The 922,746-nt window shown below is 37.1% G+C and carries 892 protein-coding genes, 9 tRNA genes, 2 other RNA genes, 54 pseudogenes and 4 riboswitches (1 of these 961 running past the window's edge); of the genes and pseudogenes, 502 read left to right on the top strand and 455 right to left on the bottom strand.

Features of this window, described 5'->3' with window-relative positions; genetic code table 11:
* Positions 1–1,021: 1,021 nt before the first annotated feature.
* The 7 genes and pseudogenes from R4Z09_RS12155 to R4Z09_RS12185 all read left to right on the top strand — a co-directional run.
* Positions 1,022–1,957: a hypothetical protein gene (locus R4Z09_RS12155; protein ID WP_338452557.1), complete on the top strand. Its 936-nt coding sequence runs from the start codon at positions 1,022–1,024 to the stop codon at positions 1,955–1,957.
* 17 nt (positions 1,958–1,974) lie between these two features.
* On the top strand, positions 1,975–2,652 hold the full coding sequence (locus R4Z09_RS12160) for an HsdM family class I SAM-dependent methyltransferase (RefSeq protein WP_338452558.1): 678 nt from the start codon (positions 1,975–1,977) through the stop codon (positions 2,650–2,652).
* A 15-nt stretch (positions 2,653–2,667) separates the two neighbouring features.
* A complete protein-coding gene (locus R4Z09_RS12165) occupies positions 2,668–3,582 on the top strand; it encodes a hypothetical protein (RefSeq protein ID WP_338452559.1) in 915 nt (304 codons plus the stop codon).
* Between the two features lie 896 nt (positions 3,583–4,478).
* Positions 4,479–5,546, top strand: coding sequence for a hypothetical protein (locus tag R4Z09_RS12170; protein ID WP_338452560.1), 1,068 nt, complete (start codon positions 4,479–4,481; stop codon positions 5,544–5,546).
* Between the two features lie 685 nt (positions 5,547–6,231).
* Positions 6,232–6,450: a DUF1659 domain-containing protein gene (locus R4Z09_RS12175; protein ID WP_338452561.1), complete on the top strand. Its 219-nt coding sequence runs from the start codon at positions 6,232–6,234 to the stop codon at positions 6,448–6,450.
* Positions 6,451–6,487: 37 nt separating this feature from the next.
* The gene (locus R4Z09_RS12180) at positions 6,488–6,619 is read left to right on the top strand and encodes a DUF2922 domain-containing protein (protein ID WP_338452562.1); all 132 of its coding nucleotides are present in this window, start codon (positions 6,488–6,490) and stop codon (positions 6,617–6,619) included.
* A 182-nt stretch (positions 6,620–6,801) separates the two neighbouring features.
* Positions 6,802–6,929: pseudogene (locus R4Z09_RS12185) on the top strand (YvrJ family protein); the annotation flags it as partial.
* A gap of 193 nt (positions 6,930–7,122) precedes the next feature.
* On the opposite strand, the gene R4Z09_RS12190 reads toward R4Z09_RS12185, so the two are convergent.
* The 3 genes from R4Z09_RS12190 to R4Z09_RS12200 all read right to left on the bottom strand — a co-directional run bounded on the left by R4Z09_RS12190 (position 7,123) and on the right by R4Z09_RS12200 (position 8,808).
* Complete coding sequence (locus R4Z09_RS12190) at positions 7,123–7,365, bottom strand: hypothetical protein (protein WP_338452563.1); 243 nt, start codon at positions 7,363–7,365, stop codon at positions 7,123–7,125.
* Positions 7,366–7,522: 157 nt separating this feature from the next.
* On the bottom strand, positions 7,523–8,137 hold the full coding sequence (locus tag R4Z09_RS12195; protein ID WP_338452564.1) for a competence protein ComK: 615 nt from the start codon (positions 8,135–8,137) through the stop codon (positions 7,523–7,525).
* Between the two features lie 446 nt (positions 8,138–8,583).
* Positions 8,584–8,808 carry a helix-turn-helix transcriptional regulator gene (locus R4Z09_RS12200; protein WP_338452565.1) on the bottom strand — a complete coding sequence of 75 codons (225 nt, stop codon included), beginning with the start codon at positions 8,806–8,808 and terminating at the stop codon, positions 8,584–8,586.
* A gap of 374 nt (positions 8,809–9,182) precedes the next feature.
* Between R4Z09_RS12200 and R4Z09_RS12205 the strand changes: the two genes are divergently transcribed.
* From R4Z09_RS12205 to putP, 7 genes and pseudogenes are all read left to right on the top strand, one after another.
* Positions 9,183–10,175, top strand: a complete 993-nt coding sequence (locus R4Z09_RS12205) for a helix-turn-helix domain-containing protein (RefSeq protein ID WP_338452566.1) — start codon at positions 9,183–9,185, stop codon at positions 10,173–10,175.
* Between the two features lie 184 nt (positions 10,176–10,359).
* Positions 10,360–11,225, top strand: a pseudogene (locus R4Z09_RS12210) (phosphorothioated DNA-binding restriction endonuclease).
* A gap of 83 nt (positions 11,226–11,308) precedes the next feature.
* Positions 11,309–13,867, top strand: coding sequence for an AAA family ATPase (locus R4Z09_RS12215; RefSeq protein WP_338452567.1), 2,559 nt, complete (start codon positions 11,309–11,311; stop codon positions 13,865–13,867).
* Between the two features lies 1 nt (position 13,868).
* Positions 13,869–14,900, top strand: coding sequence for an McrC family protein (locus R4Z09_RS12220; protein WP_338452568.1), 1,032 nt, complete (start codon positions 13,869–13,871; stop codon positions 14,898–14,900).
* 81 nt (positions 14,901–14,981) lie between these two features.
* Positions 14,982–15,965: a restriction endonuclease gene (locus R4Z09_RS12225; protein ID WP_338452569.1), complete on the top strand. Its 984-nt coding sequence runs from the start codon at positions 14,982–14,984 to the stop codon at positions 15,963–15,965.
* 667 nt (positions 15,966–16,632) lie between these two features.
* Positions 16,633–17,016, top strand: a complete 384-nt coding sequence (locus R4Z09_RS12230; protein ID WP_338452570.1) for a cell wall hydrolase — start codon at positions 16,633–16,635, stop codon at positions 17,014–17,016.
* 851 nt (positions 17,017–17,867) lie between these two features.
* Positions 17,868–19,349 (top strand): sodium/proline symporter PutP, encoded by a 1,482-nt coding sequence (gene putP / locus R4Z09_RS12235; RefSeq protein WP_338452571.1) that lies wholly within the window; start codon positions 17,868–17,870, stop codon positions 19,347–19,349.
* Between the two features lie 511 nt (positions 19,350–19,860).
* Here the strand turns inward: putP and R4Z09_RS12240 are convergent.
* The 3 genes from R4Z09_RS12240 to R4Z09_RS12250 all read right to left on the bottom strand — a co-directional run bounded on the left by R4Z09_RS12240 (position 19,861) and on the right by R4Z09_RS12250 (position 22,908).
* Positions 19,861–20,310 carry an SRPBCC family protein gene (locus R4Z09_RS12240; RefSeq protein ID WP_338452572.1) on the bottom strand — a complete coding sequence of 150 codons (450 nt, stop codon included), beginning with the start codon at positions 20,308–20,310 and terminating at the stop codon, positions 19,861–19,863.
* 881 nt (positions 20,311–21,191) lie between these two features.
* Positions 21,192–21,641, bottom strand: coding sequence for a hypothetical protein (locus tag R4Z09_RS12245; protein WP_338452573.1), 450 nt, complete (start codon positions 21,639–21,641; stop codon positions 21,192–21,194).
* 271 nt (positions 21,642–21,912) lie between these two features.
* Positions 21,913–22,908, bottom strand: a complete 996-nt coding sequence (locus tag R4Z09_RS12250) for an aldo/keto reductase (protein ID WP_338452574.1) — start codon at positions 22,906–22,908, stop codon at positions 21,913–21,915.
* A gap of 672 nt (positions 22,909–23,580) precedes the next feature.
* Between R4Z09_RS12250 and R4Z09_RS12255 the strand changes: the two genes are divergently transcribed.
* From R4Z09_RS12255 to R4Z09_RS12265, 3 genes are all read left to right on the top strand, one after another.
* Positions 23,581–25,065, top strand: coding sequence for an aldehyde dehydrogenase family protein (locus R4Z09_RS12255; protein WP_338452575.1), 1,485 nt, complete (start codon positions 23,581–23,583; stop codon positions 25,063–25,065).
* A 201-nt stretch (positions 25,066–25,266) separates the two neighbouring features.
* Complete coding sequence (locus R4Z09_RS12260; protein ID WP_338452576.1) at positions 25,267–26,943, top strand: GAF domain-containing sensor histidine kinase; 1,677 nt, start codon at positions 25,267–25,269, stop codon at positions 26,941–26,943.
* A 1-nt stretch (position 26,944) separates the two neighbouring features.
* A complete protein-coding gene (locus R4Z09_RS12265) occupies positions 26,945–28,387 on the top strand; it encodes a sigma-54 dependent transcriptional regulator (RefSeq protein WP_338453259.1) in 1,443 nt (480 codons plus the stop codon).
* Between the two features lie 116 nt (positions 28,388–28,503).
* Here R4Z09_RS12265 and adhP read toward each other — a convergent pair whose 3' ends face one another.
* Complete coding sequence (gene adhP, locus R4Z09_RS12270; RefSeq protein WP_338453260.1) at positions 28,504–29,517, bottom strand: alcohol dehydrogenase AdhP; 1,014 nt, start codon at positions 29,515–29,517, stop codon at positions 28,504–28,506.
* Between the two features lie 375 nt (positions 29,518–29,892).
* Here adhP and R4Z09_RS12275 point away from each other — a divergent pair, with 375 nt between their 5' ends.
* Positions 29,893–31,020 carry an iron-containing alcohol dehydrogenase gene (locus R4Z09_RS12275; RefSeq protein WP_338453261.1) on the top strand — a complete coding sequence of 376 codons (1,128 nt, stop codon included), beginning with the start codon at positions 29,893–29,895 and terminating at the stop codon, positions 31,018–31,020.
* 119 nt (positions 31,021–31,139) lie between these two features.
* On the opposite strand, the gene R4Z09_RS12280 is transcribed toward R4Z09_RS12275, so the two are convergent.
* A complete protein-coding gene (locus R4Z09_RS12280; RefSeq protein WP_338452577.1) occupies positions 31,140–32,081 on the bottom strand; it encodes a hypothetical protein in 942 nt (313 codons plus the stop codon).
* A 114-nt stretch (positions 32,082–32,195) separates the two neighbouring features.
* Here R4Z09_RS12280 and R4Z09_RS12285 point away from each other — a divergent pair.
* Positions 32,196–32,451, top strand: a pseudogene (locus tag R4Z09_RS12285) (cytoplasmic protein); the annotation flags it as partial.
* Positions 32,452–32,702: 251 nt separating this feature from the next.
* Here the strand turns inward: R4Z09_RS12285 and R4Z09_RS12290 are convergent.
* Positions 32,703–33,047, bottom strand: coding sequence for a metalloregulator ArsR/SmtB family transcription factor (locus tag R4Z09_RS12290; protein WP_338452578.1), 345 nt, complete (start codon positions 33,045–33,047; stop codon positions 32,703–32,705).
* Between the two features lie 718 nt (positions 33,048–33,765).
* Here R4Z09_RS12290 and R4Z09_RS12295 point away from each other — a divergent pair.
* From R4Z09_RS12295 to R4Z09_RS12305, 3 genes are all read left to right on the top strand, one after another.
* A complete protein-coding gene (locus tag R4Z09_RS12295) occupies positions 33,766–35,007 on the top strand; it encodes an S-layer homology domain-containing protein (RefSeq protein ID WP_338452579.1) in 1,242 nt (413 codons plus the stop codon).
* A gap of 151 nt (positions 35,008–35,158) precedes the next feature.
* On the top strand, positions 35,159–35,953 hold the full coding sequence (locus tag R4Z09_RS12300; protein ID WP_338452580.1) for an S-layer homology domain-containing protein: 795 nt from the start codon (positions 35,159–35,161) through the stop codon (positions 35,951–35,953).
* Positions 35,954–36,449: 496 nt separating this feature from the next.
* Positions 36,450–36,710: a hypothetical protein gene (locus R4Z09_RS12305; protein WP_338452581.1), complete on the top strand. Its 261-nt coding sequence runs from the start codon at positions 36,450–36,452 to the stop codon at positions 36,708–36,710.
* A gap of 216 nt (positions 36,711–36,926) precedes the next feature.
* Here the strand turns inward: R4Z09_RS12305 and R4Z09_RS12310 are convergent, their stop codons facing one another.
* Positions 36,927–37,844: a TauD/TfdA family dioxygenase gene (locus R4Z09_RS12310; RefSeq protein WP_338452582.1), complete on the bottom strand. Its 918-nt coding sequence runs from the start codon at positions 37,842–37,844 to the stop codon at positions 36,927–36,929.
* Between the two features lie 698 nt (positions 37,845–38,542).
* On the opposite strand from R4Z09_RS12310, the gene R4Z09_RS12315 reads away from it, so the two are divergent.
* The 5 genes from R4Z09_RS12315 to R4Z09_RS12335 all read left to right on the top strand — a co-directional run bounded on the left by R4Z09_RS12315 (position 38,543) and on the right by R4Z09_RS12335 (position 41,947).
* Complete coding sequence (locus tag R4Z09_RS12315; RefSeq protein WP_338452583.1) at positions 38,543–40,078, top strand: DHA2 family efflux MFS transporter permease subunit; 1,536 nt, start codon at positions 38,543–38,545, stop codon at positions 40,076–40,078.
* Positions 40,079–40,164: 86 nt separating this feature from the next.
* Positions 40,165–40,296, top strand: coding sequence for a hypothetical protein (locus R4Z09_RS12320; protein ID WP_338452584.1), 132 nt, complete (start codon positions 40,165–40,167; stop codon positions 40,294–40,296).
* 193 nt (positions 40,297–40,489) lie between these two features.
* Positions 40,490–41,254, top strand: a complete 765-nt coding sequence (locus tag R4Z09_RS12325; protein ID WP_338452585.1) for an alpha/beta hydrolase — start codon at positions 40,490–40,492, stop codon at positions 41,252–41,254.
* Between the two features lie 215 nt (positions 41,255–41,469).
* Complete coding sequence (locus R4Z09_RS12330) at positions 41,470–41,700, top strand: hypothetical protein (protein ID WP_338452586.1); 231 nt, start codon at positions 41,470–41,472, stop codon at positions 41,698–41,700.
* Positions 41,701–41,782: 82 nt separating this feature from the next.
* Positions 41,783–41,947: a Fur-regulated basic protein FbpA gene (locus tag R4Z09_RS12335; RefSeq protein WP_338452587.1), complete on the top strand. Its 165-nt coding sequence runs from the start codon at positions 41,783–41,785 to the stop codon at positions 41,945–41,947.
* A 143-nt stretch (positions 41,948–42,090) separates the two neighbouring features.
* Here R4Z09_RS12335 and R4Z09_RS12340 read toward each other — a convergent pair.
* The 7 genes from R4Z09_RS12340 to R4Z09_RS12370 all read right to left on the bottom strand — a co-directional run bounded on the left by R4Z09_RS12340 (position 42,091) and on the right by R4Z09_RS12370 (position 46,535).
* Positions 42,091–42,166, bottom strand: a tRNA-Met gene (locus R4Z09_RS12340).
* A 132-nt stretch (positions 42,167–42,298) separates the two neighbouring features.
* Positions 42,299–42,502 (bottom strand): hypothetical protein, encoded by a 204-nt coding sequence (locus R4Z09_RS12345; RefSeq protein WP_338452588.1) that lies wholly within the window; start codon positions 42,500–42,502, stop codon positions 42,299–42,301.
* A gap of 315 nt (positions 42,503–42,817) precedes the next feature.
* Positions 42,818–43,021: a hypothetical protein gene (locus R4Z09_RS12350; protein WP_338452588.1), complete on the bottom strand. Its 204-nt coding sequence runs from the start codon at positions 43,019–43,021 to the stop codon at positions 42,818–42,820.
* A gap of 316 nt (positions 43,022–43,337) precedes the next feature.
* Entirely contained in the window at positions 43,338–43,547 is a 210-nt protein-coding gene (locus tag R4Z09_RS12355) for a hypothetical protein (RefSeq protein WP_338452589.1), read from the bottom strand.
* Positions 43,548–43,862: 315 nt separating this feature from the next.
* Positions 43,863–44,072: a hypothetical protein gene (locus R4Z09_RS12360; protein ID WP_338452590.1), complete on the bottom strand. Its 210-nt coding sequence runs from the start codon at positions 44,070–44,072 to the stop codon at positions 43,863–43,865.
* A gap of 488 nt (positions 44,073–44,560) precedes the next feature.
* On the bottom strand, positions 44,561–45,388 hold the full coding sequence (locus R4Z09_RS12365; protein ID WP_338452591.1) for an ABC transporter permease: 828 nt from the start codon (positions 45,386–45,388) through the stop codon (positions 44,561–44,563).
* 127 nt (positions 45,389–45,515) lie between these two features.
* A complete protein-coding gene (locus tag R4Z09_RS12370) occupies positions 45,516–46,535 on the bottom strand; it encodes an ABC transporter substrate-binding protein (RefSeq protein WP_338452592.1) in 1,020 nt (339 codons plus the stop codon).
* Positions 46,536–47,155: 620 nt separating this feature from the next.
* On the opposite strand from R4Z09_RS12370, the gene R4Z09_RS12375 reads away from it, so the two are divergent.
* From R4Z09_RS12375 to R4Z09_RS12385, 3 genes are all read left to right on the top strand, one after another.
* A complete protein-coding gene (locus R4Z09_RS12375; RefSeq protein ID WP_338452593.1) occupies positions 47,156–47,929 on the top strand; it encodes an ABC transporter ATP-binding protein in 774 nt (257 codons plus the stop codon).
* 521 nt (positions 47,930–48,450) lie between these two features.
* Positions 48,451–49,365, top strand: a complete 915-nt coding sequence (locus R4Z09_RS12380) for a TauD/TfdA family dioxygenase (protein WP_338452594.1) — start codon at positions 48,451–48,453, stop codon at positions 49,363–49,365.
* Positions 49,366–49,439: 74 nt separating this feature from the next.
* Entirely contained in the window at positions 49,440–49,844 is a 405-nt protein-coding gene (locus R4Z09_RS12385) for an OsmC family protein (RefSeq protein ID WP_338452595.1), read from the top strand.
* 119 nt (positions 49,845–49,963) lie between these two features.
* Here R4Z09_RS12385 and R4Z09_RS12390 read toward each other — a convergent pair.
* Positions 49,964–50,534: pseudogene (locus R4Z09_RS12390) on the bottom strand (aldo/keto reductase); the annotation flags it as partial.
* 1,257 nt (positions 50,535–51,791) lie between these two features.
* Between R4Z09_RS12390 and R4Z09_RS12395 the strand changes: the two are divergent.
* Both R4Z09_RS12395 and R4Z09_RS12400 read left to right on the top strand, forming a co-directional pair.
* The gene (locus R4Z09_RS12395) at positions 51,792–52,088 is read left to right on the top strand and encodes a DUF2325 domain-containing protein (protein ID WP_338452596.1); all 297 of its coding nucleotides are present in this window, start codon (positions 51,792–51,794) and stop codon (positions 52,086–52,088) included.
* Between the two features lie 426 nt (positions 52,089–52,514).
* A complete protein-coding gene (locus R4Z09_RS12400; RefSeq protein WP_338452597.1) occupies positions 52,515–52,727 on the top strand; it encodes a Fur-regulated basic protein FbpA in 213 nt (70 codons plus the stop codon).
* A gap of 44 nt (positions 52,728–52,771) precedes the next feature.
* On the opposite strand, the gene R4Z09_RS12405 is transcribed toward R4Z09_RS12400, so the two are convergent.
* Positions 52,772–52,975: a hypothetical protein gene (locus R4Z09_RS12405; protein ID WP_338452598.1), complete on the bottom strand. Its 204-nt coding sequence runs from the start codon at positions 52,973–52,975 to the stop codon at positions 52,772–52,774.
* Positions 52,976–53,156: 181 nt separating this feature from the next.
* A complete protein-coding gene (locus tag R4Z09_RS12410) occupies positions 53,157–53,825 on the bottom strand; it encodes an SRPBCC domain-containing protein (RefSeq protein WP_338452599.1) in 669 nt (222 codons plus the stop codon).
* A gap of 695 nt (positions 53,826–54,520) precedes the next feature.
* Between R4Z09_RS12410 and R4Z09_RS12415 the strand changes: the two genes are divergently transcribed.
* Positions 54,521–55,213: a cell wall hydrolase gene (locus R4Z09_RS12415; protein ID WP_338452600.1), complete on the top strand. Its 693-nt coding sequence runs from the start codon at positions 54,521–54,523 to the stop codon at positions 55,211–55,213.
* Positions 55,214–55,861: 648 nt separating this feature from the next.
* Positions 55,862–56,371 carry a CBO0543 family protein gene (locus R4Z09_RS31060; RefSeq protein ID WP_422392266.1) on the top strand — a complete coding sequence of 170 codons (510 nt, stop codon included), beginning with the start codon at positions 55,862–55,864 and terminating at the stop codon, positions 56,369–56,371.
* 440 nt (positions 56,372–56,811) lie between these two features.
* Here the strand turns inward: R4Z09_RS31060 and R4Z09_RS12420 are convergent, their stop codons facing one another.
* A complete protein-coding gene (locus tag R4Z09_RS12420; protein ID WP_338452480.1) occupies positions 56,812–58,086 on the bottom strand; it encodes an IS110 family transposase in 1,275 nt (424 codons plus the stop codon).
* A gap of 233 nt (positions 58,087–58,319) precedes the next feature.
* Between R4Z09_RS12420 and R4Z09_RS12425 the strand changes: the two genes are divergently transcribed.
* From R4Z09_RS12425 to R4Z09_RS12435, 3 genes are all read left to right on the top strand, one after another.
* On the top strand, positions 58,320–58,499 hold the full coding sequence (locus R4Z09_RS12425) for a dihydrofolate reductase family protein (protein ID WP_338452601.1): 180 nt from the start codon (positions 58,320–58,322) through the stop codon (positions 58,497–58,499).
* A gap of 196 nt (positions 58,500–58,695) precedes the next feature.
* A complete protein-coding gene (locus tag R4Z09_RS12430) occupies positions 58,696–59,688 on the top strand; it encodes a zinc-dependent alcohol dehydrogenase family protein (RefSeq protein ID WP_338452602.1) in 993 nt (330 codons plus the stop codon).
* Between the two features lie 1,488 nt (positions 59,689–61,176).
* Entirely contained in the window at positions 61,177–61,656 is a 480-nt protein-coding gene (locus R4Z09_RS12435) for a nucleoside deaminase (protein WP_338453262.1), read from the top strand.
* A 113-nt stretch (positions 61,657–61,769) separates the two neighbouring features.
* Here R4Z09_RS12435 and R4Z09_RS12440 read toward each other — a convergent pair whose 3' ends face one another.
* On the bottom strand, positions 61,770–62,243 hold the full coding sequence (locus R4Z09_RS12440; RefSeq protein WP_338452603.1) for a hypothetical protein: 474 nt from the start codon (positions 62,241–62,243) through the stop codon (positions 61,770–61,772).
* A 792-nt stretch (positions 62,244–63,035) separates the two neighbouring features.
* Between R4Z09_RS12440 and R4Z09_RS12445 the strand changes: the two genes are divergently transcribed.
* Positions 63,036–63,911 carry a DMT family transporter gene (locus R4Z09_RS12445; RefSeq protein WP_338452604.1) on the top strand — a complete coding sequence of 292 codons (876 nt, stop codon included), beginning with the start codon at positions 63,036–63,038 and terminating at the stop codon, positions 63,909–63,911.
* A gap of 136 nt (positions 63,912–64,047) precedes the next feature.
* Here the strand turns inward: R4Z09_RS12445 and R4Z09_RS12450 are convergent.
* Positions 64,048–64,179 (bottom strand): annotated as a pseudogene (locus R4Z09_RS12450) (VOC family protein); the annotation flags it as partial.
* Between the two features lie 274 nt (positions 64,180–64,453).
* On the opposite strand from R4Z09_RS12450, the gene R4Z09_RS12455 reads away from it, so the two are divergent.
* Positions 64,454–65,419 carry a quinone oxidoreductase gene (locus R4Z09_RS12455; protein ID WP_338452605.1) on the top strand — a complete coding sequence of 322 codons (966 nt, stop codon included), beginning with the start codon at positions 64,454–64,456 and terminating at the stop codon, positions 65,417–65,419.
* Positions 65,420–65,700: 281 nt separating this feature from the next.
* On the opposite strand, the gene R4Z09_RS12460 is transcribed toward R4Z09_RS12455, so the two are convergent.
* The gene (locus R4Z09_RS12460; protein WP_338452606.1) at positions 65,701–66,045 is read right to left on the bottom strand and encodes a metalloregulator ArsR/SmtB family transcription factor; all 345 of its coding nucleotides are present in this window, start codon (positions 66,043–66,045) and stop codon (positions 65,701–65,703) included.
* Between the two features lie 1,088 nt (positions 66,046–67,133).
* Here R4Z09_RS12460 and R4Z09_RS12465 point away from each other — a divergent pair.
* The 4 genes from R4Z09_RS12465 (at position 67,134) to R4Z09_RS12480 (ending at position 69,844) form a co-directional block, all read left to right on the top strand.
* Complete coding sequence (locus R4Z09_RS12465) at positions 67,134–67,535, top strand: CBO0543 family protein (protein ID WP_338452607.1); 402 nt, start codon at positions 67,134–67,136, stop codon at positions 67,533–67,535.
* Positions 67,536–67,557: 22 nt separating this feature from the next.
* Positions 67,558–68,037, top strand: a complete 480-nt coding sequence (locus R4Z09_RS12470; protein WP_338452608.1) for a hypothetical protein — start codon at positions 67,558–67,560, stop codon at positions 68,035–68,037.
* A 459-nt stretch (positions 68,038–68,496) separates the two neighbouring features.
* Complete coding sequence (locus R4Z09_RS12475) at positions 68,497–69,249, top strand: alpha/beta hydrolase (RefSeq protein ID WP_338452609.1); 753 nt, start codon at positions 68,497–68,499, stop codon at positions 69,247–69,249.
* Positions 69,250–69,256: 7 nt separating this feature from the next.
* Positions 69,257–69,844 carry a TetR/AcrR family transcriptional regulator gene (locus R4Z09_RS12480; protein ID WP_338452610.1) on the top strand — a complete coding sequence of 196 codons (588 nt, stop codon included), beginning with the start codon at positions 69,257–69,259 and terminating at the stop codon, positions 69,842–69,844.
* A gap of 272 nt (positions 69,845–70,116) precedes the next feature.
* Here R4Z09_RS12480 and R4Z09_RS12485 read toward each other — a convergent pair whose 3' ends face one another.
* From R4Z09_RS12485 to R4Z09_RS12495, 3 genes are all read right to left on the bottom strand, one after another.
* The gene (locus R4Z09_RS12485; protein ID WP_338452611.1) at positions 70,117–70,455 is read right to left on the bottom strand and encodes a VOC family protein; all 339 of its coding nucleotides are present in this window, start codon (positions 70,453–70,455) and stop codon (positions 70,117–70,119) included.
* A 424-nt stretch (positions 70,456–70,879) separates the two neighbouring features.
* Complete coding sequence (locus R4Z09_RS12490; RefSeq protein WP_422392267.1) at positions 70,880–71,041, bottom strand: DUF3898 domain-containing protein; 162 nt, start codon at positions 71,039–71,041, stop codon at positions 70,880–70,882.
* 117 nt (positions 71,042–71,158) lie between these two features.
* Positions 71,159–71,335, bottom strand: a complete 177-nt coding sequence (locus R4Z09_RS12495) for a hypothetical protein (RefSeq protein WP_338452613.1) — start codon at positions 71,333–71,335, stop codon at positions 71,159–71,161.
* Positions 71,336–71,806: 471 nt separating this feature from the next.
* Between R4Z09_RS12495 and R4Z09_RS12500 the strand changes: the two genes are divergently transcribed.
* Both R4Z09_RS12500 and R4Z09_RS12505 read left to right on the top strand, forming a co-directional pair.
* Entirely contained in the window at positions 71,807–72,064 is a 258-nt protein-coding gene (locus tag R4Z09_RS12500) for a hypothetical protein (RefSeq protein ID WP_338452614.1), read from the top strand.
* Positions 72,064–72,450 (top strand): retropepsin-like aspartic protease, encoded by a 387-nt coding sequence (locus tag R4Z09_RS12505; RefSeq protein WP_338452615.1) that lies wholly within the window; start codon positions 72,064–72,066, stop codon positions 72,448–72,450. The genes R4Z09_RS12500 and R4Z09_RS12505 overlap by 1 nt, the downstream gene beginning before the upstream one ends.
* A gap of 253 nt (positions 72,451–72,703) precedes the next feature.
* Here R4Z09_RS12505 and R4Z09_RS12510 read toward each other — a convergent pair whose 3' ends face one another.
* Complete coding sequence (locus tag R4Z09_RS12510; protein WP_338452616.1) at positions 72,704–72,883, bottom strand: small acid-soluble spore protein H; 180 nt, start codon at positions 72,881–72,883, stop codon at positions 72,704–72,706.
* Between the two features lie 705 nt (positions 72,884–73,588).
* Here R4Z09_RS12510 and R4Z09_RS12515 point away from each other — a divergent pair.
* Entirely contained in the window at positions 73,589–73,888 is a 300-nt protein-coding gene (locus tag R4Z09_RS12515; protein ID WP_338452617.1) for a hypothetical protein, read from the top strand.
* 391 nt (positions 73,889–74,279) lie between these two features.
* Positions 74,280–74,555: an SET domain-containing protein-lysine N-methyltransferase gene (locus R4Z09_RS12520; RefSeq protein WP_338452618.1), complete on the top strand. Its 276-nt coding sequence runs from the start codon at positions 74,280–74,282 to the stop codon at positions 74,553–74,555.
* A gap of 357 nt (positions 74,556–74,912) precedes the next feature.
* On the opposite strand, the gene R4Z09_RS12525 is transcribed toward R4Z09_RS12520, so the two are convergent.
* Complete coding sequence (locus R4Z09_RS12525; RefSeq protein ID WP_338452619.1) at positions 74,913–75,551, bottom strand: hypothetical protein; 639 nt, start codon at positions 75,549–75,551, stop codon at positions 74,913–74,915.
* A 473-nt stretch (positions 75,552–76,024) separates the two neighbouring features.
* On the opposite strand from R4Z09_RS12525, the gene pssA (R4Z09_RS12530) reads away from it, so the two are divergent.
* From pssA (R4Z09_RS12530) to R4Z09_RS12540, 3 genes are all read left to right on the top strand, one after another.
* Complete coding sequence (gene pssA, locus R4Z09_RS12530; RefSeq protein ID WP_338452620.1) at positions 76,025–76,516, top strand: CDP-diacylglycerol--serine O-phosphatidyltransferase; 492 nt, start codon at positions 76,025–76,027, stop codon at positions 76,514–76,516.
* 207 nt (positions 76,517–76,723) lie between these two features.
* The gene (locus tag R4Z09_RS12535; protein ID WP_338452621.1) at positions 76,724–77,146 is read left to right on the top strand and encodes a VOC family protein; all 423 of its coding nucleotides are present in this window, start codon (positions 76,724–76,726) and stop codon (positions 77,144–77,146) included.
* A gap of 33 nt (positions 77,147–77,179) precedes the next feature.
* A protein-coding gene (locus R4Z09_RS12540) for an IS3 family transposase (protein ID WP_338452622.1) occupies positions 77,180–78,534 on the top strand; the annotation gives its coding sequence in 2 pieces (ribosomal slippage) (positions 77,180–77,633 and positions 77,633–78,534; 1,356 coding nt in all).
* A 346-nt stretch (positions 78,535–78,880) separates the two neighbouring features.
* On the opposite strand, the gene R4Z09_RS12545 is transcribed toward R4Z09_RS12540, so the two are convergent.
* The 5 genes and pseudogenes from R4Z09_RS12545 to R4Z09_RS12565 form a co-directional block, all read right to left on the bottom strand.
* Complete coding sequence (locus tag R4Z09_RS12545; protein WP_338452623.1) at positions 78,881–78,979, bottom strand: YjcZ family sporulation protein; 99 nt, start codon at positions 78,977–78,979, stop codon at positions 78,881–78,883.
* A 625-nt stretch (positions 78,980–79,604) separates the two neighbouring features.
* Complete coding sequence (locus R4Z09_RS12550) at positions 79,605–79,919, bottom strand: hypothetical protein (RefSeq protein ID WP_338452624.1); 315 nt, start codon at positions 79,917–79,919, stop codon at positions 79,605–79,607.
* Between the two features lie 439 nt (positions 79,920–80,358).
* Positions 80,359–80,538, bottom strand: a pseudogene (locus R4Z09_RS12555) (integrase); the annotation flags it as partial.
* Between the two features lie 81 nt (positions 80,539–80,619).
* Complete coding sequence (locus R4Z09_RS12560) at positions 80,620–80,817, bottom strand: YwbE family protein (protein WP_338452625.1); 198 nt, start codon at positions 80,815–80,817, stop codon at positions 80,620–80,622.
* The gene (locus tag R4Z09_RS12565) at positions 80,817–81,008 is read right to left on the bottom strand and encodes a hypothetical protein (RefSeq protein WP_338452626.1); all 192 of its coding nucleotides are present in this window, start codon (positions 81,006–81,008) and stop codon (positions 80,817–80,819) included. The genes R4Z09_RS12560 and R4Z09_RS12565 overlap by 1 nt, the downstream gene beginning before the upstream one ends.
* Positions 81,009–81,489: 481 nt before the next feature.
* Between R4Z09_RS12565 and R4Z09_RS12570 the strand changes: the two are divergent.
* The 10 genes and pseudogenes from R4Z09_RS12570 (at position 81,490) to R4Z09_RS12615 (ending at position 91,236) form a co-directional block, all read left to right on the top strand.
* A pseudogene (locus R4Z09_RS12570) lies at positions 81,490–82,758 on the top strand (IS110 family transposase).
* 1,152 nt (positions 82,759–83,910) lie between these two features.
* Positions 83,911–84,165: a hypothetical protein gene (locus tag R4Z09_RS12575; protein ID WP_338452627.1), complete on the top strand. Its 255-nt coding sequence runs from the start codon at positions 83,911–83,913 to the stop codon at positions 84,163–84,165.
* Between the two features lie 874 nt (positions 84,166–85,039).
* Positions 85,040–85,807, top strand: coding sequence for a glycosyl hydrolase family 8 (locus tag R4Z09_RS12580; protein WP_422392298.1), 768 nt, complete (start codon positions 85,040–85,042; stop codon positions 85,805–85,807).
* A 46-nt stretch (positions 85,808–85,853) separates the two neighbouring features.
* On the top strand, positions 85,854–86,033 hold the full coding sequence (locus R4Z09_RS12585; protein ID WP_338452628.1) for a hypothetical protein: 180 nt from the start codon (positions 85,854–85,856) through the stop codon (positions 86,031–86,033).
* Between the two features lie 93 nt (positions 86,034–86,126).
* Positions 86,127–86,420, top strand: coding sequence for a metal-sensing transcriptional repressor (locus R4Z09_RS12590; RefSeq protein WP_422392268.1), 294 nt, complete (start codon positions 86,127–86,129; stop codon positions 86,418–86,420).
* A gap of 17 nt (positions 86,421–86,437) precedes the next feature.
* The gene (locus R4Z09_RS12595; protein ID WP_338452630.1) at positions 86,438–87,802 is read left to right on the top strand and encodes an MATE family efflux transporter; all 1,365 of its coding nucleotides are present in this window, start codon (positions 86,438–86,440) and stop codon (positions 87,800–87,802) included.
* Between the two features lie 172 nt (positions 87,803–87,974).
* Positions 87,975–88,889: a DUF1259 domain-containing protein gene (locus tag R4Z09_RS12600; RefSeq protein WP_338452631.1), complete on the top strand. Its 915-nt coding sequence runs from the start codon at positions 87,975–87,977 to the stop codon at positions 88,887–88,889.
* 282 nt (positions 88,890–89,171) lie between these two features.
* A complete protein-coding gene (locus tag R4Z09_RS12605; RefSeq protein WP_338452632.1) occupies positions 89,172–90,368 on the top strand; it encodes a chromate transporter in 1,197 nt (398 codons plus the stop codon).
* 17 nt (positions 90,369–90,385) lie between these two features.
* Complete coding sequence (locus R4Z09_RS12610) at positions 90,386–90,820, top strand: Chromate resistance protein ChrB (RefSeq protein WP_338452633.1); 435 nt, start codon at positions 90,386–90,388, stop codon at positions 90,818–90,820.
* Positions 90,817–91,236: a chromate resistance protein ChrB domain-containing protein gene (locus R4Z09_RS12615; protein ID WP_338452634.1), complete on the top strand. Its 420-nt coding sequence runs from the start codon at positions 90,817–90,819 to the stop codon at positions 91,234–91,236. Before R4Z09_RS12610 ends, R4Z09_RS12615 begins: the two co-directional genes overlap by 4 nt.
* A gap of 489 nt (positions 91,237–91,725) precedes the next feature.
* Here R4Z09_RS12615 and R4Z09_RS12620 read toward each other — a convergent pair whose 3' ends face one another.
* Positions 91,726–93,000, bottom strand: a complete 1,275-nt coding sequence (locus R4Z09_RS12620; protein ID WP_338452480.1) for an IS110 family transposase — start codon at positions 92,998–93,000, stop codon at positions 91,726–91,728.
* 415 nt (positions 93,001–93,415) lie between these two features.
* On the opposite strand from R4Z09_RS12620, the gene R4Z09_RS12625 reads away from it, so the two are divergent.
* Complete coding sequence (locus R4Z09_RS12625) at positions 93,416–94,123, top strand: ABC transporter permease (RefSeq protein WP_338452635.1); 708 nt, start codon at positions 93,416–93,418, stop codon at positions 94,121–94,123.
* A gap of 233 nt (positions 94,124–94,356) precedes the next feature.
* Here R4Z09_RS12625 and R4Z09_RS31065 read toward each other — a convergent pair.
* Positions 94,357–95,188, bottom strand: a pseudogene (locus R4Z09_RS31065) (tyrosine-type recombinase/integrase).
* Between the two features lie 289 nt (positions 95,189–95,477).
* Here R4Z09_RS31065 and R4Z09_RS12635 point away from each other — a divergent pair.
* Entirely contained in the window at positions 95,478–96,047 is a 570-nt protein-coding gene (locus R4Z09_RS12635) for a hypothetical protein (protein WP_422392269.1), read from the top strand.
* 270 nt (positions 96,048–96,317) lie between these two features.
* Here R4Z09_RS12635 and R4Z09_RS12640 read toward each other — a convergent pair whose 3' ends face one another.
* Together R4Z09_RS12640 and R4Z09_RS12645 are read right to left on the bottom strand one after the other, a co-directional pair.
* The gene (locus R4Z09_RS12640) at positions 96,318–96,401 is read right to left on the bottom strand and encodes a YjcZ family sporulation protein (RefSeq protein WP_422392299.1); all 84 of its coding nucleotides are present in this window, start codon (positions 96,399–96,401) and stop codon (positions 96,318–96,320) included.
* A gap of 355 nt (positions 96,402–96,756) precedes the next feature.
* Positions 96,757–97,245 (bottom strand): glycosyltransferase, encoded by a 489-nt coding sequence (locus tag R4Z09_RS12645; protein WP_338452638.1) that lies wholly within the window; start codon positions 97,243–97,245, stop codon positions 96,757–96,759.
* Positions 97,246–97,578: 333 nt separating this feature from the next.
* Between R4Z09_RS12645 and R4Z09_RS12650 the strand changes: the two genes are divergently transcribed.
* Together R4Z09_RS12650 and R4Z09_RS12655 are read left to right on the top strand one after the other, a co-directional pair.
* Positions 97,579–98,427, top strand: coding sequence for a DUF2935 domain-containing protein (locus R4Z09_RS12650; RefSeq protein WP_338452639.1), 849 nt, complete (start codon positions 97,579–97,581; stop codon positions 98,425–98,427).
* A 355-nt stretch (positions 98,428–98,782) separates the two neighbouring features.
* On the top strand, positions 98,783–99,283 hold the full coding sequence (locus tag R4Z09_RS12655; RefSeq protein ID WP_338452640.1) for an SRPBCC domain-containing protein: 501 nt from the start codon (positions 98,783–98,785) through the stop codon (positions 99,281–99,283).
* A 294-nt stretch (positions 99,284–99,577) separates the two neighbouring features.
* On the opposite strand, the gene R4Z09_RS12660 is transcribed toward R4Z09_RS12655, so the two are convergent.
* From R4Z09_RS12660 to R4Z09_RS12670, 3 genes are all read right to left on the bottom strand, one after another.
* Positions 99,578–99,778, bottom strand: coding sequence for a cold shock domain-containing protein (locus R4Z09_RS12660; RefSeq protein WP_028397474.1), 201 nt, complete (start codon positions 99,776–99,778; stop codon positions 99,578–99,580).
* A gap of 640 nt (positions 99,779–100,418) precedes the next feature.
* Entirely contained in the window at positions 100,419–101,312 is an 894-nt protein-coding gene (locus tag R4Z09_RS12665) for a VanW family protein (protein WP_338452641.1), read from the bottom strand.
* Positions 101,313–101,599: 287 nt separating this feature from the next.
* Complete coding sequence (locus R4Z09_RS12670; RefSeq protein WP_338452642.1) at positions 101,600–101,914, bottom strand: hypothetical protein; 315 nt, start codon at positions 101,912–101,914, stop codon at positions 101,600–101,602.
* 362 nt (positions 101,915–102,276) lie between these two features.
* On the opposite strand from R4Z09_RS12670, the gene R4Z09_RS12675 reads away from it, so the two are divergent.
* From R4Z09_RS12675 to R4Z09_RS12685, 3 genes are all read left to right on the top strand, one after another.
* Positions 102,277–102,507 (top strand): hypothetical protein, encoded by a 231-nt coding sequence (locus tag R4Z09_RS12675; RefSeq protein ID WP_338452643.1) that lies wholly within the window; start codon positions 102,277–102,279, stop codon positions 102,505–102,507.
* Positions 102,508–102,576: 69 nt separating this feature from the next.
* Entirely contained in the window at positions 102,577–104,769 is a 2,193-nt protein-coding gene (locus R4Z09_RS12680) for a PBP1A family penicillin-binding protein (protein WP_338452644.1), read from the top strand.
* Between the two features lie 382 nt (positions 104,770–105,151).
* A complete protein-coding gene (locus tag R4Z09_RS12685; protein WP_338452645.1) occupies positions 105,152–105,778 on the top strand; it encodes an isochorismatase family cysteine hydrolase in 627 nt (208 codons plus the stop codon).
* Between the two features lie 276 nt (positions 105,779–106,054).
* Here the strand turns inward: R4Z09_RS12685 and R4Z09_RS12690 are convergent.
* Together R4Z09_RS12690 and R4Z09_RS12695 are read right to left on the bottom strand one after the other, a co-directional pair.
* A pseudogene (locus tag R4Z09_RS12690) lies at positions 106,055–106,215 on the bottom strand (recombinase family protein); the annotation flags it as partial.
* A gap of 48 nt (positions 106,216–106,263) precedes the next feature.
* Positions 106,264–106,887 (bottom strand): M23 family metallopeptidase, encoded by a 624-nt coding sequence (locus R4Z09_RS12695; protein WP_338452646.1) that lies wholly within the window; start codon positions 106,885–106,887, stop codon positions 106,264–106,266.
* 391 nt (positions 106,888–107,278) lie between these two features.
* Between R4Z09_RS12695 and R4Z09_RS12700 the strand changes: the two genes are divergently transcribed.
* Both R4Z09_RS12700 and R4Z09_RS12705 read left to right on the top strand, forming a co-directional pair.
* Positions 107,279–107,812: a hypothetical protein gene (locus R4Z09_RS12700; protein ID WP_338453264.1), complete on the top strand. Its 534-nt coding sequence runs from the start codon at positions 107,279–107,281 to the stop codon at positions 107,810–107,812.
* A gap of 145 nt (positions 107,813–107,957) precedes the next feature.
* Positions 107,958–109,238, top strand: coding sequence for an ArgE/DapE family deacylase (locus tag R4Z09_RS12705; RefSeq protein ID WP_338452647.1), 1,281 nt, complete (start codon positions 107,958–107,960; stop codon positions 109,236–109,238).
* Positions 109,239–110,974: 1,736 nt separating this feature from the next.
* On the opposite strand, the gene R4Z09_RS12710 is transcribed toward R4Z09_RS12705, so the two are convergent.
* Both R4Z09_RS12710 and R4Z09_RS12715 read right to left on the bottom strand, forming a co-directional pair.
* Complete coding sequence (locus R4Z09_RS12710; protein WP_338452648.1) at positions 110,975–111,355, bottom strand: aspartyl protease family protein; 381 nt, start codon at positions 111,353–111,355, stop codon at positions 110,975–110,977.
* Positions 111,352–111,600 (bottom strand): hypothetical protein, encoded by a 249-nt coding sequence (locus tag R4Z09_RS12715; RefSeq protein WP_338452649.1) that lies wholly within the window; start codon positions 111,598–111,600, stop codon positions 111,352–111,354. Before R4Z09_RS12715 ends, R4Z09_RS12710 begins: the two co-directional genes overlap by 4 nt.
* A gap of 555 nt (positions 111,601–112,155) precedes the next feature.
* On the opposite strand from R4Z09_RS12715, the pseudogene R4Z09_RS12720 reads away from it, so the two are divergent.
* The 3 genes and pseudogenes from R4Z09_RS12720 to R4Z09_RS12730 all read left to right on the top strand — a co-directional run bounded on the left by R4Z09_RS12720 (position 112,156) and on the right by R4Z09_RS12730 (position 114,600).
* Positions 112,156–113,269, top strand: a pseudogene (locus tag R4Z09_RS12720) (RNA-guided endonuclease InsQ/TnpB family protein).
* A gap of 155 nt (positions 113,270–113,424) precedes the next feature.
* On the top strand, positions 113,425–113,847 hold the full coding sequence (locus R4Z09_RS12725) for a GNAT family N-acetyltransferase (RefSeq protein WP_338452650.1): 423 nt from the start codon (positions 113,425–113,427) through the stop codon (positions 113,845–113,847).
* Positions 113,848–114,168: 321 nt separating this feature from the next.
* Entirely contained in the window at positions 114,169–114,600 is a 432-nt protein-coding gene (locus R4Z09_RS12730; protein ID WP_338452651.1) for an SRPBCC domain-containing protein, read from the top strand.
* A 282-nt stretch (positions 114,601–114,882) separates the two neighbouring features.
* Here the strand turns inward: R4Z09_RS12730 and R4Z09_RS12735 are convergent, their stop codons facing one another.
* A complete protein-coding gene (locus R4Z09_RS12735) occupies positions 114,883–115,650 on the bottom strand; it encodes a SurA N-terminal domain-containing protein (protein WP_338452652.1) in 768 nt (255 codons plus the stop codon).
* A 362-nt stretch (positions 115,651–116,012) separates the two neighbouring features.
* Here R4Z09_RS12735 and R4Z09_RS12740 point away from each other — a divergent pair, with 362 nt between their 5' ends.
* Positions 116,013–116,672 (top strand): AraC family transcriptional regulator, encoded by a 660-nt coding sequence (locus R4Z09_RS12740; protein ID WP_338452653.1) that lies wholly within the window; start codon positions 116,013–116,015, stop codon positions 116,670–116,672.
* 1,356 nt (positions 116,673–118,028) lie between these two features.
* Here the strand turns inward: R4Z09_RS12740 and R4Z09_RS12745 are convergent.
* The 5 genes and pseudogenes from R4Z09_RS12745 to R4Z09_RS12765 form a co-directional block, all read right to left on the bottom strand.
* Positions 118,029–118,769 (bottom strand): annotated as a pseudogene (locus R4Z09_RS12745) (ABC transporter permease).
* Positions 118,770–118,782: 13 nt separating this feature from the next.
* Positions 118,783–119,502: an ABC transporter ATP-binding protein gene (locus R4Z09_RS12750; RefSeq protein WP_338452654.1), complete on the bottom strand. Its 720-nt coding sequence runs from the start codon at positions 119,500–119,502 to the stop codon at positions 118,783–118,785.
* A gap of 155 nt (positions 119,503–119,657) precedes the next feature.
* The gene (locus R4Z09_RS12755) at positions 119,658–119,882 is read right to left on the bottom strand and encodes an ATP-binding protein (RefSeq protein ID WP_338453265.1); all 225 of its coding nucleotides are present in this window, start codon (positions 119,880–119,882) and stop codon (positions 119,658–119,660) included.
* A complete protein-coding gene (locus tag R4Z09_RS12760) occupies positions 119,873–120,871 on the bottom strand; it encodes a HAMP domain-containing sensor histidine kinase (protein ID WP_338452655.1) in 999 nt (332 codons plus the stop codon). The genes R4Z09_RS12755 and R4Z09_RS12760 overlap by 10 nt, the downstream gene beginning before the upstream one ends.
* A gap of 110 nt (positions 120,872–120,981) precedes the next feature.
* A pseudogene (locus tag R4Z09_RS12765) lies at positions 120,982–121,721 on the bottom strand (response regulator transcription factor).
* Positions 121,722–122,158: 437 nt separating this feature from the next.
* On the opposite strand from R4Z09_RS12765, the gene R4Z09_RS12770 reads away from it, so the two are divergent.
* From R4Z09_RS12770 to R4Z09_RS12785, 4 genes are all read left to right on the top strand, one after another.
* Positions 122,159–123,439, top strand: a complete 1,281-nt coding sequence (locus tag R4Z09_RS12770; protein WP_338452656.1) for an alpha/beta hydrolase family protein — start codon at positions 122,159–122,161, stop codon at positions 123,437–123,439.
* 308 nt (positions 123,440–123,747) lie between these two features.
* Positions 123,748–124,464 carry an ABC transporter ATP-binding protein gene (locus R4Z09_RS12775; protein WP_338452657.1) on the top strand — a complete coding sequence of 239 codons (717 nt, stop codon included), beginning with the start codon at positions 123,748–123,750 and terminating at the stop codon, positions 124,462–124,464.
* On the top strand, positions 124,436–126,922 hold the full coding sequence (locus R4Z09_RS12780; RefSeq protein ID WP_338452658.1) for an FtsX-like permease family protein: 2,487 nt from the start codon (positions 124,436–124,438) through the stop codon (positions 126,920–126,922). Before R4Z09_RS12775 ends, R4Z09_RS12780 begins: the two co-directional genes overlap by 29 nt.
* On the top strand, positions 126,915–127,724 hold the full coding sequence (locus tag R4Z09_RS12785) for a hypothetical protein (RefSeq protein ID WP_338452659.1): 810 nt from the start codon (positions 126,915–126,917) through the stop codon (positions 127,722–127,724). Before R4Z09_RS12780 ends, R4Z09_RS12785 begins: the two co-directional genes overlap by 8 nt.
* A 505-nt stretch (positions 127,725–128,229) precedes the next feature.
* On the opposite strand, the gene R4Z09_RS12790 is transcribed toward R4Z09_RS12785, so the two are convergent.
* Positions 128,230–128,634: a hypothetical protein gene (locus tag R4Z09_RS12790; RefSeq protein WP_338452660.1), complete on the bottom strand. Its 405-nt coding sequence runs from the start codon at positions 128,632–128,634 to the stop codon at positions 128,230–128,232.
* Positions 128,635–129,249: 615 nt separating this feature from the next.
* Here R4Z09_RS12790 and R4Z09_RS12795 point away from each other — a divergent pair.
* A complete protein-coding gene (locus R4Z09_RS12795; RefSeq protein ID WP_338452661.1) occupies positions 129,250–130,254 on the top strand; it encodes a DUF3231 family protein in 1,005 nt (334 codons plus the stop codon).
* 232 nt (positions 130,255–130,486) lie between these two features.
* Here the strand turns inward: R4Z09_RS12795 and R4Z09_RS12800 are convergent.
* A pseudogene (locus tag R4Z09_RS12800) lies at positions 130,487–131,699 on the bottom strand (MFS transporter).
* Positions 131,700–132,071: 372 nt separating this feature from the next.
* Here R4Z09_RS12800 and R4Z09_RS12805 point away from each other — a divergent pair.
* The gene (locus R4Z09_RS12805) at positions 132,072–132,734 is read left to right on the top strand and encodes a DJ-1/PfpI family protein (RefSeq protein ID WP_338452662.1); all 663 of its coding nucleotides are present in this window, start codon (positions 132,072–132,074) and stop codon (positions 132,732–132,734) included.
* A gap of 267 nt (positions 132,735–133,001) precedes the next feature.
* Positions 133,002–133,901, top strand: coding sequence for a hypothetical protein (locus R4Z09_RS12810; RefSeq protein ID WP_338452663.1), 900 nt, complete (start codon positions 133,002–133,004; stop codon positions 133,899–133,901).
* Between the two features lie 292 nt (positions 133,902–134,193).
* Here the strand turns inward: R4Z09_RS12810 and R4Z09_RS12815 are convergent, their stop codons facing one another.
* Entirely contained in the window at positions 134,194–134,772 is a 579-nt protein-coding gene (locus R4Z09_RS12815; RefSeq protein ID WP_338452664.1) for a copper resistance CopC family protein, read from the bottom strand.
* A gap of 243 nt (positions 134,773–135,015) precedes the next feature.
* On the opposite strand from R4Z09_RS12815, the gene R4Z09_RS12820 reads away from it, so the two are divergent.
* From R4Z09_RS12820 to R4Z09_RS31070, 8 genes are all read left to right on the top strand, one after another.
* Entirely contained in the window at positions 135,016–136,032 is a 1,017-nt protein-coding gene (locus R4Z09_RS12820; RefSeq protein ID WP_338452665.1) for a YpdA family putative bacillithiol disulfide reductase, read from the top strand.
* Positions 136,033–136,272: 240 nt separating this feature from the next.
* A riboswitch (cobalamin riboswitch) is annotated at positions 136,273–136,451 on the top strand.
* A 121-nt stretch (positions 136,452–136,572) separates the two neighbouring features.
* On the top strand, positions 136,573–136,797 hold the full coding sequence (locus tag R4Z09_RS12825; protein ID WP_338452666.1) for a glutaredoxin: 225 nt from the start codon (positions 136,573–136,575) through the stop codon (positions 136,795–136,797).
* Complete coding sequence (nrdI, locus tag R4Z09_RS12830) at positions 136,794–137,153, top strand: class Ib ribonucleoside-diphosphate reductase assembly flavoprotein NrdI (protein ID WP_338452667.1); 360 nt, start codon at positions 136,794–136,796, stop codon at positions 137,151–137,153. Before R4Z09_RS12825 ends, nrdI begins: the two co-directional genes overlap by 4 nt.
* Positions 137,150–139,243 carry a class 1b ribonucleoside-diphosphate reductase subunit alpha gene (gene nrdE / locus R4Z09_RS12835; RefSeq protein ID WP_338452668.1) on the top strand — a complete coding sequence of 698 codons (2,094 nt, stop codon included), beginning with the start codon at positions 137,150–137,152 and terminating at the stop codon, positions 139,241–139,243. Before nrdI ends, nrdE begins: the two co-directional genes overlap by 4 nt.
* A complete protein-coding gene (gene nrdF, locus R4Z09_RS12840; RefSeq protein WP_338452669.1) occupies positions 139,231–140,199 on the top strand; it encodes a class 1b ribonucleoside-diphosphate reductase subunit beta in 969 nt (322 codons plus the stop codon). Before nrdE ends, nrdF begins: the two co-directional genes overlap by 13 nt.
* 12 nt (positions 140,200–140,211) lie before the next feature.
* Entirely contained in the window at positions 140,212–140,649 is a 438-nt protein-coding gene (gene dut, locus R4Z09_RS12845; RefSeq protein ID WP_338452670.1) for a dUTP diphosphatase, read from the top strand.
* 88 nt (positions 140,650–140,737) lie between these two features.
* Positions 140,738–141,055, top strand: coding sequence for a hypothetical protein (locus R4Z09_RS12850; protein WP_338452671.1), 318 nt, complete (start codon positions 140,738–140,740; stop codon positions 141,053–141,055).
* A gap of 15 nt (positions 141,056–141,070) precedes the next feature.
* On the top strand, positions 141,071–141,235 hold the full coding sequence (locus tag R4Z09_RS31070) for an IS200/IS605 family accessory protein TnpB-related protein (protein ID WP_422392300.1): 165 nt from the start codon (positions 141,071–141,073) through the stop codon (positions 141,233–141,235).
* 646 nt (positions 141,236–141,881) lie between these two features.
* Here the strand turns inward: R4Z09_RS31070 and R4Z09_RS12855 are convergent.
* A complete protein-coding gene (locus R4Z09_RS12855; protein ID WP_338452672.1) occupies positions 141,882–142,817 on the bottom strand; it encodes an HD-GYP domain-containing protein in 936 nt (311 codons plus the stop codon).
* Positions 142,818–144,044: 1,227 nt separating this feature from the next.
* On the opposite strand from R4Z09_RS12855, the gene R4Z09_RS12860 reads away from it, so the two are divergent.
* From R4Z09_RS12860 to R4Z09_RS12875, 4 genes and pseudogenes are all read left to right on the top strand, one after another.
* Positions 144,045–145,067, top strand: a complete 1,023-nt coding sequence (locus tag R4Z09_RS12860; RefSeq protein ID WP_338452673.1) for a DUF3231 family protein — start codon at positions 144,045–144,047, stop codon at positions 145,065–145,067.
* Positions 145,068–145,787: 720 nt separating this feature from the next.
* Positions 145,788–146,015 (top strand): hypothetical protein, encoded by a 228-nt coding sequence (locus R4Z09_RS12865; RefSeq protein WP_338452674.1) that lies wholly within the window; start codon positions 145,788–145,790, stop codon positions 146,013–146,015.
* Between the two features lie 781 nt (positions 146,016–146,796).
* A pseudogene (locus tag R4Z09_RS12870) lies at positions 146,797–147,584 on the top strand (hypothetical protein).
* A 5-nt stretch (positions 147,585–147,589) separates the two neighbouring features.
* Positions 147,590–148,048 (top strand): hypothetical protein, encoded by a 459-nt coding sequence (locus R4Z09_RS12875; RefSeq protein ID WP_338452675.1) that lies wholly within the window; start codon positions 147,590–147,592, stop codon positions 148,046–148,048.
* 512 nt (positions 148,049–148,560) lie between these two features.
* On the opposite strand, the gene R4Z09_RS12880 is transcribed toward R4Z09_RS12875, so the two are convergent.
* Positions 148,561–148,719 carry a hypothetical protein gene (locus tag R4Z09_RS12880; RefSeq protein ID WP_338452676.1) on the bottom strand — a complete coding sequence of 53 codons (159 nt, stop codon included), beginning with the start codon at positions 148,717–148,719 and terminating at the stop codon, positions 148,561–148,563.
* A gap of 377 nt (positions 148,720–149,096) precedes the next feature.
* Between R4Z09_RS12880 and R4Z09_RS12885 the strand changes: the two genes are divergently transcribed.
* The 3 genes from R4Z09_RS12885 (at position 149,097) to R4Z09_RS12895 (ending at position 151,507) form a co-directional block, all read left to right on the top strand.
* The gene (locus tag R4Z09_RS12885) at positions 149,097–149,984 is read left to right on the top strand and encodes an acetaldehyde dehydrogenase (acetylating) (protein WP_338452677.1); all 888 of its coding nucleotides are present in this window, start codon (positions 149,097–149,099) and stop codon (positions 149,982–149,984) included.
* A gap of 24 nt (positions 149,985–150,008) precedes the next feature.
* Positions 150,009–151,025, top strand: coding sequence for a 4-hydroxy-2-oxovalerate aldolase (dmpG, locus tag R4Z09_RS12890; protein WP_338452678.1), 1,017 nt, complete (start codon positions 150,009–150,011; stop codon positions 151,023–151,025).
* Between the two features lie 176 nt (positions 151,026–151,201).
* Positions 151,202–151,507, top strand: a complete 306-nt coding sequence (locus tag R4Z09_RS12895; protein WP_338452679.1) for an iron-sulfur cluster biosynthesis — start codon at positions 151,202–151,204, stop codon at positions 151,505–151,507.
* Positions 151,508–151,643: 136 nt separating this feature from the next.
* Here the strand turns inward: R4Z09_RS12895 and R4Z09_RS12900 are convergent, their stop codons facing one another.
* From R4Z09_RS12900 to R4Z09_RS12910, 3 genes are all read right to left on the bottom strand, one after another.
* Positions 151,644–154,313 carry a heavy metal translocating P-type ATPase gene (locus R4Z09_RS12900; protein WP_422392270.1) on the bottom strand — a complete coding sequence of 890 codons (2,670 nt, stop codon included), beginning with the start codon at positions 154,311–154,313 and terminating at the stop codon, positions 151,644–151,646.
* Between the two features lie 11 nt (positions 154,314–154,324).
* Complete coding sequence (locus R4Z09_RS12905) at positions 154,325–154,651, bottom strand: metalloregulator ArsR/SmtB family transcription factor (RefSeq protein ID WP_338452680.1); 327 nt, start codon at positions 154,649–154,651, stop codon at positions 154,325–154,327.
* Positions 154,652–155,043: 392 nt separating this feature from the next.
* Positions 155,044–155,466 (bottom strand): hypothetical protein, encoded by a 423-nt coding sequence (locus R4Z09_RS12910; RefSeq protein WP_338452681.1) that lies wholly within the window; start codon positions 155,464–155,466, stop codon positions 155,044–155,046.
* Positions 155,467–155,959: 493 nt separating this feature from the next.
* Here R4Z09_RS12910 and R4Z09_RS12915 point away from each other — a divergent pair, with 493 nt between their 5' ends.
* On the top strand, positions 155,960–156,187 hold the full coding sequence (locus R4Z09_RS12915; protein ID WP_338452682.1) for a hypothetical protein: 228 nt from the start codon (positions 155,960–155,962) through the stop codon (positions 156,185–156,187).
* Between the two features lie 107 nt (positions 156,188–156,294).
* The gene (locus tag R4Z09_RS12920; protein ID WP_338452683.1) at positions 156,295–156,738 is read left to right on the top strand and encodes a hypothetical protein; all 444 of its coding nucleotides are present in this window, start codon (positions 156,295–156,297) and stop codon (positions 156,736–156,738) included.
* A 754-nt stretch (positions 156,739–157,492) separates the two neighbouring features.
* Here the strand turns inward: R4Z09_RS12920 and R4Z09_RS12925 are convergent.
* Positions 157,493–158,041, bottom strand: coding sequence for an NAD(P)H-dependent oxidoreductase (locus tag R4Z09_RS12925; protein WP_338452684.1), 549 nt, complete (start codon positions 158,039–158,041; stop codon positions 157,493–157,495).
* A gap of 364 nt (positions 158,042–158,405) precedes the next feature.
* Between R4Z09_RS12925 and ppsA the strand changes: the two genes are divergently transcribed.
* Together ppsA and R4Z09_RS12935 are read left to right on the top strand one after the other, a co-directional pair.
* Complete coding sequence (gene ppsA, locus R4Z09_RS12930) at positions 158,406–161,006, top strand: phosphoenolpyruvate synthase (RefSeq protein ID WP_338452685.1); 2,601 nt, start codon at positions 158,406–158,408, stop codon at positions 161,004–161,006.
* Positions 161,007–161,511: 505 nt separating this feature from the next.
* On the top strand, positions 161,512–162,843 hold the full coding sequence (locus tag R4Z09_RS12935) for a phenylacetate--CoA ligase family protein (protein WP_338452686.1): 1,332 nt from the start codon (positions 161,512–161,514) through the stop codon (positions 162,841–162,843).
* A gap of 703 nt (positions 162,844–163,546) precedes the next feature.
* Here the strand turns inward: R4Z09_RS12935 and R4Z09_RS12940 are convergent.
* Positions 163,547–163,723, bottom strand: coding sequence for a 2Fe-2S iron-sulfur cluster-binding protein (locus tag R4Z09_RS12940; protein ID WP_338452687.1), 177 nt, complete (start codon positions 163,721–163,723; stop codon positions 163,547–163,549).
* 254 nt (positions 163,724–163,977) lie between these two features.
* Positions 163,978–164,070: pseudogene (locus R4Z09_RS12945) on the bottom strand (sulfurtransferase); the annotation flags it as partial.
* A gap of 603 nt (positions 164,071–164,673) precedes the next feature.
* Here R4Z09_RS12945 and R4Z09_RS12950 point away from each other — a divergent pair.
* The 3 genes and pseudogenes from R4Z09_RS12950 to R4Z09_RS12960 all read left to right on the top strand — a co-directional run bounded on the left by R4Z09_RS12950 (position 164,674) and on the right by R4Z09_RS12960 (position 167,469).
* Positions 164,674–165,783 carry a glycosyl hydrolase family 18 protein gene (locus R4Z09_RS12950; protein ID WP_338452688.1) on the top strand — a complete coding sequence of 370 codons (1,110 nt, stop codon included), beginning with the start codon at positions 164,674–164,676 and terminating at the stop codon, positions 165,781–165,783.
* A gap of 855 nt (positions 165,784–166,638) precedes the next feature.
* Positions 166,639–166,785 (top strand): annotated as a pseudogene (locus tag R4Z09_RS12955) (glyoxalase); the annotation flags it as partial.
* A gap of 261 nt (positions 166,786–167,046) precedes the next feature.
* Entirely contained in the window at positions 167,047–167,469 is a 423-nt protein-coding gene (locus R4Z09_RS12960; protein WP_338452689.1) for a DUF1801 domain-containing protein, read from the top strand.
* 576 nt (positions 167,470–168,045) lie between these two features.
* Here R4Z09_RS12960 and R4Z09_RS12965 read toward each other — a convergent pair.
* Positions 168,046–168,426, bottom strand: coding sequence for a cysteine hydrolase family protein (locus R4Z09_RS12965; protein WP_338452690.1), 381 nt, complete (start codon positions 168,424–168,426; stop codon positions 168,046–168,048).
* Positions 168,427–168,679: 253 nt separating this feature from the next.
* On the opposite strand from R4Z09_RS12965, the gene R4Z09_RS12970 reads away from it, so the two are divergent.
* The 3 genes from R4Z09_RS12970 (at position 168,680) to R4Z09_RS12980 (ending at position 173,716) form a co-directional block, all read left to right on the top strand.
* Positions 168,680–169,861, top strand: a complete 1,182-nt coding sequence (locus R4Z09_RS12970) for an ROK family transcriptional regulator (RefSeq protein ID WP_338452691.1) — start codon at positions 168,680–168,682, stop codon at positions 169,859–169,861.
* A 210-nt stretch (positions 169,862–170,071) separates the two neighbouring features.
* A complete protein-coding gene (locus R4Z09_RS12975) occupies positions 170,072–172,402 on the top strand; it encodes an arylsulfatase (protein WP_338452692.1) in 2,331 nt (776 codons plus the stop codon).
* 60 nt (positions 172,403–172,462) lie between these two features.
* A complete protein-coding gene (locus R4Z09_RS12980) occupies positions 172,463–173,716 on the top strand; it encodes an anaerobic sulfatase maturase (protein WP_338452693.1) in 1,254 nt (417 codons plus the stop codon).
* Positions 173,717–174,043: 327 nt separating this feature from the next.
* On the opposite strand, the gene R4Z09_RS12985 is transcribed toward R4Z09_RS12980, so the two are convergent.
* Entirely contained in the window at positions 174,044–174,550 is a 507-nt protein-coding gene (locus R4Z09_RS12985) for a CBO0543 family protein (RefSeq protein WP_338452694.1), read from the bottom strand.
* A gap of 1,106 nt (positions 174,551–175,656) precedes the next feature.
* Positions 175,657–176,058, bottom strand: coding sequence for a DUF1259 domain-containing protein (locus tag R4Z09_RS12990; protein WP_338452695.1), 402 nt, complete (start codon positions 176,056–176,058; stop codon positions 175,657–175,659).
* 409 nt (positions 176,059–176,467) lie between these two features.
* Here R4Z09_RS12990 and R4Z09_RS12995 point away from each other — a divergent pair.
* Together R4Z09_RS12995 and R4Z09_RS13000 are read left to right on the top strand one after the other, a co-directional pair.
* A pseudogene (locus tag R4Z09_RS12995) lies at positions 176,468–176,593 on the top strand (N-acetyltransferase); the annotation flags it as partial.
* Positions 176,594–176,983: 390 nt separating this feature from the next.
* Positions 176,984–177,598 carry an N-acetyltransferase gene (locus R4Z09_RS13000; protein ID WP_338452696.1) on the top strand — a complete coding sequence of 205 codons (615 nt, stop codon included), beginning with the start codon at positions 176,984–176,986 and terminating at the stop codon, positions 177,596–177,598.
* Between the two features lie 117 nt (positions 177,599–177,715).
* On the opposite strand, the gene R4Z09_RS13005 is transcribed toward R4Z09_RS13000, so the two are convergent.
* A complete protein-coding gene (locus R4Z09_RS13005) occupies positions 177,716–178,153 on the bottom strand; it encodes a DUF2383 domain-containing protein (RefSeq protein WP_338452697.1) in 438 nt (145 codons plus the stop codon).
* Positions 178,154–178,483: 330 nt separating this feature from the next.
* Between R4Z09_RS13005 and R4Z09_RS13010 the strand changes: the two are divergent.
* Together R4Z09_RS13010 and R4Z09_RS13015 are read left to right on the top strand one after the other, a co-directional pair.
* Positions 178,484–179,883, top strand: a pseudogene (locus R4Z09_RS13010) (serine hydrolase domain-containing protein).
* A 302-nt stretch (positions 179,884–180,185) separates the two neighbouring features.
* A complete protein-coding gene (locus R4Z09_RS13015) occupies positions 180,186–181,313 on the top strand; it encodes a GerMN domain-containing protein (protein WP_338452698.1) in 1,128 nt (375 codons plus the stop codon).
* A 441-nt stretch (positions 181,314–181,754) separates the two neighbouring features.
* Here the strand turns inward: R4Z09_RS13015 and R4Z09_RS13020 are convergent, their stop codons facing one another.
* The gene (locus R4Z09_RS13020; protein WP_338452699.1) at positions 181,755–183,839 is read right to left on the bottom strand and encodes a glycoside hydrolase family 3 protein; all 2,085 of its coding nucleotides are present in this window, start codon (positions 183,837–183,839) and stop codon (positions 181,755–181,757) included.
* An 837-nt stretch (positions 183,840–184,676) separates the two neighbouring features.
* On the opposite strand from R4Z09_RS13020, the gene R4Z09_RS13025 reads away from it, so the two are divergent.
* The 5 genes and pseudogenes from R4Z09_RS13025 to R4Z09_RS13045 all read left to right on the top strand — a co-directional run bounded on the left by R4Z09_RS13025 (position 184,677) and on the right by R4Z09_RS13045 (position 189,500).
* A complete protein-coding gene (locus tag R4Z09_RS13025; protein WP_095251033.1) occupies positions 184,677–184,826 on the top strand; it encodes a hypothetical protein in 150 nt (49 codons plus the stop codon).
* 222 nt (positions 184,827–185,048) lie between these two features.
* Positions 185,049–185,541: pseudogene (locus tag R4Z09_RS13030) on the top strand (tyrosine-type recombinase/integrase); the annotation flags it as partial.
* 25 nt (positions 185,542–185,566) lie between these two features.
* Positions 185,567–186,532, top strand: a pseudogene (locus R4Z09_RS13035) (hypothetical protein).
* Positions 186,533–186,848: 316 nt separating this feature from the next.
* Positions 186,849–188,519: a ribonuclease J gene (locus R4Z09_RS13040; protein WP_338452700.1), complete on the top strand. Its 1,671-nt coding sequence runs from the start codon at positions 186,849–186,851 to the stop codon at positions 188,517–188,519.
* A gap of 309 nt (positions 188,520–188,828) precedes the next feature.
* Positions 188,829–189,500: pseudogene (locus R4Z09_RS13045) on the top strand (putative protein N(5)-glutamine methyltransferase).
* 212 nt (positions 189,501–189,712) lie between these two features.
* On the opposite strand, the gene R4Z09_RS13050 reads toward R4Z09_RS13045, so the two are convergent.
* The gene (locus tag R4Z09_RS13050) at positions 189,713–190,948 is read right to left on the bottom strand and encodes an IS110 family transposase (RefSeq protein ID WP_338453258.1); all 1,236 of its coding nucleotides are present in this window, start codon (positions 190,946–190,948) and stop codon (positions 189,713–189,715) included.
* 269 nt (positions 190,949–191,217) lie between these two features.
* Positions 191,218–191,421: a MerR family transcriptional regulator gene (locus R4Z09_RS13055; protein ID WP_338452701.1), complete on the bottom strand. Its 204-nt coding sequence runs from the start codon at positions 191,419–191,421 to the stop codon at positions 191,218–191,220.
* Positions 191,422–191,877: 456 nt separating this feature from the next.
* Between R4Z09_RS13055 and R4Z09_RS13060 the strand changes: the two genes are divergently transcribed.
* Both R4Z09_RS13060 and R4Z09_RS13065 read left to right on the top strand, forming a co-directional pair.
* Positions 191,878–193,197 carry a GntP family permease gene (locus tag R4Z09_RS13060; RefSeq protein WP_338452702.1) on the top strand — a complete coding sequence of 440 codons (1,320 nt, stop codon included), beginning with the start codon at positions 191,878–191,880 and terminating at the stop codon, positions 193,195–193,197.
* 289 nt (positions 193,198–193,486) lie between these two features.
* Positions 193,487–194,110 (top strand): class I SAM-dependent methyltransferase, encoded by a 624-nt coding sequence (locus R4Z09_RS13065; RefSeq protein WP_338452703.1) that lies wholly within the window; start codon positions 193,487–193,489, stop codon positions 194,108–194,110.
* Positions 194,111–194,294: 184 nt separating this feature from the next.
* Here R4Z09_RS13065 and R4Z09_RS13070 read toward each other — a convergent pair whose 3' ends face one another.
* Both R4Z09_RS13070 and R4Z09_RS13075 read right to left on the bottom strand, forming a co-directional pair.
* A complete protein-coding gene (locus R4Z09_RS13070; RefSeq protein WP_338452704.1) occupies positions 194,295–194,564 on the bottom strand; it encodes a 2Fe-2S iron-sulfur cluster-binding protein in 270 nt (89 codons plus the stop codon).
* A 156-nt stretch (positions 194,565–194,720) separates the two neighbouring features.
* Positions 194,721–195,563 (bottom strand): sulfurtransferase, encoded by an 843-nt coding sequence (locus tag R4Z09_RS13075; RefSeq protein ID WP_338452705.1) that lies wholly within the window; start codon positions 195,561–195,563, stop codon positions 194,721–194,723.
* 642 nt (positions 195,564–196,205) lie between these two features.
* Here R4Z09_RS13075 and R4Z09_RS13080 point away from each other — a divergent pair.
* From R4Z09_RS13080 to R4Z09_RS13110, 7 genes are all read left to right on the top strand, one after another.
* A complete protein-coding gene (locus R4Z09_RS13080; RefSeq protein ID WP_338453267.1) occupies positions 196,206–196,484 on the top strand; it encodes a metalloregulator ArsR/SmtB family transcription factor in 279 nt (92 codons plus the stop codon).
* 94 nt (positions 196,485–196,578) lie between these two features.
* Positions 196,579–196,962, top strand: a complete 384-nt coding sequence (locus R4Z09_RS13085; protein ID WP_338452706.1) for a VOC family protein — start codon at positions 196,579–196,581, stop codon at positions 196,960–196,962.
* Between the two features lie 209 nt (positions 196,963–197,171).
* A complete protein-coding gene (locus tag R4Z09_RS13090) occupies positions 197,172–197,654 on the top strand; it encodes a hypothetical protein (RefSeq protein ID WP_338452707.1) in 483 nt (160 codons plus the stop codon).
* A complete protein-coding gene (locus R4Z09_RS13095) occupies positions 197,651–197,938 on the top strand; it encodes a hypothetical protein (protein WP_338452708.1) in 288 nt (95 codons plus the stop codon). The genes R4Z09_RS13090 and R4Z09_RS13095 overlap by 4 nt, the downstream gene beginning before the upstream one ends.
* Before the next feature lie 339 nt (positions 197,939–198,277).
* Complete coding sequence (locus R4Z09_RS13100; RefSeq protein ID WP_338452709.1) at positions 198,278–199,033, top strand: class I SAM-dependent methyltransferase; 756 nt, start codon at positions 198,278–198,280, stop codon at positions 199,031–199,033.
* Positions 199,034–199,239: 206 nt separating this feature from the next.
* Positions 199,240–199,587: a VOC family protein gene (locus R4Z09_RS13105; RefSeq protein ID WP_338453268.1), complete on the top strand. Its 348-nt coding sequence runs from the start codon at positions 199,240–199,242 to the stop codon at positions 199,585–199,587.
* A 187-nt stretch (positions 199,588–199,774) separates the two neighbouring features.
* Complete coding sequence (locus R4Z09_RS13110) at positions 199,775–200,287, top strand: DinB family protein (RefSeq protein WP_338452710.1); 513 nt, start codon at positions 199,775–199,777, stop codon at positions 200,285–200,287.
* 163 nt (positions 200,288–200,450) lie between these two features.
* Here the strand turns inward: R4Z09_RS13110 and R4Z09_RS13115 are convergent, their stop codons facing one another.
* Positions 200,451–201,317, bottom strand: coding sequence for an RNA polymerase sigma-70 factor (locus R4Z09_RS13115; RefSeq protein WP_338453269.1), 867 nt, complete (start codon positions 201,315–201,317; stop codon positions 200,451–200,453).
* Positions 201,317–202,603: an NAD(P)/FAD-dependent oxidoreductase gene (locus R4Z09_RS13120; RefSeq protein ID WP_338452711.1), complete on the bottom strand. Its 1,287-nt coding sequence runs from the start codon at positions 202,601–202,603 to the stop codon at positions 201,317–201,319. The genes R4Z09_RS13115 and R4Z09_RS13120 overlap by 1 nt, the downstream gene beginning before the upstream one ends.
* Positions 202,604–202,848: 245 nt before the next feature.
* On the opposite strand from R4Z09_RS13120, the gene R4Z09_RS13125 reads away from it, so the two are divergent.
* From R4Z09_RS13125 to R4Z09_RS13140, 4 genes and pseudogenes are all read left to right on the top strand, one after another.
* On the top strand, positions 202,849–203,358 hold the full coding sequence (locus R4Z09_RS13125) for a YfiT family bacillithiol transferase (RefSeq protein ID WP_338452712.1): 510 nt from the start codon (positions 202,849–202,851) through the stop codon (positions 203,356–203,358).
* A gap of 474 nt (positions 203,359–203,832) precedes the next feature.
* Positions 203,833–204,162: a YciI family protein gene (locus R4Z09_RS13130; RefSeq protein ID WP_338452713.1), complete on the top strand. Its 330-nt coding sequence runs from the start codon at positions 203,833–203,835 to the stop codon at positions 204,160–204,162.
* 170 nt (positions 204,163–204,332) lie between these two features.
* Positions 204,333–204,818, top strand: a pseudogene (locus R4Z09_RS13135) (RNA-guided endonuclease TnpB family protein); the annotation flags it as partial.
* A gap of 119 nt (positions 204,819–204,937) precedes the next feature.
* Positions 204,938–205,278: pseudogene (locus tag R4Z09_RS13140) on the top strand (dihydrofolate reductase family protein); the annotation flags it as partial.
* Positions 205,279–205,387: 109 nt separating this feature from the next.
* Here R4Z09_RS13140 and R4Z09_RS13145 read toward each other — a convergent pair.
* Positions 205,388–205,831 (bottom strand): annotated as a pseudogene (locus R4Z09_RS13145) (GNAT family N-acetyltransferase).
* Positions 205,832–206,205: 374 nt separating this feature from the next.
* Between R4Z09_RS13145 and R4Z09_RS13150 the strand changes: the two are divergent.
* From R4Z09_RS13150 to fabG, 9 genes are all read left to right on the top strand, one after another.
* Positions 206,206–206,790, top strand: a complete 585-nt coding sequence (locus tag R4Z09_RS13150; RefSeq protein WP_338452714.1) for a TetR/AcrR family transcriptional regulator — start codon at positions 206,206–206,208, stop codon at positions 206,788–206,790.
* 195 nt (positions 206,791–206,985) lie between these two features.
* Positions 206,986–207,780 (top strand): enoyl-CoA hydratase/isomerase family protein, encoded by a 795-nt coding sequence (locus tag R4Z09_RS13155; protein ID WP_338452715.1) that lies wholly within the window; start codon positions 206,986–206,988, stop codon positions 207,778–207,780.
* A 77-nt stretch (positions 207,781–207,857) separates the two neighbouring features.
* Entirely contained in the window at positions 207,858–209,036 is a 1,179-nt protein-coding gene (locus tag R4Z09_RS13160) for a thiolase family protein (RefSeq protein ID WP_338452717.1), read from the top strand.
* 38 nt (positions 209,037–209,074) lie between these two features.
* Complete coding sequence (locus R4Z09_RS13165; protein WP_338452718.1) at positions 209,075–209,920, top strand: 3-hydroxybutyryl-CoA dehydrogenase; 846 nt, start codon at positions 209,075–209,077, stop codon at positions 209,918–209,920.
* Positions 209,921–209,935: 15 nt separating this feature from the next.
* Entirely contained in the window at positions 209,936–210,706 is a 771-nt protein-coding gene (locus R4Z09_RS13170) for an enoyl-CoA hydratase/isomerase family protein (RefSeq protein WP_338452719.1), read from the top strand.
* A 131-nt stretch (positions 210,707–210,837) separates the two neighbouring features.
* A complete protein-coding gene (locus R4Z09_RS13175; protein WP_338452720.1) occupies positions 210,838–211,983 on the top strand; it encodes an acyl-CoA dehydrogenase in 1,146 nt (381 codons plus the stop codon).
* A 24-nt stretch (positions 211,984–212,007) separates the two neighbouring features.
* Positions 212,008–215,283, top strand: coding sequence for a fused isobutyryl-CoA mutase/GTPase IcmF (gene icmF, locus R4Z09_RS13180; RefSeq protein WP_338452721.1), 3,276 nt, complete (start codon positions 212,008–212,010; stop codon positions 215,281–215,283).
* Between the two features lie 213 nt (positions 215,284–215,496).
* A complete protein-coding gene (locus tag R4Z09_RS13185) occupies positions 215,497–216,264 on the top strand; it encodes a sigma-70 family RNA polymerase sigma factor (protein ID WP_338452722.1) in 768 nt (255 codons plus the stop codon).
* 251 nt (positions 216,265–216,515) lie between these two features.
* Positions 216,516–217,256, top strand: a complete 741-nt coding sequence (fabG, locus tag R4Z09_RS13190) for a 3-oxoacyl-ACP reductase FabG (protein WP_338452723.1) — start codon at positions 216,516–216,518, stop codon at positions 217,254–217,256.
* Positions 217,257–217,389: 133 nt separating this feature from the next.
* Here the strand turns inward: fabG and R4Z09_RS13195 are convergent, their stop codons facing one another.
* Together R4Z09_RS13195 and R4Z09_RS13200 are read right to left on the bottom strand one after the other, a co-directional pair.
* A complete protein-coding gene (locus tag R4Z09_RS13195) occupies positions 217,390–218,163 on the bottom strand; it encodes a 2-phosphosulfolactate phosphatase (protein WP_338452724.1) in 774 nt (257 codons plus the stop codon).
* An 11-nt stretch (positions 218,164–218,174) separates the two neighbouring features.
* A complete protein-coding gene (locus R4Z09_RS13200; protein ID WP_338452725.1) occupies positions 218,175–219,230 on the bottom strand; it encodes a phosphotransferase family protein in 1,056 nt (351 codons plus the stop codon).
* A gap of 232 nt (positions 219,231–219,462) precedes the next feature.
* On the opposite strand from R4Z09_RS13200, the gene R4Z09_RS13205 reads away from it, so the two are divergent.
* From R4Z09_RS13205 to R4Z09_RS13305, 21 genes are all read left to right on the top strand, one after another.
* Positions 219,463–221,541: a sigma 54-interacting transcriptional regulator gene (locus R4Z09_RS13205; protein ID WP_338452726.1), complete on the top strand. Its 2,079-nt coding sequence runs from the start codon at positions 219,463–219,465 to the stop codon at positions 221,539–221,541.
* Positions 221,542–221,873: 332 nt separating this feature from the next.
* On the top strand, positions 221,874–223,025 hold the full coding sequence (locus tag R4Z09_RS13210) for a thiolase family protein (protein ID WP_338452727.1): 1,152 nt from the start codon (positions 221,874–221,876) through the stop codon (positions 223,023–223,025).
* Positions 223,026–223,059: 34 nt separating this feature from the next.
* A complete protein-coding gene (locus tag R4Z09_RS13215; RefSeq protein ID WP_338452728.1) occupies positions 223,060–223,830 on the top strand; it encodes a 3-hydroxyacyl-CoA dehydrogenase in 771 nt (256 codons plus the stop codon).
* Between the two features lie 42 nt (positions 223,831–223,872).
* Positions 223,873–224,661 (top strand): enoyl-CoA hydratase, encoded by a 789-nt coding sequence (locus R4Z09_RS13220; RefSeq protein ID WP_338453270.1) that lies wholly within the window; start codon positions 223,873–223,875, stop codon positions 224,659–224,661.
* A 44-nt stretch (positions 224,662–224,705) separates the two neighbouring features.
* Complete coding sequence (locus R4Z09_RS13225; protein WP_338452729.1) at positions 224,706–225,938, top strand: acyl-CoA dehydrogenase family protein; 1,233 nt, start codon at positions 224,706–224,708, stop codon at positions 225,936–225,938.
* Positions 225,939–225,985: 47 nt separating this feature from the next.
* A complete protein-coding gene (locus R4Z09_RS13230) occupies positions 225,986–227,245 on the top strand; it encodes an ABC transporter substrate-binding protein (RefSeq protein WP_338452730.1) in 1,260 nt (419 codons plus the stop codon).
* Positions 227,246–227,388: 143 nt separating this feature from the next.
* Positions 227,389–228,255: a branched-chain amino acid ABC transporter permease gene (locus R4Z09_RS13235; RefSeq protein WP_338452731.1), complete on the top strand. Its 867-nt coding sequence runs from the start codon at positions 227,389–227,391 to the stop codon at positions 228,253–228,255.
* A gap of 6 nt (positions 228,256–228,261) precedes the next feature.
* Positions 228,262–229,266 carry a branched-chain amino acid ABC transporter permease gene (locus R4Z09_RS13240; RefSeq protein WP_338452732.1) on the top strand — a complete coding sequence of 335 codons (1,005 nt, stop codon included), beginning with the start codon at positions 228,262–228,264 and terminating at the stop codon, positions 229,264–229,266.
* Positions 229,253–230,026 (top strand): ABC transporter ATP-binding protein, encoded by a 774-nt coding sequence (locus R4Z09_RS13245; RefSeq protein ID WP_338452733.1) that lies wholly within the window; start codon positions 229,253–229,255, stop codon positions 230,024–230,026. Before R4Z09_RS13240 ends, R4Z09_RS13245 begins: the two co-directional genes overlap by 14 nt.
* Positions 230,010–230,711 (top strand): ABC transporter ATP-binding protein, encoded by a 702-nt coding sequence (locus tag R4Z09_RS13250; protein ID WP_338453271.1) that lies wholly within the window; start codon positions 230,010–230,012, stop codon positions 230,709–230,711. The genes R4Z09_RS13245 and R4Z09_RS13250 overlap by 17 nt, the downstream gene beginning before the upstream one ends.
* A 56-nt stretch (positions 230,712–230,767) precedes the next feature.
* Positions 230,768–231,934 (top strand): acyl-CoA dehydrogenase family protein, encoded by a 1,167-nt coding sequence (locus R4Z09_RS13255; protein ID WP_338453272.1) that lies wholly within the window; start codon positions 230,768–230,770, stop codon positions 231,932–231,934.
* Positions 231,935–232,000: 66 nt separating this feature from the next.
* The gene (locus R4Z09_RS13260) at positions 232,001–232,543 is read left to right on the top strand and encodes an NAD(P)H-dependent oxidoreductase (RefSeq protein ID WP_338452734.1); all 543 of its coding nucleotides are present in this window, start codon (positions 232,001–232,003) and stop codon (positions 232,541–232,543) included.
* A gap of 110 nt (positions 232,544–232,653) precedes the next feature.
* Complete coding sequence (locus tag R4Z09_RS13265) at positions 232,654–233,451, top strand: alpha/beta hydrolase (RefSeq protein ID WP_338452735.1); 798 nt, start codon at positions 232,654–232,656, stop codon at positions 233,449–233,451.
* Between the two features lie 52 nt (positions 233,452–233,503).
* Positions 233,504–234,718 (top strand): acyl-CoA dehydrogenase family protein, encoded by a 1,215-nt coding sequence (locus tag R4Z09_RS13270; RefSeq protein ID WP_338452736.1) that lies wholly within the window; start codon positions 233,504–233,506, stop codon positions 234,716–234,718.
* A 36-nt stretch (positions 234,719–234,754) separates the two neighbouring features.
* Complete coding sequence (locus tag R4Z09_RS13275; RefSeq protein ID WP_338452737.1) at positions 234,755–235,510, top strand: SDR family oxidoreductase; 756 nt, start codon at positions 234,755–234,757, stop codon at positions 235,508–235,510.
* Positions 235,511–235,630: 120 nt separating this feature from the next.
* Positions 235,631–236,800 carry a CaiB/BaiF CoA-transferase family protein gene (locus tag R4Z09_RS13280; protein WP_338452738.1) on the top strand — a complete coding sequence of 390 codons (1,170 nt, stop codon included), beginning with the start codon at positions 235,631–235,633 and terminating at the stop codon, positions 236,798–236,800.
* Positions 236,801–237,221: 421 nt separating this feature from the next.
* Positions 237,222–238,289, top strand: coding sequence for an LLM class flavin-dependent oxidoreductase (locus R4Z09_RS13285; protein ID WP_338452739.1), 1,068 nt, complete (start codon positions 237,222–237,224; stop codon positions 238,287–238,289).
* Positions 238,290–238,682: 393 nt separating this feature from the next.
* Complete coding sequence (locus R4Z09_RS13290; RefSeq protein ID WP_338452740.1) at positions 238,683–240,047, top strand: aromatic acid/H+ symport family MFS transporter; 1,365 nt, start codon at positions 238,683–238,685, stop codon at positions 240,045–240,047.
* A gap of 45 nt (positions 240,048–240,092) precedes the next feature.
* Positions 240,093–241,679, top strand: coding sequence for an AMP-binding protein (locus tag R4Z09_RS13295; protein ID WP_338452741.1), 1,587 nt, complete (start codon positions 240,093–240,095; stop codon positions 241,677–241,679).
* A gap of 98 nt (positions 241,680–241,777) precedes the next feature.
* On the top strand, positions 241,778–242,134 hold the full coding sequence (locus R4Z09_RS13300) for a Rieske (2Fe-2S) protein (RefSeq protein WP_338452742.1): 357 nt from the start codon (positions 241,778–241,780) through the stop codon (positions 242,132–242,134).
* Between the two features lie 80 nt (positions 242,135–242,214).
* On the top strand, positions 242,215–243,360 hold the full coding sequence (locus R4Z09_RS13305; RefSeq protein WP_338452743.1) for an amidohydrolase family protein: 1,146 nt from the start codon (positions 242,215–242,217) through the stop codon (positions 243,358–243,360).
* A gap of 230 nt (positions 243,361–243,590) precedes the next feature.
* Here the strand turns inward: R4Z09_RS13305 and R4Z09_RS13310 are convergent, their stop codons facing one another.
* Complete coding sequence (locus R4Z09_RS13310) at positions 243,591–244,547, bottom strand: alpha/beta hydrolase (RefSeq protein WP_338452744.1); 957 nt, start codon at positions 244,545–244,547, stop codon at positions 243,591–243,593.
* 267 nt (positions 244,548–244,814) lie between these two features.
* On the opposite strand from R4Z09_RS13310, the gene R4Z09_RS13315 reads away from it, so the two are divergent.
* The 8 genes from R4Z09_RS13315 (at position 244,815) to R4Z09_RS13350 (ending at position 252,478) form a co-directional block, all read left to right on the top strand.
* Positions 244,815–245,888, top strand: coding sequence for a phosphotransferase family protein (locus tag R4Z09_RS13315; protein WP_338452745.1), 1,074 nt, complete (start codon positions 244,815–244,817; stop codon positions 245,886–245,888).
* Between the two features lie 219 nt (positions 245,889–246,107).
* A complete protein-coding gene (locus R4Z09_RS13320) occupies positions 246,108–246,716 on the top strand; it encodes a TetR/AcrR family transcriptional regulator (RefSeq protein WP_338452746.1) in 609 nt (202 codons plus the stop codon).
* 148 nt (positions 246,717–246,864) lie between these two features.
* On the top strand, positions 246,865–247,092 hold the full coding sequence (locus R4Z09_RS13325) for a hypothetical protein (protein WP_338452747.1): 228 nt from the start codon (positions 246,865–246,867) through the stop codon (positions 247,090–247,092).
* Positions 247,093–247,095: 3 nt separating this feature from the next.
* A complete protein-coding gene (locus R4Z09_RS13330) occupies positions 247,096–248,280 on the top strand; it encodes an iron-containing alcohol dehydrogenase (protein ID WP_338452748.1) in 1,185 nt (394 codons plus the stop codon).
* Between the two features lie 167 nt (positions 248,281–248,447).
* Positions 248,448–250,073 carry an acyl-CoA synthetase gene (locus tag R4Z09_RS13335; RefSeq protein WP_338452749.1) on the top strand — a complete coding sequence of 542 codons (1,626 nt, stop codon included), beginning with the start codon at positions 248,448–248,450 and terminating at the stop codon, positions 250,071–250,073.
* Positions 250,074–250,268: 195 nt separating this feature from the next.
* Positions 250,269–250,673 (top strand): nuclear transport factor 2 family protein, encoded by a 405-nt coding sequence (locus R4Z09_RS13340; RefSeq protein ID WP_338452750.1) that lies wholly within the window; start codon positions 250,269–250,271, stop codon positions 250,671–250,673.
* A 163-nt stretch (positions 250,674–250,836) separates the two neighbouring features.
* Positions 250,837–252,006: a thiolase C-terminal domain-containing protein gene (locus tag R4Z09_RS13345; RefSeq protein WP_338452751.1), complete on the top strand. Its 1,170-nt coding sequence runs from the start codon at positions 250,837–250,839 to the stop codon at positions 252,004–252,006.
* Between the two features lie 55 nt (positions 252,007–252,061).
* Entirely contained in the window at positions 252,062–252,478 is a 417-nt protein-coding gene (locus tag R4Z09_RS13350) for a Zn-ribbon domain-containing OB-fold protein (protein WP_338452752.1), read from the top strand.
* A gap of 109 nt (positions 252,479–252,587) precedes the next feature.
* Here R4Z09_RS13350 and R4Z09_RS13355 read toward each other — a convergent pair.
* Positions 252,588–252,968, bottom strand: a pseudogene (locus R4Z09_RS13355) (IS3 family transposase); the annotation flags it as partial.
* 545 nt (positions 252,969–253,513) lie between these two features.
* Between R4Z09_RS13355 and R4Z09_RS13360 the strand changes: the two are divergent.
* The 4 genes from R4Z09_RS13360 to R4Z09_RS13375 all read left to right on the top strand — a co-directional run bounded on the left by R4Z09_RS13360 (position 253,514) and on the right by R4Z09_RS13375 (position 255,602).
* Positions 253,514–253,699, top strand: a complete 186-nt coding sequence (locus R4Z09_RS13360) for a hypothetical protein (protein ID WP_338452753.1) — start codon at positions 253,514–253,516, stop codon at positions 253,697–253,699.
* Between the two features lie 341 nt (positions 253,700–254,040).
* Positions 254,041–254,220, top strand: a complete 180-nt coding sequence (locus R4Z09_RS13365; protein WP_338452754.1) for an aspartyl-phosphate phosphatase Spo0E family protein — start codon at positions 254,041–254,043, stop codon at positions 254,218–254,220.
* Positions 254,221–254,719: 499 nt separating this feature from the next.
* Entirely contained in the window at positions 254,720–255,193 is a 474-nt protein-coding gene (locus tag R4Z09_RS13370) for a hypothetical protein (RefSeq protein WP_338452755.1), read from the top strand.
* Positions 255,194–255,476: 283 nt separating this feature from the next.
* The gene (locus R4Z09_RS13375; RefSeq protein ID WP_338452756.1) at positions 255,477–255,602 is read left to right on the top strand and encodes a hypothetical protein; all 126 of its coding nucleotides are present in this window, start codon (positions 255,477–255,479) and stop codon (positions 255,600–255,602) included.
* Positions 255,603–255,622: 20 nt separating this feature from the next.
* On the opposite strand, the gene R4Z09_RS13380 is transcribed toward R4Z09_RS13375, so the two are convergent.
* On the bottom strand, positions 255,623–256,066 hold the full coding sequence (locus R4Z09_RS13380; RefSeq protein WP_338452757.1) for a GNAT family N-acetyltransferase: 444 nt from the start codon (positions 256,064–256,066) through the stop codon (positions 255,623–255,625).
* Between the two features lie 277 nt (positions 256,067–256,343).
* Here R4Z09_RS13380 and R4Z09_RS13385 point away from each other — a divergent pair, with 277 nt between their 5' ends.
* A complete protein-coding gene (locus tag R4Z09_RS13385; RefSeq protein ID WP_338452758.1) occupies positions 256,344–257,318 on the top strand; it encodes a nitronate monooxygenase family protein in 975 nt (324 codons plus the stop codon).
* Between the two features lie 131 nt (positions 257,319–257,449).
* Here the strand turns inward: R4Z09_RS13385 and R4Z09_RS13390 are convergent, their stop codons facing one another.
* Positions 257,450–258,001 carry a recombinase family protein gene (locus R4Z09_RS13390; protein ID WP_338452759.1) on the bottom strand — a complete coding sequence of 184 codons (552 nt, stop codon included), beginning with the start codon at positions 257,999–258,001 and terminating at the stop codon, positions 257,450–257,452.
* A 179-nt stretch (positions 258,002–258,180) separates the two neighbouring features.
* Between R4Z09_RS13390 and R4Z09_RS13395 the strand changes: the two genes are divergently transcribed.
* Positions 258,181–259,659 carry a SulP family inorganic anion transporter gene (locus R4Z09_RS13395; RefSeq protein ID WP_338452760.1) on the top strand — a complete coding sequence of 493 codons (1,479 nt, stop codon included), beginning with the start codon at positions 258,181–258,183 and terminating at the stop codon, positions 259,657–259,659.
* Between the two features lie 35 nt (positions 259,660–259,694).
* Here R4Z09_RS13395 and R4Z09_RS13400 read toward each other — a convergent pair whose 3' ends face one another.
* The 3 genes from R4Z09_RS13400 to R4Z09_RS13410 form a co-directional block, all read right to left on the bottom strand.
* A complete protein-coding gene (locus R4Z09_RS13400; protein ID WP_338452761.1) occupies positions 259,695–259,841 on the bottom strand; it encodes a hypothetical protein in 147 nt (48 codons plus the stop codon).
* A 110-nt stretch (positions 259,842–259,951) separates the two neighbouring features.
* Positions 259,952–260,092 (bottom strand): DNA-binding anti-repressor SinI, encoded by a 141-nt coding sequence (locus tag R4Z09_RS13405; protein ID WP_338452762.1) that lies wholly within the window; start codon positions 260,090–260,092, stop codon positions 259,952–259,954.
* A gap of 43 nt (positions 260,093–260,135) precedes the next feature.
* Positions 260,136–260,450 carry a GNAT family N-acetyltransferase gene (locus tag R4Z09_RS13410; protein ID WP_422392271.1) on the bottom strand — a complete coding sequence of 105 codons (315 nt, stop codon included), beginning with the start codon at positions 260,448–260,450 and terminating at the stop codon, positions 260,136–260,138.
* A gap of 559 nt (positions 260,451–261,009) precedes the next feature.
* Between R4Z09_RS13410 and R4Z09_RS13415 the strand changes: the two genes are divergently transcribed.
* Positions 261,010–261,486, top strand: coding sequence for a hypothetical protein (locus tag R4Z09_RS13415; RefSeq protein WP_338452763.1), 477 nt, complete (start codon positions 261,010–261,012; stop codon positions 261,484–261,486).
* Positions 261,487–262,058: 572 nt separating this feature from the next.
* Here the strand turns inward: R4Z09_RS13415 and dapF (R4Z09_RS13420) are convergent.
* Positions 262,059–262,925 carry a diaminopimelate epimerase gene (gene dapF / locus R4Z09_RS13420; RefSeq protein ID WP_338452764.1) on the bottom strand — a complete coding sequence of 289 codons (867 nt, stop codon included), beginning with the start codon at positions 262,923–262,925 and terminating at the stop codon, positions 262,059–262,061.
* 258 nt (positions 262,926–263,183) lie between these two features.
* Between dapF (R4Z09_RS13420) and R4Z09_RS13425 the strand changes: the two genes are divergently transcribed.
* The 11 genes from R4Z09_RS13425 (at position 263,184) to R4Z09_RS13475 (ending at position 278,191) form a co-directional block, all read left to right on the top strand.
* Positions 263,184–264,521, top strand: coding sequence for a DUF5050 domain-containing protein (locus tag R4Z09_RS13425; protein WP_338452765.1), 1,338 nt, complete (start codon positions 263,184–263,186; stop codon positions 264,519–264,521).
* Between the two features lie 938 nt (positions 264,522–265,459).
* Positions 265,460–267,970 (top strand): PAS domain S-box protein, encoded by a 2,511-nt coding sequence (locus R4Z09_RS13430; RefSeq protein ID WP_338452766.1) that lies wholly within the window; start codon positions 265,460–265,462, stop codon positions 267,968–267,970.
* Positions 267,951–268,598 carry a response regulator transcription factor gene (locus R4Z09_RS13435; protein WP_338452767.1) on the top strand — a complete coding sequence of 216 codons (648 nt, stop codon included), beginning with the start codon at positions 267,951–267,953 and terminating at the stop codon, positions 268,596–268,598. Before R4Z09_RS13430 ends, R4Z09_RS13435 begins: the two co-directional genes overlap by 20 nt.
* Before the next feature lie 156 nt (positions 268,599–268,754).
* The gene (locus R4Z09_RS13440; protein WP_338452768.1) at positions 268,755–269,144 is read left to right on the top strand and encodes a DUF6010 family protein; all 390 of its coding nucleotides are present in this window, start codon (positions 268,755–268,757) and stop codon (positions 269,142–269,144) included.
* Positions 269,145–269,164: 20 nt separating this feature from the next.
* Positions 269,165–269,680, top strand: coding sequence for a hypothetical protein (locus R4Z09_RS13445; RefSeq protein ID WP_338452769.1), 516 nt, complete (start codon positions 269,165–269,167; stop codon positions 269,678–269,680).
* Positions 269,681–269,944: 264 nt separating this feature from the next.
* Positions 269,945–272,281, top strand: a complete 2,337-nt coding sequence (helD, locus tag R4Z09_RS13450) for an RNA polymerase recycling motor HelD (protein WP_338452770.1) — start codon at positions 269,945–269,947, stop codon at positions 272,279–272,281.
* 219 nt (positions 272,282–272,500) lie between these two features.
* Complete coding sequence (locus R4Z09_RS13455; RefSeq protein WP_338452771.1) at positions 272,501–274,006, top strand: DHA2 family efflux MFS transporter permease subunit; 1,506 nt, start codon at positions 272,501–272,503, stop codon at positions 274,004–274,006.
* A 285-nt stretch (positions 274,007–274,291) separates the two neighbouring features.
* Positions 274,292–274,687 carry a VOC family protein gene (locus R4Z09_RS13460; protein ID WP_338452772.1) on the top strand — a complete coding sequence of 132 codons (396 nt, stop codon included), beginning with the start codon at positions 274,292–274,294 and terminating at the stop codon, positions 274,685–274,687.
* 43 nt (positions 274,688–274,730) lie between these two features.
* Positions 274,731–275,105: a nuclear transport factor 2 family protein gene (locus R4Z09_RS13465; RefSeq protein ID WP_338452773.1), complete on the top strand. Its 375-nt coding sequence runs from the start codon at positions 274,731–274,733 to the stop codon at positions 275,103–275,105.
* Positions 275,106–275,852: 747 nt separating this feature from the next.
* Positions 275,853–277,580, top strand: coding sequence for a ubiquinone-dependent pyruvate dehydrogenase (poxB, locus tag R4Z09_RS13470; protein ID WP_338452774.1), 1,728 nt, complete (start codon positions 275,853–275,855; stop codon positions 277,578–277,580).
* Positions 277,581–277,834: 254 nt separating this feature from the next.
* Positions 277,835–278,191: an aminotransferase class IV gene (locus R4Z09_RS13475; protein ID WP_338452775.1), complete on the top strand. Its 357-nt coding sequence runs from the start codon at positions 277,835–277,837 to the stop codon at positions 278,189–278,191.
* Between the two features lie 362 nt (positions 278,192–278,553).
* Here R4Z09_RS13475 and R4Z09_RS13480 read toward each other — a convergent pair whose 3' ends face one another.
* The 5 genes from R4Z09_RS13480 to R4Z09_RS13500 all read right to left on the bottom strand — a co-directional run bounded on the left by R4Z09_RS13480 (position 278,554) and on the right by R4Z09_RS13500 (position 283,673).
* Positions 278,554–278,775: a YIEGIA domain-containing protein gene (locus R4Z09_RS13480; protein ID WP_338452776.1), complete on the bottom strand. Its 222-nt coding sequence runs from the start codon at positions 278,773–278,775 to the stop codon at positions 278,554–278,556.
* A gap of 323 nt (positions 278,776–279,098) precedes the next feature.
* On the bottom strand, positions 279,099–280,565 hold the full coding sequence (locus tag R4Z09_RS13485) for an N-acetylmuramoyl-L-alanine amidase (RefSeq protein ID WP_338452777.1): 1,467 nt from the start codon (positions 280,563–280,565) through the stop codon (positions 279,099–279,101).
* Between the two features lie 717 nt (positions 280,566–281,282).
* Positions 281,283–281,462 (bottom strand): twin-arginine translocase TatA/TatE family subunit, encoded by a 180-nt coding sequence (locus R4Z09_RS13490; protein WP_338452778.1) that lies wholly within the window; start codon positions 281,460–281,462, stop codon positions 281,283–281,285.
* A 12-nt stretch (positions 281,463–281,474) separates the two neighbouring features.
* Entirely contained in the window at positions 281,475–282,644 is a 1,170-nt protein-coding gene (locus tag R4Z09_RS13495) for a ZIP family metal transporter (protein ID WP_338453273.1), read from the bottom strand.
* A 15-nt stretch (positions 282,645–282,659) separates the two neighbouring features.
* On the bottom strand, positions 282,660–283,673 hold the full coding sequence (locus tag R4Z09_RS13500; RefSeq protein WP_338452779.1) for a multicopper oxidase domain-containing protein: 1,014 nt from the start codon (positions 283,671–283,673) through the stop codon (positions 282,660–282,662).
* 195 nt (positions 283,674–283,868) lie between these two features.
* Between R4Z09_RS13500 and R4Z09_RS13505 the strand changes: the two genes are divergently transcribed.
* The 3 genes from R4Z09_RS13505 to R4Z09_RS13515 all read left to right on the top strand — a co-directional run bounded on the left by R4Z09_RS13505 (position 283,869) and on the right by R4Z09_RS13515 (position 286,964).
* On the top strand, positions 283,869–284,252 hold the full coding sequence (locus tag R4Z09_RS13505) for a metalloregulator ArsR/SmtB family transcription factor (RefSeq protein ID WP_338452780.1): 384 nt from the start codon (positions 283,869–283,871) through the stop codon (positions 284,250–284,252).
* A 415-nt stretch (positions 284,253–284,667) separates the two neighbouring features.
* The gene (locus R4Z09_RS13510) at positions 284,668–286,170 is read left to right on the top strand and encodes an aminotransferase class V-fold PLP-dependent enzyme (protein WP_338452781.1); all 1,503 of its coding nucleotides are present in this window, start codon (positions 284,668–284,670) and stop codon (positions 286,168–286,170) included.
* Positions 286,171–286,388: 218 nt separating this feature from the next.
* Positions 286,389–286,964: an acetylglutamate kinase gene (locus tag R4Z09_RS13515; protein ID WP_338452782.1), complete on the top strand. Its 576-nt coding sequence runs from the start codon at positions 286,389–286,391 to the stop codon at positions 286,962–286,964.
* A 101-nt stretch (positions 286,965–287,065) separates the two neighbouring features.
* Here R4Z09_RS13515 and R4Z09_RS13520 read toward each other — a convergent pair whose 3' ends face one another.
* On the bottom strand, positions 287,066–287,707 hold the full coding sequence (locus R4Z09_RS13520; RefSeq protein WP_338452783.1) for a DUF2238 domain-containing protein: 642 nt from the start codon (positions 287,705–287,707) through the stop codon (positions 287,066–287,068).
* 109 nt (positions 287,708–287,816) lie between these two features.
* Between R4Z09_RS13520 and R4Z09_RS13525 the strand changes: the two genes are divergently transcribed.
* Positions 287,817–288,044: a hypothetical protein gene (locus R4Z09_RS13525; protein WP_338452784.1), complete on the top strand. Its 228-nt coding sequence runs from the start codon at positions 287,817–287,819 to the stop codon at positions 288,042–288,044.
* Between the two features lie 165 nt (positions 288,045–288,209).
* Positions 288,210–288,692, top strand: a complete 483-nt coding sequence (locus R4Z09_RS13530) for a DUF4306 domain-containing protein (protein ID WP_338452785.1) — start codon at positions 288,210–288,212, stop codon at positions 288,690–288,692.
* Between the two features lie 165 nt (positions 288,693–288,857).
* Here R4Z09_RS13530 and R4Z09_RS13535 read toward each other — a convergent pair whose 3' ends face one another.
* Positions 288,858–289,262: a hypothetical protein gene (locus R4Z09_RS13535; protein ID WP_338452786.1), complete on the bottom strand. Its 405-nt coding sequence runs from the start codon at positions 289,260–289,262 to the stop codon at positions 288,858–288,860.
* A gap of 16 nt (positions 289,263–289,278) precedes the next feature.
* Positions 289,279–289,362: riboswitch (cyclic di-GMP riboswitch) on the bottom strand.
* A gap of 321 nt (positions 289,363–289,683) precedes the next feature.
* On the opposite strand from R4Z09_RS13535, the gene R4Z09_RS13540 reads away from it, so the two are divergent.
* The 5 genes from R4Z09_RS13540 (at position 289,684) to R4Z09_RS13560 (ending at position 293,445) form a co-directional block, all read left to right on the top strand.
* The gene (locus R4Z09_RS13540; RefSeq protein ID WP_338452787.1) at positions 289,684–290,049 is read left to right on the top strand and encodes an NUDIX domain-containing protein; all 366 of its coding nucleotides are present in this window, start codon (positions 289,684–289,686) and stop codon (positions 290,047–290,049) included.
* A 171-nt stretch (positions 290,050–290,220) separates the two neighbouring features.
* Positions 290,221–290,553, top strand: coding sequence for a DUF1904 family protein (locus tag R4Z09_RS13545; protein WP_338452788.1), 333 nt, complete (start codon positions 290,221–290,223; stop codon positions 290,551–290,553).
* 58 nt (positions 290,554–290,611) lie between these two features.
* The gene (locus R4Z09_RS13550) at positions 290,612–291,205 is read left to right on the top strand and encodes a YdeI family protein (RefSeq protein WP_338452789.1); all 594 of its coding nucleotides are present in this window, start codon (positions 290,612–290,614) and stop codon (positions 291,203–291,205) included.
* A 510-nt stretch (positions 291,206–291,715) separates the two neighbouring features.
* Positions 291,716–292,618 carry an ABC transporter ATP-binding protein gene (locus R4Z09_RS13555; protein WP_338452790.1) on the top strand — a complete coding sequence of 301 codons (903 nt, stop codon included), beginning with the start codon at positions 291,716–291,718 and terminating at the stop codon, positions 292,616–292,618.
* The gene (locus R4Z09_RS13560; protein ID WP_338452791.1) at positions 292,618–293,445 is read left to right on the top strand and encodes an ABC transporter permease subunit; all 828 of its coding nucleotides are present in this window, start codon (positions 292,618–292,620) and stop codon (positions 293,443–293,445) included. The genes R4Z09_RS13555 and R4Z09_RS13560 overlap by 1 nt, the downstream gene beginning before the upstream one ends.
* Before the next feature lie 191 nt (positions 293,446–293,636).
* Here the strand turns inward: R4Z09_RS13560 and R4Z09_RS13565 are convergent, their stop codons facing one another.
* Entirely contained in the window at positions 293,637–294,512 is an 876-nt protein-coding gene (locus R4Z09_RS13565) for a DMT family transporter (protein WP_338452792.1), read from the bottom strand.
* A 145-nt stretch (positions 294,513–294,657) separates the two neighbouring features.
* Between R4Z09_RS13565 and R4Z09_RS13570 the strand changes: the two genes are divergently transcribed.
* The 7 genes from R4Z09_RS13570 to R4Z09_RS13600 all read left to right on the top strand — a co-directional run bounded on the left by R4Z09_RS13570 (position 294,658) and on the right by R4Z09_RS13600 (position 301,267).
* Positions 294,658–295,539: a LysR family transcriptional regulator gene (locus tag R4Z09_RS13570; protein WP_338452793.1), complete on the top strand. Its 882-nt coding sequence runs from the start codon at positions 294,658–294,660 to the stop codon at positions 295,537–295,539.
* Positions 295,540–295,792: 253 nt separating this feature from the next.
* The gene (locus R4Z09_RS13575) at positions 295,793–296,233 is read left to right on the top strand and encodes an SRPBCC family protein (RefSeq protein ID WP_338452794.1); all 441 of its coding nucleotides are present in this window, start codon (positions 295,793–295,795) and stop codon (positions 296,231–296,233) included.
* Between the two features lie 302 nt (positions 296,234–296,535).
* Positions 296,536–297,000 carry a DUF3291 domain-containing protein gene (locus R4Z09_RS13580; protein ID WP_338452795.1) on the top strand — a complete coding sequence of 155 codons (465 nt, stop codon included), beginning with the start codon at positions 296,536–296,538 and terminating at the stop codon, positions 296,998–297,000.
* Between the two features lie 604 nt (positions 297,001–297,604).
* Positions 297,605–299,353: a hypothetical protein gene (locus R4Z09_RS13585; protein WP_338452796.1), complete on the top strand. Its 1,749-nt coding sequence runs from the start codon at positions 297,605–297,607 to the stop codon at positions 299,351–299,353.
* 249 nt (positions 299,354–299,602) lie between these two features.
* Entirely contained in the window at positions 299,603–300,106 is a 504-nt protein-coding gene (locus tag R4Z09_RS13590; protein WP_338452797.1) for a hypothetical protein, read from the top strand.
* 301 nt (positions 300,107–300,407) lie between these two features.
* Entirely contained in the window at positions 300,408–300,959 is a 552-nt protein-coding gene (locus tag R4Z09_RS13595; RefSeq protein ID WP_338452798.1) for an EamA family transporter, read from the top strand.
* Between the two features lie 32 nt (positions 300,960–300,991).
* Positions 300,992–301,267 (top strand): EamA family transporter, encoded by a 276-nt coding sequence (locus R4Z09_RS13600; protein ID WP_338453274.1) that lies wholly within the window; start codon positions 300,992–300,994, stop codon positions 301,265–301,267.
* Between the two features lie 267 nt (positions 301,268–301,534).
* Here the strand turns inward: R4Z09_RS13600 and R4Z09_RS13605 are convergent, their stop codons facing one another.
* The 3 genes from R4Z09_RS13605 to R4Z09_RS31075 all read right to left on the bottom strand — a co-directional run bounded on the left by R4Z09_RS13605 (position 301,535) and on the right by R4Z09_RS31075 (position 302,119).
* Positions 301,535–301,726: a hypothetical protein gene (locus R4Z09_RS13605; protein ID WP_338452799.1), complete on the bottom strand. Its 192-nt coding sequence runs from the start codon at positions 301,724–301,726 to the stop codon at positions 301,535–301,537.
* 84 nt (positions 301,727–301,810) lie between these two features.
* The gene (locus tag R4Z09_RS13610) at positions 301,811–301,891 is read right to left on the bottom strand and encodes a YjcZ family sporulation protein (RefSeq protein WP_338453275.1); all 81 of its coding nucleotides are present in this window, start codon (positions 301,889–301,891) and stop codon (positions 301,811–301,813) included.
* A 57-nt stretch (positions 301,892–301,948) separates the two neighbouring features.
* On the bottom strand, positions 301,949–302,119 hold the full coding sequence (locus R4Z09_RS31075) for a YjcZ family sporulation protein (RefSeq protein ID WP_422392272.1): 171 nt from the start codon (positions 302,117–302,119) through the stop codon (positions 301,949–301,951).
* A 317-nt stretch (positions 302,120–302,436) separates the two neighbouring features.
* Between R4Z09_RS31075 and R4Z09_RS13620 the strand changes: the two genes are divergently transcribed.
* From R4Z09_RS13620 to R4Z09_RS13630, 3 genes are all read left to right on the top strand, one after another.
* The gene (locus tag R4Z09_RS13620) at positions 302,437–302,823 is read left to right on the top strand and encodes a YmaF family protein (RefSeq protein WP_338452801.1); all 387 of its coding nucleotides are present in this window, start codon (positions 302,437–302,439) and stop codon (positions 302,821–302,823) included.
* Positions 302,824–302,970: 147 nt separating this feature from the next.
* Positions 302,971–303,477, top strand: a complete 507-nt coding sequence (locus R4Z09_RS13625) for a hypothetical protein (RefSeq protein WP_338452802.1) — start codon at positions 302,971–302,973, stop codon at positions 303,475–303,477.
* Positions 303,478–303,500: 23 nt separating this feature from the next.
* Entirely contained in the window at positions 303,501–303,998 is a 498-nt protein-coding gene (locus tag R4Z09_RS13630) for a hypothetical protein (RefSeq protein WP_338452803.1), read from the top strand.
* Between the two features lie 284 nt (positions 303,999–304,282).
* Here the strand turns inward: R4Z09_RS13630 and R4Z09_RS13635 are convergent, their stop codons facing one another.
* From R4Z09_RS13635 to R4Z09_RS13645, 3 genes are all read right to left on the bottom strand, one after another.
* Positions 304,283–304,420 (bottom strand): hypothetical protein, encoded by a 138-nt coding sequence (locus tag R4Z09_RS13635; RefSeq protein ID WP_338452804.1) that lies wholly within the window; start codon positions 304,418–304,420, stop codon positions 304,283–304,285.
* Positions 304,421–304,832: 412 nt separating this feature from the next.
* Entirely contained in the window at positions 304,833–305,363 is a 531-nt protein-coding gene (locus R4Z09_RS13640; RefSeq protein WP_338452805.1) for a YitT family protein, read from the bottom strand.
* Between the two features lie 411 nt (positions 305,364–305,774).
* Entirely contained in the window at positions 305,775–306,482 is a 708-nt protein-coding gene (locus R4Z09_RS13645; protein WP_338452806.1) for a helix-turn-helix transcriptional regulator, read from the bottom strand.
* Between the two features lie 425 nt (positions 306,483–306,907).
* Between R4Z09_RS13645 and R4Z09_RS13650 the strand changes: the two genes are divergently transcribed.
* Together R4Z09_RS13650 and R4Z09_RS13655 are read left to right on the top strand one after the other, a co-directional pair.
* Complete coding sequence (locus R4Z09_RS13650; RefSeq protein WP_338452807.1) at positions 306,908–308,581, top strand: NAD(P)/FAD-dependent oxidoreductase; 1,674 nt, start codon at positions 306,908–306,910, stop codon at positions 308,579–308,581.
* A 29-nt stretch (positions 308,582–308,610) separates the two neighbouring features.
* The gene (locus R4Z09_RS13655) at positions 308,611–309,564 is read left to right on the top strand and encodes an alpha/beta hydrolase (RefSeq protein ID WP_338452808.1); all 954 of its coding nucleotides are present in this window, start codon (positions 308,611–308,613) and stop codon (positions 309,562–309,564) included.
* Between the two features lie 236 nt (positions 309,565–309,800).
* Here R4Z09_RS13655 and R4Z09_RS13660 read toward each other — a convergent pair whose 3' ends face one another.
* From R4Z09_RS13660 to R4Z09_RS13670, 3 genes are all read right to left on the bottom strand, one after another.
* Complete coding sequence (locus tag R4Z09_RS13660; protein ID WP_338452809.1) at positions 309,801–309,992, bottom strand: hypothetical protein; 192 nt, start codon at positions 309,990–309,992, stop codon at positions 309,801–309,803.
* A gap of 84 nt (positions 309,993–310,076) precedes the next feature.
* Positions 310,077–310,157, bottom strand: coding sequence for a YjcZ family sporulation protein (locus R4Z09_RS13665; protein ID WP_338453276.1), 81 nt, complete (start codon positions 310,155–310,157; stop codon positions 310,077–310,079).
* Positions 310,158–310,214: 57 nt separating this feature from the next.
* Positions 310,215–310,325 carry a YjcZ family sporulation protein gene (locus tag R4Z09_RS13670; RefSeq protein WP_422392273.1) on the bottom strand — a complete coding sequence of 37 codons (111 nt, stop codon included), beginning with the start codon at positions 310,323–310,325 and terminating at the stop codon, positions 310,215–310,217.
* A 408-nt stretch (positions 310,326–310,733) separates the two neighbouring features.
* Between R4Z09_RS13670 and R4Z09_RS13675 the strand changes: the two are divergent.
* Positions 310,734–310,844 (top strand): annotated as a pseudogene (locus R4Z09_RS13675) (spore germination protein); the annotation flags it as partial.
* A 35-nt stretch (positions 310,845–310,879) separates the two neighbouring features.
* Here R4Z09_RS13675 and R4Z09_RS13680 read toward each other — a convergent pair.
* From R4Z09_RS13680 to R4Z09_RS13690, 3 genes are all read right to left on the bottom strand, one after another.
* On the bottom strand, positions 310,880–311,005 hold the full coding sequence (locus tag R4Z09_RS13680; RefSeq protein ID WP_338453416.1) for a hypothetical protein: 126 nt from the start codon (positions 311,003–311,005) through the stop codon (positions 310,880–310,882).
* Positions 311,006–311,217: 212 nt separating this feature from the next.
* Positions 311,218–311,667 (bottom strand): GNAT family N-acetyltransferase, encoded by a 450-nt coding sequence (locus R4Z09_RS13685; protein ID WP_338452811.1) that lies wholly within the window; start codon positions 311,665–311,667, stop codon positions 311,218–311,220.
* Between the two features lie 41 nt (positions 311,668–311,708).
* Entirely contained in the window at positions 311,709–312,422 is a 714-nt protein-coding gene (locus R4Z09_RS13690) for a class I SAM-dependent methyltransferase (RefSeq protein WP_338452812.1), read from the bottom strand.
* 233 nt (positions 312,423–312,655) lie between these two features.
* On the opposite strand from R4Z09_RS13690, the gene R4Z09_RS13695 reads away from it, so the two are divergent.
* The gene (locus R4Z09_RS13695) at positions 312,656–313,438 is read left to right on the top strand and encodes a DUF2268 domain-containing protein (RefSeq protein ID WP_338452813.1); all 783 of its coding nucleotides are present in this window, start codon (positions 312,656–312,658) and stop codon (positions 313,436–313,438) included.
* A 91-nt stretch (positions 313,439–313,529) separates the two neighbouring features.
* Here R4Z09_RS13695 and yjcZ read toward each other — a convergent pair whose 3' ends face one another.
* Positions 313,530–313,670, bottom strand: coding sequence for a sporulation protein YjcZ (gene yjcZ, locus R4Z09_RS13700; RefSeq protein WP_338452814.1), 141 nt, complete (start codon positions 313,668–313,670; stop codon positions 313,530–313,532).
* A 27-nt stretch (positions 313,671–313,697) separates the two neighbouring features.
* Positions 313,698–313,805 carry a YjcZ family sporulation protein gene (locus R4Z09_RS13705; protein WP_338452815.1) on the bottom strand — a complete coding sequence of 36 codons (108 nt, stop codon included), beginning with the start codon at positions 313,803–313,805 and terminating at the stop codon, positions 313,698–313,700.
* Between the two features lie 303 nt (positions 313,806–314,108).
* Here R4Z09_RS13705 and R4Z09_RS13710 point away from each other — a divergent pair, with 303 nt between their 5' ends.
* From R4Z09_RS13710 to R4Z09_RS13730, 5 genes are all read left to right on the top strand, one after another.
* Positions 314,109–314,360, top strand: coding sequence for a hypothetical protein (locus tag R4Z09_RS13710; RefSeq protein ID WP_338452816.1), 252 nt, complete (start codon positions 314,109–314,111; stop codon positions 314,358–314,360).
* 259 nt (positions 314,361–314,619) lie between these two features.
* The gene (locus R4Z09_RS13715) at positions 314,620–314,796 is read left to right on the top strand and encodes a hypothetical protein (RefSeq protein WP_338452817.1); all 177 of its coding nucleotides are present in this window, start codon (positions 314,620–314,622) and stop codon (positions 314,794–314,796) included.
* A 111-nt stretch (positions 314,797–314,907) separates the two neighbouring features.
* Positions 314,908–315,846, top strand: a complete 939-nt coding sequence (locus tag R4Z09_RS13720; protein ID WP_338452818.1) for an exonuclease domain-containing protein — start codon at positions 314,908–314,910, stop codon at positions 315,844–315,846.
* Between the two features lie 750 nt (positions 315,847–316,596).
* Positions 316,597–317,100 (top strand): DinB family protein, encoded by a 504-nt coding sequence (locus R4Z09_RS13725; RefSeq protein ID WP_338452819.1) that lies wholly within the window; start codon positions 316,597–316,599, stop codon positions 317,098–317,100.
* 361 nt (positions 317,101–317,461) lie between these two features.
* Positions 317,462–318,436: a multidrug resistance efflux transporter family protein gene (locus R4Z09_RS13730; protein WP_338452820.1), complete on the top strand. Its 975-nt coding sequence runs from the start codon at positions 317,462–317,464 to the stop codon at positions 318,434–318,436.
* Positions 318,437–318,532: 96 nt separating this feature from the next.
* On the opposite strand, the gene R4Z09_RS13735 is transcribed toward R4Z09_RS13730, so the two are convergent.
* A complete protein-coding gene (locus tag R4Z09_RS13735; RefSeq protein ID WP_338452821.1) occupies positions 318,533–318,979 on the bottom strand; it encodes a MaoC family dehydratase in 447 nt (148 codons plus the stop codon).
* Positions 318,980–319,365: 386 nt separating this feature from the next.
* On the opposite strand from R4Z09_RS13735, the gene R4Z09_RS13740 reads away from it, so the two are divergent.
* Both R4Z09_RS13740 and R4Z09_RS13745 read left to right on the top strand, forming a co-directional pair.
* Positions 319,366–319,824: a MarR family winged helix-turn-helix transcriptional regulator gene (locus R4Z09_RS13740; RefSeq protein WP_338452822.1), complete on the top strand. Its 459-nt coding sequence runs from the start codon at positions 319,366–319,368 to the stop codon at positions 319,822–319,824.
* Between the two features lie 504 nt (positions 319,825–320,328).
* Positions 320,329–321,000, top strand: coding sequence for a hypothetical protein (locus tag R4Z09_RS13745; protein ID WP_338452823.1), 672 nt, complete (start codon positions 320,329–320,331; stop codon positions 320,998–321,000).
* Here R4Z09_RS13745 and R4Z09_RS13750 read toward each other — a convergent pair.
* Positions 320,895–321,587, bottom strand: a complete 693-nt coding sequence (locus R4Z09_RS13750; RefSeq protein WP_338452824.1) for a M14 family zinc carboxypeptidase — start codon at positions 321,585–321,587, stop codon at positions 320,895–320,897. The two genes, R4Z09_RS13745 and R4Z09_RS13750, sit on opposite strands and share 106 nt — an antisense overlap.
* 186 nt (positions 321,588–321,773) lie before the next feature.
* On the opposite strand from R4Z09_RS13750, the gene R4Z09_RS13755 reads away from it, so the two are divergent.
* From R4Z09_RS13755 to R4Z09_RS13770, 4 genes are all read left to right on the top strand, one after another.
* The gene (locus R4Z09_RS13755) at positions 321,774–322,622 is read left to right on the top strand and encodes a DUF72 domain-containing protein (protein WP_338452825.1); all 849 of its coding nucleotides are present in this window, start codon (positions 321,774–321,776) and stop codon (positions 322,620–322,622) included.
* A 478-nt stretch (positions 322,623–323,100) separates the two neighbouring features.
* On the top strand, positions 323,101–323,475 hold the full coding sequence (locus R4Z09_RS13760) for a YlbF family regulator (protein ID WP_338452826.1): 375 nt from the start codon (positions 323,101–323,103) through the stop codon (positions 323,473–323,475).
* Between the two features lie 274 nt (positions 323,476–323,749).
* On the top strand, positions 323,750–324,184 hold the full coding sequence (locus tag R4Z09_RS13765) for a hypothetical protein (protein ID WP_338452827.1): 435 nt from the start codon (positions 323,750–323,752) through the stop codon (positions 324,182–324,184).
* Between the two features lie 221 nt (positions 324,185–324,405).
* Positions 324,406–326,727 (top strand): xanthine dehydrogenase family protein molybdopterin-binding subunit, encoded by a 2,322-nt coding sequence (locus tag R4Z09_RS13770; RefSeq protein WP_338452828.1) that lies wholly within the window; start codon positions 324,406–324,408, stop codon positions 326,725–326,727.
* Between the two features lie 162 nt (positions 326,728–326,889).
* On the opposite strand, the gene R4Z09_RS13775 is transcribed toward R4Z09_RS13770, so the two are convergent.
* Positions 326,890–327,600 carry a DUF421 domain-containing protein gene (locus R4Z09_RS13775; protein ID WP_338452829.1) on the bottom strand — a complete coding sequence of 237 codons (711 nt, stop codon included), beginning with the start codon at positions 327,598–327,600 and terminating at the stop codon, positions 326,890–326,892.
* Positions 327,601–327,776: 176 nt separating this feature from the next.
* On the opposite strand from R4Z09_RS13775, the gene R4Z09_RS13780 reads away from it, so the two are divergent.
* From R4Z09_RS13780 to R4Z09_RS13795, 4 genes are all read left to right on the top strand, one after another.
* Complete coding sequence (locus R4Z09_RS13780) at positions 327,777–329,558, top strand: S9 family peptidase (protein ID WP_338452830.1); 1,782 nt, start codon at positions 327,777–327,779, stop codon at positions 329,556–329,558.
* Positions 329,559–329,710: 152 nt separating this feature from the next.
* Positions 329,711–330,145: a hypothetical protein gene (locus R4Z09_RS13785; protein ID WP_338452831.1), complete on the top strand. Its 435-nt coding sequence runs from the start codon at positions 329,711–329,713 to the stop codon at positions 330,143–330,145.
* A 202-nt stretch (positions 330,146–330,347) separates the two neighbouring features.
* Entirely contained in the window at positions 330,348–331,196 is an 849-nt protein-coding gene (locus R4Z09_RS13790; protein ID WP_338452832.1) for an FAD binding domain-containing protein, read from the top strand.
* The gene (locus R4Z09_RS13795) at positions 331,189–331,662 is read left to right on the top strand and encodes a (2Fe-2S)-binding protein (RefSeq protein WP_338452833.1); all 474 of its coding nucleotides are present in this window, start codon (positions 331,189–331,191) and stop codon (positions 331,660–331,662) included. The genes R4Z09_RS13790 and R4Z09_RS13795 overlap by 8 nt, the downstream gene beginning before the upstream one ends.
* Before the next feature lie 73 nt (positions 331,663–331,735).
* Here R4Z09_RS13795 and R4Z09_RS13800 read toward each other — a convergent pair whose 3' ends face one another.
* The gene (locus R4Z09_RS13800; protein ID WP_338452834.1) at positions 331,736–331,870 is read right to left on the bottom strand and encodes a YjcZ family sporulation protein; all 135 of its coding nucleotides are present in this window, start codon (positions 331,868–331,870) and stop codon (positions 331,736–331,738) included.
* Between the two features lie 207 nt (positions 331,871–332,077).
* On the opposite strand from R4Z09_RS13800, the gene R4Z09_RS13805 reads away from it, so the two are divergent.
* From R4Z09_RS13805 to R4Z09_RS13845, 9 genes are all read left to right on the top strand, one after another.
* Positions 332,078–332,371 carry a spore germination protein gene (locus R4Z09_RS13805; protein ID WP_338452835.1) on the top strand — a complete coding sequence of 98 codons (294 nt, stop codon included), beginning with the start codon at positions 332,078–332,080 and terminating at the stop codon, positions 332,369–332,371.
* Between the two features lie 24 nt (positions 332,372–332,395).
* Positions 332,396–332,638 carry a spore germination protein gene (locus R4Z09_RS13810; RefSeq protein ID WP_338452836.1) on the top strand — a complete coding sequence of 81 codons (243 nt, stop codon included), beginning with the start codon at positions 332,396–332,398 and terminating at the stop codon, positions 332,636–332,638.
* Positions 332,639–332,650: 12 nt separating this feature from the next.
* The gene (locus tag R4Z09_RS13815; protein ID WP_338452837.1) at positions 332,651–333,073 is read left to right on the top strand and encodes an Hsp20/alpha crystallin family protein; all 423 of its coding nucleotides are present in this window, start codon (positions 332,651–332,653) and stop codon (positions 333,071–333,073) included.
* 282 nt (positions 333,074–333,355) lie between these two features.
* Positions 333,356–335,338, top strand: a complete 1,983-nt coding sequence (locus R4Z09_RS13820) for a site-specific DNA-methyltransferase (protein WP_338452838.1) — start codon at positions 333,356–333,358, stop codon at positions 335,336–335,338.
* A gap of 14 nt (positions 335,339–335,352) precedes the next feature.
* Entirely contained in the window at positions 335,353–338,337 is a 2,985-nt protein-coding gene (locus R4Z09_RS13825) for a type III restriction-modification system endonuclease (RefSeq protein ID WP_338452839.1), read from the top strand.
* 218 nt (positions 338,338–338,555) lie between these two features.
* Positions 338,556–338,834 (top strand): ArsR/SmtB family transcription factor, encoded by a 279-nt coding sequence (locus R4Z09_RS13830; RefSeq protein ID WP_422392301.1) that lies wholly within the window; start codon positions 338,556–338,558, stop codon positions 338,832–338,834.
* A gap of 24 nt (positions 338,835–338,858) precedes the next feature.
* Complete coding sequence (arsB, locus tag R4Z09_RS13835) at positions 338,859–339,917, top strand: ACR3 family arsenite efflux transporter (RefSeq protein ID WP_338452841.1); 1,059 nt, start codon at positions 338,859–338,861, stop codon at positions 339,915–339,917.
* Positions 339,918–339,938: 21 nt separating this feature from the next.
* On the top strand, positions 339,939–340,358 hold the full coding sequence (gene arsC, locus R4Z09_RS13840) for an arsenate reductase (thioredoxin) (RefSeq protein ID WP_338452842.1): 420 nt from the start codon (positions 339,939–339,941) through the stop codon (positions 340,356–340,358).
* 188 nt (positions 340,359–340,546) lie between these two features.
* A complete protein-coding gene (locus tag R4Z09_RS13845; RefSeq protein WP_338452843.1) occupies positions 340,547–341,368 on the top strand; it encodes an alpha/beta hydrolase in 822 nt (273 codons plus the stop codon).
* A 29-nt stretch (positions 341,369–341,397) separates the two neighbouring features.
* On the opposite strand, the gene R4Z09_RS13850 is transcribed toward R4Z09_RS13845, so the two are convergent.
* The gene (locus tag R4Z09_RS13850; protein WP_338452844.1) at positions 341,398–342,687 is read right to left on the bottom strand and encodes a PHB depolymerase family esterase; all 1,290 of its coding nucleotides are present in this window, start codon (positions 342,685–342,687) and stop codon (positions 341,398–341,400) included.
* A gap of 233 nt (positions 342,688–342,920) precedes the next feature.
* Between R4Z09_RS13850 and R4Z09_RS13855 the strand changes: the two genes are divergently transcribed.
* The 5 genes from R4Z09_RS13855 (at position 342,921) to R4Z09_RS13875 (ending at position 346,439) form a co-directional block, all read left to right on the top strand.
* The gene (locus R4Z09_RS13855; RefSeq protein WP_338452845.1) at positions 342,921–343,823 is read left to right on the top strand and encodes an NAD(P)-dependent oxidoreductase; all 903 of its coding nucleotides are present in this window, start codon (positions 342,921–342,923) and stop codon (positions 343,821–343,823) included.
* Between the two features lie 48 nt (positions 343,824–343,871).
* On the top strand, positions 343,872–344,534 hold the full coding sequence (locus R4Z09_RS13860) for a YitT family protein (protein ID WP_338452846.1): 663 nt from the start codon (positions 343,872–343,874) through the stop codon (positions 344,532–344,534).
* 116 nt (positions 344,535–344,650) lie between these two features.
* Entirely contained in the window at positions 344,651–344,833 is a 183-nt protein-coding gene (locus R4Z09_RS13865) for a helix-turn-helix transcriptional regulator (RefSeq protein ID WP_338452847.1), read from the top strand.
* Between the two features lie 20 nt (positions 344,834–344,853).
* Positions 344,854–345,114 (top strand): hypothetical protein, encoded by a 261-nt coding sequence (locus R4Z09_RS13870; RefSeq protein ID WP_338452848.1) that lies wholly within the window; start codon positions 344,854–344,856, stop codon positions 345,112–345,114.
* 158 nt (positions 345,115–345,272) lie between these two features.
* Positions 345,273–346,439 (top strand): cation:proton antiporter, encoded by a 1,167-nt coding sequence (locus R4Z09_RS13875; protein WP_338452849.1) that lies wholly within the window; start codon positions 345,273–345,275, stop codon positions 346,437–346,439.
* Positions 346,440–346,614: 175 nt separating this feature from the next.
* On the opposite strand, the gene R4Z09_RS13880 is transcribed toward R4Z09_RS13875, so the two are convergent.
* Together R4Z09_RS13880 and R4Z09_RS13885 are read right to left on the bottom strand one after the other, a co-directional pair.
* On the bottom strand, positions 346,615–347,289 hold the full coding sequence (locus R4Z09_RS13880; RefSeq protein WP_422392274.1) for an NAD(P)H-dependent oxidoreductase: 675 nt from the start codon (positions 347,287–347,289) through the stop codon (positions 346,615–346,617).
* Positions 347,290–347,364: 75 nt separating this feature from the next.
* Entirely contained in the window at positions 347,365–347,742 is a 378-nt protein-coding gene (locus tag R4Z09_RS13885; RefSeq protein ID WP_338452851.1) for a VOC family protein, read from the bottom strand.
* A 209-nt stretch (positions 347,743–347,951) separates the two neighbouring features.
* Here R4Z09_RS13885 and R4Z09_RS13890 point away from each other — a divergent pair, with 209 nt between their 5' ends.
* Entirely contained in the window at positions 347,952–348,731 is a 780-nt protein-coding gene (locus R4Z09_RS13890) for a TerC family protein (protein ID WP_338452852.1), read from the top strand.
* Positions 348,732–349,001: 270 nt separating this feature from the next.
* On the opposite strand, the gene R4Z09_RS13895 is transcribed toward R4Z09_RS13890, so the two are convergent.
* The gene (locus R4Z09_RS13895; RefSeq protein ID WP_338452853.1) at positions 349,002–349,445 is read right to left on the bottom strand and encodes a VOC family protein; all 444 of its coding nucleotides are present in this window, start codon (positions 349,443–349,445) and stop codon (positions 349,002–349,004) included.
* Between the two features lie 290 nt (positions 349,446–349,735).
* Between R4Z09_RS13895 and R4Z09_RS13900 the strand changes: the two genes are divergently transcribed.
* The 3 genes from R4Z09_RS13900 to R4Z09_RS13910 are packed head-to-tail and all read left to right on the top strand — an operon-like array spanning position 349,736 to position 352,219.
* Positions 349,736–349,987, top strand: a complete 252-nt coding sequence (locus R4Z09_RS13900) for a hypothetical protein (RefSeq protein WP_338452854.1) — start codon at positions 349,736–349,738, stop codon at positions 349,985–349,987.
* A gap of 54 nt (positions 349,988–350,041) precedes the next feature.
* Positions 350,042–351,190, top strand: a complete 1,149-nt coding sequence (locus R4Z09_RS13905) for an MGDG synthase family glycosyltransferase (RefSeq protein WP_338452855.1) — start codon at positions 350,042–350,044, stop codon at positions 351,188–351,190.
* A gap of 54 nt (positions 351,191–351,244) precedes the next feature.
* Positions 351,245–352,219: a metal-dependent hydrolase gene (locus R4Z09_RS13910; RefSeq protein ID WP_338452856.1), complete on the top strand. Its 975-nt coding sequence runs from the start codon at positions 351,245–351,247 to the stop codon at positions 352,217–352,219.
* Positions 352,220–352,296: 77 nt separating this feature from the next.
* On the opposite strand, the gene R4Z09_RS13915 is transcribed toward R4Z09_RS13910, so the two are convergent.
* Positions 352,297–353,748 (bottom strand): PLP-dependent aminotransferase family protein, encoded by a 1,452-nt coding sequence (locus R4Z09_RS13915; RefSeq protein WP_338452857.1) that lies wholly within the window; start codon positions 353,746–353,748, stop codon positions 352,297–352,299.
* Positions 353,749–353,886: 138 nt separating this feature from the next.
* Between R4Z09_RS13915 and R4Z09_RS13920 the strand changes: the two genes are divergently transcribed.
* From R4Z09_RS13920 to R4Z09_RS13945, 6 genes are all read left to right on the top strand, one after another.
* Positions 353,887–354,510 (top strand): LysE/ArgO family amino acid transporter, encoded by a 624-nt coding sequence (locus R4Z09_RS13920; RefSeq protein WP_338452858.1) that lies wholly within the window; start codon positions 353,887–353,889, stop codon positions 354,508–354,510.
* A gap of 317 nt (positions 354,511–354,827) precedes the next feature.
* Positions 354,828–355,097: a CD3324 family protein gene (locus tag R4Z09_RS13925; protein WP_338452859.1), complete on the top strand. Its 270-nt coding sequence runs from the start codon at positions 354,828–354,830 to the stop codon at positions 355,095–355,097.
* Between the two features lie 129 nt (positions 355,098–355,226).
* Positions 355,227–355,880: a FusB/FusC family EF-G-binding protein gene (locus R4Z09_RS13930; protein WP_338452860.1), complete on the top strand. Its 654-nt coding sequence runs from the start codon at positions 355,227–355,229 to the stop codon at positions 355,878–355,880.
* Positions 355,881–356,001: 121 nt separating this feature from the next.
* On the top strand, positions 356,002–356,388 hold the full coding sequence (locus R4Z09_RS13935; protein WP_338452861.1) for a thiol-disulfide oxidoreductase DCC family protein: 387 nt from the start codon (positions 356,002–356,004) through the stop codon (positions 356,386–356,388).
* 275 nt (positions 356,389–356,663) lie between these two features.
* Positions 356,664–356,792, top strand: coding sequence for a hypothetical protein (locus R4Z09_RS13940; RefSeq protein ID WP_338452862.1), 129 nt, complete (start codon positions 356,664–356,666; stop codon positions 356,790–356,792).
* Positions 356,793–356,984: 192 nt separating this feature from the next.
* Positions 356,985–357,938, top strand: a complete 954-nt coding sequence (locus R4Z09_RS13945) for a ribose-phosphate diphosphokinase (RefSeq protein ID WP_422392275.1) — start codon at positions 356,985–356,987, stop codon at positions 357,936–357,938.
* Between the two features lie 88 nt (positions 357,939–358,026).
* Here the strand turns inward: R4Z09_RS13945 and R4Z09_RS13950 are convergent, their stop codons facing one another.
* Positions 358,027–358,398 carry a VOC family protein gene (locus tag R4Z09_RS13950; protein WP_338452864.1) on the bottom strand — a complete coding sequence of 124 codons (372 nt, stop codon included), beginning with the start codon at positions 358,396–358,398 and terminating at the stop codon, positions 358,027–358,029.
* Between the two features lie 84 nt (positions 358,399–358,482).
* On the bottom strand, positions 358,483–359,019 hold the full coding sequence (locus R4Z09_RS13955) for a hydrolase (protein WP_338452865.1): 537 nt from the start codon (positions 359,017–359,019) through the stop codon (positions 358,483–358,485).
* Between the two features lie 198 nt (positions 359,020–359,217).
* On the opposite strand from R4Z09_RS13955, the gene R4Z09_RS13960 reads away from it, so the two are divergent.
* Positions 359,218–359,997: an alpha/beta hydrolase gene (locus R4Z09_RS13960; protein WP_338452866.1), complete on the top strand. Its 780-nt coding sequence runs from the start codon at positions 359,218–359,220 to the stop codon at positions 359,995–359,997.
* 280 nt (positions 359,998–360,277) lie between these two features.
* Here R4Z09_RS13960 and R4Z09_RS13965 read toward each other — a convergent pair whose 3' ends face one another.
* From R4Z09_RS13965 to R4Z09_RS13975, 3 genes are all read right to left on the bottom strand, one after another.
* Entirely contained in the window at positions 360,278–360,460 is a 183-nt protein-coding gene (locus R4Z09_RS13965) for a hypothetical protein (protein WP_338452867.1), read from the bottom strand.
* Between the two features lie 203 nt (positions 360,461–360,663).
* Complete coding sequence (locus R4Z09_RS13970) at positions 360,664–361,113, bottom strand: DUF2269 family protein (RefSeq protein ID WP_338452868.1); 450 nt, start codon at positions 361,111–361,113, stop codon at positions 360,664–360,666.
* Positions 361,114–361,453: 340 nt separating this feature from the next.
* A complete protein-coding gene (locus R4Z09_RS13975; RefSeq protein WP_338452869.1) occupies positions 361,454–361,606 on the bottom strand; it encodes a hypothetical protein in 153 nt (50 codons plus the stop codon).
* Positions 361,607–361,877: 271 nt separating this feature from the next.
* Between R4Z09_RS13975 and R4Z09_RS13980 the strand changes: the two genes are divergently transcribed.
* The 3 genes from R4Z09_RS13980 to R4Z09_RS13990 all read left to right on the top strand — a co-directional run bounded on the left by R4Z09_RS13980 (position 361,878) and on the right by R4Z09_RS13990 (position 363,604).
* Positions 361,878–362,330, top strand: a complete 453-nt coding sequence (locus tag R4Z09_RS13980) for an SRPBCC family protein (RefSeq protein ID WP_338452870.1) — start codon at positions 361,878–361,880, stop codon at positions 362,328–362,330.
* A 110-nt stretch (positions 362,331–362,440) separates the two neighbouring features.
* Positions 362,441–363,091, top strand: coding sequence for a YdeI/OmpD-associated family protein (locus tag R4Z09_RS13985; RefSeq protein WP_338452871.1), 651 nt, complete (start codon positions 362,441–362,443; stop codon positions 363,089–363,091).
* Positions 363,092–363,208: 117 nt separating this feature from the next.
* A complete protein-coding gene (locus tag R4Z09_RS13990; RefSeq protein WP_338452872.1) occupies positions 363,209–363,604 on the top strand; it encodes a VOC family protein in 396 nt (131 codons plus the stop codon).
* Between the two features lie 131 nt (positions 363,605–363,735).
* Here R4Z09_RS13990 and R4Z09_RS13995 read toward each other — a convergent pair whose 3' ends face one another.
* On the bottom strand, positions 363,736–364,917 hold the full coding sequence (locus R4Z09_RS13995; RefSeq protein WP_338453277.1) for a YeeE/YedE family protein: 1,182 nt from the start codon (positions 364,915–364,917) through the stop codon (positions 363,736–363,738).
* Positions 364,918–365,387: 470 nt separating this feature from the next.
* On the opposite strand from R4Z09_RS13995, the gene R4Z09_RS14000 reads away from it, so the two are divergent.
* The 3 genes from R4Z09_RS14000 to R4Z09_RS14010 all read left to right on the top strand — a co-directional run bounded on the left by R4Z09_RS14000 (position 365,388) and on the right by R4Z09_RS14010 (position 367,635).
* On the top strand, positions 365,388–365,747 hold the full coding sequence (locus tag R4Z09_RS14000) for a P-II family nitrogen regulator (protein WP_338452873.1): 360 nt from the start codon (positions 365,388–365,390) through the stop codon (positions 365,745–365,747).
* A gap of 5 nt (positions 365,748–365,752) precedes the next feature.
* On the top strand, positions 365,753–367,060 hold the full coding sequence (locus R4Z09_RS14005; RefSeq protein WP_338452874.1) for an ammonium transporter: 1,308 nt from the start codon (positions 365,753–365,755) through the stop codon (positions 367,058–367,060).
* Between the two features lie 221 nt (positions 367,061–367,281).
* Positions 367,282–367,635: a hypothetical protein gene (locus R4Z09_RS14010; RefSeq protein WP_338452875.1), complete on the top strand. Its 354-nt coding sequence runs from the start codon at positions 367,282–367,284 to the stop codon at positions 367,633–367,635.
* Positions 367,636–367,951: 316 nt separating this feature from the next.
* Here R4Z09_RS14010 and R4Z09_RS14015 read toward each other — a convergent pair whose 3' ends face one another.
* From R4Z09_RS14015 to R4Z09_RS14030, 4 genes and pseudogenes are all read right to left on the bottom strand, one after another.
* Entirely contained in the window at positions 367,952–369,109 is a 1,158-nt protein-coding gene (locus R4Z09_RS14015; protein ID WP_338452876.1) for a glycosyltransferase family 4 protein, read from the bottom strand.
* Positions 369,106–369,288, bottom strand: a complete 183-nt coding sequence (locus R4Z09_RS14020) for a hypothetical protein (protein WP_338452877.1) — start codon at positions 369,286–369,288, stop codon at positions 369,106–369,108. The genes R4Z09_RS14015 and R4Z09_RS14020 overlap by 4 nt, the downstream gene beginning before the upstream one ends.
* A pseudogene (locus R4Z09_RS31080) lies at positions 369,289–369,453 on the bottom strand (glycosyltransferase); the annotation flags it as partial.
* A 123-nt stretch (positions 369,454–369,576) separates the two neighbouring features.
* Complete coding sequence (locus tag R4Z09_RS14030) at positions 369,577–370,014, bottom strand: hypothetical protein (RefSeq protein ID WP_338452879.1); 438 nt, start codon at positions 370,012–370,014, stop codon at positions 369,577–369,579.
* Between the two features lie 615 nt (positions 370,015–370,629).
* Here R4Z09_RS14030 and R4Z09_RS14035 point away from each other — a divergent pair.
* Positions 370,630–371,340 (top strand): galactosyltransferase-related protein, encoded by a 711-nt coding sequence (locus tag R4Z09_RS14035; RefSeq protein WP_338452880.1) that lies wholly within the window; start codon positions 370,630–370,632, stop codon positions 371,338–371,340.
* Positions 371,341–371,475: 135 nt separating this feature from the next.
* Positions 371,476–372,357, top strand: coding sequence for a VOC family protein (locus tag R4Z09_RS14040; protein WP_338452881.1), 882 nt, complete (start codon positions 371,476–371,478; stop codon positions 372,355–372,357).
* A gap of 354 nt (positions 372,358–372,711) precedes the next feature.
* On the opposite strand, the gene nirD is transcribed toward R4Z09_RS14040, so the two are convergent.
* Together nirD and nirB are read right to left on the bottom strand one after the other, a co-directional pair.
* Positions 372,712–372,996 carry a nitrite reductase small subunit NirD gene (gene nirD, locus R4Z09_RS14045; protein ID WP_338453278.1) on the bottom strand — a complete coding sequence of 95 codons (285 nt, stop codon included), beginning with the start codon at positions 372,994–372,996 and terminating at the stop codon, positions 372,712–372,714.
* A 54-nt stretch (positions 372,997–373,050) separates the two neighbouring features.
* Positions 373,051–375,419, bottom strand: a pseudogene (nirB, locus tag R4Z09_RS14050) (nitrite reductase large subunit NirB).
* A 226-nt stretch (positions 375,420–375,645) separates the two neighbouring features.
* Between nirB and R4Z09_RS14055 the strand changes: the two are divergent.
* Positions 375,646–375,969, top strand: coding sequence for a MerR family transcriptional regulator (locus tag R4Z09_RS14055; RefSeq protein ID WP_338452882.1), 324 nt, complete (start codon positions 375,646–375,648; stop codon positions 375,967–375,969).
* 130 nt (positions 375,970–376,099) lie between these two features.
* Positions 376,100–376,879, top strand: coding sequence for an SDR family NAD(P)-dependent oxidoreductase (locus R4Z09_RS14060; RefSeq protein ID WP_338452883.1), 780 nt, complete (start codon positions 376,100–376,102; stop codon positions 376,877–376,879).
* A gap of 71 nt (positions 376,880–376,950) precedes the next feature.
* On the opposite strand, the gene R4Z09_RS14065 is transcribed toward R4Z09_RS14060, so the two are convergent.
* Positions 376,951–377,100 carry a hypothetical protein gene (locus tag R4Z09_RS14065; protein ID WP_338452884.1) on the bottom strand — a complete coding sequence of 50 codons (150 nt, stop codon included), beginning with the start codon at positions 377,098–377,100 and terminating at the stop codon, positions 376,951–376,953.
* Positions 377,101–377,312: 212 nt separating this feature from the next.
* A complete protein-coding gene (locus R4Z09_RS14070) occupies positions 377,313–378,071 on the bottom strand; it encodes an arylamine N-acetyltransferase family protein (RefSeq protein ID WP_338452885.1) in 759 nt (252 codons plus the stop codon).
* 212 nt (positions 378,072–378,283) lie between these two features.
* Between R4Z09_RS14070 and R4Z09_RS14075 the strand changes: the two genes are divergently transcribed.
* Positions 378,284–378,889, top strand: a complete 606-nt coding sequence (locus R4Z09_RS14075; protein WP_338452886.1) for a hypothetical protein — start codon at positions 378,284–378,286, stop codon at positions 378,887–378,889.
* Between the two features lie 471 nt (positions 378,890–379,360).
* Positions 379,361–379,873 (top strand): RDD family protein, encoded by a 513-nt coding sequence (locus R4Z09_RS14080; protein ID WP_338452887.1) that lies wholly within the window; start codon positions 379,361–379,363, stop codon positions 379,871–379,873.
* A gap of 87 nt (positions 379,874–379,960) precedes the next feature.
* On the opposite strand, the gene R4Z09_RS14085 is transcribed toward R4Z09_RS14080, so the two are convergent.
* Both R4Z09_RS14085 and R4Z09_RS31085 read right to left on the bottom strand, forming a co-directional pair.
* Positions 379,961–380,392: a hypothetical protein gene (locus R4Z09_RS14085; protein WP_338452888.1), complete on the bottom strand. Its 432-nt coding sequence runs from the start codon at positions 380,390–380,392 to the stop codon at positions 379,961–379,963.
* 181 nt (positions 380,393–380,573) lie between these two features.
* Positions 380,574–381,080 carry a CBO0543 family protein gene (locus tag R4Z09_RS31085; RefSeq protein WP_422392276.1) on the bottom strand — a complete coding sequence of 169 codons (507 nt, stop codon included), beginning with the start codon at positions 381,078–381,080 and terminating at the stop codon, positions 380,574–380,576.
* Positions 381,081–381,332: 252 nt separating this feature from the next.
* Between R4Z09_RS31085 and R4Z09_RS14090 the strand changes: the two genes are divergently transcribed.
* From R4Z09_RS14090 to R4Z09_RS14135, 9 genes and pseudogenes are all read left to right on the top strand, one after another.
* A complete protein-coding gene (locus tag R4Z09_RS14090) occupies positions 381,333–381,773 on the top strand; it encodes a hypothetical protein (RefSeq protein ID WP_338452889.1) in 441 nt (146 codons plus the stop codon).
* Positions 381,774–382,081: 308 nt separating this feature from the next.
* Entirely contained in the window at positions 382,082–383,284 is a 1,203-nt protein-coding gene (locus tag R4Z09_RS14095; protein WP_338452890.1) for an HlyD family efflux transporter periplasmic adaptor subunit, read from the top strand.
* Positions 383,271–383,948: an ABC transporter ATP-binding protein gene (locus R4Z09_RS14100; RefSeq protein ID WP_422392302.1), complete on the top strand. Its 678-nt coding sequence runs from the start codon at positions 383,271–383,273 to the stop codon at positions 383,946–383,948. The genes R4Z09_RS14095 and R4Z09_RS14100 overlap by 14 nt, the downstream gene beginning before the upstream one ends.
* Complete coding sequence (locus R4Z09_RS14105) at positions 383,945–385,156, top strand: ABC transporter permease (protein WP_338452892.1); 1,212 nt, start codon at positions 383,945–383,947, stop codon at positions 385,154–385,156. The genes R4Z09_RS14100 and R4Z09_RS14105 overlap by 4 nt, the downstream gene beginning before the upstream one ends.
* 1 nt (position 385,157) lies before the next feature.
* Positions 385,158–386,414 carry a GMC family oxidoreductase gene (locus tag R4Z09_RS14110; RefSeq protein ID WP_338452893.1) on the top strand — a complete coding sequence of 419 codons (1,257 nt, stop codon included), beginning with the start codon at positions 385,158–385,160 and terminating at the stop codon, positions 386,412–386,414.
* Between the two features lie 348 nt (positions 386,415–386,762).
* On the top strand, positions 386,763–387,587 hold the full coding sequence (locus R4Z09_RS14115; RefSeq protein ID WP_338452894.1) for an SGNH/GDSL hydrolase family protein: 825 nt from the start codon (positions 386,763–386,765) through the stop codon (positions 387,585–387,587).
* 202 nt (positions 387,588–387,789) lie between these two features.
* Positions 387,790–389,326 (top strand): annotated as a pseudogene (locus tag R4Z09_RS31090) (spore germination protein).
* Entirely contained in the window at positions 389,326–390,423 is a 1,098-nt protein-coding gene (locus R4Z09_RS14130; protein WP_338452896.1) for an endospore germination permease, read from the top strand. The pseudogene R4Z09_RS31090 and the gene R4Z09_RS14130 overlap by 1 nt, the downstream one beginning before the upstream one ends.
* Positions 390,420–391,535 carry a Ger(x)C family spore germination protein gene (locus R4Z09_RS14135; protein WP_338452897.1) on the top strand — a complete coding sequence of 372 codons (1,116 nt, stop codon included), beginning with the start codon at positions 390,420–390,422 and terminating at the stop codon, positions 391,533–391,535. The genes R4Z09_RS14130 and R4Z09_RS14135 overlap by 4 nt, the downstream gene beginning before the upstream one ends.
* Positions 391,536–391,668: 133 nt before the next feature.
* Here the strand turns inward: R4Z09_RS14135 and pssA (R4Z09_RS14140) are convergent, their stop codons facing one another.
* The 3 genes from pssA (R4Z09_RS14140) to R4Z09_RS14150 all read right to left on the bottom strand — a co-directional run bounded on the left by pssA (R4Z09_RS14140) (position 391,669) and on the right by R4Z09_RS14150 (position 393,694).
* On the bottom strand, positions 391,669–392,355 hold the full coding sequence (gene pssA, locus R4Z09_RS14140; protein ID WP_338452898.1) for a CDP-diacylglycerol--serine O-phosphatidyltransferase: 687 nt from the start codon (positions 392,353–392,355) through the stop codon (positions 391,669–391,671).
* Positions 392,356–392,386: 31 nt separating this feature from the next.
* Complete coding sequence (locus tag R4Z09_RS14145; RefSeq protein WP_338452899.1) at positions 392,387–392,980, bottom strand: DedA family protein; 594 nt, start codon at positions 392,978–392,980, stop codon at positions 392,387–392,389.
* A 228-nt stretch (positions 392,981–393,208) separates the two neighbouring features.
* Positions 393,209–393,694 carry a hotdog fold domain-containing protein gene (locus tag R4Z09_RS14150; protein WP_338452900.1) on the bottom strand — a complete coding sequence of 162 codons (486 nt, stop codon included), beginning with the start codon at positions 393,692–393,694 and terminating at the stop codon, positions 393,209–393,211.
* A 287-nt stretch (positions 393,695–393,981) separates the two neighbouring features.
* Between R4Z09_RS14150 and R4Z09_RS14155 the strand changes: the two genes are divergently transcribed.
* Complete coding sequence (locus R4Z09_RS14155; protein ID WP_338452901.1) at positions 393,982–394,266, top strand: DUF3219 family protein; 285 nt, start codon at positions 393,982–393,984, stop codon at positions 394,264–394,266.
* A gap of 18 nt (positions 394,267–394,284) precedes the next feature.
* On the top strand, positions 394,285–395,280 hold the full coding sequence (locus tag R4Z09_RS14160) for an LLM class flavin-dependent oxidoreductase (protein WP_338452902.1): 996 nt from the start codon (positions 394,285–394,287) through the stop codon (positions 395,278–395,280).
* A gap of 74 nt (positions 395,281–395,354) precedes the next feature.
* On the opposite strand, the gene R4Z09_RS14165 is transcribed toward R4Z09_RS14160, so the two are convergent.
* Positions 395,355–396,092 (bottom strand): murein transglycosylase, encoded by a 738-nt coding sequence (locus R4Z09_RS14165; protein ID WP_338452903.1) that lies wholly within the window; start codon positions 396,090–396,092, stop codon positions 395,355–395,357.
* Positions 396,093–396,443: 351 nt separating this feature from the next.
* Between R4Z09_RS14165 and R4Z09_RS14170 the strand changes: the two genes are divergently transcribed.
* Entirely contained in the window at positions 396,444–397,442 is a 999-nt protein-coding gene (locus tag R4Z09_RS14170) for a macro domain-containing protein (RefSeq protein WP_338452904.1), read from the top strand.
* Between the two features lie 79 nt (positions 397,443–397,521).
* Positions 397,522–398,133 (top strand): vWA domain-containing protein, encoded by a 612-nt coding sequence (locus tag R4Z09_RS14175; RefSeq protein ID WP_338452905.1) that lies wholly within the window; start codon positions 397,522–397,524, stop codon positions 398,131–398,133.
* A gap of 434 nt (positions 398,134–398,567) precedes the next feature.
* On the opposite strand, the gene R4Z09_RS14180 is transcribed toward R4Z09_RS14175, so the two are convergent.
* The 3 genes from R4Z09_RS14180 to R4Z09_RS14190 form a co-directional block, all read right to left on the bottom strand.
* Positions 398,568–398,771, bottom strand: coding sequence for a hypothetical protein (locus tag R4Z09_RS14180; protein ID WP_338452906.1), 204 nt, complete (start codon positions 398,769–398,771; stop codon positions 398,568–398,570).
* Between the two features lie 281 nt (positions 398,772–399,052).
* A complete protein-coding gene (locus R4Z09_RS14185; protein ID WP_338452907.1) occupies positions 399,053–399,373 on the bottom strand; it encodes a hypothetical protein in 321 nt (106 codons plus the stop codon).
* A 265-nt stretch (positions 399,374–399,638) separates the two neighbouring features.
* Positions 399,639–400,259: a TetR/AcrR family transcriptional regulator gene (locus tag R4Z09_RS14190; RefSeq protein ID WP_338452908.1), complete on the bottom strand. Its 621-nt coding sequence runs from the start codon at positions 400,257–400,259 to the stop codon at positions 399,639–399,641.
* Positions 400,260–400,768: 509 nt separating this feature from the next.
* Here R4Z09_RS14190 and R4Z09_RS14195 point away from each other — a divergent pair.
* On the top strand, positions 400,769–401,119 hold the full coding sequence (locus tag R4Z09_RS14195; RefSeq protein ID WP_338452909.1) for a hypothetical protein: 351 nt from the start codon (positions 400,769–400,771) through the stop codon (positions 401,117–401,119).
* Positions 401,120–401,649: 530 nt separating this feature from the next.
* On the opposite strand, the gene R4Z09_RS14200 is transcribed toward R4Z09_RS14195, so the two are convergent.
* The 3 genes and pseudogenes from R4Z09_RS14200 to R4Z09_RS14210 all read right to left on the bottom strand — a co-directional run bounded on the left by R4Z09_RS14200 (position 401,650) and on the right by R4Z09_RS14210 (position 404,218).
* Positions 401,650–402,330 (bottom strand): DUF554 domain-containing protein, encoded by a 681-nt coding sequence (locus tag R4Z09_RS14200; protein WP_338452910.1) that lies wholly within the window; start codon positions 402,328–402,330, stop codon positions 401,650–401,652.
* A gap of 54 nt (positions 402,331–402,384) precedes the next feature.
* Complete coding sequence (locus tag R4Z09_RS14205; RefSeq protein ID WP_338452911.1) at positions 402,385–403,206, bottom strand: MerR family transcriptional regulator; 822 nt, start codon at positions 403,204–403,206, stop codon at positions 402,385–402,387.
* Positions 403,207–403,487: 281 nt separating this feature from the next.
* A pseudogene (locus tag R4Z09_RS14210) lies at positions 403,488–404,218 on the bottom strand (amidohydrolase family protein).
* 364 nt (positions 404,219–404,582) lie between these two features.
* Here R4Z09_RS14210 and R4Z09_RS14215 point away from each other — a divergent pair.
* The 3 genes from R4Z09_RS14215 (at position 404,583) to R4Z09_RS14225 (ending at position 407,427) form a co-directional block, all read left to right on the top strand.
* On the top strand, positions 404,583–405,704 hold the full coding sequence (locus tag R4Z09_RS14215) for an S-layer homology domain-containing protein (protein ID WP_338452912.1): 1,122 nt from the start codon (positions 404,583–404,585) through the stop codon (positions 405,702–405,704).
* A 332-nt stretch (positions 405,705–406,036) separates the two neighbouring features.
* Positions 406,037–406,897, top strand: coding sequence for a gamma-glutamylcyclotransferase (locus R4Z09_RS14220; RefSeq protein ID WP_338452913.1), 861 nt, complete (start codon positions 406,037–406,039; stop codon positions 406,895–406,897).
* A 353-nt stretch (positions 406,898–407,250) separates the two neighbouring features.
* Positions 407,251–407,427: a hypothetical protein gene (locus tag R4Z09_RS14225; protein WP_338452914.1), complete on the top strand. Its 177-nt coding sequence runs from the start codon at positions 407,251–407,253 to the stop codon at positions 407,425–407,427.
* A 273-nt stretch (positions 407,428–407,700) separates the two neighbouring features.
* Here the strand turns inward: R4Z09_RS14225 and R4Z09_RS14230 are convergent, their stop codons facing one another.
* Positions 407,701–410,211: a phosphodiester glycosidase family protein gene (locus R4Z09_RS14230; RefSeq protein ID WP_338452915.1), complete on the bottom strand. Its 2,511-nt coding sequence runs from the start codon at positions 410,209–410,211 to the stop codon at positions 407,701–407,703.
* 947 nt (positions 410,212–411,158) lie between these two features.
* Between R4Z09_RS14230 and R4Z09_RS14235 the strand changes: the two genes are divergently transcribed.
* Complete coding sequence (locus R4Z09_RS14235) at positions 411,159–411,647, top strand: hypothetical protein (RefSeq protein WP_338452916.1); 489 nt, start codon at positions 411,159–411,161, stop codon at positions 411,645–411,647.
* Positions 411,648–412,002: 355 nt separating this feature from the next.
* Here R4Z09_RS14235 and R4Z09_RS14240 read toward each other — a convergent pair whose 3' ends face one another.
* A complete protein-coding gene (locus R4Z09_RS14240; RefSeq protein ID WP_338452917.1) occupies positions 412,003–412,626 on the bottom strand; it encodes a nitroreductase family protein in 624 nt (207 codons plus the stop codon).
* A 914-nt stretch (positions 412,627–413,540) separates the two neighbouring features.
* Between R4Z09_RS14240 and R4Z09_RS14245 the strand changes: the two genes are divergently transcribed.
* From R4Z09_RS14245 to R4Z09_RS14280, 8 genes are all read left to right on the top strand, one after another.
* Positions 413,541–413,987, top strand: a complete 447-nt coding sequence (locus R4Z09_RS14245) for a hypothetical protein (protein ID WP_338452918.1) — start codon at positions 413,541–413,543, stop codon at positions 413,985–413,987.
* 460 nt (positions 413,988–414,447) lie between these two features.
* Positions 414,448–414,666, top strand: a complete 219-nt coding sequence (locus R4Z09_RS14250; RefSeq protein WP_338452919.1) for a DUF1659 domain-containing protein — start codon at positions 414,448–414,450, stop codon at positions 414,664–414,666.
* Between the two features lie 34 nt (positions 414,667–414,700).
* Complete coding sequence (locus R4Z09_RS14255) at positions 414,701–414,919, top strand: DUF2922 domain-containing protein (protein WP_338452920.1); 219 nt, start codon at positions 414,701–414,703, stop codon at positions 414,917–414,919.
* Between the two features lie 94 nt (positions 414,920–415,013).
* Positions 415,014–415,154 (top strand): YvrJ family protein, encoded by a 141-nt coding sequence (locus R4Z09_RS14260; RefSeq protein WP_338452921.1) that lies wholly within the window; start codon positions 415,014–415,016, stop codon positions 415,152–415,154.
* Between the two features lie 441 nt (positions 415,155–415,595).
* Complete coding sequence (locus R4Z09_RS14265) at positions 415,596–416,573, top strand: helix-turn-helix domain-containing protein (RefSeq protein ID WP_338452922.1); 978 nt, start codon at positions 415,596–415,598, stop codon at positions 416,571–416,573.
* Positions 416,574–417,193: 620 nt separating this feature from the next.
* Positions 417,194–418,099: a DMT family transporter gene (locus R4Z09_RS14270; protein WP_422392277.1), complete on the top strand. Its 906-nt coding sequence runs from the start codon at positions 417,194–417,196 to the stop codon at positions 418,097–418,099.
* A 410-nt stretch (positions 418,100–418,509) separates the two neighbouring features.
* Positions 418,510–419,391 carry a PhzF family phenazine biosynthesis protein gene (locus R4Z09_RS14275; protein WP_338452924.1) on the top strand — a complete coding sequence of 294 codons (882 nt, stop codon included), beginning with the start codon at positions 418,510–418,512 and terminating at the stop codon, positions 419,389–419,391.
* 251 nt (positions 419,392–419,642) lie between these two features.
* Positions 419,643–420,086 carry a GNAT family N-acetyltransferase gene (locus tag R4Z09_RS14280; RefSeq protein WP_338452925.1) on the top strand — a complete coding sequence of 148 codons (444 nt, stop codon included), beginning with the start codon at positions 419,643–419,645 and terminating at the stop codon, positions 420,084–420,086.
* A 394-nt stretch (positions 420,087–420,480) separates the two neighbouring features.
* On the opposite strand, the gene R4Z09_RS14285 is transcribed toward R4Z09_RS14280, so the two are convergent.
* Positions 420,481–421,653: an MFS transporter gene (locus tag R4Z09_RS14285; protein WP_338452926.1), complete on the bottom strand. Its 1,173-nt coding sequence runs from the start codon at positions 421,651–421,653 to the stop codon at positions 420,481–420,483.
* A gap of 166 nt (positions 421,654–421,819) precedes the next feature.
* Between R4Z09_RS14285 and R4Z09_RS14290 the strand changes: the two are divergent.
* The 6 genes and pseudogenes from R4Z09_RS14290 to R4Z09_RS14315 form a co-directional block, all read left to right on the top strand.
* Positions 421,820–422,171: pseudogene (locus R4Z09_RS14290) on the top strand (zinc ribbon domain-containing protein); the annotation flags it as partial.
* A 95-nt stretch (positions 422,172–422,266) separates the two neighbouring features.
* Complete coding sequence (locus R4Z09_RS14295) at positions 422,267–422,632, top strand: hypothetical protein (protein ID WP_338452927.1); 366 nt, start codon at positions 422,267–422,269, stop codon at positions 422,630–422,632.
* Between the two features lie 126 nt (positions 422,633–422,758).
* On the top strand, positions 422,759–423,133 hold the full coding sequence (locus tag R4Z09_RS14300; RefSeq protein WP_338452928.1) for a class I SAM-dependent methyltransferase: 375 nt from the start codon (positions 422,759–422,761) through the stop codon (positions 423,131–423,133).
* 18 nt (positions 423,134–423,151) lie between these two features.
* Complete coding sequence (locus R4Z09_RS14305; protein WP_338452929.1) at positions 423,152–423,574, top strand: hypothetical protein; 423 nt, start codon at positions 423,152–423,154, stop codon at positions 423,572–423,574.
* A 637-nt stretch (positions 423,575–424,211) separates the two neighbouring features.
* Complete coding sequence (locus R4Z09_RS14310; protein ID WP_338452930.1) at positions 424,212–424,760, top strand: hypothetical protein; 549 nt, start codon at positions 424,212–424,214, stop codon at positions 424,758–424,760.
* Positions 424,761–425,048: 288 nt separating this feature from the next.
* Entirely contained in the window at positions 425,049–425,492 is a 444-nt protein-coding gene (locus R4Z09_RS14315) for a carboxymuconolactone decarboxylase family protein (RefSeq protein WP_338452931.1), read from the top strand.
* A 226-nt stretch (positions 425,493–425,718) separates the two neighbouring features.
* On the opposite strand, the gene R4Z09_RS14320 is transcribed toward R4Z09_RS14315, so the two are convergent.
* Both R4Z09_RS14320 and R4Z09_RS14325 read right to left on the bottom strand, forming a co-directional pair.
* A complete protein-coding gene (locus tag R4Z09_RS14320; RefSeq protein WP_338452932.1) occupies positions 425,719–425,919 on the bottom strand; it encodes a cold-shock protein in 201 nt (66 codons plus the stop codon).
* A gap of 478 nt (positions 425,920–426,397) precedes the next feature.
* A pseudogene (locus R4Z09_RS14325) lies at positions 426,398–426,922 on the bottom strand (NADPH-dependent FMN reductase).
* Between the two features lie 418 nt (positions 426,923–427,340).
* On the opposite strand from R4Z09_RS14325, the gene R4Z09_RS14330 reads away from it, so the two are divergent.
* Together R4Z09_RS14330 and R4Z09_RS14335 are read left to right on the top strand one after the other, a co-directional pair.
* Positions 427,341–428,192, top strand: a complete 852-nt coding sequence (locus tag R4Z09_RS14330; protein ID WP_338452933.1) for a VOC family protein — start codon at positions 427,341–427,343, stop codon at positions 428,190–428,192.
* A gap of 17 nt (positions 428,193–428,209) precedes the next feature.
* Positions 428,210–429,268 carry an LLM class flavin-dependent oxidoreductase gene (locus R4Z09_RS14335; protein ID WP_338452934.1) on the top strand — a complete coding sequence of 353 codons (1,059 nt, stop codon included), beginning with the start codon at positions 428,210–428,212 and terminating at the stop codon, positions 429,266–429,268.
* 166 nt (positions 429,269–429,434) lie between these two features.
* On the opposite strand, the gene R4Z09_RS14340 is transcribed toward R4Z09_RS14335, so the two are convergent.
* Positions 429,435–429,620 carry a ketopantoate reductase family protein gene (locus R4Z09_RS14340; protein WP_338452935.1) on the bottom strand — a complete coding sequence of 62 codons (186 nt, stop codon included), beginning with the start codon at positions 429,618–429,620 and terminating at the stop codon, positions 429,435–429,437.
* Between the two features lie 100 nt (positions 429,621–429,720).
* Here R4Z09_RS14340 and R4Z09_RS14345 point away from each other — a divergent pair, with 100 nt between their 5' ends.
* Positions 429,721–430,635 (top strand): aminoglycoside phosphotransferase family protein, encoded by a 915-nt coding sequence (locus R4Z09_RS14345; protein WP_338452936.1) that lies wholly within the window; start codon positions 429,721–429,723, stop codon positions 430,633–430,635.
* Positions 430,636–430,814: 179 nt separating this feature from the next.
* Positions 430,815–431,690, top strand: coding sequence for a thermonuclease family protein (locus R4Z09_RS14350; RefSeq protein WP_338452937.1), 876 nt, complete (start codon positions 430,815–430,817; stop codon positions 431,688–431,690).
* A 135-nt stretch (positions 431,691–431,825) separates the two neighbouring features.
* Here R4Z09_RS14350 and R4Z09_RS14355 read toward each other — a convergent pair whose 3' ends face one another.
* On the bottom strand, positions 431,826–432,074 hold the full coding sequence (locus tag R4Z09_RS14355; RefSeq protein ID WP_338452938.1) for a hypothetical protein: 249 nt from the start codon (positions 432,072–432,074) through the stop codon (positions 431,826–431,828).
* Positions 432,075–432,596: 522 nt separating this feature from the next.
* On the opposite strand from R4Z09_RS14355, the gene R4Z09_RS14360 reads away from it, so the two are divergent.
* The 4 genes from R4Z09_RS14360 (at position 432,597) to R4Z09_RS14375 (ending at position 436,021) form a co-directional block, all read left to right on the top strand.
* Positions 432,597–433,490, top strand: a complete 894-nt coding sequence (locus tag R4Z09_RS14360; protein WP_338452939.1) for a chromosome condensation regulator — start codon at positions 432,597–432,599, stop codon at positions 433,488–433,490.
* 424 nt (positions 433,491–433,914) lie between these two features.
* On the top strand, positions 433,915–434,826 hold the full coding sequence (locus R4Z09_RS14365) for a polysaccharide deacetylase family protein (protein WP_338452940.1): 912 nt from the start codon (positions 433,915–433,917) through the stop codon (positions 434,824–434,826).
* A gap of 30 nt (positions 434,827–434,856) precedes the next feature.
* Entirely contained in the window at positions 434,857–435,498 is a 642-nt protein-coding gene (locus tag R4Z09_RS14370; protein WP_338452941.1) for a YkyA family protein, read from the top strand.
* 127 nt (positions 435,499–435,625) lie between these two features.
* A complete protein-coding gene (locus tag R4Z09_RS14375; protein ID WP_338452942.1) occupies positions 435,626–436,021 on the top strand; it encodes an iron chaperone in 396 nt (131 codons plus the stop codon).
* Positions 436,022–436,328: 307 nt separating this feature from the next.
* On the opposite strand, the gene R4Z09_RS14380 is transcribed toward R4Z09_RS14375, so the two are convergent.
* Positions 436,329–437,471 carry an SLC13 family permease gene (locus R4Z09_RS14380; RefSeq protein WP_338452943.1) on the bottom strand — a complete coding sequence of 381 codons (1,143 nt, stop codon included), beginning with the start codon at positions 437,469–437,471 and terminating at the stop codon, positions 436,329–436,331.
* Between the two features lie 286 nt (positions 437,472–437,757).
* Between R4Z09_RS14380 and R4Z09_RS14385 the strand changes: the two genes are divergently transcribed.
* The 3 genes from R4Z09_RS14385 to R4Z09_RS14395 all read left to right on the top strand — a co-directional run bounded on the left by R4Z09_RS14385 (position 437,758) and on the right by R4Z09_RS14395 (position 440,240).
* Positions 437,758–438,357 carry a putative immunity protein gene (locus R4Z09_RS14385; RefSeq protein WP_338452944.1) on the top strand — a complete coding sequence of 200 codons (600 nt, stop codon included), beginning with the start codon at positions 437,758–437,760 and terminating at the stop codon, positions 438,355–438,357.
* 184 nt (positions 438,358–438,541) lie between these two features.
* Positions 438,542–439,789, top strand: a complete 1,248-nt coding sequence (locus tag R4Z09_RS14390) for an MFS transporter (protein ID WP_338452945.1) — start codon at positions 438,542–438,544, stop codon at positions 439,787–439,789.
* A 235-nt stretch (positions 439,790–440,024) separates the two neighbouring features.
* Positions 440,025–440,240 (top strand): hypothetical protein, encoded by a 216-nt coding sequence (locus tag R4Z09_RS14395; RefSeq protein WP_338452946.1) that lies wholly within the window; start codon positions 440,025–440,027, stop codon positions 440,238–440,240.
* A gap of 33 nt (positions 440,241–440,273) precedes the next feature.
* Here R4Z09_RS14395 and R4Z09_RS14400 read toward each other — a convergent pair whose 3' ends face one another.
* Together R4Z09_RS14400 and R4Z09_RS14405 are read right to left on the bottom strand one after the other, a co-directional pair.
* Positions 440,274–440,702 (bottom strand): MarR family winged helix-turn-helix transcriptional regulator, encoded by a 429-nt coding sequence (locus tag R4Z09_RS14400; protein ID WP_338452947.1) that lies wholly within the window; start codon positions 440,700–440,702, stop codon positions 440,274–440,276.
* Positions 440,703–440,873: 171 nt separating this feature from the next.
* Positions 440,874–441,977 (bottom strand): annotated as a pseudogene (locus R4Z09_RS14405) (RNA-guided endonuclease TnpB family protein); the annotation flags it as partial.
* Between the two features lie 343 nt (positions 441,978–442,320).
* On the opposite strand from R4Z09_RS14405, the gene R4Z09_RS14410 reads away from it, so the two are divergent.
* Positions 442,321–443,556, top strand: coding sequence for an MFS transporter (locus R4Z09_RS14410; protein ID WP_338452948.1), 1,236 nt, complete (start codon positions 442,321–442,323; stop codon positions 443,554–443,556).
* Between the two features lie 517 nt (positions 443,557–444,073).
* Here R4Z09_RS14410 and R4Z09_RS14415 read toward each other — a convergent pair.
* On the bottom strand, positions 444,074–444,238 hold the full coding sequence (locus tag R4Z09_RS14415; RefSeq protein WP_338452949.1) for a hypothetical protein: 165 nt from the start codon (positions 444,236–444,238) through the stop codon (positions 444,074–444,076).
* Between the two features lie 264 nt (positions 444,239–444,502).
* On the opposite strand from R4Z09_RS14415, the gene R4Z09_RS14420 reads away from it, so the two are divergent.
* Entirely contained in the window at positions 444,503–445,498 is a 996-nt protein-coding gene (locus R4Z09_RS14420) for a zinc-dependent alcohol dehydrogenase family protein (protein WP_338452950.1), read from the top strand.
* 149 nt (positions 445,499–445,647) lie between these two features.
* Here R4Z09_RS14420 and R4Z09_RS14425 read toward each other — a convergent pair whose 3' ends face one another.
* From R4Z09_RS14425 to R4Z09_RS14435, 3 genes are all read right to left on the bottom strand, one after another.
* The gene (locus tag R4Z09_RS14425; RefSeq protein ID WP_338452951.1) at positions 445,648–446,688 is read right to left on the bottom strand and encodes a DUF3231 family protein; all 1,041 of its coding nucleotides are present in this window, start codon (positions 446,686–446,688) and stop codon (positions 445,648–445,650) included.
* 184 nt (positions 446,689–446,872) lie between these two features.
* Positions 446,873–448,468: an acetolactate synthase large subunit gene (locus R4Z09_RS14430; RefSeq protein ID WP_338452952.1), complete on the bottom strand. Its 1,596-nt coding sequence runs from the start codon at positions 448,466–448,468 to the stop codon at positions 446,873–446,875.
* A gap of 202 nt (positions 448,469–448,670) precedes the next feature.
* Positions 448,671–449,285: a YczE/YyaS/YitT family protein gene (locus R4Z09_RS14435; protein ID WP_338452953.1), complete on the bottom strand. Its 615-nt coding sequence runs from the start codon at positions 449,283–449,285 to the stop codon at positions 448,671–448,673.
* 387 nt (positions 449,286–449,672) lie between these two features.
* On the opposite strand from R4Z09_RS14435, the gene R4Z09_RS14440 reads away from it, so the two are divergent.
* From R4Z09_RS14440 to R4Z09_RS14470, 7 genes are all read left to right on the top strand, one after another.
* On the top strand, positions 449,673–450,401 hold the full coding sequence (locus tag R4Z09_RS14440) for an MOSC domain-containing protein (RefSeq protein WP_338452954.1): 729 nt from the start codon (positions 449,673–449,675) through the stop codon (positions 450,399–450,401).
* A gap of 357 nt (positions 450,402–450,758) precedes the next feature.
* The gene (locus R4Z09_RS14445; protein ID WP_338452955.1) at positions 450,759–451,472 is read left to right on the top strand and encodes a FadR/GntR family transcriptional regulator; all 714 of its coding nucleotides are present in this window, start codon (positions 450,759–450,761) and stop codon (positions 451,470–451,472) included.
* Positions 451,469–451,930 (top strand): tripartite tricarboxylate transporter TctB family protein, encoded by a 462-nt coding sequence (locus R4Z09_RS14450; protein WP_338452956.1) that lies wholly within the window; start codon positions 451,469–451,471, stop codon positions 451,928–451,930. Before R4Z09_RS14445 ends, R4Z09_RS14450 begins: the two co-directional genes overlap by 4 nt.
* Positions 451,931–451,947: 17 nt before the next feature.
* Positions 451,948–453,465 carry a tripartite tricarboxylate transporter permease gene (locus tag R4Z09_RS14455; RefSeq protein WP_338452957.1) on the top strand — a complete coding sequence of 506 codons (1,518 nt, stop codon included), beginning with the start codon at positions 451,948–451,950 and terminating at the stop codon, positions 453,463–453,465.
* A gap of 24 nt (positions 453,466–453,489) precedes the next feature.
* The gene (locus R4Z09_RS14460) at positions 453,490–454,521 is read left to right on the top strand and encodes a tripartite tricarboxylate transporter substrate binding protein (RefSeq protein WP_338452958.1); all 1,032 of its coding nucleotides are present in this window, start codon (positions 453,490–453,492) and stop codon (positions 454,519–454,521) included.
* A gap of 38 nt (positions 454,522–454,559) precedes the next feature.
* Positions 454,560–455,921: an LLM class flavin-dependent oxidoreductase gene (locus R4Z09_RS14465; RefSeq protein ID WP_338452959.1), complete on the top strand. Its 1,362-nt coding sequence runs from the start codon at positions 454,560–454,562 to the stop codon at positions 455,919–455,921.
* Between the two features lie 356 nt (positions 455,922–456,277).
* Positions 456,278–456,808 (top strand): sulfatase/phosphatase domain-containing protein, encoded by a 531-nt coding sequence (locus R4Z09_RS14470; protein ID WP_338452960.1) that lies wholly within the window; start codon positions 456,278–456,280, stop codon positions 456,806–456,808.
* A 263-nt stretch (positions 456,809–457,071) separates the two neighbouring features.
* Here the strand turns inward: R4Z09_RS14470 and R4Z09_RS14475 are convergent, their stop codons facing one another.
* Genes R4Z09_RS14475 through R4Z09_RS14485 form a run of 3 tightly spaced genes read right to left on the bottom strand, consistent with a single transcriptional unit; the run spans position 457,072 to position 460,943 of the window.
* On the bottom strand, positions 457,072–458,889 hold the full coding sequence (locus tag R4Z09_RS14475) for an ABC transporter ATP-binding protein (RefSeq protein WP_338452961.1): 1,818 nt from the start codon (positions 458,887–458,889) through the stop codon (positions 457,072–457,074).
* Positions 458,846–460,579, bottom strand: a complete 1,734-nt coding sequence (locus R4Z09_RS14480) for an ABC transporter ATP-binding protein (protein WP_338452962.1) — start codon at positions 460,577–460,579, stop codon at positions 458,846–458,848. Before R4Z09_RS14480 ends, R4Z09_RS14475 begins: the two co-directional genes overlap by 44 nt.
* Before the next feature lie 52 nt (positions 460,580–460,631).
* Positions 460,632–460,943, bottom strand: a complete 312-nt coding sequence (locus R4Z09_RS14485) for a substrate-binding domain-containing protein (RefSeq protein WP_338452963.1) — start codon at positions 460,941–460,943, stop codon at positions 460,632–460,634.
* Positions 460,944–461,841: 898 nt separating this feature from the next.
* On the opposite strand from R4Z09_RS14485, the pseudogene R4Z09_RS14490 reads away from it, so the two are divergent.
* Positions 461,842–462,051 (top strand): annotated as a pseudogene (locus tag R4Z09_RS14490) (EAL domain-containing protein); the annotation flags it as partial.
* Between the two features lie 188 nt (positions 462,052–462,239).
* Here the strand turns inward: R4Z09_RS14490 and ssuE are convergent.
* A complete protein-coding gene (gene ssuE, locus R4Z09_RS14495; protein ID WP_338452964.1) occupies positions 462,240–462,785 on the bottom strand; it encodes an NADPH-dependent FMN reductase in 546 nt (181 codons plus the stop codon).
* 244 nt (positions 462,786–463,029) lie between these two features.
* Positions 463,030–463,971 carry an aldo/keto reductase family protein gene (locus tag R4Z09_RS14500; RefSeq protein ID WP_338452965.1) on the bottom strand — a complete coding sequence of 314 codons (942 nt, stop codon included), beginning with the start codon at positions 463,969–463,971 and terminating at the stop codon, positions 463,030–463,032.
* A gap of 990 nt (positions 463,972–464,961) precedes the next feature.
* Between R4Z09_RS14500 and R4Z09_RS14505 the strand changes: the two genes are divergently transcribed.
* From R4Z09_RS14505 to R4Z09_RS14575, 15 genes are all read left to right on the top strand, one after another.
* Positions 464,962–465,771, top strand: a complete 810-nt coding sequence (locus R4Z09_RS14505; protein WP_338452966.1) for an ABC transporter ATP-binding protein — start codon at positions 464,962–464,964, stop codon at positions 465,769–465,771.
* 14 nt (positions 465,772–465,785) lie between these two features.
* Positions 465,786–466,619 (top strand): ABC transporter permease, encoded by an 834-nt coding sequence (locus R4Z09_RS14510; protein ID WP_338452967.1) that lies wholly within the window; start codon positions 465,786–465,788, stop codon positions 466,617–466,619.
* A gap of 71 nt (positions 466,620–466,690) precedes the next feature.
* Positions 466,691–468,034: an LLM class flavin-dependent oxidoreductase gene (locus R4Z09_RS14515; RefSeq protein ID WP_338452968.1), complete on the top strand. Its 1,344-nt coding sequence runs from the start codon at positions 466,691–466,693 to the stop codon at positions 468,032–468,034.
* 56 nt (positions 468,035–468,090) lie between these two features.
* Positions 468,091–469,431 carry an LLM class flavin-dependent oxidoreductase gene (locus R4Z09_RS14520; RefSeq protein WP_338452969.1) on the top strand — a complete coding sequence of 447 codons (1,341 nt, stop codon included), beginning with the start codon at positions 468,091–468,093 and terminating at the stop codon, positions 469,429–469,431.
* A 96-nt stretch (positions 469,432–469,527) separates the two neighbouring features.
* A complete protein-coding gene (locus R4Z09_RS14525; protein ID WP_338452970.1) occupies positions 469,528–470,874 on the top strand; it encodes an LLM class flavin-dependent oxidoreductase in 1,347 nt (448 codons plus the stop codon).
* 166 nt (positions 470,875–471,040) lie between these two features.
* Positions 471,041–472,075, top strand: a complete 1,035-nt coding sequence (locus tag R4Z09_RS14530; protein WP_338452971.1) for an ABC transporter substrate-binding protein — start codon at positions 471,041–471,043, stop codon at positions 472,073–472,075.
* A 59-nt stretch (positions 472,076–472,134) separates the two neighbouring features.
* Positions 472,135–473,481, top strand: a complete 1,347-nt coding sequence (locus tag R4Z09_RS14535) for an LLM class flavin-dependent oxidoreductase (protein ID WP_338452972.1) — start codon at positions 472,135–472,137, stop codon at positions 473,479–473,481.
* A 235-nt stretch (positions 473,482–473,716) separates the two neighbouring features.
* Complete coding sequence (locus R4Z09_RS14540) at positions 473,717–474,565, top strand: ABC transporter permease (RefSeq protein ID WP_338452973.1); 849 nt, start codon at positions 473,717–473,719, stop codon at positions 474,563–474,565.
* A gap of 36 nt (positions 474,566–474,601) precedes the next feature.
* The gene (locus R4Z09_RS14545) at positions 474,602–475,819 is read left to right on the top strand and encodes an MFS transporter (protein ID WP_338452974.1); all 1,218 of its coding nucleotides are present in this window, start codon (positions 474,602–474,604) and stop codon (positions 475,817–475,819) included.
* Positions 475,820–475,918: 99 nt separating this feature from the next.
* Positions 475,919–476,092 carry a YezD family protein gene (locus R4Z09_RS14550; protein ID WP_338452975.1) on the top strand — a complete coding sequence of 58 codons (174 nt, stop codon included), beginning with the start codon at positions 475,919–475,921 and terminating at the stop codon, positions 476,090–476,092.
* A gap of 12 nt (positions 476,093–476,104) precedes the next feature.
* On the top strand, positions 476,105–476,323 hold the full coding sequence (locus R4Z09_RS14555) for a Fur-regulated basic protein FbpA (protein ID WP_338452976.1): 219 nt from the start codon (positions 476,105–476,107) through the stop codon (positions 476,321–476,323).
* A 294-nt stretch (positions 476,324–476,617) separates the two neighbouring features.
* Positions 476,618–477,001 carry a GntR family transcriptional regulator gene (locus tag R4Z09_RS14560; RefSeq protein ID WP_338452977.1) on the top strand — a complete coding sequence of 128 codons (384 nt, stop codon included), beginning with the start codon at positions 476,618–476,620 and terminating at the stop codon, positions 476,999–477,001.
* Entirely contained in the window at positions 476,998–477,900 is a 903-nt protein-coding gene (locus tag R4Z09_RS14565; RefSeq protein ID WP_338452978.1) for an ABC transporter ATP-binding protein, read from the top strand. The genes R4Z09_RS14560 and R4Z09_RS14565 overlap by 4 nt, the downstream gene beginning before the upstream one ends.
* Entirely contained in the window at positions 477,878–478,630 is a 753-nt protein-coding gene (locus tag R4Z09_RS14570) for a hypothetical protein (RefSeq protein ID WP_338452979.1), read from the top strand. Before R4Z09_RS14565 ends, R4Z09_RS14570 begins: the two co-directional genes overlap by 23 nt.
* The gene (locus R4Z09_RS14575) at positions 478,627–479,319 is read left to right on the top strand and encodes a hypothetical protein (protein WP_338452980.1); all 693 of its coding nucleotides are present in this window, start codon (positions 478,627–478,629) and stop codon (positions 479,317–479,319) included. The genes R4Z09_RS14570 and R4Z09_RS14575 overlap by 4 nt, the downstream gene beginning before the upstream one ends.
* A gap of 131 nt (positions 479,320–479,450) precedes the next feature.
* Here the strand turns inward: R4Z09_RS14575 and R4Z09_RS14580 are convergent, their stop codons facing one another.
* A complete protein-coding gene (locus tag R4Z09_RS14580; protein ID WP_338452981.1) occupies positions 479,451–480,047 on the bottom strand; it encodes a sugar O-acetyltransferase in 597 nt (198 codons plus the stop codon).
* 154 nt (positions 480,048–480,201) lie between these two features.
* On the opposite strand from R4Z09_RS14580, the gene R4Z09_RS14585 reads away from it, so the two are divergent.
* From R4Z09_RS14585 to R4Z09_RS14640, 12 genes are all read left to right on the top strand, one after another.
* The gene (locus tag R4Z09_RS14585; RefSeq protein ID WP_338452982.1) at positions 480,202–480,570 is read left to right on the top strand and encodes a VOC family protein; all 369 of its coding nucleotides are present in this window, start codon (positions 480,202–480,204) and stop codon (positions 480,568–480,570) included.
* Between the two features lie 227 nt (positions 480,571–480,797).
* On the top strand, positions 480,798–483,305 hold the full coding sequence (locus R4Z09_RS14590) for an EAL domain-containing protein (protein WP_338452983.1): 2,508 nt from the start codon (positions 480,798–480,800) through the stop codon (positions 483,303–483,305).
* A 246-nt stretch (positions 483,306–483,551) separates the two neighbouring features.
* Complete coding sequence (locus R4Z09_RS14595) at positions 483,552–485,030, top strand: alanine/glycine:cation symporter family protein (RefSeq protein WP_338452984.1); 1,479 nt, start codon at positions 483,552–483,554, stop codon at positions 485,028–485,030.
* A 335-nt stretch (positions 485,031–485,365) separates the two neighbouring features.
* A complete protein-coding gene (locus tag R4Z09_RS14600; RefSeq protein WP_338452985.1) occupies positions 485,366–487,720 on the top strand; it encodes an ABC transporter permease in 2,355 nt (784 codons plus the stop codon).
* Positions 487,721–487,862: 142 nt separating this feature from the next.
* Positions 487,863–488,630 carry an ABC transporter ATP-binding protein gene (locus R4Z09_RS14605; RefSeq protein ID WP_338452986.1) on the top strand — a complete coding sequence of 256 codons (768 nt, stop codon included), beginning with the start codon at positions 487,863–487,865 and terminating at the stop codon, positions 488,628–488,630.
* A gap of 114 nt (positions 488,631–488,744) precedes the next feature.
* Complete coding sequence (locus R4Z09_RS14610; protein WP_338452987.1) at positions 488,745–489,161, top strand: transcriptional regulator; 417 nt, start codon at positions 488,745–488,747, stop codon at positions 489,159–489,161.
* Between the two features lie 122 nt (positions 489,162–489,283).
* On the top strand, positions 489,284–490,009 hold the full coding sequence (locus tag R4Z09_RS14615) for a 3-ketoacyl-ACP reductase (RefSeq protein WP_338452988.1): 726 nt from the start codon (positions 489,284–489,286) through the stop codon (positions 490,007–490,009).
* Positions 490,010–490,187: 178 nt separating this feature from the next.
* Positions 490,188–491,222: an ABC transporter permease gene (locus tag R4Z09_RS14620; RefSeq protein WP_338452989.1), complete on the top strand. Its 1,035-nt coding sequence runs from the start codon at positions 490,188–490,190 to the stop codon at positions 491,220–491,222.
* Between the two features lies 1 nt (position 491,223).
* Positions 491,224–491,910 (top strand): ABC transporter ATP-binding protein, encoded by a 687-nt coding sequence (locus R4Z09_RS14625; protein WP_338452990.1) that lies wholly within the window; start codon positions 491,224–491,226, stop codon positions 491,908–491,910.
* A gap of 38 nt (positions 491,911–491,948) precedes the next feature.
* Positions 491,949–492,629, top strand: coding sequence for a response regulator transcription factor (locus R4Z09_RS14630; RefSeq protein WP_338452991.1), 681 nt, complete (start codon positions 491,949–491,951; stop codon positions 492,627–492,629).
* Positions 492,626–494,035 (top strand): HAMP domain-containing sensor histidine kinase, encoded by a 1,410-nt coding sequence (locus R4Z09_RS14635; protein WP_338452992.1) that lies wholly within the window; start codon positions 492,626–492,628, stop codon positions 494,033–494,035. Before R4Z09_RS14630 ends, R4Z09_RS14635 begins: the two co-directional genes overlap by 4 nt.
* Positions 494,036–494,318: 283 nt before the next feature.
* Positions 494,319–495,521: an iron-containing alcohol dehydrogenase gene (locus R4Z09_RS14640; protein WP_338452993.1), complete on the top strand. Its 1,203-nt coding sequence runs from the start codon at positions 494,319–494,321 to the stop codon at positions 495,519–495,521.
* Between the two features lie 54 nt (positions 495,522–495,575).
* Here R4Z09_RS14640 and R4Z09_RS14645 read toward each other — a convergent pair whose 3' ends face one another.
* The gene (locus R4Z09_RS14645) at positions 495,576–496,295 is read right to left on the bottom strand and encodes a TerC family protein (protein WP_338452994.1); all 720 of its coding nucleotides are present in this window, start codon (positions 496,293–496,295) and stop codon (positions 495,576–495,578) included.
* A 144-nt stretch (positions 496,296–496,439) separates the two neighbouring features.
* On the bottom strand, positions 496,440–498,251 hold the full coding sequence (locus R4Z09_RS14650; protein ID WP_338452995.1) for a helix-turn-helix domain-containing protein: 1,812 nt from the start codon (positions 498,249–498,251) through the stop codon (positions 496,440–496,442).
* A gap of 297 nt (positions 498,252–498,548) precedes the next feature.
* On the opposite strand from R4Z09_RS14650, the gene R4Z09_RS14655 reads away from it, so the two are divergent.
* The 10 genes and pseudogenes from R4Z09_RS14655 (at position 498,549) to R4Z09_RS14700 (ending at position 508,821) form a co-directional block, all read left to right on the top strand.
* A complete protein-coding gene (locus tag R4Z09_RS14655) occupies positions 498,549–499,688 on the top strand; it encodes an acyl-CoA dehydrogenase (RefSeq protein WP_338452996.1) in 1,140 nt (379 codons plus the stop codon).
* Between the two features lie 37 nt (positions 499,689–499,725).
* Positions 499,726–501,681 carry an acetate--CoA ligase gene (gene acs, locus R4Z09_RS14660; RefSeq protein WP_338452997.1) on the top strand — a complete coding sequence of 652 codons (1,956 nt, stop codon included), beginning with the start codon at positions 499,726–499,728 and terminating at the stop codon, positions 501,679–501,681.
* A 209-nt stretch (positions 501,682–501,890) separates the two neighbouring features.
* Positions 501,891–503,252: an acetyl-CoA carboxylase biotin carboxylase subunit gene (locus R4Z09_RS14665; RefSeq protein ID WP_338452998.1), complete on the top strand. Its 1,362-nt coding sequence runs from the start codon at positions 501,891–501,893 to the stop codon at positions 503,250–503,252.
* A gap of 11 nt (positions 503,253–503,263) precedes the next feature.
* Positions 503,264–503,476, top strand: coding sequence for an acetyl-CoA carboxylase biotin carboxyl carrier protein subunit (locus tag R4Z09_RS14670; protein ID WP_338452999.1), 213 nt, complete (start codon positions 503,264–503,266; stop codon positions 503,474–503,476).
* Between the two features lie 32 nt (positions 503,477–503,508).
* Positions 503,509–504,435: a hydroxymethylglutaryl-CoA lyase gene (locus R4Z09_RS14675; RefSeq protein WP_338453000.1), complete on the top strand. Its 927-nt coding sequence runs from the start codon at positions 503,509–503,511 to the stop codon at positions 504,433–504,435.
* Between the two features lie 13 nt (positions 504,436–504,448).
* Entirely contained in the window at positions 504,449–505,231 is a 783-nt protein-coding gene (locus R4Z09_RS14680; protein ID WP_338453280.1) for an enoyl-CoA hydratase, read from the top strand.
* A 28-nt stretch (positions 505,232–505,259) separates the two neighbouring features.
* On the top strand, positions 505,260–506,804 hold the full coding sequence (locus R4Z09_RS14685) for an acyl-CoA carboxylase subunit beta (RefSeq protein WP_338453001.1): 1,545 nt from the start codon (positions 505,260–505,262) through the stop codon (positions 506,802–506,804).
* A 55-nt stretch (positions 506,805–506,859) separates the two neighbouring features.
* Complete coding sequence (locus R4Z09_RS14690) at positions 506,860–507,561, top strand: CoA transferase subunit A (protein WP_338453002.1); 702 nt, start codon at positions 506,860–506,862, stop codon at positions 507,559–507,561.
* A 94-nt stretch (positions 507,562–507,655) separates the two neighbouring features.
* Positions 507,656–508,304 (top strand): annotated as a pseudogene (locus R4Z09_RS14695) (3-oxoacid CoA-transferase subunit B).
* A 124-nt stretch (positions 508,305–508,428) separates the two neighbouring features.
* A complete protein-coding gene (locus R4Z09_RS14700) occupies positions 508,429–508,821 on the top strand; it encodes an FAS1-like dehydratase domain-containing protein (protein WP_338453003.1) in 393 nt (130 codons plus the stop codon).
* 88 nt (positions 508,822–508,909) lie between these two features.
* On the opposite strand, the gene R4Z09_RS14705 is transcribed toward R4Z09_RS14700, so the two are convergent.
* The gene (locus R4Z09_RS14705; RefSeq protein ID WP_338453004.1) at positions 508,910–510,481 is read right to left on the bottom strand and encodes a glycosyl hydrolase family 28-related protein; all 1,572 of its coding nucleotides are present in this window, start codon (positions 510,479–510,481) and stop codon (positions 508,910–508,912) included.
* Positions 510,482–510,713: 232 nt separating this feature from the next.
* On the opposite strand from R4Z09_RS14705, the gene R4Z09_RS14710 reads away from it, so the two are divergent.
* From R4Z09_RS14710 to R4Z09_RS14720, 3 genes are all read left to right on the top strand, one after another.
* Positions 510,714–511,100 carry a hypothetical protein gene (locus R4Z09_RS14710; RefSeq protein ID WP_338453005.1) on the top strand — a complete coding sequence of 129 codons (387 nt, stop codon included), beginning with the start codon at positions 510,714–510,716 and terminating at the stop codon, positions 511,098–511,100.
* Between the two features lie 224 nt (positions 511,101–511,324).
* A complete protein-coding gene (locus R4Z09_RS14715; RefSeq protein ID WP_338453006.1) occupies positions 511,325–511,690 on the top strand; it encodes a nucleotidyltransferase family protein in 366 nt (121 codons plus the stop codon).
* Between the two features lie 227 nt (positions 511,691–511,917).
* Positions 511,918–512,274 (top strand): tyrosinase family protein, encoded by a 357-nt coding sequence (locus R4Z09_RS14720; RefSeq protein WP_338453007.1) that lies wholly within the window; start codon positions 511,918–511,920, stop codon positions 512,272–512,274.
* Positions 512,275–512,490: 216 nt separating this feature from the next.
* Here R4Z09_RS14720 and R4Z09_RS14725 read toward each other — a convergent pair whose 3' ends face one another.
* From R4Z09_RS14725 to R4Z09_RS14760, 8 genes and pseudogenes are all read right to left on the bottom strand, one after another.
* Positions 512,491–512,658: a hypothetical protein gene (locus tag R4Z09_RS14725; RefSeq protein ID WP_338453008.1), complete on the bottom strand. Its 168-nt coding sequence runs from the start codon at positions 512,656–512,658 to the stop codon at positions 512,491–512,493.
* A 28-nt stretch (positions 512,659–512,686) separates the two neighbouring features.
* On the bottom strand, positions 512,687–513,547 hold the full coding sequence (locus R4Z09_RS14730) for a DUF421 domain-containing protein (protein ID WP_338453009.1): 861 nt from the start codon (positions 513,545–513,547) through the stop codon (positions 512,687–512,689).
* Between the two features lie 17 nt (positions 513,548–513,564).
* The gene (locus R4Z09_RS14735) at positions 513,565–513,771 is read right to left on the bottom strand and encodes a DUF1657 domain-containing protein (protein WP_338453010.1); all 207 of its coding nucleotides are present in this window, start codon (positions 513,769–513,771) and stop codon (positions 513,565–513,567) included.
* Positions 513,772–513,783: 12 nt separating this feature from the next.
* On the bottom strand, positions 513,784–514,137 hold the full coding sequence (spoVAE, locus tag R4Z09_RS14740; protein ID WP_338453011.1) for a stage V sporulation protein AE: 354 nt from the start codon (positions 514,135–514,137) through the stop codon (positions 513,784–513,786).
* Positions 514,138–514,140: 3 nt separating this feature from the next.
* Positions 514,141–514,389 (bottom strand): annotated as a pseudogene (locus tag R4Z09_RS14745) (stage V sporulation protein AD); the annotation flags it as partial.
* Positions 514,390–515,121, bottom strand: a complete 732-nt coding sequence (locus R4Z09_RS14750; protein ID WP_338453012.1) for a TIGR02206 family membrane protein — start codon at positions 515,119–515,121, stop codon at positions 514,390–514,392.
* 419 nt (positions 515,122–515,540) lie between these two features.
* Positions 515,541–516,277: pseudogene (locus tag R4Z09_RS14755) on the bottom strand (DUF6044 family protein); the annotation flags it as partial.
* A gap of 95 nt (positions 516,278–516,372) precedes the next feature.
* A complete protein-coding gene (locus R4Z09_RS14760; protein ID WP_338453281.1) occupies positions 516,373–516,525 on the bottom strand; it encodes an MFS transporter in 153 nt (50 codons plus the stop codon).
* Positions 516,526–517,324: 799 nt separating this feature from the next.
* Between R4Z09_RS14760 and R4Z09_RS14765 the strand changes: the two genes are divergently transcribed.
* Positions 517,325–517,840 (top strand): undecaprenyl-diphosphatase, encoded by a 516-nt coding sequence (locus R4Z09_RS14765; RefSeq protein WP_338453013.1) that lies wholly within the window; start codon positions 517,325–517,327, stop codon positions 517,838–517,840.
* 147 nt (positions 517,841–517,987) lie between these two features.
* Here the strand turns inward: R4Z09_RS14765 and R4Z09_RS14770 are convergent, their stop codons facing one another.
* Entirely contained in the window at positions 517,988–518,281 is a 294-nt protein-coding gene (locus R4Z09_RS14770) for a hypothetical protein (RefSeq protein ID WP_338453014.1), read from the bottom strand.
* 236 nt (positions 518,282–518,517) lie between these two features.
* A pseudogene (locus R4Z09_RS31095) lies at positions 518,518–519,645 on the bottom strand (MGDG synthase family glycosyltransferase).
* 128 nt (positions 519,646–519,773) lie between these two features.
* On the opposite strand from R4Z09_RS31095, the gene R4Z09_RS14785 reads away from it, so the two are divergent.
* Positions 519,774–520,625, top strand: coding sequence for a metallophosphoesterase (locus R4Z09_RS14785; protein WP_338453017.1), 852 nt, complete (start codon positions 519,774–519,776; stop codon positions 520,623–520,625).
* 79 nt (positions 520,626–520,704) lie between these two features.
* Here the strand turns inward: R4Z09_RS14785 and R4Z09_RS14790 are convergent, their stop codons facing one another.
* Positions 520,705–521,256, bottom strand: coding sequence for a YkoP family protein (locus tag R4Z09_RS14790; protein ID WP_338453018.1), 552 nt, complete (start codon positions 521,254–521,256; stop codon positions 520,705–520,707).
* A gap of 653 nt (positions 521,257–521,909) precedes the next feature.
* Here R4Z09_RS14790 and R4Z09_RS14795 point away from each other — a divergent pair.
* Both R4Z09_RS14795 and R4Z09_RS14800 read left to right on the top strand, forming a co-directional pair.
* Positions 521,910–522,536, top strand: a complete 627-nt coding sequence (locus tag R4Z09_RS14795; RefSeq protein WP_338453019.1) for a DedA family protein — start codon at positions 521,910–521,912, stop codon at positions 522,534–522,536.
* A 242-nt stretch (positions 522,537–522,778) separates the two neighbouring features.
* Positions 522,779–523,048, top strand: coding sequence for a hypothetical protein (locus tag R4Z09_RS14800; protein WP_338453020.1), 270 nt, complete (start codon positions 522,779–522,781; stop codon positions 523,046–523,048).
* Positions 523,049–523,857: 809 nt separating this feature from the next.
* On the opposite strand, the pseudogene R4Z09_RS14805 reads toward R4Z09_RS14800, so the two are convergent.
* Positions 523,858–524,286, bottom strand: a pseudogene (locus R4Z09_RS14805) (ISL3 family transposase); the annotation flags it as partial.
* 462 nt (positions 524,287–524,748) lie between these two features.
* Here R4Z09_RS14805 and R4Z09_RS14810 point away from each other — a divergent pair.
* Entirely contained in the window at positions 524,749–524,964 is a 216-nt protein-coding gene (locus tag R4Z09_RS14810) for a hypothetical protein (protein ID WP_338453021.1), read from the top strand.
* Positions 524,965–525,047: 83 nt separating this feature from the next.
* On the opposite strand, the gene R4Z09_RS14815 is transcribed toward R4Z09_RS14810, so the two are convergent.
* The 3 genes and pseudogenes from R4Z09_RS14815 to R4Z09_RS14825 all read right to left on the bottom strand — a co-directional run bounded on the left by R4Z09_RS14815 (position 525,048) and on the right by R4Z09_RS14825 (position 527,467).
* Positions 525,048–525,575 (bottom strand): YsnF/AvaK domain-containing protein, encoded by a 528-nt coding sequence (locus R4Z09_RS14815; RefSeq protein WP_338453022.1) that lies wholly within the window; start codon positions 525,573–525,575, stop codon positions 525,048–525,050.
* 80 nt (positions 525,576–525,655) lie between these two features.
* Entirely contained in the window at positions 525,656–526,174 is a 519-nt protein-coding gene (locus tag R4Z09_RS14820) for a YsnF/AvaK domain-containing protein (protein WP_338453023.1), read from the bottom strand.
* Positions 526,175–526,758: 584 nt separating this feature from the next.
* Positions 526,759–527,467, bottom strand: a pseudogene (locus tag R4Z09_RS14825) (IS6 family transposase).
* A gap of 184 nt (positions 527,468–527,651) precedes the next feature.
* On the opposite strand from R4Z09_RS14825, the pseudogene R4Z09_RS14830 reads away from it, so the two are divergent.
* The 10 genes and pseudogenes from R4Z09_RS14830 to R4Z09_RS14875 all read left to right on the top strand — a co-directional run bounded on the left by R4Z09_RS14830 (position 527,652) and on the right by R4Z09_RS14875 (position 539,485).
* Positions 527,652–528,713: pseudogene (locus tag R4Z09_RS14830) on the top strand (alkene reductase).
* Positions 528,714–529,137: 424 nt separating this feature from the next.
* Complete coding sequence (locus R4Z09_RS14835) at positions 529,138–529,752, top strand: nitroreductase family protein (protein WP_338453024.1); 615 nt, start codon at positions 529,138–529,140, stop codon at positions 529,750–529,752.
* 409 nt (positions 529,753–530,161) lie between these two features.
* A pseudogene (locus R4Z09_RS14840) lies at positions 530,162–530,536 on the top strand (DDE-type integrase/transposase/recombinase); the annotation flags it as partial.
* 752 nt (positions 530,537–531,288) lie between these two features.
* An RNA gene (gene rnpB / locus R4Z09_RS14845) (RNase P RNA component class B) lies at positions 531,289–531,669 on the top strand.
* A 64-nt stretch (positions 531,670–531,733) separates the two neighbouring features.
* An RNA gene (gene ffs / locus R4Z09_RS14850) (signal recognition particle sRNA large type) lies at positions 531,734–532,000 on the top strand.
* A gap of 2,027 nt (positions 532,001–534,027) precedes the next feature.
* Positions 534,028–536,163, top strand: a complete 2,136-nt coding sequence (locus tag R4Z09_RS14855; RefSeq protein WP_338453025.1) for a xanthine dehydrogenase family protein molybdopterin-binding subunit — start codon at positions 534,028–534,030, stop codon at positions 536,161–536,163.
* A gap of 20 nt (positions 536,164–536,183) precedes the next feature.
* On the top strand, positions 536,184–536,660 hold the full coding sequence (locus tag R4Z09_RS14860) for a (2Fe-2S)-binding protein (RefSeq protein WP_338453026.1): 477 nt from the start codon (positions 536,184–536,186) through the stop codon (positions 536,658–536,660).
* Positions 536,645–537,514: an FAD binding domain-containing protein gene (locus R4Z09_RS14865; protein ID WP_338453027.1), complete on the top strand. Its 870-nt coding sequence runs from the start codon at positions 536,645–536,647 to the stop codon at positions 537,512–537,514. Before R4Z09_RS14860 ends, R4Z09_RS14865 begins: the two co-directional genes overlap by 16 nt.
* 283 nt (positions 537,515–537,797) lie before the next feature.
* Complete coding sequence (locus R4Z09_RS14870) at positions 537,798–538,496, top strand: SatD family protein (protein WP_338453028.1); 699 nt, start codon at positions 537,798–537,800, stop codon at positions 538,494–538,496.
* Positions 538,493–539,485, top strand: a complete 993-nt coding sequence (locus R4Z09_RS14875; protein ID WP_338453029.1) for a DUF3307 domain-containing protein — start codon at positions 538,493–538,495, stop codon at positions 539,483–539,485. Before R4Z09_RS14870 ends, R4Z09_RS14875 begins: the two co-directional genes overlap by 4 nt.
* A gap of 220 nt (positions 539,486–539,705) precedes the next feature.
* Here R4Z09_RS14875 and R4Z09_RS14880 read toward each other — a convergent pair whose 3' ends face one another.
* The gene (locus R4Z09_RS14880) at positions 539,706–539,840 is read right to left on the bottom strand and encodes a BA3454 family stress response protein (protein ID WP_338453030.1); all 135 of its coding nucleotides are present in this window, start codon (positions 539,838–539,840) and stop codon (positions 539,706–539,708) included.
* 313 nt (positions 539,841–540,153) lie between these two features.
* Here R4Z09_RS14880 and R4Z09_RS14885 point away from each other — a divergent pair, with 313 nt between their 5' ends.
* The 7 genes from R4Z09_RS14885 (at position 540,154) to R4Z09_RS14915 (ending at position 550,959) form a co-directional block, all read left to right on the top strand.
* Complete coding sequence (locus R4Z09_RS14885; protein WP_338453031.1) at positions 540,154–541,701, top strand: spore germination protein; 1,548 nt, start codon at positions 540,154–540,156, stop codon at positions 541,699–541,701.
* A gap of 21 nt (positions 541,702–541,722) precedes the next feature.
* The gene (locus tag R4Z09_RS14890) at positions 541,723–542,814 is read left to right on the top strand and encodes a GerAB/ArcD/ProY family transporter (RefSeq protein ID WP_338453032.1); all 1,092 of its coding nucleotides are present in this window, start codon (positions 541,723–541,725) and stop codon (positions 542,812–542,814) included.
* On the top strand, positions 542,811–543,878 hold the full coding sequence (locus R4Z09_RS14895; RefSeq protein ID WP_338453033.1) for a Ger(x)C family spore germination protein: 1,068 nt from the start codon (positions 542,811–542,813) through the stop codon (positions 543,876–543,878). Before R4Z09_RS14890 ends, R4Z09_RS14895 begins: the two co-directional genes overlap by 4 nt.
* 251 nt (positions 543,879–544,129) lie before the next feature.
* Positions 544,130–547,306 carry a chitobiase/beta-hexosaminidase C-terminal domain-containing protein gene (locus R4Z09_RS14900; protein WP_338453034.1) on the top strand — a complete coding sequence of 1,059 codons (3,177 nt, stop codon included), beginning with the start codon at positions 544,130–544,132 and terminating at the stop codon, positions 547,304–547,306.
* A gap of 225 nt (positions 547,307–547,531) precedes the next feature.
* Positions 547,532–547,972 (top strand): helix-turn-helix transcriptional regulator, encoded by a 441-nt coding sequence (locus R4Z09_RS14905; RefSeq protein WP_338453035.1) that lies wholly within the window; start codon positions 547,532–547,534, stop codon positions 547,970–547,972.
* Complete coding sequence (locus R4Z09_RS14910) at positions 547,969–549,162, top strand: macrolide family glycosyltransferase (RefSeq protein WP_338453037.1); 1,194 nt, start codon at positions 547,969–547,971, stop codon at positions 549,160–549,162. Before R4Z09_RS14905 ends, R4Z09_RS14910 begins: the two co-directional genes overlap by 4 nt.
* A gap of 336 nt (positions 549,163–549,498) precedes the next feature.
* Positions 549,499–550,959, top strand: coding sequence for an NADP-dependent glyceraldehyde-3-phosphate dehydrogenase (locus R4Z09_RS14915; protein WP_338453038.1), 1,461 nt, complete (start codon positions 549,499–549,501; stop codon positions 550,957–550,959).
* 41 nt (positions 550,960–551,000) lie between these two features.
* Here the strand turns inward: R4Z09_RS14915 and R4Z09_RS14920 are convergent, their stop codons facing one another.
* The 7 genes from R4Z09_RS14920 to R4Z09_RS14950 form a co-directional block, all read right to left on the bottom strand.
* Positions 551,001–551,840 (bottom strand): hypothetical protein, encoded by an 840-nt coding sequence (locus tag R4Z09_RS14920; protein WP_338453039.1) that lies wholly within the window; start codon positions 551,838–551,840, stop codon positions 551,001–551,003.
* Positions 551,841–552,067: 227 nt separating this feature from the next.
* Complete coding sequence (locus R4Z09_RS14925; protein WP_338453040.1) at positions 552,068–553,555, bottom strand: aldehyde dehydrogenase family protein; 1,488 nt, start codon at positions 553,553–553,555, stop codon at positions 552,068–552,070.
* A gap of 75 nt (positions 553,556–553,630) precedes the next feature.
* Positions 553,631–554,605 (bottom strand): PDR/VanB family oxidoreductase, encoded by a 975-nt coding sequence (locus tag R4Z09_RS14930; RefSeq protein ID WP_338453041.1) that lies wholly within the window; start codon positions 554,603–554,605, stop codon positions 553,631–553,633.
* A 52-nt stretch (positions 554,606–554,657) separates the two neighbouring features.
* Positions 554,658–555,176: a dimethylamine monooxygenase subunit DmmA family protein gene (locus tag R4Z09_RS14935; protein ID WP_338453042.1), complete on the bottom strand. Its 519-nt coding sequence runs from the start codon at positions 555,174–555,176 to the stop codon at positions 554,658–554,660.
* 18 nt (positions 555,177–555,194) lie between these two features.
* Positions 555,195–556,181, bottom strand: a complete 987-nt coding sequence (locus R4Z09_RS14940) for a DUF3445 domain-containing protein (RefSeq protein ID WP_338453043.1) — start codon at positions 556,179–556,181, stop codon at positions 555,195–555,197.
* A 147-nt stretch (positions 556,182–556,328) separates the two neighbouring features.
* The gene (locus R4Z09_RS14945; RefSeq protein ID WP_338453044.1) at positions 556,329–557,759 is read right to left on the bottom strand and encodes a purine-cytosine permease family protein; all 1,431 of its coding nucleotides are present in this window, start codon (positions 557,757–557,759) and stop codon (positions 556,329–556,331) included.
* Between the two features lie 26 nt (positions 557,760–557,785).
* Entirely contained in the window at positions 557,786–557,989 is a 204-nt protein-coding gene (locus R4Z09_RS14950; RefSeq protein WP_338453045.1) for a hypothetical protein, read from the bottom strand.
* A gap of 200 nt (positions 557,990–558,189) precedes the next feature.
* Here R4Z09_RS14950 and R4Z09_RS14955 point away from each other — a divergent pair, with 200 nt between their 5' ends.
* Together R4Z09_RS14955 and R4Z09_RS14960 are read left to right on the top strand one after the other, a co-directional pair.
* Complete coding sequence (locus R4Z09_RS14955) at positions 558,190–560,052, top strand: sigma-54 interaction domain-containing protein (protein ID WP_338453046.1); 1,863 nt, start codon at positions 558,190–558,192, stop codon at positions 560,050–560,052.
* A gap of 129 nt (positions 560,053–560,181) precedes the next feature.
* Positions 560,182–560,751: a DJ-1 family glyoxalase III gene (locus tag R4Z09_RS14960; RefSeq protein WP_338453047.1), complete on the top strand. Its 570-nt coding sequence runs from the start codon at positions 560,182–560,184 to the stop codon at positions 560,749–560,751.
* Between the two features lie 149 nt (positions 560,752–560,900).
* Here the strand turns inward: R4Z09_RS14960 and R4Z09_RS14965 are convergent, their stop codons facing one another.
* The 3 genes from R4Z09_RS14965 to R4Z09_RS14975 form a co-directional block, all read right to left on the bottom strand.
* On the bottom strand, positions 560,901–561,608 hold the full coding sequence (locus R4Z09_RS14965; protein ID WP_338453048.1) for a TerC family protein: 708 nt from the start codon (positions 561,606–561,608) through the stop codon (positions 560,901–560,903).
* Positions 561,609–561,866: 258 nt separating this feature from the next.
* Positions 561,867–562,064, bottom strand: coding sequence for a small, acid-soluble spore protein, H family (locus R4Z09_RS14970; RefSeq protein WP_338453049.1), 198 nt, complete (start codon positions 562,062–562,064; stop codon positions 561,867–561,869).
* 138 nt (positions 562,065–562,202) lie between these two features.
* Complete coding sequence (locus R4Z09_RS14975; RefSeq protein WP_338453050.1) at positions 562,203–562,895, bottom strand: diphthine--ammonia ligase; 693 nt, start codon at positions 562,893–562,895, stop codon at positions 562,203–562,205.
* 155 nt (positions 562,896–563,050) lie between these two features.
* Here R4Z09_RS14975 and R4Z09_RS14980 point away from each other — a divergent pair, with 155 nt between their 5' ends.
* From R4Z09_RS14980 to R4Z09_RS15015, 8 genes are all read left to right on the top strand, one after another.
* Positions 563,051–563,479: a universal stress protein gene (locus R4Z09_RS14980; RefSeq protein ID WP_338453051.1), complete on the top strand. Its 429-nt coding sequence runs from the start codon at positions 563,051–563,053 to the stop codon at positions 563,477–563,479.
* 188 nt (positions 563,480–563,667) lie between these two features.
* Positions 563,668–565,407 carry an ABC transporter ATP-binding protein gene (locus R4Z09_RS14985; protein ID WP_338453052.1) on the top strand — a complete coding sequence of 580 codons (1,740 nt, stop codon included), beginning with the start codon at positions 563,668–563,670 and terminating at the stop codon, positions 565,405–565,407.
* Positions 565,408–565,439: 32 nt separating this feature from the next.
* On the top strand, positions 565,440–567,230 hold the full coding sequence (locus tag R4Z09_RS14990) for an ABC transporter ATP-binding protein (protein WP_338453282.1): 1,791 nt from the start codon (positions 565,440–565,442) through the stop codon (positions 567,228–567,230).
* A 398-nt stretch (positions 567,231–567,628) separates the two neighbouring features.
* Positions 567,629–568,261, top strand: coding sequence for a metallophosphoesterase (locus R4Z09_RS14995; RefSeq protein ID WP_338453053.1), 633 nt, complete (start codon positions 567,629–567,631; stop codon positions 568,259–568,261).
* A gap of 504 nt (positions 568,262–568,765) precedes the next feature.
* Positions 568,766–570,292, top strand: coding sequence for a malate:quinone oxidoreductase (locus tag R4Z09_RS15000; protein ID WP_338453054.1), 1,527 nt, complete (start codon positions 568,766–568,768; stop codon positions 570,290–570,292).
* A 367-nt stretch (positions 570,293–570,659) separates the two neighbouring features.
* On the top strand, positions 570,660–571,208 hold the full coding sequence (locus tag R4Z09_RS15005; RefSeq protein WP_338453055.1) for an NADPH-dependent FMN reductase: 549 nt from the start codon (positions 570,660–570,662) through the stop codon (positions 571,206–571,208).
* Between the two features lie 212 nt (positions 571,209–571,420).
* Complete coding sequence (glnA, locus tag R4Z09_RS15010; protein ID WP_338453056.1) at positions 571,421–572,776, top strand: type I glutamate--ammonia ligase; 1,356 nt, start codon at positions 571,421–571,423, stop codon at positions 572,774–572,776.
* A gap of 131 nt (positions 572,777–572,907) precedes the next feature.
* On the top strand, positions 572,908–573,645 hold the full coding sequence (locus tag R4Z09_RS15015) for a TerC family protein (RefSeq protein ID WP_338453057.1): 738 nt from the start codon (positions 572,908–572,910) through the stop codon (positions 573,643–573,645).
* 63 nt (positions 573,646–573,708) lie between these two features.
* On the opposite strand, the gene R4Z09_RS15020 is transcribed toward R4Z09_RS15015, so the two are convergent.
* From R4Z09_RS15020 to R4Z09_RS15050, 7 genes are all read right to left on the bottom strand, one after another.
* Positions 573,709–574,947, bottom strand: coding sequence for a saccharopine dehydrogenase family protein (locus tag R4Z09_RS15020; protein WP_338453058.1), 1,239 nt, complete (start codon positions 574,945–574,947; stop codon positions 573,709–573,711).
* Between the two features lie 617 nt (positions 574,948–575,564).
* Positions 575,565–576,401, bottom strand: a complete 837-nt coding sequence (locus R4Z09_RS15025) for an RMD1 family protein (protein ID WP_338453059.1) — start codon at positions 576,399–576,401, stop codon at positions 575,565–575,567.
* Positions 576,402–576,590: 189 nt separating this feature from the next.
* On the bottom strand, positions 576,591–577,703 hold the full coding sequence (locus R4Z09_RS15030) for an ABC transporter permease (protein ID WP_338453060.1): 1,113 nt from the start codon (positions 577,701–577,703) through the stop codon (positions 576,591–576,593).
* A 6-nt stretch (positions 577,704–577,709) separates the two neighbouring features.
* Entirely contained in the window at positions 577,710–578,639 is a 930-nt protein-coding gene (locus R4Z09_RS15035) for an ABC transporter ATP-binding protein (protein WP_338453061.1), read from the bottom strand.
* Between the two features lie 680 nt (positions 578,640–579,319).
* Positions 579,320–580,585, bottom strand: coding sequence for a benzoate/H(+) symporter BenE family transporter (locus R4Z09_RS15040; protein ID WP_338453062.1), 1,266 nt, complete (start codon positions 580,583–580,585; stop codon positions 579,320–579,322).
* 218 nt (positions 580,586–580,803) lie between these two features.
* Entirely contained in the window at positions 580,804–581,442 is a 639-nt protein-coding gene (gene trhA / locus R4Z09_RS15045) for a PAQR family membrane homeostasis protein TrhA (protein ID WP_338453063.1), read from the bottom strand.
* Between the two features lie 403 nt (positions 581,443–581,845).
* Positions 581,846–582,322, bottom strand: coding sequence for a hypothetical protein (locus tag R4Z09_RS15050; RefSeq protein WP_338453064.1), 477 nt, complete (start codon positions 582,320–582,322; stop codon positions 581,846–581,848).
* A 403-nt stretch (positions 582,323–582,725) separates the two neighbouring features.
* Between R4Z09_RS15050 and R4Z09_RS15055 the strand changes: the two genes are divergently transcribed.
* Positions 582,726–583,568 carry a bacteriochlorophyll 4-vinyl reductase gene (locus tag R4Z09_RS15055; RefSeq protein WP_338453065.1) on the top strand — a complete coding sequence of 281 codons (843 nt, stop codon included), beginning with the start codon at positions 582,726–582,728 and terminating at the stop codon, positions 583,566–583,568.
* 232 nt (positions 583,569–583,800) lie between these two features.
* Here the strand turns inward: R4Z09_RS15055 and R4Z09_RS15060 are convergent, their stop codons facing one another.
* Positions 583,801–584,097, bottom strand: coding sequence for a hypothetical protein (locus R4Z09_RS15060; RefSeq protein ID WP_338453066.1), 297 nt, complete (start codon positions 584,095–584,097; stop codon positions 583,801–583,803).
* A 340-nt stretch (positions 584,098–584,437) separates the two neighbouring features.
* Here R4Z09_RS15060 and R4Z09_RS15065 point away from each other — a divergent pair, with 340 nt between their 5' ends.
* Positions 584,438–584,833 carry a DUF421 domain-containing protein gene (locus R4Z09_RS15065; RefSeq protein WP_338453067.1) on the top strand — a complete coding sequence of 132 codons (396 nt, stop codon included), beginning with the start codon at positions 584,438–584,440 and terminating at the stop codon, positions 584,831–584,833.
* Positions 584,805–584,984, top strand: a complete 180-nt coding sequence (locus R4Z09_RS15070; protein WP_338453068.1) for a hypothetical protein — start codon at positions 584,805–584,807, stop codon at positions 584,982–584,984. Before R4Z09_RS15065 ends, R4Z09_RS15070 begins: the two co-directional genes overlap by 29 nt.
* Before the next feature lie 1,092 nt (positions 584,985–586,076).
* Here R4Z09_RS15070 and R4Z09_RS15075 read toward each other — a convergent pair.
* Positions 586,077–587,309, bottom strand: a pseudogene (locus R4Z09_RS15075) (RNA-guided endonuclease TnpB family protein).
* 439 nt (positions 587,310–587,748) lie between these two features.
* On the opposite strand from R4Z09_RS15075, the gene R4Z09_RS15080 reads away from it, so the two are divergent.
* On the top strand, positions 587,749–588,306 hold the full coding sequence (locus R4Z09_RS15080; RefSeq protein ID WP_338453069.1) for an HD domain-containing protein: 558 nt from the start codon (positions 587,749–587,751) through the stop codon (positions 588,304–588,306).
* Between the two features lie 1,198 nt (positions 588,307–589,504).
* Here R4Z09_RS15080 and R4Z09_RS15085 read toward each other — a convergent pair.
* The gene (locus R4Z09_RS15085; RefSeq protein WP_338453070.1) at positions 589,505–591,085 is read right to left on the bottom strand and encodes a PucR family transcriptional regulator; all 1,581 of its coding nucleotides are present in this window, start codon (positions 591,083–591,085) and stop codon (positions 589,505–589,507) included.
* Position 591,086: 1 nt separating this feature from the next.
* Entirely contained in the window at positions 591,087–591,677 is a 591-nt protein-coding gene (locus R4Z09_RS15090) for a 4Fe-4S dicluster domain-containing protein (protein ID WP_338453071.1), read from the bottom strand.
* Between the two features lie 145 nt (positions 591,678–591,822).
* Here R4Z09_RS15090 and R4Z09_RS15095 point away from each other — a divergent pair, with 145 nt between their 5' ends.
* From R4Z09_RS15095 to R4Z09_RS15125, 7 genes are all read left to right on the top strand, one after another.
* On the top strand, positions 591,823–593,877 hold the full coding sequence (locus tag R4Z09_RS15095) for a molybdopterin-dependent oxidoreductase (protein ID WP_338453072.1): 2,055 nt from the start codon (positions 591,823–591,825) through the stop codon (positions 593,875–593,877).
* Between the two features lie 305 nt (positions 593,878–594,182).
* A complete protein-coding gene (locus R4Z09_RS15100) occupies positions 594,183–594,413 on the top strand; it encodes a hypothetical protein (RefSeq protein WP_338453073.1) in 231 nt (76 codons plus the stop codon).
* Position 594,414: 1 nt separating this feature from the next.
* Positions 594,415–595,050 (top strand): molecular chaperone TorD family protein, encoded by a 636-nt coding sequence (locus R4Z09_RS15105; protein ID WP_338453074.1) that lies wholly within the window; start codon positions 594,415–594,417, stop codon positions 595,048–595,050.
* On the top strand, positions 595,040–597,241 hold the full coding sequence (locus R4Z09_RS15110) for a molybdopterin-dependent oxidoreductase (RefSeq protein WP_338453075.1): 2,202 nt from the start codon (positions 595,040–595,042) through the stop codon (positions 597,239–597,241). Before R4Z09_RS15105 ends, R4Z09_RS15110 begins: the two co-directional genes overlap by 11 nt.
* 15 nt (positions 597,242–597,256) lie before the next feature.
* Positions 597,257–597,820 carry a 4Fe-4S dicluster domain-containing protein gene (locus R4Z09_RS15115; RefSeq protein ID WP_338453076.1) on the top strand — a complete coding sequence of 188 codons (564 nt, stop codon included), beginning with the start codon at positions 597,257–597,259 and terminating at the stop codon, positions 597,818–597,820.
* Positions 597,821–597,822: 2 nt separating this feature from the next.
* A complete protein-coding gene (locus R4Z09_RS15120; protein WP_338453077.1) occupies positions 597,823–598,629 on the top strand; it encodes a dimethyl sulfoxide reductase anchor subunit family protein in 807 nt (268 codons plus the stop codon).
* Between the two features lie 27 nt (positions 598,630–598,656).
* Positions 598,657–599,739, top strand: a complete 1,083-nt coding sequence (locus R4Z09_RS15125; RefSeq protein ID WP_338453078.1) for a 4Fe-4S binding protein — start codon at positions 598,657–598,659, stop codon at positions 599,737–599,739.
* Positions 599,740–600,184: 445 nt separating this feature from the next.
* On the opposite strand, the gene R4Z09_RS15130 is transcribed toward R4Z09_RS15125, so the two are convergent.
* Positions 600,185–603,592, bottom strand: coding sequence for an SCO7613 C-terminal domain-containing membrane protein (locus tag R4Z09_RS15130; protein WP_338453079.1), 3,408 nt, complete (start codon positions 603,590–603,592; stop codon positions 600,185–600,187).
* 217 nt (positions 603,593–603,809) lie between these two features.
* Between R4Z09_RS15130 and R4Z09_RS15135 the strand changes: the two genes are divergently transcribed.
* The gene (locus R4Z09_RS15135) at positions 603,810–604,484 is read left to right on the top strand and encodes an NAD-dependent epimerase/dehydratase family protein (protein ID WP_338453080.1); all 675 of its coding nucleotides are present in this window, start codon (positions 603,810–603,812) and stop codon (positions 604,482–604,484) included.
* A 9-nt stretch (positions 604,485–604,493) separates the two neighbouring features.
* Here R4Z09_RS15135 and R4Z09_RS15140 read toward each other — a convergent pair whose 3' ends face one another.
* Positions 604,494–604,745 (bottom strand): hypothetical protein, encoded by a 252-nt coding sequence (locus R4Z09_RS15140; protein ID WP_338453081.1) that lies wholly within the window; start codon positions 604,743–604,745, stop codon positions 604,494–604,496.
* 275 nt (positions 604,746–605,020) lie between these two features.
* Between R4Z09_RS15140 and R4Z09_RS15145 the strand changes: the two genes are divergently transcribed.
* From R4Z09_RS15145 to nadR, 8 genes are all read left to right on the top strand, one after another.
* Positions 605,021–605,710 (top strand): HD domain-containing protein, encoded by a 690-nt coding sequence (locus tag R4Z09_RS15145; RefSeq protein WP_338453082.1) that lies wholly within the window; start codon positions 605,021–605,023, stop codon positions 605,708–605,710.
* A 176-nt stretch (positions 605,711–605,886) separates the two neighbouring features.
* The gene (locus R4Z09_RS15150; RefSeq protein ID WP_338453083.1) at positions 605,887–606,678 is read left to right on the top strand and encodes an NUDIX hydrolase; all 792 of its coding nucleotides are present in this window, start codon (positions 605,887–605,889) and stop codon (positions 606,676–606,678) included.
* A gap of 67 nt (positions 606,679–606,745) precedes the next feature.
* Entirely contained in the window at positions 606,746–607,294 is a 549-nt protein-coding gene (locus tag R4Z09_RS15155; protein WP_338453084.1) for an isochorismatase family cysteine hydrolase, read from the top strand.
* 81 nt (positions 607,295–607,375) lie between these two features.
* On the top strand, positions 607,376–608,836 hold the full coding sequence (locus R4Z09_RS15160) for a nicotinate phosphoribosyltransferase (RefSeq protein WP_338453085.1): 1,461 nt from the start codon (positions 607,376–607,378) through the stop codon (positions 608,834–608,836).
* Between the two features lie 23 nt (positions 608,837–608,859).
* Positions 608,860–609,465, top strand: a complete 606-nt coding sequence (gene nadD, locus R4Z09_RS15165) for a nicotinate (nicotinamide) nucleotide adenylyltransferase (RefSeq protein WP_338453086.1) — start codon at positions 608,860–608,862, stop codon at positions 609,463–609,465.
* A gap of 35 nt (positions 609,466–609,500) precedes the next feature.
* Positions 609,501–610,373: an ADP-ribosylglycohydrolase family protein gene (locus R4Z09_RS15170; RefSeq protein WP_338453087.1), complete on the top strand. Its 873-nt coding sequence runs from the start codon at positions 609,501–609,503 to the stop codon at positions 610,371–610,373.
* 64 nt (positions 610,374–610,437) lie between these two features.
* A complete protein-coding gene (pnuC, locus tag R4Z09_RS15175; RefSeq protein ID WP_338453088.1) occupies positions 610,438–611,100 on the top strand; it encodes a nicotinamide riboside transporter PnuC in 663 nt (220 codons plus the stop codon).
* Between the two features lie 29 nt (positions 611,101–611,129).
* Positions 611,130–612,155 carry a multifunctional transcriptional regulator/nicotinamide-nucleotide adenylyltransferase/ribosylnicotinamide kinase NadR gene (gene nadR / locus R4Z09_RS15180; RefSeq protein ID WP_338453089.1) on the top strand — a complete coding sequence of 342 codons (1,026 nt, stop codon included), beginning with the start codon at positions 611,130–611,132 and terminating at the stop codon, positions 612,153–612,155.
* Between the two features lie 73 nt (positions 612,156–612,228).
* Here nadR and R4Z09_RS15185 read toward each other — a convergent pair whose 3' ends face one another.
* Positions 612,229–613,653: a Na+/H+ antiporter NhaC family protein gene (locus R4Z09_RS15185; RefSeq protein ID WP_338453090.1), complete on the bottom strand. Its 1,425-nt coding sequence runs from the start codon at positions 613,651–613,653 to the stop codon at positions 612,229–612,231.
* A gap of 227 nt (positions 613,654–613,880) precedes the next feature.
* On the opposite strand from R4Z09_RS15185, the pseudogene R4Z09_RS15190 reads away from it, so the two are divergent.
* From R4Z09_RS15190 to R4Z09_RS15220, 8 genes and pseudogenes are all read left to right on the top strand, one after another.
* Positions 613,881–614,760, top strand: a pseudogene (locus tag R4Z09_RS15190) (proline iminopeptidase-family hydrolase).
* A gap of 163 nt (positions 614,761–614,923) precedes the next feature.
* The gene (locus R4Z09_RS15195; protein WP_338453091.1) at positions 614,924–616,285 is read left to right on the top strand and encodes a cytochrome ubiquinol oxidase subunit I; all 1,362 of its coding nucleotides are present in this window, start codon (positions 614,924–614,926) and stop codon (positions 616,283–616,285) included.
* 14 nt (positions 616,286–616,299) lie between these two features.
* Positions 616,300–617,337 carry a cytochrome d ubiquinol oxidase subunit II gene (locus R4Z09_RS15200; protein ID WP_338453092.1) on the top strand — a complete coding sequence of 346 codons (1,038 nt, stop codon included), beginning with the start codon at positions 616,300–616,302 and terminating at the stop codon, positions 617,335–617,337.
* A gap of 228 nt (positions 617,338–617,565) precedes the next feature.
* A complete protein-coding gene (locus tag R4Z09_RS15205; protein WP_338453093.1) occupies positions 617,566–618,045 on the top strand; it encodes a MarR family winged helix-turn-helix transcriptional regulator in 480 nt (159 codons plus the stop codon).
* Entirely contained in the window at positions 618,020–618,568 is a 549-nt protein-coding gene (locus R4Z09_RS15210; protein ID WP_338453094.1) for a hypothetical protein, read from the top strand. Before R4Z09_RS15205 ends, R4Z09_RS15210 begins: the two co-directional genes overlap by 26 nt.
* A gap of 27 nt (positions 618,569–618,595) precedes the next feature.
* On the top strand, positions 618,596–619,048 hold the full coding sequence (locus R4Z09_RS15215) for a hypothetical protein (protein ID WP_338453095.1): 453 nt from the start codon (positions 618,596–618,598) through the stop codon (positions 619,046–619,048).
* A gap of 9 nt (positions 619,049–619,057) precedes the next feature.
* Positions 619,058–619,363, top strand: coding sequence for a CPBP family intramembrane glutamic endopeptidase (locus tag R4Z09_RS31100; RefSeq protein WP_422392303.1), 306 nt, complete (start codon positions 619,058–619,060; stop codon positions 619,361–619,363).
* Positions 619,364–619,503: 140 nt separating this feature from the next.
* Entirely contained in the window at positions 619,504–620,412 is a 909-nt protein-coding gene (locus R4Z09_RS15220) for a hypothetical protein (RefSeq protein ID WP_338453096.1), read from the top strand.
* 116 nt (positions 620,413–620,528) lie between these two features.
* On the opposite strand, the gene R4Z09_RS15225 is transcribed toward R4Z09_RS15220, so the two are convergent.
* Both R4Z09_RS15225 and R4Z09_RS15230 read right to left on the bottom strand, forming a co-directional pair.
* On the bottom strand, positions 620,529–621,125 hold the full coding sequence (locus R4Z09_RS15225) for a spore coat protein (protein ID WP_338453097.1): 597 nt from the start codon (positions 621,123–621,125) through the stop codon (positions 620,529–620,531).
* An 89-nt stretch (positions 621,126–621,214) separates the two neighbouring features.
* Positions 621,215–621,892, bottom strand: a complete 678-nt coding sequence (locus R4Z09_RS15230) for a uracil-DNA glycosylase (protein WP_338453283.1) — start codon at positions 621,890–621,892, stop codon at positions 621,215–621,217.
* 219 nt (positions 621,893–622,111) lie between these two features.
* Between R4Z09_RS15230 and R4Z09_RS15235 the strand changes: the two genes are divergently transcribed.
* Positions 622,112–622,537: a universal stress protein gene (locus R4Z09_RS15235; protein WP_338453098.1), complete on the top strand. Its 426-nt coding sequence runs from the start codon at positions 622,112–622,114 to the stop codon at positions 622,535–622,537.
* Positions 622,538–622,725: 188 nt separating this feature from the next.
* Entirely contained in the window at positions 622,726–623,628 is a 903-nt protein-coding gene (locus R4Z09_RS15240) for an AEC family transporter (protein WP_338453099.1), read from the top strand.
* A gap of 100 nt (positions 623,629–623,728) precedes the next feature.
* Here the strand turns inward: R4Z09_RS15240 and R4Z09_RS15245 are convergent, their stop codons facing one another.
* Complete coding sequence (locus tag R4Z09_RS15245) at positions 623,729–624,757, bottom strand: endonuclease/exonuclease/phosphatase family protein (RefSeq protein WP_338453100.1); 1,029 nt, start codon at positions 624,755–624,757, stop codon at positions 623,729–623,731.
* Positions 624,758–625,002: 245 nt separating this feature from the next.
* Here R4Z09_RS15245 and purT point away from each other — a divergent pair, with 245 nt between their 5' ends.
* Positions 625,003–626,163 carry a phosphoribosylglycinamide formyltransferase 2 gene (purT, locus tag R4Z09_RS15250; protein ID WP_338453101.1) on the top strand — a complete coding sequence of 387 codons (1,161 nt, stop codon included), beginning with the start codon at positions 625,003–625,005 and terminating at the stop codon, positions 626,161–626,163.
* Between the two features lie 79 nt (positions 626,164–626,242).
* On the opposite strand, the gene R4Z09_RS15255 is transcribed toward purT, so the two are convergent.
* Positions 626,243–626,476, bottom strand: coding sequence for a hypothetical protein (locus R4Z09_RS15255; RefSeq protein WP_338453102.1), 234 nt, complete (start codon positions 626,474–626,476; stop codon positions 626,243–626,245).
* Between the two features lie 227 nt (positions 626,477–626,703).
* Here R4Z09_RS15255 and R4Z09_RS15260 point away from each other — a divergent pair, with 227 nt between their 5' ends.
* Entirely contained in the window at positions 626,704–627,015 is a 312-nt protein-coding gene (locus tag R4Z09_RS15260) for a hypothetical protein (protein ID WP_338453103.1), read from the top strand.
* A gap of 47 nt (positions 627,016–627,062) precedes the next feature.
* On the opposite strand, the gene R4Z09_RS15265 is transcribed toward R4Z09_RS15260, so the two are convergent.
* Positions 627,063–627,515 carry a YndM family protein gene (locus R4Z09_RS15265; RefSeq protein WP_338453104.1) on the bottom strand — a complete coding sequence of 151 codons (453 nt, stop codon included), beginning with the start codon at positions 627,513–627,515 and terminating at the stop codon, positions 627,063–627,065.
* A 171-nt stretch (positions 627,516–627,686) separates the two neighbouring features.
* Here R4Z09_RS15265 and R4Z09_RS15270 point away from each other — a divergent pair, with 171 nt between their 5' ends.
* On the top strand, positions 627,687–628,109 hold the full coding sequence (locus tag R4Z09_RS15270) for a VOC family protein (RefSeq protein ID WP_338453105.1): 423 nt from the start codon (positions 627,687–627,689) through the stop codon (positions 628,107–628,109).
* A gap of 105 nt (positions 628,110–628,214) precedes the next feature.
* Here the strand turns inward: R4Z09_RS15270 and R4Z09_RS15275 are convergent, their stop codons facing one another.
* Both R4Z09_RS15275 and R4Z09_RS15280 read right to left on the bottom strand, forming a co-directional pair.
* Positions 628,215–629,111: an NAD(P)/FAD-dependent oxidoreductase gene (locus R4Z09_RS15275; protein ID WP_338453106.1), complete on the bottom strand. Its 897-nt coding sequence runs from the start codon at positions 629,109–629,111 to the stop codon at positions 628,215–628,217.
* Positions 629,083–629,556: a hypothetical protein gene (locus tag R4Z09_RS15280; RefSeq protein ID WP_338453107.1), complete on the bottom strand. Its 474-nt coding sequence runs from the start codon at positions 629,554–629,556 to the stop codon at positions 629,083–629,085. The genes R4Z09_RS15275 and R4Z09_RS15280 overlap by 29 nt, the downstream gene beginning before the upstream one ends.
* Positions 629,557–629,757: 201 nt before the next feature.
* Positions 629,758–629,858: riboswitch (TPP riboswitch) on the top strand.
* A gap of 100 nt (positions 629,859–629,958) precedes the next feature.
* On the opposite strand from R4Z09_RS15280, the gene R4Z09_RS15285 reads away from it, so the two are divergent.
* The 9 genes from R4Z09_RS15285 (at position 629,959) to R4Z09_RS15325 (ending at position 637,321) form a co-directional block, all read left to right on the top strand.
* On the top strand, positions 629,959–631,236 hold the full coding sequence (locus R4Z09_RS15285; RefSeq protein ID WP_338453108.1) for an acetylornithine deacetylase: 1,278 nt from the start codon (positions 629,959–629,961) through the stop codon (positions 631,234–631,236).
* 16 nt (positions 631,237–631,252) lie between these two features.
* Positions 631,253–631,927 (top strand): thiaminase II, encoded by a 675-nt coding sequence (tenA, locus tag R4Z09_RS15290; RefSeq protein ID WP_338453109.1) that lies wholly within the window; start codon positions 631,253–631,255, stop codon positions 631,925–631,927.
* On the top strand, positions 631,920–632,684 hold the full coding sequence (locus tag R4Z09_RS15295; RefSeq protein ID WP_338453110.1) for an ABC transporter ATP-binding protein: 765 nt from the start codon (positions 631,920–631,922) through the stop codon (positions 632,682–632,684). The genes tenA and R4Z09_RS15295 overlap by 8 nt, the downstream gene beginning before the upstream one ends.
* A gap of 5 nt (positions 632,685–632,689) precedes the next feature.
* A complete protein-coding gene (locus R4Z09_RS15300; protein WP_338453284.1) occupies positions 632,690–633,433 on the top strand; it encodes an ABC transporter permease in 744 nt (247 codons plus the stop codon).
* Positions 633,430–634,458 (top strand): ABC transporter substrate-binding protein, encoded by a 1,029-nt coding sequence (locus tag R4Z09_RS15305; RefSeq protein ID WP_338453111.1) that lies wholly within the window; start codon positions 633,430–633,432, stop codon positions 634,456–634,458. Before R4Z09_RS15300 ends, R4Z09_RS15305 begins: the two co-directional genes overlap by 4 nt.
* A gap of 196 nt (positions 634,459–634,654) precedes the next feature.
* Entirely contained in the window at positions 634,655–635,512 is an 858-nt protein-coding gene (locus tag R4Z09_RS15310; RefSeq protein ID WP_338453112.1) for a manganese catalase family protein, read from the top strand.
* A 137-nt stretch (positions 635,513–635,649) separates the two neighbouring features.
* Positions 635,650–636,156: a DUF2243 domain-containing protein gene (locus tag R4Z09_RS15315; RefSeq protein WP_338453113.1), complete on the top strand. Its 507-nt coding sequence runs from the start codon at positions 635,650–635,652 to the stop codon at positions 636,154–636,156.
* Positions 636,143–636,973: a cytochrome c oxidase assembly protein gene (locus R4Z09_RS15320; protein WP_338453114.1), complete on the top strand. Its 831-nt coding sequence runs from the start codon at positions 636,143–636,145 to the stop codon at positions 636,971–636,973. The genes R4Z09_RS15315 and R4Z09_RS15320 overlap by 14 nt, the downstream gene beginning before the upstream one ends.
* Before the next feature lie 9 nt (positions 636,974–636,982).
* Positions 636,983–637,321 (top strand): hypothetical protein, encoded by a 339-nt coding sequence (locus R4Z09_RS15325; protein ID WP_338453115.1) that lies wholly within the window; start codon positions 636,983–636,985, stop codon positions 637,319–637,321.
* Between the two features lie 74 nt (positions 637,322–637,395).
* On the opposite strand, the gene R4Z09_RS15330 is transcribed toward R4Z09_RS15325, so the two are convergent.
* A complete protein-coding gene (locus R4Z09_RS15330; protein ID WP_338453116.1) occupies positions 637,396–637,755 on the bottom strand; it encodes a carboxymuconolactone decarboxylase family protein in 360 nt (119 codons plus the stop codon).
* A 206-nt stretch (positions 637,756–637,961) separates the two neighbouring features.
* Here R4Z09_RS15330 and R4Z09_RS15335 point away from each other — a divergent pair, with 206 nt between their 5' ends.
* The 7 genes from R4Z09_RS15335 (at position 637,962) to R4Z09_RS15365 (ending at position 644,299) form a co-directional block, all read left to right on the top strand.
* Positions 637,962–638,240, top strand: a complete 279-nt coding sequence (locus R4Z09_RS15335; RefSeq protein ID WP_338453117.1) for a transcriptional regulator SplA domain-containing protein — start codon at positions 637,962–637,964, stop codon at positions 638,238–638,240.
* Positions 638,218–639,246, top strand: coding sequence for a spore photoproduct lyase (gene splB, locus R4Z09_RS15340; protein WP_338453118.1), 1,029 nt, complete (start codon positions 638,218–638,220; stop codon positions 639,244–639,246). Before R4Z09_RS15335 ends, splB begins: the two co-directional genes overlap by 23 nt.
* Positions 639,247–639,360: 114 nt before the next feature.
* Positions 639,361–639,534 carry an asparagine synthase gene (locus tag R4Z09_RS15345; protein ID WP_338453119.1) on the top strand — a complete coding sequence of 58 codons (174 nt, stop codon included), beginning with the start codon at positions 639,361–639,363 and terminating at the stop codon, positions 639,532–639,534.
* Positions 639,535–639,930: 396 nt separating this feature from the next.
* Positions 639,931–640,416: a hypothetical protein gene (locus tag R4Z09_RS15350; protein WP_338453120.1), complete on the top strand. Its 486-nt coding sequence runs from the start codon at positions 639,931–639,933 to the stop codon at positions 640,414–640,416.
* A 265-nt stretch (positions 640,417–640,681) separates the two neighbouring features.
* Complete coding sequence (locus tag R4Z09_RS15355; RefSeq protein ID WP_338453121.1) at positions 640,682–641,386, top strand: hypothetical protein; 705 nt, start codon at positions 640,682–640,684, stop codon at positions 641,384–641,386.
* Between the two features lie 153 nt (positions 641,387–641,539).
* Positions 641,540–643,735, top strand: coding sequence for a helix-turn-helix domain-containing protein (locus R4Z09_RS15360; protein WP_338453122.1), 2,196 nt, complete (start codon positions 641,540–641,542; stop codon positions 643,733–643,735).
* A 225-nt stretch (positions 643,736–643,960) separates the two neighbouring features.
* Positions 643,961–644,299: a hypothetical protein gene (locus R4Z09_RS15365; RefSeq protein WP_338453123.1), complete on the top strand. Its 339-nt coding sequence runs from the start codon at positions 643,961–643,963 to the stop codon at positions 644,297–644,299.
* Positions 644,300–644,341: 42 nt separating this feature from the next.
* On the opposite strand, the gene R4Z09_RS15370 is transcribed toward R4Z09_RS15365, so the two are convergent.
* Complete coding sequence (locus R4Z09_RS15370) at positions 644,342–645,181, bottom strand: hypothetical protein (RefSeq protein ID WP_422392278.1); 840 nt, start codon at positions 645,179–645,181, stop codon at positions 644,342–644,344.
* A 260-nt stretch (positions 645,182–645,441) separates the two neighbouring features.
* Between R4Z09_RS15370 and R4Z09_RS15375 the strand changes: the two genes are divergently transcribed.
* The 4 genes from R4Z09_RS15375 (at position 645,442) to R4Z09_RS15390 (ending at position 647,295) form a co-directional block, all read left to right on the top strand.
* On the top strand, positions 645,442–645,651 hold the full coding sequence (locus R4Z09_RS15375; RefSeq protein WP_338453124.1) for a DUF1540 domain-containing protein: 210 nt from the start codon (positions 645,442–645,444) through the stop codon (positions 645,649–645,651).
* 158 nt (positions 645,652–645,809) lie between these two features.
* Positions 645,810–646,334 carry a hypothetical protein gene (locus tag R4Z09_RS15380; RefSeq protein ID WP_338453125.1) on the top strand — a complete coding sequence of 175 codons (525 nt, stop codon included), beginning with the start codon at positions 645,810–645,812 and terminating at the stop codon, positions 646,332–646,334.
* A 23-nt stretch (positions 646,335–646,357) separates the two neighbouring features.
* Positions 646,358–647,014 carry a DUF429 domain-containing protein gene (locus R4Z09_RS15385; protein ID WP_338453126.1) on the top strand — a complete coding sequence of 219 codons (657 nt, stop codon included), beginning with the start codon at positions 646,358–646,360 and terminating at the stop codon, positions 647,012–647,014.
* Positions 647,015–647,112: 98 nt separating this feature from the next.
* Entirely contained in the window at positions 647,113–647,295 is a 183-nt protein-coding gene (locus R4Z09_RS15390; protein ID WP_338453127.1) for a hypothetical protein, read from the top strand.
* Between the two features lie 474 nt (positions 647,296–647,769).
* Here R4Z09_RS15390 and R4Z09_RS15395 read toward each other — a convergent pair whose 3' ends face one another.
* Together R4Z09_RS15395 and R4Z09_RS15400 are read right to left on the bottom strand one after the other, a co-directional pair.
* On the bottom strand, positions 647,770–648,153 hold the full coding sequence (locus tag R4Z09_RS15395) for an rRNA methyltransferase (protein WP_338453128.1): 384 nt from the start codon (positions 648,151–648,153) through the stop codon (positions 647,770–647,772).
* A 388-nt stretch (positions 648,154–648,541) separates the two neighbouring features.
* Complete coding sequence (locus R4Z09_RS15400) at positions 648,542–649,045, bottom strand: FAD-dependent monooxygenase (protein ID WP_338453129.1); 504 nt, start codon at positions 649,043–649,045, stop codon at positions 648,542–648,544.
* Between the two features lie 235 nt (positions 649,046–649,280).
* On the opposite strand from R4Z09_RS15400, the gene R4Z09_RS15405 reads away from it, so the two are divergent.
* Positions 649,281–650,066: an N-acetylmuramoyl-L-alanine amidase gene (locus R4Z09_RS15405; protein WP_338453130.1), complete on the top strand. Its 786-nt coding sequence runs from the start codon at positions 649,281–649,283 to the stop codon at positions 650,064–650,066.
* Positions 650,067–650,194: 128 nt separating this feature from the next.
* Here the strand turns inward: R4Z09_RS15405 and R4Z09_RS15410 are convergent, their stop codons facing one another.
* Positions 650,195–650,422 (bottom strand): SRPBCC family protein, encoded by a 228-nt coding sequence (locus R4Z09_RS15410; RefSeq protein WP_338453131.1) that lies wholly within the window; start codon positions 650,420–650,422, stop codon positions 650,195–650,197.
* 410 nt (positions 650,423–650,832) lie between these two features.
* Here R4Z09_RS15410 and R4Z09_RS15415 point away from each other — a divergent pair, with 410 nt between their 5' ends.
* Complete coding sequence (locus R4Z09_RS15415; RefSeq protein ID WP_338453132.1) at positions 650,833–651,771, top strand: urea transporter; 939 nt, start codon at positions 650,833–650,835, stop codon at positions 651,769–651,771.
* Positions 651,772–651,818: 47 nt separating this feature from the next.
* Here R4Z09_RS15415 and R4Z09_RS15420 read toward each other — a convergent pair whose 3' ends face one another.
* The 9 genes from R4Z09_RS15420 to R4Z09_RS15460 form a co-directional block, all read right to left on the bottom strand.
* Complete coding sequence (locus R4Z09_RS15420) at positions 651,819–652,034, bottom strand: hypothetical protein (RefSeq protein WP_338453133.1); 216 nt, start codon at positions 652,032–652,034, stop codon at positions 651,819–651,821.
* Positions 652,035–652,100: 66 nt separating this feature from the next.
* Positions 652,101–652,769 carry a sulfite exporter TauE/SafE family protein gene (locus tag R4Z09_RS15425; protein ID WP_338453134.1) on the bottom strand — a complete coding sequence of 223 codons (669 nt, stop codon included), beginning with the start codon at positions 652,767–652,769 and terminating at the stop codon, positions 652,101–652,103.
* 62 nt (positions 652,770–652,831) lie between these two features.
* Positions 652,832–653,656, bottom strand: coding sequence for an urease accessory protein UreD (locus R4Z09_RS15430; RefSeq protein ID WP_338453135.1), 825 nt, complete (start codon positions 653,654–653,656; stop codon positions 652,832–652,834).
* A gap of 1 nt (position 653,657) precedes the next feature.
* Positions 653,658–654,269 (bottom strand): urease accessory protein UreG, encoded by a 612-nt coding sequence (gene ureG, locus R4Z09_RS15435; RefSeq protein WP_338453136.1) that lies wholly within the window; start codon positions 654,267–654,269, stop codon positions 653,658–653,660.
* Positions 654,270–654,295: 26 nt separating this feature from the next.
* The gene (locus R4Z09_RS15440; RefSeq protein ID WP_338453286.1) at positions 654,296–654,982 is read right to left on the bottom strand and encodes an urease accessory protein UreF; all 687 of its coding nucleotides are present in this window, start codon (positions 654,980–654,982) and stop codon (positions 654,296–654,298) included.
* A complete protein-coding gene (gene ureE / locus R4Z09_RS15445; RefSeq protein WP_338453287.1) occupies positions 654,975–655,430 on the bottom strand; it encodes an urease accessory protein UreE in 456 nt (151 codons plus the stop codon). Before ureE ends, R4Z09_RS15440 begins: the two co-directional genes overlap by 8 nt.
* Before the next feature lie 9 nt (positions 655,431–655,439).
* Positions 655,440–657,152 (bottom strand): urease subunit alpha, encoded by a 1,713-nt coding sequence (ureC, locus tag R4Z09_RS15450; RefSeq protein WP_338453137.1) that lies wholly within the window; start codon positions 657,150–657,152, stop codon positions 655,440–655,442.
* A 5-nt stretch (positions 657,153–657,157) separates the two neighbouring features.
* Complete coding sequence (ureB, locus tag R4Z09_RS15455; RefSeq protein ID WP_338453288.1) at positions 657,158–657,472, bottom strand: urease subunit beta; 315 nt, start codon at positions 657,470–657,472, stop codon at positions 657,158–657,160.
* Positions 657,473–657,502: 30 nt separating this feature from the next.
* On the bottom strand, positions 657,503–657,805 hold the full coding sequence (locus R4Z09_RS15460) for an urease subunit gamma (RefSeq protein WP_338453138.1): 303 nt from the start codon (positions 657,803–657,805) through the stop codon (positions 657,503–657,505).
* A 349-nt stretch (positions 657,806–658,154) separates the two neighbouring features.
* Between R4Z09_RS15460 and R4Z09_RS15465 the strand changes: the two genes are divergently transcribed.
* Both R4Z09_RS15465 and R4Z09_RS15470 read left to right on the top strand, forming a co-directional pair.
* Positions 658,155–658,427, top strand: a complete 273-nt coding sequence (locus R4Z09_RS15465) for a hypothetical protein (RefSeq protein ID WP_338453139.1) — start codon at positions 658,155–658,157, stop codon at positions 658,425–658,427.
* Between the two features lie 359 nt (positions 658,428–658,786).
* Positions 658,787–659,161 (top strand): hypothetical protein, encoded by a 375-nt coding sequence (locus tag R4Z09_RS15470; protein WP_338453140.1) that lies wholly within the window; start codon positions 658,787–658,789, stop codon positions 659,159–659,161.
* A 32-nt stretch (positions 659,162–659,193) separates the two neighbouring features.
* Here R4Z09_RS15470 and R4Z09_RS15475 read toward each other — a convergent pair whose 3' ends face one another.
* From R4Z09_RS15475 to R4Z09_RS15515, 9 genes are all read right to left on the bottom strand, one after another.
* Complete coding sequence (locus tag R4Z09_RS15475) at positions 659,194–660,171, bottom strand: hypothetical protein (protein ID WP_338453141.1); 978 nt, start codon at positions 660,169–660,171, stop codon at positions 659,194–659,196.
* 10 nt (positions 660,172–660,181) lie between these two features.
* Entirely contained in the window at positions 660,182–661,264 is a 1,083-nt protein-coding gene (locus tag R4Z09_RS15480) for a hypothetical protein (RefSeq protein ID WP_338453142.1), read from the bottom strand.
* Positions 661,265–661,574: 310 nt separating this feature from the next.
* Positions 661,575–661,772, bottom strand: coding sequence for a CLC_0170 family protein (locus tag R4Z09_RS15485; RefSeq protein WP_338453143.1), 198 nt, complete (start codon positions 661,770–661,772; stop codon positions 661,575–661,577).
* 21 nt (positions 661,773–661,793) lie between these two features.
* The gene (locus R4Z09_RS15490) at positions 661,794–663,023 is read right to left on the bottom strand and encodes a Ger(x)C family spore germination protein (RefSeq protein WP_338453144.1); all 1,230 of its coding nucleotides are present in this window, start codon (positions 663,021–663,023) and stop codon (positions 661,794–661,796) included.
* Positions 663,013–664,113 (bottom strand): endospore germination permease, encoded by a 1,101-nt coding sequence (locus R4Z09_RS15495; protein WP_338453145.1) that lies wholly within the window; start codon positions 664,111–664,113, stop codon positions 663,013–663,015. Before R4Z09_RS15495 ends, R4Z09_RS15490 begins: the two co-directional genes overlap by 11 nt.
* Positions 664,061–665,737: a spore germination protein gene (locus R4Z09_RS15500; RefSeq protein ID WP_338453146.1), complete on the bottom strand. Its 1,677-nt coding sequence runs from the start codon at positions 665,735–665,737 to the stop codon at positions 664,061–664,063. Before R4Z09_RS15500 ends, R4Z09_RS15495 begins: the two co-directional genes overlap by 53 nt.
* A 171-nt stretch (positions 665,738–665,908) precedes the next feature.
* Entirely contained in the window at positions 665,909–666,883 is a 975-nt protein-coding gene (locus R4Z09_RS15505; protein ID WP_338453147.1) for a cation diffusion facilitator family transporter, read from the bottom strand.
* 170 nt (positions 666,884–667,053) lie between these two features.
* Positions 667,054–667,470 (bottom strand): SRPBCC domain-containing protein, encoded by a 417-nt coding sequence (locus R4Z09_RS15510; protein WP_338453148.1) that lies wholly within the window; start codon positions 667,468–667,470, stop codon positions 667,054–667,056.
* Between the two features lie 96 nt (positions 667,471–667,566).
* The gene (locus tag R4Z09_RS15515; RefSeq protein WP_338453149.1) at positions 667,567–668,931 is read right to left on the bottom strand and encodes a citrate/2-methylcitrate synthase; all 1,365 of its coding nucleotides are present in this window, start codon (positions 668,929–668,931) and stop codon (positions 667,567–667,569) included.
* Between the two features lie 301 nt (positions 668,932–669,232).
* Here R4Z09_RS15515 and R4Z09_RS15520 point away from each other — a divergent pair, with 301 nt between their 5' ends.
* Positions 669,233–670,534 (top strand): M14 family zinc carboxypeptidase, encoded by a 1,302-nt coding sequence (locus tag R4Z09_RS15520; protein WP_338453150.1) that lies wholly within the window; start codon positions 669,233–669,235, stop codon positions 670,532–670,534.
* A gap of 134 nt (positions 670,535–670,668) precedes the next feature.
* Here the strand turns inward: R4Z09_RS15520 and R4Z09_RS15525 are convergent, their stop codons facing one another.
* From R4Z09_RS15525 to R4Z09_RS15600, 16 genes are all read right to left on the bottom strand, one after another.
* Positions 670,669–670,887 (bottom strand): gamma-type small acid-soluble spore protein, encoded by a 219-nt coding sequence (locus R4Z09_RS15525; RefSeq protein WP_338453151.1) that lies wholly within the window; start codon positions 670,885–670,887, stop codon positions 670,669–670,671.
* Positions 670,888–671,011: 124 nt separating this feature from the next.
* Positions 671,012–671,542 carry a response regulator transcription factor gene (locus R4Z09_RS15530; RefSeq protein WP_338453152.1) on the bottom strand — a complete coding sequence of 177 codons (531 nt, stop codon included), beginning with the start codon at positions 671,540–671,542 and terminating at the stop codon, positions 671,012–671,014.
* Between the two features lie 72 nt (positions 671,543–671,614).
* The gene (locus tag R4Z09_RS15535; RefSeq protein ID WP_338453153.1) at positions 671,615–672,646 is read right to left on the bottom strand and encodes a fatty acid desaturase; all 1,032 of its coding nucleotides are present in this window, start codon (positions 672,644–672,646) and stop codon (positions 671,615–671,617) included.
* 207 nt (positions 672,647–672,853) lie between these two features.
* A complete protein-coding gene (locus tag R4Z09_RS15540; RefSeq protein ID WP_338453154.1) occupies positions 672,854–673,486 on the bottom strand; it encodes an FMN-dependent NADH-azoreductase in 633 nt (210 codons plus the stop codon).
* 238 nt (positions 673,487–673,724) lie between these two features.
* Positions 673,725–673,919: a GMC oxidoreductase gene (locus R4Z09_RS15545; RefSeq protein WP_338453155.1), complete on the bottom strand. Its 195-nt coding sequence runs from the start codon at positions 673,917–673,919 to the stop codon at positions 673,725–673,727.
* Positions 673,891–674,082, bottom strand: coding sequence for a hypothetical protein (locus R4Z09_RS15550; RefSeq protein ID WP_338453156.1), 192 nt, complete (start codon positions 674,080–674,082; stop codon positions 673,891–673,893). Before R4Z09_RS15550 ends, R4Z09_RS15545 begins: the two co-directional genes overlap by 29 nt.
* A 168-nt stretch (positions 674,083–674,250) precedes the next feature.
* Positions 674,251–674,475, bottom strand: coding sequence for a hypothetical protein (locus R4Z09_RS15555; RefSeq protein ID WP_338453157.1), 225 nt, complete (start codon positions 674,473–674,475; stop codon positions 674,251–674,253).
* Positions 674,476–674,695: 220 nt separating this feature from the next.
* Entirely contained in the window at positions 674,696–675,121 is a 426-nt protein-coding gene (locus R4Z09_RS15560) for a DoxX family protein (RefSeq protein WP_338453158.1), read from the bottom strand.
* A 31-nt stretch (positions 675,122–675,152) separates the two neighbouring features.
* The gene (locus R4Z09_RS15565; RefSeq protein ID WP_338453159.1) at positions 675,153–675,764 is read right to left on the bottom strand and encodes an alpha/beta hydrolase; all 612 of its coding nucleotides are present in this window, start codon (positions 675,762–675,764) and stop codon (positions 675,153–675,155) included.
* Between the two features lie 30 nt (positions 675,765–675,794).
* Positions 675,795–676,709 (bottom strand): ring-cleaving dioxygenase, encoded by a 915-nt coding sequence (locus R4Z09_RS15570; RefSeq protein ID WP_338453160.1) that lies wholly within the window; start codon positions 676,707–676,709, stop codon positions 675,795–675,797.
* A gap of 33 nt (positions 676,710–676,742) precedes the next feature.
* Complete coding sequence (locus tag R4Z09_RS15575) at positions 676,743–677,351, bottom strand: flavin reductase family protein (RefSeq protein ID WP_338453161.1); 609 nt, start codon at positions 677,349–677,351, stop codon at positions 676,743–676,745.
* Between the two features lie 22 nt (positions 677,352–677,373).
* Positions 677,374–678,312, bottom strand: a complete 939-nt coding sequence (locus R4Z09_RS15580; RefSeq protein WP_338453162.1) for a ring-cleaving dioxygenase — start codon at positions 678,310–678,312, stop codon at positions 677,374–677,376.
* 391 nt (positions 678,313–678,703) lie between these two features.
* Positions 678,704–679,042, bottom strand: a complete 339-nt coding sequence (locus tag R4Z09_RS15585) for a hypothetical protein (RefSeq protein WP_338453163.1) — start codon at positions 679,040–679,042, stop codon at positions 678,704–678,706.
* Positions 678,987–679,676 (bottom strand): Gfo/Idh/MocA family oxidoreductase, encoded by a 690-nt coding sequence (locus tag R4Z09_RS15590; protein WP_338453289.1) that lies wholly within the window; start codon positions 679,674–679,676, stop codon positions 678,987–678,989. Before R4Z09_RS15590 ends, R4Z09_RS15585 begins: the two co-directional genes overlap by 56 nt.
* Positions 679,673–679,825, bottom strand: coding sequence for a hypothetical protein (locus tag R4Z09_RS15595; protein ID WP_338453164.1), 153 nt, complete (start codon positions 679,823–679,825; stop codon positions 679,673–679,675). Before R4Z09_RS15595 ends, R4Z09_RS15590 begins: the two co-directional genes overlap by 4 nt.
* 62 nt (positions 679,826–679,887) lie before the next feature.
* Positions 679,888–680,865, bottom strand: a complete 978-nt coding sequence (locus R4Z09_RS15600) for a glycosyltransferase (RefSeq protein ID WP_338453165.1) — start codon at positions 680,863–680,865, stop codon at positions 679,888–679,890.
* A gap of 223 nt (positions 680,866–681,088) precedes the next feature.
* On the opposite strand from R4Z09_RS15600, the gene R4Z09_RS15605 reads away from it, so the two are divergent.
* Positions 681,089–681,502: a DUF1284 domain-containing protein gene (locus R4Z09_RS15605; protein WP_338453166.1), complete on the top strand. Its 414-nt coding sequence runs from the start codon at positions 681,089–681,091 to the stop codon at positions 681,500–681,502.
* A gap of 33 nt (positions 681,503–681,535) precedes the next feature.
* Here R4Z09_RS15605 and R4Z09_RS15610 read toward each other — a convergent pair whose 3' ends face one another.
* Positions 681,536–681,871, bottom strand: coding sequence for a redoxin domain-containing protein (locus tag R4Z09_RS15610; protein WP_338453290.1), 336 nt, complete (start codon positions 681,869–681,871; stop codon positions 681,536–681,538).
* A 3-nt stretch (positions 681,872–681,874) separates the two neighbouring features.
* Entirely contained in the window at positions 681,875–682,042 is a 168-nt protein-coding gene (locus R4Z09_RS15615; RefSeq protein ID WP_338447682.1) for a hypothetical protein, read from the bottom strand.
* 268 nt (positions 682,043–682,310) lie between these two features.
* Between R4Z09_RS15615 and R4Z09_RS15620 the strand changes: the two genes are divergently transcribed.
* Complete coding sequence (locus R4Z09_RS15620; RefSeq protein ID WP_338447683.1) at positions 682,311–682,874, top strand: aminodeoxychorismate/anthranilate synthase component II; 564 nt, start codon at positions 682,311–682,313, stop codon at positions 682,872–682,874.
* Positions 682,875–682,892: 18 nt separating this feature from the next.
* On the top strand, positions 682,893–684,641 hold the full coding sequence (gene pabB / locus R4Z09_RS15625; RefSeq protein ID WP_338447684.1) for an aminodeoxychorismate synthase component I: 1,749 nt from the start codon (positions 682,893–682,895) through the stop codon (positions 684,639–684,641).
* Positions 684,642–684,720: 79 nt separating this feature from the next.
* Here the strand turns inward: pabB and R4Z09_RS15630 are convergent, their stop codons facing one another.
* Both R4Z09_RS15630 and R4Z09_RS15635 read right to left on the bottom strand, forming a co-directional pair.
* Positions 684,721–685,317, bottom strand: coding sequence for an NADPH-dependent FMN reductase (locus R4Z09_RS15630; RefSeq protein ID WP_338447685.1), 597 nt, complete (start codon positions 685,315–685,317; stop codon positions 684,721–684,723).
* Between the two features lie 209 nt (positions 685,318–685,526).
* Positions 685,527–685,925, bottom strand: a complete 399-nt coding sequence (locus R4Z09_RS15635) for a VOC family protein (RefSeq protein WP_338447686.1) — start codon at positions 685,923–685,925, stop codon at positions 685,527–685,529.
* 220 nt (positions 685,926–686,145) lie between these two features.
* On the opposite strand from R4Z09_RS15635, the pseudogene R4Z09_RS15640 reads away from it, so the two are divergent.
* Positions 686,146–686,899 (top strand): annotated as a pseudogene (locus tag R4Z09_RS15640) (DUF2935 domain-containing protein).
* Between the two features lie 132 nt (positions 686,900–687,031).
* Here R4Z09_RS15640 and R4Z09_RS15645 read toward each other — a convergent pair.
* From R4Z09_RS15645 to R4Z09_RS15670, 6 genes are all read right to left on the bottom strand, one after another.
* Complete coding sequence (locus R4Z09_RS15645; protein ID WP_338447687.1) at positions 687,032–687,901, bottom strand: cation diffusion facilitator family transporter; 870 nt, start codon at positions 687,899–687,901, stop codon at positions 687,032–687,034.
* A gap of 231 nt (positions 687,902–688,132) precedes the next feature.
* Positions 688,133–689,365 (bottom strand): M20 family metallo-hydrolase, encoded by a 1,233-nt coding sequence (locus tag R4Z09_RS15650; protein ID WP_338447688.1) that lies wholly within the window; start codon positions 689,363–689,365, stop codon positions 688,133–688,135.
* 143 nt (positions 689,366–689,508) lie between these two features.
* A complete protein-coding gene (locus tag R4Z09_RS15655) occupies positions 689,509–690,294 on the bottom strand; it encodes a GTP cyclohydrolase II (RefSeq protein ID WP_338447689.1) in 786 nt (261 codons plus the stop codon).
* 153 nt (positions 690,295–690,447) lie between these two features.
* A complete protein-coding gene (locus tag R4Z09_RS15660) occupies positions 690,448–690,594 on the bottom strand; it encodes a hypothetical protein (protein WP_338447690.1) in 147 nt (48 codons plus the stop codon).
* A gap of 129 nt (positions 690,595–690,723) precedes the next feature.
* Positions 690,724–691,359, bottom strand: coding sequence for an FMN-dependent NADH-azoreductase (locus R4Z09_RS15665; protein ID WP_338447691.1), 636 nt, complete (start codon positions 691,357–691,359; stop codon positions 690,724–690,726).
* Positions 691,360–691,501: 142 nt separating this feature from the next.
* Positions 691,502–692,281 (bottom strand): hypothetical protein, encoded by a 780-nt coding sequence (locus R4Z09_RS15670; RefSeq protein ID WP_338447692.1) that lies wholly within the window; start codon positions 692,279–692,281, stop codon positions 691,502–691,504.
* 404 nt (positions 692,282–692,685) lie between these two features.
* On the opposite strand from R4Z09_RS15670, the gene R4Z09_RS15675 reads away from it, so the two are divergent.
* Complete coding sequence (locus R4Z09_RS15675) at positions 692,686–692,826, top strand: hypothetical protein (protein WP_338447693.1); 141 nt, start codon at positions 692,686–692,688, stop codon at positions 692,824–692,826.
* A 66-nt stretch (positions 692,827–692,892) separates the two neighbouring features.
* Here R4Z09_RS15675 and R4Z09_RS15680 read toward each other — a convergent pair whose 3' ends face one another.
* From R4Z09_RS15680 to R4Z09_RS15730, 11 genes and pseudogenes are all read right to left on the bottom strand, one after another.
* Positions 692,893–694,176, bottom strand: coding sequence for a hypothetical protein (locus tag R4Z09_RS15680; RefSeq protein ID WP_338447694.1), 1,284 nt, complete (start codon positions 694,174–694,176; stop codon positions 692,893–692,895).
* 302 nt (positions 694,177–694,478) lie between these two features.
* The gene (locus R4Z09_RS15685; protein WP_338447695.1) at positions 694,479–695,027 is read right to left on the bottom strand and encodes a hypothetical protein; all 549 of its coding nucleotides are present in this window, start codon (positions 695,025–695,027) and stop codon (positions 694,479–694,481) included.
* Positions 695,028–695,362: 335 nt separating this feature from the next.
* Positions 695,363–696,376 carry an NAD-dependent epimerase gene (locus tag R4Z09_RS15690; protein WP_338447696.1) on the bottom strand — a complete coding sequence of 338 codons (1,014 nt, stop codon included), beginning with the start codon at positions 696,374–696,376 and terminating at the stop codon, positions 695,363–695,365.
* Between the two features lie 96 nt (positions 696,377–696,472).
* Entirely contained in the window at positions 696,473–697,552 is a 1,080-nt protein-coding gene (locus tag R4Z09_RS15695; RefSeq protein ID WP_338447697.1) for a glycosyltransferase, read from the bottom strand.
* A gap of 25 nt (positions 697,553–697,577) precedes the next feature.
* A complete protein-coding gene (locus tag R4Z09_RS15700) occupies positions 697,578–698,039 on the bottom strand; it encodes an NUDIX hydrolase (protein WP_338447698.1) in 462 nt (153 codons plus the stop codon).
* A gap of 347 nt (positions 698,040–698,386) precedes the next feature.
* Entirely contained in the window at positions 698,387–699,181 is a 795-nt protein-coding gene (gene fdhD, locus R4Z09_RS15705; protein WP_338447699.1) for a formate dehydrogenase accessory sulfurtransferase FdhD, read from the bottom strand.
* Between the two features lie 43 nt (positions 699,182–699,224).
* Positions 699,225–699,356: a hypothetical protein gene (locus R4Z09_RS15710; protein WP_338447700.1), complete on the bottom strand. Its 132-nt coding sequence runs from the start codon at positions 699,354–699,356 to the stop codon at positions 699,225–699,227.
* A 19-nt stretch (positions 699,357–699,375) separates the two neighbouring features.
* The gene (locus tag R4Z09_RS15715) at positions 699,376–699,588 is read right to left on the bottom strand and encodes a heavy-metal-associated domain-containing protein (RefSeq protein WP_338447701.1); all 213 of its coding nucleotides are present in this window, start codon (positions 699,586–699,588) and stop codon (positions 699,376–699,378) included.
* Positions 699,589–699,602: 14 nt separating this feature from the next.
* Complete coding sequence (locus tag R4Z09_RS15720) at positions 699,603–700,100, bottom strand: DUF1641 domain-containing protein (RefSeq protein ID WP_338447702.1); 498 nt, start codon at positions 700,098–700,100, stop codon at positions 699,603–699,605.
* Positions 700,075–703,056: a formate dehydrogenase subunit alpha gene (gene fdhF, locus R4Z09_RS15725; RefSeq protein WP_338447703.1), complete on the bottom strand. Its 2,982-nt coding sequence runs from the start codon at positions 703,054–703,056 to the stop codon at positions 700,075–700,077. The genes R4Z09_RS15720 and fdhF overlap by 26 nt, the downstream gene beginning before the upstream one ends.
* Positions 703,049–703,865, bottom strand: a pseudogene (locus R4Z09_RS15730) (formate/nitrite transporter family protein). Before R4Z09_RS15730 ends, fdhF begins: the two are co-directional and overlap by 8 nt.
* 77 nt (positions 703,866–703,942) lie before the next feature.
* On the opposite strand from R4Z09_RS15730, the gene R4Z09_RS15735 reads away from it, so the two are divergent.
* The gene (locus R4Z09_RS15735; protein WP_338447704.1) at positions 703,943–704,161 is read left to right on the top strand and encodes a hypothetical protein; all 219 of its coding nucleotides are present in this window, start codon (positions 703,943–703,945) and stop codon (positions 704,159–704,161) included.
* Positions 704,162–704,234: 73 nt separating this feature from the next.
* Here R4Z09_RS15735 and R4Z09_RS15740 read toward each other — a convergent pair whose 3' ends face one another.
* The gene (locus R4Z09_RS15740) at positions 704,235–705,194 is read right to left on the bottom strand and encodes an aldolase catalytic domain-containing protein (protein WP_338447705.1); all 960 of its coding nucleotides are present in this window, start codon (positions 705,192–705,194) and stop codon (positions 704,235–704,237) included.
* A gap of 456 nt (positions 705,195–705,650) precedes the next feature.
* On the bottom strand, positions 705,651–706,523 hold the full coding sequence (locus R4Z09_RS15745) for a TetR/AcrR family transcriptional regulator (RefSeq protein ID WP_338447706.1): 873 nt from the start codon (positions 706,521–706,523) through the stop codon (positions 705,651–705,653).
* Positions 706,524–706,683: 160 nt separating this feature from the next.
* On the opposite strand from R4Z09_RS15745, the gene R4Z09_RS15750 reads away from it, so the two are divergent.
* Entirely contained in the window at positions 706,684–708,192 is a 1,509-nt protein-coding gene (locus R4Z09_RS15750; protein ID WP_338447707.1) for an MDR family MFS transporter, read from the top strand.
* 52 nt (positions 708,193–708,244) lie between these two features.
* Here the strand turns inward: R4Z09_RS15750 and R4Z09_RS15755 are convergent, their stop codons facing one another.
* From R4Z09_RS15755 to manA, 7 genes are all read right to left on the bottom strand, one after another.
* On the bottom strand, positions 708,245–709,147 hold the full coding sequence (locus R4Z09_RS15755) for an NAD(P)-dependent oxidoreductase (protein WP_338447708.1): 903 nt from the start codon (positions 709,145–709,147) through the stop codon (positions 708,245–708,247).
* A 30-nt stretch (positions 709,148–709,177) separates the two neighbouring features.
* Positions 709,178–709,618: a DMT family transporter gene (locus tag R4Z09_RS15760; protein ID WP_338447709.1), complete on the bottom strand. Its 441-nt coding sequence runs from the start codon at positions 709,616–709,618 to the stop codon at positions 709,178–709,180.
* A gap of 167 nt (positions 709,619–709,785) precedes the next feature.
* Positions 709,786–710,709 carry an AEC family transporter gene (locus R4Z09_RS15765; RefSeq protein ID WP_338447710.1) on the bottom strand — a complete coding sequence of 308 codons (924 nt, stop codon included), beginning with the start codon at positions 710,707–710,709 and terminating at the stop codon, positions 709,786–709,788.
* 87 nt (positions 710,710–710,796) lie between these two features.
* Positions 710,797–712,083 (bottom strand): citrate:proton symporter, encoded by a 1,287-nt coding sequence (locus R4Z09_RS15770; protein WP_338447711.1) that lies wholly within the window; start codon positions 712,081–712,083, stop codon positions 710,797–710,799.
* Between the two features lie 181 nt (positions 712,084–712,264).
* On the bottom strand, positions 712,265–712,948 hold the full coding sequence (locus R4Z09_RS15775) for a response regulator (RefSeq protein ID WP_422392193.1): 684 nt from the start codon (positions 712,946–712,948) through the stop codon (positions 712,265–712,267).
* Between the two features lie 4 nt (positions 712,949–712,952).
* Complete coding sequence (locus tag R4Z09_RS15780) at positions 712,953–714,572, bottom strand: sensor histidine kinase (RefSeq protein ID WP_338447713.1); 1,620 nt, start codon at positions 714,570–714,572, stop codon at positions 712,953–712,955.
* Between the two features lie 159 nt (positions 714,573–714,731).
* The gene (manA, locus tag R4Z09_RS15785) at positions 714,732–715,679 is read right to left on the bottom strand and encodes a mannose-6-phosphate isomerase, class I (RefSeq protein ID WP_338447714.1); all 948 of its coding nucleotides are present in this window, start codon (positions 715,677–715,679) and stop codon (positions 714,732–714,734) included.
* A gap of 247 nt (positions 715,680–715,926) precedes the next feature.
* On the opposite strand from manA, the gene gmd reads away from it, so the two are divergent.
* Genes gmd through R4Z09_RS15805 form a run of 4 tightly spaced genes read left to right on the top strand, consistent with a single transcriptional unit; the run spans position 715,927 to position 720,733 of the window.
* Entirely contained in the window at positions 715,927–716,946 is a 1,020-nt protein-coding gene (gene gmd, locus R4Z09_RS15790; RefSeq protein ID WP_338447715.1) for a GDP-mannose 4,6-dehydratase, read from the top strand.
* Positions 716,947–716,984: 38 nt separating this feature from the next.
* Positions 716,985–717,914 (top strand): GDP-L-fucose synthase, encoded by a 930-nt coding sequence (locus tag R4Z09_RS15795; protein WP_338447716.1) that lies wholly within the window; start codon positions 716,985–716,987, stop codon positions 717,912–717,914.
* A gap of 53 nt (positions 717,915–717,967) precedes the next feature.
* Positions 717,968–719,044, top strand: coding sequence for a mannose-1-phosphate guanylyltransferase (locus R4Z09_RS15800; protein WP_338447717.1), 1,077 nt, complete (start codon positions 717,968–717,970; stop codon positions 719,042–719,044).
* Between the two features lie 21 nt (positions 719,045–719,065).
* Complete coding sequence (locus R4Z09_RS15805; RefSeq protein ID WP_338447718.1) at positions 719,066–720,733, top strand: hypothetical protein; 1,668 nt, start codon at positions 719,066–719,068, stop codon at positions 720,731–720,733.
* A gap of 78 nt (positions 720,734–720,811) precedes the next feature.
* Here the strand turns inward: R4Z09_RS15805 and R4Z09_RS15810 are convergent, their stop codons facing one another.
* From R4Z09_RS15810 to R4Z09_RS16000, 39 genes and pseudogenes are all read right to left on the bottom strand, one after another.
* Entirely contained in the window at positions 720,812–721,585 is a 774-nt protein-coding gene (locus R4Z09_RS15810) for an HpcH/HpaI aldolase family protein (protein WP_338447719.1), read from the bottom strand.
* A gap of 199 nt (positions 721,586–721,784) precedes the next feature.
* A complete protein-coding gene (locus R4Z09_RS15815; protein WP_338447720.1) occupies positions 721,785–722,474 on the bottom strand; it encodes a hypothetical protein in 690 nt (229 codons plus the stop codon).
* A gap of 210 nt (positions 722,475–722,684) precedes the next feature.
* Entirely contained in the window at positions 722,685–723,557 is an 873-nt protein-coding gene (locus R4Z09_RS15820; RefSeq protein WP_338447721.1) for a DUF421 domain-containing protein, read from the bottom strand.
* Positions 723,558–723,737: 180 nt separating this feature from the next.
* Positions 723,738–724,298 (bottom strand): hypothetical protein, encoded by a 561-nt coding sequence (locus tag R4Z09_RS15825; protein ID WP_338447722.1) that lies wholly within the window; start codon positions 724,296–724,298, stop codon positions 723,738–723,740.
* A 129-nt stretch (positions 724,299–724,427) separates the two neighbouring features.
* On the bottom strand, positions 724,428–726,293 hold the full coding sequence (locus R4Z09_RS15830; RefSeq protein WP_338447723.1) for a helix-turn-helix domain-containing protein: 1,866 nt from the start codon (positions 726,291–726,293) through the stop codon (positions 724,428–724,430).
* A 167-nt stretch (positions 726,294–726,460) separates the two neighbouring features.
* Positions 726,461–727,768, bottom strand: a complete 1,308-nt coding sequence (locus R4Z09_RS15835; RefSeq protein ID WP_338447724.1) for an acetyl-CoA hydrolase/transferase family protein — start codon at positions 727,766–727,768, stop codon at positions 726,461–726,463.
* Positions 727,769–727,826: 58 nt separating this feature from the next.
* Positions 727,827–728,609, bottom strand: a complete 783-nt coding sequence (locus R4Z09_RS15840) for an enoyl-CoA hydratase-related protein (RefSeq protein WP_422392304.1) — start codon at positions 728,607–728,609, stop codon at positions 727,827–727,829.
* Positions 728,610–728,625: 16 nt separating this feature from the next.
* The gene (locus R4Z09_RS15845) at positions 728,626–729,477 is read right to left on the bottom strand and encodes a 3-hydroxybutyryl-CoA dehydrogenase (protein WP_338447726.1); all 852 of its coding nucleotides are present in this window, start codon (positions 729,475–729,477) and stop codon (positions 728,626–728,628) included.
* A 153-nt stretch (positions 729,478–729,630) separates the two neighbouring features.
* Positions 729,631–731,712 (bottom strand): (Fe-S)-binding protein, encoded by a 2,082-nt coding sequence (locus R4Z09_RS15850; RefSeq protein WP_338447727.1) that lies wholly within the window; start codon positions 731,710–731,712, stop codon positions 729,631–729,633.
* A gap of 62 nt (positions 731,713–731,774) precedes the next feature.
* On the bottom strand, positions 731,775–732,746 hold the full coding sequence (locus R4Z09_RS15855; RefSeq protein ID WP_338447728.1) for an electron transfer flavoprotein subunit alpha/FixB family protein: 972 nt from the start codon (positions 732,744–732,746) through the stop codon (positions 731,775–731,777).
* A gap of 60 nt (positions 732,747–732,806) precedes the next feature.
* A complete protein-coding gene (locus R4Z09_RS15860; protein WP_338447729.1) occupies positions 732,807–733,577 on the bottom strand; it encodes an electron transfer flavoprotein subunit beta/FixA family protein in 771 nt (256 codons plus the stop codon).
* A 107-nt stretch (positions 733,578–733,684) separates the two neighbouring features.
* Positions 733,685–734,824 carry an acyl-CoA dehydrogenase gene (locus tag R4Z09_RS15865; RefSeq protein WP_338447730.1) on the bottom strand — a complete coding sequence of 380 codons (1,140 nt, stop codon included), beginning with the start codon at positions 734,822–734,824 and terminating at the stop codon, positions 733,685–733,687.
* A gap of 372 nt (positions 734,825–735,196) precedes the next feature.
* Positions 735,197–735,901, bottom strand: a complete 705-nt coding sequence (locus tag R4Z09_RS15870) for a YoaK family protein (protein ID WP_338447731.1) — start codon at positions 735,899–735,901, stop codon at positions 735,197–735,199.
* A 108-nt stretch (positions 735,902–736,009) separates the two neighbouring features.
* Positions 736,010–737,818: a M3 family oligoendopeptidase gene (locus R4Z09_RS15875; protein WP_338447732.1), complete on the bottom strand. Its 1,809-nt coding sequence runs from the start codon at positions 737,816–737,818 to the stop codon at positions 736,010–736,012.
* A gap of 88 nt (positions 737,819–737,906) precedes the next feature.
* Positions 737,907–738,383, bottom strand: coding sequence for a MaoC family dehydratase (locus tag R4Z09_RS15880; RefSeq protein WP_338447733.1), 477 nt, complete (start codon positions 738,381–738,383; stop codon positions 737,907–737,909).
* A gap of 29 nt (positions 738,384–738,412) precedes the next feature.
* Entirely contained in the window at positions 738,413–739,198 is a 786-nt protein-coding gene (locus tag R4Z09_RS15885; RefSeq protein WP_338447734.1) for an enoyl-ACP reductase, read from the bottom strand.
* A 171-nt stretch (positions 739,199–739,369) separates the two neighbouring features.
* Positions 739,370–740,581, bottom strand: a complete 1,212-nt coding sequence (locus tag R4Z09_RS15890; protein WP_338447735.1) for a GNAT family N-acetyltransferase — start codon at positions 740,579–740,581, stop codon at positions 739,370–739,372.
* Positions 740,582–740,737: 156 nt separating this feature from the next.
* Positions 740,738–740,814: transfer RNA gene (locus tag R4Z09_RS15895), tRNA-Pro, on the bottom strand.
* 10 nt (positions 740,815–740,824) lie between these two features.
* A tRNA-Leu gene (locus R4Z09_RS15900) sits at positions 740,825–740,908 on the bottom strand.
* Positions 740,909–740,987: 79 nt separating this feature from the next.
* Entirely contained in the window at positions 740,988–741,245 is a 258-nt protein-coding gene (locus tag R4Z09_RS15905; RefSeq protein WP_338447736.1) for a hypothetical protein, read from the bottom strand.
* A gap of 259 nt (positions 741,246–741,504) precedes the next feature.
* Entirely contained in the window at positions 741,505–742,464 is a 960-nt protein-coding gene (locus tag R4Z09_RS15910) for a 3-hydroxyacyl-CoA dehydrogenase family protein (protein WP_338447737.1), read from the bottom strand.
* A 213-nt stretch (positions 742,465–742,677) separates the two neighbouring features.
* On the bottom strand, positions 742,678–743,349 hold the full coding sequence (locus R4Z09_RS15915) for a GNAT family N-acetyltransferase (RefSeq protein ID WP_338447738.1): 672 nt from the start codon (positions 743,347–743,349) through the stop codon (positions 742,678–742,680).
* Between the two features lie 17 nt (positions 743,350–743,366).
* The gene (locus R4Z09_RS15920; RefSeq protein WP_338447739.1) at positions 743,367–744,038 is read right to left on the bottom strand and encodes a GNAT family N-acetyltransferase; all 672 of its coding nucleotides are present in this window, start codon (positions 744,036–744,038) and stop codon (positions 743,367–743,369) included.
* A gap of 31 nt (positions 744,039–744,069) precedes the next feature.
* Positions 744,070–744,933, bottom strand: coding sequence for a carbon-nitrogen hydrolase family protein (locus R4Z09_RS15925; RefSeq protein WP_338447740.1), 864 nt, complete (start codon positions 744,931–744,933; stop codon positions 744,070–744,072).
* 373 nt (positions 744,934–745,306) lie between these two features.
* Positions 745,307–746,134: a sugar phosphate isomerase/epimerase family protein gene (locus R4Z09_RS15930; RefSeq protein ID WP_338447741.1), complete on the bottom strand. Its 828-nt coding sequence runs from the start codon at positions 746,132–746,134 to the stop codon at positions 745,307–745,309.
* Positions 746,135–746,155: 21 nt separating this feature from the next.
* Positions 746,156–747,178, bottom strand: a pseudogene (iolG, locus tag R4Z09_RS15935) (inositol 2-dehydrogenase); the annotation flags it as partial.
* 50 nt (positions 747,179–747,228) lie between these two features.
* Entirely contained in the window at positions 747,229–748,212 is a 984-nt protein-coding gene (locus R4Z09_RS15940) for a sugar ABC transporter substrate-binding protein (RefSeq protein WP_338447742.1), read from the bottom strand.
* Between the two features lie 465 nt (positions 748,213–748,677).
* Positions 748,678–749,691, bottom strand: coding sequence for a LacI family DNA-binding transcriptional regulator (locus tag R4Z09_RS15945; protein WP_338447743.1), 1,014 nt, complete (start codon positions 749,689–749,691; stop codon positions 748,678–748,680).
* A 221-nt stretch (positions 749,692–749,912) separates the two neighbouring features.
* The gene (locus tag R4Z09_RS15950; protein ID WP_338447744.1) at positions 749,913–750,038 is read right to left on the bottom strand and encodes a hypothetical protein; all 126 of its coding nucleotides are present in this window, start codon (positions 750,036–750,038) and stop codon (positions 749,913–749,915) included.
* Between the two features lie 84 nt (positions 750,039–750,122).
* Positions 750,123–751,571, bottom strand: coding sequence for a L,D-transpeptidase family protein (locus tag R4Z09_RS15955; protein ID WP_338447745.1), 1,449 nt, complete (start codon positions 751,569–751,571; stop codon positions 750,123–750,125).
* A gap of 282 nt (positions 751,572–751,853) precedes the next feature.
* On the bottom strand, positions 751,854–756,317 hold the full coding sequence (locus R4Z09_RS15960; protein WP_338447746.1) for a hypothetical protein: 4,464 nt from the start codon (positions 756,315–756,317) through the stop codon (positions 751,854–751,856).
* A complete protein-coding gene (locus R4Z09_RS15965; protein WP_338447747.1) occupies positions 756,295–757,041 on the bottom strand; it encodes a DUF6063 family protein in 747 nt (248 codons plus the stop codon). Before R4Z09_RS15965 ends, R4Z09_RS15960 begins: the two co-directional genes overlap by 23 nt.
* Positions 757,038–758,552, bottom strand: coding sequence for a hypothetical protein (locus R4Z09_RS15970; protein ID WP_338447748.1), 1,515 nt, complete (start codon positions 758,550–758,552; stop codon positions 757,038–757,040). The genes R4Z09_RS15965 and R4Z09_RS15970 overlap by 4 nt, the downstream gene beginning before the upstream one ends.
* A complete protein-coding gene (locus tag R4Z09_RS15975) occupies positions 758,543–759,616 on the bottom strand; it encodes a Wadjet anti-phage system protein JetD domain-containing protein (RefSeq protein WP_338447749.1) in 1,074 nt (357 codons plus the stop codon). Before R4Z09_RS15975 ends, R4Z09_RS15970 begins: the two co-directional genes overlap by 10 nt.
* A 602-nt stretch (positions 759,617–760,218) precedes the next feature.
* Positions 760,219–760,314 (bottom strand) — tRNA-Sec (locus R4Z09_RS15980).
* A 52-nt stretch (positions 760,315–760,366) separates the two neighbouring features.
* Complete coding sequence (locus R4Z09_RS15985) at positions 760,367–761,269, bottom strand: hypothetical protein (protein ID WP_338447750.1); 903 nt, start codon at positions 761,267–761,269, stop codon at positions 760,367–760,369.
* A gap of 320 nt (positions 761,270–761,589) precedes the next feature.
* Positions 761,590–761,757 (bottom strand): annotated as a pseudogene (locus R4Z09_RS15990) (IS3 family transposase); the annotation flags it as partial.
* A 357-nt stretch (positions 761,758–762,114) separates the two neighbouring features.
* A tRNA-Sec gene (locus R4Z09_RS15995) sits at positions 762,115–762,205 on the bottom strand.
* A 793-nt stretch (positions 762,206–762,998) separates the two neighbouring features.
* On the bottom strand, positions 762,999–763,268 hold the full coding sequence (locus R4Z09_RS16000) for a type I restriction-modification system subunit M N-terminal domain-containing protein (RefSeq protein WP_338447751.1): 270 nt from the start codon (positions 763,266–763,268) through the stop codon (positions 762,999–763,001).
* A 729-nt stretch (positions 763,269–763,997) separates the two neighbouring features.
* Here R4Z09_RS16000 and R4Z09_RS31105 point away from each other — a divergent pair.
* Positions 763,998–764,153: pseudogene (locus tag R4Z09_RS31105) on the top strand (site-specific integrase); the annotation flags it as partial.
* 167 nt (positions 764,154–764,320) lie between these two features.
* On the opposite strand, the gene R4Z09_RS16010 reads toward R4Z09_RS31105, so the two are convergent.
* From R4Z09_RS16010 to R4Z09_RS16040, 7 genes are all read right to left on the bottom strand, one after another.
* Complete coding sequence (locus R4Z09_RS16010) at positions 764,321–764,803, bottom strand: hypothetical protein (RefSeq protein ID WP_338447752.1); 483 nt, start codon at positions 764,801–764,803, stop codon at positions 764,321–764,323.
* 530 nt (positions 764,804–765,333) lie between these two features.
* A complete protein-coding gene (locus R4Z09_RS16015) occupies positions 765,334–765,696 on the bottom strand; it encodes a hypothetical protein (RefSeq protein ID WP_338447753.1) in 363 nt (120 codons plus the stop codon).
* 27 nt (positions 765,697–765,723) lie between these two features.
* On the bottom strand, positions 765,724–765,924 hold the full coding sequence (locus R4Z09_RS16020; RefSeq protein WP_338447754.1) for a hypothetical protein: 201 nt from the start codon (positions 765,922–765,924) through the stop codon (positions 765,724–765,726).
* 191 nt (positions 765,925–766,115) lie between these two features.
* Entirely contained in the window at positions 766,116–766,280 is a 165-nt protein-coding gene (locus R4Z09_RS16025) for a hypothetical protein (RefSeq protein ID WP_338447755.1), read from the bottom strand.
* Between the two features lie 104 nt (positions 766,281–766,384).
* Entirely contained in the window at positions 766,385–767,113 is a 729-nt protein-coding gene (locus tag R4Z09_RS16030; RefSeq protein WP_338447756.1) for a tyrosine-type recombinase/integrase, read from the bottom strand.
* Positions 767,114–767,749: 636 nt separating this feature from the next.
* Positions 767,750–768,157, bottom strand: a complete 408-nt coding sequence (locus tag R4Z09_RS16035) for a hypothetical protein (RefSeq protein ID WP_338447757.1) — start codon at positions 768,155–768,157, stop codon at positions 767,750–767,752.
* 534 nt (positions 768,158–768,691) lie between these two features.
* Positions 768,692–768,868: a hypothetical protein gene (locus R4Z09_RS16040; protein ID WP_338447758.1), complete on the bottom strand. Its 177-nt coding sequence runs from the start codon at positions 768,866–768,868 to the stop codon at positions 768,692–768,694.
* A 462-nt stretch (positions 768,869–769,330) separates the two neighbouring features.
* On the opposite strand from R4Z09_RS16040, the gene R4Z09_RS16045 reads away from it, so the two are divergent.
* Complete coding sequence (locus tag R4Z09_RS16045) at positions 769,331–770,053, top strand: M23 family metallopeptidase (protein WP_338447759.1); 723 nt, start codon at positions 769,331–769,333, stop codon at positions 770,051–770,053.
* A gap of 160 nt (positions 770,054–770,213) precedes the next feature.
* Positions 770,214–770,671: pseudogene (locus R4Z09_RS16050) on the top strand (recombinase family protein); the annotation flags it as partial.
* A 685-nt stretch (positions 770,672–771,356) separates the two neighbouring features.
* Here the strand turns inward: R4Z09_RS16050 and R4Z09_RS31110 are convergent.
* A pseudogene (locus tag R4Z09_RS31110) lies at positions 771,357–771,530 on the bottom strand (IS66 family transposase); the annotation flags it as partial.
* A gap of 93 nt (positions 771,531–771,623) precedes the next feature.
* Between R4Z09_RS31110 and R4Z09_RS16055 the strand changes: the two are divergent.
* On the top strand, positions 771,624–771,977 hold the full coding sequence (locus tag R4Z09_RS16055; protein ID WP_338447760.1) for a hypothetical protein: 354 nt from the start codon (positions 771,624–771,626) through the stop codon (positions 771,975–771,977).
* A gap of 872 nt (positions 771,978–772,849) precedes the next feature.
* Here the strand turns inward: R4Z09_RS16055 and R4Z09_RS16060 are convergent.
* The gene (locus R4Z09_RS16060) at positions 772,850–773,818 is read right to left on the bottom strand and encodes a tyrosine-type recombinase/integrase (protein WP_338447761.1); all 969 of its coding nucleotides are present in this window, start codon (positions 773,816–773,818) and stop codon (positions 772,850–772,852) included.
* A 145-nt stretch (positions 773,819–773,963) separates the two neighbouring features.
* Positions 773,964–774,060, bottom strand: a tRNA-Sec gene (locus tag R4Z09_RS16065).
* A gap of 274 nt (positions 774,061–774,334) precedes the next feature.
* Here R4Z09_RS16065 and R4Z09_RS16070 point away from each other — a divergent pair.
* A complete protein-coding gene (locus tag R4Z09_RS16070; RefSeq protein WP_338447762.1) occupies positions 774,335–774,760 on the top strand; it encodes a DUF2621 domain-containing protein in 426 nt (141 codons plus the stop codon).
* Positions 774,761–774,825: 65 nt separating this feature from the next.
* On the opposite strand, the gene R4Z09_RS16075 is transcribed toward R4Z09_RS16070, so the two are convergent.
* From R4Z09_RS16075 to sirA, 5 genes are all read right to left on the bottom strand, one after another.
* On the bottom strand, positions 774,826–775,290 hold the full coding sequence (locus R4Z09_RS16075) for a cytochrome c biogenesis protein CcdC (protein WP_338447763.1): 465 nt from the start codon (positions 775,288–775,290) through the stop codon (positions 774,826–774,828).
* A 226-nt stretch (positions 775,291–775,516) separates the two neighbouring features.
* Positions 775,517–775,876, bottom strand: a complete 360-nt coding sequence (locus R4Z09_RS16080; protein ID WP_338447764.1) for a response regulator — start codon at positions 775,874–775,876, stop codon at positions 775,517–775,519.
* Positions 775,877–776,049: 173 nt separating this feature from the next.
* Positions 776,050–776,757, bottom strand: a complete 708-nt coding sequence (locus tag R4Z09_RS16085) for a cytochrome c biogenesis CcdA family protein (protein WP_338447765.1) — start codon at positions 776,755–776,757, stop codon at positions 776,050–776,052.
* 206 nt (positions 776,758–776,963) lie between these two features.
* Positions 776,964–777,179 (bottom strand): YneF family protein, encoded by a 216-nt coding sequence (locus R4Z09_RS16090; protein ID WP_150441358.1) that lies wholly within the window; start codon positions 777,177–777,179, stop codon positions 776,964–776,966.
* Between the two features lie 87 nt (positions 777,180–777,266).
* On the bottom strand, positions 777,267–777,704 hold the full coding sequence (sirA, locus tag R4Z09_RS16095; protein ID WP_338447766.1) for a sporulation inhibitor of replication protein SirA: 438 nt from the start codon (positions 777,702–777,704) through the stop codon (positions 777,267–777,269).
* A 308-nt stretch (positions 777,705–778,012) separates the two neighbouring features.
* On the opposite strand from sirA, the gene R4Z09_RS16100 reads away from it, so the two are divergent.
* Positions 778,013–778,984 carry a bile acid:sodium symporter family protein gene (locus R4Z09_RS16100; RefSeq protein ID WP_338447767.1) on the top strand — a complete coding sequence of 324 codons (972 nt, stop codon included), beginning with the start codon at positions 778,013–778,015 and terminating at the stop codon, positions 778,982–778,984.
* Positions 778,985–779,070: 86 nt separating this feature from the next.
* On the opposite strand, the gene tkt is transcribed toward R4Z09_RS16100, so the two are convergent.
* The 4 genes from tkt to yneA all read right to left on the bottom strand — a co-directional run bounded on the left by tkt (position 779,071) and on the right by yneA (position 782,682).
* The gene (gene tkt / locus R4Z09_RS16105; protein ID WP_338447768.1) at positions 779,071–781,068 is read right to left on the bottom strand and encodes a transketolase; all 1,998 of its coding nucleotides are present in this window, start codon (positions 781,066–781,068) and stop codon (positions 779,071–779,073) included.
* Positions 781,069–781,370: 302 nt separating this feature from the next.
* Positions 781,371–781,601, bottom strand: a complete 231-nt coding sequence (locus tag R4Z09_RS16110) for a DUF896 domain-containing protein (RefSeq protein ID WP_338447769.1) — start codon at positions 781,599–781,601, stop codon at positions 781,371–781,373.
* 80 nt (positions 781,602–781,681) lie between these two features.
* The gene (locus tag R4Z09_RS16115; RefSeq protein WP_338447770.1) at positions 781,682–782,338 is read right to left on the bottom strand and encodes a YneB family resolvase-like protein; all 657 of its coding nucleotides are present in this window, start codon (positions 782,336–782,338) and stop codon (positions 781,682–781,684) included.
* A 23-nt stretch (positions 782,339–782,361) separates the two neighbouring features.
* Positions 782,362–782,682 (bottom strand): cell division suppressor protein YneA, encoded by a 321-nt coding sequence (yneA, locus tag R4Z09_RS16120; RefSeq protein WP_338447771.1) that lies wholly within the window; start codon positions 782,680–782,682, stop codon positions 782,362–782,364.
* 156 nt (positions 782,683–782,838) lie between these two features.
* Between yneA and lexA the strand changes: the two genes are divergently transcribed.
* Complete coding sequence (gene lexA / locus R4Z09_RS16125; protein ID WP_338447772.1) at positions 782,839–783,462, top strand: transcriptional repressor LexA; 624 nt, start codon at positions 782,839–782,841, stop codon at positions 783,460–783,462.
* 81 nt (positions 783,463–783,543) lie between these two features.
* Here the strand turns inward: lexA and R4Z09_RS16130 are convergent, their stop codons facing one another.
* The 4 genes from R4Z09_RS16130 to R4Z09_RS16145 form a co-directional block, all read right to left on the bottom strand.
* Positions 783,544–784,143, bottom strand: coding sequence for a response regulator transcription factor (locus tag R4Z09_RS16130; RefSeq protein WP_338447773.1), 600 nt, complete (start codon positions 784,141–784,143; stop codon positions 783,544–783,546).
* 16 nt (positions 784,144–784,159) lie between these two features.
* Positions 784,160–785,281, bottom strand: a complete 1,122-nt coding sequence (locus tag R4Z09_RS16135; protein WP_338447774.1) for a sensor histidine kinase — start codon at positions 785,279–785,281, stop codon at positions 784,160–784,162.
* A 150-nt stretch (positions 785,282–785,431) separates the two neighbouring features.
* Positions 785,432–786,766, bottom strand: coding sequence for a type I glutamate--ammonia ligase (gene glnA, locus R4Z09_RS16140; protein WP_338447775.1), 1,335 nt, complete (start codon positions 786,764–786,766; stop codon positions 785,432–785,434).
* A gap of 118 nt (positions 786,767–786,884) precedes the next feature.
* The gene (locus tag R4Z09_RS16145) at positions 786,885–787,292 is read right to left on the bottom strand and encodes a MerR family transcriptional regulator (RefSeq protein WP_338447776.1); all 408 of its coding nucleotides are present in this window, start codon (positions 787,290–787,292) and stop codon (positions 786,885–786,887) included.
* 253 nt (positions 787,293–787,545) lie between these two features.
* On the opposite strand from R4Z09_RS16145, the gene R4Z09_RS16150 reads away from it, so the two are divergent.
* Complete coding sequence (locus R4Z09_RS16150) at positions 787,546–787,998, top strand: ferritin-like domain-containing protein (RefSeq protein ID WP_338447777.1); 453 nt, start codon at positions 787,546–787,548, stop codon at positions 787,996–787,998.
* A gap of 88 nt (positions 787,999–788,086) precedes the next feature.
* Here R4Z09_RS16150 and R4Z09_RS16155 read toward each other — a convergent pair whose 3' ends face one another.
* Both R4Z09_RS16155 and hflX read right to left on the bottom strand, forming a co-directional pair.
* The gene (locus tag R4Z09_RS16155) at positions 788,087–789,364 is read right to left on the bottom strand and encodes a methionine gamma-lyase family protein (RefSeq protein WP_338447778.1); all 1,278 of its coding nucleotides are present in this window, start codon (positions 789,362–789,364) and stop codon (positions 788,087–788,089) included.
* 9 nt (positions 789,365–789,373) lie between these two features.
* The gene (gene hflX / locus R4Z09_RS16160; protein WP_338447779.1) at positions 789,374–790,639 is read right to left on the bottom strand and encodes a GTPase HflX; all 1,266 of its coding nucleotides are present in this window, start codon (positions 790,637–790,639) and stop codon (positions 789,374–789,376) included.
* Positions 790,640–790,893: 254 nt separating this feature from the next.
* Between hflX and R4Z09_RS16165 the strand changes: the two genes are divergently transcribed.
* From R4Z09_RS16165 to R4Z09_RS16175, 3 genes are all read left to right on the top strand, one after another.
* A complete protein-coding gene (locus tag R4Z09_RS16165) occupies positions 790,894–791,109 on the top strand; it encodes a hypothetical protein (RefSeq protein ID WP_338447780.1) in 216 nt (71 codons plus the stop codon).
* Between the two features lie 415 nt (positions 791,110–791,524).
* Positions 791,525–792,865 carry a TrkH family potassium uptake protein gene (locus tag R4Z09_RS16170; RefSeq protein WP_338447781.1) on the top strand — a complete coding sequence of 447 codons (1,341 nt, stop codon included), beginning with the start codon at positions 791,525–791,527 and terminating at the stop codon, positions 792,863–792,865.
* Between the two features lie 27 nt (positions 792,866–792,892).
* Positions 792,893–793,552, top strand: coding sequence for a TrkA family potassium uptake protein (locus tag R4Z09_RS16175; RefSeq protein ID WP_338447782.1), 660 nt, complete (start codon positions 792,893–792,895; stop codon positions 793,550–793,552).
* Between the two features lie 102 nt (positions 793,553–793,654).
* Here R4Z09_RS16175 and R4Z09_RS16180 read toward each other — a convergent pair whose 3' ends face one another.
* From R4Z09_RS16180 to R4Z09_RS16200, 5 genes are all read right to left on the bottom strand, one after another.
* A complete protein-coding gene (locus tag R4Z09_RS16180; RefSeq protein WP_338447783.1) occupies positions 793,655–794,428 on the bottom strand; it encodes an ABC transporter ATP-binding protein in 774 nt (257 codons plus the stop codon).
* Positions 794,429–794,529: 101 nt separating this feature from the next.
* Complete coding sequence (locus tag R4Z09_RS16185) at positions 794,530–794,997, bottom strand: DUF523 domain-containing protein (protein ID WP_338447784.1); 468 nt, start codon at positions 794,995–794,997, stop codon at positions 794,530–794,532.
* 211 nt (positions 794,998–795,208) lie between these two features.
* Positions 795,209–795,346 carry a hypothetical protein gene (locus tag R4Z09_RS16190; protein ID WP_338447785.1) on the bottom strand — a complete coding sequence of 46 codons (138 nt, stop codon included), beginning with the start codon at positions 795,344–795,346 and terminating at the stop codon, positions 795,209–795,211.
* 135 nt (positions 795,347–795,481) lie between these two features.
* On the bottom strand, positions 795,482–796,408 hold the full coding sequence (locus tag R4Z09_RS16195) for a Na/Pi symporter (protein WP_338447786.1): 927 nt from the start codon (positions 796,406–796,408) through the stop codon (positions 795,482–795,484).
* Between the two features lie 162 nt (positions 796,409–796,570).
* Positions 796,571–797,173 (bottom strand): biotin transporter BioY, encoded by a 603-nt coding sequence (locus R4Z09_RS16200; RefSeq protein WP_338447787.1) that lies wholly within the window; start codon positions 797,171–797,173, stop codon positions 796,571–796,573.
* Between the two features lie 233 nt (positions 797,174–797,406).
* Between R4Z09_RS16200 and R4Z09_RS16205 the strand changes: the two genes are divergently transcribed.
* On the top strand, positions 797,407–797,628 hold the full coding sequence (locus R4Z09_RS16205; RefSeq protein WP_338447788.1) for a hypothetical protein: 222 nt from the start codon (positions 797,407–797,409) through the stop codon (positions 797,626–797,628).
* 115 nt (positions 797,629–797,743) lie between these two features.
* On the opposite strand, the gene R4Z09_RS16210 is transcribed toward R4Z09_RS16205, so the two are convergent.
* From R4Z09_RS16210 to R4Z09_RS16290, 17 genes and pseudogenes are all read right to left on the bottom strand, one after another.
* Complete coding sequence (locus tag R4Z09_RS16210; RefSeq protein ID WP_338447789.1) at positions 797,744–798,565, bottom strand: alpha/beta hydrolase; 822 nt, start codon at positions 798,563–798,565, stop codon at positions 797,744–797,746.
* A 359-nt stretch (positions 798,566–798,924) separates the two neighbouring features.
* Positions 798,925–799,452 carry an IclR family transcriptional regulator gene (locus R4Z09_RS16215; protein WP_422392194.1) on the bottom strand — a complete coding sequence of 176 codons (528 nt, stop codon included), beginning with the start codon at positions 799,450–799,452 and terminating at the stop codon, positions 798,925–798,927.
* 6 nt (positions 799,453–799,458) lie between these two features.
* Complete coding sequence (locus R4Z09_RS16220; protein ID WP_338447791.1) at positions 799,459–799,662, bottom strand: helix-turn-helix domain-containing protein; 204 nt, start codon at positions 799,660–799,662, stop codon at positions 799,459–799,461.
* A gap of 372 nt (positions 799,663–800,034) precedes the next feature.
* Positions 800,035–800,484 (bottom strand): heme-binding protein, encoded by a 450-nt coding sequence (locus R4Z09_RS16225; protein WP_338447792.1) that lies wholly within the window; start codon positions 800,482–800,484, stop codon positions 800,035–800,037.
* Positions 800,481–800,813: a 2Fe-2S iron-sulfur cluster-binding protein gene (locus R4Z09_RS16230; RefSeq protein WP_338447793.1), complete on the bottom strand. Its 333-nt coding sequence runs from the start codon at positions 800,811–800,813 to the stop codon at positions 800,481–800,483. Before R4Z09_RS16230 ends, R4Z09_RS16225 begins: the two co-directional genes overlap by 4 nt.
* A gap of 51 nt (positions 800,814–800,864) precedes the next feature.
* Complete coding sequence (locus R4Z09_RS16235) at positions 800,865–801,779, bottom strand: catechol 2,3-dioxygenase (protein ID WP_338447794.1); 915 nt, start codon at positions 801,777–801,779, stop codon at positions 800,865–800,867.
* Positions 801,780–802,041: 262 nt separating this feature from the next.
* Positions 802,042–802,461 carry a universal stress protein gene (locus R4Z09_RS16240; protein WP_338447795.1) on the bottom strand — a complete coding sequence of 140 codons (420 nt, stop codon included), beginning with the start codon at positions 802,459–802,461 and terminating at the stop codon, positions 802,042–802,044.
* 179 nt (positions 802,462–802,640) lie between these two features.
* On the bottom strand, positions 802,641–804,878 hold the full coding sequence (locus tag R4Z09_RS16245) for a DEAD/DEAH box helicase (protein ID WP_338447796.1): 2,238 nt from the start codon (positions 804,876–804,878) through the stop codon (positions 802,641–802,643).
* A gap of 561 nt (positions 804,879–805,439) precedes the next feature.
* Positions 805,440–806,009 (bottom strand): hypothetical protein, encoded by a 570-nt coding sequence (locus R4Z09_RS16250; RefSeq protein WP_338447797.1) that lies wholly within the window; start codon positions 806,007–806,009, stop codon positions 805,440–805,442.
* 181 nt (positions 806,010–806,190) lie between these two features.
* Positions 806,191–807,350, bottom strand: a pseudogene (locus tag R4Z09_RS16255) (toxic anion resistance protein).
* A 3-nt stretch (positions 807,351–807,353) separates the two neighbouring features.
* Positions 807,354–807,998 carry a 5-bromo-4-chloroindolyl phosphate hydrolysis family protein gene (locus R4Z09_RS16260; RefSeq protein WP_338447798.1) on the bottom strand — a complete coding sequence of 215 codons (645 nt, stop codon included), beginning with the start codon at positions 807,996–807,998 and terminating at the stop codon, positions 807,354–807,356.
* Between the two features lie 344 nt (positions 807,999–808,342).
* Positions 808,343–809,074 (bottom strand): sirohydrochlorin chelatase, encoded by a 732-nt coding sequence (locus R4Z09_RS16265; RefSeq protein WP_338447799.1) that lies wholly within the window; start codon positions 809,072–809,074, stop codon positions 808,343–808,345.
* A gap of 145 nt (positions 809,075–809,219) precedes the next feature.
* Positions 809,220–809,819, bottom strand: a complete 600-nt coding sequence (gene cysC, locus R4Z09_RS16270; protein WP_338447800.1) for an adenylyl-sulfate kinase — start codon at positions 809,817–809,819, stop codon at positions 809,220–809,222.
* A gap of 17 nt (positions 809,820–809,836) precedes the next feature.
* Positions 809,837–810,985 carry a sulfate adenylyltransferase gene (sat, locus tag R4Z09_RS16275; RefSeq protein ID WP_338447801.1) on the bottom strand — a complete coding sequence of 383 codons (1,149 nt, stop codon included), beginning with the start codon at positions 810,983–810,985 and terminating at the stop codon, positions 809,837–809,839.
* A gap of 242 nt (positions 810,986–811,227) precedes the next feature.
* On the bottom strand, positions 811,228–812,307 hold the full coding sequence (locus R4Z09_RS16280; protein WP_338447802.1) for an inorganic phosphate transporter: 1,080 nt from the start codon (positions 812,305–812,307) through the stop codon (positions 811,228–811,230).
* A 17-nt stretch (positions 812,308–812,324) separates the two neighbouring features.
* Positions 812,325–813,041, bottom strand: a complete 717-nt coding sequence (locus R4Z09_RS16285) for a phosphoadenylyl-sulfate reductase (protein WP_338447803.1) — start codon at positions 813,039–813,041, stop codon at positions 812,325–812,327.
* A 319-nt stretch (positions 813,042–813,360) separates the two neighbouring features.
* Positions 813,361–813,540, bottom strand: a complete 180-nt coding sequence (locus R4Z09_RS16290) for an H-type small acid-soluble spore protein (RefSeq protein WP_338447804.1) — start codon at positions 813,538–813,540, stop codon at positions 813,361–813,363.
* A 139-nt stretch (positions 813,541–813,679) separates the two neighbouring features.
* On the opposite strand from R4Z09_RS16290, the gene R4Z09_RS16295 reads away from it, so the two are divergent.
* Positions 813,680–814,309 carry a LysE family transporter gene (locus tag R4Z09_RS16295; RefSeq protein ID WP_338447805.1) on the top strand — a complete coding sequence of 210 codons (630 nt, stop codon included), beginning with the start codon at positions 813,680–813,682 and terminating at the stop codon, positions 814,307–814,309.
* A gap of 98 nt (positions 814,310–814,407) precedes the next feature.
* Here R4Z09_RS16295 and R4Z09_RS16300 read toward each other — a convergent pair whose 3' ends face one another.
* The 8 genes from R4Z09_RS16300 to R4Z09_RS16335 all read right to left on the bottom strand — a co-directional run bounded on the left by R4Z09_RS16300 (position 814,408) and on the right by R4Z09_RS16335 (position 816,936).
* The gene (locus tag R4Z09_RS16300) at positions 814,408–814,725 is read right to left on the bottom strand and encodes a DUF3892 domain-containing protein (protein ID WP_338447806.1); all 318 of its coding nucleotides are present in this window, start codon (positions 814,723–814,725) and stop codon (positions 814,408–814,410) included.
* A gap of 13 nt (positions 814,726–814,738) precedes the next feature.
* Entirely contained in the window at positions 814,739–814,876 is a 138-nt protein-coding gene (locus R4Z09_RS16305; protein ID WP_338447807.1) for a hypothetical protein, read from the bottom strand.
* A 12-nt stretch (positions 814,877–814,888) separates the two neighbouring features.
* Positions 814,889–815,062 carry a hypothetical protein gene (locus tag R4Z09_RS16310; RefSeq protein WP_338447808.1) on the bottom strand — a complete coding sequence of 58 codons (174 nt, stop codon included), beginning with the start codon at positions 815,060–815,062 and terminating at the stop codon, positions 814,889–814,891.
* Between the two features lie 158 nt (positions 815,063–815,220).
* On the bottom strand, positions 815,221–815,553 hold the full coding sequence (locus R4Z09_RS16315; protein WP_338447809.1) for a metalloregulator ArsR/SmtB family transcription factor: 333 nt from the start codon (positions 815,551–815,553) through the stop codon (positions 815,221–815,223).
* Entirely contained in the window at positions 815,554–815,976 is a 423-nt protein-coding gene (locus tag R4Z09_RS16320) for an SRPBCC domain-containing protein (protein WP_338447810.1), read from the bottom strand.
* A 101-nt stretch (positions 815,977–816,077) separates the two neighbouring features.
* Positions 816,078–816,704 (bottom strand): metal-dependent hydrolase, encoded by a 627-nt coding sequence (locus R4Z09_RS16325; RefSeq protein WP_338447811.1) that lies wholly within the window; start codon positions 816,702–816,704, stop codon positions 816,078–816,080.
* A gap of 82 nt (positions 816,705–816,786) precedes the next feature.
* A tRNA-Asp gene (locus tag R4Z09_RS16330) sits at positions 816,787–816,860 on the bottom strand.
* Positions 816,861–816,862: 2 nt separating this feature from the next.
* Positions 816,863–816,936: transfer RNA gene (locus R4Z09_RS16335), tRNA-Met, on the bottom strand.
* 330 nt (positions 816,937–817,266) lie between these two features.
* On the opposite strand from R4Z09_RS16335, the gene R4Z09_RS16340 reads away from it, so the two are divergent.
* Positions 817,267–817,485 carry a hypothetical protein gene (locus tag R4Z09_RS16340; RefSeq protein WP_338447812.1) on the top strand — a complete coding sequence of 73 codons (219 nt, stop codon included), beginning with the start codon at positions 817,267–817,269 and terminating at the stop codon, positions 817,483–817,485.
* Positions 817,486–817,602: 117 nt separating this feature from the next.
* Here the strand turns inward: R4Z09_RS16340 and R4Z09_RS16345 are convergent, their stop codons facing one another.
* On the bottom strand, positions 817,603–818,982 hold the full coding sequence (locus tag R4Z09_RS16345) for an amino acid permease (protein ID WP_422392195.1): 1,380 nt from the start codon (positions 818,980–818,982) through the stop codon (positions 817,603–817,605).
* A gap of 297 nt (positions 818,983–819,279) precedes the next feature.
* On the opposite strand from R4Z09_RS16345, the gene R4Z09_RS16350 reads away from it, so the two are divergent.
* Complete coding sequence (locus R4Z09_RS16350; protein WP_338447814.1) at positions 819,280–819,423, top strand: hypothetical protein; 144 nt, start codon at positions 819,280–819,282, stop codon at positions 819,421–819,423.
* A gap of 227 nt (positions 819,424–819,650) precedes the next feature.
* Positions 819,651–820,403, top strand: coding sequence for a diguanylate cyclase (locus R4Z09_RS16355; RefSeq protein ID WP_338447815.1), 753 nt, complete (start codon positions 819,651–819,653; stop codon positions 820,401–820,403).
* 46 nt (positions 820,404–820,449) lie between these two features.
* On the opposite strand, the gene R4Z09_RS16360 is transcribed toward R4Z09_RS16355, so the two are convergent.
* Positions 820,450–820,854: a cbb3-type cytochrome c oxidase subunit I gene (locus tag R4Z09_RS16360; protein ID WP_338447816.1), complete on the bottom strand. Its 405-nt coding sequence runs from the start codon at positions 820,852–820,854 to the stop codon at positions 820,450–820,452.
* 268 nt (positions 820,855–821,122) lie between these two features.
* On the opposite strand from R4Z09_RS16360, the gene R4Z09_RS16365 reads away from it, so the two are divergent.
* A complete protein-coding gene (locus R4Z09_RS16365) occupies positions 821,123–821,347 on the top strand; it encodes a hypothetical protein (RefSeq protein ID WP_338447817.1) in 225 nt (74 codons plus the stop codon).
* Positions 821,348–821,411: 64 nt separating this feature from the next.
* Here the strand turns inward: R4Z09_RS16365 and msrA (R4Z09_RS16370) are convergent, their stop codons facing one another.
* The 4 genes from msrA (R4Z09_RS16370) to R4Z09_RS16385 form a co-directional block, all read right to left on the bottom strand.
* A complete protein-coding gene (gene msrA / locus R4Z09_RS16370; RefSeq protein ID WP_338447818.1) occupies positions 821,412–822,365 on the bottom strand; it encodes a peptide-methionine (S)-S-oxide reductase MsrA in 954 nt (317 codons plus the stop codon).
* A 591-nt stretch (positions 822,366–822,956) separates the two neighbouring features.
* Positions 822,957–823,613, bottom strand: coding sequence for a TetR/AcrR family transcriptional regulator (locus R4Z09_RS16375; protein WP_338447819.1), 657 nt, complete (start codon positions 823,611–823,613; stop codon positions 822,957–822,959).
* Between the two features lie 30 nt (positions 823,614–823,643).
* Positions 823,644–824,705, bottom strand: a complete 1,062-nt coding sequence (locus R4Z09_RS16380) for an ABC transporter permease (RefSeq protein WP_338447820.1) — start codon at positions 824,703–824,705, stop codon at positions 823,644–823,646.
* Positions 824,702–825,427, bottom strand: coding sequence for an ABC transporter ATP-binding protein (locus R4Z09_RS16385; RefSeq protein ID WP_338447821.1), 726 nt, complete (start codon positions 825,425–825,427; stop codon positions 824,702–824,704). The genes R4Z09_RS16380 and R4Z09_RS16385 overlap by 4 nt, the downstream gene beginning before the upstream one ends.
* Before the next feature lie 169 nt (positions 825,428–825,596).
* Between R4Z09_RS16385 and R4Z09_RS16390 the strand changes: the two genes are divergently transcribed.
* The gene (locus R4Z09_RS16390) at positions 825,597–825,848 is read left to right on the top strand and encodes a GlsB/YeaQ/YmgE family stress response membrane protein (protein WP_338447822.1); all 252 of its coding nucleotides are present in this window, start codon (positions 825,597–825,599) and stop codon (positions 825,846–825,848) included.
* A 94-nt stretch (positions 825,849–825,942) separates the two neighbouring features.
* Here the strand turns inward: R4Z09_RS16390 and R4Z09_RS16395 are convergent, their stop codons facing one another.
* From R4Z09_RS16395 to corA, 3 genes are all read right to left on the bottom strand, one after another.
* Positions 825,943–826,497, bottom strand: a complete 555-nt coding sequence (locus tag R4Z09_RS16395) for a hypothetical protein (protein WP_338447823.1) — start codon at positions 826,495–826,497, stop codon at positions 825,943–825,945.
* A gap of 205 nt (positions 826,498–826,702) precedes the next feature.
* Positions 826,703–826,993 carry an HNH endonuclease gene (locus R4Z09_RS16400; protein ID WP_338447824.1) on the bottom strand — a complete coding sequence of 97 codons (291 nt, stop codon included), beginning with the start codon at positions 826,991–826,993 and terminating at the stop codon, positions 826,703–826,705.
* Between the two features lie 35 nt (positions 826,994–827,028).
* The gene (corA, locus tag R4Z09_RS16405; RefSeq protein WP_338447825.1) at positions 827,029–827,982 is read right to left on the bottom strand and encodes a magnesium/cobalt transporter CorA; all 954 of its coding nucleotides are present in this window, start codon (positions 827,980–827,982) and stop codon (positions 827,029–827,031) included.
* 188 nt (positions 827,983–828,170) lie between these two features.
* Between corA and R4Z09_RS16410 the strand changes: the two genes are divergently transcribed.
* Positions 828,171–828,995 (top strand): aldo/keto reductase, encoded by an 825-nt coding sequence (locus R4Z09_RS16410; protein WP_338447826.1) that lies wholly within the window; start codon positions 828,171–828,173, stop codon positions 828,993–828,995.
* Between the two features lie 51 nt (positions 828,996–829,046).
* Here R4Z09_RS16410 and R4Z09_RS16415 read toward each other — a convergent pair whose 3' ends face one another.
* A complete protein-coding gene (locus tag R4Z09_RS16415; RefSeq protein ID WP_338447827.1) occupies positions 829,047–829,553 on the bottom strand; it encodes a GNAT family N-acetyltransferase in 507 nt (168 codons plus the stop codon).
* A gap of 38 nt (positions 829,554–829,591) precedes the next feature.
* On the bottom strand, positions 829,592–830,533 hold the full coding sequence (locus tag R4Z09_RS16420; protein WP_338447828.1) for a DMT family transporter: 942 nt from the start codon (positions 830,531–830,533) through the stop codon (positions 829,592–829,594).
* 569 nt (positions 830,534–831,102) lie between these two features.
* Between R4Z09_RS16420 and R4Z09_RS16425 the strand changes: the two are divergent.
* The 4 genes and pseudogenes from R4Z09_RS16425 to R4Z09_RS16440 all read left to right on the top strand — a co-directional run bounded on the left by R4Z09_RS16425 (position 831,103) and on the right by R4Z09_RS16440 (position 834,188).
* Positions 831,103–832,018: pseudogene (locus tag R4Z09_RS16425) on the top strand (SDR family oxidoreductase).
* A gap of 76 nt (positions 832,019–832,094) precedes the next feature.
* The gene (locus tag R4Z09_RS16430; protein WP_338447829.1) at positions 832,095–832,253 is read left to right on the top strand and encodes a hypothetical protein; all 159 of its coding nucleotides are present in this window, start codon (positions 832,095–832,097) and stop codon (positions 832,251–832,253) included.
* A gap of 245 nt (positions 832,254–832,498) precedes the next feature.
* Complete coding sequence (locus R4Z09_RS16435) at positions 832,499–832,921, top strand: VOC family protein (RefSeq protein WP_338447830.1); 423 nt, start codon at positions 832,499–832,501, stop codon at positions 832,919–832,921.
* A 145-nt stretch (positions 832,922–833,066) separates the two neighbouring features.
* The gene (locus tag R4Z09_RS16440) at positions 833,067–834,188 is read left to right on the top strand and encodes a GGDEF domain-containing protein (RefSeq protein WP_338447831.1); all 1,122 of its coding nucleotides are present in this window, start codon (positions 833,067–833,069) and stop codon (positions 834,186–834,188) included.
* 224 nt (positions 834,189–834,412) lie between these two features.
* Here the strand turns inward: R4Z09_RS16440 and crcB (R4Z09_RS16445) are convergent, their stop codons facing one another.
* On the bottom strand, positions 834,413–834,784 hold the full coding sequence (gene crcB / locus R4Z09_RS16445) for a fluoride efflux transporter CrcB (RefSeq protein ID WP_338447832.1): 372 nt from the start codon (positions 834,782–834,784) through the stop codon (positions 834,413–834,415).
* The gene (gene crcB / locus R4Z09_RS16450) at positions 834,781–835,167 is read right to left on the bottom strand and encodes a fluoride efflux transporter CrcB (RefSeq protein ID WP_338447833.1); all 387 of its coding nucleotides are present in this window, start codon (positions 835,165–835,167) and stop codon (positions 834,781–834,783) included. Before crcB (R4Z09_RS16450) ends, crcB (R4Z09_RS16445) begins: the two co-directional genes overlap by 4 nt.
* Before the next feature lie 177 nt (positions 835,168–835,344).
* Between crcB (R4Z09_RS16450) and R4Z09_RS16455 the strand changes: the two genes are divergently transcribed.
* On the top strand, positions 835,345–835,521 hold the full coding sequence (locus tag R4Z09_RS16455; protein ID WP_338447834.1) for a hypothetical protein: 177 nt from the start codon (positions 835,345–835,347) through the stop codon (positions 835,519–835,521).
* A gap of 109 nt (positions 835,522–835,630) precedes the next feature.
* On the opposite strand, the gene R4Z09_RS16460 is transcribed toward R4Z09_RS16455, so the two are convergent.
* The 4 genes from R4Z09_RS16460 to R4Z09_RS16475 form a co-directional block, all read right to left on the bottom strand.
* Complete coding sequence (locus tag R4Z09_RS16460) at positions 835,631–838,840, bottom strand: SNF2 helicase associated domain-containing protein (RefSeq protein ID WP_338453291.1); 3,210 nt, start codon at positions 838,838–838,840, stop codon at positions 835,631–835,633.
* Positions 838,841–838,987: 147 nt separating this feature from the next.
* Positions 838,988–839,323 (bottom strand): zinc ribbon domain-containing protein YjdM, encoded by a 336-nt coding sequence (locus R4Z09_RS16465; protein ID WP_338447835.1) that lies wholly within the window; start codon positions 839,321–839,323, stop codon positions 838,988–838,990.
* 133 nt (positions 839,324–839,456) lie between these two features.
* Positions 839,457–840,422 (bottom strand): UV DNA damage repair endonuclease UvsE, encoded by a 966-nt coding sequence (uvsE, locus tag R4Z09_RS16470; protein WP_338447836.1) that lies wholly within the window; start codon positions 840,420–840,422, stop codon positions 839,457–839,459.
* Between the two features lie 122 nt (positions 840,423–840,544).
* A complete protein-coding gene (locus R4Z09_RS16475; protein ID WP_338447837.1) occupies positions 840,545–840,913 on the bottom strand; it encodes a hypothetical protein in 369 nt (122 codons plus the stop codon).
* Positions 840,914–841,334: 421 nt separating this feature from the next.
* Here R4Z09_RS16475 and R4Z09_RS16480 point away from each other — a divergent pair, with 421 nt between their 5' ends.
* A complete protein-coding gene (locus tag R4Z09_RS16480) occupies positions 841,335–841,925 on the top strand; it encodes a guanylate kinase (protein WP_338447838.1) in 591 nt (196 codons plus the stop codon).
* Between the two features lie 230 nt (positions 841,926–842,155).
* On the opposite strand, the gene R4Z09_RS16485 is transcribed toward R4Z09_RS16480, so the two are convergent.
* Positions 842,156–843,691 carry a glycosyltransferase family 4 protein gene (locus R4Z09_RS16485; protein WP_338447839.1) on the bottom strand — a complete coding sequence of 512 codons (1,536 nt, stop codon included), beginning with the start codon at positions 843,689–843,691 and terminating at the stop codon, positions 842,156–842,158.
* Between the two features lies 1 nt (position 843,692).
* Positions 843,693–844,793, bottom strand: coding sequence for a CotS family spore coat protein (locus tag R4Z09_RS16490; RefSeq protein WP_338447840.1), 1,101 nt, complete (start codon positions 844,791–844,793; stop codon positions 843,693–843,695).
* A gap of 304 nt (positions 844,794–845,097) precedes the next feature.
* On the opposite strand from R4Z09_RS16490, the gene R4Z09_RS16495 reads away from it, so the two are divergent.
* The gene (locus tag R4Z09_RS16495; RefSeq protein WP_338447841.1) at positions 845,098–846,090 is read left to right on the top strand and encodes an NAD-dependent epimerase; all 993 of its coding nucleotides are present in this window, start codon (positions 845,098–845,100) and stop codon (positions 846,088–846,090) included.
* Positions 846,091–846,158: 68 nt separating this feature from the next.
* On the opposite strand, the gene R4Z09_RS16500 is transcribed toward R4Z09_RS16495, so the two are convergent.
* The 3 genes from R4Z09_RS16500 to cyoE all read right to left on the bottom strand — a co-directional run bounded on the left by R4Z09_RS16500 (position 846,159) and on the right by cyoE (position 849,479).
* Entirely contained in the window at positions 846,159–847,118 is a 960-nt protein-coding gene (locus R4Z09_RS16500; RefSeq protein WP_338447842.1) for a hypothetical protein, read from the bottom strand.
* Between the two features lie 168 nt (positions 847,119–847,286).
* Positions 847,287–848,303 carry a nitronate monooxygenase gene (locus R4Z09_RS16505; RefSeq protein ID WP_338447843.1) on the bottom strand — a complete coding sequence of 339 codons (1,017 nt, stop codon included), beginning with the start codon at positions 848,301–848,303 and terminating at the stop codon, positions 847,287–847,289.
* 246 nt (positions 848,304–848,549) lie between these two features.
* Positions 848,550–849,479, bottom strand: a complete 930-nt coding sequence (gene cyoE / locus R4Z09_RS16510) for a heme o synthase (RefSeq protein ID WP_338447844.1) — start codon at positions 849,477–849,479, stop codon at positions 848,550–848,552.
* Positions 849,480–849,842: 363 nt separating this feature from the next.
* Here cyoE and R4Z09_RS16515 point away from each other — a divergent pair, with 363 nt between their 5' ends.
* Together R4Z09_RS16515 and R4Z09_RS16520 are read left to right on the top strand one after the other, a co-directional pair.
* Positions 849,843–850,304 carry a MarR family transcriptional regulator gene (locus R4Z09_RS16515; RefSeq protein ID WP_338447845.1) on the top strand — a complete coding sequence of 154 codons (462 nt, stop codon included), beginning with the start codon at positions 849,843–849,845 and terminating at the stop codon, positions 850,302–850,304.
* Positions 850,305–850,306: 2 nt separating this feature from the next.
* Entirely contained in the window at positions 850,307–853,429 is a 3,123-nt protein-coding gene (locus R4Z09_RS16520; protein WP_338447846.1) for an MMPL family transporter, read from the top strand.
* A gap of 75 nt (positions 853,430–853,504) precedes the next feature.
* Here the strand turns inward: R4Z09_RS16520 and R4Z09_RS16525 are convergent, their stop codons facing one another.
* Positions 853,505–853,747: a hypothetical protein gene (locus tag R4Z09_RS16525; RefSeq protein ID WP_338447847.1), complete on the bottom strand. Its 243-nt coding sequence runs from the start codon at positions 853,745–853,747 to the stop codon at positions 853,505–853,507.
* Positions 853,748–853,955: 208 nt separating this feature from the next.
* Between R4Z09_RS16525 and R4Z09_RS16530 the strand changes: the two genes are divergently transcribed.
* Complete coding sequence (locus R4Z09_RS16530) at positions 853,956–854,627, top strand: DUF3889 domain-containing protein (protein WP_338447848.1); 672 nt, start codon at positions 853,956–853,958, stop codon at positions 854,625–854,627.
* Positions 854,628–854,806: 179 nt separating this feature from the next.
* Here the strand turns inward: R4Z09_RS16530 and R4Z09_RS16535 are convergent, their stop codons facing one another.
* Positions 854,807–855,361, bottom strand: a complete 555-nt coding sequence (locus R4Z09_RS16535; RefSeq protein ID WP_338447849.1) for a GNAT family N-acetyltransferase — start codon at positions 855,359–855,361, stop codon at positions 854,807–854,809.
* A gap of 467 nt (positions 855,362–855,828) precedes the next feature.
* Here R4Z09_RS16535 and R4Z09_RS16540 point away from each other — a divergent pair, with 467 nt between their 5' ends.
* On the top strand, positions 855,829–856,005 hold the full coding sequence (locus R4Z09_RS16540; RefSeq protein WP_338447850.1) for a hypothetical protein: 177 nt from the start codon (positions 855,829–855,831) through the stop codon (positions 856,003–856,005).
* Positions 856,006–856,112: 107 nt separating this feature from the next.
* On the opposite strand, the gene R4Z09_RS16545 is transcribed toward R4Z09_RS16540, so the two are convergent.
* Positions 856,113–856,304 (bottom strand): hypothetical protein, encoded by a 192-nt coding sequence (locus tag R4Z09_RS16545; RefSeq protein ID WP_338447851.1) that lies wholly within the window; start codon positions 856,302–856,304, stop codon positions 856,113–856,115.
* A gap of 226 nt (positions 856,305–856,530) precedes the next feature.
* Here R4Z09_RS16545 and R4Z09_RS16550 point away from each other — a divergent pair, with 226 nt between their 5' ends.
* Positions 856,531–856,887 carry a DnaJ family domain-containing protein gene (locus tag R4Z09_RS16550; protein WP_338447852.1) on the top strand — a complete coding sequence of 119 codons (357 nt, stop codon included), beginning with the start codon at positions 856,531–856,533 and terminating at the stop codon, positions 856,885–856,887.
* A 62-nt stretch (positions 856,888–856,949) separates the two neighbouring features.
* Here the strand turns inward: R4Z09_RS16550 and R4Z09_RS16555 are convergent, their stop codons facing one another.
* Positions 856,950–857,135: a hypothetical protein gene (locus tag R4Z09_RS16555; RefSeq protein WP_338447853.1), complete on the bottom strand. Its 186-nt coding sequence runs from the start codon at positions 857,133–857,135 to the stop codon at positions 856,950–856,952.
* A gap of 142 nt (positions 857,136–857,277) precedes the next feature.
* On the opposite strand from R4Z09_RS16555, the gene R4Z09_RS16560 reads away from it, so the two are divergent.
* Positions 857,278–857,403, top strand: coding sequence for a hypothetical protein (locus R4Z09_RS16560; protein ID WP_338447854.1), 126 nt, complete (start codon positions 857,278–857,280; stop codon positions 857,401–857,403).
* A gap of 37 nt (positions 857,404–857,440) precedes the next feature.
* Here R4Z09_RS16560 and R4Z09_RS16565 read toward each other — a convergent pair whose 3' ends face one another.
* Positions 857,441–858,004 carry a 5' nucleotidase, NT5C type gene (locus R4Z09_RS16565; protein ID WP_338447855.1) on the bottom strand — a complete coding sequence of 188 codons (564 nt, stop codon included), beginning with the start codon at positions 858,002–858,004 and terminating at the stop codon, positions 857,441–857,443.
* A gap of 229 nt (positions 858,005–858,233) precedes the next feature.
* Between R4Z09_RS16565 and R4Z09_RS16570 the strand changes: the two genes are divergently transcribed.
* The gene (locus R4Z09_RS16570) at positions 858,234–858,398 is read left to right on the top strand and encodes an aspartyl-phosphate phosphatase Spo0E family protein (protein ID WP_338447856.1); all 165 of its coding nucleotides are present in this window, start codon (positions 858,234–858,236) and stop codon (positions 858,396–858,398) included.
* Positions 858,399–858,466: 68 nt separating this feature from the next.
* On the opposite strand, the gene R4Z09_RS16575 is transcribed toward R4Z09_RS16570, so the two are convergent.
* Complete coding sequence (locus tag R4Z09_RS16575; RefSeq protein WP_338447857.1) at positions 858,467–859,063, bottom strand: NADPH-dependent FMN reductase; 597 nt, start codon at positions 859,061–859,063, stop codon at positions 858,467–858,469.
* A gap of 633 nt (positions 859,064–859,696) precedes the next feature.
* Between R4Z09_RS16575 and R4Z09_RS16580 the strand changes: the two genes are divergently transcribed.
* Positions 859,697–860,413, top strand: coding sequence for a hypothetical protein (locus R4Z09_RS16580; RefSeq protein ID WP_338447858.1), 717 nt, complete (start codon positions 859,697–859,699; stop codon positions 860,411–860,413).
* A gap of 77 nt (positions 860,414–860,490) precedes the next feature.
* Here the strand turns inward: R4Z09_RS16580 and R4Z09_RS16585 are convergent, their stop codons facing one another.
* Positions 860,491–860,931: a hypothetical protein gene (locus R4Z09_RS16585; protein ID WP_338447859.1), complete on the bottom strand. Its 441-nt coding sequence runs from the start codon at positions 860,929–860,931 to the stop codon at positions 860,491–860,493.
* A 264-nt stretch (positions 860,932–861,195) separates the two neighbouring features.
* Between R4Z09_RS16585 and yppF the strand changes: the two genes are divergently transcribed.
* Positions 861,196–861,420: a YppF family protein gene (gene yppF, locus R4Z09_RS16590; RefSeq protein ID WP_338447860.1), complete on the top strand. Its 225-nt coding sequence runs from the start codon at positions 861,196–861,198 to the stop codon at positions 861,418–861,420.
* A gap of 103 nt (positions 861,421–861,523) precedes the next feature.
* Here the strand turns inward: yppF and R4Z09_RS16595 are convergent.
* Positions 861,524–861,596, bottom strand: a tRNA-Thr gene (locus R4Z09_RS16595).
* A 157-nt stretch (positions 861,597–861,753) separates the two neighbouring features.
* Positions 861,754–862,626 carry a Cof-type HAD-IIB family hydrolase gene (locus tag R4Z09_RS16600; RefSeq protein WP_338447861.1) on the bottom strand — a complete coding sequence of 291 codons (873 nt, stop codon included), beginning with the start codon at positions 862,624–862,626 and terminating at the stop codon, positions 861,754–861,756.
* A 144-nt stretch (positions 862,627–862,770) separates the two neighbouring features.
* Between R4Z09_RS16600 and R4Z09_RS16605 the strand changes: the two genes are divergently transcribed.
* The 3 genes from R4Z09_RS16605 (at position 862,771) to R4Z09_RS16615 (ending at position 864,846) form a co-directional block, all read left to right on the top strand.
* Positions 862,771–863,649, top strand: a complete 879-nt coding sequence (locus tag R4Z09_RS16605) for a LysR family transcriptional regulator (RefSeq protein ID WP_338447862.1) — start codon at positions 862,771–862,773, stop codon at positions 863,647–863,649.
* 142 nt (positions 863,650–863,791) lie between these two features.
* On the top strand, positions 863,792–864,160 hold the full coding sequence (locus R4Z09_RS16610; protein WP_338447863.1) for a CidA/LrgA family holin-like protein: 369 nt from the start codon (positions 863,792–863,794) through the stop codon (positions 864,158–864,160).
* On the top strand, positions 864,157–864,846 hold the full coding sequence (locus tag R4Z09_RS16615) for an LrgB family protein (protein ID WP_338447864.1): 690 nt from the start codon (positions 864,157–864,159) through the stop codon (positions 864,844–864,846). The genes R4Z09_RS16610 and R4Z09_RS16615 overlap by 4 nt, the downstream gene beginning before the upstream one ends.
* 72 nt (positions 864,847–864,918) lie before the next feature.
* Here the strand turns inward: R4Z09_RS16615 and R4Z09_RS16620 are convergent, their stop codons facing one another.
* Complete coding sequence (locus R4Z09_RS16620) at positions 864,919–866,352, bottom strand: NAD(P)H-hydrate dehydratase (protein ID WP_338447865.1); 1,434 nt, start codon at positions 866,350–866,352, stop codon at positions 864,919–864,921.
* A gap of 163 nt (positions 866,353–866,515) precedes the next feature.
* Here R4Z09_RS16620 and R4Z09_RS16625 point away from each other — a divergent pair, with 163 nt between their 5' ends.
* Positions 866,516–866,806, top strand: coding sequence for a DUF6509 family protein (locus R4Z09_RS16625; protein WP_338447866.1), 291 nt, complete (start codon positions 866,516–866,518; stop codon positions 866,804–866,806).
* Between the two features lie 37 nt (positions 866,807–866,843).
* Here R4Z09_RS16625 and R4Z09_RS16630 read toward each other — a convergent pair whose 3' ends face one another.
* The 7 genes from R4Z09_RS16630 to R4Z09_RS16660 form a co-directional block, all read right to left on the bottom strand.
* On the bottom strand, positions 866,844–867,254 hold the full coding sequence (locus tag R4Z09_RS16630; protein ID WP_338447867.1) for a cytosolic protein: 411 nt from the start codon (positions 867,252–867,254) through the stop codon (positions 866,844–866,846).
* Between the two features lie 76 nt (positions 867,255–867,330).
* Positions 867,331–867,531 (bottom strand): cold-shock protein, encoded by a 201-nt coding sequence (locus R4Z09_RS16635; RefSeq protein WP_338447868.1) that lies wholly within the window; start codon positions 867,529–867,531, stop codon positions 867,331–867,333.
* A 112-nt stretch (positions 867,532–867,643) separates the two neighbouring features.
* The gene (locus R4Z09_RS16640; protein WP_338447869.1) at positions 867,644–869,092 is read right to left on the bottom strand and encodes a DEAD/DEAH box helicase; all 1,449 of its coding nucleotides are present in this window, start codon (positions 869,090–869,092) and stop codon (positions 867,644–867,646) included.
* A gap of 303 nt (positions 869,093–869,395) precedes the next feature.
* Positions 869,396–869,596 carry a cold-shock protein gene (locus R4Z09_RS16645; protein WP_338447870.1) on the bottom strand — a complete coding sequence of 67 codons (201 nt, stop codon included), beginning with the start codon at positions 869,594–869,596 and terminating at the stop codon, positions 869,396–869,398.
* Positions 869,597–870,253: 657 nt separating this feature from the next.
* Positions 870,254–871,744 carry a glycerol kinase GlpK gene (glpK, locus tag R4Z09_RS16650; protein WP_338447871.1) on the bottom strand — a complete coding sequence of 497 codons (1,491 nt, stop codon included), beginning with the start codon at positions 871,742–871,744 and terminating at the stop codon, positions 870,254–870,256.
* A gap of 64 nt (positions 871,745–871,808) precedes the next feature.
* The gene (locus R4Z09_RS16655) at positions 871,809–872,468 is read right to left on the bottom strand and encodes a phosphatase PAP2 family protein (RefSeq protein WP_338447872.1); all 660 of its coding nucleotides are present in this window, start codon (positions 872,466–872,468) and stop codon (positions 871,809–871,811) included.
* A 120-nt stretch (positions 872,469–872,588) separates the two neighbouring features.
* Positions 872,589–873,428 carry a Ku protein gene (locus tag R4Z09_RS16660; RefSeq protein WP_338447873.1) on the bottom strand — a complete coding sequence of 280 codons (840 nt, stop codon included), beginning with the start codon at positions 873,426–873,428 and terminating at the stop codon, positions 872,589–872,591.
* A 137-nt stretch (positions 873,429–873,565) separates the two neighbouring features.
* On the opposite strand from R4Z09_RS16660, the gene ligD reads away from it, so the two are divergent.
* The gene (gene ligD / locus R4Z09_RS16665) at positions 873,566–875,428 is read left to right on the top strand and encodes a DNA ligase D (RefSeq protein ID WP_338447874.1); all 1,863 of its coding nucleotides are present in this window, start codon (positions 873,566–873,568) and stop codon (positions 875,426–875,428) included.
* Positions 875,429–875,531: 103 nt separating this feature from the next.
* Here ligD and dapF (R4Z09_RS16670) read toward each other — a convergent pair whose 3' ends face one another.
* From dapF (R4Z09_RS16670) to R4Z09_RS16700, 7 genes are all read right to left on the bottom strand, one after another.
* On the bottom strand, positions 875,532–876,515 hold the full coding sequence (gene dapF, locus R4Z09_RS16670; protein ID WP_338447875.1) for a diaminopimelate epimerase: 984 nt from the start codon (positions 876,513–876,515) through the stop codon (positions 875,532–875,534).
* A gap of 100 nt (positions 876,516–876,615) precedes the next feature.
* Positions 876,616–877,884, bottom strand: a complete 1,269-nt coding sequence (locus tag R4Z09_RS16675; RefSeq protein WP_338447876.1) for an EAL and HDOD domain-containing protein — start codon at positions 877,882–877,884, stop codon at positions 876,616–876,618.
* A 190-nt stretch (positions 877,885–878,074) separates the two neighbouring features.
* Entirely contained in the window at positions 878,075–878,545 is a 471-nt protein-coding gene (ribE, locus tag R4Z09_RS16680) for a 6,7-dimethyl-8-ribityllumazine synthase (RefSeq protein WP_338447877.1), read from the bottom strand.
* Positions 878,546–878,650: 105 nt separating this feature from the next.
* On the bottom strand, positions 878,651–879,847 hold the full coding sequence (locus R4Z09_RS16685) for a bifunctional 3,4-dihydroxy-2-butanone-4-phosphate synthase/GTP cyclohydrolase II (RefSeq protein ID WP_338447878.1): 1,197 nt from the start codon (positions 879,845–879,847) through the stop codon (positions 878,651–878,653).
* A 51-nt stretch (positions 879,848–879,898) separates the two neighbouring features.
* The gene (gene ribE, locus R4Z09_RS16690; protein ID WP_338447879.1) at positions 879,899–880,549 is read right to left on the bottom strand and encodes a riboflavin synthase; all 651 of its coding nucleotides are present in this window, start codon (positions 880,547–880,549) and stop codon (positions 879,899–879,901) included.
* 273 nt (positions 880,550–880,822) lie between these two features.
* A riboswitch (FMN riboswitch) is annotated at positions 880,823–880,967 on the bottom strand.
* Between the two features lie 139 nt (positions 880,968–881,106).
* Positions 881,107–881,886, bottom strand: coding sequence for a hypothetical protein (locus R4Z09_RS16695; protein WP_338447880.1), 780 nt, complete (start codon positions 881,884–881,886; stop codon positions 881,107–881,109).
* A 138-nt stretch (positions 881,887–882,024) separates the two neighbouring features.
* The gene (locus R4Z09_RS16700; RefSeq protein ID WP_338447881.1) at positions 882,025–882,348 is read right to left on the bottom strand and encodes a DUF4870 domain-containing protein; all 324 of its coding nucleotides are present in this window, start codon (positions 882,346–882,348) and stop codon (positions 882,025–882,027) included.
* A 240-nt stretch (positions 882,349–882,588) separates the two neighbouring features.
* Between R4Z09_RS16700 and R4Z09_RS16705 the strand changes: the two genes are divergently transcribed.
* The 5 genes from R4Z09_RS16705 (at position 882,589) to R4Z09_RS16725 (ending at position 887,206) form a co-directional block, all read left to right on the top strand.
* On the top strand, positions 882,589–883,368 hold the full coding sequence (locus tag R4Z09_RS16705; RefSeq protein WP_338453292.1) for an undecaprenyl-diphosphate phosphatase: 780 nt from the start codon (positions 882,589–882,591) through the stop codon (positions 883,366–883,368).
* A 476-nt stretch (positions 883,369–883,844) separates the two neighbouring features.
* Entirely contained in the window at positions 883,845–884,396 is a 552-nt protein-coding gene (locus R4Z09_RS16710; RefSeq protein ID WP_338447882.1) for a GNAT family N-acetyltransferase, read from the top strand.
* A 202-nt stretch (positions 884,397–884,598) separates the two neighbouring features.
* Positions 884,599–885,966 carry an MATE family efflux transporter gene (locus R4Z09_RS16715; RefSeq protein ID WP_338447883.1) on the top strand — a complete coding sequence of 456 codons (1,368 nt, stop codon included), beginning with the start codon at positions 884,599–884,601 and terminating at the stop codon, positions 885,964–885,966.
* A 224-nt stretch (positions 885,967–886,190) separates the two neighbouring features.
* On the top strand, positions 886,191–886,679 hold the full coding sequence (locus R4Z09_RS16720; protein WP_338447884.1) for an Hsp20/alpha crystallin family protein: 489 nt from the start codon (positions 886,191–886,193) through the stop codon (positions 886,677–886,679).
* 56 nt (positions 886,680–886,735) lie between these two features.
* Positions 886,736–887,206, top strand: coding sequence for an Hsp20/alpha crystallin family protein (locus R4Z09_RS16725; RefSeq protein WP_338447885.1), 471 nt, complete (start codon positions 886,736–886,738; stop codon positions 887,204–887,206).
* An 84-nt stretch (positions 887,207–887,290) separates the two neighbouring features.
* Here the strand turns inward: R4Z09_RS16725 and R4Z09_RS16730 are convergent, their stop codons facing one another.
* The 8 genes from R4Z09_RS16730 to R4Z09_RS16765 all read right to left on the bottom strand — a co-directional run bounded on the left by R4Z09_RS16730 (position 887,291) and on the right by R4Z09_RS16765 (position 895,782).
* A complete protein-coding gene (locus R4Z09_RS16730) occupies positions 887,291–887,836 on the bottom strand; it encodes a group II intron maturase-specific domain-containing protein (RefSeq protein WP_338447886.1) in 546 nt (181 codons plus the stop codon).
* Between the two features lie 118 nt (positions 887,837–887,954).
* Entirely contained in the window at positions 887,955–889,199 is a 1,245-nt protein-coding gene (gene ltrA, locus R4Z09_RS16735; RefSeq protein WP_338447887.1) for a group II intron reverse transcriptase/maturase, read from the bottom strand.
* Between the two features lie 552 nt (positions 889,200–889,751).
* The gene (locus R4Z09_RS16740) at positions 889,752–890,480 is read right to left on the bottom strand and encodes a reverse transcriptase domain-containing protein (protein WP_338447888.1); all 729 of its coding nucleotides are present in this window, start codon (positions 890,478–890,480) and stop codon (positions 889,752–889,754) included.
* Positions 890,481–891,171: 691 nt separating this feature from the next.
* Entirely contained in the window at positions 891,172–891,897 is a 726-nt protein-coding gene (locus R4Z09_RS16745; protein WP_338447889.1) for a CAP domain-containing protein, read from the bottom strand.
* 354 nt (positions 891,898–892,251) lie between these two features.
* Positions 892,252–892,689 (bottom strand): FixH family protein, encoded by a 438-nt coding sequence (locus R4Z09_RS16750; protein ID WP_338447890.1) that lies wholly within the window; start codon positions 892,687–892,689, stop codon positions 892,252–892,254.
* A gap of 48 nt (positions 892,690–892,737) precedes the next feature.
* Positions 892,738–894,138, bottom strand: a complete 1,401-nt coding sequence (locus tag R4Z09_RS16755) for a sensor histidine kinase (RefSeq protein WP_338447891.1) — start codon at positions 894,136–894,138, stop codon at positions 892,738–892,740.
* The gene (locus R4Z09_RS16760) at positions 894,135–894,815 is read right to left on the bottom strand and encodes a response regulator transcription factor (protein ID WP_338447892.1); all 681 of its coding nucleotides are present in this window, start codon (positions 894,813–894,815) and stop codon (positions 894,135–894,137) included. Before R4Z09_RS16760 ends, R4Z09_RS16755 begins: the two co-directional genes overlap by 4 nt.
* Position 894,816: 1 nt before the next feature.
* On the bottom strand, positions 894,817–895,782 hold the full coding sequence (locus R4Z09_RS16765; protein ID WP_338447893.1) for a WD40 repeat domain-containing protein: 966 nt from the start codon (positions 895,780–895,782) through the stop codon (positions 894,817–894,819).
* A gap of 182 nt (positions 895,783–895,964) precedes the next feature.
* Between R4Z09_RS16765 and R4Z09_RS16770 the strand changes: the two genes are divergently transcribed.
* A complete protein-coding gene (locus tag R4Z09_RS16770) occupies positions 895,965–896,207 on the top strand; it encodes a DNA alkylation repair protein (RefSeq protein WP_338447894.1) in 243 nt (80 codons plus the stop codon).
* Between the two features lie 82 nt (positions 896,208–896,289).
* On the opposite strand, the gene R4Z09_RS16775 is transcribed toward R4Z09_RS16770, so the two are convergent.
* The 3 genes from R4Z09_RS16775 to R4Z09_RS16785 form a co-directional block, all read right to left on the bottom strand.
* Positions 896,290–897,222: a GTP-binding protein gene (locus tag R4Z09_RS16775; RefSeq protein WP_338447895.1), complete on the bottom strand. Its 933-nt coding sequence runs from the start codon at positions 897,220–897,222 to the stop codon at positions 896,290–896,292.
* 69 nt (positions 897,223–897,291) lie between these two features.
* Entirely contained in the window at positions 897,292–898,758 is a 1,467-nt protein-coding gene (locus R4Z09_RS16780) for a S41 family peptidase (RefSeq protein ID WP_338447896.1), read from the bottom strand.
* Positions 898,759–898,894: 136 nt separating this feature from the next.
* Positions 898,895–899,746: a M15 family metallopeptidase gene (locus R4Z09_RS16785; protein ID WP_338447897.1), complete on the bottom strand. Its 852-nt coding sequence runs from the start codon at positions 899,744–899,746 to the stop codon at positions 898,895–898,897.
* 268 nt (positions 899,747–900,014) lie between these two features.
* Here R4Z09_RS16785 and R4Z09_RS16790 point away from each other — a divergent pair, with 268 nt between their 5' ends.
* On the top strand, positions 900,015–900,149 hold the full coding sequence (locus R4Z09_RS16790) for a hypothetical protein (protein WP_338447898.1): 135 nt from the start codon (positions 900,015–900,017) through the stop codon (positions 900,147–900,149).
* 38 nt (positions 900,150–900,187) lie between these two features.
* On the opposite strand, the gene R4Z09_RS16795 is transcribed toward R4Z09_RS16790, so the two are convergent.
* The 4 genes from R4Z09_RS16795 to R4Z09_RS16810 form a co-directional block, all read right to left on the bottom strand.
* Positions 900,188–900,496 carry a YodL domain-containing protein gene (locus R4Z09_RS16795; RefSeq protein WP_338447899.1) on the bottom strand — a complete coding sequence of 103 codons (309 nt, stop codon included), beginning with the start codon at positions 900,494–900,496 and terminating at the stop codon, positions 900,188–900,190.
* Between the two features lie 171 nt (positions 900,497–900,667).
* Positions 900,668–901,438, bottom strand: coding sequence for a sporulation protein (locus tag R4Z09_RS16800; RefSeq protein ID WP_338447900.1), 771 nt, complete (start codon positions 901,436–901,438; stop codon positions 900,668–900,670).
* 46 nt (positions 901,439–901,484) lie between these two features.
* Positions 901,485–902,279, bottom strand: a complete 795-nt coding sequence (locus R4Z09_RS16805) for a serine/threonine protein kinase (RefSeq protein ID WP_338447901.1) — start codon at positions 902,277–902,279, stop codon at positions 901,485–901,487.
* A 428-nt stretch (positions 902,280–902,707) separates the two neighbouring features.
* Positions 902,708–902,881, bottom strand: a complete 174-nt coding sequence (locus R4Z09_RS16810; RefSeq protein ID WP_338447902.1) for a YozD family protein — start codon at positions 902,879–902,881, stop codon at positions 902,708–902,710.
* Positions 902,882–903,031: 150 nt separating this feature from the next.
* Here R4Z09_RS16810 and R4Z09_RS16815 point away from each other — a divergent pair, with 150 nt between their 5' ends.
* Positions 903,032–903,199, top strand: coding sequence for a hypothetical protein (locus R4Z09_RS16815; RefSeq protein WP_338447903.1), 168 nt, complete (start codon positions 903,032–903,034; stop codon positions 903,197–903,199).
* A gap of 19 nt (positions 903,200–903,218) precedes the next feature.
* Here R4Z09_RS16815 and R4Z09_RS16820 read toward each other — a convergent pair whose 3' ends face one another.
* The 18 genes and pseudogenes from R4Z09_RS16820 to R4Z09_RS16905 form a co-directional block, all read right to left on the bottom strand.
* A complete protein-coding gene (locus R4Z09_RS16820) occupies positions 903,219–903,902 on the bottom strand; it encodes a hypothetical protein (protein ID WP_338447904.1) in 684 nt (227 codons plus the stop codon).
* A 119-nt stretch (positions 903,903–904,021) separates the two neighbouring features.
* The gene (locus R4Z09_RS16825) at positions 904,022–904,249 is read right to left on the bottom strand and encodes a YozE family protein (protein ID WP_338447905.1); all 228 of its coding nucleotides are present in this window, start codon (positions 904,247–904,249) and stop codon (positions 904,022–904,024) included.
* Between the two features lie 136 nt (positions 904,250–904,385).
* The gene (locus R4Z09_RS16830; RefSeq protein ID WP_338447906.1) at positions 904,386–904,577 is read right to left on the bottom strand and encodes a hypothetical protein; all 192 of its coding nucleotides are present in this window, start codon (positions 904,575–904,577) and stop codon (positions 904,386–904,388) included.
* Between the two features lie 146 nt (positions 904,578–904,723).
* Entirely contained in the window at positions 904,724–904,999 is a 276-nt protein-coding gene (locus R4Z09_RS16835; RefSeq protein WP_338447907.1) for a YokU family protein, read from the bottom strand.
* A 1-nt stretch (position 905,000) separates the two neighbouring features.
* On the bottom strand, positions 905,001–906,410 hold the full coding sequence (gene ablA, locus R4Z09_RS16840; protein ID WP_338447908.1) for a lysine 2,3-aminomutase: 1,410 nt from the start codon (positions 906,408–906,410) through the stop codon (positions 905,001–905,003).
* A 160-nt stretch (positions 906,411–906,570) separates the two neighbouring features.
* On the bottom strand, positions 906,571–907,974 hold the full coding sequence (locus tag R4Z09_RS16845; RefSeq protein ID WP_338447909.1) for a sigma-54 interaction domain-containing protein: 1,404 nt from the start codon (positions 907,972–907,974) through the stop codon (positions 906,571–906,573).
* Between the two features lie 98 nt (positions 907,975–908,072).
* Positions 908,073–908,924, bottom strand: coding sequence for a putative beta-lysine N-acetyltransferase (gene ablB, locus R4Z09_RS16850; RefSeq protein WP_338447910.1), 852 nt, complete (start codon positions 908,922–908,924; stop codon positions 908,073–908,075).
* Between the two features lie 142 nt (positions 908,925–909,066).
* A complete protein-coding gene (gene gabT / locus R4Z09_RS16855; protein WP_338447911.1) occupies positions 909,067–910,383 on the bottom strand; it encodes a 4-aminobutyrate--2-oxoglutarate transaminase in 1,317 nt (438 codons plus the stop codon).
* A 30-nt stretch (positions 910,384–910,413) separates the two neighbouring features.
* Positions 910,414–911,682: a peptidase gene (locus R4Z09_RS16860; RefSeq protein WP_338447912.1), complete on the bottom strand. Its 1,269-nt coding sequence runs from the start codon at positions 911,680–911,682 to the stop codon at positions 910,414–910,416.
* A 21-nt stretch (positions 911,683–911,703) separates the two neighbouring features.
* On the bottom strand, positions 911,704–912,375 hold the full coding sequence (locus R4Z09_RS16865; RefSeq protein ID WP_338447913.1) for a 3-oxoacid CoA-transferase subunit B: 672 nt from the start codon (positions 912,373–912,375) through the stop codon (positions 911,704–911,706).
* On the bottom strand, positions 912,360–913,052 hold the full coding sequence (locus R4Z09_RS16870; RefSeq protein WP_338447914.1) for a CoA transferase subunit A: 693 nt from the start codon (positions 913,050–913,052) through the stop codon (positions 912,360–912,362). The genes R4Z09_RS16865 and R4Z09_RS16870 overlap by 16 nt, the downstream gene beginning before the upstream one ends.
* A complete protein-coding gene (locus R4Z09_RS16875; RefSeq protein WP_338447915.1) occupies positions 913,045–914,403 on the bottom strand; it encodes an aspartate aminotransferase family protein in 1,359 nt (452 codons plus the stop codon). Before R4Z09_RS16875 ends, R4Z09_RS16870 begins: the two co-directional genes overlap by 8 nt.
* A gap of 93 nt (positions 914,404–914,496) precedes the next feature.
* Positions 914,497–915,228, bottom strand: a complete 732-nt coding sequence (locus tag R4Z09_RS16880; protein ID WP_338447916.1) for an exonuclease domain-containing protein — start codon at positions 915,226–915,228, stop codon at positions 914,497–914,499.
* A 184-nt stretch (positions 915,229–915,412) separates the two neighbouring features.
* A complete protein-coding gene (locus tag R4Z09_RS16885) occupies positions 915,413–916,390 on the bottom strand; it encodes a DUF294 nucleotidyltransferase-like domain-containing protein (RefSeq protein WP_338447917.1) in 978 nt (325 codons plus the stop codon).
* 94 nt (positions 916,391–916,484) lie between these two features.
* Positions 916,485–917,747, bottom strand: a complete 1,263-nt coding sequence (locus R4Z09_RS16890) for an ammonium transporter (RefSeq protein ID WP_338447918.1) — start codon at positions 917,745–917,747, stop codon at positions 916,485–916,487.
* A gap of 217 nt (positions 917,748–917,964) precedes the next feature.
* Positions 917,965–918,954: a S66 peptidase family protein gene (locus R4Z09_RS16895; RefSeq protein ID WP_338447919.1), complete on the bottom strand. Its 990-nt coding sequence runs from the start codon at positions 918,952–918,954 to the stop codon at positions 917,965–917,967.
* A 108-nt stretch (positions 918,955–919,062) separates the two neighbouring features.
* A pseudogene (locus tag R4Z09_RS16900) lies at positions 919,063–920,529 on the bottom strand (NAD(P)/FAD-dependent oxidoreductase).
* 205 nt (positions 920,530–920,734) lie between these two features.
* Entirely contained in the window at positions 920,735–920,872 is a 138-nt protein-coding gene (locus R4Z09_RS16905) for a YjcZ family sporulation protein (RefSeq protein WP_338447920.1), read from the bottom strand.
* A 251-nt stretch (positions 920,873–921,123) separates the two neighbouring features.
* Between R4Z09_RS16905 and R4Z09_RS16910 the strand changes: the two genes are divergently transcribed.
* A complete protein-coding gene (locus tag R4Z09_RS16910; protein WP_338447921.1) occupies positions 921,124–922,215 on the top strand; it encodes a GDSL-type esterase/lipase family protein in 1,092 nt (363 codons plus the stop codon).
* Between the two features lie 24 nt (positions 922,216–922,239).
* Here R4Z09_RS16910 and msrB read toward each other — a convergent pair whose 3' ends face one another.
* Together msrB and msrA (R4Z09_RS16920) are read right to left on the bottom strand one after the other, a co-directional pair.
* Positions 922,240–922,674 (bottom strand): peptide-methionine (R)-S-oxide reductase MsrB, encoded by a 435-nt coding sequence (gene msrB, locus R4Z09_RS16915; protein ID WP_338447922.1) that lies wholly within the window; start codon positions 922,672–922,674, stop codon positions 922,240–922,242.
* Positions 922,674–922,746, bottom strand: partial view of a peptide-methionine (S)-S-oxide reductase MsrA gene (gene msrA / locus R4Z09_RS16920; protein ID WP_338447923.1) — the 3' portion only. It continues 464 nt past the right edge of the window; 73 of the gene's 537 nt are visible here — the last part of the coding sequence; the start codon falls outside the window, past its right edge — the gene reads right to left on this strand; its stop codon occupies positions 922,674–922,676. Before msrA (R4Z09_RS16920) ends, msrB begins: the two co-directional genes overlap by 1 nt.

Raw genomic sequence — 922,746 nt, forward strand, 5'->3', positions numbered from 1 at the left:
TGTATTGGAAATAAACTTAGATGTAGATGAGGGTCTATTGGAAAAATAGTTTAAGGAGTCGCTGCAACTGTTAAGTCTGGAATCAGAACATAATTAGGTGGAAATGAAAATGAAACTAAAATTATTAATGAAAGTAGGAGCTGGAGCAATAAAGGTAGTGAAACAGATACAAAGATAAATAAATATGTACATTCAGAAGAAAAAAAGGATATTAAGGAATTATTAGAATTTGGAACAAAAGTGGTGAACAAAAGAACTTACTAAAAGAAAAGTAAGACCATTGGACAAATATAAATTATATTTACTTGTGGAAATTGGTAAAAGAAAATGATGTTTGGAGTATGCTAGAATATCAGCAAGTCGTAATAAGAAAAATCACGAAATATGCCCTAGGGACAATAGGCCTTATATGAGAGCATTTAAAAGTATTGGTGAATTAGAAGCAGAATTAGCAGAATATTAATTAGAATTTAATGAATATCAAGAAAAAAACCACGAGAATTAATAAAAGAATAAAGTGCTTCGGCACTCTTTTTTTTGTCTGTAAAACAGACAACCGCATTCAATAAAAAAATATTATTTTATATCTCATTTATACTGACTAAAAGTAATAAGACTTCTGGACATAATATTCTAGATGGGCTTTTAGACAGGGTAATGGGGTATTTCTAATAATAAATAAAAATAACAATTTCCTATGTGTCCCGAACCCATAAATATTTGATATGATATTGTTCTAATTTATGAGTTTAGTTGATAAGTGTGTATTCAACTTAATTTCTAGATATGAAATTAAGTTTTAATTTGGATATAATGTATACTTTAAATTAGAGATCTTCTAAGTGATCCGTTATCTTTAAAATGTAGAATACTTTCCTTTTTGATAACTCTTTAAGATCATAATTTTTTCTATTAAATAAAATCTTAATTTTATATTATTCGGGAATAATGATCCCCTTGTTTTGTTCCAGGTTCAAAAATGATAAAATTATAATAGTTTGGAAATTGGAGAGTGAATTGTGTGGCAAAGGAAACTGGGAAAGCCAATAAGACAGTAAAAGAACAGAAAGAACACATACTAACAAGATTACCTTTGATAGATAAATTAATTGAATTGGGATGGGACTCTCATCAGCTACAATATCAACCAGAATGGCATGTTCCTAAAAGTCCTAGCGAGGCGGCTAAAAGGGAAGCTGGAAAAAGCTTTAAAGGATTTCCTGTTGACGTAGCAATATTTGACTCGGGTGAAAATGTAGGGAATTGGGAACACATTCAAATTATTATTGAAACCAAACAACCCGATATTACAACTGGCCTATCACAATTAGAAATTTATATGTCGTTAGAACCCCGTGTGTTGGTTGGATATTGGACAAATGGAACCGATGTGGTTGGTTTATTTAGAAATGCTGAAGGGAAATTTATCAGAAAAGATAAAGCAGATTTACCTAAACCTACAGATAACCTGCTAATTCCAACTGAAAAACCAATAAAATGGGGTGACTTAGAACCAGTTGATGCAAAGGGACTAAGAACTAGATTTGAAAGGCTTTTAAATAACATTGTATCAATGGATACTACTAGTACCAGAAGAGATGACCAATTAAACCAGTTATGTAATTTGTTATTAATAAAGCTTGAAAGTGATAAACGAGCAAAGATATATCCTAATGAACCTGTTACCTTCCAAGTTTGGAAAGATGAAGAGGAAACTTTTGAAAAGATAAAGGACTTTTTTATAAAAATGAAACTAACCCATTCGGATTTATTTAGCTCAATAACTGACCAGCAAATAAATTTGGATGCTTCCACTGTTCATATGGTTTGTTACGAAATTGGTAAAAGTAAATTACTTGATACCTCAATTGATACTCTATCTGTTGCATTTCAAGTTTTTAGGAATGCCAGTTTGAAATCCGAGAGGGTCAGTATTTTACACCGTATCCAATTATAAAAAGCGCCGTAAAATTAATGGAAATTCAATATGATGATGTGATTATTGATCCTGCTTGCGGTACAGGCGGGTTCTTACTAGAAGCTTTTTCAAGTATGAAAAATAGTATTACAAATTGGGATGATGGTGACGCAAAAGCTTGGGCCCAAAAACATTTATATGGTGTTGATAAAGACCAGATTAACGTAAAACTAACCAAAGCTATGATGATGATTTTAGGGGATGGGTCAACTCACACTTATTTGGGTGATTCGCTTAGAGCACACTTATGGCAAAAAAATTGGCCTTATTTAACAACTGGACTAAAAGATGGCCAATACACATGTGTTATTACAAATCCACCATTTGGTAAAAATTTAAAATTAACTGGAGCGGAAGCTAAGAAGTCTTCTTATTCGGTTGCCCAAAAATATGTAGAAGATAAAAAAACAGGTAAACATGTTTCGGTAAGTAATACTTATGAGAACAGAGAATTAGGAATTATCTTTTTGGAAAGATGCCATAATTTGCTAATTTCAGGGGGGAGATTAGGAATTATTCTGCCTGAAACATATTTTTTCTCAAAATCTTACTTGTGGCTTCAAGAGTGGATTGAAGACCGATTTATTCTTCGAGGATTAATAAATATCCCAATGGAGGCCTTCCAAGGTTTTTGTAGGGCCAAGACAAACTTCTATATATTCGAGAAGAAATAAAACGGAGGATTCAACATGAATATACCAAAACCTAGCTGGTACAAGGATAACCAGATATTAATTTCTAATCCACAAACATGCGGAATTAATAAAGATGGATTAGAACAATATAAGGTTGACCCTTTGACTGGAGAAAGGTCAAAGACTGAAATTGATGACCAGCTTTCTGAAAGTGTAGATGAAATATTAAATAGAAACATAAAAAACGAACATACAAGTTATATCGATGTAGAAAAGGTTAAAAAATCTAAGGTTTTAGTTCCTCAATATCATGATAAAAGTACTTTAGAACAAATCGAAAAAGCATTTACTGCAAATAAAGACTATACATTGAAGTCTTTAGGTCAATTAGTTAATGAAGGGTATATAACATTATTTTCTGGACATGGTAGTCCAAGCTCTGACCAAAGGATAGGGGACATTCCGTATATAAAGGTTTCAGATATTAGAGCTGGAAATATAAACATAAACCCCGCGAATATGATACCCGAAGAATTAGCGAAAAAGTACTGGAAAGGTGACAAGTCAAATTTGGAAGCTTATGATTTGCTTTCACCTGAAAGAGCCAGTAAGAATATTGGGGAATTTAGTGTATTAATGCCTGGTCAAGAAAATATAGTCCTTACGAAAGAAATCTTGATCATTAGAAGTTTACGTAAAGAATATATTGACCAATTTTATCTATTATGGGCATTATCGCTAAAGCTGGTTAGAAATCAATGGGATAGAATTATTTTAATGCAAACAAACCGTGAAGATGTTGGTGAACGAGTTCTTGAAATCCTTATTCCTTTTCCAAATAGTAAAAAAGTAGCCGATGATTCTTCTGAGCCGTTTAGAACTTATTACCAATCAATCGAGGCTGCAAGAAAAAATCTAAATAAATCACTTAAAAACGCAAAATACGAAACTCACTTTAGAATAGAATAGTTTTATAATGTAAAATAAAACCCTTCTCATAGAGGAGGGTTTTTATAGACTTACTTTTTCATTTTGTGAATGAATAAAATTGTGAACTTTATTGTTCAAGCTCTTTTTAGCAGTTCATAATGTTTTTATTTGATCAATGTATCTTCTGTTACACCATTCGATTTAGATTGGCAATAGTAATCTCCTGGGCTTCTTCCAAAATTGGAGAGATACCTTCTGCCAAAATGCCTTTCACCATCGTCGGAAAGATTTATAAATACGTAATAGTAATCCGGGTATTAGACAACTAAGTAAGTCATTACATCATTATGTTCATTAATCAAAAAGCCAGAATCTCTACCGACCGAGTCAGTAGCAAAATGATTTCTATGAAAATATAGGGAACATCTTATTAATCCATTGAAGGACATCGGTATATTAGTATATTATCCTCTTGAAAGAAAGGAAATTGGAGAATAATCAAGGTTTTATACTAAAAGCTATAAGGGGGTTAAATAATGCCAATTTCAAAAAATATTAAAAGGGAACATGTCTTGAAAGCTTATCTGAAATCGACATTCACGGGGATCCTGATGAAAGGAATTTAACTAAGTTTAATCTTTTATATGCAGGGCAACATTATCCACCAAAGTAGGTTTTAACGCTCGCTAACAAATATGCAAGCGGTCACCAATTGCTCCCTTAAGAATACAGTGTGGAATTATAACACGAAAGTTTAATTTGATACTTGGAGACACACTAAGATGAAATACTTTTTAAAGTGTTGTGGCTATGGAGTGATACGCCCCATTTAAATAATTTAAGGGATAAACAATTTAAGTTAAAATACAATTTGCAAAAGTAGTTTTATTAGCTACAAATTTACAAGGTTTGTAAAGTAAAAAGATGGTGATAAAGTGAACTTTTTAAATCAAATTATAAAAATTCTAAGTGATATTGAATCAGACTCCGTAGGTGATATTCTTACTATATTATCTGGTATTGCTAGTGGGCTTTTAACACTTGTTGGTTTAGTTTCAATTTTTATTTCCATAAATAGCCAACATATTATACAAAAACTAAGAGAACTTATGTGGGGCATTATTGAAATTCCAATAAATCAAAAAATTGGTGATATAGAGGCATATTTGAGATTTCGTGATAAGCTTGGAATGTATGAACAAATTTATCATAATAAAAAAGACCTTAACTCCTTTGTAGTTAAGGTAACAATTTTTATATTAATATTTTGTATTGGTTTGTGGGCTTTTTCTACATTCTTTCTTATTGAATCAAATAACTCAATACAGCCAGAAATCCAGCAAATTCTTATTATAACAACTGGATTGGCATGTATATTTCTCGTTGTTTTTATTTTTATATTAAACAGATTAAATAATATTCCGCTTATAAGTAATTTACCAAATCCTGAAGATTTTTTGGATGCTAATGAATTGAAATATGGTATAAACACACTTGCAATTGCTAGTATGACTTCGTCGATTATTATTAAAAGAGACGATTCGAAAAGATTTCAATTCTTCCTTTCCTTTCCATTTGCTTTTAAGAATTTATCTTTAACCGATGAACGAGCTGTTAATGGTTCAATGTCTACGGGGAATATTTCTGTTACCTCCTCATTAGTAAAAGTAGATGCAAGGAATTATAGACTTGAATATGGTTATTTGGGGAAGGAAAATAGAGAAAACTATTTATCTACAAAATATTGCTCATATCCAATTCCAGATGGTTTTAGTAATGCCTTCTGGCCTATTGCACTGTATTTTTATTTTCACAGTAATCAAGGAGTCCTAAGGGTCACCTATGAATTTACAGACAATACTGAAGCTAATAAACTCAATGATGAAAGTTTTTGGAATGGGCCAAGCCCCATGGTTCAAATGTATCCTACTAGGGTTTTAGAATTTAGTAATAACATAAGTAAAAATATTATAGATATTCCGTATATAAACATAAATCGTTAATTCTAAGCACGTCTAGTTACCAAACGAGTTGTTATTCTCGTCTAAAGTTTTTTAAATTCATATAAAAATAACTCATTAAATTGGTTAGCGAAACTGTGTGAAAATTTTCATGAGCACTTAAAATTATGGCCGTCTTTTGCTTTTTGCTCAAGGGACATGGTACTTTAAAGAAACTGAAATGACTACGATAAGACTGAACAGGATAACTTGAAAAATCTGTTGGGGATTGAGGATAAACGTTAGTTTGACAGCTTTCTGCCAAGTGATCTACTGCTAAAATAACGACACGGTCTTCAAAATTGTTGTGGTATGTAATTAATATCCAATTAAGCTAAATGCAAGAAATCCTGAAATAGTCTAAAGCAACTACTTCTTTTTTTATTAAATAACAAATTTACACGATACAACAGATATATAGCAATAAATCAATGGTTTTCTTATCGTTTTTCCAAGGGATTCGAACCACCGAACAAAAGTTTAGGAAATTATTGTAATAGTTATTTATTTAAATAAGTATGGTCAGAAACGACTGGTGAAAAATATTTAGACCACAAATTACTTCTAGTTCCAGTAAAAAGGAACCTGGTGTAACTTCTACTTATAATCATCGAAAAAAGTTAAACTCATGGGACACTTTTTGCTGCTCTCTCTATAAAAAAGAGCATGAAAGGAGAGGATGATAAAAATGGCACAGACATTGATAAAGTCGATGAAGCTACGACTAACTTTTGAGAAAGGGATTGACGAAGGTGGGAAATCAATTTTTAAGACGAAGACCTATAGCGGTGTGGTGGAATCGGCTACGGCGGATCAGCTTTACCAGATTGGGCAGTCACTGGCTTCCCTTTCGATTCATCCGCTTGCAACAGTTGAAAAGAATGGTATGTATGAAGTAATGGCCTAAGAAAGAACGACAACGTTAATGGGAGAGGATGAGGGATATGGTAAAAACACTCGAGTTGCACTTTACAACTGGTTTGGGAAAAACCTCAAAGCTGACAATTGATTATCCGAAGGAGCCAGTCGATAACGCAGCTGTGAAGCAGGTGATGGATTTAATTATTGTCGGCTAACATTTTTGGCGGTGGCAATCAAAGTTTTGTCAGTGTGAAAGAAGCGCGTCTTGTCGAGCATAACGTAACAGATTATGAGATTGTGTAAGACCGTGTCGAATCGTAATTGTTGAAAAATAAAGGGCTGCTTTCCTTCAGGAGGCAGCCTTTTCCAATATGAATAAAGAATAGAGGTGTCTTTCGTGGAACAGTTCATTCCCCTTAGTGAGGTCGGCTTTCCGATTGCCGTCACCCTGTTTTTGTTTTATCGAATTGAAGCAAAACTGGAAGCGTTGTTCAATCGATTCAAAGCCTGCCGGATCGATTAAGTGGAATTAGAATTTTGGGGATCTATCTATTGTTCAGACGAGTTTTATTAATGCATTTATGTGGTACATCAGGAAGTAAGGGAAGCCCTCTGTTTCCTGTTATATTGCTATTTTGCAAATCGCTTTCACGTTAAAAACTGCTTTATGAAACAATTATTTTCAGTAATAAACTTTTTTATAGTATGGCTAAATCTTTTATATTCCATAAGCCTGCAAATATAGTTCCTTTAGAGCCTTTCTTATGGCTGACTTTCGTCTGCGGGGATCTTCTCCGAATCCAATGCAATCTAAAAAAGGCGGTTTATTCTGACAAATGTTTACGGTTAAAGAGTAGCGGTTTTTGTAACGTATAATTTCAAATTCGATTTCATCTCCAAAATCGTTTATGACCTGTTTAACTTCTCTTGATATGTAATTTCCTGATAAATAATCTTCCACAATATAACGCCACCTTATGTTAAGGAACTTTTAAAACTATTTATTTAGATAAATGTACTTTGCATTTCATTAGAAAAGAGTCGATATTTTATTATAAGACGGAAGGGTTAGGTGTTACAATAAAGAAAAGAATAGATATGTGACGAATTCGTGCCAGTTACTCCTTGTTAAATTGCGCTGACTGATTTTTCACTACTTCCTTTTCTTTTTCCTTTTCCTTAGATTTTACCGTATAGTTCAGCTGGCCTGCTTCTTTTACAAAAATAATTCCCTTGTCTTCTTCATATAGGAGGGTCATAGTTTTTGTCATTTTCGAACGTTCTAATAAAACAGAGTGTAGGTAAAGAGCTTGATTTCGTTTGGTTTGGAGCAAATCTACTTTCATGTGAACGGTTAGGGAATGATTATCGATAAAATGAATAATTGTTTTCTTTCTGTCATTTGGATCTGGTTCAATGTCGTGAATATGAGAGTTGACAACCCAAACGATGCCTGTATGATGAATGGAATGGCAACGAATGAGGAATATATTATGTTGTATAGATAAACCAATGGGAACCTTATATTTCTTTTTCAATATTAATCGAGCGGATTCAATGGCACCATCCAGGTTAGATCCAAGATGAAGAACAGAGGCTTTTACTATATCATCAGGAGATTGACGAACAATAAAGGTTTGCTTCCCCTCTATGATTTGGGTGTATTCGTATCCATTATCAAAGTGAGAAATTAGTGCAGAAGTGAAAAGATTAATAAGGTAGTTGTCGATCATGTTGTGCCTCCAATATTTTGTTATTAGTTATGGATGATTATGGGAACTAAGATCGAGTAAGTTGGGTAAAATGTTTTTGGTTCACCTCCTTAATGTCGGAAATTAGGCTAAAGAAATAACATCATTTATTTTGTAGAGTAATAAAACTGAATATCATTATTTATAAAAAAGGTTTGAAGAGGGGAAACATCATTTAAAGAGGGTATTGAAAATTTTCGGAACTTTCCTAAATTATGATCATGTATTACAGTTTGTAACTAAACGGGGAACTTCCTTTACTAGAGCAATATCAAATATGATACGGCTTTCATTATAATCATCCTCTTTTCATGTATATCATTTCACAATAAGTTTCAAAAAAAAAATATAGAATGGACAGAAATAGGGAGCGAATATTATAAAAGATTTGATAGAAAGTAAATGGAAAAACACTTATGTAGCAGCATTTACTCTCTATTACTAGATTCAAAGTAAATAATTTCATTCATATCGTCGATATCAAGGGCATCTGCGATCTTTTTCAGATGGTTAAGATAGACAAACTCTCTTTCATTGTTTGCTAGTTCATTTAACGCTGCATGACGAATATCTGTACGTCTGGATAACTCTCTTAGAGAAATATTATATTTTGCTAGTAAGTCTTTAATATTTATAACTACATTTCTCTCCATCATTCTCCCCACAATCATAAATCATTGACTATAAGAAGAAATTACCATACTGGAAAAATTAAAGTGGTACGCCCAAGCGTACCATTGGGAAATAAATTTGGTTTTTTTATTGTTAATTTTCAAAAGATGATATTTTTATTACTTTTGTGATTTTAGACCAAAAATCGTATTTTCAGGGTGAATTGATATGAATTCGCCCTGAATTTATATCAATTCACCCTGAATTTGATCATTTTGCGGTGAAAATTGCATTTTTTGAGAAGTGTACAGGGTGTTTTTAATTTTATACATTGGAGTTTGAAAGGAAAGAAACTCTTCCTAAAGAAGTTTCTTTTTCTAAATAACATCATGAAACCCTCTAGGAGGAATGACCAATGGATAAGCTGAACTATGAAACCATCAAAAACTATCAATCTTTTGCTACGGTCGAGGAAATGGATCAAGTGGTTCGTGGATTTTTATATAAATTTAAGTCTTCATTATCAGATGGAGCAATCAAGGTATTGCATTATCTATGGAACTATTCTGTAAAGGTTGTTGGGGTGTCATTTTCTAAGTATGATACAATGGCCACAGCTGTCGGGCTGAGCCGGAGGACCGTTATTCGTGCTGTGAAAATGTTGGAGGAGCTCCTCTTTATCAAGAAGATCCCGACCGTGCGTATGAACGGAAAGCAGGGTGTCAATCTGTTTGTGATCCAGCCTTTTGAAACGATTGATTCTTTATTAACTCCGTTGTCACCCCAGGATGTCACTCGTCCATTCACTCCTAATAAAGCAGAGAATAAACAAAGCTCACTCTGTGAGAATAAAACACAAAATCGTATTATCGTAAAGGAGACTGAGGTTGAAGATTCAGTTAATGAAATAGGATTAAATTCAAAGGCAGTTAACGGTTCAGTTGTGGATTGTTGTAAAAATGCAGAGGGTGAAAAAAGTAAAGATTTTAAACAAAATACAGAACTAACACCAAGAGAAGAGTTGAAGAGTTCAAAATCAAGTGCAGATGATAAAACAAAAGTTCAGCTAAAACCGGTTAAATGGCGTCAATTCGATATAAGCTTTTTACCTGAGTATGTGAATAAAGATTTTGTCCTAGCGGCTAAACCATTTTTTCATATTGGTAATATCCATAAGCTTTGGTCGAAGATTCAATTGGCATATAGAAAAGTGAAGTTGATGGCAAGTCTAGATGATGTGATGGAGTTGATTATTGCTGACTTTAAACGGACGGTCTTTATGTATAGGGAAGGGAAGATTCACAGCACATTTGAAGGGTATTTTTATAGCGTTATTTATGGGAGTTTGTGGGGTTTAAAGGTGCAGGAATATCAGGAAGAATGGTATGAGAAAGTAATGAAACGTTAATTAAATTTTAGAAGTATTTTTCTGTGATTTTATAATTTACAAGTGTAAATTATTTTATTATAAAAGCTATGAATACCTTAATTTTCCTTCTTTTCAATTTAATTTGTTATAATTAAATTAATAAATCCTGAGGAATTAATTTTTTAATGCTTTAATAATTATTTAATGATTGAAGGAATTTGGTATGAATAAAGAGCAGCTAATTAACAGAATAAGTGATTTATCTATATGGAAAAAGGGGATCAACGAGCTCCACATAAACCTCTGCTTATTCTATATTCAATAGGGCAACTTCAAAGAGGGATGCCTCGTTTAATTGAATATAGTAAAGCTAGGGACACGTTGAAAGAATTACTAATCGATTTTGGCCCATTGAGAAAATCATATCATCCAGAGCAGCCGTTTGTCAGATTAGTTAATGATGGAATCTGGGAACTGTCTGTCAATGTTAATTCAAGTAAATTTACCAACAAACAATTACTAGAAAATAATATAGCAGGTGGCTTTTCGCAAGCAGTCTATGATTTATTAATAAACGATCGATTACTACAACAAGAGTTAGTTGAGATGATACTATCAACGCATTTTCCAGCAACCATACATGAGGATATTTTAGAATCCATTGGTATTGATTTTAATGTAAAAAAAATAAAGAATAGGGACCCAAAATTTCGAGAGAATGTATTACGGGCATACGAATACAGCTGCGCTATATGTGGATTTAATGTTCGATTAGGAAGTAAACTTGTAGGGATTGAGGCTGCACATATAAAGTGGCATCAAGCAGGTGAACCAGATATAGAGGAAAATGGTATTGCTTTATGTTCTCTCCATCACAAGCTTTTTGATATGGGCATTTTTACTATAAACAACGAGAGACGCTTCTTAGTTTCTGAATATGCCAACGGAAATAAAGGCTTCGAAGAATGGGTAATGAAATATCATGGTCAATTGATAAGAAATCCAATTCAGTCCTATTATGTTCCGAACCATAAATTTCTAGGCTGGCATATTCGTGAGGTATTTAAAGGACCATATAGAGCTGTATGATAATGAATAGTAAACTGAATGAGGTATATTAGAACTTCATGTGTTAACGTTAGAATTATTTGAAGAGGTGTAAAAAGTAAAAAATGGATTTCGAATACCTGCAAAAACAACTATTAAAAGATTCATACATAGATATATCATTTCAAAAGTATATAGCATTTAAACAAACTGAACATTATGATGAGTCCTATAAACAGGAAATTTTGCCACGGTTAAATGAATTTTTAAAAGGGCAGGAAATCAATGAATTAACGGTTGTAGATATTGTCAAAAAGATTCAAAAAGAAAATCCCTCATCAGGAAGCTTTGTTCATTGGAGTAACACGGCGGATTTGGTTAAATATGCAGAGGATGAACCTGTGGAAGTTGCGGAATTAATGAACCAACTATACTATTCAGCTATACCAGTTGAAGAACGAATTGAAGGCTTTCGGAATAATGGAAAACAGTATAATCCCAATATTTCATTAGGTGCCCCTTTATTTGGCTATCTATTAGCAGCCTTCGATTATAAGAAGTATCCACTGTATAAACAAGAGGTTTTTACAGATTTAAAGAAATCCTACGGAATTGATATGAAGCTAGGCCTCGTCGGCAGCAATTATGAAGCCTACTTGCAAATTTGCCAAATAACACTTGATCATTTTCAAACCAATTACCCCGACCTATCGATGTTAGACATTCAAGATTTCTTTTTCTGCAGTTCTCAATATAAAAAAATATATGTAGAAAGTGCAGTTGTTTATTTAGATAGATTAGCATCAGAATTAGCTCGATTCAAGAACCAGCCGTCCCAGTTATTAGATACTATTATTGGATTTGATCGAGAGCAATTGATATCTTTAAGAAATCGTTATCAAAATACGGAAAAAATTAATCGCATTCGATTTTTGCTGATCGATCGAATTTTGGAAACGGGTTCCATTCAAATGGATGAATTGGAAAAGTTGAAAAATGAAGTAAATGAAAGATATGAGACCAATATATTACAAGCATGGAATAACTACTTTATCTTGTTTGAGCTATATTATGCTGACAAAAAAGAGAAGGTGAGAGAAGAACTTCGTAAAATACATCAGTCAATTCGCAGTATAGAAGAATTTAAAGAGTTGAAATTTGTTGAAGACAAGGTATTGAATGGATTTAACTGGAATCAGAATTTTGGTGGTTCCGAATGCTGGCTAGCGGTATATGAAGCTTCTTATAGCAATCACCGGACAGCGCCGCAATTTTTTGTTTCAATTGCTGAGAAGGGAATTCGTTATGGATTATTATATGGAGATCAACATCCTAACAGAGGTCAAAACGATCTGATCATGCATTCTGATGTTGAAACTTTTACATATGAGGATTTCGAACAAAAGATGGTTGATGTTTTAAATCAGTTTCGAAGTTCAGATCATGTAGTCGAACCAAGAGAACCTTATGAATTAGAACAAGAAATCAGTACAGAAACGTGGGTTGAGCTCCTTCAAAGGAAGGACATCTTTCATGACTTTGATCTCGTTTATATTCATAAGATGTATGAACTGGGGGGAGAAGCAACGGCAACGCAATTGGCAGAGGCGTTAGATAAGCATTTTTCTTCATTTAATACACCTGTTGTCCAGCTGGCCAAACGGATCCTTCAAGCTGTGAATCAGAATCCTCCTAAAAGGAATGATCGTAGAGATATTTATTGGAGTGTATTGTTTACGGGTGAAGCTGCTGAGAATGGGCATTTTATATGGAGGCTGAAACCAAATCTAAAAGTAGCCGTTGAAGCGATTGGACAAACTGTGAAGAATGAAACGTTTGAAACCTATACAAAAGAAGAATTTTTAAAGGAAGTCTTCATGGATGAAGATCAGTACGAAACAACCATCAATCTGCTTCATTATAAGAAAAATATCATTTTGCAGGGACCTCCTGGAGTTGGGAAAACTTTTGCTGCGAAACGGCTTGCTTATTCATTAATGGGGATAAAAGATACCAACCGAGTAGAGATGGTCCAATTTCACCAAAATTATGCATACGAAGATTTTGTCATGGGGTATAGGCCTACTGAACAAGGGTTTATCCTTCAAAGTGGGATTTTCTTTGATTTTTGCCAGGAAGCAATCGCCAATCCTGAGAAGTCCTATTTCTTTATTATTGATGAAATCAATCGTGGCAATTTATCAAAGATTTTTGGCGAACTCTTCATGTTGATTGAACGAGATAAGCGTGATGAATATGTGACGATGGGTTATTCAAAAGAAAAGTTTACTGTACCTAGTAATGTGTATTTGATTGGAACCATGAATACAGCTGATCGTTCCTTAGCGCAATTAGAAGTCGCCCTTCGCCGCAGGTTTGCTTTTGTCGCACTTGGACCAGTTTTTAATGAAAAATGGAGCTATCATTTGCAAACGTCCGGTGTATCTGAACAAATGATTAAGCGGATTTTATATATAGTGGAAAATGTGAATAAGGAAATTATAGAAGATTTCCAATTAGGAAGAGGCTATGCCATTGGTCATTCCTTTTTTACCTCAAAGCCTGAAAATATGAATGAAGAAACATGGTTTAAAGGGATTCTCAACTATGAAATTAAACCGCTGTTAGAGGAATATTTCTTTGATCGTCCCGAAGTCATCCAAGCATTACTTGAGGATATGTAATATGGATAGTCTATTCAAAGTACCGATTCGAAATTTATTCTGCATGCTCAGCTATGTGAATGAAAGTCTCGAGTTAATAGAGAGTTTGAATGATGTAGATGAGGATCTGATAACATTTGATTTTATTGTGAACCAATTTTTAAAGGAAGTAGAAATAATAAATCGACGAGGATTTGTGAAGGATTATGTATCGGTGATTGAAACCACTGGCAGAGTAGGCGGTCGTGTGATGATGACTGAATCGATGTCCTATATATTGGCAAGACAGCCGGTTGTTGTTTGCGAAAAGGATCATTACACGGCAAATATTTTACTCAATCAAATCATGAAAAGCACATTGCAAGCCATTTGTAAAAATCGGTTCGTAAAAAAAGAGACAAGAATGACAAGTTTTGCCTTTCTTGATTATTTTCCCGAGGTCGATTCACCACCCATTACAAAGGGGATGTTTTCAAGAATCTATTTTGGCAGACATAATGTCTATTATCGAAGAATGATCCATCTTGCACGTTTATTACATGAATTGACCTTATTATCCCATAAAAATGGAAATTGGAGTTTGTTTTCTGCGGAGCTAGATGAAGCATCTTTGAATTCTATTTTTGAGAAGTTTTTATTGAACTTCTATCGCATTGAACAAGAGGATTACCGAGTTTCTTCAGAGGTAATGCAATGGAATCTGAAAGGCAATCGAACATTATTGCCGTCTATGAGGACGGACATCTCGTTAACGCATAAAAATGGTCTTGAGAAAATCGTTATGGATGCTAAGTTCTATAAAAATGTATTTCAGGAGCATTTTGGAAAGGCTTCCTTTCATAGTCATAATCTGTATCAGCTTTTTACTTATCTTATGCATCAGCCCAAGGAGAGCAATCTAAGAGGAATTTTAATTTATCCATTTAATGGAGCAGAAGTGAATGAAACTTATCGTTGGGATGAACGGATTACGATGGAAGTGAAAACGGTGAATTTGGATGATTCTTGGAAGGGGATTTATGAGAGATTGATGAATTTACTTTATGAATGCTAGATATAATGAAACATTAAATTCATTCCAATTAAATGTTGGATTAATAAATTGCTTTTTAAACATATATGGAGCTGATATTATATGACAAAGTGGTGGATGATTCGTGCTGGTGATAAAAATGAGCTGATTCCAATTTGGCTAGAAAAAGGGATTGCTTCAATTGGATGGCCGCAATTGGAAAATCCTAAACAATATCAAAAGAAAGGAGAAATGCTGAGAAAGGCGGATATTGTTTATCCTGAGTCAAAGCCTCAATCAAGAAATAGCTGGGTTAATCAAGTCTGGCGGTTTAGTACAGAGATACAGACTGGAGACAGAGTGATATCCTATTCCAAAGAAAAAAGAGAATACATAGTCGGCACCGTAATAGAACAACATTTTTATGATCCTACTGTAGGACATCCTGAATATCCAAACATCATTAAAGTCAATTGGGAACATACAACTGTTGAAAGAGATTTGTTAACACAATCAGCCAAAAATAGCTTAGGTTCAACTTTAACTGTTTTTCGTATTGACCAGTGGGGAAAGGAAATAGAGCAGTTGTTAAAAAACCCTTCTTTAGTATTTACAGACGAAAATGATGATAATGAAGAAAATGAAGTTGTGGAAGACTTTGTGGCTAAAGCTTTGGTGATGATAGAGGATAAAGTAGATAAATTAGATCCTTGGCAGATGCAGGAATTGGTTGGCGGGCTTTTGGAAGCAATGGGTTACAACGTTCGCATCAGCCCAAAAGGTCCTGATGGTGGAGTAGATGTATTAGCTTATAAAGATGCGTTTGGTTTTGAAAAACCAATTATAAAAGTACAAGTAAAACACCGCAAAAGTTCAGCTTCAGCTCCTGAAATACAGCAATTATTAGGTGCCAACCCAATAGATGCTAACAGTCTATTTGTTTCAACAGGAGGTTTTACATCACATGCTGAAGCAGTAGCAAAACATAACTCCGTACGTCTAGTTGATTTAGAAGAATTGGTAAGGTTAATTGTTGATTGGTATGAAAAAATGCCAAATGATAAACGAGTACTGCTGCCGTTACAGAAGGTGTATGTACCTGAATAATTTTTAGGTTGGGTAAGTATCAAATTGTTCCTTGTTCCGTTTTTGTTATATAAAGCAGTGGGACGCTACAGGCGAAATGTCTTGACTTGAATCAATTCGACGGTTCTTCCGTTTCATCTTCGTGTAATGAAACGGGAGAACCATCCCTATATCACATTGGAGAAGTTAAGTATACTACAAGTACTGATTACACGATAACGGGTTTACGTGAACTAGTGGATTATATGAAGCTGATAAAAGATAAAAAGAATAATTTTTTAGACGAAAACGCTAAAGTAGAGATTTATGGGATGCTATTTAGTGATTGTAAATTGGCTAATGACATAGAGGTAGCCAAACTTTTAAATTTTTATGAACCTGATGTTGTGAAAAAGTGCGATGTATTTCATTGAACTATTAGTCTTCTCATTTGGGGAAGGTTATTTTTTATTTCTACAAATTAATTTCATTTTCCATTTATAACTATTAAATAGTGAATTTATAATAGGTATTTAGTATTATTGAATCATGGAAATATAACTATATTTTAAGAAATTAAAATATGTTTAATGATAATATAAGTGGTTGTTTTAATGGCTGTGGCATTGAGAAGAGAAAATTATGGTCCTAATTACCCGAGGAGAAAGGGCCGATAGAGGTTAAAGAAGAAATAAAAGAAGAGGAAACGGTGGAACCAGCCATTTCTCTTTCTAATGAAGAAAAAGACTTATTTGCTAGATTAGTAGAAGCAGAAGCAAAAGGTGAATCTTATGAAGGAAAAGTAGCCGTTTCGACGGTTGTCTTAAATTGGGTGGAGTTTCCCGAGTTTCCAGATACGGTGACAAATGTCATTAATGAGGTGGTAGGCAATGCCTATGCCTCAGTACAACAAAACGGTGAAATCAACAAACCTGCGTCAGATGACTCAATACGAGCTGTGGAAGAAGCACTAACAAGAAAAGATCGTTTACATGACTCCATTTACTTCTATAATCCAGAGATTGCAACAGATACTTGGATTCGCAGCCGTGAAGTCGTTACAACGATTGGAAACCACGTCTTTGCGAAATAAGGAATAAGGGAACGGTTCGAGGTCACTGAAAAATCCACTGTTTTCAATGGTCCCGAACCGTTTCCGAACCAATAAGGTTACACTTTATTTTAAAAATATTCCTTCAGTAATTCAATAATGAAACTAAAATTTATTATACTAACAATCCTTTTAAGCATATGAATTTCCTGGAATTTTAGTGTAAAATACAGAATGAAAGCTATATTGCTTTGACACTAGTCGAAGCATATGGAAAAACCCCCTATGGTTTGGTGTCTAGTCAACATCCAATATTCCATTTAGGGGGTTTTTCATGTTTGGACAATGTATGGCTTTAAACCATTTAATAAACAGCTAATTGTACTAGTGAAACGAAGGGACATCAAAGAGCTCCGAGTCCATGGACACATTAAAAGCGACCATTCGCCTAAAAAAATAAATCCCGCATAAGTGTATACGGATAGAATCAACCAAGTTACATTAGGGCTTACCTTTGGTCTACGAAAGTTGAGCTAACATTATAGACAAATTTTAGTTGGTGACAGTTCTTATTTCACTCATCTGAATTTACTGAATATTAAAACTTTAATTATTTTTATTAATAGCTCTAACACTTGATACAAAGGGATTCTATGCTTGTTTTATCAAATCTATTATACTTATACGTCCTTGAATCTTAATAAATATTTTGATAGCTTAGACCATAACCATAAGCGGTGAACGATTTTTGTATTGATTCCTGTACAAGTTAATTCAGTAGTATCTTCCGTCACCCCTTCTTTGGGAAAGTAAATTTTGAAATTTTTTTGTGCAGGATTAACTGATTCTTGCTTCACTTTATTGGTGAAAAATAATATTAAAGGAGAGATAGGATGGGTATTGGAGTTTATATTTCTTTAGCAATCTATTTTATTGGGATGTTGTTGATTGGGTATTACGCCTATAAGAAATCAACAGATAATATTGAAGGGTATATGTTAGGTGGACGCGGTTTAGGACCTGCTGTAACAGCGCTTTCAGCTGGCGCATCAGATATGAGTGGATGGATGCTTATGGGCTTACCAGGAGCAATGTATGTAACAGGTATGTCCAGTCTATGGCTTTCTGTTGGTTTATGCCTAGGAGCTTATCTTAACTATATCCTTGTAGCACCACGATTAAGAACTTATACAAAAGTAGCAAACGATTCAATTACGATCCCCGACTTCTTCGAAAATCGCTTTAAAGATAAAACGAGAATACTACGATTAGTTTCAGCCATTGTTATTATCATCTTCTTTACACTTTACACATCAGCAGGTATGGTGTCTGGTGGTGTACTTTTTGAATCTGCCTTTGATTTAGATTATAAAATAGGGTTATTTGTCACAGGTGGGGTTGTTGTAGCTTATACGCTTTTCGGTGGATTTTTAGCGGTTAGTTTAACGGATTTTGTTCAAGGAATTATTATGTTTGTAGCTCTTGTATTGGTACCAATTGTCGCCTTTACAGATTTAGGTGGTATACAGCCTACCTTCGATGTTATTCGTGAAATAGATCCTACTCTGCTCGATTTCTTTAAAGGTACAACTGTTATCGGGATTATCTCATTATTGGCATGGGGCTTGGGATATTTTGGGCAGCCGCATATCATCGTTCGTTTTATGGCAATTACCTCAGTAAAAGAGTTAAAGCCTGCACGTCGAATTGGGATGGGCTGGATGATTATTTCGATCATTGGTGCAATGTTTGTAGGTCTTGTTGGAATTGCATATGTAAATCAAAGAGGTGTTACACTTGAGGATCCTGAAACAGTTTTTATCATGTTCTCAAATGTATTATTCCACCCGTTTATTACTGGCTTTTTACTTTCAGCAATTTTAGCAGCAATTATGAGTACAATTTCTTCTCAGCTTCTAGTTACATCTAGCGCATTAACAGAAGATATTTATAAAACATTCTTTAAACGAGATGCAGCTGATAAACAACTCGTTCGAATTGGTCGTTTAGCTGTACTACTTGTTTCGATAATAGCAATCTTATTATCCTTAACACCAAATAATACAATTCTAAATTTAGTTGGGTATGCATGGGCAGGATTCGGTTCAGCATTTGGTCCAGCAATCCTATTAAGCTTGTATTGGAAACGTATGAATGTCTGGGGTACGCTTGCAGGAATAATTGTTGGTGCATTCACGGTTATTATTTGGATCAGTAATGAGGCTCTTAAAGGATTTATGTATGAAATGATTCCAGGCTTTATCTTGTCATTAGTAGCAATCATCATTGTAAGCATCCTAACTGCCAAACCTTCAACAGAGGTCGACACAGAGTTTGATGAAATGAAAGAAACATTGAAAGCTGAGCTTAAATAAGAGAAAAATTTAGTTAAAAGCCATCCGGATTAGTAACATTAAGAAATACAACGTTTCAACCTGGGACTGAATTGAAGCGAAGGGACGGTTCTCGTGTTTCTACAATGAGGATTATAGGTATTGTTCAAGTTTAACTTGAAGAAAATCAAAAAATTCCCTGTAGAGAGTTATCTCCACACAGATATTGATTTAATGATTGAAATGGCAGAACCGTCCCGGCGTTTCCCGGCGTTTCAAGATTGGCTTATGTTAAAAGTTGTTCAATTATTAAGGATATAAAAGTTATTGTAAAAACATTTTTATTGATATTTTAATCCGATGGGACTTATTAAGGCCGTCTTTTTGTCATTCCATTCTTGCTACAAGGATAAAAAAGAATTTTCAATGCCATAGAGGTTGACTTCGATTCGCTTCCAATTAGTAAAAGCAAAGGGAGTGACCCGCCATTTGTTGTAGTCCCCCGACACTTAACAGGGGACTGCTTTTTGGGGATTTAAACTTTAAAACATAATTAAATTTTATTAAGCTCCTCCAATTTTGTGGCGATAGCAATAGCCATTTCTTCCGTTACCTTAGGAAGATTAGACTTTAAAACTTTATTAATGAGTGGCCCCATTGCACCACCGGCGGTGATCGCAAGAAAAACGGTCATCCTTGTTTTACTTTGATCGATTGCTTCTGCTAGGAAATATCCTTCTCCTAAAAAATTCTCATTTAACCCCTTTAAATGAAAAGTAACTTTTGTCGGTTCAATCCATTCTTTTATCGTAACCATCAGACTGATTTTTTTCTTTACGAATCCCATATGACTATAAAATTCCCAGGTAGACTGACGATTAGTAAATTTCCGGTGTTGAATATAACCAGGAATAAGTGGAGCCCAGTTATCCATGTCCTTAACAAAATCCCAAACTTGATTGATCGGTACATTCACCTCAACTTGATGCAATCCGCTTGCCATTCATTTTCCTTCTTTCTATTTCGACAGTAAGAGTTTCTTATATTTATATGTTCCCTTCATTAAAAGGGGATTGTTTCCCCATGGACCGGACGAAGTACATCTCAGGTGGTTTCTAATTTTACGAGGTTTGAATACGAAAAGATTATAACTAATTAAATGAGGTGAAATATAGATTTAACTCCTTTCGTTATCTTGCGATAGGCGATTCCCTTACTGTCGGTGTTGGTGTTCCTATTTGGGACCGGGATATGTTGAATATTATGGAGGATTAAGCCAACAAAGAATAAAAAAGCCTCTTCTTTATCAAGAATACGCAAGGTCGGGAGCAGTCACAGAGGACGTTTTAACTTTTACTTATTCCCCGATTGTTACGGAACCTGTAAAATGTGCGAATATCATTACAATAACGGCTGGAGGGGATGACTTAAATAAACGCCGCTAAACAATTTTTAATAAATAAAGACAAAGGAAGAATATCCCATGCTATTAAACAATCCCAAAATAATTACTCGAAAATATTAGAAAGAGTTCACCATATAGATAAATTCATTTTGCGATTAATGAATTTATATAATCCATTTCCCAATATTCCTATAGCAGATGAAGCAATTAAAGCGTTTCATTCATTGATTAATAGTTTTGATTGGGAATGAATGTTAAAGTAGCTGATATCAATAGTGTATTTAAAGGGAATGAAAAAGCTTTATTATCAAAAGGAGGAGTTCATCCCAATGGTAAGAGATATTATCAAATAGCATTAGCTGTTAGTAGGCTCGGATATTCCCCAGTAGTTAACTAAAGTCATAATCTGGACTTCTTAGTATAATCTGTTTTCCGGAGATGATTAAAAGGATTCATGACCCCATCTAAAATGTTACTGGTTATTCATAATTATTATTTTCATACGGTAAAGAATCATCCAAAGCTGTAGAATGTTCATTTTTCTGTATGGATGGGTCTGTTTCATGGTAGAGGGTATCAGTATTCGTCATTATGGTTAAAAGTTCATCAAGGGATGTGAATCCATTTTCCTTTGTTAGGTTGTATTGTAAGGCAGACAGGCTTTCATTTACAAGTGACGCTAAAATCTCTTGTAGAGAACTAGGTAAGGAAAGATTGTCTAATTCATCGGGATCTTCGTTAAAGGTGTTTATTTTATGTTGTAACGAAGTGACGCCTTCATTTAGTATCAAAGCTAAGAATTCACTATTTGATGAAAGACTGCCGAATTCCTCGTGTTTTTTTAAGGTATCCACGAAACTTTCAAAGTTCATTTCCTCTGCTTCATTGAATTCTAATATAAAACCTTTTTCTCCCTTTTTATATTCCACTGTTGCTTCCCCTTTCACGAAGGTTTTTTTACAACTAATATTAAATAACTTATTTTTAAAAAATTAAAATGTTCATCATTAACCTAAAAAAGTCTTGAACGCTTTTTCTTTAGGAAAAAGCGTTCAAGACCTAGACATTCGTATTGTGGGATGTCTAAATTTGCTTCACGTATAGCAAGACCGGGCACAGGCGTTTACTTTTGCAAAAGATTTTGGATTTGGTTTAGATGACAAGCACCATCCAAATATTGGATGGTGCTTGTCATCTTGTTTATTTTTCCTCTTCTTTTTGCAGGCGAAAGGAAGCAAATGGTTCCCCATAACGGAAAGGCATGCTGGCTTGATCAAGTGCCTCAATGGTTGACTGATCTAAGTCTAATGACAGACACTTTATATTTTCCATCACCTGTTCTTCCCGTGTGGCACCGACAATAATGGTAGAAACGACTGAACGATTCAAAAGCCATGCCAGTGATAAGGCTGCCGGAGATGTGTCGTGCTTTTTTGCGAATAAGGCAACTTGTTTTACAAGATGAAGATGTTTATCGTCCAGCCGTTTGCCGATAATCGAGTTGGGATCTTTATCTAATCGTGAACCTGCAGGAATTTGCGTCCCATCACCATACTTACCAGTTAAAAGGCCGGCTGCGAGCGGGAAATAAGGAATGATGCCAACACCTTGATCTAAACAGCATGGAACCAATTCTTGTTCAGTCGTTCGGTCAGCAAGGGAATAGGATTGTTGAACGGAAATAAATCGCGAAAGCCCTTGCCGTTCGCTAATGCCAAGCGCCTTCATGAGTTCCCATGCAGCATAATTGGAAGCGCCAATATAACGAATCTTTCCATCGCGTACAAGATCATCAAGTGTTCTTAATGTTTCCTCTAATGGAGTATCTGGATCAAAGCTATGAATCTGGTAAAGATCGATATAGTCGGTACGAAGTCGTTTCAAGCTTCCTTCTATTTCCTGTTGAATATGTAACCTGGAAGATCCTTTGTCATTCGGGCCTTTACCGCGAGGAAGTCCTGCTTTTGTTGCGATGATCACCTCATGTCTCCGGTCAGCTAATGCCTCGCCGATGATTTGCTCGGATTTTGTACCTGAATAAATATTTGCAGTATCAATGAAATTGATGCCTTGATCCAAGGCTTGATGAATGATGCGAATAGAAGTGTTCTTGTCAGCACGTGAGCCAAATGAGTTTCCCCCAAGTCCCAGTGCAGAAACACGTAGTCCGCTATTTCCAAGCTTGCGATATTTCATTGCTATCTCCTCCAAGTACTGTTTAAATGGTGGTTCTGTAAACGTTAACATATGCTAGTTTAATTAAAATCAAGATGAGTTTATAAGTCAATTTATTGGTTCGAGGTCCATTTGTTTGTCAGAATTAAAATCTGGAAGGTACCTGGCACCATTCACTTAAATTAACAATGATTTTTAGCACTAGTTTTAAGCAGTGAACAATAGATATTGTCCATTTGCTAAAAAGCACGTTAAAACTAATGCTAATTTTACTGCTAAAATCACATAAATCCTATTACATCGATCTATACAAAAAGCGAATTCCTATGTGAATTCGTCCTTTAAAACACTTGATATTTTTATTTTTTTGTCTCTAAACAAATTACTTAGCAGAAAAGTTGTTTCAGTCTACTTCACCTCATTCTTTCATTTCATTATTAATAACTTGGGAAACAAATTATTGTTGGTTCTAGTCAAATTTCTGGCTGATAGCGCCGTTTTTTCGGCGTTTTTTTATTTCACTACATGAAAGGATTGTTAGGAATAGACTTTGCACATTTGGCATCCTATTTGCTTATGAAAAGAGTGAGTCCTAAAAAAGGAGATGAGCCTTCACCTAAGTCAGAATATTCATGCAAATATTGCAAGGTTCTATCAAATGATTAAAAAACTATGAATGTAGGAGGAATTCTTATGAACCAACTGACAAAAGGAATGAATGAAAAGGTAGAAAAATTTTTACAGGGAAAGAAAAAATTATATATTAATGGACAGTTTGTTGAAAGTAAATCAGGAAAGTCCTTTGATACGTACAATCCAGCCACTGGAGAAGTATTAGCAAGTGTGTATGAAGCAGGTGCACTTGATATTGATGTCGCTGTGAAAGCAGCCCGGAAAGCCTTTGATCAAGGACCGTGGTCAAAAATGAGCGCTTCCGATCGAAGCAGACTGATGTACAAGCTTGCTGACTTAATGGAAGAGAATCGCGAGGAACTTGCCCAGCTGGAAACGTTGGATAACGGAAAGCCGATTCGTGAAACGTCCAATGCCGACATTCCTTTGTCCATTGAGCATATGCGCTATTATGCAGGCTGGTCAACGAAGCTTGTTGGACAGACGATTCCCGTTAATGGACCTTTCTTCAATTATACACGCCATGAAGCCGTTGGGGTGGTTGGGCAAATCATCCCTTGGAACTTTCCACTCCTCATGGCGATGTGGAAGCTCGGAGCAGCGCTTGCAACAGGTTGTACCATTGTTCTGAAACCGGCGGAGCAAACGCCTTTATCTGTCCTTTACTTAGCCGAACTAATCGAAGCAGCCGGTTTTCCACCAGGGGTCATCAATATTGTTCCAGGCTTTGGCGAAACAGCAGGCCAGCCGCTTGTTGATCACCCATTGGTTGATAAAATTGCCTTCACTGGCTCTACAGCCGTTGGAAAGCGGATCATGGCAAGTGCTTCTCATACGTTGAAGCGCGTAACATTGGAGCTTGGCGGCAAATCACCAAATATTATTTTACCTGATGCGGATTTAACAAAAGCTATCCCAGGTGCACTTAATGGAGTTATGTTTAATCAGGGACAGGTTTGCTGCGCAGGTTCTCGCGTTTATATTCAAAAGAAGCAATATGATCATGTGATCGCTGATATGGCCTCCCACGCGAACAAGATTAGACAAGGAGCAGGCATCAATCAAGATACTGAAATCGGACCGCTTGTTTCGATCGAGCAGCAAAACCGTGTGCTTGGTTATATTGAAAAGGGCCTTAACGAAGGAGCGCAGCTTGTGACAGGAGGGAAAAAGCCTCAGGAGCAAGGGTATTTTGTTGCACCAACGATTTTTGCCGATGTACGGGATGAAATGACCATTGCGAAGGAAGAAATCTTTGGACCGGTCATCTCGGCGATGCCATATGACGATTTAGATGAACTGCTGAACCGTGCGAATCATAGTGATTTTGGTCTGGCTGCCGGCGTTTGGACAAATAATTTAAAAAATGCTCATTATATTGCTAACAATCTTCGTGCAGGCACGGTTTGGGTGAACTGCTACAATGTCTTTGATGCCGCTTCTCCATTCGGCGGATTTAAACAATCCGGTATCGGCCGGGAAATGGGCTCCTATGCACTTGAAAACTATACAGAAGTCAAAAGTGTCTGGATTTCAATGAATTAAAGCAGTTGGAGGAAAACGAACTGATACAAACCCGTCATTTTTGATGGGTTTTTTTAATCTATTCCTATAAGATAAGTGACCTGTGTTATTCATTTAATCATGCTTCAGAAAATTTTGGCAACTCGTTATTTTTCTGATAAATTAGTCTTAAATAGTATGTTGAAATGCTAGGATCGATTGACTTCCTAAGGGGGAACTTTTGTGAATAACAGGGAGAGAATGATTGAGCTTTTGACGGGAGTACAGTCGTCTAAGCGGAATTATTATACAGAGTTAAAAAAGACAGTGGGAGAGCTGCAGAAGAAGAATATTCAATTGGAAATTATTAATGAGGTGATGAAAGGCTTTAATGTAGAAATGTCCATGGACGATTTGCTCATGAATGTCCTTGAAAAGCTGAGAAAAATTTTTCCTATTGAACGGATTAGTTTATCCATGATCGAGGGAAAGGACCTCATCCTGACAAATGTCTATCCGTCAAATTCATTTGTGTTAAAGCCGGGAACAGAGCTTCCACGGGATCGTTCTTTATATTGGAATGTGATGAGATCGGGGAAACCACTCCTATTAAATAAAAACCCTCAAGATAAAGGGCAGCCTTGGTTTGAGGAAAAGCTTTTGACAGAAATGGGGCTTGAAAGCTTCTTTTTAGTTCCCTTGAAAAGGAAAGGACATGTCACAGGCGTTCTTTCACTTGGAAGTAAAGAGAATCTTGAGAGTTATTGGGCGGATTTATCCTTTTTTCAACAGTTATCCGATCAGCTGGCGGTTTGTATCGAGAACTCGCATCTTTACAAAGAAGTTCTTGAAACGAAAATGAAATGGGAGAAAACCTTTCAAGCAGTTCCGGATGCCATTATCATTATCGGGTTAAACCGGATGATTCTTCAGGCAAACGAAGCCGCACAGCAATACTTCGCAACAAAGGGAAGCTTGATTGGACAGCAGGTAGACGAGCTTTTGTTCTCCCAGGAGGAGAATCATCCATTTCAGGAAAAATTGCTCGAATTACAGACTTCTTCTGATGTGTTACATATTGGCCATAAAATCTATGAATGTCACTGCTATCCGATTTTTTATGATTCAAACCTTCATTTTGCCTCCATTCTCTATATGGAGGATGTGACGGCAAAAAGACGCATTGAAGGCCAACTCATTCAATCAGGGAAGCTTGCGGCGATTGGGGAAATGGCTGCAGGTGTTGCCCATGAATTGAATAACCCGCTGACGGCCATTATGGGAAATGCTCAGCTCCTTCTAAGAAAAACAGATTCGACAGACCGAAATTATCAGCTGCTTGAGAGTGTTTATGAATGCGGGAAACGCAGCAAACAGATCATTCAGAATCTATTAACCTTTTCCCGACAAGATGAATTTCTGTTTGAATTCTGCTCAGTGAATGAAGCGGTCGGCCAAGCATTAAGTTTGATAGGAAATCAGTTAGCAAAGCAAGGGATTCAGGTGGAAACAAAGCTCGATGACTCACTCCCGCACGTCGAAGGAAGCTGCCAGCAGATTGGTCAAATCATATTAAATTTGCTTTTAAATGCAAAGGATGCGCTGGAGGAATCCGATCGTAATGAGAAAAAGGTTCTCATTCAAACCGCTCTTGACCAAAGGACCCATACGATTGTTCTTAAGGTTACTGACAATGGGTGCGGAATAGAGGAAGACGTTCTTTCGGAAATTTTCCACCCCTTTTATACAACAAAAAATGCGACCAAAGGGCATGGACTTGGATTATCAGTCAGTATTGGCATCGCTCAATCGCATGGCGGAACATTACAAGCTGAGAGTAAACCTGGAGAGGGAAGCACATTTCTACTGACGCTGCCTATCCCAGGAGACGAAAATAATCATGATGAAGGGAAACTATAGCATGGCAAATATTTTAGTCGTTGATGATGAGAAAGAGATTTGTCTTTTCCTTCGGCATCTTTTAAGTGATAAAGGACATATTGTCACCATTTGTACGAGCAGGCAGGAGTTTGACCAAACGAAAAATGATGGGACATTTGATTTAGCCTTCCTTGATGTCAGGTTGCCTGATGGAAACGGGCTTGAAATCCTTAAGGATCTGAAATCTATCCAGCCCTTTTGCAAGGTCGTCGTTATGACAGGATACAGTACCGTTAAAACAGCTGTTGAAGCGATTAAACTAGGAGCCTATGACTTTATTGAAAAACCGTTTGATGATATTGGGGATATTGAACAGCTGACAGAGCGGCTGCTGACTGACGGAGCTGTTCCATCCCAGGATCATGTACATGATCTGGCAGCAAGGATTGGCTGCTTTATTGGTCAACAGGAGGAAATGAATCAACTGTTTTCACTGGCCTATAAATTTGCGCAAAAGAATGTGACGGTGCTTATTGAAGGAGAAACAGGCACAGGGAAGGAAGTGCTTGCCCATTTTATTCACGAGGCAAGCCTAAGGGCCGATTATCCGTTTATCGGTGTCAATTGCGGTGCCATTTCCGAACATTTACTTGAGAGTGAGTTGTTTGGACATACGAAGGGTTCATTTACCGGTGCGGCTAAAGATCGAAAAGGATTTTTTGAATTGGCAGACAAGGGGACATTATTTTTGGATGAAATCGGGGAGGCCTCTCTTACGACACAGGTCAAGCTTTTGCGAGTCCTTGAGACAGGGGAATTCATGAAGGTAGGCGGGGAAACCGTCCTGCGCAGTAAATCGAGAGTCGTTGCTGCTTCACATGTGGACCTCCATAATGCTGTGTCAAAGGGAAGCTTTCGGGAGGATTTATTGTATCGCCTGGATGTAGTCAAATTAACCATTCCTCCTTTACGAAAAAGGGTTCAGGATATTCCATTATTTATCGAGGATTATCTAAGAAGACATGGATTCAAATTAATGTTCACGGAGGAAACTCTGGAGCTATTAATGAGCTACAACTGGCCGGGGAATATACGTGAGCTTGTCAATGTAATCAAAAGGGCTGTTGCTTTAGCAGAAGGAGAGACATCAATAATTACTCCGGAGCATCTGCCTCAGAAAATCACCCAACATGCACCAGGGGTTCTAGAAACAGCAGCTGCAATCAGTCCGGCTGTACCTAAAAGTACAGGATTTGATTCATTTCTTGATCAATGGCAGCAGGAAATAAGAGACATGTGGAAATCAGAGGACATAACGGAATTACAGCTGGTCCTTGACAGCATCAAAAAGTTAGAAACAGAGACCATCCAAGCTTTTATCGATAAATCATTGCGAAAAACAGTCGGAAACCGGAAAAAGGCAGTCGAAGGTCTCGGCATTACGATGAGAAAGCTGCGGTACTATTTGAATGAAAAAAAGTAGGTCGAAAAAAGTAGCAGTGCGCATGATCATGAGCACTGCTAAATGATGATAAATATGATGTGAACTGCCTAATAGGATTGTTTGATTCGCCCCATGTAAGGAGTCCAAGTAACCGATTAGGACATTTTTAAAACGATACGGCCGTTAATTTTACCGGAAACCATATCATCAAACACTTCATTAATAGAGTCAAGTGGAGCCGTTTCAATTTGTGAACGTACTTTTCCGCGGGCCGCAAAGTCAAGTGCTTCCTGCATGTCTTTTCTGGTTCCAACAATCGATCCTTTTACTGAAACTCCGTTAAGTACAGTATCAAAGATAGGAATTGGAAGCTCATCATGCGGCAGCCCGACAACGACGAGTGTTCCGCCTCTCTTGACGGATTGATAGGCTTGTTCGAATGCTTTTCTCGTTACAGCCACACTGACAGATGCTTGTACACCGCCGACTTTTTCTTTAATGGTTTGAACAGGATCATTTTTTAAGCCGTTAATCGTAATATCCGCACCTAGCTGAGAGGCAAGCTCTAATTTTTCATCGGCAATATCCACAGCAATTACATTGAAGCCCATGGCTTTTGCATATTGAAGGGCAATATGACCAAGTCCGCCGATTCCATAGATAGCAACCCAATCGCCAGGCTTAGCTTCTGAAACCTTTAGTGCCTTATAGGTAGTCACACCTGCACAAAGAATCGGAGCCACTTCTATTGGGTCAAGACCCTCTGGAATTCTTGCCACATAATCAGCAGGCGCTTTACAATATTCCGCATAGCCTCCGTCAACCGAATATCCGCCGTTTTGTTGATTTGGACAAAGTGTTTCTCTTCCGCTTAAGCAATATTCACATTCACCGCAGGCGGAGAATAACCAAGGGATTCCGACGCGGTCGCCAATTTTTAGGGACTTGACGCCTTCGCCCATTTCTACGATAACGCCTACGCCTTCATGTCCAGGAATTAAAGGAAGCTTCGGTTTTACCGGCCAATCGCCATGTGCAGCATGAAGGTCCGTATGGCAGACACCGCATGCTTCAATTTTTACAAGAATTTCCCCATAGCCTAATGTTGGTTTCGGAACCTCTTTGATTTCCAATGCTTGTTTGAATTCGTTTACAACGGCAGCTTTCATTGTTTCATTGCTCTGATTTTTCATATTTACTGTTTCTTCTACTGTTTTCATTTTTTCATCACCCTTTTTAAAATTGTAAGCGTTTCATAAAATATATAAGCAAGTACTATGCCATCTTTTAAATCCAACAGAATATTGCAAAAATGGGTTGTTAAAGGGTTTAATAGCCAACATTTTGTGGGTATTTGCCGGATTTTCGGCTATAACAGCCGAGATCATGGTTTTTGTAACATAAGGAAATGGCTTTAGAAATAAAATGGTTAATTTTAAAGAAAATTTGAAAAATTTAAGCTGTTTACAGTACAATCAAAGTATTAACGTTTCTCTATACATATCGAAAAAAGGTCGGTGGATGATTTGATTACTAAATTTGTTATGCCAGAGGTGATTTTTGGCAATCATTCGCTTAAGCAGGTGGGGGAAAGCTGCGTCCGCCTTGGAGCTCAACATGTTTTGATTGTAAGTGATTCAGGTGTGATGAATGCCGGCTGGTTAAATCTTGTCATAGAAAGCTGTCAGGAAGCAGGATTAAGCTATGTTTGCTATCATGACATCTCCACAAATCCAAAAGATATAGAAGCGGAGCGGGGGACTGTAGTATACCGTGAGAATCAGTGTGATGCCATTATTGGAGTCGGTGGAGGAAGTGTGATTGACATCGCAAAGGCGATTGCCATTCTAGCAACAAATGGAGGAAGAATAGCAGACTATGAAGGAGTGGACCGCATTGACATTCCGCTTCCGCCATTAGTCATGGCTGGAACAACTGCAGGTTCTGGTGCAGAGGTTTCCCAATTTTCCGTCATTGTTGATTTAGAAAGAAAAAAGAAAATGACCATTATCTCTAAGTCACTTGTTCCTGATATTGCTATCATTGATCCGATGACGCTATCAACAAAAAACAGCCATCTGACCGCTTCAACAGGATTGGATGTATTAACCCATGCGATTGAGGCCTATGTTAGTATCGCAGCAACACCGATGACGGATGTGTATGCCAAAAACGCCATTACACTTGTTGCGGAAAATTTGCGTCCTTCCACTGCCACTCAATTAAACTCACAGGCTAAAAGCAACATGGCCATGGCCAGTCTCCACGCCGGGCTCGCCTTCTCAAATGCGATTCTTGGCGCTGTGCACGCGATCAGTCATGCGATTGGAGGAAGATATCCGATGATGCATGGAGATTTAAATGCTGTCCTTCTTCCTCATGTGATGGAATTTAATCTGTTAGCTAACCCTGTAAGGTTTATGGAAATTGCAGAATTACTGGGAGAAAATGTTACAGGCCTGTCGGCAATGGAAGCAGGGAGAAAAGGCATCGAGAACGTCAAACAGCTATCCTTTGATATTGGGGCACCTCAGAGGTTGTCAGACATGGGCTTTGAAGAACATATGATTAATGAAATCAGCCAGATTGCACTAAAGGACGCCTGCATGATCACCAACCCGCGTGACATAACTGCCCAAGACGTAGAAAAAATACTGCAAAAAGCACTGTAATAAGAGAAGTAAATCAATGACTAGATTTAGGAAAACGCCGGGACGGAAGGCGAACAGTGCCTGGCATTGTTCGCTGCAGGTACCATCTTATTTCTTGGATGGTGCCTGTCAACCTTGACTTAAATTAATTCCATATAAGCTGAATCCGTTCCGGGATATTCCCGATGATGATATCTGCAGGATCGTTGGATTTTTCTTAAATAGAATGTAGAATATCCAAGTCTGTCCCTTGACTCCAGTATTTTATTACATTCCTGAATTTCTTTTTCAAGCTCTTCCTTCGAATAGAATCCGGGATAGAATTGGCTCTCACACGAACAACAGAAAAACCATCCATCTGTATCTATCAGAGTAACATTATCAATGACCTCAATATCTGCACATTCTCCTTCGCATTGGTAAGCCTTGTCATAATAGATTTCCATTTCTTTCCGAAAAGTTTCTTCTAATTTTTTCACCACTTCAACTAGTTCTTCCTCTGTTTCAAAATAATAGGCGATGATATCATAAGGATGTACATGATCCTTCAGCAGATCAAAGATTTCAGGATGATCTTTTAGATTAAGATACGTAAGAAAGTCATAGGAATCCTTTATTTCTTCCTTCATATCATCATCACAAATTTCTACGGACAAATAAAAAAAGACCTCTCGATTTTCGGGTCTCCAATGTAACATCTTTTCCTGCAATTTTTCAAATTTTAATAAATAAGAATAAATTTCCCATGCGAAGACGCCATCGTCACCTTCCGCTCGGTAGTAATCCCAGTACGCAGCATACACTTCATCGATTTTATCAATCATTGTATCTAATAAATATTGAAGGTTATTTATTTCTGGATCGACATCCAAATCATTTTCCCAGTTTTCGGGCCAGTCCAGATACGTGCTTCGAATCGCCTCGTAATCATCAATATAAGGATGTTTCCAATCTGTATATTCAACATTAGACGTATGATAATTATTGTCATAGCAATCATCATGGCAAAATACATCTCCCTGTTCATTTACACGATACCATTCACCGATTTCCTTATGACAGTATAAACAAGAATTATTCATTATATTTTTCCTCCTTTTTATCCATTCATGAATATACATAGGCATATGATTTTCTGTTATTTGTTAGGAGAGAAAAGGATAGATCGTTCTTGAAACCATCTGCCGGTTCTGCCGTTTCATTTCTCTACTTTTACTCAAAATTATTTTAAAGAAAACGTAGGAAAAACATATCGTGACGTTGTAAATGCATGGTATGAAGAGGAAGAAAGAAAAATGGACCCATCGTATAAGAAAGAAATTCGTCCACAATTTGAATACAATCAGTTTATTAGAGATTATTTTGCAGATTCAATAAAGCGGTAAGAATCGGGAAGAAGCCATTAAAGCTTGGAATAACAAAAAAGAAGGACCGGGTAGCAACAAATATAAAAGGCTGATTTTCATATGTTATTATATTTCAGTTATTCCAGAATCGGGCGCTTTCAGGGAATGCGCCCTTTTTTTGGGTCATAGAGTTCAATCATAAGATAAGTTTCTTAATGGATAAAAATGTTATAAATTTTACAAAAAGGCGTTGAACAATGACCGTTAAGTTGCTTGAATACGTTAATATACGAATGGAAGAATTAGCTGTTTTCGTTTCCTTACTATTGTCAATATAAAAATCCGATGCTTGATAAATTACTGAAAATCTTGTTCCTCATTATCTTTGAACTTATCAAGTATGTTAATAGTATCGACTAGATGATTATTAAACATGTCCTTAGCGATAGAAAGCAAATGTATGATTAAAGGATCGCGTAGTGAATAAATAACACGATTACCATTTTTTGTACCAACAACAATATTTTTGTTTCTTAATACCAAAATTTGTTGCGAAATGGTAGATCCTTTGCTGCCAATAACACTTTGAATTTCATTCACACCCAATTCACCTTTAGAAAGTTCTTCTAAAATTCTAATACGAAGGGGATGGGAAAGAGCATGAAAAAACCCTGCTTTAAATTGTTGTATTTCACGATTCATACTATCTAACTCCTTAAGTTATAAACCCAGAACCACGCATTACAATGATTCGGTCAAAGGGTTACAATGTATTTGATAATCCAACAATTGGATTATTTATACCAATTATAGATAACAGTTATTAAATATGTGTTAATTTTCGAATATGTAAAATTATTTAACTAAAATATATTATTAATGAAATAAAAGTAAAACAGTTGACTTTATTCATCAACATCCTATACAGGTTATTATGTAATGGGAATTTAAAGGTAAGCTATTTTTAATCGCATTTATAAAAAGGCAATTGCTTGGTCAAATTCAAAAGGAATTCAATTAAATGGCGGTGATAAGGTGATAGGCACGATCAGGTGGAAAATGTACGTTTAATTTTAAAATGAAACGGCAGACCCATCCCCCTTTATCATTGAAAAGAACAGAAATAAACCAATTTCTGTTTTAATATTGAAAGTAAATCCTGATTAAATCCTAAAAATGTCCATCAAGTGATATGGAATTTTGTCCAGATATTGAGGAATGATTATACAAAGATATCCTTTTTCCCTTTGTCTCTTGAAAGTGGATTAAAATTAGCAATTTGTAACACATGTAGAAAAGTTTCATCCTACTTGTCTATCTAAATAAAGAGAGAACAAATAGGAAATATTGGATTTTAATTTTATATTTAAGAATTATATAATGATATATTGTAATACTTGTAATAAAGGAGGGATTTCTATTGAGGAAATTTACATGTTTAATAACTTTAGTATTTTTGTTGGGTTTACTTTCACCAATTACTAGTAAAGCGGAAGGCCTTAGTGATATTTCCGATACTTATACTTTTTATGATGAAGTTTTCTATTTATTATCTAAGAATGTTATTTCGGGTTTTCCTGATGGAACATTTAGAGCAAATGAAACCGTTACTCGTGGGCAAGTAGCGATTATGATTGGTCGTGCTTTAGGTTTTAATGGAGAACCGAGAAATACACAATTTGCTGATGTTAATACTAACGTAACAGGGTCTGGTTATATTGCATCAGCAGTTGAAGAGGGGATCATTAGTGGTTTCCCAGACGGTTCTTATCGTCCTTATGAGGCTGTCACTCGTGGACAAATGGCCATATTTTTAAATCGAGCGTATACACTTACAACTGGTGAAACAAATAGTTTTACAGATGTTTCGTCAAATATGTCTGCCTATCAAGCTATTTTAAATGTAGCATTTAATGGAATTGCTAGTGGTTATCCAGATGGGTCATACCGCCCATATCAATCCGTTACTCGTGGACAATTTTCTGCGTTTATGGCTCGTACAATCGAACCTTCATTCCGTGCACCAATACAAACGGATGAAAAACCAGAACCGATAACAGAACCACAGCCTATAATAGATCCAACCTATGATCGTATTTATAATTTAACAGATGATCAAATAGAGGAAGCCATTGAGAGAGGCAAGCAAGGCGATGATTATGTAAATGCTGGGAAAAAGACATTTGAATACGATTTACCTTTTATTAAAGACGAAGGTAACTTACTTTATGAAAATAGCGGTCATATGTCTATGGTACGGCCATATATCTTAACACCTTATTTGGACATCATGACGCAATCCTATTTAAAATCGATACAATATGAAGATTATTCCATTGATGAGGCAAAAAAATCCATCGATGCTCAAAAGGATAGTCTTCATTTTGTAGTTGATTTATATGGTAGTTCATTAACCTTTCACCAAAAGTCCATTGTAGTCCTCCGTCAAAATGGAGAGATCATTCACCCTGAACTAGTATCTGGACAAGACGAACTTGCTGAAAGAACAGGTTTAAATTTTCCACAATACATGAAGCGGTTAGTTGTTCGGTTTGATTCAAATAAGATCAATTTTTCGGAAAAAGCAGAGCTGATCGTTGACTACATTCCTGGCTCAGAATATCAGGTTGTATATGATGTAGATTTTGATCAGTATAAATAATGTACCTTTTTAGTTATTCAGTAGAATACTTTCAATGTAAAAGAGTGTCTTTAAAGGCACTCTTTTACATTGAAATATTGTGACTTTTGGAACGTTGATGTCGATACAAAAGTTTATATATAGTTATATTAATAACAAAGGGGGGAATGTTGTGAAAAAATTAATTCATTTACTAGTTTTGGTATTAGTAGTAAGTACTTTTTCACCGATTGCAGGAAAGGCAGCAGGATTTAGCGATGTGACAACAAACTATACTTTTTATGATGAAGTCATGTATCTTTCATCTAATAATTTCATTTCTGGTCATACAGATGGAACTTTTAGACCAGATCAAGTTGTTACTCGTGCGCAAGCAGCGATTATGATAGGTAAGGCTCTAAATTTGAATGGAGAGCCAAGAAATACGAATTTTATTGATGTTACTTCTACTGTTACAGGATCAGGTTATATTGCGTCAGCAGTTGAAAGAGGAATAATAAGTGGGTTTCCAGATGGAACTTATCGCCCAAATGATCCAGTCACTCGCGGGCAAATGGCCATATTTTTAAATAGGGCTTTTACGTTAACAACTGGACAAGCAAATAGTTTTAACGATGTTTCAGCTAATATGGCTGCCTATCAAGCTATTTTAAACGTTTCAGCTAACGGTATAGCCAGTGGATATCCCGATGGATCCTATCGTCCAGATCAACCAGTCACTCGTGGACAGTTTTCTGCCTTTTTGGCACGGACATTAGAACCATCATTTAGAATTGTACCAGCGCCAGCACCAAGTCCTGCACCACAACCAGCGCCAGCACCTGCACCACAGCCACCTGTTCAAACTGGATTTGCCAATTGTACAGAATTACGTGTTGTCTATCCAGATGGTGTAAGTAGCAGTCATCCAGCTTATCAATCAAAAATGGACCGAGACAACGATGGATGGGCATGTGAACGATCATAATGAAGGTAATAATGAAACAGTAGAACAGCTCCCATGTACTATTCTTATACAATAGGGAAAGATTTCTATCGTATGATTGACAGGCACTTTCCTGAATTGGATGGTGCCTGATCTTTTTATCTCAATGTTTTTCTGATAGATCAAACTAGTAAGGAAAATGGTATAATGGAGTTATTAGACCTTTGAAATTTGTAAGAAATGAAGAAGTTAATACTATTTTCTTTATCCTCTTGTGAGTGTAATCGATATTTGTGATTATTTATTCTTTTTAACTACTATTTCCCCTTATTAATCTGCAATTGTTTAACATACTTTTCTACCACATTATTTATTCCAAAAAAACATTTAACTTGTCTTCCATTTTATCTTATCTACGAATGTAATTTTTCAAGTTTGTCCTTTCCAGTACCGGGATCTTGTGTTCTATACATATTTTTGCTGAACAAACAAATCAAATGAATTAACCTTTAACCTATTCAAGGAGGCCTCAAGAAAAGTGGGTACCAATTTAAAGGCGAAAGTGAGGTTTATATTGAATGAAGTAAATGTAAATGGTTTGGTTTGGAAAAAAGGAAAAGATTTGAAGCATTTGAAAACGAGAAAGGAATATGGCCATATACCTAATGATTTTTCAATGAGTGATTATGAAGATGTAATAATGAAAATAATGAATGAAAAAGAAAATGATGTTTTCTTATACTACCTAAAAGGATATCAAAAAATTATTTCGTATTTGACGATGGAAAATGGATTGTAATTATTGGTGACGACGCGATTTTCGGGGCGATTTAATACAATACGGATATATTTAATATAAGGCTATATATACAAGTTTTTAACATAACTCGTATATATAGCCTTGTTTATGAGACTATCAATATAAGTGAAAGGGATCTAATCCTGTAAAATACAGATTTCAATCCTCAATAATTGCCTAAACTATGTGTCTAACTTTTTATGTTCAATTCATTTCTTAGTTGTTGGCATTTTTACTTACTTTTTTTCGCGTAATACTACGTTGTCCACCTATACTAACAGGTATATCCCCATCAATGGTAACTCTACGGACTACTCTTTTTGCTTGATCATAGTCATTCACTGCATAATGCTGGGTGGCTCTGTTATCCCAAACCACAACATCCCCAGCACTCCATTTCCAACGAACGGTATTTTCTAATTGTATAACATGTTGCTGTAGGATATTAAACAATTGAGCAGAATCACTGGAAGAAAGACCGACAAATTTTTTTACGAAATGACCGAGTAAAAGATGACGCTCACCCGTTTCTGGGTGCACATGGACAACTGGATGTTCGGTTTCATAGATTGTAGAGGTGAATACTTCTTGATAGCGTTTAATTGCCTCATTAGAAATATTCGTCCGCTGTGCTGCATAATCATATTCATTGGTATGAACAGCCCATAATTGATCAGCTAAATTCCGTAATTCTTCAGGTAAGTTTTCATAAGCAGTGGCTGTGTTTGCCCAAACGGTATCCCCTCCTGCTTCTGGTATTGTAACCCCTCGTAAAATCGAAAATTTGGGGTAGGCTGCTTCAAACGTTACATCTGTATGCCATGAATTAGCTCGTCCTCCATGATCAGAATTAAGTTCTAAAATATAATTGGTGCCATTTTTTACTGGGACTGTCGGATGGACGACCGGATTACCGAATAGTTTGGCAAAAGCTTCTTGTTCTTTATCGTCTAGATGATTTTGTTCACGGAAGAAAATCACCTTATGTTTTAAGAGTGCTTCTTTGATGATAAGCAATGTCTGTGCATCAAGAGCCTCAGACAATTTAATACCAGAAATTTCAGCCCCAATACGTCCAGCTACTGGTTTTACAATGATTTCTTCTCCACTTTGAACTTCTTTAACATTACTCATTTCCATTCCTCCTTGTATTTCTCCCCTATAGGGAGTTATTCTGATAAACCGATAATAAATTAAGAAAAGCCAGAGCATAATTGCTCTGGCTTCCAGATGACTGGTCAGCATGACAGTTTAAATTTATTTAAAATTGATTATTCTTATCGGTTTTATCCATATTATAGCAAGTAAAGAGAAGACGTCAACAGTAAATAATTAAAAAATAAAATTTATCAAAAATCATAAAATATTCAAAAAGTATTATTGACTTCTGAATATTGTATTTGTATCATAAAGTACATAAAATAAATACAAATTAATTCAATAGGAATTATTGGTTTGTAGACGACCGGAAAACCGGAGAAATTTCTTTATTTGAAAATAAAGCCATTTCTTCGGTTTTTATTTTTCGGAAGGCTCTCAGACTGACCAGGCTACTGGAGGTCTTTACAGCAAATAGAAATATTTTGCTGTAAGGGCTTTTTCTATTAACAGAAAGGTGGAGAGCAAGGATTGAAGAAATTAAAAAGGTGCAAAACCGCAGGGATTTTTTTCGATTATGATTAGTCATTTTTTAATTCCCTTCTTCTTTCATTTTTTATTCATTTGTGTTATTTTTCCAACTCGACCGTGAGATCAAAGGAACCCCTGAGGCAAAATGCAGATCAAATGCAGGAATGGCTTGAAAATGGGGCTGCACTGATGGATTCAATATTATGCCTCCTTATTTACCAAAAGGCTTGGATGAGTTTGTTGATCTAGTAATCCCAGTTTCACTTATTGGAATGGAGATGAATATTATACAAGGTTTAGCTACTAATTATAAAAAACACTCTTATATTATTACCGCTTTAGTGATAGGTTCGTTTATATCCATTTATCAGACTGTTTCACTGAATGTCGCGTTACCTGGTTTTATGGATATTTTTGTTACAGATTTAAGTACGGTGCAGTGGCTTATGACGGGATTCACACTTGCTACAGGAATTATTGCTCCTTTAAGCAGTTATTTAGGAAATCGTTTTGGAACGAGAGAACTTTTTCTATTTTCAATTGGAGGTTTAATGATCACATCGCTTTTATGTGCATTTGCCTGGAATATTGAGTCTTTGATTGTGTTTCGAATTTTACAAGGTGCATTTTGTGGGATCATTCAACCTGTAACTTTGACAATCATTTATCAAATGCTTCCTGTTCAAAAACAAACCTTCGCTTTGGGGATGTGGTCTGCCTCTAGCGTCTTAGGACCTGCTTTAGCTCCAACGATTAGCGGATGGCTTCAATCCTGGAATTGGCCTTTGATCTTTTTAATGATGCTGCCATTAGGAATCGTCGCTTGGATTTTTGGTTGGATGAGCTTAGAAAAAAATTCAGAAGCTCTTGATAAGCCTGTATTTAATGGAATCGGGATGTTTGGTGTTGTTTTTGGCAGCCTATCACTATTGATTGTCTTTAGTAATTTGCATCAGTGGGGGATGCTTTCAATCAAAACGGTTATTATCTTGCTTATCGGTATTGGTTTACTGGTTCACTTTTGTTGGAGGGAGCTTCGAATAAAGGCATCTTTATTGGACCTGCGGCTTTTAAAAAATAAGGACTTTGCCTTAAGCCTGTCAGCTTCAGCGATATTAACTAGCAGCCTATATACGGGAATCTATTTTATACCATTGTATTTGTTGGAAATTTATAGGATGACTGCAATAGAAGTTGGTTTACTGCTTTGCTTACCTGCACTTTCAATGACAGCAGCAACTACGATCAGTACCAAATACTATGGCCGAGTTGGAGCAAAGACTTTGATATTGATTGGAATCTTTTTTCTAATCCTTGCCACATGGGCATTTAGCGGTCTAAGGGTTGATTCGACTAAAGGGTTCATAATGTTATGGATGACTTTTCGCTATATAGGACTTGGTTTATCCACAACACCAATTATAAATGTAGGGATGAGTTCAGTACCTCCTCATTTATCAGGAGATGCTTCTGCTTTGATGAATTGGATTAAACAGGTAGCTGGAGCTGTATCCATTGGACTTTTCACATCTTTTTTCTATACAAGAATGGACTTATATGGAAAAACATCTAGCAATTTACAAGAAGTATATGTCAGAGGATTAGATGATGTATTTATCCTTGCGACGGTCTTAACTTGTCTAAGTATTCCACTTACTTTGTTACTTAATAGAAAAAAGGTTAAGAAAAAAGAGAAAATTATCTGTGAAGAAGTATCAAAACATACTTTGATCAAATGAGTAAAACGCTCTTGTTTTTATCCCAATCATAATGAATAGTTAGATGGCTTATCTCAAGATTTGAATATACAAAGAAGTTAACTGCAGTGATCGTTCTAGCTTGCTCATTAATTTATGAAGCAAAATGGGTTAAGGTAAACACTGCACATCTTAGTAAAAAGTTTGCCATCACGGTTCAAGCCATGATGAAGAATGCAGGCATACGGCATGACATTTAATCACAAATTGAATAGTTGACCAGACGACTGGAAACGCGAACGAACGTGTTTCTTTTTTTATTATCAAGATGAATGACTAAAAGAACTTATCATCCTTGATGTTCTGATTAATGAAATTGTAGTAAGATCAATGCGTTCATAGTTAAACGTGGTTTATATTTAATATCCAAACGTTAAAAGGAGGAAGCTAATAATGAAAGAACGATTCCAAATAATAAAGGGCGCAGAATCGTTTTATTTTAAGGGAAGCGAAATTGGTATTCTTATTTCACACGGCTTTATGGGCACTCCGCAAAGCGTACGATTTCTAGGTGAAAGTCTTGCTCGATATGGTTATACGGTTTTAGGAGTAAGGTTGAAGGGGCATGGAACTCATTATCGTGATTTGGAAAAGTGTACCCATGAAGACTGGTTCGAATCACTAGAAAGAGGATATAAAGAATTGAAACAACGGTGCACAAGCGTTTTCGTTATAGGTCAATCCATGGGTGGAACATTAACACTTAAACTTGCTCATAAGTATCGAGAAATTAAAGGGATTATGTTGATTAATCCAGCTTTAAATGTTCCGGCGTACGAGCACTTAAAGGAAGCAACAAAACCTAAGTTTATTATCGAAGAAAAGCCGGATATGAACGTGAAGAATGTTTATGAAATCACTTATGATCTTGCACCGATAAAAGCTATTCATGAACTTCAAAAGATAATGGAAATGACACCTGCTTTATTGCCATCTATTCAATGTCCCGTTTTAGGTATTCAATCAGCGATGGATCATGTGGTGCCACCTGAAAATACCGATTTCATTATTGAAAATATAGGATCAGACGTAAAGGAAAAGCTTGTTCTGACAAACTCTTATCATGTGGCAACTATGGATTATGACAAAGAAAAAATTGTGAAATATTGCCACAGTTTTGTTCAGCAGCAAGTTGGCGATAAATCTGTTTATCAATAAAATATCAGTCATATTTTTTGTTAAATGCATACTAACATATATGAATTATATTGAATAATATCATATCATTCATACAAAATATTTCGAATCATTTAAGCATGCTGACTAGACGACTAGAGGCTCTCTGTTCAAGATGAATGGTATCTTGAATGGAGAGCTTTTTAGTTCCACGTCTTAATCATAAAATGAGATCTTTTCAAAGAAGGATGATGAGTATGCAGAAAGGAAAGAATATTTATAGAGAAGAAAAGCAAATTTCAATTTCTAGAATAGTGGTTCATGGAAGAAAAAAGGGCAGAGAACTCTGTTTTCCTATGGAAAATCTTAATATAGAAGATATTCAGTACACTCGTGAATTTGAGGACGCTGTTAAAAAGGAATGGGAATTAAGTAGAAAAGAGAACTGGTTAATCTGCCAATTTTATAATAGTTTGCTTATGTGGTGAATATATACCATGGGTTAAAATTAATTGGAATATTCTATTTTTGTAATTGGCTTTAACTATAAATAAAAGGAGAAGTTAAAAATTGGAAAATTTACAACAAGAGGCCTTAGAAAGGAAAAAAAATTTTCTGATTGAAAAGTTAATTCGTCGTGGAATCTATAAAAAGAATAATACTCACTTATTTGAATTGAGTTTGTCGGATTTAGAGGATGAATACCATAAAAGTCGAACCAATAAAAGGGCATAGATTAACATTTTTAGCTAGTAGGCATCTAATGTTGTAGAGTCATTCGATACACTTTGGTTGTTCATATAGGATGGGAATAATAGGATATGTGGGATAGGTACAGTTGACCGCAATTTATAAAAAGTGTATCAAATATAATCTAATAGCGGGGGAGGGGATCTATCCCCTCCGACCTTACGGGTATGAACCGTACGCTCTAGCCTGCTGAGCTACACCGCCGAAAAATCTAAAGAATAATAGAAATTATTCTTTAGAAAACATCACGCAAAATAAATTAAAGTGGCATATTGGCAATTTAGAAAATATAGATTTACAGCATTAAAGCAATCGCTAAGGAATCAACTGTATGTATTATCCTTTTACGCACATTTTGTTCATCATGCTCATCATAGATGTCATCATTTCATCGCACTCTTGCATTTTAGTCATGCATTGATTCATATCCATGTTCATTTCCATTTCGCACATTTGATCCATCATCATTTTCGCGCAATTCATTTCGCACATCATTTTTTCCATACACACCATCATCATAGTCATACACATTTTTTCCATTTCAAATTCCTCCTAATAAGTAATGTATTTTGAATAAAAAGGAAAATAAAAAAGGCTCCTAAAATTTCCTTAAGCATAATGCCTAAAGAACTTTTAGAGCCTCTTGTCGTCAAGTTAGCTTTTCTCTTTTATTCAAAAATAATAATACAATAATAATTTGAAAATTTCTACTAATTTAATAAAAATTTACAGTTTTGGTAATATTAGATAGAGCGTTTGTTTTCCCACTTCAATACAATAATAATTTGAAAATAACAATTTAGAAAATATAGATTTACAGCATTAAAGCAATCGCTAAGGAATCAACTGTATGTATTATCCTTTTACGCACATTTTGTTCATCATGCTCATCATAGATGTCATCATTTCATCGCACTCTTGCATTTTAGTCATGCATTGATTCATATCCATGTTCATTTCCATTTCGCACATTTGATCCATCATCATTTTCGCGCAATTCATTTCGCACATCATTTTTTCCATACACACCATCATCATAGTCATACACATTTTTTCCATTTCAAATTCCTCCTAATAAGTAAATGTATTTTGAATAAAAAGGAAAATAAAAAAGGCTCATAAAATTTCCTTAAGCATAATGCCTAAAGAACTTTTAGAGCCTCTTGTCGTCAAGTTAGCTTTTCTCTTTTATTCAAAAATAATAATACAATAATAATTTGAAAATTTCTACTAATTTAATAAAAATTTACATTTTTGGTAATATTAGATAGAGCGTTTGTTTTCCCACTTCAATACAATAATAATTTGAAAATAACAATTTAGAAAATATAGATTTACAGCATTAAAGCAATCGCTAAGGAATCAACTGTATGTATTATCCTTTTACGCACATTTTGTTCATCATGCTCATCATAGATGTCATCATTTCATCGCACTCTTGCATTTTAGTCATGCATTGATTCATATCCATATCCATGTTCATTTCCATTTCGCACATTTGATCCATCATCATTTTCGCGCAATTCATTTCGCACATCATTTTTTCCATACACACCATCATCATCGTCATACACATTTTTTCCATTTCAAATTCCTCCTAATAAGTAATGTATTTTGAATAAAAAGGAAAATAAAAAAGGCTCATAAAATTTCCTTAAGCATAATGCCTAATGAACTTTTAGAGCCTCTTGTCGTCAAGTTAGCTTTTCTCTTTTATTCAAAAATAATAATACAATAATAATTTGAAAATTTCTACTAATTTAATAAAAATTTACAGTTTTGGTAATATTAGATAGAGCGTTTGTTTTCCCACTTCAATACAATAATAATTTGAAAATAACAATTTAGAAAATATAGATTTACAGCATTAAAGCAATCGCTAAGGAATCAACTGTATGTATTATCCTTTTACGCACATTTTGTTCATCATGCTCATCATAGATGTCATCATTTCATCGCACTCTTGCATTTTAATCATGCATTGATTCATATCCATATCCATGTTCATTTCCATTTCGCACATTTGATCCATCATCATTTTCGCGCAATTCATTTCGCACATCATTTTTTCCATACACACCATCATCATAGTCATACACATTTTTTCCATTTCAAATTCCTCCTAATAAGTAAATGTATTTTGAATAAAAAGGAAAATAAAAAAGGCTCATAAAAATCCTTATATCTAAGGAGTTTTCATGAGCCTCTTGTAGCCAAGTCAGCTTTTCTTTTTTATCCAGAATTAACTATAAAGCAATAATTGGAAATTATCTAGCCAATTTACAAAATATTTACAAAAATAATAATTTTAGACTAGGTCATTTGTTCGAACTTTATAATTTATATTTATGTAACTTGGGCTTGTAAAACTAATTGGGGTATCTTAACGGAAATATTCTACGATGTATATCATTACAAGCATGTTTGAACGGTGCATATAAAACTGATTTAAAAGAAGTGGTAGAAAAGGAACTAGCAGTTGAATAATTAATGAAATAAAATAAAAGGCTGACCCCAAAAAACGTTACTATCGATTTTTAGGATCAGCCTTCTATTATAATTTCTAAAATATAATGAAGTTTAGTGATTCTTTTAGGATTATTTTTTTACAACGTTATATCTTTTTAACACCAATTTTCCAAACTGATTGAAGATACGATCCATTAAGAAACCCATTAATCCTAAAATAACAAGACCAACGAAAATCCAGTCTGTTTTAAAATACAACCGTGCGTTCCAGATCATATAGCCAATCCCTTCATTGGCTGCGACCATCTCTGCCCCTACAATCGCCATGAATGATGAGCCCATTGCAAGCCTAGCGCCAGTAAAAATATAGGGAAGTGAAGCTGGAATAATGACATGCCGCATAATTTGCCATTCGGAAGCTCCCATTGTTCTAGCTGAGCGAATTTTATCTTCCTCGACAGCCTGTACACCTGTAATCGTGTTAATCGTAACAATAAAGAAGGTAGCATACATAATCAAGAAAATTTTCGATTGCTCCCCAATCCCGAACCAAAGCATAAATAACGTAATGAATGCAAGAGGCGGAATGAAGCGAACAAAATTGATAATCGGGTCAAACAATGCTCTAAGCAGTGGAATACGGCCAATCATTAATCCAATCGGAATAGCGATAAGATTTCCTAACAACCAACCGGAAATAACCCTTAAAAAGCTGACAAGCATGTAAAAGAAAAGGGATCCATCCAAACCAAGCTCGAAAGCACCTTTCCATACTGCAAAGGGACTCGGCAAAAACTGAGGATCAGAAAAACTGGCGGCTATCCCCCAAATAGAAAGCACGATAATCCAGGCGAAAATACCGCTTTTTATTAACTTGTTTAAAGATCGAATTAAGCTATTGTTCTTTTGTTGATAGACCATTTCCTTTTTGATGATTTCATTCTTAACTGCACCCATATTATTTTCTCCTTTCGAACTAATAATAAAAAAGGTGTAGAAATACTGTGAGGATTACAGCATTTCTACACCCTTTGGTTGACCAATAGGGTCTTTTTTTTACATTTATTAAAAATATCCGCACGTTTTATTTATAAGTAACTGAATCAGGAAATGCCTTTTTAAGCGGGTCAAGATAAAGTTTATCTTCCAATTTAAAATTATTCTCTAAATTCTTATTAGCTTCTATCCATTTTTTCATATCCTCAAGGTGCTTGTAATCCTCTTTAGTAAATCCAAGTACATAGTTTGACTTTTGAAGATCCTTTAATACATCCTTTTCTGGTAATTTTAATTTATCAAAAGCAATCTTTGCGGCTTCTTCTTTTTGGTTTATTGTAAAATCGATTCCTTTGGATAAAGCTTTTAATGCATTTTCTGTACTTTGAGGATTTTGTTCAGCATATGAACGGCTAGCAACTAAATAAAGATCAATGGACACTCCAGCGCCGTTTAGATTATCTAATTGTTTTACTCCTTCAACTGCTTTAAATTTTTCTGCCAATGCACCTCCAGTCCATACCGCATCAATATCTCCATTTTTCATTCCAACTATCGCTTCATCAGGTGTACTAAATGGGACATATGTAACATCCTTTTCATTTATATTATACTTCTTTAAATATTTGGCCCAAATATATTCATAAACAGTTCCTTTGGCCACACCAAGGTGTTTACCCTTTAATTCTTGAGGAGATTCTATACTCCCTTTTACCAAAAGCTGCGTGTCTTTACTTGTTTCCTCATCACTTCTTGACATCGTTCCAAGAATGACCAAATCTCCCTTTCCTAAAGAGTTTATGAGTGCATAATCAGCGGCATAACCTGTATCTGTTTGTTCTGTGAAAAGGGCGTTAATGGTATCTATTCCATATGGAAAAGTTGCAATAGTTGGTTCAAGACCCTGTTCTTTGAAGAAGCCTTTTTCTTCTGCCACTCTAAATGGAAGAGTACTAGTTCCTGCATCAATCCCCAGCCTGATTTTACTATTTTCTATTTCTTGATTATCAGTACCGTTTGATGCTTCTTTCGTTCCGCCAGAGCAAGCGGCTAAAAAGAGAATGGCTATAAGCGGTAATATTTTTAATAAAGACGTTATTCTTTTCATGTGAAAAAATCCTCCTTAAGATTATTTTTGCATTTTAATTCAAACTGGACTTAATAATATAGTCTAAGATTTATTATCCACTGTTATTAGGATTAAAACTTAATTAACAAATAAAATTACTCGGAATTATTTGCAGCATAAATGATTTCTACCACACATCTCCTTTCATAATAAAAAAAGAGATCCAACTTCCACTTTGCAGTGTAGTGAATCTCCGGTAGTCCGGTCGATTAAAAAATCACCTTTTTTATAAAGATACTTTTAAAACGTCGTGTATTGTCTTATGCATTGTTGTAAAAGAATACTATCAGTAATTAAATTAAAAATCAATTATTTTTTTACAGAAAATTCAATTAATCTAGTGTATTAATAAACAATGAGTTAATGATAAGAATAGAAAAGAAAAAATTAATTTAATAAAAAAATTAAACCTACTTGATTAATGAGAATAGTTAGTTTATTATGTGTTTAATCTAAAGAAATGGAAATACAAACCAAATAAGTGTCCGATTGGTTAACCAAAGGCGTTGGAAAGTTGTGTAGCTTACAACTTTTCTGTGCCTTATTTATTTTAAAGAAATACTGCTCAGTAATTATTAAGAGTAAGGAGTGAAGGCTATATGAGTACAATTATGGAAGAGGTATTAAAATCAACTGAGGCCATTTCGATTTCTGGTTTATCGAAAACGTTTAACAATGATCTTTATGTGTTAGAGGATGTTAATTTAACAATAAAGAGCGGCGAGTTTTTTATTTTACTTGGTCCCAGCGGATGCGGGAAATCAACTTTACTCAATTTGATTGCTGGGTTTATTGAAAAAACATCAGGGGATCTTATCGTTGACAATGAGAATGTGAATAGACCAGGTAGAAATCGGGGTGTGGTTTTCCAACAAGCAGATTCAGCACTTTTCCCCTGGTTAACGGTTAAAGAAAATGTTGAATTTGGTTTAAAAATGAAAAAAACACCTAAAGAAATTCGAAATGAAGCATCTACCAGGTTTATAGAATTAGTGGGTTTAAAAGGGCATGAAAATAAATTTCCAAGAGAGCTTTCTGGCGGCATGAAGCAACGGGTACAATTAGCTCGAGTTTTAGCCAATGATCCTGATATCTTATTAATGGATGAACCATTTGGGGCACTTGATGCTATGACACGCAGAACAATGCAAAAAGAATTAGTTCGAATCTGGCGAGAAACAAATAAAACAGTTATTTTTGTTACACACGATATTCAAGAAGCGCTGTTGCTTGGAGAGAAAATTGGGGTTATGTCTGTGGGCCCTTCATCAAAAATAGATACAATATACGAAATTCCTTTATCCTATCCAAGAAATTTTGCTGACAAGGAGTTTAATCTTTTTTATCAAAAAATACAGTCACATTTCGATTAAAGCACAATGAATATACAATTTATTCCGATTAATTCAATATATATAACAGTAGTAAAGAAAGAATTAATTTTTTAAAGAATTTATTAAACCTACTTGACTAATTGGAATAGTTAGTTTAATATGTATTTAATCTTAAGAAATGGAAAATTAAACCAAAGAGGTGTCCGATTGGTCAACCAAAGGCATAGAAAAGTTGTGTTTCTTACAACTTTTACTGTGCTTTATTTTTTTGGAAAAAATATACTCAGATTGATTCCATGTTATGAAATACCATAAACATATCCGAGAAATTTTCTTGTTAAAGAGTTTAATCTTTTTATCAAAGAATACAGTCACATTTACTATATACCTTATCCCGATTATTTATATATGAATATACTAAATTGGATCGACTGGTTAACTGGAGATTCAATAAAGAGGTAGTCCCCCTGCTCTTTATTGAATCTCTTTTTTTTATATAGCCATTTGCCTTGCATATGTAAGGTTAAATAATTCAAAAATCTTTTAGGAGGAATAGGGAAATGAGTTTAACACAAACAAAGCAATTAATTGTAGTACCGATAGCTGGAAGAATTGGGGCAGAAATTCAAGGTGTTCAGTTAAGCGGTGATTTAGATCAAACCGTTTTACAAAAAATTAAAGAAGCCCTTAACGAATACAAAGTATTATTTTTCAAGGGCCAAAACCATTTAGATGATGCTAGTCAGGAGAAATTTTCCAAGTTATTTGGTGAACTATACGCACATCCAACCGTACCGCCAAGAGCAAATTATATTTACGAACTTGATTCCGAAAAGGGAAGAGAAAAACAAAAGGAACAGGCAAAAGGAGTAAGAGAAGGCGACTGGCATACCGATGTTACATGGGTTCCAGAAGTGCCGAAATATTCCTTGTTAAGAGGTGTTACCATTCCAAAATTTGGCGGTGATACAGTTTGGGCCAATACGAATACTGCCTATGAAGATTTACCGGATGGATTAAGAAGTTTAGCTGATGAACTATGGGCAATCCATTCAAATGAATTTGACTATTCCCAATTACTTAACAAAAGAAGGGCGAATGATGATGGCGGTAAAAAGGAGCGTACTGTATTTGAATCAACGGTATATAGAACAAAGCATCCAGTAGTTCATGTACATCCTGAAACGGGCAAAAAGCATTTGCTTTTAGGAGGCTTTGTTGGAAAATTTGAAGGATATACGAAAAAGGAATCTGAAAAATTATTTAGTCTTTTGCACTCATACATGATTAAATTAGAGAATACAGTTCGTTGGAAATGGACGGAAGGCGATCTTGTGATTTGGGATAACCTAGCTACACAGCATGTCGCCATTCAGGATTATGATGCACATCGTATTGTACGTCGAGTGACAGCTGGAAAGCATGTTCCTGTCAATCAAAATAATAAATCAGGTGCTTTGCTTTATAAGGATTAATTGGATAGATTAAAAGTATCCTGTATGTAATGATCTGAGATTGGTTTATCATGTGTAAAAGGAGATGGGAGTATATGAAATTTAAGCTTTCAGAATCAGGAGCTTTTCGAGGCAACTTTGAATTTGGTGAATTATCTGTTTCAGGAAATTCAGAAATCGGCTTTCGTCCTTTTCAGTTATTAGTTTCCTCTATTGTAGGCTGCAGTGGCAGCGTTTTTCGAACAGTCCTGGATAAGAAAAGGATATCATATGATACGATTGATATTGAAGCTTCTGTAGAACGTGATGAACAAAAAGCAAATAAAGTAACAAAAATTGAACTTCACTTTATAATAGAAGGAAAAAATTTAAATCTAGATCAACTTCAAAAGTCACTTCATGTTTCTATGAAAAATTGTGCAATGGTACAGTCTGTCATAGATGCTATTACAATTGAAGAAACAATTGAAATCAGAGAAAGTGCAGTAACTTTCGAATAAAAGACAGCTTAAACTAAAAAGGCGGCCAAAAAGGCCGTCTTTTTAGATTTAACATATCTCTAGTTTAATATGTTTTCATTTAATTCAGTATGTCTTGATTAAGTGTTAAATCATAGCGCTCTTGTCGGTGCAAGCAGCCCTGAACAAATCAATATCCAAGCAATAGCAAGCTGTGCTGTGGAAATTCCTAATTCGCTTGCAATCTTTGTCAATTGTTCCACCTTTAATAAATTTTCTTCTGTTAAGTGCCTGTAAATAGATTGATTGGTGGTTGTAGCCCGGCTGCCTGCTGGCGGTTGAGCTCCACTCTTGTATTTTTCTGTTAGCACGCCCTCTGCAAGTGGTGAAAAGACAACTTGCCCAATTCTATGCTTTTTACTGATCGGGATAATCTCCTCCTCAATTTTAAGATGAAACAGATTGTATTGGGGCTGGTTCACAACAATTCGATCCAGAAGCTTTTGATCAGCAAGGTGAACGGCTTCTGTTATTTGTTCTGCTGTCCACTCACTAACACCAATTATATAGGACTTTTCCGTGACGAACGAGATTATCTAATGCCCGGAGTGTCTCTTCAAGTGGAGTATTTGGATCATAATAACGATGGCAATAATAAAAGTCAATATAATCGACATCAAGTCGTCCTAAGCTAGCATTTGCTTGTTCAATAATATGTTTACGTGATAAACCAAATACTCAATTGATATACTAAGAAATACTATGTTATTTTATAGAAATACTTGGTTTTATTCGTAAATAGATATCTTTTTAGAAAAACGCCTCCTCTGACAAATAAAAAAGGAGAATCACAGTGTTATGAATCTCCAGTGGTCATGTCAATTATGATTTTCTAATCATAAATTTGTACTGAATAAGTATAAGGTATGCCCACTTTAACAGGTATAATTATCTAATGATAAATAAATAGCGACTACTGAAAGAGATTTGTGGTAATCATTATTGACAATATAAATGATCTTGATTTATAATTTTAGTAATAAAAGATAACTTATCTTATCGGAATTATTGAAATAATAAGGTGTGATAAAATTTATCTATCAAATCTAATTACATCTTATATTGTCAATAATAATTTTGAAATAAATAGTAATCTACTGGACAACCAGAGAAAATCCTTATTCTTAGAAGGATTATTTCTGGTTGTTTTTTTGAATGGATCGAATGAGAACATACGAGTAAGCCTGCAAGATCATTTCATCCTTATGCATTTGGACGTTACAAGATATGTGGAAATGTATAGGAGTGTGGTCAGACTGGTTTAGTAGAAGTGTACAAAAGCGGGTAGGAAGAACCAATCCAAACGGGGCTGAAAAGAAAAAGAAAAAATTTTGAATGATAAGGAGCTGTTCCAGTGAGTATTTCAAGTAAAGCTGCAACTCGTGGTCCAATAAGTGTAATGTGGGAAACTGTTTCTGAAGCTTGTAATCTAGCATGCTTAAATTAGGGAATGTGGGTGTTCATTCTTTAGAGGAAATTTTCAGCAATCCAATCTACGATCAGTTTTTATAACTGAAGCCAGCTCTGCCCGAACAATGGAAAAAAGTGTGAGCATCTTTCATTATGTTATGGAGGCTGTTCAAGAAATAGATCTTGGAGCGAAAAAGGAAATAATCAATTCGAAACTGATTATTTCTGTCAGAGTTATAAAATGATTTATTCTTATGCCCATGAGCGTATGAAGCATGTTGCCAATAATATAAAAAGAAATGGTTAAAAGACAATATTAGTAGAGGAATTAAGCTGCCTGGAAGAAATGAACCATGCATCTGCGAAGTGGGGAAAAATTTATAAATTGCTGTCTTAAGCTTTAATAAAAAGAATGTTGTCTCTGTGACTGAAGAATAACTAATTTCGTTTTTTTATTTTAAAAAAATGACTTTAGAACTTCATATATTTTGTTAGTAGATATTTAAGGAGGAGATAAATATGACGTCAATGTTAATTATTGGTGGAGATCGACTAGGAACTATTTCTAAAAAGTTGGAGCATGAAGGATTTAATAAAGTTTTTCACGTGAATGGCAGAAAAAAACTAATGGTTCAAAAAGAGATTCCTAGTAAAGTGGATTTAGTTCTGGTGTTAACGGATTATATCAATCACAATCTTTCAAGAGCTATTAAAAGAAAGGCTCAAGAACATGGGGTGCCAATTTATTTTTCGAAACGATCATGGGGTTCTATATATAAAGAAATACAGAAAAGTCATATCGGAAAAACTGAGTAGAAAAAACGTGTACGAGATTAGAAACAGTGGGATGATTAGGAAAGCGAATTTTCCGGTCATTATGGCTGCGGTACCTTTTTATATAACACATCCATTAATCATGACAAGAACCAAATTATAAAACAGTGCCATGATTTTGTTGAACAGATAATTGACAATGGGGAAGTTAGGTCTGAACGAATAAATAGGGATTTTATCTTTTAATTCAAACTTAACACATAGATTTTATTTGTATAGTATGTAATAAATCACCGTAAACCGAATTGATTATTTAGAAATATTTTGTTGGTTTGCAGACTAGACCACTAGAGGCTTTCATCTTAAGATGAATGTGATCTTATACTGAGAGCCTTTTTGCAAATTATTGACACTAATATCAATTTTACAAAGTTGGTTTGTATTTATTATTAAGAAGGAGTGATTCAGATGGGGAAATTTTTTCAGGAAGGTATTGAAAAAAAACGTAAAAACTTAATAGATAAGTTGATTTTCTTTAATGTATATCCAAAAGATGATAATCAGCTTTATGAATTATCGCTTTCAAAACTAGAATATGAATATAGGAAGTTTCAATTAAAGAGCCATCCTCATGAAGAGTACGGTTCCATAAAATGGACTCATACCAATTCAAAGGATTAATGATTTAAAAAGGTACAAAGGGACAGGTACACTTCATCACATTCCTAAATTTCTTTATTCAGCTCCTCTTTCGAAAAGAATCCCGGATAGTAAAAACTCTCTCTGGCATCACAGAATAACCACCCATCTCGATCTTCTAATTTGACATCATCAATCACTTCAATATCAGCACATTCACCTTCACATCGGTATGACTTGTAGTAGTAAATCTCAACTTCATCCTGAAAAGTTTGATCTAATGCATGCACGACTTCATCTAATTCTTCATGGTGAAATAGGATTTCATTTGAGTCAAAGAAATTGAATCTGATATGGTTATTTAATAAAAAGGAGAAAAAAGGTCAGTTCAACGATGAGCTGGCCTTATTTATTATTGGTCAAATTGACTACCCATAATCTTTTAGAAAAATATTGCTTTTTTTAAACGGCTTAAATCTTTGTTAGATATTCATCTAATTGATCAAAGGTTCCGGAATATCCTTCCTGAGCCATCTCTTTTGAATCCTCAAAGGTTTTGCTCTCTTCCTCAGTAGGAGATACGGGAGCTACAATCATTGTAAGAGTAGTTTTACCTCCGTCTTCGGTTAGCGTAATGGTATTCAGGATTTCCATAGGCCAATTATCGTCAAAGGGTGCACGTACAGAGTTACCTTCTTCATCAGAAAAGAAACTGGTGTAAACAATTTTCTCTGGCGCAATCATTTCACTGTATACAAATTTAACCCACATCACATTTCCGTCAGCAGGTCTCTGGCTGTAGTGAAAGACACCGCCTGGATGGAAATCCGATTTAGCAACCTCGAATGTCCATCCTTTTGGCCCCCACCAATTCTTTAGGTGTTCCGATTCAGTTAACGCCTTAAACACAATTTCACGAGGAGCATTGAAGGTATGAGTGATTTTGATTTGAGTTGACAATGTGATTCCTCCCATCATTATAGTTTTTATTCTCTTTATTTTCTCTTTTTTTGCAAATCCTCCAAATAAAGCTATATACAACATGTTTACAACTGTGAAGTCTGGAATCCAAGCTATGTATATAAGATTGATATGCCACAAGAAATGGTGGTAAAGGAAAAGCGGATAGTTATTAAACAAGCAGTAAAACTTCTAGGATGACAGAAAGTGGAGCCTATTGATCATTTCCATGCTAGGATCGATAAACTTTTATTTCAAAATTTTTACTCTGTCATTCCATATGAACCTTGATTATTTCTATTTTTACATGTATGCAATAAACTAACTAGTCAGATGGATAGAAAAACATTGCTTACTAGGTTATTGCGCCTTATTTTTAAAATTAGAATAACCTTTCTCATAAGATTATATGTAAAAAATTCACATCGTTATTCAATGGTACTCTGTAGCAGCTTATTCAAGAATTGCTCGCAATTTTTGAAAAATAATTGTGCCTTCTTTAGCTACATGACCAATCCGATCAATTAACAATTGTCTTTCACGATAGAATAAACAGAGTGACGGTTTTCACGTCTCATAAATAGGGGATATTTTCTTTTAATTGAAACATCAGAACCATCCCGGTGTTTTATGATCGAAATGACTAATTTAAAAGTGAGTCGGACCATAATTAGGAAAATAAATAGCAAAATGTTCCTCCATTTTATAAAAAATGGATCGATTGTAACGATGGTATAGGAAATATGTCATAAAATCACCTTAGCTGTAATGTTGTACATTAAATCCTAAAGAAATGTAACTTTATCGTTCTGTCAAATGTGTACAAGCTCATGTTAGTGTTATAGCATACGAGTTTACTAGGAGGTTGTACACTCATGAAGAACACTTATATGAAGACATTCATTACAGCTTGTGCAGCTGTATTTGCTATTATAGGAGTAAATAATACTATGGTTGAGGCCATTACAGAAGATCGTAATGTCAATGGAGATACTCTTTTGGAACTTGGTCAACAAGATGGTGTAAAAGCTGAAAATGGTCTATCTAATGATTTGATTCTTATAGACGATATTCTGCAAATACCAGAACCGCAGACATCCGTCTTACCAATGTCAACACTTAAGCAGAAGAAAGTTGATCAACAGATAGAGCCTAAAGAAGAAATAAAAGAAGCGGAAACGGTAGAACCAGCCATTTCTCTTTCTAATGAAGAAAAAGACTTATTTGCCAGATTAGTAGAAGCAGAAGCAAAGGGTGAACCTTATGAAGGAAAAGTAGCCGTTGCGACGGTTGTCTTAAATCGGGTGGAGTCTCCCGAGTTTCCGGATACGGTGACAAATGTCATTAATGAAGTGGTAGGCAATGCCTATGCCTTTTCTCCAGTACAAAACGGTGAAATCAACAAACCTGCGTCGGATGACTCAATACGAGCTGTGGAAGAAGCATTAACACGAAAAGATCGTTTACAGGACTGCATTTTCTTCTATAATCCAGAGATTGCAACAGATACTTGGATTCGCAGCCGTGAAGTCGTAACAACGATTGGAAACCATGTCTTTGCGAAATAAGGAATAAGGGAACGGTTCGAGGTCACTGAAAAATCCACTGTTTTCAATGGTCCCGAACCGTTTTCTAACCAATAGGGTTACACTTTATTAAAAAATAATATTCCTTCAGTAATTCTTTAATGAAACTAAAATATATTATACTAACAATCCTTTTAAGCATATGAATTTCCTGGAGTTTTAGCGTAAAATTCAGAATGAGAAGCATATGAAAAAACCCCCTATGGTTTGGTGTCTAATCAACATCCATTATACCATTTAGGGGGTTTTTCAATTTTGAAAATGTATGGTTTTAAACCATTTAATATACAGCTAATTGTACTAGAAATTTGATGACTTTTTCACTTGTCTCGGACGGTTCTCACGTTTCATAAATGAAAATTTTTTCCTTAAAATGTAAGGGCAGAACCGTTCCCGCGTTTCTACAGTCTTTTTCAATATTTGCTCTTAGAAACAGTGGGATGGTTCACATTTCATAAATGGTAAATTTTTCCTTAAAATACAACAGCATAACTGTATCCATGTAGTACAAATAAAATTGTGAACGCGGAAATTAACACAACAGAGTGCTTTAGTGGAAGAGCAGAAATTAATTTTTTTGAACTTTTTGCAGATATTATAATAAAAAGTATTGAAATCGGGTGAAAATTATTGCGTATTGTTCTGTGCCTAACTCTTGTACTTTGTTGTTGGAAATTTGGTGATGTAAAAAACTGGGGAAAATACTATCCCACTATTTTATATCTGGTTGTAAATAATTTATTATATAATTTTTTTGTTAGCGGAAAAAAATATTTTCTATGGATGTTGGAATCTGATTTTTTATTAAATCATACCTTTTCATTTTTAGTACAAACTTTCATTATCTTTCCATGTATGGTAATACTGTTCTTATCCTATTTACCTAAGTCTCGGAGGGAAGTAGCATCATATTTAATAATATCGGCATTAATTCTTGTTGGGATTGAAACCGTTATGTATCTTGCTGGAAAAATTACATACCATAACGGATGGAATTATTGGTGGTCAGTCGCATTTAATTTTTTATGGGTTATTATGTTGAGATTTCATTACATTAAACCCATTCCTGCTTGGTTCGTTTCGTTTATATTTACAGCGTTTTTTATCATATACTTTCATGTACCGTTACCTGAGCCGTAAATAGTATATGAATTTCAATTATTTCTATCTAATAAGCTCCCTCAGTAAGATGCGATTATCTCTCAAATACTCACTAATTCGCAGGATTTCAAATCACTTGAAATGACCATATGGGATTGATTGAATGAGATTTTGACATGAAGGCTGGATGAAGGCGTACTTAAATAAAGGATTCAGTAATAAATCCAATGATTTCCATATAATGCACGTATTCTCCACGCTACCCCTGGAGGTTTTCACTCCCATGTCTCAACGGGTCAATGCCCTCTCATTCCTTCGTTACACCTATCCAAGTGGTAGAGGCCGGTCTTTCTAACGGAACGGGTCTGAGCCCTTTTGCACAATAAATCCGGTACTCGTACTTTCTTTGAAATCCTACGAATAAGCCAATATTCGAAAGGTATTAAACTTAAAGTAATTATTTATTTATCAATTTAACATTAGGCAGCTATTGACATAATAGGTTGTACCTTCTCAGGATGATAGGAATCATTCTTTCTGGCCATTCCTACTAATACTCTTGCGAGTTTATGAATTAATTTCATAATTGATTTCATTTTCTTCATCTTTTTCACTTTAACATTGTTAGCGTGCAGCTCTTTAAAATCAGGGTTGTTCATGACAAGACTCATAGTCGCTAAATACAAGAAGCGCCGTAAACGAGATCTCCCACGTTTGGAGAGGACAATTTGACCTTTCCATTTACCTGAACTTGCCTCTGCAAGATGCAATCCAGCATGACGCAATAAAGAATTCCCGTGTGCAAATCCACTTAGATCTCCTGATTCTCCTAAAATGCCTGCAAGGGCAATTTCGCTAATCCCTTTAATGGCAAGTAACTTTCTTGCGAAAGGTATTCGTTTAAGGACTTCAGTGACTTCCTTTTCAACTCGCTCAAGTTGCGCGGTTGCTAGATCAAACTCTTCAATTAATTGTTCCAGATGGAGTTTATAAGCATCAAGTGCTTGTCGAGTTCCGACTGAATGCATAGCTAATTCAATTAATACTTGTGCTTTTCTTAACCCAGGTTGTCTCTTCATTTGGGTTTTCCAGCCTACAACGATATCTGGTGCTTTCATTGAACGTAGTTCAAGTGGTGTAGGGAATAAGCGTAGAGTTGCCATTGCCCCTTTGCCTTTAACATCTTTGAATACCTGCCGAAGTTCGGGGAAAACAATATCGACCCAACGGTTTATTTGATTGACAGCACTGACATATCGTTTAACCGTCATGTCACGGTTAGACATTAAAACTCTTAGTTTTTCAAAGGCCTCAGAAGTAGGACGAATAAAGGAATAGTAACCATTCTTGACCATATCAGCGATAACAAGAGCATCTTTTTTATCACTTTTAGATCGGCTATTATCACGGTTTTCCTTATTCTTTTTTACGAGGTGTGGGTTAACAGTTACTGCTTCAATATCTTGGTCATATAGCCATTTTGATAGGTTAACCCAGTAATGTCCTGTAGGTTCCATGCCGATAATAGTAGAGGCAAAACCTTTTAAGGTTTTTAACTGGTTAATCCATTGAAGTAATCTAGCAAAACCCTCTTCATTATTTTCAAATGTAAGAGGATCACCGACTATTATTCCACGGAAATTTACAGCTCTAGCTACGTGTAATTCTTGGGCGATATCCACACCAACCACAAGGTGTTTATCTGAAATTCTCTCAATTAGTTGATTTTGTTTGTCTTGCATCTTAAACTTCATATTAGGGTTCCTCCTTAAGGTTTTGAGTTAGAGTGGTGTCTATACTCATATCTTACTAAGGGACCTAATTTTTTTCAAAGTTGATAATTAGCTGTCTACAGGAATTCTAACGGGTACTCTCTTTTAAATTCTTTCTTTAAAAGAGAAGGGAAATAGAAGAAGATATTAAGAACATTTGGGAAACTCGTGGAAGGTTCTATCTTTTCATTATGTGAAACACTAGAACCTTCTAATTGTTACATACATTTATACAAAGAAAATTGGTTGATGAACTCATTATAACGGTTGCCCCAACTGTACTTGGTAAAGGCATTCCATTATTTAGAGAGGAAGATTACCAGCTCGATCTCTCATTAAAAGGAATGAGGAGCTTTAATCAATTTGTTGAACTTCATTATGTAGTTAAAAAATAAAGTTAACACCCTTAAACTAACTTGCAGAATACTTCAATAAGAATTCATCAAGAATTTTTGAAATATATAGTAAAATTATAGTTAGAAAAACAATTATTCATTTTTAATGAGGCCTAATTGTTCGAAAGGGGTAAGAAGGAAGCCTATTTGCAGTGATATAATTAAAATAAATCTTACTTTAAGGAGACTTATAGTTTTGGATGCAAAATATATTAAATTCTGCGAATTTGGCAGTCCTAAAGATGTGTTAAAAATTGAATATAAAACCATTGAACCACCAAAAGATAATGAAGTTCTTGTTCGAATGTTGACACGACCTATTAATCCTTCTGATTTAATTCCAATTAGAGGGGCATATTCTCATCGAATTTCTTTACCTAATATTCCTGGTTATGAAGGAGTGGGGATTGTAGAAGATGTAGGTCCTTTTGTTTCAAAAAACCTTATCGGTAAACGAGTTTTACCTTTGCGCGGGGAAGGTACATGGCAAGAATTTGTTAAAACATCAGCAGAATTTACCGTTCCTATACCTGATTCTATTGATAATTTTACGGCATCACAAATGTATATTAATCCCGTTACAGCGTGGGTGGTTTGTACAGAAGTTTTAAAATTAAAACCAAATGCTGTTTTATTGGTTAACGCATGTGGTTCTTCAATTGGGCATATTTTTGCTCAATTATCAAAGATTTTAGGTATTCGAATGATTGCAGTGACTAGAAATAATAAATATACAGAAGATTTACTTCATCTCGGTGCTTCTTATGTGATAGATACCTCTAAAGCTTCGCTTTATGAAACAGTTATAGAATTAACAAATGGAATGGGTGCAGATGCAGCTATTGATTCCGTTGGTGGTTCATCTGGAAACGACTTGGCTTTTAATGTCCGCCCTAATGGGAACTTTATAGCCATCGGTCTTTTATCAGGGGTACAAGTAAACTGGGCAGATATTGTAAATAAAGCAAAGGTGAATACGAATATATTTCATTTGCGGAATTGGAATAAAAATATCTCGGCGGATAGATGGCAAGAAACTTTTAATCATTTAATAAGGCTAGTAGCTGATAAAAAATTACGTTTGATGATGATAGATTCTAAGTATGACTTGTCGGATGTAAAAAAGGCTATTGATGTTGTTGAATCTTCTAAAACAACTAAAGGGAAAGTATTTTTAACAAGTTACTAAGTTCATTCTTGTTCAACAAAAGGGTAGCAAGAGTTAAAGATTAGGATGGCTGCGGCGATCCCGTTTTTTATTGCACTAAAGTAGATTTTTAATTTATTTAAGTAATATCTGGCTCGAGATATCGATAGGAACAAATTTAGGCATAAGTCTCTTCATTTTTATGGGCATTGTTCAAGTTTAACCTGAAGAAAATCAAAAAAATCCCTGTATAGAGTTATCTACACAGATATTGATTTAATGATTGAAACGGCAGAAATGTCCCGCGTTTCCACGATTCATTATAAAGTTCCATTTAATACTAAATGTCAAGAAATAGTGATTAAATTGAATTATAGCTTCTTATATATCTACTCCTAAAAGGGTGGATTTTCTAATTAAACAACACTTTTTAGCTGGCTTTTTTGGAAAAAAAGATTCATTACTTTAGTGGAAATCTCTCACTTGTTTTTTTTATGCTCAAACAAATGCTATCTGATAAAAATTATTTAAAGTCGTTTTCTTTGGAGAGCGACTTTTTTTCTTGTTATATCTTAAGTTTCGTTAAGTTTCATTAAGTTTTATTCATTTCTTTTCGGAGATTAGGGAATACTTAATCAAGATTATTGAATATTTAAAGAGGTAAACCTGCATGAATAGAAAGCAAAAAGCAAGAATTAAACATATCATTTTGATAATAAGTATTATATTGTTAAGCCGTAATTCTTGGCGTGACATTCCAAAGTATTACAAAAGTATCTTTTATGTCAGTTTTGTTAATATCCTTTATTATTTAATGTGTAGAAGACATCTTGTTTGGGAATTTACACCGATCGGTATTAACTGGTGGTTTATTAGAATTGTACATGTGATAATAATAACCCCATTATTAGTGCTTATATTTTTAGCAAAATTTCCAAATTCGCTTTTTAAACAAGTTATTTATACTGTTAATTGGGTTGTAATGTCCTCTGCTGTTGAATATTTTTTAAATAAACATAAACTAATCATATATTCTCATGGCTGGAATATTTTTTGGACTGGGTTAATATACGCAAAGATGTATGTATATAGTTATTTAATTACTAAAAATCCATTCATTACGTGGTTCCTTTCTTTGTGTTCTGTTATTTTTTTTACAATAAAATTTAAAGTGCCAATGAGACGGAAACATATTTCAAGTAAATTTGATCGGTTTGTTGACATTTACTATCATTCATTTTTAGAGGATATATTTTGTCTGAGAAAAAGTCGGTAACATAGGCAACAGACTTTTTTATTTTCTTTATAAAATATTTAGTTGTCATAACTTATAGGTTTTGACACTAAATAAAACTGTTATAGTTTTTTAAAACATTAAAAAGCCGATTCCTAAATTTGGGAATCGGTTCTAAGCTTGCCAAATAAAGTTAGATTTGTTTGATTTTTAATAAGATCAGTCTTCCAAAAACGGGTCATGTTTATCGAAGACTGATGTAAAAAATAAAAAAGGACGAGGAGGATTCATATAAGATCAGTGATACAGACTTGAAGCACCTGCGACGTTGTATTGAACTAGCAAAAACTGCACTGGAAAAAGGTGACGAGCCATTTGGTTCAGTCCTTGTCTCAGCCAACGGCGACGTGCTTGCAGAAGACCATAACCACGTTGCAGGTGGAGACCATACCCAACACCCAGAATTTGCATTAGCACGATGGGCAGCCGGGAACATGACATCTGAAGAAAGAGGCAAGGCGACGGTATATACTTCAGGCGAACATTGCCCTATGTGCGCAGCGGCCCACGGTTGGGTTGGTTTAGGTCGGATCGTTTATGCAAGTTCGTCCGAACAGCTGGTACAATGGTTGAGTGAAATGGGGGTTACTCCATCACGTGTTCGAAATCTTCCCATTCAAGATGTTATTCGTGATACCATAATAGATGGTCCTGTTCCTGAACTAGCGGAGCAAGTTCGTCAACTCCATCGTCAGTTTCACGCAAGGAGATGTTGAACATATCGCACCCTGATAGTTATATTTGCCATAATAAAAACCCACCGTAAGTAAGATGAGTTTTTTTAGCGTATATCCCAAATGGAATCTATCGGATCTGATTGTATAGGGAGTTAGCAATAAAGAACAACTTTATTGGAAGCACCGCTTGTAACTCCATAAGCTGTGACTTCAACTGATTGATTTAGTACTGCTCTTCTGCAGGACACTGCACGTTCTGGGACATATAAAACACCGTTACCATCTGCTTGGCGGTCAAAGCTATCGGAATAAGTAGGTACCCCCCTAATAAATGTTCGTATTTCTATTGTTATTGATTCATCTGATGTAAATCCTTCTCCCCTAATGACGATGGTTACCCAATCAGGATGAGGACGTGGATACTTAAAAGCGGCTTGAATAACAGGTGCTGTTTGGCTTATGCCAAAATCTGTCATAGGTGCGTATGTTGTTGGCATTGAGTAGGGATAGTAGGAATTATAGGGATAGGTAGGGACCATATAAATAGGTTCGCACCATGTTCGACAGTAATCGGCATCGTGTCCAGCGTCTAAGCATTGTTGCATACAAGTTGGGCGACGAAACATGTGTATCACTCCTGATCTTAATCTTGTTCTTTCGTGATATTATATATAGTTTTATACTTTTTGGTTAATTGTCCATGCATAATTGAATGATTGCTAAACATTGAAGATGCTAATAAACAAAAGGACCTAACAAAGGGTTATACAAATGGGGTGTTTAAATGGCCTTTAAAAAAAGAAAACCTCCAAAACTTAGTGAAGCTGCAACTAGGACTTTTAGAAGATTAGCAGAAGAAAAAAGTAAAGATAGACAAGCAAAAATTAAAAGAACAAAATAAATGTGAGAAAGTTCGAAAACTCTAAATTTGATCGGGTTTGAATTAAAAAAGGGACGGTTTTCACGCTTCATCAATGGAGTTATATGCTTTAATTAATGCAACGGCAGAATCGTCCCGCAGTATTATTGGAGACATTTATGACTTTGCTATAACTGATGAACCGATAAGTCAATAGTGTGTGGCATTTAAATATAGTAGCGAATGGTTAACCAGGATTTCATTTGAAGCCCAGAAATTAAATTTGATATGATCATTTAATGAATAATGGTGTAAAGGGTCAGTTCGACGATGAGCTGGCCTTATTTATTATTGGTCACAAGTGAAACACAAGAATATTCTTTGCTATAATAAAACGCAGAGAATCGTGGTAGGACTGAGGTGAATCTAACATGTTTTGGACCCCATTATTTGAAAATGATGTACCTGTAGCACTCTTCTGCTCTTAATGGAGTGAAGGTGACTACATCTCTCCGTTAGGGCATTGTTGACCTAAACAAATGTCGGAGGGTACAGAAAAATGAAAAACACCTTATTAGGTTCTTTATATTTAATTTTAGCTTCAAGTATTTGGGGCGGTATGTATGTTGTTGTTAAAGTTGTTGTATCGGTCATACCTCCACTTGAACTGGTGTGGATGCGTTATTTAGTGGCTATTGTGGCACTTCTAGTGATCGGCTTTATAACAAGACAAAATTGGCGAATAGAAAAACGTTATGTCTTAATCATCATTGCCATTGGAATCATAGGTAATGTTATTTCAATTGTTACGCAGGAAACGGGTACGATGCTATCCACAGCACAAATGGGAGCGATCATAACTTCTTCAACACCTGCATTTATGGTTATTTTTGCTCGCTTAATCCTTAAAGAACGGATGACGTTAAAAAAGGGCATCTCCGTTTGTTTAGCGACCATTGGAGTGTTGCTCATTGTCGGAATTGGTGATGTGAATATGTCTAGTATACTTGGAGGTATTTCATTACTCATTGCAGCATTAACTTGGGCACTCATGTCAGTACTTGTAAAGCTTTTGCCGAGTGATTATTCACAAATTGTGGTAACGACCTATTCCATCTTGGTAGCATTATTCGTTTTAACTCCTTTTGTATTGCCACGCTTACACGAAATTCATATCGCTCAACTGGCTCACCCGGCCATTTGGGGAGGGACTTTGTATTTGGGTATTATCTCAACAGCAGGGGGATTTTTACTTTGGAATCGTGGATTACAAATGCTTAACGCCTCAAGTGGTGGAATATATTTCTTCTTTCAACCCGTGGTTGGAACATTACTCGGATGGCTTATTCTAGGAGAGACCATCGGTGTAACATTTTGGATAGGCTCCATCCTAATCCTTACGGGTGTTGTATTTGTTATGATTGAGAAAAGATAGTTTGTAAGAACCCCTTCGATTTTAATTGAAGGGGTCTTGTTTGTCTGACAAAATTAAATGTTGGTAAATTTTTATTAATTTATAAAAATCACAAAGGTCTCTTTTTTTTACTTGTTAAATTAACATGAAGGTCTTCTTAATATTTAGGTAGATTTAGTTGCCACGAAACTCCAAAACCGTCATTTACCGATCCGAACTTTTTACTGAAACCATAATCGCCTAAAGGCATAAGTGCTTGTCCATCTTCGTTGAGTTTTTGATAAACATTATGGCCGTAATTAACAGCCATATTTCAGAAAGAACCGATCCTAACACTGACAGGATTAATAATGATGTAAATTTAAACGCTCCTTGCATATATACCGACCTATTTATGCTCACAATAAAAGAAAGTGATTTTAAAATTGAACCAGTTCACAATTCAGCAGATAAAATGTTTGAAAGAAAAAACGAAACGTGATAGTGATATCAATATAGTTTTAATTATATTGTCTCACGTTAGAATTACATTTAATAATTCATTCTAGAGAAGAGGTATATATATGAAAGCACTTGTTTTTAATACATTTGGAGGCCCGGAAGTCTTGGAATATTGCGAAGTAATGGATCCTGTCATCGGTCCGGATGAAATTCTTGTAAGAATGAAAGCAATTGGCCTAAACTTTGCAGACATTTATAGAAGGAAAGGAAATTATCATCTTGCCGGGGGGCCTCCATATATTTTAGGTTATGAAGGTGCCGGAATTGTAGAAAAAGTAGGAGCAGAAGTACAAGGCATAGGCTCAGGAGACCGTATTGCATTTGCTGATGTTCCATTTGCCAATGCAGAGCTAGTAGCTGTTCCATATGAAAAATTGATACCTCTACCAGGATCCGTTTCATTTCAGGAGGCTGCATCTATACTTCTTCAAGGGCTAACTGCACATTATCTTACAAGGGACAGCTATGCTGTAAAACAGAATGATGTTGTCTTAGTACACGCAGCAGCCGGAGGTGTCGGGCAGCTTCTTGTTCAAATTGTAAAGCTTCTTGGTGGTAAGGTAATAGGCCTAACATCTTCGAAGGAAAAAGTTGAAGTTGCAAAAAAAGTGGGAGCGGATTTGGTTCTCCAGTACCAGGATGACTGGAAGCAGAAAGTTCTGGAAGAAACGAACGGCAAAGGGGTGGATGTTGTTTATGAATCAATAGGCTCTACACTCATGGACAGTTTTGCTGTTACGCGCATCGGTGGTACAGTTGTATTTTATGGGATGGCGGGTGGAGATCCGGCTTCAGTTGATCCCCGTATGTTGATGGATACCTCAAAAACTCTAACGGGTGGAGATCTTTGGAATGTTCTCACTTCTAAGGAAGAAAGAGTGACACGATCAAAAGAACTGTTTAGATGGATAGAAGAAGGAAAAGTAAAAGTATCGGAGCCAACCACTTTTGCGTTAAGAGATGGACAAGAAGCTCACCAATATCTAGAAAGCCGAAAAAGTACGGGTAAAATCTTATTACTTCCATAAGGGGCAGCGTCAGAAGACCAAACAACAAGGAATTCTGTTTTGAAAGAAATGGCTTTATCATCTATTCATTCTTTTTGTATGAAAACCTTTCAAAATAGGGCGCTTTAGGGAATGCGCTCTTTTTGGGGGCCATAGAGTTTAATCATAAGACAAGTTTCTTAAAGGATAAAAATGTTATAAATTTTATAAAAAAGGGGGCGTTGAACAATGACAGTTAAGTTTCTTGAATACGTTAATAAGCGAATGGAAGAATTAACAGCGTTCGTTTGATGCTTGATAAATTACTGAAATTCTTGTTCCTCATTATCTTGGAACTTATCAAATATGTTAATAGTATCGACTAGATGATTATTAAACATGTGATTAGTGATAGAAAGCAAATTAATGACTAAAGGATCGCGTAGTGAATAAAAAACACGATTACCAGATTTTGTACCAACAACTATATTTTTGTTTCTTAATACCATAAGTTGTTGCGAAATGGTAGATCCGTTGCTACCAATAACATTTTGAATTTCATTCACACCCAATTCACCTTTAGAAAGTTCTTCTAAAATTCTAATACGAAGGGGATGGGATAGAGCCTTAAAAAACCCTGCTTTAAATTGTTGTATTTCACGATTCATACTATCTAACTCCTTAAGTTATAAACCCAGAACCACCCATTACAATGATCCGGTCAAAGGGTTACAATGTATTTTTATCATCCAACAATTGGATTATTTATATCAATTATAAATAGAAGTTATTAAATTTGTGTTAATTTTTGAATATGTAAAATTATTTAACCAAAATATATTATTTATGAAATAAAAGTAAAACAGTTGTGATAAGGTGATAGGCACGATCTAAATTGTGAAGGATTACACTTAAACTACCATGAAAATAAGTTTCCTTCAGATATGAAAAAAGGCAATACTTAAGAAGACCCTGCTCAATCATCAAAAAAAAGAGGAGGGCGTGACTGGATTAAGGTCAATATCAGTATTGACAGTTCTTAACCATTTTCATTCTTTGTGGTGCAGTTCGGCTGCATGGATGGCTAATGGGGCAGTTTTATTTGAGGAAGGTTTTTGTAAACTAGAGTCGAATAAATTGTTAAATTACTAAGAAAACAAATCTCCTGATTACGGCCACTTAAATGTACCATCCTTGACATAGTTTTTACCACTGAATGACAAAAAGTGTACCAGAGAATGACATACTGTTTGCCACTTCTAATTTTCTGGTAATAAAAGGGGAAATTACAGTATTGAGAATTAAATATGTTATAGTTTTTATAAAAATAATTTGATAGATTTTCATAAGCTCTGTCTTCCACAACGGGCCATAATATTGAAAAAGAGGATTTATAAAACACAACTTTTTTATGGAGTTGCCAGACTTCTTCAGATGTCACAAGCGTTGATTCATCAACCATGTATAAAAACATGTATAAATGATAAAAAATGGACAATAACCAAACCCTTGGTATAAATGGGTTTGGCCTTTTTGGTTTACTTCTTATTATTAGCTTTATGTTAATTAGATTTGTATAGAGTATTCATGTAATTATGGGAGATCTTGTTCGAATGAATATACTTATTGGAATTGGAAATTTTAAAGATATCGAATTTTCCTTTAGAAAGGATTGTGCCTTATGGAGAAAAAATTGTTAAACCTACTTAATGTATTGTGCATAATCTCCTTACCATTTTTGTTTAGAGGCTCAAAGATGAGAGAAAATTTACTTATTTTTTTCTCAAAAGGAGTTTTGGCAACCCTAATAGATGCTTATGTTGTTGCTACAAAAAAAGTGGAATATCCCGTTCGTCCTTTTCCAAAAATCTTTAAAACAAATATCATTTATGATGTGTTATTCTTTCCTATTTTAAGTGTCATATGGGTTAAGATCTCATACAACGATAAATTTCGGAAAATATTACTCAAAAGTTTAATATTTAGTGTCCCGATGAGTATAGGTCAATGGGTCATGGAAAGAAATACAAGATTATTCAAATGGAAAAATTGGTCACCACTTCACACTTTCGGTAGTGTAAACTTCACTTTATTTACAATTAGAGGATTTGTCGGTTTATTAAAAAAAATAGATAAATTGAAACACAATCAAACATAACCGAATAATAAAGGTTGATATTATGAATAAAACGTATAAGTTAGAAGCAATTCTTTGGAGTATTGCTTTTCCTGGATTTGGTCAACTTTTAAATGGTCACCTATTAAAGGGAATTCTCTTTATTATTTTAGAATTTACTATTAATGTAATGAGTTCATTTAATCAAGCAATTATGTATAGTTTCTTAGGGAAAATATCTGAGGCTTATGGAGTAGTGAATTATCAATGGCTTATGTTTTATCCATGTGTATATATGTATGCTATGTATGATGCTTATAAATTTGCAGAAGGAGTAAATCCAAGGTTGTCGTTTGTTCCATTTGCTTTTGGAGCTTATTTTGTCACCATAGGACTTATGTACTCACCAAATATATTTTTCGGAATATCATTTGGTCCGATTTGGCTTCCAATGATTTCTTTAATTCCAGGGTTAGGGATTGGATTTATTATTCGTTATCTTTTGATAAAAATTACTTCTAAACCAATGAATAGCGGGTTTTGATACTAAGAAAAACATCAGGTAGATATCGGCATTGTTGATTTCCCTAAACATTTTACTAATTGAAAGTATTGGATACGCAAAAAGGATCTTCAATTGAAGATCCTTTTTTCCGTGCCGATAATATCTGATTATGTAAAATAGGTAGACAAAAAACTATGTTATCCTTATTCTGTAATCGGGTGCGATTGTTGTAGATCATTAGTCTAATTCCTCGGTAAAAATATGGAGATATTGGACTTTTTTTCTTACAAGTTCTTTAAAGTTGTAATCCATGTTTTCCTGATACTACCCTATTGGTAAATATATTGGCAACAGATGGTAAAAAACATGGCAGAAGTGGTATATTCTGATATCCGTAATCATCTCTCAATTAATTTCTTATAATTCAAATTTTATATTGATTAAACGTTCATTCAATAATAAAATAAAACTGAAAATTTAGGAAATGGAGGAGTTGCAATGGATTTGTATTACGAAATTACTGGTAAGGGTCATCCTATTGTTCTTATTCATAGTGGTGGTGCTGATCTGAGGCAATGGGCATTTTTAGCTCCACTTTTAGCTGAGAAGTATATGGTAATTACATTTGATGGACGTGGTGCAGGTAAATCTCCAACTCCTAAGGGAGATGTCAACTATGTTGAAGATTTACTGTCTTTAATGGACTACCTAAAGCTCGATAAAGCAACAATCATTGGCCATAATATAGGCGGGCAGATTGCAACCGATTTTGCTCTTGTTCACCCTGAAAGAGTAACAAAACTCGTATTAATCACTCCTTCTTTAACTGGTTTTCACTGGTCGCCTGAATCTGTGCAAAATGTCAATAATGTTGTACACGCAGCTCCTAATATAGATAAGATGATAGAGATTTTTCTTAAAACACAAGCCTACCAAGTCGTTACCAATTCCACGCAAAGAGATCTCGCTATCCAAATGCTCCGACATCATTTCCAACGAATGTTAAAGTGGCCGGAATTCAAAATGATATGGCCTGAGCCGCCTGCCATCGACAGAATACAAGAACTGGAACCCCAAACATTATTTATAATAGGTCAAAATGACTTAGCGGATCATTTTCTTATTGCAGATCATTTTAGAAAACTCCCGCAAGTCAAATTTACTGAACTCGCAAATGCCGATCATATTATGATGGCATTGACCCATACTGAAGAATTATATCAAGTAATCACTGCTTTTCTGGAGGAATGAAGTTAAGATGCCACGAACACCTGAGGAAAATGAACGTATTCGCCAACTATCCAAAGAAAAAATCCGAGCAGCTGCCATGGAATTATTTATTAATCAGGGCTATTACGTTACTTCAATAAGTAATGTGGCTAAAAAGGCCGGCATTTCTAAAGGACTGCTATATAACTATTATAAAGGGAAGGAAGATCTACTTTCTGAATTGGTGGATGCCAGGATCAATGAAGTGGTCGAAGTAATGGAAGGTGCTTTCGGTTTAGAGGAACCAAGTGAACAACTTCAATATATTGTTGAAGGTGCGATTCGTAACATCCATCAAAATCCAGAAGTACATCGGTTCTTTCTACACCTGCAAACCCAACCGGAAGCTGACGAAGAATTGATTAAATACAGTAAACTCATTATCGGAGAAAATGCTAGGCTGTTTGAATTACAATGTGAAATATTTGAAAGGATGGGGGTAAAGGAACCAAGAAAACGGTCGTTATATTTCTCATCAGTGCTTCAGGGCATAATGCTGATGATTTCTACCTATCCACAGAAGTTTCCAATTGAAGAATTAAAGAAGCAGATTATTAGCGAGTTTTGTAATGACTAAACCGACTAATAGAAGCTCATCTGTTATTCAATTAAAGGGCGCCATTCCTGAGGAATTGGTGCTCATTTTGTATTTTAGAGCCAGATTGTTTAGTAATGCTTAGTGGGTTAAATGGATATTGTTGTACTTAAGCTAAAAACGCAGGTTTGTTTAATAAGACATGGCTCGTTTTCAAAAAATGATTATCATAAAAAATGGAAAAAGAGGCTGCCGCCAAATAGTGGGGGAAGCTTCTTCATAAATTGCTATTGAATGATCATTTTATGCTTCATTCAACTAAGAACCTCGATGGTAAATCCACCTGGGGCTTGAACATAAAATGTCCAGCGATGAGCCCTTTTTGGCGGTTTTACATCAAATCCATCATTCTTCAGGCGTTGATAGATCTCGTTCACCCGTTCTTCGCTCTCCTGCGAAAAACCTATATGAAAGGACTTCGGGTAACTTACCTGAAGACCTTTCATCAAAGCGAGCAATAATCCATCTTCGTCTACTAGTACAGCGAATGAATCCTCATGCGTGCTCTTGGTTTGTAGATCGAAATATTTCTCCAAGAACTCTCGAGCAGCGTTAACGTCAGTGACGGTTAAATTAATATGGTTTAGTTTCAAAAATTACACTTCCTCTCTTTAGTTATGATCTTTTACTCCTTATATTTTCTTTTTAAAAATGCTCTCCCAAAACTGGAAAGAGTTAATCAATAATACTCATATACAGAAAAAGCTGCTCGAGGAAAATCATTGTGACAAGATATTTAAAGGGGAGCAAAGTTCTTTAACAAAAAAACCACTTCGCTTTTTTGTTAGCGAAGTGAGAAGAATAATTTGATTAAATGGAAGCCTAAAAATACAAGCCATAAGATCTTGATTTTGTATTATTTGTGGTCAAAAATGTGATCAAAAAATGTTTACAATCGTAAATATATCAATACTTTTAGCATTCAGAAAACATGTAAAAACTAAAAAGAACTTCTCGAAAATCCCTTATTCCACAACCATTTTCATCCGTATCCGCTCCAACACCATCTCCAACTCATCAGGCTTCAAAAACTCTTTCAAACAGGATAGAATCTGATTCAAGCAGTAAGACATACTTTCCATTGATTTTCCCTAAATGAATCGTATTTCCAAAGTCCGCTAGATAGCTTTTTACGGACGTACTACCGACCTTCATACTTAGTTCTGCTTTGGAGCTCATCAGAAACGGTTATTTTAGAAAAAATAAAAAAATCCTTTTTACAATGAAATTTACGTTTGTGGGAACTTATTTGAGTATAAAAAATCTCTTTTTAACCACCATAAAATATCTTAGACATCATAATGTTGGTGGAGCCTCTATTGGTTGTGGTGTTGCTGTTAAGCTTTTTTGATAGGCTCTATAGGCAATGGCTGCAGCAAATGATGAGCCTATAAAAAGAAGTGCAACACCACCTAAAAGAAAGAGATTAGCGACTAATGTTTCACGTGCTACTTCGACTTCTTCCTGGTTCATAATTCCCCTCCTGTTCTTCCCAAGTTTAAGGTATGATAGCCCAGAGAAAATGTGTCAATTTTTTAAACTTGTTCTTGGTGAAAAATATTTATTTATCAACGGCAAAGGAGTATTAAGGAGTTGACATATCCGTATTTCACAAAAGTGTAAAATTGGGCTCGACTGTAAAATCGGCCGTGCCTGATCTCATTTTGGCTACCAGTTTAAAATAAGGTGGGAAACAAACACAAAAGGAATGTCCCATAAATTTTATTCTTTTTAAGAACCATCCGTTAATCAGGGTGTTCTTAAAGCATGAATTTGTCGTTTATTTTAGTAACCAAAAATAAATACTCCTGACTGGACACCCATTTAGGGTAAACAATTTATAATTTCTAGGGGGGAAGGGGGAACATATTGCTAGTAACCAAACTATAAAAAAAGGTGAACGCATGATAATATTAAGATTAAAGTAAGTTGGAGGTGATTTAAATGAAATGGGAAGAAGTATGCCAAGCATTTCCTGACCAATGGATGTTGATAGAGGCGATTCAAGCTTATACGAATGATGAAAGTGAACGTATTTTAGAAGAAGTTGCTCCTTTGAAAAAATTCTCCAATTCACCAGAAGCAATGAGAGTTTATCAAGAACTTCATCGTGAAAATCCTTCCCGTGAACTATATGTACTTCACACCAGTCGAAAAGAGCCTAATATCATTGAGAAAAAATGGGTAGGTGTGAGACGATAGTGAAGAAGTTAATTATAGATGAGGGATTATTACTAACAGATATGGAAGTAACCTATAAAGGGAAATCATTATTATTAAAACGGGTTCTAGTTGATACCGGATCCGGCAGCACGATTATTAAAACGGATTTAGCTGAAACAATCAGTATTGTTGCTGAAGAAAATGACATGATTTATCGTATTAGTGGTGTCGGGGGATCAGAGTTTGTTTTTTCAAAAACGATTGATTCCATAAAAAATGGAGAGAAAGAAGCAGATAATTTTACAGTAGAAATTGGTGCGATGGACTATGGATTTGAATTAGACGGAATTATTGGATTGGATTTACTACAACAAATGAAAGCAATTATTAATTTAGACAAGCTTATAATAGAGTATGACTGTTAAAAGCAAGTATGGCGGAAATTCCATAGTTGCTTTTTATTTTATACAACGCTCCTTATTCCAGGAAGGCGCCATTTTTAAATAAGAGGGCATTCTTTTTGGATTGAACCTGTTTATTGAAAAGGCTTGTAAGAAAGAGGCTTTGATTTTCTTGTCAAGAAGAGGGAAGGCAAGTTAAAGAAGATTTCAACTAAATTTGATTACATGAAACCACCACCCAAGGGTGGAGGTTTATTATGGGGAAACACTTCATAAATTACTGTTCAATTAAGCTTGTTACAGAAACACTTTGTTTATTATTTGGTTCTTCAAGGGAATGGATTGTAGCTTTTCCATTTTGTTCATCCACTTGCTCAATGTAAATACTTTCTCCATTGTAGGTAACATTAGCCATAATTGGCGAGGAAGAAATTTCTTGTGCTCGTTGTACGTTCATTGTAGCCACCTCCTTTTGATCTTCAATAGTTATAATATTTGTTCCAAATTACTTAGATATACTTGTTATAATTAATACAGCTTCCAAGTTCAAGTTTATTTTTCTCATGACTATTAAACGATAGACTTAAATGAGACTTCATTATTTTGTTAAAGGGCGTGATTCCGAGAAAAAGGTTGGCGCCCATTTTTTTGAATTTATTGAATTAAAGGGCAGAATTTTTTTATAGAATATAGACACAGAATCTAGAGAAATAAAAAAGAAGATGAACACTACATTTTGTAGAGATTCAACTTCTTTTCCGTTTGAAGAGGCATTTTGTCAACAGCCTCTTGAGCTGTTATTATGTGTGTAAATAGTGAAATTTTAAAACAATACCCAAATGGTAAGGAAAGTTTATAATATATCCATAATTTTGGGGAAAGGTATTTTTAAGTTTTTTCTTTCAGGAGGTTACTTATGGGGGAAACGTGGGGACGATCATCTCCTCGTTTCAAAGTGTAGGTAAATGTAAAAATATCTTGTTTGGTCACACAAATATAAATTGTTCAATTAAATATAAATTATTTTAGAAGTCGCTCAAATTGCTGAGCGGCTTCTTTTTGCATATTGAGAAACACATGAGTGTCTAACCAGTGTAACCATTTAATGTTTAACTGAATATACAATTAAGAATTTTATTTAAAAAGTGAGGGAGAAAAAAGTATGCCAAAAGGAATGGGAAAAGGAAAAGGAAAAGGAAAAGGAATGGCACAACCTTGTTGTTCCCCATTTAATGAAATACGCACATTTTTTGCTAACAATCCAGATGCAAGACAGATAGCAATCAATTTTCAAAACGCTCAAGGGGTATTTACAGAAGAAATCTTTATAAATAGTTTAAATGATTTCGATGTAAACAACTGTACTATTATTGCTGAACGTAATGTACCTGGAGACACGCTATTGAATTGTGGCATTCTGAATACTTTTTATATGCCAGGAAGCGTTAATGTTGTCGTGTAGTAAAAAAAGAGTATAAAAAAAGGTACTAAGAATACCCTATTACTTTTAAGAATTTCAAATAAAGCTAAAAAGAAGGTGCTGGATATTCCAGTGCCTTTTTTTATACCTTTTGAAACATAAAAAAGACCATCTATTGATAGTCCTTCTAAATTTTTTTCATGCCTGTCCAATCCTCTTTATAGTTTTTACATATCTTATAGTAGGAAGACTATGTCTTTGCTCATTTATTCATCACTCCAGAGAAGTGTATGTGATAACGCATACGCTTTTTCTATCTTTCATCAGAATCTACACTTTGGGACCCATCGTTATGAAAATAACGGAGAAATATGGTCGCGGGATATTTGCGGCGTGTAATATTAAGAAGGACTAATTCATTGAGGAATCACCAGTGATTATCATCCCTAAAGTTGAATGGCAACTAATGAGTGAATGTGTTCTTGTGAACTATATCTTCCGTTGGAACGAAGATAAAGCTCTCGCTTTAGGATACGGTTCTTTGTACAATCACTCCTACACTCCGAATGTAGGGTATTTTACTAATATTGAAAACCAATCGATAGACTTCTATGTAATGAAAGATATTCGTGAGGGAAAAGAACTGATGGTTAATTATATTGGGGACCCAGAGGATCAGTCTCCATTATGGTTTGAAGTCATAGAGTAAAATGCGTTACCTTCCATTGTCACCTCTTATAATACTTTTTTCGATGATGATATATTTATCTTTATTGAAGTAAAAGGTGCTTGAGTAGAACAATGGGGTTGCTGCGGCATCCTTTTTTCTTATTCCATGAATAGGTAATTTAGCTTAATAGTGAAATTTTAAAACAATATCCAAATTGTAAGGAAGGCTAATAATATAATATGTGAATAAAGCCTATGTAAGGTGAATTTACATAGCATAGGCTTTATTTTTTAGTTTTCGATTTAGGAGTCATTTTTTTTTTATACAAAACTCTTCATTTATCTTTATTAAAATGGCATTTAGCAATTTTTCGATTGGATGGTGGAGGTCAGTATATCATTCACATCTGTACTTGAAGGTAGGCTCTGTCTGAATATAAAAAGCATTTCTTACTTGTGCACACCAATTTGCAAAGGCTGATTTCCATTCAGCAGTATTAAAGAATTGATCAACAGTTTGAGTTTCGGAATGCCAAACAATAAATAGGTTAACCGGGGCAATTCCTCCTGCCCAAATGCCATTATTTGCGTCAGTATCTTCTTCCCTTACTAATAATAACGGGAGACCAAATTGATAAGCCATTGAAGGTTCCACTTGTGAATAAACTGATCCTTCCCATATTGGAGTGGTTGGTAGAGTAGTTGGTGGAGTGGTTTGTTCATTGAGCTCATTTGTCTGGATTTTAAAACGTCGAAGGTTTACTGCCAACATTCCATAACTTGATGAAACTAAGCGACGAATATCAGTTAAAATGGATTCAGGATAACTTTCACTTAAAGGTAATGTACGCGGGAAAAGCAAAGCGTTCTCAATTTCTAAAATTAGACGGTTTAGAAACTGTTGTTGCTTGTCATTTAAATGAGTTGTGGTACTTAAAAATATGGGAATACGATAGGCACGGTCAATACATTCTTGGTGTGCCGATCCTATTCTTACTTCATCCTTGCGTGAAGAACTATGCTTATCATTTCTCACTTTCTCACCTCCTTTTTTAGTATATGAAGAAGGAATAAGTGAGCTTGGACTAAATAATAAAATATTGCAATAGATCTGCTTATATGTTTACTCATAGTGTGTATGAAAGTTTTGCTGTGAATATTGCGTAAACGAAAGATAAGGATTAGGATTAGGATGAATTTCAACCAAATGTTATTATTTTAGATGATTTATCTAAAAATAAATATATAACTTGAAAAGAAGTAGAGAGACTTTGTGGAATTTCACAGGCTACAAGTACAAGAATATTGAAGGGATTAAGAAAACAGGAAAAAGTAATCTTATAGGGTCAGTCCAAACTTTTGACAAGTAATAATATAAAATAAATCTTCATGTTCCCCTAAAAAACATTCATATTTCATTAAAATGCAAAATGTCGTTTAAAGAATAACGGAAGAATTTATAGAAAATGCTAATGAAATGGGTGAGATTTTACGTCAGGAGGAATTAACTTGTTTAGTCAAGTTGCAAAAACGGTGCCTAATTTATTTACTTTGGGAAATTTATTGTGCGGTGTTCTTTCAATAACCTGTAATATTAGTGGCTTTTTAGAGGTAGCATCCATTTTAATCTTATTTTCTGCTATTTTTGATCTTCTTGACGGAAGGATTGCTAGAGGATTAAAAGTTAACAGCGAATTAGGAGTAGAATTAGATTCATTAGCGGATATTGTTAGTTTTGGTGTTGCTCCTGCACTTCTATTTCATACAATAGCAGCACCTTCCATATTAACTTCCTTGGCATTTATTTTTTTCCCAATAATGGGGGCGTTGAGATTAGCTAGGTTTAATGTTAAACCAACCATTGGGTATTTTAGCGGATTGCCTATTCCAGCAGCGGGATTGCCACTTGCTGTCATGGGCTTCTTTTCATATAGCAATGCATGGATTACATTAATCCTTTCTGTTTTAATGGTGAGCCCAATTCGGGTGAAAAAACTTTAATCTAGATTCAATGTAAAAAAGCTAGTAACCTGTTCGCAAAGGGAATAGCTTTTTTGTTTTTAGTTTTACTAAAATTTACAGGGAATGAAGGAGACTATACCGAAAATATTTATTGATGCTTATAATAAGTAAAATTAGGAGGCGAAGACGTATGCTGAATTTCAATAAGAGAACCGAGGATGTGTTACTTAAGGGAGACGTGCAAGGATGAGCAGCTATTCGCCGAAGCCTGAGCGATACAAGACTAATATTGCCCCTTGGCTTTCAGTAAGTAACGTGGAGAAGGCAATAAACTATTACCAAGATGCCTTTGGCGTGGAAATGCTTTATCGTCTTAATGACAGTAATGGGAAGCCAGTTGTCGCTCAATTATCCTTAGGGGGAGCGGATTTCTGGATTCAAGAGGACCCAGACTCTAGCCCTGATACGGTAGGACAAGGATTTTTTCGAATGATTGTAACTGTAAAAGATCCAGATTCGATGTTTGAGCAGGCACTTGTCGCAGGAGCAACCGAAGTCGCTCCTGTAAGTGAAGGTTACGGCTGGCGTGTAGGGCGCGTGGTCGATCCGTTTGGATATCATTGGGAGATTGGAAAGCCACTCAGCAATGAACTGCACCCCAATTGTTAGACACAATCTAACAATTGGAGGTGCAGTTTTTCTATGGCCAAATTTAGTGCGGAAGAAAAATTACAAGCTGTTATAAGATATGTAAATGGCAATGAAAGCTATAGAACAATAGGGAAATCTATTGGCGTAGATCATAAAGCAATTGCAAAATGGGTCAAACAATTTGAATATAACGGTGTAGACGCATTTATTAAAAAATGTACAATTTATACACAAGAGTTTAAACTAGATGTACTTAATTACATGACTGAATTCGGTACATCTACCATTGAAACTGCAGCTATTTTTAATATACCTGCCCCTTCAACGATTATTGTTTGGAAAAAACAACTCGAAACAAATGGAATGGATGCCCTTCAGTTAAAGAAAAAGGGGCGTCCATCCATGAAAAAAGATTCGAATACACAACCAAAACAAGCACCTGTAGAAGGCTCTACAGAAGCACTTCAAGCGCGTATTAAACAACTTGAAATGGAAAACGAGTATTTAAAAAAGTTGAATGCCTTAGTTCAAAACAAGGAAAAATCACCACGAAAGACAAAGTAAGAGTAATCTGTAAATTAAGGCATAAATATTCGGTGAAGGCACTTGTGGCCTATGCAAAAATACCACGTAGTACATTTTATGATATCGCTAAGAAGTTAGATCTACCGGATCCAGATGCCGATTTAAAAGCAGAAATCAAAGCGATTTATGATGAACATGAAGGTCGTTACGGCTACCGTCGCATTCGTGATGAGCTAGTGAATCGTGGGCAAAATGTGAATCACAAGAAGGTTCAACGCATCATGAAAGAGCTAGGTATAAAGTGCATAGTACGTATGAAAAAATATAAATCATATAAAGGCTCAGTGGGTAAAATTGCGCCCAATATTTTAGACCGCAACTTTACAGCAGAAGCGCCAAATGAGAAATGGGTAACGGATATTACGGAATTTAAATTATTCGGAGAGAAGCTTTATTTATCGCCTGTTTTAGATTTATTTAATGGCGAGATTATCACGTATACAATTGGTTCACGGCCGACCTATTCGCTTGTTTCAGATATGTTAGAAAAAGCTTTAGAACGCTTACCAGAGGACCACCAGCTACTCATACATTCAGATCAGGGCTGGCACTACCAAATGGAGAAGTATCGTAAAAGGCTTCTATCAAGAGGAATTGTGCAGAGTATGTCTCGTAAAGGAAACTGTTACGACAACTCTGTGATGGAGAACTTCTTTGGGATTATGAAGTCTGAATTCCTCTACTTGAAGGAATTTGAAAGTGTAGAACATTTTAAAAAAGAACTAGAAAAATATATCGAATATTACAACACGAAACGGATGAAGGCAAAATTAAAAATGAGTCCGGTCCAATACCGAACTCATTTTACCCAAGCTGCCTAATGAAATAACCGTGTCTAACTTTTAGGGGTCACTTCACAATTGAGTGTTTTTTAATAAGACAACATCACTTATCATCAATTAAAAGTCGCTTTCCTTGAAAAAGAATAAGCGTAGTTTCATTTAAGGGCCGTTTAAAGGTAGGAAGAATCTCAAGAAAATCGAAGGCTTATGATATTGCTAGTATGGACTTTGTGAAAGATTACACTTAAACGGGAGTTTAGTTTAATAAGAAGAACATGTCCAATCCGTATTTGACCCAAACTATGCATTAAGACGAAAAAAAGAAGCGTTCTATACACGCTTCAAATTGAGGTGGTGGCGTTAGTCTTAATGGGTTGCTGATTCATTAGTATCCACTCATAAAGCTTGTTCCAACAATAATTAAAAGGATGAAGAGAACAACGATTAAAGCAAAATTAGTACGAGATCCGCCTGCGTATTCCATAGTCTATCACCACCATATTAAGGAGTTAATATATATTATGTAATGATGGTTAATCTGAAACGGACAAGCATGGAATTTTTAATATAATAGCTATTTTTTTGATATTTAAGTTCACAGTTCGATGATTTAACGTGTTGACGACTTATATTACGAAGAAGTGAAAAGGGTTAATGTAAAAAAACGTTCTACAAGAGAACGTAAAAAATTGAAAACTAGTACCTATCTTCCAAAAAATAGAGAAAAACCAATGATAATAACACCTAGTATGAAAACCACAACATTTACAACCGAATTATAGTCTCTAGGGTCTTTTTGTTGGTTTTTTATGTTTTACCACCACCTTTTATTAAATGCAATATTATATGTAAAAAGTTAAATTTGAATTGTACAAGTATCTAAATATTCTAATCTTTTAAAATGGTTTTTATCTATTACACAATACGATGATAATATGCAATAAAAAATGTAGTTGTTGAACGGGTGCAAGAGGTTTAAGAACCATCTGCCTTTTTTGGCGGCTTTTCTTATTGAATGTGGCAGGTTTGTTCAATGACGCCGTAAAAGTTAAAGTGAACAAATAAAAAGAGACAGTATACCACGCTGCCTCTTTTAGTATTGTTAAGATCTATTTAATATCTTCTCGTGTAATGATTCTATGTTTTAATTCTGAATTCATATCTAAAACACCTATGACAATTTTATTATCTTCGGTCACTGTTATGTATCTAAAATAATAATCATCAGATATCAACAAATCGGTGTCATTCGTCATTTTTTCCATTTTGGCAAATACATCTACTGTGTATTCAAGTTGGAAAAAATCATCCAATCCTTTACTTGAGCCCCCAACCCAGTTATATAGAAAATCTTTCAGTGTGATTTGTTCAATCACCGATAATTGTTTCTTGAATTTTAACTTATCTACTGTAACGCTTAGCATCTTCCATCACTCCTTAATGAGGTTTATTGTATACATAGAAGATTTCACCAACAATGCAATTTGCGTAACATTCAGTTTACAGTTTAGTTACTAGCCTAATATCAACCCAATAACACACTACGACTCTTGTTTTAAAAATGTCAGTTATAGAGTTTAGTGAAAGTAGGCTAAATATAAGTCATAAAAGCTTATAAGAATTACTAATGGCATATCATCGAAAAATAACTATCAACTTATGGTATTTTACGAGGTTGTATTAAGATATAAACGGTTCGTTCATCAAAGAAGGAATTTATTGGAAAAAGAAATCTTGTTTAGAATAGCTACTAAACAAGATTTGGATAGAATTTGTTGAAATGCTTGCTGATGATATATTGGGAAGGAGGCGTGAGCGTTATGAACAACCACTTCCAGTAAGTTACACAAAAGTATTTCAAGCTATAACATCTGACCGGTTGGACCAATTTATTCTACCTATATCTAAGATAGCAACTTCTCCTATTCGAAATCCAGTGGAGAACATGAATTCAAATAGAGCCTTTTCCATTGGGGAAACACAGGCTTCCCGTAAATGTTTAATTTCCATTTCGGTTAAAAATTTAGGAATTCGTTTACCTAATGCTTAAAATAGGATGGAAAAAAGAGTAAATAAAAAAGCATTCTGGTTGTGTACTGTTCCTTGAATGCTCTTTTACTTTTTTTATTTAGAAATTATTTTTTGTACACGTCCGATCTGTCCATCTGTTAGCCTGACTTTGATACCGTGGGGATGAGTGACCGATTTGGTGAGAATATCTTTCACGATGCCTCTGGTGAGCTTTCCCGTTTTTTGATCCTTTTTTAAAACAATATCAACTTCCAAACCTGGTAATATGTCTTTCCGATTTTGTCCGTTCATTAGACACCCATTTTTCTGCGGGTATTGCTTGTTTTTTTCGTTTGCTGACTTTTCATTTTTTTTGTTGAAAGGTCGGCATTTATTTTTCTTTTACCAGAGTTCTGGTTCTTTTTGTTTTCAAGCTGCTGCCTCATTGCATCTTGCAGGCTGATTTTCTTTTTTGGTGTTTGTGATTGATTATTCTCTGTCATAGGAAATTCCTCCTTTTTAATATGATAGTTAGTCCAGTATAATCGATTTTCGCTTATTTGTGAAAGAACAACGAAGGTAATGCAGAAAATTATGGTTTTTTCCAATTAATTAATTTAAATCATTGTCTTGATGCCTAGGTAGGTAACAATTGAAAAAATATCATTAGATCCATAATAAGTCGTTCAATAGCTATTTTCTTATTTGATTAACGGTCAGATTAGTTGAAGAATCGTTTCTAGCTTTTATTCAATAATCGGACCAGATTGTTGAACAACACGTTCAAAGAACATTGGTATGAACAAAGAAATTGTGAATGCATTCACTTAAATCAACGGAACAGCATTCCTGTAATGAAGGAAAATGGAGTTTGAACAAAAAAATAACCTCTTGGTAGAATGAGAGAGTCCTAAAGCCGGCACGCAAAAAGGACAAACTCAATTACCAGGAGGCTTATAAAATGAATTATAACAAAATGAAAAGATTGCTCAAATTACTTCTCAGACTCTTATTATAGGTGTAGATATTGCGAAGTTCAAGCATGTGGCACGAGCACAGGACTTCCGAGGAATAGAATTTGGATCTCCTTGTTATTTTGAGAATTCAAAGGAGGGATTTCAGATATTTCTGGAGTGGATCCTCAAAATAAAAGAAGAACAACACATGAATAAAGTGGTTGTTGGTATGGAACCTACGGGCCACTATTGGTTAAACCTAGCCCACATTCTAAAAGCAAACGATATAAATTTGTGGCAGTAAACCCGTTACATGTAAAGAAAAGTAAGGAACTCGACGATAATTCACCGACTAAAAACGATGTGAAAGACGCTAAAGTTATCGCACAGCTGGTCAAGGACGGGAGATATGCTGAACCAACAATTCCACAAGGTGTTTATGCAGAACTCCGTGTGGCGAAAAAAATACGTGATCTCCTAACTAATGACCTTCAAACGGTACAAGGCCAGATTCACAACTGGCTAGACCGCTATTTTCCTGAGTTTTTAACTGTCTTTAAGAGTTGGGAAGGGAAAGCAGCCTTGCAGTTTTTAAGGCTAGGGGCCTTACCGCATGAACTGATCCGTTTCTCTGATCAATACTTATTGGATCATTTACGGAAAGCAGTTAGTCGCAGTGTAGGACTAAACAAAATACAAGAGTTAAAAAAGCAGCTAAAGAGTCCATCGGACTTTGTCAAGGTTCTAGTATGGCCAAATTAGAACTGGCCACTCTGCTTGATAAATATGACTTGATACAAGAGAAGTTCGAAGAACTGGATCAGAAGATAGATACTTGATTGAACATATCCCAGGTGTCCAGCAAATGTTAGCCATCAAGGGAGTGGGAAGAGATACTGTTGCCGGCTTCTTTGCAGAAGTGGGAGATCTACAAGAGTATTCGCACCCTAGATAAATCATAAAGTTAGCTGGATTAAGCTTGAAAGAGAACACTTCTGGTAAGCATAAAGGGCGAACAAAGATCACAAAAAGGGGAAGAAAGAAGCTAAGGGCTCTCCTCTTCAGGGTATGTATGATTATGGTCGCGAAGAACTCGGCCTTTAAAGCTCTGCATGCCTATTACACGCAGCGTCCGGACAATCCTCTAAAGAAAATGCAGTCTCTGATTGCCTTGTGTAATAAACTAATACGCATACTCTTTGCGATTGGAAAGAAACAATTTGAGTTTAGTGAAGAGAGAATGTTAAAGGATATCCCTCATATGAGAGCAAAAATAGAAGTTGAAAAAGCAGCTTAATTCAGTAGGAAAAGTAGAGTAGAAAAGGATTTTTAGTGTTATAAGTCTCGTACATTTGAAGCACGGATTAGTCAGCAAAGCAACTAAACTTCGGGCAAGGACCCTGTGGGGCAGCATGACTGACATCTACCTCGTGGAAAGGTTGGACGAAGGAATTTGAGAGCAAAGACTCTGTGAGGCATGGGAGGGTTGACCTCCATGAGATATGTGGAGATCCACCAGTGCGATCATATTTTAACTCATCCACCATTTATTGTAAGTGTGTGGCTATTGAGCGATCAGTCTTTTCGCTTCAATGGCCCAAATTTATCCTTAAAAGATAAATCCAACCACGACGGCGAGAGTATAACATCAAAATAACATTTTTTAAAATACTGAGAATACTGGAGAAAACGCGAGTTTTCACTTTGTTTATTGAGGGAGTTTAGTTTAATAAGAAGAACATGTCTAATTCATATTTGACAGACAATGAGAAATAAAACTAGCTAGGGGAAATTACCTAGCCATTAGAAAGCTTATTAGTTTGTGGGTATATTTTTTCAAAAAACCTTTGAAATCCAAAGTTAAGCAATGCATCTGTAAAGATTAACAGAAAGAAATAAATGGATTTCACGTTAATTTGATAAACATTAAGCTTTTTGAATAAAGCTAGTATTGGAAAAGCATATATTAAATTTGCAACTAAATTGATTAATGCGTATAAAAGAAATTTCCCTTTCGATAAATAAAAAAACCATATTGTTAAAACAATATAAGGTCCAAATAAAAGTAAGAATGCAGTTTGTGTCAGATTTTTTCGCTCTCCTTTTACTTTCCATAACTTATGAGTAGTAAAATAAAAGATTTCACACATTACGGTCATAGAAGAAAACAAGATAACTGGGAGGTATTTAACAAACAATTTCTTCTTATCAGGGAGAAAAATAACAGATAGCCAAGAAACTAAAAACAGGGAAACTCTTATGCAAGTTTGTAGCATTTTATCATTCCTTTAGTTTTTATATAGTTTGTTTCAAAAGGTACATTTTTTAATGTGTAATTCGATGATAATATGTAATAAAAAATGTAGTTGTTGAACTAACAAGTGCTTTACTTGAAGAGATTTGGCTATAACTTAGTCAACTATTAAGTAACTTAATGTAGGGTGAATTTATGAAGAAAAATTATACAGTTTTTTATATTTCTAAAAAACCACGTTCTGGTGGGATAGGTCGTGAAATACTTTCATTTGAAGGCACAAAGGAAGCATTTTTAAATTTAATCACTTCAATCATTCTTTCTAAGTATGGATGTTATAAGGTTAATCTTGTACAAGATAAGAAAAAACATATGTGTCTTTTTGGGATTAAAAGGCGGGGAAGAAAAAAAGAATTTAGAGTTTTTATAATGGATGTCCTTAATAAGTAATTACAACTAAAAAGAGATAATGCTTGTTCAACTACCATGAAAATAAGTTTCCTTCAGATATGAATAAAGGCAATACTTAAGAAGACCCTGCTCAATCGTCAAAAAAAAGAGGAGGGCGTGACTGGATTAAGGTCAATATCAGTATTGACAGTTCTTAACCATTTTCATTCTTTGTGGTGCAGTTCGGCTGCATGGATGGCTAACGGGCAGGTTAGTTAAGTGACCATTCCGATTCTGTTAAAATTCACATGGATAGTTTAATAAAATTTGGATTTATTTTAAGGTCAAATTTAATTGAATTTGACCTTTTTTAATTGACGAATATCCCCTTAGGGGGGATATTATAGAAAATAGGTATAGTGTTGTTGTTTCTGTGGAGGGTTAGTAACATCTCTTTTTCTTTAGTTTTACATTTTTACTTAATACTTTTTCATATAAATATCAGATTTATTAGCTATGATGGAGAGCTGGTAGCCCGGGAAAACCTCAAGGATCCAGATAAGTCCTGGAATCCTTAGCACTGAATGTTCGTTATAACGCAAATGTATTATTAAATCATTTATTCGATGGAAAGCACAAAAAACAACAATATGGGTGGTTATAAGATATGAAAAAAATATGGATAATCCTAATTCCGATCGCAATTATTGTAACAACATTTGTGGTTATAAGTTCTTTACAGCGAACTATAAACATACATACTAATACTGAAGAACAAAAAAGCCGGGACATTATACTTCCTAATGATATTTCTTCGAAACAAAGAAGACATGATATTACGTACGCTTATGAGCTGTGGAACGAGCAGTACGTGAAAAAAATTAAGGGACAACCAACTTAATATTATGTTTCGTTTGATAATGATGATAATACGATCTCCGAGGCTCATGGATATGGAATGTTAATTATGGTGAAGATGGAGAAACAGTTTGGTATAAAAACAAAGCAGTATTTTGATGGGATGTTTGCCTATGCCAAGGATCATCCATCTGATATCAATCCTTCATTCATGGCTTGGAGACAGTATCGTCAAGAGGATGGAACCATGGTGGATGATAAAAATAACGGGGTAACAGACTCTGCTACAGATGGTGATATGGATATCGAATATGCATTGTTGCTCGCTGACCAACTTTGGGGAAGTGACGGAGAAATCAACTATAAACGTGAAGCCATTAAAATTATTAATTCGCTGATGGGTTCTGTTGTCAACAAAGATGAATGGACATTAAAACTAGGTGACTGGGTAAAAAATAATAATCCAAAATATGGAACAGCATCTAGAACATCCGACTGGATGATTGGTCACATTTCCACCTTTTATGATGTAACAGGTGATGAAAGGTGGAAAAAAGTTTTAGTCCGGATGATAGAAATGATTACAGGTATCCAAGACAACTTTAGTCCTGAAACCGGACTGCTTCCTGATTTTGTTTGGAAGCAAGAAGGAGAATTGATTCCTGTTGATGGTGACTTTTTTGGAGAGCAAAAAGGACCTTATTATTCATACAATGCATGCAGGGTGCCATGGAGATTAGCAGATGGATACTTCATCACAAAGGATGAGAAAGTGAAACATCAATTAGAAAAAATGAATACATGGATCATGGAAAACCACACAAAATACCCCTTCAAAAATTAAGTCTGGTTATGCTCTAGATGGAGAAGCACTGGTATCCATATCAGAGATGCCCTATGTTGCCCCATTTGCAGCGAGTGCTGTAATAGATGCCGGTAATCAAGAATGGTTAAACAAATTATGGAAGCAGATGACTAAAGAATTAGGTCCAAACAAAAAGAGTAAATACTACGGTGACAGTATTCGACTGCTGGTTATGCTGTTTATTGAAGAAGCAGGAGGAAAATAAACTCGTATTTCAAGGAACAATTCAAATGAATTTGTTCCTCTTTTTGTTTGACGTATATCATAGGGGGATAATAATCAAAAGGGAGTGAAAAAATTGAGCACTGATAATCATCATCATAAACACTATCATAAGCAAAGAAAAAATATTATCAATCGGCTTGCTAGAATTGAAGGACATTTAAGAGGGGTTAAACAAATGGCTATTGACGGACGTGATTGTCCTGATATTCTTCTTCAGATTGCTGCAATTAGAAAAGCGCTAGATAATACTGCAAAATTAATCTTTGCGGATCATATGGAAAATTGTTTAATGAATGCCGTACATCAAGGAAACGAACAAAAAGTTTTAGATGATATTAAAAAAGCATTAGATAACTTCATCCGGTAAGGGGATTGAAACAAACTATGGAAGTTGAACTACACGATAAAACGACAAAACAAAAGTTTTCTACTATCATTGCTTTAGCTGTACCTGCAATGATTGAAAATATTTTGCAAACCGTTGTCGGTTTCGTTGATACTCTTTTTGTTTCAAAATTAGGTTTAAATGAAGTGACAGCTGTAGGTGTCGCTAATGCAGTTTTGGCTGTTTATATAGCTATTTTTATGGCATTAGGAGTTGGTACTTCTTCTCTTATAGCAAGAAGTATTGGAGCAGGTAATATGGATAGAGCGAAATCCATTGCTCGCCAATCAAGCATCATATCAGCTATTTTTGGGTTAGTATTTGGGGCAATAACTCTATTCTTTAGCGAACCATTACTCCGTTTAATGGGTGCTAAATCCAATGTATTGGCAGATGGCGTTACATATTTTCAAATAGTTGCCATCCCATCGATTTTCATTTCACTTATGTTTATCTTCGGAAGTATTTTACGTGCTTCAGGGGACACCAAAACACCTATGAAGGTGAGCTGGTGGATAAATTTCATCCATATTGGATTAGATTATGTTCTCATTTTTGGAATCTTTGGATTAAAGGGATTTGGAGTAGCAGGAGCTGCGTGGGCAACGTTCATTGTACGGATAATTGGAACTCTGGCGTTGTATCTTTACATTAAAAGGTCAAAAATCTCCTTCTCCTTATTTGGTTCCTATTCAAAAGAGGATTCTTTTTCTATTTTAAAAGTATCTGCACCAGCAGCGATTGAACGTTTAATAATGCGATTAGGCCAGGTGCTTTATTTTGGATTAATTGTTAAGATTGGTGCAGATACCTATGCTGCCCATTCAATTGCTGGTAATATCGAAACATTCTCTTACATGCCTGGATACGGTTTGGCAATTGCAGCTACCACACTGGTTGGTCAAAGTGTTGGCGCAAAGCGTTCGAAAGAGGCTTACCAATATGGAACGATGACGACATGGATCGCAGTTGGTTTTATGTCCTTTGTTGGGGTATTGTTGTATTTTCTTTCTCCTTGGTTCGCTACATGGTTCACAACGGATAAAAATGCTATCGACATGGTTGTAACTGCTTTACGAATTGATGCATTTGCCCAACCAGCTTTAGCTATTGGTTTAGTGTTGGCAGGGGCTTTACAAGGTGCTGGTGATACGAAAAGCCCGATGTACAGTACAGCTATTGGTATGTGGGTCATACGAGTTCTTGGTGTTTATATTCTGGGAATTCACTTTGATATGGGAATAGCAGGTGTTTGGATTTCAATTGCAATAGATTTATATGTTCGAGCTGCATTCTTACTGATTAGATTTAGAACCAATTCTAAAACTAGCCATAAAAGAGTTCTTGTTCAGGAAAAATTTTAATAATAAAAGACCGTTAAACTATCCGTTAACGGTCTTTATTTATGTGATTAAATTTATCCTAATTCAAAGAAATACGCATTGACAAGAAATGCGTCCGTTATATGAAAGAAAAAGCATAAATTAGGGAATTTTAACAAATGAAATCCATGTCGCTAAAAAGGAGAGTTATTTTATGCTTAAACAGAAATATAGGACAATTATTGCTTTTTTAGTTGTTGTTTTAATTGCTAATATGCTGTTTGGTACCTCAATACATGCGCAGAATTCTTCTTCAAAAAATCCTTCACCACAATGGAAACTTGTAGAAAAAGAAATAGGAAAATCAGGTGTAATGAAGCCAGGTGAAATCTTTTATATCAGCCTACCACGTAATGATTTAAAAGTGACTGTAAAAGGGACACCAATTCGCACTGGATTGGCTTTAGGGGGCTGGGTGGCTTTTAAACAAATAGACAGTCAAACGATGGTCATGGGTGATTTAGTTCTTACGGAAAAAGAAATTCAACCTGTTATGAATGAGCTATTTCATCAAGGAATTAAGGTTTCTGCACTACATAACCATTTATTAGGTGAAACGCCCCGAATTATGTATTTGCACATTGAGGGGCATGGAAATCCAGTTCAATTAGCGAAAGCAATTAGTTCTGGGTTGCAACTAACAAAAATACCAAAGAACCGAACAGCCGAATCGGTTTCCTTTTCCATTGATAAACAGAAACTTGATAAAACCTTTAGACATAAAGGCACGATTTCGGATGGCGTTTATCATGTAGCTATACCCCGATTAGAAAAAATCATGGAAAATGGCATGGAAATCCCTCCTGCTATGGGGGTTGCTACAATGATAAATTTTCAGCCGACAGAAAATGGGAAAGTCGCAATAACTGGGGACTTTGTACTTACAGCTGAAGAAGTAAATCCTGTTGCACGTACTTTACGTAAGCATGGTATTGACGTAACTGCCTTATATAATCACATGTTAACAGAGAATCCACGGCTGTTCTTTTTACATTTTTGGGCAAATGATGATCCTTTCAAATTAGCAAATGCGTTGCGTGAAGCCTTAGACAAAACACATAGCATCTAGCTGTTATGCTTTAAACATTAGAGGGTGTGGGGCTTTGTATCAAGATGTTATCTTTCATATTGAACGGTGGGCTTTGCTGGAATAACTGGCAAAGCCTTTTTCTTATCCAGGTTAAGGGGATTTATTGGGCGTAGACAAGTATTGGCTCTTTGTATTTTCCCATAATGGCATTTTCCGCGCTTATAATTTGTAACCAGTATTACAAATTTCTCTTCTCACATTTACTATCACCGCATATATTGGTTTAAATGTAACCAGTATTACTTAAGAGGGGGATTAATAATGAGTAAGTCTTTAGAAAATGAGTCTACTGTTCAGCCCCAAGCTGCAACGTACTCACTTTTGCAACTAATCTTATATTTTTTAAAGCTGGGCACCATTGGTTTCGGAGGACCTGTGGCTTTGACAGGGTATATGTACCGTGATTTGGTGGAAAAACGTGGTTGGATCTCTGAGGATGACTATAAAGACGGTCTTGCATTGTCACAGCTGGCACCAGGTCCTTTAGCCGCACAATTGGGGATTTATTTGGGGTATGTGCATTATCGTATTCTAGGAGCAACATTAGTAGGAATAGCTTTTGTTATACCTTCTTTTATAATGGTTGTTGCTTTAGGTTGGGCATATGTACGTTATGGTGGTTTAACTTGGATGCAATCTGTTTTTTATGCAGTTGGTGCGAGTGTCATTGGAATCATTGCACTTAGTGCTTATAAATTGACGACGAAGACGATTGGAAGGGATTGGCTCCTTTGGCTTATTTATATTGTATCACTTGCCTATACGACTATAATGGAAACAGAAGAGGTTTTACTTATCTTATTGGCTGGAATCCTCTATTGGTTGGTAAAAACACCACCGAAAAACTTATTTAATAAAAATAGGCTCAACAGCTTTGTCGGTTATCCATTTTTCTTGGCTTTGGCAAAATACCCAGCTGTTGATTCAACCACGATTTGGAATATTTTTATCTTTTTTTCTAAAGCTGGGGCTTTTGTATTTGGAAGTGGTTTAGCGATTGTTCCTTTTCTTTATGGTGGTGTAGTTGCTGAGCAACAATGGCTTAACGCACAGGAATTCGTCGATGCAGTTGCTGTTGCAATGATTACTCCAGGACCAGTTGTAATTACAACCGGTTTTATAGGGTACTTGGTAGCTGGTTTTTCAGGAGCAACTATTGCAGCTGTGGCGACATTTCTACCTGCTTATTTGTTAACCATTCTCCCTGCTCCACTGTTTAAGAAGTATGGAAAATTACCTGGAATTGCAACTTTCATTACAGGAGTAACAACTGCGGCAGTTGGAGCCATAACAGGGGCAGTTATTGTTCTTGGGCAACGATCAATTATAGACATCCCAACGGCTTTGTTTGCTGTGGTTACACTCGTTATACTATTGAAAAGTAAAAAGATTTCGGAGCCTATTATCATCCTCATATCAGCCATTATCGGATTAATTGTTTACCCAATTATGCAGTAAAATTAGGAGTTGGATTTATGCAAGTTTGGCTGCATTTAGTGTATAAGATTCCACGTAACCCTAGTAAAGTGAGGGTTTATGTGTGGCGTAAATTAAAGCGACTAGGTGCTGTTCTTCTTCACGATTCTGTTTGGTGTCTTCCTTCTAATCCTAAGACTAAGGAACAATTTCAATGGTTAACTGTAGAAATCAAAGAACTAGGGGGAGAAGCATCTCTATGGGAATCACAACTGGTTTTGGGTATGAAAGGTGAAGATATAATCAAAGAATTTATGGAGCAAGTTGAACAGGAGTACGTCGAAATACTAGCAGAGTTAAAAAAAAAACAGATCGACCTTGTTTCTCTCTCCAAGAAATATCAGCAAATTAAAATAAAAGATTATTTTGAATCTGAACTAGGGAAACGTGTTTTGAGTGAATTGCAAAATGCCAGAGGAGGGATAAATGGATGAAATGGGTTACCTGGGGAAATGTGGGAGTAGACAGAATGGCTTGTTCATGGCTCATCAAAAAGTGGATTGATTCAGAAGCAGAATTTTTATTTGTCCTGATCGGTCAGAATCCATTACCAGAAGAAGCAGAACCATTTGATATTCCTGGGGTTCGCCTTTCTCATCGAAGAGGACATTGTACATTCCACACCATGTTGCGAGAATTTAAGATTAAAGACCCGGTATTAGAACGAATAGCTCAAATTGTAGATGAAGCTGATACCATACAAGAGGCATTTCTGGAGCCGATTGCACCGGGACTTGATTTTATTTGTGACGGAATTCGATTAACTAGTCCTGATGATATAACGGCTTTAGAGAGAGGGAGTATCATATTTGATGCTTTGTATGCTCAATTATCCGCAAAACTACAATAAATATATAAATTAAATCTTTTATTTAACTAACGGATGCAAGAGTAAAAGAAGCAGCTGCTATTTTTGGCGGCTTTTTTCTTTTGTGCTCCCTCAGTAAGATGCGATTATCTCTCAAATACTCACTAATTCGCAGGATTTCAAATCACTTGAAATGACCATATGGGATTGATTGAATGAGATTTTGACATGAAGGCTGGATGAAGGCGTACTTAAATAAAGGATTCAGTAATAAATCCAATGATTTCCATATAATGCACGTATTCTCCACGCTACCCCTGGAGGTTTTCACTCCCATGTCTCAACGGGTCAATGCCCTCTCATTCCTTCGTTACACCTATCCAAGTGGTAGAGGCCGGTCTTTCTAACGGAACGGGTCTGAGCCCTTTTGCACAATAAATCCGGTACTCGTACTTTCTTTGAAATCCTACGAATAAGCCAATATTCGAAAGGTATTAAACTTAAAGTAATTATTTATTTATCAATTTAACATTAGGCAGCTATTGACATAATAGGTTGTACCTTCTCAGGATGATAGGAATCATTCTTTCTGGCCATTCCTACTAATACTCTTGCGAGTTTATGAATTAATTTCATAATTGATTTCATTTTCTTCATCTTTTTCACTTTAACATTGTTAGCGTGCAGCTCTTTAAAATCAGGGTTGTTCATGACAAGACTCATAGTCGCTAAATACAAGAAGCGCCGTAAACGAGATCTCCCACGTTTGGAGAGGACAATTTGACCTTTCCATTTACCTGAACTTGCCTCTGCAAGATGCAATCCAGCATGACGCAATAAAGAATTCCCGTGTGCAAATCCACTTAGATCTCCTGATTCTCCTAAAATGCCTGCAAGGGCAATTTCGCTAATCCCTTTAATGGCAAGTAACTTTCTTGCGAAAGGTATTCGTTTAAGGACTTCAGTGACTTCCTTTTCAACTCGCTCAAGTTGCGCGGTTGCTAGATCAAACTCTTCAATTAATTGTTCCAGATGGAGTTTATAAGCATCAAGTGCTTGTCGAGTTCCGACTGAATGCATAGCTAATTCAATTAATACTTGTGCTTTTCTTAACCCAGGTTGTCTCTTCATTTGGGTTTTCCAGCCTACAACGATATCTGGTGCTTTCATTGAACGTAGTTCAAGTGGTGTAGGGAATAAGCGTAGAGTTGCCATTGCCCCTTTGCCTTTAACATCTTTGAATACCTGCCGAAGTTCGGGGAAAACAATATCGACCCAACGGTTTATTTGATTGACAGCACTGACATATCGTTTAACCGTCATGTCACGGTTAGACATTAAAACTCTTAGTTTTTCAAAGGCCTCAGAAGTAGGACGAATAAAGGAATAGTAACCATTCTTGACCATATCAGCGATAACAAGAGCATCTTTTTTATCACTTTTAGATCGGCTATTATCACGGTTTTCCTTATTCTTTTTTACGAGGTGTGGGTTAACAGTTACTGCTTCAATATCTTGGTCATATAGCCATTTTGATAGGTTAACCCAGTAATGTCCTGTAGGTTCCATGCCGATAATAGTAGAGGCAAAACCTTTTAAGGTTTTTAACTGGTTAATCCATTGAAGTAATCTAGCAAAACCCTCTTCATTATTTTCAAATGTAAGAGGATCACCGACTATTATTCCACGGAAATTTACAGCTCTAGCTACGTGTAATTCTTGGGCGATATCCACACCAACCACAAGGTGTTTATCTGAAATTCTCTCAATTAGTTGATTTTGTTTGTCTTGCATCTTAAACTTCATATTAGGGTTCCTCCTTAAGGTTTTGAGTTAGAGTGGTGTCTATACTCATATCTTACTAAGGGACCTAATTTTTTTCAAAGTTGATAATTAGCTGTCTACAGGAATTCTAACGGAGCAGTTGTGTTCAAAAAGGATTAGGAAGATAAAACAGCGAATTTATTACAAAACGGAAGCTTTTCTAAAGATAGACTTCAAAGAAGGAGTTTAAAATATGAAATGCTTAAACGATCTAATTTCCAAAAGATAAACTTGATATTGGCACAGTTGAAAAACTAAAAGGGCTTTTTACGTGAAGAATTAATCTTCCTATTCCAAACTACGTGAGTAGATTCAGGCTATGAATTGGGTAATAGCTCTTTTTTTATTTTAAACTATAAACATTGATTAAGTATTTTGCTTAATAGGAGGTGTAATAATGCATGAAATAAATAATTCTTCTCTTTTTATCATCTTCATTCTTGTTTTAATACCGATTATCATTTCTTATAAACAGAAACTTGGAATTGGAAGTGAAATTATTGTCTCTTCAATTAGAGGTTTTATTCAATTACTTTTATTAGGATTCTTTGTTTCGTCTCTTTTTTCACTCGAAAAATGGTATGTAGTATTAGGCTGTATTTTACTTATGACGGTTATTGCATCTCTGAATATCTCCAGAAGAGGGGATGAATATCGTAGCTCATTCTGGATTGGACTAATCTCGATTTTCATGTCCGTTAGTGTTTGTCTCACATCCTGGATATTATTCGATATTATACCTTTTGAAGCCCAATACTTATTACCAGTTGCTGGTATGTTTATTGGGACTGCGATGGTATCAGGTTCCGTAGTATTTGAAACGTTAAAAAAGAATATAAAAGAAATGGAAGATTTAACTTCTATACGAAATGAATCCATTAAATTGGCTATGATACCATCAATTGATGGATTAAAAACAGTGGGTCTTGTTCAGATTCCTGGGACTATGACAGGTATGATATTGGCTGGCGGCAATCCATTCGAAAGTGTAAAATACCAAATTTTTATTTTGTTTACTCTCTTAGTGGTAACGTCTTTGACGGCAATACTAACAAGTTATTTTAAATTAAGATATAAAACATTACAAGGAAACAAAATTAAATAAAAGTTATTTTAGACGTTTTTTTCATAAAAATTTGAAAACGATGTTAAATCTGAGTGTTAAAATTCATCAACGAAAAAGTTATAGTCATAACAAGAATTGGATTTTACCAAAATAAATATTTTACGTTAAAAACAACAATCTATACGAAAACAGCGAAAAATTATGATTTTTCACTAAACTGGTGCAAGAGTGAAATAAAGCAACGGATTCGAGATGCGCTGCTTTATTTATTTTTAAAAATACTTCATATATAATTGCTGCCTGATGCTTCGCTTAACTGGGCATATATCCGGGTGGTTTCACTTTTTTCATGACCTAATAGGCTTTGAATAACATCTAGAGGTGCTCCATTATTTAAAAAGTGGGTTGCATAGCTGTGCCTTAGTTGGTGTGGATGAATGTCTTTGTTAATGCTGGCGCGGTTTGAAATCCGCTTAATAATGTATCGCATCTGGGCAATGCTCATTCGATTAGGATCCCGTTCCGTGACAAAAATAGCAGTGTCCTTGTCTTCGCGATTATCTAGGTATCGTTTTAACCAAATTTCGCAGAGGATATTGAAATAGACTTCCCGTTCCTTATCGACTTTACCTCTGATAATGGCGGATCGGTTCGACCAATTAATTCTACCTCTATCTAATGAAACAATTTTCCTATTCGGCATCCAGTGGAAAACATGAATTCAAACAGAGCCTTTTCCATTGGGGTGCAGCATGCTTCACGTAAATGCTCAATTTCCATTTCTGTCAGAAATTTAGGGATTCTTTTCCCGGTTTTAGGTTCTTTAATTTTAGCGGCTGGGTTTTGGGGAATATGCCCTTCTTCATGAGACCATCGAAACAATGATTTCATAAAACGAATTCGATGAGCCAAACTTGCAGGCTTAAGGTTTTCACTTGATTTTGCTAAATAAGATTTTAATTGTTCCGTAGTGATCGTATCAAGTTGAACATCTTTTACAAGCGAATCAGTAACGCTGATTGAAGTTTATATGCTTTTAATGTTTGCGGCACCTTCGATTCGTTTATCAGATTCATACGTCTCCCATGCTTTAGATAATAACAAATTTGATCTCTCCCAATAATATCTTTTTTAAAGAAATTATTGACCGGATTTACGAAATTGAAACGGTAATTCTTATTAAGCTAAAGGGCAGTTTACTTGAAGAAGCATAATTGTTACGAACTACGAAAAACAGCGTCTCAGGTTCATAAAATAAAGATTCCATCTTCATGGGGGCATAAAAGCCCGATAATCAACTCATATATTTTCAAGAAAATATACTTTTGGCCAAGCAATTATTATTGCCTAGTCATTTAATAGTAATAGTTCTAAAGGAAAGAGTGGTGAGGATATGAAGAGCAATAAAGTAAATTATAATGATATGGACAGTGATAAAAAAGATCTTAATCAGACACTTGAGATTAGAATCGTAAAAGAAAATGGAGAGGAAGTTAATGTTGGTCCTCTTGTTGATAAGGAAAAAATTGTAATCGTTATTAACAATCAGTTTACTAGCGCACCCAATACCACACAAATTGCCAGTGGAGCTGGACGAAACAGTGCTGCCGGGAATAATGCTGCAATTGATTCGTCGAATACCGAACAGCAACAAAGTGTTGGAGCTAAGGGGCAGGCTAGTAATACAGGTATGAGCGGCGACCAGATTGAACCGCATAATAAGGAAAAAGATCACTCACAGCATGATGAAGAAATTGTTATTGTCATAAATAATCAAGTAAATACAACAAGTACCGAACAGGCAGGTGCTACCCAGGTAGCAAGTGGTAGTGGAGATGACAGTGCAGCAGGAACAAACGCTGCCATTGAAAGTTCCAATACCAAACAGCAACATGCTGTCGGAGGAGATGAAACTGGTTCGGCAGAAAACTCAGATGAAGCTTCCAACCAAACAGAACAGTGACATTATGGAAAAACCTGCTCCTATGAGCGGGTTTTTTAATGTCAAGGACTAATTTGGGTACCTTTAAAGGAGAAATTATTCAACCAAAAGAATGAATGTGAAAAAATTCACTTAAACTAATGGGAGTTTAGTTTAATAAGAAGAACATGTCTAATTCGTAGTTGACCGAAACTGTTTGGCAAGAGGGAGCTATTTTCAAATAAAAATAAGAGAATGCCACACTTTTAAAACAAGTATGGCATTTTGAGAAGTAATAACTCATTTAATAAATTAGTATCCGCCACTCATGAAAGATGCACCAACAATAATTAAAAGGATAAAGAGAACAACAATTAAGGCAAAGCTGCTTCCCATTCCCCCACCGTCGTAGCTTTGGGACATACGTTTCACCACCTTTATTAAAGCTATTATAAAGTATGTGAAACTTGTCTTATTTGAAATAGACAAACATTGAAGTAAGAAAAAATAGGATTTTATTAGCTACAGTTCGAAGATAATACGTAATAAAAAATGTAGTTGTTGAACTAACGGGAGCAAGAGTGGAAGAAAGGGTTGCTGCGGCACCCCTTTTTCTTGTTCTGCTAATGGGTAGTTTAGTGAAATAATACAATACGAAACCAGCATCGGGTATTTGCTTGAATCAGTTTTAGATATTTAAGCAAATGACCCCATAATGAAAGAATCTCCAACAGAAATGGAGATTCTCCCATTATTTATTAAATTTATCCTGAAACTGCTTCACAACTGCCTCTGAAATAGTATCAGCCATTAAGATTATATGTGTGACTCCTTTGTCAATTGAAACAATTCTTGCGTTCCAATCTTTTGCTAAGCTTGAAGTTAAATCATTTGTTACTAATTTCAGATGCATATAAAGCAAATTTTTTAAATCTTCATTTTTCAAATAGGGGTTGGCACCGCTAAGGAAAGCTGCTATTTCATCAGCATTTCTATACCATTCTTTGTTTAGCTGATTCACCAAGGCTGCATTTCCGCTTTTAGCTGCATCTACAATTTTTCCCGCAATAACAATATGCTCCTTAAGCAAACTCGTAAGTTTGTTCCCAGCTTCCTCTCCGTATACTGGCTTTACAGCATTACCAATATCCTCCTGGTTTTTCAGAAGCCTAGCCAGTACCTGTTTTTGATCCTCCGTTCCAGCTGTTGTTGCACTTGTAATATAATTACTTGTCCACAATACATGGTCAATCCAAAGTCTTCTGAAATTATTTTCGAACTTTACCGCAGATTGGCTAATAATTGTACTTGTGGTTGGGCGTAGGCAATGGTAGTTCCAGTCACCATGTTTAGAGGAAATAACAAAATAAATCCCATCAACAATAATTTTTTCATAAAACCTTCTACTTCAAGAGTTAAAAAATGCACTTTTTATTATTGATATATGGGATTTTTTTTATGCCTAAAAATGGTTCTTCATTTCCAGCTGATCTATAAGACTTGCTTAAAGGCATATTTAAATGAGCATGTAAATATGAATAGAACAAAAGGAGTATTTCGGGGAGGTTATAGAATGAACGGGGATGATACATCTTTACATGCTGATACTGGTGTTACCTCTGGATTGTTTGTTGAGCGCTCTTTAAATGAAATTCGTTTTTGGGCTAGGATCATGAAAGAACATTCTTTATTTCTTCGATTGGGTTTTAGAGCAGAGGATACTCAACTAATTCAAGAGGCTAATCAATTTTATCGCTTATTTGAACAGATCGAACAAACTGCACATTCCTTTAATAATCAAACAGACCCCGAACAAATAAGAAGATTTAATTCAGAGGTACAACAAGCTGCTACTAATATTTTCATATTTAAACGGAAAGTATTAGGACTAATTCTCACATGCAAATTGCCAGGGGCAAATAATTTCCCACTATTAGTGGACCATGTAAGTAGGGAAGCTAATTATTTTAGAAAACGATTAATTGAATTAAACGAAGGTAAATTACAAGCACTTCCAGATGCCATTATTAAAGAAAATGTCTTCTTCTTAAGAATTATGGCAGACCATGCCAAATTTATTGGTCATCTCCTTGATCCGTCAGAAAGGAAACTAGTTGATGTAGCACGGAATTTCAGCAATGATTTTGATCAATTGCTGTTTCAAGCAAGGGACTTAGAATCTATGAGGCCACAATCTCAAACAGTTCCTCTTTTAGATCAATTCCTTGATCAAAATCGGGTGTCGGTCGCATCTCTTAGGGACTTCAAGAAAACAGCTCGTGATTTAATTGAGCAATGTAAAATAAAGAGCATTATTCATCCCCTTTTAGCAGACCATGTTTTCCGTGAAGCTGATAGGTTCCTAGAAATTATTGATATGTTTGACGCACATCTTACAGGAGGCAGCTCACAGCCTGGATAATATTTTAGATGAAGATCGCTGTGGCGATCTTTTTCTTGTGGTACGAAAGGGGCAGGTTAATTCAAGAAAAAAAACACAAGAAATCCCAATATCTAGGACTGAAAAAATGTATTATCTTTAATGAGTAGGACCATTTTATGTAAAATAGTTACCGTATACAACCATCAATCATGTTGGAACAAATAAATGCGAAAAACGGAAAGTAGCTTCTATTGTGAAGGATTTTTCTTTGTAAAATTATCCAATATTAGGTATACTTGTTTTTGGTATGACTACGTTCGTTTTACAATGTTTCAAGTAGTGAAAATATAATAATGAGTCAACAGAATAATAATCGTTGAAGAGGATGGATCGCATGGCAAAAACATCAATAACAACCCTTAATATGAAACGCAAATTTGATGTACCAGCAGAAAAAGTTTTTGACGCGTGGACTAAAGCAGATATGATTAAAAAATGGATGTTCACCATGGAACATACGAATAAAGTGGCAGAGAGTGATCCTCGTGTAGCTGGAACATGGGAAATTGTGGATCATCGAGATGGGAAAGATTACCGAGCTATTGGAGAATACAAAGTGGTGGAACCACCAACGAAACTCGTTTTCACATTCAAAATGCCTCAATTTAGTGATTTAGAAGACGACATTACAGTGGAGATCGAATCGCTTGAATCAGGCTGTGAAATGATTTTCACACAAGAAATTAACGTGATCCACGAAGAAGGTTGGACCACAGAAGATATTGAAAAAGCACATAAAGATTGGAAAAAAGAGACTGAACAAGGTTGGCATTATATGTTTTTAGGTTTGAAGGAATTAGTAGAAACAGGAAAAATTACATATCCATCATTTTAATATAAATTAAAGGTAACAAAGGTTTTACTTAATCTGGATAAAGCCTTTCATATGTAAAAGATGTCTAGGAACAATTGAACTAAGATTAAATTTTATTCACCAAAATGGTGCTTTAATGTAAGAATAATCATAGAAATAATTAGACTTTTTTATAAAAGATTGATCTCGAAAATACAAATTATAAACGAAATTATAAATGCGAGACAAGAGAATGTCGGCAATGTGGAATGAAAAAGAATATATGAGAAGAAAACAAGAAAGAGAAGGGTTATCCTTCTCTTTAAATATGATCAATTATAATTTACGTACGTTAGTAGCTTGAGGGCCACGTTGACCTTGCTCAATGTCAAATTCAACTTCTTGACCTTCATCTAGAGTTTTAAAGCCTTCACTTTGAATAGCGCTGAAATGTACGAATACATCATCTCCGCCTTCTTGCTCAATAAATCCAAAACCTTTTTCACCGTTAAACCATTTAACTTTACCAGTTGCCATTAAAAAAATCCTCCTAAAATTTTATCGACCATTTTACAAATGACAAAATAAAGTAAAAACTGTAACCTCTATGAAGATTTAATTTTGCTATCTCCGTTAAAGTTACAGCTCCTTTAAATCTCTATCGCAAAAGTAAAATGGTTTAAAGGCACTATAGCATTTCACCAATCCAAAAGCAAATAATGGCTTGAAAATAAGGATCTGTTAAACGATATTGTTGATTTTCTTCTTAAGCTAAACCAGTTATTAATTGAAGAAGGAAATATGATTAACAAGAAAGAATAAGAAAAGAATCATTAATATGGGGAGGGTGGAAACGATTAAAGCAGCTATATTTGATTTAGATGGAATATTGCTAATAGGGATGAATCAGTTGAAATGTTCATAAATACTCGATATGACAGGTTAAATAAATTGGTAGGTCATATTCCGATGGAGAAAGTGGTAGAAAATGGTCTTTCCCCTGTGGTCGACCAACTCATTGAAACAGGAAATCTTTGACTAAATATTGCTGAATTTTTCTTGAATTTTAGCTTTTTCACTAGTATTGTTTTCACTTAACCCTAAACGAGGGCGGTTAGTTAAAAAAGAAAAATCCAATCTCTTTCATGATGGAAACGAAAAATCCCCAAAGTAATCTTTACTTGGGGAGATGTCGTACATAAGGAAGGGATGGAACTTCCTTCGGAGAATATGTAATTACATCAGAAGAATAGATTTCAATTATTATTTTGTTTTTTAACGTTTTTGCAAGGATAAGTATAGGTTGATTGTAATCATTTTTAAAGATTAAATCAGGTCCATTCCAACTTATAGTGGCATCCCGCTTTGGTGGAACGTATGAAACCTCTCGACTGTGTGAATAGCGCTGAACAACATTTAATCCTGCATTATCAACTGCATTAAATAGGGTAGATGATACTTGACAAATTCCGCCTCCAATATCTTCTGAAAATTCTCCTTTTACTATTACAGTGGCAGGCATATATCCTTTTCCTGCTGTTCTTTCTCCAACCACTTTATTAAAGGAAAAAGTTTCACCTGGAAAAAGAACAAAATTATTAATAGCTTTTGCAGCAAGATAAATATTGTTTTTTCTCTCTTTGTTACTGGAATTGAAGAATGTGACATACTCCCCAATCTTTTCACTTCTAATATTTCCAAGTAATTCACTGTCGACCTTGGGATAAATGGCTTCTAAGGGGACTTCTAATTTAGATGAACCATTATTAAAATAATACGAGAAAATTTTTTCCGTGAATACTTGGCGGTTTAAACGATAACCCACTTGTTCTGGTAAAATGTTTCCGTTATTATCTATAATTGCATTTTTAGGATTTTTAGTAACCTGTTGGTCTAAATTGTCCATGCATTTTTCAATCTTTTCTGTATCTAATATTGGCAATACAGGGAACCGCATCGAAAAGTTAGTATGGTTGACAACGGAAATTTGATGACAGTTTTTAGTGACATCTTCTAGCATGTTCACTTGTTGTGAGAAAATTATTAGCCCAAGCATCCAACTGAAATTCATTTGCATAAAACCTCCCTATTCTAATTATGATTAAAAATCTCCTTTTCATGTAATTGGAGCTGTACTTTTATTAAGGTCATTTCTGGAAAGGAATCCTTTTGCTGCAAATATTGTGAAGAAATGTATTTAAGGTAATGGGGGTGCAAGAGTTTAAGATCCATCTGCCTTTTTTGGTGGCTTTTCTTTTTGTAGTAATGTGGCGGGTATGTTCAATGACACTGTAAAAGATAAAGTGAACAAATAAAAAGAGACAGTATACCACGCTGCCTCTTTTGGTATTGTTAAGATTATTTAATCTCCTCTCGTGTAATGATTCTATGTTTTAATTCTAAATTCATATCTAAAATGCCTATGACAATTTGATTATCTTCGGTCACTGTTATGTATCTAAAATAATAATCATCAGATATCAACAAATCGTTGTCATTCGTTGTTTTTTCCATTTTGGCAAATACATCTACTGTGTATTCAAGTTGGAAAAAATCATCCAATCCTTTACTAGAGCTCCCAACCCAGTTATATAGAAAATCTTTCAGTGTGATTTGTTCAATCACCGATAATTGTTTCTTGAATTTTAACTTATCTACTGTTACGCTTATCATCTTCCCACTCCTTAACGAGTATTAATTGTATATACTGAGGCTTTTACCAACAATGCCATTTGCGTAACTTTCAGTTTACAGTTTAGTTACAAGCCTAATATCAACCCAAAAAACACACTTCTACTCTTGTTTTTGAATTGTAGGTTTGTGAAAAATACACTTAAACAATAGAGCAGGTTTGTTGAATAAGAATGTGCTGCTGCGGCAGCTCTTTTTTATTTTTGTAAAAAAATAATACCCCATATACCCCCGCAAAGTTAAGAGTTGTTACGAACCTATATAATGGGCTCAAGTAAATTAACATCCAACTGTAGATTTGTAGAGCTTGATCAAATTTGTAAGTTTTATATGAGGGAGTTAGTATGAAGGAATTTATAGTTTGTTATACCTTAGAGGATGATATTAAACGAGAAAGAATAATGAAAGAGGCAGATATTAGTAAGGAGCAAGTTATACAAGAAATAATAGAAAAGATTGAACAGCGCAAATGCTTTCTTACGAAAGGTGACCATGGGGATTATTGGATCAATCGTTCTTCAATCCGTTATATAGGAGTTCATGAAAAAGATGACCCGAAAATTTATTCACATTAAACGATAATATCGGCACAGGCTTTTTATCGTAAATTAACTTTAATTATCTTTAAATGGGAGAGAACATGAATGTCAGAAGAAGAGTATCAAACTCGTGAGGAACGAAAAAAAGCGGAAAAAATAAACCAAAATAAACAAAAAAGTATTGGAATACTGAAAAAAGGATCGTTGTTAAAAAAAATAGTCATTGTCTGTTTGGTACTCGGTCTTGTATCAACAGGAGCAGGAGCCATTACGTTCGCTTCAATGATTATGGGTACACCTACTTTAGATTCTTCTAAGCTACTTGATCCACTTTCAACTAAATTTTATGATAAAGACGGAAATTTCCTTTATGAATACGGGAAGGAAAAACGGACAAAAATTACTTACAATCAAGTGCCAAAAGTGCTGGAACATGCCTTTATTGCCACCGAGGATTCCCATTTTTACGAACATTTTGGGATCGACCTCAAAAGGACAACTAAGGCGATTTTGGTGAACGTAACCGGGGATTTCGGATCTCAGGGAGGTAGTACGATTACACAACAAGTCATTAAAAATTCTATGTTGTCTTCAGAGAAAACACTGAAACGTAAAGTGCAAGAATGGGACTTAGCGTATCAGTTGGAAAAAAAATATTCCAAGCATGACATCTTAATGATGTATTTAAATAAAATCTACCTTGGAAATGGCTCTTACGGAGTGGCTGCAGCAGCGAAGAATTACTACGGTATTGAGTCCAATGATTTGAAAAAAATGACGCTTGCGCAGGCAGCGATGATAGCTGGACTGACACAGAGTCCGAATAATTATGATCCAACCATACCGGAAAACAAAGAGGCAGCCACGAAGCGGCGTCATATTGTCTTAAGCTCAATGCTTCGAGATGGCTATATCACGGAAAAACAAATGAAGGAAGCAGAGAAAGTTCCTGTAACAGAGGGACTTGTAGCTAAAAAAACGCAGCAAAGTATGCCTTATGAAGCATTTTTGGATGCAGCTGTTAAAGAGGTAAAGGGAAAACTGAAGGATGTCGACATCAGCGAAGACGGATTGTCGATTTATACAACTCTGGATCCAAAGGCACAGGATTTTGCGGACAAAATGTTGAATACCAGTGAAATCATTGCCTATCCAGATGCAAACTTTCAGGGAGCCTTCGTTTTTTTAGATACCAAAACAGGTGAAGTCAGGGCAATTGGGAGTGGTCGAAATGACTATAAAGCTCAATTCTTAGGTCACAACTTTGCCATCGATATCAAACGTCAACCAGGATCATCCTTTAAGCCGATTTTTGATTATGGACCTGCAATTGAAAACTTAAAATGGTCCACTGCTCATTTGATTAATGACCAGGAGACAACTTATTCGACGGGTCAGCCCATTTCCAACTGGGATCATCAATATCATGGAATGCTGACAATAAGGACGGCACTGCAAAATTCATATAATATCCCGGCACTGCTCACATTGAGAGAAGTTGGGATGGATAAGGCTAAGAGTTTTGCAGAACAACTTGGCATTACGTTTAAAAGTAATGAAGTATATGAATCCTACTCGATCGGCAGCAATACCGTTAGTCCTTTAGACATGGCAGGGGGCTACAGTGCTTTTGGAAACAACGGTCTATACAATAAACCGCATTTTGTCCAAAAGGTTATTTTTGCCGATGGCGCAGTCGTTAATTTTGCGGAGAAATCAAAACGTGTTATGCAGGATTACACTGCCTATATGGTAACTGATATGTTACGCACAGTCGTAAATGCTGGGACAGGAACAACTGCAAATGTTCCCGAACTGGATGTTGCCGGGAAAACAGGTACAACCAATTTTGATGAAAAAACTCGAGCTAAATATGGATACCCAAGCTCAGCTACAAATGATAGCTGGTTTGCAGGGTATACACCTCAATACACCATGGCTGTCTGGACGGGTTACGCTCAAAACGGACAGGGTAACTATATGAGTGGAGATACGACTAAAATCTCACAGTTAATGTTTAAAGCAATGATGGAAGCTTTCGGAACAGACACAGCAAATTTTCAGCAACCAGAAAGTGTCTACAGAGTGAATAATGAACTTTATATAAAAGGAATTGATTCTGCAGAAGTTCCACCAAAGGACGACAATGTAATAATTCATCCTAATAATGGAGGAATTAAAGAGGAAGAGAAACTAAATAAAGAGGAAGAAAAACTAAATAAAAAGGAAGAAAAACTGAAAAAAGAGGAAGAGAAGTCCAGTAAAAAGGAAGAGGAAAAGAAACAAAAGCATGGTTAGATAGATATTTTTTTCTTACCATTGTTCCACTTTATTAATAGGGTGATTTCACCTATTAAGACAATAGATAGTTAATCCGAAAATCTCGTCAAATTCAAAATAAACTTAACAGATTAAATACAAAAGACTGTTAGTTATACGGTCTTTTGTATGTGGAAGCAAAATCCCCCAATTATTTATGTTACATAAGAATGTGAAGAAATGTACTTAAAGTAATGGGTGCAAGAGTTGAATATCTGACTGCCATTTTCGGCGGTCTTTTTGTTTATCCGTACTTTATTGTCACTCATTAAATTCAAAATTTCATTTTCCTAAGGAATTTTTAATCAATGTAGTTCGTATAATCGATAAGTGAAAGCATAAAAAAGGTGGGAACAATTCTATGTTTAAACCAAACCCAGTGAATACTGCAATTGTTATTACTGACCCTCAAAATGACTTTTTGTCTCCAGGCGGAAGAGGATATCATTTGACAAAGGCTAACATTAAACAGAATAATACTTTAGCCAACTTGGAACTACTGTTAGGCACTGCCCGTAGTAAAGGTTATCAACTCTTTGTCTCCCCACACTTCTTATATCCACATGACTATGATTGGCAGTTTACAGGGAACGAACAAGAGATGTTGATTAGTTTGCGTGTCTATCAGAAATTAAATCAATATAGTCCTCCAACTTCGGAAGCAGATTATGTTCCAACTTTAGCTCCGTATATCTGGGACAAAACAACCGTCATTGCAACACCTCACAAGGTGGCCAGTCCTCAGACAAATGATCTGGTCTATCAACTAAGGCAACGTAGAAAAGAACAAGTAATTTTGGCTGGGGTATTATCAAACGTATGTGTTGAATCGCATATGAGAGATTTAATCGAAAATGGCTTCAAGACAGCTGTTGTTTACGATGCAACTGCCACGATTAGTGAAAACGATTTTCATGCTGCAGTTACGAACTACCGAGCTTTCAGTAGTGCTACATGGACAACACGAGAAGCCATTTCAAATATGTAATGATACTCTTAAAAAGGCATATTAAAGGGAAGATTATTCTTTGTTTAATTGTAATGTTTCAGCCGTTAGGTGCTTTCAATAACAATATCCAATAAGTCTATTCTAATTATGATATTAGTAGTTGATGTAATAAAGCTATTTTATTGGTTATATAACCAAAAAAGAAAGCAATGAGTGTGTTAAACTTTAAATTTTCTTCTTCAACGAGTGCTTTAATAAAAAAAGGTACCTATACAAAAGAGCTTGGCAATCAAACCAAGCTCCATTTCTTTTATATTAACTTGACCCTTGTTCTTTAGCTTTCGCGTATATCGTTGAACGTGGAGCACCGGTCATTTTAACAATGTCATTTATGCTTAGTCCATTGGATTCCCTTCGGCAGATAGCTTTAAAGCCTTCTTAATGTCATTCTCATCCTTCCCGACTCGGCCCAAGTGGCTACACCGTTAATCTTTATAGCATAACTCAAGATGTACACCAATTCTTCACCTATGCGGATGATATGGATATGGGTGATATTGCATTCCGAATACAGTATTCCACCAGGAATGGGTAGGGATTTGAGTTATATCAATAACCCAGTTGCAAGTTGGTATACCATTTTGGTTGTACCTCGCCATATGAACATGAGGTCCGCATGAATCACCTGATATATCGACCGTTCCAATTTGTTGCCCAATCATGATGTGATCACCTATTTTAAGACCAGGAAGTGGGCTTACATGAACATAGTGAGTTATAGATTTATCGGGTGTATCACTTCTTATACCGACAAAATTCGAATCCCTACAATTTGGATTATTACAACCACAATGGTCCCAACCGAATGATAACTGAAGGATTGTTCCTGCTTCTGCAGCGTACACTGGGGTACCTATTGAAGTAGTTATAATCTGTTGACCATTAGGACTCCGATACCACGTTGCTAAATCCTTTGCTCCTAGATGGTTAGGTCCACAATCTTTAAGCGGTCTATGTGAATTCAGCAGTCCTCTTAATGGGCTTCCCTGGTAAACATGAAATGGTGCTAAAGAATCATTACTACAATTGTTTGGATTCGAACAAATGGAATAAGGTATGTTATCGTTACCATTAATCAATGTCCCCATAGACTTTTACCTCACTTTCAACAATCTGTAATATCATATTAAAATTCAGGCGGTTGGTTCTATTCGGAATACTTTTCACAAAAAAAGGTGCATATATAGAAGGCTATGATGAGAGAGGAACAGGGTTTATAGTTCATGTAAACGAAAATGAAGAGTGGTTAGAACAGTGTCCACATGGAGAATTTGTTATTAGGAAAATAGTAAATATAGAAGGAAAATATCTATAAGAAGGGGAAATAAAACTAACCATTGTAACGCGAGATACTTTGTTATTAAGGATAAATCAAGAAACAGAGTAAAAGTATCGTAGAATTATCTTGAGGTGGTATGTGTGTTTGTTTCACCAATGTTATTGCATTAGTCTGACCGTCCGTTTGACGACAGTGAATATATTACAGAATTAAAGCTGGATGGCATTAGATTAATACTTTCAAAGTTTGATGATAAGGTAAAGTTATATACTCGCCACAAAAATGAGGTTACAGTCAGTTTTCCCGAGCTATTAACAATAGATATTCCTAATGGAACGGTTATGGATGGGGAAATTATTGTTTCTGATCCGGAAGGGAAACCGGATTTTGAAGCCATGATGTCGAGGTTCCAATCCAAAAGAAAAAATTTGGGTATTGGTACACTAACTTATGCAGTTTTTGATGTTATTCAATATAAGGGTGAATCAGTGACTCATCTTCTTTTATTGGATAGAAAGCAGCTGCTTAATGAAATTATCACCAAGGATACAAGTTTAGTTACGAAAGTTAAGTATATAGAGGGGAATGGAACGGCATTCTTTGATTTGATCAAACAGCAAGCCTTAGAAGGGATTGTAATGAAGCAGAAGTATTCTCATGGTTCGGTAAATTTGTTATTGCCTGCGATTCGGAATAACCTACGTAGGAATAAGACTCTCCTTGAACATAATTGATTCTAGATTAATTGATTTAAATAGTAGAGAGTGAAAAGAAAAAAATGCTTACCCATTTGTAACCCTAGAATATGATCTAGGCACAGCACATAGAATAGCATAGACATACTGCGGCTGATGTTGGACATGGAGGGGAAGTATTTAAATGAATACTAGAATGATCCGGCAACTGATAAGATCAAGGCAACAGGAATTAGTTGAACTTGCTTCTTCATTTATTCGAATTCCATCTGAAAATCCATCGCCCGAGTTTAAGAAGCAGTCAGCAGAAATAGGACGCCATATTAGCCGATACCTAGCAGCAAAAGGATTCTTGATTACGGAGCACCGCCGTAGCGAAAATGAACTGGTTACCGTGGTCTGTGATGCTCCCTTAACCAGGGTAACTGGTCCACGGCTCCTATTTTGTGGACATACAGATGTCGTACCTGCAGGCGATCGTTCACATTGGACCTTTGATCCTTTCTCAGGAGAAGTCAGGGCAGGTATGCTTTTAGGGCGGGGAGCCACCGATATGAAAGGGGGCTTGGCGTCACTAGTCTTTGTTGCTGGATTGCTTCAGGAATTTGCCCCTTCTCTTCATTTAAAAGGTAGCCTAGGAGTTATTGCTTCTCCAGATGAAGAGAATGGAGGTATGGAAGTGGCCTCGCTCCTGGATCAAGGATTGATTAAGGGTGATGCTTGTCTGATTGGTGAACCAACGTACCCCCGCCATCCGAATGTTGGTGAAAAGTCCATGGCATGGATGCAGGTAACCATACCAGGTCAACCCGGGCATGGCAACCAACAACCCATTACTGGAATCTCCGCCATACGAAGAGGGGCAATCGCGGTCGAAGCACTAGCGAGGCTATATGAGCTCAAGGCAACGCCTCCGGCAGAGCTTGGTCAACTTTTATACAATACTGAGTGGTTCCTGTCTCGACGTCTAGGAAATCCCTTATTGTCACAGTTGCTTTATCGTCCTTCTTACAATCCAGGTATCATTCAGGGCGGAACAAAGGTGAACGTCGTCGCAGACAAGTGCATAATTGAAGTGGATACCCGGGTTCCATTTGGTATGAAACCCGAGTTTGTACTCGATGCCGCTAGGAATCTTGTCAGAGCTGTGGCACCAGATGCCGTTGTAGAGCCAATGATGTCCTTTACTAAACCGAACTGGACCTTAGCGAATCGTCCTATTGTGCGGGCCGTAGAACGAGGAATCCAGAGTGTTCTCGGAATAAAGGAACCCGTCTACAGCACACTCTTGATTGGTTCAAGTGATGCCAGTCACTTCCGGCGCCATGGCATTGATACTGTCCTTTACGGTCCTGGGCTGCAACACACTATCCATGGATATGATGAGCAGGTTTCAGTGGAAAATTTAGTAAAATCTGCGGAGATATATGCTGAGACGGCAGTCAAGTATCTTAGGTCATTATAAATCTATTTTCACTAAACTTATGTTAAATCGTATTTGTTATTAAAGAGCAGGTGCTAATGTTCAATAAGTGCACAGGCTTTAATAGTCTTTGACCTTCCACAATGTCAGCTAATTAAATTCAAGAAAAGGGCGTGTTTCTCTAGAAATGCGTCTGTTTTCATTTAAGGGCAATACAATAAAGCCATCTTTTAAAACAATTTGGAAATTTTGGCTGAGATTGTGAAAGGTTGTACTATAACGCAGGGTTAATGAATAAGGATTACTATTTTTTATGAAATGTAAAACTTCTTCAAATTTGGAGATGGAAATTATATAGATGGAAAGGGAATCAATGATTAGTTAGTAGATGAAAAATAAATTAGAAACAAAAAAGGGCCGGTTCTTACGGTTCATCAATGGAACGTATCTTCCATAAGTTGAAACGGCAAATCCGTCCCTATGTATCAAGTGTTCCATTCAACACTAGGCATATGTTTCTATCAAAGAGGAGCTTTTATTCTTGGTGATTGATTAATTGATTTCTATCCTCTGTTTGTGGTGGCTCTTCATACCAACCGTATTTAAACAGAGAATTAACAATTTATTAAAGAATAGATAAATACAGATAAATCGACAGCTATTTGAACGCGGCTTGTCTATAATGACAAGAGTTGAAGGAGGAGAGTCAAACATTTTTAAAACCAGGGAGGTATAGAAATGGTATCTAAAAAAGTAATGGAAATTTCGGTGATGATTCAATCCTGAGAGTCCAGCTCATGTACCGATAAAAGAACCTGCTAATCCAACTGGTGAAAGCGAAAATGCAGAAAGTGGAAATGACAAAGAACTCTTTCAATGAGACTTAAACTCAGACAATCCTATGAATAAAGAAGTACCTCTCCATTAACAATTCTGTCTATTTATTTCAGTTTTCAAAGCAGCACTATTTATAGAAGACTTCCTTTTTCCATAAAAGTGATTTTGCGGGAAAAGAAAAAAATGGGGGAATTCAAAGATGGTAATGGCACTGATATTGATAAGCTTTCTAAGCACATACTTCTTGGTTTCTCAAAGTATTGTATGGTTGATTAATCTTGTTTTTAATCAGTTTTATAAATAAAGGAAAATCCTTACCAACAGTTATTGGCGGTAGGAAATGCTACCAAACTGATAAAATATGGGACGAATTCGGTTCACAGAACAGTATGTCAAAACATTTGTAATGATTGATCAAGATGAGATGTAATTACTAGCATCCCAATTTTTATTTGAAGCGACGCAAAACAATCTTTGCGTCGCTTTTCTGTGCTAAACCTTCGATTGTCCTCTTATAGAATCTTCCCTGAATCTTATTAAAATAACGGGTGCAGGTTCACTCAATACGAAAAAACGCTGCCGAAGCAACGTAATATAGCGCACCCGTTCGAACCATTTATGCTTTTTATTCTTGGTATAATAGGGTAACATGAAGGTCTTCTTAATATTTAGGTAGATATAGTTGCCAAGAAACTCCAAAACTATTAAATGCCTAAAATAAACGACCATAGAACACAACTGACTTGGAAAATTGAAGAGGGGAGTTCCTTGATGACAAATGGTTATAATATGGGGCTTAAAGAACTGGTTTAAGATTAACTAGAGAAGATCAAAAATTAGTGCAGAGAATTACTAACACTGAGATAGATTTAATGATTGAAACGGGAGACGTCCCCGTGTTTCCCCAAATATCTGGCCATTTGAGAGAATTCATATTTTGATTAATGGTTTTGAACCGATTCTAATTTTTCTAAATCAATAATAAACTTTCCATTCATTAAGATATCTAGCCCAATTAGACCATTGATTCCCCAATCATCTAAGTTTCCAAAATCCAGCTTCATTTCTGTTATTTCATACGTACCAAGCCTTATAAAATCAACTGTTTTTTGGAAAGAATATTCTTCACCGCCAATTCCGTACGAGCTAACCAAAGGATCACCATTTTCAAAGTAAATATCTATATCCTCAACAATGTCAGATGAGATAAGAGTATGAGCTGCACCAGTATCAATTACAAGCTTATCTATTTTCTTCGTTTCCCCATTATAAGAAATCGACATTTCTACTTCGAGCAAACGATTCACTATTTCTAATTTCATAGTCTTATACTCCTGAAGCCAGTTGGTTTTCTCATTTTAATCACAATATTATTTGAACCAGTATGATAAACAATGGTATTACCTTTTGATTTGAGTAACTCTTTTGTAGCTAATTTAGAATCTTCAATTACATTTATTAATGCAACATCCGTTACCACTTTTTTATCATCTTCATAGTGATAATCAAGAATATTTAGTTTTACATATTGATCGGGGTATAATTTACGAACCTCTTCCCATTTCATTGTTTATCACTCCTTGTCTTGCTTCCTATTATTACCATAACACATTCCCATTACAACTTAAATGACTGCTGCTAAATTAAGATCATCTTGATTACTACTTCTCCCATGGGCAGCAGTTCGAATACAAAAATTCATACAAATTGAAAAGTCTTTGAATACTTACATGGAACTTCATAATAGAGGTAATTCTCTAAATGAGCCAAATATCCATAGTCATGATGCTGTCAGGTGCTAGTTAACAAATTAGTTTGGAAGAGTAGTTTATTAAGCTAGTTGCAATCCAACATCGCAAGACTATGAAATTCCGAAAAACGAATGAAAAAAATGCGTTGCTTCAAAAAAGGATTAACTCATTTTTATAGAAAAATTACTTAAAGGGGTGTGATGATAATGAAACTATTTTTAACGGATCTCCGAAAGAAGTCTCTCATCCTTAAGGAATGTGAAGGGCGACAGCCCAATGAGTAGGTGGGAGATGAATTTCGGTTGGCTTTAGCCAAAATAATAGCGAATTAGGAACGAATGTTCTATAATATAACTAGGAGGTGAATAGATATGACCAAGCAAAACAAAGCTTTCAAATTTCGGTTGTTACCAAACAAAGATCAAGTTGTGTTATTTGCTAAAACTTTCGTCTGTGTTCGTTTGGTCTATAATAAGATGTTGGCAGAACGCAAGGAAACCTATGAAAAGTTCAAGGATGATAAAGAAACGCTTAGAAAGCAAAAGTTTCCGACTCCTGCAAAATATAAAGGTGAATTTCCATTCCTAAAAGAAGTGGATTCACTAGCTTTAGCAAATGCACAAATCAACTTGCAGACTGCTTATAAAAATTACTTTGAAGGAAATGCTGAATTTCCAAAGTTCAAGAACCGTAAAGCAAAACAATCCTATACGACTAATTTAGTTAATGGAAACATCGAATTAAAAGACGGTCATATCAAACTCCCAAAACTAAAACTGGTAAAAATCAAACAGCATAGGAAAATCCCTGCTGCTTATAAATTGAAATCCTGTACCATTTCCAGAACGAAGTCAGGAAAATACTATGTATCTGTTCTAACAGAATATGAAAAAGACATACAGCCCTAAAAAAATAGAAAATGTCGTTGGGCTAGATTTTGCTATGGCTGAATTATATGTGAGTAGCTAGAATGAGAAAGCCAATTATACTCGCTACTATCGTGTCATGTCAGAAAAATTAGCAAAAGCACAACGCATTCTGTCCAAGTGTAAGAAAGGTTCTGCACGTTGGAACAAGCAACGCTTAGTAGTTGCTAAATTACATGAAAAAGTAGCGAACCAGCGTATGAATTATCTTCACCACAAATCAAAAAAATTAGCTTCCAACTTTGATGCTGTCGTGATTGAGGACTTGAATATGAAAGGAATGTCTCAAGCCCTTCACTTTGGAAAAAGTGTTCACGACAATGGGTGGGGCATGTTCACTACTTTCTTAGCGTACAAGCTAAAAGAACAGGGTGAACAGCTAGTCAAAATTGATAAGTGGTTTCCTTCTACTAAAAAATGTTCTTGTTGCGGTGCAGAAAAGCCTATGTCGCTATCTGAACGCACCTATCAATGTTCTTGTGGCTATGTAGCAGAACGTGACTATAATTCAGCCATCAATATCAAAAATGAAGGTTTACGCTTACTGGCATTATCATAGAAACAAAAACTCTTGGAACAAGAGGGTTAGCTCGGTCAGTTTTCGTTGGTTGGTAAAAGTAACGATAAGTCGAGAAGCCCCCACTTCAAGCAGAACGTAAGGTTAGCAAAGTGGTGGTTAGTTCACTAAAAGAACACAGGAAGGATGTTTTCTATATGGTGACAATAGAAAAGCTGAAAAAAGGAGATATTCCGGAACTATTAGAGCTCTATAAAACGCTTATACCATTTGAAACTTCTTTGGATCGATCACTGGAAATATATAAAGAAATGATGCTCGATGAAAAATACTTTTTGTTTGTTGCGAAAGATAATAATGAAGTTGTCGGGTCTGCACTTGGTATATGTTGTATGGGTTTGGCAGTTCCTTTTTTGGTCATTGAAGATGTCATTGTTAAAGATGGAAATAGAGGAAAAGGAATTGGTCGAAAGTTAATGGAATCTCTCGATGAATTTGCAAAAAATAATAATTGTGCGTATGCCGTTCTTGTATCATCAGCTTTTCGAAAAGGTGCACATCAATTTTATGAAAAAGCCGGGTTTACAGACTCTGTGGTAGGGTTTAGAAAAGTGTATTAAAATACATTCTCTATTCTGCCTTCGGGCGCTATCCTAGAACAAGAATAAGCAATCATTTTTCATTTGAGGGCCATTTAGTTGAAAACAGCCTTTGTGAAGAAGTTCATTACAATCACTTTTTAAGGAATAGATCATGAATACTCTTCATTCCATAATGAAGTTCTACTACTTTATCATACATTAATTGATGCATGGAATAGCCGGAATGTACTGGGAACGTCTTTAAACTAAATGGGAAGAATAGTTAAACAATATCTTTATTCCTATGGTAAAATATGGTGATAGATATTTTGGTATGACCACAAAGGAGGAACAATGAAGATGCCTACATCTGAACCGGAGTTTACAATTACCCGCATCCTTAATGCCCGCCGCGAGCTCGTGTGGCGCGCTTGGACCGAGGCGAAGGAACTCGCCGACTGGTTGCCTTCGACACCTTTAGAGACCATCTCTTTCGATGTTCGCGAAGGCGGACGCTACCGCTACACGATGGTCAACATCGAGACCGGCGAGGAGTTTCTCACCGGAGGTGTGTTTATCGAGGTCGTACCTTTTGAACGGCTCGTCTTCTCCTGGGGATACCCTGATGCTCCCATTGAAGAATCCCCTATCGTGACCCTAACCCTCACCGCACAAGGCGACCGCACCGAGATGATTTTCCATCTACGTGGATTCGCTGGTCACCCCGGTGATCAGTACGTGTACGACGGGTGGGCCGATGCACTCGACATGATTGTGAAAAAATATACTTAAACAAACGGGTAGCGATTCCAGAAAAAGGTTGTCGTCCGTTTTGTTGATTGATTGCATTAAAGTGCAGGATTGATTAACAGGATTTGTTTTTTGAAAAGGTCCATCTTGTAAAGAATGATCAAATGGGGCTGTTTCTCAACCTAAAAAGCCTCATATATAGACAAAGAATCTAGTGAATAAAAAAGAAGCTGAACACTACATTTTGTAGAGATTCAACTTCTTTTTCGTTTGAAGAGGCATTTGTCAACAGCCACTTGAGCTGTTCATTATGTGTGTAACCTATTAAATCTTAATATCAATCTTCGCATTTTTCTTTAGCTCTTCAACCTGCTGAGCGAGTTTTTCTTGCTGTTTTTCCTGTTGAAGAGATTGTTCGATTTGCAGTTTTATTTCTTCAAGCTTTGGAATTTCTTGTCCAGTACTCTTTCCTTGTTCCACATATTGATCATACGTTTTTTGAATATCTTCATCGGTTATTTGAGCAGCGGGCACTTCTTTCTCAATATACTGCTTAAGTTTAATACTGTCAGCTATTTGAGTTTCAAGTGTTTTCATATCCATGCCGGATTTTTTAAGAGCAGCATCGAATTCTTTTTCAGTTTTAAACTGTTTTTTTATTTCGTCCAGTTGCTTATTAATATCCGCCTCTGAAGCTTTATAGCTTTTTTTATCGGCCTCTTGAAGAAGAAGAGTTTGTCCGATTAAGCTGTCAATTGTTTGGTTTTTCGCTTCCTCTGCAGCTTCTTTAGAAGTTGGATCTACTCCCATTTGCTGCATTTGCCCTTGTGTAGATGCTAAAGCGCTATTATAGTCGCTTCCTAAAATTTTTTTATCATTCACTATGGCAACGGTTTTCTTTTCATCGATTTGCTGTGCTTCTAATTTCTTTTGCATTTCTTCCATTTTCTTTTGCTGTTTCTTCTGCTGATCGGTTTCCGTTGTTTTTGCTTTATCATCATTTTTAGCATCTGTACTTTCTTCATTTCCACCGCATGCTGCTAAAACAACGGCCAATAGACCGGTTATTAACGCAAACATCATTTTTTTCATAATCGATCTCCTCCTTAAGCTAGAAGTAAAGTGTTCCCTAAAAAATCATCTAGTGCGAATTATAAAGATAATCCTACGAAAAAGAAACAGTACGGGCTCTTTTTTAATATTTATCACAGGAATGAAACATTTGAAAATGATAACGAATGTCTGTAAAAAAGCTCATGGTTGGGGATAGAAGGAATCACAATGAAAGTGAAAAAAGTAAATCTGGATGATACTGTAACTAATAAAAAAGAGTAACCAATTCTGTCATTCAATGTGGCAGTTGGTTACTTCTTTTTTATTTTATCTTTATAATGGGGGAGGAGAGGTGCCAAAATTACTTTACCTCTTTAATAAGAGGGGAGGAAGATATATTCATGAATCATGAAAGGACGTTAAATCTACTAAATGGACAATCAATGTATCATTTTTTTAAAAAGACTCATTTTCTTGAAGGAGAATTAATGATTCCTTTTAATGAGGCTATGTGTTATGGGGACACGTGTAATGATATATTTTCACATGAATTCATCCAAATACGTGCGAAGGTTCATCACGTTACACCTGAACAATATACGGAAATAGCTCTAAACCCATTGAAGCCGCTCTTTAGTAAAAATTTCACTCGTATTTCATTATGGTTTGATGAGGATATGTTTTGTCAGATCAATATTCTTACCGTTCTTGCCTGGCTGGACCAGACTGATTATAAGGGAAGTATTGATCTGCATATAGTCGGAGATAAGTTTGAACTTATGGACAGTTTTACTTTGAACGCTGAGGGATATTATGCTATTTACAAGCAAGTGTTGATTCAAAAGGAAATTCCTCAACATAATTTTCCAGCCCCTTTAAAAACAGGAATTGAATTATATTTAACTTATCTTAATAAAGAAAGTGACCTTATGCGGTATTTAAAAAAATACCCAGATCTATCTGAAAAAGAGCTTGTATTTAAATTAATTATGGAATTCCAACATTATGGGCTTGGCGATACTCAATATCTCGAGATCATTAGATCCTATCGTGGAAATTGAACTACTCCACCTTAATTTTCTAACGAGAATTAGAAGATGGAGATTCCTGCGAACACCGAGGCACCCCTCAGTTATTTAGCAGGCTATCCCCGTCGCACCGACGGTTAGCAGTACTAACGGCGTGAGCCTCCTGCAAATATTACAAACTTGTACATCGGACTCGCCACGCAACCTACTTTAGCTTGGTTTTCGCAACTTCGGTGTGCGTGGAGGAGAATGGTGCTTGGATATTTTACCTGACAGAGCATTTCCTGTCAGAACCCAATATATCCAGTTTTCAAAGAACAACTTACAGGAATATCATAACATGCGAACAAATGTTTTGTCTATCACCAACCGACATTCATCTCCCACTTATTTTTGGGCTACGCCATGCACAAAATTGAAGTGGGAGTTTTCTATCGGGAAAAGATAAAAGATTAATAGAACAAGAGTGATGAGAAAGAGACTAACCCTGAAAGATGTTTTTACAATTGGTTCCTAAATGCTAAAATTAGAAACATTTGGGATATAAAAATATCCTATTTCTTGAGTATGTCGACCTCCAAATGATTTGCGATTTTTACATAAATATTCTATTTGTTGTTATTTCTTTCATTCATCATTATGAACAAACCTATTTGTAAATCCGTAATTATGTGACTAACGATGCAGGTGCGTACAAAAAGAATTTTTCCGCAAATTGAAGGAAAAACTAATAGCAAATTTATATAGTTACAGTGGGTGGCTATAAGCTATGGTCTTATGCGTTATTTCTATTATTTTATTTAATTTAATTGTTTATAAAAGTAATAAACATCTTACAAAAAATCAAATAGTCCACATATGGGCATTTACGATCATTTTGGTTACTTGGGCTGATATTTATATTGATGAAAAAACTGGAGGTTACTGGTACTTTAAAAAGGGAATTGAGTGGCATAACTTTTTAGTATATACGCTATTAATTCCACCAGTGAATGTTATTTTTCTGAATTGGTACCCTTTTGAAGCTTCAAGGTTAAAAGTGTTCCGTTATTTCGTTTATTGGATTCTATTCATTACAATCTATGAGCTAATAGCTTTGTTACCCGAACCTTGGGGGTTTTTTCATTATGGGTGGTGGAATTTATTCTATTCAATCATATGCGATCCTTTTTTACTATACATTTTACTCAAGTATTATAAATGGATATGTAAAATTGAGAAAAGTGTTTAATGCAAGAGGAAAATGGGAACCAGATTGTGAAACTGATGCCCATGTCTTGAAGAGTAGGGGGAAATGGGAACCAGATATCGGTAGCTGTCCGAACTTGTAACTAAATAACTTTTTCAGCTGTTTCGAACCGTCCCCATGTATCCCTCTCACTCAGATAATCAGTCCGTCCAATGGAAATACTTAAGTCCAATAATGGTTGAAAAAATTAAAATCCCGATTAATACTCCTACGTCTACCATGGCTCCTGATGTAAAGAGTGTACCGTTCCATCCATCTCTTAATACTTTGACAACATAGGTTAATGGTACGAAAATCGATATTTTTTGCAGGATATCTGGATATGCTTCTAGAGGAATGGTTGCCCCTGACAAGAACATCATGGGATACATGGCAACCATCGCTATTCCTAATGCGGTCTACATTCGTTTGGCAAGGCTTGAGACAATAAATCCGACTGAGAAAAAGGTAATGGAACAGAATGTTAACGCTAGAAAAAACTCGAATGGGTGCGCTGTTGATCCTGATCCAAGGCCCAACTTTGAAATCAATAGAATTTCGATTGCTCCTACATATATTGCGAAAAATCCTTTGACAATTGTTGCTGTAAAAATCGCTCCTTGATTAAGCGGGGTTCCTTTTAATCTTTTATAAACTCCTTTTTCTCTATCAATGACCACCTGAAGTCCCATAGAAAAAAAGGCTGTTGTAAAAATAATAATAGCGATCATGCTTGGTATATACGCTTGGAAGTAATCTAACCCATCATATGAATTGGATTGAAACATGAGACCAAACACGACAAAACAAACGGCTGGAACAATATACGTAAATAATAATGGCAATGTTTCTCTAAAAAACAACTTCAATTCCATTTTTGTATGTGTTAATACTGTTTGCATCTTGTATCCTCCCTTAGTATTCTACCGCATAGTGTAAATAAACATCTTCCATCGTTCCTGCATGATCTAATGAATCAATTAAACGACTCGGTCTATCACATGAAACTAGCTTTCCTTTTTTAATAATCGCCATTCGATCACAATGCCGTTGAACTTCTTCCATATAGTGAGTTGAAAGAATGATGGTTTTTCCTTCCATACGATAATTATTAATACAGGCCCATAACTCACGTCTCGCTTGTGGATCTAGACCGGTTGTTGGTTCATCTAAGAAGATAATTTCTGGATCATTGATTAGTGCCAGCGCCAGTGATGTCCGCTGCTTCCACCCTCCGGATAGATTTTTTACATATTTATTGAGATAGGGTTCTAGTCCAATCGTATCAATAATTTCCTTAAGGTCTCTTTTTTTATCATAATAGGAACGAAATAGTTCAAGAGCTTCCTTTACTTTTATCCGATCATAGAGAGAGGTCTGTTGCAGCTGGATTCCAATCCTTTGTTTAATTTCATCAGCCTCATCCGTAATATCCATATCTAGAACTCTTACATCCCCGGAATCTGGTTGTCGCAGTCCCATCATAATTTCTAATGTGGTTGATTTTCCGGCTCCATTTGCCCCGATAATCCCAAATACTTCACCTCTATAGACTTTAAAAGAGATTCCATCTACAGCTTTTACAGCCCCATAGCTTTTTACAATTTGATTTAGTTCAATTACACACTCGCTCATCTTACTACCCCTTTTTTGTTCGCTTATTTATATTTCTATCCTACAAATGAAGTATTAAATTAATCTTAAGTGAACCATATCTTACTATTAAGAATGCAGCTGCCCAGAAAACAAAAAAAGGCATAACATCCAAGTGTTATACCTCATTAGGCCGATCATATCGGCAGTTCTATGATAAAATTCGTTTTTCCATGCTTGGGTTTCGTATCCAAGTACACTTTGCCATTGAGCTTCTCGACAATTTTTCTTGTTATGGCCAATCCTAACCCAGACCCGCCATCATGGCTTCTGGTTTTATCCCCTCTAACAAACGGATCAAAAAGGCTCTGAGCAATATCTTCACTAATTCCAATCCCGTCATCACCAATTTCTATACTGATTGAATTTTAGATTCTTTAAGAGTGATAAATACTGGAGTTTGTTCCGGATTATATTTAATAGTATTTTCTAAAATATTAGACAGGGCACGATAAAGGAGTTTCTGGTCGAATCGATAAAATATCTTTTTCGTTGGGATATTTATCGTAAGTTCCATTTCCTTTTCTGTAAATAATTCATAGTACTCAACAATCACTTCCCGAAAAAACTCACAAATGTCATGGTCCTGCTTCATCATCTGGAAGTCGGGGGTATCCAATTTTGAAAACATAAATAACTCATCAATGAGGGAGGTTACTCTTATCGACTTATCATGGATATATTTGAGGTACCGTCTTTTTTGTTCCTCATCTTCTACCATGCCATCATATAACGCTTTCGAATATCCTTGGATGGTTGTCATTGGTGTTTTTAAATCATGTGAAAGATCGGCGAGCATTCTTTTTTTACTTTCTTCTAGTTGTTCTTTTTCCAGATTTTTAATCCTTAATTCCTCTGCCACTCGTATAAGGTCCTTGTTCAATTCCTTATATTTTAAGGAGGCTTTTATAAGAAAGGGGAGTATACCGCCGCCAAATAATGGTGCTAAGAATATGAACAAGTATAGTAGTTGGTCAGGATAGACCGTTTGATAAATGGGATAAATACTCAGCACGATAAAACTGCCACATAACCAATACATCCATCTCAAGGGGAGGCGGACCATTTGGTTAGCAAAAACAAAAACGATATACAAATACATTGGATGGTAAAAGTATGTGAAAACAAAGGTAATAATCAGTTCAGCAATAATAAAATAGAATGCGTACGTTGAAGCCCAAAATACCTGTCTGTAGCAGAGAACAAAAATCACCAGCAGCAAAAGGCCGGAATACTGTCTAGTTGCGGACTCCTGCAGCAGGAAATACAGTGGGATACACAAATTTGCCAGGTAGATATAAGGACTATATCCTTCTTCCTGTGGGAAAAGTTTTTTTTGAAACAGTTTCAATTTCATCCCTTCCCTAAAGTTTATCGAGATTATTGTTAATAGAATAAGACATCAATCTTAAATTAATCTTATTTATAACTTACGTTTATCTAATGCCAAAAAAATAAACCTTACTCAGGCCTATTCAAATTATGTATTCTTTTTTCAAATTTATATCCTAATCCTCTAACTGTTTTGATGTATAGGGGCTTTTTCGGGTTTTCTTCAATATTTCCCTTATTTTTGAAATGTGGACATTAATGGTGTTGTCTTCTTCACCGCCCATATAATATTCATTCCAAGCGCTTTCAAATATTTGTTGCTTTGTATACACCCTTCCAGGGGAGCCCATTAATAATTCGAGTATTTTATATTCTATTTTTGTTAGTTAAATAGCAATATGGTTTCGAATAATGGAATAGGTCGCTCCATCAAGAGTAAGGTCTCCCACTACTTTTTTTATGGTTTCAGACACTTCTGGATGTTTGTTCTCTTCAAATGAGAAGTTATAACTCCGTCTCAACAGGGCTTTCACTCTGGCCACCACCTCATGGGGATTAAACGGCTTTTGAATAAAGTCATCCGCTCCAATTTCAAGCCCGTAGATTTTGTCACGATCTTCCTGCTGCGCAGAGATAATAATAATCGGAATTTGTAATGTTTCTCTGACCTTTTTAATGAGTTGGTATCCGTCTATAATCGGCATCATTAGGTCAACGAGCATTAAATCAATATTCCCTTTCGAAATAGACATTAAGGCATCCATGCCATCATGTGCTTCAATAATCTCGTACCCTTCGTTCTCTAAATAAAGCTTAAGCAGCTCTGCGATTTCTGGTTGGTCATCTACGATCAATATGTTCCTCTTCAATGGTAATCACTTCCTCTAATTTTATGAATTTCCGATAGAAATCTAGTTTTCTTAGAGTATATCAATGAAAGATATGACTGAATAGAAAATACTACCAGTTATTTAATTTGCAAAGGTGAAGGCGTTTGAAACGGAGGGATGGTTCGGATACTTTCCTTTAATGGAAACATCATAACCGTCCCCGCACCGCAAAAAACTTTCGGTGGTTCCCAAAAAATAATGGGAGGCTTTTCAATAAACTGTGCGGGGGTCCTTCATAAGTGTGCGGTTTGAGTAGGGGCGATCCTTAGTACAATGTGAATATACAAAACAACAAAACAAATGGATAGGTATCTAAGAATCATGCAATCTGGATAGCTGATCGAAGATTTGTAGAAATGGTTCATATGAACAAAGCTTGTTAAGACAAACAAATTTATAAATTGGGGGAATAAGAAATGAAAAAAATTATGATCAGTACCTTAGCAGCAGTTACTTTACTTTCGGGTGCATTTTCAGCAAGTGCCCAAGGGACCAATGGCAAGGAAGCACCAATTGAACATTCCATTAAGTCGGAGGACGCTCTAGTGAACTTACCGAAAACGACTGGAGAGTATAAAGTTGGATCTACCACCTATGATTGGGTAGACACTTCCAGAATAGACTTACTTGACCCGAAGAACAAGAGGGAACTTAAGGTTCAAGTATGGTATCCTTCAGATAAAGCCAGCAATAAAGGAAAGAAAAAGGAGCCCTATCTCCCAATGACGGAGAAGGGGATCAATCAGATTATCTCCACTTTTAGTTTTGGCGATCTTTTTGCTGATGTGAATGATATCAATACACAAGTGTATAAAGATGGACGATTATCTAATAAGAAAAACAAATATCCAGTTGTATTGTTTTCACATGGTCTGGGTGTGAGCAATTGGAATTATCAATGGATGACACGTGAACTGGCAAGCCATGGATTCATTGTGGTCAGTATTGACCATTCTCACTTTAGCTTTGGAACCGAATTTCAAGATGGGCGGTTTATGCCAATTGCTTCTCAATTTTTACCGGGAAATGCCATCCCACAGCTAGATGAATACGATGATTACGTCAATAATATCTGGGTAAAAGATATACAATTTGTTATTCAGCAGCTGGGTACCTTGAATAAAAAAGATAAGAAATTTAAGAACAAACTAGATTTAAAAAACATTGCGGCAGTAGGGCATTCAATGGGTGGAGCTGCAGCAGCACGTGCCTTGCAAGTTGAACCTAAAATTAAATCAGCCATTAACATTGATGGGTCATTTATTGGTTTCACTGAAACAGAAACAATGACAAAGCCGTTTGCCTTAATTAAAACGGAAATGTCAGAAATGTTCTTAACTGGAAAAGCTGAACAGCCACTGCCGGAAGGACTAGACTCACAGACGGAGCAAGAATTAAGAGAGATGTTCAAAGTATACAACAACAGATACGAACAGGTAGTTACAGGTCCAGCATATGACATTACCATATACGGCGGTGCTATACACAATAGCTTCACCGATATGCCTTTGTTAAGACCATATCTTTCCGGAACGATGTATGATAGTGACAGTATATTTCCTGCGAATCCTGAGCCGATTTATGAATTAAGTAATCAAGTAATTGTGGATTTTCTTGAAAAAACGCTGAATGGTAAGAAAAATACAATCCTTGATCGTAGGAATGTCAATATACCTAATTTAAAGATTGTTCAATAGTAAATTGTCTGATTGAGCAAATGGAATCAAATATAAAAACCCGCATGTAAGAATTGTGGATTGGTTTATTAAGGAATGAAAACTGCCAGGGATTTACTGGCAGTTTTTTTCTTTACTCGCAAAAGTATTTCGGGGTACCGCAAAATCCTGCGGTCGTTCCCACATAGCGTGCGGTGTGTTTCATGAAATTGTGCGGGGGCCCTCCAAAAAGAGTGCGGTTTGATAAGGGGGGTTACTAAGTACAATGTGAATATAGAAAATAAATAATCTTACGGAAAATGACTTATATAAATTGGAGGGAAAAACATATGATTTCAGTTTCGGATGTTTCAAAAGTATATGCATTAGAGTCAGGAGATTTCTTTGCGTTAAAGAATACTACTATCCAAGTCGGTAAAGGCGAATTTGTTGCCATTATGGGGCCAAGTGGATCCGGAAAAAGTACACTATTACAACTGATAGGCGGACTGGATCTTCCAACGTCTGGAACGATTGAAGTGGATGGGATTGAATTAAACAAACTAAATGAAAAACAGCGTACCTTATTCCGACGTACAAAGGTTGGCTTTATTTTTCAAAACTATCAGCTTTTACCGATGATGACGGTTGGAGAAAATATCGCCCTTGCACTTTCCGCTAATCATGCGAAAAAAGAGGAAATAAATTCGGTTGTCCAAAAATTGTTATCAGATGTAAATTTACAAGGAAAAGAGTCAGCATTCCCTTCCCAGTTAAGCGGCGGCCAACAACAGCGGGTAGCGATAGCGCGGGCGTTAGCGATGAAACCAAGTTTAATTTTAGCTGATGAACCTACCGGAAATCTCGATCAAAAAAATGGTGAAGACATATTAAAGCTATTATCAGTGTTAAATAAAGAAGAAAAAATTACAGTTGTTATGGTGACGCATGATCACCAAGCAGCACAAGTGGCAGACAGAATCATCGTTGTAAGAGATGGAGTAGTTGTGACAGATGGAAATAAAGGAGGCAACCGACATGAAACAGTGGCTAATCGCATGGCGTAATTTAATGCGGCGGAAGATGCGGACGTTTCTCACGATTATGTCTATCGTGATAGGGGTTGCCTCTACATTTGGAGTCATTGCTGCTGTGGATACTGCAGAAAAGGCCTTTCCCATTTACTTAAAGGAAGCCTTTGGAAAGGCAGATTTTAATATTGCAGGAACCGAAGCTTATTTTTCAGAAGATATTCACAAACAGATGTCCTCGGGTCAAGATTATACAGCTATCTCGTTGTTAAAGGAAAATACCAAGCTCATTACGGAAGAAAAAGGGATTTCTGATATTCAGAAAAGAGTCGTGCTCACCGGTTATAGCGAGCTTAATACTTCCGTTACTGGATTTAAAGTCATTGAAGGTGATTTAAAAGCAGGGGGAGCAGTAATTACGGATAGAACAGCAAAGGTATGGAGCTCCAAAGTTGGCGATACGATTTCTTTTGATACAGACAGTGGCGTTAAAAAGATTAAAGTAACGGCCATTGTTCAATACACAAAAGACTTAATGGGGCCTTCCAGTTGGAATATGGCCAAATACCACCACTGGGCGGTAGCGGTTCCGCTGCCAGTTGTTCAAAATTGGTTTGATTTAAACGGGAAGATCCAAGCGATCCAGGTTAAGGCAGAAAATCCAAATCAACTTGATACGGTTGAGCAAGCATTGAATCATGTGGTGAAAAGCAATAACGGCATTTATATGCAGCCAATGGTCGTTAATTTTGACACTGTATTTAAAGATCTAAATACTTTCTTTATAGCCCTCTATATGGCTGGTTTTCTAGGAATCGCACTGAGTGCCTTTATCATTTTTAATTCACTATATGTAAGCATTAAAGAAAGAATAAGTGAATTTGCTGTGTTGAAGACCATCGGTTATACCCCTGGACAACTGCAGACAATGGTGCTATCGGAAGTTTTCCTTCTTTCCACTATAGGAACGGTTCTTGGTCTTTTGGCTGGGTACGGTCTTGCGCTCGGATTAAAGACTCTTATTTTTATGATTTATGGTGTCCAAAGCAACAGTGGGATGATGCTTACAACTGGTTTAATCGTATCCGTTACGGCTGGATTACTTATTCCGATTCTTGCCTCTTGGTATCCCATTTATCAGGTTGGCAAGGTAAGTGTTATTGAAACATTAAAAGAGAACAAAGCAAAAGCGAATCTAAAAAACAAGTGGCTTGGAATGATTGGAGTTCTACTAATATTATCAAGCTTCTTTATTAAACATCTGATTTTAGTCTTGCCGCTGATGATCGGGATTGTTTTGGTATTTCCTTATCTTTTTACACTGTTTAGTTTTCTGTTGAAAGGGATCTATCGTCTTGCATTCAGATTTGTTGGAGACATGGCGATCCGTAATTTAAATCGCAATATTGGTCGTACGTCCATGACTTCAGTCATCCTTAGTCTTGGGATTGCGATGATTGTGTTAATGAGTTCTTTAAATTCTGCGATTTTACAGTCTTATGAAAGAGTGATTCACGATTCTTACGGCGGAAACCTAGACATTATGTTCCACCACATTGAAAAAGAGGATCTAGAAAAGATCAAACATACAGAGGGGGTCGCAAATGCTGCTGCATATTCCTTGCAAGGGATTGTATGGAATATGGAAGGCGAAAAACGGATGCTCCCAATATTTGGAGTAGGAACTGATTGGATCGATCAATTCCCGCTGTTTTCCGTTTCAAGTGGCACACATAGTAAAATCATCAAGAATTTAAAGAGTGATGAAATTATTCTTGATAAAATTTCTTATGGAGCCTGGGGAGGAAAGATTGGGGAAAGCATCACTCTTGAAACTCTAGAGGGGGAAAAATCGTTTAAAGTTGGCGGTGTGGTAGATACAATGAAGAACAGCGGTAATAGCGGCTTTATGCAAGAGGAGCATTTCAAGGAGAATTTCGGAGTGAAATATGAGAGAAATATTTTGGTAGTCAAAGATGAGCAAACAAGTCCTCTTCAATTGAGAGAAAACATATATGATCAGTTTGGTGAAAGGATCGAAGAAATGTGGGGACCTGAGGATTGGGTTTCGATGATCGGCGGAACCATCACAGGATCCTTTAGCATCATTAACGCGCTTGTTGTCCTTGGGATTATTGTCTCTGGTATTGGTATTACCAATACGTTGCTGATTAATATCATGGAGCGGGTCCGAGAAATTGCGATGATGCGTGCGGTAGGGGTTACTCGGAGTCAGATTATCAGTATGATTTTGTTGGAAGGATTTGGAATCGGTCTTGCTGCAACGGTCATTGGAATCTTATTTGGGATTCTTTTAATCTACATTACTTCAGGTTTTGTAGAGATTAATTCCTTAACCTTTGAATTTGGTGTTTCACCTTTGATTCTATTCATTATCTTCTTGTTTGGAATCTTGATTAGTTTATTTTTAAGTTTTACCCCATCAAGAAGAGCAGCCAAAACTCCATTGAACGAGGCGTTGCGTTATGAATAAGCGAGTATTATTAACGGTTATTTTGACGGGATTATTATCTATTATGCTTACCGCCTGTGGGACGAATGCTTCTTGGGAAGAAGAGAAAGACATCCAAATAAGTGACCGAATGGTGACGGAAGATGTACAGGTTGAATGGGAGCTTGATGACAATCAAGCTTCCGACAAGGAAACGTTGATTCGTCTTCGCATGACAAACAACGGTAAGCCCATTGAGGATTTTGAAATAAATCATGAAAAATTACTGCATTTAATTATTGTAAGCAAAGATTTGTCGTATTTTAATCATGTCCATCCTGAATACAAAGGCAGGGGTGTTTTTGAAATTGCTAATGAGTTCCCTGCTGGCGGAGAGTATCGAATGGCCGCAGACTTCAAACCTGCTGATGGCAGTTCTATGACGAAATTGCAGTGGGTAACGGTAAAAGGGGAGACTGCACTAACAGAAGCTGTTACGGTAGATGATATTCTTGAAAAGTCAGTTGATGGGAAGAAAATATCGTTATCGTTTGATTCTCAGCTTGCCGCAGGGAAAGAGGTAACACTAAAGTATGCAGTAACTGATGAAAGTACAAATCAGCCTATTACTGACCTTGAACCTTATTTAGGATCTATTGGGCATGTAGTGGTATTTTCTGAGGACGGAGAGCGCTATTTACATGTTCATGCGCTGGAAGATCAAGGCAGTGGCCCCGATGCTTTATTCGAGACTACTTTTCCGGAAAGCGGAATCTACAAAATATGGGGGCAATTCCAACAGGACGGCGAAGTGTTTACTGTAGCTTTTGTGGTTCAGATTTAAAAAGTCACTGTGACCACCTGAAGCAAAGTAAAGTATTCTGGTGTCCATGATCTACGTAAAGCCTATGTTGAGAAGATGGAACTTGATGCATTTAAGCAAATTCTTTCAGGGCAGCTTACAAAAGCTGTTCTAATCGAAAAAGTGATGGATTAAGTCTCTTCTCATCCAAAATTAAATGAAATGGTTCCAAAAAAAATATGGGCTAAAAGTACAACAAAGGATGGAAAAACATAATATTATCCCCAAAATGATCCTAGTGGAGCTAAAAAATTGAATTTTTCATATGAAAAGCTTGAAAAAATGGAAATCTAAAACATTTTAGATTTATATATCGCAGAACAACTCGGTCATAACAAAACAGAAACCATTAATGAATATCACAGCACAACCGCAAAAGAGCGTCGACAAGAATTCCGTAAGACTATAAAAACGCTGCGTAAAAAAGGACGTCGCTTTAAAAAAACAGAGCTTAGCACTGTTTTTTTGATTTGTTCAAATCGGAACGTTAATGGTCCTCAACAACTGTAAAATCAACCCGAATTCTTGAACCGCCATCCACCTCAACAAGGGGTACAGGAAAATATTTTTCGGCAGAATTAATATCAAATAGTTCTACTCTTTTCTCCCTTCCATCAAATTTATCATTTTCAAAATCATCTTCTTCAAATAATCTAGCACCAAGAAACAAAGCTTCATTATCATGAACAGTAATAGTGGTTTTTGGTTGACCAGGTAAATAAACAGATTGAGGAGCTATGTTAACACCATCACCATCCTGAACATCCCATAAAACATTTGTTTGACTTTGTGTTCTTGCATATACTTTACCAAAAACCTCAATGTTTGAACCTGCATCATCTGCAGTTTGACAAAATATTCCGTGAAATGTAACCTTAGCATTTTTACCCATAGAATTTTAGCCCTCCCTTAAGAGTTAATATAGAAACAATATTAATTTGTGTAATATAAATTTAGATATGAATGGTAATATCCACTTGCTTAAAATCATGGACACCATTAGGAGTATTGAAAATTAATTCAGGTCACAGGGACCACCCGAATAATCTTGTTTCACAATTAAAGGATTGGAGATTGACTATAGACAATATCCAATCCTTTTTCTTAATTTAGAAGAAAACATTCCTATCGGGCAGCAGATAATAAACTCCTGCAAGCCTTTTTTTGCTTCCTACAACAGCAGCACGAAATGTTAGTCAAAATAAGTAGTGATCTTCAAGCACAACAAATAGTTTGTCACCTTTACAAGTTTTTAATTTTTCAATCCAATCTCAATCTCAATCTCAATCTCATAGACAGACTTTTCCTAGATTACAGTTCTTTGTATATGCAGATATTCTGTAAGTAGAAAAACAAGTTAGAGAGGGTGCCGAATTGCATCCTCTTTTTCTATAATTTAATTTCTTCACAGAACTATTAAAAGAAATACTGAAAACTTACAGTACATTAAAACCAAGAAAATCATATCGCTTCTTAAATTGGGAAATAATACTTAAGAGGTGAAAATATGGATACGGAAAAATTAAAATTGACATCTTCTGAAATTGGTTCTTTATGGGGTGAGTATGTAAACGGAACAGCAATAGATGTAGTAAATAGATATATGTACTCCATTATTGAGGATGAAGCAATAAAAGCGGTTTTTAATGATGCTCTCAAGACATTCGATAAACAAAAGAGTGAGCTTATCACTTTTTTTGAGAATGAGGGGTTTCCTGTTCCAATTGGATTCAATGAAACCGACCTATATTTAGGAAAACAAAGATTGTTTTCAGATGCATTCTGCCTGAATTATTTACACGTAATGTCCTTACACGGATTACTAGGACATATCTCTGCATTAAGCATTTCTGTTAGAAAAGATTTACGGGATTTTTACGACTCATGTGATAATGATGCAAAAAAGATGTATCACCAAACGATTGAGTTATTGCTTGATAAAGGACTTTTTCAGAGAGACCCATTATTTTATGCATATGAACACCCTCAATTTATTTTAAGCAAAGATTTCAAAGATGGTCTTTTTGGAAAAGGGAGAACTCTTGCTGCTACAGAAATCATTAGTATTTCTTTTAATCTGAAAAAAAGTATAATGGCTAAAACCCTTTCGATTGCATTCAGCCAGGTGGCCGAATCCAAAGAAGTTAGAAAATTTTTAACTGAGTCTGAGAAAACAGCTGATGGACAAATAAAAGCGTTAGCAAAAATACTCCAAGCTGATAACTTACCTGTTCCAAAATCATTGGAAACGGAAGTAACCATTTCAACTGATTCTCCATTTTCTGATAAATTATTAATGTACCACATGGGATTTTTGTTTCAAACTGCACAAACCTATCACGGTGCTGGTTTAGCAACAGCCATGCGAACGGACCTCGTGGCCACTTATGAAGCAACGATTATCCAAAATCTTATGGTTACAAAAAACTGGTTTAATATTATGGTGAATAATAAATGGTTAGAACAACCTCCACTTGCACCTAATAGATCAGACATTGCAAAACAAAAATAACAAAAAATGCCCTTCCAAAATCGGTCGGGCATTTTATTTTTAAAAAATCCTTTTTCCACAAACTCCAGCTAAAGTACAAAGAAAGGACAGTCTACAAAAAGCTGCCCAATTCTTTAACAGGTTACCTTCCAAGAATTGGTCCAACCAGTCTAATTCTATTAAATGATAAATTTTACATGGATAAAGTGTGTTGAATAAAGCCAGAATTTACTGAATGCTATGAGATCCATTTTTAATGTTGCTTCTGCATTGTTACTACTTTTACATGATTCGCTTCTTTTTTTCTGAGCATTGGCAGCAATGCTAATGCACCAATAAAAAATAGGGAGGACGCCAAAAGATACATAACAATTAGCGGAAATTCTGCCTTTAATGGACCAACCAAGCTCATGTTCAACACCATTCCACCCATAAATAGTGGAGTTAGAATTCCGTTGACTCGGCCGACAAATGATTCTTCAGCGTTTGTTAAAATTAATGTATTACAAGCAATATGGATAGGGGGACCCATGATTCCAAATACGAATTGAGCGAATAGGGCAACCCCTACCAGTTTAACTGACCCCAATATCGCTACAGAAACGGCACTCGAAACAAATCCAATAAGAAGCATTTTCTGAGGTGTGACCTTTTTAGAGAGCGCCATTGCCCCAATACCTCTAAGGATCATCCCTACACCATTTAAAGCGGTGAACCATTGTAAGCTTTGTGCGACAATCCAAGGTTTTCGGTGACCAAGAAGATGCCCAGCGGGTTTACAAGTCCCAGTCCCATACCGGCCGACAGGAAAAAACCACCCATGTAGAGAAAAAGCTTATTTGAAAAAACATAACGCAAACCCATTTTCATCTCCAGGGATACATTTGCTGCCGATACCGCTTCTACCTTTTGATCAGAGGGTAAGAAGGCAAGGACAAGAGCTGATAGGAGAAAACAAGTACCCATAATGGCGATTGAAACATGGATACCGAATTGAAAGTAAATAAGCGTACCAATGATTGGTAGATAGACTGCATCGTTTGGTTCATGGACATTCCAAGCTGCATTAAGGATTCTGGAACATGAAGCTTAAACAATTTCACACTCGAAGGCTGGGAAAACTGTGACAAGACAGAAGACACGAGTGTGGCGAAAAAGATGGCTTTCCAACCGCTAAACATCAGCGCCATTAGAACGATAAACACGGAAAGTGCTCTAAGCAGGTCACATAAAACCATCGTACGTCTTGGTCTCCAACGATCGGCAAAAGTCCCGCCAATAAAGGAGAATAAGAAGATTGTCCCGAATTCAGCAATGGAAATCATCGATATGGCTAATTGATCCTTATTAGTTTGTTCTGTCACAAACATCAAGATAGCAAAGTTTCGGACCCAGATTCCTAACTGTAAAAACAGTCCTGAAAATAAAATGGATTGAACAAAGCGATTGGCAAACAAACTTTTCATGGTTGGTGCCTGGATTTGTGTTTGACTTGACATCATAACAACACCTTTCATTTTTATTAAAGCAAAAAGCTTTTGAATCTTATGATCGATTCCTTCTACTCGGCTTCATTTGCTTTGAAATTATCATACGGCAGTTGATAGATGCCAAAACCGCAAACATTGAGCATGATGACCGCAAAAAGTTGTTGAGTGTTTGGCACATAAAAACGAATGCCCCACAATTTTTAGCGGGGACAGGTTCATATTTTTACGTTGCGGGAAACTGAAAAAATATTGCGTGAGTATACTATGTTCTTGCGGTCTTAAAAGACTACTTGAATCCTATGATAGGAATATATCTTTTAATAAATGGTTTGTATGGGGAGGATTATTATGAAAAAACAATGGAATGTAGGAATTTTGCTGTTTGAAGATGTGGATGTGCTGGATTATGCAGGACCGTTTGAAGTGTTTTCGCTTGCCGTTTATGAAGATGACAAAGTTTCCAAAATGTTAACAAAAGGATTAGCGAATGAGGAAAAACCATTTATTGTTAAAACTATTTCGCAAACTGGTGCCATCATTTCTTCAAATAATGGGCTTAAGGTTCAGCCTGACTATGGCTTTGAGAATATGGATTTTAAAATGGATATTCTTATTGTACCAGGAGGGCCGCTCTATGCGATTCAAAAAAGTATTGAAAATAAAAAGTTAATTCAGTGGATTTCGGAATTTTATAAGTCTGGCGGCATTGTTGCGTCTGTTTGCTCAGGTGCAATCCTGCTGGCGGAGGCAGGTCTCCTGTCAGGAAAGAAAGCCACAACTCACTTTCTTGCTTTGGATTATTTGAAGTCGAATTATCCAGATATTTCGGTTACTCCAAGGGTGCGTTATGTAGATCAAGGAAATATTCTTACCTCCGCAGGTGTTTCTGCCGGTATCGACATGTCACTGTATCTTGTTGGAAAAATATTGGGGGAACCGGCAGCAGTCAGAACGGCCGCCACAGAAGAATATCCATATGATTGGAGATTAAATGCAGATATTGTCAAGTAAGTAGAACAACAAGTTGGAGAGTGTGCCGAATTACATCCGTGTGTATAGATGCAGATACCGCATAATGTTTAATGCGAAGTTTTTTGAGAGAATAAACCACTGTATGTGGTTTATTTTTTTGCCGGAATATCCCATTTTCTGGCGGAGACTAACAAAATCTTTGCGCTATCGTTCTATTGATTTGCGGTTTGAGTTTAGCCTTTCGGCAGTATGTTAAGAATATATCAAGTAAAAGAATGTATCCAATAGAAGGTAGGAGTGAAAGTATTGAGAAATTGGGCAATAGCAGGAACGCTTTATGTAACCATTTTCTTTGTGGGTTTTCAGGCTTATGACAAATGGTTCGCAGATGAAAAGACAAACGCTGTCCAGGCAGGAATGCAGGATAAGGAAAGTAAGAAAAGTATGGAGACCATGGATGACATGGAGAGTACAGACCAAAGTATGGAAGTAGAAGAAACAATCGCTCATGGGGAGGAAGGCGGCCATGGCCATGAAGAGGGCACTTCGCATAGCAAAGGCAGCCAAGTTAATGCTTATGTTTATAATGATCAGAATAATATAAAGATTTTTTTAAAAGATAAGGCTGGAAATCCAGTTGATGATTTAGAAGTGAAGCATGAAAAGATTCTCCATCTAATAATCGTCGACGATCAGCTGCAGAAGTACTATCATTTGCATCCAGAAAGAACAGGTAAAGGAGAATTTGCGATTGGAAATTTACTTCCTGAAGGTTATTATAAGGCATTTATCGATATTAGGCCTAAATCGCTTGCTTATGAAGTAGAACCAGTTCCATTTGTGGTTGGATCACCACCAGTAAATACTGATGTGCGTGGCCATGCATTAGAAGCAGACACTGATTTTACCAAGAGTGTGGATGGGGAAAAGGTAACGATGAATGTCAGTTCCTTTAAAGCAGGGGAAAACGTTATACTAACCTTTGACCTTGACAAAACAGATCTTACCCCATATTTAGGAGCAATGGGCCATGTCGTCATTTTGGATGAATATGGAAAGGAGTTTCTCCATGTACATCCTTCAAATGATACCGATACGGTTTTTGAAACAACATTTAAAAAGCCTGGCATTTATAAAATCTGGGCTGAATTCCAACAGAATGGGAAAGTACGAGCATTTCCGTTTGTGATTGAAGTGAAAGAATAATATGGTAACAATTGTGTTTTTGAAATAAATAGAAAATCAAACAGTGTGGGGGGAGAACAGGATAGAATAGCTCTCTCTTTGGTTATCCTTGAGGACATCTATAGGGAAGAAGCGTAAAGACACGCCAAAATTGATTTACACGCAAGATTTTTGCGGTTCAGCTACCGTGCCTGTGAATTAGTATATTGTCCATTCTCAACCAACAATTCTTAAAACTGTTTGTTTTAACGAAATTCAAAAAGTCGATTTTTTCTTAACTAAGAAATTATCGGCTTTTTATCATTAATATGAACTATTTTTTTCTGCGGAATCCGAAAAGGACCCCAGCAGCAATCGCAATTAATACAATAATAATTACAGGAATTAAATAAGACGGTAATTTTCCCTCATCTTTTTCTTCAGTTTGCTCATTTGCTATGTTATCGTCAGTCTGTTCATGGTGTTCATGAACCGATTCATCTTGACTAGAATTTTGTTGATTTGTTGTTGCATTTTCATTTTCAGGTGTCGTTTCGGAAGCAGAAACATTTACAGTGAACGAAAACTCTCCATCAACTGGATGTCCGTCTGCCCCAATAATAGTCCAATTTACAAGATACTCTCCATTTTCTAGAGGGGTTGCAAGGCTGCCTATCATTTTACCTTCATTAATAGAAATATTTTCAACAGGCATAGATTGGCCTTGAGTATTACTTAGCTCAAATTTACTGCCTTGTTCTATTTTACCCTCAAAATTTAATGTGATTTCACGAAGTTCTTCTGTAACAACTTGTCCATCTTCTGGAGAAGAACTCTCTAAATGAGTATGGGCAAAAGCGTTTGTTGAAATGGCAAATATAAATATTAATGTAGCAATTAGTATTTTCTTCACTTCTATATTCCTCCATAAAATAAATGTAATAATTACTGCAAATGAGTTATTTAAAACACTATATCAGATTACAGGGAAAGTGTGAAATTCATGTGAAAAATGGAAAAATTTTTCTGCCTCATATAAAAATGATAAAGATATTTGAGCGATTAAACCAGTATAATATGGGCTACATTGGGTTAATATGGTGTTTGTATCCGTTAGAAAATTGCGGGTGTAATAAATTGTAAGGACGAATGATATATGATTTACGATGTTATTGTGATTGGCGGGGGACCTTGTGGTTTAGCAACAGGACTTGCCCTTCAGGAACAAGGCCTAACTTATGTTGTCTTGGAAAAAGGGGGAATTGTCAATTCAATTGTAAAAAGTCCATTGAATGTTCGTTTTTATAGTACATCCGATCGTTTAGAAATCGGTGGGGTGCCTTTCCTCTCTAAAGATGAACGTCCAACCCGTCATGAATTAATGAAATACTATCAATCTGTTGTTTCTAGACAATCTCTTGAGATTAAATGTTATCACAAAGTCACAAAAATCATTAAAGAGCCAGAGTGTTTCACTCTAAATACGATCAATCAACAAGGAAGGTCTATCCATTACCAAGCAAAAATGCTTGTTATCGCTACAGGAATATTCGATAACCCCAAACCATTAAATATTGAAGGTGAAGACCTTCCAAAAGTAATACATTACTATCACGAGGGACACCAGTTTTATGGACAACGAGTCTTGGTGGTTGGTGGGAAAAATTCAGCGATTGAGACAGCCATTGACTTATATCGTAACGGAGCGGAAGTAACATTAGTTCATCGAGGGGAATCTGCTTACCACGGGATTAAACCTACACTGTTAATGGATATACGAAATTTCATTGAAAAAGGAAAGATTCAATTCTTTCCACAATCGAAGGTTCTTAGAATTGCTGAAGATTCCGTGCTTCTTGGAACTCCTAAAGAAACAGTAAGTATAGAAAATGACTTTGTTTTTCCGCTGATTGGTTATCAACCAGATAGTAAAATGCTTAAAAGTATAGGAATCCAAATGGATGAATCTTCATTAGTGCCTATGTTTGATAAAGAAACCTATGAAACGAATATTGAGAACATATTTCTCGCAGGCGTTGTAACCGGAGGAACAACGAATAAGGTCTATATTGAAGATGGACGATTTCATGGAGCAAAAATTGCAGAAGTTATTAAAAAGCGATTCAGACGAATGGAAATTTCGAATAATCAACAGTTAAAAAAGGAATCGTGAAATAGAGGAACAGCATATTTTGGGGGCAGACCCCGCCTTTGTAAAGCGGCGGGAGACTGACTCCTTAGTTTTTATATGGGTAAAACGCCGAACCTCCAACACTAAAGAAACAATGGTTACTTTTTATTATTGCGATCCAAAGTATAAAATTGAAAATTCTCACATTAATAAGTTGATATTTATAGATTTACTTTTTAGTAGAAGAATGGTACACTTAATTTTATTAAAAAAACAATATATTGTATTTATTTTATGTTAGGTACTACTATATGTAGTTTAATAGGGAAGTTCGGTGCAATCCCGACGCTGTCCCCGCAACTGTAAAGCTGACGACGATTCAAAGCCACTGTGAATTGGCACGGGAAGGGAATCGGAGAATGAAGCCAAGCCAGGAGACCTGCCTATATAAAACAAATCAATCATTTCTTCGGGGATTGAGAAATGGAGACGTAATCATTTTTCAATTTCTATACGTTTCCATTTTAGGCTATCTCTTTTCGAAGAGGTAGCCTTCTTATATTACGAAAAGAGGGGTTATACATGAAACTTTATACGAAAACAATTTGTCCTAAATGTCTTTGGGTAAAATCTGAAATACAACAAGCCGGGCTTGAAGCAGACATTATTAACATTGATCAAGATGAACAAGCAAGACAAAAAATCATCGATGCAGGTTTTTTAAGTGTTCCTGTTCTTGAATTCGAAGGAAAGTTGATCGGGGATGTGAAGGAAGTTATTTCGCAAATTGAGCTGATTGCACAATGATTGTGTATGCTAGCCGGACTGGAAATGTACGATATATTGCTTCCAAATTAAACACGGAGCCAATCGAGATTTCCGAAGAATTAATGTTGGATAAGCCTTACCTATTAATTACCTATACAGATGGGTTAGGTGAAATACCTGCAAAGGTTGTACGATTTTTAGAGCAAAACGCAAACTTTTGTAAAGGTGTAGTTGTTAGTGGAAATAGTAACTTCGGTCATACGGTATTTGGCGGTGCTGGTGATAAAATTGCAGCGACGTATCAAATACCCCTAGTTCGCAAACTAGATTTACGAGGATATCAAGCTGATTACGAAGCCATTCAAAAGTTTTATGAAACGAGGGTGACGGGATGAAAACGTATTTAAAGCTAAATAATGATGTCCTTAATCGCTATAGCACTACGGGACAATTAGAATTGGAAAAAGATCGTGAAGCAACGCGACGTTACTTTTTAGAATATGTAAATGTACGTCTGCGTTACTTTATTGATATTGAAGAAAAAATTCGTTATTTAGTAGATGAAGGTTACTACGAAAAAGAATTTATCGACCTGTATGATATGGAATTTATTAAAAAAATGTACAAAAAAGCCTATGACTATCATTTCCGGTTTCCTTCTTTTATGAGTGCTAGTAAGTTTTACGATAGTTATGCGATGAAAAGTCGTGATGGGGAAGAAATTCTAGAAAAATATGAAGATCGTATTGTAATCATTGCCTTGTATTTAGCACAAGGAAATCCTAATCTAGCAGAACGTGCAGTTGAGGCCATAATGGAGGCATATCAACCTGCCACACCAACTGCTTTAAATAGCGGGAAGAAAGCACGTGGCGAGTTAGTGAGCTGTTTTAAATTATCAATGGATGACTCCATGAATAGCATCGCTGAAAATATTGGTTATTGCTTAGAGCTATCCCGTTTAGGTGGTGGTGTGGGCGTGAACTTAACGGATTTGCGACCACTGGGGGATCCGATAAAAGGGATTTTAAACCGTGCAAGTGGTGTCATCCCAGTTGCAAAGCTTCTAGAAAACTCATTTAGCTACTCTAATCAATTAGGGCAGCGAAACGGATCTGGTGTTGCCTACTTAAATATTTTTCATGCAGATATTGAAAACTTTATTTCTTCTAAAAAACCAAATGCTGACGATAAAATCCGTCTGGCCACACTATCAACAGGGATCATTATTCCGAATATTTTCTTTGAACTGATGAAACGGGATAAAGATATTGTGTTGTTTAGTCCATACGATATTTATAAAGAATATGGCAAACGGATGTCTGAGATTTCGATTACAGAGATGTATTACGAGCTGTTAGATAATCCGAATATCCGTAAAATAAAACGACTAAATGCAAGGAAACTTTATACGGAAGTAAAAAAGGCACAATTCGAATCGGGCTACCCATTTGAAATCTTTGATGATAATGTCAACGAGGTCCATTCACTCAAAAACATTGGTCGTGTGAAAATGTCTAATTTGTGTACAGAAATACTGCAAGTACAGCAAACTAGTGTGATTACAGACCAAGACGAACCAAACGAATACGGCTTAGATGTATCCTGTAATTTAGGATCAATTGATATTCATGAAGCTAGTAAAGTGAAGGATTTTGAAAAGTTAATTGATACAGCTATGCGTTTGTTAACCAACGTTTCACAAATGACCGACATCAAAAATGTGCCGTCTGTTGCCAAGGCAAATCAAATCATGCATTCTGTCGGGCTTGGTGTAATGAATTTACATGGACATCTTGTGACACAGGGAATTATGTATGGTTCAAAGGAATCCATTGAATTTATCGATTGCTTTATGGAAGCAGTGAACTATTATTCACTGAAAACATCCATGGAAATTGCGAAAGAACGTGATGCCACATTCTACCGATTTAAGGATAGTGATTATGCATCAGGAATTTATTTTGATCCTTATGTGAATAAAGAGGAACAAGAATTAGCACCAGTTGTGTTAAAAGCACTGGGAAATATTCCACTCATCACTCAAAAGATGTGGGAGTCATTAAAGGAAGATATTATGCAATATGGCTTATTTCATTCCTATCGACTTGCTATTGCGCCAACGGGCAGTATTTCATATATTCGCAGCTGCACTGCTTCCATGGCTCCTTGTACTGAACGTGTGGAAATACGTGATTATGCCGATAGCCGCACGATTTATCCAATGCCTCATTTAACAAACGAGAATACTCATTTATATGTGGAGGCATACGATGTAGATCCTTATGATTTAATAGATGTATATGCTGCTGCTCAAAAACATGTAGATCAAGGTATTTCAATGACGCTTTATGTTACTGACAATTGGACAACCGAGCAATTAGCAAAAGTTTATATTTATGCTTGGATGAAGGGGATTAAGTCGGTTTACTATGTACGTCAACGATTACAAACATTAGAGGAGTGTGTAGCATGTCAAATTTAACCTATGAGGCGGTCAATTGGAATAAGCCAACGAGTGAACTTGCACAAGTATTTTGGGATCAGCAATGGAAGCAAATTTGGTTTCCGGAAGAAATTGCCGTCAGTAAAGACGTTAAACAATGGCAAAGCTTTGAACATCAGGATACATATAAAAAGGTCTTTGCTGGATTGACATTACTTGATACGGTTCAGACAAATATTGGTATGAATCATATTGCTGCTTATGCAACGGATTTACAGGAAAAGAGTGTTTTCACTGTATTTGCAGCTTTTGAAGCCATACATGCAAAATCTTACTCTTATATCTTTACAACCCTGTGTACGAACACAGAAATCGACGAGCTTTTTGAATGGGTGAAGAAAAACGAATTTCTTCAATATAAAGCTAATAAAATTGGCGAAATTTATAACAGTATTGAAGAAGGAAATTCAGAAAGCTTATGGAAAGCGATGTTTGCATCTGTCATGCTTGAGTCCTTTTTATTCTACTCTGGCTTTTTCTATCCTCTATATTTAGGCGGACAAGGTTTTCTGCGTAATAGCGCAGAGATTATTTCACTAATCTTGCGTGACGAATCAATTCACGGTGTGGCAGTAGGATTTTTTGCGCAAAATTTATTTAAGCAATTTACAAAGGAAAAGCAAGATAAGTTGAAAGTATGGGGCTATGAATTATTATTGGACCTGTACCAAAATGAAATGCAATACACCGATGATGTTTATGCTGAAACAGGCTTATCACCAGAGGTTAAAGCATATGTACGTTATAACGCGAACAAAGCGTTAATGAATGTCGGCTTCGAATCTATGTTTCCAGAGGAAGAAGTCAATCCCATTGTGATGAATGGCATTCGTAATGAAGGCTCCACGTATGATTTCTTTTCACAAAAGGGATCTACCTATGCCAAAGCGAAAGTGGCTCCTATTACAGATGAAACCTTTAATTTTAGTAGATAAGGAGAACTAAACATGAACTTAGAAGTAAAAATCAAAAGAATTCACACTGATGCATTGCTTCCTTTGCAAGCAAATCCAGGGGATGCCGGAATGGATCTTTATTCAGTTGAAACCGTCATGATTCCATCAGGAGAAGCAAGATTAATTCAAACAGGTATACAAATAGAACTGCCAAAGGGAGCGGAAGCACAAATTCGTCCAAGAAGTGGACTAGCATTAAAACATAGTGTAACTGTCCTTAATAGTCCGGGGACCATTGATGAAGGATATAGAGGAGAAATTGGTGTTATCTTAATTAATTTTGGTAAGGAAAAATTCATAGTCGAAAAAAACATGCGTATTGCTCAAATGGTGGTTCAGACTGTCCCGTCGATTCAGCTTATAGAGGTAGATGAACTATCTCAATCTGTACGAGGGACATCTGGATTTGGGGCAAGTGGTACAAAGTAAGGATGATAGAATATTGTAAAATCAAAGAAGAAAAATATCTAAAGTTTCCGAAAAGAAGCTTCAGTTAAACATTGGGAGATTAGCCAAAATGACCGGTTTCTTCCAACAGGTAAGAATCGTACCCAAATATGACCGTTTTACAGTAGAATTCGTTATGTTAATAGGAAAAAAAATAGAAATAGGAGCGAAAAAAGAAAGATGTATGGGGGTTGATTTAGGAATTGATAATATAGCTTCTGTAGCCACAAACACTGGTATGACTCCCTGTCTGTTTAAGGGCGGAAGAGTAAAATGTGTGAACCAGTGGTATAACAAAATGCGTAGTCGGTATTACGCGGTTCTTCGTAATGGCAAAAAAGGCCATAAGAGTGTCTATCAAACAAGGAGATTGATAGGCTTCGATTAATAAAGATATAGAAAAATAAAAGACTTCTTTCATAAGGTGAGTTTTAACATTGTTAAAATAGCGAAAGAACACCAGATTGATACTATTGTCATTGGAAAAATCATCATTGGAAAAAAAGAAAGTAACTTAGGAAAGAAAAATAATCAAAACTTTGTTCAAATACCTCATTTTTTTGATTGAACTGATTATGTATAAAGCAAATGCGGAAGGAATCGCAGTCATAATTACAGAAGAAAGTTATACATCTAAAGCAAGCTTTCTAGATGAAGATACTATTCCAACTTACCAATCGGGGAATAAAGAACAACACATCTTCAGCTGAAAACGAATAAGCAGAGGGGTATATCAATCTAAAGATCAAACCCTCATAAATGCTGATGTAAACGGAGCAGCAAACATTTTGCGAAAAGTAATCCCAATGGCTTTTGTCAACGGGATAGTGGCTTTGTGTTCTAAGCCTCAAGTGGTCAATGTGCGTTAGCACTAACCCTGAAACCTGTGACTTTAGTCATGGGAGGTTCATAAATGGCAATTATTATCCTAAGATTCATACCGAAACATTTTTTCCGAGAAAGAGTGGCTTTCTTAGATTAAGAAAAAAGATCCATAGAAATGGACTTTTTACTATTTTCGAAGGGTAACTCCCCGAATAGGAAGGATTTAGGTTTATTAAAAAAACCCCATCACTAAGTACTTTCCTTAAAATGGAATAGCAGATTGTAATAAAAAAACTCGCTACTGGAAGTTAGCGAGTTTTTAACTAATCCTTCTTCAAAAAAACACTCTTTTAACAAGGTTCGACATATACTCCATAAGAAAAAAACATTCACCTATGATATATTTTATTTTCCTTTTCTTGCTCATCTACAAATAAGCTTAGAAAAATATCAACAATATAGGGATCAAATTGGGTTTTTTTATTTTTTTTGATCTCGTTTAGCGCAAATTCTTGAGTAAGTTCATTTCTATAACTTCTTCGGGAAGTCATTGCATCAAATGTATCTGCTACAGCAACAATTCGTGCGACTAATGGAATTTGATTGCCTTTTAACCCCATTGGATAACCTTTTCCATCGTATCTTTCGTGATGATATAAGACGATATCTAGAATGCCATTTTCCTTAAAACTCTCTACGTGCTGAATCATTTCATACCCAATGGTTGGGTGTCTTTTAATAATATCGAATTCGCTCTCTGTTAACTTCCCAGTTTTGGTTAATATATGTTCAGGAATACCTATCTTCCCTATATCGTGAAGTAATCCTCCATCTTGAATGATATTACATAGGTCCTTTGGCAGTTTCATCTTTTCGGCAATTGCTACTGCATATCTCGCCACATTTTCAGAATGGTGTAAGGTATAGGTATCTCTTGAATCCAAAGCATTGGAGAGAGCTTTTAATAAGGCAACATACTCTTTTCTAACCTTTTGAACATTTTTCATTAATCCAACTGAAATAAAAGTTATTAATAGGTAGGTAAAAAAGTATATGATAAAGGTTGCTATATTATGTGACGACGATTCAGGTATTAGAAAATACCTGCTTATCACCACTATTACAGTAAGAAAAACGATTAACCAATTAGGACTGTTGTAGAATCCTATCCCTAAAAATACAGCTGAAAAAATATAGAGAATGTAAAAGTTACTATCATTATTCAGCATAAAATGGTTTAAAAGATTACTTAAAATTAAAAGAATAATAAAAGAATACCTAAAATAAACAGGATGATTTAGCCATTTTTGGAATGTATTAAACATAGTGCCTCCAATTTATTTTGATTCTGCATAAATGGGGTTCCTCAAAAAAGGGGAATTATTAAGAATGTAACATTTTACACGTTAAAATGATTTTGTCAATTATTTTACTCGTAGTAATTTTATCCTTAAATAAAAGGGGAATTTCCATTGTCAGAAAAGTAAAATATGGGAATAAAAGGACTTGTGTGAGTGAAAATAGAAACGGAGATAGATAAACTTGATACCAAAGAAACGAAAACCGTGATTTCTTATCTTGGACATCACGGTTTTTTGTTTTACTTAGGAAATTAAGAATGCTATTAATGTTATTCCTTAGCACTGTTACTTTAAGTATAATTCTTCACAATTCACTTCAAATTTCTTACTAGGAAAAGGCAATCCCTTGTTTAAAAAAGTAGAGGATTAATATTTCTTATTAGCTTTTAATTCAAAAAGGTACTGGAACCAATACAATAGAAATGCTTTAAAAAAGAAATAAAGGAAAAATTGAAAGTTATTAAATCGAACCATTGTATAATACTTAAGTTTTTTTCCAATATATGTAACTGGGTATGCAAAGAACGCATTTGTAATTCCGTTCAATAAAATAAACAATTTAAAATTACCATAAGCCCACTTTAGAAACCACAACGAGATGGCTAAAAATGGACCAATTTGAAAGGGTAACTCCCCAAATGAGAAGGATTTAGGTTTATTAAAGAAAACCCACCACCTTTGTTTTTTCCCATATCTTGCATGAAGCGTTTCTACGATAAAAATGAGGATGGATGCGGGAAGAAATCTTTTTATGTTGCGTGATCCTATTAGGGGTAAGGTTAACCATGATATTAAAACCATAGCTATATTAAGAAATCTTTGAATGTTTATTGTCACAGCTTCAGCATTCCTTTCTTAAAGACTTAATTACCCTTTTCTTAATAAAATACCCATTGAATAACTTCTATATGTAAAGGTCTTTTTTACAAAACCGTCCGAGATCACTTAAAAAGTACTTATTTGTAAAAATGCGTAATAGACTACCGAAGCCAGAGCCATATTCCATTTTCAGTAGCGTATCAGCCTTATCAAAATTGATTTCGTTCAGTAGCAATGGATTACTTGCAATACCTGTTTAAGATTGCTAATGCAGAAACTTTTTCAGCAATCTCGAATCTTCCCCGTGTTTCATAAATACTTTAGGTAATTTCTGGGTAAGGTAATTTTAAGTTATTCTTTCGGGAGGTACTTATGGAGGAAAAAGGGCAGCAAATCAGGCTAACTTCAGGTGAATTGGCTCAACTTTGGATTCAATACTTAAATGATAGTTCCAGTATATGCGTTCTTTCGTTTTTTTTAGAAAAAGCGGAGGATGAAGAAATTAAGCCAATCATTCAATTTGCTTTAAAGTTATCCAAGTCACATATTGAAAAAATTACATCTATTTTAACAGAGGAAAAAAATGTAGTTCCATATGGTTTTAGTATAAAAGAGGATGTAGACTTATCTGCTCCTAGACTTTATTCCGACAGTTTTGTACTTAATTTCATAAACCAAATGGCCAAGATTGGTCTCACATCATATGCAGGCAGTATAGCAATATCTGTAAGAGAAGATATTAGGAACTATTATATGGAATGCCTAGACGAAACCATGCGATTACATAAAGAATCAACGGATTTATTACTATCTAAAGGATTATTTATCCGATCTCCCAGCTTGCCAAATTTAGAGAAGGTTGAGTTTGTGAAAAAGCAATGGTTTATGTTAGATGTGTTTGGCGAGAAAAGACCATTAACAGCCGCTGAAGTAGACAATTTATTTGCCAATCTCCAAAGAAACGCTTTGGGAATAGCGACACTCACTGGATTTAGTCAGGTTGCACATGATAAGGATGTAAAACAATTCTTCTTAAAAGGACTAGAAATTGGAAATAAACATATTAGATTATTTAGAAGTAAATTAGAGGAAAGCAAACTCCCTGCACCTATGGGGTGGGATTCAGAAATAACAAATAGTACAGTCAATACATTTTCTGACAAGCTTATGATGTTCTTCACATCTGGATTGATTACATTGAGCGTAGGATATTACGGTACAGCTATCAGCCAAAGTCCTAGAGGTGATATTAGTGCCATGTATAACAGGCTATCCTTAGAAGTTCAATTGTATGCTGAGGATGGAGCGAATATTATGATAAAAAATGGATGGTTGGAACAGCCCCCATTGGCATCGGATAGAGATGAATTAATCAGGAAAAAGAATCAACTATGAAACCTATTTAAAGTCCTACTGTAAAAAAGCTATGTAGTTCTGATAATGTGGAGAAAATGTAAAAAGACATTCGAAATCACAATAGAAAAATCATTAGAAATAACAACCAGAAACGCATCGATAAGGTAAAATCCATGCGTTTCTGGTTGTTATTGTATGATTCAACTTTTTTGTGGACATTGAGTACGTTATTATCATAAATAAATCTATTTTGGAGTGCCTTTGGACACTGAGTACGTTATTTGCTAAAAATTAAGAAAAAATAACAACCTTTCATATAAATAGCGGAAAGTATGTCCTATAAAATGTAAAATCACTATTATTACTGCAAATAACGGAACGTGTGTCCTGTTAAATACATATAATATTACATTTTTGTATACAACATAATCAACATAGTAAAAAACATTACTTTTAACATTCCAACTTACAAGATGACAATAGTTAATGTCACTAAGTTATTTTGTGTGTTATTTGCTATGATTTTTAATATGCTAAAGATTGTAAAGGATTTCACTTAACTTAAAGGAGTCTTTCTTCATATGATCTTCCAAATTAGTTAAGAAGAATGATATAAGGAACATTAATATTAAACTTTAGTTACATAAGTCGAAATGATTTATAATTCGACACCTATTTTGCAGTTGATTTTTTAAAATAAGTTTAGGTAGTTTTATTATTAAAAGGATCTTTAAAAAGCTGTATCGGGAGGAATATATAATGGATTTTTATGCAAAGTTACCGACTGATTTTTTAATTGCTTTTTATTGCGAAATAATGAAAAACATCGAAAAAGGAATATTAACTAAAAATATGTACTTTGAACTGGGCTTAATTATTTTGGTTGCAAATCGAAGGGGGATAACCTTGGATAAACCAAAAGATTTTGAACAAGTTGTTGACCTAAAGGCAATAGCAAACGAAGATATTTTCCAACTTTCTTTATGACTTTGTCTTAGTAAAATAGATATATTGTAAAAAAATGTTAGTATATTTGAGTGAAGAAGAAGGATGGTTCTTGCGCTTTTTTAGGAAGCAAAAGAACCATCTTCGTGTTTCTATATTCTATTTTGATAGTAGTTGCTTGGTTTAGTTAAGAACATCTGATATCTATAAAGAACAATCGAATACAAAATATAGGTGAAAAAGATGCGAATGGGTCTAAAATTAACCAATTTAAATAACTTTAACCTCTGAAAAAATGTACATAAAGGAAAAGCAAGCAAGTAGTTCATGAGCATATTCAATAGCAAATATGGTCCAAAACGACCAAAGGTTAAATGGAAAATCCATAAAGTGCCGGAAAAGAAAGGTCCTAAAATTAGACTTAGATCAGTAAAAATCTTTTCTTTATTCCGCCTTTCTCCACGATCCATAGCTTGAAAGGAAGAGAAAATAAACTGGTTAATAGGATTAAACCTACTGCCAAATTTGCAACGGGCAGGTATTTTCTTAAGGATCTTTTAGGCAGGAAAACAAGTGATAACTATGAAATAGTGAGCACTCCAACTCGAACAAGATTAATCATTAAATAACCCGCCTTTACTAATTTGTTTATAAGTATTATTGTGTAGCAATTAAATGAAATAAAACCGGAAATTTGTTATATTCACTCAGCCACTAAATAATGAAGTAACTATTCTCTTCTTGGGGGACGCATAATAAGGCAATGCATAAATATATCCCACCTTTGGAAATATATTATAAATCGTTCCTTAAGGTGGATGAAATGGACAACTATTCAAATGATAATACTGCCAGACGATATAAAGCCCATGTGAGTATCTTTGGAACAACCCAATTGCATTTAAGAAACCCTTATATTATTGCATGATGTCTGCCGCGTTCCTGGATTCGGGCATATGCTTTTATCAAAATATCTTAGAGGATATGCATTATTTATTTGGGAAGTTGTTGTTAATATTAAAGCCCATGTTAATTATTCCATGATTTATTCCTTTCAAGGGAATATTGACATGGCAAAAGAAGTATTAGACACAAGATGGCTTCTTATGTATATCCCTGTTTACCTTTTCGGTATTTGGGACAGTTATCGGACAACAGTAGATATAAACAAGATCTATTTTTTTGCCGAGCGAGAGGAACACCGTTTTAATTCATTTGCATTAGGAGCGTTAGAGATTAATTACCTAGATAAGCGAAATCCCATCCTTTCCCTTATGTGGTCATTTTTCATCCCTGGACTAGGAGAACTCTATATACATAGGATTTTAACTGCTCTCTTTGTCATCGTATGGTTAATGATATTTTATTATAATTCTCATGTTCAAGAAGCGGTTGTACTTTTATTTTTAGGCAAAGTAAAGGAAGCAACCTCGGTTCTACAGCCAGAGTGGCTTCTATTCATCCCTTCACACTATGGGTTTTGCTGCTTATGATTTGTATATTCATACAATTGAGAATAACAAACTTTTCGAAAAAGAGTTAAGGAATCATTTAACCGAGAATTATCAATCGGAGGGTTTCCAAATACTAAAAGGACAAAAAGTGAAGTGAAAGATATGCAGCTATTTTCAACATTTGAAACCGATGGATTCTTAGAAATGGCCATTTCAACGCTAGAAAAGAAAGGGATTAAAAAAGAAAGCATATTTGCTGTCCCTCTAGATAACCGACAAGAAGAACGGAAAATTTTCGATAACCTTCATCGCTCAGACGGTATAAGCCTGATTGATATAGGAATGGGGCTTGCTACTGCTTTTTCAGTTATTGGAGCAAGTGTTGGTTTTAAATTGGCTTGGGGACCCATTTATTGGGGACTAATAGGTGCATTTACTGGATTTGTTCTTGGATTTGCTATTCGGCTTTTCATGGAGTTGGTTATAAAGAAAAAGAAAAAAGTCTTGAAAGGAAAACACTCTGAAGTCATCTTAATTGTTAATTGTGAAGAATCACTAGCGGAAGTAGTGGAGGATATACTTTGGAGCCATTTTGCATTAGGAGTAGCTAAGGTAAAATGATTAAGAATGAGAGTTAAAGGTTCTTCCTCCAGGTTGAGGATGTGGTTGAGACCAGGTAATATCTCCCTTATGATAAATCCTTTGTAATGATTTCCTTTATATTTTAATGAAAACTGATATCGCTCCATGAAATTGACCTTCAAACATCCTTCTATATTCAGATGATTAAAAAAACTAAACAACCTCCCAGTTTTTATTTTTATGAATTATGTTTTTCTTTAGTTATAAGTATAGCCCTTTACTATTAGAAAAAATAATATAAACATTAATATTCGATGAGAATGTTGCCCTACTTTTGTTGGGCTGACAAGACATCAAATTGATAATTAAGAGAGGGCTAAGCAGCCAATGTATCGTTACATGCCCATCAAGCTAAAGAAACGAATTTCCTCCAAAATGAAAAAACGTTATTCTTTCAGTAAAATACTTGAAAAGGATGACGTTTTTTCAGGGACCTCTAGCTTCTGAAGAATTAAATCGCTTTTTATCTCCAATCGCCCTACAAAAAATCGCTAAATAAGTTGCTGTGAATTTGCCGAACTCTCTGTTTGGTTTTGAACCTGTTGTAATTGTTGTGGATCCGAACCTGCTTGAGCAATTTCAACAAACTGCTGTGCTTGTTGAACAGATTGAATAGGGTGTTGCACTTGTTGTTGGTGTTGTCTTGTCATAAAACTTCCCCCCTTGGATAGGCATGCTGTTATATGGTTGAAATAAAAATCAACAGTCCATAAATTTCACAAGTTCAGAGTCATTTATGCAAGGTTAAACGATTAATCTCTCACGGAAGTTATGGTAATAAAAGGAATGGTGAAATGATTATCAAATAGAAATTAAAACATTCCTGAAATTAATTTGGAATCAAATAGTTAGTATTAAGATTTCTTGAACCATACCTTTGCGTATGTTTTGAGCGTTTCATTGGTGGGATCTGTGTATTTGAATAAATTATTCTAAAGAGTAAAATACTCCAATTAGATATATCTGATTCAACATTTGAATTTAACCAACTGTGAAGTGCAAATTCATATTTAGGAGGAGAATGGTTTTGACAAAAGTGAAAGTAGCTATTCTTGGCTCAGGAAATATTGGTTCAGATCTTATGGTAAAACTAGGTAGATCTGAAATTTTAGAATTAACTGCTGTTATTGGTATTGATCCAAATTCTGATGGATTACGTCGTGCGAGGGAATTAGGTTATGCTGCGGTTGATAGTGGAATAGATGGTTTTCTTGCAGATCCGAAATTAGAAGCTGATATTATCTTTGATGCAACTTCAGCCAAAGCACATCTTTATAATGCAAAGGTATTAAAAGAAGCTGGCATAAAAGCAATTGATATGACTCCTGCTGCTGTTGGACCATTATTGTGTCCAGCAGTTAATATGGGGTCCAATTTAGATGAGGATAATATCAATCTCATTACGTGTGGTGGTCAAGCGACAATCCCGATGGTCTATGCTGTAAGCCGAGTATGCCCAGTAGATTATGCTGAAATCGTTGCCACGATCTCTAGCCGTAGTGCAGGACCAGGAACAAGGGCGAATATCGATGAATTTACCGAAACCACTTCACGTGCCGTAGTTGAAGTTGGAGGGGCTAAAAAGGGAAAAGCCATTATGATCTTAAACCCTGCTGAACCGCCTATTATTATGCGTGATACCGTTTATACGCTTGTTGAGGAAGGGAAAATGAACGAAGAAGCAATTAGGAAATCGATTGACGAAATGGCTAAAGTGGTTCAGTCATATGTTTCTGGCTATCGCCTTCGTACAGAACCAGTCTTTGATGGCAATAAAGTAACCATATTCCTTGAGGTAGAAGGTGCTGGAGATTATCTGCCAAAATATGCCGGAAACCTTGATATTATGACAGCTGCAGGTGTAAGAGTAGCTGAAGAGTTCGCCAAAAAAATAAAAACAAGTGCAACAGTTTAAATGATAGAAAGGGGTATAAAAACAATGACAGATAATAGAGATATTCTTATCACTGAGGTAGCGTTGCGAGATGGAAGCCATGCTATTGCTCATCAATATACTGTAGATCAAGTACTAAATGTGGCAAAAGCATTAAGTGATGCAAACGTCCCTTATATTGAAGTATCACATGGAGACGGTTTAGCTGGATCCTCTTTACAATATGGCCTATCAAAAACAGATGAAATGAAATTAATCGAAGCAGCGGTTTCTGTTGCTGGGGAGTCAAAAATCGCCGTTTTATTATTACCTGGTATTGGCACGCTACATGAATTAAAAGAAGCAGCAAATTTAGGAGCAAAAATGGCCCGTATCGCCACACATGTAACCGAAGCAGATGTATCTGCACAACATATTGCTTATGCAAAAGAACTAGGTATGGAAACAGTTGGATTTTTAATGATGAGTCATATGGCTCCAGTCGACAAGATAGTAGAGCAAGCAAAATTAATGGAAAGCTATGGAGCGGATACTGTATATACAGTCGATTCAGCAGGATACCTACTTCCAGATCAAGTTCGTGAGCGTATTCGTGCGCTTAAACAATCTGTAGGAGTAAATGTAGGTTTCCACGGCCATAATAATTTATCTTTGGCAATGGCCAATACACTTGCTGCGATTGATGAAGGAGCTAATCGGATTGACGGAAGTGTGCGCTGCTTGGGAGCTGGTGCTGGTAATACACAAACAGAAGTACTTATAGCCGTTCTTGAAAGGATGGGCATTCAAACAGGGGTAGATTTATATAAAATGATGGATTTAGCAGAGGAAATTGTTGCACCAATTTTACATGTGCCACAGGAAATTACAAGAGACAGCCTAACACTTGGTTATGCCGGAGTATATTCTAGCTTTGCTCTGCATGCAAAACGTGCAGCTGAAAAATTCAATGTTGATTCTCGCGATATTTTAATTGAATTAGGTAAGCGCAAGGTTGTTGGTGGACAAGAAGATATGATTGTGGATGTTGCAGCAGAAATTGCAAAAGCAAGAATGAAGTAAACTTAAAAAATTACACACCCTATGGGAGTGAGAAATAATAGTATTCTCATTTCCATAGCCCTACATTAAAAAAACTATCTATTAACCTGATTAAAACTTTTTTGATAGTGTTGTTCTCGCTTTAAATTTCAAACTTAAAATGAAAACTTTAATAATACAATTTTTGGTTACAAATTATGAAATGGGTTGAAGAAAATAAAAGGGATGATTTCGTGTTTATTGTCACCGAGACAGCAAAAACAGAACTGCAAAACAGGATGAAATTACCGGATAGCGGCCAATTAATCCGTTTACAAATGCGTAAAAGTTGCTTTATGAAATTGAAGTTGACTTTTGAAGAAACTAGTCAGCCAAATGATTCTGAAGTAATAATAGACGGACTTCATTTTATTATTGATAAGGGAGAGTGTCATTATTTCAAAAATAAAAAATTAGATTTTGTTCCAGATACAACTGGTTTTATGCAGTTTGAGATCATTTAAAACATTAACGCAAAACGCGGATGAAGATTTACTAAATAAAAGTTACAATTACTTTTTTATCATAATTAAATTCCAAATAGAATATTCAATGATAAAATGAGATGTCTCTTATCCAGAAACATCTCATATATATCTGTTATTTAAATTTCAGTAATCTTATTGCATTTAAAATAACAATTAAAGCAGCTCCGGTATCACTTAATACAGCCATCCAGAGTGTAAGCCAGCCTGGGAAGATTAACGCTAACGCAATGACTTTAATAATAATAGAGAACCAAATATTTTGTTTAATAATCGTTAAAGCTTTTCTGCTTAAGTTCATCGTATGAGGAAGCTTATCAAGATTATCAGCCATTAAAACAATATCTGCTGTCTCCATTGCAGTGTCCGTTCCTGCGCCACCCATCGCGATACCTAAATCTGCTGTTGCAAGTGCTGGAGCATCATTAATACCGTCTCCAACCATTGCCACCTTATGACCTTCATTTTGCAATGTCTTAATGGCATCTACCTTATCCTCTGGTAATAATCCTGCGAAATACCGATTCACATTCGCTTCAGAAGCAATCATTTTTGCAGTACCTTCATTATCACCAGTCAACATGACCGTTTGGTTAACTCCGCTTTGTATTAATGATTTTAAAGCTGAGGCCGTTGTTTCTCGTATGGTATCTGAAACAGCAATCAACCCGATTATTTGGCTTTGTGTCCCTATTATAACTACCGTTTTCCCATTGCTCTGAATTTCTTGAACATGTTTTTTTACATCCTCTAAAGTACCATTCATTTCTTCGAATAGCTTTAAATTACCAGCGTAATAAATATCATCTTCAATAGTCGCTTGAACACCTTTACCTACGATGCTTTTGAATAACTCGCCATTTTTCGGTTGGATTCCTTTTTCGTTGGCATATCCAACAATGGATTTGGCAATAGGATGCGTGGAATATTCTTCTAGTGTTATGGCTATTGATAGTAGATCTTCTACTGATACATTAAATGCCTTGATTTCTGATACTTTTGGTTTTCCTTCGGTCAACGTACCAGTTTTATCAAACGCAATGGCAGTGATGGCACCGGCTTTTTCTAAAAACGTTCCACCTTTAATTAAGACTCCGTTTTTCGCAGCGTTCCCAATCGCTGATACTATCGCAACAGGAGTAGAAATCACTAATGCGCAAGGACAAGCTATAACTAATAGCTCCAAGCCTTTATAAAACCATTCTCCCCAAGTACCAAATCCAAGTAGTGGAGGCAACACTATAATTGTCAATGCTAAAATAAATACAACGGGTGTATAGATACTTGCGAATCGATCTACAAATGCTTCTGTTGGTGCTTTTTGTTCTTGAGCTTCCTCAACTAAGTGAATAATTTTTGAGATCGTTGTATCTTCAACTAACTTCGTAACCTTTATCTCAAGGGAACCATGTTCATTGATCGTTCCTGCGTAAACTGTATCACCAATATGCTTATCGACAGGAATGGATTCTCCGGTAATGGGAGCTTGATTGACACTTGATTCTCCTTGAATGATTGCCCCATCTAATGGAATTTTATCACCCGGTTTAACAATAATAATGTCTCCGACTGTTATTTCTTCAACAGGTTTTCTAATCATCTCTGAACCCACTAGGACCCAGGCTTCAGGAGGGGCTAGATCCATAAGATTACGGATGGAGCTCCTTGTTCGTTCAATCGATTTCGTTTGTAGGTAGTTACCAATTGCAAATAACCAAACAACGGTAGCACCTTCAAGCCATTCCCCAATAAAAGCAGCACCAATGGCCGCGGCAGACATGAGAACATTCATATCAAGAGAACGGCTTTTGATCGCATAGTACGCAGCTTTAACTGGCTTATATCCACTGATCACCATTGCGATGGAGTATAGAAGGGTAGACATCAAGGGAGAAATTCCAGTAAAAGAACCAATAAAACCAAATGCTATTAGTGCACCAGAAAAGATCACTAAACCATTATCGTTTTTATGTTTGTTCGTCTGTATCGAATTCTTATTTGATTGAAAGGTAGCTTTATAGCCGATCTTAGAAACCTCATTGATAATATCTTCAACACTGCCAGAATGTTCAATTTTCATTTTTCCAGTAGAGAAATTGACGCTTACACTTTTAACAGATGGAAGGGTGTTTAAATGATTCTCAATGCTCTTAGCACAGCTACCACAGTCCATTCCTTCAACATCAAACGTTTTTATATTGCCTTTTAGATTTAAAGGTTCAACAGAATATCCAAGTTTTTTGATCTCATTCTCAATCGGAATGAGGGCATCAGCGTTACTTGCAGCCACCTGCATTTTCGCTGTGTTGTATTGAACCTTTACCTCGGTTATATCCTTTAAGGTGCTTAACCCTTTTTCAATGGTTTTTGCACAAGAAGGACAATCCATTCCGTAGACTCTGTATTCAAGAGACTCCCCAGCTGGAAGAGTTTTCGAAACTGTCTCGAATGTCTGTTGTTCATTACTGCAACAGCTTGTTACTGCTAGATTTTGAGCTTCTGAATTTGTTGCTTCACTGTTACAGCAAGTACTAGTTTTTTGCTTGTTTTCACTTTCAGAGGAAGGGCTGCAGCAGCTTACCGTATCCTCCGGTGAATTACTGCTACAACAACTAGTTTTTTCTTGAATGAAAATGGGTATTGAATTAAAAGTATTTACTGAATCCTTTTTACTTGAACAACAACTTGCATTCTCTTGTTTTGCAGTTGATATACCTGTAGAGATGCAACAGTTTTCTTCTTTATTTTCAGTCACTTTATCTGATCCACAACATTGGTCAGCCAATTTTTTCCCCCCTAATCTATATGACGCTCACAGCATGCAACATCATTTTGAACATCTTCAAGAACAACATCGAACATCGTTAATAAGTCCTTGATATGTTGATTACGCAAACTGTAATAGCAGTATTTCCCTTCATTTCTTCCCGCGATAATTCCACATCCTTTTAAACAGGCGAGATGCTGTGAAATATTCGACTGATTTCCGTTAATTTCTTCTACAATTTGAGATACCGTTTTTTCTTGATCCTTTATACTTTCGAGAATTTGCAGCCTTGTTTTATTAGAAAATCCATGAATGAGTTTAACCTTCATATCGAAATCAAATTCATTTTCTTTCATAAATTTTCCCTCCGATCATATTAGAAAATTCTAATATGTTTGTTATTATCATATTAGAATTCTCTAATATATGTGTCAATTATTTATTTTTCTTTAATAAAAATAAAACGAATAGGTGCTTCAGAATAAGAAAGGTAATAGGTGTGATTTTAATCGATGAGTGACGTGCTTGGTGATTTGATTAAAGGAGGATTGACATAACTGAAGTCTTAGGTAAAAAAAGGGTCTGAGGTGATTTTTTGCATTAGGAATAGCAAAGGTAAAATGATTAAGAATCATAAGATAAAAAAAGTCTAAAACCTCCACATTTCATTGAGGAATTAGACTAATGATCTTTATAATCGAGCTCGATTGTTGAAGCTATATCAATATTAAAATCTTCACAGAGTAAATTAATCTTGCATTCTCTTGTGAACTTCTTCTTCCATATAGGATAAATGTTCTTCCTCGAGGTCGTTTAGTGGATGAGGATGAAACCAAGTAATTTTTCCATTATGATAAATACCTTTGTAATGATTATCTTCATAATTTAATGAAAACTGATTTCTTTCATGAAACTGACCTTTAAACATCTTTTTTTCTATATCAAATTGATTAAACAAAGAAAATTGATCCTGCATTTTTTTGTGAACTTCTTCTTCAATATGGTTGTTAAGAGCTTCTTCCTTGAGGTTATTTAGAGGATGAAACCAAGTAATCTTTCCATTATGATAAATTCCTTTGAAATGATTTCCTTCATAATTTAATGAAAACTGATATCTTTCATGGAATTGACCTTCAAACATCTTTTTTTCTATATCAAATTGATTAAACAATATAATCAACCTCCCAGTTTTAATGTTTATGATTTATGTCTTTCTCTAGTTAAAAGAATAGTCCTTTACTATTAGAAAAACATAATAGAAACATTAAAATTTGATGAGAAAGTCATTATAGGAGGTTCTTATGGAAAATGCGAATGATGACTTACTTGATTACGACCACCGAAATGTACCAGTAGTGACATGATTTATATTAATGGATGACATGTGATTACAACTTAATAACAGGTTTATATACTAGAATATTATTTTCAATAAGATTTAACCATCTTCTCCGAGAGAAATAAACACTGAATACCCCTTGCAATAAAGATGACACTGATTACTCTGTGATTTTCTACAAAAGGGCCAGTTTGTGGAATAACTAAAAAATTACAAATGCATATTAATCCCTTCTTGTAAATTTGTTCCTATTGGACAAAATATGTTACGGGACAGTGCTGCTAAAACATAGCACCTCCCTATAAAAAACGAGGGTGTGAAATAGATGGCTGATATCAACAAAAGCAAACGTGACGATGACGGTACTGGCAAGGCAGTAGGAACTAATGTAGGTGCTTTTACTGGGGATACCATGACTTCTGCTCTTGATCCATTTGGTTCAGTTGCAGCTGCAGGTGCTGTTTCTGGCGGATCGCTGGAAAACAAGGCGGGGAAAGGTACCGTTGATGCCGAAAATCATGGATCCCAAACAAGAGATTATGGTATGTCCTAATTTAATTTGAACACGTTTAAGTGGTAGAATTCAAAATGATTCGTTAGACATTTTTTCTGAGATATAGAACATCCTTTTAATATGTAGATTATTAAGGAGGAAAGCCGTTGACACCGGAAGTTAGGAATTTTGAAGTTGAACAAATACTTAGTGGCCACCCAGTACACCAAAGACACGAATTCTCTTTTACGGTTGATGACAATGAGTTTAAAGGTCATTTTCACGGGGGTGAAATTACGTGGATGCATCCATATCCGAAACAAATACTCGGTGAGCAAAAAGAAGCGAAAATCGAAAACCAAATCCGTGAATTGTTGGGAGAATATGGGGTTTCCAATTGGATTGATGACATTGAAATGACGCAAGTATTTGAAAATCGACCACACGAGCGCCGCCAAGTCACTTTTAAAGTGCAAGGACAGGAGTACAAAGGGTTTGTTCATGAAGGAGAAATCCATTGGTTTCATCCTCATCCAAAACAAAAGCTTAAAGATGAGCATGTTGAAGCGATTGAAACAGAGATTCATGAAAAAGGAGAGAATCTTTCCTAAAGGGGATAGCGTCAGGAATTGAAAGTCTACAACGTTAGGTAAAAAGGCTGACTTATAGGTAGTGTAGTGTTTTTAAAATGAAAAAAATGCCAAAAATCACGACTCTCAATAAAAAAGCAGGGATTTTTGCCATATTTGTTGGACTTAGGTAAGTAAATAATCCATTATGCTTATTCAAGAAAAGGGCGCTTAATGAAGTAACTAAAGCCTAATTTCTCAATTGCTATTCTGAGAAATCAGGCTTTTTATATTTGAGTTTACATAACGTTGAAAATTCGTATTATTGTTAACTAAATAAAAGTTACAATTACACATTCTCATTTTTGAATTCGTAACGTCTATATTTGATCATAAATACAATTACAAGAACAGCCGATAATAAAGCCAATACGGAACTACAAATGATTATTAATCTCCAATTAAATGAGGAAAAAAACATCACAACAAAATGAGGTAATAATGACCCTAAAGTTAATGCTGCTATTTTGATTCCAATCGCCAATCCACGTTTTTAGGACACTATTGTGATAAAAATTTTACAGCGATTGGATATACTCCAGCACGTGTGATTCCAGTAAAAATTCTAAGTAGAATACCGAAAAAAAGGCGTACTCGACTAAAATGAGTAGGGCATTCAATATTGCACTTAGAAGGGCAGAAACTGCAAAAACCTTTAGCGTTATAAAAAAGGAGCTCCTCTTCATCCTAAATTTCAATTTGGATACCGATCGTATATAAGGAACTGTCTCGCTAATTATTTTAAAAATTCAATTAATTCATCTTTTAAAGTCTCTAATTGTCCTTTCACACTACTATCAATTAAATTTCCTTTCTCATCAAACTTTTCACGGGCATTCCCCACTTGGATAATGGGTCTATTGATCAACCTTGCATTTAATGCACACATAACATCCCGTAAATGACTTTGTGAGACTCCAACCTGAATAGACGCAGCACCTATAATGGCAACTGGTTTTCCGGCTAATGGTCTTTGTAAAGAACCTCGTGATAACCATTCCAGAGCATTTTTTAGTACAGCCGTATAGGACATATTATATTCGGGTGAACTCACTACTATAGCATCAGCAGATTCCACTAATTCTTTAAGTTTTACTACTGTTTCTGGCAGGTTTTGTTCTCTTTCTTCACTATAAAAGGGGAGATCAGATAAATCTGCTACTGTAAATTTTAGTTTATCTGGCAGCTGCTGTTCTAATGCACGTAATAAACCACGGTTGAACGAATGTTTACGTAAGCTGCCGCATATTCCCACAATATGTAATTCAGGTTTTATGTCTTCCATATGAAATCCTCCTTGAATTAAAAATTCATAAACAAAGCAAAAATAATATTATCACTTTAATACCTATCTAAAATTACAAATGTAGAAACTTTTTAAGTAATCGCTTAGGAATGTAATGAAATTGATTGTTTGAAACTGAAATAATAGGGCTTTGCCAGTTCAATGGAGAGGCTGAAGAAAAAAATAATATGTATGAAAAAGACTGATTTCAAATATGAGATCAGTCTTTTAGTTATAACGGGATTTAAAAAATGTTCCCTTCCTAATTTAATTATACCATGTAAAAAATGAATATTATAGACTTTGTATTCTCCTATACAACTGCTAAAATCAATAGAACATGACAGGTAAGGAGAGATGTGGAATGAGTTCTTTGGTTCTCGGTTTTCAGGAAATGGAAAAAACACAGCAAAGTCTTGTTGGCGGAAAAGGGGTACATTTGGGGGAATTATCCAAAATAGAAGCTATCCAAGTACCCGAGGGATTTTGTGTAACAACATTGGGCTATCAAAAAGCCATCGAACAAAACGAAACATATCATGCTTTGTTGGATCGATTATCCATGCTAAAAGTAGAGGATCGAGAGCCTATTGGTGAAATCAGCCGGAAGATTCGCCAAATCCTTATCGAAGTAGAAATTCCTTCCGATGTGGTGCAAGCAGTTACTCACTATCTCTCCCAGCTTGGTGATGAACAGGCTTATGCCGTTCGTTCGAGTGCGACCGCTGAGGATCTGCCAAATGCCTCTTTTGCTGGTCAACAAGACACCTATTTAAATATCATCGGAAAAGAACCCATCCTGCAGCATATTAAAAAATGTTGGGCTTCTCTTTTTACGGAACGCGCGGTCATCTACCGGATGCAAAATGGATTTGACCATAGACAAGTTTATATATCTGTTATTGTTCAAAGGATGGTTTTTCCACAGGCTTCAGGGATTTTATTTACTGCTGACCCAATTACTTCCAACCACAAGCTGCTGTCAATCGATGCCAGTTTTGGACTTGGAGAAGCGCTGGTCTCTGGCTTGGTATCTGCCGATTGCTATAAGGTGAAAGAGAATAAAATCGTCAATAAGATGATAGCAGCTAAAAAATTGGCTATCAATGGACGAAAAGAAGGCGGGACCGAGACACAAGAGATCGATCCTGATCAGCAAAAGATGCAAACACTTACTGACCAACAAATTTTACAACTGGCACGTATCGGAAGACAGATCGAAGCTTATTTTGGTTGTCCGCAAGATATCGAATGGTGTTTGGTTGATGATACCTTTTATATTGTCCAGAGCCGTCCAATCACAACTCTTTTTCCCATCCCTGAAGCGAATGATCAAGAAAACCACGTCTTTATATCTGTCGGCCATCAGCAAATGATGACAGACCCCATCAAACCATTGGGATTGTCTTTTTTCCTGTTAACGACACCTGCCCCAATGCGTAAAGCTGGTGGAAGGTTGTTTGTTGATGTCACAGCTAAACTGGCTTCACCTGCCAGTAGAAACGTTTTATTGAGTGCTATGGGACAACACGATCCACTCATGAAAGACGCCATTATGAACATCATTGAGCATGGAGATTTTATAAAATCGTTACCAAATGATCATGAAGCACCAAGGCCCACGAGAGGCAATCCCGATAGGCTGGCGCAAATTGAAAATAATCCCTCAATCGTATCTGATTTGATTAAGAAGAGTCAAACATCCATAGAAGAGTTAAAACAAAACATCCAAACGAAATCAGGATCAGATTTATTTGATTTTATTCTAGAAGATATTCAAGTATTAAAGAAGATTTTATTTGACCCACAAAGTTCTGCTGTATTTATGGCTGCTATAAATGCTTCAACATGGATTAATGAAAAAATGAACGAGTGGTTAGGTGAAATAAACGCTGCAGACACGCTTTCTCAATCTGTACCAAACAATATTACTTCGGAAATGGGTCTGGCGTTATTGGATGTCGCAGATGCGATTCGTCCTTATCCAGAAGTAATTAATTATTTACTACATGTGAAAGATGAAAACTTTTTGGATGAACTGGTTAAGTTTGATGGTGGACAGGAAGCTAGAGATGCAATAATCTCTTTTCTCAATAAATACGGAATGCGATGTGCCGGAGAAATCGATTTGACGAAAACTCGCTGGAGTGAAAAACCAGTTACACTTGTCCCCATGATTCTTGGTAATATCAAAAATTTTGAACCAAATGCTGGCAAGAGCAAATTCGAGCAAGGGCAGCGTGTTGCTTTGGAAAAGGAAAAAGAGTTAATAGACCGATTGAAACAATTACCGAATGGTGAAGAAAAGGCCAAAGAAACAAAACGAAAGATTGACCTAATCCGTAATTTCATCGGGTATCGTGAATATCCAAAATACGGCATGATTAATCGCTACTTCGTTTATAAGCAAGCGTTACTGAAAGAAGCCGAACGACTGGTACAAGCAAACGTTATTCATGAAAAAGAGGATATTTACTATCTAACGTTTGATGAATTGCATGAAGTCGTACGCAAAAATCAACTGGATGACGAGATCATTCGCAAACGAAAAGACGAGTACAAAATATATGAAAAATTAACACCACCACGTGTGATCACGTCTGATGGTGAAATCATTACAGGTAAGTACAAACGAGAAAATCTCCCAATCGATGCTATTGCAGGCCTCCCGGTTTCCTCCGGAGTGATAGAGGGAAGGGCACGTGTGATTTTAAACATAGAGGATGCTAATCTAGAAGAGGGAGATATATTAGTCACCGCCTTTACGGACCCGAGCTGGACACCATTGTTTGTATCCATAAAAGGCCTGGTCACCGAGGTAGGCGGCTTAATGACCCATGGAGCGGTTATCGCACGTGAATATGGCTTACCAGCAGTTGTTGGGGTAGAGAATGCTACTAAACTGATCAAAGATGGGCAGCGAATTCGGGTACATGGCACAGAAGGGTATGTTGAATTATTGTAATGGCTGATTACTATAAGATTTCATGAGTTTTCCAATTATTTTATGAAGCGACGCAAAACATACATTTGCGTCGCTTTTTGCATGGGAAACAGGGGACCTGGTTGAATTTTTTAAAAAGGCTCTGTTATAATTCATTGTTGATTTTTGTGTAGGTATATAAATTCATAGGCGGAGAATTTCCGACTAAATGTATATAGTGGAGGTTTATTAGCAGATATAGGCGGAGATATTCCGATTAACTGCTCTAAATAAGACAAAATCTAAAGATTTGGATAATATAAACGGAAAAACTTCTTTTATTTTTAGGGAAATATGGGTATTTCCCAAAATAAACGGAATTTTTCCGTTTATTTTTCAAATACAGGGAGATCTACATTCAGTTATAACAGAGCCTTTAAAAAAATTAAACAAACTGTCAAATAGCAGAATGATAGTTTGTTAAACGACAGAATTTTCTGTTATTATATTAATTAATGAAAGGGTTTACATAAAAGGAGGAAATGGAATGATTTCTGAAAAACAAAAAGAAGAGTTTATGGAGCCACAATCCCATGTAGAGGAAATTCAAGCAAAAAAACTGCAAAAGCAGTTAGACTATATTTTCAATCATTCGTTATTCTATCAAAAGAAATATGCTGAGGCAGGGATTAAAAGAAGGGATATTCAAGAACTATCTGATCTAGCAAAACTCCCGTTTACATATAAGCATGAAATCAGGGAAAGTCAAAATACACTTCCGCCGCTAGGGACTCATGCAGTGGTAGGGTTAGAGGATATTATTCGTATCCATTCCTCATCAGGAACAACAGGTCGTCCAACATATGTTGGGCTGACAAGACATGATTTTGATGTTTGGACTGAAATGCTTGCGCGTGTATGTTATACACATGGAATTCGAAAAGACAGCATCGTGGTTTTCGCCATGGGTCTTTCCTTTTTTGTGGGAAGTTCGATGAAAGACGGCATTGAAAGATTAGGGGCTACATTTATTCCGGTTGGAACAGGCGCTTCAGATCGCGTGGTTCAAAGTATTATAGACTTCCATGCAGATACATTATATTGTACACCATCCTATGCTACTTATTTAGCTGAATTTGTACGAAAAAACTATCACATGGAACCATCAGAACTGGGTCTTACATTAATGTGTGTCGGCGGTGAACCTGGTGGAGGTCTTCCGGAAGTCCGCAAAAAGATTGAACAGGATTGGGGATGTAAAGTACTCGAGGCCATGGGAAATGCAGATATGGCTCCTGTCTTATTCAGCGAATGTCCTGAACAAAACGGCATGCATTTCATTGGTTCGGACTATGTCATTTGTGAAATTATCGATCCTGAAACAGGTGAAGTGGTGCCTGAGAGTGATCATATGGAAGGCGAACTCGTGTATACAGCGATTGATCGGGAATGTGTACCGCTTGTCCGTTTCCGAACAAGGGATTTAGTTCAAGTGGATACGACTCCATGTAAGTGTGGAAGAAACAGCTTCCGGTTACGTTGCATTGGAAGAACCGATGATATGCTCATTATTCGCGGAGTCAATGTTTTTCCAACGGCAATTAAAGATGTTGTTAACAGTTTTAGACCAAAAACCAATGGTGAGTTTCAAATCGTGTTGAAGGAAAAGCCGCCATTAGCAGAACCACCTCTTCCAATTAAGGTGGAATGCTCGAATGATTTAGCTGAACAAGAAAAAGCCGCATTGAAAAAGGAAATCGAATCGGTATTACGTGCGAAATTGTTCTTCTCTGCCGATGTTCAGTTAGTACCAGAAGGATCCTTGCCACGCTTTGAAATGAAAGCAAAGTATACAGAGGATTTATATATGAAGGCATAGATTTGAAACTTAAAAGAATGGAAACGCGGGTACAGTTCGAGACTGCTGAAAAAGCTTCTTCGTTAGCGATTTTAGACAGGTATTGCACAAAATCCGTTGGTGCTGAAAGAAATCAATTGTGATAAGTCTGATAAGCTAGCGAAAAAAGAAAAAAGATCAAGCTTCGGTAGCCAATAAGAGTGATAGGCTACCGAAAAAAGAAAAAGGATCAAGCTTCGGTAGCCAATAGGGGTGATAGTCTACCGGAAAAGGGAAAAAGATCAAGCTTCGGTAGCCTATCAGGCTGATAAGCTACCGAAAAAGGAAAAAAGATCAAGCTTCAGTAGCCAATAAAGGTGATAGGCTACCGAAAAAGGAAAAATGATCATACTTCGATACCCAATAAGAGAGATAGGCTACCGAAAAAGGAAAAATGAATAAGCTTCGGTAGCCAATAAAGGTGATAGGCTACTGAAAAAGGAAAAATGATCATACTTCGGTAGCCAATAAGAGTTATAAGCTACCGAAAAAAGAAGTCGCATTACCTGCATTATGAAGATCATAATCTTCGCACCTTTACTATATTTAGCAGAGAATGTACGTTTATTCATACAAATATGTACTTTTTCAGTAGTCTCTGATGGTTCTTACGTTTCACTAGGTGAAGAGCTAGAATTCGTACCCGCATTTCCCGTTAGACATCCGTGTCTGTCCTATACTCCAATTATTTCGGTATGTATACAAGCTGCAGAGCACTTAAAGGGTAAGTCTGACCGAGGAAAACATGTCCATTCTTTTTTTTCTCTTCTGATAAGGCTTTAGCTGCCCAATCATTTAATTTATACTGTCCTTTTGTTATTCTCATTTTACAAATCCCGCAACCTCCGCCAATACAACCCATAAGGAACTTTCATTCCCTGCAACTTAGCAACTTCCACAACTGACATTGTGTCGGGAAAATAGAAACTATTATTTTTTAAGGTTATTTTAAACATTTCTTTTAACTTCTTTCTTTGTTTTGTTAGAGATATTGAAACATGGATAATAAATTAAATCCAGTTTACTATTTTTGTATCATAAAGAACCAAAGGGACAATTCCTTGTCCCAATTTGGATCATCATTTTGGGACGTAGTACATATCCCACACGATTACTATTTTCCCTTTTTGCCACTGGATTTTCATCAAATGAGACCCAATCACTATAGCTTCCTGCATATAGCTTTACATTTTGAATGCCTGCCTTTTTTTAACTTAATTCATAATTATAAAATTGTGAATACTGTATATATCCATTTTTTTATATAGTCTTGGAACAGAGTAATTATCTGGTTTATCTGATGAAAGCAATTATTAAGATATATTTTAATCCCTTCTTTATTATGTACATGCCTCCGTTTTCTGTTCTGACGGGGGCAAGAGTGAATACGGGAATCGCTTGCAGGCGGTCCTGTTTTTTGTTGAACTAACGTTCAGTTTACTTTAAAAAGTGATAGACGATATTGATGAAATAATTGAGGGGGAGAAAATAGTTGAATGAAGAAATAAAAAGTTCTTATTTAGGAAAAGTTATAGCAGTTAGTTTAAGTTATAAACATTCATTTTGTAAAGAAAATCGACAAAGTATAAAATTAGTTAAAGGATTCCAATTTTAATGGTATTTACAATGTTAATTCGGTTGCTAATTCTGTTTGGATTTTCCTTCCAAATGCGTTTTTGTACTTCAAAACTAAGCTGCTTAAATTTATGGTGATCTTTTTCCCAAGATCCTTTAAGAGGGAAAGTCAATTCGTGTATAAGTTGACCTTTTCTAATCATCTTAAGAGATATACAAAATAGAAGAAGGTGTATTATGGTAAAAATTTGTTATCGGTCATTCACCATCATTTCTTTAAGCATGGTCTTTATACTAATGTCTTCCTGCGGTCAGTCACAAAGTAAAGACGAAAATCACAGTACGAATAAAACTCCTCGCGAGGTTTTAGGTTTCTACACAGAACAGGAAGGAACATATCCAGGATCTCAACCTACAGTTGACTCGCAATTCTCCCGTTTAAGCATCATTGCACCTTTTTGGTATAAGCTTGATGATAAACGTCCAGGCAGTCTTATAGAATCCGTTACAGCAGATCATAAAAGAAAGGTTATTCAGAGTGCTCATGAAAAACACCTAAAGGTATATATGGTTGTACATAATCTCTTTTATGAAACCGTGGAGAAGGGGAAGCAGGTAGCGAGTAATGTACTCGATAACGATAAAACCCGCGATGTTTTCATTCAGAACTTACGCAATGAAATGAATCAATTTAAATATGACGGTATTAATATTGACATGGAAAATTTGTATTTGACTGACCGGGATTCCTTTAGCCAGATGATAAAAGAATTGTCTGATGCACTAAATCGTGATGGAAAAGTAGTTACGGTTTCAGTCCCGGCAAATACAGGTGATTCCCGTGCTAATCCCTGGTCACCGTGGTTTGATTACGAAAAGCTTGCTCTATTTTCAGATGGGTTAATGATTATGACATACGATGAACACAACCCAAGAACAAAACCCGGGTCAACAGCATCAGTCGATTGGACAGAAGCAACAATTCGTTATGCTTTGAAACATGAAGTGCCACCATCAAAAATTTTACTCGGTATCGCTGGTTATGGATGGGATTGGGATACAACAGCAGGCAAAGCCAAGTATAGCTCCTATGAAGAGTTAATGGGTCAGAAAACAAAATATAAAGCTAAAGTTCTATGGGACTCCCGTTCGAAAACACCTCATTTCAGTTACGTAGATGAAGAACAAAATAGCCACCAGGTTTGGTTTGAGAATAGCGATAGTCTGCGGTATAAGCTAGACCTTGTAGAGAAATATAACTTACGAGGAATCGGGATTTGGCGGCTCGGCTTAGAAGACCCAAAGTACTGGACGACAATACCTGAGATAATAAAAGTAAAAAAGTGATGGAATGGTCATCCCAATCCTGAATATGGGTTCTGAAACAAGGAATGCTTCAGATGGAATAGACAAGTTTGATTTTGACCTAACGAGGGTAAAGAACGAAGATTTAGCTGCCGAAAATTCTTGGTGGCTTTTTCTTATTCAACGGTCAGAATAGTTGCAACCAATCAAAAAGGATTAATCTCCCAAAAGTGCATATCATATCCTGGATGACCAGGCAATGCTCCAATTACTATGGTATATATCAATTGTCATACCTTTCCCAATTTTTTTATAAATATGTCTTGACAAATAATTTTGAAATTCCTTATTGATAAATTTGGCGAATAAATATTTTCATTAAATTACTTTTTAAAAAGTTGTTGAGTACATGGTTAATAACATTTGGAAAGGTAATATTTTTTACTGCGCAGTACGACTACTTATGTAAGCGGTACCATCAATGAGTGCCTGGTACCGAAAGAGTAATAAGATCAATGGCTTACCAACCAAATCTTATTAAATTTATAATAACAAAATTATTATAAGAATTCATTGGTATTTGTTGGTTTATGTCTAATTAGTCGAAAATTAAAGATAGATAGGTGTTCAAACGGTTGCAGCTTAACACACAATCCGATGATAATATGCAATAAAAAATGTAGTTGTTGAACAAACTGGGTGCGATTCTTCAATAACGAAGGATCGCTTTTTACTATTCAATTAAGGGGCAGACAAACGGGTGCAAGAGTTCTGAGCAATGCTATATGGTCTGCTTTTTCTTAAAGGGTTGGGTGAAGAAGGTATAATTTTTATTTTTTGAAAATCTAATTTAATTGAAAAATTAATGTAATTAGAGAAGAGAGGGAGTTTGTGATAATGATAAAAGGTTTCGGGGGAATATTTGGGAGAACTAAAAATCTAAATGCAGTAAAAAAATGGTACAGTGAAGTGTTGAAGATTGAAATAGAAAATTGGAATGGGACTATTATCAAACCCCATCAGGAAATGAAACGCCTTTTTACTAGGGAGATCTGAATTGTACTAAAATGATTGGATAAATATTAAGAAGCCCAGCTTTGTCCCTCAAGAAAATGGACAAGGATCTTATTTTATAAAAGAGAAATAAACTTAATTGAAAAAGTAACCGGTGCATTACTGGAATTTCAGTAATGCCTATTTCTTCTTCAACTATAGGAGGTTAGTTTAATAAAATCACCTTATTTGGTAATATATAGAAAAAGAGGGTTTACTACACTGAAAGATATTAAGGGGTGCTAAGTAATAATGACAACGAATAAAAAAACAGCTGGTAGTAAAAAGTTGTCTGGTCCTGAACAGGTAGCGGAATTTATAAGCAACCTTGAACATCCACTTAAAGAAGAAATTGCCATGGTTCGAAAGATCATTTTAAGCACTGATAAAAAAATTACTGAACATATTAAATGGAATGCACCTAGCTTTTGTTATGAAGGTGAAGATCGAATTACATTTAATCTTCATGGAAAAGGATTTTTTCGACTCGTATTTCATTGTGGTGCTAAGGTAAAAGACCGAAATACAAATGAACAACTGATTATTGATACTAGTGGGCTATTAGAATGGAAAGCAGTTGACAGGGCTATGATGAAATTTACTGATAAAAAGGACATTAATGCTAAAGAAGAAAAACTTAAAGAAATAATCACGAAGTGGCTAGAGGTTATTTAAGATGGGTGATGCCCATTCTTCCACTAACTGGGTGCTTTGATCGAATAAGGATTAACGCTTTTTCTTGAATATATTGTGAGGGAGCGGAAATACGGCTAGAGGCAACCCTAGCCGCTGTATCGTACAAATTTGTTTCGTAGCAAATATACAAACAAAAACATGAACAAAGGCACAATGTAGCTGACCATTTCAGTAAACATGGATGGTTGTTCGTGCATAGTTAATACTAGTCCCCCATCTGTGCTACCGAGGGTTCCGTTAAAGATACCGTAGCAGACGTTCAGACCCCAATGGATGCCAGTGTCCGCCCAAAGCGAACAAGTTTTATAAATCGCATAGGTTAATGAAAGTCCGAGGATAAGAGAAAACAGCATGTTAGCTATACTAAACCCTTTATTCCAGGGAAGAAATGTACTAATACAGGTGCATTAGCTTAACAACTGAGGTAGCTGCTGCACCTTCGTTTCTTATTTAACAAACGGATCAGGTTAGTTGAAGAACTTTAGAATTAAACAAAAAGAGTTGCATAAAATTAGCAACCCTTTTAAGTCAACTCTTGAGACAATGTTTTTTTTCTTATAATTGAGAGATTGCCTGTAGAGTTGACCATGTAGCACTGCTGAATGCCTGATAATTTGTGACAGCTGCTTGAAAATCCTTCTCACTTATGGCGGCAGTGGCATCATAAATAACTGCTGTTTGGAATCCATTCTCGATTAAGTCTCTCATATGTGATTCTACACAAATGTTTGATAAGACACCTCCCAAAATCACCTTGTCTTTCCTATGCTGACGTAATTGATAAACAAGGTCATTTGTCTGCGGACTGGCAATCTTATGGGCTGTCGCAATGATAGTTTGGTTAGCTAAAATGTATGGCTTAAGTGAAGGAACCCAGTCGGCTCCTACAGAAGTGTAGTCATTTTGTTTTTGATATACTTGAAGCTTTAATAACATTTCTTGTTCAGCCCCAGTAAATTGCCAACTATAATCATGGGGAGTTCTGCAGTTTCATTTTTTGTTATGAAACTGCAGAAAATTGTATAATCGTCTGAAAAGGCGTGATCATCCTAATGGTAGAAACAATCAAAAAAATAGAGTTTTGTTTAGGATTCTTCCATAACGGTTATGTCTTATAGTTTGCTATAATAGAATTGTTTGCAAATGCTGCCAAAGGTGCAGCAATACGATCAGTTTGGATGGGATGTCAATGTTTTGTCAGTTTCTTCAGGATCAATCGATTCAGAATCGGCCATTGAAAATCATCTATCAATATATTTTTCAAAATGGATTGGTATCAAGGGCCGAAATCATTGAAAAAACAAATTTGAATCGCGGGAAAGTTGCGCGATCGTTGAAAGAACTTCTCGATCAAAATTATATTCGCGTAGAAGGCTTGGGAGACTCAGAAGGCGGGAGACCTCCGTCTCTTTATCAGATTAATCCTGTAATTAGCTTTCTTATCGGAATTCAAATAACAAGGTGGGAAACGAAGATTGTTTTATACGATCTGTTATTAAATAAAATCGATGAGAAAACGATTATCATGATGCCTAATCATTCTCCTAATATAGTAATTGAAGAAATAAAGAGTACGATCAGAAAGTTTATGGAATTGTATCATTTTCAAGTTGATGACATTCTTGGGATTGGAATTGGGGCCATAGGACCATTGGATAGTGATCAAGGGATTATCTTACAATCCGAGCCGTTTTTACCGATTCATTGGGGGAGTATTCCCATAGTTGAACAAATGAAAGAGGAGTTTCCGGTATTTGTAAAATTAGATAATGCAGCAAATACCATCGTTCTGGGCGAGAGTAAACAATACCCGGCCTTTCAAAATATATTAAATGTCACAGTGGGGTGGACATGGGGTTCTGGTGCAATTCATAATGGGAAATTACTCAAAATTGAGAGCGGTGATATTTGCGGCTATGGCCATATGGTGATCCAAATGGACGGGGAGCCATGTTACTGTGGAAAAAAAGGCTGTATGACGGCTTATTCTTCCCTTTATGCGATTATAGAGCAGATAAAGGAGAGTTCTCCTGCGTATTATCATTCAAGATTAAAGGACTGTTCTCCTATTGAACAAATTGGTCGTATGGTACTAGACCAAGATCAGCTGACGAAGAATGTCATCCTGGATTCAGCCAAATATATCGGGGTGGGTGTAGCAAATCTTGCTACTGTGTTTCACTCGGAATTAGTTCTTGTGAATGGTCCTTTAATTGATCGATATCCAGGCTACTATGAGGAAATCATTCATCATGCTTCGTTACATTTGAATAACCAAGGAAAGATTCAATTTAGTAAAGGGAATTATCAGCTTGATCCTGGAACTCTCGGTGCAGCCATGTTAGTACTGGACAGTTTGCTAGGCGAATGATGAATAGACTCAAAAAAAGGATTGCTTCCAAAAGTGGAATGGCGGCAATCCTTTTTTTGAGTCTATTTACCCTTTTTAACAAACAATAGTTGACAAAATTCTGAAAAATTAATAAATTCAACATATGACTTTTGCACAATTTGTGTTAAAGTGCATCACTAGTATTAATTTCCCCATGCGATTACTCATTTTGAAAAGGAGAGAAGCATCATGAAAGAGAAAAAATTCATGTCTAGGCCATCCCGATCTAAACTTACTATGTTTGGTACGGCAATGGTTATGGCTTCGGCCATCACACTTAATGGCTATTCAGCCATTGCATCCGATTCCCCAAAAGAAAAAGATGCAGAAAAAAAGCAAAATAAAACAACGGAAAAAAAGAAAGAAGAATCGAAAACAAATGTCGTCTATATCGTTTTGGACGATTCTGGGTTTTCCGATTTAGGAAGCTACGGATCAGAAATTAAAACACCGAATATCGATTGGCTTGCTGAAAATGGGCTTCGCTATAATAATGCCCACGTCACTCCGCTTTGCTCACCGACACGGGCGGCTTTGCTGACAGGGAGAAATACGCATGAAGTAGGGGTCGGAACGGTTACGAATTTTGAATTAGGGCCTGATTTCCCTCAGAAGCGCGGTGCCATCAAACCGGAGGCGGGGACAATCGCAGAAGTGCTGGGTGAAAATGATTATAACACCTACGCGGCTGGGAAATGGCATTTGGCTCCGACAGAGGAAACATCACCGGCAGGACCTTATGATAACTGGCCGATTCAAAAAGGCTTTGATCAATATTATGGTTTTCTTGAGGATTCATCCGATCAATATAGGCCTGACTTAACGATTGATAATACACAGATTCCTTCACCAACAGATGAGAACTATCATTTTTCTGAAGCAATCGTTGAAAACGCTAACAGATATATCACCAATCAGGCAAGTGTCTTCCCGGATAAATCATTCTTTTTATACCTGACATTTGGTGCCCAGCATTCTCCGCATCAGGTTCCGGAAGAATATATTGATCAGTATAAAGGGGTATATGACAAAGGCTGGGATCAAATTAGACAAGAACGTTTTGAGAGACAAAAGGAATTGGGAATTATTCCTGAAGATGCGGTACTCGCTCCAAGAAACAATGGAGTGAAAGCTTGGGACGAGCTGAATGAACAGGAGAAGAAGAATTACATTCGACTGCAGGAAACTTATGCCGGCTTTTTAACTCATACAGATGAACAAGTTGGAAAATTACTCGACAACATTCGTCGAACAGATCAATTAGACAATACCATGATTGTCTTAATTTCAGATAATGGCGGCAGCGGCGGCGGACAAGCGAATGGATCTGTTAACCATTCCATCAACTATAATGCCTTAGGAGAAACAATTGAAGAAGTCGATGCCCTTCATGAAGAATTTGGGAGCATGAAAGCGGGAACGGAATTCCCTGCTGGATGGGGACAAGTAAGTAATACTCCTTTCAGTCAATACAAGAACTCTACCTTTGCCGGCGGAATGAACACACCGCTGATTGTTTACAATCCTAAATTGATTAGTGATCCAGGTTCTATTCGTTCCCAGTATGTGTACGTCAGCGATATTACTCCAACTGTCTATGACATCACAGGCATCACACTACCGAAAGAAATCGACGGAGTTAAGCAAATGGCGATTTCCGGACAAAGCTTCAAGGAATCATTGACCAATCCAAAGGCAGCCGGTAAAAAGACACAATACTTCGAGGTATCTGGACATCGCGCGATTTATCATGATGGCTGGAAGGCCATGACCAGTCATAAAAAAGGTGATTCCTTCGACAAGGATCAATGGTTCCTCTATAACGTGAAGAAAGATTTCACGGAACAGAATAATCTAGCCGATCAATATCCGGAAAAATTGAAGGAACTTCAAAAGTTATGGTGGAAAGAAGCGGAAAAATATGAAGCACTTCCATTAACCGATACGTTTTTAGAGGGATTTTTATCGGTTCCTGAAGGTTCGATAAGAGCAGACAAGCACCTTGTCTATTATCGGGGAATGGACCGCTTAACCGATTCAGCCGTACCGCCGCTCGTCAATCGATCCTATGAAATTAACATCCCAATTAAACGGGCAGATGCATCGGAGGATGGGGTACTTTTAGCACATGGCGGTTTGGATAGCGGTTATACCTTCTATATCCAAAATAATAAACTAGTTTACGAGTATCGTATCGGAGAAAGAACAAAAGCTTCGATTGTATCCAATACCGATGTGCCGGTTGGTGAATCAATCATTTCCTTGAAATATGATAAAACCGGAAAGCATCAAGCGGTTGGAACGTTATATATAAACGATACAAAAGTGGGTGAAACGAAAATCGAAAATACGTTACCGTTAAAATTATCCTTCGAAGGTATTGATGTCGGAAAAGATACCAAATATCCAGTATCACCAGCGTATGCGGATAAAGGCGAATTTGAATTCAAAGGCGAACTAGGCAAGGTAGAGTACATTCTCGGGGATGACGCAGAATTAACCGTTCCACGAGCAAATTAATCCACAAGGTGACCAGTGGCAGTTTTGTCACTGGTTCCCTATTATTTATGAGGTGAAAGAATGAATACAGCGATTGAAAAAACAAAAACCAACTTTCATATGTTAGCTAAACCATCCGGCCCAATATGTAACTTAGATTGCCATTATTGCTTTTATACGGAAAAGGAATCTTTATTTGTGCCAAAGAGCACGTTTCGAATGTCAGAGGAAACGCTTGAACATTTTATCAAAAGTTACATACAAGCACAGGATGCAGAGGAAATTCCTTTTGTATGGCAGGGCGGCGAACCTGCTTTAATGGGCCTGAATTTTTATAAGAAAGTAGTAGAATTGCAAAGAAAATATGCTAATGGAAAAAAGATCTCGAATTCGCTGCAAACGAACGGAACCTTATTAACAGAGGAATGGTTTCCGTTTCTTGCCGAGAATAACTTTTTAGTCGGCTTAAGCCTGGATGGGCCAGAGCAAATACATGATAATTACCGGGTAGATCGAGGCGGGAAACCAACGTTTCACCGAGTTCTAAAAACGCTGCGGAATCTGCAAAAATACAATATTTCCTATAATGTTTTGACCTGTGTCACGAAAGAATCCTCACAATACCCGCTTGAAATCTATCAATTTTTGAAAAATGAAGGGGTAAAATTTATACAATTTATCCCAATCGTGGAAAGAATGGCTGACGAACAAGCAACTGCGTTAGGCTTGCGGCATGCAACACCTTACTCAATCAATGAAGAGGGAGTACATCTAGCTCCTTGGACCGTGAATTCTGAGAAATACGGGGACTTCTTAATCACTATTTTTGATGAATGGGTGCGCCACGATGTCGGGGAAGTGACTGTGATGAATTTCGAAAGCTCGTTAGTGGCTTGGATGGGTCTGCCGGCAACGGTATGCATTTTTGCCGAAACCTGCGGGAAAGCCGCCATCATTGAACATAATGGAGATGTCTATTCCTGCGATCATTTTATGTATCCGGATTATAAGCTGGGAAATGTTCAGTCACAAACGTTTCAAGAGATGATTGATTCCATTCAGCAATATGAATTTGGTCAAGCGAAAAAGAACTCATTGCCAAAATATTGCCAAACCTGTGAAGTGAAATTTGCCTGTAACGGAGAATGCCCAAAACACCGATTCCTAACCACTCCCGACGGCGAAGCTGGACTCAACTATCTTTGTGCAGGGTACAAAAAGTATTTCACCCATATCCATCGATACATGAAAGCAATGGTGCAGCTACTCGAACATGGACTCCCCGCCTCTAAAATAGCCGATCTCATTAACCATCCAATCGTCATAAAACAATAGAAGCAGAGGACGGTTCCTACGTTTCACTAATTTCCTTATAAAAAGACGTGAAAGGATTGACTAAAAGATTTACTAGAAAAAAATATCACTTTTTGAGAATACCAAAGATTGGCTTAAACGACCACCTGCTAAATTCGGTGGATTTGACATAGAAGTATACGACTAAAGGTATCTCTAAGTCTTTACGTTTAAGTACAGTCAATTCTCCGACATATTCAGTCTTCCATCCTGGATATGTCATTTTTTTGATTTTAAACAAACCTAGTATAATCGGGTAAAATTCATCCAACCTTAGAGAACTTTAACAAACACATGTAACGTTCTTTGTTATTTAACAACCCTAAATGGGATTTCAAAATAAGTTATTAAGAAAATGATGATAAATATAGATATTATATAAGCTCGGAATGGTTTAAATTGATGAAGGGCAATGACTGAGAACATCATCATATCAAATAAAAAGGAATACCAAATCTTCCATCCATTTTGATAGGAGATTCTTCCGAATTTATATAAAATCAACTCAACAAAAATATAAATTCCAGACCAAAGAAGTATGTAAAACAGTTGTCGAAACCGTGTTGTTGGAAAATGGGAAAGAAATAGAAAGATACTAACAGGCATCGTAATTAAAGCATAAATGATGACCACCATTTGATGTCCGTAAAGAAAATCAGGATGGAACTTCCATAAAGTATTTTCTTGTACAATATATTCGTATAGCAATCCACCAGTTGCAATAAAAAACATACTTGCCTGATATTCTCTCCAGTTCCTCCAATTTCCCCACTTGAAAGAAGCCAAAATGGTGAAAACAGTAATAGCGACGTGCATCAAACACAACCCTTTCGAATGCTTTAATAACAGTTTCCTCTTTTTATGTAAAATAATGTAAGTCGTGACTTTAAGTTGTTCCTTTTGGTAAAGCTAATTGGAGGTTAATATACTTTTAAAGAAACTATTGGTGCTTCAATAACGCATATATTTCCATTTTGGTTAGTCTTTTTTTTCATAAAGAAAGCAAATAAGTTTAGAAATGTAAAAAAAAATAAATGCTAAAATCCACAACCCCAATCTTCTTTGTTAAACGGCTTTTTTGAAAAAATTTTAATGAATAATCTTATTTTTTCCTAAAGTGGACCAGCTATTCTATCTTCAACTATCTGCTTAGGTTACAATGAGCAATAATTCATTGAGGTATAGATTATTTAAAATTAAAAAGTCTTCCGTCATGGAAGATTTTTTGTTAGGAAACAAAGGAATTGTTCCCAGGTTTCATCAATGGAGAATAAACTCCAATGGCACTTATTTTATCTGTCTGTGGTGCTCTAATATGGATGGGAATTTATACTAAAAAAGAGAAGGTTGATTTGGAAACGGTAACAAACCTGAATGGGTAAAATCTTAAAGCATGTGTCATAAACACAGGCGCTTTCTTACTTTACGAGTAAACATGATGAATGATCAAATGAAAAAAATGGCTTATTTTAGATACCTGCTTATAAATAAATTTTTTCTCCAATCCTAGATAGATCGCTGGATCATGCTTTAAACCATCTCATTTCAAATAAAGATGTGCAACATATTTCTCTATTAATGAAGGCAAACCTAAAAAATTTCAAGTTATGTTACTGCACGAACGGGTGCCTGAGTGTAACAAGATGTTGTTACGGTAGCCTTTTATTGAAGTAAAGAGCAGTTTAGGAAAAAAGCGATTTTTAAAATAGATAAGCTGAAGATAAACAAAAAGGGCCTTAGCTAGTAAGTAACTAAGACCTTTTTCATTTGACGTAATGTTAGGTCGTTCATTCATCCTATTTTGGTAATTTATCCATCAATGGTACTTAAAGGCCTTGTTACCCTAAAGGGTTATGCTTGTACATCTTTATTATTTATACAAGGAATACAATACCGATGATGGTTTAATTCTTCGAACATATTTATTTTACTCCAGCTTTCTTAAGGGCCTCGGCAATCTCTTTTGCAAACTCTACAGGATTTTGAACTGATTCAAGGTGCATATAGATGAGTCGTGGTTTTTCAAACAACCAGTGGTTGTGAATAGCTGTTACTTTGATATGATCACTTTTTTTGATAGCTTTTAAAAAAGGATTTACTTCTTCTTGTAATAAAACAAGTTCAGCTAGATTCAAAGTTTCATTTTTCTTAGAAATTGGTTCGAAACTAAACTCAAGAGCAATTACCAAATCCGATTGTGTAGGATGTCCAAGGATTGACACTTTTAAATCTTTTCTTTCCCTTGTGACCATACATACATTCTTTTTTTGTTCAGCTTCGCCTTTGAGGATTTCAGCTAGTTTTTCACATAATGATTTAGCCATAAAATTTCACCTCCCTAAAAAGTTATACTTCATAGTATGAAGAGAGAGAGGTTGTGGACAAGCCAGAAGTTTATTTTACAAAAAATAGGTTTAAAATTAATCTTTATTCCTACCTATTAGGCATACAGTTTATTTATAAGATTGCTCAGCTGATAGAGGTTTAGCGCTACGTCATTGCACTTTATGATTGGTCCATAATAAGCTGGAGGTTTATGTTTGTTAAATGTATATAGAGCTGGTGGAAACTTTCTTAACGACTTCTAGTATTATAGCAGCACCCAAATAAGGGACAGAGAAAATAAAATGTAATATATTAAAGAACGAGGAGACTATTATTGGATATCTTAATTAGACAAGAACTCACTGAGGAATATAACACGACTGAGGAAGTTGTTAAGAGGGCCTTTTTAGCTTATGGAATATTCAAGCTCCCTTTGAGGTTCCAGAAGTAGTATTTATGGCCATGGAGTTAACTGAAAACTCTTTCAAAAAAGTGCAAGGCGTCGTTCATTATTCAGCAGTTATTTCAGAATAAAGTTAGGTGGGTCACTTATTCCGGGCATGATCCAAAGGAATTGTTACATTCTTTTTTACAGGAAAAATTGGTTGATGAACTAATTATAACAGTGGCATCAATTTTGCTGGTACAGGGATTCCGTTATTTAGAGCAGGAAATTATCAATTAGATCTCACATTGAAAGGAATGAGGAGATTTAATCAGTTTGTTGAACTACACTACGAAGTTAATAAGTACACATTTTAATTAATGAATACAAACCTCTTTTTAAAAAGCAAACTCGTGACACCCTTTTTGCTTGGTAGTGATATTCTCAAAAAAGGTCAGATTGTAAATATGGTTCTATAATGTATTGTTCTGTTCTAAAATGATAATATATTTATTCTTTAGAACGAAGGAGAATCAAATATGCAATCAGAGGATTATAAGTTTGCAATACTTAAAGCAAATAAAACGGATTTAGATGCAAGGAAACAGATGTCCGAAATTTTTGCCGAAGGCTTCACACAATGGCTTGTTTTTTTTTCCAAAGATAAAAAGGTCATCGCAAAGGCTTTTGCTCATATGTTTGTTTTAGATCAATTTTATGTAGCGATTGCAAATGATAAAATTGCTGGAGTGGCGGCATGTACAGATGGGAAAACGTTGTCTGTACGGTTAGATAAAAAAGAGTTGAGGAAGCACTTAGGATTCTTTAAGGGAAGCATGGCATGGATCTTTTTAAAAAAGGAATTTGAAACTCTTAATCAAAATTTCCCTTCTAATACAGGCTCGATTGAATTTGTAGGAACTTCTCCTGAATTCCGAGGGAAAGGTGTTGCATCTCAAATTATCCAATATATTATTGAAAATACACCATACAATGATTACGTAATCGACGAGGTAGCCGATACGAATACCCCAGCTATGAATTTATATAAAAAAATGGGCTTTGAAGAATATAAAAGAAAACCACTTCCAGAAAAAATAGCAAAGAAAATCGGAATTAATAATTTTTTGTCTTTAAAATATGTAAAGAAGTAAGAATATTTTTCTACTGGTTTTTCACCGAAAAAAGGACGGTTCACACGTTTCAAAATGGACAATAACTTAAATAAACCGTCCCCGCGTTTCATTTATCTTCTCGGATTAAACCACTGTTTAAATAAATTCCGGGAGTAATTGTCTTAACTTTTCAACATGTCCTCGGTTCGTGTTAATGACCTCTTCAACCATTTTTTTGCTTTCTGCATCTAAATCTCCTCTAACAAGTTCCTCTGAATATTGGATGCCATATTGATCGATTCCTTCTAATGCATCCTCAATGATTTTCTTTGTATCATCAGGCAGCATGACTTTGTGCATGAAACTGTGAAACGAACCAGATATTCCTTCGTCATCAGCCGGCACTCCTCCTAGATTCTGAATTCGCTCAGCTAATTTGGAGGCATTCTGCTTTAACTCCTGCTGCATCGATTGGAAGTTCTGCCGCAATTCTGGATGATTTAGCTCTTGAATATAATGCTCGAATCCCCGAATCCCCATGTAGGTTCCTCTCAGTAAAGTATTCAATTCCTCAACAATAACATCATTCTGCATATTCAACGCATCCTTTCCAAAAATTTGCTGTTATCACTAGGATTAATCTATTAACATATCTTAATTTGTCATATTTTTAATGTTATGTTCATAGATGTATTCTCCCTTATAAGCAAAAGTTATATTCTGAGTTCTTAAATACTGAATACATTGTTTCCGACATGTAAATGATATGTGTTTGGAACGTAGGATTATTAAATGGAAAAAGCGAGAAAAGCCGTGACTTCAGTCAATGATTTGGATTTGCTTTTTTAAATAATGGGATGTGACTTTTGCCAGGGGAAAGGAGTAGAAGTTATGTATAAAAAAGCAGGCTTTATCTTTCTATTAATGATTAATCTATTCATATCATTCATTGTACCTCTATCCGTTCAGGCAGCTGATTCTTTCGATCCAGCCGCTGTTGATGAATATGTTACAAAATATATCGAAAAAAGCGGACTGCCCGGTGTAGCCATTGTGGTCGTAAGAAATGGTCAAGTCCTATATGAAAAAGGATATGGTCATGATTCTGACGGAAAACCACTGACAGCAAAATCTAAAATCGGTATTGCTTCCGGTACAAAGCCTTTTACTGCATTTGCTGTTTTACAATTGGTTGATGAAGGAAAAATCAAACTGGACAAGCCTGTAGTGTATTATCTTCCAGAACTAACGCTTGATGATGCAAGGTGGAAACAGGTGACTGTAAGTCAGCTTTTGAGTATACGTCCGGGCTGCCAAATCCTACTATTGTAGGTCCGGCGAATACGTTAAAAGAAGGGGTAGAACGTTTTCATGATTGGAATCTACAATCTGATCCTGGAGAAAAATATTTTTATAGCAATGCAAATTACTGGACCCTGGCTTATTTGGTAGAACAAATGAGCGGGATGAAGTTTAATGACTATCTAACACAAAACGTATTTTTACCGCTCGGAATGAATGACTCAATTTCTTTAGTGAACTCTGGGGATATGGTAGAATCAGGAATCCCTCGAGGATATATCACATTATATGGTACAGCCATGCCATGGACAGAGCTTGAACAAATGTTCAGTGGTTCAGGGAGTATCTTTACGACAGCCAGAGATATGGGAAAATGGTTATCCATGCATACGAACGAGGGGAAAAATGCTAACGGAGATCCATTATTATCTCAAGCGCTGCTGAAAGAGTCTTATTCACCACAACCTGGAAGTGAAAAATATGGGCATGGATGGTCGAATAGCTCTCCGATAATTAAACCAGCACGTATTTCTCATAGCGGTTCACTCTCTACTTTCCAATCACAGCAAGATATCGTTCCAAGCAGTGGATATGCGGTTGCCGTTTTACTTAATAGTTTTACTACTGCATTTGAGCATTCATATGAGATTAGTTCAGGAATCATCCAATTGACTGAGGGACAAGAACCTGAATTGAAAGCTCCAACACCTAAAATCATTGATTTCTCATTGGGTGCTATGACATTCGTATACTTGATTTTAGGAGTCAGTGGAATACGAAGAAGTAAAAAGTGGTCGGATAAACGTAAACAATATCCAGCATGGAGATTCTATCTCCGTTTAATCCCACAATTAATACCTGTCGTGGGAATTGGATGGTTATTATTCATTGTTCCAACACTAAAGAATAACAGCTCGACGATGCTGGATGCGTTCGGTCTTTTCCCAGCTGCAATGATTTTATTGTCGGTCATGTTCATCATTGGATTGATACTTCCATTTTGCGAGTATATTATCGTGTAAGGCAGAGTTGAAATGAATGATAGTGAATAACTTTAATTAGACTGCTGAAAAAGTGTTTATCCGAAACAGTTAGCAGACAGTTTATTAATATACAGGAAGAAAATGGACTTTTTCAGCGGTCCTGAATCGTGCCCATGCATTTAGTGGGAAATCGGAATTGACGTGATTGTCTATCCTAATGTCTTCATTCGGAATATAATAAAGATAGATAGAATTTACAAAATAATCGATAACAACCATTTAAGTATTCAAATGTTTTAAATTTAAAAATTACTGAATACTATTAAACGAGGAGGGTTATGATGAAAAAATATCTTTTAACCAGCTTGTTAGCACTCGTTTTGTTGTTATGTGGATGCATAATAGATCGTGGAAATCCTTCTACTACTAACAATAGCTCGAATCAAGTAAAGGAGGAGAAGAAGGGAAACCAGGAAACTAAAGATCATGAAAATGGACAGAAGGAATCTGAAACTGAGTCAATTTCAATTGAAGACTATTATCCAATAGAAAAGAATGTTCGATACGTGTATGAAGGAACAGGAAATGAATATGCTTCTTATGATGTCTATATCGATTATGCTTCAGAGCATAAAGTGCAGCAAAGAATTGATAATGGCGGAACTGTATTAGCCCGAATCGTTGAAATAAAAGATGGGAAATTAATCAAAACGTATTCGAGGGGAGAAGCTTATTATCGAGAAAGTCTATTAAACTCTGAAAATGGAGAAGAGGAAGTTCTGTTAATGGAACCTTTAAAGGAAGGAACTACTTGGAAGTTAAAGGATTCAAAAGTCAGAACCATTACCAACCTTTCAGCTAATGTATCCACACCATCCGGCAATTATCAAGCCATTGAGGTAACTACAAAAGGTCCTGATGGGGATACTCTTGACTATTATGTCAAAGGGATTGGGTTAGTTAAAACCTTATTTCAATCAAATGGGATGGAGGTCAGTTCCTCTTTAAGTAAAATAGAAAAAAACGTTCCGTTCGTTCAAAATATTCAATTTTATTACCCAAATATAAATGACGATCAATTATATTATGTAAGTAAAGAAATATCCTTTCATACCAATGACATCACTAAAATGGTATTAGCACAGGCATATAAAGAAAATGTATCAGATTCAGTGAATACTGTATTTTCAAGGAATACAAAAATTAATAGTTTGTATCTAAATCAAGATAACAATCTATATATCGATTTAAATAAAGCTTTTTTAACAGAAATGGTTGCTGGATCAGGGCTTGAAAGGATGATTCTTCAAAGCATCGTCAATACCTTTGGACATTATTATGGGGTAGAAAAAGTATACCTTACCATTGATAATGAACTCTATTTATCTGGACATATTTCATTGAACAAAGGAGAATTTTTAACGGTAACACCTATTAACGAGGCGATTGAATTACTGCAGTCAAAGTGACAGCGAACGACAGGCACTATCCAAAATTCGGATGGTGCCTCTAACTTTAACGGATTTCCCGAAAGAAGTTTCCCTCCCTCAAGAAAGGCCGTAGCCCATTGAAAAAAAGAAAAGACGAGCTGATAGGAGTCAGCTCGCCTAAATAGTAAACGTAAACATCAATGATAAACCCAATAGGAGTTAGGGCAACATCAACAAAGTGATTATATCGTATAGAACTTCAAACGACAAGGAGGGAAATGAAAATGGAATAATTTTCAAGTACTCTTTTCAAGTGAATTTAGAGAAAACCAATAGTATTATGAACCACTCCATTTTCAATGGAATTTACAAAATGTAAAGCTATTTTAAAACGAAGGAGGTAGCTCTCGATAGTCTTTTTCAATCCCTTTTGGGAAAGCTTCGTTCCTTGTTTCTGTCACACTGTCTCTCTATTCCGTTTTAATTTTTGAATATATTCCTTAGGATTTCACTGATATCAACGGATTTTGCTTTCTTGTGCTCCTTATTATAGGAAAGCCCAAAACCGTAACCATACTTGTCACCAGATTGTGCTTGGTATACATAGGAAGGGGCTTCATCAAAACCTGGTACGTCCATCTTGTCGATTACTAAAGCTTCCTTACTTGCTGGAATGGTAAGAGGAAGTTTTCCTATCGGATTAAATTTTCCACGTATGACATCTATTAATGCTTCCGTTTTCACTCCGAACGTTCCAATGACAGCTGCTGCATTCGGTTCAATTTCTTGAATCAGCCAAGGACTACTAAAGTTGATGACAGTAAGAGTCGGTACCGTTTTCTGTATTTCGATAATCCGACTTTTGTTATGAATATTCGTATCTGGTCCTATGGAAATCGACGGTTGCTTCGAAAGAAGATCTTGTTTGGGTTTTATCCAAACAAGTGCATGTGTGGCTTCTTTCAAATGGTCCGTCAAAGTGATGTCCGGATCATATTTCTGAATGGTTTCTTTAAATGCAATCGTATTTGCATTCTGTTCACCAGATGGGAACGACTCGACATAAAGTTTCATATCTTTTATTTTTTTATCATTAAGGGGCAAAAGCTTCTGATCATTACGTAATAAGATAATAGACTTCCGATGAACTAAATCCGCCTTTTCTTTTGAGGCGGGATTATTAACCACTTCAATTGCTCTTTTCGAATCTACATACGGGTTTTCAAATAAACCTAAATTCATCATTTCTGTGAGTAAATAAGCCACGGATCGATTGATTTTCTCCTCACTCACTAAACCTTGTTCTACTGCATGTATAATTGGCTGTGGATCTTTCTGTCCGGAAAAAATATTTGCACCAGCTTCCAATGCTTTAGCCACTCTTCCTTCTATCGGTAAATCTTTAACACCCCATGCCATGCCAACTGCCGCCCCCGTATCTGTGTTGACATATCCTTTAAAACCAAGTTTCTCACGCAATAAATCGGTTATAAACGCTTTATTAAAAACAAATCCGACTTCTTCAAATTGCTGATTTTCATTAAAGGGAGGAAGCCCTTGATCTGCACTTATATTACTTGGATAAGCATAGTAGGGGATGATTGAAGTTGTTCCAGCTTCAATGGCTGCTTTAAACGGTGGAAGATGATACTTTTGCAAGCTCCCTTTTGTTGGATAAATATTAAAATTCCCTTCCGCAAAATGTGGATCTTTTCCCAAATATCTTGATCCCCCGCCAGGAAAATGTTTGGTTGACAGAGAAACACTGTTTTCGTTAAGGTACTCACCTTGAAAACCTTTGATTAATGTATAATTGATATCCGAAACAAGTTTAGGATCTTCTCCAAATGTTTCTAAAATCCTTGACCATAACGGTTGTGTTGCAACATCAGCATTGTAGCCATACATTTTACGAAGACCAGAGGACGTCCATTCTTTTCGGGCAATTTGAGCAAATTCTCTAATCAAATCAAGATCACGGGTTGCAGCCAGTCCGAGTGAATCTGGAAATATGGTAAATTGACCAGGCTCGTCTTTTGCAGGTATATAGTAATCCTTTGCTTCTTCTATTTTTGCAATGTCAGCAATCGTTGTGGCATGATTCCGCGGATTTGAAATAAGAACTGCCGGAATCCCTAATCTTGTTCTTTCCGTTCTTTCTTGCAGTTGATTATTCGTGTTGGCAATCACATCAACACTAGGTAATTTACGATAAATAAAATAACGTACATGTTGATCAATCAGATTATTCGGCTGTTCCATCTTCGAGCCTTCGATGTCCCGGAATTCAGGTATAATCATAAGTCCGGCCTTTTCCTCTAGGGTCATTTTAGATATAAGATCAGCGACTCGTTTTTCAACCGGTAACTCCCAGTTCTCATAATCATCTAAATTTCCATTTGAATTTAAGTCTTTAAATACTTTTCCATTGACAGTAAGCGTTTCTTTTACCCTTGCCAAGACCTTCGGGTGAACATTTTCGGCATTCACTAAAGGTATGACAAATAGAAGAGATAACACGATGGTAATTAAAAAAGTGAGAGCCTTTCTTCGTTTGAAATTCATCTAGTTTCCTCGTTTCAATCATTCATGTTGGTTAATGTTTTAGTCTTCATTTTCTATTTAATATTTTCCTTATTAGACAAAATTATCAACTCGACGAAAGGTAAAAGGGAGTATTGTGAACCTTATGACCTAAACTACCATGAAAATAAGTTTCCTTCAGATATGAAAAAAGGCAATACTTAAGAAGACCCTGCTCAATCGTCAAAAAAAAGAGGAGGGCGTGACTGGATTAAGGTCAATATCAGTATTGACAGTTCTTAACCATTTTCATTCTTTGTTGTGCAGTTCGGCTGCATGGATGGCTAACGGGGTAGGTTAGTTAATAAGGTAATATTTGGATTAAGATAGATATAAGTAGAAAAGTAATTAACAAGGGGTGATTTTTTGGAGAAAAATATTAGGGATGTAGATTTTTTTAAACAAGTAGTAAATAGACTTTGCAAAAAAACAATATTTGCCCTCAGAAACCTAAATTTGAAATCATCGAGAACGTAATGGTTATTAGCATTAAGAACCATTTAAAAGATGGAGTAAACTTAGATTGTTTTAATATTTTAAACCTTATTTACCGAACAATTGGACCTTTAGAAGCGAGCTGAACAAACAAGAAATAGAATTATTGATGCTTATGCAGAGTCAAGGTATTTTATTTTGATTATAGCAATGAAATGAATACCATTTGGCGATGAATTATTTTACTAAGTTTTTAATGTTTTTACTGATATATGCAAAGTTAGCAGTACACTAATAAAGTAATAAGGTTTACTTCAGTAAAATAAGGTATATTATATTTGTTGAATAGATTCTCTTTAAAGACAAGAAAAGTAGGTGAACAAAGTGGGAAAATATCAATTGGATTACAAAGGTCAGGTAGCTGTGACGAAGTTTCATGAAAAACAGACGCCTGCCAAATTTGATAAAAAGCAGCAACTTGAAAAAATGCGTGCGGAGTATTTGAAAAAGAAGCAAAAACAAACAGATAAATAATATGAATGAAAACATAGGAAGACTAAAATCTCCCTATGTTTTTCTTATTCGAAGTTCATTTTCAATTGCGAAAGTTAAGAAACATTGTATTCATCGTAAGAACTAATATAGAATAATTTAAAATAATTAGAAAAATATACCTCAATTAAATAAACTGCAATCTATTAAATTGTTGATATATCAATGTTTCTAACGTATTTTTTTATGAATTTATAATCTTTAAATCCTTCTGCTAAATTAAAAGAGCCGAAATTAGGTAAAAGAATTCCAAAGTTCCTTTCAGAAACTAGAGATAGAACATCTAAGAGAGGCTTGTCATACAACGATGGAGAGTGCGCTGTTTGAGTTTATGTATTCGACCGGCTGCCGTATTGGGGAAGTTGTAAAATTAAATCGAGATAATATTAATTACTCTTCAAATTCAGTCATTGTACATGGGAAAGGTGATAAGGAAAGGGAAGTGTACTTTAATACTCGTTGTTCCATTTGGGTAAAAAGGTATTTAGAGGAGCGAGATGATGAAGATCCTTGTTTGTTTATTACTGAAAGAAGGCCAAACAGACGTAGTAGTATTGATAATCTGAGATATATTATCAAACGCATATCAAAACGTGCTGGGATAAAAAAGAGTATTCATCCTCATCAATTACGACACAGCTATGCTACACATATGATTAATAATGGTGCGCCACTTGAAGTGATCCAGAGCTTGCTTTAGAACTTGTAGAGGAGATGAGAAGATGACAATTAGTGCAGAGAGGAAGGTCTTAAAATTGATGAGGTTGCGTAGAATCTGCGGTTATGGTGCGCAATAGCAGTAACACCTTACCTGCTGATCAAAATCGTATGGACTTTTGGTCTTCTCCTTCCCACCGAGCAAATGGGTGACGCTAGCTGGCGCGTGATAAACGCAGTAACCGCCGTTCTCGCTGCGATTTGTATCCTTCTTGCAATGGCGTTTTGCAGGCCGTGGGGGGAGCGGCTACCTGCGTGGTTGGTTGCTCTACCCATTTGGGTTGGTACCGGTTTGCTCGTTCCCATGCTGTTGATTGCACCGGTTCTGGGTCCTGCAGCTATAATCCGGGATCAAGAAGCAGGTGCCGCCGACTTCTGGGTATACGAGCAGATCTTCGTCATAATCTCACTTTTCGGGATCGGCATCTTCCTGCCGCTTTGCATAGGCAGGGTATACAATGACACGTTGGCCAGAGGCGCTGAGTGGCACAATCGACTACAAGGAGTTGCCGGGCAATACTTTACAACTGCAGATCATCTTGGCTAGGATCATCGCTGCCGGCTGCATTCTGCTCGGTGTCATTAAGGTGTTTTGGGCGGTTGGCGGCTCTTTCGGCATCGATCCGGCAACCATGGGGGAACGCGATGTGTGGTGGCACCTGCTGTCATTGAGTACAGGCGTGTGTTCCTTTGCTGGTGCGGGGGGCATACTGGTGGTAGTAACCCGCCGTGGGTCGAGGTGGTTTCTACCCCCTATGATAGCGGCATGGATTTCATCGGGTGCGTTGCTCTCCAACAACCTCTATTCCGCCTTATCTTCAGTTCGACTCGATGCGCCACCCTCCCCAGAGTACCCATGGGCATGGTTGTTGACCAAACAGGCCGGCATCGTCTTAGGTGTAATAATGGGGATAATTATCCTGCTGGTACTGCACGAACGCCGTCGAGCCCTTCGGGATGAGTCCAACTGAAGTTGATTACACTGACCCGCGGATATTGGAGTTGTGCAAGAGCTCATTTCGCGTGGAGAAGAGGTAGTGTACTTTACAATCTAAGATTTTCGAGAGCTAAAATAATTAGTGGTTTATTCGATTAAAGGGCGCAATTTTATAGTAGAAATTGCGCTCTTTATTTATGTATAGGGCCAGATAATTGTTATAACACTCGGCAGATATTAATTTTAATTCATAGAGATTCTGAAGGAATGTACTTAAAGTATTCATCCCGTTGATAAAGGGAAACCCAAAGGGCATATTAAGATTATATTTAAAGTGGGAGGACATATATTTGAGTACAAAAGAGAATGCGTTATCTATCTTCGCTTTAGGCGGCTTGAATGAAATCGGGAAAAATATGTATGCAATCGAATATTCAAACGATATCGTGATTATCGACTGTGGAAATAAGTTTCCTGATGAAAGTTTATTAGGAATTGATTTGATTATCCCTGATATGACTTATTTAGTAGAAAATAAAGATAAAGTCAGGGCTTTAATTGTCACACATGGACATGAAGATCATATCGGAGGGATCCCGTTCTTCTTAAAAAGATTGAATGTACCTGTTTATGCTACGCGCTTTACACTAGGATTAATTGAAATCAAATTAAAAGAACATAAACTTCTCAGAGAAAGCGAACTTATTGAAATCAACTCAAACTCAAAACTAAAAATCGGAGAAATGAGTGTAAGCTTTTTCAAAGTGATCCATAGTATTCCTGATTGCTTGGGAATGGTCTTTCACACACCAGAAGGGAATATTGTACATACGGGGGACTTCAAGTTCGATTTAACCCCTGCTAATAATGAGCATGCAGATATTCATAAAATGGCTGAAATCGGTAAAGCTGGGGTCTTGCTTCTATTGTCTGAGAGTACCAATGCAGAACGTCCAGGTTTGACCCCATCGGAACAAATGGTAGGCGAACATATGGTTGCAACTTTCATGAAAGCCGAACGCAAAGTTATTGTTTCTACCTTTGCTTCAAATATTAGTCGTATTCAGCAAGTCGTGAATGCTGCGCAAAAAACAAATAGAAAACTTGCGTTGCTTGGGCGAAGTATGGTTAATGTCGTAGAGGTGGCTATGGAACGTGGTTATTTAACAGTTCCTGATGGAATGTTAATTGCCCCACATGAAATCAATGAAATGGCTCCTGAAAAGGTGGCTATTTTATGCACGGGGAGTCAGGGTGAACCAATGGCTGCTCTTGCCCGCCTGTCCACTGGAAACTTTCGCGGTGTCGACATTTTGCCTGAAGATACGGTTATCATTGCAGCAGGTCCAATACCTGGGAACGAACGTAATGTCACGAGTATCGTAGACAACTTATTTGCACTTGGAGCCAAAGTGATTTATGGATCAGGAAGTACATCCGGCATGCATGTTTCCGGCCATGGCTATCAAGAAGATTTAAAACTAATGCTTACATTAATGAAACCAAAATATTTTATTCCCATTCACGGTGAATTTAGAATGTTACATCATCACCGTTTGTTAGCTGAATCCGTTGGAGTAGAGAAAGGAAACACGTTTATCATCAATAATGGTGATGTCATCGATATTGAACATACCATTGCTCGTCAGACCCGGAAAATACCGGTTGGGAATACCTACGTAGACGGGGGAGATGTAGGGAATGTTGGGGAATTTGTATTACGAGATCGCAAACAGCTTTCAGAGGATGGAATGCTCATCATTATTTTACCGATGAGCAAAGCGGAAGGAAAGCTAATTTCAGAACCCGATACTCTATCTCGTGGATTTGTGGATAGAGATTTCTCGGAACTCCGAAGGGACGTGAATCGACTGACTACACAAACGGTTAACAAGCTACAAGAAGCAAATAGAAACCAATGGAATGTAATGAAAAAACAAATAAAAAAATCAATACGAGAATATGTATATACACATACTAAGAAAAATCCAATGATCGTTCCTATACTTATTGAAATTTAATACTGGGGAAGTTTTATAAAATTGAATTAATTGATCTTCAACAAACTGGCGCATTTCTAGAGCAAGAAATGTTCTTAATGAATCGGCCATATTGTTGAAGAAGGATATCTCCAATTCTTAACGAATACAGGGTTATAAATAAGCTTATCAAAAGTGGTGAGATAAATAGGAAAAAAATTTAATTTCTTTTTAGATAATGAAACGGAAAAATGTATAATTAACAGGCTTCGGAGCGCAGGTTGTGTTTTTGCAGAAGATGAGACCAAGTTACTTATCTTAGAGGCACGAACTCCAGAGGACCTCAAGAAAATGGTGGAAATGCGAGCCGAGGGTTTACCTCTTGAATATGTTATTGGGTACGCAGAGTTCTGTGGTTTGCGGATTGAAGTGGACCAAGGCGTTTTCGTGCCTCGCCAACGTACCGAGTTTCTTGTTCACCAGGCAGAAGCCCTGTCATGTTCTGGTGATATCGTCGTTGACCTATGTTGCGGTTCAGGTGCTGTGGGTGTAGCACTGGCGGCAGCTTTAGGATGAGTTGAATTGTATTCTGTTGACATTGATCCTGTCGCAGTACGATGCGCTGGCCGCAACGTTACGGATTTCGGTAGCCATGTTTTTGAAGGTGACCTGTATAAAGCTCTGCCCCACTCACTTATAGGCCATGTGAACATCCTAGTTGCGAACGTACCTTATGTTCCTACCGAGGCAATCAAGCTGCTCCCACAGGAAGCTCGCCTACATGAACCTAGGGTGGCGCTTGACGGAGGAGAGGATGGACTTGACATTCAACAAAAAGTAGCAGAAGAAGCATTTCTCTGGCTAGCACCGGGAAGACATCTTTTGATAGAGACGAGCGAAATGCAGGCACCTCAGACCTTTGAAATCTTTTCAGGTGCTGGGCTTACCACAAAAGTGGCTAGAGACGAGGCATTGGACGCTACTGTCGTTATCGGATCAAATTCTGGTTTTTATAGTAAATAAGTACATAGTCTTAATCACAAATGAAATGATAATTTCTTAGCACTATACTAATAAACAAAAAATCCTTATTCAATTAAACCAGCTAATAGTTTGTCAATATTTTTCAATAAAAACTTAAAATATCTCATGCTATACTAAATTTATGCATACCAAATAAACTTTCCAATGTTTGGTGTTTGGAAAGTTTTAGTCTGTTTAGTTAAACTTTTAAATTAGGCCAGATCTTGGAAAGTTGATTTACTTTTTAAAAGTGCATAAATCCAATGTAAGAGTTTATTGGCACATGCAATTACAGCCACTTTATAGGGTTTTCCTTCTTCACGTTTTTTATCATAATATTCTCGTAATCGCTTGTTACGAGGAAGGATTTCGTCTGTCGTTTTCTGTTTACGGCAATCACGAATGGCACATTTAACGGCCATATACAGGGCATGTCGTAGTCTACTAGAACCTCTTTTGGTAATCCGATTTAAAGTGCCTTTGAATGTACCAGATTCAAAGACACTTGGATCAATTCCGGCAAATGCAACTAACTTTTTAGGGTGATTAAACCGATCAATTTCCCCAATCTCAGAAATAATCGTGGCAGCGATTTTTTCACCGATTCCAGGGATTGATTGGATAATTTTATATTCTTCAATACTTTTCGCTAAAGCATCTATCTCACTTTCAAGCTTAGATAGGTGCTTTTTGTATTCGAGAAGCATATTAATATACATACCCATGCTTAAAGAAAGGCTGTGGTATAAGGTTTTCTGAAACGGATTTTGAGCCGCGGCAGCTAATAGTTTTTCTGCTTGATTGTTTGCCCATTGTTGTGAACGACTTTTACATAACTCCTTTATTTTGTTAGTAATAGTTTCTTTGCCTTCTTTCAAGACTTTTTCTGAAGTAGGAAATGCTTGTAACGTTAGTAAAGAAACATCTGAATATAAGGTACCAAAAACCCCACAGTATTGAGGAAATACTTGATCCAGAACTGCCTGAAATTGAAGTTTAGTTTGTACAAACATGCCTGTAATATTTTCATGTTGTCTCGTCAGATTACGCAGGTTTAAAAGTTGGATTCCTCGTTGTTTATAAGGCTCCAAGTCTTCTTTATAGTACAGCTCGCAGAGGTGATAAGCATCAACGATATCTGTCTTTACTTTACGTAAACTAGAACTCTTAGCCCGATACGATATGAGGGGATTCACAATAATCAATAAATATCCTCTATCCTCAAAATATTGCACAATCGGTGTGTGATAATGTCCAGTGGATTCTAATACAATAGGAGGTCGTCCCTCTGATACATCCTCTACCTCTTTAATGAAATCTAGAAGACTACTTAATCCTTCAAGAGTATGCGCTACTTTAAAACTCTTTTTGTATGGCTGCTTTTTATCCAAGAATGCTTGAACCTGACTTTCACCTTTTGCCACATCCAGACCTATGACTGGATTCATCATTTATCTCCTCCTAAAATTCTATTAACCGGTAACCCCTATTCCTCCATGTAGTTTCATAGCTTCGCTTGTTATACGAGATCATTGTCCCAACCAGCCTCAATCATGTTTCTACAAGTAGGGGGCGAACTGTTTAATTGACGGGATCAAAGCCCCACGGGCGCTTACGTTCTACCCCGGCTACGGTTATCATATATCGATATAAATAAAGGTCAACCAGAAATATTTTCTTTTCTGATTGACCTTATAATACGAAAGGGCGCTTTTCTTTAATAAGAGGGCTTCTTTTTGTAATGCCCCAACACATTTAAATCTACATACGTTTTTATGTCTTCAACAGTCATACCGAATTGTTTCAAATGTTTTACACCTATAAGCCAATTGATTGATTCATCATTAAATAGTCGACTATTATTTTTGAGGAAATTCGTTTTTTTCAATTTAAAGACATGATCTATAAGGGGAAAAATCAATGACGGGAAAGGATTTCCAGAATGAAAAAGATAGTAATATCGAATTAATTCAATAGAAAATGGTTCTGCTATAGTGGTTGTCGCGTCACTATTCCTTTTATTTGAGTGGTCTCATTTTGACAAGGAGAAAGGAGCAATCTAAGAATCTGTCAGAAAAGGGGTCTCATTCTGATTGATTTTGACAGCTAGAGCACGATAGCCTATGGAGTTGTCAATAAGGATACTAATATAGAAAGTTTTTACAAGAAATCCACTGTGGGACACTCTTTCAGAAGTACCATCCTCGCGTATCCTTTTCATCAAAAGGACTTAAATACTTCTCTCACACCCACCTATGTCCTAAAAATTTAATTCTAAAATATAGAAATATCTATATAAATAGTAATGAGGTCTGCTTATCCTTTTTTCGTTCTGCAAACTTTGAAAGCGATTACCGACAACAGGGGAGGGAAAGCAATGTTAAGCATGATTGGTTTGGTTGGCGGCTTATTAATTCTTATTGTCTTAACGATGAGAGGGATGAATCTTCTTATTGCGGGTCCACTGAGTGCCTTATTTGTTGCTGTTTTAAGCGGGATGCCTTTATTTCCGCAATTAGCAGCTGAAGGGGAAACAAACTTTGTTGGAAATTATATGACCGGATTTACCAGCTTTGTAACCTCTTGGTATCTTATGTTCCTACTGGGAGCCATTTTTGGAAAAGTGATGGAGGACAGCGGCGCAGCGAGCAGTGTTTCACAGTGGATTGTTGACAAGCTCGGGATGAAACAAGCGGTGTTGGCCATTGTCATCGCTTGTGCCGTATTAACGTATGGCGGCGTCAGCTTGTTTGTTGTGGCCTTCTGTGTCTATCCAATGGCCTTAAGTTTATTTCAACAGGCAGACCTTCCGCGGCGGTTCATTCCTGCAGCACTGGCTTTTGGGTCTGTGACGTTCACGATGACATCTGCCGGATCTCCAGAAATACAAAACTGGATTCCGATTGAATATTTAGGAACCACTCCATATGCGGGATGGGAAGTTAGTTTAATTGTTGCTGTCTTTATGATGATTTTTGGCTATTGGTGGCTAAAACGAATGATTACAAAAGCGGTGGCAAAGGGTGAGCGGTTCGTTACAAGGGACAATGATCCTTTGCTTGAAAATCGAAAGCTGCCAAATCCAATTGTCAGCCTCATCCCGCTGCTCGTTGTATTAGTAATTTCGTTCATTTTTCATGATTCGTTACAGCAGTCTGCCTTGATTCTTGCCCTTTTAGGTGGGGTGATTGCGAGCTATGTCCTTAATCGCAAATATTTTCAATCCTTTTGGAATGCACTTTCTGAAGGAACAATGGGAGCGCTTGTTGCCATCGGGAATACAGCTGCTGTCGTTGGTTTTGGCGGGGTCGCTAAAGCAGTGCCTGCATTTGAAACGGCTGTCAATGCCATGACAAGTATTCCAGGAAGTCCTTTAATCGGGGGAGCCATTGCCGTCAGTGTGATTGCGGGAATGACAGGTTCTTCATCAGGCGGTCAGGCCATTGCCTTGCCATTGCTCGCTCCGCATTATATGGATATGGGTGTCAATCCAGAAGCATTGCACCGTGTTGTTTCGATCTCGTCAGGTGCCTTGGATTCACTTCCACATAACGGGTACGTCGTGACAACCGTCCGAGCCATTTGTGGGGAGTCACACCAGGATGCCTATAATCCAGTTGGAGCCTTAACCGTTATTGTTCCTGCACTCGGAACGATATTAGCAATAATTTTATTCTCGTTCGGCTTAGGAATTTAATGAAGTTGGTTATTATAAACTAAAATCATTCAACATTATCAATTTGATTGAATGATTGAAGCTGAAAAAGGCTGATTTCAAAAATGAGATCAGCTTTTTTGTTATGATAAAGTGTCCTCTATATTCCCTGAATAAATGTAAATGAACAAGGAAAACTTACCTGGGTATACTTTATATTAAAACAAACCAAGTCTTATTGAACGGGTGAATTCTTAATTATACAATTAACTAGAGTACAAGTAACATCGCATCCAACTAAAAAATAAAACATAATGGAGACAAAGATATAATGGAATTCTGGGAATCAAGTTTTATTGAAAAACAAACGATGTGGGGATTTGAACCTACAGACTCTGCTATCTTAACAAAGGACTTTTTCCTTAAAAAGAATGTTAAGGATATATTGATACCGGGCGTTGGGTATGGTAGAAATGCAAAGGTTTTTATGGACAATGGAATAAATGTGACCGGTATTGAGATTTCAAAAACAGCGATTGATTTGGCAAAGCAAAATGGGTTTGATATTCCTATTTTTCATGGTTCAGTAACCGATATGCCTTTTAATGATAAACTCTATGACGGAATTTATTGCCATGCACTTATTCACTTATTGAATAATCGTGAGAGAGAGAAGTTTACTAACGATTGCTATAATCAGCTAAAGCCGAATGGATATATGATTTTAACAACTGTTTCAAAAAAAGCCCCCATGTATGGAAAGGGCAAACAATTGGATAAAGACTATTTCGAGACACCAGATGGAGTAAAAATATTTTTTTATGATTCTGATTCCATCAAACAAGACTTTGGAAAATATGGGCTGGTAGAGATTTCAGAAATAGACGAGCCAAATAAGGACAACAAAAACAAACCTTCAATTAATTTTATTATGGTTAAATGTAAGAAAGAATGATAAAGAACAGCAAAAATTTTAAAAACGGGATAGGGCCTAGTGAAATGTTAGGGTATGGGGCTGGTATGCTTGCTTCCATTGTCAACACAAAGGCTTGGCAATAAATGCGTGTACAGCTCTAGTGCATCATAAAATGATCACTAGAGCTGTACACGCGTTTTCTCCAATTGTCTGTTTGCTCCAACTACTTCTCAATGTATTCAAGCTGCAGATCGCTTAATGGGTAGGTCTGGCAGAGGAAAACATGTCCATTCTTTTTTTCCTCTTCGGAAAGGGCTTTAGCTGCCCAATCATTTAATTTATACTGGCCCTTTGTTATTCGCATTTTGCAAATTCCGCAGCCGCCGCCAATACAACCATAGGGAACTTTCATTCCCTGTAACTTAGCAACCTCGACAATTGACATTGTATCGGGACAATAAAAACTATCATTTCTTAAAGTAATTTTGAACATTTTTCTTAACTTCTTTCTTTGTATTGTTAGAAACATTGAAACATAGATTATTAATTAATTCTAGTTTACTATATTTCTATCATAAAGAACCAAAGGAACAATTCCTTGTCCCTCATTGGATCAACTTTTTTTGTACGTAGTACATGTCCCGCACAATTACAATTTTTCAACTTTTACCACGGGATTTTCTTCATATGAAACCCAATCACTATAGCTTCCTGCATAAAGCTTTACATTTTGAAAGCCTGCCATTTTTAAGGCGATATAATTAGGAGCAGCTGTTACGCCTGACCCGCAATAAACGATAATCGGCTCATCCTGATCCAGATCAGCAAATCTTTGTTTCTGTACTCCATTATTTTTAAAGGATCCATTCTCCAATCCTTCCGCCCAGAATTTATTGATCGCACCAGGAATATGGCCGGCTATACGATCGATTGGTTCAATTTCCCCTAAATAGCGGGCTTTATCTCTTGAATCGATTAATATTGGGTATTTTTTCTTATCATCGACAACCTTTTTTACTTCTTCATAAGAAGCCAGCATTTCTTTTTGAATATTCACGTTAAATGTTGCTGATTTAACTTCCGGCACTTCCTTCGTCGTTGGGTAGCCTGCTTCAACCCATCCTTTCAAGCCTTCATTTAACACAAATACTTTTTCATGACCGATATAGGTAAGCAGCCACCAAAACCGAGAGGCAAACTGGCCCTCGCCGCCATCATAGGCGACAACTGTTTTCGTATGATCGATCCCCGATTTCTCGATTTCAAGTTTGAATTGCTCGATATCCGGCAGCGGATGCCTGCCGCCGTGCGTGGTAACAGGAGAGGATAGCTGTTTTTCTAAATCAAAATAGAATGCACCAGGGATATGGCTTTCTTGATAAAGCTTTGCTCCTTTATCGGGATTCCCTAATTCAAACCGGCAATCAGCAATGACTACTTGTTCGTTCTGTAATTGTTCGATGAGCCATTCCTTATTTACTACAACATTCATCTTTACCAACTCCTATTCATTTTTCTCCTTGTTTTCCAAAACCGTTACCCATTCCTCTTTAACATGTACTGTTCTTGCGGCTTCCTTAGTAACTGCCGCAACAAATTCTTACTTTTGCTCACTCGTTCTTCCTTTGGCCAACTTTACAGTAATAATAGGCATTCTGTATCCTCCTTAAAAAAGTCCTATATCTTATAAATTCTTTAAGGTTAAAAATAACACCTTTATTTTCCAATAATTAATGATTAAAACTTCATTCAATCTACACAATAATACACTGGAAATACAAAAACTTTCAAAAGACTTCTTACCAGATTGAGCTTGACATAAAGATTTCGGAAAAAAGACCATTCAAAGACCGAAGATTGTGTGTGAAATCTAATATTCGGTTTGAATACCTAAAAATTATCAATGATGAAAAAATTACTTATTGCTGCTATAGGATAATCTTGCATAATGCAACGATTTATTTTCTTATGATTTTCTACACTAATTTATAATGTTCAATAGAGCAATCGCTTTATGGATTTACTTTTGATGGAAAAAATAAGAAATAGCAAGCCGAATAACATAAAAATGATCATGCAATCATAAAGTTGCTTATGCTTGACAGGCAACCGTAGAGTTGCATATACTCAATATATGAATTGGGACAAAGATGCCATATTCAAGGCGCTAGCCGACTCGACTCGGCGGCTTATTTTAGATGAACTATCCGAACGTAACGAGATGACGTTGTATGAACTTACGGCACGCCTCATCATGAAGCATAACCTAACCATTTCGCGACAGGCAATCGCCAAACATCTTACTACATTGGAAGATGCAGGACTCGTCAAATCAGAACGAAAGGGAAAATATCGAGTACTCATGTTTAACAAAGAACCACTTAAAGATTTACTGAAAGGATGGATAGAGTAACAAGTTCTTCTCACAATGTGTGGGAGGTTTTAGATGCAGCCAGAAGGCTAGCACAACACAATGCGTCATAAATCACAAGGGAGGCAATAATAGTATGAAAATAGTTGTAACCAGTCTATTCGTACAAGATCAAGACAAGGCACTGGAGTTTTATTCAGAAAAGTTGGGGTTTGTAAAAAAACATGACGTTCCCACCGGAGAATTTAGGTGGATTACGCTTGTTTCTCCCGATGATCAGGGAGGTACTGAGCTTTTACTTGAACCGAATGCCCACCCAGCAGCCAAAGAGTATCAAAACAAGATATTTGCAGAGGGCATCCCGGCAACCATGTTTGGCGTTGCAGATATTCATCAAGAATATGAACGATTATTGGAAAAAGGCGTGAAATTTACGATGGAGCCAACAAAAATGGGCGATGTCACAATCGCTGTCTTCGACGATACATGCGGCAATCTTATTCAAATCATTCAGAACTAGATGATCTTATTGGCAATTTTAAGTTCAATTATAAGGAAATAATATAATCCCATTATTATGGGAAAGTCTCAGTTTTCAGTTCTGACGGGGGCGAGAGTGAATACGGGATCGCTTGCAGGCGGTCCTGTTTTTTTATTGAACGGAGCAGATTAATGCAATAATGATTAATAAAATGGCTTAATGAAAAGAATCTTAATGGAGGTGATGAAGTGGAAACTAAGGTTTTATTTTATAAAATTTATAAGGGAAGAGTTTCAATTGAGGATTATATAAATTGGTCACACAGTTTGTTGGAAAAAAACGTAACTTCATCATCATTAAATATCCTCTCTTCATTTACATTCAATGATAATCTATTTGAAGTTGAAGTGTATTTTAATCGAACGATAAATGAGTTGGGAATAAAGAAGCCAACCTTTGAGGCATGTGCAAGAGCCTACATAAGTCTTTTAGCAAATAGAATAAAACAAGTTAATGACCACACAGAGATTTTCAATTTAGCTGATATGATTTTTAAAATTGTCGCTATGGAGTTGGATGATCCGAACGAATTATATACTTGGTATGAACTTAGTGAAATAATTGATAGGCTAGATTATGATTATGCAGCTAGAGATTTTAATGAGGACGATGTGATTTCAAGGATAAAGAAAGAGGCTGATACTTTCCTAAAGGAGTTGAAACTCTTATGATTATTAAAATCAAATTTAGTGACGATGATATTCAATACATTTCTTGTTCAACAAAAGTAGGTAGAAAGATTAACTGTATTCAGGAGGATTTTCTAAAATGGATTTTTGATGAGGAGAAGAATACAAAATATTGGGCTTTAGAAAATGGAGAAAGGGTTCATCCTAATTATGACGCAAATGCAATGGTTGAATGGTTAAACAATGTAAGATTTAAGAGTGGGATCGCTAAAGCTAAATTAATTACGAATCCTCAATTAAGAGTGAAAAAGACATTATATTATTAAGTTGGATTGTAATGTTTAGCAAAGTATATGGAAAAGTGCAAAAAGTTTAAAATGTTTGTAAACAGATGCACCTAAACTATAGAAAGCATTTCTACAATAAGTGAAGACATTTTTTATTGCAGTAACTATTCGTTTCGTCATACAAGTACATATTTTATTCATTTATAAATATTTCTAAAAATTTTATCTTTTTATTATTCAATTAAGGGGCAGACTAGCGGGTGCAAGAGTTCAGAGCAGATGCTATATTGGGCTGCTTTTTCTTTTTTTAACTAAAGAGTTGGGTGATAATAAAAATGTTATAAGGAAATTGGGTTTCAAAAGGAGAAGGTGGTTTGAGTGAAATCAACAGATAAATTCACAGACAAAGCTGAGGTCTATGCAAAATATCGTCCAAGCTACCCTCTTGAATATATTGAATATTTAATTTCTGAGGCTGGTTTAAATGAAGATTGTATGATTGCGGATATTGGATCGGGGACTGGAATTTTAAGCAGGCAGCTTCTTGAAATGGGATTTTCTGTAATTGGGGTGGAACCAAATGATCATATGAGAACCGTAGCAGAACAAACTATAAAGCCTAATTCTTGTTTTATTTCAGTTAAAGCCACGGCTGAACATACAACTATCAATGATCATAGTCTAGATTTAGTCACAGTGGCACAGGCATTTCACTGGTTTGACATGGAGCCGTTCAGATTGGAATGTCAGCGGATTTTGAAACAGGATGCGAAAATGGCCCTTGTTTGGAATAGCCGGGATGGGTCAAGTGATATAAACAAGGAAAGTGCTGATGTTTGTCAAAAGTACTGTCCGAATTTTAAAGGTTTTAGCGAAGGTATGGAGGAAACACCAATTCCATTTCAGCAATTTTTTAAAGATGGAAAGTATGAGTTTAAGTGCTTTCGCAATGACTTGCCATTTACTTTAATTGGATTTTTAGGCAGGTACTTATCAGCTTCCTATTCCCCAAAAAAGACCGATAAGGAGTACAATCCCTTCATTACTGCATTATCGAATATATTTGAAAAATATAGTGATAATGGGAAAATAATAATTCCAAATATAACAAGAAGTTATTTGGGTCAAGTGTAATGATTTAAATCATGATTATATAGGATGATTTATTAACAGCAATCGAAATGAGATTATCCAACAGTTTAGAGCAAGATGCTTTAATGGGAGGCTTTTTCTTTTTTTAACTAAAGGATTGGATGAAGAAGGTATTTACTTTTATCTATTGAATATTTATTTTAATTTAAAAAATTAATGCGATTAGAGAAGAAAGGGAGTTTGTAATGATGATCAAAGGTTTCGGGGGAATATTTTGGAGGACGAAAAATCTAGAGGCTATAAAAAAATGGTACAGTGAAGTGTTGGAGATTGAGATAGATAATTGGAATGGGACGATTATTAGACCCCAATCAGGAAATGAAACGATCTTTTCTTTCTTTACTGAAGATGACAGTTATTTCCCGACAGATCAGCAAGTGATGTTAAATTTCCAAGTACATAATCTAAACGAAATGATTAAGCATCTTGAACAAATTGGTGTACCTCTTGAAAAGGAAAAAGAGGTTAGTGAATTTGGTAAGTTTATTTGGATTAAAGACCCTGACGGCAGACTGGTTGAGCTATGGGAGAAATAATGGGTTGTAATTATTCATTATTTGGTGAACAAACGAGTACTTAATAGAAAAAAGGAGTTGTAATTGTGGCTCCTTTTTCTTAATCACTATAACTAAAACTCAAAGAATACTTTTCATCGTAGAGAATATATACAGAATAGGAACCTAAGGAACCTAGATATTTACTTGCTGGTGAAGGGAGAATTTCATGAGTAATTTAGTAAATGATAATCTGTATGAAACGAGAAATAACTTAATAAATGAAATTACTTCATTAAGTCATACTCAATTTAATGGTAGACCTGGTATGAATAGGTGGAGTATAGCACAAGTTTGTCATCACTTGGTTTTAGTTGAACAGGCAACAATAAAGGCTATTGCATGGGGATTAAATCAGGTTGATCATACTCAAAAAGAACGTAAAAACGTTCAACTTATATTGGATCGAACGAAAAAGATTAAAGCTCCCCAAATCGTTGAACCAGATGCAGAACCATTTGAAGTTCAGTCAATCATTGATTTGTTAAACGATTCGCGAAAAAAATTGCTCACTTTCCTTAGTACAATTGAGAATAAATCGATACTGACTGAAAAAGCAGTAAAGCATCCTGCCCTAGGTATACTACCACTTGACCAATGGATTGAACAGATTTTTTTGCATGAACAACGACACATAGAACAAATAAAAGAGATAAAGGCACTTTTAAATGTGAGGCCCTAAAAATCCAAGAAGGATTGCGAGGGTAGTCTAATGAGATTGTAAATCTATTCACTTATAATCGATAAATAGTAAAAAAACAGCTGATTTAGAGGGATGCGCCAGCTGTTTTTTTGTGTCTGATTGATAAAGCGAGAACTGCGATTTAGTGATCGTATGGAGTCGTCTATTGCAAATGTCGTAGTTTATCGGGATTAGCAACCGCGTAAATCGTCTGAATTCGATTGCCGTTAAAAGCAAAGGAGTACACATATTGTAAGTGATCATCGAGTGTTAAAATCAGTCCAGGTATACCGTTGACCGATGTATATTTGATGGAGAACGTGCCTGTATACATTTTCGTAAGGCTTAGGAGCAGTTGAACGACTTTGGCAGCACCGAAAATAGGTATTTGTGCGGCTCTCACTTTGCCGCCGCCATCCGAGTGCATTGCGACATCTTCGCTGACAAGGTCCAATAATTGATTTACGTTTCCATTTAAGATAGACTGTACAAACTCTTTTACAGTAGATTCCGCCATTGAAATCGAAGGCTGTTTCTTAGGGTCATATTCCATGCTTTTTTTCGCACGGTGAAAAATTTGCCGGCAGTTAGCATTGCTTTTTCCTAGAATTTCAGCTATTTCATCATAAGAGTATTGGAAGACTTCTCGAAGCAAAAAGACGGCTCGTTCGATCGCATTTAGTTGTTGTAATAATAGCAAGTATGCGGTGGAGATGGACTCTTGTTGAAGAAAGGCTTGTGAAGGATCGTTAGGTGAATTCTCTATTTCAAGCAATGGTTCCGGAAGCCATGGTCCGACATATACCTCACGTTTTTTTGCGGATGACCGTATCAAATCCAGACAGCGATTGGTGACGATCTTACATAGATATGCTTTTTTGTTTTCAATATGTTCGCGGTTGGGGAGCTGATTAAAGGTTATAAACGCTTCTTGAACAATATCCTCTGAATCCATCACGCTGCCTAACATACGGTAGGCTAAGGAAAAAAGCAGAGGTTGATAGGCTTGATAAATTCCTTCCATACTCATCATTTGATTTCCTCTCTAGTATTTAGTAGTTGTGAAACGGCTCGTTTAGCGCTAGCTACGGATGCATCAACGAGCAGCTCCCCATGTGAGGCCCAGTCACCAGCAACATATAGTCCCTCAATTTCAGTAACAGCAGGGCCTGGATCTTCCATCCTTTTTATATGAGGAAAATCGTGGACAACCGTCATTTTCGGCAGAAACTGTCTTATAACTAATTCATTCCTCCAGCCAGGTTGAACCACATCTAACACTCGCTCCAACTCACCCTCATCCTTCGCTGCATCTGTTTGTTGACCCTGATATTTAAAAAGTGATATCACTTGTGTTCCATCATCACTCAAGATAGCTGGCCTAGGTTTTCCGTCCCGTGATTGGTGCGTAAAGAAAATGGGTTGGTCCAATCCATAGATAAATTGGTGCTCATGTATAGGTAGCTTGCGTAATCCAATATCTAGACAGGCAACCGTAACAGGAATCGCTTGCTTGGTCCACGAGTCGAGTGCTGTTTGGTCCGCATGGGGAACTAGTTTGTGAGAAATAGAAGGTGGTGTAGTTAGTATAACATTCGATGCTTCTATTCTAGTGCCACCCTCACATAAAATCGAGTGTACTTTTTGATCTTGATGTTCAACTGCAGCCACTTTACAACCAGTGACTAGCTCCACTCCTTGTTGGACAGCAAGTTCACGCAATTCTTCTACGAGTGTCCCCCAGCCTTTATCGAGATACAAGACTCCTTTTAGTGCACGCTGCAGCTGCTTTAAGGCAGGACCAGCAGCGTGTAATTCAGGTGCAAGCACATAAGTGGATGTTCGGAGCAATGCATAAAACACGTTACGCAGCATAGGATCATTCAATTGAGTTTCAATCCAATCGCGGATACTAATCTTGTTCCAAACGCTTGTGTCCATTTTTCTTAATTTAATGAACCATTTTGCTAGTTCGAGCTTTCCTCCCCAACTTAGGAGCGGCGTTTGAATGAAGGAGGATGCGTTCGTTGGTAAGGGCAATATTTGTTCTTTCCACATCCCATAAGCATCAATAGACGGTGTGCTTCCATTAAGTCGTAATCCGAGTTCGCGGAATGTTTCATACGCTTCCCCTTTATACAATGCATGCGCGCCTAAATTAAAATATACCCCCTGCTTTTTGTTAGTGATGGCTCTGCCTCCCAATTGTTCTTGCTTTTCCAGTACAATGGTTCGTTTGCCTGCTTTGGCTGCATAGATCGCAGCCGTTAAACCCGCAATTCCTCCGCCTACAATAGCCACTCCATATTTTGTCATCGACATCATCCTTTTCGATTATTTACCAATATAACGGATGAGTGAATGATTCTGTGACAAAGGAGGTGAAAGTTTTTTGATGGAGTTGATTGTTAGGTAATACGAACTGATTCAAGAAATGGGCCATTTAATTGGATAAGCTTTTGAATTATTATGCAGTTTGTTGGAGTGATATAATTAAATAAAATTAAACGTTAATAGCGCGAAATATAATGAAATATAGAATAAGGAAAAGGGGATTGAAAATGGATGTAAGATACCCAATTGGGAAACTACAAGTTCCTGAAAAAGTAACATTAGCAAATATTCAAGAATGGCTAAAGGAAATTGAAACTTACACGATTCGATTAAGAGAAACTGTCGACTCATTAAGTGATGAGGAATTAAGCAGAACTTATCGTGAAGGTAGCTGGACAGTTCGTCAACTTGTTCATCACATTGCAGATTCTCAGTTGAACATGTATCAACGTTTGAAGCTGGCTCTAACAGATGGAAATCCAACGGTACCAGCTTTTGATGAGGAAAAGTGGGCTATTCAACCGGATACAAAGCTTCCTGTAGAATGTTCTATTAAGATGTTAGAAGGTATAAATGAGCGCATCGTATCTTTAGGACATAGTTTAACTGAAGAGCAATTAGATCGAGCTTTTACTCATCAGATAAACGGTACAATAACAGTTGCAACAAAAGTTGCAAAATTAGCTTGGCACGAAGAGCATCACTTAGCCCATATAAAAATCGCTTTATCAAGATAATACAATATGTATAAAAGTGGCTTACCGGACCTCGATAAGCCATTTTTAAAATTAAAATAAGGAAAAATTTACAGAAGTTTATTAAACTAAAGTTCCTTCGAAGTGTAGAAAACAAGAAATTTCAGGAGTGGCCATGTGACCATCAACAATCGTAGAGTCCATATAAATAATAAATATTATACTTAAAGAAACGGGCGAGGTTCCAAAATAAAAATCAGCGCCTTTTTTCTTTTGAGGGCTATATCGTTAATAACACCTAAATATCAGGCGTTGTTCAGAAGAGATTGTGAAATTTTGTAGATAAAGTCAAGAAATTGAATAGGAGACAATACGATTTTTCAAGATGAAGGTCGCCTTTTTCCTTAATCCAACAATTATATTGTGAAATTTGGATTCGGGAAGGAATTTATGTCATAATTGGGTCCAGCAATGTCTCGTTGAAAATACAAATTCAGATTAAAGGAGGGTTTCGCAATGGCGAACAACACCTCAAATAATAATAATCAGGGAAAAATACACTTCATGTTAAAATCAACTCCGCCAAGAGTATCTTTTCATCAGGACATGACCGAAGAAGAAAGGAATATCATGCTCCAACACATCGACTATTGGACGGACAAGCAGAATCAAGGGATTGCTTTAGTTTTCGGACCGGTTCTAAATCCTTCTGCCCCACACGGACTGGCGATTATTGAAGTCGAGAAGGAGGAACAAGTCCCAAAACTTATTGCACAAGATCCCGCCGTTATTGCAAGGATCATGACAACGGAATTTTATCCGATGAAAGCAGTTATAAAAAAATAATATCATCCCTTTATTATGGGCAAGGCTCTGGTTTCTGATCTGATCGGGGCAGGAGTGAGTACGGGATCGCTTGCAAGCGGTCCTGTTTTTTATAATAAAAGATTTATTATTTCAGTATTTTTTCAGTAATAAAGATTGAATATCGTGCAAAAAAACAAAATCCGAATGAAAAAGCGAAACGAATCATGAGTAGAAGAACGATTGGGGGTGCAAATTGGTATAAAGCCAAAAAGAAAGTCGCCCGTGTCCATGAGAAAATCACGAATTCAAGAAATGATTACTTACACAAATTATCTACCAAAATAGTCAATAACCACGACATTATCGGTATGGAAGATTTGTCTATAAGTAATATGCTAAAAAATCATCATCTTGCTAAAGCCATTAGTGAAGTGTCTTTGTCACAGTTCAAAACAATGATTGAGTATAAAGCCAAATGGTACGGAAAACAAATCGTAACCGTAGCAAAAAACTTTCCTTCCAGTCAATTATGTTCACGCTGTGGCTATCAAAACAAAGACGTTAAAAATCTCGGTTTGCGTGAATGGAAATGTCCAAAATGCCATACCCAACACGATCGAGATATTAACGCAAGCTTAAATCTTAAAAATGAAGCTATAAGACTTCTAATCGTCGGTGCGACGGGGATAGCCTAATCAATAACTAACCAATAGGTTGGTGTTCTTAGGAATCTCCCGCTTCAAACAGACCGCAAGGTCGTTAAGCGGTGAGTAGTTCAAGGGGGCAATTTACTCCAGAAGCGACTGATGAGTCTGAAACAGAAATGTGGGAATTAGTTCACAGCAAAGAAAAATATGTGTTTTCCAAAACACAAAAAGCGACTGATCATCAAGCAATCTATATCAATGACAATATTCTAGAAGAAGTCATAAAACTAAAGAATAAGCCTGGTAAAGATATCTGGCTATATGGCGGTGCAAGCCTTATTACTACTTTATCAATTTAGGGCTTGTTGATGAACTTAGATTATCCCTTCACCCTGTCATTTTGGGAGAAGGAAAACCGTTGTTTATGGATATAAAACAGAGGTTGAATTTAGAATTGGTTCATACAAGAACGTTTTCCTCTGGCGTTGTGCAACTAATCTATCATTAGAATGTAAATGAATCATATGATTCAAAGCAAGGATAAATGGCATGAAATACGAACAGTGTCTGTGACTGTTCGTATGGAGCCTTGTGTTTGATAATGAATCCAACAGTTATTAAATTAAACTTAATTCATAATGATAAAATTGTGAATCCCGAAGATATCCATTTTTTCATACAGTCTTTGAGCGGAATAATTATCTGGTGCTGTACTCAGACTAATACTTTTCGCCCCTGTTTCAATAGCAAAAGCTTTTGCTTTATGTAAAAGCATTTCTCCGATTCCTTGTTTTTGGCTTCAGTAGTTACATACAAGTCGTTTAATATCTACGCCCTTTTCATAGATATCGATGAGAATGTAGGATAAAGTTTGGGTAAATCCGACATACTTTTGTTTGTCTTTAACAACAAATATCACAGAATCCTTGTTTTCTAAACGGTCTTTTAATGTAATTCTTCGCACCCTCTAAATCTGATGTTTGTTTATAAAACACCCGATATAAATTAAGTGAATTCGATACTCCTTCTAAATCTTCAATCACAGCTTGATATATTTCCATTTGCATTACCTACCAAATCCTTCATTAACTCTCTAACAATTTTAACACAGAATTCTAGTTAATTTATTTTCAACAATCCGGACCGATACCTGAAGTTCTCTGAATAACCAATGTAGAGATTGTTTTACGTATATTCGTTATATTAATTAATGAATGCTTTAAAGAAGAAATTGTCCTATGGGGTCAGTCTCTCAGTCTGCTAAAGTATTAACGCAGCAGGGGACTGATCCCTTTTGAGGGTTTTGATATCTTAATAAGGTTATAAAAATATTCCGAAAATTTAAAATAATACTTGCCGTTTAAAATTATACCGTTTAGAATGTAAATATAGAGGGTAATCTTTGAAAAATAATAAAAATTGTAGGCGATAAAAAATGAACCTTAAAATGAAAAAGCAGCTACAAAAGAAAAAAGACATGTTAAGATCTGCTGCGATGGTGATTTCTAAGAAAGGATACCATCGAGCAACAATGGACGATATTGCGGCAGAATTACTAATGACAAAGGGGGCACTTTATTACTATTTTGCAAATAAGGAAGAATTGATTTTTCAATGCCATGAGATGATTTTGAGTGAGGCCATAGAGGAAATCGAAGCCATTTTAGCATTAGAGGTAACATCCATTGAAAAAATGGAAAAAGCGATTATAAGGCATATATACTTTGCTATTGATGAAAAAGAGATGTTTAATATGCTTCTTCAACCAGAAAGTACTTTTGCTGACCAACATATCAGTGTCATTCTAGAAAAACGAGAAAAATATTCATCACTTTTTGACGAAATTATTGCAGAAGGAAAAAGAAATGGCTCATTCCGTGTTAAAGAAGCAAAAATGGTACGGATGATCATTTTAGGAGCAATGAACTGGATCCAACAATGGTACTCTTCAAAGGGAGAACAGAGTAAAGAGGATGTTGCTAAAATTTATGCAGAATATTTACTTAAAATATTAATTTAGCTTCATTCAGCAGAAGTCTTCCACTTCTTAAGGACTGAATGCAAAAAGTTCTCCGATTCAATTGGGTTTCAAATCCCTGCTGAATGAAGTTACGTTTCCGGCAGATGTCACGGATTTTTTTCGAGTGAGCTCGATGAAAATCCGGACGCAAATTCGATGGGCGAATTTGATTAAGTTATTTTGGGAGGTTATGAGATGGAATTTACTAACCTAAAACAAAAGCTGGTAAAAGTGGAAATGGTAGATCAGATTTGCATGTTAACAATCAATCATCCACCGGTAAACGCATTAAATGCAGAGGTTATAGAGGAATTGGATCAAGCTATTCAAAGGATCCGCGGGGAAAAAGGATGTCGTGCTCTCATCATAACGGGTTCAGGTGACAAGGCATTTGTCGCAGGTGCAGATATCAAGGAGTTTACTAGCTTAGATAAAGAAAAAGCAATTCAATTATCCAAAAAGGGTCAAAGAATTTTCGCAAACTTAGCAGAATTAGAGATACCAGTACTCAGTGCCATTCAAGGATATGTTCTCGGTGGAGGGCTTGAATTAGCCTTATCATGTGATATCCGGGTTGCCGATGATTCAGCCGTTTTCGGATTGCCTGAAGTTGGATTAGGTATCCTTCCAGGTTACGGAGGGACACAAAGATTGACACGACTTATCGGGACAGGTAAAGCAAAGCTACTAATTCTTTCAGGTGAAAAGTTTAATGCAGAAGAGGCGTTGCAATTAGGTATCATCGAAAAATTGGTGCCAAAAGGACAAGCTTTACCTACAGTCATCTCGCTTGCAAAGTCGATTGCAAATAAGGCTCCCATCTCGGTAAACAAAGCTAAAAAGGCAATTGATGCGGCAAGTTTCCTTGAATTGGAAAAAGGGCTCGAACTTGAGGCCGAAATGTTTGGTGAATTATGTGAGACAGAAGATAAAAAAGAGGGTGTACGTGCCTTTCTTGAAAAGGATCGTCCTATTTTTACAGGAAAGTAATCACTAATTGCACACATAATTTACTGAATATTTTTAAAAATACAAATACAAATTATTAATAAATGGAGGAATTAGCTATGCGTGAAGTTGTTATTGTCAGTGCAAAAAGAACACCAATTGGTGAATATTTCGGAGCGTTTAAAGATTTAACCGCAGTGGACTTAGGGGTACATGCTTTGAAAGCCGCGATTGAAACTGCTGGAATTGAAGCAAATCAAATTGAAGAAGTAGTGGGAGGACATATATACCAAGCTGGTTGTAAAGGTAATACCGCCCGTCAAGTCGCATTAGGGGCTGGGTGTTCCGTAGAGACGGTCGCTTCTACGATTAATCAACAATGTCCTTCATCATTAAGGGCAGTAGAAATCGTCGCCCAAAATATCATGCTTGGCAAGATTGAGATTGGAGCAGCAGTTGGATACGAAAGTATGACGAATGTTCCTTATCTGTTACCAAAGGTTCGCGGGGGGTTGAAGATGGGAGACAGTTCAATCGTGGACTCCTTACTAAATGATGCATTGGTAGATGCTTTCAATGATTATCACATGGGCGTAACAGCTGAAACTCTTGCCGAGGAGTATCAAATTAGCCGTGAAGAACAAGATGAACTTTCATTCATTAGTCATCAAAGGGCGTGTGAGGCTATTGGCAATGAAAAATTCAAACAGGAGATTGCACCGGTTGAAGTTAAGTCAAAAAGAACAACAAAAATCATTGATACTGATGAACATCCAAATCCAGCCACAAGTATCGAAACGTTGTCCAAATTACGACCAGCTTTTAAAAAAGAAGGGACAGTAACAGCCGGAAATGCTTCTAGCCTTAATGACGGTGGAGCAGCTATCATCCTTATGGCGAAGGAAAGGGCGATCGAATTAGGACTAAAGCCGTTAGCTAGAATTGTCGCTTCAGCATCCGCTGCAGTAGATCCTAAAAGAATGGGAATTGGGGTTGTTCCAGCAGTTCATAAAGCCTTACAATTTGCAGGTCTGCAAATGAATGATATTGATTATTGGGAACTAAATGAAGCTTTTGCGGCCCAATTTTTAGCTGTCAATCGTGAACTGAATATTCCGATGGAACAAGTGAATGCAAATGGTTCAGGAATTTCATTAGGTCACCCTGTTGGCTGTACGGGAGCCAGATTGTTGACTACGTTAATCTATGAAATGCAGCGCCGCGGTTCTAAATATGGCTGTGCATCTCTTTGTGCAGGCGGTGGACCTGCTGCCGCCATGATTGTGGAAGCGCTATGAAACTAAAAACTATAAATAAATAAGTGAGGGATCGTGTAATGGAAAAGGCAATTGGCGTAATCGGTGCAGGAACGATGGGGAACGGAATAGCGCAGACAGCTGCTGCAGCGGGTTATCAAGTGATTCTGCAGGATGTTCAGGAAAGTTTTTTACAAAAAGGACTTGATAACATTCAGAGAAATCTCAACCGGTCTGTTGAAAAAGGAAAACTTTCAAGGGAGGAAGCTGAACAAACGCTCGGACGTGTTCAGGGAACGATTCATATTGAAGAACTAGCGAAAGCGGATATTGTCATCGAAGCAATCATCGAAAACATGGAGAGCAAAAAATCATTACTCCAAAGGCTTGATGCGGTGTGCGGACCGAATACGATTTTTGCCTCCAATACATCAGGGTTAAGTGTTACTGAACTTGGCAACTGTACAACCCGTCCATCTCAAGTGATTGGAATGCATTTTTTCAATCCGGTACCCGTAATGAAGCTGGTAGAGATCGTCCGCGGACAGGAAACATCTAACGAAACCTATGAAGAGATTAAGCAATTGGTTGAGAAGTTTGGCAAAAAAGGAATAACCGTACAGGATGCACCATTATTTGCCGTTAATCGAATTTTAGTTCCGATGATCAATGAAGCAATTTTTGTGCTCGCAGAGGGAACGGCCAGTGCTGAGGATATTGATGAAGGCATGAAATTGGGAGCCAACCATCCGATCGGACCTCTAGCACTAGCGGATCTGATTGGCTTAGACACTTTACTGTTTGTCATCGAAACATTATATACAGAGACATCTGATAGCAAATACCGTCCATGTCCATTATTGAAAAAGCTGGTACGTGCCGGACATTTAGGCAGGAAGACAGGTAAGGGGTTTTATCAATACTAAAAGCGGGTGATGTTCATGAATGAAGCGACATTAGTAAAGATTGAAAATGGAATTGGATTCATTCGATTAAATCGACCGGAGAAACTTAACTCATTGTCCAGTGATTTAGTTGAATCGTTCACTAATAACTTAGAAAGTCTTGGGAAAAACGAAAATGTAAAAGTCATTATTGTGTCGGGTGAAGGAAAAGGATTTTGTGCAGGCGGAGATTTAGAGACGATGAAGAATTTATCACAAGCAAATGAGAAGCTGGAGTATATGCAAAAAGCCTCAGCTTTAACCAAAACCATCCTGAACCTGGACAAATATGTCGTTTCCGCTGTCCATGGATTTGCAGCAGGAGCGGGATATAGTCTGGCGCTTGCATCTGATTTTATAGTTGCTAATAAGTCTGCTAAGTTTGCTTTGAGTTTTGTCAATGTGGGTGTCATTCCAGACCTGGGGTTAATGAAGTTACTTTCAGAACGGGTACCTTTAAGCATAGCGAAAGAATGGATCCTATCCGGGAAAGTCATGACAGCAGAAGAAGCCCAAAATTGGGGAGTCATTAATCGAATCACCGAGGGAGATGTCCTTCAAGAAGCTATTGAATTCTCTCAGTTTATTATAAATGGACCGCAGGAAAGCAATAAATATGTAAAACAGTTGTTAAACCATGATGTTCAGTTAAGTTGGGATGATGTCCTAGAGCAAGAAAATATGATTCAAACCTATTTGATGCAGTCGGAAGATTATGAGGAGGGAGTTAATGCCTTTTATGAAAAGCGTGCTCCTAAATTTAAGTGAATCATGCAAGGGTGGATGAGCTGGGTTATTTCTGAAAATTAAATAATACTTTTTTATCCTTAAATTCATTTAGTGATAGATTGAGAGTTTCGGGCCAAGGAAACGAACTTTTAGCAATAGGGGATGATACGATGCAATTTCAATTATCAGAAGAGCAGGAAATGATCCGAAAGATGGTGCGGGATTTTGCCAGAAAAGAAATTGCACCGACAGCGGACGAACGTGATGAAGAAGAATACTTTGACCCCGGAATTTTTCAAAAGATGGCCGAGCTGGGTTTAACAGGGATTCCATGGCCGGAAGAATATGGCGGCATTGGCAGTGACTATGTATCTTACTGTATAGCGGTAGAAGAGCTGTCACGCGTATGCGCATCAACAGGTGTTACACTCTCTGCCCACACTTCTTTAGCATGCTGGCCTGTTTATACATTCGGTACAGAAGAACAAAAACAAAAATACTTAAAACCGATGGCACAAGGAGAAAAAATCGGGGCATATGGATTAACGGAACCTGGTTCTGGATCCGATGCCGGCGGAATGAAAACCACTGCCCGCAAGGATGGGAATGAGTATATTCTGAACGGCTCCAAAATTTTTATTACGAATGCAGGGGTTGCTGACATCTATATTGTATTTGCGGTAACAGATCCAACATCTAGAAAGAATGGGATGACCGCTTTTATTATCGAAAAAGACTTTCCCGGCTTCTCTATCGGGAAAAAAGAAAAGAAAATGGGCATCAGGTCTTCACCTACCGCTGAAATTATCTTTGAAGATTGTCGAGTACCGGAGGAAAATGTGCTTGGTGAAGTAGGAGAAGGGTTTAAAGTAGCGATGATGACCTTAGATGGAGGCCGAAATGGCATTGCAGCGCAGGCGCTTGGGATTGCTCAAGGAGCATTAGACGCAGCTGTAGGGTATGCGAAAGAACGGCAGCAATTCGGAAAATCCATTGCAGCTAATCAAGGCATCTCTTTCAAACTGGCAGATATGGCAACAGCGATTGAAGCATCACGCCTATTAACCTATCAAGCAGCTTGGCTCGAATCTAATGGGTTGCCGTATGGAAAAGAGTCAGCGATGTCTAAACTTTTTGCAAGTGATACGGCGATGAAGGTGACAACAGAAGCGGTACAAATATTCGGCGGCTACGGTTATACAAAGGATTACCCCGTCGAACGCTTTATGCGAGATGCCAAGATTACACAGATTTATGAGGGAACAAACGAAATTCAACGATTAGTCATTGCAGGGAAGCTTTTAAATGAAAAATAAATCGAATAAGGAAGGTGCTAAAAGGTGGAGACGGAAGTTTATCGCCCAACTCATAATGTTAGATTTGTGACAGCCTCGGCTTTATTTGACGGCCATGATGCGGCCATCAATATTATGCGCCGTATTCTTCAGGATTCGGGTGTAGAGGTCATCCATTTGGGACATAACCGCTCAGTAGAAGAAGTGGTAAATGCCGCCATTCAAGAAGATGTACAAGGAATTGCCATGAGTTCTTATCAGGGTGGTCATGTGGAATATTTAAAGTATATGTATGATTTGCTTCAACAACAGGGAGCGGGCCACATAAAAATTTTTGCAGGCGGGGGCGGGGTTATCGTCCCTTTAGAAATCAGAGAATTGCATGAATACGGGATTGCCAAAATCTTTTCCCCTGACGATGGCCGCGAGCTAGGGTTACAAGGCATGATAAATCATATGATTCGGGAATGTGATTATCAATCACCAAAGCAGCTTGAACAAGATATTGCTGGATTATATGAGAAAAATTGGGGATCCATTTCTAAATTAATTACCTTTGCTGAAGAAAAACTTGGGAAGGATCGAGAGGAAGAAAAAGTTGCAGCGGTATTAGAACAGTTACACGTGGGAGCTCCAGTGGTCCCAGTTTTGGGTATTACCGGAACAGGGGGAGCGGGAAAAAGCTCTCTGACGGATGAGTTAGTACGCCGCTATCTTGAACAATTCTCTGACCGTTCCATTGCGATCATATCCGTAGATCCTTCCAAAATGAAAACGGGTGGAGCATTGTTAGGTGACCGCATTCGGATGAATGCGATTAACAACCCTCGTGTCTATATGCGCAGTTTAGCTACCCGCGGGTCCAAGTCTGAATTGAGTCGAGCGACAAAAGAAGCGATTAATATCGTGAAAGCAGCAGGATATGATTTCGTCATAGTTGAAACGAGCGGGATTGGACAAGGGGATTCTGAAATTGTTGAGATTTGTGATTTGTCCATGTATGTCATGACGAGTGAATTTGGAGCTCCAACACAGCTGGAAAAAATCGATATGCTTGATTTTGCTGATTTAATCGTCATTAACAAATTTGAACGCCGCGGGTCAGAGGATGCTTTGCGTGACGTCCGCAAGCAGTATCAGCGCAGCCGTAAGTTATTTGAAATCCCTGATGAAAAATTGCCTGTTTTTGGTACAATTGCAAGCCAATTTAATGATCCTGGAACGAATGTCCTTTTTGCGAATCTAATGAAGAAGATAGAAGAAAAGTCTGATCGCAGCTGGCCGACTACCTATGATAGCGGCATCCAAAAGGTAACGAAGCAAAATTTAATTATCCCGTCACACCGTACTAGGTATTTAGGTGAAATTGTCCAGACGGTTTATCAATATCGGGAGTTCACAGAAAAACAGGTTGATCTGGTTCGTAAATGGTACCAGCTACGGGGAACGAAGGCCTTGATTGAGAGTGAAAACAGGAATATCATGACGCAAGAAGAAGCAGAAATCTTCTCAGCAAAACTCGATGAAATGATCTCTCTTTATGAAGGTAAGATAGATCCAGAGTGTAAAAAAATGGTGGATGAGTGGCCGGAAATTCGCAAATCCTACCAGCAAAATGAGCTGGTTACAAAGGTTCGGGATAAAGAAATGATCACTCCATTGTATACCGAATCATTGTCTGGGAATAAAATTCCGCGGGTGAGTGTCCCTAAATTTGAGGATCCAGGGGAAATTCTCCTTTGGCGATTAAAGGAAAACCTACCTGGTTATTTCCCATATACAGCAGGGGTGTTTCCGTTCAAACGGACCAGTGAAGATCCGAAGCGCCAGTTTGCCGGAGAAGGTACTCCAGAGCGAACAAACCGACGCTTTCATTTTCTCAGCCAAAATGATGAGGCGAAACGGCTGTCTACTGCCTTCGATAGTGTCACCCTATACGGGCAGGATCCGGATTACCGTCCTGATATCTATGGGAAAATTGGCAACAGCGGTGTAAGTGTCTGTACATTGGATGATATGAAAAAGCTTTACAAAGGGTTTGACCTTTGCCACCCATCCACCAGTGTGTCGATGACCATAAATGGGCCTGCGCCAATTATTCTGGCAATGTTCATGAATACTGCCATCGACCAACAGGTTGAAAAATTTGTGGAGAAAAACGGGCGCCAGCCGAACGTTGAGGAATTTGGAAATATTAAGGAATGGACGCTGCAAACTGTGAGAGGCACCGTGCAAGCGGACATTTTAAAAGAAGACCAGGGTCAGAATACCTGTATCTTTTCCACAGAATTTGCCCTTAAGATGATGGGGGACATTCAACAATACTTTATTGATCATAAAGTACGTAACTATTATTCGGTTAGTATTAGCGGCTATCATATTGCAGAAGCGGGAGCAAATCCAATTTCGCAATTGGCGTTTACACTGGCAAATGGCTTTACATTTGTAGAATATTACCTGAGCCGGGGAATGCATATTGATGATTTTGCACCAAACCTGTCTTACTTTTTTAGTAACGGGTTAGACCCGGAATACACGGTAATGGGACGCGTCGCCAGGAGGATTTGGGCAACGATTATTAAAAATAAGTATGGCGGGAATGAACGAAGCCAGAAGCTGAAATATCATATCCAGACATCTGGCCGCTCGCTCCACGCTCAAGAGATGGACTTTAATGATATCCGTACAACTTTACAAGCTTTGATTGCCATCTACGATAATTGTAATTCATTGCATACGAACGCATTTGACGAGGCGATTACAACACCGACAGAAAATTCTGTGCGAAGGGCGATGGCCATCCAGATGATCATCAATAAAGAATTGGGTATCGTAAAAAATGAAAATCCGATGCAAGGAGCCTTTATTATTGATGAGCTGACAGATCTGGTGGAAGAAGCGGTATTGGCTGAATTTACACGGATCAATGATCGCGGTGGTGTTTTAGGAGCAATGGAAACACAGTATCAGCGTGGAAAAATCCAAGAAGAATCCCTTTACTATGAACATAAGAAACATTCTGGCGAATTGCCGATTATTGGTGTCAATACATTTATCAATCCCAATGCTGAGGAAACCGCTTATGAAATTGAGTTAGCACGTTCGACAGAGGAAGAAAAAGAAACGCAAATTCGAAATCTCCGTGAATTCCAGACTAGAAACCAAGATACATGTCCGATTGCTCTTAATAAGTTAAAACAAGTCGCTCTGCAAAACGGGAATCTTTTTGAAGAACTAATGGAAAGTGTCAAGGTAGCATCCTTGGGTCAAATTACAGAAGCTTTATATGAAGTCGGTGGGCAATACCGCAGGAATGTGTAGGAAAGTACCAGGCACTATCCAAACTTTGGTGGAATATACGATTTATACATGTCTACTTTAATAGGTGCAATCCTCAGGAAATTCTATTTAACTGTATTCATCCCCGACTTCTATAAGTGGGAGATGAATACAGAAGTGTGTTTTTGATTTGTTTTCAAAACATTATGAGCTTAATCGTGAAGTAAAGGGGAATTTAAAAAAGGAGAATCTAACGTGTTATTAAAAGACAAAGCAGTATTAACTAAAGCACAGCATGATATTAACTACCTAAACAATCTCCTAGCGACAACAGAAGCAAATAAATTTATAAGATACGTTATCAAATCCTACACTAAATCACCAGCCAACTTCATGGCCGTTAATCGTGTAGAGTGGGAAGATTTACAACAGGCAGGATACTTAGGTTTGTATCTTGGCATAACTAGGTTGAATCTTTCACTAGTACCTAATGAATGGGTACGCTACTTATATTTATCTGTACAAGGTGAGATTCGTAAGTTCTCTAGGTCTAACGATTCTAATATGGTTGTAATTCCACAGCGTATTAGAGGACTTTATTCTAAATACAGAAACTTTCATGAAGATTTTTGGTTAGAACATTTTCGTGACCCTAAAATAGTAGAAGTAATGAGTCACTTCAATATAGATGAACAAGATGCTTTTGACTTAGTTTATGGTATGCAGGCAAGTATTTCAAGGGATCAATTACTTGCAGAACTTTATTCTTCAAACCATAATTTTTCTGATTTAGACCCTACTTATCATGGGAAAGTTGAGAACCAAGCTATAAATAAAATCTTAGTCGAAGATGCTCTTAAATATGTAAATGAAAAGCAGAAAACAGTCCTATACTTGTACTATTATAAAGGGCTTTCCAAAACTGAAATATCTAAAGTGATTGGTTGTGGAAATTCGATGATAACAAAGCACATAAATACCGCTTTTAAAAATATTCGTGAACAGTACGGAGAACTTGCATAAACAGATTAAGTTTACAAACAAAAAAAACACTTGTGTAGACGAAAAAATAAATGAAAACATTAGGGAATTGAACATAGAATCATCTCAAGAAGCGGTATTGGCTGAATTTACAAGGATCAATGATCGCGAGGGTGTTTTAGGGGCAATGGAAACACAGCGGAGGTACGGAGTAATAACCAGCGCAGAGAAAGTAGGCCAGTCGATTTTTCCACAGAAAATAAAAGTGTTAAGAACTAGAGAGGGATAATAAAATGGGGAAATTGCAAGATAAAGTAGCGATTGTTACAGGGGCTGCAAGAGGCCTGGGAAAGGGAATTGCTGAAAAACTTTGTATAGAAGGTGCTAAAGTAGTTGTAGTAGATATGAATGAGGAAATATGTAAAGGCACAGTGGAAGAATTTTCAAAAAAGGGGTATGCTGCAGCATCATTCGTCGCCAATATCGCAAAAGAAGATGATGTTAAGGATCTTTATAAATTTACAATTGAAAAATTCGGTACTGTAGATATTTTAGTGAATAATGCCGGAATTAACAGGGATTCAACCCTGAATAAAATGACATTAGAAGACTGGCAGCAGGTTATCGATGTAAATTTGACTGGTACTTTTTTATGTACGAAAGAGGCAGCCAGATTTATGAAAGAAAAAGAATATGGGAAAATTATATTTATTTCTTCAGCAGCATGGCTTGAAAACTATGGTCAGGCAAATTATTCTGCTTCAAAAGCTGGTGTAATTGGACTGATGAAAACAGCATCCAGAGAATTGGCAAGAAATAACATTACCTGTAACGTGATTTGTCCGGGATTTATTGATACGGATATGACAAGAGCAGTTCCTGATAAAGCAAGGGAAATGATGATATCTAAGATTCCGCTGGGCAGAGTGGGAAATCCCTCTGATGTAGCGAATATGACTGCATTTTTAGCCTCTGATGACGCATCATATATTACAGGTGAAGTGATGAATGTGGGCGGTGGATTGGTGCTTTAAACTACTGGAAGACAATGAAAGAAATCCAAACTACTCGTTCTCACGGGTGGTTTTGTTTTTGTGTAATAAAAATTGATTTTTTAAAATAATTTGATAGTGATAAAACTTTTTAAACGAAGAAAAAACACCAGTTTCAATGGACTGGTGTTTTTTCAGCTATCTGAAGGTTTTCCAAATATGGATTCTTTTCTTTCCTTAATATAGGAATCACCTCATACATATCGCGCTGTAAAGCATGGGTAATGGAATCTCGATAACCTAAAGACGTTAACAGTTTTCCTGTTTGTGAAGTTAAGAAAAAATTCATGATTTGTTTTTCGTGAAATTTTTTGTAAAAATGATAGGCCGCAGCTCCTGAATCAGATAAATGGATATTTTCTTCATCTCCGGCATATCGATATAACTCTCGAATCAAATGTCCCGCACCTAGAAAATCTTCCATCGAAAAATTCCCATGGTTTCCTGCACATACGATAAGAATCGTTTTGTCAGCATGATTTTGCAGAAGATGCTTCGCCATATAGTGATTGTTTAATAAACAGGACGCGTAAATAAAAGAAGCCGAAAGTGAATGGTTTAATGCCACCGTGCCATTTGTGGTAGATAAAATGATTGTTTTATCAAAGATATTCGATTTTATTAGTTCTAGAGGACAAGGATATAGAAATTGATCAACCTTAAAACCTTTCTTTTCTCCACATAAAATATATGAATTTTCGGACAAATGTTGACTTACTTCCAGTGCTTCCTCTACATTTAATACAGGAATAATTTTTTTGGCCCCATGTTGAAACAATGTTGTGATTGTGGTGGTTGCTAATAAGACATCAAAAACGACTGCGACACAGTTTTTTATTTTTAGTGGATCAATCATTTCTTTTTGTGATAATACATGAATTTTTACCATGTTCCGCTGTCTCACTTTCTTAAATGGATCACATCATGTGAGAGAATCATTAGATTTTTTATTCCTTCATGTAAATTGCTAAAACGGTCATCAATCAGATATCCCATTTTCCATCTGTAATAAATTTGCTGAAGAATGGCCGCGATTTTGAAATAAGCAAAGGCAAGATAAAAATTAAAATTAGATAGGTCCCGGTTACTTTTTTTAGCGTATCGTTCAAGAAAATCTTGTCTTGAATAAAAACCACCTAATGTCGTAACGGAGTTAATCGCTGTAAATGGATCATTTTCATCTTTCCAATAGGCAACTGCAGAAGCGAGATCCGTAAGCGGATCACCAATTGCAGATAATTCCCAGTCAAAGACACCGACTGCTTTTCCTGGATCCGTTGTAGAGAACATCATATTATTTAATTTGAAATCATTATGGATAATAGTGGGACTTGGTGAATCAGGAATATGGGATAAAATCCATTTTTCAATATCATCATAGATCTTTATTTCATCTGTTTTGCTATTTTGATATCTTTTAAACCATCCATGAACTTGTCTTTCTAGATATCCTTCTGGACGACCAAGACTTTCTAAACCAGCTTTTTGATAGTCAATATCATGTAATTGAACTAATGTGTCAATGACCGACTCAGAAATGATCTCCCGGATTAGAGGGATTTCATCATAGTCTTGCGGGATGGTATCATCCAAAACAATTCCCGTTTTCTTTTCCATAATATAAAAATGCTTATCCATAATCTCAGGATCATCCTGATATAGGTAGGGTTTTGGAGCAAGAGGAAACACAGGATTGATTTTTTCCAGCAATCTAAATTCTCTTTCAACATCATGGGCTTTTGGTGGGATTTTCCCGAATGGCGGTCTTCTCATGACAGCTTCCCAGCTGCCAATCTGAAGGAGAAAGGTTAAATTGGAATACCCTTCGGAAAATTGCTTTACGACTAAAGGAGAAGGATCCAGATTTTTTAGATTGGACCTAATGTATGTTTCAAATGCTTGCCAGTTAATATCTTTTTCAGATTGAGTTGATACATGGATTTTTTGGTCTAACATTTGGTAACCTCCATCACATTTAATTTGTATACTCTTTTAGTTGCAAAAATCATGCCAAAAGTAAAATGGATTGATTTTATTTAAGAGAAAGATTGGTATATAGTGTTTTGTTTAATAGATTTGTGCTATTAAACCACCCAATACGGACATTGTGTTTTTATAAGTGTCTTTTTTTCATACACTTCACATTTACAACTGTAATGGATAAAAACATTTGATTTGAAAGGGGTAGTTGAAGATAGAAACCATCAGAAGTTTTATGACGCCAGTTGAAGAAAGTCTGACTCGTGAGCACACATTACACGAGGCGATCGTTTATATGAACAAATATAAATTGAATACATTACCCGTAGTCAATTCAGCAAACAAACTGATAGGCGTGTTTACCAGGAGTATTCTTTATCAGATGCTCCTATCCCAAGAAAGTATGGATACCCCAATTGGAAAATATATAAAAAAAGATATTGGAACGATTTCTGAACATACAACGGTTGAGCAGCTGGAAGATGATATTGCCGTAAGCGAAGTTGGGACAGGTTTTGTCATCAATGACGAAGGTATTCCTATTGGCCTTATCTCAAAGTCTGAAGCTGTGAAAAGTTTTTTGCAAAAAACCAGAATTCTAAAAGAACAATTAGAAACGATCCTACAAAATTCCAATTTAGGTGCATTCATGGCAGATGATGCACAAAGGATTATCTTTATCAATGACAAATTAGAGAAGATGATTGGTGTTGATGAAAGAACCATATTATATAAGAAGTTATTAGATGTTTTTCCTGATTGGACCATTCCAATCGGACAAAACGAGGTTCATTTTCAAAAAAAGATTGGTTCACAAACCTTTATGATTCGATTGTCGAAATACAATATGACTAATGGAAAACAAGGATTCATTGCGTTATTTCAAAATATATCTGAACTTGAAAATATGGCACAAGAGCTTGCAACGATTAAGACATTAAAAAGTTTATTGCAAACCGTCATTGAACATTCCTATGATGGGTTAGTGATGATCAATGAAGCTGGAAAGATAACCTTTACAAGCCCATCTCTTCTGGAGCTATTTGACCTCCATCAAAATCAAGTGGCAGAATTTCCAATAGATGAGATTTTTCCACACTTTGAATTAATGAAAGTGCTTAAAACAGGAGTAGCAGAAATAAGTGATTTTATGGAAATTAAAGGGATCAATTATATTGTCCATCGGATTCCAGTCTATCAAGATGAGCAAATTATTGGGGCTATTGGGAAAATTGTCTATAGACAGTTGCATGAGGTTCGAGAAACATTTAAAAGATATGAGAGAAAGGAAATGGGGGAGACTTCTACCAGAAAAACCCCAGAATCCTCACGGTTTTCATTTGATGAAATTATTTCAAAAGATCCACAGATGGAAAAATTGTTTAAAAGCGGCATGAAGGCGGCTAAAGGAAAAACAACGATCCTGATTCGGGGTGAAAGTGGTACTGGTAAGGAACTTTTCGCTCATGCCATTCATAGCTCAAGTAACAGGAAAAATGCACCGTTCATCACAGTTAATTGTGCGGCCATACCTGAAGATTTATTGGAGTCTGAATTTTTCGGTTATGAAGAGGGTGCTTTTACAGGAGCTAAGCATAAGGGGAAAATAGGAAAATTTGATTTGGCAAATGGAGGGACTCTATTTCTAGATGAAATAGGGGATATGTCTTTACAGCTGCAGGCAAAATTACTCCGTGTCTTACAAGAAAGAGAGTTTTACCGTGTTGGGGGAACGGAAAGAATCACTGTTGATATTAGAATCATTGCTGCAACCAACAGAGGATTAGAAGAAATGGTAGAAAAAGGGGAATTTAGGGAGGATCTCTTTTATCGATTAAATGTCATCTCTTTTGAGATCCCTCCACTTAGAAAAAGAAAGGGAGATATTTTATTATTAACTGAATCCTTTATTGAAGGATTAAATAAACAAAATGGAACAAGTATCACGGGTTGGGACCCATTAGCAGAACAGGCCCTCTTACAGCATGATTGGCCGGGGAATGTCCGGGAACTTCGTAATGTATGTGAACGGGCAATGGTATTTGCTGATAATGGAATGATTCATGTGGAAGATTTACCTGATTATTTATTGAAGAAAATTGGTTTCATTCTATTATTAGAAGATAATAAGACTGAATTGGAAAAACCATTATTAGAAAGAGCAGAAGAAATGGCCATTAGAGTCGCATTAAAGAAAGCAGACGGAAACAAAAGCGAAGCCTGTAAATTATTAGGTATCAGTCGATCTGTACTTTATGATAAATTAAAAAAATATGAAGTCTTTTAGACTATTTAAAAAACTTACACACACTTGTCCAAGTGTGTGTAAGTTTTTTTTTAGGAGAAAAGACTAATTTCAAACTACTGTTTGAATTTCAGACATCCATTTTAGAAATAAAGTCAAAAACCCTACATTCTTTTTAATAAAAAAAGGTAGACCACACCTAAAAAAGATAAATAAATTTATTTTTGCTTTTTAATTATCTTGTTTTCATCATGATTTTCAACGTAAATGACAGATTATTATGAATTCTTAAATATGTTGGCATTAAACTTGCTTTATTAAAGGTGAGTATCAAAATCAAACCAGTATTAGATTAAACATAGAGGAGGGCCTATATGCGTGAAGTGGTCATTGTAGAAGCAGTCCGAACACCAGTTGGAAAACGAAAAGGGGGACTAAGTAACGAACGTCCCGATGACTTAGCAGCAAAAGTATTAAAAGAATTAGTAGATCGAGCTGGTATTTCAGGGGATCTAGTAGAAGACGTGATTTTAGGTTGTGTGACTCAAGTTGAAGAACAAGCGATGAACATAGCTCGGACGGCTGCGTTAACAGCAGGATTTCCGATTCATGTTCCTGGAACAACGATAGACCGGCAATGCGGTTCAAGCCAACAAGCCGTTCATTTTGCTGCTCAAGCTATACTGAGTGGAGATATGGATATTGTGATTGCCGGCGGAGTAGAGAGCATGACTCGTGTTCCCATGTTATCCAATTGGCAAAACACCAAGTGGAGTGAGAGCTTAACGTCAAAGTATAACCTTATTCATCAAGGTTTATCAGCAGAGGCGATTTCCGAAAAATGGGGAATTACCCGCAGTCAGGCAGATGAATTTGCCCTAGAAAGTCATCGGAAAGCCATCATTGCCCAGGACCAAGGCCATTTTGAAAGAGAAATTATGCCCATTGAAGTGATGTTAGAAGACGGGACAAAAAAAATCATTACCCAAGATGAGGGTCCACGTAGAGAAACGACTATCGAAAAACTTGCTAGTCTTAAACCAGCTTTTACTGAAAACGGGATCATTCATGCAGGAAATTCAAGCCAAATGAGTGATGGTGCAGGTGCTTTGCTTCTCATGTCTAAAGAAAAAGCTCTTGAATTAGGTCTCAGACCTCGTTTTAAAGTCACAGCCCGCACTGTAGTCGGCTCAGATCCAACCCTTATGTTAACGGGACCAATCGAAGCGACCAGACAAGTCTTAAAAAAAGCAGGCTTGAGCATTGAAGAAATAGATGTATACGAGATCAATGAAGCTTTTGCCCCGGTGCCTATGTGCTGGCTAAATGAAATCAAAGCTGATCCGCAGAAATTGAATCCAAATGGAGGGGCCATCGCGCTAGGTCATCCATTAGGAGCGAGTGGAGCCCGGGTTATGATTACGATGATTCATGAGTTGGAAAGAACAGGCGGACAATTTGGCCTGCAGGCTATCTGTGAAGGAAACGGGATGGCTAATGCAACCATTATCGAAAGAATCATTTAATATTTAAATTTAAACATACAGGGAGGAATAGCTGATGAATGTAAAGGATTGTGTAGCTGTTGTAACAGGCGGAAGTTCAGGTTTAGGTGAAGCGACGATCACACGAATCGTCCAATCCGGCGGCAAAGCTGTTATTGTTGATTTATCAGAAGAAAAAGGAGCTGCTGTTGTTGAAAAATTAGGCTCTGACAATGTCCTTTTTACAAAAGCGGATGTATCAAATGAAGAAGACATTAAGGCCGCTTTACAGCAAGCAGTTGAAAAGTTTGGAAAAATTAATACAGTTATCAATTGTGCAGGAATCGGACAACCGAAAAAAGTAGTTGGAAGAGAAGGCGTGCATGACCTTGAAGGATTCAATAAAACCATCCAAGTCAATCTAGTTGGTACCTTTAATGTCATTCGCTTAGCTGCTGAAATCATGACCGCAAATGAACCGAATGATGGTGGGGAGAGAGGAGTGATCATTAATACCGCCTCCGTGGCTGCTTTTGAAGGGCAAATTGGTCAAGCTGCTTATAGCGCTTCAAAGGGTGGAATTGTTGCTATGACCCTGCCAATTGCAAGGGAATTAGCCAGACATGGAATCAGGGTGATGACTATTGCACCTGGGCTGATTCATACCCCGCTTTTTGATACGCTTTCGGAAAAAGCACGAGAGTCCCTTGGTTCTACGGTTCCATTTCCACCACGGCTTGGCTATCCATCTGAATATGCCATGCTTGTCACAAGCATTATCGAGAATCCAATGCTGAACGGAGAAACGATCCGATTAGACGGAGCGATCCGGATGCAGCCAAAATAATAGAGTGATAGAAATATTGAATTTTAAAAGGGATGGTGATCGATCGTGAGTAGTCTGGTTCAACTCGTCATAGAGGAAGGGATCGCGGTAATAACAATTAATAATCCGCCTATGAATGTATTAAGCAGTACCGTAACGAAAGAATTAAAGGAAACCGTTTCACAAATTTATACTGATCCGGAAGTTATTGTTGTCATTATTACAGGCAGCGGTGATCGCGCTTTTATGGCCGGAGCAGATATTAAAGAGTTTCCACAATGGCTTCATTTAGAAAAGAAGGAATTAAGGAAGGTCACCACGGCCAATCATGAAGTATTTAACATGATTGAAAATATGCCAAAGCCAACCATTGCTGCCATAAATGGACTTGCCCTCGGCGGAGGCTGCGAACTAGCTTTAGCTTGTGATATTCGCATCGCGGAAGAGCAAGCAAAACTCGGTCTTCCTGAAGTGAAATTAGGTTTATTTCCAGGAGCTGGCGGTACCCAGCGTATGCCAAGATTAGTAGGCGAAGCGAAGGCGAAAGAATTAATGTATATCGGTGACCCTGTAACAGCAGAAGAGGCCTTTGCCATTGGCTTAGTCAATCATATTGTCCCAACGGGAACGGGATTGGAACGTGCTAAAGATATGGCTAGAAAAATGGCCGGACAGTCTCTGCAGGCCTTAAGTCGAATCAAACAGGCTGTAAATGATGGATCAGATATGGATTTACTATCAGGGCTTGAGCTAGAGATTGATCTATTTCTGGATATCTTTAAGACACATGATGTTAGGGAAGGTGTACAAGCATTTATCGAAAAACGTTCTGCCAGATTCACGCATAATTAGTTTGAAAATTAAAAATTGATACAAAATTTTAGGAGGTTTTCATTATGATATTCGAAAAAAGTGAAAGAGTAAGAGAGTTAGAAGAAAAAGTAACAGCATTTATGAACGAAGTTGTGTTACCGAATGAAAGTGTTTATGAAGAACAGCTTAAGTCAGGAAGCAGCCGCTGGGAAATCCCGCCAATTATGGAAGATATGAAGAAGCAAGCAAAAGCAGCTGGTTTATGGAATCTCTTTTTACAAAAAAGTAAAAATGGGGCTGGTTTAACAAACCTTGAATATGCACCGCTGAAGGAAATTATGGGTCGTTCCTTGATTGGTCCTGAAGTATTTAATTGCTCTGCGCCTGATACTGGAAATATGGAGCTGCTGGAACAATATGCGTCACCGGAACAAAAGGAAGAATGGCTCGTTCCGTTATTAAATGGAGACATTCGTTCATCGTATGTGATGACTGAACCCGATGTAGCCTCTTCAGACGCAACCAATATCTCTACTTCTATCGAGAGAGATGGCGATGAGTATGTGATCAATGGCGTCAAATGGTGGATTTCTGGAATTATGGACCCGCGATGCAAAATATTAATCCTGATGGGGAAAAGTGACCCTAATGCAGAAAGACATAAGCAGCAATCCATGATTCTCATTCCGGTAGGAACGCCAGGGGTTGTAGTAAAATCGCACCTCCCTGTTTATGGCTATGACGATGCTCCGCATGGACATGCCATAGTAGAATTTAACAATGTACGTGTACCTGCTTCCAATATGATTCTCGGTGAAGGCAGAGGCTTTGAAATCGCCCAAGGCAGGCTCGGACCTGGCCGGATTCATCACTGCATGCGCTTGATCGGCATGGCTGAACGGGCATTAGAATTAATGTGTAAACGGGCAAAAGACCGAGTTGCCTTTGGTAAACCGATTGCTGAGCAAGGCCTCATTCGCAGTTGGATTGCTGATTCACGGATTGAAATAGATCAGGCGAGGTTGTTGACATTGAATGCGGCCCATATGATGGATACCGTTGGAAATAAAGCAGCCAGAAAAGAAATTGCAATGATTAAGGTGATTGTTCCGAATATGGCCTTAAAAGTAATTGATCGGGCGATACAGGTTCATGGAGCAGGCGGGGTAAGTGATGTGTTCCCGTTAGCACAGATTTGGGCCCATGCCCGTACACTAAGGCTTGCAGATGGTCCTGACGAAGTACATCAAGAAGCAGTGGCAAAATTAGAATTAAGAAGGATGGAAAATCTTGAGAAACTCTATTCCTATAAATAAGTTACAACTGCGGAAATAGTAGGTTTACATTGAAGGGGGTCTCAAAAATGATCATCAAAAAACTTAGCATCCTATTAAGCTGTCTTATTATGGTTTTTGGATTAGCTGCTTGCGGAAGCCAAGAGTCTAGTTCAAGCGCTAAAGAAGAAAGTGGCGGGAAATATACACAGGGTGTTACAGAGAATGAAATATTAATTGGGCATATCGCTCCACAGACAGGTCCTGTAGCCATTTACGATGTAGTTAGAAAAGGAATCCAATCTTATTTTGATTACGTCAATGAAAACGGTGGAGTAAATGGCCGACAATTAAAGCTTATTGCCTATGATGATCAATTTCAGCCTGCAAAAACCGTTCAGCTGGCAAAGCGCCTAGTAGAAGATGATAAGGTATTTGCCATGCTTGCGAATGTTTGTACTGCATGTAATACGGCCATCAAGGATTATGTGGTAGATCAAGGAATTCCAATGGTTATGGTAGGTTCTGGGGCAAAAACATTCGTCAATCCTCCCGTTAAAAATTATATGGGTTCAGACGTCATGAATTATCGAATCGAAGCCCAAATATTTATGAATTATGCCGTTAATGAGCTTGGGGCAAAGAAGATTGCGATTGCCTATCAAAATGATGACTATGGAAAAGAAGGACTTGAAGAATTAAATAAAGCCATTAAAAATTATCCGGATGCTGAGATCGTTACTGAAATTCCATTTTTGGCAACTGATACCGAGTTTAGTTCACAAGCTCAAAAACTTGAAAAGGCAAACCCTGATGCCATTATTAATTTTGCTAGTCCTGCGCCTGCCGCTAATCTAAAAAAAGCGATGCATAAAATAGGACTTGACGAACCAAAGTATATTGTTTCGTCTGTTGGAGCAAATGATAATAACCTTTTTAATTTAGCTGGTAAGGACTTATGGGAAGGTACTTACTCAGGTGCCACCTATCCAATGCCTGAAATGGTTCCTGATGATAAAGAAATGCAGTTATTTGTTGAAAGATTCAGCAAAGATAATCCGAATGATTCAACTGAAGGCTTGTCACAAATAGGCTGGGCTGCAGCACAAGTAATGGTTGAGGCCATTAAAAGATCAGGTGATGATTTATCATGGAATCACTTCCTTGACACTTTTTATACTTTTGAACAATGGGAAGGCTCTATCTATGCTGGTGTAACATTTTCCGAGAATAACCATTATGGCTTAACCTCAATGTTTATGACTCAAGCTAAGGATGGAAAGATTGTGCCGATTACAGACCCAATTTCATTTGATCCAGAAACAGAAAAGATTAAATTTAGTCAATAATTTTCATCATCATTGAACCAGAACCAAACTCAGGAGGTGTCTGACATAATACAATATCAGTTCCCAAGATTAATTGATTATGTAATGTTGGACACCTTTTGTATTCATATCAGAATTTATTAATAAAAGAAGGTGAGTAATAAATGCAAATAATTGTAAGCGGTCTAATCGTTGGTTGTATATACGCTTTAGCTGCTTTAGGACTTGTCTTAATTTATAAAACGACAGAAGTAGTTAATTTTGCTCATGGTGAAATGGCAATGTTATCAACATTTATTAGTTTTGTTTTTCTAACTAATTTTGGCTATTCCTACCTTGTATCTCTTATTTTAGCCCTCATATTTGCTGCTATATCCGGCTTGTTTGTCTATCTGGTATTTATGAAGAAAGTCCAGTCTGCACCTCATTTAAATCAAGTGGTTTTAACATTAGGATTATTTATGGTGTTTAATGGGATAGCTGGAATCATCTGGGGCTATAAACCTGCTTCATTCCCTGAAGCAGTCAATGGGGATTCTTTCCAAGTAGGCGGTGTCCATATTTCCGCAAATGAATTATTCGTAGCTGGGATAACATTTGCTTTAATGCTTTTGTTTTTTATATTTTTCCGTTTTTCAAAACTTGGCCTTGCGATGAGGGCTTGCTCTCAAGATATGATGGCATCTCAATTGATGGGGATCAAAGTGTCTGTTGTTTTTATGGGTGCATGGGCAGTTGGAACGATTCTTGGCGGTATTGCCGGGATCATGACCGCCCCCATAACATTTTTGAGCCCAAACATGATGTCTGAAGTGTTAATACTTGCGTTTGCAGGTGCCGTTCTCGGTGGCTTTGTCAGTTTACCGGGAGCTGTGATAGGTGGACTAGTCATTGGTGTTTTTGAAAATCTAGTAAGTTACTATATTGCACCTGAGATGAAAATAGTTTTCGTATTTTTATTAATATTAATCGTTTTATATATACGTCCTCAAGGTATATTTGGTGGAGCAAAAATTGTTAAAAAGGTGTGATTCATTTTGAAAAGGCTGATATTAGATGGAAAGTTCTGGGTAATTTTTCTCATTCTTCTAATGCTTGCTCTTCCCCTTATTACTGGCCAATCCGGATATTTAATGACGTTGCTCGTGATGATTTGTGTCTATGCCATAACATCAATGGCTTTGAATCTATTAATAGGTTATGGCGGACAAATATCTGTTGGACATGCAGGTTTTTTATCAGTCGGGGGGTATTCTGTAGCCATTTTATCTACTAAGCTAGGCCTGCCGTTTATCTTAACCCTTCCGTTGTCAGGAGTTATTACGGCTATCATCGGTCTTTTTATTGGGCTTCCCGCAGTTCGGTTAAGCGGGCACTTTCTGGCAGTGATCACATTGGGATTTGGAATTTCAATTCCCCTTATTGCCTTAAACTGGGATTCGATAACTGGCGGCTATTCAGGTATTGCTTTTTTTCGACCAGAATGGTTATCAAGCGATTTACCGTTTTTTTATATGGTAATTGGCATAACAATCGTATGCTTTTGGATTATGTATAACATTTTAAAAAGCAGTTTTGGCAGGGCTTTCGTTGCAATCCGAGAAAGTGAGGTTGCAGCACAGGCAACAGGAATAAACATTTCACTATATAAGACGATGATGTTTGTTATTAGTGCTTTTTTTACAGGAATTGCTGGAGGACTTTATGGATACTGGTTTGGATTTGTCAGCCCGAATGATTTTACAGTTATGACTTCATTCTTACTGCTGGCCATGATTGTTGTTGGAGGATTAGCTTCTGTTCCTGGAGCGATTATAGGGGCTATTATTTTTACAGTACTTCCAGAGCTTACTAGGTCTTTTATTGGATTCACTAATATTATCATTGGTTTGGCGGTGGTTCTTGTAATATTATTCCGTCCACAAGGGTTCATTTCATTAATTGATTTAACAAAAATGAGGAAAAAGCCAGAATTAAAGGAACAATCAATTGTTATGACAGATCATAACCAAGGAGGTGCAGCAAAGGGTGCTAACCTTTAATCATGTAACTGTACAATTTTCTGGATTAACGGCCGTTAAAGATCTATCCTTTGAAGTTCCCCAAGGAAGTATATATTCCATCATTGGTCCAAACGGTGCAGGAAAAACAACAGTATTTAACTGTATTAGCCGTTTCTATACACCCAAAAGCGGAGAAATAGAGTTTAATGGCAAAAATTTGCTGCAGCTAAAATCTCATCAAGTCATAAAAGAAGGGATCGCCCGAAGTTTTCAAAACGTTGAATTGTTCTCGGACATGACAGTTCTTGATAATTTATTAACCGGTCTGCATCCTACCTTTAAAAAAAATATTGTAACAAGTGCTTTATATTTACCTTCAGTCCAAAAAAGGGAAAAGGAATCAATTAAAAAAGCATTTGAAGTAATGGATCTCCTTTCCATCACTGATTTTGCAAACGAAAAAGTATCTAATTTATCATTTGGGTATCAAAAGATGATTGATATCGGCAGAGCCATTATCGCAGAGCCGAAACTTATTTTATTGGATGAACCAGTAGCAGGCATGAATCCAGTTGAAACTGAAAGAATTAGTCAGCTTATCCTTCGTTTAAAAGAAATGAATTATACGATTCTACTAATTGAACATGATATGTCGTTGGTCATGAAAGTATCTGATTTCGTAACGGTCATGAGCTTCGGGGAAAAAATCGCTGAAGGACTTCCCTTTGACATACAGACTAATCCAGTCGTTATTGATGCCTATTTAGGAGAGGTGAGAGATGGTGCTCCAATTAACTGATGTACACGTATATTATGGCCATGTTCATGCGTTGAGAGGCGTTTCCCTAAAAATAGACGATGGAAAAATCGTTTCACTGCTTGGAGGAAATGGAGCTGGAAAATCTACCACCTTAAAAATGATTTCACGACTTGTTCAACCGAAAAGCGGTTCTTATCAAATAGACGGTAAAACAATGTTGAAAGAAAGCCCTAGCCGCATTGTAAAGAGAGGTATAATTCATTGTCCGGAAAATCGAAGGGTATTTCCAACCTTTACTGTCGAAGAGAATTTAAAAATCGGTGCTTACAAGAGAAAAGATAAGAAAATAAAAAGTGATTTCGAAAAAGTATTTTCCTATTTTCCCAGACTAAAGGAGCGGCTTAATCAAAAAGCAGGTACTCTGAGCGGTGGAGAACAACAAATGCTTGCCATTGGAAGATCATTAATGGGAGATCCAAATGTATTGCTATTAGATGAACCTTCGCTTGGTATCGCACCTAATCTGGTTATTGAAATTTTTGAAATAATAAAAGAAATTAACAAAGATGGGACCTCGGTGTTACTTGTAGAACAAAATGCAAATGTGGCTTTAGCGATTTCTGATTATGGTTACGTATTAGAAAATGGACATGTTGCTTTAGAAGGCAACTCTAAGAATTTGAAAAATAATGATGAAGTGCGCAGGCTTTATCTAGGGGGCTAATTCAGTTATGAATTTAAAGAGAAGGCGGGAACATCATGCAGGCAATTGCCAAATATATGTTAGACCGTGAGCATGAATCTAGACCTTTCTTTACTAGGGAACATTACCTGTTTCGTCAATCATTAAGAAAGTTCTTACAGAAAGAGGCAGCTCCATATTTTGATCAATGGGAGAAAGACAAGTTGATTCCCCGTTCATTTTGGTATCAGCTTGGTCAAAAAGGATTTCTCTGCCCATGGCTTGATGAACAATACGGTGGATTGGGGGCTGACTTTGGCTTTTCAGTTATTTTAACGGAAGAACTGGAGCGAATCGGCTCAGGACTAATGGGAATTTCACTCCATTGTGATATTGTTGCTCCGTATCTCCATTATTATGGAACAGATGAACAAAAAGCCAAATATTTGCCCGCCTTTACAACAGGTGAAATCATATCCGCCATTGCCATGACTGAGCCGGCAGCAGGATCTGATTTAGCCGGGATTCAAACAACTGCTGTCAAAGAAGGGAATCATTATATCGTAAACGGGACAAAGACATTTATTACGAATGGTACTCAAGCGGACGTAATCATAATAGCCTGCAAAACAGACCCTAAAGCAAGTCCGGCGCATAAAGGATTAAGCTTGTTGTTGATCGATAAGAATACCCCTGGCTTCAATCGCGGCCAAAAGCTTGAAAAGATGGGGCATTATAGTTCTGATACAGCTGAATTATTTTTTGATCAAGCGGTTGTGCCGGCAGAGAATTTATTAGGGGAAGAAGGGAAAGGATTTTTTTATTTGATGGAAAGATTACAGCAAGAAAGGATTATTGCAGCTTTGAATGCGCAAATTGCTGCAGAGGAAATGTATCGTTTAACAATGGATTTTATTAAGAATCGAGAAGTTTTTGGAAAACCTTTAAGTCAATTTCAAAATACTCATTTTGTTATGGCAGAGATCGCGACTGAGATTACGCTCGGTAGAAAGTTTTTGGATGTTCTCATTAGCCAGCATATGAATGGAAAAGAAATCGAAACCGAAGTTTCTATGGGCAAATGGTGGATTACTGAAATGGCAAAGCGGCTTGCCGGAAAATGCATGCAGCTCCATGGCGGCTACGGGTATATGGAAGAATATAAAATAGCTCGTCGTTATAGGGATATTGCCGTAACAACAATCTTTGCGGGTTCGACCGAGATAATGAAAAAAATCATTGCAAAAAACATTGGTTTATCCTAACTCAAAATGTTGAATAGCGGATTAGACATGTCGTCATTTGTTAAAATATAAGAGGAGTGATGAAAAGTGAGAATACTAGGGATATCAGGTACCATTACAGGCTCAAAAACTTTAATAGTTATAAATAAAGTGCTAGAGGAAATGAAGAAAAGAACTCCTGAAGTAGAAGTTCAATTACTAGATCTTAAACAATATAATGTTCAATTCTGTGATGGACGTCCGCCTGGAGAATATACAGGGGATACGGCAAAAGTTATTGACATGATCTCTTCAGCCGATGGCTACATTATTGGAACCCCTATTTTTCAAGGCTCCTTTAGTGGTGCATTAAAAAATTTAATTGATTTAGTTCCACCTTCTCAATTTAACAATAAAGTAATGGGTTTTGTTGCAACTGGAGGAAATAATCTGCACTATCTTGTGATTGAAAATCAGTTGAAACCAATTGCAGGATACTTAAATGCCTACGTAACGCCTAGTTTTATTTTTGCCCAAAATAAGCAGTTTGATCGTCAAAATCAAATAATCGATCCTGAATTACTAGAGAATATTGAAAAATTTTCTCAAGATTTTACTTATATGTTTACCCAGTTGAGCATAACTAGATAGGATTCAAAATAATATTCTGAAAATTTAAAATAATAGTTGATTCGTTATGGGTAGCTTGTTATAATAAAATCAAACAACCGGTAGATTTATTTTAAAGGAGGTAATTTGGTATGCCATATGTGAAAGTAGAAAATGAAATTCAATACTATTATGAAGATAGAGGAGAAGGGACGCCGATTGTTTTTGTTCATGGCTGGGGCATGAATCGGATGGTTTGGGAAAGACAAGCCATTGATCTTTGCGATCATTATAGAGTGATCACCATTGATTGCAGGGGATGTGGAAACTCTTCTAAACCTGCACATGGCTATAAAATTTCAGAATTAGCTGACGATCTTCATCAACTCATTCAAAAGCTTCATTTAGAAAATGCTATTCTTGTTGGCTGGTCTGCTGGAGGATCCATCGTTATGGATTATGTAACACGATATGGGGGCAGCTTCGTGAAGAAGGCAGTGTCCGTTGGCGGGGCTGTTCCAAGGTATACTTCTACAGAAGGCTTCGACCTTGGATTTCCACCAGAAGCAGTTGAACAAACATTAGCAGCCATGCGTACTAACCGGCCTGCTTTAATCCGTAACATTGCCGATGGTTGTTTTCATCAGGATGTCGGGCAACCGATGAAAGATTGGTTTTTCAATAATTTCATGGAACAAAGTTGGTTTACAGAGAAGACAATGGAGGATCTGGGAAAAATTGATTTGCGTGATAGATTACGAGATATAACGATTCCTGTCGCCTTTTTTCATGGTCTTCATGATGGAGTTGTTCCGTTGTCTTTATCTGAATATTCAGCAAAAGAGGTGCCGGGATCTAAATTAGTTATTTTTGAGAATAGTTCACATGCACCTTTTATTGAGGAAATAGACCGCTTCAATGAAGAATTAGTATCTTTTATTGAATCTTAATATAAGCTCAAATGGTTCAAGAAACACAATAAGGCATAAGGAGTGACATAATATGTATAATTTTAGTCCATCTACCGAACAAGAAGAGTTGTTGGCTAGAGCAAGAAAAATCATGGAAGAAGATGTATATCCTGCTGAAAAGCATATTATTCCCGGGGTAGGGCTTCCAGCTGAAATTTTGAAACCAATACAGCAAAAAGTAAAAGAACAAAACTTATGGGCTGCCCATCTACCAATAGAAATTGGAGGACTAGGCTTAGGCAATGTGTTCCTTGGATTATTAAATGAAATATTAGGCAGCAGCCCGATAGGACCAAGGTGCTTCGGAACAGCTGCTCCTGATACAGGAAACACCGAAATTCTCCTAAAAGCAGGAACCCCAAAGCAGATTGAAAAATATTTGAAGCCTGTGATTAATGATGACATCCGTTCTTGCTTTGCCATGACGGAGCCGGATGTTTCTGGAGCTGATCCTACTGGAATCCAAACAAGTGCAGTAAGGGATGGAAATGAATGGGTATTAAACGGTAAAAAATGGTTTGCCAGTAATGCTGGATTGTCCTCTTTTGCTATTGTCATGGCAGTTACCAATCCAGATGCTGCGCCGCATGAAAGGGCCTCGATGTTTATTGTCGATATCGGAACGCCTGGTTTTGAACTTATCCGTGATATTGCTGTTATGGGTGATTTCAGCGAAGGAGGGCATTGGGAGATTCATTTAAACAACTGCCGTATTCCAGCGGAAAATATATTGGGCAAAGAAGGCGAAGGATTTAAACTAGCTCAAATGAGATTAGGGCCTGGCCGCATCACCCATGCTATGCGTTGGTTAGGCGTTATGAACCGTAGTTTCGATTTAATGATCGAATACGCCCTTAAACGAAAAACCCGCGGGAAACCATTAGCAGAGTTTCAAACGATTCAAAATTTTATTGCTGATTCAGCTGCTGAGATCTCAGCCTCAAGGCTGATGACCCTTCATGCTGCTTGGAAAATGGATCAAGGTGAAGATGCCAGAAAAGAAATTGCTTTAATCAAATTCTATGGGGCAAAAATCTTGAATGATGTTATTAGTCGAGCTATTCAAGTTCATGGATCGCTGGGATATTCAAAAGATACACCGTTAGAAGCTTTTTATCGGGAAGCAAGAGCGGCACATATTTATGATGGTCCTGATGAAGTCCACCGAATGGTGGTTGCAAAGCGTTACTTGAAAGAGTATCAAATGAAGAAAAATGAAGAGTTAGTTGAGAATTCAGCTAGATAAAAAAATATATATTCATGTAAATGGGGGGACGGCAGGATGAACCTGGATATAAGTGGAAAAGTCATACTTATTACTGGTGGAAGCAGAGGTTTAGGGGCAGAGATGGCTCGTGAATTTGCTGCGAGTGGCGCCGATATTATCTTAGCCAGCCGTAATAAAGAAAGCTGTGAAGTGGTGGCAAATGAAGTACGCCAGCTAGGGAGAAATGCCTTAACGGTATCCTGTGATGTATCAAATTTATCAGATATTCACAATTTATTTAGTATCATAAAAGAAGAATACGGAAGACTCGACGTGTTAGTCAACAATGCAGGGGCCAATGTAACAAAACCCGCTCTAGAGGTTACCGAAGCTGATTGGGACTATATCAATGATGTAAATATGAAGGGACTATTTTTCAGCTGTCAGGAAGCTGCAAAGATGATGAAGGAACAAGGTTCAGGAAAAATCATTAATATCTCTTCTGTCGGTGGTGTGAAACCCTACAAACGAATCGCACCATACACAGCCACAAAAGCAGCTGTTATCCATTTAACCAAATCATTGGCTGCAGAATGGGCCCGGTATAATATCCATGTTAATTCAATTGCTCCGGGACTTATTAGTACAGAAATTAATAAATCGGAGATGGAGAACAAAACCTGGCTTGAGGGGGCCATAAAAGCAATTCCCCTTAGAAGATTAGGAAATCCAAAGGATATTTCCCAAATCGCTTTATATCTTGTATCGGAAGCTTCGAATTATATTACAGGGCAAACATTTTTTATCGATGGGGGGACACTGTCAGAATAAAAATGGGATAGGTGTTTGTTCTTTTTGGACTTTTTTTCAAACAATTGTTTGTTTTATAAAAGATAGTTTAATTGAGTCAGAGAACCAGTTTTTATCCCTATATGAAAGGAGGCGAAATATATGAATAGACCGTTTCAATCAATAAGAGTAGTAGATCTTACCCGTTTATTGCCAGGTCCATATTGTACCATGTTACTTGCAGACTTCGGTGCAGAAGTAATCAAGATAGAGGAACCATTAGTAGGTGATTATGCAAGATGGGAGGAACCAAAAGCCGAAACGGACAGCGCTATTTTTTCCTCTTTAAATCGCAATAAAAAAAGCGTAACTCTTAATTTAAAGTCAGAACAAGGGAAAGAAATATTTAAAGAATTAATTAAAACGGCTGATGTTTTAGTAGAATCGTTCCGTCCTGGGGTTATGGATCGGTTAGGTTTAGGCTACGATACCTTAAAAACAATTAATCCGAAACTAATTTATTGTGCCATTACCGGTTTTGGTCAAACAGGTCCTTATGCAAATCTGCCTGGTCATGATATGAATTACTTAAGCTATGCAGGGTTACTCAATCTTCAAGGCGAGCGGAATCAAAAACCTTTCCCGCCTCCCGTCCAAATTGCGGATATTGGTGGAGGGTCTTTAATGGCCGTTATTGGTATTCTAACAGCTGTTATTTCAAGAAACCACACAGGTAAAGGGCAATTTGTTGATATTTCCATGTTAGATGGTACCGTTTCGTGGCTACAAACCCTGCTGCCAAATTACTTGGCAAATCATGAATTACCAAAAAGAGGGGAGTTGGCCCTTTCGGGAAGTAAAGCTTGTTATGAAGTTTACGAAACGTCCGATCAGCGTTATTTATCCGTTGGTGCCATCGAAGAAAAATTTTGGATTGAATTTTGCAAGGGAATTGGCAGAGAAGATTTTATAGAATATCTAAACGCACCGCAAAACAAACAGGATGAATTAAAGATCGAAATTGGAAAGATTATTAAAATGAAATCTCTTAAGGAATGGTTAGATCTTTTTGAAACCTATGAAACATGCGTTTCACCTGTTTTAACCTTTGGAGAAATGACAAAGGATCCGCAAATAAGGGATCGCGGCATGATTCAAGAAATACCGGGATTAGACGGTGTTCATATCGGGATTCCGATTAAACTATCTGACACACCTGGAAGCATTTATTCTAAAGCACCCAAATTAGGCGAACATAATGAAGAGATTTTTAAAGAGTTAGGGTTTAAAAAGGATAAAATTGATTTGTATATTCAGGAAGGCGTTATTTGATCTTTGTAAAAAATAATAATAATTTTCAAAATATTTTATTTTCAGAATTATTGAAATATTTTAAGGGATAGGCTATAATAAAATCAAATGGTTGTTTGTTTTATTCTATAGCTTATTCCAAAATATCTGAGTGAATCTTCAAGAAAATTGATAAAACAAATATTTGTTTAGTTAAATCATCCATTCTACCTCATAAGAATATAACTTTATTTACCAGAAGCATTGATTAGCTCCTCCTCACTCAATCACAAGGAATTACTTGTTAAAAGAATCTTATTTATCCTTGTATACACCCATTAAGGAGGTGGTTTCTAAATTTGGATCCACCAATTACAGTCTTTGTGTAAACGCATACATTATTTATCATTTTTTGCTTGTTAAATTAATTAATATAAACAAAATTATGATTAGGGAGTGTTGAATGATGAAAATGGGTTTATTTTATGTTAATGAGTGTCACGATCAAAACTATGAAAGAGCATATGGGGAAATGCTTGAACAAATCCAGTATGGAGAAGAACTTGGTTTTGAAAGTGTATGGTTGGCAGAGCATCATTTTAGTGCATATGGAAGCATGCCATCACCGCAAGTAGCTGCTGCGGCCATCGCTCAAATTACAAAGAAGATGGATATTGGTATTGGCGTTAGTATTTTAAACTTTGATAATCCAGTTCGGATTGCTGAAGATTATGCAATGGTAGACATTTTAAGTAATGGTCGTTTAAAATTTGGTGCGGGAAGAGGATACCAGCCAATTGAAGCAAAAGGTCTTGGAATTAGCTTAGAAAGAACGAGAGAACGATTCTGGGAATATGTTGAGATCATTCAAGGATTATGGAGTAACGATACTTTCAGCTATAATGGGGAGTTTTATCAATTCGATAATTTGAGATTAACTCCAAAACCTATCCAAGAGAGAATCCCATTCTATTATGCTTGTATTAGTCCTGAATCATTTGACTTAGTAGTAGAAAGAGGAGCACAAGAATTTATGGTTACTCCAACATTGATGGTTATGGATGATGTACTAGAATATACTAGACGGACAAGAGACCGTTTACTTCAAAAAGGAATTATCCCATCTATTCATATGAATCTGCAAATGAATATTGCTGACGATACAGATCAGGCAATTAAAAATGTAGAAAAAGAAATGGCCATCTATTTCAACAAGGTTCTTGAGTTAATCCCTGGTGCTAAAGGAACCCAAGCTCCTGCAACATATGAAAGATTTGCTGAAGTAGCAAAAGAGTTTGACGGTCCAATTAATGTGGCAGCATTAAACCAATCTGGAGTTGCTTTGTTAGCTGGTTCTGAAGAAGCAGTAAATCGACTAGAAGTTGTGGAACAAGCAGGTGTTGGAAGCATGTCTTGCTGGTTTAAAATGGGTGATATGGAACACAAAAAAGTCATGAGAACGATGAAACGTTTTGCAGATGAAGTGCTTCCATATTTCAAATCGCCAGCTCAGAAGGCTACTGTTTTATAATTTCAGAAAATTAGGATAATTTATTATGCTGTTACTCTTAGTTTCTGAGGAATGTAACTTTGTAAATGGACAAGTAATAAAAGTAGATGGAGGGTAGGGTTCAAGATAAATCTGATTTAATTGAATCTCATCCATTCTAAATGAATGAATAGACAACCAGAAAAGCAGGGTAAATGATATTTCATTTACCCTGCTTTAAAGATTTACATCAAATCGAAAACTTTAACTTCATGATATGAATGTACAGAATTATGCTATAGCCTTTTATTATTCTAAGCTTCTATTAAATCTATGGTAATTATAGCTAAAATACCTTCTCAACTTGAAGGTACAAAATGCTGTAGGCCCATACAATTAATACTGATCTTTAATTGTTTATTTTAGGAGGAAGCAATGAAAAAAATTTATGTGGAACAAATAGTTGATGAAAGCAAATTTAATTCTGTACATTTAATGGTTGTCTTATGGTGTAGTTTCATTATGTTTTGTGATGGATACGACATGGTTGTATTTGGCTCTGTTATTCCTAGTATAAGTGCTGAATGGGGAATCTCTACAAGTACGGCTGGTTTTATTGGAAGTCTAGGGATGTTTGGTGCTTTAATAGGATCACTAGTCTGTGGTATATTAGCGGACTTTTGGGGAAGGAAAAAGGTCATTGTTGTTTGCTTTACCATTTTTACTACTTTTACCTTCTTAACTGGATTTGCCCAAGGACCTGTTGAATTTGCTATTTTTCGTACCCTTGGCGGTCTAGGCTTAGGCGGTATGCCACCACTTCTAGTGGCCATTATGTCTGAATATTCACCTAAGACTAGCAGAAGTATGTTGGTTGGTTTAATTTCTTCTGGTTTTGCTATTGGTGGAATTTCAGTAGCACTTCTAGGGATTGTTGTTATTCCTAATCTTGGTTGGGAATGGATGTTCTTTTTTGGAGGACTACCTATATTAGCACTGCCTTTCATGATCAAAAGCATGCCCGAATCTTTGGCCTTTCTGGTTGTAAGGAAAGAGAATGATAAAGTAAGCCATATTTTATCAAAACTAAATCCAACCTATATACCGCAGAAAGAGGATAGCTTTGAGGTTCATTTACCAAAACAAGGGATGCCAGTAACAAAGCTTTTTACAGAAAAAAGGGGATTCTCTACTATTATGTTCTGGATCACTTCATTTATGGCATTATTAGTGATCTATGGTTTAGGAACATGGCTGCCACAACTAATGGTTCAAGCCGGCTATCCTTTGACTTCTAGCTTGCTATTCTTATTCGCTTTGAATTTCGGAGTCATGATCGGGAATATTACCGGCGGCTGGCTGGCCGATCGGAATAAGCCAAAAAAGGTTATTGCTGGAATGTTAATACTAGGCGGAATTAGCTTAAGCTTACTTGGTTTTAAGCCAGTCATGGTTATTTTATACTTATTGGTTGTGGTTGCGGGTGCATGTTCGAATGGTCCTGGTACAACGAATTACGGTTACGCCTCCAAATTCTATCCAACACGCATGAGATCTACTGGGGTAGGCTGGACAAGCGGAATTGGAAGAATTGGTGCGATGGTTGGGCCTTTCTTTGGCGGGCTGTTATTAGAATTAAGTTTACCTACCCATATGAACTTTATTAGCTTTGCCATACCTGCATTACTTGGAGCTTTAGCCATATCATTTGTCCAAGATAAGTACAGTGATTTTAAAATTGTTTCAACAAAACCTGTACAACATATAGGAACGGCTGAAGTGAATCCAAACGAAGTATAAAAGAATTCCTTTCTATTTATCTAGTGTAAAAAGGGGATGTAAACATTGTATCAAGGAATTGAAACATTTGGAAAAATTGTGGAGCACCGTGCAAAACTCAAGCCTGCTGCCCGATTTGTTCGCTTTGAGAGTTCGGATCTAACCTATGATCAATTTCATCGAAGCGGCAATCAAGTGGCGAATGCATTTAAATGGTTAGGGTTGACTAAAGGAAACACTTGCGCTGTGATGCTTCCAAATAGTCCAGAATTTTTAGCCGTGTGGCTTGGATTGACTCGAATCGGTGTGATTGAAGTTCCGATTAACACCGCATTTAGGGGGGATCTTCTAACTTACATTCTAAATAAAGCTGAATGTCAAGTTATTGTGATTTCCTCACAATGGGTAGACCGTATTAATCAAATAAGTGATGATCTTTTGCATCTACAACATGTAATCGTAGTTGGAGAAGACGATCATCCAATCCCTAATAAAATTGGCTGGTATTCGTATAGCGATCTGATTTCAAAGGCAAGCGATAGTGAAATTGAGGTTACTATTCAACCAGAAGACTCCTCCCTTATTTTATTTACTTCTGGAACGACAGGTCCTTCGAAGGGAGTTATCCTTACACACCGTGCTAATTTCAGTGTAGCAAAAACAGCTTGTGAATTAATGAAATATGGACCAGAAGATCGCTTATTTACCGCTTTTCCGCTTTTTCATGTTAATGCCCGTTACACGACCATTCTAGTGGCGTTGCTTGTAGACTGTGACGTCGTTATGCACAGCAAATTTTCAGCATCAAGATTTTGGGATATTTGCCGGAAAGAACAAATCACTGCATTTAATTTCATGGGTTCTCTTCTGACCATGTTAATGAAGCAGCCGGAACGTGATGAAGACGGTGATAATCCTGTTCAAAAGGCATTTGGAGCACCTACACCATTAGAAATATATGAAGCTTTTGAGGAACGATTCCAAGTCAAAATCTCTGAGGTTTATGGATCAACAGAGTTAGGAACTGCCTTATATAACCCTGCCAGTTCGTTTAGAAAGGGCTCTTGTGGATTCGCAGTGCCAATCTTTGAGGTTGAAATCCATGATGAATATGATAACCCTTGTCCTCCCGGGGTAACTGGAGAAATTGTAGCAAGACCCAAAAAACCCGATATCATGTTTTCAGGCTATTATGGAATGCCTGAGGCAACGGTGGAGTCATGGAGAAATTTATGGTTTCATACCGGTGATTTAGGACGAATGGATGAAGACGGTTACTTCTATTTCATTGACCGAAACAAAGACGTTGTACGCCGAAGAGGAGAGAATATATCCTCATACGAAGTCGAAAGAGTGATAAATGATCATCCAGCAGTATTTGAATCTGCAGTCATCGGGGTACCTTCTGAATTATCAGAAGAAGAGGTTTTAGCCCTTATCATCGTCAAAGAAGGCTTGGAAATAGAACCGGAAGAACTGCTTGATTTTTGTCAGGAGCGGATGGCTCATTTCGCTATTCCTCGTTATATCAGATTTGTAAAAGAACTGCCAAAAAACACATCTCAAAGAGTAGAAAAATACAAGTTACGAGAAGAGGGAATTACCGAAGATACATGGGATCGTGAACTTGTTGGATATGTCGTTAGGCGATGACGATGACATTATTTCTAAACACCTAAAAATAACTGAATATTATTAATTGTATGTTAATACCACCAAATTTTTTTCAACATTATAAAAGGGAGGAATTTATGATGGAAAGAAATGTTCTATGTAAAAAAGATGAGCTCTCAACTGGAGAATTTAAAATTTTCCAAGTTCAAAGAATGTCCATTGTTTTAGTTCGTAAAAAGGATAAATATCATGCCATAAGGAATTGGTGTCCACATCAAGGGGCGGAGTTAGGGAAAGGTGTATTAAGGGGAGCTGTACGCCCATCAAATAGAAGTGAGTATGATTATGACAAACCAGCTGGGTTCCTTTATTGCCCTTGGCATCATTGGAGTTTCGATGTGGAAAACGGATGTTCCATGCATGATCCAGAAAAAACGAAAGTCAAAACGTATGATGTCAAAATAGAAGGCGACGATGTTGTTTTATATGCATAACTTCTTAATTCACAATTTAGTATTCTAAATCAAAAAAGGCTCATGTGGGCAATTAAATATATTTATTTTGGAGGAGATTCATGATGAGTACTATTTCCGTAAAAAGTAATGCGCAGGCTGCCGTTAAAAAGAATGTGATACCAGTCATTGATTGTGACGTCCACCCAAATCCACGGAGTTATGAGGATTTGAATCCATACTTAAGCGATTATTGGAGAGATTTCTTGACAGATTGTAAATGGAAGGGTGTATTCCCGGGAATACCAATCATGGCAATTGTTGCCAATGCAGGTCATCGTATGGATAGTATTCCTCCTGAAGGCGGGCTTGGATGTTCTTCCGTTAGTTTTTTTAAAGAACAAGTAACGGACCGATATAATTATGCGAATGCCATTCTTTTTCCTGACTCAACCTTTATGTTATCCGCTTCCCCGCAACATGAAATGGCAACTGCTGTGGCCTCTGCCTATAATGATTGGCAGATTGAACATTGGCTATCGAAAGATAGTAGTTTCCGCGGTTCTGTTGTGATTGCATCTCAAGATCCAGTTGAAGCAGCACGTGAGATTGATCGTGTAGGAAGTCATCCGCAAATGGTACAAGTTGGGTTATCGATTCATTCTCCATATGGCGGATGGGGTGACAAGCGTTATCATCCTATTTGGGAAGCTGCCGTACGAAATGGACTTGTTTGTACATTCCATGTTTCCGTTCCAGGCGGATTGTTTAGACCGGGTCCAGTTCTAGGAAACTATTACCCTGAGGGTCAAACAAACAACGGTTTAACTTACCAGGCTCAAATTAATAGTATCATATTCGGTGGTGTTCTAGAGAAATATCAGGAATTACGTATGGTATTTGTTGAAGGTGGATTTGCTTGGCTTCCAAATTTGATGTATACAATGGATACTCATTGGAGGAATCTAAGAAGAGAGGTACCATGGGTAAAACGTCCACCAAGTCAGCAAGTAAGGGAACATATGTGGTTTGGAACACAGCCTTTCATTGAACCAGAAAGGCATGAAGATGAAGAGCATGTACTTCAAATTATAAAAATGATTGGGACTAATAAAATTTTGTTTGCCAGTGACTATCCACATTGGGAATTTGATGCACCTCATGTTGCATTAGCAAAGCTTCCAAAAGACATAAGAGAACAAATCCTTTATAAAAACGCTATGGAATTATTTGGTCTTCCCGATCCAATGAAATCAGAAAATAATTAAATAGAATCCAATTCCTATTTAAGGGTAGTTTCAAAAGTGAAGTTAGACGCTTTTAAAACTACCCCTTTATCAATAGCTAAATTCTTTATTTTCAATGGAAGTTCATACTCAGAAATAGTTAGTAATTTTTTCAATACACAATAAAATCCAATTATTCCTGACATTAAGGGAATAATTGGATTTTATTAAACAATACTTTTGAAATTAAAATGTTAACTAGTCAATAAATGTTATAGAGAAGCACTTGAAGAAAATGCTTGATTCAATGTATTTGTAATTTGTTGTAGGGCTCTTTTGGCATCTGCCATAATTACCGGCATCCAGAAGAAACCGTGAATTTGACCATCATATCTTGTCTGTTCTACCGGCACACCAGCTTCTTTTAATCTGGTCGCATATGCTTCCCCTTCATCCCGGAGTACATCATATTCCGCTGTAATAATAAGAGCTGGCGGCAATCCAGATACATCATCAGCAAGCAGAGGAGAGGCATAAGGATTATATTTATCTTCTTCATTATTTAAATATTGATTAGCGAACCAATGCATAGCAGATGTTTCCAAATAATGATCTTTGCCATTTTCTAAATACGATTGTGTATTAAAAGAAAAATTAGTAACTGGATACAGTAATACTTGATATGCAATAGACGGACCTCCACGATCCTTTGCCATTAGCGGTACTACCGCAGCTAGATTCCCGCCGGCGCTATCACCGCCAACGGCAATGCGGCTTGGATCCCCATTATAGATAGCAATATTCTCGGAGACCCACTTGGTGGCTGCATAACAATCTTCTGCAGGGATTGGGAATTTATATTCCGGAGCAAGACGATAATCGACAGAAACAACCAAACATTCGGTAGAATTTGTTACAGAACGAAGTATCGGATCAATAACATCTAAATCGCCTAACACCCAGCCGCCCCCATGGTAATATACAAACACCGGGAATGGACCTTGACCTTTAGGAGAATAAAGGCGTAAGCCTATTTGTCCGCCATCAACTGGTATCGTCAGATTTTCTACTTTTCCTACTTCTTGAGATTCTCCAACAACTCCTTCATAGAAAGCAAGAAGACCGTCTCGATTCTCTTGAACTGTCATTTCCTCAATTGCTTTTGCACCAGCCGCTTTTGCTTCAGCAATTTGATCTAAAAGATTCTTAACTTGTGATTGTAATGGCATCCAATTTCCTCCTATCATTATATGAAATCGCTTCCAAATACTATTATATAACCAACGATAAAGGAAATCAATATAGGTATTTGAAAATTCAGAAATTTACTTCATTTTTAATAGTGATTTGATTTTGTGTTTGACATAATATTTAGATTTTTTTGAAAATTAAATTGAAAGAACCTTAATTCCTTGTTATAATAAAATCAAACAAACGGTAGATTTTTTAATTGAATTTCCATTTGTGGTGACTTTTACTTAGGTGGTGGAGTATGGATGAAAAAAGAACAAGCAGTAAATACAATTCCTATTCGAAATGGAGAAAATTTTAACCAAGAAGCATTAAGGAAATATTTATATGAACATGTAGAGGATTTTCCAAATCAAGAGTTAGTAGTGGAGCAATTCCCAACTGGAGTGTCTAATTTAACTTATTTAATTAAAAGCGGTGAGTGGGAAGCTGTCATGCGTCGTCCTCCATCGGGACCATTACCGCCAAAAGCTCACGATATGCGAAGAGAGTCAGACCTTTTAAAAAATTTATATCCTGTATTTCCACTTGTTCCAAAACCATATGTATTTTGTGATGATAAAACAGTGATGGGGGTACCATTTTATGTTATGCAGCGCAAAAAAGGAGTAGTGTTAGATGATCATTTCCCTCCTGAAATGTCCCCTTCATTAGAACTATGCCAAGAACTATCATATGCAGTTGTTGATGCGCTGGCTCAATTACATTCTGTGGATTACGAAAAGGCGAATTTAGCTGAGTTTGGTTTTCCGCATGGATTTTTAGAAAGGCAAGTAAATGGCTGGGTCAATCGCTATCGAAAATATGAAACAGATGAAATTCCTTTTTTTGAGCCGTTAGCAAAATGGTATTTAAATAATATCCCAGCATCAGAAGGAGCTTCTATTATTCATAATGATTATAAATTAAATAATATGCTGCTCTCAGAAAATTACAAAGAAATTGAAGCCATTCTTGATTGGGAGATTGCCACGATTGGAGATCCTCTTTTTGATTTGGCAGGTGCCCTGGGATATTGGCTTGAAGGGAGCGATCCTGATTATCTGAAAGAAAGCCTACCAACTGTTACAGTGATGCCTGGATTTATTAAGCGCAGAGAATTTGTCCACCGGTATTCACTGAAATCAGGAAGAGACGTGCCTTCATTAAATTACTATATGTCATTTACGTATTTTAAATTAGCCGTTGTTTTGCAGCAGATTTACTATCGTTGGAAAGTAGGGCAAACTGTGGATGGACGCTTCGCTGACTTTAGTACAAAGGTGAAAAACCTTATGTTGTACGCCTACGAAATTTCGAACACCCTTAATAATGACTAAATACATGATGAAATAAGTATTTGAAAATATCCCACCAATTTATTAAACTTTGAAAACCCTTAATAATATTATGAAAATAAAGAAAACAATGGTAGAATATTATTCAAACAAGTGATTGTTTTCCTAGAAATAACCTTGAAACTCTTAATTGTTTTATTATCTATCATAATATTTTTATAAGGGATCTATTAAATATTCAGGTGGGAAGGAGTTATTATTATGGGTAAAAACGTAAAATCCACTAAAAAATCAAATGAAAAATACATGAAAATAGTGGATGCAGCGGCAAAAGTTTTTCGTGAAAAAGGTTATAAAGAAGCTACTTTAGAAGATATTGCAAACGAGGTCGGGATGTTAAAGGGCAGTCTTTATTATTATATTGATAAAAAAGAAGATTTACTCTACTCCGTTGTTGAAAGACCATTGAATGAAATGACTGAAAATTTAAATAAGATTATAAGTACTTCTGATTCACCTACACTTAAACTAGAAAAAGCTTTAATCAATCACATTAATGGCTTTGAGCACTACCAAAGCGAATTATTTGTTTGGATTTCAATTGAATGGTTCAAATCTGAATTCGGTGGAGAGATTGCCAGTCTTGGAGACGAAATTGACCGCATGTTTCGTAAAATCATTATTGAAGGGATTGAAAAGAAAGAGTTCAGACCTGATTTAGACCCAAAATTAATAACATTTGCGATTTTTGGCGTTTTTAATTATATGCAGCGCTGGTATTCCCCGAATAATGGTTATACTTTTCAGGAAATATCTGTTCAATTTAATAAATTTGTTCTCCAAGGTATTATGAATAAAGTACTGTTGTAATAGTATACCATTATCTGTAGATTCATTTTCTCGTAACCCGGGCTTCTTCTCCAGATATACTCAAAGGAATGAAAGCCTCATGGGGAGTCCAACCTAAGCAGTATTTTATCACAAATAATAAAATACTCTTTATTTAGGAGGTGATAGAGTGGATGAAATAATTAAAGATTTATTACTAACATCTCCTGGACTCTCTGCTGATAAAATGTTAAAAATCTATCAAAATAATTATAACAACGCTATTTTCGCAAGTAGTGTGTATAAACACCTTAGACAGTTAAAAAGAAAAGGAATCCTAATAAATAAAGGGAATCGTTGGTATGTAAATACTCTTCACCCTTCCATTAGTCGTTCCCAAGAATACTCTGGAGGTTAATGTATGTTCTATCAAAATCTTCCTGTTGATCGTGTTTATTACGGTATTCATTGTGTAGAACAAGAATTAATATCTGAGATCAAACTTATGAATGCAGAAAAAATATTAATCGTTACAAGCAATAGCCTATTAAAATCCAATACTTTCAAAAATATGGTTCAATCACTTCACGCTCATGATATTAAAACATTCACCATTTGTACAAAACAACATGTTCCAGGAAGTATACTATTTAAGAATTTAAAAGAGATTTATCATTTCAGTCCTGATCTCATTATTAGCTGTGGTGGAGGTAGTCCTATTGATGCGGCAAAAATACTTTCTTTCTGTTTAGCCCAAGGTATTAAGTCAGAGGAGGATATCTATCAATATTCAGATCATACAGAGAATAATACCTCAATCATAATGGAATCATATATCCCGCATATCGCCATACCAACAACCCTTTCTGCATCAGAATTTACTAGCATTGCAGGTGTTACAAATGAAAAAGATCAGATTAAATACAAGTTTTCTCATCTAAACATGACTCCTAAGTTCGTATTTCTAGATCCAGTATTCACGAAAGATACTCCGGAATGGCTTTGGATATCCACTGGTATACGCGCTGTGGATCATGCTGTAGAAACGCTTTATTCACCAGATCCAAATCCTATTAATACAAGTTTAGCTTTACAAGCCTTAAAAAAATTATATATTTATTTACCCCTTTGCAAAAAAGAACAAACTAATCTAGAATACCGGCTGGAATGCCAATTGGGAGCATGGCTTTCATTATTTTCGGTTGTGAATATCAAACTCGGATTATCTCATAGTATCGGCCATCAATTAGGATCTCTTTTTAACATTCCGCATGGAATAACTTCAGCCATTATGCTACCGCACGTCATGCGCTTTCTCTTGCCTAGTACCAGCCGAGAACAAGCACTAATCACAGAGGTATTAGAAAATAATGAAAGAGGTAATAGTATAGAAGAAAAAGCTGCATTGGCATCCAAGCTTATTGGCGATTTAATCAAAAAATTAGAAATTCCGCACAAATTAAGAGATTATCATATTGAAAAAGATAGTATCCATGAATTAGTCAGGAATATTCTGGTTGATATTCGCGGAGAAAAAAATAGTTTTGTCTTGGGGTCAGGAGATCTTCATGCAGAGATAACAAATTTATTACAACAAGCATGGTAAAATCTTGATAGAGCTAAAGGATTTTTAAAAAATATGTAGAAATGATTAAAACGTATGTACTTCACCTTTTTGTGTAAATAATTTTCTGATTAATTAGAATTTTATAAATAATCCTCTTAAATAATTGGATTATCATAATCAATAAACTATTAATGGAGTGAATGTATATGAAATACAATGAGCTTTTTGAATCTTTTTCATGGGAAAAAGTACTAAAGACTTTTGATTGGAATGTTGATGAGAAGTTTAATATGGCACATGAATGTTGTGACCGTTGGGCAGAAGATCCACTTCGTGTAGCTATTTATTGGGAAGATGAATCAGGAAAAACAGATGTTTGGACGTACATGCGATTGAAAGAGCAATCCAATCGTATGGCTAACGCCTTGCGATCACTCGGGGTCCAAAAAGGAGATCGTGTAGCAGGACTCCTTGGAAAAGAAATGGAACTCATCATAACCGTTTTAGCTACTTGGAAAATTGGAGCTGTCTATGTCCCTATGTTTACTGCCTTTGGACCTGAAGCCATTCGATATCGGCTGGAAAATTCAGGCTGCAAAGTATTAGTAACGAATCAAGAACAGGCGGTTAAAATAACTGATCTTAATCTTTCAACCAAAATCCTATTAAAGGACGGGCTGACAAATACAGGGCAGACATTTTGGGAATTTATTCAATCCTTTTCCGCTGATCATGAAACAGAGCCTACAAAAGTAATGGATCCATGTGTCATACAGTATACGTCAGGTTCAACAGGATTGCCAAAAGGGGCAGTTTGGGCACATAAAATATTAGTCAGTTCCTATCCATATGTAAGATACGCTATTGGAGTTGAGGATAACGATAGATTTTTTGGCGGTGCTGATTTAGGATGGGCATATGGACTGATTAATTGTACCTTTGTTCCTTTAAGTTATGGTGTAAGCATCCTTAGTTATAAAGGTTCTTTTAACGTTGAAAAAACCTATCAGTTATTAGAAAAATACAGCATAACAAATTTTGCTTATGCACCTACTGCTTATAGATTGATGATAACTTATGGGGCTGAGCTTATAAAAAAATATAAAATCAAGGTGAGAAAATTTAGTAGTGCAGGTGAACCCTTAAATGCAGAGGTTGTTCGTTTCTTTAGAGAAAATTTTGGCAGAGAAATCTATGATCATTATGGCTGCACTGAGACTGGGATGATCGTTGATAACTTTAATGTAACAGATATGAAGGTAAAACCAGGGTCAATGGGACTTCCTTCTCCTGGATTTAATCTAGCACTCGTAGATGAAGATGGGAATATTGTAAAGAAAGGTGATATTGGTCAAATTGCCGTTGATACCACCGCTTTTCCATATTTTTTTCTAGGATATTGGCAGGACGATAAGAAAACAAAGGAAAAGTTAAGGGGAAAATGGCTGCTGACTGGAGATTTAGCTAGTGAGGATGAGGAAGGGTATTTTTGGTTTGAGGGACGCGCTGATGATATTATTTCCAGTGCAGGTTACCGAATTGGTCCATTTGAAGTCGAAAGTAGTCTTATTGAACATCCTGCAGTAGCTGAAGCAGCTGTAGTAGGAAAACCGGATGAAGCGAAGGGAGAAATAGTTAAAGCCTTTATTGTCCTTACTCCTACATACGAACCTTCAGAAATACTAGCAAAAGAATTAAGTGCTTTTGTTAAAAATAAACTATCAAAACACCAATACCCTAGGGAAATAGAGTTTGTTGATGATCTTCCTAAAACGCCAAGCGGGAAAATTCAAAGATTTATTTTAAAGAAACAAATGCAAATATCAAGTTAAAAGAAGCTTACACGATTTCATTACATCCTTCTCCGACATTCCGTAGGTTTCTGTTCCATTTAAAACTAAGCGAAAATAAAAGAAATAGCCATATGAATTTTCTGAATATTCTTGAATAATCAAGAATATTCAGATATAATATAAAACAAACAGCTGTTTGTTTTAATATTTTATAGATAAAAGGAGCGAATAATAATGGGTAAAATAGAAGAAGCAAACAAACAATTAATCAGAGATTTTATGGAAACATTTTCTACAGGGAATATTGATGCCTTTATGGAGTATATGTCTGATTCAGCAACTTGGTGGGTTGCGGGGACGATTGAGGGAATTTCAGGGGAAAAAGGGATGCAGGCGTTTAGAGAAATGAATTCAGGAATAGCTGATACGACCAAAACGGGCGCCATTCGCTTAACTCCTCTAGCTATTACAGCAGAAGGAAACCGTGTTGCTGTAGAGACAGAGTCCTATGCAGAATTAAATAATGGACGAGTATATAATAATATTTATCACTTCCTATTCGTTGTGGAAGAAGGGAAGATTCAGAAAGTAAAAGAATATCTAGATACTGAACATACGCGAGAAGTTTTCCTAGGTTAATGAAGGCATATTGGAAATCAACATGTAAAGTAAAATAAGATTAATAGAATGAATACGAGCAGGGTGAGTGTAATAGGCACTTACCCTTTGTCTTGAGAGATCGCTATTTTTCACCTTAGTTAGGAGAAATTTAATCCTATAAAAAATAGGGGGAGGGAATAAAATGGATTCATTACGTGGAAAAGTAGCCATTGTTGGCGCAGCAGACACAAAAGTAGGCATTGTCCCTCACATGAGCGCGACACAGCTTTGTGTCGACGCAGGACTCCGTGCAATAAAAGACGCTGGTATGAGCAAAGGTCAGATTGATGGTCTGATCACTTGTAATTCTTTTGCGGAACCTTACCTATATCATGCTGAGGCAATTGCTGAATACATGCAAATTTTTCCGCGCGTTTGTCTGAGTGTGAATACAGGGGGAGGAACGACTTTTTCTGTACTTTACCATGCAGCCTCAGCTATTTTATCAGGAATGTGTGAGACTGTGTTGGTCACAATGGCTGACAGCTTGAAAAGTGGATTATCTCCTGAACAGGCAATGAGTATGCAAGTGTCTGCCGGCCATGCTCAGTTCGAATTACCGTATGGCCCATCCGTACCAGCGCTTTATGCTCTGATTGCCAAAGCTCATATGGAGAAATACGGAACAACAGAAGAACAGTTTGCCGCGATTTCTGTTGCATGTCGCAAACACGCAAGTCTGAATCCAGCCGCTCAGATGAGGAAGCCAATCACGGTCGAAGATGTGGTGAATTCAAGGATGATTGCCGATCCATTGCATCTTTTGGATTGCTCATTAATCTCAGATGGGGGATCCGCCGTTATTCTTACTTCTGCCGAACGGGCACAGGATTTTCCAAATCAGCCAGTTTATATACTGGGTGTTGGTGAAGGCCATAGTCATGAGCATATTAGCCAGGCCCGTAGTCTTACCACTTCAGCAGCTGTTGAAGCCGGAAAACGGGCCTTTGAAATGGCGGGGCTAGGACCAGAAGAGATGGATTTTGCCCAGTTGTACGATTGTTTTACGCCTACAGTCCTGATTGAATTAGAAGATCTCGGTTTTTGTAAAAAAGGAGAAGGTGGATCCTTCGTTGAAAATGGAGCCATCGAACTAGGAGGGAAACTACCTGTGAACACCCATGGTGGCTTACTATCCCATTGTCATCCCGGTAATCCAGGTTCGATGTTTGCCTTGACTGAAAGTGTTCTTCAACTTCGTCAACAGGCTGGGGACCGCCAAGTTCCGGGGGCGGAGGTGGGTCTTGTTCATGGACAGGGCGGGATCATGTCTAGTCACACGACACTCATCCTGGGTAGAGACCGAAACTAAAGGACAAGAAATTCTCGAATAATAAGAGATTACGAACCATGCGAGGTGATTACTTATGATGGATCATTCAAGTAAGATTTTCCCCCGTCCAACGATAGAAACAGCTAGATATTGGGAAGGATGTCATAACCATGAATTGCTTATTCAGAAATGTAAAGATTGTGGCCATTATCAATTCTATCCAAGAATCATGTGTACAGATTGCTCTAGTGATCGTGTGGGGTGGATGCCTGCATCAGGAAGAGGAAAAATCAAAAGTTTTACGATTATGCACCGTGCGATTACAAAAGCTTATCTTGCCGAAGCACCGTATGTCATTGCTTTAATAGAGCTTGAAGAAGGCCCAACTATGATGAGTAATGTGGTTCAATGTGAACTTAAAAGCGTTGAAATAGGGATGGAGGTTGAAGTCATTTTTGAGGATTGGTCTGAGGAAATTTCCATTCCTAAATTTAAACCAGTATCTCTGTAGGAATTTGAATGTTTTAAATATTTTCATCTTATATAACAATATTTCAAAACATACGTAAGTTTCATTTATATACCCATTTAGGAGGAAAGTAGCAGGTATTTAAACATTTAGTGAAACACTTCTCATTAGGCTTCGTTGCCTGGAAGTCACGTTCTAATATATTTGGCGCAGTTTTACCTATAGATCCTCGAAATGACCGATACTTTTTCATCTATACTAAACATTTTAAACCCATGTCATTCATTAAGCGCGAACTGTCTTATGATTTAGGAAAATACCTCGATTGCGTAATTTTAAAGTGATACGACGATAATCATAGCGACCTTCATTTTTATCAAAAATCTGTTGGATGATTTCTTTTTCTTCGTTTTATTTCTCTGGGCGATTCATTTGTTTTTCCCAGTAATAATACGTACTACGTTTCATACCTGCTACCTTAATGTGATCAATGCTTAAATTCATGTCTTAATTCATAAATTATTTTTGCTTTTTCTCGGTTTATAATCTTTCCTTTTCTTGAATTAAGTTTCTTTTACAAGATGTTCCAAGGGAGATTTATAAAAAGAAAAATGAAGAAATATCCATAATAACAGGAATATCAAAAAAGGATGATTCAACGCGTTCGTTGACGGGACGAGACATTTAGAGGAACTCCAACTTTCACGGTATTATCTGTATCAGGCTGGGAAAAGGGAGCTGAGATAACAAAGGCATACATTGATACGGAATGGGTGATTAAATTAATGATAGAGTAAATGAAAGAACTCTTAATAAGAATATTTATGTTGTTCGCGAAAGAGATAATCAATTACATTATGTAGAACCATATGTTGATCGGTTCGATCCAAAGTCTGTCAAGCTTTGTTTAGCTGGTCTATTTGATTTTGATAGACCTACACTCGCAATATCACAAAAGATGTCAAATCTAAATTAGGAAATCCTTTAACGGAACGGATAACGATTAAATTCCGTACTAATCCGCCTGAATACGATGTGAGAAAGTCGTTCGAACAGGATGGTGTACAATTTGATATTATGTTAGACCAGACGGATGAAAAGGTATTGGTAAAAGTAACAGCAACCAATATCAGCAGTAAAGCTATACCATATGTTGGCTTTAATGGATGTGATCCTGGAGTTTCCGCCCAATTATATTCTGACACTGAGGATGGTCCAGTTAAAGTTGGAAGTCAATGGAGTACTGGAACCCCCTTGTATTGATAACATTACACAGTATAATCTTGAGCCAGGAGAATCCATTGAAGTTGTACACGTGTTATATCCGCCCAAGCAGCTTATGAGCTTTTAAATAATTGCTCCAAAATCTGTCTCTAAAATGTAAAAAGGGCACTTATCCTTATTCTAGGATCGCACCTTTTATGGAATAACTAAAATATGGCCTTTGTCCTGAAATCACATAAATTTTATTCAACTAAAAGTGAAACTGTTCACAACCTTTTTATTGTACATAGCCTATAACAATTATATTTTTAATACATAGCAGCTATGCATTATCGACATACTGGATAATGTTTAGAATTTTACCTGTAGTTGGTGCTAAAATGAATGAGAAACTTATTAAAGAGAAAAAACTTTGGAATAAAATCAACCTACTTCGAGAAGAAATGGTTCGAACTGCTTCAAATAAGAATTTAGATTTTCTTGATAAAGAAGTTTTATCGTTGAGTCAAGCTTTAAACAAACTTTTAAACGAATATGAAAATTTATTGCACGGAAAATAGTGAAATTATGGTTCTGGTGCAAACTTCGAATTTGGTCAAAATATAAACAAAAATATAATGTTAATTCCCAACATCTAAGTCTTATATCCCATAAATATTCGCAATAAATTTTTCATTCCAAATAAAAATTGCTCGAGGAGTGAGTAATATTCATGTTGGGTTAGCTGTCTAAGTCTTTTTACACCAGAACCTTTGAAACCTCGCTACACATAAAAAAAACACCATCCTTTCCATCATATTACAGAAAGAATAGTGTTTTTTTCGTTTTGGGGATAACGATTAACATAAGCTTGATGGGCATGTGGTAGTACCCCGAAAGAAGAAATCAACGTTTCTTCGAGGGTTGAATTTTTCCTACAATACGAACGTCCAGGCCTTGAGCGCTTTTCCTAAGGATAAATGATCTGGCTTTTTTTGGGGTAATGATGAACATTTTGATTTTTAACAAATAAGTTATTTAATAGTAGTTAAAAAAACCTTATCAAAAGGGGAAGCAACAGTGGAATATAAAAAGGGAGAGAAAGGTTTTATATTGGAATTCAATGAAGCAGAGGAAATGAACTTTGAAAGTTTCGTAGATACCTTAAAAAAACACGATGAATTCAGCAATCTATCATCAAACAGTGAATTCTTAGCTTTGATACTAAATGAAGGCGTTGCCTCATTACAACATAAAATAAACACCTTTAACGAAGATCCCGATGAATTAGAAGACCTTTCGTTACATAGTCCTCTGCAGGAGCTTTTAGCGTCAATTGTAAATGAAAGCTTGACTGAATTAAAGTACACCCTAACAAAGGAAAATGGATTCTCATCCCTTGATGAACTCTTAATCTTAATGCCGGATACTAATACCCTCTACCATGAAACAAACCAACCCATACAGAAAAACGAGCATCCTTCAGCTTTGGATGATTCCTTCCCTTCAAGGCTGAATCATGATACCGAAGTATCACCCAAAAATACAGATTGATTAATCAACTTTATTGAAATAAAAAAGTTGATTTTTAGGATGGGAAATCGGCTTTTTAGGGGTATGGAAACGATTCACAGATTGAGGGGCCACTATGGGGTAAATATCCATTTAGAAATTTTGATATGTCTATTTGAGATGTTTTAAATCCCTAAAAATCAATGGATTGCTACCTTATCATAGGGTTACCCTATTGATAAAATATGGACTGATCGGTTTTTACTGTTCAGTCTGAATAAGATAACTAACTAAATAATAGTCTTAATGTTTGGAGGGGAAAAAGGTGCTAGTAATAAGCGATAAAGATATAAAAGGGGAAGATTATCGTTCGTTAATTGAATTAGCCTCGAAGAAATGTGATAGGCAAATACCAACAGTGTCTGTGACTGTTCGTATGGCTTCTTTTTGAATAATTTAATCCAACAATTATTAAGTTAAACTTAATTCATAATGATAAAATTGTGAATCCTGTATATAGCCATTTTTTTCATATAGTCTTTGAGCAGAATAATTATCTGGTGCTGTACTCAGACTAATACTTTTAGCCCCTGTTTCAATAGCAAAAGCTTTTGCTTTATGTAAGAGCATTTCACCGATTCCTTGTTTTCTGGCTTCTGCAGCTACATACAAGTCGTTTAATATCCACGCACTTTTCATAGATATCGATGAGAAAGTAGGATAAAGTTGAGTAAATCCGATATACTTTTGTTTGTATTTAACAATATATATCACAGAATCCTTACTTTCTAAACGTTCTTTAATGTAATTCTTCGCACCCTCTAAATCTGATGTTTGCTGATAAAACTCCCGGTATAAATTAAATAAATGGGATACTCCTTCTAAATCCTCAATTGTAGCTTGATGGACTTCCATTTGTATGACCTCCCATTGAATCAAATCTTTCATAATCACTATAACAATCTTAACATACAAATACAGTTATTTTATATATTCTGCAATATGAGATAAAATAAGGTATTTTTTCAAGTTTAATAGATTGAATATTCATATAAATGATGATTTAATCTGATTATATTGAAAATAAAATGAACATGAGTAATGGTTTAGTATCAAGACGTGTCATATTAGAATCATGTTCTACTAACTAGGAAAGGCGATACATGCCTATAAATGAATGGAGGAACCATAAATGTCAAGAATCCCATCAATCCTTCAGAATTTGCGTCTACCAGTAATTGGAGCACCATTATTTATCATTAGTAATCCTAAATTAGTGATCGAGCAATGTAAGGCAGGGATTGTTGGATCCATGCCTGCATTGAATGCCAGACCCGCAAGCCTTCTTGATGAATGGCTGGCAGAAATAACAGAAGACCTCGCAGATTATAACGCAAAAAATCCAGATCGTCCCGCTGCACCATTTGCTATCAATCAAATTGTACATAAGTCAAATGAGCGGTTGGAACACGACATGGAATTGTGTGTAAAGTATAAAGTTCCTATTATTATTTCTTCCTTAGGTGCCCGCAAAGAACTATTTGACAACGCACATGGCTACGGGGGAATGGTTCTGCATGACATCATTAATAACACGTTCGCACACAAGGCAATAGACAAAGGGGCAGATGGCCTGATTGCCGTTGCGGCAGGTGCTGGCGGTCATGCTGGTACGAAGAGTCCCTTTGCGTTGGTTCAAGAGATCCGCCAATGGTTCGATGGTCCACTTGCTTTGTCTGGAACGATTGCTACGGGTGCTTCTGTCCTCGCCGCCCAAGCGATGGGAGCTGATTTTGCCTATATTGGCTCTCCTTTTATTGCAACCCATGAAGCACGTGCGGCTGAAGAATATAAACAAGCAATCGTTGATAGTACATCCGATGATATTGTTTATAGCAGTCTTTTCACTGGTGTACATGGGAATTATCTAAAACCATCTATTCGAGCAGCGGGATTGGATCCGGACAATCTACCTGAAGGTGATCCAGCTGTAATGAATTTTGGAGATAATGCCATTAAGCCATGGAAGGATATTTGGGGAAGCGGACAGGGCATTGGTGTGATAAAAGAAGTGACAAGTGCTAGAGAATATGTTGATAAGCTATACAATGAATATATGGATGCAAGGGATAGTCTAATCCGACGGACTGAAGGAAGAAGAACTTGAATCTGGAGCAGTACAGTGGTTTTAACAAGTACTGAAAATAAGAAAATGCGGGAACGATTCTGATGTTTCGCAGAGTAGTGAAATGCTGGATCCGTCCCTGCGTACTATAATATCTGTTATAAGTTGTCATATTACATCATTTCACTTTCAAGATATCGATATAAAGTAGATTTACTTATCCCTGTTTGTTGTTTAATTTCTGCTAGACTGTATTTTTTACTTTGATACATCGTAATCGCCTGTTTTACATTCTCATCAGGTTTTCTTGGTCTTCCAGTAGAGACTCCCTTTTGTTTGGCTTCATACATGCCCTGTTTTGTTTTTTCACTGATCACATCACTTTGAAAGACGAGCAGATGTTTGACAATGTCATGGAATTGATATCCATCTGGACCGCTTGTATCAATGCCCTCAGTTAGGGATTGGAGGTAGGCATCCTTTTGATCAATGGTCTCTAATAATTCAAGTAAATGTTGGGTTGAATCAGCTAAAGCAAAGAGTTTTGTAATAATGATTTTGTCACCAGGGTTGAGGTGATTGAACATATCCTTGAGATGTGTTCTTTTTTTTGCTGATGCATGTTCTTCTGTGATAATGATGTCACAATTCATCCTATTCAACTTTAGCAATTGCTCTTCACAATCGGGATCCTCATGATAAGGCCTCATATATCCTACTAACATAAAATACTCCTTTAATCTTTAAGACATTTCTTCTATCGTACCATAATTTATATTGGTAAAAAAGATTCAAAATGGTTCCTTTTTGGGAACATAAATGATAGACTTTTACTATTGTAATCGAACCTGACTTTTAAGAGAGTGAAAGTCAAATATATATTGAATATGAGGTGTATGCAAGAGTGAGTAACAAATTAAAAACAGAATGGTTTTCCAATGTGAGGGCAGATATTCTTGCCGGAATTGTTGTCGCATTGGCTTTAATACCAGAGGCCATTGGCTTTTCTATTATAGCTGGTGTGGATCCAATGGTTGGTTTATATGCATCCTTTTGTATGGCTGTCGTGATTGCATTTGTCGGGGGACGCCCGGGAATGATTTCAGCTGCAACAGGCGCGATGGCATTAGTACTCGCAGGCTTAGTAAAAGATCATGGGATTCAATATATGCTGGCAGCAACTATTTTAACAGGAATCATTCAAATTTTGCTAGGAGTTTTACGTATCGGGAAATTAATAAAATTTATTCCTCGTTCGGTTATGGTAGGTTTTGTCAACTCTTTAGCGATCTTAATTTTTTCAGCACAATTACCTTCGTTTTCAGGTGAATCTTGGCCAATGTATGCTATGGTAGCCGGGGGATTAGCCATCATTTATCTTTTTCCTAAAATAACAAAAGCGATCCCATCACCACTTGTTGCGATAATTGTGATTAGTATAATAGCCATTTATACCGGTAGTGGTGTAAAAACAATCGGGGATATGGGAAGTATTTCAAATACATTGCCGAATTTTCTCTTTCCGGATGTTCCATTTAATTTAGAAACATTTCGTATTATTTTCCCATATGCACTGTCATTGGCACTAGTCGGTTTAATTGAGTCTTTACTAACGGCGCAAATTGTTGATGATATGACAGATACAACGAGTAATAAAAATGTAGAATGCAGAGGGCAGGGAATGGCTAACATTGTCAATGGATTCTTCGGTGGTATGGCAGGATGTGCGATGATTGGACAATCTGTTATTAATACGAAATCCGGCGGGCGCGGCCGTCTTTCTACGTTTGTTGCTGGTGTCTTTTTAATGTTCCTAATAATTGTGTTAAATAAAGTCGTCGTTCAAATTCCTTTAGCAGCTCTTGTAGCTGTTATGATCATGGTATCGATCAGTACATTTGATTGGGGTTCTTTAACACGATTGCACAAGCTTCCAAAAACAGATGCAGTCGTGATGGTTGCCACAGTTGTAGTGGTCGTACTGACAGATAACTTGGCCATTGGTGTGATTCTCGGTATTGTTTTAAGTGCGCTATTTTTCACTTCCAAAATTTCAAAAGTGAAAGTGAACGAAACAGCGAACGCTGCACTGCAAAAAGTAGAATACAAGGTAGAAGGTCAGTTGTTTTTTGCTTCTGTAACTGATTTTGTTTCTTCCTTCAACTTCAAACAAGAGAATGTAACAATGGTTGATATCGATTTGTCTCGTGCGAATATATCGGATGAATCAGGTGTAACAGCGATTGATAAGGTGGTCCTGAAATTCCATCAAAATGGGATTCAAGCCCATATCACTGGCTTAAACGAGTCAAGTGCCACGTTACTTGATCGTGTTGCTGTGTTTAATAAACAGGGTGGGTTAGACCAAAATACAGGTCATTAATGAACATTTCCCTTCGTTTTGAAGGGGAATGTTTTTTATATAAGTGATTGCCATACTATAATAGCAAATCCGACCAATACGACGGAATAGTTGAATAGTGCATGATTTTCCTGTTCTTTCAGCTGATCTCCTGTTAACTTTTCAAAAGCTTGCATACGTAATTTTGTTTGATGAAGATACAAAATATTATACCTCCTTTACATATGAACAAAAACTTGAAAGCGTTTTCTTTAGTATACACGATGATCAATTCCAATGGAATATGGTTAACAGAATGGTCACAGGATTATCGTTATTTCTCTTTATTTTCTTTTTCTATTTTTTTATATTCTAAAAATGCTTTAAATTCAGTTTTAGATAGGTTAGATTCCATTAAATCTTCAACTAGTTGGAGCCATTCGTTATCTAACTCTTTTAATTGTTTATTTTCCATCATAACCTCCACGACATATTTTAAATGAGAGATGATCTTTACACTAGCTTCTAATAGGTAAAGATACATTAATATAGCAATCATCACAAAAAGCTTCTGTATGTTCATTGGGAATGAAAGGAGTATCTGGATAAAGTTCTTTTAGGGCATTAATCATCCTTTTGCCAACTCCTTTACCACGATGGGAAGGGTTGACTGCAATATGCTGTATTTGGATTAGGCGTTTATCTAAAAATAAAATCCCGATTATTCCAATGATGTCTTTATCTTCTTTCCAAAGAAAGAGTTGGTGGCTGTGTTCGGTTTCATATTGATGTATAGTCATCTGGAGTTTTTGAAGATCTTTTTCATTCGGCATAAATGATAGAAACCCATGGCTATTTTATTAAACATTTTTTTATAACGAGTCAACATATTATTCTACTCCTTCATTCACATGAAATGGATTGATGCAGTTAATTGTTTTAGAGTATTATGAATATCGTAATAATGGTATAATCGCTTATTATTCTCCTGAGTTCATTTCTATACTTTATTTAATGTATCATACATAGAACCTTCCATTTTTACATTTTGATTTAAATCAGATTAAAAATTAATTGCAAAATTGTTTCGAATTACACTAAAAGTAAAATGTGCAATAGTAAAAAAACAGCGAAAAACCCGTTGCCTTTTTTACTGCAGTTTTAAACTATCTGGCAGGATATAGACATTTTCATCCTTACTTCGAATGTGACAGGCAAACATTTCATATAAATCAAATAAATGGAACTTAAGCCTATGTCAATCATTTGGACTTTATAACATTAATTAATTCCAACTTTAGAAAAGAATAAAACCAGTGACGATTCATCAGTACAACGCACCTGCTGCAAGGAAATGTAGGCGAGATACGTTTAAAACAGGAGGGGCTGCGTATGAAATTGACAATTGAGTATATACCACTTAATAAAATCAAACCTGATTTATCACTGAAAATCACCAAGCACATGAAGAAACTTCAAAGATTAATGTGGGATTGCATGATGTATGTTTTAGTTGTGAAAAAAAACCGGAAGGATGGCAGCTATATCCTTGTTAGCGGACAAGAACGTTTCGAAACCCTTAAAAAACATACTAAACATATTTATGCGCCATGTATCGTTGATAAAAGTGATGCATCCGGAATGATATCGTGGATTTATCGTTTACGAAAGAAACAGCCCCTTGATGACTTTCCTTTAATACCAACCAGCTGGTCGATCGTTCGATCCTTTATGAAACAAGAGCCTCGTTTTCAACATCTATCCCGATCCGAACAAATAAGAGTGCTGCGTCTAGCGGCACGCTACAAGAAAACTGTGATTTTTACTATGAAAAAGACAGTTGATGATATTCTTAGAAGTAACGAGTAATTCATTCCATTACAACAAAATCAATAGCTATTATTAAAAAAATTTTCATTCCACACAGTCCCAAGAGTAATGAATATATACTTAAAGTGTTTCGTTCCGTGGAAAATCATTAAATAAAAAATGATGAAGCGAACAAGGGGAGCTATTATTAGTCGAATTAGAAGATTTAAATCCCTATCTTTCCTTATTAGAAATATCTGAAGAAACACGTCAGAACTTTGTAGAAGCAATGAAAAATCATTACAAAAAGCTCTTCAGATTTAAATTTTTTCTGTTCTTATAAAGAGATTAGAGCGAGTTAGGGAAAAGAGAAGATTGTGAAGATTTCTACTTAAACTATAGGGGGCTTTCCTTGAAGAACCGGCTGCTACAAAAATGGCAGCCTTTTGTTATTGAGCTAACGGACCAATTTAGTCCAATAAGATATACATAAAAACCTAGCTTTTTAGGCTAGGTTTTAGCGGTATCCACAGTTTTTCGAAAATAGATATATAGTTTGTGGATAGCATATTATATTTTCTTATAACTTTTAGTTTGTAAAATAAGAAAATTTCTTCATAAGTGAGTTAACATTATTTATTTAAATCTTCAATAAGTTCATCACTTAAAGTTCCTGCCGCTATTTGTCTAACTTCTCCAGTCATTTTCACATTCCAATTATCTTCTATTTCTATTAATAATTCTCCGCCAGGCATTTTAATTTTAACTTCATTGTCAACTAAATTTCTTTTCCTTAAAACAGAGGCTACTGCACATGATGAGGTCCCTGATGCTAATGTAAAACCAGCACCTCTTTCCCATATTAATATTTCCGCTTCACTTCTTGATAAAACTTTTGCAAATTGTACATTTATTCTATTTGGAAAGTAATTATTAGTTTCTATAAGATGACCGTATTGCTTTATTTCATCAATATTTAGTTCTTTCTTTAAAATAACACAATGAGGATTTCCCACAGAAACACAATTAATTTCATATTCTTTATCTTGAATATTCAGTTTTTCCCCTATTACTTCGGTTTTAGTGAATCTGGTTGGAATTTCTTTCGAATGAAAATTTGCTTTTCCCATTTCAACTGAAATTATTTTGGCTTTTCCATTTGAAATCTCAATAATTTTTGCTTTTACAATTCCACCTTTTGTTTCAACAGAAAACTCTTTATTATAGGTAAAACCATAATCGTAAATATACTTACAAAATATTCTTAATCCGTTACCACTTTTTTCTGCCTCAGAACCATCTGGATTAAAAATTCTTAATCCAAAATCTGCTTTATTTGATGGAACTTTTAATAAAATTCCATCGGAACCTATTCCAAAATTAACATTACATATTCTTTGAATTGCCTTTTGTGTTAATTTAAAATTTGTCTTTTCCTCATTAAAAACTAAATACTCATTCCCTAAAGCATGCGTTTTTACAAAATAATTTTCGTTCATTTTTTCTCCTTGCTTTTCCTTAGTAAAAATTGTACTTCTAATTATTATATAGTATCCTTCTATGAAATTATAAAAAAGTACTAACTTTTAACGATCGTGAAGGGATGTACTTAAACTATAGGGGGCTTGAGTTGAACAAGGGGGTGCAGCGGCATCTCCTTTTATTATTGAGCTAACGGATGTAAAATCCATTAGGTACTTTTTCTTTTACAGAATAATACGATAAATAATGTAATCTGTCAGAAGGAGGGTGTAATAATGAACAGAAACCTTAATCTTAGTTATGTCGTTCAACCAGGTGATAATTTATATTCAATAGCAATAAAGTTCAATACTTCTGTGGAAAGTATTGTTTTCGTAAATCATCTCGTAAGTCCGATCATATATATTGGCCAAATGCTACTGATTCCCGAACCAGCTTCAAAAAAGGGAATTGAAGTTAGGCAATTACAATACAAACCTGTTACAGCGTACACAGCAGATAGACCCATTTTCGTTAGTGGTGTAGATATTAATACTGGGCTATATCCTGTATTAAATTTTCAACCTGAAGGTGCAACCTACCCTTATATTTATGTTCCAATTGCAGAGTTTAGCAGGGTAGGGGCCAAGGTTGTATGGGATGAGGCAAATCAGGTAATAAGGGTTACTTCTGATTATGATGAATTGAAAAATAGAGTCAATGTCCTAAACCAGGAGAATCAATATTTATTATCACTTACTGAAGTTTTGTCTATGGAAGGGCTTGGGAATACAGCAGGTAATATATTGAACAGTGGCATTGTTGGTACGGAAAATGAATGGCTTTATTATAATAAACGGCAAGGTACAGCGTTGTACGGAACATTATCTAAAATTAAAACAGATTTAACAATGGATACACCATTAATGGCAAATGATGATCCAACCTATATTAATGTTTTAAATGGATGGGTTTATTATCGAAATGGCAGGGATAATGGGAAGCTATATAAAATAAAAATTGATGGTGCAGAAAGAACAAAATTAACTGATGATAGTTCTACCGATATTATGGTTAAAGATAATTCGATTTACTATTCAAATCAGTCGGACGGTGCTAAATTATATAAATTAAACGTAGATGGAACAGGAAGGATTAAATTAAATGAAGATCAATCCTCCGCCATTAACCTAATCGGTAATTGGATTTATTACCAAAATGTATCAGATGGCCAAAAACCATACAAAGTAAAAATTGACGGAACCGAAAGAACAAAACTAAATGATACAAGTGCCTACAATATTCAAATACATGGCTATTGGATTTATTTCAGAAATCCAATAGATGAAAATAGAATTTATAAGATGACTTTGGATGGATCAAACAAAATCAAATTAAGCGATGTTCCTACTTCAAACCTCAACGTGTCCAATGGTTGGATATACTATACCACTGTAGATGTACCTGGCGGTGATCTCTACAAAATAAAGCTTGATGGAACAGGTAAAACTTTTTTAAATGAACATTTTGTAACGAACATAAACATTTTCGACGATTGGATTTATTACACAAGAACAGAGAAAATGGTATATCGAATAAAAACAGATGGGACACAAAAGCAAACTCTGTATTAGTGCTGACCCTCCTAAAAATCTAATTAACAAATTATCGTAAGATGTTGTTTAACGAACGGGTGCTTTAGTATTTAGGAGAGAAAATTAAAAGGATGACAAAATTAGAACTATACTCAAAACTTGCGGTAGACCTTTTGTATATTATTCAACTGATATTGTGTATTGGGTGGATAATTTGCACACGAAAAAGAAAAAGGGTGTATTGTATTATTCGGAAAATTTATTCCCTTATTATTGTTGTTAATTATCTTGTTGCAATTTATTTTCGCTTTTTTTACTAATAAAAAAGATGTTGTTATTCAATTAACGAGCGCTTTTCTTTAATTAAAGGGCGTCTTTTTGTAATGCCTAAACACATTCAAGAAATTAGATCTTGTTAGGGAAAAGAGAAGATTGTGAAGATTTCTACTTAAACTATAGGGTAGCTTTAGTTAAAGAAGATCAGGAATTTATAACAAAGAAAACCCGTCATTTTGGTGCGGGTTTTGCTTTTTTTATATGCCATTTACGATGCCAAAAGGACTGCCATTTCGGTGAATATTTTTTAGAAAAGCACCTCGAAACGAATCCCATTAGTATATTTCTAAGCCGTTCTATTTTGAGGTACCCGCCGCAGATATAAAAAAAGTAAAAAAACAACTATAAAAGCAGTGTATTTCACGATTGAAATTGCACTGCTTTTTAATATTAATATAGGTGAAATTTATTAATATTAAACCATATAAAAAGAAGTTAATTGAGGTGAGTGATAGCGGATATTTGAGTTTGAAGTTGTCCGTTATTGAAGTGACATTCCAGAGGGAGATAACATCTGGTCGCGCTTATGGGTCATAAGAATTGCGGAGATTCCACATATATTTGCGTGATGAGAGGAGGAACTCCGATTATAATAGATTAACAGGATAAAACATGGAAAGAATTTCCGAAAGGAGTATTCAATGAATCAAATCAAAGATATTATTGCAAGTGCCAGGCAGATACTACAAAACATGCCTGACCCAATGTATATCATCAGTCCTGATAATCAAATATTGTGGATGAACGATACATTTAAAAACCAATTCGGTTCTGACGTTCATCATTGGAGCAGTGCACTAGAACAACTGATCTTTTCAAACAAGGAAGATCTTGTCCATACAATTGTACATCGTAATGATGGATTTACTATGGAAGTACAGCGGAAGCTTGTCCCAATTATTAACGATGGGGGAGCTGTTATGGCTTATACAAGTATCTTAAAAGAGTATCAAAAATCCAAAGATGAACAATATGCTATGTTTAACATTGTCGCGGATAACACTTCCGATGTTATTGTTCTGGTAGATAATAGAGAAATGTTTCGGTACGTATCGCCATCCATTGTAAGATTACTAGGATGTACAAGTGAAAAGTATGTAGGCACAAATGCTTTTGAGCACATTCATCCGGAAGATATTGATTTTGTAAAAAAAGCTCATTATCAAGCGGTTCAAACGAAGACCCCCATAAATTTAGAATACCGGCTGGTCCATGAGAATGGCTCAACCGTTTACGTTGAGACCAGTGTAAAACCGGTTTTGGACAGTTTAGGGAATTTAAACTATATCGTTGGTGTTGTTCGCGATATCACTACTCGGAAACAAACAGAACAACTGCTCGAAAATATTTTGGAAAGTGTCAATGCCGCTGTTTGGTCGACCGATAAAGATTTTACCTACTATAACTATTGTTCAGAAAGTATTGAAAAGATATCTGGAATTCCAAGAAACAAAATGATAAATAATCCGATCAGACTCCACGAGCATATTCACCCTGAGGATAATGCTATGATGATAGGTGAAATGAAACCGCTTTTGGATAAGGGGATTCCAGCGAACAAAATGGTCCGCTACATTCATCATGAAAATCAAACGAAATGGGTTAATTTGCTGGTCCAGCCATATCAGAATCATGAAGGAAAAGTGGAACGGCTTGATGGCATGCTATTGGATATTACTGAGAAAAAGCAAGCGGAGCTAGCATTAGAAGAAAGCGAACAGAGATATAAATCTTTATTTGAATATAATCTGGATGGGGTGTTTTCCATTGATTTATATGGGAATTTTGTCGATGCGAACCAGACATTTGAACAAATAACCGGCATCCAAATGGAAAGTCTAACCGATCGTTGTTTTATTGGATTAATTTATGATGAAGACCATATTTCGGTTTATCATGTATTGTCTGAAGTGATGCAACGGAAGGAACCGCGGGATGTCGAATGCCGAATTTCCCGTGCTGCCAATGGGGTTCAGAGAATTGTCAGTATTACTTTTGTTCCTATTCTGCTTTCTGGTGAATTAAACGGGGTCCATGGCATTGTCAAAGATATTACCGAACGAAAACAGGAAGAAAAGGAACTCATTCTGAGTGAAGAACGATACAAAACACTTCAGCAAAGTATAAACCGATTTTCAAACGACCTTGTAAACGTCATGAAAGTCTCCGAATTGGAAAATCGACTAATTGATGAGGTAAAGAATGTTTTACCTGTTTCTTATGTATCGATTGAAGAAATTACGAGAGCTCAGGAGTCTTTTCTTGAAAACAGCGGTGAAGCGTGGATGAAAATTGCAGAAAAAGAACAGCTGGTCTATTTAAGAATTACCTTCCAAAAGCCCTTATTAAAAGTGGAACAAGAATGGCTGGAAACCGCCGTTCATTATGTTTCGCTTCTATATGATAATCTTCAGCTCATTGAAGATTTAATGCAACGTGTAGAAAAGATGGTATCTGACAACCAAACGCCAAAATGGATGTTAAGACTGTTGTTTAGATTGTCAGAGAAGGAACGAGCATCCCTGTCCAGTGATTTACATGACTCTGTATTGCAGGATTTAATTATTTGGTATCGTAAACTGGAGTCTCTTCGATCTTCTTCGCCTTTCAGTACTGAAACAAAAGAGGAATTAATTCAAATTGAAGAGGGACTGCTGGATGCTGTCTATCAAATTCGCATTACATGTAATGAACTCCGCCCTCCGTTTTTGTTAAAAATGGGCCTAGTTGAATCGTTGAAAAGCTTGTTCTCCTATGCTCGGATGTTCTCTAACTACGAGATTGAGTTTCAGTCTGAGGATTTACAACATCCGCTCAATGAGGACCAAATTCTCGGGTTGTATCGGATTGTTCAAGAATTACTTAATAATGCCAACAAACATTCTAAGGCTGAGAAAGTGACGATGAGTTTATCCTGCCATAAAGAACATTTTCATTTTTCGTACATGGATGATGGAGTTGGTGTCGATTTATCGACCTTAAAAGAAGGAACGTTCAAACATATGGGGATTGCTGGTATTGAAAATCGTGTTCTCAGCTTGGATGGTGAGGTGGAGTTGTATTCCGCACCGCAGGAAGGGCTGCAGATGGGTATTTATATTCCGTATTCGAAAAAACAAAAAGGTGATTACTATGGAAATATTGTTGGTTGATGATCATAGGGCAGTCGTCGAAGGAACGAAAATGTTAATTGAAGCAGAACCTGACATGAGTGTCACCGTGGAAACAGATGTCTTTGTTGTCACGGATTTGGTTCGGTTAAAGCAGTTTGATGTGATTATGTTTGATTTATATATGCCAAATATAAACGGAGCAGATTTGGCCCGAAAGGTACTGGAAGTGGTTCCGGATGCGATTATTCTTATCTACTCTGGATTTGATATCGCTCCGCATTTTAATTTTTTGATGGAATCTGGTGTCTCTGGTTTTATTACCAAAACATCGACACGGGAGCAATTGATTCAGGCCATCCGTTGTGCGGCCAGAAAAGAAGCAATCGTCCCAATGCAGCTCTTAAAGCAGCTCAGACGTCAAGAAATTGTCGTACAAGGAGATAAGGAAAATGAAAAAACGACAATTGGCAAAAAGGAAGAAAAGCTGCTCCGGGAATTAGCGAAAGGGCATAGCAACAAGGAGATTTCTAAGACACTATTAATCAGTCAACGTTCATTGGAATACAGTTTGACAGAGCTGTTTCAAAAACTTAATGTGAATTCCCGAGTGGAGGCAATTAAAAAAGCAAAGCTCCTGGGAATACTACCGACAGAGGATTTATACTAAGGAGAGGCCGGAGATACCGGCCTTTTATTTTTCAAAAATAATCAGCTGAGTGACATACGCGCAAAAGATTGCAGGGTAGCAATCGATGTTTGCGGTTGGCAGAGTCTTCTTCCGTCATATGATTATAGTAACCTGATTAATGGAAGGGGATTTCTCATGAAAACAAATGTTAAAAGTATAGTGGCAGGGATCTTACTGTCGTTATTGGTTATCCGATTTTTTTACTCGTTTGCATTCCCGGTTTCTTATCAATTATTTACACTTTTTCTTACCTATACTGCTTGTGTTTATCCCGGGGCTGCATTATCAGACTCTCGGGTGAAATGGATTTCTATCGAAACCTTCGTATCGCTGGTTATTTTTCATCTAGCTTTTTTGGGATTGGTATATTCCCCAATCTGGGTGGCATTGGGCTTTTTGCTTCACGGAATTTGGGATATGCTGCACCATCCGAAAATAGTGAAAACAAGCGTTGTCAAATGGTTTCCCCCGCTGTGTGCGGTGTATGACGTTATTCTCGCCATTTTTATTATCAGATTTTATTAAGATAGGGGGATGAAAAAAAGATGAATAAAGTATTGCTGCAATGGGCATTATTCTCCTTTATGTTCGGTCTTGCGCTTTCGCTGCCATTGGCGGCTATTCACTATCAAAAAAACTCGTCATTCAAAGGGATATTTACGAACTATCGAAAACTAAAATCAGCGCATTTGGATTACTTCATGCAGGCGTTAAGTGCAGCATTTGTTTATTTAATAGGTTTTGCTGCCCATATTGAGTTTGCAGCGTATATCCTGATTCCGTTTATTTTTGGTGTGATTTTAAATCCGACAATTTTGTTATTAGAAGCAACACCGTATATTCGGTCGGGTTGGATAAGATTCATTTACCGATGTTTGCGGGCAACCAGCCCTGCTTCCCTTCTGTTTGCTTGGCTAGCGATTGCCTTTTTATTCTTGCCAACCTATATGACAATCATATTATTAGCTGTGATACTAATCAGTGGAATCGGTATCCTTACTTTTCTTATCAAGCGAAGGAGTCGTAATGAAGTCGGTGTAAAGATTACTGAGATCGAATAGCAGTAAGGAGATCTTAACTTTGGGTCAACAGAACCGTCCTTATGTAACTTAAAAAGAGTAGTATTTACGTTGAAAACGTAAACTACTACTCTTTTTTCATAGATTTAAGTTCATAACATTGAAATAAATAAGATCTTGTGGTAAATTTATATAGATATGCATTGATTAATTAAAATTTTATATATTTTTCCCTATCTTAATTATACAATGTAGTCAAACCAAGAGTCAACCCTTTTATAAAATTTTTTTAAGGAGTTGTTTACTATGAGTCCAGAACATCAGCAGGAGCAAAAACGAGTAGACAGTGTAATGGGGGCTATTACGGGGGAAATTAACAGGCTGGAAGAAGAAACAGCCAAACGTAAGGACGAAGTGGTTCATATCCGCAAGCACTTTTGGGATGAAGTCAAGGTGAATACAGAAACCTTTGATGATTACCTTGAAACCATTATCGGCTTGAGGCAAGAGGCGCAGGCACTGTCCGTGAACATAAGCTCCCACAAACATGCATCCAAGCGTTTAGCCACGCTGCGCCGAATGCGGGAGAATCCTTATTTTGGCCGGATTGATTTTATAGAAGAAGGGGACTCAACTAAGGAACAAATCTATATTGGTATCTCTTCGCTTAGTGATGCTACTGGAGAAAATTTCCTGATTTACGACTGGAGGGCTCCTATCTCTAGTGTTTACTATGATTTCCAGCCCGGTCTGGCTAAGTATGAAACACCCGGAGGACAGGTTAAAGGGATATTGGTGAAAAAGTGGCAATATCTTATCCGCGACGGCGTTCTTCAATCCATGTTCGATACGAGTCTTACCATTGGAGATGAAATTTTACAGCAAGTTCTGGGCAAAGGGACCGACAAACAGATGCACAATATCGTAGCGACCATTCAACAGGAGCAAAATCGGATCATCCGCCATGACAAAGGGAGGCTGCTTATTGTTCACGGTGCAGCAGGCAGCGGCAAGACATCAGCCGCCCTGCAGCGAATTGCCTATTTGCTCTACAAATATCGAGATCGTCTGAATGCAGATCAAATCATTCTTTTTTCGCCTAATTCCATGTTTAGCAGTTACGTGTCAAATGTGCTTCCAGAACTTGGTGAAGAGAATATGCAGCAGGTAACCTTTCAGGAATACTTGGATCATCGTCTCAGTGAAGAATTCCAGGTTGAAAATCCCTACGAGCAATTGGAATATGTGTTAACAGCTGCGAATAGTCCTTCGTACAAATCAAGGCTTGCGAGTATCCGCTTTAAAGCATCTACTCGGTTTTTTGAGGCAATCCAATCCTATCGAAAGTCACTGGAATTATCAGGAATGCTATTTAAGGATATTCCCTTCAGAGGGAAACCAATCGTTACAGCGCAACAAATAGCGGAAAGGTTTTACAGTCATGACACTTCGCTCCGCTTCCATAATCGACTTGAAAAGTTGAAGGATTGGCTCATGGAAAAAATAGCTGAGGCACAAAGGCTCGAAAGTACAAAGCCATGGGTACAGGAGGAAATCGAGCTGCTTAGCAACGCTGCTTACTATAAGGCGCATGTCTACTTAGCGGAAAAACGAGGCTTTAAAAGAGAATCAATTAAAGACTATGAGATGGAGCCGAAAGCACTAGCCAGATTAATGGTTCACCAAAAATTGAAGCCGTTAAGAAAAAGAGTTCGATCGTTTCGTTTCATCGACTTAAAAGGGATATACAAGCAGCTTTTTGCTGATCCACTAAAGATCAAACAGTGGAGGGAAGGGGAGATACCAGACGATTGGGCGGTGATCTGTCAATCGACGCTGAAAATGCTAGATGAAGATAAACTATTTTATGAGGATGCTACTCCGTTTTTACTTTTGAAAGAGCAGATTCTTGGCTTTCAGACAAACAGCTCCATCAAACACATCGTTGTGGATGAGGCTCAGGATTATTCCCCCTTTCAATTTGAGTTTTTGAAGCGTTTGTTTCCTGCGGCAAGGATGACCGTGCTCGGCGACTTTAATCAGGCTATCTTCGCCCATGCTAATGAAAGAGTTGATTTCGATACACTAACCAACCTATACGGTCCGGATGAAACGGATTTAATCAATCTAGCACGGAGTTATCGATCGACCAAACCGATCATTGAATTTACACGAAGACTTGTCCCTAATGGAGAAAAGATTATTCCTTTTGAACGCAACGGTGCGCAGCCCGAGATGAAACAAGTAATTGATCACGCAGAACTGCACAGCTGTATTGCCGCCAAAGCCACCGAATTGCGAAGTCTAGGGTTTAAAAGTATCGCGATCATATGCAAATCTGCCGAGGAAAGTAAAAGTGCATATGAATCCTTGGGAAGCATCGGTGAATTGAAACTCTTAAAGAGCAGCTCGATTGAATATGAGCAAGGAGTTGTTGTTGTACCGTCCTATCTGTCCAAAGGGATCGAGTTCGATGCCGTCATCATTTATGATGCATCGGAACATGTCTATGGTGATGAAAGCCTGCGTAGAGTTTTCTACACAGCCTGTACCAGAGCAATGCACTATTTGCAGCTATACAGCGTAGGTAAACCGAGTCAATTTTTACAAAACGTATTGCGGGAGGGGTTCATCCACGCCTGAGTTTATTGGACTTTTACTAAAAAACAAACGTTCCTAAACAATTGAGGATTTTTAACATATAAGTGATACCGCCAGAGCAATGCAAGTTAGTTTAGGAAATGGGAAGACTTCATAAGGAAATGAATGCTATTCAAAATAATGAAAATGATAGTGAAGAAAAGAAACATTGTGCAACAACCATGTACTTTTACTTAACATAGAAAGTAGGGGTGATTCTATATGACGGAAGAAACCAATTCTTTTCAAAAAAAACCTCCATATGGTATGATTGCCGTTTTATTTATCGGGGCCTTTGTTGCTATATTGAATGAAACATTGCTGAACGTTGCCCTTCCATCAATTATGAAGGAATTCGATGTGAATGCAACTGCGGTACAATGGCTCTCCACTGGTTATATGCTTATTAACGGTATATTAATACCAGCGAGTGCGTTCTTCATTCAGCGCTTTTCTGATAAAAAGTTATTTATTACAGCCATGTCATTATTTACTTTGGGTACACTCTTAGCTAGTTTTTCGCCTGCATTTGGTGTGTTATTAGGAGCACGAATGATTCAGGCTGCTGGATCCGCGATTATGATGCCGTTATTAATGAATGTCATGCTTACCGCTTTTCCAGTCGAAAAAAGGGGAGCAGCAATGGGAATGTTTGGTCTTGTTATGATTACAGCTCCAGCGATTGGACCGACTCTTTCTGGATGGTTGATTGAGCATTACAGTTGGAGAATGTTATTTGATCTTGTTCTTCCAATTGCCGTAATAACCTTAGTTTTTGCAGCCTTTATATCAAAAGATGTAACACCGCAGCGTGCGATTAAGCTTGATTTACTCTCGCTTGTGTTATCAACTATTGGATTTGGCGGCCTGCTTTACGGCTTTAGTTCTGCAGGTGAAAAAGGATGGGACAGTCCACTCGTGTACGGTACGATTATTATTGGTGCACTTGCTTTAATTGCCTTTATCCTTCGTCAACTTCGGATGGAGGATCCAATGCTTGAGTTTCGTATTTACAAATATCCAATGTTCGCCTTATCATCTGCCATTGCAATCGTTATTGCAGTCGCCATGTTTTCAGCAATGATCTTGATGCCCATCTATGTACAAACGATTCGCGGGATTTCACCAATGGATTCCGGCCTTTTAATGCTTCCTGGCGCTATTGTCATGGGGATTATGTCGCCAATTACAGGGAAACTCTTTGATAAGTATGGAGCAAGAATTTTGGCCGTGATTGGGTTGACCATTACCGTTGTAACAACGTATTACTTTAGCAAAATTAGTATGAATACTGCTTATTCTACCCTTGTTCTGCTGTATACCTTTCGGATGTTTGGGATGTCCATGGTCATGATGCCCGTGATGACAAATGGTTTAAATCAGCTTCCGGCGATTAATAATCCACACGGAACCGCAATGAACAATACATTGCAGCAGGTATCTGGTGCAATTGGTTCCGCGTTGTTGATTACCGTAATGAACCACCGAACAAAAGCAAAAGCAGAGGAATTAGCTGCTGACGCAATGGCAAATATGGGTGCGAGTACTCAACCATCTGCACAGGCTGCAGCTGAAATGCAACAACAAATCATGAATGAAGCGATGTTACATGGGATTAATTTTGCCTTTTTCATTTCTACATTGATTGCAGTTATCGCCCTCATTCTTGCTTTCTTTATAAAAAGAGTCAAACCCAATCATGAATCTAAGTTGTTGTTAAACAGTTAGATTCTGTTAAAGAGTGATGAATATGCTGAACAATCGGGTGATGCCTAACTAAAGCACCACCCGGTTTTTTTAAAAATTTAAAGCCCTTCAACCAAATGACAGAATACTCTTTAGAAGTAGGGGGGGCCTAGGAAATGATAATCAGAGGAAAGGAGAAAGGTTATTTATTCTTTGACAGAACGTATGTTTGCTGTATAATAAAGTAAGGAGATAAGATTGTGGGAAAGGTAGATCTCTGCTTTTTTCACATTGATTGAAATTTACTTTAAAAATTAGGAGGAAATCATGGGGAGATTAGTACATTTCGAAATTCATGTAGATGACATGAATCGGGCTAAAAAGTTTTATGAAGAAGTATTTGGGTGGACTTTTCAAGACTGGAGTGAATATGCAGGTATGCCTTATTTTGGAGCTGTGACTGGCAGTGATAATGAGCCAGGTATTAATGGAGCATTGATGCAGAGGCAAAGTCCTCCCCCAGAACCGAACCAGGCATTGAATGGTTATGCATGTACAATGGGGGTAGAAGATTATGATTCGATTGAAGCAAAAATTCTTGAAAATGGAGGCAAGGTAGCGCTGCCAAAATACGCTCTTCCTGGAATGGCTTGGCAAGGATATTATGTAGATACGGAAGGAAATATCTTCGGCATTCATCAACCAGATGAGAATGCGAAATAAATGAATGGTTGATGTGGACACTTTGAAGAAAGGATGATTTACAATGAGTAATTCTCTAAAAGAGAAGGCTGTGTCGTTTTTGCAACTAGTTGCATCGGGGGAAGTACGCGAAGCATACAGTAGGTACACTGGTCCGGATTTCCGTCATCATAATCCTTTTTTTCGTGGCGATGCTGACTCACTTATGCTCGCAATGGAAGAGAACGCCATCAAGAATCCACACAAAGTCTTTGAGGTAAAACGAGTCATTGGAGAGGGTGATATGGTTGCGGTTCACTCTCATGTAAAGCAAAACCAAGAGGACCTTGGGGGAGCTGTGGTACATATCTTCCGCTTTCAAAACGATCTCATCGTTGAATTATGGGATGTAGGTCAACCGATACCGGAGAATTCTCCCAATGAGAATGGCGTGTTCTGATGTAGGAATTTGCTGTTATGCAACCAAGGGGTAAATTCTAAAAGATGCCAATGTAGATGAATACGGGTGCTAGTGTTGAAGATCAAAGCTGTCGTTTTGGCGGCTTTTTTGGTATTAGGAATTTATAGATTCGTTTCAGTGTGGATAACTTATATAAGTTTTCTGAACCAGCTTCGCCGTACAGGATGTGCAAGTGCAGGTGTTGCCATATGAGTTTTCTTGGGGCTTTAGCCCTTAGAAAACTCAGGTCAGGCTCACTACGCTTCTGGCTGCGCCTAACGGCTTGCCAGTCAGCGAGCTTTCTTTAATTGGGGCTGAGCACCAAGGAATACTACCAAGAATTTTCCACACAGGAACAAGCTCGCCTTTTTCAGAAGGCGCTTGCGCTTTTGTTATTGAACAAACGGACGTTTATCTACAATATCATCGATAAAAGATTGTTAGAATGTAACTTTCATCATCGTGTACACCATGTATGCGAAGATAAGAGGTTAAAGTTTCAACTTGATTAGGATACTTTGACATTCCAACAAATACCATCATTTTGCGTAAATAGTTAATTCGAGTTAACAAGTCACAATAAGTTCTTATCATTTCCAACTGTATTTTCTTCCTTATCACTCCGGGTATTAGATCCAGATATAAGCCTTTTCGAAGCAACAACGGAACATATCCGACATTCTTTTAAATCAGAATAAATCCCGGAAACATGGTAAAAATACAAAAAAATAACAAGGGAGAAAAATAATGAAAAGAACTATTGCGGATACACTCGTTGAAGCATTGTTAAATGCAGGTGTAAAAAGGATTTATGGTATTGTAGGAGATTCTCTGAACGCCGTTCTCGATTCCATCAGACGTTCAAAGGAAATTGAATGGATTCATGTCCGCCATGAAGAGGTTGCTGCATTCGCGGCCGGTGCCGATGCCGATATGACCGGAAGTATTGCTGTGTGCGCCGGAAGTAGTGGACCTGGCAATATGCACCTCATCAATGGCTTGTACGACTGTCACCGCAATCGGGTCCCAGTGCTTGCCATTGCAGCACACATTCCAAGCTACGAAATTGGCACCAATTTTTTTCAGGAAACACGCCCCGATCATTTATTTAAGGATTGCAGCTACTACTGCGAGGTAGTGACGACCTCTCACCAAATGCCCCGCTCCGTAGTCGTCGCCATGCAGAATGCAGTTTCACGTAAAGGTGTGTCCGTTCTTGTTCTGCCTGGGGACGTAGCTGGTTATGAAGCAGATGAGACCCCTGTACCTGATCATGTCCTTCATGTGACAGAGCCGATAATACGTCCTTCGGGAACGGAGTTAAAGCAGCTGGCGGACTACTTGAACCAGGGCAAGCGCATTACGCTTTTGTGCGGAGCCGGCTGTGCAGGCGCTCATACGCAACTCATGCAGCTTTGCGAAAAACTGCAGTCACCTATGGTCATTGCTTTGCGAGGTAAAGAACACCTGGAGTATGATAATCCGTACTATGTCGGACTGACAGGTCTAATCGGTTATGCATCAGGCTATCTTGCGGTTAAGGAATGTGATGTACTGCTGATGCTTGGTACCGATTTTCCATACAGGCAATTTTATCCAAAAGATGCCACCATTTTGCAGGTCGATATTGAGCCGGGACATCTCGGACGTCGAACTAACCTAACCTATGGGCTGTGCGGTGATGTTAAGGCAACTATTGAAGCACTGCTACCTTATCTGACAGAGCCACATGATGGAAGCCACCTAGAGAGATTAACCGACCACTATCGAAAAGTCCGTGATGATTTGGACGAACTTGCCATCGGAAAACCAGGCCGCAAACCGATTCATCCTCAATATCTCACGAAAGCCGTCAGTGACCTGGCGAGCGTGAACGCGGTATTTACATGCGATGTCGGAACCCCAACACTTTGGGCCGCCCGTTATCTGCAAATGAACGGACAAAGGCGGTTATTAGGTTCTTTTAATCATGGAACGATGGCAAACGCCCTGCCACAGGCAATCGGAGCACAGCTTGCCCAGCCAGGCCGCCAGGTGATTTCACTTTCTGGAGATGGAGGACTTGCCATGCTGATGGGCGATCTTCTCACACTAAAGCAGCATAAATTGCCCGTTAAGGTAGTCGTATTCAACAACGGTGCGCTCAGTTTCGTTGAGCTTGAAATGAAAGCAGCCGGCTTCCTGGAAACAGGCACCGCCCTTGATAACCCCAACTTTGCAGCGGTGGCGCAAGCGATAGGCATTGAAGGAATTCGCGTGGAGGACCCTGAAGAACTGGAGGAAGCGATTCAGCGTGCCCTTCAATATGATGGACCTGTGCTGCTTGATGTTGTGGTGAACCGCCAAGAATTGGCTTTGCCACCAAAGATTACTTATGAACAGGCACAAGGATTTAGCCTTTGGATGATGAAAGCCGTTCTGAACAGACAAGGCAACGAGCTCATTGACCTTGCCAAAACGAATCTTTTTCGTTAATAAACCAAATTTGTGAGTAGGCTTCAAGAAAAAATAGGGCATTGAAAACTCGTAACTTGGCAGGAATATTGATGGGTACTCTATGGTTATGTTGCATGGTGGGGCTTTGGATCTTAGGGTAATTTTAAACTACTTGGAACGAAACAAATGAGATCAGGGTTTATATAATATACGCTTATCCATAATCGGGCACAATTCTGCAATAAGGATTGTGCTCTTTCTTTATGCTAAGCACCAGATGATCTTCTCCCACAATGAATGACTTACCTAAAAAATCCACAATTAAAGGACAAGAAATTGCGAGCAAGGATGGATATTCTCAAACGTTATGGTTAGACGGAAAAGAAAAACGTTACGTGGAAGAGGTAGGCCGCATGAATATCTTCTTCAAAATGAACGAAACAGTTGTAACACCTGCATTAATGGTAGTATCCTTCCAGGTATTACACGTGATTCAATTGTTAAAATCAAAGAATATCCCAGTCGAAGAGCGTCGAATTTCCATTGACGAGGTTATAGAGGCTTATCATAACGGAACACTAGAAGAGGCATTTGGTAAAAGGAGGATACTGAAATGGTCATACAAGCGAATATGTCACCAGAAGGAATAGCTAATGTCTGGAAAGTACGGCGGATATTTTAAAAAAATACAATATTTCTATGACAAAACAGACTTTAGAGGAACTTGTTAAAGGTGAACAGCTTATTTTACTTCTCAAAGAATTAAATTCTTCTGTTGAAAGTTCATCTTCCACTTGTATTGCAGGCGGCTGACAAATGCCAAAGAAAAAGGGGTAGGTTACTCCTTAGATACATATTGCATCGGTAAAAGGTTACGGTCACTTAGTAAAGAATTTTCATCAGGGGGTATTTATGGATACTTTTTAACTATCAAGAGTAGGCATATTTTCCAAGTCCTTTAATTTTTCCCTTTCTGATTTCTTACATCCCTAAATTGTTGTATGGCTAAGGTTTAAAACGTAACGGCTACGAAATTTTTAGTCATTAAAGCTGGAATTGCAAATGCCCCTATTGATGCAGCGACAAACCCTGTTACCAAATGAATCATATACGCATTAGGATAACTTAGGTACTGTCTGAAGTCTTCTTTAATAGTTAAAATACGTGCTAATGTACCAACAATTATTGAAGTAACAATTAATATAATTTGTTCATTTGATATTGCTCCGCCCATTAATATCCCCATTCTTTATTCGTAGTATTTGGAGAAGTAGGAGTAATAATTTAAAATCTGGTCGGTACATTATGGAAATTACATAAAGAAGGAAGATTAGGATAGAAACATTCATTGACTGTTGTTTTCATGCCATATCTTCAGGTACTAGTTGTAAGGTATTAAAAGAAAAAGTAAAGGGTAGTAGAAGGAATGGGGAGTTATCTATGCTATAAAGATCATACAAAAACGGCACCAACTTCAGTGCCGTTTTTGTATGATCTTTTAGGTATAGTTGTAAAAGTAGGGGGTGTTTTCAACGTTTCATATTTTTAGCATTTGTTTTACTTATTATTATAGTATGCAAGGATTCCATTATAAATTGCGTCTGCGTATAATCCGCGTTGATCTGCAAGTTTCTTAGCATCTTCTGTATTAGTAACAAATCCGAGTTCAACTAAAACGCTTGGCATTTTCGTGTAGGTAATTACCTTGAATTCCTCATTTTTAATACCACGATCGTTCATTCCTAAAAGCGAAACAATTTGTTTGTGTATTTCGCTAGCTAATTTTTTACTTTCTTCACTTTGCGGATTTTTGGAAGTATCGTAATATGTTTCCGTTCCAGATGCAGTTGAAGGACCGGAATTCACATGAACACTTACAAAAATATCTGCCCCATTTTGATTTGCTATCTTTACTCTATCATCAAGAGTTGGGTATGTATCTGAATCTCGTGTCAAAATTACATTTGCGCCAGCAGCCTTAACTTTTTTCTCTAGAAGTTCTATAACATCAAGAGTAATGTCCTTTTCGAGCATACTATTTCCCGCTGTTCCTGGATCTTTCCCACCATGTCCTGCATCAAGAACAATAATTTGATTCTCAAGTACATTATTGGTTGGATTTGAATTCGATGTATCACTATCCATTTTAAGATAAGTAGTACTTACATATCCTATTTGATTATTATATTGGATTTTTGTCCAATTTCCGTCAAAAGAATATATGTTTACTATACTACCAAAGGATAATTGACCAATCACTTCATTTTTCGTTGAAGGTCCGGAACGTACGTTTAATATGTCTGCTGTTACTTTTGCTGTTTTACTTGAATTAGTTGGCTTTGTTTCTGGTGTTGATTGAGTTGGTAGTGTTTGATTTATTCGGAAACTCGGATTAAGTGTCCGAGTAAGGAATGCAGCAAATTCTGAACGTTTAATGTCCTTTTTGGGGTTAAATCGATCACCCGATCCTACTGCTATACCAAGTTGATACAGAGTGCTAACATATGGTCTGTATTCATCGTTAATGTAAACATCCGCAAAAGGTTCATTTTGGTCGTTCTCAACTGTCAAGCCGAATGCTTTTACTAATATTTTCGCCATTTGGCTGCGTGTTAACGGTTCATCTGGTGCAAAATGACCATCTTGTTTTCCATCAAAAATGTTTAATTGGACAGCCTTTTCAATCCAGCCAGCTGCCCAATGTTCTTTAGGTACATCAGGGAATCTAATACTAGATTTCGTCGCTGGATTTTCTCCTTTTGCATACACAACCATTTTAGCAGCCTGCGCTCTTGTTAATGTCTGTTCAGGAGCAAAATAATAGCCTTTCACGTCTTGATAACCACTAATGATTGAACGGCTGCTTAAATAGTTTATTTCTTTACTCGCCCAATAGGAAGGTGAGAGATCATAAAAACTAGTTGATGCAGCACTAACTTTGTATTGATCGATTGGTGAGGGGATAATTAGAGTAAATAATAAAAATAACACTAAAATTACATAAGATATTATTCTATTTATCATATTTGGCAACTTCTTTCTAAGTTTTATCATTAATAGACTAGCAAATTTCTACACGTATTTCCATAAAATTCTACGTGCTTACGAGCAAAGGGCGATACATTAAAAAGGCGGTTCTTCTTCTAATAAGAGATACCACCTTTTTTAGTAGTACAGTTTTTGTGGAGATACCTATATAAAATCACATTAATGACAGGCTAAATCGCATAGTAATATAAGAGCCTATAATCCTTGTTATATTAATGAATATCGAATTTTAGCTTACTAAAAATCAAAGCAAAAAACACACCAAATAACATAGTGACAATAACTATTGTTATCCTGTAAATTGGAACGTTAAAAGTATTGTTTTTTACTATGTTAATTATGTTGTATGAAAAATTGTAATATTATGTATATATTTAATAGGACACATGTTCCGTTATTTGGAACAATAATGGTGATTTCACATTTTTACCGGACGTACATTCCGTTATTTATTTGAAAGGTTGTTATTTTTTTGCATTTTTTTAGTAAATAACGTATTCAGTGTCCGAAGACTCTCCAAAACAGCGTTATTTATGATAATAACGTACTCAATGTCCACAAAAGAAGTAAAAATTAAACGCATGGAGTTTTACTGTTATCCATGCGTTTTTGTTTGCTTTTTTTGCTGTGATTTCGAATGTCTTTTTACATTTTCTCCACATTATCGGAACTACATAACCTTTTTTGATGTATTTATTTTTCTTTCTCTTTTTTATTATCGTGATCATCATCCATTATTTCTTTTGTTGACTGCTTAAATTCTCTAAGAGTAGACCCCACTGCTCGACCAAGCTCCGGGAGTTTTTTCGGTCCAAAAACGATTAATGCAAGAACGATGATCAATATTGCCCCGCCAATCCCAATATTAGCCATTTCTATCGCCCCTTAAAATTTTACAAAGAAAGCTGTAAAATACATGATTAATATTCCCAATGTAAATCCCGCAAAATTCATCCATGAAACCGCCGGTTCATTATTCCTTTTATGATCTTCTATTAGCATTTTGGAAATTACGAATATAACCTGTAAAATGGCACCGGCACCTATTCCTAAAAATACTGCACCCCAAATGGGTGAAAAGACAAATCCGCCGAACCAGGTTCCTAGAATGGCAGGCGCACCTGCGATTGTACCTAATAAAACAAATTGGCTAATTTTTGGATTAGTTTTTAATAATGGAGCAGCAATTCCAATACCTTCCGTGATATTATGGAGCGTAAAACCAATTATTAAAAACGTACCTAAGGCTGCTTCACCTAAAGCAAATGAAGATCCAATTGCTAACCCTTCACCAAAATTATGAAGTCCAATACCAGTTGCCATTAATAAGGCAATTCCAATTGATATATAACCTTTACTTTTTTGTCTTTGCTGTTGGTATTGATCAAATCCAATTAAAAGAAGAAAAGTAAGAATTGTACTCATTATTACTACCATGTTCCCTTGGAACACAGATGGTGCATCAGCTCCAATTTCAAATCCATCAAATAGGGTCCCAAAAAATAAGAATAAGAGGAGCCCAACTGTGAGAGCAAGAATGGCATTAACCCAGCTTTTTTTCAAACGCTTCATAAATGGGTACCACAATAATCCTAATGTAATGGGAACAATTCCAACATAAAAGCCAATAAATCCGTAATTCAATACATTATCCCATGAAAATTCAGGAGTTAAGCTTGCAGCGTCAATGACTGCTTCGGTAATGATTCCATTTTCAGAGATTAATAGAATTGTATGTGGGTCACCTTCTACCCATGGATAATTAATTGTTATTTTTCCATCTTCAAACCGATTGAGAATTGAATCTGGAGTCATAGAAAAATTCCATACAGAATCATCAACAATCACTTGAGATACGGTTAATGCTTCAGGTCCGGTATTGCTGACATCCAGTTCAAATCCATTTGGATTAATTTTAATTTGTTCAACATTAAGTACTTCAATTGGAGCAGCAGGCTCTCGTTCTACGCCAGCCCCATTTATAAACACCCATCCCAATACCAGCAGCAAAAGAACGAGGGGTACAAGAAAGGTAATCATCCATTTTGATTTCATCATTTACACTCCTTTCTATTCAACCTCAAAAAATCCCATCCATCCAAGCTCGGCAAATTCGCTTACATGTGCATGAAACATATATTTTCCCTTGTAGGGAAACCGAACTTCAAGTATCCCGCGTTCTCCTTGGCATTGCATAATGGTGTCGGTAAATTGTGTTGGGTTATCATTTCGACCAGTTGGAATATAGGTAAAATAGTTAGCATGTAAATGAAATGAGTTTAATAAGTCAAATTCTGTTAAATTGCTTAAATAGATTCGTACAAGCTCATCCTTCTTGACTTTTATGGGATGATTCATAAAGGCAAACGCGTATCCATTCACCGTATAGAATTCATTTGCACCGTCTAAATCTAAATCAAATGCATTCATGACCATATTTAATTCGAGTGCAGGCTCTCTTGGGGTTCTAGGATCAATAATAAAATTCCCGTATAATCCTTTATGAATATGTCGGGCTAAAGGTAGTACGTGGCAATGATAAATTTGTAATCCATATGGTTTTGCCTCAAATTCATACGTGAATGATTGACCCGGAGCAATAGGAGCTATTCCATCCATTTCAGGTGGGTGAATTCCATGAAAATGCATGGAATGTGGGTGACTCCCTTGGTTAGTAAAATGAAATTTTAATAAATCTCCTTCAGTACACCGAAATGTTGGACCTGGAATCGTTCCATTATAGGTCCAACCAGGAAACTTAATCCCCTTTGCTATCTCTATTTCCTTATCAACTGCTACTACTTCATATTCCCGTAAGGTTCGACCATCTGGAAGTTTTGTTACTTTTCCATAATCAAAATCGGTTAATAGACGTTTTGCCATCCTATAACCTTCTGTTTTCGTTGTATCATTCATATTTGTGTGATTAACAGCATGATTATAATGACTCGATGTTTGATTTTCTGCATAAGCGACTTTAAAGAAGGGTGCCATTTTATTTAAATAAATACTGCCAGCTATCCCTAGTGCCCCAGTGGCTCCAATTTTTAAAATATCCCGCCGAGAAATATTATTGTCTGACATTCTTTGACATCCCCCTAAAAAGTTTCTGTAGTGCAAATTTATTTATATATACCAATAATTTATGATAAGGACAATCTTTTTGTCAATTACCAAATGATAAATTTATTCAAACATTCAAATAAATGTTTGAGCATTAGAATCGTTATTTTATATACTAATAATCAAATGAAGATTCGAATAGGGAGGAACAATCTTTTGAAACATGAGGATCATTTAAAGGAAGAAGATGTTTGTGAAGTTACTTGTGTGGATGAAGATAAAGTAAATCGGGTAAAAAGTTCTATTTCACAACAAGATACTTTGTCTGTCGCACAAATATTTAAAGCATTGTCGGATGATACGAGAATAAAAATTGCTTATGCCTTAACTGAGGAAGATGAATTGTGTGTATGTGATGTAGCTAATATTGTAGGGAGTACCACTGCTACTGCATCTCATCATCTACGACTTCTTCGTAATTTAGGCTTAGCGAAGTATCGTAAGGAAGGTAAATTAGTATTTTATTCATTGGATGATGATCATGTAAAACAACTTATTCAAATCGCTTTTGCACATCAAAAGGAGGTGAAAAACTCATGAGTAATGCTGGTTTAGAACAATAAAATGAAAAAACAGTTTACCGGGTACAGGGATTCACCTGAGCTGGCTGCGCGACAAAGTTTGAAAAGAACATAAAACACCTGGATGGTTGACTCTTTGGATTGCGATTTTTACAGATATGGGTACTACTTTAATTGTTACACTTAATGGTTTACGACTTCTCAAGATAAAAGACAAATAATAAAAGGCTTCCCAAACACTTGGGAAGCCTTTATTGTTGTTTGATATTATCACAAGCCTTAAAAATAAAGACAAGTTAAAATGTGTTAGTTAAAAGTGAAAAGATAAGGGATTTATCTATACTGACTTTCTTTTAATTTAAAAATGTAATAAACCGTCCAAAAGAGCCTTGCATATATTAAATACAGAATAAAAAGCGTAAGGTGTGGAACAAATGATCACAGCCAACATTGGAAGTAACACGTTTCGATTTTCGGAAAGCCTTGAAGAATATTTTCAACCATTTCGTTCACATGTGATTGGATTAAACCAGGAATTTGATTCCCCCTATGGAAAAAAGAAAATCATATATGCTGATTGGACAGCCAGCGGGCGGTTATATCAGCCGATCGAAGAAAAAATTGCCATGGAATTTGGACCTTTTATGGCGAATACCCATACAGAGTCAAATATAACCAGTTTAATGATGACTGGACTTTACAAGCAGTCAAAAAAAACGATTAAGGAACATGTGAATGCAGATCAGCATGATGTTGTCATCCTCGATGGTTTTGGCGTGACGTCGGTGGTCAATAAGCTGCAACGAATTTTAGGACTGAGAGTACCAGAGATGTGGAGAAACCATTTGCTGCTTAAAGAAAGGGATAGACCGATCATTTTCATCACATCGATGGAACACCATTCAAATCAAACATCATGGCTTGAAACCCTTGGTGAAGTCAAATTGGTCAACCTGGATCGAGAAGGAAGGGTGGACTTACATCATTTAGAACAACTGCTTCATGATTATAAGGACCGCCGGTTAAAAATAGGATCCTTTACTGCCTGTTCTAATGTCACAGGAATTCAAACTCCTTATCACAAGCTTGCCAAGCTTATGCATCAACATGGAGGGCTTTGTTTTGTTGATTTTGCCGCATCAGCACCCTATGTCGAGATCAATATGCATCCGGAAGATCCGCTTGAGAAGCTTGATGCGATCTTTTTCTCGCCACATAAGTTCCTAGGAGGGCCTGGGGCAAGCGGCGTATTGGTCTTTGATTCAAGAATGTATACAAATAAAGTCCCAGACCATCCAGGCGGAGGAACGGTGTTATGGACCAATCCTTGGGGAGAACACAAATATTTTGATAACATCGAGATGCGGGAAGACGGCGGCACTCCGGGGATTCTACAGGGCATTCGGACTGCACTTTGCTTGAATTTGAAAAGTAAAATGGGAATCACAAATATGCTAAAAAGAGAAAAAGAGCAGCTGCGTCTTTTATTTTCCCATTTAGAAAACCTTCCAGAGGTCCACATATTAGCTGGAAACATTAAGGATCGAATCGGTATCGTCTCTTTTTCTATTGAAGCCATTCATTATAATTTACTTGTTCGTCTTCTAAATGACAGATACGGAATTCAGGTAAGAGGCGGATGTTCCTGTGCTGGAACGTATGGTCATTATCTCTTAAATATCGATCAAACAACTTCCAAACAAATTACTGAAAAAATTACACATGGAGATATGTCTGTTAAACCTGGATGGGTCCGATTTTCATTACATCCCATTATGACAGATGAAGAAATCCTAACTTTTGTAAGCGCGATAAAAGAAATCATAGAGAACAAGGATGAGTGGAAAAAGGATTACGTTTATGATCCGGCAAGTAATGATTATTTTTATGTTCACCATGTTCGTGAAGATATGTCGTCATTTTTCCGATTTAAATAAATAACAGGCGCTTTACTTCTAATAGGGGTAGAGCTTTTTTCTGCGATTAACTAACAGTTAGTAAAAGAAGTACAAAGAATTGATTTCCAGTTTAAATTTTAGAACCGTTCTCGCGTTTCAAGCAACAGGAAATAAAGAGCCAATAATTAAAAAGTACAAGCATCCATTTAGAGTCGAAATAAACTAAATATGATTATATTAACGTAGGAGGTGAAATCATGAATAAACCTAGGTTCAACCATTCTTTTATTAGTGAACAGGAAGTTCGATTGAGAAATGCTATGCGTTTAGTTTGGGAACAACATGTATATTGGACAAGAATGACAATCAATAGCATTGCATTTGATTTACCTGATGTAGACGCTGTCACCTCACGTCTGCTTCGAAACGCTACAGATATGGGAAATTTACTAAAGCCTTTCTATGGAAATAGAATAGCTGCAAAGTTTAGCAATTTAATCAGGGATCATCTTGTCATTGCAGCAGAACTTGTTAGAGCAGCAAAAGCAGGAAATCAAAAAGCTGCAGCGGATGCAGAAAGAAGATGGTATGAAAATGGAAAAGAAATTTCCGAATTCATTAGTAGAATTAATCCTTTTATACAAGAAAAAGAATTTGAAGAAATGTTTTTTGAACATTTGGCATTAACTAAACAGGAAGCTGTATTGACACTCCAGAAGAATTTTCAATCAAGCATTGCTGTGTTTGATAAAATTGAGGAGGAAGCGTTAGAAATGGCAGACTTCATTACGAATGCAATTGTGAAACAATTCCCTAAAAGGTTTCAAATATAAGAGTTGCTAATAACACCATAAAATAATTAATGGCACTAATTTCTGTGCCTTTTTTATTTGTATAATCTGTTTAATAGAGAAAAGGGAATGAATAGAAATCTTCATTCCCCTTTTTGAACATTTTTTAATTCATTTCGTAAGAACCAATTATGCAGTTTGGAAAGGAATAGTAAGGCAATAATTGTACCAGCTAAGGCTAAAACCATGTCCCATTGTGCATCCCATATATCTCCTTGGTTCCCTAGGAAGTTTTTGGCGGTTTTTCCTCCCTTTCCTATAATAAAACTTATCCATTCAATAATTTCATATAGAGCAGAGATGGCAAGAGAAATACTTGTAACAATAAAAAATAACCAAGTACCTTTTGTTAAGGTGGTTTTCCTTAATAATAATTCTCTAATGACAATACCAAACATTCCTTTTAGAAAATGTCCAAATCGATCGTAATGATTTCTTTTAAAATCAAAGGTATCTTTTATCCAATTGAAAAGAGGTACATTTGAAAAGGTGTAATGGCCCCCAACAAACATCAAAATAGCCATAATGGCAATGATGACATAAGAGAGGGTAGTAAGTTGAAACCTTTTGTATGTTATTAGTACGATAATCAAAACGATAATAGCAGGAGTGGACTCTAATACCCATGACAAATAGCTGGCAGGCTTGATAAGTGACCAAATGAAGACAGCAATAACAATCAGTAATAACCATACATGAATCGTCCTCGAACTTTTTCTTTCCATATCATAAATCGCTCCTCATTGTTTTATACCAGAGTTATTATAAGGAAGCTGAAAAATACAGTTCATATAAATGATCTCCTTACTTTGTCCATAAGAATAATTTTCCCATTTGGGAAAGATATATGTAAAAATTGGTAAACAAGAATTCTTCCATCATGTTTCAGAGGCGGCAGTTTCTAAACCATACGATCAAAATGCTTATTTCATTGTTAAGGAAATCGTTAAACGGTCAATAAAATCACAATCTATATTAGTTGATAAAACATCTGTAAAAGAAATAAGAATTTCGGTACGCGAAGAAGGGTTTTTTCTCAAAACGAAGAATTGTAATACATAATGAAAACTGAATACGGCGGTGCCTAAAAAATCTATTGACAGAGTTTTGTGTTAATAAAACTTGCTTTGATTTCTGTAGATTTGAGAGACGGAATGAAGCCTATGGAAAACAGCCAGGGTACAACAAAAAGATCGTTGTCAAATCCTATATGGGAGGTTATTTTTCATGTTTCGATTTATCTTTCAGTTCTGTACTGCCACTGGTGTTTTTTTATTTTCTTTACTTGCTGCCTGGTATGAAGGCAGTGCTATTCTGGTTCATCCTTCGGAATGGCAGAATTCCACACCGATTACTCAGTTGATCGTTGGAAATGTTCATGTATCAAGCGATATTTCACAATGGGATTTTTTTATTTACGCAGCCAAATTCCGGCCAACCTTCCCGATGATTATGACTGTGAGCGGATTGTATTTACTACTTTTATTAGGAAACTATATTTTTAAGAAAGTAAGGAAATGGTTTGCTTATTATCTATTTTTGATCAGCGGGGTTTTATTTTTACTCAGCTATTTCAGTTTTGAATCTTTAACAGATGGCGGCCAAAAAATGTTCCATCTGTTCACAGCATGTGGTTTAATTTGCCTGTTGACTGGGCTTATCACCTATTTGACGGCAACAATCAGGATTAAGAGGATGAAGACGGAATAGATACTGAGGGCTTTTTACATGCATGGAAGGCAAACAGTTGCAAGTGTAGCTATAGTTAAAAAAAACAAATACGAAACCATCTTTCAAAGGTGGTTTCGTATTAAACTGTAGGATGTATTAAATTAGGTTTTCGAAGCAAGAAACCTTTTATTTAAAATTAATCCACTAAACTCCCTTACCTTCATTCTCCAATCCCATAGCAGTTAATTTTTCCCACATTTTTTTAGGCTGTCTTTCCCTTGAATGTCTTCTTTTCTGTTCTTCTTCAATCGCATTTATAAACTCTACAACGTGATTACTTAATAACGCTTGTTCATAGCTATCTTCAATTACATAATAAGGGTCACAATCAGGGTCAAAGAAATAATTTTCCTCTATTAACTTTTTAAATTCATCACCAATATATTGAGTATCATGTATTTTACTTTCACGAACATATATACCATCAGCAGTCATTTCAATATCGTTTATATGATAATCTACATATTCTTCCCACAATTTCTGTAACTCTGTCACTCGTTTTAAGTGTTCTTCATTTTTTAAGATAAACTCAATATATTGTTTAGACATACAGGTCCTCCTACTTTTAGGCAACTCAGCCGTCATAGCTTATAACCTTAGACCTGTAGCTTTGCGTCCCAATCTTTCGAGAGGTTTGCCTTTATCTAATTCAATTTTTTATGAAACATCAATTAAATATTAATATAGATAAATAATAAATACATCCAAAATAATTCAAAAAAAAACGACATAAAACAACAAAAAGGGATTATTGTTATTTTAAATAGAACTTCTAACATTAGTAAAGTTTCAGGATAGTTTAAAAAGAAAAATGATTATATCTATTGTTAGTGATTCAGATTATTATTTAGAAGATAGCTTAATTAAAAAAGGTGCTGATTCAAAGAATGTTTAAGTATACCGTTTGTTTTGTAAAAAATGAGAATAAGATCTTAATGCTTAACCGAGAAAAGTCGCCAATTATGGGTGTTTGGAATGGGTAGGTGGAAAGATTGAAAAAGGTGAAATGCCTGATGAGGGTGCATTACGGGAAGTGTTGGAGGAAACAGGGATAAGTGTAGAACACTACTTTTCAAAAGGTACTGTATGCTGGGAAACTGCTAGTGGTGAATTAGATGGAATATATATTTATCTATATGAAGTAGCTAATCATTTGAAATTTAAAACGCCCAAAAAAACACGAGAAGGTATTTTAGATTGGAAATCGATTGATTGGATTCTAAATCCACATAATCTAGGGATTGCAGAAATGGTGTCTCAATACTTACCCATTCTCTTGAAGATAGAAGACGACTATTCATTAAAATATCAAGATGGTCAAATATATATCCTATAGGTAATATTGTTTTAAGTTTCATTGGGACCATTCAGTATGTCAGATTTTTTTATAAAAAAACCAACAAATTTTTGTGAATAATATACTTATACTAACTTCTAAGCTAATCCAGAAAGTTTAAAAAGGTTTAAGTGAATTTGCTAATAAATAATACATAATGGAGGAATACAATTGCCACACTTAGTGATTCGAGGAGTATCGATTGAAGAGATGAAAAGGATCAGCATGCCGTTAGTTGGGGAGCTTGCAGAAATTTGTGAATGCGGGACAGATAATTTTACGTTTGAGGTGCCACATTCTACTTTTGTATTTGACGGGGAAGAAACTCAGGCTTTTCCACTAATTGAGGTAAAATGGTTTGAACGAGGCCAAGAAATTCGAGATCGATTCGCCCAATCCGTTACCAAACATATCATGTCAACAGGTGCTGTTGAGATAGAGGTCGTGTTTATTCCTTTTTCCGAGCCTGCTTATTATATTAATGGCGAAAGAGTCGGTAATTAAGATTTATTTGAAGGTATTTTGGAAAAAGCAAATTGCTCGGAAGGAGAGGTGTACCTTGATGTCAAATAGTAGATTAAATCCTAAGGTTGATGAATATGTAAATAAAGCCAAAAAGTGGCAAGAGGAATTCGAAAAATTGAGAATGGTCATTCTTGATTGTGAGCTGACCGAAGAATTAAAGTGGAACAAGCCTTGTTACACGTTTAAGAAAAGTAACATAGTTATCATACAAGGATTTAAAGAATACTGTGCGCTTATGTTTTTCAAAGGTGCCTTATTAAATGATCTTAACGGAATTCTAATCAAGCCCGGGGAGAATAGTCAGGCGCAGCGCCAGATTCGCTTCACTAATGTTCGTGAAATAATTGAAATGGAAGCCATCTTGAAAGCCTATATTTATAGAGCTATTGAAGTAGAAAAATCCGGTTTGGAAGTGAATTTTAAAAAGACTACAGAATTCATTATCCCTGAAGAACTTCAAAAGAAATTCGATGAAATCCCTGCCTTGAAAACCGCTTTTGAAGGATTGACACCGGGACGGCAAAGAGCATACATTCTTTATTTTTCACAAGCCAAGCAATCCAAAACTCGAGAGTCCAGGATTGAAAAATCTTTGCAGCAAATTCTCAATGGAAAGGGATTAAATGATTAGTATTTTTCGTTGAGAAAAATAAATTCATTCGAACTTTTTTTGGGTCGCAGGTAACACTTAATCATAGTTGATGAGGATGAATATATTTGTTTATGCCAACTCAAAGGAAATCCTCTTAAAAATGGTTTCGCATAATCTAAGTATATGTTAAAGAAGGATATGCAGGGGCTAAGCTGTTCTCTTTTGAGATACCGAAGATATAAAAACAAGCATAAAAAGCAACTAAAAAAGCAGTGCATTTCACAACTGAAATCGCACTGTTTTTTAATGTATATCGCTGACCAGTTATACATGCTTGAAGCAAGCTGAAATGTAATGTTTTTTTAAACTAAAAGAAATGGTGTAGCCTATAAAGGGATTTAAGAATTTTATATTGAATATATATAAATGGTAAATTTTACACAAATTTTAAAAAACATAAAGCAGCATTTAATTCAAATGCCTGCGTTCACATTGAAAATAACATTCTTGTAAGTTTAGATTTTAATAATATAAAAGGGATCGTGAAAAATGACAAGTTTTATTCATGTAGAAGGATTATATAAATCATTTGGTCAACAAACAGTATTAGAAAATGTAAACTTTAACGTGAAAAAAGGGGAAATTGTTGGGTTATTGGGCACAAATGGTGCAGGGAAAACAACCTTTATCCGTATTTTGAATGGCGTTATCAAACCGGAAAAAGGTTCGATTTCATTAAACGGACTGGATCCTGCCTCAGGGGGAGATGAAATTAGAAAAATATCTGGAATTGTGACGGAAAGTGCCGGACTGTATCACCAGATGAGCGGAAAAGAGAACCTGGAGTTATTTGCTGAATTATATGGGGTAACAGATGAGAAAAGAGTGGAAGAGCTTCTTGAACTGTTTGATTTGAAAGAACATCGGGATAAACCAGTGGGAAAGTATAGTACTGGAATGAAAAAGCGATTGGCATTGGCTAAAGCGCTGTTGCATAAACCCGACATTCTGTTCTTGGATGAACCGACAAATGGATTGGATCCTGACGGAATTCAAATGGTCTTATCCTATCTGAAAAAATATAATCAAGAAACAGGGACCACGATTATCATTTGTTCACACGTCCTGCATCAATTGGAGAATATCTGCGATTCTTTTGCTTTTATCGAAAATGGGACGATAGTTGAACAAGGAACTTTAACAGAGTTAGAGGATAAATATGTTCAAAACGTCACGGTGAAAGTGAGTACCACATTTATGCCACAAGAAAATCATTATTCAGGGTTTCCATGCAAAGTGCTTGGAAATTCCATGGTAGCTTTCGATCTCCCTTCTAAAAATGATATCCCTCAGTTGCTAAATGGTTTGCTGAAGAGGGACCCAGTATATTCGGTTACGATCATGAACAATGATTTACAATCGATTTATTTCAGAGTCAGGGGGAATAAATAATGGATACATATATTAGTAAAGCTCTGATAAAAAAAGACATTAAAGATATTTTTAGAAGTAAAACTTTGCTGACAACTATGATTATCATCCCAATTCTCTTTTCTGTTATTTTCCCTTTCATTGTGTTGGGTGGTGCCTTAATTTTTGATGCCGAAAAAATTGCGGGTGATGATGGCCGGAAACTGATTGATACGTATCTCGCCAGTACAAAAGGGGAAGAATTTTCTTCTTATACACTTGAACAGCAGATTGTATATATGTTCATTAATTTTATGCTTCCATCCTTATTTTTGCTAGTTCCGATCATCACGGCTATGACAGTGTCCGCTAACAGCTTTGTTGGTGAGAAGGAAAATCGAACGTTGGAAAGCTTATTGTTTTCTCCGATTTCCATTAAAAAGTTATTTTTAAGCAAGATTATAGCTTCTCTCATACCGCCATTATTTGTTTCCATCATTAGTTTTATAATTAGCGGCATAATCATTAATTCTTTAGGATATCCATTGTTTGGCGAGCTGATCTTCCCATCGGGTAACTGGGTGGTGTTAATTACCTGTCTTTCCCCAATGGTTATTTTGCTTACGGTGCTGCTGAATATCTTAATATCAGCAAGGGTTAAGACGTATCAAGAAGCCCAGAACCTTGGTGGCATAATTGTTCTACCTGTAATTGCCATGATGATTGGCCAGGTTAGTGGACTTTTTTTACTGGGTGTTCAGTTAATCATTCTGATTTCAGTAGGGATATTAATTGTAAATTTGGTTTTATGGAATAGAATTTCAAAAAATAATGACAGGTATGTGTTATTTGAAAAGCAAATTCATTAAAATGCTTGTTAATTATTATTCTAAATTTCCTTATAACACTGTTAAAGTAAACAGAAAAAATCCATCCTTAGAGACTTTTAGTTCTCTTTAAAGGATGGATTTTTTTGCAGTAAGGTACTTGAGGAAACCAAAGTAAACAAAGTAGGAAGTTATTTACTTTTTATTTAAGAAACTTTGTCTAGTCCTTTCGTCTATAGTGCTTCATCCATAACATTTGATTCAACTTTATTACTTTTACTATTTACAAACCATATTCCTACTAGTACAAGTAAAATCCCTGCTAACGTAACTATTTTTAAGTTTTCATGCAAAAATATCCATCCAGAAATAACTCCTACAACGGGTACAAGTAGTAAGGAAATGGATGCCTTGCTTGCTTCTGAACGACTCAAAATATGATTCCACATCACAAACGCCAGGGCAGAGGCAACAATCCCTGAAAACAGAATATATACTGTCGGCATGAATCCCCAATGCGATTCACAGTGTTCAAATGAAAGAGAATAGACCAATAATCCCACCGCCCCAATTGTCATTTGCCAGGTGGTAAATTGAATACTATCACAATGCTTTAATTTCAGTTTAAAAAGCAAGTTTGCAACAGCCCAAGAAATAGCGGAGCTTAATGCCAGTAACACAGCCCAGAAGTTTCCTCTTAAATGGATATCCATAGCAATAAATAAACCAACTATGCCTAGAACAATTCCAATCGTCTTTCTTACCGTCAACTGTTCTTCAGGAATCCACTTATGAGCCATAATTGATAAAAATAGCGGCATACTATAGGTCAGAACAGAGGTAAGACCGGCGCTGACATAGTTAAGTGATATTTGAATAGCGATGTTAAAATAGGTGGTTTGAAATAGTCCGCAGAGAACAAACCATTTAAAATCCGATTTATTCGGCAGGGGAATTTTTTTCATAAAACTCACGCTAAGGAGGACGATGGCACCGGTCAAAAATCGTAATGATGCAAACAGGACAGGAGGAAACGCACCATTTCCTAATTTCATAATAACAAAATTAAATCCCCATATAAGACATAAAACAGCCATCGAAACATTCATATGCATGCCCCTTTCTCTAGATAAATATTCTTTCGATATTTTCACTACATTCAAACAATACTTTACAGCGACAGGAAATTAGTCTCTAATATATAAATGTTATATTTTTAAGTCGGAAAACGACTTAATCGGGAGGAATCATTCCGTGGAACTGCGCCAGATTGAATATTTCATTGTAGTGGCAGAAGAGTTGCATTTTGGACGTGCGGCAAAACGTTTACAGATGACACAACCACCTTTAAGTCAACAAATTCTACAACTTGAGAGGGAACTTGGAGTGAAATTGTTTGAGAGATCAAAGCGACATGTCGGGCTGACAAACGCGGGAAAGGTTTTCTTACAAGAAGTTCGCCAAATCCTTCCCCAATTAGAGCAGGCTAAGGCTGCAGCTCTAAGGGCACAGATGGGAATGCTTGGTCGGTTAGTGATTGGATTTGTCGGATCTGCAACATTTGATATTCTTCCAATAATTGTTCGGGAGTTTCAGGAACAGTTTCCAAACGTAGATTTGGTTCTTCGTGAAATGGCTACTCCAATGCAAATTGAGGCATTTCACAAAAAGGAAATCGACATTGGCTTTGTAAGAACCCCTGTGGTTGATCCGCTTATATCACTAATGTCAGTAAATCAAGAGACTTGTATCGCAGTTGTACCGAAGTTGCATCCACTTGCCAAATGCACTTCCATATCGATGGGTGATTTGAGCACAGAACGATTTATATTAGTGGAAAGAGAGGTTTGGTCAAGCTGGTATGATGATATCATCACGAAATGTCGTGATGCTGGTTTTAGCCCAATTATTCGTCAAGACGTGAAAGAAATACAGACAGCTGTTGGATTGGTTGCGGCAGGACTGGGTATAAGCATCGTACCAAGATCAACACTAAATTTACATGCGAGAGACGTTGCGTATGTAAGCATCGAGGGAGAAGCACCCCACGTAGAAATGAGCATCGCCTGGCGAACAGATGACAATTCAATCATGGTTAAACAATTTATCGATACAGTCACAAGTATTACCGGATAGGTCGCTTGTAGAAACTGATACATTCACTCACAATAAACAACGAAACAGAAATTTTGTGAAAACGATTGTTTGTGAAATGATACACATATACTAACGGGGCGTTGATTTAAGAAGGATTAACGATTCCTTTTGTTGAAGTTATTGTACTAACGTCAGGATCGTTGAACAAGGAACGGTATAAATAAGGGATTTGAAAGTGAAATTTTTGGTAATATAGAGGTGTCAATTATACATAACAGAAGGAGATGTTATTATGGATACTCAGGTATCTGCCAAAATGAAAATAAGAAAGCCAGCTAATGAAGTTTTTGAAGCCATAGTGAACCCTGAAAAAATCGGGAATTTTTGGTTCTCAAGGAGCTCTGAAAGATGGGTACAAGGCAAAACGGTTACATTGAGATATGATGAATACAATGCTCAAGGGGAAATAAAGGTATTAAAAGTAGAGGAAAATAAGAAAATTGTGTTTTCATGGGGAGGAAATGATCAAGAAACGGTTGTTACAATTACGTTTAAAGAGTTGGATAGCTCGACTACAATTATTGAAGCAAACGAATCAGGTTTGAAAGAGGATGACCCGGAAATAGCAAACAAAATGATGGGTCAAAAAGAAGGCTGGGTATATACGTTAACGTGTTTAAAAGGCTACTTGGAAAATGGTGTGAATACTTTAAGAGCATCATTAATTCATTAGTTAAGCGAGATTTCACTTACTAAAAAGAAAATTTATTGCAAATGATCCAGCCGTTGTTGCAGGAGTAATGACAATGCAATTTTATCCGATGAAAGTAATTATAAAGAAATAATCTTATATTGTGTTCGCCTCCGTTTTGCTGTACAAACGGGGGCACTGTTTTGTTTTAATATTTATTTTAATATTATTTTTATTTCTTATTTTGAACCTCAAAACAGGATTTTGTACGTGGTAGCTAAAAGTAATAAGATCCAATCAACCGTAAATATACCTAGCTATATATTATAATTGGAGGGCTGCTTATGGCTTTCGTTTCCATTTATACTGTCGGCAGGTTAAATCATCCCTATGACCATCCTGTATCTCGTGGGTTTTATGAAATGGGCTATAAAGTAATGCTTCAAGCATCTGTAACAGGACAGCTTATAAAGGAGTTTTCATCAGATGGACTGACTTTCCCTGAAGAAGCTAAAGGAAAAGGGTACCCTGTTCTGATACTAACAGTTTGGGAAAGTCTTCAATCCTTATTTCGGTTTACTTATTCAGGAAAGCATAGTCAAGCGTTGCGGAATAGGAGCAGGTGGATAGAGCCTTATCAAGAGAAACATCTTTCCTATGTAGTGTGGTGGACAGAGAAGGTGACGGATGTTTCATGGGAGGAGGCTTTCAAGAGATACAATTATTATACTCAACATGGATCCACTCCTTTTGCGTTTGACTTCAAGAACGCGTTTGATGAAAAAGGGGAAGTGTGTATGCTTAAGTAGCCGTTTGATGAATTGTGAGATGCCTTAGTAAATGTGAAGCATCATGCACTATGTAACCTACTTAAGAAAGGGAAAAATTAAAAATAGTTAAAACGAAACAAGTGGGCTGGTCTCTTTTTCCTTAGGAAGAAGGAGACCGGCCTCTTTTATTATTTTGAATACAAAAATGTATCTAATTATTTCAAATTACTGGATAGTTGTTATATTCCTTTAATAGATTTCATTTTCTAGTTCTATTTGTAAAGAGTAAGCGGACTAAATGATACCAAATTTTAAGGGTAGAGGAAAACTTTGGAGATATTGGTGGGAATAGGTATGAAAGCGCTGTTATTTTTCTGGATATTGAACTTTTTCAACGTATATTTAGTGGTTTCATTTATTGCAAAATTCGGCAAAAGCGTAAGAGAACCGTCATGTTTTTTAAACTGAGTAAAACATTATGTTAACAAAGCTTCGGTATAGTTAGACAAGCAGGTGATGGTACTGCAGGAAAATTTGGGTAATATACATACTCAAGCAAATAGGAGGTGTAACAGAAGAAATCGGATATTATAAAAAATCCATCCTATTAGTAGAAACAAATACGGTTAGGAGAGATGAAGTAATGAATAAAAAACAGATGGATACGAAGAAAGCAAATAAAACATTTTCGAAGAAGGTAGCTCCATTCGTGATGTCAACATCAATGATGGCTGCAACATTTTTAGCAGCTGGTGCACCTATTTCTGCAGCTGAACTTGAGCATAAGAATGTTAATCCAGAAGTTATTGAACAAGTGAAAAATCATGGTCAGGAAGTATCTGCATTAGCGAAAAGTCTTCCAGGGTCCCCTGAACATGGGAAACTAGTTAGCGAATTAGCTAAAAATAAATCTAATACAACGAATTATGATACTGTTGACCTTAATCATATAGGTGATACAAATAATGAACAGCAAAATGATGAAATAACTGATGATACACAAGCAAGTGAAGAAGTAATAACAGAGGTACCAGCAGAAACACCAGAAGCACCAGTAGCTGAAGATGACCAAACAGAAGGTGGCGCTGCAGAAGCAGGTGACGAAGCGGTAGAGGAAGGACCAGAGGAATCGGCGGAAACCCCAGAAGTACCATCAGTTGAAGACGACCAAGCTGATGATAGCGCTGCAGAAGCAGGTGATGAAGCAGTAGAGGAAGGACCAGAAGCACCAGCAGCTGAAGATGACCAAACAGAAGATGGCGCTGCAGAAGCAGGTGACGAAGCGGTAGAGGAAGGACCAGAGGAACCGGCGGAAACCCCAGAAGTACCATCAGTTGAAGACGACCAAGCAGAAGATGGTGCAGCAGAAGCAGGTGACGAAGTAGTAGAGGAAGGGCCAGAAGCACCAGTCGAAACCCCAGAAGCACCAGCAGTTGAAGGTGATGAAGCAGAAGATGGTGCAGAAGAAGCAGGTGAAGAAGTAGTAGAGGAAGGACCAGAGGCCCCAGCCGAATCCCCAGAAGTACCAGTAGCTGAAGATGACCAAACAGAAGAAGGTGCAGCAGAAACAGGTGAAGAAGTAGTAGAGACACCAGCAGAAACACCAGAAGTACCAGCGGTTGAAGACAACCAAGCAGACGATGGTGCTGTTGAAGCTGACGAAGAAGTAGCCGAGGCACCAGTAGAATCCCCAGAAGTTCCAGTAGCTGAAGAAAATGCAAATTCTGAATCAGAAATACCAGTTGAAGACACTTCAGAAAATACGAATGTAATAGATGAAGTAAATAACAATGCTGAAAACGATACACAAAATCAAGAAGATGATACATGGGTAGATGAATCGTATCAATTCATCGAAGATAGCTATCAAAGTGTGATTGAATACTATCAATCTTTATTAGATCAACATTTTAATCAATCAGTTTCTGCCGAGACAGATGAAGAAGCTGAAAACGCAGCTGCGGTTGATGTAGAATCTGATGTAAACGTAAAAGATAGTGAAATAGAAACAACAACAAATTTAGATACAGAACCAATAACTTCTGAAACAGATACAACCTTAGACAGCGTTGGTAGTAACTCTAATACAGGTTTAACAAATGATACGGAAGTGACTACGGAAAGCCCGGTCAATGAAGAAAATGAAGCTCAACCTACTAATCTAGAAACACTAGAGCAAGAAACAGCAGAACCAGTTGATAATACGGAAATAGATCTTCCAGAATCAGTGCAAACAGTAGAGGAAGAAGTAGTATCGTCTCCTGAAACAGAACAAACGAGTCAAAGTGAAGTAGAAAAGGAATCTGATCAAATTTCTCTAAAGGATAAACTGATCGGATACTATCAAGACCTAGTCGCTTCATTCTCTAACCTTACAAACTTCTTAAAGTAAGAGGCTGGCTCTATCATATTTGTTTTTAGTATAAGAGTATAATAGTTTTTAATTGAATATAGAGAAAGGGGAATGAAATAAATCTTCATTCCCTTTTTCAGTGCAATCTTGTTCTATCCTTCTAGTTGAGTGATAGTGGCACCTCGAAAAAAATCTTCTAAATAAACACTCCTACTTCCATATCCATCTATACCTCCCTATTCATTCCTGAATAAACTAATAGAAGGACAAGCAAGGAGGTGATGAAAATTGGGATTATTCGGAAACCAAAACCATAATCACGAAGAAGAGAACAAACAGAAGGAGAAAGGGAAAGTTAAGTGGAAAGACAGATACCGCGAAATCCGTCTGCCAGCGACTCCGATTGAATCAAGCTGTTCTCCTTGCGGGGACTGTTGTTTGATACAGCAATCTTTTTCCATTGGTCTTGATTTAGATTTAGAAGAAGAGCAGGAGATAGCGGTGTATCATTCACCTGGATATCAACCTTCATGTACACCTGATGGGAAGGTGGCAAAGGGAAAACAAGCCCACGCATTTGGGACCGTCCGTGCATCAAACACAGGCTTTAACCCCTTCGTGCTTCAAGTATATAAAAACGGAGAAGGACCTGCCTTCACTCAAACCCTTTATCCAGGCACTCAAGTCGTCTATTCGGGAAGTATTGCATCTGTAGTGGTACTTTCACCAGGCGAATCGATCCGTTCCCTCTTTGACTTTAACATCAACTTGCTTCCCTTCGAACCAGTTTAACAGATTCCCGATTCACCCAAAAGGCAGAGAGTCTCTGTCTTTTTCCATTTCTGAGCGAGTTACTAAATAAGATTGCGGTCCCTATTCACTACTATTCAACTTGAAAATTTAATTGATTTTTTGTATACAAATGTATACAATTTTAACTATACGATGATGCCAAGTATAAACTAGAAACGGTATTTGTACTGGTAATAAAAAAGTATAAACGGAAATGTAGAAATACAAGATGAATGAAAGGATACCGAATTCAGGAAAGCTGATGGTATCTTTTTTAGAAACCAGAAAAGAAGGGAACAACATGAGTGTCACTCTAGCATTATTTGCTGCTTTATTTGCAGCGCTAACGAGTATTCTGGCAAAAATAGGGATGGAAAATGTGAATTCTAATTTGGCAACTGCCATTCGAACGGTCATTGTATTAGTGATGTCTTATATCGTTGTATTCATAACAGGGCAGCTAGATACAATATCCTCGATTTCTCCTAAGGCAATGGCTTATATTGTCCTTTCCGGTTTGGCAACTGGTTTATCATGGCTGTTTTTCTTTCAGGCGCTTGCGATGGGGGATGTTTCAAAGGTTGTTCCGATCGATAAATCCAGCATTGTCTTAACCATCCTATTATCTATAGTCGTCTTAGGTGAGAAGCCTGTTCCGAAAATTATCGCAGGAGGGGCTCTTATTGCGATTGGCACCTTTGTATTAATTGGAAAAAATGAAGAAAACAAACGATTTACCGGCTCCCAAATATATATCGTGTATGCGATTATAGGGGCCGTATTTGCGGCACTCACGTCCATCCTGGCAAAAATCGGAATGGAAGGTGTCGATTCGATGTTGCGACATTTTTAAGAACCATCGTTATTTTAGTTTTTGCATGGGCCATTGTATTTTTTCAAGGAACTTATAAAAATATGAAATCCATTTCCAAAAAAGACTATCTGTTTCTAATTTTATCAGGTATAGCTACAGGACTGTCCTGGCTATGCTATTTCGCTGCCATCGCTATTGGCAAGGTGTCAGTCGTTGCACCAATTGACAAATTTAGTGTCGTCATCACGATGATTTTTGGGTTTGTCATTTTAAAAGAAAAAGCAGCGAAACATACGATTTTAGGAGGCTTGATTATCACAATCGGAACGTTTTTGCTGGTTTCCTGATCGATTGTATGTATGATTTTAAATATATGGTTATTAGTAATGTTGATTTATAATCCTTAATAGGTGCTTGGTGGTCTTTTTTGGTCATTAAGCATAGGAAAACCCTCCTTTTAGTAGTAGTCTCTAGTCAATTGTATTTTACTAAGAACGGAGGGTAATTCCTTTTTTAAAATAATTCAACTTCCAATATTTAGGCTAGGTTTTTCAGAGGTCTCGAACGGTTCTCCTGCTTCCTTAATACTTTTCTTCAAGTCTATTATTTAGTGGTTAGAAAATACGACGTCTTCTACTAAAGAAAGCAGCGATAAAAATGAATGCAAAAAACCTTCTTCTTCCGAAGCCGTCACGAATAAATACTCCTCTTGGTGGGTCAACCCCTGCCATTACTCCTCTATGAACTCGTCCATCTCTGGTCCGAATTACAACGGGCTGACCCATGTGTCTCATTAAATTCGGCATTTAATCACCCCTTTCAAAAATGAAATAATCTACTTAAAGGACAGGTTGTATCAACCTGTCCAATAAATTTAATAAATGAAACGCTTAATATCCACTTGAGAAAGAAGTCCCTACGATAATCAACAAAATGAACAGTACTACAATTAACGCGAATCCAGTTCCCATTCCACGGTATCCGTCAGATATGTTTACCACCTCCACTATCAAAAGACATCTTCCCTATTAACTCCAAAATGAAGTTCCAACAATAATTAAAAGAATAAACAATACTACGATTAAAACAAAGCTGGAACTGCCGCCACCGTAGCCACCACCATCGTAACCCATTTTTACCACCTCCTTTTTATAAATTAAGAATGTATTTACATTCTTACTAAAATCATATGTATTCATAGAAAAATTGATTGGACAAACAGTTAACTTTACAGAAATTCCGTATTTATCTAATAGATAGTAAGACCAATTTCGAACAACGTATCTCCAACTCCTTTTATAATAAACATTTCAATTGGATTTTGGGGGATTGATAGAATAATACATTTTTTTAAAATCAGGCAAGTATATTAAATTCATAACATATTAAACTTTACACTTGTGCTTCGAAAGTATTTCATATGTTTCACTCTTCAGATGCTTTATTACATAGTCATATTTTTTTCTGAATAAACATATGTTTACTCGACTATGTAAATAGGAAGGTGAATCAAATAATGGAAATCCCCGTAACAGGTTTTATCATTGAGTCATCTGATTTAAATAAAGACGGTGAACATTCGCATGTTTTATATCTTACTTCATGGGATGGTAGACCCGTTCATAGGCATCATTTTTCAGGAGTTACTTCTGTTAGTGATGGACATGACCACCGGTATGCTGGCACAACTGAACCGGCACCTACTGGAGTACCACATACACATCACTATATGACGATTACTTCCATCAACAATGGACATAGGCATGAAATTCGTGGTGTTACAGGGCCTGCAATTCCCTTGCCTGAAGGAGGACATTATCATAAATTTCGTGGAGTAACGACTGTAGATGGCACACATCCTCATTCACATAAATATAGTGGCAATACTAGTCCTAGTGATTAATAATTTAATATATTGAAAACGGTCTTACTCCATTTTTTATATGGAATGGAGCATTTTTTCCATAACAATATAGCTATAAAACGATGACCTGCTCCTTATTTTTTAAAAATACAATAAATGGAAAAATGTAAGGTGAGGAATAACAAAATGGCAGCTGTTGATATGGAAATAAACTCCATACATAGAGACTTTTATCTCCATGCCATCCATTCTGCTTTAGAGAAAGGAATGGCTGCTAAAGAAGTCGTATGCTCTATTACAACGGGATTTCGATCCATACCTTCTTTACGTACTGCACCTGGACTTAATCCCTATCATGCTTCCGTAGCCGATATAGGATATGGATTCGATGCAGCTCAAGGAACCATTCATCGTCTTCTTAGCGGGGAACGGATTCCTCTTGGAAAAAAGATGCTGGTGTTTGACCTTGATACATTACGGATTAGTGAAGAACAATTAAGTCCTAATTTTGAACTAGCTGTTAAAGAGGCATCTCTAGATGTGTTATACCTGGTCGAGCAAAGTCGATATTTAAATAATCAAATTTCCAATCAGATTCAAGAAGCCATCAGACTAGGTCAAATGCTCCTTGGTTCTGAATGGGAAATTGTTCGTGCACGGATTAAGAACATTCAAGCAATCCCGCGACTTTAAGAGGATGAACAAAGGAGGGGGAAATGTCATATACACGAACGCAAAATATAAGTACAGATGATCAGTATCGTTTATTAGAGTGGTGGAACACAACAGAGTCAGCTAAGGTGGTTGTACGATATTTAGTCTCATTAGTTAGTGAACTACGCTTACATCCCGAATCAAGTCATGCAGATGGAATGGTTCTTTTTTATCGAGCAGTTTCTGAAATATCTTACGGTTACGCTTGTATACGGGGATGTATTCGCCGGGCTTTTTCTGGAGAATTCTCTGATGCCCTTCGGAAGAATATGGTCATGTGTCATAGTTTCGCCCACAAATATTCCGTTGATGCAAAAGTACTGCTTGAACGTGTGGCTAAGCAAATTACAGGAGATAATGCTCTACAATTAGTAAGTCGTATACGCAGGCAATTAAGGAAAAATGATGAAATGTTAAATGAAATATCAGAAAAAGCTCAAGCTTTCTTTGGAACAGAAGCTTTACAATCCTTAGAAAAGGAAGTTTGGATAGTGCCTTAGAATCGTGATTTTAGACATGAGGTACAGGAGAAAAACCAAGAAAACCCGCGACTTCAGTCAAGGGTTTCTTGGATATTCATGATTGTATGAGAGTTCTGGAAAGTATCAAAAGAGCATGATAATATTCAATTGTATCCATCATGCTTGTTAATCTTCATTTGAAATAATGGAAATTAATAAGCTTCTTTTTTTACTAAAGATGTTATGATGTTTCACGGTTCCTTCACTTGATGGACGTTAAGCTGTTAAACCTGTTAAACCTGTAAGATTTTGTGGTAATAGTGTTACTGGTTCTGTTGTGAAGTTGGAGTTGGTGCTGGCGGTGGCGTTATACTTGGTGCCGTTGCACTTGGTGGTATGGTTGCTGCTGTTGTTGGAAGTGTGGTAGTTAGACTAAAGCCTGAAGATGTTATGACGAACATCCCATCATTTTCCGCACCTGCACCTATAAGTCTAATTGGAATAGGTAAGTGTTGAATTTAAGTTAATTTAGAATGGGCAGGTAAAAATTCATTATTAAATTAATATTGTTGACAACTGTTTCTTATTTTTAACAATTAAATTTACTTGTAACAAAAATAATGTAGAAGGATTACATTCTATTTTTTCTTTGAGAAGATCCTTTTGCGGAACCATTATGGGTATTTGTTGAAATGGGAAGAGGGAAGCCAAAAACATCTCTCATGCTCCATTTAAAAGCCAGATTTATGCTTTCTTATTCGATTATCTTGTGATCATTTTGTACGGAATTTTTGTTGTTGGGACTATTTCTTTTGTCTTTCGATCATTTCTAACTCCTTTATTTCCAACTTCCCCAGTAATTACTGAACCTACTTAAGACCTCTCATAACATATGGACGCGAGAATACCTGCGGTTAAAATCGTAATTGTTGAGAAAACAACACTTTGTAGACCCAATGTTTGATATCCAAGTAGAACGATTAAGACATCCAAAATTGCAATAATAAATCCAATATTTAACGGTGTTGCTTTCGCAATAAAATAGGCTATTAGATCGGTACCTCCAGTACTTGTCTTATACCTTAGCATCAAGCCTACACCAATCCCACAAACCGCTCCTCCTAGAATGGCACTCAGCCAAATCGGAAGGAAAAATTGATAGGGCGCTAATAAATCAATAAAAATGGCTGTCACAATCATCCCATAAAAACTGCCATGAAATTGTTTTCGATCCTTAATCCATGCATATATGATTAATGGAATACTTAACAATGCCGACCAGAGTCCCGCATGAAAATCAAAATAATACTGGAGAATTAGAGCTAGGCCAATAATTCCCCCATCGAGCAATTGATGAGGAACTAAAAAGCCATTAATCCCGATTCCAAGTAGAATGCTCCCCATTACTAAAGCTACCACTCTAGCATAAATTCTGATCACCTCATTTTTGGCTAACAAAACGTCATTATTATCCCTATGATGGTTATCCCTAAAATATACTCTTTGCCATCTTCTATATATTTCACATAATAATATTGAATAGAATCCTATAACAAAAGCTATTGTAAAAATGTAAAAGAAATTTTAAATGATCCAAAGTTTTCTGAACTAAAAGGTGTTCGGTCAATCGTAGTTCAGGATGCGATAGAAGTAAATGAAAAGAGGATAGCAATATTATACTATCCTCTTTTCAAAATATTTATCTTTAATGTATGATCTGCTATTAAAACAATTAAAGTTGGTTAAGAACGCTAATTTTCATTTATTTGGAGGTGTTTTTCTGTGGTCGCGAACCGTTCCCTTGTAAGCTCCTTCTCAAAAAATAATTCCCCTTTTCACTAGCTCCGCAACAGCTTGGGTACGATTTTGTACACCTAACTTTTTTATAACAGATTTGACGTATTGTTTGATAGTCGTTTCACTGATTCCTAGAGTATCCACCAGCTGCTTAATTACATTCCCCTTTGCGAGTTCTTCCATTACTTCCAGTTCCCGTTTGCTTAGACCATGTTTGCTGTCGGTTTTGCTCGTTGGTTTAAAAAGCTTGCCGGATAATTTTCCAAACCGTGTTATGGTCGAGAGCAGTTCCTCTTGAAATACCGCTTCTTCGTCAAATTCATTACTGCATATGTAGCCGATTACGGAAGAACCCGTGCAGATTGGGACGACTAAAACCGAATATAAGGAGTCTGAATTCAGAATATATTTGCTTCCTAATTGCGTTAGATAATCCTGCGGGGGGATATATTTTGCTTGGAATTCATGGATAGCAGCAAAGATTCCAGGCAAAGAACGGACATCATCACGGATCGATAGTATGGAATTCATACCCATTGAATCGAGAGAGACAATCCCTTCAGCAAGATGGCCTAAAGGAGAATATCTAAATAAGAGAGCGTTTTTAACGGGAAAAATGTCTACATAAATTTGTAGAAGCTGGATAATTCTTTCTTCGCTAGAAGACACGTCAGCAAGCTTTTCTAGCTTTTGCTGCATCGTAGAATGGATGAACTCTGATGGCAACGCCTTCAACTCCTTATTGAAAAATATCAAATGCATGGACGAAAACTCTTTACTTGCTTATTTAATTTTTAAACAGATTCAGATATTAAAAAGGGGTGCTGTCTAACCAAGTGATTCCTACTTTTTGGGTTATTCACAGCCTAAAAAACCGTCTGTTATGAGGTATAGATATATTTTACAAGAGGAATTATACTTTGTATATATTTGAATAGTAAAAATATTCAAAATATTACAAAATAGGAAGGTGATACCCCCAAAGGTGACAGATCGAAAGGCTTCTACTGTTTGGAGGTCCAACTGAATCTAGCTTTAAACAAAGAAGGACCGGTGTAATCGAAAGCGATTGTGATGATAACGGCAACAAATAATGAAGGCAGCTTGAAACATAGCAAAAAAAATGATTTCGATAGGGGAGGAAATATACTATGACTTCTATTAAAAAGCAGCTTCCATTAGAGGAGATTACTGATTTTGATGCCGTTGTAATCGGAGCGGGATTTTCGGGGTTGTATATGCTGCATCGTTTACGTGAGGACGGATTCACTGTCCGTGTGTATGAGAAAGGTGATGGTGTAGGAGGTGCATGGTATTGGAGTCGATATCCGGGCGCACGCTGCGACTCAGAAAGTATCTATTATAACTATACTTTCTCAGAAGAGCTCTATAAAGAATGGACATGGACGTCTAGATATCCAGAGCAGCCGGAGATCCTGCGTTACCTTAATTTCGTAGCCGAAAAGCTTGACCTAAGGAGAGATATTCAGTTTAACACAGAAATTACAGGTGCCCATTATATTGAAGAATACAATAAATGGCGTATCTTTTTTAAAGATGGCAGCAGTGTAACAGCTAAGTACTTTATTACAGGAATGGGCTGTATCTCTGTTAATGCCACGAATATACCGAACTTTAAAGGAATAGAAAATTTCGAAGGCAAGTGGTATCATACCGGATCTTGGCCGCATGAAGGGGTCGATTTACAAGGAAAGCGTGTCGGTGTCATTGGAAATGGTTCCAGCGGAGTTCAGACAATCCCGGTTGTTGCCGAAGAGGCAGAACAACTATACGTTTTTCAACGGACACCGCAATATACAACACCTGCTAGGAATCACCCATATGATCCTCAATATATCAAACAAGCAAAAGAAAATTATCATAAAATGAAGAAGATGGTGCGTGAATCGATGGCGGGTGTCCCGCTGCAATTCGGTGAAGGATCTGCGCTTGAAGATACACCGGAAGAACGCCGAAACGTATACGAAACGGCTTGGCAGAAAGGCGGAGTAATCTCCTACGTTTATCGTGATTTGTTGTCAAGCGAGGAAGCGAATGAAACCGTTAATGATTTTATTCGTTCCAAAATTCGTGAAACCGTCAAAAATCCTAAAGTGGCCCAGAAGCTGATGCCAACGTATTACTATGGCACAAAACGTGCAGTTATAGACACGAATTATTATGAGACCTTTAACCGTGACAATGTGACTCTCGTCGATGTGAAAAATGCTCCAATTGAAGAGATTGCGGCGAAGGGCGTTCGAACAGCCGACGGAGAAGAGTATGAGCTTGACATCCTTATTTTTGCCACAGGTTACGACGGAATGACAGGTCCGTTGTTTAAACTTGATCTTCGAGGCAAAGACGGCGTGCTTTTAAAGGATAAATGGGACGATGGAGCACAGGTTAGGACGCATCATGGACTTGCCACTGCAGGCTTCCCAAATATGTTTATGATTACAGGCCCGCAAAGCCCATCCGTTGCAGGGAATATGCCGATTGCCATTGAGCAGCATGTGGAATGGATTTCTGATTGTCTGAATTATCTACGCGAGCATGATATCAAAACGATTGAAGCAAACGTGGATGCTGAGGAGAATTGGAGCCAACATTGTAAGGCAGTATCAGATGAAACACTTTATTCGAAGTCCGAATCCTGGTATACCGGTTCGAATATCGAAGGAAAACCAAGCAGCTTCAATATATACCTGGGCGGTTACGGTCCATATAATCAAATGATTACGGACATGGCTTCAAAAGGTTATGAAGGATTTACGTTACGTTCCTATTCCGAAAACATTGTAATAGAAGAACAATCGCTTTAAAAATAAGATTATAAAAGGAGTGTTGAACGATGGATTTTATGAAGAGAGTTGATCCTGAATTAAGAGAATTGTTGACAATGTTTCCACCTGTTATTCTTCCTTCCGGTTTGGAAGCAGCGAGGCAGGCCCCGGCAATCCCTGTACCGGAGTCGGTCTATGTCCGAAATTCAATCCGCTACATTGAGGGTGGGGATGGACAAGACATGCTGGTGAAACTGTACGAACCAGCTAAGCAAGATGGTTCGAAACTTCCTGCCGTTCTTTGGATTCATGGCGGAGGTTATGTTATGGGACATCCGGATGCGGACGATGGATTGTGTCAGACATTTGTAGAGGAAGCAAACTGTGTCGTTGTTTCTGTTGATTACCGCCTTGCGCCTGAGCATCGGTATCCGGCAGCGATTGAGGACTGCTATTCGGCTTTAGTCTGGATGACAAACGCGGCGGAAGAATTGAATATCGATTTGTCGCGCGTTGCGATTGCTGGTATGAGCGCAGGGGGCGGATTAACAGCTGCTTTAGCGCTGTTGGCCCGTGATCGTAAAGGTCCGGAAATTGCATTCCAAATGCCGTTATATCCGATGATCGATGACCGAAACGAGACACCTTCTAGCTATGAGATTACGGACGAACGTGCTATCTGGAACCGGGGCAATAATTTGGCCGCATGGCATATGTATTTGGGAGAGCGTGCGAACGGTGAGGTTTCTCCATATGCAGCACCTGCCCGTGCGAAGAATTTAGCCAGCCTTCCGCCAACGTATACTTGCGTAGGACAGCTGGATCCTTTCCGTGACGAAACGATCCAATATGTGACACGCTTGATGCATGCGGGTGTCCCGGTAGAATTTCATATTCATCCCGGCGGTTACCATGCATTTGAATTCCTGAATCCAACATCCGAAATAGGCAAGCGGACAGCAAATGAATATGTTCAAGCTCTGAGCCGAGCGTTAAATCCACAATCGGTTAATGCAAGATAAAGCAGGAAGATATTCTAATTATTCTAAGTCAAGAAGGAAAGATTTATCTGATATTTATCCTTTTTGCCCTTCCTCGGATATCTATATGGAGGAATGTAGCTAAATTAAAGCCACCCGTGAGAACGGGTGGTTTGTTTGCATTAATGATAACGTGCCTAATTGTAGAAACTATTATGTTAATAGATAATCCGATTGGAGTTGTGGCTAGCTTGTAAATCATATCTATTTATTAATAGTTAGAAAATACGACGTCTTCTACTAAAGAAGGCAACAATAAAGATGAACGCAAAGAACCTTCTCCTTCCGAAGCCGTCACGAATAAATACTCCTCTTCGTGGGTCCACTCCAGCCATTATTCCTCTATGAACTCGTCCATCTCTGGTCCGGATTTCAACGGGCTGACCCATTTGTCTCATTAAATTCGGCATTTAATCACCCCTTTCAAAAAAGTTGGAATCTACTAATAGGACAGATTGTATCAACCTGTCCTATTAATCTAAAACATGAAACACTTAGTATCCACTTGCAAAAGAAGTACCTACAATAATCAACAAAATGAACAGAACGACAATTAACGCGAAACCTGTTGCCATTCCACCGTGTCTCTCAGTTATAATAATCACCTCCACTTTACAAAGTTATCTTCCTTATTAATACCATGAAGCACCAACAATAATTAAAAGAATAAACAATACTACGATTAAAACAAATGTGGAACCTCCACCGTAGCCACCACCGCATGATCCGTAATTCATATTCATCACCACCTTTTAACAAATTAAGAATGTAATTACACTCTTTCTAAATTATATGTATTCATAGAAAAATAGTTTGGACAAACGGTAAACTGTTAAAAATTCCATTTTTATCTAATAGATAATTAAAACTATACTTGATGGTTAAAAGCACTATAAACGAGTCGAGGAATGGGATAGACAATTTGCGTAATCGGTGCTGGAAAGATGGGGAATGGATATCTGCAGCCCATTGGCATTAGCTCACTTGGCCATCCTCAAGAAAAGATTGAAGTTTTTAATTACAATCTTCAATACTAGGTTAATAAGTATTTTTCATTTACCCTTTCTAATTCAACTAAAATTCAATACATACCCATTCCAATCAAAGCTATTTTTACATATCCTGTACTAAAAGGATTAGGAGTTGTTTATGTGATAGTTATTGGTTCTGTATCAATTGAAAATGTAGGTGGGTCTGCTAATGTTCAATTTGGGAATATAATAAATGAGGCTCCTGTATCGTCATCTAAAACAACTTCAGGTGCAGGTTCTGGAAATGAAGGGATGTTAATGATAACTTATCCAGGTTTTAGTCTAACTACATCAATTCCATCAACATCAGGTTCAATATCACCAAATGGAACGACACCAAATGGAACGACACCAAGTGGAACGACACTAAGTGTAACAACACCAAGTATCACGCACAAAGCCCACCAACCCCAACAGTCACAATAAGGCAAAGACCACCAAGTCCTGAAATATAGGGACGGTTTTGCCGTTTCAATTATTAAGTCTAGCAATCTCTTTGGAGTAATTTTTCTACAGGGATTGCTTTTTTGTATCATTTCCTCAAGCTTTAATAAAACTATTCCATAGTCCGCATAGTAAGAAACGCGGGAACCGTCCCCGCGCTTCAACGAACTTGATCTAAGTTTCTTTCCATTATTGTAGAAACTTCCTGAAATCCAAGTTTTTGATAAAGATGTTTGGCGCGATTTCCTGTATAAACATTCAATTGTACCTTGCTAAATCCTTGTTCCTTTAAATGCTTCATCGCTTCACAACATAATTGTTCGCCTATTCCTTGGTTGCGATATTGCGGGATAACATAGATTTCTGGAATCATTCCAACCAATTCATCAGAATAGTAGTCGATGAACGCTCCAATACCAATCCATCCCTTAATCGTGTTATTTTCATTACAAACAAGGTAATAGCCACCATCTTTCAGAAATGAAGATCCGAATGGAATAACTTTTTCTATATTTGGTTCAACAAATCCCATCGTTGCTTCTGTTAATACTTTAAGGGAATAAGTTAATATTTCTTCTGTCTCACTATTAGTAGCTTTTCTAATGGACATCTAAGTTTCTCTCTCCTCTAACGATGGAATGATAAGGCTGTTCAGCAACTACATCTAAATACTCGATATCCTAATATATCCTTATAAAACATAGAATAATGGAAATGTTTTTCTAATGCTTCATATGATTCACTACCGATATCTTCTGAAAGTGAAAAATCAGCAGCATTGTCTACATCCTGTTCATCAATCTGCACTTTGTAACGCTCTACGTTTATATTTTTAAAATTAGCTTTTTGAAAAAGGTTCAACCATTCGTGTTCTGTTAACAATCCGGACATTCCGTAAAAATGAAGGAATGGAGCTAATTCTTCTTCAGAAACAGACTTTTCTATTACTGCTTCAATAGCAAGCATTACTCCGTCTTTTTTTAACACGCGTCTAAATTCTGGAACGGTTCGTGATACATCTGTAAAGGCTGTTACTGATTCTGATAGAACGATATCAAAGGAACCATCATCAAAAGGAAGACTTTCGGCACTTCCCTTTCTTACATCGATTGGCAGACGTAAGGATTCAAATCTTTGCTTTGCCTTTTCCAGCATGATTTTATCGCAATCCAAAGCAGTCACATTACACCCGTACTGTTTTGCGATATAGGCGGAGGTTTGCCCCGTTCCACAGCCAACATCAAGAATGGCCGTTGTTTCCCTTATTTTTTCCTTTGTTAGAATTTTTTTCGTTAATTGAAGTCCACCTGGGTGTGCACCTCCAACTCCGAATAACGCTATACAATCAAGATATGGAGATTCCAAATTAATTACCCCTTTTTGAATAAGTTATGGGTTAGAGATCAAATAGGTTCGTAACGGTTATTCATTCCATACATATTTTATTAAAAAGCTATGTTAAAACCTTGTTGACCAATCAGTGTCATTGGTGTGCTTCCGTTTTTCGTCCAGTGAAACCACTTACTTAGTAGAAGTGTACATAAGCGGCTATGGACATAGCATTTTTAGAAAATAAATGAAAACAGAGGGGTATGGATATGACTGTTATTAGAACGGATCAATGGTTATTGCATTCGTTTGATAATCCCATTGAAATATGTGAAAGGCTTATCATACACTTTCATGACGCTAATACCTCTGAAGTCTATGAGTACTTAAATCTACATGGGATGTATTTTCCTTTTGATGATGGAGGCAAGCTCATAAGAAAATTACAAAATCAACAGGTATGGGAAATTGTACAAAACGAAGAACAATATCTTCAGAAAGCATGGGAAGGACCTGATGTTCCCGTTTATATTTTTCCATCTGATCCATTCAATCCGTTACTAAAACGTGAATTCAACGGAAAATCAGGTCTGTCTTTTAAAGATAAACTTTTTCTATTTATCTCTGAAAATAATAATGAAAAAGAAATAAGGTCCTTGTTTACACATGAATATAACCATGTTTGCCGGCTGTCAAAATACCCTAAGCCTGAAGATGATTACGTATTGTTGGATGCCATTATTTTAGAAGGGTTGGCTGAAAATGCCGTTGATGAACAAGTTGGCGAGGAATTTGTATCTGCTTGGGCATCCTATTATTCAATCGAAGAACTCGAGAATATGTGGAAAGAGCTCGTTTATCCAAATCGAAATTGTTTAAATACTGACAGTAAATATCAAGATATCTTATCTGGATCTCATTTGTACCCCAAAATGACAGGATACTGTGTTGGATATTTTTTAGTAAAAAAATATTTAGAGGAAAACAGCTTAACTAGTAAAGAGTTATTAACGATTGAATCCGCTAAAATAGCCTCTATTACAGATATTTAACTAAAAATGGTACAACTACAGTAAGATTGTTGTACCATTTTCACCCTTATTCAAACTTAATTGATCTATTTTACCTTAATTTCTTTATCCTTTAATAAAAACAAGTTGCACCAATAATGATAAGCAGAATAAATAGCACAACAATAAAAGCAAATATTCCGCCGCCACCGAAACCATACCCGCCGTATCCATACCCATATCCTGGACTAAAGCATCCACACCCAAAGCCCATAACAATCACTTCAATTTTTTATAAATTTTAGTATCCAATAAAGGATGCACCTATAATAATGAGAAGGATAAACAATACAACAATTAAAGCAAATCCTCCTCCATATCCTGCACCGCCACCTACAGCTCCACCCATTCTTAAACACCTCCCTTGTTTTTATTAGTTTATAAAATTTCATGAATATTGATATGGATAAAATCCCAATCTTGTAATCTAGGCTAAAAAAATTGTCCATTTTATTGAATGGAGATCTTCGGAACGATTAGCACGATGGGGATAGAGCTTAAATGATTCGTTTTAGGTATGAATGAATTGAATTTCTACTGAATGTTACGAAAATGAGTGAATTTCCACTTATGCCCTAATGTACATGCCCTCTAGATTCAAAGGGTTGTTTCATATGATGTAACATACTCAATGGAGGTGATGATCAATATTATGGTTAATTATCATGCAATGTGCCATAGTTACAGAGGGCGGGCTGTTGAAATTAGAATGCGTGATGGAAGGGTTCACAGGGGGATTATTCATCGTGTAAGTCCTAATACGGTTTATTTAATGCCTTTAAGACGTCCTAGAAACCTCGGCGGCTACCGTTATGGCTGGGGCTGGGGATGGGGAGGCTTTGGATTTGGACTTGCCATAGGGGCTATCGTTGGAATAGCCTTAATTGGAGCCTTCTGGTGGTAAGGTACATGGGGACAGGTCCATCGACCCATTTATAAGGATAAAAAATAAGAAGATGTGTTAAGATGAAAAGATAAAAATCGATAAGGAAAGTTCTACAGAGATTTTACATTCACTGAAGCTTTCCTTTAATTTTTTTCTGCAGGGAAGAGGACCTGTCCCAGCGTTTCACGAGGCTAGTTTTTAGCTTCCTACATAAAGAGTATAACGGGTGGAAATGCCAAATCGAGTGTTCATCAACAAGAGTTTGAAGGACACAACCGTGAGGAATCCTAAACCGAATGTCCATATGGAAGCCATTGGAGCCTTAAAGCAAGATTCTTTGTTTGCTGATAAAATGGGCGAATTATTTGTTAACGTGGTGAAAATTCTTCATCAGGCTGTTATAATATCCAAAAATCGGACTGCCCTTATGCTGAGAGCTCCTGTTATAATATAACGAGAAGACAGCCTCTTACAAAAGTGTCTGTCACATTACGTAAGGGAAGAGGAACAACTCTTAAAAATATAAAGATGATCTCATATATATCCATAATTAAGGGGAATGATAATGGACTTTATAACAATAGATTTTGAAATAGCTAATAATAATCTTAATAGTGCATGCTCATTAGGACTGGTGTTTGTTAAGGATAATCAAATCATCGATGAAAAATATTATCTCATTCAACCTCCAACCCTTGATTTTGATAGGGAAATGACAGAAATTCACGGATTAACGGCAAATGATGTGATGGATGCTAAGAGATTTAATGAAATATGGGGAGATATCAAGGACTATTTTAATGAAATCCCGATTGTTGCTCATAATGCCCAATTTGATATGAGCGTTTTACACTCGTGTTTATCCTCGTATTCTATAGAAATGCCAGAGTTTCCGTATATCTGCAGTATTCCAATCAGTGCTAAAGCATGTCGTGGTGAAAAGGTCGGCCAATCATTAAAAGATCGGCTTGATCATTTTAATATTGAACTGTCTGATCATCACAATGCCATGGCAGATGCGATATCTTGCGCAAAGCTTGTTACGACATGTATAGAATTAAAACGGAAAAAATCATTGCAGTCCTACTGCAAAGTACACAGCAGCATTCCGGTAAAAAAGTTCTCGGAATTAAAGCCTCAAACCTATTTTAAAAAGAAGAAGAAGGAAAATAAATTTAAAAATCGGATTGTCATTTCTGAAATTACTGCTTCTGTTGAAACATTTAATGAGGAACATATTTTGTTTGGCAAAAATGTAGTATTTACTGGGGATTTACAAACCATCGATCGGCAAGCAGCTATGCAAAAGGTAGTGGACTTAGGCGGACTCGTAAAAAGCGGTGTCAGCCGAAAAACCAATTATCTAGTAGTAGGACTCCAGGATAAAACGCTCGTCGGTGATGAAGGATTGAGCACTAAAGAAAAAAAAGCCCATGAACTAATTGAACAAGGGTTTGAATTAAAAGTATTGACAGAATCTGAGTTTTTAAGTTTATTTGAATGATAATAAAAGGAAGCACAGTTATTTTTTAGTAGTTCAGTTTTTGTGGAGAAACGGATAAAATATCATATTAATTAACAGGCTAAATCTTATAGTAATTTAGGTGCTTATAATCCTTGTTATATCAATGAATATCGAACTTTAGCATATTAAAAATCATAGCAAATAACACACAAAATAACATAGTGACAATATCTTTTGTCATCTTGTAAGTTGGAATGTTAAATTAATGTTTTTTACTATGTTGATTCTGTTGTATACAAAAATGTAATATTATATGTAAGTAACAGGACACACGTTCCGTTATTTGCAGTAATAATTGTGATTTTACATTTTTATAGGACATGCTTTCCGCTATTTATATCACAAGTTGTTATTTTTTCGTAGTTTTTAGTAAATAACGTACTCAGTGTCCAAAGGCTCTCCAAAATAGATTTAATTATGATAATAACGTACTCAATGTCCACAAAAAAGTTGAATCATACAATTAAAAATAAAACGCCATGGATTTTTACCTTATCCATGCGTTTCTGTTTGTTATTTTATTGATTTTTCTGTTGTGATTTCGAATGTTTTTTTACATTTTCTCCACATTATCAGAATTACTTAAGGTTCTTTTGCTTTCTTTTTTTGAAAATTAATGAAACGGTAGAACCTTCATTATGGGGCCTATTTATTTTTTAAAAAAATAAACAGGTAACTTATGGTAAATGGCGAATATATTTATGAAGTATTTAATTGAGGAGGGTGAATATGTTTCAAACATTAGATGGTTTCTATCAATTATGGAATTTTGAAGCAGATGCTACTCAGAAAATGCTTAATCAACTGACAGATGAATCTTTATCCCAAGAAGTAACACCTCAAAATTGGACATTAGGTCGAATTGCATGGCATATTGTCACCGCAATTGGCGTTATAACATCTCGAACGGACCTTACATTTGATTCACCTAAACAAGATTACCCCGTCCCAACCTCAGCAAAGTACATCTCTGACGGCTATCAACAAGCAAGGACTGCTCTGTCCCAAGCGATAAAAAATCAATGGACAGATAAAAGTCTTAGTGAAGTGCGGGATTTTTTTGGACAGAAAATGTCAAACGCTGAACTTTTATTTTTTTTGATTCAACATCAAATTCACCATCGTGGACAAATGACTATACTTATGCGTCAAGCAGGTTTAACTATCCCTGGCCTTTATGGTCCATCAAAAGAAGAATGGGCTAAGATAGGGATGGAAGCTCCTAAAATGTAATGTCCATGATTGAATGATGATTATGTGCTACAGTCGTATTCTTATTTTAATAACTAGATTCATAAATAACTAATGTGTGCTAGATTTAAAGAGGGAGGATTGCTGCAGCAATCCTTTTTTTTATTGTTATAAAAACAAATATCCGATATATTGGTTTTATGAATAAAAATAATCTTAAATCAATTAAACGTGTGTCATATTTGGATGAAGTTTATCAAACTTTAATAAAGTTCTCAATCGTTTAACAGCACAATCAGCTTTTAAAAATAGGGAAAATGAATTAGCCGTCCGTCTTGTAGAGAAGAACTGGCTAAGTCTTGGCAAACAACTGACACAACAAACGGACGTGAGGTGAATTCAATTGAAACCCATTATATTAGGTATTTGTGCAGCCTTCTTTTTTGCTTTTACATTTGTTCTCAATGCTTCTATGGAGTTATCTGGAGGCAGTTGGATTTGGAGTGCTTCGCTCCGATATATCTTTATGATTCCTTTTCTCATGTGTATTGTCCTTCTTAGAAGAAATTTACGACCACTTTTAAACGAAATGCGAAGATCCCCAGTAAAATGGATGTTATGGAGTTTTGTCGGATTTGGCTTATTTTATGCACCTTTATGTTTTGCTGCTGCTTATTCACCAGGTTGGCTGATCGCTGGAACATGGCAAATGACGATTATTTCAGGTACACTACTTGCTCCTTTATTTTTCGAAACGGTATATACAAAGAAGGGCATTGTACAAATTAGAGGAAAAATTCCCTTTAAAGGTCTTATCATGTCCTTTATTATTCTTTTAGGCATTGTTTTCATGCAAATGGAACATGCCATTCAACTTTCTTTGAAAAATGTCATACTGGGGGTTGTCCCTGTTCTCATTGCATCATTTGCCTATCCATTAGGGAATCGTAAAATGATGGATATGTGTGAAGGGCGATTGGATGCTTATCAACGTGTGTTAGGCATGACTTTAGCAAGTCTTCCATTCTGGTTTTTGCTTTCCTTGTATGGATTGTTTACCGTCGGATTACCAAGTGGAAGTCAGAGTCTACAATCTTTATTGGTAGCACTATGTTCTGGAGTTATCGCGACTGTCTTATTTTTCATGTCAACTGATATGGTAAGGGGAAATATGCAAAAGTTAGCAGCTGTTGAAGCAACTCAATCAATGGAAGTGCTTTTTGCATTACTTGGGGAGCTAATCGTTCTATCTGTCCCAATACCTTCTCCATTATCCTGGTTCGGTATCTCTATTGTCATCCTAGGAATGATTTTGCATAGCTATGTTTCACATAAAAAGGTGGAAGGTTATCTTAACCAGTCAGTGAATTTAAACTAATCTTGGCTTTATTCAGCCGTTTCCTTTTTAGTTATGAAACGGCTGAATAAAGCCACGTATCATTTTTAGCACCCAACGTGTAGATGAACCTGTCACTTAGTCCTTTTTAAAGCTTAATAGTTTTGCCGTTAAAATTTGACAAACCTCATCGCGTTGATTTAACGTTTCACACTCAACAATTACAAGTGCTTGGTTAGGTTTTGATTTAGAAGGTTTGATCTCTTTTATTGTGCTTTTTACATATAAAACATCATTTGAGCGTGTTGGCTGTGGCCATGTAATCTCTCCGCCAGCTCCAATAATCCCATGAGCAAAAGGCAGACTTTCTGTTACTAATTTCATCGTAATCGCTGCAGTATGCCAACCGCTGGCAGCTAATCCTTTGAAAAAAGTATCTTCAGCAAGATTCTCATCACAATGGAAAACTTGGGGATCAAACTCACGAGCAAAGCTTTTTATTTTGTCTGCACTTAATTGATATGTTTCACTGATAAAAGTATCACCGACTTTTAAATTCTCAAGATAAAGTGCCTGTTTAACCATCATTATCCCTCCAAAAATTTTTACCGCACCGAAGCAGCACCATTATGAAATGTTCAGGATAGCACGGTTTGAAATCATTCATATTTTTTAATATTCTGTAACTTTTGAATATAAAATTCCTTTCATAGGAAACTTATTTAAATACATTCATTGGTTATTTATCATATATCCAACACAAGTATCCTCCTTATTCATAAGTATGTATATACATATAATGATTAACGCTAAAATCAGAAAACTATTTTCTCTTTTAAATGTATGTATATACATATATAATGGTATTTATTAACACATAATCTGTCAAGAAATAGTTACTGATGAAAAAATTGGATGCCATTTTTTCGAAAATATGCCAATTACATTTCATGTTTGAGAGGAGCTGCTTTATGGATATCAACCATAATGAGATGGATCATATTATACATTTGTGTGCCTGTGCTAATATTAGAAAAGCAGCGAGAATAATTACACAAGTTTACGAAAAGAAAATGACACCCACAGGCTTAAAAGTCACGCAATACTATATGTTAGTAAACATTGCCCGTCATAAAAAAATCTCCATTAGCCAGTTAGGGGACATTATGTTACTTGACCAATCTACTATAACGCGCAATGTTAACATCCTAAAGAAAAGTGGTTATGTTAACATAATCAGAAATATAAATGATTCAAGGGCAAAGTTGGTTTCAATAACCGAAATAGGTCTTGCTAAATTAGAAGAAGCAACGCCTGTTTGGTTGCAAATTCAAGAAAAAGTTGAAAATGACATAGGCAAGGAAAAATATAAAGATTTGATGGAAACGTTAAAAATGATACAGGAATCTATTTCATTAAATGATAGTTAACTTCATTTGAAATAACTAAAGCCTAATTTCTCACTTACTGAGAAGTTAGGCTTTTTTATTTGAAATTCCATTCATTTTATCTCCTCATTTTTCTATCTTTTTCATCCATTGATAATAGAAAACAATCTAGTAACCGATAACATTAACTAATTATCATGGAGGAATATCTAGCTAACAAATTGGTGTAACAAGGACTATTCATTCGTTATAATAAAATAAGAATAAACAAAACTTAACAAAACTTAACGAAATTTAACAAAAATCACTGTTGTTAATTAATCCATAGTATAAAATATTACTAAAAGAAAATCAGGAAAATGAATAACAAAAATGAGGCGTGAATTTTCAATGGTACTTAAAATAGAAACTTTTTAGCAGGAGGATCAAATCTTACTGCAATTTTTACCCATTGCATTAGGTGGAAATGTTTATTTACATTCATTTATTGATGAATGTTATAAAACGAATGAATGGGAATTTTATGAAGCCTATCAAAGGAGTGGAATGAAAGGAAATCCACTTTTTTCAAGGTACACAGCAAAGAGTGAAGAAAAAATCAGACAAGCAGCAGGGATTGTGGAATGGTGTTATCAAAACCAACAATTTTGTCCACTTGATCAAATCATAAAAAAAGGATACAAATTTGCTTTTCAATATGTACAACAACAAGATCAAATCGATTTTGAACATTTCATGAGAAGCTTTGCCAAAAGGCAAAAGGGCAAGAGTATTAAGGAAATTGAGTTAATAAATCAAAATATCGTCGTCTGGTATTTATGCACTCGAGAAAACAAACCTATTATTAAAACGAATGTGGCTTGGCAGTCTTTTCAGAAAGTATTATTCTCGACCTTAAATGAAACAAGGTTAGAAAGAGTCATGTTTTCGAATGAGACGCTGGAGAAGCATAGGGAGGAAATTGATGATCTTTATCAGGAATACAACATTCCAAAGTACTTTCGCTTTGATACGTTAGGTTTTTTCATTGAGTTTCTTATCGGCCATCGTTATAAAAAAATTTGTGAAAAGAACCCGAAATGGGATACGAAAGAGATCGAACAACAAGTATTTCAAAGAACTCCGACAAAATTTATCGCGATTTCTGGATTTACCTCGTACGTGAAATCAACAAGTGCCTTTACTTCAGGTGCTTCAAGAGGACAGTTTCCTTTATAAAATTGATAGCTTGGTTTTGTTTTTACCCCCTTTAAATAAGACCAGTTGGCAGGATATTGCCGATTCAAATCCATCCCAAATAGATTGGCTTTCCATCTGTTAAAGTCCCAGGATCCTTCGTTCATTTCAATCAAAAAAGGGTGGAAGCCGATTGGATAAGCGTTGAGACCAAATTGTTGCAGTAGAACGCCATCAGGATTGACCATTGGAACAAACCAGATCGAAACCTTGTCTAATATACTTGGATGTACATCATCCACAGTTTCAACGTTAGGATAAAAATCTGCATAGGATTCAATCATTTTCATCAAAAGAGCAGTGGTTAACCATTCACGGGAATGGTGTGCTCCATTCAAAAGAATCGTTGTCTCACCATTTCCAACCTTAATGGCCCATACATTTCTTCCGAAAGGTGTAGTGGTTATAGATTTGTATGTAATCAGGCCAGGATACAATTTTGAAAGCTCCAAGATATCCTCTGTTAAGGCTTTATATGTATAAATTTTATCTGTATCGACAATAAATGCATGTCCATTTGAAGGAAAAATACAAAAACAGATAAGAAACAATAAGCAAAAAATCTTCATCTTGTACTGCCTCTTTTATTTAATCATTATAAAAATAGTTTGAGTCATAGTGGTACTTTTCATGAAATATTTTGTGAATTCTATTTTATTTGTGCTATCGTAATTAATGTGATGTTTAGTTTTTCAACTAATTAAATTTCAGTAGAGAAAGCTTCTTTACCAAGAAATAATTTAAGGAGAAAGTTAATGATTTATATAGGTCTTGCAGGCTGGGGCGATCATGATTCGCTTTATCCTGACGAAATCAAGTCAAAAGATAAATTAGCCCATTACAGCAGTCATTTTCCAATTGTCGAAGTGGATTCATCCTTTTATGCGATTTCACCGATCAAAAATGTTGAAAAATGGGTTAGTGAAACACCCGGAAATTTTCGTTTTGTTGTGAAAGCCTATCAAGGAATGACGAAGCATCGTCGAGGCAAAGATATTCCTTTTAACACGACAACAGAGATGTTTGAAGCATTTCAGCGTTCATTGAAACCTTATCAGGAAAGGAATAAATTAGCAATGGTTCTATTTCAATTTCCCCCTTGGTTTAATTGCAGGAAAGAAAATGTTACCTATTTAAGATATTGTAAGAAAATGATGGAGGATATCCCTGTAGCGCTGGAATTTAGACATCAATCTTGGTATAGCGATGCTTATCGTGAAGGGACATTATCCTTTATGAAGGAGGAAGGATGGATTCATTCTGTTGCCGATGAACCACAATCAGGAGAAGGTTCCGTTCCACTGGTCCCGGCTGCCACTGATTCGAACCTAACGTTAATACGTATGCACGGCAGGAACACACAAGGCTGGAATAAACAGGAAGGTGTTGATTGGCGTGAGGTTCGCTTTTTGTATAAATACAATGAAGCAGAGCTGCTGGAAATGAAAAACATCCTGCATGAACTGTCTAAGCAAACAAAAAATATCTTTCTCATCTTTAACAACAACTCAGGCGGTGACGCAGCCGAAAATGCTAAAGAATTCCAAAAAATCCTCGGAATCGAATACGATGGACTTGCACCAAAGCAGCTTGGGTTATTTTAGAAAAAGTACAGGAGTATAAAGCAGTTGAATGAATCATCATTATCCTTGTCTTTAGTTTGGTAGATTAAGTCTCAACTGCTTGTTTCCTGATATATAAAGAGTAAATTAAATGTAATTACTACTACCACAAAAAAGATACTATTTTCAGATATTGCCCCGTTAATGCGAAACTAATCTCCCCGAATATACAAAAAACTCTCTGACCTATTATTAAAAAAATTTGCCTTTCAAATGCATATCACTAGTCAATCGCCTGCGCCTTTTTCAAATGACAACATACACTATTCTTGAAAACTAGGTAAAATCACCAGTGGAAAGTATGAAGGTATTAGTTGATAAAGAATGATCTGTAGTTTGAAGGGCATGATCAAGTTAATTAGTTTATGTAAGAATTTTATTCTAGGTGTAAACAAGTTTATTGTGCACGCATCATCTTGAACAAAGATCACCCAAATTCAAGCAGGGAGGGAATAGCGGTATGTCCGAAAATTTATTTCAGGCGGCATATTATTTTGATAAGGTTTTTCGTGAAAGTAAAGAGTATAAAAGCTTACAGCGACTTTGTAATGAATTAAATACTGACCCGGAGGCAAAGCAGATTCTTAACCAAATGAACCATTTAAATTCCCAATTACAGCAAAAACAAATGATGGGCCAGGAAATTAGGCAGCAAGAGGTTGAAGCATTACAAAATATGGAGGCGGTTGCCCAGCAAAATGAAAAGATTAAACGCATGATGGAGGCAGATCACCAGGTAAATATGCTTCTGTTGGAATTAAATAAAATTATTTCAAAGCCGTTGGAGGAATTGTACGAACAACTGGTTGGAAATGCAGGAAGTAGATTCAGATAATAGAATCGAGATTTCTTACCTCAATTAGGCGGAAACGAATCTAATAAGCTATAAAAAACGAATAAAAAAACAGCCTATATATATAACAAAAATAGGCAGTCATCTATCCTGCTTATGTTATGGATACATACACTATGTGTGAAATAACATGAGGAGGAGATAAAAATAAAAAATCCATTCTACGGGTCGATGAATATATGTCCAGTATAATATAGTTGATAAAATTTAAGGTTGATTTGAATTTAATGAAAAGAACTTTGAGGGGGATAAAAGCATGTACAGTGAACTTGAGCCTGTCCAATCAAATGAGACTGAGGAAAGGATTTTTGGTAGACGACCATTTGGATTCGGTGGTTTCGGCAGACCATTTGGATTCGGTGGTTTCGGCAGACCATTTGGATTCGGTGGTTTCGGCAGACCATTTGGATTCGGTGGTTTCGGCAGACCATTTGGATTCGGTAGACCTTTTGGGTTTGGCAGACCGTTTGGATTCGGCAGACCATTCGGATTTGGCAGGCCGTTTGGGTTTGGGTTTGGGTTTGGCGCTCCATTTTTAGGCGGGTTATTATTGGGCAGTGCGTTGGGTGGTTTTGGTTATCCGTATTATGGTTATGGATATGGCTATCCGTATTATGACTATGGATATGGCTATCCGTATTATGACTATGGATATGGTTACCCGTATTATGGTTATCCATACTACTATTAATCAAGACATGCAAGTATGATTGGATCATAGGTTATTAACATAAAACACATTCTTCATTTTTATCGGCCATTACCTTATGAAATTGTTATAAAATAGCTCAGTGATCTTTTACTGGGCTATTTATTTATTTATTTATTTATTTAAATGTCCCCTCAAGAAAACGATGATTAAAATACAGAACCGTTCATACATTGGTTAAAGAATAAATAGGAGGTGACTAAGTGAATATCATTGGGAAAAGCGTCATTCGCAAAGATGCCTTTGAAAAAGTCACCGGAAGGGCAAAGTATACTGCTGATGAACTAACAGGTCCTTCGCTGCATGCGAAAATGGTCACTAGTCCATATGGACACGCCAAAATTGTTTCCATTGATGTGTCAGAAGCAAATAAAGTACTTGGTGTCAGAGCCATTCTATTAGGAAATAATGAGTTACCTCTTACAGGTGAAGAAATAAGAGATCGTCCGCCAATTGCTGTAGGAAAGGTGCGCTATAACGGAGAACCTGTCGCACTTGTTGTTGCAGATACCCCGGTTATTGCGAAAAAAGCTGCTGATTTGATAAATGTAAAGTATGAACCTTTACCGGTTGTGAATTCCCCAACTGAAGCTCTGAAACCAGATGCACCACTCCTCCATGAAAACCTGGCTTCTTATGAAAAAATCGGTACCGCTTATCCCGTCCCACATTCAAATATTTCAAATGTGACCAAAATCCGTAAGGGCAATATGGAAAAAGGGTGGGACAATAGCGAGGTAGTGATAGAAGAATCCTACCGTTTTTCCCCTTCGGACCATGCAGCGATGGAAACAAGAAGCGCAACAGCTGAAATTGATCCGGAAGGTTATATTCATATCACGACATCGTCACAAGCACCATTTATGGTTAAAAGATTACTAAGTATTTATTTTCAAATTGATATAGGGAAAATTGTTGTGGAAACTCCCTTTGTTGGCGGCGGGTATGGAGGTAAAGCACCTATACAGTGGGAAATCCTGGCATATCTTGCGTCAATGGCTGTGGGGGGACGAAAGGTAAAAATTGTTTATACGAGAGAAGAAGATTTACTTACGGCTCCTTGTAAAGTAGGCCTAGAGGCAAAAGTGAAACTCGGATGTACAGCAAATGGGATGATTCAAGCAGCAGAAATTTTGTATCTGTTCGACGGGGGTGCCTACTCTGACAAAGCTATTGACGTCAGCAGGGCAGGTGGGGTCGATTGTATAGGTCCATACAACATCGAAAATGTTTGGTGTGATTCTTTTTGTGTGTATACCAATCATCCTTATGGCAGTCCTTTTCGGGGATTTGGACATTCTGAGGTTCTATTTGCTTTTGAACGGACAATGGATCGGCTTGCAGACAAATTGGGGGTGGATCGGCTTGAGTTGCGGAAAAGGAATGCAATTCTTCCTGGACATACAACTCCTACACAAGTTCTATTGAACAAAAGTAATGTAGGCAATTTACCAGCTTGTATCGAGCGATTAAAGGAAATGATCCATTGGGAACAGGGACAAATTCAAGAAATTGATGAAAGAAGAGTAAGGGTAAAAGGAATCGCCTGTAGCTGGAAAACCTCTACGATTGACCCGGACGCTAGTTCAGGTGTAATCCTAACATTTAATCCTGATGGCAGCGTAAATTTAATGTCAGGTGTAGTTGAAATTGGTACAGGAACGAAAACCGTCCTGGCCCAAATGCTTGCGCAAAGATTAGGAATAGGAATTGATAAAGTCCATGTGAAAATGAAAATTCAGACACAAACGACCCCTGAGCATTGGAAAACGGTGGCGAGCCGCGGGACATTTATGGCCGGAAGAGCGTTGTTGGAAGCTGCAGATGATGTTATACGGCAGATTAAGAATATTGCCGCATGTGTTCTTAGAGTGTCAACAGAAGATCTAGAAGTAGCTTATGAACGGGTATTTGTAAGAGATGATCCCAAAATCGGACTGGATTTGAAGGATGTCGTATACGGTTATAAATTTCCAAACGGCAATTCAATTGGCGGCCAAATTATCGGCCATGGAAATTATATATTAAGACGAATGACTTCTTTAGATCCGGAAACTGGGGCAGGACGGCCTGGACCGGAATGGACAGTAGCTGCTCATGCAGTTGAGGTAGAGTATGACAAAAGGGATTATACTTATAAATTAATTCAAGCAGTCACTGTGGTAGATATTGGGGCCGTGTTAAATCTTATGACAGCACGCGGACAGGTAATGGGTGCTATGAGTATGGGGTTAGCCTCTGCCGGAAGAGAAACCTTCGTTTTTGATGAATTGGGAAGAGTATTGAATCCACAGCTCCGTACCTATCGGCCAATTCATTATGGTGAAAACCCTAATTATCAGGTTGACTTTGTGACAACACCGCAAATAGATGGACCTTACGGTGCAAGAGGTGTGGGAGAACACGGGCTGTTAGGAATGCCAGCTGCACTTGCCAACTGTTTAAGTATCGCTGCAGATGTTGAATTGAATGAACTACCGTTGACTCCTGAATTGATATGGAGATATAAAGGTGCGAAGGTTTAATCGTTATAACAGCATGAGAAACCTCTAGAGGCTGTCTCATAAGGTGTATGGCTCCATCGATAATACAATATTCTGCGTATATTGATATAGTTAGATACTAGATGTTGGATAGTGGTGCCAGACACCTTTGCTATAATGAAAAAATTAGTTCATAAGACTGACTTATTCCATATCTGTTGGGGAAGTTAAACCATCAGCAAAAAGATCCATAAATAATGAACCATTGGAGGAAATCACGGCGTATTGAATATCCTTGACTTTCAGGTTTCTTTGCTTCAATTGTTGATCGAGCCATTGGTTGGTAAATAACTCATTAAAATTCTTTTCGATGACAACACCATCCATAATCAGTTCAATTGGCAGGTTACGATTTGATTGGATATTAGCAGGAAAGAGATCCTTTTTTACGATAGGTTGATATTTTTCCTTTTTAAGTACGGACAGTTTGCCGCTCACTTCTAAAACGGCGTACTCTACCTCTGCAACATCAAAGATTCCCTGCTCCCGCAGCTGTTGATTTAAGTCATCCAACGTATACTTTATTTTTTTCATATTAGAATCTAAGATTTTTCCCTGCTCCATAATAACAGACGGCCGACCTGATAACCACTTTCGCAGGATTCTGCTGCGGGCAGAAAAGATTGAAAGTATATAATAAATACATATTAGTGCCAGGAAAGCGGCTAACATCGAGAAAAAGTGAAGTTTATAATCAAAACCCATGTTGGCAATAAAGGAACCAATGGTAATCGATAAGGCAAAATTATAATAATTGCGATTGGCATTCACTTGTTTTCCAAGCCATAAGGTAACAATCATTAGAATGGAATAAGAAACGATTGTACGCCAAATCGAAATCCATAAATGATCCAATTAAATCACCCTTCCTTAATCTACTAAGGAGTTCTATTTTGACCAAAGAATTCGTTCTAAATTGTCTTTAATCATTATTAACGGTTCCTCCTGAAACGATACACCTGATGTCAAAGAAGCTGTGCTAAACATACATCCTCATGTTTCTTATCAAATAAAAGGCAAGGTGATTATATATGGGTCCAACTGAATTAGTCAATTATGTAAATAACCGAAGTATTAGATCTTTTGAGTATGAACCAAATGGAAAAAGAATCAGTTTTATATCTGATTCGAAAGGATTCCCGGAGCTTTGGGAATACGATCAAAATGGCAGCCGAAGGGAAAAGTCTTCTTTTGGGAAAGAAGGAATTTCTTTTATTAAATATGTGGATAGCACTTCAGATTTAATTATTGGGGTGGATGAATCCGGAAATGAAAGGGTGCAATTGTACTTATTGAAGAAGAAAGGTAAAATAATTCCTTTAACCAATTCTCCGCAGTACGTTCATTTATACGGAGGCAGTTCTCCCGATGGAAAATGGATTGCCTGGTCCAGTAACAGACGCCAACCGGCCTTTTTTGATATTTATTTACAGAATCTTGAGACATTGGAAATTCACCTTGTTTTTGCTCATGACGGGCATTATACGGTTGAAAAATGGTTTCCAGACGGGAAATCATTATTAGTTAGTAGAACAAACTCTCCCCTTGATAATGATTTAGGCGTATTATCCCTTTTAACAGGCGAGATGAACTGGATAACTGAACATTCAGGAGAAGCTGGCTTTAAGAATGTCCTGTTTAATCAGAATGGTGATCATTTATACCTATTATCAAATAAAGACCAGGAATTTTATGGCCTTGCTTGTATAGATTTGCTAACGAATCATTTCACCTTGCTGGAACAGGGAAATTGGGACTTTGAAGGATTGGCCATGAACGAGCAAAAAAGCTTGTTGGCTTTTACCATCAACGAGGCCGGGATATCCAAAGGTTATTTGCTAGATTTAAGGAACAGTACTCTTAAAACATGGGAGACACCGATGGGAGTGATCAAAAATCTTAGATTTTCTCCCAATACTGAAAGGCTGCTCTTTATATTAAACGGGCCTGCTCATCCACCTGACATTTGGGAATTGAATCTTAATACTCTTACGGCTAATACACATTTAACCCCTTCGGAACGTTCTTTTCATGAAAGGTTATTAGTGGAGCCAGTACCCTTTTATTATCGTTCTTTTGATAACCTGCTAGTCCATTCATTCTACTATAAGCCGAAAGAAGCAGGAAAGAGGTTTCCGGTAGTCATCTATATTCATGGAGGTCCAGAAAGCCAAAGCCGTGCTGTTTTTCAACCTCTATTACAATATTTACTAAGCAACGGGTATGCTGTGTTAACACCTAATGTCCGAGGTAGTACCGGATTTGGAAAAACGTATACCCATCTTGATGATATTCGAAATCGGATGGATGCGGTGAAAGATCTGATTTTTTTAGTAGATTGGCTTAAACGAGAAACGAATGCCGATCCTAAAAGGATAGCGGTTATGGGCGGAAGCTATGGAGGATTTATGGTTCTTTCTGCTATTAGTCACTATCCTCAACATTGGGCAGCTGCTGTGGATATTGTAGGGATGTCAAGCCTTCGGACGTTTTTGAAATCAACCAGTCCTTGGCGGAAAAAGAACAGAGAAAAAGAATATGGAACGATTGAAAAAGATGGGGAGTTTTTTGATCAGATTGATCCATTGCATTATGCCGATCAAATAGAATCTCCACTTTTGGTCGTCCATGGAGTCAACGACCCGCGAGTACCTATTCAAGAATCTGAGCAATTGGTAAAGAAATTAATGAAACGAAACCATCCTGTTACATTTATTCGCATTGGAGATGAGGGACATACGTTAAAAAAGGAAAAAAATAAGTTATTTGTCTATTCGAGTGTAGCTGATTTCCTTGACAAATATATGGTCTGAATCGATACCCTGAACCCCAGAAGGACATGAATAAATGGAAAGGCATGACCATGGACAAATATGTGAAAACAACTTTATCTGTGCAAATATTGATTCTTCTTTTCAAATCGCCTACATACAATAAGGTGAAATGAAAATAAGGAGGCGGCAAAATGAACCAACCTTTTTTTGATGAAAGAAGTATGGGCTATGGAACTCAACCCGGCTACGGCACGGGATATGGCGGATATCCGGGTTATGGCATGGGACACGGCGGATATCCGGGTTATGGCATGGGACACGGCGGATATCCGGGCTATGGCATGGGACACGGCGGATATCCGGGCTATGGCATGGGACATGGCGGATATCCGGGCTATGGCATGGGACACGGCGGATATCCGGGCTATGGCATGGGACACGGTGGATATCCGGGCTATGGCATGGGACATGGGGGATATCCGGGCTATGGCATGGGACACGGCGGATACCCAGGCTATGGCATGGGACATGGGGGATATCCGGGTTACGGCACAGGTTTTGGATCCCAGCCCTCCCAGCAGCAATTTGGACAACAGACGGGGCGCGACGACGAGGAGGATTATTAATTTAGAAGATAAGTATTTATAGAATTCATAAAATCTAGATTACCAATAAGTTTTGTCTCAAAAAGGGACTGTCCCATAAGGTGTCAGGCATCCATTAAAAATCTATATCCAGTGCGATATTAAGCAAAGGGATACTAGATTTTGTATCGTGGTGCCTGACACCTTTGTTTAGAATGTTCTTATGAGGAAAGGAGGCAGGGCATTGATTTCTTTTGATTTTGAGTATTATCTTCCGGCATCGATAAAAGAAGCAGTTCAGCTATTTGAAGATTTACATAAGAAAGAAAAGGCTCCCATTTATTTTTCAGGTGGAACCGAAATCATCACGCTTGGAAGATTAAATATGGTCAAGACCGGGGCCGTAATTGATATTAAAAGAATACCGGAATGTCAGATGTTCAACGTTCAACAGGAATCCTTGACAACAGGAGCCGCTGTTACCTTAACGAATATCGATGAGGTTAATCTATTTCCATTATTAAGTAAAACGGTTAGTGAAATTGCCGATCGAACCGCTCGAAATAAAATCACTGCAGGTGGGAATATTTGCGGTCAAATTTTTTATCGAGAAGCGGTTCTCCCTTTTTTATTAACAGACAGTCATATGATTATTGCGGGAAGGAGAGGGACCCGGACTGTTTTGATACATAAAGTCTTTAATCAGAAGCTTATATTAGAGCCTGGCGAATTCCTTGTCCAGATCAAAACGGACCAAAATTATCTTAATCAACCATTTGTTAGTATCAAAAAAAGAAGACAATGGAATACAGGCTATCCTCTCCTTACCGTTGCTGCCCTAAAGATAAATGGGGCGATAAGAATAGCGATAAGCGGGTTGACGACATACCCTTTTCGTGCTAAAGAAATGGAGGAGATCCTTAATAAAAGGGGGATTTCTATGGATCAAAGAATTGATCAAGCGATTCAGACTTTACAGGTACCACCGTTGGACGATTCAGAAGGTTCCTTTCCGTACCGATTGTTTGTATTAAAAAATACACTCCATGATATATTTGATCAATTGGAAGGAGAGGAGGAACACGATGGATGATGCTTTAAGGGTAAGTGCAATACTTCTAGTCAACGGGGAGGAAAAGAGGGTTACTTTTCGTTATGCTGATATCCTTTTAGATATTTTACGCTATCAATTAGGTCTAACAGGTGCTAAGCCAGGCTGCTTGAATGGTGATTGCGGGGCTTGTACAGTAAATATCAATGGAGTTGCTCAAAAGTCCTGTTTGACTTTAGCAGTTGAAGCTATAGGGAAGGATATCCTTACGATTGAAGGGCTGAATGCTCCCATTCAAGGGGCATTTGTTGATCACTTTGCGTTCCAATGCGGATTTTGTACACCAGGCTTCATCATGAATTGCCATTCATTACTGAAGCATCGGAAGAATCCTTCTAATCAAGAAATCACGAAATGGCTGGAGTCCAATATCTGCCGCTGTACGGGGTATATGGAGATAGAAAATGCCGTTAAATCAGCGCTCCATTTAGAAAAAAACAATGAATGATAGTGGATTATTTGTGAGAGGCAGGACTAAAAGACGTCAACAGTCTTTTTAGTCCTATTTATTTTTATATTTTTCAATAACAAAAACTTGCACCAATAATAATAAGAAGAATAAATAATACTACGATAAGTGCAAATCCCCATCTAAAACCGCAGCCTCCATAACCGTAACCATATCCCCCACAACAACCATATCCATATCCAAACATATTATCACTCCTCTCTAGGTATACGTTATGATATGTATTTTTTAAAAATAGGTAGGGGTGAATGCCTATTTTTGATAATAATTACTCTTGCAGAGCCTTTCATTGCATCTAAAACTTATATGGTCTGTCAGACATTTAGGAACAAATAGGCATTGTCCTGCATATTGTAACGATAGGATTCGATATCGAATAGAAGGGTGTTAACGAATGCCATCAGTTGTAATTAATTTGCATTATTTAAAAATCAATAGTATTTCCGGTAATGGCTCAATCACAATAGGTGAAGCATCTTATAATAGTCCAACAGCTTATAGTAAATCACAAGGAATGAATTCATCCTATGGTGATACATCACCTACAGAAGCAATCATGGAAAATGTATTGATTGATCCTGATGTGAACGATCAAACGGCAATTGGAACTACCGATAATGCTTATATGGATACAACACCAGTCACACCAGTCCCAGTCCCAGTCCCACCAATCCCGCCAATACCGTAAATAGAGATAAAGGAGTGATTTGATATGCCATATCAAATCAATATATTAAATATCAAGGTTAATGGAGCGAATCAAAACGGAAATATTGATATTGGTCCAACAGTGCATAATAGTCACACTGCGAATAGTAAGTTTATTGGAGCGAATTTTTCTTTAGGTGATTTTTCACCTCCTTCAGCTGTTTTGAATTCAGGGAATATTGATCCGGACATAAGTGATCAGGATCAAATAGCAAATCCTTCAATGCCTATCGCCAACCAGGTATAAAGGAGAAGAACGATGGACATTGAAAAAATGAGAAAATGGCTCGAAATAACAAACCAATATAAAAAAACGGATTTCTGGACTCGGGTGATTGAAGAAAAATATCCTGATGAAGCTATAGAAGAAAAGATGTATTGTCCAAAATATGATATATATCAAAATGAATACTATAACTTTATTCTTGTTGAAATCCCTGGTGTCAATCGTGAGGATCTTTCACTTCACTTAATTTCAAATACACAATTAAAAGTTAGCGGCATCATGCATCCTATCTTAACACTTGAGAAAGAAATCAAAAGGGAAAGAGTATATGGTGCATTTGAGCGCATTATAAATCTACCAGAAGCCACACAAGTCCAACTCATGCATATTCAAATGAATAATGGGTTACTGCAAATCTCATATCCCCGCCATGTTGAGCCTATTCATTTTACTTAAAATATTAAATAACAGATTTCAGTACACAGGAGAGAAGAAGTTTGAAAAACCGAATAATTATTCAAAAGGGGTAGGTACAAATGCTTTGAAAGAAGCAGAAAACCGACCCCTGTTTTACATTGGCCACGATATTTGTTTTTACATTCCCGTATTTATTGGCAAATAAGGATTGAAAGTATTATCTTGTATATATGGATAAGGACGAACACATAAATTTACTAAAATTGATCTCGTAAAAAAATACATATCACTAAAGCTATACAGAGAAGAGGGTTGTATTATATGCAGAAGCTTGACGGAAAAACATTCAATGTTGTTGCAGACAGGATTGAAAAATTAAAACAACTGCTTCCCGAAGTATTTACCGAAAACAAAATCGATTTGGACAAACTAAAGCTTGCCCTTGGCGAGCATGTAGATGTGGAAAAAGAACGATATGAATTTACGTGGAGTGGAAAGACAGAAGCGATTCAGCTGGCACAAAAACAGACGACCGGAACACTAAGGCCAGCGAAGGAAGAAAGTGTCGACTGGGAAATAACCCAGAATCTATATATTGAAGGCGATAATCTTGAAGTCATCAGAATTCTTCAAAATTCCTATCGAAATAAAGTAAAGCTGATCTACATTGACCCCCCTTACAATACCGGCAGTGATTTTGTCTATAAAGATAACTTTCATGACAATATCAAGAGCTACAAAGAACGAATGAATGAAAGCATGAAATCAAATGCTGCCGCAAACGGCCGTTATCATACCGATTGGCTGAATATGATGTATCCAAGATTAAAAATTGCCAGGAATCTATTAAGGGATGACGGAGTTATTTTTATTTCAATCGATGATAATGAAGTCGATAATCTTCGAAAAATTTGTGATGAAATTTTTGGCGAAGAAAATTTTGTAACATCCATTGTTGTCAAAATGTCTGAGCCAACCGGCGTGAAGATGACACATGTAACGAAACGGATACCAAAGCTGAAAGAATATATACTTTGCTACAAAAAATCGGATGCCAATTTTGAAAAAATATCAGTCCCGAAAGAATCTTGGGACAGCGAGTATAAAACACTGCTCTTGAATATCACAAAAGACGAAATTGCCGAGCTAAAAAACATTCGCGATGGCAGCGACAGAAGTCCGGAAGCGATCCGGCGCTGTGACGATATTCTAGCAAAAGTGCAGTTTCAATCTGTCTCAGAATATATGAAAAAACAAAATATCGAGAAAAGCGAGAACGAGGACTTCTTATTTAATAATGCCTGGCGGATTATCCGTACCGTATCGATGACAGGGAATGCGAAAAAAATTGCTGATGAAAAGAAGCAGCACAACAGCGAAAGAGCCTTTGTTATTAATACTCCGAACAATAAATTATATTTTATTGATAACAACTATAATCCAAAAGTGGATTTACCTAGAATTAAATTGCTGTTTGCTGATGATTATTTAACGGTTCACCCTTGCGACTTCTGGCATGATATTAAAACAACCGGCCTTGATAATGAAGGGTATGTGGAATATAGAAACGGGAAAAAACCGCTTAAATTGATCGAACGATTATTTGATCTCGTCGGGTTAGACAACCAAGATATCGTCCTTGATTTCTTCTCCGGGTCTGGAACAGTCGGAGAAGCAGTGATTCACTTTAATATCAAAAACGGCAAATCTGTTCGATATATCTTGGTGCAGATTGATGAGAATTTAGAAGAATCATTGACGAAGCTAAGCGGTGATGCAAAGAAAGATACCGAAAATCTGATCTCCTTTTTACAAGAGGTTGGAAGAAGACTTGTCCTGTCAGAGCTGGGAAAAGAAAGAATGGTCCGGGTAAAAAAGGATTTAGAAGCGAACCAAGCTTGCGATTTTGGGTTTAAAAACTTCAAATTGGATGATACCAATCTCAAACTATGGGACGAAGAGACCGAGGATATCACGCATAATTTACTAGATTTGGTGGAGCCGGTAAAAGAGGGACGTTCCCCGGAGGATGTTGTCTATGAAATTTTATTGAAATACGGCATTGATCTAACTATTCCGCTTGAGGAGACCACTATTGCTGGTAAAAAGGTGTACTCGGTCGGAATGGGGGATTTGCTCATCTGCTTAGAAAATGATTTATCGCTGGAGCAAATCGAAGAAATGGCCAAAGAGCAGCCGGCACGGATTGTTTTTTACGACCAAAGCTTTATGGATGATACGGTCCGAACGAATGCACAGCAAATTCTAAAAACGAATGGTATAGAAGATATTCGTGTGATTTAAGGAGTTGATTTGCCATGAAAATAAAGTTCGATAAACAGCCTTATCAGCTTGATGCCATTCAATCCATCACAGATATTTTTGCAGGACAAACGTTGAGAGTATCCAATTTTACCGTCAGCATGGGTGAGATGGTCGGACAGGAAATAACTGAACTAGGAATTGGAAACAAACTGGAGCTGTCGGAAGCAGAGGTGCTTGAAAATGTTCAGAAAATCCAAATAAGAAATCTTTTGAAGAAGAGTACGAGTATTCAAGACTGGAATTTCACGGTTGAAATGGAAACAGGTACGGGGAAGACCTATGTGTATACCAGAAGTATTTTTGAATTAAATAAACGGTACGGATTTTCTAAGTTTATTATTGTTGTACCAAGTGTTGCGATTCGTGAAGGGGTATTTAAATCACTGCAGATGACAGAAGAACATTTTGCTCATGAATATCCGGGTCTGCATTGCCATTACTTTAAATATGATTCTTCCAAGCTGGAACAGGTCCGAGAATTTGCGATTAGCACAAATATTGAAGTGATGATCATCAATATTGATGCGTTTCGAAAAAGTTTTGATGATCCTGAAAAAGAAAGCAAGGCGAATCTTATCCATCGTGAGAGAGACACAATGAATGGGAAAAAGCCGATTCAATTTATTCAGGAAACGAATCCGGTTGTGATCATTGATGAGCCGCAAAGCGTGGATAACACGGAGAAAGCGAAGGAAGCCATTTCCTCACTAAATCCACTATGTAAGCTGCGCTATTCAGCGACCCACAAGGAAACATATAATTTGATGTACAAGCTCGATCCTGTTGATGCCTTCGAGCAGAAACTGGTAAAAAAAGTTGAAGTGCTTTCGGTTCATTCTGACGATGATTTCAACGATCCGTATATCAAGCTGTTGGGTGTGTCAAATACAAACGGCTTTAAAGCAACGGTTGAAATCGATGTGAAAAAGAAAAACGGGACGGTATCGAGAGCGAAAAAAGAAATCAACACAACCACTAAGAAGGATCTGTATGTAGTTTCCGGTGAACGTGAGCTATACCACGGCTATGTGGTGGAGGGAATTGACTGTACACCTGGTAACGAAAAAGTTGAATTTGAAAACGAAAAAGAGGTTCTGCTCGGGCAGGCAATGGGGGGGATTGATGATGACCTGCTTAAACGCTATCAAATAAGGGAAGCGATTCGGACACATTTAGATAAAGAATTGCGGCTGGTACATAAGGGGATTAAAGTGCTGACGCTGTTTTTTATTGATCTGGTAGAGAATTACAGAATATACCCAAAGGGTGAGCCATCGCAAAAAGGAAAATATGCCATGATGTTTGAAGAGGAATATGAACATTTGATTAAGCTGCCGAAATACCGGACGCTTTTTGCGGAGGACAAGTACATTTCCAACCAAAAGGCGATAGATGTCCATGACGGTTATTTTTCAAGGGATAAAAGTGGTCAATATAAGAACAGTAAGGTAACAAAGGAAGGGACACTCAGGATTAATAAGGATGATGAATCGGCCTTTGAACTAATTATGAAGGAAAAAGAAAAGCTGTTAAGCTTCTCGACACCGTTACGATTTATTTTTTCCCATTCTGCCTTAAAAGAAGGCTGGGATAATCCAAATGTGTTCCAAATCTGTACCTTGGTTGAGACAAAGGATCCCTTTACAAAACGGCAAAAGATCGGGCGCGGACTGCGTTTGCCAGTTAATCAGGATGGACAGCGGCAATATGATGAAAATGTTAATATTCTAACCGTCATCGCCAACGAATCCTATCAGCAATTTTCCGAGTCACTGCAAAGGGAAATAGAAGAGGAAACAGGTGTCAAGTTTGGCTATCTAGAAGAGCAGGCTTTTGCAGCGATAACAAGGTTTGATGAACATGCAGGGGAAGCAGCTGAAATCGGCTATGAATCTTCTGCAGAAATCTATTCTTTCTTTGTAAAAGAAAAATATCTTGATAAAAAAGGAAAAGTAGAAACGAAGTGTAAGGACGCGATTGCAAGTGGAACCTTTCTGGTACCAGAAGAATTTGCGGATATTCAATATGAAATCGAGCAAATCATTAAACGTGCGATTAAGACATTACCAGTCTTTAATAAGAAGGAAGAGGTTGAAATTAAGCTGAACAAAGAGGTTTTGTTAAGCGAAGAATTCCATCAGCTTTGGGAACAGATCAAATATAAAACCACTTATTCAGTTGAATTGGATACTGATGAATTAAAAGCCCGCTGTATCGAGGCGATCCAAAAGCTTGCTGCTTTTAAAGCGCGTAAAATCAAACGTGAAAATGCTGTATTGACCATTGATCGAACAGGAGTAACAGGCGAAGGGAATACCCCTCGGGCATATGAAGCATTGGAGGAGAGGCGCCGACTGCCGGACATCCTGCGTTATCTCCAGGAGCAAACCAATTTGAAGCGGCGTACGCTCGTAGATATTTTAATCGGCTCCAATCGCTTGAACGATTTTGAAAAGAACCCACAGGCCTTTATGGAAGAAGTCATGAAAATTATTAATAGAGAAAAAAGAAAATTGATCATAGATGGCATTAAATATGAGCGCATTGGTGATCATGCCTATTATCAGCAGTCGTTATTTGACCATCAAGAGCTTGTCGGCTATATGAAAGCAAACGCGGTAGAAGCTCCTAATAAATCCATCTATAATCATATCCGCTATGATTCCGTAGGGGAGCGTGCCTTTGCGGAAAAATTGAATAACGATGAGGATGTGAAGCTTTTTGTGAAGCTGCCTTCTGCCTTTGTGATCGATACACCGCTTGGGAATTATAATCCAAACTGGGCCGTGCTGATTGATAAAGCAGGAATCGAGACTCTGTACTTCGTCGTTGAAACAAAAGGCAGCCTGGATCAGATGGACCTTCGCTTACGTGAATCTGGAAAAATTGCTTGCGGACGGAATCATTTTGAGGCATTAAAGACACATGCGGAATATAAAATGGCTGATAGCTATGAGGAGTTTAAGATGGAGGTATAAGGTTTTATTGATTTCTAGAATTCTTTGCTTTCTCAAACCTATTAAATCTTTGTTAAAACTGGTTAAATTCTAGCCAGTTTTTTTATTGAAGACGTGGATGTAATCCAAATTAACTCTTGAACATCTAAACCATACACTTTAAAATAAGTAATTGATTATATAAGCAGATGGTTATCTTTAATAAGGAGGTATGGATATTTTTGGATAATGTTGAAGTGATGGCGAAGCAGCTAAAAGCTGTAAGTGATCCCAACCGTTTAAAGCTGTTGGCATGTCTTAAAAAAGGGGAATTATGCGCCTGTGATTTTGTTGGGGTGTTAAATATTTCGCAGCCTGCAGTCAGCCAGCAATTAAGAAAGCTAAAGGAAGCCGGTATGATCCTTGAACGGCCCGCAGGAACATGGAAGCACTATCGACTAAACGATAAGCTGCCACCTTATATTCAAGCCATCATTGATCAGTTAGAGGAAATCATCATTATAAAATGTGAATGTTAATACAACTAGAAGGAAGGGAAAAAGATGGCTAATGAAAGTTTAACAAAAAAGCTATCCTTTTTAGACAGATACTTAACCTTATGGATATTTGCTGCCATGGCGTTAGGAATCGTCATTGGAGTGTTGTCACCTAATTTTAAAGAGCTGCTTGATGCCTACTCGGTAGGCACAACAAATATTCCCATTGCCATTGGGTTGATCATTATGATGTATCCGCCGCTGGCAAAAGTAAAATATGAAGAAATGTATCGCGTTTTTAAAGATTGGAAAGTTCTTATTTTGTCTCTTATTCAAAACTGGCTGTTAGGCCCCGTTTTAATGTTCTTTTTAGCCATTATTTTCTTACATGATTATCCCGAATATATGGCAGGTCTTATTATGATCGGCCTTGCCCGTTGTATTGCGATGGTAATCGTTTGGAATGATTTAGCCCGTGGGGATCGTGAGTACGTGGCAGGCCTTGTAGCCTTTAACTCGATATTCCAAATCCTTTTTTATTCCGTTTTTGCTTATGTCTTCTTAAATGTGCTTCCCGGTGTATTTGGTTTAGAAAATTTGACTGTTTTGATTTCAATGTGGGAAATTGCGAAAAGCGTTTTAATCTATTTGGGTATTCCATTCTTAGCAGGAATGGTAACACGCTATTTAGGGTTAAAAATAAAAGGGAAGGTTTGGTATGAAGGGAAGTTCTTGCCGAAGATTTCTCCATTAACCTTAATTGCATTGTTATTTACGATTGTGATGATGTTCTCATTAAAGGGTGACCAAATAATTGCTTTACCAATAGATGTTATACGTATTGCTGTTCCGCTATTGATTTACTTTGTCATCATGTTTGGGGTATCCTTTTTCGCATCTCGGAAAGCGGGTGCTACTTATCCGGTTACAGCGGCACTTTCCTTTACTGCAGCAAGCAACAACTTTGAATTAGCCATTGCGGTTGCGGTTGCGGTATTTGGAATAAACAGCGGGGAGGCATTTGCTGCCGTAATTGGGCCTTTAGTGGAAGTTCCTGTTCTCATTGCTCTTGTGGGAGTAGCCTTGCGTTGGGAAAGGAAATATTTTCGAGCAAAGTTACAATAATAATCGAAGGAGGAACTATCTATGTCTAATAAAACGATATATTTTTTATGTACCGGTAATTCATGTCGCAGCCAAATGGCTGAGGGCTGGGCAAAAAAACATCTAGGTGATGAGTGGGATGTAAAAAGTGCCGGAATTGAAGCGCATGGCTTAAACCCCAATGCTATTAAGGCTATGGCAGAGGTCGGCATTGATATATCGAATCAAACTTCAGATATAATTGAACTGGATATCCTAAACAATGCCGATTTAGTTGTTACCTTATGCGGTGATGCTGCTGATAAATGCCCGGTGACACCTTCTAAAGTAAAACGCGAACACTGGGGCTTTGATGACCCTGCAAAAGCAGTGGGAACGGATGAAGAGAAATGGGCATTCTTCCAGCGTGTTCGGGATGAAATAGGGGAGAGAATCAAACGCTTTGCAAAAACGGGAGAATAAAACGGATTATTAGGTGCACAGTGACTAGTACTGTGTTCGTAAAAAGCCGAAGGGCTCTATTAGGGCCGATTCGGCTTTTTTGTGCATTTGGGAGATAATTTGCTCAGTAAAATACATTATTTCTACATGATGATCTTCTGTTAAGTAAATAATACATCTGACAAACTTTCGTATTAGGAGAGGATTAGATGTCTGACACCGATTTAAAACAAACATACATAAAAGTAGATAACATCAACCTTTACTGTGAATTTATTTTGAATGACAAACCGCCAATTCTTCTTATTCACGGCTTTGCATCATCTGTTTTTACCTTTCGCCGGATTATTCCATTACTACAAAAGCACTTTTCGATATATGCTGTTGATTTACCCGGCTTTGGAAAAAGTGAAAAGCCAACGTCCTTTGTTTATAGCTTTCAAAATTACGCCAAGCTGATGATTGAATGTATCCACCAATTTGAGATTCCAAATACATCGATTGTAGCCCATTCAATGGGCGGCCAAATTGCCCTGAATATGGCGCTTATGGCCCCAGAAAAAATAAACAAATTAATCCTGTTATGCAGTTCAGGTTATTTAAAACGCTCCAAAAAATTGCTAATTTGCAGCTCCTATTTACCTTTCTTTGATAAGTTAGTTCAATATTATGTTAGCAGAAAAGAAGTAAGGGATCACTTAAAAAACGTCTTTTTTAATCATACGTTTATCAATGATGAATTGATTCAGGAATTTGGGAGGCCCTTATCGGAAAAAGGCTTTTATAAAGCATTAATTCGGTTACTTCGTCATCGTGAAGATGATTTGTTACCGGAGCAACTGCAAACAATACAAGTCCCCACCTTATTAGTATGGGGTGAGGAAGACCGAGTTGTACCATTGGAAGTCGGGAAACGACTTGTGCAGGATTTACCCGATGCCAAGTTAATTACTTACAAAAAAACAGGACATTTAATAACGGAGGAAAAACCGGATCTTGTATTTAAAAATATTTTATTACATACCAGTTAAAGTGCGTCATTCATGTTAAAAGAAACCATTTACTTTTTCTTTTTCCTAAATTTTGAAAGGAGAATGCTAATAAAGTTCTTTTTCTGTGTTTCGCTTGGTGATTCGTCATCACGGATGACAGATACCTCTATCGTTGTATTGACGGATGATTCAATTGGTAATTCAGCTGATGGTTCGATTGGTGTTTCGACTGATATGTCAATTGGTATTTGTGTTTTTTGGGCAGTTGGATTATCTGAAGATGAGACAATTTCAGGGACCGGCAGTTGAATAGGTGTATGAGCAGGTGGTTCAGCAGGTGACAGGTCTAGTGGATGTGGCAGTATCTCAACTGGAACCGGAACTAGTCTTTTGACCGGAGTCTCGATCTGTTTTTCTTCCTGCAGTTGTTGCTTATGATTGAAAAAGTTCCATATAATCTCTGTAGCATTTGGACCGGAGGGGTCTGTGAAAGAACCACTCGGGCTGCCGCCGGGCCATGCATGATCCATTTGATCAATCATCCAAAGCTCTAATAATGGTTCTTCCTCCGCATCATGATAGACATGCTGAGTATAGCTTTTTCCATTAATGATATCTGATTTGACCAGTGATGGAGTAACATCAGCGAGACCTATGCCACCTTCAACGAGAAAATTGGTATGAGCCCATTGCGTGATAACCTGCTGGCCATTGATAGGGTGGACCGTCGTATCACAAATCCCATGGAAAACAATCACGCGCATCTTTTTCTTATACTCTCCCATTTCTTGAAAGGCATTGGTTCCGCAGGCATATGGATCAGGCACACCTTTCTCCATACTTTTCTTCGCTTCCTCGGCCAGCGGGTCCGTGAGAAAAAATACATTGGCAGCGTCATAGGCAAGCCCCGCACAAATGGCGATCCCGTTAAATACATCTGGATACGTAACACCTAGAATGCAGGCAAGTGACCCTCCTGCAGATAAGCCAGCGGCGTACACTTGATTGGAATCAACCTTATATGTACTTTTCACCTCATCAATCATTTCATAAATGAGCTTGGGATGTCCTTTCCCGCGGTGTTGATTTTTATCTAAAAACCAATTCCAGCAGCCATAGGGATTATACCCGGCCGGATCAGATGGATTTAACGGATGGTTCATATCAGGGTAAAGAACAAGGAAGTTTTCCTTTTCAGCAAGTGTATTCATGTTGGTGCCTGCAGCAAAATCATCCGGATTTTGTCCACATCCATGAAGCATCACCAACAATGGGTACTCTTGATCCGGATTATATTCACATGGGACATATAGCTTGTATTTAAAATCTTGATAAATAAAATCGAGAAATTCTCCCAAATTACTTAACCTCCGTATTAATACTTTATCTTCTATCTTATTACTTGGGTTGTTACAACATAAGTGTTTATTATTAATTTTAATAAAAATTAAATAAATTGAAACAATACTATATCCAAATGGATTATCCTTAAGCAATCCAATTGGATGAATACAAAGCCATTTTTTAAGATTACTATAATTATAGAAATGATTTTTATCTAAAAATGTGAAAGTCACTTACAATTAAATAAATGAAATGGAAGGAGAAATGTAACATGTTATCATCTGAGAACACAGTGATTGGTTTTATTGGTACAGGGGTTATGGGGAGGAGTATGGCGGGTCATCTCTTAAAGGCAGGTTATCCGTTAGTTGTATACAATCGCACGAAGGAGAAAGCGGAAACGCTGCTGCAGCAAGGAGCTGAGTGGGCAGATTCTCCTCTGGAAGTTGCGCAGAAAGCGAATGTCATCATCACAATAGTCGGTTATCCTCAAGATGTAGAAGAAGTATATTTGGGTGAGCAAGGGATTATTACGAATGGGAATGCCAATACATATGTAATCGATATGACAACATCAAATCCCTCGCTGGCTGAAAAAATAGATGTAGAAGCGAAGAATAGAGGAATGTTTGCACTTGATGCACCTGTTTCCGGAGGTGATGTGGGAGCAAAAGAAGCACGCCTTTCCATCATGGTTGGAGGAGATAAAGCGGTATTCGACGAAATAGAGCCTTTATTGAAATTACTTGGAACCAATGTGGTTTATCAAGGGAAAGCAGGTGCAGGACAGCATACCAAAATGTGTAACCAAATAGCCGGGGCAACTACCTTACTAGGTGTTTGTGAAGCAATTGTTTATGCAGAAAAAGCAGGTCTTGATCCAAAAAATGTCCTGACAAGTATTGAATCAGGTGCAGCAGGAAGCTGGCTGCTGTCTAATATGGGACGCAGGATGCTGGATGGTAATTTCGAACCTGGCTTTTATATTAAACATCATATTAAAGATATGAATATAGCTCTCCAGGAAGCCGAAGCAATGGGAATGGAAACACCTGGATTGTCTGTAGTCCAAAGGCTGTACAGCGAACTCGCTGAAAAAGGGGAAGAAAACAGCGGACATCAGGCATTGTATAAATATTGGCAAAAATAAAGCCTTTCTTTTAAGAAATAGCTTTTAAAAAGTAGGGAAGGTACAATAATGGGGAAAAGAATCGCAGTATATTTAATAGGCTTAGCCATAAATGCTTTAGGTATTGCCTTCATTATTTTTTCGACCGTCGGAGCCGGTGCCTGGGATACGGTTGCGATTGGGTTAAACCATAGTTTGAGTTTAACCATAGGCATATGTACTGTTATAACGCAGGTATTCGTGGTCATCATTACTGGATTGATTGAAAGAAAAAGACTGCAGTATGAGTCGATTATCGCGATTATGATTCGGAGTGCCTTTTTAGATGCGTGGATTTTTCTCGTTTTTAACCAGATTGATACATCATTTTCCTGGGGGATGCAGTGGTTATTTTTTATTGCTGGAATTGTTTCCATGGGTATCGGGATTGGTATCTATGTTGAAGCCCGTTTTCCCAAGTCCCCAATCGACGGACTCATGCTTGCCCTTCATAACCGGTTTAAATGGAGTATCAACAATTCAAGAATCATAGTCGAACTAAGCGGTGCTCTCATCGGCTTTCTACTAGGAGGCCCAGTCGGACTAGGAACATTAATTATTGCCTTATTTGTAGGAAAGATTATTCAAATCGTTAATATGAGAGTAAAAAAGATATTAAATCTGGAATTTGAGTACAAAGGGACAGTTGGTACAGAGGGACAGGCACCGCGTCCCAGACAAAATGAAGTATAAATGACGCAAAGAGCATTGATCCTAAAGGATTGAGGCTCTTTTTTGTTGTGTTTTATATGTATGATTATGACTATGAAAATTATCATTTACACTTTTATATAAGAGGTGTTGTTTATATGAAAAGTCGATTGAAGGAGCTTCGTGCGCGGGATGGATTAAATCAAACACAACTCGCAAAGCTTGCAAAAGTTTCACGGCAAACGATTAGTTTAATTGAACATGAAGAATTCATCCCATCATTATTAATTGCCGTTCGTATTTCACGTGTTTTTAATGAACCAGTGGAAAATGTTTTTTAATAGGGGAGGATGAATAAAAAATGAAAACGTGGATTCAAATATTAATGTGTGCTGTCGTCGGGTTTGTCGGTGCTATCCTTGTCATAAAAGGTTTTAAATTATTTGATTTCACTCACTATGCAGATGCCATCGTCATCGGTATCCTAGTGATAATTTTAATCCTTTTTGTGCTGAGTGCCGTGCTTTACAGACAGATTAAGGCGTTACAACGTAAAGTTTGGGACGAGGTGTCTGTCCCTCTGACCCAAAAAATGGATGTTATATATTACTTTATTCTATAGAACTTTTATGTTATTATATAAAATATAATTTAATAGAAAAGAACATTAGGAGGAGTCTGTCACCAAGGGATACCTATGCCCTTGGTAGCAGACTCCTTTTTGTGTTCTTTTTTTATTTTGGAAAATTCGAAAAATAGGAGTTTGAAAGGTGGAATTATATGTTCATACTACAAATAGTCATTATTTTATTGGCAACAAAACTGGCTGGTCAATTAAGTATTCGATTAGGGCAACCGTCTGTGTTAGGTAAAATTATCGTTGGAATTATTTTAGGACCTGCACTGCTTGGGTGGGTACATGATACAGAAATCGTTAGTGTTTTTAGTCAAATAGGTGTTTTACTTTTAATGTTTTTAGCGGGATTAGAAACAAATTTAAAAGAGTTAAATCAAAATAAAAAAGCAGCCATACTCGTTGCTGTTGGTGGTATCATTGCACCTATTCTTTTAGGTTACATGGGAGCACAAATTTATCATCTATCATATGTAGAAGCTATTTTTATCGGTTTATTATTAGCTGCAACGTCGGTTAGTATATCGGTACAAACGTTAAGAGAGCTTGGCTGGTTGAATACGAAGGAAGGCTCTGCATTACTGGGAGCAGCAGTGCTCGATGATATTATTGTTGTCATCCTAATTGCCATTGCGATGAGCTTCTTTGCCGGATCGAATACGAATCTTGCTTTGCTTATTGGAAAGAAAATCTTATTCTTTGTCATTATTATTTTAGCCTCTAAATGGCTTGTACCTAGATTTATTCAATTATTCTCTAACTTCAAAGTAACTGAGCCTATTTTAAGTGCCGGATTAATTATCTGTTTTTGCTTTGCCTATTTTGCAGAGTGGCTTGGTGTTGCTGGAATTATTGGCACGTTCTTTGCTGGAATTGCGATCGCTCAAACCAAATTTAAAGAAGAAATTGAGCATAAAGTGGAACCGATTGCGAATGGATTATTTGTTCCGTTCTTCTTCGTCAGTATTGGATTAGCGGTTTCATTTGATGGAATCGGCAGCCAAGTAGGATTTATTGTTGTGTTCTCGGTGATCGCCATATTGTCGAAGTTTATTGGCTCAGGAATTGGAGCCAAGGTTTCAGGATTTAATACAAAATCCTCAATGGGTATCGGCGCTGGGATGATTTCAAGAGGAGAGGTTGCCTTAATCTTAGCTGCAATCGGCTTAGAGAGTGGTTTGTTACCTACTCAATACTATACTTCGATGATTATTGTCGTCATTTTGACAACACTCGTTACACCTCCGTTATTAAAAGTATTTTTTGGAACTCGCAAAGAACAAGTTGATAGAAGTCGGAGTGTATCCTTGTAATTTTTGTTATCGTATGTAGTATAGTTAATTGAGATTAGGATCGAGAAAAAAGGTATAAAAAACTCGTCATGTTTGACGAGTTTTTTACATTTCTAATGTCACTAGGATAAAGTGTATCCTGCTTGAATAAACTGGGTCAAGGTGCCTGTCCCTCAGTTCTCACTCCGGTTCTCAATTAAACCCATTGGACAATTTCACTAAGGTTTTTTCTTGTTTTTGGTCTATTAGGGTCTTCTTTTCGATACCCGAAGGCTGCCATTACCGAGGGTTTGTATTTTTCATTTTCCAGCAACCCTTCACTTTTGAGAAGGGCGTGGACTTCATCAAAGTAAAAACCTTCAATTGGGGTTGAATCAATCCCAATTTGAGCAGCTGCTGTTAACATATTTGCTAATGCAATATACGTTTGTTTTGATGACCAATCAAATAACGTACGCTCATTTTCTACTAGTTTCAATTTTGTTTCCTGGAACTCTTTGAATCCTTTTACTATCATTTCAATTAACTCATCAGGCATTTTTTGAACAGTTTTCATATGATTGATTATGTATTGCGAATCATATCGAATATCTACTCGAGCAAGAATAATGACAAAATGACTCGCTCCTTTAAGTTTAACTTCTGCTCCAGAAGCTATTTTCCCTAATCGTTCTCTAAACTCGGGACTTTGTACAATCAAAAATTTCCAAGGCTCTAATCCATATGAACTTGGTGATAATCTTCCCGCTTCTAAGATAAATTGAAAATCTTCCTCTGAAATCTTTTTACTTTCATCATATTCTTTCGTTGCATGTCTAAAATAAAATGCATCCAAAATTTCTTGTTTTTTTATTGTCGTGCTTAACATCATATACCTCATTCATAGAAAAATTCAATTGTGTTTATGTACCATTTAACTTTACGCAGTGAAGTCCTTTAATTGAACTTATTTATCTTCCCTTAATAAATATTCATTTCCATCTTGATCATAAAATGTAAACATAGTGCCAAACGGCATTCTTAGCATATCATCCACTTTTACTTCATTTTGCTTCATTTTCTCATATGCCGATTCAATATCGGTTGTGCTGAAAAGGATGGATGGATGTGCAATCTTTGATGGTTTTTGCTGTTCCATTGCTGCTTTAGAATAGAGAACTAAAGTTGTAAATTCATCATCACTAGGTCCTACCTCTAACCAAGTCATATTCGGTCCCATTTGTTGTTCAAATTTGACAACAAAACCGAGTTTATTTACCCAAAATTCTTTTGCTTGTTCCTGATTTTCAACATACACTGTTATTTTTCCAATTTTATTAATCATGGATATCACCTTTTTTCATTATAATTATTAAATTTTAACAAACCAATATTAGAAAAAGCAATTTATCTTTATTTTGAATTTCGCTTTTAGACAATATTCAGAGGTTTGATATGGAACTCCATACAATATATTCTATAGCATTACCTGTAGCTCAATGGGAATTCTAATGTTTACAGACCCATTTTTAGTTTTAGAAGGGGAGGGATAGGATGGAGTCCATGTGGCTGGAGTATGCTTGGGCCTTGTTAATTCTGATTGGATTAGAAGGATTATTATCGGCTGACAATGCCCTTGTACTAGCTGTTATTGCCAAGCATTTACCCGATGATCAGAAGAAAAAAGCGATAAACTACGGTATCATAATGGCCTTCGTATTCCGATTTGTGGCGCTTTTTGCCATTTCATTTATTGCAAATGTCTGGCAGATACAAGCCATCGGAGCGGCTTATTTACTATATCTAGGATTAAAGCATGTCATACAGGCAAAGTTTGGAAAAGAAAATGAGAATATTCATAAAGAAGATGAAAAGGAAGCGGCAGGTAAAGGATTTTGGCCGACAGTAGCCAAGATCGGATTAGCAGACCTCGCCTTTGCCGTTGATTCGATTTTAGCTGCTGTTGCTCTTGCACTGGGCCTTCCAGATTCACCGCTAGGCAATTTCGGCGGTATGGATGGTGGACAGTTCGCTGTTGTTGTTCTTGGCGGGATTGCTGGCCTGATCTTAATCAAGTATGCAGCAACCTGGTTTGTACAGCTGTTGGCAAAGCGCCCAGCATTGGAAACAACAGCATATGCCATTGTCGCATGGGTTGGAGTCAAGCTTGCGGTCATAACCCTTGCCCATGAGGATATTGGAATCTTAGATCATGATTTTCCACATAGTACTGTTTGGACGCTGATTTTCTATAGCGTATTAGTCGCGATTGCTCTAATCGGCTGGTTCGCTCCAGGGAAAAAGACATATCAGACAAAGCCTGAAACCGAATAACGTAAACGATTGCTCATTGGGCAATCGTTTTTTTTTATGGATGTCTCTGTTAAACTTATATTAATAAATGCATAAAAAAATAGAGGAAATCCTCATAAATAAGGTTTCCTCTATTCTTGTTCAACTAACGCACCTCTATGTAATATTTCACAATCACTATAAAGTAAGGCTAAAGGAACATAAATAAATTTATCTTTTCCAAGAAGGTTAAAACATGTAGTATACGATAAAAATGGAGTGCTTGTAAAATTAGCAAACCATTTATTGGTTTTACACTTGTGTAACAAGAATAAAGGTTACCCCAAACTTGTCTGTTACGGTACCGAATGCAGGGCTAAAAGGAACTACTTCTAAAGGAGCAATTACCTTACCGCCTTGCTGCAAGATTTCAAAGATTTGTTTCGTTCTTTCCACGTCATTTATTGAAATATTAATGGTAACAACTGCGTTATGGTTGTGTTGAATCGTATGTACTTGGTTTGTGTTCCCCTCAGGAACAGATATATTTGGGGCATCAAATATCATAAGTTCACTATTTCCGATTTGTAGAATTGCGTTTGCTACGCGTTCCTTTAATGCCTCTGGGCAAGGTACTGGTATCTCTCCGTAAGTTTGAATATTTAGGACTTTGGCATCCAAAACCTTTTCATAAAAATGAACAGCCTCTTTTGCATTTCCGTTCATTACAATACAAGGCGTAAGTCTGAATGTCATGAATTGTCAACTCCTTGAGCGAAATTTATTTCCATTATAATACATGAATAACCGATAGCTTGTCGACTTTGAAAATTAACGTAGATTTTATATAGAAATGTCCTATTCTCAATCTTCTTAAACAAACCTGTTTTGTTTGTAAATAAGGACACATTGGAGTTTGACAGTCGTAAACTGTCATATGTGTCTGTCAGTTGATTTTAAAAAGTTTAACGCGATTTTCATATTGTCTCAATATTTGATTGGTACATTGAACCTAATAAGATTTTTATTGAAGGGAGTGTTTGCGGATGCGAATAACAGCTCTTCCAATTGACTATTCACCTGAAATTAATGGGATGGTCAGAGGATTTAAACGATATCCTGATGAACAGGATATTCAAGCTATTCAATGCAATCCCACTATTAGCCATGCAACGATACCAATACCTACTGTTTCTCCCATTCAGCCATTATCCTGCATATCTCTTTTACTTGGTCACAAATATCCATTGCCTTTTCATATCACTCAAACCTTTGGCAAGACCTGTCTTTTTTCATAAATATCGATATGCAAATGATAGTTAAGCTGTTAATGGCAGAGGAGTGGTAGAGACATGAGAAAGCCAAAAGTATTAATATTAACAACCAATTATGGGAATGGTCACGTTCAAGTTGCTAGAGCCTTGGAGGAACAATTCCTTTATAAAAATCAAGCAGCTGTTGCGGTTAGAGATATTTACCAGGAAACCAATCCACGCTTGCATGAATGGACAAAGAAACTTTATTTAAAAAGCTATACGAAGGGCGGCAGACAGCTTTATCGGATTTTTTATTATAGCAGCCAGGAAATAACTAGACGCAAACCATTAAAAATTTTTTCATATGGCTATTCTCAATTAACAAAAATTATTGCTGAGGAACAGCCTGACCTCATCATTAACACATTTCCTTCGTTAGCCGTTCAGCATTTTCTGATGAAAACCAATTCAACGATCCCAACCTATAATGTCGTAACTGATTATTGTCTTCATCATTCATGGGTTCATCCTGCCATTGATAAATACTATGTTGCTACACCTCAGCTAAAAGCGCAATTAAAGGCGAATAACATAGAGAGTTACAAAGTTTCAGTAACCGGAATTCCCGTTCAAGCCCAATTTGAGCAAGCTTTTTGCCGAGAAACACTAGTGAACAAATATCATCTGGATTTAGAGCGTAAAACCGTATTAATGGTTGCCGGGGCGTATGGCGTTTCAAAAGAAATCAGAGATATATGTGAAGAATTGCAGAAAGATGAAAACCTGCAGCTATTCATTGTTTGCGGGAAAAATAATCAGCTATTTGAGGAGCTGAAGCGGAAATTTTTGCACGAAACGCATATCCATGTTTTTGGCTATGTCCAACATATGGCTGAATTGCTTGAGCTGGCCGATTGTGTGATTACAAAGCCAGGCGGCATTATTTTATCAGAGGCAGTCGTTAAAAACGTACCGATTATTTTAACAGGGGCAACGCCAGGGCAGGAGAAAGAAAATGCTGCGTTTTTTCAAAACAAGGGTGCTGCCATATTAAATAGTAAGTGGGAGCAGATGATTGAGGATACCCAGAAACTAATTCATAACGAAACCAAAATGGCAGAAATGAAATCAGCCTTAGCTAAAATCCATGTACCTAAAGCTGCGGAAACCATTGTAAATGATGTACTGAAAAACTATTATAAGTGGAACGTAGGGACAGGCACCTTGACCCAATTTAAGATATAAAAGAAGATGTTCACAAAACAAAATGGCAAAAGAGGATAAGGGAGGTCCACATAGGTGGATACGTCAACTCATGTACTGACAGGTGTGGGATTAGCAGGTTTGTCCTTTCTAGATCCAACGATCGCCAGTTATCCGGAACTGTTGCCAGCGATATTTTTTTGTACAATTACAGGTTCCAACGCCCCGGATGTTGATATCGTTAATAAATATAAAGGAAATCATATTTATTTACAGAAGCATCGTGGAATGAGCCATTCTCTCTATGCACAGATTTTGCTGGCGATCATGATTGCAGGAGTCGCGACGATAGGGAATGGAGGATTATTCTATTGGACCTTTTTCATGTGGACGCTTTTAGCAGTATGCCTTCATGTTTTCTTCGATATTTTTAATATCTATGGAACACAGGCATTTCGGCCTTTTACGCAAAAATGGTTTGCCTTAAATCTATTGCCGATTTTCGACCCGTTCATCACAGCTCTTCATATAGGGGGTATACTTTTCTGGTTAGCCGGTTTCCCCCCTGGAACAATCTTCTTACTTGTCTATATAACGATTTTGATCTATATTATGCTTCGCTATATGTTACAAAGGAACGTAAAAAAAGAATTGCTGCTGCTTCAAGAATCCGGGGTAACCTATACGCTTCTTCCAACATCCAGCATGATCCGATGGGGAATTGTTGCTAGCTTTCAGCATCATTACAAGCTCGGGAAATTTGAAAATAACCGAATCGTTTGGTCGAAAGTATTAATGAAAACCAGCGAAAAAAATGAAATTATTGCAGCATCAATAAAACATGAATTTATTGATTTCCTACGGAAGCATACCGCCTATTTACACGCAAAGGTAATTAACCAAAAGGACGGCTATGAAGTCCTTTGGTTTGACCTTCGCTACCAATCAAAAATCGACGAACCATTCGTAGCAATTGTCAAGCTCGATAAAAAATTAAATCTCATCCATTGTGAAGTAAAACGAGGATTTAATTCTGCACCTGAGAGTGGGTTGCGGGGACATGCACCTTGACCCTGTTTAAAATATATAAGGAAAAACAATGTATTATGTTATATAAAGGATCAACTTATAGGGCTTCATTTGAAGCCCTATTTTGTTATTGTTTTTACAATATTTGAAAGTCGTCTCAAACTATCCTCAATATTTGGAAGGGAAGCATATGAATAAGAAATGCGTAGATATTGTTCGGCCGTATTATCATAAACATTTCCTGGATTCAGTAATATTCCTTCTGAAAGTGCACTTTCAAATAATTTCCGAATAGAGATTGACGGTAACAAATGCAACCAAATATAAAACCCTCCAGTGGGTTTATCCCAAACTGCAAGATCTGAAAAGTATTTGTTCAAAGTATTTAATGTAAAATCTCTTCGAGTTCTCAGTTCTTTTCTTACCTCACTAAGATGTTGGTAGTAAAGTCCACTGGAAAGCAGTGCTTCTGCTACCCACTGCGATATCGAACTGGATCCATAATCAGTTTGCATTTTAATATCTGCCAAGTGTTCAATAACTGGTTCTGGACCAACTATCCAACCAATACGGAGACCAGGACTTAACGATTTAGACAAACTTCCTAAATATAGCACAAGTCCATTATTGTCGGATGCCTTCATGGGTATTGGAGGATTTTCATCGAGCCATAACTCTCTGTACACATCATCCTCAATTAAAGGTAATTGTTCTTGTTGACAAATATTTAATAACTGATTGCGTCTCTCAACTGTCATTAATGTTCCAGTAGGATTATGAAAAGTAGGAATTGTATATAGCAAAGCAGCACGATGCTGTCTTTTATAATTCGGAATTTGACTTATCTGAATTCCTTCTTTATCCAAAGGAACCCCAATTAAATTCATACCAGCTGATTGGAAGACATTTAATGAATGAAGGTATGACGGCTTTTCCGTTAATACAATAGAACCTTTATGTAATAAACCTACACTAATGAGCTGTATGGCTTGTAATGCACCTGAAACGATTAAAATGGAAGAGGGAGAAGTTTGAATTCCAATGGTTTTTAAATAGTCCGCAACTTGTTCCCGTAATGGCAATAGCCCCTTTGGTTCTTGATAGCCATGAGTAATTTCTCTAGAAGACAATTTATTAAAAACCTTTTTCAGTGAAGTACTCGGAATAAGATTTGGCGATAATTCGCCAGTTCCAAGGCGAATGATGCCAGGAATAAATTCTGCTTGATTTATTTCTTGAATCGTTGGCAAGTTTGGCTTGTGGATTCCTAAATTCACGTAAGAACTCCAATTTGGTGGAGCAGTTGTAGCTAAAAGGTTCCATGTATTATTTATTACTCTCGTGCCGCTGCCGCTCTTTCCTTCAATAAGTCCTTCAGCCGTTAATTCTTCATAAGCGGTTACAACTGTACTTCTATTTACACCCAAGGCTTTTGATAAAATACGTTGAGGCGGGAGCTTATATCCTACCGTCCATTCTCCATTAGTTATTTTTTCTTTAATAAAATCAGTTATTTGTATATGTAATGGGACTGGCGAAGACTTATTTGGTTTCCAATCGATTGTAAACATCAAAATATTACTCCTTTTTTATAATGATTATATAACTTGGTTGGTTTGAATTCCATCCAATTGGTTGGAGACATATAAACAATTTCGAATTAAAATAAATCTTGTTTTAACACTATGCAGCGAAAGGGCGAACTTTTGATGTTTGAACCATTTATTCATGGATTTATTCTTGCACTTGGATTGATACTACCACTCGGTGTCCAAAATGTATTTATTTTTAACCAAGGAGCACTACAAGCACGATATATGAATGTTTTACCAGCAGTTATAACAGCATCTTTATGCGACACCCTGTTAATTTCAGTATCTGTATTAGGGGTTTCCTTACTGATTTTAAGTTCATTTTGGATTAAAGTAACGCTAATCGGGGGCGGGGTTAGTTTTTTAGTCTATATGGGGTGGACCACATGGAATAGTAAACCAAACCAAGAAAAAAGTTCATATGTAAATCGTTTTTCTTTGAAGAAACAAATATTATTTGCTGCATCAGTTTCCTTACTTAACCCACATGCCATCATGGACACTTTGGGAGTAATTGGTACAAGCTCAATAAGATACCAAGGGGAAGCAAAAATAATATTTGCTGTTACCACTATTTTAGTATCTTGGATTTGGTTTTTTACACTTTCACTGATTGGACGAATGGCAGGGAAAATTGATAAATCCGGAAACTTTTTATTGGTACTGAATAAAATATCAGCCATAGTCATGTGGGCGGCAGCTGTTTATCTTGTTTTTTCATTAAATGGAACACAAGAATAGACACCTTGGGTCGGGGGGACAGGCACCGCGACCCAGCAATAACTCTATGGGGCGGAGTGCCTGTCCCACTGACCCAGAAATAAATATGTTTTAATTGAAGTGTATTTTTCGTTATAATGAAGAATTAAAGGGGGTGCATACTAGATGGAGAATCATTTTAGATTGTCTGGTACTTCTTCCACTCATGCAAAGCCTATTATTGGAAAGGCGATACTTTGCATGGGGCGAAACATTTAATTTATCGCTGAACTTGCTTTTCTAATATTTTGGCTTTGCACCTTATTTTGTAAAAGATTAAAATAAGGGAGCGGGCAAAATTGAAATATATGAATGCAAATAACGTGTTACCTGAAAAACTCATCATGGAAATCCAAAAGTATGTCCAGGGAGCAGCACTTTATATTCCTAAACCGGAAACGGAGTATCGGAAGTGGGGTACTTCTAGTGGCGGGAGACGGATGCTTGATCGCCGTAATGCTGCGATTCGAGAATCCTTTGATAGCGGTATGAGTATCCAACAACTATCTGAGGAATATTTCCTTTCAACTGAAACCATTAAGAAAATTGTTTATTCACATAAAAAGTAAGAGAACAGCACTGGTGAAAATTCTTCATCGGTGCTTTTTTAGGTAAAAAACAGTTCTAAGTCATTCTCTCCATTTTAGGAGTTTACTGTATTTATTAAACTAAGTGTATAGAATGGATAGGAGAGACATATGATGACTGAAAAATTTATTAAAAATGAACAGCTAAATTTTATAAAAAAGCAGATTGATTTCATAAAAGACAGCAGCAAAAAGACTGTTCCGCCAACTGTTTTGGCTGCTGTTATTGATTCGGCTCATGCAAAAATCCTAGACCTTTTCCCAAATGCATCTGTAGAGCAACAAGAAATCCTGAATCTTTCAAGACTGAAAACAGATGACGAATACAAGCAATATCTCCTGCTGCTTTCAGACTTTTTGCTGCCTTTTCCAAAAATCAACGAGCAGCAGCTGAAAAAAATGTTTCCCAAGAATAAAAAATTAAAGCTGCCGGATTTATCAAAAATAGAGCACTGCCAGTTGACCTATTTAAGCTGGAATGATCTAGGGACAAATAAAAAATTTATTGTCTATGAGCTGGATGGAAAATTGGCCGGCATAGAGTGTAAATTAACACCTACTAGTAAAAAGAATATTTGTTCTTTCTGTAATGGTTTTGGTGAGGTTGCTTATTTTTCAACCGTTACCAAAGCGAAAAAATCGAAAAATCCGGATTACTACAAATCCATCGGTAATCTAATTTGTACCGATAGCAGCGATTGCAATAAAAAAATCACCAATGTTGACTATTTAACAGCTTTTTTAAAAGAATCACTTGGATTATGAATAGGTCGGAGGATCGCGGGGACAGGCACCGCGACCCAGTTTTAAGTTTTATTATGTGAGTGATATTATTCTTGCTGGGTCGGGGTGCCTGTCCCTCTGACCCACACAAGGAGGCGAGAGATTGGATATTATTTTATTTGATGGGGAATGTAATCTTTGTAACTATAGTATTCAGTTTATAATAAAAAGAGATAAAAAAGCTAGATTTCATTTCGCTGCTTTACAAAGTGAGACCGGACAAGAGATCGTTAGCAAACATCGGATTCCTAATAATGTAGATAGTGTGATTCTTGTTCAGGACCGTCAATGCTACTATCAATCATCAGCTGCTTTAAGAATATGTAAGCATTTAACAGGTGGATGGAAGTTATTATATGGTTTGATCATTGTGCCAAAATCATTAAGGGATTATTTTTACGGAGTTATTGCAAAAAATCGGTACAAATGGTTCGGTAAGAGGGATAGCTGTATGCTGCCGTCGCCTGAAATAAGGAATCGGTTTTTATGAAAAATATAATACAATCGATGAATACAGTAACAGCAATATTATTACAATCATTATATTAGTATCATATGTTAATTTAGTTTAAAATACATAGGTAGTTCAGTACAAAAACCGAGGAGGAAACGAACATGATAATCACAGACGCAGCTCGTGATGAACTTCATTTAATGTTCAAAGAAGAGAATGCCAATAACATTCGTATCTTTTTTGCAGGCTATGGCTGAGGACAGCCAAGAATTGGGCTGGCTCTGGATGAGCCGGAATCAGAGGATATAATCGTGACGATTAATGAGATAAAGGTAGCAATTGATCCATTTATTGAACAGAACACGGAAGATCTCATTCTTGATCGCAGTGGAGATGGAAAAGGTATTTCTATGCTCGGGAATACAGGACAATGCTGCTAAAATAATGGATAGAGGGACAGGCACGTAAACCCGCATCGGGCAAAATTTTGGAACAGGGTGCCTGTCCCTCTGTCCCAATTTTTATATAATTTTTGAATAGTCCTATGTTCCACTTCGCAAAAAACTATTGTGACAGTTATAATAGTTGGTAGATGAAAGAGTTGAACGAAAACTCGTATGGGGGTAAATGAAGTGGAGTCGAATCGAGCAGAGAATAAAGTCAAAATATTTGCATTAAATTCAAATCGAGAGCTGGCATCAGAAATTGCTGGTTTACTAGGATGTGAGCTAGGGAAAGTCTATGTATCTAATTTTAGTGATGGAGAAATTCAGCTCTGTGTAGAAGAATCTGTACGAGACAGCGATGTTTTTATCATTCAATCTACATCTGATCCTGTTAATGAACATATTATGGAACTCCTAGTCATGATTGATGCCTTAAAGAGAGCATCTGCACGTCATATTAATGTGATCATTCCTTACTTTGGCTATGCACGTCAAGATAGATTGGCACGGCCACGGGAGCCTATTACTGCGAAATTAGTTGCGAATCTATTAGAAAAGGCCGGTGCAACGAGAGTTCTCTCCATTGACCTCCATACGGATCAAATGCAGGGTTTCTTTGATATCCCTATGGAACATTTAACCGGGATTCCCGTACTTTCACAGTACTTTAAGAACAAAGGGTTAGAGGATGTCGTCGTTGTATCACCTCATCATGGGAGTATCAGAAGAGCGCGAAAATTGGCCGATATCCTAGATGTTCCACTTGCCTTAGTGGATGAAAGAAATCCTGAAGAATGGGAAACTGAAATTCCAAACGTAATTGGAAATGTAAAAGGGAAAAATGCCATCATTATTGATGATTTAATTGATACAGGGACAACGATTTCCATGGCAGCAAAGGCCTTAGCAGAAAATGGAGCAGCCGGTATTTATGCCTGCTGTACGCATTCTGTCTTTACCGGAAAATTCAGAGAAAAAATTGAATGGTCCCCGATTAAAGAATTAGTAGTTACAAATACGATTCAGCTGCCACAAGAAAAAAATATGCAAAAAGTAAAAACGATCACCGTTGCACCATTACTGGCCGATGCCATCGATCGAATTCATAATGAAAAGGCAGTAAGCCCATTGTTTGAATAACGGGTAGGGGGACATTGTATTGGGTCGGAGGGACAGGCACGTCGACCCATTTATAAATTGGACCGCGGTGCCTGTCCCCACGACCCATTTATCTATGCTGGTCTATAAGGATTTGATTACCATCAGGGTCTTCGAGTGTGATATAGGCGGGACCTTCACTCGATTCGTCGGCCTCTGTAATGATGTTGATTCCACTTTCTTTCAGCTTTTTTTGTAGGTTACGAACATCTGTAAAAGATTCGAGGTTGTTGGCATTTTCATCCCAGCCTGGATTAAAGGTCAGGATATTTTTTTCAAACATTCCTTGAAACAACCCAATAATGCAATTTTCATTCTTCATAATCAGCCAATTTTGAGAAATATCCCCACCCAAATCTTCAAAGCCAAGCTTCTCGTAAAACTCCTTTGATTTATGGATATCTTTCACATTTAAACTGACAGAAAATGCGCCAAGCTTCATATTTCTACCACCTTTATATTATAGTTATGTGGGAAATAACCTAAGACAAAAAAGTACGTTGAAGAATTTTCTGCACCAAAATAGTTATTTCACCAATCGTAAAATTGTTTTAAACTGCTCGTGATCGCCACGCTGAAGCAGCTCATATAAGATCATTTCCGTACTGGTTGTTAAAATCCCCAACGCCTGCATTTTGGCTAAGCCAATTTCTTTATTTTCTTTCATACGAGAGGATACTGCATCAGCAACGACTTCTACTTCAAATCCCTGTTCCTTTAGCTGCCTTGCTGTTTGGTACACACAGATATGCGTTTCAATGCCTGTTATGATAAATTGAGTACGGCCGCTCATCTTTACAGCCTCCAGAAACTGATCTTCCCGGCAGGCACTAAAGGCTATTTTGGCTATTGGATGCCCATCCAGATGCTGTGAAATTTCCGGTGCAGTTGCCCCTAATCGGCTCGGATTTTGTTCCAGCCACAGTATAGGAACCCCAAGTGCCTTCATTCCCTGTACAAGCTTTGCCGTATTTTCAATGATTGATTCACTATCTTCAACAATGGTCGCTAGTTTTCCCTGTACATCCACAACGACAAGGCATGCCTCTTCAACTGAAAACATAGGAAAACACTCCTTTAATTAGTATTACTTTCAATGATACATGAAATTTCACTATAATATAGATAAATAATTTGATAATTTTTTACAATATAATGTGTCCAAAGGTTCTTTAATCATCACTTGATGAAACTAATTACAATATAAAACCGTATGAAAATAAAGATTAACAAAAATTAAAAGAATGAGCGGTGAAACAGATTGGCTTTATATTATCAGGAATATGGTGATAGAAGTGCTCCTTTGATGCTATTTTTACACGGAGGAGGTGTCAGCGGCTGGATGTGGGACAAACAAATTCAATACTTTACGCATTATCATTGCATCGTTCCAGACCTACCTGAACATGGGCAAAGTAAGGAAGAAAATCATTTTTCGATAAAAGGCAGTGCAGTAGAATTAATCAAATTAATTCAAGAAAAAGCCAGTGGAAAGAGAGTAATCGTCATTGGTTTTTCATTAGGCTCCCAAGTCATCATCAAAATGTTAAGTATGAAACCAGAATTAATTGATATTGCCATCATAAATAGCGCTTTGGCAAGACCTATTTCATATGCGAAAAAATGGATCAAGCCTTCAGTTAAGCTAACTTCTCCTTTAATTAAAAATCGTTGGTTTTCCAAAATTCAAGCAAAAACCCTATATGTAAGTGAAGACTACTTTGAAAAGTATTATGAAGAAAGCTGTGAAATAAAACCTGACACGCTTATTAGAGTATTGCATGAAAATATGTCGTTTGAGATACCAGAGGTTTTTAGGAAAGTAAATAGTAGAATTCTAGTAACAGTGGGGGAAAAAGAAAAAGCAGTGATGAAAAAATCTGCAGAAAATCTTGTAAAAGCTAACGCTAATTGTACAGGCATAGAGATACTAAATATGGGTCATGGAGCCCCGTTAGCAATGCCTGACTTTTTTAATCAGATGATAGAGACATGGATTAATGAAGGTGAATTGCCAAAGGAATGTAAAATGATCAATTAAGGATTCGTTATTAGAAAAAAGCAACGCTATATAGAAAATATAAAACAGAATTTGTACATAAAAAACGGTCTACAAAATTAAATGAAGTTTAAATTCAGGTTTCAACACATTACGAACTACATTGGGCCAAGGTACCTTTGACCCACACAAAGAACTACCGACCTTTTGTATAAATTAATCATTATAGTAAAATATAAAGATGATCTTTCCTGGTTTGCTCTAAAAGACCTTCAAATACAAAGGTCTTTTTCTGTTAGAGGATGCGATCAAAAATTATCTGTTAACCAAATGGCAATACGGTAACAACAAGTAAACCAATTACAACAGAGATAATGGCATACATGATTGATTTACGAAGTGATATTTCATTTCTCCTAAAAGCAATTAGTAATACTTTTATAATTGAAAAGACCGTAATAAATATAATAAGGGCTGAGAATGCACTTGCAACAATCACCTCCATAAAGAACCTCCTTTCTTAAAAAAACTTTATCTAAATTTTACCATCAATTAAAATTTTCTGTTATAGTAGCAAATCACTAACCAGATCTCCCGATTTACGTAAAGAATAATCCTCAAAACATGATCTCAAGTAGAAGTTTTGCACAAAGTCTAAGCTGACTTCGAACCAGTTCGAGTCAGCCTGTTGACACTATAAAAACAAAATCAAAAGGGTTTTGCAGACATTAAAATGATGATGATGACAGCTAGAAGAGTGACAACCATATGTATAGGCGCCGTTGATTTTGCTACGGCCATGTATTCATTTGGTATTTCATCGCCTTCAGAGCTCATGACAAGGGGAACGACCTTTTTCATTTTCGAACCGATGACAACGTAAATTAAGAATTCAACAACAATGTACAAAACAATTGAACCGACGAACCATATTTCCTTGAAATAAGCCGGTGTTAAAAATCCCATGATGATTCCTGTGATAATTAATAAGGCTCCGCCAATCATAGGAAATAATTCTAATCTTTTAAGAAGACCCAACGTGTGCTTTAATTGAGGTAAATTTCTTGCCGAGTTCGAGATGACAGGAAAAGCAAAGGTTGCTCCCATCCCAATGATGGCTGCTAATACATGGATTAAAAGAAGAATCGAATAAAACATACAACAACACCCCCTAATGTTAACGACATAATGTATGCTGCAAGTTTATTAGTTATGAATTTTTAAATATGCAAATATAGATAATGGAAGATGATTGGAAGATACTGGCTGATATTGGAAAATACACTAGAAATGGGCAAGCTCATGTATCGAGTAAATAGCGAGGTTCTTTTTCGATTGAAAATGGGATTTTGGAAAAAAATGATAGAAAGGGGGAGTCACTTTGTTTCATCATCTGTTGCCAAGATTCCCATTCCATTGTGGAATCATAAAGAGGGACAGATTTGTCGACCAAGCAATTTACTTGGTTCACAATACCTGTCCCTCAATACCACATTCTTTAAAAATCACTTTCCATTAATTTTCTTCCATAGGCAAATTCATAGGTATTATCAAGTGAATGATCGCTCATCTTTTCTAAGTGAAAACGATTCCCTCCAAAATAATTCACTAAAAATTGGATTATGTTATCACGCTCTTGATTCGAAAGCATTTGCATCATCCCCCTTTTAATATATAACAGATATTTTTAATTTAAAATTATTATATAACAGTTAAACAATAAAAAACACAGTTTTATTTTGAAATTTTCCGACTTTTTCTGCGCTTTTTATTCGACATCTTTTGGCTTATGAGAATATTTAAACAAATTTTATTAAGAAGGAATAAAGCTGCTTTTATTGAACTTATAAATATAACCTTACAAAAGCTGATCAATTGATTGATTTTAATGTAAATTTTAGTTTTTTAAGGAGGCGGTTTATTTGAGTATTCGTTTTGAAATAAAAAGAACAATCCATGTTTCTAAACATAAAGCTTACAAAGGTTTGCTGGATCTTGATTCAGCTGAGCACTGGATGCAAGGACTAGTAGGAATAGAGCGATTAAGTGAAGGTCCCATACGTGAGGGAAGTGAGTGGAAAGAAACAAGAAAGATGTTTGGAAAAGAGGCTTCAGAACATTTTGAAGTAGTTGAACTCAATGAACCTAATAAGATTGTACTGCGTTGTGATGGAACAAAAGGTACAACGGGAAAAGGTGAATTTGTGTTTACTTACATTCTTACTTCATCGGGTGATCATACAGACGTTACTTTGAACGGTGAGATTAATGAACTGACAGGGTTATCGAAACTTTTTGGTAAATTGATGGCTGGAACCTTTAAGAAAGCGTGTGAGAAAGATTTGCATGCGTTAAAAATATATTTAGAGAGTTGATATTGCCGTTTTAGATTAATAAAAAAACGAATAGATACAAACCGTAAAAATTAGTATATTTAACTTTTGATGAAGGAGATTTGTTCGTAGATCGATAAAGGGAGAATGTTATGACAATCATTGATAAATTAAATTTAAATAAGTATAAAAATCTTGCTGTTCTTAATCAACCAAGTGATTATCATGTGTTCATTGAATGCAAGACGGAATTTTTCAGCGGGCATGATGCTATTTTCATCTTTGTCAAGACCATTGATGAAATGGTTAACTATACCCAACAAATAATCAATGAGGGATCATTAGTCGAAAAAGGATATTTATTTTTTGCCTATCCGAAAAAAGGGAACAAGCGTTATGATACGTTTGTGCACCGAGATGAGATTTTTCCAGCCATGAAAGTTGGGGAAGAGGGCTATGTGGAAAATAGTGATTTGAAATTTTCACGGATGGTAAGTATGGATGATGTATATACAGTTGTTGGATTAAAACGTGAGAAAAAGAAATCACAAAAGTCATCAGCTGCAAGTCAGTGTGTAGCAGATTATGAGGAACATGTGAAAGATATAGAAAAAATATTAGCTGAGTGTCCCAATGAACTCAGTTTCTATCAAGAATTAACTTCAGGCTATCAAAAGGATTGGGCTCGTTATATCTTTTCCGCTAAGCAAGAGAAAACACGAGTCAAACGCCAGGCACAAATGATCGATATCTTATCACAAGGATATAAATCAGTTGATTTATATCGCCAGCAAAAGAAATAACTGTGGAAATCCGAATAATATTCCCTTATTTTTACAATAATGGAGAAGGTGTTCAATGTCTATAAATAGAATACATACAAATGGATAAAGCTTTTGAATAAATGTTAGGAGGAAATTATGGGAAGATTGATTCATTTCGAAATTCATGTCGATAATATGGATCGGGCTAAAGAGTTTTATGGAGAAGTATTTGGCTGGACTTTTCAAGACTGGAGTGAATATGCTGGAATGCCTTATTTTGGGGCTGTGACGGGCCCTGACAATGTGCTTGGCATTAATGGAGCTTTGATGCAGCGGCAAAGTCCTCCCCCAGAACCAAATCAGGCATTGAATGGCTATGCATGTACAATGGGAGTGGAAGATTACAATTCGACTGAATCAAAAATTCTTGAAAACGGGGGAAAGGTAGCCTTACCAAAATACGCACTGCCTGGAATGGCATGGCAAGGCTATTATATCGATACAGAAGGTAATATCTTCGGCATCCATCAACCTGATGAGAATGCAAAATAATCGGGGATAAAGGCTTTGTTCCCGTGAATGAATTCTTAATAAAAAGGACAGGCACCATAGACCAAGTTATAACTGGTCCATGGTGCCTGTCCCTCTGTCCCAGGGATAAGGTTCTACCTTATCCCATTGGTTTAACAAAATGTATCTTTTGAGCTTGGATTTTTAAGTCCGAATAATGGGCGAATAAAAATGGCGAGGAAGGTTCCGAGTAAAGCCATGATTGCCCAAACCCAGCCATGAAGACTGAAGGATGAAATTCCTCCGAAGTAGGCGCCGATGTTACAGCCGAAAGCAAGACGTGAGCCGTAGCCCATCAATAGCCCGCCAAGTATAGCAGCTCCAGCAACTCCTGGCTTAATTTTCTTTGGTTTGAACGTACCTTGGAAAGAAGCAGCAATAAAAGCTCCTAAAATAATCCCAAAGTTCAGCACGCTTGTAGAGTCTGCCAAAATGGAATTTTTTAATGCTTCACCGTTTGGACCAGCAAAATAACCCCAGCTAGCTACATCCACTCCCACTGTATTTAGAAATTTCCCTCCCCAAAGGGCAAAGGCAGATGTAATTCCCCAAGGCGTTCCTCTTACTGTCAATGTTAAAGCGTTCAGTAAAGCTAACACAATCGCGGCAACGAATAACGGCCATGAACCGCGTAATACTTTTCTCCAGCCTGTTGTAGTCGCAAGTGGCTTCATCATTGGCGGGTTTTTCTTTTTCGCAATTTGAATGGTGATCAAGTAAATCACTGCAAATAAAACGATTTGAACGGCCCACGCTCCAAAATAACCAAGTCCTGTAGAAGTCGCCAATGAAATCGGAGGCAGTGTTGGTGTTTCTTGCATCCAAAAATTAAGATGATAGGCGCCAAGTGTTGAACCAGCAATAAAGAATAGAAGGGTTAACACCATGGAAGAAGAGCCCCCGCCTAGGTTATACAAAGTACCAGACGCACAGCCATTTCCTAACTGCATTCCGATCCCAAAAAGAAAGGCGCCGAAGATAACAGGAACTCCTACCGGTGATACATATCCTGCTGGCGTTACACCTGTAAAGCTAAATCCCGTACTTAAAATAATGGCAAATAATGTAGTAGATACACCAAACATCAGCATATGTGCTTGAAGTCCCTGCACGTTTCCAACCGATACAAGTCTGCGAAAGGCAGATGTAAAGCCAAATCGGGCATAAAGCAATGTCGCACCCATTGCCAATCCAATAATAAAAAGAGTGCCCTGTACCCAACCAGCTGTATTCACTATCGTAATAAGCAGGATTAGTGAAATAAGAAGCCCAACTGAAACATATCCCTTTTGCATGGGACTAAGATTCGTGACATACGTGGTTGGATGTTTTACCAACGATTTATTATTAAAACTAGATGCAGCATCTAAAGTTGTCTGTGACAATTTATTCACCTCTATATCTGATAAAATTGGTATGAATTATTACATTAACCATATTATTATAGTAGAAAAGAAAAGTAAATGGGTGTTATTCCCTCCGGCAAAATATACTGAAACAATACCATTCTATTTATTAGATTAATTTAATCATAAATTAATATTGTTTAGATTAATAAAAAAGTATTAAAATACATTTAAACAATAAGACATTTTTTAAATACAAAAGAGTCAAAATAATAATGAAGCGAATTCTGGTGATTGGAGCAGGGGATTATAACTGAAATTCTCCATTTGTTTTTTAATATACTTGTTCACAAGTGAGCAAAAGATCCAAACACCTGGAATAATCAAAAGTTTAAAAATCTATCTATAAGGTGATTGTAATGAAAAAAATCGAAGCAATTATACGGCCTGAAAAGCTGACTGAGACAATTAAAGGGTTAAAAGCTATAGGAATTACAGGCTTTACGGTATCTCAGGTAGTCGGAAGAGGAAAACAAAAAAGCAGTCAGGGAGTTTATCGGGGGAAAAATTACAAAGTCACCCTCCGTCCAAAAGTAAAATTGGAAATTGTCCTCTCGGATTATATGGTTGATCAAACGATAATAACAATTGTTGATGCAGCCCAAACGGGAGAAGATGGTGACGGTAAAATTTACGTTTATCCCGTTTTAGAAGCCTATAACATTCGAACAGGGAAAGCAGACGATAGTATTGATGAGTTAATCAATGAAGGGGAGTAATGACTATGGAATTAATGTATTTAAATACTGTATGGATTGTGTTAGCTGCGGCAATGGTGCTATTTATGGAAGGGGGATTTAGTTTATTAGAATCTGGTTTTGTTCGGACGAAAAATGCGGTCAATGTAACGATGAAAATTTTTGTTGATTTAACAATAGGTGTTTTAGGTTTTTGGTTAGTTGGTTTTGGGATTATGTTTGGGAAGGATGTAGTTGGAATCCTTGGTACCAGCCTTTTTGGCAGTCCGGAAAAAATTACTCTTTCCATTGAATTACCAAGTGCAGCCTTTGTGCTGTTTCAAATGGGGTTTGCGATAGCCTGTGTTTCAATTATTTCAGGTGCAGTAGCTGAACGTATGAACTTTAAAGCTTATATTATAACGGTTGCACTTATTTGTATGATTGTTTACCCGCTTTCCGGTCATTGGATTTGGAGCAGTAATGGATGGCTGGCAAAATTAGGCATGAAGGATTTTGCAGGTTCAGCTGCTATCCACGCGCTAGGAGGATTTGCTGCTTTTGCGATGGCCAAACGGTTAGGTCCGAGAAATGGTCGATTTAATTCAGACGGAACTGCCAATGTTTTTGCCCCAAGTAATATTCCTTTAGCTTCAGCCGGTGCCTTTATGTTATGGTTTGGCTGGTTTGCTTTCAATGCCGGTAGTACGTTAGACGCTTCTAATACAAGTCTTGCGTCGATCGCCCTTAATACCATGCTTGCTGGGGCAAGCGGCGGTACGACGGCTCTATTTTTAACTATGAAAAAGTTTGGAAAAGCAGACCCAAGTATGACGATCAATGGTATATTGGCCGGGCTGGTTGCCATTACAGCTGGATGTGCCTTTGTTTCTCAATGGAGTGCCATTATCATTGGGGTTATTAGTGGTTTCATTGTGATTTATGCCACTTTATTTATCGACAGCTTAAAAATAGATGACCCGGTGGGGGCTGTTGCAGTTCACGGCTTCAACGGTGTATTTGGAACGATAGCAGTCGGCTTGTTTGATCAGTCACAAGGCCTTTTAACAACAGGAGATTTCTCTCTTTTAGGAATACAGCTATTAGGAGCAGCAGTTGTTGTTGTTTGGGGACTAATCGGCGGAACAATTATTGCTAAGGTTTGTGAAATGACTGTTGGTTTCCGAGCAAAAGCACATGAGGAAGAAGAAGGTTTGGATATGTCCTACCACGGAATTCCAGCCTATAACGAGTTAGAACGATTCACAGATATTCCCGGAAGCTTATATGATTTTGAAGAAACCACAGGGATTTCTATAGCGCCTGCTGGCAGCAGAAAAGAAAGCATAATTTGAGTTTCGGGTCGGGGGGACAGGCACTTCGACCCACTATAGTTACAACATTACACAGTGTAGTCGAAGTGCCCTAGTTCTATTTTAAAGAAGCATTCCTAGTGTGTGATCTTTTGTACATGTTTACCAGGAAAATATAATATTAATGAAGCAAGCAGATTTGTTGCGGACTTTCCATACTTAAATGTATAGTTTTAGTAAAAATACATTGGGGTGGCTAGGGCTTGGAAAATCAACATGTAACTTTAGATGAAATCGTAATGAAAATAAGAAAACATACTACATTGCAGCTTCAGGAAATCTCAGTCGCTTCACTTCTAGAACCGTTTCAAGGCCAGCAGTTTTTTATTGAAGTTCTTACAGAGGATATTGAGCCGGTAGATAACCAATTTAAATTGACAGGTTATGTTAAATTACAGGGGATAACTAAGATACATGCTTATTTTCCACAGCTAGAAAAAGAGCAGCTTTTAAATATAAATGTACACGATAATGTAGTCATTACAGGATTCCTATCAACAGCAGATGATAAACGAACCTATATATTTGAAAATTGTATGCTTATCAATATTAAATAAGAGGGACGAAGAGACAGCAATGACCATTGGGTCGTGGTGTCCCTTCGTTCCTCCTTTGTTCCTAGAATCGTTTTTGTTTTCAAAAGTAATATTTAATATAAACGTTCAAACAGGAGGAACAAATGGCAGAATATCAAATGATTTGGAAAGTGGAAAGGTCCAATTATGGATGCCACAGGCTATGGAACAACTAGCAGAGGATATGTTCTTGCCTTGGATCAATTGGGTTTCGATGTGAAAATCGAGCCTTATTCTTGGCATTTCCCTATAAAAGATAAGAAATGGAAGATTTTCAGTCAATCATTCAAAATTGATGTCACGGATTCGAGGGCTTAAAGTTCTCCATTTCATCATAGATACCTCTTGCAATCGTTCTCCATGAATAATGTTCATTGATATATTTCTGTCCATTTGAAGCGATTTCTTCCAATAATTCATCCTCTCCGTAATATCGATTTAATACAGCTGCAAAATTTTCTTTATCAGCGTGAATATAATGTTTAAAATCTTTAAGTTCCAAGCCCCTGATCCCACATGTTGTTGAGAATAATGGAATACCTGCCGATAAGAATTCCAATGTTTTCAGATTAACACCTGCACCTGTAAAAATAGGATTGATGGCCATATTGGCAGAAGCAAATAGTGTTAATTTTTGCTTGTGTGAAATTCGGCTAGTTAGTTGGACGTTCGGTTTTTTATGAAGAGAAAAAGAATTCCCGCAGCCGCCGCCAATCATAAATTCAATATTAGGAAATTGATCGGCCAATTGATGAATAATGAAATGAACAGCTTCTATATTAGGAGGAAATTCCGACCCAATAAAAATAGCCTTAGGTTTCGTATTCAATTGTTTCGTGGATTTGCGCCAAGTATTTGGATAAATTCCATTTGGGGCGATTTTTACTTGCATAGGATTTTTTCCATACATCGAAATAAAGCTTTCTCTTTCCATTTCCGACGTGGCAAACACGAGATCGGCATGTTCAACTAATTTTTTTTCCTGTTTAAAGACTATCGGGAGAAATTTCCTCGCATTTTCATTTTTCCACACGAGATTGGCTAAACCGTATTCATGGTTGTGGCTGTTATAGATTCTCATCTTATCATCTTCCCCTAAATATGAATCAACCTCTAGCAGAAAAGGAGATTCATGAACAAGGATATCATTATCAGGATATAGTTTTTCAAAGGATTCCTTGTAATTTGTCATTTGACGGGAACGTTCCATCTGTTCGATTAAACTAAATTCATAGGAAGTACGATGCTTACTCCATTTAGGGTCAGGGCCCACTTTATACTCCCTGAATGTGGGGGAAAATTGAAATAGGCCGCTTTTGTGACCGGTACCCTGAGATAAGAGCGTAATATCATAGTACCGACTGAGTTCATGATAAAGATAAAAATACCGCAACGTTCCGCCGCTTGTAGGGGGAGTAATAGTGGGAAAATGATTAAGGACCAATACTTTTTTCATGATTTTTCACCTTCGATGACACTTCGAAAAACAGCTGCTGTTTCTTGAGCCGTTTTTGTCCATGAAAATGTTTTTCCTCGTTTGATGCCTTTTTCTATTAGCTTCATCTTTGTCTGTGGTTGAAGCACTTTTAGGATGGATTGGGCAAAATCTTCAGGGTTTTCAGGGTTAAATAGCAAGGCCGCCTCTCCGACAATTTCAGGAATGCTTCCCCGATTTGAACAGACAATCGGGCATTAGGATTTCATCGATTCAACTAAAGGGATGCCAAACCCTTCATACAGGGGAGGGAAAATTAAAAAGCTGGCATGTTGATATAAACTTGGCATTTCATCAGCTGGCACATATCCAAGTAGCTTTACTTGGTTTTCCAAGTGATATTCCTTTATAAATGTAATTACATCTTGAATGATAATATTTCCTTTGGAAGTAAAACCGGTAAAAACAAGAGAAATCTTCTTATAGTACTAATACAATTCGGCTGAAATCTTGACCGATTGGGTGACAGCTAAAGGGGATTTCAACATTTGTGATCCAATATGCGGTCTCTTGGAAATTTCTGTTGTGGGCTGGCAGCGTTGCTTTGTTTGACGAATTAGGACTTGAACAGGCTGATGCGTCCACATTCTTCCGTTATAAGGATTTTGTCTTATTTTCATGAATTCACTTTTGAAATCTGATAAGAATTTTTTATTCAGATCATGGATAGGATGAAATATCATTCCATAATCAATGATATTCATGCCTTCACAATTATAGCCTAAGAGCCCAATATGTTGAAAATAGCTTTCTTTGGATACGAGGATCGGTACACCTTTTTGACGCAATAAATCACTCCATGTCCAATCAAATGAATCACTTGGTGGCAATTGATGGGCAATTTCTTGTATGATCTCTTTGGACATGATGGATCCTAGCTCCTATATGTTTTTTTTTTCAAAAAATTCCTCGCCATTCATAATAATTTTTTTCGTTGGTTTATGACGTTTGGAGTTATATAGGCTTAAAATTCCGTTGGTATGGTGAAAATGTTTCTTCGTAAAGTTTAACCAATCCGGGCAGCAAATGAGGTCTGAATCCACTGTAACGAGAAGATCATCTCCGGTCGCAAGGAAATCCACATGCATTTGGCGTAAATTTCGGTCAGGGCCGATATTTTGCTTTCTTTGAATGATCTCAATCGCATTTGAAAACCATTTTTTAACTCGGTGATGCCAAATTCCGTACTGCAGTCATCGTAGATTCGTATTTGACAAGAATCCAAATTTTCCGTAAATGAAAGCGACTGCTGAAGTTTAATGAGGTATTTTTTTCGATTAAAAGTCGTGATTCCAATGGTGATTTTCAATTTGTCACCTCATTTTTACTTCTGTTCCCTTTTAATGCGTTGCGAACTAGGTTGAAATCATATCTTTTATAGTTTATGAAAATCAACATAATTGTTGAGTAGACACAAGTTTCTCCAAGAATGAATTGCATACTTTTAATTAAAAAATTCAAGAAAGAAGAGGAAAAGTAATATGCTCGAACAGGTCTCCATCCTCATTCCATTTAAAGGAGACAACGGAATAAGAAGTGCAGCACTGCAATGGGTCATACGTTTCTATCAGAACGTTATACCTGAAGCAGAAATTTGTATCGGTGAAAACAGTGACAGCTTTTTCAATCGATGTAAAGCGATTAATGCGGCGGCTGAAAAAGCACCGCGAAACATCTTTGTCCTTGCTGATGCCGATGTGATCTATGATTCGGATCTTCTCATTGAGTCCATTCATTCACTAGAAAAGGCTCAATGGGTGATTCCATTTAACAGGATATTAGATCTATCGAAGGAAAAGACAGAGGAAACACTAAAGATGGAGCCCTTTTGGCCATTAGTATTTGCAGATGGAAATTTCAATGAATATAAAATTGATAAAATGTTTGCGGGTAAATTGAATGTCTTCACCCGGGAAGCGTTTGAAAAAGCAGGGCGCTATGACGAACGATTTCTCGGCTGGGGCTTTGATGATGACGCATTCCTTCTTGCGATGAACACGCTCTGCGGCCAGTTCGTAAGTTTGAATAGACCCATTTATCTTTTCTGGCATCCTTATGTGGGAGCAGACAACAATCCACATTATAAAAGGAACCTTATACGATTGTACCGGTATCAACTGGCAAGTGGTAACCCTATAAAAATGAAAAAAATAATCCAAAATAATAGGCAGGGTTGGACGAAGGCACCTTGACCCAATGGGTTAGGTGCTTTCATCCCGTTTTTGCAGCGTGAGGGTTAAAATTTGTATAATAGTATGTATGAAAGAGCTAATATTTTCCTTTACATAAGTGATATTACTAAATAAAGGTCTATTGAGGAGGATCTTATGCAAAAAATAGTGCCACATTTATGGTATGACAAAGAAGCAAGAGAAGCGGCAATGTTTTATATCAGCTTATTTGATGATTCGAAGCTGTTAAATGTCACAGCCCTTGAAAATACTCCTTCAGGGGATGCGGAAATCGTAAGCTTTGAATTGACAGGTCAACGATTCGATGCGATCAGTGCAGGTCCTTACTTTAAATTCAATCCTTCGATTTCTTTGATGGTGGCATGTGATTCTATAGAAGAAGTGAATTCAAAATGGAAAGCACTTTCTGAAGGCGGGACTGAATTAATGCCGCTTGGTGAATATCCATTTAGTAAACGGTATGGGTGGGTTCAGGATCGTTTTGGTTTGTCTTGGCAATTAATGCTTACAAATGAAAATCAAAACGCACAAAAAATTACACCTAACTTTCTTTTCTCAAATGGATCATGCGGGAAAGCGGAAGAAGCAGTGACGTTTTATACAAACATTTTTGAGGATTCAGAAACAGTAATCGTCAGCAGATATGGACAGGGTGAGGCAACATCACCAAAGGCAAAGGTGAATTATGCTTCTTTCAATCTTTGCGGTATGAATTTTTCAGCAATGGATCATGCGGCTGAAGGAGATTTCAATTTTAATGAAGCATTTTCACTGATTGTAAACTGTAAAAATCAAAAAGAAATTGATTACTATTGGGATAAGCTATCTGCCGTCCCTGAGGCTGAACAATGCGGATGGGCAAAAGATAAATTTGGAATTTCATGGCAGATTGTACCGGATAACATCGATGAAGTCTTATTTAAAGGGACAAAAGATGAAATACAAAGTGTTAATCAAGCACTCCTAAAAATGAAAAAGATTGATATTGCTGCTTTGGAGGAAGCTCGAAAAGGGTAAGGGAGACAGCAACGGAAAAATGGCATTGCTTCGGTAGCTTATAAGGGGGATAGGTGACTGATAAAGGATAAATAATTTTGTTTCGGTAGCCAATAAGGGGGATTGGCTACCGTTAAAAGAAAAATGATCTTATTTCGGTAACCTATAAGAAATAGGCTACCGAAATAAGGAAGCGCATTACCTATTATATTGAACATAGACTTTTCGCATTTACGATACCTGGAGAATGTAGTTTTTTCTAACAGATAAGTACTTTTTCAGTTGTCTAGTACATCACCGCGTCTCATAGTTCATGACTGGGTCAAGGTGCCTGTCCCTCCGACCCACTCTGACCCATTATCGATTGAAAATGATTTATACTTCGTTGTTTTCAACTTCAACAGGGAATGTTTTGACACATCCAAAATCGGGCGCCTGAACGTTTCCATCGCACATATTGATTTTCCAATCATGCATCGGGCAGAATACTTGCTCACCGCTGACTATTCCTTCCGCAAGAACTCCGCCTTTATGCGGGCATCGGTTTGCTAACGCGCGAATGTTTCCATTAGCTAATTTAAAAAGGGCTATCTCATGTGAACAAACTATAACCGTTTTCCCAAAATTCTTTGGTAATTCATGAATCTTGGCAACCTTTATTCTTTAAAGCGTTTTTTCCATTGCAATCACTCCCAGATTTAATGATGTCAAAGGTTAATTTGATGCGACAGGTATGTTTATTTTTTCAAATAACTCTTTTCGAATCGCTTGGCTTTGAATAATATCCTTCCAAGGTTCTTTTGTTACGGATAATGCTTCGTCAAGGCGTTGGTTCAGTTCGATTCTATTTTGCTTATCCTCGATAACGGCTTTAATCATATCTAAGCCCATTCGTTCTACCCATTTAGATGTTCTTTCTAGATAGTGTGCAGTTTCCCGATAATATTGGAAATATGCGCCAGTGATTTCAATGACTTCATCACTTGTTTTCACTTTGAACAACATGTCCGCTGCTCTTAAATGGGTTCCGCCATTTCCGCCGACGTAGATTTCCCATGCACCTTCAACACCAATCACACCCAAGTCTTTAATACCTGATTCAGCACAATTACGCGGGCAGGCTGAGACAGCCATTTTGAATTTATGGGGGGTGCCGATTCGTTCAAATTTCTTTTCTAGAGCAATGCCTAGCCCCATGGAATCTTGGGTACCAAAGCGACAGAAATCTGCACCGACACATGTTTTTACGGTTCGAAGCGTTTTACCATAAGCATAACCGGATGGCATGTCAAGTTCGGACCAAACATCTGGAAGGTCTTCCTTTTTGATACCAAACAGATCAATGCGCTGACCACCCGTCACTTTTAGCAGCTTCACATCGTATTTTTCAGCGACGTCAGCAATTTTTCGTAATTGCTCAGGATTTGTTACACCGCCGTACATTCTTGGAACGACAGAGAAGGTTCCATCCTTTTGAATATTGGCATGAAGCCTTTCATTCACATAACGTGATTCTTTTTCATCTTCATATTCAAGGGGATAAATCATGCCTAAATAATAGTTTAATGCCGGCCTGCACTTCGAACATCCGCCATCTGTTTGCCAGTCAAGAACGTTCATTACTTCACGTGTATTAGTCAATTGCTTTTCGAGAATTTCTTCTATGACCTCATCTCTGGATAGCGTTGTACATCCGCAAATAGGTTCCTTTTCATTTGTAGCACTTGAACCTGTTGTTAACTCGAGTAGGTCAGCGACTAAAGATTTACATCCCCCGCATGATCGAGAAGCATTTGTACAGCCTTTAATTTGTTCAACGCTCGTAAGTCCTTGTGTTTGGATTGCTTTTATTATCGTCGCTTTCGTCACACCGTTACATCCGCAAATGATTTCATCATCCGGCATCACAGCGACAAGACTTTCACTGGAATTTCCGCCTTTTATAGATTCGAGATACTCTGAAACATTCATCTTTGTGTGGATCATTCTTAATAACTGGTTTCTTTCGTCGGTACGGCCAAAGATGACAGCACCTGATATTTTTCCGTCTTGTATAAGTACTTTTTTGTAGGTTCCTTCCCATTCATTGAATTCCTTAATGGTTTTATCCATCCTCCACAATATTTCCAGCAGAGAATACATCAACACCTGAAACTTTTAATTTGGTCCAAAGGATAGAACCTTTATATGAAACAGATGGATCCCCGCAAAGATTCTTTGCTAAAACTTTTCCTTGCTCGTAAAGAGGAGCAACTAAGCCGTATACGATTTCCCGATGCTCGGCACATTCACCGACTGCATATACATTAGGAACTCCTGTCTCCATAAGGTCATTTACGATAATGCCGCGATTGACAGGGATTCCGCTAACTGAGGCGAGGTGAGTATTCGGTTTAATTCCGACAGCCATGACGACTAAATCAGCCTCAATTTCATCACCATCGCTAAATTTCAAACCTTCTACTTGGTCTTTTCCGATAATTTCCTGCGTTTGTTTTCCCAGCAAAAAGTTCATTCCTTGACGTTCTAATTCTTTTTGAAGCAATTTGCCGGCAGTTTCATCTAATTGTCTATCCATTAGATGATTGGCAAGGTGGATGACATCGACTTTCATGCCTAAATTTAAATAATCCTCTGGCAGCCTCTAGTCCTAGCAATCCTCCGCCAATCACTGCTACTTTTTTATAATTGATTGAGTATTCAATCATCTTTTCACAATCTTCGATATTTCGGAAGGCTGTTACCCCATTTTTATCGCTGCCAGGTATTGGGAGAATAAAAGGGATAGAGCCTGTAGCCAAGATTAATTTATCGTAGCTGACCTCCCGTTTTTTATCTGAATAGACCATTTGTTTATTTGTATCGATATGAACAATTTTTTCCCCTGAATAAACAGTAATATGTTTTTCTTTATACCAATTCCAATCATTTAATGTAATGTCATCAATGGAGGTATCCCCTTGTAACACTTTCGATAATTGGATTCAATCATAGTTGGGGTGTGGTTCTTCACCGAAAACGGTGATGTCAAAACGGTTTGTTTCAATTTTTAAGATTTCCTCAATTGTGCGAATTCCTGCCATTCCATTACCTACTAATACAAGTTTTCCCGTTTCATACAGCCGCCTCCGATTTATGTTTTAAGTTATGGTCTCATTATAGAATCATGAAATGAAACAAACCACAATGATGGAAGAAAATCTAACGTTAAAAATAAAAACATTTGTTAAATCTTCCAATAGATGTTACATTTTATAACAAGTAATAATAATCTAAATAGACAGACAATATTTATAGCGGGGTGAGATAGTGAAAGACAAAACCTCTTATAAAGACAAAAAGGTTATATCGATTGGGGTTATCAGTGAGTTAACTGGGTTATCAGAAAGGCAGATTCGTTATTATGAAGAAAGAAAATTAATTTTTCCAGAAAGAACGAACGGCGGTACACGCAAATACTCTTTTTCCGATGTAGAAGCTTTGGTCGACATTGCTAATAAAATGGAGGATGGTGTCCAAACATATGAAATTAGACAAGAAAAAATCAGGGAGAAGAAAAAAATAGACAAAGAAAAAATACGTAAACAAATGCTGAAGGGTCAAATCAATGCTCAATTTGGAGTACAAAAGTGAGGGAAGGGGCGAGGCTACACTGTCCCTTCGTCTTAAAAATTTGTATAAAAAAAGGAGATAAGAGATAATGAAATAACAGAAAAAAATAATATTTCAAATGAATTTCATTATTTTCAGAAAGGTGTTTATCATGGAATTAGGGTTAAAAGGAAAAGTCGCATTAATTACAGGTTCAAGCAGGGGGATTGGCTTAGAAACAGCTCTTTATTTAGTAAAAGAAGGTGCCGATGTAACCATTTGTGCAAGAAATAAACAGCGTTTAGAGGAAGCGGCAGCATATATTCTAGAACAAACAGGGAAAGAAGTATTAGTTGTAGAAACGGATGTTAAAAATGAAGAGGGTTGTCAAAAGGTCGTTTCGGCTACCGTTGAAAAATATGGCCGGATAGATATTTTAGTTAATAACGCTGGTACGTCTCAAGCCCATCCGTTTGAAGAAGTTGGAACAGAACTTTGGCAGCAGGATCTTGATTTAAAACTATTCGGCGCCATACATTGCTCGCGCTATGCCATACCGTATATGCGAGAGGTTGGGGGAGGCGCGATCATCAATGTGACAGCGATTATTGGAAAAACACCTCCTGCAGCGTCATTACCTACTTCAGTCAGCAGGGCAGCAGGGATGGCCCTAACAAAAGCTATGAGTAAGGACCTTGGTCGAGATAATATTCGTGTCAATACCGTATGTATCGGCTGGATTCAAAGCGAGCAAATTGAAAAAATGTGGAAAGATCAGGAACCGGAACTATCATGGGAACAGTTCTCTAGAAAAGAGCGTCAAATCCCATTAGGACGTATTGGAAATACTGATGAAGCAGCTAAAGTGATAACTTTCCTTGTTTCAGATGCTGCTTCATATATATCAGGCACATCCGTTAATATCGATGGCGGTCTGGCAGGCACATTATAGGAAGGTCAAAGGGACAGGCGTCTTGACCTAGGGTCGAGGTGCCTTCATCCCATTAAAAAAACTCGGATATATTAGTTATTCCGAGTTTTTTTAGGTTGGACGCTTTCTGAAAGGGATAGAATGCCCCAGTTCATCATCATATTTTTTTCGAATAATCTTTCATACCATTTTAATTCTTTTGAATCATTACGTTTACTTTTATTAAATTGATCATTCTTCATCGATAACACTTCCTGTATATATTTTCTTTAGAACGAAAATTAATCTTTAAGAACTATTATTGTTTTCAACGTGATTATAGTAATATATACATTTAGGTTTGTAAAGATAATAGACTTTAAGTAAACGTATTACATTTAAAGAATTTATCAAGGTGCAAAAAGATTTTTCAAAATAGTTATAAAGAGGCAAGATGCCAACTTCGTTTCAAACATTATAGCTTCAATTGAAAATAGCGTTCAACGGCTTTACCTATTTCATGTTCTTCTAATTTTACTTTGTTTTTTACTCTCCCTTTGACAATGATTAACGTATTTCCTATTAAGGTGATACGTCCTTCTTCCGTTACTTTAGACAAGAAATAGACTTTATTAAACTTAGATTCAGGTGATGTCTCAGTCAGCACACATATTGGATGGATATTTTCCAAATTCCATTTTTTTGAAGACGTTCCAAATCGATATTGTGTTTCCCACTCACCATCGGTCTTTTTTTGCAAATACAACAAAGATTGAGTTTCATCTCTTTTTACTCGGTAAAGCCCGTCACTATCAATCACTTCTTCCCCGCTCAATGGAACAGGCAGCCGCGGGCAATTACCGCCAAACCCAACGTCCACCAAATATTCTCTATCCTCAAGTGGAACGATGATAAACAGATGTCCATTTTCAAGCGCCCATGCTCCATTTCCCGCATATACAGTACCTGCCATAAGATACGGCTGAAAACCAAGCTCTTTTAACAGGTGATAAAATAAACCGTTTAACTCATAACACACGCCTCCGTGGTGATCGAGTACGATTTTTTCATAAAGATCATCCGGACTTAATGAGAGCGGCTTTTTATTCAAAATATCCATATTTTCAAAGTGTACATTGAGTACATGCTGTTTCTGGAGATGAGCCAGGTAATTATAGTCCAGCTTTTCTTTCTTTACCACTTGAATACGATCTAAATATTTTTTTATGTTCATATTTATCACCTAATTTGTTTTTTTGATCATTTTATTACTCTCTCTGAATGATGGGCGATAAGAATACATTTGGTCAAACAAGATGCTCCTATATAGTACGTTTTGTCTGTATTTTTTATTAGTGTTGCCATGTTAAAATGTAGAATTTCCTTAAATCTTTCACTTCCCTATGATACAGTGATAGAAGTAATATTCAAGAAGGGGGAACAAAATTGAAATGGTTAAACTGGGGAGTATCCGGACTATTGGCCTGCGGATTGTTGGCGAGTTGTGTTACGTCTAAATCATCCGAGCCAAAGAAAGAAGATGTTGAGGTAAAGGAAACAATGGAAGAGAAGAAAGCTAAGATTGACCCGAAAGAATGGAAAATCGTTCCGCCGCCGCCTGAATTAGAAAAGCCAAATTTCGAAGCTAATGCAAAAGAATGGGTTGCGCTAAGGGCCAAAGAATTTTCACAGGTATCAACCGATCCGAATGAAAATTATGCCAAGGCGGAATCCGCTTCACATGAATTAGATACGTATATCAGATTCACCGTTGAAGGGATTGACATTCAAAAAGATCTTGAAAATTTGCATAGTTTGGGTGGGACAATCGGACATTTGAATTACATGAAATCGGAACAAGAAAAACAAGGAATCGGAGCCGCGGAAACAATCACTCAATTGGATCAAGCGTACAAATATATGTCAGAAATCCTGCACGACCTTGATATCATAATGAACCATGGAGGCAAAGGCGAAACATTTGGGGTAACGCATCAATTGAACGGTGAAAACACTTCAAAGCTTGAAGCATTTTACATGGGCGATGATTAAAAAGGGACAAAGGAGAACGGGACGAAAGGACAGGTATCTTGGACCAGTATATTTCTGTTCCACAGCGGAAGATTGATTTAACGAAACTTATTTCTAAATAAATCGTATATTTTATATAGAGGATTGTGGCTTTTATAGTATCTAATAATAATGCTTAGAAAGGAGAGGATAGAGAAATTCAGGGATAAAAAAATCTTCATTTGAGAAGTTCATTTATATGTTTAGTTCTTTTTCTTATTTTGTTAATCTTAATGTACAATCAATTTACATATTTAGGTAATGTTATTTATTGGTGGCTTCTAATCCTTCCGCTATTTGGGATCATTGAAGCGATACTAGGTAAAGGGAATAAAAAATGGCCATTACTTATTCTTAACACAGCCTTACTGGTTGTTAGTTTAGTCATATTGTTTTGAACCTTAGTTTGCTATTGTTAAATGATGATGAACAGAACTATGGGAGCTGATCATTATGACATATGCGCCTTTTAAAATCCGCATTTTCGCTTTCTTAATAGATTATCTCGTTATCGTTCTTTATGGTATTTTTGTAGTTGGTACTATTTCAATCGTATTTCGATCATATATTAGCCCCTTATTTTCAAGTTCCCCAGTAATAGCTGAATTCACAGGCTTCATTATGATGACGTTGCCAGTTTCGCTTTATTTTATTTTTTGTGAATGTTGTCAATGGCAAGGAACATTAGGGAAGCGGAAAATGGGTATCCGCGTTGTTGATGGCAACGGACAGTGCATTGGAATCGGTCGTTCAGCTATTCGAACTGCTATCAAGTTTCTTCCTTGGGAGGTTGCTCACTTCGGAATATGGAGAATCATGCTTCCAACAGACTTCTCTGAAATTACAGTTTATGTGATTCTAAATGCTGTTAATCTTGTCATATTATTATATCTAATCATTCCACTCACTAATAAAAAAAGGAAAAATATTTATGACTGGATAGCAGGAACAGAAGTAGTGCATTGATTATAGGACCAGATATGATCTGGTTCTTTTCAGTTTCATTAAACTGATCATTAATATATTATCCTGATAGTCACAGTACGCTGAATATTATTCTATTCCCTTGACTAATATTTTATTTAATTCACGTACTTTATCATATGATTCTAATAATTGTTGAGGTACGAGAGTTCTCCCATATTCCCAAGCATTCGTTTCGATTTCAGATTTAAGCCTTTCTTTTTCTTCTTCGTCACCATACATAAGAATTCTTAAATCATGTTTGTTTTTCTTAAAATCTAAATAATACCCGAGCTCGTGATAAAGAATAATTTTAACAAGATTTTCATCCGTTTCCTTCACTTGTACTTTCATTATACTTATATAACCATTAATTTTAAGATAATTAAACTTTATCGTATTGATCGATACATTATAACTCATAGGCGCAGTAAGTTTATTGTTAAATTCATACTTAATATTTAATTTATGCTCCTTTAACGTACCTTCAATTATCCTCTCAATATCCCAAATATATAGCATTTTAATATCCCTTTCTTAAAGTAAAACAAAAATAACAGATGTTCTACATATTGAAAAAATGATGAAGAATTCTCTCCAAATCATATATTAGCTTAATAAAAGCATTAAGTGAATAGTATAAAAATCTATGAGTCCATATACCGGATTATATTGACTTTGATTCGTATTTTCGGTCCAAGGTTCATACGTCCGATAAATTCACATCAAATACATTTAAAAAGAAAATAATAATGATAATTGATAATCCCCATGCTAAAAAAGGACGTTTGTAATGAATATACAGCATTACAAAGAGAATAATATCAAACAAAAATGACCACCACATGTTCCAGCCGTTGAAATGTTCGATAAGATTGAAAACATGTAGTCCAAGAATTTCTGTAATTACGTACAGAATCACCCAGAAAACTATATAAAAAATCTGTTTCATTCTCTTTTTAGGGAAGTTACATAAGTATATGATAACGGTGGCAGGATACACCGTTATCATAATCCACAAATTTGTTAATAGATGATTCGGGAATAACCAATTTTTGTTATAACTCCATGTTCGTTCACTATATGTAAAAAGGTTATAAAGTAAATCACCAATAATCAAGAATAGTATTGTTGGATAATACTGTTCTATTTTTCTCCAATCCCCATACTTCCATCCAAGAAGGATACATATTATTCCAAAGCTAACCATTAAAATCAAGACCTTTTCAAATATTAAAATTTCTACTCTGTAATTTGACTGTAGGGAAAATTCAAAAAATAATCAGTGATAAAAATCACATATGGTTTAAATGAACAACTCGTATTTTACAAAGGTACGAACTGCACCTCGCTTCACGAGATAAAAGTCCTCTAGTCAAACACATAATTTATGTAGGTACAAGTTGATAGTCGAATAACAACCGAATAGGATGATGTAGACAAACGAAAGGATGTGCCCATTATGTATCCAAATCATTATCATGGTTTTTATCATGATCCATATCATCAGTTAGATTATTTCCAGTCAACACCGTATCCATCTGAAGATTTTTATTATGATGGTTATGATGAAAGAATATTTGGTCCCATGGGACCACCGCAAGGACCTCCTCCTGGATCTCATGCTCCTGGTCAAGGCTCCCAGTCTGGACCACCAAGCGCACCACCACCATCTTACGTTCCAGCTCAAACACAACAAGCTACAGCTTTTGCAGTGGATCCAGGCAGTATTAGACACTGTTTATTCAGATATACGTATGTGTGGCTAAATAATCGCCAGCAATTTTGGTTTTATCCAACATTTGTTGGCCGGACTTCTGTCTCTGGATGGCGTTGGAATGGCTTTAGATGGTTGTTCTTTGGAATCAGTCTAAGACAAATTCAATCGTTTACTTGTATATAAAGATAAAATAAGGAAACCTCGAATCTGCTGTATAAATCGTTAAATCGACTAATCTCTGTAGAGTTAATTCTCTACAGGGATTTTTTTATATGTAATGATTTCTTTGAAATTAAAAGAAAAACTTTTATGATGCCTGTCGCTTTGTTTCTAAAGTTTCTGCAAAAATTGTAATAAAAAATAAATAATTGTAAATAAATTGGGATTTTTAATAGATTAACCGTTATAATAGTCAAAGGGAAATTATTGAAATTTCTATATATTCCAATAGAAACTTTGTAATTTCAAATACTTTTGGGGGGGACGTTAGATTGAAAAGAAAAAAGGTTTGGATACCAATTGTTTCTGTTGTTGGATTGACTGCGATTGCCATGCTGGTCCTATTTTTATTGAAGGATAAAAATGCTGAAATGGCCTCAGGTACAGATATACAGGAAATGCCAATAACCGTTCAAAAAGCTGCAGAAAAAGAATTAACAGAAACGATTCTTGTGACAGGTGAAATTGTGCCTGAGAGTGAGCAAAAGGTATATATAGAGCCTGACAAAGGAGAAATCATCGAATATAAAGTTACTGAGAACCAAACGGTAAAGGCGGGTGAGCCTTTATTTTTATATGATTCTTCAAAACTAGAAGTTGAATACAATGGAGCTGTCCGTGAAAGGGATTTAATTAAACTTAGAGCAAAAGCAGAAGAGGCACAAATAGCAGAATTGAATAAGCAAATAGCTGCTGCAAAGAAGAATCCTGCAGGGGAATCTGATGGGGAATCGGTCGATGTTAATCAGCTGACAAAAGAAAAGGCCCAATTGGAACTCCAATATGAAAACACAAAATCAGAAGCAGCGTCCGCTCAAGAGAGAATCAATGAAAGTGCTGACCGGAAGAAGGAAATGACAGTTGTCAGTAAAATTGACGGTATTGTTGTGAAGGTGAATCAAAACATCGCGAAAACGGAAACAGGTGCTTCGGAACCAGTCATACATATTATTTCTAATAGTCCGTATAAAGTGATTGGGACGATGAGTGAATTTGATGCAGTGAAGATTCAACCGGAACAAGCAGTTGTAATCCGGCCAAAAGTGTTTAAGGACCGAGAATGGAATGGTGTTGTTGAATCGGTTTCTCAGTTTCCAAATGAAGAGGGAGCCAGCGGGGATATGATGGGAGCACCTGGTGGGGGAAATGTAACGATGTATCCATTCAAGGTTGCGATTACAGATGATACATCAGAGCTCCGCCAAGGTTTCCATGTGTCACTAGAAGTAAAAATTGTTGGGACAGAAAAAAAGCCTGTGATCCCGCATAGTGCGATTTTAGATGAGGGCGGAATCGCTGTCACTTATGTTCTTGTAGACGGAAAAATGGAAAGACGAGAAGTAAAAACAGGTTCAATGAATGATGAATTCATCCAGGTAATCGAAGGTGTGAAGAATGATGAGCTAGTCGTTATCACTCCGAATGAAGGAATGTACGATGGAATGGAAGTGACCTCTTTTGATGAAATTAAGTGAGATTACTAAGATTTATGGAAAGGGCTCTCTAGAAGTACCTGTTTTGCATGGAATTAATCTTACAGTTGAAGACGGAGAATTTGTGGCCGTTATGGGACCATCAGGATCTGGAAAATCAACGTTAATGAATATTATTGGTTTTTTGGACTATCCTTCTTCAGGAACGTATGAATTGAATGATGAAATGATTGGGACAGAAAAGGAAAAAAAGCTGACAAAGTTAAGGAATGAACACATTGGGTTTGTCTTTCAACAGTTCTTTTTGCTGCCTAGACTTTCGGTGCTCAAAAATGTTGAGTCTCCGCTCATCTATGCAGGCGTACCAAAGCGGGAAAGAATCGAAAGGGCCAAACTCATGCTTTCAAAGGTTGGATTAGGTGATAGAATGACCCATTTACCTAATGAATTATCCGGTGGACAAAAGCAGCGGGTTGCGATTGCGCGGGCGCTTGTGAATAATCCCTCGATAATTTTAGCCGATGAACCAACAGGTGCACTCGATTCCAAGACAAGTGAACAGATTATGGATTTATTCGTCCAACTCAATAAAGAGGGTAAAACGGTCATTATCGTTACACATGAGGAAGAAATTGCTGCTTATACAAATAGGGTGATTACGTTAAGGGATGGCGTGATTACGGATGACCATAGGAGGACGCTATGAGCTTAGTAGAGAGCTTTAAATTAGCGTTATACTCGATCTGGAAGCATAAGATTCGTTCGATATTGACCATGCTGGGCGTCATAATTGGTGTCGCAGCTGTTATTATCATTGTTGCCATTGGTCAAGGGGCAAAAACGAAAATGACTGAAGAACTGTTTAGTACAGAGAAGAATGCGGTGGATATTTTTTATCAACCAATGCCTGTAGAGGGAGAAGCTGAATCAGAAATGTTTTGGGTAGAGCCTGAATTAACCTCGGAGGATGTTGTCATCCTTTCCGAGGTTCCAGGTGTAGAGTCGGTGATTGCGACAAACCAAGGCTGGGGTCCAATGGTGTACAATGATCAGCAAGGAGAAATGGAAATTACAGGGGTCGGACCCGAGTTTTTTACTGCAAGGGATATCCAATTGGCTGAAGGAAGATCCATTAACCTAAGGGACAATGATGGAATGAACCGGGTAGTCATGATTGATACTGTGGCAAGAGAAAAGTTTTTCAAGAATAAAGAAAATATAATTGGTGAGATTGTTGATGTAAATGGAAATCCATATAAGTTAGTCGGGGTGTATGAATCACCGATACCAGAGCAGTATCGTGCTAGTGAAAACGGTGAAATGCTTATGCCGAGAACAGTGATCTCGATGATGTTTGGGAATCGAGAGATTGAGAGATTAGCCATTGTTGCAGGTGACCCTGAGAAAATTTCTGAAACAGGAAGATTGGCTGCTGAAACATTAACCTCGAAAAAAGAGCTGGAAGACGGGATGTATACGATTAATGACTTTTCAGAATATGAGAAAGAAGTAGATACCGTCATTACTTTAATGACACTGTTTATTGGCAGTATTGCAGGCATCTCTCTATTAGTTGGGGGCATCGGGGTCATGAATATTATGCTCGTTTCCGTAACAGAAAGAACGAGAGAAATCGGAATTAGGAAAGCAATAGGGGCTACAAGAGGAAGAATCTTACTGCAGTTTCTAATAGAATCGATGACACTGACTTCAATTGGAGGAATGGCCGGTATTGGGTTAGCCATGATCGGATCTATGCTTGTGACGAAATTCTCGCCAATTGCTGCTACAGTAAGCCCGCTTGTTATCATCATAGGTGTAGGCTTTTCGGCCTTTATCGGCATTATTTTTGGCATCCTTCCAGCAAACAAGGCCGCCAAACTAAGTCCTATCGAAGCCTTAAGGTATGAATAAAATGAAAGAATCTCTGTGGAGTTTATTCTCTGCAGGGATTTTTTTATTTGTAATGATTTTTAATCATTTTAAGCAGCTTGAGAAGTTTCAGGGTGAAAACGAAAATCCTAAATTTCATGGATATAAGGGCCGAATCAATATCAGGCAGGCACCAGTTAACCCGACTAATGTCTCGGAAAAATTTGTTTCGGCGATTGTAGATGCAACAGGGGTAGATAAGATTCTTGATTATAATGATCCTACTACACCAATTGGTGCTTTTACCCAATGGCAATTATATCAAAAACCATATGGACAACGAGAGGGCTCATCAACCGCCTTTCTATCTCCTGACATTTTGACACCGGATGGATTGGGGGAAAATGAACGAAAATTACGTGTATTTTATTATTCCACCGTACTTCGAATTCTTTTCGAAGGTAGAAGGGCAGTTGGAGTTGAATTGCTTAAGGAAGGAAAGATGCTTAAGGTTTATGCACGAAAAAAAGTCATCATTTCTGCGGGAATAAACAGTCCTCAGCTCTTAATGTTTTCTGGAATCGGACCAGTAAGAGAGCTGCAACAGGCAGGCATACCTATTGTTTTCAATAATCCTAATGTAGGAAAAAATGTAACCAACCATACTTTGAACACGGCTATTTTTTCGATGAATCAAAGAGATATGGCTGATCTCCAAGGGGATCCTTTTGCTCTATACACAGGAGGAGCTTTCTTACCACATCCTTTTTCAAGGATGAACGGCCGCCGGAGTGTACAACTGATTGGTACTGTTTCAGAGGGGAACTTAATCATTGTGGTTATTTTTCTGCAACCGAGGAGTCGGGGAACGATTAGAATCCAAAATAACGATCCTTTGAAAATAGTTCTAGCGGACGAAGGGTTCCTTGACAACCCTTTCGATATGGAGACTATTAAAGCGATTTTCAGAATGTATATCAAACCAATGGCCATGAAGCTTTCAACAATCGATTCTGCCTATCAGTTATTAAATCCAACGATTGATACAATTGACAATGATGAAGCCCTTGAAGAATATATTAAGGAAAACTTTGGACATAATCATCACCAACAAGGCTTTTTGAGAATGGCCCCTTTTTCGAGAGGAGGGGTGGTGGATAATCAAGGCAGAGTCCATGGTGTCGATCATTTAATTGTAGCGGATGCTTCCATTATCCCGTTTAGCGTAGATGGAAACACATCAGCTGCAGCCTATTTAATTGGATATACGGTGGCAAAAAATTTAATGCAAGAAGAGTGAGAAAAGGTAGGAGTTGAAAGCATTTTCTGAAAGTCGATGTTTCCTTTGTATCTTTCGATAATTTGAGAATATGATAAATGTGCCAGGCAACATCCGTATATTTGGATATTGCCTGCCACATTTTACTTCCTTCCTGAATGCTACTCAAAAATTGATAGTAAGAAAGGAATAATGAACATGCTATTGATGAACGTATAGATATAAATAAATTAGAAACCCACACCTTTGGGTGGAAGTGACAAAGTGTCGTTTATAGTCATTAATTGCAATTAAATATTCATTTAATTATTTGAATAATGAGAATATAATGAGGCGAATGCCAATTTTTTGTTAGAGGAGGAACAAGAGGTGAAGTTCAAGTATTTTTCTATAATCCTAGGGTTTATACTGATATTGAACACACTCGCAGCACCATTTGTATTAGCTAAAAATCCAGATGTCCCTAAGTCGAAGCTTAACATTGTAGCGATAGGAGACTCCATTACGTTTGGATATCCACCCCCATCAACGACAGGCTTTCCTGATTTGATTTCAGGTGCAAGAAAGGTTGTGAAGTTTGGCGGGAGTGGTGCAACTTCTTCGCAGTTATTAGAGGCCATTAATGCTAATCCAAAGGAATTCAAAGCCGCCGTAAAAAGGGCCGATGTCATTACGATTAATATCGGAAGCAATGATTTCATGCAGGCAACTGGTATTGCAGCCCTTTTTGCAAAACTACAGCCTATGGTGCCAAACCTAGAGGAAAATCTAGCTAACGGGGAAATCGTTAAAGCTATAAGTTCCACACCACTCACACCTCTGACAGAGCAACCACTTAAACAATATTCTACTAATTTATTAACAATAATTGAAACGATAAAAAAACACACGAAAGCTCCAATCCTTTTATATAACCTGTATAATCCAATTGTATTTAGCGGAAATCCGATTTTCGATCAGTTCCTTGAACCATTACATAATTTTATTAAGGAGAATATATTGGTTGTAAATAGTACGATCCAACAAGTTGGAGTCGTAACCGGTATTCATGTAGTTGATGCATATTCAGCATTTGCTAAAAACCCAGAAGACTTTATTTATCCATTTGATATCCATCCAACACCAGCAGGACAACAGGCTCTAGCATCATTAGCTGATTTAAAATTACAAACAATAAAAAATGGAAAAAAATAAGGTAAATAATAATCATTAAAAGGGACGAATGGACAGGACTTTAGACCAGCAATGAACTGGTCCAAGGTGCCTGTCCCTTCGTCCCTTTGTTCCGTGGAACATAATTGTGAAACGAGATTATTCGGGTTGTTACAGTGACATGCATGTTTTTCCAGCCTAAGTGACAAAATAAATTATCAAAATATCAGGTGGGGGATCATTCATGCTATTTTTTCGGGGGTACAATAAGAAACCGAGTTCTTCCCAACAACTGAATCATACCCCTCATCAAGAAACGATAAGCTCCGAATTAATGGATAATATTGAAGAAATCCAGTCTATTTTTTATAGTACACCAGATCTCATTGTGAGGTATTTAGTTATAAAACAAACACAGAGCCAGGCAGCTCTGGTTTATTTGAGTGGAATAACCGATACTAAGATGATTTTTAATCATGTGTTGAATCCACTTTTATTTGAGGCTTACAAGGGTGAAAGTGAAAATGATTTAAAGGTGTCACTTGGTCACATCAGAGAAACGAATACGTGGCCACAAATTGAGAGTGCGATTTTAAATGGGGAGTGCGTCTTGTTTGAAGATAAATGCACTGAAGCCTTTATTTACGATACTCCTTCCTTTCCCAAGAGGTCTATTGAAGATACGTCAATTGAATCTTCCTTAACTGGGGCACATGTAGGGTTTACTGAGACAGGAGGTGAAAATGTAGCATTAATCCGGAAGCACATTCACAACCGAGAATTGAAAATAAAGGAAATGACTGTCGGAAAAAGGGGGAAATTGAATCTATCGATCTTGTATCTAGCAGATGTCGCGAATCCAGAAGTGTTGAAAGAACTTGAGAATCGAATAAAGAAAGTGGAAGTCGATAGCGTTATAAACGCAGGTGCACTTGCAGAATACATTGAGGATAACCCTTACACTCCTTTTCCACAACTGTTATTAACAAGAACGTCCTGATTTTGCGGCTTCAGAAATTTTACAAGGAAGAATCGTAACAGTAGTAGACCGATCACCAAGTGTCATTATTGGACCTGCCACATTTGATTCTTTCTTCAAGACGATTGATGATTATAGCTCCCGTTGGATGGTCGCTTCTTTTATACGTCTTATGAGATATTTCGGTTTTTTTATCGCCATCTTTCTACCAGCTACATACATCGCTATTATTTCCTTTCATTTTGAAGTCATACCTATCAAGCTGCTGTTGTCCTTAGGCGCATCAAGAGAACGGATTCCTTTTCCTCCTTATATAGAGGCATTTATTATGGAGATTACTTTAGAAATGCTAAGAGAGGCGGGGATCCGGCTCCCAGCTAAAATTGGGCAAACAGTAGGGATTGTTGGCGGTATCGTCATTGGTCAAGCAGCTGTGGAGGCTGGAATTGTAAGTAATATCATGGTGATTGTTGTAGCTTTAACAGCTGTAGCCTCTTTTATTATTCCTAATTATGAAATGGGTTCATCGATTCGAATCATTCGGTTTCCGATGATGATATTTGCATCGCTCTTCGGATTTGTGGGACTTACAGTTGGTTTAATGATTTTACTGGCACATTTCGTTGCCCTTGAATCTCTAGGAACACCGTATGGAAGTCCTATTGCACCTTTACGTTTTCCAGATTGGAAGGATGCACTTATTCGGTTTCCGCTATGGTCGATTTATAAGCGCCCATTAAGTACAAAAGCCATTCAAATGAAAAAAGCAAAATCCAATCATCCAGAGAGTGATAAACAGTAATGAAAAACATAAAAAATAACATTACGTTGATGCAATATATTTTATTAATTCATGGTGTCCAAATGGGGGTTGGCATATTAACATTGCCACGTGAAGCAGCTGAAAAAGCCGGAACAGATGGTTGGATTGGCATCATCATTTCTTGGTTTTTTTCGACAATGGCTAGTTTAATTATCGTACGAATTATGAAGAAATACCCGAATGGTACGATCCTTGATCTTTTGACTCATTATTTTGGGAAATGGATAGGACGGGCAGGCACCATTATATTTGCTTTGTATTTTGCTGTATTATCTAATGTTGTTTTTATTAGAGAAGCTCTTTTTATCCAAGCGTGGATTTTACCTCGTACCGAAATATATATATTAATTTTGTTATTATCCATTCCTAGTTATCTAATCGTTCGAAAAAATATCAGTATATTAGGCAGGTATTCTGAACTTGTCTTTTTCATGACCTTGTGGATGGCACTCTTTTATTTGATTACCTTAAAGGATGCCAAGTGGCTTCATTTACTTCCTATAATAAAGGAAGGATGGATACCCATTTTTGCTTCTATAAAAATGGCCATATTTTCCTTTATCGGTTTTGAAATTGCCTTTTTCCTTTATCCTTATTTACAAAAGAAAGAGCAAGCCTCCATTGGAATTGTGATTGCTAATACCCTTTCTTTGCTTGTATTCTTGGTCATAACAATTGGAGCCTTTGCTTTTTATAGTCCTGATGAAATTACCATGTATAATGAACCGACCATTGAGATGTTAAAGGTCCTTGAATTTGTATTTATTGAACGATTGGAAATTGTGTTTTTTTCCTTTTATTTATTTGTGATGTCTACAACGGTCCTGCCATTCATGTTCATGACCGTCTTTTGTACAAGTCATTTGCTTGGAAAAAAAGATCATCGTAGTCATTTAGCTTGGTTTTTTCTTATTGAATTTGTATATGTTGTGTTGTTTCCTCCTAGTTTTGATCGAAATACCTTCTCCCAGCATATAATCGAACAAGTGAGCTTGATACTTGCATTTGCCTTTCCTCTATGTCTATGGGGATATGTCTCGTTGCATGGTCTTTTTAAAAGGAGGGCAATCAAATGAAACCCATATGTCATGCTATGTTCTTCATTTTTCTTGTTGTTACACTTTCAAGCTGCGGAAGAAATATTCCACTAGAGGATTTAACGATTTCATTGATTCTTGGTATTGATCTCGATGATAAAAATAATTTAATAATTTCTGAATCAAATCCAGTGTTTAATAAAGATGCAAAGAAAAATATTGAAACCTATCAACTAAAGTCAAAATCAATACGGGAATCTAGAAAATATTTTGATGCTTTGACAACGGGAGAGGTTACTGCTGCAAAAATTCAAGTATTACTGATAGGAAAACGAGTTCTAGAACATGAGGATTGGTTTTCTATTTTGGATACAGTTTATCGGAATCCTACTTTTTCCATTAATTCAAGAGTCATAATGGTTGATGGACCTGTATCTGACGTTATTCTCTATGAGCCACCAGATAAGCCACAATTACCTTTGCATTTGAAGGAAGTCATTGATAAAAACAATGAGAGAACAAGGACCGTAAATAGCACTCTTCAAGTGCTTCATAGACAAATGTACGATAAGGGAATCACTCCTTCGATATCGGCAATAAAAAAAGAAAAAGATATTGAATTAGTTGGAGTATCACTGTTGGATGATAATGGAAAGTATGTTGATAATCTCAGTATTCAAGAATCGTCACTCCTCCTGATCTTAAAGGATGAACAAAATAAAGAATTAACGTTATCTATGCCGATGCCAGCAATAAATGATAAGGGGGGGATCTTCAATAAGAACGAGTTAAGTTTTGATGTTAGTCGGATTAATTCAAAAGTTAAGGCAAAATACGACAAGGATCAATTTCATTTCAACTATAAGATTCATATGGCCGTAAATGTTGTCGAACGATTATTTCCGGCAGATATGGTTACAAAAAATGAACTAGAGAAGATGATTGAGAAAGAATTGAAATCTCGATTTGAGGGTCTTATTAAGAAAATCCAAGAGAACAAAATTGATCCAATTGGACTCGGACTTTATGCGAGGGCCTATCAATATGAACACTATAAAAAAGTTAAAGACCATTGGGTTGACACTCTTGCGAAATCAAACATTAATGTTTCTGTTGACATCGACTTACAATCGATGGGTGCAATGAAGTGATTCCAGAGGATCTTTTTCACCGATCCCGGAAGGTTCTGCCGTATCTAGCATAAAAAAGCAATCCGTTTGAGGTAAAAATCTCTACAGGGATTGCTTTTTATTTGTCAAAGAAACGATGGATCAAGCGTTTCCATTATGTATTTCTTTTAAATTTAATGAAACGATAGGAGATATAAATAAGATAGAGCGGGGTCGCCACATATAGTAAATAAGGGAATTTCCCACGAGATTCTATATTGACCATGAATAATAATGCTCCTAAAAAGATAGTGACAATCGTACCGTACTTTGGCAATGGTACTTGTTTAAGGCTTGGAATTCTGATTGTACTCACCATCAAAAAACATAAAGCAGTGAAAATAACGATGGTGATTACACTTGGAATATGCTTATTAAATAAAGTTAATATGGCTAATATTCCACCAGCAGCTGTGATGGGAACTCCGGTAAAGTATTGGCTTGATTCCTTTTCAGGTGTTACATTAAATCTTGCTAAACGGTAAGCCCCAAATAAGGGAAATAGCCCTGCAACAGCAAAACCAATCAAGCCATTATTATGTAATATTGTGTAATACACTAAAAAACAGGGGGCAACCCCAAATGTTACGATGTCGGCCAAGGAATCTAATTCTTTTCCTATTTGACTTTCGACATGCAGCATCCTTGCGATACGTCCATCCATACTGTCTAGCATCATCCCGATAAGAACTAAGACGGCTGCATTTTTAAATTGATGGTCAGCGGCATAGCCAATGGACAAAAAACCGCAATATAAATTACCTAACGTAAAAATATTAGGTATACTTTTCTTTATTTCCATAAGTTCTGTTCACCTTTAATTGAAGTAGTGGTTAGTATTTTTTGTTCGATAACCGATATGAAATGAAGAAATAGACAAAACCAATAAACAGTAGAATCCACAGCATTTTTGAAAAATGAGGCAGATAATGTGTGATGATTTCCCAATTACTTCCCAATATGTTACCGAGCATAATAAAAAAAGACACCCAAATGACTGCACCTAAGTAGGCAAAAATAGCAAAATACAAATAGCGATAGGTTGTGATACCAGCAACATACGCGGTTACATGCCGAACACCAGGTAAAAAATAACCACTTAAAAGAAAAAGTCCGCCATATTTGTGAAATCGTTTCTGAACCCAGTTAATATTCTTTTCTGATATTTTCACCTTTGGACCAAATCGTCTGATAAACGGAAGTCCAAGCTTATGACCTAGTAAATAACTAATCGAAATTCCAATTATCGACCCCAACATAGCAATCAAAAGGGCATAGGAAAGGGACATCTTACCAAGAAAAACATTATATCCTACATAGGTAAGAAATACTTCATCAGGCATGGGAAGCCCGACAATGCCTAGTATAAGAACGATAAAAATAATTAAATAGCCATAATGTTCAACAAGGCTTTCCATAAGAGTCATTGAAAGGCCCTCCACCCCTGCAAATGATTTCTAAACTCACTCCTATAAAGGATTTAAACATCCTGTTTAACCTTGAAAAACTGAAGTCACAGGAGGAGCTTGGCATACTTTTTTATTATAACACAGGAAACAGATGGTAGTGAAATCTCGGACAATTCTACTAGGAGGGACGAAGGGACAGGCACCTTGAACCAGTTCAATATTGGTCCAAGGTGCTTTCGTCGCTCATCATTCTTCCTTTCTAAATGTTTTGGGCATTAAAACAGCCGCAACTTCTCCAGTAACAACTAGTTTCTCCCCTGCAAATACCTCTGTGTAGACTTTGTATTTTTTGGGGTGAATTTCTTCCACTGTTCCAATTGCTTTCAGCTGTTCTCCAACCGGAGTGGGGTGTAGGAAATCAACTTTTAATGAACCTGTCACAAATCTTGGTGGATTAACTCCATCTCCCACTTCATTTCCATTCTTTCGGTGCAGGTACAAAGATGCTGACCCAGTGCCATGACAATCTATTAACGACGCTATCAAACCACCGTAAACAAAACCAGGCATACCTATATTTGCAGGCCGTGGGTTAAAAATTGTTATAGTATTTTCACCCATCCAGCCTGTCCGAAGGTGATAACCGTCTTCATTTAAGCGACCACACCCATAACACCAAGCAAAATCATCTGGATAATCATCTTGGATTGCTTTCAATACCTTTTCTTCCATCTAAAGACCTCCCAAATTTAACGATCTTAATTCTCAAAATTTACCATACAAATTTACAGAATAATACAAAAATAAGTAGATGACCATCATTTTTTATTGTTTATATATAGCTTCAGAAACAGGATTTTTTGGTTGATATAACAATATTCTGATGTTTTCAAATAATCTTAAATAAAATTGAAACAAGGTGGAAGAATTTGCTCCCCCGTGTTTCAAAATCAATATTTTTGCTACCTAATTATCCAAATGATATTCTTTTTATAAAAAGAACATATGGAGATGATTCTGTGGTAAATGAAATCATATTAAATAATACTTTGATTAAAGTGTATAGCTTTGAACATAGAAAAGTGAATCAATTACATGAGATTTCAGTTAGTTTTGAAGTCACGAGTGAGGAGTATCATGATATAACAACGTTACTATATGAAGGGACCTTTGATGTAAAAGTGCCTGAGAGAGAATTATCGTTTAGAGGTACGATTCAGCAATATTTTACTTCGATTTCAAATTTGTATGAAGAAGGGCAAGTTGGTGATTTTTCATTAACATTGCTTGAAGAGAAGAATTAAGAAAGTAGGGCAAGTAGGATGAAATTAAGTATTTTGGACCAATCGCCAATTTCTTCAAATCAAACAGCTAAAGAGGCATTAGATGAATCAATGAAATTAGCACAAGAGGGAGAAAATTTAGGATACACGCGCTATTGGATCGCCGAACATCATGATTTACCGGGCCTTGCTTGTTCAGCACCAGAAGTGATGTTAAGTTACATTGGGGCTAACACAAATACAATACGAATCGGATCTGGAGCTGTTTTACTGCCTTATTATCGGCCGTATAAATTGGCTGAAGTTTTTAATATGCTGGCAACACTTTTTCCGAATCGAATTGACATTGGGATTGGACGTGCTCCAGGCGGATCAGCTGAAGCGACTAATGCATTGTCAGATAACTTTTTGCAGCAAGTGTGGAACATGCCACAGTCGGTGAATGAACTGCTTGATTTTTTAGATGATCATTTTCCTGAAGATCACAAGTACTCGAACGTCTCAGCTTCTCCACTCCCGGAAATTTCACCTGTTCCTTGGATTTTAGGCACAAGTAAAAAAAGTGCCATATCTGCAGCAAAAAATGGATTGCCTTATGCTTTTGGACAATTTATGAGCGATAATGATGGGGCATCGATTATTCAAACATACATGGATTCATTTACACCGAGAAAAAAAGGTGACCGCCCGACGGTCATCTTGACTGTTTCAGCTGTATGTGCAGAAACAACTGAACGAGCGGAAGAAATTGCCTTGAGTTCCCTTGTTTGGTCATTGTTAAAAGAAAAAGGAGAAGGTCAGCTTGGTGTGCCTTCAATACAAGAAGCAAAGCAATATGTACTAAATGAAACAGAAAAAAACACATTGCAAAAGATGAAACAGAATATGATCATCGGGGACCCTCATATAGTGAAAAAGAAATTGAACGAGCTGCAAGCTACTTATAAAGTAGATGAGATAATGATTGTGACAATCACCCATTCACCGAAAGACAGGATTCAGTCCTATCAATTAATTGCAGAAGAAATGCTATAATCTGTCAGAAAGGCAGGAGTCTTTATTTTGACAGCCTTAATGGATTCCCAGGAAAGGCTGTCAGAATGAAAGCTCTATTTTTCTCGAAGAAATTGCTTTAAATCAGCAGGGAGTTTGATAGCTTCCATCTGGTTTATAGAATTCTCATCCATAGAGTCATAGGAATAATTAAAGATAAAATCTCTATCATCGAGGTACTTATTTGAAAAATGATTGTAGCCCAGCATTCTGTCTTTAGCAGAGATTTCACGGCTGACTTTTTCGTTATAATATTCAATTTGAACGGTGAAATACTCTAAATCTTGGACTTTCAAGTACTGTATCAACTCGTAAACTTTCTCTAAGTGCTGATCCATTTCATTTGAAGAGTTAAGGAGGACATTAGCAAATATAATGTTCCCAATACCTTTATGCTTTTGTTCAAAAATTTCTTGATAGGTGTTATGAATGTTGTATTTAGTATAAGCTTCATCAGGAAATGAAACATTGACCATATATGAATAATTTACAATGGAACCATAGAGCTTTTTATAGACTGAACCAAATTGTTCGTTAAGCTCTGCTCGCCATTTCATGTCTAAATAATCATCAGACATGGGCTTCATATCTTCAGAAACAGAAATACGAACAGTTAACTTAGGATTTTTCTCCGGGTGAGAATCAATATGATAACTCCCCGTATCATCACCCAGAGGCTTTGAAAAGGTTGATTCCTCAATTATAAAATCTTCTCCATATTTTTCTTCCAAATATTCTTCAGCAGCTTTTTCAGCTTTATGGCTGATGAGTGGATAATAAATATAGTCAAACAAAACGAGACCAATTAGGAATAAAAAGAAAACCGGAATACGAGTAAAACAATAATTATTTTTCGCATAGGATGCTTCTCCAATATTGTTTCATTTACAAAAGCTACAAATAAGTCTACTGTATTTGATTCAAAATGATAAGAAAATTTTTTCGTATCTGAAGAATTTATTTTAATTAGAAAACAATAGAGCGGGGGCTGCATTATACACTAAACAACATTCTGAATCCTCCCACTTTTTTTGAAAAAATAGGTCTGTCCATGCCGGGTCGGCTTTTCCACTTTTCGCTTTTTAATACCACAATAAATAGGTATGATGAGACATAGAGAAATTATTAGAGGAAGTGATAAGAGCATGCCATTAGACATAGTACGCAATGATATTACAGAGATGAAGGTAGATGCAATTGTGAATGCTGCGAATCCTGCACTGCAGATGGGCGGCGGTGTATGCGGGGCGATTTTCCGTGCAGCAGGTGAGAGAGCGCTTCAGAAAGCATGCAACAAAATCGGTGGATGTCAGACAGGAGAAGCGGTTATTACTCCGGGATTTAAGCTTGATGCCAAATGGATTATTCATACACCCGGGCCTGTTTGGCAGGGCGGTTCCAATCAAGAAGCTGCTTTGCTCCAAGCTTCATATCAAAATTCTTTAGAACTAGCAAAAAATCATCAATGCCAGTCTATCGCATTTCCATTGATTTCAACGGGTATTTATGGCTATCCAAAAGAGGAAGCTTTACAAATTGCCGTTGCTGCGATTACCTCCTTTTTATTTCATCATGATATGCATGTCTATCTAGTTGTTTTTGATAAAAATTCCTTCGGTTTAAGCAAAAAGTTATTTTCTTCAATCCATCAATATATAAACGAGAATTATGTGGAGGAAATAGAAAGCAAGTTTCAGAACCGATTAGAGGAACTCCATATTCAGGATTCCTTACAAGAAATGAACCCGCAGGAAATGCAAGCAGAAGAGGACGCATCAGCATCATTAGCGAATCTGCTCAACCAGCTGGCGGAACCCTTTTCTACTCATCTGCTTCGGATCATTGATGAAAAAGTGATGTCAGATGTAGAGGTATATAAACGAGCAAATATGGACCGTCGCTTATTCTCGAAAATCCGAAATGGAGTCAATTTGCCAAAAAAGAAAACCGTTCTCGCATTAGCCATCGCTCTACATTTAAATGTTGACGAAACCATTGAATTATTAGAGACAGCTGGATATGCCTTGTCACATAGCCATAAATTTGACGTCATTATTGAATTCTTCATCAAACAAGAGAAATATAATATCCACGAAATCAATGAAGCCCTATTTGCTTTTGACCAACCGCTGCTTGGTTCTTAAAATGTCGCTTTCAAGGCGACCATTTCTTTTTAGAATCTTGTTATCCTGAACGTATCAAAAGAAACGGGGGATGAAAAGGATGAAAAGAAATCACACAGAGTTAGTGTTTATTTTGGATAAAAGTGGTTCCATGGCAGGACTTGAAGAGGATACAATTGGCGGTTTCAATGCGATGTTAAAAAAACAACAAAAAGCGGAAGGAGATGCCTTTGTTACAACCGTATTATTCGATCACCGTTATGAATTATTGCATGACCACATCCTTGTGAAGGAAATATCTCCACTTACCGAAAACGATTATGAGGCAGGAGGGACAACCGCGTTATTAGATGCGATTGGGTTTACCATTCAAAAGATGATCACTTTACAAAAAAGAACATGTGAGCGGGCGGAAAAAGTTCTATTCGTGATTACAACGGATGGGATGGAGAATGCCAGCAAGGAATACACAACAGAAAAAATCAAAAAAATGATCCAGTATCAACAACAGGAATTTGGCTGGGATTTTATGTTCCTTGGAGCCAACATCGATGCCATCTCAACAGCTGCAGAATATGGAATTCACGAGGAGTTTGCCGTAAATTATCATGCGGATCAGGAAGGAACCAGGTTAAATTATGAAGCTGTTAACGAGGCCGCCTCGAACATCCGAAGTGTAAAAGCATTGATCGATCCTGGAAGGAAGTTATAGAAAAGGACTATAAGAAACGTAACAATAAATACGAATAAAGCATAATCGGTCGGGCACTTCTTAAGTTTGATGCAATGCTTGAATGGGAGGGAGTTAAAACAAAGGATTATCTGCTATGCCAAATGCCTGGCTTTCCCTATAATTCTTGAATTGTTTTAAGAATCATGATTATTGTATTGCTTTGCATGATCAGAGAGGGCCTCTTGAGACACTTTGACAGAATCTAGCAACCGATTTTTCCTAGGAACTGACCGGGGATGTGAAGAGGAAAGAGGATTGACAAGAGTTATTCACATAGGGACGAAGGCACCTCGATCCTGAGTCGAGGTGCCCCTTTTCCACTACTAACTTAGAAAATGTAGATTTACAGTATTATTGTGATTACCATCTATGACATAGAGCCGATTTTTTGTTAAGAAAATCGACTGTATGTATTATCCTTTTACACTCATATTGTTCATCATGCTCATCATAGATGTCATCATTTCATCGCATTTATGCATGTTTGCCATGCATTGATTCATATCCATATCCATGTTCATTTCGCGCATTTGATCCATCATCATTTTCATGCAATTCATTTCGCAAATCATTTTTTCCATAGATACCATCATCATAGTCATGCACATTTTTTCCATTTCAAATTCCTCCTAAAAGTTTTTTGAATAAAAAAGGAAAATAAAAGAGGCTCATAAAAATCCTTATAATAAAGGAATTTCATGCGCCTCTTGTAGCCAAGTCAGCTTTTTCTTTTTTATCCAAAATAACTATATAACGATTGGTAAAAATAAGCAAGTTAATTTACTGAATATTTACAAAATTAACAATTTTAGACAATATCATTATTTATTTTTAATATCTTATCCTTATAATTGAAACGTGAAGATAGTCCCAATGTTTCAACACTTGAACATACCCCTTAGAAAAGGTTTCTTTTTGCATAATGAATCTGTTGATGCAATAATATACGTTGTTGTTTGAGGTTCAGTAACATTCCTTGCAATTCAGTGTTTGAATAATCACTTTGAAGCTGTTTATAAATGATACCAATTTCCTCATTTATTTCTTTTAGTTTCTTCCACAAAGTATCGATATCAATGGAGTGTTGTAATGATTCTTCATTCGATTTATTTTTTAACTTTGCAATAATTTCTTCCTGCCATATCGTATCACCTGTTTTTTTGACAAAAAGATATAAGTCTAAATAATCGTTTACATCTAATTGGATCCTTTCATTCACTTTTAAATCACCCTTCATTATAAAAATTTTTATTAGAAGAGGGTGATTTGACTTAATACACACCTCTTCATATCGTGAAAGGAGGAAATTGCTCGAATGGGATCGATATAAAAAGTGGTGGAATTGCATTGTTTCATCTGGAAAGTCCTGTCCTTCCCTCTAAATTAATCATTTTTTATATTAAACCGATAAGAACACTGCGAATTGTTAATAAGAAATTTTATCATTTTTAGTCATTATATGTTTTCATGTCGAATGGGTTATTTTATTTGTTTGAGTTCATTTTACCCATCGTTTTATAAACGCCCATAATTGACAAACGTGTCAGTTGTAAAGCCATAAAAGGAGGAGAATAAATCATATTATTTTCCATCCATATTTTTGTAATGCCCATAATAGATGAGCTGCTATAATCGAGAAATATATCTAATGCCACGATTGGTTTATGTTCCATCTCCATACTTGATATACGGTTGAAAAAGCTTTCTCGAATTGTTTTAAACATTTTGGTATGGAATACAGAGGAGTCCATTTTAGTGAACATAGTATGATAGAAATTTTTATTTATAGCTAGATGTTCAAAGAAAGTGACAAAATAGGGGTCGGGTTCTTCCAGATCAGACTGATCTTTCATGAAGTTGGATTTAGATTCTGTTAACAATTTACCCAATTCTGATAATTTTTCTTGAATGATTTTATCTAATAAATCATATTTGTCTTGATAGTGCGCATAAAAAGTTGATCGGCTGATATTGGCTTGATTGGTTATGTCTTTTATCGAGATTTGTGTAAATCCTTTTTCTGAAATTAGTGAAATAAACGTGTCATAGATTATTTGTCGGGTCCGTGGAATTCGGCGATCTGTATTTTGCTGAAGTTGCTCCATATTACCTCCTCCGGAAAGTAATGAACTAGAAACTGTACAGATTTGCACCCAATGTTCATTTAAATCAACATAATACAAATGTTAAATAAAAACTTTCTTCATTTTTATTATAATAATCATAAAATTCCAATTTAATCAATAGGAATTATTTGTTTTTTGAAAAATTCTCAATTAAGGTGGTCAACAATCATACAATTTTGTTCATTTTCTCGTTTAGAATGATAATTATCGAACATTTTTAGTTTTAAAGTATTTTAAACGTCAAAGTAGTGCAAATTGTTTGTTGCATTAGAGTTTCGGCTTGCTATAATAAATATTAAATTCCGATTTTATCAATGGGAATGATAAGTGTTATGTACTAAACTTCCAATTTAATGCGTCGACTGGACTGCCAGAGACTTTTATTCATGCTTAAATTACTGAAATTTAAGCAAATAATAAAGGTCTCTGTTTTTTGTTTGTTGACACGTTTTTAGGTTAATACAACAACATATTAAGGGGTATTCTGTATGAACAAAGAAAAGCTAATCATCCTAGATTTATCTAAGAATCCAGTACAATCGAGAAATCAAGAAAAAAGCGAGAATCTTAATTTACCAGATTTGGATTTTTTTCTTTGGTGCCAGCAGCAATTTAAGATAAATAGAGGTGTCTATAACACGATTGATCGCTGGTTTTATCAGAATGGTTTCAAAAATCTAATCCATCGCCGTCTTTACCTTTTATCCTTTTTAGAATTTGTTACAGAAGAGAACCCGAAGGATCATCAACAAAAATATCTAAAATTTGGCCATGGTGGTTTAACAAAAAAACTTCAAGAATTTATTCAGGAGACAGAAAGAAAACAATATTTGATATAAAACAGCATGTTAAATTTTGTATATGAATAAAGAATAGAGGCAGACTGTTAAATTGCCTAAACAGTAGAAGGATTTAGAGAATCTGTCCAAACTGCAGGTGCAGCCTCAGCAGAGAGTAAGGGAATGTGGGAGAATCAACTTTTGAGGATCTTGTTCAATATAATTATTGTTAGAGAAAAAGAATTAGTGATTCCTAAAAGGTAAAAATGAAAAGAGGAACATAGACGATGTCCAAACTTGATGATATGTACATTCGAAATGAAAGGGAAAAGGTGATGGTAAGGGTTACAGGGAACAATAAAACGTAAGAACTGTTCAAGATAAGGTGCCAGGAACCTTCCAAAAGGATTAAATGAAAATGATAAAAGGTGTACGATATTGACAGTATGATAATGTTTCGAAAAGGGATTCATTAACGAGTGCCAGAATGAAAGGGACTGCCCAAAAAGTCAGTGATTGCTGACTTTTGGAACAGCCTTTTATTTTCATTTTTACTGTCAATGGTTAGAATCTGGTTTATAATATTTCTTTTATGCAAACAAAGCTAACCCAACAAACCAAAGTACTGGAATAAACAATGCAGGCAGCATATTTAACGATTTACTATCTATAATGCCTAAAATCGATAAGCCTGAACTCAAAATTAAAATTCCACCAACAATTGATACTTCGGTCATTAAAGCATCCGTTAAAAATGGCTCTATGTACTGTGCGCTTAAGTAAATCGACGTTTGCCAAATAAATAACACAACAGCTGCAAATGCGATGCCGAAACCATATGTGGCTGCTAATGCCATTGATGTTACCAAATCTAATGTGGCATTTGTAAATAAATAGGTATGATTATTATTCAAAGCACTTTCTACCGGCCCTAAAATCGATAAAGTTCCAATACAAAATAGTAAAATCCCGGTTGATAAACCTTTGCTTAGATCAGATTGCGAAAATCGATTAACAAGCTTTTGAAATTGAGCATCGATATCTACAATTGTACCTACTAAACCACCAATGGCCAAACTGGTGATAAATAATACGGGATATTCACTTTTTGGCATATTTTGCACAACAGCGTTGATGCCGAGCGCAACGGCTGAAAATCCCATTGCCGTAAATAAGGCTGATTGGTATTCTTCCTTTATCCCTTTCTTTAAAAAACTTCCAACCGCACTGCCAATTAATATAGCGATTGTATTTATAATTGTGCCGATCATGTTGTCACCCTCCTCCTTTGTACTCTAATCATAAACCTTCAAGTAACTTGAAGGTCAATAATAGGTTACAGGAATTTGGATTTCGGTGACAAATTCGTTCGTATTGTGGGATAGACCATAATCAATATATGTCACTTCAACAGAGTCGCCTTTTATTTCATAGTGTTTTTGTTTTAGATAATGTAAGAGTTGTTCATAATACGTACTTGCATCAACATGTGTACCTTGAAAGCGCAAGGTGACATAGAGTCCTTCTGGTATTTCTTCTCGCACAGATTCTTCTGCAGCCTCATTTTCCACCAATAAAAAAATGGCATCATACGAATCAAATTGATGTTTCTCCATTTTTTGCTTTGAGATAGACATACCGATTTTCCCTAAAAACACCGCTGATTGTAATTTCGAGCTATTCTCAAGTTTTCGAATGAAGATTTCTAAATCCGAACCACTTGGAATGGTTTGGCGTAACACAGCGATTTCTCGCGATGGGAAGAATTGCTCCTGAATAACACCTATATTCTGTTGTGAAAGCGCATCTTCAATTTGTTCTAGACGATTATTTATTTTTTGCTCAATTTCTTGCAGCTGCTTAATTTTTTTACGTGTAATTTCACGTTGGGCTTGTAGCTGCTTCATTAAATAAACCGGATCACGATTGTCAACAAAGGTTTGTATTTCTTGTAAAGATAGGCCAATTGTCTGTAAATATTTAATGGTATTCAACCGTTCAAAATGCGCTGTGGAAAAGTAACGATATCCTGTCTCGGGGTCTACATAAGTAGGTGTCAATAAGCCAATGTCGCAATAATAACGAATTGCACTGCTTTTAATTTGAAACAGTCTTGATACTTCTCCGATTGTAAAAACGTCTTTCATGATAGTTTCCTTTCTAATAACTCTAGTTTTAATGATGGGTAATTAGCACTGAAAAAAAACGAGAGATAGAGTCTCTCGCATAACCACTACTTCATTAATTAACCTGTTTAGTACAATTCTTCAAACATTCTCAGATTATTTTAACATACATATCCAGCATACTATGAAACGTCTGGCGGATCTGTTGTTTTAATCATTAAATAATGTAATTCTTTGAGAGATTCTATTTATTGGTGAAACATAAGATAAAATCCTTTAAACACGCAAGATTAATAAAAATACTAGTCTAAAGCATTCGTGTACAAAATTTTATCGGTAGCCTGTCCATCAAATAGATTCTGAATTAATTCAATATCTGCATACTCAAAAGGTCTTTTTGCTCTTGTAGATGGCAAATCTGTACCAAACACAAGTTCATCAGGATTTGTCTCATATATGGATTTTAAAGCATGTTCGACATTCAGGTCCACACGCCCAAAACCTGTTGCTTTTACGTGTATGCCTTTTTCAATTAACTTTAATAAATGCGGTAATCCTTCTTCTGACAATCCTAAATGGTCAATTGAGACGGCAGGTAATTTTTCAATAATCGATGCAATTTCGGGTAACTCTTTTGCATCAATATAAAGTTCGCTATGCCATCCAACTAAATCATAAATTCTTCGTGCAAAGTAATCGAGCTTTGATAAATCTTCTGACCCACCACGTTTTATATTAAAACGCACCCCCTTTATCATTTAAATTTATAATTTCTTCATCCGTCACAGTAAAAGGCAATTGTGTTACGCCACAAAATGTTGTACCCATTTGTTTAAGTGCATTTAATAAATATTCTTGGTCAAATCCTTGGAATGAACCATGAACCAGATACAATCGCTCCACCTAATACATTCAAATCAGCAGTTTCCTTCTGATAATCTTCTACAACAAAGTGGGGTGGCAAATACCCTTGGTTTTCGAAAATTGGAAAATCAAAATCAATAATATGAAAATGCGCATCAAAAATTCTCATTTCCATTTCCCCTCTCATTTCTTTATTGAAACGGATCACCAACCCTATATTTTTATCTAACTTTAAATAAATTATCACACAAGTTCGAAAACTTGTCTGATAATTTATTTTGTTTATAGAAAAATACTTAGTTCATTAGAAAAAAAGAATGGAGTATTAAAATAAAAGTTTACAAAAACAAAATTCGAATCCTATTGCAACCAAAAGCCTTCTAAGAAAAATTACTATGAGGGAGGTTTTGACCTTGAAGTATAAAGGAGAGTTTAATATCACAATAATTTAGGTAATGAAATGGATGTAAAAATAAGATTACGCGTAATATATAATCAGTATTGTTAAGTTTTTAATTGAAGGAGGGGTAAGAATGAAAAAAACTATTAATATAGTCGTTATCCTTTTAATACTTAACCTGTTTATTCCAATATCAGGACTAGCAGTTTACAGTTTTACCGATGTGTCAAATGACTACACATTTTCTGATGAAGTAGATTACCTTTCATCTAAGGGGATCATTTCTGGTTTTCCAGATGGAAGTTTTAGAGCGAATAATACGGTTACACGAGCACAAGCAGCTATTATGATTGGGCGTGCATTAGGTTTGGATGGTAAAGCAAGAGACACTCAATTTACCGATGTTAAATCCAATGTAACTGGTTCAGGTTATATTGCATCAGCAGCGGAGAGAGGCATAATTAATGGTTTTCCAGATGAAAGCTATCGCCCCTACGAGCCTGTAAATCGTGGACAAATGGCTATATTCATAAATAGAGCATACACATTAACTCCAGGTCAAACAAACATTAATTTTAGTGATGTTTCAGTAAATATGTCAGCATATCAATCAATTCTAAATGTGGCTACTAATGGCATTGCAAGTGGATATCCAGATAATACATATCGTCCGGACCAATCTGTTTCCCGTGGTCAATTTTCAGCGTTTATGGCACGCACACTAGAACCATCATATAGACGTTTATCAAATGAGCCGCAACAAACAAATCCCGAACCGGTTGAACCTGAGCCGACAAATACAGGTAATTCTCGAAGCCACCCAGCCGGCATTGGTGAAACAGTTCATATAAAAAACTATGATTGGTTAGACGGACATCAAAAATATGAAATGGAATTAAAAGAGATTATTTCTGGTGATGAAGCTTGGCAAATAGTGAAAAAAGCAAATATGTTTAATGATCCGCCAGAACCAGGTATGAAATATGTATTAGCGAAATTTAGAATTAAAATTTGGGAGTTGGAAAAAGAACCGTATGACATGAACCACGCAAAATTTAATGCAGTAAGTAAAAATGGCGTTTTATATGATCAATTTGCATTTATTGCAGGACTAAAACCAGCTCTAAGTACTGACCTATATGAGGGAGCTGAATATGAAGGCTGGACTTATTTCATGGTTAACGAAAATGATGAACCTCTTGCAGTTTTTAATCAAGGTTGGGATGATGAAACTTGGTTTGATATAAGTAAATAAGTATCTTATTGTCATTAAGAATATAATGATACTACAGAAATGTATGTCATTAACCTTTCTGGGATAATCTCATAGCTAAAATCCAGCCCGTATTTGTTTATATAGCACCTGCTTATTTATGAGCAGGTGTTGCTTTTTATCATTGATTACCATTAGATTTTTTACATAAAAATGTTACTGCTCAATGTAGCTTGTTTAATGACATTAAAAACTCAGTATATGCGGCAACAATTTGTATTTCAAATCCACGAGACAAAATGTATTTCGTGACAGCTGTATTACATTTAGTTTAGTATACTCACGATAAGAAAATTGAAAGGAGAATGAAAAGAATGGAAAAAATATACCGCGTTTTTGTTTACGGCACCTTACGGAAGCATGAATCAAATCATTACTTGATAAAAGAGGCAAGGTGCGTTAGCAGTCAAAGCTGGACGAATGGAATCTTGTATGACACAGGTGATGGATATCCAGGAATGGCCAAAAGTACAAGGAAAAGAGTGTATGGTGAAGTATATGAAGTAGACGCTCAGCAGCTGGAGCAACTAGATGCGTTAGAAGATTACAAAGGGGAAGGACAGGACAATCTATATGAACGAAAAATCCAAATGGCTCATACGGATTTTGGAGCAGTAGAAGCGTATGTGTACGTATATGCCTCTCCAATTTATGCATTAGAAGAAATTACGTTCGGTGATTGGAAGTGCCACCAACATTTACACCAAAACGAACTCCTTTACTTTGCCTATGGGTCATGCATGGATGATGAGCGGTTTAAGCGAGATCGCGTGAAACACCAGTTTGAAAGAGTAGTAGGTTGTGGGAAAGTGAAGAATTTTTCCGTAGCGTATACCCTTAAAGCTCATGATGGCGGTAGAGCTGATCTTATTGAGTCGGATGAACAGGTGGAAGGGAAGGTCTATCGTATTTCCAGTGAAACCTTAACCTATTTGTACCGAAGAGAGGGTGTGAATGATCAGATTTATCGTCCGACATTTATTGATGTAACGATTGATGAAAAAACATACAAGAATGTATTAACGTTTTTAGTTGTTGATAAAGTGAAGGAAACAGCCCCACCAGAACACTATGCAACAGAAATTCTTCGAGGAGCAAAGGGCTTTGTCAGTGACAGCTACTATAAAAAGTTGGTGGATGATTTGTATCACAAATTTGGAATGAAACAAATCTAACAGTACAACAGCTTTTTTGTTAGGCAAACTTTTTAAAAAGAAGAATTTAGGGATTATAAGACCATTATTAGAAATGATGGCTTTTTCTTGCGAACGGTGCCAGGCACTGTTCGCTAATATTGGTAAGAATTGAACCAACTGAGTTAGTTAATGATAATACTAATGTTAAGGATAGAATAAACAAATTTGTTGAAGCGGGAATTCAAAAAAATGGCTACCGTTGGCAAGACGATCCTTTAGTTAAAGATTTAAAAAAAGTCGTGAATAAATTCAATAGAAGAGCAAAAGTGTACTAAAAAGAAATGGGTTTTCATAAAGATATGGGCAAGATAAGAAACAGGAGGCTGATTATCTTGACCATTATAAGATTTCCTAACAAAAGAAACAATGAGAGAAAAAGTCGATTGATTGTAGATTCCGATCAGAAGTCGTTTATAAACCATGATTATATTCAGAAAGTGCTGGATGAAAAAGGCTACAAAAAAGCGGACGATATTTTGATTAAAGAATTGAACCATTTAATCGATTAGTACCGATAAGCATGGTAAACTAAGACCTTTAGATGGTCTTTTTTATTTTCCTCCAAAAACGTTCATCTTTGATTTATCTCTATCAAAAATAGAGTGCTAGGCACCATCCAAATAATCCTTCATAAAGTCTTGAAAAAACCTTTCATTTATCTGATTTGCCGCTAAACCTTTATCACTTATTGTCCACAGAAAAAGGGAGAGCTATCATAGCGACAGACTCTCCTTTTTTACACTTATCGTGTTAGAATCAACCAATTTAACGTTATCGATTTGTTATGGCTTTAATCCTCCCATACTATAATTAAAGGATTTAAAAAGAAGGTTTGCGAAATCGCCGCGCATAATGGGTTCGTGTGTGCCATAGGATGTTGTTGTTCTACCTGCTGTTATTTCTGCCCCGTACAGTGCCTCGATGTATGGTTCAAATACACTGCCATTGACATCAGTAAAAGGTGTCTCGACAGCTAGATCTGTGAGATCAAATGTGAGTGTAAGTATTTTTGCCACGGCACCGCGTGATAACGGTTCTTGCGGTGCAAAGCGGTCACTTGTCACCCCTGAGACAATTCCTCTAGCGGCGAGCGCATTTACGGCTCCTTTTACACGAGGATTTAAATCAGTAAATCCGGCATCTGGGGCATTTTCGGTATCATAGCCCATTAACCTAGCGATGATGACAGCTGTATCGCCTCGTGTAATATTCTGATAAGTGCCAAACTCAGTTGGACTGAATCCATTGACGATTCCAGCCTTATGTAAATAATTAACCGCTTCAGCATAACGTTCATTTACATCAGTAAACGCACTAAGTTCAGGCTCATCTTCTTTACCACCATCATCTTCCCCATACACTGCACGAATATTATCCACGTAGAGGCTGCCTTTCGTCATTGGTCCAGCCGTTCCTGAATTCGTTGACATTAAGCGGATGGCCTGCGTGCCATGGATTTTGAAAGGTCCGGTAAAGGATGCGGGAATGTCCGCCTTCACATATTTCCAACCTGTCCAATTGATGGCCGAAGCTAGGTTCAGTGTTTGATTTGTATTATTTCCGTCGACAATCATCATTCGCAGCCAATAGCCTTGTGCCTCCGGAGTGGCATAAACCCACATCCCGATGCTTGTTGGTTCGCCATCAATTGGAACCGATGTACCAGGTCCGGCATAAACGCCAAGAGTCGCTCCTTTTTGTGCTTGTGTAAAATCAAAATCAATCCCTAGAGCATGGCTGCCATTTTGTACAGGTGCTGGAGCACTGGCGAGATGTAAACTGCTTGTTTCCCCGCGGTTTGCTGTAGAGGTCTTCCAACTGCCGAGCGATTCCTCGAAGTCAAAAAGAACCTCTGGGCGCTTCCCGACAGATACCTTCGTTTGTGCTGTAAGGTTTGTTCCCTTCAAACGGGCCGTAATTGTGCCTGTAACGCTTTGGCTGCCAGTGTGCAGAACCCCGTTTTCATCAATGGTTCCTAGACCTGCTGGAATGTCAAATTCGATATCCTGAGGGTTCCACTTTACATTTCTTTTTTGAAACTGAGTGGTTAAATTCAGAGGCTTCTCGCTGTTTCTTGCAATCGTCAATTCCTGTGAACTGAAATACATGTGATCTGGATTTTCAATTTCAATAATCGACCTTCCAACCTCTGTTCCTTGATAGTTTAATAGAACATGAAACTGGCCAGTTTTTCCACTAGAGACAAAGGTTCCATTTTCATTAATCGTACCGAAGGATGGATCTTCCACTGCCCAAGTTAAACCAGATACTGGCAGGGGAGCAGAAGCATAGGATTGATCTCTGCCTTTCGCACTGAATTGAATCGTTGAACCTGGAGTAAAGGATTGATCATATGGCTCGATATAAGCATTATGGAAAACATGGTCAGATGGTGCCTTGTTCACGATAAGCCAGCTGTTTGCCACGTTTCTTTCCGAGCGGTCAGACGGTGAATTATCAACTTCCAGCCCATTACCGTCAAGTTCACGTGTGATAAAGGTAGAAGAACCACCGCCATCAAGATTCAGAGCGGTCACAGCTCCCAAATCAATCATAAGCTGCGCTAACTCCTGCATGGAAATCCCGCTTGAATAAGGCTCCTGTCTTCCGTCAATTATAGCAAAGAAAACGTCGCCGTCTGCCTTAATCCCAACGGCTGTACGAGGTTCGACATCTCCTCCGGTTTTCGGTGTTTGATACACTTGACTATTTTTTACAAGAATCGCATTGCCGCCAAGCGCCTCCTGCAATTGATCCTTGATTCCTTCATATTCCTCGCTGCCTCCGATTAGCGCTTCACCCGATTTTGTGATGCCGAAGAAATAATGAGTGCTGCTGTTATCCGTCTTTAACGCTTGTCCGTTTTTATGGACAATTCCAATGGGTTCGCCGGTGGCCAAATCAAAAAAGTCCGCATTGACAGCCGCTACGACTCTACGATTCTCTCGATCTGCACTAGCAGCCTGTTTTTGAACAGGCTGAAGTCCAAAGGCCGTGCCATCATTCGGTGTTCCTGCTTCAATGGATAGATTTGGCTGATTTGGCGTTTGCCTGTCAACTTCGATGACAAAACTCTCAATCTTCTTTCCGTCTTTCCCCTCGAATGTATAATGTTTTTCTGTTACGCCAGGTGCAAGGACTGCCTCATACTCATTGATCGCAGTTTGAACCACTGCTGAATCTAAATCAAAGCCGCCTAAAGCTGAAGCATTCAGCGGTGAAAAAATACTGCCAGCTAATACAGCTGAAAACGTAATCGCCAGTATTCTCCTCTTCCTAATCTCTTTCCTCATCATTTTCCTCCTCGCTTGACGACCTGACACGTTTGAATCAGTGTTATGGACAAGGTCGATATTTTTCTGTTTCCTAACTGAAAATAATGTAGAATCATGAAGAAAACATAACACTAGTTTAGCATAATAATAGATTATTAATCTTGGGGGTAGTGTCAAAAGTTCTATGAAAACTGAATAAGTATCAAATATTAGATGGCACCTGGCACCTGGCACCTCTGAAATTAAAGGAGAAACGCCGGGAAGATACTGATGTTTCATAAAAACTCTGCATAGATTTCTCTACATAGAGGCTCTCTTGTCAATGAAATGCGAGATCCGTCCCGGTGTTTCCATGGAAGGCTGCGGGGGTTGAAGGTACGGGAGTATCGAGAGGAGTGGTTGGAGAAGGTGCTGAATCGGTAAACTGTTGTTTAGAATGACATATTAGGTGTTGTGAAATGCCGGGAAGATATTGAAATTCATCAAACACCGTAGAGATTTCTCTACCTACATAGAACCTTTCATGTCAATGAAGTTCTTAAAAAACAAAATATACTGTTTAAGTCATTTTACATCCGGTAACTCTGAAAAGGTAGAAAAGATGCTTGGTACAGAGTATACCTTTTTAGAACCGTACATTAATTAATAGTGACACTCCTTTAAGCGTGGTACATAATGTTTGCAGGTATACTTATAAAGTACGACCATACCATTTTCTAAACGGAAGTCGTTGTCCTAAATGTGCGGGAAATATAAAACTAAATTTTAGTGAATTTAAACAAAGAGTAAAAGAGGCAGAGGGTGATGAATATACACCTTTAGGAGATTACATTAGTCCTAATACTCACATCTCCATGATTCATCATAAATGTGGAACAACATATTCCGTCACACCTGTTAAATTATTATTTGGTCGGAGATGCCCGAATTGTTTCGGAACTTGCCTGAAAACGACAGTACTATTCATGGAAGAAGTATTTTCATTAGTAGGTTTAGAATACGAAGTCATTGGTGAATATATCCAATCTAATGAGAAAATTATGATGAAGCATGTAGCTTGCGGACATGAATATCCAGTTAAACCTGTTATGTTTCTTAGAGGGAATAGATGTCCTCAGTGTTTTCAAAATATAAAGAAGACAACAGATCAGTTCGAACAAGAAGTTCTTGAGTTAGTTGGAACCGAGTATGAAGTTATTGGAGATTATCTAGGTGCCTCCGAATATATCCAAATGAAACATGTGGTTTGTGGGCATGGATATCCTATTGTGGCTGTCAGTTTTCTTAGAGGAAAAAGATGTCCTCATTGTAAGGATTCTAAGGGTGAAAGAGCTATTTACGAATTCTTGGAGCGGAAAGGAATCAAATTTACTAGACAATACAAAATAGATGAATGTCGTCATATTAACCCTCTTTTTTTGATTTCGCCATTTTTTACGAACAAAAAGTTATAGCTTTAATTGAGTTTCATGTAAGGCAACATTACGAGCCAATTGACTACTTTGGAGGGGAGAAGGCTTTTCATAGTTTACAAATTAGAGACGCTATTAAAAGAGAATTTTGTTTGGAGAATGGTATTCCATTGCTTACTATTCCACATTGGGAGTATGAGCAGCTTGAAGATTATCTAGAAGAAAAGCTAAACAATTTACTATAAAGATGTTACTCTTTGGTTAGTGAAAACTCAGAGTCTTGTAAAGTAACAAGAGAACTAATTTAACATAAGACCACCTTTTTTGGTTTTATCTAAGCATCTATTCTTTTATAGAGGGAAACTCCAAATAGAGTTAGAGTCTCCCTTTTAATTCATTACTTAATAACTAATAATCGTTCTTCAATCGGTTGAAATTCTTTTTCATTCGGAGGTGCTGTTGGTTTACCGAATGGCATTTGGGCAATGAGTTTCCAATTACTCGGGATATTCCATAATTCTTTCACTTCATCATCAATCAATGGATTGTAATGTTGTAATGAAGCACCAAAACCTTCAATTTCTAAAGCTGTCCATATTGTATTTTGAAGCATTCCAGATGTTTGTTGAGACCATGTTGGAAAGTTATCTTTATATAATTCAAATCTTTCTTCAAGAGCTTTTACAACATCTTGATCTTCAAAGAATAAAACAGTTCCATATCCATTTCTAAAATTATTCAATTTAGTTTCTGTTGGTTCAAAGTTTTCTGCTGGTACAAGTTTTCGTAACGTTTCTTTAGTCATATTCCATAGTGTGAAATGAACTTTACCCAAAAGTAAAACTACTCTTGAACTTTGAGAGTTCATAGGTGAAGGATTATGTAATACAGCCATATTGATAATCTCTTGGATTTTTTCATCAGAAATTACAGGTTCATTACTGATTGAATAATACGAACGTCTTTCCTTTATTGCTGAATAGAAGTCTTTTGTATGTTTCTTTTCCAAAACTTTTGTCATATTGTTTATCTCCTTGTCGAATTTCGTAGAATGTTGGTATTATTTCATAGAAATTTTTTAATTTCAAATGAATTGCTTTTTTATTTCGAATCTTCCAATACTCTGATTTTTTATTTCTTTGCTAAATGGTTGCTGACACATGTGGATCATTAATACAAAAAGTCAATTATACTTTTTTACTGCAGGAAATGGAAAAAATTGCTGATCCTGTTAAATCATAATTTATGAAGCCGAGAGAAAAGACACAGCGGTTCTTAAATAGGATTATTTTTTAATGATAAATTATGTGAATATTGAAACGCATTCGTAATTCAATCGTAAATATTAATACGTATTTTAAATATTAAGAAGAAAGAGGGGATTTTATGTTAAAAACTATTATATTTATTTTACCATCTATTACACTGGATCTATTCAAAATGACTATTGCAAATTCTTTGTGTCAATTATTCAAAAATTTAGAGCCATTCGTTCAAACATAGGTTACTCTGAAATCTGACTGAGAAGGCTAAAAAAATATACTGTGAAACTTTTAGTTATCAATAAACAAATGACTGTCTAACCAAACAATCATAAATCATTCAATAGCCGTCTTACGCATCGCAAAAGGGCTTGTGTACATACTTATATTAAGCAACTTTTTAGCACAATTAAAAAGCATATCTATTGGCAGCCAACCTGTTCTATATAAGGTAGGTACCTTGTCGCACGTGTTTATGATAGCACTATAGTTGCTCATACCACTTATATTCATTCACCTGACTTTTTATATGGCAGTCAATGATAACCCGAGGTTTGTCAAAATTGATAATATAATAGAGTTTAAATTATCCAAGAGGGCGATTGATGTTTTAACTGACTCTGTTACTATTAATATGTATTCAAACTACAGAAGATAAAATGGGGAATGATTTATGAGAGAGATTATATTAATCATAGCAGAAATCATTAACACAATGCATGATATTATTCTGAATCTAATGGAGTTTGCAGGCTTAGATTTAACTGATAAAGGTCTGCACCTTTGGATTATGGGAATGATTGGAATCTGTATATTTGGCTGCACCCATGTATTCTTTAAATATCTTTCAAAGTATGGTATTACGGCGATTTCATTTGTTTATACTCTAACAGTCATGGTGGTCATCGTATTTGCCATCGAGATTCAGCAACGAATAACAGGGCGAGGGGAAATGGAATTTGACGATGCCGTGATTGGTTTATGGGGCTTTCTATTATTTTTTGCCGCATTTCTTTTAATAAAAACGATTCATAAAGGGATTATTAACTTGTTGAATCGCAAAAATAGTAAACCTAATAATCGACGTTTACGATCAGATCACAGTAAACGGTCACAGTGACACCTTAAGTCTTGTCGATATTTATAGATTGGATATATAGTTGGAATCGCCGGGAGGTTCTGCGGTCCCAATCATTAAATGAAAAATCTCTGTGGAGATTATTCTTTATAGAGATTTTTCATTTATAGTGTTTTCTCCGTGAAATGAGAGAATGAAGTGAATCCACATATCACAGAACAGTATCGCTCCATAATCCCACCACAATTGTTTCACCCAATTTCATATTATAGGCATCATAGAGAAGTATTTTAAAGGAAGTCTGTCGTGATGACACACACATAATAATAAGCCCCATGGATTTTCTTAGACAGATTCCATCTATGAAACAAGATTATTCGAGTTGTGCATGGGCACCTTCAATTAAGAACCCCGGTTATTCTTCGATCAAAAAATTTAAATTCATGGGACATTTTTACCCTCTTTCTCTATATAAAGAACATGAAAGGAGAGGATGATAAAGATGGCACAGACATTGATAAAGTCGATGAAGCTGCGTTTGACTTATGAGACTGGGATTGACGAAGGCGGGAAACCAATTTTTAAGACGAAGACGTATAGCGGTGTGGTGGAATCAGCTACGGCTGATCAGTTTTACCAAATTGGGCAGGCACTGGCATCCCTTTCGATCCATCCGCTTGCAACAGTTGAAAAGAATGGCATGTATGAAGTGATGGCCTAAGAAAGAACGACGTTAATAGAGGAGGATGAGGGATATGGCAAAAACACTCGAATTGCACTTTACAACTGGTTTGGGGAAAACCTCAAAGCTGACGATTGACTATCCGAAGGAGCCGGTCGATAAAGCAGCTGTGAAGCAGGTGATGGATTTGATTATTGCAGCCGACATTTTCGGTGGTGGCAATCAAAGTTTTGTGAGCGTGAAAGAAGCACGTCTAGTCGAACATAGCGTAACAGATTACGAGATTGTGTAAGTTATTTTCGAATCGTAATCTTTGTAAAACAAAGGGCTGCATTCGTTCAGGAGACAGCTTATTTCTATGTAAATGAAGAAACGAGGTGTCCATCGTGGAACAATTGATTCCCCTCATAAGTGAGGTCGGCTTTCCGATTGCTGTTACCCTGTTTATGCTTTATCGAATTGAAGCGAAACTGGATAGCGTTGTTCAATCGATTCAAAGCCTGCCGGAGCGATTAGGTGGAAAATAGTATTTCGGGAATCTCTTATTTAGTTCATATGAATTTTTACTATTAATTTTTATTGCAATTTTTCATATCGTTTAATCGATAATTAAGTGAAAAAAAGTCCTTCTCCAATGAAAAACGAGATGGCTCAGTTCAGGATAGGTTTGGCGGTTGAAAGAGATCTGTATCGTGGACAGTAGTATTTGCTACAATTTTATTATTTATTAAAAATTTGTACCATTTTTTCAAATTCAGTCAGAAAATAGCGTTTTGTGGGAAAATTGATATGATTTTTCCCGGAAATTATATCAATTTTCCCTGAAAATGATAGTTTTTTGGTGAAAATCGCATTTTTTGTAAATTGTACAAGACGGTTCAAATCTTATACATTGGAATTTGAAAGGGAAACAGTATAATTTCTTCCTTTTTAAAATAACAACATGAACCCCTCAGGAGGAATAACACATGGATAAGCTGAACCATGAAACGATTAAACACTATCAATCTTTTGCTACGGTCGAGGAAATGGATCAGGTGGTTCGCGGATTTTTATATAAATTTAAGTCCTCTTTATCAGATGGAGCAATCAAGGTATTGCATTATCTATGGAACTATTCAGTTAAGGTGATTGGGGTGTCATTTTCCAAGTATGATACAATGGCCGCAGCTGTCGGGCTAAGCCGGAGGACGGTTATTCGTGCTGTGAAGACATTAGAGGAGCTTTCTTTTATCAATAAAATCCCGACTGCTCGTATGAACGGGAAACAGGGTGTCAATCTGTTTGTGATTCAGCCATTTGAGACGATTGATTCAATAATAACTCCGGTGTCACCCCAGGATGTCACTCGTCCTGTCACTCCTAATAAAGCAGAGAATAAACAAAGCTCACTCTGTGAGAATAAAAAACAAAACCGTATTGTCGTAAAGGAGACTGAGGTTGAAGATTCGGTTAGAGAGTTGGGATTAGATTCGAAGGAAGATAGCGATTCAGCTACAGATTGTTGTAAAAATGCAGAGGTTCTTAAACAAAATGTCGAGTTAACACCAAGAGAAGAACAGCAAAAAACAAAATCAAGTACATATGTGAAATCAAATGTTCAGCTAAAACAGGTTGAATGGCATCAATTCGATCCAAGCTTTTTACCGGAGTATGTGAACAAAGATTTTATCCAAGCGGCTCAAGCCTTTTTTCATCCAGGTGACATACATAAACTTTGGTCAAAGATTCATTTGGCTTTCAAGAAAGTGAAACTGATGGCCCATCTAGATGATACGATGGAATTGGTTATTGCTGACTTTAAACGGACAGTCTTTTTGAATAGGACAGGGAAGATCTATACAACATTTGAAGGATATTTTTACAGCATTGTTTATGGGAGACTGTGGGGTTTAAAGGTCAGGGAAAATCAGCAAGAATGGTATGAGAAAGTGATGAATCGTTAAGATCAATGGCTTGATATCACTTAAAGGTGGAGGAATTTTAAAACCATTTAGATCCTTAACTATTCTTTCTCGGACGATCTTACTTGCATTTCAGGAATTTGATTGACTAACGACATAGTGTCAGTTGGTTTGTAATGCTCATTCATATCAACCTTCCAAGACACAAATAGCAATCTCTGTCAAGTTTTAAGTGAAATTTAGCTATTTGATCTAACGCTTTTGTACTTTATTATGATTAAAATAGGGGGCTGTATAGGATTTAACAGTACAATTACTCCATACCTTCTAAAAACACTCACGATTGATTAATTATCGATAATTGTTAAGGCGCATTTACCAATCCTTGTTCAACTAAACTTTTGCAGAATCTCTAAGATTTGAAGATCCAAATCATCTAGTATTTTACAAACTTTAGATTTCACTGATTTCCACTCCTTTATATTCTTCATCAAAAGATAATAATGGAAAATAAATATGATTTCGCAAATATAGTTAAATACTATTTTAGGATAGAGGTGTTAAAATGATTTAAAGTGAAAGTTTAACATCACTGGAATAAGGCTAATAGGTATAGAACTTAGAACAGTGATATTTGTAGGGGAAGGATCGGAGAAATGTCTATGAAATATTATGTCTTGCTGCTTTTAACCTGTTTATTTTGGGCAGGAAATTTTGTTGTTAGTAAATCTCTTGTTGAACATGCTTCACCGGTCATCCTGACGACTCTTAGGTGGATGATTGCGGTCGTTTGCCTTGTACCGCTTGTATGGTGGAAGGAAAAAAAGCTTCTGCCACCACGAAATGCTCTAGTTCCTTTGTTTTTAATGGGATTAACAGGTGTTGTGCTATTTAACCTTTTGCAATTTTTAGCATTAGAGCAGACAACCGCAACAAATGTTGGTTTAATTTCTACGTTAAATATGATTTCAATCGCTGTTTGTTCCTTTGTATTTCTGAAAGAAAAAATTAATAGACTACAATTTGTTTCCATGATTTTTTCCCTTTTTGGTGTCCTTCTTGTATTATCCAAAGGGAAAATAGACTACTTGCTTACATTGAATTTTAATACAGGAGATTTATGGATGATAGCTGCTGTATGTGTATGGGGCCTATATACGATTTGCACCAAATGGGCCATGACCAAAACTTCAGCTTTGATGTCTACTTTGTACTCCGCTATATTTGGACTGATTATTCTTCTGCCCTTGAGCGTCACTAATTTTACTGTTTCAAATATAAGCACATCTTTCTTAGGTGCTATTGCTTATGCAAGCGTGATTTCAACAGTAGTATGTATGTTACTTTGGAATATTTGTGTTCAAAAATTAGGTTCAACGACATCAGGAGTTTTTCTAAATTTTAATCCGATATTTACAGCCATTTTAGCTTTTCTATTCTTAGGTGAACAAATAACCTGGATACAAGGAATCGGCAGCGCTATCGTGATAACAGGTTGTTATTTATTCTCATACTTTACAACAAAAGAATTGAAAATATGCTTATTAAGCAAGGTAAGACATCACTAAAGGTATTAATCTACTTTTCATTAATTAATGTCTAATGTCATTGAACTTTTTGAAAAGGGATTAATATAAGAAGAATACAAATAGGTATACTAAAGAAAAAAGTACAAAGGGGAATATGTCCCGACTGCTCAGGAAGGGGATTTTTTTCTTCAGGTTTTGAATCGGTTCATGTCCATGAATGTGATACTTGTAAGGGAATAGGAAAAGCTTAAGTAGAGCAAAGAACATAGAGCATGTGTTAGATTATGAGTTGTTAAGTTAAAAAGGTGCGATGCTTCAATAACGAAGGATCGCTTTTCTTCTTTTCTTATTGAAGCAACTGATAGGTTAGTGGAGCAAGGATTCAAATTAATGGTAAAATTATTTCATAAACATTAAAGTAGTAAAATACTGTGGAGGGGATAGAATTTATGGGGAAAATAAATTATTCAATTGTAGATGTTTTTTCACAAGGTAAATATACAGGAAACCAACTTGCTGTGTTTAAGAATGCTGAAAACATTTCGGGTAGTAAAATGCAACAAATAGCCAAGGAGATTAATTATTCAGAGACTACTTTTATTTTATCGGATTCAAAAAAAGATAATGGTTATGATGTTCGTATTTTTACACCTAATGAAGAGGTTCCTTTTGCTGGACACCCGACTTTAGGAACTGCATATATCATTCAAAATGAAATATTAGGGGAACCAATTGAATCGCTTATTTTAAATTTTAAAGCTGGACAGATTCCCGTATCGTTCGATAAACAAGAACATATACTTTGGATGGAACAAAATAAACCCACATTTGGTCGTATTTTAGATACAAATAAGGTTTCTGATGTTTTAAATATTGATAAAGAATATTTAGATGATAGATTTCCTATCCAAGAGGTTTCAACAGGACTTCCTGTGATTATTGTCCCTTTAAAATCTTTAGAGGCAGTTAAAAAAGTTAGAATAAATAAAGAAAAATACTTTGAGTTAATTGAGAATACCGATGCAAAAGCAATAATGGTTTTTTCTCCTGAAACATATAATTCTGATAATGATTTAAACGTTCGTGATTTTGCAGATTATTTTGGTATTCCAGAAGATGCAGCTACTGGAAGTGCTAATGGATGTTTGGTTTCTTACTTAGTTAAATATCAATATTATGGAAAAAGTGAAGTAAATATTCGTGTAGAACAAGGATATGAAATGAAGAGACCATCTTTATTGTTTTTAAAGGCAAGTGATGAAAACGGGGAAATCACAGTATATGTAGGAGGAAAAGTTGAAAAAATTGCTCAAGGGGAATGGTTTCTATAAGCGAGTTAGATTCAAAACTTGCTGCAGTTCAGACGCATAAAAAAGATGGCGAAATGGAGGCGAAAATTAAATTAGAGGAAATAAAAAAAACATCTTTTTAAAGGTGTTTTTTTCCTGTTTATCGAAATTTGTATCAGGAATCGGAAAAAGAAACTTTTTCAAATTTGTCTTTCTGTGGTGTTAGTCACTATTTTTTTCTTATTATTTTATAAAGGTATTTTCGATCATTTAATCATGGAGGTAGATTATTTGTGAATATTCAAGTCGCTAAAAGTATCCATAAGCAAGCTATTTCTGAGTGTATGGATGCGGCTTATGGCATGTACATTGAGAGAATGGGAAAAAAACCTGCTCCTATGGTAACTGATTATACTGAACCTATTTTGAAAGGTCTTATCCATGTAGCTGTAGACAGGGAAGAATTAAAAGGCCTTATTGTGTTAATACCGAAGACAAATTACTTGTTAATAGAGAATGTGGCTGTCCATCCGAGTTTCCAAGGGCAAGGAATTGGACGTGAATTAATTGAATTCGGAATTGAGTCCGCTAGGAAAGCGAATTTAAAAAAGGTTTGCTTATATACTAACGAGTTAATGACTGAAAATCTTAAATATTACCCTAAGTTCGGGTTTATTAAAGTAGATAACCGGATAGAAGATGGCTTCAACCGTGTATATATGTCAAAGCCTTTATAATTCAACAACAATCTGTATGGTCAAAAACAAGAATCATTGCTGAACTCACTTTTCTTCAATCGGGCGCTTTAATAAAATAAGAGTATATTTAATAAAAGGCTTTATATACAGGATTTTATACATAACTCGGATATAAAGCATTATTTATATACAAAAAACATACTTCCATAAACAAAATTTTTGATTGTCAAATACAATTGTGCTATACGATACAATTCATTTGTCGTTTCTGTAGCCTATCACCCTAATCACAATTGTTTTCGGTCAGCATTGGATACATTAATGTTATACAAAATCCATTTTAACCTCAGTGATCCATGTTACAAGTAAGTGAGGTTTTTCTAAAGCAGTTAATCCAGTATGATCTTGTGTTTTTGAAGTTTTAGATAAGAGTTTAAATGGTAATTAATCCTTCCTTTTTAACTTCCACTTTTCGATAGATAAGTGCAAGCACCATGGATGGTATGGTACAAATAATCATCCCGATAAAGGCATATCTTGGCTCGATTTCGTATAAATAGCCACCAAAAAATGTGAATATTGCCGTACTCCAACTAAGTGCAAGCGCTGAATACATGCCTTGTGCTTTCGGAATCTGCGCAGGTGTAATGTTTTTGACCAAGTATTTCATAAAGGCATAATGCCCCATTGCAAATGAGCAAGCATGCAAGGTTTGTGAAATACAGAATACAATCACATTGGGAAAGGAAAATACTAGTAACCATCGTATGGTTGAACCTAGTGCCGCCAGTGCCAACAAGGAGCCAACTGAAAACCGCTGAAAGTGCTTGTCGGCAATGGAAAAGAAAATGATCTCTGCGAATACAGCTATGTTAATAATTAGTCCAATTAAATACTTTGGTGCATGGATTTCCTGTAAAAAGATATAGCCATAGCTGTAATACGAGGCGTGTGCTGCCTGTAATAAAATCACGATAACAAGCACTAACCCAAAGTATTGTATACGGAATAAACTCATCATTCCGTGTTTATTATTTATATCCATTTTCGGTTTTTCCGATAAAATAACCGGTGAATGCATAAAACCTAGAAATAGGAATACCAGTGCCCCAATTAACATGGCCCATAAGATTACTTCATCACCCCACGCCCCTGTAAACAAGGTTAAGATCATGCCAGCCACAACAAATCCAATCGAACCATATGAACGGCTCTTGCCGTAATCCATTAATTGTTTATGTTGTACAAGTGTACCTGCTACACTATCTAAAGCTGGCATTAATGCTGGATAAAAGAAATGTAAAAGCAAAGTAGCCAAAAGTAAGCCAGTAAAGGAAGTAGCCGGGATATAACTCAAAAGGCTGACGAATGTACCAATGGCCATTACATTTAATAATGTTTTACTACTAAATTTTTCCGAGAAATAAGGAAATGCAACCAAAGTAGAGAGACCTCTTACAACCAATCCTAGGCTCATTATCAAACTAGCTTGTGAAACGGTAATCCCTTTTGTATGAATCATCCATCCGGTCCAATACGGGAGAAAAATGCCCCAAGTCATAAAAAAACTAAAAAACTGACTACTCATCCAACGTTGTGTGTTCATTTATTATCACCTCATTATTGCATAATAACATTAAGATTTTTTCAATAATAGGTGATAATTCATATTTTGAATGGTGATTTATGGGAGTTTATAAAATGAGAAAAGACTGCGCTATCTAGAAGAACAATCCATTGCGTATTTATTCTTTGCAATAAGCCAAGAAAACCAGAAAAATAATCAAAGCTTTGTTCAAATTCCTCATTTCCTATTAATTGAACTGATTACGTACAAAGCAAAGTCGGAAGGAAAGACAGTCATAATCACGGAAGAAAGTTATACATCGAAGGCAAGCTTTCTAGATGAAGATCCTATTCCAGCTTACCAATCGGGGAATAAAGAACAACACATATTCAGCGGAAAGAGAGTAAGCAGAGGGATATATCAATCTAAAAATCAAATCCGCATAAATGCTGATACAAACGGAGGCAGCAAACATACTGCGAAAAGTAATCCCAACGGCTTTTGTCAACGGGATAGTGGCTTTGTGTTCCAAGCCTCAAGTGGTCAATGTGCGTTAGAATTAACCCTAAAACTTTTGACTTTAGTCACGGTAGGTTTATCAAGGATCAATCAAAATAATTAAAAGGTGAAGAGAGGAGAGGACTGCACTAACATGGAAAACGTATCAAATGTAAATAAACTGGAATCAATCAAATCCTTCCAATCGTCCATCAGAAAATCCGAAAAGGCCTTGGCTCAAATGACTCAAAAAGGTGCAAATACCACCTTAATAAAGAAGCGACTCAAAGCTTTAAACATCGGGTTAGCTATGCTGGAAAACACTTGGAATCAAAAACCCCATCCATACACTAAGGAGAATTTAGCAGAAGCTCGCAAGGTTCTTATAGGCTTATTCCCATCCATTGAGAACATTTATGCTAAGTCAAAGGAAGGCAGTCCTCAGAGAACGCTTTTAGAAAGAAGAATGAAAGCATTGGAATTAGCTGTTCAAGCGATTGACGATCTTTCCAATGATTAAATTCTTTTAAATAGAGTTTTTCAGAGACTCGTAATCTTTTTGAGTAAAGCCTTCCAAGGTAAATATACTATTGAAAAAAATGGAGATATAAAGTTTTGCCGATGCTATTTGACAGGAGAGATGATCATGGATTTAACTAAGAACCAAAACATTCATTTAACAGAAGAAAAGGAAACTCTACTGATTACTTTACAAGCAAAGGCCATTGATAGTCGCTCTAAACACTCCATTCTTCATGATAAAAAAGCTTTAGAGATTCTTCACCTGATTGACTACGATTTTGAAAAGGTAAATCATTTTGGGAACGAAATCATGGTTATAAGGGCAAAGCAATTGGATACATGGCTGCAGGAGTTTATAAAAAAATATCCTAACGCAACAGTACTGAATCTTGGCTGCGGTCTAGATACAAGAATTGCAAGAATCAATCCGCCTTCCACGGTAAATTGGTTTGATGTGGATTTCCCCGAGGTTATCCAATTACGTAAATCCTTTTTTTAAAATCAAAAAGGCTACCAAATGATCTCGTCTTCTGTTCTTGAACTGAACTGGCTGGAGCAAATTCCGCAGAACCAACCAACAATGATTATTGCCGAAGGTTTGTTGGAATATCTTAATGAAGACGAAGTAAAAGAGCTGCTTAAGCGGCTAACAAACTATTTTCCCCAAGGGGAGATCGCCTTTGATGTAATGAATTCCTTTGCAGTAAATTCCGGAAAAGATCACCTAAAAGAAACAACAGGAGCTGTACACAAATGGACAGTGGATGATCATAATTCCGTCGACCAATTAAATGACAAACTAAGAAAAATAGCTGCCTTGTCTATTTTTAAATCAACATATGTTCATAAACTTCCACTAAAAACTCGCTTACTATATTCTGCTTTATACATGATACCAAATTTTAGAAATATGATGCGTTTGCTTTTATATAGGTTTTGAAAAAAACAACCAAAAAAAGGTAAATTAGGAATTATTACTACAGTGTGATATACTATGTCTACCATTTGTACTATTACTGATTGTGTTTCATGATTGTTACACAAAAGCCCTATTCATTTATTGGATAGGGCTTCCTTTCTGTTGAATAATTCTAGAAGATACTTTAAAAATGGAACAATTGTGTTTTGCAAAATAAAAGTGCAGAGATTTGCAAAGAAAATATTACGCTGCAACTTTACATGGAGAGGTGGGCATGCTAGCCTTCGTGGCACAGCCAAGCCTTATGGCTACTGGTTTCTTGGCTAAAGGAGCATGCCCATAGAGGCTCCATGTCAAGTTGCAATACTCTGCATTTGCAATTGCAACCATGTGTACTTTTTCTCTGCAAAATACAACAATGTACATATTGTTCCATTTTTTTCACTTTGTAGCCGAAATTATCAGAGTCTCTATGTCTATAAATTAATTTACAATTAAAAATTAATTAATTTAGAAAAGGTTATTTTAGCTTTAAGTGTTTGTTTTCCGAAAGAATAGGATTCGGTGACAATGACCAATCTAGAATCTAAAAGTTGTTTTTAAATTTAAAAATGCAGAAGAAATGCGTACACTACTCAATTTATAGGAGAACAAACCAATGAAAACACGGGAAATCAATGTCCAAAAACAAGGATTGATTCCTAAAAAGGAACGTATATGGGTAATTTTGGCGATTATTATTGCTGCTTCGATGATGCTTTGGGAATTTAAGGGACTATTACAGCTTTCATTAACCACTCTGCACAGCAGGCAATTCGAACATACATTTAAAGGTTTTGGCTCTAATGCAAGAATTGCATTATTTTTTGTACTTGCTTATTATGTGCTTCTTCGTGTTATTAAGCTACGTGCTTTAAAAGGTCAAAGTAAGGTGAAAAAATGGTTGTCCACTTTACTGCGCTTTGCCAGAAGATGGCATACTCCAGTAGCAATTCTCGCCATTGCTTTTATTATCTTGCATACAGTAGCTGTCTTTATGTACGGCTTCAAATTTGATTTTAGTAATATAAGTGGATTGCTTTCCTTGATAGTCCTGCTTCCAGTTCCTATATCAGGACTATTTCGATATCAAAGGATGGACCGGAAGTGGCATTTACGGTCTGGTGTTGCTTTAGCTATTGTATTTTTAATTCATTCTTTTTTATAAACAACATGTACATGAACCGTTTTAGCGTCAGAAAAATAGTCAATTTACAGGTGTATTGACGTAAATTATAGCTGGAAGGATATTTCAAAATTACGTATCGAGTTAGAGTAAAAAGGATTTTTACATGTGGTTTTAGTAAAGTGTTCTTTTCAAACTTTCATACTTTCGTTATTCAAGAAATGCGTCTGTTTTAAGGGTCGGATTGAGGGGATAACCCCATTATAAAAATAGTACGGATGTTCCTGTTAGGTTATAATAGTCTTATACTAAATTAAAGGAGTCTTGCTTATGAGCCAAAGAGTTTCTTACTATGAAATCGCCCCTGATGGTATGAAAATTATGATGGATATGGAAAAATACACGAAAACGGCCGCAATTGATCGAAAACTTCGTGAGCTTATTAAAATTCGCGTTTCTCAGATTAATGGCTGTGCATTTTGTTTGAATATGCACACAGCAGATGCAAGAAAAATGGGTGAAACAGAACAAAGAATATATTGTGTTAGTGCTTGGCAGGAATGTGAATTCTATACAGACGCGGAAAAGGTGGCTTTAGAATTAGCAGAGCACGTGACATTAATCCCATCAAAACGTGTTCCAGATGAGCTTTATCAACGAGTACGTGAACACTATGATGAGAAACAGTATGTTGACCTTGTCTTAATCATCAATCAAATTAACAGTTGGAATAGATTATCGATTTCAATGGGAAATATAGTAACTGAAAAATAATTATTCTAATTCTCATTTTCAATATTTAGTATAGGGCGTATTCCATAAATAAGGTGATCACCCTTTTTTATGGGGCAGATATGTAGAAATAACGATTTAGTATATGTGCAACTATTGCATGGTTGTGTAGTTAAGAGGAATATATCAATGGGATAATCGGTTACTGTGGACCACGGATTAGATAAGCAAAAAAACAGACCCTATAAGGGTCTGCCATCTGCTATTATTAAGCTTTTTGAACGTTTGTAGCTTGTGGGCCGCGTTGACCTTGTTCCACTTCAAAAGTTACACTTTGACCTTCGTCTAAAGATTTGAAGCCTTCGCCTTGGATTGCTGAGAAATGTACGAATACGTCTTCTCCTGCTTCACGTTCGATGAATCCAAAACCTTTTTCTGCATTAAACCACTTAACTTTACCTTGTTCCATAATTGTTGCCTCCTCGTGTGAGTCTCCACACATTGTTTTACTATCCTTGCTCAAATACCTTAGACGAAAACCAAAATCTATTCTCAATCTGAAAAAGAACAAAAATAATTCTTCTTAAGAATAACAGACATATCATGAAATAGCAAATAGTATCAGCAAGAGTGGTATGAGAAAGTGATTAATCATTAGTGATACATAGTCATCCTCGTCAGCAGAAAAGGATGTCATTGGTGCTATCATGAACAATTTTTTACATGGACACCACTTTTAAATGTAAAATTTTAACATAAGTTTTGATAGTTATCATTTAATTAAATTCTCCTTTTAAAAACAGGGTCGTCCCAAAAGCAAAGGTGTCAGGCACTACGACACATTTTCTATTATAACTTAGCGTAAATTGCACTGAATATAGATTGATTGTGGATGCTAGACCCCTTATGGGACAGCCCTGTCTGTTAAATTAAATGTATAGTTTCATCTATACTTGGAAGTTTGCAATGACACAATCTAAAAAGGCGATAGTTGCTTCATCTGTTAAGTTTCCTTCAACGTCAATTTTTTCATGTACTGCACCTACATATACTTCATTTCCATCAAAGACTGGAGAATTAAATCCAACTGCGAATAAGATATCTCTTAGGTGCATCTGTGCTTTTACTGAATTTAAATACCCATTGAAGAACCCATAATAATAGATGGTTTTCCATTCATTACTTTCTCTACTCGGCTTAACCAGTCAATTGCATTTCCTAAAACACCCGGTATAGTTGCATTGTATTCAGGTGTTACCCAAGGAACAGCATCAGCTTCTTTGACTTTCGCTTTGAAATCAAGAACTTCTTGGGTGCATCTAATTGGATATCTTGGTGGTACATTGGCAGCGGTGCTAAGTCTAAAATTTCAACTTCAAATTGATCTGCATCACGTTTTTGAACGTGTTTTACCAGTTTTAAATTATATGAATCCTTACGAAAATACTTCCTACGATTGCTACTACTTTCATTATGTTGACCACCAAATGTTAAATGTTGACAGGGGTTTCCATTTCTTTTGAAGCGGCTTAACTTTCTAAATTTAGCTTTCAATGCGTTTTATATTACCACATGAAAACTTTTGAGTAGATGAAGGATCACCGTTTAGATTTCCTCGTTCTTCAAAAAGTATAGAAGTTTTATTTGATTGACTCAAAAAATATTGAATGAGTTTCATTATTTGGAACCCCAATAAATTAATTTGTGGTTCCTTCCCTTGTAAGTACTTAATAAAATAATTAACGATTACTGAAAAGCGTTCACTGTCTAGTTAACTGTCAAATTGCAGGATTAACGATATCCAAATGTTTTGTTTTGTTGACCAAACATGAATTTCTTTAGAGTGGAAATTATATCAATCATAGGAAGAATGAATTCTAGGAGGATGTCATGGGATTTCATACTAAACCAACTATATTTGTGGGGCATGTCAAAATTAAAGTAGAAAATTTAGATCGCTCAATAAAATTTTATGAAGATGTTCTTGGTTTCAGTATTCTAGAACAAACAACGTCATCAGCAAAGCTTACAACTGATGGGAAAACAAGTATTCTGTCATTAGAACATCCTGAAAATGTCATACCAAAACAAGGCAGAACATCAGGCTTGTATCATTTTGCTATCCTTTTACCGAAAAGATCAGAATTGGCTAATATTGTGATTCATTTTAGGGTAAATGGAATCCGATTTGCTGCTTCAGATCATCTAGTAAGTGAAGCCTTGTATTTAAATGATCCAGATGGAAACGGAATTGAAATTTATGCAGACCGAGATCCTTCTGGATGGAGTTGGGTAGGTAATGAAGTTGAGATGACAACGATCCCACTTGATATTGAGAATTTGCTAACTAGTCAAGTAGCCGGTAAGTCTTGGGAAGGAATGCCAGAGGGAACAGTAATGGGGCATATCCATTTACATGTGGCAAAATTAGTAAAGACGGAAGAATTTTATGTGAAAGGACTTGGTTTTGATGTGGTGAATCGATATGCTGGTCAGGCACTATTCTTTTCCAATGAAAAGTACCATCATCATGTTGCCGTTAATATATGGAATGGGATTGGAGTGCCAAAACCACTTAAAAATAGTGTAGGACTTAAATCTTTTACACTTATTTTTGCAAACGAGGAAGCACGCCAAGAAGCGATCGATACTTTGCAAAAAGTTGGAGCTGCAGTTTCGGAAGAAAATAATATATTTATCACCCATGATCCTTCCGGAAATACGATCGAGCTAGCTGTTTAAGTTGGGAGGAAATCATATTGAATCAAGGAATTATCAATGAATTTGAAATCGGGGTTTATACACTTGCAGATATAGGACCAGATCCGCTCACAGGAAATACGGTAAGTGCCAAGCAGAGAATGGAAGAAATCATTAAAGCTGCACAGCTTGCTGATAAGTCTGGACTAGATGTCTTTGGGGTAGGGGAACATCATCGACTCGATTATGCTGTTTCATCTCCTGCGGTAGTACTGGCCGCAATTGCTTATGCGACAAAAAACATTAAATTAACCAGTACGACAAGTGTATTAAGTACACTTGACCCTGTTCGCTTATTTGAGGATTTTGCTACTTTAGATTTGATTTCGAATGGACGTGCTGAAATCTTAGCAGGGAGGGGAGCATTTATCGAATCTTTCCCTCTTTTCGGATACAGCACAAAAGATTATGATGATCTTTTTACAGAACATATGGATTTGCTTATACAGCTGAATAAAAATGAAAAACTTACGTGGTCAGGAAAGTTTCGTCCGCCATTAAATAATGCTGAAATTTCTCCAAGACCCATCCATGATCAAATCCCTATTTGGATTGGTGTTGGTGGTACACCTGAGAGCGCAGTACGTGCTGGCCGATTCGGAGTGGGAATGGCTTTAGCTATTTTGGGTGGAAATCCAAGACGTTTTAAACAGCTTGTTGACATTTACCGTCAAGCAGGAACGGAAGCAGGCCATTCAATAGAAGCATTGAAAATAGGTGTTACAGGACATGTCTTTATTGCCGAGACGACTCAGCAGGCAAAGGATGAGTTCTATCCGTATTACTGGAACTATTGGTACTACGTAAATCGTCAACGTGGATTTGGAAGAAAAATATCTAGGGAAGAATTTGAACAAATGGCCGGTCCAGAAACTGCATTGTTTGTAGGAAGCCCCGAACAAATTGTTGATAAAGTTCTTCAACAACATGAGTTATTTGGCCATACACGTTTTCTTGCACAAGTAGATATTGGAGGATTACCTTTTAATAGGGTAGTGAAAAATATTGAATTATTAGCATCAGAAGTAGCTCCTAAAATTAGAAAAGCAATAAGATAAAGATAGAAAAATTTCAATTTAAAAGTAAAATCCATCCAAAACCTGTATTTATATGGATTTTGGTGGATTTTTATTTTTTTGATGCTTAAAAATAACGAAAGACTATTGAAATAGGTGGAGCATATTCAGGTCAAATTTCTAATTTTCACTTTAATATATTCTTCGTTTAATCCATGAAGTAGGCCATGAAAGTTTCATTAATTTTACTGATGGTAGGTTGGAATTCTTTCATAAAGTGAATGATCTTATATATAATTGGCGTTGGTACACCGTAATTTCTGCCTACCTCAATTACTGTTCTAGCTAAATAATCAACTTCAGTTTTTCTTCCTACTTCTACATTCTGCAGCATAGATTAAAAAGATTAGAATTTGGAAGTGTGCAATTTTTTTAAAAATTTGGAGCGAATATCTTTTAAATGAAAGAGTCCTATTATAAAGGGGTTTAAAAAGATGAAAATAAGTACCGAAAGCGATGAATTTAAATGGGTTAAAAAAATGATCAAGAAAAATTTTGAAAACATGCCATGTAATCATATTACGAAACTTGGCGAGGGGTGGAAGAGTCGTGCATACTTAATCAATCATGACCTCGTATTTCGATTTCCAAAGGAAGAGGACGGAGCCATCGATACAGAAAAAGAAATAAAGGCGTTACCGACCCTAAAAAAACATATTTCCCTAAATATACCGGAATTTATTTATTGGGGGAAACAAGATAATGGTTATCCTTTTGTCGGCTACAAAATATTGTCAGGAGAGCCGATGGATGAACAACTTTTTCACTCATTATCATCGGGAACCAAGAAAAAAATCGCTCATCAAATCGCTGAGTTTATGGATCAGATCAGTTCATTTTGTGCAGAACAGGCGAAGGACTTAGATATAGGAGTAAATAACTTCCATCAAGATTACTTAGAGTTATTCCATGAGGTGAAGGAAAAAGTTTATCCTAAAATTGATCAAGTAATGAAAACATATATTTCTTTTCGATTTGAAAGATACTTGGAAAATAAAGAAAATTTCAGATACTCCCCTAAGCTCCTTCATGCCGATTTATCGTTGGATCATTTATTATTTGACAAAAAGAAGCAAGAAATAACTGGAATCATTGATTTTGGTGACATGAAGATTGGTGACCCTGACTATGAATATATTTATTTGTTGGAAGAGTGTGGAGAAGCATTTACAAAAAAGGTGATGGAAATAAGAAAGGAAGAAAACATTCAGCATAAGCTGGAAAAGCTCTCTTTTTTCCTAACTGCCGATAACGTTATTCTGTTATTAGAAGCACTAAAAAGAAATAATAGTGAGATGCTAGAAGAAGCTATAGAAATCATTCAGAGTGAAATGAAAATAAATGAATAGAGGATCTGTTACTTTCAAGAACTTATTCTTAAACGTAATTAACGCAACTTTGGCGGTTTTCGCTAAGGTTGCGTTTTTTTATTAGTCATAATATTTCACTAGATGATTCTTTGTTTTTTAATATAATCATAGTTTTTAAAGTATGTTATGATGATTGAGTAACAAAGGAGTGTGAAAAATTGAAAAATATTAGAATGATAATGTCTCTTTTGCTGTCCATAACTTTTTTGTTTGGTTGCGGGAGTGAAGACTTAAATACCATTCAAAAAGAACAAGCAACTAAGGAAGTCGTGCAACAAGAGGAACCAACAACGAATACAGCAAACACCTTAAATACTGAGCAGGTGAATGAGGAAGAACCGAAAGTCCAATCGGAAACACCATCAGACCGAAAGACGTTTGATGCGGAAGTGGTGTCTGTCACTGACGGTGATACGATCAAGGTAAGGATCAATGGTCAAGTCGAAGCAGTCAGATTTTTACTAGTAGATACGCCTGAAACCAATCACCCTCGTCTTGGTGAACAGCCTTACGGACAAGAAGCGAAAGCTTTTACAAATCAACTGTTAGAAGGGAAGACGGTTCAGCTTGAAAAGGATGTCAGTGATCGAGATAAGTATAATCGTCTGCTGTACTACATATATGTCGATGGTAAGAGTGTACAGGAAGAATTGCTGCGAAATGGATTAGCAAGAGTAGCGTATGTATATGTACCAAACACCAAATATGTTGACCAATATTATGAAATTCAGAAAGAGGCTCAAGAGAAGGGCGTTGGGATTTGGAGTGTGGAGAACTACGCCCAAGAGGACGGATTTCATGAGGAAATCATTGAAGGGACGCAAACAGAAACGAATAACCAAAATCAAACAGCCGAACAGCCAACAGGGGATTGTACGATCAAAGGCAATATTTCTTCGAGTGGAGACAAGATTTATCACATGCCAGGTCAGCAATTTTATGATGTGACTCAGATTGATACTTCTAAAGGTGAAAAATACTTTTGCAGCCGGGAAGAAGCAGAACAAGCAGGCTTTCGGGCCAGTCAGAGATAGAAGAGTTAGATAAAAGCAAATTCATAGTAAGAAACCACTCACAACCATTGATATATTAATGGTTGTGAGTGGTTTTATTATTTTGTGCTTTCCCTATTAAGTTAAAGCATTAGATTGAAGCAAGCAATTATTGAATTAATCCTGAATGGCTGTCACAAAGCCATCCTCAAAGTAAACATATTTGTATCCTGCAAACACCCATTGCTCGCTTATTCCATACCTTGTTTCTGTTCGGTAAATATCAATTGGATTGCCCCATATTTCACGAACTTCATCCGGAGTCATGCCGATTTCAGGTCTCTTAATTATAGGATCATCATAGTCGATAAAATGTAAATTCTTTGCCTCTCTATATTTTTCTGTATCTTTAAATTGGTTCAACAATTTTTCAAATTCTTCTTTAAAGTAGATGGTAGTTCATTCTTAATTTCCAATCCTGCTTATAGCCAAAGAAAAAAGTCTTCATCCTGTCTTGTTTCATCATCTGCCATAACAAGTGTTAAGCCAAGAAGATCATCCGTTTTATCACTGACATTATCATTGGTTCCCTGCAATAAATCAAGACAGGAATATTCATCTTATGGTTATAATAATATTCCGTACATTATATTCATGATTCCTTATGCTTTTTTCGATTTCTGCTGCTTCATTTCCTATTTTCCTTATAATGATTGACAAATGATACTCCGCCAATTATTAATGCGATTAAAACTAAGCCAATAATAATAGGTGCTTTTTTTCAATCTTAATTCCTTTCTCATTTTCATAAACTCTTCTAGATCTATTAGGTTTATGGAACACTAGTTAAGGTTTCTTTTATTTTTATTTTAAAATCATAAAGATATGTAATATATACTTTTCAGGTAACTGCAGGGTTGTTTAAATTTGAATTTGAGGAGGTAAACCATGTACATTTCACCGAAAGTAGCGGAGTTAAAAGTGAAACGGTGGCCTAAAGCTACCATAGCGGCGGGTCGTCGTCATACCGTTGGCCTTAAATCAGACGGAACGGTGACGGCTGTAGGTGATAATAAATATGGCCAATGTGATATAAGCGGCTGGCGCGATATTCTGGCGGTTGCGGCGGGTAATGTACATATGGCAACGAACACGGGTAATGCTCATACAATCGGTCTTAAATCTGACAGTACTGTGACGGCTGTAGGTTGGAATAAGCATAACCAATGCGATGTAAATGACTGGTGCGATATTGTAACAGTCGCAGCGGGTTGGCGCAGTACAGTCGGGCTGAAATCGGATGGCACGGTGGTAGCTGTGGGCCGAAATAATGAAGGTGAATGCAATGTCAGCGGTTGGCATGATATTGTGTCGGTCGCGGCGGGTGATTGGCATACAATCGGGCTTAAAATGGACGGTACAGTGGTTGCTGTGGGTAATAATCGGTATCGCCAATGCAATGCCAGCGGCTGGTGCGATATTGTGGCAATAGCGGCGGGTTATCTTCATACAATCGGGCTTAAATCGAACGGCACGGTGACGGCTGTGGGTGATAATAAATATGGCCAATGCGATGTCAGCGGCTGGTGCGATATTGTAACGGTTGCAGCGGGTAGTAATCATACAATCGGCCTTAAAGCGGACGGTACTGTGGCAGCTGTAGGTTGGAATGTGTATGGTCAATGTAATGTAAGTGCATGGAGCGATATTGTGGCGATTGCAGCGGGTTGTGCCCATACCGTCGGGCTTAAAGCGGACGGCACAGTGGTTGCTGTTGGTGATAATGAATATGGTCAATGCGATGTAATCGGCTGGCGCAGCATCCAACTGCCAGGCAATTAGTCTTTAATACAAGCCAGAGAATTACTAAACGAGTTAATGGAAAATTATAAGCCTAATTCCTCGATAAGAAACATGGTGAGATTAGGCTTTTTCATATTTCCAAAATAATAGAATTTATCTTATTGGTATATGCGTTGGCAGCAAGCCGTACCTTTCATGTCAACTGCTTTTCAAAAAAATGTAGACTAATAATATGGTGATGAGGTTGCGGGAAGTAAGAATAGAAATTGTTCAATTCCAATATTTAGTAATCTTCTTAATTGAACTTAAATTGATAGTTTGTCATAATGATTATGTTTGAGAATTTATAGAAGAAATAGCATACAAAGTAGTAGAACTATATCATTATATCTTTAATGCGAAATTTGTTGATAAATAATTTTATTTGTAGAATGATAGAAATCTAGCAATGGGGGGATATAAAGTGCGTAGGCGCAGGCGGTTAAACACTAGAGGGAAAATAGCGGTTTCCGTTCTTTTAACCATTATGGTTGTCCTATTATCTGGATTGGTTGGCAATGATGAAAAAAAAGCAGAAAATGATCATGACACTAATATTGAGGATACTTTGGAAATGGTAACATTTTCTACAGAGCCAGCGGCAGCTTTTGCCGAGTCAACATTAAGCCAATCGATCATTGAAAAGGAAAACGAAAAGAAAGAAGTGGCAAGAAAAAAAGCGGCGATCAAACAAATGAAGAAGGAACAACAGGAAAATGTCATTTATCTTACATTTGATGATGGGCCAACAACTGTTTCAGACGAATTATTGGACATCTTAGATGATTATCAGATGAAAGCAACCTTTTTCATGGTAGGTCCTAGAATAGCAGAATATCCAGAAGTAGTAAAACGAATGCAAAAGGAAGGATTTGGACTTGGATTACATGGTATGACGCATGATGTAAAGCAGATTTATAGCAATCAATCTGCTCCAACAGAAGAAATGTTAGAGAGTCAGGAGATATTGGAAGAAGTAACAGGCGTACGTATTGAACTGATCCGTCTTCCTTATGGGAGTTTCCCTTACTTAACAGAAGCTATGCGTTATGTTATTGACCTAAATGACTTTAAGGTTTGGGATTGGAATGTAGATAGCTTTGACTGGAAATACAATAATGAACAATTTGTTCAACAAACCATCCAAGGTATAGAAAAAATGGAAAAATCAGGTGTGACCCCTGTGGTCCTTCTTCATGATACACAAGAAACAGTAAAACATTTGCCTAAACTACTATTTTATATTAAAGAACAAGGCTATAAAACGAAAATATTGACTAACGATATGACGCCATTGACCTTTTCATGCGAAGGGCGATGTCGTCCCGTTAACTAATTCTATTTTAGCTGTAGGGGGTAACGATGTTTGAAGAAACGATTACTAATCGCATTGGCGATTTTGATAAGTTTTATTTTAATTTTGAATGGATGTCAGTCAGATCAAAAACAAGCTGCCAAAATTCAAAAAATAATGGAGAAATCTGTAGTGTTTGAAAATGATTTCGCTGCTAATCAAGCGGAACTAAATGAACTCAGAAATGACGCGCGGTTGATATACACTGAATTGATTAATCTTGACATTAATGATAAAGACAGTTTGAACCAAAAAATTGAAAAAGGCTATACATACACGAAAAAACAACAACAGTTAGTAGAGGAAGCAGAGGAAAATTTCAAAAAGGCTTATACAACGTCATCAAGGATTGAAAAACATATTAGAAAGATTAAAGACGAAGATCAAAAGAACCAAGCAACAAAACTGCTAACGATTATGAATGAACGAAAGAAATTGATTGATAGCTTTTTTGAAAAATACCTTGAAAACTTAAAACTACAGAATACATTTTATCAACATTTTAAAGATGAAAACATTAACTTACAAAGCCTTAATGAACAAATTATAGAGATAAATAAACGCACCGAAGAAATGGGGGAGATTATCCAAAAGTTTAATCACTATACCAAACAGTATATGAAAGCAGGAAAGGACTATGATCAAATGAATTAGAAAAGGTCCCTTATTTCATGCTGATTAACCAACATTTGGTTAGAAACGGAAGAGGTATATTTACTTGTAATAATAATCTGTTTAAAATTGAATAAAATATAATTTTTATAAGGAGATATACTAAACTATGGAAGATACCAATATTCCTAATTCGATTGATGAATATATCCTACAATATTCTGAAGAGGCTCAAGAAATACTACAAACGTTAAGAAGAGTAATAAAGGAATCAGCACCAAATGCTACGGAAAAAATTAGCTACCGAATGCCTACCTTTGTATTAGAGGGAAATCTGGTTCATTTTGCTGCATATAATAACCATATTGGATTCTACCCAACTCCAAGTGGTATTAATACTTTTAAACAAGAATTATCGGGATATAAGACCTCAAAAGGTGCTGTCCAATTTCCTATTGAAAAACCCATCCCTTATGAATTAATTAGGCAGATTGTAAAATTTAGAGTGGATGAAAACAAAAGTAAAGCGGAAGAAAAATTAAAAAAGAAGAAGAAAAATAATTGAATGACTCTCTTTCTTAATTATTTGTTGGTTTATTACGATAGGTTTAATGGTACAAGCCTTATTTTGACGAACCTTCCTGAAAAAGCATTATGGGTGTCACAATCCAGGCGCCTTTCTAACAGACTTCCTTGGAAATCCACTATGGCTGTCGCAATCGAGGCGCCTTTCTGACAGACTTCAAAAAAAAACAATATCCTTATCATATTGATATGATGCCGGGTGATATACTCGCGCTTAAAATTGATTTGAATACTTTTTTCAGCAGTCTCGTGCTGTCCCCATATCCCAAGGTGTTGTTCATTATTTCTCATAGGATTGAAAAAATAACATACTGACTGGCGGCAAGGATGATTAAAAACGCGATATTATAAATACTAAATGTAAGCAAGTATTTCTTCGACTCCATTGGCTTTGCTTGAATAAATAGCTTATAAGAAATGACACTAGCCAGTGACGCGACGATTGTTCCAAGTCCACCAACATTTACCCCTAACAATAGCGGCTGCCATTCGTCTGTAAAGTTTGCGAGAAGAATCGATGCTGGAACATTGCTGACGAACTGGCTTAGAAAAATCGAACTAAAAAATACAGAAGTGCTATCCTGAAGCCCCGTGCTCGCTACAGTTTGGATTGCTTCTGTGTTCGAAATATTTCCGATAAAAACAAAAAAGCTAATAAACGTGACGAGCAGTAAATAATCAATTTTTACTAATAGATTCCGATTTAAAATCACCGCAGCCATAACGGTAATCAACAATGAGATGGTATGACTGATGAGGCCAAATATCGAAGCGATAATCACTACTAATACGGTGCCCCATATCCATGCTTCATACCGATTAGCGATAGTAATAGAAGGAAGATCTACCTTTAATTCGCTTTTTGGTAGTTTCATTGAAAAAATAACCAACAAACCTATGCCAACAGCGGCAACAAAAAGAATGGTCGCAAAAAAGTCAAAAGGCTTAATCCCATAATGGGAAAAGAGAAACAGATTTTGCGGATTTCCCATTGGTGTTAAGCTGCTGCCGATATTGGCTGCAATCGTCTGAAGAATGATCGTCTCTGACACAGGCATGCCCGTCTTTTTGCTAATAATCACGGTCAGCGGAACAAACGTAAGCAAAGCGACATCGTTTGTCACGAACATGGAGCTAACAAAGCAAAGGGCAATGAGAATGGATGAAACCGTTCGGCTGTTATTACTTTTATTTAAAATGGTGATGGCAAATTTGTCTAGCACCTTCAGATCTTCAAGCGCCTTGATGGCAATCATCAGGTTAAACAAACTAACCATAACATTGAAATTAATGTACTCGAGCTTTGGCAATTGCACAAAACAGCTTGCGATTGCCAGCAAAAAGGATATGGTAAATACCATGTCCTTTTTCATAAAGCCAAAACGAATATGTATTCTTTGTTTTCTTTGGATGTCAACATTCTGTACCAATCTATCTCACCAGCATTCTCGTAATTATGATGTAAAAAATAAAACCAATGACTACATTAAATTCAAAGATTACGATTGTCAATGGAAATTTAAGTCGGGGGGGCAGGTCCATCGACCCAGGCTTAAAACTAGGGCATCAATGAGTCTAGTATAATAAATAGATCAAATGATTAAAAAGGCCAACATGAAAATACTGTGCTAAAATGGTTATGAATTTATACGCTAATAAAGAAAAGTTTAACATCTCAAATAGTAGATTATTTACGTTTTGGAGGTGATAAATACTATGTTTTCTGATGTAGAAATCAAATTAAAGAAAAAGAATAAAATATTGTTTACTCGTGAAAGTGAATGCTTACAGGAGTTGATAAAGCTGATTCAATTGCAACAACATCGAACACTTGTGATGTGGGCATTGGATTGTGCCAAAAGAACATTGGAGCAATTTGAGGCAAAGTATCCCGATGAAAATAGGCCGAGATTTTGTTTGGAACTTTGTGAGAATTGGGCGAGAGGAAAAATCAAAATGCCCATAGCCAAACAAGCTATTTTAGACTCTCATGCAGTGGCAAAAGAAATTGGCGACAGCGAATATAGTAATTTGTGCCATGCCATCGGACATGCAGGAGCTACCGTTCACGTAGAAACACATGCAATTGGATTACCTATGTATGAGTTAACTGCAATTGTCTTAAAATATGGAAAGGGAAACTTTGAAAAACCAGTCATTGAAAAGATCGATTATTATTATAACCGTCTGTTGTATTGGCAGGAGAATACCGACAAGCTTGGACTTGATTGGGCAAACTTTCTATTGAATGAGTTAAAACCGAACAAGGAAAAATTTATGAGTGAAAAACGAAGAATAAAACAACAAGAACGATAGGTATCATGTTTTATCCCCAGAAAAAGCCCAGATTAATAGAATGAATTCGTAGAAAAAATTCTAAAAAGGTTTTAATACTTTACAGTGGCGGTAAACATTTCTATGATAGTATAATTGACGAAGTGTTTCAGAGTGGAACGATTCATGTATTTCAATAAGATTTTGATTGAAGGTGTTTTTTGTTTTGAAGCAATCGGAGAACAATATACTTAAACAACCATTTTTCGCGAAATTTTGGGTTTCGCGAATTTTATCTTCAACTTCTTTTCAAATGCTGTCTGTTGCTATCGGGTGGCAAATGTATGAGTTGACGAATGATGCTTTTAGTCTCGGAATGGTGGGACTTGCTCAGTTTATCCCAATGGTTCTCTTGACGTTGGTAGTCGGGCAAATTGCAGACCGCTATGATCGCCGGAGAATTGTTTACTTGAGCCTCGTCATTGAGGCTTTGACCGCAGGTTTTCTTTTATTAGGAAGTATTAGCGGCTGGCTTGGCCGTGACCTAATTCTGCTTTCAGCAGCTTTAATCGGGGCTTGTCGCGCCTTCGAAGGTCCGACTGCTAATGCATTATTGCCGCAGATCGTATCAAAGAACAGTCTGCCGCGAGCAGTTTCCATGAGCACGACTGCCATTCAAACGGCTCTAATACTCGGACCGACTGTTGGCGGATTGCTTTTAGCCTTTGGTGCTTCCGCCGTCTATTTATTGGCTGCAGCAGCTTTAATGATTTCCGCCATTTTTACCTATTCAATTAAAGTTGAGCCGATAAAGGATAGAAAGTTAGCAAAGATATCATTGCAATCATTTTTTCTTGGTTTGGAATACATCAAACGTAAGCCGATCATCTTAGGAGCCATTTCACTGGATTTATTTGTTGTCTTGCTCGGCGGTGCAACAGCACTGATGCCGATATTTGCCCAGGATATATTACAGACAGGGCCATGGGGATTAGGGTTGCTGAGGGCTGCACCTGCAGTGGGCGCCATCATTGTATCAGCGGTAATGGCCTATTTTCCTCTGCAAAAATCTGTGGGAATCACTTTATTTGGAGCCATAGCTGTATATGGGTTGGCAACTATGCTTTTTGCTATTTCAACAAACTTAGTCTTATCTTTGTTTGCTTTAATGGTTATTGGCGGTTCAGACGTCATCAGTATGGTAATCAGATCCTCGCTTGTTCAATTGCAAACACCAGATGAATTACGAGGCAGGGTCAATGCCGTGAACTCACTGTTTACTGGGACATCCTTTCAGCTGGGAGAATTTGAATCAGGCATGCTCGCCAGTTTTATCGGTGCTGTTCCCGCAGTATTCATTGGCGGAATCGGCTCGATTCTTGTTGCTGGACTATGGATGTATTTATTTCCTTCGATTAGAAAGCTGGAGTCTCTAACCGAAAGTTCTAATGGGGCAGGTGAACAGGTCCATTGACCCATTAGCTAACATCTTTTAAGTGGGGAGGATGGAAGAAAAAACAATTGTTTGCTGCATGATGCTAGTCCATATTTAACTTTAAAAGAAATTCCTGTTGAGTTAATCTCTGCAGGGATTTCCTATTATTGGCTAAGTTTAATCATTATTCATCACATTTCAAAAATAATTTTAATTGTTTCATAAAAAATTGTAGAGAATAAGACTAAATAATGATTAAGAAGGCGGGATTTTAATGGAAGAAAAAAAACCAAATTTCCATAAAGAATCAATAAATTCACCCGATCAAGAGCAAGCTTTTAATGTATTCCTTAATGAATATTTAGTTGCAGAAGTACGTGGAAATGATCCCATTCATTTAACTGTTATTCCGATGAGGGAACTAAATGACTATGAGGAAAATAAGCTACATGAATATATACAAACAGTATTTTCAAATGAAGAATACTAATGGGTCAAGGGGCCTGTCCCTCTGACCCGTTTTTTATTTTTCATAAAATTGGTTGAATTTATTTAGCAGCCGGCCAAATGCTTCACGATCCTCATCTGACCAATCATTTGTTACTTCAATTAATCTTTCTAGACGTGACTGCTTATGTTCCGTAAATACCTTTGTTCCAAGTTCGGTTATTTGAAGTGTATAGGCCCTTCCATCTGTTGGATCGGGAATTCGATCCACAAACCCTTTTTGCTCTAACGCAGCCACCTGTCTGCTGATTGTGGAGATATCCAGTTGAAATTCATCGGCCAGAATTTTGACACCCGTAGGTCCTAGGTCAGCTAATCGCCGAAGCAGCAGATAGGCTGATCGGTCAAGATTACCAAATTTTTTGTGTGAAGATAGAAAAGTTGAACGACGAATTAAGATCGTCAGTTCCAGTTCAATCTTTTCCAAATCTTTTTCATGCCTCATATAAAATCCCACCATTAAAGATATTCTTACTTTTTATGTTAACATATGTGAACTACTCCCACCACTTACCACCCTTACGGGTCGCTTGAAGTGGGGACTTCTCGACTTATCGTTGCTTTTACTAGCCAACGAAAACTGACCGAGCTATCCTCTTGTTCCAAGAGTTTTTTTCTATGATAACGCTAATAAGCGTATACCTTCATTATTTGATATTGATGGCTGAATTGTAGTCACGATTTGCCACATAACCACATGAACAATGGTAGGTGCGTTCAGATAGTTTCATAGTTTTTTCTGCACCACAACAAGAACACTTCTTAGTGGAAGGAAACCACTTATCAATTTTCACAAGCTGTTTTCCTTGTTCTTTTAGCTTGTACGCTAAGAAAGTAGTGAATATACCCCAACCATTGTCGTGAACGCTTTTTCCAAAGTGAAGGGCTTGCGACAATCCTTTCATGTTCAAGTCCTCAATCACGACAGCATCAAAGTTAGAAGCTAATTCTTTTGACTTATAGTGAAGAAAATTCATGCTCTGGTTCGCTACTTTTTCATGTAACTTAGCCACTACTAAACGTTGCTTGTTCCAACGTGCAGAACCTTTCTTACGCTTGGACAGAATGCGTTGTGCTTTTGCTAATTTTTCTGACATCACACGATAGTAGCGAGGATAATTGGCTTTCTCATTCTCGCTACTAACATATAATTCAGCCATAGCAAAATCTAGCCCAACGACATTTTCTATTTCTTTAGGCTGTATGTCTTTTTCGTATTCTGTTAGTACAGACACATAATATTTCCCTGACTTCGTTCTGGAAATGGTACAGGATATCAGTTTGTAGTTATCAGGAATTTCTTTATGCTGTTTGATTTTTACAAATTTTAGTTTTGGTAGTTTGATATGGCCATCTTTCAATTCGATGTTTCCGTTGACTAAATTAGTCGTATAAGATTGTCTAGATTTACGGTTTTTGAACTTTGGAAATTCGGCATTACCCTCAAAAAGTTCTTATAAGCAGTTTGAAGGTTGATTTGTGCGTTCGCCAAAGCTAAGGAATCCACTTCTTTTAGGAATGGAAATTTACCTTTATACTTTGCAGGAGTCGGAAACTTTTGCTTTTTAGGCGTTTCTTTATCGTCTTTGAACCTTTCATACGTTTCCTTCCGTTCCGCCAACATCTTGTTATAGACAAAACGAACACAACCGAAAGTTTTAGCTAACAAAACTTCTTGTTTTTTGTTTGGCAACAACCTAAATTTGAAAGCTTTGTTTTGCTAGGCCATATCAATTCACCTCCTAGTCATATTACAGAACAATTGTTCTTAATTTACTATTATTTTGGTTTACGCCAACCAAAATTCATCTCCCACCTACTCATTGGGTTACACTCTTCACATTCCTTGAGGATGGAAGACTTCTTTCAGAAATCTGTTGAATTTTAATAATAAGAAAAGACAATAATCTCCGCAAGAATACACTATTGATATAGTGGAAATTAGTTGTATAATACAATTATATACTTTCATTATACAACTAATTATAGAAAAAGGAAGCAGAGGAAGTATTTACAAATGGGTAAGGGCTTAGGGAGAAATAAATGAAAAAAGGGGAATGTGTATGGTAACGACGAAACAATCAATTTCGGCAGAACCGGCGAAAGTCAAAGAGAGTCAAACAGGATTATTAACACAACCAAAAGCGGTTTGGGCTGTATTTTTTGCAAGTATTATTGCCTTTATGGGCCTTGGTCTAGTGGATCCCATTTTACCGGCAATAGCAGATCAATTACATGCCACACATAGTGAGGTAACATTACTTTTCACTAGTTATAATGCCGTTATGGCCGTGGCAATGCTTATTACTGGAATGATTTCCTCAAGGCTTGGGATTAAATGGACTCTGATAACGGGTATTGTTATTATTGCAGTATTTTCTGCACTTGGGGGATTTTCAAATAGCATATGGGCACTCGTTGGGCTTCGTGGAGGATGGGGACTCGGCAATGCATTATTCGTCGCAACCGCATTAGCAGCCATCGTTTCACTTTCGAATAGCGGAACAGCGAAAGCGATTATTTTGTACGAAGCGGCAATTGGTCTTGGAATTTCTGTAGGACCGCTTCTTGGAGGCTCACTTGGTGCGATATCGTGGAGAGGTCCGTTTTTAGGTGTGGCGTCACTTATGATCATTGCATTTATTTGTCTAGTATTCTTAATGCCTAAACCGGAAAAGATGAGTAGCGGATCCACAAAAGCATCTTTACTCGATCCGTTCCGCGCCTTAAAACACCGTTCATTATTAACTTTCGGAATTGCCGCAGCATTATATAATTTTGGATTTTTCACTTTATTAGCCTACGCACCTTTTGTTATGGGTTTAGGTGAGCATGGATTAGGTTATGTATTCCTCGGATGGGGCATCTTACTAGCCATTACGTCAGTTTTCATGGCTCCAAAGCTTCAAAAATCGTTTGGTACCATTAAATCCATGTGTGCCATGTTAATCCTATTCAGCTTGCTGCTTGTTGCCATGGGCATCTGGACCTCCACCCAATGGGTTGTTATTGGAGCGGTTATTTTAGCAGGAGCTTTTTTAGGAAACAACAATACGTTAATTACAACTGCTGTTATGAACGCTGCCCCTGTTGAACGTTCAACCGCATCTGCAGCATACAGCTTTCTCCGTTTTATTGGAGGAGCGATTGCTCCATTTACAGCAGGAAAACTGGCAGAGGTATTTAATCCAAGCGTTCCATTTATAGTTGGAGCCGGATTTGTCCTACTATCCGTCGTATTTATAATAATAAATCATGCACATGTAAAACATGTAGATGATGTTGAAATAGGTCACTAAAACAAAGGATCTGCCGTATTTTCGGTAGATCCTTTTTGTGGTCAGGGGGAAAGGTCCATCGACCCAATATACCAATTCTATCTATATTATATTGCGCAATGACTACCAGAATAATAATGTATGGGAATTCATTTTCCCTTTTTTGTCGAAAAAAACATAAAAACTGTACCATAATAGATAAAAATGTAACATTCTATCCTCTTTTGTAGAAAACAACCAACTACCTGTGAAATTATGCTACAGTAATGAAAACACATCTGAGGAGGTAAGGGCATGCAATTTATTGATAGTTTCGGTTGGAGCTTATCTTTTATTCTAATGATTTGTTTTGTTACAACATTATTAGCATTAATGAGGAAGCCGAAAGAGGATAATAAAAGATAAGCAACAAATGGGTCGAGCGGTCATAGACTCGTTTTTTAAAAAATAAGTAAAGAAAAAGTCCTTACCAGGACTTTTTCTTTTTAGTCTATTATTCGAATGAATAAAGTGATTGCTGATGATAATCAGAGTGCGCTCATTTCACTGTTTTTTCTGCTAACAGTTCTCTTAGTTCTTCTTGGCTATCCTTTAGTGCTTTTATCTCTTGTTCCATTATTTCTAATTTATCCAACATTGGTTTTAATGCTTCTTGAAGCATATCATGTAAACGCATAGCTTTTTCATCTCTAGTTGATTCCATTATTGTGACCTCCCAAAATGAAAGATTGAATATCACAATCATACTTTATTGGTAACTTAAAAACACTAAAAATTATGGAAATGTTAAAAAGTCGTCACAATTAATGCGTCAGAGGGACAGGCACCGCGACCCGTTTAAAAATAAGTAAAGATTTGGTATTTTCGTTCTTTCAAATTAATAATCATCTTACTTTCAATTTGATAAAAATAAAAGTAAAATAAAAAGAAAATACTAATTTTTTTGAAATTACGAGGAGTGATTTGTTTGAAGGCACAAGTGATCCGTTCTTTTGGAGATGCAGCTGTTTTTCAGTTAGCCGATATTCCTATTCCAGAAGTGAAACCAATGCATGTTTTGATTCAAGTAAAAGCTACAAGCTTGAATCCTATTGATACAAAAATACGCAGCGGGGTTTTTGCTAAATTCGCTCCTGAATTTCCAGCTGTTATACATGGAGATGTATCTGGGATTGTAACGGAAGTGGGAGAAGGGGTTACTGAATTTAAAATAGGTGATGAGGTATACGGTTTTGCAGGTGGTGTGAAAGGTTCTGGAGGTGCTTTAGCAGAATATATGCTGGCAGATGCTAGATTGCTAGCCCATAAACCAAAAAATTTGTCGTTTGCAGAGGCAGCTGCCCTGCCAGTTGTTTCTATCACAGCTTGGGAAGCGTTATTTAAACGGGCCAAAATTCAAGCCGGAGATGAGATTCTGATCCATGGTGGCACAGGCGGAGTAGGACATGTGGCAGTACAATTGGCAAAATGGGCCGGGGCAAAGGTATATACAACCGTATCTACACCAGAAAAAGCTCACATTGCGAAAGAACTCGGTGCCGATGTTGTAATCAATTATAGAGAAACTCCGGTACAAGATTATGTGAATATGTATACAGATGGAAAAGGGTTTAAATATATTTTTGATACTGTGGATCGTGAAAATTTGGAAAATTCTATTGAGGCGGCTTCGTTATATGGAACCGTTGTCGCCATTGCTGTAAGTCAAAATTATAATCTAGCTCCATTTCTTTTAAAAGCATTGAATTTCCATGCCGTTTTCATAGAGTTACCGATTCTTCATGAAGAATTCCGTCATATAAATGGAGAGATATTAAAGAAGGTGACTCCTATTATTGAAGAAGGAAGAGTTAAACCACTAATTGATAAAAAACCATTCACCTTTGAAGAAATAGCTGAAGCTCATGAATATTATGAAACAAAAAAAGCAGTTGGTAAAATTGTATTAGTAAACAATTGGTAAAACGTACGGGTCAGGGGGACAGTTCCATCGACCCGTCCCATCGACCTATCCATACATTGCTTGCAGTTATTTTGTATAAAAGAAAGCTAAACACTAGGCCTATGATTTCGAAAATCTTTTAGCAGGTACCATTTGGGTATCGGTCATAGTTACTGTTCAGTTGCTAACTTATCTCTTTCCGCTGCATAAGGTGGCTGCTCCAGCCAGCCATTGTTGATCATAATTTTGGCTGCATCTTCAACAAATGAAGCAATTTGTATTAATCCTCTTGTATACATGAGTCCAATATCATGTCTACCGTTTACGGCAGCAGAGTTTCCAAATGATCTAATTTTCATCGAAAACATGTCCATCTTATGAAACAACATTAATTTATCCGAAAAGGGTGCAAATGTTGAAGTTGTAACCAAATGGTCAAGAAACGACGGTGAAGGTAAACCTTCATAATGTAGTTTTTCCATATAAAGTTCGATTTGTTTATGAGTAAGTTGTTTTCCTCGCATAAACAATTCCTGAATTTTTTCTGATTTTACCACTTGGCTAAATGCCATGATCAATGCTTTACTCGCTACATTATTTTCAATATTATCGTAAAGATGGGCTATATCCATTGCATGTAATGGCCGCACATGTCCAAAGAAACCATTTAAAAAGTCTTGATGCACAAATTCTACTTTATCGGGTACGGGAATAATTGGTGGTTTTATGATCATTCCCTTATTCATTAATATTGTTTTGATTTGCTTCATCAAAGCCATAGTAGATTCCATACAGTAAATAAAAAACTCTTCTACATCCTTCCTAAAAACAAGTGGTACTGCAACGTTATAAATACTCATACCTGCTTTCGCAACATATTTAAGGTAATAAACATAGAATTCATCTTCAAACAAACGAGGGGCTTCAGCGTTTAAATCTTCTTCTTCTGAAAAACCCTTCGGAATTGGAAAATTTTCTTTATTAAAGATCTCTTCTGTCGTTTTCAATAACTCCATGCTTAAATTTAATGCGTTTTCTAATAAAGTTTTAATATCTGGATCTTCAACATGTTGAAGATAATATTTTAAAATACATTTTGACATACTGTTACCCATATAGGTCGCCCAAAGTTTACCCATTTCTGCCGAAGTAAGCTTTTCACTTAGGTCTGTTTTTGTTGAACTAATATTAAGTGGTTTTAGTATGTCCATAGAAAAAACTCCTTTTTTAAAGTTATGCTTAGGTTTCTCAACATTTAAAAACATATTCTGGACTCAACTTTTATCTAAAAAATTATACTTGAGTACTTATTTTACATTTTTATTAAGTGTTTAATTTAATGTTGAACCTTCAGTTGTGCAAACGATAATCAGGGGCAAGAAAAGAACAGCAAGCTCAATTAGGTATACACACTTCGATTAAAAAAATTTCCTCTTGTGTTTGCAAAAACACTTTTATCACCGATTCAAACTCAGCGAGATTGCCGACCTTTTGTCCCTTAATACCAAAGCTTGCAGCAAGCTGGACATAATCAGGATTTCCAAAAGTGACACCGTAACTGCCACCAAATCTCTTATTCATTTGCTGGACCTCAAGTTTTAACATTGAATCATTTAAAATAATGATGATAAAGGAAAGACCAAGCCGTTTGGCTGTTTCGATTTCAGCAAAATTCATTAATGCCCCGCCATCGCCGGTTATACAAATGACAGGGTCTTGTGGACAAGCTAATTTCGCTCCGATCCCCCCTGGAATCGCAATTCCCATAGAAGCAAGACCGTTAGACATAATGAGCCGGTTTGGTTGTTTTGGCTGATACGTACGAGCAATCGCAACTTTATGGGCCCCAACATCGGAAATTACGATCGTATTCTCTGACGTTACATTTTCAATGCAATGCAGGATCTGTTCGATTGTAAATGGAGGGTTGATAGTTTCAGACTGGCTCGGGTTTATCTGATAAGCACTCCTAATTTTCTCCTTGAGATTTCCATAGGGAGCCCATGATTTGTCAGGGAGCCCCAATTGATTAAGGGACTGGAGTGTCTGCTTGATGTTCCCGACACATTCGATCTTGACTGGATAGTATTCATTGATTTCTGCAGGCAACGTATCAATATGTAAAACTGGAGTTTTGCTTTCATTCCATTTCTTTGGGAGCTGTTCCACAAAGTCGAAACCGATGGTAATGATTAAATCAGCCTCTTGGATACCTGGCAAAACTTCATCATTCTCAGTAAATCCAAAAGTAAAATAATTAGAAGGATGTTCTTTTTCTAAAATCCCTTTTGCCATAAAACTGTGTGTAACAGGCGCTTTTAGTGTGTTTATAAAAGTCTGAAACTCAAGAACTGTATCATGTCTTAAAACACCATTTCCAACGATAATAAATGGTTTCTTATGGGTTTGGATAAGGTTAATCGCAGCCTTTAAAGTCTCCATAACAGGAACTGTTTCCGGTAAAGGGGGAGTGGGTAAGGGCTTTTTGCTAATCTCTTGAGTTAAAAAGTTCTCCGGCAGTACGATGGCAGCCGAACCTGGTTTCTCCATTTGAGCCAGGCGGAACGCTTTTCGAATAATAGTAGGTGCTGTCAATGAATCCATCATTTGAGTACTCCACTTTGTAACGGGTTCAAATAGTTTTACAATGTCTATATATTGATGTGATTCCGCATGATTCCGCTCCACAGCTGCTTGGCCAATTAAGCCGATCACAGGTGAATGATCAAGTTTGCTGCTTGCGATGCCGGTCAATAGGTTTGAAGCACCGGGACCCAATGTAGACAAGCAAACGCCCGCTTTCTTTGATAATCTTCCATACACATCCGCCATAAAAGCTGCACCTTGTTCATGCCTAACATTCACAAATTGAATCTGGGTTGAATTTGATAACGAATCAGCGAGATCAAGTGTTTCCTTGCCAACCATCCCAAAGATATATTCCACACCTTCAGCTTCTAAACAATTGATGATTACATCGGATACTTTCATAGTTCCTCCTTATAGGCTTCATTCCTGAATAGTCTGCCCTGATTTACCTAGTATCATTTATTTTACAAATTGAGACAACTTCGTTTGATTTGTCACAGGCACAAATGATTAGATGGGTCAAATGATTTGTAAAAAAGGATGAAAAAAGTGCCTGTCATAATGACTCGGCACCTCTTTTGAAATCTTGTTCAGCATGTTCCTCTTAAATAGAGCGTATTCCTTCGTAATTCAGGATCTTTTTTACCTTACTATTAACTAATTGAATAACCTTTCCAACAAACAAAGCAATGATTAACGTTCCCAATCCGACTGGCCCGCCAAGAATAAAACCTAATAACGTACCGGTTAATTCAACAACGATTCGGGAAACGTTTATACTCCAATGAAATCGATTATGTAAAGCTAACATAAGTCCATCGACGGGAGACTTAGGAAACTTCGCCTCAATGTAGATGCCAATTCCAACCCCGATGCCAAGCGTCCCAAGCAGGAAAACAAGCCACTGCATGAGTATTGACGATGGGATTTCAAGATGGTCAAATAGAAGGTACATCCAGAGATCCAAAAAGATACTTCGAAGGATGATGGCCAGCATAGAACCGTACTGGAATCTTTTTCTTTCAACCGTTTTCGTCGTGAGCACAATCAACACTTGTATAGCTATTGTCCAAGTCCCAATCGTTAATCCTAAATAATGGTTCACTCCTATGGCTGCAGCATCCCAAGATCCCACTCCCGCTGCCGAATAAATGGTCAAAGCAATACCTAATGCATTGATGGCCAATCCTACCAAATATATTGCTAATCTACTAACCACACGCTGCACCTGCCTTACTTTTCAAAAATATGAACCTAGATTTACCCGTTAAAGGTTGCCAATCTACACAAATTGAAACACACATTGATAAAATCTAAAGCCTATTCAACTTAAAAACGATACGTTCAGTATTATAATTATAACTATAATTATAATGTTTTCAAAATATTTTAAACATTGATTTAGTTTGTACCAGACTTAACCATATTGCTTGTCGTTCTAATATATTACGGCCCCAGACACCTTAGCTTTTGAGGCCCGTAAATATAGAGAATAATGCGTAAATAGAATATAATATCAACAAATGGAATAAAAGAGGCTGGGGCACTGATGTAAAATATTTAAGTAATAATGAAGACGAATAACTAATTCTATAGGATGATCAAAATGAGTAAACCATATATTGAAAAAATATTTTCCGGAAAAGTTAAAAAACTAGGCAATCCACATGCAGTTAATGCTATGGATAAACTATGGGAAAGCGGGATATTTAAGGAGAAAATCGATGAAAAAATTTGGCTGAGCAGAACTGGATTATTGGGTGATGAAGTAGCAGATACAAAAAACCACGGCGGGGCAGAAAAAGCACTATTTGCCTATACCGTAGAACATTATGATGAATGGCGGAAGGATCAGGCTTTAGAAACAATCGGGATGGGCTCGATGGGAGAAAATCTGGCCGTTCGTTATATGGACGAGAACACTGTTTGTATCGGAGACACCTACCAATATGGCGATGCGATTATCCAAGTGTCCCAGCCGCGTCAGCCATGCTGGAAGCCCGCACGTCGGTTTCGCTTGATCGATTTTGCTTTAAGAATACAGCGTTCCGGAAGGACAGGCTGGTATTTTCGAGTCTTAAAGGAAGCCTTTGTCCAGGATCAAGTAGAACTGGAATTGCTGGAGCGTCCATACCCACAATGGACAATTGCCAAGTGTAATGAAGTCATGCACGTGAAAAAAGATGAAATAAAGCTAGCTGAAGAGTTGGCATCTTGTGAACTGTTAGCAATGAGCTGGAAAGAGACACTGCATAAGCGGGCAGGCGGAGAGAATTCCTCGATTGATAAACGCGTATATGGACCTAATGGGTCAAGGGGAGAAGTACAGGGTTAGAAAACTTAATTCATCAGGAACAGCTCTAGTCTAGATACCAGTCTCTTTGCCCTATTTATAATAATCTAAATATTTCCAATAGAATGTCATTGACAATATTCTAAGAATCTGATAATTTAATATCATACTAAATAGATAGGAATAATACAAGTTCGATCAGACCACTGAAGACCTTGAAACGTTTGAAATATTCAAGCGTTCAGGGTCTTTTTTGTTTAAAAAGGTTAGATAAAATCCTAATCATTTGGTTGGACCATTGGATGTTTATACCAAATGCAGATGAAAAGGAGTGAAGTTATCTGTCATACCACTTATTCATGTTTCTTGAAAGTGACTCCCATTTCCAAGGTGATCCATATGTTTGATAACTTGCAGTTTGACCGTTCTACTGTTCCAAGTAAGATTGTAGAGACCTTAAAAACACTCATTCAGGAAGATCAACTGAAGTCCGGTGAAAAGCTGCCATCAGAAAGGACTCTTGCCCATCAATTGAATGTTAGTAGAAATACAATCAGAGAAGCATACAAAATTCTTTCTACACTGGGTTTTATTGATATCAAGCAAGGAAATGGCGTATTTGTATCTGACGGAAACGATAATTTAGGTCAGTTAACCAATCAATATTTTATTAAAAGCGATCAATTTGACGATTTATTTGAAATCAGAATGATCATGGAAACCCAGACAGCAGCATGGACAGCAGAACGGGCAGATGATTCTAAAATTCTTGAATTATATGATTTTGTTAAAGAAACGTTAGATCTAATCGAGAAAAGCAGTATAGATGAACGTGAACTGTCAAGTCGAGATCATACATTCCATATTAAAATTGCAGAACTTTCAAAAAATACTGTAGCTTTTCGAATCATGCACAGCCTCACGACACTCTTTCAACCTATCAGGGAGGAAACAGCTAAAATTCCAGACAGGCTGTATCGTTCATGGGTGGAGCATCTTGAAATTGCTGAAATGTTAAACAGACGAGATGCATCCAAGGCGAGAACAGCAATGGAAAATCACCTAAATAGTGTTGAAAGGACATTAAAAACAAGGAAAGGAGGAAGCAAATGACTAGTAAGTTATTGTCGGAGAAAAGAATGGGTGGATTGATCGCTGCCATGTTCGGACTATTGTCCTTAAACGAAGCCAAAATGCTGTATCCTTACAGCAAAAATATATTAACAGGAGATCATGTTTTTCCGGTTTTTATCGGGGCTCTACTTTTGTTATTTGGGCTTTGTTTAGGATTTGAACAAAGCAATGAAGAATACAAAGCTGACTTACCAAGTGGCAAGACTAGATTTACCTTGATGTCTTGCATAGCCAGTTTGTTTGTTTATTGTTTCTTCATCACGATCATAGGTTATGCCGCAAGTACGTTCATCATTTCTGTTTGCTTACTAAAAGTGATTGGACAGTATCGGTGGAATGTTTCTCTTTTATTGGGAGTGATGTTGACATCTGTTATATATTTTTTGTTTATCGTCTTACTAAAAACCCCGCTGCCAAGTGGATTTTTTACCAATTAGAAGGAGGGTAGCTAATCATGGAAACAATCTTATCTTTGTTAAATGGCTTCAGTGAAGTAGTCACGCCTTCCAATCTGTTAATCGTATTGCTGGGTTCTTTACTTGGAACCTTAGTCGGTGTTCTTCCCGGATTGGGACCAACATCAGCGATTGCCATTCTTTTGCCTGTCACTACGATTCTAAGTCCAGTACAAGGGTTGATGATGATGGCAGGGATTTACTATGGAGCGATGTACGGTGGATCAACTACCGCGATTCTTATGAATATTCCAGGTGAATCATCATCTGTACCAACCACATTAGACGGTTACCCGCTTGCTAAACAAGGAAGAGCTGGTGCCGCCCTTGGAATTGCGGCAATAGGATCTTTTATTGCGGGTATTATTGGTCTGGTCGGACTTGTTCTATTCGCTCCTTTTTTAGCTGACCAGGCACTGAAATTTGGACCACCGGAATATTTTACGATCATGCTATTAGCTTTACTGGTACTTTTTAATTTAACAGGCTACTCTTTTAAAAAATCAGTCATTATGGGTTTGTTTGGCTTCTTATTTTCTATGGTCGGCATCGGGATGACATCAGGAGTACCAAGATTTGACTTTGGCTTCAGTTTCTTGAGTGGCGGCTTTGAAATGGTTAGTATCATCATCGGGTTATTTGCTATTACGGAGGTTTTGAAAGGACTCGAGGAAAATCGTCAGTCCATAGAGCAGACGAAAATTACAGGAATTTATCCAACCAGAAAAGATTTACAACAGAGTAGGTTTTCCATTTTAAGAGGCAGTGTGCTTGGCTTTTTGCTTGGAATTCTACCTGGAGTATCCGCAACGATTACTTCATTTTTATCATACGATTTAGAAAAAAAGGTGTCTAAGCATCCTGAGAAATTTGGAAAGGGAGCTATAGAAGGAGTTGCTGGGCCCGAATCAGCTAATAATGCAACCAGCTCGGGCGGATTTATTCCATTGCTTGCTTTAGGTATACCGGCATCACCACCGCTGGCTGTTTTATTAGCTGCACTTATGATTTATGGGTTGACACCTGGTCCCATGTTATTCGAACAAAATAGTCAGGTTGTTTGGACTGTAATTGCAAGTATGTTTATCGGAAATGTAATACTTTTAATCTTAAATCTGCCTTTAGTTGGATTATGGGCAAAACTAACCAATGTCCCTTTTGGAATCTTGGCTCCTATCATTCTTTTAATAAGTATTATTGGCGCTTTTTCTGTCCGTAATAGTATGTTCGATGTGGTTGTTGCCGTTATTTTTGGAGTATTGGGATATGTGTTTCACAAATATCAGTGGCCAATTATTCCTTTTATACTCTGCATTGTGTTAGGACCAAAAATAGAAAGAAATTTTATTCAATCATTAGAAATGTCAGCTGGAAATCCATTAATTTTTATACAGCGTCCGATTTCATTAATCATTTTAGTCAGTGCTGTAATGATTTTGATCTTATCCATTTTTCTTATGAAAAGAACGAAAAAAAGAGTCTTACAAGAAACTGGAGAACAAATGGAATTTTCTTAGAAATATTATATGGGAGGGTTTATGATGAAAAAGCTTTTCACATTATCGATTGCAGTACTGTTATTAATGGGGATCTTTCTTACGGGATGTACAACAAACTCTGTGACCAGTACAGAAAAGAAAGAAGGAGGCGAACAAAAGAAAGGCACTGATTATCCAATTAGACAAATAGAGTTAGTTGTACCTTTTGCAGCTGGCGGTGGAGTCGATTTGGCGGCTCGTTCTGTGGCTGACTATTTAAGTAAAGAGTGGGGACAGCCGATTGTCGTGACAAACAAACCAGGCGGTGGGGGAATCATTGGTGCCCAATATGCTTTAAAAGAAGCTAAACCTGATGGCTATACAGTTCTAGCTAACAACGTATCGACCACTACTATGTATGAAGCAGGAACGGCTAACCCTGTTATCACGAATAAGGAAAATAAATTTGCAGCTCGTATTGCTGCTGGAACACCTGCTTATGCAGTGAAGGCTGATGCTGAGTGGGATACATTTGAAGAGTTTTCAGAATGGGTTAAGAAGAATCCTGAAAAATTAACATGGGCAAGTGTCGGTCCTGCCGGCTTTTCATCCTTTGTTGCTGCACAATGGTTTGAATCACTTGGAGTCGATTTTAATAAAACACAAATGGTGTCATCTGAAGGTACCTCTGACTCGGCCGCAAAGTTAGCAGGAGGACATGTTGTATTGGCCATTCATACAGTTGGGGAGCTGGCACCGCTTGTAGAAGCAGGAAAGATTAAATTATTGGCAGTTCAATCGCCTGAACGAAGCCCTCTTTTTCCGGATGTTCCAACAACGGAAGAGGCTGGATTGGAAGGATTAACAATCAAATGGTGGACTGGATTATCATTCCCTGCAGATACACCTGATGAAATTATTCAAAAATGGGAGCAGGCTGTAGAAAAGATGGAAAAGGATGAAACATTTTTACAGCAATTAGAAAAAATTAAGCTTGACCCTGCCTATCTAAATTCGGCTGATTTTACGAAAGAAGTTGAAATGGAAACCAATGCATTAATAAAATTAGCGGAAGATACAGGAATTCGTAAGTAACGAATGATTAAATAAAATAGAAGGATGAGGGGATTGGAATGACAAAACGAAATGGGGAAATGAAATTAGGAGTCTTTTTTCAGATACCTGGACATCAGATTGGTGCTTGGCGGCATCCAGAGGCGGGGGCTGATCAGGTGATGAATTTTCAGTTTATTAAAAAATTAGCCCAAACGGCTGAACGTGGAAAATTTGATATGCTTTTCCTTGCGGATCACTCCGCAGTCAAGTTTACAGATAAAACGGCACTAGAGCAAAGTGTGAATACCTCCTTTGAGCCTTTTACATTATTATCTGCTCTCTCAACAGTAACTGAGCATATTGGACTCGTAGGAACGGTTTCGACCACCTATAATGAACCTTTTCATGTGGCAAGAAGATTTGCGTCACTAGATCATTTGAGCAACGGGAGGGCAGCCTGGAATGTAGTAACATCTTATCAGGAAGAAGAGGCCCGTAACTTCAATTTAAAAAAGCAGCTTTTACACTCAACACGCTATCAACGTGCTGAAGAGTTTGTCGATGTAGTCAAAAAACTTTGGGATAGCTGGGAAGATGATACGCTTGTTTTCGATAAGGAATCAGCCAAATTTGCCGACTCCTCCAAAATGCATGAGATTAACCATAATGGGGAATGGTTCTCTGTTGCTGGTCCATTAAACATTGCCCGTCCAATCCAGGGTCATCCGGTTGTGGTAGAAGCAGGTGCTTCCGAAGCGGGAAAGGAGCTTGCAGCCCGCACGGCCGAGGTGGTTTTCACAGCCTGGCAAACACTTGAGGAAGCAAAAGAATTTTACCGTGATTTAAAAGGAAGAATGGCTAAATATGGACGTTCACCAGAAGAACTAAAAATTATGCCGGGTATATATCCGGTCATTGGTAGAACGGAAGAAGAAGCGGTAGAAAATCAAAAGCTTCTGAATAACTTGATACCGGAAGAAGCAGGGGTTGCTCTTTTATCGAGAATGATTGGTTTTGACTTATCCGGTTATGATGTTGATGGTCCATTTCCGGATGTAACAGTAGAAAATGTGAATGCGGGAAAAAGTCGTTTTCAGCTATTAAAGGATAAGGCTGACCGGGAAGGCTTAACGATCCGTCAACTATACCAACAGATTGCAGGTGCTCGAGGACATCGTGAAATCAAAGGGACACCTGAGCAAATATCTGATCAAATGCAAGAATGGTATGAAAATGAGGCAGCAGACGGATTTAATGTAATGCCGCCTTATTTTCCAGGAGGGTTGGATGACTTTGTTGATCTTGTGATTCCGATTCTACAAAAACGCGGATTGTTCCGAGTCGAGTATACGGGTAAGACGTTAAGAGAGAATTTAGGTTTAAAACGACCGGCCAACACCTTAGTAGAAGGGAGGAATAGTGTCAAATCTATTATTTAATTTAATAAAAAAACTAATATATTAAAAAAGGGAAGGGGAAAGAGCAAGATTTCGCTCTTTCCCTTAAATTATAAAGAAGGTTCTATTTCATTTAATATAGCTAGTAGCGCTTCAATTGCTGTCTGAATTCTATTTTCTAGTTCAGGTTCGATGAAGGTCAATTAGTTCTCTTTGTACGAAAACTGACTATTAATTAAGTAAACTCCGGATAGATAACAATCACCGAATGTGCTTGTTTGATCTTTCCTAAAGCTTGGTTGATGACTGGGCTGTTAAAGTTCGTTCAACCGCAATGGCTGACAATGAACGGAATCGCAGGGAAATGGCAACATTTATAGCTTCAGCGAAGGTGATGGATGAATGCGTTGGTATCGCATCTAGATCTATTTCCTACATTATGTAATTTAACTGGATTGGAACAGCCTGATTGGCTGCAGGATCATTCAATGGTACCGATTTTGAATGGGGAATCAGAAATGATACGTAACGAAATTTTTAGTGAAGTAACCTATCACGCGGAGTATGAACCGAAACGATGCGTACGAACGAATCAGTATAAATATTTCCGTAGATATGATGAACACAACCTTACAGTTCATTCTAATATCGATGCGGGGCGGGGAAAGGATCATGTGATTGAATACGGATTGCTTGATAAAATCTTAGATCGAGAGATGCTTTTTGACTTAGCACTGGATCCTGGGGAAAGAAACAATATATTTGAAAATTCCCAATATATTGATATTCACGAAATGTCTGAGAAATTAGACAAGTGGATGAAGGAAACGAATGATCCATTGCTCAATGGAAAAGTTCCAATACCGGAAGGGGCAAAAGTTAATAAATTTGAAAGCTTACATCCGAATGATAACAGTTCTGAAGATTAATCGATTCAGTGAAAGGGTGACTTATTCATTTAATTGATGAGATTTGAGGTATATTTTATAAAATGGCATAAAACAAAGAGACACCATGTAAGGGTATGGTTAAGATGGCATTAGTAGCAAGGCTAAAAACCAGAATGGAACATTTCATTCTGGTTTTTTCAATTGATAAGAAAATATCTAAGTTATATATATAAGAATGAAAGATCGAGAGGGGCAATAGATAAGTGACCTGTCTTTTCTTATTTCCTCGTAAGTAGAAAAAATTATGAAGTATAATATACCTGATTTTTCGTTAACTCTGATTCCTCGAGCATTTTTTTGTAGTAGCCATTTAATAAATTTAATTCCAAGTCATTACCAAATTCAATAATTTCACCATGTTTCATGACAAAAATGACATCTGCGTTCTGAATTGTAGAAAGTCTATGGGCGATGATGAGTGTAGTACGATTTTTGGATATATTTTCGATTGCCTGCTGGATTAACTTTTCTGTATAAGTATCTATATTAGCCGTAGCTTCGTCCAGAACTAAAACGGAAGGGTCATGAACGATCGCTCTAGCAAAAGAAATGAGCTGTCGTTGGCCTGCAGAAAGAGTATTTCCTCTTTCCAAAACAGGTTCATTGAGATGATTTGGAAAATCATTAATAAAACGATCGACACAGGCAACTTTTACGGCATTTTCAATCACCTTGTCATCAATTGGATCATTCAAGGTAATATTACTCTTGATAGTGCCAGAAAATAAAAAGACATCTTGAAGGATGACAGATATATTTTTTCTTATATCTTTCAGTTTTATCGTATTAATGTCCACACCGTCTATTAATATTTTTCCTTTTTGAACTTTATAAAAGCCGTTGATCAAGCAAATAATCGTTGATTTTCCAGCACCTGTTTCTCCAACAAAGGCAGCCATCTGTCCACTGTCAATTTTGAAGCTAACATTTTTTAAAACCCAATCTTTATTATTATAGGAAAACCAAACATTTTTGAATTCTATACTTCCTTTAAAACGATTTTTGCTTACTCCTCGATCTAAATCTTCTAAGGAGTCTTTTTGTTTTAGAAGATCAAAAACTCTTTCAGTAGATACTAGAGCCGATTGTATACTGCTGTATTTATCGGCCAGGTCAGAGACAGGAGCAAAAAATTGTTTAATATACGTAGTAAAAGCATACAGTACTCCTATTTGAAGAGTATGATTAAATATTTTATCAACACTATACCAGATCAAAGAGGCAATCGCTAAATTTTGAAATAAATCAGAAGCAGGCCTCATTATACTATTAATTCTTGTTTGCAGTAACGTTGTCTTTGTATAAGTGTTATTCAGCTCTAAAAACTCTTCTTCTTTTTCTTTTTCGGCATTAAATATCTGAATAATTTTCATTCCGGAAATTGATTCGGCAATAAATCCATTAAGTTTTCCGATATAATGTTTCATCGATAAAAAAGATTTTCGGATATGTTGTCTCATCAATAATAATAAAAATACCATTATTGGAATAACCAGCATCGAAATCATGGTTAGTTCTAAATTGAGTGACAACATCACATAAACGATTCCGATAAGCAAAATTACATCTTTAAATAGATTCATAATGACATCTGTATACAAATTGCTTATATCATTAATATCATTAGTGGATCTTGTAATTAGTCTGCCTGATGAGTTTTTATCTAAATAGGATAAAGGAAGCAGTTGGATTGTTTTAAACACCCTGTTGCGGAGGTCGGTTACAATTTTTTGACCTGCGCTATTCATCAGGTTTACTTGAGCGAAAGAAGAGAATCCTCCCAAAAAGGATAAAAACAAATACAAGATACCCATGGAAATAATTGAATAAAAACCGGTTTGTACGACACCATTTATTAAGAAATCATCGATCACCAATTTTAAAATATAGGGTTGGAGCAACGCTGAGGCATTGACGAGAAGAGCACAAACACATGCGAGCAATATTTTTCTTTTGTATGGCAAGGCCAATTTTACAAGTTCTTGTATACTATTGGTTTTTATGGTTTTTTGATCATCAAGATTTTTTTTGATCTTTGGTTTGATCTTTGTAAATCTCATAATATACCCCGCCTTTTTCGAGAAGTTTTCTGTGATTGCCCTGTTCACATATTCGGCCGTTTTCCATGACAATAATCTGATCAGCATCAGCTATGGCAGATATCCTGTGGGAAATGATTAAGGTTGTTTTTCCTTTTCTAATCGTTTTTAACGTTTTAAGGATTTGTGCCTCAGTCACTGCGTCAACGGCTGAAAGTGCATCGTCTAAGATTAAAAGGGAGGGGTCCTTGATAATAGATCTGGCAATGGCTAAGCGCTGTTTCTGCCCCCCTGAAAGATTGACTCCACGTTCTCCAACCAATGTATTGAATTGATCCGGAAAACGGATGACACTGTCATATATGTTGCTATCTTGAGAGGCTTTTTCAATTTCTTCGTCAGAATAAATATCTTTAAAGAAAATGATATTATTCTTAATACTAGTAGAAAATAAAAACGTATCTTGAGGCACATAACTAAAATGGTTTCGTATACCTTGCATAGAATACTCGTTGATATCCTTACCATTTAGAAATATTTTTCCATATTCTATGTCATAAAGTTTAAATAAAAGATTGGCTAAGGTACTTTTCCCTGAGCCTGTTTTCCCTATGATTCCATGTGTTTGGCCATTAGGAACTTTCAAATTAATATTTTCTAATACTGTTTTTGTAGAATTGGGATAACAAAAACTTAGGTTTCTAAATTCTATATTGCCTTCAGTTAGTTGGTTTATTGAATTCTTTTTATCGAAAAAAGGTTTAACGTTAAATATTTCAATTAATCGATCGAGAGAAGCCAACCCTTGCTGCGCTAAATTGACAATCCTTCCGATTGAAACGACAGGATGAACAATCATGGTTAAATATGTATTGAACGCAATAAAATCTCCTAACGAAATTGTGCCGTTTAATACCAAGTTTCCACCGTAAATGAGACTAAATACAAAACTAAAACTAAAACAAATTTCAATAACAGGGGAAAGAAAGGATGAAGTTCTAACCATTTTTATGGTTGAATCCATCATGTTATTATTTAACTGATTAAAATTACATATCTCCTTATCCTCTTGCACAAATGATTTTATAACCCTAATCCCGTATATATTCTCTTGTACTCTATCGGAAATAGCAGCAAAGTTTTCCTGAACGATTTTGAATTGGATATGGATTTCTTGACCAATCCATAAGATAAAAATGATAATAATCGGAAAAGAAGATAAAGTTAACACTGATAGCTTTAAATCGATCGTCGTCACCATAAAAAAGATGGTAGCTACGCAAACCACGATACTGTTGACGGACAAGGCTAATGCAGGACCAAATATATTTCGAACAGCAGAAATATCATTAATGGAATATGCTAAAAGATCACCCGTTTTTCTTTGACTGTAAAATTGGGTAGGTAAAATTAAGAAATGTCTGAATATTTTTTCTCTGAGATAACTCTCAAGTTTTCGTGAATTACCAAAGATAATGATTCTCCATAAAAAAGTGAATATGAGGGTTCCAATTGCAATCATAAGGATATACAGTAAATTTGTAAAAACTGCGTTTTTTTCGAAACCATTGATTTTCATAATATCAATGGTTTGCCCTAGTACCTTTGGAAATAGTGTCTGAATGTAGGAAGCTAGGAACATAAACAGGATCCCAAGCAAATAAGTAAATTTATGTTTTTTTATAAAATCAAATAATATAGCATACCTCAATACTTATTTCTCCTTTCCTTCAATTAATAGCTCTTTACGGAATCCCTTTCTATTAATTTAGTAATATTGCAATATTTTCATAAGGCTTATCTTGCTGATCCATTCTTTTCATTAATGTGGAAACGACCACTTCGCTGGCATATTCAATATTTAAATCAAATGTTGTAAATTTTGGGTTGGATAACTTAGACATTTCAGTATTTCCACTACTAACAATCGAAAGGTTATTGGGAACTTTAATATGATTCTCAAATAGAATATTCATTAATTCAATTGCAGTAAAATCATTATTACAGATAAATGCAGAAGGTAATTTTTTTTGAGTAATTAAGCTCTTTATTTTCTCAGGCGATTGCTCTGTCAAATCAAAAAATAACTCATCATGGATTTACAGTTGATAATCTTCTAATGCCGTTTTTATGGCAAGAGTTTTTTCTTTATCACGCCAAATCTTGCTGTTTCCAATAAAGCCAATTTGTTTATGGCCTTTTTGAATCAGATACTCCGTTATTTTATAACCGGCATTACTAAAGCTGAACCAAACACTGTCGAAATCATACGAAGGAGAATAACCCGTAAAAAAAGATTAAATTATTAATTTTTTGATTTATGAAAGTGGCATAATCTTTGTTAAATCTTCCGTAAAATGACACCATCAAAGTATAGTCCTCTTGATAATTTATAAGGCACATCAAAACTTTGTTGAGAAGATTTGTCTATTTACTTGATATGATAATCTGCACCTATTTTTTGAAGGGATTTTTCAATGTTTTGCGCCATAAGGGTGACATTGCTATTATCCATCAAGGAAGATTTCTGGTGTAGTACCAATGTAGACTTAAAAAGTGAGTAAATAAAATTCACTTATTTACTTACATTGAACGGAAATTCTTTGACACAAATCAAATAATCAATTCTATAGGTTTTATAATTCCAATAATGTTTTCTATCACTCTTCTAATGATTAATTGCCATTATAAGAATTGCCAGAACACTGAATAAAATTAAAATATTCTAAAAAACAGATTAAACCCACTTGATTAATATGCTTCCTTTTTTATTATAACTTTAATTAAATAAAGACAGATTGATCCAAAGAAACGTCCGATTGGTCACCCAAAGGCATAGGGATGTTGTATTTATACAACTTTTCTGTGCCTTATTTTTTTAAAGAGACAGCTGTATTAAAGAAATTAGGATGCAAAATTGCCATCGATGACTTTGGGACAGGGAATTCTTCCCTTAATTAACTAAAGCATCTTCCGATTGACCTACTGAAGATTGATCGATCGTTTATCAGGGACCTAACAGAAAATGAGCAGAATGATACGATTGTCTCTACCATCATTTCGATGGAGCAGCACTTGAAGCTTGATGTTATTGCAGAAGGAGTAGAAACAGTGCAGCAAAAGAATGTGTTGCGAAAGAAACCGTGTACGCACGTACAAGGATATTTCTATAGTCCTCCCTAAGCACCCGAGATTTTTCTTCAACAATGGGATCAACTGCAGCAAAATGCAAAAACCTTTGAAAATTAACCGAATCAAAAGCTATTGAATAACCTTATAAGGGAGATATATTGTTCAATTTATTAATTAAATTATTAAAAAACTAATATACATATAAAGGGAAGGAGCAAAATTTTGCTCTTTCCCTTAAATTATAATGATGGTTCGATTTCTTTTAATTTAGCTAATAGATTCTCTATTGCTGTCTGGATTCTTTTTTCTAGTTCGGATTCGATAAAGGTCAATTCGTTTTCTTTATACGAAAATTGAGACTCAAGTAAGTAAACTCCGGATAAGATTTCTTGGCTGCCTAAAATTGAGAATAGTGGTTTAAAAGAATATTCTAAAGATAATAGGTGAGCAATAGAACCGCCATTCGCAATCGGAAGAATGACTTTTTCAGCCAAGCCTTTCTCCGGGATTAAGTCAAAAAATGTTTTTAATACACCTGTATAGCTAGCTTTATATACGGGACTAATGACAATCAGTGCATGTGCCTGTTTGACCTTTTCTAAAGCTTGGTTGACAGCTGGGCTATTAAAGTTCGCATAAATAAGATCCTCAGGTGGTAAATCTCGAACATTAATCTGTTCTATTTGGTGGCCTTGAGTGGACAATAATTTATTCAGATAGGATGCAATCGCATAACTTCTTGAGGGTTGTGTAGGACTTCCAGAAATGATAACAATATTTGACATGAATACAACTCCTTTTATATATGTTTATTGAAAAAGTTTCGGCTTAAATACGCTTATCTTAAAAAAATAAAGAGGCTGCCTAATCAAAAATTGATTAAGACAGCCTCTAGCAGTCTAGTCGGCGCTTAAATAATCAGAAACTTTAGTCATATCTTAAGTTTATTAATCCGATAAGTCAAGTCGAAATTATAAAAATGAATTAAATTAATTCCATCTTTTGGGTAACATTTGCTTATTGTACAACTCAGTTTAATATTTCTTCGATTTTGTTAAGTGTGTTCTGATCAAGCGTTACATCAGAAGCCTTCACGTTTTCTTCAATTTGTTCAGGTATGCTGGCACCGACAAGAGCACTTGAAATATTTGGCTCTCGTAAAATCCAGGCAATGGCAAGCTGTGCTGTAGTAATACCTAACTCGTTAGCAAGCTTTGTTAACTGTTCAACCTTCACTAGATTTTCCTCGATTAAATGTCTATCAATCGATTTATTGTTAGTTGTAGCCCGGCTTCCTTCAGGTGGCTGTGCTCCTTTTTTATATTTTCCAGTTAGAACGCCTTGTGCTAAAGGTGACCAGACAACCTGACCAATCCCATGCTTTAAGCTGACCGGAATGATCTCATTTTCAATCTTCCGATGAAACATATTGTATTGAGGCTGGTTTACAACAATTCTATCCAAAAGATTCTGATCTGCAAGGTGCACGGCTTCGGTTATTTGTTCAGCTGTCCATTCACTTACACCAACATAGAGTACTTTTCCTTGTCGAATGAGATCATCTAGGGCTCGAAGCGTCTCTTCAAGTGGGGTCTCTGAGTCATAACGGTGGCAATAATAAATGTCAATGTAATCAACATCAAGGCGTGTTAAGCTTGCATTTGCTTGTTCAATAATGTGTTTACGCGATAAACCCCGATCATTTGGTCCTTCTCCCATTGGATTAAATACTTTGGTTGCTAATACATATGATTCTCTTGGAAAAGATTTGATCGCTTGACCGACAACTTTTTCCGCTTCCCCACGCATATAAACGTTTGCTGTATCAAAAAAGTTAATTCCACGGTCATAAGCTTTATGAATCGTATTAATAGCATTTTCACTATCAACATAACCACCGTAAGTTAACCAACTTCCAAGACTAATTTCACTAACTCTAAGACCTGTACCACCTAATCTACGATATTTCATAAGCGTTTCCTCCTCATATTTATTAGATTTAAAGACTTCAATACAGTGATTATTACTTATGTAACTTCTATAGATGAAAGTGGACTAATAGTTCATACTCATCATAATACATGGTTTTAACAATAACTAAATTCCTAATTATACAATTTCCCCCTTTCAGAAATAAAAAAAAGAGATTCAATTACACATTGGGGTGTAATGAATCTCCGGTAGTCCGGTCGATATGAATAAATTTTCTTTATTATGAGAGATGACTTTCTTTAGTATGGAAAATATTTAGCCCACATTTAAATGGAATATTAACAGTAATGACATAGACAAGTCAATAATAATGTACAGAATAAAAAAACAGATCGTTTAGGATCCCAATCTATTAAGATAAAAAAAGATTGAATTCATGACAATCATCATGAACGACACCTTCTTTAGATTCAGAATGAAAGGAATAGTAAAATTGAAAATTTTTTATAAAACACAGTTGACAATTCGGAATTATGTGATAAATTAAAGCTATAGTTTTTGTAGGAATTAAATTTTTGATAAACAAAAACTTTACATATAAAAAAAGATTATTGATTATTCGAATTTGCCCACTGGACTACCAAGAGGCTCACATGATTTCAGTCTTGAACTGAAAGTGTGAGCCCTTTTTATATCATAAAAAAGGGCTTGTATTTAAAAATGAATAATCATATATGTAAAGTGAAAGATCAGATTGGAGTGGATAAATGACGCGAAAAAGATTTGAATAAGTGATTAATAATGTTTATTCTTTAAAAAGTCATCAAAAGGATTAGAATTAGTAACATTTTAGGAATTGATAAGGCCTACTGGACTTCCAAGTGGCTCACATGATTTCAGTCTTGAACTGAAAGTGTGAGCCTTTTTTATTCACAAAACCGATTCTTAAGTGATAAATCAAAGATGTAATCGCATATAAAACCAAGTATTTAAATAAGAATAATTAGATAAAAGATTGGAGTGTAGTTAATGTCAGCTCTTGAGAAAATAAGATTTGAACATGTCACAAAAACATTTGCAATACGTGATGAAACGAAAAAAAGAAGTACAAAAACATTTACTGCGATAGAGGATATTAATTTTGTAGTAAATGAAGGAGAATTTATAACACTTGTTGGACCAAGTGGATGCGGTAAATCGACGCTTCTAGATTTACTAGGTGGTTTAACCAAACCAACTCGCGGCCGCATATTAATTGAGGGGAAAGAAATTACTGGACCTGGTTTAGATCGGGGAACCGTTTTTCAACAATATGCATTATTCCCATGGAAAACCGCTCGTGGAAATATTGAATTTGGGTTAGAGGCGAAAGGAATTTCTAAGAGGGAATGGAAAGAAAAAGGCGATTATTATTTAGATTTAGTTGGATTGATAAAATTCGCGGATCGATATCCCCATGAATTATCAGGTGGGATGAAGCAGAGGGTGGCGATTGCCAGAAGTCTTGCTTTTAATCCAGATGTACTTTTATTGGATGAACCGTTTGCGGCACTAGATGCTCAAACACGTGAAACTCTACAAAGTGAACTACTGCGAATTTGGAAGAAAACCGGTAAAACCATTATTTTTATTACGCACGGTATCGATGAAGCCGTGTACCTTGGTCAACGGGTAGTGGTTTTATCACCAAATCCTGGATCAGTGAGGAAAATTGTTGATATTTCATTAAAGAATCGATTAGAAGATGCAGATATCCATTCGAATCCTGAATTTGTCAGAGCACGTCATGAAGTCTGGAGCTTGTTACATGAACCTGAATTTCTAGGTGCAAATATTTAAAGGAGGGATGATGGATGGAAACAATCGCACGAGAAATAAAAATAGGAAAAAAAAATCAAACGAAAACTACATGGCTTTCTATTTTCCAGGTATTACAAAAGTTATTCAAACAATCCATTGTGTTGGTCGGATTAATATTACTCTGGGAAATCGCCCCGCGAATTGGAATGGTCAATCCAGAGTACTTACCACCTCTTTCGGACGCATTGAAAGCCTGGGGGGAAATGATTGTCACAGGAGAATTATGGACACATTTTTCAACAAGTATTTCGCGTTCCATTTATGGATTTCTTTTAGCCTTATTGGTTGGTATTCCGCTTGGTTTACTTATTGGTTGGTATCCATTAGCTAGAGAATTATTGAATCCAACATTTGAAGTTTATCGAAATACAGCGACATTAGCGTTATTACCAGTATTCATGTTATTACTTGGGATTGGTGAAGCATCGAAAATTGCGATTGTTTTTTACTCATGCACAGCTGAAATTCTTTTACAAACCATAGCAGGTGTGAAAAATGTGGATCCATTACTGATTAAATCAGCGCGTTCCATGAATGTATCTTCGTATAAATTATTTACGAAAGTCATTTTACCAGCAGCGTTGCCAACTATTTTTGTTGGGATTCGTATGGCAGGGACTGGTTGTATTTTAGTTTTAATGGCCGCTGAAATGATTGGTGCTAAAGCGGGCTTAGGTTATTTAATCACATCTGCTCAATATAATTACGAAATTCCTAAAATGTATGCGGGTATTATAACCATTTCACTATTGGGCTTACTCGTAAATCTGGGATTAACTTCGTTAGAAAGAAGATTCTCAAGATGGAGGCAACAACCAAATGCATAGAAAAGACAAAATATTTTCTATTCTTGTGCCAATTCCGACTAAAAAAATAAGATAAATTGGAGTGGTGTAATATGGCGAAAAAACAAATGAAATTAGGGGCATTCTTTATGTTGCCAGGACATCATGCGGTAGCATGGCGGCATCCCGATGCGAAAGCAGATCATGTGTTAAATTTTGATTTTATCAAGGAGCAAGCGCTAACGGCAGAACGTGGTAAGTTCGATATGGTTTTCTTGGCAGATGGTGTAGCGGCCGGGGCCGAAAGTAAAGTGTTTGGACAATCGTCTAGTGTTCCATTCGAACCTTTTACTTTATTGTCAGCAATAGCAGCGGTGACAAAAAATATTGGGATTGTTGGCACTGTGTCCACAACCTATAATGAACCATTTAATGTAGCACGGAAATTTGCTTCGTTGGACCATCTAAGCAACGGGCGTGCAGGTTGGAATGTTGTAACAAGTGGTGGGAAAGAAGCAGCAAGTAACTTTGGATTGAAAGAGGAACCATTACATGCGCAACGCTATGAACGAGCACATGAGTTTGTAGATGTCGTAAAACAACTTTGGGATAGCTGGGAAGATAACGCAATTGTTTTCAATCAGGAGACTGGACAATATGCGGATGCCTCTAAAGTTCATACCCTCAATTATGAAGGAAAGTATCTGTCAGTCGGAGGGCCGCTAAATATTGCCCGGCCGGTTCAAGGTCATCCAGTTGTAGTTCAAGCAGGATCATCGGAAGCTGGAAAAGAATTAGCAGCACGTACAGCGGAAGTTATTTTTACAGCGTGGCAAACATTAGAAGAAGCGCAAGATTTCTATCGTGATGTAAAAGGACGTATGGCGAAGTATGGAAGAAATCCAGATGAACTAAAAATTATGCCTGGTGTTTATCCAATCGTTGGTCAAACATTAGAAGAAGCCGAAACGAAACGTCAACAATTATTAGATTTAATACCAGAGTCATTAGGTGTAGCCAGATTATCTAGACAATTGGGTGTAGACTTAGCTGGTTACCCAGTGGATGGACCATTACCAGAATTACCAGATGTATCACAAATTAATGGTGGGAAAAGTCGATTCCAATTATTGAAGGATCTTGCAGAACGCGAGAACTTAACCATTCGTCAATTATATCAAAATATTGCTGGAGCGCGTGGACATCGTGAAATTATTGGAACGCCTGAACAAATCGCAGATCAATTAGAAGACTGGTTTGATCATGGTGCAGCGGATGGCTTTAATATTATGCCTCCAGTGTTCCCAACAGGCTTAAATGATTTTGTCGATTACGTCATTCCTGAGCTACAAAAGCGTGGTCTTTTCCGTGAAGAATACACAGGTACAACATTGCGAGAAAACTTGGAACTGCAGCGTCCAGAAAATCAATTTTCGAAAGAAGCCGTTACACATTAACAATAGCTTATCTCTTTTTAATTATAATACCAACTAATTACATAGGAGTGGTTTTAATGACGAAAAGACAGTTAAAGTTAGGATTATTTATTAAATTACCAGGGCAACACTTAGCAAGTTGGCGGTATCCTTCAACTGACACAGAAAGCATTTTTGACTTAGACTATTTGACTAATATAGCAAAAAAGGCAGAGCAAGCAAAATTCGATACGATCTTTTTTGCCGATGTATTCGGATCTGAGATGAAAGGGAATTCTGGAAATGGATTAAGATTAGACCCCGTGATTTTGATTTCTGCGCTAGCAGCAGTAACAAAAAACATCGGATTAACGGCGACAGTGACAACCACTTATAATGAACCATTCCATGTGGCGCGTAAGTTTAGCGCTATTGATCATCTATCAAAAGGGCGGGCCGCTTGGAATGTAGTGACATCAGCTAATGGTCGGGAAGCCCTTCTATTTGGAAAAGATAAGCATTTGGCACATGCCGACCGTTATGAACGTGCTGAGGAATTTGTCAATGTGGTGAAACAGCTATGGTTCACTGTAGAAGATGAGGCAATCGTTAATGATAAGGAAAATAGTAAATTTATAGATTTAGAAAAAGTACATCCCGTTAATCATGAAGGCAAATGGTTAAAAGTACAAGGAACGTTAGATTCTCCATCAACACCGCAAGGTCATCCAGTGATTGTCCAAGCGGGTTCATCAGAAGCAGGGAAAGAGCTGGCTGCAAAAACAGCAGAAGTGATTTTTACAGCTTGGCAAACACTAGAGGAAACGCAAGAATTCTATAGTGATGTAAAGGGACGTTTGGCGAAATATGGCCGTAACCCAGAAGATCTGAAAATTATGCCAGGTGTGTTTATCACAGTCGCAGAAACTGAAGAAGAAGCAATTGCCAAACGGAAAGAATTAAATAGCTATATTTTACCAGAAGTGGGTCTAGCTTATTTATCGAACTTCATTGGTGTAGATTTAACCGGTTACGATGTGGATGCACCACTTCCTAAAAGCAGCGGTGAACTAGAAGATAAAACGAACCCACAAATTCGTTCAAACATTATTCGTCGGATTGCAGAACGAGAAAATTTACAAACCTTACGCGAAGTATATGAGCATATTGCAGGGGCACGAGGTCACAGGGAAATCGTTGGCACACCAGAACAAATTGTCGATCAATTAGAGGAATGGTTCTTAAATGAAGGAGCAGACGGTTTTAATATTATGCCACCGACTTTTCCAGAAGGCTTTAATGATATCGTAGAATTGGTTATTCCAGAACTACAGCGAAGAGGTTTATTCCGTACAGAGTATGAAGGAACAACCTTACGAGAAAATCTTGGACTTAAAATACCCGTTAATCCATCTAAAAAGCAGTCACAATCCGTGTAAACCAGAGGAGATTTATTAGGGAAGGAAAAAGAGTCAAATGCGTTTTTCTCAGATGAATGTTATAAGGAAATAATAAAGTAAATAGGAGTGAATAAAATGACAAAAAAACTAATGAAATTAGGGGCATTTTTCAGCTTACCGGGACATCATGCTGTGGCATGGCGACATCCTGATGCAAAAGCAGAGCATTTATTAAGTTTTGATTTTATAAAAGAGCAAGCTTTAACTGCTGAACGTGGTAAGCTCGATATGATTTTCTTATCTGATGGAGTAGCTGCTGGAGCAACAAGTAAAGCGTTTGAACAAGAGGCTAGTGGTGGTCGATTTGAACCTTTTACGTTATTGTCAGGACTTGCAGCAGTGACTAAAAATATTGGGCTTGTTGGAACAGTGTCCACCACTTATAATGAACCATTTAATTTAGCGCGACAATTTGCTTCGCTAGATCATTTAAGTTACGGGCGTGCAGGTTGGAATGTTGTAACAAGTGGTGGGAAAGAAGCAGCAAGTAACTTCGGATTGAAAGAGGAACCATTACATGCGCAACGCTATGAACGAGCACATGAGTTTGTAGATGTCGTAAAACAACTTTGGGATAGCTGGGAAGATGACGCAATTGTTTTCAATCAGGAGGCTGGACAATATGCGGATGCCTCTAAAGTTCATACCCTCAATTATGAAGGAAAGTATCTGTCAGTCGGAGGGCCGTTAAATATTGCCCGGCCGGTTCAAGGTCATCCAGTTGTAGTTCAAGCAGGATCATCGGAAGCTGGAAAAGAATTAGCAGCACGTACAGCAGAAGTTATATTTACAGCGTGGCAAACATTAGAAGAAGCGCAAGATTTCTATCGTGATGTAAAAGGACGTATGGCGAAGTATGGTAGAAATCCAGATGAACTAAAAATTATGCCTGGTGTTTATCCAATCGTTGGTCAAACATTAGAAGAAGCCGAAGCGAAACGTCAACAATTATTAGATTTTATACCAGAGTCATTAGGTGTAGCCAGATTATCTAGACAATTTAATATTGATTTAAGTGGATACCCATTGGATGGACCATTACCGGAATTACCAGATATTTCGCAAATAAATGGTATTAAGAGTCGTTTTCAATTAGTTAAGGATCTTGCAGAACGCGAGAACTTAACCATTCGTCAATTATATCAAAATATTGCAGGAGCGCGTGGGCATCGAGAAATTATTGGAACGCCTGAACAAATTGCAGATCAATTACAAGAATGGTTTGATCATGGTGCAGCGGATGGCTTTAATATTATGCCTCCAGTGTTCCCAACAGGTTTAAATGATTTTGTCGATTACGTCATTCCTGAGTTACAAAAACGTGGTCTTTTCCGAGAAGAATACACAGGTACAACATTGCGAGAAAACTTGGAACTAAAACGTCCAGAAAATCAATTTTCGAAAGAAATAGCAGTACTATAATAATAGCGAATATTTTTTATGCTCTAATTCCCACTAACAAAATAGGATAAATAAGATTTATCCTGATAACAAAAGAACTGTTTAAGTTTTAGATATATTTTACCAAGGTCGTTAATCCAAATAAAAAAGCAGTCACAAACAGTGTGATATACGAGGAGATAGAATGATGAAAAAAGTGAAAAAATTAGGATCCTTTATTTTAATAACAGCATTAGCAGGCAGTATTTTAGCAGGTTGCTCAAACGATACGAAAACAGCTACAAAAAACACATCTGATAGTAAAGAAGAAGATAAGGTTTTGCAATATAGCGGTGCAGCAGGTAGTGTGGAAATTGCAGAACTTGCAGAGGATCTAGGCTATTTAGAAGATATAAAGTTAGAAAATACTGGGAGTACTTCTGGAGGTCCTGAAGATATCCAGCTAACAGCAACAAAACAAATAGATTTTGGTAATGCATTTACCGGGGCAGTTATTAAATCCATTGCAGAAGGGGTAAAAATAAAATCAGTTGTTAACTCTTACGGTGTTAATGAAGAGACTAGGGGTGGATTGTTTGTACTTGAGGAAAGTGGAATTAAATCAGCTAAAGATTTAATAGGTAAGAAAGTTGGGGTCAATACTTTAGGGGCCCAGGCGGAATTCTTTCTTGTACAATATTTACGCGATAATGGTTTAACGGAAAAAGAAATTGAACAAGTGCAATTAGTCGTAATCCCAACAGCGAATGCAGAGCAAATTTTAAGAAGTAAACAAGTAGATGCTGTGAGATTATCCGAGCTTTCCAAAGATCGAGCCCTAGAGAAAGGTGGAATACTGGAATTAACGAATGATTTAGAAATATATGGAGGTCCATTTGGGGCAGGGACTTATTCCTTTGCTGAGGAATATATAAAAGAAAATCCAAATACAGTAAAAACTTTTGTTAATGGAGTTGCAAAAGCGGTCGAGTGGTCGAAATCAACTCCTCGCGAGGAAGTCATTGCACGATTGGAAAAAATAGTGAATGAACGTAATAATAATGAAACAACTAATAATCTTAAGTATTGGAAGAGTTTTGGAATAGAGTCGACAGGTGCTGTGATACAACCTGAAGATTTTGATGTGTGGGTCGATTATTTAGTAAAAGACGGGCAATTAAAAGAAGGTCAAGTGACATTGGAAGATTTATATACAAATGAATTTAATTCGTATGCTAAATAATTCTAACATCAATTTATACTAAACTAATAAAAATAATAAGATAAATTGGAGTGAGTAATATGGCAAAAAAACAAATGAAATTAGGTGCATTCTTTATGCTGCCTGGTCATCATGCGGTGGCATGGCGTCATCCAGATGCGAAAGCAGATCATGTGTTAAATTTTGATTATATCAAGGAACAGGTATTGACTGCAGAGCGAGGTAAATTTGATATGGTCTTCTTAGCAGATGGGGTAACTGCCAGAACAACTAGTAATGCTTTTGAACAAGAGTCTACTGTTCGTTTTGAACCCTTTACGTTATTATCAGGAATTGCTGCAGTGACAAAAAATATTGGGCTAGTCGGTACGGTGTCCACTACTTACAATGAACCATTTAATGTCGCACGAAAATTTGCATCATTAGATCATTTAAGTAATGGCCGGGCAGGCTGGAATGTGGTGACAACTAGTGCAAGTAAGGAAGCGGCCCGTAACTTTGGTCAAAAAGATGAATTGCCGCATGAAAAACGCTATGAACGGGCACATGAGTTTGTGGATGTCGTAAGAAAACTTTGGGATAGCTGGGAAGATGACGCCATTGTTTTCAATCAAGAGACTGGTCAATATGCGGTTGCCGATAAAGTTCATACCCTCAATTATGAAGGAAAGTATCTTTCAGTTGGAGGTCCATTAAATATCGCCCGTCCGGTTCAAGGACATCCAGTAGTAGTGCAAGCAGGATCATCAGAAGCTGGGAAAGAATTAGCTGCACGAACAGCAGAAGTGATTTTCACAGCATGGCAAACATTGGAAGAGGCACAAGAATTCTATCGTGATGTGAAAGGACGTATGGAAAAGTATGGTAGACATCCAGATGAACTAAAAATTATGCCTGGGGTTTATCCAATTGTTGGTCAAACCGAAGAAGAAGCAAGAGCGAAACGCCAACAATTATTAGATTTAATTCCAGACTCACTAGGTGTAGCAAGATTATCTAGAAATTTAGGTGTTGATTTAAGTGGTTACCCAGTAGATGGACCATTGCCTGAACTACCCGATATTTCGCAAATTAATGGGAATAAAAGTCGATTCCAATTAGTGAAGGACCTTGCCGAACGTGAGAACTTAACCATTCGTCAATTATATCAACATATTGCAGGAGCCCGCGGTCACCGAGAAATATTTGGAACACCTGAACAAATTGCAGATCAATTACAAGAATGGTTTGATCATGATGCAGCAGATGGATTTAATATCATGCCGCCCGTATTCCCAGCAGGCTTAAATGACTTTGTCGATTACGTCATTCCTGAACTGCAAGAACGTGGTATTTTTCGAAAAGAGTATACGGGTAAAACATTACGAGAAAATTTGGAGCTAAAACGTCCAAAAAATCAGTTTTCAAAAGTATATGTAGCACCATAATCTTAGTACTTTTTATTAGCCCTAATTCTTACTATTATTATAGGGTTACTGATAAAAAGTGAATCGTTTTAGTAGGTTTTAAGATTAATTTTATCATTAGTGAAAGGAAATTGATTCCCCCACTGATGATCTACTTACTAGTAGTTACTTGTGAGAGCACTTTATGAAATGGGGAAACTTTTACATGCTGCTCTAATTTTAGGTGTTCCGCATATTTGAAAGGAGGGATTTATTGATGGAATCAGTAGTACCAGAGATAGAAATAGAAAAAGAGGTAAATAAACAAAAACAATCGAAAAAACCATTAAGGTTTACAGGTTATCAAGGAATATTAAAGCTTTTTAAACGGTCAATTGTTTTAATCATATTAGGATTGATATGGGAAATAACACCACGCGTCGGGATTATGAATCCAGCGTTCTGCCCGCCATTTTCGGATGTTATAAGGGCTTGGTGGGAATTGATTATCTCAGGAGATTTATGGGTGGAATTTACGGCCAGCATAAAGCGTTCCTTAGCTGGATTTGGTTTAGCATTACTCTTGGGAATTCCGCTTGGCTTACTCATTGGTTGGTATCCGTTAGTAAGAGATTTATTAAATCCAACCTTTGAAGTATTTCGAAATACAGCAAAATTAGCTTTGCTACCGGTTTTTATTTTATTTTTAGGTATTGGTGAAGCATCGAAAATCACTCTTGTTTTTCTTGCTTGCCTTATACCCATTCTATTAAATACGATTGCAGCTGTGAAAAATGTGGATCCTTTGCTGATTAAATCTGCACGTTCCATGAATCTATCTTCCTTTAAATTATTTGTGAAAGTGATATTACCAGCAGCTTTTCCGACAATGTTTACAGGGATTCGTATGGCGGGAACAGGTTGTATTTTAGTTTTAATCGCAGCAGAAATGGTTGGAGCAAAGGAAGGCTTAGGCTTCCTTATTACTTATTCCCAATTTAACTTTAAAATTCCTGAAATGTACGCAGGTATTTTAACTATTTCAGCATTAGGATTAATTGTCAATCAAGGGTTAGTTGCATTAGAAAAAAGGTTTTCAAGATGGAAACAACTTCCCAATGAGTAATGCTGGAGTGAAAGATGCTAGAAAGAATGTGATGTTTTGTCGAACAACAAATTTAATTTCAGTATTATGCTTATAACAAATTTTATTGTTGCCGCATCTATGACGATGATTATGCCCTTTATCTCACTTTTTATTGAGACATTAGGCAGCTTTTCCAATAGTTATGTGCAAAAGTGGGCAGGACTGAGCTTTAGCGCAACCTTTATTTCTGCCTTTATTATGTCCCCTATATGGGGACGAATTGCCGATAAGTATGGTTACAAGCCAATCATGCTCATGAACTGTTTCGGAATGGCAGCAAGTATTTTTTTCATGAACTATGTGGAAAATGTACATCAGCTTTTCTTCTTACGTCTCTTAATGGGTATAGTTGCTGGATTTATTTCAACTTCCAATGCGTTTGTCAGTAAACATACAGCGAAAAATGTTGCTGGAAAAACACTTGGAACATTACAAATGGGAAGTGTTGGAGGTACTTTATTTGGTCCGGTCATTGGTGGATTATTAGCGGACGCTGTTGGTTTCGGTTATACCTTCCTTTTAACAGCCATTATCATTATCATTGCTGCTTTTATTCTTTTGATAGGTGTTCACGAACCTGATATGAATACAACAAGGAGCAGTCTTGTATACACACGAAAAAATATAGTAATGGCCGTTTTCCATCACCGCTTACTATTAAATATTATGCTAGTGACTACATTAGTTCAAATTGGGAACTTTAGTATTCAGCCACTTCTTTCACTCTATGTAGCAGCTTTGACTAATACGCAGCAAGTTAGCTTTCTTGCCGGTATTACGTTTAGTGCAACAGGAGTTGGGACATTTTTCTTTACTCGCTACTGGGGGGATTTGGCCGATCATATTGGTTACGAAAAGGTTTTAACCACTTTACTATTTATTAGTGTATTTTTTGTAGTGCCGCAAGCATTTGTCACTTCCCTTTGGCAATTAATCTTATTGCGAATTTTATTCGGTATTTCCTCAGGTGGAATTATTCCTATTACGATAGCATTCATTCGTCATGAGACACCAATCGAAATACAGGGAGAGGTTATGGGCTATAACCAAAGCTTCAAATTTTTAGGGAATATTATAGGCCCCGTGTTAGGCGGTATCGTAAGTAGTGTTGCATCGATTCCAACCATATTTTATACAACAGGACTGTTATTTTTAATTGCAGCAGTAATAGTATTGATCCTTCAAAAAAAACCAAAGAAATTTTTGAAGGATCATTTAAAAGTTCATGCTTAAAGTTTACATGAAACAACTATCATGGGCCTCTTTTAAAAAAATTTTGAAATGGGGCTGCTAATTATATGGAAGAGTAATAGAAAGGAAGGTTAAATATAAATGAGTATTCGCAATCAAGAGGTTAATCTGATTACCAATCTTTTAAAAGATATTCAATATGGGTCCATTACCATTATTGTAAATGAGGGAAAAATCGTACAGGTGGATAGTTTGAAAAAGAAGCGCTTTAATAGCCAAAATGGTCGGAGTAATAGAAATTATTACTTTAAATAAGGAGTGATTCAAATGGGGAAATTTTCTCGGGAAGGTGTGGAAAAAAAACGAAAAAAAATAATCGATAAATTAATTGCCTTTAATGTGTATAAGAAGGATGATAAACAGTTATATGAATTATCACTTTCAGAACTAGAAAATGAATTAAGGAGAATTCAACAACAAAGTCATCCTCACGGAGAGTTCGGTTCCATAAAATGGACTCATACAAAATCAAAGGATAGTTATTGACCAAAGAATCTAAATTGTTATTACTTATAGTGAATATATTCCGAGTGAACAAAAAAGGGAAAGAGCAATATTTCGCTCTTCCCCTTAACAAGCGACAAGCGGCACTTGTCAATTTTTTTTTGACCTCCCAAAGATACTTGTGTCACACCGATGTACATATGTTTGTCACATAAAAGGCTTGCAGAAGATAAGACGCTGCAGGCCATTTCTTATTTCTTTACACCCAGCACCTTGAAATATTTTCCAACATATAGTATAGTACATTACAACAGTAATGTACTATGTCAGGAGGTGGTGACAATTCTTAATACTGATGGAACGAAACCTATTTATGTTCAAATTGCCGAATGGCTGGAAACGGAAATCATGAACGGGCATTTTCAAGAAGATGAAAAGGTCTACTCTCAATACCAATTAGCCGAAATGTACACGATTAATCCGGCAACCGCGGCAAAGGGACTTAATCTGCTTGCAGATGAGAATATCCTTTACAAAAAAAGGGGGCTTGGCATGTTTGTTTCAGTAAATGCGAAAGAACGGATCATTCAAAAGCGAAAGAACCAAACATTAAAGCGGTTAATCGAAGAAGTCGTATTGGAAGCAAGACGGCTGCATATCGATGACTTGGAATTGCTTGCCATGATAAAGGATGTACAATCCGAGGGGGGAGAGTCATGAAGATCATTGAATGTACAGATTTGACGAAGACCTATTTTAGAAAAAAGGTATTAAATCAGCTCACATTTTCCATTGAAGACAATAAAATTACTGGTTTAATCGGGAGAAATGGGGTTGGGAAAACAACCTTATTAAAAATAATCGCTGGTTATATAAAACAAACGTCAGGTGAATTGACTGTATTTTCGAAAAAACCATTTAATAGCTTACTAGTATCTGCGAATTCTATTTTTATTGATGATCAAATGAGCTTTCCTTCACCAATGCAGCTTCATGAAATCCTCGACGCTGCCGGAAGCTTTTACCCAAATTGGGATAGGACTCTTGCCAAACGGCTGTTTGATTATTTTTCCTTTGATCCAAAGCATTATCATAACAAGCTTTCGAAAGGGAAAACGAGTACCTTTAATGCCATCATTGGCCTGGCATCGCGGGCACCGTTAACAATTTTTGACGAACCTACAACAGGAATGGATGCGGCCGTTCGAAAGGATTTCTATCGTGCCTTACTAAAAGACTATTTGGCACAACCGCGCACGATTATCATTTCAAGTCACCATTTAGAAGAAATAGAGGATCTCTTAGAGGATGTACTGCTGCTTAAGGATGGAAAAAACCACCTGCATGTACCAATGGAAGAGTTGAAGGAGTGGGCTGTTGGATTGAAAGGGGCGAAGGAAACGGTTATTCACTTGACGAAAGATAAAGAAGTCTATTACCAAAATCAGATAGGTACCCATTCAATGTATGCAGTAGTTAAAAATGATTTCTCCGAACAGGAGCTGCAGCAAGCAAAGGCAAATAACATTGAAATCACTACTGTACGTCCGAGTGATCTATGCGTCTATTTAACTGGTGAAACCAAAAGGGGGATTGATGATGTCTTTCTCAACCGTTAAGACCTCAGAAATTGTGAAGAAGCAGCTCCTTTTAAAGTTAAAGGCCAATATTGATGCTTTCAGTTCACTAGTTTGGATACAGCTGTTAGCGATTCTTTTTTCATTAGGAGGAGTCGGGATGCAAGGATTCCATAGCGACGGAATCTCCATCTCAATCAAATATTTTTCTGCTGATATGGTAATTGCATTCACAATGATTTGGGGACTTGTGTCGGCGATAACCATTACAACAAAACCATACAGGTATTTTGATTTCAGCTTCGTGACCAACCGGGTAACGAGCAGTCTTTCGAATATCATCTATTTGGCTTTAGCAAGCGTCATCGGCGGCGTAACGGCAATGCTGGCAAAGGGACTTCTGATCATCATAGGTTCTTTCTTTTTGGACTTTCAGCTTCTAAATTTTTACAGTCAACCTTTTCATATTCGAGATTTTCTGATTGGTATCATGACTGCCGTACAGTATATTTTCTTTATCAGCTCCATCGGTTACTTCATTGGCACGCTTGTCCAAGTGAGCAGGCTCTTTATTGTAGCCATACCTGTTTTGCTTGTTGGCTCGATGTTTATCGATGGCATAATGGGGCAGGAACCGATTGCAATCAAAACACTGGAGTTTTACTTTTTGGAGCCGACCTTCATTCTTTTTACAGTAAAAGTTTTGATTTCAAGTGTGCTGTTTTTCGCACCTTCGATTAGTATTTTGAATCGAATGGAGGTCAGAAAATGATTTTGACGATACTCCCGGTAGCAATCATTATTTTCCTTATTGTTGTCATTGCTGCTATCATTATGAAAGGGAAAAAATTTGTCACGATTAAATTTACGTATTGGCTGCTTCTTATTTATTGTGGAATTCTATTTATCTCCATTGCTGCTGCAGGTTTTGTCATTGGGGATACGCATCGTGTGAAGGAAGTTGTTTCGGAACATGACATCAAGGAAAAAAGCATCGAACTTGATAAGCAATTAAGCACTGGAAGATATGCAGAAATTCATGATGATTATCTTCTTAAACATAGCAGTTTTGACTATCATCAGGAAAGCTTAAAACTGGTGATGAACGGTAATTCGGTTCCAAGAGTTTTTATTGAAAAAAAAGACCAAGATGATGGCATGATTGATGCGTACGCTTATACAAGCGGCTTATATATCAGCAGGGTGGATTTTACTGAACAAATCATTGCACCTAAATTTGAATTACTGAACGATCAATTGGAGATTAATTCTAATGCTGCTCAAAAGGAAATCAACCTTTCCATGATGAAAAATGAATTTACAATTACACAATTTACAGGAAGCTCATCGTTTTTTGATCCCATTGAATATAATGAACCCATCATTTATTTGCGAATACCAAAGAATCTATCAATCGAGGACGAAAAAGATTTGTATTTTTTACAATATGTTAATGAATAATCCCGGTGAATGGGTCGAGGGGACAGGCACCGCGACCCAGTATGGGAGGCTCAGGGAGACAAGCGCCATGCTCCCAAAAGAAAATTCTTAGAATATAGAAAAAAACTCGTCACGCTTGACGAGTTTTTTTCCTATTCATCGGTGGAACGCGGTGCCTGTCCCTTCGACCCACACGCAATTTGTTTAATAATTTTTGCTGGGTTGCCACCCGCTACAACGTTGTCTGGTATATCTTTCGTTACGACTGCACCTGATGCGATGACAACGTTGTTCCCGATTGTTATTCCTGGGTTTATGACAGCACTTCCGCCAATCCATACATTGTTTCCAATTGTAATGGGTTTTGCGTACTCTATTCCAGAGTTCCGTTCAGTAGGATGAAGAGGGTGTGTGGCAGTGTAAATTTGTACACTAGGTCCAAGCAAACAATTATCTCCAATTCGTACCTCACAAACATCTAAGATCGTACAGTCAAAGTTTCCATAAAAGTTTTCTCCTACATATGTGTTATAACCATAATCAAACCTAATATTTGGTTCCATATATATGTATTCGCCGGTCGAACCCAACAACTCCGTCAATAGTTTAAATCGTTTGTCACTTTCGTCTTCTGTCGTTTGATTATAGATTCTAACCAATCTTCTGGCATTTTTTCGGCCGTTTAATAATTCTGGATCGGCAGGATTGTACATTTCTCCTGCTATCATTTTTTCTTTTTCTGTTTTCATTCAACTACCTACCTTTAAATGTGGTTGAGAGTGCATAAGTTTACTTTACTTGTATATACAAGTTTATTCAAGCTTCATCATCAATTACTTTAATTGAAAACAAACAACATTATTCTTTATAATTAATTCAGATTGAGAAATGGAGGAATATAGAATGTTTAAAAGTGGAAGTGTAACTATTGTAGTAGATGATTTAAAAAAAGCACAACAATTTTACGTGGAAACCCTTGAATTAAAGGTGCTATTCCAAGTAGAAGGGCATTTGGTGCAGCTTGAAGCACCTGGATTATCCATTGGACTGATCCATCCTCGAGAAGGACAAGATGCTCCTCAGGGAAAATCAGGAAACGTTCATATCGGATTGGAAGTACAAGATATAGCATCAACAGTTGAACTGCTAAAATCAAGAGGGGTTGAATTTCAGCCAATCATAGATGAAGAAGCCACCCGAATCGCGTACTTTAGTGATCCTGAAGGGAATCCTCTATACTTAATTGAGTTAAAACACGCACCTCAAAAGTAATCAACAAAAGCCAATTCTTTCTTTCTTAAAATAGGATGGAAGAATTGGCTATTTTATTTTTCAATAATGTGAATCATACCCATCTATTGTATATTAGTATAATAAAAATAATAGGGTTAAAATCGGAATTATTTATGACATTATTCACGCATCTATTGTACTATTCTTATTGTAGGTTATCATTGTACTAATATGACAATTAGACGATCAGGGGAGAGTTCTTTAGAATGTCCATACGTACAAAACTAATAATCATGTCTCTCATATTTCTTTCTATACCGAGTCTACTAATCGGAATCATTGGCTATCGATCTTCCGTAAGTAGTTTAAATAATCTCGGGTCTGAAAGTCTGCAAACTAATGTACGCTTAACAGTTGAAATGATTGGGGCACTGGAACAACAAGTTAAAGAAGGTAAGGTTACATTGGCTGCGGCACAGGAAGAGCTCAAAGAGGCGATTTTAGGAAAAAAAGATGTGAACGGGAAACGTCCAATTAATCCGCGCCTGAACATGGGGAAACACAGCTTTATTTTTATTATCAATTCCAAAGGGGATGAAATTGCACACCCGAACTTTGAAGGGCAAAATGTATGGAATGTAAAGACATCGGACGGTGTCTATTCGACACAAGAAGTGGTGAAGGCTGCCAACAATGGCGGTGGGTTTGTCACCTATGCCTGGCCTTTGCCGTCTAACCCTAATGTGAATGTACCAAAAATAACTTACGCGGAAAAAGATCCATATTGGAATTGGATTGTATGTGCCGGGGCCTATTTACCCGATTTTAATAAAGGAGCAAATCGTTTACTTTACATATTGTTAATTACTCTTGGCATCTCCCTGCTTCTTGGTTTAATTGTCATTCTATGGTTTTCAAAAAAATTAACGAAACCCATTCTACAAGTAGCCGATCAGGCGAAGTTGATTGCCCGTGGCGACTATACAGAAAAAGCGATTGAAACCACAAGCAAGGATGAAATCGGTGATTTGGTTATGAATTTCAATATCATGAAAGAAAACCAAAAGAAGGCAGAGGAGCAGATTCGGCAAAACGAAGCATTTCTCCAATCGGTAACCAGCTATATGGGGGAAGGGATGATTGTTACGGACACCGAAGGCAGAATAACATTTATGAATCCGGAGGCGGAACAACTTCTTGGTTGGAAGGAAGAAGAATGTCTCAACCAAAAGCTCCATAATATGTTTCATCGCAGGAAAGATGGGACCTTAATGCCGTATGATGAATGTCCAACCAAAAAAAACCGGGAAAAGGGTCAGGTGTTCAGAATTGGAGAAGATTGGTTTATCAGAAAAAACGGCAGATTGTTCCCTGTCTCTTATGTGTCCAGCCCTATATTTGAAAACGGTAGCGTCACAGGATCAATCATGGTATTTCGCGACATTTCAAAACAGAAAGAGGATAAAGAAAGAATTGAATACATGGCGTACCATGATGATTTAACAAAGTTACCAAATCTTCGTTTAATCAAAGAAAAACTGAAACAGGACATGCTAAAATCTAAAACATTGGCCGTTTTGATACTCGATATCGATCGGTTTAAGCAAATTAATGAAGCACTAGGCCACGCCTTTGGTGATTTTATCCTGCAAATGGTTGCAAGCAGACTAAAAGATCAGCTTTCATCCCATGTATTTGTCGGCCGTTTAACGGGGGATGAATTTGTCATTGTGTACCCAGGCCTGGATCAAGAAGAAGAGCTGGCCGTATTTTGCAAACAGATTCGAGAGCTAATCAACGAACCGATGCAAGTAAAACATCTCCTTCTAAACGTGTCAGTAACGATTGGCGGTTCTTTGTATCCCAATCATGGAAATGAAGGGGAAGAGCTTTTGAAATATGCGAACATCGCACTTATGGAAGCACTGCAACAGCATGTTCCATTTCAAATGTACAAGCCATCAATGGATGGCAAAGCATTAGATCGCTTGGTTCTGGAGAATGATTTGCATTATGCTTTGCAAAAAAACGAGCTTTATCTTGTCTATCAGCCGCAGGTTGATATTGTAACAGGGCAAATTAAAGGAGTGGAGGCGCTGCTTCGTTGGCATCACCCAACCTACGGCTCCATTTCACCAGCCCAATTTATTCCCGTTGCCGAAAACACCGGGCTTATTATCCCGATCGGCGAATGGGTGCTTCAGACTGCATGCAGACAATTAAAAGAGTGGCACGACCACGGTCTTTCATTCCTTGGCATCGCTATAAACCTATCCTCCCGACAATTTTACTCGCAGGACTTAATTGCTAAGGTGAAAGGGATCCTGCTTGATACAGGATTACCTCCTGAGGATTTGGAACTTGAGCTTACAGAAAGCATGATGATGAATATGGAGCACGCATCACAAACCATCCAGGACCTCAAACAATTAGGATGCAAAATTGCTATAGATGATTTTGGGACAGGGTACTCTTCCCTTAATTACTTAAAACACCTACCCATTGATCGGCTGAAAATTGACCAATCGTTTATCAAGGACCTAACAGAAAATAAGCAGGATGATACAATTGTCTCAACCATCATCTCGATGGCCCAGCATCTGCAGCTTGATGTGATTGCAGAAGGTGTAGAAACCCCGCAGCAAAAGAATGTATTACTCAAAAAACAATGTACACAGGTACAGGGATATCTCTATAGTCCTCCCTTAACAGCAGAAGATTTCCTCCAAAAATGGGACCAACTGCTCCACAAAGCCAAATCATTTGTCAATTAATCGCGCAAGGGGCGAGTGGACAGGTACCGCGTCCCGATCTGAAAATGATTAGTATATAAAGCATGTTTAAAACCCGTAACTTTTAACGGGTTTTTTCTTTTCTTCCGCGGGTTGCGGTACTGCCCCTCTGTCACAAGTATTAAAAAAATCTGATTATACTAAAAATTCTATTGATGTCTAATAATATTATACTTTATAATTATAATTGTAAACTGTTATATAACAATAGAATAGGAGGGGAATAATATGGTCGATCAACTTGTTAATACGTTAAACGGATGGCTGTGGAGCCCGGTTTTGATTGCTTTCATTGTTTTATGTGGATTGTACTTTAGTTTTCGTACGCGATTCTTACAGATTCGTCACATCAAAGAAATGGTTAAACTCCTAGCTTCAGGTAAAGGTTCGGATGCGGGGGTTTCTTCGTTCCAGGCATTAGCAATCTCTTTATCAGGCCGTATCGGGGTTGGGAATATCGCTGGAACGGCTACAGGTATTGCTTATGGAGGACCCGGCTCCGTCTTCTGGATGTGGGTGATTACCTTCGTCGGTGCAGCTTCCGCTTTCGTCGAATCAACTCTTGCGCAAATCTATAAAGAAAAGCAGGATGGAGTCTATCGCGGCGGGCCGGCATACTATATAGAAAAGGGACTTGGCTGGAAGTGGTTTGCCGTTGTTTTTGCAGTGGCCACACTGCTCGCAATGGCTGTTTTAATGCCGGGAATACAGGCAAATGCCATTGCAGACGGTGTTCATAACGCATTTGGTGTTGATAATACCGTTACCGGCCTTGTGGTTGTAGCACTTATTGCTTTTACTATTTTTGGCGGTGTGAAGCGTATTGCTAGAGTAGCAGAATTCATTGTTCCTTTTATGGCAATCGGTTATCTATTAATTGCCATTGCCATTGTCGTGATTAATTTTGAAAAAATACCTGAAGTATTTGGACTTATTTTTAAAAGCGCTTTTGGAGCTGAAGAAATGTTTGGTGGCATTCTTGGCTCAGCCGTTATGTGGGGCGTAAAACGCGGCCTTTATGCGAATGAAGCCGGTCAAGGGACAGGTGCTCATCCAGCGGCAGCAGCCGAGGTTTCCCATCCAGCAAAGCAGGGACTTGTCCAAGCGTTTTCAATTTATTTAGATGTATTCTTAGTTGTTACATCAACAGCCATGATGATTTTATTTACAAATCAATACAATGTCATAAATGAAAAAACAGGAAACATAATCACGGAAGGACTTCAAGGAGTGGAACCTGGACCGGGCTATACTCAGGCAGCCGTTGATACGATCCTCCCGGGATTCGGACCAGGATTTATAGCAGTTGCATTATTCTTCTTTGCCTTCACAACGATTTATGCATATTACTATATTGCTGAGACAAACCTGGCCTATCTAGTACGTGGAAGATACAGAGGAATGGCTTTCGTTGCATTAAAACTCATCCTTATCGGTTCCATTTTCTACGGATCTATTAAAACAGCAACGACAGCATGGGCCATGGGGGACATCGGACTTGGCATTATGGTTTGGCTGAACTTAATTGCCATCCTATTATTATTTAAACCAGCATCTATTGCCCTAAAGGATTACGAAGAGCAGCTTAAGCAAGGGAAAGATCCAGAATTCAATTCAGCTAAGTTTGGAATTAAGAATGCGGATTTCTGGGAGAATGGCTATGTAAAATCAGAAAAAGAAAAGGATACAAGCAAAAACATCATGTAAAACATTTCAAATGAAAATTATATGCTGCAGGAGGACATTGCCGAATTTGTTATCTCTCAATTAAAATTGAATCCTCGAATTTATGTAAAATAAGCAAGACTACTAGCAACCAACCCCTTCTAATTTGAAGAAGGAAAAAGGGACAGGCACCTTGAACCAGTCATGACTGGTCCAAGGTGCCTGTCCCTTTGTTTCTTTGTTTCATATAGAAGGAATGTGAAGAAATAGTTAATTATTGTAAATTACACAGGATTATGGTATCCCCCAATTGAAATAGTAAAAATGTTAGAGACAAAGTAATATCAAAATACTTATTGTAGAAGGGAGGAAAGAAAATGTTTTTTAAAATGGTAATGAATGATTTTTATAGAAAGAAAATCGTCACGTTAACAGTATTTGTATTCATTACCCTGGCTGTTCTTTTGGCAGCAACTGCAACAAATAACATTGCCAATCTCGTTCAGTCGATGTCAGAGCTGAAGGAACATGCAGACCCAGCTGATATTGCACAGATGCATTCTGGAGAATATCATCAGGCTGAAATCGATCAATTTATCGAAAAACAACAAGAGAATATTGCCATGCAGGAAACGATGGTCCTTCTGAATGTTGACGGAAGTCATATTCATGTTGACAATAATGAAACAATGGCTGGAACGATACAGGATATTTCATTTGTTGTACAGAATAAGAAATTTGATTTTATCTTAAATCTTGATAATGAAAAGTTGGATGTAAGAGAGGGGCAAGTGGCGGTACCCATCTATTTCATGGAACAATATGATTTACAACTAGGTGATACAATTACAATAGAAAATGATCGGTATCAGAAAGAGTTTGTTATTTCAGATTATGCCAGAGATTATGAGATGAACTCATCTCTCACTTCTTCGAAACGATTTGTTATTAATCAGCTTGATTATGATGAAATGCTTGAAAATCAGGCAGGGGAACTGGAATATCTGATTGAATTCAAACTGAAGGAAAACGGGGATTCTCAAGGTGTGCAAACCGCATACATCGAAGCAGGCCTTCCGGCAAATGGTCCTATCATCGAAGGTAAGATATTTACGATGTTTAATGCCATGTCAGATATGGCCGTTGCAGTAGTCATTATTTTTATTAGCATTCTGCTTATTGTGATTGCTTCGCTCTGTATCAGATTGACATTTCTAGCAACGATTGATGAAGATTTACGTGAAATAGGTGTGATGAAAGCAATCGGAATACCCAAGAAGGATATCAAGAAGGTCTATCTTAACAAATACAGAGTCATGTCACTGGCAGCAGGTATGATCGGCTATCTTCTTTCCTTTATAGCGGTAAATCTATTAAACGGCAATATGAGACTTTACATCTCTTCCGATTTATCTGGAAACTTAAAATATATCCTATCACTTATAGCTCCATTACTTGTCTATTTTATAATTGTGACGTACTGCCAGCAAGTACTGAAAAGAATCGATAAGATTTCGGCTGTAGAAGCTTTACGAAGAGATTCCATGGAGCGCGGCAAGAACAGAAAATACAGGTTCCCGCTGCAAAAGAACAAATTCTTCAGCACCAATATTTACATGGGGCTGAGGGATGTATGGGTACGATTCAAATTATACAGGCTGCTGTTATTCATTTTTACCGTATGTACGTTTATTATCATACTCCCTTTAAATATTTTTAACACCATGAATTCACCAGAATTCTCCACATATATGGGAATAGGAAAATATGACATGAGAATCGATCTTCGGAGAACCGATAATATTACAGAAGAATTTAAAAAGCTGCAGGAAGATCTGCAGAAGGATTCAGATATTGAAAAGTATGCAGCTTACATCACAAGTTCTTACCAGGTTAAAAATGCGGAGGGTTCATGGGACTACATTAATATTGAAACCGGAGACTTTTCTGTATTTCCATTAAATTATCTCGAAGGAGACTCCCCAGAGGGTGAGGGGGAAATCTCACTTTCCTATGCAAATGCCTCAAAGGACCGTTTAAACAAGAAAGTGGGAGAGGAAGTAGTAGTAAGAGTTGCTGGGAAAGAAAAAACTTTGAAGGTAACAGGTATTTATCAAGATATTACAAATGGCGGGAAAACAGCTAAGGCGGATACCAGCCTTGGAATAAATGAAGAGGCTGTTCTGTGGTATGTTGTGAGCATGAATGTGGCTCAAGGCGTTGATATCAATGAGAAAATGGACTACTACCAGAAAGCCTACGGTTCTGCCCAGGTAAATGATATAGAAGAGTATACACAACAAACGCTTGGCCATCTCATAGATCAGATGAGTACAGTTGTCATAATCGGAATCTTTATTGCACTATGTATCGTTGTTTTAATTACTGCCTTATTCATTAGGATGCTTTTATCAAAGGATATGTCCCAGTTAGCCATCATGAGAGGTTTGGGGTTAACTTTAAAACAAGTTGAACATCAATATTTGGCAGGTACGTTAATGGTTCTAATTGTTGGAATTTTACTTGGAGCTGTGGCTTCTGTTTATTTAGGAGAGCTGCTTGTCAGTTTGGTAATGTCCTTTATGGGTGCAGCTAAAATTGAATTTGTTCTTATTGGTTGGCAGACTTGGATTCTATGTCCATTAGTATTGATTGTTATCGTTGGAATGACGATTTCTATATGCAGTAAGCGGGCAAAAGAGGATGACTTATCTGTTGTTTTAAGAAGCTAGAATAATTGAAAAGGTTCGGGAAAGGAACGTATTTGGGAAAGTGGTAAGGTCTCCAAACTGACGAAATCAATCCAGAAAAGGGCAATTTTCTACGGACTTCCGAGGTGTCTCAATTGTGATGGCTAACATTGGAGGAATTCATATGAGTAATATAATAGAAGTAAGCGGGATGGGCAAAAAAGTAGAATTAGGTAAAAATATTGAGCTACAGATTTTAAAGGATATTGATTTGGTAATAGAAAAAGGTGAATTCATATCGGTTATGGGACCATCGGGAAGCGGGAAGTCGACACTCTTGTATAATGTGAGCGGGATGGATAGAATGACTTCAGGAACGGTTACGTTTAAAGGCCAATCTTTAAGCACTCTGGATGAAGAAGAATTGGCAAAGATTCGCCTGAATCAAATGGGATTTATCTTTCAGGATATTAATCTATTAAAAAACCTCTCAGTAATTGACAACGTTATGTTTCCTGCACTTGTATTAAATAAGGAAGATAAACATACGATACAGCTAAAAGCAAAAAGACTATTAGAAATGACAGGAATACAAAAGATTGCAGATAATCAGATTACCCAAGCCTCTGGTGGACAGCTACAGAGAGTCGGTATTTGCCGAGCATTAATCAATAATCCAGATATCCTATTTGGAGACGAACCGACGGGATCATTGGATTCCAAATCAACAGAAGAGATTATGACCATTCTTGCTGAGATTAATAAGAATGGGACAACCATCATGCTTGTTACTCATGATGCAAAGGTAGCAGCAAGAACTGAAAAAGTATTATTTATGGTAGATGGTGAAATTGTTGCCCAAAAGAAAATGAAAAAATATGATGCGCTGCATGACAATATCAAGGAAAGAGAAGAAAGCCTTATGAAATGGTTAGTAGAAAATGGAATCTAATTTCTGAACGGGTCGGGTGCTGAACCTCCTGTCGAATTCAGACTTTTATAGATTAATCATGGGTCGAGGGGATACCATTAAAGAATAAATTTTAGTGAAAGGTTTGATTTAAGAATGGAAACAGTTGAAATTGAAAAAGACATAAATGTGTATTATATCAACGCAAAATCCTTTCCAGAAGGTATTTTAGATGCTCATGAAAAGCTTCATGCTATCATTCCACATTCTAAAGAAAGAAAATACTTTGGCATATCTCGACCAGAAAATGATGGCGGTATTGTCTACAAAGCAGCTGTAGAAGCCTTAGAAAGGGATCAAACGGAAAAAATGCAATGTGAAACACTTACCATTAACAAAGGTAAATATAGATGTATCACCATATTGAAATTTATGAAAGATTCGCAGTCGATTGGAAAGGCATTTAGTGAACTCATATCATACACTGACATTGATCCAAATGGATATTGTATCGAATATTACTATACCCCTGAAGATGTAAAATGTATGGTTCGATTAAAAGACGTTGATTAACCAATAGTAAAACAGAGTGGGTCAAGGGGACAGGCACCGCGACCCAGTTTTTCTAAAATAGGGCATAATGTACGAGGAATTCTTCCACAATAAGAAAGATTATGTGGAAGGAGTAGATAAATATGGTACAATCCTTGAAAGGAAAAACTGCTTTTGTAACAGGGGCAGGAAAAGGGATCGGAAGGGCCATTGCGCTTGCATTAGCAAATGAAGGTGTAAACATTGGTTTATTGGCTAGAACAGAGACCGACTTAAAAGAAACCATAAGTAGGGCGGAAGGTTTAGGTGTGAAGGCCGCATATGCAGCGGTTGATATTTCATCTCTAACAGATGTGGAACAGTCGGTAAAAAAATTAACGGATGAGTTGGGCGCAGCTGACATTCTTATTAATAATGCAGGAATCGGAAAATTTGCCACACTATTGGACATGGATCCAGAAGAATGGAAGAGGATTATTGATGTAAATTTAATGGGGCTTTATCATGTCACACGAACCGTTCTCCCGCAATTAATTGAAAAAAATCGCGGGGATATCGTTAATATTTCCTCTACCAATGGGTTAAATGGTGCCGCTACATCAAGTGCCTATAGTGCGTCTAAATTTGGCGTCATCGGGTTGACGGAATCTTTGGCACAAGAAGTACGAAAAAATAACATCCGCGTAACAGCCTTAACACCGAGCACAGTAGCTACAGAACTCGCGATTAAAACGAATCTAATTGCTGAAAACAATGATGAAAAATATATGCAGCCGGAGGACATTGCTGAATTTGTCGTTTCTCAATTAAAATTGCATCAACGAATCTATGTGAAACAAGCAAGTCTACTAGCAACTAACCCCTTCTAATCTGCCATAAGGTGTCAGGCACCATAAAAAGACAAAATAGCTTCATTTGTCTTTTTATGGTGCCTGACACCTTTGTTTTTGAGACAGTCCCTTTGTTTTATTTGTTATTTGCTGTTCATTTTCCGTTCATATACCGATTATAAACTAGGGATATCAACAAGGATTTGGAGGAATGAACATGAATATTGCTTGGAAAGAAATGAAGAAAAATAAAGGCAGGTTTTTGATTTTAGGTTCCATCGTTTTTCTCGTTAGTTTCTTGACATTTATTATATCTGGTTTAGCAAATGGATTATCACAGGATAACGCAGCATTAATTAAAGAGCTACCAAACGGGCAATTTTATATGACGAAGGAAGCAGATCAAACCTATAATCTTTCAAGAATCGAGAGAAGTACGCAGAATAAAATCTTTAACAAACAAGAACATGCTGTTGCTTTTTCAATCCAAATGGGATTCTTAGAAGAAAATGATCATAAACAAAAAAGTGTAGCATTTGTGACGTCTACCCCATCAAAGTTGTTTAAAAATGTAGAAAAAGGAGAAATCATTCTTGACCGTTCAATGGAAGACGAAGGGTTCAATATTGGAGATACGCTTAAAAATAATCAGTTCAATGGAAAGTTTATTGTGAAGGGTTTTGCTGACAACAGTAAATACAGCCATGCACCGGTTGCATATATCAATATCGAGGACTATCAAAACATGTACCGTGTCAATGAGATGCAATTAATTTTCATTCCTGGAGTGGATTTGCCGCAGGAATTTGCAGGGTTACAAGGTTTTTCTAAGAGTGAGTTTCTGAATACCATTTCGAGTTATAAAGCAGAACAACTATCTCTTAATATGATTATTTGGTTTTTAGTTGTCATTAGCGGTATGCTGTTTGCCATCTTTTTCTACATGATGAACGTGCAAAAGTTAAGCTTATATGGAATTTTGAAAGCCATCGGGGTGAAAACGAGTGCATTGTTTAGCATGATGTGGACACAAATGTTACTTATCACAGTCATTGCACTTAGTGTTTCAGCAGGTATCAGTCACATTGTCAATCGAATCGCACCGGAAGGAATGCCTTTTCATTTAACATTTGAAACAACTGTGCAACTATCGGTCATTTTCCTCATCATTGGGTTTATCGGTGCCACACTTTCAGGATTACAGATTAAAAAGATCGAGCCATTACAAGCCATTCAACAAGGAGAGATATAATATGACTGTATTTACAATCAATGAAGTTAGAAAAACGTTTATAAATGGTGAAGTAAAGGAAGAGATTCTGAAAGGAGTTCATCTCACTCTTAAGGAAGGCGAGGTGACCGCATTAGTCGGTCCATCAGGCTCCGGAAAAAGCACACTCCTTACTATAGCTGCCGGGCTGCAATCCTCATCCGGTGGACAAGTAATATTCGAAGGGAATAATATAACCAATATGAATCAAGAACAAGTGAGGAAAATTCGCGCAACTAAATTTGGTTTCGTCTTTCAATTTGCCTATTTGGTACCGTTTCTCACCGTCGAAGAACAGCTGATGCATATGCTGGATGTATCAGAAACCACACTAAACAAACGTGAACAAAAAAAAGAAATCGATAAAATACTAAAATTAGTCGAAATGGATCACCGGAAAAAGGCCTATCCTTCCTCATTATCCGGCGGGGAGAAGCAGCGAGTTGCTATTGCCCGTGCCATTATTCATAAACCAAAGGTTCTCTTTGCCGATGAACCTACTGCTAGTTTAGATTCAAAACGATCGAAGGATATGATGACATTAATCCGTCACTTAACTAAATCGCTCAATCTTACGACATTAATGGTTACACATGATGAAGAGATGCTTGTATTTGCAGATCATATCATTAAAATGAATGATGGAAGAATTTCACAAAGTACCGTTTGATTTTAAACAAAATACACATTTTAATGGGAGAAACATGTATGGTAACTATTTTAGTCGCGGACGATGATATCAACATATTAAAACTATTAACTATCTACTTAACTGAACAAGGCTATAAAGTACTCCAAGCAAAGGACGGGTCGGAAGCTTTGGAAGTCCTTAAAAAGTCAACTTGTGACCTGGCAGTGGTGGATGTGATGATGCCTTTTATGGACGGCTATGTTCTGACAAAAGAAATTCGAAAACAATACGATATTCCCGTGATTCTTTTAACAGCCAAAAATCAAATTGAAGATAAAGAACTCGGATTTCAAGCTGGTACGGATGATTACCTCGTTAAGCCATTTGAACCAAAGGAATTAAGCTTCCGGATAAAAGCTTTGTTACGCCGGTATGATTATCCAGCAGCTGAACCCATTCTACGTATCGGCAATACAACGATTAACAAAATGAGCTATGAAGTTCAAATTGGGAATCAAACCTTTCTATTACCTTTAAAAGAATTTGAGCTTTTATATTTTCTCATGTACAATCCAAAGCAAGTGTTTTCCAGAGAACACCTGATTGAGCAAATCTGGGGTCTCGAGTTTCAAGGAGACGAGCGAACAGTCGATGTCCATATCAAAAGATTACGAGAACGGTTTTCTAAAGTGACTGATGATTTTCAAATCAAAACAGTAAGAGGCGTTGGATATTCATTGGAGGTCCAACGTACATGAAAACACTGTATGCAAAGTTTATTGTCATCACAATCGGCATGATGTTTGTCAGCTTCATGTTGGCTTTTATCATCTCGAATATGTATTATCAACAAAAGGTAAAGCCTTTAAATGACGAAAAAAATACAAAAGTAGCGCTGTACATTGCTGCCTATGCTGAAGGGCATACAGAAAATAGCCTGACTGAGTATTTAAATAATATAGCGGCCGTAGGATATCAAATTTATCTCGTGGACAAATACGGAAACCATCAATTTTTTGGTGACCCATTCAGAGAGAAAAATCTTTCTACTTCAGTAAAAGAGGAAGTATTACAGGGGAACATTTTTCATGGAATTCTCCGGTTTCCCCATAACACATTTGTTACTGGCTTTTTTGCCAATGAACTAAAGAATTCAATTGGTGTTCCATTGAATTATAATGGGACGTCGTATGCACTTTTTATTAGACCGAATATTAAATTTCTCTTCAGCGAGATACATTTTTTATTTGGCTGGATCATCATTATTTCAATTACGTTGACCATGATCATGGTCATTATTAATACCAAATTTTTAGTAAAACCATTATCCACCTTAACTAAAGCAACAAAATCATTGTCAAACGGTCATTTTAATGTCGAGCTGGACATTACCCGCCATGATGAGTTAGGAGAACTTTCGAAAAGTTTCTTACGAATGGCGAAGAAGCTGGAACAAATGGAGGATGTCAGAAAGGAGTTTATCTCCAATATTTCTCATGATATCCAGTCGCCGCTTTCGAATATAAAAGGCTATACAAATCTATTAGAAAATGAAGCGATCAGTCTTGAAGACAGAAATCAATATGTTTCAATCATAAATGGAGAAATTAGAAGACTGTCCACCTTAACAAAACAGTTGCTCCTGCTTGCCTCATTGGACCGGAATGAGAGTATTTTGCAGAAAAAGCAATTTAATCTTGGACAGCAAATCAAGGAATTGGTACGAAATTTCCAGTGGGCCTTAAGTGAAAAAGAAATTATGCTCAGCTACTCCATACCAGATATCGATATAGTGGGTGATCCCTCATTACTCAATACCGTTTGGGATAACCTGTTATCCAATGCCATTAAATATAATAAACCAAATGGGACGATCGATATCTCAATCGAACAAAAAGCGCAAACGGTTTACGTTACCTTTAAAGACACCGGAATAGGGCTGAAAAGTACCGAAACAGACAGGATATTTGATCGCTTCTATCGAGCAGACAAATCACGCTCCAGAACAATAAAGGGAACAGGTCTTGGCTTATCCATTGTCAAAACAATTATCGATCTCCATGCTGGTGACATTCATGTTACCAGTAAAGAAAACAAAGGAACTACCTTTATCGTCAAATTACCGGCAACGGGTCAGGGGGACAGGCACCGTGACCCAAGATGAAAATTATCATTAATTTAAGTTTAAATAAAACTCGTCAATTCTATTCTTTCGTGGGTCGCGGTGCCTGTCCCTCCGATTCTTAGACGAGTTGTTTTTTATCCATTCCATTATTCGCGATGAAATGCATTTCGCTTTACATATTCAATTGTTATTAAATAAACTGAGACATATTGATCCCTTTTTTTTCAACTAAAGTAAGAGTATTCCATGTTTAGATGCACATAATAAAGTGTGATAATTTTATTGAACTTCTTAAACCCATCTGAAAGGGAGGAGACATGATATGTTAAATTTTTCGTTAAACATTCCAACGAAGATTATTTTTGGAAAAGGCGAGGTCAATCGTTCTGGGGAAATTGTGAAAGACTACGGCAAAAAAGTATTATTGGTGACCGGACGTTCTTCAACTAAAAAAACAGGGTCCCTTAACAAAGTTACTATGTCATTACAAGGTGCAGGGGTCGATTTTATCGTATTTGATCAAGTAGAGCCTAACCCAAGGGCAGAGACTGTGGATCGAGGGGGCCAAATCGCCCGCGAGGAAAAATGTGATGTCATTCTTGCTTTAGGCGGCGGTTCTGCGATGGATGCGGCCAAAGCCATTGCGACCGTGGCCGTTTCAGCAAGACCGATACATGAATATATTCGCGGAAGTAAAACAGGTCTTTGGAAAGAATTGCTGCCCATTAAAGAGGCACTCCCAATCATTACTATACCAACATTGGCTGCGACGGGGTCTGAAGCCAATTCCGGTGCCGTTATTACGAACTGGGAAACGAAGGAAAAGTCAGGAATTTCCGGCCCAGCCTTGTTTCCTCGTGTGGCTATCCTTGATCCTGAATTAACCTATACGGTTTCTGCAAGCTATACTGCAGACGGTGCGGTAGATATGTTCACCCATCTGTATGAAGGGTATATGACAGGGGATGAGAATGCAAACGTTCAGGATGAAATTACTGAAGGTCTCATGCGGAATGCAGTAAAATATGGCAAGCTTGCAATTGATAATCCAGAAGATTATAATGCCCGCGCACATCTACTTTGGACCAGTACGCTCGCTTTGATCGGAATTGCAAACTCCGGAAGAGGAGGGAGCTTCCCCGTTCATCAAATTGAACATACCTTGTCGGCACATTATGATATTTCACATGGACGCGGATTAGCAATACTAACCCCTGCTTATTTTCGTCAAATCATCAAAAAGGATCGGCCGCATCGTCTTGCCCGACTAGGCCGTCAAGTGTTTAACATTACACTTGATGATGATGCTGCTGCATGTGAGGCTACGATTGAAGCCTTGGTGGCTTGGTTTAAAGAAATTGGCACCTACGATACATTGAAAAATCTTGGGGTGAAAAAGGAAGATTTGAAGTTGATGGCAGATGAAACCATTCGTGTCGGAGGATTAGGTCAAAACTCCCTGGCTGCCACACATCCTTTATCTGCTGAAGAGATTCTTCAGATTTACGAGGAAGTATATGAATAATGGATTAAGGGATACAAAAAGGGAAAGAGTGATATTTTACTCTTTCCCCGTCTATTATGCTGTTTGTTTTCCTTCAACTTGTTTGGCAATGCTTTGATTTTTAAAATAACCAGCTGCAAGTACTATGGCTGTTATCGCAGCTAGAATGACATAGGCAATCGCGCCATGTGGAATATCTACCAAACTGTTTAAATTTTTATCCTTTAAAATCATCTCTCCTGCAGTCCAAGAAAGAATCCCAGCACCCACATAAGCAATCCATGCAAATCTTTCCATCGCCTTCACAATGAATTTTGAACCAAAAATCATAATCGGAATACTAATGATGACCCCAAGTGCAATCATCCCGATATGACCATGTGCTGCCCCAGCAACAGCGACTACATTATCCAAACTCATAACTGCATCTGCAATAATAATCGTTTGAATAGCTTTTAATAGACTATTATGTGATTTAATATTTGCATCCTCTTCACCTTCAACCAAAACCTTGTACGCAATAAAGAGTAGAAGAGCGCCGCCGATAAGGTTTACATATGGAATTTGCAGCAGGTACACAATAATCGCTGCAAAGGCAACTCGCAAAATAACAGCTCCAGCTGTTCCCCAGAAAATCGCTTTATTTTGTAATTCTTTTGGCAGATTTCTTGTGGCCATGGCGATGACGACGGCATTATCACCCGACAGGATGATATCAATTAGGATAATTTTCAGTAATGCGACGAGTGCTCCAGATGAAACAGCAACCCCAAGTGTTAGAAATAGGTTTTCCATCTTTGTTGAATTCTCCTTTTATAGTATCAGTGTTCGGTATACATTGTACCATTGCCTTTCTGAAATTTCAAAATAATAGCTCGGAAGATTTCTAATAATTGGAGACTGTTTATATTAAGGGGCATTAATATTACTTTTATTTTTCTATATCATGTCTTTGTCTTTTATAGATTGATATATATTGATAGCTAACTGTATATTAAATAATGTTTGGCTATCATGCAAGTCGGTTAATAAAATTTCCTCCATTCGCTTTAAACGATAATTTAAGGTATTTGTATGAATGTGTAAAGAATCGGCCGTTTTCTTTATGTTTTGGTTTTGATCTAAATAAACAGTCAGAGTGCTTAACAATTCGCCTTTTCTAGATTGTTCATATTCAATGAGGGGGCCTAATACTTCTCTAATAAAATCGATCAATTCTTCTTCAGAATTTTGTAAAATAAACCTCTGAACGCCAAGATCTGAATAACTAAGGACTCTGTGATCAAAAAGATATTGATTAAGAAACTGTATACACTTTGTCGCTTCGATAAATGATTCATGAACAAACTTGAGTCCTTGCTTAATTCTGCCAATACCAATCGATACATCTATATCACTGTATTTATTATTAATCTCTTGCTGTAACTTTTTTGCCAATTCTTTTATTTCAACAACCCTATTAGAAGAAGAAAGTCTTGAAGGGAACGAGAGGAGAGCAATCATTTGATTTTCATCCCTTACTGCTGTTACCTGATAGTTTCTTCCATGTAGGATCATATTTGTCATGTGGAGTAAATTTCTGATTATGGGATCACCAATAACCTTTTGCTCGTTTAAATCTTTCAAATGAATAATAATAGAAACATAGTTCCAGTTAGGCTCAAAATGTAAATGTTTTGCTTTCTGAATGAGCACTTCATCCATTTGTCCTGAAAAAAGCTTCGTCACAAATTCTCCTCTTAAACGCTGCTGTGTTTCAAAAACGGCTTCCTCTTTTACCAATTCAAGTGAAATGACCGTACAAGCATGTTCAAGAGCAGCTATATCCAATTCACTCATGTTTTGTTTAGACAGGATAATGAGCCCGCCCAGTGATTTTTGCTTGGATCCAAGCGGTAATGCAACTAATTGATAAATTTCATCATCTAATGGGATTTCAGAAACGGTATGAGAGCTTTCCAGAGTAAGGATAATTTGTTTTGCATACGCTTTCATATACTCGGTCATTTCCACAGAAAATGAGGAATGGCTGGCAGAAGCCCTAAGTTCTCCTATCTCATCAAAGAGAAACAAATGCTGTCCAATTGTTTTATGTATGAGATTCATAATCGATTGTATTCCTTCACCATTTACAACAAGATTGGCTAAGTTTCTATGTATTTCAATTGAATGTGAAAGCTTCTGAACCATTAATTCCTTTTCATAATATAAAATTGATTTTTCCAAGGCAACAGCCGCCTGGTGGCCAATCGCTTCCAATAGGTGAATATCTTCTTGCTTAAACTGCATAGAGTGTTCAAAGGAGTCCAAAGTAATCACGCCTATACATATTCCATTTTTTAAAATAGGAGAAGAAATAACAGATGTAAAATGAAAATTACTAGGAATAGAGCGTTCCAATAAATCTCTATTATATGGTGTTAATGTAGAAAGTGCCTGTTTCACTTCTTTCTCATCACGAAAAAAGAGAGAAGTTTTTGCTGCAAAGGCCATCCCTGTCATGGATTCACCGCTAACTAGTTTAATTTGCCGAAATATATGTGGATAAAATATTCCTTGAGCTGACTTTGCGATTAGTCGATTCTGGTTTTTGTCAAAAACCCATATAGATCCACCTCCAGCAGCTTCAACGACAGATATGGTTTCATTCATAATTGAATCAAATATGGTATCAATATCTAATTTGGAATTGATAACGTTAGACACATGGATTAAGGACTCTAATTGCCGGCGAGTTAATGTATCTTGCATCTACTAACATCCTTTCTCTAAGCAATCTATTCATTTTACATTTAACCTATTTTTTTCGTTTTTGTGTAAAAGACACAAAAATTTATCTGAATATTCATTTAATCGGACATAGATTAAAACTCTCAGAAACTATATTATAATTATAAGAAAATTTAGAATATATTGAAAGGGGGAGATTCTATAGAAATTTTAAATGCATTTTGACATTTGATACAAAGAAAAGGGATTATTTATCGGTTTGTTTCAAAAAATTTTTATCAATATGAGTCAGAATATTCGGAAAGATGGTGCAGACAAATGAATTTTGATTTAACGAAAGAACAAGAGATGATACGCAAGTTAATTCGGGATTTTTCTGATGAAGAAGTTGCTCCTGGTGCAGATGAACGAGATCGAACGGGGGAATTCCCGAAGGAAATTTTTGCAAAATTATCAGAGTTAGGGATCATGGGACTTCCTTTCCCTGAACAATATGGTGGTGGTGATGCTGATACGATCAGCTTTGCCATTGTCGTTGAAGAACTAAGCCGCGTTTGTGGATCAACAGGCATTACATATTCTGCGCATATTTCATTAGGAGGGGCACCTCTTCATCTATTTGGTACCCACGAGCAAAAGGAGAGATACTTAACACCGATTTGCACTGGAGAATCTTTTGGAGCATTTGGATTGACTGAGCCAAATGCAGGCTCTGATGCAAGCGGCACCCAAACAACAGCCGTTCTTGATGGAGAGGAGTGGGTCATTAACGGCTCAAAATGCTTTATTACAAATGCAAGCTATGCCAAACACCTTGCCGTGACAGCCGTAACAGACCGATCAAAAGGAATCCACGGAATCACTGCATTTATTGTACCTACTGATGCTCCTGGATTCACTGTGATTGACAACTACGAAAAAATGGGTTTACATGCGTCAAATACCACCGAATTGATCCTAGAAAATGTAAGAGTACCTAAAGAAAATCTGCTGGGAACGGAAGGAAACGGTTACAAGCAATTTTTAGCTACTCTTGATGGCGGAAGAATTGGAATCGGTGCCATGGCAGTAGGTATTGCACAAGGAGCATATGAAAAAGCTCTTCAATATGCTAAAGAAAGAAAACAGTTTGGAAAGAGCTTATCCAACTTCCAGGCGATTCAATTTAAATTAGCTGACATGGCCATGAATATTGAATTAGCTCGGAATATGGTTTACAAAGCAGCTTGGTTAAAGGATCAAGGCAGAGCGTTTAAAAAGGAAGCGGCGTATGCGAAATTATTTGCTTCTGAAATCTGCATGCGTATATGTGATCAAGCTGTTCAAATTCATGGCGGATATGGATATATGAAGGAATATCAGGTTGAGCGATTCTTCCGTGATGCGAAGCTGTTGGAAATTGGTGAAGGAACATCTGAAGTTCAACGTATGGTCATTGCCAAGCAAATTGGATGTTAATAATTATGGAATAAAAAATGGATAAAGGAGCCAATACATGGATATCAGTGGAATCTTACAAGTCGTTTCAAATAGCAAACTCATTTTTCCAGAAGAAGAAAAAGTGCGTTCAACCTCCATTGGAAGCAGCGATGCATTTCAAGAGCTTCTGAAACTATCCCAAGAAGATCCTGCCACCTTTTGGGATCGTGCAGCCCGTGAACTGGTCTGGTATGAACCATGGAATGAAACAATTAGTGGTCAACTCCCTGATTTTCGTTTTTTTACTGGCGGTATTAGTAACCCGAGTGTCAATTTACTTGACCGGCATGTAGAAAATGGCGCAGGAAACCGAACCGCTCTTATTTGGGAAGGTGAAAATGGGGACACCAAATTTTATACGTATAATATGCTTCTTGCCGAAGTAAACCGCTTTGCGAATGTCCTTAAATCCTTTGGTGTAAAAAAAGGAGATTGTGTAGCTATATATCTTCCAAATCTCGCTGAAGCTTTTATCTCTGTTTTAGCTTGTTTCCGAATTGGCGCAGTTTACAATACGATCTTCTCTGGTTATTCCGAAAAATCATTGACAGACCGACTCGTCAATTTTGAGCCAAAAGTATTGGTCACTGCGGATGCAACCGAACGCAGGGGGAAAATCATTCACTTGAAAGAAAAAGTTGATGCGGTTGTACCTTCGATTCCTTCTATCGAGGCAGTTATTGTGGTAGACCGATTAGGTTCAGAGGTTCATATGAAAGAAGGCCGGGATTACTGGTGGCATGAAGAAACAAAAGCAGCAAGCATCGTTTGTGAACCTGAGAAAATAGAAGCAAACGAGAGCGGTATTGTGTTTTATACAAGTGGTACGACAGGCAAACCAAAGGGTGTCGTACATTCCGGTATGGCCTTTGTCACACAAAATTACACATATGCCAAGTATCATATGGATCACCATCCTGACGATGTTTTCTGGTGTACAGCGGATATTGGCTGGTTAACGATGCATATTTGGGGAATTACAGGTGCCTTGGCGAATGGTGTAACAACCGTTGTCTTTGAAGGAGCCGTTGATTATCCAACAAAGGATCGCTTTTATCAAATCATTGAAAAATACAGGGTAAATAAACTGTTTACTGCTCCAACAGCGTTAAGAATGTTAAAAAGTATGGGAGAAAAGGCATTGGAGAAATTTGATCTATCCTGCCTTGATGTCATATCACTTGTTGGAGAACCTTTTGATCCTGAAACCTGGCATTGGACCTATGATGTTTTAGGAAAGAAGAAGGTATATATCAATAATACATGGGGTCAAACCGAAACAGCGGGATCACCTATCGCTAGTGCTGCTTGGCTGACACCAATGAAACCAGGTTCCTCAGGTACTCCATTTTTAGGCGCTGTTATGGATGTAGTTGATGAAGAAGGCAATCCAGTTAAACCTGGCAGGTTAGGGAATCTTGTAATTAGAAAACCATTCCCGATGCTATGCCGGACACTTTGGAAAGAACCTGAGCGATACTACGCATCCTATTTTAGCCAAGTGGATGGCTGCTATTATGCCAGCGACCTGGCATTAATCGATGAGGATGGATATGTATGGGTGGTTGGCCGCTCAGATGACGCATTTAATGTAGCAGGACACCGCTTAAGTACAATGGAGATGGAAAGCGCGGTACTAGAAATTGAGGGTATTTCTGAAACCGCAGTCATTGGAATTCCGGATGAAATTAAAGGAGAAGCTCCGCTTGTATTTGTCCGACCAGCAGATGGCTATCAAGAAACAGAAGAATTAAAACAACAAATACATGATCAAATCATTCAACAAATTGGTAAGATTGCCGCTCCAAAATCGATTGTTTTTACTGATACATTGCCGAAAACAGTCAGCGGAAAAATTATGCGTCGTTTATTAAAGGAAATTGTTGTTTCTGGAAAGGTTCAAGGTGACATTACTGGACTAGAAGATCCGGCTACGGTTGCACAAATTCAAAGAATACTTGTTGAAAATTAATTCGATAAATAGTTAGTCAGGAGTGCCAGTCATTTGTTAGGACAATGACCGGCAAATGACTGGTTCCATATACTAGATAAGGAGTTAATGAGAATCGAAGCCTGAAAAAAGAATGCTTCCATCGTTACATACCACCTCAAAAAGACAATGCTTTGTCATGAAACCACTGAGTTTTGAACCAATTTTAATAAGTGAAAGGGTGGAAAGACATGTTCAAAAAAATATTAATTGCCAATCGCGGCGAAATCGCTGTTCGGGTCATGTGTACATGCAAAGCCTTAGGGATTACAACCATTGGAGTATACTCAGAAGCTGATGCAGATGCACCCCATGTAAAAATGGCAGATGAATCCTATTTAATCGGCGGTTCGCGCGTAGCAGAAAGCTATTTGAATATCGATAAGATTTTAGATGTTGCAAGATTAACAAATGCAGAAGCAATCCACCCTGGATATGGCTTACTCTCTGAAAATGCTGAATTTGCCCGACGCTGCACGGAAGCAGGCCTTACCTTTATCGGGCCTTCTCCAGAGGTTATTTCCAAAATGGGAAGTAAGATCGAATCACGTAAAGTGATGGAGGAAGCAGGCGTTCCTGTCGTTCCAGGCATTACCTACCCGCTGGCAGATGCAGAGGAGGCGGTAGAAGTCGCAGACCGCATTGGTTATCCCGTCATGCTAAAAGCATCCGCTGGGGGTGGCGGAATTGGAATGCAAGTGGTCCAAAACGGGGATGAAATCCGCAAAGCATTTGCGGGGAATCAAAAGCGTGCTACTGATTTCTTTGGCGATGGAGCAATGTATATTGAAAAATTCGTTGAAAATCCAAGACATATTGAGATTCAAATCTTGGCTGACAGTTTTGGAAATGCTGTTTATCTTTGGGAGCGTGAATGTTCAGTCCAGCGCCGTCATCAAAAAGTCGTAGAAGAAGCCCCGTCCTCCTTTATTACTGAAAAAACTCGAACCAAGATGGGGGAAGCTGCAGTAAAGGCAGCAAAATCCATTGGCTATAAAAATGCAGGAACCATCGAGTTCTTAGTTGATGAGGAGCAAAATTTTTACTTTCTTGAAATGAATACCCGTTTGCAAGTAGAGCATCCGGTTACAGAGGAAATTACAGGTTTAGATTTAGTTGAACAACAATTGAAAATAGCTTTAGGTGAAGCTCTGAAATTTTCTCAAGAAGAGGTGAAACGTGAGGGGCATGCCATTGAGGTTAGAATCTACGCAGAGGATCCCAAAACATTTTTCCCTTCACCAGGAAAAATCACGAAATTAGAATTGCCGAACGGACCTGGAGTTCGACATGAATTAGCCATTCATTGTCAATCTGTAGTCACACCATTTTATGATCCAATGATTGCGAAACTTGTAATTAAAGGCAGTAATCGTGAAGAGGCCATCCAGCGTCTGCAGGATGCATTAGCTGATTATCAGATTGAAGGGATTAAAACAAATATCCCCATGCTGCAAGAGGTTATTGCCCACGCGGCATTCCATTCAGGTGATACGACAACAGACTTTGTTAGCAAATATATACAAACGAAAAAAACAAATAACGTAAAATAGGAGGAATAATCATGAGTGAAGTATTAGCAAGTATGGCAGGAAACGTTTGGAAGGTATTAGTGAAAGCTGGAGATCAAGTAGAAGAGGGTCAAGATGTAGTGATTCTAGAATCAATGAAAATGGAAATTCCAATTGCCGCTGACTTCGACGGAACGGTAAAAGAAGTAAAAGTGAATGAAGGCGACTTTGTGAACGAAGGCGATATCATTGTTGAAGTTGAATAAAGCCTAAATATAGGTGGAAAGGAGATGGAGCAATGAAGTGGCCTGAAAAGATAACGATTAAAGAGGTTGGTCCTCGTGATGGCTTACAAAACGAAAAAACGTTTATATCAACAGAAGATAAAATTGCTTGGATTAATCAATTATCAGAAAGTGGTTTAAAACATATTGAAATTACCTCTTTTGTTCATCCAAAATGGATTCCTGCGCTTTCCGATGCAGCTGCCGTAGCTGCTGGCATAACAAAAGTGCCTGGGGTTACCTATACTGCACTCGTTCCAAACCGCCATGGGTTGGAACGGGCATTTCAAGCTGACATTGATGAAGCAGCAGTCTTTATGTCAGCAAGCGAAACGCATAATCGAAAAAATATCAATAAAACGATTGACGAGACGTTCCCAGTGTTAAGGGATTTGATTAGAGAAACCCTTTCAGTAGGAAAGGCAAGCAGAGGCTATGTTTCGACCGTCTTTGGCTGTCCGTATGAAGGGAATGTCGATATCGACTCGGTCATAAGGGTATCCGAAACATTATTTGATATGGGGATTGCAGAGCTTTCACTCGGGGATACAATTGGTGTGGCAAATCCAAAGCAGGTCCAAGAAGTATTGGACGTTTTATTAAAAAGATTTCCAGCAGATAAAATAGCTATGCATTTTCATGATACACGGGGAACAGCGTTGGCCAACATCTTAGTATCGTTAGACATGGGAATTACCATCTTTGATTCTTCCCTTGGCGGTTTAGGAGGATGTCCATATGCTCCTGGAGCAGCCGGAAACGTAGCAACAAACGATTTACTGTATATGCTTCACGGGATGGGGATTCACACTGGAGTTGATCAGGAAAAGCTGCTTCATGCATCGTGCTTCATTCAGGAAAAGATTGGAAAAACTCTACCTAGTAAAAGTTTTCAAGCCGCCAGTGCACAACTAGGTGGAAAACATGAAAAAACCGTGTGAGAAAGGTGAGATCATGAGTAAAACCATATGTTTTAACAAGATGGAAAATGGAATCGCGATCATTACGTTAAATCGTCCGGAAGCTGCTAATGCTCTATCAGTAGAGATGTTAGAGGGTCTTCGTGACACACTTCATACATGTAAATATGATCGATCCATCCGCTGTATCGTCATTACAGGGGCTGGGGAAAAAGCTTTCTGTGCGGGTGCTGATTTAAAGGAACGGGCCGAAATGGATCCGGTTCAGGTAAGAAGGACTGTTTCATTGATCCGCGATAATATCAATGCTTTAGAATCATTACCCCAACCGGTTATAGCAGCTGTGAATGGTGTTGCTTTTGGCGGGGGAACGGAACTTGCACTTGCTTGTGATATCCGCATTTCCGCAGATACGGCAAAGCTTGGTCTGACTGAAACCTCGCTCGGAATTATCCCTGGTGCAGGCGGAACACAGCGTTTACCAAGATTAGTAGGAAAGGGACGTGCAAAAGAGCTGATTTTCACAGCGAGACGAATTGATGCAAATGAAGCTCTTGAGATTGGATTAGTAGAGTATACGGTCCCATTTGCAAGCTTACTAGATAAAGTATTAGACATAGCAGGACAAATTGTGCAAAATGGTCCGATTGCCGTCGCACAAGCAAAGTTCGCCATTGATAAAGGCTATGATGTTGAACTTAACACCGGACTTGCTATTGAGCAAAATGCCTATGAGGTGACGATTCCAACGAAAGATCGTTTAGAGGGATTACAGGCTTTTAAAGAGAAACGCACGCCAAAATACACCGGACAATGAAAACGAGAGTAATAGGGGAGGAAAAGGAATGACAATAGATATGAACCCACTACAACAAATGTTGAAGGATAGAGTAGAACAAGTTAAAAAGGGCGGAGCGCCCAAATATCATGAAAAAAACCAAGAGCAGGGGAAATTGTTCGTCCGCGATCGTTTATCATTATTATTCGATCCCGGCTTTGAATTAGAAGATGCGTTATTTGCTAACTGCATGGCAGGGGACCTGCCTGCAGACGGTGTTGTGACAGGAATGGGTAAGATTAATGGCCAGCTTGTCTGTGTGATGGCCAATGATTCAACGATCAAAGCAGGTTCTTGGGGAGCAAGGACGGTAGAGAAAATCATTCGAATCCAGGAAACAGCTGAAAAACTTCGCGTGCCATTATTATATCTAGTAGATTCAGCTGGAGCACGGATAACAGATCAGGTGGAAATGTTCCCAGGCCGTCGTGGTGCAGGAAGAATCTTTTACAATCAAGTGAAGCTTTCAGGTAAAATTCCACAAATCTGTCTTTTGTTTGGTCCATCTGCTGCTGGCGGAGCGTATATTCCAGCATTTTGTGACATTGTCATTATGGTTGACAAGAATGCATCTATGTACCTGGGATCGCCGCGAATGGCCGAAATGGTCATTGGTGAACATGTAACGTTGGAGGAAATGGGCGGCGCCCGTATGCACTGTTCTGTATCAGGCTGCGGTGATGTGCTTGCGAAAAATGAAGAAGAAGCCATTTCACTTGCTAAAAACTATCTATCTTATTTTCCTGCTAATTTTTCAGAGAAACCGCCCGTTCGTGAGGCTGTGCCACCTAAACAATTAAAGAAACCATTAGAAGAATTGATTCCGGTTAATCAAAATTCAGCTTTTAATATGCATGATCTAATAAACGGGATCATTGATGAAGGCTCCTTCTTTGAAATTAAAAAACTATTTGCAGCTGAACTGATTACAGGACTTGCTCGCATAGATGGAAAACCTGTCGGAATCATTGCCAATCAGCCGCGAGTTAAAGGCGGGGTATTATTCCATGATTCAGCGGATAAGGCCGCAAAATTTATTAATCTTTGTGATGCCTACCATATTCCACTATTATTCCTAGTTGATGTTCCTGGATTTATGATCGGAACAAAAGTAGAACGGGCAGGAATCATCCGCCATGGTGCAAAAATGATTTCAGCGATGGCTGAAGCAAGTGTGCCAAAAATTTCTGTAATCGTACGTAAAGCATATGGCGCAGGTCTTTATGCAATGGCGGGCCCTGCATTTGAACCGGATGCTTGTCTTGCTTTGCCTTCTGCCCAAATTGCGGTTATGGGACCAGAAGCAGCCGTGAATGCCGTTTATGCTAATAAAATTGCGGCACTCCCTGAAGAGGAGCGTGCCGCATTCATTGAACAAAAACGCGAGGAGTATAAAGAGGATATTGATATATACCGATTAGCTTCTGAAATGGTCATTGACGGTATTATTCCTGCAAACTCATTGCGTGAAGAGCTTAGCAAGCGTTTTGAGGCCTATGCTTCAAAATATCTTATTTTCTCAGAACGAAAACACCCTGTGTATCCGGTTTGATTTTTAGCAGCTCATTTCAATTGGAATAGACTTTTCTTAAAAGGAGGCGGGCCCTGTGAAGAATGGAAAAATTGTAAACTCTTTCGCGGAAGCCATTCAAGATATTACAGATGGCGCAACCATTATCGTCGGTGGTTTCGGACTGTGCGGAATTCCGGAAAAAGCAATCTTAGCCTTAAGGGATCAAGGAACGAAAGATTTAACCATAGTTAGTAATAACTGTGGCGTTGATGATTGGGGGCTTGGACTGATGCTCGCAACCAAGCAAATTAAGAAAATGATTTCATCGTATGTCGGTGAAAATAAAATTTTTGAAAAACAATATCTAAGCGGTGAGCTTGAAGTAGAACTCGTTCCTCAAGGAACGCTTGCTGAACGAATTCGTGCAGGGGGCGCCGGAATACCTGGTTTTTATACGGCTACCGGGGTGGGAACTCAGATTGCTGAAGGAAAAGAGACCAAGGAGTTTAACGGAAAAATGTATTTATTGGAAGAGGGAATTGTCGGTGATTTCGCACTTGTGAAAGCCTGGAAAGCCGATCCGCTTGGAAACCTTGTTTTCCGAAAAACATCACGTAATTTTAATCCATTGGCTGCAACGGCCGGAAAAATAACGATTGCTGAAGTAGAGGAAATCGTTGGGATAGGAGAGTTAGATCCCGATGAAATCCATACACCAGGAATCTACGTTCAACGTATTCTGCTTGGAACATATTATGAAAAACGAATAGAAAAACGGACTGTTTTACAGGCTTAATGGTCATGAAGTATGTTCTATGGGACAGGCTATAATTGTTTAATAGAAATGAGTGCTTTTTCAATTGTTTAGGAGAAAAGGAGTGAGGAACTTAATGGATGCGCGATTAACGATCGTAAAGCGTGCGGTTCAAGAAATTCAGGATGGCATGAACGTAAATTTAGGGATTGGAATGCCGACACTGATTGCCAATGAAATTCCGGGCGAATATAACGTGTTACTTCAATCGGAAAATGGGCTTATTGGGCATTGGACCTTACCCGATTGCAGGAACAGAAGACCCTGATCTAATAAATGCGGGAAAAGAAACGGTAACCGCTGTACCTGGTGCTTCTTTTTTTGATAGTGCTGAATCCTTTGCCATGATTCGCGGCGGTCATATCGACCTTGCCATCCTAGGGGGAATGGAAGTATCTCAAACAGGAGATTTGGCTAATTGGATGATTCCAGGGAAGATGGTCAAAGGAATGGGAGGTGCCATGGACCTAGTAAATGGCGCAAAACGTGTGGTTGTCATCATGGAACATGTGAATAAGCATGGAGAATCAAAGGTCAAAAAAGAATGTACACTTCCCCTTACTGGAAAAGAAGTGGTACACCGCTTAATTACTGATTTGGCTGTATTTGATTTCACACCTGAAGGAATGGTTCTTGTGGAAACTCAAGAAGGAGTATCTGTTGAGGAAGTGAGTGAAAAAACAGAAGCTGCATTTAAAATTGATGTCAAATTTTCAGTTAAGTAAGAGATTAGACTGGGCCTAGTGATAGGTTAATAGATAGGATACCGTACATCGTTTTTTTCCTTGTACGGTTTTTTTGTTTAATATTATTGTTAACTATCAAATCAACATTTAGGAGGAGATGACTATGCCTTTAAAAATAGGAGATATCATGACATTTGAACGGACTTTTACCATTAGAGATGTTGAATTATTTACAGAGATTTCAGGAGATGAAGGGATTCATCATATTACCCCAGATGAACAGGGAAGGCTTGTCATTCAAGGATTATTAACAGCAACTCTGCCGACAAAAATTGGCGGCGATGCAAACGTGTTGGCTCGTACGATGAATTTTGAGTTTATAAGACCTGTGTTTACGGGAGATACAATCACTTGTGAAGTTAAAATTAAAAAATACGACAGACAAGAAAACAATAGAACCGCTATTATTGCATCTTTTTTATGTAAAAACCAGCATGAAAAGGAAGTTTTACTTGGGGATTTTTCAGGCGTCATTATTGAAAAGAAGGAGAAATAGCTTATGGGAGAATCCAGTATTATTTTCTTCTAAAGTTTACTGAACCATTCACTCAGCGGGACTAGGGATGACCCCTAGATCCGCTTCATCAAACGAAAACACTTTCCATTTTTACATCCTCCATTTTAATATCAACAATACCTGATCCTACTTCAATTGCTTTTGAGAAGGAAGCATCTGTCGTAACGTTTTGAATATTGATAAATTCAGCGCGATTTTCTCCGCCAAATATTTTAATGGCCGGTCCTGCTTTGTGAAAGTTTTTAAACGTAAAGTCCTGCAAAACAACATTTCTTGCACGATATTGTATAGCCGCGACAGGGTTATTTCTAAAATCATAATCACTGTCACCAATGGACCAAAAGTGATTGATGACCACATTTTGATAACCAGAAATAACTAAGCTGCGGGGCGCAGAATCCTTATATAACTCTGAATAGACGGGCTCGATTGAAACTAGGCCGCAAGCCCAAATATTATAGGCTGTTTTCGATTGTTCATCCGTACTTTTGTGATGTCCGATATGGCGAAAATTATAGGAACGATTATCATTTACGGAAATATGTCCTACAATTTGTACATTTGAAGCAGCGGAAGAATTTTGATGTGCCTTAATTTCAACCCCGCCAAAACATCTTGCTGTCGAGTTATGAACCAGCAGTACGTTTCTTGAACCATCATCAATCTCAATTCCATTTGAATTGGAAAAACCTTTTTGATGAGAGCGGCCGCTTGGATCACACATATGAGAATGAGAAATAAACACATAGTCACTGTGATGGGAGGTGATACCATCATCCCCAAAGCCATATCCGCTTAATTGATCCAGCCACACATATTTACTGCCTCCCCGGGCTCTGTATCCATCACCTGCATAACTATAGAAAGTGGAAGAGATATCGAAACAATGGAGTCCCGGATTAATTCCTTCCACATCCTGTACCCAGCCATATGTAACATTCGCATAGGTTAAACAGCTCGAATGATTTCCCCATGTACTTGTTTTTGTTGTATTCCCAAGCCTTTCAATATTCCAATCGAGACTAAGACCGCTAACAATAAGATGATGATTGCCTTTCCAATGGTTTGTATTTGTAACTAATCTTGTACCTTTAGGCGCTTGATCATGTAATTTAAGAGTGGTTATACCTTTTCCCGCACCTTCCAAATAGGTCCAAGATGGAAGCCGGATGCCTTTCGTAATAAAAACACCAGCGGGAACAAGAACTTTTACCCGTCCATTTCCCATTGCTTTTCGAAAAGCAGCTGTGCAATCGGTTTTTCCATCTCCTACAGCGCCGAAATCTGTGACATTGACCACACGGGTTATTTGATTTAAAAGTTGATCGTATTCTCGATCCAGCTTTTCCTTCCATTCTGGAAATATGTTTCCATCCACATCCGCAATTGTCTTACAAGGAGCTAGAAGGGCAGCTGGTTTGGAAAAAATCCGAAAAAACCTCTCTGAAACTTTTTCTAAGAAAGGGCGTGGCTGCTTTAGAAGTGCTTTCGGTATTTCGGGTACATGATGCTGACAGGTATGCTCAAACAGCTTTTCTGTCTCCTGCACCATTTTTTTGATAGGCAGATAGTTTTGCGTAATTTGCGCTAACAGTTCAGGATTTTTTTGAGGATCATGGGTTCGATCAAAATGAAGCATTTTTTCACCTCAATTAACAGCATTATCTACCATTATACTCCTTCGCTCTGCAAAACTGGAAATCAGTGAAGCGTCAGCCAATCTTCATGTGGGACTAGGGCAGAGACTGTTACACTGACAGAATAAATAATTGAAAGGAATTATTGGTTATGTGTTGAAGTATAGATAAAATGGATATTTTTTTAAAACTTTAGTCAGGATTATGGAAATACTTATTTGTTGGGAGAAGAGGATGCATCTTTTAATTCGAATAGCTGAAATACTGTTAGGAGTCATTTTTTTAGGTGCAGGTTTAAATGGATACGTTGTTTTGTTTGGCTTTGAAGCATTCGCTCCTACGAGCCCAGCAGCAATTGAATTTTTGGGTGATGGTTATTTATTGGCGATCGAAAAAGGAGTTGAAATCATCACCGGTATATTATTAATCATTCGCAGGTTCGTTCCTCTTGCCTTAGTTGTATTAGCCAGTATCATCGTAAACATCTTGGCGTTTCATATTTTTGTTGATTCCGAGCTGCTGCTATTAGCCATTTTAGTCGTTTTATTAGAAGCACTACTAGCTTGGTACTACCGTGAAAGCTACAAAGGCATATTGGAAAGCCGGCCAAAGGTACGTTAATGGAATGCAGGGACAGCACCCTGTTCTAAAAACAACTATGTAATAAAAAAATAGTTAAACCCATCAAATGGGGCGAATATTTCTTACACTCGATTACCATGGATCGGTGTACCTGTCCCCCTGACCCAAAGAAGGTGACGATATGGAGGCAGTTATCCTTGCCGCCGGGTATTCCAGCCGTGCAAATGCATTTAAAATGACATGGCCGCTGGGGGGAAATGTCCGTGTTAGAGCATACGATATCTAAATTTGAAGCCGTTTGCAGCAGGGTCATCGTCGAGGCTGGCTTTCAAGCAGAAATGATCCAAGAGGAAATCGCAAAAATTAGCAGTAAAAATGTCTATTCATTCAGGATAAAGTTTGTTTACAATGAAACCTTTAACCAAGGAATGTTTCGTTCCATTCAAAGGGGCTGCAATGAAGTCCAGGCGCAATCATTCTTTATAACACCCGGAGATTGTCCGCTTGTAAGAAAAGACACCATTCAGTTGCTAGCAGAACAAAAGAGGGACGTAGTGATTCCAAGTTTCAACTATAAAGGGGGGGCACCCAATCAAATTAACAAGCAAAGTGAAACAGAAAATCCTTAAAACGAATGCAGATAGTAATTTGCGTCAGGTCCTCGACGGTTTCGAAAAAAATTACGTGAATGTTGGTGATCCGGGAGTTTTAATGGATATTGATACACCGAAGGATTACCAACATGCGATTGACTATTATAAAGCTTAAATTTATTGATATTTCTCCAACGCAGCTTGATTCGATCAGTCAACAAGATCGAATTTAAGCTGCTTTTTTTAAAAAAAATCAATAGATAGTGAAGACGGATGGAACTCAGTTACATAATCGTGTTCATGTCTGGGTAGGGGGATCAATGGTTCCAATGACTTCACCTAATGACCCTGTTTTTCTACTACATCATTGTTTGGTGGACAAGGTTTGGGCTGATTGGCAGGAAGGGCGTGCGAAAGAAGAAATGTCACCTAAACCAAACTACGCTCCCGAAAAAGATGGTCCATCGGATCATAACCTGGATGATGAAATGAAGCCATGGAATCGAAAAATCCGTGATGTTCTTGATATTTCCAAGTTAGGCTATTCGTACGAACAACCAGTAGCTGAAGCAGCAATTGTTGCTGAAAGCCATCCTTTTTCTCCATTCGAAGCTATATAACTTCACAGAGTATAACTTTGCCTTGTATCCGGATCTGCGCAATCTGGCGAACTTATTTAAGCTCTAGAAAAGAGGTTGTGAATGGCTCCTTTTGATTGGGTAACGAGACAAAAGAGCATTTCCATATTGTCTAGCTACTGATTCATTTTTACTATGCATGGATAGAGACGGGCAAAAAGCATGTTCTAATTTTAATTGTTCTGCAAGCCATTTAATTTATTTAATTAATATAGAAACTTCGCTTAGAAAATTATTGTCGACCTCATTAAGAGCGATAATATCAGCATGCCTATTTTCAATGACATCCGCAATTCTGTATAGATCTACTTGTTTATCAACACCTTTACCGTGATGAATGTTAAACGTCATTACTTTAATTTCCAAAATCATTCCTCCATATTATGGTTGTTGATTAACTTTTTAATATATAGGTTACTTTCTCAATGGCTTCTTGTAATTTTTCACTATTTTTACTATACATTTGCTTAGCTTCCTTTGATTCAGTTCCAAGAGCAAATAGTTCTAAATCGGCTTGGCATTTTTTCAAGGTTGAAAGGATTAAAGGTCTTTCTTGAGGGGAAGCGACTTGTAATTTATCGTCAAACAGGTCCACTTTTAGCTCACCATAGGAATTTACTTGTCCAAGGAATATATTTTCTATTGTAGCCCCTAATTTTTCTAATTCAGTATGTAACCAATCTCGACTTCGTCCAATTGTGGCAAGGGGTTCATCCATTATTTCTCCATCCATAATAATCGTTTGGGGCTCCTTGATTGAAGCAAAGGTCAAGTTAATATCTTTTGCTGTTAAAGGTTGATTCTCTTTCTTTAACATGACGGATAAATCCCCTGTGGGCTCTAATACCGCAAATTCGACATCGGCCACTTGGAAAACATTTTTTTTTCGAAGCAATTCTAATAACTCATCTGTTGAGTATCTTTCTTTTTTTAAATTATCTTCCATGATTTTCCCATCTTTAATGAATACAGATCCTTTGCCTTCTACAAAATCACGGAACTTTTTACTTTTTAAAGCAATAAGACCAACTATATATGGTATAGCTGCCATAACTAGAATGGCTAATCCTCCTATAATGATACTATGTCTTACTTCAAGGATAACGATTGCTGCAATTCCTCCTATCGTAATACCTGTTACATATTCGAAGAAGGAAAGTTGAGATAGTTGCTTTTTGCCTAAAAATTTTGTGATAAAAAACAGAACAATCATAAACAAAATGGCTCGAGAAATAATATTTAGCCAAAGAGGCATTAGTAGACTCTCCTATCTTAAAATCCTTTATATTGGAATTCTGCCCGTTCTAATTCCCCAACTCGTTTTTTTAAATCTGTTACTACCTCATGTATAACCATCATGGTTTCATGTAGTGTGCGTTTCGATTCATTATTTAGAGTTCGTAATGCTAAACTTGAAAGACTAGCTTCTACACCTTTAAGGCTTGCAAAACATTGTTTCACTTCAGATCCAATTGTCATCTTACATTCTCCTTATTCTTTTGGTTTAAAAATTAAAGCCCCTATCATACCAAATACAATAGCTGCTGAAATACCAGAACTTGTTACTTCGAACATCCCAGTGAGTAGACCAACCAACCCGTGCTTTTCTGCCTCTTGCATGGCGCCATGAACAAGGGAATTCCCAAAACTTGTAATAGGAATAATTGTAGCTCCTGCCCTGGCAAAATCAATCAAGGGTTCATATAAACCTAAGCCATTTAAAATAGCACCCACAACTACAAGAGTTCTTAACGTATGTCCCGGTGTAAGTTTGAAAACATCGAACATAGTTTGCCCAATCACACAAATCAACCCACCTACTGTAAAAGCCCGAAAAAAATCCATCCTTTATTGTTCACCTCCGTATTCAATCGATACTGAGTGGGCAATACATGGAATCGTTTCGTTTTGTTGAAAAGAAAGGGGTGATAATAAAGCACCAGTAGCCACGACTAACATTCTTTTAAATTCTCCTTTTTTCATACGGTTTAACAAATGACCGTAAACCACCGTTGCTGACCATCCAGCACCACTTGCACCTGCTAGAATCGGTTGTCAATCCCAATAAAACATAAGACCACAATCTTGGTATTGCTCTTAATGATTATGTGAACGTTCCCCGTAATTTTTCTCCCGTTTTCGAAAAATTAGCCAAGCGATTAAACTAAAAACGATTAGTAAACTTTCCAAAGTAAAAATGTACCAAGGATATGGACCGAGCACATCGAATAAACTTGGGCTATCAGGTTTATGACGTAAAAACCAATAATTCCCATTAACTCTCTTGTTAACGAATAAAATAACTGGTAAAAGTAGATTAATAAAAATGATCATTTTTATTGCAGTTAGGAATGTTGGGTAATATTCTCTTGCCCACGTAAAATATAAAGTAACCCATACAACCATCATATGGGCATAGAAAAAGTGAAAAAATCGAAAGTGTGGAAAATTGTATGTTAAAGCTGGAGTAAATATCGCTTGAGGTGCACCTAAAATGGCAATAAAGAATAATAGTTCAAACACTAGTTTTTTTCTAGTAAATAGTAAAATTACACATAATATGAGACCTATATTACACAATTCTAACGGCATGGAACGGCCTGCTTTCCAAATACCGTTCACATACATCCATACCTGATTCGTGATTTCAAATAAAATCAAAGAAATGGCTACGCCTACTTCGTTTTTTCTCCATTTCTCATGACTCAATTTTTTTCGTTTTAGAAAAATTACACCTGTCATAAGGATAAAGATTGCCAATACAACAAAATGACTAAGAGAAAACATATCAAAATCGAAAGACTTATTATCCTTACCAAACCAACCCATTTTTTCCCGCCCCTAGTTAAAAATTTTACAATATAGGATTTTAAAGGTGATTATGAAAATATTTTTTCCTATAGTTGGGATATTATCCATGATGGATTTTAAAATAGGAGGTTTTAAACCGGGATTATTCGTTGGGAATTAGGATGTTTATCAGAATTGTTCGAATAAAGAAAAAAGTCCAAGGAACTTTATTTTCCTTGGATTTTAAAATGCCCAAAGGTTCCATATGGAAAATTTACCTTTATAAAGCAATATAGAACCTAGGATGATACAGTAAGAAAAAAGCTGGTACTCGCCATTTAATGAGAAAATTCTCTCTAAAACTATTTTGCAGCTGAGTAATTATTTAATTGTGATTAGGTAAGGGAAGATTGCCTTCTATTAAATAAAATATTATCTTTTTGTATTAGATAACCATTGTAGCTTAAAGGATAGAATTATTATAAGTATAGAGGGTGAAAAATCCATTATACTGTGCGATTGCAGGGTGAACTCCGATACTTGCAACCCGATATTCCTTTTGAGGTATTCCAATATATTCCTTCATTTCACTAAATTGCTCCTCTGCAAAGAATTCCTTTACAGTAGGTTGATTATGAAAAATAATTTCCCCATTAAAAATTGAAACAATGAAAACTTGTGCACTTATAAGAACAAGGGCTGCTTTTTTCCAAGTTGCCCCTAAAGAATAAAAAATTTTAATTGAGAGCGCAAATAACAAATAAATGACAAGTGGCCTTAAAAAGTGGAAGCGGGCAAAGTTGAACGTATCAAGAAAGTGAAAACGTTCAGTTAGGGGTAGCCAATAGTAAATACATCCCTATAAAGGCAACAATTCTTGTGATGGACTGGCTTAAAGCATATGCAATCATCGTCGGGAATAAGGCATACAGCCAAACAATAAGGCTAAATTCAGTACCAAAAGCATTTCGTGATAGATTTCCATTGATGACCTGTGGAATTACAGCGTTAATGGATCCAGATAATTGTCCACTTTCTGCAAGAACCTTTACCAAGCAAGATTAGAATCCAAATTATCATGTACTCGTATATGGGCGTTTTCCCCTAAAAAGAATAGTGGGGATAAAAAAATAGCTAGTGCCAGTAAGGCAAAAAACATAAGTTTGTTTTTTATTTTGATTTTTTTAGTTAACAATCTTTACACCTTCAATAAACATATATCTAAAAAATTACTAAGAAGGCAGTAACAGCTTTAAATTTCGATTGCTACTATAACTCAGATCAGAATGATTACCTTTTTCTACCAATATGATCCGATAAAAAACCTGCAAGGGGAATGAAAATGATGGTCAAAATTGAGTAGATTGTAATAGTCATACTAGATTGAAAAGATGATATCCCAAGTTTACTTTCCATTACGGGCATCGAATTCTCTAATGTCATGACAAGTGGAATGGATGAGATAGACAATACAGTTATTTTTTATTACTAGTTTGTTTTTGAATCATTTTTTTATCCTTTTTTTTGGTCTTTATGAGTTGGATTTTACTATATGTACCATCTACCAACACGCCTTTGTATGTAACTATATTTAAGGGCGTTTTAAAGATCCTTTGGAAAATCATACTGCTCTTTAATATGTATAGTATATGATTTATTATAAATTTAGAGGATTCATTGTAAATTGATCTAGGGGTGTCACAGTAATTAGGGGAGAAGATGATGATAGTTATTTGAACATAAGGCAGAGTGTAACCGAAGGATTGAAAAATTATAGATTATCAATTTTATCAGCCAATCTAAATAAATAAACTTATGTAATGGAGGATGTATTAGAATAAGTCATAATTTGTTTTAAATGAGAATAAATCATATAATATATTATGTGCAAACGTGTGTTCCTGTATGAGAACAGGCAAATGAAGACCAATATTTCAAGTGAACTCGAAGAATTAATAGATGAGAAAATTTATTTGGAAGAAATACAAAAGGTGATAAAGACTATTTAAGTTAAACTTCTTATTCTAGAAAAGGGCGCATTTCTCAAATAAATAAGGGGTGCGTCTATTTTGGTTTAGGACAGATTGTGGAATACCTTAAAAGGCTTTGGTATTAGCAATTTAATCTTAGGAATACATTAATACGGGCTTATTACAGCTAATTCCCCATTCTTCGATTTTTACATACTTTCTTTCATAGTAGGGAATTTTATTTGTATCTATAAAGTTAGGAGATATTCTTTATGAACAATAAAGTATTTAAGTTAATTAATCAGTTTTCTGGACGTTGTTCTCCAATTGATTTGCTGATGATATTGATATCAAATAAGATTCGTTATGTGTTTATTTTTGTGTTGATTTTCATGTGGTTTAGAAATGATTCTTACAAAAAAGTGTCTTATAATGCGGTAAAATCTATGGGGATTACATTGTTAATTCATACTTTAATAAAAATGTTCTATTTTAAACCACGTCCTTTTATAAAACATCGTGTAGGCATACTTATTCCTTCAAAAATGGATACTACATTTCCAAGTAAACATACTTTGCTAGTATTTGCTATATCTACTTCTATCTTTTTTTATGACCGTGTCCTCGGTTCAATCATGTGGGTTTTATCAGTATTGACGGGCTTCTCCCGTATTTGGGTAGGGCATCATTATCCATTTGATATTATCGGAAGCGCCTTTATCGCCACCATAACTAGCGCCATATTAGAAAAAATCTCTAGCAGTGTTAATTATTCTGTTCGTCAATAGCAACTATCATTTAACTAATATCATGTATAATTACTATTTCTATTTTTAAAGTATCAACAGAAGCATTTGTTTCGGATTTTACTGATTCTAGTTTCTTCGCCTAAAAAATGCCCATCACAATGTGGGCATTTTTAGGTGAAGAGCCATTTATTTGTTTGTTAAATTTTTTATATTAGGTACCAATTCTTTCGCAAACTCTGTTACAGCAGCAACGTTTGGCATATTACCAGTTGTTCTCATTCGAATATTACTCATTACATTTTGAACAGGGCGTTGCATATTTCTATTTTGGTTTCTTTTCAACCCATATGCTGCTGCACTAACCCCTAGGCCTAATAAAGACGCCCATACCATGCTTCTGTTGTTTCTTTTTCTAACAAACATATTATAAATGTTTTGTATCCTCTTTGTATTCAAAAGCGCTAGTATCCAGTTGTTCATTTTCATGCACTTCCTCTATAGAGAAATTTGGGAAGTAAAACTTTTACCTTCCATTAACTAATATTTGCTTTAACAGATTTGATAATGCTGGCAATCTTTTGATAAGGTCTTAATTTCAGTAATCCATTCAATAAGGTGCTAAAAATTAATTATGACAAAAAATGTAATTGCCGAATGTACGATAGCTACTTTTTGAAATGATGAGGTTTAAAAAAGGGTTTAAAACTACTTTATGTTTAGATTAAAATTTCGGCAATTAATTCAGATGGTTCTTTTGAATGGATTTGAGAATGAAAATTTGCTACCTGAAGTTGGTAACGATTTAATCCATCTTTATCTTGGAGAATGGAAAGGATTTGTTCATATATGCTCCCCTTGTTTAAATGAAACGCAAGACCGCTTCTATTAAATGCTGTAGATTAATTTCTTCTTGGCCTGGCAAAGCATCATAAATTAGAGTAGGCTTACGCTTAAAATGACTTTCACGACTTTCACTGATCGTTACTCCTCCAGGCTTTGTTAAAATCGTATCGATTTGATTATAAAGATCATTCATTTTCTTTCTACAGCTGATATAGGGGTAAGGAATCACATGATGATTTTGTAGCCTTTTTAGCTTTTCATATAATTTTATATTTTAACCACATAGTACATAAAATTGAATAGGCTGAGGAGAATGAACAGCTCCAAGATTTTCGAGTAATTCTTCTATTCCCCCAATCCCCAGATTTCCACCTGAAATTAACACCAAAAATACGGACTTCTTTTATAATCGGGTAGTTGTAACTGTTTTTTTATTTTTGAATGGACAGGTATTCCTGTAATAATTTTCCTATTGATAATTCCTCTATGTGTTAAATATTCCTTCATTTGGTAGGATGGGACAAAATGAAAGTCGATATGGTCTTATCCCCAAAAACGATGTATATAAAAATCCGTATACACATTGATTACCGGAATCTTTATATCATTTTCTCTTTTTCATGTAATTAAGCATATAAGTAGGTAAAGCATGAGTACAAACAATTAAATCTGGTTGCTTTTCTTCTAAAAGCTTCTTCATAAAAGACAGAAATAACCATTCATATAGCCGGTAACGTTTATTTTCTTCTATATTTTTGTAGACTGAGTTTTTATAGATAGAATGATACAAGGTTGGAAATGTGTGAATCCATTTCAAGTAAATATGAGAAACCATTTTTTCTACTTTACCGTAGCTATAGCTGAGAATATCGACCTTTTCACAGTTAATATCAGGATGTATTTGCATCATTCCATCTATTAAAGCATTTGCTGCCTGATGGTGACCAAATGGAATTTGCAAAAAATGGCAGGAATAAAATAGATTTTGTTTGTTTATTCATAATTCACCGCTATATCTTGTATCATCTTCCGTCGAAAATATAAAATAGAACTGGGATTTATTCCATCTATTACTTGTAAAAATTACAGCCTTTTTCCTGTATAATTTTTTAGGAAGGAGGGGTGATGATTGAAGATACTATTCATTTCTTTTATAGCAATTATTTTTTATTATTTCATAAACAAAGCTTATAAAAACACGAAAGATATCGTGATCAATAGAATCAAAATCAATAATGAGCTATTCAACGAACACCATCCGAAATTAAACATTTTGCAGCTTTCTGATTTGCATCTAGAAAATATATCGATTTCCCCTGATGAACTGTATGAAATGTTAAAAGATGAGCCCCTTGATTTAATTGCACTTACTGGAGACTTTCTCGACCGTAAACGTACCATTCCCAAGTTAGTTCCCTATTTAAAAACTTTAAACCAATTACAAGCAAAATATGGTATCTATGCCGTCTTAGGTAATCATGATTATGTTTTACACGAAAAGGACTTAAAAATATTAATTGAAACACTTGAAAAATATAATTGCAAAGTTTTACAAAACGAAAATGACCTCATTTCTGTTCATGGAACATGGGTCAATATCATTGGCATTGATGACTTTAGTACAAAACGAAGCAATATGGAAGCCTCTTATCAGGGAATAAAACCTGGAACAAACTTAGTTTTAACCCATGATCCTAATATTGTACTGCACATGAAAAATTTCCATTTTGATTATTTGCTTGCTGGTCATTTTCATGGTGGACAAATTTGTTATCCAAAAGCGTATCACCTTGCAAAAATGGGTAAGCTTGCCCGAATGAATATTATTAAAGGGTTTCATATGCAAGATGGAAAACCTTTTTATATTAGTGAAGGACTGGGTCAAACGGGTGTGAATATCCGTGTTGGAAGCCGACCTGAAATCACACTTCATGAACTAACATTGGTAATGGCTGATAGAGAAGCTATAAAAGCCGTATAAGGAAAAAGCTGTTATTTTTTAACGGCTTTTTCTATATTAATAAAAAGTCCACCCTTAGAAAACATGATGCAGCGTTCAATCAATGTCTGTACATTTTTGATAATTTATCCGTAGACATTAATAAATAACTTGGTTTATGTTGCTTAAGTTTATGGAAAAAAGAATGTTGACTAGATAGCATCTCAATCGGTAAGAAAGCAATCTGTTTAAACCATTTATAAATAGGATGAGAAATGTTAAAAACCTCAAATCCCAGCCGTTCACAGCCTTTGTTTAATGTTGTAATCCCTATAATTCCTTTAATCTCACTTGAATGAGGATGATTTTGAATATAAATGTCAATTGCAGGTAAAGACCTTCTAACGTAGCTATAAATCATTTTTGCTTTTTTCATCTCACTGTTTACGTTTTTAAATTCTTTTAGCAATCTAACATTGTGAAGATGAATTTTAACTAATGTATCGTTTTTGTTGATCTGTGTCCCATCTGAAAGGACGATATTCCTGCCTTTATATTTTGTCAGTCTTACCCGGAAAATATTGTCATCTTTGGTGGGTAGGTATGTAAGGTGTGAACATTGATAGTATAAAGGATCTATTAACCCCCAAATGGAGATAATATAATCTCTCATATTTCCTGATCTCCTTTTTCTTTACCATTTTTCTATTTTATTTTTTATTGAAAAATAAAATTTTACTTATGGTAAATTAGGGCGATAAACGGAAAGAAACAAAGAATTTTTTATTTTTTAATAAAAATGTTACTTCCCCATAAATAATTTTAAACTCCTTCTTAAACAGTGCCAAGTGCGTGTATCCATCTTTAACTGTAGTTTAAAATCATTAATTTCTTCGAATAACAACTTGACCACACTCCATCCATATTTTAGGGAAATCTAAATACCTGGAAATCATGAGGAAATTTAAACTTTCAGCACTAGAAGCCCCTAAGGATCCCTTAAAATAAGGTTTAAAAATGAAGTTTTACTTCTAAGTTTAAAATATAAATAAATGATTCGAAAATAAAAATAGTAACCCGTTTACATTCGAACAGGTTGCTGTTTTTTTATAGTTTGAAAATTATTTATTCCAAGACCTATTTTATTAACCACAATGGCTATGGTATCAAGCTCCACAAAAAGACATTTGTCTGTCTGTGATGTCTGCCACCATTTTTGTATAAAGTCTAATAGTTAACAAACAATACTATATAGGATTAATAGGCTCGGTAATCCGACTATCCTTATACAACAAACGTATGAGGAAGCAGGAATGAGGAGAGTTTATGGAAATCGTTGAACGTTTGTTTGCTCAATATGGATATTTAGTGTTGTTAATCGGTCTTCCTATGGATTTAATTGCTCTTCCAATACCTCCTGGAAACTCGACACTTGCATACACAGGATACTTATCCTACAAACATGTTCTCAATTTAATACCAGCTCTAGCCGCTGCGTACTCTGGGTCGGTGCTAGGAATAACGATTACGTATTGGATCGGAAACAAGTTGGGCATGCCACTAATCGAAAAATACGGAAAATGGCTGTTTTTGAAGCCAGAATATTTGAAGAAAACAAGAATGGCTTATGAGAAATATGGGAACAAAATACTTCTATTTGGTTTCTTCTTGCCAGGTGTCAGACAGTTCAACAGCTACTTTGGGGGCATCATTCAAATTCCATATCGGACCTTTGCTTTATATGCCTATACAGGCTCTGCCTTATGGGTATCAATATTTATCGGTATCGGTTATGTGTTCGGTTATCAATGGCAGCTTGTTTTTACTTGGATAGAACATTTTTTTAAGTTCACCTTAGTCATATTTTGTTGTACGATAGCTATTTTTCTCTTTTTGAAATGGCGTAGTCGGTTTAGAATAAAACTAGACATACATGAAGGGGAATCAGAGTAAATTACTACCCACCAGACTAAACCTATACCGACCCTTATGGATGACAATCAGAATTGAGTTTCATTCTATAGCGACCCTAATATTGCAATTATGTATATCCTTTCCAAAATAAAAAGCTTCACCAAATAAAACACTTTGAAGAAGTTTTTAGTCATTACCGTATGTAAATTCATACATAATTTTAAGCGCAAAGTAAAAAAATATGTTTGTATTTGAGTCTTTAAAGAAAGTTGGAATATAACATGACCGTAATTAACAAGTTAAACAAACTTATTCTTGCAGGTACAGTTTTATCTGCCATGTTAATTGCAGGTTGTAACAATAATGATCAGGATCCACCACCGGAAGATAACAATAATATGATTGTAAATGATGATATGAATAATAACAATGGCAATAACGATCAAAATAATAATCTAAATTCTGAAAATTTACCTGGCGTTGATGAAGATGATAACATGTTTAAAGATGATGAAAATGATAAAGATCCAGATCCAGAGGATTCAATATAGATGCAGAAGATATAGGTAATGAGAATAACAAAGATGAGTAATACAACTAGGTAAAAAGCCGATCTTCCTTTACGTAGGAGAATCGGTTTTTACTTAATTCTTAATAAAGACAAAGGTGACTTTTAAAGGAAAAGTATCAAATTGCTTTTGAGAAAACTTTTTTATTAATTAAGACCATTATTTGTTATTAAATTGATTTTTGTTAGGGACTAATTCTTTTGAAAACTCCATTATAGCATTAGACATTTTGGGTATTTGACGGTTAGCAAACACTAGCATGGAAATATTAAAATTGGAAAGTGATTAATTTTTCTTCCAATACTTATGAGGAAGTGTTTGAAATTGAATAATACCTTTTTCAGTACAAGACAACGACAAAACCTTATAAAAATGTTTAACAGGAAAACAACAACCGAGCGAGGTATGATATGGGCGTCTTTGATAGGTTTGGGTATTAGTAAAGTTGCATTTGGGCTTTAGAAGAACTGGAAACAGTAATATGTTAGCTTCTGTTCAAAATTTAATGAATAATTTCCGTTACCAAATGCTGGCAATGTTTTGATATGGTTTTTGTAAAACAACCAATAAAGTTTTAATCTATCTAATTAGGGTACACAGCAAAACGCGAATTAACAAGGTTAAGAAATTTGAATGCTTTCCACCGTGGAAGACAGAGAGAAATAAATACCTTATCAGATAAATTATTAGTCTCTTCACCATTGTTTGTGATTTGGGGAAAATTCCGGTAATAAGTTATCTAGTTTTAAAGCGACCAACTATCATCTACCATATTGCTGAAGAAGGAGGGGCTAGGAAAGCTGTTTCTCATAAGTCTTTCCTGTACATTTCAAAAATACAAGTGTTCTAAATCGATATAGATTTCTATATCCATAAGCTCTACGTCTAATGTTTTTGATTTTATGATTGGTGCGTTCTGAACGACCGTTTGTATAGGGCGATTAAAAGTATTACAGAATTTGATTCCGCCAGTTTTCTATGGTTTTAGCTGCCTCATGAAAAGATGGAAATGGGCTGGCCCAAGCTAGTTGAATCCATTCCGTTAATAATTGTTCCGCGGCTTCGTAATCGGTTGATCGATAAAAGTCTCTAAATAGCTCTTTAAGTTAATAGGCATAGGCTAGATCATCGTGAATTTCCAACATTTCATTTAATCTTGGTTTATATTGTTCCTTTACATTCTCATAGCTTTTCAGAAGGTGAAAGCGAGCCTTTTTTAGATGTAAGCGGTTGGCGCGGCATCCAACTGCCCAGCAATTAGTTTCCGGGTAAAGAGGATACAGTTCTGCGATTAATAAATCAAAAAAGGATTAAACATAAAAGGTAAAAATTCCTTCTTCAGCTAAACCAGTGCAAGAGTTGAAGTTCCGGGCTGCCGTAATGGGCAGCCTTCTTATTGAAGTAAAGGGAGGTTAGTAAAACAAGATTTAATCCATTGTGAAACCATAACCTTTGTTAATTTGTATCTAAATAACCATGTTTTAAAACAAAAAATAGGTGGTATAAAAAGAGAATGAAATGTAATCAATGCCAAAGTGAAATGATAGAAGATTGTAAAGTTAATATTGAAGGTGGAATGTAAGGAATTAAAATAAGTAAAAAAGGTAAAAGACTTTTCAACAATGTATCTGCAAAACCTAAAGCAGCTGTTTGTCCAAATTGTGGTTATGTAGCCTTTTACATTGATGAATATAAAGAATTTAGTGAGTAGAAAGGCTATTTATTCAACGGGTGCTTTTCTTGAGGTGCTTTATGTAGCTGATGAGGCTCTTGAGCATGAGAATGTTCATTCGATTGTGATTGAGTCTGTGAATGAGTATTGCAGTGTCATGCCTCATTCGTTTGTGATGCAGTTGGCTGTAAGGGTGTTATCAAAGCAGCGGGTTGGTTGCTGGTGAGACGAAGGTGATCTTAAAGGTTACGAAGAAGGAGTGGGGTAGTTCCTTCACATATTCACCACCTGAATATGGCGGAAAATGGTTTAGTCCTTCGTTTCAGATGGCAGTTTTTTTATGACATCCGCATCACCTGCAACGTCAACGTGTGCTGTTTCTTTTTTTAACTTTTTCTTTATTTGTTTCATTTCTTCTATTTGGCGTTTTGTAATCGATACTTCATTTACTTGCACAGGGTGTTTTCTTATTTCAACTTCTTCTTCTTTCAGAGGAATTCGGAGTTCCTCCTCATCTCCTGCTTCTATTACCATTTCTTCACGCTTAATCGGAATCGTGAACGTTTTCTGTTCTTCAACGACTTCTTTATGAACCTTTACCTCACCCATTTGTACTCGTTCTTTTTTTATCTCCAGCTGCTCTTCTCGTAATTGAAGCGTTTGTTCTTTATTTTTATTTGTTTTTTCAGAGGATCCGTCGATGTTCCTTCTCGCAGTCATTTTATAACTAATACCGCCAACGATTGCTCCTAAAACGAGTCCTGTTACGAACGTAAAACCTGTTACCCAACCGATTATGCTACCGATTATTGCACCAATAATAATATACTTTCCCATAGGACCTCCTGAAGTTCTTTTTTATGTAAAGAGGATGGAAAGAAACCTACTTAACTAAAAAGTTAAGTAGGTGGGAACAATTAGTCCTCTTTGATAAGATCTGTAGTACCATGTGATTCAACATCTGCAACTTCTTTACGAAGTACTTCGCGTACTTGTTCTGTTTCCTGAACCGAACGTTTATGAGCGGAGACTTCACCAGTGACGACCGTGTGCTTTTCTACATCGATTTTTTCAGCTGTTACAGGAATGTGAACTGTTTCTTCTTCAGTAATTGGTTCATCTGATGGTTTGTGATCAACGGCTCTTTGTTCAATAACGACCTGATCATGAAAAACAGGGACATCCACTGATTTTTCTTCCTCAACAATGTGCTTATGAAGTGTCACATCACCCGTATCCACCCGATATTTATCGATGTCCATCTCTTCCTCACGAAGATCAAGATGTGCGTCTTCTGCTGCAAATTCTGTATCAGCAGTGCGATCTACTTCACGTACCTTTTTTTGAGTTTCCTTTTGAGTTTCTTCATCGTTAAATAAAAAAATCCAAAAAGCCCATGCTGAAAACCTCCTAAGGGATGTGTTTTGATCGTACAACTAGTACTTTTACCTGTGTGAGTGAAAATATGCGCGTGAATTTTGGTGGCTATTTCTTAAAAAGGCTTTGCTAAGCTATTGGGTGTATTTTACATCCAATGTTTTATTACTGTCTACTTTATAGGCGCAGTTCAGCCAACAACAATTCATTTTTCGATTTTTAACAATTGGGCACTCCTCTTTAATAAGAAGGTGCTTTTTTTGTAATGGGTCAGATTCTGGAACAACATATTTAAGGGTTTGGATTATGTTAAGGTGTAGAAGAGTTTGTGAAGGGTTCTACTTAAACTTGCTCAGTTAATTCATTAAGAAAAGTTTAAATAATATTACCATAATTAAATTATTTAAAGGGAAGGACCCTAGAGAAAAAACTGGAAATAAGTCTCTAGGGTTTTTTGTGCTTTCGTTTCTATTAATCGACAAGAATTAATTATTTGGTCAGTCTTATAATAGAATTGAGATAAGCTACATTTAATAAATGAAAGTTCGACAATAATTTGCAAAATTCCTATTATATTTTAGGTTCTGGTGCAAAGATTACATCCATTTGAAAGAGGTATATAGATTCCTAATGGAATCTGTTCTTATGCAGCTATTCCAAATAGTTGATGAATGAACTTCACTTGATTTTGGACAGACTTGTCCTGTAAAGTAAGTTGTCCTTTTTAATGACATGCATCGTTTCTATTCCCGAAAGAATAGATTTGGCTGTACGAAAAGATTTCAATTCTAACATCGAACGAACTCTCTTTTTAATAAAACTATGATCTTGTTCCACAATGTTATTAAGATATTCTACCTGCCTTATTTGGATGCCTACGGGCATCTTTTTCTCTTTCTTCAACTCTTCAATCGCTATAGGATAGGCTGGGTTCTTGTCTACTGTGATAACACGGGGCTTTGAAACATGAAAAGTCCGCAAAGCTTTCTTGAAAAAAGCGCTTTGTAGCCTTATGATCTCTTGTTTTGCTTAAACAAAAATCAATCGTATTTCCTTCTGAATCAACGGCACGATATAGGTACATCCATTGACCTTTGCCTTTCACATACGTCTCATCGACTCGCCAAGAATCATTGGTTGGCTTAAGATGACGCCGTACTCGCTCATCTAATTCAGGACCATACTGATGAACCCAGCGCATGATGGTTGTATGAGCAATAGATAGTCCGCGTTCTTCCATCATTTCGACTAAATCACGAATACTGAGGTTGTACCGTAGGGTACCATCTCACGGTTAATAAAATAATATCAGGTTGATAATGTTTCCACTTGAATAGATTTTGCTTTTCCATAAGAGTAATGCAAAAATCTTACAATGACAGTATCTTTGGCCTAAAACATTTTAAACTGAGCATCAGCTTTTTTGAGTGAGTATATAATTTGTAATTTTTGCTAAATATCTTTATCCTAGGTAACACAGCTATTACTTAAAGTAAGCTGGTGAAAATAAATAAGAATAATCAGGAGGAAAGCATAATGGAACATACGATGATCAGTAAGCTTTTTGAACCTGTAACTATAGGTGAGTGGAAGTTGCGTACAAGAACAGCCATGGCACCAATGACACGCTGTTTTGCTGATGTTTTAACAGGAGTTGTTGGTGGAGATGTCGTGGAATATTATCGTCGACGTGCAGCGGATGGAATTGGTCTGATTATTACTGAAGGCATAGTCATTAGTCCTCGCGCAAAAGGTAATCCTGGCGTTCCGGGGCTGTATACTCAAGAACAAATTAATGCGTGGAAAAAGGTAACAGAAGCGGTGCACTGAGAAGGTGGAACGATCATCGCACAAATTTGGCATGTTGGTAGAGCAAGTCATTATGAGATTGCTGGCAATCTACCACCACAGGCACCATCAGCTATACGAGCGGAAGGAAAAGTATCACGATTTGGAAAACCTTTTGATATACCTGAAGAAATGAGTGTCGACGATATTAAAGAAGTCATCGGCCAATATGCACAAGCAGCAATAAATGCGATTGAAGCAGGTTTTGACGGAGTTGAAGTGCACGGTGCCCACGGATATTTAATTGATCAATTTAATTCAGATATTTCCAATCATCGGACAGATAGATACGGAGGAGATCTTGCAGGCAGACTAACATTTATGAAAGAAGTCTTAAAGGAAGTTATTGATGCAGTGGGAACTAATCGTACACTTATTCGATTTTCAGCGTTAAAAATTGACCAGCCGGATTACATGTGGGAAGACCCGGAAGAAGCTATTCAAACTTTTATTGAAGCTTTCAAAGAGGTTGGTATAAAAATGATTCATCCGTCCACCATGGAATTTACCAAAACAATTGCCGATGGAAAAACAATGCATCAGCTCGTCCGTAAATATTGGGATGGAGTTATTGTCGGAGTCGGAGATATAAATGCTGATACAGCTGAACAAGCAATAGCAGAAGGAACGATCGATATCGCTGCTTTTGGACGTCCGTTACTTGCCAATCCAGATTTTCTTCATCGAGTGGAAAAAGGAGAAGAAATTATTCCCTATGATGCGAAAACTCATCTGAAAGAATTAATTTAGTCCTATTTGTTTCTTAAAAGCGGATGTCTCATAAATCATGAGCGGAGTCCCTGTATTTCGTTAAATGGAAAAACAGGAATAAGGGTGATTTAACGAGAGCCTTCGACAGCTATATGATGTTTTAAACTTACTCCTGTTTAACAGTCGCCATTCCTAGATAAGAGGTACGTCTTATGATAATACAACGCTTGTTTTTTAAAATGGTTTGTTAAAAAATTACTAGCTTCTTTAACTATTGAGTAGCAAGAGTTAAAGATCACTCTTCGTTTTAGTGGCTTTTTTATGACACTTAGCAGCAAATTGAAGCATTAGGGATATACCAAATACTAATTATTGATTAATAATTCTTAAAATTTCTAAGATTAACTAAGGGTATGTTATGATCATAAATAATATTATTCCTATAGGAAATGAGGTATATATAATGAGTTTAAATGCTACTCCTGTTGAGCAGCTTACAAGTGAGGTTAAGGAATATCGTAAAGCTGATCATTCTGTTAATCCCGTATTTTTAAATCGTTGGTCCCCTCGTGCCTACTCCAGCCAAAAGATTTCTGATGAAGATTTGTATAGTGTTCTTGAAGCAGCACATTGGGCTCCTTCATCCTTCAATGATCAGCCTTGGCGCTTTATTGTTGCTAAAACAGAAGCACAATTGAAAACCTTTCATGAATTTTTAAATCCTTTCAATCGAGCTTGGGCAGAAAAGGCTCCTGTTCTTGTCCTAGTAGCATCAAGTAAAAAGAGAGATAATGGTGATCCAAATGGTGCACATACGTTTGATGCTGGTACATCTTGGGGTCACTTAGCCATTCAGGCTACTTTACTAGGACTTAGCACACATGCAATTGGAGGATTCGATAAAGAAAAAGCCCGTAGTTTGCTGAATGTTCCAGATGATTTTGATCTTCATGCGGTTATTACTATTGGCTATCGTGGTGAAAAAGAAACCCTCGATGCGAAATTGCAAGAGCGTGAGAATCCGGGCACCAGAAAACCATTAAAAGAAGTTATTTTTGAAGGAACAGTAAATCCGTAGGGATAACAAGAGCAGAATGAAGGGCGACTTTCACGTTCGGTTCTGTGGGAGGGTTAGGGTAAAATTCCCTGATCCTACTCGACTAATCCCCATCTACATTTTGATATGCTCCCCTTTAGATAGACAGATAAAAAATAAAAATCTGTATACTTGAAGGGGAGCAAATCATTTTAAGGCAGAGATTATTAGACGCTTACTTTGACAATACAACTAAAGAGATTGAGAAAGAAGGGGGATTAATAAAATGGTTGTTGGGTATACTGTTTAAAGAAGGAACGTATAATTCCTTTCATCCTTTAATTTGTAAGGTAAAGAAAGACTCACTATCTTATTGATGGTGGGTTTTTTCTTTTCGTGCTTAACTCCCATGTAAACGCCAAATAGCCCCAAAACATTACGTCTTCCTTATAATAAACTAGCAGCCAATCGCTTTTTTAAGAAAGCCTTGGCTTTTTCGCACATTTCTAAGCCTCGTGTGATAACAGTAGACAAAAACCCAGCTTATCCCATCGCTATCCAAGAGTTAAAAGAAGAAAAACAGATGCCTGAAGGCATCCAACTAAGGTAAGTTAATATCTCAACAATATCGTGGAGCAGGATCCATCGCTTCATTAAAAAACGAATTCGCCCGATGCTTAGATTAAAGTCCTTACGGACTGCCAAACGAATTATCTCGGGTAAAGAGGCTATGCACATGATCAAAAAAGGATAGACTCTTCAAAGGGAGAAGTCTGTCCAAAATCAAAAAGAATTCATCCATCAACTGTTTGGACTAGTTGCATAAGACCAGGAGTCACTGGAAATCTTTCGCTTTTTTATATTTTCTTCAAGTATTTGCACCAGAACCGCGGCAGCCGTTGCGAATGTTGCAATGGAAACAGGTGTTTCACAAAGAATTGTTAATGTACACGAAATAAAAGAGCGGTTGTTGGCTTTAAGGGAAGAAAAATAACCTGTCTTAGCTTAAATTCTAAATTAGATTAACTACAAATCTGTTTAAGGTATAAGTAGGTTATACAAGTTTTGAATGGAAATGTCCTTTTTCGTATTTAGTGATAGCTTTATTAATTTTTGGGAGGACTTTTCTATGTGGACTATAACGGAAATCTTTTGGGGTTACCGTTTTAGTTCAAGATATTGCAAAAGGTTTAATTATGATTATCGCAGTGGCTTTTGCGGCAAGTAAAAATGAACTTAAGTACTTTTCTGCTTAGTTGGATTTATAAAATAGAAGAAACTCGTCAAAAATAGCCTTTACTCAATGCGGGAGTGCTCAAGGGTATGGAATTACTATTAATTCCATTGCCCATTGGAACAACATTAATCCCAATAATATTTTATTAGTTGGACATATATTATTGATTCCCATTAACAAAACAAAGAGTATAGTTATTATTATAAGCTTCTTTAAATGCATTTTCGAATAAGTTGTTTGGTGAGTTAAAAACCTTCCATATCTGGAATCCTTCTACTAGTGCAGTTTTAAGCGAATGTATGTTATAGTTATTCTCGTAGTGATGAACGAAACAAACATGAAATGGTGAGTAGTCGCGGCTCATGTGTACATGAGTTGAGGAAAGTCCAGGCTCGCCCGGTGCTGAGATGCCCGGAGTGTTCGTGCCATCTGTAAAGGTGGGCAGAGATTAATCTCTGACGGCGGAGAAATCAACTAAGTCCTTATGGATATGCTGAGATTATCCTGAAAGTGCCACAGTAACGGAGTTCTTCTGGAAACGGAAGAAATGGAACGGGGTAAACCCCACGAGCGAGCAACCCAAACTTAGGTAGGGGCACCATCCCGCGGGAAGTGAACCAAAAGGATGGATTGGTCAAATCGATTGATAGTTATATGACTACACCTGTCTGTGCAAGATTGGCATCGCTTGAGCACACAGGAACAGAACCTGGCTTACAGCCATTTCATGGGCCGAATTATCTACGTCGTTTTGCATATAACATAGGTATGTTTTTCATATACATACCGTGCTAGACGGGGAGTTAGCGGTGCCCTGTACCCGCAATCCGCTATAGCGGGGTTGAATGCCTATTTGAGGTTTGAACATGTAAGGTCTGCCTTACAAAAGTGAGCGTTGACAATTGGGTCCTGCGCAATGGAAACCTATGAATCTGGTCAGATCCGGAAGGAAGCAGCCATAAGTAGACTTTTCTATGTGCCGTGGGGTAGCCTAGTTCGAGTTACCTTTTGTAAGTAACGCTTGGTTGTTCCTGTCGAGAATAGGATGCACGGTTTACATATAAAAGGTCGGTACTTCTAATTGTTTTCATTAAAACAATTAGAAGTACCGACCTTTTTACTTAGGCTCTTTTCTTAAATTTTGTTGCTTTTGGAGATTAAATACGTTGAATAGGCTTATTTTGTTGCAAAATAGCCTTTATTTGTAAGAAAAGAGCTTGCAAACTTAATTTCAAAGCACAAATGGTGATTGTGTTGCTTTATGGAATGCTACACGAGAAGTACATACATCAAGTGATAATATGCTCTAACGCCAGCGCAATGCAATTAATAATCGACAACAGTCCAAATCGGCTACTTTTGATGTGAATTCTAGCCATAAGCCATCAGGATTGTAATTAATATCTACATCTGACGTAAAATCTCTATAGAATGAATTAAGCGTCTAACCTCCTCAATATCTTGAAGTTTCAGCAGCATACATTAATTTTGCATCAAATTTTTTTGACTCAGATAGTTTATTAAGAACCATGCTGGCTTCTGCCATGAGTTTTTTAGTTTCATTGGCTGATTGATACAAAAGGTTAGCAAGAACAGGTAGATTTTGACGAATTGGCCAATATGTGGTAGGGCAACAAGAGGGCTGATAGTAACTAGGGTGATATAAGTATACATGAACAGGATGCCCTCCTTGGAAAATAGATAATAGACCACGTAATGATATTTAAATGCTTTATGTATAGGTAGATTACTAGATATGAAGCTACTCCTCCAATCTTCGGAAACGGATCGTGTGCGAAGAAGTGAATTCTATGATTTTACGATGACATCGCTCTTTTTCAATATTTTCAATCTCCCGATAGTGTCGCTGCCAGGGTGATTAAGGATGAGGAGCATAACTGGGGCTTTTATCTTACTGAGTATCAAAAGTGGGTGGAATATAATGAGGAAATTGAAAAATAGGGGTTAGAACCTTGTTATGAGATCCATAAAGATACACTAGATTATAAAGGCTACGTTCATATCCAGATTCCAAGAAGTGAGGATATTTTATATCCGTTTATTGATTTTTTCTATGGATCTTGGGGAATTGAAAATGCAGGGATTCGAGAAAAAGAGCAGAGTGTTTATATATCGATAAAGGCTGGGGAAGTATCTCTTCAACATTCTATTCCTTTTAACTTGGAACAACTTATTTCTTTTATAAAAGAGGCAACGATTGAAATTGCCGAAGGGCTATTTATTGTTCAGAGTGCTTACCGCAAAACGAATTTAGAACCGCCAATTAAGATGTTAGATACTGTTAAACAACTAGCGGAACAAGAGGATATTACTATGAGCCAGTGGGTAGAGCGTGCAATTAAAATTAATCTAGCTATTAAATAATTTTGACACTTTAATCAAAAACAGGCTAACCGATCAATAATCTATCTCTTTCACTCAGTCCTAGTTTTTTAAGAATGTATTTCAAATTCAAATGAAAAACACTTTGCAACGAGGAATACAAACTGCTTTTCACCCAAATTTCACTCTAATTTAGCCACCCTTAGATGTGTTACTCTAAGCATGTTTAACTAGAATCAGGCTTCTCCATTAAAGGGTCCTGATTTTTGAAGAGAATCATAGGCAGAAAATAATCAAACTTTTAAGACAGTAGAGCTATCACTTCAATCATGTATTACGAAATCCCTCCTGAATCTTTTACATCTCAGGAGGGATTTTCATAATAAACCTTTTCAAGGGGAGGGGATGCAAAAATACCTATAAGAGAATACCTTATTAGGGAGCCTTATGATAATTCAATTATAAGAATCTCTTAAATTCCCCCTGATGAGATTGAGAAGTCATATTTTAGTTATTCAATTATAGGGCGCGATTATTGAAGAAAGAAAGGACATAACATATCCATATAATACGTAAATGTCCTATAATTTTTTATTTTTTAATTTATATCGTGATGAAAATTCTCTTTTCCGAAAAAAATCTTGAATGAAATTAATCATAAAATATCAATCTCATTTATAAAATCGTAGGAAGAGATATGTCCCCCTATTTAAAACGAGTCGAAGGGTGTTGTTAGAATGAATCTCAAAAACATAAGCACCTCTGTGCCCAAAAAGGACCATAAAGGAAAAGTATCGGGCCAGCTGCCCTATATTAGTGACGTGAAAGTGGAAAATATGGTTTATGGTGTTCTCTATCGGTCGCCCATTGCCTATGGAAAAATTCTATCCATCCAATTACCAACCCTTCCGGAAGGCTATGAAGCGGTTGGAGCAGAGCATATCCCCGGACCAAATTTTGTCAAAATCATCACAGAAGATCAGCCCATATTTGCAAATGAGTGGGTCAATTATATTGGTGAGCCCATCCTCATGCTCGTTGGAGAAGACTTGAATACCCTGTACACATTATTAAATAAAGTAAAAGTTGAATTTGAAGAGCATCAGGCGGTCTATACATTAGATGAAGCGATCAAACAAAAATCAACAGGCACATGTATGGCAAGCTATGAATTTGGGGAAAGCCTACAGAACATTTCGGCTATTGAGCAGGGAGCCAGTCAAATCATCGAAGAAGAATATCAGACAGGATACCAGGAACATGTCTACCTTGAGCCGCAAGGAATGCTTGCTATCTATAAGGATGATGAAATCGTCGTCCAAGGATCGATGCAATGTCTTTATTATATAAAAAATGCTTTGTTAAGCGCGTTAGCTTGTGGCGACGATGAGGTCAGAGTTGTCCAAAGCCCGACAGGAGGAGGTTTTGGCGGCAAAGAAGATTATCCTTCCATGATGGCCTGTCATGTAGCTGTTGCAGCAAAAGCAGTTAAAAAATCCGTCATGCTTGTGTTCGACCGTTTAGAAGATATGCTAGTAACAACGAAAAGGCATCCGGCAAAACTCAAATATCGAACGGCCCTTGATCAGGACGGGAATATTTTGAGCATGTGTGTTGAAATTTTTCTCGATGGCGGTGCCAATGCAGGATTAAGTTCTGTCGTACTGCAGCGCGCTTTAATCAATAGTGCGGGGATTTATAAAATTCCTCACTTTCATGCAAAAGGGTATGTCTTAAAAACCAATACCGTTCCAAACGGCGCCTTCAGAGGCTTTGGTGCACCGCAAAGCTTCTCCGGAATCGAAAGTCATATGGGACATCTTAGCAGGCTGGCAAAAATCGACCCGCTAGACTATAAACGAAAATTCCTTGTCAAACAAGGAGACCTTACAATCACAAAAGGTAAATTCCACGAACCAATACTCATGGAAGACATGATTGTGGATATGCTTAACACGTCAAATTACCGAAAGAAAAAAGAAGAATTTCAGCGCTTAAATAAACAAAATAATCGCTATAAAAAAGGCATCGGAACGTCGCTGTTCCTCCACGGCTGCGGTTTTACAGGAAGCGGTGAAAGAGACCACATTAAAGCAGTGGTGAAGCTGGTTAAATCAAAGGACGACAAAGTATTGTTAAAAATCTCAAACTCAGATATGGGACAAGGAATTTTAACAACGCTATGTAAAATTGTCGCCAAAGAACTTGATCTCCCGTACGAAGAAATTTTATACCCTTATCCCGATACAAAAGAGGTTCCCGACTCCGGACCAACCGTTGCCTCAAGGACAACGATGATTGTTGGGAAATTACTTGTGCGGGCCGCAAAAAAACTGAAGGCTCAGTGGAAAACAGGAGTGGAACAGGAAGTAATTGAACATTATGTTCACCGCGAAAGGATTCTCTGGGACGAGAAAACTTTCACTGGTGATGCCTACCCAGCGTATTCATGGGGTGTAAATATCGTTGAAGTAGAAGTTGACACGTTAACAGGAAATGTAAAATTAGAAAAAGTTTATGGCAATTTTGAAGTTGGGAAGGTCATCGATGAACGGATTATAAAAGGCCAAATTGACGGCGGTCTAGCCCAAGGATTGGCTTACGGTTATCTGGAAAAAATGACGGCAAAAGAAGGCAGAATCCAGCAAAAAAGTATTTCAGATTATGGTCCGCCGACTTCGTTGGATGTTGTTTCAATCGAAAGCAAGGTCTTTGATAACCCATATGCTGATGGTCCATTCGGGGCGAAGGGTGCAGGGGAGTTGACTTTAATTGGCGGAGCGCCCGCAGTCCAGGCTGCGATTGAGGATGCATTGCAGACTTCTTTTCAGCAAATTCCGATTACCCCGGAAGTCATTATTGAAAGTCTCTAGATGAAAGTAGGCGAATAGGATTGATTAAATTTACACTCAATGGAAAAACAGTAGAAACAGACGCCCCTGCGACAGCAAGATTACTAGATTTATTAAGGGATGAGTTCGAGTTAATTGGTACAAAGGAAGGCTGCGGTGAAGGGGAGTGCGGTGCCTGCAGCGTTTTTGTCAATAACCTCCTGCAAAACAGCTGCCTGATTCCCATTGGCTCGATTGCCGGTGCCGAAATACAAACGATAGAAGGCATACTCGAAACCAAGCCATTTAAACTTTTAGATGAGTGCTATTCTATTGCGGGCGGCGTTCAATGCGGCTATTGCATTCCGGGTATGATTATGGCAAGTGCCGCGTTGTTATCGAAAAATCCACATCCATCAGAGGCGGAAATTCGTGAAGGCATTTCCGGAAATCTGTGTCGATGTACCGGCTACAATATGATTGTTGATGCAATTAACCTCGCAGCAAAAAAGGGTGACGGTATATGGCAGAAAAAATAACGGCATACCGCTTCGATTGTTTAGACCAAACACTGAATCAATTGAATAGAGAAGACTGTGCCATTATAGCCGGCGGTACCGATGTCATGGTCCTTCACAAAAGTCGAAGGGGAGTCCCTCCGAAAATTACGAAACCGATTGTTTTTATTGATCATCTTTCCGAATTAAAGCAGATGTATCAACATCACAACGATCTCCACATCGGAGCCTGCTGTACCTACAGTGAATTACTTGAACATCCACTAATTCCGTTTGCATTAAAAAATGCCATTAAAACCATTGCTGCTCCTGCCATTAGAAACCGCGGAACATTAGGCGGTAATATTTGCAATGCCTCGCCAGCAGGTGACACACTTCCATTATTATATGTTTACAATGCAAAGCTTTTGCTGCGCTCCGTTCATGGCGATCGCATTGTTGCGATTAATGATTTTATTCAAGGTCCGCGGCGTATTCAACGGTTGCCGCATGAAATCGTAACAGAAATCATTCTTCCTTCCGTATTAGAGGAAGATGCCCATGTTGTTTTTGAAAAAGTCGGCAACCGAAACGCAGATGCCATTGCAAAAGTCTCGTTTGCCGGTTTAATTCGAGTCAAAAAAGAACGAATCGATGACGTACGCTTTGCCTTCGGCGTAGTGGGACCGACGATGGTTCGTTCCTACGATATTGAAAAAATGCTGCTTGGAAAATTAGTCCCATTAACTGTTACGGACATTGATCAGGCTGTCGCAGCCTTTGACAAGATTATTCATCCAATCGACGACCATCGCTCCACTGCTGTTTACAGAAAAACGGTAGCATTAAAACTTTTACGTCATTTTCTTAGCTTACAGCAATTTCAAGCGAATTAATTTTTTTAAAAAAAGGGGCTCGCGGGGACAGGAACCTCGTTCCAGATACAAACAATGTGATAAGGAATTTAGATCCTAGCCTAAAAAACTCGTCATTTGGTGACGAGTTTTTTCTTTAACAAATTATTTCTGGTTCAAGGTGCCTGTCCCTCTGTCCCTATGATATAATTTACTGAAGAGTTATTGGAAATTCCGATTACCTTATGATGTTGTTGGAATTTCCGATTATCTTATGATGTCATGTTTTGTTATACTTATATTTTAACAGAAAGCGGGTGATGGTATGGAAATGATCAAGGCGGTTTGTATTAAGGCAGATATCATTGGTTCAAGGAAGAGTGGAAAGGAAATCCTGCTAAAAAGTATTGTACAAGAACTCAATCACACATTTAAAAAGAATCTATTAACTGATTTTACTGTTAGATTCGGAGATGAATTATTTGGTATTGTTAATGATTTCGAGGCAGGATACAAAGTGTTTAGAGAGCTATTTCTCCTTTCAAGGAAATACAAGGTCCCATTATATGTTGGTGTTGGATTTGGAAATATTGTCAATAAGAATTTAAAAAATCCGGATGATGTTAATGGTCAAGCCATTTGGAACTCAGCAGATGCATTAGAAATCCTGCAATCATCTACTTTTAGGGGAAAAAGTGCGATCCAATCCTTAGACAAACACTTTAAATTTAAGGTCATTATTGGGAACAATAACCCTGACAGCTCCATTGCTAATTATATGCTTTATTTTATTTTAGAAAAAATAAAAAAGAGGACAGAAAAACAATCCAAAGCAATAAGACTGCTGGAACAATTTCCAACATTAAATTATGAACAAATAGGAGAATACTTGGATTACGAAGGGGAAAATAGGAAGGCCAATGTTAGTAATCTCTTAATAAGAGCTGAATATAACATAGTGAGAGATACAGAAGAAGAGTTAATCAAACTAATCCATTTAATCTATAGCGAGGAAAATAAATGATTCAACTATTATTATTATTTTTATTATCACATTTCATTGCCGACTTTGTCACACAAACAGATTACATGATTAATAGAAAACGTGAATATTGGAAAGCTTCGAAATTAAGTAAAGGACTTACGGAACATATTTTACATCATCAGATCATTACTCTCATCATTGTTGTAGTGTTTTACGGGTATGATCATTACTTAATTCCCTCATTAATCATTATAGGAGGGATCCACTATACCCTTGATTGGGCTAAAGTGGAATTCTCGGATCATCTAATTAATAAATGTAAAGCCAAAAATACTAAGAAGAAAAATATTTTTGATTATATACTAGAAAAATATACCTTTCATTTTTTAATAGATCAATTGTTACACATATTTACCATTTTTATCGTTTTACGACTTTTTCAGAAGACAGCTTCATTAGGATATTTAATTTATTACATAGAAGAAATTGTTTTTAATCATGCTCCAATAAGCGGAAATTCAAAAATCATATTACTAGTCATTTTTTTCATTTTATTAACCTTTGGAAGTGGGTACTTAATAGCATTTATTTTTAAGGATATTAAAAAGGATGTTGTTAAAACTGATGAAATTGCTGCAGCATTAGAGCAAATGAGTGAGGATGAATTAAGTCATCTTCAATCGAATATCAAGAATTTTGATAAAGATTTTTTGATTGAGAAAGTTTGGGAGGTTAAAGAGAACGAAAATAACTCAACAAAAAGCATAAAAATTCAATATCAAATTTTTAATGAACCTGACAACGATACCTCTGGAAGATATATCGGTTATCTAGAAAGAGTTTTAATTGCTGCCTTTGTAGTTATAAACGCCTATCCGGGATTAGCATTGTTAGCAGCATTTAAAACATTAACGAGATTTAAACAATTGGAATCCAAATCTTTTGCTGAATACTATTTAATCGGAACTTTAATCAGTATGGTGATAGGGGTAGTAATTGGCGGGTTAATAAAAATGATCATCATTTAATTTCACTAGTGAATTTCTCATTGACAGTCACTAGTGACTACCCGATGTTATAAAAAAAGAGGATAAACTTAAAGCAAGAATAAGAAAGTGTATTAAAGTAACAGCTCCTAAAAGTAGAAGAAGGGGCTGCTTTTTTATAGAAAGGATAATCCACTTGCTGAGGCTGTTTTCACTTGAGAACTTGGGTAAAAGTACAGAGCATGATAACCCTTGCTGTTTTTTAACTTGCCCATTGTTTCAGAACTTGTTGTTTTGCTATTTGGTAAATTTCTTCTAGTTCTTGTTCTTTGTTAGCTATTACATTGGTTTGATAAATTTTCCCCTGCAATGTAACGTAAATGGTATACACATACATTTGTTTTTTCTCCTTTCTTTATAAGAATGGCTTGATAATTATATTGTAAAAGTATTTTTTTAAGTTTGGATGGATGTAATGTAAAGATTTAATAAGTTTCACCCTCTTGAGAAGAAAAAGTTTCCCAGACACCTCTATCACTCGGTAGGGGTGTCTTTTTTTATGAACTTTTTTTGAGATGAAACCATCGCAAACTGAATGACAAGATTCTTTTTTCACTAAAACCTTCGTTTAAGTACTAATCCCCATTTATATAGGATATTTCTAGCAATTCCGGGGAAAATAAACAAAAACATTGATAATGGTGAGGCCAATGGCTAATTTTTTCAAACTCAAATTTAATAAAAACCAATCAGCGGATCAATTAAGTGCCGGGAATAAAGAACAAGAAAAAGATAAACAAAAAAATAATGCCGAAGACTGGGAAAAAGAACTCTCCAAATCTAAGGACTATAAAAAAACCTTTTATTTCAACCAGAAATCTGGCAAAAAGTTCAATTTCACCTTCATAACTACACTTGTTGATGATAAGGTATTAGACAATAATATCCTTCCCTGTTTGCTTGAGGGTGAATTTCATAAAATAGACGATGTTAAAAAACTTCTGCCAGTTGCCGATGTAGAGGTATCAAGCAACAAAGCCGATATCTCAATAAAGTTGCTTGAAGGAAATATCATGCTGACCATTGAAGGAGATACAAGTGGGTTTGCCTTCATCTCCTCACAGAAACAAGTTGTCCGATCGGTTACGTCGCCAGAAATTGAATTTAGCGTCGTTGGTCCAAAAGAAGCATTTGTTGAATCTGTAGAGCAAAACATGAACTTGATTAGGAAACGCTTACCCGTTAAGGAACTAATTGCTGAAGAATTCATTGTCGGTAAATTATCAAAAACGAGTGTATTTGTTGTATATATTGAGGGAGTCACAAACAAGGAAATTATTAACACCGTCAAACAACGGATTAACGATATCGATAAGGATGAAATCGCTGACAGTTCATATTTTACACAGATTATCTCAGACAATGGGAATTCTCCTTTTCCGCAGCTGCTAGATACGGAAAGGCCTGACCGTGTGGCGGCCAGCCTGGCCGAAGGGAAAATTGTGATTTTAGTAGATGGTTCGCCGCATGCATTAATCGGCCCAACCTCATTGACGGAGTTTTTCAACTCATTCGAAGATTATTTCCTTAACTGGATTCTAGCTTCCTTTATCAGGATGATTCGTTTATTTGCGGTAATTTTTTCGATCATGATTACACCTATGTATGTTGCGCTAACTAGTTATCACTATGAATTAATCCCAAAGGACTTATTAAGTACATTAATTATCTCAAGACGGGTTGTTCCTTTCCCGCCTATTCTTGAAGCACTGTTTTTAGAAATAACCATTGAACTACTAAGGGAAGCAGGAGCAAGGCTGCCCACCAAAGTCGGACAGACAATCGGTATCGTGGGCGGTATTGTCATAGGAACAGCATCCGTTGAAGCTGGACTTACAAGCAATGTTCTATTAATTTTTATCGCGCTTTCAGCGTTGGCATCTTTTACAACACCCGTATATCAGATGAGTAACACCATCCGGTTATTGCGTTTTCCATTTCTTTTCATGGCCGAAAAATGGGGATTACTTGGGATAACGATAGCGTTATGTTTTTTACTTATCCATTTACTACGCCTTACCTCTTTGGGATTTCCATTTATGGAACCAATATTCCCATTAAGAATAGGTGACTTTAGGGATGCCCTATTTCGACTTCCATTTAAAAGTCAATCCAATCGACCACAATACTTGAGAACTGATGATTCTAACCGGTTTAGTAAAGAAAAGGCCTATAGTAAGAAAGATATTGATGAATGATTTTGGAAAGGGGTGAAAGGAATGTTGCAGGGATCCGTTCAAGAGAGGATGCAGATATCACCATATATGGCTGCTTATATCATCGTTGCTATGCAAACAGGAATGGGAGTCCTAAGGTTTCAACAAATCATTGTTAAGGATGCTGGATATGATGCCTGGATTTCCGTTATTGGTGCAGGACTTACTGTCCATATCCTTGTATGGATCATGTATAAAATTTGCGAAACTGTAGAGGGTGATGTCCTATATGCAAATGTATATTTATTTGGAAAAGTAATTGGCAACAGTGTCAATACTCTGTTTATTTTCTATTATATCTTATATTGTCTTGGATCACTGGGCGGTCTAATTCAAATCATTCGTACATGGATGTTTATTGATTTAAACCCATTTGTGTTTGCTGCCATCTATTTACTATTAGGGATTTATATTGTTTATGGCGGGTTCAGAACAGTAGCGGGAATTTCCTTTTTAGGACTTGTCATTCCCTCCTATTTGCTGTTAACCTTTTTAATTCCCTTAAAGTATGGAGATTTTACAAATTTGCTCCCTGTTTTAAACCATACTCCAATGGAATTTTTTAAAAGTGGTTTCAATATGATCTATACCTTTCTTGGCTATGGCATTTTACTATTTTCTTACCCTTTCATTAAGAACCCGAAGCAGTCAAAAAAATGGGTTCATATCGGGCTATTAGGAACTACCTTTATTTATACCGCTTTGGCAATCATTAGTTTTGCCTATTTCCCTGAAGGTTTGCTTGAGAGATCCATATGGCCAACATTAGAGATGTGGAAAATTGTTAGGCTGCCATTTATTGAAAGATTTGAGTATCTAGGAATTGCGAATTGGGCGCTAATCATCCTCCCAAGTGTTTCGATTTCTTTATGGTGTGCCAGCCGAGTAGCTAAACGAGTGTATCATTTCAATCAACGAAAAGCAGTCATTGTTATAGCATGTGTGTGTCTGATTATCGTGTCACTACTACAATCAAGGGATAGTATGAATTTCCTTTTTGATTTCCATTCAAAAGCTGGCTTTGCTTTTGCTTATTTGTATACTCCCATTCTCTACTTAGGACTGCTCATTAAAAAGAAGGTGAAAACAAAGTGAAGAAGTTTCGCCTCCTATTAACCTTATGCTTATGCGGCTTGTTATTGGTTGGAAACGTCCAAAAAAGAGTCATTGATGATGTAAATATTGCAACCGGCTTCGGTATGGATAAGAGTGATGGCCAATTACATGGAAGTATAATGATCCCGGTATTTAAGGCTGACAAGTCCATCGGAAATTTCACCTTTACTGCCAATGGAAAAATCCCAAGAGACTTGGTGTCTGAAATGCAGAAAAAAGCTTCCCAACCGATAGTCGGTGGAAGCCTCGATATCGCTTTGTTTGGTGAAGACTTGGCACGTGAGGGGATCATCCAAATTCTTGATGTCTTCCTTCGTGATCCGACCATAGGTGCTAGGCTGAATTTAGCAGTAGTAGATGGAAAAGTAGACGACATTTTTAAAGGTAATTATGGAGATCGCGGGAATCATGAATACCTTAGACAGCTATTAGAACAAAATATGAAAGTACATAATTTACCTTTAACCAACCTCCATTTCTTTTTAGCCGACTTTTACGAGGAAGGGAAGGATGCTTATTTACCTTTGCTTAAGAAAACACAGTCTGATTTAGTTAATATAATAGGAATCGCTCTTTTTAAAGATGAAAAACTTGTCGACATTCTCCACGAGAATAAAATGTTTTATTTTAAACTCCTTGTTGATAAACATACACAAGGTTCAGTCATGGTAAAAGAGGAGCATGGAGGAGCTACTGTCAAAAGCATTACCTCTAAGCGTAAAATTAAACTTTTCAAAAGGAACCCATACCAATTTGGAGTCGATATTAAAATAAAAGGGTACCTTACTGAGCATCAAGGTGTGAGCTTTCAGAAGAACGAATTAGAGGGTATTGAAAAACAATTAGAAAAACAAATTGTCGAGGAATGCACCATGATGATCGAAGATTTTCAAAAAAAAGAAATCGACCCCGTTGGCTTTGGCCACTTTGCTCAAACTAGAACGCGAAATTTTGAATTTAACAAATGGGAAGAAAAATATAAAAGTGCTAAATTTAAGGTTACAGCAGATGTAGATATAGTTCAAATTGGAGTTGTCAAGTAACATTTAAAAACTCGTCAAATCTGACGAGTTTTTTCCTTTTCGTCCTTTCTGTGTAAATACGCCTGTTCCTTGACTCCATTCGACTAGGGACATGGAACCTCTCACTCTAATGTAAAAATTTCGAAAAATAAATATGAAAATTAGTTAAGAGTTTGTTAATTTGCCATTTTATTTAAAAAAGGATGATAAATTGGACATGGTTCGAAAGATTTTTCGCAAAAAGCCAATTTAGCACAAAGGAGAAGGAAGAAATGAGACAGAAAAAATGGAAGAAACCAATAAATGTGTTCATGTCCGCCAGCTTAGCTGCAAGTATTGTTGTACCCGCATTATCATCACCTGTTGAAGCGGCGACACATACGACTGATTTACTCATATCCGAGTATATTGAGGGCAGCAGTTTTAATAAAGCGATTGAGTTATATAACGGAACAGGTACTGATATCCATTTAAATGACTATTCACTTGAACTGTATTCAAATGGAGCAACTACGGCCTCTCAAACATTGAATCTATCAGGTACGTTAAAAAATGGGGATACATACGTTTTATATCATAAAGATGCCAATGCTGACATCAAGAGCAAGGGAGATTTGGAGAATTCCACGGTTATTAACTTTAATGGCGACGATGCTGTTGTGTTAAAGAAAGCCGGTACGGTAATTGATTCGATTGGACAGGCTGGAGCAAAAGTCGAAAATCTAAAAGATGTAACATTAATCAGGAACAGCACGATTTTAACAGGTGATCCTATCATTGACGATGCATTTGATCCAACTGTTGCATGGACTGCACTTCCTAAGGATGATGCATCGAATTTAGGGATACACGGCTCAACAACCGAAAACCCTGATGAACCGGAAACACCTGAAGAACTTATTTCCATTGCGGATGCACGTTCAAAAGCCTTAGGGGAAAAGGTAACAATTAAAGGGATTATCTCTGCCAAATTAAAAAATACGGTTCAAGTCCAAGATGCTACTGGTGGAATTGCTGTTCGACCAGCCAGTATGGATGTATCTATTGGTGATGAAGTGATCATAAGCGGTACATTAGCGGATTATCGCGGCTTACTTCAATTAGATGGAGCAGCAATCGTGGAAAAAACAGAACACGTTGGTGCACCGTCTCCTAAAGTTGTCACTGGAGCTGAAGTGTCTGAAGCCAATGAATCACACCTTGTAACGGCTCAAAAAATCCAAATTTTATCGGTGGATGCCGGCAGTTCATGGGCGAATTACACGGTAACGGATGGTAAGACAGAATTTATCGTACGTGATGAAAGAAATGATTTACCTTTAGAAGTTGGCAAAACCTATGATTTTATTACAGGAATTGTTCAACAATTCGATGATGACTATCAAATGATTCCTCGCTCATCGGCAGACATCATTGAAGATGCTACCGTCGTTCAGCCTGTTTTGGCATCTGCTGAAGAGGGGCTGATTGCAAAAGGAACAGAAGTAACACTAACATCTAATACACCTGATGCAACGATTTATTTTACAACTGACGGGACAGAACCAACTGAGACTAGTAACGTATATCGTGAACCGATTATCATCAATAAAGACATGACAGTTAAAGCAATCGCTGTAAAAGAAGGACTCACCAATAGTAAAGTTTCAACCTATAAATATACCGTGTTTGATCCAGAGCAAGGGCTTCAAATTCATCATATCCAAGGCACATCCCACAAAAGTCCGATGAAGGATGAAACCGTAGCGGATCTTGAAGGGATTGTCACTTATGAATATAAAATAGGAAGCGGCAACTACTTCCATATGCAAACCCCTGATGATCAAAAAGATGATGATCCAAAAACATCAGAAGGTATTGTTGTGTATACAGGGAATAAGGCAGCTAATGTGGAAGTAGGAGATCTTGTCTCTGTAAACGGAACAGTCGATGAATACCATATTGACGGTTATTATGATACAAAAAGAGAAACGGATTTACCGGTTACTCAAATAAATGCACGAGATGATCGAGGCGGAGCAGTAACCGTACAAGCAACAAATCAACCGCTCCCGGAGCCAATAAAGATTGCTGAAAATCTGCCAAAGGAAGTTATTGATAACGATGGTTTTGCAGAATTTGATCCAGAAGAAGATACGATTGATTTCTGGGAAAGTCTTGAGGGAATGCTTGTTGAGGTTGGCGATGTGAAAGCAGTTGCCCCTCAGGAACATGGGGATCTAATTACCGTTTTAGCAGATAGAGAAACAGATACGATTCATGGCGGTGTCCTGCTGACAGCGGAGGATGCAAATGCGGATCGAATTCAATTTAAGCTTTTTGATAATAACGAAGCAAGAAACTTTGCCGTCGCTACAGGGGATCATTTTACCGGGCCAATCACTGGAGTGGTGAATTACGGATTCCAAAACTATAAGATTTATACTGATTATGAAAGTATGAAAGCAAAACATGTGGCAGGAGAAGCAAAGCCCGAGAAAACAACCATTAAGATGGATAAGAAAAAATTAACAATCGCATCTTATAATCTAGAAAACTTCTCTAATAACAAAGAGGAAACCTCTGACGACAAAGCAAAGAAATTAGCAAGAGCCTTTGCAGTCGATATGCAAAATCCCGATATTGTCGGGGTCACAGAGGTGCAGGATAATAATGGTCAGGATGCAGGTGATACAGCCGCAAATGAAAGCTATGAACGATTAATTAGTGAAATTGAAAAAATGAGCGGCGTCAAGTATGAATATGTGAATATCGATCCTGAAGTGAATGAAGACGGAGGAGCACCAAATGCCAATATTCGTGTTGGATTCCTCTATAATCCGGAGCGGGTACAATTAACAGAAGGAATGTCGCATGGAGATGCAACGACAGCTGTTGGCTATGAAAAGGGAAAACTAACGCTTAATCCAGGTCGAATTGATCCAACTAACGAAGCATTAGAAAATAGTCGGAAACCACTTGCCGCTCAATTTAAGTTCCGTGGGGAAAATGTGGTTGTGATTGCCAATCATTGGAATTCAAAATCAGGAGATACTCCATTATTTGGCTCAACTCAGCCGCCGGTCTATGGCAGTGAAGAACAGCGCCATAAAATTGCCCATGTGGTATATGACTTTATTGAAGAAATTAAAGCCGATGATCCGAAAGCCAATATCGTCTCTTTAGGAGATTTTAACGATTTCCAATTCTCTGAGTCATTGAAAATACATGAAGGAAAACTAATGACCAATATGATCAACACAGTAGACAAGGCCGATCGATACACATACCTTTTCCAAGGAAATTCACAGGTACTTGATCACATTCTAGTATCCAATAATTTGGCCAAACACACTGAAACAGATATCCTTCACATCAACGCAGACTTCACAGACATGGCAGGCAGAGCCAGTGACCATGACCCAGTCATGATTCAAGTAGACCTAAAAGAAGCAAAAAAGAAAAAGTAGGGTCGGAGGGACAGGCACCGCGACCCACAGAATTAGAAATTTTGACTATGCAAGAAACCACGTTACCTTTAACGTGGTTTTTCTTTACATAAGTGGGTCAAGGTGCCTGTCCCTCCGATTCACTCCGACCCATTATGCCACAATTTTTAACTCAAAATGTTGAGGAATATTGATAGATTTTAACTATTGTCTTTTATATAGTTAGGTATATAGGAGATGAATAATATGATCGGTATGAATATTCGTATTTTACGAAAAAAGAATAAAATGAGTCAGGAAATTTTAGCCGAAAGGGTCAATGTATCTCGTCAGACCATGGCAAAGTGGGAGAATGAGGAGGCGCTGCCTGATATTCAGAAGTGCCAAATGTTAGCGGAAATATTTCAGGTGACTTTGGATCAGTTATCCGGTGATATGAGTGAAGAAGAGGCAGAGCAGCTCGGTCCTAAGGGGAAGCATTTCTTTGGTGTGGTGAAGGTAGGCGAGCGGGGACAGATTGTCATTCCAAAGCAGGCACGTGAACTATTTCAGATTAAGGCCGGTGATAAGCTGGTGGTGTTAGGGGAGGATGCTACAAAAGGAATTGCGATTTTAAAGACAGATGGTTTCCTTGAGTTTGCAGAAATGATCCGCAAGGCAGAGCAGGCAGGAGAGGAATCAGAATGAGTAAAATCGTATTCTTTTCAATCCCGGCGCATGGACATACAAATCCGACTATTCCCGTTGTAGCAGAGCTAGTTAAGAACGGCAATGAAGTTTGGTACTACTCTTTTAAGGAATTCCAAGAAAAAATTGAAGGTGCCGGAGCCAAATTTATTCCCTGTGATGATTTTTTGCCGGAGATTTCCCAACAGGAATTGGACCGTAAAGTGGGAAAAGATTTTGCAGCATTGATTGAAATGGTAACCGATACGACCATCGCCCTAGATGAAAAGGTGTGTGCAGAATTAGGCGCATTTCAACCGGATTGTATTGTATCTGATTCTGTCTGTTTTTGGGGGAAATTATTCGCAAAGAAATTAGGAATCCCGTATATCTGCTCTACGACAACCTTTGCCTTTAATCAGCACAGTGCTAAGCTGATGAAACGCAGTCTGAAGGAAATGCTTCGGATGATTACAGGGATGGCGCGAATTAACCAAAAAATGGAGCTGCTTCGGTCGCATGGATATGAAGTAGAAAACTTTGTTTCGATTATTCAAAATGATAATAAAACGGATACCATTGTGTATACGGCGAAGGAATTTCAGCCCATGGCAGAGACTTTTTCCGACCGTTATGCCTTTGTTGGACCATCAATTCCGGTGACTCCTGAGGTTCACAGTGAAAAACAGAAGAGAAAACTTATCTATATTTCTTTAGGAACGGTCCTTAATCAAAATAGGGATTTTTATCAAAATTGCATCCTTGCATTTGCTGAAAGTGACTATGAGATTGTGATGTCGGTTGGTGAAAAAACAGACATTTCTTCGCTTGGCAAAATACCGGATCATTTTACAGTTAAAAATTCCGTTAACCAGATTGCTATACTACAAAAAGCAGATGTATTTATTACACATTGTGGTATGAACAGTGTGAATGAAAGTCTGTATTTTGGAGTTCCAATGGTTCTATTTCCACTTCATAGTGAAGAGGGCATGGTTGCTGACCGCGTTGCCGAGCTTGGTGCTGGAAAAATATTAAAAAAGAGCAAGCCAAGTTCTTTGGTTAAAACAGTTGCTGCAATCCTTACAGATCCATCTTATCAAGAAAATGCCCAAGTACTGTCAGCAAATTTTCGTAATGCAGGCGGGGCAAAAGAAGCAGCCAAAGTAATATTGGCCAAAATAGAGACATCGGGTCGCAGGATACCTTGACCCAGACAAAAAATCAATGGAATAAGTAATACAAGCAAACTCGTCATCACCTGACGAGTTTTTTTCGGTTTATTTTTAAAGTGGGTCAAGGTGCCTGTCCCCTCGACTCATTTGTCAGAAAATAAAAAAAATAGTTGACTGATGATGGAATAAAGTTTACTATCATGAATATACCCAATATTTAATCAATACTTTACCAATAATATCATCAATATTTAACCATTAGTATTGTATCTATCATATTTATTACTGTTTTTAATAGGGTATATCATCTAAAGACGGAATATTGGAAAATTTCAAATAAAAGTTTTTCTACTTATCAAAGGAGGAGATTTTATGTCAGTAACAGGATCTGTATCAGGAGTGAAGACTTATAATTTCTATATTAATGGAGAATGGAAAAGGAGTACCTCAGGTAAAACGATTAACATACATTCCCCTTATTCAGATGAATTGATTGGTAAAGTACAAGCAATAACAAAAGAAGAGGTAGATGAAGCGATTCGATTTGCACACGGAATGCAAAAAGTTTGGGCAGAGGTTCCGCTTCAAGATCGTGCCCACTATTTATATAACTGGGCTGATGAATTAATCTATATGCAGGATGAAATTGCAGAAATCATCATGAAGGAAGTAGGCAAAAGTTTTAAAGATGCAAGGAACGAAGTCGTACGTACGGCTGACCTTATCCGTTATACAGTGGATGAAGCACTGCATATGCATGGTGAAAGTATGAAGGGTGACAGTTTTCCTGGCGGCTCTCAATCGAAAATTGCCGTAATTCAGCGTGTTCCATTAGGGGTCGTATTGGCCATTCCTCCTTTTAACTATCCAGTCAATCTAGCTGCAGCTAAATTAGCACCAGCACTGATTTCGGGAAATGCTGTCATCTTTAAGCCTGCCACACAGGGGGCAATTAGCGGTATTAAAATGATTCAAGCTCTACATCAATCAGGACTGCCAAAAGGTCTAGTGAATATCGTAACAGGACGCGGCTCGGAAATTGGTGATTACTTAGTTGAGCATGAGGGGATTAACATGATTTCCTTTACAGGCGGTTCGAATACAGGCACCCGCTTAGCGAAAAAGGCAGGCATGATCCCGCTTGTACTTGAACTTGGCGGAAAAGACCCTGGTATCGTGCGTGAGGATGCAGATTTAAACCTGGCAGCCAAACAAATTGTCAGCGGTGCTTTTTCCTACTCCGGTCAACGCTGCACGGCGATTAAGCGTGTTTTAGTTCATGAAAATGTAGCAGATCAGCTTGTCGATCTGTTAAAAGAAGAGATAGCAGCATTGTCAGTTGGCTCGCCGGAAGATGGCTGCACGGTCGTTCCGTTAATCGATCAAAACTCAGCAGATTTTGTTCAAGGATTAATTGATGATGCCCTAACTAAAAATGCATCACTTATTACAGGTAATAAACGTGAACAAAATTTAATTTATCCTACACTACTTGATCATGTTACAGAAGACATGCGAGTAGCTTGGGAAGAACCATTTGGACCGGTATTGCCAATTATTCGAGTATCTTCTGATGAAGAGGCAATCAGAATCGCAAATGAATCAGAGTTCGGATTACAAGCAAGTATTTTTACAAAAGATGTCAACAAAGCATTTACGATTGCAAATAAAATTGAAACAGGCTCTGTCCAAATCAATGGACGAACAGAACGCGGTCCAGATCATTTCCCATTTATCGGTGTGAAAAAGTCAGGAATGGGCGCACAAGGAATACGAAAAAGCCTTGAATCCATGACACGTGAAAAAGTAACTGTATTAAACCTAAGCGAATAATTGTGGCAGGGTCGGGGGGACAGGCACCGCGACCCACTCCCTTAATTATTTTGGTAAATTATTTTATAATAATACCTTGAAATAACTGTCATTAGAAAGTAGCGAGAACTAATAATTAATAATTGTTTCGTATTCACTTTTAAAATACCTATTATTACCAATACTATATCAATAATAACATGGCTTAATGGCAGTATGAGCCAATAATACATCTTATCCTTTGAAGAAGTAATGGTAGCGATTAAAGAGAGGATCAAACTATATAGGGGTATTATTTTGAAATGTTCAGTCCACGTATGGAGAAATCCATGTCCAAATCGAATCAAACGGTTCGAAGCCGAAATATACATTATCGTAATCCAAACTACTTCAATAGCAAAGTAATGAGCAATGACCATGGCCCATCTTTTTTTAGCCGAAAGTGCATGATAAAACCCATCACTAATATAAAAATATACATTTAATAAAACTAGGGTATATATAGGCCTCCACCAATTTACTTTATAAATATTTAATCGTAAAAATAATTTCTCAATACAATAATAAAAAAGGCTGAAATTGATTTTCCACTTCCAGTTTTTCTTTAGTAGAGTTAGAAAAGTTGCTGTAACGGGTACATAAAATGCTTGAGAGAAAATTGCTCCTAAGATTGAATCAAAAACATTCCTTTTCATCATTTTCGGTTTGTATCTATAACCATGAAATAAATTGAGCGTCGGATACTCAAAAAAATAAGCAAAACCAATATTTGATAATAGTAAAATCCACACATCCTTTTGTTTTTTACGTTTTAACAAAATCAAAATCATACTCAAAGGAATAATAGTTAACAACAAAAAAGGAATTGAGTTCTTATTAAAAAATCGTTTATTTTTGCTCATTGTTTACACCGTTTTTACTTTTTGACATTTAGTTATATTATTAGTCATTTGAAGAGAAATATTTACGCGGGTCGGAGGGACAGGCACCGCGACCCAGTCAATCATAAAAAAACTCGTCACAGTCGACGAGTTTTTTTTATGATTGATTCCACCCAAAGTTTAAATGACTGTTCCTAAATTGGGTCATAGTGCCTGTCCCCGCGACCCGCGGTCCAACCGTGACTTAGTTAAGAGAACCAGCCTGTTGGTGCGACGGCAAGGTTGATGTTGATTTGTTTCACTTCTTGGAATTCGTCTAGGCCAAAGGTTCCAAGGCTTGAGCCGATGCCGCTTTGCTTATAGCCATGCCATGGAGCTTCGTTGTAGGTAGGGCCATAGGTGTTGATCCAGGTGATTCCAGCGCGGACTTCTTTGATGACACGCATCGCTTTTGAACCGTCTGATGTGAAGACACCGCCGGCAAGACCGTAAATGGTGTCATTTGCCAGCTTAATCGCATCTTCTTCATCTTTGAACTTTTGAATCACGGCAACAGGACCGAAGATTTCTTCTCTTACAATACGCATTTCCGGAGTGACATCAATGAAAACAGTTGGCTCCACAAAGAATCCTTGATCTAACCCATTTTCTGTCAAACGATTTCCGCCGCAAGCTAATGTTGCGCCTTCATTTTTACCGATTTCAATATATTCCAAAATGGTATTAAGCTGGGCACCGCTGACAATTGCACCCATTTCAGAGCCATCTTCCAACCCAGGACCTACTTTAATATTTTTGGCGCGTCTCACGAACTCTGCAACAAACTTATCATAAATGCTTTCTTCAACAATTATCCGACTCCCGGCAGAGCATACTTGACCGGAGCCATAGAAGATACCAACTAATGCATGATCAACAGCCGCTTCAAAATCAGCATCAGCAAAGATAATATTTGGTGACTTACCACCTAATTCAAGCGAGATTTTCTTCAAATTACCGGCTGCATTGCGCATAATGCTTCTACCAACCTCCGTACTTCCTGTAAAAGAAACCATATCGACATCATGGCTGCTGGCAATAACTTGACCAATCACAGAACCTTTACCTAGTACCAAGTTTACGACGCCTTTTGGAACACCAACTTCATGAATAATTTCCACTAATTTTGTCGCTGTAACTGGTGTTACTTCTGCCGGCTTATAGACAATCGTATTTCCAGCCGCTAGGGCAGGGGCGAATTTCCATACACTCATAAGGAATGGAAAATTCCAAGGTACAATTAACCCTGTCACACCTACTGGTTCACGCACAACCATGGCTTGTACCGGATCTGCCACATGATAGGTTTCTCCATCTGGAGTTCGAATCAAACCAGCATAATAACGGAAGCAAGAGGCCGCATCATGGATATCAATATCAGCCTCAGCGCGGATTTTTCCATTATCCTTTACTTCAAGTTCTACCAATTCATCGTGTTTTTCATCAATTTTATCAGCAATTTTCAAAAGAAAGTCTGAGCGCTCTTGTGCACTTAATTTAGACCAGACGCCGCTATCAAAGGCTTTTTTTGCCGCTTGTATTGCTTCCTCCGTTTCTTCAACCGTTGCTCTCGGAGCAATTGCAATTAATTCTCCATTTGCCGGATTGATCACTTTGTTGCCATCAGGATTATTAGAAAGTCTCCATTCACCATTAATATACATTTTTAATTCTAGTACTTGAGTAGTTGTTGTCATTATTTTTTCCTCCTAAAGTATGGATTTAATGAACTGTCTAAAAGCATTAAAATCAAATATAGGGCGGGAAGCTGATTACAGATCTAATACAAGCTCTTTCTCAGCATCCTTCGCTCTCGAGCAGCACGTTAAAATAACCTTCTTCGTCTGTCTTTCTTCCTCTCTATAGAAGTGATCGCGGTGATCAACTTCTCCATCAACCAACTGTACTTCGCAGCTTCCGCATCCGCCTACCTTACAGGAATAAGGGGCTTGTACACCGGCATTTAATAGAGCATCAAGCAACGATTCTTCTTCCGATACTTCCACCTGTTTCCCGCTGTTTGCTAATGTCACAACAAAAGGATTCTTCGGACCTTCATCATCAGCAGCAAATAATTCAAAATGAATCGAATGACTTGGGTAACCGTAGCTTTCTGCTGCTTCTCTAAATTCTTTCACCATTGAAATTGGTCCACAGAAATACACATGGGAGCCAATCCGATGTTCGGCCATCGAATCGGGTGTCATTCTAGTCGGGTTTTCCGCTCGTGAAAAATAGAAGTGGCATTTTCCAGGATATTTCGCATTCAACACATCATAAAAAGCACATTCTTCTTTCGTCCTTGCTGTATAATGTAATTCAAATGATTTTCCTTCTGCGGTCAAATCCTCCATCATTGTCATAAAGGGGGTAATCCCAATACCGGCGGCATAAAACACATGATGTTTCGCCGCTTGGAAGGCAAGAGGGAAATGATTTTTCGGCCAGCTGATTTCCAAATAATCTCCGACTTGAATCTGCTCATGCCAATAAACCGATCCGCCTGTAGAATGATCATCCTTACGAACAGCAATCGCATATTGAGTACGGTTTGTCGGGTGGCTTACAAGCGAGTAATTTCTTTCGATAATCTCATTGCCATTTTTGATAATGGTTCCAATATGTGATCCCCCCGTAAAAGCAGGTAGTAATTCCCGGTCAACCGGATATAAATGGAAGCGTTTGACAAATTTTGTTTCCTGAATGATTTCTCCTACATAAACTTGAATGTTTCCAAATCCACTCATCATCATCACTCCAATCGTTTTGTCTGTCTTTAAAAAAAGTCTCACATAATCATTAATTTGGTGTTACAAAGGCAGGATTGTATGGATAACCAATATATCCTTTTCGCTCTTTTGAAAAGAAAGGACCAATTTCTAGGCTGATTTGACAATGATGACAGATGGTATCTGTTTCTTCCTGCTCAACTTCCTGCAGGTGATAGCATTTCATGCAGTACACATAGCGTTTCTTCTCACCGTGGATAAGTGTTTGAATTTCATCTTCGGAAAACCCAGCCTCAATGCCCGCTGTAAGAATGGTTACGGCATCATCCCAATTGGCTGAAATATAAAGCTGGGTTCCCATTTTTTGATGATCGAGAATTTCGTTCACATTCTTTAGCTGTTCAGCATCATGGATTTCAACTAGTTCATATTCCTTTTGACCATTGATGTCCTTCACAAATTGCTGGATGGCAGCTGCTTCTTTTGGTTCGGCAGAAATAATCAGATATTTTCTCCGATCCTGTCGTACTGTGAATGCATCCACAATCGTTTCAGATTGATCGAATAATACTGGACTGTTGTATACCACTTTATATCCCTCCAATTCCTATTTTGTTTGTAAATTTAATTGTTCAACTTGGTTTTTCAAATATTCAACAGTTGGTTCAATAAACGGGGTAAACCCTTTGTAATCTGCCATTGGCTTAGGAATATCCGAAAGAATCGAGTAGGTTTGCTTAAGCCATTCCGGTCTTTGTCTTAAACCTTGCATGGATAGAAATTGCGTATTTAAGACGAACAAAATGGCATTGCTTCGCGGCATACGATAGAAAAATTGTTCTTCTACACGAAGTCTTACGAGTTCGCCGGCATTTTCCGAGTTGACTAAAAAGCGGGTTGGACCCCAAGTATCAAAGGTTTCATAGTTCACATCCCAACGGTTTGCCATCAAATTCCAGTTGATTCTTGTCCAAGGTTCACCTGGCAGCACATTACGAATTAAGAAATTACGAACTCTTTCCGCAAGCGGGACACCTGTACGAGACACAAATGGAACAGGTCCATGAATTTCGTCAAATGACATTCCTTTATTCCAGTGAGGGGAGAATAGCGCTGCATAGGATTCATGGGCGACCTCCAAATAAAGATTGTCATCTCGATGAACCATTAAGACAAAGTCTGTAGTGAAATGACGGCCGATTAAATCTAGCGGCTCAAGGTCAATGCTGGAGGCATCACCAAAGATGAAAGATTCTGTTTCGTTTAAGATGTGATTACGAAATGTCCAATGATTTCCGTTCTTTTCTAATTGGAAGTGCTCTGGGTATTTATCAACCGCCAGTTGCATAAGCATTTCTGCGACTTCCCATTGCATTTCCATTGTATGTGGAAAGGACTGGAACCTTACTTCAGGCTGTTCACGAAGTAATTCTCGTTTTCTTTTAATTTGCTTTTCATATTCCGGAGTAATGACCACACAATTCGTATGGTTCAATTCTAGTTTTCTTAAGTCGTTAGAATAGCGATAATTGTTTCCTTCTTTAATCGTTTTAAAAGGGTATGGGAATAGATCCAGATTAGTAGATTCAAACATGAAAATTCCTCCTTATTTAAAAAAAAGATTTCTTTACTTGTGTATTAGCAATAACCATGCCAAATTTAAACAGCTATTTTTCTGAATTTTAAATTAACCCTATATTCAGAAAATTTCAATTCTAAAATTTCGATTCAATATTAAAATCTAAACCAAGTCAGCTCGTTCTTCTACCGGCTCAGCCGCTTTTTTACCTGCTTCTTTATCAACACTGTAGGCGAAAACATATTTAGCTGAAATATAGTAAGTAATAAGTGAAGCAAAGTAGGCAGGAATTCCAGCTGAGACATATTCAAATAGACCGCCAGCTTTATCTAAAAGAGGATTGTAAAGACCCCAATAGACAATCGTTCCCATGATGATACTTGTGATGGCAGAAGGATTGATGCCATGCCAATATTTGTACTTTCCTTTCGTATTATATAGATCATATAAGGAAATTTTTTGCTTTTTGACAAAGAAAAAATCTGAAATCACAATCCCACCGGCAATGGACATAATGTAAGCAATAACGGTGATGAACGAGTTAAAAGCATTATAGAAGGTGGGGCTTAATAATAATAATATAGCAGGGACGGTTGTTAACATCGCGACCAGCCAAGAGCTCTTTGGAAATACCGTTTTTAAGCTAATGACTTGAGAATACATTAAGAAGATCGCTGCCGTTAAATTACCAAGTGTAAGCAGGACAAGTCCGATGAGACCAAACCATGAACCGGCAATCGCCAGCATCCACTCGGTCGGGTTTTGTGTCCCGACAACTAATGTAGTCAATGCACCTAGGACAACCGCGATATTTACAAGAATCCCATAGCTGAAAAAGGTTGCTTTATAGGCGGCTTTTTCACTTTTTACTAAGCGGGAATATTGGCCTAAATAGGGAAGCCAGGAAAAACCTAATCCAACATTCAGTTCGAGGGCTGTCATAAAGGACCGTGAAAAATCTTCATATGGTTCTGCTGGGTTTAACGCTAAAATTTTATCTAAACCTTGACCAGTTACAATTAAAATGAGTAATCCGATTAATAGGATCGCTATGGCCGGTACACCAATCCAATTGAATTTGCGGATGGCTAATGGTCCTTTAAAGGTAACCGCGAAGGCAATCACAAATAAGAAAATCGCAAAGAAGGGAACACCAGTTGAAGCTGATGTAAGAAAAGACGGCAAACTCGTAAAACTTAGTATCTTAACAATGGCCTCTCCTGCCATGTAAAGGGCAACGGCAGTATAGCCAATCGTTAAGATGGCAAAAACAAAATAAAAGATTTTTGCACCTAAATAACCGAAGGAGCTTCTAAATCCTATGAAGGTATCAATACCATACCGCGCAAAATAGATGGTAATCGGCACAATTAATAAAATAGGGAATGCCTCACCAAAAAGAATCGCACCTAAACCTTCCCGGGCATCTACCATCAAACCCGTATAAGCACCGGTTAGGATACATATACAGGATATGCCTATTCCTACTTGGATTAAAATCAGATCCCACATACCAAAGACACGATCTTTTTTTGCTGCAGGGAGAAAGCCAAAGGCTACATCCTTTGAAATTGAAGAATTTTCTTTACCCATATTTTTCCTCCTGTATTATAATGAGATTAGCTTAGTAAAACATAAGCCAAAAACGCAGCAATGAATCCAACAACTACGATAGAGCCTCTAGCGTCTGAAAATTTCATTTTTTCAACAATGAAATCATTTTCTTGATAATCCTTAATTCTGTTATGAAGATCTGTATACATCTCTTTAATGAATGGATCATTTGATTTCATGTTCTCTTGAATATCATCTTTAGGACTCAATGGGGACATCCTCCTTTCTAAGCCATTGTTACATAACAGTAGTATAGCAATTCCTATGCCAAACGAAATTTTTAGCTAAGGTAACAAAAAACGGTTTTTATTTCTCTTTTTCCATTTCATATTTGAAATTTCGATTCAATTATGAAATAATTTACTAAAAAATCAGAATTTTTTAACTTTATATAAGGGGTGCAACTGTGATGGGCTCAATTATTTTATCTACTGAACAACTTCTTAGCGTGTTTCAATCCAGTATTCTATCGATTTATGACGAAATGATTGTGACTGATGCAAAGGGAATGGTTTTACATAGAAGCGGGGAACTGAAAAACTTTTGGTCAACAGACACTGCTACCATAGTAGGAAAAACGTTTATGGAACTAGAGGAAGTTTCATACTTTAGTGAATCCATACAACAATTGTTAAATAGGGAGGTCCAATCGCTTCAATTAAAAATTTGGAACGGCAGTACGATTCTAATAACCTTGTTTCCATCACTGGTAAATAATGAAGAAACGTGCGTCTGGGGATTAAAAAGGATTTCGGAAACCATCATTGATTCAGAAGAGCTGGCAGAAGAGAGGGATACATCCACCAATTTTTTCATGGTTGCTCATAGTCAAAAAATGAAAGAAGTCCTGAATACCGTTGAAATGGTATCACAGGTTTCCACAACCGTCCTTTTATTAGGGGAATCGGGTGTTGGAAAAGAAATGATTGCAAAAACCTTGCATCAATTAGGAAATAGAAGGTTAAAGCCCTTTATCGCTGTAAATTGCGGAGCCATTCCGGAGAATTTATTAGAAAGTGAATTATTTGGTTATGTCGGCGGAGCCTTTAGCGGAGCCAACAAAAATGGTGCTCCCGGGAAATTCGAACTGGCCAATGAAGGAATTATTTTCCTTGATGAAATTGGCGAAATGCCCCTGAACCTCCAAGTAAAATTACTGCGAATTATACAGGAAAAAGAAATCACCCCTTTAGGAAGTTCAAAATCGATTAAGATAGACGTCCAAATCATCGCTGCAACGAACCGATCATTAGAAAAAATGGTTAAAGAGGGTCGTTTTAGAGAGGACCTATACTATCGTTTAAATGTCGTTCCGATTGATATCCCTTCCTTAAGGGAAAGAATTGAAGATATTCCCGCCTTAATCTATCATTTCGTTGCGAAATATAATACGTTATATCATCGCACCATCCACATAACACCTGATGCCATTGATTTATTTTGTATGTATGATTGGCCGGGAAATGTGCGGCAATTAGAAAATACAATTGAACGAATTGTTGTAACGAACAGAAATATGAACGTTGACGCAAGCATTGCCTACAGCTACATTCCTTGGAAAAAGGATGAAATCAAGGAACCGCCTTTTATTGATTACATTATGCCGTTGCAGGAAGCCGTTGATATGGTTGAAGAACAGTTAATAAAACTGGCTGTGGAAAAATATAAATCTTCAAAGCTAGCAGCAAAGGTACTCGAAATCAGCCAGCCAACATTGAGCCGAAAATATAAAAAAATTCGTGAGAAAATGGCGCAGGAATCTCTTCCGTTTTCAAATAAAAGAAGCATACTGGAAGAGCATTTAAATAAACAATTACGTTCCATGGCTATTGTTACATCCACTATCATTCTACCTGAAGAAATCTCTGAAATCGTGAAGCCAGATTTTTCACCATCCAATCCAATCTTCCAAAGGGTTCAGAAAAAATTAACAAACTTACGAGAACAGGAAGGAATCATCGAATGGGTCTATATTTTTAAAATGCTAGAAAGTAATATTGCCCAAACGCTTGTCGCCAGTGAAGATTTCGTGATTCCTCCTGGCGTGTTATATGAAGGACCACCTGAAATCATGGAAACCGCCTTTGCCGCATTAAATGGAAAAGCAGGAGTAACTCCCTTATACAAGGATATCTACGGTGAATGGAAAACAAGCTTTGCGCCCTTAATGGACCCCAACGGAAACATAGCAGCCATCATTGGCTTTGACCACAAAAAGGCATATATAGAAACCGAACTAAAAAAAATCGAGAATATGTTAAAAAAGCATTAAGAGAGGGTTCGAGGGTTGGGGGGACAGGCACCTCGACCTAGGTTGGAGGTGCCTGCCCCCCCAGAACGGATTAAACTTGTCTGAATTTTCATTAAGAGATTATAATAGGAAATGAGGAGGAGGATTTAAATGAAAAAAGCGATCATGTTTTTAGCAAATGGATATGAAGAAATCGAAGCTTTAACAGTTATAGACTTTTTACGTCGTGCTGAAATATCAGTTGATATGGTTTCAGTTACAGGAACTTTAGAAACTGTCAGCGCTCACGGTGTACATATTAAAGCAGATAAATTAGTAGAAGACGTGAATCCTACTGAATATGATGCCGTTATTACTCCAGGGGGCCTTCCAGGCGCAAATCTGCTGGCGGAAAATGAAAAAGTAGTGTCCTATTTACAATCTTTCTATGAAGCTGATAAGCTGGTTGCTTCAATTTGCGCATCACCGCTTGCACTAGAAGCAGCTGGTCTTGCTGCAAAAATTAAAGGGACTTGCTATCCTGGCTTCGAATCTCAAATAAATTTTAAAGAATTCTCTGAAGAGATTGTTGTAAGGGATGGAAATGTGATAACTTCCCGTGGTCCAGCGACATCGCCATATTTTGCGCTAGCGATCATTGAAGCACTTGCCGGAAAAGAAAAAGCGGATCAAATCCGTAATGGCACATTGATCTCAATGGTAGAAGGCGCGATTAAATAATATGACTAAAAATATAGACGGCTAATGTTTTTTAAGCCGTCTGAACACGCCAAGCATAGAACATAGAAAAACTCGTCACCTTAGAACGGTTGACGAGTTTTTCTATTCCCTATCTTACGCGGGTCGAGGTGCCTGTCCCTCTGACCCGATTATGCCGCTTTTTTGTTGTTCTGGTTTTGGTTTTTGAAGTAGCCTGCTGCTAGTATGATGGCTGTTACCACAGCTAAAATTATGTAGGCAATAGGTCCATGTGGAATATCTATTAGTTCATTTAAACTTTCATCCTTTAGTATCATCTCACCGGCTGTCCATGCAAGTATTCCCGCCCCAATATAAGCAATCCAAGTGAATTTTTCCATAAGCAAAACAATAAACTTAGAGCCGAAAATCATAATTGGTATACTAATTAACACACCAAGAGCGATCATCCCAATATGACCATGTGCAGCTCCTGCGACAGCAACTACGTTATCTAAGCTCATAACTGCATCTGCAACAATAATGGTTTTAATGGCTTTCAGCAGGCTATTATGTGACTTAACGTGTGCCTCTTCTTCACCTTCAACCAATACATGGTACGCGATCCAGAGAAGAAGAACACCGCCGATAATATTTACGTATGGAATTTGCAGCAGGTATACAATAACGGCTGCGAATCCAATCCTGATCATAACAGCGCCTGCCGTTCCCCAGAAAATGGCTTTATTCTGTAAGTGTTTTGGCAGATTTCTTGTTGCCATCGCAATGACAACGGCATTATCACCGGATAGAATGATATCAATTAGTATGATTTTAAGTAGTGCAATAAGTGCTCCTGAAGACACAGCAACACCTAGTGTTAGAAAGAGATTTTCCATCTTTGTTTGATTTCTCCTTTTTTAAAGTAAAGGAAGATGATCCCATCTTGAATGAAACGCATGATCCTAGAGTATGGTAATTTACAACATTACATTATACTATATTTTTTGAATAAGACAAAGTTATAAGAAAGTAAGATTACCAGATTTTAGATAATGCGTCATAAAAAGAGAAGTAGAATGAATCTATGCTAACGTTAATGACGAACAGCCTTGGTGCCTGTTCGTCATTAGATTCTCCCACTCGATAGAACGATATTATGTAAAATACTTTCCAGTTTCCTCTAAAGCATCAATCGACACTAGCTGCTTATGATCATGGGCTCCACGCGCTGAAACAACGGCCATACTGGAGGATTGCTCAATACTTTCAATCCAAACCGGTATACCATGATAGTGTACCGCTATTTCTTGATTGGCAGTTAGTATTTCTTTCACACGATCTAAATGCATCATATCACCTCAAAAATATCGTTTCCGAACCCATTGGAAAAAATGCATCAGCGAAATAAAACTCCTTTCCATATGAACATCACTTATTAATCGTGTATAATTTCATTTTTTTTTGAAAAAATAAGGTCAGTGTATCTGTTCCTAATCCTCATCCAGCTTCAAAGGTAAAAAAGCATAATCTCCATCTTTAACGATCGCACATTTCCTAACAGGAATAGGATGTTTAAAAATAGGGCCGTCGATTACAGTTGTATGAAATTCACCGCCTTCACCACAAGGATCGATACCGCGAGCTTCAAGCTCCTTCACATATTCAAGGGTTAACGTGCGCCCTAAATCGTCTTCTCGCATTCCTAATGATAAATTAACTGTAACAATGATCGTCACAAAGCCTAGATTAATGAACTCTTCAACCGCTTCACGATGATTCATTTCCCATAAAGGCATCCCAAGCTTTAATCCAACTTGCTCCGTAACCTTATCATGCCAGCATCCATATGCAGGCATATCCAAATCGCCAGTTACCAACACTTCTGCTCCATGACTTTTCGCTTTTTCTAAAAGGCCAATGAACACTTTTTCATAATCTGTCCAGCTTGCAGCTGCCGTATATACCTGCAATCCTATCGATTTTGCTTGGGCCTCTATAAGCTCGGGAGGCAGGCCATGCGATCGGGAACGTTTTCCTTCCTCCTCCAGCATGACAATCAGACCAATCGCTTCTCCAACCTTCATTGCTTTATATAGAGCTAGGACACTATCTTTTCCTCCGCTAAAAGAAGCAATAAACTTATACCCGCAAGCACCATTTTTCCAATTCTTTAATTCTCCCACATTATCATCTCCCTCTGGACCCATGATACAACCAAATTTTCCAGAAATAAAAGGATTTTAATAAACTTTTGTCGAAGTTTGATGTATAAGGGCAATTTAGAATTTTCCAATACCTTATAAGAAGCACCTTTATTAAAATTAGGTGGAGTGATAACATGAAAAAACAAATAATTGTTCCAATTGATGATTCCACTCAGTCTCATCAAGCGCTGCAATATGCATGCACGATTGCGAAGGAAACGGATGCTGATATTGTTCTCGTAAATGTTCAGCCAAGTTATACCTCAACTCCCAATATTCATCGGTTTATCTCGAAAGCAGATATTCAAGACTTTATTCAAGGGGCAGCAAACGAAATTTTAGAAAAAGCGATTGAAACAGTGAAAGATCCAGAGATTCATATTGAAAAGGTTGTACGAGCCGGAATTCCAAAAGTTGAGATAACGAATTTAGCTAAAGAACGAAATGCAACTAGTATTATTATGGGAACACGCGGTTTAGGTGCCGTTAAAAGCGCCTTTATTGGAAGTGTCAGTTTAGGTGTATTACAATTAGCTACTTGTCCCGTTACGTTGGTTCCTTAACAGGATGGCCCTTGTAAAAGAAAAATCTATATAACTAGCTCATTGCGAAAAAACTCGTCACACTGACGGGTTTTTTCGCTTCTTTCCACCAAGCGGGTCGAGGTGCCTGTCCCTCCGACCCCATTGATACTATTGGATGTTTCGGGTAAAATTAATCGAAATTTGCTAGATAAGGAGAAAAGAGTTTCATGAACTCCATGAGAAAATTGCTTCACTACATAAAGCCGTATAAATGGTTCGCTATCCTTGGGCCATTCCTCATGTGCATTGAAGTAGCAATGGATCTACTTCAGCCCACCATGATGCAAAAAATAATCGATGAGGGTATCGCCCATTCAGATCATGCCTATGTGATCAAACTGGGCCTGCTCATGCTTTTTAGTGCCTTTATTGGATTAATCGGCGGAGCAGGAAGCTCCGTTTATGCTGCGAAAGCGGCCGTTCATTTTTCTACCGATATCCGCCGGGATCTTTTTAAGAAAATTGGGCGGTTTTCGAATCAAAACACCGACTCGTTTGGAACAGGTAAATTAATTACGATTGTGACCAATGATATCGCGGCCATTCAATCATCCTTAATCATGACATTACGTGTATTTGTCCGCGGTCCGCTCTTGTTCATTGGTTCTGTCATTATTGTCTGGACGACTGCTCGTGAGCTGTTTCCCGTCCTGCTGGCGGCGATTCCGATATTAATACTATTTATCTATTATTTTTCAAAAAAAACAGGGGAACTTTTTACACATGTACAAAAAGCGATCGATATGGTCAATACGAAGCTGCAGGAAACATTAGCAGGCATTCGGGTGATCAAAGCATTTGACCGCCAGGAGCATGAAAAAAAACAATTCCATAGAATCAATAACATATTAACAAAACGAAATATGACAGCTGAACAGGTCATTCTGACACTAATGCCCCTGATGATGTTTGTTGTGAATATCGGGATTGTGGCTGGAATATGGCTGGGAGCAATAAAAGTAAACAAAGGGACTCTTCAAGTCGGTGTCATTCTTGCCTTTATTAACTACTTAAATATTATGTTGAACGGTTTAATGAGCAGCAGTCATGTTCTCATGCAAATTACCCGTTCCTTTCCATCTGCAGACCGCATCGTTCAAGTCCTAGAGGCGGACATCGATATTACGGAAACAGAGCAACCCGTATTACCGCAAGTAGTACATGGTTCAGTAGAATTCCGGGATGTGTCATTCAGCTATAGTAAAAATGGAGAATCTGTGTTGAAGAATATCTCCTTTACAGCGAAAGCAGGGGAAACCATCGGGATTATTGGGCCAACAGGAAGCGGGAAGTCCACCTTAATCAAATTGATTCCCCGCTTGTATGACCCGGATACAGGTGAGATATTACTAGACGGGATCAATCTTAAAAACTATTCACTTACAACGCTTCGATCGGGAATTGGCTTTGTCCCGCAAAAAGCCGTATTATTTTCCGGCAGTATCGAAGAAAATTTGCGATATGGGAAAGCCGGAGCGTCCCTAGCGCAAATGGAGGCAGCCTCACATTCAGCTGCGGCCAGTGAATTTATCGACAAACTGGAGGAGAGATTCTCTCATTCTCTTACCCAGGGAGCCACGAATTTGTCCGGAGGCCAAAAACAGCGCATAGCAATGGCCCGTGCCTTTATTAGAGAACCTGGTATCCTTATTCTTGATGATTCCACTTCAGCGATTGACGCGATTTCGGAGGGAGCCGTTCAGGATGCCTTAAAAAAATCCTATCCAAATACAACGGTGTTCATCATTTCAGCCAAAATATCATCCATTAAAGACGCTGACAAAATTCTTGTCCTGGAGGATGGAATGATTGAGGCCATTGGTACGCATAATGAATTGCTGAGAAAAAGCAAACTGTATCAAGACATCTATCAAACACAAATTGGAAGGGAGATATCTTCCATATGAGTCAAAATACCTCACAATCGGCTCCCAATATCATGCATCGTGCCCGAGGTCCAAGGGGGATAAGTGGACCAGTCGAAAAAGCAAAAGATCGGAAAGGAACATTGCGAAGAATTTGGCGCTATATGGAAATGCAAAAGGCTGCCCTTATTGCATCCGTTCTTTTTGTCATTATTTCAACCTTGTTAAGTCTTGTTGGTCCGTATTTAATCGGGGTCATCATTGATCACTATATCCTTCCAAAGGATATGAAAGGGACGTTCAGACTTTTAGTGTTACTTGCTGTTATTTATTCAGCTACAGCACTGTTTACCTGGCTGCAATCCTTCACAATGGTTCGGGTATCGCTTCATACGATTCGCCAATTGCGTCAGGATTTATATGATAAATTTCAAACCCTATCGTTACAATTTTTTGATAAACGTTCACATGGGGATTTGATGAGCAGGGTAACGAATGATATTGAAAGCTTAAATAGTGCACTCAGTCAAAGTGTTATCCAAATTTTATCAACAGTATTAATGGCAACAGGAATTACCATTGCTATGTTTTCGCTCAATTGGGTCCTGGCTATAACCGCTTTATTGATTATACCCGTCATGATCTTTACGACGAAAAAAATTATCAAATACAGCAGCAGCTATTTTATCAAAAGACAACGGGATTTAGGTGAACTGAACGGATTTGTTGAAGAATCGATTTCAGGGAGCGAAGTTGTCACGCTTTTTGGCAAGGAAGAAAAAATGAATCTGAAATTCTCAGAGATCAATGAAAGTTTACGTCATTCGGCAATGAATGCCGATATGGTATCAGGCTTTGTCGGACCAACGAATAACTTTATCAATAATTTGGGTTTAGGCTTACTCATCGGGGCAGGTGCCGTCATGACGGTGGAGGGAATGACGACCGTTGGCGTTATTGCTGCATTTGTTACCTATTCTCGTCAATTCTACCGCCCGATCAACCAGCTTTCGAGCCTGATCAATATATTTCAATCGGCGATCGCAGGTGCTGAACGGGTCTTTGAAGTGATGGATGAAACCCCGGATATTGTAGATAAACCTAATGCCATCTCTATCGATTCTTTAAAAGGAGATGTTGAATTTTCACAGGTTGATTTTAGCTATGAAACCGGAAAACTGGTCTTGAAAAATATTGATTTTCAAGTGAAAGCAGGGGAGAAAATTGCCTTGGTCGGCCCAACTGGATCCGGTAAAACCACGATTATTAATTTATTAATGCGGTTTTATGATGTAACGGCTGGTGAAATCAAAATCGACGGCTGGAATATAACCGATTATAAAATCAGTGATCTGCGGAAAAAAATCGGCATTGTGCTTCAGGATACCTTTTTATTTTCCGGCACGATTATGGAAAACATCCGCTATGGGCGGCTGGAAGCAACAGATGAAGAAGTAATTGAAGCTGCAAAAATGGCTTCCGCACACAATTTTATCAAGCATTTGCCAAATGGTTATCAAACGACGATTACCTCCGGTGGTTCAAACTTAAGTCAGGGGCAGCGTCAGTTGCTCGCCATTGCGAGAGCCATTCTAGCCGATACAGACATTCTCATACTTGATGAAGCGACTTCAAGCATTGATACAAGAACGGAAATGGAAATACAAAGAGGGCTTAACCATTTAATGGAAGGACGCACTAGTTTTGTGATTGCACACCGATTAAAAACAATCGAAAATGCTGATCAGATATTGGTTATTCAGAATGGGGAAATAATTGAAAAAGGGACGCATGAAGAACTTCTTAAGAATAAAGGATTTTACTGCAGGATGTATGAGGGTCAGTTTAGTCTTGGGGAAAAGTAAAGGGATTATTGTTTTGTTGATGAGTAATATATTAAATATTTAGTCTACTGATTTGAACCCGATCACCGGTATCTTGAGAATCAATCTAGTTTGTTTTGAACGTAAAAACACCCACAAATATTGTTAAAACAATGTTTGTGGGTGTTTTTTTATTTAGCAGGAAAAAAATCAAGCGAGACTAACGAAGTCAAAAATACATTGCAAAAATGATCTGCCCATCCTGTGAGAGCTATTAAAATCCTTAAATATCCACTCTTTACACATAAAATATAATTTAATCCTCACTATATTTCAAAATTGGTAGACAAAATGTGTGTTAAAGTATTCAAAAAATGTCGCATAACCAGAATTTCTAGCATATTTTATAATAACCAAGAGGAAAGGTAGAGGTTACAAAAATGTCTCGAATTCTCGCCATTTCTGATATTCATGGTCATGTTGAAGGAGTTAAAATTCTTTTAGAGATGGCCAAATATGACCCGAAATCGGACAAGTTATTTCTACTCGGAGATTTTATTGATAGACGTCCATTTACATGGAGCTCAATTGAATACATTATAGAACTGACCGAAAAAGGGGCTGATGCAATTCTAGGAAATACCGATTGCTTTTACAAGAAGAAAAAAAATGGGTATATAAATAAGAAGCTCTTGCCTCGCTCTACGATTAAATTTATTGAATCCTTGCCCTTATATATCGAGTATGAAGACTTTTTATTCGTTCATGCTGGAATTCGTCCAGGTTTTCCTCTCCATCTGCAATCTTTCAAGGATTTAACAGACATTCGGGAACCCTTTTGGAAAACCGCTTACCCATTTTCCAAATTTGTAGTGTTTGGGCACACTCCTACCGAAAAGATGGGAGCGAAGCCTGGAGAAATTTGGATGGGACCAGGAATGCTTGGGATTGATACAGGGGCGAAACATCACTATCGATTAACTTTAGTTAACTTAACGGAATACATCAGTTATTCTATATCAACAAACCCCAAGCACCTGTATAAAGATTTACGTATTTCATACTTTAAGTAGTTCCATCATTCTCTAATGAAGATTTGAACATTACTTTAGACATACCATGTATAAGGGTAAGAGGGAAGAGTCATGGGATAGAAATGTCCCACGACTCTTTATTTTTTACATAAAGCACCAACACTAGTAAAACTTTATACCCTAAGACTATAAAGATTATAAAAACCCATTAGTAATTATATGTTAAAATGTAAATATATCGACCTGACACAGATCTTAGAAAAGATCGAATGATTTTAGAAAGAATATACAAATTAAAATTAATCTAAAATTGAGTCCACACCGTTGTGTTATTTGAAACAACCCGCTTTTAAATAGATTCTTCTTACTATATAATAGAATTGTAAAAAAATATTTTAATATTTAAACAATAGTGATACACTATAATGTAAGAATCTTGGTCCAGAAATGATGTGTGACTAAGTCGCGCCTGGCTTGCTTTGATTTCTAGTAGGGAGCGCTTACATCCTTTCTGTAAATCTTTAGGGTTAGGGATGGTAGAATATGAGTAACAGACAAACTAAAACAGATGTAATCTTAATTGGTGCCGGAATCATGAGTGCAACATTGGGATCACTTCTAAAAGAATTAGTACCAGACTGGGAAATTACAGTATTTGAAAAGCTTGCAAACCCAGGTGAGGAAAGCTCTAACGAATGGAATAATGCCGGAACGGGGCATGCGGCATTATGTGAGCTTAACTACACCGTTGAAAAGCCAGACGGTTCAATAGATATTAAAAAAGCAATAAATATTAATGAACAATTTCAGCTTTCTATGCAATTTTGGTCATACCTTGTGAACAGTAAGCTAATCCGTAATCCGCAGGATTTTATCATGCCGCTGCCACATATGAGTTTTGTTGAAGGGGAGCAAAATGTACAATTTTTAAAGAAACGTTTTGAAGCGCTATCAAACAATCCATTGTTCCAAGGCATGGAATTTTCCGATGAGCCGGAAAAACTAAAGGAATGGATTCCACTTATGATGAATGATCGTTCTTCTGATGAACCGATCGCAGCAACGAAAATCAATTCTGGTACAGATGTTAACTTTGGCGCATTAACACGTATGCTGTTTGAACACTTAGAAAGTAAAAATGTTAACATTCATTACAATCATAGTGTTGATAATATCAAACGAACAAATGATGGTTCTTGGGAATTAAAAGTAAAAAATCTTAATAGCGGTTCTGTCGAGCACCATACAGCTAAATTTGTCTTTATCGGAGGCGGGGGCGGTAGTCTTCATTTACTGCAAAAATCAGGCATTCCTGAAGGCAAACATATAGGCGGTTTCCCTGTAAGCGGACTATTTATGGTGTGTAATAATCCGGAAGTTGTTGAGCAGCATCATGCAAAAGTATACGGAAAAGCGAAGGTTGGCGCTCCGCCAATGTCTGTTCCTCACCTTGATACAAGATTTATCGATAATAAAAAATCGCTGTTATTTGGACCATTCGCTGGCTTCTCACCAAAGTTCTTAAAAACCGGCTCTATGATGGATTTAATTACATCTGTTAAACCAAATAATGTCTTAACGATGCTGGCTGCAGGGGCAAAAGAAATGGCCTTAACTAAATACCTCATTCAGCAGGTTATGTTATCGAAAGAACAACGCATGGAAGAGTTACGTGAGTTTATCCCGAACGCTAATAGTGAGGATTGGGACTTAGTAGTTGCCGGACAGCGTGTACAGGTTATTAAAGATACTGAAGCTGGAAAAGGAACGCTGCAATTTGGTACAGAAGTGGTTAGTGCAGCTGATGGCTCTATTGCTGCATTACTTGGCGCATCACCAGGTGCTTCAACTGCTGTATCTGTCATGCTTAAAGTATTAAATCAATGCTTCCCGCAGCATATCAAGGCATGGGAACCAAAATTAAAAGAAATGATTCCTTCATATGGGTTATCACTATTGGAAAACCCAGAATTAATCGACAAAATTCATACCTCAACAGCACAGTCACTAGGCTTAGCTGATAAGAAACAGGAAAAAGTAAAAGAAGAAAGAGTGCTTGAACTGGTATAATAAAGGTTTTTTAGCCCTTGTTTGCGAATTTTGTTATATGAAGTCGAGATTGTTTACGTTTTCAATGCAAAATTTGTAGATTAGTAGATTTTTTTATTGTTTCAGTAATTAATTATACTGGCTCAGTAACTACAGAACCGATTTTAACTGCTAAAAAAACTGCTCTCCAATAGTTAACCATGTTAACGATTGGGGTGCAGTTTTTTGTCGTTCGTCGAATCATAAGCTCATTTTCAGACAATACTAGCAAATACTGATATAATGACATAGAAAAACTTACTTTAGTTAAGCTCTTTTCATGGTTAAAAGTGGTACATATTCTTTACTACTTACTTAAATATCTATCATACATAGGAGGTTATTATTTATGAATATTGTTGCTCTCGTAGGAAGTTTAAGGAAAGACTCTTACAATATGCAAATAGCCAAAACAATGCAGGAGCGCTATGAAGGCCAATTAAACATTCAGATTGCCGACATTGGTTCACTTCCCTTTTACGACCAGGACCAAGAAAACAATCCGCCACAATCAGTAAAGGAATTCAAAGAATCCATCGCGAATGCAGATGGAGTGATTATCATCACTCCTGAATTTAACTGGTCCGTTCCAGGTGTATTAAAAAATGCAATTGACTGGGCGTCCAGAGTAGAAAAAGTGTTCATCAATAAGCCTGTCATGACTCTTGGGGCCACACTAGGAATGCTTGGAACTGTTCGTGCGCAAATGCATTTGCGTGAAATTCTATCATCCCCAGGTGTGCAAGCGAGAGTTCTGCCACCGGGAGGCAATGAAATTCTGATTGGTCTAGTGCAACAAAAAGTAGATGTTAAAACAGGCAAACTGGTCGATGAGAATACCCTTCATTTCTTAGATGATAAAGTAAATATGTTTATTGATTTTGTAAAATCTGTTTAATAAAACATAGCAGAGAAGGAGAGCTTATAATGCTCTCCTTTTTTTATTTGTAAAACTAATCTATCTACTTTTGGTATTAAAAAGTAGATATCAATCATAAAATTCGGATTAATTTTTGTGAAAAGTATTGTCAAACTAATCAAAGTGCCATATAATAACCCTAACAAATAACATGTTAGAAAACATAACATGAACGCGAGGGGAAATGTGACATGACAGAAATGTTAATCGTAAATGAAACAATGATTTTAAAAAACATAAAAGAAACTATTAAAGAAAAAAGTGTTGAACTTTTACATTTACAATTTGTAGATATCGAAGGAATTTTAAAGCATGTCACCGTAACATCTGAACAATTTGAGGATGTAGTCGAAGGGAAAATCATGTTTGACGGATCTTCGATAAAAGGTTTTTCACCGATCAATCAATCAGATCTTTATCTGAAGCCAGATTTAAATACATTTGCTGTTCTTCCTTGGTCTGTTGAAGATGGTTATTCGGAAGCACGTTTCTTATGTTCAGTAACTAACCCTGATGGAACTCTTTTTGACGGCGATACAAGAAATGTCTTAAAGAAAACAATGGAACGGGCAGCAGAAAAAGGGTACACAATTTCCGTAGGACCTGAGTTAGAATTCTTTTTATTTAAAACAGATGAAAATGGTTTCGCAACCCAGGAAATTAGTGACAAAGGCGGTTATTTTGAGCCTTCTCCACAGGATTTGGGCGAAAGAGTTCGATTAGAAATTTACCGTGCTTTAAAGGCTATGGGCTTTACCATCGAAGCATCTCACCATGAGGTTGCAGAAGGCCAGCATGAAATTAATTTTAAATATGCTGATGCCCTAACGGCAGCCGATTTGGCTACTACCTATAAATGGGTAGTGAAAACCGTTGCACAGAAATTCGGTTTGCATGCTACCTTTATGCCAAAGCCAGTATTTGGAATCAACGGTTCCGGAATGCATGTAAATATGTCCTTCTTTAAAGGCAGTGAAAATGCCTTCTTTGATCCTTCCGATGAACTGCAATTATCAGAAAAAGCATACCAATTCATTGCAGGAGTTTTGGAAAACGTGAAAAGCTTTGCTGCCGTAACGAACCCGCTCGTAAACTCTTATAAGCGTTTGGTACCCGGCTATGAGGCACCTTGCTATCTAGCTTGGTCGGCTTCAAATCGTTCAGCGCTGATTCGTATACCGGCCAAAAAAGGGCTTGCAACTCGTGTAGAATTACGCTGTCCGGATCCGTCATCAAACCCTTATTTAACGTTTGCCGTTATCGCATCTGCTGGTTTAGATGGCATTGAGAAAGAGCTCAATGCTCCAACTCCGATTAATGAAGATATCTTCCATATGACAGAGGGAAGAAGAGCGGAACTTGGCATTGATAACCTGCCAGGGAGCTTAAAGGAAGCCATCAACGAATTAGAAGGAAGCGAATTTGCCCACAATGCATTAGGCGACCACGTCTATAACGAATATGTTTCCATGAAAAAAGCAGAATGGGACAGCTACCGTACCGCTGTTCACGCTTGGGAAATTGAAAACTATCATTCTAAATTCTAATAAACTACTGACTGACTCTCAGGAGGCTGGAGAAATCCAGCTTTCTGAGTTTTTTATTTTGGGGAAAGTTACTTAAACTACTAATCATGAATCACAAAACTGCAGCGTATATAAAAAGGAAGGAGGCTGTTATGGAACTAACATTAATATTGGAATACAGCTGGGTTTTCCTTATTTTGATTCTCTTAGAGGGACTGTTATCTGCCGATAATGCCTTAGTCTTGGCTATTATGTCCAAACACTTGCCAAAGGAGCAGCAAAAAAAAGCCATCAATCTTGGCTTAATGCTAGCTTTTGTCTTTAGGATTGGTGCGATCTTTATCATTTCGTTCCTTTTCCACGTCTGGCAGGTGCAGGCAATTGGAGCTGGTTATTTAATTTTTATCTCAATCAAACATCTGCTTAAAAAGGAAAAGGGAGAAAAGAAGGAAAAACAGACAAGCTATCGAATGACGGTTGCACAGATTGCCTTAGCGGATATGGCCTTTGCAATTGATTCCATTTTAGCAGCTGTTGCACTTGTTATCGCACTGCCGAATACGCCATTGCCCACGATTGGCGGGATAGATGGAGCTCAATTTATTGTCATACTCTTAGGAGCTATTGCCGGCTTAATTGTGATACGGTTTGCCGCCAATTTCTTTGTTAAGATCCTTGTGAAACGACCAAGACTCGAAACAGCTGCTATGATTATCGTGGGGTGGGTAGGGGTAAAATTATTGATGCATACAATTGCGCATCCGTCCATACACTTAATTTCCCACGAGTTTGTTGAAGGTCCTGTTTGGAAAACCATCTTCTGGTCCGTCATGCTGCTTATAGCTTTAGGTGGGTGGTTTTTATCAAAAGAAAAAAGAAGCAGGGGATAATTAATAAAATAGGGGGGACAATATTGTCCCCCCTCGAATATTTGGAAGCAAGAGAACCTGGGCTTACTTTACAAGCTCTGGTTCTTTCTCCGCTACAGGCTCTGAATCTACCATTACTGGATTGAAGTTTTCTTTCCATGGTAATCCCCATTTGTTTAGGGCATCCATGAATGGATCTGGATCAAATTCTTCGATATTAAATACGCCTGGTTTGTTCCATTTTCCTGTCATCATCATCATGGCACCAATCATCGCTGGTACACCTGTTGTATAAGATACAGCTTGAGAGCCAACTTCACGGTAGCATTCTTCATGATCACAAACATTGTATACATAGTACGTTTTTTCTACGCCGTCTTTTTTCCCTTTGAAGATACAACCGATATTTGTTTTCCCTTTTGTACGAGGTCCAAGTGTTGCTGGATCCGGTAAAACAGCCTTTAAGAACTGAAGCGGAATGATTTGTTTTCCTTCGAATTCAATTGGCTCGATAGAAGTCATTCCTACATTTTCAAGTGCCTTCAAGTGAGTTAGATAGCTTTGGCCAAATGTCATGAAGAAACGGATACGCTTAAGTCCTGGGATGTTTTTCGCAAGTGATTCAAGCTCTTCGTGGTAAAGCAGGTACATATCTTTCTCGCCAACTTCATCAAAGTTATAGACACGTTTGATTTCCATTGGTTTTGTTTCGATCCACTCGCCGTTTTCCCAATATCTTCCGTTAGCTGATACTTCACGGATATTGATTTCAGGGTTGAAGTTTGTGGCAAATGGGTAACCGTGGTCACCGCCATTACAGTCAAGGATATCAATGCTTTCAATTTCATCAAAATAATGCTTTAATGCATAAGCTGAGAATACACCTGTTACACCTGGGTCAAAGCCGCTTCCTAAAAGTGCAGTAATGCCGGCTTTTTCAAAACGCTCTTTGTACTCCCATTGCCATTTGTATTCAAATTTTGCAGTATCTTCAGGCTCATAGTTTGCTGTATCTAAATAGTTTGTTTTTGTTGCAAGGCAGGCATCCATGATTGTTAAGTCTTGATAAGGAAGGGCTAAGTTCATTACGATATCTGGTTTTACTTCTTCAATTAAGGCAATCAGCTCATCCACATTGTTTGCATCCACTTGGGCAGTTGTAATTTTTGTTTTACCGCCGTCTAATTTTTCTTTTAACGCATCACATTTTGATTTTGTACGGCTCGCGATGCAGATTTCTTCAAATACCTCACTGTTTTGAACGCATTTGTTGATGGCAACAGATGCCACACCTCCACAACCGATAATAAGTGCTTTTCCCATATTCCTATCTCCTAACATAATAGATTTTGAATTGCAGAGAGGAGCCGATTGAAAACATAAGTTATGTTTCAAAGGTCTCATCGATAGATCTTTTTACAACAAAAAAAGCAAGTGCAAACGCCACATCGTGCATTCTACTTGCTTTAGATATATATTCATATTAAAAAGTATGTATAGTCACGACAAAACGTCATAAGTATACGTCTACGAAAAGTCGAAAGACATTTTGCAGAAAGCTTTTTAATATTCAATATATCTTAATAGGATCAGAGTCTATATAGCAAATAATTACTTTTACCACTCTTATTGACCGTTTCACAAGTTGATGTGCAGATGCACTGGTTATAAAGTAACCAACTTATAAAATTTGAGCTTTTAACTCAATCAATAAGGCAACTAAAGTTGCCAATCGGCGTTTGACCCGGCTGTCCGTATGGCCTTAACTTCCAGAAGGAAGTGGTCAAAATTATCTGCTTGGAAAGATCCCGATATACTGAATAGCAGCTTTCCAAATCACGGTTTTTATAATAACAATCAATTATAAAAATTGCAATAGAAAATTTACAACTAATTTAAAAAAATTTACTTGAATCTAACGTAACCTATAGTTATTGATATTAAGGCAGCCATCCGATATATTCGGAAACCGTCATAAGAATCTCAATGACAATCAAAATAACGATAATCCATTCAACGAATAGTCCTCGAATGGAGTGACTGATATTAGAAAAACCATCCATGATGTTATATAAAGTTTCTGTTTTGCTCTTCAAAATCTTATAGCGGTCATTGAGTTCGAAAAACTCTGACATTTTATCATAAAACTCATTAGCATTATTGCTTGTCCAGGTAATATCAGGCTTATCTAGAATCATGATATAGGCATGGGTGTTATACTCATGACGAACAATTTCTGCTGTCATTTTGGCCAATCTCTTATTACCTATCCTCATTTTTCCTTTTTCAAGACGGTCAATAAGGACTTCAAGCTGATCATTAATTTTCCCAAGATGTTCTTCTGTTTTCTCGAGGGCAACGGATTTAGCAAGCACAGTTGATATGATTTCAGGATAAAATGTCTCATATTCTGGGATGATGACATTTTCATCGGCCAGATCAATGTCTTCTGTCTGCCCGATTTGCAGGCTGTAATCGTCTGTATAGGTGTAGGCAAGCGTAAGATTTACTTCCGGCTCAAAGGATTTTATGTAATGGAAAAAATCCTTAATCTCGTCCTCATGGGTATGATTGATAAACACCACACTGCCGAAAGAGAAAACGAGGACATATTGTGAATCACCGATATCCCGGTTGAGGATTGACTTTAAAATCTTACCCTTCAGAATAAGTGGCTCTTCCCAGGTGAATTTTTTGGGAATCCCGCACTGAACGGCAATTTTATTCAGATCAATTTCATTTGTAATTGAAAACGCTTTGAACTTCATTTCTTTCATTGTTTCACTCTTTTCTTCTAGTCTATTATTCATTTTGAGAGTAATTATAATAATTTTACCACGAAAGAAAGTCAAAATTGGAGGAAAAATGTAAAATATTCGTAAAGGGAGCACGTCTTTTTCGAAAGCTAATCTACAATAAAAAACAGACAGCATCTAAAAGGGATGCTGTCTGTTAAAATAATCCATTCATCTCGTTGCCACAATCGATTTTCTTTTATACAGCCAGGAGCCTAAAACAAATGTCACGATTCCCCAGATGACCAGTATTCCGATACCCATCCAAAGGGTAGTTGAAAAGATACTGGTGGAATAAACCATACTATCCCGCAGTCCTTCAACAAAATAGGTTAACGGCAGGACATTCGAAATCGGCTGAATCCAATCCGGAATCGTCTCAACAGGAATGAAGATGCCGCTTAAAAACATCATCAGGAAGCTGACGATATTCGCCATTCCCATATAGGCCTCGGTTGTTTTACTGAATGAAGAGAATAAGTAACCAAGTGCGTTAAAAGAAAGGGCGCCTAATATAAAAACGACTAGAAGACTTGGAAAGTTGATGTACAGCTTTGCCCCGAAAACAAATACACCGATAAGGGATAATAAAATGATTTGCACGATGCTGAACAACAAGCGCATCACCATATCGCTAAAGCCAAAGATATTCATATTGGCAGGAGTCATCCGCAATCGTTTAATTAATCCTTTCCGATTCATATCCACTAAGTCCACCATACCAAACATGCCGGCCTGGGCAATGGACAGGGCAATCATACCGGTAAGCAGGAAGTCTGTGTAGTTTAGTTCCTGATCAGCGGACGATATGGCTTCAAATTGTAAGTCAAACGTAGGAGGGGCACCGGCAGCTGCCAGATTTGCCCGCTGCACAAAATCATTCAGCATTCCTGAAAGAGCCTGTGCCGTGACACCTTGTTCATCTTCTTTATTGACAACGAGAAGGATGGAAGTGGAATCGGCTGACTGCGGCAGAATGATCGCTGCATCAACATCCTGATTTTTCACCATTTGATCTGCTTCATTGCGGCTTATTGGCTCATCTGTTTCCATTTCAAGCACAGGTATTTGCTTCATTTGACTCAAAAGCATATCAGAGGTTGGATTTGGATTTTCGTCGACAATCGCCACTTTGGCGGAGAATTCATCATCAGTACTGCCGCCGAATATTGTCATAAAAATAACCATTAAGATTACAGGGAAGAAAATTCCCCAAAACCAGGCTTGCTTTTCCCGTAAGGTCAACTTCAATTGGGCTAAGAACATGTGCTTGAATTGTTTCATCCTGGGTTAATCCCTCCATTCCTTACCAGTAAACTCAATAAATACATCCTCTAAACTCATCTCACGAATGGAAACCTGCTCAACTTGATAATTCTTTTCCTTTGTAAAACCAAATAAGGTATATAAAGTATCCTCGGGGTGGGCAGTCCAAAGTGTTAAAGAAGATTCATTCAATTCACTACGGACAATCGAAGCAAAGGTCTTCGTGAAATCGTACACTTCCTTCGCTGCTTCAGGTCCATCTAAGAAAGATAAACGAACGGCTCTTTCTTTTGTTAGCTGCTCGATAAGGGCAGAAGGGGAATCAATGGTGACAATTTTGCCTTGATCAATAATACAAACCCTGTCGCTTAATTGCTCAGCTTCTTCCATATAATGTGTCGTTAGAATCGTGGTTTTGCCTAATTCTTTTAGCTGGAGGATTATATCCCAAATGTTACGGCGTGCCTGTGGATCAAGACCGGTTGTTGGTTCATCTAGAAAAATGATGTCAGGATCACTAATCATCGCGAGTCCAATCGCAAGTCTTTGCCGCTGACCGCCGGATAGTTTTTTCACATGCTGGCGCCGGTGTTCACTCAGGTTGATCAATTCCAGGATTTCTTCGGTAGAACGGGCATGGTCGTAAAAGGTTGCAAACAGGTTAAGGTTTTCTTCAGGTGTTAATAGATCAAACATGGCGCTTGATTGAGGCTGGACCCCGATCATCTTTTTAATTTTGTTTGCATGCTGGTCCCAATTTAATTCTCCAAAACGGATTTCGCCTCCATCAGGTGGGACTAGCCCCTCAATCATTTCAAGAGAGGTCGTTTTTCCAGCTCCGTTTGGACCAATAATCGTGAAGATTTCGCCTGCTTTTACGGAAAAACTGACGTCCTCTACAGCCCGGACCGATCCAAATGATTTTTTTAGATTCCGTACTTCTAAAATGGTCATCTTTTCTCCTCACTTTCCTGGCAATTGCAACATAAGCTACTACGTTATACTATTCAGAAAAGTTTCATAATAATTACGAAAGTATCTCGATTTATTTGAATATTGATTTTTTCAAATAAAAAGAGTCTGCATGGAATAAACCTAACGGGTTCTCTTTTGAAGTGAAAAAACTGAGAAAACAGGTTCAATATCTTACGAAATACATGGTAATTCGTACCTTTTTATATTTCCTAAAGAATTATTATTCATTGTAGATTTTCGAGCGGTATGAGAATTCATAGGCGGAGAATTTCTGACTAATGGATATAGTAGAGGCTAAGAAGCAGAAGCGGAGATATTCCGCTTAACCGCTCTAAATAAGACAAAATTTAAAGATTTGGATAATATAAACGGAAATACTTCCTTTATTTTTAGGTAAATATAGGTATTTCACAATTTAAACGGAATTTTACCGTTTATTTTTCAAACACAGTAAAATCAACATTCGGTTAAAACAGAGCCAAAACCAAAGAATCCGAATCATTACCGACTACCTTTGATATTGCAATAAAAAATAGGGTGAGAGAATCACTGTGATTTCCTACCCTATTTGCATTGCGATATACTGTTTTCACCTTTAAAGATACCCGTTAGGAATAAATCTGCAGACTCTTTAAAATCCATATAATCTAGGGTTTGTGCTATCGTTCATTGACAAGCACTTTTTCATTATTTGAAGCCCGCTTTGTTTCAGTCTTTTTCCTTGATGAGAAATGATCCTTTTCAACAAGGAATGAGACAAGCAGGCTGCCAACAATAGCCCAGAGAGGAGCACTGATATGAAAGAAGTTCACACCTGACATTCCGATAATAAGGGCAAAAAAGGCACCCATTTGGAACTTATGATCTGAAAAAGCCGTTTTGAGTGCGTTGATCAAAACTCCCAGCATCGCCAGCCCGGCAATGACACTTACAATAACAACCGGCATAGCAACAACAAAAGGAACAACAATGGATGCAAAGAGACCAAACGCAGAGAAAAACACACCATTGGCAAACGTCGCTGCATACCTGCTGTTCTTTTCTCCCACATCTTTTGCGGCGCAAATCGCTGTCATCGGTCCTGCGATATTCACTGCATGTCCGCCGAAAAAGGATGCAATTAGACCGACAAAAGATCCGTAAACAGCCATTGCAGTATTAGGAGGCTTGTATCCTTGATTCATCAATACACCTGTTGCTTGAGCATTTTCTGAACACATAATGAGCAAGGCAAGCGGAATTCCGATCGACAAGATGGCATCCACACTAAATACCGGCATCATTAATTGGGGAAGAATTAATTTATCTGTAGCAACATCCCCAATTTTGAATTCACCTATATAGATTGCCAACCACACAGATACGATTAATGAAGTTAATACGGGCGGAACTTTTGGCATAAAACGAGTGGAAAGTAAAAAAGCTAAAATAGCCGACCCTGCCAAGATCGGTGCAACCGTAACAGATGTAATCATGTCCGTTGCGAAACGGATCATGACCCCAACAATCATTCCCATCACAATGGGCACCGGGATCCATTTCATCACTTTATCAATTAAGCCTGACAATCCAAGCAGGATGACAAGAATATGCGCGGCTAGATACGCCCCAATCGCTTCATTAAGCGAATAATGTGTTAATGCACCAGAAACTAAGATGGCTCCTGCGATCGTACCGGCACCTGCAATCGGCTGCCGGTACTTTAGTGACAGAAAAATCCCAAGTAATCCGCCAAAGAAATCAACGGCAAACAGCCAGCTAATCGTTTCCACATATGTCAACCCGCCGTTTGTTCCACCGTTGATGATAATTAACGCTGGACCGGTACAGCCAAATATCGCTGCGACTAACCCTGCGCTTATCGTATTTACATTTAGATTGTGTCGTAAATCTTTCATGTTTTTTCGAAAATGCTGTTCCTTCATGACTTGATTATTCCTCCGAGTTCTCAAACCAAACGGTTAAATTTAACTTATCGATTATAGTAAAATCCACTATTTTATTATGATAATTCTGACAAACGATTTTGTATTCATCCAATTGGTTTGTACTCTTCTAATCCAATTAACAAACATCATGTAGGCATGCAATAAAAAAAGAAGCAGGTACCATCCATGATAGAGGGTACCTGCTTCTTTTTCAATTAAGGCAGTAAATAAAGAACGGCAAAGAAATGGCAGACTGTTCCTCCAAGAACAAAGAGGTGCCAAACAGCGTGGTGGTGTTTAAATAACTTCCACATATAAAAAACAGCTCCAATGGTGTAGCATAATCCGCCGATGATTAATAAGATTAAACCGGTTGGATGAAGATTTGCAGCTAAATCGTTCCATACAAATACGATTAACCATCCCATAACCACATAAAGCAGGGTAGAGGTGAAAAGGAATTTTTTTACATAAAAGGATTTAAAGACTGTCCCGCCAATAGCCAGTCCCCACACGACGCCAAATAATGTCCAGCCAACCCAGCCATCCACAGCAAGAAATAAAAACGGCGTATAGGTTCCGGCAATAAAGAAATAAATAGAAGTGTGATCCATAATTTCGAAAAAGTCCTTTGCCCGTCCAGGACGCAGTGCATGCAAGAGCGTTGATGAGGTATAGAGGAGAAGCATGGTTATTCCAAAAACCGTAAAGCTGACAACATGCCAGGCATTGCCATAAAGGGAGGCAAACACGATTAATATGACCAGTGCGGCAATGCTAAGAATCACACCTATTCCATGGGTGATTGAATTTGATAGTTCTTCTTCCTTTGAGAAGACATGTGTATTTGCCATTACAAACGACCTCCTTTTTCCAGTATTTGTAGAATACGGAAAAATAGTGTTTTCTATTCAGATTTCATTGTATCTGTAGCATATTCATGAAACCATAAAGAGTCTCTATTATATTCTTTTCTTAGAAGGTTCGGTAGTGACGTTTGTAATGGAGAAAGAATGGGTATATTAAAAACTTTTCATAGGAAGAGGAGGAGGGAGTAATAAAAAGGGTGGATTCGTTCCGTTGTGACAGTCATTTCCTTGAACCGGGCACGAATAGGGTAGATTCGTTCCCGTTGTATCAGTCTTTTATTGTAACAGGCATGAATGATGGTAGTTAACTGCAAGCAATTATTTCCTCGTTACCGTTACAATTCCCCCGCAAAAAAGTACTGCTCACATAAAGCAGTACTTTCTTCAATCATCGTAATAAATTATTTAATAGAATTGATTTCTCACCTTCAAACATAACTTTTCCACCTGGCTGTACCCATGCTTGTACTATACCTAATTTATCAAGCCCCTTGCTTATTTTTCCAACTCGTTCTCTAATTCTTGGAACATCCGGATTTCCGAGGATATAAAAGAGAGTATTAGAATAATTAAATTGCTGTTGAAATCGTATAATTTGTTCAAGTTGTTCGGCTAAATGAATACCGATTTGAGAGCTATCGAATATTCGATCTGTTCCCATATGATTGACTGCTTGATTTCCACGCGATTCAATTAAAAATCTGCAAGATTTTAATTCGGCAATGAGATCGACATCAGTTCCATTTCTTGCAAATTTTACAGTACATCCTTTCTTTTCGAAAAATGCTGCAATTGCTTGATTTACCTGAATCTGAGTCATAATAAATGGATCCCAATTTTTCATAGTTGAACGTGGTATAGACATGTTTTCAAGCCCCTTTTAAAATTGTTTATACTATATATATTTGCTATTGTAGGCAACTATTCCTTCTAAACTACACGACTTTTCTGATAATTCGGCATCAAATATTTCCCATTTTCTTGTAATCACTCAAAAAAGAATAAACACATTAGAGTCAAATTTCTGGATGAAATGCTTTGGATCACATAATTCAATCAGGTAAGAGGGAATCTAACATCTCTCATTCAGACGGGAGAAGTATCCCATTTTCTGACAGGGAACCGCTCCCTTGTTTTGTTTAATATGTTAAAATAATGATGAAAATTACATAAACTAACTAACTCTAACATGGCAAACTGTTTCGTTTGATCACATAATCAAAGAAACTTTTTTATCCACAATCGTGAAAATATAGGAGGTAAACAGTATGGCAAAAAAGAAGATGTCATCTCGCACTGTTGAGCTAATTGTATCAAATGCCTTAAAAATACCGGGGGTCAAGGTGGACCGCAAGGAATTTTTAACAAAAACATTTTCTGATGAGATGGATACAGAAATCTTAAGTTTGTTATTGCAGAACGGACCCATTGAAGCAGGGATCAACCAAGAGAAAATCAATAAAATGGCCAAATCCCTCATTGAAAAGCGAACCTTTCAAAGCTCAAGTGCATCGTTCGCTGCTGGTTTACCAGGAGGATTTGCCATGGCAGCAACCATTCCTGCCGATACGCTTCAATTCTTCGGAGTCGTATTACGATTGGCGCAGGAGCTGGCTTATTTATATGGATATAAAGATATATGGGAAGAAAATGAATTGGACATGGAACGCGTAAGAGGAGAATTAATCTTATTCCTAGGGGTTATGTTTGGTGTTGGCGGGTCAGCGGCAGCTTTAAAATTGCTGACATCCAGATTATCCGAGCAGTTATTTAGAAAGATGACGCAGCGGTCATTGTCCAGAACCATTTCCTCTGCCATTATTCGAAAAATTGCTGCTCAAATCGGCATAAAACTGTCCAAGGACACGTTTGCAAAGGGAATTTCAAAGGTCGTTCCGATTTTAGGCGGAGCTGTTTCTGGAGGAATCACCTATGCAACGATGAAAAAAATGGGGGTTCGCTTAAGTAATACTCTTTATGAATCCCTAGACTACACAGCGCAGGATTATAATAATGATGTCCAGGAAATCAAAAGAGAGATGCCTGATATTATCGATGCTGAATTTAGGGAAGTAGAAGAAGAAACGATAAAAGAAGCAACAAAATCGTAATATTGCAGAATCAATGAGCGATTCTCCGGCTAATTATGTTCATCTATCTTTCACCCGACCAAGTTTACTAATAAAAACCCAAAAAGCGCTTCCGGTACCAAGAAGCGCTTTTCTTTTCAATGCAGCAAGCGGCTGCTGCTTTAATTTAAATGGAATAAGTTCCTATTTAGTTTTTATAATAAATGATCCATGGTATGATTTTGATCCATCACTCCTTTCCTGCATTATTTTTCTAATGATCACCTGGGCCGATAAAACGTAATGCGGCAGGGGAAATGAACATAACTTTTCTCTTCGTTTCCTCCATTTGTATTCGGATCCAACCAGTCAGTTTACCGCCTTCCTGAGATATAAAGATGCTTAGTAAATCCTTCACCAGGAATGACCTTACTTCTTTTTTCATTGTTTTCAGCATGGTTAGAATCTTCATTGGAGTAACCGCTTTCCGGACCGGTATTACAGTTCCTTCTCCTTTTTTGATGGCGGCTAGAACAGGAACCTTTCGACGACGCAGAATAAGAAATATCATTCTTTCATCACTACCTTTCCGAAAAGATATAAGGGGTTCTTTTTCCCATGGCTTAATAATTCAACATTTACACTCTAAGTCCTCTACTTTCAGAATCATTTTCTATCGTCAATTTCTCGTGAATATCGCTTACTCTCTAGCTTTCCTGTGTAAATAGGAGAAAATCTATTAGCAAAAAAAATAGGATCTTCGGGGATGCTGTGGAAATAATGGATTCGGTTCTCGTGCTTTATTTATATAAAAGCAAAACTTCATGCTTTTTATAAAAAGAACAGGAAGGATAGATAAATCTTGTAAAACATACCAATAATATTAGTAACTTTAAAAAAGGTGATAAAGTATGAAAATTAATTTTATAATCGAGTCAGTCATTTTATTAAATGCCGGAGTAATCCTGATAAGATTGGCTGGAAAAAAATCAGTATCGCGAATGACAAGTCTTGAAACGGTAATTATCTTGGCTATTGGTACGACAATGGGACATGCCATAAAAGAAAAAAATCTGTGGGAAGTCATTGCAACCCTATTTGTTTTCGTCCTTTTCTTAATCATTTTTCAAAGGCTTCAATTAAAATTTAAATTTGTTGAACGGTACTTGATTGGAAGGGCAACACTGGTTATCAATGAGGGGAAAATCATTGAAGATAATTTAAAGAAACTTCGAATGACAAAAGAACAATTGGCAATGAGATTAAAGGAGAAAGGGATTGCCCACGTTTCTGATGTCAACCATTGAATCAAATGGTGATTTTGGCTTTGAATTATCTGACCTTGCCAAACCAGTTACAAAACAAATGCTTTTAGAAATCTTACATAAAAATAAGAAAGAAAATGAACAAAATAATACGGGAAATCTATTTGATCAAGTTCGAAACGAAAATATATAGACATCTTATTATTAGATTAAGTGAAATAGGAAGACATTGCTATATTTTTTAGTGCTATGCTGGAATCCGGGGTTTTTATAGAAAATAAAATTAATTTGTTAGATATTACAATTAATATCAAAATGCAGAAGGTGTCGACACATAAACAGAGCTAGCCTTCTTACTTGAGCAAGACTGCCACCATATAAAAGGATACTATTTTGGCAAGCCTTGTTCTGTAGAAGAGTTTGAAAAAAATATATGCAGAGGGACGGTTCTTTTCTTCCGTTTGGTTAAACTAACAGGCTATAATATAAAGACAAAAACTCTCTGTGGATATTCTCCATAGAGAGTTTTTTGAATAAATGGGGTGAACTGGACCGAATCTTTTTATTATTAACTTGCCTTTTCAATGGCTGGAGATGATTCCAATTGAAATTTAGATAGAATGTCTAAGAATAATTCTATTAATGGTCCAATCACTACTAAAAACAAGAGCGTTCCTATGCCGACCGGACCTCCTAATAAAAAACCCGCTGCCAAGGCGATTACTTATATGATTGTTGTTGCTGTTTTCACGGAATGATTACATGTTTTACAGATACTTAGCATAAAGGTATCTATGGGACCTGCACCAATATTGGAAAAAATGGTAAGAGCTGAACCAAGGGAAATGAGTGTAATTCCGAAAAGCAAGTAACCATAAGTCGTAATAATGAAATTAATATATAAGAAGAAATCGATAAATAATCCCGTAAATATTGTATCGAGGATGGTCCCGATTTTGATTTTTTCTTTTGTTAATAAGTAAGAGAAGAGTAATAGAATCATTCCTAACAAAATCACGGAAGTACCGATAGTTAAAGGTAGTTTTTTACTTACACCTATATAGAAAGTATGAACCTCCCGCGACTAAAGTCGCGAGTTTCTAACAGTCCTACGGACCGAAAGGACCCGACTGTTTGACTTAAAGCAAGCCACAAGATTCCTGCTTCACAGAGAACTGCATTTCTTTCGAAACGTCTTACACTCTCTCCATTGCCCAAAAGCTCGGCAAACAGCACACATGGTGCTGACAGGCACTCCCCGTAATTCCTACGGTAAAGGGTAAAACTAAGCACCTTTTTCTTCTTTTAAGACACGAATACCTTCTTCTTTTATATTTTTCGCAGCATTTATGTCGCGGTCATGCTCCTTTCCACAATTTGGACATACCCAAATACGGTCAGAAAGGGATAATAAAGTGTTTTTTTCTTTGCAATCCTTGCACTGCTTCGAAGAAACAAAAAAACGGTTGATAAGAACGACTTTTTTATTATTCCAAGCAGCTTTATAAGATACAAATGTAACAAATGTCGACCAACTTACATCAGCAATACTACGTGCTAGTTTTCGGTTTTTAATCATACCTTTTACATTCAAATCTTCCAACACGATAACTTGGTTTTCGTTAACGAGCCTTCTAGATTGTTGATGTAAAAAGTCATTACGAGTATTGGTGATTTTTAAATAAAGTTTCGCGATCTTTTGTTGTAATTTTTTATAATTAGATGAACCTTTCTTCTTATTTTTTAATTGTCATTGTAATTTTGCTAACTTATGTAATCGAATTTTTAAAAACTTAGGATTTTCAAGTTTATTTCCATTGGAGTCAATTAAAAAGTGGGTTAATCCTAGGTCGCAACCAATAATCTTATCTGAAGAAACAACAGTCCAATCGATTGTATTTTCAAGCGGAACAATTTCCTCCATTTTTACTGAAATGTTGGTTTGACCGCTACTATGTATAGAAATAGTTGCTCCCTTGATTCTTCCTTTCAGTCCGTTTTCTTTAAATAACTTGCGTTGTTTTTTAGAAAACTTCACTTTTACCCAACCTAATTTAGGTAATTTGATTTGTTGTTTCTCATAAATTTCAATATTTCCATTGGTTTCTTTGGTTGAGTATTTTTGTATAGAACTATGCTTGGATTTAAACTTTGGATAACCATTTTGACCTTTAAAAAAGCGGTCAAAGGCATCATCTACATGTTCCATCGCACATTCTAATGCGTACTTGTCTAGTACTTTCAACCACTTAAATTCAGGATGATCTTTTAATGTTAAAAAGGATTTTTTGAACTCTCCATTACCTAATATCTGTCTAGTTTCACGATATACTTCTAGCTTTTCATTTAAGTAAAAATTATAAGTAAAACGTGCGCAACCAACAGATTGCTTAATTAGTTCATGTTGCTTTGGTGTTGTTATGGCTCGAACTTTAATACCATAGTGATGAAGTTTTAATCCCTCTTTTGTAAGCTCTTTGTTACGTTCTTCAACACTTTTTCTCTCCACAACTAACACCTCCTTCTTTATGTTTATTTGATAGTATTATTTTACCAAACGGAACATATGTTTGTCATGTAATAACTCGGTAGAATCTAAAAATAACTATTTTTTCGAAGAAAAAACGCCCTAACTCATGACTGAAGTCAAAAGTGTGCGGGCGTGGGTCATCAATCTATGTTCAAGTTAAGCAGTGCTTTCGTTCTGTTATTAAAGTCCATTATTTTTTCAGAACAGTTACTATTATACAACTATTTTCACAATTTTAGGTAAGAACCTTTTTATTTTTACAGAAATTTAATTTATAATCTTTTTCAACAGGATATAGATTTAGAGTTAGAAAAGAATCTGACTTTCGAAAGAGAAGAGTAAAAAGAATAATAATTAGAACTAGTTGAGGTTATTTTGCATTTATAAATCCACTTATTAGGAGAACTTGCTTAGGAGGCTATAGGAAATGAATTTAATCGACCAAGCGATCATGTTTGCTGCAAAAGCTCATGAAGGGCAGACTCGTAAATCGTCTGATATTCCATATATAACACATCCATTTTCCGTCGGAATGCTGTTGCAGAAGGAGAATTGCTCAGATGAGGTGATTGCTGCAGGAATTCTGCATGATACGTTGGAGGATACCTCTGCGACATACGAGGAATTAAAAGAACAGTTTGGAGACAGCGTAGCCTATCTAGTGCGGGCAGCATCAGAGCATGATAAAAGTCTGCCTTGGGAAGAGCGAAAAAAGCATACGATTGAGCGCCTCAAAGATGCAACAGTAGAAGAAGTCCAAATTACGGCTGCAGATAAATTGCATAATTTGAGGACGATTCGCGAGGATTTTAAGGTCATCGGCGAGGAAGTATGGAATCGCTTTAAGCGGGGAAAGCGTGATCAGCATTGGTATTATGCCAATATCTTGAAGGCAATAGCGCCCCGAAGAAGTAAAGTAAAGCTGATACAGGAGTTGGAAAAAGAGGTTAAAATAGTCTTTGGGACATTAGATAGTCCTTATTGAGGGTAAAACTGGACAAAAGCAGTTAGAAAATAAAAGAACATGATCATTATGAACATTTATAAAAGGCTATTCTATTGATTTAAATATCGTGCAAAAATCAAGACGTTTCTTTTTAAGGGAACGTTTTTTCTTTTTCGGTAGAAAAATATTCTGTTTCATCAATATTATTTGTGATACCCATTTAGTTTAGAAAAATTCTTTTTCATCCGAATTGTTATCTGTAAATAATTTTACTCTGACATAAAACGTAAAGAATAACGTGAAAAAAGTAAGGTAGAACGAAATAAATAATAGCAATATAATAATAGTTAACAGATATCTAAATATTATAAAATTTTAGATTATAAAATTAGGAGAAACAGCAATGGCTAATGCAATCTATGCATCTATTTGATTTTTAATTTTATGGAAATGGGGAGACTGGAAGAATTGGCAGAAGTATTATCCAACGATCCTTTTCTTTATAGTAGGAGATTTTATTTTCTCTTTATTTATTGTCGGATCATTATCCCATGTGGAGATATAATCCTTCTGAAGGTGATCGCAATCATGGCTTGACCAATAGTCATATCTTATTATCGATTATTGCCATTAAGTATCCAGCAACGGCATTAATTTATTTATCAAAGTTTCCAGAACATAACATAATAAAACAAATCTTATATATAGGTTTTTGGGTCTTACTTTATACAGTTAATGAACTAATAGATTTATCTTTTAACCTCATAAATACTACAATGGCTGGAATTTGAAATGGTCAATCATTTTTAATGCACTTATGTTTACCTGCTTATACATACATTTTCGAAAACCATTAATCGCATGGTTATTTGCCATTGTCTTTATTCTATTCTTATGGTTTACATTTGATGTTCCTTCAACCGTATTTCGCTAAAAAAATCATGGGGACGGTTCTCTTGCTTCCATCAAAAGGAAGTAAGAGAACCGTCCCCATGTTCACTTTTAATTATGAAAATTCTATTTTTGTAAAAACTTGCCTCTATTTTTACAGAATTGTATGAATGTGATACGAAATTGTTATGTTAATTAAAAGTCACTATTATCTTACAGTAATATTTCTTCTCTATAATAATAGACAGATGGTTGGTAAGCCATTGAGATATTTCTTTTATAAGAAGATCAACCAGACTCCCTTTCTGGTTGATCCTTTTTTTGTGCAAGTGCGATTATGTTCGTTTCACTTGATCATTTTCATTATTTTTAAGGTGACATAGATTTCAAGTAGGTCATCTAGTTGATTAAAGTCGATGTTAAGAATGGATTCTATTTTTTTTATCCGTTTTCTCAGGGTATTTGGATGGATATATAACTGTTCAGCTGTTTGGTTAATATCTGCATTATTTTGAAAAAAGGCATGTAATGTGTCAAGATAAATCGTACTGTTTTCCTTATCTACCAAAATATCCTTTAATACTTCTGTATAATATTCATGAAGTTTATGTTGATGGATATTTGAAAGCAGTCTTGCGATTCCAATATCTTCAAAATGGCGCACGGCCTTATGTCTTATCTCATATTTTCCTAATTCTAGTGCCAGCTTTGCCTCATAAAAGCTGCGAAATAACTCCAAATTAGAAGCGTAATGACGGCCAATACCAATTTGACATTCTAAATCAGATAAACCCTGTTCCAATTTATTAAAAAGTTGCTGTGCTAACGATAACGATAATTCTTTACGATGCTTAGGCAGCAGGTTCTCGGAATCAAAAACGATGATAATGATATCTCCTTGAAGCAGGAAAGTAATCACCTGTAAAAATTGAGACGAAATAAGTGAACGAATTTTCCTCATAACCGATGCGGTATCGATGCTTGTTTTTGCCATTTTGTTTTTTTGATTTATGCGCAGCACCATTAATTCAGTTGGCATTGTAAAGTCCCAGCCCCATTGTTTTCCTTGTTTAATAAGCTGCTGCTCCGATTCTAGATTATTATAAAGCAGATTATAGAGAAAATTTTCTTTATAGGATTGATGAGCTTTTAATACAGATTCTTCATTCTTATAATAAGAAAGAAGTGCAGGTATGGTATGTATGACTTGCTCTATATAAACGTCAATCATCATACTAGGTTGTTCTTGAAAAAGGATAAATCCAAAATGATGATTCCCGGATATTACAGGGATAAGAAAGTAATGATGTTGTCCATCTTTTATCATCGTAAAAATCTCATTCTTACTATTTCCTGCTGACTGCTGATAAAAAAGAGATGCTAAATGTTTAAATTGTCCTCTTATTCCAGATTCCTCATATATCGGATGAAGATAAAAATGTTCATTCAACAGAAAAATTTCTTGCCCGATAAATAAAGAAATCCGCTGTAAAAATCCTTCCAGTCCTTGTTCTTGGAGCAATGACAGCCAATAATTTGTAGAGTGTTCATATACATAATGGTATAACCCCATTGTTTTAAGCTGGGCCAAATCTGCAGCCGTCTTTTTCAAGCTAAAAGGATTGATGTCATCTTTTAAAAATAAAACGGGTTTATTTAAGGTTTCAATAAATTCAAGCGTTTTGCGAGGAATATATGGTTCTGTTTTTCCATAGATAAGGATGCCCTTGACGCTTTGGATCGTAACATATTCATCAAGCATTGATATCTTCTCTGCATTACTCGGAATGATAAATAATACGGGTTTGTCTAGACATGCCGTGTCATCCTCGACGATTGAAAAACTATTCTCTTTTCCTTTCCATCCGCCAATGATTTCGACATGGTAAAAAGGGGAGGCACAGATCAGTTCTTGAAACGTTAGCATGTTAACTATTCTCCTTATTATCCGAATAGGGGGCAGCCCAGAAACGCTGTTTGGGAGATTCATGGTTCGTATTGAATCGTATCGATGGATTGGTCATTTTTTTCATTTCAAATCCATAAACCGCTTGATCGTAATAAGCATTCATGGGATCATGCAGATCCATAATTTCAATTGCGTTAACAGGACACGATGAAACACATACGCTTAAATCACCTTGGATTTGTCGATCATAGCACATATCACATTTATCTGCTTTCCTTGTCAATACATTGATGGAAATCGCATCAAAAGGGCAGGCGGCTACACAAAGGGTGCAGCCTGTACATTTTACATGATCAATCATTACGACCCCATTTGCCTTTTTCTTTATTGCCATTTCAGGACAATTAGCCATACAAGCCGGATTAGCACAGTGGTTACATGACATGGAAAAATGGTGAAAACGTTGCTCGGTCCTCATGGAATCAACATCAACACTGTGAATTTTTCGTCGAAAGGTATCCTTCTGCCCGTGTTCATTTTTACAAGCAAACTCACAGGAACGACAGCCCAAACACTTTTCAATATGAACTAAAAAACCTAATTGTTTCATAAAATCGTCACCTTTTCGCCAATTATTCTTCCATAGAGAATCCCATTTATTATATATAATCATTATATAAAATATTTAATATTGTTATTGTAAAAAATGTAACAAATTTTAAACACTTTGCGTTAACAAAGGAGAGAATGTATTAATGGACAACACAAATCGTACGACCAGACATGTCTGTCCGCGGAATTGTTATAGTTCCTGCAGCATTCTCGGTTATTCCAAAAATGGTCATTTAGAAAAGGTGACAGGTGATCCGAAACATGGTTATACGAAAGGGTTGCTATGCGCAAAAGGATATAATTATATCAATCAAGTTTATCATCCTGATCGACTTAAATATCCGATGAGACAGTATCCGCGGGGAAGCAGCAATTGGCAGCGAATTTCCTGGTCAGAAGCGATAGAAATCATTACCGATAAAATGATTGAACTGTATGAACGATATGGTTCCCATCTTTCATTAGCTTTAAATAAATACTCAGGTAATATGGGCGTACTACATCACGCGATAGAGGGGTTTTTCAATGGTTTAGGAAAGACCTCAAGAGCTGTAGGGAATCCCTGCTGGGCATCTGGAATGGAAGCTTTATATTACGATTATGGCGGATATCAAACCTCCGATATGGAAGATATCCTTGATGCCGAAACGATTATTCTTTGGGGAGTGAATCCGGTTTGGACGTCGATTCATTCCATGAACTATATCTATGAAGCGCAAAAAAAAGGGGCGAAAGTGATCACTATTGATCCTATTTATACGGAAACGGCGAAAAAATCAGATGCTTTTATCCAAGTGAAGCCTGGAAGTGATGGAGCTCTTGCAGTAGCGATTGCCAAATTTATCGTAGAGCATGAATTATATGATGTTGAATTTATCGAGAATCATACAGTAGGCTGGATCGAGCTAAAAGAGCATATTCAACTGCTATCCATGGAAGATGCATTAAAAGAATGCGGACAAAGGATAGAAGCGATTCAATTTATTGCAGAGAGATTATGTCATCATAAACCGGTTACGATTTGGATTGGTTTTGGTATGCAGAGAAATAAGAAAGGCGGACAAAATATTCGGGCCATCAATGCTTTAGCTGCCATGACTGGAAATATTGGAAAAAAGGGGAGCGGTGTTCAATTTGGACAGCGGGCGACAGAGAAATTTACATTTCAAATTTTGAAATATCGTCAAAATAATGAAGGAGATCAAAAAACGATAAGGCCGATTGATATCAATGATTTTGCTGTAGATGTTCAAAATCAACAAGATCCGCCTGTTAAATTTCTTTGGATCACTTGCAGAAATTTACTGACTCAAAGCTCAAATACCGAGGAGCTGAAAAGGGCGCTTGAGTCGATGGAATTGATAGTGACTGTTGAACATTTTATTACAGAAACGGTCCAAGTCTCTGATATTGTGCTGCCTGCAAAGATGCTATTTGAAGAATGGGAAATCGTGGCCAGCTATTGGCATCATTGGGTCAGTATCAATCAACCTGCTATTGAACCTTACTATGGAAGCAAAAGTGATTTAGAGATTGCACAACTACTATCACAAAAATTAAACGAGTATCAGGATGGTTTTAGTGCATTTCCCACTGATTTAACAGATGAAGAATTTATTGAAAGAGAATTTTCGGAAGAATTCTATGAACAGCTTCATATTAAAAACTGGCGCGAATTATTAAATGGGCCAAGAAGAGTAGATGTCCCTAAAACGGCTTGGAAGGATTTGCATTTCCAAACACCGTCAGGAAAAATTGAGCTTTATTCTACGCAAGCAAAAGAGAATCTATTGTCACCGTTTGGGTTGGATATGATGGAGGATCCTATTGACCATTCCCATTATCCATATACACTATTATTAAATCATGAGCCGTTCCGCATCAATTCACAATTTCAAAATCTAAACTCCTTTAAAGAAATTAACCAAGAGCCCTGTGTGTATTTACATCCATTGCTTGCAAAGGAAAAGGGGATTCTCCGTGATACAATGGTGAAGGTTTTTAATGAAAATGGGTCAGTCATCATTCGAGCAAAATATTCAAATGATGTACATCACCAAACACTATTTATATATCCGAACCATCCCGTCATCAATAAACTCATTACTTTTACACCTTCTGACATGGGACATTTTGTGACAGGGGGGAAAGGGAATGCACTCAATAACTTACATGTAAATATAGAAAGACGATCATAATCAATGGAATGGATGTTGTTTCATAGGTTTGTAACGAAAGTTTGAACAAGCCTGTAGAATATCATCCATTCTTTTTTTCATTTAGACTGCGTCTGCACGAATATACATAAATGAAAGATTTTGCAAAGGAAGTTTTGTGAACAAAGTTTTGTCTAAAATATTGTGAATCTGTGAACATTATTTGACCAGGGGAACGGATTTGCGTTTTCTACACCGTCGAACCATAAAGTTTGTATACACTTATACACTTGCTCACTTTTTAACATGATATTCTGTTTGTAGAAACAGAAGGGAGCCATAAAGATATGAAAACTTTTCTTTTCCTTTTTATGAACATCATATTGGCCGTTTCACTGTTAGGCTGTGAGCAGCAAGCAGAAGAAAGTATAAAAGATAAGATTCAGACTATGCCAAATGAAGAATATGTCGGTGATCCGCATCCTGAGATGAAGAGAGAAATGAAGTTAACGGAAGAAGAAAAAGTAGAATTTGAGACACTTCAGAAGGAAATTCAGTCTAAAAACGAGGTTGAATAATATGACTGCCATACAAGAAACGGTGATGGAACAAGATGAACAATTATTATATTATCAGTTGTTTTGGCATTACTATCGGGGAGATTTACATCAACTGACATCCATACAGTGGAAACAATTGGCCCAGCTATTAAAGGATTCTCATATTTTGGCGTTGAACGACGAAATAGATAAAGCCTTAAAGTTGCTAGGGAATGCGGATGTGACCGCGATTCAAACCTTTCAATATGAGTATAATCGCTTATTTGTCGGCCCTAATCAATTATTAGCTTCTCCATTTGAATCCAGTTATCGGAACTATGAAGGAACCGTTTTGCAGAGGGAAACCTTGAACGTCCGGAACTTTTATCATTATGCGGGGCTACAGGTGGCGCAAGAAGGACAGTTTCCGGATGACCACATCCAATTTGAATTGGAGTTTGTTCTACATGTATTAAGTGATCCAACGATGCAGGATAACCGGCAAATATACAAAATGTTTTTGGAAAAGCATCTCTTGCAATGGGTATTTAAACATTGTGAACGGATTGTACAAAACAGCCAGCATCCCATCACAAACAGTATGGCTGGTTTATTGAAAGAATTTTTACAACTTGAACAAAAGAGGATAGAAGGTGGGGATCAAGATGTTAACTGAAAACTTTTCTCGCCGAACTTTTTTAAAGGGTTCTGCAGCATTAAGTACATTATTAGGACTGGGGGCAATCGGCAGTAAAGCTGCGAAAGGATTGGTTCCAACAGCCCAAGCGGCAGAAAGTAGTAGAATACAGCAGTTTTATAATGCCTGTCCTCGTAATTGCTATGACACCTGTTCCATTGTCACAACAGTCGAGGATGGAAGAATCACGTTTATCACAGGAAATGAAAACAACACGTATACAAAAGGACGACTATGTGTAAAAGGAAATACCTATCCAAGGGTTGTCTATTCTCCTGATCGAATTAAATATCCGATGCGGCAAAAGGGACGCGGTTCTGGTGATTGGGAAAGAATAAGCTGGGATGAGGCTTATACAATCATTGCCAAGAAAATTCTTGAGATCAAAAAAGAGTACGGAAACACGCTGCCAATCTGTCTAAATAAGTATTCTGGTAACTTTAATATTTTAAACTATGCAACAGAAGGAATGCTTTCTAGTATCGGCTATACAACACGAGCACAAGGAACACCTTGTGATCCAGCCGGATCGGATGCACAAGCTTTTGATATGGGAGCAGCTTATAACAATGATCCTGAGCAATTTATGGACGCCGAATATATCATTTTGTGGGGAGCGAATCCTGCTTGGACGTCAGCTCACTCTATGTATTTTATTGAGCAAGCAAAGGAAAAAGGGACGAAGCTCGTGGTGATTGACCCATTAATAACGCAAACCGCTTCTAAGGCAGATGAATTTATTCAAATTAAACCAAGTACAGATGGGGCTCTTGCCCTTGGCATGATTCGTTCTATCATGGACCACCAGTTATTTGATGCAGCATGGGTCAATAACCATTCCGTTGGATTTAATGAATTTGTCTCCTATGTGAAAAAGAACATCACGCTTGAATGGGCATCCGAAAAAACAGGTGTACCGCAGCCCGTAATCGAACGGATTGCCCGTGAATATGCAACGGCAAAGCCTGCTAATATTTGGATCGGGTTTGGAATGCAGCGTCATACGAATGGAGGTTCTATGGTTCGTGCGATCGATGCGCTTGCTGCGATGACCGGCAATATTGGTAAAAGGGGAGGCGGAGTGAATTATATCGGGGAAGAAACATGGGGCTTTAATTACCATACGATGAGCTTTGGCGTGCCAGAAGGAACCGTTGGTGAAGCGGATCGTTATGTGAATATGAACAACTTTGGTGCGCAAGTCCTTGACGCGAATGATCCTCCGATCAAGATGATGTGGATTGCCTGCCGTAATCCGATGGCGCAAGATCCTGAGCCAAATGTTGTCAAAAAGGCATTTGATCAAATGGATTTGGTCGTCACAGCTGATTTGTATATGAATCAAACAGTGGAATATTCGGATATTGTTCTACCTGTCACGACACCATTTGAGACAGTAGGCATCAACGTAAGCTACTGGCATTATTGGATGAATGTGAATGAACAAGCGATCAAACCTTTATATGAAGCGAAGAGTGATTTAGAAATTGCCATGGGACTTTCCAAGAAATTAAATGAGCTGCAGCCAGGTTCCTGTACATTCCCTGTCTCAGGAAATCTAGTAGAATGGGTTGAAAAAGAAATTAACGATGATATTAGGGAGTTATTTGGAGTCAAAAGTTGGGACGAATTACGAAAAAATGGAGGGACCGTGAAGGCGAATGAAAAGGTCACCGTTGCCTGGGAAGACCTTAACTTCAGAACGCCATCCGGCAAATATGAATTTTATTCAGAAAAGGCTGTGGAATATGGTCACCATCCACTTCCGGTGTTTGTAGAGGAGTACAAAGCACCCGCAGAATATCCGATTCGTGCCATCTCTCCACACTGGAAATTAGGCATTCATAGTCAATTTCAACATACGGATTGGTTAATGGCCATTCAAGATCATCCATTTGTTGAAATACATCCTGCTTTAGCGAAAAAATACTATATTCAAGATAATGATCTTGTTCATGTCAAAAATGAAGCAGGCTATTTAACACTGCCAGCCAAATTGACGAAGACCATCCCAACGGATACAGTCGTGATGTATGAGGGCTGGTGGAAAGATGTTAATTATACAGAAAACTTTAATGTGAAGGCAATCCCTTCAGATATGGGTGATTTCCAGTCAGGTCAGCGGGGAATCGCCTTCCATGATAATTTTGTCAAAATCGAGAAAGCGTAAGAAGGAGGGGATATCATGGCGAAAAAACTAGGTTTTTTAGTGAATATTGATCGTTGTGTCGGCTGCCATGCCTGCGAAATCTCTTGTAAAAGCTTTTATCAGCTCGAACCCCAGATGAGACGGAGAACCGTTCGGGAACTGCCGGAAGATTTAGTAGGCTCTCTAGTCCGTGCTTTTTTATCAACAGCCTGTAACCATTGTGATGAGCCTACCTGTAAAAAGGCTTGTCCGGTTGGAGCCTATACGAAGCGTGAAGAAGATGGAATTGTTGTTCATAATCAGGAGCTTTGCATTGGTTGTCAAATGTGTAGAAAGGCATGTCCATTTGGGGTTCCCCAATACAATCCAGTTAAGAAAAAAATGGATAAGTGCAGCATGTGTTACGAACGTCTGGACGTCGGGGAATCCCCCATTTGTGTTTCGAAGTGTCCAATGGAGGCAATTGAAATCGTTGATTATAATGAAGTTCAGCCTATAGGCACGGTGAGCGTGGTGCCGACCTTTGCCGATCAGTCCATTACTCACCCAACGACACAATTTATTTTGCCAAAACCAGGCAAACAGATTAGGAGGGCTTAATAATGCATGATCTTCCACTCGTGATCTTTACCATTTTATCACAGCTCATTCTAGGCGGATTTGTGACACTTTGGTGGTTGGATCGAAAATATGGTGGTATCTCACAAAAAACAGGGTTATTGATTTCAATATCGTTTCTCATACTGGGTGGCATATCCCTTCTCGTATCAATGCTTCATTTAGGTCAACCGTTCCATGCTTATCGCGCGATTCTAAATTTCGGTGTTTCCTGGTTAAGTCGTGAGGTAACGTTCTATGGCGCATTCATTGGATTGATTCTATTTTATACATGGTTTTGGTATAAGGATGATGGATCAAAACGGGGTCTAATTGGCTGGATTACTGCGATTATTGGCGTTATCGCCATCTTCTCATCTGCTAAAATTTATATGATCCCATCCATTCCGGCATGGAATGGAGTCAATACTCTTTTCGCCTTCTTTTTAACATCGCTCTTATTAGGACCTCTATATGTGGCTGCCATTTTAGCCATAAGAAACGAATTAGGAGTGAATATTTCAGGGATTTCGATTTCGGCACTAATTGTAACTGCAGTGGTGATGGTTGTTTATTTTTCATCCTTGTTTGCCGGTCTGCCTGAGGCCGTTGAAACAGCTAAATTAACGTTTAAACATATCTTGTTTTGGATTCGGATTGTAACGTTTGTGACAGCCTTTCTTTTATTAGGTTTATCCTATAGAACTAGTAAATGGCGTTCTGTAAAAATTTATTCTGCGGCATTTTCTGTTTTATTAGTCAGTGAATTTTTAGGTAGATTTCTATTCTATGAAACAGCAATTCATTTGTAAGTACTAGTTTATGGGGGGTGGGTCAAGATGGATTTATTTAAATGGGTAAATGTATTGGATAAAAAAATGACGTCAATAAGTGTGGAACCCAATCTATGTACACATTTGATTTCACCGAAAAGCACATGTCAGAGCTGTGTCAAATACTGTCCAACAAAGAGTATTACTTTTACAAAAAAGCAAATTCAAATGGATGAAAATTGTCTGGAGTGCGGTCTATGTTCAACTGTGTGTCCGACCAATGCCCTGTTATTTACCCGTCCTCCGCTTAAACAAGTCATTTCTGAACTTGTTCATCAATGTGAACAACAGGAAAAAGTGTATTTACATTGTGAAAAAATGCCGGTTTCAGATCGAAATGTGACAAGTATATCGGTGCAATGTTTAGGGATGATTCCAAGAGAAGCGTGGGTTACCGTGCTTAATAAGTGCAAAAATCTTACAATCTATCATTCTGATACAGGTTGTTCGAGCTGTGAAATCACAACAGGTGAAAGGGTTTGGAAGCAAGAGCTTCATGCTGCCGAAAAGATAGCGGGTTCTTCGATAGAGATTTCATCCGCGATTAAGCATTCAATGAAAAAGGAACAGTATGATAAAGATCGGCGCGCCTTCCTCTCAAACTTTTTTACTGAAATCAAAGCAACGAATAAACTTGCCTTTAGAGAACTATTAGGGAGTCCCGAGGTTCAATCCTATCAAGAAAAATTACAAGTTAATTCTCTTTCAAAAATAAAAAGAGAGTGGGAGGAAGTATCCAACCAAATTTTTGAAAAGATGACCAATGAGTCTGTTTATCCTTATATGAATAAACGGGTACTCTTGCTAGCTGAATTGCAGGTAAATGAAGATTTACAAAGGCAAGAGGATATCAGGCTTCCAGCGATTTCATCCTATTGCAGCTTTTGTGGTGCTTGTACCATTCTATGTCCAACAGATGCTTTGAAAATGGAAACGGTGAATAATTGTCAATCCATCACGCTTCAGCCTTCTAAATGTGTAAACTGTTCTTTGTGCGAAGAGATATGTTTTACTAAAAGCATTGTTTTGGAACCACAACAAAATAGAAGCCTTCTTAAAGAGACAGTAACAGTTGCACAAAATGGGTAAACTGCACCAGACTTTCTTTTAAAAATTATGAAAAGTATAGAAGAGAAGGACATTACCTAAAATTTGTAATATCCTTTTCTTCTTAAATACTCTGTAAAAAGAAGGTGGAGAAGCAAGAGAACCTGACCTAAGCCTTCTGCACCTTAATCCGATAACTATCTTAAAGTAAAGAAAATGATATTTCTGTAAAATATTGCCTCTGTTTTTACAGAATTATACGAATATGATAAGAAATTGTTATGTTAATTAAAGTGGCTAATATCTTATAGTAATATTTCTTCTATATAATAAGAGACAGATGGTTGGTAAGCCATTGAGATATTCCTTCTTAGAAAAGTAAAAGATCAACCAGATTTCCTTTCTGGTTGATCTTTTTTGTGCGTTTTTCAAGTTTTATTGATAGTTCTGGGTTTACAAGTGAGAAGGGGTTCCCGACATTTAATTCTTAATCCCAATCCTTAAATTTTTGCATGATTTGTTCTTTTTTTCTTTGGAAAAATGACTTTTTACTGTTGTCTTTTCTTTGCTTTTGCCATTCGTAAGAGCTCGCAAAACCAATCAGGGTTAGACCGGCGATGATCAGGTAGCCCCACCATGGGAAGTTGCCCCAAAATGGTCTTGTTTGCAATAGGACATTTAGCAATAATACGCTGATACCAGTAAAGAAATAGGCTTTAATACGGAATTGCATACCGCTTATTATAGAAGCTAAAGATAGTACCCCGATAATCAGAGCATCATATATCGTATTGCTGTACAAGGCATCAGTTACTAGAGTGATCGTAACAATCAGAAGCACAACTAATTGAATGATCCTCATGACCTTTTTATAATCTTTCCACGTATTCCTGCTTAAATAGATGGTTAACAGGATAAATGGCAGTGTATACAGCTCCGTTTCAATGTATTGGTTAATTTCAAATTCTGCTAGCGTAACATAGTACGGTAACAATATGGAAATAGCCGTGATCGTTTTTACAATCATTTTTACTATTAACGCTTCAAACCGATTGATCATGCTATAAAAATAATAAACAACCAATAGAGAAGGTAAGAGTTTTACCCATAATGGATCGGTGCCAGGAATAATGATAAACAACATCAATACATAGATACTAGCAATTAAGGTGTACCAGTCAATCTGCAGCGGTTTAAACGAAACTAACAGTTTAAAGCCATAACGACCAAATAGATGGAGTGCCAAAAAGACTGCTAAGACAAGGCCAAATTGCATCCATTTTTCAAGAAAAGTGAGAGTAACGGAAATGTAAATGGTAGCTAGCAATAATGGTATGATCGTAAATAGCTTCCATTTTCTTCGATGCAGTAAATATAAAGTGAAAACAGTATATAAAGCTACTAAAACTAGATTGGCAAAGTTCAACTCTTCTGTAAACGGAATAAAAATGACTAATCCTAAGCATGATTGTGGAATCAGGTACCAATCCATCCGTTTTTTCCATGCTTCGTTTCCGATCAGCCATAATATGGAAATGATCCCGGTAACGATTAAAAATAAATGCTCGCCATAGAATAGAATGTCCCAATGATAAAAGCTGATCGTGATATAAATGATAAATGGAAGGACAGTAAATCCTAAATATAAGAATAATCTTTTTTCCCATTCATTTACTCGACTTAATGTACTAAAAATATATGGTACTAATCCAAGCAGCAGGATGGATGGCTGTAATTCGGCAAAGAAAATATAAAAGATCGCAACAAGCAGGACCGGTACTAAAAAGGCATGTGCCGTCCAGAAGTAATACGGCCTTAATTCTTTAACCTTTCTACCAACGATTTCATAGACTCCTAACAGAATGATTGGAATGAGCAAAAAGTGCATAACAGCTAATGTGTTATGATTTTCAAGCCCAAATACATGGGCCAGGGATGCTAAAAAAGCAATTGATGTAACACTGACTAATGTCCACAACCCTAGGTGCTTTACTTTGTATACAAGTAAAACATAGATTGCGATTCCAACAGCATATATGGATGATGTCAGAAAAGGATGTTCATAGCCTTCTAACAGAGTTGAAAGCATCCCAAATGTATAAAGCGTTACGGCTGTATAAAACGTGCTCAAATCTAATGCCTGCTGGATTCTCGATTTCCAAACATAGCTTATTGTAAATAAAAGCAGTCCGCCAATCGCTAAATGACCCATGATTTCCACTTGGTAACGGTAAAAAGGAATTTCCCGATCCAGCGTATCAAAAAGACAGATCCATGAGCATCCCCAGCTGACCGAGTATACCCAAGTAGATACTTTCTGCCATTTCTCGTTGATTGGGTATTTAAAGGTCAACAGTGCAATAAGTCCGAATGCGAAAAAGAGAATAGACGCATGCCACAAATCTTCGCTTCCGACAGCAGTAAGAATCATGAGGATCATCGTTGCGATTGAGACGATAAAGCTGCTAGTCTTAACGGGGATTAAATATGTAATGCTGTTTTTTACGTAAAAACCGAAAAACATCAGTGCGGCAATACTAAACAAATATAAATCAACGTAGCTTTCTTCGACCCCTTTAAACAGAATGAAATAGCTTTGCAGCCCGGCTGAAATAAGAAAAATAGGTGCAAAATAGCGGAAAATAAGAGTTTTCGTGATATTTGACAAATAGATGTAATTGAACGCGATTATGATATAGGCTGCAAATAGCACAATCGAATCTTCATCCGAGCGTAACAACAGCCCCTGAATGCTGATAAAAACAAAGGCACAAAAGGAGATAATCGCGCTTGTGATTTGAAAAATCATTTTTAGCTCATTCTCTTTATTTGTATATTTTTGCACCATCAAATAAAGAATTCCAATCAGAGCAACGCCGATATAATTAATATGCTGCAGGAAGGAATTTTCAATTAATTGGTACATTCCATAGACAAAGAGAAGGGTGAAAATATAGTGATAGTACTTCGTTTTATTTACGTAAACCATCGAAATATAAAGTGCTGCCGTAATTAAGAGATTAAAGCTGTAAAAAGTTTCATTTTCATAGAAAAATAATAAAAGTAATGTACTAACAATTAAATTTAATTGCGCGTAAACAGGCAATTCTTTGATAAATAAGGTGAACCTTTGATTATTTTTCCACTTATGAAAGCCGAATAATAGCAGCGCATTATAGAGCATTATTCCGAAGTAGAAAAAATCACGCGGTAAATAGGTCATTCCCAATAAAAAGCCAACCCCGATGGTCGCTGTAAGGTAGGAAAACCAAACAAATAACCTGTGTTTATATTTAGAAGCTAGATAGGCGTACATCGATAAGCAGATTATGCTTCCCATAAAACCTAATAAATATTTTCCCCCGCCATAGAAGGAGAGCCAGCTTCCCAGCAATGCAAAAAAACCGATTGAGATGATGGAGATTGGAAGAAATAAACTGCCCAATGTCATAAAGGCAAAAGCCGTTTTGTGAATATGCAGGTATTTATCCGCAACATAACTGCTGGCAAAAAATACGCCGGATACCATTGAAACGAGTATGACCTTAAACAAATTATTCATCGTGCTCCAGTTACTTGTTCCAAATACTAATCCGCCAATAAAAAGAAGAATGACCCCAAGGATCAGTGCCCAAGAAATATTTCTTTCTCTTATTTGTTCCGGTGTTGGAGCAGTTTTTGTTTTCATTGGTTTCGCTTTTTCTTTGGTGAGCGTTTGTTTCTTACGTGCAGCTTCCTCTAATATGCTTTGTTGTTCGTCCAGCTCTTGTACATACAAAACGTAGGCTTGATTGATTTTTTGAAAGTCTGCTTCATTAATGTAATGGTTTTCCTTTAATTGCTGTAATTCCTCTCTGAACACCTGCCTTCGAGAATAGGGAATTTTATTGTGCATACAATTCGCCTCCTTTTAAGGTTTTCATTCCCTTCCATACAATAGCATTTTATTTCGAAATATTCTCTACATATTTATTATAGCAATCAAAGGGAGTATTGGGTCTTCCATTTTTTCATTTTAGTTGCAGTGTAAGAGTTTTGTTACTATACTTGTAAACTGTCATAGGGAAGAGAAAATAGCAAGAAATAATAAAGAAAGAGAAAGGGGGGTCTTTTTGAAAGAAATTGAGAAAAAGACAGCACTCATTGCCGGAGCAAGCGGGTTGGTTGGCAATGAATTGCTTCATTATTTACTAGAAGGACAGGAATATGAGCGCGTAACCGCCCTTGTTCGGTCCACATTAAACATGAAACATCCAAAGTTAGAGGAAAAAGTCATCCACTTTGATGAAATGGAACAACAAAAAGAAATTTTTGCAGTAGATGATGTGTTTTGCTGTTTAGGAACAACGATCAAAAAAGCAAAGACAAAGGAAGCCATGTACAAGGTGGATGTTGAATATCCTGTTCAAATGGCCAAACTGGCAAATGACAAAGGAGCAAAACGTTTTCTTCTTGTCAGCTCGATGAATGCGAACCCTCATTCCTCCATTTTTTATCCAAAAATAAAGGGAAAGCTTGAAGAGAAAATAAGCGAAATTCCTTTCGAAAGTATCTCGATCATGCGTCCATCCTTACTTTTAGGAGAACGGGACGAATTCCGTTTTGGGGAGCAGGCCGGAGAATTTTTTTATTCTCTTTTTTCGTTCCTTTTTATCGGACCGCTTAGAAAATACAAAGCAATTCAAGGACGCACAGTCGCACTGGCCATGTATAAAATTGCCCAAATGAATAAAAGAGGTATAGACATTTATTCTTCAGAGAAAATAGAACAAATTAGTATGAAGTAAAAGATAATATTATTCAAGCACTAACAAATATTGAACGATATTTGGCGGTATATACGTTACATTTACAACCTTATAGCCGATACTTAAGTGCTGGGACAACGTTTCAGCACAATTTTTCCGTATTGGCTCAGTGGGGGCGTGAAGGCTAGTATGAACACGCAGTACTATATTTGTATTAAATTGACATTGGATAATCATGACATGTCTTCCGGTCCATGCCTGACCAATCATTGTTGGGTGATTTTGGGAAAAATGGCACATTTCTACCCATCCTCTCGAAGAAATATAGGTTATTTTATGAAAAATTAGCTGTTTTTGTTATTTGCAAAACTATAATACTAAAAAGCGGATAATTCTATCATATTGCACTATGTGCTAAGTACACAACATGAAATAAAAAACCTCGCCCAAACACTACAAATATACCTAACTTCAGCTCACGAATAATACAGCTAAATAATGAAAAAATAAGATTCAATTTCTGCTGCTGCTCGAGAAGTTTATAGATAGCACATGAAGATTGAGAGGGATAGTTCATGAGTGACATCGTAGAAGCAACAAAAGGGTTTGTAAAACAGAAGCTGTTAGGTGAAGGTTCCGGCCATGATTGGTGGCATATTGAGCGGGTATATGTAAACAGCCTGAAAATTATGGTTGGCACAACTGAAGTTGTACAGAAGGAAGTTGTCGAACTGGCAGCGCTTCTCCATGATATAGCAGATTGGAAATTCCATAATGGAGATGAAACGATTGGACCAAGGACTGCACGAGAATGGCTGGAATCACAACAGGTTGATGAAAAATTGATCGGCCATGTCTGTCAAATCATAAAAGACGTGTCTTTTAAGGGAGCCGGGGTGCAAACGGTTATGAAAAGTCTTGAGGGACAAATTGTTCAGGATGCTGATCGATTAGACGCAATCGGTGCCATCGGTATTGCACGAACGTTTGCGTACGGCGGCTATAAAAAGAGGGAGTTATTTAATCCCGACATTGAACCGAGCATGCACCGAACAGCAGAGGAATATAAATCACAGCAATCAACCACAATTAATCATTTCTTTGAGAAACTCCTATTACTTAAGGAGCGAATGAATACGCCAGCTGCGAAAGCATTGGCAAGTGAACGGCATCAATACATGGTCAAATTTCTAGAAAAATTCCTGCTCGAAAGCCATCAAGAAAAATCTGTTCATTTTGAAATGATAGCTCAATTTAAAGATTGAAGCACAGGGACGGTTCTCTTGCTTCCATTGGAAGCAAGAGAACCGTCCCTGTGCACTTTAGGAGGGCAGCCTCATTTTTTGGTAAAAAGACCCTTGCATTCCAGGTTAGTTTAGCATATAATAACATTAACAATTAACAAATCGTTAATCAAAATAACAAGAAAGCCGGTGATCCTTTGTCTAGTAATGAAGAGGCTTTAAAACATTATGATTCAAATCTATACCGAACTCCTGACGGGTACACATCGGATATTGCCGTTTTCACGATTATTTCTGAAGAGGTAGGGCCGCATAAGCCGCCAAAGAAGACCTTAAAGCTGATGTTGATTAAACGGGCACTAAAGAATAGTGAAGGACACCCTAATATTGAAGGCGGGAAATGGGCACTTCCAGGCGGTTTTATTCAACCAGAAGAAACAGCCTTCGAAGCAGCAGTCCGCGAACTGGAAGAAGAGACTGGTGTAACCGGAGTCAAAATTAAACATTTCGGGGTTTATGACAAATTAGGCAGAGACCGACGCGGCTGGATCATCTCAAATGTTCATTATGCAATTGTTCCAGAATCCGTTGTAGAAAAAAGAAAAGCGGCAGATGATGCTTCAGAGGTTGAATTGTTTGATATGGATGAACTTAAGCATCTAGAGCTTGCGTTTGATCACGCAAAAATTATCGACGATGCCATTTGGTTTATTAAGAAAGATATGTCTCTTACAACATTGGCGAAGAATTTCCTGCCAAAAGAATTTGTCCTTTCCGAGCTGCAGGGCGTGCTACTGACGGTTTTAGACGAGCCATGGATCAAATTGGATGCTCAGTTTTTCAGAAAAGCACCATCCTTGCCATTTATCGAAAAGGTCGTGTATAACGGAGAACCGAAAAAAACCAATAAATGGTCAAAAGGAAATGCACAGCTCTATACGTTCAATGAGTATGAACCGTTTGTTTCAATCTATAGTGCAAAATATTAGCAGAAATTTTTTTAAGTCATTTGATTAACGTATTGTTAATCGTTAATTATAGAAGGGAGAAATAAACATGAAAAAAGCATTAATTAATATCGATTATACCGTAGATTTTGTCGCAGAACACGGAGCATTAACCTGCGGAGAGCCTGGCCAGGCGATTGAAGAAGCCATTACGAGCCTTACAAAGAAGTTTATTGAAGAAGATCATTTTGTCGTTTTTGCCATTGATGCACACCAGAAGGAAGATCCCTTTCATCCTGAGACCAAGCTTTTTCCGCCTCATAATATCATTGGGACGAAAGGCCGCGACCTATATGGATCATTAAATACTCTTTACGAGAACAATAAGGAAAAAGAATCTGTTTATTGGATGGATAAAACTCGTTATTCTGCCTTTGCAGGAACGGATTTAGAATTGAAGCTGCGGGAACGGGGGATTACCGAGGTCCATTTAGCCGGTGTCTGTACCGATATTTGTATCCTTCATACGGCTGTGGAAGCCTACAACAAAGGCTTTGACATCGTCGTCCACAAACAGGCAGTCGCTAGTTTTAATCCTATCGGTCATGACTGGGCATTACAACATTTTACCTCCTCACTTGGGGCAAAAGTGATTTAATATATCATAAGTTTTTCAATTTTTGTAAAAAATAACATTTTAAAGACGATCGGTTAAAAACAATTGCAGGAGGGATTCAAAATGAAAGCAAATCACATAGATGACAGTTTAGCGCTTCATACAGATTTATACCAAATCAACATGGCAGAGACCTATTGGGAGGATGGTATTCATAATCGAAAAGCCGTATTTGACCTTTATTTTCGCAAAATGCCCTTTGGAAACGGGTTTGCCGTTTTTGCCGGCTTAGAAAAAGTGATCGAATACTTAAATGGACTAAGCTTTACAACATCAGATATAGACTATTTACGGGAACAGGGGTATCAGGAGGACTTTCTTCAGTACTTAAAGGACCTTCGCTTCACTGGGAACCTCCGTTCGATGGAGGAAGGCGAAATTGTTTTTGGCAACGAACCGATTCTCCGCATCGAAGCACCTCTTGCTGAAGCTCAGCTTGTAGAAACAGCTATCTTAAATATCGTCAATTATCAAACATTAATTGCTACAAAAGCAGCACGTATCAAACAGGTAACCGGTAATGATATCCTTATGGAATTTGGCTCAAGACGGGCACAGGAAATGGATGCAGCGGTTTGGGGTGCAAGAGCTGCTATTATTGGCGGATTTGATGCAACCAGTAATGTAAGAGCAGGTAAACTGTTTGGCATTCCAGTAGCCGGTACACACGCCCATTCCTTTGTACAGGCCTATAAAGATGAGTATACCGCGTTTCATAAATACGCCAAAACTCATAAGGACTGCACGTTTTTAGTCGATACTTATGATACGTTAAAATCAGGTGTTCCTACAGCGATTAAGGTTGCAAAAGAATTAGGTGACAGCATTGAATTTAAGGGTATCCGAATTGACAGCGGTGATTTGGCCTACTTGTCAAAAGAAGCGAGAAAAATGCTGGATGAGGCCGGTTTTACTGACACAAAAATCGTGGCTTCAAATGACCTTGATGAACTAACGATTATTAATTTAAAACAAGAAGGTGCAAAAATTGATAGCTGGGGCTTGGGAACGAAGCTGATTACAGCCTTCGATCAGCCTGCACTAGGAGCTGTTTACAAGCTCGTGGCGATTGAAAATGAACAGGGAGAGCTTGAGGATACAATTAAAATTTCCTCAAGTCCGGAAAAGGTTTCAACACCAGGGAAGAAAAGAGTTTATCGGATTATCGATAAAAAGGATCAAAAATCAGAAGGGGACTATATCACATTAGAGAACGAAAATCCGAACGAGGAAAAAAGCCTGCATATGTTCCATCCGGTTCATACGTACATCAGTAAATATGTGTCCAATTTTGAGGCAAGGGAGCTCCATCAGGATATTTTTCAGGATGGAAAATTGATCTATCAACTGCCTGAACTGAAGGACATGAAACAATTTGTCAAAGACAATCTTGCCTTTCTCTGGAATGAATATAAACGTCCATTAAATCCTGAAGAGTATCCTGTCGATCTAAGCCCGAAATGCTGGGAAAATAAAATGGAGAATATTAAGGAAGTCAGAAAAAAGGTTGAAAATCTAAAGTAATTATTCAGGAAGGGAAGACGAACATGGGACGGTATGGAGTGTTTGGTTCTGCATGTGATCCTATTACCATTGGGCACCTTGTCACAATGGAAATGGTGATTGATAGACGAAAGCTGGACGGTATGATTCTCATACCGTCTTCCATTAAACGGAGGGACAAAGGGAGGGAGTTAACCTCTAACGAACATCGGTTGAACATGGCTCGGCTGGCAACTGCTGATAACCCAAAAATTCAAGTAAATACGATCGAAATGGATGCAGAAGGCTGGGAAACCTATACGTATGAAACGATGAAAAAGCTTAAAGAGGAATTTCCAAACGATGAACTAATATTTGTCATGGGAGCAGACAATCTGCAAAATATTGTTGGCTGGCATAAAGGACATGAGTTGATTGAAAGTAACTACTTTATTGTAATGGGGAGAGAAGGCTATGATATGGCAGATATTATCGCTAAGGATTCGTTTCTGATCAAAAATGAACATCGTTTTGACTGCCTGAGTAAAGGAGTTAATATTGAAACAAGTTCAACGCTTATTCGCTCCCGGATTAAAGACGGGTTAAGTGTGCGTTATCTAGTCCCGCAGCCAGCTTTGGAGTATGCATTGGAACACGGGTTATATAGTTAAAAGCTTTTTTCATTAAACTGGTTGAGGTGAACACGATGCTAAACAAAATAAAAGGGGCATTATTCGGATTGGCAATTGGGGATGCTTTAGGCGGCACGACAGAATTTTTAACAAAAGTGGAAATTTCGCAAAAATACGGTGTTGTAAGGGAAATCATCGGCGGAGGCTGCTGGCGGTTAGAAAAAGGAGAAACAACAGACGATACGGCGATGACTGTTGCAGTGGCAAAAGGGATCCTCAAAAACTCAGAAGATCCCATTGAAGCGATTGGAGAGGAGTTCCTCAAATGGTATGAAACAAGACCGAAGGATGTTGGAATGATCATTAGTACAGTACTGGGCACTTTTAATGGCAGCTGGTTTAATAGTGCCGAAAAGGCCCATTATCAATTACTGCAGGAAAGGTCTGCCGGCAACGGTTCTCTCATGAGATGTCTGCCTGTTGCTCTTTTCTATCAGAATTTAAAAAAAGTAGAAACAGTCACAAGGGATCAATCCAACATGACACATTTTGATCCAATGGCAGCTGAAGCATGTGTCATCTATAATCGAATCGCCTTCCATGTACTCCACGGAAAAGCGCTAAAAAAAACTATCCAAGATGAAATAAAAGGGACCATCTATGAATCTTCCATTTCAGGAGAAAAACCAGCCTGCCCGCCGGACGGATTCGTCGTAAACACGATGAAATGGGTTTTATATTGGCTCCTTACTAGCGAATCCTTCTCAGAGGTTGTCATCGGTGCAACCAACGAAGGCCATGACACCGACACAGTTGCCGCCATCGCCGGCGGACTAGCCGGCCTCTCCTGCGGCTACGAAGCCATACCGAACAACTTCAAAAACAAATTGCTCCTAAAACAAGAACTAGAACAACTCGCCTACGAACTGCTGCAAGGACGTAATTGAAGCAGGGGGACGGTTCTCCTGCTTCCAAAATGCATAGGAGAACCCTCTGGAAAGGGATGATGGGATGATAAAACAAGCGTTTAGCAATTGGACCTTATTTGAGAAATCTTGGCTTGTTATTTTCACAGCTATTAATCTATATCTCTTTTATGCCTGGCAGGATTCTGTTCTTGGACTGATTACTTCATTGTCTGGGATGCTTTGTGTCGTACTGGTTGCAAAGGGAAAAATATTTAACTATTATCCCGGCATATTAAATATTTTATTGTATGCCTATCTATCTTACCAGCAGGGGTTTTATGGTGAGGTTGCTTTAAATATCCTTTACTTTTTACCGATGCAGTTAATCGGGCTCCTGTTATGGCAAAAGCATCAATCCGACAAGCAGAACATAAGTGATGTTGCTGTCAGCATGCTAAATAAAAAGTTAAAATTTATTTGGGGAATGATTATTGTCGCAGCAACGGTTCTGTTAGGCTTTGTGCTGCAGAAAATGGGCGGCGCCCAGCCCTATGTAGATGCATCGACCACTATTTTACAAGTAGCTGCCCAATTTTTTATGATTAAAAGATTAGTAGAACAATGGATTACGTGGATTATTGTCGATATGGTTTCAATTTGGATGTGGCTCACCGCTTTTCTAACAACAGGAAATGATGTGACTGTCCTCATCATGTGGATAGCCTATTTGTTTAATGCAATTTACGGATATGTCAATTGGAAATAAATCTATAACAGACAGGAGGGTGCGGCAGAATGACGGTTGGGTTTATCGGAGGGAAATTTTTGCCCTTACACTTAGGCCATGTGTTTGCGATCACGAAGGCAGCGTGTATGGTTGATGAATTGTATGTTATTTTAAGCCATTCTGAAAAAAGGGACCGTTCTCATTGTTCGGCTGGCAAAGTGGATTATATTCCTGCACAAATCCGTCTAAGATGGCTAAGTCAGCTCACAAAAGATATGGAGAATGTTCACGTTCTATCCATTGAAGATGAAGCAGAAAATGATCAAGAATACGATTGGCAGGAGGGAGCCAAGGCCATTCGAAACGCGATTGGCAAGCCGATTGATATCGTATTTAGCTCTGAGCCTGCATATACTCCGATTTTTAAGCAAATTTATCCAGATTCAAAGCAAATCCTATTGGACGAAACACGAGAGCAAATACCTATTTCAGCAACGAAGATTCGAAAGGAAGGGCCTTTTATGCATTGGGACTTCCTGCCGGATATGGTAAAGCCATTTTTTGTAAAAAAGGTCGTCATCGTCGGGACTGAAAGCTGCGGTAAATCGACATTGACTAGATATTTAGCTAAAATTTTTAATACGACCTATGTAGAAGAATACGGTAGAGTGGCTTGTGATGAACTGGGGGGCTGTGACGGGATTCTGCTTCCGGAAGATTTTCAACATATTGCCTACAGCCACAAGCTGCTAGAGCATAAGGCGAGACAAAACGCTAATAAAGTTGTGTTTATCGATACAGAAGCAATTGTAACGCAATACTATTCCAAGCTTTATTGCGATCAGGAACAAATGCTGCTCGATGAAATAAGTAAACTGCAAAAATATGATCTATGGCTATTGCTGGAGCCGGACGTTAAGTGGGTAGATGATGGACTAAGGGTTCATGGAGAACAAAGCGTTAGGGAAGAGAATCATTTAGAACTAAAACAAATGCTGGATCAAAAAGGGATTTCTTATCATGAGATAAAAGGAAATTATGGTGAACGTTTGGGCAGTGCCGTAGAGTTGGTTCGTTCATTAATGAATAGATAGATATATTACCGCAATCAGAGAAAAACTAGCAGGGGTTTTATCGTTTCCACCGAGAAGCAATAAAACCCCTATTTTACATGATTAACGCAGCAACGACATAAAGGGCTGTAGCAATTCCCGCTCCAATAGTAGAGATCTTTAATTTATATTTAGCATACTCAACCAGTTCCATATCTAAGATGGAGGCAGTGGTAATCGTTGTGTCACCTAATGGTGAGGTAATGGCTCCGAATGCACCGCTTGCGAACACAGCGCCAACGGTTAGTGGAATAGAGGCATCTGTTGAAAGCGCCAAAGCAATTCCCAATGGCATAAACAATCCCCAGGTTCCCCAAGAAGAGCCAATAAAATATCCGGCAATGGAGCCAATTAAAAAAATGATTGCCGGAGTCAGGAAACCAGGTAAAAAGGAACCAAGTGTGGAACTAATGAATTCAGAAAAGCCAAGATCCTCGGCAGACAAAGTAAGTGACCAAATCAGGATCAGCAAACTGATGGCCTGCATCATCTGATTGCCGCCGTCGTAAAAATGGTACATAATTTCATTTAATTTCTGCTTCCGCACAAGGTAAAAAACAAATGTGAAGATAAGGGTGATAAACACCGCCAGCAGCATGACAAACGTTGCATCTGCCATAGCAAAGGCATCAAAAATTGTTTTAGCCCCTAAAGACGTTCCATTTTCCCAAAGGAGAAAGAGGGATAAGCCCAAGAGTAAAAAAACAGGGATGATCAAATTCCAAGGCTGAGCTTTGACGAGAGATAATTCTTTCTTGATTCCAGCGCGGTGAAACTCATGCTCTTCCTCGTCAAGCTGCACATGATCGACCTCCTTGCTAAGATGGTTTAATTTTTTCGATGGCCAAATCGTTTGGATGATTCCAATCAACAGCATGACAATAGCATAAAAGTTAAACAAAATACTTAATAGAAAAATCTCATACGGAGACATTCCTAGATTAAGTCCTCTAATGCCGCCTTCTACGAGGGAGACCATAAAGCCGACAAAGGCGGTCGCTACAGGTAAAAGAACAATGACAGATTCTGTAGAAATATCTAGTGTAATTCCAACCTTTTCCTTTTGCAGGTTCATTTTTTTAATCAAAGATTTAACGATAGGTCCAATCATCATGATCCGAAACATCGGCATCATAAAGGTAAATGGCAGGGTAAACCATATGATACCCAGTACACCGCGTTCCGACTTTATTTTGGCACCGATCCATTCAGAAAAGCCTTTGATCCCGCCTGCAATATTCATCATTCCTACTAAACCGCCAAATAAATAAAGAAAGCTTATAATTTTAATATTATCTTTATCGGATAAAGTTGTAACCATATAGGTGATGGATTGCTGTGTTCCGTCCAATAAATCCGCTGTCACAATAATAGAACCCACAAGAAGACCAACAACGAGACCCGGTAAAATATCTTTTAACCATATCGACATCGAAATCACAATTAAAAATGGAATCAGAGAAAGCCATGATTGCTCCAAAATCTCTTCCCCCTACGATTTAAATACACACTATTATAGTATTACCAAATACATAGAGGCATTATTACAGAACCTTCCGAACAAGAAAGTAAATCCCTTTATATTTAGCTGTGTCAGTTGGACATAAAATAGTCAAGATTAACAGGCAAAAACAACCATGCCGCTTCCAATTTTATTTTTTATGAACAATAATAAAAGTAAGAAAATAGAAGCGAGGTGGAGACGGGATGTCTATAAAAGAAGGATTTATTGCGGTAACAGGTGGGAAGGTGTGGTATCAAATTCATGGCAGCTCAAAACAAAATACGCCCGTTGTGATCTTACATGGAGGTCCTGGTTCTTCCCATTATTCCTTACAAGGATTAAGAATACTGGCAGACGAACGTCCGGTTATTTTTTATGATCAGTTAGGTTGTGGAAAATCTGACCGACCAAACGATACATCCTTATGGAAACTCGATCGCTTTGTCGAAGAACTGGGACAACTGCGTCATGCATTATCTCTTGAAAAAATGCATATTCTTGGTCACTCATGGGGGACAACGTTAGCAGCTTCCTATTACTTCGCTCATCCAGAAGGGATAAAAAGCATCATCTTTTCAAGTCCTTGTTTAAGGTGCGCCGTTGTGGGCAAAGGACCAGGAGGAGAATCGGAAAAAGCTGCCGCTTGATGTTCAACAGACTCTAACTAACTGTGAAGAAAATGATACGACTGACTCAGCAAAATACAAAGCCGCAACTGCCATCTTCAATTCACATTTTGTCTGCAGACTGGATCCAAATCCTGAATTTCTTAAAAAAGGAGCAAACTATAAAAATCCCGACGTGTACCAGATAATGTGGGGTCCTTCAGAGTTTAATGTGACAGGAAATTTGAAAGATTTTGATTGTACCTCCAGATTAAAAAACATTCAGATTCCGAGCCTTTTTACCTGCGGGCGGTACGATGAAGCCACACCAGCATCAACCGAATCCTTTGCTGCTTTAACGCCAAATTCAAAATTTCACGTATTTGAGCAAAGTGCACATATGGCTTATCTGGAAGAACAAGAAGAATATGAAAGAGTAATGAGGGAATTTTTGAAGGCTCAGGATCAATCTTCTTAACAAAATAATCAATTTCAAAAAAGCTAATCGCCATAAAGGAGATTAGCTTTTTTGTCGTAAAACCTTCCTATCTATTCATCCAATAATTTGGAAATAAAATCTATAATTTCTTTTTGTTTGTAAATACTATCATAAGATTCTCCAAACGAAAGGGAAGAATGGAATGGATGATTTAATAATTGAAAGGTCTATGTTTGGAACAACAATGGCCTTTCATATCATTTTTGCAACAATTGGTGTTGGATTGCCATTTATGATTTTAATGGCAGAATTAATGTACCAGAAGACAAAAGACTTCCAATATGCTGTCATGGCTAAGCGCTGGACAAAGGCTTTTGCTGTTTTGCTTGGTGTGGGTATACCAACAGGAACAATCGCCGGAGTTCAGCTTTCCTTGCTATGGCCGGGATTTATGGAAGTGATCGGAAGGGTAATGGCTCTGCCTTTCCAAATTGAAATCTATGCCTTTTTCATTGAAGCTCTTTTTATGTCCATTTACGTTTATGCGGCAGACCGGATTCCTCCATGGATGAGAATTGTAAGTCTTACTTTAGTAGCTATCGGTGCGCTTGGATCAGCGGTATTAATTACAAATGTTCATGCATTTGAAGGAACTCCAGCTGGATTTCGAATTGAGAACGGGGCCATCGTTGATGTGGATCCATGGAAAGCATTTTTTAACCCAAGCTTTTTTGTGACAGCAGGACATGTAGCCCTATCCGCTTACACGACAGGTGCATTTGTCGTTGCTTCGGTTGCGGCATATAAAATGTTAAAAAATAAGGTTGGTTCGAAGCTGTATCTCTTCCATAAAAAAGCATTGATGCTAAGTGTGGTCATTGGCGGAATTTTTTCACTACTTACTGCATTAAATGGACATGAGTCGGCACAGTATTTACATGAATACCAGCCTGAAAAGTTGGCTGCTGCAGAAGGGTTATTTGAAACGCAAACACATGCGCCACTAGCTATTGGCGGGTTTACTGATAGGGAAACACAGGAAGTGAAATGGGCCATTGAAATTCCGTGGGCTTTAAGCTTTCTCGCAGGCAACAGCTTTGATACGAAGGTCATCGGGTTGAATGACTTTCCTGAAGAATGGTGGCCGCCATTGTTTATTCATACCTTATTTAATGTAATGGTTGGAATTGGCTCGCTCCTTATCCTGCTTGCAGTACTAACAATTTTCTGGAGCAAATGGCTAAAAAAGCCGCATTTTCCAAAACTGCTTATGTGGCTTTTAGTCTTATCCGGACCATTAGCCGTTATTGCCATTGAAAGCGGGTGGATTTTTGCTTGCACCGGCAGGCAGCCATGGACCATCTACCACATACTTTCGACAGCGGATTCTGCGACAACAGCAGGAAATCTTGGCGTTCTCTTTACCTTTTTTATAATTGTTTACATTATTTTAGCTGCATCTGTGTTATTTGTCCTGCTTTATTATTTTAAAAGAAATCCAATAGAGGATGATTTACAAAGAGCAGAAACAAAAACCATGCCTTCATTAAATACAAACACGTAAAGGGAGGGGATTTCGTGTCAGATGCAATTATTGCCAGCATCGTTCTTTGGGGTTTTGTGTTTATTTATTCTGTCATGGCAACAATGGATTTTGGTGCCGGTTTTTGGTCGATGGTTTATATTAATCGGACAAAAACCGGTGCAACGAACATCGCCAATCGGTATCTATCTCCAACATGGGAGGTTACCAATACGTTTATTGTTGCGTTAGTGGTTGCGGTATACAGCATGTTTCCCAGTGCAGCATACACCCTTGGTACGATATTGCTCATTCCGGGAAGCATCATACTGTTATTACTAGCACTAAGAAGTGCATTTCTCGTGTTTTCACATATAGCAGAAGAATACAGGAAAATACTGACCTATATTTCCGGAATCGCCGGGATTATATTACCAGCTTTATTAATCAGCGTACTGCCAATTACACACGGAAATTATGTTATTTTTAGTGAAAACAGCCAGACATTGGATTTGGTAAAGTTGTTCACGAGTCCAAATGAGTATGCTTTTATCGGGTTTGCGATCAGCAGTACGTTATTCTTATCCTCTTTGCTGCTTTCAGACTACTCAAAAGTATCAGGTGAATTAGAAGCTTTTCGAATTTATCGGAAGGATGCCATGATAACAGGACCCATTTCACTCGTAATGGGTTTACTCATCATGCTGACATTAAAACAAGAAGCCTATTGGATTTACGAGAAAATGATGAACGATCTTCCTCTTTTGATCCTATCAGTTATTTTTTTCATCATAGGAGGTATTGCCCTTTATTTGCCTTATTTTTCAAAAAATAAAAATCTCGGCATGCCACGGATCGCTGTTATCGCTGTGACACTCCAATATTTATTAGCAAGCTTTGTTTATGGACGGGCTCATTTGCCTTATATGGTATACCCACATGTCACAATTGAATCAGGATTTACAGACCCAAATTCCTTCCATGCCATTTTTGCCAGCTATATTGCGGGATTCGCTATCCTGTTTCCCGGATTTATTTACTTCTGGAAGATGTTTATGCATGACAACCGCTACCTGCAAAAAAAACAACACTAAGAAGCATGTGACACATGCTTCTTTTCCTTTTTATTTATTCAAATAATTCGGATTTCCCCCTTGTAAATCACATTTCCAACAATTACAATATACTTAAGTAAACTTAACTATTAACAAAAATTAACTATTAATCTTTGTTAAGGAAGCATGGGGACGGTTCTTCTGCTTCCAAAATGAAATTAGAAGAATGTCCACCCGCTTTGATTATGAAAGACAGGTGTAAAGAAAATGGATATAAAAAAGCTGTTAGTTGAAGCAAATCAGTATTCTGAGGAAATAAAGCATATTTTTATAAAAGAGTATAAGAAGATCCTAGATGAGCACGACTTATCTTCGAAGCAGTCTTTAGTTTTAAGCATCTTAGAGAAAAAAAAGAAGCTGACCATGAACGAGGTGGCTGACATCATCAATGGAACCGCGAGTGCTGCTAGTCAATTTATTCGAAAATTAGAAAGCAAGCAATACGTGAAAAGGGAAGTAAACAAAGAAAACCGGAGAGAAGTCTTTGTTTCCTTAGATGAAAATGGAGAAAGGTTTTTTCAGGAAATGGATGCTGCAGATGATATGGTTTTTGAGAAATATTTTATGAGGTTACCTGAAGAAGATTTATTAAATTACTTCAATATATTAAAAAAACTCCACGATATTGTTATGACAGAAGTGAACAGAAGGGAGACGAACGATGAATCAAACCTTAATGGATCATAAAGCTTCTGATCAGAACGAAGACTTCCTGTTTACCTATCACAAGGAGTCTGGATATATCGGTTTTGTTTGGGCAATGATTTCGGTTACCGTAATAGAGGCTGCAGGTGTATCATTTCTTCTCTTGAAATGGAGTCCTCTCCTACATTGGATCCATTTGAGTCTATCCATTCTTGTGATTGTATTTCTACTTGCTGATTTAAGGGCAGTAAAGAAAAACCCAATCACACTTAAAAACAACATCCTGTCATTAAAAATTGGCGTTCGACGGACTGTAACTATCCCGATTAAACAAATAAAAGAAATTAGAAAAGGAAACCTCAACTACGAAAACGACCGGAAAAATAAAGAAGTTCTTGATTTATCTTTACTAGGACTGGCAGACCCATCCTTTGAATTAGTTTTAGAAGAACCGACTGAAAATAAGGATTTGTTTGGGAAGACTTGCTTTAAACAACGGATTTTCTTTTCGGTTGATAACCAGCAGTCTTTTTACAACGCTATTATAAAGAAACAACAGGCATAACGATAAGGATCCCCTTGGGAGGAGAAAATGATGACCATTTTTTATTGGATCATAATTGTGTTGCTATTAACCTATGAACCTATTTATGGCTATTTTGATTATCAAAGGTTTAAAGCAAGAGTCCGCAGGTTTCCTAATGAAAGGGTCAAGTATTACTCAAAAGTCATGTTAGGTCTTTGGATTCCAGCTATAGTTATCTTAGGTTTGACCGCTTTCGGTCCGGTAACACTAAAAGACATAGGTCTAAGTGGTATCGCCATTAATACAGCGGCTTTAGGCAAATGGACCACATTCATTTCACTAGGCTTAGCTGTCATCTATCTATTGAGTCTTTGTTATTATATAATCGGCTCTAAAGTCAGCGAAAAAATGCAAAATAATATCGCAGAAATTCAAAAGAAACAATTGGAAGCCAGCACATTTGCCGATATTATGCCCGTTTCAAAAGAAGATAAGAAGGTTTGGACATTTGTATCATGAACTGCTGGAATAACAGAAGAGATCATATACCGCGGTTTTTTAATTTATGCCTTAAGCCAATTATTTCCGGATTTTTCAATTTGGTTTGTCTTGATTATTTCATCCATATTATTTAGCCTCGCCCATACCTACCAGGGATTTCCAAATGTTATCAGAACAACTATTTTCGGTTTTTTCATTGCTGTCTTGTACATTGGATTAGGTTCAATCATCCCACTGATCCTCTTTCACTTCCTTGTTGACTATATAGCAAAAATTGGGGAAATCTCAGAGGAAAAAGCTGAATCCTTTCAATCAATCAATAAGAACCTTTAGACTAAATCCGCTATGGATTTAGTTTTTTTCCTTTAAAGATTTATACACAAAGGAAAAAAACAAATTCATTTTTTAAAACAAAAAAACTTAAATATTCTTACTGGTGATTGCTAATAATTTACCTAGGAGGTGGTTGTCAAATGTTTAATCAATTCAACCAAGGAAACCAACAACAATTTCAACAGTCAACAGGTTTTGGACAATTCAGCGGAGCACATCCTGCTTTCCAACCAGGATTCTCCAATACAAATGTTCAAGAGGTAAGACAGCAAAATGCTCAATCTGCTCAAAATCCATTCGTCGGTAATCAATATCAACAAGTAACATCTCAAGGCAATCTCTTTGGACAATTTAGTGGAACACATCCTGCGTTCCAGCCTGGATTCTCTAATACAAATGTAGAAGAGGTAAGACGGCAAAATGCCCAATCGGCTCAAGGATTTAATGGTTCTGGTTTCCAGCAATCTAGTGGAAGCAGCTTTGGACAATTCAGCGGAACACATCCTGCGTTCCAGCCTGGATTCTCTAACACAAATGTTCAAGAAGTAAGACAACAAAACGCTCAGTCAGCTCAAGGCGGCAGTCAGGTACAAGCTTCCGGCTTCAATCAGTTCGGAGGAGGAACAAGCTTTGGGCAATTTAGCAGTACACATCCTGCGTTCCAGCCTGGATTCTCAAATACAAATGCAGAAGTGGTAAGACAACAAAACGCTCAGTCTGCCCAAGGTGGCAGTCAGGTACAAGCTTCCGGCTTCAACCAATTTGGAGGAGGAGCCAGCAGCTTTGGACAATTCGGTGGAACACATCCTGCGTTCCAGCCTGGATTCTCAAATACAAATGCAGAAGTGGTAAGACAACAAAACGCTCAGTCTGCCCAAGGTGGCAGTCAGGTACAAGCTTCCGGCTTCAACCAGTTCGGAGAAAGCGGTTTTGGACAATTTAGCGGTCTTCAGGCTGCGTTCCAGCCAGGATTCTCTAATACGAATGCAGAAGTGGTAAGACAGCAAAATGCCCAATCGGCACAAGGACAAAATTTTAATACATTTTAATTAGATCAAAAATCCTTAAGTAGGTGTTACATCCCAATCATCCGAATCTTACACTCTACTTAAGGGTTTTTTCTGTCTTTAAAAAAAGAAGGGAAGAACCCTTCTTTTTCAAAAGATCATTGATATAGTTGATTCGGCATAGATGGATTTTGAGCCTGATTCATCGTTTGCATTGTTGGATTTAACGCTTGATTCATCGTTTGCATCGTATGATCAGCTAATTGTGGCACTTGGTAATAGCCTTTTCTATTCATATACTGCCAAACCTCATATGCCATATTATTACAATTAACCGCGCAAGTAATATGTAACTGGCGAAGCTGAGGTTCCCCGCATTCATTTGCCCACTGCATGCCAAAAATCGAACCGGCTTTGTGTGTATTTAAGATAATCGTACCAATGGACATCTCAGAAAGTCTTTGAGCCTGTGGATTTGGCGGGGACATTGCAGGATTATTAAGACCAATTTGCGGCTGATGTTGAATATGCATCCCATATCTAGGCGGATTCATATTGACCCCTTTATTTTGCAGCAAGTTAACAGCCTGTTGATAGGACTGTTCCATTCCTTGAATATGTCGGCTGAGAATGGACTTTAATTCATTGTCATTCGTCATAAATGCACAAACTGCATGAAGTTCAATATTTGCTGCTAACGATCTAATTAACTCCTGTGTCTCTAAAAACTCATGGGCTCCAAAACGATTCATCATAATTGTTTCCTCCTAAAGGTTATTGGCAAACAAAGTTATTTTTACGCAAAACCACCATAAAAATACTACCTTTTTTCCATACGGAAAAACTATTGATTTCTAATCTGCCAATCAATTTCTTCACTCCCAATTTCTCTGAGAAAAGCATTGGTTTGTGAAAAAGGCTTGCTGCCAAAGAAACCTTTATTGGCCGAAAGAGGGCTCGGGTGTGGGGACTTTATAATCAAATGATGCGCTGAAGTAATCAATTTTTGCTTTTGTTGAGCAAATCTTCCCCAAAGAATAAATACAACAGGTGTTTCCCTGCTATTCAATCGTTCGATCACTCTATCTGTGAATAGCTCCCAACCAAGTGCCTTATGTGAATTAGGCTCACCGGCACGCACGGTCAAGACTGCATTAAGCAGTAATACTCCTTGCTCCGACCAATCGACTAGGTCCCCATGATTTGGGATAGTACAGCCCAAATCAGATTGTAATTCCTTATAAATATTTTTTAAAGAAGGAGGGATGCCGACTCCAGGTTTTACAGAAAAACTTAAACCATGAGCCTGTCCAGGACCATGATATGGATCCTGACCAATGATAACCACTTTCGTATCCTTAAATGAAGATATTTTCAAAGCATTATAAATATCATCCTGATCCGGATATACCACCTGTGATTCATATTCCTTAACCAAAACACTTCGCAAATGTTGAAAATAAGACTTCGAAAACTCCTCCTCAAGCAAAAAAGCCCAATCATTTTCCAAAATAGCCATGATAAATACACTCATTTCTTAAAATTACTTCTTGCTCTATTATAATAAAAATTTGGAATCAGAGGGTTCTCATGCTTCCAAATTGATGAATGTTCATTTTCTTATTTCCTTATACAATGTGATAATACAATAATTTCACCGTTTCGTTACATTTTGCATTCAAGTTCAAAGACTTTATTTGGTAAAATAAAAGTATTATGTTGGTTGTTGGAGGGTATTTCAATGTATAATCGAATTTTAGTTGCGCTAGATGGATCACAAACAAGTGAGAAAGCGTTAAAATCTGCACTTCAGTTTGCCAATGAAAGATATTCAAAGGTCGCAGTGATCCATGTTAAAAAGAATATAAACATATATGAAACGATGTCCTCTGAAGTTGTTGATGAGATGTATGCTGAAATGAAACAAGAAGCCGATAAGCTTTTTGATCATGCCCGTGCTCTTGCAGAGGAGTTTGGTATTGAAATTGAAACACATTATGTGATCGGAGAGCCCGCGATTCTAATCGTGAAGATGGCAGAAGAGGGGAATTTCCAGCTAATTGTCATGGGAAGCAGGGGATTAGGAGGCATAAAAGGACTCATGTTAGGCAGTGTCAGCCAAAAAGTATCACAACTGTCCCATTGTCCAGTACTGATCGTTAAGTAGGAAGCAGGGGTTCTCTTGCTTCCTTTTTTTATTGCAGGAAGCAAAAGAACCGTCCCTCTGCTTCCTGTTAGTGAAAACCTTTTGATATTTAAATGGTTGTATGATATATCTAGTATATTATCATTCTATAATTTTGAAGTTTTTTACAATTATTTAGTAACAAAGGAAGTAGAAGGGAGCTTTATTTTGTGGATTTACTTTTAATCGTATTACCGGCATTTCTTATATTTGGGACGGGCTTTATCGGGCAAAAACTGCTAAAGTTGAACGTGAAATCCATCTCAACGATGTCCCTGTATTTAATGCTGCCGTTTTTAACGTTTGATACCTTTTATACGAATGAACTTAACATAGAATATTTTTATATGTTTTTATTTTCACTTTTGCTTGTCCTTATCATTATTGGGATTACAAACCTGTTTGGTAAATGGATGAAGTCAGATAAATCGGAACTGTCTGCTCTGCAATTAGGAACGATTTTTCCCAACAGCGGAAATTATGGTGCCCCGGTTGCCTTGTTTGCCTTTGGAACAGCCGGCTTTGATTATGCAGTCATTATCATGGTCATCCATGCGTTGTTAATCAATACAATCGGGATTTTTATTGCTTCATACGGGAGTGGAAGGTCAACGACCATTAAAGATGCTTTCAAAAGTGTGGTAAAAATGCCTGTTATCTACGGTGTTATACTTGGGATCATTTTTCAGTTAGCACATATTGAATTGCCGCCGACGATTTTGGATGGGATCAATCTTGTAGGTTCAGCCTCCATCCCAACCGTTATGCTTATCCTGGGAATGCAGCTCGCTGAGATTAAATCAGCTAAATTTGATCTTAAATATGTTAATTCCGTAACCATCATCCGTATGATTCTATCGCCGATTATTGCTGTCATTCTCGTCAGCTTTATGCCTGTTAACGACCTAATCCATAAAGTCTTTATTCTATTAGCAGCCATGCCAATTGCAGCGAACACAACCATGCTCGCAGTACAATTTAATGTAAAACCCGATCTGCTATCGTTCACAACCTTAGTTACCACACTGATCAGCTTGCTCACCATCCCCATCACAATCTTTTTCATACGATAGGAAGCAGGGGCGGTTATCTTGTTTCCTTATAAAAAAACCCAAACAGTGGTCTGTTTGGTTTTTTTCATCCAATAGCCTATTTGGAAGCAGAAGAAAAGCCCTATGCTTCCAAATAGGCTATTACTCCAGCGTGGTCGGAGGTCCAAAGGGCTGTTTGCGTTCGGTCTTGTTGTTCAGACCCGATGATTTTGGCAGTAATAGGCTTCCATCCGTTTTTAAAAAGAATGCAATCAATACGTCTGCTTAAGGTAGAAAAGGCGTTTAATAGATCGGGGTCATGACAACAGGTTAAACCTTGACCAAGACCTGCTTCTGTCCAAACATCCTGAAATCCGGCATGGAGAAAATTCCCGTATGTGGTTGGCGGCTTTGCAATTTCATTATTTACATTAAAGTCCCCAAGCATGATGATAGGCAAAGTGGTATTTGCAGGCCCATCAAGCAATTCATTCCCTTGCCTTAGGTTGACTAGCGGAGAAAACGCTTCCAGACGAGTTGTAATAACCCGAAAGATACGACCGTTGAAACTTACATCTATAGCTGACCAACCTCGAAGTTTCTCAAAACTCTGACCGCCAAGTTTTGTTATCAAATTAGTTTTGAAGTTAGCCTCCTGTTTCTTTACAACCGTTAATCCGGATTCTTTTCGAATTAAAATCATATCTCTATCCAAAAGCCTTACGAAGTTTCCTTGACTGGAACGCAGTTGAACTGAAATGTTGTTATTAAGTGCTGCTACATCATACAGTAGTCCATTTTTCTGAAGCTCATCTAACAGCATCCTTGCATAATCAAATGTAACGTGCGGCAAATCAGGAACCATTAACTGCCGAAGCTGCCATCGAGCCGCTTCCTGCAGCCCAATTAGATCGGGTTTCAGCAAAGCAATCTGCTGGGCAATTTTTTTCACACGCTCTGGAAAATTAGTAGCAAGAAATTGCCGATACACTTCCGTAACCCGACGAGGAATTTCTTCAAGTACAGTCGCGGAAAAAAGAGGGGATAAATCCGCACCAATAAATAGATTCCAAGTCATACAGGAAATCGAATTCCGTATATGATCATCCTGATCATTATTAGAAGAGAAGTTATCACCTTCACAATCGCAATCCTTGAGCTTTTCTTCCACTACAATTCACTCTTTTCTATCTAAAGATACATTATATATATTAAATGATTGTCCATCGGGAAACGGCAAATGTATCAGAGGGACGGTTCTCTTGCTTCTTTTTCACATGGTACGAAGATAATTTTTACAATATTTAAGCAGTTAAACCGACAAATAATTGTCGAAAATTAGAATATTTCGCGGTAAAATGTATAGATGGTATACAATAAAGAATCAATAATTAAAAAATCAGGAGAGTGCCCATCATGTACCAAACGAAAAAAGTTTTATTACTGGGTTCAGGTGAACTAGGTAAAGAAGTCATCATTGAAGCCCAACGCCTCGGCATGGAAACTATCGCAGTTGACCGCTATGAGCATGCACCTGCTATGCAGGTCGCACATAGAAGCTATTGTATTGATATGCTTGATCCAGAGAAAGTAAGAGAGGTTGTTGAAAAAGAACAACCCGATTTGATCGTTCCTGAAATTGAAGCCATTGCTACTTCCGAGCTTGTTAAGCTTGAGGAGGAAGGCTTCAGAGTCATTCCTACTGCACGTGCAGCGAAATTGACGATGGACCGTGAAGGAATCCGCAGACTAGCGTCTGAAACACTAAAACTGCCGACGGCTAACTATCAATTTGCAGATACATATGAAGAATTTGTATCAGGTGCCAAAGAGATTGGTTTCCCTTGTGTCATTAAACCAATTATGAGCTCTTCTGGGAAAGGTCAAAGCGTTTGCCGGTCAGAAGAACAATTAGAGGAATGCTGGAACATTGCCATGGAAGGGGGCCGTGTTCAAAACGGACGAGTGATTATTGAAGAATTTATCCGCTTCGATTCAGAAATTACCCTTCTAACTGTTCGCGCCGTGAATGGAACCATGTTCTGCGCACCAATCGGCCATATTCAGAAGGACGGCGACTATATTGAATCATGGCAGCCGCATAACATGACAGAAGAGCAAATCGAAGATGCCAAAAAAATTGCCAAGGCTATTACCGATGAACTTGGCGGTTTCGGAATTTTTGGTGTGGAACTATTCCTTGCTGAAGATAAGGTTTACTTCAGTGAAGTATCACCGCGCCCTCATGACACCGGCTTGGTTACGCTTGTCACACAAAACCTTTCTGAGTTTGCACTTCATGTCCGTGCGATTTTAGGATTTCCAATTCCTGAAATTACTCAGCTGTCACCTGGTGCAAGCAGACCATTAAAGGCAAAAGTAGAAGCGTCTGAATACATGGTAACTGGTTTAGAAGAAGCATTAGCAGTACCAAACACACAGGTTCGAGTATTTGCAAAACCAGTCACAAAAGTCGGCCGCAGAATTGCTGTTGCCTTATCTACTGCTGATACTGTAGAACAGGCAAGAGAATATGCCGGTCAAGCATTGGAAAAGTTACAGATGAAAGAAGACTAAGAAAAGATTAAAACGACCAATTCTTATCGGATTTGGTCGTTTTCTTTATTATATTTATCAAAATGACGGAACCAAACCCTTAACTTTTTTGTCCTATATACGTAAGATATGCTGCACCTAATGCACTCATTGGAAGGAGGATAAATAAACTAAATAACCCCTTTTGTGTTGCTAAGATGATTGACGGTATAACAAAAGCGACTCCGCTCCAAACAAATGCTTTCCATGATTTCTTAAAGAGACCCCAAAACGCTAGGAATATCGAAACAAATATTAATCCCCAAAGAAAGACGGCAACAAATAACAGAACCATCCTGAACTCCCCCTTAGGTAATACCCGGGTATGATTTAAATGATAAAAATAAAAACCATCTTTATTCCTTCTACATTATTCAATCAACCAATTAAATGTGTGGATTGAAAACATGGAAGCTATTTTTCGGCATATAAACATGGATTATACGATATTTATGAAAGAACAAATGGCAAATCGTTTGTAAAGTCTGGTAAAAAGTCGAAGTAAACAGGGGGAATGATTTAATGAAAAAGCATACAAAGAAAGTCATCAGAATCATTGGAATTCTATTGTTTATCAGTATGATTGGTCTCAATTATTGGTTTGACCGCACCCTGAATAACATGACGGAGCTTATTGTGGTTAAAAAAGAAGGCTTGGACATCCAAAAACCGCTAGACGAACAAACAAACCTGTTGGAAACGGAGGAATTTAAAACAGCAGAAGTCAAAAAAATGAAAGGAGAATATGTCACCAGCTACGAACAAATACAAGGAAAAACACTAATTTTCCCAATTGAAATAGGAAACCCTATTCCCCTTGATGCATTAAAATAGGAAGCAGCGTATTTCTACTTATCTGCTTCCTATTTTGAACCATTATTTTATTGATCATTCTTATTTTGGTTCTCGTTTCTAACATCAAGCTCTTCAGAAAACTCCGTTGCAAAACGGTCCCGTCGTGTAACGCTAGGGATATAACTGTCGGCTGAATCGGAAAAAATATGCTTTTTGACATACATATGAAAAATGGCTTCAATAACGGCAATTGAAAAAGCAGAGATTAAAGATGCGGATAAACGATTGACATTTGCATCAATAAACAGAAAACTCATCACCCATAATAGCCCAAACGAAAGAACAAAATCACCAAGAGAGGCCGCAAAATTTCCCATTCTGCGAAGGATGAACATATCACCTATAACATAAGAAACCAAAGTAATAACCAATGACATCATAACAAGTGTAAATAAATCAGCATTGAATATTCCATAGATGGAAAGGACAACCGTTCCAACCGCAGCAAGTTTAATTAATAAGGCCCATAGGTGCTTCATATAAATTCCTCCTAAAATAACCTCCAAAATTCTATTATTAATTTGCCTTATTCCACATTCCTTATACACACAGAAGCCTCCACTTTTTCATGGCCTTATATTGTTCACTAAATGACATGTACAATATTGTGATAGGATATAACTAGTCAAATCGAAACTGGAGGTAAGCTAATGAAACCACGAATTACTGTTATCACATTAGGTGTAGACAACTTGGAAAGATCGCTGACCTTTTATCGTGACGGACTCGGTCTCCCAACAGAAGGAATTGTCGGTAAAGAATTTGAACATGGTGCCGTTGCTTTTTTTGATTTACAGGCAGGACTTAAGCTGGCTATATGGAATCGAAAGGATATCGCTTATGAAGCGAAAGTCAACCTAGCTCAAACAAATTCTACAGAATTTACGCTTGGTCATAATGTAGGAAGCAGGGAGGAAGTAGATATAGTTATGGAACAAGCAAAAAAGGCAGGTGCCATTATAACGGATCCGGCGCACGATACCTTTTGGGGAGGATATTCCGGCCATTTTCAAGACCCCGATGGTCATCTTTGGGAAGTGGTTTGGAACCCACAATGGGAGGTTAATGCATAGGACGGACGAAATTATTTTTAAACAACTTCGAAATAAAGAAGTTGGGCACCACAAATTGACAGTTCGCGTATTTTGTCTTTTTGTGGTGCCCAACACCTTATATTCTTATTTTTTGTTTAAAACCCGTCCGAATGCTTTTCTCAATATTCTAGGTCTCATCAAAAAGGTTATTGGTTTAATCAAATTCATGACCTTTATAAATGAATCGTAAATATCTTGATTTTGTGATGATAAAAGAAAGATTTTTTTTGCATACCATTGCTGGATTGAAAGGCCAAAGGGCTTGTTGCCGGATATACCTGGGTAACGGAAATCTTCAGTAATCACCATGTTCCAAATAGGAGCAATGATTTGGGAAACATTTTTATGGAAACGAGTGATTCTTTCTTGCAGTGGATCATTACCATTGCTAAATATCTTTTGCAATGCGAGTGCTTCTAAAACCGCAATACTCATTCCTTGCCCAAAAACAGGATCTATTCTACAGACTGTATCACCGATTACTAGGAGTCCATTTGGTAATTGATTTACTTTATCAAATCTTTTCCATATGATTTTAGGCACACGAAAAATAGATGTTTCTGATATAGGGGTTCCATTTAAAATTTCGTTATAAATATCTAATTTTGGAAGTCTTTTTGCTAGTTCTAGGAAACCAGTCTCAATCTTTAATGCCTCTTTTTCATTAATGGCTTCCTGATATCCGATCAACGTAACCATATACCGATCACCTTCAACCATAGAGATCGTGCCGCCTACTTTTTCAAAAGGGGGATTAGGATAAACTAATTTAATCTTCCAGTCCCTATTTGTATTTTCTGGGAGTCGAAAAAATTTACTTACATAACTTAAGCCAATATCTACTTCTTCACTAGGAATATGTACTCCTAATTTTTTTAACCAACTTGTTGAAATACTCCCGACACCACTTGCATCTATTATTAAATCTGCCTCTAAGGTTTTTATCACATGATCAGAATCTTGTACCAACACCAAATACACGATTTTCATCCACATCATACAACAAATTCTTTACGGTTTGATTGTAATGAACCGATATATTTGGAATCTTGTTAATATACTTTTCTATATGCCATTCCAAATGTGGGCGTGTTTGCAGTGTTGTTGTATATCCGCCATCATACCGAAGCTTCCAAACCCCATGATGAAACCAAGCGAGATCTTTCGTTGAATTAATCTTTACTGCACCGCTTGCATAGAAGTTTTCGGTGATTCCTGGAAATAATTCTTCTAGTCCATATTGACCAGCATGAAGGAGAGCATGTAAATGTTCACCTTGCCTTGCACCTTTTCTTGGAGAAGGTCCTATTGATTCATTGTCTCTTTCTAAAATCACTACTTCTTTAAAAAAATCAGATAAAACACGCGCGGCTAACTTCCCAGAAATTCCCCCGCCAATAATAACAATTCTTTGATTACTTAACATAAATGTAAACCTGCCTTACTAACTGATTGAAGTTTATTGATATAAATCTATTTAATTAATTAAGCTGTTGTTTCTATTATATTTTTCAAAAAATACATTCTTTCTTCCATCCAATATACCAAAAAGTATAAAAACTTCAATAATAGCTATTGAATTACTGTTTGAATTATGTAACTATATGAATATACAATTTTATAAGAAAAGTAACACTAGGGGTGCTTTAAAAGCTGAGAGAGGTATTGGCCTTAACCCTTGAACCTGCACTAGGTAATGCTAGCGAAGGAAAGTGGTACATCATTTTCGTAATACTGTTATGTATATGAAATAATATGTAATCGAGATAAACCACTTCTTTCACTTGAGAAGTGGTTTTTTTATTGTCACCAGGAGGATGGTTATGCCATGGATAAAAGCTTACAGGAATTGTTAAACCAGGTTGAAGACCGCAAGGAAGAGCTTATTCAATTGTTAGAGCGTTTGATTCGTTATAAAACGCCTGCACCACCTGCTCGAAATACAGAAGAGGCCCAGCAATTTGTCGCCTCATATTTAAAAGAAAAAGGCTTTGAAATCGATCAATGGGACGTATACCCAGGGGATCCAAATGTAGTTGGAGTGTTAAAAGGTACCGATTCAGAGCATTATAAAAGCTTGATTATTAACGGCCATATGGATGCGGCTGAAATCAATGAAGACGAAGAGTGGATAACAGATCCTTTTTCACCGGTCATTCGGGATGGAGCTGTTATTGGCAGAGGGGCTGCTGATATGAAAGGCGGTCTTGCAGGAGCTTTATTTTCCATTCAACTGCTGCATGAAGCAGGTATTCAGCTTCCAGGAGACCTTACTTTTCAATCTGTGATTGGCGAAGAAGTTGGAGAGGCAGGTACTTTGGAATGCTGTAAAAGAGGATATAAGGCCGATTTTGCCGTTGTAGTTGATACTAGTGATTTACATATACAAGGTCAAGGCGGGGTTATTACTGGCTGGATTACGATTAAAAGTAAAAAAACGTTCCATGACGGAACAAGAAAAGACATGACCCATGCTGGCGGAAAGCTGTTTGGTGCGAGCGCTATTGAAAAAATGATGAAAATTATTCAAGGACTGCAAGAACTTGAAAGACATTGGGCAGTGATGAAAAGTTATCCTGGATGTCAGCCAGGTACGAATACCATTAATCCTGCAGTGATCGAAGGGGGAAGGCACGCAGCATTTATTGCAGATGAATGCCGTTTATGGATTACGGTTCACTTTTATCCGAATGAAACGTATGAATCAGTTTCAAAAGAAATTGAGGACCATATTCAAGCCGTTGCCATGGCTGATCCATGGTTAAGGGAAAACCCGCCGATATTTGAATGGGGTGGAACATCCATGATTGAGGACCGCGGTGAAATCTTTCCTTCTTTAGAAGTGGATGCCAATCATCCAGCTGTCAAAACCTTAATGAATGCTCATGAAGGGGTGACAAAAGAAGCTGCAGTTGTCGATGTTTCGCCAACTGTTACTGATGGCGGCTGGTTTGGCGATGCAGGAATTCCCGCTGCCATTTATGGTCCTGGACATCTTCACCATGCACATGCAGTTAATGAACAAATATCTATTGAACAACTATTACAATATACAAAAGTCATTTTGACGTTCATATATCAATGGTGTCATACAAAAAATAGATAACTAGAGGAGTTTAAAAATGAAATTTTCCGAAATTCTACTTGAAAAGCTACAGCCAATTTGGCGAAAAAATCACGCTCATCCATTTGTACAGGAAATGGGAGCAGGAACATTGGATCAAGAAAAGTTCCGTTTTTACATGATTCAGGATTATTTATATTTGATTGACTATGCAAAGCTATTTGCCTTGGGAGCAGTAAAAGCGACTGATTTAGAAGATATGAAGATTTTCTCTGCCTTGCTGCATTCGACCATGAATGAAGAGATGTCCCTTCACCGCCAGTATGCTGCCCGTTTTGGAATATCTGAGGAGGAATTGGAGCATGCAGAGCCTTCTCCGGTTACACTTGCCTATACCCATTACATGCTTCATTCTGCTCAGAACGGAACACTGGCAGAATTAGTGGCTGCACTTCTGCCATGTGCATGGAGCTACTGGGAAATCGGAAAAGAGCTGAGTGAAATTCCTGGCGCAGCCGATCATGAGTTGTACGGGGACTGGATTACCATGTACAGTTCAAAGGAATTTGGCCAGACGGCCGAGTGGAGCATTGATTTACTAGATAAATTGGCTGCAGGAAAGCCCGATCATGAGCTTCTACAGCTTGAAAAAATCTTTTTAAATACCACTCGTTTTGAATATTTATTCTGGGACATGGCTTATCACAAAGAGATGTGGCCGGGCGATGAATAAGCCAGTTTTAGAATTTAATAAAGTAACCTTTAATTATCGTCAAAACCAAGATCCAATCCTGGATCGCATTGATTTACATATCCAAGAGGGGGAATTAGTCAGTATTATTGGTCCCAGCGGTTCAGGAAAAAGTACGATCTTCAGATTAATAACCGGACTGGAGCAGCCTTCAGAGGGAGACATTCTCGTAAACGGAGAAAATAGTATTAATCGTTTAGGTACAGTCGGTTATATGCCGCAGCAGGATTTGTTAATGCCTTGGAGGACCGTATTGGAAAATGCGGTGCTTCCATTAGAAATTAAAGGAATGAAAAAGGAAGAAGCCAAAGTCCGGGTAAAAGAGCTGCTCGAGGACTTTGGTTTAAAAGGCCAAGAAAACGCATTGCCAAGTAATCTATCAGGCGGAATGAGACAGAGAGTATCTTTCCTTAGAACCATCCTAAGCGGATCTAATATTTTATTATTGGACGAGCCATTTAGTGCATTGGATGCCATTACTAGATTATCCATGCAGGAATGGCTGATACAGCAATGGATTAAATGGAAGAAAACAATTTTATTTATCACCCATGATGTAGATGAAGCTCTGTTTTTATCAGACCGAATCTTTGTATTGCAGCAAAAGCCGATTACTATCATTCAAGAGGTTACCATTCCTTTAGGACGGCCGCGTACCATTCGAGATATCAGTAATCCTGAAATTGTTTCGTTAAAGGAACAATTGATTGACCAACTACGAACGAAGGTGAGCATATGAACAGCATGAAATCCTATATGGCATCCACCATGCTTGTATTTGTCCTGATGGTTATTTGGGAGATAGGGGCACGCATTTATAATAAAAGTTTTATCCTGCCGTCACCGACAGATATTTTATGGAAACTATGGGAATTAAAAACGGTATTATTGTTTGAACATCTTCCAGCTACTTTACTAATTATGGTGATTGGTCTTCTTATATCAATCATTATCGGTATTGGCCTTGCTGTATGGATGAATATGAGTAAAATTGCGGAAAAAACCTTTTATCCGTTGATCGTTGCCTCTCAGACCATTCCTACAATCGCGTTAGCACCGATATTTGTTGTTTGGTTTGGTTATTCCATTTGGAGTAAAGTATTTGTAACTTTTTTAATTACCTTTTTCCCTTTAACTGTCAGTACATTTGATGGTCTTCGTTCTTCTAATAAGGATATAAAGGAGCTGCTGCTGACAATGGGAGCCTCCAAAAAGGATATCTTTTTTAAATTAGATGTACCGTCTGCATTGCCTTCCATGTTTTCGGGATTAAAGGTGGCCGTAACGGTTAGTGTAATTGGGGCGGCCATTGGGGAATGGCTAGGCGGAGAAGCAGGTCTCGGTTATTTTAGCCGGAGAATGATGACACAATTTAACGGAGCTGCCGTTTTCGCTCCGATTGTATTACTTTCTATCGTAGGCATTCTTTTATTTTTATTGGTTTCATGGTTAGAAAAAATATGTTTGAGATGGAGAAGAGAAGAATGAAAAAACGTGTAATGATGCTTATAAGTATTGTCTTTGTTTTATTGTTAGCTGCCTGCGGCGGGAATAATGCTTCGCAAAGCTCTGAGGATAGTAAGAATGGAGCAGACAACAAAAAGCTAAAAGAAGTCAGCATTATGCTTGATTGGTATCCAAATGCTGTCCATAGCTATTTATATGTAGCCCAGGAGAAAGGCTATTTTGAAGAAGAGGGGATAAAAGTGGATATACAATTCCCTGCAAACCCTACTGATCCATTAAATCTTGCAGCTGCCGGAAAAGTCACATTAGGTTTATATTATCAGCCTGATGTCATTATTGCCCGTGCAAATGAAAATGTTCCCGTTAAGTCAATTGCTTCCATCGTACGGTCGCCTTTAAATCATGTGGTGTTTGCCGAGGATAGTTCCATTCAATCACCGAAAGATCTAGAAGGGAAGAAAGTAGGCTATCCTGGGATTCCATTAAATGAAGCAATGCTCAAAACAATGGTAACAAAAGATGGCGGTGATATTAATAAAGTCGATATGGTTGATGTAGGATTTGAGTTGAATTCCTCTCTTGTTTCAGAAAATGTAGATGCTGTGATTGGAGCCTATATTAATCACGAAGTTCCTTTACTAAACCAAAATGGATTTAAAACACGCACCTTTAATCCAACTGAATATGGTGTTCCTGCTTATAATGAAATTGTTCTTGTTACAAGTGATGAAACACTGGAAAAAGATAAGGATGCCATTCAAGCTTTTTGGAGAGCAGCAAAAAAAGGCTATGAATTTATGAAAGAAAATCCTGATGATGCACTAAAGATTTTATTAGACAATCAAGATGAAGCAAACTTCCCATTAGATGAAGCTATCGAGAAGGAAAGTCTTCAAGTATTGCTGCCAAAAATGGAGGAAGAAGGATCTGCCTTTGGTTCTCAGGACGAACAGTCATGGGAAGAAACAGCCAACTGGCTTAAGGAAACCGGATTAATTAAATCTGTCCCTAAAGCTAGTGATATGATGATGAATATAGAGGAATAACGAAATATTTTTATAAAAAGCCGATTTTTCTCTTATGAAAAATCGGCTTTTTTACTCATAAAATAGAGCTTCTGGGTTTCAAATTAATAAAAAACTTCCTTTTCAATAAGTTACAAAATCAAATTTTCAAGGATAAGACGATTTTGATAGGAAAAGCTATCTTGGTATCTTACTGATTAGAAGGGGGTAATCTGTCTTGTATTTTTACAAAGAAGACTTAATTAATATCATTGTCCCGGATAAACCGGATCCTGCTGCCGCAAAGGTGCTTCAGGAAACATTGGGCGGCAGATTTGGAGAAATGCGTACGATGATGCAATTTTTCTTTCAAAGCTCAAACTTCCGTGGTAACGCAAAAACGTTCCGCGATCTCATCCGTGGCATTTTTCTCGAAGAAATCAGTCATGTGGAGCTGGTTCAAACGACCATTAATCAACTGTTGAATGGCTCTGGTGAGGAAGCTGTTGGTACAGGCGGAAGTTCTGCTGCACCTTTGGAAGATGCTGTTAAAGAGCACGCAAATCCTCATCATTATATTATGGGCGCACAAAGCTCGCTGCCAGTGGATGCTGGCGGTAATCCATGGACTGGAAACTATGTATACAGCCACGGAAACTTAGTCGCCGATTTATTAGATAACGTTGTATTAGAATCGACAGGTGTTCTCCAAAAAACACGTATTTATGAAATGAGTTCAAATAAAACCTTTAGAGAAACATTAGCTTTTTTAATTGTTCGTGATAATGCCCATCAAAACGCCTTCGCAAAAGCTTTAGAAACTCTTGGGGTTAATTGGGGCAAGATTTTCCCTGTACCGAATTACGACATTAGTAAATATCCAGAATGCCGCAAATATGTAGAAATGGGCTTCCATAATGCCCAATTCAATTTCAGATTAGATGATACTCTGATTGGTCAAATTTTCCAAGGTGAATCACCAAGCAGAGATGACGGGAATCTACAGGTTGTTCCTCCTCCACAAGGTTATCCGATTCCAATACTGCCTGAAATGCCAAATGAACACAGCCCAGGTCTTCATGATTTAAATTCTTAATATTTTTTTTCAAAAGGATGAGCCATTGCGCCTATCCTTTTTTTATACATAATTTATTAACTTTTAATGGTTCATCCTTATTTTGGTTACACTAAGAAATATATGTGAAACTGGTAATATTTTATGGAGTTGATTGAATGGAAGAAAAAACTGTAAAAAAAAATACTGAGCAAAATAACAGCTCTAAGTACTCTTCTCGTAATCTATGGTCGGGATTTCTTTTTGGCATAGGGTCAGTAGCCTTTGTTGATGAAGCGGTATTTCATCAATTATTACACTGGCACCATTTTTATGACAAATCCACAACGAGTATCGGTTTGGTTTCAGATGGTTTCTTCCATGCGTTTAGCTGGTTTGCTACAATCGGTTCTTTATTTATGTTAGCAGATCTTAAGAGATTGAATACTTTTTGGCATGCAAGATGGTGGGGAGGGGTGCTGCTCGGAGGAGGTGCCTTTCAGTTGTACGATGGAACCATCCAGCATAAGCTGATGAAGTTACACCAGATTCGTTATAACGTAGACATTCTCCCGTATGACTTAACCTGGAATATCATCTCCATTCTGATGATTATTGCAAGTGTTGCTCTTATTAAATGTACAAAACAAAAGCAGGGAAAGGCAGTCACAAATGAACATCCATAATCACATTCAGCATGGAAAGGGTTTGCACACAGTTCAAGGAAATGGGGAAGCATTCGAGGTTTTATTAGGATTGTTTTTTGCACTAATCATTGTTAGCTATATCATTGGAGCACTAGTAACAAGTCGACGCTATAAAAAATGGCCGTTGTACCGCAGTTTTTTTTGGATTATAGGTGTATTCTGTGTTGCATCGGTATGCATCGGATCTTTAGCAAACCTCGCTCAATGGGATTTCAAAGCCCATATGCTTACTCATTTACTTCTTGGGATGCTGGCACCGCTCCTTTTCGTATTAGCAGCACCTATGACTCTATTGTTAAGAATACTTAAAGTAACTTCAGCCAGACGTCTTTCGGTTATTCTAAAAAGAAGATACTTTCGCTTTATCATGGACCCGATTGTTGTGTCAATTCTCAATATAGGGGGATTATGGATCCTCTATATAACTGAATTATTTACGATGATGCATCATAATAGCCTTCTTCATTTTTTAATTCATGTCCATGTATTCCTAGCTGGTTATTTCTTTACCTTGTCCATGATTTACATAGAGCCGACACCACATCGAACCAGCTTCGTCTACCGTGCTAGCGTGCTTCTGATTGCATTGACATTCCATTGTATCCTATCAAAATATATTTATGCCCATCCACCAATAGGAGTTCCGACTGTTGATGCAGAAATTGGAGGAATGCTAATGTACTACGGTGGAGACGCGATTGATATTGTAATAATCTTTATACTATGTTATCAGTGGTACAAAGTAGTCAGACCACGGACAGCAGTTACAATAAATAAATTTAAACAGTCTTTATAACAAAGGAAAATGAAAGATTATAAGATGGAGCTTTGGCCTGTACCAATAAAAATTAAACGGAATAAGGAATGGTTAAATATGGAATTGGAATCTGCGCAAACATGTTATTTCACCATGGAGAATGAAACAGGTGGGTTAATCGTAAAAGGAGAACTCATAGGAGAATCGGAAATCTTGTATTTTGATGATCTTAAGTTCAAAGGCATCATTGCTTTGCTCCACTCTATCGATAAACAAAATTTCATTTCTTCAGGAAAAAACGACTTATTTGATCAATACATAAGTGAGATTGAAGAAACGCTATACGGAATGAAGAAATTTAATAAATTCCAGGGAAAAACAATATAACATTGCAGTGAATGAGCAGTACCTTGGTATCACCAGCAGGTACTGCCTATTTGTATTAGTAAAACAAGGACTTACTATTGCATCATTTGATTTAATTCCCGAATACATTCCTGAACGAGGGTTACTCCCTGGCTCATCGAAGCCCCGCCACCAAATGCCGCAGTTACACCGACAGCTTCAAGTATTTCCTGCTCGGAACAGCCTTGATCCAGACAGCCTTTTATATGATAAATGATGCAATACTCATCCTGTGCATGAAGACTAATACCAAGAGCAATTAATTGTTTTTCCCTTTGTGTCAAAGCACCAGCCTTAAAACATTCCTCAGTAAAATCATTAAATTTACTCGCAAACTCAGGCATTTTTTGCGTAAACATTCCAAGTCCTTCTTTGTATTTCAATAATGCAGATTCTGTAGAATTTCCAGCCTCCATTATTTTCAACTCCATTCCTAATGTTTTGACTTACCAAGGTTATTATGAGGTTAAATAAAGAGGTTTAAACGATTCATTATTTGGATAAAAATGGTCACAACTTAACTTTTTACCATTAACAAGTAAACATAATAATCGGAATACAAGGCAAAATTTTAATAATGTAAACCACAACAGTTAATAATTAATTGAAGAAAGGTGATGGAATGGATTTAACCAACGAAAACCAAACCTATCAAGCTGGAGATATTGTATATGTTTTTTATCGAAACCCTCATACCCAAGATGTAGCAAATGTTCAGGCAGCTGCCGTTGTTAATAACCCTGAGAAACCGGGAGAAAAAGCTTTATTTCTATATGAAACCTATTATCCTCTAACAGATGAAACAGCCGTTTATGCAACAGAAGAGGAAGCCAATCAGGCCTATCAGCACTATTTTGGGGATTATAGAGGGGAGTGGAATGATGAAGCCTTTTACTCCTAAGCTTGTCTATTTTGAACCAAAAACATTGGAATATCCCTTGGGTGTCGAACTGAAGGAAAAATTCGAAAAGATGGATGTTGAGATACGTTATACTACTTCTCATAATCAAGTAAGAAATTTACCAGGAGATACAGACCTGCAAAAATACCGCGTAGCCAAATCAACACTGGTCGTAGGAATCCGAAAAACACTGAAATTTGATACATCTAAGCCTTCGGCTGAATATGCCATTCCGTTTGCAACCGGCTGTATGGGCCATTGCCACTATTGTTATTTACAAACTACAATGGGGAGCAAGCCATATATTCGGACTTATGTCAATGTCGAGGAAATCCTGGACGCCGCAGACAAATATATAGAGGAGCGTGCTCCTGAAATCACTCGATTTGAGGCAGCCTGTACCTCTGATATTGTCGGAATTGATCATTTGACACATACATTAAAAAGAGCCATCGAGCATTTTGGGGAGTCTGAATATGGAAAGCTGCGGTTTGTGACCAAATTTCACCATGTCGACCATTTGCTCGATGCCAAGCATAACGGAAAAACAAGATTTCGTTTTAGCGTCAATGCCGATTATGTCATTAAGAATTTCGAGCCTGGAACGTCACCATTAGCAAAACGAATCGAAGCAGCAGGTAAAGTTGCACGTGCCGGTTATCCATTAGGCTTTATCGTTGCACCTATTTATATCCATGAGGGATGGGAGGAAGGTTATTATCATATGTTTGAACGTTTAGATGCTGAATTACCCGAGGATGCGCGCGATGACATCACGTTCGAATTTATCCAACATCGTTTCACAAAACCAGCTAAAAGAGTCATCGAAAAAAACTATCCGATGACAAAATTAGAATTAGACGAAGAAAAACGAAGATATAAATGGGGTAAATATGGAATTGGAAAGTATATTTATCAGAAAGATGAAGAAGAGGATTTGAAAAGTAAGCTTTTCACTTTTATGGAGAAATTTTTTCCTAATGCCAAATTAGAATATTTCACATGAAAGTATTTGTTCACAAACCATTAAATTGCTCTTAACATAGAATAGTTCCGTTTTTAAGGGTCACACTAATAATGGTGAAGTAACACCAACTAACTTCGGGTGGGGGGAGTTTTTATGAATATTCGCGAAGGTCTTATTCCAACGGCTTTAGGTTCAGCTGTAACTGCAACAGGCTATGCCCTAAAACAGAAGCGCGGATCAAATAAAATGGTAGCCAACACCGTTTTTGGCTTTGGATTAGCCCATATCGTGCTGGGTGTCATTGACCTTGCCACACATCGTCGTTAGAACCAAAATAAGAAGGTTGAGCAGGATTAGGCTCTCCTTCTTTGTAAAGATTCCATTTTAACTCCACATATGACTATTTTGGCATTTAACTTGAAATTCTTCCGCTCTGTTTTAAAATCACAGTCATTAAATGGTTAGTATAAATTTAACTAGCAGAATAAGGATATTATTGAAAACTGCATACATAATTTTTTCAAAACAATAGGGATATTGCTCTGGAGGGGCCTATGGGAAAAATCAATCATATAGAACTAAAATCAGCTGAAATCGCGAATCTAGGGACCCAATTCATGAATGACGGCCTCTCACATTCCAACGAAAAAGCGCTACACGATGAAGTAAAGAATATACTGATATTTGCTGAAAGTTTAGCAAATATGAAGTAATGTGGTGACTATGAATAAGGATAAAGAGAAAGTTTTAGAAAGCATTTTATGGAGCATCGCATTACCAGGATTTGCGCAGCTTTTAAATGGAAAGCTCGTTAAAGGTGTGCTTTTTATTGGACTCGAGTTTTTAATAAATGTTCTAGCCAAATTTAATCAAGCCATTCTTCTTAGTTTTCATGGAGAAACAATCAAGGCTATTGAAACGATCAATTATCAATGGTTAATGTTTTATCCATGTCTTTATTTCTTTGCTATGTGGGATGCCTATAAGGATTCAATTGAGAAAACTTCGCCTTTTACATATCTTCCTTTTGTTTTCTCAGCTTATTTCGTTACAGTGGGTTTAATTCTATCACCAAAGTTAACTATATTCGGCAAAATATGGGGTCCTGTTTGGCTGCCCATGTCATTTGTCATTCCTGGTGTCATAATTGGCTTTATATTAAAAAAAATCCTTCAGTTTTTTTCCAATAAGTCATTAACAGATCATTGAGCTTCCAATCGAATGACCCTTTAACATTAGAGGGCTGTCAAATTCTTGTTCCTTCAAAAGTCGAGAGTTAGGATTTAAAAATGTCCTTCATACCATTAATGGTGAAGGACATTTTTTTGTGGCTTATCCTTGCTCCACCCAATAAACATAACAAATCTATTAATTTTAGTATTATTTTTGACTATTATTAATATAATCAAATAAATAGATTTGACTACTAACAAAATCAAAATATAAGAAACCATTAAAAAAGGGGGGAAACTTCATGAACCCAAACGGCATCGAAAGACAATTGCTTTCCGAATATAGAGACTTGATTCAATTTATAGAAATCACATTCAAAGGAGCACGTTTAGAGCAAACTACAATCAAAATCCCAAGAGAACTGTTGCAAGGAATACAGAAAAAGGGATTGGGAGACAAACTGAAAGCAACCTATCCATTATTTCATGAGGACTTCTCAATATATACCAAACCAGTCAAGGAACTAGTAGATGACTATCGAACAAAGTACACACGAACTCTTTCAAAAAAATATGGACGTGTCATACTTGTAAAGGATAAAGCTGAATTTGAAAAGGAGTTTCAGATTATCAGTGATAAGATCGAGCAATATAAAAAAGAGGTAAGTCATATCTTAACCATTCAAATCGAGAAGACAAAACAAGAATTAATCGAGTATTTTACCCCAGTCATTATAGATGATCCCCCTGAACATCTACTACATATGGAAAATGAATCACTTGAGGAGCAAGAAATCCGGTCCTATATCGAATGGCTTCTTGGCAGAGAGTTTCCAACAGCAGAGCAAATCCTAAGACGTGTTGAGTTTTATCAAGTATACAAGGATGTTACCATACAAATATTGCAGGATGAACAGTTTTATCGGGATATCGAAAAAGCCTTTAAAAAGGAGCAATTGAACTGGCCGCATCAAAATCAAAAACAGGAAGAATTTTATTTAACATAGTCCATGTAAGTTTAGGAGCAACCTATTTGCAAAAAAAGGTTGCTCCTATTTTAAAAGTATTAATATTGTGATAAAATATTAGAAAATTTTACATTTTTAGACTATTATAGAATTATTATTTATCTCTTTTAAAAAGGAGTTCATTTGATAGATATGACTAAAAAAGTGGAACTTGTAAAGCGATTAGAAAATCACCTCAGACGTACGTCCAGGCAGCTCATTTCATTTGATACAGAAGAAGAGTCATTACAATTTTTAACTGATTCCTTTCGCTCTGAGTTTTCCAGTGATTTTGTAGGAATTATTATAAAAGACGGTGATCACTTTATTCCAAAGGTTTGGAGCGGTGCACTAACCTCTATTACGGAAGCGTTTCCTCTCCAGGTCAATCAATGTATGCCAAGTCTTTTGACCAGAAGTATGATGTTTGAGACTTCTATTGATTCACATTGTGATTTTACAAAATTGATTGTGAATATGGCAGTGCCAACATGGTTTACTGTCCCATTAATCAATGATTCTCATCATTACGGGTTTTGTGTGATTGGGTATTTCCAAAAGGTGAAGTTAATTGAAGAAATGGGAAGGATTTTTGATGAATTTGGAAAAGATGTTGCCGTTGCACTAGCCTTGTCTAAACAAAAGGAAATTCAAAAAAATAAAATGATGGGCATGCAGTGGATTAATCAAAATCTATCATTGGATGCTTCCATTGAAAAAACTGTTGAAAAGCTGGTTGAACGAGCAGGTAAAGAAACAGAGGCAGTATTTGCCTGCATTTATCTATATGACGAAAGAGCTAATTGTTTTCGTTATCAGCAACCTTCATATGGAGAAATGGTACGTGCAGAAACGATTACACTCGATAAAAACAATCAACTTAAACACTACTTTCCTTATTTGGAAACTCCAGGCGGACAGCAGTTGACCGTCCCCCTGAACGTTAACTTAAAAACAATCGGGGTCGTCCATGTTGAAAGTAAGAACGCAGGCACTTTTACCAGCGATGATTTAGAGACGCTGGAATTTTTATCAAGTCATGTAGCCGTCATGTTAGAAAACGCCCGTCTTTATCAAAATGAAAAAAATCATAAACAGAAACTTCATTATTTGTTAGATTATCAGCAAACCCTTATCAAAGAAACTATTGATGGTAATGGGTTTGATGGCATCACGCAAACCCTCAGCAACCTGTTTTCCACATCGGTCATTTTATTAGATCGTTTTTTTCGACCGATTTCATCTAAACTTGTCCAGTTAAAGACCGATGATCTTCAAAGGTATGTTGAACTTGCTGCATATGAAGTATTCCATAAACAATCAAGACGATCCTGGTTTCCTATGGAAGATGATATTGAGGTAGAAGTATTCTCAATAAACGGGGGAGGGGATTTATTAGGATATATTGTGCTAGATGTAACCAATTATGAAATCGATGATTATTTCCGCTTAAGTATCAATTTAGCCCGTAATATTTATTCAATTCAATTTATTAAACAAAGGCTTGTTTTAGATGCAAAAGAACAGGTGAAGGATAGCTTTCTAACGAAATTATTTGTTGAAAAAATAGAAAATGATGAAAATATCATCCAATACGCTAATCTCTTTAATTGGGATCCCTTTCAGTCACACCGGGTTGCTATCCTTTCATTAAATTTAATGGATGATAATGTAAAATTGAACATCCTTGATTTGGAAGCCCAAAAATCAATGATTTGGGACCAGCTAAAATCAAAAATATCAGTACAAAATCCAGAAATATTACTTACCAATAAAGACGGAGAACTAGTCTTAATAGCGCCAATAAATGTAGAATCAGGTAAGCCGCGGCTGTATTGGTCCAAATTATACGATAATATAAAGAAATGGACTAGCGACAGTAAAGATTTTAAACCTTTTTTAGCAGTAGGCGGAAAAACAGTCCGGCTGACAGACTATTATGTCAGTTATTCAGAAGCCCTAAAAGCCTTAAGTGTTGTAACAAACCGCTTTCAGGATATCGGCTTTGCCTTATTTGATGAGTTAGGCTCCTATACAGTTTTACACCAGTTAAATGATTCACATATTTCAGATCTATTTATCCAAAACCATCTTTCTCCATTACTGCAATACTCAGAAGGAAAAAGTATGGACCTGCTTCAAACATTACGGGTATATCTCGAACACAATGGCAACATAAAGGAGACAGCAGAGGATTTATTTATTCATCGAAGCTCACTCTTGTATCGGCTTGAAAAAATTACAAACCTATTAAATGTTGACCTGAATGATTCCGAGCAGCGATTTAATTTAATGATGGCCTATAAGCTGTATGATTTGTATGGCGATAACAGTACGGCCAAACAATAATAAAATGTATAAAAGAAGTATGGAGTACCGTACTTCTTTTTTCATTAGCCTTTAACTCCAAAATCCAACCATTCCTTGATATCCAAAATATAAACCAAATATTTCATTTTGTCCCACAATCTCTGAATCACCGACTTTTTAGGAAAGTTGATAAAAGAATAAATAAAATAACTAAGGGAATGATAGTTATAGTTTATTATTATTTTTTAGCTAGGGGTGCTTTCAATGTCAGTAATTGTTTATCAGACATTTGAGATTAAACAGGATAAATTTAAAGAGGGAATTAATAATTTAAAAGAGATTAAAAAATTTCGTAATGAAAATTATGATCATAAGGTCGAAATATTGACACCCATCTCTGGTGAAGATCATACATATGCACTTCTTTCTACATATGAGGGCCTAGCAGAAATGGAATTACAAAGCAAAAAAATGTCTAATGATGAAGAGTACGGAAAGTTGATTGGCCAATTTTTCCTCGAGAATATCGTGCAAGGCAGCATGTACACCCAAATATACAGATCTATCAGCGAAAAGAAAAACGATAAAAATAAGGACAAATAGAACATACGTCTCATTGTATGTTCTATTTTATTATCCCATTTATTATAATGCTTCTATAATTTCGTCATCTATTTTCCATTGGCCTGAAACAACATCTTTCCAAAACATTAATTTAAGATTTTTCCTTTCTTGACCGTTATCACTATGATAAATGGTTGCTTTCAGATTAATTTGCTGGGAGATGATATCATCTTTTCCTTCATTAATTGCCAATGATTTATCATCAAAGCGGATCACGTTTATTTTTTTTAACCTTTTTTGCAGTTGTTTTTGTTTATTGCTGTTTTCAACAATCATCCCAACGATTTTCTGATCACCCTGATTGACCGCTGCTTCAAACACATTGACAATCTGAGAGGGGCTAATGACATTTAAATAATCATCGAGCTTCCCGCCCGCACGTAAAATCATTAACTTATGGGACAAATCTTCATGTTTCGACCCGTGCGTTGTACTTCCTAAAAAATGCACACAGAAATGGCCGGGAAAGCCGTTTTTCAAAGCACCCGCTCCATGCGGCATCCCGTGCATAGAAGCAGCCAGCATTTGATCTTTTGTCACAACGAGTATCGCCCTTCGTTTCCAGCTCCATTTGCCATTGTAAATTTTCTTCATAATCTTCGTATCCTTATAAGTCAGGGGCTGAACATCAGCATGCATACTGCCGGCTCTTCTTTGAACGGTAAATTGCATGCCAGTTTCCACATCAGTAATAGTGAAAATCGATCGATTTGGAATTATATGATTCACCATTGTCCATGGCAATATTTCTATTGTAAAGCTGTTGGGAGTATCAGGGTCTTCTAATGTAATGGCATTAACCTGAACTGAACTCATAATGATTAATGCTGTGAAAACAAAAGGAAAAAGCATCTTTTTCATAGTTGAATCGTTCCTTTGATTTTTTAATTGAGCAGTCAAAGCCTAATCAACATTGAAGTAAAGCTTATGTATCATGACTGCCCTTAATAAAACACTTTAATAATTTCTGTCGTGCTGGATTATAAATACCTTAAAATATTTGGAATTACATAAGAGAACAGAATTGGGCATTTCTGATAATCATATTGGCATAATAGCAGGGCAAAATAAGCATCTACATTCTTACTATTGAATTTATTAATTTGAAATGGGGGATACGAATGCCAAATGTAGAAGTAGGATGTTCTGTAGTGAATTGTGTGTTCCATGCAAAAGGTAATATCTGTGGAGCTGATAAAATTAAAATAGACATGGATTACAACTCCAATTATGATTCAGAATTTTCTAATGAACTTGGATTTGCAGAAGTAAAAGAAGAAGCAAACCATTCAACCGATACTTGCTGCAAAACCTTTAAACCAAAAGAATAAAACCAAAGTTTCAGGCACCACTTATGGACAAATTAGTACTTTTTATCTATTTGCGGTGCCTGACATCAAATTTCACTAATAAATATAAAGGAAAATAGCCCTTCAAAACCGAATTTATATCATATACTTCATTTCTTTAGAAAGGGAGGGGAAAGGAAATGGGGATGTTTCACAGATTTACAAAAACAGATAAAAAAAATTATAAAGAAGGAAAGAAGGAGAGAGTAAATAAGAAACAGGAAAAAAATGAGTTGAAAGCAAAGCAAGTTGATCATTACTTTGGATACTTATTAACGATTTATAATGAATTCGCTGATAAGTATTCTGCAAATGAAGATATAAGACAAGTATTGAAACCTCACTCAAAAGAATATTTGAAAAACCTTGAACATGGTATTGAAATAACGAAAAACGCCTACAATAAAATTAATGCAATCCCATATGTATTCGATATTCCGAAAACCACTCAACAATATATGAAATCCTCGAAAGAACAATTCCTCATGAATTTAGAAAATTATATAAAGCGGGATGAGGCTATTAATAAGATCATTGTAGCGGCTGCTGACACAGGTAATATGATTGAAATCTCCGATGAATTCTTAATACCATTCACTGTAAAAGCTCAATTTCATATGGAGTCTGCCACAAATTATATGGACCAAGCACGTGAGTCAGTCTAAGGAAAAGGCAGGAAATCAAAATCATGATAGTAATTGGAATTGATTTATCTGGGCCGGCTAATCATAAGGATACGGCAATGGCAGTTTTTCAAACTATAGGAGATGAATTAGTACTTTTAGATATGCTGGTTGATGTTGATGATGAAAAGATTCTTTCCACTATTCACTCATTTACCGCTCAAGACATCATACTCGGAATCGATGCTCCGCTTTCCTACCAGGATGGAGGAGGAGACCGTCCACAGGATAAATGTTTGCGTCATTTCGTTAAAGAATTTGGACTTTCAGGCAGTTCCATCATGCCGCCAACATTAACAAAAATGGTTTATTTAACTCTTCGGGGCGTCTCATTAACGCGAAGAATCATGAATATGACCGCGGCTGAAAAAATAAGGATTATCGAAGTGCATCCCGGTGCTGCAATTGGCACGCGTATCGAACCAGAGAAGCTATCCCATGTACGGCACTATAAAAAAGATATCCAATCAAGATACGTTATTTTTGATTGGTTTAAATCTGTTGGACTAAAAAATTTGTCTAAAGACATCACAGAAACGTCTCACCAAATGGATGCGTGTGCAGCTGCATTGGCCGCCTGGCATTGGGGGGACCCAGCAAAAAAGCCAATTTGGCATTGGGAACAGATAACATCTGCGCACCCATTTGAAATATGCTGTTAAACCCAGTTTTCTCTTTTTATGGATACTGAACTGCCCATGCTTGATTGTATAAATACCTTATAAAGGGGAATAGTAAGGGTAAAAGGGGTTTGATTTTTATGAGTGATTGGAATGAACAAAGCGCGCCAAATAATAACCTGACATCAAGTACCATCAGTTCTTCAAAACTGGTGGGAAATAACAAACAAAACCATGAATTCTCCGAGGAACTGGCCGATGGAGGAGTAAGGGATAAAATCATCAATAGGCAGCGTTACAAACGAAATTCAGGGAAATCCTAAAGTCAGAAAAGATGATAACACAATGATAAAGGGCTGACGACTCCTGTCAGCCCTTATTTGTATGATGAAAGAACCCTCATTTTCGATAAAAATAATGCGTAATTTGGGATAAAAAAGTAAATAGATAAAAAGTAATTAAAAGTAAATAATTGTAATTGTGGATAAAAAAATAAATAATTAATGAAAAAGTAAATAATTAGTAAAAATATGAAAATGATGAGTTTAGTAAATCGTTAAAATTAATTCTATAGATTTTAGATTAATGATAAAAAATTATAATTTGTGAAGTTTAAATTTGTTTAATTAATAATTGATTCGTAATGAAGTTTAATAATTAATAATCCGTTATAATCAAAAAAATTCATTTCATCTCACTATTTTGAGTTTACTTAGACTATGAGATAAAAAATCCATTCTCAAAATTACTTCCTATAATACATATTATGTTCGGGGCGTTGTATGAAATATTAAATCTTAAGTGTTTAACCTCTCTATTCTGTGCTTATAGCTGCTATTTTTAACTTCTTCAACGTTGATAAATTTTACACTATACTCAATCACATCATTTATAAATAAATGATGTTTTTTGGCAAATTCTTTTAGGCTGTTTAATAAATCTTTATCATATGTTGTTTTATATTGAACACGATCTTTAGGTCTAGTTTCTTTATTAAAAGTAATTACTCCTTGAGCTAAAACTGTTTGTAACCCATTTTCAATTAGATAATTTACGTGTGTATCATTTTCTTCTGCTAAAGCACTAAGTTGGTCAAGTATTGATTTACTTATATTTGTTCTAAATTTAACTCTAGAGTCATCTGTTATTTGGATTAACTTTCCGTTAACTAATTTCCACATTATAAACACTCCTATAATTTTAATCTGAAAAATCTAAACACTGTGTCATATAAGCTTTTTTATAAGTTATAAAATGATTAGAATCATCATAAATGTTCTTTGCTAGTTTAGGAAGATTATATTTCCTTTAACCCAAACTCGATAGATCATGTTGTCAGTCTTTGTAATTGTACTTGTAATTTCTGACCTTAACTTCCATGACCTAAATATCGACTGTAATCCTTCGGCGAAATATATACTTCCAGTCGTTACATTCATAACATAGCTTTTTTGTTGAACCCCTCCTTCACCATCAATTACACCTCTTATATTATAAAGGATGGTAAAAATTCTTTCGGCACATCTGGAAATTGTACTGTTAATGATTTATTTGGAGGTGATTCCTAATTTAAAAACGTCCATCCGCTCCTACGACTAAATCTGCTGAAATGATCGTATCTTTATGATCAATGGCAGGAATCAGACCAGTAATCCGCTCGTCAGATCCTTGTAAAAATGACTTGACTTTCGCGTTAAAATAAAAATGAAAGCTTAAATACTTTTTCGCAAGGTCATAAAAAGCTGTCAAAAGAACTGACTGCTTCATTCGAACTGCATAAGGGATTTCTGAGGTATCCTTAGCATAATCAATGGAGAGCACTTTTTGGTTTGCATTCCAAACCTCCCCTGAAGGAAGCTTGATATGTTCGTACTTTTCAAGATATGTATTCAGGTTCAACTCGCGCATGAGATGGACAAAACGCGGCTGCAAGACTTCCCCGCGAAACTGTCGTTCAAATTTTACTTTGCTCTCTAAGACAGTCACGTCAATTCCCTGCTTTGCAAGTAATAAGCCCAACATTAAGCCCGAAGGTCCCCCTCCTACAATGCAAAACAATGTCTTTATATTCATGGTTAGTCCACCTTAGTAATGAAAGGTTAGTATTATTTTCGTCTTTTTTATTTTATCATAGACACAGGTTGTTCGATGAAATGGCAGCATGATCCGCTCCAAATCATCATGAATGCAGAAGCACTTCCCTATACTTTTGCATATTGTACCTATATGAATTTTTTTCACAAAGATTGAAGTAGTCCACACAGATTTTGTTATTTTTGCATATAAAATATCGAGGAGAGGATGAGATATGTTTAAATTATTCTTAGATCCAGGTCACGGAGGCAACGATCCAGGCGCTGTTGGAAATGGATTGCAGGAAAAAGATATCACATTATCAATCTCGAAGGTTATTCATGATACTTTGACTGCTGAGTATAATGATGTTGAAGTTAAGATGAGTCGTACGGGAGATGCCTTCCCTACTTTAAATCAACGGACAAATGAAGCGAATAAATGGGGTGCTGATTTCTTTCTTTCCGTTCATATTAACTCAGGCGGAGGAACAGGATTTGAATCATTTGTCTACCCGAATGTTGGACCGCCGACAACCACTTATCAGAACCTGATCCATGATGAAATTATGAAAGTTATCGGCCTGAACAATCGCGGCAGAAAACAAAGCGATTTGCATGTTTTACGTGTAAGCAATATGCCGAGCATATTAACTGAATCTGGTTTTATTGACAACCCTTTTGACGCTGGAAAAATGAAGGATCCGAACTGGATTCAAGCAGTGGGAAGAGCCCATGTAAAGGGTCTTGAAAGGGCATTTAATTTGCAAAGGAAAAATCCTGCATATGATGTGATAATCCCTAACCTTTCTTATTGGCAGGCTCGAGCCTTGGTGCCTGAGTATGAACAAAGAGGCTATCAAGCCAAAGGTGTAGCGTTAAAAAATTATGGACCAAATGAAGCGCCGGCAGAAAATGATCCGTATCAATTTGTCATTTCAACAGATTATGAAAATGCCAAGAACCTCGTCATTGAGTTTAAAAGAAGAGGTTATGATCGTACGTATGGACAGGAAAGATAAATTCGTAAGCCCTTCGCTGGTTGAGTGAAGGGCATTTTATATGTATTTTCGGTTTTCGAGAATTTCTTTAAGTTTTTGAAGGTCTTTGTTGTTTGCTTTTTTCATCATTATTGACATAAAAGGTGTCATTATTTTAGAGAATCCGGCTCGACTATTTCATATACATAAGAAAGCTCCCTGCCTAAAAACTGGGCTTTAAACGCAACCTGAGTACCTACGGTTAATGGTTTTGGGGTTATCCATTCCGCAGATTGAATGTTGACATACCATTTAGGGGCATTGTCAGGATCGGCCGCATATTCTGCTACTTTTTCTCGAGGAGCTTGTAAGACAATTTCTGTAAAAACATCTACCATCTACTTTACCTTCCTTTATGGGATCATTTTGATTAATCATGAGTGAGGTATCATTTATATTAGAATCTACCGTTTGTACTAAAGATACACTTATTGTTTGAGTATTTCTTTTGATCAAGAAAAAACCGCATATAACATGCGGTCCAACTGGTTCTTACAATATGACTATTACCCATCCCTATATACTTATGAATAATTGACTATATGTGTATGGGTAATTACCCCTTTATCATGAAATAATTTGGATAGCTATTAATAGGCATGGTTTTTCGGCAGTAAGATGAAAATGTTGCTGATTCTAAAGGGTTTGGTCCCTGTTGAAGTTGCGTTATCTCCGTATCTGTTTGAATATTTTACTTCCTTTAGGGAATTTTACAAATGACCTATTTACAATATAGAGCTCTAGAGGAGTGGTTTTTATTCAAAATCAAATAGATACAAAGCGCTCAAATTGGTTTATTACATCTTCACTAAAAGGAATTTCTCAAGTAATACTAATTGAAAACACCATATCCGGGTTGATTATTTTAGCTGCAATTACCATTACTTCCTATTCTTTAGGGATTATTGCTTTATTGTCAGCAATGGTTGGAACATTTGTTGCGAAAATAGGCGGGGCAGAACAGGAAAGTATTGAACAAGGATTATTTGGATATAATTCTGTGCTGACAGGAATGGCACTTGCCTTGTTTTTAACCGGCGATGAGAGATGGATAACCGCTTTGATTGGAGCGGCTATTGCGGCTATATTTACAGCCGCGATGATGCACTTTATGCGCCAATCAAGTATTCCCATTCTTACCTTTCCATTTATTATCCTTTCGTGGTTTTTACTTTTGACTAGTTATCGATTGATTTCAGTTGAATTAAGCTCCGACCTTGTGCCGCAATCGTTATCGAATTGGAAATTAAATATTGAAGGGGAGACACACTGGTTTAATGGAGCTGTAAATGGAATTGGGCAAATTTTCTTTCTTGATCATGCTATATCCGGAATTTTACTCTTTGTTGCTGTATTTTGGGCAGGCTGGAGATTTGGACTTTATGCTATCATCGGAAATGCTGTTGCATTGCTGGCATCGTATGGGCTTGGGGGAGAACATCGTGCTATTTTTTTAGGGCTTTATGGGTACAACGCTATTTTAACCATTTTTGCTGTTTCCATCGTTTTTAAGGAGAACGATCGAAATGGACTTTTCATTGGAATCATCGCCGCGTTTTTAACAGTTCCTATTACAGCAAGTATCTCAACTTGGTTAATACCCTTTGGGCTTCCTGCACTAACCATGCCTTTTGTATTATGTACATGGCTTATCCTCGGTGCTAAAAAAGTTCTTCCTAGATTGTGATTGATAAAGAAAAAAGGATGCCCGCGGACATCCTTTTTCTTTATCTGTTATTGCAGATGGTCACTCATCAAATCCTGAACCTTTGATTCAATTGCATTTACATGTTCTTCTTCAAATCTTTGTTTTGGGTGTGGATTGTACCAATGGATTTTATCATCTTGAACCATCCCCTTATATTCATGACCCTGAATATTTAAAGAAAAGTGGGGATGTTCATGCACCTGCCCTTTGAAAAGATGGCTTACTTCGAAATCTTCAAACATATCCTATTCAACCTCCTCTTTTTACAAATTAAGTTTTTCCATTAACAAGATTGTGTATGCGTAAAACTATATCCAAAGACTGAACAAACCGTCATTAAAGCCTAGATTGTACATATAATAAAATCCAAAAATAGTACTTATCGCTCCTGTGGCAAATATAAGGGCTCTGCTAGTTACCTTACTTTTCATGTTCAAGATAAAAGGAACACCAATGATTGTTGTAAAAAGCAACATACCAATGACTGTTCCCACTCCAAATACAATGATATACAATGCCCCTTCCCACACGGACTTTACCGTACTCATTGTAAGTATTACCATGGCAGCACTACCTGCAAGCCCGTGAACAAAGCCGATAAAAACGGATTTATAGTAGGTCGTTTTTTTAATGGGAGGATTATGTAACTCTATCTGTTGTTTATCAAATTCTCGTTTTTTTCGAATGGACAACATACTTGCTACTCCCAAGTAAACAAGCATGATGCCAACTAAAAATTCTAATGACAGTGACCATTTCTCCGGAATATCATTATTTAGCATGATTAAAACAATCCCAATAATAAATAATGTGGCTGTATGTCCTATTCCCCAGAAGACACCAGCAAGAGAAGCCTGCCACAGCTTTTTACTTTGACTTGCAATCGTGGACACAGCGATCACATGATCGGGTTCTACTGCATGTTTGATCCCCAAAAGGAAACCGATTGCCAAAACTGAAATTAACGTCACATCCATTTTTCTTCCTCCCCCTATTTTTTCAACCCGGCAATGCTAATGGAATTGCCGGGTTGAAAAAATCAATATTTTCTTAAAAAACATGGTTTTCTTTGAAACCATTCCTCACTGATCACATGATGAATTTCCGAAAAAATCTTTTCTATTACTTGGGTAGAATGAGAAAACATCCGAATGGTAAAACCTGGAACTGGTAGTGAGGACAGTCCAACTTTACAATCATTTGTATTCACTTCAATCATAGAATATAACCTTTCAAGAAGGCCGCTGTCGGATTGGCAGCCTACCACAATCATAGAGCCTAAATGGGTGTAGCCTTCCATAAAGCCTAATCCCCTGATATTTTGTATGGAAGGTGTTAATTTTATATGATCATAAACCATTAATTCGTCATCGATATAAATTTCATTCAATAATTGAATGGAATGATAACTAAAATGGTCTCCCTCAGGTGACCAGCCGGGGGTAATGATATCGGAATAAACGAATGTGGCTGTTTTGTCCATTCGAATCACATTTTTTTGTTTGTAATTGGCATTTTGATAGGCAATTAACGGATCAGGGATATATTCAAGGAGACTCCCGGCTTCAAGAAGAAATTCTGACTCTTGATAGGCATGATTTCTCGGTGTTTTGTAAACCTTTGTAGCACCTTGTGTTGTCAGGGTCAGCTTTGCATTCTTTTCCAATGAAATCTTCATTTGGTATCTGTCACCATCTAAATATCCGCCGCCCGGGTTTAATAGATAATAACAAGCACGGCCTGTGTCATCATGGTAAATAGGGCGCATTACTTTAAATGCACCCTTGAAATATACATTTTTCGCTACTGTTTTCCCTCTTTTATCTTCAACATTTAAATGTAAAACACCTGTCCAATCCTTCATCTCATGCCAGCCCTTTTAATAATGCATTCTCTTTTAGCCAATCAACTACATTGTCTAATCCTGAATTTTTCTTTAAATCTGTAAAAACAAACGGCTTTTCACCGCGAAAAACTTTTGTATCAGACTCCATTACTTCTAGACTAGCCCCGACATGTGGTGCTAAATCCGTTTTATTAATAATAAATAAATCAGATTTAATCATGCCTTGTCCGCCTTTTCGCGGGATTTTCTCCCCTTGGGCAACATCTATAATATATATGGAGAAATCAACTAATTCAGGGCTGAAGGTTGCTGCCAAGTTATCCCCTCCGCTTTCAACAAAAATCAGCTCAACATCCGGGTGTTTTTCTTTTAATTCATTGATAGCAGCAAAATTCATCGATGCATCTTCACGAATAGCCGTATGTGGACATCCTCCTGTTTCCACTCCAATAATACGATCAGCAGGAAGAACACCATTTTGCATTAAAAATTTAGCATCTTCTTTTGTATAGATATCATTCGTTACTACAGCCATACTGACTTCATCCTGTAAGCGGCGTGTTAGTTTCTCCACTAACATTGTTTTTCCTGCACCTACAGGCCCGCCAACTCCAATTTTAATTGGACCCATTATTTTCACACTTCCTTTCTTTAATGTTAAGACATGAAAATTCGAATATTTACCCGTTCATGCCGCATCTGTGACAACTCAATTCCCGGTGAAACAATCCCAAAGTCTTCTTCACCCATTTGCTCTATCTTTGCAACTGCATCTACCAAAAGTGATTTCGCGTGATGGAGAATTTTTTGACCTGCTGTCTGTCCTAAGGGAATTGCGCGCACCGCATTTTGAACAAGACTGGAAACAACAGAGTATAGGTAAAATAAAATGGTCGTTGATTTTGGTATTTCCAGGTAGTGAGCAACCATCGTAAAGACAATGGCAGGATGACCGAACGACTGCTTTGCTTCAATCCTTCTACTGTAAACAGACAGAACTGGAGCCTCATATAATGACTGCACAAGATCTAACATTCGTTCGCCCATTCTTTGGGTGCCTTCTCTTGTTTCACGAGGCAGATTTTGCACAGTCAACAGCCGATCCAGTTTCCATAATTTTGGAAGGTCCTTCCCTTCCAGTGCCTGATAAGCTAAATGGCTTGCCAGCCCATCTGAATAGATGAGCTGGTCATGAATATATACTTGAAGCCAATGTAAAAATGATTCTTCGTTGTGCACGATATTTTCTTGAATATAACTTTCAAGTCCATAAGAATGACTGAAGGCACCTGTCGGCAGGTTTGAATCACACAGCTGAAATAATGAAAGAATTTTCTCATCCATGGCTGTGACCAATATGGCGAAACGCCTGCCTTACTTTCCGTTTTTCTCGTTTGTACGGAAGATCCATTTCCTGTAAAAGCTCTTCTACAAGGTAATCGTATTGAACCATCATCACATCATTTTCAAATTGGGCAGGGAGGTGCCGATTACCTAATTGGTGAGCAATCGTCCCCATTTCCAATAAATTTCGCGGCTGAATAACTAATAAATCATCAGCAACCACATCGATCACAATCATATTTTTTTCATCCATATACAAGACATCGCCGGCCACAAGATCACGTGCCTCTTTTAAACGGATCCCGATTTCTCTGCCATGGTCCGTTTTTACCCTTTGAATCCGTTTCACCAGATGGTCACTATCTAGGTACACTTTTTCTATATGACGCTGTATGATTTCTTCCCTTTTCATGTCTTCAATATTTGTTTCGATTCTTTCAATTAACATCATTTCACCTCAAAACAGAAAATATCTTTGTGCCATTGGTACTTTATCGACTGGATCACAGGTGATCAGCTCCCCGTTAACCCTTACCTCATAGGTTTGCGGATCAACAGATAACTCAGGTGTTTCCGAGTTAAATTTCATATCCTTTTTCGTTAACTTCCGGATTCCATGAACAGGCTTGATTTCCTTTTCTAACCCAAGCTTTTCATGAACCTTATCTTCATACGCCGCTTGTGATACAAAGGTAATCGAACTTTTCTGCAAAGCCTTTCCGTAGGCGGCATACATCGGCCGGCTGATCACCGGCTGCGGTGTTGGAATGGAAGCGTTGGCATCCCCCATCATTCCACATACAATGAATCCGCTTTTCAGAACCAGCTCTGGTTTTACACCAAAAAACGCTGGGGACCAAATGACAAGATCAGCGATTTTTCCTACTTCAATAGAGCCGACATAATCTGCAATTCCATGAGTAATAGCAGGGTTAATCGTATATTTTGCAATATATCGTTTTGCCCGGTTATTATCTGAAAGCTTACTATCTCCTTCCATTGAACCTCTTTGCATCTTCATTTTATCAGCCACTTGCCAAGTCCGTAATACGACCTCTCCAATCCTACCCATTGCTTGAGCATCTGAACTGGTCATACTGAAAATACCCATATCCTGAAGAATGTCTTCAGCAGCAATGGTTTCCTTTCTGATCCGAGAATCAGCGAAAGCAATATCTTCTGGAACGGATGGATTTAAATGATGGCAGACCATCAACATATCGAGATGTTCATCAACCGTATTTACAGTATATGGTAATGTAGGATTGGTAGAAGAAGGAAGCACATTCATGTAGCTGGCTGATTTAATCAAATCAGGAGCATGTCCTCCTCCTGCACCTTCTGTATGGTACATGTGAATAACCCGATCTTTGATCGCCGCCATCGTATTTTCAACAAATCCGGCTTCATTCAACGTATCCGCATGCAGGGCAACTTGTACATCATATTTGTCAGCCACGCTCAAGGCATGATCAATAGCCGAAGGGGTTGCTCCCCAGTCCTCATGAACTTTTAACCCGATCACACCAGCCTTCACTTGCTCTGCTAATGGCTCTTCAGTAGCTGCTTGGCCTTTCCCTGTTAATCCAACGTTTATTGGCAGCCCTTCTACTGCCTCTAACATACGATGAATATTCCACTCTCCCGGTGTAACTGTTGTTGCTCTTGATCCTGCAGAAGGTCCTGTACCTCCTCCAATTAAAGTAGTAAGACCTGCGGAAAGAGCGGTCTCCACTTGGAATGGATTAATAAAATGTACATGGGTATCAAGCCCGCCAGCGGTTACAATCATACCCTCACCGGCAATAATTTCAGTTGAGGCTCCAATGACGATGTCTACACCGCTCATAATCAATGGATTGCCTGCCTTTCCTATTCCGGAGATTTTCCCATCACGAATGGCAATATCTGCTTTATTAATTCCGGTGTAATCCAAAATAACGGCATTTGTAATCACTACATCAGGAATCCCATCACCGCGGGTGACAAGAGGATGCTGCCCCATTCCATCACGGATTACCTTTCCGCCTCCGAATACAACCTCTTCACCATATGTAGTATAGTCCTTTTCAATTTGGATGAATAAATTGGTATCTGCTAGGCGAATCGAATCACCAGTTGTTGGGCCATACATTTGAGCGTATTGTTTTCTCGGCATTTCAAAACTCATTCAATTCACCCTCTTTCAATAGATCCGTCGGTTTTATTATTAAAGCCATATACTTTTCTTTCACCTGCGAAGGAGACTAATTCCACTTCTTTCTCATCACCAGGTTCAAACCGAACGGCAGCACCAGCAGGGATATTCAGCCGTTTACCGAAAGCATCTTCTCTTTCAAAATTCAAAGCTTCATTTACTTCATAAAAGTGGAAGTGTGAACCAATCTGTACAGGACGATCCCCAGTATTAGTAACTTTTACCTTGAATAGATCTCTTCCCTCATTACAAATAATCGGTTCCTCTTTTAAAAATAATTGTCCTGGCTCCATATCCATCTTGTCGTATCCTCCTGTCGTGTTTTATCGAATGGGATCGTGAACGGTTACCAGCTTAGTACCATCAGGGAAAGTGGCCTCTACCTGAATGTCGTCAATGATTTCCGCAATTCCATCCATTACTTCTTCACGCTTTAAGATCGTGGCTCCGTACTCCATTAATTCAGCCACTGTTTTCCCATCTCTTGCCCCTTCTATCACCTCATATGTGATGAGTGCAACGGCCTCAGGATAGTTTAACTTCAAACCTCTTTCCCTTCTTCTTTTTGCAAGATCAGCTGCCACTACAATCATAAGCTTGTCTATTTCACGCGGTACCAGTAACATTGCCAAACCTCCTTTTGGGGTTTTTGTAATAATTTGCCACGTAAATATAATTGCCCATAATCATTTAAATAAACATTGGCTAAATCTTTTTTAAAAAAAATTAAAAGCAAGGGGACGGTTCTTCTGCTTCCATTTAGAAAACGGAAGCAAGAGAACTGTCCTCTTGCTTTTAAGTGATTCATATAATGTTTAGTTTTTATTGTATAGTTTGTGGTATTTGACATTAAGCGAAGATTGTTAACATAATATTATTCCGGCAACTTAACCTCACCACGCATATTTAGAAGATTTCTAGGGATAATAGCAATGTAATCAAAAATATTACTAAATTGTAAAGGAAGGTAACAGGATGTCTGAATTAGAGCCCGTCCAATATGAAACAGGAACCGCCATCCGTGATTATGACATTATCAATGTGAAGCAGACGCCGCTAGGTTATGAGGTTTTACTTGATATTAATTTGGACAGTGGTTATTCCCTAACTGGAACAAAATTGGATATTACCCACGAGGATTTAGCCGGTTATGAAACAAATGAAATTGAAGAAGGAATCAAATGTGCTCTTGGTTTCTTTGAACTTCCATTGGATAAAGACGTAATATCCGGTCAAGAATTGAAGTAATTGTTCAAAAAAAAACGGATTCTTCTTGCTCCAAAAAATGACTATTTAAGACTGAACACTTTCCTATTGTTAACTTCATTTTGGAACGGAAGAAACCGTATTTATTCTAGATTGAAAAAGTGGCAGCATTTCCAATCCCAAAATTAAATTAATCCTAAATCTGTTGTTTGATCCGGGATCCGGGAGAAATACAGGAATTCTAAGCATAATCAAATGAAACAACTACCTCTGATCTGCTTCTAATAAAAACAATCAATCCGGCTTCTTTTCTACGAATGATCCCTAAATTCAAATTGTTTTTAAACAAAATTCATATTATAATATATATACAAACATATGTTCTTATAAAGGTGAATAGAATGAAAGCAAATATATCTGAGGAGCTTGAAAAATTAATCAATGAAAAAATCTACCTGGATTTAGAAGTACACATCCTGACAAAACGACTAAATGAAGCGACTCAAAAAAATACAACACAAGTTCACTTTTTTCAAAAGAAATTGGACCATAAACTAAAAGAACTTAAACAGGCAAATCAACAACTTAGAAAAGAAAACGTGAAAATATTCGACCCAGTGAAAGATGATATATTTATCCAGTACAACTTTTACGTAAAAGTAAATGGCGGCTATAAAGAAGGCAATATGAGGTATTGGAAAGACGCAATGAAATATGAACTAAACCAGCGTTTTCAGCACAGGAAACAGGGGGACGGTTCTTCTGCTTCCATTTAGAAAACGGAAGCAAGAGAACCGTCCCCCTGTTTCTACATAATAAACTGCAATCCGATCAAAATAGCTTCTACTGTTACGGCTGCTATTAAAATATTGGTTTTAAGGGATTGTTTTTTCTCAGCTTTTGCTAGGTCAGCTTTACTAGATAAATTTGTTTTAATGGTTTCCAGCATTTTTTCGTTTTGCCTGCTTTGGACTTTAATATGAGAAGCAACTTGTTCATGCCAATGAAGGATTTCTGCTTTATGAGCTTCATCATGATTATATTGCTGGATGCTCCAGTTTTCATGTAGCTGTGTTACTTTGTTAATCAAGGCTTCTTCACGGACAACTAACAGGTTTTTCAAGGCTTGTTCATGGATTTGATACTTTTTTTCATAAGACTTAAACAGCTCTTCCCAGCGCTCATCCATCTGCTGAAGAGTTTCTCCCATTACAGTTAACTTTTCTTCCGTTTCCGTAATTTGTTTCTTGGTCAAGGTTACATAGGCTCTATTTTGCTCTAAAAACTCTTTATTCTTTTCATCTGCTAAGGAAAGTTCCTGAATAAACTCGTCAATATGATCGGAGACGGATGATACAGCCTTAATCGCCTCAGCGACTAAATCCTGATTATTCTTTTCGATGTTCTGCTGCAGCTCATTTGTAAGCTCAGTATAATGATCAACACTATTTTGCAGTTTTTCATAAACTATTAAAAGCTGCGCTCTTTCATTTTCCAGAAATTCAAGATTCGTTTGAATCATTGTCTGCTGCTGTTTATTCACTAATACTGTCATTTCAGTCTGCTGACTCTCTAGCTGACGTATGAAACTTTGTACTTGATTGACAATCTGTCCGGCTTCACTCTTAAAGTCTTGCAAACTGCTATTTGTCATCTGTTCAATATGAGTTTCTAACTGATTAATTTTTATTTTAAAATCATCATAAAAAAGCTCATCATTTAGCTTTTTCAGCTCATTTACTGCCTCTTCATAATCCTTTTTTGTTGGTAATTCTGTATTAACCATTATTATCCCCTCATATATTCATAGATTCGATAATGTTTTCACCATCTTGCTGCAGCAGTTTCAAATATTGAAAAGCTGCCCAGCGCTCCTCCGGATTTTCAGAAAGGAATTGACGCTGAAGCTCTTCCTTGTATAACAGCCAATGCTTCATAAAATAGCCCTGAAGCTGATTAGCATGTTGAAGATCCTTTTCCCACATTTCATTCATTTTTACCTGCTCTTTGCGTAGATAGTCTCGTTCTATTTCAATTTTAGTCAGATCCATCTGTAATTTGGCTATATTTTCCTCTTTCATCCTATTCAAGGATTCTACCTCATATAATAATTGATTACGTAGCATCAAAGCTTCATTTATTAGTGGCATTAGAATGACCTTGAATGATTGATATATTTGCTCTACCCATTTCGTTCCGTTCAGTAATAATTGATTAAATGATTTATCATATCGGCTAGTAAACCAATATGAATCTATTTTTTGTTGGATTTTCGGAATGGGATCCTGCTTTGGCAATCTTAAAAGGCTATCCTGTAACAAATCTAAACGATCTGCCCTCTCTCTAATTTCTGTAAGCTGATTTTCTATCTTGTTTTTAATCGAGATTTGCAATTGTTCGGCATGACCATTTAAAATGCTTGCCTTTTTTTGTTTTACGTCGTATTTTACGTAATTTTTCACAATTGATTCCTTATCAGTGTGTTCCATTTCTTGAATAATCGATTCAATGTCATGTAAAAAATCGGTATAATTCTTTATTTTACTTGAAAATTCACGATTCTTCATGTGAAAAAAGTTCAATTTCTGTTCCATTTGTGCCTTTTTTTCAGAAATGAAATGCTCAAGCATTTTTAATTCTTTTTCACTTTCCACATGCTCTTGCTTTCTATCTCCTTCTGCCACCTTAAAACAGTTTGTTAAACTTTGAAATGGTAATAATTTTACATCAGTACAGAACGAATCCTCTTGCTGTCTATGTAAACGATCAATCTTTTCCACGTCTAATCGAACAAATTGATCCAAGAACTCTTTTTTCGCTTGAAAAGCCCATTCAAATCGTTTTTTATGTAAATCAGTTAATACTTTGTTCATTTCCATTCGTCAACTCCATAGAGATTTCATATATATGTGAGTTTCTAACCTGATAGTTGTCTGCTTGAAAAAGTAACAATGATTCTTCAAAAATCCCTATTTATAAAAATATCTTTTCATACTCTTAATATTGACTGTACCATCAAACTATCATGAAGGTAAACAGATGAACACATATTTAAGTTAATTATATTGTTGAGCGTCTTTAAAAATAGTATAAAAAAGAGAAAAGACTCCATAAGAATGAAGTCCTTTACATACATTAATGTGCTAGTTTGGCTCAATTGGAAGCAGAAGAACCGTCCCCTTGCTTCTTCTACCAAGTCATTTGTTGATAGACCCAATTTGATAGGAGGATTAGCAGGCCTAGTGAGATGTTGGTCCAGCCCAGCAGTTTGGCGGTAGTTTTTTCTTTTTTTAATTTGGCATTTTTGTAGGCCCTTACATCTTCGACTAGTAGTAAGAAGCCGGTTATTTCAAAAACGAAAACAGCATATCCAAGAAATCCAAACATATTCTAAGCTGTACATCCCTTCTATATGGCTTTCATACCGGTCCGTCGAACCTTTGTCGATATTTCTACTTCATAAGAGAGGTTTTCATAGATATCCAGCCATCTTTCTTGTGTCTTTACCTGTCTGTTCCAATACTTGGGTAATTTTGCCCGGAAATGCTCTCCAAAACCAAAAATATCTGACTTTGCCTCCTTTGTCTCGTCAATTAGTTCTTCTAAACCTTTGTCAACTATTTTTGAGAATTCCTTTTCAAAACTTGGAAAATATTCCTTTTTTATATGTGAAGGATTAATGGTTTCTACCTCTTCAATTTCGCAATCATAATGTACTTTGACTAAGATATGTGGTTTCCCATTTTTCAAACTTGCTTTCACTCTTGTTTTTCGTTTTACTGCACGCACCAGTAAAAACTGTTCCATCTCAGGAATTTTAATAAAGGCTGCATACCCTCCTTTTTCTGCCCCAATTCCAGCCATAAAACTACCGATTTGTCTTGGTTTTGTTTTACCAACCATTTTATCCCCTTTGAAGTAGGCAAGTCCGTTGATTTGGATATTTGATTTTCCTTTAATTTGAAAATATGGCAAATAGGGTTCTTGTCCCTTACTTGAAAGGATGGACCAAAACATTCCGATAAAAGTGGGTGGAAATTTTCCCAATTGAATTAAACTATCAACCATTTCTGCTAAGTAGAGAGACGGGACCCGCTCCAGCTCCGGTGTAATCTTCATATATTCTGAAGCCTTTTCCTTTGAAATGACTAGTGAGGCCGTTCTTCGAATTTGAGGGTTGCGTCTAAGATAATCAGTAAAACGACCGACGCCCTCTCTTGCCACTTCTTCATTTAAAACTATTAACCGTAAATGACCTAGAAAAACCTCTGTTGCAATTTCTTGTTGAATAATAAGTAAGGCATCTTCAATCGTATGCCCCACTGCACGAACAACCAATACTGGACTTTTCTCCCCGCCGCCAATCTGTGGACCTAGTGGAATTCGTCCTGGAATCGCAATTTGAACCGTTAACTCAATCATTCGTTTATTAGGAATATGGATTTCTCCTTTTATATGGTTTATTTCATCTTCTTTTTTTTCTGCATTCGGCTCAGCATTATCGATGCCAATGGCTAAAATCGTAGCGCGTTTCTCTATTTCACGGCTGTCCCAGCAACCGGTTAGAAGAGGTAGCAAAAGAGTCATGACTAAAAGTAACAGAAGGGTCCGCTTCCACCTATGCTTGTTAAGACTCACTCTTTTTCCTCCTCTTACTTTTCAGTACATCAATCATGAATAAGAACATTGGGAATAAAATGGTGATGATCAAACCTGCTCTTCCGGCAATTTGAATAACATCGTATAATTGGACAATGTTTTGCGGCAGCATCGCCAAAATAAAGATAAAAGGAAGCAAAAAATAAGCGAGCATTTTATGATCCTGTAAACGAAATAACTGCTTGACCGAATGAATGGTAAAAAAGTAACTGGCAAATATCGTTGTAAACACAGCAATAACCCAGACTGAAATAAAGATAACATCCAATCGCTGTAAAATATTCCCCGGTAATGACGTTGTTCGGGCAAGTTCTAATGTTGGCCAATATAGCTTTTTAATTTCCTCAGCTCCAAAAATCGCCACTGTCGCAAGGACAAGTAACAAATATAACCCGCCGGAAATAAAAATGGCCCACCAGCTGGCTTTCATGGCTGATTTTGGATTTTTCATTGACGGAATAATCAACGTCATAATGAATGACCCTTGAAATAATGCAGCAATGGTGATGGCACCAAAGAAACTATCATGAAACCCGCTTGCAATAAAAGGCCGTACGTAGAGAAAGTTCGCATTTTTTAGTGATAAGGCTACAATTATCAAGACCGGTGCCAATATAATCGGAATATAAAAATTGTGTATATAAGCAAAGGTATTCATCGTATTTCTAGCACTAATGGCTGCTAACAAAAGCATTACTAGAACCGTTATCTCCAGTGGCGTTTCAAGCAATACGGCTGAGATGACGACCGCACCAAATTCACGCGCAGCAAGAGCGGTTAAAATCGTAAAAAATAGAATAACAAATAAGCTAAAAAATCTCCCCAGCCATTTTCCAATAATATCCTCACTATAGGTGATTATCGTTTTATTCGAATGACGAGTGCCCAGTTTTGTAACAACAAATAATCCAAACGCAGCGATTCCAATTCCTAATAGAGTAACGAACGGTGCTCCCGTCTCACCTGCCCTTACAGCAAATAACGGCAGAGGCAGTACACCAACTCCGATGATCGTACTAATTAAGGTTGTCGCCGCTTGAACCGTTGTGACCTCTTTTGTATCCTCCATTCTTTGCTTCCTCCCGCTGGTCATTTCCAACCTTACTATGCTGTAACACTTTATTTTTCACTTCCCCTAATCTGTCACGATTCGTTGACTGTAGAAAAACTGGTCTTTTTGGCATCCACCATAATGGACTTCTGAATATGACATCCTTCAATCCTTGAGAGTTTCCTGGAGAAACCGGCGACATATAAGGAACTCCAAATGATTTTAAGGAAAGCATATGGTTAAAAATAAAGATGATTCCGATCACCACTCCAAAGAGACCAAAAATCCCTGCTAAAAAGAGGATGGGGAATCGCAGCATCCTGAGGGCAAAAGCTGCCACATAGGCAGGAGTTGCGAAAGAGCCAATGGAGGTTAATGCAATAACCACAACCGTTATCGGACTGGCAAGACCGGCATTTACCGCAGCTTCACCGACAACCAGCACACCTACAATAGATAAAGCCCCGCCAACCTGCTTTGGCATTCGGACGGTTGCTTCCCTCAGTACCTCCATCGCTATCTCGATGATTAACACTTCTACAACTGCCGGATAAGGCACACCCGCGCGTCCACCTGCTACTGCTACAGCAAATTCTGTCGGGAGCAGTTCAGGGTTAAAAGAGATAAATGATACATAAAGGGATGGAAAGATAAGTGAAAAAACCAAGGCCTGCATCCTGGCAAGTCTGGCAAAGCTGCCCATGAGAAACCTTGACGAATAGTCATCAAAGGTCTGATAAAACTGATTAAACACAACAGGAACGATGAGAGCAAATGGAGAACCATCCACCAAAATAGCCACACGGCCCTCTGCGAGATTGGCGACTGTTTTATCGGGTCTTTCAGTGCTTTGTGTTTGTGGAAAGGGAGAAAACGGATTATCTTCGATGAATTGTTCTAAATAACCTACATCCAATATGGCATCAATATCAATTTCTGATAATCGTTTCTCTACTTCTTTGATTACCTTATCCTCGGCAATTCCTTTTATATAACAAACCGAAACCATCGATTTCGTCAAGCGACCGATTTCCATTGTCTTGATGCAAAGATCTGGTGTCGGCAGCCTGTATCGGATCAAAGCAATGTTAGTAGCAATACTTTCAATGAAACTTTCACGCGGTCCTAATATGGCCTGTTCCGTTTCAGGTGATTTGATCGAACGTTTTTCTATTTTTCTTGTACCAATATGGATGGCTTCAGTGATACCCTCTATAACAATAACGGTTTCCCCGCGCAGAATAACATTAACTAATTGATCAAGTTGGTGATTGCGACTAGTCTGACTGTCATAAAGTGTTTCTTCTAAAAGAACATTTATTAAATCCTGCTTCGAAATCTCCCTCTTCAATAAATGCTCCGGTACATACATTAACGACTTCAATATCTCGTTATTGATTCGATCCTGGTCTGTAATATTTGAAAAATAGAAAAGTACCGCACGAAAACGGCCAAAAATTTGAAAATGCTTAACAACAAAGTCATCGCTTTCTCCCAGCATTTCCTTCATAAATTGAACAGTGCCCTCGATTGATCCTGTCAGTCTATTTTGATCTAGTTCTTCTAAAACCTTACTTGGAATTTCATTTGCTCCTTGTTGATTGAGCCCCTTCTTTTGTCTACGCCGGCGAAATAAAACCATGATTCCACCACTTTTTTACCCTTAGCATGCACCAGATTTTCATAATTATTCCTATAGATGGAAGCATTGGATACAAACAAAGGTGCCAGGCACCACAAAATGACAAATTAAATAACTTTGTCCATTTGTGGTGCTTGACACCTTTTGGGGACGGCCCCTCTGCATCTATTATCAGCTATTCCCAGGGATTAAATTTCGATCCCAGGTTTGAAAACCGTCGTCTTCGTCAAATTCAATGATGACATCGGTAACCCCTTTAATTTGTTGAATTTTATGTTCAATCCGATCTTTAATATCATCTGCTTGCGCAACCGTCAGGGAGGGATTAATCTCCAGCTTCATTTCAATATGATAGTCCTCTCCTTCTTTTACTGCAAACAGTGTTTGGATATCTTTAATTTCCGGATTGGTAAAAATGTATTCAGCAATCTGTGCTTCTAGCTCTTGATCTGCTTCTCCTAATACACCTTTGGCATTGTCTAAGAATACTCTTCCTACCACAAAAAACATCATCAAACCAATGATGATAGAAGCAATTCCTTCTGCAGCATGCAGACCAGCAAAATAGGAAAGCAAAATTCCGATAATCGCAATAACCCCGCCAAGAGTAGCAACGGCATCCTCCATAAAAACAAGCTTGGTAGCGGGTTTAGCTTTGTTTAAACTGCTCAAGCTTTTCGTCGCAATGGCTAGTCCTTTCGCCTCTGTACCAGTTTCATGAAGAACTTCTTTCATCGCTTTAAATAGTACATATGACTCCAGTAAAACAGCTAATGCCAATACAGTAAGGTTGATCCCAATTCCGCTGGATTCAGTCGGATGGAGAATATGATGATAGCCTTCCTTAATTGTTTCATAGCTCATAATGCCAACTATTATGACGGCCCCAAGCAGAACTAAATTAACAAGCCGGCCAAAACCATTTGGGAAACGGTCATTTGGCATTTTTTTACTCAGCGCACTGCCAATATAAACAAAAAACTGGTTTGCCGCATCTCCAAAAGAATGCATTGTTTCAGCAAACATTGCAACATTTCCCGTAAAAAGATAAGCCGCGCCCTTTACCAGCGCAATAATTATATTAACAATAGCTGCAATAAGTGACGACTTATTACCATGCTTCAACAAATTTTCCTTCTGTGCCATAATTCCCTCCATTAAAAAACAAATTCTCATATCACATAGTATTCGTCCCTTTATTGCTAATTATATTGGAAAGCAGAGGGACGGTTCTCCTGCACCCACTTACTGAAAATCCAAAATAATGAAGCGGAAGAACCGTCCCCTTGCTTCAATTTGTAGAATGGCTGGTAAGTTCATTTAACAAGGGATGCTCTTAAAGTAGAAATTCCAAATTCCACATATGCCTTTAAACAAGTCAGCGTATAAACCCAGCCTTCTTTATTATCTAATAAACGATCAACATCGTTTTCATCAAAGCCTTCTTCGTTTACTTCAATGATTGTGGTGGAGGGGTCTTCCTTTTTCAGTGTAATTGTCGTTGTATGGCCTTCCCAGTCATCCATTACAATTTTCTTATTGGTTTCAAGTCCGGTAATCTTGACAGTCCCTTCAGCATTGTATTCATCATATCTTAGAGTAATCGTCTTCCCCGCTTCCCATCTTTCCGAACTAGAGGAAAACCAAAAATTCCCGATCTTCGCGGGATCTACAAAAGCCTCAAAAACCTCATGTGCCGGCTTATTTATTTTCAGCTTTGTTAAATTATTCATCTTTTGTCCCTACCTTTCTTTTAGAAGCAGAGGGACGGTTCTCTTGCTTCCTTTTCTGAGTCTTCAAATTAGGAAGCATAAGAACCGTCCCTCTGATCATTCTCGTTCATTCAAATCGACGTATTGTTTTACTGATCCTATGCTTTTGTAGGCAGGCCGGATGATTTTGTCTACGTTGATAAGTTCTTCTAGGCGGTGGGCGCTCCAGCCGACGATTCTTGCCATGGCGAAGATGGGAGTGTAGAGTTCTACCGGTATATCGAGCATGCTGTATACAAAACCGCTTAAGAAATCAACATTAGCACTGACGCCTTTATAGATTCGGCGTTCTTTCGCAATGACCTCCGGTGCCATTCTTTCAATCATCGTATATAGTTCAAAATCTTCCCGTCTTCCTTTCTCATCGGCTAGATTTTGGACAAATCCCCTAAATACTTGTTCCCGTGGATCAGAAATCGAGTAAACAGCATGTCCCATTCCATATATTAAACCCCTCTTATCAAAGGCTTCTTTATTCAAAATCTTTGTTAAATAGGCTTTTATCGCTTCCTCATCCTTCAGGTCTGATACATGGGCTTTAATATCCTGCACCATCTCGACTACCTTAATATTAGCCCCTCCATGCTTCGGACCTTTTAGTGAAGATAAGGCTGCGGCTATAACCGAATAGGTATCAGAACCGGCAGAGGATACGACTCTTGTGGTAAACGTGGAATTATTCCCGCCGCCATGCTCCATATGAAGCACCAAAGCAACATCCAGAACTCTTGCCTCTACCTCTGTATATTGTTTGTCCGGACGAAGCATTCTTAAAATATTTTCTGCCATTGATAGCTTATCATCCGGTCTGTGAATATAGAGACTGTCATCACACTCGAAGTGATTATATGCATGGTATCCATATACACATAGCATTGGAAATACACTGATCAACATTAAACATTGCCGTAATACATTTTCCAACGACATATCATTTATTCTCTCATCATATGAAGCCAATGTTAGGACACTTTTCGTCAAGGAATTCATAATGTCTTGGCTTGGAGCTTTCATAATGACATCTCTTGTGAAATTTTTCGGCAGATTTCGTGAATCTCGTAGAACTTCTTTAAATTCTTTAAGCTGTGCTTCATTTGGGAGTGAAGAAAATAAAAGTAAGTACGTGATTTCCTCAAATCCAAATCGCTTATTGACAAATCCCTGCACTAAATCATGGATATTATATCCTTGATAATACAGCTTTCCTTCTATAGGTACCGTTTTTCCATCGACTTCTTGTGTGGACTCGATGGTTGAAATTTTAGTCAGCCCGGCAAGCACTCCCTTACCGCTTTTATCCCTAAGCCCACGCTTCACCCCATACTCATCAAATAGACTAGGGTCAATTTTACTGTTTTTATTAAGAATTCTGCTGTACTGATTTGTGTAATTATCGATCATTTCTCTTTTTTGTTCCTGCATTATTTCCCGCCCCTTCCCGAATAACTTCTTTATTTTGTCATTATGCCCAATCCTTGATATTTTGTTGCTCCATTAATTGTAAAAAATAAACACGCTTTTTTTGATGCAACTACATCAATGGGTGACTATTTGAGTGATTAAGAATCACTCCCTCTCAACTTTTTTTGTCGAAAAATTATATTGTTTGTCCTATCCTAATAATTTTTTCTGAGATAATTTTACTAACTTTTCTAAATATTATTACAAATCGACATTCTCTATGCTACTATATTTTCTATCTATTACGTAGGAGGTTACATAAATGCAAAAGAAAAAAGTACTGAGAACTATTCTATCTAGCGGTCTTCTAGCCACAGCAATTGTTGGAAGTTCGACTGCTGTGTTTGCAGAACCGATTGTCACACCAAACGGACCATGGATTCAAGACGAACAGAACTTGTCTCTCGAAGGGCTAATGTCAAATGAGCAATTGGAAAAGAAATTAAAACAAATTGCATCATCTTCCAAGGGAAAAATGATCCTAGAGCAATTTGGAACATCCAATGACGGGAATCCCCTTTATGTTGCTAAATTTGGTGACAATGACCCTGCGAAAAAAAGAGTCTTAGTATATACACAAATTCACGGTAATGAACCTCTTGGTACAGAGGCCGTTGTTGAATTAATGCAAATGCTATCCACAGGCAGCCAGGAAGCAAAGAATATTTTAGATCATGTGAATGTTTGGTTCGTCCCTCGATTAAACCCTGATGGAACAGCCAATGAATTTGAAGGCAAGCAGTACCCAACGAGATATAACCACCAAACATGGAACCCTGAGGAACTAGGGCTGCCTGCTGGTACAAAAGCTCCATGGTATTACAATGCAATAGGAAGCGAAAGAGCACCAAACAATGCTGGAAATGTAGTCTATGGAATTCCTGGCTATGATTTGAATCGCGATTTTCATCCAAATTATGATTTTGATATAAATGAGGAAATTAAAAAGGATCCTGAAAAGGTTGCTGCAATTTTAAATAATCCGGAAACTAATAATGGTGCCCAAGCTTCATTAGTGGTTTCACCTGAAACTCGTGCTCTTACAGAAGTAGTTCAGGAATTCAAGCCGGATGTGGCAATTGACCTTCATCACCGCGGTTTCAACCGTCTATCTGAAGAAGACAGCCGTTCGGTTTCAATTCAATTATTGGCACAGTTTACAACAAAGTCTTATGAAGATCCTTTTAGCGGGAAGATTTATGAGCTAGACCCAGAAGTACTTCTATTGAGTAAAAAAATAAATGCTGTTGCTTATGAATCTCTTCAGCGTGGCAACTCCTCTTTCGGAGCGATTCAAAAGTATCCGACTGTAAACTATCCAGGCTCAGGCCTAGGAGCTATACAGCTTAATGGAACTGCAACAATGCTTATCGAGATTAAAGGCCAAACTCAAACTCTTGGACAGAAGCAAAGTGGAATGCTAAAAGAAACAGCGAAAGTTCCGGTTATGGCAGTATTAAACAGCCTTGCTGATGGTTCAATTGAAGATGCTGATCCTGCAGTTTATGATGATATCCCCGGGACAGCATTAGGTGTACCAGCTGGCGGATCAAAGAATAATTAAAGGCAGTTACTAAGAAAAAACTTTGTTTTACGATTTCCTATTACTTAGTAAAAAGTTATGAAAAAAAAACATTGAAAAAGCAGAGGGACGGTTCTGTTGCTTCATAGTAGCAACAGAACCGTCCCTCTGCTTTTTCAGAATGTAGAATTCTTACTCACGTCCATTGATTGTTGATTTTTCCTTTTCACTTCCTCGATTTCAGTATTGCTAAAGTTCCTTGTACCATGTCCGCCTGTCGTTTGCGCAAGGTATGCTTTTACTTCATTATATGACATACCGGATTGTGCATTTAGTCTTTTTACTTCATCTATATTTGTTCCAGACACAGTATAGCGACCTTGATTGTTATCCATCAAAAAGTAACCTCCATTCTATTTCTAGTTATTTTCCATCAAAACGCTAATAAAATCCGTTCAAATTAGCAAAAAAGAACACTCCTTCCATCTATAGAAAGGAGCGCTAAAAGATAAATGAATTTTATCCCGTCGGTAACTTCATTTTATCGATAATCGTAGAAAAATATTTTCTAACATTCCTGAACGGATTCTTCGGACGATAACAGGTGTCATTTTGAAATTCGGAAAACGTTTCAACACCTTCTCCAAATTCACTAGTATCATGATCTATTAGTTCAGGAGAGTATATCTGCTTTCCGTTCATGATGCTGCGGATAGAGCGGATTAAATCCTTACTTGGGCTGTCTTTTAATAAATACCCTCTAACACCTGATTCTTGGGCACGTTCCACATAACCTATTCTTGCAAAAGTCGTCATGATGATGATTCTGCAGTCTGAAGAAATTAAAGCATCTGCTGCATCAAGTCCGTTCATGACAGGCATTTCGATATCCATGATACAAATATCTGGCTGCAATTCGTGTACAAGCGCTATTGCCTCCTGCCCATTCGTTGCCTGACCAACCACTTCTATATCCTCCTCCAGATTAAGAAGTGCACCTATCACGCCTAGCAACAGTTCTTGATCCTCGGCTATGACAATTCGAATCATATCGCTCTCTCCTTCATTTCTTCCCAAGTTACGGTAAAATTAAAGCCCCCCATTATAAGGGGAGCTAGATATTTAGATTTCCGGTTTGACTTGTACGGAAACTCTTTTCTTCGCAATACGTTTGACCTCTTTAAAACTAACGAAGGTCTTGTTTTTCTCATCCCATAAACGGAAACGGAGCGACTTTAAGCTTATTGCCAGCGTAATGGTTGGAACGTTTTGTAATGGCGGTGTGTTATTATGTGCCGCTTCTAATTTATAGTTCGGAACGCGCGGGCTTAAATGGTGAACATGATGAAACCCAATATTCCCTGTTAAGAATTGGATGAATTTTGGAAGCTTATAGAAGGAGCTTCCTTCCACAGCAGCTTTTACATATTCCCAATCCCGATCTTCTTCAAAATAAGAATCCTCAAACGTATGCTGGATATAAAATAACCAAATACCAGCTGAACCTGCCAGTAAGAAAACAGAACCTTGAACAAGAAGAAATGACTGCCATCCAACAGCCCAAATAAGCAAGCCCACTATTGCAGCAATAAGAACATTCGTCAAATAGGTATTCATACGTTCCTTCTTTTTAGCATCTTTACGGTTAAATCGATTTTTTAAAAGAAATTGAAAAATCGGCCCTAATCCAAACATTACGAATGGGTTACGGTAAAGGCGGTAAGCCATTCGAGTACGAACTGGTGATTTTAGATATTCATCAATTGTTAATGTCCAAATATCACCTATTCCTCGTTTATCCAAGTTTCCGCTTGTTGCGTGATGAATAGAATGCTCACGTCCCCATTTTTCAAAAGGAAATAATGCGATAACGCCCATGGCCGTTCCGACTATTCGATTAAGACGTCGGTTTTTAAAAAATGAATAATGTGTACAATCATGAAAAATAATGAATATTCTTACCAAAAAACCTGCAGCGATTACAATCGGAACAAGCGCTAACCAATAGGATACGGAAAGACTGATATAAGCAAAGTACCATAAGGCGATGAATGGCACGACCGTGTTTATTATCTGCCATACACTAGCTTTGGCCGTTGATTTTTCATAAGGAGCCATTTGTTTTTTTAACATATTTGTGTTTTGTAAGGTCATTAGATTTAAATCCCCTTCTTTATTTTGCATTATTATTCCAAAGTATAAAGAAAGATAATCATATTTGTAAGTAGCAGGTGTCATGTACAAGATATGACAAATGTCACATCCACCTGATCTTGCAGTTAATTAAGGCTTACAAACAAAGAAAGACAGCCCCAAATAACAATGAGCTGTCTTTCTAAAATTCCTATTCTTTTCAATAAATTATGCTGTTACAGCTGATAAATTTTTAGCAGCAGCTGCCACTTTTTCAAGTCCTTCAGCAATAATTTTTTCCGCTTGATCAGGCATTGCATTATGACCTTCAATAATCACTTCATCAATGATATCCATACCAAATACGCCGCCAAATACGTTTTTCATATAATTTGCAGCCATTTCCATTGGTGCTGCTTCTGGTGTTGAGTAAACGCCGCCGCGTGCACTTAAGATAATCGCTTTTTTGTCTGTCATTAATTGAACAAGCTGCCCGTTTTCATCATATTTGAATGCGTAGCCTGCTTGGTACACATAATCAACAAATGTTTGTAATTTAGCTGGGATTGTTAGATTCCATAATGGGAATGCGAATACCACAACATCTGCTGCTGTTAGGGCATCCATTGCTTTTTGTTTAGCTGCTAAAATGCGTTTTTCAACATCAGTCATTTCTTCGCCAGATTCTACTTTACCGAAAGCATTGAATAAATCCTGACCGAAGTAAGGCATGTCCTCTGCAAAAACATCGTATGTTGTTACATTAGTACCTTCCAGGTTGTTCATGAAGGTTTCATACATTTTACTTGATACTGCCTCTGATGCTGGACGGTTATTTGCTTTTACTACTAAAATATTCATTTATTTTAAAACTCCTTTTTATCTTATCTTGAAATATTTTTAATAAAAATATCTTGAATTAAATATATTATAAACTAGTATATATGTCAACGGAAAATTTGCTTTTTTGTTTGTCAATAATAGTTTAATAAAAAGGAATTAAAAAAACAGCTCCTCCAATTAAAAGCTGTCTGCGGATTCTTTTATTTTATTAAAAGAAGATCTATCACAAAGTAATATTATAATAAGTTCAAATCGCTCAATCTAATTCTCGAACAATATGATCGGCAAATCTTATGCCAAGTGCAATGTTAGAAAGAACGGGTCCAGCCGCGGTTAATGTAGGAAGAACACTATTATCAGTCACAAATAAGCCTTGAACCCCATGGATTTGACCATTTCGATTGGTAGCAGAGGTTTCCAGATCATCCCATTCTGCAAGTACAAGCTTCATGCATATCTGCTCCAGGCGGTCTTAGGACCAATGTCGACTCATCTAGTGTTAGTGTCACTTTCACAGTAGCTACTGATTCTCTAATTCCTTGTTCAACTTGTTGGGCTGTCTGACGATCTTTGTTGCTTAAGGAATATTGAACCTGCTGTAACGGTACACCCAAATTCATCTCATTTAGTGGGATCTAAGTATACTCTGTTTCTCCGCGTGACTCGACCCTTCCAAACGAAGCATAGACAACCATCAGCTGATCCTTTAGTTCCTTATCTTCAAATTGCTGGTATGAAAAATATTGATCAGGACCAGGAATTTGATATGGTGACTCCTCTGTCTAAAACTTCAAAATAGCAAAGTTACCTAGTTTATCGGAAAATTGTCTTCGCGGTATCGTACTAATAGCAATCATGGACACGTGTTCTGTTAAATACCGCCCAATGGCAAGCCCTTGGACTCTCGAGATCAGCAATAGACGAGGAGTCTCTAATGTACTTGCAGTCACTACTACATTTTTTGCCCGAATTCTATGAGATCTCTTATTTTCGGAAAATACCTCCACACCAGTAGTTCTTCCATTTTCAACAATGACTCTTGAACATAGGCGTTTACAGACTTTACTACCACTGCCACCACCTAATTCCCCATAATCTCATGTCAATTAAATTAATGAGGAACAGTTATTCCTATATGCTATATTCAAATTTTCAGTATAAAAAAATAAGCCAAATCAATGTAATATGACTGGCTTACTCTCTATTATCGAATTCCATTTTTAACCATTAGGCAGCTTTTGTTACGTTCTCTGAATCTTTTTCAAAAATCTTATGCCCAACTGATAAAAGACTGCTTCCATTTAACACAAGATAAATAGCCATTGCTAAAAATGCTAAATCCAGCTCATATCCTGCCATTTGACCATTGCCTAGAAAGCCAATGGCTAATTTTACTTTTAATGTTGCGATTATCATCATGCCAGCAAATAATACTGATACAAGTCGAGTGGCCAATCCAAGGATTAATAGGATTCCACCAATCAATTCAACTGAAGCTACTCCATATGCCAATATTCCTGATAACCCAATACTCTCAAACCAAGCAACCGTGTTTTCGATACCATCACGAAACTTAACATACCCGTGGATGAAAAAGCTGATTCCTAGAATAAATCGTAAAATAAGTGCTCCTGCTTCGTGTTTTCCTATCATAAAAAAACCTCCATAAATTTTAATAGTTTTATTAATCAAATAATAATTTTCGATACCATTTTGCTGCCATTTCCACTTCTTCTCTGGTCAACTGATGACCTCTATTTTCCCAATGAAGCTCTACTGATGCATTTGCCTTTTCTAACAATGCTTGCAGCTCCTTCGATTCCATTGGTGAACAAATTGGATCATTAGTTCCAGCAGCAATAAATACTGATTTCCCTGATAAATCAGGTAGTTCATTTCCCCTTCTCGGTACCATTGGATGATGCAGTATGGCACCTTTTAATGCATGTTGATGATGAAATAACAAACTTGCAGCAATATTAGCTCCATTTGAATAACCAATGGCAAGTATATTATTTCTGTCAAAGCCATATTCTTGTGCTGCTTCATGAAGAAATTGATTCAGTTCATTTGTACGGAAAACAAGATCTTCCTCATCAAATACTCCTTCAGCTATTCTTCGAAAGAATCGCGGCATTCCATTTTCTAACACATTCCCGCGTACACTTAAGTAAGAAGCTTCATCGTCAACCATACCGGCAAGTGGCAGTAAATCTAATTCATTTCCTCCAGTGCCATGCAGTAATAGAAATGTTGGTTTTGTTAAATCCTTCCCTTTTTGAAAGATATGTTTCATCCTTTATCGGTCTCCTTTCACTTGTTTCCCTTAACTGGAGGCAAGCGCTTCTAATTCTTCTCGTTTTGACTCAAACCATGATGGAAGCATAAGTTTATGTCCGAGTTCATGTAGTGGTTCATCAACGGTAAAACCTGGCGGGTCGGTTGCTATTTCAAACAGGATACCGCCTTCTTCGTGAAAATATATTGCTTTGAAATAGTTTCGATCAAGTATTTCAGTTGGATAAAATCCTTCCTTTTGAAGAAGAGCTCTCCACCTTTGATGATCCACTTCATCTTTGGCACGCCAGGCAATATGGTGCACGGTTCCTGCTCCCATCAGACCACGAACAGACGGTGTCAGCTTGATATCAATGATATTTCCAAACTGACCTTCCGATTGAAAGCGTAGAAAGCCATTTTCTTGTCCGAGGAATCTCAAACCTAAAACATGTTCAAGCACCTCAGCAGTTTTATTAGGCTTTGCCGAAATTAGTGTTGCCCCACCAAACCCTTTCACAGCAATCTCCGGCTGAATACCGTTAACACTCCAACAGTTAATGCTTCCATGATTTCGCTCGACCAATTCCAGTTCAAGACCATCTGGATCCTGAAATTGTAGATAGTTTTCTCCAAAACGTTCAGATAAACTAAATTTAACCCCGAATGTCTCTAAACGATTCTTCCAAAAGTCCATTGCACCAATGGGAATCATGTAACTCGTGACACCCACCTGACCAGTACCAATCCGCCCTTTTAACTGTTTTTCCCATGGAAAAAAGGTGATAACGGTTCCGGGTTCTCCAGATTCATTTCCAAAGTATAGATGATAGACTTCTGGTCGATCGAAATTAATCGTTTTTTTCACCAGTCTTAATCCAAGCACTCCTGTATAAAAATCAGTTGTTCTTTGCGCATCATTGACAAACGCTGTGATATGATGGATCCCTGCTGTTTTTTGCATTTCCATCCTCCTCTTTTGGCATTTGATTCATATTCAATTCGGTCTTTCAATAGTGAAAATATCACCGATTACAGCATAATCATGACCTGCTAATCGGCTGACAGCCCGTAAGCCCATCGGATTAATTCTTCCATTTTCATAAATATCGTTTTCAATATGAAATTGAATCACTTTACCAATAATCAAATCAACGACTGGCGAATCCGAACCTCCTAATTCCAAGGAATGTTCTAATGTACACTCCATGCGAATTTTTGCTTCCATTACCCCTGGTACTGTAACTTTTGTGCTTTTTACCGGGGTTAATCCAGATAATTCTATTTCACTTTGATCTGAAGGTAAACTTGCAGCTGTTTGATTTATTTTTTCAACGTTTTGTTCATCTACAATATGAATGACAAATTCATGTGACTCGATGATGTTTCTGGCTGTATCTTTTTGTCTTCCATTTGACCGTTGGATAGCCAATGAAATCATCGGCGGATTTGATGAAACAATATTGAAATAACTAAAGGGTGCACCATTTAAGATCCCTTCTTTTGACGTCGTTGTAACAAAAGCAATTGGCCTTGGTATGATACTGCCGATTAATAATTTATAATTTTCCCTTTCAGTATTTGTCGATGGGTCAATAGAACGCAAATCAATCATCCCCTTTCTTTAATCAGTCCAATTCTCTAACTTCAAATGGAAGTAAAGCTTTTTCAATCTTTTCTCGATGGGGTTCATACTGTTCAGGCAATTTTAGCTCACTTCCCATCGTTTCCTGTGACTCATCATGAGCGAATCCTGGTGGATCTGTTGCAATTTCAAATAGTATCTCTCCATGTTCTCTAAAGTAAATGGCATTAAAATAATTTCGGTCTTTAACAGGAGTGACCCCATATCCATGCTCTTTTACATATTGTTTCCACTCTAATTGATCCTCGTTATCACTTGCTCTCCAAGCAATATGGTGTACCGTCCCTACACCCATTTTCCCGCGGGCAACCGCTGTTAACTGCAGATCAATGATATTTCCAATATCAGCCGTTGAACGATAACGTACGAAATCTCCTTCTTGACCTACTTTTTCAAGACCCATTGTTTTTTCCAATAATTCAGCTGTTTTTTGAGGCTGCGTTGATAAAAGAGTAGCACCGCCAAAGCCTTTTATCGCCGTTTCAGATGTTATTTCGCCAAAACTCCAAGTATTTACTGATCCTTCTTCCCTCTCTACTATTTCTAATTGAAGTCCATGTGGGTCTTCGAAAAGTATGGAGGTTTCTCCAAAACGTTCGATGTTTGTAACTGATATGCTGTACTTTTCAAGTCTCTTTTCCCAGAAATCCAATGCTCCTTTTGGTACTACGTAAGAGGTTACTCCAACCTGACCGCCGCCAATTTTTCCTTGATAGGCGTCAGGCCAAGGGAAAAAAGTGATGATCGTTCCAGGCTTTCCTCCTTCGTTGCCAAAATAAAGATGATACGTTTCGGGATCATCAAAGTTAACGGTTTGTTTCACTAAACGCAGTCCTAGTACTCCGGCATAAAAATCTACATTTTCTTGTGGATGACCTACAATCGCTGTAATGTGATGAATTCCCATTGTTTTTTTAACCATGTTTTCACATTCCTTTATTTAGTATTTTTAAATCCAACTCATTAAATATCACTTTAGTTTTTCCTATAATTGATAAGGTAACATTTATTTTTAATTAAAATATCTTGAATTCGAGATGTTATCCAAAAAAATAATAAGTTTATTAGAATTGAAATGAAGAAGGTATTACCCTTAAATTAATTATCTTTAATTCGAGATAATCATAATAAAAATATTTGTTAATGTCAATCATCTTTCTAAAATTTTTAAGAATAAAGTTGAAAATAGCTATGCAGGAGTAAAAAATCAGCTGTTTTAGATTCCTAAAATGAAATCCCAAATGGCTGATTTTTTAAAAAGAAACACCAAATCCCCACTATGTTGAAAGTTACATGTGGGGTCTAATAGACTTTTATTGAAATGTTGATTGATTCATTTTTTCTTGTAATTTCTTTAGATAAATATTAGCATCAATAGGTAATTCAACCGTTTGATTCAACCAGGAAGATAAGTAAATGGCATTGACCAATTCTACAACTTTCACTCCTTCTTCACCAGGAGCAAGTAATGGCGAACCTTTCGAAATCGCATCAATCCAATTTTGAATGATTTCTATGTGACCTAGGTTTTCTCCTTTCACAGGGATGTCAATTTTCCAGCATTCCGGTTCCCCAAAACCACCTGTATAGGAAGCATTAAATGCTCGTTCTGATTGTGTTAAGTGGAAAAAATGAAGTATATTTATTTTCAACTACCATTTTTCCACGATCACCTACGATTTCAAAACGATTTGTTCCTGGCGCTTCACCAGTTGACGTAATGAACACACCTGTAGAACCGCCTTCATATTCAACATATACGGTAACATCATCTTCAACTTCAATATCATGATATTTTCCATTATGGCAGAAGGCATGTATTCGAATGGGAATTAAACCTGTCGTCCTTTGCCTTAAATCTAATTGGTGTGGGGCTTGATTTAATAATACCCCGCCTCCTTCACCTCTCCATGTTGCTCTCCATTTACTTGAATCGTAATAACTATGCAGGCGGTACCAGTCTGTAATAATCCAGTTGGTCCGTTTAATTTTACCTAGTTCACCTGATTGAATGAGTTGGCGTAATTTTTGATATAGCGGGTTTGTACGTTGGTTATAAATCATGGCAAATACTTTCCCACTCGAGGCAGCTGCCTCGTTCATTTCCAATACATTTTTGGTATAGACTCCAGCAGGTTTTTCGAGTAGAACATGCATTCCTTTAGCAAAAGCTTTTTTTGCCAATTCCGGGTGACTGTAATGTGGTGTCGCTATAATAACTGCCTCTATATCTGATTCATTAAAAAAGGCATCTTCATCCTGATAACATTGAACTTGATTTATTATATTCTTTTTTTACCCAATTCATTTGCTTTTCTCGACCACAAACAAACTGCGCTTAACATTGCTCCCTTAATAAGTCCTTTATCCAATTGAAGTGCATGTGATTTACCCATATTTCCTATTCCGATTACCCCTACTTTAACTACATTCATGTTTAATCCCCTCATTTTCATGTTTTAACGCCCAGTAAACAGGTCAACTATCTAACAACATTCTAAATTTGTTGATATAGATTTATATAAGCAAGTGCTTCTGTCTCAGGTGAATAGTGTTCAATAATCCATTCCTGAGCTTGCTGAACAACTTTCTCCCTCAAAAATTGATTATTGACTATAGAATGGACGGCTGCGATAAATTCATCCATCGATTCATAAAGCCACCCTGTTTGTTCATGAAGGATTAGCTGCATATTCGCTTCATTTTTTCGAGCAATAACAGGCCTGCCCATCGCCATTGCTTCCATCACAGCTAGTGATTGACCTTCCGATAGAGAAGTGTTAATCACAATTTGAGCCTGTTCATACCATACCTTCATAACCTCATAGGGAACTACACCGGCATATTGCATCCATGGACGCTTCTTCACCTTTTTAAGTACATCATCCTTCACACTTTCATCCAAGTTTGCACCGAGAATCGTGTAACACATATTTGGATAGTGATTAATTAACTGATCAAGTGCAGGCAGAACATGCAAAACATCCTTTACGGGTCGCAGTCCAGCAGGGAGAAGAATGTGCGGCCTTATTTCGTCCCGTTTGGCTGCAATATTCCATGGCAGCCAAACACCCTGGGGAATCACTTTCGTTTTATTCTCCCAGTCAGGAAACAAATGGATAACCTTCTCCTTAGCATCCTCTGTAAAAACAGTAATAAAAGAAGCTTTCTGTAAAAAGGCAAACACCTCTTCATTGAAGCCTTTCTGTAAGTCAATATTAATATCCGTCCCGCCCATTGTTACAAGATACGGCCGATCTATGCTAAAATCGTTCTCCTTCGCCCATTGAATAAAACGAGTCGCGTGTAAGATATGAATAATATCAGCATCAGAGTGATGCCAATTATCATGTTCCAAATAAGGGATAACAGACAAACTTAAATTTTTCTTATGTAAAAAATGAACTAGTCGTTTTATGGTCGTTGAATTTCCTCTTGGTTGATTAAAATAAGGGGCTAAAAATAAAATGTGCATATTGTTCACCATTCAACTTAATATTCATTTCTTATAAGCATATCCTTTACCTCAATTTAGAAGAATATGTAACTGAAAACACACGACCCGTAAAAATATAATCAATATTAGGAATATTCCGAACACTATAGGTTCAATATGTTATAATAAAAACAAAGTTAACCATTACCTTATATAAGTTTACATTAAAAGAAAATCAATCTATTGAACTGGGGGAATTTATTTGTATAAGCTACGTGGTCATCATATCTTTTGTCTCTTGGGTTATCGAGGAATGGGCTATTCCCAAGAGTATGTTGAAAATATGACAAAGCTGCATCATACCTTAAGAGATAACCCTCATACATTTATTGAGCTAATAGAAGGTCCGGATCAATTGTGTGAAAAGTACCCAAACACAGGAAATTACCACTGTGAGGAGAATAGAATTTATGCGAGAGATTCTGCTATATTAAAAAAGTTAAAGCTCGAAATCGGACAAATCCTTACTTGGGAGGACATTGAGTCAAGGATAAAAAAGTATATCATACCATCGGATATAAAAACGGTTTGTGAAACCTGTACCTGGCGTTCATACGGAGTTTGTGAAGAAGGTGTTCAAGAAATTCTAGAGGGAAAGGGCTTAAGGGAGGTTTAATAAACCTCCCTTTTTGCTCATACATTCATTTCATTATAATTTATCGTAGGCTTCCTTAATATCTTCCACGGTCTTGTCGATTTCCTCGCCCCAATGATCGTTTACCTGTTTAAGCACAACTTCACCATTTGGAGCAATGATTGCATAACCTCTATAGGCTGTATCTTCATTCTTCATTCCGGTTTCATCAATTAATTTTAGCTCCGGATCGGATATAAATGGAAGGCTTTTCCCAAAATCTTTTTCCAGCTGATCATGTAATAACTTTTGTTCTTCAGGTAGGTCCTTACTAATGATATACATGGGCATGTCCATACCGTCTAATTCTTTAAGATTCTTATGCAACTCAACTAGTTGCTGCTGGCAGATTCCTCAGGTGTAGGTAGTGATATAGAACAAAAGTACAGGCTTTTCTTGTGGAATCGTTACTTCATTTTTTTCGTGATCCAGCAACGTAATCGATTCGTCGATTGTCTTTGGACCGCAGGCTGCTAATAAAAGCATGGCTGCTGCAACGATGAATAAGAATTTTAGTTTCATAGTTTCTCCTTTTCTGTTTCATTATGCAAGAAGAGCTTAAAATTAAATATGCTCGTCTTTCCCATTCATTATTTTACTATAATTCAGATTTAACTGTAAAATGTTCAGCTTCCTTAAATAATCATATTTATAGTATGAACTTACATTACTAAACCATACAAAGTATTACGATCATTAATATCCTCTTCACAATGGCACACTCGTTCATCTATAATAAACCTATTGTTATAATTAAAATAATTTTAACAGATTGGAGCAAATAAAAAAATTGATTTTAGTAATTGATAACTATGACTCTTTTACATACAACTTAGTTCAATATATTAGTGAAATCGGTGAAGAGCTTGTGATTCATAGGAATGATCAAGTCACGTTAGATGACGTTCAAACGCTGAAACCAGATTTTATTCTTATTTCACCCGGACCAGGCAATCCTGATACTGCAGGCGTTTGTTTAGATATCGTTAAAAAATTTTATCAAGACATTCCGATTTTAGGAGTCTGTCTAGGCCATCAAATTATTGCTCAAGCGTTTGGCGGCATGATAAAAAAAGCTATCCGGCCGATGCATGGGAAAATTTCACTTATGGATCATGATCAGCATTCGATTTTCTCTGGGCTTCCCTCACCGTTACAAATTACTAGATATCATTCATTGGTTGTTGACGAATCCACTTTCCCCCACTGCCTTGAGATCAGTGCTAGAAGTGATGACGGTGAAATCATGGGATTGCGACATAAACAGTTCAGGGTTGAAGGCGTTCAGTTTCATCCTGAAGCCATATTAACGGACAGTGGAAAAAAGATGATCCAAAATTTCTTCAAAAAATAATTAAAAAAGGAAAAAACAATGAGGATAAATAATCAAAACCAACCACTTTTATCTTTTGAATTTGCCTCTTCCTCAGGTGAAATCCTGCCAATCATATTTAAGCAACCATTAAAAGTGATAGTTGCCTATTCGATTGATGACATACTTTCATGTTTTAAGGAGATTCAAGAGGCTATTCAGCAAGGTTATTATGCTGCTGGTTATCTTTCGTACGAGAGCGCACCGGCTTTTGACCCAGCCTTTAAAGTAAACAAAGGATCTACCATGCCATTATTGTGGTTTGGCATTTTTTCTGAACCGCAAACAGGAACGCTGAGCAGCAATGGGACATATGAGTTATCCGATTGGATTCCATCTGTTCCTCTCGAAAAATATGATGCCTCTATTCGGTCTATTAAGCAATCCATTGAAGCTGGCGATACATACCAAGCAAACTATACGATTCGCCTTCACTCAGAATTCAAAGGTGACGATATCGCCTATTTTGAAAATCTCAAAAATGCACAAGCGTCAAATTATTGTGCGTATTTGAATATCGGTGACCATCGTATTCTCTCTGCATCGCCGGAATTATTTTTCCATTTGAAAGATAGGTACATCACAACCCGGCCGATGAAAGGAACAGTAAAAAGAGGAAATTCATTCACTGAGGATAATGAAAATGCCAGCTGGCTTTATCACTCTGAAAAAAATCGGGCTGAAAATATCATGATCGTTGATTTACTTCGTAATGACATAGGGATGATTGCACAGCCTGGTACGGTAGAAGTTCCAAAGCTATTTGAAATTGAACATTATCCGACTGTACATCAAATGACATCGACCATCACGGCAAAACTTGCGGAGAATTTTGAACTGGTTGATATATTTAAAGCTCTTTTTCCCTGCGGCTCTATTACTGGTGCTCCAAAAATTAGTACGATGGGGATCATTTCTGAATTAGAGACAGCTCCTCGAGATGTATACTGCGGAGCAATTGGTTATATCACGCCAAACCAAGAAGCGATTTTCAATGTTCCAATAAGAACGGTTGTGATTGATCAAAAAACGGGTATCGCCACTTATGGTGTCGGCGGCGGGATTACGTGGGATTCAACGACTGAAGGGGAATATCATGAAATTCTTGCAAAAGCAAAGCTGCTTGAGGAGAATCGGCCTGAGTTTCAATTACTAGAAAGCCTCTTATTACAGGATGGAGAATTCTTCCTGCTTGAGGAACATCTAAATCGCCTCAAAAATTCCGCAGAGTATTTTGGTTTTCCGGTAAATTTGGGATCGTTGAGACATTCATTGGCTCAGCATGCTGGTCAATATATCACAGGTCATTTCAAAGTACGGCTTCTTTTGGATAAAAATGGTGATTTAGAACTAGAAGCTCAACCCATTTCACAACCTAATACACCGATAAAGGCAGCGCTGGCAGACATACCGATGGATAAAAACAATCCGTTTTTCTATCATAAAACAACGAATCGAGCGATGTATTCAAATTTTCAACAACAGTACCCTCATGTTTATGATGTACTTCTGTGGAATCAAGATGGTGAGCTTACGGAATTTACGAATGGAAACGTTGTTTTGGAAATAGACGATCAGAAGTGGACACCCCCTATTAGCAGCGGATTACTAGCAGGTACTTTTCGTGAATGCTTACTCAATAATGGAGAAATTCACGAAAAAGTATTAACCGTTGAGGATTTGAAAAAATGTACGAAAGTATGGTTTATTAATAGTGTTCGTAAATGGTTAGAAATTCAAATAATATAGGAATGAAAAGTACACAAACAACGCATGGAATATCAGAACTCCATGCGTTGTTTAACTTGTGTTATATAAAATTATTCTATTACCGAACGGTTTTAAGAGCAGTTGACCAAGAAACTAGTTGACCGATCATTTCGTTTACTGTTCCTTCATGCATTTCTGCTGGTTTGAAAGTTTGTCCGTTTTCGAAGTCAGTAAATAGGCTTAAAGCTGGATGTGTACGAACATCTGCAACAGCTAATTCCCCTAGAATGCCGCGTAGATGCTCTGCAGCACGTGCTCCTCCCACTGAACCATAGCTTACGATTCCAGCCGCTTTGTTATTCCAAGCTTCACGGGCAAAATCGAGAGCGTTTTTCAACGCACCTGTAATACTGTGGTTGTATTCTTGAACAATAAAGATAAAACCATCTAAGTTAGCAAGTTTCTCATTCCATTGTCCAATCCCTGGTTCTGATCCATCCGTTGTTCCTAAAAACGGCAGGTTGAAATCTTTAATATCCACGATTTCATAATTGGCATCGCCGCGTTTGTCTGCAAGTGATTTTACCCATTCTCCAACCTGTGGACTAAGACGTCCTTCACGAGTACTTCCTAAAATAATACCGATGTTTAAGTTAGCCATTTGTTCTTCCTCCTTATTAGATGAACTCCCAAATAGTTTGTCAAAAAACCCCATAATTTTAACCACCTTAAGTGACAAATTGGCAATTCCTGATATTATAGTCCCCTTTTTCATTCTCTATATGCTTTCAAAGATTAAAAATTTTCATAACAACTGCCAAGCATATTTTGAAGCCAATCTGCAGCCTTCTCTGCATAAAAAAAGACCGCCTAAATGGCAGCGGGGAAATTAAAAACCTGGACATAGAACAAAATACTCAAGGGTTATAAAGGAAGAGTTAACTGCCACGAAACACCAAAGCGGTCATTCAGCCAGCCAAACTTTTTACTAAAACCATAATCGCCTAAAGGCATAAGTGCTTGGCCTCCTTCAATAAGTTTCTCATATAGATTCTCGATTTCTTCATCTGAACTACAAGTAAGAAAGATAGAAAAAGATGGTGTAAAAGAGAACTGATGTTTGATATTGCTATCAATGCACATAAATTCTTGTCCTTTTAAGGAAAAAGTCGCGTGCATGACAGTCCCTTCCTCCCCGGCTTCTTTTGCACCGTACCGAACAATACTTGTTATCTTAGAATCCTCAATAAGAGATATGTAAAAGTTCATTGCCTCTTCTGCATTGCCATCTTGAAACATTAAAAATGGTGTGACCTTTTCCATAATCAATCATTTCCTTTCCATTTCTATTTATTTATGTATTATTCAATCTGTATTATCATATCCCTTCTCCCATTCAACCGCAAAGTTAAAAAAGACGATTTACCAATTTGTCTGTATTATTTATTGTTCCCGTAACATATCTTCATAGTGGTACTTATTTATCTTATTGATTCTGGATATTCGGATTTCTAGAATTAAACCTTACATATGGAGGTTGATTATGAATCATCAAAATCATATTCCCGGTCATATAACGACAGAGCGGTTTAATCAAATGTTAGTCCCGCCTGAATCGTTTGCCGCAAAGCCTGAGTCACTAAACGAACAATTATATTTATTGAGCGTTCTCTGACGGAAACCGTTTTTGGCTCAGAATTATGAAAGAACATGCCTTATTCCTTGGAGAAGGTTTTAGTAGAAATGATAAGCCTCTCATTCAACAAGCAGATCGTTTTTATCATTTTTTTGAACAACAGGAAAAGAAAGCAAACCGCGAGGCAGAATATTTTATGAGAACATTAAATAAATTAAATCAAGGAATTTTAGAACCGATTCAAGATGCCATCATTAATGAGAATGTTTTCTGGTTACGAATTATGATGGAACATTCAAGATTCATCGCTTCCTTACTTGATCAGTCTGAGAGAAATTTAGTAAACCAGGCGCGAAAATTTGGAGATGATTTTGAAACCCTTTTAAACCAAGCAAGAGATGTAGAATCCATGCTGTATCGTAAAAAGCCTACGTATCCTATCATAGGTAAAATGAATAAGAATAGTGAAAATGCAGCGGCTGAAATTCAGGCTTTTAAGAAAGCGGGGCTTGCGCTTATTCAGTCATGTCAAATTCGAAATGTCATTAATCCCCTATTAGCTGACCATGTAGTACGGGAAGCTGGCCACTTCATTTATATGACCAAGGTATTGGAAGATCGATTAAATAAAAAGATGGAACAAGAACAACAGTTTCAATAACTAATTTCTATGTAAACTTAAAATAATGACGTATGCAGATGCATACGTCATTATTTGTAAATAAATTTTAGGCTTTTAAAATTAAGTATATTATTGTTTAATAGATGCTGAACAGACTGAATTGTCGAGTAATTAATTAGGTTCAATATGAACATGCACATCATACACATTATGCTTTTTTGCTAATGCTTGTTCAACTTCGGTTGAAATGTCATGAGCACGTATAATATCCAGCGTAGAATTGACAAGAATAACAACATCTACAACAACATTATTTCCGTAATTTCTGGCCTTAATGTCTTTTATTCCTTTAACGCCATATGTGTTCTGAATGGTTTCTTTATAAGCTTGGATCTCGTTTTCGTCAAAACCATCTGTTAATTGGTGAGAAGCATCTCGAAAAATCTCCAAGGCTGTTTTACAAATTAATAAACCAACAATGACTGCAGCCACTGGGTCAAGCCATGCCATATGGAACTGAGCGCCGATTATACCTACTGCTGCTCCAATACTCACCCAGGCATCTGAAAGATTATCCTTTGCTGCGGCCATGACAGATTGACTATTAATTTTACTTGCTAATCTCTTATTATATCGATACACACCATACATAACGATGGCACATAAAATACCAGTCCATGCCGCAATCAAATCAGGTGATGAATATTCATTTTGAAATGCTTTAGTTATAGCGGCATATATTACTTGAATACCAACGGCGATCATGATGAAGGAAGCAACAAGAGAAGCGATATTTTCTGCTTTCCAATGACCATATGAATGGTCCGAATCAGCAGGTTTTTGGGAGAGTCTCAATCCTATTAAAACGGCAATTGATGCAATGATATCGGTGGTATTATTTAGACCATCTGCCCTTAACGCTTCTGAATCGGCCAAATAACCGATGGCTAGCTTTAAAGCAGACAAACAAATATAGGCAATGATGCTAATAATAGCTCCACGTTCCCCAAGTTTTAAATCATTATATCTCTGTTGATCCATGTCATCAAATCTCCTCTAATCATAAACTCTTCCATAATATTAACAAGGGAAATATGGGTGGGTCTACAGCAACCTTTTTTCACTATTAAATAAAAGTAATCTTAATGAAAATATTTTGCGTATGAGAAATTTTTTTTAGAATATAAAAATGTTATCTTAAAGGTAAAAACAATAGATAATAAAAAGCCGCCCTGTTTTGACAGAACGACTCTACTTACTTAGCATTAAAATTTAAATACCAGCATAATAAAGAATGACATCTTCAAGTAAATCAATCCCAAGTAAAATATCATCCATGTCCGTATATTCATCAGGATGATGGCTGAGACCTTCAACCGAAGGAATAAAAATAAGACCTGTTGGACACAGTTTCGCCATGTTCATCGCATCATGACCTGCACCGCTTTGCATCACTTCATAGGGAAGAACTTTTTTCTCAGAAATATTGATTAATGTATCGACTACATGGGGGGCGAGCAATACAGGTTCCTCTGAGCTGATTTCTTTACTTTGAATGTCAAGATCTCTTGATTTTTCAATTTGAGTAATAACATGGTATAAATGATTTAATACCCTTTGTCTCGAATCGATTGAGATGGACCGAATATCAACCTTTAGTTCGACTTCACCAGGAACAACATTCATTGCACCGGAGTGAATATTCATAACACCCACCGTTGCAACGGTACCATGTTCCTGTTCCTGAATAGCTGCTTTTTCAAGTTCCAGCGCAATTTCCGACGCACCGAGAAGCGCATCACTTCTCATATTCATTGGAGTTGTGCCGGAATGGGAGGCCTTCCCATTGATTTTAATGATCAATCTGACGGGTGCTGCAATCCCTGTCACAATCCCGATTTTTTTCTGGTTATTAATCAATACAGGACCTTGCTCAATATGTATTTCAAAAAAGGCCTTAAATTCTTCATGCTTTCTGCTCGCCTCATCAACACTATCAAAATCAAGAGCACATAAGGCAAAAGCCTTTTCCATTGTGATCCCATCACGATCAGTTAGATGCCGATAGGTCTCTTTATCAAGGATTCCCGCCATGGCTTTACTCCCCACCGTGGAAACACCAAACCGGGAGGACTCCTCACAGGCAAAGGAAATAATTTCAATTGGATGGTCTGTAATAATTTCTTTTTCATTTAGTCGTTTAATAATTTCCAGCGCCGCTGTCACTCCAACAACCCCATCATATTTCCCGCCTTGATAAACCGTATCCAAATGAGAGCCCATTACGACTGGCGGCAGGTCACTTCTTTTCCCCTCTCTTCTAGCGATAACGTTCCCACAGGCATCCATCCTGATTTCCAAATTTTCATCTTTACACATTCTCATAAAAGCATGAGTGCACGTCTGTTCTTCATCACTGTAGGCGATTCTCGTAATCCCCTTTTCACCTGCATTATATTGATTAATTTTATTAAAAAGTATTTCGTATCTTTCTTTATTATTCAATCCAATATCGCCTGCCCTGTTTCCTAAATAAGTGGAATTATTATATGATAAAGATTATACAGAAAACTAAGTACGAAGGCTATGACAAAAAAACTTCCACAATAACTTTTAATTGTAGAAGTATAGGTCCATTATTCATAATACTAATCACAACAGCTGCCTTGCCAAGTCTCTCCCTGTTCAAGGTGACCAGACTTTTCAATTTTCGTCTGTAAATATTTCTTGTTGTACTCCGAAATATCTCCCCATAATGGTTCTCTTCCAGAAACCTCTAAGCCGGCACTTTTTAAAGCATCTAATTTTTTTGGATTATTGGTCATCAATGTGACTGGTTTTGTACGTAATGCTTTTAGGACTAAAATCGCATCCTCGTAGTTTCTCGAATCATCAACAAAACCAAGTCCGATATTTGCTTCAACCGTATCATAGCCATTCTCCTGAAGAACATATGCCATCGCTTTACTGAATAAGCCAATACCTCTTCCCTCATGATTAGCCAAATAAAATAATGCACCATTCCCATGCTCAGCAATGATTTTCATTGACTGTTTTAGCTGAAACCCGCAATCACACCGTTTACTTCCGAAAATATCACCTGTATGACAAATTGAATGGAATCTTATAATGGCCTCTTCACTATGCTCAAAATCACCATATACTAATACACTGGACTGCTGGTATAAGGCCAAATTTGAAGAAGATAGCTTTTCGATTATTTTTTCATAATCTTTTATTTCATTACAATTTATCTCTGTCACATCTTCACAATTCAGCCAGCAATACCATTTAAAGATAACCGTTTCTCCATATAAATTAACTGGCAGTCGGATCGGACCTACTAAATAAATACTTCCTTTATTTTTTGAGATTAACTGAATTTTATCCTTTAAAATGGAAAGAACGTTTTCATCAAGTTTTATGGCAGTCATGGTACTCCCCCTTTTTCATTTAGTTTGCGACCAAACATTTCAAGACATACAACGAGCATATCTCTTTTTCTAAATAAAAAAAACGACCTTCTTTGAACTAGAAGATCGTTACTTTCATTTACATATCTAGATTTAGTTAACCAGATCAAAAGTTTACTTTGTCAGAAACGGATTTCCACCCATATTTTTTCTTGCTTCGTCTGTTACTACGATTGGCTCATTAGAAAATTCAACTGAATTCGTGTTGTTTTCATTAATTATTTCTAAGCTGCCATCATAATAAATTGTCTTATTTTCCATTTTTTTCATCTCCGTAGTAGTAATATTCGACTATTTATTGCATAATTATTACTATACATTTCATATATTACACTATATTTACTATTTTAACAAGAAATTTTACCTAATTTATTCAATTTTATAGAAAATTCAGAAAGTGTGTGCTAGGTCTTTTGCACGAGCAATTCCATTTTGCTTAATTTCTTCAGCTTTATCCGGCATAGCCGCATGTCCTTCAATAAAAAGACCTTCAACATTAGGAACGCCAAAGAAACTAAAGATAACTTGTAAATAGCGATGCCCCATTTCCAGAGCTGCCGCAGGACCCTCTGAATACATGCCGCCGCGCGCTTGGATGTGGAGAACCTTCTTATCTGTTAAGAGACCAACAGACCCCTGCTCCGTATATTTAAATGTTTTACCGGCAACAGCAATCGAATCAATATATGCTTTCATAACTGGAGGAAATGACAAATTCCAAAGTGGTGTCACAATTACATATTTGTCCCCTGTAATAAACTGATCACTTAGCTCATTCAGCCGTCCCACTTTTGTTTTCTCATCATCCGAAAGCTCGTCAAAGCCTTTGCCAGACTGCAGCTTTCCCCAGCCGCTGAATACATCTGTATCAATATGGGGAATATTTTCTTTATACAAATCAATGTGGACAACCTCATCATTTGGATTGACTTCTTTGTAGGTTTCAATGAAAGCCTTCCCTGCAGCCATACTGAATGATTGTCTTTCATCATGTGGATGTGCTGTGATATACAATAATTTCGCCATGTTTCATTCACCTTTTTCATAAAAATTTACTAGACTTTATTAATATGAAGGAAATTTGCAATATCTATTCATTAAACGATAACTACACACAAAAACCCCCGTATGAATAACGGAGGTTCAATATTTATTGATGAATACTTTTTTACTTTTTCAATCCATTCCGAAATGAATCATAATCCATCTTAATAAAATGAAACAGTGCTGCATTGCCACCGCGATCTGGATGGGTCATTTTTAGTAACGTTTTATACCCTGCTAAAATTTCTTTTGGACCAGCAGTTTTGGAAAGACCAAGTTTTGACCGGGGATCATACGATTTAAATGGAACGGTTTGTGTCTTTTCAGGATCTGATTTGTTTCCTTTCGAGTATTCTTCTTTTAATTTTAGCAGTTCATTCCGTAAATCAAGATTTTCCTTCAGTAGTTTTCGTGCTTCTTTTTGTAATTCGTGTCTTTCAGTTTCCAACCTCATAATTTCTTGTTTAAGTTTATTTCTTTGTTGAATTAAAGTATTAATCGAAGATTGGTGAAGGTCTTCAATTCCTTTTATATGCTCTTCTTGAGCTTTTATTTTTGCTTTTAACTGACGGATAAGTTTATCCTCAGCAGGACTAAGGACAGACCGTCTTGGGTTAGGTTCATTAGATATGTATTCCGTTATTGGATCGCCATCGCCTACGTGTTTGATTTTACCCTCGCGTACCCAGCGTCGAACAGTAGGAATACCAATACTAGGGGCAACGCCAGCGTCCTTCAATAATTGAAATGCTTGATCCGTGTCATCCAGGATGTATCCAATATTTTTTTGCCCTCCATCATATGTGATCTTTCTTTCGCGGAGCCAGCGTCTGACTGTTTTTATGCAAACATCCTCGGTAACACCTGCATTCTTCAATAATTCAAAAGCTTGATCTGTGTTCACAGGTTTCCTCCCTTCCCGCTTGATTAAACTATGATGACATTCAGTAATATTTAAATTAGTCATTTTTCTTTATTAATAGAGAGCTCAGTTTCATCAATTACTTCTAATATTATAGGAGGAAATAAATAAAGTGAATGGACAAATAAGACTATTAGTGGTTTTTTCTATGGGAAGGGAATTAGTGATATAGGCAGGGAAAATGGATTCTTACCTTTGGTAATGTCCACCATATTTGTCATGGAAACCAATTGATAAAAGGGAATCTTTAACTAATTATAGTAAAATCGGAATAAAAACGAAAAGGATTTCTTGTTAAGAGAGCCAGATAATAAAAGAGTATAATGTATTACTTCTGGAAGCAACATAATCTTGTGAGGTATAAATTTTAAGAAGGCGTGAAGAACATGTCAAATGAAAAAATGGAATCACCAAGTACATTGAAATATAGTATTTGGGAAACTAGAACAAAAGAAAAGATCCCTGCCATAAAAGAAAAAACATCGGATCCAATGGGAATAGAAAATAAGTTGAACAATAAAAAATAGTCATGGAACAAAAGAGAGAGGGGGCTGTGGATGGCCCCTCTCCCTTTAATGTTTTTATATTTCTCCTTATTCCGTTACCTCAAATCCTAACCGTATAGCCGGCATTGCTGATCCAGGGTGATCGGTCAAATAAGTAAGCTGCGGAATCAAGGTCATATCGGTTTCCTTTTCTTTTTGCTTGTAAATTCCAGGATATAGATCGATTACATGGAAGCCTGGTTCTCCCGTTGCTACCACATCAAACGTAAGGTCTCCTTGGCTGTTGAACGCACATAAATAACCTGTATAGGCATTATCATAAGTCAAATAGTAGGCGTTATCAAACTCTGTCCAGCCGCCGCCCTTTATTGTTACCTGTATTTTCGTTCCTACTGAACCGGATGTTGGTGAAATGCTCACGATCGATGGTAAAATACGTAAGTATCCTTGTCCATATACCTCATCCCCAACCTTTAGGTCCATTCGGTGTGGAATTCCTCCCAAGTCATCAGGAATGGCAAAATCATAGTTTAAATTACCATCATTATCCGTTTTCACTATTTGAAGCTTTGTTGTATGCTCAGCAAACCCTAACCCGGAAACACGGCTTCCTTTCATCGTATTCCAGATGATCTCTATCTCTTTATTTTTCGGCAGCCCTGCTGCTGTCAGCTTAACAAGTTCTCCAACCGTTCCCTCACTTTTATACAGCTCTACTTCAACACCTGATTTATTTTTCAGCTCTGGCATTTTGACTCCGCCATTTGCCGCAACTGGAGTCGGCTCGACGTAACTTTCTTGAACTGTAGTCGAATCGGTTACCTCAAACAAGAAATCAGGTGCAGGCTTATCAGGATATGGAGATTGCAGATAATTGATGTACTGCATTCCCAGATAACCAGTTCGGAGTCGGATGGCATGCTTCCCGATGGATCCAGCGGCCCGGCTTTTGGCTTCTGCCGTACCATTTGTGGCAATTGCTGAAACTAAGCCTGTGTATTTATTATCATAGGTTAGCTGCCAATTCCGCATATACGTACTCCAACCTAAACCTTCCACTTTAATGGTAATTTCGGTGCCTACCGGACCGGATTCAGGGGTCATTGTAAAGGATGGATCAAGGGTAAAGGCAGTCTGACCAATTCTAGTATCCTCGGAAACTACATAAATCGTCATGTCGCCGCCAAATCCTTCTGGAACCTTAAAGGAACCATTCCAGTTTCCATTATCATCACTCGTCCCCTCTTCCAGCACTACCTCTTTTTCTTTAAATTCAGGACCAATCACTTCATAAAGATCCTTGACATTATAACTGCCGTCCATGGTCATCCAAATCAGTTTTACCGGTTTATTCGGCTCAAGTTCATCCACTTTAAAGTCAATATTTTGCCGGACGGTTCCTCTAATACTAGATAAAGTAATGTTGTTTTTTAAGGCCTGCTCTTTTGTCGTTTCTTTTTTCTTTTCCGATGAAGGCGCCGTATCAATCTTTGGCTCCGTTTTCGCCGATGATTGATCTGTTCAGGCGCTTAATCCTGCTAAAAGTACAGCTGCTCCCAAGATTTTCATTCCTGTTTTCCATCTTATTCTAATCAAACTGTTCTACCTTCCTTCTCCATTACTGTAACTAGGATAGCTGTTTCCTTTGTGACGAACCTCTTACATTTCTATCATTATTGTACAGGTGCCTCTTCAGGTGCTGGTGCAGGTGCACCTTCAGGAACCGTGCCTGTTGCAGCCGGATCGACAATCGTGATTAATGACGGCTGTACGTTAAATGGACGGAATTCTCCTTTTGCATCGGCTGCTACAGCAGTTACGTAATATTCGAGTGTACCAGTCGGTGTATCTTCTGTTACCGGGTAGGCAGCAGTCCAGAATTTCGCAGGGTCTTTTGCATCAGGTGGTGAATGGACGTCAAGCTCCATATCAAGCACTTCACCGGTCGATAGATGCACTTGCAGTTTAGCATCTTCCATTTGCACCTTATTTGTATCCAATGCATTCATGCGGAAAACTATTTTATCTCCTGCAGAAAATCTACTTGCCAGTACACACCCGCCCATTTCAGAGACGGTATCCCCAGAAACCATAATGACATTTTTCTTTTCTCCATCATTACCGGTAGTTTCTGTTGTGCTTGTTTCCTTGTCATTACATCCGACTACCATTAATGCACCGCTTATTAACAACCCCATTAGTATCGAATTTTTCTTGAACAATGGATCTCCCCTTTTTCAAAGTCTACCGAATAAACTTCACTGCCTCCCCGTACTGTTTTTTCGCCTCTATGCTTATGACCAAGGCCACAAAGGCTATAAAGTAAAATATATTTAAAACTATGCAATAATATAAATTAAAATATTTGAATACTCGGTCATATGTTGTCAAAATCATCAAAATATTATCTGTCAAATTTTTCAATTCTGAATCAGCATATATTATGTAAAAATTCTGGAAGTTAATAAATAGCATGGGATGTTCCACAAGGTGCCAGACTTAAGTGTTTAAAGATAAAAACACACCTGACACCTTTTTTAGGATATCCCAGGATTTTTTAAGTTAACTTGTAATACTCTCTATACCACTCAATAAACCGCTTGATTCCCTCTTCTACAGTCACGTTTGGTGTATAATTAATATCATTTTCTAATTCTTCAATATCTGCAAAGGTTTCCAGCACATCTCCCGGCTGGATTGGAAGAAATTTTTTAACTGCCTTCTTCCCGAGTGCTTCTTCTAGTAGTTCAATAAAATAATTGAGCCTTAGTGGTGCATTATGTCCTATATTATAAATTTTATAGGGTACCTGAGGATTCTTGGGGGGGTCTTTCTTCATTAACCGGTAGATGGATTCTATGACATCATCGATATAAGTAAAGTCTCTTTTCATATTCCCATTGTTATAGACTTCAATTGGCTGGTTATTTATAATAGCATTGGTAAAGGTAAACAATGCCATATCTGGTCTTCCCCATGGTCCGTACACAGTAAATAATCTTAAGCCTGTGGTCGGAATTTTATATAAAGAACTGTAGGAATACGCCATTAACTCATTCGCTCTTTTTGTAGCAGCATAAATACTAATCGGACGATCCACACGGTCATCCTCTGAAAATGGTATTTTTCTATTATCACCATAGACAGAACTGGATGATGCATATATAAGATGGTAGATTTTATATTTTTTACAGCATTCTAAGATATTCATAAACCCCACTAGATTCGATTGAACATATGCTTCAGGGTGTTTCATGCTATATCTCACACCTGCTTGAGCAGCTAAATTTACAACGATATCTATATTATATTGAGAAAATATATAGTCCAGCAATTCAAGGTTTTCGATCGTCCCTTTTATGAAATGGAAATTTTGTTCCTTCATCAGTATGTTTATACGATCATATTTCAAGTTCTGGTCATAAAAGTCGTTCATATTATCGATACCAATTACTTGAAAGCCTTCATCTAACAATCGCTTGGAAAGATGGAATCCAATAAAGCCAGCGCAGCCGGTGACAAAAACCTTCTTTTTGCCTGTGTAAATTTCTAACATATCCTTTCTCAGCATTGAATTCCTCACCAACATTTTCAAGTTATTTTCCAGATTCATAAACTTCCTTTCTTGACATGAACTTCTAATACCAACATGATTCTAGTACTCTTCTTATTTTTTCTTTTCAATTAACCGATATAATCTTTGTTGTTCTTCGATTTGCTTTTTGGAGTCAAATTTTTCCTCAATCACGTTTCTTGCCTTTTTCGTGTATTTTTCCCATACTTCTGGATGATCCAAGAAATATTTCATTCCTTCTGCTAATTTTTTTGCATTTTTTTCTGGTGCAAGATAACCTGTTTTTTTATGTTCAATTAATTCAGGAATGCCCCCGTGAAAGGTAGAAATAACAGGTAAACCGCTTGCCATTGCTTCCTTTAATGCATTTGGAATTCCTTCTACATCCCCGTCTTCTCCCGTTTCGCTTGCTAGACAAAATAGATGGGCGCATTTTAGCTCCTTGGCAATTTGTTTTGCGTCCATTGCCCCTCTGAGAAAAACGCGGTCTTTTAACCGAAGCTTGTCAATTTGACTTTTTATTTTCGCCTCATCTTCACCAGATCCAATAATATGAAGTGTAACCCGCTTATACTTTTCCTGTAACAGCTTAAATGCATTTAATAAGGTAAGGAAGCCTTTTTTTTCTACCAGTCTTGCTACCGAAAGGATTCTAATTTCCCCCTCTTTCGGCAAAGAGCGTTTCATATATGGATACAAATTTAAATCAAGACCACCGTACAAAACATGAATTTTGTTTTTTGGAAACCCTAATTTTTTTAGTTCATCAGCAAGAAATTGACAAACGGCAAAGTAACCAGATCCTTTATTCATTAGTGATTTATAGCGTTCCTTATTTCTACGGAATCGTTCTTCTGTCTGTGTAGAAGAATCACGTCCCCTAAAGTGTACAATCAACGGGATGTTATACTTTACAGCTGTCGGCAAAATATCCATGGAATGCTTTCCTTGATGAGCGTGTATGGCTGCAACTTGATTTTTTTTAAAAAAGCTTCCAAGATCTTTCAAATCATTGAGATTATAGAAATGTTCAAATTTATATTGAACGTTCTTGGAATTAGAAAAAGGTCCTATCACGATTGTACGGTATTCTTTCACCCCAATAATCTGATTGTACATAAACCCTTGATTGACTTTTAATGGTTCGCCAATATAAAAAGCAATCGTCTTCACTCAATTCCTTCCTTTCTCATTCATATTAACGATTAACAATGGATTCTATCATTTGATAGCTTTGTAAAATGTGCTGATCTCTAATGCATAAATCTTCAGGTAGAAATGGTCTATGAAAAAATTCGGCCTTTTGTACTTCTATTCCATCAGGTGTTAGCCTACCGCATTGTATGTCTTTCGTAACATAAGCAAGTGTTACAGGAAAATATTCATCCCCATTTGATAGTTTTGTAAAAAAGTTTCTTCCTGAAAATACCCCGATTAATTCTAGGTTATCAATCGTTAAACCCGTTTCCTCGTAAATTTCTCGTATTCCAGCCTCTTCGGCAGATTCTCCTAATTCAATATACCCGCCAGGTAATTTCCACTTTTTATCGCATTCTACCATCAATAATCGACCCTGCTGATCAAGGACCATAACAACTACTCCGATTAGTATTAAAGGCCTTGTCCCGACAAGAGACCGTAATTCTTCAATATAACCCATTCTTCACTCTCCTCCCTTCGAAAGGCTCTCTTCCTACTTTTTAGAACTTTTTTATTATAATTTCATGTTACATTACATGCGAAAAAGGCCGATTTGAATAAGACAATTGACCAGTTTTCGAGTTAAGTTCTTGTAAAGCTTTTTTTAAAGTTTTATAAAATTTTTAAGTTAAGCGATTACAAAAGGAACTAAAAGATAGCAAGTGGATGGTTCTTCCCAAAAGAAAAAGTGTCAAGGACCACAATCTTTTTCTAGTATCACTTTGCGTTAAATAGTACTAGTTATAGATTAATTGTGGATGCTTGACACCTTTTGGGACAATCCAAGTCCGCTTTGAATTTAGCATCTTAATGGAAATATACTCTTTCTAATCCAGTGTATACATTCAGTGATTCGTTACGAATAAAACCAATCGTTGTAATTCCGAGTTGTTCGGCAAGGTTTAGAGCAAGTTCAGTAGGCGCTGATTTTGACATGACAATTTCACAGCCGATTTTTGAGGCCTTCAATAAGATTTCTGCAGAAATTCTGCCGCTGAAGGCTAATATTTTGTCTTCAAGTGGAATCATGTTTCTCAGACAATGTCCAAATAATTTATCCAAGGCATTATGCCTACCGATGTCCATTCTTGATAGAAAGACATGTCCATTTTGGCATAAAGCCGCATTATGGACACCGCCCGTTTTTTGAAACAGAGTGGATAATTTCTGCATTTCTTTCATTAAAGAAAAGCACTCTTCAGTAGACACTCTAACCCGTACATTTTCCATTTTTTTTGCGGTTATCGCATCATTGATAAAGACAAAGCCTTGTCTGCCTCCACCACAGCAGGATGTGATGTATCTTTTCCCTTGAAAGCTTTGATAATAAGGATTTGTTCGCTTTATTTTTACATGGGCTACCCCAGCTTTTTCATCTATCCATAGATCTTCAATATCGGTAAAATAGCGGATGATTCCTTCTGAAGCAAGAAAACCAAGCGCTAAGTCCTCGACATAATCAGGTGAACAAACAATCGTGACAAACTCGGTGCCATTGATTTTTATTGTTAAGGGGTGTTCTGTTACCACACTGTCTTCAAATTTTTCCACGCCGCCTTTACATAAGCGAAGGACTTCCCTCCTAACCTCAATCGGCTCCATCTTTTACACCTCTTTTCCCTGCTTGGATCCAACGCTCATCAGCTCAATCATCAAAGGAGTAATTTTTCCTGTCATCTCGGCAATTTTCACAAATATGAAGCGTCACTGCTTGAAAGGTTTCTTCCATATTTTCCTGCAAACCTTCCTTTCCTCCACAAATCTCGCATAAATACATTTCATCACCTCTTCCTAGATCATTCACTGACAATTTGAAAGCCTGATTCCGTTATTGCCTGTTCAAAATCTTGTTCTGATGCCATTCGTTCATCAAATGTAAATGAGATGGTCTTCTGTGTAGCATTCGCTTTAGCATCAGCTATGCCCCAGACATCAAGTACAGCTTGTGTAATTTTTTCAGCATCCTCCTGACATTCAAAATTACTGATTTGAAGAGTTCGTTTTTTCACCCCATACACCATCCTTACCTGTTGTTCACTCTGCTGCGCAGGAAAGCGGAACCCATTCCTTCGAGAAAATCAAACATAGAAGTCAAGACAATCCGAATTTCAGGTTTACTTAACCTTTTTCTCATTTTCCAAAAGCTTTCCTTTTCAGCTTTTTCAACTGTCTGGGACATTTTCTCCATTCCCTGCGTCACACCTTCTAAAATCGTTTCCAGCTGGGATGGTTTCATAGACCCTAGAAATTTAAAGATCCCAAATCCTGATTTAATCATATTGTGCACAGCCGGTTGGTTGATTTGCTGCATCGCAATAGCACCGACTTCATCACTTTTTTTGAGTAATGCTCCTCCCGTTTCAAACACCTTTAAATCATGCATTCCTTTCACTAATTCAATGCAGGCGAGCACTGCTTCCTTATTCTCGGCCAGTGCATTTAATATTTCATTCAAATCCTGTGCTTGTATATCCGCTTGATTATGTTCTTCCCATTTAATTTGCCTGATCGCTTTCGCCATAATAACCCTCCATCAGATTCTCTACTTCAGAAATTGGCGTATAATCTGACCGCTGCCACTTTTCCTCAACCTTCACACTGATTTGCGGTGTTCTGTTTCCAAATCGGTGATTATGCTTCGGAAGCGGAGGCTCACCCTTTGACTCGATGACTTCCATTTTTACACCCATCTCCTTGTAAGCTGGGGTATGTGTAACAATGTCATGGTAACTGCTCGTTAATCGATTGACTGCTTCTAGATCCTCTGCAGAGTTCATTGGCAAATAGAGTTCATTTCCTTTTACTCTGTCTGTTACCATAACCCTCACTTCTACATGTCCATACGGAGACGTCAAACCGACAAGTGCACCATCCTCAAGACCGCGTTCTTTTGCCAGTTCGAGAGAAATTTCAAGCCAAGGATGCGGAACTTTATGTGTTAGACCTTCTGATTTATAAGTCATATTTCCTTCATGAAAATGCTCTAAAAGTCGGCCGTTGTTTAAATGAAGATCATAATCTTCACCAGGCTCAAATGGCTCAGTCCATTCTACCGGCACAAGTCTCGCCTTTCCATCCTGGAAGCCGAATTTATCTTTAAACAAGAGCGGGGTATCCGTTCCATCTGCTTTGACAGGCCACACTTGAGATGTGAAACCTTCAAGCCTTTCATAGCTGACACCGGCAAAGAAGACTGCAAGCTTTGCTGCTTCATCCATAATTTCTGAAGGATGCTGATAATTCCAATTTGCACCCATTTTATTTGCTAATTCCTGAAAAATAACCCAATCGGGCTTTGAATCACCCATAGGTTCAAATACCTTGTAGAACCTTTGAATCCGTCTTTCTGTGTTGGTAAAGGTCCCGTCCTTTTCAAGGCTTGGGGCAGCTGGTAATACTACATCGGCAAATTGAGCTGTCTTACTAAAAAAGATATCCTGAACAACAAAGAAATCTAGTTTTTCGAAGTTTGAATGAACATAATTTGAATTTGCATCAACTATCGCCATATCCTCGCCAAAAAGATACAGAGCCTTTAACTTACCCTTACTAATCCCTTCAACCATATGATGGTTATCATGACCCGGAGCATCGGATAGTTTAACTCCCCAAGCCTGCTCATACTTCTTACGGATATCCTGATCCTGAACAGGCTCATATCCAGGCATCCAAGCCGGCATCGTACCAAAATCACAGGCACCCTGTACATTATTATGACCCCTCAACGGATAAGCTCCTGTTCCGGTACGGCCATAGTTGCCAGTAACCAGCAAAAGGTTTGAGATCGCAGTGCTGGTGTCGGTTGCTCCCATATGCTGCGTTACGCCCATTGCCCACAGCATACAAACCGATTTAGCTTTTTTTATCATGTTCGCAAATTGTAATAATTGCTCCATAGAAAGTCCTGTTTTTTCAACAGCATATTCAAGCGTAAATTTCTCTAGGGAAGCCTTATATTCTTCAAGTCCATTAACCCGGTTAGAAAGGAATTCAGCATCCTCCCATCCCTGGTCTAAGAAATATTTCGTAATAGCGTTTAGATAGATAATATCGGTACCAGGCTTTGGATGGAGATGGAGATCAGCTCGTTGAGCCAGTTCATTTTCTCTTAAATCCACAACGATTAATTTTTGGCCATGAAGCTTGTGAGCTCTTTTAATTCGAGTAGCTAGAACAGGATGGGATTCAGCAGGATTTGCCCCAATAATGATGGTCAGCTCAGATGCCATGATATCTTCAATCGTCCCGGAATCTCCCCCAATTCCCACCGTCCTCATCAACCCTGAAGTTGCAGGTGATTGGCAGTATCTTGAACAATTATCCACATTGTTCGTTCCCATCACTGCGCGCGCAAATTTCTGAAATAAATAGTTCTCCTCATTCGAACATTTTGAGGAAGCGATATAACCAATCGAATCTGGTCCATATTCATTTTTGATATTTGTTAACTTTTCAGCTATCAGCGAAAGGGCCTCGTCCCACGTTGCTTCGACAAATTCCTCACCTTTTCGGATCAATGGTTTTGTCAAGCGCTCTTCACTGTTGACGAAATCCCAGCCCCATTTTCCTTTCACACAGGTTGAGATTCCATTCACCGGAGCTTCAGGTGTTGGTTCAATCTTCAATATTTCACGATCCTTTGTCCAAACCTCGAAGCTGCAGCCAACACCGCAATACGTACAAACCGTCTTTGTCCGCTTTATTTTTGCTTTTCTCATCGCCGCTTCCATTTCAGAAACGGCTAATATTTCCCTATAGCCAGGTTCTACTTCTTTTATCGTATCAATCATTGGTCCCATAATTTTCGGCGGAATGGCTGTTAAAAAGCCGGCATTTCCAAGCATTGATTTTTCCATTAAAGCGTTACATGGGCAGACACTTACACAATGTCCGCAGGAAACACAGGATGACTCATCGATCGGTACATCATTGTCCCAAATAACGCGCGGTACGTCTCGACTCCAGTCAATTGACAATGTTTCATTCACTTGTAAATCCTGGCACGCTTCAACGCAGCGTCCGCATAAAATGCACTGATCCGGCTCATAGCGGTAAAAGGGATGTGAGTTATCAGGCGGGTACGGTTTTGCCTGAAAAGGATATTTTTGGTGTGCCAATCCCATTTCCATGACAGTATTGTGGATCGTACAATTCCCGTTATTGTTATCACAAACAGTACAATAGAGTTCATGATTTTTTAGAATCCTTGACATAGCTTCGTATTGTGCAGCCTTTACTTCAGGAGCCTTTGTATCCACCTTCATTCCTGGCTCCGCTTTTTGAGTACAAGACCTTACCAATTGACCGTCAACCATCACATAGCAAGTATCACATGTTTGAATGGTTCCTAGATTTGGATGATAGCAAACTCCCGGGATAAACACATCCTCCTCCCTGGCCACTTCCAAAATTCTTTGTCCCGCTTTTGTTGGGTATTCCTTGCCATTAATATGTATCGAGAATTGTGATTCACTCATTACCGATCCTCCTTCTTCCATCCTTTATTGCAACCAACTCAATTGTTGGTCGGTATGCAATCCAATAAGCCAGTGAAACAAACACACTTCCTCCAATTGCATTTCCTAGAAAAACAGGGATGAAATTTCTAATATAATCTCCCCAACTAAAATAGCCGGCAAAAAGAGCTGCTGGGATGACAAACATATTAGCGACAACATGCTGAAATCCAATTGCTACAAAGGTCATGATTGGAAACCAGATCGCCATAATCTTTCCACCAATGTCTTCGGCTCCGTATGCCAGCCAAACAGAAAGACCAACAAGCCAGTTACAGCCTATTGCAGAGACGAAGCATGTCAGGAAATCCTCCTCTAATTTTCCAGTGGCAATTGCTATTGTTTTTTCCAGATAAACTCCTTGCGACGTCAGTTCGGCGAGATGACCAAAAACATAGGCTACAAATAATGCACCCAAGAAATTACAGATGGTTATCCAAAACCAGTTATAGAGCAGTTTTCCCATTGAAACCTTTTTTGATAGACAAGCCATCGAGACAGCCATCATATTTCCTGTCAGTAATTCTCCTCCAGCAATAATAATTAGGATAAGACCTATAGGAAAAACAGCTGCACCAATCAGTGAAATTGAGAGTCCCCCATTCCTCCGGGAGATTTGCTGTTACTCGGATATCAAGTAAATATCCAATGGAGATAAAGGCTCCACCTAAGAACCCTAATACGAATACAGTACTTAACGGAAGCTTAGCTTTTTTTTCTCCATGTTCAACAGTCAATTTTGCAATTCGATTTGGTTTATGAAATCCCATATTCATCTCTCCTTTAAATACACTAATAATATTTACTTAACTGGTAAAATTATTTATAAAAATAAAAGGAGAAAACGATGGATAAAAATCAACTGCTCAACCGTGTTCAGTCTATGATTCAATCATCAACGAAAAAACCTAAGTATATGACAATCTCTACTGTTAAGGTCGCTGATCTATTTGGAGTTAAACCTGAAGAAGTTGAAAAAGGCCTTCAAGAGCTTGTAGCAGAAGGAGCATTAATACAATCCAAGCTGGATTCTCCTCCCCATCATGATATTTTTTTACTGCCATAAAAAACTGCACCCCCGATAAGGGGTGCAGTTTAAGCAAAAAAGCACCCCTTATGGAGGTGCTTTTAGAATTAAGTTATCGCGTCGAAGGTGCAAGACTCGCTTCAGGTGATGTTACATTATCATAGAATTGAACGAATTTATCACGATCATCACTGTTTCGATAAGCCATTGCAACACGAGGGTGTTCATTTAGTGAACCAGAAATCATATAAGGAATGATGTAGCCCCACTCCCACTTTTCGCGCATGGCAAGCATATGCTTTTCAATGATTCCAAGTACTGGCTTTAACTCATAGCTTGATTTTTGAATATAGCTGACAAGAAGCTCTGTATTACAGTTACCTGCAGCACGGCCCATGCCATATACGGATGCGTCAAGGTATGTAACTCCATTTCGCATCGCAGTTAATGTATTGGCAAACGCTAGCTGCATGTTGTTATGTGTATGCACACCAAGCTGCTTGTTTGGAAGCATCGTTTGGAATTTCTTCACTTGGTGCTCAATATCTGCAGGATCTAAGCTTCCAAATGAATCAACGATGTAGACAACATCTACCGGACTCTCTTTTACCATTTCAAATGCTTCAATTAACTGACGCTCAGGTACACTTGATAGAGCCATAATATTCAAGGAAGTCTCATAGCCTAAATCATGGAACATTTGGACAAGCTCTAAGCCTTTATCCACTTCACGGATGTAGCAAGCTACACGGATCATATCTAAAATACTTTCCTCGCGCGGCAGAATGTCATTTGGATCCACACGGCCGATATCAACAAGAGCAGAAAGTTTTGTAAATTTTTTCTCCGGAATGATTTCTTTTAGAAATTTGTCATCAAGAAATCTCCAAGGATTTGGCTCAGTAGCATTTAAAAGTCTAGCAGAGTTTTTATATCCAATCTCCATATATTCAACACCGGCTTCACTTAAGCCGTTATATAAATCTTGAACAAATTCTACACTGAAATCCCAATTATTTACCAATCCACCATCACGAATCGTGCAGTCTATTATTTTATTACGATTTTCCATATTACTGAATTCCCCCTATTTCAACACATTTACAAATATTCTTACATTTTATGCAAAAAATATTATTATATTTATACCATTCTTTTCGTGAAAGTGCAAATTATTTTCCGAAAATTCCAATTACAAAAAATGGAATTTAGATCGTATGTTGAAAAAGTAATTATCATTAACGGTTACCTTATTTTTCAACTAGCAATTATCTCTTAAATTTCAATGTGTTCAAGCGCATATTTAATGAAAGAAATAGACATCGTATCAAATAAATATTGTGTCCAAAGACTTGAAATTTCAGGAGCTGTAAGCTTTATACTTCCCTTTCCCATCGTCTGCCTCCTCTAGCTGATGTTCTTTAGAATTTCCAGTAAGATTCGTTACTATTCAAAGCCGTGTATATAATAGAAAATGGCGTAAAAACTGTTCCCAGTTTATAACGCCATTTCCACATAAATTATTCACCTAAATTGTTCGTAAATAATACCAAATCATATTCGTAAATTGAACGACTTGCGATTCAATGGTAGTTTCTTTAAATAATTTTTGGAATGGTTTTAATAAGTGTTGAAGTACAGCCTTGCGAATCCGATCCCGTTGTAATTCATTCATAATGGCATCAAATAAATCCTGCTGCTCTTCATTAAAGGAATACTGTTGCTTTAGATGACCGCCTAATTCCAACAACTCTGATATCGTTACTATTTTTTTATTTACATTCGTACTTAATAAATCTATTGCAGAATAATTAACCATTGCGCTGCCTCTTTTAATCATAGAAGGCATAATCAATTCAATATAAGACAAAATCACATCTACTAATTGATGTAATGAATACGTGCTATTCGTTACTCTTAATGTAAATATCATATACTGTAGCATGCCATAAAACAAAACCGTTCCTTCCAAAGCATAATCCCTGATTTCTTCTCCCATCACTTCAATGAAGCGATTAGCCAGCCATTCCATTTCAAACACCCGGTGCTGCATAACTAATTTTTTTAGGTCGGTTTCATTCGAAGATAAAATGGCCTCAAATAATGGTTGTAAATTTCGTTCTTCGTTCAATCGAATGAGAATAGAAATTTGTTCTATAAAAACGTCACGGTCTTTCGTATCCTTGCCTATTTGAATCTCTATGCGCCGCTGGCTTGCGTCATAACGAAGAAATTCCAAAATATCGGCAATGCAATCATTTTTAGACGAGAAATAATTATAAAAAGTCCCTTTTGAGATGTTTGCTTTTTCAATAATTTCCTGAATTGAAGTTTGCTGAATCCCTTTCTCAACAAACAGCTTTAAGGCAATATCTGCTACTTTTCTTTTCTTATTATTCATGTATCCTAGCCGTCCTTCCGCCATGCTAACTAAGTTTAGTATATATTCCAATTGCTAGAAACTCAACCTCATTTATACTTAAGGTACAAAAATGTTGCATAAATTGAACTATGGGTATAAAATAAATCAAGTGAAAAATAAATATAGAGGGATGAGAAGGATGGATTCAACTTTACAAAATAAAAAAACACCCTATGTCATGATTGTGATTTTATTTATAGGAGCTTTTGTTTCATTTTTAAATAACTCCTTGCTAAACGTAGCATTGCCGTCGATTATGGTTGATTTAAAAATTCAAGATTACTCAACTGTACAATGGCTCGCTACAGGCTATATGCTTGTCAGCGGTGTCTTAATTCCGGCATCAGCTTTTTTACTTACTCGCTTTTCGAACCGTTCTTTATTCATTACTTCGTTAGCGATTTTTACTTTAGGAACTGCATTAGCAGCATTTGCACCAAACTTTAGCATCCTGTTAACAGGACGTATGGTGCAGGCAGCAGGCTCTTCGGTTATGGGGCCATTGTTAATGAACATCATGTTAATCAGTTTCCCACGTGAAAAACGTGGAGCCGCAATGGGGATTTTCGGTTTAGTGATGATCACAGCACCAGCGATTGGACCTACGTTATCTGGTTATATCGTAGAGTACCATGACTGGCGTCTTCTTTTTGAAATGATTCTGCCATTGGCTGTTATTAGCCTTATTCTTGCAATCTGGAAGGCGGAAAATGTGATGGAGCAAAACAAACAGGTGACACTTGATTATTTATCAGTCGTTTTATCCTGTATTGGATTTGGAGGAATCCTATATGGATGCAGCTCTGCCAGCTCAGATGGCTGGACAGATGGAATTGTCTTAACGACATTAATAGTCGGAGGAATTTCCTTAATTGCTTTCATTATTCGCCAAGTAAACATGGAGAAACCATTGTTGGATTTACGTGCTTACAAGTATCCAATGTTTGCCCTTGGATCTCTTATTTCCATTGTAAACTCAATAGCCATGTTTTCCGGTATGATTCTAACACCTGCATATGTTCAAAGTGTTCGGGGGATTTCACCACTGGATTCAGGTCTTATGATGTTACCTGGTGCGGTTATTATGGGAATCATGTCCCCTATTACTGGTAAACTATTCGATCGATTTGGTCCACGCATTTTAGCAATAATCGGACTCACAGTAACAGCCGTATCTACTTACATGCTGGCACACCTTCAAATGGATTCTAGCTATACCCATATTATTTTGATTTACTCCTTACGTATGTTCGGAATGTCAATGGTTATGATGCCAATTATGACAAATGGATTAAACCAGCTTCCAACTCGTTTAAATCCGCACGGTACAGCGATTAACAATACAGCGCAACAGGTTGCGGGCTCGATTGGTACAGCTGTATTGGTAACGATTATGAACTCTGTTACAAAAACAGAAGCAAAAAGCTTGATGTCAAGCGTAGATCCAACAACGTTAACGGATGCTACAACTGCTGCTTTAACACAGCAGGCATTATTAACCGGTATTCAATATTCATTCTATGTAACATTTATTGTTAATCTTGTTGCCTTAGTTTTAGCCCTATTTGTTAAACGGGTTGATACAAGCGCAGAAGCTGTAAGTAAAATTGAAAATCAAAACACTCCTACAAACGCTGCAGTTGAATAAATAAAAAAAGCCGTTAAAACATCAATCATCGTTTTAACGGCTTTTTCATAGTTTACTTGGCTTCTTCTTTTATCTTCGAAACGGTAATGCCAGCCCATTCTTCATAGCACTTAATGACGGCACTCATATCTTCTGCACCGTATCCCTTAGCTTTGGCTATTTGAAAAATTTCTTTTCCGACTCCAAGCATCGGAGTAGAAATCTCCAATTCCTTTGCCACATCAGCAGCAAGACCGAGATCTTTATGTAAAAGCTGTGCCATAAAATGAGGAGTAAAATCGCGGTTCATCACTTTATCTGCTTTATTTTCGACCATGGCACTTCGAGCTCCCCCGCCGCTGACAACCTTAACAAAGATTTCCGGATCAATTCCAGCTTTTGCAGCCATCGTCATTGCTTCAGAGAAAGCTAATAGATTAATAGCAGCCAAGGAATTATTAGCCAGCTTTGTGTAGGAACCCTTACCGTGTTCACCTATATAATAGGAGTTTTTCCCCATTATGTTAAATAACGGCAGACATTTTTCATAGATTTCTTTCTTACCCCCAACCATAAAGGTTAAAGTCCCTTCAATCGCCTGCGGCTCACTGCCAGTTACAGGAGCATCAAGCATTTCAACATCAGCCTTAACTAGTTCTGCAGCAACTTTTTTACTTGTCGCTGGAGAAATCGTACTGGAATCAACAACAATTAAGTCCTGTTTTGCTCCATAAATAACACCATCTTCACCAAGAATCACTTCTTCCACCGCTGCATCTGCGGTAAGCATGGTAAAGACAATGTCACTTTGCTCTGCTACTTCCCTTGGAGAGTGGGCAACAATAGCGCCCACCTGCTCTAAAGCATTCATTTTCTCGATGGTACGATTATAAATAACCAGCTCATAACCATTCTTTAAAATATTACGTGCCATCGGATGCCCCATCGTTCCTAATCCAATAAAACCTATTTTCATCAACTTGTCCTCCTTTTACATAGCTTTCAATTATTTTTTCATATATAAATATAATGAAAATAACAGTAATACAATCGCGATTAATTTCTGCTTATCAATCGGGAAACGCTGCCCGCCAAAAAAGCCAAAGTGATCAATCACGGCTCCAAGAATGATTTGGCCGACAATAACGGCCATTAAAGATGCGGAAACCCCAATCTTGGGAACAACAATAACCTGAACGACTACAAAAAATGCTCCTAATAACCCGCCGATTAATTGCCATTTAGGGACTTGTGAAATATTTGAAATGTTACCATTTCCAAAAAACAGGAGAATAAATAATAATACCAATGTTCCAATTGAAAAGCTGATAAAAGAACCTTCTATGACGCCAACCTTTTTACCCAATCCGCCATTAATTTGACCCTGCGTTGCCAGTGCCATTCCGCCGATTAAGGCAAGGAGCGGAAAAATAAGCTTTACCAACATCTGTCTGTACTCCTTTTCACAAATTATTTTACAGGAAAATGAAACCACCCATTTGTAATATAAACGATTATATGGATGTACTACCAATATTTATGATAAACCAAAAAATCGTTTCTGTACTCATCCAATTGGATTAAGATAATGTAAGCCAATATTTTACCCAAATCCTAAAATTGGATGGTAGATAAATATACAACTGTTGTTACGGTAATCATACTAAATAACGTTGACATCAAAACAGCCTGTGCCGCATATTCAGGATGGTTTCCATATTCTAAAGCAAACAAGGCGCTGTTTCTTGATGTAGGAAAAGAGCTGGCAATAAATAATGCCTGAGCAGTTGTTCCCTCCAGATTCAGAACCAAAATAATCATGAATGCCACAATCGGTGAAAGTATAAGTCGACCAATTAAACTTAAGATTAACGGCAGAGAAAAATGACGTATTTTGATATAGGCACTCTGTGCACCAAGGGTAATAAGAGCTACAGCTATAAATGCATTTGAAGTATTTTCTATAGGAGTCCATAGAAATTGAGGAAGATTTATATTTGTGACATGAAGGATTAATCCTAAAAGAAATGCATATATAACTGGATTTTTTAAGAATTCCTTAAAAGCATTCCAACCACTTTGATCCACAGAGACAGAATTTAATAGACCGTAAGTATAGGACAATAGATTTTGAAAAATCATCACAACCACCTGAATCGATGCCCCCACTGGGCTATGCTGAAAAACAAGTTGACTGACAGGCATTCCAAAATTCCCAGAATTATTGAGTACTATAGTATTTTTAAATGTTGATGCTAGTCCATTTTCAAACTTTGCTATTTTTGCAATAGCTGAGCTAATAAACATCAAGCATAATCCTTGAGCAGCTAAAAACCCAAGAATATGAACAAGCGTTTTCCCGCCAATATTATTTTGGTACACATTCACAAAACTAACTGCCGGCATAAGAAAATAGGAATTTAATTTTGATAAAGTGTTCATGTCAAAGTGAAACTTGCGATGAAGAAATACGCCTAAACCAATTAAAACAAACACTGGTAATACGACATTTAGTAATATTAGAAAAAATACATCCATAAGGCTCTCCCACTTTTAGAATGACAAAATCCAAAAACTTCTTTAGTTTCTGGACTTTGTCAAAACTATTTTTTTAACTTGATAGTTTTAAATAATCGATAATATAACGGCAACCAGGATCATGACAGCTGTTGATCCACAGGCCCATTTTAGAAACATCCGCTGTAAATCTCCGAAATCTTCTCCAACCATACCGACTAATAAATACGTTGAAGGTACTAATGGACTTAACAGGTGAACAGGTTGCCCTAGTAAGGATGCCCGTCCAATGATAGCCGGGTCAATTCCGTATACACTTGCAGCTTTGGCAAGTAATGGCAGCACCCCATAATAAAAGGCATCATTTGACATAAAAAATGTAAAAGGAGCACTGATGATAGCTGTTATAATAGCTAATTGAGAGCCTAGGGCATCAGGGATATGCGTGATCATCGAATTTGCCATTGCATCCACCATTTTCGTTCCTGAAAGAATTCCCGTAAAAATACCAGCAGCAAAAACCATTGATACAACCGATAAAGCATTATCTGCATAGTGCATGATCCGTTCCTTTTGTTCATGTAAATTTGGATAATTTATTGTGGCAGCAATCGCAAATCCAAGCATAAACAATACGGTGGTAGGAAGGATCTCCTGTATCAGTGCTACCAGAAGTAGAATCGTTAGGAGATAGTTAATTAGAATTAATTTTGGACGTTTGAGTTGATCAGCCTCTGCTGAAGCAGCCATCTGTGCCATTGTCTCATAATCAATTTCAAGAACTCCAATCCGTTTACGTTCTTTCCTGCCAAGGCAGTATGCCATGAACAATACAAACAACACGCCTCCTATCATGCTAGGGATGATAGGTGTAAAGACATCCCCCATCTCAAGCTGCAAGGCTGTCATGGCTCTTGCAGTAGGTCCTCCCCAAGGAAGCAGATTCATCACCCCTGAAGAAGATACAGCAATTCCGGCTAGAATTAACGGCTTCATTCCGATCCGTTTATATAAAGGAAGCATGGCCGAAATCGTAATCATATATGTAGTTGTCCCGTCCCCATCAAGCGAGATTAATAACGCAAGGACTGCTGTCCCAATCGCAATTTTAACAGGGTCACCTTTTACAATCTTCAGGATTGTCGAAATAATTGGATCAAATACCCCTGCATCAATCATGATACCAAAAAAGAGAATAGCGAACAGTATCATGATTCCAGTTGGAGCTACGCTTTTGATCCCTTCAAGCGCCATAGGTCCCATTTCTTTTCCGAATCCGCCTATCAAGGCAAAGACGACAGGTACAACAATAAGAGCAATCATAGCTGCTATCCGTCTTGTCATTATTAATACCATAAATACAATAATCATTAAAAATCCTAATATTGCAAGCATTTTTTATCACCTCTCTTGTTAGTAAATTAATAATAATTAAAATATTCTAAAATGAGAACGTTTACAAAATAAAGTTATTATCGTAATTAAATATTTATTTTGTACATATTGTTCACGGAAGGTAGCTTTCATGGCAGAATACTCTAAACATAGAAAAGAGGATGTCATTCGGACACCCTTACTAGATTGGATAATATTTTCTTTCCGGCCTGCCGACAGTTCCATAAACCACTTCCGCTTTTGTTTCTCTTATTGATGTGAGATATTCCAGATATCGACGTGCAGTGATTCGAGAAACTCCCAATTCTTTTCCCACTTCTTCGGCAGACAGCCCCTGGTTTTGATTTAAAAGAACATTTTTCACTTTTCCAAGCGTTATTTCGTCGATTCCCTTCGGTAAACCTGTACTCTTTTTCACCTTTTTAGGTTTTTTATGACCAAAGAGCAAGTCGATATAATTCTGATCGACTTCTTGTTTAGACGTTAGAAGTGAATGTTTTTTGATATAATCTCCTACAACTTCATCAAATCTCTCTCGATTTACGGGCTTAATTAAATAATTTTCCACCCCGTAGCTTAAAGCTTTCTCAAGGATGCTTTTATCGATCGCAGCCGTTATCATAATGATATTGACCTTCGGAAATCTCTCTCGAATGATGGGGAGCAAATCAGATCCAAGCATATCAGGCATATAGACATCCAAGATTAATAAATCAGGTGTGGTTGCTGCCACTAGTTGAAGGGTTTGCTCTCCATTTAAGGCTCGTCCAACTACATCCATTTCGGTGAACTTTTCTAAAAATTTCTCATGTATTTCGGCAACTCGAAAGTCATCTTCAGCGATGACAACTTTTATCGGATTCAACTTTTCAGCTCCTTCCATATTCCTTTGGCAGGTATACCGTAAAGACCGTGCCGGTTTCCTGACTGCATTGTACTTCAATCATCCCGTTCATTTCTAACACAGCTTCTTCTGCATTCGAAAGGCCATAGCCTCTTGGCAGATCACTTTTTTTAGATGTATAGCCTCTATCAAAAAGGCGTGGTATATCATGTTCATCGATTCCTTTGCCATTGTCTGCTATCTCAAAAATGATATCACTGCCTATATCGGTCGTAAAAAACTGTACCTTCGCAGAATCGATGCCACTGACAGCTTCGAAGGCATTATCAATCATATTACCGATAATGACTATGAGGCTCGAGAGGTTTATATGAGACGGCAATGTCTCTAAATAACTGTCTGTGGATATCTCAAATTCTATTTTCTTTTCGGAAGCTTTTCCTAGTTTCCCTAAAAGTATTGCCTGTACCTTCGGATCTTTAATCTGGTTGAACACAACCGAATTTTGAACCTGTAATACCTTCGTTTCCTGTTGGATCATTTCAACCGCTTGTTCATATTCTTTAAGCTGAAGCAGACCTGATAATACATATAATTTATTTGTAAATTCATGTGTTTGCGCCCGCAAGTCCTCCGAATAACGATTAACTTCCGAAATGGTATTAACCATTTGTTGAATTTCAGTTTTATCGCGAAACGAGGCAACTACACCGCTAACCCCTTGTTCATCAAAAAGCGGTGTGCAGTTGACGATCACTGTTTTATCATTCCATACCATTTCTTTATCAACTTGGGGATTACCCGTCCTTAATACTTCATATAAGTACTCAGAAGGAAAAAGCCCGTCAACCTTGTTGTCACGGACAGAACGATGAATACGTAATAGTCTTTTCGCCGGCTGATTCATCATCGTGATGTAACCCTTTTTATTGATAGCCAATATCCCCTCTTTTACCCCATGAAGTACAGCATTCTTCTCTTTATATAGGGCAGCTATTTCATATGGCTCAAGCCCCAATGTATCTTTTCGAATATTTCTCCCGAGAAGACTGCTTCCTATAAGTGAAATGATCAGAGCAATTAGTGAGACAAGCAGTACCTTGCTGATATTGTTCAAAACCTGCTCCTTTACATCCTCGAGCAGGAAACCAACGGAAACAATGCCAATGACCTCTCCATTTTTGTTTAAAATAGGTGACTTCCCTCTGATAGATGGTCCAAGCGTCCCCATTGCTTTAGAAATATAATAATCCCCCTCATTAATGGCCCATTCATTATCCCCGCCGGTCATTTTCTTTCCGATCTTCGACGGTATAGGATGCGAGTATCTAACTCCGTCTTTGTTTCCAATCACAACGAATTCTGCACCGGTTTCTTTACGAATTTTCTCTGCTAAAGGCTGTATCGTTTTTGCCGGATCATTAGTGTCAAAAGCATCGATAATAGTGGGAATAAACGATACCGTTTTTGAAATTTCTAGCGCCATTCTGCCTTTGTTTTCCTCTATTTGTTTACTTTCCATATAGCTGAAAAAGCCAGTCAGCAGCAGGATTAATAAGAGTCCAAGTAATAGAACCAGACCAAATATTTTCCTTTGTAATGATCGTTTCTTTATTTTCAGAAAAGCATCCCCCTTGCGTGACATGTTTGGAACTATACAACTTGTATTATATCTTTTTGAGATTGAGAATTCTTTTGAAAAATAATATTTTTTTTAAAAGTTTAAAATAAGCAGTATCACAAAAATACCTCGATTGAGATATTTGAGCGAGGTATAATACTTTTTAGCATTTGTAAAATAGCACTATGGATGCGAGACAATTAGTTGAACAGCACCTTCTATCACGAAGTTCCCCGTACCATTTGGCAGAATAAAATGCTGACCTTTTTGAATAGGATATTTTACATTTTGGATACATAATGTACCATTGCCATCGATAACACTCATGAGCATAAAATGACAATCCTGAATCATCTCTAGCCGAGAAAAGATATCCCACTTATAAACCGTAAAATATTCACCTTCTACAAAAGTCGTGATCATACTCTTATTTGTATTACAAAGTGCCGGCTCCCTCCTTTTTTCCATATGGGGGATTGTTGTTACTTTTATTGCTTTTTCAATATGGAGTTCGCGTAAGTTACCTTCTTTGTCTCGCCGATTATAATCATATATTCGGTAAGTGGTATCAGCACTTTGCTGGATCTCTAGTACTAATGCTCCTTTACATAACGCATGAAGAGTACCGCTTGGAATATAAAAAAAATCTCCAGGTTTAATTTTAATGCGCTGTAACAGCTTATCCCAATGCCCATTTTTAATCATGCTTACAAATTGTTCTTTTGTATTTGCATTGTGTCCAAGAACAATTTCAGCCTCTTCATCGCAGTCAATGATATACCAGCATTCCGTTTTCCCGCACTCATCCTTTTCATTTGCTTTTGCAAATGCATCGTTCGGATGAACTTGAATCGACAAGTTTTCATTAGCATCTAATATTTTTACTAGTAGTGGAAAATGTTCGCTCTTATAATATCCAAATAACTCTGGGTGTTTGTCCCAAAGCTCACTTAACAATTTCCCATTAAATTTTCCAGATTCCACAACACTCGAACCATTCGGATGGGCAGAAATGGCCCAACATTCTCCAGTAGTATCTGAAGGAATATTATAATTAAATTGATCTCTTAAGGCAGTTCCTCCCCATATTCTCTCTTTAAAAATAGGTTTTAAAAATATAGGGTATTTCAACGATACATAACCACCAATCTTTTATTAAAATTATTGATTGCAAATAGAAAAAAGAGTTTTCTATATTAAAAGTTATGTTAAGAAATGAATAATGCTTATTCAAAAACCTATTTAGAAAAGGAAATTATTCAGATACAATCGATTCAACAATCACCAGTAAAAAAAATTTAAAAAAGTATATAGTTGTCCAATCATTTTTTTTCCTTTTTAATATAATTTATTAATTTTCTAAATAGGAGGAAATAGCGTGAAAAAGGCTATAATTACTGGAATTACTGGACAAGACGGTTCCTATTTAGCTGAGCTTTTGCTAGACAAAGGCTATGAAGTTCATGGGATTGTCCGAAGAAACAGTTCTTTTAATACTGAAAGAATTGATCATTTATTAGACAGTCCTAATCTTCAACAGAGGTTATACTTGCACTTTTCTGATTTAACTGATTCCGGAAGTTTGAGTAAATTAATTTACAACATTCAACCTACTGAATTTTATAATCTAGGAGCACAAAGTCATGTGAAGGTATCTTTTGATATTCCTGAGTATACATCGGACGTGAATGCATTAGGCACTTTACGAATACTGGAAAGCATAAAAGAAATAAATCCCAAGATTAAGTTTTATCAGGCCTCATCTAGCGAAATATATGGCAAGGTAAAAGAAGTCCCGCAAAATGAGGAAACCCCTTTTTATCCAAGAAGCCCATATGCTGCAGCAAAACTTTATGCCTATTGGATCACAGTCAACTATCGTGAAGCATATGGCATATTCGCATGTAACGGAATTCTTTTCAATCACGAATCCCCTAGAAGAGGCAAAACCTTTGTTACTAGAAAAATAACGACAGGCATCGCCAATATTTTAAAAGGGAAACAGGAAAAGCTTGTTTTAGGAAATTTACAGGCAAAAAGGGACTGGGGTTTTGCACGAGATTATGTGGAAGCAATGTGGTTAATGCTTCAGCAGGATATACCGGACGATTATGTCATTGCAACTGGAGAAACTCATACTGTAAAGGAGTTTTGTGAGCTTGCCTTTAAAAATGCAGGTATTGAATTAGTTTGGACCGGTGAAGGCTTGAATGAAAAAGGAATTGATGTGAAAACAGGAAAGGAATTGGTATCCGTCAGTGAAAAGTACTTTAGACCTAGCGAAGTGGATTTGCTATTAGGAGATCCAACCAAAGCGAAGAATAAACTTGGCTGGACACAGAAGGTTTCGTTTGAAAAGCTTGTTGAAATGATGGTTCAAAGTGATTTAAATGGTTAATCTTTTTTATTCTAAGACAAACAAAGGTGTTGTATATAATGGAAATAAATAGCCGGATATATGTTGCTGGTCATACTGGACTTGTTGGCTCTTCCTTAGTTAATACCCTTCACAAAAAAGGCTATAAGAATATTGTTGTTAAAACCCGAAAAGAGCTTGATCTAACAAATCAAGCAGCCGTGGAAAAATTTTTTGCAGATGAAAACATAGAATATGTTTTTTTAGCAGCTGCAAAGGTTGGAGGTATAGGAGCAAACAATACGTATCCTGCTGACTTTATCATGGAAAACTTACTCATTGAGTGTAATGTGATAAGAAGTGCTTTTAACAATAATGTTAAGAAACTTCTTTTTTTAGGAAGTTCTTGTATCTATCCAAAACTTTGCCCTCAGCCGATAAAAGAAGAATACCTTTTGACAGGAGCTTTAGAACCGACGAATGAAGCATATGCACTGGCGAAAATATCAGGTTTAAAAATGTGCCAGTATTTTAATCAGCAGTATGGAACAAATTTTATAAGTGCTATGCCGACAAACTTGTATGGACCAAATGACAGATTCGATGCTAACCATTCTCATGTAATACCTGCGATTATCACAAAAATGGAACATGCGAAGCGATTAAATAGCCCAACTGTTGAACTGTGGGGTTCAGGCACTGCCTTAAGAGAGTTTTTATATGTAGATGATCTGGCATATGCATGTATTTTCCTAATGGAAAATTATGAGAACCATGAACATATAAATATTGGCACTGGAAAAGAAATCAGTATTTTAGAGCTTGCCCATTTAATCAAGAGAATCATAGGTTACAACGGTGAAATCGTATTTGATAAGTCAAAACCTGATGGTACGCCAAGAAAACGATTAGATATTTCAAAACTGGAAACCTTGGGCTGGAAAGCTACTATGTGTTTAGAAGATGGACTAAGAAAAACATATGACTACTACAAAAAAATAGATAAATAGATGCTTTTATTTAGAAGAAAGTGCGAATTCAATCCGATGGAGCGTGATTATAATTGGAAGAAAAATACGCCATTATTATGGCAGGAGGTGCAGGCACTAGACTTTGGCCACTCTCAAAGGAAAAAAAGCCAAAACAGTTCATTGCAATCGATGGAAATAAGCCGCTGCTTGTTCAAACCATTGAACGTATTCAGGAACTGGTACCTAGAGAAAACTGTTTTGTTATTACAAATATCCAGTACCATACACTGACCAAAGAGATGCTAAAAAATTTAATACCTGACACAAATATTATTCTAGAGCCTTTAAGTAAAAACACGGCTGCTTGTATCACATTTGCAACGTTATCTTTAGCTAAAAGATTTAAGCATGGATTGGTTTGTTTTATTCCGGCAGATAGTTATGTACAGGATAAGGAAGATTACCTATCCTCCATTAAACAGTCCTATCAAGCAGCTGAAAAGAGTAAGAAGCTCATTATTATAGGGGTTACTCCAACATACCCCGCAACAGGCTTCGGTTACATTCAAGTGAATCAAGAAGAATATAATCATTCATCTACTGCAAATGTCGTCCAATTTAAGGAAAAGCCAAGTTTTGATAAAGCTAAAGAATATATTGAATCGAAAAATTATTTATGGAACAGCGGCATGGTAGTCGGGAGTTTTCAAGCTTTCCTAGGTGAAATACAACAATTCATTCCTGAACATTTTAAGAAATTAACTGAGGCTCTAAAACATGAACATGAACAGGATTTCCATTCCATTTTAGAAAAAAACTATGAAGAATTGTTGGAAATATCCTTTGATTATGGAGTTCTCGAAAAAAACAAGAATCTTCTGGCTATTAAGGGTTCGTTCAATTGGTACGATATAGGCAGCTTGGATTCTTTATCTCTCATTATTGATGAGAATGAGGATGGGAATTCTGTTTTTGGGAAGCATTTGGGAATCGATACAACCAATTCAATCATCTATAGTCTTGAAAATTTAGTTACCACAATTGGGATAAGTGATATGATCATCGTCAATATAGGTAATTTGATCGTGATCTGTCCCAAGGATCGAGCACAAGATGTGAAGACGCTGGTTAGCATCCTTAAAAAGAATGGATATGAAAAGTACATTTAGTAATTTTGGAGGTTTAATAAGATGAAAAGCAGTTATAAGAATGCAAAAACCTATAATAAATATGCAAAATTTAGTACCACAAACCAACTTCAAATAGTAAACGAACAGGACATGAGAAATAAAATTGTCAATAATCCAGGAAACACCATGAAAAGAAAACAAATCGTTGTTGCCACCTCTATTTCACCGAAAAGACTCGAAATTCAAAGAAAGGCAATCGATTCCTGGCAAAAAGCCGGTTTTCAAATTGTCTCCTTAAATACACAAGAGGAAGTCGACACGATTAAACAAGTTTTCCCTGATATCAAGTTCCATGTTGTTGAAAGAAGCGCGATAGAAAGATATGGAAAACCATATATTTATATCTATGACATGATGAGGTTTTTAAAGAATTATGGCGGTGATGTTTGCGGAATTATCAATTCCGATATTCATTTAAGAGGAGTAAACGAAAATTTTATTGATCAAGTTTTCAATGAAGCCCGTAACGGTCTTGTTTATGGACATCGGGTTGATGTTCATAGTTTGAATGATTTAAGCGGAACCGTCTGTAATGGAGTTGATTTTTTCTTTTTTAATAAAAATATAATTGATATTTATCAAGACGATGGCCTTTGTATGGGACAGCCTGCATGGGACTGGTGGATGGTTTGTGTTGCTGCAGCAGCAAAAATACGCACCAAGAGGGTATTAAGTCAAATCGCCTTTCACGAACTTCATCCTCAAACCTGGTATGAATCACTAAACCAATACCTGATTGAAAGTATTGTTTTTGATAAGTATCTTAAAAAGTTATATCCTCAAGCCAGTTACCAAGAATTAAATGCCAAAATGTGGGATATTGTTATATCGAAAACTGGAATTTATTTTGAAAATAGCAATGAAAAAAGGGACAATCCTGCTGCTATTCAAGATTTGAATCCACAAACCATCAATACACATATAAAACCTGCTTCAACATCCTCCAACCGAAAAAAAATTATTCTTGCTACCTCTATTGCACCTAAAAGGATCGATATACAGAGAAGCGCCATTGATACTTGGCTATTAGCTGGTTTTAAAGTTGTATCCTTAAATACGCAAGAGGAAGCAGACACTCTAAAACCATATTTCCCAGATATCGAGTTCCATATTGTTAATAGAAGCGGAAGAGAACGATTTGGAACACCTTATATTTATATTTTTGATTTTATGCGTTATTTAAAACTGACAAATTATAGGGTTTGCGGAATAATAAATTCTGATATCCATTTTAGGAATATTGACGAAGGTTTTATTAATCGTATTTTTGTAAAAGCACAGGGTAGTCTTATTTATGGTCATCGGGTTGATGTTCATCATATAAATGAACCTAACGGAACAGTCAGTAATGGAATTGACTATTTCTTCTTTGATAAAAAATTAATTAACATTTATAAGGATGAAGGCTTTTGTATGGGACAGCCTGCATGGGACTGGTGGATGGTTTGTGTTGCAGCTTCAGCAAAAAAACGAATAAGAAGAGTCTTAAATCATATCGCATACCATCAAATCCACCCACAAGAATGGGATCAAGCACTAAATCAATATCTTATTGACAGTATTGTTATAAATAAATATGTTAGAAAATTATATCCTAAGGCTACTCATTCTGTACTAAATGCTAAGATGTGGGATATTGTGATTTCAGAAAGAGGAATTGTTATTTAATCATCTTCCGAAGAATAGAGGTGTCAGCACCACAAAAGACAAATGTTATCATTTTGTGGTGCCTGACATCTCTTGTTTTTACTTTGTAAAGCTGTTAAATTCACTTACCAGCTGTTTCACTCCATTATACAGAATGGCACCGTCCATACCGCCGAGAAGAAATTTAAAGCCCATGTCAAGATGCTGTTGAATTCCATCTGTCCAAGTCATGATACCTGGAGTCACATTGTATTTTTCACAGGCAGCTATTACCTTTTGATAGCTTTTCAGGACGTCAGGATGATTCAACTGGCCTTGAAGTCCCATAGATGTACTTAAATCATAGGGTCCTATGAAGGCGATGTCGATATCGGGAACAGAGAGAATTTCTTCAATATTATCGACTGCCGAATAATGCTCAATTTGGAGAATCACCAGTAATTCTTCGTTTGCCCGCGCATAATAGTCCTCGTAATCCTCTGCTGCAGCACCGAATAAAACAGCCCGGCCTGCACCCATTCCACGCACCCCATCAGGCGGATATTTACAATAGCTTACTGCCTCTTCTGCTTCCTCCTTTGTATTAACCATTGGAATCATGATTCCTGAGGCTCCTGTATCAAGTCCTCTTTTAATAAGAGATTTTTCGTTTCCAGCAGCCCTTAAGAGCGGAGTTGCCCGTGTACCTCTGATGACCGAGACCATTTTTCCTGCTGATTCAAGATCCATTGAACCATGCTCCGCATCAATCATAATAAAATCTACCCCGGTATGGCCAAGAATTTCTGCATTATCGAGGCTATTGGTCATAATCCAAGTACCAAATACCCTATTCTTTTGATTTATTTTTTCCTTTAGTGTATTTTTTCTCAAATTTTTCATCTCTCCTATTCATTCAATATGAAATGCAGGAATTTTTTCTATTCTAAAATATAAATCAATTTTCAAGTTAGTTATATCATTGTTCAATTGGAGTGTCGAATGAACATTTTGAGAAATATGAATATATCTTAAAAAGAAGCTGCTTTATTGAAAGCAGCTACTGAAGAAAATATGTATCAAATACTCCATGCTATTGAAATTTATTGGCTAATTTTGAATTGGTTACTTCGATTTTCCCTGGCAGGATAAAGAGATATTCAATTAGGCTTTCCAATAAGTCCATTAATAGGGTAGTTGTCTCGTAATCCATTTCCATTTCCAATTCAAGCATCCGATGCAGTGTCTTATCCGTTTCCAACAGCTTGCTTAGGGAACGTATCGGCTTTGCTAAATCTACTCTATCAGGAAGGAGTTCCAGCTGTTTTGACAAGGGCTGACCATTGCTCTTTTCACCTAGAAAATGTTTCAGGATACTTTCAACTACGCGTTTCGACATAACCGCTGTGGCTGAAGTTTCTCTTGATTGATGAACATTAATGGCTGAACGATACGCCCTGATAAGATCCTTAGGAATATTCGGCAGATTTTCAATTTGATGGATAGGATGTATCGAATCCTGCAGATCGTAAATATACGTATCAGCATACTCCCCCTGTTCATCTGTCACTTCCTTCGTCATGATGATAAAGGCAGACTGCTTTTTACATTCAGGACAGCTGCATTCTGTTACAATGCCATTCTTACTGCTCTGGTAGTTTGCATTAAGCATAAATTCAGTTGTCTTTCTACATCCGGGGCACTCACATTGAATAATCTTCGGTATTTTAAGATTTCCATATTTTATGTAAGAATTGACGGAACCTGGATTGATCCTTCTCATTTTTGTCCTCCCGATTATTCCATTTATGCATAATACATATTCTATCGTTTACTACTTCACAGAATGGATGATATTATATCGTTTAACTAAATCATTATTTATATTCATAAATTTTTAACTCGATATTTAATTTTACCCAAAAAGGGTCATAACATATGTGAAAATAAAAGAAAGAATCGCCTAATATTAAGCAAAAAAACCAACTAAAAGCTAAGTTGGTTTTTCTTTTGAGTATGGTTTAATCTTCTGTATGACATTTTCTATTTCCTCTGATTGATTATAATACATTTTCTTTGCATGTTTATCATTCGTTTGAGCAGCAATTTTTTCAATATCAGCCTGTATTCTTCGTAAATTTGCCGTAAGTTGTGGCTTTTGATTATCTTGTTCCAATTTTTGTTCATCATTATATAAATCTACATATAACGATCCATCCGAATTAAGTTGGGCTAAAAAGACGTCTTTTATATCCTCTGCCCCTTTTTTTCTGAGTTCTTCTAGTAACCACTCTTTTGAATAACCAAGATACTGCAGGCGTTTTTCTAAAAAGACTCCATCTATGATAATGAGAGATGGCGCATGATCTTCTGCCACATTTAAACCAATATCATTAGGAGTTAACGACTGATATTGAGGTTTTTTCATCACACTAATTTGTCCATCTGTTTCTAAAATAGCTACTTCAACTTCAGAAAGGTTAAAAGCACCTTGTACTCTTAACCCATTTAGTAGATCATCAAAGGTCAGCTTGTGCTTTGCCAAGGTTTTCTCCATAACTTTTCCGTTTTTTACTAAAATAGATGGACTACTTTCAACTAAATCTCGAAATTTAAAGGATTTCATCGCGCCGAAATACATAAGCAGCGATAATCCTGTGTAAACAACCAAACTGGTAACTCCATTTAAAAACTTCATTGAAGTATCAAATGAAATCGTCGATGCCATATCACCAATTGCAATCCCCACAACATAATCAAAGAACGTGAGTTGTGAAAGCTGCTTTTTTCCAAGGATTCTTGCGAGGGTGAACAAAACAAGGAACGATAATACTGATCTGCCAATAATAACTACAAATTCGGGCATAACAACCTCCAAATCAAATCTTATCATGTATATCATGCCCTCTTTGTTAAGAAAAATGATTGTTAAAATGAATTAATTCCTATATGGTAGATTCTCTAAAAAAATATATATTACTAAATATTGTATTATTTGTATTTTTTAATATATAAAACATAACCGTATAGGAGGTTTTATATGATATTAAAGGCCAAGCTTCTCAACAATTTCCTTTAGGACATTTTTTCGTCTGCCCTGCTGATATTCAACCAAAAAGTCTAAATATACAATTTCGATTAATTTTTCAACTGTCAGATCATGATTGGAGAGGAAAGCTAAATCCTGAAGAAACACTTCAGCGCGACGGACCTCTTTCCTGCCAATTTTCGTATGAAGGGTTGTTCTACTTTTTTGCGGAAGTAAGGGCTGTCCATTAATCATCGGTAAATCCTTCATTCGGTTATTTAATTTCATTTGAAAAGAACGCAGATTTCCATCTTTTTTCCGGACTTCATCAAGGTATTCCTGAAAAATATACTCTACTAACTGAGCTTGAGTGAAGGCTTTTTCGTTCTCACTCATTTTCACAACATCTTCACATAGAATTTCCGCACGGTAATAAAGGTCATTTGGCACCTTCACTTTAAATACCAGTCTTCTATCCGTTAAAATGAAATTCATGAATCGATTCGCAAAACCTCTTTCATCTAACTCCTTTATTTCCTTATTAATTAAGTCATATTGACTATATTTGATTTCGGACATTTCTACTCCCCCATATCGTGATCATTTATAGTAATAGGCCACCTATCTAGTAACTCTACTATTACTAGAAATGTATGTGGGATTTAATAGAATTATGATTAAAAATAGTTGCAAATCAATAATTCAAATTTATTTTTGTATTTCAAGCCACTTATCTTCCAAAACAAGTAATGCTTTTAATGATAAAAGTAATTGGAATCTTCTTTCGGGGTCACGGAAATCACTTCCTAATAGTTTTATAATTTTATTGATTCGATATCGGAGTCCGCTGATTGAGATGGACAATTGCTCTGCTGTTTGTTCAAAATTCCCGCCATTCGTCAGAAACGTATACAATGTCTCGATTAACTCCGCTTTACCCTGATCAAGATCTTTATATAAATCACCTAATGTACATTCAGCAAGGTTTCGGATTGCTGCTTTATTTTCATCATTAACCAAGACACCAAGAATCCCTAATTCATAAAAGAATGTAACAGGTGTATCCTTTGTAGAAAGCTTTACCGCTGTATATGCTTCATTAAAGGCTCCCTTTACTTCATCTAACACTCGATCATGTTTGGAACTAACTCCCGCAAACCATAACATTCCACGCAGTCTTTTCCTTAAATAGGACATAAACGGATAGATGACGTGCTCAATGCTTTTCTCTCCTAATTGTTTAATGGGTACAAGTAACAATAAGCTGTCCGTTTTTTCGCCGATTAAGATATGAATCCCTTTATCAGACATATATTTGGTAACCGATTCAAAGATTTCATTATGTAAGCCGGGATGGAGTTTATAATGTTTATTCGGCACGATATATTTAAGGTGAATCGCATGATATCCACCTGTAAAATCCAAATCGATAAACAATGCCTTACTCATAATCGCCTGTTCTGTATGATATTTTCCATTCATGATTTCTTCAAAGAAATATCCTTTCATACGCTCCGTCGATTCCAATTTTACTTTTTCATTTAATAGGATAACAGAGCATACAGTTGATACCCTATTGATCATCATTGAATCAATTTCATAGTTACTCTTATATTCTTTATATAAAAATGAACAATAGCCAACAATTTTTTCCTGTAGATAAATAGGAGATACCAGTCTGGTAAAATTCGAATGTTGCATTTTTGCAATGGTTTGAATGGGTGCTTCTGTTTGGATAATAGAAAAAAAATCCTTTTTAAGCGGCTCGTATTCCTCTTTTGTCATTCCCTTTACTAACACAACCTGTTGATATATATCCTCAACCACAACAGGCACAAGGATTTGCTTTTCAACGATTTCCAGCATTTCTTTCATATTTATGCCTTTCGCAACACTATCTGTCAGCTTCTGCTCCAATTGCATCACCATTGATAGATTATTTTTCTCATGGAGAAGCTTTTCATACGTTTGCTCAAGCTCTTTTAAGATCAGGAGTTCCCTATTATCGAGAAACTCTTGATAAGCATTATCTTCCCAATCAGAAACTAAGCGACCTTCCCATACACAATAGGGTGCCCCCTCTCCTTTGCATTGATGTTCTTTAAAAAATACTTGTTTACCTAAAATATAGGAGATAGCCCCGCTTGCATAGCCCATAAGTGTATAACAAATCGGATGATCGGATATACCCATATGTTGAATATATTGTTCAGCTTCAAATGAATCTTCCCAAATTCCTTTGAACCTAAAGGTTGTCACTTCCTCAGCTTCTATTGTTAGTTCTTTTTCCTGAATTGTTGATTTTACGTAGCCTTTTAAAGAGCGAAGGGCGATGTAATGATCAATTTTTTCTGTGATACTCATAGATGAATTTTTCATAACCTCTGTTGCATCATTGATGCCTATATTCTCGCCGTGTTTGAAAAAAAAGGTTTTCATACGGTGTAAACCAATATGTTCAACTAAATCTCGTTGTAAAATTCCAAATGAGCTGCTTGGAAGTAGTAAATGTCTTTCATCATTCACATATAGGAGATCATTTTTTTGATTGATATTTAAAGTAGGTCGATTCATATCCAACATTAACCCCTTTACTAAAAAAGAATCGTTTGATATTTCTAATAATAGTATTCTTATCCCAATTAATAAAGAGATTTGAGGTTCATTCTTATTTTAATCCAATTTAAATAGGGTCAATCCTCTGCTAATGCCTGCAGTGAGAAATTGACCCTACTAATCTATTAAAGCATATAAAAGTTCTTCTTTGGAAGGAATCCCCGTTTGATGGCCTCAAACGTAAGCTGCTCTCTAAACTTTGGATGAGCAATATTAATCAATGCTTCTGTCCGACCCTGCACGGTTTTCCCTCGCAGCTCGGCCTTGCCGAATTCGGTTACCACAATATCCACATCATTTTTCGACGTGCTAACAACGGCTCCTTCAGAAAGCTTTGGAACAATTTTCGAAATCGTATCATTCTTTGCTGTTGAATAGAGGCAGATAATTCCGCGGCCGTTTTCAGTCATACGAACCCCTTTTGCGAAATCTGCCTGACCGCCGGTGGAAGAATAATATTTTCCAGCAACAACCTCAGAATTACACTGACCAAGGAAATCGACCTCAACAGTAGAATTCACAGAGACTAGGTTATCAAGCTGCGCAATATTACGAAGATCATTACTTACCTGACATGGCAGCATAAAAATATCCTCATTATTGTTCATGAAATCATATAATCGTCTTGATCCAAGGGCAAAAGTTGCCGTTGTTTTCCCTTTGTAGATTTTTTTATTGGCATTGGTGATCACGCCTTTTTCATATAAATCTACTACTTTATCAGGAAGCATCTCTGTATAAATCCCTAAATCACGGTGGTCCTTTAAATACTCCATTACCGCATTGGGCATAGATCCAAAACCTATTTGCAGCGTATCACCATTTCGTATTAAGTCTGCAATCGTCTGACCGATTTTCGTATCCTTATCGTTCAAAATCGGCTCAGGTAGCAAAGGCAAATCAAAATCATTTTCGATCAGTGCCGTAACCTGGCTGATATGGATGCGGTTCTGCTCGCCAAAGGTACGGGGCATCTTTTGATTGACTTCAAGAATAATTGTTTTTGCATCCTGTAGCAGATCCCCAACATAGCTGACACTTGTTCCAAGCGAAAAATAGCCTTCATCATCCATTGAAGATACGGCTGCCATAATTACTGGGCTTTCCGATGCATGTTTTAGTAATGCCGGTATATCGGAAAAGTGATTAGGCAGTAAATCACTGATTCCTTCACTAAATGCCATTCGATCGTGACCGCTTAAGAAAATAGACACTTGCTTTAATACTTCCGGGGCTGCCTCTAAGAGCGGATACCCAGGAAGCATTCGGTAAATTGAGTTCCCCTGAAGCTTTTGATTGGTCGGCAGAGCTGCTAATAAAGCAGGAGGTTCTCCAGGATTAATTGGAAAAACAATAACCTCCCCTGGTTCAACAAAACGAACGGCTTCTTCTGCCGTAGTAATCTTTGATTGATATAACGTTATTAAACTCATATAAGCCTCCCCTAATGGTCTAAACTTTTACGAAACTATAAGTCTAACAAACTTCTTATTATTCCCCGCTAAAAACAGCCTGCCGTTTTTCTAAAAAGGCAGTCATTCCTACTGTCTGGTCTTTTGTCGAGAAAAGGGCACCAAATAACTCTACTTCCAAGGATAATGCTCGTTCAAGATCAAGGTTTAAGCCTTCATTAACCGCTTTTTTCGTGAAGCTGACGCCAAGTGGTGCTTTCGAGGCAATCATTTGCGCCATTCTTTTTGCTTCCTCGAGTACTTCGGATGAATCAACCACCCGGTTTACGAGGCCAATTTCATTTGCGCGTTCAGCATTGATCATCTCACCTGTAAATAATAATTCCTTTGCTCTTCCCGCTCCAACAAGACGCGCTAATCGTTGTGAGCCGCCAAATCCTGTCATAATTCCAAGCCCTACTTCGGGCTGACCAAATTTTACTTTGTTCCCAGCAATGCGAATGTCACATGCCATGGCCAGTTCACAGCCGCCTCCAAGAGCAAAGCCATTTACGGCGGCAATAACAGGTTTAGTCAAATTTTCAAGCTTGGAAAAGATCTTATTTCCTAAACTAGAAAACTCACGGGCTTCCAGCACATCTTTATTTTGCATTTCCGCAATATCTGCTCCTGCAACAAACGCCTTTTCACCGGCACCCGTTACAATAACAGCACGAACTGCGGTATCTGCCGCAATGATATCAACTGCGTCAGATAATTCTTTCAGTACCTCTGTATTAAGTGCGTTTAAAAACTTGGGTCGATTAATTGTTATAATCGCAATATTTTCTTCTACTACATAGTTAATCGAGTTAAAATCCATAATCGTTTTATCTCCCTTAGTTATAGACATAGAATCCACGTCCTGTCTTCACACCAAGCCAGCCAGCTTCCACATATTTTCTTAAAAGCGGGCATGGGCGGTATTTTGGATCTCCAAATCCTTCATACAGAACCTCCATAATTGCTAAGCAGGTATCTAAGCCAATATAATCAGCAAGGGTAATCGGTCCCATTGGGTGATTAGCCCCAAGTTTCATGACTTCGTCAATGCCTTCAGGCGAAGCAATTCCTTCATATACGGCATATATCGCCTCATTTATCATTGGAATTAAAATGCGATTCACGGCAAAACCAGGAAAATCTTTAATAGCGACAGGCACTTTTTTCATTTCCTTTGCCAAATCCTCAATAATTGAAAATGTTTCATCAGAGGTTGCTAATCCTCTATTTACTTCAACAAGTTTCATGACCGGCACGGGATTGAAGAAATGCATGCCAATCACTTTTTCAGGACGATTAGTAACGGCTGCAATTTCAGTAATCGGTAATGAAGATGTATTGGATGCTAAAATGGCGTTTTCAGGTGCCACTTCATCCAGCTTACGGAAAATGCCAAGCTTAATCTCTTTATTTTCAGTAGCAGCTTCAATCACCAATTGCACATCCTTAGCGTCCTCAAGCTCCGTTGAAATGGTAATTCTTGAAAGGAGCGCTGCTTTTTCTTCTTCGGTTCTCCGGCCTTTTTGGATTTCACGGTCCAATTGTTTCGAGATTTTTGCGATTCCTTTCTCAACATATTCTTTTTTGATGTCATTCATCACTACCTGGTAGCCAGTTTGCGCCAATACTTGGGAAATTCCACTGCCCATTTGGCCTGAACCTACTACCATAACCTTTTCAATTTTCATTTTGCTTTCCTCCAATATTTGAACACCTGTTCTGTTGAAATACTATTTAGAATAATAAGAATTTTAGAAGGCCAATACACCTAAGTTTTTTGACACTATTAGGAGCAGCCAATCCTGCATTTTTAAGATTGACTACACCTAAAGATAACATGTTTAAAGTGATTTTTCTAAAATTTCTACTACATCAAATGTTTGGACCTTTTCATCCACTTCTTTTGCCTTTGTTCCATCACTGATCATCGTTAAACAATAAGGACAGCCGCTGGCAATAATCGTCGGGTTTTTTTCAAGAAGCTGCTCTGTCCTAGCAAGATTGATACGTGTTCCTGTATCTTCTTCCATCCACATTCGTCCGCCGCCGGCCCCGCAGCACATGGCGTTTTCCCTGTTTCTTTCTGCTTCTTGAAGTTTGACACCTGGAATAGCCTTTAAAATATCACGAGGAGCATCAAACACATTATTGTAGCGTCCTAAATAACAGGAATCATGGAATGTAATCGTTTCATCTACAACATTCTTTGGTACTAATTTTCCTTGATTTATTAATGTTGAGAGTAATTCTGTATGATGGAACACTTCTGCTTCAAGACCGAATTCAGGATACTCGTTTTTCATTGTGTTAAAGGCATGAGGATCCATCGTTACGATTTTATGCACATTATACTTTTTAAAGGTTTCAATATTGGCATTTGCCAGCTCCTGGAATAAAAATTCATTCCCAATTCGTCGCGGCGTATCACCGGAATTCTTTTCCTCGTTTCCAAGAATGGCAAATTTTACACCAGCCTGATTCAGCACGCGCACGAATGCCTGCGTCAGCTTTTGACTTCGATTATCATAGGAACCCATTGAGCCGACAAAGAAAAGATACTCAAACTCTTCTCCTGCTTTCTTCAGCTCCTTTACTGTTGGGACGGTCACATCTTCCACTGCATCACGCCAGTTGGCTCGTTCCTTGCGGTTCATTCCCCAAGGATTACCCTGCCGCTCAATATTCGTAATCGCACGCTGGGCATCACTATTCATGTTTCCTTCTGTTAGAACAAGGTAGCGGCGGAGGTCGATAATTTTATCCACATGCTCATTCGCTACCGGACATTGATCCTCACAGTTGCGGCACGTTGTACAGGCCCAAATTTCTTCTTCTGTAATGACATCACCAATTAAACGAACACTTTCCATTGTGGCAGCCACTTCCCCTGCACCACTTTCAGCCGCTAAGGCTAGCTGGTTGGCTCTTGTGTTTTTAAACGCAAAGGCAGGAGCCCATGGCTGTCTCGATGTAACGGCAGCTCCTTTTTCTGTTAAATGGTCCCTCATTTTTACAATCAAGTCCATTGGCGATAACGTTTTTCCTGTACCTGAAGCCGGGCACATATTTGTACATCGACCGCATTCTGCACATGCGTACAAATCTATCAACTGCTGCTGTGTAAAATCCTCAATTTTACCGACTCCAAATTCTTCTGCCGTCTCATCTTCAAAATCAATCTTCCTTAATTTTCCTACAGGGCCGCTCTTTTTAAAGAAGATATTAACCATCGCAAATAATTCATGAAATTGCTTTGACTGCGGGACAAACACGAGGAATGTAAAGACAGTCAGCATATGAATCCACCAAAATATGTAGAACAGTACCGTTCCAGCATCTGTTCCAATACCGGAAAACAGCAGTGCAATTGAACCAGAAAATGGTGCATAAACGAGAACCGGTTCATGATTTAACATAACTGCTTCAAATCCCAATGTAAGCAGAATGGATGATGTAAGGGTACATAAGGCAATATAAACAAAAGCTGCTTTGTCATTACGTTTCCATTGCAAGCGCTTTAACTTTTCACCGTAACGGCGGTAAAAGGCATAGACGACAGCCAAGAGCATAAGGAACGTAGCCCACTCCTGCAAAAGACTAAAATATTTATGTGCTTCACCAAAAGGAAATTCATAACCTTTGATAAATCCTTTTATAATTAGTTCAATAAGACCGACTTGGATGATAAAAAAGGTATAAAATAATACCAAATGCATCAATCCGCTCTTCTTGTCTTTGAATAATTTGGACTGGCCGAAGCCGTTGGTTACTACGAGATTCAATCTTTCTTTCAAGTTTGGTTCAAACTCTGCTTTTTTACCAAGCTTGATAAACAAATACCTTGTGTATACTAGATTGACAAACAAATAGACTGCATATCCAGCCACGGCTAGGAAAGCAAGTAAATTCAGTAATGATAACATCGTTTATCCCCCATAGTTGAAATAAACGGGAGGAGATGAATTCCTCCCATTGAAAATTGCCTTTAGTTAACTGCAATACTCTTAAACTCTTCAACTAATAACGGCACTACTTCAAATAAATCACCGACAATTCCATAATCAGCGATGCTGAAAATATTCGCTTCAGGGTCTTTGTTTATCGCAACAATCACTTTTGAGTTAGACATACCGGCAATGTGTTGGATTGCACCTGATATTCCACACGCAATATAAAGGTCCGGTGTCACAACTTTTCCTGTTTGACCAATCTGCATTGAATAATCACAGAAGTCGGCATCACAAGCACCGCGTGATGCCCCGACTGCACCGCCTAATGCATCCGCCAGCTCCTGTAAAACTTTAAACCCATCTTTACTTTTGACACCGCGTCCGCCGGAAACGATAATTTTTGCTTCTGAAAGGTCGACTCCACTCGTCGTTTTACGAACAACCTCTTTAATAATCGTTCTTAGGTTTTTGATTTCGAGATCAACCATAGTCACTTCACCTATGCGTGATTCTTCTTTTTCCAATGGTTCGATATTATTTGGTCTGATCGTGGCAAAAATTAACCCGTCTGTTACTAGTTTTTTCTCAAATGCTTTCCCAGAGTATATAGGTCGAGTAAAAACAACATCATCTCCGGTTACATCAAGACTGACCGCATCTGAAATTAACCCTGATTTAAGTTTTGCCGCAATCCGTGGTGATAGATCCTTTCCGATCGATGTATGACCGAGAATCAATCCTTCTGGCTTTTCCACTTCTACTACCTGCATGATAGCCTGTGTATAACCATCAGGTGTATAGGCATGTAAATCACTGTGTTCAGAAACTAATACACGATCTGCCCCATAATGAATCATTCTATTAGCAAGACTTGCGGCATTTGCACCTAATAATATTCCAACCACTTCTCCTCCATTTGCCACTTGCTTTGCTGCTGCAATGGCTTCAAAGGAAACATTACGTAACTCACCTTGACGTATTTCACCTAACACTAATACTTTTGCCATATTGGTCCCTCCCCTAGTTGAACATGTTTTTTCTCCGGTTCATCATTTACTTTGTAATATTTAAATTACTTTTGCTTCTGTTTTTAATAAGGTGGCAAGCTCTTTCACTTGTTGTGTAATCTCTCCTGCAAGAACCTTGCCGGCTGCTTTTGCCTCTGGTAAGAATATCTCGATCGTTTTGGTTTTTGCTTCAACGTCGTCTTCATCGATATCTAAATCATCCAGGTCTAGCTCTTCAAGCGGCTTTTTCTTCGCCTTCATAATGCCTGGTAATGATGGGTAACGCGGTTCATTCAAGCCTTGCTGGCAGGTTACGAGTAACGGCAGCTGTGTTTCGATGATTTCAATATCCCCCTCGACATCTCGTTCAATCGTTGCCTTAGTTCCTTCAACGCTTAACTTTGTAATCGTCGTAACAGCTGTTATACCTAGCTCCTCTGCAAGTCTCGGCCCTACTTGTCCCGAACTGCCATCGACAGTAACATTTCCAGCAAGAATGATATCCACTTCTTTATCTTTGAAAAAAGCACTTAGAATGGAGGCAGTTGAGAATGCATCTCCTCCTTCAACGTCTTCATCATTGATTAGAATGGCTTTATCCGCTCCCATTGCTAATGCGGTCCGAAGTTCTTTTTGGAATTCTTCGTCACCGACCGTAACAACCGTCACTTCACCGCCATGTTCTTCCTTTAATACCAAAGCCTCTTCAATGGCATATTCATCATAAGGGTTTATGATAAAAGTCGCACCATCCTCACTAACTTGTCCAGCTTTGATCACGACTTTTTCTTCTGTATCAAAGGTGCGTTTCATTATTACATAAATATTCATCTGTATTCCTCCATTGTCATTGTTACGTCTTTTGGTCATACGAACAGATTCATTTAGAGGGAAATGGCTTAGTCCTATACAACCGAAAGACGGATGTGGGCTTCTCTTTACTTCGTCAGCATCCGTGAAATAACTAAACGCTGAATTTCCTGTGTCCCCTCGTAAATTTGCGTAATCTTTGCATCACGCATATATCGTTCTACCGGATATTCCTTCGTATATCCATATCCGCCAAATACCTGTACTGCTTCTGTTGTCACTTTCATTGCCGTATCACCAGCGAAAAGCTTGGACATCGCTGATTCTTTACCATATGGCAGTCCCGCAGATTCAAGATATGCAGCTTGATAGGTTAATAATCTCGCCGCTTCCACATTTGTCGCCATATCAGCCAGCTTAAATCCTATTCCCTGCTGCGTGGAAATCGGCTTGCCAAATTGGACACGCTCTTTTGCATAATTTGTTGCAGCATCAAGTGCTCCTTGAGCAATTCCAACCGCTTGAGCTGCAATCCCATTCCGCCCGCCATCCAATGTCATCATGGCAATTTTGAAGCCTTCACCTACATTACCTAGTACATTTTCAACAGGCACCTTGCAGTCTTCAAAAATGATTTCTGTTGTAGGTGATGAACGGATTCCCATTTTGTCTTCTTTTTTGCCAATCGAAAATCCTGGGAAATCGCTTTCAACAATAAAGGCTGTAATCCCTTTTGCTCCTAAAGACGAATCTGTACTTGCAAATACAATGTAAATCCCGGCTTCTCCTCCGTTGGTGATAAAAATCTTGGATCCATTCAGGACATAATGGTCACCTTCAAGGCGTGCCGTTGTTTTCATTCCGCTTGCATCCGAACCGCTGCCAGGCTCTGTTAACCCATAAGCACCTAATTTTTCACCTTGTGCCATTGGACGTAAATATTTTTGCTTTTGCTCCTCTGTACCAAATTTATAAACAGGCCATCCCGCTAATGAGGTATGCGCAGACAGCATCACACCAACAGATGCATCCACACGTGATAACTCTTCAACAGCAATACAATAGGCAAGATAATCACTGCCAATGCCGCCATATTCTTCAGGCCATGGGATACCGGTTAAACCTAGCTCACCCATTGCATCAAAGATGGAACGATCAAATTGCTGTTCCTCATCCCTCCCGGCTGCTGTAGGCTCGACTTCGTTCTTTGCAAAGTCACGTACCATTTTTCGAATCATTTCATGTTCTTCTGATAGTTTAAAAATCATTTCATCTCGACTCCTCAAATTGATTTAAAATATGATTGAAATTATGATTGAAACTATCTCTCTTCCTATTTACACGGAGACAGTAGTTTAATTCCCTTCTAATAATATTCTAAAAAATCATAATTTTATAAACAATGACATGAATATACGAAATATACTAAAAATACTGTATATTTCGTACAGTTAATAGGATACAGAACCAAAGTTGTTAAAGAATTGTTTTCAAAAATAAAACACTACAACTAGGGCTGCTGTAGACAATCGATTATCTACAATCCCAATTGCAGTGTTATTTTTCATGCTAGCATGTTAATTCCTGGAATCTACTCTTTATAGGCAAATTTACAGATACTCCAGCATATTTCATTGAAGTTATTTTGAAGCCACTGATTTACGAAAATATCCTTTATCTCGATGATACAGGATTGTTGCAATCACTAGCAAGCCACCTGCGATCCAAATGGATGTATTTCCGATATAAGTAGTCGAGAATGTTCCCGCTAAAGCACCAAATAGGAATGACAATATTATCGTTGCGAAATCTTTAAATTGCTGCTTAGCTTCCCGGCTTTTTTCTATAAAAGCCGAATAAGCTGCCTGCGTTGCTGTTCGGAGATTTCCAGTTGTCATCGTAGAGTTGTAAGCCCATTTTTCGATTTTGTTGAAGGTTGATATTTGTAACGACGATACAAAAGCAATACAAACCGTTACCACGATATTTGGAACAGCGGGCGGCAACATGCCAACAATCATAAGAATCATACATTCCAATATCAATATCGATCTTCTATAGCTGTACACCACTTCCCGAACTCTTTCAATTTTTACAATTTCTGATACAATCTCACCTGCAATAAATGCTAGAATGGGAGGAATATGTAAAAATGACGCTTCCCATTCTTTATTTGCAATTTTGACTGCAAATAATACCATATTCCCTGTTTGTGCATTTGCAAAAACTCCATCTCTGCTGATAAAGGTATAAGCATCTAAAAATCCTCCAACAATCGCTAATAGTACGCCTAAAATAATGGAATTCGATGATAACGAAATTGTCTTCTTATGACTGGACTCCATATGATTAATCTCCTTGCTAAAAAGTCCCCTTTATTTTCTCCCGAATGGAAAATTTCAATCGCACACAAAAAGACACCCCAAACGTTTGGGATGTCATTTCAAATACCTTTATTTTTTTACTTCATTCGTTAACTGAATAAACTCCTCTACATCCTTTTGCATTAATTGAATACCTTCTTCCCAGAAATCCTTCTTAGTAAGGTCCACACCTAAATGCTTCATGGCTAACTCTTCTACCTTCATTGATCCAGTGTCACGCAGCAACCTTATATATTTCTCCTCGAAACCATTTGGTTCCTTTAAGAATTCAGCATAAATCCCTAAACTGAATAAGAAGCCAAATGTATACGGGAAGTTGTAGAATGGGATGTCGTCGATAAAGAAGTGCAGCTTACTGCACCAGAAATGCGGGTGATAGCTGGCTAAGCTGTCACAATAAGCTTCTTTTTGCGCATTAATCATCAATTCATTCAATCTTTGTTCAGATACAATCCCTTCTGTACGTTCTTCATAGAAGGATTTTTCAAATAGAAAACGGGCATGGATGTTTAAAAACATCGCAATTGCATTTTCCATTTTCGTATTTAAGAGAGTGATTTTTTCTTCCTTCGTTTTTGCATTGGCTACTGTGGCATTGCTGATAATCGTCTCGGCAAAGGTACTAGCCGTTTCTGCGACATTCATCGCATAGTTGCGGTTTAATTCCGGTAAATCTCTCATCACATAACTATGGAAAGCATGGCCTAACTCATGGGCTAACGTACTTGTATCTGAAGGAGATCCTGTGAAAGTCATAAAAATGCGTGATTCTTTGAATTCCGGAAGCTCCTCACAGTATCCGCCCGGGCGTTTTTTCGGACGATCCTCAGCCTCTACCCAGCGGTTTTCCAAGGCATGCTTGGCAAAGGACGATAATTGAGGTCCAAAGCTGGCAAAGTGTTCGATCACAAAATCACAGGCATCATCATAGGTAAATCGCGGCGGCTCCACGTCGCCAAAACCAACAGGTGCGTCCACATCCTGCCAGCCTAATTTTTCCATTCCGAGTATTTTGGCTTTTTGTTTTAAAAAGTCTACGAATGGCTGTTTATGATTCGAAACAGCTGCCCACATCGCATCAAGAGTCTCTTTGGACATCCGGTTATATTCCAAAGGCTCATCGAGAAAATTCTCACGGTTATGAGCTTTTTGAAGCGTAATTCGGTAGCCATCTAAATGATTGATCGTATCTGCAAAAATCGGGGCATATTTCGTCCATGCCGCTTCCCAATTTTCGAAAAGCTGCTTCCGTACCTCAGGGTCAGGATCGGAATACATCCGGTTCATCGCCTGACCTACTGAATATTCCTTTTTGTTCCCCTCTTTATCTGTAAACGGAATCGTCATAATGGAAACCGCCGTATCGTATAACCGGCTCCAACCCGAAATCCCATCATTATTTAAATCGGTTATGATCTTTTCTTCGGCTTCTGATAACAATCGTTTTCCTTGATCACGAATCTCATTTAGAGCAAAGGAAACCTCACTTAATTCGGAATCCTTTAAAAGTATTTGCCAATCTTCATCAGGAATGGCAACAATCTTTTTCGTAAAAACAGTCGATAGATTTTCAACTTCACTCGATAAATCCATCACCTGGCCCATGACTACATTCGCATACTCATCATCCGTGTAAGCATCCTGCCACATATGCACGAAAGAGCCAGCCTGACCTAAGCCTTTTTCAATCTTTTCCTGCGTCTTTAGTAATGTTTTTAGCGGCTGAACCGATTTGTTTTCCGCAAAGTTCCATTCACTGATTTGCTTTTGATAGTCTTGAATCTCGGTTTTAATGGTATGTAATTTCTTCTGTAATTCTGGTGATTTAGTTCCTCCTGGAAAAATAGTATCTAAATCCCATGTATCGATATATTTCATGTCATTCACTCCTTTTCTACATACCATTTTATACTTTTATTTAATAAAGGAAAAATTTCAACAAAGACTCAGTTTATAAAAGTATAGTTCACTGCTTATCTACCGCTGAAATCGTTTCTCCATCCGAATGACTCTTTTGACTATCTAATTGTTTTTTCATAACCAACGCTTCCCCATCAACTACCATTTCTTGTCGTTGATTCCAGACTCGCGTTTTTAATTTAATAAATTTCTTGTCATTCTGTTTTTCGATTACTTCTACCACTGCTTTAATCGTATCACCAACCTTCACTGGTGCTGTAAATCGAAAGTTTTGTGACAAATAGATTGAATTTGGTCCAGGCAGCTTCATGCCGAGTACAGTAGAAATAAAACTTCCCGTTAGTAGACCATGGGCAATTCTATCTTTGAAAATGGTTTTATCAGCAAACTCTTCATCTATATGCATTGGATTAAAATCCCCTGTAATTCCCGCAAATTGATAGATATCAAATTCAGAAATAGTTTTAGAAAAAGCAGCCCTGTCCCCTATTTGAATATCCTCATATGTTAACTCTTTTTGCATGAGCGTTCATCCCCTTTGGTTCGTTTCCGTTATTGATTATCTCCCTTTATACTGTATCCGGCATCAACATAAATGGTTTGTCCCGTTATCCCTGTACTCAAATCACTTAATAGAAAGAGGGCCGTGTTTGAAATTTCCTCCAATGTTGCATTTCGCTTAAATGGAGAATGTTCACATGTGTATTCAACTAATTGGTCAAAGTCACCAATCCCGCTGGCTGCACGTGTTTTTACTGTTCCTGGTGATAATGTATTTACACGAATGCTGTACTCCCCTAAATCTGAAGCAAGATATCGTACACTGCTTTCAAGCGCGGCCTTTGCTACTCCCATAACATTATAATTTTTCACTACTTTTTCCGAACCATAATACGATAGGGTAATAATCGAGGCATTCCTATCTTTCATCATATGATAGGTTCGTTTAACGATATCTGTAAGTGAATAAACACTTATTACCATTGAATTGACAAACCCCTCTAAAGAAACATCTATGTACTTTCCTGAAAGCTCCCCTTTATTAGGTCCACCTGCAACAGCATGAACAATAAAATCAAGCTGGCCATTAAAATGGTGACTAAGTTTATCAATGACGGCCGCTACCTGGCCCGAATTGGTTAAATCCACATTTTCATAAAAAGAACTATTAATAGATTGAAATAAGGGAATGACATAGGTAGCTGTCTTTTCATTTTGATAGGTAAATGCGAGCTCCGCTCCTTCATCAGCTAACCGTTTCGAAATAGCCCAAGCAATGCTGTTCTCATTTGCCACCCCAAGAACAAGTCCTTTCTTCCCTTTCATTAACTTTTCCATACTTACCCCTTTCATTGTAATGCTTTTTGTCATTGATAGATTCTATAACAATAACTAAATTACCTTTATTTTACATTAAAATGATTTGTTATTTTTTTGTAAACCATTAAGCAACAAAAAAACCACACAAGTGAAAACATCACACTGTGCGGTTAAATATATAAGCATATTTTAAAAATAATCCGAAAAATAAGGTGTCTCACGTTCAATTAAATTCTCTAATATTTCTACGGTCTGTTTATTACTCGCTAAACGGCCAATATCTGCTAAATAAGAAGGCCTCTTGTAACCAAGCAGCATGGTAGTCAGCGTTTGGATATCCAATGAAAAATCTGCCATACCTTCACTTTGAATCAGCTGCCCTTGACCTGATTCAGATACATGAAGGGTAAAGACCCCTTGATTCCATTCCAAAATGGGATCATCAAGCTCAAATGTCAGATGGATTTCAATTCCTAAAGCTTTGAAAGGATATTGAGCGATAAATTGTTTAACATCCACTATTCGTGCCATGTAATATGGGGCAATCGTCTCTTTAATTTCCCCGTCATCGAGCCAAAATGCCAATGGATCATTTGTATAGGTATTTCCTACAACTTTTGATACCATTGAAAAATGAGCACTAATAAAATTCCACAGGCCAATTCGTGCCTCTTGGTTTATATAAACCATTTCTTTTACATGCAAAACATCTGTCGAAATCCAGTATAAAAGATAACCTACCGGCTGGTGTGAGTCATCGTAATAAACAGCAGCTGTTAAATCATCCAAGTCCCACCGCCAGTATTCATCCCAGGCTAGTTCATTCCGAATCATGGCCGCATGACGCATACTGGAAAAATGTCTGTAAACCGTTCTAACATCAGGATGTTCAGTATCTAACCTTTCCACATAGCCAGGAACTTTTCTTATCTTTGGCAACTGGAAATCTCTAATTTCGAAGGTCATCTTATCAGAAATAATTTCCCACCCTTTTCGGCGATAAAAAGGAAACGAATACGGAAAAAGGTAAGAGATGGATTGCTTTCTTTGCTGCATATCTAAAAGTGCCTGCCTCATCAGTTTATTCATGAGTCCCAGACCAGAATACTCAGGATAGGTTCCGACCCCTGTCAAACCGCCCATTTCAAAGGTTCGGCCAAAAATATTTACTTGAAATGGATAAACAGCCAATTGCGATATCAATTTTTCACCATCAAACCAGCCAAGAACATCTGCTTTTTCTAAGACAGGCAGCTTTGCTAAGGCAATTTCCCGTTCCTCCCACCCTACCATCTGTAATTCTTTTTTTGTTACTTGAAATACATAACGTAATAACTCATTGAATTGTTGAAAATGTCTTGTTTCCACTTTCCCCATTCTGAGTCTATCTAGTCGACTCATTCCATTCCCTCCAAAAAATGTCTGTATTCTTTTATTATGTACTTTATTTTAAACAAATACTACAATTTTACTGCCTCGGCATTATTTCACAAAGCAAAAAAAGCTCCCTTCTTTACCGGCAGCTTCTTAGTTATTTGTATAAATTATTATGGAACATGGTCGGGAAAACAGGATTTGAACCTACGACCCCCACGTCCCGAACGTGGTGCTCTACCAAGCTGAGCTATTTCCCGCATATACATATGCGGATGAAGGGACTCGAACCCATACGGTGTTGCCACCACTAGAACCTGAATCTAGCGCGTCTGCCAATTCCGCCACATCCGCGAATAGAATTATGTTACAAAAATATTTTATCACTTATGCTTGTATTTGTCATATATTTTATGGATATACCAATAATTTATTATTGCAGGTAAAATTTCTCCAAATACATTTGATAAAGCATTTCCTCATATTTATTATTTAATAAATCCTGTAATACAAATAATTCTTCCGTAGAAATAACAGCATTGTTTCTTAGAGATTCAATATGGAAAAAATCAATATCCTCCCATCCAGGTAATTCATTTATGTCTAATACGTATATAAGATGAATGATTTCATTAATAATCCGTTCTCTCATATTTAATTTTGTATTTGGATCTTTTACTATTGTCACCATAATAAATGAGTCTCCTTTTCTTACTTGTGGATGAAATTTATTAATCTATATCAATTATTAAAGCACCCTGAAAATTATATTACAATATAGTTTTTCTCTTAAAAATTGAATTTTCATTGAACGTGTTCGATAGACATGTTAGCAAATAAAAAAGGAAGCTGATTCAGCTTCCTTTTTTATGTTTATTTTATCGGTAAAGTAAAATGGTTTAAGTGTATATGGTCTTTGTCTTTTCTGTAAAGTCAACTATATCAATAAATTATTTTGAAGTTTTTACAGTTTTGTTTTCTTCTTTTTGCTGGATTAATTTAGCAAGATCTAAGAAAGCATCGTCACGCTTGTGAATTGCCGCTGCACCGTTATCATCATATTCGTAGAAACCTTTATTTGTACGGATACCGTGCTCGCCTTTTTCTACCATTTCATTTAAGAATGCTGGGACTTCTCTTGTATTGGATAGATCCTTCATGATGTTTCCAACCATTGCTCTTGTTGTTTCAAGTCCAGCTAAATCCTGACTTTCTAATGGACCACAGAAAGCCCATTTAAAGCCCATGCTCCCTTTTGTTGCGATGTCGATATCTTCTGCAGTACAAATTCCTTGCTCAATTAAATTGAAGCACTCACGTAAGTAAGCTACTTGTACACGGTTAACGATAAATCCCGTAATTTCTTTATTCAGAACAACTGGAGACTTTCCGATTTCTTTCATTAAGTCATATGCAGCTTTAACGACATTTTTATCTGTTTTCTCGAATTGAGCAATTTCCACAACTGGTACAATTTGAGGTGGATTAAAATAATGTGTAATAACAAATCTTTCCGGATGCTTTGCATTTTGCGTTAATTCTTTTAAAGGGAAAGTTGAAGTATTAGATGCAATAATTGTTTCTTTAGGGACAACGCTTTCAATGATTTCATAAGTTGCTAATTTTGTTTCAAGAACTTCAGGAATGGACTCAAGAATGAATTCCGCACCGTCAATCGCTTCACGTAAATCAGTTGTATAAGTGATACGTGCTAAAGCCTGCTCCATTTCTTCAGCAGTTGTCATTTCTTTTTCAACCATAATTTGCAGGCTGTTTGTAATCAGCTCTCTTGCTTTTTCTAGAGAAGATTCTCTTCTTGCTTGGATTTTTACATTTTTTCCTGCTTGTGCAAGTAATTGAGCGACACCATGTCCCATAATTCCTGCTCCAAGAACGGCCATATTTTGCATATGAATACCCCTTTTCATGTTATGTAATTTTATAATTGGTCTTGATGATCTTAAAAATTCGAGAAACATCCTGCCATTTATTTATTATTTGTCTTAATTATTATAACATTACATCTTTCGAAAAGATTGTAATCTATGTTACAATCTTTTCGAGAAAGCGGGAAAAAATAAATAAAAAAGCTGCAAGGCAATTCCTTGCAGCATAAAATATCATTATATTGCTAATAAGCCCACATTAACTTTTGCTTCCAAGTTTTCAATCATTTTATACCACGACTCTGGTTTATTTGATAAAACAGTATAATATCGCTTCAAAAATTTCACAATTAAGTCTGATTGTAGCTCGATTCTTTCCCCTTCCATTGGAAGGAAACAAAGATCAAGACCTGTTACGGCTTCCCCATCATTATTCCATGAAGGATGAACATATGGGAAATCAAGACGTTTATAACCAAGATGTGCCAACACTTCACGACGGACGTACGGATCCATTGGTTTAATGCCGCCAAATTCATAATGCTCTACACGATACGGATCATAGATTTCAGCAAACATCCCAAATAATTTCTTCCCATTAGTAGCTGCTAACGCCTGCAGATCGTCTAACCTTTTTTGAGCTAAAAAAGGTCCGATTCCCAAGCCAGCTTGTCCGATGATCGTAAAATCTGTCATGGCCACATTAAAATCCTCATAATAGCGGTACTCAGTAGCCCCTACTACTTTTCCTTCGTGGACAGCAACAAAAACACGAATTCCTGGATCTTCTAAAGGTTCTTTCCAAAGATCAAACTCCAATACTTCCTCTGGAGGAAAAATATCCTGCATTAATTGATGCATTTGTTTAAATAACGGATCTTTAATATTTGTTATTCTACTATAATCCATCTATCATAATCTCCCTTCTATCTTGAATGGTTAAAAGGATTTTTCCATTCCATTAGAGTTCCATTATTTAATGATTCTTCGTCCTCTAAATAGTCAGCAACTACCTTTACAGGTGTACGACCACACCGGAGGAGGAAGGTGATGACCGGATCTTTTAGCTCACCATTCACTACAGCATCAATATATTGTTCAGGTGACAGTTCATTAGCATGTTTATGATATCCCGGCATCCTGCCTCCGCCAAGCAATCTTTGCAATCGCAAATGAACAACCACATCATACATGGAAAACATTAGCCACTTGCCTAATCCAAGTTTTCGATAGGAAGGTCGAACACCGATATCGACAACATACAAAGTGTTTCCTTTTTGATTGTGGTTACGTATATATCCATTATCTGTTACTTCTTCCCAAGTGTGATCTGGATGCTCGGGATCAAAATCAACGAGTAGACCTGTCATTGAGCCAGCCATTTCACCATTCACTTCAATACATAATGCCCCTTGTGGAAATAATGTCACATGGTTCTTTAGCTGCTCTTCATTCCACCATAATTCGGACGGAAAAGGAGGAGGAAAGCTTTCCTGCTGGATACGAATTAAATCAGAAAAGTCCTTTACTTCATAATTACGGATAACCACTGGAACAGGCTTGTCTTGGTCGAAAACAAAAAATTCTTTTCGATACATTATAGAACCCTCCATTTCTATAAGTAAAACGTTATTTTGTTTCCCAATCAGGATATAAGTCTGTACGTCGGTCACGCCACGTCGTAACAGAACCCTTTTCACGAACTTGATATAAAAGCTCTAAATTAAGATCTGCCGTAACTATCATATCTTGATTGATTTCCCCTTCTACTAGGATGCCTTGAGGAGGAAATGGGATGTCATTTGGTGTGATAACAACGGCCTGACCAAAATTTGCCCGCATAAAATCTACGGTTGGCAGTGAACCGACCGTACCAGTAGTGACGACGTAGACCTGATTTTCAATGGCTCTTGCATGGCTTGTGTAGCGGACTCGATGAAAGCCATGGCGGTCATCCGTACAAGATGGACAGAAAATAACGTCCGCCCCCTTCGCTTTTGCCATGCGAACGATTTCTGGAAATTCGATATCATAACACGTTAACATGGCGACTTTACCTTTTTCGGTCTCAAATACCTCTAGTGAGTCTCCTTTGCTCATATTCCATTCTGTCACTTCTGTTGGGGTAATATGTAGTTTTGCCTGTTCTACAACCCGGCCATCTGGATAAAACATATGAGCGACATTATAAAGCCTATCCCCTTTACGGATCACATGTGTTCCTCCGATAATATGCATGTTATATTGTTTAGCCAGGTCTATAAATAAAGAACGATATTGTTCAGTAAAATCAGGTAATTGTTGGATAGTTAATGCTTCCCCTTTATCATTGCCAATTGACATCAGTTGTGTAGTGAAAAACTCTGGGAAAATAATAAAGTCTGATCCAAATTCTTCTGCTGTTTTAATATAATGCTCCACTTGATTTGCAAACTCTTCAAAGGAATGAATGGTGTGAAGATGATATTGAACCGCTGACACTCGTAATTGCATAAGCTCCCCTTCTTTCAAACAGTTATTTTAGTATGTATTCTATATATAATTTAGGCATTTAATAAAATAAACATGTGTACATATAATCTAATTGCTTAAGCATTGTATTTGCAAATGTTCCGCTCAAGGAAATCATTCAAACAAATTCCTCATCATAATTTCAGAATAAGGAGATTCACAAAAAATACCGCAGGAGCAAAAATCCACCGGCGGTTAATAAAAAAAGTATCAACATTAGGCGGGAACGCCTGGGTACGATCCCATAATAATAATTCTTTATAGGTTAAAAGCAAAATGCAGAAAAGCCATGGGCAGGAGCGGAAAGCTTAAAAGCTCCTGAGCCCTTAGTTAACAAAGCCTAAATAATAAGATATTATATGACTGATTTTGAATACTCCATAGCTTTCAATTTTTCCAAGGATGTTTTGTAATAATTAATCACAGCTTGCAGATAATTCTCTCCTTTAACTGGTGTAAAAGGATTTGGACCTTCTGCTGTCATTTCCATAATAATAGGTCCGGAATAGTTAATCTCCTGTAATGCCTCCACCTGGTCTTTTATATTTGCATGCCCATTTCCTATGGCTTGACGATTAGAGTCTGCCACATGATAAACGCCTAATTTCTTCCCGGCAGTTCTTAAAGCAACTGCTGGATTGGATTCTTCTATATTCATATGATAGGCATCCAATAAAACCAATAAATTCGGGCTGTTTACAGCATCTATCAGTCTTAAAGCCTCTTTTGCAGTAACAATTTGATGATTTTCATATCGATTTAATACTTCGAATACCACTTCGATTTGTAAGGCTTCCGCTTTCTCCATGACGGTTTTTGTACTTTCTACTAACAGCTTCCAATCTTTATCAGGATCGCCGCATCCAACAATTTTACCAACCTCACCATGCAAGCAGATTCGATTTGCTCCTAAATCTCTTGCCCAGCTTAATAAGTCTAAAAAGTATTGTACGGCTTTTTGTCTTGAATCCTCATTTATACTAGAAATATCGACATTATCAGGTGTAACCGATAATACCTTTAACCCATATTTCTCTAATAAACTTGCCAACTTACATGGATCCTGTTTGAGATCTCCCTGCACCTCAACGCCGTTTACCCCAATTTCTTTTGCTAATCTGCACTTTTCTTCTAAAGAAATATCTCCAAAGGTCCATATACATAAACCGTACTCTCTAGTCATTTGCTTCCTCTCCCATTCATCTTATTTGGAAACAGTATCTTTAATGAATTCACTTATTTTTACAGGTCTTTTCTCTTCGAAGGATTTTCTAGCTGCGTGAGCAATCAACTCAGCCTGCAGACCATCATTCCCGTTAACCGGCACTTCCTTACCAAAAGCAACACTTTCAATAAATGCTTTTGTTTCTTTGATATAAGCTTCCTGATATCTTTCTAAGAAGAAGTATTTAGGCTTATCCGTGTATACTCCTTCATCTGTGGTCAATTCTGCTGTATTTGGAAAATCATTTTTCACTGTTACACAGCCTTTTGATCCAAACACTTCAACCCTTTGATCATAACCGTATACGGCCTTTCGGCTATTATCGATCACGCCGATTGCACCATTCTTAAATTTCAAGGTGATGATAGCCGTATCAATATCTCCATATTCCGCAAAGACAGGATCAACCAAAACTGCTCCATGGACATACACTTCCTCTACATCACTTCCAGATAAAAAGCGGGCGATATCAAAATCATGGATACTCATATCGATAAAGATTCCGCCAGAAACTTTTATATACTCACTTGGTGGAGCTTCCGGATCTCTAGAAGTAATTTTGATAATATGTACATTCCCGACCTTATTCTCTTCAACCATTTCACGAACACGTTTAAAATTATGATCAAATCGTCGATTAAAACCGATTTGCAGGTTTACACCATATTTTTGCACTGCTTCAAGTGCCTGCCGGGTTTGCTCCAAATCAAAGTTAATAGGCGTTTTACAGAAAATACGTTTTCCCGCTTGGGCTGCTTTCGTAATAATTGGTACATGAGAATTAGTCGAGGAACAAACGAAAACAGCTTTTATTTCAGGATCATTGAGGATATCCTCATAATCCCCGGTCACATTTGAAATTCCTAAGCTTTCTGCCCATGGCTTGACCTGCTCGGCAAAAATATCCGAAATCGCTTTGATTTCAACTTGTTGAATCCGAATTAAATTTTCAGCATGTAATTTCCCAATTCTTCCTGCTCCAATAATCCCAACCTTAACTTTTTACATTTCGTCATCTCTCCCCTTAGTTTTTAAGTAAAATGATTAATCAATTATTCTTCTAAATATTTAGTAACTTGTGTAAGCAGTTCATCTACATTTTCCTTTGTAATTACATTAGCACCTGTATCAATCCGTTTTTCGACCGACTGGCCATTAAGTGCTTTAACAGCTGACTCTACAGATAAGTAACCAATCTTGTATGGATCCTGGGCAACCTCGGCATCCAATCCGTCTGATTGGATGGATTTAAGACCCTCTGAATTTCCATCAAACCCAACGACCATAACCGTGCTGTTTTTTGCTTCAGCCCCTCGTAATGCGCCTAAAGCCATTTCCTCACTAGTCACAAAAACAGCTTTAATTTCAGGATTTGATTGAAGGATGTTTTCCATTACATTCATTGCTTTTGATCGATCGCTATCTGCCGGCTGCACGGTTTCAATTTTAATTCCAGCCTCTTTTAATGCTTTCTCTGCTCCAGCAGTTCTGTCATCATGTGTTTTATCACCAAGAGCTCCACGAATAATGGCAACCTTATCACCTTTTTTAAGCTTGCTTGCGATAAATTCCCCGCCTTCTTGACCAGCTGCTAAATTTCCAGTCCCCACAAAACTTACTTTTTCTGGATAATCTGCATCAGTATCTGCGAAAACGACAGGAATATCACCTGCTTGCTGAAGGACATTCAATACAGCTGAAGGCTGGCTGGGTGCGATTACCAAAGCATCGGCCCCGCTTGTAATCTGATCCTCGATTAGAGACACTTGTTTTTCAACTTCTGTTTCCGCATTCGGTCCCAATACTTCCACTGTTACACCAGCTTCCTTACCCGCATCCATTGCCCCACGTTGAACCAATTTCCAGTTTTCACTATTTAAGGCTTTAAGAATAACGGAAACCTTTGTTTGTCCGCTCGGATCATCCTCATTAGCACTTGCTGCAGATTGACTTGCTCCTGAATTGCCGCAACCGCTAAGTATTAGCCCTGCACCTAAAACAGTTGTCATTAAAATTCCGCTAAGTTTTTTCAACATTTTCGCCCCCTAAAAAACTATTATTATCTTAAGTAATCGACCCAGTATTATAGAAACAAGCTCCAGTTAATCATTCATCTCAATACTTTCAACAAATGCGCGGGAAAACCTATGTATCCATTTTCTTCATGACTTTTTATTCCCCAGATTAAATAACTTATTTTAGGTAACCGGTTAATATTAAAGTGTATCTATTCATTTTGTACTTTGCTGTAAGTCGTAAACAAATTCATTTATATAAGCTTGTAGTATCTTTATTAATTAATGACTAACCTCCTAACCATTGTTATAATTAGTTAACTTTTAGGTAACCGATTATCCATTGAGATGAGTTTATATCATTTTAAAAGCGTTTTCAACAAGTAATTGATAAAATATTTAAATTTTTTGTCTTTTGTTAAATATAAGAAAGAAGCAAACTCAATGAATAAGCTAATGAGTCTGCTTCTTTCTTATATTTTTCTATTAGATTGTCCTATTCTCTGCCGGCATAGTTGATTGGCGAATCACCAATTCCGGCAGCAAAACTACCCGATGTGTGGTTCTGCTGATCCCGTTTATTTGTTCCGTTAATAAATCCACTACATGGTGTCCGATATCACGAAGCGGCTGCTGTACCGTTGTTAAGGAAGGCATCACAATAGTTGATAAATCGGTATTATCAAATCCAATCACAGAAAGATCTTCGGGAATCCTTAACCCCCGTTCACGTGCAGCTTGCATAGCACCAATCGCTAACAAATCATTGCATCCAAAAATAGCGCTCATACCATGCTCTTTATCAAGCAAGATTCCTGTTATTTGCTTTGCCCATTCCCTTGTGGGCTGGTCGCAAACCTTGATTAAATCTTCTGCTGGATGTAATCCTGCATCAAGCAGCGCCTGTTTGTATCCTTTTATCCGTTCTTCACTGCTTTTATCTCCTTCAGCGATTACGCCAATATTTCTATGGCCAAGTGATAGTAAGTATTCTGTAACCTGATAGCCTCCCAAATAATCATCAACCGTTACGCTGTCAATTGGGAGCGTAGGAAGATCTTTTGCAATAATGGCAAGGGGAAACTTTTCTTTTATTAAATTTTTTAAAAGTGTAATATTCTTAAACCTGGCTGCAACAATGATTCCATCCACTTGTTTTTGCTTCAAAAGCGAAATATATTTCTGCTCCTTTTCCGGATTGGCATCGGTATTACACATAATAACACTAAAACCCAGTTCCTGCCCGCGTTCTTCTATATATTTTGCATACTCGGCAAAGATGGGATTTGAAAGATCTGGGATTAACAATCCAATGGTATAGGTACTTTTCCCTTTTAGTGCAGATGCAATCATACTTGGCTGGTATTGTAATTCCTCCATTACTTCAAGAACCTTCTGTTTCGTTTTTTCACTGATGGACCCTTTATTATTAATGATTTTGGAGACCGTAGCTGTTGAAACACCTGCTTTTTTAGCTACATCATAAATCGTTATTTTCATATCGAACACACTCACAATATCTTATAAGTTTTTAATCTGTTTATATTATTCAATTTCACATCCAAAAGGTAATCGGTTTCTTTCGATTTCATTATATCTCTATTTACGACAAAATTGCAAAGTAAAAAAGCTGCCGAATAGTTTCAGCAGCCTCTAAATTTACATATTATGAATGTCAAGGTGTTTAAACTCAGAATCTGGGTAAGAGGTTGATACTTCTATTACCATTCCCTCGTTTGCTCTAACAGCTGATCAATCTCAAATTTTTTCAATGTAATACTATTATTTTCTAAAGAAAGATCCATAGTAGATTCCAGTAGTTTATCAATATCAATTTGAATATTCATCATCTAACCTCCGAATTGCCTTCTACTATACTATTCGAATATTTAATGACTTTTTTGGGGGTAGATAAAAAATTTTAATAAAAATTAATATACGACAACTGGATCATATACACTGAGATTCTCATACACGTTTTTCATCACACTAGGCGATACGTTGACGCATCCTCCTGATCCATCATTAAGATAGGCATTACTTGACCAGTTTGTCCGCCAGCCTGCATCGTGGAATCCTTGTCCAGGGTTCGTAAAAGGAACCCAATAATCTACTTCCACCGCATAACCGGAAGTACTTCCGATCCTCTGGCCTTCAAGCACGTATGGTGAACGCTTATAGAGAACATACCATACACCTTTTGAAGTATCCTCCCCAGTGCTATGGTTTCCTGTCACAACATTCGTTGTGAAAACTAATTTACCATCTTTGTAAATCCACATTTCTTGTTCAGCGAGTGATACTTCCGCATACGTATCACCAATTCCATTATTCGATAAGGTTTCATAACCATAGCCCTCATTGTTCCAGCCATGTCCATAAATATTTGAAGCGGATTTCGATTTCTCCCCATTTTCAAAAGCCTCCTTAACCAAGGCAGTTTCTTTTTCCACATCTAACGCCCATCCATAGCCTTGTCCTTTTACCGATATGGTGGAACCAGAATGGGTTACAAATGTGAAATCCTTATCTAGTGTGGATTGGGAATCATTAATTTCTTTAATCTTATTCTTTATTCCTTCTGTATCAATCGTAACCTTCATATCTTTTGTTACAGAGGCATTATTAATTACTTCGCTCCCTTTTAAAGAATATACCTTGTCCTGTACCTTATACTCAATCGTATGCCCAAGTAGTGACTGCAGTTCTTTCTCTTCCTTTTTTAAAATTTCACTATTTTCTTTAATTGGTTCTACGAAGACAGGAGCAAGTTGGATTACACTAATATATTCCTGCTTTTCATAGTCCTTTAATAGACTAGCTGTATCATACTGTTCACCATCAACGCCCTTAGTAATGACGATTTCCCCATTTTCTAAATGAACTGCCGCATCTTGTGGCGCTTTTAAACTCTTATTCATATTTGCAAGCTTTTCTTCCACTATTTTTTTCATTTCCTGACTGCGATACGGATCTGGTTTGCCTGGTACTAATGAGTAACTTTTTTCCTTGGAAGAAGAGAAAAACGTCTGCTTCTCTTTTAATATTACTTTGACATCTGTTATATCCTCATCCGTAAATCCCATCTTTGTATCCTTGCCGTTAAATATTTGTTGTTTTCCAACATAGACTTCATTTTTTAACATGGATGTTTTTAATTTTTCAAGCGCTTCATCAGCAGTCAATCCACCAACTTCAATCCCATTGATTGTTGTCTGTGCCTGAAAGTAGTTTGCCTGATAATAGCCGATTGCTCCAATGATGAGTGCGATCATAATGACAATTCCAGCCGTAATAAACTTCCAGTTTTTGAACCACTTTAAGGATTTTACGTGTTGTTTATCATGTGTTTCAATTAATTCTTTTACATTGTTCCCCATTAATAATTCCCCCTCTTACATAAAATCCAACTAGCAATGGGTTGAAAATTGCGTCTTTTATTCAACTCTGTCTATTATCCATATTACTAGTATTTTACAAGAGTTTATAGTGGAATTTTGTCATATTTTGCATAAACTTTGATATTTATATATTTATTTGTTGTTATTAGCAAAATCTTAGAAACTTCCTATATTAATTGTTACCTTTACACATTAATTTCCCTTTTTTACACAAAAAAACCCCACCCTCCATTAAGAAAGTGAGATTTTTGTAAACGTCCTTTAATGAACCAACTCTTCTCCATGGTAAATCCGAAATGCCGGAACAATTGTGTCTGTAACAATTTCCTTTCCTTTTTCACGGATGAAGTCCAATTTATAATAAGCATCAAATCTTTGACTGATTTCTGTTTTAACTAGTTCCGGCGGCGTTACGACAATGAATTGAAACTTCAGCTTTTCAGCAACAGCAAAGATCGGGTCAAGGACATGTGCCGATGCTGCTTGTCCAAACGGATTATCACAGACTAACGGAACCCAGCTTTGATCTGTTTCACTTTTTACTGATAATAGCATCATCATCATCACCATCCGGGCTGAAAGCTTCTGCCCGCCGCTGCCATCGGATTTCGTTTTAGAGCCTTGATTAATCGTCTGCCAGGTTGAATAATGCTCTCTTTGCGGTTTCCCATACATAAAAGCATTATCCGTTCGCATGTTATAGACAAGCAGCTCAGGATAGCGATTTCGAAGGGAAACAAATAAAATTTGCTCATCACTAATCAGTTGTTTTATTTCTTCATCTAACATTCGATTATAATCATCGATTCTTTCAAACTGTTTCGTAATTTTGTTAATAGCTGTGACAAAATGCTGCTTCAACAGCGGCTCAATATCTTCAGCCTTTTTCGGTAGGATGTCTTCCTTAAGCTGGACGAGTGGAAAGGTGCCTCGTTCATTTTTCAACTTCATTTTAGCAATCATGGAACGAATCGCCTCTGATACGCTCATCACTTTCATGCTGGCACGGCTGGCCCAAAAGTTTTGCGCCTTCTCAGCTCTTTCTTTATCACGTTCCAATTGTTCTAAGCCGCTTTGTGAAAAACGCTTCATATTTTTTACGATACTTTGAATATGTGAATAATGCCTTGTATCCATGTGGTCCAGTGTTGTTAAGACTTCATTTTTAAAACGAAGCTCCCAATCTTTTCCTTCTATTGTAAGCTTTAAATTTCGTAATGATTGATCGATTTTTGCATGTTTTTCTTTGCCTTCTTCTTGAATGACTTGATGTTTTTCACACCAGGATAAGATACAGGCTTTACCTTGACTCTTAATTTTTTCTACATCTTCTTCTGTAAATGCAGCCGCTTCTTCTTTTAGGATAACGGATAATGTTAACAAATCACCTTCATAGCCCGTTATGTTTGATTCTGATTCCTTTTGGCGCTTTTCCGCCCTCTTTACTTCTTCTTTTGCTATTTTCGTTTGGTCCTTGATTTCGATTTCCTTGATTTCTAAGTCAAGTTCTTCCCATTCTTCAGGCTGCTTATCATGTTTTGCTATCTTTTTGCTTGACTTTTCACGTTGCTCAGCTGCATGTTTTAAAGACGTTTCGGCTACGGTTACCGCTGTTCCTTGTTCGCGCTCTTCTTTTTCTGCTAGCTTCACTTCTTTCTGCGCCGCTTGCAGCATATTTTCCAATATACTAATCGGTTCATCCGGTTCTTGGGACTCTTTCCATTCTTTGTTATGAGTATTAAGTTTTTTCTCTAGCTTCTTTTGCTGCTTTTGTTCCGTTTCTTTTTTTGCTTGTAAAACCATTAATTCTCTTGCCTGTTCTTCTTTTGATTTCTGGAGCTGTTTTAACTCGTCAATACTTCCATTGATTGCTTCTAATAGTTGTAGAGATAAACGCGGTACCTCTTCAGATAGCTCCGCTTTTTCATCAGCTGGAAAAATGGCGCCTTCAATAAAAACGGCGATCTCTTTAATCGTTTGTTCGATTGTAAGCTTCCATTCTAAAAACGTTTGATTCCAATCGTTTTGTCGTTCCATGATCAATTGATACTCTTTTCCTATTTCTTGCTGCTGATTGATCAAGGCGTCCTTCTTGTTCTCTTTCTCCAGCTTCAACCTTGTATTTTCTTGATGAATAGACTTTTCACGATTATACTCCTCTAAGGTTACAACATCTTTAGTCAACTTACTGATTTTTCTTTTTGTTTTCCCTTCCTGTTCTTTAAACTGAAGCTGTAATTCCTTTTCTTTTTCCTCTTGTGTAATAATTCCCTGTAATTCCGCTTTCTTTGAAAGGAGTGTATTCTGTTCCTGTTTAATGTCCTTTTCAATATCACTGGATAGCTCGCTTGATATAAATCTGTCGATATCTTTTAAAATCCGGCGTAACGATGTTTCCGTTTTTTCTATTTCAATAAGTGTTTCTTTCTTCTCATCTATTAGTTTTGCAATCTTGATTTTCCAGTTGGTGAAATGATTTTTATCCGTTAGAAGCAGTTTTTCCGTTCCGTTAACCATGACAAAGGCTGATGGATGATTTTCACTGTTCATTTCTTCACGCAGGAAAATCGGAACAGGGCTGTTAAACATTCTTCCGGAAAGAACCTGCTGATTAATTTTTTGCCATTGCTGCCCGCTAACGACCAATCCATATGGAAGGAGTGGATTGGTCATTAAGGTGGCTGCCATTTCCTCTACATTTAGTGATTGAAGAAATTGAGTACCATAAAACACATCAATGCCGGTCTTTTCATCAATCCATTCCTTTAATTGCTTCACATCTTTATTGGCAATCCAGAAAGGCTCATCATTTAAGGAATGATCCAGCTGTATTTCCCATAGCTCCTTTTTCATTTGTTCAGCTTGTTCTCTATTATTAGCTAATATTTCTTCAATCTGGATCGCATATTTCGAAAGAAGCGCATGGGTTAACGGTCCTGCAGCATCATCTAATAAACTATGAAGCCTATCTAATAGTTTGGCTTCTTTTTGCTTTTGTACTTCATTAGCAGCTTTTAATTCTTCACATTTTTCTTCTGAAAACTGAATCGATTGAACGAGCGTACCATGTGAAGTGGCCAGTTGATTTTGACGTTCACTTGATTCCTTCACTTTTTCCTTCAGCTCTTCTAAGGCAGCATTTTTATCTTCAATTTGTTTGTTAAGGCTTAGAATATAACCATTGAAATCATAGGTTAAGCGGTCGCCAAATTCTTTAATAAGCCCCTCTTCCTTCGACTCAAAATGATGCATCTGTGTATAAAGAAAGTCTATTTCAGTTGTAAGCTGTGCAATATCTGTTGTCTTTTGTTTATCCTGACGAGATAATTCGGCTGCCTTATTCTTTAAAAACTTTTGGTAGCCTGAATACTTCTTAACCGCTTCTTGTATGGAAAGATAAGAAAGCTCCCACTCATCTTGTGCTTGTTTTTTGATTTCGTCCATTCTTTGATTCACTTGCTCTAATCCGCTGTTTTGCTCCAATGTTGCAATTTGCTGTGAAAAAGAGCGAATCGTTTGCTCATTTTCATACCATTCTTTCAATAAAAGCTGAAAAGCAAGATGCTCTTTGCGTTCCTGTTTATCTTTGACAATTTCTTGCACTGAGGTATGCTTATTTCTTTCTTCTGTAAGCCTCTTCTCCCAATCGAGTACTTCTCTATGCGCTTTTGCATATTCTAAATTGTCTTTTTGAAAACGTAAGTCTGATTGTCGTAAAGTTAACTTTACAATATCCTTCTCTATAATAAGCAGCGTTTCCTCTTCTGCTTTTTTCAAATGCTCTAAAGCACCAAGCAGCTGTCTTCCTGCCTTTATACTGGACTGAACAATGTCTTGATGCGCAATTCCCTTCGTTACATGCTCTTCAAACGGGACAATGTCTTCTAAAAACTCCTTATGCGCCTGTTCTCTTTTTAAAAGAATGGGAAGATCCTTCGCAATGCTTGCCTGACTCTTGAATATTTCCACAAGGTCATTTTTTTGTTGTTCGGTTCGATGAAGAACCTGACTGACAGTCGGAATAATACGTTTTTGGAACAAGGAATGATCATCCTCAGCTCCCTCAAAATATTTCCCGACACCGCCTTCATCCTTATTGATCTCCTTCATAATATCCCAGTCTTTACGGTTAATTCCGTATGTATCAAGAATCCGATAATGCTTCTTCGTATCCCGGTAAACATCATATCCATTCCATTTTAAATAGTCCTTTAAGCTCTCTGTTTCAGCAACCTCATCATTTTCATAGAGTGGAATATGTTCAAGCGCGGCCTCTTCCTTCCGCTCAAATTCTCTTGTATAAAAGGTAATATTAGGAATAATCTTCGCTTCCTGCTCCAGTGTTTTGCTTTCATTGCCGCTTTCTTCATTCATTGAAATCCTCTGTTCGGCTGAAAACATACCGCCTGTTACCAGATGCCTGCACTCCGCACCATCCAATTCCCATTGAATGACAACATGAAAGGTATAGGGAATAAATTGTTCTTTATTATTAAAAAAGAACTGTTGATAATAACGATTATTTTGTTTTCCCCATGAAGTACCTGGCTTAAGGATTTGGAAGATCGTTTGCAGGAACACACCTTTCCCGCCCCCGTTCATCATTGCAATGAGACCGTTTGTTGAGGTCTCTTCGTTATGAAAATTAAATGTGGTATCTTTATATTGCTTCTGCATGCCATCATACTTCAGGCCGACAATTCTAATTCGATGGATCTTCGGCATGCTCATCCTCCTCAGAACTCATTAGTTTTTTGAACATTTCATACCGATCATAATCGTGGTAGAGGTATTCAATCCTCTCAAACAGCTCTTGCTTCGGAATTGCCTTTGGGATCTCATCGCGGTCCAGCACAACGATCAGCCCCTCCGCCTCTAATAAACGCATGGCACTTGCAATCAGGCCGATTCTGGTACGTCGATTTCCTTTTTTAATTCCGTAATCCTCCGAATCAACCTCCATGTACTTCCAAGTCGTTACTACTTCCTTCATATCAATACGTTCTTCTTCTCCAAAGGATGGTTTCGCTTTAAGAATAGAATCCCAATTCATGATCAAATCGTTTACCTGTCGTTCTAAAGCATAATAGCTGATTCCTTCCCGCTTTGTGCGGATTTTTGCCGCCTGGTTTTGGTCTATCGCTGCAAGAAAAGACATAATCACAATGCTGATTAGATGAAAATGCTTTTTCGTTTCTACTTGTCTATGTTTTTCTTTCAAATGGGTAAAATTCGTAGCAAAGACGGAACCTGTCGGCTGAACTACCAATTGAATGCGTTTAGGTGATTCAATGATAAAGGTGCCCGATTCGTCCGCTAATAAAAGAACCGTCTGTCTCACTTCCGGGTCAAAGTAAGTTTGGAAGTGTTCACTATTTTCGTCAATTACTTTATCTTTTAATAAGGAAAAATAGACGGCAGATGCTCTTTTGATCGTTTCTGCATTCATCGTTTCTCCTCCTGTACACATATTTTAAACGGGGTTATCTTCATTCGATGCCATATGAAGGGCTCCGCTTTCGGATCAAATTCTGTATAGAGTTTCAAGCCTTCAAACACTTGAAATTGTGGATACTCCATCATTAGTTTAAAAAGAAGAATTTCCCGTTCGTCACTTAATGTTTCTTCCTTCCGATGCAGCACTTGAACCTTGAGCGGTTTTTTATCAAACATCATCCATAAATCAATCGTTTCCGATTCTTCAAACCATAAATCCTGGATTTCTATTGGCAGCGTTTCTAAATCGACCAGTGAAAACTTCCCATAGGTTTGTAAATATTGAAAAACATAGCTCCATGCTTGAATCACAGAGTCCCAGTTCGTTACGCGCTGATGTGTAATCTCTTCTTCCGTTTCTTCTTCGCTTACAGGATCGGTGAGTTGTTTTTCATCAAATTCCTGTTCACCCCAAATCCAATCCAAGGGCAGAATAAATTCATTCTTTGGTGAAAATAATGGTGAAAGGACCTTTTCAATCGTCTCAAAATAGTGAACAGGTTCCTTCATGAACCAATTTTCATAAAAATGCTCGCGAAATGAAACGAGGCTCGTTTCCCAAAACAATGAAGGATTCTCCGCTTTAAGTTTCATCTCATAAGAGATATTTTGAATGACCAGTTTGGCAAAACGGTCATGCAGCTGTCTTGTATGGCCAATTTTCTCCTGAAGAAGAATCAATTCTTTCTGAATAGCATCATCTTCTTCATTTCTGCGTTTTGTTTTTTCAATCATGCTCGTAATCGTACGAAAGTGATTTTTTTCTTCTTCAAATTGCTTTTCGATTTCAACACGATTGTCGGCCCTTTGCCATTCTTCTTCAATCAATAAGATTTTGGGATTGTTGATCATTTCCTTTTGGAAAGTAAATTCCCTTGCCATTAAGCGGTTTACCCGTGAAATGAGATTATCGAGGTTTCGAGTGGCTTTTCTAAAATTGCCGTTTTTAATCAGCTGCATACTATAGAGTTGTTCGATTGTAATGGAGAATTCCTCCGCCATTTCCCTGCTCATAAATATCATTTCTTGGGCGACATCAGTTAGTTTATAGACAATAGAACCGCCCAGCTCTAAATTTGTATATAATTCATCCATTGTCACATAGCGGAAGACTTGTGTCTCCCAGGATTGTTTTATTTCATCATAATACAAGGCTTCAAACGGTTTGCTATACTCTTCTTTTCCCTGATATAACAGCCCGCTTGTAATTCGTTCAATTTGCTTATCGTCTGCTAAAAGCTTCATTTGTTTTATTGAATCTTCTACCATATACCGGATATCTAATTTTCGTCTATGGTCATCATCATTTAATTCTCTGTAAAAGATTGTGAGGAGCACTTGCATGAGAATCGTTTGGAGATGAGGCTTTAGTTCACCAACTTCCATTCCCCTCCCAAGCTCAAACAGTGGATTTAATCGTTGCATTCGCTGGGCGAATCCTTCCCATGATTCGTTCACATCCATTTCCTCCATGTTTCGATTGTTAAGACTTCTTGCGGAATCCGCTTATTTTCCCGCCATAATCGCTGCAATAGAGCTTGCTCCTCTTCTGTGAACCATTGAAAGAATAAATCACGATATTTAGGGTTTTGTGTTTGCCCTATTTTCTGGTCATTACTTTGGTCAAGACACTCAAGCATTTTACGGTAAATTTTTAAGGCCGGCTGTATGCAGCAATCCGGATATTTTTCTATTAAACGAAGGAGAATACCATATCCTTCGGCATCCAAATCCCCTGCGTAATAGAAAAGGTAGTTTTTGGGCGGGAACATGCGAAAGAAAAACGAAAAGCTCCGTTCAATTTTCGTTCCTTCACCATAAATGATGAGTTCAGGTTCATAATCAAGCTGATAGGCTTCCAATAATTTTATGGCAGTATAAAAGAATGATAGATTTTCGATAATCAGTACCCGTTGAATGTCCTTTATTTCTTTGCCTTGTTTCAGCCAAAATACAAAAGGCTCCCCGTACTTCATCATTTTAAGCTGTCCTTCAGTTATACCAATTCGTGTTAAAAAATCCTTTCCATCTGGAAACTCGTCACCGTCTACCAAGAATTTTTCATGACCGAACAGCTCAAGACTTCTTTCTTCGACAGACACAATTTCCCGTTCCTGACTGGACTTTAGAAACGTATATACATTCTCAATCCGATTCCATTCTTCTTTCGTTTGCCATTCAGGATGCCGTTCATAATAGGAAAAATCAAATTGATCACTTAATTTCATCATCTCGAGGCGATCCCATTTGGTTTCCTGAGTTTTTATATTAACCCAGTAATATAGGCTAAGAGCTGGTGTTTTTCCGTTGAATTGTTTATTTAGAATTGGGATAAGTTGTCCTTCCTCCTGCAATGTTTCAATTGCACGATAAAACAATGAATAACCGTCCATTTCAAAATAATCATTCAATAGCCTTCGAAGCTGAAGCTCTAAATCGTTTATATTTATTTTCTTTTTTTGTTTAGGGTGTTGAATATCTGCGATAAAGCCTCTCACCCTTGTTTCAATGATATCGATTGTCCTCACCTGCTTACATCTTTCTATAGGTCGTAAAATTAGACTCCAACTATCCAATCAGGACATCCTTTTATTATAAACTAGATATGTTATTGTTGGATAATGAATTTTTCTTAAATTATATGGCTATGAGACAAGAACCTTAACTGAGCTCCATATTCATTTTATTTTTTCTGTACAAAAATAGAAATAGGAGCTGATAATCAGCCCCAATCATTTATACAAAATGTTTCCTTTTTTTCAAGAATATCATTGATTTCTCATCAATATTCTAATGACGGGGTCTAATGTAATAAAACCATTTGTTACTGTTGCTACTCTCCCCTTGAAAATCGGTCTAAAGGTCTGACCTAAAATATTTAATTGGCTAGCATCTAATACAAGTAAAATATCTTTATTAACAATATCTGAAATTGCGCCGTATGGCTGCTTCTGTTTCTCTTAAAAAAATTTATACTGATACCGTCTTAAAAACTTTTCTTCTACTCAGCAATAAAAAGACCTCCTTGCAATATGAAATTCATTCCAATATAGCAAGGAGGTCGAACGATCCATTTTAAATAATATGTAAAAAAACTTTACCGATTTAAAACAAATCTCAGATAAATGTTTGGCGGGACCCCCTGGGAATCGAACCCAGCTGAGACAACACGTGCCTCACAGATGGTTTTGAAGACCACAGGGGACACCAGTGCCCCATTGATCCCCCGAAAAATGTCTATACGAAATATTCACTATTTTCCAGTGAAAACTAGCTTTTTAATCTTTCTTTTTTCTTTTCTTTCTTTTATTTTTTTCGCTTTCTTTTTCTCTCTTGTTCTTAAGCTTTTGGTTATCCCAATATTTATTTACTTTTTTTATGATCTTATTAGTATCATCTCCTCTGGCAAGCATCGTTTTTACCCACTGCTCTTTAAACACCTTGTGCATTAATCCTGCCATCAGTACAACATATCGTTTTTCATCTTTCGTTGTTAATAACTGTTTCATGTCAATCTTCACCTTTTTCTTTGTTTCCACATCATCCGTTTCTAATAGAAGTTGATAGATTTCAACGGCGATTTCCTCCATCCGGATATAATGAAGCCATTCATTATATAACTCCGGTGCGAGCTCCTCAACATGTGATAAAAACATGGCTTTGTTTTCGTTTCCAAGGGAATTCAATAGTTTCCGAGGATAAGGATACACACGGTCACGCCAAACAGTCCGAGCTACATCAATCACTTTCAAACTGCCATCTTCCTGTAAATAAACTTGACGTTTGTGATGATCGATTCGTTCGTAACCAATTTTCTTGAATGTAATTAGCATATCAATTAATTTAATCGATAGTTCCTTAGAAAGCGGCTGTGACTGTAAATATTCCCGCAAATCAACCCCCGTGATAATATCCATCGCAATATAAAGCGGACCCTTATGATGAACCTTTGGAAATAATTCTGTATGCTGTCCCAGTGATAGCGCGTAATACTCACGATCACAATCTTCAGTATTCCCAAACACTTTTACGCAAATGTTATCATTGACTTTAAAAACGGCCCCCTGCTTCCCTTTCCCAATCATTTCTAAAGGAGAATCATTTACCACCTCGACATCTTCATCAATTCTGTTTTTCACTTTTATGTCTTTCACACATTTTTTTAAAAACTTTATATTCATATAAGCACTCCTTTATTCTAAACACACTATGTCTGACTGTAGATTCCAATAGTACATTTAATTCAAAGTGCGAACAAAATGTGTAGCCAAGCATCACTCAAAAATGAAAAAAAATTAAGTAGGACTAAAAAAGAAATGAAATCTAGAATGATAAGTTAAGTTAGAGTGATACTACGTCAAGAAATTAGACACAGATTTTTCTACCGCTCTTTCGCTTGGTGACCATTATAAAAAAGTTTAAATAAAGTGCAGTTTAAACTTTTTTATCGATTAAAATCAGACTGCAGAATTCCATACATTCGCTCAAATTCATTCGGTGTTTAGTACCCAAAAGTCGAATGGATCCGCTTGGAATTATAGAAAAACTCGACGTATTCAAATAATGATTTCTTCGCTTCTTCTCTCGTTTTATATTTGGTCTAATAGACTAGTTCACGTTTAAGAATGCCGTCAAAAGACTCGATACAAGCGTTGTCATAACAATTTCCAAATAAAAGAACAAGTTAGAAGCAAATAAGCGACACCAATTGAGGTGTCACTTATTTGCTTCTAACTTGTATAGTAGTCGCTTATAGTTCTTTGAGCAAGTGCTTCAGTTTTTTAAACGACTTAAATCGGTCAACCATTTTGAAAAGTGTTAATTCTTCAGTTACCTTTTTTGTACTTTTTGTACCTTGGCCGCGTCTGTACTTACGAATAGTTTTCAGCATAGAAATAGCCCACTATGGATATTTATAGGCGACTAAGAGTAAATGTCCTACACGGTTTCACTTAACGAACTCCATTATGTTATCCATTTAGATCGTGTGGGTAATATGTATTTCAAAACGTTAAAAATCCTAATTTGGCGGGAACCCCTGGGAATCGAACCCAGCTGAGACAACACCTGCCTCACGGACAGTTTTGAAGACCGCGTGGGACCACCAGTGAGTGCCCCATTGAGCCCCTTCTAAATGTTTATTTATCGATGTTTATCCGTACCACTCCGACGGTTTCTTTTGACCATTCGCACGGTCCTTACATCGGTTCACACGGTTTATTATAATATAAAAGAATAAGATATTCAATAAAAGTATTATATATCATAAAAGAAAAACTAAAATCAATTAATTGTTAAATTCTACGGTTATATCAACCGGATTTTTAGCTTCTTCGCCAATAATTATCACTGCAATGCCGATTGGTTCTTCCTTAACGGCGAATAGTTCAAGCTGGTATTCAAGTTTAATATCTCCTATTGTAGGATGAGCGATAATATTAAAAGTGTGTAATTAACACATAATGTTATTTAGTTTTAAGCTTCAAGGTGTCATTGCTTCCTTTTCGGATGATGATGTAAATCATATTCCAGTGCAAAGTGTGAGATTAGTCTCGTTTAATTAAATCAATTTAATTAAACTGTTGATAGGATTTAATTTGTTTTTTATGTATCCTTGAAATAAAGGAGGTATTAAAGAGTACGCATATAGCAATAGCATTAGCAAAGTGATGAGTAAATTAATTCTAGATAAAAAATATGTAACTGCGGTAATCATGCAAAAAGGTTCCGATGATCTTCATAAGTTAATACATACCGGTTATATGCTTAAAACAAAGTCACAACGAAACCGTTTTAAATAAAAAAAAGGACCGATCTTCTGGTCCTTTCTCGTTTTGACGGCAACTTCAGCTAAAATTGTTCCGGAGTGGATACCGGGTTATCAATTTTGATTCTGGTTATGCAAAATTTCTAGGCCAATCCTTGTTCAGAACGGTATTGATCTTCGTCCGAAAGAATTTCATTCCTCATTTCTTGGTCTTCCATGTACCAATCACTTTCAGGATTACTTACGAGCGCCTCCAACTCTTCACGGCGCTTATCATAACGAAGCGATAGGTAACGAAGGAAGATTAAAGGTAAAACAAAGTTTTTATACTCAGACGGTGCAACACTGCCCCGGAGTTTTTTAGCTGCATCGAATAAGTCTGATGTGAAATTAATATCAGCTTTTAAAGCCATTAAAAAAACCTCCAAAAATTTTAAGTGCACTTCTTTATTTCAAACCAAAATATGTAAGCTATTCCATCTATACTATATCAAAAAAGGCAATTTTCAACCATGTAGTTATGTGGTAATTATTTGAACAATTTATAATTTTGATATGATAATATACTAATGTAGGCAGAAAATTAGGAGGGATATTATGACCTTAGTAGTTGGAAATAGCTATACAGGAGAAGAATTATTTGAGCATTTATCTGAAACAGATGACATTGTGATTTTAGAAAATGGAGGGGCTATACAAATACTTACAAAGTAGAGAGAGAATATAAAAGTAGTACTGTACACCAAAGAAAAGAGCACAGCATACTAGTACCTATACCAGGAACAAATCTTGTAGAGGTTGAAGATACTGAAATGGATTACCGGTTGAATGATTACATAGAAAGTACAGTATACATATTGAGTTAGAGAAACCACTATTTAGTGGTTTTTTATTTTTAGTTGAATGTATGAATTTGTTTAAAAAGTTACATTCATTTCCCCTATAATATTGGACATAATAAAAAACCATGCTATACTGAGGATAATTAAAAAATATGTTACATTCAAAACATCATAAATAAAGGGCTTTTACCAATGACAAATAAAAAAGATGAAATTAAAGACGTTCAACCAATTAGATCACTAGAAAAGTTAAATGATATGAAGTGGTCACTAAAGAGGCATTGTTCAGAACGTGATTAAATGCGTAAGACTTTTGGCTACTGGTACTTTAAACAAACTAAAGATATAGCGACCTTACAAATGATTCTTAATCACTCACACCCTGAAATAACTTTACGTTATATCGGAATAACTGATGAAGAAATAGAAAACAGCTTGAATAACTTTGTACTTTAGGACATTAGGCTAACAGCTTAGTGTCTTTTTTGTGCATTGCCATTTTTAGAGCAAACGTTCTACCTTGATACACCTAGCTTTTGTGCAAAAAAATTATTTTCAGATTGCCCAAATTTGACCAGCGTCCAAGCGTTATTTTGCCAATAAAAAAGCACCCGAAATGGATGCTAATGGTTATCCGATAGGTTTCTCTTCCTAAAGAACTTTATAAAGTCCTTACCAAATTGTGTAATATGTTTTTTAGGTCTTTCGGGTTCATAATTAAGATCACTAAAGTCTCCACCATCAATAATCAGTTGTGACCTTATTAAGCCTTGCCGTTCTAATTTGTTATCGATATAGTCTATGCTTATTCCATCAAAACTAAAATTCCCCATAGTAAAAGTCACTTGGTCTTGATTTTCCTCATTATAGATTTGCTGTAATCTAGCGATTTCTGTTTTTCTGAGATTTTTAAAAACATCATAATATTGATATAGTCTATCCTCTTCATACATTGAATCATGTATGATAGATTCAAAACCATTAGTAAGTATTCTTACTTTTTCTTCTTGGTCTTCTTCAATAATGTTATTAAAAATTAAAGGTAGTGCTTTTTCTTGAATGAATATTTCTTCATGTTCCCTCAAGATAATTTCGAACAATATCATTTATTTCTGTTAATCCAACTGTTAACTTCCTTATCTTAGCATCTTGCCTTAAATTTTTAATGACTGGTATAGCTTCTGTCCAATTCCGTATATCAAATCGAAAAATTCACTTGCTGGCGTATTCTCTTCAATACCAAACAATTTTTTTGCATATCCATCAAGATTTCCAATAAATCGGTGCTAAAGTATCAATTACCTTATCTGGCAACAATCTAATCCCCTACTTTTCATCTCGTCTACTTAGTTCGACTAAAAAGGGCTATTTTCCTGCTATAAAGGGACATAGTTCAAAAAATGAACGTTATTACTTTCTTTACTTTAATAACTTCTTTCTTTAACAGATTTCTTTTATTCTTTTATTCTTTGATAGTATTCTTTTAGATAATTATTATTAAGTCTGTTTAATTAAGTCTGGATAAAGTAAGGCTGTATAACGTCCATTATCCGAACTATCTCAAGTACAATTCCTGAACTATTGATGTTCATTTATTGAACTGGTTAATCCCTATTCTTGTGACTTTGAAGTACAATTATTGAACTTCCTTTTTTGGCAATAATGCCAATCTCTCTTGCATTCTAATTTCCTCAGGTGAGAGGTCAGTATCAACTATTTTAGGTACAATCTGCCTAGCCTGAATTTTCTGTTCACGGTGTTCCTGATATTCCTTTTTCTGTTGGTTCAGTTGATAACGTTCCTTGTCATGTTCGGCTGTATTCATTAGTTTTTTTTCAAACTCTTGAAGCTGTTCAACTTTGTCAGGAAAATGTCCATACAATTCATTTTTACCTAATGGCTTATAGACTACATAAACATTATTTCCTCTGCTTGTTTTGCTTTTCTGTATTAGTCCAACCTGTTCTAAGGTTTTCAGATATTTATGAATTGTGACCATACTTCCTACACGAGTGTAATTCAGTATCTATGGAATGGTAGAATAGGCATAACCATAATCATTATTGTAAAGCTGTAACAACTTCATATAAACAACCAGATCAGTGTGAGTAATCAATTCTAACTGGACATAATCAAGTAATTCCATTGGCATTATTTCAAAGTTACCTTTGACATTCTCTTTACAAATAATTCCTGTTCCTTGAATAACTGTTTCTGTATTTGACATAATAAATCATTCCTTTTCTGTTATTTTTAGTGGTTCAAAAAATGAACCTTACACTTTCCTACTAACGAAAAGCTAATGAAATAGGACATGTAAAAATAAAAAAAATGCCATGCTTAATAAACATGACATTCAAAGAGTTAATGATACTGTTATTAGAATAAAAAAAGTCTTTTGATTTTCATGGTGAATTTTTATACTCGTTCTTCTAATTGAAGCATTACGTAATGACTATTTATTATTTCCTTAATTAAATCATCTAAAGAAACAGTAATTCCAATATCTTTATCATGGTATTGTTTTATTTTTTTTATCATTTCTAATTCTTCATTATCTAATTCCAATGTTATCCTTTGCATTAGAACCCCTCCAAAATTTATTGATAAGGATATTGTTAATAAAATTAAAACAATTATTCAGGAATCCCCAATAAAATACTAAAGGATGAAAAACAATTTTATCTTTACCTCCTTTTAAAAATACTGTTTAGAGGTGAAAATGAATTATGTTGTCTTTTAACATCTGAATCAGTCATTTGAATATATTTCCTAACCATACTCATATCAGAATGTCCTAATATCTTTTGCAATGAGAAAGGGTCTCCACCATTCATAATATAAAATAACGCACCTGTATGTCTAAATGTATGCGGTGATACCCTTTTATTTGATATACCAGCCATTTCCCCTAATTCAGTTAGTCTCCTTCTCCATGTATTACTAAGAATGTCCCTACCATCATAAGTGACAAAAAGATACTCGCTGCCAAAGTCTTCTGATTCTTTCATATATTCTTCAAGTAGTTTTATTGTTTTAGTTGATATTGGAACGCTTCTACTCCGTTTTGTTTTCGTTTCATGTGGTTCTAATTTGATAAAACCACTTTTTAAATCAACATTACTTCTTTTCATATTAAGTAGTTCAGAAATTCTAACCATTGTGTCCAATAATACATAAATCATTACTTTATCTCTAAAACCAACAAATCTTGAATCGTCACTTTGGTTTAGTAATGCTTTTACTTCTGCTGGAGTAAACGCCTGTATTTCATCCTCAGGTGTTTTAACTGGCTTAAATCGTTCATGTATTGGTTCTTCAATCCATCCCTCTTGATAGCAATAACGAAGGAAAGCACGCATAGTTCTGATACGAACATTAGCTGTTGTAGGTGCTAATCCTTTATCATTAAACATAAAGCCAATATATTCCCGAAAAAATTTCAAGGGTAATTATGTCATTCGATAAATCTCCCCCTGAATAATCAGTAAGATAATGAAAGTGTTCATAGTACTGTTGGATTGTCGGTTTTTGCTTATAGTTCATGAACCTTTCAAACATTTCAAAAAGAGTTAACTTCTGTTCAACAGACCTAACACGGTTTAAACTTTGACTGTTCCTTATACCTTTACGATTAGTTTTACGAATAACAGACATAAAAAAATCCACCTTTCCTTTACAGAAATTAGTGGATTAAACACACTAGTACAACCATAATCGGTCACACTAGGATTATGTAATTTCCCGAAAAAATACTAGTGACTTTATCAAATCAAATCACGGTTCAAATCACTGTCAAATCACAGAAAAAAACTGTTCAAACGTTGATAACACTGAAAAAATTTGGCGGGGCCCCCTGGGAATCGAACCCAGCTGAGACAACACCTGCCTCACGGACGGTTAAGTACGCCTTCATCCAGCCTTCATGTCAAAATCTCATTCAATCAATCCCATATGGTCCTTTCAAGTGATTTGAAATTCTGCGAATTAGTGAGTATTTGAGAGATAATCGCATCTTACTGAGGGAGCTCAATAAAATTGTTATAAAAAGACTAATTATCTGAATTTTTTTGCTTAATCGATTGTTCCACTAAATATTGAGTCCCATATATTAATATTGCCCAAACCACACTCATAAGAGCCCAATTAGTATTATTCCACTTTTTAAATTTAAATAATCCAACTTTTTGAGAGATAAAGAAATAAGGGTAAGCATTAATACTATCTAAAACTAAATTTGTAAGTAAGTATTTGAAAAATTTTCCGTAAGTTAGTTTAAATATCCATAGTGTTCCAACAAAATAAGGACCTAGAAAGTATGTAAAATCTACAGCACCCGGAGATATAGGGTTTTTATTTATCCACCATTTTTTCTTATTAGCAATTATGCTTGTTGTACTTAAGAATAAATTAACAAGACTAGCTACAGGCAAAAATCTAAAAAATGAAGTTTTTCCCATGAAAGGAACAGTTAGCCACGGAATAATTAACTGGGCTAAAGATAATACTTTTTTCTTATTTATTATAACTCACCCCTTAAAACGTGTTTTAGGTATATTATCAACATCTTTTCTGGAAATAATGAGTTATCAGATAAAAATCTTTATTTAAACTAAACTGCACCTATAATTTAAGTACATTCCATCACAATCTTATATGTATATCAAATAAAAGGACGGAACCACTGTGATCCCATCCTTAACAATGCTTTCGTTTTACTTTCATTCGACAAATGACGGAATCCGGAGCAACCCTGCTTTTGTTAAATTCCTATATTTAACCTTGCACTTTAACGGCTCGATAAAATTAAACTTATCATTCTCGGATATGATTTGCTGTTGTAGGAAATAGTTTTTCCGTTCTTTTGATGGCATAAATTCCATAATTCCAGCTGGTCTCCCGTCCAGGAAGTTCAGCAGTAGTCCAAATTTACCTTTTCTTAGCCCCGTAATAAATACATTCTCATATTGGTAGTTAATGACCTTAAGCCACGACTAGCTGCGCTTTCCGACCTTATATGGCGAGTCCTTACGTTTCAATACGATACCTTCTAGCCCCTGCTGCCGGACCAATTCGAAGTAAGCTGGACAATGGCCTTCAATATATTTAACCTTTGCTATTAAACTTGTATCCTGACTGATGATTTTATTTAACAGGTACTTTCTTTCCATTAATGGCTGTCGGGCTGAATCTCATCAAAAACTACGTAGCTTAACCGGCCTTCTACCTGGATCATGTTCCTTGATTGGAACCTAGCCATCATAGCTTCAAAATCCGGCTTTCCTGCAGAGTCAGTAACAACTAACTCCCCATCTAAAACCGTGCCATTCGGAATATCTATCGTTAGTAATTCTGGAAACTTGGCTGTATCCTAGTTTTTGTGTTGCGCGAATAACTTATCTTATTATTAAAGTTTGAAAGTCCAACCAGCTTCAACTCCGTGAATATTGTCGTTATCAAACGGTTCATCTGCCTTTTGCAACGCATTGATGCGATAAACATATATACCACCTTAGTCCTTTCTTTTATTACAAAGTAATTTTTCTCCTTTTTAGACAAGCATACAATCTAATTTGTATTTTTTTCGTAATATGTAATCTATTCTAATTTTTTTATTTAAAAGAGGTGGAAAATTGAAAAATCATAAAGATAAAAAATTAAAAAAAGAACCACACAAAAAAGGACCACACAAAAACCGAAGATGTAATGAATGTAGTCAATCAATCCCATCTAATAATCAAGGGCAATCATTTCAGCTCTTATCTAACACCATAGCAGTAAGCCCTGGAATTTTTGCTGTAGTGAGGAGTGATCCTAAGGATCCATTTATTCCTTGTGCTTTACCACAATCAGGATGCGTCAATGTTCCTACTCCATTTCGTACTTACCCCGGGAGCCCTTTAATTGGACCACTTACTGTACTTCGGGGTTGTGATAGTGACCATCTAGGAGCTAGGGATTTTGCAAATTCTAGAGATATTACGTCAAATGAAACTACCACTTTTGTAGGTCAACCAGTATTTGCTGCAGAATCAGGAAAAATTAACCTCCTTATATCTGGTGGACAAAATTGTACTGGTCCTAATTGTCAGCCAGACCTAGTTGGAATCAGAAGTGATTTTGATCGATACGTTACTCAGTATGTTCATGTAAGTCCTCTTCCTACTCTTGAACCAGGACAACACGTAAATGAAGGGCAACAAATTGGAACGGTTGATTTGTCTGGGGATTTTGTAGGCACACCTACGCCCCATGTTCATATGGCGAGGTATACGCCCGAAGCGAAGCCAACTTGTAACTGGACTGTTACTTTAAAACAGTTCCGAATACCTCCAAGACTGTTTCCTTTTAGATAAAACGTGATTTTTCTCCATCCTATCTATTGGTCCAAAAATTATCAAAAACCTCAACCTTTCTAACTAATAAAAAGTGTCCATCTCATACGGGGTGGTCCTTTTTTATTTTGACGAATGTAACAAAATACCTAAACGTCTACATTTACTGGCAACAGCTAACAAGTTGCTGAAAGTGTTGCAGCCGGGTGATACTCTTGTTGTCATGAAGTTAGATAGGTTTGCCAGGACAGCAGTAGAAGGTATTAATTTAGTTAAATCGTTGCTTGAACGGGCAATTAGTGTTCACGTACTAAATATGGATTAATTGATAACACGCCAACAGGAAAGCTTATATTAACCATGATGCTCGCGTTTGCCGAATTTGAGCGCGATATGATTGTGGAACGAACGCAGGAGGGTAAGGCGATAGCAAAGCAGAACCCAAACTTCCGGTAAGGTAGACCAAACAAATACAGCAAGAAACAAATTGAACATGCTCTTCAGCTGCTGCAGGACAACTCTTACAAACTAGTCGAAGAAATAACCGGAATAAGTAAGTGTACGTTAATTCGGGCTAAAAAACAGAGAATAAGCAAGTTAACTGTTACTTCAACGATTGATCCTTCTGATGGAATCTGAAGCTTAAGTCTCTATTATGAAAGAAAAGCAAACGTATTAAACTTTATTAAAATAAAATAAAGAGCTTGGAAATCCAAGCTCTTCATTTATCTAAATAATGTTCGCACTTTTTTCTTTTTCTTTGTAGGAAATATTTAGCGTCCGAATAGATACATTTAATAATTTTTAAAGAATCATAATGCGAATATGATAATCCCCAATATGGTCTGTTTTTATATTGATGCAAGCCACCACCTTTTACATGGAAGAGGCACTGGCAAATATTGTGAATCCAATTGATAAACGGTTCTGAAGCGCTATATGCTCGGACTCTTAGGTAAGCTTTACCATCCACCATTCTTACTTCAATGCTGCCATCTCCATCAATAATACCACGAAGGAAATCCGGAAAATATTCATCCGGTACATTGATCATCCCAATAGTTAAGCTTTTATCCGGAGTAATCCCTATTGAATTTAAGAAATCATAAAATTTGGGAGTACAAAAAGAAAATGACCATACGGCGTTATCTTTAGTTCGTTTACCAATGTTATACCTTCTCCCTGTTATATTATTTCTTACTATTTTTTCAACTTGGATTAATAAATCCTTGTCTTTAGAATTGATAATAATAGTTCTTCCATCCTTAGATAAACAACCGTCACTTCCGATTATTCCAACTAAACACCAATTGGAGAGCAGTCAAAGTTTCTTCATGTATTCGTAGAACGACGCCGTTACTTTTGGCTGTTTCTGCGATACTCAAACAATTGGCGTTCGCTTTTGCACTGGCCTCACTGACATACAAGAGCCAATTTTTTCTCCCAATGACGTTGGGGTGGATGGCGTTTTCAGCTGGTTATTATCGATTTCAATGCGAGTAAGAATTTATCAAAAACTGTAACCATTTAATGTTTATCCGAATATTTATTAATGATTGCCAGAATATTTAAAAAGCGAGGAGAAAAAAGTATGCCAAAGGGAATGGGAAAAGGAAAAGGAAAAGGAAAAGGAAAAGGAAAAGGAATGGCACGACCTTGTTGTAATCTGTTTTATCAATTACGAGATTTTTACCAAAACGCAGGAGTTCAGCAGATTAAAATTAAACTTCAGAACATAACATCACCAGGTGCACCAGCTGGTCAAATTTTACCAATAGAACGAGGAAATGATATAGAAGAAGTTTTTGTAGACAGCCTTGATTGGTTTGATGAACTAAATTGTAGAATTTTGCTTGAAACAAATTTGGGACAATTGGGTATTCCTGACAGATTCATTGACTGTCAAACTCTTACTGGTACATTTGTAGATGTTGTTCCCTTTTAAAAGGTCTTTTGTCTAAGCGCTAAACATGGAAGGTTTTATTTCTCACATATTTTTTAGTAGGAATCATACAAGGATAACTGGGAAGCAGTCTATAAGCATGAACTTATAAATATTTTTCCAGTTCGTAAAAGTACGCAAAAAAAATCCCTTATTAAACAGAGGGCACTAAAAAAGTGTTCACTTTGAATAATTAACTAGAAATTTCATCAACATACAGTAAATAAAAGAAGTTGATCATATACACGATAGTAGATAATCAACTTCTTTTTTTCTTTCAATGGACTTTTTCAGTGGCCTCCTTTAAAATTGGACACTTTTTATTATCTCCTATTTTAAATACTAAAGGGTAAATACCGTACTTTTCTTATTTTACCTCCCGTAATTCCATTTCCCGTCCTCAAATTGTGGCAGAATGTTCTTTATGTATTGCTTTAATTATTCGATAACACATTCATTTCAAGTTCATCTAAAGTGAATATGATTATTTGCAGAGCTGTTAAATCCATAACTTGGATTTGTGATTGTCCCTTTAAATCATTTTATCATCATAATGTGGTACGACATGGATTAATCACCTCAATAAATAAAAACACTCGTTCGCGTTTGATGATTATTGAATAAAATATTTTCATTCAATCAGTTGACATAAATTATATTATTAATAATAATGGGGATTGTAGGACTAACTAAATCTTGGCTGTAGGAACTATATCTACACTTTATGTCATACAAACCCTTATAAATCAACGATAAAACGCAAAAGGCAATTTGCAACAGTTTCCTATACTGTAGGTCATGGGTTCGTAATATTTATATAAAAACAATAATAAAAACATTCCTCTAGTTAATAAAGGAATGTTTTTATTTATTAGTCATTTTCTAAATATACTATTTATCGGTGAAAACACGTTATGTTGCCGTTTAACATCAGTATCTGTCATCTGAATATATTTTCTAACCATATTCATGTGGGAATGACCAAGAATCTTTTGTAATGAGAAAGGATCACCGCCATTCATGATATAAAATAATGCACCCGTATGCCTAAAAGTATGTGGTGAGACACGCTTATTTATAATTCCGGCCTTCTTACCATAGTCCCGCAAATTATCCCTTATTGTACTATCATTTATTTGCCGTCCATCATATGTAAGAATTAAGTATTCATTCCCGAAATCCTCTGTTTCTTTAATATATTCCGATAATAACTTTATTGTCTTTGTTGATAGCGGAACGGTTCTGGCTTTTCTAGTCTTGGTATCACCGGCTTCTAACTGTATAAATCCACCTTTTAAATCAACATTACATCTTTTTATTGCTATTAACTCTGAAATTCTTACTAAAGTATCTAATAAAATAAAGATAATTACTTTGTCACGGAATCCAGTATATAACTCATCATCTATTACAGCGAATAACTCTTTTATTTCACCTGGTGTTAACGATTCTAGCGTATCTTCCGGTGTTTTAACGGGTTTGAATTTCTCATGTATCGGATCTTCAATATAACCTTCAGCAAAACAAAATCGTATAAATGCACGTATGGTTCTAATTCGTACATTTGCAGTTACTGGTGATAGTTCTTTTTCATGTAACATGTAACCAATAAAATCACGGAAAACATCTACAGTAATGTCATCAGAACTTAAATCCTCCCCGATAAATTCTTTAAAGTATTCAAAGTTCGTATAATAATCATTAATGGTTCTTGGCGCAAGTGCTTCTGTTTGTTTAAACGATATAAAACGGTCAAACATTTCATACAGCGTAAGTTCTTCTGTTACCTTTTTTATATTTTTAACACTTTGTCCACGTCTGTATTTACGTATAGTTTTTTGCATAAAAATAGCCCCCTATGAGTTTTTATAGAAGACTAAGAGTAAATGTCCATCACGGTTTCACTTTTCGGACTAAAACGGTTTTAACGTTTTTATGCCTTTAGACCGTGTGGGTAATATGTATTTCAAAACGTTAAAAATCCTAATTTGGCGGGACCCCCTGGGAATCGAACCCAGCTGAGACAACACGTGCCTCACGGACGGTTTTGAAGACCGCGGGGGACACCAGTGCCCCATTGAGCCCCGTTACAGTTATTACTATACCAAAAAAATGACTTTTACTCAATAATGATATATTGACAATTCCATGTATAAACTCAGAATCTTATAGAAGAAAAGAATATATGATTGTATCGTATAATCATCATACACTCTTTATTCTTTAATTTTCTACAAAGCAAAATAACTTATTCTATTCAGTCCAATCCCTCTAGTCAACTACAGTTAAGTTTCTTTCTTGTCTGAAAATAAGAAAAATTATATAATATGATTGATAGAATAATGATGTAGGTGAATAGTATGTTAGATGGTTGGTTTCTATGGTTTATCCTGTTTTGGGTTGTTATATTAATGGGTTCGTTTGCGATAGGCGGCTTTTTTATGTTTCGAAAATTTTTAAAAAAGATGCCGAAAGAGGATGGCAAATCAGATATGGACTGGGAAGAATATTATGTTAATAACACGATTCATCTATGGCATCAGGAGGAAAAAGAATTGCTTGCAGATCTAGTATCTCCTGTTCCAGAACTGTTTCGTGATGTTGCCAAACATAAAATTGCCGGAAAAATCGGGCAGCTTGCTTTAGAGGAAAAGGTAAATAGAATTGACCAAGATATAGTTATTCGGGGTTATATCATGGCCACACCTAAACGTGATCATAAATTCCTCCGTAAGAAATTAGAAGAAAAACAGATTGAGCTTACACCTTATAACCATTTATTTTAATCATGATAAAAGGCATCGATCATAGTAAATGATCTGATGCCTTTTTTAGTTTCATATGATCTTGTTTAGTTTAGTTCTTTAGATAGCTTTTGATAGTTCCTGTACATTGCCAAGCGCCATGGAACGATCATACTGAACGCAAGTAAGAAGAACATTCCGCTGAGTTCCCCAAAATCAATTGTTGTACTAAGTACGAGCTTCGCGGCAATCCGGACTACTAAAAGCCCTATTAAGATAAAGATAAACGCTCGGGAACGTTTCAAATAGATATCCTGATCTTTAATTTCAAATTTTGATGTCTTAATTAATAGAATTGAAAATAACATGCCGACCACAATGGATTCCATGATTTCCATTGGCGTTAACCGAAATTGTGGAACTACATACATAAATGCACCAGTACTCATAAAGAGCGGAGGCAATAATATTTTTTTTACTGAAGCAGGCTTCTTTGCTGCTTTCATTCGAACGAACATGGCAAAAACAGCCATTCCAACAGCACCTACTGAAGAAACAAGGACTAAATCCATATATTTATTCATCCCTTTTTGTTTAAATCAAATGCATTAACATTATATCCTATCCAAGCCAAACGGTGAAACCATTATGCATCATATATTGTAGGAATAAATTAAAAACTAATCGTAACATAGCAAAACAACAAATTATGTGATTGAAATCCTTTAGTGACATATAAACAATATCTAAAAGTTAAAAAGCTGGCAACTATATTTCGCTGCCAGCAATACCAATTTCTTATTTTAATACCCTTTCAATGGAATCCACTACGCGCGATGCATCAAAAGGTTTGACAATAAAGTCCTTTGCGCCGGATTCAATGGCCTCAACAACCATTTTCTGCTGGCCCATTGCAGAACACATAATTACTTTTGCATTTGGGAATTCGCTTTTTATTTCTTTCACAGCTTGGATACCGCTTACTTCGGGCATTGTAATATCGAGAGTGACTAAATCAGGCTGTAACTCTCGATACAAACGAATCGCATCTCTTCCATTTTCTCCTTCTCCTATGATCTCATGTCCTGCCTTTGTAAGAATAGTAGATAAAGTCATTCTCATAAACTTTGCATCATCAACAATTAGAATTCTCGCCAAAACCTTTTCCTCCTTATGTAACAACAGCTAGCAAGCCAAGATCTATATAATAATGTCATTAAAAACATGATTCAATTATTAAATATAAAGGAAGCAATGGTTATTTACAATTAATGTATAGATCTATTCACAGGAATGTGCGGAAATTCTACAGGACGTGAAATCATTTTATTTTAGAACCCTTTAAAACCGCCAAATAGAGCTGATAACAATGAAATCATAACCGTCATCCAATCAAAAAATAAGAAAATTCCAATTATAATCATCAACCAGCCGCCAATTTTCATAATTTTCATATTATGTTTCCGTATCCAGCCCATCTTTCCAATAAAAAAGGAAAGGATGAAAAACGGTATCGCAAAGCCTAATGTGTATGCGATCATATACAACATACCTGATTCCGGATTTGTTCCTGCCAATAAAATAACCGACATGAGGATTGGTCCTGTACAAGGTGTCCAACCAGCAGCAAAAGCCATCCCGATTAGAATCGAGCCGATAAATCCAGACGGCCGGTTTTTAAATTCAAAACGTCGGTCCTTCATCATAAATTCAGGATTTAAAATCCCTACAATCATTAAACCAAATAATACGATAAAGATGGCACCAATTTGACGAATTAAATCCTGATAATTCATAAAGAAACTGCCAACAAAAGATGTCCCGAAACCGATTGCAATAAAAATAATCGAAAATCCGATTAGGAAAAAGAGTGTATGCAGCATACTCCGCCTTTGCAGCATCCCGTTATCACTTTTCAATTCTCCCACTGACATCCCTGTAATATAGGAAAGAAATGCCGGGTAGAGTGGGAGACAGCACGGTGAAATAAAGCTTAAAAAACCTGCCCCCATCGCAATAAAAACGTTTAAATCGGTCATAATCGCGTCCCCCATTCGTGAATCCATATCCATTCTACCAAAGGTTGACAGGAAATGATATTTTTTGAACTATGAATATTTTGTGACAATAATGAATTTTCATTGCATGATTTATTCATGCCCTTCTACATCTTCAAGCCTAACTCTTCAGTCATTATGTATCAATTCCATAAAGAAAGCACTCATACTCTGAGTGCTTGTCTAAATTACTTACCCTGCTGCTTATTCATGGCGTTCATCATTTGATTAATTTTCTTCTGTGATGGCTTCATTCCCATTTGCATCATCATCATTTTTAGCATTTGTTCGTTAATTGGTGGATTTTTCTTCAAATAGCTCATCATGTATTTACGAGCGATGAAAAATCCTAGTGCCACACCAGCAATCAATGCCAATGCACCTACTAGAATGTACATACCCATTCAAACTTCCTCCTTCATGTTGTCTATCATACAGTGTACTAGACCAAAGGATATTATACAATAAAATCAAAACGATTTCTTTACCTTCTAAACAAATTTTCTTTCTTTAATCGGCTTTAGCCAGCCGCATCGCTGATGATCAAGATCAATGGCAATGAAAGAAGACTCTGTCTTCCTCAGCACTTCAAAAAATATCGTCTCTGCTTCGTAATTTCCATTGGCCTTCAACACTAAACAATATCCTTGAATTTCTAATTTTGCCGTACTTCGTTTCCCTATTTCTAAATAGTATGTTCCATTATTTGTATAAAAATCCTTATTATTTTCTAAATATTGTGTGACAAAAAGATGTATCTTTAGTTCTTGGATCGGTTTCAGAATAAAATCGATCTGTTTTTCTAAAATCTTTTTATATTCTCCAATTGCCTCTTTATAGTCTTTAAACAGTTGATAGACCATCCGTTCTTTTCCGAAGTAATGGGAGGCAAACTCATCATCAATTAAATAAAGTTGATATGTTCTCACCCTAATCCTCCTCTAATCTACCCTTTCCTATATTATAAGGAATCAGAGCTAAAGAGGATGTCTGTTTCTGTCAAAAAACTAGCCTATTTTTGTCGAATTCAAAATATTAACACGATTATCACATTTACTTTACATGTATAATCAGGTAGAATCCCAAATTATTTATTTCTTATTCACCTAATGATCTAATTTATGCTTGTAAAAAATTTTACACAACCGGCTTAAAATGAGCTAAAATTATGTTAAAATACGAAGTTTGTTTTCAAGATATAAAATAATGCGAACAGTAATTAAAGGGAGAGACATTCATGCTGCAGCAGATTAATAAAAAACTTGAAAAAATGATGCCTTTTATTACGCCTACCGGTGTTATACTAGGTATTCTGTTTTCCTATTATATAAAGGATTTTTCATTTTTAGTTCCATGGCTTTTTGCTTTTATGACGTTTGAGGGCAGCTTGAGCATGAGTTTTCGTTCCATAACCGGGGCAGTTACACATCCCCTTCCCGTCATCATTGCACTAACCTTTCTCCACATTGGAATGCCGCTTTGGGCTTGGTCAGTTGGTCATATCACATTTAATGGGGATGCACTAACCATTACAGGATTCATACTAGGTATGGCCATTCCAACAGGAGTTACAAGCTTTATTTGGGTTTCAATGAAAAAAGGGAACTCGGCTTTAACGCTTGCCATTATTCTGATCGATTCCTTAATCGCTCCATTTATTGTTCCTTTCAGTTTATCCATTTTGGTTGGGCAAAAAGTGGATTTAGACGTATTCAATATGATGAAAGGTCTCTTTTTTATGATCGTTCTTCCATCCATTGCCGGGATGCTTTTAAATGAGATGACTAAAGGAAAAGTAAAAGAAATTTGGAAACCAAGATTGTCTCCAATTTCAAAGATTTTTCTTGGTCTTGTCGTTATGCTGAACGGAGCAGTAGTAGCACCCTATATAATGGAAATGCATCTAAAACTGCTTTTTATTATTCTAGTTGTCTTATTTATTTCGGCTACAGGTTATTTATTCGCCTTCTTATTAAGCAAGCTATTGCATTATGATAAAGAAACAACCATCACTTTAACCTTCTCAGGAGGGATGAGAAATATTAGTGCTGGTGCGGTAATTGCTATGGCTTACTTCCCGTCCGCTGTCATCATTCCGGTTGTTGTGGCAATGCTTTTTCAACAAATCCTGGCTTCCCTATTTGGAGCGTTTTTAGATAAGCATTATTCATACGAAAAAGTAGAAGAAAAGACTAGAATGACTATATAGTTTATTATCCAGATAAAGCAAAACGAGGAGATTATTGGAGATCTCCTCGTTTTGCTTTATTAATAAATATTGAAATTGATTTAAAATTAAAGAGCTTTTACTTTTGCAACGACATTTTCTACTGTAAATCCATACTCTTCTATGATCTTTTCACCCGGTGCAGATGCCCCAAACTGATCAATGGCAAGAACATCTCCTTCATCACCGGCATAACGGTGCCAGCCTAGAGAGGATCCCATTTCTATGGCTAATCTCTTCTTAACAGATTTCGGAATCACACTTTCCTTATATTCCTTGGACTGTGATTCAAATCGATCCCATGATGGCATGCTTACAACAGAAGCATATATACCTTCAGTTTCCAATGCTTTTTGCGCTTCAATCGCAAGATTTACTTCTGAACCAGAAGCAAGCAATAATACATCTGCTGTTTCCTTATTAGCAGGTGATACAACATATGCACCTTTTGCTACGCCGTCATAGGCAGCCTGCGCAGACCCTTTTATTGTTGGTAGGTCTTGTCTTGTTAGAACAAGTGCAGTTGGTTTATCCGTTGATTCAATCGCCAGTCTCCATGCAGCAGCAGTTTCGTTGCCATCAGCCGGACGGATGACAGAAAGATTTGGCATTGCACGTAAAGCTGCTAATTGTTCAACAGGTTCATGTGTTGGACCATCTTCTCCTACTGCAATACTATCATGAGTAAATACATATGTGACAGGCAAAGACATTAGGGCAGCTAAGCGGATAGCTGGGCGTAAATAATCAGAGAATACAAAGAATGTACCACCGAATACCTTCAAGCCGCCATGGAGAGCCATACCATTCAAGGCAGCACCCATTGCAAATTCACGCACACCAAACCAAATATTTCTGCCTTCATAAGAACCAGGTAAGAAGTCAGCTGTTCCTTTGATCAATGTTTTATTAGAACCTGCAAGGTCAGCAGAGCCGCCAAATAGAGAAGGGAGATTTTTAGCAATGCCATTCAACGCTTCACCTGATGATGCACGGCTAGCAAGAGCTTTTCCTTCTTCGTATACAGGAAGATCTTTATGCCAGCCTTCAGGTAATTCATTATTGATTGCTTGTTCGAGCTCTTTTCCTAATTCAGGGAAATCATTTTTATATTGCGCGAACAGTTCATTCCATTCTTTTTCTTTTTTCTCACCCTGCTCAAGAATTAACTTTTTAAATTGATCGTAAACTTCTTGAGGAACATGGAAATCCTCTTCAAATGTCCAGTTGTATGCTTCTTTCGTTAATTTAATTTCTTCTGATCCAAGTGGAGAACCGTGGGAAGCAGATTTACCAGATTTATTAGGTGAACCGTAACCAATTACTGTACGAACTTCAATTAATGTTGGTCTCGTTTCATCCTTTTTCGCTTCTTCTAACGCATTTGCAATTTCTGTTAAATCGTTACCATCTTCAACACGTAGGTATTGCCATCCATATGCTTTAAAACGATTTTCAACACTTTCTGAGAAGGATTGGTTTAAATCACCATCAAGTGAAATATCATTTGAATCATATAGAACAACTAGTCGGCCTAACTTGAGGTGACCTGCTAACGAAGCTGCTTCTGCAGAAACACCTTCCATTAGATCTCCATCACCACAAATACCGTATGTATAATGATCTACCACTTTATAATTGTCCTTATTATAGACTTCAGCTAAGTGTCTTTCAGCCATTGCCATACCAACGCCCATGGCAATCCCTTGACCTAACGGACCTGTTGTTGCGTCAACGCCAGAAGTATGTCCATATTCAGGGTGACCTGGTGTTTTACTTCCCCATTGACGGAACTCTTTTAAATCCTCCATACTTACATCATAACCTGATAAATGAAGTAAGCTATACAATAACATTGAACCATGACCAGCTGAAAGAACAAAGCGATCACGGTTGAACCACTTAGGATTTTTAGGATTATGATTCATAAAACGGCTCCATAATGTATAAGCCATTGGTGCAGCTCCCATAGGCATACCTGGATGACCAGAATTAGCTTTCTCAATTGCATCAATTGATAATGTTCGAATTGACGCAATCGCTAAGGAATCGACTTGATCAAACATGAAAAAAACATCCTTTCCAATATGTATTGAATAGTAATACTTTTAAGTATCTCCATTCGCTAATTTACTACGCTTTTAATATTATAGGGAGAAGGTTTTTTATTCAACAAATTCTGTAAAAAAAACTTTATTTTTACATGGTTTCCCGCAGTTTTTAATAAACGGGCAATGTAATGCGATATCACTAATATTGAATTACTTACATATTATTTCCTTAATAAAAGATCTTATGTAAAAAAAAGAGCTAACTTTGTTCGTGATTCTGCTCATGATAAATCACTAGTCAAAGTTAGCTCCTTTTATTAATGTAGATTTTTGCGTTGTATTTTTTTTAGTTTTTCTGGTGTTACATCGTTTCCATTTGGATCTATGACCGTGACAGATTTTAATGTATTTAGCATTGATGAACGAAATGTTTGCAGGTATTCACCACGAAGTTTGGATTGCTCCTTTGCTTCTAGTTCTGTTAACCCTGTTTCTTTTGCTTTTTTAGCTAATTCATTAATCCGCGCTAATTTTTCTTTCGAAAGCATGTTGTCCTCCTTACTGAGTACTAATCATCTCTAATCAATAGGATACAAGACATCGTACTAAAATCAAGTCTTTTTGACAACTATTTTGCCCTTTCTTCTTTTTCGTCCATATATTCCTGGTATCTTCGATGAACAGTTGCTTTTGAAATAGAAAAACCAAATCCCTTTAATGTTGCAGTAATTTCAGAAAATGTGAGACCGTTATTTCGCAAGCGAATAATCTCCTCAATTGGTGCAGAAATCTTCTCCCTTCCCGCATTTTTTCCTTGATTTTTTAGATTATTTTGCGGTTTATAACCATTATTTATCGCTCTGTTCATGCCTCGTTTTATTTTAACATTATGTAATTTTCTCTGGTATTCCTCTACCATGCCGACAATTTTTAAAACCATTGAATCGGAATCGGAAAGCTGTAGTTCTCCGTTATGTGAAATGCTGTAAAGTTTAACCCCTTCTTTTAAAATGCAGTGTAGCAGCGCAATTTTTGCATTTCCTCTTCCCAATCTTGTTTCGTCTTGAATTAATACTGCTGAAGCTTGTTTATCGCTTATTAGAGATAGCAGCTCTATGATTCCATCCCTATCTAAATCATATCCGCTTGCCTGCTCTTTAATCACTTTAATAACGTCAAAGTGATTCTTCTTTGCCAATTCCAATAATTCTATTTCTTGACGTTGAAGTGACGTTTCCTGCGCTTCTTTATCAGTACTTACTCTGCAGTAAACGATCGCTCTCATTTTCTCTCACCCTGTCATTCTCTTTATTTACTAGCTAAATCTTGAGTTTCATTCAATTCAATATTTCCTGCCTTTATCGGAATGATGATATTTTCACCTGAAAATATGTGATCACCAGAAATACCATTATACTGCTCAACCCATTTAATAAATTCCATTTCTGACAACCCATGTTGTCCTTCGTATTTCTGTGATATCTCCCACAATGATTCGCCTGCTGATACTGTTATTGTTACATAATGATCAGGTGAAGATGGTAAATTTATCTTTAGAACTACTAAGGATAGCATACTTAAAACAACTAGAATAATAGCATATGAATAATTTCCCCACAATTTTTTCATGTTCAGCACCTCATTTTTCGAATGTACGTTCTGTTTATAGGTTCATTATAGTACGAACATTTGTTTTATGTCAACGTTTTTTAGAACTTATGTTTGTATGCTATCACATTTCGTGTTATTATTAGTATAATAAGAAAATAATAAGGGGTGATAAAGATGGCAAAACTATCAAAACGTCAACAAGATATCCTCGAATTTATTAAGAATGAAGTAAAACTAAAAGGCTATCCACCTTCTGTCAGAGAAATTGGCGAAGCAGTTGGACTAGCATCCAGCTCAACTGTTCACGGTCATTTAGCGCGTCTTGAAACTAAAGGTCTTATAAGAAGAGATCCGACTAAACCAAGAGCAATTGAAATTCTCGATATAGATGAAGAGGCAAATATTCCAAAGAGTAAAGTGATTAATGTGCCAATCGTCGGGAAAGTAACTGCAGGACAACCGATTACAGCGATTGAAAATGTAGAAGAGTTTTTCCCGCTGCCCGAAAGCCTTGCGCCTTCTGATGAACAATTATTTATGCTTGAAGTTATGGGTGATAGTATGATCGAGGCGGGTATACTTGATGGAGATTATGTTATTGTGAGACAGCAAAGTACTGCAAATAATGGTGATATTGTAGTTGCAATGACAGAAGAAGACGAAGCTACAGTAAAACGTTTCTTTAAAGAAAAGGATTACTTTAGACTACAACCAGAAAATTCTGCCCTAGATCCTATTATTCTTAAAACGGTTTCAATTTTAGGAAAAGTTATTGGTGTATACCGTCATATCCATTGATTGTTAAGCAACTAAAAAGGCGTAAGTTTCCCTACTTAAAAAAGCAAAGAATCTTACGCCCATCCATTTCAATGTATTTTCTTATTTAAACCAGCCTTTTTCTCTTGACCTCTTAATCGCCTCAATCCGATTCTTAACTTCCAATTTGTCTAAAATGGTAGAAATGTAGTTTCGCACTGTTCCTGACTTTATGCGAAGCTCGTCAGCTATCTCTTTCGTATTTTTCCCATCTGCAACTAGCTCTAACACTTCTTTTTCTCTTTCGGTTAATGGATTTTCTTCACTATAAAAATCATCCATTAATTCTGGTGCATATACCCTTTTTCCCGCCATAACACTGCGAATGGTATTTGCCAGCTCTTCACTTGGGCTATCCTTTAAGAGATAGCCGCTTACACCTGCTTTTAAGGCACGCTGAAAATATCCCGTACGGGCAAACGTTGTTAGTATTATCACTTTACATCCAAGACCATTTAACTCTTCTGCAGCCTCAAGTCCGCTTTTAATTGGCATTTCAATATCCATAATGCATACGTCCGGTTTATATTTATGTACGAGAGAAATCGCTTGTTCGCCATTGCTTGATTTCCCTACTACTTCCATATCTTCTTCTAAATTTAGTAACGAGCCTAGAGCGCCTAACATCATTTGCTGGTCTTCAGCGATAACGATACGAATCATTCATTTACACCTCCACCTATTCGTTTTGTTTAACCACATTTGGCACTTTAATGATTAAGGTCATTCCTTGATTTGATTCTATTTCCAATGAGCCATTTACAAACTCTAATCTTTCCTTCATGCCTAAGATTCCATTTCCTTTATCATTTAGATTTTCGTCCGCAATTCCAATTCCATCATCACTTATAGTAATGACGATTTCCTTGCTGGATTGCTGAAAGGAAATGCAGCAAATAGAGGCTTTGCTGTGTTTTACTACATTCGTTACTGCTTCCTTTAAGCACATACTTAAAATATTTTCTAGAAATAACGAAACGTTGGACAAAGTGTTTTCTCCCTCGAGCTTTAAATTAATTTCAGCAGCATCGAGTAATTGTTTTATATGGATGATTTCTTCTTTAAGCCTTGTACCACGCATATTCGATACCATTTTTCGAACTTCATTTAAGGCTGTTCTTGCAGTTTGTTGAATATCTTTTAATTCAGCTCGTGCTTGTGATGGATCTTTATCAATAATTTTTCTTGCCAAATCACTTTTTAATCCAATCAGTGAGAGCTTTTGACCTAATGTGTCATGGAGATCACGTGCAATTCGTTGCCGTTCCTCTTGAACAATTAGATCTGATATTCTTTTATTGGCAAAGGCAAGCTGTGTTTCTAATTGCTCACGTCTCTTTCGATTGTATATACTAAATGGCATTAATATCACACTAATCCAGATAATAACGATAAACGGCAATTGCTTTAAGAAAAGCTCATCTTGAATAATAAAATTATAATTGATTGCTACTGTTGAACTTACCAAATGAATCACATAAAAGGTAATATAGGCTACTTTATTTTGGAAATTTCCAATCAAATAAGCAAGGAAAAATGCAAAATAGACATACCCTAAAAAACTTGTCATCGTAATGGAAATGACAATAAGTAAACTAGTCCATAAATATTTAACCCAGCCTTTTGAAACAAAGGCAAATCGATAGGAAATAAAAAAGAAAATCGATAATACAATACCTGTTACAATTTCTGCTACTGATGACCATTGAAATATAAAATAAAACGGTAATACAGCGAAGAGAGCCCATATATATGGGGATACTCCCGTGCTGCTGTAAAAGAACTGAAATTTTTTTTTCATTCAGGAACCTCTTTATATAGGATAGCTATATCATAACAAAAGAAATGAAGGAAGTCTTAAAAAAGGTCCTTTTACTCCCCTAATTTATGAAATAAACAAAAAAGTGGAATACAAAAAACCTCGCCGTATAGAGCGGCAAGGCTTTTTTTATTAATAAACAGACATATACTGTTCTCTTTCCCAAGGATGTACCTGCGTACGGAACATATCCCATTCAATTTCTTTTGCTTCAATAAAGTGTTCAAAAATATGCCCACCGAGTGCCGAAACAATAACTTCATTTGATTTTAAAATTTCAATTGCTTGAGCTAATGTTGCAGGAAGATCAGTAATCCCTTCTGCAAGACGCTCTTCTTTATCCATTGCATATATGTTGCGGTCAACTGGTGCTGGAGGAGTTAATTTATTTTTCACTCCGTCAAGACCAGCTATTAATAGAACAGCCAATGCTAAATAAGGGTTTGCAGCTGGATCTACACTACGTACTTCAACACGTGTACTTAATCCGCGGGAAGCCGGAATACGAACTAATGGTGAACGATTGCTTGTTGACCACGCAACATAGCATGGAGCTTCATATCCAGGAACTAGACGTTTATAAGAGTTTACTGTCGGGTTTGTAATTGCAGTGAATGATTCAGCATGTTTCACAATACCGGCAATAAATTGACGAGCAGTATCACTTAACTCTAAGTCAGCCTTTGGATCATAGAATACATTTTCACCCTTATTAAATAAAGATAAATTACAGTGCATACCAGACCCAGCAAGACCAAATAATGGTTTTGGCATAAATGTCGCATGCAATCCATGTTTACGGGCAATTGTTTTTACAACTAATTTAAATGTTTGGATATTGTCACAAGCTGTAATTGCATCCGCATATTTAAAGTCAATTTCGTGTTGCCCTGGAGCAACCTCATGGTGTGAGGCTTCGATTTCAAAGCCCATCTCTTCAAGCTCAAGAACAATATCACGACGGCAGTTTTCGCCAAGATCTGTAGGAGCTAAGTCAAAGTAACCGCCACTATCATTTAATTCTAGTGTTGGTTCACCTTTTTCATCAAGCTTGAATAAGAAGAATTCCGGCTCAGGTCCGAGGTTGAAATCAGTGAATCCAAGTTCTTCCATTTCCTTCAAAACTCTCTTGAGGTTATTACGCGGGTCCCCTGCAAAAGGTGTTCCATCTGCATTGTAAATATCACAGATAAAACGAGCAACTTTCCCCTTCTCAGCTGTCCAAGGGAAAACTACGAAAGTATCTAGATCCGGATATAAATACATATCTGATTCTTCAATCCGTACAAATCCTTCAATTGAAGAGCCGTCAAACATCATTTTATTTTCAATGGCTTTTTCAAGCTGGCTGATTGGAATTTCTACGTTTTTAATAACTCCTAAAATATCCGTAAATTGAAGACGGATATATTTAACGTTTTGTTCTGTGCACATGCGTCTAATATCATCTTTTGTATACTTTGCCATAATGATCATTTCCTCCCTGATGCTTTCTGCAATTTACATATGACTAACCTCTTTTAACGTTGAATCAGTAAGATGTTATCATAAATAACTTTTGTCTCAATCTTACTTTTTAATCATTCTAGTGAAAAAAGCGGTACATATCTCCTTGACGTAATGTTGGTCGATTGAAGCGGCCAGCATTTGTTAATTCTTTTCTGAGCAGCTTTCTTATTTCGTCATTTGTAAGCTCTCGCTTATCTTTTAATGCTTGTTTTTGCAACTCATGTTCAATTGATTGTTCTTCTTTAACGGCAAAAATTTGTTTTATTCCTGCCAGGTTAACACCTTGGTCAATTAAATCTTTAATTTCCAATAAGGTGTCGATATCATTCAAGGAATAGAGTCGGCGATTTCCTTCACTTCTTTCAGGGTGTACTAACCCGTGTTCCTCATAATAGCGAATTTGCCGAGCGGTTAGATCAGTAAGCTGCATCACAGTCCCCATTGGAAATAGCGGCATTGAGCGACGAATTTGACTTCCTGTCATTGGCTTTCCTCATTTCCTCTCTCTTTAAGTTCTTGATATTAGTATATGTCGCGTAAGAAAAGTTGTCAATATAATGTTAGAATTACTCACATAGGAATATCAACTTTTTTCTGATTTAATTATTAGATTGATATCCATAAAGCATACTTTTAATTAACGTTGCCCGACAGTATGTAATATCAAAGAATAGAGACTTGCACTCTTCCATTATCCTTCCATATACTATCGTAGTTTTGATATGGAGGGACAATATATGTTTCCTATTCACTATCCTTATTATAGAGATCAAAGACAAACAAAGAAATTGCTCAAAGATCTTGAGAAGGCGATTGATGGTGAATTTAGCGCCATCCAGCGCTATGCAAACATTGCCCAATTGGCACGTACCGACAAAGAACGAAAACAAATTCTTGAAATTCGCAAAGATGAACAAAAGCATTATAAACAATTTGTTCATCTTTATACACAATTAACTGGGAAGCAGCCACAGCCAAAGATAACGGAAGAATGTCCTAACTCTTATCGCAAAGGCATTGAATTCGCTTTACGCGATGAGCAGAATACAGTTGATTTTTATTTAGATATCGCAGATGAAAGCAATCATCCATATATAAAAGAAGTTTTTCGGCGTGCCGCTGCTGACGAACAAAATCATGCCGTCTGGTTCTTATATTTCTTAGTAAATCTTAATTGGCTTCGCTCTTAGTAAGTTTGTCAAAGACTATATAATCAAGAGAAAAAAGGAAGAACCAATGCTTCGATTCTTCCTTTCTATCTCATTTTTCACTCTAACATTATGCTCTATCCAATTGAAGCAATCCTTTTTCAAGGAGTGAATTTAAGGCGATGCAAATAGCCATTTTCACATGTGAATAGGTTAATCCGCCTTGAACATAGGCTACATAGGGTGGTCTAGTTGGACCGTCAGCAGTGAGTTCAATGCTTGCCCCTTGAATAAACGTACCGGCAGCCATGATAACATCATCTTCATATCCAGGCATATAAGATGGATATGGTGTGACATGCGAATTGACAGGTGATGCAAATTGAATGGCCTGGCAAAAAGCAACCATTTTATCACGATCATCAAACTGAACGGATTGAATCAAGTCAGTCCGCTTACTGTCCCATGTTGGATTCGAATTCATCCCTAAACGTTCAAGCATGGCCGCAGTAAATACGGCTCCCTTTAAAGCTTGCCCTACAACATGTGGAGCAAGAAAAAAGCCTTGATACATTTCCAGTAGGCTGTATAACGAGGCACCCGCCTCAGCACCAATACCCGGTGAAGTCAACCGGTACGAGCAAGCTTCAACCCATTTTTGTTTTCCAACAATATAACCACCGGTTTTAACTAAACCTCCCCCGGGATTTTTTATCAGAGAACCCGCCATTAAATCTGCTCCAACATGACAAGGTTCCATATCTTCGACAAATTCTCCATAACAGTTATCAACAAACACAACCACTTCAGAATTAATTTCCTTCACAAATCGGATCATTTCTTCAATTTCAGCAATGGTGAAGGATGGCCGTGTTGCATAGCCTTTCGAACGTTGAATTCCTATCATTTTTGTATTTGCCTTCATGGCTTTTGCAACAGCCTCGAAATCTACCCTGCCATTTTCACATAAAGCAACACTTTGATATGTAATGCCAAATTCCTTTAAAGAACCAGATCCATTTCCCCGTAAACCAACTATTTCCTCGAGGGTATCGTATGGTTTTCCTGTTATGTATAAAAGTTCATCCCCTGGTCTTAGTACACCGAATAAAGCGATTGAAATTGCGTGGGTTCCAGAAATAATCTGCGGTCTGACCAACCCTGCTTCAGCACCAAATACATCCGCATAAATTTTTTCAAGTGTATCTCTCCCGTAATCATCATAGCCATAGCCTGTTGATGGGATAAAATGAGAATCGCTGACTTTATTCTGTTGAAAACTTTTTAACACGCGAAATTGATTTTGATCCATTCTTTCATCTATTTCTGTATGAATGGATTTAATTTGCTGCTCCACTTCTTCTACAAGCGGCTTTAATACTTCCCCAAATGTTAATGATTGAAACATGTCTTTCCCCTATCTATTTACAGTATATTTTTGCAGCTGTCCAACGATTGGATGATCGGCTAACGAATATCCTTTACAGACATACCATTGGTTGTCTTCGTCAAATGTCAATTCTCTTAGAATCGTTTCATTTTTTAATTGTGACAGCAATTTCCCTTCAGTTGAAGGTACTTCTACATGATAATAATTCATCATGCTGATCATTTTGTTTTCAATTGCTTGTTTTAATAACAAACGATCTTTTTCATCTAACGCACTAATTTGAATCGATTCATTCTTCGCAGAAGGTACAAAGTCTTGATGCTGGACATCTTTTTTATTATACACTGTAATCTGTGGAATTTGTCCTTGATCTAGTTCTTCTAACAGTTCATTAACGGTTTTTTCATGCTGAAAATGATCAGGATTAGAAGAGTCTACTACATGAAGAATGAGATCTCCTTCTTTTACTTCTTCAAGTGTTGAACGAAATGCAGCAATCAGGCTTGTCGGTAAATCTTGAATAAACCCTACTGTATCAGTCATTAGAACTGTAAAACCACTCGGTAAAATACACCTTCTTGTCATCGGATCTAGCGTTGCAAACAACTGATTTTCTTCAAGCGAAGCAGCTTCTGTCAATCGGTTGAACAGCGTTGATTTCCCTGCATTTGTATATCCGACAATCGCAACCTGAAAGGCCCGGTTTTTCTTACGTCTTTCACGGTACCGCTCGCGATGCTGAACAATACCTTTTAGCTGTGTTTCAATATCATGAATTCGATTCCGAATGTGGCGGCGATCGGCTTCAAGTTTCGTTTCCCCAGGGCCTCTAGTACCGATTCCGGCACCAAGCCTAGATAGCTGCGTTCCTTGCCCGCCAAGACGAGGCAGTAAATACTGCAATTGAGCCAATTCCACTTGTAATTTTCCTTCTTTTGACCTTGCCCTTTGTGCAAAAATATCAAGGATTAATTGTGTTCGGTCAATAATTCTTGCTTCAATCTGTGCGGCGAGGTTCCGAACCTGACTTGGTGATAATTCATCGTTAAAAATGACTAAATTAACTTCCAGTTCTTCAACTAGTGCTTTTAATTCTTCGACTTTTCCTCTTCCAATATATGTCGCATTATCTACTCGCACTCTTTTTTGGGTTAATTGAGACAAAACCTTTCCATTAGCAGTTTCAGTTAATGATGCTAATTCTTCCATTGAATATTGGAATGGCAAATCATCCTCTGTTGTCTGGCAGCCAACAAGAATTACTTTTTCCTGTTCTGTTTTTTGCTCCACCATAACCCCTTCTTTCTGCTTTTTTTTAATCATACCAAATATCAAAAACAAACACTAATTACCATTTATTTTATAGAGAACAGAAGTTAAGTATGTTTAATAAAGTAGTTTTTTAAGAAACGAATATATTCCGTTTTTATTTATAAATAAGAATTTTCTCATAGATTCCAACAAAAATTTTAGTATAATAGAACCATAAAAAACCATTAAATATAAGGATTTTCTACCCTTTTCTACTATTACATGGGGGATCAATCATGAATGTTTTAAATGAATACGAGTTGCAACCATACATATATGAATCAGCCGACGTTTGTGTATGGGAGATGTCTCTCAAAACTCATAAAATAACCTATTTGTCTCCTTCAATTGAATTAATATCATGGCTTCCTTCCGGCGCACTCATACAATCCCCTTCACTCTGGCTGAATCTGATTTACCCAGAAGATATTGAAACCGTTACTAAAATGTAAAGAGAATTATTGAATAGAAAACCTAACCTGTATGAATATCGCATTATATGTCCTGATGGCGAATTGCGCTGGCTGATGATTCAAACATTTATTAAAAGTTTAATGCGGATGAATTTAAACAATATAGTATGGTTCCACTAATGAATCAATTAAAGTTTGAATATAATAAAGAGCTATTGTTACCAGACTGCAGTTTTATTAAAATCACTGATCTTGCCCAATTCTTTCATCACTAGATAGGAATGATTAATATGAAAGATAAGTAAAATAAGCTTGTTGTATTATGACTGGCTATTTTTACTTATCTTTTATTTTTTGATTTACAATTAATGTTTTTAGCCGTAGTATAAACACATAAAATTTATAGGTCTACTCTCGGAAGAAGCATATATTTTATTATTACTAGGAGATAACCATGAATAAATCAAAAATCCATCTAGATCCCCCAAAAGTTCTTGTATTGGGTTTTCTAACCGTCATACTGATCGGTGCAGTATTACTGACCCTGCCAATTGCAACGGAGGATCAAAAAGGTCTCTCATTTTTAAATGCATTATTTACTTCTACATCGGCTACCTGCGTGACAGGACTCGTTGTAGTAGATACCGGGGATACCTTTTCATTATTCGGAGAATTGGTCATATTAATCCTTATACAAATTGGCGGGTTGGGGTTTATGACCTTCGCGACCTTAATTTTTTTATTGCTTGGTAAAAAAATATCTCTAAAAGAAAGACTGGTGCTAAAGGAAGCTTTTAACAACCTATCTCTTGCTGGTGTTGTACAATTAGTTAGAAGACTATTCATTTTCACAGCTTTATTTGAAATTGCCGGCGGGCTTATTTTAGGGATTCGTTTTTCATTTGATATGCCAATAGGAAAAGCTTTTTATTATGGTTTTTTTCATGCAATATCTAATTTTAATAATGCTGGTTTTGATTTAATGGGGGAATTTCGAAGTCTGACTCCTTATGTAGAGGATCCAATAGTCGTATTAACAGTATGTTCGTTAATTACGATTGGTGGATTAGGCTTTATCGTTTTGAATGAACTTTTTGATTACCGTAAGACGCATCGTTTATCTGTTCATACAAAAATCGTCTTGATGACAACTTTAATTCTCACAACTGGGTCGACTATTTTGATCTTTATATTTGAGTTTGGAAATCCTAAAACATTAGGGCCGCTTTCAGAAATCGGAAAAGTATTAGGCTCGTTGTATCAAGCTGTTACACCACGGACGGCCGGTTCTAATACATTGCCAATTGGTGATTTAACACATTCCACATTATTTCTCATCACTTTTCTCATGTTTATTGGCGGCGGCTCAGGCTCCACTGCCGGAGGTATTAAAATTACGACCTTTGCAGTTTTATTGGCAACCGTATGGTCCCAAATAAAAGGGAAAGAAGACGTTGTTTTATTTAAACGCAGAATTGTTACTGAAACGATCTTAAAATCTATGACAGTAGCTGTTAGCGGTATGAGTATTGTTATTGTGATTACGATGATGCTAAGTATTACAGAACGGCAGGGTCTTGATTTTATGTATTACTTATTTGAAGCAGCTTCTGCTTTTGGTACTGTTGGGCTATCTATGGGTTTAACACCAGAGCTTTCGTCGATTGGCCGCATACTCATTGTTTTTACAATGTTTGCCGGAAGATTAGGACCATTAACTGTTGCTTTTGCGATTGCTAAAAGACGTAATCCAGATGCTTTCCGTCATCCTAAAGGAAATATTATGATTGGGTAAACTACGCGATAGGAAGTGTTCAATTAAATGCCTGTAAAAAAACAATATGCCGTGATCGGTCTAGGGAGATTTGGAACTAGTGTAGCCCGTAAACTTCATGAAGCTGGGCAAGAGGTATTAGGAATAGATGTAATTGAGGAACGAGTGGAAGATGCTGAACCATATGTAACCCACGCCGTGGTAGCTGATTCAACGGAGGAAAAGGCTCTTTCCTCTATTGGCATCAGAAATTTTGATTGTGTCATTGTCGCAATTGGAAATGATATGCAAGCAAGTATTTTAACCGTTTCAATCCTTAAGGAAATGGGAATAAAAAAAATCATTACAAAGGCAATTGGAAAGCGCCACGGCAAGGTATTAGAAAAGGTTGGAGCTGATTGGATTATTTATCCGGAAAGAGATATGGGCGAACGTGTAGCGAATCAGTTACTTTCTCCTAATATGTTAAACTATATTGAACTATCACAAGAGCATAGTATTGAGGAAATCATGATTCCGTCAAAAATGGCTGAAAAGAATTTGCGGGAGCTTGATATTCGTGCAAAATATCAGGTTAGCGTCATAGCAATTGTTAGAGGAAAAGAAATTATCATTTCCCCCTCTCCTGATCAGCTTCTTTACGAAAAGGATATATTAGTCATGATCGGCAGAAGAGAGGATCTGGCCAAATTCGCTAACATTGAATAATAATTGAAATTTCACATGTATCTTTCTACTGAATAAAAACAGCCTGCCAGCTTTTAGTATATTGGCAGGCTTTTCATATTTTTCAGGTACAGATGAATGTACCTATTTAGACAGAAGCGGTCGACCGTTCTGCCAAAAAACAGTAACCTTTAAATCAAAGAACTCAGAAAGTTGCTGGCTGGAAATCATATCCTTTGTATTCCCTGAAGAAAACACCTCTCCCCTTTTTAGTAACAATGTCTTGTTAAACACAGGCAAAATTTCTTCAATATGATGTGTTACATAGATCATTGTAGGAGAATTTGAATTGACAGCAATCGTTTGAATCGTCTCAAGTAACTGTTCCCGTGCAATAAAGTCTAACCCATTGGTTGGCTCATCAAAAATGAGCAATTCAGGCTCGCCCATCAAAGCTCGTCCAATAAGAACCCGCTGTTTCTCCCCTTGAGATAATGTATTGTAATTACGGTTTGCGTATTCATAGCAGCCTAACTGCTTCAATAGATCAATCGCCTTTTCTCTCATTTCCTCTGTCGGTCTTTCATAAAGACCGATTGATGCAAACGCACCACTTAATACAATTTCAAAAGCATTATCATTAGAATGCAGTTTCTCTTGAAGAGCGGAAGAAACAAAGCCAATCTTTTTACGAAGCTCTTCACCTAGATATGTCTTGCCAAATTCCTTGTCAAGAACTGTTAAATTACCGCTAGAAGGAAAGTAAAAGGCATTTAACATATTCAAAATAGCTGTTTTCCCAGAACCATTTAATCCAAATAAAACCCAATGCTCCCCCTTTTTTATGTCCCAATTTACGTTTTGTAAAATCCACGAACCGTCTCTTTTTAATGAAACATTCTCCATATGTAAAATCATTAAGTCTTCTCCCCCTTTATCTCTTTATTTTACATTTATTTGTGTCTAATTTAGTAGTGAAATGTATTTTATGTAGGGAATTCAAAAGATCATCCGCGATTTTAATCTATTTCATCAAGAAAATCTAAAAAGTTTTCCTCTGAAATTACCTTGATCCCATTTCTTTTTAAGAGTGCTGCTGTTACACCATTTCCTTTTATTTTTGTACCATTAAATTTTCCACTATAAATCATCGTGCTTCCACAGGATGGACTCCGTTCTTTTAATACAACAATGGAAGCATCCGCTTCTTTCGCAATTTTCAATGTATCATAAGCCCCTTTAAGAAATTGAGCCGTTACATCCTTTCCGCTATTTGTTACTACTTTCGCCGTGCCATCCAATACATCATTACCATCACCGCCAACTATTTCAGCTGGCTCTCTTGGGATTGATAATCCTCCAAGTACTTCCGGGCAAACTGGGATTGCTTTTTGTTCGTCGAACAACTTTTTAATTTTCAAATTCACATTATTAGAACCGTTATATTTTACATCAAATCCGGCAAAACAAGCACTCACTAATATCATTTTATCACCTTCAATTTAATCTGTTATTATACAGGTTTTTAATGTCCAATTATCATACTCTATTTATTATAGTGTTTTAACATGAGAAAAAGAATGAGAGTAATGGAAAGTTAGTAAGCAGAACAAAATAAAACCCCGTTGTTTTTTATAAAAAACAAACAGGGCTGGGTGTGACATCGCTATCTTTTTTATCCGTTGACATCCTATACTCCTAACTGGCACACTTACTGAATTCAGTAAGCTGATCCTCTGTTAATTGTTTAATAAATTGATGATAATTCATCGACTCCATTCCATACTTTTCACATATAGAACGATAATGGTCATATGCTTTTTGATACATTTCCATGTTCCGACCTCCTTTTGTTATATAACAGTTTATATTTGTTATTAATAATATATAACAGAAAACCAAAAAGTGTCAATGTTATTTTTAAAATTATCAACCAATTTGTGAAAACAGGTTACATGAACTATAAACCGATCATGTATTTTTATGATCATGCATTCGAATAATCAATTTTCCAAATCTCTCTGCAAATGGCAGCACTAGTAAAGAGCAAATCACATTAAACAGAACACTGATATGCGCAAGCTGCACATCCGCTGATGAAGCAAGCTGCATCCCCCAATTTGAAAGGATCCCGATAAACGGAAAGAATACGGCTACTCCAATAACATTGAGCCAAATATGAGCATAGGCCGTTAACTTTGCTTCCCTTCCACTGCCAATAGCAGCTAATAACGCATCCACACATGTACCAATATTTGAACCAAGCAAAATGGCTATACCAGTGTCTATCTCGATTGCACCATGAGATAAGAACCCCATAATAATTCCTGTTGTGGCAGTACTTGATTGAATAATTCCTGTAATAACAGCTCCAGCCAGCACACTCAAAAGATAACTGTCTTTTAATGAAAGTAAAAATCGATCTATAAAACCAATTTCCTTTAATGGTCCGGCTAAATACTCAAATCCCCCCATCGCTGTAAACAAAAATGAAATTCCTAATAAAACAACTCCAATACTTTGTGGTTTCTTTTTCCTCGTAAACAAGAATAGTATGGCCAACCCCATTATGGGTAAAATAAATCTTTGTATATCAAATGTGATCAGTTCAGCTGTAAAGGTTGTACCAATATTGGTACCCAAAATTATTCCTATGGATTGAGGAAACGTAAGCATTTTTGATGCAATCAAACCGATTGTAATGATCATGACAGCTGAGCTGCTTTGCAAAATGCATGTAACGATAATCCCGGCGATAAGACCCTTCCAAGGAACATCGGTTATTTTTGTTAACCATAATTTCAACGAATCGCCAGATAAAATAAGTAGCCCTTTCCTTAACAGGGACATCCCGAAAATAAAGAGGCAAATCAATAAAATAAATATAAACAGTACCAAGCCCCCACCCCCTACAATCATCATATGGGTTGGCTGTATGGGACATGTCATATATGCCAATTAATGAGAGAAATATTTTATCCTGATTAAACCAAAAAAGCAGGAATCAAAAGTTGATTCCTGCTACACTTGCGAACTAAATAACTTTGTTCTTTTATTAAATTAAGCGCCAAGCTTTAAATGTTTAAATTGACCTTTTGAAAGTACGGATACTTTAAGACGGTGTGCCATCACACCTGCAAAAACAGCTAAAATAATATCCTTCGGCAGTGGAGCGAGCATCCATAGCCAAGCCATCCCGTAACTGAATCCTTCTGGCGCATCCGCCCACATTTTATAGGCAAAATACATCCAATTTGTCCCAATTACATAATTGATTGCTGTAGCAAGCAGCGAAGCCATTATAAAAGGAGCTACTGTATTCTTTTTTTCTACTATTTTTCCAGCAACCCAGGCAACCAAGATATAAGAAAGAATAAATCCGAAAGTAGGCCTAAAAAGCATACCTAAACCAGCTCCAAATTGAGCAAATACAGGAATTCCTATCAATCCTATGAAAGCATAGGCACTAGTTGTAATTACACCAAGCCGGCTTCCAAGTACAAGTCCAGCTAAAACAGCAAAAAAGGTCTGTAATGTAATTGGTACTCCACCAACAACCATAAATGGAGCAATAGTTGTTATATTAGCACCAACAGCTAACAAGACGATAAACATGCTGGCAAGAGTTAATTCTAATGTTTTTCCTTTGCGTTGCACGGCCATTCTCCTCCTTTTGTTTGTAATATAAAGATAATTTAAAACATCTTTTATGTCAACTATAATTTATAAGCAGTTTACATATAAGATGGGCGTGTAAATTGTTTGCCCCACTCTAACATTTATGATAAGTTCAATAAGAGAAAGGTTTTTAAGCCAAAATATGGATAGAAAATAAAATGTTGGAGAAATTATATTAGGATGAAAAAAAGTGTTAATATATCAGGAGGATTAATAAAGTGGATTTACGTAATAATATGGAGTTTGAAATGAAGAGTAGTTTTATCCCTAACTTTAGCAATTCGGACACTTTAAGAATTATTGAGGTCACCGATGACAGCGTCGTCATTCAAATGGATAATTCAGGATGTAGAGGAGTTTTTCCTAAAGATTCTTTCAACTATTGGATTCGAAAAAATTCGTTAATTCACATAAGTGATCATGAGGAAAAAACATCTTAAAAAAAATGAGCGGTCTTCTTACATAGAAGACTGCTTTTTTCTTTGTTCATGTACCAACAGTTTATAGAGGTAAAACAGAAGCTCCCTAAAAGAGAGCTTCTGTGAAAATCAAACATTATTGGTTCATGAATTCAATAACCTGTCCGGCAAATTCTTTTGCTCTTTCAATTTGTACCCAGTGTCCGCACTTAGGGAAGGTATGGAATTGTGCATTTGGAAGTGCACGAGCAAGTACCCAGCTTGTATGTTCAATCGGAATAACCTGGTCTTCTCTACCGTGAACTAATAGGACTGGAAAATCAATTGCCCCTAATTCTTCTTCCGTTAATGCCATAGAATCCACGTGTCTTTGTCTTGGTGCTGGGAACATTGAAGAAAATGATTCATGGAATCCTTCTTGAATACTAGCCTTATAACGCATTTCTACTAAGTCACCGTTCTCAGCCATGCTTTGGTCGTATGCAAAAATCTTAATAAGATTTTTCATGTTTTCAGCACTTGGCTCATAGCCCCAAACTTTATCCAATCCATCCGCAATTGGATGGGCAGTACCCATACTTCCCATTAATATTAATTTATTTACAAGGTCAGGGCGTTTTTTAGCTAAATGAAGGGCAATGGCTCCTCCGAAAGAATTACCTATAATAGAAACTTTATCTTTAATAACGGTTTCGATAAAATCAATCATATGGTCTACCCAAACATCGATAGAATATTGAATACCCTCTGGTCTATCTGTATAACCAAAACCTACAACATCTGGTGCATATAGATGGAAATGCTCGGAGAGGATTGGAAAAACTAATCGCCAATTTGCCCATGCTGATACTCCGGGACCTGAACCGTGAACAAGAAGTAGTTTTTCGTCACCTTGTCCATCTTCATGATAATGCGTGTTGATCCCTCTTACGTCAATGTATTTTCCTGCTTCAACCATTTAAAAAGCTCCTTCCATTTTTTGAATAGGTGTAGCACCTTTTATAATCAATACGGCCTTGTTTACATTTGTAGACACAGAGACAACATCAAAAATGTTTGATGTATTTCAGAGCATATTTTATTTCACAAATTCCTCAACAAAGCCTGTAATTGAAACAAAAATTATAATTTGCCTAAGACATAGAATGGTTTGATCATGAATTCACGATTTTAGCTAAATTCATGACATAAACATATTTATTCTGATCATCTCTTTTTTATAATTCGACAAATAATTATGAAATCCTTCTATGATTCGACAATTTTATCAAAAATTTGGATAGTTTTCAGTAAAAAAAATCATTAGACATTTTTGAGTTACAAAACATATTCATTTGAAATAATTTGTGCGGTAGAAACAAGAAATTCAATATATTCTTCCTTATTACTGCATATCCTACATTCTGGTCCAGCGATACTGATTGCTGCAATCGTTTGTCCTACGCTGTCTTTAATAGGCGCTGCGATACAATACAAACCAATTTCAAATTCCTCGTTATCAATTGCATAACCTTGTTTTTCACTCTTCATTAATTCCCGAATTAATTGTTCATGGTCTGTGATGGTATTTTCGGTATACTTATCTAATGGTAATTGATAGATATGGTTGTTTTCTTTATCAAGGGAACCCGCAAGAAGCATTTTTCCAAGACCTGTACAATGAACGGGTTTATATGAACCAATGGTTGTTTGTATTTTAACCGATTTCTTTGGCTCAATCTTTGAAATGTAACTTACCCAATTGTTTTCTTGCACAGCCATATGTACGGTTTCACCTGTTTTGTTCACAAGTTCTCCTAAATATGGTATAGCCTTGTAAAACTTTTGGTAATATTTCGAGACCAAATTTCCCTACCGTAACAGACGTGAACCTAACCGATATTTACGATGCGGGGCCTTTACTAAAATTCCTGTTTTATTCAATGTTCTGATTAAATGATGGACCGTACTTTTGTTCATATTCAATTGAGAAGAAATCTCTGAAACTCCTAATTCTGGATTTTCTGTGGTAAAACAGTCAATAATTTTCACAGCATTATTGACAGAATTAATCATATAAACACCTCATACCATTGATTAATAATATCGTTTTACACCTACCCCTTTGATATAAGAATCCTTGATCTAAGTATTTTTTCGCGATGTCAAAAAGATTTTAAGAGGATAAGGCAATAGGTAATCATACCTAAAAAGCAAATAAAATTTTTTCTAAACTGGATTACATCATTACCAAATTAGTAATCATTTTACATTATAGTAAAATAATACATATACTTATGATATTTCAAATATATAGATATTACAATAGATTTTGTATGAATTTTCCTTAAACAAAAAATAATAAGCAGGCTTGTTCACATAATGTGAACGAGCCTGCTTATTATTTTTTGTTCTTATTCGATAAAAATGAATTTATAAAACAATATACTATTTTACTAGTGATTGAACATGTTCTTCAAACACTTGTGAGCCTGCTGTTGCACATTGTACATCTTCATCAGCAGAACCACCAGAGACACCAACACCGCCAACAATCTTGCCATTGTATATAAGCGGTATGCCGCCGCCGAATACTACTAATCTGTCAGTATGGACAATACCAGTCAACAATGCTGGTTCTTCCTTGATCATTGGGTACCATTCTTCAGTCGATTTTCCAAAAGCTGCTGCTGTATACGCTTTATTTTGGGCAATTTCCGAACTTAGCAGTGCTGCTTCATCCATACGAATGAAAGCTTTTAAATTGCCTCCGTCATCAACAACAGCAGCATTGATTCTAATTCCTAATTCATCAGCCTTGTTTGTTACCGCTTCAAGCATTTTTAACGCTAAGATTTGGGTTAGTGCATACTTTTGATAAAGCATTTCAGAACTCATAATCTTTTTGCCTCCTCTAAATTTGCTTCATCTACTAGTTTAACATAATCCTCAACGGTAATGATATCAAGATCACTTTTAGCCGTCATACAGCAAGCTAAGGAGAAACCCTTAGCTAATTCTTCATCAGATAAGGCATCATGGGATCGAAATGGTTCCTGCTCATACTCTCCGCTGAGTACCTTTACTTTACACATTCCGCAGCCTCCCCGTTGGCAACCGGTAGGTATTGGTATAAATTGTTGTCTGGCAGCAGTTAGTGGTGTTTCCGTCGGAGAACACTCATATTCATAATGCTGGCCTCTTGCTTTTAGTGTTATTTTTGCCATAGAATCTCCTTCTTCCAAAATATTAAAGTAATATAGTAAAAGAATGATAAATCAAGTTAACGCTTTCATAAAGGATTCTGACAGTTCTCTGCGGTGATAGAAAATCCCTTGTCCAATCTTATCTTCCGTCCAAGTAATCGTTGGCATATCTGGATAAGCCATGTATCCGCTTGCAAATGCTTCATTACGGTTTCCAGAAGGATCAAAGAAATAAATCGTTTCGCCTCTTGTAATCCCATGACGAGTTGGCGTTACATCGAACGGAACTTCATACATAGATAATAGATCCGCTGCTTTAAATACATCGTGCAGGGAATCCACAAAGAATGCTGCATGGTGAAGCTTTGCATCGGGACCTTTAACAAAGGCTAAATCATGTGCTTTATTTGATGTAAACAAGAAGCTTCCTAATAATTCTTCTCCATCTACAGTCGTAATTCTTTCACTTTGTCTAAAGTTAAGTGCCTCAATAAAGAATCTTGTTACCGTTTTCAAATCATCGCCAGTTAACAAGCAGTGGTCAAGGCGGTGCGGTGCAATTCCTTGCATTCCTAATGGCCATGGATGCGGATTCAATGTACCTACCGCTGTTCCTAGGAAATCAATTTCCGTATATAATTCACAATGGTGTCCGGTTGGAAGAATAAAATGAACCGCTTCACCTTCACCTAATCTAGTTCCTTTTGAAATTCTAGTCGTCGTACAACCAAATTTTTCAATTTGCTTTTCATAGTAGGCAAGGTCTTCTAAAGTTTCAACTTTAAAAGCTAGGTGTGCTAACCCTGCTGTATTTGATTTAGTAAGAATGACACTGTGATGATCAAATTCATCCCAAGCTTTTAAATAAACGCTGTCACCCATACGGCCAGTTTCTTGTAAACCTATTATTTTTGTATAGTATTCTACTGATTTATCCAAGTCTAGTACTTTTAATTCCACACGACCGATACGCATTACTCTTGACATTAGAAATTCCTCCTGCTTATAAGTTTTATCTTCTTTTTAAACTTGAAAGCGCTTTATTTCTATTTACACTATTATTATATAATTTATCCCCAAAAAGTAAACTGTTTTTAGAATAATATTAGTTTAGGAGAAATTATTGATAACAGTTATTCGCCGCTTTCATTTGGCATTTTTTTGAAGAAAGCGGCGAAAATAACAATTTTCTTGTATTGCTGATTAAAATCGCATGAAATATGTATTATTACTTTTGAATCAATGTTAGTTATTTGACAATCATAACTGGGCATTGAACACGCTTTGCCACCTTATGACTAACGCTTCCTAATACCATTTCCTGAAGGGAATTTAACCCTCTGCTGCCGAGCACGACAATATCAAATTTATTTTCATTTGCGTATGAAACAATGGTTGGACCCGGTTCTCCATATAAGATTGAAGAATGGTAATTCACGTCTGAAGCCTTGATTTTCTCCTCTGTTAATTTCAAACGTTTCTTTCTTTCCTCTTGGATTATGTCTGAATCCATATAGTAAATAGCCTCTCTTTTTGACGTATCAAGATCAACAACGTAAATGATTTCAATTACCGCATTTTCAGATAATAATGCTAGTTTTATCGCCTGGTCTGCTGCACGCAGTGCAAAATTAGATCCATCTGAAGCCAATAAAATTTTTTTATACACCGGATTCAAACCCCCTGAGTTTAGAAAATTATTGATTTTTATTCTGAGACAATGGTAATACTTACCTTTTATTATATCGTATTTCTCGGCTGATTTCATTTTTTATAAGATAATTTACAATAATAATATGTTGAGTTTTATTCTTTCACGCGATACAAGGAAAAAGGAACAAACAAACATTAGTAAATTTGTGACAGAAAATATTCACTCACTGCCTGAGAATCCAGGCGAACTGTGACATATGGCGGCTTTACCAGTTTTGTTCCTTCTAATGGCAGTCCCAGCCATAGAATTTGTTGATCAACACAAACAAAGGGAAAAGGGAGTGATACATTCCTAAAATGATTAACAGGCAGACCTTTTGGAGCATACGCTGAAAAGTATGTCACTTCTACAGCCTTACTTCTGCTTGTTAAAGCCTGCATCCATTCTTCTGAAAGTTCGTGATCACAAGGCATCGAAAGGACAATAGATCTTTTTGCATACCGAATATCCTTTATGACTCCTGCCAGCTGTTTGGCGTGCATCCATTGCAGACGCGGGTGCTGATGTTTAATCCAAGTACCGATTTCATGAGGATAGACAGCTTGATTCTTTTCCAATTGATGATTCAAGTATTTATATAATGTTCTTGATGAATAGACCTTGTTTTGTAAAAAAGATCTGTTGCTTACGTGTATCAGCTTCCCTTTTGTTCTTGTAATCGCAACATTAATCAAACGCTCGCTTTCTTTTCCAATTAACAGCATGCCAGCCCGCTCTTGTGGGTAACTGTCAACAGTATCAAAAATCATCACATCTCTTTCACTGCCTTGGAAACGATGGATCGTTGCAGCCGTTATATCGGCCTCTGTCAGCTGTTTTTCATAAAGATCTATGAGCAAGGTTTCCATTAATTGAGCCTGTGAACGATATGGTGTAGTATAGCCAATCGAGCGATGACCTGCTTGAAAAGCTTCATGGATTAATTGGAAGGATAGCAACAGCTGCCATAGATTAAAACGTGAACGAGACGAAGCTTCTGTTAAACAATAGGCACCTGTACCGCTTGTATCAAGCAAAATGCTGGCTCGGTTTGGAAAGGGATGTTTCCTAACCATTTCCTTTCGAAACTCAGCAACATCCTTGTAATCACCGACAAGTGAATGGTAAATATATTGATTTGTGAAAGATGAAATATCCGGATGCATCCTCCTTTGTTCCTTAAGCAGGAAAAGATGGGGATGAAGGCTCCTATATTTTAATGACTCCGTAACCCCTGCCTTGTGGAAAATATCCTCCTTCAACCATTCATTTACAAGCTCATGGTTTGATGAAGCAATCGGAGGAAGCTGCTTGAAATCCCCACAGACGATGATTCTTTTTCCCAAAGCTGCCGCAAAAGCGACTTGCGGGACATAGGCCATACTGGCTTCATCTACCATCACGATATCAAATTCCTTTTCGTAGATTGCCGGATCTGTGGCTGCTTTTGCCAAAGTGGCACCTATAATAGCAGCATCTTTCAGAAATTGTATTTCTTTCTGATGAATTTTCTCTATTATAGCAGCCAGCTTCGTCTCAATTTGTAATAATTGTTCAGAATCTCGCTGACTAAAGGAGGAGGCTAAATCCTTTTTGAGCATCCGCCTTTCTACAAGCAAACTCTCCTTTTCTTCGGCCAGCTGCGGATACCGTTTGATAACGAGCTGATTCATATGTAAGGATTCATTCCGCTCCACAGCCCCACTCGGGTTTGAACCATAACGGATAATATCGCCTTCCTTTAAACGTCCCTTCTTCTCAACAAAAGAAGATATTTCAGCCATCAATACATCAACTGCCTGATTGCTGTGAGCAAGGACCAAAACCTTCTTTTCTTTAATATATTTATTGGCAGCGACTCTTGCCAATGTATACGTTTTTCCTGTTCCAGGAGGACCCCAAACAAATGTAATGGAATTATATTTGGAGCGAAGAACCAATTCATGAACATTTGATGTTATTCTATCTGTCGGATGCTTCGCAGGCATCGAGGGATCCATAAGTTTCTTGACTCTTAGTCTTTTTCGCTTACTTTTTCCTATCTCTTCTAATCGTTGAATCAGCTGATCCAATAATTCCCATGGGTCATGCCAAATTGTTACTTCAGAGACGAGGTCGCCGATGGATTGTCCCAGTTTCACAATGATACTATGTCCTTCTGACGAAAGGACTCTCCCTTCTACTTTTGTCTGCCCCCATTCCACACGAACGAATGAGCCAACCGGAATCCGCAATGATTGCACAGAATCAAAATAATACGTATGGGAGTCTTTTTGATTTAGCAAGCGTCCGTTTTTTACAAGAAATTTGTTGCTTCCATATTTTTTCAAATGAGCGATTTCTATCTGCAATGCCTTTTTCCAAGCCTTTATTAAGGTTAATGTATTTGTCATGATATAGCTTCCTTTTTCATAGTCATTATCCTGTTCCATCAATGAAACTTTCGTCTAAAGTCAAAACAGGAAAAAGCCCAATCTAATAAAGATTGAGCTTGATTAGTATATCAAATTGTCGTAGAGAAAATCTATTGTAGGTCTTTTATCTTTTTCCAACAGAAGACTCCCACTTCAATTTTGTGCAGGGCGTAGCCCAAAAATAAGGGGGGAAATGAATGTCGGTTGGCGATATCCAAAACACTTGTTTGCATGGTATAATATTCCTGTGAGTTGTTCTTTGAAAACTGGGTATATAGGGTTAGTGCGAGAAAGGCTTCGCACTGTAAAATATCCAAACACCATTCGCCTCCACGCACACCGAAGTTGTGAAAACCAAGCTAAAGTAGGGTGCGTGGCGAGTTCAACGTACAAGTTTGCAACACTTGCAGGAGGCTCACGCCACTTGTACTGCTAATCGTCGGTGCGACGGGGATAGCCTGCTAAATAACTGAGGGATACCTCGGTGTTCGCAGGAATCTCCATCTTCAAATTTTCGTTAGAAAATTAAGGTAGAGTAGTTCAAACACCAGAATTTGATTCAATATGTTTGACAACTTCCTTCATTTTCTTTCCCTCTCCATAATGGGTCACATCAAAATAGTCCTCATTTTCATATTGATTGAAATCAATATCCAAATCATGAAATATTCGATGAAGCAAAAGAACATGTTCCTTTGCTTTTTTGTTCTCAACAATAAAAGTGGCTAACGATTGAATATGGTTAAAGTCCATTTGCAATGATTCTTTTTCCTCTATTTCATTTAATGAGGTTAATAGTAATTGGGCGAATTTCTGTTGATCCTCCCAATTAAGCGCTTCAATTCTTCCCCAGCCAGCTGTGTCATTATAAAACTGATGTCCTTTTTGAATAAACTCTGATTGACTGACATATGGCTCTGAATCAATCTCTACCGAATTCTCAGGCTTCTTTTCTTCCCCAGAAGTTAACGCAGCTTGTCCCTTTGGTTGATTCACAGTTGTTTGTGTAGTTTGATTCATTTTAGCAGCTGCTGCCCATACACCTGCAGCAATCACCAAACATGACCCAAACGTCAGCAAGCCCCAATACCGTTTAAAAAATAAACCCACCACGTCACCTCCGAGTGTATTCTATTATTCTATCTGTTATATATCAAAAAAATGATTATTAGTATAAGTATAACAAATACAATATTCAATCAATAATAAAACGCTCAAAGTGGAGGCACTTTTAAACATAAAAAAGAGGAAGACATTCACTTAACAGCAAATATCTTCCTCTTATAACAGACTATTGATTTCGCAAATTCAATAACTTTTGCTTCAATTCATTTTCCATTGAAATTAATTCCTGTTCGGCTTGATGGCGCTTCGTGCGTCCTTCTGCTTGAATTCGCAGCGTTTCTTCTAACGTTGAAACCAAATTTTCCTGTGTTTTCTTTAATGTTTCAATATCAACAATGCCTCTTTCATTTTCCTTGGCCGTCTCAATTGTATTCGTTTTAAGCATTTCTGCATTTTCAACAGCAGATCATTTGTTGTTTTTGAAACTTGTTTTTGGGCCTCAACAGCATGCCGCTGCCGAATTAAAGTTAAGGCAATGGCAATCTGGTTTTTCCAAAGTGGTATAGCTGTCATAATCGAGGATTGAATTTTTTCTACTAATGCTTGATTTGTATTTTGAATTAGCCTGATTTGCGGTGCGCTTTGTGTTGTGATTTGCCTGCTGAGTTTTAAATCATACATCCTTTTTTCAAGCCGATCAGCAAACTGAAGCATATCATTGACATCCTGGAAGTCCATTTGGTCCTGGCTTTTTTCTGCCTTTCGCTTCAGCTCCGGTATCGTCTTTGTCTGAAGCTCCTCTAGCTTTAGCTCTCCAGCAGCAATGTAAATATTAAGGGCTAAAAAGTACTCTTTGTTTTTCTCATACAATTGTTCAAGCATCATATTATCGGTCATTAACGCCTTCTTACAATGATCAAGCTTCACACTGATGCGGTCGATTTGTGCACCAGTTTTTTGGTATTTAGACAATACTTCATTAATCGAAGATGAAATTTTCCCAAATAGTTTTGCAAAAATATTGCGTTTTTCTGGCTGAAGCTCATCTGGATTGACCTGTTCAAGTTTTTTCATTAAGTCAGATAAAATATCTCCTATTTCACCGACATCCTTATTTTGAACATGTTCAAGCATGGAATGAGAAAAACTTAACAACTTTGATTGTGCCTGTGTACCATAGAGGGCAATGGCTTGGTGATTGCGCGGATCAATTTGTTCGGCAAGCCCTATTGCCTTTTGTCTATTTTCTTCTGTCAGGGTCTCAAGTACCCTCATCGGCCTCTCCTCTGATTTTTGCAACATTGTCGTGTTATTTTCTATTTCCAAATCACCGAAAGGATTGTCCAATAAACTATCTATTTCAGTTGAAGGTTTTCGTTCCGACATCTTTTATCGCCTCCTGTTATGTTTATCTGTCGGGCTTTGAATCATGGTTCTCTTAGCGAAATCCAATTCAAAATTTAAATTATCAATATCATCTTCCAAAATGGTATATAAATCCTTTTCTAACGTATCAGCCAGTCCATTCATTGTCATTCTGGTATCCTGTAAGGAATGGGTAAGTTCTGGTGTTTTAGCCGGCTGGGAATGTAGAAATGCATACTTTTCTGATATTTCCACAAGTGAATCTAAATTCTTATAGTAAAAGTTCTCAGCTTGATAAAAGCGTTTTGGCTCTTTTTTTGTAATGGCATAAATTTTATTCGCGACACGAACAATTTCAAGATTTTGTTTCATATTTGTAAGGCTTCTCGTGCGAAACATTGCTTTTTGTAATCGATTTATTTTCAGTTTCGCCTCTTTTAAATTCTTTTTAATATATAGATATTCTCTTCTCGTTAGTCCATTTTCTCGCAGGAATTTAGTACGGTGAAACCATTTTAAAATAGCAGCAATAACTGTCCCACCTACTATTCCATATAACAGCGACATAACAAATGATTGGTCAAATGCCAGATAACTGATCAGCCACACAATAACAAGAGTGGAAGCACCTGCAAAAGAACGAAATAAAAATTGAAAAAAGGATTTCATAACAAATCGACTCCTGTTCTACCAATCTTTAACGTAATTATATAGTCATTAAGTACTTTCCTTCATACTTTTTCTAATGACCATTATCAAAACCTATTCGAATTTGATAATAAATAATACGTAAAAGACATTATAAGGTTTCACTTTCACTTTTATTTTAAGCGAGCTTGTCGATAATTGCTACTTGTTTGACTAAATTTGGATACTAAGCAGTATGCCTGTCTAAGACTTGAGACTGAGCTCTAGAAGAGATTCTTTTAGGAATTATTGAGTAACCAAAATCAAAACAAAGTAAAAAATGAAGTGTTATATAGATTAACACTCCATTTCCATTAGACTATTCACTACAGCAGCTCCTTAATCTGCTCATATAAAATATCTTCAATGATTGGGTGATAGCCTAAGTATTCACAGAGTATATACTTTGGACCTTGACCCATGTTTTTTTTACTAATGATTTTTTCAATTTTCTTCATGAGTATGCCTGTAAAAAAAAGATATGGAATCACAAAAACCTGCTCAGCCTCGATAAGTTTCGTCCTTTCTATGCCTTGTTCAAAGCTTGGCTCTGCAGCTGACAAGAAACAAACTTCCACTCGCTTCATGACTGATTTTTGCTCTAATAGCTTCCCAATCATTGTTAAGTCTCTTTTTACATCAGGATCACTGCTGCCTCGACCCACTAATAGGACCATTGCATTTTCCTTTACAGGTACAGATGTATCAGCTATTCGTTCCATTAGGATATCAATCATTTTATTATGTACTCCGATTGGACTTCCAAGCTTAACCTTTATATTAGGGAATCGAGCCTGTAAATTTGCAAGTTCTTCTGGAATATCCTCCTTAGCATGGGCAGCTGTCAACAGCAGAATTGGAACTACAATAATAGTGGTTGCCCCCTGCTTGACACATCGTTCAAAGCTTTCCGCTATACTTGGTTCTGCTAATTCAAGAAACCCAATCTCCTGTATGGGAGAATCTACTTTTTGCATCACTTTATGGATAAATCCAACAGCTTCATCAACAGCCTGTTTCACCCTGCTGCCGTGACATATATATATAATTGCATTCATATTTGCTTAAATCACCCACTTTTTATAAAAGGTCACAAAAAATTAGCCAACTATTATTTATCTATTCAAACATAAAAAGAAAAAAGAGGAAAATTTTATCTTCCCCCTTTTTTCTTTATTATTTACATTTCATTAGTAATAATGTTTAGATTAAGTTATTTTCTTTTAAGTAGGCTATGACCTGTTCAACACTTTCTTCGATTGTGTTGTTATTTGTTTCAATGACGATTTCTGGGTTTTCCGGCTCTTCATATGGAGAGCTGATCCCTGTAAAATCTTTAATAATACCTTGTCTAGCTTTTTGGTAAAGTCCCTTTGGATCTCGCTCCTCGCAAGTATCAATTGGGCATTTTACATAGACTTCAATAAATTCCTTCTCTGCTAATAAATCACGTACAAGCTTTCTGTCTGCTTGGAATGGTGAAATAAAAGCAGTTAAGACCACCTGACCGGCATCTACAAAAAGCTTTGAAACCTCACCGATTCTTCTGATGTTTTCTGTACGGTCCGCCTCAGAAAAGCCTAGATCTTTATTAAGACCATGGCGAATATTATCACCATCTAATACATAGTTTCTAACGTTTTCGTTAAATAAACGGGCGGCAATTGCATTTGCAAGTGTTGATTTACCAGACCCAGAAAGACCTGTAAACCAAAGGACAAAGCTGTTATGACCATTTTGCTCTCTGCGGTCTTCCTTTGTTATTGATTGTTCATGCCAAACGACATTTGTACTTTTACTCATGAAATTCCTCTCCTCTATTAAGATTGAACAGCGTGACGCTTCAATCCATTAATTAATATTTCTACAACCTCTTTACGGCTGAAGGTGCTTGGAGGAATTTCGCCGTTGCGAAGCAATTCTCTAACTTTTGTACCAGATAAAATCACATGATCTTCTTTTCCATGCGGACATGTTTTGGCAGAAGCCATGTTTTCACATTTTGTGCAATAGAAACTGTGTTCAAAGAATAATAAGGTAATTCCTAGTTCATCAGCTGTAAAGTTACTAAATATTTTTTGCGCGTCATATGTACCATAGTAGTTGCCTACTCCGGCATGATCGCGGCCCACGATAAAATGGGTACATCCGTAATTTTTTCTCACCATCGCGTGGAAAATAGCTTCTCTTGGTCCAGCGTAGCGCATAGCTGCAGGGAATACTGCTAAGAATACACGATCTAATGGATAATAATTTTTTAATAGTGCTTGATAGCTTTCCATTCTTACATCTGCAGGGATATCATCAGATTTTGTTTCCCCTACAAGAGGATTTAAGAATAAGCCATCTACTGTTTCAAGAGCTGTTTTTTGGATGTATTCATGGGCACGGTGAACAGGATTTCTTGTTTGGAATCCAACGACAGTTTCCCAGCCTTTTTCAAGGAAAGTCTTTCTTGTTTCAACAGGATCTAAATGGAATTCACCAAACTGCTCTCTTTCAATACGTTTAACTAGTACGATTTTTCCGCCAACATAAACATTCCCGCGGTCAAACATTTTCTTAACTCCAGGATGTTCAAGTTCAGTTGTTCCATAAACATTTGCAGCTTCTTTTTCTTTATCAGGAGCATAGATATCTTCAATGGTAATCACACCATATGTTGTTCCTTTATACTCTAAACGAACTTCTTCACCGACTGAGATCGTGCTTGCCTTCTCAGAAGAAACTGGTAATGTAATCGGAATACTCCAAACATGACCCGAAGCAAGGCGCATGTTATTCACAACAGATTCATAATCCTTTTCACCAAGAAAGCCTTCGATTGGGCTGTATGCGCCTGTTCCAATAAGCTCTAAATCACTTAAGCTGATATTATCTAATTCAATTGCTTTTTCAATAGATGAATATTCATATTCTGCGTTCCAACGATTAATTAATGTTCCACCATGTGGGATACTTAATGCCATTTTAAAATTCCTCCTAATTACATTAAACATATTTTTTTAGTATGAATTAAAGGAAACAAAATCAAATTCGCCCGTCGAATTTGCGTCCGAATTTTTATCGAGCTTGCTCGATATATTACCTTTAAAAATCCGAGACATCCGCCGGGGGCTTAATTTCATTCAGCTGGTTTAAACCCCGATTGAATCGTAGTGCTTTTACGTTCACTTCTTAACTTTAAAATGGTGAACTTTGCTGAATGAAATTATATTCCTTCCCCATTTTCATAATACGAGCGCTTGTCTTGTTGAATAGTTTTGACTAAACTTAAGATTCCAAATGTTGCAGCACTCACACTTAATAACACTATGACAGTATAGATATCCTTGTCAACAAATAATTTCATCAATCCATAAGAGATAACTAATGAAACAACAGGCGACACAACCCATACCTTTACAATTTTACTGATTACTCGCTTATTAACGGTATTTTTCCCTTTTTTCGCAACTCCAATCCCCATAATCGCTGTACTGGTGACCTGCGTAAGTGGAACTGGGAGACCAAATATGGAGGCGATGATGACAAGTATAGATCCAGTGCCTGAAATCGTTACACCCTCTAGTAAAGAAAACCTTGTAATTTTCTTCGCATTTGTCTGCAAAACATTCCCGCCAAGGAACATTGCACCCACGGCAATACATATTCCTCCAAGAAGAATACCAGTGCTCATTGAAACAAGATTGGCGCCGACTAAAGGTCCAATCGCATTCGCAACATTGTTCATACCTGCTGAAAATGCTTCAAAAAAACCAACGATTATGACAAATATAGTCAGTATCTTTTGTGCCTTTTTTTCTTTTAATTGCGGATATTTACGATTCACTCTGGTGATAACCTTTCCCAAAAGAAACGCAATGGTAAATCCAACAGCTGGTACGATAACCCAAAAAGCAGCGATTACTAAAATATTATCAATGAATAAAGCTTGTTGAGCAATTCCAACTCCGACTATGGATCCAACAGTAATTTCACTTGTTGATAGAGGAATTCCAAGCAGATTCGCGATAAACAATGAAATAGCAGCAGAAGATAAAATAATTAAAACAACTTGAGCATTTAATAAATCTGAAGGAATAATACCAGACCCAATGGTCTCGGCTACTTCACTTCCTCCGATAACTGCTCCCAAGAATATGGCAATTCCGCATATAATTAATGCATTTTTTCTCTTTTTTATAGCTCCCGAACCATATGCCACACTAATGGAGGCCGCAGCACCGCTTGCACCAATGTTCATGGCAAAAAACAGTGCGACAATAGCTGCTATATAAGTCAATGTCATGATTGATTACCTCTTTATTATTGATGAAGTCCGCATTCCGTCTTAGTGGAACCAGTCCATCTTCCTGATCTTAAATCATCCATATTAATGGCAGGAGCTGTACAAGGTGCACAACCGATACTTGGATAGCCATTATCATGCAGCTTATTATAATCCAATCCATTCTTGTGCGCATAGCGCCAAATATCCTTCCATGTCCAATGGATAAGCGGACATACCTTGACTGATTTAAATTTATTATCCTTATTGATAAACTCAGTATTTTTGCGTGATTCTGACTGGTCTCTTCTCAAACCGGAGAGCCAGGCTGTAGCTCCTGTAAGAACCTCTGTAAGTGGAAGTACTTTACGAATTTCACAGCATTTATTCGGACTTGTTTTCCAAAGCTCATCACCAAATTGTTTTGCTTGCTCTTCGAGTGTTAAGCTTGGCTTTTTCATTTCGATTTGTAATGCTGGATAACGTTCTTTAACCTTATCAATTAATTCATATGTTTCAGCAAAATGAAGATCTGTGTCTAGAAAGACCACCTTTGCTTTCTCATTCACTTTGGCAATTAAATCAATTAGTACAATCCCTTCAATTCCAAAGCTGCAAGCGTAGACTAACTGATCTCCATAATGAGAATAGGCCCATTTTAAAACCTCTAGTGCCCCTTTTGTTTCATCATCATGTGAAAATTCAATTGTTGACGCAAGCTGGTCAACATTTTCATAAGTAACTAAATCTGCCATTTTTTACCTTCCTTCCATCTTTAAACATATGAGTCTATTATCAATTACATGATGTATCATGATTGATAATAAATGATTTTAAAGACGATCATTTTTAAAAATTTTAACATAAATTCATCTATTGTCAATAAGTACTATGAATTTACTCGGAATTAATTTTCTCAATTATCTTACCATAATAATTCCTATCGGTAAATAAAACATATTTCCTAATTTTTTTTCTTTTCAGGATTATTTCAAAAAAAATAACAGTGATAATTCGAATACGACTGCTAAACGAATTATACTGTTATTATCTAACCTGTGCCGTTATGTGACCTTATTCCTCAACCAATTCAGAAATAGGCACTGTTGTTTGTTCTTCCAGCGGTCCACGTAAATTAACGGTTACAGTCGTTCCATCTTCATTCAATTTATCAATCCAAATAGATTCACCCTGATACTTTACTTCAATATCGGCTGAAGAAGATAGTATTTGTTTTACTCTGTTGATATCCATTGTTATACCTCCTTTTTCATCATCAGTATAGTATTTTCATTTCATGCCATTCTTATTCTTGGAATGAAAAAATAGTAGTGGTACAACCCTGCTCTTATGAATAAACATGTACAAGCATCAACAATGACGAGGTGAAATTATGGGGGTATTTTTAAGCTATTTACTTTTAGGCCTTTCCCTGGCTGCTCCAATCGGGCCAATAAATGCTGCTCAGCTTGATAGAGGAATAAAAGAGGGTTTTCTAAATGCCTGGATGGTTGGAATTGGAGCCATGATTGCAGATATGCTCTATATGTTGGCTGTTTACATGGGCATTGTTCAATTTCTTGAAATACCGATTGTTAAAATCTTTCTCTGGCTGTTTGGTTTTTTTGTACTCGTTTACACGGGAATTGAATGCATTGTCGGAGCTGGAAAAATTGTATCTCAATCAAGAGGAAACAAAGGAGAATCATTTATTAAATCATTTTTCTCCGGTTTTTTCATGTCATTATCCAATCCATTAACCATCCTCTTTTGGCTGGGTATATACGGGTCAGTCCTTGCCAAAACTGTTCATACATATGATGCAAGTCAGTTATTCCTATACAGTTTTGCTATTTTTAGCGGAATTACCTTGTGGGATCTATTCATGGCTCTTTTGGCCAGCTCATTCCGTAAATTATTGACTGCAAAAATTCTTGTTATGATTTCGATTCTATCAGGACTTTCATTAATTGGCTTTGGATGTTATTTCGGTTATGAAGCTGTTAAAATTTTGTTCTTTTAACTATTTTTTATAGCATAACCAATTCCTATTCTCTATCTTCTTCGCTATAAGGAATAGGAATTGGGATAATTATAAAACGACAAAATTAAAAAATATGACTAAAAAGTAGGTAATTGATCCAAATTATTTTCTTTAATGCCATCTGGTTCACTGCGTATAATATCCCTTCCATATTTATGGAAGACATCAACATGGGCCAGCTTTCCAGCCTTTGCTTCATTTAGTGCTGTTAAATAATCCAATTCCCGCCCGTTTTCAGTTTTAAAAGCAATGATGTCTCCATCATCATTCTTTCGGACAGCTATAATCGCTTCCTTTGCCGAATCTGAGCTATCATTCATTGCTTCTATCTGAGCTTGTCCTTCTGCCTGCTCTCGATATTCTTTATAGATTTGATTAAAATCCATTGTTTCCATGATTAAACCCTCTTTATGAACCATTTTTTAAATTCTTTAATACCATTGGCATTTCTTTTTCTTCTTTATTATTTTTCAATTGCTCTTTATTTTCTTTTGATTTTGGGGATTGAAATCGTGCCGAATCCATCCCATCAATTATATTGGTCAAGACAACACCCTCTTATAGAATCTTGTTATTATTTTCTTTCATTTCTGCTTTATTTCCCTTGTTCGGCTCCATGACTGATTCTAAACCATATCCTGTTGAACTAAATTCAAGTACCTCTCTAACTGACTTTCGATGCATGTTTTGAATTGAATCTCCCTCAAATGGAAATTTCTCTTCGTTTCCCATGTTCATCCCTCCATTCTTTGTATTTATCTAAAGACTTTTCATTTCTTATCTTGTTCTAATTGGTTTGAAACATACGAAAATGATGTAAGTATTTCTCTTCCTAAAACAAAATAAAAACCGCCATTAGAGAACAAATGAACATCCTCTAATGGCGGTATCTACATCTCATCATTTCCTGCATCATTTTCTACTATGAATTTAAGCATGGATAATTTATTGTTCCAGAATCGTTCGTAATAGGAAAGCCAGTCTTTTACCTCTGTTAATGGCTCAGGGTGCAGTTGATATATTTTTTCTCTGCCAACCTTACGTCCTTTGACTAATTCTGCTTCGGTAAGAATATGGAGATGCTTTGCAATGGCCGTCCGGCTCAACGAAAAATGAGAGGTGATTTTTGAAATTGGCAATTCCTCTTTTGCAAGTAATCTCAATACTTCTCTTCGTGTCGGATCTGCAATCGCTTGAAAAACATCATGCTTTACAGCTGCCACTTAGCCCTCAACCACTTTTTTTAGCTTTTGGACGATTCCAATCCATCCTTGCTCCATTCTATCTCGAATGACAGCGCTTGTCTCATTCGCCTTGCCGATGATTTCCTCAGGCTGTTTCCATCCTCCGTGAATCAAAGTGAACTCCGTCTTATCGCCTAAATCCTTTAATAAGAATGTTAAGAACCAGCCCTCTGTATCCCATTTAAAGGAGATTTTATTTGGTTCATCCACTTCTGTCACTTTACATGGAGAAGGACCGAATGGAGATTGCAAATGAAATTCATGTCCGACACTCGCTTCGAAATCATTTGGCATAAACCATGAGGCAATACCATCTGCATTTGAGACTCGCTCCCACACCTTCAGAATAGGTGCCTCAATAATGATTGTCTGTTTGATATCTTGTAATGTATTTTGATCCATAAAAATATTCTCCTTTAGTTAATATAACACCTTTCGGTTTCGTTTTTAAATAATATAACACCCATTGGTTTTATGTCAAACGCTATGTTTTTTCCCCCTATTTAAAACTCGTGTTTTGAAAATGGTAAAAAGAACTTTACGCCCCTTTTGTTAAATGGCAGCATTTTCATATCTGCTAATAAGTGACTGATGTACCCGGCCATACAGCATGTAAAAACCCCATTAATTCCAATCGATAGTTCAAATTGATAGGATATCACACCAAAGAAAATGATCCCCAAAATAGAATGGGTATAACTTCTGTGTGGTATGATTGAGGCTACTATAATATAAATACCTAATAGCCACAGCCAGATTTCAGCTAAAGAAAAGCCTACAATGAGCACGGCACTTCCGGTGATCGTTAACATATGTCTCTGTTTAATGAAAGATGAAAGGATTATGATTCCAAATCCAAATGCTATTCCTACCCATTTTGATGTTTCATTCTCCTCTAAAAAACTATAGATTATAAGTAGGAAACCAATAAAACATGCTGCCATTCGAATAATCTTATGGGAAATCGTAATCTTATTACTTAGTTTCCCATCAATATCAATGTCAGGAATTAACCCTGCCACTGCGCCTAGTCCTACAAATAATAATGTATTCGCCATTTCAGTATGTACAATGTTTGAAACAATTAACCCCGACGCTGCACCGATAACAAAATGTGATGTTCCCTTCAATTTTTCTCCCCCCTTTTCTTTTTTCATAAAATAAAAGACAAAAAAGGAAACAGCAAAGCCGCTTCCTTTTTTGTCTTTTATACGGTCCGGACGGGACTCGAACCCGCGACCTCCTGCGTGACAGGCAGGCATTCTAACCAGCTGAACTACCGGACCAATTGCGGGGACAGGATTTGAACCTGCGACCTTCGGGTTATGAGCCCGACGAGCTACCGGACTGCTCCACCCCGCGATGGTATAAATTATATAATTTGGTATATGCTCTATGTAAGCAAAGACTGTCCCGATCTCAGGAAGCTTATTCAAGTAGCAGCTCGAACGGAACCACTCGCAGATAATTCAATGGAGTAACGCTTCGTTGCTCCACCCCGCGATGATAGAAATAATATAAATATTGATATCCAATCAGACGACTTTTTTAGTCTATCGTATCAATTATAAAAAATCAACTTATATTTATATCATATTGAATAATCCTATTTGAGCCGTACATATTAAAAATAACTGATTTTTGCAGTTGTTTGACAAAAGATTACTAGTCTAAAAATAAGGAGGCTGCCACTTGGATCGCAAACAATTAGAGAAACTAGGTGACGAGTTAAGAGAAATTGGCCATAAGCGCCGTCAATTGGCGGAGCAAATTTTTGCAGAGGTACAGGAAGGCGATAATCGTTCGTCAACTGCTCTGTATCAAGAATTAAGTGATATTTCTAATCAAGCAATCGATATTATAACACGTCAGAAGGATATGTTTGATCAAGAAATTCAAAATCAGATGTAACAGCCTAAGCCTTCATCAAGAGAACATGACTTGTTGAAGGCTTAATTTTATTATTGTATCCCTCAATAAATATTTTGTGATTACTATATGAAACTTAATGTGTTCTTCAAATATAAACTATTTTTTAGCAAAATCAAGAAGTTCCCACATTTGATGTGGTTCGATTTCCTTCTTTTCATTCTTTTTCCAATGATGCTGCATGTACATTAAGACAATGCCAATAACCCCTACAAATATCAAACTGATAAAAAATCCAGGCCTGCTTGATTTTTCCCATAACGTTCCGCTGACCGCTATCAGGATCAAAAGAAAACCTCCCCATTGCTTTACCTTTTCCCAGCCGGATAATTCCAATAACCTTGGATAAGCAAATAATACAAAGATCCAATTATAAAGCAGCATTAACCCAGCTGCCGTTGTAATATACTCATATACTTTATCCGGCAAAAGCAGCCCCGTTATAATACTTGAGACTAACCCGCAAATCGTAAGCAAGAGGGCAAATGACGGCACCTTTAGCTTGCCTTTTTTTGAAAATATTTTTGGTGCATCCCCATCTTCTGACAGCGTTACAACCATATTTGTCACGGCAAACAGTGAGGCTGTCATCGTTGAAAAACCGGCTATTATGATCGCACCGTTAAAAACATGGGGAAAAAAAGCCAGATTATAATGATCCATTGCCACAACAAATGGACTTTCATCAGATGTAAACTGATTTTTAGCTGCCAAAATAACAGCAAGGCCTACAGACAATAGATAGATCGTTGTTAAAAGCAGGAGCATAACAGAATTAGCCTTTCTGGCATCTTCCTTTTTTCGCAGTCTTGGTGTCATCATTCCCATGATTTCTATGCCGCCAAAAGCATAAAAGCCAAAAATCAAAGCAGACCAGAACCCGAAGAATCCTTCATTGAAGAATTCATTTGTTCTATTTGGAATATAAAGTTTTTCTCCTCCCCCATTGATCAAGCCGGCAATTCCGGCAATTGCTAAAATGATGAACATAAGAATAGCTGATATTTTTGTAATCGCAAAGATGTTTTGTGCCTTTTCAAAACCAGTTGCCCCTAACAGGACAATAATAATACCCAAAAAAGCATAAATTGAAGCAAAAATCCAAAGAGGAATATTCGGAAACCAAAATCGGGTAAAGATGGATAAGGCTGTCAATTGACTGCCGACAATTAGAATTTCTGAACTCCAGTACACCCACCCACTGCCAAAACCAGCCCATCTGCCAAACGCTTTTTTGGCATAAGTCCGAAAAGAGCCCTTTTGCGGGTCATGGGCCGCTAATTTTCCAAGTGCTTCCCCCACAATATAGGTTCCTGTAGCTGCAATAATAAAAATAAGCAGAACGGAAGCTCCGGTTAACCTAATGGCCAGCCCTGAGGCAAGGAAAAATCCCGTCCCGATAATACATCCTACACCGACTAACGACAATTGCCACCATGCTAATTTTTTATCATCAGGACCACAAGTTGCTTTTTGCATTCTCATAAGACCTCCTTAACATCTTTATTATTTTGCGAGTATCCTGCCGATTCTATGTAAGATGTCAGTCAGCATCAAAAAACAAAATGTCCCATTCTATCTTTTGATGCTGACTGACATCTTTAAACGCATTTTTCTACAAAAAGCGACTTATTTTATTTAATTTTTACAATAAATATACAATAATCATCTTCACTTCTTACATTTTTCATGTAAGATAATATTACAAAGAAAAAGAATTTTCCCTAAAATTAGATTAATCTATCATTACTTATATAATCGAATGGAGGACTTAATATGGCAATTAATGACAAAGTTCTATTCGCGGGAGATGTTTATATCATCTTATATGATTATAAAAATGGATGCTACGAAATAAGAAGTGAGAAATCACCAAGAAAAGTGGTGTTGGTTAAGGAAAATGAAATACAGATGTTGTAAAAAAGTAGTAAAAACCTAGCAGTTATAATAAATAAGGTCGTCTTTCTCCACTATGACGCTAGGTTCAATATCATTATTTGTTTACATAATATTATTATTGACTATTTATTAAATGATTTATTTGAATTTCCCTCGTAGTATAAACTGACTGTGATAAAAGTCATATCCATGATTTTTGAGATGTAGTTAAAATATATTGTTTATATTATTGAAATAGAGGTAAAACGATGGTAAAAGATTTATTTGTTCATGTATGTATTGTCATTACCTTTTTATTTATTGGTGGAAGCTTTGTTAGAAGCAGCCTCACATTCAATAGTTTTTCGAAAAAAATCATTTTTGGTACTTTCTCTGGGATTTTAGGATCACTCCTGATGCTTTTTACGATTCGATTGACTCCTACGATTATTATGGATTTTAGACATATTGGCATTTTAATGTCAGCACTTTATGGAGGACCACTTTCGATAGCCATATCCGTTTTGATTATCTGCTTAAGCAGATTTGTTTTTATTACTAGTTCGCTGGAATCACTTCTCATTTCACTTTTGAATATGGTTTTAATTGGAATTTTTTCTATATTCATTTCGACATTAAAGCTTACAGAACTAAAAAAAATGGATCTATATGTATCTGTTCAGCATCATTACCCTTTCGTTTGGCTTTTATTATCTACCTGTACCCGCTCATTTGATATTATTTCTCGAATGGGTGGTGAGGAATTCTCTGTTCTCCTTTTTAATTGTTCAAACGAACTAGCTTTAGACATAGGCGAACGAATTCGTTCATGCATAGAACATCACCCTTTTATCCTGCCTGATGGCAAAAGTATCTGTCTCACCATTTCCATCGGTGCAGCAACGTTAATGGAAACAACCCACAATCCTGATCAGCTTGTTAAACAAGCTGATTCGGATTTATATATAGGAAAAAATACAGGCAGGAATAAGGTTTGTACGATTTCAATTGAAGATAAATAAGTCAACAAAAAGGGCTGTCCCATGACAGCACCTTTTTGTTGTTCAATTACATAGAAATATCTTTATTTGAAAAAATAGAATTGCTTGTTTTAACCTGAGCAAGCACATTAATAACAAATAATACTACTCCTAATACAACCAACAATGAGCCAATAATTGTTCCAACTACAAGTGCTTGATTACCTGTAATTAATTGGACAAATAAAATCCCCTGCATCAATGGTAAACCAATATTATGTAACCAAAAATGTGCCTTTGCTAGTTTTGTTTCTCCAGCCTTTGGAAAAACGCAGTAAATAAGTCCAAAAATAGCCATTGAAACCCAACCTAATAAATTTAAATGTGCATGGACAGAGGTAAACGAAAAGTTATGAATGATTCCCATCACAAGTCCAAGTGCTACAGCTATCAAAAAGTATACAGCTGCAATTTTCAAAAAACGTACTCCCATTATTTCTCTCCTTTTCATACTATTTCTATTTTGAACATTTTTTATAATATACTACTTTATTCATAGTGTTAATAGTTTTAATCAATATTTACAAATAAATTTACATATTATTAATACTTTTATCCTATTTTTACCTTTTGAGCAGTTAATTAGACATATTCAGATAATAATGAACATTTTTTCCAAAAAGATGGGAGGATTTTGTGATGATCTTGTAGAACTAATTAAGCATTAACAGGAACAAATGTTTCGGAAAGGTGGAAATGAAATGGATCGAATTAGTTGTCTAGCTTTTCTTCTATATCAAGCAGAAAATAAAGAGATACAAGACGCAGCCTTACAATTAGTCAGCGGAGAAATTTCCATCAAAGAACTTAAAAATAATCGACAATTTTTTCCTTATATCAAGGAAGCTGAAAAGGAATTGAAGAAAAATACATTAAATACGAATGATGTATGTAATTTTGTTGAAAGTTATTTATATACTTACTAATTAGAAAAATGTCAACACACTTCCCCGTAGTAACGGAGAAGTGTGTCTTTTTCCCTAAAGGATTCTATAGAAACAAATGTCTAAATTCACCATAGCCTTCCTCTTCCAGCTTTTCTTTCGGAACGAAGCGAAGTGCTGCCGAGTTAATGCAATAACGCGAGCCGTATGGTTGAGGACCATCATCAAATACATGTCCTAAGTGCGAATCAGATGTTTTCGTTCGAACCTCTATGCGGCGTAAACCATGAGAGGTATCAAACCTTTCCTCCAGTTCATTTCTACGCAATGGCTTTGTAAAGCTGGGCCAACCGCAGCCTGCATCATATTTATCCAGCGAACTAAATAAAGGTTCCCCTGAAATAATGTCAACATAAATCCCCTCTTCTGTATGATTCCAAAACTCATTTTGAAATGGAGGCTCTGTTGCGTTATTCCTTGTGACCTCATATTGGATCTGTGTCAGCTCCTGACGCAATTGTTCATCACTTTTTCTCTTTTTCCAGTGTTCACGAATAAATTTCGCCCGCCCCGATCCCTCTTTATATAAATTGTAGTGAAAAGGGATCTTTTTATAATAATGTTGATGCTTTTCCTCTGCGCGATAAAAAGTTTTTGCCGGCAGTAATTCGGTTACTACAGGCTTCTCAAACCGTCCGCTTTTTATTAGCTCTTCTTTAGACGCTTCTGCAAGCTTTCGTTGTTCTTCATTATGATAAAAGATCGCTGTCCTATAAGAAGATCCGCGGTCATTAAATTGTCCTCCTGTGTCAGTGGGATCGATTTGCCGCCAAAATAATTGGAGTAATTTTTGATATGGAAAGATTTTTGGATCAAACGTAATTTGAACGGCTTCGTAATGTCCTGTTGTATCTGAACATACTTCCTCGTATGTAGGACTTTCCTTTTGACCGCCTGTATAACCTGAAATCACCTCTTTAATTCCAGGTTGTTGGTCAAACGGTTCGACCATACACCAAAAACAGCCGCCGGCAAATGTCGCTAATTCATATTGGGTCATTTATCCTTGCTCCTTTTCTCATTTATCAAATATTGCTATAAAAAAATTGATGTCACGTAGCGTAATATTTTTCAACACTTTACACATCCTAACTAGTGGAGGTGAATAGGTTGAAAAAAGATAATTCCGATATTTCGAATCAAAATTCTCCCCAAGATTCCATCATGAATTCAGTAAATCAAACATTTGATGAAATGATACAAGATGTCAGAAATCTAATAAATGAAAACTCACAGAAGAATTCCCTAAAATAGCAAAAAATCTAACGCCAGTTTTGGCGTTTTTTTCTATTTCCGACATTCATATTCCAGTGATTGAATTTTCATTCGTAGCAAATAATAAGAGTAGTGTTGAAGTAAACACTAAAAATTCAATGTGGAGGGATATACTTTGAATATTCTCTTTCGCTTATTTCCAACTATTTTTTTCTTCATCCTTAAAGTGGCGTTCATGCTAAGTAATTCAATATCGAGATTAAATAACTTACTAAGAAAGCCATCCATGACATAAGTTGAGTATTCTATAAGTATTACCTATTCTCATTGATATAATAAAGGAGAGCATTTGTTCATGCTCTCCTCAATAATTGATTTAGGACTCCTTTCTAATTCCGTTCATAATAAACCTCACTACATTCTCAATGTCTTCTTCAGGATGGTACGCGGAAGGTTTTGGTGTTAACACAAAATCAGATACAAAATAGCCGACAATGACTGTAAACATCAATTTTAATATTTTCTCACTAGGAAGCTCCACTATTTCTCCTCTGCTTTTATAATGATTAATCATCATTAAGAAACGGTTTAAAACAATTTCAGAAAAGAATGGAAGCAATTCCTCTTTTAATTCGTCACTATATAATAGCTCTTTGACAATCACTTTAAATAGCTCCTGATTTTGGGAGATAAAAGACCGGCGATTTTTTATGAATGCTCTTAGAAACTCCTCAAAGCTTTTGTCTTCAGAATAGACCTCTTTGAAAACATTCTCAGCCATCGATGGCAAGGACTCTTTTATGAAAGGTAGAATAACCGCAAGCAATAAGTTATCCTTTGTTCCATAATGGCGAAATATCGTTCCTTCTGCCACGCCTGCTTCCTTTGCGATTTCACTTGTTGAAGTGTTTGCATATCCCTTTTCGGCAAACATTTTAACAGCTGTTTCCGCTATTTTTTGCTGTTTATCGGTCTTTTTCTTCGATAATGTCGTTTGTGCTATCATTTCATCCAAAAGACTTTTCTTAGACACTTACTCCACCTCAATTTTTCACAAGCTTTTCTATAACGTTCGATATCGTTTCAAAGCGAATATATTTAGTATGATAAAAATGAACGCAAAAACAACTAAAGCTAATAAATCAAATGTAATATCTCCTAATCCTAGTCCCATATACATCACACCCTTTAGTGCATCAGCTGCATAGTATAACGGCATGAACTTTCCAATCCATTGCAGCCAATCTGCCATCCCTTCAAGCGGCAGAATTCCAGAAAAGAATATTTGCGGTATAATCGCGATGGGAATAAACTGCACCATTTGAAATTCAGTTGCTGCAAACGATGATAAAAGTATACCTAAAGATAGAGCAACTAAAGCTAACAATAAATTAATCAGGATGACATTCCAAATGGAGCCCACAAGGATAATATCTAATACGAGGATTGAATAAAATACAACTATCACCGTTTGAATGACTGCAAACATTCCAAAACCAATTAAGTAGGCTGAGACAATTTCTCCCCGTCGGATTGGAGTTGATAAAATTCGTTCCAAAGTACCTGTTGTTCGTTCCTTTAATAACCCAATTCCTGAAATCAGAAATACAAAAAAGAAAACAAAGAAACCAATTAATATCGGGCTTAGAACGTCAAAAAACACGGTATCACTGCTTCCATATACGTAATTTGTTTCAATATTTACTTCTGGCGAGCTAGTATTTGCAACGCTTTGATTCATGAAGACAGATTGAGCAAAAGATGCAAGATTTTGACTGACTTTCATTTGCAATGTTTTCGCTACACTAGGATCACTATTTCGAAGCGTTAAGGTAAATTGTCCATTCTCTTTCTGCAGTATACCATCAAGATCCTCATCCACAATCTTATCTTCCACGTTACTTACTTCTTGATATTCGCTAATCTTGAGATTTGCATCCTCTAATTGATCTACTAGACCCTGTTCTACATTTACTACCCCTAGTTTTGGTTCAACTGTGTCCCCATTAAATAATAAATACATCAGACTTAAAATTAGCAAAGGAGCAACAAATAATAATGCCAGTGTTCGTTTATCACGGAACATCTCCAGACAAATTCTTTTAACTAAGGCCATCGTTCTCATGTTTCCATCCTCCCTGCATGTAGAAATACCTCATCAAATGTACTGGCATGATATAAGGTCTTTAATTCGTCAGGTGTCCCTCTCGTTAAGATACGACCATCTCTCACCATTGCAATATAATCACACTTTTGCGCTTCTTCCATTACATGCGTTGTCACAATAATCGTTTTTCCTTCTTCGTTTTTCAAACGTAATAATTCATTCCATATACCTATTTTTAGTTCTGGATCAATCCCAACCGTTGGTTCATCCAATATAAGAATTTTGGGGTTTTGGATTAAGGCAATCGCGAGTGATAATCGACGCTTCATCCCCCCGGAATAAGCGGATACTTTCTTATTAAGTTCGTCAGTCAGGTTAACTAAGCCGGCTGCATATGAAATTCGGTACTTCATTTCTGCTTTGTTCAATTTGTAAAGTGAGGCAAAAAAGGTAAGGTTTTCCTTTCCTGTCAATGTTGTATATAACGCATCGGATTGTGCCATATATCCAATATCTTTAAGAATTTCAAGGTTTGGCATTTGTTTATTTAATACCTTTATGGATCCGGAATCAGGCTTATCCATACCGACAATCATCTTGACTAATGTTGTCTTTCCAGCACCTGAGGGACCAATGAATCCATATAAATTCCCCTCTTCAATCGATAAGTGGATCCCGTTTAACACCTGTTTCTTACCAAAGCTTTTACTTATGTTTTCTATTTCAATACTGACACTCATCTCTAACCCTCCCAGAAAAGAAAAGTGAGTAATTACTTATTTTATTATTATGGTAATCTTTTCTTTTGTCAATTATAAAAATGTGAGTAATTACTTACATTTATCGATAAAAATTCCCCATACCATTACTTACTGTCGTGCATAAGATGATAAGAAAGGAGTTTTGCAAATGAGTGTTACAGCATTTATCATTTCTATCATTATTTCGCTGATGATTGGCTATGTTGCGGAAAAACTTGTCCCTTTTGATATGCCCGGGGGTGTGTTTGGTTCAATTATTGCCGGATTCATTGGAGCATGGATCGGACATGGTTTATTCGGCGCATGGGGGCCCGCGATTGAAGGCTTTTACTTAATCCCTGCACTGATTGGTGCGGTTATCGTTGTCGTCATTGTTGGACTTGTCAGTGAAATTTTTTAACTTTATCTTCATGTTTTCCCATAATGAATGAATTTCTTTCCAAAGAAAAAAGGAGACATGGCGTCTCCTTTTAATCTATCATTCTATTACAATGTTATTCCTCTATTACCCAATCCTCCTGATAAAGAATATCACCATTTGCTGATAAGGCCTTTATGCTGCTTTTCTCACCAATTGTTAAGTAGTATCGCTTTTTGTCTTTTTCAATAATTTTTGCTTCGTTATAATGATCTGTTTCACCAATTGCCAGCGTTTCTATTTTTTTAATTTCTGGATTATGTATTTCACCATAGATAATGGAAATATCTGCTATGATGTTGCCTTCTTTATCATAGTCTTTGAAGTGCTCTTTATAAATGGTAAGTTGGTCATTATCTTTATGCTTCCATCCGTTTGGGCCAACATTATCCCAACCATCCTCTTGATCACCTTTTAAAAAGGCAACTCCTAAAACAGGTTTGGTTTGATCAGTAAATTCCTCTATTTCCGCAATTGTATCATATAGAACAATCGAAATTTCTTCCATTTTCTCAGTATGTATTATTTGATTTACCTTATACGGAATGGCCTCGTTCATAGTCGGATAACTACAGGCTGTTATAATTAAAATGAAGATGCTGATCAACAGTAATTGAATCCTCTTTTTCACGATCCTAGCCTCCTTTTCATCATGTTGCTATAATTATATCAAATTTTCAAAAGTAATATCGAAATAATTTATAAATTTAGTTTATTTTGTTTTTCCGAATACTGAAACTTTATTGCCCTCATTTGCCTACAAAAAAAGCTTGAATCAGGTTCTCAAGCTTTAAGTGAATTCCCATTCTCTTCAATTATAGCAGGTGTAAAGTCTATTACTTCTTTTTCCGCTTACGTTCATTGGATTTTTTAATCTTCATTATTTTGGTTGGAGGTTGTTTTCGAAGCCACTTAATAAACGAGGTAAGCTTTTCATCTTCTCTTAATTTTTGGATTGATGTGAGCCTTGCCGCAATTTCATTATTGCTGTATAATGCATGAATTTGTTTGTGACACGGAATACATAGATTTGCTGTTTCACCAAAGGTACCTCCCATTTCTTTTGGCAATAAATGATGGACTGTTGTTTCTACACCGCTGCGTCCACATAGTTCACAAATAGCCATCATTTCACTCCTTGAAATAGTTTTAAGAGAAATTGCTAAAACCACCCCTTTCTTTTAAACCAAAGATATAGCAGCACACCTACGATAACCATAATGCCTAAAGCTAATAAATAACCATATTTCCAGGTCAATTCAGGCATGTGTTCAAAGTTCATACCATAGATTCCGGCAATAAAGGTCAAAGGCGCAAAAATAGACGTAATAATCGTCAAGACTTTCATCACATTATTGGTCTGGTGTGAATTCAATGAAAGGTAACTGTCACGAATATCTGCTGTCAATTCCCTGCTTGACATAACCATATCCGATAATTTTAATAAATGGTCATAGATATCGGAAAAATACTCCCATCGATCCCTTACTCCTTGTAAATGATGGGAATTTAACATCCGGTAAAGCAAGTCCCGCATCGGGTTAATCGAATGACGTAAATTCAATAACATATGCCTTGTTTCAAACAGCTCACTCATTAAATGATCCATTGATTTATTATTTGTATTTGTTTCGATTTTGTCTAATTCATCCTCTATTTTGTACATAAGTGGAAAGTAGTTATCCACAATCTTGTCTAAAATATCGTAAAACACATAAAATGGGTCCCATTGCTCAATATTATTCCTATTTAACAATCGCTCCCATACTGGATTCACTTCCAAAACAGGCTCTCGATGGAAAGTAACAATATAATGATTGCCAATGAAAAAATTCAACTCTTCTCTGAAGATTTCCATAGCCTCTTCCTTTACTGTATGAGTGACGAAAAAAGTGTAATCATCATAATAATCCAATTTGGGACGCTGTGGCCGATGGATACAATCTTCGACGGCGAGTGGATGAAATCGGAATGTCTTTGTTAAGTGCTCAATATCTTCTTGCCCAGGCTCATTAAAATCAACCCAGTACCATTTATATTTAGTAAAATCCACATGGTTAATGGAATGAAACGTTTCTAATTCGTTTTCGAATGTAATTCCAACCATTCTAATCATCAAGTGCACACCCTCATTTGGTTTTACAGATATCTCGTTCAATATCCTTTCTAGAGAATATCATTTACAAAAGTTTAGCTTTTACGATTTCAGCTAATTCTATCCAAAATTGAAATTAAAGGTTCTTAACGGTATTCTATAGAAGATCATGCTTCATTCTATCTAGAACAACAAAGGAGATTTAAACGATGGATTTTGTGACTTTGAATAATGGTTTGAAAATGCCGCAGTTAGGCTTTGGGGTATGGCAGGTTCCAGATGATCAAGCAGCTTTTGCTGTTGCGAAGGCTCTTGAAGTCGGATACCGATCCATTGATACTGCAATGATTTATGAAAACGAAAAAGGAGTAGGAAAGGCGATTCATGAATCCTCTGTTCCTCGTGAAGAACTTTTTATTACAACAAAGGTTTGGAACACTGATCAAGGCTTTGATAATACCATTCGTGCCTATGAAAACAGTTTGGAAAGATTGGGATTAGACTATGTTGACCTCTATCTCATTCATTGGCCGACACCTCAATTTGATCAGTACGTTGATACATACAAAGCATTAGGAAAGCTATACAAGGATGGGCGCGTGAAAGCGATTGGGGTGTGTAATTTTAACATCGATCATCTCGAACGTATTTTAAATGAATGTGAAGTCAAACTGGTATTAAATCAAATTGAATGCCATCCGTATCTTTCCCAAAGAGAAATGAAGGAATTTTGTCAATCACATGATATTTTTGTGGAGGCTTGGAGTCCGCTTGATCAAGGCGGCGAAGCATTACAGGACCCTGTTATTAAAAAGATCGCAGAAACACATGGGAAATCGCCGGCTCAGACAATCCTTAGATGGCATTTGCAAAATAATACAATCGTGATTCCGAAATCTGTCACCCCAACACGCATTGAAGAAAACTTCCAAGTGTTTGAGTTTGAATTATCCCCAAAGGAAATAGAAGAAATAAACAAGCTTAACCGGAACCGCCGCAAGGGTCCAGAACCAAATGATTTTAATATAAGATAAACTTCCGAATATAGAAAAGAAGCGATAACGACATCGCTTCTTTTCTACCTATCAAGCTTGATCAGTGAGAATTTTATCATAACAATAAAACGGATTTTCTTTTCCGTGAAAAGCCATTTCCCCTGCCTTTACATATCCACATTTCTCAAATAATGCCTGAGCTTTTTTATTTAATGAATAAGTATCGATTTTCATATATGGTACATTGTTTTGTAAGGCTATTTTCTCTGCATAAGCAATTAGGCTTGATGCCATTCCTTTTTTTCTCGCAGCAGCACTTATCACAAGCCGATGGAAGGTATAGGCTGATGTCTTTTTTCTCCAAGAAATGTCATGGTATTCATTTGGAAGGTTGGTATCAACGGTAATGGATCCAAATACTTTACCATTTTCTTCATAAACATATAAAGACTCATTTTTCGCGTCATTTTCAAAAATAGTAACCGTCGGATACTTTTCATCCCATTGATCACTCTTTTCTTCCTTCATTATTTGTACTGTGTCCTTAACCAACTTCATAATAGCAGGTATATCTTCGTTTCTGCCTTTTCTAATCATTAAACTCTCTCCCAATTATAAAATTTCATTCGTATCTTTCAAATCTTCATTATTTCTTTATTTAAATTCGAACCTGATTTTCTTTTCTCTGTTTCCTTTTTTGCAGGAAGTTGAGCAATGATCACAGCTGTAAACATTATGATACAGCCGATCATTTCTTTAAGTGACATACTCTCTCCCAGTAAAATCATGCCTGAAATGACGGCAAAAACCGATTCCATACTTAAAATAATGGCAGCAACAGTGGGATTTGTCCCTCTTTGGCCCAAGATTTGAAACGTATATGCTATCCCAACAACAACAATTCCGGTATAAAGAATAGGGCCCGCACTGTCTAAAATAGAGGATAATTCAATTGTTTCTGCAAATAAAGCCATTACGAAAGACAGTATACCCGCTACAAAAAATTGAATGAAAGACATTTTTAATCCATCAACTTTTGGAGCAAAATAATCAACGACCAATATGTGAATAGCCCAAAATACAGTGCCGCATAAGACAATGACATCACCTTTTGAAATCGAAAATCCTTCTGTAATACATAATAAATAAAGCCCTACAACCGCCAAGGCTACACCTATCCATACATTTTTACTTACTTTCTTATGTATAAAAAGTCCTAATAGCGGTACTAATACAATATATAATGCCGTAATGAATCCCGCTTTTCCAGCTGTTGTGTACACTAAACCGGCCTGTTGAAAGGATATCCCAAAGAACAAGGCAACTCCGCAGGCTAAACCGCCAACGAGCAAGTCTTTTTTTGTTCCTGTCGGCCTATTATTTTGCTGCTTGTTATTTAACCTGTTCATTATTAATATGACGGGGATTAATGACAGAGTTCCGATTAAGAATCTGGTTGCAGTAAATGTAAATGGTCCAATATAATCCATGCCTACACGCTGGGCTACAAAAGAAGTACCCCAAATTAGCGCAGTAATAGAAAGAAGGAGCTCACCACGCACTTTATTGTTTTCCATATGTACCCTCCATTACTATGGCTATTATTCATAAATGATATTATATCAATAAATTATTTTCTGTGACTTAAATATTTTAATAAAGATTTAATAAATGATAAACAAAGTCCAACTAGAAAATAAAAAAGCTTTATCCATTGAACATCTTGGATAAAGCTGTAGTCCATGTTTAAATATACCATTTTGCAAGAAAAAATTGCTTTGTTCATTATGAAAAATTAAGCTATAAAATGTAAACGAACCTCACTAGATTACAGGATAATATTGTTCATACCTTGGATGGAAATAATAAGGAGGTCTCACTCCTATAATTGGAACCCAAAATATTTGGGAATCAGCATAGAACATTTGCTTTTTCTCATCCGATTGATTTCTCAATAAAAATTTAACTTCTGGGTTGTAATAATAATCATGCATGAGAAATCCTCCTGCTATCCTTTTTTTCTTTATCATATTATAAAAGCAGATATTGAGCTTGTATCTCCCTCCATTTTGTAACCAGGCACGATGGGCAGCTGACACTCATACAGTAACCTAAAGTTCATTTTGCCATTGGAGGACTAAGGAATATGACTAATGATAATTCGGAAACGAATCCCTATCCGTTATATCCCAATTATGGGAAAATAACGCGATATAAGGATATTGCCATAACCGTTCCAGAACAACGCCAATATAGACAGCCCGGGATCGAACGTTTAATGGTACCAAGGCCAATTATCGAAAATCCCCATTATAAAGGAAGCGGGAAGTTAAAAGGAAAAGTTGCACTTATCTCAGGCGGTGACAGCGGTATGGGCGCTGCGGTGCTATAGCATTTGCTAAAGAAGGAGCAAATGTTTCCATTTCTTACCTTGACGAACACGAAGATGCCGTTCGGACAAAAACTAGAATTGAAGAGCTTGGCAGACAATGTCTGTTATTGCCAGGAGATTTAAGAGAAAAACAACAATGTGTGAATATTGTTGAGAAGACGATTGAGACCTTTGGGGAACTCGATATTCTTTGTAACCATGTTGGATCCAATTTCAACAGTTGAGTCTATTGGATATTACAGATGAGCAATTTGATAATACCTTTAAAGTTAATATTTATTCCCATTTTTATACGACTCGCGCTGCACTAAAGTACTTAAATGCAGTCAGTTCGATTATCAATACGGCATCTGTTGTGGCCTTCGATGGAAATGATCAATTAATCGATTATACTGCTACAAAAGCTGCTAACGTTGGTTTTACCCGAGCTTTAGCCAAAAACTTAGTTAGTAAAGGAATTAGAGTGAATGCCATCGCACCAGGTCGAATTTGGACACCTCTTATTCCATCAAGTTTTTCTGCAGATCAAGTACCTTTAGCTGGTAATCCGATGCACCGCCAAGGACAGCCATTTGAGGTTGCCCCCGCATTTGTCTTTCTAGCCTCAGATGATTCACGGTTTGTCACTGGTCAAACCTTACATGTGAACGGCGGTCAGGTGTTTACTTAACCAATTTGTGATATGGAAATTTTACCTGTTATTGCAGTTATTTTTTCAACCATCCTATTAAATGGAGGTGGAAAAAATGACAGATCGTAATCCTATTGAGTATACAGGGAAAGTCCTTGACCAAAGAAATACACTCACAGGTCCGGACGATTCTGGCAAAGCATCTTATCCAGAACGGCCAAAAAATGTCCCGATTAAAGAGCAGTCTTACATGAAGCATTTAACTAGTCATTAAACATTAGGCTGCCTGAGATTTAGGCAGCCCTAAAATGTTTATTCCTAATGTTTATCGAAATCGAACCTCTATAACAAATACTTAACTAGCATCTCCTTCTCCATTCTGTATTTAAACAATTCCTAATTAAATCATTGTAATATATTGGATTTTTTGGTTACAATAAGATATTGTGATATTTAACAACATGAAAAAGGGGATTGGCCCTCACATCCAATTATAAATGTTGAAGGAGTTGAGCCGTCATGTCATTACAGTTGGTTCCCTATTTAGTAATGGATGGAAATTCAAAAGAAGCGATTGAATTCTATGAAAAAGTATTTACTGCAGAAAACTTAGGGATTGTAAAATTTGGTGATATGCCCCAAAATCCGGATTTTCCAATACCTGAGGAAACGAAAGACCTGATTGCTCATGCAACACTCAAAGTTGGTGAATCCATACTTATGTTTTCTGATAATTTTCCTGGACAACCGCATCAAAAGGGAAATCAAGTGACCATATGTGTAAGTACAAAGGATACGGACAAATCCCAACAGCTTTTTGAAGCATTACAGGTGGGCGGACAAGTGAGTATGCCTCTGCAAAAAACTGATTTCAGTCCTTCCTATGGGATTGTAACCGATAAATTTGGTGTGACATTCCAAATCTATACAGAATCACACTAAAACAAAAATGGCTTCATCGTTAAACGATGGTGCCATTTTAATTTTCCCATCATTTTCACAATCTATATATTTTAATCTTTTGATATTATTCTTCTATTTTTTTATAATAAAATAATAATAAATTAATATAGATTGAGTGGTTAACATGAAATTCAAAGGCCGTTTCACTGCTTGTATTCTTGTTTTTATAGCGAATGGAATTTACATTTATTATTATTACTCAAAATATCGAGTGATTGAAAAAATAGAGTTCGTGGGACTGCCTATTATGCTGGTACTTGCTTGGTGGGCGGGCAGACAATTTGATAAAGTAAAATGCTCGCAAAAACAAGTTCGTTTACAAAGGGATGAGTTGGAAAGAAACACGAAAATGTTTCAAGCTATCTATGAAAAAGCCCCCATTGGAATCGCCATCATAGACAAATATGGCCGCCCTGTTAACTCGAACGCTAAACTTCAAGAAATGCTTGGGTATAGTGATGCTGAATTAAGTAAGATGACATTTAATGATTTCAGTGATTCAGATGATGCGAAAAAAAATATGAAGTTTTTATCAGCTTTGTTAAATGGAGAAATTGATTCTTATCAATTAAATAAACGCTATATTCGTAAAGATGGTCAAGTAATGTGGGGAGAAGTGACATCTACTTTGTTTCCAAGTCCGGACAACCAATCCATTTACGTTATTGGTATGGTCGCTGACATTACAAAACGGATTATAGCAGAACAAGAACTTAACAAAGCATATCAAGAGATGAAATATTTCTCAAATCGTGATGGTTTAACAAATATTGCTAATCGGCGCTATTTCGATCACTATTTAATCACTGAATGGGAACGGGCTAAGGATAGCTCATTACCCATTTCAATGATCATAGTAGATATTGATTTTTATAAAAAATATAACGATTCCAATGGTCATTTAGCCGGAGATGGTTGTCTAAAACAAATAGCAAAAATATTAGAAGCTGCCGTCGAGAATTCAATTGGATTAGCTGCCCGTATTGGCGGTGAAGAATTTGCGATCGTTCTTCCAGAAACAGATTTATCCCAAGCCAAAATGATGGCAAGTAAAATACAATCAACCATATCTGTGATGAAGATTCCACACGAGAGTTCACCTATTAGTTCATTTATTACTGTAAGTATAGGTGTCTCTACTATGGTTCCAACCACAGCCTCTAAACCGGAAGAATTAATCCTTAAAACAGATAAAGCATTATATACTGCAAAGAAAAAGGGAAGAAATCGTGTTGAAATTGACTAAATAGGGTTCAGTAGTTATAGTTTGAAACTTATAACTACTGGACCCTATTTTTTCCTAGCACATTTCTTTTGAATAAGAGATTTCCAAATAAACAGTAGTGATTTTTCGTTTTTTAAGTATTGGACGTTCGAAAAGATAAAAGGTTTTAACTAATTATTGGGCGAGATTTATATTATCTTGTTGTGTATTTAGCACATAATGTTATTAGAAAATTAAAAACTCTCTTAAACAAAGTTTGCCACTGTAAAGCCAATAGCAGCCGACAATATTCCCAAAAATACTGATGTTATCACATAAAACAGCGCAATTTTACCATTCTTAGACGTTATTAAAGTAATGGTCTCATATCCAAAGGTCGAAAAAGTAGTATAAGCGCCGCAGAAACCAATCCCAAACAGAAACCAAATCCATTCACCTATTCTGTCTGTCAAATGGAGATTGGCCAATACTCCCAGTAATAAAGATCCTGAAATATTAATAATCCATGTTCCTAGTGGAAAATAGATAACGTTTTGAAAACGGTTTTTAATATAATTGCCTAATAAAAAACGTGCAGCACTTCCCAGTGATCCGCCAATTCCGATTAACCAAATCATTTTTCTCCCGCCTCATCTTTACGTGATAACGCCATTCGGTAACCTAAATAAGCTAAAAGAATTCCTAAAACGATGGAGCCTAAAATGTACAGGAATGCTTGTCCGACAAAACCATTTTGAAATAATTGCAGTGTCTCAACGGAGAACGTTGAGAAAGTAGTAAATGAACCGATAAAGCCAGTTCCTATCAAAAGCGAGATTTCAAGTTTCACTTTTTCCGTGCGGCTTGCATAAGTCAGAAACCAGCCAAGGATAAAACAGCCGATTAGATTAATGGATAACGTTCCGAATGGAAAGCCATTTCCATATTGAATCCATTCCCCTAGGCTAAATCTGGCTATACTTCCTAAAAAGCCGCCAACCATGACAAATAATACATTCATGCTAACCTTCTTTCTGGCAGTAATGCCGACCAACTAAACAAATTCTATTTTGTTATATAGATCAAAAGCATTCCTATTGCATCATGAGAAATCCAAACAGCCTATCCTCCATTTCTTATGTTATAATTTCCATAAAATAATGAATATTTATAAACATTCAAATTGGAGGTCGCTTGCATGGAAGCACTTGCTATTATACCCTTTATCCTAATGATGATTGTTTATCTTGGATTTCTTGGCTTTATCATTTGGGTAGCAGTAAGCTTTATTAAAACTCAGAAAGAACGTAATGTCATTCTAAGAGAAATATCATATAAACTAGATAAATTAGATATGACGAAAAAGGAAGAGTAATGATACTCTTCTTTTTTTCTTTATACGAATCCTATGATGAAGAAAGAAAAACGCGGGTACCCTTTTCGAATGTGTAATTAGCACATGATACAAGAATGACATTTTGCTGCTACATCATTAATAATTCGCGAATATCTTCATCTGTTAATGATGATGCTCGATTCTCCCCGGGATCGATAATCGTTTCTATTAAATCCTTCTTTTTCGATTGCAGCGCATTCATCTTTTCTTCAATTGAGCCGCGCGCAACAAGCTTGATCACCTGTACTGCCTGCTCTTGTCCAATGCGATGGGCACGGTCAGCAGCCTGCGCTTCTACTGCCGGATTCCACCATAAATCATACAGGATCACGGTATCAGCACCTGTTAAATTTAACCCGGTCCCGCCTGCTTTTAAAGAGATAAGAAACAAGTCTCGTTCTCCAACATTAAATCGATTGCATAATTCCACTCGTTCTTCTGCTGGTGTCTGCCCATCTAAATAGAAAAACGGTATTCCCTCTTCCGCTAATTCCCGGCCAATGATGCCAAGCATTTTTGTAAACTGGGAAAATATCAATACTCTTCTCCCTGCTTGCCTCGCTTCCTCGAGCAGCTGCAGCAGCCTTTCAAATTTTGCAGATTTTCCTTTATAGCCGTCTACAAACAAGGCCGGATGACAGCAGATTTGCCGCAGGCGTGTTAAACCGGCAAGTATTTTAATGCGATTTTTCCGGATCGTTTCTCTATCTAAATGCTTTAAGGTATCATGTTTCAGCTTTGCTAAATAGGCGGCATACAGCCTTTTTTGCTCCGGTAGTAATTCTACTGCTTCAATCGACTCCGTTTTTTCAGGTAGCTCTTTAAGGACATCCTCTTTCAGCCTGCGGAGTAAAAATGGCCTGATTCTTCGCGCAATCTTTTCCCTTGTCAAATTGCTGTATTCCTTCAAGCCCTGGAATAGTTCTGGGAAGACAACATGGAAAATAGACCATAGCTCTTCTAGCGAATTTTCTATTGGAGTACCGGTAAGTGCAAATCGGTTGCCAGCCTGGATTTTCTTGACTACTCTGGCTGTTTGTGTAGTCGGATTCTTAAATGCTTGTGCTTCATCGAAAAAAACCGTATGGAACTGCTGACCCTCGTACCATTTTTGATCTTTTCGCAGCAATGGATAGGAAGTAATGATGACATCCTGATCCATTGCCTCCTTCATGATTAAGGTTCGTTCTTTTATCGAACCATCTATAATAACGGCCTGCACGTCTGGAGTAAATTTCAGCAATTCGTTCAACCAATTATAGGTCAATGAGGATGGACAAACAATGAGAACCGGAGTTTTCTTTTGACGAATTTCAGTCAGCTCTGAATAAATAAAGGCGATACTTTGCAAGGTTTTTCCCAGTCCCATACTGTCCGCTAAAATCCCGCCAAACCCATAATGCGAGAGCATCTTCATCCATTTGTAGCCATGTTTTTGATATTCACGCATAATATGGTCCAGATTTTCCGGAACTTTAAAGCTCAAGTTCTCAGGATGCTCAATATCCTCTAAGAACTTGCGAAACGATTCTTCGATTGTAAATACCTCTTGATTATCTACTGTTTCTAACATACGCAAACCTTGAATCGTACTTACGTGGTAACCTTCTTCCACAGAATCAATGTCATCTGGAAGAGCGTACAGGAATCTTTTCAGCGCATCAAACTCCCTTGTCTCCAACGATAACAGTGAGCCATCCCGTAGCCGGTAATACTTTCGTTTTTCCTCTAATGCAGCAAGTACATCTTTGATTTGCTTTTCAGGTATACCATCCAAATCAAACTTAAATTCAAGCCAATTCATGCGATCCTTATAGGCTTTCACTCTTATTTTTGGGCGAGGATTGCCTCTATATACTCGATTTCGGACAGCTGTTGTAGCATAGATTTGCACTAATTTTTGCAGTTTTGGAAGGACATGGTATAAAAACTCATACTCCAATTCTTCATTATATAAGAGGTAGCCGCTGTCATTTCTCGCAAAGGAACTATCCTCCATGATTTGCAGGATTCGTTCCTCCTTTTCAATGTCTCTCATGACAAACGTCTTTAGCGGACGGTTTTCCAATGGATTAATTATTATTTGTTCATAATGAAACTCAAGTCCAGCCAAAAGGCGATTGTTAACACGATCTAAATAAAGCTTGGCTTTTAATTGTGTCTTTTTAAGACTTTCCGTTATTCTATTCGGCAGCTTGACCTCACCTAATCGTTTTAAACCAGGAATTACTTTTTCGAGAAAAAGCGATACCTGCTTACTTGGAACAGGAATTTGATTTGTTCCTGTAGACGCCAGCATGTCTGTTAATTCAACCAAACGCCTAAAATCCTCTTCAGGTAAACGAATTAATTTTCCGGCTGATAAAACATACTTGTAGGAGGTTAAAATAATCAGATTATGTAAACCATCTATCTTCAGTTGAAAGCCTTTGCCAGGTGCTTCAACAAAATTGAACTTGAGCGTTAACGGCTCCTCTGAAACGGCTAATTGATTTAATCTATTGCCGTTAGATTCAAGCTTCACATTTGGTGCTTTCTCCAAAACAGGAAGAAGGGTTTCCCATGAAGCAGGAGAAATCATTAATAAATCTTTGTCATCTTCTTCCCTGTTTGTTTGAAGCGTATTCAAATAAGCTTTTTCATCATCAAGAATGTGAAACAGCTGACGAAATACAGCCTCATCTTCTATGAGAAAGCAATGAAGACTTGGATCATACGTTGCAAAATAAGAGAGCATACATATATTCCCTGCTCTTACATGTTTGAGAAACTCACGGATATTTTGGACTTTTGTCTGTCCGACTTTGACTTGAATCGCAAACATCCAATGCTCATTGCCAAAAGATACAGGTTTACAGATAAACTCCACGTCAAGTATTTCTCTATCTTCAAAATGGCGTTTTTTTCTAATAGATGGGACCTGTTTTTGATTAAAAAGAGCTAGCAGACCATCTGTCAGTTCATTGTTTTCTCTATCGGTTTGACTTCCATATTTCGTTTGTTGCGTCGTGCCTTCCCGTTGATGATTATTAAGAACGATTAAAACAGCAGCGATATGCTGACAGTCCTTTTGAAAGGAAGCGAGCTTCGGACAGCTGCATGAAGCTTTTATGCTGCTTGAGCCATTACGCTCAATAGTTACATAAAAATCCTCTGTTCCGCTTACAACAGCCTTGCAAAATTCAGAACTGTACTCATTAATTGTTACTTTATTGTTACGAACATAAAGGTCTCCTCTCTTGAAGGAGGCCATACCACACATTTCTTTAATGATTTTTTGATTTAACGGGATATTCAACATATGCCTCTCCTTCCTGAGGAAATTCAAGTAGTATTACAAAAAGATATTATATCATTTTAGAAAGGAATTATTGAAATAAAGATAAATAATTGAAGAAAACAAAAAAACGTCATTAAGACTAAAGCTTAATAGACGTTTTTCCATTTAGATTTTTTTTACAAATTCAGATTTTAATTTCATCGCTCCAAAACCATCGATTTTGCAATCAATATCATGATCGCCATCGACTAAACGGATATTTTTCACTTTTGTCCCCTGCTTTAGTGTTGAAGAAGATCCCTTTACTTTCAGGTCTTTAATGATTGTTACGGTATCACCATCGTTTAAAACATTTCCATTTACATCTGTAATGACTTTTTCTTCTTCGTTGTTTTCTGCTTCCAATGACCATTCATGAGCGCACTCCGGACAAACAAGCAGGCTTCCATCTTCGTATATATATTCTGAATGACATTCCGGACAGTTAGGTAATTTTGACATCGAGATTTCCTCCATTACTTTCGAATATTTGAAGAAATAAATTTACATGGACTCATCTATTATACCTTGCCCTAAAGGAAATTTCCCCATTATTTTCATAATCTATACAGAATTAACTACAAAAGCCAGATCCCTATAATAATCGGAAAGAAGAGCCATCAATTATTTCAACGTCATTTCGTATTTTTACCTCTTCCATTAAAGTAAACAAGGCCTGATCCTTCATTTTTGCCTCAATCATACAGTCTATTTGTGGAATACTGCCATTTATCTCCTTTAAAAAACGAAAGAACATTTCAATATCCACATAATCTGCATGGTGGCGAAATTCCTTCTCACTTTTGGGGCTTGAAATATGCATTTTGATTGGCAGTGGAGAGTTTTTCCAGGTTGCTATAATCCGTTCCCAATTCTCCTGCCAATTCTCATTCTGATGGTGTGCGAGATGATGATGATAGTCAAACACAAGCGGGATGCCAATTTTTTCACATAAATAGAGCGCATCATCGACTGTAAAGGATGTATCATCATTTTCAAGCATGATCATCCTTTGAATGGAGCTTGGCACCGCCATCCAATTTTCAATAAAGCGCTCCAGTGATTTTTCTGTTTCTTTATAATTTCCGCCGACATGCAGAACACAGCGGTGTGTTGGATCAATCCCCATTCTCTTCAACAACAGATAATGGAGCTTCAATGTTTTAATCGAGTTTTTTAAAACTTCCTTTTTATCGGAGTTAATCACAACAAAATGATCAGGATGAAAGTCAATTCTTATTCCATTTTTTTTAGCAAACAGGCCAATTTCAAAAAGATGATCCTTTAATGGTTTCATATAGTCCCAATCAAGAAGCTCTTCATGGTTTGCTAATGGAATCAAACGTGAAGTTAAGCGATAAAAATGAATTTCACTAAACACGTTATGCCGAAGAAGCCTCAGTGTATTTTCTAAGTTGGATATAGCAATCCGTTCTAATTTACGAATCGCCGCTTCCCTGTCCCTTATTTTTTGAAACTGGGTAAAGGTCATCGTTTGGGATGGGGATGCATGTTGTAATTCCATACTCATTGCAACATAACCAAGTCGTACAACTGTCATAATAATCCACCTCTGTATCATTATGGTGAAAATGAAGATAGTGTAGACAGGATTAAGAATTAAATAATAAATACTCATAAAAAAACACGATACAGTTAATCGTATCGCGTTTCTTTTTTCTATCAATCAGTGACTCTTCTTAATTGTCTTCGGATTTCTGCAGCAGTTGAAGTTGGTTTATCCATTTGAAAGATAACATACCGATATTTCTTATGTCCTAACATTTCAATTAATATTAAAGGCTGAACTCGTTCATAGGAAAGGAAATACCACTCATTACCATATTTAAAACTGCCTTCATAGATATTTAATGGAGGTATGGAAGTGCCGGGCATTCTAAGCATCATTTGCTGTGCCTGAAATTGATCAACATAGACATTTTTAATCATGCGATAAGGCATTATGATTTTTCGCTTTAATGCAAGTATGGCAGTTAATCCCGTAAGTTTCAATGTCAATTCTTCTTCCCCAAAATGTAAAACCCTTGCCATATTCACACCTCTGTTCAGATATCCCTGTATTATTATTAAATTATGCGTACTTAATGGATACTTTGCATAAAAATTCAACGATGATTGACTTCAGCACTTGCAAATATAGACTATTAATCCGATAAACATTGAGAAAAACCCACTTTTTTAAGTAGATTGGATAATTTTTTTAAAAAAAATTATCAGAATTATTAAATTTTTCATAAATATCTGATATAATGTATTTATTGGCAAACTAGTATTACCATTTTTAGAATCTATAAATTCCACTAGCTTTCAATTCAATTGAAAGCTGCAATTTTCTTTTCACTATTAGAATACCATTTTTTTAGGTACTTTACTTCATTCAATTTAAAAACAATTATATTTCCAAAATGCCACTTTTGTGGCTTTTGTATAAATGTTTAAAGGAGGTACATTTATGTACAATATTAAAGAAAAAGAAAAATTATTTATCTACACAGGTCCAGATGGTTCTGGAAGAAAAACAATAGCAAAAATGGTAGCGACAACGTTTGATATGGAAACTGTCTTATCATATACAACACGCCAGCCTCGGCATTACGAGCAAGACGGTGAGGACTATTATTTTGTCAATGAAGAAAACTTTAAACTGATGGAAGCTAGACAAGAATTTCTCGAAAGCGTTGAAATCGATGGATTCCATTATGGAATTCGTGAGGAAGATGTTATCAAAGCATTTGAAAATCATAATCTTGTCTATTTAACACTGAACCCAGAGGGTACAGAAAAATTAAAGCAAATGTATGGTGATCGTGTCATGAGGTTCTTTATTTACGCTGATCGTGATACCGTATTAGACCGTTTGAAAGCGCGTAATGAAAGTGATGCAGATATCGTCCGCCATATGAACCATTACCAAGATACAATGCTTTATAAAAATAACTGTGAACACAGCTTTGAAAACTTCGACCTCCCTCAAGTCTCTTTTCAAATTAGTGAAGTAATTGAAAAGTTTCTTGATAGAGATATTATTGTAACCGACTATTAAACATTATGATTCTTAGACCATTTGATGGGTACTACGACGGTACTGTGTCCCTAACAGGAAAGGGGCAACGTACCAGTCCATCAGGTCAGATAATCAGACTCGCTCAATGCTTAAGTTAATGAATGCTTTACCTCCAATGCAGCCCTCAGTATTCATCTAACAAATTTAATCCCAACAAAAAGAAGCCGTTTCCGTATTTCGGATTTCGGCTTCTTTACTTTAATATTTCTTTAATTTATCTTTACTTTTTTCTCATTCTTTTTATTCTTTTTGTCTTTTTTCTTTTGTTCTTCCAGTTTCTTTAATTCTTTTTTCCTCTTTTTCTCAGCCTTTTCTTCTTCCTGTTTCTTTAATTCTTTTTTCCTCTTTTTCTCAGCCTTTTCTTCTTCCTGTTTCTTTAATTCTTTTTTCCTCTTTTTCTCATCCTTTTCTTCTTCCTGTTTCTTTAATTCTTTTTTCCTCTTTTTCTCTGCCTTTTCTTCTTTCTTTCTTGCCTTTTTCTCTTTCTTTCTTGCCTTTTTCTCCAATGCTTCTACATCCTCTGTTCCTTCCACTGCTCCTGTTTCATGAATGGTCATTTCTTCAATTTGATCTTCATCCATTTGCTCTTCCTCATTTGGAGTATTAAATGATTGTTCCCATACTTCAAGTACTTCCGCCGCTACTCTTTCCCAAGTATAGAGTGTAACTGCCAGTTCCCGACCTTTTTCACCCATTTTCTTCATAACTGATCGATTAGATAGAATTTCAGTCAGTTTTTCTTCAAAACCAGCCGGAGAATCTGGATTTTCAACAACAAGACCATTCTCCCCTACAAGGATGACTTCCGGATTTCCTCCTCTGGCTGTTGTCACAATTGGCAAACCCGCTGCCATTGCTTCGTAGTGTACACGGGCAAGCGGCTCCTGCCATAATGAAGTACAGACAAAAATATCTGCTGCAGCAAACCAATTTTGAATTTCGTTAGGTGAAACAAACCCTGTGGCAACAACCGGAATTGGCAATTTATTCGCTAAAGATTTTACATATGCAATATAATCCGTTATATCATCTTGGCTGAACCATTTACTTCCAACAATGACTAAGGCTAAATCCTTATGTTTTTTTGCAAGTGCTGGTAATGCCCGTACAAGACGATCAACACCTTTGTTATGAGACAATCTTCCGGCAAAAAGTATGACTGTTTTATTTTCTAACCCATTCGCTTTGCGAAGCTCATTGCGAACTTTTTGCATTTTAGGATGATTGCCTGGTAAAAATTGATTCCCATCTACACCGGAATAAATGTGACGGAGCTTCGATGCAGCTTCTGGATATAACTCTCTAATTACATTTCCTACATATTTACTTATTGTGACAATATTTGTTACCTCTTGAACAACAGCTGCTGCTTCCTCTGGATTAATCTTTTGTGGATAGAACATATCATTATGCATACTTAGGGTAATTTTAGCATTTGGTGCTGCTTCTCTAACAGGAAGGACAAGTCGAGGCCGGTTAAAAATATGAATTAAATCAAACTGATGGGATTGAAGATAATTGACCACTTCATCCTTGTAAATTTCAAATACTTTTCCCGGAATTCGCGCATAGTGAATTCCATCAATTGTTTCAGAATCGGAAAGAGTTGGGTCATTCACACCTAATACGGTAACATCATATTTATCGCGGATATAGGGAAGGATTCCGGAAATATACGTTTGGATGGCCCCTCCAAGTACTGGAGGAACAGGTAGTTTTTCTGTACAAATCATTAATACTTTCATATTAGCTTACTCCCTTCCAGTCATCTTTAATTTCATCTAATACAGGCCACTTTGACTGGTCAGTATCAACAATTGTTTGGATCAGTGCAATCGTTTGTGGATCATTGAGGAAAAGTTCTGGATCATAGACTACTTCCTTAATATTCTTATAAAATTCTGTAGGGAGGGATAAATCAATCCATAATACTTCATAAAGTTCTGGTGATATTGGGTTTGCTTCATTGTATGCCTTAATCATTTCCCGTACCCAGGTCGTATCCCATCTTAATAGGTCGGCCATTGTTCCAGAGATTAATTTTCTTAAATCGCGTATCGGAAGGTCATAAGCAACACCGTCTAAGTCAATGATCCACATTCCATCAGCACCCATTTGTCCATTCGACCAGCCATAATCTTGATGAACTAATCCCCAGCTTTCATTTCCACTCTGCACTAAATTGTCGTAACCTGATTGTTTTAATCTTTCTAAACTATTAATAGCCTGTTGTTCAAACATATCAACAACATTTAATAAATGTGAGCTTGCCGGCAACTCGCTGTAAGCGTTTGCGATACTTCGAAACCACTCCATTTTATTGATAACTTTTTGATAAGATTTTGGCCATTTGTATAATCTTGAAGCAATCTCTGCATGTTCAGGCGGTACATACCCTTTACTTAATCGGTGAAATTCTCCGAGCGCACGACAAAGGTGCCTCGCTCCTTCAAGATCCTTTGTAACAGGAAATAACGGCTCAATCCACTCAGCAACAAACCATAGTTTCCCGCCTGCTTCAACATAATTTTGGCCATCCTTTGTTTGGACAATCGGGGGTACTTTTGCTTTCTGTACATCTACTAAGTATTCCTGTGCCCCTAGACTAAATAAACTGCGGGTTGGTCTGCGATGTAATAGCTTTAAACTTTTTGGTCCTGAGCTTGTCTCAAGCTTCCAAATAGCTCCCCCCTTATCCGCCTTTGTTGTAATGACAACCATGCTCTTTACAGAAAGGTCATAATGCTCTAGTACCTTCATCCCAATATTTGTTATATACTCAGGTACATAAAATTCCTCATGGATGGTTTCATCGACTTCCCACGGTACAATTAATTCCTCTTCCATAATGCGCCTCCTTAATGAGTCAAATTTTCTTTCGAGCAATACTATGCAAATCATTTATTTTGCATTCCCCATTTGGACTAGAACTTCTAGTGTATTTTGTAACATGATATCTTTTTCCGGGCACATGCTCTTAAATTATTTTATGAATTCAAGGGGCGACTTGTTTGGACAACTCCCCCTTCATTTTTAATTTTTCAAAAAAATGGCGAATTTTAGATATTTGGCTCGTACCATTTCAAAATCAAAACATAGTATAGTAGGAACTTATGATCTTATGAATTCTAAAATGGAAAGGAAGCGAATTATGCAGAGTACCTCATGCAAAGTATTTATCACCGGATGCGCAGGCTTCATCGGTTTTCACCTGGCAAAGCGTTTGTTAGATGAGGGATTTAGAGTTCTTGGGATTGATAATATGAATAACTATTATGATAAAAGCTTAAAGGAAGCTCGTTTAACGATTCTGACAAAATACCCGCAATTTACATTTATCAAAGGATCAATGGAAAATCTAGAATTACTCGAAAGTTTGTTTGCCCAATTTATTCCAGATATCGTAATACATCTTGCAGCTCAGGCCGGTGTAAGATACAGCTTAACCAACCCAGAGGCATATATCCAATCCAACCTCATTGGCTTTTTTAATATACTGGAATGCTGTAAAAAATATAATACTTCACATCTCCTTTATGCATCTTCAAGCTCAGTATATGGCGGAAATGAGCAGACTCCTTTTTCAACAAAGGACCGTACTGACCAGCCTATCAGCCTTTATGCTGCAACGAAAAAAGCAAATGAATTAATCGCATACACTTACAGTCATCTTTATCAGATACCGACAACTGGATTGAGGTTCTTTACTGTCTATGGGCCTTGGGGAAGACCGGATATGGCCATATTCTCGTTTAGCCAGGCTATTATAAACCAGCAGCCCATTGATATTTATAATTATGGCAATATGAAACGGGACTTTACGTATATTGATGATGTGACGGAAGCAATTATCCGCCTTATGAAAAAAGGACCTCCAACAGCATCCGTACACCCCCCATATAAAGTCTATAACATTGGAAACCATCAGCCTGTACAGCTAAATGAAATGATTAAGCTGCTGGAGGAACAGTTGGGGATGAAAGCCATTAAGAATCCTATGCCAATTCAACCTGGGGATGTCCCAGTAACTTTTGCTGATATTGATGATTTAATCAAAGATATTCAGTTTGCACCGTCTATATCGATTAAAGAGGGGATGAAAAGGTTTGTTGAATGGTATAAAGAATACTACAATATTCCATAGCTGCTTTTTTCCTTAATGAAAAAACATGGACACTTTGCTTTCTAATTAATAGCAAAGTATCCATGCTTTTAACTGCTGCAGCCACCTGCACAACTGGAACAGCTTGAATCTCCAGAACCGCCGCCTGAGTCGTGGTTATTTGAACTACTGCAGGCAAATCCTGTACAGGAAGACGTGCTGCTGTTAGAGGGTACTTTATAATATTCACTAGGATACCACTCTTGCATCTGCTCCTGGTATTGATCATCTTCATATATGGAATAAAATACAGCTGCCCCTACTGCATATTGAAAAAAGTGTTGCTCTGAATGGGATGGAGGGATGGCAAGGGATTTCTTTCCTTGTTTCACATCATCAGAATAAAAGATTTCTTTTTTCATTTTATGGATGATGTCCTGCTTAATTTCCAGCCAAGCTGGATGTTCCCGAAAATATTTTCTGATCAAATCTTCCTCTGTCAGCTTCCGAAAATCATCAAGGATTTCACGGTTAATCGGATGCCTTAGAAAATCTCCCCATAATTTTCTGCTGTTTGGAGTTGATTCAAAAAAGCTTAAATAGACCCAGTCAAAAAAGCCTCTCTGGAATGACATTGGAGTATGTTCAGTATTTGGAATATGATGCAAAAACTCTTGATAAAAATTGTTTGAAAAAGTTTCATATTCTTTTGTAAACATCAACATTTCATGCCAAATTTCATCTACCCGTTCACTATACATTGGAACAGATTTAAGCAGACTATTAATTAGAAAAAAACGCTTCAGCTCAAAAAAAGTCCACTCAAAATCATATACAGACCACTGAGGATGGCTGTTAAGGATACGGTTTTTTACAGCTTCTTTATAAGAGTCTGGCAAAGCATTTTCAAGGGCATATATTAGCGGCAGGTACTTCTCATGTTGAATACCAAGTTGTTCCGGAATGGGATGATTCTTTAATTTTCTACTGTTTCCTTTAGAAGATAAGACAAGCAACATAATCACTACAATAAAAATTAGAATGAATACTCCTACAAGTCCATCAAGCATTTCCTCTCCCCTTTCATCTATCGTTTCAATTCCTTGTAATCAGAAATATTTAAAAATAATAACTATACAAAATATATATACGAATAAAATACAGTATAGTTTCACATCTTCAAACATTAAAAAAACACCTGAATAACAGGTGTTTTTATTTTTAACTAAGATCGATGTCTATTTAGAGCAAACAAGGTTATTCATTGAGGAGATTTCTCCTTGTTTTACTGCCATTTTATACTCATGTGAAAGATTGTCCATAATTTGTTGAACAGAGAGTATTTCCTTTATTTCATGAACTCTGGCCCCAGCAAATACCAATCCATTCTCTACATCCCCTGCAGCCACTTTATATAGTGAATCCAAAGTACAAAAACGGTAAGAACAGTTTTTCAAACAATCAAGGCATTTTTCTATTTTCAATTTCTTTTCCCCGGCAATCCTATCCGAAAATGAATTAGCAATTACTCTTCCGTGTAAGCCTACAGTTGTTTTGACAAGTAAGGTATCTGCTTGACCGGCATTAACATATTTTTGTTTAAAAGCTAATGGAGCATCACATTCATGACTAGCGACGAACCTAGTCCCCATTTGGACGCCCGACGCACCCATTTTAAGAGCTTTTGCGATGTCCTCGCCGTACATAATCCCGCCAGCAGCAATAACTGGAATAGATACGGCCTCTATCACCTCGGGCAGGATATCAAACATGGGTCTATCTGTCCCAAGATGTCCCCCTGCTTCAAATCCTTCTACCACAACAGCGGCTGCGCCGAGTTTTTGAGATATTCTTGCTAGTTTTGCAGAGGAGACAATTGATAATACTGGAATGCCCGCTTCCCTCCCCCAAGCATACATATCCCTTGAAATCCCTGCACCCGATATAATAAAATCTACTTTTTCCTCAAGAGCTGCTTTCATTTTCTCCGCAAAATCATTCAATGCAAACAGAACGTTGACCCCGATATAACCGCGTCCTTTAACGGCTGCTTTTGCTATTTTTATCTGTTTCTTCATTTCCTCAACAGAAATGCCTGTCCCTGAGATAATGCCAATTCCTCCAGCATTAGCAACAGCAGAAGCAAGCTTGCTTAGCGAAATCCCTACTCCCATTCCTCCCTGCAGAATTGGAAGTTTTGGCGTCATATGTCCTATTTGTAATTGTAGAAAATTCATTAATAATCCCCGTTTCATGTAATTATTTTGCTATAACTATCGTGAAGTGTAGCACGTGGTATTTTTAACTGGTAGTGACGTTTGTCATTAGGAAATAGAATCGGATAATTACCTTATTATCAAAGGAAATATAGTGTTTATAGAAAAAATAAAAAGAGACCTCATTGATTGAAGTCTCTTTCCTAATTTCTACCTTATCTAAATGAATTTTAATTGTGTATTTTGTCACAGCACGCGTTGTTTGTTTCGTCTATTCTAATTTTATTACCAAGCAACAGCCATCATCAAAAGAAACAAGATTAACAGATAGTTTACGGAATAAATAAACATCTGATTGGCCCATTTAATATCATTTTTCATAAAAAGACCGCGTATTCCCGTAACCATCCAGATAATGTTCATCACTGTTGCAATCACAACAAATGTTGTTCCAAGTGAGCCTAAAAAGAATGGCAGCGGGAACAGGCAAAGAATATAGACAACAATTTGACGCTTCGTAACTTCAAATCCATGGACAACCGGCAGCATGGCTACACCTGCCCGTTTGTAATCATCATATCTTCTCATCGCAATAGCAAATGTATGCGGCATTTGCCAAATAAAGATAATCAAAGCCAATGTAATAGGCACAATATGATAGCCTGGAGCAATGACCGTCCATCCCATTAAAGGTGTTACGGCACCGGATACAGCACCGATCATGGTATTTAGGGTGTACTTTCGTTTTGACCAAATGGTATAAAGAACGACATAGGTAAACCAGCCAATAAACGCATATACGACTGCTTCAACCGTTGTAAACAATAAAAAAGCGAAGCCGGCAATGGTAAAAATAATTCCCATCGTCAGTACAGCATTCATTGAGAAATTCCCGGTAACAGTCGGCCGATTCTTCGTTCTTTCCATCTCACGGTCAAGATCAACCTCATACCAATTATTAAGAGCTAAAGCACCAGCTATTACCAGCGTACTTCCAATCATTGTGATTAATAAGACATCCCAATATTCGAGAATAGAAGCATTGGTAAAGTACAATGCAAGCCAAAACCCGGTTAAAACCGGCATTACGTTTACGACTAAAACCAATCCTTTTAAAAGCGACGTCAAGTCCTGGATCATGGATTTGAACGTTCGCTCATTAACTTGATATGCCTTTTCATTTCGTTCTAAGGCAGTAGTAACAGTTTCCCTCATTTTGACTCTCCCCCTGATTTCTCCCATTAGGTCTATCTAGGAGCTTCTTTGTCGATCTATGTCCTAATTAGAAATCTATTAAATGACTAAATATGAATTTAAATTTCGCAATCTGAAATTAATACCTTTAACAACATTATTATGATATATTATACCTCATTTCGACAGCATTTTTCTATATTATTCTCTTCAAAATATTTTACCTAATTGTATGTTCTTAAGTCATTCGTACTGCTTCATTCATGTACTAAAAATTTAGCTATGGTTAAACTTAACAATCTAGTTTACAAATCACAAATGCTGTATTAAAGTTGTAACAAGCAAATAGTTCAATCATTTAACTATTAGAGAGGTGAACCATTTTTGGATGATAAGTCGATTAAAAAGTTAGTGGAGCAATATATTGATCTCAATTTTTCCATTGAAAAAAATGTTGTGAGCTTGATTAAAGGACAAATATGCGGGGACTTAACAAATGATCAACAGTATATGCTCAGGTACATAAATAAAGTAGAGATCTGTACCCCATCAGAGCTTGCTGAAATATTCAACGTGAAAAAAAGTGCGATTACAGCTATTATTAACCGCTTGTGGGATAAAGGCCTTATCAAGCGAACACGCGATGAAAAAGACCGCCGCATTATTTATTTGACGTTAACAGATGCAGGTAAAGAAGTTTTCACTCACTCGGATTCGAATATTCACAATTTAGTTGCGTCTTTTATTACACAATTTGATCAGGCAGAAATTGAAGCATTTATGAAAACCTATGAAAAACTAAATACAATTATATTAGCTGCAAAAGAAAATAAGTTGGGGGAATAAGCGTGAAAGCAATAATCAAAAGCAAATGGCTTGTCATCCTGGCATGGATTGCCGCAGCCGTTTGCTTATTTTTACTTGCACCAAATATGGGAGATCTTGTTCGTGAAAAAGGGGATATTACGGTTCCAGAAGGTTATTCTTCCACATTAGCTGGAGATATTTTAAAAGACGTGCAGAAGCAAGATAATACTGGGGATACTTCGACACTTGCTCTTGTGTTTCATAATAAAAAAGGTTTATCTGATAAAGATATTTCTGAAGCTGAAAAAGCGATTCAATTGCTTGAAAAAAACAAGAAAAAGCTAGGTATTACTGAAATATTAACGCATTTTAATGATGAATCGTTAAAGGATCAGCTCGTTTCTGAAGATGGAAAGACGATTTTAGTTTCGATTAAACACACCTGGAATGATGATATTAGTGCACAGGAGCTTCGTGTACGTTACAATCAGACACTTGATGAGATTAAGGTGGAACATTATTTCACTGGCGGCTGGATGATTAGTGAGGCCATGATTACAAGCTCGCAGGATGGTTTAAAGAAAACGGAAGGAATTACAGTGGTGTTTATTTTAGCTGTCTTGCTGCTCGTTTTTCGATCCGTTATTGCACCGCTCATCCCATTAGTAACTGTCGGAATCACCTATATTACATCACAATCCATCGTGGCCTTTTTAGTTGACTCGATGAACTTCCCTATTTCAAGCTATACACAAATATTTTTAGTAGCAGTCTTATTTGGAATTGGCACAGATTATTGTATTTTACTCTTAAGCCGTTATAAGGAAGAATTATCAGCCTATGAGACCATTGCCGATGCCATCATCGCAACCTATCGTAATGCCGGACGGACCGTTTTCTTTAGCGGATTGGCTGTTATGATCGGATTTGCAGCGATTGGCTTTTCCGAATTTCAACTCTATCAATCTGCAGCAGCTGTTGCCGTTGGGGTTGCAGTCTTATTAATCGCTTTGTTTACTGTTGTACCATTCTTTATGGCCGTTCTTGGACCTAAACTTTTCTGGCCATCCAAACGGACTGCCGAGCATAAGGAAAGCAAAATGTGGGAAGTTGCGGGCAAATTTTCCTTATCAAGACCATTGCTTTCATTAATACTAGTTGCGGTCATTTGTGTTCCGTTTCTTATCACATATGATGGTACACTTTCCTTTAACTCACTAGAAGAAGTTAGTGATGAAGTTCCTGCTATCAAAGGCTTTAACATTATTTCAGACAGCTTCAGTCCTGGTGAAGCTCTATCAACACAAGTAGTTATTCAAAATGATGAGAAAATGGACTCGATTGAATACTTCGAAATAATTGAGGCACTATTGCAAAATTTAGAAAAAGTTGATTTAGTCGATAAAGTTCGCTCAGCCACAAGACCAGTTGGTGAAACCATTGAAGAACTTTATCTTGCCAGCCAAGCTAAAACCTTGGAAGAAGGCCTTGGAGAAGGTAAAGATGGCATCGAGCAAATCAGTGAAGGACTTCATCAAGCGGAAAGCGAGCTCTCTTCTTCAGCACCCGACCTTGAAAATGCAACAGCTGGAATCGGTTCATTAGTATCCGGCACGAATGAACTTCAATCAGGTCTTACTGAAATTGAAGAAAACTTAGCAAAAATTGAAGACGGCATCCGTCAGGGAACTGCCGGCTCTACACAGATTAAGAATGGTCTTGCAGAAGCTAAGGCTGGTGCAGAGGAATTACTTACAGGACAGCAGCAGCTTTTAAAAGGGTATCAGGATGTCGGAACAAATTTGACTGCATTAAACAGCGGATATCAACAGATTGGGGAAGGCTTAACCCAATTGTCTAGTAATCTATCACAAATAACGCCGGAGGATTTTACAAAGCTGGAAGAAAACTATGAAGGAATCCTTTACTCACCTGAATATGGAAAAATTAAGGGCATTGTAACAGGTGTACAAGGATCGTTAACAGAGCTTACTTCAACAGTTACACAATTAAATGCAGGTCTTGCCCCACTTTCAGAGGGTGTAATTACTGCCAATACAAATTATGAGATTATTGTTGCCGGCCAGGAAGAATTGACAAATGGGCTTCAGGCGCTGATCGATGGAATTGAAGCACAGCAGGATGGGTTCGAGCAATTGGCGGATGGTCAAGGTCAAATTGTCAGCCATTTTCCAACTGTTACGGACGGCCTTTCAGAATTAAATAATGGACAAAAGCAATTACTTGATGGTTTCGGCGGCTTGGGTGATCAAATGAATGAGTTAACAGATGGTTTAGATAAAAGTGCAGACGGACTGGATCAAGTATCAGACGGATTAACATCTGCTCAGGACTATTTAAAAGGACTTACTGAAGCTTCAGCTTTTTATCTACCAAAGGAGATGTTAACAAGTGAAGAGTTTGCACCTGTTTTAAATACCTACTTCTCCCCTGATCGAAAAGTCATGACAATGGATGTTGTCTACAAAGCAAATCCATATTCTAATGAAGCCATTGATTCCATTGCGGATATAAAGAATATCATTGAACAGACAACAAAAGGTACAAAATTAGAAAATGCCAAAGTGGCTGTTGGCGGGATTACAAGTACGAATGCCGATTTACAAACGATGTCTAAAGGCGATTATTCAAAAACAGTCATTTATATGCTGCTCGGTATTTCGATTATTTTGATCTTCTTATTCCGCTCCATCATTATGCCTATTTACTTAATTGGTTCATTGATAATCACCTACTATACGGCCATGTCAATCAATGAAGTCATTTTTATGAATATCTTTAATTACACAGGAATTTCTTGGGCCGTACCATTCTTTGCCTTTGTTATTCTTATGGCACTTGGTGTTGACTATAGTATTTTCTTAATGGATCGTTTTAATGAGTATAAAGAACTTTCTGTCAGTGAAGCCATGCATTTGGCCATGAAGAAAATGGGAACCGTTATTATCTCAGCAGCCGTCATTTTAGGCGGTACATTTGCTGCCATGATGCCTTCAGGAATGCTTTCCTTACTGCAGATTGCTTCCATTATCCTAACAGGATTATTGCTATATGCATTTATCATCTTACCGCTGTTTGTTCCGGTAATGGTGAAAAACTTTGGAAAGGCAAACTGGTGGCCGTTTAAGCGTCCAACAAATTAGAAAATACTCTATTGGAAAAATCCCCTTCTGACTAGATGGGGATTTTTCCAATTTTGCTGTTGATTCTGGATTACTTTAACCCATTAATGGGATTGATGAAACGGCAATGCCGCCAATGATAACCTTGACAACAGATACCTTAGCCCCATTATACCTCTTCTCTTTGATAATTCGTTTTGCAGTCGATAAGAGATCGTTATTTACCCTCGTTTCACTGCCAAGACCTGCAAATTCGGTAAAATAATCTTCAAGATAAAGCAGTAAAGCGTATTCATCTGTGTTTATTTTTCTTATCGCATGACCTGGAAATTGTTCCATTTCCCTCTCCTCCTTTGAAAAATAGATATTTTGCTTTAGTGTCTTTCAAAGAAGGAAAGTTCATAACCCCTTTTTCTGATCTAACAAACGTTACTATAATTGCCAGTTGTTTGAATCGAAGATGACCGATACATTTAAATAATGTCACAGTCCAACCATATCAAATCATAAGGTAGTATAGAGTTTTTTGAAAAAGGAGGAAAAATGTATGTACCCAAGACACCCAAACAGTTTCCCGAACATGCACGCAGCCGCATACTATCCATGGCCGGTTTATCCATATGCTCCATATGAATACAGCAGAAGTTACCCCCTTACCCCTGATCCAGCTTTCCGACAACAGCATGTAAGAGGTCAGGCGTCATGGACGGATGGCGGTCCGGTCACAAAATGCAATATCCCTTGGTCAGATAATGAGTATATGACCGCATCCGTAGGAACTGATTCTCCTTATACTTGCGGCCAAACACTTAAAATACGTAATCTTGCAGCTTCAAGTCACAAAGAAATATTAGTAAAAGTGGTAGATCAGGTTAAGGGCTATCCAGCAAATAAAATCAATCTCCACCGAAAAGCATTCCAAGCACTTGGTGCAAATCCAAATGTCGGGGTGATTCCTGTAGAAATTACTCCATCACCTGAAGTGGCAGAGGAAGAATGGGGAAAATATTTAATTATCGTTACCCAGGCAGCATACCCTGGCTACCGGGTAACGGATTATAAATATATCGGAAAATCAACGGAATCTCCAACAAGAACTAAACAGAGCTATGAATTTGTGTTACAGTCACAACAAGAAACGATGAGAGTGCAAGGAAATGTATGGTATAATCCAAAAACAAATCGGGTCATTTCATTTGACCTTAATGAAGTGCATTAAAGTGACTATGTTTGTATTCAATGGATATGGAATTTATCCATTGAATACAAACACACTTAGTGTTGTTTTTTCAGCAGTTCCTCATTCATTTAATCTTCATCTTAATCCAAAGTTGTTAAAACAGGAAATTTTTTCGTAAAAAAGGGCTATGGGATAGCCCTTTTTTATTTTCTTAATCATCAGGATGCACCTTGAAAGGATTGACGGTGAAATAGACCGATGTGGCGAAACCAATCCTCGCCACGTTTAGGGATGTCCGCTTCTGTCTTTAATTTTATATACATTGCCCTGTATGGCTCTGGTACCACTTTATATTGATGAATATATTCCGTTTTGTTAAAGCCGCATTTCAGCCAGAAACGAATACGCTCCTCGTTTTCTTGTGTATCGTCCGCTTCTGCTTCTATCACAATCCCGTCAAATTTCCCAGTTTCCATAGCCCATTTTTTTAGATATTGGACCATTGTCCTTCCAATTCCCTCGTTTCTCCTTTTTTTACTTACCGCAAGATAATCGATTAAAAGCACCTCTAGTTGCGGCAGCTTGCCTGTTAACGCGATTACTTGAACCCCCGTATGATCTCTCCCGATGTGAAAGAAGCACGGAGATTTTAGAAACATATTGCGAATGATATGTTTTTGTTTCCCATTTTTCTTTCCAAATGCTGCTTCATAAATCGGACACCAAACTTCCCAAACTTCATCATCCCAATAATCTATAGTGATGAATTCCAATGACGATCAACTCCAAATAATATCAATTAGTTTCATTCGATCTTCTATAGAAATAATATAGATTTTACATCAAAAATCATATATAAAATTTTTCTTACTTTTTTCATTAAAATTCTTTCTTTTATTTTGATTATCGTGTAGAATAACACTATCATCTTAGTTTTTATATTTAACACTATCTATATATTATTTATATAAATAAGTATATTTACGAAATTTTGCTTCACAGTTATTTCATACATTTTTCACATATTTGTCGTATGAATGCAATTTTAGACACAGTTTGTTCACAATTTAGTGCATAAATCATTTCGTATATTCCCTTTTCTCTGTAGAGTTGATCAGCATAACCACGCTTAATTCTATCTTTTTTATCATGCTTATATTATTTTCATAAAATGTCCATTTTTATGTAAGCACTTTCATGGTAGAATTAACTCGAATACAAAAGAAAGAGGGAATAGAATATGAAAGAAACTTGCAGTAAATGCCAAGCAGTATTTAAAGAGGACGATCAAGTCGTATTAGACATTTTTAGCAAAGTAACTCATGTTGACTGTTGGGATGATAACCCTGGTTTTGTTGTAACTGAAGGAGAATACAAAGATATCTCTGAATCTTATGCTAATCTAGTTGATGGTTAATCCAACTATTAATAGAAAAATTATCTCTATATATCCTAAAAAAGTTAGCCAGGGTTTAAAAATGATCCCTGGCTTTTATATATTTTTTCGCATTTTGCCTATACAGACTAATGCTGCGTCTCCTGCTCCTTTTGTCTGAGCATAATTTTAACACCCTTGTCAGAAATATTATTTAATTCATTCGACACTGCTTCATATAATGACATGGATGATGAATAATTTCCTTTTTGTAATTCTTGATAAATATAATTTGCGAGTTGCTGTCGCTTTACGTCCATTTCTTTATCTTCTAATGCCATACAAACTCCCCCTTCACTAATAAAAGTTTACGCCTCCGTAGATTTATTTTTTGACTGTCTCCTTTTCATTATTCGTTTTACAATAAATCTTATTTGAAAATACTGCTATGGGAATTGGCGTGTTAGGAGATTAAGTCTGTTTTATATAGATTAATCTTAGTATACTTATAATAAGATTCTAATAGGTGTTATTCACGCAGCAAATTTTATTTTAAGGGACGTTTTCATGTATTATTACTTTGTTGAAGAAAAAATCAAAAAAGCGGTTGATAACGGAGATTTTGACGATCTGCCGGGCATGGGAAAACCACTTGATTATTCAGATGACTTACCTGGATTATCACCCGAATTAAAAATGGGCTATCGAATGCTGAAAAATGCTGGTTATCTTTCGGAAGAAAAAAGTAAAAAGAATTCAGCGATTACGTTTGAAGATTTAATCAGTACGGCAACTGACGGACTTGATAAAGGTGATTACCAAAAAAAGATGAAATTTGACGAGTTCGTTGTCGAAAGAAAATTACGCTCTAATGTAAAGTTTATCGAGTACGCAAACAAAATTTATCAAAAATTATTTAAATAACAATCCCAGGGAGTTTTGGCATCTGTTTATAACCATGCCGACTCCCATTTACATTGTGCTCATTAATCATATAATTTTTTATGTCTCACGGTAATATCTAACGCTTGAATCGATCCTTCTAATTCCTTGGACATTGCTTGACTAAATTCCATTGAGGATTGATAATAGCCTTCCTGCATTTCTTGAAAAATCTGTTCAGCAAATTGCTGTCTTTTATCATCTGACAGCTCTGTCCAATGTTCTTCCATCTAATAACCTCCTTAAGATGAAACTCCCCTTCTATCCTTTCCCAATAGATAAAGAATATGTTATTACTTTTCAAGGATTTATAGTTATATATGGAGAATTCTTTATCAAACAAACATTTACTATCAAAAAGGGGAAAATACAATGAAAGAACTTGTTAGTACATGCTGCGAATGCGGCAAGGATATTTATTGCTTAAATGGATTTTTCAACGGAGTTCTTACTGATGATAAGAAAACACTTTGTTATGATTGTGCCGAAGAAAGATAAAAATCCGCAGACTAATCAGCGGATTTTTATCTTTCTGTTAGGACTTTAAGATACACTGGAGGTCAGTCCAGTTAATCAGCCTCGTCAAGGAGATGTCGCGGTTATAGGATTGGTCCTTCACTATTACCTTAACTGCATCGTTAGAAAGAGTATTCAAAACGGCAGGTTTATCATCAAAGTAATAATCAAGCTGTAATTCTTGAATAATGTTCACTTTTTCATCATCCTGCATGCCATAGAAAAAATGGTCATCCTGCACAGGAAAACCCTGTTCCTTCATCCAAGCTTTCGTACGTTCTCCATGTTCTTTTGGTCTTGATGTAATATAGTAAATTTCATGTCCTTCGTTTACCAATTGGTTTAATGTATCCACTGCATCAGGAAATGGCGGGCAATTCGTATAGTAAATTTCCTCGAGTGTGTTGTTCCACATTTCTTTTCCTTCTTCATCAGTTAAACCAAATGGTTCATGAATTTCAACCCTTTTTAAAGCATGAAAATCATCCAATGATATATTTTGCTTTAATCTTTTATTATAGATGTGAAAGGCATGTTCCCTTAAATTAATTAACGTATCATCAATATCAAATCCAAATTTCATATTCATTTCCCTCAATAATCATTTTATTTTTCCTTTAATTTCTTTAAGATAAGGCATTGTCAAAAATAATTGTAATATGGTGTATTCTGTAAGTCAAAAGTGAACCAATACTAACCCTATACAATAGTATCTATTTTTTCATGAGATTTCTATAGAAATTACCAATTTACAACGGACTTATTTTAATTGTAAAATAGAAATATTGATTTTTTACAAAGAGGTTAATGAAATGAGTACTGTTTATCGACAAGAAATCATTGAATCAATGATAGAAATACATAGAAAAGCATTAATTGAAACGGGTTTAAAGCATGGTTTTAATAGTGCAAAAACACTTACTGCCAGTCAAAAGCTTGATGAATTAATTTTACAGTATCAAAAACAAAAAGGTTAAATTGCCTGAGTTTGAGTGTTCGATATGTAACAAAAAGGATTGCAGAATTTCTGCAATCCTTTTTTATATTAGCGTACTGTTTTTAAAGCAGTTGACCATGAAACGACTTGATCTAACATAGCGTTAACATTTTCAAGATGTAAATCAGCTGGTTTGAAATCTGTTCCGTTCTCGAAATCTGTAAATAATGATAATGCTGGATGTACACGAACATCAGCAACAGATAATTCCCCTAAAATGCCACGTAAATGTTCAGCAGCACGAGCTCCTCCTACAGAACCATAGCTCACAATACCAGCCGCTTTATTATTCCATTCTTCGCGCGCCCAATCTAATGCATTCTTTAATGCTCCTGAAATGCTGTGATTATATTCTTGAACAATAAAAACAAATCCATCTAAGCTGCTAAGCTTCTCAGACCAAGCTTTGATTCCAGGCTCTGTACCGTCTGTTTCCCATAAAAGCGGCAATTTAAAATCTGCAATATCAACGATTTCGTAATTTGCATCACCGCGTTTATCAGCAATTTCTTTTACCCATTCTCCAACTTGCGGACTTACACGTCCTTGTCTTGTACTTCCTAAGATAATTCCAATGTTTAATTTTGTCATTGTTTCTTCCTCCCTCGTTTTTGCAGTTCCAAATAATTTATCTAATAACCCCATTCCTGCTCCTCCCCGTTTTCTTAGTTGAAAACCTTCTAGTTGTCTAGAATTAAAAAATCTCTAAATAAATTATTTTTAATTCGAGATAATAATATAAAAAATATTGCTCATTGTCAACCATATTATTCAATTATCTCTATGAACATAGTCTAATCTAGGTTTCTCCTTTCAAAAAAAATAAAACCTATCCACATTTGCGAATAGGTTATCTATAATTTTCCTGATTTGTTTAAATCAAACATTTAAATTTATAGAGACAGCTTTCTCTAATCGTCATGCATAAAATGTGTTATTGTATGACCTTCTGTCATTTTTCATTTCACTGTTTTTATTAAAAGTTAATGACTAACATCATGATTTCAAAAGCTATCCCTTGTATTTAGCCCCGCCTACGCTAAATACGATGATGGCCACGCGTGCCATCCAACCTAAGTTAATCTTATCAGAAAGCGCTTTCAAATTCAATTATTTTTATATAACATTTTTCGACATAATTATATATCCATACCTTTTAGTTTGTTATGAATCCATTCCTCGATGTTCAATCGGTTCAAATATACATGAATTGAAAACTTTCCTGAGGTTCAAAATAACTAATAAAACCAGTTATTCACTGTTTTAGGAGGTATCTACATGACAAAGGAAAGAAGAAATAAACCGTTTTATAAAAAATGGTGGGTATGGCTCGTGGCATTATTATTAATTATTGCGTTCTCTTCTTTCGGGGATGATGAGGGCACTGATACTGCTGTAGAGGATACAGCGGATCAATCGGGAGAACAAGCCACAAAAGAGACCGAAACGGAGAGTCCTAATGCCCCTCCGGAAGAAGAGAGAAAAGAAGCTTCTCCTTCAAGTGAGCCTAAGGCTAGTGGGAAAATAACAAAAGGAACCTATAAGGTTGGGACAGAAATTCCAGCAGGTGAGTATTTAGTCTTTTCAAAAGGATTTGCTTATATTGAAAGCGCCTCGGACAGCACCGGGCAATTAGAAAGTATTATTTTTAATGAAAATTTAAGTAATGGAGCCCACGCATATGTAACCATTCATGACGGGGAATATTTTAAACTTCAAGATGCAGAAATGTACCCTGTAGCAACAGCCCCTTCTGTCAAACCAGAAGATGGTGTTTATGAAAATGGTATGTACAAAGTAGGACAGGACATACCCGCTGGGGAGTACAAAGTTGTTTTAGACAGTTCAATTGGAATGGGTTATCTAGAGGTTAGTTCCGACAGCAGTCATCAATTGACAAGTATCGTAACAAATGAAAATGTACAAGCTGATATGTACATTACAGTTACAGATGGACAATACTTAACACTTCAAGATGTAAAAATAGAAACATAACCTGGTCTTTTTTCATCAAATGAAGCAAAAAAAGATGCAGCTTCTCCAAAACAGAAATTGCATCTTTTTATAATAAACTATTTTCGATCAATAATTTTATTTCCATAATAATCTTCCTGGAATTGTGATAATTTTTTGACTTCCCTCACTTTATCTTTTATTTCTACAGGAATATATTTTACTTTATCCAACATTTGTAGAATCGTTGTATATCTTAATTTAAGCTCCTCATTCGTTACAGCAGGATCCTGCTTCCGCTCTTCTGCCTCTTCGAATTGCGCAAGCGCAGTCGCCATTTGATAATAATCCTTTTTAATTTCAGATTTTCTATCTTCTGTTTTGGAAATCAATGCTTCGTAATCCTCATTTAGAATATAACGAATATATGACTGCTCTTCCTTAGTTATTTCTCTACTGTATGAATTCTCATGTGTTGAATCTATTGAAGCCTGATTAGGAGAATTACAAGCAGTTACAAAAAACAATAGTAAAACTGTGAATATGATTCTTAACGACATAAAGTCCCCTCCCAATGACATTCTACCATGATAAGGAAGCAGAAAGGATAAATTTTTACAAAATTCGCGGTTTTTTCCAACAAAATAAACCATTACAATAAAAAGTCGCAATATTTATATCACTATTTAATTCGACATAATGATGTAAAAAGGTGTCGTAAGTTTGAATTTTATAAAAATAAATTTAACAGCAAATACATGTTATACTGAACTTGAAATTAGGATATACAATTTTATTTGGAAAAGAAAGAGGGGGGATCATTAATGCTATTAGAAAACCTCATTTATCATTTTACATTGGAAAAGAAACGTAAACCGATATATGTCAATGAGTTATTGGACTATGCGCAAAAAGGTTATATTTATGGCAAACTCTCTATTGTAGAATATAAACAGCTCTTTTCTGAATTGACTAAACAACATGCTGAAAAACCACAAAATTATTATATTAAGAGAAAACCCTATGAAACCTATTACTTTACAAGTTAAGCTAAAAAAACAACCACTTTATCCTGTTTAAATGACAAAAGGATAGTGGTTGTTTTTTGGTAAATACATATTTCTGAATGAAACTTACACGATTATAAAAAAGTGCTGGAGACAGGACTTGAACCTGCGACCCCTTCATTACGAGTGAAGTGCTCTACCAGCTGAGCTACACCAGCATAAAATAAAAATCGATTAGATTATTCACTTTTAAGACGATTCTATTATAGCGCTTCTATAGAAAAAGTAAATAGATAATCCCGATGTTCAAATTTTTTTACTAAATTGAAAATAAAAGCAATGGGAATCCCTAAGAATTCCCTGCTTTTTAACCACCTATTTTTTGTTTATCTCAATTAGAAAGGACTCAATAAAATAAGCAACTCCATCCTCATTATTCGATTTCGTAACAAAATCACAAGCATCTTTAATCTCCTGATCTGCATTCCCCATCGCCGCACTTAATCCCGCAATTTCAAGCATCGACATGTCATTATAATTATCACCAACTGCAGCACACTCTGCTACATCAATATGCAGCTCTTTAGCAAGTCTTTTTAATGCATTCCCTTTTGAAGCTTGCGTATGTTGAAGGTGAAAATTATGAACTCCTGATTGAACAATGGTTACATCAGGTAAATCCACAAACCGTGACCAGCCTTTTTTGAGCTTATCTTCATCGAAGGAATAAGCCAGTATATTATAAATATCGCTGTTCGTATCCTTCATCACATGATAGGACGGGATAAAAAGAAATGCCGATTGTCCAAATTGAATTTCTACTTCGAGTCGCAGCAAATCTATATCCAAATCAGGCTTAGTCTTTATTAGGCCCTCCATTTCTTTAAATAGAAGCTTTCGTCCATATTGCGGTGCACATATTTGATTATCGATAAAAGCCTCGTAGTACAGCTGTTGTTCTTCAAACACTTGAAGCATCGAAAGGGCCATTGACTTTTCAAGAGGAGCAGAATGAAAAAGTTCTCCGCTCGGAGTATGTATCGTTGCTCCATTTGTCCCGATAATCCAAGGATCCAGTGCGATATCTTTAATAATATTTTGCGCATCAAAGTTTGCCCGTCCTGTTGCAATTACCACTTCAATCCCATTTTGTTTTGCCGCTTGAATGGCGTCAATATTTCTTTGGCTGATATATTTTCCTTTGTTAAGTAAAGTACCATCTAAATCAATGGCAAGTAATTTGATCATTCCATCCTCTCCTCCCAATGAAATGTAACAAAAAATGCAGAAAAAACCAACATTTTCGTTTAATTAAATGTTCGTTGGCGGCATTTTCCCCATAATAATAGTATCATTAAATTAACATTGTGAAATAGAATGGTGGTTTTATAAATGGAAATTCGTCAATTATTATATTTTCTTGAAGTAGCCAAACAGAAAAACATGACAAAAGCAGCTGAAATTCTTCATGTTTCACAGCCTGCATTAAGTAAAATGGTTAAAAGTCTTGAAGAAGAGCTTGGCATGACTTTAATTATCCGTAGTAATAAATCAAGTGAAGTAACGGATTCCGGCTTAATTGTGATGGAATATGCAAAAAAGCTGCTTGCCCTTCTTGATGAAATGTCGATGACACTCGAGGATATGTCAAACTTGCAGCGGGGAATGATCCAAATCGGGATTCCTCCTATTGCAGGCAGCTTATTTTTCCCAAAAGTTTTAGCCCAATTTCATAAAGCTTTTCCTAATATAAAGATCAATATTACGGAATATGCGGCGCCACGGCTGACGAAAAAAGTGCTTGATGGTGAAATTGAACTTGGGATTGCTGTATTGCCGGTGCACGAAGATGACCTTGATGTCCTTCCTATTGTAAGCGAAGAGATGAAGCTGCTTGTCCAAAAGGATCATCCACTTGCTACTCGAGAGTCTGTTCATTTAAAGGAGCTTGAACATGAAGAATTTATTTTTTTCAGTGAGGACTTCGCTCTTCATGATATTATCTGGAAGCAATGTATTAGTGAAGGCTTCGAACCGAATATTCTATTTAAAAGCTCGCAGTGGGATTTTATGTCAGAAATTGTAGCAGCTAATTTAGGCGTTACTATTTTGCCAGAATCCATTTGTAACCGAGTTGAAAATGAACAAATCAAAATTCTCGATTTGATTCCAGCCACTCCATGGAATCTTGCTGTCGTGACCAAGAAAGATAAATACATTTCAAATGCCGCTCGAAAGTTTATTGCCTTTATTGTAAAACAAGAAAATTAGAATTCATGAAAACCTTTTCTTATAATAAAAAGCCCTTTCATAACTTTTGGTTATACCAATCATGAAATAATGGTATTTTACGATATGTCCAATACCAATTATAGTAAAAGTAACCAAACGGAATGATGAAGGAGTGAAGAAAATGAAAATCATGACAATCATTGTACAAATCTTGTTTATCCATGTATTTCTGTTTCTTGGATCAATGATAAAAGCGGTATTCCCCGTCCCTATTCCCGCTTCGATGGTAGGTTTGTTACTTCTCTTAGCAGCCCTACTGCTTAAAATCGTTAAATTAGAATGGATCGAACAAGGTGGCAACTGGTTGTTAGCTGAGCTTTTATTATTTTTTATTCCTTCTGCGGTTGGTATTGTGAATTATGATGAACTATTTAGCTGGCAGGGAATTGAATCGATTTTATTAGTAGGATTAAGTACCTTTATCGTCATCAGCTCTACTGCTTTTATCGCTGAGAAAGTAAATAATTTGAATGTGAGGGAACATGAATGAAGATAATTATTTGTACAGCTATTACGTTTTTTATCTATATGCTGGCGAAAAAGACATATAAAAAATGGTCATTCCCTCTTTTAAATCCATTAGTAGTTAGCACATTAGTTTTAATTGGAATTATTTCTCTTGTTGAAATTCCTGTGAACACTTATATATCAGATGCAAAATACATCACCCATATGTTGGGACCTGCAACGGTTGCCTTTGCAATTCCTATCTATAAGCACTTGCCGTTGTTAAAAAAATATTTTGGAAATATTCTTGTCAGTATTACATCCGGCACCTTTATTGCGATTATTTCATCCTTTGCTTTAGCATTTCTTGGTCATTTGCACCCGGATTTATTATTAAGCCTTTTACCGCGGTCGATTACTACGCCTGTTGCAATTGAAATCTCAAAAGACATCGGCGGGCTTCCTTCCTTAACAACTATTTTTGTGATTGTAACCGGCATTATAGGAGGTATCATTGGCCCATATATTATTAAATGGTTTTCCATTCAATCTCCAATTGCGAGGGGCCTGGCGCTTGGTATGGGTGCACATGGTTCCGGTACAAGTGCAGCGATGGAATACGGTGAAAAAGAAGCAACCTTTTCAATGATTGCAATGATTTTTGCTGCTTGGATATCTTTATTCTGGGTTAATTCCCTTATCCCTACATTAATGACAATTATGCCATGATGCTTTGAAAAAATGACTTTCTTTTTTCAAAGCATCATGTTTTTTTTATTATCCTATTTCAAGTTATTGCTTTTACGATGAATAGTGTCGGCAAATCTTCGGAAGCAGCCGGTCAAAATCATGGGCAGATAATGCTTGATCTCCATTCTCTTTTACCCAATCATTGGCACAAGCCCCATGAATAAATACTGCATTAGCAACAGCCGCTTTTATACTCTGATGTGTTCCGATACTTGCCAACAGCATTCCTGTCAGTGTATCACCAGTACCACCTTTTGATAAAGCTCGGTTTCCCGTCAAATTGATAACTCCCGTTCCATCTGGATAGGCGATAACCGTATATTTTCCTTTTAAAACAACCATTAATCCGTTTTCGACAGCATATTGTGAGGCGAAAGAAATGCGATTTTTTTGGATTTCCACTGATCGTTTCCCAGTTAATCGGCTGAATTCCCCCGGATGCGGTGTAATAATGACCGGGGCTTGTCTATCATTATATTTTCGCTGGCTTAAGGCTCCAGCATCAAGAATGATGGCAACAGGCTGATCTAATAAGTCTTTAATAAAGGTTTCAAGCTCATCATCCGGATTAAGACCAGGCCCAATAGCAACCGACAAGTATTGATCAGCAATACCAGCGGATTTAACATCAAAGGAAAATGTTGCTTCAGGTGCAAGCGGTCCAATTATCGTTGATGCATGTTTAGTTGTCGCAATTGTTAGCTTCCCAGTCCCAAATCTTAATGCCCCAATGGCTGCTAATGCTGCACTCCCAGGCATTTCATCACTGCCCGCAATCAATAGATTTGTTCCAAAGGTGCCTTTATGTGTATTACCTGTAGGCTTTGGCAACGTTTTCCTAACATCTTCATCCCTCCACACTCTCCACCCGCTATCTTGCCGAATACCAATGTCAATGACTGAAACTTCACCATAATTTTGACTGGAAGGAAATAGGAAGGCAGATGGCTTAAAGCCGTGCAGCGCGTATGTATAATCAGCTTGTACAGCATACTCATCGATATCCCCCTCATCAGAAGAAACACCCGTTGGCAGATCAATCGCAGCCACTTTGGCACCCGATTGGTTAATCCAAGCAGTTATTTGCGCCAAATTCTCTCGTAATGGCAATTGACTTCCAACTCCTAATAAAGCATCAATCACCCAATCGGCCTTTAGATCAAATGAAAATTCACTGACTTCATACCCGCATGCTTGATAAAAAGCAAGATGCTCAAGGGCCGTTGGTGTTTTTGGTTCTCCGGTTGGAAAAACTAGCTTAACGTGATTGCCGTTATTTTTTAAATAACGAGTAAGTACAATCCCATCCCCTCCGTTATTTCCTTTCCCGGCCAGAATCAACACTTTTTCCGATTTGTTTAATAAAGGCATCAATTTGCGATAGATGCCGTTACCTGCATTCTCCATCAATGCAAAAAGCGACATTCCCATTTGTTCTGCTCGTTTGTCGATTGCTTTTATTTGTTGACTCGTGTAAAGATGCATTTTTACCCCCACTTTCCTTCTTCTTCTAATCCCATTATAATACTTTTGCTGCCTGTATGAGAAAATCAGTTTCATGGAAAGATAGTTGGTGTATAATGAGAAGGGTTAAAAAAGTTAACTAAATCTTATTGAAAGAGTTTATTGCGAAAGGATGCATTACATAGTGAATATAACTGAATATACAGTAGAACAAATAAAAGATCCCACAGGTATTTTAACGGGTGATCGTTATGAATTTTTCCTTACGGTTGAAGTTTCTGAGGATGATGAGCTGTACAATGAACATGGTTTACAAATAAAAGTGCTTTTATTTGTTGACGGTGAGCAAGCGAAAATATTAAATTATCACTTCTATGATAGCATTGATAACAAGTATTTGGATTTTGCCCTTGAAGATGACGAAGAGAAAATAGTTTATGATTTTTGCCTGAGTCATTACCATGAGGCAGAATAACAAAAAAAGGAATCCAGTGAATCGGATTCCTTTTTTGTTATTCTGCCTCGATATTTTTACCTTCTTCAACAATATGATACATGAGATGGGCTAGATGGTGGATCGGCGTATATGTATCTTCACCTTCATCCTCTCCCTCTACCCTTTCATCTTGAAATTCTAAATCATTTAAATATAACGCAGTAAATTGATAAAAGTCTCTCAAATCAAAGCCATAGCAGGCACTTGGATCTTCACTTTCATCTTCATATTGAAGGACCATGTAGGACTCAGACCCATCCTTGTCAACAGCATCAAAGAAAATGAAAAAGCCGACATTTGTATCTAGTTCAAATAGGTGCCTTGTACCACCTTCAGTTCGATTGTTAAAATCATCCTCACTTAACTTTTGGACTGTCATCGTTTCAATTTGATCTTCTTGATGAAACTGGACTTTAAATGTTTTCATATTATGTACCTCCAAATCTTCACTAAAAACTCATAAATAAAGCCCGACTTTATAATAAAGCGGGCTTTAGGATCAATTAAAGTTTAGTTACATTTACAGCTTGAGGGCCGCGTTGACCTTCTTCTATATCAAAACTAACTTCTTGACCTTCATCAAGACTCTTGAATCCTTCACTTTGGATGGCTGAGTAGTGAACGAATACGTCATCTCCACCTTCGACTTCGATAAATCCGAAACCTTTCTCAGCATTAAACCATTTTACTTTACCTGTTGCCATTTACATTTCCTCCTAAATCAAAAAACTAAAAAAATCAGAATAGAATTCTGTCGTTATTAATATGGGTTATTTTAATGAATTTTATAATGCTTTTTTAATAAAATTTATTTTTTTAACGATTTTTTTCATTGGAAGGACGATTTCTGCCTCTCCTGCGATCCCGATCACGTGATCTGCCCTTGTCATTACGGCTATTTCTATCATTACCACGACGCTTGCCAAAGTCAGCTTTTGGCTTTCTTGATCTTAAGGGCTCAACAGCCGTTAATTTAACCGGTGTTGCATCAGGCTCTTTCGTAATTAATTTCAGAGCTGCAGCCAATAGGGTCACAGAGTCTTTATCCTCAAGTAAATTCTCTGCTAATCGCTTATATTCTTGATAGTCATTGTTTTCAATTGTTTCCAACAATTGATTGATGGCTACCTTTTGATTACCTGCCAAAACATCGTGCGTTGTAGGAATTGGCATTTTCATCATTTTCTTTTTTGTCATGTTTTCAATAATTCTTAAATGATCGGTTTCCCTTGGAGTTACAAATGTGACCGCTTTTCCTTTGTTACCAGCACGCCCTGTTCGGCCGATTCGGTGTACATAGCTTTCTGGGTCCTGCGGAATATCAAAGTTGTATACATGAGAAACACCGCTAATATCAAGACCACGAGCGGCAACATCAGTTGCAACCATTATGTCAATCGATTGATCTTTAAATCGTCGAATAACTTGGTCTCGTTTTGCTTGCGGAATATCACCGTGAATTCCTTCCGCAGAATAGCCTCTTTTAATTAGCCCTTCTACTACCTCGTCAACCCGCTTTTTTGTTCTTCCAAAAACGATTGCAAGATCAGGCGATTGAATATCAAGCAAACCACATAAAACATCAAACTTTTGCTTTTCTTGGACTTCGATATAATGCTGTTCAATATTTGTTACAGTCATTTCCTTTGCTTTAATTTTAACCAGCTCTGGTTCGACCATGAATTTTTCTGCTAATGATTGAATCCGTCTTGGCATTGTCGCAGAAAACAATAATGTTTGTCTTTCTTCCGGTACCTTTGCCAGTATTTTTTCAATATCCTCAACAAAGCCCATATTCAACATTTCATCCGCTTCGTCTAGTACAACCATTTTAATATGATCAAGTCTGATCGTTTTTCTTTCAATATGATCAATTAAGCGGCCTGGTGTAGCAGCAATCACTTGCGGTCTATTTTTCAAGGCCCGGATTTGACGGCCAATATCCTGCCCGCCATAGATAGGAAGTGTGCGTACTCCCTTAACCTGACCGATTCGGTTTAGTTCTTCCGCCACTTGAACAGCCAGTTCACGCGTAGGACATACAACAAGTCCTTGAATTCCTTCATCTACGCTTATTTTTTCTAAAAGTGGTACACCAAAAGCGGTTGTTTTACCTGTACCTGTTTGTGCCTGGCCAATCATATCTTTACCTTGTAATGCAATCGGGATCGCTTGTGCCTGTATCGGTGATGGCTCTTCAAATCCCATATTATAAACGGCCTTTTCAAGCTCTTTGCTTAAGCCGAAATCTGAAAAAGTTGTCAAAATTTTGTTTCCTCCTTTGAATATCTTTAATAGCTTTTATTTCAATTGTTCGATACTATGGTTTCCATTTACCCTATCTTTTTTTCATGATTATAAAGAAAATGTAGTACCATACTTTTAGGAACTTTGGATATTGCTCATTCACCTGAAAAATCTTGTCCGAACGTAGGTTAATATAGGTGAATAGCTCACCATCGATCGTAAAAATCGTCCATTTTGGATTCTTCTGCAATGAATAAGCATCTAATTAGACCACATGAAAAAGGTGATGCATATATACATGCATCACCTTAAAAGCATTTATTATGCTTTTGTTACGTTAGCAGCTTGTGGTCCACGGTTACCTTCAACGATTTCAAAAGAAACGCTTTGGCCTTCTTCTAAAGTTTTGAAGCCATCAGTTTGGATAGCGGAGAAGTGTACGAATACATCTTGACCTTCTGAAGATTCGATGAATCCAAAACCTTTTTCTGCATTAAACCATTTTACTTTACCTGTGTTCATTGTGTTACCTCCGAAAAAATAAAAAATTCACTCTAAGTTTTACATATAATATTTAACCATAAAAAAAATCGCAGCCTATATCTATCTGTAGGAATAAACATCGACTACAGATTTCGCAGCTACGACAACTTATCCAAAAATATATATCCGAACTTAATAGCGTAACCTTACTATAATCGTTTTTAGTTTTCTTGTCAACAGGCAAATTCAGTTCGAACAACATAAGTATTGAAAAGGATGACCAAATTTCATTTGATCATCCTGGTTAGACATATTTATCATGTTATTTTCTAAATCATTTTAATAAACCTAAAACAACAGAAGCCCTGCCTCTCTTCCATCTTTACGGCTCCAAGACCGCGCCAATTAGAATCAGGTTATGCTCTACATTTGAAAAAAAACGTTGGAATGAGTTTTTTACGAATTGAAGTGTTTGATAGACGATGAAAAATGACATTTGTTAGTGTAAGGAAGTAAAATTGGAAGGTGATCATACTTACTTGTGACTACACAATAGAGTCACGCCAAAACATCTTGTTTCGTTAAAGACGAAAATATGTCCTTAATTAGGATAAAGGTTTTATCGACATTTGTCAATTCATTTCCAGTGATTATGGAAGAATCTGCGCTTTAGTAGCACAGATTCTTCCTATCATTCTATTTAAAAGCCATTGCAGCATTTACCGCTTTCTTCCACCCACTATATAAAGTAATACGAATATCATCATTCATTTTCGGTAAAAAAGTATGCTCAATTGCCCATTGTTTTGCAATTTCATCCTGGCTGCTCCAATAACCGACTGCAAGTCCGGCTAAGTAAGCGGCACCCAAAGCAGTTGTTTCATTTATTTGCGGTCTTTGAACTGGTACATTCAAGAGGTCACTTTGAAATTCCATCAGAAAATTATTTTTTACGGCGCCGCCGTCTACCCTTAACGTGCTCAGTTTGATTCCAGAATCAGCCTCCATTGCCCCTAATACATCTTTTGATTGATAGGCAAGTGATTCTAATGTCGCTCTAATAAAATGTTCTTTTGTTGTTCCTCTAGTTAAACCGAACACCGCACCCTTTACGTCCTTATCCCAATAAGGGGTCCCTAATCCAACAAATGCAGGCACGACATAGACTCCATCAGTTGATGCTACCTTTTTGGCATAATCCTCACTGTCAGCAGAGTTTTTGATCATCCTTAACCCATCACGCAGCCATTGAATGGCAGAGCCAGCCACAAAAATACTTCCTTCAAGCGCATATTCAACTTTCCCATTGGTCCCCCATGCAATAGTCGTTAGTAATCCATGTTTTGAGTCAACCGCTTGATTACCTGTATTCATGAGCATAAAGCAGCCAGTTCCATACGTATTTTTTGCCATTCCTTTTTCAAAGCATGCCTGACCAAAAAGTGCAGCTTGCTGGTCTCCTGCCACACCTGCAATCGGAATTTTTTTTCCGAAGAAATGTTCCTCAGCTGTATAGGCATATATTTCGGAAGAACCTTTTACTTCAGGAAGCATTGATTTCTTTACGCTTAGAATATCTAAAAGCTCATCATCCCACTTTAGCTCATAAATATTAAACATCAATGTTCGGGAGGCATTTGAATAATCCGTGACGTGCGCTTTTCCGCCTGACAGATTCCAAATTAACCATGTATCAATCGTCCCAAATAACAGTTCGCCACGCTCTGCTTTTTCACGTGCCCCTTCTACATGGTCAAGAATCCATTTTACTTTTGTCCCAGAAAAATAAGGATCAAGCAACAGGCCGGTCTTTTGGCGAAATAAGGAATTGTATCCTTTTTCCTTTAACACATCACAAATATCACTTGTTTGTCGTGATTGCCAAACAAGTGCATGATAAATCGGCTGGCCTGTTGTTCGATCCCACACAATGGTTGTTTCGCGCTGGTTCGTAATTCCAATAGCGGCAATTTGCTCTGGCTTAACACCTGATTCGGTTAAACAGCTGGCAATCACAGCCAATACCGATCCCCAAATTTCGTTTGCATTATGCTCTACCCAGCCGGGATGTGGAAAATATTGCGTAAATTCTTTTTGCGCAATATGAACCACTTCACCTTTTTGATTAAACAGAATGGCCCGAGAACTCGTTGTACCTTGATCTAATGATAAAATATACGTTTCCATCGATTTCCCCCTCAGATAAATGAATACCTCCCTTTAGTTTATCATCCTTGATGTGCCGAATATACTATAAGTCTTTGCGGTACTCATAATAACGAAAAAGAATAATACAGATGAGAAGCCAGGCTCCGCCCGCTAAAAAGCCACCGACTATATCACTTGGATAATGAACGCCTAAATAAATTCTCGAGAAACCGATCAATAAAATGATAATACTGTTTATGATAACCGCAGCCCATTGCAAACTTTTTCTATGAACAAGATGAATAATTAAATATGCAAGTGAACCAAAGAAAATAAAGGAACCCATTGAATGGCCGCTCGGAAAACTGTAGCCTTCTTCACTGATAATGGGCAAAATATCCGGTCTTTCCCTTTTAAACAGCCACTTTAATAACATATTAAATAATGCACCAATACCGCTGGAACAAACATAGAAAAGAGCCAAGGCTAGCTTTTTCTTTAATAATAGAACGATAACAAGCGCGCATACGATAAAAGTAAGCCAACCGACCGAACCTAAAAAGGTAATTCCTAACATCCATTCTGTTTTTTGCGGCGTAATCGCTGATTGGGCTAAGGTAATTACCACTCGATCAAACCTCTTTATATCGATTTCACTTAATTGCTGGGAAATCCAAATAAAACCATAGATAAAAAGGAATAGTATAATAGCCGCTAATCCTATATATTGAAATTTTTTGCCTGATCGAAGATAGGTTTCCATGTTTTCATTCCCTTTTTATGAAATTAAACGTATTAACTCCATTCTTTGTTAAAAACCACAAAGCTGATTTTACCCAAATTTTACAGTAAAATCAGCTTTTTAACGCATATAAGAAATGGTTTATGCTTCCTTTTTTAATTTTGGTTTTGCTGCTGCACGTTTTTTCTTTACCGGTTCCTTATTTGCAGGTTTCGTTTGATCGATGGACGCTTGCAGTGCTGCCATTAGATCCGTCACATTTGCTTTCACTTCCTTTTCAGCAGATGTAACAACTTCTTGACCGCTGCGTTTTGATTCAATTAAGTCAAGTAATGCAGTCCGATATTCATCGGTATATTTTGAGGCATCAAATTCTGTTGTTAATTGATCAATTAGTAAAATAGCAGTGTCAAGTTCCTTCTTTGTTACTTTATCTTCTTCAGGTACATTGGGAACATCCTGACTTGAGCGAACCTCATCAGGGAAATGGATCGTTTCCATCACGAGTGTATTTTCGAGAACTCGGATGACTGCCATTTGTTCTTTTGACCTGATCATTATTTTGGCAATCCCAACCTTTCCTGCTTCAGCTAAGGCCTTGCGAAGTAATGAATAGGCTTTTCCTCCATTTTCACCTGGTGACATATAGTAGCTGCGGTCATAGTAAATTGGATCGATTTCCTCCATTTTCACAAAATCAATAATTTCAACTGCTTTATCCTCATTATCCTTCTTTAATTTTTCGAGCTCTTCATCGTCTAAAACAACAAATTTTCCTTTTGTGTATTCATACGCCTTCACAATTTGCTCTGGTTTTACCTCCACATTACAAACAGGACATACTTTTTCATATTTAATTGGCGAATGACAATCCTTATGAAGTGTTCTTAATTTCACATCTCTATCCTCTGTTGCTGAATGAAGCTTAATTGGTATATTAACTAGCCCAAAGCTGATACTTCCCTTCCAAATTGTGTGCATATGCCCTTCTCCATTTCTCTTTTTATTTTTCTTAATTTATGTTAAATGGACGGACACATCCGATGTAATTTCATGCAGCGCATCCATGAAATATTTTTTACGAATCAAGGAAAACTAAAGAAAAAGGAGTCAGCTATATGGAATTGAAACCGATTATTCCTTTTGAACCGATTTCTTCAGAAAAGATTCCAATTGGACAAGAGTGGATATCGCAGATTAAATGGGATGGTACCCGGATCCTGACTTATTATGATGGCAAAGATGTTCAATTATTTAATCGAAAGCTTCACGAAAGGACCTTGCATTATCCGGAAATTACGGATATTCAAGAATTTTTCAAGGGAAAATCGGTCATCTTAGACGGGGAAGTCATCGCCCTTGATGAAAATGGAAATCCTTCCTTTCATCAAGTCATGAGACGGGATGGATTGAGAAAAATGGACCGCGTGAAACTCGTGAAAAATGAAGTACCTATTTTTTACATGATTTTTGACATTATTTATTATAATGGAAATTGGATCCATAATCAGCCGTTAAAAGATCGAATGAGCATCCTGCAAGAGTGCATCATCCCTAATTCCCGTATTCAAATTGTGCCCTCACAGCATGACAATCAAGCATTATGGAAGGTGGCAAAAGAGCATCATTTAGAGGGAATTGTATGTAAAGACCTCAATAGTCCTTATACAATGAATGGAAAGGATGGAGCTTGGCAAAAGATAAAAAATTATCAGGATGTCATTGCCGTTATTGGAGGTGTTACTTATCGTTCTGGAATTGTGAACGCAGTTTTACTGGGTTTATATGATCAAGAAGGAAATTTGTGGTATATTGGTCATTGCGGTACAGGGAAAATGACCAGGAATGAATGGAAAGAGCTTACTGACAAAATAGAATCTTTGCTATTAAAAGAAAAGCCATTTATTAATGAACCGGAACGTATGAAAGATGTGACTTGGGTTCGACCGGAAATCACCGTAAAAGTTCAATATATTGAATGGCCTGAAGGAAGAACACTCAGGCAGCCGAGTATTCAGGCTTTTACACATACATCTGTAAAAGAGTGTGTACTACCGACAATCGAAAAAACAGCTGTTAAACAAGCGATTCAAACACATGCCTTACGAGAAGAACTGGATATCAGCCATCCAGACAAACCATTATGGAAAAAACCAGCCATTATCAAGGAGCAATATATTGATTATTTGCATGATATTTATCCATGTATTTCTCCTTTTTTACATAACCGTTTGCTAACCGTCATACGCTATCCGCACGGTATGTTTGGCGAGCCATTTTATCAAAAAAATTGCCCGGACTATGCTCCGTCATTCATACAAACGGTAGAATCTGAAGGAATCAATTATATTGTTTGTAATAACTTGGAAACTTTTGTTTGGCTTGGAAACCAGCTTGCATTTGAATTTCATATCCCCTTTCAAACGATTGACGGGAATGGAAGTCCAAGTGAAATCGTCTTTGATCTTGATCCGCCATCAAAGGATGCTTTTTCATTAGCCATTAAAGCAGCTATTATGATCAAAGAAGTTCTAGATAGCTTACATTTAATCAGCTTTGTCAAAACGAGCGGAAATAAAGGCATTCAAATCTATATCCCGCTCCCTGAACATCGTTATACTTTCGACGAAACGAGAATCTTTACATCATTTATGGCGGAATATTTAATTGCAAAAGCCCCTGATTCATTTACGATTGAACGAATGAAAAAGAATCGCGGCGGTCGTCTTTATGTTGATTATGTCCAGCATGCGGAGGGGAAAACAATTATTGCCCCTTATTCACCGAGAGGGAATCCAAAAGCAACCGTTGCCACGCCGCTTTATTGGGAGGAAGTGAAGGAAGGCTTAACGATGGAAACTTTTCAAATTCCCTCCATTCTCGAACGGATAAAAAAAGAGGGAGATCCATTTGCTGGATTTTTTGATGCGAAGCAGAAACAAAACTTCGATCCTGTTTTACAGTTTCTTAAATCAAGATAACGCGGTTCCCTATTATATAGCAGCATAATAGTATTCCACATTATTCACAAAGGGATAGGTCAGACAGCGACCTATCCCTTTTCCAGACAATATTGCTTGACCATCAAATATATTGACGAATAAACCCTTGAGCAGCTTCTTCCAGCTTGGCATACTGAACTGCTTCTGCATCAAAATGTTCTTTCTTCATCACTTCAAATTGATTTTTGTTTTTCTCATCTAATTGAACTTCCGCTCGATATACATATGTGGCATTGCCGATTAATTCAATCCAATATCCTGAATCCGCTTCATGAACAACACAACGAACCTTTCCACCAGGATTATACACTTCGATTACCTCTTCTTTTTCATTTAAACCAATTAAACACGTAACAAGACTTGATGCTGACATTGCCGTTCCGCATGCATTCGTAAACCCGACTCCTCTTTCAAACGTACGTACATATATGGCCCCTTTTTCCAGCGATTTAACGAAGCTTACATTTACACCATCCGGAAACAAAGGATTTGGACCATTTACATATTCACTTAAATTCTTTTGGATATCAGAGTGAATATCTTCTGTTTTAACAATTGTTACAAGATGTGGGTTTGGTACGGCAAGGGCTGTAAATGTCAAATGGTCAGATAAACGTTCAATCTTTTCATTCACTAATTTTTCTTGATCAAGTTCCAGTGGCAAATCCTTCAATTGAAAAGAAACCGGTGATATCTCTACCATATACGTTGGAATGTCCGGGAACAGGTCTTCTTGTTTTTTTACCTTTAAATGAGCCTTCATTGTTTCAATAACGGCTTCTTCTTTATTCAATTTTTCACAAACATAGCGTGCAACGCAGCGCAGACCATTACCACACATAGAAGCTTCTGAGCCGTCTGAATTAAAGACACGCATTCTTGCGTCAGACTTGTCGCTGTTTAAAACAAATAGAATCCCATCTGCACCTAATTCTGTCTTCCGATTACAAAGAGTAATTGCCAATTGTGCACGTTCATCATCCGTAAACGAAAGCTTTCCTTCCATCTCATCGATTAATAAAAAGTCATTCCCAGACCCGTGGCATTTAATTAACTCAATATTCACTTTATACTACCTCCGCTAAAAATTCTGTTTTGTTTTACTGTACCATATTTTTCGGATAAGGAGATAGCATAACTAATTGATCAGTTTGTGATAAAAATAATTAATTTAGGATAAGTGGATCCTGACCCGTAGTAGCAATTCTTTCTTCACGGATCATTTCGGTTGTCCAATTTAAAGATTCGGCATAAATTCGAAATAGATCGCGCTCCGTCATATTTAATCGTTTACAGTAATGATTAATTTCTTTCCAATTTGCCTGCTCTACCGCTTCAACTAAATCTAATACCATCTTATATTTGTTTTCTTTTCCCATTAAGGCATCATGAATTTCTTTTTTTAATGGAAGATCTTCAAGGATTTCTTCCATTGATAAATCGACTAGTTTCACGATTGTCGAAATCAACCCAGCCATATAATAGCCTGACGGAAATTCTGTCCCGATTTGGCGGGCAATCGTTTCACAAAGCTTTGCTCTTGTTAACGTTAAATGCGTACAGCGGTCTGATAATAAGGAATGTTCCTCTGCTTGTCCTCTTGTTGACAAGACATGGATCCAATTTTTAATATTATCGACACCAAGTAATCTAATCGCGGCCCGAATGGAACAAATTTTCTTATCACACCCAATGGATGATGTATTAATCAGTTTTAGGAGCTTAACTGATAGAGATAAATCCTTTTCTATCAATTCTGCTAATTCATCAATATTTAATTCTTCCAATGACATATTTTGAATCATTTGATAATGTGATGAAAAAACAGTTGGAATTTCATAGGTTGATTCAATAATCGGCTCTGAAAAAAAGTAACCTTGAAAATAGACATAACCTCTTTTTTTCGCCTCGAGAAAAGCCTCTTCAGTTTCTATTTTCTCGGCAAATAACTCAATCCCGTACTTTGCAGCTATTACTTCAATTTGTTCATGCTGATGAGAATACTCTTTGCGAAAATCTACTTTAATCATGGCAATGTGCGGCAGAAGTTGATCAATAAACGGGTGATCCTGTAAAAGAAAATGATCATTGAGGATAATTAAATAACCTAATTCCTGCAGTTCCTGACAAATAGCGATTAGTTTACTGCTAATATTCACTTCTTGAGATAATTTTACGACCAATTCATTTGGACTAAAGTATGTTGGCAATTTTTGTTCTAGTAAATTTTCTGTAAAATGAATAGAAAACTTTTTCCCTTCTGTTAAGCGCTCAAGCCCAAAGTTTAAAAAGCTATTGATAATTACCTCTGAAGTGGCTTGATCACCGTCTATAAAGGGGAAGACATTTGTCAGATCTTTTCGGTATAATAGCTCATATCCAACAATTTCTTCCTCAATATTGAAGATAGGTTGTCTAGCTACAAAAACCTCCATAAGACTCCCTCCGACCTTCTTATATGTGTAAATTACATTTATGAACAGTTTACCTTATTCAAAGCGCTAATCATGTCGAAAATTGTACTATGATTAAGAAAAATAAAAAAAGAGATGTCACCAGATTGTAACATCTCTTTCCTTAATGCTATTGATCATTTCGTGATAGATAAAAGTTAATCTTGCTCCATTATTTTGCAATTTCACGGTATAAATTTGCCAGTTCAATCGCAGTCATCGCTGAATCATAGCCTTTATTGCCTGCTTTTGTACCAGCGCGTTCAATTGCCTGTTCAATTGAATCTGTTGTTAAGACACCAAAAATGACCGGTACCCCTGTTTGCATACCTGCATGGGCTACTCCCTTTGCTACTTCACTGGAAACATAATCGAAATGCGGTGTTGCACCTCTAATCACAGATCCCAATGTAATGACCGCATCATACTCGCCTTTTTCCGCTAATTTCTGTGCTGTTAACGGGATTTCAAATGCACCTGGAACCCAAAAAATGGTTACATCCTCCTCTTGAACACCATGTCGCTTTAAGGCATCCTCTGCTCCTGATAATAATTTGCTGTTAATAAATTCATTAAATCTTGCTACAATAATAGCCACTTTTAGTCCAGTACCAATTAAATGTCCTTCAATTACTTTTTTCATTTCGATTCTCTCCTTTATGTTCAATAGAATGATAAATGGTATATTTTCAGCTTCACTATAAGTAGGTTGTCCAACCTAATTGTAAATTAATTATTCTAAAAATTATTAAAAAGATAATAAATGGCCCAGTTTGTCTTTCTTCGTTTTTAAATAACGTTCATTTTCCTTTTCAGTCGGCATTTGCAGTGGAACACGTTCAACAACTTCTAGCCCATAGCCTTTTAAACCAGCAATTTTACGTGGGTTATTCGTCAATAATCTCATTTTCTTTACTCCTAGGCCCCTTAGGATTTGGGCACCGATTCCATAATCCCGTAAATCGGCATCAAAGCCAAGCTTATGATTAGCTTCAACCGTATCGTAACCCTCTTCTTGAAGCTTGTAGGCCTTCAATTTATTGATCAGACCGATTCCTCTGCCTTCCTGCCTCATGTATAAGAGAATCCCCTTGCCTTCTTGTTCAATTTGACTTAATGCAGCCGCAAGCTGAGGGCCGCAATCACAGCGTTTTGAACCAAACACATCCCCTGTTAAGCATTCTGAATGAACACGTAGGAGGACAGGACTATCACCATCAATTTCTCCTTTTACAAGTGCAACATGCTCCTTATTGTCTAATCTACTTGTATAGCCGAATGCCTTAAATTCTCCAAATTCAGTCGGCAGTGTGATTTCCACTTCCTGTTTCACATTTGTATCATGGTGCGCTAAGCGATATTCAATCAACTGTTCAATCGAAACAAGCTTCAAATCAAATTTTTCAGCTACAAGCTTAAGACTATCCAAACGCGCCATCGTACCGTCATCATTCATAATTTCACAAATGATCCCTACAGGAGCTGCTCCGGCAAGTCTCGCAAAATCAACTGCTGCTTCTGTATGTCCTGCCCTTCTTAAAACACCACCGTTTTTGGCAATCAAAGGAAAAATATGACCAGGCCGGTTGAAATCCTCTGCTTTTGTATGTGGATCTAATAATTTTTCAATTGTAAACGCACGTTCATAAGCGCTGATACCTGTTGTTGTATCCTTATGATCGATTGTCACGGTGAAGGCAGTTTCTTTCACATCAGTATTATGTTTTACCATTGGATGAAGGTTGAAACGGCTGGCAATTTCTTCTGTGACAGGCGTACAAATCAACCCTCTCCCTTCTTTTGCCATAAAGTTTATTGTTTCGGGTGAAGAGAATTCAGCAAGGGCAATGAAATCACCTTCATTTTCACGATCTTCATCATCAACAACGATAATGACTTTACCAGCTTTTAAATCCTCTAATGCTTCTTCAATTGTGTGAAACATATTTTATCCTCCTTAAATGAACTTTCCCCTTATTTCAACGAGATCCTACTATTAATAAAACCCATTCTCTTTTAAAAAATCAGCTGTTAAACCCTTTGGCTTTTCTTGCTTTTGTTGATGATTCATAAATGAATAGAAATATTTTGCCATAACATCAAACTCAAGATTCACGATTTCACCCTCTGACTTAAAACCAAGTACGGCTTCTTTGGCCGTATGCGGAATCAAAGAAACGGTTATAGAATTACTCCCGGTCCTAAAAATCGTCAGTGATGTACCATCTATTGCAATGGAACCCTTTTCCAATACAAATTTGGCATAGTCTTCCGGAATTTCGATCTCAACTAGGATCGCATTTTCGATATTCGTTCGTTTACGAATCCGTCCGATACCATCAATATGACCGGTGACAAAATGTCCGCCAAACCGCCCGTTCGCAAGCATGGCTCGTTCCAAATTCACCTTTGAACCTTCCTTTAATGTGGCAAGTGATGTATTCTTAAAGGTTTCCGGCATCACATCTGCTTCAAACTGAATGGGAGAAAACTTAGTAACAGTCAAACAGACACCATTAACCGCAATACTGTCACCGAGATGCAGATCCTGCATAATTTTTTGTGCTTCAATCACGAGAGTCAGAGTATGCCCTTTGGCATTAATTCTTTTAATTGTACCTAACTCCTCGATCAGTCCAGTGAACAAGGCAGCATTCCTCCTTTTTACTGTAATATGAATGGGGATATTTATCGGTATCCGTTCGCCATGGGGATTTGGCAGGAAGATGGACAGTGAATCACATATGAGGAAATCTTAAAATGTGGTAATACATATACATACTTTCAAAGGCAAGTTATAGATGGTAAACATATAAAAAGCCCCATACAATTAGTTTGTACAGGGCTTTATCATGTAATACCAAATAAAAGACAATACCAAATAAACGTTAGTATATACTCATTTTTAACGTGTGTGAATCATATCCTTCTCCCATCCAGACTTTCACTGTCGGCTTTGGAATTTCACCAAATCCACCGTTTTCATTACTGAAACCGGGTCACGGACTAAGAGGTCATACCTCATCACCGCCGGTTGGGAATTTCACCCAGCCCCGAAGGATTCCTTATTAAATTAATATTATAGTATCATAGTTCAGATTGTGAGACAATGTTAAATCATCATCAAATCGTCATTTATTGTTAATCTTTTATGTCTAAAGCATAAACGACCGTTATTCATTAAAGGTGTTTGGAAGATTCAATTCAATGATCTACATATTGATAAAGACTAATCAAAAGTGAAAACAGCTGAATCTTTTCGCTTTCAGACAATTTCTCATTCATTGACAGAATTGGTGTATTCACATGAACAAACCTCTCTGCCCATTCCAGCGGCATCCAGCCTGTTTGGATGCGCGCAAGTTGAGTTCCATCTGATGAATGAAAAGAATAGTCTTGCAGGCTGGAATTTTTAATGAAAAGGCTCCTTGTTTCAAGGAAAAACTCTTTCTCTTTTCCACTTATTCCTTTAAAGATATCTGCTATTTCCTGATTATCTGGAGAAATGATTTTAATTCTATCTTTTAAATCACGATAATAGACAATCGGCTCATCTTTATAATCATAAAGAACATACTTTTTCATCATATGCTTTTCTATTATATTAGGGATTAACCATCTTAGCTTAAAGAACGATTGATCCCTGATTTCTCCTACTTTCATTCCGTTCGGTGTAAATAATAGCAATCTTAATGAAGGTGCGGGCATAAACGTGATTAACAGATCACTTTCAAATAGATGTGTACGAGATAGTTCAAAGCTTGTTGTCGAAAGTTTTACAGCCTTCGCCCGATTTTGATTTAAAAGAAACTTTTGATAGCAGAAAAAACTATAGATAAGGAATGGGATGGCTAATAAACAAAGCTGATAGGTTTGCGAAATGAAGAATGCATAAATGAGTAATAGGATTGATGGGATGAGAGCTGCGAGACTTGCATTTAAAGAAGCTGCAGCTGATTGCTGGTAATATTGTTGGATATTCATATTTGTACTCCTTGTCCTATTTAAAACCCGATTTCATAATCCGCTATTACGATTCTATTTTTCACTTGGTCTGATTATGAAAAAATTAATGATGTTCCAACAAAAAAACTGCCTCAGCTAGGCAGTTTTTTTGTTACTTTAACGAATGATTCGAAACACAAGGGGAATCCTGTATGTTTCACCTTCATATGCTTTGACAGCGGCAATGATGGTAAAGATAAATACATAAACTCCTACAAGCCAAATCGTTAAAACTCCAACTAAAACGATCATGAGAATGATACTTACAACCGTGTAAACCGTATAAGATATTAAAAAATTAAAATATTCTTTTCCATGGTAATCAATAAATGCTGAATCCTCCTTTTTGATCAGCCAAATAATGAGCGGTCCAATAAAAATGGTAAAAAAACTAGCGACATAAAGGACTGCGGCTAACACTCTTTCTTCCTGTGATGGCATGTTCCATCTTCCCCTTTCACTACTATATTTACGATTAACAATCAAATAGTCCATAATATGAAGTTTCAAAAGATTTCCCAACTATAATACGTTTACCTTTAAGAAAGGATTCATCTTTTTCCAATTCAATTGTCTTAATTGTTCTTGTTTAAGTGATCATGAATATATTTGTGGTAGACAACCATATCTATGTTTTTTTGGGCAAGAAAAGAAATGAGACTAGAGGGTGATCGATACATGATGTCGAAAATAGAAGCATTTATATTAGGCGTGATTCAAGGGTTAACAGAGTTTTTACCTATTTCCAGTACGGGACATCTGTACTTAGGGAGACATCTCTTCGGTCTTGATGAAGCAGGACTTTTCTTAGATACGATGCTTCATGTAGGCACATTATTAGCTGTTCTTGTTGTTTATCAGCATGAACTATTTCAAATCCTGAGGAAGCCATTTGGCCATCTTTCCATGCTGCTCGTCATTGGTACAATTCCAGCAGTCATTGTGGGTCTATTATTGAACGATTTATTTGACACCATTTCAGAAACGGGGGTAACGATTGGCTGGGAATTTTTATTTACCGGGTTTATCCTCTGGATGGCAGACGGTATCAAAAAAGGCAGCAAAAAGATGGAACAAATAAGCTATAAAGATGCTTTATTCATCGGGACCTTTCAAGCCGCAGCCATTTTTCCTGCCGTCTCTAGGTCAGGGTTAACCATTGCAGCTGGTATATTTAGAAAACTTGACAGGGAAACAGCAGCCTGGTTTTCTTTTTTGCTTTCCATCCCGGCAATTGCCGGCGGGATTGTTTTTCAATTTGGCGAATTAGCATCAGGACATGTTGAGGCAATATCTTTTAGCTCTTTATTAGTGGCCACACTGGCATCAGCGTTATTCGGTTATGCGGCGATCGTCTGGATGATTAGATATTTGCAAAAAAACTCTTTAAAGGTGTTTGCTGTTTACGTCTGGATTTTAGGCTTCATTGTACTGGCTTTGCAACTTACCGGTACTTTCTAATCCACCTATCTAATCAATTTGTATCCTGTTACATATAATATGGAGAATGTCATGATCAAACCTAAAGGGACACTGTTCGACGGAGAATTCGTTTTTCTAGCAAAAGAATGAATTACTGTCAAAAATTGTCCATAATTTTTAACGATTATTTACAAAAACATCATTTTCTTTTTAAATTTTTTTATGTAAAATACGTTTAGATATGTTAATTATTTTCTTTTTTTGTACTACCAAGTTCTTTTAAAAGGAGACGATTTTAGCAAACATCTGTAACGATTTTGCTTACTTTCAGTCATAAAATATTATATTGTGTTAAAAAGTAATTGGGAAGGCAAATGGTGCGCCACCAGTCATACTGGTTCTAGTGGGTTCGATTCCCACCCCGAAATTTTTTAGTAAGATCATAAAAAATTTCGAGGGTGGGGTACAACTCTTTGTCATGGAGTAAAACTGCCCTCAAATTGGAGGGATTAACCGTGCTGAAGAAACGCGAGCTACATGAATGCCATGAATTATATGACTTGATGATCCACCCTAATGTCTTCCCTTTCGTGCGCCATAAAGCTGCATCTTATGAAGAATTTTTATTTATTACGAAACAAACGATTGAGGCTGAAGAACGAGGCGAATTAATCTCAAGAACGATTCTAGATGATTGGGGCTCTCCAATTGGTACGATTAGCTTATACGATATACAGGATCATGCAGGTTTCTTAGGAACATGGCTGGGTAAGCCATATCACGGTAAAGGATATAATCAGCGGGCGAAAGCTGCCTTCTTTGAAGAACTATTCTATGAGCTTAACATTGAAACGGTCTTTATGCGCATCCGCACTGAAAATATCCGCTCTCAAAAAGCCGCTGAAAAACTTCCCTACACCATCAATGCCCAAGAATCTCGTAAATCCCTTTTCGAGCAATTAAACGCAAATGGAGACATCTTTAAATTATTTGAAATTCCAAAGGATCTCTATACATTACACACAAAAAGAAATTCAATCGAGGATACACACAGATTGGAAGCATAAACAAATCAATTCTAGGCATTGAAACCTTCAAAAAAGTATCAACCCTTGCACACAATATCTTCTAAGCGGCTTGACAAATAATGTCAGCCGCTATTTCTATTTAAAAATTTATCGCATGTGATAAGCGTATTTTCATACATATAAAATCATTATTGTGATAAAATATTAATTTATAATTAGTGAGAGAATTCGAGGAAGAATCATGATCAAAACAAATAGTAAAAAAGAAAAACTGCATTATTTATTTATTATATTAATCCCTATTTTAATAACTCAGATTGGTATGTATTCTATGAATTTTTTTGATACAACCATGTCCGGTCACTATGGTTCCAACGACCTTGCAGGAGTTGCAATTGGAGCTTCATTGTGGGTTCCTATTTCTACTGGACTAACAGGAATTTTGATAAGCATTACCCCTATTGTTTCTCAATTAATTGGAGCTAGAAAAGAAAAAGATGTGAGCGTGACGGTTATCCAAGGGATGTATGTTGCAGCCATCATGGCAGTCTGTGTCATTATCATCGGTTCCTTCCTCCTGGAACCCATTTTAAGGAGAATGAACCTTGATCCCCATGTAGAAAGGGTTGCTGCCGAATACTTAAAGGCTTTAAGCATTGGAATTATCCCTTTATTTATGTATAATGCTGTCCGTTCCTTCATTGATGCACTGGGCAAAACCAGGGTTTCGATGTTTATTACATTGTCGGCTTTACCGATTAATGTGGTGTTTAATTATCTACTAATCTTTGGTAAAGCAGGACTTCCTGAACTCGGAGGCGTAGGAACTGGTTATGCAACGACAATCACCTATTGGGCATTGCTTCTGATTGCCATTTTGATTGTACATACGCAAAAGCCCTTTTCTGGATACAGCATTTTTCGCAGTTCATACAAACTAAAAGTAAAAAAAATAAAAGAGATCCTTAAAATAGGACTTCCAATTGGACTTTCTATTTTTTTTGAGACAAGTATTTTTTCAGCCGTCACATTATTTATGAGTGAATTTGATACGATCACAATCGCATCACATCAAGTTGCAATGAATTTTGCGTCTTTACTCTATATGATTCCATTAAGCATATCCATGGCTCTAACCATATTAGTCGGTTTTGAAGTCGGAGCAAAACGCTATCATGACGCGAGGCAGTATAGCTTGCTCGGGATTGGAGTAGCGGTTACAATGGCTTGTGTTTGCGGTATCATTATTTTATTATTTCGTACAGAAGTCGCAAGCCTTTATTCAAAGGACCCGAAAGTCATCCAATTGTCCGTACAATTTTTGCTATATGCTCTTTTTTTCCAGTTGTCTGACGCGATCCAGGCGCCGATTCAAGGCTCACTCAGAGGCTATAAAGATGTCAATACGACTTTTTTCATGTCATTGGTATCCTATTGGATTATCGGACTGCCATTAGGAATTTTATTAGCCAGACATACCGAATTAGGGCCATATGGCTATTGGATAGGCCTTATTGCCGGCTTGGCTGTTGGTGCTCTTAGCCTTACAGGAAGACTCTTATACATCCAGCGGAATCGCAAGCTATCTATGTCCATCCGTACGAATTAAATCATCTAACAAGATCTTGTCCTTCATAAAACCATTGGCCGTACTGCATTTAACCTTCAGTACAGCTAATGGTTTTTTCTTTATAGAATCATATCAGCCTAAAAGATTTTTTAACTGTGTGCCACGTGCTGCATAGTATATCTTTAGTTAGATTGATTTAGATTAAAGTCTTTTCGAACCGAATTTGTACATTCAATCTAGTTTGAAGGAAAGGATGAATATTGATGTTTCCGTGGAATTTTTTTCCCTTTGATAAAGATATCCAGTCTAAAGTGAAAAATATGAAGCCAGAAGAAGTGAATCAGTTTGTTCAAAATATAATGGGCAAAGTATTTGAGTCTGCCATGCCAAACAATATGAATCCACAGGAAATGATGAAACTTTTTCAGCCATTTTCAGAGACTCAAGAAAAACGTACGACAGCTGGTGAATCTGCAATTAACTATTCTCTATTCGAAACACATGATTATATATATGTACGGATTAACATAGACACTGATGAATGGTTAACAAGACTTAGGCTCTCACATACATCCAATCTGCTTTTGCTTGAGAACATTCCAGAAATGAGCCATAAACACTCTATTCCACTCCCCTCTCTTGCTAAGAAAAAAGGGACGACTGCCCACTATAAAGATAAAACACTTGAAGTAAGAATCCCAAAAGACATTGATACACAATATTCCGAAATAAATGTGACTGATATAGTGTAAATCCACCCGTTAATCCATCATTACGATTTTCTAATGTTAATAAGGGAGAGAGCATGATGAATTCAGATAAGCTAAAACAATGGTTTGGTTTAACACAAAAACTACAACAAGAGGATTTTTGGAAGCAGATAATAGATCCAGATACGCTTGCAAAAGAGGAAAAAATAAACTTTGAAAATAACTTTCTTAAGCTGCGGGATACCTTCCCACATTGCGACCTTTATCAAATCGATCATAATCTATTTCTTGAGGTGGAACTGCCAGGATTCACAATTGATGAAATTCATGTAACAATCGAGCATGGTATTGTAGTGATTCAAGGCAACTATCATACGTTGAAGCCAGGCAGTAAGTATTTTCTTAAGGAAAGAGTAAGCAAGAGATTTAAAAAAGAGATCCCCCTTCCAGTCCCAGTGATCGAATCATCTATTCGCTATACTTTACAAAATGGACTGTTCACACTTATTTTACCAATTCAAACAGATTTTGCTGAAGAAATTCCAATTGAAATAAAGCCCGAATACTGACAGTAAATAGAGTAGGCGCATGAAAATATCATGCGCCTCTCACAGATCCGTACGTGCGGGTCATCGCATACGGCTCCTCCATGCTTATCCCCGCTGGGGATGTAGTTCATTATAAATATCCAGAAGAAAAACAAGTTTTATTTCACGAAACCTTTCATTAGGAATCGCAAAATGTACATGTTGGGTCAACGAACTTCTCCATTTAGTCATTGAGAGATGAGGAAGTTCGCCCTCCCACATCCTTTTTCGAAGCTCCCTGTGGAGCTTTCTTATTTTCCTCCAACTTCTTAGTTGAATCATCCGAAGCCTTCTTCGAATCCATGAATCCAGTTGTTGAAACAGTTTCTTTGAAAATCCAATACCAAAGTATCTACCCCATCCTCTGATGATGGGATTCAACCGATGCTTAACGAATTCTTCCAGATTTATTGTTTGATTTCTTTTCGTTACATCTTTGATACGTTTCTTGAATTTCTTAACTGCCTTGTCTGATGGTGAATGATAGTATCCTTGCTTGAAAACATATCCTAGAAAAATAAACGGTTCTACAAGATTATCTACAATCTTGGTTTTATCAAGATGGACTTTTAAACCCAACCCTTCTTCTAATAGCTTAACTACCGTTCTCAAAACCCTTTCAGCACCCTTTCTTGATTTGCAACAGATGACGAGGCAAGTAGACCACTGGAACCTCCCCAGTAGCCCCTCTCAGAACCGGACGTGAACCTCTCAGCTCATCCGGCTCCCATTATTCAGCCGTAGGTTTAATACCTATTTCCCAATGTTTAAATAACTTGGGATTCTGATTTGCAATTCTACCTAAGAAATGTTCTGCTCTTTTCTTGTGACGAGCTAACCTTTTGTATTTCTTTCTTGCCCACATTATTAAGGCTTTGTTGATGTGCCTTAATGTTGGGTACATTTCTGATTTGTAGAATTTCCCATAGAAATTTATCCAGCCTATTATCTTTGAGTTAAACATATTTGATAGGTCAGTAAGGTCCTTATCAGCTTTTAACTGTAGCTTCCAATCCCTTACTTTTTGCCGAATTGATTTCTTAGATTTGTTACTAATCGCTGGTGTAAAGTTAATAAAATGCTTTCCCCATCTATTCTTAGAACGTCTTGGCCTGAACGTATATCCTAGAAAATCAAACGAAATATTTTCGTGATATTCTTTCCTAACTGCATCTTTACAATATACAATTCTTGTTTTAGTTGGATGTAGTTCAAGTTTACATTCGTTCATCCTAATGCTTAATGATTCAAGCAGTCTTATTGCCTCAGCTTCTGACTTGCAGTGAATGACAGCATCATCTGCATATCTCGCAAATGGATTATTAGGATGGTTAATTGTCATCCATTTATCAAATGTGTAGTGTAGAAATAGGTTCGCAAGAACTGGACTTATGACTCCACCTTGCGGTGTGCCAGAAGTACGTTCTTTTACTCCTTCTTTTGTTTGAAAAGGTGCCTTTAGCCATCTTTCAATGTATAGCTTCACCCATTTAATACTTGTGTGTTTTTCCACTGCTTTCATTAATAACCCATGATCAATGTTGTCGAATAAGCCCTTAATATCAAATTCCAGAACCCAATTGTATCTCCAACATCTTTTACGAGTTATTTCCAATGCTTGGATGGGACTTTTATTTGGTCTATAACCATAAGAGTCCTCATGAAAGAAAGGTTCCACTGAGGGTTCAAAATACAGTTTCACAACCATTTGTGCAATTCTATCTGTAACAGTTGGAATTCCTAATGTCCTAGTGCCACCAGCTTTCTTTGGAATCTCTACAGCTTTAACTGCTGGTGGAAAGTAACTACCTGAGGACATTCTGTTCCACAGTTTGTAGAGATTATCCTTTAGGTTCACTTCAAATTCCTCTATTGACTCATGATCAATTCCAGCTGACCCCTTGTTTGCTTTAACTCTAAGAAAGGCTTCATAAACTGCCTTTTTGGATATATTGTACGGCTTTGTCTTATTCATAAGTTCCTCCCAATTTAATGGTTGACCTGTTAATAAAACTGAATAACATAACCCCTTTGCTCCATCTCCGTTAGAAGGTTTCATAGCTACTACGAGTTATTCCGCCCCTATACATGGCATTGGTACTCTGATTCTTGTGGGGCTCCCACTTGAAATCTCTCCCTTAGCATCCATGTCGTAGGTTCCCACGTTCCACACCCAAGCCTATATTAAGTTCACGCCGCCTTTATACCGGTCACCGAACGGACAGTAAACAGGTTTCCTCCGAACTTATCCTGAGTTAACGACTCCCCCTTAGTTTTGATGACATCCTTACGCTTTCGATACTTCTTCAGCGGTTCAGTGGTTTTCGTCTCCTTAATACGTACCTGACAGAGTCTTGCTCTGCCTTTTCCCTAACGCTCAATACCATAGCTTTTGACTACAGCACCTTAGGGTGGTTTGCAATCTCTACCTGTATAGCGATTGCGAGAGGCCTACTCTCATCTCAAGTGCAGCATAGCTTATTGGGGGTGCCGTTAGGCACACTTTCCTTGCTTTCGTGGCACACAGTCATCTGCATACCTTGTAATGCGGTGACGTCATCATTTCATCAAGTGGGTGTAGATAGATATTTGCTAGTAGCGAACTAATTACGCCGCCTTGAGGGCTCCCGTTATCGTTTTCGTAGAAATCACCGCTTTCAAGGATTCCCGATTTTAAGAACTGTACAATTAAAGCTAAAACACTGCTATCCACTACTTCTTCTTTAATTAAGTTAATAAGTTTATCGTGGGGGATTGCATCAAAGTACGTCTTAATGTCGGCGTCAATTACATACATATAACCTTCCATCAAATCCTTACGGATTTTGTCAATAGCCATATGTGCATTACGGTTAGGACGAAATCCATAACTACAGTCTAGAAACTTCTGTTCAAAGATAGATTCAAGTATTTTCTTCGTTGCTGCTTGAAGAATTCGGTCTTCAACTGTTGGTATTCCTAATGGACGTTTAGAACCATCAGCTTTTGGAATATACACTCTTCTGACAGGTTTTGCCCGGTATGTTTTAGTACGCAAAGATTCTTGGAGCACTCTTAAGTTGTGTTCCAATTTTATTTCATAATCTTTAATTGTTACTTTATCCACACCATGCGAGCCTCGGTTTTTCTTCACATCATTGAAGGCTCCTTCCAAGTTTTGATAGTTCCAGATTTTATCAATTAGACTGTACCATTTGCGTTTCTTTTTAGAACTCTCAACTACACGTAAGCTTCGTTTTCCTATTGATTCATTCATGTATTCGTTTCCTTTCCCAATACAATATCGACTGAATAGGTAGCCCAATGGTCGATATTTGATATTAGTACTACGCCCTAAACAACCTACTTTCTTTCGGTCTCGATTCTTAGGCTATCTACCTCATCGACTTCTGTTTAGTACATGACGAGTAAATAGGTTCGTAATGCTTTTCTTACATGGGCAGACGGGCTTCGCATCAGTTCATTGCCTTTTGGGTCAACGTCTGTCTTACCAACATTGTGATGAGTCACTTATCTTTGTGGCATTTCCGACAAGTTTATTCACTACTATCCCCTGCTCTGACTTCTCACCTTCCATAGTCAATTTCTCGTCCATCGCGGCTTTGAAAAAGGGTTACCACCAATTTGTGGAGAAGATAAGATCTCCTTGGGTCACGTCATCGCCTTTCACTCGAAAACAGTCCTCATAACTAATAAGATACAGAGTGGTATTGGACTTCCCCATCCTTTGCAAGGTTATCCCATCTTACCAGCCAACATGGTTACAGCCACCTGTTCCGAGTTTTGCCTTCAAGTCCTCCGCACGAAATCTCACGGCACTCGCACTACCTGTCAGCTATACATTTCCGCCACAACGGCACGTTAGGGACTTTCACCCATTAGAGCGATGCGCTGCCAAGCGCACAAAGGAACAGTCCCCAATAAGAGACTGTTCCTTTTGCCTTTGCTTATTTACCAATAAATTGTTGTGTCCAATAGTTTCCATTTTCAGCATAGCCTACACCAATATGGGTGAAGTTAGCATTTAAAATATTGGCGCGGTGACCTTCACTATTCATCCAAGCTTGTACCACTTCTTCAGGAGTTTTTTGTCCCATTGCAATATTTTCACCAGCTGTTTGATAAGTAATTCCAAATTTCTTCATCATATCAAATGGAGAACCATATGTTGGACTTGTATGTGAGAAGTAATTATTTCTTTGCATATCATTTGATTTTTCCCGTGCTACTTTACTTAAATTCATATCAACTTGAAGGGCTGGCAGTCCATTTTTAATCCGTTCAGCATTTGTTAAATCAACCACTTTTTGTTCATATACACTTAGTTGTGACGCAGTTTTTTCGTTTGTTTGGGCAGCCGGCTGCTGTTTCGTTGTCTCAGTTTGTACCGGTTGTTGTTGTGTTTCTGCAGGGGCAGGCGTTTTTATATTGTTCTGCTGCTCTTTAACAGGCTGGTTCCATTGGCTAGGATTCCATTGAATATGAAAACGCTCAGCATATTTTTGGAGAAACGAATTTAATTCTGCTTGATTCATAGAATTAGTTTGAGAATAATATACTTTTGTATTCGCATAGACGTTATAATTTGATGCTGCATCCGCCTTATTTACGCCTGGATTTGTCACTAATAATGCTGCAGCTGCTGCAATTGAAATCATTAATTTTTTCTTCATTTTGTTATCCTCCTTGATTCTTGAATCAATAATCTATGTGATCGGCTTTGCAAAACTATCTTAACATGCATTTTTTGTCATACTTGAGGAAGAATTTTACAGGTCATTAATCTAAGCCTTGCTGTCTCCGAATAATATAAGACCGAATGAGTGTAACACCTTCATTTTATGCACTTTTTACTAGCAATCTATTAGATGGATTAAACTTACACTATGGCAGTTTATTTCCTGTATTTCCAGTAATTATATAAGCAATTACCCTTGACAAGCTTTTGAAACGAGGTGTTTTGTAACTTTCTTTACCAATCTATTACTTTATTAAAAATAAAAAACGGCCAGTTAAGGCCGTTTTTGTTATTCCATGATTGTTGAGGTATTACTGTCCTCCGGTTCGCTTGGCGTTCCGATTACGAATTCTTTTTTTGGCATGTTATGCATATTTTCTGCTGTTACGTGAGCATACACATAATAGGTCCCTTCGGCTGTAAAGGTTTTTTCTATTTTGAATACACCATTTCCCATATGCTCTGGTATGATTTTTTCATGATTTTCATCGTTAGCCAGCCAAATTTCAAAATCAATTGAATCAGGGTCTGTTACTTTTTTATCCCCATAGGTCACTTTTGCTTCAAATGTTACCGGCTCATTTACCTTGCCCTGTTCAGGGTTCACAGTTAACTGAACATCGAGAAATTGAGGTGTCATTTCTTCTTTTTCCTTTTCCTTGCTGCCGGAACAAGCTGAAAGGATGGCTGCCAAAATAAGTAATAAAGCAAATAATTTCTTTTTCATGATATTTTTCCCCCTATCTCAAATTAATCCAAACGTACTCTATTGATCTTACTCTTCCAGCATTGGCAGATAGATATCAACTGTCGTACCCCTGCCAACCTCACTGCTGATTTCTACATATCCGCCATGAAGAATGACCAGCGTATCAACAATGGCAAGACCAAGTCCTGTTCCCCCATCAGAGCGTGTTCTTGCTTTATTTACGCGATAAAAGCGCTGCTTGATTTTGCTGATATCTTCAGTTGGAATGCCTTTTCCTGTATCTTGAATTCTTATTAAACAATGATTTCCTGCTTTTTTTAATTCAATTTTAATACCCCCTGTTTCTGTATAGCGCAAGGCATTATCCATGACGTTAAGAATCATTTGTTCAATACGCCCTTCATCCCCGTTTATAATGACATCTGGATCAAGTTCAAGCTGAAAAGTGAGTCCCTTTTCCTTCATTACATGCACATATTTTACCGTAGCTTCCTCAATAAGCTGTGCCAAAGGAAGCGGGATTTTCACTAATTGATATTCATTCGAATCAAGTTTAGATAAATCAAGCAGATCACCGACCAAACGTTCCATTCGCCCTGCTTCACGGTGAATCAGAAGAAGGTACTGCTTTGCCTCATTTTTATTTTGTATAAGCCCAGAAATAAGTGCATCACTATACCCCTTCACATAGCTAATCGGAGTCCTCAATTCATGTGAAACATTGGCTAGAAACTCCTTTTTTCGTTCATCTTCCTTTCGAATCGACTCAGCCATGTGATTAAATGCTGCTGCCAGTTCACCAATTTCATCCTTAGAAGAAATAGTCAGCCTCGTCAAATAATTCCCTTTCGATACTTGATCTGCTGCCTGTTTCATTTCTAAAAGCGGATCCGTTAATCTTTGAATCACTTTTATCCCGACAAATAAAGCAATCACAAGAAATAATAATGCCGATATGAACCAAAGATAAGCAAATTCCTTTGTCAGCTCTGTAATTTTCGCCAGCGGTGTATACATATAAATAATTCCTTCTAAGCGCTCTCCATCCAATAAAGGTATAATGACCGAAATGATCTTACGGTCAAATCTTTCTTCATAGCCAAACTTTTCAATCGTCTTTCCTGAAAGTAATTTTTCCCTTTCCTCAGCACCGATTAACGCCTGTGTCTCCATTTCAAAAGGTAAACAAGCGCTTAATTCTTTTGGATTGTTCACAACAAATATTTCGGATTCGGATTTTGAATTATACCACTCCATTTTTTGTTTCCATTCGTCTGTTAGTGGTCCCCCATTATAATCATTGGCCAAGCGATTCCCTTCTTCAAATAGATCATTTTCAACATTTTCAACATATAATTTCTCATAAAAGAAGTAGGATAAAAAATAAGAATACATAATGGTGATGAGTATAGCTGCAGATATCGCTATCCATAACTTTTTCGCTAGACTATGTGAAAAAGATCTCATGCTTCTTGAACCTCGAATTTATAGCCGATTCCCCAAACTGTCTGAATATAATCAGCAAGCCCCAGCTTCATTCGAAGTGTTTTAATATGCGTATCCACTGTACGCAAGCTGCCGATATAATCAATTCCCCAGATTTTTTCCAATAGCTGCTCCCTGCTTAATGCCTGGTGCTGATGTTCCATTAAAAATAACAATAATTCATATTCCTTTAATGTTAATGGAATCAACTTGTCGTCCACCATTACAGTTCGGGCGTGTTGGTTGATTGTAATATTACCTATTTTCTGTAAACTTTCCTGTTGGTGATGTTGATTAAACCGGCGCAATACAGCTTGAATTCTTGCAACCATTTCACCAGGGCTGAACGGCTTAACAATATAATCGTCGCCCCCTAATTGGAAGGCACGAACTTTATCCCATTCTTCACCTTTTGCAGAAAGAAAAATAATTGGAATATCATAGTTTTCACGAATTTGCTGACATACTTGAAATCCATCCTCATCCGGCATCATAATGTCAAGGAGAATTAAATCAATTTCTTCGTCTAGAAGTATTTTGTATGCTTCTTTCCCTCCTCCTGCTTGGATGCAGGAAAAACCGGAGTTTTCTAAATACATTTGAGTTAAATGGCGCATGTCTTCTTCATCATCAATAATTAATATTCGATATTTCGTCACGTTAATTCCTCTCCCTTACAATCATTTGAAAAGGGCCTTGTCCCACATTCACCTTTTGTTTAATTGCTAGATTCATAGGATCAATAAAATAAATATCATCACTGTCATAACCCGCAATAACTAAATCATTTTGGTATACAGCCAGTTCAAAAGGATTTGCACCAATTTGCATGGATTGTACTAGCTCGCCTGTTTTTGTTAATTTATACAGCATATTGGAACCGTGGCTAAGAACATATATATAATCATTCCATTCAGCAAAGTTAATCGGCATCATTGGAGCATAGTAGGTATTAATTAACTTTCCGTTTGACATATCGTATATATGAATATTCGATTCAATATCTGTACCCACTCCATGTCCGCCAACCCATAACTCATTTTTTTCTTGTATAATTAATGCTCCGGCAGCATATGAATGAATCCTCATATCAGCTTGTTTTACTTTTTCCTTTAGATTTATCACATTCAGAATTTCATCCCCAATATTTAACACGAACAGCTTATTTTCACCTTCTAACATCGTATACGGCTTGGCTTCAGTTGAAATCGAAGTAATTTCTTTCCCATTTAATGTGAAAAAACGGGCTAAATTACGTTCCTGATCGGCAAACACAATTTCTTTGCCATTCCTTAAAACATACGCATTAACAATCCCTTTACCGGTAGGCCAACTTGAAAGAAATGTACCTGAAGAAAGGGAGTAAAGATCGACCGTTTCTATTTGTTTCCCATAGAGCAATAGCGTATCCCCATCTGGAAACAGCATTCCGCCTGAATATGGTTTTTCCATTACCCATTGCTCCAATTCTTTTTTAGCTGTAGCATCAATAAAAGAAATAGTGGAATCTTTAATATTAATGGTTATGATCAAATCCTTATCCTTTGGGATAGGGATATATTCTCTATTTGAACAGGCTGCTAGAATAAATAACAGGATAATGAAAAGTCTAGAAAAATATTTCATACTGTGGCTCCTGACTCTATTTTATCCTAGCATTATATAAATAACTTGTGAGAAAACTGTGAAATTTCTCTTATCAATTATAAGATATTTCCCCATTATAAGAACTTCCTATTTATATTTTTACATAAATGAAAAACTATTTGCAAAAAATAATATTAATCATATTTGGAAGGGAGATTTATATGACTACACCATATCGCTGTCCAAATTGTAAAACAAATAAAAGCCGCTTTAACTTAATTCGACAAGTACCACAATCTGTGAAGCTGGATCCGAACACCGGTGGTATTCTCGAAGAATATTCCGCAGAGAACTTAAGCGCCTTTCATATGCCTTACCGCGGACCTGAACTAAGGGTTCAGTGCGCGGCCTGTGGATTAATTGAAGATGAAAGAACCTTTGCAAAATTCGGGGAAATGAAATAACGACCTACCCCTTTCATGCATCAAAAAAAACATAAAAGCCTAAACCGTTTCAATGATTCTACACGGTTTAGGCTTTTCGTTTTTACTTATCAATCTTTCTGCTCTGTTTTTCTTCCAAATCTGATAGCATATCATTAAGAACGGTCCAATCAATATTCTCACCAATAAATACTAAATTTAACGGCATATTCATGTACTCTTTCATATACAAAGGCATTCCGTAGGAATATTGAAAAAGATATGGATAACTATTTTCAGAAAATCTCACATAACCTTTAATACGATAAATCGTCTCTGGAATTTCTCTAAGAAAGTTTTCAAAATCTTCCTGCCTTATATGGTGTTTAAAATGGTAAACAAAAGTTCGTAATTGTAAATCAACCTTGACACGGTGCTGCAGTAAATCTTTTTTATAGCCCATCTTTCGCACATGGTTGGTCGGAACCTTTGCAAAGGATGTCAAAATGGTAAAAGCATGAGGATTGAGCAGAGAGATTTCCATACTGACATTAGCTTGTTGTTCCTCATTTAACGTATCTGTTTTATTGATTAACAATAAATTGGCGTGCTTAACCTGCTCCACAAGCAATAGCTGGATTTGCGGGCTTAGCTTTTTCCGCTCAAGCCAGCGCTTACTATCCACCGTTGTGATAATCCCTTTAAAATCAATTCTATCAGCAAATAATGGAGATACAATCGCATCAAGTACTTCGACCGGATGAGCTGCACCAGTAGCCTCTATATAAATGACATCGGGATTATTCTCGATTAAAAGACTTTGCAGCTGAGCCTCCAGTTTGTCTGAAATGGTACAGCAAATACAGCCATCTAACAGTTCTTTTAAGGGAACATCCTCGTTCACAGCATCTGAATCAATGGAAACACTGCCAAGCTCATTCATTAAGACTGCTGCTCTACGTCCATCCAATCTTTCTTGCTGAAGCAAATTTTTTAATAATGTCGTCTTTCCGCTCCCCAGAAAGCCTGATAATAAATAGACCTCTGATTTATTCATCTAATGTACCTCCGCTTTTTCAAAACTTCTAAAACCTGCAAAAAACTCTCCATTTGGAGAGTTTTTTGGTTATTGCCCTATTTTTTCTTTTAAAACCTCAACTGCTTTTAAGATTTGTGTATCATTTGCTTTGATTTGGTCACGCAGTCCTTCCATTAAGGCAGTTGTAGAGCTTCCGGATAAAATCCCTGTTGCTTCAATACCCTTATCTGTTTGGAAATTCTTGACGGCCTCCTCGGTTTTTTCATCAAAGAATCCATCTTCCCTTCCAGGATCATATCCAATAGCCTTTAGCATTTGCTGGGCTGTTTTGACCTCCGAAGAAGAAGATGAGAATTTAAGCTCTGTTTCTGGATTTAGCAATGTTAACTTTGCATATTCAGGCAATGATGCTTCAATGTCAGGCTTAATTCCTTTCTTATGAATCCAATTTCCTTTTGGTGTTAACCATTTTTCTGTTGTAAATTTCAAATTGGAACCATCGGAGAAATCCTGTGCTTTTTGGACGGTTCCTTTTCCGAACGTTGTTTCACCTACAAGTGTTGCGTTACCTGATTCTTTAACAGCAGCTGCCAATATTTCTGATGCACTGGCACTTCCTTTATCAACCACTACAACTAAAGGAACATTTGGATCGTCCTTACTGCTTGATGATCTCATTTCTTGACGATTCCCATTACGATCCTCTACTTGGACGACTACTTCTTTATCAGGCAGGAATAAACTTGAGATGGAAATCGCTTGATCTAATAAACCACCTGGATTTTGTCTTAAGTCAAGAATTAATCCTTTCATTCCCTGTTTTTTCAAATCCTGTAAGGTAGTTACAAGTTCTTTTGCTGTATTTTCTGAGAAGGAAGTAATTTGTACTTTTGCGATTCCGTCTTCAAGCATTTCACCGTAGACTGTTTCAATCGGAATGGTATCTCTTACGATTGGTACTTCCATTTGTTCTTCGACACCAGGACGCTGAATCGATAATTTGACGGTTGTTCCCTTTTCACCACGTATCAACAGAACAGCTTCTGTAGCGCTCATCCCTTGAATACTTTTTCCATCAACACTCAAGACTTTATCATTTGGTTTTAGTCCTGCTTTTTCTGCTGGTGAATCTTTTATCGGGGAAACGATCGTAATATAGCCATCCTGTTCCTGTATTTCTGCTCCAATTCCTTCAAATGAAGAAGAAATACTTTCATGGAAACCTTTAGCTTCTTTTGCATCCATATAGTCTGAATATGGATCATCAAGCGATTCTACCATACCGTTTATGGCCCCATTAATCATTTTCTCTTGATCCACTTCTTCATAATAATTATTTTTTAACGTATCGAAGGCTGCAAACAGCTTGTCAAATTCACTCCGGTCTGCCGCTACGGTAACCGCCTTTTCATCGCCAAAAGCTAAGGCAACGGTTGTAATACCTGCTGAAAGAAACACAGCTAAAAATAAAAGCATGATGAAATGAAATCTTTTCATACGAATAAACCCGGGTTTTTGTTCCTGAGTTTCTTTGTTTACATTTTCATTTTCCAAACAAGTTCACCACTTTCATGATTCAAACTACAATAAACGAGAAATATCGATTCCTTACTTTTTAGAATAACATTTTTACGATGATTTTAACAAAAAAAACGTCCAATCTTTAAAAAAGCAGTTTAAATAATATCAACTATACTTTCTTTACTTTATTAAAATACTCTTCTAATGTTAAATCATTCTTATATATATCTGTTGCTGCTTTTTTACCTACATAGCGAAAATGCCATGACTCATATTGATAATCTGTAATGTTCTCTTTTCCCTTTGGATATCGCAGAATAAAACCAAATCGATGGGCATTTTCTTTAAGCCATTTTCCTTCTGCCGTTTTCCCAAATTGTTCTGTTAGAGCGAGTCCTGCACTTTTACTAGAAATATCCATAGAAAGTCCTGTCTGGTGTTCACTAAAACCTGGAACTGCTACAGCTTGAATAGCCTGCTCTTCACCAACCCTGCTCACTTCGGAATTAAAAACTTCCTGTTGTCTGTCATATGAACGATATCCCGATACGGCAAACAGTTGGATACCATTGCTCGCTGCATCAGCAAACATCTTTTCTAACGCAGCTGCCGCTTCTTTACGTAAATAGCTTTTTTCGATATCTTGATCACCAAATGAAAAAGCCACATTTGGCCGGACAAGATCGTCTGGTTCATACCCATCTGGAAGAGCAAATTCTTTATTAACCAATACCATCATATTGGTTGGATTTTGAATGACATTTTTTCCATTTACTACTGAAATATCATTAAAATAAACAGACTCTAAAACTAAATCACCTTTCACACCGTCATTTTCTGTTTTAGTGCTGCCCTTATCATTTTCACTAGTAATTGCATTATCTTCTGTTAATTCTGATTGATCCTGTTCTTGAATAGCTGCCTGTTCTTCATGCTTTACGTTTTCCTTTTCCAAAAACGGGATTCCATTACAGCCTGTTAAAAGGACGAGGCTGCCAATCGTTGCTGCCAATTTCTTCATGATAACCACCTATCTTTAAAAACTTCAATCTCTATTCTATCATTTTTCCATGTAATTACGAGATTTAATTCATGTAAGTAGAAGAATAGTGATGAATACCTATAAAAGACAGAAAAGAGCCAAACGACTCGTTTTTCATTTCTTAATAACAGCATCAAGCGTCCACTTCATTCATATTTCATCTGCATGAAGATGCAGTGTACAGCTAATACTATTTTACGTAGCAGCTTTCTAACCATACGTTAATTTAATTATTCAGGAGGATAATATGGGAAAAAAACATCGAAACCGCATCAATTCACCAAAGAAAAATAATCATATCCCGCCAGAAGCCATTATTGCCGAGCAGGAAGCACACGGCAAGGAAAATAGGGCAACAGGTGGAAGAAAAAATAATCATTAAACAACAAAAAGAGGGGAAGCTCCCCTCTTTTTTGTTGTTTAACATACATGTATTCGATTAACTTCTACCCATCCACCCGGCTTTAATTGATAATAATATTGACCTTTTCTACCCTCATCAATGAAACAAATATCACCTGTCCCAATAAAACGTCCTTCAAAATCATTTGGAATCCGATCGGTTATATTGAAACGAGAAAATACTTCATCCAAACAATCACTATGTGATGTTCCTTCTATGTGAAGTCGATATACTTGTTTATAGCCTTTTTTCTGTCTAAATATGGGTGTTTGAAAAATCGTTACATCGTATTCTTTTTTTCTTGTTCGTAATATTTCCAGCAACATTCGCCTTCCCCCCACATACTTTTCAAAATATTTATATCATTTTTTTACTATAAAACATTAGAGAAAACGCATGTCGATTCCTTCAGAGAATTTCTTCTATTTTTGTCGATTAATATTTTTCTCGAATAAAAAGCAAAAAGATGGTGCTTCAAGCACCATCTTTTACTCGAATTAAGAATACTTCTGTAAGAGAGAACGTAAACTTTGCGGTAATGTTGCTAAATCGCTTGTCGTAACAGACATGCGGACATTTGTTTCATCCATTTCTAACGCTTCAGCAAGAAATCCGCCTAATCCCCGTGCTTTTCGGTCAACTTGGAAATACAAATCAGCTGTATTATTTGTAGTTGGAAGAAAGACCAATTCAAGTTCATCTAGACGACCGCGAAATGGACCTGAAGTCGGGACGAATTCAAACTCCTGTACAAACGGACTTTTACTTCGTAAATGATATGGAGCTTGCTCACATTCTACTTCACGCAAACGGAAGCCTAATGATGTTATACTATTTAATACACCATCCAAGAGTGCACTTGGCTTCACATTCAGATAGTCTTTATCAGATGGATCTACAGCATTTTTTATATCAAGTCCTGTTGCCACCCATACTTTCGCTTTTCCCATTGAAACTGGTGTTTCTAACGGCAAATGAAATGAAAACGGAATTTCACGTGTTTCCTTTGCCCCAACCGTAAAGCCTGAGGCTAAGCGAATTCGCTCAATCGTTGCAGTCACGTAATATTTTTTATCATCTGATTCCTTGATATATTGCGTGTTAACCGAAAGATAAATATCATCAATTTGCTGCTCTACATTTCCGCCACGAATTTCAACAACACCCTTAATTTCTTCACCAGGAAATACGCGGTCCTTTTCAAGCTTCGTATCAACTGTTGCCGCACCAATTCCAACGCTGGCCAACACTTTATTAAAAAACGACATTTTCCCTACCTCCCTTTTTCGAACGCCAAATGACTAAATGCTTTTCTTAAGCCATCATTACTTGTAAAAAGTCTTTTTCAATTTCACTGCATGATGAATACGGTTCTTCAATAGCTAATAATTTTCGAATCGTCACTACTGCTTGAAATGATAAATTTAATTCCTCCTCCCAGCTTTTTTCACGTTGATTATCCTCTACTTCATAAGTTGAGTATAAAAGAAATAGCAGAAAATGACCTAGTGCATAAAAATCACTGACAGGGGAAATGACCCTCTTAATCTGATCAATAGGAAAATTTGAAAGCTGTTGTTTGTCAAATTTTCGTGCAAGGCCAAAATCAATTAACCTCAATTGATTCTGAGCAAACATGACATTCGGAATCCGAATATCGCGGTGAACAATCCCATTCTGATGAAGCCAATCAATAATCCGCAAGAGTTCATAGCTAATTTGAAAAGCTTCTTTTTCTCCGTAGGTCTTTCCCTCTTCAAAAATCAGCTGTTCAAAAGTTTTGCCATTCACATATTCCATTGTAAAAAATGGCTTATTATTGTATTCACCCTTTTCGTAATATTGCGGAAAGTATGGTTGGTTGATTTCTTTCAGCAGTTTTTGTTCCTGCTCAAAGTCCACTAAGCCTGAATTTTTAAATCGTCTATGCATTCGTAAAAACTTCAAGACAGCTTCTTTTTGTTTGAATGAATCATAGACTAGGTAGCTGCTCCCATAGCTTCCTCTCCCAAGAAATTTCATCATTTCATAACGGGAGTTTATTACCGTACCGTTTGTTAGTTTCTTTTCAAAAACATCTACTGTAAATCGTATAGCACCTTTTAACATGGAATACTCTTCCTTTTAAATTGGCCCTGTCTAATCGTGATTAACTGCTGAAAAAACTCCTGCTTGAGAAAAAACTGCTTTTACGGCTTTTTTTATAATACCCATGTCCCATATGGGAATGACGATGATGGCTATGCCGTCTATAGGCACTGCTCGAGCTTGTGTATTTTCGGTGTGATGATTGATTCAAAATCGATTTTAATATTTTCCTTAACATAATAGGTCCTCCTTCAAATCATCTCTCTACTATACGATCCATGTAAGGAAATAGTTTCGTCGTTTTATGAAAAAAGAACAAAAATGACGAACTCGCTGCTCGTCACTTTTGTCCTTTATCTATTTCCATGTTATTCAAAAAACCTGATAAAAGTACCGTTGATATCGGTTTTGAACATATCGGTTCTTTTTGGTTTTATTCATCATCCATTTTAATCATCATTAATTTCTTCATCAATAATGCATTTTTCTAATAAATAATCAAAAGTGATATCTGCGAGGTCATCTAATTCTTCTTCTGAAGGAACATAGCCTCTTTTCAATAACTCTTGATAGAAAAACTCAGCAATTTCATCCGTATCTATTATGACCTCAATTTCTTTCACAGCGTCGCCCCCTTTATAAAAAATATATGAACCTACGAATCTGGATATACCGAAAAAGAATGGATCTTTCATGAAAAATGAAAAGGCATTTTTCATAAGGACAAGCATAGATTTAAAATACAGGAAAACAATTTTGGAGGGGGAATGATGATGAAGATTGCCCAAATGATTGAGTGCATCAAGGAAGATGTCAATAATGAAGATAGTATGACGCTTACATTATTTAACAGAGCACTTCAAACAGGTTATTGGCTGATTCTGCTGTCAGGGATTCCACTTATCGTTCATTTGCTGATATCATTTGGAAAGCTTTTATAAGGAATGGCAGTTTGTATGATTAAGATGTTTTTTTATCATCCATGGTTAATTTTTTTAATTCATGAATGGCAGCCTGCATAATTTGGACATATTCTTCATCTTTAAACCACTCGTATAAAAAACGGTAATCATTGTAAATATCCAGCAGGCGGTTAATCTGCTCCGTTCGTTTCACTTCTTCAGAAGTGGAGTCTTTATGATCTAATGATAACGCCGTTTCTTTTAGAGGCTGCCCATTTTGATTTTTAATAAAATATAATAGCCCAAGCTTCTGTAGGAATGCATCGGCATTTTCTTCGTCTGCCAGCAGTGTCAGGTCGGCTTCGCCTGCTTCAAGCCATTCACCATCACCGATTCGTGCTAATTCATAGATAATATCTTCCCATGAGCTGTCCTTATAACGCCAAATTTCCGTCCGGAATCCAACTACTTTATACAAGTCATGTCCTTGACCATTTACTTGTACGATATCGCCGATAAAGAATTTATATTCAATATCAATATGTTCTTTTTCATAAATTTCTCCATCGTAATCTGATAACAATTGCAGGCTTGTTTCTTTATATAATTCTTCACTTTTATTAACCTCATATACGTAAGTACCATCAAGCCATTGAACGTTTGTCACTTTGCCAACCGTTCCGTATAATATGATAACGACAGTATCGTCGATTTGAAACTTAGATTTTCTTCTTCTTCCCATATCATCCCTCTCCTCATGGTCAAGCCGTTTAAGGTAGTTAACATAGTATATGCATGAGCAGTCGATATGGAAATAATCAGAATTGTTTAATTTCCTTTGTTTAAACCAAATATTTCTTCCTATTTTTTTAGTTCATGTGTTAAATATAAATCCCATGCTTCATCAAACACTCTCATACTTTTTAAATACGTTCCATTTAATTCAAGATAGGAGCTTAATTGATCATAATTGGTATTGGTCTTTGGAAAACTATGATCTTGATAGGCATGGTTAGCAAATAAACTAATTTCATCCTTCGGTTCAGGATGGCGGTATCGCATTAAAAAGTGATAAAAGGATTTGGCCATAAATGAAAATACTCCCTTCCAACTCTCATTGATTGTTCCTACTATAAAGGAAAAAGAACCATTTCGTCCACTAGTTTGCAAAATCCTTGGATAAGAAAATAACCCGAGAATTTTCCCCGGGTTTTGATTTACCATTTTATTGCCAACGATCTGTCTTTGCCAGTTCAGTCAATGCCCAAATAACATTAAACATTAATATAGCAACGGTTATCGGAACGGCTTGAAGCCAATTTTTTCCGTACTTTTCTTTAATTACTCCTGCATAATATCCACAGAAAAATAAGACAAACATTGCCAAGGCAAGTAAGAGCATTAAAACCAATTTCATTCGAATTCCTCCCATTTTCAAAAACAATCCCCTCACTATTATAAAAAGCGAAAGCAGAACCTTTGTGAAAAAAGAATGAAAATTATGTGAACAACATTTTTATAAATAAAAAGAAGGCTGATATTGATTCAGCCCTCCCATCTTCTTCAAAAGTTAAAATAATTCCGCTTTAATAACCTCTTCATTTTCATCAATTCATCATACGTTGTTTGCTTTGCTAACTGCTTTGTATCAATTAAAAACAACTGATCCTCAATTTCTTTAACGATTTCATCACTTTGGAATAAAGCGCGGCAATTATCACAATAAAAGGATGGTGTTTCATTAATTTCAACAGCCCTTGTTCCATCTGGTAATTCCCAATACACTGTATCTGTTACCGATGAAAGCTTACCCACCTCGCACCATGGACAGATTTCCATGCTACTCATCCTCCTTTTCCTTCGGTGTGTTCTTTTTTTGTTGGGCTTGAAACTTTTTCTCTTTTAATTCATCACGTTTTTCTCGTTTATCTTTTAATGTTTGATGATTCGGGTTTTGGGCAAATTCCTTGCGGCGGTTTAAACGTGTAATTCCTTCTGGTGTCAGATTAAATTGCTGGTCGTTCAGTAAGGCAGAAATACCTGTTTTTGACCGTTTTTCATCCATATCAGGATAAATCTTTTTAAAATAATCCTCTGCTCTGCCAGGAATGTAATTTTCCGGCTCTGGATAGGTTGTAATGACGCCTTCATAGTTACGCAGAACAACTTTATCAGCACTTTGGGAAATCAAATAATTCGGCTGTAATGTAATCTTTCCTCCCCCTCCAGGAGCATCGATAACAAAGGCAGGTACAGCATAGCCGCTTGTATGGCCTCTTAAACCTTCAATAATTTCAAGTCCTTTTGCAACAGGAGCACGGAAATGACTAATTCCTTCTGATAAATCACATTGATAGATATAATATGGTCTGACACGGATTTTGACGAGATCATGCATTAATTTTTTCATAATCGGTACGCTGTCATTAATTCCGGCAAGAATGACAGTTTGATTCCCGACTGGGACACCAGCATTTGCCAGCATTTCACACGCTTTTTTAGAATCCTCTGTAATCTCAATTGATGTATTAAAATGAGTATTCAACCATACAGGGTGATATTTTTTTAAGATTTGACATAAATTTTCTGTAATTCGCTGTGGAAAGACAACTGGTGCTCTTGTACCGATGCGGATAATTTCCACATGATCTATGGCCCTGAGGTTTTTTAGAATATACTCCAAGATTTGGTCGTTGATCAAAAGTCCATCACCGCCGGAAATGAGTACATCACGGACAACAGGTGTGGAGCGAATGTACTCAATGGCGGCATCCAGCTGCTTTTTTGGTACACCCATGCCAATTTGCCCGGAAAAGCGGCGGCGTGTACAGTAGCGGCAATACATTGAGCATTGATTGGTTACAAGAAACAGCACACGATCCGGATATCGATGCGTCAGTCCTGGTACTGGCGAATCCTCGTCTTCATATAATGGATCTTCCAAGTCATATTTTGTTTTATATATCTCCTTTCCAATGGGTACTGATTGCATGCGAATTGGACATCTGGGATCATCTGGATTCATTAATGAAGCATAATAAGGGGTGATATTTAATGGGATTGTTTTCGTGGAAATACGGACTCCTTCTTCTTCATCCGGAGTTAAATTGATGACCTTTTTTAAGTCTTCGAGCGTGCGGATCGTGTTGGTTAACTGCCAAATCCAATCATTCCACTGCTCATCGGTGACATGCTTCCATAGTTCAATATCCTTCCAGTGTCTGCTTGGTTTATATAAAAACGGTTTCAAGTTGATTCCTCCTCATCACTATTGCAAAAACAAACCTTACATTATTTATATGCAAGTTTTGTGCCAATGCTAAAAGGAGGAGATTTACAGGCTTTTGAGACTTGCGGAAGTCGTTACTACCAAACAGATGCCGATTGTTTGGCAGATGATAAAATCAACATTATTTACTTATGCCGCTTTTTTTTAATTTATATTGCAGGGTTTGCCGTGGAATACCTAGAGATTTAGCTGCTTTTTGGATATTTCCTTCACATAATAACATTGCTTTTTGAATTAGGTATCGTTCATATCGATCGAGATTTTCCCGTAATGGAAGCTGATTATCTTCACTCTCCATTACTGCCGCTATATTTTTTTGTTTCAGCATAATGGGCAGTTCTTTCTCGGTCAGTACATGATCATCACAAACATTCATCATATATTCGACAGCATGTTTTAGTTCACGTACATTTCCTGGCCAAGAATAAGATAGAAATAATTGTCTAACTGATGGGTCAACTGCTGTTACATTTTTTTCCATTTCATTATTATAAACGGAAATGAAATGGTCCGTTAAATATGGAATATCCTCCTTTCGTTCCCGAAGCGGCAGAAGCTTAAACATCAAGACATTCAAGCGATAAAACAGATCCGGTCTTAGTTTCTTAGATTCAAGCGCTTCGTTTGGAGGGATATTCATTGCTGCGACAATTCTGACATTCACAAGGTGAACTTTTGTACTTCCAACCCTTCGAATGATGCCATCTTCAAGGACTCGCAGCAGCTTTGCCTGCAGTTCAAGCGGCATCGCATGAACCTCATCAAGAAACAAAGTACCACCGTTAGCTAATTCAAATAAGCCTGCTCTTTCAACAGCCCCTGTATAGCTTCCTTTTGATGTCCCAAACAACAGGCTCTCAAGTAATGTCTCAGGGATGGCAGCGCAGTTTTGGGCAATAAACGGACCGCGGGATCGTAATGACGCTTGATGAATTCCATGGACAAAAAGTTCTTTTCCCGTCCCGCTTTCTCCATAGATCAGAACGGGCGAGTTTGATTTTGCTAACTTTTCCCCCTCATGGATGATTTTAAGAAACTCTGGATTTTTACTCTTTAAGTTCGCGAATTGATAGGAAAAACGCCCCATTGAAACAGACTGGGTACCTTCTTTTTGCTGTACTCTCTGATGCAAATCAAGCAGTTTTTCAGACAGCATTTTCAAACGAGAATAATCCTTGGCAATTTCAACAGCACCAACAAGTTCCCCGCCGATAAAGATGGGCAGTGTTGTATTAATGGTTTCAATTTTTTTACCATGAAGATTTACATAGCTTTGCGGTTGATTATAAATAGGCTCTTTTGTCAGAATTACTTTTAAGAGTGTGCTTGAATGCCTTGTAAGAGAAGGGAAAACTTCCAGGATAGACTTTCCGTTGACTTCATCAACAGTCAGACCGTCGTGTACTGCTGCGATTTCATTATAAAAAATGGTTTCACCAGATAAATTAACAGCATGAATTCCTTCGTCAATTCCTTGTAAAATAGCTGACAGAATTTCCTTTGAGATTGTATTTTCCTTTAACAAATAATCTCACCGCCTCTCGTTCAATCATATGTGCCTATGCCGAATATTTGTCAAAAGGATGCCGAAAATTCAGCAGCAGGATAATGAGAGTGAAAGGATTATTCTTGCGATAGATCCTTGACCCACATATTCATATCTTCAAGTTGACTAAAAATAAAACAGTTATTCATTAATCTTCCCCGGTAGGCATAACCAAGCTGATGAAGTACTGCATTCATCCCAAATGACTGGGCTCTGGCAATCGAATAAGCACAGAAGATGCCATGTTTCTTTAATTCTTCTTCTAATTTTTCTAATAAATATTTCATAAGTCCAAATTTACGATGACTGGAAACTGTGGCACAATCTGTAAGCTCTGCATTATCATAGCGGGTATTTACTTCAACAGATGCAGCACTCACTATCTTGCCGTCACAAACAAACCCGTAATAAATCGTACCTTTTTCGATTGTTTTCTTAATATATTCAGAATCATGAAGTGGTGTCGGATATACTTGGAATACTTCTTGGTACAATTTTGCCAGCTGTTCGGCGTCATCTTCGAGCATTTTTCGAAGTTCATAGCCTGCAGGAATATGCTGCTTTACATGATTTTTAGCGAGTTGACTGACATTCTCAATGATTCCGTCCTCCAGCAGCCACGCTTCAGTTTTTTTGCGATTACTTGTGAAATATTTAGTAAAATAGTAAGCGTCGGAGCCGCGGTAATAGCGATCAACCATCGCTTCTAATTGTAATGCACGTTCGATTAAATAGATGATGTCCTCTCTTCTGCAAATAAAAATCAGTTTCTCAGCCTTGTGCTGATTTGACATGTCAATTGCTTTTTCAATAATCCTTTTGACATCGCCGCGGTAGTCCTCAATCCGCAATCGTTTATTGTATGGATCGATGAAAACATCCATCCAGTAATGCTCATTTGTTATATGCTGCACATATGCTTCTTCCATCTTTTTCTTCCTTTCTAGATAGAAAGAAGACTGACTCGATTGCTTTCGAAGTCAGTCGTATCCATTTTTATCAATCTTCCCCAGTCTATAACAAATGACATTTCTTGTCGAATACTTTTCATATAAGCTTTTTGATCAGCTGCTAATTCCTACAGCACTCAAGAATGGCCTCTGCAAGAACTTCAAAGCCTTCTTTTAACTGTTCATCTGTTATGACGAGCGGGGTAAGGAGACGGATTATATTGCCAAAAAGTCCTGCACTCATAACGATGAGGCCTTTTTGCTGTACCTTTTCCAAAATGTCCGCGACCAGCTCTTTATTGGGTTCCTTTGTTATAGGGTCCTTGATAAATTCAATCGCACACATGGCTCCTAGCTGCCGAACCTCACCGATCTGCTCGCATTGCTCTTGCAGTGCTTCAAAACGCTTCTTAAAGGCGTTTCCGATTTCAACCGACCGATTCAGCAGGTTCTTCTCCTGAATGAAATCGATCACTTCGAGAGCAGCAACGCAGCCAAGCGGACTACCGCCATACGTACCTCCAATTTCACCAGGATTCGGTGCGTCAATAATGTCTGCTTTTGCCGTAACAGCACTTATTGGAAGACCTGCTCCTAATGATTTAGACATTGTAATTATGTCTGGAACCACTCCGAAATGTTCGATGGCAAACATTTTACCTGTTCTACCAAAGCCTGTTTGAATTTCATCTGCAATGAACAGAATATTATATTTTTCACAAATTTCTTTTACCTGTTGAACAAAATATGGTGATGGAATGACAAATCCTCCTTCTCCTTGAACTGGTTCCATGATAATAGCGGCAATTTCTTCAGGAGGAACCTCACTTAAGAAAAAGGTATGAAACTGTTTTAAAAGACTGTCATCTAGTTCTCGTGGTTTTAATTTGGTATGGAAATAGTATGGATAGGGCCATTTATAGGTCTCAGGAGCAAAGGGCCCAAATTCATATTTGTACGGTTTTACTTTACTTGTTAAAGACATGGACATGAACGTTCTGCCATGGAATCCACGCTCAAATGAAATAATTCCTTTTCGCCCTGTATATTTTCGCGCAATTTTCACTGCATTCTCGACTGCTTCAGCTCCGCTTGAGAGAAAAAACGTCTTCTTTTTATGTTCCCCTGGTGTAATTTCATTTAATTTTTCTGCCAATTGAATGTAGGGCTCATACATCATGACATGAAAACAAGTATGAAGATACTGATCGATTTGCTGATGCAGTGCATCCGTCACACCTTTTGGCCGATGCCCGACATTCAATGTTCCAATCGCACCCGCAAAATCAATAAATGTATTCCCGTCTACATCCGTTACTAATGCACCTTCTGCTTTTGTGACAAACGTTTGGACTGTGTTAAAGGGACCCCTTGGTACATGCTCAAACTTTTTTTCTAACAACGCTCTTGCTTTTGGTCCCGGAACCTCTGTGACCATTTTTATTGCACCGATGCTGTTCCCCTCCCCTCAAGTGTCAACACCACACCATTCCAGCAGTGTTAACGCAATCACTTCGGCTGCTTCAAACACATCATTTAACACGATATGTTCATTAATATCATGCGCTGCCTCTGTTACACCTGGCCCAAAAACAACCACCGGTGTTTGACCGGTACTTGACAGAATTCCGCCGTCAGTTCCCCACGGTGATGCTTCAATGACTGGGGCACTGCCTTTGATTTTTTGAAAAGATTGGGAAACCGTTTGAATTAATGTATGACCGATATCAAGACTCCCCGGCTGCCATCTCCCGCCAAACCATTCAATGGTTGGAGGATATTCAGAAAACCATAGATCCTTTTCGGCCAATTTAGCTAAACAAGCCTCCATTTCTTTTTCAGCATCCTCCATCGTTTCATTTGGTGCGACTCCCATTCGTCCTTCAATAACTGCCAGGTCAGGAACCGATGAAGGCCACTGACCGCCGTAAATTTTTCCAATATTGATCGGAATTGGAATCGGTGTTTCATCATAAAGCGGGTCGTTTATTTTCTGATTTCGGACTATTTCTAATTGTTGAAGTTCCTTTATCAACACCATCATTTTCTCAATCGCACTGACTCCCTCGTATCTTGTTCCGCCATGGGCAGAGCGTCCCTTCACCTTGATTCGAAACCACATCGATCCCTGTTGCTTTGGAAACAGCTTCATATTGGTCGGTTCAGGAATAATGGCACCATCTGCTTTATAGCCCCGTAATACAGCTGCTAGCGTACCAGCCCCGCCGCTCTCTTCTTCGATGACACTTTGAAAAATAACATCACCCTTCAGCTTGATACGTGAGCTTTTAATGGCCTCAATCGCTAACAGAAGTGAAACTGTTCCTCCTTTCATATCGGTTGCACCACGTCCATAAAGCTTTCCGTCACGAATCATGCCGCTATATGGATCATGCTCCCATTCTTCCAAGTCCCCTTCAGGAACAACATCAATATGGCCGTTTAAGATCATTGATTTTCCATTACCGGTTCCTTTCCAAATGCCGACTACATTTGGGTTACCGCTAAATTCCTTACGATCACTGGAAAAAACCGGATGGCTGGTCAATTCTTTACTACCGATTTCCCATATATCGAGCTTTAACCCAATTTGACGTAATTTTTCAATGATAATGGCCTGTGCTTTGCTTTCCTCTCCACGAATACTGCGTTCCTGAACAAGCCTTTGTAAAAATCTCGTCCCTGATGTCCGGTTGGCTGAGAGCCATTTTTTAATGTCATCCTCGAGCTTTTCCAATCGGCTTCCTCCTTTAAAATTTTAAATTTCTTTTTGAATCACGCGAACCTTTTCATGAATCGTAAACTTGCAGTCTGTCATTCTTTCAATCCTATCAATCTTACTTCCAGCAAAATATTCCGTGAGAACAAGCCCTTCGCCGCAAACTTCAAAAACAGCCATATCGGTGATGATCATATCGACACAGCCTTTAGTGGTTAACGGCAATGTACATTTTTGGACAATTTTCGGCCGCCCTTTTGTATCTGTATGACTCATGACAACAATCACCTTCCGGGCTTTTTGAGCAAGCTCCATAGCACCGCCCATTCCTGGAATCTTTTTTCCCGGTACGATCCAATTGGCGAGATCCCCTTTTTCACTTACCTGTAATGCCCCAAGAATCGTCATATCCACTCTCCCGCGGCGGATCATAGCAAAAGCTGCAGCACTATCACAAAAGGATGCCCCGTCAACGATCGTAACAGGAAGTCCTCCAGCATTGCAGAGATTTTCATCCTCCATACCGGCCTTTGGACTCGCACCCATTCCAACAATCCCATTTTCAGCATGAAACATCACCTGAACACCCTCTGCAAGATGATTAGGAACGAGTGAAGGAATCCCAATACCTAAGTTCACGACCATTCCATTTTTAATTTCAGCGGCCGCTCTTTTTGCAATCAGATTTCTGACTGTTATTGCCATGCCCATTTCCAATTCACCCCCTCGGAAGGGACGATATAATCAACAAAGACTCCAGGAGTAATGATTTCCTCGGGTTTCAGGCTTCCAAGCGGGACCATTTCTTCTACTTCTACAATCGTAATATCCCCTGCCATCGCGACAAGCGGATTTGTATTGCGGGCACTTTTGTCATAGACCAAATTACCAAAAGGATCTGCTTTTTTGGCATAAACAATCGACACTTCCGCTGTCAGTGCCGTTTCAACTAAATATGGTTTTCCTTCAATGAAACAAATTTGTTTCTTTTCTACAACCATTTCATTGTCCATTCCGACATCTGTCAGAATAGCTGCAATTCCAGCTCCGCCTGCACGGATTCGCTCTACTAGAGTACCTTGCGGCGAGAACTCGACAAGAAGCACTCCATCTGTCATGAGCTTTCCGGCGATCGGATTTGACCCGATATGTGATGCAATTAAGCGGTCTGCCATTCCTCTAGAGACTACTTTTCCAATCCCAATTTGCGGAAATCCTGCATCATTGCCGATTAACGTTAGATGACGCAGATCCTTTTTTACCATTGCATCGATAATGCTTGGCGGAGAGCCTACTCCTCCAAATCCTCCAAACATAACGGTCATACCATCATGAAATTTAGCCATTACAGTATCAATCTCAGCGATCTTTCCAAAAGGGTTATCCATCCTGTTTAGGACCTCCTTTTTGCAAAGAATCATATAGTTCCTGACAGGTTTTTGTTAACCTTTGTATTAGTTCATCCATTTCTTCATTTGTAATGGTTAATGGCGGGGATATAATAATAGCGTCACCATGGATTCCGTCAATTCCTGCACCTGCCGGGTATAACAATAAGCCGTATTTCATGGCTGTTTTAATCACCTTTTGTGTAAAAGCGGCTGCTCTTGGAAAAGGAGTCTTCGTGTTATGGTCTTGAACAAATTCCATTCCAATTAACAGCCCTAATCCCCTCACATCACCAATAAAGGGAAATTGATATTTCAATTTTTGCAGTTTCTTAAACAAATAGGCGCTTTTTTCGGAAACCAAATTCATAATATTGTTTTGCTCAAGATAATTGATAACCGCCAATGATACAGCACAGCTTTGAGGATTAGCACTTAAGGTATGGCCGCTCATGACCATTTTTGAACCCGAGCGTATCGGCTCCATGACACGGTCACTGACCAATGCAGCAGCAATTGGAGCATATCCAGCCCCCATCCCCTTTCCTAGCGCGACTATATCTGGCGTTACACCCCAATGTTCACAGGCGAGCATGGTCCCAGTACGACCGAAACCAGTCATGACTTCGTCGGCAATAAAAAGAATCTGATGGCGGTCACATATTTCTTTAATCAATTGATAGTAGTCTTCTGGTGGAGAAATGGCTCCTCCTGCAGCACCGATGACCGGTTCAGCAATGAAAGCCGCTATATGATCTGCCCCAATGCGTCTAATGGCTGTTTCGAGCTCTTGCGCACAAGAATAGCCGCACTCCGGGGCTGTTTGGTTAAATGGACAACGATAACAATAAGGAGGATGGATAGTAGGAAAATCTTCAAGGAGCGGAGTAAATCTTTCCCTTCTTGCGGCATGACCTGACATCGATAATGCACCTAAGGTAATTCCATGGTAACTGACCCAGCGAGACAGAATTTTCGTTTTTGTTTTCAACCCTTTTTCCTGCCAATACTGTATGGCTATTTTCATCGCTGTTTCCGTTGCCTCTGAACCGCTATTGACAAAAAAGCTCCAATTTAAATCGCCGCCGGCAAGCTCAGCGATTTTTTCAGCCAGCTGCTCAGCGGGCTCGCTTGTAAATTGAGAACGATAGATAAATGATACTTTTTTTGCCTGCTTTTTCATTGCTGTTATAATCTCTTTCACACCATGGCCAATATTTGCGGTAACTGCACCGGAGGAAGCATCTAAATATTCTTTAAATTCAATATCATATAAATATACGCCTTTACCAAAGTCGATAATTGGATAATCTTCATCCAGCATTGGTTTTATTAAATACGATCGCTTCATCCTCTCACACTCCATGTCATCAAAAAAACGGAAACAATTTTGTGCCAATTACTAAATTGTATGAATAATAGGTTAAAATCTTTCTCATTATCTTCACAATTGTTTTGCAATACGAATAAAAACGTCATGTAAAGTTTGACAACCTAGCTCTTGGACTTTTTGAATGTAAATACGCCAAAGCTGCGCTGTTAGTTTTGCATCCCCTAATGCATGATGGCGATCAACAAGCGGGATTTGATTATGTTCACAAAACTCTTCTAATCTAACAAATGTTATCTTAGGTTCTGCAACTCGATAAAGAAAAGATATATCAATAATCCGGTGTTTAAACGGGGTACGAAAAAGCTTCCAATTTGCACTTTGTAAAAAGCTCTTTTCATGATTCGCATGATGGGCTACAAGTGTGGAATTTTGCGCATACTGATAAAATTTCACCAGAACCTCAGCAAGTGACGGGGCATCTTTTAGTTGTTCAGTAGATAGACCTGTTAATTGTTCAATTTTAGCAGGAAGTTCTTTTTCATAGCGAACAAGTGAATAAAAAGTTTCTTTACTAATTACTCCTCCGACCATTTTTACCGCGCCAATCGAAATAATTTGGTCACCCTGCTCAGGAAAAAATCCTGTTGTTTCCATATCAAAAATGACGACACTTAATTTTTCGAAAGGTACATGCAATGAATGATTATGCTTCATTTCCTTTTGCAGATTTCTGACATACGCAATTTGCTGGCCATTTTGTCCGCTTAAGGGATTACCAAGACTGCCGCTTTGTAACTTCCCCTGTATTCCTCTCATGAAATGAAAAAATGGTTCAAATGCCATAATTAACACCCTTTTTCTAGAAATGTGGAAGCGGCTCAAAAGTGGAACATCGACTAAAGACCGCCACGTCCTATGACGAAAGTCGATGTCAGCACATCCTGTGCAAGTCCGACAAGCATAAGATGGGATGGGGGGAAGGTTGTCCTTTAACCTTCTCACCGTCACAGCTTATGACCTCGAGGGTCTAGCCGCTGCAACTAGACAAAACAAGTCTGCTGACGTATTGATGAAGTCTTATACCTTCTTTAAGAATTTGTTTCATTTCTTTTCGATCTGATTTATTTACATCTTTTATTTTTAAAAAATGTGTATCTTCATAGGTATTTCCTTTTACTAGTGTAAGCCGGTAATCTAATAATTTAGCAAAATATGTTTTACTTCTTGCCAGCTCATCGGCATAATCATTATGTCGAAATAAAGCTTCCATCCGTTCAAGTGTCGACGTTTCATATAGGCCTTCTTTTATAGCTAATATACGGATAGCATTGACATAAGGGAGAAAAGCCGAATACTTTAGATTAATTGAGCCTTGGTATCTGCCATGATCAATGACAATTATTTGCCCTAATGGACCAATCGCATTCTTGATATGCATGACACTGTCCATTAATCGCTTTAATAGAATAGGCTGCTGATTTTGATAGTCATAAATATACAATTTCAATTGTTGAACATAGTCTGCATTACCATACAAGCATCTGGCATCATAAAAAATTTGCAGATTCCGAATCGACTCTAAGCTTCTTTCCTCCATCCATTTATAAAGCTGCTCCAGCCAAGCATCAATAGACTTGCACCATAACGGATTTGAGCTCATAATATTCCCTTGACAATACGGATAACCAACTAGATTAAGTCCAAAGGACACTTCTTTTCCCAGCTTCAAAAAGTAAGCTTCATTTTTTTCACTTGAAATTTCAAAAATGATTCCATGATCCTGATCACTGATTATCTCCTGCTCCATCCTGCCGCCGCTTCCCGCAATAAACCAACAAAAATCACACGGTGGATCCCCTAAATTTAAACGGTTGATTGCTGCTTTTAACACTTTATACATAACTAAGTCATGAAAAGAATTTAAAGAATGTGTATCTGCCGTATATTCATAAATTTGGGCTTCCCTCCACATACGTATTGATTCATAAGTAACAAAGTTTGTCATGATTACACACCCTAACTGGATATAAAAGCTATTTTTAAATTATAGTAATACAATCCAACAATAAACAAAAGCCTCCTTTTGAGAGGCCAATGTTTTAAGAATGCAGTTTTGTTTCACTAATTGTAAATTGTTCTGGGTATCCATAGCTTCCGTGCTCACTCATGTCCAAGCCCATAATCTCTTCTTCTTCGGTGACGCGAATACCAGCAAGTTTTTTCATGATGAATAGAATAACAAAGGATACAACAAATGCATACAAACCTGAAGTTACTACACCCATTGCTTGAACTCCTAGTTGTTCAAGCCCTCCTCCGTAAAATAATCCAGGAAGACCGACCGTAGCAAGCTCCGGTGTGGCAAAGAAACCGGTAGACAACGTTCCCCATACACCTGCAGTACCATGAACAGATAAAGCAAAAATCGGATCGTCAATTTTTTTCTTTTCAAAGAATCTAGCACTGTAGAAGACGATCATTCCAGCGATAAAACCAATGACTACTGCTCCCCAAGTATCTACAAATGCACATGATGCTGTAATGGCAACAAGCCCTGCTAAAGCACCATTCAAAATCGTCGTTACGTCGGGTTTACCAAGAACAACCCATGAAATTAATGTTGCAGCAACAGCACCTGCACCTGCAGCAAGATTAGTGTTCAAGGCAACAAAACCAAAGAAGCCTTCATCAACTGCAACTGTACTTCCTGCGTTAAAGCCAAACCAGCCTACCCAAAGAATTAATACCGCTAAAGCTGTATACACTTGGTTGTGTCCCGCAAGATTATTTGCTGTTCCATCTGCATTATATTTTCCAATACGCGGTTTTAATAAAATCGTTGCTGCTAATGCAGCCATTGCCCCAGTTAAGTGTACAACTGTTGAACCAGCAAAGTCTTGTTTTCCATGTTCAGCTAACCAGCCGCCTCCCCAAATCCAATGAGCAATAACCGGATAAATAAGTGCTCCGAAAAGAATCGTAAAGACAACGTAAGTGGAAAATTTGGCACGTTCTGCAAATCCCCCTAATGCAATCGTAATGGAAATTCCTGCGAATGCTAACTGGAAAACAAAGAAAACAGATGTTGCTAAACCGGCATCTTCAATTTGTGCTCCAGAATAAAAGAAGTCGCTTAGTCCGACAAAGAAGTTTGCATTCGCACCAAATGTAAATCCATAACCTACTGCCCAATAGATGATCGAAGCAAGACCAAAAGTAAAAATGGTTTTTCCGGCAATATGTCCGGCATTTTTCATTCTTGTTGAACCTGCTTCAAGTAGAATAAAGCCGCCAATCATAAATATGACTAAGATTGCCCCTAACATGACCCACAAACTGTTCATTAAAAATATTGGATCCATATTTCTTTCCCCCTTCTTCATATACCTTATATTTTCTTACGTTTAATGTTAGAAAATATAACATCTATTTGATATTTTATATTTTATGCATGTTTATCCCTTATGTCAATACTTTATGAAAATTTAATGTTAGGAAAGTTTACATTATCTTTTAACTCTCAGCGAGATTTAAACAAAAAAAGTGTAAAGATAAAAGCTCTTTACACTAAATTGATTATTATTCTGTTGCTTCCTCTTGCTCAATTATTATTTCCACACCGTCGTCACCAGCATCAACCGTCACATTGGCCCCTATCGGGATTGTAGCCATCGGATGAACATGACCAAAGTTTAGATTCGCAACGACAGGCACATGTTTTAATTCATCTTTCGTTTGAATAATCCTTCGCAAAGCTGTTTCCGTCATACTTGATTCTTTTTGAAAGCGTCCGATTAAAACCGCTTTTAATTCTTTCGCATCTGGCTGCTGGAGCAGAGATTGTAATGTTCTCTCAAAGGTTTGTGGATAGGACTCCTGGTCATCTTCTATGAATAAAATGGCATTTTTTAGCGATGGCTTGTATTCTGTTCCTTGAAGTAAAGCAAGGGTGGTCAGGTTCCCGCCAATAATACTGCCTTCCGCTTGTCCTTTTTGTAATACCAAGTACTTATCTTGCTTAATAAAAGATACACTCTCTTTTTCCTTATACCAATGGTCCTCGCTCCAATGTGGAGATGGATAGATTTCATATGGAGCATCATTAGTCAAAGTTGTTAAAAACAGCTCCAATGTGTACTCCACCCCGTGTTTGTAACCAAGTACAGATAAGTCGGGTCCAATATATGTAACAAGACCTGTTTTTTGATATATAGCCAGACTCAATGCCGTCATATCACCATAGCCGCAAAAGAATTTCGGATTCTTACGAATTAAATCATAGTCAAGATGGGCTAAAAGCTGGTTGGCATTATAGCCTCCTAATCCAGACAATATTCCTTTCACATTTTCATCTGCAAAAGCATCATGCAAATCTTTTACTCTTTCTTCAATCGATGTACTATAAAACATATCGTGCTCGTGGACATGGTCAGCAAATGTAACATGAAAACCAAGCTGATTTAAACAATTAACAGCCAGATTTATTTGTTCTTCTTTCAACAGTGCAATACTTGCAGACGGTGCAATCACACGTATTTCATCTCCTGGCTTAAGCCGGTCAGCAAACATTCTATTCCCACCTTCTTAATTCTTATTTAACTATTATACATGAATGATAAAGATGTCAGGCACTACAAATCTGCAAATGTCCATTTTGCGGTGTCTGACACTTTAAGATTATGCTTTTACCGTTTCTTTTTCGGACCGTGCTTTTGCTTTTTCAATAATGTCACGCGCAATCCAAACACCGCATGCACTTGCTTGCGCTAAGCCACGCGTTACACCTGCACCGTCACCACCAACATATAAACCATAAATTTCAGTTTCAAAACGATCATTCAGTTTAGGTCTTGCGGAATAAAACTTAGCTTCTACCCCATAAAATAAAGTATGCTCTGACGCAATTCCAGGTGTAACATGATTTAAGGCTTCTGTCATTTCCACTAAGCTTTTTAGTGTATTGTAGGGAAGCACCAATCCTAAATCTCCAGGTACTGCTTCTTTTAATGTCGGCTCAATGAAACCTTCTTTAATTCTTTTATCCGTTGATCTTCTTCCTTTTAGAATGTCGCCATATTTTTGTACCATGATTCCGCCATTTGTTAAACTATTTGCCAGCTTCGAAATCGCATGGGCAAATTCATTTGGTTTATCAAACGGCTCCGAAAAGACATGCGAAACCAATAAGGCAAAGTTTGTATTTGGACTGCCAAGCTTTGGATCACGATAGGCATGACCATTTGCCAGCATACTGCCTGAATGATTTTCTACCACGACATGTCCTTATGGATTGCTACAAAAAGTACGAACGCGGGTTCCGACAGATGTATTGAACGTAAACTTTCCTTCGTATAAATGCTCATTAATTTCTTCCATGACAATATTCGCTGTTTCAACCCGTACACCAATATCAACTTGGTTATTATACATGCGGAGCCGGCGTTTTTTCAGAAGTTTAGAAAGCCACACCGACCCGTCACGGCCAGGGACAATAACAACTTTCTCAGATGTAATTTCTTCACCTGTTTTCAACTGAACACCTGTCACTTTCCAGCCATCGCCGGTCCGCTCTGTAATTAAATCTTCCACTTCTGTTTTATACGCCATCTCAATTTTATCTTTCAAATATTCATAAATACTTTTCATAATTTCAAGATTCTGCTCAGTACCTAAATGACGAACCTGTGCTCTTAGTAACTTTAGACCTGCTGCAAAACCTCGTCTTTCAATTTCGCGTACTTTATCTGTTAATGGATCCGTAATGCTTGTTGTTGCTCCATGCAGTAAATTAATTTCATCTACATATTTGATCAGTTCCAAAACCGTTGAATCTGATAGATAATCTGTCATCCAACCGCCGAATTCACTTGTTATATTAAATTTTCCATCTGAATAAGCACCTGCCCCTCCAAAACCATTTGTGATGGAGCAAGCAGGAAGACAGCCAGCAAATTCTTTCCTGCCAGCTGCAGGAGGACATTTTTCAATTTTCTTTTCTAAGATGGGACAATTCCTTTTATAGATATCATGGCCTTTATCAATCAACAATACCTTTGCTTCCGGCATTTTTAATGTTAGTTCATAGCAAGTAAAAATACCTGCCGGACCAGCCCCTACAACAATGACATCGTAATTTCGCTTCATATGTACCGCCCCCTGGATGTTGCTCTTTCGTGTTTAAATTAACCATCAGTTAATATATCAGATGAAAGAGCTTTCGTCAATTCATAATACGAATATTTTTATCAAAATTAAATTTATTGTTCGTGTTTTCAAACCTTAATCTTGCCAGTTCCTAAAACAATAAAACTGCCCATGAAGGACAGTTTAAGAAAGAAGATCCATATTATTATACGTAGCAGCATGCTCCAATAATGATTAACAGGATAAACAACACAACAATTAACGGAAACCAATTATGACAACCAAATCCTCCCACTGGGTAACCGTATCCATGGTAACAGGGATCACAATGTACGTAATACATCCCATTCACTCCTTTATTTTCTAGGTATCTCCCTATCAACGTATTCGTTTCAGGCCCGGTCTGTATGTGTATCCGCCTATTCATTATGAAATGTCACAAAAGCTTAATGTCTGGTAATTCAAAATAGTCTTATTTTAAAATCTGAAACAAAAGAACTGATATTACCTGGCATCATACGGTATTCTAATAATAAGGATTTTAAAAAAAGATTCTATTCCTGCATTTTTTTATCTGCATGGGAGGCCATTTTTATGAAAAAAAAGCGGAGAAGCATTGCTGCCTTAATGCTGATATTTTTTTTATGCTGTAGTATATTTTTTCTCAATTATCACGAAAAAGCAGTAATAAGCAAAACCATTCCCGTTTATGAAAAAATCGCTAAAAACAATAATATAAATTATTTAATTATAGGAGACAGCATTGGGAGAGGAGCAGGTGCTGAGAATCGTTCTCTTGCTTGGTTTTCACAATGGGAAAATAAAATGAAAAAGACCTATCATATTGAATTAAAAAGACACTCGATCGTCCAAAGCGGTGCAACTGCTTATGAAGGTCTCTATTTATTCAAAAAAGCAAAAATCCCTCCGACTGTTGATTTGGTTTTCTTGATATTTGGCGAGAATGATCGGAAATACATGGAGGTAGAACAATTCACCTATTATTATGAAGGACTTATACGTGAAGTTAAATCAAAATATCCTGAAGCAGAACTCATAACCATCACGGAGAGCTGCTTAGAACAGGAACTGTTTGCAAATGCAATCGAAAAACTAGCTAGGCATTATCATGCCAATCATATCGATATGCGGATCCCATTTCAAAACTCTTCTTATTCAATAGACCAATTATCGAACGATTCTATTCATCCAAACGGGCTTGGCTATCAGCTTTACGCTGAATCCATTTTGACAGCAATTGATAACGGAATTAAAATAAACAAACAATCAGCAGTCTTGAGGGAACCGCTCAAACCTATAAGTGAATTAACGTTAAAAGAAATAAAAAGATATGATGAGAAGAATGCTTTATTTCACGATTCAAACACTTATTATTTGACCAATGAAAAAGGCGCCAAAATCACATTTCCCTTTTACGGGACAAATCTTGGCGTGAAAGTTCTTAAACATGAACAAGGCGGAGAAATGGATGTATTTATAGATGATCAGTTTATCAGGAGAATTTCAACGTGGTGGCCGATCAGCAAAGATAGAATGTTATATGTTACCAGCGGATTACCAGTCGGGGAACATCGGGTTACCTTTATTTCAACCGGTACAAAGTCAGTCAATAATCAATCTGATTACCACAATATCCAGCTTTCCTCAATTGTCGTGTACGAATAACGGAAAAGGAGTGACAAAATTATGTCACTCCTTTTCTTCAAAAAGCTTAAGATATTCTTTATACCCTTCTTCTTCCAATTTTTCCTTTGGAATGAATTTAAGCGAAGCGGAATTAATACAATAGCGTAAACCTGTAGGCTCTGGTCCATCATTAAACACATGGCCAAGATGGGAGTCAGCCGACTTGCTTCTCACCTCTGTCCGAACCATAAAATGACTGAAATCTGTTTTTTCAACCATTTCTTCTTCTGCCAGCGGTTTTGTAAAACTTGGCCAGCCGCAGCCTGCATCAAATTTATCTTTTGAAGAAAACAACGGTTTACCCGATATAATATCTACATAGAGCCCATCGTGAAATTCATTCCAGTATTCATTTCGAAAAGGAGGCTCTGTTCCATTATTTTGCGTAACCTCAAATTGTATCGGTGTTAATTTTTTTTGCAGATCTTCCCTTGCCACTATTCATTCCCCCAATGTTTTTCAATAAAGGCTTTTCTTCCTGAACCAAACTGATAGCGCTCATAATGCGCC

Origin of the sequence: Niallia oryzisoli, assembly GCF_036670025.1 — a bacterium.
Lineage (GTDB): Bacteria > Bacillota > Bacilli > Bacillales > Cytobacillaceae > Bacillus_BD > Bacillus_BD oryzisoli.

What these genes read in the sequence shown, in the direction of transcription:
- R4Z09_RS13385 (WP_338452758.1), top strand. Translation starts at nt 256,344, where the DNA reads ATGTCAAGAATCCCATCAATCCTTCAGAATTTGCGTCTACCAGTAATT.
- R4Z09_RS15480 (WP_338453142.1), bottom strand. Translation starts at nt 661,264, where the DNA reads ATGGAAATGAACAAAGTATTAACTGATTTACATAAAAAACGATTTGAA.
- R4Z09_RS13490 (WP_338452778.1), bottom strand. Translation starts at nt 281,462, where the DNA reads ATGGCTAATATTGGGATTGGCGGGGCAATATTGATCATCGTTCTTGCA.
- R4Z09_RS12225 (WP_338452569.1), top strand. Translation starts at nt 14,982, where the DNA reads ATGACAAAGTGGTGGATGATTCGTGCTGGTGATAAAAATGAGCTGATT.
- R4Z09_RS13390 (WP_338452759.1), bottom strand. Translation starts at nt 258,001, where the DNA reads ATGTTAGTAGGATATATGAGGCCTTATCATGAGGATCCCGATTGTGAA.
- R4Z09_RS16660 (WP_338447873.1), bottom strand. Translation starts at nt 873,428, where the DNA reads ATGCACACAATTTGGAAGGGAAGTATCAGCTTTGGGCTAGTTAATATA.
- R4Z09_RS14150 (WP_338452900.1), bottom strand. Translation starts at nt 393,694, where the DNA reads ATGGAAGAAAAGGTATTGAAAGCAATCCAAGATGATTATCCAGATGAT.
- R4Z09_RS14265 (WP_338452922.1), top strand. Translation starts at nt 415,596, where the DNA reads ATGGATAAGCTGAACCATGAAACGATTAAACACTATCAATCTTTTGCT.
- R4Z09_RS16785 (WP_338447897.1), bottom strand. Translation starts at nt 899,746, where the DNA reads ATGAAGAAATTGGCAGCAACGATTGGCAGCCTCGTCCTTTTAACAGGC.
- R4Z09_RS15280 (WP_338453107.1), bottom strand. Translation starts at nt 629,556, where the DNA reads ATGTTAAGTAATCAAAGAATTGTTATTATTGGCGGGGGAATTTCTGGG.
- R4Z09_RS15570 (WP_338453160.1), bottom strand. Translation starts at nt 676,709, where the DNA reads ATGCAAAAAACAGCAGGGATCCATCATATCACAGCGTTTGTCAATGAT.
- R4Z09_RS15755 (WP_338447708.1), bottom strand. Translation starts at nt 709,147, where the DNA reads ATGAAAATAGGTTTTATTGGATTAGGAACGATGGGGCATCCGATGGCA.
- R4Z09_RS14400 (WP_338452947.1), bottom strand. Translation starts at nt 440,702, where the DNA reads ATGAGGCATGAAAAAGATTTGGAAAAGATTGAACTGGAACTGACGATC.
- R4Z09_RS13760 (WP_338452826.1), top strand. Translation starts at nt 323,101, where the DNA reads ATGTCCGAAAATTTATTTCAGGCGGCATATTATTTTGATAAGGTTTTT.
- R4Z09_RS13550 (WP_338452789.1), top strand. Translation starts at nt 290,612, where the DNA reads ATGTCAAATAGTAGATTAAATCCTAAGGTTGATGAATATGTAAATAAA.
- R4Z09_RS14855 (WP_338453025.1), top strand. Translation starts at nt 534,028, where the DNA reads ATGAATCTCAAAAACATAAGCACCTCTGTGCCCAAAAAGGACCATAAA.
- R4Z09_RS15615 (WP_338447682.1), bottom strand. Translation starts at nt 682,042, where the DNA reads ATGAAACTAAAATTCTTATTCATCGTTGCAGCAGCCATGCTTTTATTA.
- R4Z09_RS13900 (WP_338452854.1), top strand. Translation starts at nt 349,736, where the DNA reads ATGCGAATAACAGCTCTTCCAATTGACTATTCACCTGAAATTAATGGG.
- R4Z09_RS12725 (WP_338452650.1), top strand. Translation starts at nt 113,425, where the DNA reads ATGGTGACAATAGAAAAGCTGAAAAAAGGAGATATTCCGGAACTATTA.
- R4Z09_RS12735 (WP_338452652.1), bottom strand. Translation starts at nt 115,650, where the DNA reads ATGAAAAAAATGATGTTTGCGTTAATAACCGGTCTATTGGCCGTTGTT.
- R4Z09_RS12290 (WP_338452578.1), bottom strand. Translation starts at nt 33,047, where the DNA reads ATGAATCGTGAAATACAACAATTTAAAGCAGGGTTTTTTCATGCTCTT.
- R4Z09_RS15885 (WP_338447734.1), bottom strand. Translation starts at nt 739,198, where the DNA reads ATGGAAAAGTTAATGAAAGGGAAGAAAGGACTTGTTCTTGGGGTGGCA.
- R4Z09_RS15140 (WP_338453081.1), bottom strand. Translation starts at nt 604,745, where the DNA reads ATGTGCCATTTTTCCCAAAATCACCCAACAATGATTGGTCAGGCATGG.
- R4Z09_RS14275 (WP_338452924.1), top strand. Translation starts at nt 418,510, where the DNA reads ATGGGGAAAATAAATTATTCAATTGTAGATGTTTTTTCACAAGGTAAA.
- R4Z09_RS15560 (WP_338453158.1), bottom strand. Translation starts at nt 675,121, where the DNA reads ATGATAGGAAAACACGAAGCAGGAGCACTTATTTTACGATTTATTCTA.
- R4Z09_RS16525 (WP_338447847.1), bottom strand. Translation starts at nt 853,747, where the DNA reads ATGGAACAATTTCCAGGTCATGCGATAAGAAAAATAAACACAGATGAA.
- R4Z09_RS15580 (WP_338453162.1), bottom strand. Translation starts at nt 678,312, where the DNA reads ATGGTTAAAAAAACAATGGGAATTCATCACATTACAGCGATTGTAGGT.
- R4Z09_RS15100 (WP_338453073.1), top strand. Translation starts at nt 594,183, where the DNA reads ATGAAAACTTTTCTTTTCCTTTTTATGAACATCATATTGGCCGTTTCA.
- R4Z09_RS15330 (WP_338453116.1), bottom strand. Translation starts at nt 637,755, where the DNA reads ATGGAGGCTGGAAATTCTACAGAATCTGCATTATTGAAATACAAAGAA.
- R4Z09_RS16600 (WP_338447861.1), bottom strand. Translation starts at nt 862,626, where the DNA reads ATGATCAAATTACTTGCCATTGATTTAGATGGTACTTTACTTAACAAA.
- R4Z09_RS16895 (WP_338447919.1), bottom strand. Translation starts at nt 918,954, where the DNA reads ATGTTTGCTGACCGGCTTAAGCCAGGAGATGAAATACGTGTGATTGCA.
- R4Z09_RS13720 (WP_338452818.1), top strand. Translation starts at nt 314,908, where the DNA reads ATGGACTTTATAACAATAGATTTTGAAATAGCTAATAATAATCTTAAT.
- R4Z09_RS16770 (WP_338447894.1), top strand. Translation starts at nt 895,965, where the DNA reads ATGACTACACCATATCGCTGTCCAAATTGTAAAACAAATAAAAGCCGC.
- R4Z09_RS16500 (WP_338447842.1), bottom strand. Translation starts at nt 847,118, where the DNA reads ATGCTTGATGGACTTGTAGGAGTATTCATTCTAATTTTTATTGTAGTG.
- R4Z09_RS14015 (WP_338452876.1), bottom strand. Translation starts at nt 369,109, where the DNA reads ATGAAAAAAGTATTGGTCCTTAATCATTTTCCCACTATTACTCCCCCT.
- R4Z09_RS16575 (WP_338447857.1), bottom strand. Translation starts at nt 859,063, where the DNA reads ATGGGGTTATTAGATAAATTATTTGGAACTGCAAAAACGAGGGAGGAA.
- R4Z09_RS16135 (WP_338447774.1), bottom strand. Translation starts at nt 785,281, where the DNA reads ATGAAAAAAAAATTTCAGTTCTTTTACAGCAGCACGGGAGTATCCCCA.
- R4Z09_RS14875 (WP_338453029.1), top strand. Translation starts at nt 538,493, where the DNA reads ATGATTCAACTATTATTATTATTTTTATTATCACATTTCATTGCCGAC.
- R4Z09_RS15740 (WP_338447705.1), bottom strand. Translation starts at nt 705,194, where the DNA reads ATGGAAAATCGTAATAAAATAATAGACTGCACGATTCGTGATGGTGGA.
- R4Z09_RS16280 (WP_338447802.1), bottom strand. Translation starts at nt 812,307, where the DNA reads ATGACATTGACTTATATAGCAGCTATTGTCGCACTGTTTTTTGCCATG.
- R4Z09_RS13620 (WP_338452801.1), top strand. Translation starts at nt 302,437, where the DNA reads ATGGAAATCCCCGTAACAGGTTTTATCATTGAGTCATCTGATTTAAAT.
- R4Z09_RS13350 (WP_338452752.1), top strand. Translation starts at nt 252,062, where the DNA reads ATGATGGATCATTCAAGTAAGATTTTCCCCCGTCCAACGATAGAAACA.
- R4Z09_RS16165 (WP_338447780.1), top strand. Translation starts at nt 790,894, where the DNA reads ATGAATGTTTTAAATGAATACGAGTTGCAACCATACATATATGAATCA.
- R4Z09_RS14255 (WP_338452920.1), top strand. Translation starts at nt 414,701, where the DNA reads ATGGCAAAAACACTCGAATTGCACTTTACAACTGGTTTGGGGAAAACC.
- R4Z09_RS13305 (WP_338452743.1), top strand. Translation starts at nt 242,215, where the DNA reads ATGATGAGTACTATTTCCGTAAAAAGTAATGCGCAGGCTGCCGTTAAA.
- R4Z09_RS16040 (WP_338447758.1), bottom strand. Translation starts at nt 768,868, where the DNA reads ATGGAAAGAAAGTACCTGTTAAATAAAATCATCAGTCAGGATACAAGT.
- R4Z09_RS14680 (WP_338453280.1), top strand. Translation starts at nt 504,449, where the DNA reads ATGAGTAAAACCATATGTTTTAACAAGATGGAAAATGGAATCGCGATC.
- R4Z09_RS15910 (WP_338447737.1), bottom strand. Translation starts at nt 742,464, where the DNA reads ATGCAAAATATGGCCGTTCTTGGAGCAGGAATTATGGGACATGGTGTC.
- R4Z09_RS13875 (WP_338452849.1), top strand. Translation starts at nt 345,273, where the DNA reads ATGTTCATACTACAAATAGTCATTATTTTATTGGCAACAAAACTGGCT.
- R4Z09_RS13425 (WP_338452765.1), top strand. Translation starts at nt 263,184, where the DNA reads ATGAACAGAAACCTTAATCTTAGTTATGTCGTTCAACCAGGTGATAAT.
- R4Z09_RS13215 (WP_338452728.1), top strand. Translation starts at nt 223,060, where the DNA reads ATGAATGTAAAGGATTGTGTAGCTGTTGTAACAGGCGGAAGTTCAGGT.
- R4Z09_RS15350 (WP_338453120.1), top strand. Translation starts at nt 639,931, where the DNA reads ATGAATAAGGATAAAGAGAAAGTTTTAGAAAGCATTTTATGGAGCATC.
- R4Z09_RS16400 (WP_338447824.1), bottom strand. Translation starts at nt 826,993, where the DNA reads ATGGCTATTTGTGAACTATGTGGACGCAGCGGTGTAGAAACAACAGTC.
- R4Z09_RS15155 (WP_338453084.1), top strand. Translation starts at nt 606,746, where the DNA reads ATGAAAAAAGCATTAATTAATATCGATTATACCGTAGATTTTGTCGCA.
- R4Z09_RS15085 (WP_338453070.1), bottom strand. Translation starts at nt 591,085, where the DNA reads ATGCTAACGTTTCAAGAACTGATCTGTGCCTCCCCTTTTTACCATGTC.
- R4Z09_RS13520 (WP_338452783.1), bottom strand. Translation starts at nt 287,707, where the DNA reads ATGGAAAGAAAAAGTTCGAGGACGATTCATGTATGGTTATTACTGATT.
- R4Z09_RS16415 (WP_338447827.1), bottom strand. Translation starts at nt 829,553, where the DNA reads ATGATTAGAAAAGGCAGAAACGAAGATATACCTGCTATTATGAAGTTG.
- R4Z09_RS12175 (WP_338452561.1), top strand. Translation starts at nt 6,232, where the DNA reads ATGGCACAGACATTGATAAAGTCGATGAAGCTACGACTAACTTTTGAG.
- R4Z09_RS15905 (WP_338447736.1), bottom strand. Translation starts at nt 741,245, where the DNA reads ATGGTGACAATAGTAAAAGATCCAAATACAAAATTAAATATGAGAGAA.
- R4Z09_RS14765 (WP_338453013.1), top strand. Translation starts at nt 517,325, where the DNA reads ATGAACAATAAAGTATTTAAGTTAATTAATCAGTTTTCTGGACGTTGT.
- R4Z09_RS13065 (WP_338452703.1), top strand. Translation starts at nt 193,487, where the DNA reads ATGGAATTCTGGGAATCAAGTTTTATTGAAAAACAAACGATGTGGGGA.
- R4Z09_RS13275 (WP_338452737.1), top strand. Translation starts at nt 234,755, where the DNA reads ATGAACCTGGATATAAGTGGAAAAGTCATACTTATTACTGGTGGAAGC.
- R4Z09_RS12680 (WP_338452644.1), top strand. Translation starts at nt 102,577, where the DNA reads ATGTCAGAAGAAGAGTATCAAACTCGTGAGGAACGAAAAAAAGCGGAA.
- R4Z09_RS12970 (WP_338452691.1), top strand. Translation starts at nt 168,680, where the DNA reads ATGTTTTGTCAGTTTCTTCAGGATCAATCGATTCAGAATCGGCCATTG.
- R4Z09_RS14905 (WP_338453035.1), top strand. Translation starts at nt 547,532, where the DNA reads ATGATCGGTATGAATATTCGTATTTTACGAAAAAAGAATAAAATGAGT.
- R4Z09_RS12740 (WP_338452653.1), top strand. Translation starts at nt 116,013, where the DNA reads ATGAATCATGAAAGGACGTTAAATCTACTAAATGGACAATCAATGTAT.
- R4Z09_RS12855 (WP_338452672.1), bottom strand. Translation starts at nt 142,817, where the DNA reads ATGTTTAATACATTCCAAAAATGGCTAAATCATCCTGTTTATTTTAGG.
- R4Z09_RS16580 (WP_338447858.1), top strand. Translation starts at nt 859,697, where the DNA reads ATGACAAAGGAAAGAAGAAATAAACCGTTTTATAAAAAATGGTGGGTA.
- R4Z09_RS15080 (WP_338453069.1), top strand. Translation starts at nt 587,749, where the DNA reads ATGAATTTAATCGACCAAGCGATCATGTTTGCTGCAAAAGCTCATGAA.
- R4Z09_RS13515 (WP_338452782.1), top strand. Translation starts at nt 286,389, where the DNA reads ATGAATAAACCTAGGTTCAACCATTCTTTTATTAGTGAACAGGAAGTT.
- R4Z09_RS15675 (WP_338447693.1), top strand. Translation starts at nt 692,686, where the DNA reads ATGTCAAATGAAAAAATGGAATCACCAAGTACATTGAAATATAGTATT.
- dapF (WP_338452764.1), bottom strand. Translation starts at nt 262,925, where the DNA reads ATGAACGAAAATTATTTTGTAAAAACGCATGCTTTAGGGAATGAGTAT.
- R4Z09_RS15335 (WP_338453117.1), top strand. Translation starts at nt 637,962, where the DNA reads ATGGATTTAACCAACGAAAACCAAACCTATCAAGCTGGAGATATTGTA.
- R4Z09_RS14655 (WP_338452996.1), top strand. Translation starts at nt 498,549, where the DNA reads ATGAATTTTGATTTAACGAAAGAACAAGAGATGATACGCAAGTTAATT.
- R4Z09_RS16070 (WP_338447762.1), top strand. Translation starts at nt 774,335, where the DNA reads ATGTTAGATGGTTGGTTTCTATGGTTTATCCTGTTTTGGGTTGTTATA.
- R4Z09_RS16385 (WP_338447821.1), bottom strand. Translation starts at nt 825,427, where the DNA reads ATGAGTGTCAGTATTGAAATAGAAAACATAAGTAAAAGCTTTGGTAAG.
- R4Z09_RS13495 (WP_338453273.1), bottom strand. Translation starts at nt 282,644, where the DNA reads ATGAAATCAAAATGGATGATTACCTTTCTTGTACCCCTCGTTCTTTTG.
- R4Z09_RS12880 (WP_338452676.1), bottom strand. Translation starts at nt 148,719, where the DNA reads ATGACAAGACAACACCAACAACAAGTGCAACACCCTATTCAATCTGTT.
- arsC (WP_338452842.1), top strand. Translation starts at nt 339,939, where the DNA reads ATGTCTAATAAAACGATATATTTTTTATGTACCGGTAATTCATGTCGC.
- R4Z09_RS13340 (WP_338452750.1), top strand. Translation starts at nt 250,269, where the DNA reads ATGGGTAAAATAGAAGAAGCAAACAAACAATTAATCAGAGATTTTATG.
- R4Z09_RS12605 (WP_338452632.1), top strand. Translation starts at nt 89,172, where the DNA reads ATGAGTAAGTCTTTAGAAAATGAGTCTACTGTTCAGCCCCAAGCTGCA.
- R4Z09_RS16245 (WP_338447796.1), bottom strand. Translation starts at nt 804,878, where the DNA reads ATGACAAATACATTAACCTTAATAAAGGCTTGGAAAAAGGCATTGCAG.
- R4Z09_RS13195 (WP_338452724.1), bottom strand. Translation starts at nt 218,163, where the DNA reads ATGGTAAAAATTCATGTATTATCACAAAAAGAAATGATTGATCCACTA.
- R4Z09_RS15050 (WP_338453064.1), bottom strand. Translation starts at nt 582,322, where the DNA reads ATGTCTATACCACGTTCAACTATGAAAAATTGGGATCCATTTATTATG.
- R4Z09_RS16550 (WP_338447852.1), top strand. Translation starts at nt 856,531, where the DNA reads ATGTATTATTACTTTGTTGAAGAAAAAATCAAAAAAGCGGTTGATAAC.
- R4Z09_RS14345 (WP_338452936.1), top strand. Translation starts at nt 429,721, where the DNA reads ATGAAAATAAGTACCGAAAGCGATGAATTTAAATGGGTTAAAAAAATG.
- R4Z09_RS12925 (WP_338452684.1), bottom strand. Translation starts at nt 158,041, where the DNA reads ATGGAAGACATAAAACCTGAATTACATATTGTGGGAATATGCGGCAGC.
- R4Z09_RS12950 (WP_338452688.1), top strand. Translation starts at nt 164,674, where the DNA reads ATGGTAAAAATTTGTTATCGGTCATTCACCATCATTTCTTTAAGCATG.
- R4Z09_RS16440 (WP_338447831.1), top strand. Translation starts at nt 833,067, where the DNA reads ATGAAATTCAAAGGCCGTTTCACTGCTTGTATTCTTGTTTTTATAGCG.
- R4Z09_RS15965 (WP_338447747.1), bottom strand. Translation starts at nt 757,041, where the DNA reads ATGAATGCAGAAACGATCAAAAGAGCATCTGCCGTCTATTTTTCCTTA.
- R4Z09_RS14625 (WP_338452990.1), top strand. Translation starts at nt 491,224, where the DNA reads ATGACTGTATTTACAATCAATGAAGTTAGAAAAACGTTTATAAATGGT.
- R4Z09_RS12455 (WP_338452605.1), top strand. Translation starts at nt 64,454, where the DNA reads ATGAAAGCACTTGTTTTTAATACATTTGGAGGCCCGGAAGTCTTGGAA.
- R4Z09_RS14415 (WP_338452949.1), bottom strand. Translation starts at nt 444,238, where the DNA reads ATGGAATCAACTAGAGATGAAAAAGCTATGCGTTTACATGATATGCTT.
- R4Z09_RS12560 (WP_338452625.1), bottom strand. Translation starts at nt 80,817, where the DNA reads ATGAACGGACAAAATCGGAAAGACATATTACCAGGTTTGGAAGTTGAT.
- R4Z09_RS13640 (WP_338452805.1), bottom strand. Translation starts at nt 305,363, where the DNA reads ATGGGGAGCATTCTACTTGGAATCGGGATTAATGGCTTTTTAGTTCCT.
- R4Z09_RS12500 (WP_338452614.1), top strand. Translation starts at nt 71,807, where the DNA reads ATGAAATGGGAAGAAGTATGCCAAGCATTTCCTGACCAATGGATGTTG.
- R4Z09_RS16355 (WP_338447815.1), top strand. Translation starts at nt 819,651, where the DNA reads ATGGTAAAAGATTTATTTGTTCATGTATGTATTGTCATTACCTTTTTA.
- R4Z09_RS16035 (WP_338447757.1), bottom strand. Translation starts at nt 768,157, where the DNA reads ATGGGAAAAACTTCATTTTTTAGATTTTTGCCTGTAGCTAGTCTTGTT.
- R4Z09_RS15260 (WP_338453103.1), top strand. Translation starts at nt 626,704, where the DNA reads ATGAAAAAGCATACAAAGAAAGTCATCAGAATCATTGGAATTCTATTG.
- nadR (WP_338453089.1), top strand. Translation starts at nt 611,130, where the DNA reads ATGACGGTTGGGTTTATCGGAGGGAAATTTTTGCCCTTACACTTAGGC.
- R4Z09_RS14640 (WP_338452993.1), top strand. Translation starts at nt 494,319, where the DNA reads ATGTTAAATTTTTCGTTAAACATTCCAACGAAGATTATTTTTGGAAAA.
- R4Z09_RS12600 (WP_338452631.1), top strand. Translation starts at nt 87,975, where the DNA reads ATGCTTAAACAGAAATATAGGACAATTATTGCTTTTTTAGTTGTTGTT.
- R4Z09_RS16360 (WP_338447816.1), bottom strand. Translation starts at nt 820,854, where the DNA reads ATGGGAGTACGTTTTTTGAAAATTGCAGCTGTATACTTTTTGATAGCT.
- R4Z09_RS14705 (WP_338453004.1), bottom strand. Translation starts at nt 510,481, where the DNA reads ATGCTTCATTTTGATCGAACCCATGATCCTCAAAAAAATCCTGAACTG.
- R4Z09_RS13500 (WP_338452779.1), bottom strand. Translation starts at nt 283,673, where the DNA reads ATGTCAGACAATAATATTTCTCGGCGGGATATTTTAAAAATTGGAGCC.
- R4Z09_RS12985 (WP_338452694.1), bottom strand. Translation starts at nt 174,550, where the DNA reads ATGCACGTCGCTATTACTGTTTTCACCATTTTGGCTTCTTTCAAGTGG.
- R4Z09_RS16740 (WP_338447888.1), bottom strand. Translation starts at nt 890,480, where the DNA reads ATGAATGAATCAATAGGAAAACGAAGCTTACGTGTAGTTGAGAGTTCT.
- dmpG (WP_338452678.1), top strand. Translation starts at nt 150,009, where the DNA reads ATGACAGATAATAGAGATATTCTTATCACTGAGGTAGCGTTGCGAGAT.
- R4Z09_RS13990 (WP_338452872.1), top strand. Translation starts at nt 363,209, where the DNA reads ATGGGAAGATTGATTCATTTCGAAATTCATGTCGATAATATGGATCGG.
- R4Z09_RS16825 (WP_338447905.1), bottom strand. Translation starts at nt 904,249, where the DNA reads ATGGCCAAATCCTTTTATCACTTTTTAATGCGATACCGCCATCCTGAA.
- R4Z09_RS15780 (WP_338447713.1), bottom strand. Translation starts at nt 714,572, where the DNA reads ATGTCACGCAAGGGGGATGCTTTTCTGAAAATAAAGAAACGATCATTA.
- R4Z09_RS13380 (WP_338452757.1), bottom strand. Translation starts at nt 256,066, where the DNA reads ATGGAAGTCCATCAAGCTACAATTGAGGATTTAGAAGGAGTATCCCAT.
- R4Z09_RS15025 (WP_338453059.1), bottom strand. Translation starts at nt 576,401, where the DNA reads ATGAAAGAAATGAAGTTCAAAGCGTTTTCAATTACAAATGAAATTGAT.
- R4Z09_RS13130 (WP_338452713.1), top strand. Translation starts at nt 203,833, where the DNA reads ATGGCGAACAACACCTCAAATAATAATAATCAGGGAAAAATACACTTC.
- R4Z09_RS15920 (WP_338447739.1), bottom strand. Translation starts at nt 744,038, where the DNA reads ATGTATCGAAAAGAATTTTTTGTTTTCGACCAAGACAAGCCTGTTCCA.
- R4Z09_RS13070 (WP_338452704.1), bottom strand. Translation starts at nt 194,564, where the DNA reads ATGTTCAAAATTACTTTAAGAAATGATAGTTTTTATTGTCCCGATACA.
- R4Z09_RS15090 (WP_338453071.1), bottom strand. Translation starts at nt 591,677, where the DNA reads ATGAAACAATTAGGTTTTTTAGTTCATATTGAAAAGTGTTTGGGCTGT.
- R4Z09_RS13870 (WP_338452848.1), top strand. Translation starts at nt 344,854, where the DNA reads ATGAAAACGTGGATTCAAATATTAATGTGTGCTGTCGTCGGGTTTGTC.
- R4Z09_RS15370 (WP_422392278.1), bottom strand. Translation starts at nt 645,181, where the DNA reads ATGAAAAAGATGCTTTTTCCTTTTGTTTTCACAGCATTAATCATTATG.
- R4Z09_RS15345 (WP_338453119.1), top strand. Translation starts at nt 639,361, where the DNA reads ATGAATATTCGCGAAGGTCTTATTCCAACGGCTTTAGGTTCAGCTGTA.
- R4Z09_RS12265 (WP_338453259.1), top strand. Translation starts at nt 26,945, where the DNA reads ATGGCAAATATTTTAGTCGTTGATGATGAGAAAGAGATTTGTCTTTTC.
- R4Z09_RS12510 (WP_338452616.1), bottom strand. Translation starts at nt 72,883, where the DNA reads ATGAACGTACAACGAGCACAAGAAATTTCTTCCTCGCCAATTATGGCT.
- R4Z09_RS15425 (WP_338453134.1), bottom strand. Translation starts at nt 652,769, where the DNA reads ATGGATGTGACGTTAATTTCAGTTTTGGCAATCGGTTTCCTTTTGGGG.
- R4Z09_RS12460 (WP_338452606.1), bottom strand. Translation starts at nt 66,045, where the DNA reads ATGAATCGTGAAATACAACAATTTAAAGCAGGGTTTTTTAAGGCTCTA.
- R4Z09_RS13780 (WP_338452830.1), top strand. Translation starts at nt 327,777, where the DNA reads ATGGGTCCAACTGAATTAGTCAATTATGTAAATAACCGAAGTATTAGA.
- R4Z09_RS13895 (WP_338452853.1), bottom strand. Translation starts at nt 349,445, where the DNA reads ATGACATTCAGACTTACGCCTTGTATTGTAATGAACGGAAATGCAAAA.
- R4Z09_RS14395 (WP_338452946.1), top strand. Translation starts at nt 440,025, where the DNA reads ATGGAAGAAAAAAAACCAAATTTCCATAAAGAATCAATAAATTCACCC.
- R4Z09_RS14885 (WP_338453031.1), top strand. Translation starts at nt 540,154, where the DNA reads ATGGCTAATTTTTTCAAACTCAAATTTAATAAAAACCAATCAGCGGAT.
- R4Z09_RS13795 (WP_338452833.1), top strand. Translation starts at nt 331,189, where the DNA reads ATGGATGATGCTTTAAGGGTAAGTGCAATACTTCTAGTCAACGGGGAG.
- R4Z09_RS15955 (WP_338447745.1), bottom strand. Translation starts at nt 751,571, where the DNA reads ATGGGGAACAATGTAAAAGAATTAATTGAAACACATGATAAACAACAC.
- R4Z09_RS12585 (WP_338452628.1), top strand. Translation starts at nt 85,854, where the DNA reads ATGCCCTATGTTGCCCCATTTGCAGCGAGTGCTGTAATAGATGCCGGT.
- R4Z09_RS16495 (WP_338447841.1), top strand. Translation starts at nt 845,098, where the DNA reads ATGCAGAGTACCTCATGCAAAGTATTTATCACCGGATGCGCAGGCTTC.
- R4Z09_RS16000 (WP_338447751.1), bottom strand. Translation starts at nt 763,268, where the DNA reads ATGGCTTTAAAAGCTGATATTAATTTCACATCAGACTTATTCGATGCA.
- R4Z09_RS14220 (WP_338452913.1), top strand. Translation starts at nt 406,037, where the DNA reads ATGGAAAAAATATACCGCGTTTTTGTTTACGGCACCTTACGGAAGCAT.
- R4Z09_RS13095 (WP_338452708.1), top strand. Translation starts at nt 197,651, where the DNA reads ATGATTATTAAAATCAAATTTAGTGACGATGATATTCAATACATTTCT.
- R4Z09_RS16505 (WP_338447843.1), bottom strand. Translation starts at nt 848,303, where the DNA reads ATGAAACGGGGATTATTAATGAATTTTCTACAATTACAAATAGGACAT.
- R4Z09_RS16290 (WP_338447804.1), bottom strand. Translation starts at nt 813,540, where the DNA reads ATGGATATCAACAGAGTAAAACAAATACTATCTTCTTCAGCCGATATT.
- R4Z09_RS15375 (WP_338453124.1), top strand. Translation starts at nt 645,442, where the DNA reads ATGCCAAATGTAGAAGTAGGATGTTCTGTAGTGAATTGTGTGTTCCAT.
- R4Z09_RS14760 (WP_338453281.1), bottom strand. Translation starts at nt 516,525, where the DNA reads ATGACATTAGAGAATTCGATGCCCGTAATGGAAAGTAAACTTGGGATA.
- R4Z09_RS15880 (WP_338447733.1), bottom strand. Translation starts at nt 738,383, where the DNA reads ATGCAAAAAGAGTTAACATATGAGGATATTCAAATAGGGGACAGGGCT.
- R4Z09_RS13845 (WP_338452843.1), top strand. Translation starts at nt 340,547, where the DNA reads ATGTCTGACACCGATTTAAAACAAACATACATAAAAGTAGATAACATC.
- R4Z09_RS12615 (WP_338452634.1), top strand. Translation starts at nt 90,817, where the DNA reads ATGAAATGGGTTACCTGGGGAAATGTGGGAGTAGACAGAATGGCTTGT.
- R4Z09_RS14835 (WP_338453024.1), top strand. Translation starts at nt 529,138, where the DNA reads ATGAGTTTAAATGCTACTCCTGTTGAGCAGCTTACAAGTGAGGTTAAG.
- R4Z09_RS12665 (WP_338452641.1), bottom strand. Translation starts at nt 101,312, where the DNA reads ATGAATTTCAGTTGGATGCTTGGGCTAATAATTTTCTCACAACAAGTG.
- R4Z09_RS16155 (WP_338447778.1), bottom strand. Translation starts at nt 789,364, where the DNA reads ATGTTTCAATCATTAACATTTGGGGAAGTATTAAAGCCGCTTGTAGAA.
- R4Z09_RS13085 (WP_338452706.1), top strand. Translation starts at nt 196,579, where the DNA reads ATGAAAATAGTTGTAACCAGTCTATTCGTACAAGATCAAGACAAGGCA.
- R4Z09_RS15220 (WP_338453096.1), top strand. Translation starts at nt 619,504, where the DNA reads ATGTTTAATCAATTCAACCAAGGAAACCAACAACAATTTCAACAGTCA.
- R4Z09_RS13080 (WP_338453267.1), top strand. Translation starts at nt 196,206, where the DNA reads ATGAATTGGGACAAAGATGCCATATTCAAGGCGCTAGCCGACTCGACT.
- R4Z09_RS12195 (WP_338452564.1), bottom strand. Translation starts at nt 8,137, where the DNA reads ATGATCGACAACTACCTTATTAATCTTTTCACTTCTGCACTAATTTCT.
- R4Z09_RS15235 (WP_338453098.1), top strand. Translation starts at nt 622,112, where the DNA reads ATGTATAATCGAATTTTAGTTGCGCTAGATGGATCACAAACAAGTGAG.
- R4Z09_RS15495 (WP_338453145.1), bottom strand. Translation starts at nt 664,113, where the DNA reads ATGGAGGATACAAAAGAGGTCACAACGGTTCAAGCGGCGACAACCTTA.
- R4Z09_RS15020 (WP_338453058.1), bottom strand. Translation starts at nt 574,947, where the DNA reads ATGGGAAAAGCACTTATTATCGGTTGTGGAGGTGTGGCATCTGTTGCC.
- R4Z09_RS16490 (WP_338447840.1), bottom strand. Translation starts at nt 844,793, where the DNA reads ATGGAAGAGGAATTAATTGTACCGTGGGAAGTCGATGAAACCATCCAT.
- R4Z09_RS16605 (WP_338447862.1), top strand. Translation starts at nt 862,771, where the DNA reads ATGGAAATTCGTCAATTATTATATTTTCTTGAAGTAGCCAAACAGAAA.
- R4Z09_RS12545 (WP_338452623.1), bottom strand. Translation starts at nt 78,979, where the DNA reads ATGGAATACGCAGGCGGATCTCGTACTAATTTTGCTTTAATCGTTGTT.
- R4Z09_RS13210 (WP_338452727.1), top strand. Translation starts at nt 221,874, where the DNA reads ATGCGTGAAGTGGTCATTGTAGAAGCAGTCCGAACACCAGTTGGAAAA.
- R4Z09_RS14180 (WP_338452906.1), bottom strand. Translation starts at nt 398,771, where the DNA reads ATGGAAAAAATGTGCATGACTATGATGATGGTATCTATGGAAAAAATG.
- tkt (WP_338447768.1), bottom strand. Translation starts at nt 781,068, where the DNA reads ATGTTTGATCAAGTCGATTCCTTAGCGATTGCGTCAATTCGAACATTA.
- R4Z09_RS16705 (WP_338453292.1), top strand. Translation starts at nt 882,589, where the DNA reads ATGTCGAAAATAGAAGCATTTATATTAGGCGTGATTCAAGGGTTAACA.
- R4Z09_RS14795 (WP_338453019.1), top strand. Translation starts at nt 521,910, where the DNA reads ATGGAAATCGTTGAACGTTTGTTTGCTCAATATGGATATTTAGTGTTG.
- R4Z09_RS13635 (WP_338452804.1), bottom strand. Translation starts at nt 304,420, where the DNA reads ATGTTCGTCATAACATCTTCAGGCTTTAGTCTAACTACCACACTTCCA.
- dut (WP_338452670.1), top strand. Translation starts at nt 140,212, where the DNA reads ATGAACTTAGAAGTAAAAATCAAAAGAATTCACACTGATGCATTGCTT.
- gabT (WP_338447911.1), bottom strand. Translation starts at nt 910,383, where the DNA reads ATGGTCACAGAGGTTCCGGGACCAAAAGCAAGAGCGTTGTTAGAAAAA.
- R4Z09_RS14665 (WP_338452998.1), top strand. Translation starts at nt 501,891, where the DNA reads ATGTTCAAAAAAATATTAATTGCCAATCGCGGCGAAATCGCTGTTCGG.
- R4Z09_RS14685 (WP_338453001.1), top strand. Translation starts at nt 505,260, where the DNA reads ATGACAATAGATATGAACCCACTACAACAAATGTTGAAGGATAGAGTA.
- R4Z09_RS13015 (WP_338452698.1), top strand. Translation starts at nt 180,186, where the DNA reads ATGAAAAAATATCTTTTAACCAGCTTGTTAGCACTCGTTTTGTTGTTA.
- R4Z09_RS16775 (WP_338447895.1), bottom strand. Translation starts at nt 897,222, where the DNA reads ATGAATAAATCAGAGGTCTATTTATTATCAGGCTTTCTGGGGAGCGGA.
- R4Z09_RS16285 (WP_338447803.1), bottom strand. Translation starts at nt 813,041, where the DNA reads ATGGCAGATTTAGTTACTTATGAAAATGTTGACCAGCTTGCGTCAACA.
- R4Z09_RS13280 (WP_338452738.1), top strand. Translation starts at nt 235,631, where the DNA reads ATGAATAGACCGTTTCAATCAATAAGAGTAGTAGATCTTACCCGTTTA.
- R4Z09_RS13320 (WP_338452746.1), top strand. Translation starts at nt 246,108, where the DNA reads ATGGGTAAAAACGTAAAATCCACTAAAAAATCAAATGAAAAATACATG.
- R4Z09_RS15295 (WP_338453110.1), top strand. Translation starts at nt 631,920, where the DNA reads ATGAATAAGCCAGTTTTAGAATTTAATAAAGTAACCTTTAATTATCGT.
- R4Z09_RS14070 (WP_338452885.1), bottom strand. Translation starts at nt 378,071, where the DNA reads ATGAACATAAAAAAATATTTAGATCGTATTCAAGTGGTAAAGAAAGAA.
- R4Z09_RS15195 (WP_338453091.1), top strand. Translation starts at nt 614,924, where the DNA reads ATGGATGATTTAATAATTGAAAGGTCTATGTTTGGAACAACAATGGCC.
- R4Z09_RS16755 (WP_338447891.1), bottom strand. Translation starts at nt 894,138, where the DNA reads ATGAGATCTTTTTCACATAGTCTAGCGAAAAAGTTATGGATAGCGATA.
- R4Z09_RS14105 (WP_338452892.1), top strand. Translation starts at nt 383,945, where the DNA reads ATGAGCTTAGTAGAGAGCTTTAAATTAGCGTTATACTCGATCTGGAAG.
- spoVAE (WP_338453011.1), bottom strand. Translation starts at nt 514,137, where the DNA reads ATGGATTTTTTTCGGGCTTTTACAGTAGGTGGGTTGATTTGTGTGATT.
- R4Z09_RS15870 (WP_338447731.1), bottom strand. Translation starts at nt 735,901, where the DNA reads ATGGAGTCCAGTCATAAGAAGACAATTTCGTTATCATCGAATTCCATT.
- R4Z09_RS12475 (WP_338452609.1), top strand. Translation starts at nt 68,497, where the DNA reads ATGGATTTGTATTACGAAATTACTGGTAAGGGTCATCCTATTGTTCTT.
- R4Z09_RS12795 (WP_338452661.1), top strand. Translation starts at nt 129,250, where the DNA reads ATGGATACGGAAAAATTAAAATTGACATCTTCTGAAATTGGTTCTTTA.
- R4Z09_RS14135 (WP_338452897.1), top strand. Translation starts at nt 390,420, where the DNA reads ATGAAACCCATATGTCATGCTATGTTCTTCATTTTTCTTGTTGTTACA.
- R4Z09_RS13915 (WP_338452857.1), bottom strand. Translation starts at nt 353,748, where the DNA reads ATGTTTACAATCGATTGGAAACCAAATAAGTCTTCGCCAGTCCCATTA.
- R4Z09_RS12660 (WP_028397474.1), bottom strand. Translation starts at nt 99,778, where the DNA reads ATGGCAACTGGTAAAGTTAAATGGTTTAACGGTGAAAAAGGTTTTGGA.
- R4Z09_RS15390 (WP_338453127.1), top strand. Translation starts at nt 647,113, where the DNA reads ATGAGTGATTGGAATGAACAAAGCGCGCCAAATAATAACCTGACATCA.
- R4Z09_RS16830 (WP_338447906.1), bottom strand. Translation starts at nt 904,577, where the DNA reads ATGAAATTGGTTTTAATGCTCTTACTTGCCTTGGCAATGTTTGTCTTA.
- R4Z09_RS12805 (WP_338452662.1), top strand. Translation starts at nt 132,072, where the DNA reads ATGAAAAAACAATGGAATGTAGGAATTTTGCTGTTTGAAGATGTGGAT.
- ssuE (WP_338452964.1), bottom strand. Translation starts at nt 462,785, where the DNA reads ATGTCAAATATTGTTATCATTTCTGGAAGTCCTACACAACCCTCAAGA.
- sat (WP_338447801.1), bottom strand. Translation starts at nt 810,985, where the DNA reads ATGGCATTAAGTATCCCACATGGTGGAACATTAATTAATCGTTGGAAC.
- R4Z09_RS15000 (WP_338453054.1), top strand. Translation starts at nt 568,766, where the DNA reads ATGAGTAACAGACAAACTAAAACAGATGTAATCTTAATTGGTGCCGGA.
- R4Z09_RS15765 (WP_338447710.1), bottom strand. Translation starts at nt 710,709, where the DNA reads ATGGATGTATTTTTTCTAATATTACTAAATGTCGTATTACCAGTGTTT.
- R4Z09_RS12820 (WP_338452665.1), top strand. Translation starts at nt 135,016, where the DNA reads ATGATTTACGATGTTATTGTGATTGGCGGGGGACCTTGTGGTTTAGCA.
- R4Z09_RS12975 (WP_338452692.1), top strand. Translation starts at nt 170,072, where the DNA reads ATGAAAGAGAAAAAATTCATGTCTAGGCCATCCCGATCTAAACTTACT.
- R4Z09_RS16675 (WP_338447876.1), bottom strand. Translation starts at nt 877,884, where the DNA reads ATGGAGGTTTTTGTAGCTAGACAACCTATCTTCAATATTGAGGAAGAA.
- R4Z09_RS12365 (WP_338452591.1), bottom strand. Translation starts at nt 45,388, where the DNA reads ATGGGTGCAGTTAAGAATGAAATCATCAAAAAGGAAATGGTCTATCAA.
- R4Z09_RS13170 (WP_338452719.1), top strand. Translation starts at nt 209,936, where the DNA reads ATGAATGAAGCGACATTAGTAAAGATTGAAAATGGAATTGGATTCATT.
- R4Z09_RS14235 (WP_338452916.1), top strand. Translation starts at nt 411,159, where the DNA reads ATGGAAGAAGTATTTTCATTAGTAGGTTTAGAATACGAAGTCATTGGT.
- R4Z09_RS31075 (WP_422392272.1), bottom strand. Translation starts at nt 302,119, where the DNA reads ATGAATACATATGATTTTAGTAAGAATGTAAATACATTCTTAATTTAT.
- R4Z09_RS16015 (WP_338447753.1), bottom strand. Translation starts at nt 765,696, where the DNA reads ATGGTCACAATTCATAAATATCTGAAAACCTTAGAACAGGTTGGACTA.
- R4Z09_RS14590 (WP_338452983.1), top strand. Translation starts at nt 480,798, where the DNA reads ATGTCCATACGTACAAAACTAATAATCATGTCTCTCATATTTCTTTCT.
- R4Z09_RS16885 (WP_338447917.1), bottom strand. Translation starts at nt 916,390, where the DNA reads ATGACAAACTTTGTTACTTATGAATCAATACGTATGTGGAGGGAAGCC.
- R4Z09_RS14550 (WP_338452975.1), top strand. Translation starts at nt 475,919, where the DNA reads ATGAGTATTCGCAATCAAGAGGTTAATCTGATTACCAATCTTTTAAAA.
- R4Z09_RS13785 (WP_338452831.1), top strand. Translation starts at nt 329,711, where the DNA reads ATGAACCAACCTTTTTTTGATGAAAGAAGTATGGGCTATGGAACTCAA.
- R4Z09_RS14245 (WP_338452918.1), top strand. Translation starts at nt 413,541, where the DNA reads ATGAGAGAGATTATATTAATCATAGCAGAAATCATTAACACAATGCAT.
- R4Z09_RS15525 (WP_338453151.1), bottom strand. Translation starts at nt 670,887, where the DNA reads ATGGATAACAATCAAGGTCGCTATACTGTGTCTGGAACAAATATAGAT.
- R4Z09_RS16465 (WP_338447835.1), bottom strand. Translation starts at nt 839,323, where the DNA reads ATGTCAAAATTACCTAACTGTCCGGAATGTCATTCAGAATATATATAC.
- R4Z09_RS15855 (WP_338447728.1), bottom strand. Translation starts at nt 732,746, where the DNA reads ATGGCAAAAGTATTAGTGTTAGGTGAAATACGTCAAGGTGAGTTACGT.
- R4Z09_RS15380 (WP_338453125.1), top strand. Translation starts at nt 645,810, where the DNA reads ATGGGGATGTTTCACAGATTTACAAAAACAGATAAAAAAAATTATAAA.
- R4Z09_RS14515 (WP_338452968.1), top strand. Translation starts at nt 466,691, where the DNA reads ATGGCGAAAAAACAAATGAAATTAGGGGCATTCTTTATGTTGCCAGGA.
- R4Z09_RS14285 (WP_338452926.1), bottom strand. Translation starts at nt 421,653, where the DNA reads ATGAACACACAACGTTGGATGAGTAGTCAGTTTTTTAGTTTTTTTATG.
- R4Z09_RS12550 (WP_338452624.1), bottom strand. Translation starts at nt 79,919, where the DNA reads ATGCTAAGCGTTACAGTAGATAAGTTAAAATTCAAGAAACAATTATCG.
- R4Z09_RS12205 (WP_338452566.1), top strand. Translation starts at nt 9,183, where the DNA reads ATGGATAAGCTGAACTATGAAACCATCAAAAACTATCAATCTTTTGCT.
- R4Z09_RS14865 (WP_338453027.1), top strand. Translation starts at nt 536,645, where the DNA reads ATGGCAGAAAAAATAACGGCATACCGCTTCGATTGTTTAGACCAAACA.
- R4Z09_RS13855 (WP_338452845.1), top strand. Translation starts at nt 342,921, where the DNA reads ATGAAATGGAAGGAGAAATGTAACATGTTATCATCTGAGAACACAGTG.
- R4Z09_RS14030 (WP_338452879.1), bottom strand. Translation starts at nt 370,014, where the DNA reads ATGTCCAAAGAGATCATACAAGAAATTGCCCATCAATTGCCACCAAGT.
- R4Z09_RS14205 (WP_338452911.1), bottom strand. Translation starts at nt 403,206, where the DNA reads ATGAAAGACGTTTTTACAATCGGAGAAGTATCAAGACTGTTTCAAATT.
- R4Z09_RS12705 (WP_338452647.1), top strand. Translation starts at nt 107,958, where the DNA reads ATGAATACTAGAATGATCCGGCAACTGATAAGATCAAGGCAACAGGAA.
- R4Z09_RS13020 (WP_338452699.1), bottom strand. Translation starts at nt 183,839, where the DNA reads ATGAATTTCAAACGAAGAAAGGCTCTCACTTTTTTAATTACCATCGTG.
- R4Z09_RS12395 (WP_338452596.1), top strand. Translation starts at nt 51,792, where the DNA reads ATGACGTCAATGTTAATTATTGGTGGAGATCGACTAGGAACTATTTCT.
- R4Z09_RS14110 (WP_338452893.1), top strand. Translation starts at nt 385,158, where the DNA reads ATGAAAGAATCTCTGTGGAGTTTATTCTCTGCAGGGATTTTTTTATTT.
- R4Z09_RS13475 (WP_338452775.1), top strand. Translation starts at nt 277,835, where the DNA reads ATGAATGACTTACCTAAAAAATCCACAATTAAAGGACAAGAAATTGCG.
- R4Z09_RS13125 (WP_338452712.1), top strand. Translation starts at nt 202,849, where the DNA reads ATGGATGTAAGATACCCAATTGGGAAACTACAAGTTCCTGAAAAAGTA.
- uvsE (WP_338447836.1), bottom strand. Translation starts at nt 840,422, where the DNA reads ATGACAGTTGTACGACTTGGTTATGTTGCAATGAGTATGGAATTACAA.
- hflX (WP_338447779.1), bottom strand. Translation starts at nt 790,639, where the DNA reads ATGGTGGAGCAAAAAACAGAACAGGAAAAAGTAATTCTTGTTGGCTGC.
- R4Z09_RS16800 (WP_338447900.1), bottom strand. Translation starts at nt 901,438, where the DNA reads ATGTCGTTTTTTAATAAAGTGTTGGCCAGCGTTGGAATTGGTGCGGCA.
- R4Z09_RS14175 (WP_338452905.1), top strand. Translation starts at nt 397,522, where the DNA reads ATGAAAAGAAATCACACAGAGTTAGTGTTTATTTTGGATAAAAGTGGT.
- R4Z09_RS13625 (WP_338452802.1), top strand. Translation starts at nt 302,971, where the DNA reads ATGGCAGCTGTTGATATGGAAATAAACTCCATACATAGAGACTTTTAT.
- R4Z09_RS16210 (WP_338447789.1), bottom strand. Translation starts at nt 798,565, where the DNA reads ATGGTTGAAGCAGGAAAATACATTGACGTAAGAGGGATCAACACGCAT.
- R4Z09_RS13655 (WP_338452808.1), top strand. Translation starts at nt 308,611, where the DNA reads ATGGATTTTATGAAGAGAGTTGATCCTGAATTAAGAGAATTGTTGACA.
- R4Z09_RS15835 (WP_338447724.1), bottom strand. Translation starts at nt 727,768, where the DNA reads ATGAGTTTAATAACGTTATATCAATCAAAGATTACTACGGCAGAAGAA.
- R4Z09_RS13890 (WP_338452852.1), top strand. Translation starts at nt 347,952, where the DNA reads ATGGAGTCCATGTGGCTGGAGTATGCTTGGGCCTTGTTAATTCTGATT.
- R4Z09_RS16695 (WP_338447880.1), bottom strand. Translation starts at nt 881,886, where the DNA reads ATGAATATCCAACAATATTACCAGCAATCAGCTGCAGCTTCTTTAAAT.
- R4Z09_RS15110 (WP_338453075.1), top strand. Translation starts at nt 595,040, where the DNA reads ATGTTAACTGAAAACTTTTCTCGCCGAACTTTTTTAAAGGGTTCTGCA.
- R4Z09_RS16715 (WP_338447883.1), top strand. Translation starts at nt 884,599, where the DNA reads ATGATCAAAACAAATAGTAAAAAAGAAAAACTGCATTATTTATTTATT.
- R4Z09_RS16645 (WP_338447870.1), bottom strand. Translation starts at nt 869,596, where the DNA reads ATGAACACAGGTAAAGTAAAATGGTTTAATGCAGAAAAAGGTTTTGGA.
- R4Z09_RS14800 (WP_338453020.1), top strand. Translation starts at nt 522,779, where the DNA reads ATGACCGTAATTAACAAGTTAAACAAACTTATTCTTGCAGGTACAGTT.
- R4Z09_RS15665 (WP_338447691.1), bottom strand. Translation starts at nt 691,359, where the DNA reads ATGGCGAAATTATTGTATATCACAGCACATCCACATGATGAAAGACAA.
- R4Z09_RS15530 (WP_338453152.1), bottom strand. Translation starts at nt 671,542, where the DNA reads ATGATTCGAATTGTCATAGCCGAGGATCAAGAACTGTTGCTAGGCGTG.
- R4Z09_RS13310 (WP_338452744.1), bottom strand. Translation starts at nt 244,547, where the DNA reads ATGCCATTACAATCACAAGTTAAGAATCTTTTAGATCAAATTGCTGAA.
- R4Z09_RS16110 (WP_338447769.1), bottom strand. Translation starts at nt 781,601, where the DNA reads ATGCTTTCGAAAGAAAAATTAGCGCGGATTAATGAATTAGCTAAAAAA.
- R4Z09_RS13920 (WP_338452858.1), top strand. Translation starts at nt 353,887, where the DNA reads ATGTTTGAACCATTTATTCATGGATTTATTCTTGCACTTGGATTGATA.
- R4Z09_RS15405 (WP_338453130.1), top strand. Translation starts at nt 649,281, where the DNA reads ATGTTTAAATTATTCTTAGATCCAGGTCACGGAGGCAACGATCCAGGC.
- R4Z09_RS15400 (WP_338453129.1), bottom strand. Translation starts at nt 649,045, where the DNA reads ATGAATATAAAGACATTGTTTTGCATTGTAGGAGGGGGACCTTCGGGC.
- R4Z09_RS15475 (WP_338453141.1), bottom strand. Translation starts at nt 660,171, where the DNA reads ATGGTTAATACAGAATTACCAACAAAAAAGGATTATGAAGAGGCAGTA.
- R4Z09_RS12650 (WP_338452639.1), top strand. Translation starts at nt 97,579, where the DNA reads ATGAACGGGGATGATACATCTTTACATGCTGATACTGGTGTTACCTCT.
- R4Z09_RS14425 (WP_338452951.1), bottom strand. Translation starts at nt 446,688, where the DNA reads ATGGACATACTAAAACCACTTAATATTAGTTCAACAAAAACAGACCTA.
- R4Z09_RS13860 (WP_338452846.1), top strand. Translation starts at nt 343,872, where the DNA reads ATGGGGAAAAGAATCGCAGTATATTTAATAGGCTTAGCCATAAATGCT.
- fabG (WP_338452723.1), top strand. Translation starts at nt 216,516, where the DNA reads ATGGGGAAATTGCAAGATAAAGTAGCGATTGTTACAGGGGCTGCAAGA.
- R4Z09_RS16225 (WP_338447792.1), bottom strand. Translation starts at nt 800,484, where the DNA reads ATGAGTTCTGAAATGCTTTATCAAAAGTATGCACTAACCCAAATCTTA.
- R4Z09_RS15500 (WP_338453146.1), bottom strand. Translation starts at nt 665,737, where the DNA reads ATGGTTTTATTTCGCCGGCGTAGACAAAAGAAGGGGCTCAATCAACAA.
- R4Z09_RS12715 (WP_338452649.1), bottom strand. Translation starts at nt 111,600, where the DNA reads ATGAAATGGGAAGAGGTTCGTAAATTATACCCCGATCAATATGTAAAA.
- R4Z09_RS12240 (WP_338452572.1), bottom strand. Translation starts at nt 20,310, where the DNA reads ATGGCAAGCGGATTGCATCAAGTTGAGGTGAATGTACCGATCAATCAA.
- R4Z09_RS16570 (WP_338447856.1), top strand. Translation starts at nt 858,234, where the DNA reads ATGAGTACTGTTTATCGACAAGAAATCATTGAATCAATGATAGAAATA.
- R4Z09_RS12895 (WP_338452679.1), top strand. Translation starts at nt 151,202, where the DNA reads ATGAAATGGGTTGAAGAAAATAAAAGGGATGATTTCGTGTTTATTGTC.
- R4Z09_RS13410 (WP_422392271.1), bottom strand. Translation starts at nt 260,450, where the DNA reads ATGCCGAATGAAAAAGATCTTCAAAAACTCCAGATGACTATACATCAA.
- R4Z09_RS13560 (WP_338452791.1), top strand. Translation starts at nt 292,618, where the DNA reads ATGGATACATATATTAGTAAAGCTCTGATAAAAAAAGACATTAAAGAT.
- corA (WP_338447825.1), bottom strand. Translation starts at nt 827,982, where the DNA reads ATGATTAGAATGGTTGGAATTACATTCGAAAACGAATTAGAAACGTTT.
- R4Z09_RS16815 (WP_338447903.1), top strand. Translation starts at nt 903,032, where the DNA reads ATGAAGATTGCCCAAATGATTGAGTGCATCAAGGAAGATGTCAATAAT.
- R4Z09_RS13565 (WP_338452792.1), bottom strand. Translation starts at nt 294,512, where the DNA reads ATGAATGTTTCGATGGCTGTTTTATGTCTTATATGGGGATTTAATTTT.
- R4Z09_RS16185 (WP_338447784.1), bottom strand. Translation starts at nt 794,997, where the DNA reads ATGATATTAGTGAGTGCTTGTTTTGCCGGATTTGATGTAAAATATAAC.
- R4Z09_RS13405 (WP_338452762.1), bottom strand. Translation starts at nt 260,092, where the DNA reads ATGGAAAATAAACAATTAAAAGAGTTAGATAACGAATGGCTCCAACTA.
- R4Z09_RS14525 (WP_338452970.1), top strand. Translation starts at nt 469,528, where the DNA reads ATGACAAAAAAACTAATGAAATTAGGGGCATTTTTCAGCTTACCGGGA.
- R4Z09_RS13480 (WP_338452776.1), bottom strand. Translation starts at nt 278,775, where the DNA reads ATGGGCGGAGCAATATCAAATGAACAAATTATATTAATTGTTACTTCA.
- R4Z09_RS14970 (WP_338453049.1), bottom strand. Translation starts at nt 562,064, where the DNA reads ATGATGCATTTAGATCGTGTGAAAGAAATACTAACTGCCAATCAAGAA.
- R4Z09_RS15170 (WP_338453087.1), top strand. Translation starts at nt 609,501, where the DNA reads ATGCTAAACAAAATAAAAGGGGCATTATTCGGATTGGCAATTGGGGAT.
- R4Z09_RS14170 (WP_338452904.1), top strand. Translation starts at nt 396,444, where the DNA reads ATGCCATTAGACATAGTACGCAATGATATTACAGAGATGAAGGTAGAT.
- R4Z09_RS13270 (WP_338452736.1), top strand. Translation starts at nt 233,504, where the DNA reads ATGTATAATTTTAGTCCATCTACCGAACAAGAAGAGTTGTTGGCTAGA.
- R4Z09_RS12325 (WP_338452585.1), top strand. Translation starts at nt 40,490, where the DNA reads ATGAAAGAACGATTCCAAATAATAAAGGGCGCAGAATCGTTTTATTTT.
- R4Z09_RS15565 (WP_338453159.1), bottom strand. Translation starts at nt 675,764, where the DNA reads ATGAAACATATCTTTCAAAAAGGGAAGGATTTAACAAAACCAACATTT.
- R4Z09_RS15745 (WP_338447706.1), bottom strand. Translation starts at nt 706,523, where the DNA reads ATGAATAATAAGAAAAGAAAAGTAGCAGATATTGCCTTAAAGCTGTTT.
- R4Z09_RS12165 (WP_338452559.1), top strand. Translation starts at nt 2,668, where the DNA reads ATGAATATACCAAAACCTAGCTGGTACAAGGATAACCAGATATTAATT.
- R4Z09_RS14295 (WP_338452927.1), top strand. Translation starts at nt 422,267, where the DNA reads ATGGAAAACGTATCAAATGTAAATAAACTGGAATCAATCAAATCCTTC.
- R4Z09_RS13435 (WP_338452767.1), top strand. Translation starts at nt 267,951, where the DNA reads ATGGAAATATTGTTGGTTGATGATCATAGGGCAGTCGTCGAAGGAACG.
- R4Z09_RS13995 (WP_338453277.1), bottom strand. Translation starts at nt 364,917, where the DNA reads ATGCAAAAGGGATATGTTTCAGTTGGGCTTCTTATTTCACTAATCCTG.
- R4Z09_RS12465 (WP_338452607.1), top strand. Translation starts at nt 67,134, where the DNA reads ATGAGAGAAAATTTACTTATTTTTTTCTCAAAAGGAGTTTTGGCAACC.
- R4Z09_RS15300 (WP_338453284.1), top strand. Translation starts at nt 632,690, where the DNA reads ATGAAATCCTATATGGCATCCACCATGCTTGTATTTGTCCTGATGGTT.
- R4Z09_RS15355 (WP_338453121.1), top strand. Translation starts at nt 640,682, where the DNA reads ATGAACCCAAACGGCATCGAAAGACAATTGCTTTCCGAATATAGAGAC.
- R4Z09_RS14675 (WP_338453000.1), top strand. Translation starts at nt 503,509, where the DNA reads ATGAAGTGGCCTGAAAAGATAACGATTAAAGAGGTTGGTCCTCGTGAT.
- R4Z09_RS15395 (WP_338453128.1), bottom strand. Translation starts at nt 648,153, where the DNA reads ATGTGGAAATTAGTTAACGGAAAGTTAATCCAAATAACAGATGACTCT.
- R4Z09_RS14090 (WP_338452889.1), top strand. Translation starts at nt 381,333, where the DNA reads ATGTATCCAAATCATTATCATGGTTTTTATCATGATCCATATCATCAG.
- R4Z09_RS13740 (WP_338452822.1), top strand. Translation starts at nt 319,366, where the DNA reads ATGGATATCAACCATAATGAGATGGATCATATTATACATTTGTGTGCC.
- glnA (WP_338453056.1), top strand. Translation starts at nt 571,421, where the DNA reads ATGACAGAAATGTTAATCGTAAATGAAACAATGATTTTAAAAAACATA.
- R4Z09_RS12200 (WP_338452565.1), bottom strand. Translation starts at nt 8,808, where the DNA reads ATGGAGAGAAATGTAGTTATAAATATTAAAGACTTACTAGCAAAATAT.
- R4Z09_RS12445 (WP_338452604.1), top strand. Translation starts at nt 63,036, where the DNA reads ATGAAAAACACCTTATTAGGTTCTTTATATTTAATTTTAGCTTCAAGT.
- R4Z09_RS15105 (WP_338453074.1), top strand. Translation starts at nt 594,415, where the DNA reads ATGACTGCCATACAAGAAACGGTGATGGAACAAGATGAACAATTATTA.
- R4Z09_RS15720 (WP_338447702.1), bottom strand. Translation starts at nt 700,100, where the DNA reads ATGGCGAAAGCGATCAGGCAAATTAAATGGGAAGAACATAATCAAGCG.
- R4Z09_RS15205 (WP_338453093.1), top strand. Translation starts at nt 617,566, where the DNA reads ATGGATATAAAAAAGCTGTTAGTTGAAGCAAATCAGTATTCTGAGGAA.
- R4Z09_RS13165 (WP_338452718.1), top strand. Translation starts at nt 209,075, where the DNA reads ATGGAAAAGGCAATTGGCGTAATCGGTGCAGGAACGATGGGGAACGGA.
- R4Z09_RS15215 (WP_338453095.1), top strand. Translation starts at nt 618,596, where the DNA reads ATGATGACCATTTTTTATTGGATCATAATTGTGTTGCTATTAACCTAT.
- R4Z09_RS15770 (WP_338447711.1), bottom strand. Translation starts at nt 712,083, where the DNA reads ATGCTTGCAATATTAGGATTTTTAATGATTATTGTATTTATGGTATTA.
- R4Z09_RS15160 (WP_338453085.1), top strand. Translation starts at nt 607,376, where the DNA reads ATGAAAGCAAATCACATAGATGACAGTTTAGCGCTTCATACAGATTTA.
- R4Z09_RS14410 (WP_338452948.1), top strand. Translation starts at nt 442,321, where the DNA reads ATGGTAACGACGAAACAATCAATTTCGGCAGAACCGGCGAAAGTCAAA.
- R4Z09_RS15830 (WP_338447723.1), bottom strand. Translation starts at nt 726,293, where the DNA reads ATGAATCGACCTACTTTAAATATCAATCAAAAAAATGATCTCCTATAT.
- R4Z09_RS16260 (WP_338447798.1), bottom strand. Translation starts at nt 807,998, where the DNA reads ATGAAATCCTTTTTTCAATTTTTATTTCGTTCTTTTGCAGGTGCTTCC.
- R4Z09_RS13800 (WP_338452834.1), bottom strand. Translation starts at nt 331,870, where the DNA reads ATGTTTGGATATGGATATGGTTGTTGTGGGGGATATGGTTACGGTTAT.
- pnuC (WP_338453088.1), top strand. Translation starts at nt 610,438, where the DNA reads ATGATAAAACAAGCGTTTAGCAATTGGACCTTATTTGAGAAATCTTGG.
- R4Z09_RS16085 (WP_338447765.1), bottom strand. Translation starts at nt 776,757, where the DNA reads ATGACCGATTTAAACGTTTTTATTGCGATGGGGGCAGGTTTTTTAAGC.
- R4Z09_RS12790 (WP_338452660.1), bottom strand. Translation starts at nt 128,634, where the DNA reads ATGGGTAAAAATGCTAAGGTTACATTTCACGGAATATTTTGTCAAACT.
- R4Z09_RS12825 (WP_338452666.1), top strand. Translation starts at nt 136,573, where the DNA reads ATGAAACTTTATACGAAAACAATTTGTCCTAAATGTCTTTGGGTAAAA.
- yppF (WP_338447860.1), top strand. Translation starts at nt 861,196, where the DNA reads ATGCTATTAGAAAACCTCATTTATCATTTTACATTGGAAAAGAAACGT.
- R4Z09_RS15600 (WP_338453165.1), bottom strand. Translation starts at nt 680,865, where the DNA reads ATGCACATTTTATTTTTAGCCCCTTATTTTAATCAACCAAGAGGAAAT.
- R4Z09_RS13000 (WP_338452696.1), top strand. Translation starts at nt 176,984, where the DNA reads ATGCAATCAGAGGATTATAAGTTTGCAATACTTAAAGCAAATAAAACG.
- R4Z09_RS13685 (WP_338452811.1), bottom strand. Translation starts at nt 311,667, where the DNA reads ATGTCCATTAGAAAAGCTACTAATAGTGAGACAGAAGAAATATTAACT.
- R4Z09_RS12685 (WP_338452645.1), top strand. Translation starts at nt 105,152, where the DNA reads ATGTTTAAACCAAACCCAGTGAATACTGCAATTGTTATTACTGACCCT.
- R4Z09_RS15520 (WP_338453150.1), top strand. Translation starts at nt 669,233, where the DNA reads ATGCAAAAGAAAAAAGTACTGAGAACTATTCTATCTAGCGGTCTTCTA.
- R4Z09_RS16150 (WP_338447777.1), top strand. Translation starts at nt 787,546, where the DNA reads ATGTTTCCTATTCACTATCCTTATTATAGAGATCAAAGACAAACAAAG.
- R4Z09_RS12440 (WP_338452603.1), bottom strand. Translation starts at nt 62,243, where the DNA reads ATGTTTCGTCGCCCAACTTGTATGCAACAATGCTTAGACGCTGGACAC.
- R4Z09_RS14530 (WP_338452971.1), top strand. Translation starts at nt 471,041, where the DNA reads ATGAAAAAAGTGAAAAAATTAGGATCCTTTATTTTAATAACAGCATTA.
- R4Z09_RS15635 (WP_338447686.1), bottom strand. Translation starts at nt 685,925, where the DNA reads ATGGAAAAGGTCACACCATTTTTAATGTTTCAAGATGGCAATGCAGAA.
- R4Z09_RS12220 (WP_338452568.1), top strand. Translation starts at nt 13,869, where the DNA reads ATGGATAGTCTATTCAAAGTACCGATTCGAAATTTATTCTGCATGCTC.
- R4Z09_RS14500 (WP_338452965.1), bottom strand. Translation starts at nt 463,971, where the DNA reads ATGAAATATCGTAGATTAGGTGGTACAGGTCTTAGAGTTAGTGAAATT.
- R4Z09_RS16560 (WP_338447854.1), top strand. Translation starts at nt 857,278, where the DNA reads ATGAAAGAACTTGTTAGTACATGCTGCGAATGCGGCAAGGATATTTAT.
- R4Z09_RS13750 (WP_338452824.1), bottom strand. Translation starts at nt 321,587, where the DNA reads ATGAAGATTTTTTGCTTATTGTTTCTTATCTGTTTTTGTATTTTTCCT.
- R4Z09_RS14160 (WP_338452902.1), top strand. Translation starts at nt 394,285, where the DNA reads ATGAAATTAAGTATTTTGGACCAATCGCCAATTTCTTCAAATCAAACA.
- R4Z09_RS12965 (WP_338452690.1), bottom strand. Translation starts at nt 168,426, where the DNA reads ATGTTATTAAAGCTTCAAGTATATCAAAAACAAAATGACTACACTTCT.
- R4Z09_RS12655 (WP_338452640.1), top strand. Translation starts at nt 98,783, where the DNA reads ATGGCAAAAACATCAATAACAACCCTTAATATGAAACGCAAATTTGAT.
- R4Z09_RS14005 (WP_338452874.1), top strand. Translation starts at nt 365,753, where the DNA reads ATGGAATTAATGTATTTAAATACTGTATGGATTGTGTTAGCTGCGGCA.
- ablB (WP_338447910.1), bottom strand. Translation starts at nt 908,924, where the DNA reads ATGGAAGAAGCATATGTGCAGCATATAACAAATGAGCATTACTGGATG.
- R4Z09_RS15860 (WP_338447729.1), bottom strand. Translation starts at nt 733,577, where the DNA reads ATGAATATTTATGTAATAATGAAACGCACCTTTGATACAGAAGAAAAA.
- adhP (WP_338453260.1), bottom strand. Translation starts at nt 29,517, where the DNA reads ATGAAAGCTGCCGTTGTAAACGAATTCAAACAAGCATTGGAAATCAAA.
- R4Z09_RS13755 (WP_338452825.1), top strand. Translation starts at nt 321,774, where the DNA reads ATGATTTATATAGGTCTTGCAGGCTGGGGCGATCATGATTCGCTTTAT.
- R4Z09_RS16630 (WP_338447867.1), bottom strand. Translation starts at nt 867,254, where the DNA reads ATGAAAACATTTAAAGTCCAGTTTCATCAAGAAGATCAAATTGAAACG.
- R4Z09_RS12980 (WP_338452693.1), top strand. Translation starts at nt 172,463, where the DNA reads ATGAATACAGCGATTGAAAAAACAAAAACCAACTTTCATATGTTAGCT.
- R4Z09_RS15970 (WP_338447748.1), bottom strand. Translation starts at nt 758,552, where the DNA reads ATGGATGTGAACGAATCATGGGAAGGATTCGCCCAGCGAATGCAACGA.
- R4Z09_RS15535 (WP_338453153.1), bottom strand. Translation starts at nt 672,646, where the DNA reads ATGACCTTACAAAACACAAATATGTTAAAAAAACAAATGGCTCCTTAT.
- R4Z09_RS14965 (WP_338453048.1), bottom strand. Translation starts at nt 561,608, where the DNA reads ATGGAAAATCTCTTTCTAACACTAGGTGTTGCTGTGTCTTCAGGAGCA.
- R4Z09_RS12775 (WP_338452657.1), top strand. Translation starts at nt 123,748, where the DNA reads ATGATTTCAGTTTCGGATGTTTCAAAAGTATATGCATTAGAGTCAGGA.
- R4Z09_RS12905 (WP_338452680.1), bottom strand. Translation starts at nt 154,651, where the DNA reads ATGAAAGAAAATGAATTTGATTTCGATATGAAGGTTAAACTCATTCAT.
- R4Z09_RS16265 (WP_338447799.1), bottom strand. Translation starts at nt 809,074, where the DNA reads ATGAATGCAATTATATATATATGTCACGGCAGCAGGGTGAAACAGGCT.
- R4Z09_RS12675 (WP_338452643.1), top strand. Translation starts at nt 102,277, where the DNA reads ATGAAGGAATTTATAGTTTGTTATACCTTAGAGGATGATATTAAACGA.
- R4Z09_RS14620 (WP_338452989.1), top strand. Translation starts at nt 490,188, where the DNA reads ATGAATATTGCTTGGAAAGAAATGAAGAAAAATAAAGGCAGGTTTTTG.
- R4Z09_RS14610 (WP_338452987.1), top strand. Translation starts at nt 488,745, where the DNA reads ATGGAAACAGTTGAAATTGAAAAAGACATAAATGTGTATTATATCAAC.
- R4Z09_RS12710 (WP_338452648.1), bottom strand. Translation starts at nt 111,355, where the DNA reads ATGAAATTAGAAATAGTGAATCGTTTGCTCGAAGTAGAAATGTCGATT.
- R4Z09_RS14955 (WP_338453046.1), top strand. Translation starts at nt 558,190, where the DNA reads ATGGGCTCAATTATTTTATCTACTGAACAACTTCTTAGCGTGTTTCAA.
- R4Z09_RS13535 (WP_338452786.1), bottom strand. Translation starts at nt 289,262, where the DNA reads ATGTCTAAACAATATATTGAGTTTATCTTAAAAAATGAAGAACACTTA.
- R4Z09_RS12875 (WP_338452675.1), top strand. Translation starts at nt 147,590, where the DNA reads ATGCAGCTATTTTCAACATTTGAAACCGATGGATTCTTAGAAATGGCC.
- R4Z09_RS16390 (WP_338447822.1), top strand. Translation starts at nt 825,597, where the DNA reads ATGAGTGTTACAGCATTTATCATTTCTATCATTATTTCGCTGATGATT.
- R4Z09_RS15035 (WP_338453061.1), bottom strand. Translation starts at nt 578,639, where the DNA reads ATGACCATTTTAGAAGTACGGAATCTAAAAAAATCATTTGGATCGGTC.
- R4Z09_RS16765 (WP_338447893.1), bottom strand. Translation starts at nt 895,782, where the DNA reads ATGAAATATTTTTCTAGACTTTTCATTATCCTGTTATTTATTCTAGCA.
- R4Z09_RS15925 (WP_338447740.1), bottom strand. Translation starts at nt 744,933, where the DNA reads ATGCAATTACGAGTGTCAGCGGTTCAATATCATCTTCACACCATTCAT.
- R4Z09_RS16020 (WP_338447754.1), bottom strand. Translation starts at nt 765,924, where the DNA reads ATGTCAAATACAGAAACAGTTATTCAAGGAACAGGAATTATTTGTAAA.
- R4Z09_RS14145 (WP_338452899.1), bottom strand. Translation starts at nt 392,980, where the DNA reads ATGACTCTTATGGAAAGCCTTGTTGAACATTATGGCTATTTAATTATT.
- R4Z09_RS13315 (WP_338452745.1), top strand. Translation starts at nt 244,815, where the DNA reads ATGAAAAAAGAACAAGCAGTAAATACAATTCCTATTCGAAATGGAGAA.
- R4Z09_RS14635 (WP_338452992.1), top strand. Translation starts at nt 492,626, where the DNA reads ATGAAAACACTGTATGCAAAGTTTATTGTCATCACAATCGGCATGATG.
- R4Z09_RS14540 (WP_338452973.1), top strand. Translation starts at nt 473,717, where the DNA reads ATGGAATCAGTAGTACCAGAGATAGAAATAGAAAAAGAGGTAAATAAA.
- fdhF (WP_338447703.1), bottom strand. Translation starts at nt 703,056, where the DNA reads ATGAGTGAATCACAATTCTCGATACATATTAATGGCAAGGAATACCCA.
- R4Z09_RS16090 (WP_150441358.1), bottom strand. Translation starts at nt 777,179, where the DNA reads ATGGGTATGTACATTCTAGTAGGTGCATTGGCATTGATTGCTGGTGTG.
- ureB (WP_338453288.1), bottom strand. Translation starts at nt 657,472, where the DNA reads ATGGAGCCAGGACAATTATTTTTAAAAGAGGAACCGATTATTTGTAAT.
- R4Z09_RS14080 (WP_338452887.1), top strand. Translation starts at nt 379,361, where the DNA reads ATGACATATGCGCCTTTTAAAATCCGCATTTTCGCTTTCTTAATAGAT.
- R4Z09_RS13695 (WP_338452813.1), top strand. Translation starts at nt 312,656, where the DNA reads ATGACTGTTATTAGAACGGATCAATGGTTATTGCATTCGTTTGATAAT.
- R4Z09_RS16620 (WP_338447865.1), bottom strand. Translation starts at nt 866,352, where the DNA reads ATGCATCTTTACACGAGTCAACAAATAAAAGCAATCGACAAACGAGCA.
- R4Z09_RS13825 (WP_338452839.1), top strand. Translation starts at nt 335,353, where the DNA reads ATGAAAATAAAGTTCGATAAACAGCCTTATCAGCTTGATGCCATTCAA.
- R4Z09_RS15225 (WP_338453097.1), bottom strand. Translation starts at nt 621,125, where the DNA reads ATGATGAATCGTTTTGGAGCCCATGAGTTTTTAGAGACACAGGAGTTA.
- R4Z09_RS14980 (WP_338453051.1), top strand. Translation starts at nt 563,051, where the DNA reads ATGAAAAAACAAATAATTGTTCCAATTGATGATTCCACTCAGTCTCAT.
- R4Z09_RS12330 (WP_338452586.1), top strand. Translation starts at nt 41,470, where the DNA reads ATGCAGAAAGGAAAGAATATTTATAGAGAAGAAAAGCAAATTTCAATT.
- R4Z09_RS13805 (WP_338452835.1), top strand. Translation starts at nt 332,078, where the DNA reads ATGCCATCAGTTGTAATTAATTTGCATTATTTAAAAATCAATAGTATT.
- R4Z09_RS13175 (WP_338452720.1), top strand. Translation starts at nt 210,838, where the DNA reads ATGCAATTTCAATTATCAGAAGAGCAGGAAATGATCCGAAAGATGGTG.
- R4Z09_RS16565 (WP_338447855.1), bottom strand. Translation starts at nt 858,004, where the DNA reads ATGAAATTTGGATTTGATATTGATGATACGTTAATTAATTTAAGGGAA.
- poxB (WP_338452774.1), top strand. Translation starts at nt 275,853, where the DNA reads ATGAAAAGAACTATTGCGGATACACTCGTTGAAGCATTGTTAAATGCA.
- pssA (WP_338452898.1), bottom strand. Translation starts at nt 392,355, where the DNA reads ATGGAAATAAAGAAAAGTATACCTAATATTTTTACGTTAGGTAATTTA.
- R4Z09_RS15655 (WP_338447689.1), bottom strand. Translation starts at nt 690,294, where the DNA reads ATGACTGCCATAAAACTTGATGAAAACGTTCTTTCCATTTTAAAGGAT.
- R4Z09_RS12400 (WP_338452597.1), top strand. Translation starts at nt 52,515, where the DNA reads ATGGGGAAATTTTTTCAGGAAGGTATTGAAAAAAAACGTAAAAACTTA.
- R4Z09_RS15320 (WP_338453114.1), top strand. Translation starts at nt 636,143, where the DNA reads ATGAACATCCATAATCACATTCAGCATGGAAAGGGTTTGCACACAGTT.
- R4Z09_RS13285 (WP_338452739.1), top strand. Translation starts at nt 237,222, where the DNA reads ATGATGAAAATGGGTTTATTTTATGTTAATGAGTGTCACGATCAAAAC.
- R4Z09_RS13200 (WP_338452725.1), bottom strand. Translation starts at nt 219,230, where the DNA reads ATGTTAGACCAAAAAATCCATGTATCAACTCAATCTGAAAAAGATATT.
- R4Z09_RS13230 (WP_338452730.1), top strand. Translation starts at nt 225,986, where the DNA reads ATGATCATCAAAAAACTTAGCATCCTATTAAGCTGTCTTATTATGGTT.
- R4Z09_RS14605 (WP_338452986.1), top strand. Translation starts at nt 487,863, where the DNA reads ATGAGTAATATAATAGAAGTAAGCGGGATGGGCAAAAAAGTAGAATTA.
- R4Z09_RS13955 (WP_338452865.1), bottom strand. Translation starts at nt 359,019, where the DNA reads ATGTTTTCAGTTGAAGAGGCATGCCTTGTCGTTGTGGATGTACAGGGA.
- R4Z09_RS12990 (WP_338452695.1), bottom strand. Translation starts at nt 176,058, where the DNA reads ATGGCTAAATCATTATGTGAAAAACTAGCTGAAATCCTCAAAGGCGAA.
- R4Z09_RS15065 (WP_338453067.1), top strand. Translation starts at nt 584,438, where the DNA reads ATGAAAATTAATTTTATAATCGAGTCAGTCATTTTATTAAATGCCGGA.
- R4Z09_RS15365 (WP_338453123.1), top strand. Translation starts at nt 643,961, where the DNA reads ATGTCAGTAATTGTTTATCAGACATTTGAGATTAAACAGGATAAATTT.
- R4Z09_RS13815 (WP_338452837.1), top strand. Translation starts at nt 332,651, where the DNA reads ATGGACATTGAAAAAATGAGAAAATGGCTCGAAATAACAAACCAATAT.
- R4Z09_RS12360 (WP_338452590.1), bottom strand. Translation starts at nt 44,072, where the DNA reads ATGGAAAAAATGTGTATGACTATGATGATGGTGTGTATGGAAAAAATG.
- R4Z09_RS16220 (WP_338447791.1), bottom strand. Translation starts at nt 799,662, where the DNA reads ATGATTAATTCTGTCAATAATGCTGTGAAAATTATTGACTGTTTTACC.
- R4Z09_RS13630 (WP_338452803.1), top strand. Translation starts at nt 303,501, where the DNA reads ATGTCATATACACGAACGCAAAATATAAGTACAGATGATCAGTATCGT.
- R4Z09_RS14585 (WP_338452982.1), top strand. Translation starts at nt 480,202, where the DNA reads ATGTTTAAAAGTGGAAGTGTAACTATTGTAGTAGATGATTTAAAAAAA.
- R4Z09_RS16310 (WP_338447808.1), bottom strand. Translation starts at nt 815,062, where the DNA reads ATGGGAAACGAAGAGAAATTTCCATTTGAGGGAGATTCAATTCAAAAC.
- R4Z09_RS14130 (WP_338452896.1), top strand. Translation starts at nt 389,326, where the DNA reads ATGAAAAACATAAAAAATAACATTACGTTGATGCAATATATTTTATTA.
- R4Z09_RS15030 (WP_338453060.1), bottom strand. Translation starts at nt 577,703, where the DNA reads ATGAAACAATTCAAGCACATGTTCTTAGCCCAATTGAAGTTGACCTTA.
- R4Z09_RS15825 (WP_338447722.1), bottom strand. Translation starts at nt 724,298, where the DNA reads ATGTCCGAAATCAAATATAGTCAATATGACTTAATTAATAAGGAAATA.
- R4Z09_RS13710 (WP_338452816.1), top strand. Translation starts at nt 314,109, where the DNA reads ATGGTTAATTATCATGCAATGTGCCATAGTTACAGAGGGCGGGCTGTT.
- R4Z09_RS15795 (WP_338447716.1), top strand. Translation starts at nt 716,985, where the DNA reads ATGGAAATAAATAGCCGGATATATGTTGCTGGTCATACTGGACTTGTT.
- cyoE (WP_338447844.1), bottom strand. Translation starts at nt 849,479, where the DNA reads ATGAGGGAAACTGTTACTACTGCCTTAGAACGAAATGAAAAGGCATAT.
- R4Z09_RS14085 (WP_338452888.1), bottom strand. Translation starts at nt 380,392, where the DNA reads ATGCTATATATTTGGGATATTGAGAGGATAATTGAAGGTACGTTAAAG.
- R4Z09_RS14100 (WP_422392302.1), top strand. Translation starts at nt 383,271, where the DNA reads ATGAAATTAAGTGAGATTACTAAGATTTATGGAAAGGGCTCTCTAGAA.
- R4Z09_RS14995 (WP_338453053.1), top strand. Translation starts at nt 567,629, where the DNA reads ATGTCTCGAATTCTCGCCATTTCTGATATTCATGGTCATGTTGAAGGA.
- R4Z09_RS15750 (WP_338447707.1), top strand. Translation starts at nt 706,684, where the DNA reads ATGGATTCAACTTTACAAAATAAAAAAACACCCTATGTCATGATTGTG.
- R4Z09_RS13650 (WP_338452807.1), top strand. Translation starts at nt 306,908, where the DNA reads ATGACTTCTATTAAAAAGCAGCTTCCATTAGAGGAGATTACTGATTTT.
- R4Z09_RS15505 (WP_338453147.1), bottom strand. Translation starts at nt 666,883, where the DNA reads ATGGCACAGAAGGAAAATTTGTTGAAGCATGGTAATAAGTCGTCACTT.
- crcB (WP_338447832.1), bottom strand. Translation starts at nt 834,784, where the DNA reads ATGATTTGGTTAATCGGAATTGGCGGATCACTGGGAAGTGCTGCACGT.
- R4Z09_RS14300 (WP_338452928.1), top strand. Translation starts at nt 422,759, where the DNA reads ATGGATTTAACTAAGAACCAAAACATTCATTTAACAGAAGAAAAGGAA.
- R4Z09_RS16345 (WP_422392195.1), bottom strand. Translation starts at nt 818,982, where the DNA reads ATGCAAAAAGCAACTTGTGGTCCTGATGATAAAAAATTAGCATGGTGG.
- R4Z09_RS13865 (WP_338452847.1), top strand. Translation starts at nt 344,651, where the DNA reads ATGAAAAGTCGATTGAAGGAGCTTCGTGCGCGGGATGGATTAAATCAA.
- R4Z09_RS15420 (WP_338453133.1), bottom strand. Translation starts at nt 652,034, where the DNA reads ATGTTTGAAGATTTCGAAGTAAGCCATCTTTTCAAAGGGCAGGTGCAT.
- R4Z09_RS15540 (WP_338453154.1), bottom strand. Translation starts at nt 673,486, where the DNA reads ATGAATATTTTAGTAGTAAAAGCAAATAACCGTCCAGCATCAGAGGCA.
- R4Z09_RS13985 (WP_338452871.1), top strand. Translation starts at nt 362,441, where the DNA reads ATGACAATCATTGATAAATTAAATTTAAATAAGTATAAAAATCTTGCT.
- R4Z09_RS16190 (WP_338447785.1), bottom strand. Translation starts at nt 795,346, where the DNA reads ATGGAAATGTATCAAAAAGCATATGACCATTATCGTTCTATATGTGAA.
- R4Z09_RS14035 (WP_338452880.1), top strand. Translation starts at nt 370,630, where the DNA reads ATGCTCGAACAGGTCTCCATCCTCATTCCATTTAAAGGAGACAACGGA.
- R4Z09_RS16145 (WP_338447776.1), bottom strand. Translation starts at nt 787,292, where the DNA reads ATGACAGGAAGTCAAATTCGTCGCTCAATGCCGCTATTTCCAATGGGG.
- yjcZ (WP_338452814.1), bottom strand. Translation starts at nt 313,670, where the DNA reads ATGGGCTTTGGGTGTGGATGCTTTAGTCCAGGATATGGGTATGGATAC.
- R4Z09_RS13075 (WP_338452705.1), bottom strand. Translation starts at nt 195,563, where the DNA reads ATGAATGTTGTAGTAAATAAGGAATGGCTCATCGAACAATTACAGAAC.
- R4Z09_RS16295 (WP_338447805.1), top strand. Translation starts at nt 813,680, where the DNA reads ATGGGGGTATTTTTAAGCTATTTACTTTTAGGCCTTTCCCTGGCTGCT.
- R4Z09_RS14310 (WP_338452930.1), top strand. Translation starts at nt 424,212, where the DNA reads ATGAAAACACGGGAAATCAATGTCCAAAAACAAGGATTGATTCCTAAA.
- R4Z09_RS12610 (WP_338452633.1), top strand. Translation starts at nt 90,386, where the DNA reads ATGCAAGTTTGGCTGCATTTAGTGTATAAGATTCCACGTAACCCTAGT.
- R4Z09_RS12280 (WP_338452577.1), bottom strand. Translation starts at nt 32,081, where the DNA reads ATGAATAATTCTTGTTTATACTGTCATAAGGAAATCGGTGAATGGTAT.
- R4Z09_RS13965 (WP_338452867.1), bottom strand. Translation starts at nt 360,460, where the DNA reads ATGGAGGTGATTGTTGCAAGTGCATTCTCAGCCCTTATTATATTTATT.
- R4Z09_RS14320 (WP_338452932.1), bottom strand. Translation starts at nt 425,919, where the DNA reads ATGGAACAAGGTAAAGTTAAGTGGTTTAATGCAGAAAAAGGTTTTGGA.
- R4Z09_RS16545 (WP_338447851.1), bottom strand. Translation starts at nt 856,304, where the DNA reads ATGGCATTAGAAGATAAAGAAATGGACGTAAAGCGACAGCAACTCGCA.
- R4Z09_RS15660 (WP_338447690.1), bottom strand. Translation starts at nt 690,594, where the DNA reads ATGGAAAATAAGACAATTTATTATGATGGCAGCTTAGAAATAATTAAT.
- R4Z09_RS12535 (WP_338452621.1), top strand. Translation starts at nt 76,724, where the DNA reads ATGAGCAGCTATTCGCCGAAGCCTGAGCGATACAAGACTAATATTGCC.
- R4Z09_RS14630 (WP_338452991.1), top strand. Translation starts at nt 491,949, where the DNA reads ATGGTAACTATTTTAGTCGCGGACGATGATATCAACATATTAAAACTA.
- R4Z09_RS15470 (WP_338453140.1), top strand. Translation starts at nt 658,787, where the DNA reads ATGAAAGCAAATATATCTGAGGAGCTTGAAAAATTAATCAATGAAAAA.
- R4Z09_RS12750 (WP_338452654.1), bottom strand. Translation starts at nt 119,502, where the DNA reads ATGAGCGAGTGTGTAATTGAACTAAATCAAATTGTAAAAAGCTATGGG.
- helD (WP_338452770.1), top strand. Translation starts at nt 269,945, where the DNA reads ATGAGTCCAGAACATCAGCAGGAGCAAAAACGAGTAGACAGTGTAATG.
- R4Z09_RS12595 (WP_338452630.1), top strand. Translation starts at nt 86,438, where the DNA reads ATGGAAGTTGAACTACACGATAAAACGACAAAACAAAAGTTTTCTACT.
- R4Z09_RS16100 (WP_338447767.1), top strand. Translation starts at nt 778,013, where the DNA reads ATGCTGCAGCAGATTAATAAAAAACTTGAAAAAATGATGCCTTTTATT.
- R4Z09_RS14240 (WP_338452917.1), bottom strand. Translation starts at nt 412,626, where the DNA reads ATGACAAAAGTTTTGGAAAAGAAACATACAAAAGACTTCTATTCAGCA.
- R4Z09_RS15545 (WP_338453155.1), bottom strand. Translation starts at nt 673,919, where the DNA reads ATGAAGCTTGTACTTGCAGAATGGGATGATCTGGAAACCTCTGCTACC.
- R4Z09_RS12355 (WP_338452589.1), bottom strand. Translation starts at nt 43,547, where the DNA reads ATGGAAAAAATGTGTATGACGATGATGATGGTGTGTATGGAAAAAATG.
- R4Z09_RS12640 (WP_422392299.1), bottom strand. Translation starts at nt 96,401, where the DNA reads ATGGGAAGCAGCTTTGCCTTAATTGTTGTTCTCTTTATCCTTTTAATT.
- R4Z09_RS14710 (WP_338453005.1), top strand. Translation starts at nt 510,714, where the DNA reads ATGCATCTTTTAATTCGAATAGCTGAAATACTGTTAGGAGTCATTTTT.
- R4Z09_RS16795 (WP_338447899.1), bottom strand. Translation starts at nt 900,496, where the DNA reads ATGTTGCTGGAAATATTACGAACAAGAAAAAAAGAATACGATGTAACG.
- R4Z09_RS16685 (WP_338447878.1), bottom strand. Translation starts at nt 879,847, where the DNA reads ATGTTTCACACAATTGAAGAAGCATTAGAGGATTTAAAAGCTGGTAAA.
- R4Z09_RS14375 (WP_338452942.1), top strand. Translation starts at nt 435,626, where the DNA reads ATGGAAGATACCAATATTCCTAATTCGATTGATGAATATATCCTACAA.
- R4Z09_RS14430 (WP_338452952.1), bottom strand. Translation starts at nt 448,468, where the DNA reads ATGAAAGTATCCGATGTAATCATCAATTGTTTAGAAGCTGAAGGTGTG.
- R4Z09_RS13530 (WP_338452785.1), top strand. Translation starts at nt 288,210, where the DNA reads ATGTTTCGATTTATCTTTCAGTTCTGTACTGCCACTGGTGTTTTTTTA.
- R4Z09_RS12770 (WP_338452656.1), top strand. Translation starts at nt 122,159, where the DNA reads ATGAAAAAAATTATGATCAGTACCTTAGCAGCAGTTACTTTACTTTCG.
- R4Z09_RS13765 (WP_338452827.1), top strand. Translation starts at nt 323,750, where the DNA reads ATGTACAGTGAACTTGAGCCTGTCCAATCAAATGAGACTGAGGAAAGG.
- R4Z09_RS12575 (WP_338452627.1), top strand. Translation starts at nt 83,911, where the DNA reads ATGAAGAAAAATTATACAGTTTTTTATATTTCTAAAAAACCACGTTCT.
- R4Z09_RS14215 (WP_338452912.1), top strand. Translation starts at nt 404,583, where the DNA reads ATGAAAAAAACTATTAATATAGTCGTTATCCTTTTAATACTTAACCTG.
- R4Z09_RS15430 (WP_338453135.1), bottom strand. Translation starts at nt 653,656, where the DNA reads ATGAAGGATTGGACAGGTGTTTTACATTTAAATGTTGAAGATAAAAGA.
- R4Z09_RS16170 (WP_338447781.1), top strand. Translation starts at nt 791,525, where the DNA reads ATGAATAAATCAAAAATCCATCTAGATCCCCCAAAAGTTCTTGTATTG.
- R4Z09_RS15865 (WP_338447730.1), bottom strand. Translation starts at nt 734,824, where the DNA reads ATGATTTTTAAACTATCAGAAGAACATGAAATGATTCGAAAAATGGTA.
- R4Z09_RS16380 (WP_338447820.1), bottom strand. Translation starts at nt 824,705, where the DNA reads ATGAGAACGATGGCCTTAGTTAAAAGAATTTGTCTGGAGATGTTCCGT.
- R4Z09_RS12370 (WP_338452592.1), bottom strand. Translation starts at nt 46,535, where the DNA reads ATGAAAAGAATAACGTCTTTATTAAAAATATTACCGCTTATAGCCATT.
- R4Z09_RS16475 (WP_338447837.1), bottom strand. Translation starts at nt 840,913, where the DNA reads ATGGCAAGGGTTTTACATTTTGGGGAAGAAGAATTGACATTGAAACTT.
- R4Z09_RS12620 (WP_338452480.1), bottom strand. Translation starts at nt 93,000, where the DNA reads ATGAAGTTTAAGATGCAAGACAAACAAAATCAACTAATTGAGAGAATT.
- R4Z09_RS13975 (WP_338452869.1), bottom strand. Translation starts at nt 361,606, where the DNA reads ATGCTTTCGAATCAAGAGCGTGATAACATAATCCAATTTTTAGTGAAT.
- R4Z09_RS15840 (WP_422392304.1), bottom strand. Translation starts at nt 728,609, where the DNA reads ATGGATTTTAACTCGATTAACTATGTAGTAGAAGAAAATATTGCGATT.
- R4Z09_RS16875 (WP_338447915.1), bottom strand. Translation starts at nt 914,403, where the DNA reads ATGAAGCGATCGTATTTAATAAAACCAATGCTGGATGAAGATTATCCA.
- glnA (WP_338447775.1), bottom strand. Translation starts at nt 786,766, where the DNA reads ATGGCAAAGTATACAAAAGATGATATTAGACGCATGTGCACAGAACAA.
- R4Z09_RS13485 (WP_338452777.1), bottom strand. Translation starts at nt 280,565, where the DNA reads ATGATAAATAGAATAATATCTTATGTAATTTTAGTGTTATTTTTATTA.
- msrA (WP_338447818.1), bottom strand. Translation starts at nt 822,365, where the DNA reads ATGACCCAATATGAATTAGCGACATTTGCCGGCGGCTGTTTTTGGTGT.
- R4Z09_RS14520 (WP_338452969.1), top strand. Translation starts at nt 468,091, where the DNA reads ATGACGAAAAGACAGTTAAAGTTAGGATTATTTATTAAATTACCAGGG.
- R4Z09_RS14870 (WP_338453028.1), top strand. Translation starts at nt 537,798, where the DNA reads ATGGAAATGATCAAGGCGGTTTGTATTAAGGCAGATATCATTGGTTCA.
- R4Z09_RS13660 (WP_338452809.1), bottom strand. Translation starts at nt 309,992, where the DNA reads ATGCCGAATTTAATGAGACAAATGGGTCAGCCCGTTGAAATCCGGACC.
- R4Z09_RS12180 (WP_338452562.1), top strand. Translation starts at nt 6,488, where the DNA reads ATGGTAAAAACACTCGAGTTGCACTTTACAACTGGTTTGGGAAAAACC.
- R4Z09_RS14060 (WP_338452883.1), top strand. Translation starts at nt 376,100, where the DNA reads ATGGAATTAGGGTTAAAAGGAAAAGTCGCATTAATTACAGGTTCAAGC.
- R4Z09_RS15595 (WP_338453164.1), bottom strand. Translation starts at nt 679,825, where the DNA reads ATGAATGTAGTTAAAGTAGGGGTAATCGGAATAGGAAATATGGGTAAA.
- R4Z09_RS16455 (WP_338447834.1), top strand. Translation starts at nt 835,345, where the DNA reads ATGGAAGCACTTGCTATTATACCCTTTATCCTAATGATGATTGTTTAT.
- R4Z09_RS14985 (WP_338453052.1), top strand. Translation starts at nt 563,668, where the DNA reads ATGAACTCCATGAGAAAATTGCTTCACTACATAAAGCCGTATAAATGG.
- R4Z09_RS12785 (WP_338452659.1), top strand. Translation starts at nt 126,915, where the DNA reads ATGAATAAGCGAGTATTATTAACGGTTATTTTGACGGGATTATTATCT.
- R4Z09_RS13110 (WP_338452710.1), top strand. Translation starts at nt 199,775, where the DNA reads ATGAGTAATTTAGTAAATGATAATCTGTATGAAACGAGAAATAACTTA.
- R4Z09_RS16350 (WP_338447814.1), top strand. Translation starts at nt 819,280, where the DNA reads ATGGCAATTAATGACAAAGTTCTATTCGCGGGAGATGTTTATATCATC.
- R4Z09_RS13705 (WP_338452815.1), bottom strand. Translation starts at nt 313,805, where the DNA reads ATGGGTGGAGCTGTAGGTGGCGGTGCAGGATATGGAGGAGGATTTGCT.
- R4Z09_RS15465 (WP_338453139.1), top strand. Translation starts at nt 658,155, where the DNA reads ATGTCTGAATTAGAGCCCGTCCAATATGAAACAGGAACCGCCATCCGT.
- R4Z09_RS14505 (WP_338452966.1), top strand. Translation starts at nt 464,962, where the DNA reads ATGTCAGCTCTTGAGAAAATAAGATTTGAACATGTCACAAAAACATTT.
- ureG (WP_338453136.1), bottom strand. Translation starts at nt 654,269, where the DNA reads ATGGGTCCAATTAAAATTGGAGTTGGCGGGCCTGTAGGTGCAGGAAAA.
- R4Z09_RS14730 (WP_338453009.1), bottom strand. Translation starts at nt 513,547, where the DNA reads ATGCCTCTTTGGCTAAATATTATTTCTCGAGCCATTTTGTTTATGATT.
- R4Z09_RS13880 (WP_422392274.1), bottom strand. Translation starts at nt 347,289, where the DNA reads ATGATGTTAAGCACGACAATAAAAAAACAAGAAATTTTGGATGCATTT.
- R4Z09_RS14920 (WP_338453039.1), bottom strand. Translation starts at nt 551,840, where the DNA reads ATGAGCAAAAATAAACGATTTTTTAATAAGAACTCAATTCCTTTTTTG.
- R4Z09_RS12625 (WP_338452635.1), top strand. Translation starts at nt 93,416, where the DNA reads ATGCATGAAATAAATAATTCTTCTCTTTTTATCATCTTCATTCTTGTT.
- R4Z09_RS12780 (WP_338452658.1), top strand. Translation starts at nt 124,436, where the DNA reads ATGAAACAGTGGCTAATCGCATGGCGTAATTTAATGCGGCGGAAGATG.
- R4Z09_RS13365 (WP_338452754.1), top strand. Translation starts at nt 254,041, where the DNA reads ATGAATGAGAAACTTATTAAAGAGAAAAAACTTTGGAATAAAATCAAC.
- R4Z09_RS14770 (WP_338453014.1), bottom strand. Translation starts at nt 518,281, where the DNA reads ATGAACAACTGGATACTAGCGCTTTTGAATACAAAGAGGATACAAAAC.
- R4Z09_RS14470 (WP_338452960.1), top strand. Translation starts at nt 456,278, where the DNA reads ATGAATGCGTTGGTATCGCATCTAGATCTATTTCCTACATTATGTAAT.
- R4Z09_RS14940 (WP_338453043.1), bottom strand. Translation starts at nt 556,181, where the DNA reads ATGTTTGAATCTACTAATCTGGATCTATTCCCATACCCTTTTAAAACG.
- R4Z09_RS16585 (WP_338447859.1), bottom strand. Translation starts at nt 860,931, where the DNA reads ATGTCGTTAAGAATCATATTCACAGTTTTACTATTGTTTTTTGTAACT.
- tenA (WP_338453109.1), top strand. Translation starts at nt 631,253, where the DNA reads ATGAAATTTTCCGAAATTCTACTTGAAAAGCTACAGCCAATTTGGCGA.
- trhA (WP_338453063.1), bottom strand. Translation starts at nt 581,442, where the DNA reads ATGGCAAATACACATGTCTTCTCAAAGGAAGAAGAACTATCAAATTCA.
- R4Z09_RS16835 (WP_338447907.1), bottom strand. Translation starts at nt 904,999, where the DNA reads ATGGAAATCTGTCCATGGTGCGAGGTGGGTAAGCTTTCATCGGTAACA.
- R4Z09_RS14230 (WP_338452915.1), bottom strand. Translation starts at nt 410,211, where the DNA reads ATGAGGAAAGAGATTAGGAAGAGGAGAATACTGGCGATTACGTTTTCA.
- R4Z09_RS13580 (WP_338452795.1), top strand. Translation starts at nt 296,536, where the DNA reads ATGGCTTTCGTTTCCATTTATACTGTCGGCAGGTTAAATCATCCCTAT.
- crcB (WP_338447833.1), bottom strand. Translation starts at nt 835,167, where the DNA reads ATGAATGTATTATTTGTCATGGTTGGCGGCTTTTTAGGAAGTATAGCC.
- R4Z09_RS15015 (WP_338453057.1), top strand. Translation starts at nt 572,908, where the DNA reads ATGGAACTAACATTAATATTGGAATACAGCTGGGTTTTCCTTATTTTG.
- R4Z09_RS15485 (WP_338453143.1), bottom strand. Translation starts at nt 661,772, where the DNA reads ATGTTTGGATTTCTTGGATATGCTGTTTTCGTTTTTGAAATAACCGGC.
- R4Z09_RS13115 (WP_338453269.1), bottom strand. Translation starts at nt 201,317, where the DNA reads ATGAGTATGGAAGGAATTTATCAAGCCTATCAACCTCTGCTTTTTTCC.
- R4Z09_RS13950 (WP_338452864.1), bottom strand. Translation starts at nt 358,398, where the DNA reads ATGAAGCTTGGCGCATTTTCTGTCAGTTTAAATGTGAAAGATATCCAT.
- R4Z09_RS15005 (WP_338453055.1), top strand. Translation starts at nt 570,660, where the DNA reads ATGAATATTGTTGCTCTCGTAGGAAGTTTAAGGAAAGACTCTTACAAT.
- R4Z09_RS15210 (WP_338453094.1), top strand. Translation starts at nt 618,020, where the DNA reads ATGAATCAAACCTTAATGGATCATAAAGCTTCTGATCAGAACGAAGAC.
- R4Z09_RS13005 (WP_338452697.1), bottom strand. Translation starts at nt 178,153, where the DNA reads ATGCAGAATGATGTTATTGTTGAGGAATTGAATACTTTACTGAGAGGA.
- R4Z09_RS15440 (WP_338453286.1), bottom strand. Translation starts at nt 654,982, where the DNA reads ATGGATGAGAAAATTCTTTCATTATTTCAGCTGTGTGATTCAAACCTG.
- ureC (WP_338453137.1), bottom strand. Translation starts at nt 657,152, where the DNA reads ATGAGTTTTGAAATGCCGAGAAAACAATACGCTCAAATGTATGGCCCA.
- R4Z09_RS13830 (WP_422392301.1), top strand. Translation starts at nt 338,556, where the DNA reads ATGGCGAAGCAGCTAAAAGCTGTAAGTGATCCCAACCGTTTAAAGCTG.
- R4Z09_RS16655 (WP_338447872.1), bottom strand. Translation starts at nt 872,468, where the DNA reads ATGGAAACCTATCTTCGATCAGGCAAAAAATTTCAATATATAGGATTA.
- R4Z09_RS13885 (WP_338452851.1), bottom strand. Translation starts at nt 347,742, where the DNA reads ATGATTAATAAAATTGGAAAAATAACAGTGTATGTTGAAAATCAGGAA.
- R4Z09_RS15700 (WP_338447698.1), bottom strand. Translation starts at nt 698,039, where the DNA reads ATGGGTTATATTGAAGAATTACGGTCTCTTGTCGGGACAAGGCCTTTA.
- R4Z09_RS15940 (WP_338447742.1), bottom strand. Translation starts at nt 748,212, where the DNA reads ATGTTGAAAAAACTTAGCGGAATTTTAATGACAACTGTTTTAGGTGCA.
- R4Z09_RS16870 (WP_338447914.1), bottom strand. Translation starts at nt 913,052, where the DNA reads ATGGATAACCCTTTTGGAAAGATCGCTGAGATTGATACTGTAATGGCT.
- R4Z09_RS12345 (WP_338452588.1), bottom strand. Translation starts at nt 42,502, where the DNA reads ATGGAAAAAATGTGTATGACTATGATGATGGTGTGTATGGAAAAAATG.
- R4Z09_RS15875 (WP_338447732.1), bottom strand. Translation starts at nt 737,818, where the DNA reads ATGAAATATATCGATACATGGGATTTAGATACTATTTTTCCAGGAGGA.
- R4Z09_RS15950 (WP_338447744.1), bottom strand. Translation starts at nt 750,038, where the DNA reads ATGAATATTCAAATTGATATTGATAAACTACTGGAATCTACTATGGAT.
- R4Z09_RS15985 (WP_338447750.1), bottom strand. Translation starts at nt 761,269, where the DNA reads ATGAATATAAAGTTTTTAAAAAAATGTGTGAAAGACATAAAAGTGAAA.
- R4Z09_RS12850 (WP_338452671.1), top strand. Translation starts at nt 140,738, where the DNA reads ATGACCGGTTTCTTCCAACAGGTAAGAATCGTACCCAAATATGACCGT.
- R4Z09_RS13430 (WP_338452766.1), top strand. Translation starts at nt 265,460, where the DNA reads ATGAATCAAATCAAAGATATTATTGCAAGTGCCAGGCAGATACTACAA.
- R4Z09_RS14330 (WP_338452933.1), top strand. Translation starts at nt 427,341, where the DNA reads ATGGGATTTCATACTAAACCAACTATATTTGTGGGGCATGTCAAAATT.
- R4Z09_RS14915 (WP_338453038.1), top strand. Translation starts at nt 549,499, where the DNA reads ATGTCAGTAACAGGATCTGTATCAGGAGTGAAGACTTATAATTTCTAT.
- R4Z09_RS16790 (WP_338447898.1), top strand. Translation starts at nt 900,015, where the DNA reads ATGGGAAAAAAACATCGAAACCGCATCAATTCACCAAAGAAAAATAAT.
- R4Z09_RS13335 (WP_338452749.1), top strand. Translation starts at nt 248,448, where the DNA reads ATGAAATACAATGAGCTTTTTGAATCTTTTTCATGGGAAAAAGTACTA.
- R4Z09_RS16320 (WP_338447810.1), bottom strand. Translation starts at nt 815,976, where the DNA reads ATGGATCAAAATACATTACAAGATATCAAACAGACAATCATTATTGAG.
- R4Z09_RS16745 (WP_338447889.1), bottom strand. Translation starts at nt 891,897, where the DNA reads ATGAAGAAAAAATTAATGATTTCAATTGCAGCAGCTGCAGCATTATTA.
- R4Z09_RS14650 (WP_338452995.1), bottom strand. Translation starts at nt 498,251, where the DNA reads ATGCAAGATACATTAACTCGCCGGCAATTAGAGTCCTTAATCCATGTG.
- R4Z09_RS16030 (WP_338447756.1), bottom strand. Translation starts at nt 767,113, where the DNA reads ATGTTTAATGATAAAGGATTAGCACCTACAACAGCTAATGTTCGTATC.
- R4Z09_RS16010 (WP_338447752.1), bottom strand. Translation starts at nt 764,803, where the DNA reads ATGATATTGTTCGAAATTATCTTGAGGGAACATGAAGAAATATTCATT.
- R4Z09_RS15325 (WP_338453115.1), top strand. Translation starts at nt 636,983, where the DNA reads ATGAAAGATTATAAGATGGAGCTTTGGCCTGTACCAATAAAAATTAAA.
- R4Z09_RS13255 (WP_338453272.1), top strand. Translation starts at nt 230,768, where the DNA reads ATGTTAGACCGTGAGCATGAATCTAGACCTTTCTTTACTAGGGAACAT.
- R4Z09_RS13105 (WP_338453268.1), top strand. Translation starts at nt 199,240, where the DNA reads ATGATCAAAGGTTTCGGGGGAATATTTTGGAGGACGAAAAATCTAGAG.
- R4Z09_RS13510 (WP_338452781.1), top strand. Translation starts at nt 284,668, where the DNA reads ATGATCACAGCCAACATTGGAAGTAACACGTTTCGATTTTCGGAAAGC.
- R4Z09_RS12490 (WP_422392267.1), bottom strand. Translation starts at nt 71,041, where the DNA reads ATGAGCTCCAAAGCAGAACTAAGTATGAAGGTCGGTAGTACGTCCGTA.
- R4Z09_RS12380 (WP_338452594.1), top strand. Translation starts at nt 48,451, where the DNA reads ATGAGTTTAACACAAACAAAGCAATTAATTGTAGTACCGATAGCTGGA.
- R4Z09_RS12160 (WP_338452558.1), top strand. Translation starts at nt 1,975, where the DNA reads ATGGAAATTCAATATGATGATGTGATTATTGATCCTGCTTGCGGTACA.
- R4Z09_RS16175 (WP_338447782.1), top strand. Translation starts at nt 792,893, where the DNA reads ATGCCTGTAAAAAAACAATATGCCGTGATCGGTCTAGGGAGATTTGGA.
- R4Z09_RS12865 (WP_338452674.1), top strand. Translation starts at nt 145,788, where the DNA reads ATGGATTTTTATGCAAAGTTACCGACTGATTTTTTAATTGCTTTTTAT.
- R4Z09_RS13610 (WP_338453275.1), bottom strand. Translation starts at nt 301,891, where the DNA reads ATGGGAACTGGATTCGCGTTAATTGTAGTACTGTTCATTTTGTTGATT.
- R4Z09_RS16700 (WP_338447881.1), bottom strand. Translation starts at nt 882,348, where the DNA reads ATGCCATCACAGGAAGAAAGAGTGTTAGCCGCAGTCCTTTATGTCGCT.
- R4Z09_RS13235 (WP_338452731.1), top strand. Translation starts at nt 227,389, where the DNA reads ATGCAAATAATTGTAAGCGGTCTAATCGTTGGTTGTATATACGCTTTA.
- cysC (WP_338447800.1), bottom strand. Translation starts at nt 809,819, where the DNA reads ATGAGTAAAAGTACAAATGTCGTTTGGCATGAACAATCAATAACAAAG.
- R4Z09_RS15145 (WP_338453082.1), top strand. Translation starts at nt 605,021, where the DNA reads ATGAGTGACATCGTAGAAGCAACAAAAGGGTTTGTAAAACAGAAGCTG.
- R4Z09_RS13455 (WP_338452771.1), top strand. Translation starts at nt 272,501, where the DNA reads ATGACGGAAGAAACCAATTCTTTTCAAAAAAAACCTCCATATGGTATG.
- R4Z09_RS16420 (WP_338447828.1), bottom strand. Translation starts at nt 830,533, where the DNA reads ATGGAAAACAATAAAGTGCGTGGTGAGCTCCTTCTTTCTATTACTGCG.
- R4Z09_RS16410 (WP_338447826.1), top strand. Translation starts at nt 828,171, where the DNA reads ATGGATTTTGTGACTTTGAATAATGGTTTGAAAATGCCGCAGTTAGGC.
- R4Z09_RS12310 (WP_338452582.1), bottom strand. Translation starts at nt 37,844, where the DNA reads ATGAGTAATGTTAAAGAAGTTCAAAGTGGAGAAGAAATCATTGTAAAA.
- R4Z09_RS16300 (WP_338447806.1), bottom strand. Translation starts at nt 814,725, where the DNA reads ATGGAAACAATGGATTTTAATCAAATCTATAAAGAATATCGAGAGCAG.
- R4Z09_RS12935 (WP_338452686.1), top strand. Translation starts at nt 161,512, where the DNA reads ATGATTTCTGAAAAACAAAAAGAAGAGTTTATGGAGCCACAATCCCAT.
- R4Z09_RS14195 (WP_338452909.1), top strand. Translation starts at nt 400,769, where the DNA reads ATGAACAAAGAAAAGCTAATCATCCTAGATTTATCTAAGAATCCAGTA.
- nrdI (WP_338452667.1), top strand. Translation starts at nt 136,794, where the DNA reads ATGATTGTGTATGCTAGCCGGACTGGAAATGTACGATATATTGCTTCC.
- nrdF (WP_338452669.1), top strand. Translation starts at nt 139,231, where the DNA reads ATGTCAAATTTAACCTATGAGGCGGTCAATTGGAATAAGCCAACGAGT.
- fdhD (WP_338447699.1), bottom strand. Translation starts at nt 699,181, where the DNA reads ATGGAGCCGATTGAGGTTAGGAGGGAAGTCCTTCGCTTATGTAAAGGC.
- R4Z09_RS14900 (WP_338453034.1), top strand. Translation starts at nt 544,130, where the DNA reads ATGAGACAGAAAAAATGGAAGAAACCAATAAATGTGTTCATGTCCGCC.
- R4Z09_RS15410 (WP_338453131.1), bottom strand. Translation starts at nt 650,422, where the DNA reads ATGGTAGATGTTTTTACAGAAATTGTCTTACAAGCTCCTCGAGAAAAA.
- R4Z09_RS14670 (WP_338452999.1), top strand. Translation starts at nt 503,264, where the DNA reads ATGAGTGAAGTATTAGCAAGTATGGCAGGAAACGTTTGGAAGGTATTA.
- R4Z09_RS15850 (WP_338447727.1), bottom strand. Translation starts at nt 731,712, where the DNA reads ATGTTATCATTACTGAATTTACTTGCTTTCCTAGCCGTGGCTGGATAT.
- R4Z09_RS12730 (WP_338452651.1), top strand. Translation starts at nt 114,169, where the DNA reads ATGCCTACATCTGAACCGGAGTTTACAATTACCCGCATCCTTAATGCC.
- nadD (WP_338453086.1), top strand. Translation starts at nt 608,860, where the DNA reads ATGGGACGGTATGGAGTGTTTGGTTCTGCATGTGATCCTATTACCATT.
- R4Z09_RS16880 (WP_338447916.1), bottom strand. Translation starts at nt 915,228, where the DNA reads ATGGCATTTGAACCATTTTTTCATTTCATGAGAGGAATACAGGGGAAG.
- R4Z09_RS16615 (WP_338447864.1), top strand. Translation starts at nt 864,157, where the DNA reads ATGAAGATAATTATTTGTACAGCTATTACGTTTTTTATCTATATGCTG.
- arsB (WP_338452841.1), top strand. Translation starts at nt 338,859, where the DNA reads ATGGCTAATGAAAGTTTAACAAAAAAGCTATCCTTTTTAGACAGATAC.
- R4Z09_RS13465 (WP_338452773.1), top strand. Translation starts at nt 274,731, where the DNA reads ATGAGTAATTCTCTAAAAGAGAAGGCTGTGTCGTTTTTGCAACTAGTT.
- R4Z09_RS16540 (WP_338447850.1), top strand. Translation starts at nt 855,829, where the DNA reads ATGAAAGAAACTTGCAGTAAATGCCAAGCAGTATTTAAAGAGGACGAT.
- R4Z09_RS16865 (WP_338447913.1), bottom strand. Translation starts at nt 912,375, where the DNA reads ATGGGCATGGCAATAACAGTCAGAAATCTGATTGCAAAAAGAGCGGCC.
- R4Z09_RS16805 (WP_338447901.1), bottom strand. Translation starts at nt 902,279, where the DNA reads ATGTTAAAAGGTGCTATACGATTTACAGTAGATGTTTTTGAAAAGAAA.
- R4Z09_RS16180 (WP_338447783.1), bottom strand. Translation starts at nt 794,428, where the DNA reads ATGATTTTACATATGGAGAATGTTTCATTAAAAAGAGACGGTTCGTGG.
- nrdE (WP_338452668.1), top strand. Translation starts at nt 137,150, where the DNA reads ATGAAAACGTATTTAAAGCTAAATAATGATGTCCTTAATCGCTATAGC.
- R4Z09_RS16610 (WP_338447863.1), top strand. Translation starts at nt 863,792, where the DNA reads ATGAAAATCATGACAATCATTGTACAAATCTTGTTTATCCATGTATTT.
- R4Z09_RS15315 (WP_338453113.1), top strand. Translation starts at nt 635,650, where the DNA reads ATGGAAGAAAAAACTGTAAAAAAAAATACTGAGCAAAATAACAGCTCT.
- R4Z09_RS14555 (WP_338452976.1), top strand. Translation starts at nt 476,105, where the DNA reads ATGGGGAAATTTTCTCGGGAAGGTGTGGAAAAAAAACGAAAAAAAATA.
- R4Z09_RS13225 (WP_338452729.1), top strand. Translation starts at nt 224,706, where the DNA reads ATGATATTCGAAAAAAGTGAAAGAGTAAGAGAGTTAGAAGAAAAAGTA.
- R4Z09_RS14450 (WP_338452956.1), top strand. Translation starts at nt 451,469, where the DNA reads ATGACTAGTAAGTTATTGTCGGAGAAAAGAATGGGTGGATTGATCGCT.
- R4Z09_RS16230 (WP_338447793.1), bottom strand. Translation starts at nt 800,813, where the DNA reads ATGGCAAAAATAACACTAAAAGCAAGAGGCCAGCATTATGAATATGAG.
- R4Z09_RS14815 (WP_338453022.1), bottom strand. Translation starts at nt 525,575, where the DNA reads ATGGGAAAGTATATTATTATTGGTGCAATAATCGGTAGCATAATCGGT.
- R4Z09_RS13445 (WP_338452769.1), top strand. Translation starts at nt 269,165, where the DNA reads ATGAATAAAGTATTGCTGCAATGGGCATTATTCTCCTTTATGTTCGGT.
- R4Z09_RS15120 (WP_338453077.1), top strand. Translation starts at nt 597,823, where the DNA reads ATGCATGATCTTCCACTCGTGATCTTTACCATTTTATCACAGCTCATT.
- R4Z09_RS14910 (WP_338453037.1), top strand. Translation starts at nt 547,969, where the DNA reads ATGAGTAAAATCGTATTCTTTTCAATCCCGGCGCATGGACATACAAAT.
- R4Z09_RS13735 (WP_338452821.1), bottom strand. Translation starts at nt 318,979, where the DNA reads ATGGTTAAACAGGCACTTTATCTTGAGAATTTAAAAGTCGGTGATACT.
- splB (WP_338453118.1), top strand. Translation starts at nt 638,218, where the DNA reads ATGATGAAGCCTTTTACTCCTAAGCTTGTCTATTTTGAACCAAAAACA.
- R4Z09_RS16720 (WP_338447884.1), top strand. Translation starts at nt 886,191, where the DNA reads ATGTTTCCGTGGAATTTTTTTCCCTTTGATAAAGATATCCAGTCTAAA.
- R4Z09_RS13605 (WP_338452799.1), bottom strand. Translation starts at nt 301,726, where the DNA reads ATGCCGAATTTAATGAGACACATGGGTCAGCCCGTTGTAATTCGGACC.
- R4Z09_RS12250 (WP_338452574.1), bottom strand. Translation starts at nt 22,908, where the DNA reads ATGAAATATCGCAAGCTTGGAAATAGCGGACTACGTGTTTCTGCACTG.
- glpK (WP_338447871.1), bottom strand. Translation starts at nt 871,744, where the DNA reads ATGGAAACGTATATTTTATCATTAGATCAAGGTACAACGAGTTCTCGG.
- R4Z09_RS15760 (WP_338447709.1), bottom strand. Translation starts at nt 709,618, where the DNA reads ATGTTGGTAAAGCTTATTTTTCCGCTCCTTGCCTTAATCGGCGGAATG.
- R4Z09_RS13555 (WP_338452790.1), top strand. Translation starts at nt 291,716, where the DNA reads ATGACAAGTTTTATTCATGTAGAAGGATTATATAAATCATTTGGTCAA.
- R4Z09_RS14750 (WP_338453012.1), bottom strand. Translation starts at nt 515,121, where the DNA reads ATGGGTTGGTTTGGTAAGGATAATAAGTCTTTCGATTTTGATATGTTT.
- R4Z09_RS16890 (WP_338447918.1), bottom strand. Translation starts at nt 917,747, where the DNA reads ATGGATCCAATATTTTTAATGAACAGTTTGTGGGTCATGTTAGGGGCA.
- R4Z09_RS12515 (WP_338452617.1), top strand. Translation starts at nt 73,589, where the DNA reads ATGCCAAAAGGAATGGGAAAAGGAAAAGGAAAAGGAAAAGGAATGGCA.
- lexA (WP_338447772.1), top strand. Translation starts at nt 782,839, where the DNA reads ATGGCAAAACTATCAAAACGTCAACAAGATATCCTCGAATTTATTAAG.
- R4Z09_RS14270 (WP_422392277.1), top strand. Translation starts at nt 417,194, where the DNA reads ATGAAATATTATGTCTTGCTGCTTTTAACCTGTTTATTTTGGGCAGGA.
- R4Z09_RS13360 (WP_338452753.1), top strand. Translation starts at nt 253,514, where the DNA reads ATGTTAGACCAGACGGATGAAAAGGTATTGGTAAAAGTAACAGCAACC.
- R4Z09_RS15690 (WP_338447696.1), bottom strand. Translation starts at nt 696,376, where the DNA reads ATGCTGAGAAAGGATATGTTAGAAATTTACACAGGCAAAAAGAAGGTT.
- R4Z09_RS14065 (WP_338452884.1), bottom strand. Translation starts at nt 377,100, where the DNA reads ATGAAGAATGATCAATTTAATAAAAGTAAACGTAATGATTCAAAAGAA.
- R4Z09_RS15510 (WP_338453148.1), bottom strand. Translation starts at nt 667,470, where the DNA reads ATGAATAATTTAACAAAGCTGAAAATAAATAAGCCGGCACATGAGGTT.
- ribE (WP_338447877.1), bottom strand. Translation starts at nt 878,545, where the DNA reads ATGAAAAAAGTAATTGAAGGACATTTAATTGGTACTGGACTAAAAGTG.
- R4Z09_RS12385 (WP_338452595.1), top strand. Translation starts at nt 49,440, where the DNA reads ATGAAATTTAAGCTTTCAGAATCAGGAGCTTTTCGAGGCAACTTTGAA.
- R4Z09_RS14990 (WP_338453282.1), top strand. Translation starts at nt 565,440, where the DNA reads ATGCATCGTGCCCGAGGTCCAAGGGGGATAAGTGGACCAGTCGAAAAA.
- R4Z09_RS13415 (WP_338452763.1), top strand. Translation starts at nt 261,010, where the DNA reads ATGAAATTGACAATTGAGTATATACCACTTAATAAAATCAAACCTGAT.
- R4Z09_RS16555 (WP_338447853.1), bottom strand. Translation starts at nt 857,135, where the DNA reads ATGGAAGAACATTGGACAGAGCTGTCAGATGATAAAAGACAGCAATTT.
- R4Z09_RS12255 (WP_338452575.1), top strand. Translation starts at nt 23,581, where the DNA reads ATGAACCAACTGACAAAAGGAATGAATGAAAAGGTAGAAAAATTTTTA.
- R4Z09_RS14535 (WP_338452972.1), top strand. Translation starts at nt 472,135, where the DNA reads ATGGCAAAAAAACAAATGAAATTAGGTGCATTCTTTATGCTGCCTGGT.
- R4Z09_RS13670 (WP_422392273.1), bottom strand. Translation starts at nt 310,325, where the DNA reads ATGAATATGAATTACGGATCATGCGGTGGTGGCTACGGTGGAGGTTCC.
- R4Z09_RS14360 (WP_338452939.1), top strand. Translation starts at nt 432,597, where the DNA reads ATGTACATTTCACCGAAAGTAGCGGAGTTAAAAGTGAAACGGTGGCCT.
- R4Z09_RS14735 (WP_338453010.1), bottom strand. Translation starts at nt 513,771, where the DNA reads ATGACAATTGGATCTGAAGTGAAACAATGTTTTGCAAGCCTTAAAGGT.
- R4Z09_RS13345 (WP_338452751.1), top strand. Translation starts at nt 250,837, where the DNA reads ATGGATTCATTACGTGGAAAAGTAGCCATTGTTGGCGCAGCAGACACA.
- R4Z09_RS16485 (WP_338447839.1), bottom strand. Translation starts at nt 843,691, where the DNA reads ATGAAAGTATTAATGATTTGTACAGAAAAACTACCTGTTCCTCCAGTA.
- R4Z09_RS12565 (WP_338452626.1), bottom strand. Translation starts at nt 81,008, where the DNA reads ATGACAGAGAATAATCAATCACAAACACCAAAAAAGAAAATCAGCCTG.
- R4Z09_RS12275 (WP_338453261.1), top strand. Translation starts at nt 29,893, where the DNA reads ATGCCAGAGGTGATTTTTGGCAATCATTCGCTTAAGCAGGTGGGGGAA.
- R4Z09_RS12315 (WP_338452583.1), top strand. Translation starts at nt 38,543, where the DNA reads ATGCCTCCTTATTTACCAAAAGGCTTGGATGAGTTTGTTGATCTAGTA.
- R4Z09_RS13820 (WP_338452838.1), top strand. Translation starts at nt 333,356, where the DNA reads ATGCAGAAGCTTGACGGAAAAACATTCAATGTTGTTGCAGACAGGATT.
- R4Z09_RS14000 (WP_338452873.1), top strand. Translation starts at nt 365,388, where the DNA reads ATGAAAAAAATCGAAGCAATTATACGGCCTGAAAAGCTGACTGAGACA.
- R4Z09_RS15095 (WP_338453072.1), top strand. Translation starts at nt 591,823, where the DNA reads ATGGACAACACAAATCGTACGACCAGACATGTCTGTCCGCGGAATTGT.
- R4Z09_RS16075 (WP_338447763.1), bottom strand. Translation starts at nt 775,290, where the DNA reads ATGGATTTAGTCCTTGTTTCTTCAGTAGGTGCTGTTGGAATGGCTGTT.
- R4Z09_RS16025 (WP_338447755.1), bottom strand. Translation starts at nt 766,280, where the DNA reads ATGCAAAGGATAACATTGGAATTAGATAATGAAGAATTAGAAATGATA.
- R4Z09_RS14960 (WP_338453047.1), top strand. Translation starts at nt 560,182, where the DNA reads ATGAAAAAAGCGATCATGTTTTTAGCAAATGGATATGAAGAAATCGAA.
- R4Z09_RS14190 (WP_338452908.1), bottom strand. Translation starts at nt 400,259, where the DNA reads ATGGAGCAACTTCAGCAAAATACAGATCGCCGAATTCCACGGACCCGA.
- R4Z09_RS12670 (WP_338452642.1), bottom strand. Translation starts at nt 101,914, where the DNA reads ATGATAAGCGTAACAGTAGATAAGTTAAAATTCAAGAAACAATTATCG.
- R4Z09_RS13300 (WP_338452742.1), top strand. Translation starts at nt 241,778, where the DNA reads ATGATGGAAAGAAATGTTCTATGTAAAAAAGATGAGCTCTCAACTGGA.
- R4Z09_RS13060 (WP_338452702.1), top strand. Translation starts at nt 191,878, where the DNA reads ATGTTAAGCATGATTGGTTTGGTTGGCGGCTTATTAATTCTTATTGTC.
- R4Z09_RS15040 (WP_338453062.1), bottom strand. Translation starts at nt 580,585, where the DNA reads ATGAAGGAACAGCATTTTCGAAAAAACATGAAAGATTTACGACACAAT.
- R4Z09_RS15125 (WP_338453078.1), top strand. Translation starts at nt 598,657, where the DNA reads ATGGATTTATTTAAATGGGTAAATGTATTGGATAAAAAAATGACGTCA.
- R4Z09_RS12470 (WP_338452608.1), top strand. Translation starts at nt 67,558, where the DNA reads ATGAATAAAACGTATAAGTTAGAAGCAATTCTTTGGAGTATTGCTTTT.
- R4Z09_RS13905 (WP_338452855.1), top strand. Translation starts at nt 350,042, where the DNA reads ATGAGAAAGCCAAAAGTATTAATATTAACAACCAATTATGGGAATGGT.
- R4Z09_RS13150 (WP_338452714.1), top strand. Translation starts at nt 206,206, where the DNA reads ATGAACCTTAAAATGAAAAAGCAGCTACAAAAGAAAAAAGACATGTTA.
- R4Z09_RS13970 (WP_338452868.1), bottom strand. Translation starts at nt 361,113, where the DNA reads ATGTTTTATTCGATTCTTCTTTTAATCCATGTATTAGCAGCCATCATT.
- R4Z09_RS15820 (WP_338447721.1), bottom strand. Translation starts at nt 723,557, where the DNA reads ATGCCCGAATTTGTAGTTATTATTGGCAGATCAGTATTATCGTTCCTT.
- R4Z09_RS14945 (WP_338453044.1), bottom strand. Translation starts at nt 557,759, where the DNA reads ATGGGTAAAGAAAATTCTTCAATTTCAAAGGATGTAGCCTTTGGCTTT.
- R4Z09_RS13050 (WP_338453258.1), bottom strand. Translation starts at nt 190,948, where the DNA reads ATGAATCCAGTCATAGGTCTGGATGTGGCAAAAGGTGAAAGTCAGGTT.
- R4Z09_RS15460 (WP_338453138.1), bottom strand. Translation starts at nt 657,805, where the DNA reads ATGTTACTGGTACCGCGTGAAATAGACAAGCTTATGATTGTAGTGGCA.
- R4Z09_RS13665 (WP_338453276.1), bottom strand. Translation starts at nt 310,157, where the DNA reads ATGGCAACAGGTTTCGCGTTAATTGTCGTTCTGTTCATTTTGTTGATT.
- R4Z09_RS15270 (WP_338453105.1), top strand. Translation starts at nt 627,687, where the DNA reads ATGAAACCACGAATTACTGTTATCACATTAGGTGTAGACAACTTGGAA.
- ureE (WP_338453287.1), bottom strand. Translation starts at nt 655,430, where the DNA reads ATGTTAATTGAAAGAATCGAAACAAATATTGAAGACATGAAAAGGGAA.
- R4Z09_RS12415 (WP_338452600.1), top strand. Translation starts at nt 54,521, where the DNA reads ATGAAGAACACTTATATGAAGACATTCATTACAGCTTGTGCAGCTGTA.
- R4Z09_RS14645 (WP_338452994.1), bottom strand. Translation starts at nt 496,295, where the DNA reads ATGGAAAACCTATTTCTAACACTTGGGGTTGCTGTTTCATCTGGAGCA.
- R4Z09_RS14460 (WP_338452958.1), top strand. Translation starts at nt 453,490, where the DNA reads ATGAAAAAGCTTTTCACATTATCGATTGCAGTACTGTTATTAATGGGG.
- purT (WP_338453101.1), top strand. Translation starts at nt 625,003, where the DNA reads ATGTACCAAACGAAAAAAGTTTTATTACTGGGTTCAGGTGAACTAGGT.
- R4Z09_RS16430 (WP_338447829.1), top strand. Translation starts at nt 832,095, where the DNA reads ATGACAGATCGTAATCCTATTGAGTATACAGGGAAAGTCCTTGACCAA.
- R4Z09_RS14385 (WP_338452944.1), top strand. Translation starts at nt 437,758, where the DNA reads ATGTTTTCTGATGTAGAAATCAAATTAAAGAAAAAGAATAAAATATTG.
- R4Z09_RS13155 (WP_338452715.1), top strand. Translation starts at nt 206,986, where the DNA reads ATGGAATTTACTAACCTAAAACAAAAGCTGGTAAAAGTGGAAATGGTA.
- R4Z09_RS16130 (WP_338447773.1), bottom strand. Translation starts at nt 784,143, where the DNA reads ATGATTCGTATCGTTATCGCTGAAGACCAGCAAATGATGTTAGGCGCT.
- acs (WP_338452997.1), top strand. Translation starts at nt 499,726, where the DNA reads ATGGATATCAGTGGAATCTTACAAGTCGTTTCAAATAGCAAACTCATT.
- R4Z09_RS12695 (WP_338452646.1), bottom strand. Translation starts at nt 106,887, where the DNA reads ATGGGGACATTGATTAATGGTAACGATAACATACCTTATTCCATTTGT.
- R4Z09_RS12350 (WP_338452588.1), bottom strand. Translation starts at nt 43,021, where the DNA reads ATGGAAAAAATGTGTATGACTATGATGATGGTGTGTATGGAAAAAATG.
- ltrA (WP_338447887.1), bottom strand. Translation starts at nt 889,199, where the DNA reads ATGAATAAGACAAAGCCGTACAATATATCCAAAAAGGCAGTTTATGAA.
- R4Z09_RS12635 (WP_422392269.1), top strand. Translation starts at nt 95,478, where the DNA reads ATGAAGAGCAATAAAGTAAATTATAATGATATGGACAGTGATAAAAAA.
- R4Z09_RS13460 (WP_338452772.1), top strand. Translation starts at nt 274,292, where the DNA reads ATGGGGAGATTAGTACATTTCGAAATTCATGTAGATGACATGAATCGG.
- R4Z09_RS12420 (WP_338452480.1), bottom strand. Translation starts at nt 58,086, where the DNA reads ATGAAGTTTAAGATGCAAGACAAACAAAATCAACTAATTGAGAGAATT.
- R4Z09_RS16055 (WP_338447760.1), top strand. Translation starts at nt 771,624, where the DNA reads ATGCCAAAGGGAATGGGAAAAGGAAAAGGAAAAGGAAAAGGAAAAGGA.
- R4Z09_RS14575 (WP_338452980.1), top strand. Translation starts at nt 478,627, where the DNA reads ATGATTTTGACGATACTCCCGGTAGCAATCATTATTTTCCTTATTGTT.
- R4Z09_RS15515 (WP_338453149.1), bottom strand. Translation starts at nt 668,931, where the DNA reads ATGCAGGAACAAAAAAGAGAAATGATCGATAATTACACAAATCAGTAC.
- R4Z09_RS14595 (WP_338452984.1), top strand. Translation starts at nt 483,552, where the DNA reads ATGGTCGATCAACTTGTTAATACGTTAAACGGATGGCTGTGGAGCCCG.
- R4Z09_RS14570 (WP_338452979.1), top strand. Translation starts at nt 477,878, where the DNA reads ATGATGTCTTTCTCAACCGTTAAGACCTCAGAAATTGTGAAGAAGCAG.
- R4Z09_RS15890 (WP_338447735.1), bottom strand. Translation starts at nt 740,581, where the DNA reads ATGAGTCGACTAGATAGACTCAGAATGGGGAAAGTGGAAACAAGACAT.
- R4Z09_RS14465 (WP_338452959.1), top strand. Translation starts at nt 454,560, where the DNA reads ATGACAAAACGAAATGGGGAAATGAAATTAGGAGTCTTTTTTCAGATA.
- R4Z09_RS14315 (WP_338452931.1), top strand. Translation starts at nt 425,049, where the DNA reads ATGAGCCAAAGAGTTTCTTACTATGAAATCGCCCCTGATGGTATGAAA.
- R4Z09_RS15805 (WP_338447718.1), top strand. Translation starts at nt 719,066, where the DNA reads ATGAAAAGCAGTTATAAGAATGCAAAAACCTATAATAAATATGCAAAA.
- R4Z09_RS14925 (WP_338453040.1), bottom strand. Translation starts at nt 553,555, where the DNA reads ATGACAACAACTACTCAAGTACTAGAATTAAAAATGTATATTAATGGT.
- R4Z09_RS13265 (WP_338452735.1), top strand. Translation starts at nt 232,654, where the DNA reads ATGCCATATGTGAAAGTAGAAAATGAAATTCAATACTATTATGAAGAT.
- R4Z09_RS15255 (WP_338453102.1), bottom strand. Translation starts at nt 626,476, where the DNA reads ATGGTTCTGTTATTTGTTGCCGTCTTTCTTTGGGGATTAATATTTGTT.
- R4Z09_RS14475 (WP_338452961.1), bottom strand. Translation starts at nt 458,889, where the DNA reads ATGAGATTTACAAAGATCAAACCAAAGATCAAAAAAAATCTTGATGAT.
- R4Z09_RS14445 (WP_338452955.1), top strand. Translation starts at nt 450,759, where the DNA reads ATGTTTGATAACTTGCAGTTTGACCGTTCTACTGTTCCAAGTAAGATT.
- R4Z09_RS12495 (WP_338452613.1), bottom strand. Translation starts at nt 71,335, where the DNA reads ATGAACCAGGAAGAAGTCGAAGTAGCACGTGAAACATTAGTCGCTAAT.
- R4Z09_RS16060 (WP_338447761.1), bottom strand. Translation starts at nt 773,818, where the DNA reads ATGCAAAAAACTATACGTAAATACAGACGTGGACAAAGTGTTAAAAAT.
- R4Z09_RS16635 (WP_338447868.1), bottom strand. Translation starts at nt 867,531, where the DNA reads ATGGCAACAGGTAAAGTAAAATGGTTTAATGCTGAGAAAGGTTTCGGA.
- R4Z09_RS16480 (WP_338447838.1), top strand. Translation starts at nt 841,335, where the DNA reads ATGTACAATATTAAAGAAAAAGAAAAATTATTTATCTACACAGGTCCA.
- R4Z09_RS15130 (WP_338453079.1), bottom strand. Translation starts at nt 603,592, where the DNA reads ATGCACAATAAAATTCCCTATTCTCGAAGGCAGGTGTTCAGAGAGGAA.
- R4Z09_RS15645 (WP_338447687.1), bottom strand. Translation starts at nt 687,901, where the DNA reads ATGGATCAACAGAGATATAATGATTTAAAACTTGGGGAACGTGGAGCT.
- R4Z09_RS15265 (WP_338453104.1), bottom strand. Translation starts at nt 627,515, where the DNA reads ATGAAGCACCTATGGGCCTTATTAATTAAACTTGCTGCGGTTGGAACG.
- R4Z09_RS12860 (WP_338452673.1), top strand. Translation starts at nt 144,045, where the DNA reads ATGGAGGAAAAAGGGCAGCAAATCAGGCTAACTTCAGGTGAATTGGCT.
- R4Z09_RS15385 (WP_338453126.1), top strand. Translation starts at nt 646,358, where the DNA reads ATGATAGTAATTGGAATTGATTTATCTGGGCCGGCTAATCATAAGGAT.
- R4Z09_RS14930 (WP_338453041.1), bottom strand. Translation starts at nt 554,605, where the DNA reads ATGAGTGGATTTGGAAACATTCAAGTTTATGTAGGAGAAATCATTCAG.
- pabB (WP_338447684.1), top strand. Translation starts at nt 682,893, where the DNA reads ATGAGGATAAATAATCAAAACCAACCACTTTTATCTTTTGAATTTGCC.
- R4Z09_RS12375 (WP_338452593.1), top strand. Translation starts at nt 47,156, where the DNA reads ATGAGTACAATTATGGAAGAGGTATTAAAATCAACTGAGGCCATTTCG.
- R4Z09_RS12940 (WP_338452687.1), bottom strand. Translation starts at nt 163,723, where the DNA reads ATGGGTTGTATTGGCGGAGGTTGCGGGATTTGTAAAATGAGAATAACA.
- ppsA (WP_338452685.1), top strand. Translation starts at nt 158,406, where the DNA reads ATGAGTTCTTTGGTTCTCGGTTTTCAGGAAATGGAAAAAACACAGCAA.
- R4Z09_RS13575 (WP_338452794.1), top strand. Translation starts at nt 295,793, where the DNA reads ATGGATACTCAGGTATCTGCCAAAATGAAAATAAGAAAGCCAGCTAAT.
- R4Z09_RS31085 (WP_422392276.1), bottom strand. Translation starts at nt 381,080, where the DNA reads ATGGTTAGCTTTGGAATAATATGTATCCTTCTTGGATGGAAGTATGGG.
- R4Z09_RS13725 (WP_338452819.1), top strand. Translation starts at nt 316,597, where the DNA reads ATGTTTCAAACATTAGATGGTTTCTATCAATTATGGAATTTTGAAGCA.
- R4Z09_RS14510 (WP_338452967.1), top strand. Translation starts at nt 465,786, where the DNA reads ATGGAAACAATCGCACGAGAAATAAAAATAGGAAAAAAAAATCAAACG.
- R4Z09_RS15115 (WP_338453076.1), top strand. Translation starts at nt 597,257, where the DNA reads ATGGCGAAAAAACTAGGTTTTTTAGTGAATATTGATCGTTGTGTCGGC.
- R4Z09_RS15305 (WP_338453111.1), top strand. Translation starts at nt 633,430, where the DNA reads ATGAAAAAACGTGTAATGATGCTTATAAGTATTGTCTTTGTTTTATTG.
- R4Z09_RS14565 (WP_338452978.1), top strand. Translation starts at nt 476,998, where the DNA reads ATGAAGATCATTGAATGTACAGATTTGACGAAGACCTATTTTAGAAAA.
- R4Z09_RS13810 (WP_338452836.1), top strand. Translation starts at nt 332,396, where the DNA reads ATGCCATATCAAATCAATATATTAAATATCAAGGTTAATGGAGCGAAT.
- R4Z09_RS14790 (WP_338453018.1), bottom strand. Translation starts at nt 521,256, where the DNA reads ATGAGAGATTATATTATCTCCATTTGGGGGTTAATAGATCCTTTATAC.
- R4Z09_RS14305 (WP_338452929.1), top strand. Translation starts at nt 423,152, where the DNA reads ATGATCTCGTCTTCTGTTCTTGAACTGAACTGGCTGGAGCAAATTCCG.
- R4Z09_RS14580 (WP_338452981.1), bottom strand. Translation starts at nt 480,047, where the DNA reads ATGAAAACAGAAAAAGAAAAAATGATAGCAGGAGAAATGTACAATCCT.
- R4Z09_RS15735 (WP_338447704.1), top strand. Translation starts at nt 703,943, where the DNA reads ATGGATAAAAATCAACTGCTCAACCGTGTTCAGTCTATGATTCAATCA.
- R4Z09_RS14440 (WP_338452954.1), top strand. Translation starts at nt 449,673, where the DNA reads ATGAGTAAACCATATATTGAAAAAATATTTTCCGGAAAAGTTAAAAAA.
- R4Z09_RS16910 (WP_338447921.1), top strand. Translation starts at nt 921,124, where the DNA reads ATGAAAAAAAAGCGGAGAAGCATTGCTGCCTTAATGCTGATATTTTTT.
- R4Z09_RS13120 (WP_338452711.1), bottom strand. Translation starts at nt 202,603, where the DNA reads ATGACAAAATATGGAGTGGCTATTGTAGGCGGAGGAATTGCGGGTTTA.
- R4Z09_RS14890 (WP_338453032.1), top strand. Translation starts at nt 541,723, where the DNA reads ATGTTGCAGGGATCCGTTCAAGAGAGGATGCAGATATCACCATATATG.
- R4Z09_RS13440 (WP_338452768.1), top strand. Translation starts at nt 268,755, where the DNA reads ATGAAAACAAATGTTAAAAGTATAGTGGCAGGGATCTTACTGTCGTTA.
- R4Z09_RS15845 (WP_338447726.1), bottom strand. Translation starts at nt 729,477, where the DNA reads ATGAAAATTGAAAAGGTTATGGTAGTAGGTTCAGGCCAAATGGGCAGT.
- R4Z09_RS14040 (WP_338452881.1), top strand. Translation starts at nt 371,476, where the DNA reads ATGCAAAAAATAGTGCCACATTTATGGTATGACAAAGAAGCAAGAGAA.
- R4Z09_RS16200 (WP_338447787.1), bottom strand. Translation starts at nt 797,173, where the DNA reads ATGGCCGTGCAACGCAAAGGAAAAACATTAGAATTAACTCTTGCCAGC.
- R4Z09_RS15930 (WP_338447741.1), bottom strand. Translation starts at nt 746,134, where the DNA reads ATGACTAGAGAGTACGGTTTATGTATATGGACCTTTGGAGATATTTCT.
- R4Z09_RS16365 (WP_338447817.1), top strand. Translation starts at nt 821,123, where the DNA reads ATGGATCGAATTAGTTGTCTAGCTTTTCTTCTATATCAAGCAGAAAAT.
- R4Z09_RS13330 (WP_338452748.1), top strand. Translation starts at nt 247,096, where the DNA reads ATGTTCTATCAAAATCTTCCTGTTGATCGTGTTTATTACGGTATTCAT.
- R4Z09_RS16905 (WP_338447920.1), bottom strand. Translation starts at nt 920,872, where the DNA reads ATGTATTACGTACATTGTGATCCCTGTTACCATGGATACGGTTACCCA.
- R4Z09_RS12915 (WP_338452682.1), top strand. Translation starts at nt 155,960, where the DNA reads ATGGCTGATATCAACAAAAGCAAACGTGACGATGACGGTACTGGCAAG.
- R4Z09_RS15945 (WP_338447743.1), bottom strand. Translation starts at nt 749,691, where the DNA reads ATGAAAATAACGATTTATGATGTAGCTAAAAAAGCAGGTGTTTCAACA.
- R4Z09_RS14600 (WP_338452985.1), top strand. Translation starts at nt 485,366, where the DNA reads ATGTTTTTTAAAATGGTAATGAATGATTTTTATAGAAAGAAAATCGTC.
- R4Z09_RS16530 (WP_338447848.1), top strand. Translation starts at nt 853,956, where the DNA reads ATGTACCCAAGACACCCAAACAGTTTCCCGAACATGCACGCAGCCGCA.
- R4Z09_RS13930 (WP_338452860.1), top strand. Translation starts at nt 355,227, where the DNA reads ATGATGACTGAAAAATTTATTAAAAATGAACAGCTAAATTTTATAAAA.
- R4Z09_RS15960 (WP_338447746.1), bottom strand. Translation starts at nt 756,317, where the DNA reads ATGCCGAAGATCCATCGAATTAGAATTGTCGGCCTGAAGTATGATGGC.
- R4Z09_RS13595 (WP_338452798.1), top strand. Translation starts at nt 300,408, where the DNA reads ATGAGTGTCACTCTAGCATTATTTGCTGCTTTATTTGCAGCGCTAACG.
- R4Z09_RS14615 (WP_338452988.1), top strand. Translation starts at nt 489,284, where the DNA reads ATGGTACAATCCTTGAAAGGAAAAACTGCTTTTGTAACAGGGGCAGGA.
- R4Z09_RS16435 (WP_338447830.1), top strand. Translation starts at nt 832,499, where the DNA reads ATGTCATTACAGTTGGTTCCCTATTTAGTAATGGATGGAAATTCAAAA.
- R4Z09_RS14340 (WP_338452935.1), bottom strand. Translation starts at nt 429,620, where the DNA reads ATGCTGCAGAATGTAGAAGTAGGAAGAAAAACTGAAGTTGATTATTTA.
- R4Z09_RS16750 (WP_338447890.1), bottom strand. Translation starts at nt 892,689, where the DNA reads ATGAAAAAGAAATTATTTGCTTTATTACTTATTTTGGCAGCCATCCTT.
- R4Z09_RS13290 (WP_338452740.1), top strand. Translation starts at nt 238,683, where the DNA reads ATGAAAAAAATTTATGTGGAACAAATAGTTGATGAAAGCAAATTTAAT.
- R4Z09_RS15710 (WP_338447700.1), bottom strand. Translation starts at nt 699,356, where the DNA reads ATGTATTTATGCGAGATTTGTGGAGGAAAGGAAGGTTTGCAGGAAAAT.
- R4Z09_RS16820 (WP_338447904.1), bottom strand. Translation starts at nt 903,902, where the DNA reads ATGGGAAGAAGAAGAAAATCTAAGTTTCAAATCGACGATACTGTCGTT.
- R4Z09_RS12215 (WP_338452567.1), top strand. Translation starts at nt 11,309, where the DNA reads ATGGATTTCGAATACCTGCAAAAACAACTATTAAAAGATTCATACATA.
- R4Z09_RS14455 (WP_338452957.1), top strand. Translation starts at nt 451,948, where the DNA reads ATGGAAACAATCTTATCTTTGTTAAATGGCTTCAGTGAAGTAGTCACG.
- R4Z09_RS15630 (WP_338447685.1), bottom strand. Translation starts at nt 685,317, where the DNA reads ATGGGGTTTTTTGACAAACTATTTGGGAGTTCATCTAATAAGGAGGAA.
- yneA (WP_338447771.1), bottom strand. Translation starts at nt 782,682, where the DNA reads ATGAAAAAATTGTGGGGAAATTATTCATATGCTATTATTCTAGTTGTT.
- R4Z09_RS15285 (WP_338453108.1), top strand. Translation starts at nt 629,959, where the DNA reads ATGGATAAAAGCTTACAGGAATTGTTAAACCAGGTTGAAGACCGCAAG.
- R4Z09_RS14700 (WP_338453003.1), top strand. Translation starts at nt 508,429, where the DNA reads ATGCCTTTAAAAATAGGAGATATCATGACATTTGAACGGACTTTTACC.
- R4Z09_RS15815 (WP_338447720.1), bottom strand. Translation starts at nt 722,474, where the DNA reads ATGAGAAGGATCAATCCAGGTTCCGTCAATTCTTACATAAAATATGGA.
- R4Z09_RS14880 (WP_338453030.1), bottom strand. Translation starts at nt 539,840, where the DNA reads ATGTATGTGTATACCATTTACGTTACATTGCAGGGGAAAATTTATCAA.
- R4Z09_RS13745 (WP_338452823.1), top strand. Translation starts at nt 320,329, where the DNA reads ATGAAAGGAAATCCACTTTTTTCAAGGTACACAGCAAAGAGTGAAGAA.
- R4Z09_RS14200 (WP_338452910.1), bottom strand. Translation starts at nt 402,330, where the DNA reads ATGATCGGCACAATTATAAATACAATCGCTATATTAATTGGCAGTGCG.
- R4Z09_RS12480 (WP_338452610.1), top strand. Translation starts at nt 69,257, where the DNA reads ATGCCACGAACACCTGAGGAAAATGAACGTATTCGCCAACTATCCAAA.
- R4Z09_RS12960 (WP_338452689.1), top strand. Translation starts at nt 167,047, where the DNA reads ATGACAACGAATAAAAAAACAGCTGGTAGTAAAAAGTTGTCTGGTCCT.
- R4Z09_RS15060 (WP_338453066.1), bottom strand. Translation starts at nt 584,097, where the DNA reads ATGATATTTCTTATTCTGCGTCGTCGAAAGGTTCCTGTTCTAGCCGCC.
- R4Z09_RS14250 (WP_338452919.1), top strand. Translation starts at nt 414,448, where the DNA reads ATGGCACAGACATTGATAAAGTCGATGAAGCTGCGTTTGACTTATGAG.
- R4Z09_RS15360 (WP_338453122.1), top strand. Translation starts at nt 641,540, where the DNA reads ATGACTAAAAAAGTGGAACTTGTAAAGCGATTAGAAAATCACCTCAGA.
- R4Z09_RS13160 (WP_338452717.1), top strand. Translation starts at nt 207,858, where the DNA reads ATGCGTGAAGTTGTTATTGTCAGTGCAAAAAGAACACCAATTGGTGAA.
- R4Z09_RS13585 (WP_338452796.1), top strand. Translation starts at nt 297,605, where the DNA reads ATGAATAAAAAACAGATGGATACGAAGAAAGCAAATAAAACATTTTCG.
- putP (WP_338452571.1), top strand. Translation starts at nt 17,868, where the DNA reads ATGGGTATTGGAGTTTATATTTCTTTAGCAATCTATTTTATTGGGATG.
- R4Z09_RS15055 (WP_338453065.1), top strand. Translation starts at nt 582,726, where the DNA reads ATGGCAAAAAAGAAGATGTCATCTCGCACTGTTGAGCTAATTGTATCA.
- R4Z09_RS16725 (WP_338447885.1), top strand. Translation starts at nt 886,736, where the DNA reads ATGAATTCAGATAAGCTAAAACAATGGTTTGGTTTAACACAAAAACTA.
- ligD (WP_338447874.1), top strand. Translation starts at nt 873,566, where the DNA reads ATGGAATTGAAACCGATTATTCCTTTTGAACCGATTTCTTCAGAAAAG.
- R4Z09_RS16115 (WP_338447770.1), bottom strand. Translation starts at nt 782,338, where the DNA reads ATGAGAGCGATCGTTTACTGCAGAGTAAGTACTGATAAAGAAGCGCAG.
- R4Z09_RS16235 (WP_338447794.1), bottom strand. Translation starts at nt 801,779, where the DNA reads ATGTCAAGAGTAATGCGTATCGGTCGTGTGGAATTAAAAGTACTAGAC.
- R4Z09_RS15915 (WP_338447738.1), bottom strand. Translation starts at nt 743,349, where the DNA reads ATGGATTATAGTAGAATAACAAATATTAAAGATCCGTTATTTAAACAA.